Source organism: Cognatilysobacter tabacisoli (assembly GCF_003586305.1).
GTDB classification, from domain to species: Bacteria; Pseudomonadota; Gammaproteobacteria; order Xanthomonadales; family Xanthomonadaceae; genus Cognatilysobacter_A; species Cognatilysobacter_A tabacisoli.
The window spans coordinates 899,215-1,736,244 of the sequence record NZ_QXJI01000001.1; the positions used below are offsets into that span (position 1 = coordinate 899,215).

The 837,030-nt window shown below is 71.4% G+C and carries 765 protein-coding genes, 14 tRNA genes, 1 other RNA gene, 5 pseudogenes and 5 riboswitches (1 of these 790 only partly in view); of the genes and pseudogenes, 372 read left to right on the top strand and 413 right to left on the bottom strand.

Annotation, left to right across the window (positions count from 1 at the left end; genetic code table 11):
• Nucleotides 1-75, bottom strand: partial view of a LysR family transcriptional regulator gene (locus tag D3A60_RS08635; RefSeq protein WP_119718276.1) — the 5' end (the start) only. 900 nt of this gene lie to the left of the window's left edge; only the first 75 of its 975 coding nucleotides appear in the window; the start codon lies at nt 73-75; its stop codon lies beyond the left edge, outside the window.
• Nucleotides 76-189: 114 nt separating this feature from the next.
• Between D3A60_RS08635 and D3A60_RS08640 the strand changes: the two genes are divergently transcribed.
• Nucleotides 190-768, top strand: coding sequence for an FMN-dependent NADH-azoreductase (locus tag D3A60_RS08640; protein ID WP_119718277.1), 579 nt, complete (start codon nt 190-192; stop codon nt 766-768).
• Nucleotides 769-900: 132 nt separating this feature from the next.
• Here the strand turns inward: D3A60_RS08640 and serS are convergent, their stop codons facing one another.
• Nucleotides 901-2,181, bottom strand: coding sequence for a serine--tRNA ligase (gene serS / locus D3A60_RS08645; RefSeq protein ID WP_119718278.1), 1,281 nt, complete (start codon nt 2,179-2,181; stop codon nt 901-903).
• Nucleotides 2,182-2,293: 112 nt separating this feature from the next.
• On the opposite strand from serS, the gene D3A60_RS08650 reads away from it, so the two are divergent.
• A complete protein-coding gene (locus D3A60_RS08650) occupies nt 2,294-2,950 on the top strand; it encodes an energy transducer TonB (RefSeq protein ID WP_119718279.1) in 657 nt (218 codons plus the stop codon).
• Nucleotides 2,951-2,984: 34 nt separating this feature from the next.
• Here D3A60_RS08650 and aroA read toward each other — a convergent pair whose 3' ends face one another.
• Genes aroA through serC form a run of 4 tightly spaced genes read right to left on the bottom strand, consistent with a single transcriptional unit; the run spans nt 2,985 to nt 7,766 of the window.
• The gene (gene aroA / locus D3A60_RS08655; RefSeq protein WP_119718280.1) at nt 2,985-4,301 is read right to left on the bottom strand and encodes a 3-phosphoshikimate 1-carboxyvinyltransferase; all 1,317 of its coding nucleotides are present in this window, start codon (nt 4,299-4,301) and stop codon (nt 2,985-2,987) included.
• The gene (gene hisC / locus D3A60_RS08660) at nt 4,298-5,437 is read right to left on the bottom strand and encodes a histidinol-phosphate transaminase (protein WP_157981437.1); all 1,140 of its coding nucleotides are present in this window, start codon (nt 5,435-5,437) and stop codon (nt 4,298-4,300) included. Before hisC ends, aroA begins: the two co-directional genes overlap by 4 nt.
• Nucleotides 5,438-5,463: 26 nt before the next feature.
• Nucleotides 5,464-6,624, bottom strand: a complete 1,161-nt coding sequence (gene pheA, locus D3A60_RS08665; protein WP_407062778.1) for a prephenate dehydratase — start codon at nt 6,622-6,624, stop codon at nt 5,464-5,466.
• Between the two features lie 56 nt (nt 6,625-6,680).
• Complete coding sequence (gene serC / locus D3A60_RS08670) at nt 6,681-7,766, bottom strand: 3-phosphoserine/phosphohydroxythreonine transaminase (RefSeq protein WP_119718283.1); 1,086 nt, start codon at nt 7,764-7,766, stop codon at nt 6,681-6,683.
• 131 nt (nt 7,767-7,897) lie between these two features.
• Between serC and msrP the strand changes: the two genes are divergently transcribed.
• The gene (gene msrP, locus D3A60_RS08675; RefSeq protein WP_119718284.1) at nt 7,898-8,872 is read left to right on the top strand and encodes a protein-methionine-sulfoxide reductase catalytic subunit MsrP; all 975 of its coding nucleotides are present in this window, start codon (nt 7,898-7,900) and stop codon (nt 8,870-8,872) included.
• A complete protein-coding gene (gene msrQ, locus D3A60_RS08680; RefSeq protein WP_119718285.1) occupies nt 8,872-9,537 on the top strand; it encodes a protein-methionine-sulfoxide reductase heme-binding subunit MsrQ in 666 nt (221 codons plus the stop codon). The genes msrP and msrQ overlap by 1 nt, the downstream gene beginning before the upstream one ends.
• On the opposite strand, the gene D3A60_RS08685 is transcribed toward msrQ, so the two are convergent.
• Entirely contained in the window at nt 9,506-10,318 is an 813-nt protein-coding gene (locus D3A60_RS08685; protein WP_119718286.1) for an FHA domain-containing protein, read from the bottom strand. The two genes, msrQ and D3A60_RS08685, sit on opposite strands and share 32 nt — an antisense overlap.
• Nucleotides 10,319-10,451: 133 nt before the next feature.
• Between D3A60_RS08685 and D3A60_RS08690 the strand changes: the two genes are divergently transcribed.
• Nucleotides 10,452-10,727: a polyhydroxyalkanoic acid system family protein gene (locus D3A60_RS08690; RefSeq protein WP_119718287.1), complete on the top strand. Its 276-nt coding sequence runs from the start codon at nt 10,452-10,454 to the stop codon at nt 10,725-10,727.
• A gap of 12 nt (nt 10,728-10,739) precedes the next feature.
• Here the strand turns inward: D3A60_RS08690 and D3A60_RS08695 are convergent, their stop codons facing one another.
• Nucleotides 10,740-11,489, bottom strand: coding sequence for a DUF8198 family protein (locus D3A60_RS08695; RefSeq protein ID WP_119718288.1), 750 nt, complete (start codon nt 11,487-11,489; stop codon nt 10,740-10,742).
• 112 nt (nt 11,490-11,601) lie between these two features.
• On the opposite strand from D3A60_RS08695, the gene D3A60_RS08700 reads away from it, so the two are divergent.
• The 3 genes from D3A60_RS08700 to D3A60_RS08710 all read left to right on the top strand — a co-directional run bounded on the left by D3A60_RS08700 (nt 11,602) and on the right by D3A60_RS08710 (nt 14,706).
• Nucleotides 11,602-12,867 (top strand): patatin-like phospholipase family protein, encoded by a 1,266-nt coding sequence (locus tag D3A60_RS08700; protein WP_119718289.1) that lies wholly within the window; start codon nt 11,602-11,604, stop codon nt 12,865-12,867.
• Between the two features lie 99 nt (nt 12,868-12,966).
• Entirely contained in the window at nt 12,967-13,545 is a 579-nt protein-coding gene (locus D3A60_RS08705; RefSeq protein ID WP_196778695.1) for a phasin family protein, read from the top strand.
• 207 nt (nt 13,546-13,752) lie between these two features.
• Nucleotides 13,753-14,706 (top strand): restriction endonuclease, encoded by a 954-nt coding sequence (locus tag D3A60_RS08710; RefSeq protein ID WP_119718290.1) that lies wholly within the window; start codon nt 13,753-13,755, stop codon nt 14,704-14,706.
• A 98-nt stretch (nt 14,707-14,804) separates the two neighbouring features.
• On the opposite strand, the gene D3A60_RS08715 is transcribed toward D3A60_RS08710, so the two are convergent.
• A complete protein-coding gene (locus tag D3A60_RS08715) occupies nt 14,805-16,811 on the bottom strand; it encodes an SDR family oxidoreductase (protein ID WP_119718291.1) in 2,007 nt (668 codons plus the stop codon).
• Nucleotides 16,812-17,015: 204 nt separating this feature from the next.
• On the opposite strand from D3A60_RS08715, the gene D3A60_RS08720 reads away from it, so the two are divergent.
• The 3 genes from D3A60_RS08720 to D3A60_RS08735 all read left to right on the top strand — a co-directional run bounded on the left by D3A60_RS08720 (nt 17,016) and on the right by D3A60_RS08735 (nt 19,287).
• Complete coding sequence (locus D3A60_RS08720) at nt 17,016-17,273, top strand: acyl-CoA-binding protein (protein WP_119718292.1); 258 nt, start codon at nt 17,016-17,018, stop codon at nt 17,271-17,273.
• Between the two features lie 19 nt (nt 17,274-17,292).
• On the top strand, nt 17,293-17,919 hold the full coding sequence (locus D3A60_RS08725; RefSeq protein ID WP_119718293.1) for a TetR/AcrR family transcriptional regulator: 627 nt from the start codon (nt 17,293-17,295) through the stop codon (nt 17,917-17,919).
• A gap of 513 nt (nt 17,920-18,432) precedes the next feature.
• Nucleotides 18,433-19,287: a tetratricopeptide repeat protein gene (locus tag D3A60_RS08735; RefSeq protein WP_119718295.1), complete on the top strand. Its 855-nt coding sequence runs from the start codon at nt 18,433-18,435 to the stop codon at nt 19,285-19,287.
• Nucleotides 19,288-19,361: 74 nt separating this feature from the next.
• On the opposite strand, the gene D3A60_RS08740 is transcribed toward D3A60_RS08735, so the two are convergent.
• The 3 genes from D3A60_RS08740 to galE form a co-directional block, all read right to left on the bottom strand.
• Nucleotides 19,362-20,372 (bottom strand): NAD-dependent epimerase, encoded by a 1,011-nt coding sequence (locus D3A60_RS08740; RefSeq protein WP_119718296.1) that lies wholly within the window; start codon nt 20,370-20,372, stop codon nt 19,362-19,364.
• A gap of 21 nt (nt 20,373-20,393) precedes the next feature.
• Nucleotides 20,394-21,671: a Vi polysaccharide biosynthesis UDP-N-acetylglucosamine C-6 dehydrogenase TviB gene (gene tviB / locus D3A60_RS08745; protein WP_119718297.1), complete on the bottom strand. Its 1,278-nt coding sequence runs from the start codon at nt 21,669-21,671 to the stop codon at nt 20,394-20,396.
• 98 nt (nt 21,672-21,769) lie between these two features.
• Entirely contained in the window at nt 21,770-22,936 is a 1,167-nt protein-coding gene (galE, locus tag D3A60_RS08750; protein ID WP_407062764.1) for a UDP-glucose 4-epimerase GalE, read from the bottom strand.
• Nucleotides 22,937-23,064: 128 nt separating this feature from the next.
• Here galE and D3A60_RS08755 point away from each other — a divergent pair, with 128 nt between their 5' ends.
• The 6 genes from D3A60_RS08755 (at nt 23,065) to D3A60_RS08780 (ending at nt 31,266) form a co-directional block, all read left to right on the top strand.
• On the top strand, nt 23,065-23,697 hold the full coding sequence (locus D3A60_RS08755) for an XrtA/PEP-CTERM system exopolysaccharide export protein (RefSeq protein ID WP_119718298.1): 633 nt from the start codon (nt 23,065-23,067) through the stop codon (nt 23,695-23,697).
• Complete coding sequence (locus D3A60_RS08760) at nt 23,694-25,259, top strand: XrtA system polysaccharide chain length determinant (RefSeq protein WP_119718299.1); 1,566 nt, start codon at nt 23,694-23,696, stop codon at nt 25,257-25,259. Before D3A60_RS08755 ends, D3A60_RS08760 begins: the two co-directional genes overlap by 4 nt.
• Nucleotides 25,256-26,026: a P-loop NTPase family protein gene (locus tag D3A60_RS08765; RefSeq protein WP_119718300.1), complete on the top strand. Its 771-nt coding sequence runs from the start codon at nt 25,256-25,258 to the stop codon at nt 26,024-26,026. Before D3A60_RS08760 ends, D3A60_RS08765 begins: the two co-directional genes overlap by 4 nt.
• A 25-nt stretch (nt 26,027-26,051) precedes the next feature.
• Complete coding sequence (locus tag D3A60_RS08770) at nt 26,052-27,353, top strand: porin family protein (protein WP_157981438.1); 1,302 nt, start codon at nt 26,052-26,054, stop codon at nt 27,351-27,353.
• Nucleotides 27,354-27,363: 10 nt separating this feature from the next.
• Nucleotides 27,364-29,208 carry a heparinase II/III family protein gene (locus tag D3A60_RS08775; RefSeq protein WP_119718302.1) on the top strand — a complete coding sequence of 615 codons (1,845 nt, stop codon included), beginning with the start codon at nt 27,364-27,366 and terminating at the stop codon, nt 29,206-29,208.
• 69 nt (nt 29,209-29,277) lie between these two features.
• A complete protein-coding gene (locus tag D3A60_RS08780; RefSeq protein WP_157981439.1) occupies nt 29,278-31,266 on the top strand; it encodes a heparinase II/III family protein in 1,989 nt (662 codons plus the stop codon).
• A 36-nt stretch (nt 31,267-31,302) separates the two neighbouring features.
• Here D3A60_RS08780 and D3A60_RS08785 read toward each other — a convergent pair whose 3' ends face one another.
• From D3A60_RS08785 to D3A60_RS08820, 8 genes are all read right to left on the bottom strand, one after another.
• Entirely contained in the window at nt 31,303-32,091 is a 789-nt protein-coding gene (locus D3A60_RS08785; protein ID WP_119718304.1) for a glycosyltransferase family 2 protein, read from the bottom strand.
• On the bottom strand, nt 32,088-33,272 hold the full coding sequence (locus D3A60_RS08790) for a hypothetical protein (RefSeq protein WP_119718305.1): 1,185 nt from the start codon (nt 33,270-33,272) through the stop codon (nt 32,088-32,090). The genes D3A60_RS08785 and D3A60_RS08790 overlap by 4 nt, the downstream gene beginning before the upstream one ends.
• 33 nt (nt 33,273-33,305) lie before the next feature.
• The gene (locus D3A60_RS08795; protein ID WP_119718306.1) at nt 33,306-33,944 is read right to left on the bottom strand and encodes a polysaccharide deacetylase family protein; all 639 of its coding nucleotides are present in this window, start codon (nt 33,942-33,944) and stop codon (nt 33,306-33,308) included.
• Nucleotides 33,945-34,074: 130 nt separating this feature from the next.
• Nucleotides 34,075-35,190, bottom strand: a complete 1,116-nt coding sequence (gene pelF / locus D3A60_RS08800) for a GT4 family glycosyltransferase PelF (protein WP_119718307.1) — start codon at nt 35,188-35,190, stop codon at nt 34,075-34,077.
• On the bottom strand, nt 35,187-36,533 hold the full coding sequence (locus tag D3A60_RS08805) for a phenylacetate--CoA ligase family protein (protein WP_119718308.1): 1,347 nt from the start codon (nt 36,531-36,533) through the stop codon (nt 35,187-35,189). Before D3A60_RS08805 ends, pelF begins: the two co-directional genes overlap by 4 nt.
• Nucleotides 36,530-38,107 carry an oligosaccharide flippase family protein gene (locus D3A60_RS08810; protein ID WP_196778696.1) on the bottom strand — a complete coding sequence of 526 codons (1,578 nt, stop codon included), beginning with the start codon at nt 38,105-38,107 and terminating at the stop codon, nt 36,530-36,532. Before D3A60_RS08810 ends, D3A60_RS08805 begins: the two co-directional genes overlap by 4 nt.
• A complete protein-coding gene (locus D3A60_RS08815; protein WP_119718310.1) occupies nt 38,104-39,399 on the bottom strand; it encodes an O-antigen ligase family protein in 1,296 nt (431 codons plus the stop codon). The genes D3A60_RS08810 and D3A60_RS08815 overlap by 4 nt, the downstream gene beginning before the upstream one ends.
• A 10-nt stretch (nt 39,400-39,409) precedes the next feature.
• Entirely contained in the window at nt 39,410-40,504 is a 1,095-nt protein-coding gene (locus D3A60_RS08820; RefSeq protein WP_231120452.1) for a polysaccharide deacetylase family protein, read from the bottom strand.
• A gap of 237 nt (nt 40,505-40,741) precedes the next feature.
• Between D3A60_RS08820 and D3A60_RS08825 the strand changes: the two genes are divergently transcribed.
• The 3 genes from D3A60_RS08825 to D3A60_RS08835 are packed head-to-tail and all read left to right on the top strand — an operon-like array spanning nt 40,742 to nt 44,686.
• Nucleotides 40,742-41,353 carry a class I SAM-dependent methyltransferase gene (locus tag D3A60_RS08825; protein ID WP_119718311.1) on the top strand — a complete coding sequence of 204 codons (612 nt, stop codon included), beginning with the start codon at nt 40,742-40,744 and terminating at the stop codon, nt 41,351-41,353.
• A complete protein-coding gene (locus D3A60_RS08830) occupies nt 41,346-42,551 on the top strand; it encodes a glycosyltransferase (protein ID WP_119718312.1) in 1,206 nt (401 codons plus the stop codon). Before D3A60_RS08825 ends, D3A60_RS08830 begins: the two co-directional genes overlap by 8 nt.
• Nucleotides 42,548-44,686 (top strand): NAD-dependent epimerase/dehydratase family protein, encoded by a 2,139-nt coding sequence (locus D3A60_RS08835; RefSeq protein WP_119718313.1) that lies wholly within the window; start codon nt 42,548-42,550, stop codon nt 44,684-44,686. Before D3A60_RS08830 ends, D3A60_RS08835 begins: the two co-directional genes overlap by 4 nt.
• Here D3A60_RS08835 and D3A60_RS08840 read toward each other — a convergent pair.
• Together D3A60_RS08840 and D3A60_RS08845 are read right to left on the bottom strand one after the other, a co-directional pair.
• Nucleotides 44,660-45,490 carry a class I SAM-dependent methyltransferase gene (locus D3A60_RS08840; protein ID WP_119718314.1) on the bottom strand — a complete coding sequence of 277 codons (831 nt, stop codon included), beginning with the start codon at nt 45,488-45,490 and terminating at the stop codon, nt 44,660-44,662. The two genes, D3A60_RS08835 and D3A60_RS08840, sit on opposite strands and share 27 nt — an antisense overlap.
• 42 nt (nt 45,491-45,532) lie before the next feature.
• The gene (locus tag D3A60_RS08845) at nt 45,533-46,552 is read right to left on the bottom strand and encodes an acyltransferase family protein (protein WP_157981440.1); all 1,020 of its coding nucleotides are present in this window, start codon (nt 46,550-46,552) and stop codon (nt 45,533-45,535) included.
• Nucleotides 46,553-46,738: 186 nt separating this feature from the next.
• Between D3A60_RS08845 and D3A60_RS08850 the strand changes: the two genes are divergently transcribed.
• The 3 genes from D3A60_RS08850 (at nt 46,739) to D3A60_RS08860 (ending at nt 50,923) form a co-directional block, all read left to right on the top strand.
• Complete coding sequence (locus D3A60_RS08850) at nt 46,739-47,917, top strand: glycosyltransferase (RefSeq protein ID WP_196778697.1); 1,179 nt, start codon at nt 46,739-46,741, stop codon at nt 47,915-47,917.
• A gap of 68 nt (nt 47,918-47,985) precedes the next feature.
• Nucleotides 47,986-49,977, top strand: coding sequence for an asparagine synthase (glutamine-hydrolyzing) (gene asnB, locus D3A60_RS08855; protein WP_119718316.1), 1,992 nt, complete (start codon nt 47,986-47,988; stop codon nt 49,975-49,977).
• A 16-nt stretch (nt 49,978-49,993) separates the two neighbouring features.
• Nucleotides 49,994-50,923: a class I SAM-dependent methyltransferase gene (locus D3A60_RS08860; RefSeq protein WP_119718317.1), complete on the top strand. Its 930-nt coding sequence runs from the start codon at nt 49,994-49,996 to the stop codon at nt 50,921-50,923.
• 21 nt (nt 50,924-50,944) lie between these two features.
• On the opposite strand, the gene D3A60_RS08865 is transcribed toward D3A60_RS08860, so the two are convergent.
• Nucleotides 50,945-52,192 carry a PQQ-dependent sugar dehydrogenase gene (locus tag D3A60_RS08865; RefSeq protein ID WP_119718318.1) on the bottom strand — a complete coding sequence of 416 codons (1,248 nt, stop codon included), beginning with the start codon at nt 52,190-52,192 and terminating at the stop codon, nt 50,945-50,947.
• Nucleotides 52,193-52,361: 169 nt separating this feature from the next.
• On the opposite strand from D3A60_RS08865, the gene D3A60_RS08870 reads away from it, so the two are divergent.
• The 4 genes from D3A60_RS08870 to D3A60_RS08885 are packed head-to-tail and all read left to right on the top strand — an operon-like array spanning nt 52,362 to nt 56,180.
• On the top strand, nt 52,362-52,610 hold the full coding sequence (locus D3A60_RS08870; protein ID WP_119718319.1) for an acyl carrier protein: 249 nt from the start codon (nt 52,362-52,364) through the stop codon (nt 52,608-52,610).
• Nucleotides 52,611-52,618: 8 nt separating this feature from the next.
• Nucleotides 52,619-54,118, top strand: a complete 1,500-nt coding sequence (locus tag D3A60_RS08875; RefSeq protein ID WP_119718320.1) for a class I adenylate-forming enzyme family protein — start codon at nt 52,619-52,621, stop codon at nt 54,116-54,118.
• An 11-nt stretch (nt 54,119-54,129) separates the two neighbouring features.
• Complete coding sequence (nadE, locus tag D3A60_RS08880; RefSeq protein ID WP_119718321.1) at nt 54,130-55,125, top strand: NAD(+) synthase; 996 nt, start codon at nt 54,130-54,132, stop codon at nt 55,123-55,125.
• Nucleotides 55,122-56,180, top strand: coding sequence for a GNAT family N-acetyltransferase (locus D3A60_RS08885; protein ID WP_119718322.1), 1,059 nt, complete (start codon nt 55,122-55,124; stop codon nt 56,178-56,180). Before nadE ends, D3A60_RS08885 begins: the two co-directional genes overlap by 4 nt.
• Nucleotides 56,181-56,210: 30 nt before the next feature.
• Here the strand turns inward: D3A60_RS08885 and D3A60_RS08890 are convergent, their stop codons facing one another.
• Nucleotides 56,211-57,230 (bottom strand): polysaccharide deacetylase family protein, encoded by a 1,020-nt coding sequence (locus tag D3A60_RS08890; protein ID WP_157981441.1) that lies wholly within the window; start codon nt 57,228-57,230, stop codon nt 56,211-56,213.
• Here D3A60_RS08890 and D3A60_RS08895 point away from each other — a divergent pair.
• Nucleotides 57,229-58,155 (top strand): glycosyltransferase family 2 protein, encoded by a 927-nt coding sequence (locus D3A60_RS08895; RefSeq protein ID WP_119718324.1) that lies wholly within the window; start codon nt 57,229-57,231, stop codon nt 58,153-58,155. The two genes, D3A60_RS08890 and D3A60_RS08895, sit on opposite strands and share 2 nt — an antisense overlap.
• A gap of 34 nt (nt 58,156-58,189) precedes the next feature.
• Here D3A60_RS08895 and D3A60_RS08900 read toward each other — a convergent pair whose 3' ends face one another.
• Entirely contained in the window at nt 58,190-59,584 is a 1,395-nt protein-coding gene (locus tag D3A60_RS08900) for a TIGR03013 family XrtA/PEP-CTERM system glycosyltransferase (RefSeq protein ID WP_119718325.1), read from the bottom strand.
• A 415-nt stretch (nt 59,585-59,999) separates the two neighbouring features.
• Here D3A60_RS08900 and D3A60_RS08905 point away from each other — a divergent pair.
• Nucleotides 60,000-60,074: transfer RNA gene (locus D3A60_RS08905), tRNA-Val, on the top strand.
• 76 nt (nt 60,075-60,150) lie between these two features.
• Nucleotides 60,151-60,507, top strand: coding sequence for an arsenate reductase (glutaredoxin) (arsC, locus tag D3A60_RS08910; protein WP_119718326.1), 357 nt, complete (start codon nt 60,151-60,153; stop codon nt 60,505-60,507).
• Nucleotides 60,508-60,522: 15 nt separating this feature from the next.
• On the opposite strand, the gene D3A60_RS08915 is transcribed toward arsC, so the two are convergent.
• The 23 genes and pseudogenes from D3A60_RS08915 to D3A60_RS09025 all read right to left on the bottom strand — a co-directional run bounded on the left by D3A60_RS08915 (nt 60,523) and on the right by D3A60_RS09025 (nt 80,014).
• Nucleotides 60,523-62,148 carry an FMN-binding glutamate synthase family protein gene (locus D3A60_RS08915; RefSeq protein ID WP_407062765.1) on the bottom strand — a complete coding sequence of 542 codons (1,626 nt, stop codon included), beginning with the start codon at nt 62,146-62,148 and terminating at the stop codon, nt 60,523-60,525.
• A 193-nt stretch (nt 62,149-62,341) separates the two neighbouring features.
• A tRNA-Leu gene (locus tag D3A60_RS08920) sits at nt 62,342-62,428 on the bottom strand.
• A 93-nt stretch (nt 62,429-62,521) separates the two neighbouring features.
• Nucleotides 62,522-62,595: transfer RNA gene (locus D3A60_RS08925), tRNA-Cys, on the bottom strand.
• A 101-nt stretch (nt 62,596-62,696) separates the two neighbouring features.
• Nucleotides 62,697-62,772, bottom strand: a tRNA-Gly gene (locus D3A60_RS08930).
• A gap of 153 nt (nt 62,773-62,925) precedes the next feature.
• Entirely contained in the window at nt 62,926-63,501 is a 576-nt protein-coding gene (gene pgsA / locus D3A60_RS08935; RefSeq protein ID WP_119718328.1) for a CDP-diacylglycerol--glycerol-3-phosphate 3-phosphatidyltransferase, read from the bottom strand.
• A complete protein-coding gene (gene uvrC / locus D3A60_RS08940; RefSeq protein WP_119718329.1) occupies nt 63,498-65,384 on the bottom strand; it encodes an excinuclease ABC subunit UvrC in 1,887 nt (628 codons plus the stop codon). The genes pgsA and uvrC overlap by 4 nt, the downstream gene beginning before the upstream one ends.
• 115 nt (nt 65,385-65,499) lie before the next feature.
• Nucleotides 65,500-65,988: a low molecular weight protein-tyrosine-phosphatase gene (locus D3A60_RS08945; protein WP_119718330.1), complete on the bottom strand. Its 489-nt coding sequence runs from the start codon at nt 65,986-65,988 to the stop codon at nt 65,500-65,502.
• 7 nt (nt 65,989-65,995) lie between these two features.
• Complete coding sequence (kdsB, locus tag D3A60_RS08950) at nt 65,996-66,766, bottom strand: 3-deoxy-manno-octulosonate cytidylyltransferase (protein WP_119718331.1); 771 nt, start codon at nt 66,764-66,766, stop codon at nt 65,996-65,998.
• Nucleotides 66,763-67,782, bottom strand: coding sequence for a tetraacyldisaccharide 4'-kinase (gene lpxK, locus D3A60_RS08955; protein WP_119718332.1), 1,020 nt, complete (start codon nt 67,780-67,782; stop codon nt 66,763-66,765). Before lpxK ends, kdsB begins: the two co-directional genes overlap by 4 nt.
• Nucleotides 67,782-69,530 (bottom strand): lipid A export permease/ATP-binding protein MsbA, encoded by a 1,749-nt coding sequence (gene msbA / locus D3A60_RS08960; protein WP_119718333.1) that lies wholly within the window; start codon nt 69,528-69,530, stop codon nt 67,782-67,784. The genes lpxK and msbA overlap by 1 nt, the downstream gene beginning before the upstream one ends.
• A complete protein-coding gene (locus D3A60_RS08965) occupies nt 69,527-69,976 on the bottom strand; it encodes an ExbD/TolR family protein (protein ID WP_119718334.1) in 450 nt (149 codons plus the stop codon). Before D3A60_RS08965 ends, msbA begins: the two co-directional genes overlap by 4 nt.
• Nucleotides 69,977-69,992: 16 nt before the next feature.
• Nucleotides 69,993-70,667, bottom strand: coding sequence for a MotA/TolQ/ExbB proton channel family protein (locus D3A60_RS08970; protein WP_119719054.1), 675 nt, complete (start codon nt 70,665-70,667; stop codon nt 69,993-69,995).
• Nucleotides 70,561-73,066 (bottom strand): annotated as a pseudogene (locus D3A60_RS08975) (DNA internalization-related competence protein ComEC/Rec2); the annotation flags it as partial. The gene D3A60_RS08970 and the pseudogene D3A60_RS08975, both read right to left, overlap by 107 nt.
• Before the next feature lie 4 nt (nt 73,067-73,070).
• On the bottom strand, nt 73,071-73,775 hold the full coding sequence (gene lolD / locus D3A60_RS08980) for a lipoprotein-releasing ABC transporter ATP-binding protein LolD (protein WP_119718336.1): 705 nt from the start codon (nt 73,773-73,775) through the stop codon (nt 73,071-73,073).
• On the bottom strand, nt 73,768-75,009 hold the full coding sequence (locus tag D3A60_RS08985; protein ID WP_119718337.1) for a lipoprotein-releasing ABC transporter permease subunit: 1,242 nt from the start codon (nt 75,007-75,009) through the stop codon (nt 73,768-73,770). Before D3A60_RS08985 ends, lolD begins: the two co-directional genes overlap by 8 nt.
• A gap of 6 nt (nt 75,010-75,015) precedes the next feature.
• Complete coding sequence (locus D3A60_RS08990) at nt 75,016-75,471, bottom strand: hypothetical protein (protein WP_157981442.1); 456 nt, start codon at nt 75,469-75,471, stop codon at nt 75,016-75,018.
• On the bottom strand, nt 75,422-75,688 hold the full coding sequence (locus D3A60_RS08995) for an FAD assembly factor SdhE (protein ID WP_119718339.1): 267 nt from the start codon (nt 75,686-75,688) through the stop codon (nt 75,422-75,424). The genes D3A60_RS08990 and D3A60_RS08995 overlap by 50 nt, the downstream gene beginning before the upstream one ends.
• Nucleotides 75,689-75,696: 8 nt before the next feature.
• On the bottom strand, nt 75,697-76,119 hold the full coding sequence (locus tag D3A60_RS09000) for an MAPEG family protein (RefSeq protein WP_119718340.1): 423 nt from the start codon (nt 76,117-76,119) through the stop codon (nt 75,697-75,699).
• A 130-nt stretch (nt 76,120-76,249) separates the two neighbouring features.
• Nucleotides 76,250-77,032, bottom strand: coding sequence for a succinate dehydrogenase iron-sulfur subunit (locus tag D3A60_RS09005; protein WP_119718341.1), 783 nt, complete (start codon nt 77,030-77,032; stop codon nt 76,250-76,252).
• A 14-nt stretch (nt 77,033-77,046) separates the two neighbouring features.
• On the bottom strand, nt 77,047-78,840 hold the full coding sequence (gene sdhA, locus D3A60_RS09010; RefSeq protein ID WP_119718342.1) for a succinate dehydrogenase flavoprotein subunit: 1,794 nt from the start codon (nt 78,838-78,840) through the stop codon (nt 77,047-77,049).
• Between the two features lie 33 nt (nt 78,841-78,873).
• Nucleotides 78,874-79,269, bottom strand: a complete 396-nt coding sequence (sdhD, locus tag D3A60_RS09015) for a succinate dehydrogenase, hydrophobic membrane anchor protein (protein ID WP_119718343.1) — start codon at nt 79,267-79,269, stop codon at nt 78,874-78,876.
• Complete coding sequence (gene sdhC / locus D3A60_RS09020) at nt 79,266-79,661, bottom strand: succinate dehydrogenase, cytochrome b556 subunit (RefSeq protein WP_119718344.1); 396 nt, start codon at nt 79,659-79,661, stop codon at nt 79,266-79,268. Before sdhC ends, sdhD begins: the two co-directional genes overlap by 4 nt.
• 80 nt (nt 79,662-79,741) lie before the next feature.
• Nucleotides 79,742-80,014 (bottom strand): DUF1674 domain-containing protein, encoded by a 273-nt coding sequence (locus D3A60_RS09025; RefSeq protein WP_331250541.1) that lies wholly within the window; start codon nt 80,012-80,014, stop codon nt 79,742-79,744.
• Here D3A60_RS09025 and ygfZ point away from each other — a divergent pair.
• On the top strand, nt 79,978-80,847 hold the full coding sequence (gene ygfZ, locus D3A60_RS09030) for a CAF17-like 4Fe-4S cluster assembly/insertion protein YgfZ (RefSeq protein ID WP_119718346.1): 870 nt from the start codon (nt 79,978-79,980) through the stop codon (nt 80,845-80,847). The genes D3A60_RS09025 and ygfZ overlap by 37 nt on opposite strands.
• On the opposite strand, the gene asnB (D3A60_RS09035) is transcribed toward ygfZ, so the two are convergent.
• From asnB (D3A60_RS09035) to D3A60_RS09060, 6 genes are all read right to left on the bottom strand, one after another.
• Nucleotides 80,844-82,787 (bottom strand): asparagine synthase (glutamine-hydrolyzing), encoded by a 1,944-nt coding sequence (gene asnB / locus D3A60_RS09035; protein WP_119718347.1) that lies wholly within the window; start codon nt 82,785-82,787, stop codon nt 80,844-80,846. The two genes, ygfZ and asnB (D3A60_RS09035), sit on opposite strands and share 4 nt — an antisense overlap.
• A gap of 6 nt (nt 82,788-82,793) precedes the next feature.
• Entirely contained in the window at nt 82,794-85,070 is a 2,277-nt protein-coding gene (locus D3A60_RS09040) for a thiamine pyrophosphate-dependent enzyme (RefSeq protein ID WP_119718348.1), read from the bottom strand.
• A gap of 52 nt (nt 85,071-85,122) precedes the next feature.
• Nucleotides 85,123-85,761: a glutathione S-transferase family protein gene (locus D3A60_RS09045; RefSeq protein ID WP_119719055.1), complete on the bottom strand. Its 639-nt coding sequence runs from the start codon at nt 85,759-85,761 to the stop codon at nt 85,123-85,125.
• Nucleotides 85,761-86,312 carry a GNAT family N-acetyltransferase gene (locus D3A60_RS09050; protein ID WP_119718349.1) on the bottom strand — a complete coding sequence of 184 codons (552 nt, stop codon included), beginning with the start codon at nt 86,310-86,312 and terminating at the stop codon, nt 85,761-85,763. The genes D3A60_RS09045 and D3A60_RS09050 overlap by 1 nt, the downstream gene beginning before the upstream one ends.
• A 98-nt stretch (nt 86,313-86,410) precedes the next feature.
• Nucleotides 86,411-87,574 carry an acyl-CoA dehydrogenase family protein gene (locus D3A60_RS09055; RefSeq protein WP_119718350.1) on the bottom strand — a complete coding sequence of 388 codons (1,164 nt, stop codon included), beginning with the start codon at nt 87,572-87,574 and terminating at the stop codon, nt 86,411-86,413.
• Nucleotides 87,575-87,744: 170 nt separating this feature from the next.
• Nucleotides 87,745-88,554 carry a glycine zipper 2TM domain-containing protein gene (locus D3A60_RS09060; RefSeq protein ID WP_119718351.1) on the bottom strand — a complete coding sequence of 270 codons (810 nt, stop codon included), beginning with the start codon at nt 88,552-88,554 and terminating at the stop codon, nt 87,745-87,747.
• A 169-nt stretch (nt 88,555-88,723) separates the two neighbouring features.
• On the opposite strand from D3A60_RS09060, the gene D3A60_RS09065 reads away from it, so the two are divergent.
• Both D3A60_RS09065 and D3A60_RS09070 read left to right on the top strand, forming a co-directional pair.
• Nucleotides 88,724-88,954: a DUF6116 family protein gene (locus tag D3A60_RS09065; protein ID WP_119719056.1), complete on the top strand. Its 231-nt coding sequence runs from the start codon at nt 88,724-88,726 to the stop codon at nt 88,952-88,954.
• Nucleotides 88,941-89,705, top strand: coding sequence for a TatD family hydrolase (locus tag D3A60_RS09070; RefSeq protein WP_119718352.1), 765 nt, complete (start codon nt 88,941-88,943; stop codon nt 89,703-89,705). The genes D3A60_RS09065 and D3A60_RS09070 overlap by 14 nt, the downstream gene beginning before the upstream one ends.
• Before the next feature lie 10 nt (nt 89,706-89,715).
• Here D3A60_RS09070 and D3A60_RS09075 read toward each other — a convergent pair whose 3' ends face one another.
• Complete coding sequence (locus tag D3A60_RS09075; RefSeq protein WP_119718353.1) at nt 89,716-90,549, bottom strand: tRNA threonylcarbamoyladenosine dehydratase; 834 nt, start codon at nt 90,547-90,549, stop codon at nt 89,716-89,718.
• Between the two features lie 76 nt (nt 90,550-90,625).
• On the opposite strand from D3A60_RS09075, the gene D3A60_RS09080 reads away from it, so the two are divergent.
• Complete coding sequence (locus D3A60_RS09080) at nt 90,626-91,072, top strand: cytochrome c (RefSeq protein WP_119719057.1); 447 nt, start codon at nt 90,626-90,628, stop codon at nt 91,070-91,072.
• A gap of 134 nt (nt 91,073-91,206) precedes the next feature.
• Nucleotides 91,207-91,692, top strand: coding sequence for a glycine zipper 2TM domain-containing protein (locus D3A60_RS09085; RefSeq protein ID WP_119719058.1), 486 nt, complete (start codon nt 91,207-91,209; stop codon nt 91,690-91,692).
• An 82-nt stretch (nt 91,693-91,774) separates the two neighbouring features.
• Here the strand turns inward: D3A60_RS09085 and D3A60_RS09090 are convergent, their stop codons facing one another.
• From D3A60_RS09090 to D3A60_RS09120, 7 genes are all read right to left on the bottom strand, one after another.
• The gene (locus tag D3A60_RS09090; protein WP_119719059.1) at nt 91,775-92,194 is read right to left on the bottom strand and encodes a type IV pilin protein; all 420 of its coding nucleotides are present in this window, start codon (nt 92,192-92,194) and stop codon (nt 91,775-91,777) included.
• Nucleotides 92,191-92,589, bottom strand: coding sequence for a hypothetical protein (locus tag D3A60_RS09095; protein WP_119718354.1), 399 nt, complete (start codon nt 92,587-92,589; stop codon nt 92,191-92,193). The genes D3A60_RS09090 and D3A60_RS09095 overlap by 4 nt, the downstream gene beginning before the upstream one ends.
• 129 nt (nt 92,590-92,718) lie before the next feature.
• Nucleotides 92,719-95,835 carry a pilus assembly protein gene (locus D3A60_RS09100; RefSeq protein WP_157981443.1) on the bottom strand — a complete coding sequence of 1,039 codons (3,117 nt, stop codon included), beginning with the start codon at nt 95,833-95,835 and terminating at the stop codon, nt 92,719-92,721.
• Between the two features lie 16 nt (nt 95,836-95,851).
• Entirely contained in the window at nt 95,852-96,382 is a 531-nt protein-coding gene (locus tag D3A60_RS09105) for a pilus assembly PilX family protein (RefSeq protein ID WP_119718356.1), read from the bottom strand.
• Entirely contained in the window at nt 96,379-97,503 is a 1,125-nt protein-coding gene (locus D3A60_RS09110) for a PilW family protein (RefSeq protein WP_196778698.1), read from the bottom strand. The genes D3A60_RS09105 and D3A60_RS09110 overlap by 4 nt, the downstream gene beginning before the upstream one ends.
• 5 nt (nt 97,504-97,508) lie before the next feature.
• The gene (gene pilV / locus D3A60_RS09115; protein WP_157981444.1) at nt 97,509-97,982 is read right to left on the bottom strand and encodes a type IV pilus modification protein PilV; all 474 of its coding nucleotides are present in this window, start codon (nt 97,980-97,982) and stop codon (nt 97,509-97,511) included.
• Nucleotides 97,979-98,533, bottom strand: a complete 555-nt coding sequence (locus tag D3A60_RS09120; RefSeq protein WP_119718358.1) for a GspH/FimT family pseudopilin — start codon at nt 98,531-98,533, stop codon at nt 97,979-97,981. Before D3A60_RS09120 ends, pilV begins: the two co-directional genes overlap by 4 nt.
• A gap of 276 nt (nt 98,534-98,809) precedes the next feature.
• On the opposite strand from D3A60_RS09120, the gene D3A60_RS09125 reads away from it, so the two are divergent.
• Nucleotides 98,810-99,925 carry a M35 family metalloendopeptidase gene (locus tag D3A60_RS09125; protein ID WP_119718359.1) on the top strand — a complete coding sequence of 372 codons (1,116 nt, stop codon included), beginning with the start codon at nt 98,810-98,812 and terminating at the stop codon, nt 99,923-99,925.
• A 172-nt stretch (nt 99,926-100,097) separates the two neighbouring features.
• Here D3A60_RS09125 and D3A60_RS09130 read toward each other — a convergent pair whose 3' ends face one another.
• Nucleotides 100,098-100,307, bottom strand: coding sequence for a cold-shock protein (locus tag D3A60_RS09130; protein WP_119718360.1), 210 nt, complete (start codon nt 100,305-100,307; stop codon nt 100,098-100,100).
• Between the two features lie 214 nt (nt 100,308-100,521).
• On the opposite strand from D3A60_RS09130, the gene D3A60_RS09135 reads away from it, so the two are divergent.
• From D3A60_RS09135 to D3A60_RS09155, 5 genes are all read left to right on the top strand, one after another.
• Nucleotides 100,522-101,007 carry a DUF456 domain-containing protein gene (locus D3A60_RS09135; RefSeq protein WP_119718361.1) on the top strand — a complete coding sequence of 162 codons (486 nt, stop codon included), beginning with the start codon at nt 100,522-100,524 and terminating at the stop codon, nt 101,005-101,007.
• A 100-nt stretch (nt 101,008-101,107) separates the two neighbouring features.
• A complete protein-coding gene (locus tag D3A60_RS09140; RefSeq protein ID WP_119718362.1) occupies nt 101,108-102,373 on the top strand; it encodes a phospholipase D-like domain-containing protein in 1,266 nt (421 codons plus the stop codon).
• 89 nt (nt 102,374-102,462) lie between these two features.
• Nucleotides 102,463-103,638, top strand: a complete 1,176-nt coding sequence (locus D3A60_RS09145) for a phospholipase A (RefSeq protein ID WP_119718363.1) — start codon at nt 102,463-102,465, stop codon at nt 103,636-103,638.
• Nucleotides 103,639-103,688: 50 nt separating this feature from the next.
• Nucleotides 103,689-104,798 carry a sterol desaturase family protein gene (locus tag D3A60_RS09150; RefSeq protein ID WP_119718364.1) on the top strand — a complete coding sequence of 370 codons (1,110 nt, stop codon included), beginning with the start codon at nt 103,689-103,691 and terminating at the stop codon, nt 104,796-104,798.
• A gap of 60 nt (nt 104,799-104,858) precedes the next feature.
• Complete coding sequence (locus D3A60_RS09155) at nt 104,859-105,815, top strand: patatin-like phospholipase family protein (protein WP_119718365.1); 957 nt, start codon at nt 104,859-104,861, stop codon at nt 105,813-105,815.
• Between the two features lie 48 nt (nt 105,816-105,863).
• Here the strand turns inward: D3A60_RS09155 and D3A60_RS09160 are convergent, their stop codons facing one another.
• The gene (locus tag D3A60_RS09160) at nt 105,864-106,847 is read right to left on the bottom strand and encodes a LamG domain-containing protein (protein WP_157981445.1); all 984 of its coding nucleotides are present in this window, start codon (nt 106,845-106,847) and stop codon (nt 105,864-105,866) included.
• A 144-nt stretch (nt 106,848-106,991) separates the two neighbouring features.
• Entirely contained in the window at nt 106,992-108,521 is a 1,530-nt protein-coding gene (locus D3A60_RS09165) for a fumarate hydratase (protein WP_119719061.1), read from the bottom strand.
• A gap of 173 nt (nt 108,522-108,694) precedes the next feature.
• On the opposite strand from D3A60_RS09165, the gene D3A60_RS09170 reads away from it, so the two are divergent.
• From D3A60_RS09170 to D3A60_RS09195, 6 genes are all read left to right on the top strand, one after another.
• Nucleotides 108,695-109,288: an RNA polymerase sigma factor gene (locus tag D3A60_RS09170; RefSeq protein WP_119718367.1), complete on the top strand. Its 594-nt coding sequence runs from the start codon at nt 108,695-108,697 to the stop codon at nt 109,286-109,288.
• 11 nt (nt 109,289-109,299) lie between these two features.
• Nucleotides 109,300-109,818, top strand: coding sequence for a hypothetical protein (locus D3A60_RS09175; protein WP_157981446.1), 519 nt, complete (start codon nt 109,300-109,302; stop codon nt 109,816-109,818).
• A gap of 16 nt (nt 109,819-109,834) precedes the next feature.
• Nucleotides 109,835-110,776, top strand: a complete 942-nt coding sequence (locus D3A60_RS09180) for a DUF4097 family beta strand repeat-containing protein (RefSeq protein ID WP_119718369.1) — start codon at nt 109,835-109,837, stop codon at nt 110,774-110,776.
• A 325-nt stretch (nt 110,777-111,101) separates the two neighbouring features.
• Nucleotides 111,102-112,985 (top strand): ABC transporter ATP-binding protein, encoded by a 1,884-nt coding sequence (locus D3A60_RS09185; RefSeq protein ID WP_119718370.1) that lies wholly within the window; start codon nt 111,102-111,104, stop codon nt 112,983-112,985.
• 214 nt (nt 112,986-113,199) lie between these two features.
• Nucleotides 113,200-114,399 (top strand): PQQ-dependent sugar dehydrogenase, encoded by a 1,200-nt coding sequence (locus tag D3A60_RS09190; RefSeq protein WP_119718371.1) that lies wholly within the window; start codon nt 113,200-113,202, stop codon nt 114,397-114,399.
• A gap of 267 nt (nt 114,400-114,666) precedes the next feature.
• Complete coding sequence (locus D3A60_RS09195; protein ID WP_119718372.1) at nt 114,667-115,476, top strand: ferredoxin--NADP reductase; 810 nt, start codon at nt 114,667-114,669, stop codon at nt 115,474-115,476.
• An 18-nt stretch (nt 115,477-115,494) separates the two neighbouring features.
• Here the strand turns inward: D3A60_RS09195 and D3A60_RS09200 are convergent, their stop codons facing one another.
• The 5 genes from D3A60_RS09200 to D3A60_RS09220 form a co-directional block, all read right to left on the bottom strand.
• A complete protein-coding gene (locus D3A60_RS09200) occupies nt 115,495-115,875 on the bottom strand; it encodes a DUF1761 domain-containing protein (RefSeq protein WP_119718373.1) in 381 nt (126 codons plus the stop codon).
• Nucleotides 115,876-116,046: 171 nt separating this feature from the next.
• Nucleotides 116,047-116,439 (bottom strand): hypothetical protein, encoded by a 393-nt coding sequence (locus D3A60_RS09205; RefSeq protein ID WP_119718374.1) that lies wholly within the window; start codon nt 116,437-116,439, stop codon nt 116,047-116,049.
• 20 nt (nt 116,440-116,459) lie between these two features.
• The gene (locus D3A60_RS09210) at nt 116,460-116,942 is read right to left on the bottom strand and encodes a glutathione peroxidase (RefSeq protein ID WP_119718375.1); all 483 of its coding nucleotides are present in this window, start codon (nt 116,940-116,942) and stop codon (nt 116,460-116,462) included.
• A gap of 212 nt (nt 116,943-117,154) precedes the next feature.
• A complete protein-coding gene (locus D3A60_RS09215; protein WP_119718376.1) occupies nt 117,155-119,449 on the bottom strand; it encodes a TonB-dependent receptor in 2,295 nt (764 codons plus the stop codon).
• Nucleotides 119,450-119,771: 322 nt separating this feature from the next.
• Nucleotides 119,772-120,197: a CBS domain-containing protein gene (locus D3A60_RS09220; RefSeq protein WP_119718377.1), complete on the bottom strand. Its 426-nt coding sequence runs from the start codon at nt 120,195-120,197 to the stop codon at nt 119,772-119,774.
• A 197-nt stretch (nt 120,198-120,394) separates the two neighbouring features.
• Between D3A60_RS09220 and D3A60_RS09225 the strand changes: the two genes are divergently transcribed.
• On the top strand, nt 120,395-122,596 hold the full coding sequence (locus tag D3A60_RS09225; protein ID WP_119718378.1) for a M3 family metallopeptidase: 2,202 nt from the start codon (nt 120,395-120,397) through the stop codon (nt 122,594-122,596).
• A gap of 74 nt (nt 122,597-122,670) precedes the next feature.
• On the opposite strand, the gene D3A60_RS09230 is transcribed toward D3A60_RS09225, so the two are convergent.
• Nucleotides 122,671-122,892: a hypothetical protein gene (locus D3A60_RS09230; RefSeq protein ID WP_119718379.1), complete on the bottom strand. Its 222-nt coding sequence runs from the start codon at nt 122,890-122,892 to the stop codon at nt 122,671-122,673.
• Between the two features lie 122 nt (nt 122,893-123,014).
• Here D3A60_RS09230 and D3A60_RS09235 point away from each other — a divergent pair, with 122 nt between their 5' ends.
• Nucleotides 123,015-123,869: an NAD-dependent protein deacetylase gene (locus D3A60_RS09235; RefSeq protein ID WP_119718380.1), complete on the top strand. Its 855-nt coding sequence runs from the start codon at nt 123,015-123,017 to the stop codon at nt 123,867-123,869.
• Nucleotides 123,870-123,985: 116 nt separating this feature from the next.
• On the opposite strand, the gene D3A60_RS09240 is transcribed toward D3A60_RS09235, so the two are convergent.
• The 6 genes from D3A60_RS09240 to D3A60_RS09265 all read right to left on the bottom strand — a co-directional run bounded on the left by D3A60_RS09240 (nt 123,986) and on the right by D3A60_RS09265 (nt 131,328).
• Nucleotides 123,986-125,284 (bottom strand): glycerophosphodiester phosphodiesterase family protein, encoded by a 1,299-nt coding sequence (locus tag D3A60_RS09240; RefSeq protein ID WP_119718381.1) that lies wholly within the window; start codon nt 125,282-125,284, stop codon nt 123,986-123,988.
• Nucleotides 125,285-125,398: 114 nt separating this feature from the next.
• The gene (cfa, locus tag D3A60_RS09245) at nt 125,399-126,556 is read right to left on the bottom strand and encodes a cyclopropane fatty acyl phospholipid synthase (RefSeq protein ID WP_119718382.1); all 1,158 of its coding nucleotides are present in this window, start codon (nt 126,554-126,556) and stop codon (nt 125,399-125,401) included.
• Between the two features lie 66 nt (nt 126,557-126,622).
• The gene (locus tag D3A60_RS09250; protein WP_119718383.1) at nt 126,623-127,453 is read right to left on the bottom strand and encodes a DUF3298 and DUF4163 domain-containing protein; all 831 of its coding nucleotides are present in this window, start codon (nt 127,451-127,453) and stop codon (nt 126,623-126,625) included.
• 160 nt (nt 127,454-127,613) lie between these two features.
• Nucleotides 127,614-130,109, bottom strand: a complete 2,496-nt coding sequence (locus D3A60_RS09255; protein ID WP_157981448.1) for a response regulator — start codon at nt 130,107-130,109, stop codon at nt 127,614-127,616.
• Nucleotides 130,110-130,220: 111 nt separating this feature from the next.
• Nucleotides 130,221-130,934, bottom strand: a complete 714-nt coding sequence (locus tag D3A60_RS09260; protein ID WP_119718385.1) for a pseudouridine synthase — start codon at nt 130,932-130,934, stop codon at nt 130,221-130,223.
• 115 nt (nt 130,935-131,049) lie between these two features.
• A complete protein-coding gene (locus D3A60_RS09265; protein WP_119718386.1) occupies nt 131,050-131,328 on the bottom strand; it encodes a GNAT family N-acetyltransferase in 279 nt (92 codons plus the stop codon).
• A 225-nt stretch (nt 131,329-131,553) separates the two neighbouring features.
• On the opposite strand from D3A60_RS09265, the gene D3A60_RS09270 reads away from it, so the two are divergent.
• Entirely contained in the window at nt 131,554-131,745 is a 192-nt protein-coding gene (locus D3A60_RS09270; protein ID WP_119718387.1) for a hypothetical protein, read from the top strand.
• Between the two features lie 37 nt (nt 131,746-131,782).
• Here the strand turns inward: D3A60_RS09270 and D3A60_RS09275 are convergent, their stop codons facing one another.
• The 4 genes from D3A60_RS09275 to D3A60_RS09290 form a co-directional block, all read right to left on the bottom strand.
• Nucleotides 131,783-132,385: a rhomboid family intramembrane serine protease gene (locus tag D3A60_RS09275; protein ID WP_119718388.1), complete on the bottom strand. Its 603-nt coding sequence runs from the start codon at nt 132,383-132,385 to the stop codon at nt 131,783-131,785.
• A 115-nt stretch (nt 132,386-132,500) separates the two neighbouring features.
• Nucleotides 132,501-134,066: a POT-type proton-dependent oligopeptide transporter gene (locus tag D3A60_RS09280; protein ID WP_119718389.1), complete on the bottom strand. Its 1,566-nt coding sequence runs from the start codon at nt 134,064-134,066 to the stop codon at nt 132,501-132,503.
• A gap of 141 nt (nt 134,067-134,207) precedes the next feature.
• Complete coding sequence (locus tag D3A60_RS09285; RefSeq protein ID WP_119718390.1) at nt 134,208-134,735, bottom strand: hypothetical protein; 528 nt, start codon at nt 134,733-134,735, stop codon at nt 134,208-134,210.
• Between the two features lie 93 nt (nt 134,736-134,828).
• Complete coding sequence (locus D3A60_RS09290; protein ID WP_119718391.1) at nt 134,829-135,461, bottom strand: glutathione S-transferase family protein; 633 nt, start codon at nt 135,459-135,461, stop codon at nt 134,829-134,831.
• 196 nt (nt 135,462-135,657) lie between these two features.
• On the opposite strand from D3A60_RS09290, the gene D3A60_RS09295 reads away from it, so the two are divergent.
• Nucleotides 135,658-137,427, top strand: a complete 1,770-nt coding sequence (locus D3A60_RS09295; RefSeq protein WP_407062779.1) for a M14 family metallopeptidase — start codon at nt 135,658-135,660, stop codon at nt 137,425-137,427.
• 62 nt (nt 137,428-137,489) lie between these two features.
• Nucleotides 137,490-138,335 (top strand): YbaY family lipoprotein, encoded by an 846-nt coding sequence (locus D3A60_RS09300; RefSeq protein WP_119718392.1) that lies wholly within the window; start codon nt 137,490-137,492, stop codon nt 138,333-138,335.
• Between the two features lie 24 nt (nt 138,336-138,359).
• Here the strand turns inward: D3A60_RS09300 and D3A60_RS09305 are convergent, their stop codons facing one another.
• A complete protein-coding gene (locus D3A60_RS09305) occupies nt 138,360-139,013 on the bottom strand; it encodes a YdeI/OmpD-associated family protein (protein WP_119718393.1) in 654 nt (217 codons plus the stop codon).
• Nucleotides 139,014-139,096: 83 nt separating this feature from the next.
• On the opposite strand from D3A60_RS09305, the gene D3A60_RS09310 reads away from it, so the two are divergent.
• Nucleotides 139,097-139,396 carry a hypothetical protein gene (locus D3A60_RS09310; protein WP_119718394.1) on the top strand — a complete coding sequence of 100 codons (300 nt, stop codon included), beginning with the start codon at nt 139,097-139,099 and terminating at the stop codon, nt 139,394-139,396.
• Here the strand turns inward: D3A60_RS09310 and thpR are convergent.
• From thpR to D3A60_RS09330, 4 genes are all read right to left on the bottom strand, one after another.
• Entirely contained in the window at nt 139,363-139,911 is a 549-nt protein-coding gene (gene thpR / locus D3A60_RS09315) for an RNA 2',3'-cyclic phosphodiesterase (protein WP_119718395.1), read from the bottom strand. The two genes, D3A60_RS09310 and thpR, sit on opposite strands and share 34 nt — an antisense overlap.
• Before the next feature lie 7 nt (nt 139,912-139,918).
• Nucleotides 139,919-140,485: an SRPBCC family protein gene (locus D3A60_RS09320; RefSeq protein ID WP_119718396.1), complete on the bottom strand. Its 567-nt coding sequence runs from the start codon at nt 140,483-140,485 to the stop codon at nt 139,919-139,921.
• A gap of 132 nt (nt 140,486-140,617) precedes the next feature.
• Nucleotides 140,618-142,513 carry an ATP-binding cassette domain-containing protein gene (locus D3A60_RS09325; protein WP_119718397.1) on the bottom strand — a complete coding sequence of 632 codons (1,896 nt, stop codon included), beginning with the start codon at nt 142,511-142,513 and terminating at the stop codon, nt 140,618-140,620.
• Nucleotides 142,514-142,646: 133 nt separating this feature from the next.
• Nucleotides 142,647-143,045: a DUF1801 domain-containing protein gene (locus D3A60_RS09330; RefSeq protein ID WP_119718398.1), complete on the bottom strand. Its 399-nt coding sequence runs from the start codon at nt 143,043-143,045 to the stop codon at nt 142,647-142,649.
• 190 nt (nt 143,046-143,235) lie between these two features.
• Between D3A60_RS09330 and D3A60_RS09335 the strand changes: the two genes are divergently transcribed.
• Nucleotides 143,236-143,958, top strand: a complete 723-nt coding sequence (locus D3A60_RS09335) for a hypothetical protein (RefSeq protein ID WP_119718399.1) — start codon at nt 143,236-143,238, stop codon at nt 143,956-143,958.
• Between the two features lie 260 nt (nt 143,959-144,218).
• Nucleotides 144,219-146,294, top strand: a complete 2,076-nt coding sequence (locus tag D3A60_RS09340) for a S8 family serine peptidase (RefSeq protein ID WP_119718400.1) — start codon at nt 144,219-144,221, stop codon at nt 146,292-146,294.
• A 127-nt stretch (nt 146,295-146,421) separates the two neighbouring features.
• On the opposite strand, the gene D3A60_RS09345 is transcribed toward D3A60_RS09340, so the two are convergent.
• Entirely contained in the window at nt 146,422-147,981 is a 1,560-nt protein-coding gene (locus D3A60_RS09345) for a protein adenylyltransferase SelO (RefSeq protein WP_119718401.1), read from the bottom strand.
• Between the two features lie 147 nt (nt 147,982-148,128).
• Between D3A60_RS09345 and D3A60_RS09350 the strand changes: the two genes are divergently transcribed.
• The 3 genes from D3A60_RS09350 (at nt 148,129) to D3A60_RS09360 (ending at nt 152,505) form a co-directional block, all read left to right on the top strand.
• On the top strand, nt 148,129-149,490 hold the full coding sequence (locus D3A60_RS09350; RefSeq protein ID WP_119718402.1) for a metal-dependent hydrolase family protein: 1,362 nt from the start codon (nt 148,129-148,131) through the stop codon (nt 149,488-149,490).
• Nucleotides 149,491-149,592: 102 nt separating this feature from the next.
• On the top strand, nt 149,593-151,620 hold the full coding sequence (locus D3A60_RS09355) for a DEAD/DEAH box helicase (RefSeq protein ID WP_119718403.1): 2,028 nt from the start codon (nt 149,593-149,595) through the stop codon (nt 151,618-151,620).
• A 135-nt stretch (nt 151,621-151,755) separates the two neighbouring features.
• On the top strand, nt 151,756-152,505 hold the full coding sequence (locus D3A60_RS09360) for a type 1 glutamine amidotransferase (RefSeq protein WP_119718404.1): 750 nt from the start codon (nt 151,756-151,758) through the stop codon (nt 152,503-152,505).
• Nucleotides 152,506-152,518: 13 nt separating this feature from the next.
• On the opposite strand, the gene D3A60_RS09365 is transcribed toward D3A60_RS09360, so the two are convergent.
• Entirely contained in the window at nt 152,519-152,941 is a 423-nt protein-coding gene (locus D3A60_RS09365; RefSeq protein WP_119719063.1) for a hypothetical protein, read from the bottom strand.
• A 135-nt stretch (nt 152,942-153,076) separates the two neighbouring features.
• On the opposite strand from D3A60_RS09365, the gene D3A60_RS09370 reads away from it, so the two are divergent.
• The 5 genes from D3A60_RS09370 (at nt 153,077) to D3A60_RS09390 (ending at nt 155,844) form a co-directional block, all read left to right on the top strand.
• Nucleotides 153,077-153,871, top strand: coding sequence for a helix-turn-helix domain-containing protein (locus D3A60_RS09370; protein ID WP_196778699.1), 795 nt, complete (start codon nt 153,077-153,079; stop codon nt 153,869-153,871).
• A complete protein-coding gene (locus D3A60_RS09375; protein WP_119718406.1) occupies nt 153,868-154,314 on the top strand; it encodes an FKBP-type peptidyl-prolyl cis-trans isomerase in 447 nt (148 codons plus the stop codon). Before D3A60_RS09370 ends, D3A60_RS09375 begins: the two co-directional genes overlap by 4 nt.
• A 78-nt stretch (nt 154,315-154,392) precedes the next feature.
• A complete protein-coding gene (locus D3A60_RS09380; RefSeq protein ID WP_119718407.1) occupies nt 154,393-154,860 on the top strand; it encodes an ArsR/SmtB family transcription factor in 468 nt (155 codons plus the stop codon).
• 17 nt (nt 154,861-154,877) lie between these two features.
• Nucleotides 154,878-155,444 (top strand): SRPBCC family protein, encoded by a 567-nt coding sequence (locus D3A60_RS09385; protein ID WP_119718408.1) that lies wholly within the window; start codon nt 154,878-154,880, stop codon nt 155,442-155,444.
• Between the two features lie 52 nt (nt 155,445-155,496).
• Entirely contained in the window at nt 155,497-155,844 is a 348-nt protein-coding gene (locus D3A60_RS09390; protein ID WP_119718409.1) for a GFA family protein, read from the top strand.
• 30 nt (nt 155,845-155,874) lie between these two features.
• Here the strand turns inward: D3A60_RS09390 and D3A60_RS09395 are convergent, their stop codons facing one another.
• On the bottom strand, nt 155,875-156,612 hold the full coding sequence (locus tag D3A60_RS09395; RefSeq protein ID WP_119719064.1) for a sulfurtransferase: 738 nt from the start codon (nt 156,610-156,612) through the stop codon (nt 155,875-155,877).
• A 65-nt stretch (nt 156,613-156,677) separates the two neighbouring features.
• Entirely contained in the window at nt 156,678-156,830 is a 153-nt protein-coding gene (locus D3A60_RS14515) for a hypothetical protein (protein WP_157981449.1), read from the bottom strand.
• 93 nt (nt 156,831-156,923) lie between these two features.
• On the opposite strand from D3A60_RS14515, the gene D3A60_RS09400 reads away from it, so the two are divergent.
• Complete coding sequence (locus D3A60_RS09400; protein WP_119718410.1) at nt 156,924-158,207, top strand: TIGR03862 family flavoprotein; 1,284 nt, start codon at nt 156,924-156,926, stop codon at nt 158,205-158,207.
• 129 nt (nt 158,208-158,336) lie between these two features.
• The gene (gene yczE, locus D3A60_RS14520) at nt 158,337-158,963 is read left to right on the top strand and encodes a membrane protein YczE (RefSeq protein ID WP_157981450.1); all 627 of its coding nucleotides are present in this window, start codon (nt 158,337-158,339) and stop codon (nt 158,961-158,963) included.
• A 6-nt stretch (nt 158,964-158,969) separates the two neighbouring features.
• On the opposite strand, the gene D3A60_RS09415 is transcribed toward yczE, so the two are convergent.
• From D3A60_RS09415 to D3A60_RS09440, 6 genes are read right to left on the bottom strand one after another with little or no spacing between them, the layout of a single operon-like run.
• Entirely contained in the window at nt 158,970-160,877 is a 1,908-nt protein-coding gene (locus D3A60_RS09415; RefSeq protein ID WP_119718412.1) for a sensor domain-containing diguanylate cyclase, read from the bottom strand.
• Between the two features lie 24 nt (nt 160,878-160,901).
• Nucleotides 160,902-161,186 (bottom strand): hypothetical protein, encoded by a 285-nt coding sequence (locus tag D3A60_RS09420; protein ID WP_157981451.1) that lies wholly within the window; start codon nt 161,184-161,186, stop codon nt 160,902-160,904.
• Nucleotides 161,179-162,033 carry an SAM-dependent methyltransferase gene (locus D3A60_RS09425; RefSeq protein WP_119718414.1) on the bottom strand — a complete coding sequence of 285 codons (855 nt, stop codon included), beginning with the start codon at nt 162,031-162,033 and terminating at the stop codon, nt 161,179-161,181. Before D3A60_RS09425 ends, D3A60_RS09420 begins: the two co-directional genes overlap by 8 nt.
• 35 nt (nt 162,034-162,068) lie before the next feature.
• Complete coding sequence (locus tag D3A60_RS09430) at nt 162,069-162,614, bottom strand: GNAT family N-acetyltransferase (RefSeq protein WP_119718415.1); 546 nt, start codon at nt 162,612-162,614, stop codon at nt 162,069-162,071.
• A 4-nt stretch (nt 162,615-162,618) separates the two neighbouring features.
• Entirely contained in the window at nt 162,619-163,248 is a 630-nt protein-coding gene (locus D3A60_RS09435; protein WP_119718416.1) for an HD domain-containing protein, read from the bottom strand.
• 3 nt (nt 163,249-163,251) lie between these two features.
• Nucleotides 163,252-164,751 (bottom strand): S41 family peptidase, encoded by a 1,500-nt coding sequence (locus D3A60_RS09440; RefSeq protein WP_119718417.1) that lies wholly within the window; start codon nt 164,749-164,751, stop codon nt 163,252-163,254.
• Nucleotides 164,752-164,865: 114 nt separating this feature from the next.
• Here D3A60_RS09440 and D3A60_RS09445 point away from each other — a divergent pair, with 114 nt between their 5' ends.
• Entirely contained in the window at nt 164,866-165,627 is a 762-nt protein-coding gene (locus D3A60_RS09445) for an alpha/beta hydrolase (protein ID WP_119718418.1), read from the top strand.
• Here the strand turns inward: D3A60_RS09445 and D3A60_RS09450 are convergent, their stop codons facing one another.
• Together D3A60_RS09450 and D3A60_RS09455 are read right to left on the bottom strand one after the other, a co-directional pair.
• The gene (locus D3A60_RS09450; RefSeq protein ID WP_119718419.1) at nt 165,628-165,780 is read right to left on the bottom strand and encodes a DUF2256 domain-containing protein; all 153 of its coding nucleotides are present in this window, start codon (nt 165,778-165,780) and stop codon (nt 165,628-165,630) included.
• 70 nt (nt 165,781-165,850) lie between these two features.
• A complete protein-coding gene (locus D3A60_RS09455; RefSeq protein WP_119718420.1) occupies nt 165,851-167,338 on the bottom strand; it encodes an alpha-amylase family protein in 1,488 nt (495 codons plus the stop codon).
• Between the two features lie 331 nt (nt 167,339-167,669).
• On the opposite strand from D3A60_RS09455, the gene D3A60_RS09460 reads away from it, so the two are divergent.
• The gene (locus D3A60_RS09460) at nt 167,670-168,212 is read left to right on the top strand and encodes a lipocalin family protein (protein ID WP_119718421.1); all 543 of its coding nucleotides are present in this window, start codon (nt 167,670-167,672) and stop codon (nt 168,210-168,212) included.
• Between the two features lie 77 nt (nt 168,213-168,289).
• The gene (locus D3A60_RS09465) at nt 168,290-168,787 is read left to right on the top strand and encodes a hypothetical protein (RefSeq protein ID WP_119718422.1); all 498 of its coding nucleotides are present in this window, start codon (nt 168,290-168,292) and stop codon (nt 168,785-168,787) included.
• On the opposite strand, the gene D3A60_RS14765 is transcribed toward D3A60_RS09465, so the two are convergent.
• Nucleotides 168,784-168,912 carry a hypothetical protein gene (locus tag D3A60_RS14765; protein ID WP_269203664.1) on the bottom strand — a complete coding sequence of 43 codons (129 nt, stop codon included), beginning with the start codon at nt 168,910-168,912 and terminating at the stop codon, nt 168,784-168,786. The genes D3A60_RS09465 and D3A60_RS14765 overlap by 4 nt on opposite strands.
• A 31-nt stretch (nt 168,913-168,943) precedes the next feature.
• Between D3A60_RS14765 and D3A60_RS09470 the strand changes: the two genes are divergently transcribed.
• Nucleotides 168,944-169,735 (top strand): SDR family oxidoreductase, encoded by a 792-nt coding sequence (locus D3A60_RS09470; RefSeq protein WP_231120455.1) that lies wholly within the window; start codon nt 168,944-168,946, stop codon nt 169,733-169,735.
• An 18-nt stretch (nt 169,736-169,753) separates the two neighbouring features.
• On the opposite strand, the gene D3A60_RS09475 is transcribed toward D3A60_RS09470, so the two are convergent.
• Nucleotides 169,754-170,584 (bottom strand): S1 family peptidase, encoded by an 831-nt coding sequence (locus D3A60_RS09475; protein ID WP_196778700.1) that lies wholly within the window; start codon nt 170,582-170,584, stop codon nt 169,754-169,756.
• 110 nt (nt 170,585-170,694) lie between these two features.
• Nucleotides 170,695-170,964 (bottom strand): hypothetical protein, encoded by a 270-nt coding sequence (locus D3A60_RS09480; RefSeq protein ID WP_119718425.1) that lies wholly within the window; start codon nt 170,962-170,964, stop codon nt 170,695-170,697.
• Between the two features lie 252 nt (nt 170,965-171,216).
• On the opposite strand from D3A60_RS09480, the gene D3A60_RS09485 reads away from it, so the two are divergent.
• From D3A60_RS09485 to D3A60_RS09510, 7 genes are all read left to right on the top strand, one after another.
• Nucleotides 171,217-171,909 carry a class I SAM-dependent methyltransferase gene (locus tag D3A60_RS09485; protein ID WP_119718426.1) on the top strand — a complete coding sequence of 231 codons (693 nt, stop codon included), beginning with the start codon at nt 171,217-171,219 and terminating at the stop codon, nt 171,907-171,909.
• Nucleotides 171,906-172,250, top strand: a complete 345-nt coding sequence (locus D3A60_RS09490) for a YkgJ family cysteine cluster protein (RefSeq protein WP_119718427.1) — start codon at nt 171,906-171,908, stop codon at nt 172,248-172,250. Before D3A60_RS09485 ends, D3A60_RS09490 begins: the two co-directional genes overlap by 4 nt.
• Before the next feature lie 89 nt (nt 172,251-172,339).
• A complete protein-coding gene (locus tag D3A60_RS09495; RefSeq protein ID WP_119718428.1) occupies nt 172,340-172,648 on the top strand; it encodes a hypothetical protein in 309 nt (102 codons plus the stop codon).
• 37 nt (nt 172,649-172,685) lie between these two features.
• Entirely contained in the window at nt 172,686-173,402 is a 717-nt protein-coding gene (locus D3A60_RS09500) for a glycosyltransferase (RefSeq protein ID WP_119718429.1), read from the top strand.
• A gap of 55 nt (nt 173,403-173,457) precedes the next feature.
• On the top strand, nt 173,458-174,846 hold the full coding sequence (dbpA, locus tag D3A60_RS09505; RefSeq protein ID WP_119718430.1) for an ATP-dependent RNA helicase DbpA: 1,389 nt from the start codon (nt 173,458-173,460) through the stop codon (nt 174,844-174,846).
• 87 nt (nt 174,847-174,933) lie between these two features.
• The gene (locus tag D3A60_RS14640) at nt 174,934-175,086 is read left to right on the top strand and encodes a hypothetical protein (protein WP_196778701.1); all 153 of its coding nucleotides are present in this window, start codon (nt 174,934-174,936) and stop codon (nt 175,084-175,086) included.
• A 9-nt stretch (nt 175,087-175,095) separates the two neighbouring features.
• Nucleotides 175,096-175,581 carry a YaiI/YqxD family protein gene (locus tag D3A60_RS09510; RefSeq protein ID WP_119718431.1) on the top strand — a complete coding sequence of 162 codons (486 nt, stop codon included), beginning with the start codon at nt 175,096-175,098 and terminating at the stop codon, nt 175,579-175,581.
• Between the two features lie 13 nt (nt 175,582-175,594).
• Here the strand turns inward: D3A60_RS09510 and D3A60_RS09515 are convergent, their stop codons facing one another.
• The 3 genes from D3A60_RS09515 to D3A60_RS09525 all read right to left on the bottom strand — a co-directional run bounded on the left by D3A60_RS09515 (nt 175,595) and on the right by D3A60_RS09525 (nt 177,797).
• The gene (locus D3A60_RS09515) at nt 175,595-176,185 is read right to left on the bottom strand and encodes a cytochrome b (protein WP_119718432.1); all 591 of its coding nucleotides are present in this window, start codon (nt 176,183-176,185) and stop codon (nt 175,595-175,597) included.
• A complete protein-coding gene (locus D3A60_RS09520; RefSeq protein ID WP_231120456.1) occupies nt 176,182-177,207 on the bottom strand; it encodes a catalase family peroxidase in 1,026 nt (341 codons plus the stop codon). The genes D3A60_RS09515 and D3A60_RS09520 overlap by 4 nt, the downstream gene beginning before the upstream one ends.
• A 248-nt stretch (nt 177,208-177,455) precedes the next feature.
• A complete protein-coding gene (locus tag D3A60_RS09525; protein WP_119718434.1) occupies nt 177,456-177,797 on the bottom strand; it encodes a zinc ribbon domain-containing protein YjdM in 342 nt (113 codons plus the stop codon).
• Between the two features lie 124 nt (nt 177,798-177,921).
• Between D3A60_RS09525 and D3A60_RS09530 the strand changes: the two genes are divergently transcribed.
• Nucleotides 177,922-179,127 (top strand): BaiN/RdsA family NAD(P)/FAD-dependent oxidoreductase, encoded by a 1,206-nt coding sequence (locus tag D3A60_RS09530; protein WP_119718435.1) that lies wholly within the window; start codon nt 177,922-177,924, stop codon nt 179,125-179,127.
• Nucleotides 179,128-179,178: 51 nt separating this feature from the next.
• Here the strand turns inward: D3A60_RS09530 and D3A60_RS09535 are convergent, their stop codons facing one another.
• The 7 genes from D3A60_RS09535 to D3A60_RS09565 form a co-directional block, all read right to left on the bottom strand.
• Complete coding sequence (locus tag D3A60_RS09535) at nt 179,179-179,454, bottom strand: DUF4242 domain-containing protein (RefSeq protein ID WP_119718436.1); 276 nt, start codon at nt 179,452-179,454, stop codon at nt 179,179-179,181.
• 101 nt (nt 179,455-179,555) lie between these two features.
• Nucleotides 179,556-180,200 carry a DUF4136 domain-containing protein gene (locus D3A60_RS09540; RefSeq protein WP_231120457.1) on the bottom strand — a complete coding sequence of 215 codons (645 nt, stop codon included), beginning with the start codon at nt 180,198-180,200 and terminating at the stop codon, nt 179,556-179,558.
• A complete protein-coding gene (locus tag D3A60_RS09545) occupies nt 180,197-181,108 on the bottom strand; it encodes a dienelactone hydrolase family protein (RefSeq protein WP_119718437.1) in 912 nt (303 codons plus the stop codon). The genes D3A60_RS09540 and D3A60_RS09545 overlap by 4 nt, the downstream gene beginning before the upstream one ends.
• Before the next feature lie 101 nt (nt 181,109-181,209).
• On the bottom strand, nt 181,210-182,475 hold the full coding sequence (locus D3A60_RS09550; RefSeq protein ID WP_119718438.1) for a threonine synthase: 1,266 nt from the start codon (nt 182,473-182,475) through the stop codon (nt 181,210-181,212).
• A gap of 32 nt (nt 182,476-182,507) precedes the next feature.
• Nucleotides 182,508-183,950, bottom strand: a complete 1,443-nt coding sequence (locus D3A60_RS09555; RefSeq protein WP_119718439.1) for a UdgX family uracil-DNA binding protein — start codon at nt 183,948-183,950, stop codon at nt 182,508-182,510.
• Between the two features lie 3 nt (nt 183,951-183,953).
• A complete protein-coding gene (locus tag D3A60_RS09560; protein WP_119718440.1) occupies nt 183,954-185,210 on the bottom strand; it encodes a putative DNA modification/repair radical SAM protein in 1,257 nt (418 codons plus the stop codon).
• 112 nt (nt 185,211-185,322) lie between these two features.
• The gene (locus D3A60_RS09565; RefSeq protein WP_119718441.1) at nt 185,323-185,589 is read right to left on the bottom strand and encodes a DksA/TraR family C4-type zinc finger protein; all 267 of its coding nucleotides are present in this window, start codon (nt 185,587-185,589) and stop codon (nt 185,323-185,325) included.
• A 162-nt stretch (nt 185,590-185,751) separates the two neighbouring features.
• Here D3A60_RS09565 and D3A60_RS09570 point away from each other — a divergent pair, with 162 nt between their 5' ends.
• The 3 genes from D3A60_RS09570 (at nt 185,752) to D3A60_RS09580 (ending at nt 188,334) form a co-directional block, all read left to right on the top strand.
• Entirely contained in the window at nt 185,752-186,054 is a 303-nt protein-coding gene (locus D3A60_RS09570) for a DUF2388 domain-containing protein (protein ID WP_119718442.1), read from the top strand.
• Nucleotides 186,051-187,907, top strand: a complete 1,857-nt coding sequence (locus D3A60_RS09575) for a DUF7844 domain-containing protein (RefSeq protein WP_231120458.1) — start codon at nt 186,051-186,053, stop codon at nt 187,905-187,907. The genes D3A60_RS09570 and D3A60_RS09575 overlap by 4 nt, the downstream gene beginning before the upstream one ends.
• A gap of 85 nt (nt 187,908-187,992) precedes the next feature.
• Entirely contained in the window at nt 187,993-188,334 is a 342-nt protein-coding gene (locus tag D3A60_RS09580) for a hypothetical protein (RefSeq protein ID WP_119718443.1), read from the top strand.
• A gap of 42 nt (nt 188,335-188,376) precedes the next feature.
• Here D3A60_RS09580 and D3A60_RS09585 read toward each other — a convergent pair whose 3' ends face one another.
• Nucleotides 188,377-188,796, bottom strand: coding sequence for an Lrp/AsnC family transcriptional regulator (locus tag D3A60_RS09585; protein WP_119718444.1), 420 nt, complete (start codon nt 188,794-188,796; stop codon nt 188,377-188,379).
• Nucleotides 188,797-188,939: 143 nt separating this feature from the next.
• On the opposite strand from D3A60_RS09585, the gene D3A60_RS09590 reads away from it, so the two are divergent.
• The 4 genes from D3A60_RS09590 to D3A60_RS09605 all read left to right on the top strand — a co-directional run bounded on the left by D3A60_RS09590 (nt 188,940) and on the right by D3A60_RS09605 (nt 193,966).
• Entirely contained in the window at nt 188,940-189,986 is a 1,047-nt protein-coding gene (locus tag D3A60_RS09590; RefSeq protein ID WP_119718445.1) for an ornithine cyclodeaminase, read from the top strand.
• Nucleotides 189,987-190,117: 131 nt separating this feature from the next.
• Nucleotides 190,118-190,921, top strand: a complete 804-nt coding sequence (locus D3A60_RS09595; RefSeq protein ID WP_119719067.1) for an N-formylglutamate amidohydrolase — start codon at nt 190,118-190,120, stop codon at nt 190,919-190,921.
• On the top strand, nt 190,914-192,911 hold the full coding sequence (locus D3A60_RS09600) for a peptidase MATCAP family protein (protein ID WP_157981452.1): 1,998 nt from the start codon (nt 190,914-190,916) through the stop codon (nt 192,909-192,911). The genes D3A60_RS09595 and D3A60_RS09600 overlap by 8 nt, the downstream gene beginning before the upstream one ends.
• Nucleotides 192,912-192,913: 2 nt before the next feature.
• Nucleotides 192,914-193,966, top strand: a complete 1,053-nt coding sequence (locus D3A60_RS09605; RefSeq protein ID WP_119718447.1) for a glutathione synthetase — start codon at nt 192,914-192,916, stop codon at nt 193,964-193,966.
• A gap of 36 nt (nt 193,967-194,002) precedes the next feature.
• Here the strand turns inward: D3A60_RS09605 and D3A60_RS09610 are convergent, their stop codons facing one another.
• The 10 genes from D3A60_RS09610 to D3A60_RS09655 form a co-directional block, all read right to left on the bottom strand.
• A complete protein-coding gene (locus D3A60_RS09610; protein WP_196778702.1) occupies nt 194,003-194,902 on the bottom strand; it encodes an alpha/beta hydrolase in 900 nt (299 codons plus the stop codon).
• Nucleotides 194,903-194,981: 79 nt separating this feature from the next.
• Entirely contained in the window at nt 194,982-196,361 is a 1,380-nt protein-coding gene (locus D3A60_RS09615) for a M28 family metallopeptidase (RefSeq protein WP_119718449.1), read from the bottom strand.
• Nucleotides 196,362-196,425: 64 nt separating this feature from the next.
• Nucleotides 196,426-198,105 carry an ABC1 kinase family protein gene (locus D3A60_RS09620; protein WP_119718450.1) on the bottom strand — a complete coding sequence of 560 codons (1,680 nt, stop codon included), beginning with the start codon at nt 198,103-198,105 and terminating at the stop codon, nt 196,426-196,428.
• 67 nt (nt 198,106-198,172) lie between these two features.
• A complete protein-coding gene (locus D3A60_RS09625) occupies nt 198,173-199,216 on the bottom strand; it encodes a sulfate/molybdate ABC transporter ATP-binding protein (protein ID WP_119719068.1) in 1,044 nt (347 codons plus the stop codon).
• 244 nt (nt 199,217-199,460) lie between these two features.
• Nucleotides 199,461-200,378 (bottom strand): sulfate ABC transporter permease subunit CysW, encoded by a 918-nt coding sequence (gene cysW / locus D3A60_RS09630; RefSeq protein ID WP_119718451.1) that lies wholly within the window; start codon nt 200,376-200,378, stop codon nt 199,461-199,463.
• Nucleotides 200,309-201,091: a sulfate ABC transporter permease subunit CysT gene (cysT, locus tag D3A60_RS09635; protein ID WP_119718452.1), complete on the bottom strand. Its 783-nt coding sequence runs from the start codon at nt 201,089-201,091 to the stop codon at nt 200,309-200,311. Before cysT ends, cysW begins: the two co-directional genes overlap by 70 nt.
• Before the next feature lie 112 nt (nt 201,092-201,203).
• On the bottom strand, nt 201,204-202,235 hold the full coding sequence (locus D3A60_RS09640; RefSeq protein ID WP_119718453.1) for a sulfate ABC transporter substrate-binding protein: 1,032 nt from the start codon (nt 202,233-202,235) through the stop codon (nt 201,204-201,206).
• A 17-nt stretch (nt 202,236-202,252) separates the two neighbouring features.
• Entirely contained in the window at nt 202,253-203,731 is a 1,479-nt protein-coding gene (locus tag D3A60_RS09645; RefSeq protein WP_119718454.1) for an OprO/OprP family phosphate-selective porin, read from the bottom strand.
• 113 nt (nt 203,732-203,844) lie between these two features.
• Nucleotides 203,845-204,033, bottom strand: coding sequence for a YezD family protein (locus D3A60_RS09650; RefSeq protein ID WP_119718455.1), 189 nt, complete (start codon nt 204,031-204,033; stop codon nt 203,845-203,847).
• Complete coding sequence (locus tag D3A60_RS09655; RefSeq protein WP_119718456.1) at nt 204,030-204,467, bottom strand: RrF2 family transcriptional regulator; 438 nt, start codon at nt 204,465-204,467, stop codon at nt 204,030-204,032. The genes D3A60_RS09650 and D3A60_RS09655 overlap by 4 nt, the downstream gene beginning before the upstream one ends.
• Nucleotides 204,468-204,713: 246 nt before the next feature.
• Here D3A60_RS09655 and D3A60_RS09660 point away from each other — a divergent pair, with 246 nt between their 5' ends.
• Nucleotides 204,714-205,382: a glutathione S-transferase family protein gene (locus D3A60_RS09660; protein WP_119718457.1), complete on the top strand. Its 669-nt coding sequence runs from the start codon at nt 204,714-204,716 to the stop codon at nt 205,380-205,382.
• Between the two features lie 30 nt (nt 205,383-205,412).
• Here the strand turns inward: D3A60_RS09660 and D3A60_RS09665 are convergent, their stop codons facing one another.
• Nucleotides 205,413-206,270, bottom strand: a complete 858-nt coding sequence (locus D3A60_RS09665; protein WP_119718458.1) for a PA4780 family RIO1-like protein kinase — start codon at nt 206,268-206,270, stop codon at nt 205,413-205,415.
• A gap of 160 nt (nt 206,271-206,430) precedes the next feature.
• On the opposite strand from D3A60_RS09665, the gene D3A60_RS09670 reads away from it, so the two are divergent.
• Entirely contained in the window at nt 206,431-207,162 is a 732-nt protein-coding gene (locus tag D3A60_RS09670; RefSeq protein ID WP_119718459.1) for an rRNA pseudouridine synthase, read from the top strand.
• Nucleotides 207,163-207,242: 80 nt separating this feature from the next.
• Nucleotides 207,243-207,914: a hypothetical protein gene (locus tag D3A60_RS09675; RefSeq protein WP_119718460.1), complete on the top strand. Its 672-nt coding sequence runs from the start codon at nt 207,243-207,245 to the stop codon at nt 207,912-207,914.
• Nucleotides 207,915-207,935: 21 nt separating this feature from the next.
• Here D3A60_RS09675 and D3A60_RS09680 read toward each other — a convergent pair whose 3' ends face one another.
• From D3A60_RS09680 to D3A60_RS09690, 3 genes are all read right to left on the bottom strand, one after another.
• Entirely contained in the window at nt 207,936-208,397 is a 462-nt protein-coding gene (locus tag D3A60_RS09680) for a DMT family transporter (RefSeq protein WP_119718461.1), read from the bottom strand.
• Between the two features lie 100 nt (nt 208,398-208,497).
• Nucleotides 208,498-209,157: a hypothetical protein gene (locus D3A60_RS09685; RefSeq protein WP_157981454.1), complete on the bottom strand. Its 660-nt coding sequence runs from the start codon at nt 209,155-209,157 to the stop codon at nt 208,498-208,500.
• A gap of 22 nt (nt 209,158-209,179) precedes the next feature.
• Nucleotides 209,180-209,689: an RNA polymerase sigma factor gene (locus tag D3A60_RS09690; RefSeq protein ID WP_407062766.1), complete on the bottom strand. Its 510-nt coding sequence runs from the start codon at nt 209,687-209,689 to the stop codon at nt 209,180-209,182.
• A gap of 297 nt (nt 209,690-209,986) precedes the next feature.
• On the opposite strand from D3A60_RS09690, the gene D3A60_RS09695 reads away from it, so the two are divergent.
• Nucleotides 209,987-210,469, top strand: a complete 483-nt coding sequence (locus D3A60_RS09695) for a pyridoxamine 5'-phosphate oxidase family protein (protein WP_119718464.1) — start codon at nt 209,987-209,989, stop codon at nt 210,467-210,469.
• A gap of 93 nt (nt 210,470-210,562) precedes the next feature.
• Here the strand turns inward: D3A60_RS09695 and D3A60_RS09700 are convergent, their stop codons facing one another.
• A complete protein-coding gene (locus D3A60_RS09700) occupies nt 210,563-211,927 on the bottom strand; it encodes a coiled-coil domain-containing protein (RefSeq protein ID WP_119718465.1) in 1,365 nt (454 codons plus the stop codon).
• 204 nt (nt 211,928-212,131) lie between these two features.
• On the opposite strand from D3A60_RS09700, the gene D3A60_RS09705 reads away from it, so the two are divergent.
• On the top strand, nt 212,132-212,506 hold the full coding sequence (locus D3A60_RS09705) for a VOC family protein (RefSeq protein ID WP_119718466.1): 375 nt from the start codon (nt 212,132-212,134) through the stop codon (nt 212,504-212,506).
• A 30-nt stretch (nt 212,507-212,536) separates the two neighbouring features.
• Here D3A60_RS09705 and D3A60_RS09710 read toward each other — a convergent pair whose 3' ends face one another.
• From D3A60_RS09710 to D3A60_RS09720, 3 genes are all read right to left on the bottom strand, one after another.
• Complete coding sequence (locus D3A60_RS09710) at nt 212,537-213,007, bottom strand: YehS family protein (protein WP_119718467.1); 471 nt, start codon at nt 213,005-213,007, stop codon at nt 212,537-212,539.
• Nucleotides 213,008-213,119: 112 nt separating this feature from the next.
• Nucleotides 213,120-215,252 (bottom strand): M13 family metallopeptidase, encoded by a 2,133-nt coding sequence (locus tag D3A60_RS09715; RefSeq protein ID WP_119718468.1) that lies wholly within the window; start codon nt 215,250-215,252, stop codon nt 213,120-213,122.
• Nucleotides 215,253-215,400: 148 nt separating this feature from the next.
• Nucleotides 215,401-215,757: a hypothetical protein gene (locus tag D3A60_RS09720; RefSeq protein ID WP_119718469.1), complete on the bottom strand. Its 357-nt coding sequence runs from the start codon at nt 215,755-215,757 to the stop codon at nt 215,401-215,403.
• 152 nt (nt 215,758-215,909) lie between these two features.
• On the opposite strand from D3A60_RS09720, the gene D3A60_RS09725 reads away from it, so the two are divergent.
• Nucleotides 215,910-216,833 carry an SEL1-like repeat protein gene (locus tag D3A60_RS09725; RefSeq protein ID WP_157981455.1) on the top strand — a complete coding sequence of 308 codons (924 nt, stop codon included), beginning with the start codon at nt 215,910-215,912 and terminating at the stop codon, nt 216,831-216,833.
• Nucleotides 216,830-217,795, top strand: coding sequence for a hypothetical protein (locus D3A60_RS09730; protein WP_119718471.1), 966 nt, complete (start codon nt 216,830-216,832; stop codon nt 217,793-217,795). Before D3A60_RS09725 ends, D3A60_RS09730 begins: the two co-directional genes overlap by 4 nt.
• Nucleotides 217,796-217,982: 187 nt before the next feature.
• Here the strand turns inward: D3A60_RS09730 and D3A60_RS09735 are convergent, their stop codons facing one another.
• Nucleotides 217,983-219,524, bottom strand: coding sequence for a M20/M25/M40 family metallo-hydrolase (locus D3A60_RS09735; RefSeq protein ID WP_119718472.1), 1,542 nt, complete (start codon nt 219,522-219,524; stop codon nt 217,983-217,985).
• Nucleotides 219,525-219,729: 205 nt separating this feature from the next.
• On the opposite strand from D3A60_RS09735, the gene D3A60_RS09740 reads away from it, so the two are divergent.
• Nucleotides 219,730-220,770 (top strand): ScyD/ScyE family protein, encoded by a 1,041-nt coding sequence (locus D3A60_RS09740; RefSeq protein WP_119718473.1) that lies wholly within the window; start codon nt 219,730-219,732, stop codon nt 220,768-220,770.
• Nucleotides 220,771-220,882: 112 nt separating this feature from the next.
• On the opposite strand, the gene D3A60_RS09745 is transcribed toward D3A60_RS09740, so the two are convergent.
• The 6 genes from D3A60_RS09745 to D3A60_RS09770 form a co-directional block, all read right to left on the bottom strand.
• The gene (locus D3A60_RS09745) at nt 220,883-221,926 is read right to left on the bottom strand and encodes an oxidoreductase (RefSeq protein WP_119718474.1); all 1,044 of its coding nucleotides are present in this window, start codon (nt 221,924-221,926) and stop codon (nt 220,883-220,885) included.
• Between the two features lie 66 nt (nt 221,927-221,992).
• The gene (locus D3A60_RS09750) at nt 221,993-222,802 is read right to left on the bottom strand and encodes an extensin-like domain-containing protein (protein WP_119718475.1); all 810 of its coding nucleotides are present in this window, start codon (nt 222,800-222,802) and stop codon (nt 221,993-221,995) included.
• Nucleotides 222,803-222,904: 102 nt separating this feature from the next.
• The gene (locus tag D3A60_RS09755; protein WP_119718476.1) at nt 222,905-223,489 is read right to left on the bottom strand and encodes a glutathione S-transferase family protein; all 585 of its coding nucleotides are present in this window, start codon (nt 223,487-223,489) and stop codon (nt 222,905-222,907) included.
• A 33-nt stretch (nt 223,490-223,522) separates the two neighbouring features.
• On the bottom strand, nt 223,523-224,032 hold the full coding sequence (locus D3A60_RS09760; protein ID WP_119718477.1) for a DUF1993 domain-containing protein: 510 nt from the start codon (nt 224,030-224,032) through the stop codon (nt 223,523-223,525).
• A 60-nt stretch (nt 224,033-224,092) separates the two neighbouring features.
• Nucleotides 224,093-227,236 carry a hybrid sensor histidine kinase/response regulator gene (locus D3A60_RS09765; RefSeq protein WP_119718478.1) on the bottom strand — a complete coding sequence of 1,048 codons (3,144 nt, stop codon included), beginning with the start codon at nt 227,234-227,236 and terminating at the stop codon, nt 224,093-224,095.
• A 71-nt stretch (nt 227,237-227,307) separates the two neighbouring features.
• Complete coding sequence (locus tag D3A60_RS09770; RefSeq protein ID WP_196778704.1) at nt 227,308-227,892, bottom strand: TetR/AcrR family transcriptional regulator; 585 nt, start codon at nt 227,890-227,892, stop codon at nt 227,308-227,310.
• Nucleotides 227,893-227,999: 107 nt separating this feature from the next.
• Between D3A60_RS09770 and D3A60_RS09775 the strand changes: the two genes are divergently transcribed.
• The 3 genes from D3A60_RS09775 to rnfB all read left to right on the top strand — a co-directional run bounded on the left by D3A60_RS09775 (nt 228,000) and on the right by rnfB (nt 231,389).
• Nucleotides 228,000-228,701: a hypothetical protein gene (locus tag D3A60_RS09775; RefSeq protein ID WP_119718480.1), complete on the top strand. Its 702-nt coding sequence runs from the start codon at nt 228,000-228,002 to the stop codon at nt 228,699-228,701.
• Between the two features lie 110 nt (nt 228,702-228,811).
• Nucleotides 228,812-230,887, top strand: coding sequence for a methionine--tRNA ligase (gene metG / locus D3A60_RS09780; protein WP_119718481.1), 2,076 nt, complete (start codon nt 228,812-228,814; stop codon nt 230,885-230,887).
• 64 nt (nt 230,888-230,951) lie between these two features.
• Nucleotides 230,952-231,389 (top strand): Rnf electron transport complex subunit RnfB, encoded by a 438-nt coding sequence (gene rnfB, locus D3A60_RS09785; RefSeq protein ID WP_196778733.1) that lies wholly within the window; start codon nt 230,952-230,954, stop codon nt 231,387-231,389.
• A 118-nt stretch (nt 231,390-231,507) separates the two neighbouring features.
• Here rnfB and D3A60_RS09790 read toward each other — a convergent pair whose 3' ends face one another.
• From D3A60_RS09790 to D3A60_RS09815, 6 genes are all read right to left on the bottom strand, one after another.
• Nucleotides 231,508-232,500 (bottom strand): TraB/GumN family protein, encoded by a 993-nt coding sequence (locus D3A60_RS09790; RefSeq protein WP_119718482.1) that lies wholly within the window; start codon nt 232,498-232,500, stop codon nt 231,508-231,510.
• Nucleotides 232,501-232,574: 74 nt separating this feature from the next.
• Nucleotides 232,575-233,531 (bottom strand): DUF1684 domain-containing protein, encoded by a 957-nt coding sequence (locus tag D3A60_RS09795; RefSeq protein ID WP_119718483.1) that lies wholly within the window; start codon nt 233,529-233,531, stop codon nt 232,575-232,577.
• A 1-nt stretch (nt 233,532) separates the two neighbouring features.
• Nucleotides 233,533-235,413, bottom strand: a complete 1,881-nt coding sequence (gene mutL, locus D3A60_RS09800; protein ID WP_119718484.1) for a DNA mismatch repair endonuclease MutL — start codon at nt 235,411-235,413, stop codon at nt 233,533-233,535.
• 85 nt (nt 235,414-235,498) lie between these two features.
• Nucleotides 235,499-237,139: an N-acetylmuramoyl-L-alanine amidase gene (locus tag D3A60_RS09805; RefSeq protein WP_119718485.1), complete on the bottom strand. Its 1,641-nt coding sequence runs from the start codon at nt 237,137-237,139 to the stop codon at nt 235,499-235,501.
• Between the two features lie 88 nt (nt 237,140-237,227).
• Complete coding sequence (gene tsaE / locus D3A60_RS09810; RefSeq protein WP_119718486.1) at nt 237,228-237,719, bottom strand: tRNA (adenosine(37)-N6)-threonylcarbamoyltransferase complex ATPase subunit type 1 TsaE; 492 nt, start codon at nt 237,717-237,719, stop codon at nt 237,228-237,230.
• Nucleotides 237,716-239,242, bottom strand: a complete 1,527-nt coding sequence (locus D3A60_RS09815) for an NAD(P)H-hydrate dehydratase (RefSeq protein ID WP_119718487.1) — start codon at nt 239,240-239,242, stop codon at nt 237,716-237,718. Before D3A60_RS09815 ends, tsaE begins: the two co-directional genes overlap by 4 nt.
• Nucleotides 239,243-239,266: 24 nt before the next feature.
• Between D3A60_RS09815 and queG the strand changes: the two genes are divergently transcribed.
• Entirely contained in the window at nt 239,267-240,367 is a 1,101-nt protein-coding gene (gene queG, locus D3A60_RS09820) for a tRNA epoxyqueuosine(34) reductase QueG (protein ID WP_119718488.1), read from the top strand.
• 14 nt (nt 240,368-240,381) lie between these two features.
• On the opposite strand, the gene pgi is transcribed toward queG, so the two are convergent.
• From pgi to pcnB, 6 genes are all read right to left on the bottom strand, one after another.
• Nucleotides 240,382-241,890 carry a glucose-6-phosphate isomerase gene (gene pgi, locus D3A60_RS09825; protein WP_119718489.1) on the bottom strand — a complete coding sequence of 503 codons (1,509 nt, stop codon included), beginning with the start codon at nt 241,888-241,890 and terminating at the stop codon, nt 240,382-240,384.
• A 13-nt stretch (nt 241,891-241,903) separates the two neighbouring features.
• On the bottom strand, nt 241,904-242,284 hold the full coding sequence (panD, locus tag D3A60_RS09830) for an aspartate 1-decarboxylase (RefSeq protein WP_119718490.1): 381 nt from the start codon (nt 242,282-242,284) through the stop codon (nt 241,904-241,906).
• A 97-nt stretch (nt 242,285-242,381) separates the two neighbouring features.
• Nucleotides 242,382-243,230 carry a pantoate--beta-alanine ligase gene (gene panC, locus D3A60_RS09835; protein WP_119718491.1) on the bottom strand — a complete coding sequence of 283 codons (849 nt, stop codon included), beginning with the start codon at nt 243,228-243,230 and terminating at the stop codon, nt 242,382-242,384.
• 61 nt (nt 243,231-243,291) lie between these two features.
• Nucleotides 243,292-244,128: a 3-methyl-2-oxobutanoate hydroxymethyltransferase gene (gene panB / locus D3A60_RS09840; RefSeq protein WP_119718492.1), complete on the bottom strand. Its 837-nt coding sequence runs from the start codon at nt 244,126-244,128 to the stop codon at nt 243,292-243,294.
• Between the two features lie 4 nt (nt 244,129-244,132).
• On the bottom strand, nt 244,133-244,624 hold the full coding sequence (folK, locus tag D3A60_RS09845; protein ID WP_119719070.1) for a 2-amino-4-hydroxy-6-hydroxymethyldihydropteridine diphosphokinase: 492 nt from the start codon (nt 244,622-244,624) through the stop codon (nt 244,133-244,135).
• A gap of 28 nt (nt 244,625-244,652) precedes the next feature.
• Nucleotides 244,653-245,996: a polynucleotide adenylyltransferase PcnB gene (gene pcnB, locus D3A60_RS09850; RefSeq protein WP_119718493.1), complete on the bottom strand. Its 1,344-nt coding sequence runs from the start codon at nt 245,994-245,996 to the stop codon at nt 244,653-244,655.
• A 129-nt stretch (nt 245,997-246,125) separates the two neighbouring features.
• Between pcnB and D3A60_RS09855 the strand changes: the two genes are divergently transcribed.
• Both D3A60_RS09855 and fdxA read left to right on the top strand, forming a co-directional pair.
• Nucleotides 246,126-246,201 (top strand) — tRNA-Glu (locus D3A60_RS09855).
• Nucleotides 246,202-246,333: 132 nt separating this feature from the next.
• On the top strand, nt 246,334-246,657 hold the full coding sequence (gene fdxA / locus D3A60_RS09860) for a ferredoxin FdxA (protein WP_119718494.1): 324 nt from the start codon (nt 246,334-246,336) through the stop codon (nt 246,655-246,657).
• A 102-nt stretch (nt 246,658-246,759) separates the two neighbouring features.
• Here fdxA and D3A60_RS09865 read toward each other — a convergent pair whose 3' ends face one another.
• A complete protein-coding gene (locus tag D3A60_RS09865) occupies nt 246,760-247,284 on the bottom strand; it encodes a hypothetical protein (RefSeq protein ID WP_231120460.1) in 525 nt (174 codons plus the stop codon).
• A gap of 13 nt (nt 247,285-247,297) precedes the next feature.
• On the bottom strand, nt 247,298-248,203 hold the full coding sequence (gene dapA, locus D3A60_RS09870; protein WP_119718495.1) for a 4-hydroxy-tetrahydrodipicolinate synthase: 906 nt from the start codon (nt 248,201-248,203) through the stop codon (nt 247,298-247,300).
• 262 nt (nt 248,204-248,465) lie between these two features.
• On the opposite strand from dapA, the gene D3A60_RS09875 reads away from it, so the two are divergent.
• The 6 genes from D3A60_RS09875 (at nt 248,466) to D3A60_RS09900 (ending at nt 253,481) form a co-directional block, all read left to right on the top strand.
• The gene (locus D3A60_RS09875) at nt 248,466-249,026 is read left to right on the top strand and encodes a glycine cleavage system transcriptional repressor (protein WP_119718496.1); all 561 of its coding nucleotides are present in this window, start codon (nt 248,466-248,468) and stop codon (nt 249,024-249,026) included.
• 2 nt (nt 249,027-249,028) lie between these two features.
• Nucleotides 249,029-249,502 carry a peroxiredoxin gene (locus D3A60_RS09880; RefSeq protein WP_119718497.1) on the top strand — a complete coding sequence of 158 codons (474 nt, stop codon included), beginning with the start codon at nt 249,029-249,031 and terminating at the stop codon, nt 249,500-249,502.
• A 163-nt stretch (nt 249,503-249,665) separates the two neighbouring features.
• Complete coding sequence (locus D3A60_RS09885) at nt 249,666-251,063, top strand: PhoH family protein (protein WP_119718498.1); 1,398 nt, start codon at nt 249,666-249,668, stop codon at nt 251,061-251,063.
• Nucleotides 251,064-251,066: 3 nt separating this feature from the next.
• Nucleotides 251,067-251,753: a YoaK family protein gene (locus tag D3A60_RS09890; protein WP_269203665.1), complete on the top strand. Its 687-nt coding sequence runs from the start codon at nt 251,067-251,069 to the stop codon at nt 251,751-251,753.
• Nucleotides 251,750-252,562, top strand: coding sequence for a bifunctional hydroxymethylpyrimidine kinase/phosphomethylpyrimidine kinase (gene thiD, locus D3A60_RS09895; protein WP_119718499.1), 813 nt, complete (start codon nt 251,750-251,752; stop codon nt 252,560-252,562). Before D3A60_RS09890 ends, thiD begins: the two co-directional genes overlap by 4 nt.
• 31 nt (nt 252,563-252,593) lie before the next feature.
• On the top strand, nt 252,594-253,481 hold the full coding sequence (locus D3A60_RS09900) for an alpha/beta hydrolase family protein (protein WP_119718500.1): 888 nt from the start codon (nt 252,594-252,596) through the stop codon (nt 253,479-253,481).
• Between the two features lie 382 nt (nt 253,482-253,863).
• On the opposite strand, the gene D3A60_RS09905 is transcribed toward D3A60_RS09900, so the two are convergent.
• On the bottom strand, nt 253,864-254,163 hold the full coding sequence (locus D3A60_RS09905) for a hypothetical protein (RefSeq protein ID WP_119718501.1): 300 nt from the start codon (nt 254,161-254,163) through the stop codon (nt 253,864-253,866).
• 78 nt (nt 254,164-254,241) lie between these two features.
• The gene (locus D3A60_RS09910) at nt 254,242-254,652 is read right to left on the bottom strand and encodes a hypothetical protein (protein WP_119718502.1); all 411 of its coding nucleotides are present in this window, start codon (nt 254,650-254,652) and stop codon (nt 254,242-254,244) included.
• A 71-nt stretch (nt 254,653-254,723) separates the two neighbouring features.
• On the opposite strand from D3A60_RS09910, the gene D3A60_RS14525 reads away from it, so the two are divergent.
• Nucleotides 254,724-254,927, top strand: a complete 204-nt coding sequence (locus D3A60_RS14525) for a hypothetical protein (RefSeq protein ID WP_157981456.1) — start codon at nt 254,724-254,726, stop codon at nt 254,925-254,927.
• Nucleotides 254,928-254,963: 36 nt separating this feature from the next.
• Here D3A60_RS14525 and D3A60_RS14530 read toward each other — a convergent pair whose 3' ends face one another.
• From D3A60_RS14530 to D3A60_RS09970, 12 genes are all read right to left on the bottom strand, one after another.
• Nucleotides 254,964-255,554, bottom strand: a complete 591-nt coding sequence (locus D3A60_RS14530; protein WP_157981457.1) for a hypothetical protein — start codon at nt 255,552-255,554, stop codon at nt 254,964-254,966.
• Between the two features lie 256 nt (nt 255,555-255,810).
• Complete coding sequence (locus D3A60_RS09920; RefSeq protein WP_157981458.1) at nt 255,811-256,227, bottom strand: hypothetical protein; 417 nt, start codon at nt 256,225-256,227, stop codon at nt 255,811-255,813.
• 452 nt (nt 256,228-256,679) lie between these two features.
• A complete protein-coding gene (locus tag D3A60_RS09925; RefSeq protein ID WP_119718505.1) occupies nt 256,680-257,156 on the bottom strand; it encodes a hypothetical protein in 477 nt (158 codons plus the stop codon).
• A gap of 1,024 nt (nt 257,157-258,180) precedes the next feature.
• Nucleotides 258,181-258,257, bottom strand: a tRNA-Arg gene (locus tag D3A60_RS09930).
• A 128-nt stretch (nt 258,258-258,385) separates the two neighbouring features.
• Nucleotides 258,386-258,478: transfer RNA gene (locus tag D3A60_RS09935), tRNA-Ser, on the bottom strand.
• Between the two features lie 70 nt (nt 258,479-258,548).
• Nucleotides 258,549-258,743, bottom strand: a complete 195-nt coding sequence (csrA, locus tag D3A60_RS09940) for a carbon storage regulator CsrA (RefSeq protein ID WP_119718506.1) — start codon at nt 258,741-258,743, stop codon at nt 258,549-258,551.
• Between the two features lie 146 nt (nt 258,744-258,889).
• Nucleotides 258,890-261,538, bottom strand: coding sequence for an alanine--tRNA ligase (alaS, locus tag D3A60_RS09945; RefSeq protein ID WP_119718507.1), 2,649 nt, complete (start codon nt 261,536-261,538; stop codon nt 258,890-258,892).
• Between the two features lie 232 nt (nt 261,539-261,770).
• Entirely contained in the window at nt 261,771-262,310 is a 540-nt protein-coding gene (gene recX / locus D3A60_RS09950) for a recombination regulator RecX (RefSeq protein ID WP_119718508.1), read from the bottom strand.
• 18 nt (nt 262,311-262,328) lie between these two features.
• The gene (recA, locus tag D3A60_RS09955; RefSeq protein ID WP_119718509.1) at nt 262,329-263,366 is read right to left on the bottom strand and encodes a recombinase RecA; all 1,038 of its coding nucleotides are present in this window, start codon (nt 263,364-263,366) and stop codon (nt 262,329-262,331) included.
• 201 nt (nt 263,367-263,567) lie between these two features.
• Nucleotides 263,568-264,197 carry a transcriptional repressor LexA gene (gene lexA, locus D3A60_RS09960; protein ID WP_119718510.1) on the bottom strand — a complete coding sequence of 210 codons (630 nt, stop codon included), beginning with the start codon at nt 264,195-264,197 and terminating at the stop codon, nt 263,568-263,570.
• A 56-nt stretch (nt 264,198-264,253) separates the two neighbouring features.
• Nucleotides 264,254-264,754, bottom strand: a complete 501-nt coding sequence (locus D3A60_RS09965) for a CinA family protein (protein WP_119718511.1) — start codon at nt 264,752-264,754, stop codon at nt 264,254-264,256.
• A 103-nt stretch (nt 264,755-264,857) separates the two neighbouring features.
• Entirely contained in the window at nt 264,858-267,377 is a 2,520-nt protein-coding gene (locus tag D3A60_RS09970; RefSeq protein WP_119719073.1) for a TonB-dependent receptor, read from the bottom strand.
• 336 nt (nt 267,378-267,713) lie between these two features.
• Between D3A60_RS09970 and mutS the strand changes: the two genes are divergently transcribed.
• From mutS to D3A60_RS09985, 3 genes are all read left to right on the top strand, one after another.
• Nucleotides 267,714-270,281, top strand: a complete 2,568-nt coding sequence (mutS, locus tag D3A60_RS09975; RefSeq protein WP_196778705.1) for a DNA mismatch repair protein MutS — start codon at nt 267,714-267,716, stop codon at nt 270,279-270,281.
• Between the two features lie 264 nt (nt 270,282-270,545).
• Entirely contained in the window at nt 270,546-272,720 is a 2,175-nt protein-coding gene (gene katG, locus D3A60_RS09980) for a catalase/peroxidase HPI (RefSeq protein ID WP_119718513.1), read from the top strand.
• Between the two features lie 144 nt (nt 272,721-272,864).
• Nucleotides 272,865-273,470: a DUF937 domain-containing protein gene (locus D3A60_RS09985; protein ID WP_119718514.1), complete on the top strand. Its 606-nt coding sequence runs from the start codon at nt 272,865-272,867 to the stop codon at nt 273,468-273,470.
• 3 nt (nt 273,471-273,473) lie between these two features.
• Here the strand turns inward: D3A60_RS09985 and D3A60_RS09990 are convergent, their stop codons facing one another.
• The 6 genes from D3A60_RS09990 to ffh form a co-directional block, all read right to left on the bottom strand.
• Nucleotides 273,474-273,875: an RNA-binding S4 domain-containing protein gene (locus tag D3A60_RS09990; protein ID WP_119718515.1), complete on the bottom strand. Its 402-nt coding sequence runs from the start codon at nt 273,873-273,875 to the stop codon at nt 273,474-273,476.
• A gap of 137 nt (nt 273,876-274,012) precedes the next feature.
• Complete coding sequence (rplS, locus tag D3A60_RS09995; protein WP_119718516.1) at nt 274,013-274,414, bottom strand: 50S ribosomal protein L19; 402 nt, start codon at nt 274,412-274,414, stop codon at nt 274,013-274,015.
• A gap of 190 nt (nt 274,415-274,604) precedes the next feature.
• Entirely contained in the window at nt 274,605-275,366 is a 762-nt protein-coding gene (gene trmD, locus D3A60_RS10000; RefSeq protein ID WP_119718517.1) for a tRNA (guanosine(37)-N1)-methyltransferase TrmD, read from the bottom strand.
• A gap of 48 nt (nt 275,367-275,414) precedes the next feature.
• Complete coding sequence (rimM, locus tag D3A60_RS10005; protein WP_119718518.1) at nt 275,415-275,930, bottom strand: ribosome maturation factor RimM; 516 nt, start codon at nt 275,928-275,930, stop codon at nt 275,415-275,417.
• Nucleotides 275,931-275,970: 40 nt separating this feature from the next.
• Complete coding sequence (gene rpsP / locus D3A60_RS10010) at nt 275,971-276,228, bottom strand: 30S ribosomal protein S16 (RefSeq protein ID WP_119718519.1); 258 nt, start codon at nt 276,226-276,228, stop codon at nt 275,971-275,973.
• Between the two features lie 205 nt (nt 276,229-276,433).
• Complete coding sequence (gene ffh, locus D3A60_RS10015) at nt 276,434-277,801, bottom strand: signal recognition particle protein (protein WP_119718520.1); 1,368 nt, start codon at nt 277,799-277,801, stop codon at nt 276,434-276,436.
• Nucleotides 277,802-277,909: 108 nt separating this feature from the next.
• On the opposite strand from ffh, the gene D3A60_RS10020 reads away from it, so the two are divergent.
• Nucleotides 277,910-278,698 carry a cytochrome C assembly family protein gene (locus D3A60_RS10020; RefSeq protein WP_119718521.1) on the top strand — a complete coding sequence of 263 codons (789 nt, stop codon included), beginning with the start codon at nt 277,910-277,912 and terminating at the stop codon, nt 278,696-278,698.
• Between the two features lie 7 nt (nt 278,699-278,705).
• On the opposite strand, the gene radA is transcribed toward D3A60_RS10020, so the two are convergent.
• The 3 genes from radA to D3A60_RS10035 all read right to left on the bottom strand — a co-directional run bounded on the left by radA (nt 278,706) and on the right by D3A60_RS10035 (nt 280,830).
• Nucleotides 278,706-280,112 carry a DNA repair protein RadA gene (radA, locus tag D3A60_RS10025; RefSeq protein ID WP_119718522.1) on the bottom strand — a complete coding sequence of 469 codons (1,407 nt, stop codon included), beginning with the start codon at nt 280,110-280,112 and terminating at the stop codon, nt 278,706-278,708.
• 78 nt (nt 280,113-280,190) lie between these two features.
• Nucleotides 280,191-280,475, bottom strand: a complete 285-nt coding sequence (locus tag D3A60_RS10030; RefSeq protein ID WP_119718523.1) for a hypothetical protein — start codon at nt 280,473-280,475, stop codon at nt 280,191-280,193.
• 279 nt (nt 280,476-280,754) lie between these two features.
• Nucleotides 280,755-280,830: transfer RNA gene (locus D3A60_RS10035), tRNA-Thr, on the bottom strand.
• 153 nt (nt 280,831-280,983) lie between these two features.
• On the opposite strand from D3A60_RS10035, the gene D3A60_RS10040 reads away from it, so the two are divergent.
• Nucleotides 280,984-281,466, top strand: coding sequence for a hypothetical protein (locus tag D3A60_RS10040; RefSeq protein WP_157981459.1), 483 nt, complete (start codon nt 280,984-280,986; stop codon nt 281,464-281,466).
• Between the two features lie 25 nt (nt 281,467-281,491).
• Here the strand turns inward: D3A60_RS10040 and ispH are convergent, their stop codons facing one another.
• From ispH to murJ, 5 genes are all read right to left on the bottom strand, one after another.
• On the bottom strand, nt 281,492-282,442 hold the full coding sequence (gene ispH, locus D3A60_RS10045; protein ID WP_119718525.1) for a 4-hydroxy-3-methylbut-2-enyl diphosphate reductase: 951 nt from the start codon (nt 282,440-282,442) through the stop codon (nt 281,492-281,494).
• Nucleotides 282,443-282,462: 20 nt separating this feature from the next.
• Nucleotides 282,463-282,963 carry a signal peptidase II gene (gene lspA / locus D3A60_RS10050; protein WP_119718526.1) on the bottom strand — a complete coding sequence of 167 codons (501 nt, stop codon included), beginning with the start codon at nt 282,961-282,963 and terminating at the stop codon, nt 282,463-282,465.
• Nucleotides 282,963-285,770 carry an isoleucine--tRNA ligase gene (gene ileS, locus D3A60_RS10055; RefSeq protein ID WP_231120506.1) on the bottom strand — a complete coding sequence of 936 codons (2,808 nt, stop codon included), beginning with the start codon at nt 285,768-285,770 and terminating at the stop codon, nt 282,963-282,965. Before ileS ends, lspA begins: the two co-directional genes overlap by 1 nt.
• Nucleotides 285,771-285,833: 63 nt before the next feature.
• Entirely contained in the window at nt 285,834-286,826 is a 993-nt protein-coding gene (locus D3A60_RS10060) for a bifunctional riboflavin kinase/FAD synthetase (RefSeq protein WP_119718528.1), read from the bottom strand.
• Nucleotides 286,827-286,905: 79 nt separating this feature from the next.
• Nucleotides 286,906-288,486 carry a murein biosynthesis integral membrane protein MurJ gene (murJ, locus tag D3A60_RS10065; protein WP_231120461.1) on the bottom strand — a complete coding sequence of 527 codons (1,581 nt, stop codon included), beginning with the start codon at nt 288,484-288,486 and terminating at the stop codon, nt 286,906-286,908.
• Between the two features lie 106 nt (nt 288,487-288,592).
• Between murJ and rpsT the strand changes: the two genes are divergently transcribed.
• The gene (gene rpsT / locus D3A60_RS10070; RefSeq protein ID WP_119718530.1) at nt 288,593-288,862 is read left to right on the top strand and encodes a 30S ribosomal protein S20; all 270 of its coding nucleotides are present in this window, start codon (nt 288,593-288,595) and stop codon (nt 288,860-288,862) included.
• Between the two features lie 166 nt (nt 288,863-289,028).
• Here rpsT and cgtA read toward each other — a convergent pair whose 3' ends face one another.
• The 3 genes from cgtA to rplU form a co-directional block, all read right to left on the bottom strand.
• On the bottom strand, nt 289,029-290,102 hold the full coding sequence (cgtA, locus tag D3A60_RS10075; RefSeq protein WP_119718531.1) for an Obg family GTPase CgtA: 1,074 nt from the start codon (nt 290,100-290,102) through the stop codon (nt 289,029-289,031).
• 218 nt (nt 290,103-290,320) lie between these two features.
• On the bottom strand, nt 290,321-290,578 hold the full coding sequence (gene rpmA, locus D3A60_RS10080; protein ID WP_119718532.1) for a 50S ribosomal protein L27: 258 nt from the start codon (nt 290,576-290,578) through the stop codon (nt 290,321-290,323).
• 12 nt (nt 290,579-290,590) lie between these two features.
• Complete coding sequence (rplU, locus tag D3A60_RS10085) at nt 290,591-290,911, bottom strand: 50S ribosomal protein L21 (RefSeq protein WP_119718533.1); 321 nt, start codon at nt 290,909-290,911, stop codon at nt 290,591-290,593.
• A gap of 692 nt (nt 290,912-291,603) precedes the next feature.
• Here rplU and uvrA point away from each other — a divergent pair.
• Complete coding sequence (uvrA, locus tag D3A60_RS10090) at nt 291,604-294,513, top strand: excinuclease ABC subunit UvrA (RefSeq protein ID WP_119718534.1); 2,910 nt, start codon at nt 291,604-291,606, stop codon at nt 294,511-294,513.
• Nucleotides 294,510-295,010, top strand: a complete 501-nt coding sequence (locus tag D3A60_RS10095; RefSeq protein WP_119718535.1) for an acyl-CoA thioesterase — start codon at nt 294,510-294,512, stop codon at nt 295,008-295,010. Before uvrA ends, D3A60_RS10095 begins: the two co-directional genes overlap by 4 nt.
• Nucleotides 295,011-295,029: 19 nt before the next feature.
• Here D3A60_RS10095 and D3A60_RS10100 read toward each other — a convergent pair whose 3' ends face one another.
• Nucleotides 295,030-295,476, bottom strand: a complete 447-nt coding sequence (locus tag D3A60_RS10100) for a copper chaperone PCu(A)C (RefSeq protein ID WP_231120462.1) — start codon at nt 295,474-295,476, stop codon at nt 295,030-295,032.
• A 57-nt stretch (nt 295,477-295,533) separates the two neighbouring features.
• Here D3A60_RS10100 and D3A60_RS10105 point away from each other — a divergent pair, with 57 nt between their 5' ends.
• Complete coding sequence (locus D3A60_RS10105; RefSeq protein WP_119718536.1) at nt 295,534-296,307, top strand: enoyl-CoA hydratase/isomerase family protein; 774 nt, start codon at nt 295,534-295,536, stop codon at nt 296,305-296,307.
• A 16-nt stretch (nt 296,308-296,323) separates the two neighbouring features.
• Here the strand turns inward: D3A60_RS10105 and D3A60_RS10110 are convergent, their stop codons facing one another.
• The 3 genes and pseudogenes from D3A60_RS10110 to D3A60_RS10120 all read right to left on the bottom strand — a co-directional run bounded on the left by D3A60_RS10110 (nt 296,324) and on the right by D3A60_RS10120 (nt 298,918).
• The gene (locus tag D3A60_RS10110; protein ID WP_119718537.1) at nt 296,324-297,172 is read right to left on the bottom strand and encodes a sulfurtransferase; all 849 of its coding nucleotides are present in this window, start codon (nt 297,170-297,172) and stop codon (nt 296,324-296,326) included.
• 87 nt (nt 297,173-297,259) lie between these two features.
• Nucleotides 297,260-298,086, bottom strand: a pseudogene (locus tag D3A60_RS10115) (NUDIX hydrolase).
• Nucleotides 298,087-298,213: 127 nt separating this feature from the next.
• Nucleotides 298,214-298,918 carry an FKBP-type peptidyl-prolyl cis-trans isomerase N-terminal domain-containing protein gene (locus D3A60_RS10120; protein ID WP_119718538.1) on the bottom strand — a complete coding sequence of 235 codons (705 nt, stop codon included), beginning with the start codon at nt 298,916-298,918 and terminating at the stop codon, nt 298,214-298,216.
• 255 nt (nt 298,919-299,173) lie between these two features.
• On the opposite strand from D3A60_RS10120, the gene D3A60_RS10125 reads away from it, so the two are divergent.
• The 3 genes from D3A60_RS10125 (at nt 299,174) to nth (ending at nt 301,117) form a co-directional block, all read left to right on the top strand.
• Nucleotides 299,174-299,956, top strand: a complete 783-nt coding sequence (locus tag D3A60_RS10125; RefSeq protein WP_119718539.1) for an enoyl-CoA hydratase/isomerase family protein — start codon at nt 299,174-299,176, stop codon at nt 299,954-299,956.
• Nucleotides 299,957-300,029: 73 nt separating this feature from the next.
• Entirely contained in the window at nt 300,030-300,353 is a 324-nt protein-coding gene (locus D3A60_RS10130; RefSeq protein WP_119719075.1) for a hypothetical protein, read from the top strand.
• 143 nt (nt 300,354-300,496) lie between these two features.
• A complete protein-coding gene (nth, locus tag D3A60_RS10135; RefSeq protein ID WP_119719076.1) occupies nt 300,497-301,117 on the top strand; it encodes an endonuclease III in 621 nt (206 codons plus the stop codon).
• A 65-nt stretch (nt 301,118-301,182) separates the two neighbouring features.
• Here the strand turns inward: nth and D3A60_RS10140 are convergent, their stop codons facing one another.
• Entirely contained in the window at nt 301,183-302,478 is a 1,296-nt protein-coding gene (locus D3A60_RS10140; protein WP_119718540.1) for a porin, read from the bottom strand.
• A gap of 404 nt (nt 302,479-302,882) precedes the next feature.
• On the opposite strand from D3A60_RS10140, the gene pstS (D3A60_RS10145) reads away from it, so the two are divergent.
• From pstS (D3A60_RS10145) to rnt, 10 genes are all read left to right on the top strand, one after another.
• Nucleotides 302,883-303,902, top strand: a complete 1,020-nt coding sequence (gene pstS / locus D3A60_RS10145; RefSeq protein ID WP_119718541.1) for a phosphate ABC transporter substrate-binding protein PstS — start codon at nt 302,883-302,885, stop codon at nt 303,900-303,902.
• A gap of 215 nt (nt 303,903-304,117) precedes the next feature.
• Nucleotides 304,118-305,209 carry a phosphate ABC transporter substrate-binding protein PstS gene (gene pstS / locus D3A60_RS10150; protein ID WP_119718542.1) on the top strand — a complete coding sequence of 364 codons (1,092 nt, stop codon included), beginning with the start codon at nt 304,118-304,120 and terminating at the stop codon, nt 305,207-305,209.
• A 79-nt stretch (nt 305,210-305,288) separates the two neighbouring features.
• A complete protein-coding gene (pstC, locus tag D3A60_RS10155; protein WP_119718543.1) occupies nt 305,289-306,260 on the top strand; it encodes a phosphate ABC transporter permease subunit PstC in 972 nt (323 codons plus the stop codon).
• Nucleotides 306,260-307,126 (top strand): phosphate ABC transporter permease PstA, encoded by an 867-nt coding sequence (gene pstA / locus D3A60_RS10160; protein WP_119718544.1) that lies wholly within the window; start codon nt 306,260-306,262, stop codon nt 307,124-307,126. The genes pstC and pstA overlap by 1 nt, the downstream gene beginning before the upstream one ends.
• A gap of 19 nt (nt 307,127-307,145) precedes the next feature.
• Nucleotides 307,146-307,964 carry a phosphate ABC transporter ATP-binding protein PstB gene (gene pstB / locus D3A60_RS10165; RefSeq protein WP_119718545.1) on the top strand — a complete coding sequence of 273 codons (819 nt, stop codon included), beginning with the start codon at nt 307,146-307,148 and terminating at the stop codon, nt 307,962-307,964.
• Between the two features lie 14 nt (nt 307,965-307,978).
• Nucleotides 307,979-308,695, top strand: a complete 717-nt coding sequence (gene phoU, locus D3A60_RS10170) for a phosphate signaling complex protein PhoU (protein ID WP_119718546.1) — start codon at nt 307,979-307,981, stop codon at nt 308,693-308,695.
• Between the two features lie 235 nt (nt 308,696-308,930).
• A complete protein-coding gene (locus D3A60_RS10175; protein WP_119718547.1) occupies nt 308,931-309,347 on the top strand; it encodes an HvfA family oxazolone/thioamide-modified RiPP metallophore in 417 nt (138 codons plus the stop codon).
• 112 nt (nt 309,348-309,459) lie between these two features.
• On the top strand, nt 309,460-310,347 hold the full coding sequence (locus tag D3A60_RS10180) for an HvfB family MNIO-type RiPP peptide maturase (RefSeq protein WP_119718548.1): 888 nt from the start codon (nt 309,460-309,462) through the stop codon (nt 310,345-310,347).
• Entirely contained in the window at nt 310,334-311,101 is a 768-nt protein-coding gene (locus tag D3A60_RS10185; RefSeq protein WP_119718549.1) for an HvfC family RiPP maturation protein, read from the top strand. The genes D3A60_RS10180 and D3A60_RS10185 overlap by 14 nt, the downstream gene beginning before the upstream one ends.
• A gap of 65 nt (nt 311,102-311,166) precedes the next feature.
• Nucleotides 311,167-311,814: a ribonuclease T gene (rnt, locus tag D3A60_RS10190; protein ID WP_119718550.1), complete on the top strand. Its 648-nt coding sequence runs from the start codon at nt 311,167-311,169 to the stop codon at nt 311,812-311,814.
• A 30-nt stretch (nt 311,815-311,844) separates the two neighbouring features.
• Here rnt and D3A60_RS10195 read toward each other — a convergent pair whose 3' ends face one another.
• From D3A60_RS10195 to D3A60_RS10225, 7 genes are all read right to left on the bottom strand, one after another.
• Nucleotides 311,845-312,516: a VTT domain-containing protein gene (locus tag D3A60_RS10195; RefSeq protein WP_119718551.1), complete on the bottom strand. Its 672-nt coding sequence runs from the start codon at nt 312,514-312,516 to the stop codon at nt 311,845-311,847.
• A 55-nt stretch (nt 312,517-312,571) separates the two neighbouring features.
• The gene (gene sugE / locus D3A60_RS10200) at nt 312,572-312,889 is read right to left on the bottom strand and encodes a quaternary ammonium compound efflux SMR transporter SugE (protein WP_119718552.1); all 318 of its coding nucleotides are present in this window, start codon (nt 312,887-312,889) and stop codon (nt 312,572-312,574) included.
• Between the two features lie 107 nt (nt 312,890-312,996).
• Nucleotides 312,997-313,755 carry a 23S rRNA (guanosine(2251)-2'-O)-methyltransferase RlmB gene (gene rlmB, locus D3A60_RS10205; protein ID WP_119718553.1) on the bottom strand — a complete coding sequence of 253 codons (759 nt, stop codon included), beginning with the start codon at nt 313,753-313,755 and terminating at the stop codon, nt 312,997-312,999.
• Nucleotides 313,756-313,836: 81 nt separating this feature from the next.
• A complete protein-coding gene (gene rnr, locus D3A60_RS10210; RefSeq protein ID WP_119719077.1) occupies nt 313,837-316,278 on the bottom strand; it encodes a ribonuclease R in 2,442 nt (813 codons plus the stop codon).
• A gap of 72 nt (nt 316,279-316,350) precedes the next feature.
• Nucleotides 316,351-317,610, bottom strand: coding sequence for a hypothetical protein (locus D3A60_RS10215; RefSeq protein WP_231120465.1), 1,260 nt, complete (start codon nt 317,608-317,610; stop codon nt 316,351-316,353).
• A 231-nt stretch (nt 317,611-317,841) separates the two neighbouring features.
• On the bottom strand, nt 317,842-318,624 hold the full coding sequence (locus D3A60_RS10220) for an ATP-binding response regulator (protein WP_119718555.1): 783 nt from the start codon (nt 318,622-318,624) through the stop codon (nt 317,842-317,844).
• Between the two features lie 497 nt (nt 318,625-319,121).
• Nucleotides 319,122-319,532, bottom strand: coding sequence for a GFA family protein (locus tag D3A60_RS10225; RefSeq protein WP_455423424.1), 411 nt, complete (start codon nt 319,530-319,532; stop codon nt 319,122-319,124).
• Between the two features lie 129 nt (nt 319,533-319,661).
• On the opposite strand from D3A60_RS10225, the gene D3A60_RS10230 reads away from it, so the two are divergent.
• Entirely contained in the window at nt 319,662-320,078 is a 417-nt protein-coding gene (locus D3A60_RS10230; protein ID WP_231120466.1) for a helix-turn-helix domain-containing protein, read from the top strand.
• Between the two features lie 260 nt (nt 320,079-320,338).
• Here the strand turns inward: D3A60_RS10230 and D3A60_RS10235 are convergent.
• The 11 genes from D3A60_RS10235 to D3A60_RS10285 all read right to left on the bottom strand — a co-directional run bounded on the left by D3A60_RS10235 (nt 320,339) and on the right by D3A60_RS10285 (nt 329,303).
• Nucleotides 320,339-320,423, bottom strand: a tRNA-Leu gene (locus D3A60_RS10235).
• Between the two features lie 135 nt (nt 320,424-320,558).
• The gene (locus D3A60_RS10240) at nt 320,559-321,638 is read right to left on the bottom strand and encodes an SAM-dependent methyltransferase (protein WP_119718558.1); all 1,080 of its coding nucleotides are present in this window, start codon (nt 321,636-321,638) and stop codon (nt 320,559-320,561) included.
• 21 nt (nt 321,639-321,659) lie between these two features.
• The gene (locus D3A60_RS10245) at nt 321,660-322,460 is read right to left on the bottom strand and encodes a DUF1295 domain-containing protein (RefSeq protein WP_119718559.1); all 801 of its coding nucleotides are present in this window, start codon (nt 322,458-322,460) and stop codon (nt 321,660-321,662) included.
• Nucleotides 322,457-323,008 carry a DUF2878 domain-containing protein gene (locus D3A60_RS10250; RefSeq protein WP_119718560.1) on the bottom strand — a complete coding sequence of 184 codons (552 nt, stop codon included), beginning with the start codon at nt 323,006-323,008 and terminating at the stop codon, nt 322,457-322,459. The genes D3A60_RS10245 and D3A60_RS10250 overlap by 4 nt, the downstream gene beginning before the upstream one ends.
• Nucleotides 323,005-324,294 carry an SAM-dependent methyltransferase gene (locus D3A60_RS10255; RefSeq protein ID WP_119718561.1) on the bottom strand — a complete coding sequence of 430 codons (1,290 nt, stop codon included), beginning with the start codon at nt 324,292-324,294 and terminating at the stop codon, nt 323,005-323,007. The genes D3A60_RS10250 and D3A60_RS10255 overlap by 4 nt, the downstream gene beginning before the upstream one ends.
• Entirely contained in the window at nt 324,291-325,124 is an 834-nt protein-coding gene (locus D3A60_RS10260; protein ID WP_119718562.1) for a DUF1365 domain-containing protein, read from the bottom strand. The genes D3A60_RS10255 and D3A60_RS10260 overlap by 4 nt, the downstream gene beginning before the upstream one ends.
• Entirely contained in the window at nt 325,121-326,419 is a 1,299-nt protein-coding gene (locus D3A60_RS10265) for an NAD(P)/FAD-dependent oxidoreductase (RefSeq protein ID WP_119718563.1), read from the bottom strand. Before D3A60_RS10265 ends, D3A60_RS10260 begins: the two co-directional genes overlap by 4 nt.
• A gap of 3 nt (nt 326,420-326,422) precedes the next feature.
• The gene (locus D3A60_RS10270; RefSeq protein WP_119718564.1) at nt 326,423-327,403 is read right to left on the bottom strand and encodes an acyl-CoA desaturase; all 981 of its coding nucleotides are present in this window, start codon (nt 327,401-327,403) and stop codon (nt 326,423-326,425) included.
• A gap of 94 nt (nt 327,404-327,497) precedes the next feature.
• A complete protein-coding gene (locus tag D3A60_RS10275; protein WP_119718565.1) occupies nt 327,498-328,289 on the bottom strand; it encodes an anti-sigma factor in 792 nt (263 codons plus the stop codon).
• Nucleotides 328,286-328,846, bottom strand: a complete 561-nt coding sequence (locus D3A60_RS10280; RefSeq protein ID WP_231120508.1) for a sigma-70 family RNA polymerase sigma factor — start codon at nt 328,844-328,846, stop codon at nt 328,286-328,288. The genes D3A60_RS10275 and D3A60_RS10280 overlap by 4 nt, the downstream gene beginning before the upstream one ends.
• Nucleotides 328,847-328,922: 76 nt before the next feature.
• The gene (locus tag D3A60_RS10285) at nt 328,923-329,303 is read right to left on the bottom strand and encodes a DUF4345 domain-containing protein (RefSeq protein WP_119718567.1); all 381 of its coding nucleotides are present in this window, start codon (nt 329,301-329,303) and stop codon (nt 328,923-328,925) included.
• Between the two features lie 265 nt (nt 329,304-329,568).
• Between D3A60_RS10285 and parC the strand changes: the two genes are divergently transcribed.
• Both parC and D3A60_RS10295 read left to right on the top strand, forming a co-directional pair.
• Nucleotides 329,569-331,812 carry a DNA topoisomerase IV subunit A gene (gene parC, locus D3A60_RS10290; RefSeq protein ID WP_119718568.1) on the top strand — a complete coding sequence of 748 codons (2,244 nt, stop codon included), beginning with the start codon at nt 329,569-329,571 and terminating at the stop codon, nt 331,810-331,812.
• Nucleotides 331,813-332,756: 944 nt separating this feature from the next.
• Entirely contained in the window at nt 332,757-333,419 is a 663-nt protein-coding gene (locus D3A60_RS10295; RefSeq protein ID WP_119718569.1) for a thiopurine S-methyltransferase, read from the top strand.
• 57 nt (nt 333,420-333,476) lie between these two features.
• Here D3A60_RS10295 and D3A60_RS10300 read toward each other — a convergent pair whose 3' ends face one another.
• The 4 genes from D3A60_RS10300 to D3A60_RS10315 all read right to left on the bottom strand — a co-directional run bounded on the left by D3A60_RS10300 (nt 333,477) and on the right by D3A60_RS10315 (nt 336,953).
• Nucleotides 333,477-334,244, bottom strand: coding sequence for a hypothetical protein (locus D3A60_RS10300; RefSeq protein ID WP_196778707.1), 768 nt, complete (start codon nt 334,242-334,244; stop codon nt 333,477-333,479).
• Nucleotides 334,245-334,255: 11 nt separating this feature from the next.
• Nucleotides 334,256-335,518 carry a glutamate carboxypeptidase gene (locus D3A60_RS10305; protein ID WP_231120467.1) on the bottom strand — a complete coding sequence of 421 codons (1,263 nt, stop codon included), beginning with the start codon at nt 335,516-335,518 and terminating at the stop codon, nt 334,256-334,258.
• Between the two features lie 200 nt (nt 335,519-335,718).
• Complete coding sequence (locus D3A60_RS10310; RefSeq protein WP_157981460.1) at nt 335,719-336,120, bottom strand: hypothetical protein; 402 nt, start codon at nt 336,118-336,120, stop codon at nt 335,719-335,721.
• A 215-nt stretch (nt 336,121-336,335) separates the two neighbouring features.
• Nucleotides 336,336-336,953, bottom strand: coding sequence for a DUF1294 domain-containing protein (locus tag D3A60_RS10315; protein ID WP_119718573.1), 618 nt, complete (start codon nt 336,951-336,953; stop codon nt 336,336-336,338).
• 347 nt (nt 336,954-337,300) lie between these two features.
• Between D3A60_RS10315 and D3A60_RS10320 the strand changes: the two genes are divergently transcribed.
• Nucleotides 337,301-338,116, top strand: a complete 816-nt coding sequence (locus tag D3A60_RS10320) for a hypothetical protein (RefSeq protein ID WP_119718574.1) — start codon at nt 337,301-337,303, stop codon at nt 338,114-338,116.
• Nucleotides 338,117-338,825: 709 nt separating this feature from the next.
• Here D3A60_RS10320 and D3A60_RS10325 read toward each other — a convergent pair.
• Nucleotides 338,826-339,293 (bottom strand): hypothetical protein, encoded by a 468-nt coding sequence (locus tag D3A60_RS10325; protein ID WP_119718575.1) that lies wholly within the window; start codon nt 339,291-339,293, stop codon nt 338,826-338,828.
• 1,492 nt (nt 339,294-340,785) lie between these two features.
• Here D3A60_RS10325 and D3A60_RS10330 point away from each other — a divergent pair.
• The 12 genes from D3A60_RS10330 to D3A60_RS10370 all read left to right on the top strand — a co-directional run bounded on the left by D3A60_RS10330 (nt 340,786) and on the right by D3A60_RS10370 (nt 347,354).
• Nucleotides 340,786-341,217, top strand: a complete 432-nt coding sequence (locus D3A60_RS10330) for a YcxB family protein (RefSeq protein ID WP_157981461.1) — start codon at nt 340,786-340,788, stop codon at nt 341,215-341,217.
• Nucleotides 341,218-341,313: 96 nt separating this feature from the next.
• Nucleotides 341,314-341,652, top strand: a complete 339-nt coding sequence (locus D3A60_RS14535; RefSeq protein WP_157981462.1) for a hypothetical protein — start codon at nt 341,314-341,316, stop codon at nt 341,650-341,652.
• 105 nt (nt 341,653-341,757) lie between these two features.
• Entirely contained in the window at nt 341,758-342,117 is a 360-nt protein-coding gene (locus tag D3A60_RS10335) for a hypothetical protein (RefSeq protein ID WP_119718577.1), read from the top strand.
• Between the two features lie 57 nt (nt 342,118-342,174).
• Nucleotides 342,175-342,612: a hypothetical protein gene (locus D3A60_RS10340; RefSeq protein WP_119718578.1), complete on the top strand. Its 438-nt coding sequence runs from the start codon at nt 342,175-342,177 to the stop codon at nt 342,610-342,612.
• A 20-nt stretch (nt 342,613-342,632) separates the two neighbouring features.
• Entirely contained in the window at nt 342,633-342,989 is a 357-nt protein-coding gene (locus tag D3A60_RS10345) for a hypothetical protein (RefSeq protein WP_157981463.1), read from the top strand.
• Between the two features lie 1,099 nt (nt 342,990-344,088).
• Complete coding sequence (locus tag D3A60_RS10350) at nt 344,089-344,493, top strand: hypothetical protein (protein ID WP_119718580.1); 405 nt, start codon at nt 344,089-344,091, stop codon at nt 344,491-344,493.
• Between the two features lie 57 nt (nt 344,494-344,550).
• A complete protein-coding gene (locus tag D3A60_RS10355; protein WP_231120468.1) occupies nt 344,551-345,375 on the top strand; it encodes a S1 family peptidase in 825 nt (274 codons plus the stop codon).
• 91 nt (nt 345,376-345,466) lie between these two features.
• Nucleotides 345,467-346,018 (top strand): GrpB family protein, encoded by a 552-nt coding sequence (locus D3A60_RS10360; protein WP_119718581.1) that lies wholly within the window; start codon nt 345,467-345,469, stop codon nt 346,016-346,018.
• A gap of 14 nt (nt 346,019-346,032) precedes the next feature.
• On the top strand, nt 346,033-346,455 hold the full coding sequence (locus tag D3A60_RS10365) for an ankyrin repeat domain-containing protein (protein ID WP_196778708.1): 423 nt from the start codon (nt 346,033-346,035) through the stop codon (nt 346,453-346,455).
• 41 nt (nt 346,456-346,496) lie between these two features.
• Complete coding sequence (locus D3A60_RS14540) at nt 346,497-346,640, top strand: hypothetical protein (RefSeq protein ID WP_157981464.1); 144 nt, start codon at nt 346,497-346,499, stop codon at nt 346,638-346,640.
• A gap of 124 nt (nt 346,641-346,764) precedes the next feature.
• Nucleotides 346,765-346,929 carry a hypothetical protein gene (locus D3A60_RS14545; RefSeq protein ID WP_157981465.1) on the top strand — a complete coding sequence of 55 codons (165 nt, stop codon included), beginning with the start codon at nt 346,765-346,767 and terminating at the stop codon, nt 346,927-346,929.
• 125 nt (nt 346,930-347,054) lie between these two features.
• Nucleotides 347,055-347,354 (top strand): hypothetical protein, encoded by a 300-nt coding sequence (locus tag D3A60_RS10370; RefSeq protein ID WP_119718583.1) that lies wholly within the window; start codon nt 347,055-347,057, stop codon nt 347,352-347,354.
• An 80-nt stretch (nt 347,355-347,434) separates the two neighbouring features.
• Here D3A60_RS10370 and D3A60_RS10375 read toward each other — a convergent pair whose 3' ends face one another.
• Complete coding sequence (locus tag D3A60_RS10375) at nt 347,435-348,184, bottom strand: c-type cytochrome (protein WP_119718584.1); 750 nt, start codon at nt 348,182-348,184, stop codon at nt 347,435-347,437.
• Nucleotides 348,185-348,335: 151 nt separating this feature from the next.
• Between D3A60_RS10375 and D3A60_RS10380 the strand changes: the two genes are divergently transcribed.
• Nucleotides 348,336-350,714 (top strand): heavy metal translocating P-type ATPase, encoded by a 2,379-nt coding sequence (locus D3A60_RS10380; RefSeq protein ID WP_119718585.1) that lies wholly within the window; start codon nt 348,336-348,338, stop codon nt 350,712-350,714.
• A gap of 132 nt (nt 350,715-350,846) precedes the next feature.
• Entirely contained in the window at nt 350,847-351,263 is a 417-nt protein-coding gene (locus tag D3A60_RS10385) for a DUF305 domain-containing protein (RefSeq protein ID WP_119718586.1), read from the top strand.
• Nucleotides 351,264-351,315: 52 nt separating this feature from the next.
• On the opposite strand, the gene asnB (D3A60_RS10390) is transcribed toward D3A60_RS10385, so the two are convergent.
• The 7 genes from asnB (D3A60_RS10390) to map all read right to left on the bottom strand — a co-directional run bounded on the left by asnB (D3A60_RS10390) (nt 351,316) and on the right by map (nt 359,492).
• Nucleotides 351,316-353,010, bottom strand: coding sequence for an asparagine synthase B (asnB, locus tag D3A60_RS10390; RefSeq protein WP_119718587.1), 1,695 nt, complete (start codon nt 353,008-353,010; stop codon nt 351,316-351,318).
• A 393-nt stretch (nt 353,011-353,403) separates the two neighbouring features.
• Nucleotides 353,404-354,552 carry a succinyl-diaminopimelate desuccinylase gene (gene dapE, locus D3A60_RS10395; protein ID WP_119718588.1) on the bottom strand — a complete coding sequence of 383 codons (1,149 nt, stop codon included), beginning with the start codon at nt 354,550-354,552 and terminating at the stop codon, nt 353,404-353,406.
• On the bottom strand, nt 354,549-354,782 hold the full coding sequence (locus D3A60_RS10400) for a hypothetical protein (protein WP_119718589.1): 234 nt from the start codon (nt 354,780-354,782) through the stop codon (nt 354,549-354,551). Before D3A60_RS10400 ends, dapE begins: the two co-directional genes overlap by 4 nt.
• The gene (locus tag D3A60_RS10405; RefSeq protein WP_119718590.1) at nt 354,779-355,144 is read right to left on the bottom strand and encodes a Spx/MgsR family RNA polymerase-binding regulatory protein; all 366 of its coding nucleotides are present in this window, start codon (nt 355,142-355,144) and stop codon (nt 354,779-354,781) included. The genes D3A60_RS10400 and D3A60_RS10405 overlap by 4 nt, the downstream gene beginning before the upstream one ends.
• Nucleotides 355,145-355,150: 6 nt before the next feature.
• A complete protein-coding gene (gene dapD / locus D3A60_RS10410) occupies nt 355,151-356,047 on the bottom strand; it encodes a 2,3,4,5-tetrahydropyridine-2,6-dicarboxylate N-succinyltransferase (protein WP_119718591.1) in 897 nt (298 codons plus the stop codon).
• Complete coding sequence (glnD, locus tag D3A60_RS10415; protein WP_119718592.1) at nt 356,044-358,719, bottom strand: [protein-PII] uridylyltransferase; 2,676 nt, start codon at nt 358,717-358,719, stop codon at nt 356,044-356,046. Before glnD ends, dapD begins: the two co-directional genes overlap by 4 nt.
• Nucleotides 358,716-359,492 carry a type I methionyl aminopeptidase gene (map, locus tag D3A60_RS10420; RefSeq protein WP_119718593.1) on the bottom strand — a complete coding sequence of 259 codons (777 nt, stop codon included), beginning with the start codon at nt 359,490-359,492 and terminating at the stop codon, nt 358,716-358,718. The genes glnD and map overlap by 4 nt, the downstream gene beginning before the upstream one ends.
• 329 nt (nt 359,493-359,821) lie before the next feature.
• Here map and rpsB point away from each other — a divergent pair, with 329 nt between their 5' ends.
• The 15 genes from rpsB to D3A60_RS10495 all read left to right on the top strand — a co-directional run bounded on the left by rpsB (nt 359,822) and on the right by D3A60_RS10495 (nt 375,271).
• The gene (gene rpsB / locus D3A60_RS10425) at nt 359,822-360,652 is read left to right on the top strand and encodes a 30S ribosomal protein S2 (protein ID WP_119718594.1); all 831 of its coding nucleotides are present in this window, start codon (nt 359,822-359,824) and stop codon (nt 360,650-360,652) included.
• 123 nt (nt 360,653-360,775) lie between these two features.
• On the top strand, nt 360,776-361,657 hold the full coding sequence (gene tsf, locus D3A60_RS10430) for a translation elongation factor Ts (RefSeq protein WP_119718595.1): 882 nt from the start codon (nt 360,776-360,778) through the stop codon (nt 361,655-361,657).
• Between the two features lie 155 nt (nt 361,658-361,812).
• Nucleotides 361,813-362,544, top strand: a complete 732-nt coding sequence (gene pyrH / locus D3A60_RS10435) for a UMP kinase (protein WP_119718596.1) — start codon at nt 361,813-361,815, stop codon at nt 362,542-362,544.
• A 42-nt stretch (nt 362,545-362,586) separates the two neighbouring features.
• On the top strand, nt 362,587-363,564 hold the full coding sequence (locus tag D3A60_RS10440; RefSeq protein ID WP_119718597.1) for a cation diffusion facilitator family transporter: 978 nt from the start codon (nt 362,587-362,589) through the stop codon (nt 363,562-363,564).
• Between the two features lie 105 nt (nt 363,565-363,669).
• Nucleotides 363,670-364,227 (top strand): ribosome recycling factor, encoded by a 558-nt coding sequence (gene frr, locus D3A60_RS10445; protein WP_119718598.1) that lies wholly within the window; start codon nt 363,670-363,672, stop codon nt 364,225-364,227.
• 141 nt (nt 364,228-364,368) lie between these two features.
• Complete coding sequence (gene uppS / locus D3A60_RS10450) at nt 364,369-365,133, top strand: polyprenyl diphosphate synthase (RefSeq protein ID WP_119718599.1); 765 nt, start codon at nt 364,369-364,371, stop codon at nt 365,131-365,133.
• Nucleotides 365,130-365,981, top strand: coding sequence for a phosphatidate cytidylyltransferase (locus D3A60_RS10455; RefSeq protein WP_119718600.1), 852 nt, complete (start codon nt 365,130-365,132; stop codon nt 365,979-365,981). The genes uppS and D3A60_RS10455 overlap by 4 nt, the downstream gene beginning before the upstream one ends.
• 2 nt (nt 365,982-365,983) lie before the next feature.
• Complete coding sequence (locus D3A60_RS10460; RefSeq protein WP_119718601.1) at nt 365,984-367,156, top strand: 1-deoxy-D-xylulose-5-phosphate reductoisomerase; 1,173 nt, start codon at nt 365,984-365,986, stop codon at nt 367,154-367,156.
• Nucleotides 367,157-367,167: 11 nt separating this feature from the next.
• Complete coding sequence (rseP, locus tag D3A60_RS10465) at nt 367,168-368,532, top strand: RIP metalloprotease RseP (protein ID WP_119718602.1); 1,365 nt, start codon at nt 367,168-367,170, stop codon at nt 368,530-368,532.
• Between the two features lie 94 nt (nt 368,533-368,626).
• Nucleotides 368,627-371,146 (top strand): outer membrane protein assembly factor BamA, encoded by a 2,520-nt coding sequence (bamA, locus tag D3A60_RS10470; protein WP_119719079.1) that lies wholly within the window; start codon nt 368,627-368,629, stop codon nt 371,144-371,146.
• 22 nt (nt 371,147-371,168) lie between these two features.
• Nucleotides 371,169-372,203, top strand: coding sequence for a UDP-3-O-(3-hydroxymyristoyl)glucosamine N-acyltransferase (gene lpxD, locus D3A60_RS10475; protein ID WP_119718603.1), 1,035 nt, complete (start codon nt 371,169-371,171; stop codon nt 372,201-372,203).
• Nucleotides 372,203-372,658: a 3-hydroxyacyl-ACP dehydratase FabZ gene (gene fabZ / locus D3A60_RS10480; RefSeq protein ID WP_119718604.1), complete on the top strand. Its 456-nt coding sequence runs from the start codon at nt 372,203-372,205 to the stop codon at nt 372,656-372,658. Before lpxD ends, fabZ begins: the two co-directional genes overlap by 1 nt.
• Before the next feature lies 1 nt (nt 372,659).
• Complete coding sequence (gene lpxA / locus D3A60_RS10485) at nt 372,660-373,445, top strand: acyl-ACP--UDP-N-acetylglucosamine O-acyltransferase (RefSeq protein ID WP_119718605.1); 786 nt, start codon at nt 372,660-372,662, stop codon at nt 373,443-373,445.
• A 1-nt stretch (nt 373,446) separates the two neighbouring features.
• Nucleotides 373,447-374,628 carry a lipid-A-disaccharide synthase gene (gene lpxB, locus D3A60_RS10490; protein ID WP_119718606.1) on the top strand — a complete coding sequence of 394 codons (1,182 nt, stop codon included), beginning with the start codon at nt 373,447-373,449 and terminating at the stop codon, nt 374,626-374,628.
• The gene (locus D3A60_RS10495) at nt 374,621-375,271 is read left to right on the top strand and encodes a ribonuclease HII (protein WP_119718607.1); all 651 of its coding nucleotides are present in this window, start codon (nt 374,621-374,623) and stop codon (nt 375,269-375,271) included. Before lpxB ends, D3A60_RS10495 begins: the two co-directional genes overlap by 8 nt.
• Here D3A60_RS10495 and D3A60_RS10500 read toward each other — a convergent pair.
• Together D3A60_RS10500 and D3A60_RS10505 are read right to left on the bottom strand one after the other, a co-directional pair.
• A complete protein-coding gene (locus tag D3A60_RS10500; RefSeq protein ID WP_119718608.1) occupies nt 375,262-375,543 on the bottom strand; it encodes a hypothetical protein in 282 nt (93 codons plus the stop codon). The genes D3A60_RS10495 and D3A60_RS10500 overlap by 10 nt on opposite strands.
• Nucleotides 375,544-375,578: 35 nt before the next feature.
• Nucleotides 375,579-377,843 carry a winged helix-turn-helix domain-containing protein gene (locus tag D3A60_RS10505; RefSeq protein WP_119718609.1) on the bottom strand — a complete coding sequence of 755 codons (2,265 nt, stop codon included), beginning with the start codon at nt 377,841-377,843 and terminating at the stop codon, nt 375,579-375,581.
• A gap of 141 nt (nt 377,844-377,984) precedes the next feature.
• Here D3A60_RS10505 and D3A60_RS14770 point away from each other — a divergent pair, with 141 nt between their 5' ends.
• From D3A60_RS14770 to D3A60_RS10540, 8 genes are all read left to right on the top strand, one after another.
• A complete protein-coding gene (locus D3A60_RS14770) occupies nt 377,985-378,629 on the top strand; it encodes a YkvA family protein (protein WP_119718610.1) in 645 nt (214 codons plus the stop codon).
• Nucleotides 378,630-378,857: 228 nt separating this feature from the next.
• On the top strand, nt 378,858-379,496 hold the full coding sequence (locus D3A60_RS10515) for a hypothetical protein (RefSeq protein WP_119718611.1): 639 nt from the start codon (nt 378,858-378,860) through the stop codon (nt 379,494-379,496).
• A gap of 184 nt (nt 379,497-379,680) precedes the next feature.
• The gene (dnaE, locus tag D3A60_RS10520; protein ID WP_119718612.1) at nt 379,681-383,220 is read left to right on the top strand and encodes a DNA polymerase III subunit alpha; all 3,540 of its coding nucleotides are present in this window, start codon (nt 379,681-379,683) and stop codon (nt 383,218-383,220) included.
• Nucleotides 383,221-384,835: 1,615 nt separating this feature from the next.
• Nucleotides 384,836-385,231, top strand: coding sequence for a hypothetical protein (locus D3A60_RS14550; RefSeq protein ID WP_157981466.1), 396 nt, complete (start codon nt 384,836-384,838; stop codon nt 385,229-385,231).
• Between the two features lie 183 nt (nt 385,232-385,414).
• Nucleotides 385,415-385,831 (top strand): DUF1801 domain-containing protein, encoded by a 417-nt coding sequence (locus D3A60_RS10525; protein ID WP_119718613.1) that lies wholly within the window; start codon nt 385,415-385,417, stop codon nt 385,829-385,831.
• A 190-nt stretch (nt 385,832-386,021) separates the two neighbouring features.
• The gene (locus tag D3A60_RS10530) at nt 386,022-386,387 is read left to right on the top strand and encodes a hypothetical protein (protein WP_157981467.1); all 366 of its coding nucleotides are present in this window, start codon (nt 386,022-386,024) and stop codon (nt 386,385-386,387) included.
• A gap of 63 nt (nt 386,388-386,450) precedes the next feature.
• Nucleotides 386,451-386,810 carry a hypothetical protein gene (locus D3A60_RS10535; protein ID WP_119718615.1) on the top strand — a complete coding sequence of 120 codons (360 nt, stop codon included), beginning with the start codon at nt 386,451-386,453 and terminating at the stop codon, nt 386,808-386,810.
• 310 nt (nt 386,811-387,120) lie between these two features.
• Entirely contained in the window at nt 387,121-388,989 is a 1,869-nt protein-coding gene (locus tag D3A60_RS10540; RefSeq protein ID WP_119718616.1) for a DUF885 domain-containing protein, read from the top strand.
• A 91-nt stretch (nt 388,990-389,080) separates the two neighbouring features.
• Here the strand turns inward: D3A60_RS10540 and D3A60_RS10545 are convergent, their stop codons facing one another.
• Nucleotides 389,081-389,959: an MBL fold metallo-hydrolase gene (locus D3A60_RS10545; protein WP_119718617.1), complete on the bottom strand. Its 879-nt coding sequence runs from the start codon at nt 389,957-389,959 to the stop codon at nt 389,081-389,083.
• Nucleotides 389,960-390,068: 109 nt separating this feature from the next.
• Between D3A60_RS10545 and D3A60_RS10550 the strand changes: the two genes are divergently transcribed.
• The 4 genes from D3A60_RS10550 to D3A60_RS10565 all read left to right on the top strand — a co-directional run bounded on the left by D3A60_RS10550 (nt 390,069) and on the right by D3A60_RS10565 (nt 392,894).
• A complete protein-coding gene (locus D3A60_RS10550) occupies nt 390,069-390,443 on the top strand; it encodes an iron chaperone (protein ID WP_119718618.1) in 375 nt (124 codons plus the stop codon).
• Nucleotides 390,444-390,546: 103 nt separating this feature from the next.
• Nucleotides 390,547-390,999: a thioesterase family protein gene (locus D3A60_RS10555; protein ID WP_119718619.1), complete on the top strand. Its 453-nt coding sequence runs from the start codon at nt 390,547-390,549 to the stop codon at nt 390,997-390,999.
• 621 nt (nt 391,000-391,620) lie between these two features.
• On the top strand, nt 391,621-391,824 hold the full coding sequence (locus D3A60_RS10560; protein WP_119718620.1) for a zinc ribbon domain-containing protein: 204 nt from the start codon (nt 391,621-391,623) through the stop codon (nt 391,822-391,824).
• Between the two features lie 77 nt (nt 391,825-391,901).
• Nucleotides 391,902-392,894: an amidohydrolase family protein gene (locus tag D3A60_RS10565; protein WP_119718621.1), complete on the top strand. Its 993-nt coding sequence runs from the start codon at nt 391,902-391,904 to the stop codon at nt 392,892-392,894.
• A 54-nt stretch (nt 392,895-392,948) separates the two neighbouring features.
• Here D3A60_RS10565 and D3A60_RS10570 read toward each other — a convergent pair whose 3' ends face one another.
• Nucleotides 392,949-394,109, bottom strand: a complete 1,161-nt coding sequence (locus D3A60_RS10570) for an alpha/beta fold hydrolase (protein WP_119718622.1) — start codon at nt 394,107-394,109, stop codon at nt 392,949-392,951.
• Here D3A60_RS10570 and D3A60_RS10575 point away from each other — a divergent pair.
• Nucleotides 394,108-394,824, top strand: a complete 717-nt coding sequence (locus tag D3A60_RS10575; protein ID WP_231120469.1) for a GNAT family N-acetyltransferase — start codon at nt 394,108-394,110, stop codon at nt 394,822-394,824. The genes D3A60_RS10570 and D3A60_RS10575 overlap by 2 nt on opposite strands.
• 142 nt (nt 394,825-394,966) lie before the next feature.
• Here the strand turns inward: D3A60_RS10575 and D3A60_RS10580 are convergent, their stop codons facing one another.
• Nucleotides 394,967-397,426: a glycoside hydrolase family 31 protein gene (locus tag D3A60_RS10580; RefSeq protein ID WP_196778709.1), complete on the bottom strand. Its 2,460-nt coding sequence runs from the start codon at nt 397,424-397,426 to the stop codon at nt 394,967-394,969.
• 223 nt (nt 397,427-397,649) lie between these two features.
• Between D3A60_RS10580 and D3A60_RS10585 the strand changes: the two genes are divergently transcribed.
• Nucleotides 397,650-398,609 (top strand): acetyl-CoA carboxylase carboxyltransferase subunit alpha, encoded by a 960-nt coding sequence (locus D3A60_RS10585; RefSeq protein ID WP_119718625.1) that lies wholly within the window; start codon nt 397,650-397,652, stop codon nt 398,607-398,609.
• Nucleotides 398,610-398,746: 137 nt separating this feature from the next.
• Here the strand turns inward: D3A60_RS10585 and D3A60_RS10590 are convergent, their stop codons facing one another.
• The gene (locus tag D3A60_RS10590) at nt 398,747-399,808 is read right to left on the bottom strand and encodes an NADH:flavin oxidoreductase/NADH oxidase (protein ID WP_119718626.1); all 1,062 of its coding nucleotides are present in this window, start codon (nt 399,806-399,808) and stop codon (nt 398,747-398,749) included.
• A gap of 103 nt (nt 399,809-399,911) precedes the next feature.
• Between D3A60_RS10590 and tilS the strand changes: the two genes are divergently transcribed.
• From tilS to D3A60_RS10610, 4 genes are read left to right on the top strand one after another with little or no spacing between them, the layout of a single operon-like run.
• Nucleotides 399,912-401,225 carry a tRNA lysidine(34) synthetase TilS gene (gene tilS / locus D3A60_RS10595; RefSeq protein ID WP_119719080.1) on the top strand — a complete coding sequence of 438 codons (1,314 nt, stop codon included), beginning with the start codon at nt 399,912-399,914 and terminating at the stop codon, nt 401,223-401,225.
• 32 nt (nt 401,226-401,257) lie between these two features.
• Nucleotides 401,258-401,533 (top strand): exodeoxyribonuclease VII small subunit, encoded by a 276-nt coding sequence (locus D3A60_RS10600; protein WP_119718627.1) that lies wholly within the window; start codon nt 401,258-401,260, stop codon nt 401,531-401,533.
• Nucleotides 401,526-402,407, top strand: a complete 882-nt coding sequence (locus D3A60_RS10605; RefSeq protein WP_119718628.1) for a polyprenyl synthetase family protein — start codon at nt 401,526-401,528, stop codon at nt 402,405-402,407. Before D3A60_RS10600 ends, D3A60_RS10605 begins: the two co-directional genes overlap by 8 nt.
• 57 nt (nt 402,408-402,464) lie before the next feature.
• Entirely contained in the window at nt 402,465-403,346 is an 882-nt protein-coding gene (locus D3A60_RS10610; protein WP_119718629.1) for a pseudouridine synthase, read from the top strand.
• A gap of 95 nt (nt 403,347-403,441) precedes the next feature.
• On the opposite strand, the gene D3A60_RS10615 is transcribed toward D3A60_RS10610, so the two are convergent.
• Together D3A60_RS10615 and pmbA are read right to left on the bottom strand one after the other, a co-directional pair.
• A complete protein-coding gene (locus tag D3A60_RS10615) occupies nt 403,442-403,891 on the bottom strand; it encodes a DUF4870 domain-containing protein (RefSeq protein ID WP_119718630.1) in 450 nt (149 codons plus the stop codon).
• 107 nt (nt 403,892-403,998) lie between these two features.
• Complete coding sequence (gene pmbA, locus D3A60_RS10620) at nt 403,999-405,354, bottom strand: metalloprotease PmbA (RefSeq protein ID WP_231120470.1); 1,356 nt, start codon at nt 405,352-405,354, stop codon at nt 403,999-404,001.
• Between the two features lie 119 nt (nt 405,355-405,473).
• Here pmbA and yjgA point away from each other — a divergent pair, with 119 nt between their 5' ends.
• Nucleotides 405,474-406,052, top strand: coding sequence for a ribosome biogenesis factor YjgA (gene yjgA, locus D3A60_RS10625; RefSeq protein WP_119718632.1), 579 nt, complete (start codon nt 405,474-405,476; stop codon nt 406,050-406,052).
• A 146-nt stretch (nt 406,053-406,198) separates the two neighbouring features.
• Here yjgA and tldD read toward each other — a convergent pair whose 3' ends face one another.
• The 4 genes from tldD to D3A60_RS10645 all read right to left on the bottom strand — a co-directional run bounded on the left by tldD (nt 406,199) and on the right by D3A60_RS10645 (nt 413,712).
• Nucleotides 406,199-407,671: a metalloprotease TldD gene (tldD, locus tag D3A60_RS10630; protein WP_119718633.1), complete on the bottom strand. Its 1,473-nt coding sequence runs from the start codon at nt 407,669-407,671 to the stop codon at nt 406,199-406,201.
• A 109-nt stretch (nt 407,672-407,780) separates the two neighbouring features.
• Complete coding sequence (locus D3A60_RS10635; RefSeq protein ID WP_119718634.1) at nt 407,781-411,611, bottom strand: YhdP family protein; 3,831 nt, start codon at nt 411,609-411,611, stop codon at nt 407,781-407,783.
• A gap of 21 nt (nt 411,612-411,632) precedes the next feature.
• The gene (gene rng / locus D3A60_RS10640; protein ID WP_119718635.1) at nt 411,633-413,120 is read right to left on the bottom strand and encodes a ribonuclease G; all 1,488 of its coding nucleotides are present in this window, start codon (nt 413,118-413,120) and stop codon (nt 411,633-411,635) included.
• Between the two features lies 1 nt (nt 413,121).
• Nucleotides 413,122-413,712: a Maf family protein gene (locus D3A60_RS10645; RefSeq protein ID WP_119718636.1), complete on the bottom strand. Its 591-nt coding sequence runs from the start codon at nt 413,710-413,712 to the stop codon at nt 413,122-413,124.
• Between the two features lie 121 nt (nt 413,713-413,833).
• Here D3A60_RS10645 and D3A60_RS10650 point away from each other — a divergent pair, with 121 nt between their 5' ends.
• On the top strand, nt 413,834-414,565 hold the full coding sequence (locus tag D3A60_RS10650) for an SIMPL domain-containing protein (RefSeq protein ID WP_119718637.1): 732 nt from the start codon (nt 413,834-413,836) through the stop codon (nt 414,563-414,565).
• 364 nt (nt 414,566-414,929) lie between these two features.
• Nucleotides 414,930-415,613 (top strand): energy transducer TonB, encoded by a 684-nt coding sequence (locus tag D3A60_RS10660; RefSeq protein ID WP_157981468.1) that lies wholly within the window; start codon nt 414,930-414,932, stop codon nt 415,611-415,613.
• A 55-nt stretch (nt 415,614-415,668) separates the two neighbouring features.
• On the opposite strand, the gene rlmH is transcribed toward D3A60_RS10660, so the two are convergent.
• Complete coding sequence (rlmH, locus tag D3A60_RS10665) at nt 415,669-416,139, bottom strand: 23S rRNA (pseudouridine(1915)-N(3))-methyltransferase RlmH (protein WP_119718640.1); 471 nt, start codon at nt 416,137-416,139, stop codon at nt 415,669-415,671.
• A 122-nt stretch (nt 416,140-416,261) separates the two neighbouring features.
• Here rlmH and D3A60_RS10670 point away from each other — a divergent pair, with 122 nt between their 5' ends.
• Nucleotides 416,262-417,803 (top strand): alkaline phosphatase PhoX, encoded by a 1,542-nt coding sequence (locus tag D3A60_RS10670; protein ID WP_119718641.1) that lies wholly within the window; start codon nt 416,262-416,264, stop codon nt 417,801-417,803.
• A gap of 75 nt (nt 417,804-417,878) precedes the next feature.
• On the opposite strand, the gene rsfS is transcribed toward D3A60_RS10670, so the two are convergent.
• The 5 genes from rsfS to leuS all read right to left on the bottom strand — a co-directional run bounded on the left by rsfS (nt 417,879) and on the right by leuS (nt 423,645).
• Nucleotides 417,879-418,310 carry a ribosome silencing factor gene (gene rsfS, locus D3A60_RS10675; protein WP_119718642.1) on the bottom strand — a complete coding sequence of 144 codons (432 nt, stop codon included), beginning with the start codon at nt 418,308-418,310 and terminating at the stop codon, nt 417,879-417,881.
• A 36-nt stretch (nt 418,311-418,346) separates the two neighbouring features.
• Nucleotides 418,347-419,036 carry a nicotinate-nucleotide adenylyltransferase gene (gene nadD / locus D3A60_RS10680; RefSeq protein WP_119718643.1) on the bottom strand — a complete coding sequence of 230 codons (690 nt, stop codon included), beginning with the start codon at nt 419,034-419,036 and terminating at the stop codon, nt 418,347-418,349.
• Nucleotides 419,033-420,088 (bottom strand): DNA polymerase III subunit delta, encoded by a 1,056-nt coding sequence (gene holA / locus D3A60_RS10685; protein ID WP_119718644.1) that lies wholly within the window; start codon nt 420,086-420,088, stop codon nt 419,033-419,035. The genes nadD and holA overlap by 4 nt, the downstream gene beginning before the upstream one ends.
• 1 nt (nt 420,089) lies before the next feature.
• Entirely contained in the window at nt 420,090-420,764 is a 675-nt protein-coding gene (locus tag D3A60_RS10690) for an LPS-assembly lipoprotein LptE (protein ID WP_119718645.1), read from the bottom strand.
• A 97-nt stretch (nt 420,765-420,861) separates the two neighbouring features.
• On the bottom strand, nt 420,862-423,645 hold the full coding sequence (gene leuS / locus D3A60_RS10695) for a leucine--tRNA ligase (protein ID WP_231120471.1): 2,784 nt from the start codon (nt 423,643-423,645) through the stop codon (nt 420,862-420,864).
• Between the two features lie 326 nt (nt 423,646-423,971).
• Between leuS and D3A60_RS10700 the strand changes: the two genes are divergently transcribed.
• Together D3A60_RS10700 and D3A60_RS10705 are read left to right on the top strand one after the other, a co-directional pair.
• Nucleotides 423,972-424,832: a class I SAM-dependent methyltransferase gene (locus tag D3A60_RS10700; RefSeq protein WP_119718647.1), complete on the top strand. Its 861-nt coding sequence runs from the start codon at nt 423,972-423,974 to the stop codon at nt 424,830-424,832.
• Between the two features lie 107 nt (nt 424,833-424,939).
• Nucleotides 424,940-426,226 carry a metal-dependent hydrolase family protein gene (locus D3A60_RS10705; RefSeq protein WP_119718648.1) on the top strand — a complete coding sequence of 429 codons (1,287 nt, stop codon included), beginning with the start codon at nt 424,940-424,942 and terminating at the stop codon, nt 426,224-426,226.
• A gap of 21 nt (nt 426,227-426,247) precedes the next feature.
• On the opposite strand, the gene D3A60_RS10710 is transcribed toward D3A60_RS10705, so the two are convergent.
• The gene (locus tag D3A60_RS10710; RefSeq protein WP_119718649.1) at nt 426,248-426,844 is read right to left on the bottom strand and encodes a DUF998 domain-containing protein; all 597 of its coding nucleotides are present in this window, start codon (nt 426,842-426,844) and stop codon (nt 426,248-426,250) included.
• 105 nt (nt 426,845-426,949) lie between these two features.
• On the opposite strand from D3A60_RS10710, the gene trxA reads away from it, so the two are divergent.
• From trxA to D3A60_RS10760, 10 genes are all read left to right on the top strand, one after another.
• Entirely contained in the window at nt 426,950-427,825 is an 876-nt protein-coding gene (gene trxA / locus D3A60_RS10715) for a thioredoxin (RefSeq protein ID WP_119718650.1), read from the top strand.
• A gap of 81 nt (nt 427,826-427,906) precedes the next feature.
• The gene (locus tag D3A60_RS10720) at nt 427,907-428,377 is read left to right on the top strand and encodes a DUF4442 domain-containing protein (RefSeq protein ID WP_119718651.1); all 471 of its coding nucleotides are present in this window, start codon (nt 427,907-427,909) and stop codon (nt 428,375-428,377) included.
• Between the two features lie 194 nt (nt 428,378-428,571).
• A complete protein-coding gene (locus D3A60_RS10725; protein ID WP_119718652.1) occupies nt 428,572-430,572 on the top strand; it encodes a bifunctional serine/threonine-protein kinase/formylglycine-generating enzyme family protein in 2,001 nt (666 codons plus the stop codon).
• Between the two features lie 62 nt (nt 430,573-430,634).
• The gene (locus D3A60_RS10730) at nt 430,635-431,282 is read left to right on the top strand and encodes a DUF502 domain-containing protein (RefSeq protein ID WP_119718653.1); all 648 of its coding nucleotides are present in this window, start codon (nt 430,635-430,637) and stop codon (nt 431,280-431,282) included.
• A 212-nt stretch (nt 431,283-431,494) separates the two neighbouring features.
• On the top strand, nt 431,495-432,283 hold the full coding sequence (locus D3A60_RS10735; protein WP_119718654.1) for a queuosine precursor transporter: 789 nt from the start codon (nt 431,495-431,497) through the stop codon (nt 432,281-432,283).
• Nucleotides 432,284-432,390: 107 nt separating this feature from the next.
• A complete protein-coding gene (locus D3A60_RS10740; RefSeq protein ID WP_407062767.1) occupies nt 432,391-434,199 on the top strand; it encodes a DUF885 domain-containing protein in 1,809 nt (602 codons plus the stop codon).
• A gap of 139 nt (nt 434,200-434,338) precedes the next feature.
• Complete coding sequence (locus D3A60_RS10745; RefSeq protein ID WP_119718656.1) at nt 434,339-434,866, top strand: GNAT family N-acetyltransferase; 528 nt, start codon at nt 434,339-434,341, stop codon at nt 434,864-434,866.
• 183 nt (nt 434,867-435,049) lie between these two features.
• Entirely contained in the window at nt 435,050-435,634 is a 585-nt protein-coding gene (locus tag D3A60_RS10750; RefSeq protein WP_119719081.1) for a DUF7010 family protein, read from the top strand.
• Nucleotides 435,635-435,779: 145 nt separating this feature from the next.
• A complete protein-coding gene (locus tag D3A60_RS10755) occupies nt 435,780-436,091 on the top strand; it encodes a cupin domain-containing protein (protein WP_119718657.1) in 312 nt (103 codons plus the stop codon).
• A 138-nt stretch (nt 436,092-436,229) separates the two neighbouring features.
• Complete coding sequence (locus D3A60_RS10760) at nt 436,230-437,060, top strand: DUF1206 domain-containing protein (RefSeq protein WP_119718658.1); 831 nt, start codon at nt 436,230-436,232, stop codon at nt 437,058-437,060.
• A 97-nt stretch (nt 437,061-437,157) separates the two neighbouring features.
• Here D3A60_RS10760 and D3A60_RS10765 read toward each other — a convergent pair whose 3' ends face one another.
• The 3 genes from D3A60_RS10765 to D3A60_RS10775 all read right to left on the bottom strand — a co-directional run bounded on the left by D3A60_RS10765 (nt 437,158) and on the right by D3A60_RS10775 (nt 441,824).
• Entirely contained in the window at nt 437,158-438,456 is a 1,299-nt protein-coding gene (locus D3A60_RS10765; RefSeq protein ID WP_157981469.1) for an LVIVD repeat-containing protein, read from the bottom strand.
• Nucleotides 438,457-438,775: 319 nt separating this feature from the next.
• On the bottom strand, nt 438,776-440,131 hold the full coding sequence (locus D3A60_RS10770) for a DEAD/DEAH box helicase (protein WP_119718660.1): 1,356 nt from the start codon (nt 440,129-440,131) through the stop codon (nt 438,776-438,778).
• Nucleotides 440,132-440,438: 307 nt separating this feature from the next.
• The gene (locus D3A60_RS10775) at nt 440,439-441,824 is read right to left on the bottom strand and encodes an MBL fold metallo-hydrolase (protein WP_119718661.1); all 1,386 of its coding nucleotides are present in this window, start codon (nt 441,822-441,824) and stop codon (nt 440,439-440,441) included.
• Between the two features lie 249 nt (nt 441,825-442,073).
• Here D3A60_RS10775 and D3A60_RS10780 point away from each other — a divergent pair, with 249 nt between their 5' ends.
• Nucleotides 442,074-444,158 (top strand): M13 family metallopeptidase, encoded by a 2,085-nt coding sequence (locus D3A60_RS10780; protein WP_196778735.1) that lies wholly within the window; start codon nt 442,074-442,076, stop codon nt 444,156-444,158.
• Between the two features lie 194 nt (nt 444,159-444,352).
• Nucleotides 444,353-446,368, top strand: a complete 2,016-nt coding sequence (locus tag D3A60_RS10785) for a M13-type metalloendopeptidase (protein WP_119718662.1) — start codon at nt 444,353-444,355, stop codon at nt 446,366-446,368.
• 70 nt (nt 446,369-446,438) lie between these two features.
• On the opposite strand, the gene D3A60_RS10790 is transcribed toward D3A60_RS10785, so the two are convergent.
• Together D3A60_RS10790 and D3A60_RS10795 are read right to left on the bottom strand one after the other, a co-directional pair.
• The gene (locus tag D3A60_RS10790) at nt 446,439-447,092 is read right to left on the bottom strand and encodes a rhomboid family intramembrane serine protease (RefSeq protein WP_119718663.1); all 654 of its coding nucleotides are present in this window, start codon (nt 447,090-447,092) and stop codon (nt 446,439-446,441) included.
• Nucleotides 447,093-447,188: 96 nt separating this feature from the next.
• Nucleotides 447,189-447,524, bottom strand: coding sequence for an MGMT family protein (locus D3A60_RS10795; RefSeq protein ID WP_119718664.1), 336 nt, complete (start codon nt 447,522-447,524; stop codon nt 447,189-447,191).
• Between the two features lie 41 nt (nt 447,525-447,565).
• On the opposite strand from D3A60_RS10795, the gene D3A60_RS10800 reads away from it, so the two are divergent.
• On the top strand, nt 447,566-447,976 hold the full coding sequence (locus D3A60_RS10800; RefSeq protein WP_119718665.1) for a hypothetical protein: 411 nt from the start codon (nt 447,566-447,568) through the stop codon (nt 447,974-447,976).
• Between the two features lie 72 nt (nt 447,977-448,048).
• Here the strand turns inward: D3A60_RS10800 and D3A60_RS10805 are convergent, their stop codons facing one another.
• Nucleotides 448,049-449,176, bottom strand: coding sequence for an inorganic phosphate transporter (locus tag D3A60_RS10805; protein WP_119719083.1), 1,128 nt, complete (start codon nt 449,174-449,176; stop codon nt 448,049-448,051).
• A gap of 13 nt (nt 449,177-449,189) precedes the next feature.
• The gene (locus D3A60_RS10810) at nt 449,190-449,816 is read right to left on the bottom strand and encodes a DUF47 domain-containing protein (RefSeq protein WP_119718666.1); all 627 of its coding nucleotides are present in this window, start codon (nt 449,814-449,816) and stop codon (nt 449,190-449,192) included.
• A 298-nt stretch (nt 449,817-450,114) separates the two neighbouring features.
• Here D3A60_RS10810 and D3A60_RS10815 point away from each other — a divergent pair, with 298 nt between their 5' ends.
• A complete protein-coding gene (locus D3A60_RS10815) occupies nt 450,115-451,443 on the top strand; it encodes a hemolysin family protein (RefSeq protein ID WP_119718667.1) in 1,329 nt (442 codons plus the stop codon).
• Nucleotides 451,427-452,059 (top strand): exopolysaccharide biosynthesis protein, encoded by a 633-nt coding sequence (locus tag D3A60_RS10820; protein WP_119718668.1) that lies wholly within the window; start codon nt 451,427-451,429, stop codon nt 452,057-452,059. Before D3A60_RS10815 ends, D3A60_RS10820 begins: the two co-directional genes overlap by 17 nt.
• A gap of 16 nt (nt 452,060-452,075) precedes the next feature.
• On the opposite strand, the gene D3A60_RS10825 is transcribed toward D3A60_RS10820, so the two are convergent.
• From D3A60_RS10825 to D3A60_RS10835, 3 genes are all read right to left on the bottom strand, one after another.
• Nucleotides 452,076-454,196 carry a putative bifunctional diguanylate cyclase/phosphodiesterase gene (locus tag D3A60_RS10825; protein WP_119718669.1) on the bottom strand — a complete coding sequence of 707 codons (2,121 nt, stop codon included), beginning with the start codon at nt 454,194-454,196 and terminating at the stop codon, nt 452,076-452,078.
• Entirely contained in the window at nt 454,193-455,113 is a 921-nt protein-coding gene (locus D3A60_RS10830; protein ID WP_407062768.1) for a phosphate/phosphite/phosphonate ABC transporter substrate-binding protein, read from the bottom strand. The genes D3A60_RS10825 and D3A60_RS10830 overlap by 4 nt, the downstream gene beginning before the upstream one ends.
• A 121-nt stretch (nt 455,114-455,234) precedes the next feature.
• Nucleotides 455,235-456,041, bottom strand: coding sequence for an RNA methyltransferase (locus D3A60_RS10835; RefSeq protein WP_119718670.1), 807 nt, complete (start codon nt 456,039-456,041; stop codon nt 455,235-455,237).
• A 98-nt stretch (nt 456,042-456,139) separates the two neighbouring features.
• Here D3A60_RS10835 and D3A60_RS10840 point away from each other — a divergent pair, with 98 nt between their 5' ends.
• Nucleotides 456,140-456,958, top strand: coding sequence for an inositol monophosphatase family protein (locus D3A60_RS10840; RefSeq protein WP_119718671.1), 819 nt, complete (start codon nt 456,140-456,142; stop codon nt 456,956-456,958).
• Between the two features lie 88 nt (nt 456,959-457,046).
• Here the strand turns inward: D3A60_RS10840 and secF are convergent, their stop codons facing one another.
• The 6 genes from secF to D3A60_RS10870 form a co-directional block, all read right to left on the bottom strand.
• Nucleotides 457,047-458,030: a protein translocase subunit SecF gene (secF, locus tag D3A60_RS10845; protein WP_119718672.1), complete on the bottom strand. Its 984-nt coding sequence runs from the start codon at nt 458,028-458,030 to the stop codon at nt 457,047-457,049.
• A 13-nt stretch (nt 458,031-458,043) separates the two neighbouring features.
• Nucleotides 458,044-459,903, bottom strand: a complete 1,860-nt coding sequence (gene secD, locus D3A60_RS10850; RefSeq protein ID WP_119718673.1) for a protein translocase subunit SecD — start codon at nt 459,901-459,903, stop codon at nt 458,044-458,046.
• A gap of 58 nt (nt 459,904-459,961) precedes the next feature.
• Nucleotides 459,962-460,303: a preprotein translocase subunit YajC gene (yajC, locus tag D3A60_RS10855; protein ID WP_119718674.1), complete on the bottom strand. Its 342-nt coding sequence runs from the start codon at nt 460,301-460,303 to the stop codon at nt 459,962-459,964.
• Between the two features lie 109 nt (nt 460,304-460,412).
• Nucleotides 460,413-461,552: a tRNA guanosine(34) transglycosylase Tgt gene (gene tgt / locus D3A60_RS10860; protein ID WP_119718675.1), complete on the bottom strand. Its 1,140-nt coding sequence runs from the start codon at nt 461,550-461,552 to the stop codon at nt 460,413-460,415.
• On the bottom strand, nt 461,549-462,610 hold the full coding sequence (gene queA / locus D3A60_RS10865; protein WP_119718676.1) for a tRNA preQ1(34) S-adenosylmethionine ribosyltransferase-isomerase QueA: 1,062 nt from the start codon (nt 462,608-462,610) through the stop codon (nt 461,549-461,551). Before queA ends, tgt begins: the two co-directional genes overlap by 4 nt.
• A gap of 124 nt (nt 462,611-462,734) precedes the next feature.
• Entirely contained in the window at nt 462,735-463,166 is a 432-nt protein-coding gene (locus tag D3A60_RS10870) for an Lrp/AsnC family transcriptional regulator (RefSeq protein ID WP_119718677.1), read from the bottom strand.
• A 137-nt stretch (nt 463,167-463,303) separates the two neighbouring features.
• Between D3A60_RS10870 and D3A60_RS10875 the strand changes: the two genes are divergently transcribed.
• Both D3A60_RS10875 and upp read left to right on the top strand, forming a co-directional pair.
• Complete coding sequence (locus tag D3A60_RS10875) at nt 463,304-464,803, top strand: aminotransferase class III-fold pyridoxal phosphate-dependent enzyme (RefSeq protein WP_119718678.1); 1,500 nt, start codon at nt 463,304-463,306, stop codon at nt 464,801-464,803.
• 127 nt (nt 464,804-464,930) lie between these two features.
• The gene (upp, locus tag D3A60_RS10880; RefSeq protein WP_119718679.1) at nt 464,931-465,566 is read left to right on the top strand and encodes a uracil phosphoribosyltransferase; all 636 of its coding nucleotides are present in this window, start codon (nt 464,931-464,933) and stop codon (nt 465,564-465,566) included.
• Nucleotides 465,567-465,579: 13 nt separating this feature from the next.
• On the opposite strand, the gene D3A60_RS10885 is transcribed toward upp, so the two are convergent.
• From D3A60_RS10885 to rsmD, 7 genes are all read right to left on the bottom strand, one after another.
• Nucleotides 465,580-466,314: a TMEM43 family protein gene (locus D3A60_RS10885; RefSeq protein ID WP_119718680.1), complete on the bottom strand. Its 735-nt coding sequence runs from the start codon at nt 466,312-466,314 to the stop codon at nt 465,580-465,582.
• Nucleotides 466,311-467,201, bottom strand: coding sequence for an MBL fold metallo-hydrolase (locus D3A60_RS10890; RefSeq protein WP_119719085.1), 891 nt, complete (start codon nt 467,199-467,201; stop codon nt 466,311-466,313). The genes D3A60_RS10885 and D3A60_RS10890 overlap by 4 nt, the downstream gene beginning before the upstream one ends.
• A 127-nt stretch (nt 467,202-467,328) precedes the next feature.
• Nucleotides 467,329-469,065: a gamma-glutamyltransferase gene (gene ggt / locus D3A60_RS10895; protein ID WP_231120472.1), complete on the bottom strand. Its 1,737-nt coding sequence runs from the start codon at nt 469,063-469,065 to the stop codon at nt 467,329-467,331.
• A complete protein-coding gene (locus D3A60_RS10900) occupies nt 469,065-469,319 on the bottom strand; it encodes a YfhL family 4Fe-4S dicluster ferredoxin (protein WP_119718681.1) in 255 nt (84 codons plus the stop codon). The genes ggt and D3A60_RS10900 overlap by 1 nt, the downstream gene beginning before the upstream one ends.
• 45 nt (nt 469,320-469,364) lie before the next feature.
• A complete protein-coding gene (locus D3A60_RS10905) occupies nt 469,365-469,859 on the bottom strand; it encodes a hypothetical protein (protein ID WP_119718682.1) in 495 nt (164 codons plus the stop codon).
• 48 nt (nt 469,860-469,907) lie between these two features.
• Nucleotides 469,908-470,411, bottom strand: a complete 504-nt coding sequence (gene coaD, locus D3A60_RS10910; protein WP_119718683.1) for a pantetheine-phosphate adenylyltransferase — start codon at nt 470,409-470,411, stop codon at nt 469,908-469,910.
• Nucleotides 470,408-471,103, bottom strand: a complete 696-nt coding sequence (rsmD, locus tag D3A60_RS10915; protein WP_119718684.1) for a 16S rRNA (guanine(966)-N(2))-methyltransferase RsmD — start codon at nt 471,101-471,103, stop codon at nt 470,408-470,410. The genes coaD and rsmD overlap by 4 nt, the downstream gene beginning before the upstream one ends.
• A gap of 64 nt (nt 471,104-471,167) precedes the next feature.
• Between rsmD and ftsY the strand changes: the two genes are divergently transcribed.
• The 4 genes from ftsY to D3A60_RS10935 are packed head-to-tail and all read left to right on the top strand — an operon-like array spanning nt 471,168 to nt 475,081.
• Nucleotides 471,168-472,415, top strand: coding sequence for a signal recognition particle-docking protein FtsY (gene ftsY, locus D3A60_RS10920; protein ID WP_119718685.1), 1,248 nt, complete (start codon nt 471,168-471,170; stop codon nt 472,413-472,415).
• 14 nt (nt 472,416-472,429) lie between these two features.
• Nucleotides 472,430-473,704: an AsmA family protein gene (locus D3A60_RS10925; protein WP_119718686.1), complete on the top strand. Its 1,275-nt coding sequence runs from the start codon at nt 472,430-472,432 to the stop codon at nt 473,702-473,704.
• A complete protein-coding gene (gene mutY / locus D3A60_RS10930; protein ID WP_119718687.1) occupies nt 473,701-474,804 on the top strand; it encodes an A/G-specific adenine glycosylase in 1,104 nt (367 codons plus the stop codon). Before D3A60_RS10925 ends, mutY begins: the two co-directional genes overlap by 4 nt.
• Nucleotides 474,805-474,808: 4 nt before the next feature.
• Nucleotides 474,809-475,081 (top strand): oxidative damage protection protein, encoded by a 273-nt coding sequence (locus D3A60_RS10935; RefSeq protein WP_119718688.1) that lies wholly within the window; start codon nt 474,809-474,811, stop codon nt 475,079-475,081.
• A gap of 30 nt (nt 475,082-475,111) precedes the next feature.
• Here D3A60_RS10935 and D3A60_RS10940 read toward each other — a convergent pair whose 3' ends face one another.
• The 3 genes from D3A60_RS10940 to D3A60_RS10950 form a co-directional block, all read right to left on the bottom strand.
• Nucleotides 475,112-475,558 (bottom strand): DUF6491 family protein, encoded by a 447-nt coding sequence (locus D3A60_RS10940; RefSeq protein ID WP_119718689.1) that lies wholly within the window; start codon nt 475,556-475,558, stop codon nt 475,112-475,114.
• A gap of 190 nt (nt 475,559-475,748) precedes the next feature.
• Nucleotides 475,749-475,824, bottom strand: a tRNA-Phe gene (locus D3A60_RS10945).
• Between the two features lie 230 nt (nt 475,825-476,054).
• Nucleotides 476,055-478,553 (bottom strand): S8 family serine peptidase, encoded by a 2,499-nt coding sequence (locus D3A60_RS10950; RefSeq protein WP_196778710.1) that lies wholly within the window; start codon nt 478,551-478,553, stop codon nt 476,055-476,057.
• Nucleotides 478,554-478,907: 354 nt separating this feature from the next.
• Here D3A60_RS10950 and D3A60_RS10955 point away from each other — a divergent pair, with 354 nt between their 5' ends.
• The 11 genes from D3A60_RS10955 (at nt 478,908) to dxs (ending at nt 494,600) form a co-directional block, all read left to right on the top strand.
• Nucleotides 478,908-479,747, top strand: coding sequence for a DUF6689 family protein (locus tag D3A60_RS10955; RefSeq protein ID WP_119718690.1), 840 nt, complete (start codon nt 478,908-478,910; stop codon nt 479,745-479,747).
• Between the two features lie 54 nt (nt 479,748-479,801).
• Nucleotides 479,802-480,689, top strand: coding sequence for a GAF domain-containing protein (locus D3A60_RS10960; protein WP_119718691.1), 888 nt, complete (start codon nt 479,802-479,804; stop codon nt 480,687-480,689).
• On the top strand, nt 480,686-483,973 hold the full coding sequence (locus tag D3A60_RS10965) for a serine/threonine-protein kinase (RefSeq protein ID WP_119718692.1): 3,288 nt from the start codon (nt 480,686-480,688) through the stop codon (nt 483,971-483,973). The genes D3A60_RS10960 and D3A60_RS10965 overlap by 4 nt, the downstream gene beginning before the upstream one ends.
• Before the next feature lie 3 nt (nt 483,974-483,976).
• Nucleotides 483,977-484,687 (top strand): sensor histidine kinase, encoded by a 711-nt coding sequence (locus tag D3A60_RS10970; protein ID WP_119718693.1) that lies wholly within the window; start codon nt 483,977-483,979, stop codon nt 484,685-484,687.
• A 21-nt stretch (nt 484,688-484,708) separates the two neighbouring features.
• On the top strand, nt 484,709-485,359 hold the full coding sequence (locus D3A60_RS10975) for a response regulator (protein ID WP_119718694.1): 651 nt from the start codon (nt 484,709-484,711) through the stop codon (nt 485,357-485,359).
• A 142-nt stretch (nt 485,360-485,501) separates the two neighbouring features.
• Entirely contained in the window at nt 485,502-487,973 is a 2,472-nt protein-coding gene (locus tag D3A60_RS10980) for a S8 family serine peptidase (protein WP_196778711.1), read from the top strand.
• A gap of 186 nt (nt 487,974-488,159) precedes the next feature.
• Entirely contained in the window at nt 488,160-488,633 is a 474-nt protein-coding gene (locus tag D3A60_RS10985; RefSeq protein ID WP_119718696.1) for an LEA/WHy family protein, read from the top strand.
• Between the two features lie 39 nt (nt 488,634-488,672).
• The gene (locus tag D3A60_RS10990) at nt 488,673-490,463 is read left to right on the top strand and encodes an acyl-CoA dehydrogenase C-terminal domain-containing protein (RefSeq protein ID WP_119718697.1); all 1,791 of its coding nucleotides are present in this window, start codon (nt 488,673-488,675) and stop codon (nt 490,461-490,463) included.
• Between the two features lie 164 nt (nt 490,464-490,627).
• Nucleotides 490,628-491,257, top strand: a complete 630-nt coding sequence (locus D3A60_RS10995) for an HNH endonuclease (RefSeq protein ID WP_407062780.1) — start codon at nt 490,628-490,630, stop codon at nt 491,255-491,257.
• 198 nt (nt 491,258-491,455) lie between these two features.
• Nucleotides 491,456-492,583 (top strand): hypothetical protein, encoded by a 1,128-nt coding sequence (locus tag D3A60_RS14555; RefSeq protein ID WP_157981470.1) that lies wholly within the window; start codon nt 491,456-491,458, stop codon nt 492,581-492,583.
• 97 nt (nt 492,584-492,680) lie between these two features.
• Entirely contained in the window at nt 492,681-494,600 is a 1,920-nt protein-coding gene (dxs, locus tag D3A60_RS11005) for a 1-deoxy-D-xylulose-5-phosphate synthase (protein ID WP_119718699.1), read from the top strand.
• Nucleotides 494,601-494,628: 28 nt separating this feature from the next.
• Here dxs and D3A60_RS11010 read toward each other — a convergent pair whose 3' ends face one another.
• The 12 genes from D3A60_RS11010 to uvrB all read right to left on the bottom strand — a co-directional run bounded on the left by D3A60_RS11010 (nt 494,629) and on the right by uvrB (nt 506,690).
• Nucleotides 494,629-495,693 carry a TraB/GumN family protein gene (locus tag D3A60_RS11010; RefSeq protein WP_119718700.1) on the bottom strand — a complete coding sequence of 355 codons (1,065 nt, stop codon included), beginning with the start codon at nt 495,691-495,693 and terminating at the stop codon, nt 494,629-494,631.
• Nucleotides 495,694-495,820: 127 nt separating this feature from the next.
• Nucleotides 495,821-495,897, bottom strand: a tRNA-Pro gene (locus tag D3A60_RS11015).
• Nucleotides 495,898-496,215: 318 nt separating this feature from the next.
• Nucleotides 496,216-496,572: a MerR family transcriptional regulator gene (locus D3A60_RS11020; RefSeq protein ID WP_119718701.1), complete on the bottom strand. Its 357-nt coding sequence runs from the start codon at nt 496,570-496,572 to the stop codon at nt 496,216-496,218.
• The gene (locus D3A60_RS11025) at nt 496,565-496,882 is read right to left on the bottom strand and encodes an integration host factor subunit alpha (protein ID WP_119718702.1); all 318 of its coding nucleotides are present in this window, start codon (nt 496,880-496,882) and stop codon (nt 496,565-496,567) included. Before D3A60_RS11025 ends, D3A60_RS11020 begins: the two co-directional genes overlap by 8 nt.
• A gap of 32 nt (nt 496,883-496,914) precedes the next feature.
• Nucleotides 496,915-499,305 carry a phenylalanine--tRNA ligase subunit beta gene (gene pheT, locus D3A60_RS11030; RefSeq protein WP_119718703.1) on the bottom strand — a complete coding sequence of 797 codons (2,391 nt, stop codon included), beginning with the start codon at nt 499,303-499,305 and terminating at the stop codon, nt 496,915-496,917.
• Between the two features lie 115 nt (nt 499,306-499,420).
• A complete protein-coding gene (pheS, locus tag D3A60_RS11035; RefSeq protein ID WP_119718704.1) occupies nt 499,421-500,431 on the bottom strand; it encodes a phenylalanine--tRNA ligase subunit alpha in 1,011 nt (336 codons plus the stop codon).
• 256 nt (nt 500,432-500,687) lie between these two features.
• The gene (gene rplT / locus D3A60_RS11040) at nt 500,688-501,047 is read right to left on the bottom strand and encodes a 50S ribosomal protein L20 (RefSeq protein WP_119718705.1); all 360 of its coding nucleotides are present in this window, start codon (nt 501,045-501,047) and stop codon (nt 500,688-500,690) included.
• A 12-nt stretch (nt 501,048-501,059) separates the two neighbouring features.
• Nucleotides 501,060-501,257: a 50S ribosomal protein L35 gene (rpmI, locus tag D3A60_RS11045; protein WP_027083463.1), complete on the bottom strand. Its 198-nt coding sequence runs from the start codon at nt 501,255-501,257 to the stop codon at nt 501,060-501,062.
• Between the two features lie 320 nt (nt 501,258-501,577).
• Nucleotides 501,578-502,099 carry a translation initiation factor IF-3 gene (gene infC, locus D3A60_RS11050; RefSeq protein ID WP_119718706.1) on the bottom strand — a complete coding sequence of 174 codons (522 nt, stop codon included), beginning with the start codon at nt 502,097-502,099 and terminating at the stop codon, nt 501,578-501,580.
• 66 nt (nt 502,100-502,165) lie between these two features.
• On the bottom strand, nt 502,166-504,067 hold the full coding sequence (thrS, locus tag D3A60_RS11055; protein ID WP_119718707.1) for a threonine--tRNA ligase: 1,902 nt from the start codon (nt 504,065-504,067) through the stop codon (nt 502,166-502,168).
• A gap of 401 nt (nt 504,068-504,468) precedes the next feature.
• A tRNA-Val gene (locus D3A60_RS11060) sits at nt 504,469-504,543 on the bottom strand.
• Nucleotides 504,544-504,659: 116 nt separating this feature from the next.
• Nucleotides 504,660-506,690 carry an excinuclease ABC subunit UvrB gene (gene uvrB / locus D3A60_RS11065; RefSeq protein WP_119718708.1) on the bottom strand — a complete coding sequence of 677 codons (2,031 nt, stop codon included), beginning with the start codon at nt 506,688-506,690 and terminating at the stop codon, nt 504,660-504,662.
• Nucleotides 506,691-506,839: 149 nt separating this feature from the next.
• Here uvrB and D3A60_RS11070 point away from each other — a divergent pair, with 149 nt between their 5' ends.
• Nucleotides 506,840-507,382 carry a GspH/FimT family protein gene (locus D3A60_RS11070; protein WP_119719088.1) on the top strand — a complete coding sequence of 181 codons (543 nt, stop codon included), beginning with the start codon at nt 506,840-506,842 and terminating at the stop codon, nt 507,380-507,382.
• A 189-nt stretch (nt 507,383-507,571) separates the two neighbouring features.
• Here D3A60_RS11070 and D3A60_RS11075 read toward each other — a convergent pair.
• The 5 genes from D3A60_RS11075 to D3A60_RS11095 all read right to left on the bottom strand — a co-directional run bounded on the left by D3A60_RS11075 (nt 507,572) and on the right by D3A60_RS11095 (nt 513,107).
• Nucleotides 507,572-507,648: transfer RNA gene (locus D3A60_RS11075), tRNA-Asn, on the bottom strand.
• Nucleotides 507,649-507,698: 50 nt separating this feature from the next.
• Complete coding sequence (locus D3A60_RS11080) at nt 507,699-510,158, bottom strand: type IV pilus modification PilV family protein (protein WP_119718709.1); 2,460 nt, start codon at nt 510,156-510,158, stop codon at nt 507,699-507,701.
• Nucleotides 510,159-510,173: 15 nt separating this feature from the next.
• Nucleotides 510,174-511,880, bottom strand: a complete 1,707-nt coding sequence (locus tag D3A60_RS11085) for a hypothetical protein (protein ID WP_119718710.1) — start codon at nt 511,878-511,880, stop codon at nt 510,174-510,176.
• 19 nt (nt 511,881-511,899) lie between these two features.
• Nucleotides 511,900-512,493: a PilW family protein gene (locus D3A60_RS11090; RefSeq protein WP_119718711.1), complete on the bottom strand. Its 594-nt coding sequence runs from the start codon at nt 512,491-512,493 to the stop codon at nt 511,900-511,902.
• On the bottom strand, nt 512,484-513,107 hold the full coding sequence (locus D3A60_RS11095; protein WP_119718712.1) for a GspH/FimT family pseudopilin: 624 nt from the start codon (nt 513,105-513,107) through the stop codon (nt 512,484-512,486). The genes D3A60_RS11090 and D3A60_RS11095 overlap by 10 nt, the downstream gene beginning before the upstream one ends.
• Nucleotides 513,108-513,213: 106 nt before the next feature.
• Between D3A60_RS11095 and D3A60_RS14775 the strand changes: the two genes are divergently transcribed.
• On the top strand, nt 513,214-513,612 hold the full coding sequence (locus D3A60_RS14775; protein ID WP_119718713.1) for a type IV pilin protein: 399 nt from the start codon (nt 513,214-513,216) through the stop codon (nt 513,610-513,612).
• Nucleotides 513,613-513,624: 12 nt separating this feature from the next.
• Here the strand turns inward: D3A60_RS14775 and ppnN are convergent, their stop codons facing one another.
• The 5 genes from ppnN to grxD all read right to left on the bottom strand — a co-directional run bounded on the left by ppnN (nt 513,625) and on the right by grxD (nt 520,289).
• Nucleotides 513,625-515,004, bottom strand: a complete 1,380-nt coding sequence (gene ppnN, locus D3A60_RS11105) for a nucleotide 5'-monophosphate nucleosidase PpnN (RefSeq protein WP_119718714.1) — start codon at nt 515,002-515,004, stop codon at nt 513,625-513,627.
• 119 nt (nt 515,005-515,123) lie between these two features.
• Entirely contained in the window at nt 515,124-518,336 is a 3,213-nt protein-coding gene (locus D3A60_RS11110; protein WP_119718715.1) for a TonB-dependent receptor, read from the bottom strand.
• Between the two features lie 259 nt (nt 518,337-518,595).
• Complete coding sequence (locus D3A60_RS11115; RefSeq protein ID WP_119718716.1) at nt 518,596-519,192, bottom strand: YhgN family NAAT transporter; 597 nt, start codon at nt 519,190-519,192, stop codon at nt 518,596-518,598.
• 24 nt (nt 519,193-519,216) lie between these two features.
• Complete coding sequence (locus tag D3A60_RS11120; protein WP_407062781.1) at nt 519,217-519,951, bottom strand: SDR family NAD(P)-dependent oxidoreductase; 735 nt, start codon at nt 519,949-519,951, stop codon at nt 519,217-519,219.
• A gap of 14 nt (nt 519,952-519,965) precedes the next feature.
• Nucleotides 519,966-520,289, bottom strand: a complete 324-nt coding sequence (gene grxD / locus D3A60_RS11125; RefSeq protein WP_119718718.1) for a Grx4 family monothiol glutaredoxin — start codon at nt 520,287-520,289, stop codon at nt 519,966-519,968.
• A gap of 157 nt (nt 520,290-520,446) precedes the next feature.
• Here grxD and sodB point away from each other — a divergent pair, with 157 nt between their 5' ends.
• Nucleotides 520,447-521,025: a superoxide dismutase [Fe] gene (gene sodB, locus D3A60_RS11130; protein ID WP_119718719.1), complete on the top strand. Its 579-nt coding sequence runs from the start codon at nt 520,447-520,449 to the stop codon at nt 521,023-521,025.
• A gap of 80 nt (nt 521,026-521,105) precedes the next feature.
• Here sodB and D3A60_RS11135 read toward each other — a convergent pair whose 3' ends face one another.
• Nucleotides 521,106-522,254: a 5-(carboxyamino)imidazole ribonucleotide synthase gene (locus tag D3A60_RS11135; RefSeq protein WP_119718720.1), complete on the bottom strand. Its 1,149-nt coding sequence runs from the start codon at nt 522,252-522,254 to the stop codon at nt 521,106-521,108.
• Nucleotides 522,251-522,793, bottom strand: coding sequence for a 5-(carboxyamino)imidazole ribonucleotide mutase (gene purE / locus D3A60_RS11140; protein WP_119718721.1), 543 nt, complete (start codon nt 522,791-522,793; stop codon nt 522,251-522,253). Before purE ends, D3A60_RS11135 begins: the two co-directional genes overlap by 4 nt.
• Before the next feature lie 62 nt (nt 522,794-522,855).
• On the opposite strand from purE, the gene D3A60_RS11145 reads away from it, so the two are divergent.
• Entirely contained in the window at nt 522,856-523,125 is a 270-nt protein-coding gene (locus tag D3A60_RS11145) for a Trm112 family protein (protein WP_119718722.1), read from the top strand.
• An 8-nt stretch (nt 523,126-523,133) separates the two neighbouring features.
• A complete protein-coding gene (gene nadC, locus D3A60_RS11150) occupies nt 523,134-524,000 on the top strand; it encodes a carboxylating nicotinate-nucleotide diphosphorylase (protein ID WP_119719089.1) in 867 nt (288 codons plus the stop codon).
• Nucleotides 524,001-524,030: 30 nt separating this feature from the next.
• On the opposite strand, the gene D3A60_RS11155 is transcribed toward nadC, so the two are convergent.
• Nucleotides 524,031-524,825: an FHA domain-containing protein gene (locus tag D3A60_RS11155; protein WP_119718723.1), complete on the bottom strand. Its 795-nt coding sequence runs from the start codon at nt 524,823-524,825 to the stop codon at nt 524,031-524,033.
• Between the two features lie 74 nt (nt 524,826-524,899).
• On the opposite strand from D3A60_RS11155, the gene D3A60_RS11160 reads away from it, so the two are divergent.
• Nucleotides 524,900-525,223, top strand: coding sequence for a DUF3301 domain-containing protein (locus D3A60_RS11160; RefSeq protein WP_119718724.1), 324 nt, complete (start codon nt 524,900-524,902; stop codon nt 525,221-525,223).
• 61 nt (nt 525,224-525,284) lie between these two features.
• On the opposite strand, the gene D3A60_RS11165 is transcribed toward D3A60_RS11160, so the two are convergent.
• The 6 genes from D3A60_RS11165 to D3A60_RS11190 all read right to left on the bottom strand — a co-directional run bounded on the left by D3A60_RS11165 (nt 525,285) and on the right by D3A60_RS11190 (nt 530,420).
• Nucleotides 525,285-525,818, bottom strand: coding sequence for a ClpXP protease specificity-enhancing factor (locus D3A60_RS11165; protein ID WP_119718725.1), 534 nt, complete (start codon nt 525,816-525,818; stop codon nt 525,285-525,287).
• A gap of 59 nt (nt 525,819-525,877) precedes the next feature.
• On the bottom strand, nt 525,878-526,513 hold the full coding sequence (locus tag D3A60_RS11170) for a glutathione S-transferase N-terminal domain-containing protein (protein ID WP_119718726.1): 636 nt from the start codon (nt 526,511-526,513) through the stop codon (nt 525,878-525,880).
• A 165-nt stretch (nt 526,514-526,678) separates the two neighbouring features.
• Nucleotides 526,679-527,422: a cytochrome c1 gene (locus tag D3A60_RS11175; RefSeq protein ID WP_119719090.1), complete on the bottom strand. Its 744-nt coding sequence runs from the start codon at nt 527,420-527,422 to the stop codon at nt 526,679-526,681.
• A gap of 37 nt (nt 527,423-527,459) precedes the next feature.
• On the bottom strand, nt 527,460-528,716 hold the full coding sequence (locus D3A60_RS11180) for a cytochrome b (RefSeq protein WP_119718727.1): 1,257 nt from the start codon (nt 528,714-528,716) through the stop codon (nt 527,460-527,462).
• A 3-nt stretch (nt 528,717-528,719) separates the two neighbouring features.
• A complete protein-coding gene (gene petA, locus D3A60_RS11185) occupies nt 528,720-529,340 on the bottom strand; it encodes a ubiquinol-cytochrome c reductase iron-sulfur subunit (protein ID WP_119718728.1) in 621 nt (206 codons plus the stop codon).
• A 156-nt stretch (nt 529,341-529,496) separates the two neighbouring features.
• Nucleotides 529,497-530,420, bottom strand: coding sequence for a lytic transglycosylase domain-containing protein (locus D3A60_RS11190; protein WP_119718729.1), 924 nt, complete (start codon nt 530,418-530,420; stop codon nt 529,497-529,499).
• Between the two features lie 143 nt (nt 530,421-530,563).
• Here D3A60_RS11190 and miaB point away from each other — a divergent pair, with 143 nt between their 5' ends.
• The gene (miaB, locus tag D3A60_RS11195; protein WP_119718730.1) at nt 530,564-531,961 is read left to right on the top strand and encodes a tRNA (N6-isopentenyl adenosine(37)-C2)-methylthiotransferase MiaB; all 1,398 of its coding nucleotides are present in this window, start codon (nt 530,564-530,566) and stop codon (nt 531,959-531,961) included.
• 3 nt (nt 531,962-531,964) lie between these two features.
• On the top strand, nt 531,965-532,174 hold the full coding sequence (locus D3A60_RS11200; protein WP_119718731.1) for a hypothetical protein: 210 nt from the start codon (nt 531,965-531,967) through the stop codon (nt 532,172-532,174).
• A 55-nt stretch (nt 532,175-532,229) separates the two neighbouring features.
• On the opposite strand, the gene D3A60_RS11205 is transcribed toward D3A60_RS11200, so the two are convergent.
• Nucleotides 532,230-533,912: an amidohydrolase gene (locus D3A60_RS11205; protein WP_119718732.1), complete on the bottom strand. Its 1,683-nt coding sequence runs from the start codon at nt 533,910-533,912 to the stop codon at nt 532,230-532,232.
• A gap of 86 nt (nt 533,913-533,998) precedes the next feature.
• Here D3A60_RS11205 and D3A60_RS11210 point away from each other — a divergent pair, with 86 nt between their 5' ends.
• The 7 genes and pseudogenes from D3A60_RS11210 (at nt 533,999) to D3A60_RS11240 (ending at nt 541,108) form a co-directional block, all read left to right on the top strand.
• Nucleotides 533,999-534,985, top strand: a complete 987-nt coding sequence (locus D3A60_RS11210; RefSeq protein WP_119719091.1) for a PhoH family protein — start codon at nt 533,999-534,001, stop codon at nt 534,983-534,985.
• Nucleotides 534,986-535,042: 57 nt separating this feature from the next.
• Complete coding sequence (gene ybeY, locus D3A60_RS11215; RefSeq protein ID WP_119719092.1) at nt 535,043-535,525, top strand: rRNA maturation RNase YbeY; 483 nt, start codon at nt 535,043-535,045, stop codon at nt 535,523-535,525.
• 92 nt (nt 535,526-535,617) lie between these two features.
• Nucleotides 535,618-536,487, top strand: a complete 870-nt coding sequence (locus D3A60_RS11220) for an HlyC/CorC family transporter (protein WP_119718733.1) — start codon at nt 535,618-535,620, stop codon at nt 536,485-536,487.
• Nucleotides 536,480-537,673, top strand: coding sequence for a lipoprotein N-acyltransferase Lnb domain-containing protein (locus tag D3A60_RS11225; RefSeq protein ID WP_119718734.1), 1,194 nt, complete (start codon nt 536,480-536,482; stop codon nt 537,671-537,673). Before D3A60_RS11220 ends, D3A60_RS11225 begins: the two co-directional genes overlap by 8 nt.
• Before the next feature lie 30 nt (nt 537,674-537,703).
• Entirely contained in the window at nt 537,704-538,723 is a 1,020-nt protein-coding gene (locus tag D3A60_RS11230) for a magnesium and cobalt transport protein CorA (protein ID WP_119718735.1), read from the top strand.
• A gap of 117 nt (nt 538,724-538,840) precedes the next feature.
• A pseudogene (locus D3A60_RS11235) lies at nt 538,841-540,900 on the top strand (carbon starvation CstA family protein).
• The gene (locus tag D3A60_RS11240) at nt 540,872-541,108 is read left to right on the top strand and encodes a YbdD/YjiX family protein (protein ID WP_119718736.1); all 237 of its coding nucleotides are present in this window, start codon (nt 540,872-540,874) and stop codon (nt 541,106-541,108) included. The pseudogene D3A60_RS11235 and the gene D3A60_RS11240 overlap by 29 nt, the downstream one beginning before the upstream one ends.
• Before the next feature lie 188 nt (nt 541,109-541,296).
• Here D3A60_RS11240 and D3A60_RS14645 read toward each other — a convergent pair whose 3' ends face one another.
• Nucleotides 541,297-541,473 (bottom strand): hypothetical protein, encoded by a 177-nt coding sequence (locus D3A60_RS14645; RefSeq protein WP_196778713.1) that lies wholly within the window; start codon nt 541,471-541,473, stop codon nt 541,297-541,299.
• 264 nt (nt 541,474-541,737) lie between these two features.
• On the opposite strand from D3A60_RS14645, the gene D3A60_RS11245 reads away from it, so the two are divergent.
• On the top strand, nt 541,738-542,586 hold the full coding sequence (locus tag D3A60_RS11245) for a hypothetical protein (protein ID WP_119718737.1): 849 nt from the start codon (nt 541,738-541,740) through the stop codon (nt 542,584-542,586).
• Nucleotides 542,587-542,688: 102 nt separating this feature from the next.
• Here the strand turns inward: D3A60_RS11245 and D3A60_RS11250 are convergent, their stop codons facing one another.
• The 5 genes from D3A60_RS11250 to D3A60_RS11270 all read right to left on the bottom strand — a co-directional run bounded on the left by D3A60_RS11250 (nt 542,689) and on the right by D3A60_RS11270 (nt 552,460).
• The gene (locus tag D3A60_RS11250; RefSeq protein ID WP_119718738.1) at nt 542,689-543,945 is read right to left on the bottom strand and encodes a DUF819 family protein; all 1,257 of its coding nucleotides are present in this window, start codon (nt 543,943-543,945) and stop codon (nt 542,689-542,691) included.
• Between the two features lie 93 nt (nt 543,946-544,038).
• Entirely contained in the window at nt 544,039-546,114 is a 2,076-nt protein-coding gene (locus D3A60_RS11255) for an alpha/beta hydrolase family protein (protein ID WP_119718739.1), read from the bottom strand.
• Between the two features lie 74 nt (nt 546,115-546,188).
• A complete protein-coding gene (locus D3A60_RS11260; RefSeq protein WP_119718740.1) occupies nt 546,189-548,174 on the bottom strand; it encodes an OPT family oligopeptide transporter in 1,986 nt (661 codons plus the stop codon).
• Nucleotides 548,175-548,375: 201 nt separating this feature from the next.
• The gene (locus D3A60_RS11265; protein WP_119718741.1) at nt 548,376-550,361 is read right to left on the bottom strand and encodes an alpha/beta hydrolase family protein; all 1,986 of its coding nucleotides are present in this window, start codon (nt 550,359-550,361) and stop codon (nt 548,376-548,378) included.
• Nucleotides 550,362-550,471: 110 nt separating this feature from the next.
• Nucleotides 550,472-552,460 carry an alpha/beta hydrolase family protein gene (locus D3A60_RS11270; protein WP_231120474.1) on the bottom strand — a complete coding sequence of 663 codons (1,989 nt, stop codon included), beginning with the start codon at nt 552,458-552,460 and terminating at the stop codon, nt 550,472-550,474.
• A gap of 627 nt (nt 552,461-553,087) precedes the next feature.
• On the opposite strand from D3A60_RS11270, the gene D3A60_RS11275 reads away from it, so the two are divergent.
• On the top strand, nt 553,088-556,681 hold the full coding sequence (locus D3A60_RS11275; RefSeq protein ID WP_157981472.1) for an ATP-binding protein: 3,594 nt from the start codon (nt 553,088-553,090) through the stop codon (nt 556,679-556,681).
• 4 nt (nt 556,682-556,685) lie between these two features.
• Nucleotides 556,686-557,903: an EAL domain-containing response regulator gene (locus D3A60_RS11280; protein WP_119718743.1), complete on the top strand. Its 1,218-nt coding sequence runs from the start codon at nt 556,686-556,688 to the stop codon at nt 557,901-557,903.
• 126 nt (nt 557,904-558,029) lie between these two features.
• Here D3A60_RS11280 and ssb read toward each other — a convergent pair whose 3' ends face one another.
• Nucleotides 558,030-558,545, bottom strand: a complete 516-nt coding sequence (gene ssb, locus D3A60_RS11285; protein ID WP_119718744.1) for a single-stranded DNA-binding protein — start codon at nt 558,543-558,545, stop codon at nt 558,030-558,032.
• A gap of 203 nt (nt 558,546-558,748) precedes the next feature.
• On the opposite strand from ssb, the gene D3A60_RS11290 reads away from it, so the two are divergent.
• The gene (locus D3A60_RS11290; RefSeq protein ID WP_119718745.1) at nt 558,749-559,762 is read left to right on the top strand and encodes a polyprenyl synthetase family protein; all 1,014 of its coding nucleotides are present in this window, start codon (nt 558,749-558,751) and stop codon (nt 559,760-559,762) included.
• Between the two features lie 15 nt (nt 559,763-559,777).
• Here D3A60_RS11290 and murD read toward each other — a convergent pair whose 3' ends face one another.
• The 3 genes from murD to D3A60_RS11305 form a co-directional block, all read right to left on the bottom strand.
• Nucleotides 559,778-561,190, bottom strand: a complete 1,413-nt coding sequence (gene murD / locus D3A60_RS11295) for a UDP-N-acetylmuramoyl-L-alanine--D-glutamate ligase (RefSeq protein WP_119718746.1) — start codon at nt 561,188-561,190, stop codon at nt 559,778-559,780.
• The gene (gene murL / locus D3A60_RS11300) at nt 561,171-562,532 is read right to left on the bottom strand and encodes a UDP-N-acetyl-alpha-D-muramoyl-L-alanyl-L-glutamate epimerase (RefSeq protein WP_119718747.1); all 1,362 of its coding nucleotides are present in this window, start codon (nt 562,530-562,532) and stop codon (nt 561,171-561,173) included. The genes murD and murL overlap by 20 nt, the downstream gene beginning before the upstream one ends.
• 77 nt (nt 562,533-562,609) lie before the next feature.
• Complete coding sequence (locus D3A60_RS11305) at nt 562,610-565,231, bottom strand: bifunctional aspartate kinase/diaminopimelate decarboxylase (RefSeq protein WP_407062782.1); 2,622 nt, start codon at nt 565,229-565,231, stop codon at nt 562,610-562,612.
• A gap of 150 nt (nt 565,232-565,381) precedes the next feature.
• On the opposite strand from D3A60_RS11305, the gene D3A60_RS11310 reads away from it, so the two are divergent.
• Genes D3A60_RS11310 through D3A60_RS11320 form a run of 3 tightly spaced genes read left to right on the top strand, consistent with a single transcriptional unit; the run spans nt 565,382 to nt 567,927 of the window.
• Nucleotides 565,382-566,275 carry a PhzF family phenazine biosynthesis protein gene (locus D3A60_RS11310; protein WP_119718749.1) on the top strand — a complete coding sequence of 298 codons (894 nt, stop codon included), beginning with the start codon at nt 565,382-565,384 and terminating at the stop codon, nt 566,273-566,275.
• A complete protein-coding gene (locus D3A60_RS11315) occupies nt 566,272-567,147 on the top strand; it encodes a PhzF family phenazine biosynthesis protein (RefSeq protein ID WP_119718750.1) in 876 nt (291 codons plus the stop codon). Before D3A60_RS11310 ends, D3A60_RS11315 begins: the two co-directional genes overlap by 4 nt.
• A 36-nt stretch (nt 567,148-567,183) precedes the next feature.
• On the top strand, nt 567,184-567,927 hold the full coding sequence (locus tag D3A60_RS11320) for a leucine-rich repeat domain-containing protein (RefSeq protein WP_119718751.1): 744 nt from the start codon (nt 567,184-567,186) through the stop codon (nt 567,925-567,927).
• A 143-nt stretch (nt 567,928-568,070) separates the two neighbouring features.
• On the opposite strand, the gene D3A60_RS11325 is transcribed toward D3A60_RS11320, so the two are convergent.
• From D3A60_RS11325 to D3A60_RS11335, 3 genes are all read right to left on the bottom strand, one after another.
• A complete protein-coding gene (locus D3A60_RS11325) occupies nt 568,071-568,787 on the bottom strand; it encodes a glycine zipper 2TM domain-containing protein (protein ID WP_119718752.1) in 717 nt (238 codons plus the stop codon).
• Nucleotides 568,788-568,878: 91 nt separating this feature from the next.
• A complete protein-coding gene (locus D3A60_RS11330) occupies nt 568,879-569,580 on the bottom strand; it encodes an alpha/beta hydrolase (protein ID WP_157981473.1) in 702 nt (233 codons plus the stop codon).
• A complete protein-coding gene (locus tag D3A60_RS11335; RefSeq protein WP_196778714.1) occupies nt 569,577-570,014 on the bottom strand; it encodes an OsmC family protein in 438 nt (145 codons plus the stop codon). The genes D3A60_RS11330 and D3A60_RS11335 overlap by 4 nt, the downstream gene beginning before the upstream one ends.
• A gap of 279 nt (nt 570,015-570,293) precedes the next feature.
• Between D3A60_RS11335 and fusA the strand changes: the two genes are divergently transcribed.
• The 5 genes from fusA (at nt 570,294) to D3A60_RS11360 (ending at nt 574,639) form a co-directional block, all read left to right on the top strand.
• Entirely contained in the window at nt 570,294-572,366 is a 2,073-nt protein-coding gene (gene fusA / locus D3A60_RS11340) for an elongation factor G (protein ID WP_119718754.1), read from the top strand.
• Nucleotides 572,367-572,666 carry a helix-hairpin-helix domain-containing protein gene (locus D3A60_RS11345; RefSeq protein ID WP_119718755.1) on the top strand — a complete coding sequence of 100 codons (300 nt, stop codon included), beginning with the start codon at nt 572,367-572,369 and terminating at the stop codon, nt 572,664-572,666.
• A gap of 129 nt (nt 572,667-572,795) precedes the next feature.
• On the top strand, nt 572,796-573,365 hold the full coding sequence (locus D3A60_RS11350; protein ID WP_119718756.1) for a YceB family lipoprotein: 570 nt from the start codon (nt 572,796-572,798) through the stop codon (nt 573,363-573,365).
• A complete protein-coding gene (locus D3A60_RS11355; protein ID WP_119718757.1) occupies nt 573,358-574,107 on the top strand; it encodes a hypothetical protein in 750 nt (249 codons plus the stop codon). Before D3A60_RS11350 ends, D3A60_RS11355 begins: the two co-directional genes overlap by 8 nt.
• Nucleotides 574,108-574,132: 25 nt before the next feature.
• A complete protein-coding gene (locus D3A60_RS11360; protein WP_231120475.1) occupies nt 574,133-574,639 on the top strand; it encodes a PIN domain-containing protein in 507 nt (168 codons plus the stop codon).
• Between the two features lie 4 nt (nt 574,640-574,643).
• On the opposite strand, the gene D3A60_RS11365 is transcribed toward D3A60_RS11360, so the two are convergent.
• The 4 genes and pseudogenes from D3A60_RS11365 to D3A60_RS11380 form a co-directional block, all read right to left on the bottom strand.
• Nucleotides 574,644-576,914 (bottom strand): DUF5916 domain-containing protein, encoded by a 2,271-nt coding sequence (locus D3A60_RS11365; RefSeq protein WP_231120476.1) that lies wholly within the window; start codon nt 576,912-576,914, stop codon nt 574,644-574,646.
• Nucleotides 576,915-577,178: 264 nt separating this feature from the next.
• Complete coding sequence (locus D3A60_RS11370) at nt 577,179-579,419, bottom strand: DUF5916 domain-containing protein (RefSeq protein WP_119718758.1); 2,241 nt, start codon at nt 579,417-579,419, stop codon at nt 577,179-577,181.
• Between the two features lie 144 nt (nt 579,420-579,563).
• Nucleotides 579,564-580,364, bottom strand: a complete 801-nt coding sequence (locus D3A60_RS11375) for a 3-hydroxybutyrate dehydrogenase (RefSeq protein WP_119718759.1) — start codon at nt 580,362-580,364, stop codon at nt 579,564-579,566.
• A 191-nt stretch (nt 580,365-580,555) separates the two neighbouring features.
• Nucleotides 580,556-581,020, bottom strand: a pseudogene (locus D3A60_RS11380) (SET domain-containing protein); the annotation flags it as partial.
• Between the two features lie 239 nt (nt 581,021-581,259).
• Here D3A60_RS11380 and D3A60_RS11385 point away from each other — a divergent pair.
• The 14 genes from D3A60_RS11385 to D3A60_RS11450 all read left to right on the top strand — a co-directional run bounded on the left by D3A60_RS11385 (nt 581,260) and on the right by D3A60_RS11450 (nt 596,125).
• Nucleotides 581,260-582,987: a hypothetical protein gene (locus D3A60_RS11385; protein ID WP_119718760.1), complete on the top strand. Its 1,728-nt coding sequence runs from the start codon at nt 581,260-581,262 to the stop codon at nt 582,985-582,987.
• Nucleotides 582,988-582,997: 10 nt separating this feature from the next.
• Nucleotides 582,998-585,085, top strand: a complete 2,088-nt coding sequence (locus D3A60_RS11390; RefSeq protein WP_119718761.1) for a toll/interleukin-1 receptor domain-containing protein — start codon at nt 582,998-583,000, stop codon at nt 585,083-585,085.
• Nucleotides 585,086-585,156: 71 nt separating this feature from the next.
• Nucleotides 585,157-585,558 carry a hypothetical protein gene (locus D3A60_RS11395; protein WP_157981474.1) on the top strand — a complete coding sequence of 134 codons (402 nt, stop codon included), beginning with the start codon at nt 585,157-585,159 and terminating at the stop codon, nt 585,556-585,558.
• Between the two features lie 207 nt (nt 585,559-585,765).
• Entirely contained in the window at nt 585,766-586,335 is a 570-nt protein-coding gene (locus tag D3A60_RS11400) for a c-type cytochrome (protein ID WP_196778716.1), read from the top strand.
• A 114-nt stretch (nt 586,336-586,449) separates the two neighbouring features.
• The gene (locus tag D3A60_RS11405; protein ID WP_119718763.1) at nt 586,450-586,929 is read left to right on the top strand and encodes an SUF system Fe-S cluster assembly regulator; all 480 of its coding nucleotides are present in this window, start codon (nt 586,450-586,452) and stop codon (nt 586,927-586,929) included.
• 15 nt (nt 586,930-586,944) lie between these two features.
• On the top strand, nt 586,945-588,414 hold the full coding sequence (gene sufB / locus D3A60_RS11410; RefSeq protein ID WP_119718764.1) for a Fe-S cluster assembly protein SufB: 1,470 nt from the start codon (nt 586,945-586,947) through the stop codon (nt 588,412-588,414).
• 107 nt (nt 588,415-588,521) lie between these two features.
• The gene (gene sufC / locus D3A60_RS11415; RefSeq protein ID WP_119718765.1) at nt 588,522-589,286 is read left to right on the top strand and encodes a Fe-S cluster assembly ATPase SufC; all 765 of its coding nucleotides are present in this window, start codon (nt 588,522-588,524) and stop codon (nt 589,284-589,286) included.
• 1 nt (nt 589,287) lies between these two features.
• A complete protein-coding gene (gene sufD, locus D3A60_RS11420) occupies nt 589,288-590,589 on the top strand; it encodes a Fe-S cluster assembly protein SufD (protein ID WP_119718766.1) in 1,302 nt (433 codons plus the stop codon).
• Nucleotides 590,586-591,821: a cysteine desulfurase gene (locus D3A60_RS11425; protein ID WP_119718767.1), complete on the top strand. Its 1,236-nt coding sequence runs from the start codon at nt 590,586-590,588 to the stop codon at nt 591,819-591,821. The genes sufD and D3A60_RS11425 overlap by 4 nt, the downstream gene beginning before the upstream one ends.
• 68 nt (nt 591,822-591,889) lie before the next feature.
• The gene (locus D3A60_RS11430; protein WP_119718768.1) at nt 591,890-592,162 is read left to right on the top strand and encodes a hypothetical protein; all 273 of its coding nucleotides are present in this window, start codon (nt 591,890-591,892) and stop codon (nt 592,160-592,162) included.
• Nucleotides 592,162-592,692, top strand: coding sequence for a GNAT family N-acetyltransferase (locus D3A60_RS11435; RefSeq protein ID WP_119718769.1), 531 nt, complete (start codon nt 592,162-592,164; stop codon nt 592,690-592,692). The genes D3A60_RS11430 and D3A60_RS11435 overlap by 1 nt, the downstream gene beginning before the upstream one ends.
• A complete protein-coding gene (locus tag D3A60_RS11440) occupies nt 592,689-593,021 on the top strand; it encodes a non-heme iron oxygenase ferredoxin subunit (RefSeq protein WP_119718770.1) in 333 nt (110 codons plus the stop codon). The genes D3A60_RS11435 and D3A60_RS11440 overlap by 4 nt, the downstream gene beginning before the upstream one ends.
• A gap of 148 nt (nt 593,022-593,169) precedes the next feature.
• Nucleotides 593,170-595,398, top strand: a complete 2,229-nt coding sequence (locus D3A60_RS11445) for a TonB-dependent receptor (RefSeq protein ID WP_119718771.1) — start codon at nt 593,170-593,172, stop codon at nt 595,396-595,398.
• Nucleotides 595,399-595,471: 73 nt separating this feature from the next.
• On the top strand, nt 595,472-596,125 hold the full coding sequence (locus D3A60_RS11450) for a PepSY-associated TM helix domain-containing protein (protein ID WP_119718772.1): 654 nt from the start codon (nt 595,472-595,474) through the stop codon (nt 596,123-596,125).
• A 1-nt stretch (nt 596,126) separates the two neighbouring features.
• Here D3A60_RS11450 and D3A60_RS11455 read toward each other — a convergent pair whose 3' ends face one another.
• Together D3A60_RS11455 and D3A60_RS11460 are read right to left on the bottom strand one after the other, a co-directional pair.
• A complete protein-coding gene (locus D3A60_RS11455) occupies nt 596,127-596,768 on the bottom strand; it encodes a HutD/Ves family protein (protein WP_119719099.1) in 642 nt (213 codons plus the stop codon).
• A 235-nt stretch (nt 596,769-597,003) separates the two neighbouring features.
• Entirely contained in the window at nt 597,004-597,339 is a 336-nt protein-coding gene (locus D3A60_RS11460) for a ComEA family DNA-binding protein (protein WP_119718773.1), read from the bottom strand.
• A gap of 215 nt (nt 597,340-597,554) precedes the next feature.
• On the opposite strand from D3A60_RS11460, the gene D3A60_RS11465 reads away from it, so the two are divergent.
• Nucleotides 597,555-599,045: a M20 family metallopeptidase gene (locus D3A60_RS11465; RefSeq protein WP_119718774.1), complete on the top strand. Its 1,491-nt coding sequence runs from the start codon at nt 597,555-597,557 to the stop codon at nt 599,043-599,045.
• Nucleotides 599,046-599,195: 150 nt separating this feature from the next.
• Entirely contained in the window at nt 599,196-599,444 is a 249-nt protein-coding gene (locus D3A60_RS14745) for a GlsB/YeaQ/YmgE family stress response membrane protein (protein WP_119718775.1), read from the top strand.
• 84 nt (nt 599,445-599,528) lie between these two features.
• On the opposite strand, the gene cysN is transcribed toward D3A60_RS14745, so the two are convergent.
• Both cysN and cysD read right to left on the bottom strand, forming a co-directional pair.
• The gene (gene cysN / locus D3A60_RS11475; protein WP_119718776.1) at nt 599,529-601,433 is read right to left on the bottom strand and encodes a sulfate adenylyltransferase subunit CysN; all 1,905 of its coding nucleotides are present in this window, start codon (nt 601,431-601,433) and stop codon (nt 599,529-599,531) included.
• Nucleotides 601,433-602,341 (bottom strand): sulfate adenylyltransferase subunit CysD, encoded by a 909-nt coding sequence (cysD, locus tag D3A60_RS11480; protein WP_119718777.1) that lies wholly within the window; start codon nt 602,339-602,341, stop codon nt 601,433-601,435. Before cysD ends, cysN begins: the two co-directional genes overlap by 1 nt.
• Nucleotides 602,342-602,575: 234 nt before the next feature.
• Here cysD and D3A60_RS11485 point away from each other — a divergent pair, with 234 nt between their 5' ends.
• Genes D3A60_RS11485 through D3A60_RS11495 form a run of 3 tightly spaced genes read left to right on the top strand, consistent with a single transcriptional unit; the run spans nt 602,576 to nt 606,958 of the window.
• Nucleotides 602,576-604,456: an assimilatory sulfite reductase (NADPH) flavoprotein subunit gene (locus D3A60_RS11485; RefSeq protein ID WP_231120477.1), complete on the top strand. Its 1,881-nt coding sequence runs from the start codon at nt 602,576-602,578 to the stop codon at nt 604,454-604,456.
• A complete protein-coding gene (cysI, locus tag D3A60_RS11490) occupies nt 604,446-606,215 on the top strand; it encodes an assimilatory sulfite reductase (NADPH) hemoprotein subunit (protein ID WP_119718778.1) in 1,770 nt (589 codons plus the stop codon). Before D3A60_RS11485 ends, cysI begins: the two co-directional genes overlap by 11 nt.
• The gene (locus tag D3A60_RS11495; RefSeq protein ID WP_119718779.1) at nt 606,212-606,958 is read left to right on the top strand and encodes a phosphoadenylyl-sulfate reductase; all 747 of its coding nucleotides are present in this window, start codon (nt 606,212-606,214) and stop codon (nt 606,956-606,958) included. The genes cysI and D3A60_RS11495 overlap by 4 nt, the downstream gene beginning before the upstream one ends.
• Nucleotides 606,959-607,045: 87 nt before the next feature.
• On the opposite strand, the gene D3A60_RS11500 is transcribed toward D3A60_RS11495, so the two are convergent.
• Nucleotides 607,046-608,032 carry a LysR family transcriptional regulator gene (locus D3A60_RS11500; RefSeq protein WP_119719101.1) on the bottom strand — a complete coding sequence of 329 codons (987 nt, stop codon included), beginning with the start codon at nt 608,030-608,032 and terminating at the stop codon, nt 607,046-607,048.
• Nucleotides 608,033-608,220: 188 nt separating this feature from the next.
• Here D3A60_RS11500 and cysG point away from each other — a divergent pair, with 188 nt between their 5' ends.
• The 4 genes from cysG (at nt 608,221) to murU (ending at nt 612,636) form a co-directional block, all read left to right on the top strand.
• Complete coding sequence (gene cysG, locus D3A60_RS11505) at nt 608,221-609,705, top strand: siroheme synthase CysG (RefSeq protein WP_119718780.1); 1,485 nt, start codon at nt 608,221-608,223, stop codon at nt 609,703-609,705.
• 41 nt (nt 609,706-609,746) lie between these two features.
• Nucleotides 609,747-610,736: a cysteine synthase A gene (gene cysK, locus D3A60_RS11510; RefSeq protein WP_119718781.1), complete on the top strand. Its 990-nt coding sequence runs from the start codon at nt 609,747-609,749 to the stop codon at nt 610,734-610,736.
• A gap of 138 nt (nt 610,737-610,874) precedes the next feature.
• On the top strand, nt 610,875-611,894 hold the full coding sequence (locus tag D3A60_RS11515) for an aminoglycoside phosphotransferase family protein (protein ID WP_119718782.1): 1,020 nt from the start codon (nt 610,875-610,877) through the stop codon (nt 611,892-611,894).
• A gap of 10 nt (nt 611,895-611,904) precedes the next feature.
• Nucleotides 611,905-612,636, top strand: a complete 732-nt coding sequence (murU, locus tag D3A60_RS11520; protein ID WP_119718783.1) for an N-acetylmuramate alpha-1-phosphate uridylyltransferase MurU — start codon at nt 611,905-611,907, stop codon at nt 612,634-612,636.
• Nucleotides 612,637-612,671: 35 nt separating this feature from the next.
• Here murU and hda read toward each other — a convergent pair whose 3' ends face one another.
• Genes hda through D3A60_RS11535 form a run of 3 tightly spaced genes read right to left on the bottom strand, consistent with a single transcriptional unit; the run spans nt 612,672 to nt 615,615 of the window.
• Nucleotides 612,672-613,367, bottom strand: a complete 696-nt coding sequence (gene hda / locus D3A60_RS11525) for a DnaA regulatory inactivator Hda (protein WP_119718784.1) — start codon at nt 613,365-613,367, stop codon at nt 612,672-612,674.
• Nucleotides 613,364-614,542, bottom strand: a complete 1,179-nt coding sequence (locus D3A60_RS11530) for an AI-2E family transporter (RefSeq protein WP_119718785.1) — start codon at nt 614,540-614,542, stop codon at nt 613,364-613,366. Before D3A60_RS11530 ends, hda begins: the two co-directional genes overlap by 4 nt.
• Nucleotides 614,542-615,615: a DUF2066 domain-containing protein gene (locus tag D3A60_RS11535; protein WP_231120479.1), complete on the bottom strand. Its 1,074-nt coding sequence runs from the start codon at nt 615,613-615,615 to the stop codon at nt 614,542-614,544. The genes D3A60_RS11530 and D3A60_RS11535 overlap by 1 nt, the downstream gene beginning before the upstream one ends.
• Before the next feature lie 134 nt (nt 615,616-615,749).
• Here D3A60_RS11535 and purM point away from each other — a divergent pair, with 134 nt between their 5' ends.
• From purM to D3A60_RS11555, 4 genes are read left to right on the top strand one after another with little or no spacing between them, the layout of a single operon-like run.
• Nucleotides 615,750-616,805: a phosphoribosylformylglycinamidine cyclo-ligase gene (gene purM, locus D3A60_RS11540; protein ID WP_119718787.1), complete on the top strand. Its 1,056-nt coding sequence runs from the start codon at nt 615,750-615,752 to the stop codon at nt 616,803-616,805.
• A gap of 23 nt (nt 616,806-616,828) precedes the next feature.
• The gene (gene purN / locus D3A60_RS11545; RefSeq protein WP_119718788.1) at nt 616,829-617,497 is read left to right on the top strand and encodes a phosphoribosylglycinamide formyltransferase; all 669 of its coding nucleotides are present in this window, start codon (nt 616,829-616,831) and stop codon (nt 617,495-617,497) included.
• Nucleotides 617,491-618,270, top strand: coding sequence for a DUF3108 domain-containing protein (locus D3A60_RS11550; RefSeq protein WP_119718789.1), 780 nt, complete (start codon nt 617,491-617,493; stop codon nt 618,268-618,270). The genes purN and D3A60_RS11550 overlap by 7 nt, the downstream gene beginning before the upstream one ends.
• Complete coding sequence (locus D3A60_RS11555; protein ID WP_119718790.1) at nt 618,271-618,969, top strand: DUF3108 domain-containing protein; 699 nt, start codon at nt 618,271-618,273, stop codon at nt 618,967-618,969.
• 115 nt (nt 618,970-619,084) lie between these two features.
• Here D3A60_RS11555 and murA read toward each other — a convergent pair whose 3' ends face one another.
• Together murA and D3A60_RS11565 are read right to left on the bottom strand one after the other, a co-directional pair.
• Nucleotides 619,085-620,341 (bottom strand): UDP-N-acetylglucosamine 1-carboxyvinyltransferase, encoded by a 1,257-nt coding sequence (gene murA / locus D3A60_RS11560; RefSeq protein ID WP_119718791.1) that lies wholly within the window; start codon nt 620,339-620,341, stop codon nt 619,085-619,087.
• Nucleotides 620,342-620,407: 66 nt separating this feature from the next.
• On the bottom strand, nt 620,408-620,638 hold the full coding sequence (locus tag D3A60_RS11565) for a BolA family protein (protein WP_119718792.1): 231 nt from the start codon (nt 620,636-620,638) through the stop codon (nt 620,408-620,410).
• 115 nt (nt 620,639-620,753) lie between these two features.
• Here D3A60_RS11565 and D3A60_RS11570 point away from each other — a divergent pair, with 115 nt between their 5' ends.
• The 14 genes from D3A60_RS11570 (at nt 620,754) to D3A60_RS11635 (ending at nt 633,175) form a co-directional block, all read left to right on the top strand.
• Nucleotides 620,754-621,758, top strand: coding sequence for a KpsF/GutQ family sugar-phosphate isomerase (locus tag D3A60_RS11570; protein WP_119718793.1), 1,005 nt, complete (start codon nt 620,754-620,756; stop codon nt 621,756-621,758).
• A gap of 99 nt (nt 621,759-621,857) precedes the next feature.
• Nucleotides 621,858-622,436, top strand: coding sequence for a KdsC family phosphatase (locus tag D3A60_RS11575; protein WP_119718794.1), 579 nt, complete (start codon nt 621,858-621,860; stop codon nt 622,434-622,436).
• The gene (gene lptC / locus D3A60_RS11580) at nt 622,433-622,993 is read left to right on the top strand and encodes an LPS export ABC transporter periplasmic protein LptC (protein ID WP_119718795.1); all 561 of its coding nucleotides are present in this window, start codon (nt 622,433-622,435) and stop codon (nt 622,991-622,993) included. Before D3A60_RS11575 ends, lptC begins: the two co-directional genes overlap by 4 nt.
• Nucleotides 622,977-623,480 carry a lipopolysaccharide transport periplasmic protein LptA gene (lptA, locus tag D3A60_RS11585; protein ID WP_119718796.1) on the top strand — a complete coding sequence of 168 codons (504 nt, stop codon included), beginning with the start codon at nt 622,977-622,979 and terminating at the stop codon, nt 623,478-623,480. The genes lptC and lptA overlap by 17 nt, the downstream gene beginning before the upstream one ends.
• Nucleotides 623,480-624,199 carry an LPS export ABC transporter ATP-binding protein gene (gene lptB / locus D3A60_RS11590; protein WP_119718797.1) on the top strand — a complete coding sequence of 240 codons (720 nt, stop codon included), beginning with the start codon at nt 623,480-623,482 and terminating at the stop codon, nt 624,197-624,199. Before lptA ends, lptB begins: the two co-directional genes overlap by 1 nt.
• Before the next feature lie 115 nt (nt 624,200-624,314).
• Nucleotides 624,315-625,754, top strand: coding sequence for an RNA polymerase factor sigma-54 (locus D3A60_RS11595; RefSeq protein ID WP_119718798.1), 1,440 nt, complete (start codon nt 624,315-624,317; stop codon nt 625,752-625,754).
• Nucleotides 625,755-625,899: 145 nt separating this feature from the next.
• Nucleotides 625,900-626,232, top strand: coding sequence for a ribosome hibernation-promoting factor, HPF/YfiA family (hpf, locus tag D3A60_RS11600; protein WP_119718799.1), 333 nt, complete (start codon nt 625,900-625,902; stop codon nt 626,230-626,232).
• Nucleotides 626,233-626,391: 159 nt separating this feature from the next.
• The gene (hprK, locus tag D3A60_RS11605) at nt 626,392-627,342 is read left to right on the top strand and encodes an HPr(Ser) kinase/phosphatase (RefSeq protein ID WP_119718800.1); all 951 of its coding nucleotides are present in this window, start codon (nt 626,392-626,394) and stop codon (nt 627,340-627,342) included.
• Nucleotides 627,339-628,247 carry an RNase adapter RapZ gene (gene rapZ / locus D3A60_RS11610; protein WP_119718801.1) on the top strand — a complete coding sequence of 303 codons (909 nt, stop codon included), beginning with the start codon at nt 627,339-627,341 and terminating at the stop codon, nt 628,245-628,247. The genes hprK and rapZ overlap by 4 nt, the downstream gene beginning before the upstream one ends.
• Nucleotides 628,248-628,325: 78 nt before the next feature.
• Nucleotides 628,326-628,718, top strand: a complete 393-nt coding sequence (locus D3A60_RS11615; protein WP_119718802.1) for a PTS sugar transporter subunit IIA — start codon at nt 628,326-628,328, stop codon at nt 628,716-628,718.
• A gap of 84 nt (nt 628,719-628,802) precedes the next feature.
• Nucleotides 628,803-629,072: an HPr family phosphocarrier protein gene (locus D3A60_RS11620; protein WP_119718803.1), complete on the top strand. Its 270-nt coding sequence runs from the start codon at nt 628,803-628,805 to the stop codon at nt 629,070-629,072.
• 3 nt (nt 629,073-629,075) lie between these two features.
• On the top strand, nt 629,076-630,791 hold the full coding sequence (gene ptsP / locus D3A60_RS11625) for a phosphoenolpyruvate--protein phosphotransferase (RefSeq protein ID WP_119718804.1): 1,716 nt from the start codon (nt 629,076-629,078) through the stop codon (nt 630,789-630,791).
• 139 nt (nt 630,792-630,930) lie between these two features.
• A complete protein-coding gene (gene mgtE, locus D3A60_RS11630; protein ID WP_119718805.1) occupies nt 630,931-632,292 on the top strand; it encodes a magnesium transporter in 1,362 nt (453 codons plus the stop codon).
• 79 nt (nt 632,293-632,371) lie between these two features.
• Nucleotides 632,372-633,175, top strand: a complete 804-nt coding sequence (locus D3A60_RS11635) for a carboxylesterase family protein (protein WP_119718806.1) — start codon at nt 632,372-632,374, stop codon at nt 633,173-633,175.
• 105 nt (nt 633,176-633,280) lie between these two features.
• Here the strand turns inward: D3A60_RS11635 and D3A60_RS11640 are convergent, their stop codons facing one another.
• Genes D3A60_RS11640 through D3A60_RS11650 form a run of 3 tightly spaced genes read right to left on the bottom strand, consistent with a single transcriptional unit; the run spans nt 633,281 to nt 635,303 of the window.
• Nucleotides 633,281-634,222 carry an aspartate carbamoyltransferase catalytic subunit gene (locus tag D3A60_RS11640; RefSeq protein WP_119718807.1) on the bottom strand — a complete coding sequence of 314 codons (942 nt, stop codon included), beginning with the start codon at nt 634,220-634,222 and terminating at the stop codon, nt 633,281-633,283.
• Between the two features lie 21 nt (nt 634,223-634,243).
• The gene (gene ruvX, locus D3A60_RS11645) at nt 634,244-634,723 is read right to left on the bottom strand and encodes a Holliday junction resolvase RuvX (RefSeq protein WP_119718808.1); all 480 of its coding nucleotides are present in this window, start codon (nt 634,721-634,723) and stop codon (nt 634,244-634,246) included.
• A gap of 13 nt (nt 634,724-634,736) precedes the next feature.
• Complete coding sequence (locus tag D3A60_RS11650) at nt 634,737-635,303, bottom strand: YqgE/AlgH family protein (protein ID WP_119718809.1); 567 nt, start codon at nt 635,301-635,303, stop codon at nt 634,737-634,739.
• 112 nt (nt 635,304-635,415) lie between these two features.
• On the opposite strand from D3A60_RS11650, the gene D3A60_RS11655 reads away from it, so the two are divergent.
• A complete protein-coding gene (locus tag D3A60_RS11655) occupies nt 635,416-635,973 on the top strand; it encodes a DNA-3-methyladenine glycosylase I (protein ID WP_119719102.1) in 558 nt (185 codons plus the stop codon).
• 84 nt (nt 635,974-636,057) lie between these two features.
• Here the strand turns inward: D3A60_RS11655 and D3A60_RS11660 are convergent, their stop codons facing one another.
• A complete protein-coding gene (locus D3A60_RS11660) occupies nt 636,058-637,209 on the bottom strand; it encodes a PilT/PilU family type 4a pilus ATPase (RefSeq protein WP_119718810.1) in 1,152 nt (383 codons plus the stop codon).
• A gap of 107 nt (nt 637,210-637,316) precedes the next feature.
• Nucleotides 637,317-638,354 carry a type IV pilus twitching motility protein PilT gene (locus D3A60_RS11665; RefSeq protein WP_119718811.1) on the bottom strand — a complete coding sequence of 346 codons (1,038 nt, stop codon included), beginning with the start codon at nt 638,352-638,354 and terminating at the stop codon, nt 637,317-637,319.
• A 135-nt stretch (nt 638,355-638,489) separates the two neighbouring features.
• On the opposite strand from D3A60_RS11665, the gene D3A60_RS11670 reads away from it, so the two are divergent.
• From D3A60_RS11670 to D3A60_RS11680, 3 genes are all read left to right on the top strand, one after another.
• A complete protein-coding gene (locus D3A60_RS11670) occupies nt 638,490-639,191 on the top strand; it encodes a YggS family pyridoxal phosphate-dependent enzyme (RefSeq protein WP_231120480.1) in 702 nt (233 codons plus the stop codon).
• A 66-nt stretch (nt 639,192-639,257) separates the two neighbouring features.
• Nucleotides 639,258-640,094, top strand: a complete 837-nt coding sequence (proC, locus tag D3A60_RS11675) for a pyrroline-5-carboxylate reductase (RefSeq protein ID WP_119718812.1) — start codon at nt 639,258-639,260, stop codon at nt 640,092-640,094.
• Nucleotides 640,095-640,117: 23 nt separating this feature from the next.
• The gene (locus D3A60_RS11680) at nt 640,118-640,594 is read left to right on the top strand and encodes a DUF4426 domain-containing protein (protein ID WP_119718813.1); all 477 of its coding nucleotides are present in this window, start codon (nt 640,118-640,120) and stop codon (nt 640,592-640,594) included.
• A gap of 28 nt (nt 640,595-640,622) precedes the next feature.
• On the opposite strand, the gene D3A60_RS11685 is transcribed toward D3A60_RS11680, so the two are convergent.
• The 5 genes from D3A60_RS11685 to D3A60_RS11705 all read right to left on the bottom strand — a co-directional run bounded on the left by D3A60_RS11685 (nt 640,623) and on the right by D3A60_RS11705 (nt 643,964).
• Nucleotides 640,623-641,615: a PA2778 family cysteine peptidase gene (locus D3A60_RS11685; RefSeq protein ID WP_119718814.1), complete on the bottom strand. Its 993-nt coding sequence runs from the start codon at nt 641,613-641,615 to the stop codon at nt 640,623-640,625.
• Nucleotides 641,615-641,989 carry a PA2779 family protein gene (locus D3A60_RS11690; protein WP_119718815.1) on the bottom strand — a complete coding sequence of 125 codons (375 nt, stop codon included), beginning with the start codon at nt 641,987-641,989 and terminating at the stop codon, nt 641,615-641,617. Before D3A60_RS11690 ends, D3A60_RS11685 begins: the two co-directional genes overlap by 1 nt.
• 114 nt (nt 641,990-642,103) lie before the next feature.
• The gene (locus tag D3A60_RS11695; RefSeq protein ID WP_231120510.1) at nt 642,104-642,898 is read right to left on the bottom strand and encodes an ABC transporter substrate-binding protein; all 795 of its coding nucleotides are present in this window, start codon (nt 642,896-642,898) and stop codon (nt 642,104-642,106) included.
• Nucleotides 642,899-643,052: 154 nt separating this feature from the next.
• Nucleotides 643,053-643,664, bottom strand: a complete 612-nt coding sequence (pdxH, locus tag D3A60_RS11700; RefSeq protein WP_119718817.1) for a pyridoxamine 5'-phosphate oxidase — start codon at nt 643,662-643,664, stop codon at nt 643,053-643,055.
• 93 nt (nt 643,665-643,757) lie between these two features.
• Nucleotides 643,758-643,964 (bottom strand): dodecin family protein, encoded by a 207-nt coding sequence (locus tag D3A60_RS11705; RefSeq protein WP_119718818.1) that lies wholly within the window; start codon nt 643,962-643,964, stop codon nt 643,758-643,760.
• A gap of 157 nt (nt 643,965-644,121) precedes the next feature.
• On the opposite strand from D3A60_RS11705, the gene D3A60_RS11710 reads away from it, so the two are divergent.
• The 4 genes from D3A60_RS11710 to hemE all read left to right on the top strand — a co-directional run bounded on the left by D3A60_RS11710 (nt 644,122) and on the right by hemE (nt 647,300).
• Nucleotides 644,122-644,664: a shikimate kinase gene (locus D3A60_RS11710; RefSeq protein WP_119718819.1), complete on the top strand. Its 543-nt coding sequence runs from the start codon at nt 644,122-644,124 to the stop codon at nt 644,662-644,664.
• Complete coding sequence (aroB, locus tag D3A60_RS11715) at nt 644,661-645,782, top strand: 3-dehydroquinate synthase (RefSeq protein WP_119718820.1); 1,122 nt, start codon at nt 644,661-644,663, stop codon at nt 645,780-645,782. The genes D3A60_RS11710 and aroB overlap by 4 nt, the downstream gene beginning before the upstream one ends.
• A gap of 86 nt (nt 645,783-645,868) precedes the next feature.
• The gene (locus tag D3A60_RS11720) at nt 645,869-646,126 is read left to right on the top strand and encodes a WGR domain-containing protein (protein WP_119718821.1); all 258 of its coding nucleotides are present in this window, start codon (nt 645,869-645,871) and stop codon (nt 646,124-646,126) included.
• A 112-nt stretch (nt 646,127-646,238) separates the two neighbouring features.
• Nucleotides 646,239-647,300, top strand: a complete 1,062-nt coding sequence (gene hemE / locus D3A60_RS11725) for a uroporphyrinogen decarboxylase (protein WP_407062783.1) — start codon at nt 646,239-646,241, stop codon at nt 647,298-647,300.
• A 15-nt stretch (nt 647,301-647,315) separates the two neighbouring features.
• Here the strand turns inward: hemE and D3A60_RS11730 are convergent, their stop codons facing one another.
• On the bottom strand, nt 647,316-650,933 hold the full coding sequence (locus D3A60_RS11730; protein WP_119719104.1) for a hybrid sensor histidine kinase/response regulator: 3,618 nt from the start codon (nt 650,931-650,933) through the stop codon (nt 647,316-647,318).
• Between the two features lie 162 nt (nt 650,934-651,095).
• Between D3A60_RS11730 and D3A60_RS11735 the strand changes: the two genes are divergently transcribed.
• Genes D3A60_RS11735 through D3A60_RS11745 form a run of 3 tightly spaced genes read left to right on the top strand, consistent with a single transcriptional unit; the run spans nt 651,096 to nt 652,935 of the window.
• Nucleotides 651,096-651,791 (top strand): YceI family protein, encoded by a 696-nt coding sequence (locus D3A60_RS11735; RefSeq protein ID WP_119718823.1) that lies wholly within the window; start codon nt 651,096-651,098, stop codon nt 651,789-651,791.
• A complete protein-coding gene (locus D3A60_RS11740; RefSeq protein ID WP_119718824.1) occupies nt 651,788-652,369 on the top strand; it encodes a cytochrome b in 582 nt (193 codons plus the stop codon). Before D3A60_RS11735 ends, D3A60_RS11740 begins: the two co-directional genes overlap by 4 nt.
• A gap of 29 nt (nt 652,370-652,398) precedes the next feature.
• Nucleotides 652,399-652,935: a YceI family protein gene (locus tag D3A60_RS11745; protein ID WP_119719105.1), complete on the top strand. Its 537-nt coding sequence runs from the start codon at nt 652,399-652,401 to the stop codon at nt 652,933-652,935.
• Between the two features lie 9 nt (nt 652,936-652,944).
• On the opposite strand, the gene D3A60_RS11750 is transcribed toward D3A60_RS11745, so the two are convergent.
• Nucleotides 652,945-653,223, bottom strand: a complete 279-nt coding sequence (locus D3A60_RS11750) for a glutaredoxin family protein (protein ID WP_119719106.1) — start codon at nt 653,221-653,223, stop codon at nt 652,945-652,947.
• Between the two features lie 106 nt (nt 653,224-653,329).
• On the opposite strand from D3A60_RS11750, the gene D3A60_RS11755 reads away from it, so the two are divergent.
• Complete coding sequence (locus tag D3A60_RS11755) at nt 653,330-654,727, top strand: L-serine ammonia-lyase (RefSeq protein ID WP_119718825.1); 1,398 nt, start codon at nt 653,330-653,332, stop codon at nt 654,725-654,727.
• On the opposite strand, the gene D3A60_RS11760 is transcribed toward D3A60_RS11755, so the two are convergent.
• The 3 genes from D3A60_RS11760 to metX are packed head-to-tail and all read right to left on the bottom strand — an operon-like array spanning nt 654,714 to nt 658,152.
• On the bottom strand, nt 654,714-655,856 hold the full coding sequence (locus D3A60_RS11760; RefSeq protein WP_119718826.1) for a homoserine dehydrogenase family protein: 1,143 nt from the start codon (nt 655,854-655,856) through the stop codon (nt 654,714-654,716). The two genes, D3A60_RS11755 and D3A60_RS11760, sit on opposite strands and share 14 nt — an antisense overlap.
• Nucleotides 655,853-657,079: a cystathionine gamma-synthase gene (metB, locus tag D3A60_RS11765; protein ID WP_119718827.1), complete on the bottom strand. Its 1,227-nt coding sequence runs from the start codon at nt 657,077-657,079 to the stop codon at nt 655,853-655,855. The genes D3A60_RS11760 and metB overlap by 4 nt, the downstream gene beginning before the upstream one ends.
• Nucleotides 657,076-658,152 (bottom strand): homoserine O-succinyltransferase MetX, encoded by a 1,077-nt coding sequence (metX, locus tag D3A60_RS11770; protein WP_119718828.1) that lies wholly within the window; start codon nt 658,150-658,152, stop codon nt 657,076-657,078. Before metX ends, metB begins: the two co-directional genes overlap by 4 nt.
• A gap of 67 nt (nt 658,153-658,219) precedes the next feature.
• A riboswitch (SAM riboswitch) is annotated at nt 658,220-658,354 on the bottom strand.
• Nucleotides 658,355-658,472: 118 nt separating this feature from the next.
• Here metX and D3A60_RS11775 point away from each other — a divergent pair.
• From D3A60_RS11775 to D3A60_RS11785, 3 genes are all read left to right on the top strand, one after another.
• The gene (locus D3A60_RS11775) at nt 658,473-659,576 is read left to right on the top strand and encodes an NHL repeat-containing protein (RefSeq protein ID WP_196778717.1); all 1,104 of its coding nucleotides are present in this window, start codon (nt 658,473-658,475) and stop codon (nt 659,574-659,576) included.
• Between the two features lie 4 nt (nt 659,577-659,580).
• The gene (locus D3A60_RS11780; protein ID WP_231120482.1) at nt 659,581-660,528 is read left to right on the top strand and encodes a peptidoglycan DD-metalloendopeptidase family protein; all 948 of its coding nucleotides are present in this window, start codon (nt 659,581-659,583) and stop codon (nt 660,526-660,528) included.
• 84 nt (nt 660,529-660,612) lie between these two features.
• Nucleotides 660,613-662,217 carry a peptide chain release factor 3 gene (locus D3A60_RS11785; protein WP_119718830.1) on the top strand — a complete coding sequence of 535 codons (1,605 nt, stop codon included), beginning with the start codon at nt 660,613-660,615 and terminating at the stop codon, nt 662,215-662,217.
• A gap of 61 nt (nt 662,218-662,278) precedes the next feature.
• On the opposite strand, the gene D3A60_RS11790 is transcribed toward D3A60_RS11785, so the two are convergent.
• Nucleotides 662,279-662,902, bottom strand: coding sequence for an aspartyl/asparaginyl beta-hydroxylase domain-containing protein (locus tag D3A60_RS11790; protein ID WP_119718831.1), 624 nt, complete (start codon nt 662,900-662,902; stop codon nt 662,279-662,281).
• 10 nt (nt 662,903-662,912) lie between these two features.
• Nucleotides 662,913-663,536 carry a sulfotransferase family 2 domain-containing protein gene (locus D3A60_RS11795; RefSeq protein WP_119719108.1) on the bottom strand — a complete coding sequence of 208 codons (624 nt, stop codon included), beginning with the start codon at nt 663,534-663,536 and terminating at the stop codon, nt 662,913-662,915.
• A gap of 105 nt (nt 663,537-663,641) precedes the next feature.
• On the opposite strand from D3A60_RS11795, the gene trhA reads away from it, so the two are divergent.
• Both trhA and D3A60_RS11805 read left to right on the top strand, forming a co-directional pair.
• Nucleotides 663,642-664,283, top strand: a complete 642-nt coding sequence (gene trhA, locus D3A60_RS11800; protein ID WP_119718832.1) for a PAQR family membrane homeostasis protein TrhA — start codon at nt 663,642-663,644, stop codon at nt 664,281-664,283.
• 266 nt (nt 664,284-664,549) lie between these two features.
• Nucleotides 664,550-666,490 (top strand): AsmA family protein, encoded by a 1,941-nt coding sequence (locus tag D3A60_RS11805; RefSeq protein ID WP_119718833.1) that lies wholly within the window; start codon nt 664,550-664,552, stop codon nt 666,488-666,490.
• Nucleotides 666,491-666,524: 34 nt separating this feature from the next.
• Here the strand turns inward: D3A60_RS11805 and D3A60_RS11810 are convergent, their stop codons facing one another.
• From D3A60_RS11810 to mtgA, 3 genes are read right to left on the bottom strand one after another with little or no spacing between them, the layout of a single operon-like run.
• A complete protein-coding gene (locus D3A60_RS11810; protein ID WP_119718834.1) occupies nt 666,525-666,953 on the bottom strand; it encodes a CBS domain-containing protein in 429 nt (142 codons plus the stop codon).
• Nucleotides 666,913-667,938 carry a glycosyltransferase family 2 protein gene (locus D3A60_RS11815; protein ID WP_119718835.1) on the bottom strand — a complete coding sequence of 342 codons (1,026 nt, stop codon included), beginning with the start codon at nt 667,936-667,938 and terminating at the stop codon, nt 666,913-666,915. Before D3A60_RS11815 ends, D3A60_RS11810 begins: the two co-directional genes overlap by 41 nt.
• Before the next feature lie 45 nt (nt 667,939-667,983).
• Nucleotides 667,984-668,706, bottom strand: coding sequence for a monofunctional biosynthetic peptidoglycan transglycosylase (mtgA, locus tag D3A60_RS11820; RefSeq protein WP_119718836.1), 723 nt, complete (start codon nt 668,704-668,706; stop codon nt 667,984-667,986).
• Nucleotides 668,707-668,810: 104 nt separating this feature from the next.
• Here mtgA and hslO point away from each other — a divergent pair, with 104 nt between their 5' ends.
• The 5 genes from hslO (at nt 668,811) to D3A60_RS11845 (ending at nt 677,886) form a co-directional block, all read left to right on the top strand.
• The gene (hslO, locus tag D3A60_RS11825) at nt 668,811-669,716 is read left to right on the top strand and encodes an Hsp33 family molecular chaperone HslO (RefSeq protein WP_119718837.1); all 906 of its coding nucleotides are present in this window, start codon (nt 668,811-668,813) and stop codon (nt 669,714-669,716) included.
• A 105-nt stretch (nt 669,717-669,821) separates the two neighbouring features.
• Nucleotides 669,822-670,661, top strand: a complete 840-nt coding sequence (locus tag D3A60_RS11830; RefSeq protein WP_119718838.1) for an XOO1806 family protein — start codon at nt 669,822-669,824, stop codon at nt 670,659-670,661.
• Between the two features lie 223 nt (nt 670,662-670,884).
• Entirely contained in the window at nt 670,885-673,890 is a 3,006-nt protein-coding gene (locus D3A60_RS11835; protein WP_119718839.1) for a TonB-dependent receptor plug domain-containing protein, read from the top strand.
• A gap of 233 nt (nt 673,891-674,123) precedes the next feature.
• Complete coding sequence (locus tag D3A60_RS11840) at nt 674,124-677,114, top strand: TonB-dependent receptor plug domain-containing protein (protein ID WP_119718840.1); 2,991 nt, start codon at nt 674,124-674,126, stop codon at nt 677,112-677,114.
• A gap of 112 nt (nt 677,115-677,226) precedes the next feature.
• On the top strand, nt 677,227-677,886 hold the full coding sequence (locus tag D3A60_RS11845; RefSeq protein WP_119718841.1) for a putative 2OG-Fe(II) oxygenase: 660 nt from the start codon (nt 677,227-677,229) through the stop codon (nt 677,884-677,886).
• A gap of 93 nt (nt 677,887-677,979) precedes the next feature.
• On the opposite strand, the gene D3A60_RS11850 is transcribed toward D3A60_RS11845, so the two are convergent.
• From D3A60_RS11850 to D3A60_RS11865, 4 genes are read right to left on the bottom strand one after another with little or no spacing between them, the layout of a single operon-like run.
• A complete protein-coding gene (locus D3A60_RS11850; protein WP_119718842.1) occupies nt 677,980-679,551 on the bottom strand; it encodes a tetratricopeptide repeat-containing sulfotransferase family protein in 1,572 nt (523 codons plus the stop codon).
• Nucleotides 679,548-680,135 carry a 2OG-Fe(II) oxygenase gene (locus D3A60_RS11855; protein ID WP_119718843.1) on the bottom strand — a complete coding sequence of 196 codons (588 nt, stop codon included), beginning with the start codon at nt 680,133-680,135 and terminating at the stop codon, nt 679,548-679,550. Before D3A60_RS11855 ends, D3A60_RS11850 begins: the two co-directional genes overlap by 4 nt.
• Nucleotides 680,136-680,141: 6 nt before the next feature.
• Entirely contained in the window at nt 680,142-681,941 is a 1,800-nt protein-coding gene (locus D3A60_RS11860; RefSeq protein ID WP_231120483.1) for a phosphoenolpyruvate carboxykinase (GTP), read from the bottom strand.
• Between the two features lie 43 nt (nt 681,942-681,984).
• Nucleotides 681,985-682,575: a TetR/AcrR family transcriptional regulator gene (locus tag D3A60_RS11865; protein WP_119718844.1), complete on the bottom strand. Its 591-nt coding sequence runs from the start codon at nt 682,573-682,575 to the stop codon at nt 681,985-681,987.
• Between the two features lie 354 nt (nt 682,576-682,929).
• Here D3A60_RS11865 and D3A60_RS11870 point away from each other — a divergent pair, with 354 nt between their 5' ends.
• The gene (locus tag D3A60_RS11870; protein WP_119718845.1) at nt 682,930-685,398 is read left to right on the top strand and encodes an acyl-CoA dehydrogenase; all 2,469 of its coding nucleotides are present in this window, start codon (nt 682,930-682,932) and stop codon (nt 685,396-685,398) included.
• Between the two features lie 104 nt (nt 685,399-685,502).
• Nucleotides 685,503-685,976: a hotdog fold domain-containing protein gene (locus D3A60_RS11875; protein WP_119718846.1), complete on the top strand. Its 474-nt coding sequence runs from the start codon at nt 685,503-685,505 to the stop codon at nt 685,974-685,976.
• Between the two features lie 81 nt (nt 685,977-686,057).
• On the opposite strand, the gene otsA is transcribed toward D3A60_RS11875, so the two are convergent.
• The 4 genes from otsA to D3A60_RS11895 form a co-directional block, all read right to left on the bottom strand.
• Nucleotides 686,058-687,425, bottom strand: a complete 1,368-nt coding sequence (gene otsA, locus D3A60_RS11880; RefSeq protein ID WP_119718847.1) for an alpha,alpha-trehalose-phosphate synthase (UDP-forming) — start codon at nt 687,423-687,425, stop codon at nt 686,058-686,060.
• Nucleotides 687,426-687,450: 25 nt separating this feature from the next.
• A complete protein-coding gene (locus tag D3A60_RS11885) occupies nt 687,451-689,232 on the bottom strand; it encodes a glycoside hydrolase family 15 protein (protein WP_119718848.1) in 1,782 nt (593 codons plus the stop codon).
• The gene (gene otsB, locus D3A60_RS11890) at nt 689,229-690,035 is read right to left on the bottom strand and encodes a trehalose-phosphatase (protein WP_119718849.1); all 807 of its coding nucleotides are present in this window, start codon (nt 690,033-690,035) and stop codon (nt 689,229-689,231) included. Before otsB ends, D3A60_RS11885 begins: the two co-directional genes overlap by 4 nt.
• A 69-nt stretch (nt 690,036-690,104) precedes the next feature.
• A complete protein-coding gene (locus tag D3A60_RS11895) occupies nt 690,105-691,436 on the bottom strand; it encodes an NTP/NDP exchange transporter (RefSeq protein WP_119718850.1) in 1,332 nt (443 codons plus the stop codon).
• A gap of 148 nt (nt 691,437-691,584) precedes the next feature.
• Here D3A60_RS11895 and D3A60_RS11900 point away from each other — a divergent pair, with 148 nt between their 5' ends.
• Nucleotides 691,585-693,171, top strand: coding sequence for a GMC family oxidoreductase (locus D3A60_RS11900; protein WP_119718851.1), 1,587 nt, complete (start codon nt 691,585-691,587; stop codon nt 693,169-693,171).
• Nucleotides 693,172-693,199: 28 nt separating this feature from the next.
• Here the strand turns inward: D3A60_RS11900 and D3A60_RS11905 are convergent, their stop codons facing one another.
• Together D3A60_RS11905 and D3A60_RS11910 are read right to left on the bottom strand one after the other, a co-directional pair.
• Nucleotides 693,200-695,116: a M48 family metallopeptidase gene (locus tag D3A60_RS11905; RefSeq protein ID WP_119718852.1), complete on the bottom strand. Its 1,917-nt coding sequence runs from the start codon at nt 695,114-695,116 to the stop codon at nt 693,200-693,202.
• A 76-nt stretch (nt 695,117-695,192) separates the two neighbouring features.
• Entirely contained in the window at nt 695,193-695,789 is a 597-nt protein-coding gene (locus D3A60_RS11910) for a LemA family protein (protein WP_119718853.1), read from the bottom strand.
• A gap of 72 nt (nt 695,790-695,861) precedes the next feature.
• Between D3A60_RS11910 and D3A60_RS11915 the strand changes: the two genes are divergently transcribed.
• Nucleotides 695,862-697,253, top strand: a complete 1,392-nt coding sequence (locus D3A60_RS11915; RefSeq protein ID WP_119718854.1) for a serine hydrolase domain-containing protein — start codon at nt 695,862-695,864, stop codon at nt 697,251-697,253.
• A 281-nt stretch (nt 697,254-697,534) separates the two neighbouring features.
• Here the strand turns inward: D3A60_RS11915 and D3A60_RS11920 are convergent, their stop codons facing one another.
• From D3A60_RS11920 to D3A60_RS11940, 6 genes are all read right to left on the bottom strand, one after another.
• Nucleotides 697,535-697,978, bottom strand: coding sequence for a hypothetical protein (locus tag D3A60_RS11920; protein ID WP_119718855.1), 444 nt, complete (start codon nt 697,976-697,978; stop codon nt 697,535-697,537).
• A gap of 571 nt (nt 697,979-698,549) precedes the next feature.
• Nucleotides 698,550-698,969: a hypothetical protein gene (locus D3A60_RS14655; RefSeq protein WP_196778718.1), complete on the bottom strand. Its 420-nt coding sequence runs from the start codon at nt 698,967-698,969 to the stop codon at nt 698,550-698,552.
• Between the two features lie 167 nt (nt 698,970-699,136).
• Entirely contained in the window at nt 699,137-699,532 is a 396-nt protein-coding gene (gcvH, locus tag D3A60_RS11925) for a glycine cleavage system protein GcvH (RefSeq protein WP_119718856.1), read from the bottom strand.
• 98 nt (nt 699,533-699,630) lie between these two features.
• Complete coding sequence (gene gcvT / locus D3A60_RS11930; RefSeq protein ID WP_119718857.1) at nt 699,631-700,737, bottom strand: glycine cleavage system aminomethyltransferase GcvT; 1,107 nt, start codon at nt 700,735-700,737, stop codon at nt 699,631-699,633.
• 121 nt (nt 700,738-700,858) lie between these two features.
• A complete protein-coding gene (locus D3A60_RS11935) occupies nt 700,859-701,299 on the bottom strand; it encodes an NfeD family protein (protein WP_119718858.1) in 441 nt (146 codons plus the stop codon).
• 3 nt (nt 701,300-701,302) lie between these two features.
• Complete coding sequence (locus D3A60_RS11940; protein WP_119718859.1) at nt 701,303-702,259, bottom strand: SPFH domain-containing protein; 957 nt, start codon at nt 702,257-702,259, stop codon at nt 701,303-701,305.
• Between the two features lie 84 nt (nt 702,260-702,343).
• Here D3A60_RS11940 and D3A60_RS11945 point away from each other — a divergent pair, with 84 nt between their 5' ends.
• From D3A60_RS11945 to D3A60_RS11955, 3 genes are all read left to right on the top strand, one after another.
• Nucleotides 702,344-702,985 (top strand): RNA polymerase sigma factor, encoded by a 642-nt coding sequence (locus tag D3A60_RS11945; protein WP_119718860.1) that lies wholly within the window; start codon nt 702,344-702,346, stop codon nt 702,983-702,985.
• Entirely contained in the window at nt 702,978-703,847 is an 870-nt protein-coding gene (locus D3A60_RS11950; protein ID WP_119718861.1) for a hypothetical protein, read from the top strand. Before D3A60_RS11945 ends, D3A60_RS11950 begins: the two co-directional genes overlap by 8 nt.
• Before the next feature lie 72 nt (nt 703,848-703,919).
• A complete protein-coding gene (locus tag D3A60_RS11955) occupies nt 703,920-705,269 on the top strand; it encodes a PDZ domain-containing protein (protein WP_119718862.1) in 1,350 nt (449 codons plus the stop codon).
• Between the two features lie 46 nt (nt 705,270-705,315).
• On the opposite strand, the gene D3A60_RS11960 is transcribed toward D3A60_RS11955, so the two are convergent.
• Complete coding sequence (locus D3A60_RS11960) at nt 705,316-706,287, bottom strand: aldo/keto reductase (RefSeq protein WP_119718863.1); 972 nt, start codon at nt 706,285-706,287, stop codon at nt 705,316-705,318.
• Between the two features lie 337 nt (nt 706,288-706,624).
• Here D3A60_RS11960 and D3A60_RS11965 point away from each other — a divergent pair, with 337 nt between their 5' ends.
• From D3A60_RS11965 to D3A60_RS12000, 8 genes are all read left to right on the top strand, one after another.
• Complete coding sequence (locus D3A60_RS11965) at nt 706,625-707,200, top strand: TMEM165/GDT1 family protein (protein ID WP_119718864.1); 576 nt, start codon at nt 706,625-706,627, stop codon at nt 707,198-707,200.
• 59 nt (nt 707,201-707,259) lie between these two features.
• The gene (locus tag D3A60_RS11970) at nt 707,260-708,396 is read left to right on the top strand and encodes a GGDEF domain-containing protein (protein ID WP_119718865.1); all 1,137 of its coding nucleotides are present in this window, start codon (nt 707,260-707,262) and stop codon (nt 708,394-708,396) included.
• A gap of 102 nt (nt 708,397-708,498) precedes the next feature.
• Complete coding sequence (locus D3A60_RS11975; protein ID WP_119718866.1) at nt 708,499-709,794, top strand: NupC/NupG family nucleoside CNT transporter; 1,296 nt, start codon at nt 708,499-708,501, stop codon at nt 709,792-709,794.
• Nucleotides 709,795-709,799: 5 nt separating this feature from the next.
• Nucleotides 709,800-710,780: a ribokinase gene (locus tag D3A60_RS11980; protein ID WP_119718867.1), complete on the top strand. Its 981-nt coding sequence runs from the start codon at nt 709,800-709,802 to the stop codon at nt 710,778-710,780.
• Between the two features lie 191 nt (nt 710,781-710,971).
• The gene (locus tag D3A60_RS11985; protein WP_196778719.1) at nt 710,972-713,092 is read left to right on the top strand and encodes a TonB-dependent receptor; all 2,121 of its coding nucleotides are present in this window, start codon (nt 710,972-710,974) and stop codon (nt 713,090-713,092) included.
• 16 nt (nt 713,093-713,108) lie between these two features.
• Nucleotides 713,109-714,206, top strand: coding sequence for a PepSY-associated TM helix domain-containing protein (locus D3A60_RS11990; protein WP_119718869.1), 1,098 nt, complete (start codon nt 713,109-713,111; stop codon nt 714,204-714,206).
• Nucleotides 714,207-714,245: 39 nt separating this feature from the next.
• Complete coding sequence (gene dusB, locus D3A60_RS11995; RefSeq protein ID WP_119718870.1) at nt 714,246-715,244, top strand: tRNA dihydrouridine synthase DusB; 999 nt, start codon at nt 714,246-714,248, stop codon at nt 715,242-715,244.
• 28 nt (nt 715,245-715,272) lie between these two features.
• Nucleotides 715,273-716,106, top strand: coding sequence for a class I SAM-dependent methyltransferase (locus D3A60_RS12000; RefSeq protein ID WP_119718871.1), 834 nt, complete (start codon nt 715,273-715,275; stop codon nt 716,104-716,106).
• Nucleotides 716,107-716,127: 21 nt separating this feature from the next.
• Here D3A60_RS12000 and D3A60_RS12005 read toward each other — a convergent pair whose 3' ends face one another.
• From D3A60_RS12005 to D3A60_RS12015, 3 genes are all read right to left on the bottom strand, one after another.
• Nucleotides 716,128-716,790, bottom strand: coding sequence for a M15 family metallopeptidase (locus D3A60_RS12005; RefSeq protein ID WP_119719110.1), 663 nt, complete (start codon nt 716,788-716,790; stop codon nt 716,128-716,130).
• Nucleotides 716,791-717,189: 399 nt separating this feature from the next.
• Entirely contained in the window at nt 717,190-720,240 is a 3,051-nt protein-coding gene (locus D3A60_RS12010) for a TonB-dependent receptor (protein WP_231120485.1), read from the bottom strand.
• Between the two features lie 40 nt (nt 720,241-720,280).
• The gene (locus tag D3A60_RS12015) at nt 720,281-721,690 is read right to left on the bottom strand and encodes a transglutaminase-like domain-containing protein (protein ID WP_119719111.1); all 1,410 of its coding nucleotides are present in this window, start codon (nt 721,688-721,690) and stop codon (nt 720,281-720,283) included.
• A 266-nt stretch (nt 721,691-721,956) separates the two neighbouring features.
• Here D3A60_RS12015 and D3A60_RS12020 point away from each other — a divergent pair, with 266 nt between their 5' ends.
• The 6 genes from D3A60_RS12020 (at nt 721,957) to D3A60_RS12045 (ending at nt 728,196) form a co-directional block, all read left to right on the top strand.
• Nucleotides 721,957-723,384, top strand: coding sequence for a C40 family peptidase (locus D3A60_RS12020; RefSeq protein WP_119718873.1), 1,428 nt, complete (start codon nt 721,957-721,959; stop codon nt 723,382-723,384).
• A gap of 39 nt (nt 723,385-723,423) precedes the next feature.
• Nucleotides 723,424-724,521, top strand: coding sequence for a dipeptide epimerase (locus D3A60_RS12025; protein WP_119718874.1), 1,098 nt, complete (start codon nt 723,424-723,426; stop codon nt 724,519-724,521).
• Nucleotides 724,522-724,557: 36 nt separating this feature from the next.
• Nucleotides 724,558-725,406, top strand: coding sequence for a MurR/RpiR family transcriptional regulator (locus D3A60_RS12030; protein WP_119718875.1), 849 nt, complete (start codon nt 724,558-724,560; stop codon nt 725,404-725,406).
• 73 nt (nt 725,407-725,479) lie between these two features.
• The gene (locus D3A60_RS12035; RefSeq protein ID WP_119718876.1) at nt 725,480-726,265 is read left to right on the top strand and encodes a L,D-transpeptidase family protein; all 786 of its coding nucleotides are present in this window, start codon (nt 725,480-725,482) and stop codon (nt 726,263-726,265) included.
• A gap of 79 nt (nt 726,266-726,344) precedes the next feature.
• Nucleotides 726,345-727,613 carry a dicarboxylate/amino acid:cation symporter gene (locus tag D3A60_RS12040; protein ID WP_119718877.1) on the top strand — a complete coding sequence of 423 codons (1,269 nt, stop codon included), beginning with the start codon at nt 726,345-726,347 and terminating at the stop codon, nt 727,611-727,613.
• A 271-nt stretch (nt 727,614-727,884) separates the two neighbouring features.
• Nucleotides 727,885-728,196, top strand: coding sequence for a hypothetical protein (locus tag D3A60_RS12045; RefSeq protein WP_119718878.1), 312 nt, complete (start codon nt 727,885-727,887; stop codon nt 728,194-728,196).
• 5 nt (nt 728,197-728,201) lie between these two features.
• On the opposite strand, the gene D3A60_RS12050 is transcribed toward D3A60_RS12045, so the two are convergent.
• Nucleotides 728,202-729,260: a metal-dependent hydrolase gene (locus tag D3A60_RS12050; protein WP_119718879.1), complete on the bottom strand. Its 1,059-nt coding sequence runs from the start codon at nt 729,258-729,260 to the stop codon at nt 728,202-728,204.
• A gap of 161 nt (nt 729,261-729,421) precedes the next feature.
• Here D3A60_RS12050 and metK point away from each other — a divergent pair, with 161 nt between their 5' ends.
• Entirely contained in the window at nt 729,422-730,636 is a 1,215-nt protein-coding gene (gene metK / locus D3A60_RS12055) for a methionine adenosyltransferase (RefSeq protein ID WP_119718880.1), read from the top strand.
• Nucleotides 730,637-730,814: 178 nt separating this feature from the next.
• Here the strand turns inward: metK and D3A60_RS12060 are convergent, their stop codons facing one another.
• Complete coding sequence (locus tag D3A60_RS12060) at nt 730,815-733,328, bottom strand: S9 family peptidase (RefSeq protein WP_119718881.1); 2,514 nt, start codon at nt 733,326-733,328, stop codon at nt 730,815-730,817.
• Nucleotides 733,329-733,482: 154 nt separating this feature from the next.
• A riboswitch (S-adenosyl-L-homocysteine riboswitch) is annotated at nt 733,483-733,565 on the top strand.
• Nucleotides 733,566-733,622: 57 nt separating this feature from the next.
• On the opposite strand from D3A60_RS12060, the gene ahcY reads away from it, so the two are divergent.
• The 5 genes from ahcY to D3A60_RS12085 all read left to right on the top strand — a co-directional run bounded on the left by ahcY (nt 733,623) and on the right by D3A60_RS12085 (nt 738,631).
• Entirely contained in the window at nt 733,623-735,056 is a 1,434-nt protein-coding gene (gene ahcY, locus D3A60_RS12065) for an adenosylhomocysteinase (RefSeq protein WP_119718882.1), read from the top strand.
• A 152-nt stretch (nt 735,057-735,208) separates the two neighbouring features.
• Nucleotides 735,209-736,036, top strand: a complete 828-nt coding sequence (gene metF, locus D3A60_RS12070; RefSeq protein WP_119718883.1) for a methylenetetrahydrofolate reductase [NAD(P)H] — start codon at nt 735,209-735,211, stop codon at nt 736,034-736,036.
• A gap of 200 nt (nt 736,037-736,236) precedes the next feature.
• On the top strand, nt 736,237-736,890 hold the full coding sequence (locus D3A60_RS12075) for a hypothetical protein (RefSeq protein ID WP_119718884.1): 654 nt from the start codon (nt 736,237-736,239) through the stop codon (nt 736,888-736,890).
• A gap of 78 nt (nt 736,891-736,968) precedes the next feature.
• Nucleotides 736,969-737,622, top strand: coding sequence for a hypothetical protein (locus D3A60_RS12080; protein ID WP_119718885.1), 654 nt, complete (start codon nt 736,969-736,971; stop codon nt 737,620-737,622).
• Between the two features lie 82 nt (nt 737,623-737,704).
• A complete protein-coding gene (locus D3A60_RS12085) occupies nt 737,705-738,631 on the top strand; it encodes a branched-chain amino acid transaminase (RefSeq protein WP_119718886.1) in 927 nt (308 codons plus the stop codon).
• Between the two features lie 21 nt (nt 738,632-738,652).
• On the opposite strand, the gene D3A60_RS12090 is transcribed toward D3A60_RS12085, so the two are convergent.
• The 6 genes from D3A60_RS12090 to D3A60_RS12115 all read right to left on the bottom strand — a co-directional run bounded on the left by D3A60_RS12090 (nt 738,653) and on the right by D3A60_RS12115 (nt 744,638).
• Nucleotides 738,653-740,005 (bottom strand): sensor histidine kinase, encoded by a 1,353-nt coding sequence (locus D3A60_RS12090; protein ID WP_119718887.1) that lies wholly within the window; start codon nt 740,003-740,005, stop codon nt 738,653-738,655.
• Nucleotides 740,006-740,009: 4 nt separating this feature from the next.
• Nucleotides 740,010-740,690: a response regulator transcription factor gene (locus D3A60_RS12095; protein ID WP_119718888.1), complete on the bottom strand. Its 681-nt coding sequence runs from the start codon at nt 740,688-740,690 to the stop codon at nt 740,010-740,012.
• 435 nt (nt 740,691-741,125) lie between these two features.
• Nucleotides 741,126-742,040 (bottom strand): 30S ribosomal protein S6--L-glutamate ligase, encoded by a 915-nt coding sequence (gene rimK / locus D3A60_RS12100; protein WP_119718889.1) that lies wholly within the window; start codon nt 742,038-742,040, stop codon nt 741,126-741,128.
• A complete protein-coding gene (locus D3A60_RS12105; RefSeq protein ID WP_119718890.1) occupies nt 742,037-742,501 on the bottom strand; it encodes an ATP-dependent zinc protease family protein in 465 nt (154 codons plus the stop codon). Before D3A60_RS12105 ends, rimK begins: the two co-directional genes overlap by 4 nt.
• Before the next feature lie 168 nt (nt 742,502-742,669).
• A tRNA-Gly gene (locus tag D3A60_RS12110) sits at nt 742,670-742,743 on the bottom strand.
• A gap of 101 nt (nt 742,744-742,844) precedes the next feature.
• Nucleotides 742,845-744,638: an autotransporter domain-containing protein gene (locus D3A60_RS12115; RefSeq protein WP_196778740.1), complete on the bottom strand. Its 1,794-nt coding sequence runs from the start codon at nt 744,636-744,638 to the stop codon at nt 742,845-742,847.
• 210 nt (nt 744,639-744,848) lie between these two features.
• On the opposite strand from D3A60_RS12115, the gene thiS reads away from it, so the two are divergent.
• The gene (gene thiS / locus D3A60_RS12120) at nt 744,849-745,049 is read left to right on the top strand and encodes a sulfur carrier protein ThiS (protein WP_119718892.1); all 201 of its coding nucleotides are present in this window, start codon (nt 744,849-744,851) and stop codon (nt 745,047-745,049) included.
• A gap of 91 nt (nt 745,050-745,140) precedes the next feature.
• On the opposite strand, the gene D3A60_RS12125 is transcribed toward thiS, so the two are convergent.
• The gene (locus tag D3A60_RS12125) at nt 745,141-747,615 is read right to left on the bottom strand and encodes a hypothetical protein (protein ID WP_119718893.1); all 2,475 of its coding nucleotides are present in this window, start codon (nt 747,613-747,615) and stop codon (nt 745,141-745,143) included.
• 41 nt (nt 747,616-747,656) lie between these two features.
• A riboswitch (cyclic di-GMP riboswitch) is annotated at nt 747,657-747,739 on the bottom strand.
• Nucleotides 747,740-747,773: 34 nt separating this feature from the next.
• Nucleotides 747,774-747,863: riboswitch (cyclic di-GMP riboswitch) on the bottom strand.
• A gap of 291 nt (nt 747,864-748,154) precedes the next feature.
• Here D3A60_RS12125 and D3A60_RS12130 point away from each other — a divergent pair.
• From D3A60_RS12130 to D3A60_RS12140, 3 genes are read left to right on the top strand one after another with little or no spacing between them, the layout of a single operon-like run.
• Nucleotides 748,155-748,961, top strand: coding sequence for a thiazole synthase (locus tag D3A60_RS12130; RefSeq protein ID WP_119718894.1), 807 nt, complete (start codon nt 748,155-748,157; stop codon nt 748,959-748,961).
• Between the two features lie 8 nt (nt 748,962-748,969).
• Nucleotides 748,970-749,719, top strand: a complete 750-nt coding sequence (trmB, locus tag D3A60_RS12135) for a tRNA (guanosine(46)-N7)-methyltransferase TrmB (protein ID WP_119718895.1) — start codon at nt 748,970-748,972, stop codon at nt 749,717-749,719.
• A 20-nt stretch (nt 749,720-749,739) separates the two neighbouring features.
• Nucleotides 749,740-751,581: an SLC13 family permease gene (locus D3A60_RS12140; protein WP_119718896.1), complete on the top strand. Its 1,842-nt coding sequence runs from the start codon at nt 749,740-749,742 to the stop codon at nt 751,579-751,581.
• 12 nt (nt 751,582-751,593) lie between these two features.
• On the opposite strand, the gene D3A60_RS12145 is transcribed toward D3A60_RS12140, so the two are convergent.
• Nucleotides 751,594-751,917, bottom strand: coding sequence for a Rieske (2Fe-2S) protein (locus D3A60_RS12145; protein ID WP_407062784.1), 324 nt, complete (start codon nt 751,915-751,917; stop codon nt 751,594-751,596).
• A gap of 149 nt (nt 751,918-752,066) precedes the next feature.
• Between D3A60_RS12145 and D3A60_RS12150 the strand changes: the two genes are divergently transcribed.
• The 4 genes from D3A60_RS12150 (at nt 752,067) to D3A60_RS12165 (ending at nt 755,135) form a co-directional block, all read left to right on the top strand.
• Nucleotides 752,067-752,357, top strand: coding sequence for a hypothetical protein (locus tag D3A60_RS12150; protein WP_119718898.1), 291 nt, complete (start codon nt 752,067-752,069; stop codon nt 752,355-752,357).
• A 2-nt stretch (nt 752,358-752,359) separates the two neighbouring features.
• Nucleotides 752,360-753,070, top strand: coding sequence for a fumarylacetoacetate hydrolase family protein (locus D3A60_RS12155; protein WP_119718899.1), 711 nt, complete (start codon nt 752,360-752,362; stop codon nt 753,068-753,070).
• A gap of 52 nt (nt 753,071-753,122) precedes the next feature.
• The gene (gene mscL / locus D3A60_RS12160) at nt 753,123-753,533 is read left to right on the top strand and encodes a large-conductance mechanosensitive channel protein MscL (protein WP_119718900.1); all 411 of its coding nucleotides are present in this window, start codon (nt 753,123-753,125) and stop codon (nt 753,531-753,533) included.
• A gap of 123 nt (nt 753,534-753,656) precedes the next feature.
• Nucleotides 753,657-755,135, top strand: a complete 1,479-nt coding sequence (locus D3A60_RS12165; protein ID WP_407062769.1) for a M28 family peptidase — start codon at nt 753,657-753,659, stop codon at nt 755,133-755,135.
• 22 nt (nt 755,136-755,157) lie between these two features.
• On the opposite strand, the gene D3A60_RS12170 is transcribed toward D3A60_RS12165, so the two are convergent.
• From D3A60_RS12170 to D3A60_RS12180, 3 genes are all read right to left on the bottom strand, one after another.
• Nucleotides 755,158-755,913: a TrmH family RNA methyltransferase gene (locus D3A60_RS12170; protein WP_407062770.1), complete on the bottom strand. Its 756-nt coding sequence runs from the start codon at nt 755,911-755,913 to the stop codon at nt 755,158-755,160.
• Between the two features lie 348 nt (nt 755,914-756,261).
• Nucleotides 756,262-759,393: an efflux RND transporter permease subunit gene (locus tag D3A60_RS12175; RefSeq protein ID WP_119718901.1), complete on the bottom strand. Its 3,132-nt coding sequence runs from the start codon at nt 759,391-759,393 to the stop codon at nt 756,262-756,264.
• Nucleotides 759,394-759,436: 43 nt separating this feature from the next.
• Nucleotides 759,437-760,531, bottom strand: a complete 1,095-nt coding sequence (locus D3A60_RS12180) for an efflux RND transporter periplasmic adaptor subunit (protein WP_119718902.1) — start codon at nt 760,529-760,531, stop codon at nt 759,437-759,439.
• Nucleotides 760,532-760,780: 249 nt separating this feature from the next.
• Here D3A60_RS12180 and cysK (D3A60_RS12185) point away from each other — a divergent pair, with 249 nt between their 5' ends.
• Together cysK (D3A60_RS12185) and D3A60_RS12190 are read left to right on the top strand one after the other, a co-directional pair.
• Nucleotides 760,781-761,734, top strand: a complete 954-nt coding sequence (gene cysK / locus D3A60_RS12185) for a cysteine synthase A (RefSeq protein WP_119718903.1) — start codon at nt 760,781-760,783, stop codon at nt 761,732-761,734.
• Nucleotides 761,735-761,888: 154 nt separating this feature from the next.
• Nucleotides 761,889-762,434, top strand: a complete 546-nt coding sequence (locus tag D3A60_RS12190) for an O-acetyl-ADP-ribose deacetylase (RefSeq protein WP_119718904.1) — start codon at nt 761,889-761,891, stop codon at nt 762,432-762,434.
• Nucleotides 762,435-762,524: 90 nt separating this feature from the next.
• On the opposite strand, the gene D3A60_RS12195 is transcribed toward D3A60_RS12190, so the two are convergent.
• Nucleotides 762,525-763,535: a class I fructose-bisphosphate aldolase gene (locus D3A60_RS12195; protein ID WP_119718905.1), complete on the bottom strand. Its 1,011-nt coding sequence runs from the start codon at nt 763,533-763,535 to the stop codon at nt 762,525-762,527.
• Nucleotides 763,536-763,656: 121 nt separating this feature from the next.
• Complete coding sequence (gene pyk, locus D3A60_RS12200; protein WP_119718906.1) at nt 763,657-765,123, bottom strand: pyruvate kinase; 1,467 nt, start codon at nt 765,121-765,123, stop codon at nt 763,657-763,659.
• A 79-nt stretch (nt 765,124-765,202) separates the two neighbouring features.
• Here pyk and D3A60_RS12205 point away from each other — a divergent pair, with 79 nt between their 5' ends.
• Nucleotides 765,203-765,808, top strand: coding sequence for a GNAT family N-acetyltransferase (locus D3A60_RS12205; RefSeq protein ID WP_119718907.1), 606 nt, complete (start codon nt 765,203-765,205; stop codon nt 765,806-765,808).
• 45 nt (nt 765,809-765,853) lie between these two features.
• Here D3A60_RS12205 and D3A60_RS12210 read toward each other — a convergent pair whose 3' ends face one another.
• The 3 genes from D3A60_RS12210 to D3A60_RS12220 all read right to left on the bottom strand — a co-directional run bounded on the left by D3A60_RS12210 (nt 765,854) and on the right by D3A60_RS12220 (nt 771,346).
• On the bottom strand, nt 765,854-767,044 hold the full coding sequence (locus tag D3A60_RS12210; protein WP_119719114.1) for a phosphoglycerate kinase: 1,191 nt from the start codon (nt 767,042-767,044) through the stop codon (nt 765,854-765,856).
• A gap of 100 nt (nt 767,045-767,144) precedes the next feature.
• A complete protein-coding gene (locus tag D3A60_RS12215; protein WP_119718908.1) occupies nt 767,145-768,599 on the bottom strand; it encodes a DUF3999 domain-containing protein in 1,455 nt (484 codons plus the stop codon).
• Nucleotides 768,596-771,346, bottom strand: coding sequence for a DUF2339 domain-containing protein (locus D3A60_RS12220; RefSeq protein WP_119718909.1), 2,751 nt, complete (start codon nt 771,344-771,346; stop codon nt 768,596-768,598). The genes D3A60_RS12215 and D3A60_RS12220 overlap by 4 nt, the downstream gene beginning before the upstream one ends.
• A 116-nt stretch (nt 771,347-771,462) precedes the next feature.
• A riboswitch (cobalamin riboswitch) is annotated at nt 771,463-771,702 on the top strand.
• Nucleotides 771,703-772,080: 378 nt separating this feature from the next.
• Between D3A60_RS12220 and D3A60_RS12225 the strand changes: the two genes are divergently transcribed.
• Nucleotides 772,081-774,468 (top strand): ribonucleoside-diphosphate reductase subunit alpha, encoded by a 2,388-nt coding sequence (locus D3A60_RS12225; RefSeq protein ID WP_231120511.1) that lies wholly within the window; start codon nt 772,081-772,083, stop codon nt 774,466-774,468.
• Between the two features lie 124 nt (nt 774,469-774,592).
• A complete protein-coding gene (locus D3A60_RS12230; protein ID WP_119718911.1) occupies nt 774,593-775,612 on the top strand; it encodes a ribonucleotide-diphosphate reductase subunit beta in 1,020 nt (339 codons plus the stop codon).
• Nucleotides 775,613-775,927: 315 nt separating this feature from the next.
• On the opposite strand, the gene gap is transcribed toward D3A60_RS12230, so the two are convergent.
• Nucleotides 775,928-776,932 carry a type I glyceraldehyde-3-phosphate dehydrogenase gene (gap, locus tag D3A60_RS12235; protein ID WP_119718912.1) on the bottom strand — a complete coding sequence of 335 codons (1,005 nt, stop codon included), beginning with the start codon at nt 776,930-776,932 and terminating at the stop codon, nt 775,928-775,930.
• A gap of 193 nt (nt 776,933-777,125) precedes the next feature.
• On the opposite strand from gap, the gene D3A60_RS12240 reads away from it, so the two are divergent.
• Nucleotides 777,126-777,746 (top strand): OmpW/AlkL family protein, encoded by a 621-nt coding sequence (locus D3A60_RS12240; RefSeq protein ID WP_119718913.1) that lies wholly within the window; start codon nt 777,126-777,128, stop codon nt 777,744-777,746.
• 50 nt (nt 777,747-777,796) lie between these two features.
• Nucleotides 777,797-778,636 carry a S1/P1 nuclease gene (locus D3A60_RS12245; protein WP_119718914.1) on the top strand — a complete coding sequence of 280 codons (840 nt, stop codon included), beginning with the start codon at nt 777,797-777,799 and terminating at the stop codon, nt 778,634-778,636.
• Between the two features lies 1 nt (nt 778,637).
• On the opposite strand, the gene D3A60_RS12250 is transcribed toward D3A60_RS12245, so the two are convergent.
• Entirely contained in the window at nt 778,638-779,183 is a 546-nt protein-coding gene (locus D3A60_RS12250) for a protein tyrosine phosphatase family protein (protein WP_119718915.1), read from the bottom strand.
• Nucleotides 779,180-779,476: an ArsR/SmtB family transcription factor gene (locus tag D3A60_RS12255; RefSeq protein ID WP_119718916.1), complete on the bottom strand. Its 297-nt coding sequence runs from the start codon at nt 779,474-779,476 to the stop codon at nt 779,180-779,182. Before D3A60_RS12255 ends, D3A60_RS12250 begins: the two co-directional genes overlap by 4 nt.
• 179 nt (nt 779,477-779,655) lie before the next feature.
• Here D3A60_RS12255 and D3A60_RS12260 point away from each other — a divergent pair, with 179 nt between their 5' ends.
• The 4 genes from D3A60_RS12260 (at nt 779,656) to D3A60_RS12275 (ending at nt 782,186) form a co-directional block, all read left to right on the top strand.
• Complete coding sequence (locus D3A60_RS12260; protein ID WP_119718917.1) at nt 779,656-780,522, top strand: MBL fold metallo-hydrolase; 867 nt, start codon at nt 779,656-779,658, stop codon at nt 780,520-780,522.
• A 9-nt stretch (nt 780,523-780,531) separates the two neighbouring features.
• Nucleotides 780,532-780,957: a YeeE/YedE family protein gene (locus D3A60_RS12265; RefSeq protein WP_119718918.1), complete on the top strand. Its 426-nt coding sequence runs from the start codon at nt 780,532-780,534 to the stop codon at nt 780,955-780,957.
• The gene (locus tag D3A60_RS12270) at nt 780,954-781,367 is read left to right on the top strand and encodes a YeeE/YedE family protein (protein WP_119718919.1); all 414 of its coding nucleotides are present in this window, start codon (nt 780,954-780,956) and stop codon (nt 781,365-781,367) included. The genes D3A60_RS12265 and D3A60_RS12270 overlap by 4 nt, the downstream gene beginning before the upstream one ends.
• Nucleotides 781,368-781,436: 69 nt before the next feature.
• Nucleotides 781,437-782,186: a sulfite exporter TauE/SafE family protein gene (locus D3A60_RS12275; protein WP_119718920.1), complete on the top strand. Its 750-nt coding sequence runs from the start codon at nt 781,437-781,439 to the stop codon at nt 782,184-782,186.
• 27 nt (nt 782,187-782,213) lie between these two features.
• Here the strand turns inward: D3A60_RS12275 and D3A60_RS12280 are convergent, their stop codons facing one another.
• The 3 genes and pseudogenes from D3A60_RS12280 to D3A60_RS12290 form a co-directional block, all read right to left on the bottom strand.
• The gene (locus D3A60_RS12280) at nt 782,214-783,182 is read right to left on the bottom strand and encodes an energy transducer TonB (protein WP_231120512.1); all 969 of its coding nucleotides are present in this window, start codon (nt 783,180-783,182) and stop codon (nt 782,214-782,216) included.
• Nucleotides 783,183-783,188: 6 nt separating this feature from the next.
• Nucleotides 783,189-783,962 (bottom strand): annotated as a pseudogene (locus D3A60_RS12285) (M56 family metallopeptidase); the annotation flags it as partial.
• Nucleotides 783,949-784,320 (bottom strand): BlaI/MecI/CopY family transcriptional regulator, encoded by a 372-nt coding sequence (locus tag D3A60_RS12290; RefSeq protein ID WP_119718923.1) that lies wholly within the window; start codon nt 784,318-784,320, stop codon nt 783,949-783,951. The pseudogene D3A60_RS12285 and the gene D3A60_RS12290, both read right to left, overlap by 14 nt.
• A gap of 83 nt (nt 784,321-784,403) precedes the next feature.
• On the opposite strand from D3A60_RS12290, the gene D3A60_RS12295 reads away from it, so the two are divergent.
• Nucleotides 784,404-786,353: an acetyl-CoA hydrolase/transferase C-terminal domain-containing protein gene (locus tag D3A60_RS12295; RefSeq protein WP_119718924.1), complete on the top strand. Its 1,950-nt coding sequence runs from the start codon at nt 784,404-784,406 to the stop codon at nt 786,351-786,353.
• 130 nt (nt 786,354-786,483) lie between these two features.
• Nucleotides 786,484-787,179 carry a class I SAM-dependent methyltransferase gene (locus D3A60_RS12300; RefSeq protein WP_157981475.1) on the top strand — a complete coding sequence of 232 codons (696 nt, stop codon included), beginning with the start codon at nt 786,484-786,486 and terminating at the stop codon, nt 787,177-787,179.
• Between the two features lie 72 nt (nt 787,180-787,251).
• Here D3A60_RS12300 and tkt read toward each other — a convergent pair whose 3' ends face one another.
• The 13 genes from tkt to D3A60_RS12365 form a co-directional block, all read right to left on the bottom strand.
• Entirely contained in the window at nt 787,252-789,255 is a 2,004-nt protein-coding gene (tkt, locus tag D3A60_RS12305; protein ID WP_119718926.1) for a transketolase, read from the bottom strand.
• 229 nt (nt 789,256-789,484) lie between these two features.
• A complete protein-coding gene (locus tag D3A60_RS12310; RefSeq protein WP_119718927.1) occupies nt 789,485-790,798 on the bottom strand; it encodes a dicarboxylate/amino acid:cation symporter in 1,314 nt (437 codons plus the stop codon).
• Between the two features lie 94 nt (nt 790,799-790,892).
• The gene (locus D3A60_RS12315) at nt 790,893-792,542 is read right to left on the bottom strand and encodes a BatD family protein (protein ID WP_119719115.1); all 1,650 of its coding nucleotides are present in this window, start codon (nt 792,540-792,542) and stop codon (nt 790,893-790,895) included.
• A gap of 17 nt (nt 792,543-792,559) precedes the next feature.
• Nucleotides 792,560-794,287, bottom strand: a complete 1,728-nt coding sequence (locus tag D3A60_RS12320) for a VWA domain-containing protein (protein ID WP_119718928.1) — start codon at nt 794,285-794,287, stop codon at nt 792,560-792,562.
• Entirely contained in the window at nt 794,275-795,312 is a 1,038-nt protein-coding gene (locus D3A60_RS12325) for a vWA domain-containing protein (protein ID WP_119718929.1), read from the bottom strand. The genes D3A60_RS12320 and D3A60_RS12325 overlap by 13 nt, the downstream gene beginning before the upstream one ends.
• Nucleotides 795,309-795,773 carry a DUF4381 family protein gene (locus D3A60_RS12330; RefSeq protein WP_119718930.1) on the bottom strand — a complete coding sequence of 155 codons (465 nt, stop codon included), beginning with the start codon at nt 795,771-795,773 and terminating at the stop codon, nt 795,309-795,311. The genes D3A60_RS12325 and D3A60_RS12330 overlap by 4 nt, the downstream gene beginning before the upstream one ends.
• Nucleotides 795,773-796,702 (bottom strand): DUF58 domain-containing protein, encoded by a 930-nt coding sequence (locus tag D3A60_RS12335; RefSeq protein WP_119719116.1) that lies wholly within the window; start codon nt 796,700-796,702, stop codon nt 795,773-795,775. Before D3A60_RS12335 ends, D3A60_RS12330 begins: the two co-directional genes overlap by 1 nt.
• 94 nt (nt 796,703-796,796) lie before the next feature.
• Entirely contained in the window at nt 796,797-797,816 is a 1,020-nt protein-coding gene (locus tag D3A60_RS12340) for an AAA family ATPase (protein WP_119718931.1), read from the bottom strand.
• 191 nt (nt 797,817-798,007) lie between these two features.
• On the bottom strand, nt 798,008-799,957 hold the full coding sequence (locus tag D3A60_RS12345; RefSeq protein ID WP_119718932.1) for a type IV pilus secretin PilQ: 1,950 nt from the start codon (nt 799,955-799,957) through the stop codon (nt 798,008-798,010).
• 16 nt (nt 799,958-799,973) lie between these two features.
• Nucleotides 799,974-800,525: a pilus assembly protein PilP gene (locus D3A60_RS12350; protein WP_119718933.1), complete on the bottom strand. Its 552-nt coding sequence runs from the start codon at nt 800,523-800,525 to the stop codon at nt 799,974-799,976.
• A gap of 1 nt (nt 800,526) precedes the next feature.
• On the bottom strand, nt 800,527-801,186 hold the full coding sequence (locus tag D3A60_RS12355; RefSeq protein ID WP_407062785.1) for a type IV pilus inner membrane component PilO: 660 nt from the start codon (nt 801,184-801,186) through the stop codon (nt 800,527-800,529).
• A 41-nt stretch (nt 801,187-801,227) separates the two neighbouring features.
• Nucleotides 801,228-801,944, bottom strand: a complete 717-nt coding sequence (locus D3A60_RS12360; protein WP_119718935.1) for a PilN domain-containing protein — start codon at nt 801,942-801,944, stop codon at nt 801,228-801,230.
• On the bottom strand, nt 801,944-803,002 hold the full coding sequence (locus tag D3A60_RS12365) for a pilus assembly protein PilM (RefSeq protein WP_119718936.1): 1,059 nt from the start codon (nt 803,000-803,002) through the stop codon (nt 801,944-801,946). The genes D3A60_RS12360 and D3A60_RS12365 overlap by 1 nt, the downstream gene beginning before the upstream one ends.
• A gap of 241 nt (nt 803,003-803,243) precedes the next feature.
• Between D3A60_RS12365 and D3A60_RS12370 the strand changes: the two genes are divergently transcribed.
• Together D3A60_RS12370 and D3A60_RS12375 are read left to right on the top strand one after the other, a co-directional pair.
• The gene (locus D3A60_RS12370) at nt 803,244-805,760 is read left to right on the top strand and encodes a penicillin-binding protein 1A (RefSeq protein ID WP_119718937.1); all 2,517 of its coding nucleotides are present in this window, start codon (nt 803,244-803,246) and stop codon (nt 805,758-805,760) included.
• 128 nt (nt 805,761-805,888) lie between these two features.
• Nucleotides 805,889-806,551: a hypothetical protein gene (locus D3A60_RS12375; protein ID WP_119718938.1), complete on the top strand. Its 663-nt coding sequence runs from the start codon at nt 805,889-805,891 to the stop codon at nt 806,549-806,551.
• Here the strand turns inward: D3A60_RS12375 and D3A60_RS12380 are convergent.
• The 11 genes from D3A60_RS12380 to D3A60_RS12430 form a co-directional block, all read right to left on the bottom strand.
• Nucleotides 806,548-807,063 (bottom strand): hypothetical protein, encoded by a 516-nt coding sequence (locus D3A60_RS12380; RefSeq protein WP_196778720.1) that lies wholly within the window; start codon nt 807,061-807,063, stop codon nt 806,548-806,550. The genes D3A60_RS12375 and D3A60_RS12380 overlap by 4 nt on opposite strands.
• A 78-nt stretch (nt 807,064-807,141) precedes the next feature.
• Nucleotides 807,142-808,443: a citrate synthase gene (locus D3A60_RS12385; protein WP_119718939.1), complete on the bottom strand. Its 1,302-nt coding sequence runs from the start codon at nt 808,441-808,443 to the stop codon at nt 807,142-807,144.
• Between the two features lie 228 nt (nt 808,444-808,671).
• Nucleotides 808,672-808,914: a type B 50S ribosomal protein L31 gene (locus tag D3A60_RS12390; protein ID WP_119718940.1), complete on the bottom strand. Its 243-nt coding sequence runs from the start codon at nt 808,912-808,914 to the stop codon at nt 808,672-808,674.
• A gap of 80 nt (nt 808,915-808,994) precedes the next feature.
• Nucleotides 808,995-809,930, bottom strand: coding sequence for a nucleoside hydrolase (locus tag D3A60_RS12395; protein WP_119718941.1), 936 nt, complete (start codon nt 809,928-809,930; stop codon nt 808,995-808,997).
• A gap of 40 nt (nt 809,931-809,970) precedes the next feature.
• A complete protein-coding gene (locus tag D3A60_RS12400) occupies nt 809,971-810,276 on the bottom strand; it encodes an excalibur calcium-binding domain-containing protein (protein WP_119718942.1) in 306 nt (101 codons plus the stop codon).
• Nucleotides 810,277-810,291: 15 nt separating this feature from the next.
• Nucleotides 810,292-812,415 carry an ATP-dependent DNA helicase RecG gene (gene recG / locus D3A60_RS12405; protein ID WP_119718943.1) on the bottom strand — a complete coding sequence of 708 codons (2,124 nt, stop codon included), beginning with the start codon at nt 812,413-812,415 and terminating at the stop codon, nt 810,292-810,294.
• 7 nt (nt 812,416-812,422) lie between these two features.
• The gene (locus D3A60_RS12410; protein WP_119718944.1) at nt 812,423-812,806 is read right to left on the bottom strand and encodes a RidA family protein; all 384 of its coding nucleotides are present in this window, start codon (nt 812,804-812,806) and stop codon (nt 812,423-812,425) included.
• 64 nt (nt 812,807-812,870) lie between these two features.
• Complete coding sequence (locus tag D3A60_RS12415) at nt 812,871-815,051, bottom strand: RelA/SpoT family protein (protein ID WP_119718945.1); 2,181 nt, start codon at nt 815,049-815,051, stop codon at nt 812,871-812,873.
• Nucleotides 815,052-815,244: 193 nt separating this feature from the next.
• Nucleotides 815,245-815,544, bottom strand: a complete 300-nt coding sequence (rpoZ, locus tag D3A60_RS12420) for a DNA-directed RNA polymerase subunit omega (RefSeq protein WP_119718946.1) — start codon at nt 815,542-815,544, stop codon at nt 815,245-815,247.
• 171 nt (nt 815,545-815,715) lie between these two features.
• Entirely contained in the window at nt 815,716-816,342 is a 627-nt protein-coding gene (gene gmk, locus D3A60_RS12425; RefSeq protein ID WP_119718947.1) for a guanylate kinase, read from the bottom strand.
• A gap of 20 nt (nt 816,343-816,362) precedes the next feature.
• Nucleotides 816,363-817,223 (bottom strand): YicC/YloC family endoribonuclease, encoded by an 861-nt coding sequence (locus tag D3A60_RS12430; protein ID WP_119718948.1) that lies wholly within the window; start codon nt 817,221-817,223, stop codon nt 816,363-816,365.
• A gap of 113 nt (nt 817,224-817,336) precedes the next feature.
• On the opposite strand from D3A60_RS12430, the gene rph reads away from it, so the two are divergent.
• From rph to D3A60_RS12465, 7 genes are all read left to right on the top strand, one after another.
• Entirely contained in the window at nt 817,337-818,056 is a 720-nt protein-coding gene (gene rph, locus D3A60_RS12435; RefSeq protein ID WP_231120486.1) for a ribonuclease PH, read from the top strand.
• Nucleotides 818,057-818,072: 16 nt separating this feature from the next.
• The gene (locus D3A60_RS12440) at nt 818,073-818,477 is read left to right on the top strand and encodes a VOC family protein (protein ID WP_119718950.1); all 405 of its coding nucleotides are present in this window, start codon (nt 818,073-818,075) and stop codon (nt 818,475-818,477) included.
• Nucleotides 818,474-819,094 (top strand): RdgB/HAM1 family non-canonical purine NTP pyrophosphatase, encoded by a 621-nt coding sequence (gene rdgB, locus D3A60_RS12445; RefSeq protein WP_119718951.1) that lies wholly within the window; start codon nt 818,474-818,476, stop codon nt 819,092-819,094. Before D3A60_RS12440 ends, rdgB begins: the two co-directional genes overlap by 4 nt.
• A 2-nt stretch (nt 819,095-819,096) precedes the next feature.
• Entirely contained in the window at nt 819,097-819,393 is a 297-nt protein-coding gene (locus D3A60_RS12450) for an antibiotic biosynthesis monooxygenase family protein (protein ID WP_119718952.1), read from the top strand.
• Nucleotides 819,387-820,541: a radical SAM family heme chaperone HemW gene (hemW, locus tag D3A60_RS12455; protein ID WP_119718953.1), complete on the top strand. Its 1,155-nt coding sequence runs from the start codon at nt 819,387-819,389 to the stop codon at nt 820,539-820,541. Before D3A60_RS12450 ends, hemW begins: the two co-directional genes overlap by 7 nt.
• A 196-nt stretch (nt 820,542-820,737) precedes the next feature.
• Nucleotides 820,738-823,020 carry a DUF1631 domain-containing protein gene (locus D3A60_RS12460; RefSeq protein WP_119718954.1) on the top strand — a complete coding sequence of 761 codons (2,283 nt, stop codon included), beginning with the start codon at nt 820,738-820,740 and terminating at the stop codon, nt 823,018-823,020.
• Nucleotides 823,017-823,367 (top strand): PilZ domain-containing protein, encoded by a 351-nt coding sequence (locus tag D3A60_RS12465; protein WP_119718955.1) that lies wholly within the window; start codon nt 823,017-823,019, stop codon nt 823,365-823,367. The genes D3A60_RS12460 and D3A60_RS12465 overlap by 4 nt, the downstream gene beginning before the upstream one ends.
• Before the next feature lie 6 nt (nt 823,368-823,373).
• Here D3A60_RS12465 and D3A60_RS12470 read toward each other — a convergent pair whose 3' ends face one another.
• A complete protein-coding gene (locus D3A60_RS12470; RefSeq protein ID WP_231120487.1) occupies nt 823,374-826,025 on the bottom strand; it encodes a bifunctional diguanylate cyclase/phosphodiesterase in 2,652 nt (883 codons plus the stop codon).
• A gap of 67 nt (nt 826,026-826,092) precedes the next feature.
• Here D3A60_RS12470 and pepQ point away from each other — a divergent pair, with 67 nt between their 5' ends.
• Nucleotides 826,093-827,421, top strand: a complete 1,329-nt coding sequence (pepQ, locus tag D3A60_RS12475; protein WP_119718957.1) for a Xaa-Pro dipeptidase — start codon at nt 826,093-826,095, stop codon at nt 827,419-827,421.
• A gap of 82 nt (nt 827,422-827,503) precedes the next feature.
• Here the strand turns inward: pepQ and D3A60_RS12480 are convergent, their stop codons facing one another.
• The gene (locus D3A60_RS12480) at nt 827,504-828,841 is read right to left on the bottom strand and encodes an aminopeptidase P N-terminal domain-containing protein (RefSeq protein WP_119718958.1); all 1,338 of its coding nucleotides are present in this window, start codon (nt 828,839-828,841) and stop codon (nt 827,504-827,506) included.
• Between the two features lie 49 nt (nt 828,842-828,890).
• A complete protein-coding gene (locus tag D3A60_RS14560) occupies nt 828,891-829,439 on the bottom strand; it encodes a UPF0149 family protein (protein WP_231120488.1) in 549 nt (182 codons plus the stop codon).
• A gap of 102 nt (nt 829,440-829,541) precedes the next feature.
• Between D3A60_RS14560 and D3A60_RS12485 the strand changes: the two genes are divergently transcribed.
• The 7 genes from D3A60_RS12485 (at nt 829,542) to rpiA (ending at nt 836,724) form a co-directional block, all read left to right on the top strand.
• On the top strand, nt 829,542-834,101 hold the full coding sequence (locus D3A60_RS12485; protein ID WP_196778721.1) for an EAL domain-containing protein: 4,560 nt from the start codon (nt 829,542-829,544) through the stop codon (nt 834,099-834,101).
• A 31-nt stretch (nt 834,102-834,132) separates the two neighbouring features.
• Nucleotides 834,133-834,354: a TIGR02449 family protein gene (locus D3A60_RS12490; protein WP_119718960.1), complete on the top strand. Its 222-nt coding sequence runs from the start codon at nt 834,133-834,135 to the stop codon at nt 834,352-834,354.
• Nucleotides 834,351-834,650: a cell division protein ZapA gene (locus tag D3A60_RS12495; RefSeq protein WP_119718961.1), complete on the top strand. Its 300-nt coding sequence runs from the start codon at nt 834,351-834,353 to the stop codon at nt 834,648-834,650. Before D3A60_RS12490 ends, D3A60_RS12495 begins: the two co-directional genes overlap by 4 nt.
• A gap of 97 nt (nt 834,651-834,747) precedes the next feature.
• A non-coding RNA gene (ssrS, locus tag D3A60_RS12500) (6S RNA) lies at nt 834,748-834,933 on the top strand.
• A gap of 65 nt (nt 834,934-834,998) precedes the next feature.
• Entirely contained in the window at nt 834,999-835,604 is a 606-nt protein-coding gene (locus D3A60_RS12505) for a 5-formyltetrahydrofolate cyclo-ligase (RefSeq protein ID WP_119718962.1), read from the top strand.
• Nucleotides 835,601-836,080, top strand: a complete 480-nt coding sequence (locus D3A60_RS12510; RefSeq protein ID WP_119718963.1) for an EVE domain-containing protein — start codon at nt 835,601-835,603, stop codon at nt 836,078-836,080. Before D3A60_RS12505 ends, D3A60_RS12510 begins: the two co-directional genes overlap by 4 nt.
• Complete coding sequence (rpiA, locus tag D3A60_RS12515) at nt 836,077-836,724, top strand: ribose-5-phosphate isomerase RpiA (RefSeq protein ID WP_119718964.1); 648 nt, start codon at nt 836,077-836,079, stop codon at nt 836,722-836,724. Before D3A60_RS12510 ends, rpiA begins: the two co-directional genes overlap by 4 nt.
• The last annotated feature ends 306 nt before the right edge of the window (nt 836,725-837,030 follow it).

Consider the following 837,030-nt stretch of genomic DNA (forward strand, 5'->3'; position numbering starts at 1 on the left):
CGCGCGCTCGGCCGCGGCGAAGCCCGAGTGGTCCACCACCATCGCGAAGTAATAGAGGTCGTTGAGGTCGTGCACGGCGCGGGTTCCATATTCAGAACAGTTAGTGGCATTCCACCAGATTTATCCCATGGGCGCAACGACCTATGGTGGCTTCACCGCGGCACGGCCGCCTGCCCACGAGGCCACCCCATGAAGCTGCTGCATCTCGACGCCAGTGCGCTCGGCGCCAACTCAGTCACCCGCGAACTCACCGCTGCGATCGTCGCTCGCTGGCAGGACGAAGTGAAGGACCTGCAGGTCGAGTACCGCGACCTGGATGCGAATCCGGTCGCGCACCTGACCGGCGCCACGCTCGGCGCTTCCGACGCCGAGGCCGCTGCCGACGCCGCCAAGGTCATGGAGCAGTTCCTCGCCGCGGACGTCATCGTGATCGGCGCGCCGATGTACAACTTCTCGGTGCCGTCGACGCTGAAGGCATGGATCGACCGGATTGCCGTCGCCGGCAAGACCTTCCGCTACACCGAAGCCGGCCCGCAGGGGCTCGCCGGCGGCAAGCGCGTCATCGTCGCCAGCGGACGCGGCGGCCTGCACGCCGGCCAGCCGACCGATTTCGTCGAGCCGTACCTGCGCCAGGTGTTCGGCTTCCTCGGCATCAGCGAGGTGGAGTTCGTGCGTGCCGAAGGCGTCGCCTACTCGCCACAGCACCGGACCGACGCGATCGCCGCCGCGCGCGCTTCGATCCCGCGCCCGCTGGCGCGCGCGGCCTGATCCGACCGCAGCCCCGGCGTTACGGCCCGGCCCTCCCCTCCCGTCCGTAACGCCAACGGGCCCGCATTGCGGGCCCGTCTTTTTTTTTGGGGTCGTGAGGTCGGCCGATTGGCCGAGACCTGCCGCGCGTCGTCAGCCGATGCGTTCGACGCCGCCCATGTAGCCGCGCAGCGCCTCGGGCACGGTGATCGAGCCGTCGGCGTTCTGGTAGTTCTCCATCACCGCGATCATCGCCCGGCCGACCGCGACGCCGGATCCGTTCAGCGTGTGCACCAGCTCGGGCTTGCCGGTCGCCGGATTGCGCCAGCGCGCCTGCATGCGCCGCGCCTGGAACGCCTCGCAGTTCGAGCACGACGAAATCTCGCGGTACGTGCCCTGCGACGGCAGCCACACCTCGAGGTCGTAGGTCTTGGTCGCCGCGAAGCCCATGTCGCCCGTGCACAGCAGCATGCGCCGGTACGGCAGGCCGAGCTTCTCGAGCACTACCTCTGCGCAGCGGGTCATCCGCTCGTGCTCGTCGTACGACTCCTCGGGCCGCGCGATCGTCACCAGCTCGACCTTCTCGAATTGGTACTGGCGGATCATGCCGCGCACGTCGCGGCCGCCGCTGCCGGCCTCCGAGCGGAAGCACAGCGAGTGCGCGGTCATGCGCAGCGGCAGGCGCTCGGCGTCGAGGATGTCGTCGCGGACGATGTTGGTCAGCGAGATCTCCGACGTCGAGATCAGGTAGCGACGGTGCTCGCCCAGCTGGGTCGCAAACATGTCCTCTTCGAACTTCGGCAGCTGGCCCGTGCCGTACAGGCTGTCGGCATTGACGATCACCGGGACGTTGGTTTCCAGGTAGCCGTGCTCGCCGCTGTGCAGGTCGAGCATGAACTGCGCGAGCGCGCGGTGCAGCCGGGCCAGCGGGCCACGCAGCACGGTGAAGCGCGCGCCCGACAGCTTCGCGGCGGTGTCGCCGTCGAGCCAGCCGTCGCGGGCGCCGAGCTCGACGTGGTCCTTGACCGCGAAGTCGAACGTGCGCGGCGTGCCCCAGCGGTGCTGCTCGACGTTGTCGGCTTCATCCTTGCCGACGGGGACGGACGGATGCGGCAGGTTCGGCAGGCCCAGTGCCATCGCGTCGAGCTCGGCGCGGATCGACTCCAGCCGGGCCTCGCTCGCCTTCAGTTCGTCGCCGAACCCGGCCACCTCGGCCATCAGCGCGGCGACGTCCTCGCCCTTCGCCTTGGCCTGCCCGATCGCCTTCGAGCGGGTATTACGCAGGTTCTGCAGTTCCTGCGTGCGCACCTGGATCTGCTTGCGCTCGCGCTCGAGCGACTCCAGCGCGCCGGCATCGAGGTCGAAGCCGCGGGACGCGCGCAGGCGCGCGGCGAGGTCGACGGGGTCTTGGCGCAGCAGGGCCGGATCGAGCATGGGGACGGCATTCGGTGATCGGGTTGGCGATTATCGCAGCCTTGGCGGGCCAATTTCCGAAGCGTTAACGCGGGTTTGGGCACAGTCCCACGGTCCCCCGACCGTCCCGCCCATGTCCACGACCTCCCCCGCGCTGCCGCCCCGTCGATCGTTCAATGCCCGCGCGTGGCTGCCGCGCCGGCGCGCCCTGCTGTGGATCGCGCTGGCGGTGATCGCCGGCGCGCTGCTGTTCCTGTGGGCGCTGCCGTCGAAGCAGGAGCGTGACTTCTACCGCGCCGGCCCGGCGGCCCCGAACGCCGAATCACCGCGCTATGTGCCGCTGCCGGCGCCGATGGCCGGCGGGCGCCAGGACAGCGCCAGCGGCTTCGGCTCGACGCCGCGCGATGACGACGGGAAGGACGCGGCGGGCCGGCCCGAACTCGTCGAGACACGCCCGGAGATGCCGCCCCCGGAGGCCCGCCCCGCGCCGCCACCGGCGCCCGCCGCGGCCACGTCCCGCCCGACGCCGCTGGCGGGCAGCACGCCCGCGCCGCGCTATCCGCCGACGTCGCTGCGCCGCGGCGAGAGCGGCACGGTGCTGGTCGAAGCACGCGTCGACGCGAGCGGTGCGGTCAGCGCCGTCAGCGTCGCCAACGGCAGCGGCTCGCGGCTGCTGGACCGCGCCGCGATGGACGCGGTGCGTCGCTGGCACTTCGAACCGGCACGCTCGAACGGCCAGCCGGTCGACGCCACTGTGCGCGTGCCGATCCAGTTCTCGCCGAACCGCTGACCGGCTGAGGTCGCGACGCAACGCCGTCGCGACCTCAGCCGGTCTCTGCGAGGCCCATGCCGGCGGACCGCGCCAGCGCGACGAATCCGGGGAACGAGGTCGCCACGTTGGCCACGTCGCCGATGCGCACATCGCCGACCGCCCGCTGCGCGGCCACGGCCAGCGCCATCGCGATGCGGTGGTCGCCGTGGCTGTCGGCGGTCCCCGCCCGGATCGCCCCGCCCACGATGTCCGCGCCGTCGGGCGTCTCGTCGACGACGATGCCCAGCGCGCGCAGGCCGGCGGCCATCGTCGCGATCCGGTCGGACTCCTTGACCCGCAGCTCGGCCGCGCCGCGCACGACGGTGCGCCCGCGTGCGCACGCGGCGGCCGCGAACAGCGCCGGGAACTCGTCGATCATGTCCGGCACCAGCGCCTCGGGCACCTCGATGCCGTGCAGCGGCGCGTGGCGCACGACGAGGTCGGCCACCGGCTCGCCGCCCTGCTCGCCCGCGTTGGTTTCGGCGATGTCGGCACCCATCGCGCGCAGCGCGGCGAGCAGGCCGGTGCGCCGCGGGTTCATGCCGACGGCTTCGAGCGTCAGCTCCGAGCCGGGCACGACACTCGCTGCGACCAGGAAGAACGCCGCCGATGAGAAATCCGCCGGCACGTGCACGTCGGTGGCGCGCAGTACGTGGCCGCCGGACAGCGTGGCGACGCCGGGCGCGAACTCGATCGGCCAGCCGAACGCCACGAGCATCCGCTCGGTGTAGTCGCGGGTCGGGTGCGGTTCGCGCACGGTGGTCTCGCCGTCGGCGTACAGGCCGGCGAGCAGCACGGCCGACTTGACCTGCGCACTGGCCACCGGCGTTTCGTAGTCGATGCCGCGCAGCGATTGGCCGCCGCGGACACGCAGCGGCGGCAGCCCGCCGGGCGCGCTGTCGATGCGCGCGCCCATGCGCGCCAGCGGCTCGGTGACGCGGCGCATCGGCCGCTTCGACAGCGACGCGTCGCCCACGAGCGTGCTGTCGAACGCCTGCCCCGCCAGCACGCCGGCGAGCAGCCGCATGCCGGTGCCGGCGTTGCCGCAGTCGAGCGGGCCGGACGGCGCCCGCAGCCCGTGCAGGCCGACGCCGTGGACGATGCGTTCGCTCGGGCCGGGCGCGTCGATGCGCACGCCGAGCTGCTCGAACACCCGCGCCGTGGCGCGCGTGTCCTCGCCCTCGAGGAAGCCGGTGATGCGCGTGGTGCCCTCGGCCAGCGCGCCGAGCATGATCGCCCGGTGCGACACCGACTTGTCGCCCGGCACCCGCACGCGGCCGCGCAGCGGCGCGCCGGCGCGCGCGATCCAACCCGCTGTGCCGCCGCTCACGGCAGCACCTCGTCGAGCGCGGCCAGCAGCCGCGCGTTCTCGTCGCGGGTGCCGACGGTGATCCGCAGCCACTGCGGCAGGCCGTAGCCGCCCATCGGCCGCAGCACGATGCCGCGCTCGAGCAGCGCCGCCTCGATCCGTGCCGTTTGGGCGCCGAACTCGACCAATACGAAGTTCGTTTGCGACGGCAGCACCATCAGGCCGCGCGACTGCAGCGCTCCCGCCAGTGCGGCGCGCGATGCGGCATTGCGCGCGCACGTCCAGGCGAGGTGCGCGTCGTCCCCGATCGCCGCCTCGCACGCGGCCAGCGCCGGCCCATTGACGTTGAAGCTCTCGCGCACCCGCTCTATCACCGCGACCAGTCCCGGCGCCGCCACGAGATAGCCGACCCGAAGCCCGGCCAGTCCGTACGCCTTGCTGAAGGTGCGGGTGACGACCAGGTTGGCGTGCGTCGACAGCAAGGCGAGTGCGCTGCCGGCCGTGCCCTCGTCGGCCATTTCGGCGTAGGCCTCGTCAACCACGATGATCACCTGCGGCGGCACTTGCGCGAGGAACGCGGTCAGCTCCGCCGGCGTGAACCATGTCCCGGTCGGATTGTTCGGGTTGGCGAGGTACACCAGCGTCGTCGCCGGCGTGATCGCGCGCGCGATTGCGGCCAGGTCGTGGCCCAGCGGCATCGCCGCGTCGCGCGGCAGGGGCTCGACGACGACGGCGCGCGCGCCGGCGGCCTGGGTGGCCAGCGCGAACACGGCGAAGCCGTAGCGCGAGTAGACGACGTCGTCGCCGGGCCCGGCGAACACCTGCGCCAGCTGCATCAGCAGCTCATGTGAGCCGTTGCCGAGCAGCAGCTGTTCGACGCGCACCCCGTGGCGCGCCGCCAGCGCGTGCTTGAGCCCGGCACCGCGCGGGTCGGGGTAGCGATGCAGTGCGTCGAGCTCGCCCAGCATCGCTTCACGCGCCGCCGGCGACGGGCCGTACGGGTTCTCGTTGGATCCCAGTTCGACCAGCCTCGAGTCGCGGAACCGGGCCCGCAGCGTCACCAGGTCGTGGCCCGGGTCGTAGGCTTTCAAGGCCCGGATGCCGGCCTGCGCGCGCGACGCGAACCATGCCTCGTCGAAGGCCGGTTCGGATCCCAAGCGCGCACTGTCGGGTTGCGGCGGCATCACGCGATCGCCACCGGGTACGAGCCGAGCACCTTCACTTCCTCGACGAACGGCGCGACGCCGTCGAGCGCGCGGCGCATCGCCGGCTCGTCGACGTGGCCGCCGATGTCGACGAAGAACGCGTACTGCCAAAGGCCGGTGTGGCCCGGGCGGGATTCGATCCGGTTCATGCTCAGGCCCTGCTGCGCGAACGGCGCGAGCACGTTGAACAGCGCGCCGGGCTGGTCCTTGATGAAGATCAGCAGCGAGGTGCGGTCGTTGCCCGACGGCGGGAACAGTTCGCGCCCGAGCACCAGGAAGCGCGTGGTGTTGTCCGGCCGGTCCTCGATCGGACCGGCAATGCTCTTCAGCCCGTACACCGTCGCCGCGCTGGCGCCGGCGATGGCCGCCGCGTCATCGGCGTTGCGCGCGCGCCGGGCGGCCTCGGCGTTGCTCGCGACCGGGATCTTCTCGGCCTTCGGCAGGTACTGGCGCAGCCACGCCTTGCACTGCGCGAACGACTGCGGGTGCGAGTACACGCGCTCGATGTCCTCGATGCGGCCGCCGCGCGACAGCAGGTGCTGGTGCACGCGCAGCTCGACCTCGCCGCAGATCTTCAGCCCCGAGGTCAGGAACATGTCGAGCGTCGACTGGATCGTGCCCTGGGTCGAGTTCTCCACCGGCACGACGCCGAAGTCCGCGCTGCCGGCCTCGACCTCCTGGAATACCTCCTCGATGCTGGCCAGCGGCAGCCCGTGCACCGAATGGCCGAAGTGCTTGAACACGGCCTGCTGCGAATGCGTGCCCTCCGGCCCGAGGTAGCCGATCTTCAGCGGCTCCTGCTGGGCGAGGCACGCCGACATGATTTCGCGGAACACGCGCACAAGCACGTCGTCGCGCAGCGGGCCGTCGTTGCGGTCGACCACCCGGCGCAGCACCTGCGCCTCGCGCTCGGGGCGGTAGTAGTCGACGGCCGCGGCAAGCTTGCCCTTGGCCTTGCCGACCTGGTTGGCGAACTGGGCGCGCTCGGCGATCAGCTGCTGGATGTGGCGGTCGAGGCCGTCGATGCGGTCGCGCAGCGCGGCCAGGTCGGCCGGGGCGAGGTCGATCGCCGGCGGCGCCGCGTCCTTGACGGCAAGCGCGCGCTTGGCTTTCGGCCTTGCGCCCGCGGCATTCGCGATCGGCGTCTTGGAGCCCGCCCGGGCGGATTTCCTGCCCGACTTCGGCTTGACCGCCATCAGCCGTTCCTCTGCTGGAAGTCGCGCATGAACGCCGCCAGCGCTTCGACGCCGGCGACCGGCATCGCGTTGTAGATCGACGCGCGCATGCCGCCGAGCACCTTGTGGCCCTTGAGGCCGATCAGGCCGGCCTCGCGCGCCTCGGCCAGGAACGCGGCATTGAGCGCGTCGTCGTGCAGGAAGAACGGCACGTTCATCCGCGAGCGCGCGCCGACGGCGACCTCGTTCCGATAGAAGCCGCCGGAGCCGTCTATGAGGTCGTAGAGCAGCGCCGACTTGCGCGCGTTGCGGCGGGCGAACTCGTCGACGCCGCCCTCGGCCAGCATCCACTGGAAAACCAGCCCGGCCAGGTACCAGTTCCACGTCGGCGGGGTATTGAGCATCGAGTCGCCGCGCACGTGCGAGGCGTAATTCATGATGTCCGCGCGCGGCTGGCCGGCACGCTCGAGCAGGTCGCGGCGGACGATCACCACGCTGACGCCGACGGGACCGAGGTTCTTCTGCGCGCCGCCGTAGATCACCCCGAAGCGCGACACGTCCAGCGGCTCGGACGCGATCGATGAGCTGAAGTCCGACACCAGCGGCACGTCGCCGACATCGGGGATGTCGCGGAACTCGACCCCGTGGATCGTCTCGTTCGCGGTGTAGTGCACGTACGCGGCGTCCGCGGACAGCGTCCACCCGGCGCGCGCGGGAACGTCACGGAAGCCACCGGCTTCGCTGCTGGCCGCAATGCGCGCGTCGACGTACGGCGTGGCCTGGCGGATCGCGGTCTTGCCCCAGTGCCCGCTGATGACGAAGTCGACCGCCTGCCCCGGGGCGGCGAAGTTCAGCGCGATCAGCGCCTGCTGCAGGGTCGCCCCGCCCTGCAGGAACAGCACCGCGTGGCTGTCCGGGATCGCCATCAGCATGCGCAGGTCGGCCTCGGCCTGTCGCGCCACCTCCATGAACTCGGGGCCGCGATGGCTCAGCTCGACGATCGATGCGCCCGACCCGTGCCACTCGAGCATTTCGCCCTGCGCGTGCCGCAGCACCGACTCGGGCAGGGTCGCGGGGCCGGCACTGAAGTTGTAGGCGCGGGACATTGCAAACGCTCGCTGGGCGGGGCCTGCGAGTATGCCGCAGCGCAGCAGGACGTGAATCCTTCGTTACCCCCGTAACTTTTGCTGCACCGGACACGTACTACCTTGTGACCGTCCGGTCCGAGGAGCCCCCGATGTCCCTGCGCGACGCCCTGCGAATCCCCGCGTCCGTGATCACCGACGAAGCGGTGTACCGCGATCGCCGCCGGCTGCTGGCCGCCTTTGCGGCGGCGCCGGCGCTGGCCATGGCCGGCTGCGCGGAGGCCGAGCCACCGCCTCCGCCGCCTCGCGCGGTGATCGACCCCGCGCTCGCCCGCAAGGGCTACCGGACGACCGAAACGCTGACGCGCTTCGAGGACGCGACAACCTACAACAACTTCTACGAGTTCGGCACCGACAAGGGCGATCCGGCCCGCGCCGCGCGCACGCTACGGACGTCGCCGTGGACGGTCGCGGTCGGCGGCCACTGCGCCAAACCCGGCAAATTCGCCCTGACCGACCTGATCAAGGGCCTGACCCCGGAGGAGCGGGTCTACCGCCTGCGCTGCGTCGAAGGCTGGTCGATGGTGATCCCATGGATGGGCGTGCCGCTGGGCGACGTGCTCAAGCGCTTCGAGCCCACCTCGAAGGCCAAGTACGTCGCGTTCACCACGCTCGCCGACCCGGGCCAGATGCCCGGCATCGCCTACCGCTCGATCGACTGGCCGTACCGCGAGGGCCTGCGCATCGACGAGGCCATGCACCCGCTGTCTCTGCTGGCCACCGGCATGTATGGCAAGACCACCCTGCCGCAGCAGAACGGCGCGCCGCTGCGGCTGGTCGTGCCGTGGAAGTACGGGTTCAAGAGCATCAAGTCGATCATCGCGATCACCTTCGTCGAGAAGATGCCGGTGACCAGCTGGAATGACCTGCAGCCGAGCGAGTACGGGTTCTTCTCCAACGTGAACCCCGCGGTCGACCACCCGCGCTGGAGCCAGAAGACCGAGCGGCGCATCGCCGGCACGCAGAGCAAGCTGTTCGCCGACCGCATCCCGACGCGGCCGTTCAACGGCTACGGCGACCAGGTCGCGGGCCTCTACGCCGGCATGGACCTGAGGCGCTGGTTCTGATGGCGGCAGTGGCCGCGCGTCCGGCGCGACGGCGCACGCCGCGCGGCGTCATCGCCGGCAAGGCGCTGGTCCATGTGCTGGCGCTGACGCCAGCGGCGATCCTTGCCTGGCAGATCCGGCAGGAATGGCTGACCGGCAGCGGCGGACTCGGTGCGGACCCGGTGGCCGAGATCGAACACCGCCTCGGGCTTTGGGCGCTGCGCCTGCTGCTGGTTACGCTGGCCATCAGCCCGCTGCGGCAGATCACCGGCTGGACCGGCGCGCTGCGTTTCCGCCGGATGCTCGGCCTGTACGCGTTCGCGTACGCGACGCTGCACCTGTCGGCGTACCTCGTGCTCGACCTGCGCGGCTACTGGACCCAGATCTTCGAGGAAATCGCCAAGCGGCCGTACATCACCGTCGGCTTCCTCGCGTGGCTGCTGCTGATCCCGCTGGCGGCGACGTCGACCCAGGCCGCGATGCGCCGGCTCGGACGCCGCTGGGGCCAACTGCACCGGCTGATCTACCCGATCACGGTGCTGGCCGTACTGCACTTCTGGTGGCTGGTGAAGTCCGACGTCCGCGAGCCGGCGCTGTACGCGGGCATCCTCGCCGCGCTGCTGGGCTGGCGCGCGTGGAAACGCCTGCGCGGGGTCAGCGCACGCCGTACAGCAGCAGCAGGCTGAGCGCGCCCGACAGCAGCAGCGCGGCCAGCAGCAGCCACGGCATGCGCCGGGCCGACGCGCCCACCGACGCGACCGGCAGCGGCTCGTGTTCGCGCTCGTCGGCCGCCGCGCGCGCCTCGCCGACGCTGGCGGCGTGCCACGACGACACCGAAGGCGCTTCAACGACGAACCGGTGGTGCGCGTCGAACACGACCTGGTCGCCCGGCCGCAACAGCGCGTGGCGCACCCGCTGTCCGTTGACGACCGTGCCGTCGGCCGACCCGAGGTCGCGCAGCACCGCGCCGTCGGGGTGCGGCTCCAGCCGCGCGTGGCGATCGGCGAAAGCCGGTTCGTCGACGCGGATGTCGCATTCGGCGAGCCGACCGACCAGCCGAGGCTGGCCCAAGGTCACGCAGCGCCCGTGGTGCGAGCCGCCCACGCCGCGCAGCACCAGCCGCGGGTCAGCTTCCGCGAGCGGCGCGGGCCTGGGGGTCGTGGCCGGCGCCGGCAGCGGGTCGTCGCCGACCAGCAGCAGTTCGGTGCCTTCGATGAACACGCCGTCGCCGACGCGCAGCATCGCCATGCGACGCACCGGCCGGCCGTTGACGTAGACGCCGCGCGAGCCGGCGCCCAGCTGCATCCACACGCCACGGCGATCGACGCAGAACTGCGCGAGCGCCCCGTGCGCGCGCTCGCCGAACCCCGGCCGCCCGTCGCTGTCGCGGCCCATGGCGTGCACGCCCGGCGACAGGGCCAGGTCATCGTGTTCACGGTTCGGGAATCGGAGTCGGAGTCTTTGCACGCGTCGGGAATCTAGCACGGGCCCTGCGCGTTGCAGTCGCCTGTACAGCGCCGCGCGTCGCGCGTTGGCCCCTTTCGCACCGCGGCGCGCGACCGCAGAATGGCGCCTCCGAACGCACGCCGAAGGACCCTCCATGTCGCGCATCGACATCCGCCACGCGCACTCGCTCGCCCCGGCCAAGGCGCGCGCCGCCGTGCAGGAAGTGGCGGAGAAGCTCGCCGAGCGCTTCGGCGTCGACTACGCGTGGCACGGCGACACGCTGCAGTTCAACCGCAGCGGCGTCGACGGACAGATCGAGCTCGGCCCCAAGCAGTTGCAGGTCACCGCGCAGCTGGGCTTCCTGCTGTCGGCCCTGAAGGGACCGATCGAGGCCGAGATCCGCCGCGTGCTCGACGAGCGCTTCAGCTAGGCGCGACGCGCCTCAGCGCATCCGCCCGGCAAACGGGTCCGGGTGCCCGTCGAACAGGCGCTGCAGCACGGCCAGTTCGTCCTGCTCGATTTCGGCGATGAAGGTGTCAGCGTCGCCCAACTGGCCGAACGCATCGAAGCCGCGCTCGAGGAAGCCCTGCAGCTCGGCCAGGCCGGCCGCCTTCGCCGGGCCGCGCGACAGCTTCAGCAGCGTCGCCACCCCGGGCAGCCGCAGCGCGTGCCCTAGGCCGCGCCCTACCGCCGCGATCAGCGCGACCTGGTGCAGCCGCAGCGGCTGCTGGCCCACGTGCCGGTACGCCTGCGCGTACAGCGCGGCGTCCAGTGAACGCCGGCGCGGCGCGAGGTCCTGCAGCGCCTGCGCCATCTGCAGGTCGAACTCGTGGGTGACCACGCCCAGCTCGATCGCATCGCCGACCGTGTCGAGCAGCGCCGCCGGCAGCAGCGTCCGCATCATCGGCAGCACCCGCACGATGTCGGCGTCGCGGCGGCTGAAATCGCGGTCGTTGTAGACGTCGGTCAGGAAGAACTGCGCGGCCGGCCGGCGCCGCGGGTCCAGCAGGAACCGGTCGAAACTGGCCTCCAGCCTCCGGGCCTGCCAGCGGCGCAGCTCGGGCAGCCAGCGCAGGTGGTTGCGCGGCTCGCGGCGCGGGTCGTGCAGCAGCTGGTGACGCGCCAGCAGGCCCGCCAGGCGCTCGGGCGGGCGCGCGGCGACACGCTCGGGGCGGCGGGAAGGACCGGGCATCGACCGCGATGATCGGCGGCCGCCGCCGGCCCCGCAACCGCGCCCGCCGCGCAGTGCGGCGGCGTACGGCGCGTGGGCTACACTCGACCGTCCTGCTCGACCGTGGCCCGCAATGCTGTCACTCCACTCCGCCCGGCAACGGCCGCGCCATCCGTCCCCGTCGCCGGCGCGCATCGGCCTGGCGATCGCCGGCGGCGGCCCGATCGGCAGCATGTACGAGCTCGGCGCCCTGCGCGCGCTCGACGAGGCGCTCGACGGCCTCGACCTGACCCGGATGGACTGCTACGTCGGCGTCAGCAGCGGCGCGTTCCTCGCCGCCGGGCTGGCCAACCGCATGGACACCGCGGAGATGTGCCGCATCTTCATCACCGGCGACAGCGACGACGTGCGCTTCCGCCCGGAAACCTTCATGCGGCCGGCGGTGTTCGAGTACTGGCGCCGCGCGGCGGGCTTCCCGGCGCTGCTGATGGAAAGCTGGCGGCAGGTGCTGACGGCGCCGGGCCGCGTGCGCTGGCCGGACATGCTGCTGCGCTTCGGCGGGCTCGTGCCGACCGGGCTGTTCGACAACGGCGAAATCGAGCGCTTCCTGCGCGACGTCTTCACCCGACGCGGCCGCAGCAATGACTTCCGCGAGCTGTCGGCGCCGCTGTTCGTCATCGCTGTCGACCTCAACAGCGGCGAGGCGGTGCGGTTCGGCGGCGAGGGCTGGGACGACGTCACGATCTCCCAGGCCGTGCAGGCCAGTTCCGCGCTGCCCGGGCTGTACCCGCCGGTCGAGCTGCGCGGCCGCCAGTTCGTCGACGGCGCGCTGCGCCGGACGATGCACGCGTCGGTGGTGCTCGAGCGCGGCATCGACCTGCTGATCGGGATCAACCCGCTGGTGCCGTTCAACGCGCGCGGCACCGACGACGGCCAGCCGATGCAGGATACCGACCGGCGCCTGGCCGAGGGCGGACTGCCCGCGGTGCTGTCGCAGACCTTCCGCACAATGCTGCAGTCGCGCATGCAGGTCGGCCTGGCCAAGTACGCCCAGCAGTACCCCGACATCGACCAGCTGATCTTCGAGCCCAATGCCGAGGACGGCGAGCTGTTCTTCACCAACGCTTTCAGCTTCTCGACCCGGCGGCGCATCTGCGAGATCGCCTACCGCAACACGCTGGCCGACCTGCACCGCCGCCGCGAGACGCTCGCGCCAATCCTCGCCGCGCACGGGCTGGCACTGCGCGAGGACGTGATCGCCGATCGCGAGCGCTCGATCCTCGACCACCTTGCGCCGCGCCCGGCCGCGACCGAGACGACCGCGAAGCTGCGGCGCGCGCTCGGCGAGGTCGACCACCTCGTCGCGCAGCGGCGCCGCCGGCCGCGCGCCCGGCGCTGAGCCGGTAGCCGCGCGGTTCGCGCCGCGCGGTTGGTGTGAAAGCTCTAGCGCGCGGCTCGATGGTGCAGTTCAACCGCCACCCCGCTTCGGAGCCCGCACATGGCCACGTTCAAGAAGACCGCAAAGAAGTCCTCCGCCAAGTCGCGCGCCAAGCCGACGCCGCAGCAGCAGGCCGAGCAGTTCACCAAGACGATCAGCGAGTCCGCCCAGCAGGTGTGGCTGGCCGGCGTCGGCGCCTTCAGCCGCGCGCAGACCGAGGGCAACAAGCTGTTCGAGAACCTCGTCAAGGAGGGGCTCAACCTCGAGCAGACCGCGCGCAGGTTTGCCGGTGGCCAGGCCGAGGCGGTGCGTGGCGTCGTCGAATCGAAGGTCGACCAGGCCCGCGAGCGCGCGGTCGACACCTGGGACCGCCTCGAGAAGGTGTTCGAGGATCGCGTGCAGCGCGCCCTGGTCAAGCTCGGCGTGCCGGGCCGCGACGACCTGGCCGACCTCAGCCGGCAAGTGGACGCGTTGACCAAGGAGCTTCGCCGCCAGGGCGGCAACGCCGCCGCGCCGCGCGCGTCCGCCCCCAGGACCGCCGCGCGCAAGGCGCCTGCGGCGCGCAAGGCCGCCGCCCGCACCACCGCGACGGCGCCGGCCCGCAAGAAGGCAAGCCGGGCGAAGTCGCCCACCGCATAACCCCACCGCTCCACCGGCGACGCCGAATGTGCGTCGCCGCACCGCCAAGCCCGCCAGCCAGACCTCCGTATGCTCCCCTCCCCTTACGGTTCGCGGCTGGCGGGCTTTCTTTTTGCGTTGCAGGCTGCGTCACGTTCATCCACGCGGGGGCCGTGGGGCCCTGCCGTATAGTGGCGCCCGACCCACGGTACGGAATGCCCGCACGCCATGCCCCCCGGCTCCACGCTGTTCACTGCCCTGCTGATCACCGCCGCCATCGGCGCCGTCCTGACCGTGCTGCTGCTGCGCGTCAGGCGTCCGCGACTGGAAACCGAGGCGGGCATCCGCACGCTCGCCGCAATGCGCTGGCGCGAATTCTCGAACCTGGTGATCGAGGCGCTGCATGCGCAGGGCTACGAGTCCGAACCGGTCGAGGAGAGTGCCGAACGTGGCCAGCAGGCCGACCTGGTCCTGCGCCGCGGCGGCGAGAACTGGCTGCTGTCGTGCAAGCAGGGCGCGCACTACCGGGTCACCCCGGAAGTGGTCGCCGAAGTGGCCGACGCCGTGCGTTTCAACGGCGCGGCGGGCGGCGTGATCGCCACGCCCGGCACGATCGATCCGAAGGCGCGCGCCGCCAAGCTCGGCATCGAACTGATCGACGGCGCCACGCTGTGGCCGCTGGTGCGCCCGCTGCTGTCGGAGGGCGTGCGCGAGGAACTCGCGAACGAGGCGCGCCAGCAGACCAGCCGCGGGCTCGTCGCCGGATGGGTGCTGGCCTTGGCGATGGGACTGGTCGGGGCATGGCTGCTGCGAGACGGCGCGCCGGCCGACGCGACGCCCGGCGCCGCGTCCGCGCCGGCCGCCACGACGTCGACTCCAGCCACGCCGACAGTCTCGCCGCCGGTCGATCCGACGCCGGTGGCGCCGGCGCCGATCGGCGAGGACGAACAGCGCGCCGAGGTCATCCGCACGATCGGCGACCTGCCCGGCATCGACAAGGCCGTGTGGTCGACGCGCTCGACGCTGCTGGTCTATCTCGACAGCGACGACGGCAGCGATCGGCTGCGCGAGATCTGCGCCGTGCTCGAGCGCTACGAGACACTGCGTGCGTCGAGGCTGCAGCTGCAGCCCCCGGCCGGCAGCGAGCGCGCCGTGCGGTTCCTGCAGTGCCGCGTGTTCTGATCACCGGACGTCGCGAACCGCTCCAACGAAAACGGCGGCCTCGGCCGCCGTTTCCGTTCCAGTTCCCGCTGGTGTTCCGATCTTCGCCGCCGTCGCCCCTACCAGTGCACGCCGCGCATCAGCGAGGCGAACGCGATCTGCTCGTTGCTGGGCTCGACCTCGCCGCGCAGCGCCTTCTTGTCGCCCTTGGCCGCCGCCGAATCCGGGAACAGCTCGAACGCGGTGTTCATCACCACCTCGTAGGCCTTCGGTGCGACCGCGTTGATCAGCGCGGCGAAGATGCCCAGCCGCGTGGCGATGCGGCTGGGCTTCTCGATGATCGCCTTGACCAGCAAGTCGGCGGCCTCGTCCGGCGTCAGCGTCGGCACGCTGTCGTACATCTTGGTCGGCGCGATCATCGGCGTCTTCACCAGCGGCATGTTGATCGTCGTGAAGCTGATGCCCTTGCCGGACAGCTCGCCCTGCGCGCAGCGGCTGAAGGCGTCCAGCGCCGCCTTCGATGCGACGTAAGCGGAGAAGCGCGGCGAATTGGCCAGCACGCCGATCGAGCTGATGTTGATGATGTGGCCGCGCCGGCGCTCGGTCATCTTCGGCAGGAAGCCCATGATCAGGCGCAGGCTGCCGAAGTAGTTCAGCTGCATGGTCCGTTCGAAGTCATGGAAGCGGTCGTACGACAGCTCGATCGAGCGCCGGATCGAGCGGCCGGCATTGTTGACCAGCACGTCGACCTGGCCGTGCTCCTTCAGCACCGTCGCCACCAGCCGGTCGCAGTCGGCCATGTCGGCCAGGTCGGCGGTGTACGCGAACACCTTGCCGCCTGCGGCCTTCATGGCGTCGCGGGCCTTGAACAGCTCCTCTTCCCCGCGGGCGACGATGATCGTGATCGCGCCGGCTTCGGCGACCCGCTGCGCGGTCGACAGGCCGATGCCGGACGAGCCGCCGGTGATCAGCACCACCTTGCCGCGGACCTTGCCCTTGAGCGTGCGGTCGACGAACAGGTCCGGGTCGAGGTGCCGCTCCCAGTAGTCCCACAGCCGCCACGCGTAGCTCTCCAGCGGTGGCACCTTGATGCCGCTGCCCTTCAGCGCGCGCTCGGCCTCGCGGTTGTCGAACCGCGTCGGGTAGGTGATGAACTTCAGCACCTCCTTGGGAATCTGGAAGTCGCGCAGCAGCATCCCGATGAAGCGCCGCACCGGCGGCAGGTTGCCGACCGCCATGCGCACGCCGCTGGGCACGAACGCGAACATGCGCGCGTCGATGCGCATCGTCATCTCCGGCGCGTGGCCGGCGCGGGCAAACGTGTTGAGGACCTCGCCGACGCGCATCGGCTCGGGGTCGGTCAGGTGAAAGGTGTGGCCGTCGAGCTTCGGCTTGTGCGCGATGTGGTCCATCGCGTCGACGACGAAGTCGACCGGCACCACGTTGATCCGCCCGCCCTCGATGCCGAGCGTCGGCATCCAAGGCGGCAGCATTTCGCGCAGCTTCTTGAGGAAGGTGAAGAAGTAGTACGGCCCATCGATCTTGTCCATCTCGCCGGTCTGCGAGTGGCCGACGACCATGCCGGGACGGTAGATCCGCCACTTGAGGCGTTTCTCGGCGCGCACCAGGCCTTCGGAATCGTGCTTGGTGCGCAGGTACGGATCGTCGAGGCCCTCGGCCTCCTCGAACATGTCCTCGCGGAACACGCCGGGATACAGGCCGGCGGCGGCGATCGAGCTGGTGTGGTGGAACACGGGGCCGGCGCCGGTGGCGCCCTTGATCGCCACAGCGAGGTCGAGCGCATTGCGCGTGCCGTCGATGTTGGCCTTGCGCTGCGACTCGGCGCTCGCGGTCAGGTCGTAGATCGCGGCGAGGTGGAAGAAGTGCTTGACCTTGCCGGTGAGCGCGCGTAGCTGCGCGGCGCTGACGCCGCACTTCGGCGCGGTCATGTCGCCTTCGACCACCACCACGCGCTTCATGTCCCAGCCCATCTTCCTGCCGATCGCCTCGAGCTTCTTGCGCGAGTCCTTCCGTACCAGCACGTGGACCGTGCCCTTGCGCTTGAGCAGGTTGCTGACGAGGAACCGACCGAGGAAACCGGTCGCTCCGGTGACGAAGTAGCTCATTGCCACGCTCCCTTGGGAAGGCGAAAGGACGGCGGTCCATGCGGGCGCGTGTGGACCGGCCGACGCAGCATAGCCAGCGCCACGGACACTGCCTAGCGAGCGCGCGGGCGTGGGCGTCGCGCGAGCGAGCGGGCGCCGGCCAGCGCGCGTTGACCGTCCCGGGGGCGCGTGATATCACCAGCGCACGCCGCACGGAGCCGACCCATGTCCGATCTGAAGACCCAATTCGAGCAAGCCGCACAGGACATCCAGTCGCTCTCCGAGCGTCCCGACAACGACACGCTGCTGCGGCTCTATGCGCTCTACAAGCAGGGAGCCGAGGGCGACGTCAGCGGGCCGAAGCCGGGCTTCTTCGACTTCGTCGGCACGGCCAAGTACGAGGCCTGGTCGAAGCTGAAAGGCACCGCACAGGACGCGGCGATGACCCAGTACATCGCGCTGGTCAAGAAGCTGCGCGGCTGATGCACCCGACGTCCTGACCGTGGCGAGGCAGACCCGCCAGCGCATCCTCGACACGAGCCTGGCGATGTTCAACGCCCAGGGCGAGCCGAACGTCACCACGAACCACATCGCCGACGAGCTGGAGATCAGCCCGGGCAACCTGTACTACCACTTCCGCAACAAGGACGACATCATCGAGCAGCTGTTCTCGCGCTTCGAGGAGCGCATGGACAGCGCGCTCGCCGCGCCGCAGGGCCGGCTGCCGGGGCTGGAGGACATCTGGCTGCAGCTGCACCTGGTGTTCGAGAGCATCTGGGACTACCGCTTCCTGTATCGCGACCTGGTCGAGATCCTCAGCCGCAACCGGCGGCTGCGGCTGCGGTTCGCGCGCATCCTCAAGCGCGCCGACGAGCAGGCCCACGAGGTCATGCGCGGGCTGTCGCAGGCCGGCGTCATGCGCGCCTCCAAGGACGAACTGGCGGCGACGGCGACCAACGTGCTGGTGATCGCCACGTTCTGGCTGAACTACGCGTCGGCCCGCGGCGACAAGGACGAGCACGCGGCGATCCGCGACGGCATCGTGCAGGTGATGATGCTGGTGGCGCCGTTCCTGCGCGACGCAGAGCGCGTGCACCTCAACACACTGGTGCGCGCCTACCTCGACTGACACGGCGTGCCGCTGGCGCTACGCGCCCCGTCGCGGCCCAGTCCGGACCGCCCGACCGCGGCGGCGCACCGGCGGGGGCAGCGCGGGCCGCGCGCTCGTTTCGGCACCGGCGCGATTCCCCGCCCCCTGCTTCGGCCGCAGCAGCGTGGCCGCACGAAGCGCCCACGTGGCGCGAGCCAACTGCAGTGCGTCGCGCACCCGCTGCGGCGTGGACTGCAGGCGAGCGCCCGCCTGATTCGCGCCGGCGGCGCCACGCGCGGCCAGCCCGAGTCCCGCCAGCCACAGGTGCCGGGCCGTGGTCTCGCGGCTGCTCAGCCGCTTGGGTCGCGCCGGGCGCTGGACCGGGGCCATCGCAGTCTCCGAGGGGTGCGCCGAGCGGCGCGGGATGCGAGCAATCTGGCCGCGCCGCATGGAGCAATCACACTATGGCGCAGACCGCGGCACAAGGCTTGCCTCGCCCGAGCGGCGGCGGGATGCTGGCGGTCTCCTACTTCTCCATTCCGAGGACCGTCGATGGCCGCGAAATCCGCCTGGGCCCCGTTTCCGCACGACGCCAAGGCCTACGCCTACGCCGGCGACGCCCTCAAGAAGGCATGGCCGAAGCTGCATGCCGGCGACCAGGAACCGTACCCGGACGCCAAGCGCGCCGCCGCGCTGATCGCCGCTGCCGGGAAGTCCGCACCGAAGGGACTGGACGCCGAGGCGCTCGCCACGGCCCTGCAGGACGCATGGCGCGCCTTCCATCGCGGCGATTTCCGTGCGGCGTTCGAAGCCGGCGAGGCGCTCGGCCCGGTCGGCGCATCGGTCGCGGTCAAGGCCTTGGGCATCCACGCCAGCTACCTCGTCGACGACGACGCCGAGAAGCTCAAGCGCTTCGAACGCGCCGCCCACCTGGCCGAGGCCGCGGTCAAGGCGCTGCCCGACGAGGCCAACGCGCACTACCGCCACGCATTCGCGCTGGGCCGCTACAGCCAGGGCCTGAGCATCGCCAAGGCGCTTAAGGCCGGCATCGCCGGCAAGGTCCGTGCGGCGCTCGACGCGACCCTGGAGCGCGCGCCCAAGCACGCCGAGGCCCACACCGCCATGGCGCTGTACCACGCGGAGATCATCGGGAAGGTCGGCGCGATGATCGGTGGGCTCACCTACGGCGCCAAGGCCGCGGAAGCCGACAGGCACATCAGGGCGGCGCTGAAGCTGACCCCCGACTCGCCGATCGCGCACATCGAACACGGCAACGTGCTGATGCTGCTGCACGGCGACAAGCAGGAGGACGCCGCCGCCGCGGCCTACGAGAAGGCCGGCAAGCTCAAGCCGCTCGACGCCATGGAGGCGCTCGACGCGGCCTACGCGCGCTCGCAGATCGAGTAGCCCGGGCGCGAGGGCGGCGTTCTCGACGCGACGCGCCGCGCGCCGTGGCGGTCCTCCCGACCCGCCCTGCCCGCTCAGGCGCCGTAGTAGTCGCGGTACCAGCGGACGAAGTTGGCGACGCCCTCTTCGACGTCGACCACCGGCCGGTAGCCGACCGCGGCCACCAGGCCGGAGACGTCGGCCTCGGTGTCGGGCACGTCGCCGGCCTGCAGCGGCAGCATCTCCATCGTCGCCTTGCGTCCCAGGCACTGCTCGAGCACCTCGATGTAGCGCAGCAGCTCGACAGGATGCTCGTTGCCGATGTTGTAGATGCGGTACGGCGCCACGCCGCTGCTGGCCGGGTCCGGCGCGTCGCCGCGCCACGCGGGGTCGACGCCGGGCACGGTGTCGAGGGTGCGGATCACGCCTTCGACGATGTCGTCGACGTAGGTGAAGCTGCGCTTGTGGCGACCGTGGTTGAACACCCGGATCGGCTGGCCGTCGAGGATCGCCTTGGTGAACAGGAACAGCGCCATGTCCGGCCGCCCCCACGGGCCGTAGACGGTGAAGAACCGCAGGCCGGTGCTCGGGATGCCGTAGAGGTGGGCGTAGCTGTGCGCCATGGCCTCGTTGGCCTTCTTGGTCGCCGCGTACAGCGTCAGCGGATGGTCGGTGCCCTGGTGCTCGGAGAACGGCATCGCCGTGTCGGCGCCGTAGACCGAACTGGTCGACGCGAACACGAGGTGCTCGACGCCGTGGTGGCGGCAGCCCTCGAGCACGTGCAGGAAGCCGGTGACGTTGCTGGCCACGTAGACGTGCGGGTTCTGCGCGGCGTAGCGCACGCCCGCCTGCGCGGCCAGGTGCACCACGCGCTGCGGCCGATGCTCGGCGAACACCGCCTCGACCGCGGCGCGATCGGCGAGATCGGCCGTGACGTGGGTGTAGCCGGGGTGGTCGGCGAACCGCGCCAGCCGCGCCTGCTTCAGCGTCACGTCGTAGTAGTCGTTGAGGCTGTCGAAGCCGACCACCTCGTCGCCGCGCGCCAGCAGGCGCAGCGCGACGTGGGAGCCGATGAAGCCGGCGGTGCCGGTAACGAGGATCTTCACTGGGGGGGGGCGTCCGGGGTCCTAGAGGCGGCCGTCGACGGCGTCGCGCGGCAGCACGTACTTGACGTCGTACACGACCGATTCGGGCTTGCCGAGCGCGCGGATGCCATCGGCGCCCAGCGCGCGGAATTCGTCGTGGCCGACCGCGATGATGACGGCATCGTACGCGCCCGCCTCGAGGCTGGGAATCGTCGACAGACCGTACTCGTGGTGCGCCTCGGCGGCGTCGACCCAGGGGTCGTGCACGTCGACGACGGCGTTGTAGCCGCGCAGCGCCTCGACGATGTCGATCACGCGCGTGTTGCGCAGGTCCGGGCAGTTCTCCTTGAACGCCAGCCCGAGCAGCAGCACGCGCGCGCCGACCGGGTTGATCGACTTGCGCACCATCAGCTTGACGACCTGCTCGGCGACGTACGCGCCCATTCCGTCGTTGGTGCGGCGCCCGGCGAGGATCACGTCCGGGTGGTGGCCGACCTGCTGCGCCTTGTGGGTCAGGTAGTACGGGTCGACGCTGATGCAGTGCCCGCCGACCAGGCCCGGACGGAACGGCAGGAAGTTCCACTTGGTGCCGGCGGCCTGCAGCACCTCGAGCGTGTCGATGCCGAGCTTGTTGAACAGGATCGCCAGGTCGTTCACCAGGGCGATGTTGAGGTCGCGCTGGGTGTTCTCGATCACCTTCGCCGCCTCGGCCACCTTGATGCAGCTGGCCTTGTGGGTGCCGGCGGTGATGATCGAACCGTACAGCGCGTCGACGCGGTCGGCGACCTCCGGCGTCGAGCCCGACGTGACCTTGAGGATGTTGGTGACGCGGTGCGCCTTGTCGCCGGGATTGATCCGCTCGGGGCTGTAACCGGCGAAGAAGTCCTCGTTGAACCTCAGTCCGGAGGCCTTCTCGAGGATCGGCACGCACACTTCCTCGGTGCAGCCGGGGTAGACGGTGGACTCGTAGATCACCGTGTCACCGTGCGCGATCACCTTGCCCAGCGCCTCGCTGGCCTTGATCAGCGGCGTCAGGTCGGGGCGCTTGGCCGCGTCGATCGGCGTCGGCACCGTGACGATGTAGACGTTGCAGCCGCGGACGTCCTCGAGCTGCGCGGTGAAGGTCAGCCGGGTGGCCGCGGCGAGCTCGTCGGCGTCGACCTCGAGCGTGCTGTCGCGGCCGGCGCGCAGTTCATCGACGCGGGCCTGGTTGATGTCGAAGCCGACGGTGTCGTAGCGCTTGCCGAACTCGACCGCCAGCGGCAGGCCGACGTAGCCGAGGCCGACGATGGCGATGCGCACGTTGTCCAAAGACTGCATCTCTTGCTCCAGGGTGGTGTGCAGGGCCGTGCCGCCGGAGGGCGACGCGGCGACGTTTCGGGTCGAGCCAGGCGCACGGTCCGCGCGGGCGGACCGGCTCAGGATAGTGCGGCGGCGCGCTCGTGGGCGGCGCGCGGCGGGCGCCGGCGCTCGGCTCCGCTCCAGCGGAACGGCACGGCGGGTTCCCGCCGGTCCAGGAACGGGCCCGCGTAGCCGAGCGGGTTCATCGACTGCCAGCGCCACGCGTCGCGGCACATCGCGTCGACGTCCAGCTCCGCGCGCCAGCCGAACACCGCCTCCGCAAGGCTCGGGTCGGCATAGACCACGGCGACGTCCTGGGCGCGACGCGGAACGACTTCGTACGGGATGTCGCGACCGGACGCCTCGCCGAACGCCCGCACCATCTCCAGCACGCTGACGCCGCGGCCGGTGCCGAGGTTGACCGTGACGCTGCGGTCGGCGGCGACCAGGTAGTCGATCGCGTCGGCATGCGCGCGCGCCAGGTCCATGACGTGCAGGTAGTCGCGCACGCCGGTGCCGTCCGGCGTCGGGTAGTCGTTGCCGAACACGCGCAGCCGTTCGCGCCGCCCGGTCGCCACCTGGCTGACGAACGGCATCAGGTTGTTGGGCGTGCCGGCCGGGTCCTCGCCGATCAGGCCGGAGGGGTGCGCGCCGACCGGGTTGAAGTAGCGCAGGTTGGCGACGCGGAACTCCGGGTCGCACGCGCACAGGTCGCCGAGCAGCTGCTCGACCACCAGCTTGGTGCGACCGTACGGGTTGGTCACGCCGAGCGCCGCAGACTCGTCGACCGGGAGCCGCTCGGGGCTGCCGTACACCGTGGCCGAGGAGCTGAACACCAGCCGGCGCACGCCGGCGGCCTGCATCGCCTGCAGCAGCGTGATCGTGCCGGCGATGTTGTTGTCGAAGTACTCGAGCGGCCGTTCGCACGATTCGCCCACGGCCTTCAGCGCGGCGAAGTGGATCACCGCGTCGAATCGCTCCGACTGGAACAGCGCCGCCAGCCCGGCGCGGTCCCGGATGTCGAGGCAGCGCAGGTCGATCGGCGCGCGGGTCAGCTCTTCGAGCCGGTCGATCACCGCGGCCGACGCGTTGCACAGGTTGTCGACGATCACCAGGCGGTGGCCGCGCTCGGCGAGCACGACGCAGGTGTGGCTGCCGATGTAGCCGGCCCCGCCGCAGACCAGGATCGACAGCGGCGCTGGCGCACGCGGCCGGCTCGGCGGCGCGCGGAACTGCGTTGGCATGGTGCGTGGCCCCCCGTGGTTGACCTCAGTAAACGCAAGGCCGGCGCAAAACCGGCAGGCCCCGCGGACTGGCCGGATCGCCGCGACCGCTGCGTTCTTGATCAGTGGAACCTGGGGAGAGGACACCCATGCGATTGATGCAACGAATCTGCGTGCTGGGCGCCGCGACGATGCTGGCGGCCTGCGCGGCACTCGGCGGCAACAGCGGCTCGATGATCACCGAGGCGCCGCCGCCGGAAACGCGCGCGGCCGTCAACGCGTACCAGATCGGCGTCGACGACGTCGTCCAGGTCAGCGTGTGGCGCAACCCGGACCTGAGCATCACCGTGCCGGTGCGCCCCGACGGGATGATCTCGGTGCCGCTGGTCGGCGACGTGCGCGCCGGCGGCCGCACACCCGAAGAGGTCGCCAAGGACATCCAGGACAAGCTCGGCGCGTACGTGCGCGACCCGCAGGTCGCGGTGATCCTCAACGACCTGCGCAGCCACGAGTACCTGTCGCGCGTGCGCGTGACGGGCGCGGTGCGCCAGCCGATCTCGATCCCGCACCGCCAGGGCATGACCGTGCTCGACGCGGTGCTCGCCGCCGGCGGCATCACCGAGTTCGCCGCGCCGGCCCGCTCGGGCCTGTACCGCAAGGACGCCGAGGGCACCCGCACCTACCAGGTGCGGCTGGACAAGATCCTCGACAGCGGCGAGCTGTCGACCAACTACGAGGTCGCCCCCGGCGACGTCATCACCGTTCCGGAACGCGTGCTGTGAGCCTTCCCCTGAAATGGCAGGGGGCCGAAGAGGCCTCCCCGATCACCCAGATCCTCCCGATCGCATTCGAGGAGTCCAAGCGCCGGACCCTCGTGCTGGTCACGATCTTCGCCGTCATCGCCCTGCTCGCGCTGGCGATCGGCCTGCTGCTGCCGCAGAAGTTCACCTCGCGCACGACGATCTTCGTCGAGAACAGCAACATCATCGGCCCGCTGATGGAAGGCCGCGCGGTGCCGACCTCGGTCAGCAACCGCGCCGCGATCACCCGCGAGGTCGCCTTCAGCACCCGCGTGATGCAGGAGATCCTCAAGGCCGGCGGCTGGGACGAGGCCAACCTCAACCCCGTGCAGCGCGCGCGGCTGGTCGAGGACGTGACCTCGCGCACGCAGATCACGACCCCGCGCGAGAACCTGATCCAGATCACCTACTCCGATTCGGACCCGCGCCGGGCCTACCGGGTGACCAAGCGCTTCGCAGACATGGTCATCAGCGAAAGCCTGGCGACCAAGGAGCGCGAGAGCCAGGAGGCGTTCCGCTTCATCGATTCGCAGGTGCGCCAGTACCACACCAAGCTGACCGACGCGGAGAACAAGCTCGAGGCGTATCGCAAGTCCAACCCGGACGCCCGTGCTGGGGTGGAGACCGACGTCAACGCCCGCATCGGCGAACTGCGCCGCCAGGTCGAGACCTCGCGCATGGAGCTGGGCGATTTCCAGTCGCAGGAGCAGGCGCTGCAGGCGCAGCTGACCGACGAGAACCAGGTGGTGCGCGTGCAAACCCGGACCGGCCAGCTGCTGGCCCGGCTGGCCGAGCTCGAGGCCGAGCGCGAGCGGCTGCTGATGTCGTTCACCGAACTGCACCCGGACGTGGTGCGCACCCAGCACCAGATCGCCGACCTGCAGGACGACCTGCGCCGCGAGGACACGCTGGCGCAGACGCGCGCGCCGAGCGCCGGCTCGCTCGGCACCGACGCCTCGCTGAACCCGCTGTACGGCCAGCTGCGCAGCCGGCTGGCGGAAGTGCGCAGCAGCGCCGCCGCCACCCGCGCGCGCATCGCCGCCGGCGAGTCGCTGCTGGCGCAGGAGCTGGCCCGCAGCCGCGGCATCGCGTCGTCGGAGAGCCAGGTGGCCGAACTGACCCGCGACTACGAGGTCAACCGCGACCTCTACCAGGACCTGCTGCGCCGCCGCGAGAACGCCCGCGTATCGATGAACCTCGACGCCGAGGCGCGCGGCCTGAGCTTCCGCATCGAAGAGCCGGCGTCGGTGCCGGTCCAGGCCAGCGGCCTGCGCCTGCTGCACGTGGCCGGTGGCGGCCTCGGCCTGGCGGTGCTGGCGCCGATCGCCCTGCTCGGCGCGTTCGTCAAGCTCGACCCGCGCGTGCGCTCGCCCAAGGCCTTCGACGGCAAGCCGAACCTGCCGCTGCTGACGGTCGTTCCCGCGTACGTGACCCGCAAGGACCGGCAGGTGCAGGTGGGCCGCTGGATGCTCAGCGCCGGCATGGTCGCGGGCGTGTTCGCGATCTACGGCACCCTCTACCTGCTCAAGCTGGCCAACGCATGACCAAGATCGCCAAAGTCACCGGCGCGGTGCACGAGATCGACGGCGACGCCTCGCACGGGGTCGTCCGCCGCACCGACGGGCCGCGCGCGCTGTCGCGCATCAACGAACCCAACCCGATGCCGACCGCCAAGCTCGAGGAGCGGCGGATCATCCACCGCAACGAGTCCGTGCGCGAGCAGGCCAACGCGTTCCGCGAGCTGCGCACCTGCCTGCTCGCACTCGGCGCCGGCACCAACTTCATCACCCTGGTCGTGCCCGTCGCCGACGGCTGCGGCGGGAGCTTCGTCGCGCGCAACCTGGCCGCGGCGTTCGCGTTCGACGACACCAAATCGGCGCTGCTGGTCGACTGCGACGTGCGCCAGCCGTCGCAGCACGAGGCGTTCGGCATCGAGGCCAACCAGGGCGGGCTGATCGACTACCTGCGCGACGACGCGATCGACGTGCCGAGCATCCTGTACCGCACCGGCGTGCCGGGCCTGCAGCTGATCCCGGCCGGCGAACAGCGCGAGGTCACCGGCGAGGTGTTTTCGTCGCAGCGCATGCGCTCGATGGTGAAGGCCCTGCACGACCGCTACCCGGACCGCTACCTGATCCTCGACGGCCCCTCGGTGCTGGGCTCGCCCGACGCGCGGATCCTCGCGGAACTGGCCGACCTGGTCGTGCTGGTGACCGGCTATGGCCAGGTCACGATGGACGCGGTCGACAAGGCGGTCGCGAACTTCGACCCCTCGAAACTGGCCGGCGTCGTGCTCAACAAGCGTCCGTGACTGGACCGACCCAGGGGAAAGGACGATGACCAGGGGACGCAAACGCAGCGCCACGCTCGCCGTCGCGGTGATGGCGCTGGGCGCCGGCAGCGCGCACGCCGCCCGGTTCGATTACACGGTCGACCTGGGCATCGAGCGCAACGACAACCTCAACCTCAGCCCCACCGACCCGATCGAGGAAACGATCTACCGGCCGGCGGTCGGCTTCTCGCTGACCGAGGACAGTGACACGCTGCACGCCAACGTCGCCGGGCGCATCGAATACCGCCATTACGCCGACGGCACCTACGACAGCGGCATCGACGGCACCCTGGCCGGCATCGTCGAGTGGGAGGCGATTCCCGAGCGCCTGACCTTCACCGCCGAGGACACGGTCTCGCTGGAGCCGATCGACACGTTCGAGGTCGACAGCCCGGACAACCGCCAGCAGGTGAACGTGTTCTCGATCGGGCCGACGCTGAATTTCCGCATCGGCGCGGCGCTCGACGGCCAGGTCGAGCTGCGCTTCGTCGACACGAACGCCGAGGTCACCGACGAGTTCAACTCCAGCCGCGTCGACCTCGCGCTGCGCACCATCCGCCGGCTCGACGCGACCAGCCAGGTGACGCTGAACCTGCGCGGGCAGTCGGTCGACTTCGACGACGAGGTCACCGGCCGCAACTACCGTCGCGTCGACCTGTTCGGCAGCTACGCCAAGCGCCTGCACCGGTTCGAGCTGGGCGCGGACGTCGGCTTCTCGCGCATCGACTACACCGACGGCAACGACGCGCGCTCCGAACCGCTGCTGCGCGGCGAGGTGGCGTGGATTCCCAGCGACAGCCACCGCTTCAACCTGGCGCTGTCCAAGCAGTTCTCCGACGCGGCCACCGATGCGATGGCGCGGTTGAGCGACGGCATCGCCGCGCCCGGCAGCATCCTGACCGGCGACACGGTCATCAACGCCTCGCCATACGAGGAGCGCCGCGCGCAGCTGGACTACACGTTCACCTCGACGGTGTTCACCACGTCGGTGGAGACCTACGCCGACGAACTCGACTACGTCGACAGCGACGAGTTCGACCAGGAGGGCGTCGGCGGGCGCGCCACGCTGCTGTGGGTCATCAACGAGCGCACCACGGCCGGCGCGTTCGCCGGCGTCGACAAGATCACGTACACCCAGATCGACCGCGAGGACGAAGTGCGCCGCTACGGCGTGAGCCTCGGCCGCACCTTCACGCCGCACTGGTCGGCGCGGCTGGAGTTCTCGCGCTACGAGCGCCGCACCACCGCGCTGGACGGCGACGCGGATCAGAACACCGTGTTTTTCGTCTTCCGCTACACCCGCTGAGGAACCCGCGATGACCCGCACGCCTGCCGCCCGCCCCCGCCGCGCCGCCGGCCCCGGGCGCTGGGAATGCGCCTTCCTGCTGTGCACCGTCTCGCTCTCGGCGTCGTGCGGCTACCCGGAAACGTCGACGGCGCCTGCGCCGACGGCGACGGTCGACGTGCCCGCGCCGAGCGAACAGGCGGCCGAGCCCAGCGGGGACCCGGCCAAGGCCGGCATCCCGATGGACCTGTCCTACGTCGACCGCAAGTCCGACGGCTACGCGCGGTTCCGCAGCTGGGTCGACCGCGCAGCCGCCGGCCAGCCGGGCTACGCGTTCGCCGCCAGCGACGCGGCGCTGATGTACCGGCTCGATCCGAAGCAGAAGTACTGCGACCTGGCGGTGCGCATGGTCGAGGAGCAGGTCAGCACGGCCGAGGGCGTGATCGCCGGCGGCGGTCGGCCGGCGGTCTCCGGCGATTCCTACCTTGAGGTCGGCCCTTACATCTCCGACTTGGCGATGACGCTCGACACCTGCGGCAAGGACCTGTCGCCCGAGCAGCGCAAGCGCTGGGGCGCGTATGCCGAGCAGGCGGTCTGGAACGTCTGGCACCACCCGCGCGCATCGTGGGGCGGCCGCCCGCACCCGTGGACCGGCTGGGCCACCGACAACCCGGGCAACAACTACTACTACAGCTTCCTCGAGGCGACGATGTACTGGGGCCTCGCGAGCGGCAGCCAGACATGGCTCGACGTGCTGCGCCAGGACAAGCTGCCGCCACTGACGAAGTACTTCGCCGCCCTGCCCGGCGGCGGCAGCCGCGAAGGCACCGGCTACGGCGCCGCGTACATGCGCCTGTTCCCGCTCTATCGCCTGTGGCGCGACGCGACCGGCACCGACCTGGCCAACGCCAACCCGCACGTCCGGGACTCGATCCGCTACTGGGTGCACGCCACCGTGCCGACGCTCGACCGCTTCGCGCCGATCGGCGACCAGTCGCGCAACTCGGTGCCCGAGCTGTTCGACTACCACCGCCGGCTGGTGCTGGAGGCGCGCTACCTGACGCCGGATCCCGCGGCCAAGGCGGTGGCGTCGTGGTGGCTGGAGAACATCTCGGTGCCGCAGATGACCCAGGGCTTCAACAGCCGCTACGACCTGCTGCCCACCGGCGACGGCGGCGCCCCGCCGACCGAGCTGCACTACCACTCGCCCGGCACCGGGCACCTGTTCGCGCGCAGCGACTGGGGCAAGGACGCGATGTGGCTGTCGTTCGTCGCCGGGCCATACGACGAGAGCCACGCGCACCAGGACCAGGGCTCGTTCACGCTGTTCGCGCGCGACTGGCTCGCCGTGACCGAGAACATCTGGAGCCGCAGCGGCATCAACCAGGCGCCGCAGGTCCACAACGTCGTGCGGTTCGAGCGCGCCGACGGCGACGACAGCCAGTGCCAGGCGCCACGCGGCGACGTCGTCGTGCACCAGTGCACCGAAACCGTGTCGACGATGTCGGTCACCCCCGGCGCCGCGGGCGCACTGGCCGCGACCGCGGACCTCACGCCGGCCTACCGCGGCAATTCCGCCGTGCGGCGGTGGGAGCGCCGCCTCGATTTCGCCGGCCGCAAGCTGACCGTCCGCGACGCGTTCGAGCTCGGCGCCGGGACCCGCGCCGTGTTCCAGCTCAACGTCCCGACGGAGCCCCAGGTCAGCGGCAACGAGGTCATCTCCGGCCGACTGCGGGTCCGGGTGCTGGAGCCCGCCAACGCCACGATCCGGGTCCACGACTGGCGCGGACAGGACGCGTCCGAGTTCCAGCGGGGCTGGCGAATCGATGTTTCGGGCGGAAATGCGGGCTATCTGGTGGAACTGGACGAAAAATAGGGTCATTCTCGCGGCACCCCGGTCTATCCCCCACCCGGCGGTCCGGTCTCCGGGCCCCAGGAGACCCCGATGCCAGCACCCGTTTTGCGTCGTTCCGCGCGCGCGGCCGCCCTCCCGTTCGGCCTGATGCTCCTCACCCTCGCCGCGCTGGCCAGCGCCGGCATGGTCCGACTCCCTGGATTCGCCCCGGCCGAGCGCTGGCTGCCGCAGCGCTCGCCGCTTGCGGTAGGTGTCCCGTCAGCGTGGGCGTCGACCCCCGCCGCGACCCGTGACGCCGCCCCCGGCACCACCGGCACAGGCTGGCTGGATCGCTGGATTCCCAATCGCCTCGCGGCCAAGTGGCGCAGCGCCGAGGCCCGCGCGGGACGCGGCTCCACCGGTTCAGCGCCTCCGGCGCCCGCGGTCCCGCCGACTCCCCCGGCGGCGCCCGCGCCGGAGCCGACGTCCCGCCCGCAGCTGGCCGGCATCCTGCTGGACGTCAGCTATGTCGACCGTGGCTCCACCGCGTTCACCCGGTTCAAGACCTCCGTCGACAACGCCGTCGCCGGTCGCCCGACCTACGGCTTCGAGGCCACCGACGCGGCGATGATGTACCTCCTGTCCGGCGGCCTGCAGTACTGCGACCTCGCCGTGCGGATGGTCGAGCAGCAGGTCGCCGACGCCGAAGCACGGATCGCGTCGGGGCAGAACCCGGCGGTGGCCGGCGACTCCTACCTGGAGGTCGGCGACAAAATCTCCGACCTGGCGCTGACGCTCGACGTCTGCGCGTTCCGCACCACCGCCACCCAGCAGCAGCGTTGGCTCGCGTACGCCGAGCAGGCGGTGTGGAACGTCTGGAACCCGAGCCAGGCGCGCTGGGGCAACCGATCGGCCCCGTGGTCGGGCTGGTCTATCAACAACCCGGGCAACAACTACCACTACAGCTTCCTGACCGCGACGGCGTACCTGGGCCTGACCTTCGGCCGCAACCCGACCTGGCTCAACTACCTCGACGCGCAGAAGTGGCCTCCGCTGCGGTCGTACTACGCGGGCCTGCCCGGAGGTGGCAGCCGCGAGGGCACCGGCTACGGCACCGCGCAGATGCGCCTGTTCACCCTCTACCGGGTGTGGCGCGATGCGACCGGCGTCGACCTCGGCAACGCCAGCTCGCACCTGACCGACACGATCCACTACTGGACCCACGCGACGGTGCCGACGCTGAACCGCTTCGCCCCGTTCGGCGACCAGTCGCGCAACTCCAACCCCGAGCTGTTCGACTACCACCGGCGGCTGATGCTCGAGGCGCGCGCGATCACCACCGACGCGCGGGCGAAGGAAATCGCCTCGTGGTGGCTCAACAACATCTCGGTCCGTCAGATGTCGTCGGCGTTCAACTTCCGCCACGACCTGCTGCCGGCCGGCACCGGCGGCACGCCGCCGACCGACCTGACCTACCACGCGACCGGCACCGGCCATCTGTTTTCGCGCACCGGCTGGGACACCGCGGCGATGTGGGTGGCCTTCACCGCCGGCCCGTACGTCGAAAGCCACGCCCACCAGGACCAGGGTTCGTTCACGCTGTTCGCCGGCGACTGGCTGGCGGTCACGTCGAACATCTGGAGCGCGAGCGGCATCGAGCAGTCGACCGACATGCACAACTTGGTGCGCTTCGAACGCAGCGGCTCGATCGTGCCGCAGCGCGAGGGCACGACGTCGTCGATGACGGTGACCCGCGGCGCCGGCGGCGCGTTCACCGCGAACGCGAACCTCACCCCGGCCTACGGCACCAGCAGCCCGCCGGTCAGTTCGTGGACGCGGCAGCTGCAGTTCGGCAACCGCCGGCTGACGGTCACCGACAGCTTCGCGCTGAACTCGGGCGTGACCGCGATCCACCAGACCCATTCGCCGACCGCCCCGACCGTCAACGCCGCGGCGCGCGAGGTGACCACGCAGCGGATGCGGATGCGGGTGCTGTCGCCGGCGAACGCGACGATCTCGTCGGTCTCTGTGCAGGGCCGCTACCGGATCGAGGTGCGCGGCGGCACCACCGGCTATCAGGTCGAGTACAGCGAGCTCTGACCGCGACGCGCGGCGCCCGCCAGCGGGCCCGCGCCGCTACTGGCGCTTGGCCAGCGCGTTGCCGGCGTACTGGGTGAAGTACCAGGCCGCGAGCGGCCACGACAGGCCCTCGACGTTGCGGTAGATGTGCCACTGCCAGCGCGCCGCCTTCAGCTTGTCGGACGACAGCGAGCCGCTGCGCACGAGGTACCACGCCAGCGGCTCGTCGCTGGCGCACAGGGCGCGGCCGGCGCGGCGGACGAGGTCCAGCCAGAACACGTAGTCCTCGTGGCCGACGCGCTGGAAGCGCGCCTCGCCGAGCGAGCGGTCGTACAGGCCGGTCAGGTTGCCGATGCGGTTGCTGCGCAGCATGGCCGCGTGGTCGACCGACGCTGGAGGACGCACCGTCGACAGCACGTGGCCGGACTCGTCGACGCGCTGGTACGCGGCGTAGCTGATCATCCCGCCGGTCTCCCGCAGGTGCGCGAGCTGGATGGCGACCTTGCGCGGGTGCCACCAGTCGTCGCTGTCGCAGAACGCCACGTGGGTGCCGGTTGCCGCCTCGATCCCGGCGTTGCGCGCGGCGGCGACGCCGCCGTTGCGCGGCTGGCGGATTACGACCACGCGCGGGTCGAGCGCGGCATAGCACTCGGCGATCGCGACGGAGTCGTCGCGCGAGCCGTCGTCGACGGCGAGCAGCTCGACGTCCTCGTGGCTCTGCGCGAGCACCGACTCGATCGAGCGGCGCATCGTCGCCGCGGCGTTGTAGACCGGCATCACCACGCTGACGCGCTCGCTGCCGGGGCGACCGTGCCGCGGAACGAACGCGTCGGACATGCGGTTCATGCCCGCCCCCCGGCCCAGGACGCCCGCGGCGGCGGCAGCACGTAGTCGCGGTACTGCGACGGATCGCCGTCGAGCCCGGCCTCGGCGGCCTTGATGATGTTGTAGACCTCGCGCGAGGTGACGTAGTGCAGCACGTGCCGCTGGCCGTCGTTGTACGCACGCTCGAGGTAGTCGTGCATGGCGTCGACCTGCGGGCCGAGCAGCGTGTCCATGTCCGTTTCCTGGGTGCCGTGCGTGTGGATCTTCACGAACACCCACTCCGGCCGCCCCTCGACGTGCACGCCCGCCCGCACCCAGCTGTCGACGCGGCTCGGCGTCGGCGGGCAACTGCGGCGAATATCGGAGTTCTCGATCCGCGGGACCAGGCCGAACTTGCGGTTGCGCCAGTCCAGCGCCAGCGGCCCCTGCACGATCATCAGGTCGCCGCTTGCGCGTCCCCCGGTGCGGACCGGCTCGCCGCGATCGTGCGACTTGGCGCGCTGCGGGTCGTCGGTGGCGTAGTAGATCGAGTTGATCGTCGCGGTCTGGGTGTCGCTCGGCGCCGACGGCAGGGTGAAGTCGGCGTAGCAGCCCAGTTCGCGCAGCAGCACCAGCTCGTTGTTCAAGCCGCACCAGCGGCCGTCCGGCCGCGAGTTGTCCAGGCACCAGTTGCCGTGGATGAAGCCGAACTGCAGCTCGCCGCTGGCCGGGTGCCGCGGCAGCGCGCCGTGGCGCTCGTGCAGCACCTTGCAGAAGCGGGCGATCGACTCGCGGAAGTTCGCCTCGGTGTCGTTGTCGTGGTGCAGGTGCACCTCGATCTCGCCGTAGCCGTCGCTGCACAGCGACGAGAGCTTGTCGAGGTGTTCCTCGGCGTACTCCTCCTCCGGGTAGAAAAAGGTGTGCTGCGGCGGGCGGCCGTCGGCGTCGCGGTGGCGGCCGGCGAGCTCTCGGTAGCCGCTGCACCAGCGGTCGACGCGGCGGCGCTGCGCGGCCAGGTCGCCGCCGTGCCACATCGGCTCGAAGTGGTCGACGAAGCAGAACATCACGTGCACCGGTCCGTTGGTCCTGGCCGGGCGCTTGCGGCGGACGTGCTCGCCGATCCAGATGTGCGCATTGCGGCTGCGCAGCATCTGGTAGCCGCCCACCGCGACGGCGGTCGGCACCAGCAACAGCAGCCACGGCAGCAGGGCCAGCGCCGTCATGCCGGGGCTCCGACGCGGGTCATCGAACGGACGTCACGCATGGAGCGGCAGCGCCTCGAACCGGAACCCCTGCGCGCGCCACGCCGGCAGCATCGCCTGCAGGTACGCCAGCGACAGCGGGCCGTCGTCGTGCATCAGGATCACGTCGCCAGGCTGCGGCGGATGGCGGCGCGCCGTTTCGAGCAGCGCCTGCGCGTCCCCGCGCGCGTAGTCGAGGCTGTCGTAGGACCAGTACGCGACCGGGACGCGGCGGCGGATGCAGTGCCACAGCATCCGCCAGCCCATCTCGCCGCGCGGCGGCCGGAACGCGTGGCGGTCGCGGCCGTCGAACGGCGCCAGCACGGCATCCGCGCGCGCCACCTCGTCGAGCTGCCCGGCGAGCGTCAGCCGGCCGAACTGCGGGTGGGTCTGCGAGTGGTTGCCGAGCAGGTGGCCCTCTTCGACGATGCGCCGCACCAGCTCCGGGTGCGCCGCGGCTTCGCGGCCGATCGTGAAGAACGACGCGCGCGCCTCATGGCGTGCGAGCAGTTCCAGCAGCGCCGGCGTGTGCTCGGGGTGGGGGCCGTCGTCGAAGGTCAGGTACAGCGTGCGTTCGCGGCGGCGGGCCGTGGTGATAACCCAGCGGCGCGGGAGCAGCCCGAGCAGCCGCATCTTGCGCGAGCGCGGGTTCATCGGCGGCGGCCCCGGGACGGAGCGTGGTTGGGCAGTGCGAGCATCGAGGTTCCCCGTGGGCCGGTCGCGAATCGCCGCGACGCGCGGCCCGTGTGTGATCCAACGCGAAACACGCCGGGGCGAGGACGCCCTAGGCGCCGCCGGCGGCCGCCGCGTAGACCCTCAGGTAGCGCCCGCTCATGGCCTCGAGCGAGCCCTCGCGCAGCACCCACTCGCGTCCGGCCGAGCCCATCCGCTGCGCGCGCGCCGGGTCGGCCAGCAGCCGCTCGAGCGTCGCGGCCAGCGCGCCCGGGTCGCCGGCGGCCACGAGGTCGCCGTTGAACCCCTGCCGCACGATCTCGCGGTTGCCGCCGACGTCGGTGGCGACCACCGGCAACCCGGCGGCGCAGGCCTCGAGCAGGGCGATCGAATAGCCCTCGCTGCGCGACGGCAGCACGAACACGTCGAGCCCGGGCAGCAGCCGCTCCACGTCGCCGCGGTCGCCAAGGAAGCGGACCTGCGCGGCGATGCCGAGGTCGCCGGCCAGCTGCTCGAGTTCGCCGCGCAGCGGCCCGTCGCCTACGATCACCAGGCCCGTGGCCGGAACGCCGGCATGCAGCCGCCGGAACGCGCGGATCAGGCCGGCCTGGTCCTTGACCGGGTTCAATCGGCCCACCGTGCCGAGCAGCCGGGTGCCCCGGTCAAACCCGAGCTCCTCCACCAGCCGCGCACGGTGCTGCGGCGTCGACGCCTCGAAGCGTTCGACCCGGATCCCGTTCGGCACGACCTGCACGCCGCGCCGCGGCCCGAGCCCGTGGCGCTGCAGGTGCGATCGCGCCGCCTCGCACACCGCCACGACCGCGTCGGTGCGGCGCATCGACCAGCGGTACAGCCGCTCGCGGCGGCTGCGCGGGTCCGGCGTGCCCATGCCGTGGCGGGTGTTCACCACGCAAGGCAGCGGCAGCCCCGCCGACGCGAGCGCGCCGTGGTAGTGCGCGGCGGCGTTGTGGGTGTGCAGCACGCTGTCCGGCTCGGCCTTCAGCAGGGCGCGCAGCCGGCGCAGCGCGGCGATGTCGAGGCCGTCGCGCTTGCCGCAGGCCTGCACGTCGACGCCGAGCGACTGCAGCTGGCCGGCCAGTGCTCCCGGTTCGAACAGGCAGATCACCCGGCACTCGTGCCCGGCCCCGCGCTGCGCCCCGGCCAGGTCGATGACGACGCGCTCCAGCCCGCCGCGCTCGAGGTTCTCGACCAGGTGGGTGATCCTCATGCGAGCTCCGAGACGGTGACGCGGTGCTTGCCGGTGGGCGTCAGCGGGATGTCGTCGACGAGCTCGAAGTCCAGCGCCACCGCGTCGCCGACCGACTTGGCGAGCTCCCGGCGCAGGTGGTCCTGCACCGACGGATCGTAGTCGGCATCGGGGACCAGCAGCACGTCGAACTTCTCGAGGCTGCGCTGCACCACCTGGTAGCGCTTGATGCCGGGGGCATTGAGGAACATGTAGACGATGAACTCGCCCGGCACGTAGTGGCCGGCGGCGGTGCGCAGCGCGTCGAGGCGACGCCCGTCGACGCGCGCGAGCAGCGGCAGGCCGCGTCCGCACGTGCAGCGGTGCGACGACGGAGTCGCCAGGTCGCCGTTGACGTAGCGCAGCAGCGGCATGCCGTCGTTGTGCAGGTCGCTGACGATGACCTCGCGCGGACCGCCGGCCGGCCCGACCGCTTCACCGAGCTCCACCTTCAGGTGGTCGGCGTTGACGTGCAGGCCTTCCCGATGCGTGCATTCGGCCGCGACCAGCATGAACTCGCGGCAGCCGTAGGTGTTGTACGCCGGGCAGCCGAACGCGGACTCGATCACCGCGCGCTGCGGTTCGTGCAGCGCCTCGGCCGCGCTCAGCACCAGCCGGGGCCGGTGCAGCTCTCTCCCGTTGGCGCGTGCCCAGTCGGCTAGCTTCACGATCGGGGCGACGTACGACACGATCACCTCGGGCTTGAACGCATTGAGCGCGTCGACGTACTCGCCCATCCGCTCCTCGCTCATCACGAACGCGTTGAGGAACAGGCGGTTGAAGGCGCCGTGGTACAGCCGGTCCTTCCAGCGCGGTAGCAGCGGCTGCTCGATCGAGGCGCCCCACAGGTACAGGGTGCGCTGGCCGAGCCGCGCGCCGGCCCAGCCGTAGCCGCGGAACATCGCCGCGATGCGGCGCTCGTAGCTCTCGCGGGTGTAGCCGAACCGCAGCGGCTCGCCGGTCGAGCCGCCGGTGGTCTTGAACATCAGGCCGGCGCGGTGGGACGGCGCGATCAGCTGCTCGAAGTGGGCGCGCACGTCGCCCTTGGTCAGCAGCGGCAGCCGCGCGTAGTCGGCGGGCGTGGCGATGTCCTCGGGCGCGGACACGCCGGCCGACCGCCAGCGCTCGCGGTAGTACGGCACCTCGTCCCAGCAGTGGCGGACCATCCGGGTGAGCTTGCGCCACTGCAGCTGCTCGAGCTGTTCGGCCGGCAGCCACTGGCTTCGCTCGTACTCGCGCAGGTAGCCGAGCGTGCCGCGCCGGCGCAGCCCGCCCTCGTAGGCCGGGAACAGCACGTGGCGGAACAGCGTTTCGTACGCACTCATGTCTGCGCCTCCCGCTCGGTGCGCGCCAGCGCCCACTGCAGCAGGCGCGCGCCGGCGCGCGGCCGGCTCGCGCCGAAGCGCTGGTGCAGGTGCTGCATGTGCTCGATGTCGCCCGCGTTCCAGCACCCCAGCAGCAGCGACAGCGGCAGGTACACGGCGACCAGCACCACGCCGCCGACCAGCACGGCGGCCACCGGTGCCAGCTGCACGTGCAGCGGCCACGCGGCGAGCCCTGCCAGCGATGCCGCCACGACGATCCGCGCCAGGCGCCCCCACTCCGGCGACGCGCCGCTGGTGCGGACCGCCAGCCAGACGATGGCCGCCGTGTCGACGAGGGTCACCGTGACGTACGCCGCGGCCGCGCCGTTCAGGCCGAAGCGCGCGATCAGCACGGCGTCGAGCACGACCTTCAGCACCGCGCAGGCCGACACGATCAGCAGGATCGCGCGCTGGCGGTCGGCGCTGACCAGCAGGCTCGACGCGCCCTGCGCCGAGGTCATGATCGAGAACGACACCAGGCACACCGCGAACACCCACCCCGCGTCGGCGTAGCGGTCGCCGTACAGCACGGTGATCAGGTCGTTGCAGAACACCACGCCGAAGGCCATCAGCGGCGCCGAGAGCAGCAGCAGGTAGCTGGTCGAGCGCGAGAACCGGCGCCCGGCGACCTCGCGGCCGCGGCTGAGCGCGCTGGCCATCATCGGCAGCATCAGCGCGCCGAACACGCCCGGCACCAGCGCCGCCGCGCCGGTCGACAGCTGGTAGGCGACCTTGAAGATGCCGGCCGCGTCGGGCAGCCCGTTGAGGTTGAGGAACATCACCTCGACCTCGCTGGCGGCGATGAAGCCCACCGTCACCGTCATCGCGCTGTACAGCATGTGCCGGCGGACGCGCGCCGACAGCTCCGGGGGCAGCGCGACGATCGCCTCGTGGCGCGGCACGATGGCGGCCAGCTGCTGGCGCGACATTAGGTAGAACACGACGCTCGACGCGGTGAACACGGCCAGCAGCAGCTCTTCGCCGCCGTCCATCCACCACGCGGCGACGAACACCAGCAGCACGTTCAGCGGCGCGGCGACCAGTGCCACCAGCGCGGTCGCGCGGAAGTTCTCGTAGCCCTTGGCCACGCTGATGTTGAACATGTAGCCGGCGCGCAGCGGCACGGTCACGACCAGGAACGCGATCAACACCCAGTGCTCCAGCTCGGGGGCGAAGTGCTGCCGGCCGAAGTGCAGCGTGGCCACCCCGGCCAGCACCACCACCAGCAGGAACATCCGCTGGGCACGGCGCAGGTAGGCCAGCAACGCCGGCACCATCGCCTCGCGCTCGGCACCGCGCAGCTCGGCGACGAACTTGATCGCGGCGCTGGCGGTGCCGGAGTTGACCATGGCGATGCCCAGCGCCACCAGCCAGATCACCGCGCTGTACGCGCCGAAGCCGTCGGGGCCGAGGTGGCGGGCGATCAGGATCGACGCGAGCATGCCGAGGGCGTACTCGGTGTACACGCCGACCGACGAGAACGCGGTGTTCAGCAGCGTGGTGTTGCGCAGCGCGCGGGAGCGTTCGGCGGTCACATCGTCACCAGCAGCACCTTGACGGTGACATAGAGCCCGACCGCCCCGGCCATCGCCACCAGCGGCCACAGCCACAGGTCGCGGCCGAGCCGGAACGCCGGCAGCGTCGGCCACCGCCGGCGCAGTTCGAGGTAGTGGCCGACGACCAGCGCCGCCAGCAGATACAGGATGATCACGTAGCTGCGGCTGAGGAAGAACGCCGCGGTGAAGAAGCCGATCAGCGACAGCAGCAGCGCGGTCGAGGCGGCGCGATCGTCGTGCCACTGGGCCTCGACCGCCGGGTTCGGCTCGGCTTCCGGCAGCGCGCCCGGCACGCGGCCGCGAACGCCGCGCACGGCCAGCATCATCCGGAAGCCATAGCCGACGAACGCCAGCCACACCATGAAGCCGAGGATGCCGGTTTCGGCCAGCACCAGCACGTACGAGTTGTGCGCGGTCAGGTTGTGCAGTTCGGAGAAGTTGTCCGCGCCGACGCCGAAAACCGGGTCGCCGACGAACATCTGGATGCCCTCGTACCACGCGTCGACGCGGCCGGCGGCGGACGCCTCGGACGCGTCCAGCTCCTGCATTCGCGACGGCAGCATCATCAGCCCGCCCAGGGCGAGCGATCCCATCACCCCGGCCGCGACCAGCCCGAAGCGCATCCACACGTACACGCCGAGCACCACCAGCAGCGCCAGTAGCGTGCCGCGTGAGTCGGTCAGGTAGATGCCATAGACCAGCACGCCCGCCAGCGTGAGCCAGAACGCCCTGCGCAGCAGCCCCGCCCCGCCGGCATGGGCGAGGAAGAACGCCATCGGCACGCACATCACGAACAGCATGCCCAGGTCGTTGGGGTCGTTGAAGATGCCGACGTACTGGATCCGCGTGCCCTGCGACAGCTCGATGCCGGTCCAGCCGACGCCGGCCTCGACCTGCTCGATGCCGTGCGCCGCCAGCACCACCGCGCACAGCACGAACACCGCCATCGTGCGGTGCACGCGCTGCGGGCTGGTCATCGCGTTGGACAGCACGCAGAACGCGATCACCGCGGGCGCGAATTTGGTCAGCTGGACCAGCGCCCCGCCCATCCAGCCGTTCACGACGCTCGAGAACATCAGCACCAGCAGGAACACGCCGATCAGCGCGTACTGCGGGGCGGCGAAGGTCTTGCGCGGCGACACCGCCCACAGCAGGCCGGCCCCGACCAGCGCGAGCTGCTGCCACGGGATCGCGTCCTCGGCGACGAAGTCCGGGTAGTCCTGGGGCCGGATCAGCACCAGCAGCAGGTAGACGACGATCAGCAGGTACATCGTGGCGCTCTCAGCCCGCGTGGTTCGGCAGGCGGCGGCGCGAGCGGTGCATGAACAGCTCCGGCAGCGCGACCACGGCCTCGAACCACGCCTGGTCCATGTCGCGTTCGATCGGCAGCCGGCGCAGCGAGAACAGCGTGTCCGGGCCGGGCCGGCTCGTGCCGGCGACGTAGCTGCACGCCATCTCGTAGCCGGCGGCGCGCGCGGCGGTTTCGACCTCGCGGTTGAACGCGTCGTGGCCACCGACCGGGTACGACACCACCTGCGCCGGCCGCCCGAGCTCGACGCCGATCCGGCGCCGCGATTCGACCAGCTCCGCCTTCATCAGCGCCGGCGGCAGCTTGGCCAGCATGCGGTGGTTGACCCCGTGCGAGCCGACCTCCATGCCGTTGTCCTGCATTTCGCGCAGCTGCGCCCACGTCATCGGCCGGCAGTCGGCGTGGCGATGCGGGATCGGCAGCCGCCACTCGCGCGCGAGCCGCGCGATGATCCGCGCCTGGCTGCCTTCGTCCAGCCCCTTGAGGCGGTCGAGCACGTTCGCGGCGACGACACGGCGCTTGCCCAGGTCCGGCGGTAGCGCGCACGCGATTTGCAGCTCCGGCAGCGACAGCGTGTCGGCCTCGGTCACGCACAGCATGTGCACCAGCCAGTCGTACGAGTACGGCACGCCGCTGTCGATGTGGCCGGTGGAGACGAAGAACATCGCCGACACGCCGAGGTCGTGCAGGATCGGATACGCCACGCGGTAGTTGTCGTCGTAGCCGTCGTCGAACGTCACCAGCACCGCGTTCCGGGGCAGGCGGCGGCCGGCGTACAGGCAGGCCAGCACCTCATCGAAGCGCATCGGATGGAAGCGGCGGCGGACCAGCGCCATCTGTTCGCGGAAGGACTCCGCCCACGCGCTGACCAGTTCGAGGTCGAAGCTGAAGCCCGGCGGCAGCGGCTCGAGCACGCGGTGGTAGGCGAGGATGCGCAGGTCGTCGCGCAGCATCGCGCGCGCCTGCGCCAGCGGCGGCAGCAAGCCGGCGCGGTGGCTGATACGCGCCAGCGCCTGCCGGCGTCCGCTGCTGGTGTGGATGGTCGTCGCCGGCGTGTCGTGGCGCATGGTGTTCCGTATCGAAGGCCCCTGACCCGGACGCACGTCCGGCCCTGCCCGCCACGTCGCGCCTGGCGGGGCATGCGATGTCGCGGGTCACTGCAATGAACGCGAACGGGCACGGCGACAGGACGCCGAGGCCGGATTGCCGCAGCGACTGCGTTCTCTGCAGCACAGGGCGGTTCGACCGGGTGCACGCGACGCAGCGGGCGCGACGACGCCCGGCCACCGCCATCTGGGGATCCCGTGTTCGAGACATTCGGCCAACAGCTGACCAAGGCACGGCGCCGCCTGTGGATGAAGTACGCCCTGCGCGGCGTCGGCGGCAGCGACAACCACGCCCGGCTCGACCTCGCGTACAGCGTCGAGGACCCGTGGAACATGGCGTCCGAACTCGAGCGCGCGCGCTTCGAGGCCACCAACCGGGTGATCGAACGCGCGTTCGGCCGGGTCGGCTCGGTGCTCGAGCTCGGCTGTGGCGAAGGCCACCAGACCGAGTACCTCGCGCGGCTGAGCGACGCGCAGTACGGCGTCGACGTCAGCCAGCAGGCGGTCGAGCGCGCGCGCCGGCGCTTGCCGGGCGCCCAGTTCGCCGCGACCGACGTCTTCGGCCAGCCGTGGGGCGACGACGCCGGGCGCTTCGACCTGGTCACCGCGTGCGAGGTCCTCTACTACCTCAGCGATCCGGCGGCGACGCTCGAGCGCATGCGCCACCTCGGCCGCGCCGGGCTGGTGACGTTCTTTGCCCCGGCCGCACGCCGCGTCGGCCCGCACCTGGACGCGATCCCGGGCGTGCAGAAGGACTGGATGTGCCACGGCGGCACCGCGTGGCTGGTCGGCTGGTGGCGCAATGGCTGACCGGCGCGACAGCCTCGTCGGCTGCGGCGTGGTGTATTTCGGCAACGACTGGCACGCCGAGAACCGCACCAGCAGCCACCACGTCGCGCTGCGGCTGTCGGCGACGATGCCGGTGCTGTACGTCGACTCGCCGGGCATGCGCGCGCCCGGCGGCTCCGGACGCGACCTGCGCAAGGCCATGCGCAAGCTCGCCGCGAGCCTGCGCCCGCCGCAGCACGTCGGCGGCAACCTGTGGCGCTGCACGGTCCCGCAGCTGCCGTTCCGGCGGGTGCCGGGCGTCGCGCTGTTCAACCGGCTGTTCTCGCGCTGGGCGGTGCGCCGCGCGATGCGCCACGTCGGGATCGGCCGGTGCCTGTCGTGGTTCGTCGTGCCGCACCCGGGCTTCCTCGCCGGCCACCTCGGCGAGGACCTGTGCGTCTACTACTGCATCGACGACTACGCGGCCCACCCCGGCGTCGATGCCGACGCGATCGCCGCGTGCGACCTGGCGCTGACCCGCGCCGCCGACCTGGTGTTCGTGGCGCCGCCGGCCCTGGTGGCCGGCAAGCAGCGACTCAATCCGCACACCGTGTTCGCCCCGCACGGCGTCGACGCGGCGCTGTTCGCGCAGGCGCAGTCGCCCGCCACGCCGGTGCCGGACGAGGCGCTCGCCTTGGACGGGCCCGTCGTCGGCTACTTCGGCTCGATCCACGACTGGATCGACATCGAGCTGATCGACTGGCTCGCCGCACAGCGCCCGCAATGGAGCTTCCTGCTGGTCGGCCACTGCGCCACCGACGTGTCCGCGCTGCGCGCGCGCCCCAACGTGCACCTCGCCGGTGCCCGCCCCTACCCCACGCTGCCCCAGTGGGCCAAGCGTTTCGACGTCGCCATGATCCCCTACCGCCTCAACCGCCAGGTCGCCCATGCCAATCCCCTCAAGCTGCGCGAGTACCTCGCGACCGGAAAGCCGGTCGTGAGCGTCCGCAACCCCGAGATCGACAAGTTCGCCGGCCTCGTCCACGTGGTCGAGGGGCGCGACGCATTCCTCGCCGCGCTCGAGCGCGCGATCGCCGTCGACAGCGCCAGCGCGATCGCCGCGCGCATGGCCGCCGTCGCCGAACAGACCTGGGAGCGTCGGGTCGACGACGTACTCGACACCGTCGCCCGCGCGCTGCCGGCCCCTGCTCCGGCCCCGCTCGCCGAGGCCGTTCGATGAGCGCGGTCGTGGCCGACAGCGCGCGCCCGCGCCTGCGCGCGGCGGTGATCGGCGCCGGCTACGTCGCCTCGCACCACCTCGCTGCGCTGAAGGCGCTGGACTTCGTCGACATCGTCGGCGTCTGCGACACCAACCTCGACGCCGCCCGCGCGTTGGCCGCGAAGTTCGGTGGCCAGGCCGTGGCGCGGGCCGCCGAGCTCGAATCGCTGCACCCGGACCTCGTCCACGTGCTGACCCCGCCGTCGAGCCACGCTGCGCTGGCGATCCAGGCGCTGGCGATGGGCGCGCACGTGCTGGTCGAGAAGCCGATGGCCGACACGGTCGCCGACTGCGAGGCGATGATCGCCGCGGCCCGCACCGCCGGGCGCACCCTCGGCGTCAACCACTCGGACCTGTTCGACCCGGTCGTCGAGCAGGCGCTGGAGGCCGTCCGCGCCGGGCGGATCGGCGAGGTCGTGTCGGTCGACATCGTGCGCAATTCCGACTACCCGCCGTACGCCGGCGGTCCGCTGCCGGGCACGGTCGCGCAGGGTTCGTACCCCTTTCGCGACCTCGGCGTGCACGGCCTCTACACGCTCGAGGCCTTCCTCGGCCGGCTGTCGGCACCGCAGGTCACCTACCAGGCCAGCGGCCGCGACCCGAACCTGCCGTTCGACGAATGGCAGGCGGTGGTGGTCGGTGCGCGCGGCGTCGGCCGGCTGCTGCTGTCGTGGAACGCGCGGCCGATGGAGAACCGGCTGGTCGTGCGCGGCACCGAGGGCATCATCGAGGTCGACCGCTTCCTGCAGACCTGCAGCGTCCGGCGCGTGCTGCCGGGACCGAAGTTCGTCGGCATCGTCGCCGGCGCGTTCCTGGCTGCCGCGCGCGGCGTGGTGCAGATCCCGCTGAGCGTGCTGCGCTTCGCGACCGGCCGCCTGAAGCCGTCGCCGGGCATCCGCCGCGGCGCCGCCGAGTTCGCGATGGCGGTCCGCGACGGCCGCCCTGCGCCGTTCGGCGCCGACGACGCGCTGCGCATCGCCGCGCTGCTCGCGCCCGCCTGCGAGACGCCCGACCGCGAACGCAGCGCGCAGCTGCAGGCGCGGCTGGCGCCGCTGCCGCCGGCGGACGTGCTCGTCACCGGCGCCGGCGGATTCCTCGGCCGCGCGGTCGTCGCGGCCCTGCGCGGGCGCGGCCAGCGCGTGCGCGTGCTTGTTCGCCGGCCGCTGGCCGAATACGCCAAGGCCGGCGACATGCAGGTCGTCGTCGGCGACCTCGGCGATCCGGCGATCGTCGACCACGCGGTCGCCGGGGTCGGCACCGTCTACCACGTTGGCGCCGCGATGCGCGGCGGCCCGCGCGAGTTCGAGGCCGGCACGGTCTGGGGCACGCGCAACGTCGTCGACGCGTGCCTGGCGCACGGCACCCAGCGGCTGGTCCACGTCAGCTCGCTGAGCGTGCTCGACCACGCCGGCCGCGACCCGGCCACGCCGGTCACCGAGGCGTCGGCCCTCGAACCCCACCCGGACTGGCGCGGCGCGTACACGCAGACCAAGGGCACCGCCGAAGCGTGCGTCCTGTCGGCGATCGAACGCCGCGGCCTGCCGGCCACGGTCGTGCGCCCCGGCCAGATCTTCGGGCCCGGCGCCGAGCGCAGCACGCCGAATGGCACGCTGGCGCTGGCCGGCCGCTGGGTGGCGGTCGGCCCGACGTCGCGGACGATCCCGCTGGTGTACGTCGACGACGTGGTCGACGCCGTGCTGCTGGCCGGGACGCGCCCCGAGGCGCTCGGCCGCGTATTCAACGTGGTCGATCCGACCCCGATCGCGCAGCGCGACTACCTCGCCGCCTGCCAGCGGCGGTTCGGGCCGGAGTTGCGGCTCGTGCACGCGCCGACGTGGGTGTTCCTCGCGCTGGCGACCGCCGTCGAGCTGCTCGGCAAGGCGCTCAACCGCGCCGTGCCGCTGACCCGCTACCGCGTGCGCTCGCTGCGGCCGCTGGCGAACTTCGACCTCACCGCAGCGCGCGACGTGCTCGGCTGGCAGCCGCGCATCGGCGTGCGGCGCGGCATGGAGCGCACGTTCGGCAACCAGCCGCCGCGGCAGGCGACCGCCCCGGCGGCGGCCGCGGCCTCAGGCCGGCCGGGGATTGATGCCTGACGCCGGCCCGTACTGCGCCGGGCGACGCACGAGGTACTGCTGCCACGGCAGCAGGTAGCGGGCGACCGGCGCGGCCCACGCCACGCGACGCAGCAGCGGGTGCCGCTCGAACCGCTGCCGCGCCAGCGGCGCCTCGGCGTTACCGTCGCGCAGCGTGCGCAGCGCCGGCGACCACGGCGGGCTCGACCACGGGTAGCCCGGCGTGCGGCGGATGTCGCCCGCCCAGCGGCGCGAGTGGTACTCGCGCAGCCGGAACGGGCTCGGCGTGGCGACGAACACGTGGCCGCCGGGCCGCACCAGCCGCAGCAGCTCGCCGATGAAGCGCTGGCGCGACGCGCCGGCCGAGATGAACTCGAGCACCGACACGCAGGTGACGAGGTCGAACGTCGCGTCGGCGAACGGCAGCAGCGCGCCGGGGACGACCGGGCGGAACTGGATGCGGTCCTCGCCCAGCCCGTGGGCCTGCGCGCGCACGCGCGCGGCGCGCAGGGTGGTCTCGTTGATGTCGACGCCGACGACCCGCGCAGGCTCCAGTCCCGACGTGGCCAGCGCCACCGCGGTGCCGCCGGTGCCGCAGCCGACGTCGAGGATGCTGCCGACCTGGCCGACGTGCGGCTCGAGCAGCGCGCACAGGCCGCGACGGTGCAGTTCGACCCGGTGGATCTCGCGTTCGACGAAGCGCGGGGCGACCGCCGCGGGCTGTTCGGAGTCGTAGCTGCCCAGGTGGGCGGAATCGTGGATGTCGCGGGCGCCGGCGCCCTGCCCGAGCAGGGCGACGAACTGGCTGAGGTAAGGCTCCTGCATGACGCGTGCACTCCAGGGTTCAACGCACCGGCCCGCTCCGGCTCACGCATCGGCCCCCGAGGCTGCGGGTTCCAGCGCGGTCCGTGACCGCGCCTGCCACGATGTACGGATCAGCTGCAGCGCCGGGCGCTCGACCAGCCGGTTCAATGCGGTCGCCAGCCCGAACATCACCGCGACCGTCAGTACCACCGCGAGCACCGGGGCCACGCCGTGGTGCTCGAGCCAGTGGATCAGCACGAACCCGATCGACTGGTGCAGCAGGTACAGCGCGTACGAGATCGCGCCCAGCCACGCCAGCGGCGCCAGCCGCAGCCAGCGCAGCCGGCCGGCGACGAACAGGGCGAAGATCGCCGTGCACACGGCGGCGACGAGGAAGTACTTGGGCGGGTATGCCACCGCGATGGCCAGCAGGCACAGGCCGAGCATCGCGACGTCACGACGGTCCTGCCCGTCGGTGGCGTGCAGCCGGTAGAACAGGATCCCGATCGCGAAGAACGGGATGTGGCGCAGGATCAGCACCTCGCGCGCCAGGTACGAGAAGTGCAGCCCGAGCTTGGTGCACAGCCCGTACGCGACCGCCAGCGCCAGCCAACCGGCGATGATCAGCCGGATCCGCTTCAGCTGGCCCAGCGCGAACCACGCCAGCATCTGCGCGTAGAACAGCAGCTCGACCTCGAGCGTCCAGTACGAACCGTCGAGCTGCTCGGCGCCGAGCAGGTCCTGCACCATCGTCAGGTCCAGCAGCAGGTCGCGCAGCGGCAGGCGCTGGCCCGGCAGGCCGATGGTGTAGACCACGGCCGCGGTGACGGCCATTGCCGCCCAGTACGCCGGGAACAGCCGCGAGAAGCGCGAGACGACGAAATCCATGGCCGTGCGCGTGCGCTGCAGGGTCATGAAGATCACGAACCCGCTGATCAGGAAGAACAGGTGCACGCCGTAGTTGCCGACCGGAAAGCCGACGCCCAGCGGCTGCACGTGGCCGACCTGTGCTTCGTAGTGCGTCGTGTAGTGGAACGCCACGACCGCCAGCGCCGCCAAGCCGCGCAGCGCGTCCAGTTCCACCACCCTTCCCGCCGATGACTGCATGCCCGACACGCGCCCCACCCGACCCCGACGCCGCGCCGGCGCCCATGCCGCGATACAACGCGGGGCCGCATCCAATCCGGGCATCCCTCGCGCGGGTGAACCCGAACCGTTAAGCCCGCACCCGGGGTACCTTTCGTGCCGACGCATCCGGGAGGGCGGCGCGTGCGGATCCTGGTGGTGACCTCGCAGTTCCCGATCGCCGGCGAGCCGACCCGCGGCCGGCCGATCCACCAGACCGTGCGCGAACTGTCGCAGCTGGCCGAGGTCCGCGTGGTCAGCCCGGTGGCCCGCTACCCGGCGTGGGCGCAGCCGCGCAGCTACCTGTTCCGCAGCGCCGAGCCGCTCGCCGTCGAGGGCTGCGAAGTCGAGTACGTCGCCTACCCCGCGCTGCCGGTGGTCTCGCGCCCGTTCAACGGGGCGCTGTGCGCCCGCGCGATCGCCGGACCGATGGCGCGCTTCGCCCCGGACGTGGTGCTGTCGTACTGGCTCTACCCCGACGCGTACGGGGCGATGCACGCGGCCGAACGACAGGGGCTGCCGTGGGTGGCCGGCGCGCGCGGCTCGGACATCCGCGTGCGCGATCCGCTGAGCCGGCACCTGACCCGGCGCGTCGTCGCACGCGCGCACCGGCTGCTGGTCGTCAGCGACGACCTGCGCCGGCTCGCGATCGCGCAGTACGGCGCCGATCCGGCCCGCACCCATGCGATTCCGAACGGCTGCAACGCCGCGATCTTCCACCCAGCCGACCGCGCCGCGGCGCGCCAGCAGCTCGGGATTCCGGCCGACGCCCAGCTGGTGCTCTATGTCGGCCGGCTGGTGCCGGAGAAGGGCCTGCGCGAGCTGTTCGACGCGGCCGACGCGATGGCCGCCACCCACCCGGACCTGCAGCTCGCGCTGGTCGGCGACGGTCCGATGCGCGGCGAGCTTGAACAGCGCGCCGCCAGCGCCGCGCTCCCGGTCCTGCTCCCGGGGGCGCAATCGGCCACCGACGTGGCCACGTGGATGAGCGCGGCGGACGTCGTCACCCTGCCGAGCTATTCGGAAGGCCACCCGAACGTGCTCGTCGAAGCCCTCGCGTGCGGGCGCCCGGTGGTCGCCACCGACGTCGGCGGCATCCCGGAGGTGGTCGATGCCGGCTGCGGCGAGCTCGTCCCTCCGCGCGATGCCCACGCGCTCGCGCTCGCGCTCGGCAGCGTGCTGTCGCGGTCGTGGGATGCGAACGCGCTCGCGGCGCGCTTTTCGCGCGACTGGCGCAGCGTCGCGCGCGAGACGCTGCGCGTCTGCGAGGACGCGCGGGCGCGCCCCGCTGGCCGTCTGGCGGCCTCCTCCACGTTCTCCTGAGTCGATCGGCCGGTACGCCGCGCCGACACGCGGCCACCGGCCGCACGAACCCAGGGAGCGGTACGAACGTGTGTGGAATCGCCGGCTTCACAGGACCCGACGTCGCGCCCGACCGCGCGCGCCCGCTGCTGGAGCGGATGATCCGCACGCTGGCCCACCGCGGCCCGGACGGTTACGGCTTCCATACCGAGCCGGGCATCGGCCTGGCCCACGCGCGCCTGTCGATCATCGACCTGGCCACCGGCGACCAGCCGATCCACAACCCGCGCCGCACCGTGTGGACAGTGTTCAACGGCGAGATCTTCAACTTCGTCGAGCTGCGCGACGCGCTCGAGGCCGACGGCGCCGTGTTCTACACGCGCTCGGACACCGAGGTCATCGTCCACCTGTACGACCGCTACGGCGACGCGTTCGTCGAGCACCTCAACGGCCAGTTCGCGATTGCGCTGTGGGACGGCGAGCGCCGCCGGCTGGTGCTCGCCCGCGACCGCGCCGGCATCCGCCCGCTGTACTTCACCCGCGAGGGCGGCCGCACGTGGTTCGCGTCCGAGGTCAAGGCGCTGCAGGCGGTCGTGCCGCAGACGGCGACGCTGGACCCGCTCGGCATCGCGCAGACGCTGACCTACTGGGCGCCCGCCGATCCGGACACGGTGTACGCCGGCGTGCGCAGCCTGCCGCCGGGCTGCGTGATGGCGATCGAGGCCGACGGCCGCGAACACACGCACCGTTACTGGGACTGGGAGTTCCCCGACGCGGCGGACACGTCGCCCGCGACCTTCCGCAGCGTCGAGCACGCCGCCGCCGAGCTGCGCGAACTGCTGATCGACGCAGTGCGCCTGCAGCTGCGCGCCGACGTGCCGGTCGGCGCGTACCTCAGCGGCGGATTGGACTCGTCGGGCATCGTCGCGCTGATCCGCGGATTCACTGACACGCCGGTGCGCACGTTCTCGGTCGCGTTCGAGGACGCCGAGTTCGACGAGAGCGCGCACCAGCAGCAGATGGTGCGGCATCTCGGCACCGAGCACACGACCCTGCACTGCACCGCGCGCGACATCGGCGAGGCGTTTCCGCGCTTCGTCCGACACGCCGAGGTGCCGGTGCTGCGCACCGCGCCGGTGCCGCTGATGCTGCTGGCCGGCGACGTGCGCCGCGCCGGCTACAAGGTCGTGCTGACCGGCGAAGGCGCCGACGAGGTGTTCGGCGGCTACGACCTGTTCAAGGAAGCCAAGGTCCGCCGGTTCTGGGCGCGCCAGCCGGATTCGACGTGGCGCCCGCGCCTGCTCGAACGCCTGTACGGCTACCTCGGCAACTCGCCGGTGCGCAGCCCGGCGTTCGCGCAGTCGTTCTTCGGCCAGGGCCGCGAGTACCTCGACCGCCCGGTGTTCGCGCACGTGCCGCGCTGGACCACATCGATGCGCGCGCTCGGACTGCTGTCGCCGGACGTCCGTGCGCAGCTGCGCGACTGGAACCCGTTCGACGCCTACGAGGCGACGCTGCCGGCCGGGATCATGGGCTGGAGCCCGATCGCGCGCGACCAGTACGTCGAAGCGAAGTCGCTGCTGGCCGGATACCTGCTGGCCGCGCAGGGCGACCGCGTGGCGATGGCCAACTCGATCGAGGGCCGTTTCCCATACCTGGACCACCGCCTGATCGAATTCGCCGCCAAGCTCCCGCCGAGCTACAAGATCCGCGGCCTCGACGAAAAATACCTGCTCCGCCGCGCGCTCGTCGGCCTGCTGCCGGCCGACATCCTGCAGCGGACCAAGCAGCCGTACCGCGCGCCGGACAGCCGCAGCTTCTTCGTCGACGGCGCGCCGCTGGACTACGTCGCCGAGCTGATGGGCGCCGACGCGCTGCGCGAGGCCGGCCTGTTCGACGCCGCCGCGGTCGGCCGACTGTTCGACAAGTGCCGGAGCGGGCGCGCGACCGGCTTCGCCGACAACCAGGCCTTCGTCGGCGTGCTGTCGACGATGCTGCTGCACCGCCAACTGCGCGACCGCGCCTCGCCCGCCGACGGCCCTGCCGTCGCGGCCGCGGTGCCGGCGCTGGCCGTCGCCTGACCGGGGCCGCGCGACGATGCATTGGCAGCTCAAGGGACTGGTGCAGAAAGTGGTCGGCGCGATGCCGGCCGGCGTGACCCTCAACTACTGGCTGCAGCGGCGCTTCGGCGGGCTGCGCGATTTCCCCGGCGAGTTCGCCAGCAAGGTCGAGGACTGGACCATCATGACCCGGCACCTGCGCGATGCCGGGCGTTCGCTGACCGGTGCGCGGCTGCTGGAAATCGGCACCGGCTGGTACCCGACGTTTCCGCTGGCCTGCTACCTCGCCGGGGCGCGGCAGGTCAGCACGTTCGACCTCAACCGCCACCTGAAGCCGGAGCTGACGCGCGCGTGCATCGCGCTGCTCGGCGAGCATCTGCCCACCATCGCCGCCGAAGCGGGCGAGCCGCTGGCCGAGGTCGAGCGCCGCTACGCCGTCCTGGCCGCACACCCCGATCCGGCCGGCGACCCGACCGGCGCCACCGGCGGCGTCGTCCACTACCGCGCGCCGGCGGACGCCACGCGCACCGGGCTGCCGGCCGCGAGCGTCGACGTGGTGTTCTCCAACAGCGTGCTCGAGCACGTGCCGCCGGACGTGATCCGCGCGCTGTACGACGAGAGCCGCCGGGTGCTGTCACCGGGCGGGCTGATGTTCCACTCGGTCAACTGCGGCGACCACTACGCCTACGTCGACCGCCGGATCAACCAGCTCAACTACCTCCGGTACCCCGACCGCGCCTGGGCGTTCTGGAACAACCGGCTGCTGTACCAGAACCGCCTGCGCGCCCACCGGTTCGTCGACGACGCCGTCGACGCGGGCTTCGACATCGTGCTGAACACCGCGAATGCGCGGCCCGAGCGCCTGCAGCAGCTGCGCGCGCTGAAGATCGCCCCGCAGTTCGCCGCGATCGCGCCGGAGCAGCTGTGCATCACCAGCGTCGACTTCATCGGCCGCGTGCCGGCCTGATCGCCTGCCGCTGCGGTCCGGTCAGCGCGCGGCCGCCTCGTCCCTGGCCGCCTTGTCCGGCGCCGCCCGGTGAGTCGCCGCCCCATCCACCACGGCCGCGGCCACCGGACCGAGCCGCAGCACCTTGCCGTCGGGCGCATCGGCATCGACCAGCAGGTACAGCGCGCGGTCCGGGCCCTCGCGCACGTCGCGGATGCGCTGCTTGCGCTCGCCGAGCAGGCGCTCCTCGCCGACGATGCGGTCGCCGTCGAGTTCGAGCCGGATCAGCTCGTGCGTGGCCAGCGCGCCGAGGAACAGGTTGCCGCGCCACTGCGGCAGGGCCTCGCCGGTGTAGAACGCCATCCCGCTGAGGCCCGGCGACACCGGCCACACGTGGTGCGGTGCCTCCATGCCGTCGGCGCTGGCGCCGACCGAGCCGGGCACCGCCGATCCGCTGTAGTCCTTGCCGTGGGTGATCACCGGCCAGCCGTAGTTGCGCCCGGCGTCGGGGATGTTCAGCTCGTCGCCGCCCATCGGCCCGTGCTCGCTGGTCCACAGCCGCCGCGTGACCGGGTGCAGCGCTGCACCCTGCATGTTGCGGTGGCCGTACGACCAGATTTCCGGCCGGGCGTCGTTGCCGACGAACGGGTTGTCGTCGGGCACGCCGCCGTCGGCGCGGATGCGCACGAGCTTGCCCTGCAGCTTGTCGAGCTGTTGCGCGGTCTCGGCCACGCGGTTGTCGCCCTGCGTCACCCACAGCAGGCCGCCGTCACCGAACACCAGCCGCGAACCGACGTGCGTGCCGCTCGACAGCTTCGGTTCCTGCCGGTAGATCACCTCCACCGACTCGAGCGCGTCGTCGCCCAGTCGCCCGCGCAGCACCGCGGTGCCGGCCTTGTTGCCGCGCAGGCTGGGCTCGGCGAACGACAGGTAGACGAGGCCATCGCGGGCGAAGTCGGGCGAAACGGCGACGTCGAGCAGGCCGGCCTGGCCGTCGACGAAGATCGACGGCAGGCCGCCCAGCGGCGCCGACACCGCGCCGTCGCGGATGCGGCGCAGGCGGCCCGGCCGCTCGGTGACCAGCATCGAGCCGTCGGGCAGGAAGGCCAGGCTCCACGGGCGGTCCAGCCCGGTCACGACCTCGGTCAGCGCGACCGCTCCGAGCCGCGTCGCCACCTCCACCGGTGCCGTCGCGACCACGGTCGGCGCGGCGGCCGGCGCCGGCGGCGGCGCGTGGCGTTCGCAGCCGGCGGCGCATGCCGCGATGAGGATCCAGCCTGCCAGTCGCATGAACGGACTCCATTGGTTGGATGCGCGCGATGGTAGCGAAACCCCGGCGCGCCAGCGGTGCGCGGGTTACTCCGCGCGCGTGGGTGCTGTCCTGCAAACGCAGCCCGCCGCGTTTATCAGCCATGGGAGCGCGGCACCGTCCGCGCGTACAGGAATCGGGGCACGGACCATGGACCAGCGCAAGCAGATCAAGAGCTACATCCTCACCAACTTCCTGTTCTCGGACGACGACAGCGCCATCGCCGACGGCGATTCGCTGATCCGCAATGGGGTCATCGATTCCACCGGCTTCGCCGAACTGGTCTTCCATCTCGAGGACGTGTTCGCGTTCTCAGTGACCGACGAGGAAATGATCCCGGCGAACTTCGATTCGATCGATTCGATCGACGCGTTCGTGGCGCGCAAGCGCGCCGGCTGAGCGGCGGCATGGCCACCCTGGCCTCCCGGGTTGCGCAGGTCGTCGCCGACGGCGCCGACCGCATCGCGATTGCCGACGGCGAACGGCGCTGCAGCTACGGCCAATTCTGGGCGCAGGCGCGCACGCTCGCCGCGCAGTTGCGGTCGGCCGGGCTGACGCCGGGCGACCGGGTCGCGATCGTGCTGCCGAACCGGATCGAAGCGGCCACCGCGGTGTACGGCACCTGGCTGGCCGGGGGCGTGGCCGTGCCGCTGAACGCACAGGCGCGCGCACGCGACTTCGCCCCGTGGCTGCGGCACTGCGACGCGCGCGTGATCGTTCACGAACACGACAACGTCGACGTCGCCAAGGCGCTGCAGGCCCTCGACGCGCCGCCGCACGCGATCGCGCTCGAGGCCGACAGCGGCTTCGTCGACCGGCTCGGCGACAGCCACGGCGTGCGCACCCCGGACGACCCGGCCGCCGTCGCGCTGATCCTCTACACGTCCGGCACCACGGGCGCGCCGAAGGGCGTCACGCTGAGCCACGGCAACCTGCTCGCGAACGCCGAGGCGGTGGTCGGCTACCTCGGTCTCGGGCCCGACGACAGCGTGCTCGACGTGCTCCCGTTCTACTACGCGTACGGCGCGTCGGTGCTGCACACGCACCTGATGTGCGGCGCGCGCGTCGTGTTGGCGCCGAGCATGCTGTTCCCACACCTGGTCGTCGACGCGCTGCGGCGCGAACGGGTGACTGGCTTTTCGGCGGTACCGTCGACATTTGCGCTGCTGCTCGACCGAGGCCATCTCGACGCGCTCAAGGCACCGGCGCTGCGCTACCTGACCCAAGCCGGCGGCGCGATGAGCCCGGCGCTGACCCGTCGCGTGCGCGACGCCCTGCCCGGGCCGCGGCTGTTCGTGATGTACGGGCAGACCGAAGCCACGTCGCGGCTGACCTACCTGTCGCCCGAGCGGCTCGACGACAAGCCGGGCTCGGTGGGGCGGGCGCTCACCGGCGTCGAGATCGCGGTGCTGCGCGAAGACGGACGACCCGCTTCGATCGACGAAGAAGGCGAAGTCTGCGCGCGCGGGCCCAACGTCATGCTCGGCTACTGGCACAGCCCCGACGCGACCGCCGCCGCGCTGCGCGACGGCTGGCTGCACACCGGCGACCTTGGCCGGCTCGACGCCGACGGCGACCTGTTCTTGGCCGGCCGGCGCAGCGACATGATCAAGACCGGCGCGCACCGGGTGAACCCGGCCGACGTCGAGGAAGCCATCGCCGAGCTGCCGTGGGTGATCGAGGCGGCCGTCGTCGGCATCGACGACGCGGTCCTCGGCCAGGTCATCATGGCGTGCGTCGTGGTCAGCGACCTGCCCGACCGCGCCGACGATCGCATCCGCGCGCACTGCCGCGCCCAGCTGGCGCCGTACAAGGTGCCCAAGTTCGTCCAGTTCATCGATGCCCTGCCGCGCACCGCGTCCGGCAAGGTTCGCCGCATCCAGTTGACGGAAACCCAACTCCCATGAGCGCCGTTCCCATGCCCCCGTCCCGCCCGTTCGACCGCACCGTCCTCGACCTCGACTACGCCGCCGCGGCCGACCGCATCTGCGAGCGCCTGCGCGAGATCACCGCGCGCCAGCTGCACCGTCGCGGGCTTGTGGTGGCGATTTCCGGCGGCATCGACAGCTCGGTCAGCTGCGCGCTGGCCGTGCGCGCGCTCGGGCCCGAGAGGGTGTTCACCCTGATCCTGCCTGAGCGCGACTCATCCGATGACAGCGCCCAGCGGGCGCACATCCTCGCCGAGCACCTCGGCGTGCGCACCGAGACCGTCGACATCGCGCCGGCGCTGGAGGCGATCGGCTGCTACCGCGCGCGCGACGCCGCGGTGCGCGCGACCCTGCCCGAGTACGGCGACGGCTGGCGGTTCAAGATCGTCATCGACGGCGGGCTCGAGGGGCGCTTCAACCGGTTCAAGCTCGTCGCCGAGGACCCGTCCGGCGAGACGGTCGTGCGCAACCTCGGCCTCAACGAGTACCTGACCATCGTCGCGGCGACCAACTTCAAGCAGCGCCTGCGCAAGACGCTCGAGTACTTCCACGCCGACCGGCTGAACTATGCCGTGGTCGGCACGCCGAACCGGCTCGAGTACGACCAGGGGTTTTTCGTCAAGAACGGCGACGGCTCGGCCGACGTCAAGCCGATTGCGCACCTGTACAAGTCGCAGGTCTACGGCATGGCGCGGTTCCTCGGCCTGCCCGCGCGCGTGTGCGACGCCACGCCGACCACCGACACCTACAGCCTCAGCCAGGGCCAGGACGAGTTCTACTTCGCCCTGCCGTACGCGCAGATGGACCTGGCGCTGTGGGCGCTGAACCACGACGTGCCGGCCGCGGAGCTGGCGCGCGAGCTCGGCATCACCGAGTCGCAGGCGCAGGGCGTCTACGACGACATCGCGAACAAACGCCGCACGACGCGCTACCTGCACGCCGCGCCGGTGCTGGTCGAGCCGGTGACGGAGCTCGCGCACGCATGAACGCGGCGGCCCCGCCGCCCACCTACTCGATCCACGAGGGCAACGCCCTGCTGGACCGCAGTTCGGTGCTGGCGATCTGGGACGGCAGCCTCGGCCAGGCCGAGCGCATGCGCGCCAAGTACGACTGGTTCTACCTGCACGCGCCCGGCGGCCCGCCGCTGATGCAGCTGCTGCGCCACGAGCCCGACGAGAGTTGGGTTGGCACCTGCGCGGCCGGCCGGCGCCGCATGCTCTGGCGCGGACGCGAGATCCAGGCGGGCGTGCTCGTCGACCTCGCCGTCAGCGCCGCGCACCGCTCGCTCGGACCGGCGCTGATGCTGCAGCAGCGCCTGATCGCCGCGGCCCGGAGCGAACTCGACGTGCTGTACGGGTTCCCCAACCCGAAGGCCGCGCCGGTGTTCAAGCGCATCGGCTACCGCCCGTTCGGCGACCTGGTCCGCTTCGCCCGCGTGCTGCGGCACCGCCGCTACCTCGAGCTGCGCCTGCCCCCATGGCTGGCGGCTCCTGCCGGCGCGTTGCTCGATGCCGCGTTCGCGCTGCGCGACGGCGTGCGACGCTGGACCGGTCCGGCGCTGCGGTCGCGCTGGAGCGCAGAGGCCGATCCGCGCATGGACACGCTGTGGAACGCCTCCGCGCCCGAGGACGCGCTGACCGCGGTGCGCGACGCGCGCCACGTGCGCTGGCGCTTCGACCACGCGCCGATCGCGACCACCCGACACCTGCTCGTGACCGACCGCGACGACCGCCACCTGCTGGCCTGGTTCGCGACGCAGGTCGAAGGCGACGCGCTGCTGGTCCGCGACTTCTGGTCCGAGGACGCCTCCGCTGCGGTCGGCATGCACTACGTCGACGCGCTGCTGCAGGCCGCGCGCAAGGCCGGCCACGCCTCGGTGTCTGTCGAGATCGCCGCGCGCGAGTCGCGCCTGGCCACGTGGCGCGCCCGCGGCTTCGTCCTGCGCAGCCGTCGCACCGTGTTCGGCATGCAGCGCGACGAGGCGGACCACCCGATTGCCCACGACGACCTCTACCTGACCGCCGCCGACGAAGACGAGTAGCCGCGGCGGGAACCGGACCCCAGTGGCTCCTCACGCGAGGACGCGTCGCTCCTTGCGGAACAGGTACAGCGCCAGTCGCTCCGGCCGGAAATGACCCGCCGCGTCGGCGATCGTCCGCGTGTCGAAGCCGGTCCGCCCAAGCAGCCAGCCGGGTCGCGGCGCGACCGGATTCAGCACCGGCACGCTGGTGAACGCCAGCGCATAGCCGGATGCGCGCGCGCGTTCGGCGATCGCACGGTCGTGCGCCCCGTGCGGGAACGACAGCGTGTCGCCGGCGGGCGCGTCGGCGCCGAGGTGCGCCGCCAGCGCGGTGCGTGCGCCGACCAGTTCGCTGTCGAGGTCGGGCGCCCGCGTCATCGGCGTGTGGGTCTTGCCGTGCAGGCCGAGCGCCACGCCGTGTGCCTGGAGGCGGCGCAGGTCGTGGGCGTCGACCATGTGCTGGAGCCCGTCGTCCAGCTGCGCCGCAAACGCACCCAGCAGGCGATCGCGCGCAGCCACGTCGAGGGCCTCGATGCGCGCGATGACGGCCCGCAGGGCGCCCTCGTCGCTGCCCGTTTCACTGGCGTCCACGCCCAGCGCCCGGAGCTCGGCGACCAGGTCGTCCACGCCGATCGCCCCGCGCCGCCAGGCCGCGTAGATGCGCTCCTGGTAGAACGGCTGCCGCGCGCCGACCGCGTCGGCCACGACGAACAGCAGCGCCGGCAGGCCCGCCTGCCGAAGCGCCGGCAGCGCGTACTGGGCGTTGTCGGACCAGCCGTCGTCGAAGGTGATCAGCAGCGGCCGCGGCGGCAGCGGCGTGCCGTCCCGGCGGGCGCGCAGCACCTCGTCGGCCGACACCACGCTGTAGTGGCGCCGCAGGAATGCGAGCGAGCGCGCGAACAGGTCGACCGACAGCGTGTAGTCCGGATCGCAGGTGCCCCATCGTGCGTCTCGCGGGTCGAGCACGCGGTGGAACATCACCACGGTCAGCTGGTGGCGGTTGCGCAGGCGGTGGTACAGCCCGAGTGCGCCGCTAGAATAGAGCGCACGCTTGGCAAGGTCAGACAGCATGGCGCAGCCCATCGAAGTGTCGGTGATCATTCCGACGTACAACCGTCGGGACCTGCTGCCGCAGGCGCTGGATTCGGTGATTGCGCAGACGCGCCAGGCCGACGAGGTCATCGTCATCGACGACGGCTCCCGCGACGGCACGGGCGACATGCTCGAGGAGCGCTACCGCCCGCAGCTGGGCGAGCGCCTGCGCTACGTGTGGCAGGCGAACACCGGCGTATCCGGCGCGCGCAACCACGGCATGCGGCTGGCGCGCGGCCGCTACTTCGCGCTGCTGGACAGCGACGACGTGTGGCTGCCGGAGAAGACCGCCCGCCAGGTCGACTGGCTGCAGGCGCGCCCCGACTACGGCATGTGCCTGTGCGACGTCGCCCGCGTGGACGAGACTGGGCGCCCGATCGACGTGTTCCACCGCCGCGACGTCATCGCCGAGGACGGCTGGATCCTGCGCTGGGTATTGCACAACCCCTCGCTGGTGCCGGCCTCGGTGATGATGCGCCGCGAAGTGTTCGACGACGTCGGCGGGTTCGACGAATCGCTGCGCACCGCCGAGGACATCGACTACCACCTGCGGATCGCGCGGCGCTGGCCGATCGGAGTGGTGGCCGAGCCCCTCGTCCGCGCCATGCGCGGCCACGAGGGACTCTCGGCCACCAGCAGCACCTACGACGACTACGTCGCCGTGATGGAGCGCGCCGTGCGGGACGCGGCCGGCGCGGTCGACGACGCCGAACGCCATCACGCGCTCGCCTCCGCGTACATCCGCAACGCCCGCGGCATGCTGCTGCGGGGCCGCTGGCGCGACGGCGCGCGACTGGCCGCGCGGGCCTGGGCCACCAGCCCCCACGCGCAGGTGCGACGCGGCGTGCTGGCGCTGGTGCCGTTTGCCGCCCGCCGCGCCGTGCGCAGCGCGATGCCGGGGTGACGCGGGTCGTTCTGCAGGCACCGCACGCTCCCGGTCAACGCGAACCGCGCTGGAACAGGACCACTTCGACCGTCTGCATCAGGATCATCAGGTCGAACACGAGGCCGTGGTTCTTGACGTAGAACAGGTCGAACTTGAGCTTCTCTTCGGCATCGCGGACCGACGCCCCGTACGGGTAGCGCACCTGCGCCCAGCCCGTGAGCCCCGGCTTGATGCTGTGGCGGACGTTGTAGTAGCGCACTTCCTGCGCCAGCATGCCGACGAACTGGGGGCGCTCCGGGCGCGGGCCGACGAAGCTCATCTCGCCGCGCAGCACGTTGAACAGCTGCGGCAGCTCGTCCAGGCGCGTGCGCCGGATGAACCGGCCCACGCGGGTGCTGCGGTCGTCGCCGACGGTCGCCCAGCGCGCCACGCCGTCGGACTCGGCATCCACACGCATGCTGCGGAACTTGACCAGTTCGAACTCCTCGCCGAACTCGCCGACGCGGCACTGTCGGTAGAGCATCGGGCCGGGCGACTCGAGCTTCACGCAGACCGCCACGATCAGCATCACCGGCCAGGCCATCAGCAGCAGCAGGCTGGCCGCGGCGAGATCGAAGAAGCGTTTGCTGAGCCGCCGCGGCAGCGAATGGTCGAAGCCGCCGGAAAACACTAGCCACGACGGGTCGGCGATGCTGAGCGTGACGACGCCCGCCTCGCGCTCGAAGAACGACGACAGGTCGGTGACCTGGATGCCGCGCTGGGCGCAGATCAGCATTTCCTCCATCGGCATCGCGCCGCGGCGCTCGTCCGGGGCGACGACGATCTCGGCGACGTTCAGCGACTCGGCCAGCGCCGCGAGCCCGTCGATCGGCTGCCTGATCAGGTGCGCGTCGACGGTCACCGGCTGCGTGCCGATCGGGACGAAGCCGACGATCGCGAACGCGCTGCGGTCGCTGGTGCGCCGCAGCCGCTCGTTGATCAGGTTGGCGTTGCCGCCAGCGCCGAGGACCAGGATGCGGCGCTTGAACGCCTCGCTGCGCACCATCCGCTGGGCCAGCACCCGGATGGCGACAATGGCCACCATCGACAGGCCCAGCGCCATCGCGAGCACGCCGCGTCCGATGTAGGCCGGCGGGAACGCGTAGTACACGACCAGCAGCGCGCTGCCGCCGAACGCGAACGACAGCCCGACGCGCAGCAGCAGGTCCGCCAGCCGGTAGCGCAGCGTGGACTGGTACAGCCCGAACAGCGACATCGCCGTGGTCAGGGCCGCCGCAACCAGCAGCGCGCGCAGTGCCGCCGTCTCGAGGAAGGCCGTGTGTCCTTCCGGGTCTTCGAGGAAGCGCAGGTTCGCCGCGGCGGTGACCGCCAGGACGATCAGCACCAGGTCGATGCACAGCAGCACGCGCATCGGCGTGAGCCAGCGATTGGTCTTGCCGCGCTTCATCGTGCCGCCACTCCCGGACCGGACTCGGAGTCGCCGCGCAGGGGGCACGGTGTCCACGCGCAGGCGCTAAGCCCCGCGCCGCGAAGTGCCGGCATGGCGGATCCCCGATCACCGCCCGAGGGCGGCCTGTGCAGCAGTTAACGCAGCGTCACGCACCGGGCGGCCACGTGTCGCCCCGAAAGCCACGCACTGGCCGGGGCGCAGACCATCGCATCGCCTCGCGCACGTCCGCGCCGTCCCGCGCGCGCGGCCACGGCCCCGCGCGGCGAGCCGTCCGCGCTGGTCAACGCCGCCGGCTTTGCTGTACACTTCGCCGCCGCAGCGCCGGGTCAAGGCGCCGCGACCGCGGCCCACGTGGCATGCGGCACCGACGGTTCGACGCGTCCCGCGCGGGACGTGAACCGACGGAAACCCCGGGCGGTTAGCTCAGCGGTAGAGCATTGCCTTCACACGGCAAGGGTCGCAGGTTCGAACCCTGCACCGCCCACCAGTTCGATCGAAGGCCGGCCCAGCGCCGGCCTTTTTCGTTCCGGGACCGCGACCGGAACCGACCTGCGGAGCGCGCGATGACCCCGTCCCGACTGTTCCACAACCCGCGCTGCTCGAAGTCGCGCGAGGCGCTCGCCCTGCTCGAGGCCCGCGGCGTCCAACCGGTGGTCGTCCCGTACCTGGAGCAGCCGCCGTCGGCGGCGGAACTGCGCGAACTGCTCGTGCTGCTCGGGCGGCCGGTGCGCGACCTCCTGCGCCGGGGCGAGCCGGAGTTCGACGCGCTCGGGCTGGACGACCCCGCGCTGACCGACGACGCGCTGATCGACGCGATGGCGGCGCATCCGCGGCTGATCGAGCGTCCCATCTTCGTCTTCGGCGGTCGCGCGGTGATCGGCCGACCGCCCGAGCGCGTGCTGGAACTGCTGCCCCCCTAGCCCGCGCCGGGCGCGCTACAGCGACTTGCTGTCGGCCCTGGCCCGCATGCGCGGCGGCGGCGCGAACGCGTCGCTGCGGGCCTCGCGCCAGTACGAACGGAACACCGCGTGGTCCGGCACCGTGTCGCCCAGCAGGTCGCCGGGCTCGAGGAACCGGTACAGCGCCGCGAGCGAGCGCACCTCGGTCGGCGAGACCCGGCGCAGGATGTGCTCCGGCCCGAGCTGGCCCGGGTGTTCGAGGCCGGCCGCGCACAGCAGGTCGCGCAGCGCCTTCAGCGTGTTCTGGTGGAACTGGGCCACGCGGGCCGCCTTGTCCGGCACGTCGAGCTTGCGCCAGCGCGACGCGTCCTGCGTGGCCAAGCCGGTCGGGCAGCGGTCGGTGTGGCAGCTCTGGGCCTGGATGCAGCCGATCGCGAACATGAAGCCGCGCGCCGCATTGCACCAGTCCGCGCCCATGGCCAGCGTGCGCGCGATGTCGAACGCGCTGGTGATCCGCCCGGCGGCGCCGATCCGGATGCGGTCCCGCAGCCCGAGACCCACGAGGGTGTTGTGCACGAGCATCAGCGCTTCGTGCATTGGCACGCCGACGTGGTCGATGAATTCCGCCGGCGCGGCGCCCGTGCCGCCCTCGGCGCCGTCCACGACGATGAAGTCCGGCAGCACGTCGGTTTCCTGCATGGCCTTGGCGATGCCGAACCACTCCCACGGGTGGCCGATCGCGAGCTTGAACCCGGTCGGCTTGCCGCCCGACAGCTCGCGCAGCTGCGCGACGAAGTCGAGCAGCCCGCGCGGCGTGTCGAAGGCGCTGTGCCACGCCGGCGATACGCAGTCCTCGCCCATCGGCACGCCGCGGGTGGCGGCGATCTCGGCCGACACCTTCGCCGCCGGCAGGACGCCGCCGTGGCCCGGTTTGGCGCCCTGCGAGAGTTTCAGCTCGATCATCCGGACCTGCGGGTCGACGGCCGCGCGTGCGAAGCGCGCCGGATCGAATCGTCCTTGCGCGTCGCGACAGCCGAAATAGCCCGAGCCGATCTCCCACACGAGGTCGCCGCCGTGCTCGCGGTGGTACGGGGAGATCGAGCCCTCGCCGGTGTCGTGGTAGAAGCCGCCACGGCGCGCGCCGGCGTTGAGCGCGCGGATCGCATTGGGCGAGAGCGAGCCGAAGCTCATCGCCGAGATGTTGAACACGCTGGCGTCGTACGGTTGCGCCGCATCGGCACCGATGCGGATGCGGAAATCGTGCGAACGGTGCTCGCTCGGCCGCATCGAGTGGTTGATCCACTCGTAGTCGACGCCATAGACGTCCTGCAGCGAACCGAACGGGCGCACGTCGTTGATCGACTTGGCGCGCTGGTACACCAGCGCGCGCTGCTCGCGCGAGTACGGCACCTCGGCGGTGTCGGCCTCGATGAAGTACTGCCGCATCTCCGGACCGATCGACTCCAGTCCGAAGCGGAAATGGGCCAGCACCGGGTAGTTGCGCCGCAGCGTGCTGCGCGTCTGCAGCAGGTCGACCGTGCCGAGCAGCGCGACGGCGGCCGCCGGGACGAGCAGGAACAGCGCATCGGTGTCGACCAGCAGCCAGGCGGCAGCCAGCAGGGACAGGACCACGCTGGCCGCGTACACGGCGTAGCGGCTCACGGCCCCCGCTCCGGCGCGGTACCGCAAGGCGCCCGATGCGCCGGTCGACCCGTCACCTGCGACCACGAGGCCACGCGCCGCCGCGGAATGCGCGGGGCGTGGAGCGGCTCGAATGGTGCGCATCGCATCTGGGGCATGACGTCCCTCGCCGGGCACGCGCGGAAGGCCGGCATGCGGTGGTCGCGACGACCGGTGGTGCCCGGGGCCGGACTCGAACCGGCATAGCCTTGCGGCTGGCGGATTTTAAGTCCGCTGCGGCTACCGATTTCGCCACCCGGGCCGAACGTCGTCGCGCCGCCACTTTACGCCACGGCGCCGGGTCCGCACGCAGGCAGCGAGGCAAAAAAAACCCCGCCGGAGCGGGGTCTGTAACTGGAGGCCGAGGTCGGAATTGAACCGGCGTACGCGGATTTGCAGTCCGCTGCATAACCACTCTGCCACCCGGCCGGTGACGCGTTGCGTGCAAGCATACCGCTTGCGCCAGGCGATGCGCACAGGTGCGATCGCCGGAAAAAACAAAACCCCGCGAGCGGGGCTTTGTTTGAAACTGGAGCGGGAAACGAGACTCGAACTCGCGACCCCGACCTTGGCAAGGTCGTGCTCTACCAACTGAGCTATTCCCGCAGAGGAACCGATATTTTAGGCATGGACGCGAATGTGTCAACACCTTTTGACCATCTCGACCGGGTTCCGCGGGGCTCGTGGCCATCGGTCCGGTCGACTTGCCACAGCGGGTCAGCTGCGGCGAGGACGGGCCAGCAGGCCCGTCGAACGACGCTATTTTAGCGGAGTACCTGCGTCCTCGCGCAAGGCCGGCCACGCCGCGCGAAGGTAGGCCAGCCCCGACCACAGCGTCAGCAATGCGGCCGCTGCCAGCAGCCACTCGCCGATCAGGAAGATGTTCAGGCCCATCAGCGGCTCCCGGTAAAGCAGGAAGGTCAGCGCCACCATCTGCACGATGGTCTTGATCTTGCCGATCGCCGCGACCTTGACCTTCGCGCGCTGCCCGAGTTCGGCCATCCACTCGCGCAGCGCCGACACGGCGATCTCGCGGCCGATGATGACCGCCGCCCACAGCGCCATCCACACCGTGTGGTGCTGCTGGACGGTGATGACCAGCGCGGTGGCGACCATCAGCTTGTCGGCGACCGGATCGAGGAATGCGCCGAAGTTGGAGTGCATGTTGTAGCGCCGCGCGATCCAGCCATCGAGCCAGTCGGTCGCCGAGGCGAACGCGAAGATCAGCGCTGCGGCGAAGTTGGTCCACTTGAACGGCAGGTAGAACACCAGCACCAGCACCGGGATCAGCACGATGCGCAGCAGCGTCAGTAGCGTGGGCACGGTCAACTTCATTCGTCGCTCCGCGCTGCGGTCATGTCGGGTCTGCTCATTCCGGGAGTATCGAGTCCGTGCAGCGTCGCGTAGATGCGCTCGGCGAGCGCCTGGTTGACGCCCTCGACCCGGGAGATCTCCTCGACCCCCGCCGCCTTGAGACCGCCCAGCCCCCCGAAGTGCCGCAACAGATTAGCGCGCCGGCGCGGGCCGATGCCGGGGATATCCTCCAGCCGGCTGCTGTTGCGCGCCTTCTGCCGTCGCCCGCGGTGACCAGTGATCGCGAACCGGTGCGCCTCGTCACGGACCTGCTGGACCAGCTGCAGCGCGGGCGACTCGGCCCCGGGGCGCACCGTTCGGCCGTCGGGAAGCAGCAGCTCCTCGTCGCCGGGGCGCCGGGCGGGCCCCTTCGCGACGCCCACCAGCGCCAGCCCGGCGACGCCGAGCGCATCGAGCGCGGCCCGGGCCTGCGCGACCTGGCCGGCGCCACCGTCGATCAGCAGCACGTCCGGCACCACCCCGCCCTCTTCGACCGCCTTGCGGAAGCGCCGTTCGATCGCCTGGTTCATTGCCGCGTAGTCGTCGCCGCCGGTGATCCCGGTGATGTTGTAGCGGCGGTACTGGCCACGCACCGGGCCGTCGGCATCGAACACCACGCACGAGGCGACCGTGGCCTCGCCCATCGTGTGGCTGATGTCGAAGCACTCGATGCGCGCGGCGAGCTCCGGCAGCCCGAGCAGGTCGCGCAGCGCCTCGGCCCGCAGCCGCTGGGCCGCGTGGCTGGTGCGCTCGGCGGCCAGCGCCACTGCGGCATTGCGCGCGGCCATGTCGACATAGCCGGCGCGTTCGCTGCGCACGCTGGTCTTGATCCGCACCTTGCGTTCGCCAGCGGCGGACAGCGCGTGCTCGAGCAGCTCGCGGTCGGGGATGTCGCGGTCGAGCACGATCTCCGCCGGCGGCACCTGCTCGCCGTAGTACTGCGAGACGAACGCGGCCAGCACTTCGTCGGCGCTGTCGCTGCCGTTGGTCTTCGGGAAGAACGACCGCGTGCCCAGGTTGCGGCCGTCGCGGAACGCGAGCAGCACCACGCACGCCGACACGCCCTCCATCGCGACGGCGAGGACGTCCAGGTCGGCCGCACGCCCGTCGACGTACTGGCGCGCCTGCATCGTCCGGATCGAACCGATCAGGTCGCGCAGGCGCGCGGCCTCCTCGAAGTCGAGGCGCTGGCTGGCCGACTCCATCGCGCGGCCGAGTTCGTCGGTCAGCTCGTCACTGCGGCCGTCGAGCAGCAGCGAGGCACGGCGCACCGCCTCAGCGTAGTCGCGCGCAGGCACCATGCCGACGCACGGCGCGCTGCAGCGTCCGATCTGGTGCTGCAGGCACGGTCGCGAGCGGTTGCGGAACACGCTGTCCTCGCAGCTGCGCAGCCGGAACAGCTTGTGGATCAGGTTCAGCGTCTCGCGCACCGCCCCGACGCTGGCGTACGGGCCGAAGTAGCGGCCGGGCACCGAGCGCGGCCCGCGGTGCATCGCGATCCGAGGCCACGGCTCCTGCGTCATCAGCACGTACGGGTAGCTCTTGTCGTCGCGCAGCAGCACGTTGTAGCGCGGCTTCAGCGACTTGATCAGCTGGTTCTCGAGGATCAGCGCCTCGGCCTCGGTGCGGGTGACCGTGACCTCCATCCGAACCGTGTGCGCCAGCATCGTGCCGATTCGCGGCGACTTCGGCGTCGCGTTGAAGTAGCTGGCGACGCGGTGCTTGAGCGCACTGGCCTTGCCGACATACAGCACGGCGTCGTCGGCGCCGATCATCCGGTACACGCCCGGCGCGGTGCTGAGGGTGCGGACGAAATCCTTGCCGTCGAACGGCGCGGCCGGGCCTGCGCCCTGGGATGCACTCATGCGCGCCTACCCACGCGGACGCGCGTGCCGGCGCGGAACGGCGCGGTGGGGCTTGGATACGAGGGCGCGTGCGGAGCGTGCATCGGCGAACGACATGGGGCCGAGTATGCCCCGGTCAAGGCGAGCGCCGCGGCGCGGCGGCCGATTCAGCCAGGAGGCGGGCCACGACGCCGTCGGCGGCGGCGTCGAGCAGCGCCCAGACCCGCTCGAACGCGCGTTCGTCACCGGTGTACGGATCGGGAACGTCGGCGGCAGCGATGCCCGCCCATACGAGCAGCCGCTCGGCGCGGGGATGACAGGACGGATCGATGCGACGACGCACCGCATCCAGGTTGTCGCCGTCGGCGCACAGCAGCCAGTCGAACCGCTCGCCGTCGGCCGCGACGAGCTCGCGGGCCCGCTGCCCGCCGATTTCGATGCCGTGCCGTCGAGCCGTCGAGATCGCGCGCCGATCCGGCGGCTGGCCCACGTGCCAGTCCCCGGTGCCGGCCGAATCGACGTCGACGCGGCCCCGCAGCGGCGACGCCTCGATCCGCGCGCGGATCAGGCCCTCCGCCATCGGCGACCGGCAGATGTTGCCGAGGCAGACGACCAGCAGCCGCATCGGCGCCTCAGGCGCTCCCGGCCGCGATGCGCGCCTCGGCGCGCGCGAGGTCCTCGGGCGTGTCGACGCCCGGCGGGAACGGCGCCGGCGTCGTCGCGATCGCGATGCGGAAGCCCGCTTCGAGCACGCGGAGCTGTTCGAGCGATTCCACCTGCTCCAGCCGTCCGGCGGGCATCGCCGCGAAGCGCTGCAGGAAGCCGGCACGGTACGCGTAGATTCCGATATGGCGCAGCCACTCGCCGGGCGGCAGCACGCTGCGGTCGTGGGCGAACGCATCGCGCGGCCAAGGGACTGGCGCGCGGCTGAAGTACAGGGCGTCGCCGCTGGCGGCACGCACCGCCTTGACCGCGTTCGGATTGAACAGGGTGTCGGCGTCGTCGATCGGCGCGGCCAGCGTGGCCATCTCGGCGCCGCTGTCGCGCAACAGCGCGGCCACCGCGCGGATGCCTGCGGGCGGGGCGAACGGCTCGTCGCCCTGCAGGTTCACCACCAGCGTGTCGTCCGGCCAGCCGGCGATGCGCGCGCATTCCGCCAGCCGATCGGTGCCGGACGCGTGCGTCGTCGCGGTCATCGCCACGCGCACCGGGCAGCCGGCAAGGGCCTCGACGATGCGCTCGTCGTCCGCCGCGACCCACACCTCACGCGCGCCGGCGTCGAGCGCGCGGCGCGCGACGTGCAGCACCAGCGGCTCACCGGCCAACAGCCGCAGCGGCTTGCCCGGCAGGCGCGAGGCGGCATGGCGGGCAGGAATGGCGACGACGAATTCGGGAGTGCTCATGCGGACGCCGGGTCGGCCGGCGCAGCGCCGGGTTTGGGCAGGCGGTCGAGCAGCGACACCCAGAACGCCTCCGGCAGTTCGGCGCGAACCGGCACGCTGTAGTGGAGGTCGCCGGCGAAATCGGCGCACTTGACCGCGTCCTTCTCGGTCATCAGCACCGGCAGCGGGCTGCCGAACTGGAAATCGGACGGCTGGTAGCGGTGGTGGTCGGCGAACGCGTGCGGCACCACGGCGATGCCCATCGCCCGCAGCATCGCGAAGAACCGCTCCGGGTCGCCGATGCCGGCGACCGCGTGCACGCGCAGGCCGTTGAACGACGACAGCGCGCGCGGGCGCCCGCCGGTCAGCGGCAGCGCTTGGTCCGCCAGCAGGCGCATCGACCACTCGCCGAACCCCGCGTCGCCGCCGTTGACCACGCGGAAGTCGCACTGCGCGCCGCGCTCGGGGAGCTCGCGCAGCGGCCCCGCCGGCAGCAGCCGGCCGTTGCCGTAGCGGCGCCGGCCGTCGATCACTTCAATCTCCAGGTCGCGCGCGAGGCGGTAGTGCTGCAGACCGTCGTCGCAGACGACGATGTCGCAACCGGCGTCGGCGAGCGCTCGCGCCGCCGCGGCGCGGTCGCGATCGACGCGCACCTTGGCATTCGTGCGCCGGGCGATCAGCGCCGGCTCGTCGCCCGCGAGCACCGGGTCGGTGTCGCGGTCGATCCACAGCGCCAGTGATCCGTTGTCGCGGCCGTAGCCGCGCGTCGCGACGCCCGGATTCCAGCCCTCGGCGCGCAGCCGCTGGACGAGTGCGATCGTCAGCGGCGTCTTGCCCGCGCCGCCAGCGGTGATGTTGCCGACCACCAGCACCGGCACGCCCGGATGGCGGCGCCGGAACCACCCCTTCCGGTACAGGCGGCGCCGCAGCGAGGTGACGCCCGCGTACAGCGCCGACAGCCACTGCGCGATCACCGGCACCGGCGCATCGGCGTACCAGTACGACGGCGAGCGCGCCCCGCCCTTGCCGGACGCCACTAGTCGGGCTCCCGGAACTGCATGCGGTGCAGCCGCGCGTACAGGCCGCCGTGGGCCAGCAGCTCGGCATGCGTCCCGCGTTCGACGATGCGGCCGTGGTCGAGCACCAGCACTTGGTCGGCATGTTCGATCGTCGACAGGCGGTGGGCGATGACCAGCGTCGTGCGGTCCGGCATCAGCCGTTCGAGGGCGTCCTGCACCAGCCGCTCGGACTCGGCGTCGAGCGCGGCGGTGGCCTCGTCGAGGATCAGGATCGGGGCGTCCTTCAGCATCGCGCGCGCGATTGCCAGGCGTTGGCGCTGGCCGCCGGACAGGCGCCCGCCCTCGCTGCCGATCGGCGTGTCGAGCCCGGCCGGCAGCCGCTCGACGAACTCCATCGCGTTCGCGCCGCGCACCGCGCGCTCCAGCGCCTCCGGCATCGCCTGGTGCATTTCACCGTACGCGACGTTGGCTGCGACCGTGCCGTCGAACAGCATCACCTGCTGGCCCACCAGCGCGATCTGACGGCGCAGGTCCGCCAGCCGGTATTCCTGCACCGGGTGGCCATCGAGCAGGATCGCGCCGTGCTCGAGCTCGTAGAAGCGCGGGATCAGCTTGATCAGCGTCGACTTGCCGCTGCCCGAGCGGCCGACGATCGCGGTGACCGTGCCCGGCTCGGCGCGGAAGCTGACGTCGGCGAGCGCCGGTTCGGACTGCCCGGGGTAGCGCGCGGACACGTGGCTGAATTCGAGCACGCCGCGCGCGCGCGAGAGAGGACGCGTGCCGGTGTCGGGTTCGTCCGGCGCGTCGAGCACGTCGAACAGGCGCTCGGCCGATGCCACGCCCCGCTGCAGCATCCCCTGCACGTTGGTGAGCTGCTTCAGCGCGGGGATGATCGCCAGCATCGAGACCATCAGCTTGACGAAGTCGCCTGCGGTCAGCCGCCCCTGCATCGCCTCGCGCCCCGCGAAGAACAGCAGCAGCGCCAGTCCGACCGCGCCCATCAGCTGCACCACCGCGGACGAAATGCTGCGCGTCGATTCGACCTTCAGGCTGAGCTTGAGGTGGTGGTCGGCCTGCGCGGTGTAGCGCGCCATCTCGACCGCCTGCGCGCCGTAGACCTTCACTTCCTGGTGACTCGACAGCGCCTGGTCGGCGGTCTGCAGCAGCTGCGCACCGCTCTCCTGGATGCGGTGTCCGATGCGCCGGTAGCGGCGGCCGACCGTGTCCATCATCCATGCCAGCAGCGGGCCGAGCAGCAGGATCGCCAGCGTGACCCGCCAGCTGGTCCATAGCATCACGCCCAGCATTGCCAGCACCTGCAGCGACTGCTGCAGCATCACCTTGGCCGCGTCGATCGCCGCCTGCGCGACCTGGTCGCTGTCGGAGCCGAGCTTGGTCAGCATCGACGGCACCGGCTCGTTGTCGAACCGCAGGCCCGGCAGGCGCAGGTACTTGGCGAGCACCGACACGCGCAGGTCGCGGGCGATGCTGCGCGCCGAACGCGCCATGAAGGTGTCGGTCAGGTAGCCCGCCACGCCGCGCGCGAGGAAGATCCCGACGATCGCCAGCGGCAGCCACACCACGACCGCGTCGTTGCGCTTGATGAAGGTCTCGTCGACCACCGGCTTCATCAGCGCGGTGAAGCCGGCGGCCGCGGCCGCCTCGATCAGCATGCCGACCAGCGCGACCGCGAGCAGCAGGCGGTACGGGCGGGCGAACCCGACCAGCCGCCGGTACGTCTGCCAGGGCGACGGCGCCTCGCTCACCGGCGCGCGCCCTCGGCCGGCGCCGCGGCGCGCGTCTCCGGTGCGGTCGCGATCATCACCCGCTGGAAACCGAGCTGGCCGAGCGCGTCGTAGGCGGTGACCACGGCCTGGTGCGGGGTGCGCGCATCGGCGCGCAGCAGGACCGGGCGATCGCGGTCGGTGCCGGCGACCTCCGACAGCGTGGCCTTCAGCGATTCGAGGTCGTCACGCAGCACCTCGCGATCGTCGACGAAGTAGCGCCCGTCGGCGTTGACCAGCACGCTGAGCGCCTTGCTCGTGTCGCTGGCCGCCTCGCCGGTGGCGCGCGGCAGCTCGAGCTTCAGCACCGAGCGGGCGTCGAACGTGGCGGTGACGACGAAGAAGATGATCAGCACCAGGATGACGTCGATCAGCGGGACCAGGTTGATCTCCGGTTCGTCGTCCTTGCGGTGGTCGCGGATGCGCATGCGCGGCCGGCCCGGCTCAGGTGCCGCTGACGGCGGGGGTGATGCCGTGCGTGCCGGGGGCGACCTTGACCGCGGCCGGACGCAGGCCCGAGGACGCGTCGAGCGTGTCGATCAGCTGGATCGCCTCGTGCTCCATCGCGACGATGTACTCGGCGATGCGGCCGCGGAACCAGCGGTGCGCGATCAGCGCCGGGATCGCGACGATCATGCCCGCCGCCGTGCACACCAGCGCCTTGCCGATGCCGCCGGCGAGCTGGTTCACGTCGCCGATGCCGCTGTCGAGGATGCCGAGGAACATCTGGATCATGCCGACAACGGTGCCGAACAGGCCCAGCAGCGGGCCGGCGGCGGAAATCGTGCCGAGCGTGTTGAGGAACTTCTCCATCCGGTGGACGAGGTGCCGGCCGACGTCCTCGATGCGTTCGCGGATCTGGTCGCGCGGGCGGTTGCGCACGTCGAGCGCGGCGGCCAGCAGTTCGCCGAGCGGCGAAGTCGCGCGCAGCGATTCGATGTGCGCCGGGTCGAGCTTGCCGCGGCCGGCCCACGCGCGGACTTCCTTGCCCAGGCCCGGGGGCAGGACCGTCGCGCGCCGCAGCGTCCAGGCGCGCTCGACGATGATCGCCAGCGCCAGGGCGGACAGCATCAGCAACGGAATCATCGGCCACCCGCCGGCCTTGACCAGTTCCAGCACCTGCAACACTCCCGGCCCGTGGCCGCGTCGATCCGGCCGGTAGGATAGCCCAGACGTTGCGCGGCCTAGCGGCGGCCGGCGTCCCACAGCCGCGGCTGTGCGGCGCGTCGCGTTTCGATCGCCGGCCCGCCCGGCTGCAGCCGCACGGTGATCGCGCCGCTGGTGGCGGTGTCGTGCACCTGCGCACCCGCGCGGATCCAGCGGTCGACCACCTCCGCGCGCGGGTGGCCGAAGCGGTTGCCGAATCCCGACGCGACCAGCGCGAACCTGGCGCCCGTCGCCGCGACCCATTCAGCCGACGACGATCCGCTGCTGCCGTGGTGCGCGACAAGCATGACGTCGGCGCGAACGTCGGCGGCAGAACGCGCCAGCAGGCGCTGTTCGATCACGTCGCCGATATCGCCGGTCAGCAGGACGCTGCCGTATGCGCTGTCGATCCGCAGCACGCAGCTCGACTCGTTGCGCAGGTACGGAAAGTGATCCGCGGGGTGCAGGTAGCGGAACCGCACCCCGTCCCATTGCCAGCCGTCACCGGCGCGGCAGGGCGCCGCCGATGCGGTCGGCGCGCCCGGCGGGGTCTCCACGCGCCCGACCGGCAGCGCGGCGCGGACCGCCTCCCACCCGCCGGCATGGTCGTTGTCGCCGTGGCTGACGACGGCCCGGTCCAGTCGCCTCACGCCGCGTGCGCGCAGCGCCGGCACGACCGCGCGCTCCCCCGCGTCGAAGCCTTCCTCGATGGCCGGCCCCATGTCGTAGAGCAGCGCGTGGCGCGAGGTGCGGACCAGCACCGACAGGCCCTGTCCGACGTCGATCACGTCGAGCGCCACCTCGCCCTGCGACGGCAGGCGGCGGTCGGGCAGCAGCAGCGGCAGCCACAGCAGCGGCGCGAGCCACTTGGCCGGCACGCCGCGCGGCAAGAGCAGCCAGAACGCACCGAGCAGCGCCATAGGCAGCGCGAACCAGCGCGGCTCCGGCAGCCACCACAGCGCCAGCGGGCTGTCGCCGAGGCGCTCGAACAGGGGCCACGACCGTTCGAACGCCCAGCCCGACGCGCGCCACGCCCATACGCCGGCGCCGTCCGCGACCGCCTCCAAGCCTGTCCCCACCAGGGCCAGCGGCACCACGACGAGGCTCCACCATGGCACTGCGACCAGGTTGGCCAGCGGCCCGGCCAGCGACGCCTCGCCGAACATCACCACGCCGACAGGGAGCAAGCCGATCGTCGCCACGCCCTGCGCGGACAGGAAGTCCCGCAGCGGCCGCGCCGGTCCGTGCGGCAGGCACCACACCAGCCACGCGACGCCGGCGAAGCTCAGCCAGAACCCCGCCGACAGCAGCGCCAGCGGATCGACCAGCACGATCGCGACGGCCGCCAGCGCGAGCGACTCGGCGATGCGCAGCGGCCGACGCGCCATGCGCGCGCCGGCGACGACCGCGATCATCAGCGCGGTGCGCAGCGTCGGCAGCGCGAAACCCGCGACCGCGGCGTAAACGACCGCGCCAATGACCGCCGCGCCCGCCGCGCCGACCGGCGCCGGCACCCGCCGCCCCCAGCCGGGCAGCAGCCACCACAGCCCTCGAGCCAAGAGCGCGAAGAATCCCGCGACCAGGCCCACGTGGAAGCCGGAAATCGCAACGAGGTGGGTCAGGCCGTTGGCGCGCAGGGTGTTCCAGTCGGCGTCATCCAGCCCGCGGGTGTCGCCGAGCGCCAGCGCGCGGACGAAGCGTGCACCCTGCCCTGGCACGCGCGCGGCGATGCGGTCGGACACGGTCTCCCGCCACGCCGCCAGGCCGCGCGCCGGCGCCAGTCGCCGTGCACTGCCGGGATCGGCCAGGTAGCCGGTGCCGGTGAGGCGCTGGGCCAGCGCGTGCTGCTCGGCATCGACACCACCGGGGTTGCGCAGGCCACGGGGGGCACGCACGCGCACGGCGAACCGCCAGCGCTCGCCGGCGCGCAGCGCGTGGCGCCGCAGCGGCCCACCCGTTGCGGCATCGGCCTCGTACCACGCCAGGCGGAGCGTGCGGCCGGGGGCAAGGCCTTCGGGCCTGGCACCGTAGATGGATTCGATCCGCACGTGGAACCGCGTGCGTCGCGGCTCGTGCACCGGCAGGTCGACGACGGTCGCGATGAGCGTCGCGTCGGTGCGGTCCCAGGACGGGGGCAGGTGCAGCGACAGCGCATACGCGGCATGCAGGCCGGCGAGCGCGAAGCCGGCGACGGTGGCGCCGACCCAGCGCCATCGGTGCGGCTGCCGCCACAGGGCCACGCCGACGGCAAGCAGGGCCAGCGACAGCGGCCACGGCGCCAGCCACGGCAGTCGCAGGCAGGCCAGCGCGCCGGCCAGCAGCCCGAGTGCCGGGGCGATTGCGAAGGGCGGCGTCCGTGCCGCGGGTGGCATCGCGCTACACCTCTTGCGGCGCCAGTTCGCGCAGCTTGCCCTCGTGCAGCTCCAGAACGCGGTCCAGCCGGCGCGCGAGGCTGCGGTCGTGCGTCACCATCACCAGGCTGGTGTGCTGCTCGCGATTGAGCGCCAGCATCAACTCGAAGACTTTCTCGGCGGTCTTCTCGTCGAGGTTGCCGGTCGGCTCGTCGCCGAGCACGCACGCGGGCCGGTTGACCAGCGCGCGCGCGACGGCGGCGCGCTGCCGCTCGCCACCGGAGAGCTCGCCGGGCTTGTGCGCCAGACGGTGGCCGAGGCCGACCGACTCGAGCAGCGCCTTGGCGCGCGTCGATGCGTCGGGCACCGCGCTGCCTGCCAGCAGGACCGGCAGCATCACGTTCTCGAGCGCGGTGAATTCGGGCAGCAGGTGGTGGAACTGGTACACGAAGCCGAGCGCGCGGTTGCGCAGCGTGCCGCGCGCGGCATCGGACAATCCGCTCATCTTCTGCCCGGCGACAAACACCTCGCCCGCGGTCGGCGTGTCCAGCCCGCCCAGCAGGTGCAGCAGCGTGCTCTTGCCGGCGCCCGACGCGCCGAGGATCGCGACGGTCTCGCCCTTGCGGACGGTCAGTTCCAAGCTGTCGAACACCTTCGTGTAGAGCGCCCCCTCGGCGTAGGTCTTGCCGAGCCCCTCGCAGTGCAGCACGGCATCGTTGCGGTCATTCATAGCGCAGCGCCTCCGCCGGCGCCGTGCGCGCTGCGCGCCAGGCCGGGTAGATCGTCGCGACGAACGCCATCGCCAGCGCCACCAGCGCGATCGTCGTGACGTCGCTGGCCTGGAGTTCGGTCGGCAGGCCGGTGATGTAGTAGACGTCCTCGGGCAGCAGCTGGACGCTGAGCACCGCCTCGATCGCCTTGAGGATGTGCTCCAGGTTGAGGGTCAGCGTGATGCCGCCGACCACCCCGAGCACGGTGCCGATGACCCCGATCAACGTGCCCTGCACCATGAACACCTGCATCACCGCGCGCGGCGTCAGGCCGAGCGTGCGCAGGATGGCGATGTCGGCTTGCTTGTCGGTCACCAGCATCACCTGCGACGACACCAGGTTGAACGCGCCCATCGCGATGATCAGCGACAGCAGGATCGCCATGATGGTCTTCTCCATCTTCAGCGCGCGGAACATGTTCGCGTTCTCGCTGGTCCAGTCGCTGACCTGGTAGGTGCCCAGGCTCACGGCCAGGTCGCGCGCGACTTCCCACGCACGGTCCATGTCGTGCAGCCGCAGCCGCACGCCGGTGACCCCCTCGCCCATCCGCAGCACCCGCTGCAGGTCGCCCATGTGCACGACGGCCAGGCCCTTGTCGAACTCGTTGTAGCCGGCCTCGAAGATTCCGCTGACGGTGAACCGCTTGAGCTGCGGCAGCGCGCCGACGGGCGTGCTGCGGATGTCGGACGTGGTCACCACGACGCTGTCGCCGACGCCGACGCCGAGCCAGAGCGCGAGCTCCTTGCCGAGCACGATGTTGAAGGCGCCCGGGCGCAGGTCCGTCAGCTTGCCCTGCACCATCTTGTCGGCCAGCACCGACACCCGCGCCTCGTCGGCGGGCACGACGCCGCGCACCAGCGCCGGCTGGTTGCGGAGGCCGGAGATCAGCGCCTCCTTCTCGACGTACGGGGCGGCGCCCGCGACGCGCTTGTCGACGAGCGCCTTCGCGACCGCGTCGGGCCAGTCCGTCAGGGGTTCCCCGTACCCGCTGACGGTGGCGTGCGCGGCCATCTGCAGCATGCGGTCGCGGATCTCGCGCTGGAAGCCGCTCATCACCGCGAGCGTCGTGATCAGCGCCGCGACGCCCAAGGCGATGCCGAGGATGGACGCCAGCGAGATGAAGGAAATGAAGCCGTTCCGGCGCTTGGCCCGGAGATAGCGCAGGCCGATGGCCACGGGGATGGGTTTGAACATAGGCCGCTATGGTGCCATCGATGCCGTGGGCCGCGCAGGCTGGCGTGCACGCCATGCCAGCCGGAGTTCACGGCGCATGCAGGCGTCGATGCAGTCCGGCAGGCCGACGCGCGCGAAGCGGCGGCCGCCAGCGTCGACCCCGCGGAGCACGAGCAACGGTCCCCGCCACGCGAGCGTGAGTCCGGCGGCCTGCCCGCCGTCCACCAGTGCAGGGCGCAGCGCGTCGTGCGGCAGCACGAGCGCGAGAGGCGGCGCCGAGGCCAGGCTCGTCGCCAGCCGCATCGACCACAGAAGCGCCGCGGCGGCGAGCGGCAGCGACGCCCCCCAGTCCAGCTGGGAGTTCAGCGGCGCCAGCGCCGCGAGCCCGCCGGCGATGCGCACCAGCCACGCGAACGCCGGCGAAGCGCACCACTCAAGGCGGCAGACGGCGGATGTGTTCGACCAGCTGCTGGAGTTCGTCATCGGAAGACCGCTCGTAGCCCATGAACCATTGCCACAGCTTGTCGTCCTCGCAGGCCAGCAGTCGTAGGAATACGCCGCGCTCTTCGCTCGGCGCCTGCCGCCACGCGCGGTCCAGGTAGCGCTCCATGAGCTGGTCGAGCTCGCGCATCCCGCGCCGGCAGCGCCAGCGCAGGCGGCGCAGCTCGGCGGCGTCGGCGTCGTGGACGGGATCGGTCATCGCCGCGCTCAGCCGCTCAACAGGCCCACGGCCAGGTACGCCCACAGCAGCCACAGCACCATGCCGCCGGCCACATAGACGGCAAACCGGTGCATCACCTTGTTGTAGGTGACGTGGATCCAGCTGTGCGCCACCCGCAGGGCCACGAAGGCCCAGCTCAGCGCCAGGCTGACGCCGTCGACCATCCCGATCTGCGCGGCCACGACGAGCGCCACGTAGAACAGCACCGGCAGTTCGAACAGGTTGCTGAAGTTGTCGGCGGCCCGGCTGTCGGTCAGCAGCGCCGAGGCCTGCGCGGACGTGGCCACCTTCTGCGGGTGGATGCGCTCGCGCTTCATCTGGCCGATGCGCATGAAGTACATCCGCCACCACACCGCGAACGTCAGGCCGGCCATCGCCAGCGCGGGAAGGTAGATCGATCTGGCATCCATCAGCGGTTTCCTGCGGCGGCACGCGGTCCGGGTGCCCGGTCGCGAGTGTAGCCGGCGCCGCGAACGGCAGGCCCGATGCGACCGGGCCCGCGCGAGGCGGGCCCGGAAGTGCACTCGCCGCCCGTTGGCATCAGGCGCGGCGCGCGAGCATCAGCTTCTTGATCTCGCCGATCGCCTGTGCGGGATTCAGCCCCTTCGGGCAGGTCCGCGCGCAGTTCATGATCGTGTGGCAGCGGTAGAGCTTGAACGGGTCCTCGAGGTCGTCCAGCCGCGCGCCGGTGTCCTCATCGCGGCTGTCGACGATCCAGCGGTAGGCCTGCAGCAGCACGGCCGGGCCGAGGTAGCGGTCGCCGTTCCACCAGTAGCTCGGGCAGCTGGTCGAGCAGCACGCGCACAGGATGCACTCGTACAGGCCGTCGAGCTTCTTGCGATCCTCCGGCGACTGCAGCCGCTCGCGGTCCGACGGCTGCGGGCTCTGCGTGCGCAGCCACGGCTTGATCGACGCGTACTGCGCGTAGAAGTGGCTCAGGTCGGGAACCAGGTCCTTGACCACCGGCATGTGCGGCAGCGGGTAGACCGGGATCTCGCCGGCGCCGCAGTCGGCGATCGCCTTCGTGCAGGCCAGCGTGTTGGTGCCGTCGATGTTCATCGCGCACGAGCCGCAGATGCCCTCGCGGCACGAACGCCGGAACGTCAGCGTCGGGTCGATCTCGTTCTTGATCTTGATCAGCGCGTCCAGGACCATCGGACCGCACGCCGCCATGTCCACCTCGTAGGTGTCCACGCGCGGGTTCATGCCGTCGTCGGGGTTCCAGCGGTAGACCTTGAAGGTGCGCGCCTGCTTCGCGCCCGGCGCGTCGAAGTGACGGCCCTTCTGGATCTGCGAGTTCTTCGGGAGGGTGAATTCAGCCACGTGCTCGCTCCAGGTCAGTAGACGCGCTTCTTCGGCGGCACCACGCCCACGTCGTCGCTCAACGTGTACATGTGGACCGGCCGGTAGTCGATCGCGGTGTTGCCCGCGTCATCGACCGCGCACAGCGTGTGCTTCATCCAGCTGGCGTCGTCGCGCTCCGGGAAATCCTCGCGCGCGTGCGCGCCGCGGGACTCGGTGCGGTTCTCGGCCGACACGATCGTCGCCAGCGCCTGGCCGAGCAGGTTCGAGACCTCGTAGGTCTCGACCAGGTCGGAGTTCCAGATCAGCGAACGGTCGCTCACGCGGACGTCCTGGAACGAGGCGTGGATCTCGCGCATCTTGCGCACGCCGTCGGCCAGCGTCTCGCCGGTGCGGAACACCGCGGCGTCGGCCTGCATCGTGCGCTGCATCTTGTCGCGGATGACCGACGTCGGCGTGCCGCCGTTGGCGTTGCGCAGCTTGTCCAGCCGCGCCAGCGCCTCGTCGCAGGCGTCGCCGGCGAGCTTGGCGTGCTTGCCGTCGACCTTGACGGTCTCGGCGGCGCGGTTGGCCACCGCGCGACCGAACACGACCAGGTCCAGCAGCGAGTTCGAGCCCAGGCGGTTGGCGCCGTGCACCGACACGCAGGCCGCCTCGCCGATCGCGTACAGGCCCGGCACGACCGCGTCCGGGTTGCCGTTGCGCAGCTGCACGACTTCGCCGTGGTAGTTGGTCGGGATGCCGCCCATGTTGTAGTGGACGGTCGGGATCACCGGGATCGGCTGCTTCTCGACGTCGACATTGGCGAAGATGCGCGCCGACTCGGCGATGCCGGGCAGCTTTTCGTGGATCACTTCCGGCCCGAGGTGGGTCAGGTCGAGCAGGATGTGGTCCTTGTGCTCGCCGACGCCGCGGCCCTCGCGGACCTCCATCGTCATCGCGCGGCTGACCATGTCGCGCGGCGCGAGGTCCTTGACGCTCGGCGCGTAGCGCTCCATGAAGCGCTCGCCCTGCGCATTGCGCAGGATGCCGCCTTCGCCGCGCACGCCCTCGGTGATAAGGCAGCCGGCGCCGTAGATGCCGGTCGGGTGGAACTGCACGAACTCCATGTCCTGCAGCGCCAGGCCGGCGCGCAGCGCCATGCCGCCGCCGTCGCCGGTGCAGGTGTGCGCCGAGGTCGCGGAGAAATACGCGCGGCCGTAGCCGCCGGTCGCCAGCACCGTGCCCTGCGCCTTGAACAGGTGCAGCGTGCCCTCGGCCATGTCGAGCGCGAGCACGCCGCGGCAGGCACCGTCGGCGTCCATGATCAGGTCGAGCGCGAAGTACTCGATGAAGAACTGCGCGTCGTGCGCGAGCGACTGCTGGTACAGCGTGTGCAGGATCGCGTGGCCGGTGCGGTCGGCCGCGGCGCAGGTGCGCTGGGCCGGCGGACCTTCGCCGAAGCGCGTGGTCATGCCGCCGAACGGGCGCTGGTAGATCCGGCCGTCCTCGGTGCGCGAGAACGGCACGCCGTAGTGCTCCAGCTCGATGATCGCGGGGATCGCCTCGCGGCACATGTACTCGATCGCGTCCTGGTCGCCCAGCCAGTCCGAGCCCTTGACGGTGTCGAAGAAGTGGTAGCGCCAGTCGTCCTCGCCCATGTTGGCCAGCGCCGCGGCGACGCCGCCCTGTGCGGCCACGGTGTGCGAGCGGGTCGGGAACACCTTGCTGATGCACGCGGTCTTCAGCCCCTTCTGGGCCAGGCCGAACGTGGCGCGCAGGCCGGCGCCGCCGGCGCCGACGACGACCATGTCGAAGGTGTGTTCGTGGATCTGGTAGGCAGCGGGCATCTCTCGATTCCTGTTATGGACCGCCGACCGAGGTCAGACGGCACCCAGCGCGATACGGACGACGGCGAGCACGCTGGCGATGGCCGCGAGAGCGCAGATGAAGCGCACCGCCAGTTGGGCGGCGATCGCCAGCCCGTGGGCGTGCACGTAGTCCTCGATGATCACCTGCAGGCCGAGCTGGGCGTGCCAGAACATCGCGATGAGGAAGGCCACCAGGGCGACGGCATGGAACGGCCTGGCGATCGCGGCGCGGACCGTGCCGTAGTCGTCGCCAGCGAGCGACACCACCAGCCACAGCACGTACAGCGCGAGGAACACGAGTGCGACCGCGGTGATGCGCTGGGCGATCCAGTGACCGGTGCCGTCCTTCGCCGAGCCGAGGCCGCGGGCGGTCTTGAGCGGATTGCGCAGGCGGTTTGAGCGGTTCATGCGGCACCCCGCTGGGTCATCGCGACCAGCCAGATCAGCGCGGTGACGACCAGGCTGCCGACCACGCTGAACCAGCTGTTGCGCACGAAGTCGTCGACCTTGTACGCGTAGCCGGCGTCCTGCACGAGGTGGCGGATGCCGTTGATCAGGTGGTACGACAGCGCCCAGCTCCAGCCAAACAGGACCAGGAAGCCGAAGCCCGACCCGGCAATGGAATTGAAGTGCGCCCAGCGGTCAGGCCCGGCGGCAAGCGAGACCAGCCCCCAGACGACCAGCAGGCTGCCGACGGCGAGGATCACGCCGGTGGCGCGGTGGAGGATCGACGTCACCATCTGTACCTGCCAGCGGTAGACCTGCAGGTGCGGTGACAAGGGGCGTTCGCGGTTCGCCATGACGATGGCAGTCCAGTCGGGGCGGCAGGGCCGCGGGGCGGAATGACGCTCGGGAGACGCGGTGCAGGTACGTGATGAAGCTAGAAATCGATGCAGCGTCCGTTCTTTTCCCAGTCGCCGTATCGCGTGGGCTCCAGCCCCTCGCGGCCACCCACCTCGGGTGGCAGGACCGCGGCCTCGCCCTGCGCACCGCCCGGTTTGGACGTCGCAGGCTCGACAGCCGCGCGCTCCAGCGGGGCGTCGGCGGCCGGCGTGGCAGGGGCGTCCGGTGGGCTCTGGCCTATCATCACGATCCCGAATTTTATGCCCCGCCCCCATGCATGACAACCCGCAAGCCCCGTCCGATCGGGCATTCGCCCTCGACGACCATGCCGTGATCGAGTTTGCGGGGGCCGACGCGGTCGCGTTCGCGCAGGCGCAGTTCATGAGCGACCTGACGGCGATCGCGGCGGGGCAATGGCAATGGAGCGGCTGGCTGACGCCCAAGGGCCGGGTCGTTGCGCTGTTCATGCTGCTGCGGCTCGCCGACGACCGCTTGTGGCTGGTGCTGCCCGATGTGGACGCCGGAACATTCGCCGCCGCGCTGTCGAGGTTCGTCTTCCGCAGCAAGGTCAAGGTGGCGGTGCGCACCGAACTGCGCGTCGCCGGAATCCTCGCATCCGACCGTCCCGGCGACGCGCGCATCGTCGGCGAGCCCGGAGGCGTCGTCGCGATCGATCGGAGCGACGTCGACCAGCCGCGAACGCTGCTCGTCTCGAGCGAACGCAGCGACGCGGACGCAGATAGATCGACGCAGTGGCGCGCCGCCGACCTGCTTGCCGGCATTCCGCGGCTGGGCGCTTCGCAGCGCGAACAGTGGACGCCGCAGCAGCTCTCGCTCGAGCGCCTGCAGGCCTTCAGCGTGAAGAAGGGCTGCTACCCCGGGCAGGAAATCGTGGCGCGCACCCATTTCCTCGGCAAGGCCAAGCGCGGCCTGCTGCTGGTCGAAGCCGATGCACCGCTGCAGGAGGGCGGCGCGCTGGTGGCGGGCGACGCCGACGTGGGTACGGTGATCGCAACCGCGGCACAAGCCGGACGCCACCTCGGCCTCGCCGTGGCGACGCTGGACCGCGATGCCTCCCTGCAGCATTCGGTGGACGGCGTGCCGGTGGCCGAAATGCCCCTGCGCCGTCCCTTGGCGCCCTAGCCGCCGGTGACCGCGGCGCGCTCGGCAAGCCAGTGCTCGCGCCAGGCCTGGAACATCAGCACGTTCCACAGGTGGGTGTGCCATTTGCGCTCGCCGGCGCCGAACCGCTGCCACAGCCCGTCGACCGCGTCGGGATCGAACACGCGCTCGCGGTGCAGCCGGTCGCGGGCCAGCAGGTCGTCCGCCCACTCGCGCAGGTCGCCTCGCAGCCACTGCGTGACGGGTGCCCCGAAACCGCGCTTGCCGCGATCGACCATCGCGTCGGGCAGGTAGCGACGCAGCACCTGCTTCAGCAGGTACTTGTTGCCGCGTTCGTGGCGCTTGAGCGCGAGCGGCAGCGACCAGGCGAACTCCGCCACCCGCGTATCGAGCAGCGGCGCGCGCGCTTCCAGCCCGACCGCCATCGTGGTCCGGTCGACCTTGCACAGCAGGTCGTCCGGAAGGTACGCGAGATAGTCAGCCAGCATCATCGCGTCGGCCGGCGTGCCGAGCCCGTGCAGCGGCTCGGCCTCGTCGTAGACGACCGGCGGGGTGTGCGCACCGGGCAGCACCGCGTCCGGGTCCCGCCAGCGCAGCACGCGCTGCCGGTAGACGTCGCCGATCCCGCGCGCGCCCATCTCCGCGGCGAGCGCGGCGAAGCCGCCGGCCCGTGAGTCCTCGCCGTGGCCGCGGGCGCTGCGCGCCAGCAGGCGCCGGACGGGAGCCGGCACGCGACGCTGCCAGCGCAGGTTGCGCAGCGCGCGTTCGTAGCGCTTGTAGCCGAAGAACAGCTCGTCGCCGCCGTCGCCGGACAGCACGACCGTGACCGCACTGCGCGCCAGCCGCGCGACCAGCGCGGTTGGCACCTGCGAGGCGTCGGCGAACGGCTCGTCGAACATCGCCGGCAGGGTCGGCACCACGGCCAGCGCATCCGCGCCGGTCACGTACAGCTCGGTGTGGTCGGCGTGCAGGTGGTCGGCCACTTCGCGCGCCAACGGCGCCTCGTCGTGGTGCGAACCCTCGAATCCAATGGTGAAACTGCGCACGGGATGGGCGCTCTGCGCCTGCATCAACGCGGTGACTACCGACGAATCGGTGCCGCCGGACAGGAACACCCCGACCGGCACGTCCGCGACCATGCGCTCGGCCACCGCGGCGCGCAGCAGCGCGTCGAGCTGCTGCTCGGCCTCGCGCGCGTCGCCGTCGAAGCCGCTGCGCAGCGCCGCCGCCATCCGCTCGCGCGCGTTCCAGTAACGGTGCTGGTCGCGGTGCGGGTCGTGCGCGCCGGCTCCGGCAGCCACGGTCGCGGCATCGAAGCGCAGCAGGGTGCCCGGCTGGAGCTTGAAGCAGCGCTCGTGGATCGCGTGCGGCGCCGGAATGTAATCGAGCTTCAGCAGCAGGCCCAGTGCATTGCGGTCGACGTCGTTGTCGAACGCCGGGTGCCGCCACAGCGCCTTGAGCTCGGAGCCGAACACCAGCGTGTCGCCGGCCCAGCCGTAGTACAGCGGCTTCTTGCCGACCCGGTCGCGGGCCAGCCACAGGCACCGCTGCGTGCGATCCCATAGCGCAATCGCGAACATGCCGTGGCACTGGGCGATCGCCTGCTCGACGCCCCACTCCACCACGGCCGCGAGCAGCACCTCGGTGTCCGAGTGCCCGCGGAAGGCGTGGCCGCGAGCCACCAGCACCTCGCGCAGCGCGTGGAAGTTGTAGACCTCGCCGTTGAACGCGATCACGTAGCGACCATCGGCCGACGCCATCGGCTGGTGGCCGAGCGGCGACAGGTCCTGGATGCTCAGGCGCCGGTGCGCCAGCGCGACGCCTGCCTCCGCGTCGGCCCACACGCCGCGATCGTCCGGCCCGCGGTGCGCGAGCCGGTCGCCCATCGCGCCGGCCAGCGCGAGCAGCGCCGCTTCGCCCGTGTCGGGGGTCGCGCGCAGCAGGCCGGCCAGTCCGCACATGGCGCGTTACGCCAGCCGCGACGCGGCGGCGACGATGTCGTCTTCCGCCGGAATGACCAGGAAGGCCGCACCGGCCAGCGGCGTGTAGGTGTCGACGCCGACGACGCGCTGGAACGGCCGGCCGCCGAAGCCCCCCTCGGCGATCGCGGTGATCACGCCCTCGCCGACGCCGGCGCTGTGGCGCCCCTCGTCGACGATCAGGATACGCTTGGCCGTGGCGGCCTGCGCCACGATGTAGGCCTCGTTCAACGGCACCAGCCAGCGCAGGTCGACCACGCGGCATCGCCAACCGTGCGCCGCCTCGATCTGCCGCGCCGCGCGCAGGCTCATCGGCACGCCGTTGCCGTAGGTGAAGATCACCAGGTCATCGGCGCCCTCCCCGTAGACGCGGCCCTCGCCGAGCGGCATCGCCTGGTCCGGCGCCGGGTACGTCGTCAGCCACTGGCCGTCGCCCGGTTCGTACAGGTCCTTGGTCATGTACAGCGCGATCGGCTCGAGGAACACGCTGACGCGGCCGTCGACCTTGGCCAGCGCGGTGAGCGTGCGCAGCATCGTTGCCGCGTCGTCGCCGCGCGACGGGCAGCCGACCACCAGGCCCGGAATGTCGCGCAGCGCCGTGATCGAGTTGTCGTTGTGGAAGTGCCCGCCGAAGCCGCGCTGGTAGCCGAGGCCGGCGATGCGCACGACCATCGGGTTGGCGTACTGGTTGTTGCTGAAGAACTGCAGCGAGGCCGCTTCGCCGCGGATCTGGTCGCAGGCGTTGTGGAAATACGCCAGGTACTGGATCTCCGGGATCGGCAGCAGGCCGACATTGGCGAAGCCCTGGGCCATGCCGAGGATCATCGTCTCGTCGAGCAGCGTGTTGAACACGCGGCGCGGACCGAACGCCTTCTGCAGGCCCTTGGTGACCGTGTAGACGCCGCCCTTCTGCGCCACGTCCTCGCCGAACAGCAGCGTCTCCGGGTACTTGGCGAACAGGTCGTGCAGCGCGTTGTTGATCTGGATCGCCAGGTGGCGCGGCGGCTGGTTCTCCGGCAGCTTGGCCTCGCCGCCGAACACCTCGAGCCGGCGATCGGCATGGTCCGCGCGCGACGCCTCGGCGGCGACGGCCGCCGGCGTGTAAGGGGCCAGCGGCGCGATCACGTCGGCCAGCGCAGTGATCTTGGGGCGGCGATCGGCTTCCTCGGCCGCGGCAAAGCAGCGCTTGCGCGTGGCCTCGTACAGCTCCAGGACCTCGTCCTTCGACATCAGCCCCGACTCGAGCGCGATCGTCGCCGAGCGCAGCAGAGGGTCGCTGGCCTCGACCGCGCACAGCTCCTCGACCGGGCGCCACTCGATCTCGAAGTCGGTGCCGGCGTGGCCCATGATCCGGGTCGTGCGCAGGTGCAGGAACGTCGGGCGCCGGGTCGTGCGGCAGTGCTCGACCGCGCGCTGCACGTCGGCGTAGCCGGCGGCGAGGTCCAACCCGTCGGCGGCGAAATAGTCCAGCCCGTCCATGTGGCGGAAGCGGTTGCCGATCCAGCCGCCGGGCGTCTTGACCGAGATGCCGATGCCGTTGTCCTCGCAGACGAACAGCACCGGCGCTGGCAGCTTCTGGTAGGCCGTCCACGCCGCCGCGTTGAACGCGGTCTGCGCGGTCGCGTGGTTGGCCGAGGCGTCGCCGAAACTGCAGATCGCGATGCTGTCGTCCGGGATCGGCAGCGCGTGGCCCAGGCGCTTGCCGGTCTCGATCGCGATCGCGGTGCCCAGCGCCTTCGGCAGGTGCGAGGCGATCGTCGAGGTCTGCGGCAGCACCCACAGCGGCTTGCTGCCCCACACCTTGTGGCGGCCGCCGGATGCCGGGTCGTCCTGGCTGGCGGCGAAGCTCAGCGCCGAGTCCATCACCGGGTCCATGCCCGGTAGCTTGCGGAAGCGCTCGGCCATGAAGCCGCCGGAGCGGTAGTGCAGGAACCCCGGATCGGTGTGGCGCGTGAGCCGCGCGACCATCGCATTGCCTTCGTGCCCGCTCGAGCCGATCGTGTAGAAGACCTTGTTCTGCACGCGCAGCACGCGCGCCATCAGGTCGAGGTGCCGCGAGATCAGCTGCGACTCGAACAGCTCACGGAAGCCGCGCGCGTCGAGCGCGCTGCCGTCGAGGATCGCCTCGCCGGGTGCCGGACGCGCGTCGGCACGGCCGCTCCACTGGCGCACGAACTCGCTGAAGTTCACGTCGCAGATCTCGGCGCGGTTCAAGCCCTTCATGCGCGCGGGGATCGGGTTCGGGATCGGGGCAAACTGGGACATCAAGGGCGCTCCGCCGTTCCCGTGGGACACGGCTCGAAGTGGGGAAATGTGCTCAGGAAGACGCGGCGATCAGCGCCGCGGCGTTCGGATCGGGGTCGGGCATCGCGACGAAGCGCGGGGTGCGGCGGACGCGCTCGAGCCAGTCGCCGATCGCCGGGTAGCCGGCAAGGTCGATGCCGCCGTGCGGCGCGACGCCGGTGTAGGCGAACAGCGCGATGTCGGCGATGCCGTACGCGTCACCGGTGAACCACGGGTGCTGCGCGAGGTGCCGCTCCATCACCGCGAGCGCCTGGTGGCCGCGCTCGCGCAGTCGCGGCAGGTCGGCACGGCGAGGCGAGTCGATCGGTGTCCAGCCACTGATGAAGCGGGCCACGGCGATGTAGGTCTCGTGGCTGTACTGCTCGAAGAACATCCAGCTCAGCGCCTGCGCGCGCGCCCACGGATCGTGCGGCAGGAAGGCGGTGCCTTCGGCCAGCCAGCACAGGATCGCGTTCGACTCGACCAGCACGCGGCCGTCGTCGAGTTCGAGCATCGGCACCTTGCCGTTCGGGTTCTTCGCCAGGTAGGCAGGCGAGCGCGTCGCGCCGCGCGCGCTGTCGGTCTCGATCCAGCGGTAATCGCGACCGAGCTGCTCAAGCAGCAGCCGCACCTTGTGGCAGTTGCCGGAAGGCGAGAAGCCGTGGACGGTGATCACGCCGGGGCTCCCGCACGGCGCGCGCGCCACTCGTCCCGGGTCTGGCCCCACAGGTCGATCGGGTGCTGGTCGAGCGGCGCCGGCAGCTTCGCCGGCCCCCGGTAGCGCGAGCCGAGGCGCTGGGCGACCGCGATGGAGGCGGCGTTGCCCGGGGCGATCGAGTGGATCACGTCGGTCCAGCCCAGCGCGTCGAACGCCCAGTCCATCGCAGCGGTGCAGGCCTCGGTCGCGTAGCCCTGCCCGGTCGCGTCGGGATGGAACGCGTACCCGACTTCCGTCCCCGGCCAGCCGTCCGGCTGCCACGGCCCGGCCTGCCCGATCCAGCGGCCGCTCGCCTTCTCGATGACGGCGAACATCGCGAACCCCTGCAGCAGCCACGCACCCGGCATCTGCAGGAATCGCCGCCACGCGTCCCCGCGGGTCATCGGCCCGCCGATGAAGCGCGAGTGGTCCGAGCCGAACAGCTCGGCGAAGCGGTCGAAGTCCCCCACCCGCGGCACGCGCAGCAGCAGGCGTTCGGTTTCCAGCTCGATGTCGGGGACGGCCACGTCGACTCCTGTAGGCACCGCGCCGGATCCTGCGAAGCGGCGGCGTGCCGCACCCGGGCGCTTTCACGGGGCACCGGGCGGCGAGCGCCCGGCGACGGTCAGAACGCGTTGAGGCCCGTCAGCTCGCGGCCGACCACCAGCTGGTGCACGGTCTCGGTGCCTTCGTAGGTGATGACCGACTCGAGGTTCAGCGCGTGGCGGATCGGGCAGTGCTCGGTGGTGATGCCGGCGCCGCCGAGCAGGTCGCGCGCCTCGCGGGCGATGTCGATCGCCATGCGCACGTTGTTCCACTTGGCCAGCGACACCTGGGTCGGCTGCATCGTGCCGGCATCCTTCAGCCGGCCGAGCTGCAGCGACAGCAGCTGCGCCATCGTGATGCGCCGGCCCATGTCGGCCAGCTTCAACTGCACCGCCTGGTTGGCGGCGACCGGGCGGTCGAACAGGATCCGCTCCTTGGTGTAGCGCAGCGCCTCGTCGAGGCACGCGATCGCTGCGCCGATCGGACCCCAGGTGATGCCGTAGCGCGCCTGCGTCAGGCAGCCCAGCGGGCCCTTCAGTCCCTTGACGTTCGGCAGGCGGTTGGCCTCCGGCACGCGCACGTTGTCGAAGTACAGCGCGCTGGTCACCGACGCGCGCAGGCTCATCTTGTGCTTGATCTCCTGGGCGGCGAAGCCGGGCATGCCCTTCTCCACCAGGAAGCCCTGGATGCCGTCGTCGGTCATCGCCCAGACGATCGCCACGTCGGCCAGGTTGCCGTTGGTGATCCACATCTTGGCGCCGTTGATGACCCAGTGGCCGCCGTCCTTGCGCGCGTGGGTCTTCATGTTGGCCGGGTCGGAACCGCCGTGCGGTTCGGTCAGGCCGAAGCAGCCGATCGCCTTGCCGGCGGCCATGTCCGGCAGCCAGCGCTCGCGCTGCTCCTCTGTGCCGTACGCATAGATCGGGTACATGCACAGCGACGACTGCACGCTGACGAAGCTGCGGATGCCGCTGTCGCCGCGTTCGAGCTCCTGGCAGATCAGACCGTAGCTGACCGAGTTGAGACCGGCACAGCCGTACTTCTCCGGCAGCGACGAGCCGAGCAGGCCGAGCTCGGCGATCTCCGGGACCAGCTCCTTCGGGAACCGGCCTTCGTCGAACGCGTGGCCGATGATCGGCAGCACCCGCTCGTCGGTGAACCGCGCGACCGTGTCCTGGACGGCGCGCTCCTCGTCGGTCAGGAGCGAGCGGACGTCGTACAGGTCATACGGATTCAGGGCCATGGCGCGCTCGGCGGTCGGGGGAGGAAGTTCGCCATTGTAGCGACCGCACCCGGGCCGCTGAACCCCGTCGGCCCGTGCCCGCCCCTTGGGCATTCGCGCAAACGAAGACGGGGCCGGATGTCCGGCCCCGTCGGGGAACGCAGTGCTTCGGGCGCGGCGCGCCCGCTGGGTCAGCCCTGGGTCGCGTCGCCGGCGACGCTGGCGGTCTGGGTCACGACCTCGCCATTGATGACCGGCAGGCGGTTGCCCTCCGGACGCTCGTCGAGGCGCACAGTCTGCTCCTGGCCCTGGTAGCGGTAGGTCACGTCGTAACCGACCACCTGGTCTTCCTTGCCCAGCAGGATGCGGCTGCCCGGCTTGCTGTCGGTACGCATCGAACCGGTCGTGCCGTCCGGGTTGCGGTAGGTCACGTTGTAGCCGACCACGCGCGAGGACTGCGACGTGCTCGACACGGTCCGGCACTGGCGATCGGTGCGGCTCACGACCTGACCACCGACGTGGTTGCGGTCGACGCGGTTGCCGATATAGCCACCGGCGACCGCACCAGCGGCGGTCGCGGCCTTGCGCCCGCTGCCGTCGCCGATCTGGTTGCCGACGAGGCCGCCAATCAGCGCGCCGGCCACGGTGCCGCCGACATTGCCGTCGCGCTCCGGCGCGCGCTCCTGCACGACGACGTCTTCGCACACTTCGCGCGGGGTCGACTGGGTGCTGGTCTCGCGCACGGCCTCGGTGCCGAGGACGGTGGCGTACAGCGACTGCGGCTCGGTGATCGGCTTGACGTTGGTCACGTCGGCGAACTCCACGCTGTTGGCGTCGATGGCGCCGCTGGCGGCCAAGTCGGCGCCCAGCGCGCCTTCGGCCGTCGCACCCACCAGGGCCGCGTCCTGCGCGTCGTTCCCGCGGAAGCTGTTGTAGGCCGCAACGGCGACGCCGCCGACCAGCAGCGACGCCAGCGCCACAGCGAGCATGTTCTTGTTCATCAGGTGCCTCCTGCTTGCGGGTTTCTGCCCGCCGTTGTTGGACGCAGGCATTCGACCACCGGAAAGCTGAACGGCCGCCGATTTTTTAACGACCGCCTTGCGCAAGTGTGAACGGTGCACGCCCCGTGCTAGCGTCGTTTCGACCCGGACCGCCCGCAGGAACGTCGCCTTGGCCAACCCGCTGCTACTTCCGTTGCTGAACTGGGCGCGCAAACTGCGCTACCCGACCCTGTTCAAGCTCACGGCCTTCCTGTTCGCGCTGAGCTTCCTGTGGCCGTTCGATCCGATCCCGCTGGTCGACGAAATCGTGCTGGGCCTGGGGACGCTGCTGCTGGCGAACTGGAAGCGGCGCGGCAGCGACACCCTCGATCGCCCGCCCACGCCGAATGCTGATCGATAGCCACTGCCACCTCGACGCGCCGGAGTTCGACGCCGATCGAGTGGCGGTGGTCGAACGCGCCCGCGCCCAGGGCATCGCGCACCAGATCATTCCCGCGGTCGACGCCGCCGGCTGGCCGAAACTGCGCCAGGTCTGCGCCGATGCGCCGGGCCTGCACCCCGCGTACGGCCTGCATCCGATGTACCTGGACCATCATCGCGACAAGCACCTCGCCGAACTCGGCGAGTGGATAGCGCGGGAGCGGCCGGTCGCGGTCGGCGAATGCGGGCTGGACTACTACGTCGACGGATTGGACCCAGCGCGGCAAGCGCACTTCTTCGAGGCGCAACTCGCCCTGGCGCGCGATGTGGGCTTGCCGGTGATCGTGCATGCGCGACGCGCGGTCGATGCGGTGATCGCATCGATCAGGCGGATCGGCCCGCTGCGCGGTGTCGTCCACAGTTTCTCGGGAAGCGCGCAGCAGGCCGCGCAGCTGTTCGACCTGGGGTTCCTGATCGGACTCGGCGGGCCGGTGACGTACGAGCGCGCCAACCGGCTGCGTAGCCTCGCCGCGACGGTGCCGCTCGAAGGCGTCCTGCTGGAGACTGACGCGCCGGACCAGCCCGACTCGCAGATCCGCGGCCAACGCAACGAGCCCTCGCGCCTGACCGTGGTGCTCGAAACGATCGCCGACCTGCGCGGCGTCGACGCCGAAGTGATCGCCGCGGCAACGACCGACAACGCCCGCCGCCTGTTCGCGCTGCCGGCCTAGGCGCTGCGCTTCACTCCGACTGCTGGCGCTCGACCGTCCGCGCGCCGCGCTTGCGCAGCAGCTCGAGGGCCCGGCCCACCGCGGCAAACGCGAAGGTCCCGGTGATGTGGGTGGCCGCACCGAGGCCGCCGCCGCAGTCCAGCTTCAGCGCGGCGTCGCCGCTGACCTGCGGCCGCACGCCGCACACCGTGCCGTCGGGCTGCGGGTACTGCACGTTCTCCAGCGAGTACACCGCCGACACGCCGAAGTAGCGATCGCGGTTCTTCGGGAAGTTGAACTCGCTGCGCAGCTTCTTGCGGATCAGCGCCAGCATCGCGTCGTGCTCGGTCCGCGACAGGTCGCGCACGCGCACCATCGTCGGGTCTGTGCGCCCACCCGCCGCGCCGACGACCACGAGCGGCAGCTTGCGGCGGCGGCACCATGCGATCAGCTCGACCTTGCTGCGGAAGCTGTCGCAAGCGTCGAGCACCAGATCGAAGCCGCGATCCAGCAGTTCGTCCTGGTTGGCCGGGGTCACGAACGCGGTCACCGCGTGCACGTCGACCGCCGGGTTAATCGCGCGGCAGCGCTCGGCCATCGCGGCGACCTTGGCGCGGCCGAACTGCCCGGCCATCGCCGGCAGCTGCCGGTTGCTGTTCGACACGCAGATGTCGTCGGCATCGATGAGGGTCAGGTGGCCGACCCCGCTGCGGACCAGCGCCTCCACCGCCCACGTGCCGACACCGCCCATGCCGACGACGGCGACGCGACTGGCGGCGAAGGTTTCCAGGGCGCCGGCGCCGTACAGCCGGTCGATGCCTCCGAACCGCTCGCGCCAGCCCGGATCGAGGGGAGATTGGGTCATCGACACAGTGTAATCGCCCGGCCGGAAGGCCCGAGGCTGCATGCTATGGTTCGGCAACTTCGAAGGAGGCGATGCCATGAGCGATCCGAATCCGGCCGCGACGACGCGCACCAGCGCCGGCAGCCGCTACCTGTTCTTGTTCCTGATCGGCCTGGTGGTCGGCGCGGTGGCGACAGTGATGGCGGTGCGCGCGATCGATGCGCGCAAGGACCATTTCCCCGACAGCGTCATGACGGTCCAGCAGTGGCATCTCGGACAGCTCGGCGACAACGTCAAGAACAACCGCTGTGCGGCGACCGACACCCTGCCGCACCTGCAGGCGCTGCGGGTGATGGCCAACAACGCCGAGCCGGCATTCCCGGACCTGCGCGACGACGAGCGATTCACCCGGCACGCCAGCAAGCTGCGGGCCGAAATCGACGCGACACTCGCCTCGCCGCCGCTCAACTGCCAAGGTGTCGGCGCAGCGGCGGCGAAGATCGGCGAGGCGTGCAAGGCCTGCCACCAGGACTTCCGCGGCTGACGCGAGCGGACGCGTGTCCAACCCCGCTGCGGGATGAACGATCCCGCCGCGGTTGCCGCCTCGTTCACACCTGCGGTCCTAGCGTGGCCCTGCGTGGCATCGGCCACGACGCATCCGCCCCGCAGGAGATCCGCATGAACACTCGCAATGAATTCCGACTGCTTGGCCTCGCGGCGGTCGCTACGTTCGCTCTCGCCGGCTGCGCCACCGGCCCCGGCTACTACGGCGGCAACTCGTCGCCGTCGCCTGGCTACGGCAGCAGCACCGCAAGCTGCTACGACTGCGGCACCGTAACCCGCATCGAGCAGGTGTCCGGCACCGCGTCGACCGGCACCGCCGGCGCCGTCCTCGGTGGCCTGGTCGGAGCGGCCGCGGCCCGCGAAATCGCCAAGAACCAGACCGACAGCGAGGGCCGCCAGAACACCGCCACCGTCGCCGGTGCCGTCGGTGGCGCCGTGGCCGGGCGTGCGATCCAGCGCAACGTGTCCGGTGGCGCCAACTACAACGTCTATGTCCGCATGAACGATGGCCGCACCACGGTCGTCAGCCAGAGCGACCTCAACGGGATCCGCGAAGGCAGCTACGTCCGCGTCTACAACGGGCGCGCCTGGGCGCAGTAATCAGCCGAGTCGATCGCTTCGAACGAAGAAGGCCCGCAGCGATGCGGGCCTTCCTCGTTTCAGGCAAGCGATCGCCGCCTCGCTACCAGCACCGGTAGCCCTCGGGCGGCGTGCCGCTCTGCCCGCGCGCGCCGACGTGGGTCAGCGTCAGCGTGCCGCAGCGCGTATCGGAGGTCGCCTGGCCGCGCTGCGGCACGGCCTGCAGCGTGTAGGTGGTCGCGGTCATCGCGCTGGCGCTGACCTGGTACCACCCCGACTCCGACGTCATGCTCGCCACGCCCGTGCATCCGGCAGCGTTGTAGGCGTTGAACCGGGTGAAGCAGCGCTCCAGCCGCTGCGACACTTCGTTCAGCGCCGCCTTGCCTTCGGCGCGACGGCCCTTGCGCATCTGCTCCTCGTAGGACGGATACGCGATCGCGGCGAGAATCGCGACGATGGCGACCGCGATCATCAGCTCGATCAGAGTGAATCCGCCCGCCCGACGATGCTTCCTGGTGGTCATGGCCACAGCTGCCTCCACGAGGTGCGTCCGCGCGGGAGCGCATCGCGCTCGCCGACTTCCTGGGTGTTGCCGGTGGCGCCGGACATGATCTTGTTCTGCCGGCCCTGCCCCGGGATGTTGATGATCGTCGGCGTCTGCAAGCCGCCGACGGTCGATTTGACGCCGGACGGCGCGACCTGCTGGCCGCCGTTCGTGACGGTGTCGCCCTGCGTAGTGCCGGTGGTCACGGTGAACAGCCCGTCGCCATTGATGTCGAGGATCGGCGCGTCGAATCGCGAGCCGTCGCGTGCCTGCAGCTCCATCAGCCAGCCGTCCGACCCGCCGCTGCAGGGGTCGCCCGGGAACAGCGTCGTGAAGATGATGCGCCCGCCCTGCAGGATCGGGTCGGCGATCACGCGCTCGCCCTGGAAGCCGAGCAGCGGCGAGACGAGGTTGATGAACCAGCCCGGCTGGTTGCCCAGCGCGTTGTTCGACGTGACGCGGTACGTCCCGTAGTTGGTCAGCGTGACCTCGTCGAGGATGCTCTACTGCAGCAGCGCATTGCGCCCGGCCACCGGCGTGCCGGCCGCGTTGTTGTCGTCGAATACCGCGTAGAAGCTCTGCACCGGCCCGCTGCCGGTGACCTGGTTGTCGCCGTCCTCGAAGAACTTGCCGGTGCCGAAGTACACGGTCTGGCCGGCCGCCTGCGGGCCGCGGCCAACGACCGGCCGCACCGTGATCGGCTGGCGGCTGGCCGCGGGGCAGGCATAGATCCCGTTGACGTTGCCCGAGGCGCATACGGTGATCAAGGGACGCGGGGCCGCGCCCTGGCGGTGGCGGACGCCCCACTGCGCCGGCAGCGCGTTGTTGACGTCGAAGCGCCACATGTTCCCGTACAGGTCGCCGGCGTAGACCATGTCGATGATGGCGTCGCCGTTGATGTCGACCGGATACGGCGCCGACAGCCCGTTGACCGTGCCCAGCGGCACGGCCGGATCGGTGTCGATGCGGCGGACCAGGTTGCCGGTCTCGATGTCGACGATGTACAGCTTGGCCGAGCCGGCCTGGCCGTACCCGTTGCCGAAGATCGCGGCCCAGCGGCCGTTGGCCATGCGCTGGATGCTCGGCTGGCCGGTGATGGTGCCGATTCCCGGGTCGTCGGACGGGTCGAACTCCCACAGCAGCTCCGGCGCCGCCGGGTCGGTGATGTCCATCGCCACGACCGATCGGCCGCCCGCGCCCATCGGCGTGACCAGCACCGTGTGCCACGCGCCATCGAAGTAGGCGTCGCCCGCGACGGGCTGTCCGTCGACGTAGTACCGGTGCGCGTAGTCGCTGCGCGGCAGCTGCGCGATCGCCGGCGACGGTGCGGCCAGCGAGGTGGCGAGGAACTCCGACGGAATGAACGCCCACTGCTCGATGCCGGTCTCGGCATCGAACGCATGCAGCATGCCGTCGTTGGCGCCGACGTAGACCATCGGCTGGCGATCCGCCTTGTCCAATCTAAACGCGGTGTAGGCATCGCGCCCCGCGGCCCCGGCCGGCAGGCGGTCGTAGCCGAAGTTCTCGGTGCCGACGTAGCGCGGACTCGAATTGACGATGTCGCCGAGCGCAGTCGCGCGATCGCGAAGCTTCTGCCCGCCGGCCAGCGCCTGCGCCGACGCGTCCCCGCGCAGCCAGCGCACGCGCCGCTCGCCGAGGTTGTCGGTCAGCGCCGGAGCGGCCGGATTGAGGTTCAGCGCCAGCTGCTGCGCGGCCGACAGGTTGCCCCACTCGAAGTCGCGCAGCTGGCTGCCGGCGGCGAAGTAGATCTCGCGCGCCCCGTGCGCAGGCATCGCGGTGGCCGCATTCCAATTGAGCGCGCCGACGCTGCCGCCGGGGGTGATCTGGAACGCCAGCAGCTCGCCGGTCCACTGGGTCGAATTGAACCGGGCCTGGAACAGCTGGGTGCCGCCGCCGGCGCGAGTGGACGACGACGCCGTGCGCGAGCCCGACCCGCCGGCGCTGTTGAGGATCGACCCGAGCGCCTGCGACAGCCGCGCCGTGAGCTCGGTGCTCGAACGGGCGTTGAGCATTTCGCCGCGGCCGTTGACCGACGCGTGGTAGAGGTCGTCGACCTGCACCGGGCTGCGTTCGGCGGTCGGGTTCACCCATGCCGGCGGGTTGGCGTAGGCGTCGGCCACGCGCTCGTGCGTGACCCCGAAGACGTTGCCCTGCGCGCCGAGCGTGATGCTGTAGTGGTTGATGTGCGGGTTGCGATTGCAGTCGAGCTGCGGGTCCGGATTGGCGGCCGAGCACCCGGCCGGCACCGGCACCTGCCCGCCGGCCAGGTCGGGCCGGATGCGCAGGTAGTTGCGCATCGCGATGTCGGCGATCGTGTTGCTGTACGCGTCGGCATACGGCACGCCGCGGGTGTTGTCGACGCCGCCGACGTTGTTGCTGGTGTCCGGGAACGAGAAGCCGTCGGTGAACTGCAGAACGAAGTTCTTCTGGCAGACGTGGGTGACGATCGGCGCGGTGGCCGAGTTCGCCGCGCCGTTGCGGTTGTACTGGTCGCCGGCGAACTTCAGTGCCTCGCGGTTCGGGGTGCCGCCGCCGTTGCCGCCGATGCCGTACATCGCGTCGTAGACCTGCGCGCGCTGGGCGTCGAAGTCGTACATCGTGATGTTCTCGGGGCGGTTGTTGATCGGCGTCATGCCGGTCCGGAAGCCGCCAAGGTCCGAGAACGCCTCGCCCATGCCCGCGCGCAGCGCGAGGTGGCGCTTGCGGTGGTACTGGAACCAGTTGGCGAAGTTCTGCATCTCCGGCGTGCCGGCGGCGATCTCGGTGCGGGACAGGCAGTAGCCGTCCGGCGCGAGCGCCTGCACCGTCGACGGAAACGTGGCGGCGCCGCCGTTCGTCCACGCGACGTAGGCGGCCGGGCTCGGCGTGGCGCAGTCGTAGCTCGTTCCGGCGACCGAATAGCCTGCCGCGGCGACCTGCCGGCGGTAGTACGAGGCGATCCGGTAGGTGTAGTCCTGGTTGTCGGCTGCGGCGTTGTTGGCCTTGCGCGTGCCGTTGGGCATGCGCATGCCCGGGTGCACGCGGAACGACTGGGTCACCGTGCCGGTCAGGTTGACGACGGGGGTCGCGGCGAGCGGGTTCGAGCGCGCGGCCGCGGGGCTGGCGTCGGTGAACGTCGTCGCGCCGAGGCTCGGCCACGGGGCGTACGTGACTGCGGGGTTGTAGTACTGGCCGTTGTAGTCGGGGCTGCGCGCGAACGCGTAGTCGGGCGCCGGGGGCGTGGCGAAATGATCGTTGGCGCCGTCCCCGTAGACGCGGTCGCTGGCCGGGAACAGGTAGATGTACTTCTTCCAGGTGCCGTTGGCCTGGCCGGCGTCGTTGAAGTTGAGGCCCGGGCCGCCGCCACGCCCGCTGGTGGCGCCATAGAACGTCTGCGTGACGGTGTTCCACCACAGCGCGCCGTCGTTGGTCGGGAACAGGCCTTCGCCGTCCATGCTGCCGGAGTTGTCGACCACCAGCATCACGTTCGGCTTGACCCGGCCGCCGAGCGTGAGCGGCTGCTGCGCGATGGCCGCGAGCACGTCGCGCCCCGGCGCTAGCGCGACGACACCGGCAACGAGCGCCGCGCAGGACAGGATTCCCCAGGGACTGAGTTTCATGCGGATCCCTTCGCGGTCAGCGCCGGTAGGTGGTCTGGAGGATGACGAAGGTGTCGCCGCGCTCGCCGTAGCCGCGCACGCTTACGCGGTACACGGTGCTTTCCTGCGGCTGTTCGGTCGGGTTGAGGCCGCCGCCCGGATCGGGCACCGGCGGCAGCTCTTCGATCGCAATCTGGGCCTGGGCGACGGCCCCGTCGCCGTCGTGGTCGATCGAGTACGCGAGCTTGCCGTTGGCCGCCGCGTCCCACGCGGCCGGCGTGTTCCAGTCCGGCGCGGGCTTGTCGTTGTGGTGGTACCAGCCGGCGGTGTCGAGGATGTTCGGCAGTTCGGGCTGGTCGAGCAGGCCCTCGCCCTGGCGCAGCGCGGCCTCGGCGGTCTGGAAGGCCTGGTCGAGCTGGCGCGAGTTGCCGACCAGACGCTCCATCAGCGTCGAGCCGCGCGTCGCGGCCAGCACCAGCAGGGTCAGCACGATCAGGATCATCAGCGCGACCATCAGCACCGAACCGCGCTGGCGCCGGGCGCGTGGGATCGTCGAGGGCGTGCTCATGGCAGTCGGTTCCGCAGCGAAATGGTCATCGAGAACACGCGCCGCTGGCGCAGGTCGTCGACCGGGTCGACGGTGGTTCCGGCGACGTTGTAGGTCTGGGTGTCGAGCCCCTGCAGGCTGTTGTCCGCGCCGCGCATCAGCAGCCCGACCTGCACCGAACGCACCTGCGCCCAGTCGGTCACCGCGCTGGCGATCGCCAGGCCATCCACGCCGAAGTCGCCGTTGACGTCGATGCCGTAGCGCAGCTGCATCGACTCGACGCCGTTGATCAGCTCCTCGGTCAGCAGTTCGCGGCGCTGCGGCGACGCGGTTGGCGCCAGCAGGCTCGCGCGGAACAGCGACGGCACGCCGCCGGTGCCGCGGCCGATGAAGTACGCGATGCTGCTGGCGCGGGCGACGACGGCGCCGCGTCGGAACGCGCCGCCATTCGGGCCCTGCTCCGCGACTGGCGACGAATTGCCGGGGAATACGGTGCCGCCCTGCGAGCCGGTCACGTTGGTGCGGCCCGCCGCCGTGTTCACCGAGGTCGCCTGGAACACGACGCCCTGCGAGCAGTCGGTGACGAACAGGATGTCGCCCTGGGCGATGTCGTTGCCGAGCTGCACGAACATCTGCGCACCGCTGGCGAACGGGTCGACCAGCGGCCACACCTGCGCCTGCGAACCGCTGAACAGCAGCACGTCGGAGCCGGGCACGGCCAGCGCGGCGACGGCCGCCGGAAGCGCAGCGTTCCACGTGCCGCCGACCGCGGGATTGCTGGCGGCGAGCGTCACCGTCTGCGCGGGACCGCTGTTGCTGGCCTCGAGGCCGCGGATCGCGTCGGTGAACAAGTACGGGTAGGCGCCGCCGCCGACGAGGTGGTTGCGCACCGGCAGGGGCTGCCCGCCGGGCACGGTCCGGCTGCCGCAGCCGGTCAGGCCGGCCATGCGGACGTCGCGGGCGATGTAGTCGAGCGCGAAGCGACCGCCCTCCTCGACCGCCGACTTCTGGTCCTGGGCGACGAACGTCAGCTTGGTCGACAGGTACACCTGCACCACCGCGCCGAGCAGGATCAGGCCCAGCACCAGCGCGACCATCATCTCGATCAGCGAGAAGCCGGCCGTGCGGTACCGCTTGGGCATGGGACTCACTGCGTGCATAGACGGGTGCTCTCCGTGAACTCGAGCAGCGCCGGATCGCCGGCGTTCTCGGGCTGGTTCTCCTGGCCCTGGTCGCCGCGCGCGTCGTCCCAGCGCACGGTGACGGTCGCCACGCGCGTCGTCGCGTTGACCGCGATCGCGCCGCGGCCGTCGGGCAGCACGCGTGCGACCTGCGCGCGCCACTCGGCCAGGTCGCGCTGCGCCTGCGTCGTGGTCGCGCTGGGCACGGTGGCGAAGTCGATCGTGTACTGGCCGGCGAGCGCGGCCGTGCAGTTGCCGCGCATGCGCTCGATCAGGTCGTGGTTGAGCTGGGTGGCCTGGCCGCGCATGAAGGCGTTCTGCTGGGTGCGCAGCGACAGCAGCTGCAGCGACGCGAGGCCGAGCAGGCCCATCGTCGTGATCACCAGCGCCACGAGCACCTCGATCAGGCTGAAGCCGGATTGGCGGCGGTTGTTGTTCACTGCGGGCAGGCCTCCGCCGCGCTGCGAATGCGGCCGATCCGGTTGACGGTGATGCTGCGCTGGCCGTTGCCGCGGCAGACGGTGTTGCGCAGGACGAAAGCGCGCTCGGCGCCGGTGGCCGCGGTCGACCAGCTCAGCGTCCCGGTCGGCGCGTAGCGGTACCAGGTGTCGCTGCCGGTGAGCAGGAAGCCGTCGCCGGGCGACGCGCTGACCGAGATCAGCCGCTGCGCATCGGCGCCGGCCGCCGCCGGCGAGGCCGGCGCGCCACTGACGTTGGTGTCTTCGAAGACCACCCAGCCGGTCACCCAGTCGGTGCTGCCGCTGCAGGTGCGCTGGTCGGTGGTCGGGCAGATCGCGACTGGGCGTCCGCGCCGCAGCGATTCGGCGCGGGCGACGTTGAGCGAGGTCACGAGGGTGTTGTTGGCCGCCGCCAGCCGATTGGCGCGCAGCAGGTCGGCCATCGACGGCGCCGCCAGGGTCAGCAGGATCGCTGCCACCGCCAACGTCACCGCGAGCTCGATCAATGTGAAACCGCGCAGCCTTGCGCGCATCCCTGTCCCCTGTTGCCAGCGAGCTAGCGTCCCCGTGCGTCCGGCCGATCCCTGCACCACCCCGTGCTTCCCCGGGTGGCCGGCTGCGTCGGTATACAAAATAACCGACGAAATGTCCAAACGGACCGACCAGCGGTGACCGGTTTCCGCGATTTGCGATCCGGCGCACGGGTTTGCCGGACGTGCTGCGGCGCAATGTGCCGTGCAGCGTCAGTCCGGGCTATGGTCGATGCGCCCGCGACCGCGGGCCCTGCCATTCCACTTCGGGGATCACGGATGAAATTTCGCTTGACGCACGCCCTCTCGGGCTCCGCCGTGCTGGTCGGCGCCATCGCCGCCGCCACCGCCACCCCACCGGCCGCCGGCAGCAATCCGCTGCGGGTCAGCATGGTGGCCGCCGCCGGCTCGGCTGCCGACTTCCTCGGCGCGGTCGAGATCACCATCACCAACACCAGCAACCAGACCGTCCGCGTTCCGCGCTGGGCGCTACCGAGCGACTTCGTCGAGTCGAAGCTGTTCCGGGTGAGCCTGGACGGCGCCGAAATCGACTACCAGGGCCCGATGATCAAGCGTCCGCTGCCGCAGGCCGCGGACTTCGAGATCCTGCGCGCCGGCGAAACGCGGCGCACCGTAGTGGACCTGTCGGCGGCGTACGACCTGTCGCGCACGGGCCAGTACACGGTCACGTTCGCCTCGCCACTGCAGTTCGCGTCGATGTCGGACGGTCGCATGCTGCGGACCGCGAAGGGCCTGCCGATGCTGGCGCAGAGCGCGCCGCTGACCCTCTGGGTCGACGGCAGCGACCAGCTCGGCGCGGCCAAGGCCGACGACGGAACGGCGCGCAAGGGCAAACCCGGCAGCGGCGGCACGGTGGTCAACGGCGTGTCGTACGTCGGATGCACGACGACCCAGACCGGCACGGCCGGCGACGCCGTCGTCGCCGCCCGCGGCTACTCGGAGAACGCCAAGGGCTACCTCAACGCCGGCACGGTCGGATCGCGCTACACGACCTGGTTTGGCGCCTACACGAGCGCGCGCTACGCCACGGCGCAGCAGCACTTCGTCGACATCGACGCGGCGATGGACCTCAACGCCGGCCAGATCAAGATCAACTGCGGCTGCAACCAGAACTACTACGCGTACGTGTACCCGACCCGGCCGTACGAGATCTTCGTCTGCCGCGCCTTCTGGAGCGCGCCGCTGACCGGCACCGACTCCAAGGCCGGCACGTTGATCCACGAGATGAGCCACTTCAACGTGGTCGCCGGCACCGACGACATCGTGTACGGCCAGACCGGCGCGCGGAACCTCGCCGCGTCCGACCCGAACGGCGCGCTCAACAACGCGGACAACCACGAGTACTTCGCCGAGAACACGCCGAAGCTCAACTGACCGCGGTCGGCGCCGCACCCCGACGGCCCGTTCCGGCGGGCCGTCGCCTCCGGGGCGCCGCCGTCGGTATCGGCACCGGCATCGATAGCGGCCGCGATACCGCGCAAAAAAAAACCCGGCCTTGGCCGGGTTTTCAATCTGCCGTCGCGCCGTCGGGCGCGCCGAACGGAAGTCAGAGCGGCTGCACGGCGTCGGCCTGCAGGCCCTTCTGGCCCTGGACGACGGTGAAGCTGACCTTCTGCCCTTCCTTCAAGCTCTTGAAGCCCTGCGACTGGATCGCACGGAAATGCACGAACACGTCCTCGCCGTTGGCGCGGCTGATGAAGCCGAAGCCCTTGGCGTCGTTGAACCACTTCACGGTACCTTCCTCACGATCGGCCATTTACTTGCTCCCTGGAACGTTGCTGGGGTGGGTCACGGCTGTCGCCGGTGCTGGTTGCAAGGAGGAAGCGAGGTACGACGATGTAGCGATCGAGATGGATCAACCGCATCGGGCCACGATTCACGGTGACCCTGGCAAGCGCAGCGATCGCACGGTACCCCGCGCGATATGAAAATGCAATCGAGCCTGAAAGGCTTATGGGACGGGGGTTGGAATGGATCTGGACGTACTTTTTTACGTGCTCGCCGGGGTGCTGGTTCTGGTCGGAATCGCGGGCACGGTGCTGCCTGCGCTGCCGGGCCTGCCGCTGGTTTTCGCCGGCATGCTGCTGGCCGCGTGGACCGGCGATTTCGAGCAGGTCGGCTGGCTTCCGCTGGTCGTGCTGGGGCTGATGACCGCCCTGTCGCTGGGCATCGACTTCCTGGCGACGGCGATGGGGGCCAAGCGCGTCGGCGCCAGCCGGCTCGCGGTGGCCGGCGCGATCGTCGGCACCTTCGCCGGGCTGGCCTTCGGCCCGATCGGGGTGTTCGTCGGCCCCTTCGTCGGGGCGCTGGCCGGGGAACTGCTGCACAGCCGGCAGGTCGGCCAGGCGACCCGGGTCGGATTCGGCACCTGGGTGGGCATCCTCGTCGGCACGGTCCTCAAGCTCGGCCTCGCGTTCGCGATGCTCGGCCTGTTCGCGCTGGCGTGGGTTATCTAGCGCCGGGGCCGCCCGGGCTTCACGCGGCCTCGCCACGCCGCTCGCCAACGTAGCCGGCTACTGGGGGAACCTGATGCTCAAGCGCTGGAGTCGAAAGCGGATGATTTGGACGATCGTGATCACCGCGCTGGTGACCGTGCTGGCCGTCGTGCTGGCCATGAACTTCGCCACGCCGGAGAAAAAGCTCGAGCGCAAGCTCGTCCACCGCTACGCCGTGGCCGATCCGCAGTTCCGCCGCGAGATGGGCGTCATGCTCGGCCCGTCGATCACCCGCGGCAACCGGATCACCGCGCTGCAGAACGGCGACGAGATCTTCCCGGCCATGCTCGAGGCGATCCGCGCCGCGCAGAAGACCATCACGTTCGAGACCTACATCTACTGGTCCGGCGACATCGGCGAGGAGTTCACGAAGGCGCTCACCGAGCGGGCGCGCGCCGGCGTCGCGGTCAACGTGACCGTCGACTGGGCCGGCAGCTTCAAGATGGACCAGGAGCTCGTCGACCGGATGACCTCGGCGGGCGTGCGCGTGCACCACTACCGCCCGCTGCACTGGTACAACCTCGGCCGCCTCAACAACCGCACGCACCGCAAGCTTCTCGTCGTCGACGGCCGCGTCGGGTTCACCGGCGGCGTCGGCATCGCCGACCAGTGGATGGGGCACGCGCAGGACCCCGACCACTGGCGCGAGAGCCACTTCAAGATCGAGGGGCCGGTGGTCGCGCAGGTGCAGGCGGCGTTCAACGACAACTGGATCAAGACCACCGGCGAAGTGCTCAACGGCGCCGAGTACTTCCCGGAACTGGACCCGGTCGGCGACATGGACGCGCACCTGTTCATCGCTTCTCCCGCCGGCGGCAGCGAGAGCATGCACCTGATGTACCTGATGGCGATCGAGGCGGCGACCCGCTCGATCGACATGGCCGCGTCGTACTTCGTGCCCGACCCGCTGGCGATCAAGGCGCTGCTGGCGGCGCGCCAGCGCGGCGTGCGCGTCCGCATCCTGCTGCCTGGCAAGCACATCGACTCGGAAACCGTCCGCATCGCGTCCAAGGCCGAATGGGGTCCGCTGCTGCTGGCGGGCGTTGAGATCCTCGAATACCAGCCGACGATGCTTCACACAAAACTGGTGATCGTCGACAACGAGATGGTGTCGGTCGGCTCGACCAACTTCGACATCCGCTCGTTCCAGCTCAACGACGAGGCCAGCCTCAACGTCTACGACCGCGAGTTCGCCCAGTCGATGACGGCGGTGTTCGAGAAGGACCTGCAGCAGGGCAAGCCCTACTCGTACGAGCAGTGGCAGCAGCGGCCGATGAAGGAAAAGCTGATGGAGAAGTTCCTGCTGCCGATCAAGTCGCAGCTGTAGGCGACGGCTGCGCGGGCGCCGCGCGATCCCCGCGGGCGCGAACGGCAGCAGCCGCGCCAGCGGTAATCGCGGCGGGCTACCATCGCCGCATGAGCCCGCACCGCCGCGCGAACGCGCCCGCCCCCCTCCTCGCCGCCGCGGCCATCGCGCTGTTCGCCTCGCAGCCGGCGTTGGCGCAGGCGCCGGCCGCGACTTCGCCCGAGGCGTGCAAATCGATCGAGGTCGATGCAGAGCGCCTAGCCTGCTACGACGCCGCGCTCGGGCGCATGGCACGCGATCCACGCGCCGCTGACGACGACGCCCGTCGCGCGCGCGAGGCCAAGGAGGCGGCGCAGCCTTATGAAAAGCTCGAGCGCGAATCGCTCCCGCGCGACGAGCGACGGCGCCGGGTCGTCAGCGACCTGTTCGACGCCGAGCCCGACAATTCGCTCGACGCGCGCATCGCCAACGCCGGCCAGGGATCGCTGCTCGACAGCCGCTGGGAGCTGGCGCGCGCCTCCAAGCTCGGCGTCTTCAACTTCCGCGCCTACAAGCCGGTGTACCTGCTCCCGGCGTTCTGGACCAGCGCGCCGAACGAGACGCCGGCCAGCTCGCGCGCCGACCTGCCGCGCCAGCAGCAGCGGCTCGACGACGTCGAAACCAAGTTCCAGCTGAGCTTCAAGACCAAGGCGGTCGAGAACCTGTTCGGCGACAACGGCGACCTGTGGATGGGCTACACGCAGAGCTCGCGCTGGCAGGTCTACGACGCCGACAACTCGCGGCCGTTCCGCGAGACCAACTACGAACCCGAGGTGCTGCTGGTGTTCCGGACCGGCTACGAGTTCGCCGGCTGGCACGGGCGGCTGGCCGGCTTCGGCATCAACCACCAGTCCAACGGCCGTGCGGACCCGCTCTCGCGCAGCTGGAACCGCGTGATCGCCAACGTCGGCTTCGACCGCGAGGACTGGTCGCTGATGCTGCGCCCGTGGTGGCGGATTTCCGACGGCGACGAGGACGAGAACCCCGGCATCGAGGACTACGTCGGTCGCGGCGACGCCACGCTGGTGCACCGACGCGGGCGGCACGAGTTCGCGCTGATGGGCCGGCATTCGCTGCGCGGCGGCGACCGCTCGCGCGGCGCGGTGCAGTTCGACTGGGGGTTCCCGATCAGCCGCTCGCTGCGCGGGCACGTGCAGGTGTTCGACGGCTACGGCGAGAGCCTGATCGACTACGACCATCGGGCGACCTACATCGGACTGGGCGTGTCGCTGCTGGAGTGGTACTGACGCCGCGGCCTGGGCTAGCCTGCGGCCACGCCACGCGACGGATCGACCCGATGCGACCCCAACGCCGCTCGTTCCTGGCCTACGGCTCGGCCCTGCTGGGGATGCTGAGCCTGCTGGCGGTGCTGTGTTTCCACTTTCCGCGGCTGCTGACCAGCGCCGAGTTCCGGGCGATCTACACCGAAGCGTTCGCCCGGCACCTGCTGCTCGCCGGGCTGGCGGCCGCGTTCGCCGCCGGCACGCTGGCGATCCTGCGCGGCCGCGACCGCCGGGTCGCGCTGGTCGGCGTCGCCAGCGCTACCGTCGCGGTGCTCGCCGGCGGCACCAACGTGCAGCTCGACGCGATCGGCGACACGCCCTACTCCCTCGGGCTGGACTGGTTCGTGCTGTCGCTGCTGTTCTCGGCGCTGGTGTTCGTTCCGATCGAGCGCCAGTACGGGCGGCTGCCGCTCTCGCCGCTGAGGCGGGGTTGGCGCACCGACCTGGCCTACTTCTTCATGAGCCACGTGCTGGTGCAGTTCGTCCTGATCGCCGTCACCGCCTCGACGGCGACGCTGGCGGCGCTGGCGGCGTATCCGGCGCTTCGCGACGCGATCCAGTCGCTGCCGGTGTGGGTGCAGTTCCTGATGGCGGTTTTCGTCGCCGACCTGGCCCAGGCGCTGCTGCACCGCGCCTACCACCGCGTCCCGTGGCTGTGGCGCTTCCACGCCGTGCACCACTCCAGTCGCGAGATGGACTGGCTCGCGGGCTCGCGCATGCACCTGGTGGAGATCGTGCTGACCCGCAGCTTCGTGCTGCTGCCGCTGCTGGTGCTGGGGTTCTCCGCCTCGGCGGTCAACGCCTACGTGGTGCTCGTCGGCCTGCAGGCGGTGTTGGCCCACGCCAACCTCGGCGTGCGCTTCGGCTGGCTCGAGCGCGTGCTGGTGCTGCCGCGCTACCACCACTGGCACCACGCGCGGCACCCTGACTACCTCGACGCCAACTATGCGATCCACCTGCCGCTGGTCGACCGGCTGATGGGCACGCAACGGCTGCCGACGGACCCGGAGGCGTGGCCGGCCGAGTACGGCGTCATGACGCTCGAGACGGTGCCGCGCGGCATCCTGCGCCAGCACGCGATGCCGTTCCTGCCACGGCGGCACTATGACGACCACGTGGCCTGACGCAGCCGCTGCGACGGCAACCGGACAGACTCGGACTTCCCCCGTGCAAGGAGCAGCGCGATGAAGATGCGGCGCATTCTGTCCCTCGACGGCGGCGGCATCCGCGGCCTCGTCACCTGCCTGTGGCTGGCCGCGGTCGAGGACGCCCTCGCCAAGGCCGGCAAGCCGGGCCTGTTGAAGCGGTTCGACCTCGTCGCCGGCAGTTCCACGGGCGCGCTGGTGGCCTGCGCGCTGGCGATCGGGCTGGGCCCGGCTCAGATCGCCGCCCTGTACCGCGACCAGCGTCACCTGATCTTCCCCGGCATCGCCGGGCGGCTGTGGTCGCGCGCCGGGCGCACGCTCTCGCAGGGCATCTCGGCGCCGCGCTACGACGGCAAGGGGCTCGACAAGGTGCTGAAGAAGACGTTCGGCGACACCACGCTCGGGCAGGCCCGGGTCCCGGTGCTGGTGACCAGCTACGACACGATCGGCCGCGAGCCTGTCCTGTTCAAGAGCTTCAAGCCCGAGCATGCCGACCTGCCGATGTGGGAGGTCTGCCGCGCGTCGGCGTCGGCGCCGACGTACTTTCCTGCGCACGGCATGACCGTCGAGGGGCGCCGCCGCGCGCTGATCGACGGCGGGCTGGTCGCCAACAACCCGACCGCGTGCGCGATCGCCGAAGCGCTGCGCAAGGACGCCCGCGTCGACAACGCCCACGACCTGGTCGTGCTGTCGGTCGGATCCGGCGAGCGCAACCGTCCGATCGACCTGAAGTCCGCGCAGGAATGGGGCGCGCTGGAGTGGGCGGTGCCGATCATCGACGTGCTGTTCGACGGCAACACCGACTCGGTCGACTACATCGCCCGGCACCTGGTCGGCGACGGCTACTTCCGCATGCAGACCGACCTGGTGATCGGGCTGGACGACCTCGACGACGTCAGTTCGACCAACATCGCCGCGCTGGAAATTGTCGCGCGCAACTACCTCGAGCGCGACGACACTCGCCGCCTGCTGGTCGACCTCGCGCAGCGGCTGTAGCGGCACGCGCGTAGGCCGCACGCATGTTGCGGGCGCGGCGCCGGTGGCTCAGTTCCGGAAGCGGGCCGGGTCGGCGGGCCGCATCGGCGCGTCCTCCACCGACCAGGCGCCGGAGCCGGCCTTGTGCAGGGTGATCGGACGCTCCTGCGACATCGCATCGTCGGCCCGCTCGCCCTGCCCTTCGTCGAAGGCGAAACGCCCGACCAGGCCCGGCGCTGCGTGCGGCACCGCCTCACGCCAATGACGGGCAAGCTCGGTCGGCTCCAGCGCGCGGTCCCAGAGCCGCAACTCGTCGACCAGGCCCTTGTAGTCCTCGTACTGGGTGAAGGCGTAGTTCCAGGCCGTCATCACCTCGGCACCGATGGCCCAACCGCCCAGTTCCACCGGGTCGTCAGGGTGGGACAGGCGGTCCCACCACCGCCGCATGTCGACGCGCCGCGGGATGTCGGTGTGCGCCACCTGCCGGCCGTCGATCCACAGCTCGAGCCGCGCGCCCTCCGGCGCGCGCCAGCGGCGCACCGCGGCAACGTGGTGCCATTGCCCATCCAGCAGGCTCGGCGCGTTCGCGGCCGGCCACGCCTGCACGGCCCAGACCATGCCCTCGGGCATGCCGTCCCTGCCGTCGGCAAACATCCAGCGCAAGCGCCCGCCGCCGTAGAACTGCAGGCTGAAGGTGCCCTCGCGAGTGTTGCCGGCCATGAAGCCTTCGGGCCGCGTGTGGCCGTCGATGAGCCAGTTGCCGCTGAGCCACCAGCCCCGACTGCTGTACGGCTCGGGGTCGGCGTCCGACCAGTTCGTCAGCTGGTTGTAGCCGCCGCGCCAGACCGGGCCGACCGGCAAGCCCGCGTCGGGTTTGATCCACAGTTCGAGGGTGAACTCGCCGCGACCGAAGCCGGCCGGTAGCTGGGCCAGATCCGCGAAGTCGTACTGCATCGGCAGGTTCTGGCGCAGGTGCAGCGAACCGCCTTCGGCGCGGGCAGCGCCCAGCCCCAGTGCCGCTGTCAGGAAAGCCAAGCCGATCGCGCGCTTCATGTCCTGGCCCCTTCGGCCCAACTGTCGTCGGCGGGCATGGTCCGGCATGCCGGCCGGCCGCGCATATGCCGTCCGCTTGGGAACTTCGGCAGTGCCCCGGGACGGGCTGAAATGGGGCGCCGGCGGTACCGGCGGCCCACTCACTTACTCGACGACCACTGGAATCCGGCCGATCGTCCCCGCCGAGATGCGCGCCTGCCACTCGCGCGGGCCGGTCTGGTGCACCGACTCGCCGGTCGAATCGACCGCGACGGTCACCGGCATGTCCTGAACCTCGAACTCGTAGATCGCTTCCATGCCGAGGTCGGCGAAACCGACGACCTTCGCCGCCTTGATCGCCTTCGACACGAGGTACGCGGCGCCGCCGACGGCCATCAGGTAGGCCGAGCCGTGCTTGCGGATCGCCTCGATCGCCGCCGGGCCGCGTTCGGCCTTGCCGACCATGCCGAGCAGGCCGGTCTCGCTGAGCACCTGCTCGGTGAACTTGTCCATGCGCGTCGCGGTGGTCGGGCCGGCGGGGCCGACGACCTCGTCGCGCACCGGATCGACCGGACCGACGTAGTAGATGAAACGGCCGCGCAGGTCGACCGGCAGCGGCTCGCCCTTGTTGAGCATGTCGACGATGCGCTTGTGCGCGGCGTCGCGACCGGTCAGCAGCTTGCCGTTGAGCAGCAGCACCTCGCCCGGCTTCCAGCTGGCGACGTCGTCCTTGGTCAGGGTGTCGAGGTCGACGCGACGGCCCTTCGACGCGTCGTAGGTCAGCTCCGGCCAGTCGCCCAGCGACGGCGGGTCGAGCATCACCGGGCCGCTGCCGTCGAGGGTGAAGTGCGCGTGGCGCGTGGCGGCGCAGTTCGGGATCAGCGCCACCGGCAGGTTGGCCGCGTGGGTCGGGTAATCCTTGACCTTGATGTCGAGCACGGTGGTGAGGCCGCCCAGGCCCTGCGCGCCGATGCCGAGCGCGTTGACCTTGTCGTAAAGCTCCAGCCGCAGCTCCTCGGCGCGGTTGGTTGCGCCGCGCTGCTGCAGCTCGGTGATGTCTATGGGTTCCATCAAAGCCTCTTTGGCCAGCAGCATCGCCTTCTCGGCGGTGCCGCCGATGCCGATACCGAGCATGCCCGGGGGGCACCAGCCGGCGCCCATCGTCGGCACGGTCTTCAGCACCCAGTCGACGATCGAGTCGGACGGATTGAGCATCGCGAACTTCGACTTGGCCTCGGAGCCGCCGCCCTTCGCCGCGACGATCACGTCGACCGTGTTGCCCGGCACGACCTTGACGTTGACCACGCCGGGGGTGTTGTCCTTCGTGTTGGTGCGCTTGCCGGCCGGATCGGCCAGCACCGACGCGCGCAGCTTGTTGTCGGGGTGAGCGTAGGCGCGGCGCACGCCCTCGTGGACCATGTCCTCGACGCCCATCGTCGCGTCGTCCCAGCGCACGTTCATGCCGATCTCGAGGAACACGGTGACGATGCCGGTGTCCTGGCAGATCGGCCGGTGGCCCTCGGCGCACATGCGCGAGTTGATCAGGATCTGCGCGATCGCGTCCTTCGCCGCCGGCGACTCCTCGCGCTCGTAGGCGGCTGCGAGGTTCCGGATGTAGTCGACCGGGTGGTAGTACGAGATGTACTGCAGCGCGTCGGCCACCGACTGGATCAGGTCTTCCTGCCGGATCGACACCGGGGCGAATGCGCCGGGCGCGGTGGGGGCGGAGGTCGAGGCGGACGGGCTGGCGGTCACGGCGGTCGCGGTCTGGCGGCTGGGCCCGCAATTTTAGCCCAGCGGCGGGGGCCGGCCTGCCGAATCCGTGGGACCCCTTAAACCCTGCGGCGGCCCGGCGCATCAACAGGACTATGCTGACCGCCGCCGTGAGCCTCGACCTCGACACCCCGTTGCCCACCGCGCCCGCCGACGACGTCGACGGCGCGCTGGCGAAGTCCGCCGGGCGCGGCGACGTGGCGGCGTTCGAGGCCCTGTATCGCCGCCACGCGGGCCGGGTCCACGGCGTCATCGCCCGGCTCGTCGGCGGCCACGGCGCCCGCGCCGAGGACCTGACCCAGGAAGCCTTCGTGCGAGCCTGGCAGGCGCTGCCGGGGTTCCGGTTCGAGAGCGCGGTGTCGACCTGGCTGCACCGGCTGGCGGTCAACACCGCGCTGATGGAGCTGCGCTCGCGCCGCTCGCGGCCGCAGCACGACGAGGACGACGAGGCGCTCGACGGCCTCGGCGTGCTCGATTCGGCCGGCCACCAGACCGCGCTGTCGATGGACCTCGAGCGCGCGGTCGCCACCCTGCCCCCGCGCGCACGCGCCGTGCTGGTGCTGCACGACGTCGAGGGCTGGAAGCACGACGAGATCGCCGCCGAACTCGGCATGGCGGTCGGCAGTTCCAAGGCCCAGCTGCATCGCGCCCGCGGCCTGCTGCGCAACCGCCTGCAGGCGCCCGCATGAAGGAGCACGAGATGAATCCGCTGACCCCCGACGACCCGCGCGACGACGCCACCTCCCTTGACGGCCGCCTGCGCTTCGCGCTGCGCGAGCTGCGCCGCGACGACCCGCCGTCGACCGATCTGTGGCCCGCAATCGCCGCCCGCGTTGCCCAGGTGCCGCAGCAGCGCGCCCCGCAGCAGCCGGCCGCGCCGGCGCGGCACCACCGGCTCGCCCCGTGGGCGCTGGCCGCATCGATGGTGCTGGCGGTCGGGATCGCGTGGCAGTTGCGGCCGCCGGCCGCGGCGCCGGATCCCGCGTTGTCGCCGGTCAGCCAGGAGGCCGCCGCGCTGACCCGCGAGTACGAGGCCGCGCTGAGCGAGCTCGACCACGCCGGGCCCTCCGACGACGCCGCGCTGCGCGAGCTCGACCGCAGCGCCGCGACGATCCGCGCCGCGCTGACGCGCGACCCCGATGCCCGATTCCTGCTCGACCGCCTGCAGGACACCTACCGCCGCCGCCTGTCGCTGACCCAGCGCCTGCTGCAGGCCTGACTTCCCGGAGAACGCCATGAACCGCTTCCGCTCGCCCCAAACCCGCCCCGCCCTGCGCCGCGCCCCCGCCCGCCTGACCGTGCTCGCCGCGCTGCTCGCGTGCGTCCTGCCGGCGTGGGCCGGCACGCCGATCGACCAGACCCGTCCGCTCGATGCGCGCGGCACGGTGCAGATCGAGAACCTCAAGGGCCGCATCCAGGTCCGCGTCTGGGACAAGGAGGAGGTCCACGTCGGCGGCACGCTCGGCGACGGCGTCGAGAAGCTCGTCATCGAGGGCAACCGCGGCAACCTGCTGGTGCGCGCGCAGTACCCGCGCAGCAGCAACCTCGGCAGCAACCGCACCCAGCCGACCGACCTGATCCTCGACGTGCCGCGCCTGGCATCGCTGGAGATCGAATCGGTGTCGGCGGACGTCGACGTGCTCGGCACCGCCGGCCGCGTGCTCGAGATCGACTCGGTCAGCGGCGACGTGGTCGTCGCCGGCGCGCCGGGCGAGGCCTCGCTCGAATCGGTCAGCGGCGACATGACGCTGACGCTGAACTGCGACGACGTCAGCGCCGAGTCGGTCAGCGGCGACATCCAGCTGCAGGGCCGGCTGGCCGGCGAGGTCACCGCGGAAACCGTCTCGGGCAACACGCGCGTCGACACGCGCGGCGAGCGCGTGCGCAGCCTGTCGCTGGCCAGCGTGTCCGGCGACGCGAGCGCGCGCCTCGGCCTCGCCGACGGCGGCCGCATCCGGGCCGAATCGGTCAGCGGCGACGTGCGCCTGCACCTGCCCAGGTCGCTGTCGGCGCGCGTCAGCGGCGAGACCTTCAGCGGTGACCTGCGCGCCCCGGGCGCGCGCGTCGAGCGGCCGAAGTACGGCCCCGGCGCGAGCTTCGAGCACCGCTACGGCGACGGCCGCGGCGAGATCTCGATCGAGACGTTCTCCGGCGATGCCGAACTGACGTTCGACTGAGGCCACCTCACCACCGCGCAAGAGAAGGCCCCGCGAATGCGGGGCTTTCTTTTCGCGCCGATTGCCCCAGCACGTAGCGCGTAGCGTCCCGGGTGCGTTCGGCCTTACCCGGGTTTCGAGGGCGCACGTTTCGCGCGCCGGCGCATCACGTAGCCCGGGCAAGCGCAGCGCACCCGGGGCACGCGACCAGCCGCCGGGTGGCAGTCCCGGGCGCCGCCTTTGGCCTTCCCCGGGCTACCGTGGTCGACTCGAGGCCGCGCAGCGGCGGCACGCGCGGGGCTCGCTGCCTTGAACGGCCTCACGGCAGGGAAGGCACAATCGCCCGATGGCCGCCTCCCCCGATTCGCACGCCCCTGCCCCGTCGCAGCCGCAGGCAAAACCCAGCCTGCGCGAGCGCTTCGACGCGCTGCGCAACCTGCCGCCGTTCCTCAAGCAGATCTGGGCGACCAGCCCGTCGCTGACGCTGGTCACGCTGGGCCTGCGCCTGATCCGCGCGTTCCTGCCGATCGCGACGCTGTACGTCGGCAAGCTGATCATCGACGAGGCGGTGCGGCTGGTCGGGACCGGGATGCGCTTCGAGGACCTCGCGGCCGCGTGGGCCAGCGGCGCGCTCGATCCGCTGGCGACGCTGCTGCTGGTCGAGTTCGCGCTGGCCATCGCGTCCGACCTGCTCGGCCGGCTGGTCAGCTACGGCGACAACCTGCTGTCGGAGCTGTTCACCAACGCGACCAGCGTGCGGCTGATGGAGCACGCCGCGACGCTGGACCTGGAGGACTTCGAGGACCCGGACCTGCAGGACAAGCTCGACCGCGCGCGGCGGCAGACGATGAGCCGGGTCAACCTGATGAGCCAGCTGTTCGGCCAGGTGCAGGACATGATCACCGTGGTCAGCTTCGCCGCCGGCCTGCTGGTCTACGCGCCGTGGCTGATCGTGCTGCTGGCCGCGGCGCTGGTGCCGGCCTTTATCGGCGAGTCGCATTTCAACGCGCTGGGCTATTCGCTCAACTACGCGTGGACGCCGGAGCGCCGCCAGCTCGAGTACGTGCGCCAGATGGGCGCCAGCGTCGAGACCGCCAAGGAGGTGAAGATCTTCAACCTCCACAAGTACCTCATCGCGAAGTACCGCGAGCTGGCAGACAAGTTCTTCCGCGCCAACCGCGCCCTTGCCCGCCGCCGCGCATTCTGGGGCACGATCCTCGCCGCGCTCGGCACGCTCGGCTACTACGTCGCCTACGGCTACATCGCGTGGCGCACGGTCAAGGGCGACTTCACGATCGGCGACCTGACTTTCCTCGCCGGCAGCTTCCGCCGCCTGCGCCAGCTCCTCGAGGGCTTGCTGGTGGGCTTCTCGCAGGTCGCCGGGCAGGCGCTGTACCTGGAGGACCTGTTCTCGTTCTTCGAGATCAAGCCGGAGATCGCCTCGCCGGCCAACCCCCTGCCGGTGCCGCAGCCGATCCGGCAGGGCTTCGTGTTCGAGAACGTCGGGTTCCGCTACCCGGACGCGACCAAGTGGGCGCTGCGCGGGCTCGACTTCGAGCTGCGCGCCGGCGAGGTGCTGGCGCTGGTCGGCGAGAACGGCGCCGGCAAGACGACGCTGGTGAAGCTGCTGGCGCGGCTGTACGAACCCGACGAGGGGCGAATCCTGCTCGACGGGCACGACCTGCGCGAGTACGACCTCGACGACCTGCGCGCCAACATCGGCGTGATCTTCCAGGACTTTGTGCGCTACCACCTGACCGCCGGCGAGAACATCGGCGTCGGCCAGATCGACGCGATGCACGACGACGACCGCATCCGCGAGGCAGCGCGCCGCGCGATGGCCGACCAGGTCATCGAGACCCTGCCGCACGGCTACCACCAGGTGATCGGACGCCGCTTCAAGACCGGCGTCGACCTGTCCGGCGGGCAGTGGCAGAAGATCGCGATCGCGCGCGCGTACATGCGCGACGCGCAGGTGATGATCCTCGACGAACCGACGGCCGCGCTCGACGCGCGCAGCGAGTTCGAGGTGTTCCAGCGCTTCAAGGAACTGTCCGACGGCCGCACCGCGGTGCTGATCTCGCACCGCTTCAGCTCGGTGCGGATGGCCGACCGGATCCTGGTGCTGGCCGAAGGCCGGCTCGAAGCCAGCGGTACCCACGAGGAGCTGCTGGCGGAGGGCGGCCGCTACGCCGAACTGTTCGAACTGCAGGCGGCCGGCTACCGGTAGGGCCGACCCTGGGCCGCCGGCTCGCCCCGACGGCCTTGAACGGTGGCGTCCGGCGGTAGACGAGCTGGCGGGCGCGGGTTGCCGTGGGGGCCGGCGGTTCACCGGGGTGGCGGGCCTGGGCCCGCCCGACCGTTGCCTCCCGCATCGGTGTGTTGCATCCGCAACGGTCCGCGATTGGGTATCGTCCGGCCCACCCGTTGCCGAGGAATTCCGCATGACCAAGCCGTCACTTCCGTCGCTGCTGGCGCTGTCGCTGTGCGCGGCGCTCGCTGCCTGCACCGGCACCGTCAGCACCGGCGGCGACCGCGCCGCCACCGGCGCGTCCACCCCAGCCTCGGGCTCACCCGACGCCGCGACCACGGCGCCCAACGGCATGCGCGTCACCGAAGTGGCGACCGGCCTCGTGCACCCGTGGGCCGTCGCCCTGCTGCCGGACGGCGGCTTCCTCGTCACCGAGCGCGGCGGCACGCTGCGCCGCGTCGGCGCCGACGGCGCGGTGTCGGCGCCGCTGTCGGGCGTGCCGACGGTGTGGGCGCAGGGCCAGGGCGGCCTGCTCGACGTGGTCCTCGCACCGGACTTCGCGCAGAGCCAGCGCATCTACCTCAGCTACTCGGAGGCCGGCGAAGACGGCACCGCCGGGACCGCGGTCGCGACCGCCACGCTCGGCGCGACCGGGCTGACCGACGTCCGCCGCATCTACCAGCAGCAGCCCAAGCTCGAGGGGCCGAACCACTTCGGCTCGCGCATCGCGTTCGACGGCGCCGGCCACGTCTTCATCAGCCAGGGCGAACGCAACGACCGCCCGAGTTCGCAGAAGCTGGACATGCTGCAGGGCAAGCTGGTCCGGCTGAACCTCGACGGCAGCGTGCCGCAGGACAACCCGTTCGTCGGCCGTGCCGATGCGCGCCCGGAGATCTGGAGCTACGGCCACCGCAACATGCAGGGCATGGCCGTCGACCCCGCCAGCGGCAAGGTCTGGCAGAGCGAGCACGGCCCGCGCGGCGGCGACGAGCTCAACATCCCGCAGCCCGGCAAGAACTACGGCTGGCCGGTGGTCACGCACGGCATCAACTACTCCGGGCTGAAAATTCCCGAGGCCGTCGGCAAGGAAGCGCCGGGCATGGAGCCGCCGCACCACGTGTGGGAGGTGTCGCCGGGCCTGTCGGGCATGGCGTTCTACCGCGGCCGCGACGGCGCGGCATGGAACGACAGCCTGTTCCTCGGCGCACTGGCCCAGCGAGCGGTGATACGTCTGTCGCTCGACGGCGACCGCATCACCGGCGAGGAGCGCCTGCTCGAGGACCGCGGCGAGCGCATCCGCGACGTGCGGGTCGGCGCCGACGGCAACGTCTACGTGGTCACCGACGAGAAGGACGGCAAGCTGCTGAAGATCGAGCCACCGAAGGCCGGCTGACCCGCAAGGCCGGATGGCCGGCGACCGACCCGGAGCGCGGACCCGCGAAGTCGCCTCCGGGTGGCGAGCAGAGCGCAGGCCGCCGGCGCATCCCGGATGCGGCCTGCGGTGTTCGCCGCGCTGCGGGTGCCGAACCCGCACGGCCGCTACCGGACCGGGGCTGCCTCGCTGGCGATGTCGCAGCGCCTCCGGATTCGGGCCGGCCGCGCGCATCGTCTAAAATGCACGGTCGACGCGCCGCGCGACCCCACTCCCCCGGTTGTTTCCATGTCCTCTGCCTTCGGCACCGAAACCGTGCTGGACGTCCGTCACTGGACGGACGCCTACTTCAGCTTCACCACTACCCGCGACGACGGCTTCCGCTTCGACAACGGCCAGTTCGTGATGATCGGGCTGGAGGTCGAGCAGCCCGACGGCACGCGCCGTCCGCTGATGCGCGCGTATTCGATCGCCAGCGCGAACTGGGAAGAGCAGCTGGAGTTCTTCAGCATCAAGGTGGCGAACGGACCGCTGACCTCGCGGCTGCAGCACATCCGGCCGGGCGACACCGTGCTGATCGGGCGCAAGCCGACCGGCACGCTGCTGATCAGCGACCTGCACCGCGGACGCAACCTGTACCTGCTCGGCACCGGCACCGGTTTCGCGCCGTGGCTGTCGATCGTCAAGGATCCGGAGACGTACGAGCGGTTCGAGCGCGTGGTCCTTTGCCACGGCGTGCGCAACGCGGTCGACCTCGCCTACCGCGACTACATCGTCAACGAGCTGCCGCGCCACGAGTACCTCGGCGAGCAGATCTCGCGCCAGCTGCTGTACTACCCGGCGGTGTCGCGCGAGGCGTTCACCTTCAACGGCGCCGATCACCGCGGACGGCTGACCGAGCTGATGGACAGCGGCCGGATGATGGCGCAGCTCGGCCTCGACGCGCTGGACCCCGAGCACGACCGCGCGATGATCTGCGGCAGCCCGCAGATGCTCGCGGATTTCCGCGCGATCCTCGACGCGCGCGGCTTCAGCGCGGCGCCGCGGATCGGCGTGCCGGGGCAGTACGTGTTCGAGCGCGCCTTCGTCGAGAAGTAGCGCGCGCGCCGCAACGCGTCAGTGCCACAGCCCGAGGATCAGGCCGAAAAGCAGGAACTGCGCGGCGTGGTAGCCGCCGTCGATGAGCCACAGCGCGAAGGAGCGCTGGGCGAACTGGTAGTTGATGCCGAAGCTGGCGGCGACGAACCCGATCCCCGCAACGGCGCCCGCCTTGAGCGCGGCATCGAGCGCGGGCGCGGGCCCGAGCCACCACGCGAACGCGGCGGCGGCCACCAGCGAGAACACGAAGCTGAAGCCGAACACCTTGGCCGGATGGCCGGCAGGCACCTCGCCGCCGTTCTCGCGGTTCCACGCGCGGCCGAACAGCAGCGGCGAGTACCACAGGCCGCCCAGCACGAAACTCGACACGGCGGCCAGCAGGATGGCGAACAGGTTCACGGCGAGTTCCTCGGATGGACGGCGCGATCATCGCGCGCCGGACCGTCGTCCGTCGCTCTGCCAGATGCGCCGTCTGGCGCCGACGGCCGATCGCGCAGGACCGACGGCGCGGCATCCGCTGACGGCATCCACGCGGCATGGGACACCGAGCCCGAGCGCCCGGCGACGCGTCTACTCGCCGCCGTAGCGCAGCCACACCGCTGCTTCGGCCTCGTTGCCGAACACGCGCGCGTCGAAGCCGCGCTCGCGCGCGAAGATCTCGGCGACCTCGACCAGCGGGATCTGGTGGTCGTGGGCCTCGACGTAGGCGATGCGCAGCCCGTCGAAGAAGCCGCTGTCGGCCATCGCATGGACGAAGGCCTGCAGCTGCTCGGGCGGCGGCGGGTCGCCGAGCATGTCGTCGACGACCAGCAGCTCGCGCGGCTTCAGCGCCTGCACCTGCTCGCCGATCGCAGTCCAGTACGCCACCGTCGTTTCCAACGTGCCGTTGACGCCGGCCACGTGCGCGCGCAGCCGCGTGCCGTGCGGTTGGAAGGCGATCCGAAAGGTCGGCGCGTCCGGCACCGTCGCAGTCCACGCTGGAGTCAACCCAGCGCGGCCTCGATGTCGGCGGCGATCGACTCGGGCTTGTCGGTCGGCGCGTAGCGCTTGATGACCTTGCCGTCGCGGCCGACCAGGAACTTGGTGAAGTTCCACTTGATCGCGTCGAAGCCCAGCAGGCCGCCCTTCTCGTCCTTCAGCCACTTCCACAGCGGGTGCGCGGCGTCGCCGTTGACGTCGACCTTGGCGAACATCGGGAACGTCACGTCATAGGTCAGCGAGCAGAAATTCTTGATGTCGGCTTCGTCGCCCGGCTCCTGGTGGCCGAACTGGTCGCACGGAAACCCTAGCACCGCGAAGCCGCGGTCGGCGTAGGAACGCTGCAGCGCCTCCAGGCCGGTGTACTGCGGGGTGAAGCCGCACTTGGACGCGACGTTGACCACCAGCAGGACCTTGCCGCGCCAGTCCTCCAGCGACCGCGGCTGGCCGTCGATGTCGGTGGCGGTGAAATCGTAGGCGGTGGTCATGGCGGCGGTCTCCGAGGGATGGCTGAAGGATAGCCCGGGGCGTGGCGGCCGATGCACCCGCGGTGCGAAACCGTCGCATGCGTGCCCCCCGGCATGCCGGCTCGATCACGTGCCGCCGCGTCCGGGTGCGCGCGCCCGCCGGAAACGACAACGCCGGGCAAGCCCGGCGTGTCGATGGATCGTGCGGCGTCGCGCGCCGCGGAGCGGAGGCGTCAGAAGCGCGCCTTGAACTCCACGCCGACGATGCGCGGCTCGTTGATGAAGCCGGTGAGGTTGTTGAAGTCGATGCCGCCGACCGCCTGCACTTCGTCGAGGATGTTGCGGCCGAACAGCGCTAGGTCGTACTGGCCGTTGTTCCAGCCGTAGCCGACGCGCAGGCCGCCCTCGAGCAGCGCCTTGCCGCGGAACTCGGCGGCCTCGTACAGGAAGAAGTTGACCTCGCTGCGGTACGCCCAGTCGGTGAACACGTAGAACTCGCCGCTGTCGCCGACCGGCAGGCCGTAGCGCGCGGTGACGTTGTAGACCCACTTGGGCGCCTGCGGCAGCGGGTTGCCGTCGATCAGCACCGTGCCCGGACGCGCCGGGTCCGGGTTGGCCGGGTCGAGCACGGTGCAGCCGCCGCCGCACGGGGCGACGGCGAGCGTCGCGTCGTCGATCTCGGTGTCGTTGTAGCTGGCACCGAAGGTCATCATCAGGTTGTCGGTCAGGTAGGCGTCGAAGTCGAGCTCGAAGCCCTGGCCGTGGGCCTGGTCGGCGTTGAGCAGGATCGTCTGGTTGGTGCCGCCGCCGACCGCGTTGAGCTGCTGGTCGTCGACGTCGTAGCGGAACACCGAGAAGCCCATGCGCGCACGCTTGTCCCACAGGTCGGCCTTGACGCCGGCCTCGTACGAGATCACTTCCTCGGCCGCGGCGATCGACAGCGACGGCTGCGCCTGGAACAGCAGGCGGCCCTGGATCGACGGCGCGCGGAAGCCCTTGGCCACGCGGCCGTAGACGTTGACGTCCGGGGTGACGGCGTACACGGCGCTCGCGTCCCAGCTGACGTCGTCGACGTCGGTGGTGGCCGGAATCGGGCCGGTGACCGGCGCGCCGAACGGCACGTTGGCCTCGATCACGCGCGCGGTGAAGTCCTTCTCGTCCTGGGTGTAGCGCAGGCCGCCGCGCAGCGTCAGCTTGTCGGTCGCCTTCCAGTCGAGCGAGCCGTACGCGGCCCACGCCTTGTTGCGCTGTTCCTGCTGCGCCCAGCCGTTGCGCGCGCCGGCGCCGAACAGCGTGTCGTAGTTGAAGCTGTCGACGGTGATGTCCTCGTCGAAGTAGAACAGGCCGGCCTGCCAGTTCAGCGGCGCGGCGTAGTTCGACTCCAGGCGGAACTCCTGGGTGATCTGGCGGTGGTTCGGCAGGCCGTCGGCCGACTCGGCCGCGAACGGGATGAAGCCCGGGCCCGAGGGCTGGAAGAACACCGCGCCGACGCCGCCGTCGATGTCGCCGCGACTGAACGACTCGGCCGTCTCGTAGCCGGTGATCGAGTACAGCGTCAGGTCGTTGCCGAGCTCCCAGCTCAGGCGCGCGCCGGCGCCGAAGGTGTCGAGCGTCTGCTGGTTGCGGCCGTCGATCGACACCTTCTCCGGGTCGAAACCGTCGACCAGGTCGTTGGTGCCCGGCTTGAAGATGTTGGCGCGGAACAGCCGCGCGGTGCCGTTGAGGTGGCGCGCGTGGACGTTGAACAGCGCTTCGAACGTATCGCTGCCGTCGTACTGCAGCTGCACGCGCGCGGCGGACTCGTCGTAGCCCTCGAGGTTCGGGTTGGTGCGGGCATTCGGATTGGTGTTGTCGACCCACTCCTCGCGGCGCTGGAACAGCACCGACGCGCGCGCCGACCAGTTCTCGCCGATCGGGCCGCCGACGGCGCCCTCGGTGTTGATCGTGCCGTACGTGCCGTACGCGACCTGGCCGTAGCCCTCGAGCTCGCGGGTCGGCTTGGCCGACTCGAACTTGACCACGCCGGCCGGCGTGTTGCGGCCGAACAGCGTGCCCTGCGGGCCGCGCAGCAGCTCGACGTTCTCGACGTCGAACACCGGGAAGCCCTTCAGCAGCGGGTTCTCCTGCACGACGTCGTCGTACACCAGCGACACCGGCTGCGACGCGTTGAGGTCGAAGTCGGTGTTGCCGAGGCCGCGGATGTAGAAGCGCGGGAACGCGCGGCCGAACGACGACTCGATATTGAGGCTCGGCAGCCGGCCGGACAGGAAGCGGATGTCGCCGCCGCCCGAGCCGAGCACGTCCAGCTTCTCGGCGTCGACGGTGGTCAGCGCGATCGGCACGTCCTTGGCCCGCTCGACGCGGCGCTGCGCGGTCACGACCAGGGCGTCGAGCGTCTTGGCGTCGGTGCTGGCCGGCGCGTCGGCGGCGGGCGCGGCGTCCTGCGCGGCGGCGATCGGCGCGACCAGGGTCAGGGCGATGGCGAGGGACAGGGCGTGGCGCGGAAGCGAGCGGGAGCGCTGCGACATGGGAGGCGGTCTCGATGGGCGGGCGTCGTGGGGGACGCGGGACGGGTCGGATGGCCGGCGTGCACTGCCGGAAGCTGTCTGACGGGGCCGTCCCATGACGGCCGGGCGCGGGCGGTCCGCGCCATCTCAACGGATGGGCCCGGCAAATGTTACCGCATCGTGAAAGCGGCTGTACCTTTGCGTACGCGTGCCTGCGAAGAACCGGGGTGATGACCCCGGGCACGTCCCGGCGGGCCAAGCGCCCGGCGCTGCCGCACGCCGTCCAAAAAATAAGCGCGCGCCGCGGTGCTCCCGCGGCGCGCGCCGGTGATCTGCCCTGCGGTCAGTGGTGGGCCGGCTCGGACACCTGCTTCACGACCTCCAGGGTCTCGCGGTCGCGGCCGTGCAGCGCGATGTCGGCCTGCGCGACCATGCCGCACAGTCGGCCGTCGGCATCGACGACCGGCAGGCGGCGCACGCGCTGCGCCTCCATTAGGTCGCAGGCGTCGGCCAGCGTCCGGGTGGCCTCGATCGTCATCGCGGGCGAACTCATGCAGTCCGTCGCGCAGGCGGCGTTGGCATCGCGGCCGTCGGCCAGCAGGCGCACGACGATGTCGCGGTCGGTCACCACGCCGACCGGATGGCCGGCGGCGTCGATCACCGGGATCTGGCCGCAGTCGTTGTCGCGCATCAGCTTGGCGACTTCGTGCAGCGGGGTGTCGGCCGAGCACGCGGCCGGGTTCGGGGTCATGGCGGAACGGACGTCCATGGCAGGTGGCTCCGAGGGTGGGGGTGGAACGCAGCGTCGCGCCGTGCGGGTCGCCGATGCGTGAATCGCGACGGATGCCGACACACTGGTTCAGGCTGCGCGCCGCATTCAGTGCGGAGCATGCCTTTCGTCATGGGTCCGTTCCGACCCCATCGGCTACCCTGCGGGACGTTTGTCACCCCTGACGAGGCTCACCGATGAAGCACCCTCTCGCGCTGGCGCTGGCCTTGGCGCTCGCCGCCACGGCCCCCACGTATGCCCAGACCGCCAAAGCTGAGTCCGCCGTGACCGCGCAATCCTCCAACCCGCTGTTCGTCGAAAGCACGCTGCCGCTGCAGTACCCGCACTTCGACAAGATCAAGGACACCGACTTCGCTCCGGCCATCGAGCGTGGCATGGCCGAACAGCTGGCCGAGATGGAGGCGATCGCCAACAACAAGGCCAAGCCGACCTTCGACAACACCATCGTGCCGATGGAGAAGTCCGGCCGCCTGCTGAGCCGTTCGCTGTCGGTACTGTTCAACCTGCTCAGCGCCGACACCAACCCGGTGCGCGAGAAGCTGCAGGCGGAGTTCGCGCCGAAGCTGTCCGCGCACCGCGATGCGATTTCGCTGAACCCGAAGCTCTACGCGCGGGTCAAGGCGCTGTACGACGCGCGCACGACGCTGGGGCTGGACGCCGAGAGCGTGCGCCTGGTCGAGCGCTACCACACCGATTTCGTCCGCGCCGGCGCGAGCCTGACCGAGGCGCAGAAGGCCCGCGTCAAGGCGATCAACGGCGAGCTGGCATCGCTGGGCACGAAGTTCAGCCAGAACGTGCTGGCCGAAGTGAACGCCTCGGCCGTCGTCGTGGACCGCAAGGAAGACCTCGCCGGCCTGTCGGACGAGCAGATCGCCGCGGCGGCCGAAGCGGCCAAGACGCGCAAGCTCGACGGCAAGTACGTGATCGCGCTGCTGAACACCACCGGCCAGCCGGCCGAGGCGCAGCTCGAGAACCGCGCGCTGCGCGAGCGCCTGCACAAGGCCTCGGTCGCCCGCGGCGCGCGCGGCAACGAGTTCGACAACACCGCGATCGTCGCCAAGGTCACCCAGCTGCGCGCCGAGCGCGCGAAGATCATGGGCTACGACAACTACGCGGCGTACGTGCTCGAGGACGAAACCGCGAAGACCCCGCAGGCGGTCAACGCGATGCTCGCCCAGCTCGCCCCGGCGGCGGTCGCCAACGCCAAGCGCGAAGCGGCCGAACTGCAGGCGATGATCGACAGCGAGCAGAAGGCCAAGGGCCAGCCGACGTTCCAGCTGCAGCCGTGGGACTGGGCCTACTACTCCGAGAAGGTCCGCGCCGCGAAGTACGCGTTCGACGAGTCCCAGCTCAAGCCCTACCTCGAGCTCAAGCGCGTGCTGGAAGACGGCGTGTTCTTCGCCGCCGGCCAGCTGTACGGCCTGAAGTTCAAGGAGCGCACCGACCTGCCGAAGTACCACCCGGACACCTCGGTCTACGACGTGTTCAACGAGGACGGCTCGCAGCTGGCGATCTTCATCTTCGATCCGTACGCGCGCCCGTCCAAGCGCGGCGGCGCGTGGATGAACTCGTACGTCGAGCAGAACAAGCTGTTCGGCACGCTGCCGGTGGTCGCCAACCACCTCAACATCCCGAAGCCGTCCGAAGGCAAGCCGACGCTGCTCACCTGGGATGAGGTCACCACCACGTTCCACGAGTTCGGCCACGCGCTGCACGGCATGTTCTCGGACGTGAAGTACCCGTATTTCTCGGGCACGAGCGTGCCGCGCGATTTCGTCGAGTACCCGTCGCAGGTCAACGAGATGTGGGCCGACTGGCCTTCGATCCTGGCCAACTACGCCAAGCACTACCAGACCGGCGCGCCCATGCCGAAGGAACTGCTGGACAAGGTCGTGGCTGCGTCGAAGTTCAACCAGGGCTTCGCGACGACCGAGTACCTCGGCGCCGCCCTGCTCGACCAGAACTGGCACCAGGCGACCGCGGACCAGCTGCCCGAGGCGAGCGGAGTGATGGCGTTCGAAGCCGCCGCGCTGAAGAAGGATGGCGTCGACTTCGCTCCGGTGCCGCCGCGCTACAAGACGCCGTACTTCAGCCACATCATGGGCGGCTATGCGGCCGGCTACTACGCGTACATCTGGTCCGAAGTGCTCGACGCCAACAGCGTGCAGTGGTTCAAGAACAACGGCGGCCTGACCCGCGCCAACGGCGACCACTTCCGCAAGACGCTGCTGTCGCAGGGCGGCGCCACCGAAGCGCTGCAGCTGTTCCGCAACTTCGCCGGCCACGAGCCGAAGATCGAGCCGCTGCTCGAGAAGCGCGGCCTGACGGCGACCACCGCCGACGGCGCGCCGCCGGTCGACACCGGTTCGAAGAAGTAAGCCGCGCCAACGCGCAAGCGAAACCGCCCGGAGCGATCCGGGCGGTTTTTTTGTGCCGAGAATCCGATCGCGGATCAGTCTCCGCCGCCTCCCCCACCGCCGCCATCGCCGCAACTGCCGCCGTCAGCGCCGTCGCATGCGTCGGGGCCGGCCCCCGCGCCGAGGTAGACCACCGGCGCATCACCGCCGCGCGCCGACCCTGCGCGCGAGCCGCGCGACCCGCCGACACGCGACGCCAGCAGCACCGCACCGCCCACGGCGACCAGCGCCGCAATCACCCATCCGATCGACTCCATCGCCCTTCTCCTGCCGCTGCGGCCCAGCGCCGCATCGCCAGCGTTGCCGCGGGAGATGACGCTTGGATGACACCCGCGTGCGCCGCCGACCGGCGGCGCCGCGCGCTTGCTAGCATCGACGCATGTCTGTCGCTCCGTCCCGCTCCTCCCTCCCCGCGCCCGATCCCGCCGCCGCTGCGGCGCTGCGACGCTGGCTCGATTCGCATCGGCGCGTGTTCGTCCTCACCGGCGCTGGCATCAGCACGGCGTCCGGAATCCCGGACTACCGCGGCGCGGACGGCCAGTGGAAGCGCCGCGCGCCGATCACCTACCAGGCGTTCACCCAGGACCGGCTGATGCGCGGCCGCTACTGGGCGCGCAGCTTCGTCGGCTGGCCTGGGGTGGCGTCGGCGCGGCCCAACGCCTCACATGAAGCCTTGGCCCGGCTCGAATCGGCCGGCCGGCTCGCCCCGCTGGTCACGCAGAACGTCGACGGCCTGCATGCCCGCGCCGGTCATCGCGACGTGATCGACCTGCACGGCCGGCTCGACCTGGTCCGCTGCCTCGACTGCGACCACGCACTCCCGCGCGCGGCGCTACAGCAGCCGCTGGCGGACGCGAACCCGGCGTGGGTCGACCGCACGGCCGCGGCCGCGCCGGACGGCGACGCCGACCTCGACGACGCCGACTTCAGCACGTTCGTCGCGCCGGCCTGCCCGCGCTGCGACGGACTGCTGAAGCCCGACGTGGTGTTCTTCGGCGAGAACGTGCCCCGCGCGCGCGTCGACGCGGCCCACGCCGCGCTGCACGACGCCGACGCCGTGCTGGTCGCCGGTTCGTCGCTGATGGTGTACTCCGGCTACCGCTTCGCGAAGATGGCGCGCGCGGCCGGCAAGCCGCTGGCGCTGCTGACCCGCGGCGTGACGCGCGCCGACGACCTCGCCACGTTGAAGCTCGACGCCGACTGCGGCGCCACGCTGGAAGCGGCTGTCGACTGAGTCGATACACGCTGCTGCCGCGGCGGTACGCCTCGACCGCGAAGATTGCTCTGCGCGGCCGCAAGCGCGTCCATGAGGGGCGCGCCAGCCCGCATCGTGCCGGAGCGAGAAGCGCTTCAGCGCCCGCGGTTGAGGTCGAGGAAGATCTCGCGCGCGGCGACGCCGACGTCGGGCTGGTCAATGAAGAAGCCCTGCACGCCCAGTCCGTACAGCTGCACCGCTTCGGCCAGCGCGCTCTGGTCAACTCCGTTGGCGCCCTGGGTCAGGAACGGCTCCTCGGCGCGCAGCGTGTACGGATGCACCTGCAGGCCGGCCTGCAGCGCCCACGACAGCGCCGGATGCACGAGCCCGAGGTTGCGCGTGCCGAGTTCGGCACGGCCGTCGCCGTCGGCGTCCTGCTTCGGCGACAGCGCGACGCGCGGCAGCAGGTTCCCCTTCCACGGCCCGATGCCCGACGCGTAATTCGCCTTCATCCAGCGCAGCACGGGCTCGGTGGCAAGCGTGCCGTAGCGCGTGCGTTCGCCGAGCCCGCCGTCGACCACCGCGCCCAGCTCGCCGTACAGCGCGCCGAGGTCGGCGCCCCGGCGCACGTTGTAGCGCAGGTCGTACGGCGTGGCCGTGTGGAAATCGTCGTACAGCTGCACCAGCGGCACATCGATGCCGGCCGACGGCAGCAGCGAGCGCTTGAGTTCGATCAGGTTCTCGACCTCGAAGCTCTGGATGAAGACCCGCGACGGGTCGGTGAAGCCCTCGGCAACCAGCGTCTCGACCAGTTTGGCGCCGAGCGAGACGTTGATCGGCGCGCCGTCCAGCCGCCGGCCCTCGCGGGCGAAATACGTCGGGTGCTTGGTTTCCGGGTACACGCCGATGACGCGGCCGCCGCGGCTCTCGCGCTTGGCCAGCTGCACCACCTCGGCAAAGGTCGGGATCGGGTACATGCCGTCGAAGCGGGTGTTGTCGGGGCGGATCGCCGGGATGCGCTCGCGCGCGCGCAGCGTCTTCAGCTCGGCGAGCGTGAAGTCCTCGGTGAACCAGCCGGTCACCGACTGGCCGTCGACGGTCTTGGTGGTGCGCCGCCCCCCGAACTCCGGGCGCGAGGCCACGTCGGTGGTGCCCGAGATCTCGTTCTCGTGACGCGCCACCAGTACGCCGTCGCGGGTGGCGACGAGGTCGGGCTCGATGAAGTCGGCGCCCATGCGGATCGCCAAGCGATACGCCTCGAGCGTGTGCTCGGGCCGGTAGCCGCTGGCGCCGCGGTGGGCGATCACGATCAGGCCCTGCGTGTCGCGGTGGCGGGAATCGTGCACGGGGGTGGCGTCCTGGGCGGGCAGCGGCAGCGGGCCCGCGGCGAGAGCCAGCAGGACGAAGGCCGGAACGAGCTTACGGCAGCGCAGGGGAAGGGCGCGCAGGCGCATCGGTGTCTCTCCTTGGAGGGGGGCGCCGACTCCCCTGTGCGCCGGCCGAAGCAGGCTGACCGGGCGACGTTGCGCCCGCTTGACCGTTTCGCGTCAGCGTTGGCGACCTCGCCGCTAGCGCACCGCCGCGTAGCCGCCCGGCACGCCGCGCGGGGACAGCACCAGCTGCCAAAGCTGCGTGCGCCGGCTCCGGAACGCCGCCATCGACGCCGACAGGTAGTACCGCCACATGCGCCGGAAGCGCTCGTCGTACGACGGCGGCAGGGTCGGCCAGGCGCGCTCGATGTTGTCGCGCCATGCCTGCAAGGTGCGGTCGTAGTCCGGGCCGAAGCCGTGCCAGTCCTCGACCACGAAGCGGCCCTCGCAGGCCGACGCGATCTGCCGCATCGACGGCAGCATCGAGTTCGGAAAGATGTAGCGTCCGATCCACGGGTCGGTGTGGTCGACCGACACATTGCCGCCGATCGTGTGCAGCAGGAACAGCCCGCCTCCGGTCGCGGCCTCGTCGCGCAGGCAGCGCCGGACGACGTCGAAGTACGTGCGATAGTTGCGCACGCCGACGTGCTCGAACATGCCCAGCGAGAAGATCCGGTCGAAGCCTGCTGCGTCGTCGCCGCCGTCCGCTCCCAGCGCGCGGTAGTCCTGCACCCGGATCTCGACCGGCAGGCCCACGCAGCGCTCGCGCGCATACGCGGCCTGCCGCTCCGACACGGTGACGCCGACGCCGGAGATCCCGTAGCGCTCGGCCGCGAAGGCCAGGGCCTCACCCCAGCCGCAGCCGATGTCGAGCGCGCGCATGCCGGCGCGCAGTCCGAGCTTGCGGCAGACCAGGTCCAGCTTGGCCTCCTGCGCCGCGTCGAGGTCCGCTGCCTCACGCCAGTAGCCGCAGCTGTACACCAGCCGCGCGCCGAGCATCGCCGCGTACAGATCGTTGCCGAGGTCGTAGTGCCGCTGCCCGACGATGAAGCTGCGGCGCTGGGTCTGCAGGTTGCTCAGCCGCGCGCGGATGAAGTCGAGCAGCTCCGCGGCGCCGTGGACCTGCTGATCCAGGTGCGCGTCGAGCAGCTTGAACAGCAGCACGTCGAGCGGCCCGACCGGGTCCCACCAGCCGTCCATGTACGACTCGCCCAGGCCCAGCGAGCCCTGCGCGAGCAGCCGCGCATAGAGGCGCTCGTCGTGCACCTGCAGGTCGCCCGGCCGGGCGCCACCGATCGCGATGTCGGCGGCCGTCAGCAGGTGTTCGACGCGGTGGCGGAACGGGTGCAGCGCCATCAACCCTCCTCGCTCGACGGAGGCTGGCGCGGCCGGCATCAAGGCCGCGTGGCGACGCCGGGCGGCTCAGCCCGCAGGCGGCGCCGGGCCCTCCTGGAACATCGCCCGGTACGCGGGCGCGACGTGCGGCAGCAGCACGGCGGCAGGCACCTCGACCGTCTGCACGCCGTCGGAGTACGGACCCACCTGGTACGGCGCGAACACGAAGCGCAGCGCGACCAGCTTGCCGTCGGGCGCGACGACCGGCTCGAACTGCGAGAAGTTCGCCGGCGCCGGCTCGGTGCCGGCGTCGATCATCGCCCCGGCGTTCTTGACCACGTCGGCGCGCTCGGCCGGGTCGAGGTCGTCGGCGTCGACCCGCTGCGACAGCGCCACGTGCAGCTGCTCGCGGACGAAGCGCGCGATCGCCTGCCAACCGGCCGGGTCGGGCACCAGGTCCTGCGCCGTCAGCCGACGGTCCTGCGCCGGCAGCCAGACGAAGCGCTCGAGGATCGGCGCGCCGTGCGCGCCGCCGGTGTAGCTGCTGCCGTCGGCGGCGACCGCGACCAGCGTCGGCGAGTCGAGCACTTCGGTGAAGCTCAGCGACAGGTCGTACGGGGACGCACCCGGCGCGGTGCCGCGTTCCTTGGCCGCCTCGACCAGCGTGGCGCGCGATCGGTCGGCGAAGGCGCGCAGCTCGTTGGCGAGCTTGGGGTACTTCGCCATCGACGGCGGGTAGCTGATGCCGATGACGTAGTCCGGCGTGGTCTCGACCACGTCCTTCAGCTCGACCGTCGCCGGGGCCGGCGTGGGCGCTGCGGGTGCGGTCGCCGGCGGTGCGTCGCCCTCGCGCCGGCACCCGCTCGACAACAGCGCACCGATCAGCAACGTCGAACCGATCAGCTGTGCGCGCGTCATGGGTGTCCTGCCCTGGAGTCGTTGGGCCGCCAGTATCGCGGGTCGGCGTGATGCCGGCATGCATGGGACGGTGGCGCCGCGCGCAGCAAAGGCCGACCGCGGCCACGCGGGCCACTCGGCATCGCGATCGGCAGCGCCGATGGCCGCGGCCCGGCGCGGCTCAGGCCGACGCGAGCGCGCGCGCCAGCTGGTCGAGGTCGAACGGCTTGGTCAGGATCGTCCCGACGGCGCCGCGCTCGTGCAGCACGTCGCGGTCGTGCCCGGAAGCGAACACCACCCGGCGAATTCGCCCCTCCGCGCCGAGCCGTTCGGCCAGCTCGATGCCGGAGTACTTCGGCAGCTCGACGTCGGTGACCAGGACGTCCCACTCGTCGGCGTGGGCGCGCGCGAGCGCGACGTCCGGATCGCCAACCGATGCGTAGCGGTGCCCCAGCAGCGCCAGCATCTCTTCCATCAGGTAGCGCTCGTCGGGCGAGTCGTCGACATACAGCACCCGCAGCGGCGACGACGCCGCGGGTCCGCGCAGCGCCGCCTCGCGCTGGGCCAGCAGCCCGTGCACGCGGCGGGCCAGGTCGTCGGCGTCGTACGGCTTGTCGATGAGCTCCACCGCCCCGTCGAGCGCGCCGCTGCGCGCGAGCAGGTCGCCCGCGTACCCCGAGGTGTAGAGGACCGCGAGGTGCGGCACGTGCTCGCGCGCCAGTCGGACGAGTTCGGGCGCTCGCATGCGCCCGGGCATCACCACGTCCGTGAACAGCAGGTCCGGGGCGATGCCCGAATCGATCATCGTCCACGCGGTCGCCGCGTCGGGCGCCTGCATCACCGCGTAGCCGAGCGACTCGAGGATGCTGACCGACACCGCCGCCACCGCAGGGTCGTCTTCGACGACCAGGATGCGCTCACCGTGCCCGCGCAAGGCGGGCGCCGGCGCCTCGACCGCCGCGGGGACAGTCTTGTCGGTCGCCGGCAGGTACATCGACACCGTGGTGCCGCCGCCGGGCTCGCTGTCGACCTCGATGTGGCCGCCGCTCTGCTGCACGAAGCCGTAGACCATCGGCAGGCCGAGCCCGCTGCCCTTGCCGACCGACTTGGTAGTGAAGAACGGCTCGTAGATGCGCGATAGCACGTCCGGCCCCATCCCGACGCCCTCGTCGCGCACGCGAACCCGCACGTAGCGCTCGTGCCCGCGGCCGAACGCGTCGCCGTCGACGAGATCGCAGTCGATGCTCACCGTGCCGCCGGCCGGCATCGCGTCGCGCGCGTTGATCGCCAGGTTCAGCAGCGCGTTGTCGAACTGGTGGGCGTCGGCGTCGACGCAGTACAGGCCTTCGCCGACGTTCCACGCCAGCCCGATGTCGACGCCTTCGGCCAGCGCGCGCTCGAGGATGTCGCGCAGCCCGAGCAGGTGCGCACCGACGTCGAACACCTCGGTGTGCAGCGGGTGCCGGCGCGCGAACGTCAGCAGCTGCGAGGCCAGCTTGGCGCCGCGGCGCACCGCCGCCGACGCCGAGCGTGCGCGTTCGGCCGCGTCCGGCGGCAGCCCGGGTGCGGCCTGCAGCAGGCTCAGGTTGGCGCTGATGACCTGCAGCAGGTTGTTGAAGTCATGCGCGATGCCGCCGGTCAGCTGGCCGATGGCCTCGAGCTTCTGCGCCTGCAGCAGCGCGCTCTCGGCCGCCCGCCGCTCCTGCTCGCTGGCCTCGAGCGCGCGCGTGCGCTCCTCGACCAGCTCGGCCAGGCCGGCGTGGTAGCGGGCGAGTTCGGCCTGCGCCGCCGCCTGCTCGGTGATGTCGTTGCCCTGCACGAGGATGCCGGACACCTGCCCGTCGGCGTCGCGCACCGGCTGGTAGACGAAGTCCAGCACCACCTCGGCGAACTCGCCCGGTGCCGTCTCCAGCGCCAGGCGCACGCCGCGGCCGACGAAGGGCTCGCCGGTCGAATAGACGCGGTCGAGCAGCGCCAGGAAGCCCTGCGCGGCGATCTCCGGCACGACCTCGGAAACGCGCCGGCCGACGAACAGGCGCGGGCCGACGATGCGCTGGTATTCGCGGTTGAACAGCGTGTAGACGTGCTCGGGCCCGTGCAGGTAGGCCATGAAGCCCGGCGCCTGGTCGAACAGCTTCAGCAGCTCGGTGCGCTGGCGCTCCAGCTCCAGGTTGGTGTCGTGCATCCGGCGGGCACGGCCGAACACGCTGCCCTCCATCTTCTCGCGCGCCAGCGGCGACGGCGCCCGCGCGCTCTCGAGCTCCTGCTTGAGGTACTGCAGCTCGGTGACGTCCATCGTGTTCTGCAGCACGTGCGTCACCTGCCCGGACGCATCGCGCAGCGGCGTATTGGTGGCCGTCCAGAAGCGCTCCTCGATGACCACGCCGTCGGCGGTCTGGACCGGGATCGCGTAGCGGATCAGCTCGAGCACGTCGGTCTCGCCGTCGTCGAGTGCGCGGCGCAGCGAGCGCTGCAGCCGGCACACGGCCTCGTTGCCCTCGGGGCTGCCGTCGCCCGGGAACGCGTCGAACACCCGCACCCCGACCAGATCGGCGCGCGCGCAGCCGACCACTGCCAGGTAGGCGTCGTTCATTTCGACGAACCGCAGGTCGCGGTCGAGCACCATGTAGGGGTTCGGCGATCGCGCGAACACCTGTTGCCAGTCCAGACCGCTCACGACGCACTCCAGCGTGCCTGCCCGGCCCCGTCGGCCCCGTTCAAGGATGTCAGCAACAGGTGCAGGATTCGTGAATCCCGGTGCGGCCGGGCGCGTTTCGCGGACCGCCGGTCAAAACTCCGTGCGCTGCGGCAGCAGCCCGCGCAGCTCCGCATCCGTGAGGTTCCGCCACTGCCCGATCTTCAGGTGCCCGAGCTTGACGTTGCCGATGCGCACGCGCACCAGCGTCTTGACCCGGTAGCCGAAGTGCGCCGCCATCAGCCGGATCTGCCGGTTCAGGCCCTGCACGATCGTGATCCGGAAGCCGAACTTGCCGAGCCGACCGGTCTTGCACGGCAGCGTGGTCTCGCCGTGCACCGGCACGCCGCGGGCCATGCCGCGCAGGAACTCGTCGGTCACCGCGTGGTTGACCGCGACCAGGTACTCCTTCTCCAGCTTGTTCTCGGCGCGCAGGATCTCGTTGACGATGTCGCCGTTGCTGGTCAGCAGGATCAGGCCCTCGGAATCCTTGTCCAGCCGACCGATCGGGAAGATCCGCTTCTCGTGGCCGACGAAGTCGACGATGTTGTCCTTGACCCCGGACTCGGTCGTGCAGGTGACGCCGACCGGCTTGTTCAGCGCGATGTAGACGTGCTTGCGCTGCCCCTTGGCGGCCGTGCGTACCTCCAGCTTCTGGCCGTCGACCAGCACCGTGTCGCCGTCGCCGACCTCCGCGCCGATGCGCGCGCGCACGCCGTTGACGGTGACCCGGCCCTCGGCGACCAGCCGGTCGGCCTCGCGGCGCGAGCAGAAGCCGGTGTCGCTGATGTGCTTGTTCAGGCGCATGCCGTTCGGGCTCGCTGGGGGCGGCGTGGGGGGCGCGCATGCTGGCACAAAGCCGCTGCCCGCGCACGGCCGTGCCCGACCGGCGGGCGACGAAGCTGCCGCGCCGCGTCGCTTTTCAGCCGAGCAGGTCGGTCACTTCCGGGTGGCGCTCGACCCACGCGGCCGCGTACGAGCAGGCCGGCCGCACCTTGAGCCCGGCCGATCGGGCATGCGCGAAGGCCGCCTCGACCAGGCGCGAGGCGATGCCGCGGCCGCCAATGGCCTCGGGCACGCCGGTGTGGGTGATCGTCAGGGTGTCGCCATGCAGTTGGTACTCGAGCTCGGCGCGGTGGCCGTCGAGCTCCACGGTGAAGCGCCGGGCAGCGGCGTCGTGGGCAATCGCGGATTCGGTCATGGCGGGCTCCGGGCAGGTCAGTCGGGCGGGTCGAGGCAGTATCGCCAGCGCGGCGATCAAGGGCCGATGACGGACGCGCCGCCGCGCCGGGGCGGTGACGCAATCGCCCCTGGCCGGCGGCCAGAAGCCGATGGGGGATCCCCTCCCCCGCCGTCGGGCGGGGCGCGCGGTCCGGGTGGCACGGTCCCTGCGTTGGACCTCTTACCAGGGGAACGGAGCACGTCCATGCAGCAGATCCCTCGCCTGCCGGCCGACTCGGCCAGCGACGATTTCCTGATCCACCGCCTGTACGAACTGGCCATGGCCGGGGGCGACGGCAGCAGCGAATGGCAGCGCCTCGACGAGGTGGTCTACACCCGCCTGATCGACGCCTACGGCTGCGAAGCGCCGGACCTGCGACCGCGCCTGGTGGCCTGACCCGCGGCGGGCGGCCCGGCCCGCCGCCCGGCCGTCGTCAGAACGACGGCGACATCAGCCGCTGCAGGAACACGCCGGCGATGCGCGGCTCCATCAGCAGCATGAACAGCACACCGTAGATCGCGCCCGACAGGTGCGCGCTGTGGTTGGTGTTGTCCGTGCCCTTGCGGTCCATCCAGAACGAATAGCCGACATAGAACACGCCGTAGAGGATCGCCGGCACCGGCAGGAAGAAGATGAAGATCAGCGACCACGGGTTGATCAGGATGAAGGCGAACAGCACCGCCGACACCGCACCGGAGGCGCCCAGGCTCCGGTAGCGCGCATCGTGCCGATGGCGCAGGTAGGTGGGCAGGATCGCGATCACGATCGCCGACAGGTAGAACGCGATGAAGCCGATCGGCCCGATCAGCTCGGTGATCACCTGCTCGGCGAACCGGCCGAAGAAGAACAGCGTGATCATGTTGAACAGCAGGTGCTGCCAGTCGGCATGGATGAAGCCGTGCGTCAGCAGCCGGTCGAACTGCTTCTTCCGGTCGATCGCGGGCGGCCACAGGATCAGGCGATCGAGCAGGCGCGGCCGCTCGAAGGCCAGCCACGACACCAGCACGGTGATCGCGATCAGGGCGTAGGTCAGCATGCGGCAGGCTCTCCGGGTCGTGCGTTGGCGCGCGGCAGGCGAGCCGGCGCGCGGATGCCGACCGGCGCCGCGCCATCAGGCGCGGCGCGCAGGTCGTCGGGTCTCGTGGCTGCGATCACGCCGGCCGGTAGTGGTCCTGCATCGGGTAGCGCCGCGCGTACAGCGCGAACACCAGCGCCGCCAGCAGCGCGAAGCCGGCGAAGAAGAACATCAGGAACGCGGTCTCGCTCAGTCCGGTCAGGCCGATCTGCGACGTGACCACCTCGTTGCGTACCGCGGCGTTGCTCAGCAGCACCCACAGGTTGCCGATCGTCACCGACAGCATCCAGAAGCTCATGATGCTGCCCTTCATCGACGGCGGCGCCTGGCTGTAGGCGAACTCGAGACCGGTCGCCGACACCAGCACCTCGCCGAAGGTCAGCAGCGCGTACGGCAGCACCTGCCAGACGATCGTCACCGGGTCGCCGCCGTCGATCGCCAGCTGCAGCATTCCCGCGACGATCCACGCCAGCCCCGAGAACGCGATGCCCGCGCCCATGCGGCGCAGCGCGGTCGGCTGGAAGCCCATGCGCCGCAGCGCCGGGTACAGCACCAGGTTGTTGAACGGGATGATCAGCATCACCAGCGCCGGGTTCAGCGCCTGCATCTGCGCCGACTGGAACCACGAGGGCTTGGTCATCAGCTCGCCCTGCAGCACCCAGGTCGAGGCCTTCTGGTCGAACAGCGACCAGAACGGCGTGACCAGCGCGAACACGATCAGGATCCGCAGCACTGCGCGCACGCCGTCGACGGCTTCGTCCGGGTGCAGGCCGCGCGCGCGCTCGAGCTGCATCGACGTGCCCAGGCCGCCGAACGCCAGCAGGAACACGATCGCCAGGCAGAACGCCGACACGAAGCCGAGCTTGCCGATGAACCCGAACGCCACCAGCGACAGCACGATGCCGAGCGCGGCGACCCACAGGCCGGGACGCCCGGCGCCCGGCCGCTGCGCGAGCAGCGCGCTGCGCGAGACGTTGAGGAACGAATGCGGGTTCGGCGGCGACGGCGGCAGGTGCACGTACTTGCGGCGGCCGGCCCAGAAGATCACCAGCGCGATGAACATCAGCAGGCCGGGGATGCCGAACGCCACCGACGGGCCGTAGTTCTTCAGGAACACCGGCATCAGCAGCGACGCGAAGAAGCTGCCGAAATTGATCGTCCAGTAGAACGCGTCGTAGACGACCTTGGCCTTCTGCTCGTTCGACTTGTCGAACTGGTCGCCGACGAACGCCGAGACCAGCGGTTTGATGCCGCCCGAGCCCAGCGCGATCAGGAACAGGCCGGTGTAGAAGCCGGTGCGGTTGTCCTCGAAGATCGCCAGGAACGCATGGCCGATCACGTAGACGATCGACAGCCAGAAGATGGTGTTGTACTTGCCGAAGAACCGGTCGGAGATCCACCCGCCGAGCAGCGGGAAGAAGTACACGCCGATCACGAAGGTGTGGAACACGTCCTTGGCGATGCCCTGGCGCTCGGCCTCCGGCGCCATCGACAGGATCACGCTGGTGATCAGGAACGGCACCAGGATGTTGCGCATCCCGTAGAAACTGAACCGCTCGCAGGCCTCGTTGCCGATGATGTAGGGGATCTGCCGGGGCATCGGGCCCTGGCCGGCGGCGGTCGCGGCGGCGGTGGTCGTCATCGTTGGCGGTCCTGCGGGTGCAAAGCCGCAAGCCTACCCGATCGACCGCGTGCGCGGCTTTATGGACTGGGGCGGACCGGCCGTGCGCCGCCGCACGGGCTGCAGCGCCGTGGCGCGGCGCTCACTACATCCAGCCGGCGGTCAGGGCGCGGCCGGCGCGCGGCTGGCCGGCGCGCGGCTGGCCGGCTCGCGGTAGCGGAACGTCAGCCACAGGCCGACGGCCGCGGCGTAGCAGAGGTTCGGGATGAACGCGCGGTCGAGCCGTGCGCCCTCGGTCGAGAGCGCGACGAAGTTGGTGTAGGCGGCCTGCGACAGGGTGAACGCGGCGACCATCAGCATCAGGCGGATCCACACCGGCTCGCCGAGCCGAAGCGCGAGGATCGTCGCCTCCGACACCAGCACGCCGACCAGGAACGGCAGCACGCCGCCGATCAGCACCACGTCGACGGTACTGCCCTGCCCGCGCGCGGCCAGCATCAGGTCGGCGAACGTCAGCTGCAGCGGGCGCATCACCAGGAACGCCAGCAGCCCGGTGCAGAACGCCATCAGCCGCACGTACTGCTCGGCGCCGCTCGAGCGCGCGATGATCCGCACCGCGATCCAGATCTGGCTGGCGATCGTCAGCAGGATCAGGGCCTGCTGCAGCACCAGGAACGCATCCCACTCCATGTGTGCACCGTGGTTCTTCCGTGACGCCCGCAGCATAGCCGTCGTGGCGCGCGGCTGCAGGGCGACGGCGCGCTGCGCGCCGTGCTCAGCCGCTCAGGCCCACTCGGTCAGGCCTTCGCGCTCGTACAGCGTCTTGAACGACGGCCGCGCCTTCAGCCGCTGCGCCAGCGCGCCCAGGTGCGTCCATTCGTGCGCCGGCTTCGGCATGCCGCGCGACCAGCGCATCAGCATGACCAGGTAGAAGTCCGCGCCGCTCAGGCGCTCGCCGAGCAGGTGCGGGCCGTGCGCGGCCAGGTGCGCGTCGAGCCGGTCCCACGCCGCCTCGATGCGCGGGCGCACGTGCTCGCGCGCGGCGTCGGCCTGCGCGTCGCCGGCCGCTTCGCCCGGGTACCACCAGATCCGGAACAGCGGCTGCACCACATTGGCCAGGTGGAACATCCACTGCAGAAACTCGCCGCGCCGCGGGTCGTCGACGGCGGGCGCCAGCCCCGCGTCCGGATGCGACTCGGTCAGCATCATCGCCAGCGCCGCGGCCTCGAAGCGCGGCTGGCCGTCGACGACCAGCGTCGGCACCACGCCGTTCGGGTTCAGCGCCAGGTACGCGGCGCTTTTCTGCTCACGCGCGGCGGTATCGACCTTGTGCAGCGCGTGCGGCACGTCGAGCTCGATCAGCAGCCAGTGCACGAGCAGGCTGGCGGCGCCGGGGGCGTAGTACAGGGTGTGCATGCGGTCGATCCGTAGGCGGTCGGCGGGGCCGCCACGATGCCAGATCGCGACCGCCGGCCCAATGGCCGCAATCCGCAACCCAGCGTGACGCGTGGGGCGGCAATGGCGCGCAGGGGCTCGGCTACCATCGGTGCCCTGTCGATTGCAGGAAGACCCGATGACCGCTTCGCCGATGCGCGTGCCGCGCGCTGCCCTCGTGCCCGCTGCGCTTGCGCTCGCCGTCGCCGTGCTTGCTGTGCTGCCGGCCACCGCGCGCGCCGCCGACGCCCCGCTGACCACCGAGGCCGAACGCAGCGGCTTCGTGCGCACCGGCCGCTATGAAGAGGTCATCGCGCTGTGCGACGCGTTCGCCGCCCGCTACCCCGACGCCGTGCGCTGCGAGACCTTCGGCACCACGCCCGAGGGCCGGCCGATGAAGCTGCTCGTCGCGACCCGCACCGGCGCGTTCACGCCGGAAGCCGCGCGCGCCAAGGGCCTGCCGGTTACGCTGATGCAGGGCGGCATCCACGCCGGCGAGATCGACGGCAAGGACGCCGGCTTCCTCGCGCTGCGCGAGGTGCTCGACGGCACCGCCGCGCGCGGCGCGCTCGACCGCCAGGTGTGGCTGTTCGTGCCGGTGTTCAACGTCGACGGCCACGAGCGCTTCGGCGCGTGGAACCGCCCCAACCAGCGTGGCCCCGAGCAGATGGGCTGGCGGACGACGGCGCAGAACTACAACCTCAACCGCGACTACGCCAAGGCCGACAGCGCCGAGATGCAGGCCATGCTCGGCGTCCTCAACGCGTGGGACCCGCTGGCGTACATCGACCTGCACGTGACCAACGGCGCCAAGTTCGAGCACGACATCTCCATCCAGGTCGAGCCGTTCCACGGCTTCGACGAGGGCCTGCGCGCGGCCGGCAGGACGCTGCGCGACGGCACCATCGCCGCGCTGGCCAGGCAGGGCTCGCTGCCGCTGCCGTTCTACCCGTCCTTCGTGCGCACCGACGACCCGACCTCGGGCTTCGAGGACGGCGTGTCGGCGCCGCGCTTCTCGCAGTCGTACGTCGCCACCCGCAACCGCCTCGGCATGCTGGTCGAAACGCACTCGTGGCGGCCGTACCCGCACCGCGTGCGGGCGACGCGCAACACCGTGGTCGCAGTGCTGGGCCTCGTCGCCAGGCACGGGCCGCAGTGGCTGCGCGCCACGCGCGAGGCCGACGCGCGCGCCGCCGCGCTCGGCGGCAAGCCGGTGCCGCTCGACTACAAGGCGACGGACCGCGTGCGCACGATCGACTACCGCGGCTATGCCTACACGCGCACGCCGTCGGACGTGTCCGGCGCGCTGATGACGCGCTACGACGAGAGCAAGCCCGAACTGTGGAAGGTGCCGCTGCGCGACGAGATCGTGCCCGGCCGCGTCGTCGACGCGCCGAAGGCCGGCTACCTGGTGCCGGCCGCGCACGCGGCGATGGTCGCCACCAAGCTCGACCAGCACGGCGTCTCGTACCGCCGGATTGCCTCGCCGCTGGACGACGCCGCGGTGCAGGCGTTCCGCGCCGAGTCGGCGAGCTTAGGCGCGCAGTCCGTCGAGGGCCACCAGCGCGCGACGGTGACCGGCGGCTGGCAGGCGGAGACGCACGACGTCGGCGCCGGGGCGCTGTTCGTGCCGATCGCCCAGCCGAAGGCGCGGCTGGTCGTCGCCCTGCTGGAGCCGCAGGCGCCCGATTCGCTGGTCGGCTGGGGCGCGTTCAACAACGCGTTCGAGCGCAAGGAGTACATGGAGGACTACGTCGCCGAGGAGGTCGCCCGCGGGATGCTGGCGCGCGACCCGACGCTGAAGGCGCGCTTCGAGCAGCGCGTGCGCGACGACGCCGCGTTCGCCAGGGACCCGCAGGCCCGCCTGGACTTCTTCTACCGCCTGCACTCGGCCTGGGACGAGCGCTACAACCTGTATCCGGTGCTGCGCACCGACACGTCGCCCTGACCGCCGGGCGCGCAGCGGGGCCGACGCTATCCTTGGCGCCGGTCCCCCGCCGAGGTTCCGCCATGCGCCGCACCCTGCTCCAGAGGTCCGTTGCCGTCGCCGCCGCCGTGGCCGCGACGTTCGCCCTCGCCGCCTGCCAGCCGGCCGCGAACCCGCCTGCCGACGCGCCTCCCGGCGAGGCTGCTGAGGCCGGGCCGGGTTCGCCCGCGGCGCCGGCCACCGACACCGGCGTTTCCGACATCCGCGGCACTGCCACCTACCGCGAGCGCATGCGGATGCCGCCCGGCACCGCGCTGACGGTGCAGCTGATCGACACCCGGCTCGCCGACACGCCGGCGGCGGTGGTCGCCGAGCGCCGCTTGGACGACGCGAGCGGCCCGCCGTATGCGTTCGTGCTGCCGTTCGATCCGGCCAAGCTGCGGCCCGGCGGCGACTACGGCCTGCACGCCAGCCTGCGCGCCCCGGACGGCCGGCTGGCCTTCGTCACCGACACGCGCGTCGCGGTCACGCCCGGCAGCGCGGCGCCGGTCGAGCTGCTGCTCAGGCGCGTGGCCTCCAGCGACGCCGCGCCGGCCGCGCGCCCTTCGCCGTGGGACGCGGCCAGGGCGCGCGGCGTGGCGTTCCGCGGCATCGGCCAGGAGCCGGGCTGGCTGGTCGAGGTCGGGCGCGGCGACGCGCCGTCGCTGCACGCGGAGCTGGACTACGGCGAGCGCATCGTCGACGTCGCGCGCGCCACGCCGCAGGGCGACCGCTACACCGGTCGCACCGCGGACGGGATGGACGTGGCGCTGCTGATCGAGCGCACGGCGTGCAGCGACGGCATAAGCGGCGAGGCGTTCCCGGCCACCGCCACCCTGACCGTCGGCGGCCGGCAGTACCGGGGCTGCGGACGCTTCCTCGATCCGTAGTGCGCGCCGCTGGGCGCGGGCCGCTCAGCGCTTCTGGTACTTCCAGTGCCGCGGCTTGCCGTCGGCGAGCCATTCGACCGCCTGCGCGATGCGGCGCTGGCGGGTGTCCTCGCGCTTGGCCTCGACGATCCATTCGACGTACTCGCGCCGGTGGCTCGGCGCGAATGCCTCGAACGTCGCCTGCGCCATCGGGTTGCCGCGCAGCGCGGCGGCAAGGTCGTCGGGCACCGGCAGCGCGGCCTTCGTGGCGGAGGCGCGCGTCGCGCGCGCGGGCGCGCCGCTGTCGATCAGGCGCATCGCCTCGCGCACGTAGCCGGCCATCTCCCGCTTGCCCGGCAGGTCGGCGAGCGCGGTCAGGCGGCCGAACTGGCCCATCGCCGTGGCGCCGTCCGGCTGCCCGCCGGCCGCCGGCGCCGCGCTCGGCGATGCCTCCGTGCCGCGCCCGCCGACGACGCGGTCGCCGTGCCAGAACCCGAACGTGGCGTGCTGTTTGAACGCGGCCATCGAGCACAGGATCCTGCCGCGGTAGGTGAAGCTCGGCATGGCCCACTTCAGCGTTTCCTCGACGTCCGGGCAGGCGCGGTGCACGCGCTCGCGAAGCTCACGCAGGATCGGCTGTGCGAACGGGGCGGCGCGCTCGATGTACGCGTCCACGCGCGGGTCGGTCACGGGCGGCATCGCGGGTCCTCCGGGGGCGGCGTCGGCGGCCAGTCTGCCGCGATTTCCGCGTTGAGCACGGGAGACACCACGGAGAGCGACGGATGGACCAGCGGACAGGGGCGGCCGGCAGCGGCGCCGAACGGCGCGATGGGCAGCGCAAGCCGACGGCGCTGTGGCGCGCGCAGCTCAACGAGGCGCAGGAGATGACGCTGCACGAGCTCGAGCGGTTCGGGTGGGAGCTGAAGTTCGTGCGGCGCCGGCCGTTCCAGGACCCGGTGCCGGTGGTGTTCGACGGGGACCGCCGCAGCTTCGCGGTGCTGAAGCTCGACGGATCGCTCGACGAGGACCCGGGCTTCGACATCCGCGATCAGGCCAGCGGCCAGCTCGCGACGCAGGCGTAGCCGCGGCCGGGCTCGCTGCGCAGCAGCGCGAAGCCGTCGACGGCCCAGCGCAGCGGCGGCAGCGCAATTGCGTCCGGCAGCCGCCGCAGGTCGCGCTGCACGGTAACGTGCGGCCGGAAGTCCGCCGCCCGCGGCGGAACCACGCCAGCGGCTTCGAGCGACCCGACCACCGCGGCCCGCAGCTGTCGCAGCGCCGCGGGCACGGTCGACGCGCCCAGCCAGCCCACGCGCGCGCCGGGGAACGCGCCGCCGGCGTCGAGCACGAGCTCGAACGGCGCGGCGCGGACGGCGTCGCCGGCCGTGCGGGCCGCGCGCTCGAGCGGATCCTCGGCACCGGTGGTCGCGCCGAGGAACACCAGCGTCAGGTGCAGCCGCGATGCCGGCACCGGCCGGCCGTCGAGCGCGGCACGCCTGCGGAAATCCTCGGCGCATTCGGCCAGCGCGGCGCGCGTGGCGTCGTCGGGCCGCAGCGCGAAGAACAGGCGCGCCGCATCACGGGCCGACCCCTCGATCACGTGCGGCTCAGGGCTTTGGCGGGCGCGCCGCGCCGAGGTGCGTCGCCAACGCGCCCAGCTGCTGCGCCTGCACGCGGTCGACCACCGGCGCGAACTTCGACAGGTCGTCCGGCGTGTAGCCGCCGACGCGGTAGTGCAGCGTGATCCGGGTGCCGCCTTCTGCCGCGGCGAAGCGCCACTCGAGCGCGCCGTGCACGCCCATGCCCTGCAGCGGCCCCAGCCCGCCGGTCATGCGCAGCAGCGCGCCGGGATCGACATGGGTCACGCTCATGTGCCAGGCCTCGCGTGCGCCTGCCTTCTCGCACAGGCAGCCTCCGGCGCGCGGCTCGATCGACAGGGTCGAGTCCGCGCCCCACCAGGTGTGGTCGCGCGGCCACCAGCGGTCGATCTCGCCGACCAGCCCGCGCCACGCGGCGTCGGCATCGACCGGCACAACGACGCTGTTCTCGATCGTGAAGCCGGCCGGCGTGGCGTCCTTGACCGCGGCGGGCGCGGCGGTGGCGGCGCAGGCGAACGCGACGAGGGCCAGCGCGCGGAGCGCGCGCAGGCGTACGGGGGGCGTGGGTGTCGTCATCGCGGCGGACCGGCAGGCGGCCGATCGCCGCGCCGCCGATTAACGCGCCGGCGCCGCGTGCCGGCAAGTGCGCCGCGGCCCGCTGCCCCGCGATCCGGCGCCCGGGCGAGCCCGCCCCGCGGCGCACGCGACTCAGGCGTCGAGCTCGCTCCAGCGCGCGTACGCGGCGTCGAGGTCGGCCTGCACGGCGGCCAGCCGCGCGGTGTGCGCGCTCATCGCGGTCGCGTCCTGGTGGTAGAAGGCCGGGTCGTTCATGCGCGCGGTCAGCGCGGCGACCTCGCCCTCCAACGCTTCGATCCGCGCCGGCAACTGCTCGAGTTCACGCGATTCCTTGTAGCCGAGCTTGCGCTTGGCCGGCGCGGGCGACGGCGGCGTGACTGCTGCGGCGACGTGCGCGGCGCTGACCGGCATCGAGCGCGCGCCCGGCGCGACCGGCGCCGAGACCACGGGCCGCTGGCGTAGCCAGTCGGTGTAGCCGCCGACGTACTCGCCGACGCGGCCGTCGCCTTCCATCACCAGGGTCGAGGTCACCACGTTGTCGAGGAAGTCGCGGTCGTGGCTGACCAGCAGCAGCGTGCCCGGGTAATCGGCCAGCAGCTCCTCGAGCAGCTCCAGCGTCTCGACGTCGAGGTCGTTGGTCGGCTCATCCATCACCAGCAGGTTCGACGGCTGCGCGAACAGCTTGGCCAGCAGCAGCCGGTTGCGCTCGCCGCCGGACAGCCGGGTGATCGGCGCGCGCGCGCGTTCGGGGGTGAACAGGAAGTCCTGCAGGTAGCCGATCACGTGCTTGTGCTTGCCGTTGATCTCGACCGACTCGCGGCCCTCGGCGACGTTCTCCAGCGCGTTCCAGTCCTCGCGCAGCGTGGCGCGGTACTGGTCGAAGTACGCGACCTGCAGGTTGCTGCCCAGCCGCATCTCGCCGGCGGTCGGCGCCAGCTCACCGAGCAGCACCTTCAGCAGCGTGGTCTTGCCGCTGCCGTTGGGGCCGATCAGGCCGATGCGGTCGCCGCGCAGCACCACGGTGTCGAGGTCGCGCAGCATCGGCGCGCGGCCCGGGTACGCGAACGACACGCCCTTGGCCTCAATCACCTTCTTGCCCGACGCCTCGCCCTGCGCGACTTCCATGCGCACGTTGCCGGTCAGCTCGCGGCGCTGCGAGCGCTCGCTGCGCATCGCCTTGAGCCGGCGCACGCGGCCTTCGTCGCGGGTGCGGCGGGCCTTGATGCCCTGCCGGATCCACACTTCTTCCTGCGCCAGCAGCTTGTCGAAGCGGGCGTTTTCCTGCGCCTGCGCGTTGAGGCGCTCCTCGCGGCGGCGCTCGTAGTTGGCCCAGTCGCCCGGCCAGCTGGTCACCTGGCCGCGGTCGATCTCGACGATGCGGGTGGCGAGCGCGCGCAGGAACCGGCGATCGTGGGTGACGAACACCAGCGCCCCGCTCCAGCCCTTCAGGAACGTCTCGAGCCAGTCGATCGCCTCGATGTCGAGGTGGTTGGTCGGCTCGTCGAGCAGCAGCACGTCCGGCGCCGACACCAGCGCGCGCGCCAGCAGCACGCGGCGCTTCATGCCGCCGGACAGGCCGCCGAACGCCGCGTCGCCGTCGAGGCCGAGCCGGGTCAGCGTTTCGGTCACGCGCAGGTCCAGCGACCAGCCCTGCGCGGCCTCGATCTTCGCCTGCACCTCGGCGAGGCGGTCGGCGTCGAACTCGTCGGCGTGGATCAGGTGGTGGTACTCGGCCAGCCAGCCGCCGAGCTCGCCGAGGCCGGCGGCCACCACGTCCCAGACGTCGCCGCCGGCGTCGCCGGGCACTTCCTGCTCCAGCCGCGCCACGCGCACCCCGCCCTCGACGACGATGCGGCCGTCGTCGGGGTGGATCTCGCCGTCGATCAGGCGCAGCAGGGTCGACTTGCCGGCGCCGTTGCGGCCGATCAACGCGATGCGCTCGCCGGCGTCGATCGACAGGGTGACGTCGGCCAGCAGCAACGGGCCGCCGACGCCGTAGTCGACGTTGTTCAATGTGATCAGGGACATCCGGACATTCTACGGGGTCGCTGCCGCCCGGCCGCGGCGCGTTCTGGGCGGATCGATAGTGAAGCGCCGGAAAACGCGTCTGGATGCGACGCCGGGGTGCCACGCGGGCGCGGCTCGGGAGGCCGCAAGCGCGCTACACGTGGGCGATCCACTGCCGCAGGATCGTGGCCATCGCGTCGCGTCGCGCCGCGAGCTCCTCGGCCCCGCGAACGCTCAGCGAAGCGCGATCGGGGCCGAGCCACACCAGCAGGCGGTGCGGGTCGGCGATCGCGCCCGCCGGAATCGTGCGGCCGCGCCGCGCGCCCAGGTGCAGGATCAGCTGCACCACGTCGGGCGCGCGCAGGTGCATCGTCGCGAAGTGCTCCGAGGTGCGGAAGCTCGGCGCGTTCCACTTGATCTCCTCGCCGATCGCCGGATCGACGCCGAACACCAGCGACCGCAGCGCGACGATGGCGTCCTTCAGCGGGTGGTCGAGCCCGGCGACGAAGTCGTCGACGGTGGTCGCGGCCGGGCGCGGCGTGTTGCGGCTCATGCGATCTGGAGGAGCACGGCGTGGGGACACCCAGCGTAACGGCCCAACGCTGCGCAGCGCGGGCCTCCACCGCCGGTGCGCAAGCCCGGCACATCGCGCGAGCCCCGCCGTGGGGCATGCCGACCGGCTCCACGGCCCCGCGCCTGCACGGGGCTTTCGCACCGGCGCAGCCGCGGGCGAGACTGCCGCCATGACGACCGTCCCCGCCGCCCGCCCCAACCACCCCCGCGTCCGTCCCTCGCCCGCGCGCTGCGCGCTGCTGCTGGCCGTCACCCTCGGCTGGGCCTGGGCCGGCTCGGTGTTCACGCCGTGGGCGCTCGACCTCGACCATCGGCTGTGGCTGTTTGATGCGCTGTACTACCTGCGCTTCGTGCTGCTGGCGTGGGGGCTGTTCGAAGCGGGCGTCGCGATCGCCGCGCTCGCCGCACGCCGTCGCCCGGTCCGGCCGATGCGCGCGCTGGCGCTGCTGACGACCGCGGCCGTGGTGGCGACGCTGGCGCTGCAGTGGGGCGAAAGCGACGCCGGCGTGCGGTTGGCGATGCGCTTCAGCGCGCCCGCGCTGGCGGCCGAACGCCGCGCCGCGGACAGCGACGCGCGTCGCCGGGTCGGCGGCTGGATCGTCGACACCCGCCGGCACCCGTGCGGCCCCGACCAGCCGTGGCTGTGGCTCGGGCGCCCGTTCGGCGGCGGCACCGGCACCAGCCGCGCGCTGGTCCACGCCGGCGACGCCGTGCCGCTGGCGCCGCCGGGCGACGCGTTCCGCTTCCGCGCGCTCGGCGACGGCTGGTGGCTGGCCTACCAGCACGGGGCGCGCTACGCCGAGGGCGCCCCGGCGTCGGCGCCGTGCGCCCCCGGCACGGCCGTGGCCTCGCATGCCGACGGGCTGGCCTTCCTAGTCGACGGCCAGCGCTGACGCCTGCACGCCCGACCCACTGGCGCCTGCCTCGCGGAGCACGCTGCGCGTGGGCAACCGGCCGTCGCCCGGTCACCCCAACATGCTCCCCCGCTCCCGCCCGCTCCCGCCGGCGGGAGCGGGCTGGGGTGGGGGCCGCAACGACACGGCGGACGCCTACCGCGTGAGGGTTCTCCCCTGCCCGCGCGGGGGTTTTGCCGGATGCCCCGGGCGGCGGGACCGGCGGAGAGTCGACGGCATCCTTCCACCGGAGCGCCGCCATGACCGCCCGCCACCGCACCGCCCTTGCCCTCGCGATCGCCGCCGGGCTCTCGTTCGCCGGCTCCGCCAGTGCCGATGCGCTGATCTCGCCCGACCTGCAGAAGCGCATGGCGCTGTACCCCGCGCACCAGGTCATCGTCACGTTCAGCGACAAGTCGCAGGCCAGCAAGCTGTCGACGCTGACCCACGACCTGGTGCCGCTGAAGGTGCTGCCGATGGTCGGCGCCACGCTGACCTCGTCGCAGATCCGCCAGGTCGCCGCGTGGCCGGGCGTGGAGAGCATCTACTTCAACGCGCCGCTGAAGTACTTCAACTACGGGGCGGGCGAGTACACCGGCGCCCACAAGGTGCAGGACTTCATCGGCCTGACCGGCAAGGGCTCGACGATCTCGGTGATCGACTCCGGCGTCGACGCGACTCACCCCGACCTGCCGATGGGCACCAAGGTCATCCAGAACGTCAAGGTCGTCGGCGACCTGGGCCTGGCCGGCACCACGCTGTACCAGGAGAACGTGCCCAACACCGACACCAGCAGCGGCCACGGCACCCACGTCGCGGGCACCGTCGGCGGCACCGGCGCGGCCTCGGCCAACGACCCGCGCCGTCCGAACTACCACGACGGCAACGCGCCGGGCTCGAAGCTCGTCGGCCTCGGCGTCGGCGAGGCGATCAGCATCCTGTTCGCGCTGGAGGCTTTCGACTACTCGCTGGCCAACCGCGACCAGTACGGCATCAACATCATCACCAACTCGTGGGGCAGTTCGGTCAGCGTCTACGACCCGAACAACCCCATCAACAAGGCGAGCTACGAGGCTTACAAGCGCGGCATCGTGGTGACGTTCGCCGCCGGCAACGACGGCCCGGCCGACGACACGCTGAACCCGTACGCGATCGTGCCGTGGGTCATCAACGTCGGCTCCGGCACCAAGACCGGCGGGCTGTCGAGCTTCTCCAGCCGCGGCGTCGCCGGCGACTTCTACAAGCACATCGACGTGGTCGCGCCGGGCTCGAGCATCATCTCCGCGCGCGCACCGAACACCCCGCTGCCGCTGACCGGCCCGGTGGTCGACGCCACCGACCCGAGCTACTCGCTGTACTACGCCAGCCTCAGCGGCACCTCGATGGCGACGCCGTTCGTCGCCGGCGCCGCCGCGGTGTTGCTGGAAGCCAATCCGGACCTGTCCCCCGACCAGATCGAGGACATCCTGATGCGCACGGCCAACGACATGGGCCTGCCGTACCACGTGCAGGGTGGCGGCTACATCGACATGGTCGAGGCCGTCGACCTGGCGTCGCGCACGCCGGGCACGCGCGCCGAGTTCCTGCAGGGCGTGACCCGCTGGTCGAGCCAGGGCCGCTGGAACAGCGCCGCCGACGGCAACGCCCTGATCAGCTACACCGGCAACTGGTCGACCGTCAGCAGCGCGACCGCGACCGACGGCGCCTACCGCAAGGCCTCGGTGACCAAGAAGTCCGCACCGGTGCTGGCGCTGGCGTTCGAGGGCGACGCCGCGCAGATCCTGTACCCGCGCGACGCCAAGGGCGGCCTGGCCGACGTCTACGTCGACGGCAGGAACGTCGGCCGCATCAGCTACTACGCGGCCAGCGCCGACAACGCCGGGCGCTTCCCGCTGCGCGGCTTCGGCAAGGGTCTGCACAAGGTCGAACTGCGCGGCGTGCAGGGCAGCATGTACTTCGACGGCGCGCTGACCGAAGGCCAGCTGTACCCGACCAACACCACGGTCACCGAGACCACCGCGACGTACACCGGCACGATGGGCCCGTCGGCCGAGAACCTGGAGATCGACGAGTTCGCGTTCGAGGTGCCGGCCGACGCGATCGGCATCCGCGCCACGCTCGGCTGGAGCGGCGGCGTCGACATCGACTTCTCGCTGGTCGACCCGGACGGCAACGAGATCGCCAGCGGCGCGTCGCTCGCCAATCCCGAAGTGCTCGAGGCCGCGGTCAGCAAGCCGGGTACCTACACGTACCGGGTCAAGGGCTACGCGACGGTCCTGGCCAACTACACGCTGACCAGCACGGTCACCCGCGCCACGACCACGGTCGCTCAGTAACGGCGCCGCGCGCAGCTCGCCCCGGGTTCGCCCGGGGCACACCGTCCACGCGGGTCCCCTCGTCGTGGCACCCCTGGCAGGGCCGATGCAGGACGCATCGGCCCTGTTTCTTGTTGTCAGCGCGGCGCTACGAGCTGCACGACAGCATCGAACAGCCGGCCTTCGTGCGCGCCCAGTCCGGGCGCCGCTGCGCGAACGCCTCCCGGCCGGGCTGGTCGTCGTACGGGCGTCGCATGACGTCGAGCAGCTCGGTGACGCCGGACGCGTCGCCCTGCTCGGCGCGGTCGATCGCCTGCTGCGCCAGGTAGTTGCGCAGCACGTAGCGCGGGTTGGCCGCGTGCATGCGCGCGCGGCGTGCGGCCGGCTCCATCGCGTCGGCGCGCACGCGCGCCGCGTACTGCGCCAGCCACGCCTCGAACGAAGCCGCGTGCGCATCGCGCTTGGCGTCGTCGTAGAACGCATGCGCCAGCGGCGCCAGCGATGGCGCGTCCGGGTCGACTTCGGCCAGCGCGCGGAACCACAGCGTCATGTCGACCTCGGCCGCGTGCAGCAGCTGCTGCAGCTCGCGCATGAGTTCGACGTCGGCTTCGCCGGCCTCGCCCAGCCCCAGCTTGCGCGCGGTCGCATCGAGGTCCGCCGCCGCGTACGCGTCCATGTAGCGCGTCAGCCCGGCGTTGAGCGCGTCGACCCCGTCGAACAGCGGCGACAGCGCGTGCGCGAGGCGGGTCAGGTTCCAGTACGCGACCTTCGGCTGCCAGCCGAAGCGGTAGCGGCGGCCGTTGGCGTCGGTCGTGTTCGGCGTCCAGTCGGGGTCGTAGTCGTCGATCCAGCCGTACGGGCCGTAGTCGATCGTCAGCCCGAGGATCGACAGGTTGTCGGTGTTCATGACCCCGTGCACGAATCCGACCCGCTGCCAGTGGGCCACCATTACCGCCGTGCGCGCGCAGACCTCGGCGAACCACGCGCCGTACAGCGCTTCGCCGTCGCCGGACAGGTGCGGGAAATCGCGCCGGATGCAGAAGTCGACGAGCCGGCGCAGCAGCGCGACGTCGCCGCGCGAAGCCGGCAGCTCGAAGTGGCCGAAGCGGATGAACGACGGCGCGACGCGGCAGACGATCGCCCCGGGCTCGGGCCGCGCGCGGCCGTCGTAGAACATGTCGCGCACGACCGGCTCGCCGGTGGCGACCAGGCTCAGCGCGCGCGTGGTCGGCACGCCGAGGTGGTGCATCGCCTCGCTGCAGAGGAACTCGCGGATCGACGAGCGCAGCACCGCGCGGCCGTCGGCGGTGCGGGAGTACGGCGTCGGCCCGGCGCCCTTGAGCTGCAGCTCCCAGCGCTCGCCGGCGGCGTTGACCACCTCGCCGAGCGAGATCGCGCGGCCGTCGCCGAGCTGCCCGGCCCAGTGGCCGAACTGGTGGCCGCCGTAGTTGGTCGCGAACGGCTGCATGCCGGGCAGCAGCGCGTTGCCTCCGAACACCTCGGCGAACGCCGGCGACGCGACGTCGGCCTCGCTGAAGCCCAGCCGCGCGGCCATCTCGGCCGAATGTGCAAGCAGCCGCGGCGCGGCGACCGGCGTCGGCGCCACGTCCGACCACACCGCCCCGTGCACCTGGCGCACGCCCGGCGCGGTGACCGGGTCGCCGGGCAGGTCGCGCAGCAGCGCGTTGTCGAAGCGGAGAGCGTTCATCGGGTCCTTGGGATCGAGCGGGGTGCGCAGGGGGATGGTGCACGCACCACGGGCCAACGTGGGCACCGGCGGTGACCAAGGTCGCATGCGCGCGCGATCGCCGCGACCGTATGCTCGGCGTCCCGCCCTGCCCGCCGGAACCGACCGATGACCGCACGCCTCGCCCCGCTGACTGCCACCGTGCTGCTGGCGCTCGCCCCGTTCGCGACCCGCGCGCAGGGCGCCGCCAGCGCGGCCGCATCGCCGTCGTCCGCACCGTGGACCGTCGTGCACGCCGGCCGCCTGCTCGACCGCCCGGGGCGACCGGCGCGCGGTCCGAGCACGCTGCTGGTGCGCGACGGGCGCATCGCCGAGGTCCGCGACGGCCACGTCGACGCCGGCGCGTTCGCCGGCGCGCCGGCCGGCACCGCGGTGGTCGACCTGCGCGACCGCTTCGTGCTGCCGGGGCTGATCGACAGCCACGTGCACCTGGTGTCGGACAAGGCCGGCGTCGAGGGCCAGCTCGAGGACATCTCGATGGGCGTGGCCGGCCACGCGTACGAGGCCGCGGTCAACGCACGCAAGACGCTGATGGCCGGCTTCACGACCGTTCGCAACCTCGGCGACGCCGACGGCGTGACGCTGGCGCTGCGCGACGCGGTCGCCGCGGGGAAGGTGCCGGGGCCGCGCATCGTCGACGCCGGCACGTCGATCTCGACCACCTCGGGCCACATGGACCCGACGCTCGGCTACCGCGACGAGCTGCACGCCGCGCTCGACGTGCACGGCAACACCTGCGACGGCGCCGACGACTGCCGACGCGCGGTGCGCCGCCAGGTCGCACGCGGCGTCGACGTGATCAAGATTGCCACCACCGGCGGCGTCAACAGCCGGATCGGCGCGGGCCTGGGCCAGCAGATGTTCGCCGACGAGGCGCGCGCGATCGTCGAGACCGCGCACCTGTACAAGAAGAAGGTCGCCGTGCACGCGCACGGCGCCGACGGCATCGCGGTGGCGCTGGCCGCCGGCGCCGACTCGATCGAGCACGGCACCCTGCTCGACGACGCCACGGTCGCGCAGATGCGCAAGTCCGGGGCGTACTACGTGCCGACGCTGTCGACGGTCAACGGCTACAAGGAGCGGCTCGCGCGCAACCCGGGCGCGTACACCGGCCAGGTTCGCGAGAAGATCGAGTGGCGCATCGGCATCACCGGCAAGTCGCTCGAGCGCGCGGTGCCGGCCGGCGTGCGGATCGCGTTCGGCACCGACGCCGGCGTCAGCCTGCACGGGCGCAACGCCGACGAGTTCGAGCTGATGGTCGCCCACGGCATGACTCCTACCACCGCGATCGCCGCCGCGACGGTCAACGCCGCCGACCTGCTCGGGCTGGGCGACCAGGTCGGCACGCTCGAGCCGGGGAAGCGCGCCGACCTGATCGCCGTCGCCGGCGACCCGCTGGCCGACGTGACGGTACTCAAGCAGGTGGACTTCGTGATGAAGGACGGCCGGGTCGAGAAGCCGCGGAACTGAGGCCGGGCCGGGCGCCGACGCCGCAATGACGGGCCCTACGGCCCCGTCCGGTAGACTGTGCGGTCCACGACCGGCGACCGCCGGCGCCGCCGAGTCCGACCCATGAGCGCCGAGACGCCCAGCCCCAGCGACACCCCCACCCTGAAATTCACCGACCTGGCACTGCCGGAGCCGCTGCTGCGCGCGCTGGCCGAGGTCGGCTACGAGTCGCCGTCGCCGATCCAGGCCGCGACCATCCCGCCGCTGCTGGCCGGCCGCGACATGATCGGCCAGGCCCAGACCGGCACCGGCAAGACCGCCGCGTTCGCGCTGCCGATCCTGGCGCGCATCGACCCCGCGCAGGCCAAGCCGCAGGCGCTGGTGCTGGCCCCGACCCGCGAGCTGGCGATCCAGGTCGCCGAGGCGTTCCAGAAGTACGCGCACTTCCTGCCGAACTTCCAGGTGCTGCCGATCTACGGCGGCCAGAGCTACTACCCGCAGCTGCAGGCGCTCAAGCGCGGCGTGCAGGTCGTCGTCGGCACCCCGGGGCGGGTCATCGACCACCTCGACCGCGGCACGCTGGACCTGTCCGCGCTGCGCTGCCTGGTACTCGACGAGGCCGACGAGATGCTGCGCATGGGCTTCATCGACGACGTCGAGGCGGTGCTCAAGAAGACCCCGGACACGCGCCAGGTGGCGCTGTTCTCGGCGACGATGCCGGCGCCGATCAAGCGCATCGCCCAGACCTACCTGAAGGACCCGGTCGAGGTCGCGATCAAGTCGACCACCACGACCGCGGCCAACATCCGCCAGCGCTACTGGTCGGTCAGCGGCGTGCACAAGCTCGACGCGATCACCCGGATCATCGAGGCCGAGCCGTTCGACGCGATGATCGTGTTCGCCCGCACCAAGCTCGGCACCGAGGAGCTGGCCGAGAAGCTGTCGGCGCGCGGCGTCTCGGCCGCGGCGATCAACGGCGACGTGCAGCAGGCGCAGCGCGAGAAAACCATCCAGAACCTGAAGGACGGCAAGATCGACGTGCTGGTGGCGACCGACGTCGCCGCGCGCGGGCTGGACGTGGACCGCATCAGCCACGTGCTGAACTTCGACATCCCGTACGACACCGAGAGCTATGTGCACCGCATCGGCCGCACCGGCCGCGCCGGCCGCAAGGGCGAGGCGATCCTGTTCGTCACCCCGCGCGAGCGCGGCATGCTGCGCGCGATCGAGCGGGCCACGCGCCAGCCGATCGAGCCGATGGAGCTGCCGAGCATCGAGACGGTCAACGAGCAGCGCGTCACCAAGTTCCTCGGCAAGATCGAGGAGGCGCTGCAGGGCAGCGAGCTGAACTTCTTCCGCGAGCTGGTCGAGCGCTACGAGCGCGAGAAGAACGTGCCGGCGATCGAGATCGCCGCCGCGCTCGCCCGCCTGGTGCAGGGCGATGCGCCGCTGCTGATGGCGCCCCCGCCGAAGGCCGAACGCAGCGCCGGCTTCGAGCCGCGCGAGCGCGGCGCGCGTCCCGGCTTTGATCGCCCGGGCTTCGATCGTCCGGGCTCCGACCGTCCGGCGCCGGGCCGGCCGTCGTTCGAACGCCCCGCACGCGACGATCGCGGCGCCGGTTTCCAGCCGCGCCCGCCGCGTGCGCCGTCGCACCACGACGCCGGCGGCCCGGTCGGCAACGCCGGCGAGGCGATGTTCGACGACGCCCCGGCGCCGCGCCGCGAGCGCGTCGAGCGCGCCGCGCCCGAAGCCGGCATGGAGACGTTCCGGGTCGAGGTCGGGCACATGCACGGCGTCAAGCCGGGCAACATCGTCGGAGCGATCGCCAACGAGGCCGACCTCGAGAGCCGCTACATCGGCCGCATCGACATCCGCGACGACCACACGCTGGTCGACCTGCCCGAAGGCATGCCGCGCGAGCTGATGGAGCACCTGAAGAAGGTCCGCGTTGCCGGCCAGATGCTGCGGATCAGCCGCGCCAGCGAGAGCGGCGGCCAGCAGCGCCCGCACGGCCGCCATGCCGAAGGTGGATTCGGCGACGAGCGCCGTCCGCAGCGCGGACCGCGCCCGCCGGGTGGCGCACCGCATGGCGCCGGCCCGCGCAAGCCGGGCGGCTTCGCGCCGCGCGGCAAGCCGCGTCCGCCGCGCTGACCGGCGGGCCGCGCGCGCCGCATCGTCGGCGCGCCTCCACGCGAAGCCTCCGCGGCATGTCGTCATGCCGCGGGCGCGCGCAGCGCGGCCACCGGCGCTTGGCATAGTGGCGGGCAGCCCTGCCGACCCGCGCCGATGGCCCGCCTGCTCGTCTTCCAACACGTCGCCGCCGAACCGCTCGGCACGCTCGACCCGCTGATCCGGCGGCGCGGCCACCGCGTGCGCTTCGCCAACTTCGAGCGCCACCCCGACGCCGAGCCGAACGTCGACCGCTACCGCGGCCTCGTCGTGCTTGGCGGCCCGATGAACGTCGAGGACCACGCGCACCGCGCGCACCTGCGCACCGAGATGCGCGCGATCGAGCGGATGCTGCACCAGGGCAAGCCGGTGCTGGGCATCTGCCTTGGCGCGCAGCTGCTGGCGCACGTGCTCGGCGCGCCGGTGCGGCCGCACCCGCGGCCCGAGGTCGGCTGGGTGCCGCTGCACGCCACCGACGCCGGCCGCTCCGATCCGGTGCTCGCGCCGCTCGGCGAAGTCGCGCCGGTGTTCCAGTGGCACCGCTACAGCTTCGACGTGCCGGCCGGGGCGACCCACCTGGCGCGGACCGAGCACTGCGAGTCGCAGGCGTTCCGCTACGGGGACAGCGCCTACGGCTTCCAGTTCCACCTTGAAATGGACGAGCGGCTGGTCGATCGCTGGCTCGCCAACCCCGCCTATCGCGAGGAGCTGGCCGCCTTCGGCCACGCGACCGACGAGGCGACGATCCGCGCCCACACCCGCGAGCACATCGACGCGATGAAGGCCCGCGCCGACGCGGTGTTCAACGGCTTCCTCGACCTGGTCGGCCGACCGCAGCGCCGTCGCGTGCTGTGGTCGACCGACTAGCCGCGCGGTCGCGTCAGCGCAGCCGACGCACGCCGATCCACTGGAGCACCGCGAACAGCGCGACCGCCCCGGCCTGGGCGAGCACGAACGCGGCCCCCAGCACCGTTGCGTCGATCCCGGGCCAGAACAGCAACGCGACGCTGTCCACGACCCACAGCGCGTTGATGGCGATCACCGCCCACGCCCAGCGCGGCCCGATGCGAGGTCGCGTCAGCAGCCACGCCAGCAGCGCGACGAACGCCACCAGCACGAAGCCGACCGCGCCGAGCAGCGCCGCCGGCAGGCCGAACCATCCAGACAGCGGCGTGGTGAACACCAGCAACGCGATGGCGGTCGCGCCGGTGGCGACGGCGTCGAGCTGCAGCGCACGGCGCAGCAGCGTGGCATCGGCGTGGCCGGCAGCGGCGGCAGGCGCGGTGTAGGCGGTAGTGTTCATGGCGATCTCCGTGTCGGGTTCGGCGCCATCTGACGCCGCCAACACGGCCCGGTCGATTACCCGACGGGTAATGCCACGCGCTCGCGGCCGTCGGCTAAGGTTCGGTCCATGGAGACCTCGCATGCCTCACGCCCGATGCCCGCCGGCCCGCCCCCCGTCGGCCACCTGCTGCGCGACTGGCGCCGCCGCCGCCACCTGACCCAGCTCGAGCTGGCCGAACTGGCCGACACCTCGACGCGCCACGTCAGCTTTATCGAAACCGGACGCTCGCTGCCGAGCCGCACGATGCTGATGCGGCTGGCCGACCGCCTCGACGTGCCGCTGCGAGAGCGCAACGCGCTGATGGCCTCGGCCGGACTGGCGGCGGTGTACCGCGAGCGCCCGCTCGACGACCCGGCGATGGCGACGGTGCGCACCGCCGTCGAGCTGGTGCTGGCCGGGCATGAACCCTACCCCGCGCTCGCCGTCGACCGGCACTGGACCATGCTCGCGGCCAACCGCGCGATCGCGCCGCTGCTTGCCGGCATCGCGCCGGCGCTGCTTGCGCCGCCGGTCAACGTGCTGCGCCTCAGCCTGCACCCCGATGGCCTGGCGCCGCGCATCGCCAACCTCGGCCAGTGGCGCGCCCACATCCTGCTGCGGCTGCGCCACCAGGCAGCCGCGACCGGCGACCCGGTGCTGCAGTCGCTGCACGACGAGATCGCCGCGTACCCGCACCCGGATGTGTCGATCGGCGACGAGCCGCTCGCGTCGGTGGTCGTGCCGCTGCAGCTGCGCACGCCCGCCGGCGTGCTGTCGTTCGTCAGCACCACGACGGTGTTCGGCACGCCGATGGACATCACCGTCAGCGAACTGGCGATCGAGTCGTTCTTCCCCGCCGATGCCGCGACTGGCGCGGCGCTGCGCGCGATGGCGGAGGCCGGCGCATGAGGGCGCGGTCCGTTCTGCTGGCGGCCGCGGCGGCCTGCATCGCGCTGGCCGCGTGCCGCGCGCCGGAGCCGCCGCCGGGCGGCCGGCTGGTCGAACTCGAGCGCATCGACGAGCAGGTCGGCACCGGCGCGCTCGCGGCGCCCGGCAGCGAGGTCACCGTGCACTACACCGGCTGGCTGTACGACGGCCGCGAACCGGACCGCCGCGGCGCGCAGTTCGACAGCTCGCGCACGCGCGGCGAGCCGCTGACGTTCCTGCTCGGCGCCGGCCGCGTAATCCGCGGCTGGGACGACGGCGTGGCCGGCATGCGCGTCGGCGGCCGCCGCGTACTGATGATCCCGCCGGAGCAGGGCTACGGGCGCCGCGGCGCCGGCGACGCGATCCCGCCGCTGGCCTCGCTGGTGTTCGAGGTCGAGCTGCTCGACGTCAAGCCGCGGGATTAGCCCGCATACGGCTGCCGCTCGTCGGAACGTTCAACCAGCTAGTTGACAGTGGCCTGATGCCGGCGCACGCTCAACCATATGGTTGAACATAGCCCCCCGAATCCTCCCGCGCGCGGCACCGACGAGGCCGCCCTCGATCGCGTGTTTCGCGCCTTGGCCGACCCGACCCGTCGCGCGATGCTCGGCCAGCTGGCCGAGCGCGAACGCAGCGTCGGCGAGCTGGCCGCGCCGCTGGCGATGTCGCTGGCCGCCGCGTCCAAGCACATCAAGGTGCTCGAGGACGCCGGGCTGCTGCAGCGCGAAGTCCGCGGGCGCGTGCACGTGTGCCGGCTCGACGCGCGCCCGATGCACGGCGGCGCCGAATGGCTGCGCCACTACGAGCGGTTCTGGAACGCCCGACTGGACCGGCTCTCCGCGCTGCTCGACGCCGACGACGCGGCGGCCGCAGAACGCCCCGCCGGTTCCGCGCCGCAAGGACCCGGCGCCGGCAGACGCAAGCCGTCCGAACCCACCCCGGCGCCGCGCGCCCCGCGCAAGCGCCGCTGACCACCCAGGAGCCTTCGATGAACGCCCTCTCCCCCGACTTCGGCACCCTCGTCGCCCCCGACACGCTGCGCATCGAACGCGTCCTGCCCGGCCCGATCGAGCGCGTCTGGCAGCACCTCGTCGACCCGGAACTGCGCGCCGGCTGGCTCGCCGGCGGCGAGATCGCCGCCGAGGCGGGCGGCACGGTGGCGCTGCAGTTCCACAACGCGACGCTCAGCGGTGACGACGACGATGCGCCGCCGCCGAAGTACGCCGCCTACAACGGCCCGATGCCGATGCGCGGCCGCGTGCTCGCCTGCGAGCCGCCGCACCGGCTGGCGTTTACCTGGAACGAGCCGGAGGACGGCTCGGCCGCGCGCGAGCCGTCGAACGTGACGATCGAGCTCAGTCGCGAGGGCGACCGCGTGCGCCTGGTGCTGACCCACGCCCGGCTTGCCAGCCGCGACAGCCTGCTCGGCGTGGCCGGCGGCTGGCACGCGCACCTGGCGCTGCTCGCCGACCGCCTCGAAGGTCGCCAGGTCGGCGGCTTCTGGCGCCTGCACACCCGGCTCGAGGCCGAGTACGACCGCCGGCTGCCGCGCTGAGCGCGTCGACGCGCCCGCTGCAGACCCAACACGACCCAACGGAGAGACCGCCATGCGCTACAAGGGAAGCTGCCACTGCGGCCGCGTTGCGTTCGAGGTCGAGGGCACGCTCGACGGCGCGACCGCGTGCAACTGCTCGATGTGCCAGCGCAAGGGCGTGCTGATGTGGTTCGTCCCCCGTGCGCAGCTGCACCTGCGCACGCCGGACGCGAACGCCAGCACCTACCTGTTCAACAGGCACGTGATCCGGCACCGGTTCTGCCCGACGTGCGGCATCCATCCCTACGGCGAAGGCGTCGACCCGAACGGCAACGCGGTGGCGGCGATCAACGTCCGCTGCCTCGACGGCGTCGACCTGGACGCGCTGCCGGTCACCCGCTACGACGGCCGGTCGCTCTGAGCGGTGATTGGCCAACAGGCGCGGCGCGGGTCAGGCGGCGTCGACAAGCGGCCTGAGCTCGGGATCGAGCGCGACGCGGCCGTCGAACACGAAGCAGCGGCCGTCATAGCCGTAGCCGCCGACCTGCTCGAAATAGCCGAGGATCCCGCCGTCGAGCTGCAGCAGGTTGTCCATGCCGTCGGCGCGCAGGTGCAGCGCGGCCTTCTCGCAGCGGATGCCGCCGGTGCAGAAGCTGACCACGGTGGCGTCGGCCAGCGCGTCGCGGTGCGGGGCGAGCGCGGCCGGCAGGTCGGTGAAGTTGTCGATCGGCAGCGTCAGCGCGCCGGCGAACGTCCCGTAGCCGAACTCCTCGCGGTTGCGCGTGTCCAGCAGCACCAGCCGGCGGCCGTCGTCGTCGTGGCCCTGTTCGATCCAGCGCTGCAGGTCGGTCGGCGCCACGGCCGGGGCGCGGCCCGCGAGCGGCGAGGCGTCGTCGCGGCGGAACGCGATGATCTCGCGCTTGAGCTTCACCTTGAGCCGCGGAAACGGCTGCGCCACGCTGTCGCTGAACTTGCAGACGATCGACGCGAAGCGCGCATCCGCGCGCAAGTGGTCGAGGAAGCCGTGCACGGCGTCGCCGTCGCCGGCGAGGAACACGTTGATCCCCTCGTCCGCGACCAGCACCGTGCCGCGCAGTTCGCCGGCCTCCGCCCACGCGCGCACGTCCGCCGCCAGCGCGGCCGGGTCGGCGATCTCGACGAAATGGTAGGCGGCGACGTTCAGGACCATGCCGCGCATTTTATCGGCGCCGGTGCGCGTCCGGACGCTCTGGATCGTCCGTTCCCGACCGCGGTTCAGAACGGCATCGGCAACCCGAGGTACGGCGACGCCAGCCAGTACAGGCCGGCCAGCACCACCGCCCACATCAGCAACCTCATGAAGAACCCGGCGACCTTCAGCGCCAGGTACAGCCCGACCACCACCAGTACGATGCCCATCCAGCTCATGCGGCGCTCCCGTCTCGACCAGGCTGCAGCCTACGCGAAGCCGGTCCGCCGGCCTGCGTCGGTAGAATGGCGCGCCCTGCCCGGCCCCAGCCGATGCCCCTCCAGCCCTTCCCTGCGCCCGGCCTCGTCATCGTCGGCGGCGGCCCCGCCGGCCTGATGGCGGCCGAAGTCGCGCGCGCGGCCGGCGTCGAGGTCGACCTGTTCGACGCGAAGGGCTCGGTCGGCCGCAAGTTCCTGATCGCCGGCAAGGGCGGGCTGAACCTGACGCACGGCGAACCGCGGCCCGGCTTCGACGCGCGCTACCGCGAACGCACGCGCGAAGTGGCCGGCTGGCTCGACGACTTCGACGGCGACGCGCTGCGCGACTGGGCGCGCGGTCTCGGCGTCGAGACCTACGTCGGCAGCTCCGGCCGCGTGTTCCCGATCGACCGCAAGGCCGCACCGCTGCTGCGCGGCTGGGTGCGACGCCTGCGCGAGTCGGGCGTGCGCTTCCACGTGCACCACCGCTGGACCGGCTGGGACGACGACGGCGCACTGCGCTTCGACACGCCCGACGGCGAGCGCCGCGTGCGCGCCGGCGCCACCGTGCTCGCGCTCGGCGGCGGCAGCTGGCCGGAGCTGGGCTCCGACGGCGCGTGGGCGCCGTGGCTGTCGGCGCGCGGCGTCGACGTGGCGCCGCTGCAGCCGTCGAACTGCGGCTTCGACATCGGCTGGAGCGCGCACTTCTCGCAGCGCCACGCCGGCGCACCGCTGAAGCCGGTGGTCGCGCACTGGCGCGACGCCGACGGCGAGCACGCGCTTCAGGGCGAATGCGTGGTGACGGCCACTGGCATCGAGGGCAGCCTGGTCTACGCCCTGTCGCCGATGCTGCGCGAAGCGATCGCGCGCGACGGCGAAGCGACGCTCGTGCTCGACCTCGCACCGGGCCGCACGCTGGAGCGCCTCCAGGCGGAGCTGGCGAAGCCGCGCGCCGGGCGCAGCGTCAGCGACCACCTGCGCCGCCAAACCGGGATCGAAGGCGTCAAGGCCGCGCTGCTCTACGAACTGCTCGGCAAGGACGGCGTGCACGACACCGACGCGCTGGCGCGGACGATCAAGCGCGCACCTCTGGTGCTGCGCGCGCCGCGACCGATTGCCGAGGCGATCAGCAGCGCCGGCGGCGTGCGGCTCGAGGCCCTCGACGACGCGCTGATGATGCGCGCGCTACCGGGCGTGTTCTGCGCCGGCGAGATGCTCGACTGGGAAGCGCCGACCGGCGGCTACCTGCTGACCGCGTGCCACGCCAGCGGCGTGCGTGCCGGCCGCGGCGCGGTGGCGTGGCTGGCGCGGCATCGTGACGCGCACGCCGCATCGCAACACCACCCGACCGGCACCTAACTCGACGGGATCGACCGTCGCAGCGTGATGCATTCGACCTGCGCGTCGCCGCCCAGCGTTCCACGTCGCGGGGTGGGTGCCCGCCCGCGCGCCACCTAGACTGGCGGCTTTCCCGCACGAGTTCCGTCGATGGCGCGCCGACTGATCCAGCTGTACCTCGGACTGGCCGCGTACGGCGTCTCGATGGCGATGCTGCTGTACGCGCAGCTCGGCCTGATGCCGTGGGACGTGCTGCACCAGGGCCTGGCGCTCCGCAGCGGCTGGCCGATGGGGCGCATGGCCATCCTGGTCGGCGCGCTGGTGCTGCTGGCGTGGATTCCGATCCGGCAGAAGCCGGGACTCGGCACGGTCAGCAACGTCGTCGTGATCGGTCTGGTGTTCGACGCCACGCTGGCGTGGATCGGCAGCGCGCTCGACGACGCCGGGCTGGCCACGCGGATCGGCCTGCTGCTCGGCGGCATCGTATTGAACGGGCTGGCCACCGCCGCCTACATCGGCGCCCGCTTCGGACCGGGCCCGCGCGACGGGCTGATGACCGGACTGGCACGGCGCACCGGGCGCTCCGTGCGGCTGGTGCGGACCGTAATCGAAGGCAGCGCGCTGGGGGTCGGGTTCGCGCTCGGCGGCACGCTCGGCATCGGCACGCTGGTGTACGCGCTGGCGATCGGGCCGGTGATCCAGGCGCTGCTGCCGTGGTTCGATCGCGCGCCGAAGGTCGCCGCGTCGACCGCGCCGCTGGCGGCCACTGCGGAGTAGCCGACCTCAGCCGGACGTGCCGACCCGGTCGACGTGGCTGTCGACGAGCGTCAGCGTCGGCGCAGCGACCCGGCCGTGCAGCGGCTGGGACGCGGGCGGTGACGCGGGCGCCGCGTCGGCGGGCGCGACGGCCTCGACGACGTGCAGCTCGGCCGGCGCCTGGCGGGCGTCCTGGTGCGCCGGTGCGAACGCGGCGACGCGGTTGCGGCCGTCGCCCTTCGCGCGGTACAGCATGCGGTCGGCGTGGGCCAGCAGCCGGGCCAGTTCGTAGCCCGACTCCACCGTGGAGGTGACGCCGAAGCTGGCGGTCACGCGGAACTGGTGCCCGGTCGAGCGCGTGTCGATCGCGGCCAGGCGCACGCGGCAGTCCTCGGCCAGCCGCACCGCGGCCGCCTTGTCGCAGCCATGCAGCAGGAACGCGAACTCTTCGCCGCCGAGCCTGCCGAAGCGGTCGACGCTGCGCCGGAACTGCTGGCACGTCGCCGCGACCTGCTGCAGCACCCAGTCGCCGGCGTCGTGGCCGAAGCTGTCGTTGATGGCCTTGAAGTGGTCGAGGTCGAACATGATCAGCGCGGCCGATTCGCCGTCGCGCTCGCACCGGCCCAGCGTCTGCGCCGCGCCGTGGTTGAAGTGCCGGCGGTTGCTGGCACCGGTCAGCATGTCGGTGTCGGCCATGCGACGCAGCGACACCTGCACTCGCTTGGTCCGGTACGCCCAGAAGCCGATCGAGCCGATCGCCAGCACCAGCAGCGCGATCGTCAGCTGGTTGTTCGCCGCGTCCTGCTTGTCGAGCCGCTGCTGCAGCATCAGCACCTGGTTCTGCCGATCGAGCAGCTCGATCTGCTGGGTCTTCTGCGCGTTTTCCTGGCGCGCGATCTGGTAGGCCAGCTCGCGCGCCTTGACGTCGTTGAGGTAGGCCTTGTCGGCTTCGGCGTAGCTGCGGTAGTACGACAGCGCGCCGACCGGGTCGCGGCGGCGCTCGGCGATCTCGTAAAGAGTCCGGTAGGCCATCACCAGCGGCAGCGAACTGGCGATGCCGGCGCTCTGCGCCACCGCGGCCTGCGCATGCTGCTGCGCCCCCTGGATGTCGCCCTGCTTCAGCAGCAGCTCGCCGAGCAAGGAGTTCATCTGCCCGATCAGCCACGCGTAGCCGGTGGATTCCGCCTCGGGGATGCTGGCGCGCAGCAACGCGATCGCCTCCGCGCTGCGGCCTTCGTCCGACCAGCGGCGGGCCATCGTGCCGCGCACGAGGTTGGTCACGATCACTTCGCGCAGCGCCCGGCACTGCTCGATCACCGACAGGATCGATGCATCGCCCGCGGGCAGCGTGCCGAGGTGGTACTGCGCCTCGACCCGCAGGTGGCCGGCAAAGCACCGCGCGCGTGGATTCGGCGCGTCGGACAGCGTCTCTTCGGCATGGTGCAGGCCGAGCCGGTACTGCCCGAGCTGGTTGTAGAGGATCGCGGCGGTGTTGATGCCGTCGTGGCGGATGTCCTTGTCGACGACGCGGAAGCGCAGCGGCAGGGTCTGGTCGAGGTAGCGCAGGCCTTCGCCGAAGTTGCGCGTCATCGCGTGGCTGTTGACGACGAGCGAGCCGGCGCGGAACTTCAGGTCGGTGCTGTCGGTCGCGGCGAACAGCGCACTGGCCTCGTCGATCGCGCCGGCGGCGTTGCGGCCGTACGCCAGCAGCGAATACGCCTGCAGGTAGCGCAGCTTCTCCCGCTGCAGCCGGTCGGCCTCGCTGCGCCGCGCGTCGAGTTCGGCCAGCAGCGTCTGGAACGTGCCGACGTCGGCGCTGCGGGCGCGGTCGGCCGCGCGCAAGGTGGTCTCGAAATCCGCCGTCGGCGCAGCCGCGAGCGGCCCGGCGCCCAATAGCGCGAGCACGAACACCCACCGGATCGAGCGGGTGCGCATGGGACGTCCGCTGGCGCCGCGGGCTCAGCCCGGCAGCGGCCCGGACTCCTCCTGCTCATTCGGCACGCCGTCGCCGTCGTGGTCGTCCGGGGTCGATTCGCCCGGCACGTCGTTCTCGGGCATCGCGATGGCGCAGCGCATCGTCGGGCGGCCGTCGAGCAGCGAGTTCAGCGCGGCCGCGTCGCGCGCGCGCAGGGCGCGGGACTGCTCGGCGTCGAGCGCCAGCGCGTCGACCGCGGCGGCGTAATCAGCGGCGGACATCGGCGGGCGGGCGCCCAGCGACTCGAGAAATCCGATCACGTTAGACATCCACTTCCCCTTGGCTCGTTCTGAAGAACGCGGTGGCGGCCGCATCCCCGGCCGCCCGGTCCAGTTGTGCGACGCGGGCCAGCATGGCGTCGTCGCGCTGCATCGGCATCGCCGGCGGAACGACCAGGGTCGTTTCCAGCCGGAGGTCCGCTTCCACCAGCGCCGACAACGCCATCCCCTCGGCCCGCGGCGCCACGATCGGCAGGGTAGCAGCTTCGTAGGCGATTACGCGGTGCTCCGGGGGGTAGTCCCGGCACAGGCGCTCGACCAGCAGGCGGCGGTAGGCAGGCCCGGTGGCGAACCGCCGCAGGGTCCGGTCACCGGCAATGCCCACCTGCCACAGCACGAGGTAGGCCGACGGCTCGATCCGGCGCTGGTAGAACATGAACTGGCTGGCCTCGTAGTGCTGGCAGCCGACACTCCCGGGGTCGATCCCCAGATCCGCATACAGGCAGTCCTCGGCCGAGATTCCCGGCTCCATCCCGGCCTCGAAGCCGGCTGCGCGGGCCTCGGCGATCGCCCGGTGCGGCACCGACGCGAACACGCCCGGATGCCCGTAGAACACCGCGCACACCCGCTTGCCGGCGCGGACCGGCGCGAGGATCGCGTCGACCATGCCGCGGTAGCTGTCGCGGCGGCTCTGGCCCTCGCGCTGGGACTCGTCGTAGAACGGCTGCAGGCTGGTCGCGTCGGGCCGCAGCTGTTGCACCCACAGCTCCACCAGCGCGTCCGACAGCAGCGTGAACACGACTTCGGCGTCGTCGAGGTGGCCGCGCGCGCGCGGCGACAGGTGTGCCCCGAGCATCATCCCCACGCCGACGCACGCCAGCGACCCTTGCGATGCCATCCGCTCCCCCCCGTGCGCGCTGTGCAGCCGGCAATCTAGCGGCCCACCGCGACCACGGCCACCGGCAGGCGGGCGCGAACCGCCGGCCAGCGCTCGGACGTCATCCGGTAGCGCAGTTCGCGTCCCTCGTCGGCGGGGCCCAGCGGCTCGAACGACAGCTGGCACATCAGGCGCACGACGGCGCGGTTCGCCGGCGCGTGTCGGGTCCACACGCTCGCCTTGCCGAGCGCGGCGAACGCGTGGTCGGTCACCGAGGCCAGCGCGGCCACGGCGAGTCCGCGGTTCTGCGCTTGGCGCACGAGCATGACGCCCAGCTCGGCCTCGTCGTCGTGGCCGGGGTGGCGCACCAGCGCGCACAGGCCGACGGCCGCGTGGCCCGGCCCGGGCTCGATCATCCACAGCTGCACACGGGCGTCCGCATCACCCGCCTGCCGGCACGCGATCGCGAACGCGCGACGCACGGCGGCCTGATCCGGCGCCGGGGCGATGTGGCGCATCAGCCGCGGGTCGGTGTACAGGTGCACGTACAGCGCTTCGTCCGCCGCGGTGATCCGGCGCAGGCGCATCGCAGGGCCCGCCATCGGCTCAGCGCTTCTCGGTCACGGCGCGGCGCAGGTTGCGTCGGGCCTGCAGGTCGAAGCGCTCGTGGAAGAACGCGCTCAGGTACAGCCGCTCGCGCGCCAGCAGGCCCTTCAGGAAGCGCCGCCGGTTGAGCCGGTACAGCCACGCCGGCACCCGACCCCGGTACTCGGCGGCGATCGCGCGGTCATAGGCGTCGAACACCTCCGGTTCCGCGCCGAGGATCGCCATGTCGCAGTCGAGGAACAGCGCGGTTTCGGCGTCGACCTCGCTCGCGTCGACGCGGCCGTGCCGCGCCGTCCATTCGATCAGCGCGGCGACGCGGTCGGCATCGACGCCGGCGTCCGGCAGCCAGCGCGCGATGTGCTCGCGCGCGAGGTGGGCCGAACGCGCCTCGTTGTCGCTGCGGCCGGCCTCGTAGATGGCGTCGTGGTACAGCACCGCCAGGCACACCTCGCGCGGATGGGCCCAGCCGGCACCGTCGGCGACGCTGGCGTAGTGCCGCAGCACTTCGTGCACGTGGCCGGCGTTGTGGTACGCCCGCGGCGGCGTGGAATAGGCCGCGTCGAGGGCGGCGCGCTGCGCTTCGGGCAGCGCGATCGGCAGGCCGGTGAACGCGTCGGTCGATGCGCCCATGCCTCAGTCCCGCCGCGCCAGCGCCGCGCGCACGGCCGCCATCTCGACGTCGCGCCCGGCGGCGATGTCGGCTGCGCTCGCGTTCACCAGCACGTCCGGCATGAGGCCGGCATCCGGCGGCTGGCCGGGCGGAAACGTCGCGATCAGCGGCAGGTCGAGCTCGATACCGGTGTTCGGCAGGCGCAGGAAGAAGAACGCGCCGCCGTTGATGCCGCGCTGGTTGCCGCCGGTGGGCTGGCCGACCAGCGTCGCCAGCGCGGCCCGCTGCACCTGATGCGCGAACTGGAACGTCGCCGAGCTGTTGGCGGCGCCGACGAGCACGAACACCGGCCCGGCGTAGCGCGGTGCGCGCGGCGCGAACACGGCCGGCGCGTCGGCGCCGTTGGCGCGCACGAGGCGGTAGAAGCCGTCGCCGACCGGCTGCGCCTGCTCGCCCCAGTCCTTGAACGACGGGTCCCAGGTGTCGAGGTACGGCGCCAAGGCGTCGGGCACCTTGCGGTAGCGCACGCGGCGTTCGGGCGACGGCACCCGCAGTTCGCGTGCGATCAGGTGCGGCAGGATCTCGTCGCCGACATCGAGGCCGCCCTCGTTGCCGCGCAGGTCGATCACCAGCGCGCGCGGCTTCGCGGCGTCGATGCGGGCGAAGCTGTCGCGCAGGAAGCCCTTCCAGTCCCATTTCGAGTCGTACAGCGCCCAGCCCGGCATCGCGAGCACGGCGAGGCCGTCGTCGGTGGTGTCGAACGTCCAGCCGGCGCGCTCCCCGTCCGGGGCTTTCGGCCGCTGCGCGAGCCGGCCGGCCTGGTCGACGGCGTCCACGATCACGGTCCGCGTCGTCCGGCTTCCTGGCGTACGCACCTGCAGCGTCTGTCGCGCACCGACTTGCGGGTGCACCAGCGGCAGGAAGATGTCGAACGTCTCCCATTCGTCGTCGCCCTGCACCGACAGCAGCGAGCGCCGCTTGGCGTCGTTGCTGCCGTCGGCACGCGCGTACGGCATCAACGACGCGAGCAGTTCGGTGGTGTCGATGCCGTCGATCGCCGTCACCGTCGTGCCCGGCGGCAGCACCCGCCCGGCGGTGAAGTCGCGCGTCACCACCATCGCGCCGTCTAGCCAGCGGAAGTGGAACGGCACCCGGTTGCGCCCTTCGAACAGCGCGGCGCGGACCGCCTCGGGCTGGTTGTAGAAGTTCGCGTAGGTGTGCCCGCAGCGCACCGTACCGGCGAACTTCGACAGCGCCAGGTAGGCCTGCGCGAGCGTGCGTTCGCCGGACAGCTCGCGCCGCAACGCGTCGAAGTGGCCGCGCATCTGCTCCGGCGTGTTGTAGCGGTGCAGGCCCGGGTGCAGCGCCTCGTACGCCTGCTGCAGCACATCAACGTCGCCCTGCAGTGCGTCTGCACTGAACGTGGTATTGGCGGACAGCTTCGGCGCGACTGCCGACGGCGCTTGGGCGCGCAGCGGGGCGGCCAGCAGCAGCGCGACGGCACAGGCGACGGCGATGCGCATGGTGCGGAATCCCCCGGGGCGTGGTGCCGCAGTGTAATCCCGGCGCGCCGGCGCATCCGCGTCCCGGCGCCGTGCGTAATCCCTGCGTCACCGCCGCTTGCCCGGAGCATCGCCGTGCACCGACTCCTTCGATTCGCGGTCCCCGCCCTGCTGCTGCTCCTCGCCGGCTGCGGCCCGCTCGGCAACCCGCGCGAACCGATCCCGACCGCGACGTTTCCGGCGCGAGAGCCGGCCCAGCGGCTGATGGTCGTGCTGCCCGGGCGCGGCGACGATCTCGCCGCACTGCAGCGCGCCGGCATCGTCGACGCGGTGCAGGAGGCGTGGCCGGATGCCGACGTGGTGCTGGCCGAGCTCGCGATCCGCTACTACATGGACGGCGACGGCCCGCGGAAGCTGCACGAGCAGGTGATCGTGCCGGCGCGGGCGCGCGGCTACCGAGAGGTCTGGCTCAGCGGCGCGTCGATGGGCGGCATGGGCACCCTGCTCTACGACCGCGCCTACCCGGGCGAACTGACCGGCATGGTGCTGCTGGCGCCGTACATCGGCGACCGCGCGATCCTCGAGCAGATCAGCGACGCCGGCGGCATCGCCGCGTGGGACCCGGGTCCGGCGCAGGCCATCGGCCCGGACAACTGGCAGCACGAACTGTGGCGCCACCTGCAGGGCTGGTCGCGCGAGCCGGCCCGCGCGCGCAACGTGTGGCTGGCCTATGGCGACCGCGACCGGCTGCGTCGCGCGATGCCGGTGATCGAGCCGCTGCTGCGCCGCGACCAGGTGCTCGTCCGCGACGGCGGCCACGCGTGGTCGGTGTGGACCCCGGCGATGCGCGAGGTTCTGATGCGGGCCGAGCGCGGCCGCGACAGCGCCGCCCGCTGATCAGCGCGTCGGCGGCCGCCCGCGCGGCGTGCCCTTGCGACACGCGTCCGAGCAGAACTTCACGTGGGCCCAGTCGCGTTCCCACTTCTTGCGCCACGCGAACGGCCGCTGGCAGGTCGGGCAGGTCTTGGTCGGCAGTTCTGACTTGCGCATCGGCACAGGGTAAGGCGCTTTGGCCGTGCCGGCCGATCGCGCGTGCGACCGGCCGGCGCCGCCTCGGGCCTCAGCGCTTCCACATCCGCGCGGTCCGCGCCGGCAGCTGGAACGTGTAGGTCGAGCTGGAGATGTTGACCACGCTGCCCGAGCCGAGCACGTCCGTGTAGTTGCTGTACCACCACAGCACGCTGTTGTTCATGTTGACGCTCGCGCTGACGGTGGAACCGCACTTGTTGATGCCGACGATGCCGCGGCTGCCGCGGCGGAAGATCAGGTGGCAGGCGCCGTGCGACAGCACCTGCATGTCGTCGCCCTGCACCGCATTGTGGAAGCCGACCATCTGCGCCAGGTCGGTGCGCTGCCAGGCGTTGACCCAGCGGTTGTCGCCGCTCTCGTTGTTGTCCGAGTACAGCAGCGGCGTGCCGCCGTTGCGCCCGATCACGTACGCGTAGGCGAGCTTCTCGTCGGTCGGGTCCAGGATCAAGTAGCGGAAGCCGCCGTTGTTCGGGATGTCGTGGGTCACCGTGAACGTCACCGCGCGCGCGCCCGGCAGCGCCTGGCCGTACGCGCCCGGGTCGACCAGCTGGCTGAGGCTGCCGCCGTAGCCGAACGCGGTGCGCACCTGGTTGAACAGCGGGAAGTCGTACGCGCCGTGGTCAGTGTTGGCCAGGTACGGCGCGAGGAAGCCGTCGTACTCGCCGTTGCCGGCGCCGCCGCTGGTGATGATCTCGCCGAACACGTGCATGCCGGACTTCAGGTCGGCCGTCAGCACCGCGTTCAGATGCGAGACCGGCATGTGCTTGGCCGCGTCGATGCGGAAGCCCTTGACGCCCAGCGCCTTCAGCGCGGACAGGTACGCGCGCTGCTGGCCGATCACCCAGCTGTTGGCGACCAGGTCCGGCAGGCCGGCGTCGCCGCTGCCGCCGCACAGCCGCCAGTTCTGCACCTGCCAGACATCGTTGTAATTGCCGATGCACGTCGCCGGCCCGAAGTCCGACGCGCCGAGGAAGTTGGCCGACAGGTTGCCGAACAGGCGGATCTCGCCGTAGCGGGTCGGGTTCGACGCGTAGATGCCGAGCACGCGCGAGCCCGGGTAGTTCAGGTCCGACCGCTGCGCGGACTCGTTGGCCATGTGGTTGAGGATCACGTCCGCGTAGACGCGGATGCCGCGCGCCTGCAGCGCAGACACCATGCTGGCGAAGTCGTCTGTATCGCCGAGCGGGTTGTCGATCAGCCGGTAGTCCTGCGGCTGGTAGCGGGCCCACCACTGCGAGCCCTCCGAACGGTACGCCGGCGCCACCAGCACCGCCCGGTAGCCGGCCGACTGGATCTGCGCGGCGCGCGCCTCGACCGTCGCGTACGGCCAGTTGAAGGCGTGCAGGATGACGTCCGCGCGCGCGGCGCCGACGCACGCGAGCAGCACCAGCAGCAACGTCGCCGCAGCCCATCGTTGCAGCGGCCTGCGCGGCAGGTCCGGCGCGCACGGCGCGATCGAAACGGCAGGGGCAAGCGTCGGGTGAAGTGGGCGCAGGGCGCCGTTCGCAGCGGTCGACATCGTGTCGGTCTCCGGGTCAGGGGGACGCGTTGCGTCCCGGGGTCCATCCATCGGGTCCGTGCGTCGCGCGGTGCGCGCACGGCGGTCGGCGGGTGCCGGCCCTGACCGCCGCCTCCCGTCGATGCGGCGATCGCGGACGATGCTAGGAGCGCATCGCGCTGCAACACGCGTGGGCTGCATACGTATTCATTGCGGCGACGTCACGTTCCGCGCGACGACCGCATGTTCCGCGGCGCGATCACGGGGCCGCCACTACCGCCCGGCGACGCTTGCTGTCACGCGCGTAGCTTCCCGCGCGCGCGACTCCCACCACGAACGAAGGACCGAACGCATGAAGACCCTCATCGCCCTGCTGCTCGCGCTGGCCGCGCCGGTCGCGATGGCGCAGTCCGGCGCCGGCGCGCCGAACGCGCCGGTGGCCGACCTCGACCTGGAGCGCTACGCCGGCCAGTGGCACGAGATCGCGCACCTGCCGATGTTCTTCCAGCGCCAGTGCGTCGACCGCATCACCGCGACGTACACGCGCCAGCCCGACGGCACGATCGAAGTGCGCAACGCGTGCCGGACCAAGGACGGCGACATGGACGAGTCGACCGGCGTGGCGCGTCCCGTCGACGGCGCGCCCGGCGCGCTGCAGGTCCGATTCGCGCCGGGCTTCCTGTCGTGGCTGCCGATGGTGTGGGCCGACTACTGGGTCATCGACCTCGATCCCGAGTACCGCTGGGCCGTCGTCGGCGGACCCAGCCGCAAATACCTGTGGGTGCTCTCGCGCGAGCCGTCGATGGAGCGTGCGCAGTTCGAACAGATCACCGCGCGGGCCCGGGCCAAGGGCTACCCGGTCGACAGGCTGGTGATGGCGGCGCCGCTGCGTTGAGGCGCGGCGCGCGCGTCCACCGCGCGCTCACCCGTGCGCTGCAATCGTCCACGCACTGACCGGATCCGAGAGACACGATGCCCAGCAACCGACGACTGCTGTCCACCGCCGCCCTCGCCGTCATCGTGTGCGGCATGACCGCCTGCGAGGGCGACCGCACCGACCCGCCGCGCGAGCTGCCCAATCCGTCGCTGCCCCAGTCGACGCCGGCCGCACCTGCGCAGCGCGTGCCCGCCGCCGAGCCACCGCGCAGCGATGCGCCGGCGCCGCCCGAGGCGCCGGCCACGCCGTCGGCGACCGTCCCGGCCGCTTACCTGGGCGAATGGCAGCGCACCGGCACGTCGTGCGCGACGCGCGACGAGACCCGACTGCGCATCGAGGCGCAGCGGGTGACGTTCCACGAGAGCAGCGGCACCGTGCAGGCCGCCGACGCGGAGGACGGGCGCCTGACGCTGACGCTGCGGATGACCGGCGAAGGCGAGACCCGCGACGCGACCTACCGCTACGGCCTGTCGAACGACGGCCGCTGGCTCACCGACCTGGAAAACGACCTCGTCCGCGAGCGCTGCCCCTAGCGCGCCTGTTCCAGCGGAGATGCGACCATGGCGAACACGAAGACAAGCAAGCCGGCCCGGCGCGCGACCAAGAAGCCCGCGCAGCGCGCGGCGAAGGCGACATCACCGGCGCCCAGCGCGCGCACGCGTCAATCCGGGCCCGGCAGCGAACGCCGGATGTCGCCGGCCCCCGAGGTAATCCGCGACGGCTACGTCGGGTCGGGCAAGCTGGCGGGCAAGGTCGCGCTGGTGACCGGCGGCGACAGCGGCATCGGCCGCTCGATCGCCGTGCACTTCGCGCGCGAGGGCGCGGACGTCGCGATCCTGTACCTCAGCGAGGATGCCGACGCGCGCGACACGGCTGCGCTGGTCGAGGCGGAGGGCCGCCGCTGCCTGCGGCTGCGCGGCGACGCCAAGCGCGAGGCCCGCTGCCGCTCCGCGGTCGAACGCACGGTGCGGACGTTCGGCCGGCTCGACGTGCTGGTCAACAACCTCGCCGAGCACACGCCGCAGGACTCGCTCGACGCGATCACCCCAAGCCAGCTGCGCGACACGTTCGAGAACAACGTCTACCCGTACTTCCACATCACCCGCCACGCGCTGCCGCACCTGCGCCGCGGCGCCTGCATCATCAACACCGGCTCGGTGACGTCGTTCCGCGGCAGCGACCACCTGATCGACTACGCGTCGACCAAGGGCGCGATCGAGACGTTCACCTATTCGCTGGCCAAGAACCTCGTCGAGCGCGGCATCCGCGTCAACGGGGTCGCGCCGGGGCCGATCTGGACGCCACTAATCGCGTCGAGCTTCACCCCGAAGGAGCAGCGCGCGTTCGGTCGCAACACGCCGATGAAGCGGCCGGGCCAGCCGAGCGAGCTCGGCCCGGCGTACGTGTTCCTCGCCTGCGACGACAGCAGCTACGTCACCGGGCAGTTCCTGCACGTCAACGGCGGCGGCTTCATCGGATGAAGCCGCCGCGCGGTGCGATCAGGGCAGGTGGGCGCGGATGAAGTCCTGCGCGCTGGGCGTGTCGATGCGGTACTGGTAATCGACGCCGATGCACGGCGTGTAGCCGAACGACGTCACCGCGCCGATCACATTGCCGGTGCGGTGGAAGATCGGGCCGCCCGAGTCGCCGTAGCACGTTCCGCCACCGTTGTTGCCGGGGTTGTTCGAGAACTTGGCATTGCTGCTGTCGCCGTTGAACGTGCTGACGAGCTCGATCAGCCGCTGGCTGGCCTGGTAGCGGCGGTAGTCGTCTCCGGCGAACGGCTTCAGCACGCCCTGCGAGCCGTAGCCCACCGCGGTCCAGCGGTTGCCGGCCCCGTCGGCCGCCAGCACCTGGTCGAGCAGCCCGAGCGGCGGCAACGCGCCGTAGGTGGGCATCTTCACCGCCTTCGGCAGGATCACCACGCCGACGTCGTAATTGTCGGGGAACTGCGCGTAATCCTCGTACTGCGGATGCGCGACGACGGTCTTGGCCTTGATCCACTTCTGGTCCAGCCACGCCTGCAGCGTCGGCGCCGCGTCGAGCCCCTCGAGCGCATCGGCATCGAAGCGCACGTAGGTCACGTCGTTCGGCTTGCCGTTGCCCTCGACGCAGTGGCCGGCCGTCAGCATCACCGTCGGGCTGATCAGGGTGCCCGTGCACGAGTAGTAGCCCTCGCCGTCCTGCACGAACAGCAGCGTGCCGACGTACGGGTGGCGGTTGCCGTCGAGTTCGCCGAACGTGATCGCCTGCGCCGGCAACGCGGCCAGCAGGAGTGCGGCCGCAAACGCCGCGCCGCGGCCCATGGCCCTGTGGATCGCCTGGTTCATCCGTCTTCCCTCGCACTGTGGCCGGAACGGAGATCCGGCGGCGGGCCTTCCGGCAGGGCCCGCCCCGGCGGTGTGGCGCCGGCGGGTCCCGGCGCCCGCGTGGCCGTGCGTCAGTGGTGCAGCGCGACCAGCGAAGCGGCGAGCTTGGCGTCCTCGAACATCCTGCGCAGGCGCAGTTCGACCTGCGGCAGATCGGGCAGCTGCTGCGAGGCGTACAGCGAGTACACCGCGCGGCCGTCGCTGCCGAAGCCGCCGGCCTGGCGGCCGACGCTGACGTGCGGGGTCTGGCAGGCGCGCACCCACATCGACTGCAGGGTGCTCGGGCTGATGCTCTGGCCGTTGCCGAGGGTGAACTTGAACATCGCGATCTGGTGCTTCATGCGGGAACCTTCGGCTTGGGCCCCGAGTATGCGCTCCAATCGGCCCCGTGCCGTGGAGACCGGCGCGACGGGAACGGCCGCGCAGCTGAACAGGTGCGCGCGTGCGGGTCCGGCTGCGCGGCGCGGCGCGTATAGTGGGCAGGCACCGCCGCCGTATCGCGCGTCTCGCTTGGCCCCCGCGGCCGCCCGCTTCGCTCCCTCTCACGCGTCCGCATCCTGCCCATGCAGGGTGACGCCCCCTCGGGAGCGCCCATGCCGGGCTACGACACCCGTTCCATCACCGTCCGCCTCGGCGGCCACGACTTCCGCCTGCGCGCGCTCAGCGACCGCCAGCAGTTCGCCGACCCGCACGGCGACGCCGAGCGCGCCGGCATCTGCGACTCGCAGTGGAGCCTGTTCGGCCAGTCGTGGCCCGCCGGCGAAGTGCTGGCCGAAGCCATGTGCGTGGCCGACGTCGCGGGGCTGCGGATCCTCGAGCTGGGCTGCGGCCTCGGGCTGTCGAGCCTGGTGCTGCAGCGGCGCGGCGCCGACGTCACCGCCAGCGACCACCACCCGCTGGCCGCCGCGTTCCTCGAATACAACGCCGCGCTGAACGGACTGGCACCGCTGGCCTACCACGACCTGCCGTGGGACGCGCCGGACCTCGTGCTCGGCCGTTTCGACCTGATCATCGCCAGCGACGTGCTGTACGAGCGCGGCCACGCCGAGTCGCTCGCCGCGCTGGTCGAGCGCCACGCGGGAGATGACTGCCAGGTCGTCATCGCCGACCCCGGCCGCGGCAACGCCAACGCGTTCACCCGGCGGATGGCCCAGCAGGGCTACGGCGTCGACGAACAGCGGCTGAGCTTCCACCTCGGCGAGGTCGCGCCGTTCCGCGGCCGCCTGCTGCGCTATCGACGGCCGCCGGGTGCGACGCGCCGCCCGCCGCTGCTGGACGCCGCATGAGCGCGCCCGGGCTGCCCGAGGTGTCGTGCAGCGCCTGCGATGCGGTGTGCTGTCGACTGACGGTCGTGGTGATGCCGGACGACCCGGTGCCCCGCCACCTGGTCGACCGCACGCCGGAGGGCCTGGACGTGATGGCCCGCGGCGAGGACGGCTGGTGCGTCGCGGTGGACCCGCTGCGCATGTGCTGCACCGTGTACGAGCAGCGCCCGGCAATCTGCCGCAAGTTCGCGATGGGCAGCCCGTACTGCCGGTCCGAACGCGAGGCCTACGCGCGCCGCTATGACGACGTCGGCGATCACGTCGACGCCGCGCCGTCGCCAATCCCGCTGCGCCTGCGCTAGGGCCGCCACCGGCCCGCCCTTACGCCTGCACGCCACCGTGCGGTGCGCTGCGGCACCGTCGGCTTCCGTTCCGACAGGATTCGAACCCGATGGAAAGCGCCGACATGGTCGGTTGGGGGGCTTCGGCCATCCTGATCGCCACCCTCGCCCGCCAGACCTGGCACCAGTGGCGCGACCCCGACCCGCGCGGCGTCTCGCACTGGCTGTTCATCGGCCAGACCGCCGCATCGGTGGGTTTCGTCGTCTACAGCTGGCTGCTCGGCAACGTGGTGTTCATCGTGACCAACTCGCTGATCCTGCTGACCGCGATCGTCGGCCAGCTGGTGTTCCTGCGCGCGCAGCGCCGGGCCGCTGGCAAGGGTACGGGCAAGGGCAAAGACAAGAGCGAGCATTCGTAGCGCCGCGCCGGCCGGCGCCGCGTGCGACCATCGCGCGGTGATCTCCTACGTCATTCCCGCGCACGACGAGGCCGTGCTGATCGGCGGCACGCTCGATGCGCTGCGCTTGGCCGCCGACGCGCTCGGGCGGCCGTACGAAGTGATCGTCGTCGACGACGCCTCCACCGACGCCACCGCGGCGATCGCCCGCGAACGCGGCGCGACGGTCGTGCCAGTGCAGCACCGCCACATCGCTGCGACCCGCAACGCCGGCGCCCGCGCCGCCGGCGGCGACGTGCTGGTGTTCGTCGATGCCGACACGCGCGTGTCCGCGGGTCTGCTGCGGGCGGCGTTCGAGGCGCTGGACCGCGGGGCGGTCGGCGGGGGTGCGACGGTCACGCTGCGCGGTCGCGTGGCCTGGCACGAACGCCTCGGCACCGCGCTCGTCGCCCGCGCGCTGCGCTGGGCCGGGATCGCGCCGGGCTGCTTCGTGTTCTGCACCCGCGCGGCGTTCGAGGCCGCCGGCGGCTTCGACGAGCGCTACTACGCGGCCGAGGACGTCGCGATCAGCCGCGCGCTGGCGAAGGTGGGCCGCTTCGAGGTGCTGCGCCACCCGGTCCACACCTCCGACCGAAAGCTGCGCACGTTCGGGCTGCTCGACCACCTGGCGCTGTTCGTGCGCTTCGCGCTGCGCGGGCGCGGCCTGCTGCATTCGCGCGACGGGCTCTCGCTCTGGTACGAACGCCGGCGCCACGGGCCCGACGAGCCGCACTGAGCGGGCCCGCGTCGCGTGGAGCCGGGGCTCCAGCCGGGGCCGCGTATCATGGCGCATGACCGATCGCGCCCCCGAATTCACCGACCTGCCGCTGAACCCGGCGCTGTTCCAAGGGCTCGACGCCCTCGGCCACGTGCAGATGACGCCGATCCAGGCGCAGAGCCTGCCGGCCCTGCTCGAAGGCCGCGACCTGATCGCGCAGGCACCGACCGGCAGCGGCAAGACCGCGGCGTTCGGCTTGGCGCTGCTGCAGCGCATCGACATGGCGCAGGGCCGCACCCAGGCCCTGGTGCTGTGCCCGACGCGCGAGCTGGCCGACCAGGTCGCCAAGCAGATCCGCAAGCTCGCCACCGGCATCGCCAACCTCAAGCTGCAAACGCTGACCGGCGGCATGGCGCTGGGCCCGCAGCTGGCGTCGCTGGAGCAGCACGCGCCGCACGTCGTCGTCGGCACGCCGGGCCGCGTGCAGGAGCTGCTGCGCAAGAAGGTGCTCGACCTGCGCGTCGTGCGGGTCGTCGTGCTCGACGAGGCCGACCGCATGCTCGACATGGGCTTCGAGGAGCCGATCCGCGAGATCGTCGGCCGCACGCCGAAGGAGCGGCAGACGCTGCTGTTTTCGGCCACCTACCCCGACGCGATCCGCGACATCGCCCGCACGCTGATGCGCGAGCCGCTCGAGGTCACGGTCGAGGGCGCCACGCGCCAGGCCGACATCGACCAGCGGTTCTATGAAGTCGACCCCGCGCAGAAGCCGGCCGCGCTGGCCGGCCTGCTGATGGAGCACAACCCCGAGTCGGCGGTGGTGTTCTGCAACATGCGCCGCGACACCGAAGAGGTCGTGTCTTCGCTGGCCCACCTGGGCTTCTCGGCGCTGCCGCTGCACGGCGACATGGAGCAGCGCGACCGCGACGAGGTGCTGGTGCGCTTCGCCAACCGCAGCTGCAACGTGCTGGTGGCCAGCGACGTCGCCGCGCGCGGGCTCGACATCGACGACCTGGCCGCGGTGATCAACTACGAGCTGCCGCACGACGCGGACACCTACGTGCACCGGATCGGCCGCACCGCGCGCGCCGGCCGCAGCGGGCTGGCGTTGAGCCTGGTCACGCCGCGCGAACTGCCGCGCGTGCAGATGCTCGAGGAAAAGCTCGGCGCGCCGATCCGGCTGCAGCGCGCGCCGCTGGCCGCACTGCGCGCGCGCTCGGCGCCGGCCGCCGCGACCGTGACGCTGCGCATCGACGCCGGCAAGACCGACAAGCTGCGCCCGGGCGACATCGTCGGCGCGCTGACCGGCGACGCCGGCCTGCCGGTCGCCGCGGTCGGCAAGATCGACGTGTTCCCGACCCGCAGCTATGTCGCGATCGCCCGCGCGCACGCCGACAAGGCGCTGTCGCAGCTGCAGGCCGGCAAGATCAAGGGCCGCAAGTTCCGGGTGCGGCGCATCTGAGCCGCGGCCCCTCGCCGACCGGCCCGATGCCGGCCCGGCGGGCCCGATGGCCTACACTGGCCCACCCACCACGAGAGAATCGCCCCCTTGGCCAAGCCCAACTACTCGTTCGAAAAGCGCCAGCGCGAACTCGCGAAGAAGAAGAAGCAGGACGAAAAGGCCGCGCAGAAGGCCGCCGCGCGCGAGGCCGCGAAGCCCGCCACGCCGAACGACGGCCGCGAGCCCAGCAGCGGCCAGTAACCGCGACGCGTGACCGACCCGCAGACGCCCCGGGCTGACGGCCCGCAGGTGTGGGTCGACGCCGACGCCTGCCCGGGCGTCATCAAGGACATCCTGTTCCGCGCCGCTGAGCGCGCGCACGTGCACGTCACTCTGGTCGCCAACCAGTGGCTGCGCACGCCGCCGTCGCTCTACGTGCGCGCGCTGCAGGTGTCCGGCGGCTTCGACGTCGCCGACAGCGAGATCGTGGCGCGGGTGCAGCCGGGCGACCTCGTCGTCACCCAGGACATTCCGCTGGCCGCACGGGTGCTTGAGCGCGGCGGGATCGCCGTGAACCCGCGCGGCGAGCGCTACACCGCCGACACGATGGCCGAGCGCCTGTCGATGCGGAACTTCATGGAGGAGCTGCGCGGCGCCGGCGTGCAGACCGGCGGACCGCCGACCTTCCACGCCCGCGACCGGCAGGCGTTCGCCAACCAGCTCGACCGCTGGCTGGCGCAGCGCACGCCGCGCTGAGCGGAAGTCGCGATTACGGCGCGGGTTCGATGGGGGTCCGGAGGGAATCGGGGGCCGCGTCCGCCCTGCGCTCCCAGCCCAGCATCGCGCTCAGCACGCCGTCGCGCCGCACCAGGCCGTGGTGCAGGGCCGCCGCCAGGTGCACCAGCACGAGCGCGAACAGCGCATAGGCCAGCACGCGATGCAGCGGTCGCAACACCGCGAACAACGCCGGATCGGCCGCGGTGAGCGCAGGCAGCACGAGCCCGCCGACCAGCGACGCCGGCAGACCGCCGCTCGACATCGTGGCCCAGCCGGCCAGCGGCACCGCGAACATCAGCAGGTACAGCGCGACGTGCGAGCCTTTCGCGGCCAGCGCCTGCACGCGCGGCAGGTCCGCCGGCAGCGGCGGCGGGCGATGGCCGAGGCGCCACAGCAGCCGCACGGCCGCCAGCACCAGCACCAGAGCGCCGAGCGGCTTGTGCCAGGCGAACAGGACGTCGTGCGCCGGCGCGACGGTTGCGACCATGCCGGCACCGATGAACAGCATCGCCAGGATCAGCGCCGCCATCGTCCAGTGCAGCAGGCGCGCGACGCCTGTGAAGCGTTCGCCCCGGGCGCTCATCGCGACACCTCCGTCGCCGTCGCGGCGCCCGCCGCGGTCTCGCGCAGGCGCCGCGTCGCGGAGACCGAATACGCCGCCGAGCGCGCGTGCAGGATCGGATCGTCCGACGGACGCACGCCGTCGGGCAGCACCAGCGGGTCGAAGTTGACGTCGCGGCAGTCGCCGTCGGCCTGCGGGCTCACGCGCTCGACCACGACCTCGCCGACCACGACCCGTTCGCGATCGGCCGGCCACGCGCGGGTCGCGTCCGCCGTGGGGTCGCCGGGCGCGGCGAGCGTCACAGCCATCTCCCACCGCACCGGCGCCTGCTGAACGCGGCGTTCGAGTTCGCGCTGCAGGTAGTCGCTCGGCAGCGCGTCGCGGGCGGCCTTGTCGAGCGTCGCCACCGGCGCGAGCGGACGCATCGTCCAGCGCACCGGCTGCTCGCGCCCGTCGCCGTCGACGAACACGAACGCGTTGACGCTGTGGTACGTGTCGGTCGCGAAGCTGTCGGTGAATGGCGCCGAGTCCGCCCACGCGCGGAACCCTGCCATTTCCGGGTGCGCGGCCGCGAACGCCGCCACCCGCGCCGGGTCGGGCTTGCCCGTCGCCGGGTCGGGTCGCCCCGCGAGCGTCTGCTCGTGGAAGGCCTGCGGCGTGGCGACCGCCATCACCGGGAAGGTGTTCATCGCCATGCGCCACTCCTGCCGGTCGGCCTGCACGAGCTTCAGCGCCAGGCTGCGCACGCGCGCGCCGGCCTCGTTGCCGTCCGGCGCGCCGCCGCCGATCGACATGCGGCCGACGAACGGCGTTCGGCCACCCGCCAGCACATCGGCGCGCGACCACTGCGCGCCGCGGCCGTTCGCCTCGAAATGACCCGCGACGCAGACGCCGCGCGCGTGGGCGCGGCGGAATCCCGGTCGCGGCGGGCCGTTGGCTTCGATCGCGTCGACCATGCGCTGCGCGGTCAGCCGCTGCGGGCTGAGCCAGCCGGCGGTGTAAGCGAACGCGCTGCCGAGGCCGCCGACGGCCAGCGCGATCACGGCGTAGGGCCACCACTCGGCGCGGCGCCGGGGCGGCGTGGCGGTGCGAAGCGGTGCGACGGGGCTGGCGCCCGCGCCGGGCTCTGGCGGTGCGCCGGCGGCGCCGGGATCAACGGGGGGAACCGACATCGTGGGGCCTCGCGCGCAAGCCGGATCGGCGGCGTGACGACGCTATCACGCGCTGCGCGGCCACCGTGCTGCGCTGCACGGCATGCAACGTTGCGGCATCGGGCGCGAACGCCGGCGGCTCACGCCTTGCGCAGGAACACCGTCTTCAGCACCAGGCCCTTGATCCTGTCCGAGTGGCCTTCGATGTGGTCGGCGTCGTCCTCGACCAGCCGGATGTTGCGGATCACCGTGCCCTGCTTCAGCGGGATCGACGATCCCTTCACCTTGAGGTCCTTGATCACCACGACCGTGTCGCCGTCGGCCAGCACGTTGCCGTTGCTGTCGCGCACCACGACGGCATCGCCGCCCGGATCCGTCGCGGCCGCCCGCGGCCACTCGAAGCCGCAGTCGGCGCAGACGTACTGGCCACCGTCGACGTAGGTGTTGGCGAGGGTGCACTGCGGGCAGGCGGGCGCGGTCATGGCTGGCTCTGGGCCGTCGTCGGGGGCGCGTAGCGTAGTGGAATCAACGCACTGCCGCGTGCGCAATCCCCTCGCCGGCGCTTTGCCGCTACGCTTGCGCGCCCTGCCCCGAGCCTTCGACTCGATGCCCGCCGCACCCTCCACTGCCGACGTGTTGATCATCGGCGGCGGCGCCGCGGGACTGATGTGCGCGCACGTGGCCGGGCAGCGCGGCCTGCGCGCGGTGGTTATCGAGCACGCCAACCGCGTCGGCAAGAAGATCCTGATGTCCGGGGGCGGGCGCTGCAATTTCACCAACACCGGGGCGACCCCGGCCAACTACCTGTCGGCCAACCCGCACTACTGCAAGTCGGCGCTGGCGCGCTACACGCCGTGGCACTTCATCGAGCTGGTCGAGCGCCACCGCATCGCGTACCACGAGAAGGAACTCGGCCAGCTGTTCTGCGACGAGTCGTCGAAGCAGATCGTCAAGCTGCTGCTGGACGAGTGCGACGCGGCCGATGCGCGCGTGGAAACGTCGTGCAGCGTCGAGCGCGTCGCCGTCGAGGACGACGGGCGCTTCAGCGTGCAGACCACGCGCGGGCGGATGCTGGCGCCGGCCCTGGTCGTGGCCTGCGGCGGGCTGTCGATCCCGAGCATGGGCGCGACCGGTTTCGGCTACGAGCTGGCGCGGCAGTTCGGCCACGAGGTCCTGCCGACGCGCGCGGGCCTCGTACCGCTGACGCTTAGCGGTACGCACCACGAGCGGCTGGCCGAGCTGAGCGGCGTCGCGCTGCCGGTCGAGGCGACGTGCGGGCGGCAGTCGTTCCGCAACCAGATGCTGGTCACCCATCGCGGCCTCAGCGGCCCGGCGATCCTGCAGATCTCGTCGTACTGGCAGCCGGGCGACGCGCTGCAGCTGGACCTGCTGCCCGGCGCCGACGCGTTCGAGGCGCTGAAGGCGCTGCGCGCGGCGCGGCCCGCGGCGGAGCTCAAGACCGCGCTCGCGGACCTGTTCCCGAAGCGCTTCGCCGAGCGCCTGTGCGAGGCGTGGCTCGACGACCTGCAGCCGCGCCGGCCGATGCGCCAGTTCGACGAGCGCCAGCTGCGCCAGGTCGCCGTGGTGCTGCACGAGTGGCCGATCGTCGCCAGCGGCACCGAGGGCTACCGCACCGCCGAGGTGACCCTCGGCGGCGTCGACACCCGCGGGCTGTCGTCGACCACGATGATGTCCCGGCACGTGCCGGGGCTGTACTTCATCGGCGAGGTCGTCGACGTGACCGGCTGGCTCGGCGGCTACAACTTCCAGTGGGCCTGGGCCTCCGGCCACGCGGCCGCGCAGGCGCTGTAGGGCCCCGCGCTCGACGTCGGTGCCGGACCGTGCGGCTCCGACGGCCGCCGCCTACGCCTCGGCCGTGGTCGGGTCGATCACCTCGCGGACCTGCGACACGCGGTTGGCGGGGAACCCGCCGCGCGCCGCGTGTTCGCGAACCATGGCCTCGTCCGGCGCGATGTAGACGCAGTAGATCTTGTCGTCGGTGACGTAGCTCTGCACCCACTGGATCGACGGGCCGAGCTCCTGCAGCACGCCGCACGATTTGGCGGAAATGCCCTGCAGCTGCTCCGCGCCGAGCGTGCCGGCGCCGGGGATGTCGCGTTCGATCACGTACTTGGGCATGGCGGAACCTCATCGGGAGACGTCCGGGCCAACGGCGCGCGCGCCGCCGCCCGGACACCTGCCCCGCTCCCGGTCCGGTCCGCCGCCGGGAGCGTCGACGCTCAGTTGCCGCTGGCGCGGAACGGGAAGCGCTGGAAGATCGCGCTGATCGCCTGGTCGGCCGATGCGATGCGCTCGGCGGGCGTGCGCTGGGTCACCCGCCCGATCGCCGCGCCGGTCCACACCAGGTGGTTGCGCTGGGCATCGACGAGGTCGACCGTCAACGTGCCCTCGGTGTAGCGCGACACCTGGGTCTCGTCGTACCAGACCGGGTACGCGACGTAGCTGCGCGCGCGGTAGCTGTAGAAGTAGCCGATGTCGCTGCGCGGCATGCTGTAGACGTCGGTCTTCTCGCGCACGACGCCCTGGAAGTTGACCCGCAGGTCGGGCTTGGCGGCGTCGAACACGTAGCCCCGCGCGTCCATCTCGCGGCGGATGCTCGCCTTGATCCGGTCGGTCAGGTAGGTGGTGTACCCGGACTGCTCCATCGCCAGCGGCTGGTAGAAGCCGTACGTGCGGTAGCGGGCGAAGTCCGCCTGCGGGTCCATGTCGGTGGACACGCGCGGCGTCGTCGCGCACGCGGCCAGCAGCGCCAGCAGTGCGAACGCGGACAGCGCGGCGCGCGCCCGGCCCAGTCGCGCGGCGATCCGGGTAGTCGGCGATAGCGTGGTCATGTCGTTCTCCTCGTGGTTCGCGCGGCGGCTCACGCCGCCTTGCGCAGGGTGCGCTTGAACAGCGCCAGGGTCTTCTGCCACGCCGCGCGCGCGGCATCCTCGTCGTAGCGCGGCGTGGTGTCGTTGTGGAAGCCGTGCTGCGTGCCCGGCGGCTGGAACAGCTGGTACTTGACCTTGTGCGCCTTCAGCGCGGCCTCGTACTCGGGCCAGGCGGCATTGATGCGCTCGTCGTTGGCGGCCAGCACCACCAGCAGCTCGGCCTTGATCTTCGGCACGTCCGCGGCCGGCGCCGGGCTGCCGTAGAACGGCGCGGCGGCGGCCAGGTCCGGCAGCTGGGTGGCGAGGAAGTTCGCGATCGCGCCGCCGTAGCAGAAGCCGACGACCCCGAGCCGGCCGTTGCCGCCGTCGATCGCCTTCAGCCACTTCGCCGACGCCACGAAGTCCTGCTTCGTCTTGGCCTGGTCCAGCTTCGGGAACAGCGCGCGCGCCTCGTCCTCGGTGCCCGGGTAGCCGCCGAGCGGGAACAGCGCATCCGGCGCGAACGCGATGAAGTCCTCGAGCGCGAAGCGGCGGGCCACGTCCTCGATGTGCGGGTTGAGGCCGCGGTTCTCGTGCACGACCAGCACCGTCGGCAGCGGGCCCTTGGCCTTCGGCTTGGCGGGCTTGACCAGGTAGCCGCGGACCTTGCCGTAGCCATCGGGGGAATCGATCTCGACGTACTCGGCGACGATGCGCTTGTCGTCCGGCGTGACCTGCTGCGCGAGCGCGAACTGCGGGGTCAGCGCGGCGAGCAGGCCGGCCGCGCCCGACGCGCCAACCGCGAACTTGCCGGCGCCGGCGAGGAACCCGCGCCGGTCGATGATGCCGTGCACGTACTGGTCGAACAGGCGCATCACTTCGGGGTGGAAATCGCTGGCCTTGGCGCGCGGTGCGGTCGACATGTCGAACTCCGTAAAGGTGGATGACGCGAGCGATGGGCCGAGCATAGCGGCCCGTCCGTGGCGACGATGACGACGCCTTCACCGCTGATACGGTGAATCGTTCAGACCAGATGCCGCAGAGCCGGCAGGTACTTTTCGGCCGAGCCGGTGTTGACCGCGACCACGCGCTCGCCGCGCCGGACCAGCCCGCGGTCGAGCAGCTGCGGCAGCGCCGCCAGGCACGCCGCGCCCTCCGGGCTGACCCACCCCGGCGCACCGCCGAGCGGATCGTCGCGCCACAGCCGGGCGAACTCGGCGGCGGTGTCGTCCTCGCTGACCGCGACCGCCGCGCCGCCGCTGGCGCGGATGATCTGCAGCACGCGGAAATGGCCGACGCCGCCGGGCACGTTCAGCCCGGTCGACAGCGTGTGGCCGGCGGTGACGACGGTGGTGTCGTCGGCGCCGGACTCGAACGCGTTGACCAGCGGCGGGGTGACCTCGCTCTGCACGCAGACCATTCGCGGGCGCCGGCCGTCGATCAGCCCGAGCGCCTCGAGTTCGTCCCACGCCTTCCACATGCCGAGCACGCCGGTGCCGCCCCCGGTCGGGTAGACCACCACGTCGGGCAGCGACCAGCGCGTGTCGCCGGGCGGCGGCTCGGCCAGTTCGAGGCCCAGCGACTTCTTGCCCTCGACGCGCCAGCCGGGCTCCTGGAACGTCGCGACCGAGAACCAGCCGTGCGGGATGTACTTCTCCTTCAGGAGCGCACCGGACTCGCGGATCGTCGGCCCGGCGAACTCCAGGATCACGCGCTCCGGGTGGCGTCGCGCCGCGGCGGCGACGCTGCCCTGGATCGGCATCGGCGTGTCGTCCGGCATCGCCACGACCACCGACAGCCCGCCGGCCAGCGCGTAGCGCACCAGCGAGTCGCCGGCGTTGCCCTGGGTCGGCACCGCCAGCCGCGTGAGTCCGAGCCGCCGCGCCTGCGCGGCGACCATCGCCATGCCGCGGTCCTTGAAGCTCTGGGTCGGGTTGGCGCCGAAGCCGGGGTGCGCGCGGCCCTCGTCCTTCAGCTGCAGCGTGATGCCGGCGCTGCGCGCGACCGGGTGGCGCGCGTAGTCGAGCAGCGGCGTCGCGCCGCCGCCCAGCGGCACCAGGTGGCGCGCGTCGTCCGGGTCGTTGGCGTCGAGGGCCATCAGCGCGCCGAAGCGCCACAGGTCGCGCCGCGCGGGGCGGTACCACCCTGCGCCCGGCTGCTCGGCGCGCAGGCGCTCGAGGTCGAGCACCATCTCGACCGGCCGTCCGTCGACCGGGTCGAGGTTCATCGGCACGTCGTGCGGGTACTCGACGCCGGAGCCGAGGCCCCGCAGGCAGCGGACGTAGGACATGCAGTGGCGCTCCGGTGTTGGACGGACGGAGGTTACGGGGCTTCCGGGCCGTCGGGTGCGCGGCGCAGTCGGGCCAGGTCGTCGGCCAATCCCCGGTACGCCGCGTCGCGCGCCGCGCCGGCGGGCTGGCGCAGCACCCACGAGGGGTGCACCGTCACCAGCACCGGCGTGCCGTCGGAGGCGCGCTGCCAGCGCCCGCGTTCGGCCAGCAGCGCGACGCGGCGGCCCAGCACCGCCTCGGCCGCGGTGACGCCGAGGCAGACGATCCGCTCCGGGCGCAGCGCCGCGCGCTCGCGCCGCAGCCAGCCGGCGCACGCGGCCTGCTCGTCGCTGGACGCGCGCACGTGCAGGCGCACCTTGCCGCGGCGCTCGAACTTGAAGTGCTTGACCGCGTTGGTCAGGTACAGCAACGCGCGATCGATGCCGGCGTCGGCCAGCGCGCGATCGAACAGTTGGCCGGCGGGACCGACGAAGGGCCGGCCGCGCAGGTCCTCCTGGTCGCCAGGCTGCTCGCCGACCACCATCACCCGCGCATCGGCCGGCCCCTCGCCGGCGACCGGCTGCGTCGCCGGCTGCCACAGCGGGCAGGCGCGGCATTCGGGCAACTGGGCCTTCAGCGCGGCCAGCGAGTCGCCTTCGCCCTCCAGCGCGGCGACCTGCTTCGCGGCGCGCGCGACCATCGCCGGCTTGCGCGTCGGCTGCGCGTCACGCTCGGCCATCTCGCGCACGCGCTGGCCGGCCTCGCGAACCAGCGTCGGCAGGCGGTGAACCTCGGGCAGGTGGCGCCAGTACTTGACCGGCATCTCCTGCCGCATCATCCGCGTGTTGAGGCGTGCCGGATTGAAGATGTGCGCGTAGTACGCCTGCCACAGCGCCTCGTGCGCGTCGTCGGCGGGGGCCTCGTCGGGACGGGCCCCGCCGCCGAACTGCAGCGACTCACCGTCCCAGATCGCGCGCCGGTACGGGGTCAGGATCGCCCAGCGCATGCCGGCAAAGCGGCGCATGAAGAACGGCGCGGCGAGGTCGACGATGTGGTGCTCGGGCTCGAACCACGCGATGTACGCCTCATGCTCGCCAGGCACGGCGCGGAAGCGCACGAACGCCTTCATCTTGTGCACGTCGCGACGGACGGCCTTCTCCAGTTCGCGCACCCGGTGGACGTCGGCGTCGAGCGCGTTGCCGAGCAGGCGCGGCTCGCCGTTCGCCAGCCGCCACAGCAGCCGATACAGCAGCGCGTGGCGGTGCGGATCGCGGTGGGCGAGCACGCGCGCGGCGCTGGCGAGGAACTCGCCCGGCACCGCGGGCGCGTCGCGCACGGGCGGCAGCGCGGTCACCGGCGTCGGCGCGAGCAGCGACGGCGCGGCGTCGTCGCTCCAGTCGATCTGCGCCGGTTCAACCCCCGCCTGCAGCGCCGCGCGCGCCTGCGTTCGCCAGGCGTCGAGGTCCCACGGTGGATCGACCCGCGCGGCGTACACGCGTCAGCCGAACAGGCTGGCCTGCCGCGGCGCCGGCGCAAGCTGGGCGCGCAGCGCGTCCGGACGCTCGAGCCGCGCGCCCGGGTGGTGGTCGAGCACCTGCACGAACGGCAGCACCTTCTTCAGCGGCGCGCGCAGCCGGGTCAGGTCGTCGAGCCGAAGCCGCCCGTGCCGGCGCGCGCCAAGGATGCGCTTGACGCTCGACGTGCCCAGCCCCGGCACGCGCAGCAGGCGCTCCTTCGGCGCGGTGTTGAGGTCGACCGGAAAGCACTCGGGGTGGCGCAGCGCCCACGCGAGCTTTGGGTCGATGTCCAGGTCGAGCAGCGTCGCCGTGCCGTCGGCCGCGCGCGGCGCGATCTCGTCGACGTCGAACTCGTAGAAGCGCAGCAGCCAGTCCGCCTGGTACAGCCGGTGCTCGCGCACCAGCGGCGGCGCCTTCAATGGCAGCACCACCGACGCGTCCGGGATCGGACTGAACGCGGAGTAGTAGACGCGTCGAAGCCGGTAGTTGCCGTACAGCGCGACGCTGGTGTCGAGCACGTCGCGATCGTCCGCCGCGTCGGCGCCGACGATCATCTGGGTGCTCTGCCCGGCCGGCGCGAATCGAGGCGGCTTCGCCTTGCGCACCGGCGTGGCCTTGCGCTGCTCCTTGGCCTCCTCGATGCGCCAGCGCAGCTGGCCCATCGCGCCGCGGATGCCGGTCGCGTTCTTCTCCGGCGCGAGCTTCTTCAGCCCGCCCTCGGTCGGCAGCTCGACGTTGATGCTGAGGCGGTCGGCGTAGCGGCCGGCCTGCGCCAGCAGCTCGGGCGACGCCTCCGGGATTGTCTTGAGGTGGATGTAGCCGCGGAACTGGTGATCCTCGCGCAGGCTGCGCGCGACCTCGACCATCTGTTCCATCGTGTGGTCGCCGCTCTTGAGGATGCCGCTGGAGAGGAACAGCCCCTCGATGTAGTTGCGCTTGTAGAAGTCGAGCGTGAGGTCGACGACTTCCTCGGTCGTGAAGCGCGCCCGGCGCACGTTGCTCGATACGCGGTTGACGCAGTACGCGCAGTCGTAGATGCAGAAATTAGTCAGCAGGATCTTCAGCAGCGACACGCAGCGCCCGTCGGGCGTGTACGAGTGGCAGATGCCCATCCCCTCGGTGCTGCCGACGCCGCCGCCCTTGCCGAGCGAATTGCGCTTGCCGGCGCCGCTGGACGCGCACGACGCGTCGTACTTGGCGGCATCGGCGAGGATCGAGAGCTTGTCGAGGACGTTCATTCGGCAGTGGACCGCGGGGCACCCGATTGTCCATACGCGCGTCTCAGCCCGTGAGACGCACCCGCGCCGAAACCGAACAGTTCAGCTCCGCCGCCAGACGCGGCGCCGCCGCTCAACGCAGCTGGCTGTCCTTGCTGCCGCGGCGGTTGTAGCCGGCGCTGGGCCCGTCCTCGCGATCGTGCGCTTCCTGGCACGGCACGCACAGGCGCACGCCCGGCATCGCCTTGCGCCGTGCTTCGGGAATCGACGCGTCGCACTCCTCGCAGCGCTCCAGCCCGGGGCCGGTCGGCAGCTGGCTGCGCGCGCGCTTGATCGCGTCCTTGACGGTCGCATCGATCTGGTCCTGCACCGCGCCGTCGCCCGCCCATCCGGTCGCCATGGCCGCTGCCCTCTTCGCTTCGATAAGGTGGATTTATGGGTCGCAGTGCGTGATGCAAGGGTCGTCGCCCGCTTCCACCGCGGGCGCGAAGTGCGACGGGGTTCAGCGCCATCCGGCGTCGAGCGGGTAGTCTGTGCGCCCCACCTGAAGCCTTCATCGACCATGCTGCGACCGATCCTGCTCTGCGCCCTGCTGGCCCTCGCTTCCGCCCCCGTGGCCGCCAGCAGCTTCGGCGGTTCGTCGGCCGGCTCCTCGGCCGCCGGCTCGTCGGCCTCGTCCGGCAGCTCGTCGGGCGACGACAAGGTGGTGCTGCAGGCGCGCGACGACGCGGCCAGCTTCGTCGCCAGCAACGGCCGCATCCGCGGCGCCCAGCTCGAGGCCGCGCTGCGCCAGCTGCGCGAGCGCAACGCCGACGCGCGCCGCGCCAGCGACATGGAGCTGGCGCAGGCCATCCTCGCGCTGTGATCGCGCGGCACCGGCTTCGCCCGCCGCGGGCGTGGCCGCTGCTCGCCCTGCTGTGGCTGGTTGCGACGGCCCAAGCCAGCCCCTCGATCGCGACCCACCCGCGCGACCTGACGCCGGCGCAGCTCGCGGCGTCGGCCGGGCTGATCGACGACGTGCTCCAGCGCCTGCCGCCGCAGTGGGCGACGGCGTTGGAACGACCGCTGCAGCTGCACTGGGACGACGACCTGCCCGACGGCGTGCACGGCCGCGCGCGCGGCGACCGCATCGCGCTGCGCCGTTCGCTGCTGGACGGCTGGATGGCGCACCTGCGGGATGTCAACGCGGACCGGTCCGCGACCGATCCCGACGCCCGTGCGGCGCGCGCTGCACTGCTGCACGAGCTCGCACACGTCTACGACCGCAGCCGCGCCGGCGGCCTGTCGCGCGACCCTCGCCTGCTCGACCTGGCCGGCTGGCAGGTGCGGCCGCTCGCCGCAGGGCTGCGCACCCGGCGCAGCGCCTTCTCCGACCGCAGCCCCGATCCGTACGAGCTGGCCACGCCGCGCGAATTCGTCGCGGTCAACCTCGAGCATTTCGTGCTCGATCCCGAGTACGCGTGCCGGCGCCCGGCGCTGCATGCTCACTTCGCTGCGCGGACCGGCTCGTCGCGCCCCGCGCCGCCGTGCCCGCCCGACCTGCCGTTCGTGCAGGCCGACGCCGAGACCGAAGCGTCGCCGCTGCTCGCGATCGACCCGGCCCGCGTCCACGCGGTCGACTACCTGCTGGCCGAGGCCAACGCGCGGCCGATGAGCCGCTGGGGCCACAGCATGCTGCGGCTGGTGATCTGCGCACCGGGCCGCGCGCCGGGGCCGGACTGCCGGCTCGACCTGGCCCACCACCGGGTGCTGTCGTTCCGCGCGTTCGTCGACGACGTGCAGATCTCGAGCTGGCGCGGCCTGACCGGCGACTATCCGTCGCGGCTGTTCGTGCTGCCGCTGTCGCAGGTGATCGACGAGTACACCAAGGTCGAGCTGCGCGGCCTGCAGTCGATCCCGCTAGACGTGTCGCGCGACGAGATCGCCACGCTGCTCGAGCGCGCGGCGCAGCTGCACTGGAGCTACGACGGCCGCTATTACTTCGTCGGCAACAACTGCGCGGTCGAGACGTACAAGCTGCTGCATGATGGGGTGCCGCGGCTGGCCGCGGCCGGCCTGTCGAGCATCACTCCGACCGGCCTGCTGCGCCGGCTGGAGCGCGCCGGCATCGCCGATCCGCGCGTACTGGACGACCGCGACGAGGCGCTGCGGCTGGGCCACTACTTCGAACCGCTGAGCGACCGCTACCAGGCGATGCTCGACGCGGCGCGCGCGTCGCTGCCTCTGCCGCAGGCGCGGGTCGAGGACTGGCTGGCACTGCCGCCCGCCGAGCGCGCGCCGTGGATCGCGCAGGCCGATCTGCGCGCCGGCGCGGCGCTGCTGCTGCTCGAGCAGGCCGCCCTGCGCCGCGAGCAGCTGCTGGCGCGCGACGCGCTCAAGCGCCGGCTGCTGGGAACCGCCGCGCCCGAGCGCGCCAGCGCGGCTGCAACGCTCGACGAGCTGCTCGCGATCGAAGGCCTGCTCAGCCGACCGGCGATGCTGGTCCCGGGCGCGGGCTACGGCGTGCCGCAGCGCGCCGAACGCGGGATGCTGGCGGTCGGCAGCGACGCGCGTGCCGCGCAGTGGCGCCAGCGCAGCGCGCAGCTGCACCGCGAAGGACGCCAGTGGCTCGAACCGGCGCGGCGCGCCGCGCTCGATGCGACCGAGGCCAACGTCGACGCGCTCGGCCAGCGCGTGCGCACGCTGCACGAGCAGGCCGGCGGCCTGCGCCTGCGCTGAGCGGCGTCGCGTCGATCCGGCGGCGCTGGCCGCCCGCGTCGCGATCCGGCGTTGGCTAGGGTTCCCTCCCGCGGAGCTCCACGACATGGCCGAGTTGACCCTGCACGCCAAGGCGGACCACGCCTACGAACCCGCCGACGGCGTCTCGCGCGTGTTCCTGACGGTCAAGGTGCGCCTGCCCGACGGCAAGCCGGTCAAGGGCCTGGGCACCAAGGATTTCGCGGTGTGGCGCGGCATGCAGGCATGGGACGTCGACCTGGCGGTGCCGCTCGACGAAGCGGACATGCCGGGCATCTATTCGCTCACGATGCGCGACCTGCTGCCGTCCAGCTTCAAGGGCCAGGTCGCGTTCGTGGTCCACGCGCGCAAGACCATCGGCCGCACCACCGCGAAGGGCTGGGGGCTGGCGGACCTGGTCAAGCTGTAGCGACGCGCCGAAGACCGCGTCGAGCGGGCCGCCCGCGCCGCGCTAGCCGCGAAAGCTCTGCAGGTGCAGGCTGGTCTCGGTCGCGCTGATGCCCTTGACCTTGCGGATGCGCTCGAGCGCCGCGGCCAGCTCGGCCAGGCTGCCGACCCGCAGCTCGGCCAGCAGGTCCCAGCGCCCGTTGGTGTCGTGCAGCGCGGCGACGCCGGGCTCGCCGAGCAGTGCGCGGATGACCGACTGCTGGTTGCCTTCGACCGCGATGCCGGTCCACGCGACGATCTCATCCGGAGACGCATCTGGGCGCAGCCTCACGGTGTAGCCGACGATGATGCCGTCGCGCTCGAGCCGCGCGATGCGGTTGGTGACGGTCCCGCGCGACACCTTCAGCGCCTGCGCGAGTTCGGCGATCGAGGCGCGGGCGTTGGCGCGCAGGCGGGCGATGAGCTGCTGGTCGAGGGCGTCCATTTGGACATATTGGCATCTAAACTTGACTAAATGCCAGGAGCTTGGCCAAAACGACGCATTTCTGCCGTTTTGCGCTGACGCGCCGGTCCGGACAATGGATGGCGTCCGCGCGCTGCGCGCCTTCCGATCCCGAGGCTGTTGCCATGACCACCCTGCTGACCACCCACGACGTCGCCCGCATCGTCGCCGCCAACGGCCTGCCGGCGCTGCTGGCGCGCATGGTCGACTACCTCGAGGCCGACTTCCGCCGCTGGCCCGAGTTCGACAAGTGCGCGCGCGTCGCGTCGCACTCGGACGTGGGTGTGATCGAGCTGATGCCGGTCTCGGACGCGCGCGAGTACAGCTTCAAGTACGTCAACGGCCACCCGAAGAACACCCAGGTCGGCCTGCCGACCGTGATGGCGTTCGGCGTGCTCGCCGACGTCGCGACCGGCACGCCGACGCTGCTGGCCGAGTTGACCCTGACCACCGCGATCCGCACCGCCGCCACGTCGGTGATGGCCGCCAAGGTCCTCGCGCGCAACGATTCGAAGGTGATGGCGCTGGTCGGCAACGGCGCGCAGAGCGAGTTCCAGGCGCTGGCGTTCCACCACCTGCTGGGCATCGCCGAGGTGCGTCTGTTCGACGTGGACATCGACGCGACCGACAAGCTCGCCGCGCACCTGGCGGCCGCCGCGCCGGCCCTGCGCGTCGAGCGCTGCGCGAGCACCGCCGACGCGGTCCGCGGCGCCGACATCGTCACCACCGTCACCGCGGACAAGACCAACGCGACGATCCTGACCGCCGACATGCTCGCCCCGGGTATGCACGTCAACGGCGTCGGCGGCGACTGCCCGGGCAAGACCGAGCTGCACGCCGACGTGCTGGCGCGCTCGGCGGTGTTCGTCGAGTTTGAGCCGCAGACCCGCATCGAAGGCGACCTGCAGCAGATGCCGGCCGACTTCGCCGTGACCGAACTGTGGCGCGTGCTCACCGGGCAGGCCGAAGGGCGGCGCGACGCACGGCAGACCACGGTGTTCGACTCGGTCGGCTTCGCGCTCGAGGACTACTCGGCACTGCGGCTGCTGCGCGACTGCGCGTCGGAGCTCGGGCTCGGCGTCGATGTCGGGCTGATCCCGCAGCTCGCCGACCCGAAGGACCTCTACGGCCACCTCGTCGGCGCGCCGGTGGCGCGGCGGCGCGCCGCCTGACCGGCGTTCGCGTCGCGGGGGCGACGCGTCGGGACTGAACGGCGCGTTGCCCCGGTCACGCGTCGTGGACGGCAGTGTCGCGACAGTCGCGGCACGGCCCGCCGGCGCGCGGGCGCCACGCACCGCCGTCGATGCCCCACGCCCCGTTCCACGACCTCACCCCCTGGTGGACCCAGCAGCGCAGCGACGACTGCGTGATCGCCACCGCGATCCACGACGGCCACGGGCTGCGCGCCGAGCTGGCCGACGCGGTGGCGCTCCCGGCCGCCGAACGCCTGCGCGAGGAAGACCCGTTCACCGGTGACGCGGTGCGCGACGTGCCGAGCCACGTCATCGTCCACCGGTCGCGCTTCGAGGTCGACCTCAACCGCGCGATCGACGAGGCCGTGTACCGCACGCCCGACCAGTGCTGGGGCCTGCAGCTGTGGAAGGCGCCGCCCGCGGACGCCGTGGTCGAACGCTCGCGCGCGCTGCATCGCGCGTTCTACGCGCAGCTGGCGCACTGGCTCGACGACGTCGTCGCCGTGCACGGGCGCTTCGTGCTGCTGGACGTGCACAGCTACAACCACCGCCGCGACGGCGCCGACGCGGCGCCCACGCCGCCGGAGAAGGCGCCGGAAATCAACATCGGCAGCGCGTCGATGCCGCGCGCACAGTGGGCGCATGTTGTCGACCCGGTCATGGCGTCGATGGCGGCTTTCGAGTTCCTCGGCCGGCGCCTCGACGTCCGCGAGAACGTCGCCTTCCAGGGACGCGGCGAACTGGCCCGCTTCATCCATGAGCGCTACCCCGGCACCGGCTGCGCGATCGCGATCGAGTTCAAGAAGTTCTACATGGACGAGTGGACCGGCGAGCCCGACCGCGCCGCCGTGGACGCGATGCGCGGCCTGATCCGCGCCGCCGCCGACGTCGCGCGCGAGCGCCTGCATGGCTAGTGCAACGCCGCCGCCGGGCGCGGGCATGCACGGCGCGACGCCGCGGCCGTCCCGCGGCAACGCGTCGAAGCCGACCGCCCTTCCCCCCGGGCGGGTCGCGGCGAAGCGTGCGGCCGCTGCCGATCCGGCCTCCGTCGCGACGCGGCGCGCGCTCCAGCACGGCGGGCGGCTCGACGTCGACCGACCGCTGCCGTTCCTGGTGCTGGGCCGCCACGAGGACGACCGCGCGAGCCTCGCGCGGAGGCTGGCGCTGATCAGCGCGGCCGGCATCGCCTGGCCCGCGTCCGACCCCGCCGACGCCGAGGTGCGGCGCGAAGTGGCCCGGCTGCTGCGCGCCGCACAGGCGCACAGCGGGCGCGGGCCCGGCGCGCCGCTGCTGGTGTGGCTGCACGACCTGCCGTGCGACGCCTCGCTGGACGCAGAAAGCGCGCGGCTGGAGCGCTTCGAATTCACCCTGGCAGCGAGCGATGACGGGGCCGCGCGCCAGGCGGAGACGGCGCTCGCCGACGCGCTGGCGACGCTGCGCATCGACCAGCGCGTCGCCAGCGTCCGCACCGAGCCGGCCGCGCGGGCTCCGGACGCGCTGGCCCGGCTGCTGTCCCGGCTCGACCGGGCCGGGGACGGCGTCGCGTGGCTCGCGCTCGGGCTGCCGCAGGTCCATCGCGTGCCGGGCAGCGACACCGTGTACCCGCAGCTGTTCCACGAGCTGGAGTCCGGCGTGTTCGACGCGCTGCTGCGCGCGCTGGCCGCGCACATGGCCGCGAGCGGACTGCCCGCACCGGCGCATCACCGCGCGCTGGGGCGCAGCCGCTTCCTCGATGCCGCGCTCGAGGTCGACCGGCGGCTGACGGCCATCAGCGCCTCGTTCGACTTCCTGCTCGGGGTGTCGCCGATCGACACCGTTGCGGCGTTCGCGCGCTTCCGCGCCGCCGGCGAGAACGTCGAGCCGACGTTCCACTACCGCCCGCTGCCGATCGACCCCGCGGCCGCGAAGGGCGCGCTGCACGCGATCGACGTGCGCGCCTGCGAAGACCCGCTGCTCGAATCGCTGCTGTCGGAGAAACAGCGCGAGCTCGACCAGCAGCTGACGATGCTGCAGACCCGCAACACGCCGTCGTTCCGCTACGCGTCCCTGCTGCAGTACGGCGGCGTCGACGACGAGCTGCTCGACGATGCGCGTTCGATCCTGCGCTCGGTACACGACGATGGCCGCGCGCTCGCCGACGAGGGCGTCGACTGTTTCGGCGTGCGCGACGCCGCGCAGGCGCTGATCGACCGCTACCGCGCGCGCGCACCGGGGTTCGACGCCGAGGTCTGCCTGCGCGACGACATCGCGCCGGGGCTGATGGTCACCGGCCGCTCGGTGCTGGTGTCGACCGCAACGCTGGTGCCGCGCCGCCGGCTGGACGCGCTGCTGCAGCACGAGGTCAGCGTGCACGTGCTTACGGCCGTCAACGGCCGGCGGCAGGGGCTCGGCGTGTTCGGCTCGGGTCTGGCCGGCTACGAGGGTGTGCAGGAGGGGCTGGGCGTGTTCGCCGAGCTCGTCGTCGGCGGGCTCACGCCGGCGCGGCTGCGGCTGCTGGCCGGCCGCGTGGTCGCGGTCGACGCGATGATCCGCGACGCCACCTTCGTCGAGACCTACCGCCTGCTGCGCGACGAGCACGACTTCCGCGCGCAGCCGGCATTCAACCTGGTCGCGCGCGTGTTCCGCTCCGGCGGCATGGCCAAGGACGCGATCTACCTGCGCGGCCTGCGCCAGGTGCTGGCGATCGTCGCCGCGCATGGCGACCTCGCGCCGTTCTGGCTCGGCAAGATCGCCGCGTCGCACGTCGCCGCCGTCGACGAGCTGCGCGTGCGCGGCCTGCTGCGCGCGCCGCTCGTCGCACCCGAGTTCCTCGACCGTCCCGACGTCGCCGCGCGGATCGAACGCATCCGCGGCGGCGCCACCCTGCTCGACCTCACCCGGCTCTCCCCCACCCTGGACCCCTGACCATGCTGATCGCCTTCTTCGTCAACGCGCTCGAGGACGAGTACCCGCGCTACACGACGACCGTCCTCGCCCACGAGTGCGCCCGCCGCGGCCACGACGTCTGCTACATCACCCCCGGCGACTTCGTGTTCAGCCCGGACGACCGGATGCGCGTGCACGCGCGGATGGTGCCCGCGGCGAAGACCAAGTCGCGCACGCTCGACAAGTTCTTCAAGGACGTGCAGTCGGTCGCACGCAAGACCAAGCGCATCGACGTCACCGACATCGACGTGCTGATGCTGCGTAACGACCCGTCGCGCGACGCCACCGAGCGCCCGTGGGCCGAGGACGCCGGCATCCAGTTCGGCCGCCGCGCCACCGAGCGCGGGGTTCTGGTGCTCAACGACCCGGGCTCGCTGTCGAAGGCGATGAACAAGCTGTATTTCCAGTCGTTCCCGAGCGAGGTCCGCGCGCAGACGCTGATCACCCGGATGCCGGCCGACATCAAGGAGTTCGCCAAGCAGCACGGCGGCAAGGTGGTGCTGAAGCCGCTGCAGGGCTCCGGCGGCCAGGGCGTGTTCCTGGTCAACGCCAAGAACGCCGCCAACCTCAACCAGATGATCGAGGCGATCAGCCGCGACGGCTACGTCATCGCGCAGGCCTACGTGCCGGAGGCCGAGAAGGGCGACGTCCGCTTCTTCCTGATGAACGGGCGGCCGCTCGAGGTCGACGGCAAGTACGCGGCGATGCGCCGGGTCAGCTCGAAGGACGACATCCGCAGCAACATCCACGCCGGCGGCAAGGCGGTGCCGGTCAAGATCACCGACCGCGAGCTGCGCGTGGCCGAGCTGATCCGGCCCAAGGTCATTGCCGACGGCATGTTCCTGGTCGGCATCGACATCATCGGCGACACGATCCTCGAGGTGAACGTGTTCAGCCCGGGCAACCTGCAGTCGTGCAGCGACATGGCCGGGGTCAACTTCGCCAGCCAGGTGCTCGCGTCGATCGAGCGCAAGGTCGAGATCGCGGCCGAGTTCCCGGGCCAGTTCGACAACCGCACGCTCGCGACGCTGTAGCGATCGGCACGCCGGCCCCCCGCGGGACCTTGCCCTTTAGGGCGCGCCGGGGGCCGTCGCCGCTGCGGTCGGCAGCCCGTACAGCCAGCGCACCGCGGTCGGGAATTCCTCCCGCCACGCCGCCTCGTTGTGCTCCGCGCCCGGCGCGATGCGCAGCGTGACGTTGCCCGGATCGGCGAGCGTGGTGCGCAGCTGCGCGGCCATCCGCTCCACGTCGGGGACGGCCTCGCCGCCCTCGCGGTCGCCCATGTACAGGTAGATGCGCGCGTCCGCCGGCAGCGCCGCCGCGCGCGCATGGGCGTAGGCATCCTTCGACACCCAGTACGACGGCGAGAACACGCCGGCCTTGCCGAACACGTCCGGCGCGCGGTGGATCGCGTAGCTGGCCGACAGGCCGCCGAGCGAGCTGCCGACGATCGCGGTGTGCTCGCGCCCGGGCCGGGTGCGGTACTGCACGTCGACGAACGGCTTGACCACGCGCACGAGATCGTCGACGAAGGCCGCGCCCTGGTTCGGCAGGAAGCGCACGTTGAAGTACGGGATCAGCTCGTGGAAGCGCTGCTCGCCGCCGTGGTCGATGCCGACGACGATCGCCTCGAACCCCGCCTCGCGCGCCAGCGCGTCCATCGACTCGTCGACGCCCCACTCGCCCGCGTACGCGGTCGCGTCGTCGAACAGGTTCTGGCCGTCGAACATGTAGATGACCGGGTAGCGCCGGTCGCCGGCTGCGTAGCCCGGCGGCAGGTACACCCGCAGCGTGCGCGGACGGCCCATGCCGTGCAGCGCCAGCGGCGGGGTCAGCACGTGAACGGTGCGGCCGGCGGTAGACGGTTTTTTCGGCGCCGCGTCCTGCGCGGCGACCGCGCCCGTCGCGGCCAACAGGCCCGCCAGCAGCATCGACTTCATCACGCGCATCGTCCCGGGTCCCGTTCGCATGCGCCCAGCGTGGGGACCGACGCGCAGCGCGTCGTGTCCCATCGGTCATGGCCGGTCCTGCGGCGGCCGACCCCGGCGCTCAGTACCCGCCGAAGCTGCCGGCCGCGCCGGGGAACACCACCGGGCTCTCGCTGCCGTCCTTCGCGACGGCCGACACGCCGAAGAAGTAGTTGTCGATGACGGTGTTCGCCAGCGTGTGTTCGGTGACGCCGCCAACGTAGACGCTGTGGGTCCACTGCGGCTCGGTAGTCAGCCGCCAGTGCACCTTGTAGCCGGCCAGGTTGGCCGCCTGCGCGGCTGGCGGGCGCGTCCACTTCAGCGTCGTGTCGGCGCTGACGGCGCCCTCGACGGTGACGCCCGCCGGCGGCGGCGGCGCCCACGCCATGCCGGCCAGACTGACCGCGTTGAGCGCGGTGAGCTTGGCGGCGTAGGCGAAGTCGACCCCGTCGATGGTGTCGCCGTAGACGCGGCGCCGGCCCTGCGCGTCGGTCTCGGTGCGCAGGTCCTGGTGCTGGCGGTCGTAGTGCTCGTGCGTTTCCATCACCCGCACTGCCGGGTAGCCCAGATCGTTGAACGGACGGTGGTGGCCGCCGCGGCCGAATCGGTCGAGCCGGTAGACCATCATCACGTCGAGGTTCGGCACGTAGCCGGCCATGCGGTCGATGTAGCGCGCGAGGTTGCGCGTCGGCGAGTCGACCTCGCCGCCGGTGAAGCGGCGCGCGCGCGCTTCATCGGCCGTCTCGGTGGCGCGCGTGCCCTCGGCGAACACGCGCGCGGTGGTGTTGTCGACGATGCCGGTGATGCCGGCGCTGTTGCCGATCATGTCGTTGTTGAGCACCGCCTCGATTCGCCAGCCGTCGCGCTTGGCCTGCTCGGCGAGGATGCGGCCGCCGTAGAGCCCTTGCTCCTCGCCGGCCAGCGCGGCGTAGACGATCGAGCCGGCAAACTTGTAGCGGCTCAGCACGCGCGCGGCCTCGAGCGTGCCGGCGACGCCGGATGCGTTGTCGTTGGCGCCGGGCGATTCGGACGTCGCGTCCATGACGTCGCCGACGCGCGAGTCGATGTCGCCGCTCATGATCACGTAGCGGTTCGGGTCGGTCGTGCCGCGCTGGATCGCGATCACGCTGACGACCTCGGTCGCGTTCGGGATGCGTGTTTCGCCCTCGATGACGCCGCTCGAATAGCGCACCTCCAGGCAGCCGCCGCATTCGCGCGAGATGCGCTCGAACTCGGCGAAGATCCAGCGCCGCGCCGCGCCGATGCCGCGCGTCTCCGACTTCGTGTCCGACAGGGTATGGCGGGTGCCGAAGCCGACCAGCGTGCGGATGTCGGCCTCGATGCGCGCCGCCGACGGCGCCGTGCCGATGCGCCGCAGCTCGGCGTGTTCGGCGGGCGGCTGCTGCGCGAACGCCGCGGCGGGCAGCAGGCTCAGGAGGACGGCGGCAGCGGATCGACGCATCGCGGGAGGTTCCGTTCGGACAGGCCGCGAGTATGCCCTGCGCGCGGCGGGCGCCGACGCGGCGCTAGCGTCCGCCGCCGCTGCGGAAGATCGACAGCAGCAGCCACAGCCCGGCGACGCCGGCGCCGACGAAGCCGAGCAGCCCGAAGAACGGCAGGCCCAGCAGCGTCGGCCCGCCGTCGACCGTCATCGTGATCGAGGAGCCGACGATCAAGGCGGCGATCACCATCGCTCCAGCCAATCGATTGGCCGAATGGCCGATCTGGCGGTTGAGGTCGTCGAGGTGGCCGACGTCGATGTGCACGCGTGCGCTGCCGCCGCGGACGGCGCGCAGCAGCCGGCGCAGGTCCTGCGGCAGCGCCGACAGCAGGCCGCCGACCTCCGACGCCAGGCGCGCGCTGCGCCGCGCCAGCGCGCGCGGGCCGAAGCGGGCGCGCACCGCCCGGCGCAGGAACGGCCGCGCCTGCCGGGCCATGTCGAAGTCCGGATCGAGGCTGCGTCCGAGGCCTTCCAGCGTCAGGCAGACCTTGACCAGCAGCGCCAGGTCGGCCGGCAGCGCGAGCCGGTGCTGGCGCAGCAGCGTGGTGATCTCCAGCAGCATCGCGGCCAGGTCGAGCTGACCCAGCGGCACGCCGTGGTAGCGGTCGACGAACGCATCAATGTCGGACGCCAGCTGCGCCTCGTCGGGCTCGGCGCCCTCGGCCCAGTCCAGCAGTACCTCGGTCACCTGCGCGCTGTCGTGCTCGACCAGTCCGAACAGCAGCGACACGACCTGCTCGCGGCGCGCCTGCGACAGCCGGCCGACCATGCCGAAGTCGATCACGGCGATGCGACCGTCCGGCAGCACGAACACGTTGCCCGGGTGCGGGTCGGCGTGGAAGAAGCCGTCGTCGAGCAGCATCTTCAGCACGACCTGCGCGCCGATGCGCGCGACCGCGACGCGGTCGACGCCGGCCGCCGCGAGCGCGTCGAGGTCGGACACCGGAATGCCGTCGACGAAGTCCTGCACGTTGACCGCCTCGCGGGTCAGCGACCAGTGCACGCGCGGGATCACGAGGCGCGGGTCGTCGCGGAAGCTGTCGGCGACCCGCTCGGCGTGCCGGCATTCGGCGGCCAGGTCGATCTCGCGCAGCAGCGAGGCCTTGAACTGGCGCACCACGCCGACCGGATGGAAGCGCCGGGCCTCGGGGAACCTCTTCTCGATGCGGGACGCCGCGGACTCGAGCAGCCGCAGGTCGGCCTCGATCACCGGGCGGATGCCGGGCCGGCGCACCTTGGCCACCACCGCGGTGCCGTCGGCGAGCCACGCGCGATGGACCTGCGCGATCGAGGCCGCCGCCAGCGGCGCGTCGTCCCAGCGCGCGAACAGCGCCTCGGGCGCGGCGCCGAGCGCGGCGACGATCTCCGCGCGGATCGCGTCGGACGGCACCGGGGGCACGGCGTTTTGCAGCCGGCTGAACTCGGCGATCCACTCCGGACCGAACAGGTCGACGCGGGTGGCCAGCACCTGCCCGAGCTTGACGAAGCTCGGCCCCATCTCCTCCATCGCGCGGCGCACGCGGACCGGCGCCGGCAGCGCGGCGAGCGCGTCGAGGCCGCCCAGCGGCAGCACGCGGCCGGCGCGGCCGAGCGCACGGGCCAGACCGAACCGGGCGACCAGGTCGCCGAATCCGTAGCGCACGAGGATCGACGCCAGCGCGTGGACGCGGCCGAGGTCGTGCGTGGCGAACAGCGTGTCCCACATGTCCGGAAGCCCCCGCGCGGGTCGCGCCCCACTCTAACGCGGTCGGGGCGCGGGCTCCGGCCGCCGCTCAGCCGGCGCCGAACACGCGATAGCGCCGCAGCGACACGACCCCGCGCTGGCCCACGGCGGGCGCACCGGCGGCGTCGCCGGGCACGCTGAGCTCTAGCGTCGGCGCGCCGGCACCGACGGACACCTCGACCCGGGTCGCCCCGGCCGCGCTGTGCACCGCGACGACCTCGGCCGGAACGCCGTCGCCGTGCGCCTGCAGCGCGGCGTCGTGCGGGCGCACGTACAGCGTCGCCGCGCCGTCGGCGGCGTCGCACGGCAGGTGCACCGTCGTCGCCACCGCCGGCCTGAACTGGCCGTCGCGGACCTCGCCGTGCAGCACCGACGCCCGGCCGATGAAGTCGAACGCGAACGCGCTGGCCGGGGCGTCGTACAGCTCGGCCGGCGTGCCGACCTGCTCGATCCGGCCGTCCTTGAGCAGCACGACGCGGTCGGCCAGCTCCAGCGCCTCCTCCTGGTCGTGGGTGACGAACAGCGTGGTCTGCCCGGTGCGGTCGTGCAGGCGGCGCAGCCAGCGGCGCAGCTCGACCCGGACCTTCGCGTCGAGCGCGCCGAACGGCTCGTCGAGCAGCAGCACGTGCGGGTCGATCGCCAGCGCGCGGGCCAGCGCGACGCGCTGCTTCTGCCCGCCCGACAGCTGCTCGGGATAGCGGCCGCCCAGCTCGGGCAGCTGGATCAGCGCGAGCAGCTCGTCGACGCGGCGCGCGATCGTTTCCTGGTCCGGCCGGGTGCGGCGCGGCCGGCTGCGCAGGCCGAACGCGATGTTCTCGGCGACGGTCATGTGCTTGAACAGCGCGTAGTGCTGGAACACGAAGCCGACGTTGCGCTCGCGCAGGCTCAGCGCGGTCGCGTCGCGGCCGCCGAACAGCACCTGCCCGCCGTCGGCGTGCAGCAGTCCGGCGATCACCCGCAGCAGCGTCGTCTTGCCCGAGCCCGACGGGCCGAGCAGCGCGACCAGCTCGCCAGCGCGAATGTCGAGGTCGATGCCGTCGAGCGCGGCCACGCCGGGGTAGCGCTTGGTCAGCGCGCGCAGGTGCAGCTCCATCCCGCTGCCGGCCGCGGACGCGCTGGCATTGGCGTCGCCGCCCGCCCGCGCGCGGGCCGCCGCGCCCGTCGCGGCCGTGGCAGGCGCGGGGTCCGAGCCGCGGTAGCCGCGTGCCGACTCAATGGGGACGACGGGCGTGTGCGAGGGCATCGCCATGGCGGGACTCCAGCCGCGGCGCAGCGAATGGCAGGCGGCAGCACAGTGCCACCGGCGCACCGGGCGACGGCAATTGGGTGGGGATCATTCAGGGCCTCCGATGGATCGTCGCGATTGCGTCGCCATGGCGGGACTCGAGCCAGAACTTCATTACCAGCGTGACCAGCGCGAGCCCGGCGAGCAGCGAGGCCGCGGCGAACGCGGCGGTGCTGTCGAACTCGTTGTAGAGGATCTCGATGTGCAGCGGCAGCGTGTTGGTCAGGCCGCGGATGTGGCCGGACACCACCGACACCGCGCCGAACTCGCCCATCGCGCGGGCGCCGCACAGCAGCACGCCGTACAGCAGGCCCCACTGGATGTTCGGCAGCGTCACCCGGCGGAACATCGTCCACGCGTCGGCCCCTAGCGAGCGCGCGGCCAGCTCCTCGTCGGGCCCCTGCTGCTGCATCAGCGGGATCAGCTCGCGGGCGACGAACGGGAACGTGATGAACAGCGTCGCCAGCACGATGCCGGGCCGCGCGAACAGCACCTTGAGGTCGTGTTCGGCCAGCCACGACGCGAACCAGCCCTGCGACCCGAACAGCAGCACCAGGCACAGCCCCGCCACCACCGGCGAGACCGCGAACGGCAGGTCGATCAGCGCCAGCAGTGCGCGCTTGCCGCGGAACTCGAAGCGCGCAATCGCCCACGCGGTCAACACGCCGAACGCCGCGTTGAGCGGAATCACGATCGCCGCGGTGAACAGCGTCAGGCGCAGCGCGGCCAGCGCGTCGGGCTCCGCCAGCGCGTCCCACCAGCGGCCAAAGCCCTCTCCGAATGCGCCCGCCAGCACCATCGCCAGCGGCAGCACGACCAGGCCGGCCATCACCAGCACCGCCAGCGCGATGAGGCTCCGGCGCAGCCATGCCGGCTCGTCGAGCCCGTCGCGGGCGGCGCTCACGGCGTCCTCCGCGCGCGCCGCTCGTGCGCGAACAGCGACGGGATCGCGTTGATGGCCAGCAGGCACACGAACGACGCCGCCAGCAGCAGCGCGGCGATCACGATCGCGCCGTCGTAGTCGTACTCCTCCAGCCGGATCGTGATCAGCAGCGGCGCGATCTCGGTCCGGTACGGCAGGTTGCCGGCGATGAAGATCACCGACCCGTATTCGCCCAGCGCGCGCGCGAACGCGAGCGAGAACCCGGTCAGCAGCGCCGGCAGCAGTTCCGGCAGCACCACGCGACGCAGCGTCGTCAGTCGCGATGCACCGAGCGAGGCGGCAGCCTCTTCCTGCTCGCGCCCGATCGCCTCGAGCACCGGCTGCACCGTGCGCACCGCGAACGGCAGGCCGATGAACACCAGCGCGATCACGATGCCCAGCGGCGCGTACGCGATCTTTATGCCCAGCGGCTCGAGCCAGCGCCCGACCCAGCCGGTCGGCGCATAGATCGCCGTCAGCGCAATGCCGGCCACGGCGGTCGGCAGCGCGAACGGCAGGTCGACCAGGGCGTCGAGCAGCCGCCGGCCGGGAAAGCGGTAGCGCACCACCACCCACGCGACCAGCAGGCCGGCGGCCGAGGCCAGCACCGCCGCGACCAGCGACGCGCCGAAGCTCAGCTTCAGCGACGCCGTCACGCGCGGGTCGCCGACCGCGCGCAGCCAGCCGTCGGCGCCGAGCCCGGCCGCGCGCACCGTCAGCGCCGCCAGCGGCAGCATCACCACCGCGCCGAGCCACGCCATGCCCAGCCCCAGGCTCAGGCCGAAGCCGGGCAACGGGTGCCGCGCCCGCGCCGGGCGCGCGCGTCGCTGATGTGCCGGCAGGCCGGCCGGTGACGTGACCGCGTTCACCGGCTCACTGCGGTCGGTAGATGCGGTCGAAGAAGCCGCCGTCGCCGAAGTGCTCGGCCTGGGCCTTCTTCCAGCCGCCGAACGCGTCGTCGATCGTCACCTGCCGCACCGACGGAAAGCGCGCGCGCTCGGCGGCGGGCACCGCGTCGGGCTGCGCCGGCCGGTAGTGGTGCTTGGCCGCCAGTCGCTGGCCCTCGGGCGAGTACAGGAAGCGCAGGTACGCCTCGGCCGGCTTGCGCGTGCCGCGCTTGGCGACGTTCCGGTCGACCCACGCGACCGGCGGCTCGGCACGGATGCTGAGGCTCGGCACCACGATCTCGAACTTCGCCCGCGTATCGGCATCGGCAAGCGTCAGCAGCGCCTCGTTCTCCCACGCCAGCAGCACGTCGCCGATGCCGCGCTCGACGAACGTCGTCGTCGAGCCGCGCGCGCCGGTGTCGAGCACCGGCACGTTGCGGAACAGCCGCGTCATGTAATCGAGCACCTGGTCGCCGTCGCGGTACTGCGCCGAGGCCCACGCCCACGCGGCCAGGTAGTTCCAGCGCGCACCGCCGGAGGTCTTCGGGTTCGGGGTGATCACGCCGACCCCGGCGCGGGTGAGGTCGCCCCAGTCGCGGATGCCCTTCGGGTTGCCCTTGCGGACGAGGAACACGATCGTCGACGTGTAAGGCGCGCTGTTGTGGGGCAGCCGCGACTGCCAGTTGGCCGGCAGCAGCTTGCCGTTGGTGGCGATCGCGTCGATGTCGGCCGCCAGCGCGAGGGTGACGACGTCGGCCTCGAGCCCGTCGATCACCGCGCGCGCCTGCTTGCCCGAGCCGCCGTGCGACGCGCGCACGGTCAGCGTCTGCCCGGTCTGCTGCTTCCACTGCGCGGCGAACGCGCGGTTGACCTCGGCGTAGAACTCGCGGGTCGGGTCGTACGAGACGTTCAGCAGCTCGACGTCCTGCGCGGCGGCGGGGCCGGCGGCCAGCGCCGCGCCGAGCAGCAGGCTGCGCAGCACGCGGACGGCGGCGCGGGGGGAACGGATGGGATGCATGGGGGCGTCCTCGGGGCTCAGAAGGAAAGTTGCGCGCGGGTGAAAAACGCCTTCTCGTCCTCGCGGTCCGCGCCGGCGGGCGCGCCGCCGTCGAACCGCGTCCGCGAGAGGTTGGCGACCAGCTTGAGGTTCTGCGTGAGGTACCAGTTGATTCCGACAGTCCACGCTTCGGCGCGGCTGGCCGCGTTGCCGGCGCTGGCGAACAGCGGAAACGCGGCATCGTCGACGTCCAGCTCGCCGAACCGCGCGACCAGCTCCAGTGCGCCGAAGCCTGCCGCACCCGGCGTAAAGTTTTGGTTCGGCCGCGCGACGCCGCGGTAGCTGGCGTCTTCGCCGGTCAGCACCCAGCTGGCGGTCACGGTGTAGGCCTCGTGTTCGAGGTGCTTGCGCCGACCGGCGTTCGCGCCGGCGGTTACGAGGATCTCCTGCTCGGACACGATGGCCTCGGCCAGCACGCCCAGCGGACCGCGGTAGAAATACCCTTGCGGCGACCAGCGACGCCGCAGGCCGTCGGCGGCGACATTCGCCGCATAGCCGAAGAACTGCGCCTGGCCCGGTGAGCGGTAGCGCGGCAGGAAACTGTTGCCGGCCCCGACCGTGTCGCCGGCGCTCGCCGCGATGCCCAGGCCCAGGCCCGACAACGCGTTGGCATCGTTGCGGAACGGCTCCCAGAACACGCGCGCGGCGTATTCGAACTCATCGTCGGGATTGGTCGTCGGCGAATCGCGGCCGTCGGGCGCGCCGTTGTACGCGCCGATGGCGTACGCGAGCTCGCCGCCGAGCAGTTCGCCCTGCAGCTGCACGCCGAGGTCGCGATTGGGCGCCAACTCGGTCACGAAGCCGCGCTCGACCAGCGCGATCGCCCCGCCCGACTGCAGCCGCTCAAGCCCGACCGGCCCCTTGACCTTGCCGATGCGCAGCGTCGCGCGCGGATCGAACTTCACGTCGACGTAGGCGTCGACGATCGTGGCGGAGTCACCGGCGAACTCCGGGGTCAGCCGGAAGCCGAGCAGCGGGCCCCAGCTGCCTTCCAACGTCGGCCGGATGCGTCGAAACAGAAAGCCGTCGTTCTGCGGCACCTGCGCGTCGTCGATGAAGAATCGGCCGTCGGCCTGCACGAGGCCGCGCAGCTTCAGCTCGACGCCGTCGGCGGCCGGCGACTTGATCGACAGCCCCCGCGCGGCGGTCAGCGCGACAGTCGGCGCCGACGCGGCGCGCGCGGCGGCCTCCTCGGCCTGAAGTTCGAGCTTGCGTTCAATCACGCGCAGGCGCTGGTCGAGCGCGTCGACCGGCGCGGCGTTGGCCGACGCCGCGTCCGGCGCGACGCCGAGGCGCTGCTCGATCGCGCGCAGGCGCTGCTCGAAGGCCGAGGCGTCGTCGGTGGACTGCGCGTGCGCCAGCGGCGCGCATGCGCCCAGCGCCGCGGCCACGAGGGTGGCGCGGAGGGGACGGTGGCGTGCGCTGTTGCGGTTGGGTGGTTGCGGCAGGACGTTCATCTGGGGCCTCGGGTCGATGGCGCGTCCGGCGGTCCGGTGGCGTCGGAAGTGCGCCGCGCGCGCGGGGCGGCGGCAGGTCGGTTGCAGGGGGCGGACGCTTGCCATCGCCGAGGTCATCGCTCGTCGACGCGCAGCTTCTGGCTGCGGGTGATCTGCACGATCCGGCCGCTGTGCACGATCACGTCGACCTGGCCGTAGCGCAGCTCGCGCAGCGCCTGCAGCACGGCGCGTTCGGCCTCGGTCAGCGCGAGGGGATCACGCTGGGGATCTGCGCGACGCGGCAGCGGGTGCGGTCCGTTCATGCGCTCGCCCCTGCGCGCGGGGCGTCGACCCCGGCGAAGTCGCGCAGGCTGCGGCCGTCGAGCACGCCGGCCAGCGCGTCGCGCGCGTCACGCATCAGGGCGCGCAGGGCGCAGGCGTCGGGTTCCGGGCACTCGGCGCAGGCGCGGTACGCGGTGACGCTGGCGCAGCGCACCGGGGCCAACGGCCCGTCGATGGCGCGAATGACGTCGCCGATGCGGATCGCCTCGGCCGGGCGCGACAGAGCATGGCCGCCCTGCTGCCCGCGCCGGCTCTCGACCAGCCCGGCGTCGCGCAGCTCGACCAGGATGGCCTCGAGGAACTTCTCGGGCGCGCCGCTGCGTTCGGCGATCGCGCGCGCCTGCAGCCGCTCGCCGTCGCTATTGGCGAGCGCGCCCAGCGCCCGCAGCGCGTACTTGGCCTTCATCGTCAGCATTTCCCAGCAACCATGTAGGGAAATGTCGGTGTCGGCCGAGCGCGCGGCAAACAAGGCCCGGGCATCTGGTCATGCCGCGGCGGCATGACCGCCCTACGTCGTGCAGGCGGCAGAAATGCCGCGTGGCCCGCGGCCGGACCGGCTCGGCTACGCTGGAGCAAACCCGGGGCTGCGGCCCGCGTCGCGGACGTGTCGATTCCGGACCCTTCCGCCCGTCGCTGCCGTACACCCGCACCGGAAACGCCGATGACCGCGCCCCGCCCCGCCCTGACGCTCTACGCCCACCCGTTCTCGTCCTACTGCCAGAAGGTGCTGGTGGCGCTGTACGAGAACGGCACGGATTTCGTCTACCGCCGGGTCGACGACGCAGGTGCGATGGACGAGCTCGCGACGCGCTGGCCGATGAAGCGCTTTCCGATCCTCGTCGACGGAGACGCGACGGTGCTCGAGGCCAGCACGATCATCGAGCACCTCGACCTGCACCACCCCGGCCCGGCGCCGATGCTGCCCGCCGACCCGGCGCAGGCGCTGGAGGTGCGGATGCTCGACCGCTTCTTCGACAACTACGTGTCGACGCCGCAGCAGAAGTGCGTCGCCGACGCGCTGCGGCCGGCCGAGCACCGCGACCCGTACGGCGTGGCCGAGGCGCGGCGCATGCTCGAAACCTCGTATGCCTGGCTCGACACGCACATGGAAGGCCGCGAATGGGCGGCAGCGGACCGCTTCAGCCTGGCCGACTGCGCCGCCGCGCCGTTCCTGTTCTACGCCGACTGGACCCACCCGATCGACCCGCGCTTCGCCCGCGTGCACGCGTACCGCGCACGGCTGCTGGCGCGGCCGTCGTTCGCGCGCGCCGTCGACGAGGCGCGACCGTTCCGGCCGCTGTTCCCGCTCGGAGCGCCCGACCGCGACTGACCGTCGCGTCGGCCGTCGCGCGCGCGCCGATCAGTCCTGCTCGGCGGCGGCCTCGCGCCCCTGCTGGCGGATGAGGGCTTCCTCGCGCGCGTCGTTGATCGCGTGGCGGACGCTGTCGAGGTCGACGCGCCGCTCGTCGTGCTTGTACACGCCGGTCAACACGGTGTCGGGCCGCAGTTCGCCGGCCTCGAACAGCTGCCACATCTCCTCGGCGAACCACGTGTCGAGCAGCTCCGGCGCGAAGCGGCCCAGGCTCGCGGTGAGGTTGTTGACGTCGCGCAGCAGCATCGTGCGCGCGGCGTTGTTGCTGCCGGCGCTGACCACCTGCGGGAAGTCGATCACGACCGGGCCGTCCGGACCGACCAGCACGTTGTAGGCCGACAGGTCGCCGTGGATCAGGCCGCAGCACAGCATCTTCACGACTTGCCTGACCAGCACGCCGTGGTACTCGCGCGCCTGCCCGGCGCTGAGCTCGACCTCGCCGAGCCGCGGCGCGGAATAACCGTCCGCATCGGTCACCAACTCCATGACCAGAACGCCGTGGTAGTAGCCGAACGGCTCGGGCACGCGCACGCCGGCGTCGCGCAGCTGGTACAGCGCGTCGACCTCGGTGTTCTTCCAGGCGGTCTCCTGCTGCTTGCGCCCGTACTTGCTGGCCTTGCCGATCGCGCGCGCCTCGCGGCTGCCGCGCACCTTGCGGCCCTCCTGGTACTGCACGCGCTGCTGGAAGCTGCGCTGCGCCATGTCCTTGTAGACCTTCGCGCAGCGCACGTCGTCGCCGCTGCGGACCACGTACACCGCCGCTTCCTTGCCGCTCTTGAGCGGGCGCAGCACTTCGTCGATGACGCCGTCGTCGATCAGCGCCTGCAGGCCATTGGGGGTCTTCATGGAGTCCTGGTGGACGATCGGCGCATCGGGCGCGCGACCGGGGGCGCCATCTTCGCACTGTTCGCCGAGGTCGGCTGAATCGATCGGCCGCCAGGGTCGCCTGCGTTCGGGCCGACAGGCCGGCGGTCATTACACTGTGCCCCCCGCCTTTGGCCGCCCCATGCCCACCCGTCCATCCGACTCCACCGACCCTATCCGGCTCGACCGCCGCGTCGCCGACCTGCTCGGGTGCTCGCGCGCCGACGCGCAGCAGTACGTCGAAGGGGGCTGGGTGTCGGTCGACGGCGATACCGTCGAGGAGCCGCAGGCCGTGATCACGACCCAGCGGGTCGAGGTCGCCGCCGATGCGCGGCTGGAGGCGACCGAGCCGGCGACGATGCTGTTGAACAAGCCCGAAGGCGTCGCGTTCGAGTCGACGCCGGCGCTGGTCACGCCGTCCACGCAGGCCGAGGGCGACGTCTCCGGCGTGCGCCGGCTCAAGCGCCATTTCCACCGTCTGACGCCGCTGGTGCCGCTGGACGCCGAGGCGAGCGGGCTGGTCGTGCTGTCGCAGGACGGGCGCGTGTGGCGGCGACTGACCGAGGACTACGCGTCGATCGAGCAGGAGTTCGTCGTCGAGGTGTCGGGCGAACTGGCCCCGTACGGCATGCGCCGGCTCGCCGAGGGCCTGAGCTACCAGGGGCGTCCGCTCCCGCCGTGCAAGGTCAGCTGGCAGAACGAGATCCGCCTGCGCTTCGCGATCAAGGACGTGCGGCCCGGCCAGCTGCGGCACATGTGCCGCGAGGTCGGCCTCGACGTCGTCGCGATCCGCCGGCTGCGCATCGGCCGCATCTCGCTGAGCAAGATGCCGGTCGGCGAGTGGCGCTACCACCCGGTCGGCGAGAAGTTCTGAACCCCGCGCCCGGCGCGCCGTCATCGTCGGATCACCCGACGCGCCCATGCTCGGGCGCCGACCCGCTGGAGCCGCGCGCCATGACCGATCCCCGCCGCCTTGTCGCCTGCCTCGCGCTCGTCGCCGCACTGGCCGCGTGCCGCGCCTCCGACCCCGCGCCGGCCTCGAAGGCCGACGCCGCGCCGACCGGGCCCACGGCTGCACCGACCACGGCGCCGGCGCCGACACCAAGTCCGCCTGCCGCGCCAGCGGCGTCCCCGGCCGACGAACCGGCCCCGGCGACGACGCTGCAGCTGGCGCTGGACGGCGAGGGCTTGCGGCTGGTCGATCCGGCGTCGGGCGCGACCCGTCCGCTCGCGTTCGGCCAGCCGATCGCCCCGGTAATCGATGCGGTACGCCGCAGCCAGGGCACGGCGCCGACGCAGTCGACCAACGGCGAATGCGGCGCCGGTGCGCTCGACATGGCGACGTGGCCCGACGGGCTCACGCTGGTGTCGCAGGGCGGCACGTTCCGCGGCTGGTCGTTGAATCCGCGCAGCGGCACCGACGCCTCGGCACGACCGACGACGATGGCGGGCATCGGCCTGGGCTCGACGCGCGCCGAACTGGACGTCGCCTACAACGCGACGATCACGCCGAGCTCGCTCGGCACCGAGTTCGCCGCGGGCGGGCTGTACGGCGTGCTCGGCTCCGCGCGCGCCGATGCGCCGATCACCGCGCTGTGGGCCGGCACCAGCTGCGTGTTCCGCTAGCGGCGCAGCGGCAGCGCGGGGTCAGGTCGACTGCCAGGGCCGCACCACCAGCAGCGCGCCGACCGCCACCAGCACCACGCCGACGATCCGCAGGGCGTCGGCCGGCTTCGGCGCGGTCAGCACGCCGAAGTGGTCGAGCACCAGCGAGCCGGCGATCTGCCCGAACACCACCAGGCACACCAGCGCCGCCGCGCCCAGCCGCGGCACCAGCAGCGTCGCCCCGACTACGAACACGGCACCGATGACGCCGCCGAGCCAGGCCCACGCCGGCACCGACCCGACCATGCGCGCGTCGGGCAGCGCGGTGCGCGTGGCGAGCAGCGCGGTGGTCAGCACCAGCGTGCCGACCAGGAACGAGATCAGCGACGCGAGCAGCGGGCCGTGGGTGAGCTGACCGAGGCGCGCGTTGATCAGCGCCTGCAGCGGCAGCAGCGCGCCGATCACCACGGCAAAAGCGATTGCGGCCAGGACCGAAGGGGACATCGTGCGCACTCCAGTGATCAGGACCGCAGTCTAGGTGCTGGGAGGCGCGACGGCGCACGCGCGGGGGCGCGTGCGCACGGGCACAGGCAGCGGCAGCGGGCTAGGCCTGCTCGAAGCGGTCGACCTCATCGAGCAGGCGGTCGACGCCGAGCAGCGTCGCCCCAATGCTCGAGCGCTTCAGTCCGGCCCGGAGCGGCTCGCGCACGCTCGCCGGCGCCAGCGTCAGCAGCCAGACCGTCAGCGCCAATCCGAATCCGCCGAAGGCGAGCCAGGCCAGCACCAGTCGCGGCTTGACCGCCCACAGATCGACCCCCAGCGCGACGTCGAACAGCACCAGCGCCATCGCGATCCACAGCAGCCAGTGCGAGAGGCCCAGCCACGGCGCGATGCGGGCCCGCCAGCCCTTGAGGTAGCCGACATAGCGCTGCACCTGCAACACCGGACCAGCCAGCTGCACGCGCATCGCCACCAGCGCCTCGAGGATGCCCGACGCCGCCAGCGCCACTCCGTAGAGGTGCAGTGCGATGCCGCTCCACAGCAGGGCGGGCTGCCCACGGTGGGCGATCCAGTACGGCGCGATCCACGCCACGAGCGCCACCGCCAACGCAATCTGCACCGCGCGGCACGCCATGAACCAGCGCAGCCGCGTGCGAACCCGGTCCACCTGCCGCTGCGCGAGCAGCTCGCGGTTGACCGCCTCCTGCCGCAGCAGGCGCTCCTCGAGCGCATGCCAGCCGGCCTTCATTTCATCGAGTTCCATGGTGTTCTCCTGGCAAGCCCGGTCAGCGCGCGTCACGGATGCGCTGCTTGAGGCGGCTGATCTTCGTGGATACGTTGGTTTCGGTGAGGCCGAGCACGTCGGCGATCTCGCGGTGGCTGCGCTCGTCGAGGTAGAGCAGCAGCAGCGCACGGTCGAGCGCGCCCTGCCGCGCGATGAATCGCTGCAGGCGCTCGAGCCGCGGGTCGTCGTCGAGTGGCGCGCCCTCGTCGACGGCGTCGTGCACCTCAGGATCGAGCGGGACGAAGTGCCGGCGACGGCGCGCGTTGCTGCGCACGAACGAGATCGCGGTGTTCAAGGCCACGCGGTACATCCACGTGCTGAACAGCTGGTCGGCGCGGTACGAGGGCCATGCGCGCCAGAGCTGGGCGGCGATTTCCTGCGCCAGCTCCGCGCGGTCGTCGGGGTCGCGGCAGTAGGTGTGCGCGACCTTGAACACGACGGCACGGTGCGCGGCCAGGCGCTGTTCGAACTCGTCCCGCAACGCCGACTCCATTGGTTCCACCAGCTCCATGATGCCCCCGGTTACCGGCGCCACGCGCGCCGCACCCCCCATGGTTCGCCGGGAGGGGCGATTCCTCACACCCGATCTGCCGATGTCCTGCGATCCATCGGCGGCGCGGCCATGCCGCCGCCGAAGGCGCCGCGCGCCACGCGGTGCCGACCCGCCCCGCATACGGCGCGAGCCACGCGAGAAGCATCCGGCGCTTGGGTCCACGCGCGGCCGACGCCACGTTCACCGCGCGGCTCCTATACCGGTCAGGCGCGCGGACGGGCGCGCGCCCCTCCCCCACACGGGAACGACAACCGCATGGACACCCCCGAGCAGCTCGAACAGAAATTCTGGAAGGCCCTGAAATCCGACCGCACGCTGATGCTCGGCGTCGACGGCGTCGAGGACGGCCACTCGCGGCCGATGACCGCGCAGGTCGAAGGCGAACGCGGGCCGATCTGGTTCTTCACCGGCAAGCCCAACGCCGTGGTCGAGCACCTGTCGCAGAACCGCCGCGCGATCGCCGCGTTCAGCGCGAAGGACCACTCGCTGTTCGCCAGCATCAGCGGCAACCTGGTGGTCGACAACGACCGCGCCGTGATCGACCGCCTGTGGAACCCGTTCATCGCCGCGTGGTTCGACGGCAAGCACGACCCCAAGCTGGTTCTGCTGCGCTTCGATGCCGAACACGCCGAGATCTGGTTGAACGAGAACAGCCTGCTGGCCGGCGTGAAAATGCTGCTCGGTGTGGATCCGAAGCGCGACTACGCGGACAAGAACGCCGAGGTCGACCTGACCTGATCGTCGCGAGGCGGGCCCTCCCCTCGCCGACCTTCCTCCCGAACGACGACGCCCGGCCTGAGCCGGGCGTCGTGCGTTACGACTGGCGGTGCATCAGCCGTACGGCTGGAACCCGAGGATCGCCTGCAGCACGGCCCCGAGGATCGAGTAGCTGCCGTTGTCGTAGCGACCGTAGCGGTAGCCGCGGTTGTAACCGTCCTCGTAGCCGCGGCGGAAGCCCTGGCGGAAGTAGTAGTTGTACTCCGCGCGGCTGACGTAATAGCCGTGGTAACCGTAGTTGGCGTCGAGGTAGGCGAAGTTGCCGCGGTAGTCCGGCCGCCAGCCGTCGAGGTAGTCGGCCCGGCCGGCCCGTGCGCCCTGCTCGTAGCCGTAGCGCACGGCCTGGCGGAGCACGTCCGCCGCGTACTGGTTGACCTGGTAGTAGCGCCCGTCGCGGACGTAGCGGTAGCGGACCGGCGCCCAGTAGTACGGGTCGTAGTCGTAGCCGCGGTACTGCGCGTCCCAGCGGCGCTGCAGGTCGCGCTGGCGATCCCAGTACAGCTGCTGGTAGCGGTACTGCTGCAGGCGGCGCTGCTGCTGCAGCACGGCGATGCGCTGGCGTTCGCTCGCCTGGCGGGAGGCGAGGTACCGGCGGTAGTCGTCCGAGCGCTGGCGCTCGATCGCGATGCGCTGGCGGCGCTCCTGTTCGGACACGCGCGCGCGCACGTCCTCGCGCACGTCGCGACGGATTTCGCGGCGCTCGTCGCGCAGCTCCGCGCGGCGCTCGAGGCCGTCGCGTTCGCCACGTTCACGTTCGATGCGGTCGGCGGCGCCGACGCGGAGCTGCCGCTCGGCATCGGCCGCGCGCGCGCGACGGTCGTCGATCCGCGCCCGGTCGGCCTGGGCGGCCTCGCGACGGCGCTCGGCCTGCCGGGCCAGCTCTTCGCGCCGGGCCACCTCGCGCACCGCCTCGCCGTCGCGCTGGCGCGTGGCCTCGCGGATCGCCTGCTGGCGTGCGCGCTGCTCGGCCTCTCGCTGCTGCTGGGTCGCGCGCAGCTGTTCGATCCGGCCGGCGTCCTGACGCCGCTCGGCGCGCTGCTCGGCGCGCAGCGCCTGCTCGCGCTGGCGGTCGCGGGCCTCGGCACCTTCGCGCTGCGCCTGCATCCGCTGTTCCATCTGTTCGCGCTGCGCCGCCCGCGCCTGCTGTCGCTCGGCCTGCTCGGCGCGCTGCGCCGCAACCGCCTGCTCGCGCTGGCGCGCTTGGCCCTGCTCGCGTTCGGCCTGCGCGGCCTGCTGGCTGGCGAGCGCCTGCTCGCGGCGCGAACGCTCGTTGCCGTCGCGCTCGCGCGCGGCGCGGCGCTCTTCGGACTGCTCGTCGCGGTCACCGCGGCCGCGCGGGCCGTCCTGCGCAAGCGCCGGCGCGGTCACCGCGAACACCATCGCCAGGGCGACGGCGCGGGACAGCTTCTGCATGGTCATGTCGTTTCTCCACGGGGCCGCGTGCTGCGACCAGGCCTGCAGTGAAGCGCCGACGCACTTAACCCACCATGAGAAATCACGTCGCCATCACGACCGTTCAGCGGCCAGCCGGCCTGCCGCTCGTTGCCGTCGAATCCCGCGTTCGCCGTTCGTCATACCGGGTGGGCGGCCCCGCCCGCACACCCACAAGCCGAGGAGTTGCGCATGAAGACCAATCCCGTCGTCTGGTTCGAGCTGTACGTCCAGGACATGGCGCGCGCCCGCGCCTTCTACGAAACCGTGCTTGCCACGCGGCTGGAGCCGCTGGAAGGGCCCGACCTCGAGATGCTGGCGTTTCCCGGCAGCATGGAGCCCACCGGCGGTTGTTCCGGCGCGCTGGTGCGCATGGACGGGGTGCCGTCCGGTCCTGGCGGGACGCTCGTGTACTTCACCTGCGACGACTGCGCGGTCGAGACGGCGCGCGTGGTTGCCGCCGGCGGCCGCGTGCACCGCGACAAGATGTCGATCGGCCAGTACGGGTTCTGCTCGCTCGCCTACGACACCGAGGGCAACCTGTTCGGCCTGCACTCGATGGCGTGACGCTCGGCGCGCGCGGCGCCCCGCGGCAGCTCAGCTGCCGCGCGAGCGCAGCGTCAGGCCCTTGAGGAAGTTGCGCAGCAGCTGGTCGCCGCAGCGGCGGAAGTTCTTGTGCCCGGGCTGGCGGAACAGCGCCGACAGCTCCGGCTTGGACACCGGGAAGCCGGCGTCGGCGAAGGCCTGGTGCATGTCGACGTCCTTGAGCTCGAACGCCACGCGCAGCTTCTTCAGCACCACGTTGTTGTTGACCCGCGTCTCGACCGGGCGCGGCGGCACGCTCGGGTCGCGGCCGCGGTAGTGCACGATCAGGCCATCGAGGAAATGCGTGAGCACCGCATTGCTGCACTCGGCGTAGCCCTCGTCGTCGTCCTTCTTCAGGAACGCCTGCACGTCCGCCTTCTCGATCGGGAATGCCGGATCGGCCAGCTGCACGATCTCGACGACCTTGCCGTCGCTGAGGTCGAGCATGTAGCGGATCGCGCGCAGGACGTCGTTATTGATCATGCGCGCATTCTACGCGGGCCGGCCGCCGCGCCCCACAGACAAGAAAAAACGGCCGGACCGGCACCCGCGAATGCGAGCGCCGACCCGGCCGCGTGTGGCCTACCGCACGCCGTTACCAGATCCGGACGCGATCCTCGGGGGCGATGTACAGCGGGTCGTTCTTGCTGACGCTGAACGCGTCGTACCAGGCATCGATGTTGCGCAGCGGCGCGAACGCACGGATCTGGCCCGGCGAATGCGGGCCGTTGACCAGCTGCTGGCGCAGCGCGTCATCGCGCCACAGCGTGCGCCACACCTGCGCCCAGCCCATGAACAGGCGCTGCTCGCCGCTGAAGCCGTCGATCGCCGGCGCCGGCTTGCCGGCGAGCGAACGGCGGTACGCCTCGAGCGCCATCGTCAGGCCGCCGAGGTCGCCGATGTTCTCGCCCATCGCCACCTTGCCGTTGATGCGCATGCCCGGCAGCGTCGGGAACTCGTACGACTCGTACTGCCCACCGAGGCGAGCGGCCTGCGCCTCGAACTTGGCCGCATCCTCGGCCGTCCACCAGTCGCGCAGCAGGCCCTTGCCGTCGGACTTGCGGCCCTGGTCGTCGAAGCCGTGGATGATCTCGTGGCCGATCACGCCGCCGATCGCGCCGTAGTTGACCGCCGGGTCGGCCGCCGGGTCGAAGAACGGCGGCTGCAGGATCGCGGCCGGGAACACGATCTCGTTCTTCACCGACGAGTAGTACGCGTTGACCGTCTGCGGGGTCATGCCCCACTCCCCCTTGTCGACCGGCTGGCCGATGCGCGCGCGGCGGTAGTCCCACTCGAACTTGCGGGCGCGCTCGGCATTGCCGAACGTGTCGCCGTTGACGACCTGCAGCCCGCTGTAGTCGCGCCACGTGTCCGGGTGGCCGATCTTCAGGCCGAAGTTCTGCAGCTTGGCCTTGGCCTCGGTCTTGGTCGCCGGGCTCATCCACGCGAGCGCGTCGAGCCGCGCGCCCATCGCCGTCTTCACGTTGGCGACCAGCGCGTCCATCTTGGCCTTCGAGTCGGCCGGGAAGTAGAGCTTCACGTAGTCGCGGCCGATCGCCTCGCCCATCGCGCCTTCCGCCAGCGCGACGCCGCGCTTCCAGCGGTCGCGCTGCTCGGGCTGGCCGTTGAGGAACTTGCTGCGGAACTCGAACTCCGCGTCGACGAACGCCTTCGACAGCAGCGGCGCGGCGTCGTCGACGGTGTGGAACGCCTGCCATGCCTTCAGCGTCTCGAGGTCGGTGTCGGCGAACACTGCGGCGATCTTCGGGAACGCGGTGTTCTGGCGCAGCACGGCGCGGTCGGCCTGGGCGACGCCGGCGGCCGTCAGGTACGTGGCCCACGGGAAGCCCGGGGCCTGCGCAGCCAGCTCGGCCGGCGTCACCGGGTTGTAGGTCTTGTCGCGGTCGCGGCTCTCGGCGCGGGTCCAGTGCGCCTGGGCGATGCGGGTCTCCATCGCCACGATCGCCGCCGCGTTCTCCTGCGGCTTCGGCCAGCCCGCGAGGCCCAGCATCTGCGCGATGTAGGCCTGGTAGCGCTCGCGCTGCGGCTTGAACTTGTCCTCCAGGTACATCTGGCGGTCGCTCAGGCCCAGGCCCGACTGGCCCATGTACAGCGCGTAGCGGTCCGGGTTGCGCGCGTCGTCGGACACCGACACGCCGAAGAAGCTGCCACCGAAGCCGCCATTGCGCTTGCCCATCAGCGCGGCCATGCCGTCCTTGTCCTTGACCGCGCGGATCGCGGCCAGGTGAGGCGCCAGCGGCTTGGCGCCGAGCGCCTCGATCGCCGCCTCGTCCATGAAGCCGCGGTACATCGCCGCGATCTTGGCCTGATCGCCGCCGGTGGCCGGGTCGCCGACCGGATAGCTCTCGACCAGCTGGCGCACGCGCGCCTCGGACAGGTCCCGCAGCACCGCGAAGCCGCCGTAGCTCGAGCGGTCGGCCGGGATCTGCGTGGTCGCGGCCCAGTTGCCGTTGACGTAGGCGAAGAAGTCCTCGCCCGGGCGCACGTTGCGGTTCATGCCGGCGGTGTCGATGCCCCACTCGCCCAGGCGCTTGGCGGCGATGGCGGCCGATGCGGTACCGCCGCCGCCCGTCGTGGTGTCGGCCGTATCGAACAGCGACTGGAGCTCACAGGCGTCGTCAACGCAGGCGTGGCGATCCTGCGCCGCCAGCGGCGCGGCGAAAGCCAGCGCGACGGTGGTCGCGACGCAAAGCAGGGACTTCTTCAAGGTGGTCTCTCCGGATTCGAACGGGCGGGCCGGCAGCGCGCGCGCCGGCCAGGCCGACGCTGGCGCCCGCGGGCCCAACGGAGCCCCTCCCCGGGGCCGGCGTTGTTTTACCGCGTCCGGCGCGGCGGATGCAGTGCCAACGGTTGGGTCATTCGCACGTGGCCGATGGCAAAAACGATCGGTCCGAAAGACGGCGCCTATCACTGCCGCCGAACGCGAACACCAGGAACACGTACTCGACCACGTAGAGCATCACGCTGCCGATCGAACCCAGGCCCAGCAGCACGCTGGCGGGGCGCCGGTCCTCGTCGTCCCAGCCGATCGCCGCCGCCGCGGCCGCCAGCGCGAAGCAGGCGACCGGCAGCCAGTGCCAGCGGCTGTCCCACGGCAGCCGCGTCGTCACGAGGATCATCCAGCCCCACCCCAGGGCCAGCGACGCCAGGGCCACCGCGATCGCGCGCGTGAACGGCAGGCGTGACGCGCCTGCGGCGTCGGACTTGCGCATGGTCTTCCTTCGACTGTGCCCGCGATGCCCAAGGCTATCGGAGATCCGCGCGCGGGGAGAAGCGGCACCGTTCGATTTCGCGCCATGCGGGGCTGAACGCGTATACGCTTGCGCGCGGGGACGTGCACGTTGCAGGAAAGGATGCCAATTCGATGAAGCGCAAGACGTTGATCACGTGCGTGGCTGCCGCGGGACTGGGCGCTGGCCTGCTTGCCTGGTGGTCCACCGCCCCACGGGTCGACGGGAGGCTGTCGGTGCCTGCCCAGTCGTCCAGTCCGCGCGACGCCAGCATGGCGGACCGCATCGTCGGGTCGGGCGCAAGGACGGCCACGCGGCCCGCACTTCTGCCGGGGCGGTTCGACGCCCAACGCGCCGAGCTGGAGGCGCGCGCCGCCGACGGCGATGCGGCGGCGGCCTACCGGTTGGGCGAGGTCATCGCCCTGTGCCTCGACTACAGGCCGATGCCGGCGGGCGAGTTCACGGCGATGCTGGCGCGGCTGGTGGCCGGCGTCGGCAAGGCGGCGCGCTTCGGCGAGGAGCCGCTGGATTCCGAGACAACCATCGACCTGTTTCTGTTCGCCTACGAGGAAGCGGAACGCATCTGCGACCAGACCGACGGGCTGCGCGCCAATCCGCCGACGCAGGACGCATTCCACTGGATCAGCCGCGCCGCCGCGTCGGGTCATCCGATGGCGATGGCGCGCTACGGCGACGTTGCCTTCAAGCCGTTCAAGGAAACGGCGGAGCTCCTCGACAATGCCGCCGAGGTCGCCCGACGGCGGGAGCTGACCCGCGCCTATGCCGAGCGGGCGCTGCGCGCCGGGGAACCGGCTGCGCTGCTTGCGCTTGCGAAGGGCCACTCCGCCGAGGGCATCCTCGAACCCGATCCCGTCCGAGCGCTGTCGTATTGGCTCGCCTACCGGCAGACCGCCGCCGCCAAGCGGCTTCCGGCTGCCATGCTGCGCATGGGCGAAGAGAAGGCAGCCGCCGGCATGTCCTCGTCGGCGCGCGCGCTGGCCGAACGGGAGGCGCAGCGCCTCCTCTCGGTGGTCGAGCCGAACGGAGCGACGCGATGAGCCGCTCCCGGTGGCTCGCGGTGGCCACGCTCGCGACCGTCATCGGCGCCGGCGGTGCCTGGCTGCTCATGCGCGGCAGCGTGGGGTCGAGCACGCCCGTGGCCACGGGCGAATCGTCCCGGCAGATCGATGAAGTCGCGCGCGAGTTCGCGCGGCTGCGTGCGCGTCCTGCGGACGATCGGTTCAACGCGCCGATCGATCCGGCCGACGCAGACTGGCGCATGCCCTTGGCGGACGTGGCAGGCCGACTGCAGGCGCAGGCCGACGCGGGCGAGGTGCACGCCATGTACGTGCTCGGCAAGCGGATGTCGGATTGCAACAGGACGCTCCGCGACAGGACTCCCGAAAAGCTTTGGACGGCCTACCAGGACGAACTCGAGTGGGCGAAGCGAGACGGTGCCGAACGTCCGGACTGGGATATGTCCAATCGGGTGCGAAATGCCGAAACACACTTCATCGTCGGCATGCAGCGCTACGAGGAGTGCACTTCAGTAGAACGGGCCCGGGTCGCCGAAGGCGTGGACTGGCTCGAGAGGGCGGGCCGGCAGGGCGATCGTGCTGCGCAGCAGGCATTCGCGGCCGCGCTGGCCAAGGACCTCGAGGATCGAAACGCCGTGATACGGGATGTCGAACGCCTCGCCAGGCGCCGCCAGCTGGCGCGCGAATGGATCGAGGCCGGCATTCGCGAAGGAGACGAAAGCTCGCTGGACCTGTACGTCGAGTCGCACGGCTATGGCAGCGGCCTGTACGCGCGTGACCTGCGCACGCTGGTCGTCTACGAATACGTGCGCTCGCTGGTGCGCGGTCGGCGCATAGGCGAGTTCGACGATCTGTGGAGTACGGGCCCCAAGCACCGCCACCCCGAAATACCGCCGGATCAGTGGCCGTCCATTCAATCCGAAGGCCAGCGAATCTTCCTTGCCTCGTTCAAGGACGCGCCACGTTCCCGGCGACGCTGGTGACACACAGGCCGTGCACGGCCTGCGTCGCACGACCGTCCCTGGGCATCGCATCGCCGCCGCGGAGCTGACGGCGAACGGACATCGGCCTCGTCTGTATCCTCACGCCCGCCATAGACCCCTTGCGCGGCCCTGCATCGTAGGTACGGACCGTGCCAGAGCCGGCGCCGCGCTCCACCGCGGCCCGACGCTATCGCCCGCTGCCGCTGCCCAGCTCGTACAGGTACTCGACGTACGACATCACCGCGCCGTCGTAGCCGCGCACGGCGGGCTTGGACGACTCGATCACGAAGTACTCGTCGGGCGCGTGCGCGCCGCCGCCGTGGCCGAGGCCGAAGTGCGCCGACGGCAGGCCCAGCGGCGGCTCGGTGAAAACGAAGCCCGGGTACGAGCCGGCCAGTCGCGGCCACAGCAGCGGCTCCAACCCGTTCCGCTTGAGCACCGCCAGCTGCGCCTGCACCAGCCGCGAACTCGCGTCGGTGCTGGTCGGGTTGTAGCCGCCGCTGACGTTGACGGCGATGTCGCCGTAGCCGCGCTTGGCCAGGTGCGCCTTCAGCGCCGCGACCGCACCGTCGCGGGTCATCGGCGGCACCAGCCGCATGTCGATCTTCGCGACCGCGCGGTGCGGCAGCACGGTTTTGCCACCGGGCCCGGTGTAGCCACCGACCAGGCCCTCGATGTTGATCGTCGGCTGCGACACCAGCCGCTCGTTCGCCTGCTGCCACGGCAGGTCGTCGATCCAGCGCGGCACGCCGAGCTGCTGCCTGGCGCGCGCTTCGTTGCGCTTGGCCATCGCGGCCGCGACCATCGCCCGGTGTTCGGCGCTGATCGGCGGCGCGGCGGGATACCCGTCGACGGTGATCGTGTTGCCGTCGTCCGACACCAGCGTGTCGAGCGCCTTGACCAGCCGCCACGCCGGGCTGTCGACCATCGCCTTCAGCGAGGAATGCACGTCCTTGGCCGGGCCGCGGCCCCAGGCGGTGCCGTCGGCGACGAGCTCGAGCTCGACGATGCCCTTCGCGCCGAGGTTCACGACGACCTCGCCGTCGGCGTCCTGCAGCGCCATCGGCATGAACACGCCGACGGTGTTCTTCAGCGCGGCCTGGACGTCCGGCCGCAGCGCGAGCTGGCCGATGTTCGGCGAGCCGATCTCCTCTTCGCCTTCGGCCACCAGCACCAGGTTGACCGGCATCGCCTGCTTCGCATCGCGGATCGCGTGAAGCGCGGCGAGCAGCGCCGACTGCGGCCCCTTCTGGTTGGTCGCGCCGCGGCCGATCATCACCTTGCCGACGCCGGGGCGGTCGACGATCCGCGCCTCCAGCGGCGGCGCGACCCACTCGCTGGCGTCGTACTGCTTGACGTCGTACATGAAGTACAGGCCGACGGTCGTCGGCGCGCCGGCGTCGAGCGTGGCGAACACGCCCGGCTTGCCGTCGGTCTGCACGATTTCGACCTTCTGGAAGCCCGCCTCGCGCGCCAGCTTCGCCATGTGCTCGGCGCCCTGCTGCACGTTGAGGTCCTCTGCGGCGATCGACGGCAGCGCGATCCACTCCTGCAGCCGCTTGACCGATACGTCGTGCTGCGCGACGACCTGCGTGCGGATCGCGTCGAGATCGGCGGCGGCCGCGTGCGCACCGGCGGCGCACGCGACGAGCGGGATCACGATCGATGCGGCGAGCGCGCGCAGTCGCGCGCGGCGGCGGAGCGGTGCATGACCGGACGGCGTGAGCATCGGCGGTTCCCCAGAGGCGACGAGCCCCGATCCTAGCGCGCGCCGCGGCGGACCGTGGCGCGGCGCCGACTCGCCCTGCCGCGACGACCCTCCCCTGCACGGGTGATGGGTCGCCCGGCATGGCCCGCACCGCTGCATCGCCGCGTTGGCTGCGGTGACCGCCGCGCCGCCCGCGCGACACCGTCCCCGTCGACTGGAGCGCCCCATGAAAGCCGCCGCCCTGACCGTACTCGCCCTGGCCACGCTGACCTCCCTGCCCGCCGCGCATGCCGCATCGGTCACGACGGTGATGAGCAACCTCGACAACCCGCGCGGACTGGCGTTCGGGCCGGAGGGCGCGCTGTACGTGGTCGAAGCCGGCCGCGGCGGGGCCGGCCCGTGCGCGACGCTGCGCGGCGTGCCCCGCTGCTACGGACCCTCCGGTGCGATCACGCGGCTGTGGCACGGCACGCAGCAGCGCGTCGTCGAAGGCCTGCCGTCGTACACCGATCCGGCCGGCGCGGAGATCACCGGCGCGCACGACATCGCCTTCGTCGGCCGCGGCAACGCCCGCGTAACGGTCGGCTTCGGCGCGGACCCGGCCGAGCGCGCCGGCTTCGGCGAGCTCGGCGCGCTGTTCGGCACCCTGCTGCGGGTAACGCCGGACGGCGCGTGGCGGGTCGATGCCGACGTGTCCGCGCACGAAGGCGCCAACAATCCGGCCGGCGGCCCGGTCGACACCAACCCGTACGGCGTGGCCGCCGACGGCGGTGCTCACGTGGTGGCCGACGCCGGCGCCAATGCGCTGCTGCGCGTGTCGGCCCGCGGCGACATCGAGACGCTGGCGGTCTTTCCGTCGCGGCCGGCCCGCTCGACCGACGCGGTGCCGACCACGGTGGTGCGCGGCCCCGACGGCGCCTGGTACATCGGCGAACTGACCGGCGTGCCGTTCGCCGACGGCTCGGCGCGCGTGTACCGGCTCGAGCCCGGCGGCGAGCCGGAGGTCCACCTGGGCGGCTTCAAGACCATCATCGACATGGCGTTCGGCGCCGATGGCAGCCTGTACGTGCTGCAGCACGCCACCGGCGCGCTGTTCTTCGGTGGGCCGGGGCAGATCGTGCGCGTCGCGCCGGACGGTTCGCGCTCGCTGGTGGTCGGCGGGCTGGAACGGCCGACGGCGCTCGCCGTCGGCGACGACGGCGCGCTCTACGTGAGCAACCGCGGCGCGTCGATCGCCACCGGCGAAGTGCTGAAGGTGGTGCCGTAGCCGACGCGTGCCCCAACGGTGGCGCGGAGCATGTGCGACCGCGCCTCCGGCATCGGGCGTCTTCGCGTCGGCGGGCCTGCGCCGCGCGGCGATCGCTCGCGCGGCCTTGGGCTCAGCGCCAGTCGGGCTCCACCGCGCGGCCGGTGGCGGCCGACCGCTCGGCGGCCTCCAGCACCGCCATCACGTCGAGCGCGTCGCGCGGCGTGACCGGGTTGGCCCCGCCTGCGCGCAGCGCCGCGGCGATGCCGGCGTAGTAGCGCGACTGGTCGCCGCGCGGCGTCGGCAGCGACTGCACGCCGCCGCGGTCGTCGTGCCATTCGAGCGCGTCGTCGTCGACGCCCCACGCGGCGTCGCCGGGCCGCACGCCGGCGATCAGCTGCGCCTCCTGCGGATCGGGACGACGCTTGACCACGCTGCCGCGCGTGCCGTGCACGACGAAGCGGGCACCCGCCGCGGCGGCCAGCACGCTGGCATGCAGCACCGCGCGGCGCGAGCCGAACGCGAGCACCGCGTGCGCCCAGTCCGCCGCCTGCGCGCCGTCGCGTTGCGCGGCCACGCTGGCCAGCACGGTGTCCGGCCGGCCGAGCAGCTGCAGCGCCTGGTCGACCAGGTGCGGCCCGAGGTCCCACCACAGGCCGCCGCCCGGCACGGCCTGTTCGCGCCAGCGGTCCCGGACCTGCGGACGGAACCGCTCGATCCGCGACTCCAGGTGCACGACCTCGCCGATGCGCCCCGCGTCGACGGCCTCGCGCACCGCAAGGAAGTCGCTGTCCCAGCGGCGGTTATGGAACACCGACAGCAGGCGGCCGCCGCGTTGGGCCAACTCCACCAGGGCACGCGCGTCGGCGAGGTCCGGCGTTAGCGGCTTGTCGACCACGACGTGCTTGCCGGCCGCCAGCGCGGCGCGCGCCAGTGGCGCGTGGGTGTCGTTCGGTGAAGCGATCACGACCAGCTCGATGCGCGGATCGACCGCGGCGTGCAGCGGATCGGCGAGCACGTCGACGCCCGGCAGGTCCGCGTGCACGCGGTCGGCATCGCGCGAGGCGACCACGGCCAGCGACAGCGCCGGCACCGCGCCGATCAGCGGCGCGTGGAACGTGCGGCCCGCGAATCCGTACCCGATCAGCGCAACGGGAATCGGCAGGTCGGGGCTCATGGCGGTCGTCCGGTCGAGGCGTGCGGGAAGCCCACGATACCGTCGGCCGCCGCGGCGCGCGTCGCGCTAGCGGCAGACGCGGGCGCGGCCGCGGTCGAAATGGAAGTGGTCGGCGTGCGCGCGGTTGTAGTCCGGGCCGAGCACCGCGTCGAAGTAGCGGCACGCCCCGTCGTGCACCGCGCGCAGGAACGCCGCCTCGGCGGCGTCGGGGTCCGCGCCGCTCGTCAACGCCGCACGCGCGCGCCCGGCGGCCTCCACCCGGTCGGTCGACGCAGCGCCGGCCGATGCCCCGTCCGGCGACGCCCAGCCGCCCAGCACGCGGACGCGGCGGCCGTTGTCGAGCACGAAGCCGGCGATGTCGAGCGCGTCGGCGGTCGCGTGCTGACTGCGGCGACGCCCGTCTTCGCCGTACAGGTTGCGGCACGCGTACGAGCCCAGGTGCTCGATCCGCTGCACGCCGGCGCCGAGGTGCGTGCGCGCCGCCTGCTGCAGTGCGTGCCGCTCCCACATCGCCAGCGACAGCGCCGCGCGGCAGCTCAGCGTGAACGGCTCGCCGACGGCGACGCTGCTGCGCTCGATCCGCACCGCGTTGGCGAAGCCGCAGCCGGTGCCGGTCCGGCGATCGTCGACCGGCACGAGCGCCATGTCGGCCTGCGCGAGCGCCGCGCGGCATGCGGCCGGATCGGCCGACGCGCGCGACAGCTTCAGGCCGGTCAGCAGGTTCGGGGGCGCGTCGATTCGCAGCGGCGCCCATGGATTCCACGCCTCGGGCACGGCGATCGCGCCGCTACGCAGCGCCCACGCGCCGGCCAGTGCGACCAGCAGCAGCGACAGCCACGCGAGCCGCCGCTTGGGAACGGGTGCCGATCCGGTCACGCGCGAACCCCGCCCCGGCGCGCCGCCGCTCCACCGCAGCGCCGCAGGCCGCGTCTGCCCTCTTCGTGCACCAGAGCGAGCCTCACGCGTGCCGACCGACGGCTAGCGCGGCTTCGACGCTGCGACGAACGGAAGCGCCGACAGCCGCTCGACGCGCGCGCGCAACCGCGGGTGCTCCAGCGGCACCAGGTCGTACAGCGCGACGTGGTCCCACAGCGACACGAGGTGGAAGCCGAGGTAGTCGGGCGCGTCCCCGAAGAGACCATGCCGCTGCTCGAGCCAGTCCAGCGCGGCGACCAGCGCGGTGCGCATCTTGTCGAAGCGCGGGTGCGCGGTGTCGAAGCCGCTGCGCGCGCCGAGCACGAGCTCGACCTCGGCGCCCATCGCGCCGTTCATCACCGCACGCGCATTGAGCGCGTCGACGTCGGCGGTCAGCACGCCGAACCGGTCGCCGGGGTCGCGCGTGCGCACCAGGTGCGCGGCGATGTGGTCGGACTCGAACACCGCGCGCCCGCCGTCGAGCAGCGTCGGCACCTTCATCAGCGGATTTGGCCCGAACAGCGCCGGGTCCAGCGCGGCGGCGTTTCCGGCGTCGACCAGCGCCGCCTCGATGCCGAGCCCGTCCAGCAGCAGCCGCACCTTGCGACTGAAGTGGGAACGCGGGGTGTAGATCAGCTGCAGGTCCATCGCGGGCTCCGGCGCCGAGCGCACGCAGGGGCGTCAGTACGCGCCCATGTAGTCCTTCTTGCCGATCTCGACGCCGGCGTGGCGCAGCAGCCCGTACGCCGTGGCGACATGGAAGAAGAACTGCGGCAGCCCGTAGTTCAGCAGGTAGGCCTGGCCGTGGATCGTGCGCTCCTTCGGCGTGCCGGGGCGCAGCACGATCTCGCGCTGCTCGCTGCCGTCGAAGCGCGCCGCGTCGAGTCCGTCGATGAAGGCCAGCGTCTTCGCGATCCGCGCCTGCAGCTCGGCGAACGTCTGCTCGGTGTCGTCGTACGCCGGCACGTCCTCGCCGGCGAGCCGCGCCGGCACGCTCTTGGCGAAGTCGCACGCGATCTGCACCTGGCGCACCAGCGGGAACATGTCCGGGAACAGCCGCGACTGCAGCAGCGCGGCCGGGTCGATCTTGCGCTGCGCCGCATGCGCCTCGGCCTTGGCCAGCACGTCGGCGAGGCCGCCGAGCATCTGCTTGAACACGGGAACGGACGCGGCGTGCATCGAAACGGTCATGGCGGTCTCGCGGGAAGGGGGACTGCATGGTAGCCGCGGCGCGGCGGCGTGCGGGGCGCGCTACCGGTCCGACAGCGCCGCCGACTCGCCGAGCAGGGCCTGCAGGTGGGCGATGTCGGCCGGCTTGACCAGGTGGTGGTCGAACCCGGCCGCGCGCGACATCGCCTCGTCCTGCGCCTGGCCGTAGCCGGTGAGGGCGATGAAGCGCGGCTTGCGCCCGGCGACCAGCCGGCGCAGGTGCCCGGCCAGTTCGTGCCCGGTCATGTCCGGCATGCCGATGTCGAGGATGAAGGCGTCCCAGTCGCTGCGCGTGGCGGCCAGCGCCAGCGCCTCGTGCCCGTGCGCGGCGGTGGCGACCTCGTGGCCGAGCACGCGCAGCACCGCGGCCAGCGTGTCGGCCGCATCGCGGTTGTCGTCGACCACCAGCACGGTGCGCCGGTGCGGCCCCTGCCGCGGGCCCGGCACGTCCGCCACCGGCAGCGCGCTGGTCGGCGCACGCGGGAGCACCACGGCGAAGGTGCTGCCCTGCCCCTGGCCGGCGCTGTGCGCCGACACGCGTCCGCCGTGCAGCTGGACGATGCTGCGCACCAGCGCCAGGCCGATGCCGAGCCCGCCCTGCGAACGGTCGGGCGTGCGCTCGCCCTGGGTGAACAGGTCGAACACCTGCGGCAGCAGCCGCTCGTCCATGCCGATGCCGTTGTCGGACACGCGGATGCCGACCTCCTCGTCCGACGCGGCGATCGCCACCGTGATCCGGCCGCCCTGCGGCGTGTACTTGGCCGCGTTGTTGAGCAGGTTCGACACCACCTGCACCAGCCGGTGGCGGTCGCCGAGCACGATCGCGGCGGTGCCGGACGATTCGGTCACCAGCTTGTGCTGCCGCGCCTGCAGGACCGGCTCGGCCTGCTCGATCGCCGCGGCGATGATCGCGCGCAGGTCGACCGGTTCGCGGTCGAACTCGACCAGCCCGCGGGTGACCCGCGAGACGTCCAGCAGGTCGTCGACCATCTCGGTCATGTGGGTGACCTGGCGGGCGATGATCTGCGCCGTCTGCGCCACGTGCGCCTCGTCGCCGGGCGCCATCTTCAGCAGCTGCGCGGCGGTGCCGATCGGCGCGAGCGGGTTGCGCAGCTCGTGGGCCAGCATCGCCAGGAACTCGTCCTTGCGCCGGTCGGCCTGCTCGAGGCTCTCGAGCATGTGGCGGCGCTCGGTGACGTCGAACACGGTGCCGATCATGGTCGCGGCGACGCGCTCGTCGCCGTCGCCCAGGAACGTGGCCTGACCGCGCGCCATCGTCCACACCACCCGGCCGCTGGGCCGCACCACGCGGAACTCCTGGCTGAAGCGGCCGTCGCGCTCGGGCGACTGCGCGGCGCGCAGGCCGGCCTGCACGCGCGGCCAGTCGTCGGGATGCACGGCGCGGACCACGTCTTCCAGCGTGAACGGGCCGCTCTCCAGCGGCACGCCGCAGATCTCCGCGGTGCGCGCGTCGACGCTGAGCAGTGCGCTGGCGCAGTCCCAGCTCCACGTGCCGAGCTGGGCGACGTCGAGCGCCAGCGCGTTGCGCTGCTGCGACAGGCGCAGCTCGCTGTCGATGCGCTTGCGGTCGGTGATGTCGAGCGAGGCGCCGATCAGCCCGATCACCTCGCCGCCGGCGTCGCGCATCGGCGCCTTGGTCGACAGCCACCACGCCGGCGAGCCGTCGGCCAGCTGGATGTGCTCCTCGACCTGTTCGGCCACGCCGGACTCCATGATCCGCCGGTCGGTCGCCATCACCGCCTCGGCCTGCGCCGGATCGGCGAGCACCTCGAGGTCGGTGTGCCCGATGTACGCCTCGTGCGGCATTCCGAGCAGCTCGGCGACGCCGCGGTTGCCGATGATCAGCCGGCCGTCGCGGTCCTTCGCGTAGACGACGCCGGGCACCGCCTCGATGAAGGTGCGCAGCAGCGCGGTCGCCTGGTCGCGCTCGGCTTCGACGCGACGGCGCTCGCCGTGGTCGAGCAGCACGCCGGGGAAGCGAACCGCCTGCCCGGCCTCGTCGAGCTCGACGCGGCCGTTGGCCTCGACCCACCGGTACGAGCCGTCGTACTGGCGCACGCGGTACTCGCACCGGTACGGCCCGCCGCGGCCCATCGCCTCGGCAATGGCCGCGTGCACGCGCGCAAGATCGTCCGGATGGATCCCGGCCGCGACCACCTCCAGCGACAGGCCGGCGCGGCAGTCCTCGGGGCTCAGGCCGAACGAACGGGCGAAGCGCTCGTCGGCGATGAAGCGGTCGTCGGGCACCGACCACACCCAGGTGCCGACGATCGCGCCGGCGTCGAGCGCCAGCTGCACGCGTTCGGCCGCGAGCGCCGCCTGCTTGGCGTCCTCGCGCTGGCGGGTGACGTCGCGGAACAGCACGGCGAGCCCCTCGTCGACGCAGAACGCTCGCACCTCGTACCAGGCGGCCCGTCCGTCGGGGTACGTGTAGTACGCCTCGAGCGCGTCCGGCTTGCCGTCGGCCAGCACGCGCCGGTACATGCGCCCGACCTCGGCGTCGAACGTCCCCGGGAACAGGTCCCAGTGGCTGCGACCGATCATCGCATCGCGCGGCATCCGCACCAGGGTCTCGACCAGGTCGTTGACCTCGAGCACGCGGAACTCGCGGTCGAACAGGACGAAGCCCTCGTCCATGTTCTCCAGCACGCCGCGGTGGCGCGCATCGCTGGCGGCGAGCCGCTGTTCGGCCTGCACCTGTGCGGTGATCTCGTTGCAGGCGCCGAACATGCCGGCCACCGCGCCGCGGTCGTCGCGAACCGGCGCGAAGAAGAACGAGAAGTGGGTGTCCTCGGGGTAGCCGTGGCGGTTCAGCGTCAGCTGCATGCGCGGGATCTGCACGACCTCGCCGCGCATCGCCGCGTCGACCAGCGGCTCGAGCTGGTCGCGAATCTCCGGCCACACTTCGAGCAGGTCCTGCGCCAGCGCGGCGGGATGCTTGGCGCCGAGGAACGGCGCGTAGTGGTCGTTGTAGAGGAACGCGCGCGTCGCCCCCCACATCACGTACATCGGCTGGTTCGACGCCAGCATCAGCGCGACCAGGGTGCGCAGCTGCAGCGGCCAGTCCGTGGCGGGGCCGAGCGCAGTGCGGCTCCAGTCGGTCTCGCGCAGGCGTTGGCCCATGTCGCCGCCGCCGGCGAGGAAATGAAGTTCTGGACGCGTCATCCCGATAGTTTGAAATGGCCGCCGCGGCCCATCGTCACGCGCACGTCACGCCCGCAGACCGGCACGCGCCGTCAGCGTCCGGCGCCGGCCGTGCCGCAGGTGTAGGCATCGACGAGCGCGCGGGTGCCCTGGTGCAGCGCCTGCGCGAGCGCCTCGGGCGCGCATGCGGCTTCGCCGTTGAGCCACGCGGTGATCGGCCCCAGCTGCGCTTCGGCCAGCGCCACCGCGGCCAGCCGCGGCGGCACCCGCAGGTGCGCGCCGACCTGCCGCCTGAGCCGCCGTTCGATCTGGTCCACCAGCACCGCCGCGACCTTGCGCCGCACCGCGCCGGACAGGATCCCCCGCGCCAGCGCGCGGTTCTGCCAGAAGTGGGCGAGCAGGCCCGGCAGCTGCGGGGCGGACGGGGCGACGACGGCGTCGGCGAGGATCGCGAACGGCCCCTCGATGCTGGCCGCGAGCAGGGCGTCCTTGTTGGCGAAGTGCTCGTAGAAGGTCGAGCGGCCGACGCCGGCCCGGGCGACGATGTCGTCGATGCGCACCTCGTGGTAGCGGCGCTCGAGCACCAGCACGAAGAACGCGCCGAGCAGGGCCTGGCGCGTGCGCTGCCGGCGCGCATCGGTGTGGCCGCTGTCGCTGGCGCGTGTCGCCGTCCCCATCGCCGGCATCGTCGCACGGCGCGGGCGGACGTTGGCCCCCCGATGTCCGGAAACGCGCGCGGGCGCGTCGCTATCGTCGACGCCATCGACCGACCCGGAGTGCGCCGATGTCCGACCCCGTCCCCGCGACCCGATCCTCCGGCGCCGCGCGCTTCGCCGGCGCCGCGCTGATCGCCACCCACGTCCTGGCCATTGGCGCGATGGCGCACCACCCGACCGCGCACGGGGACACGCAGGCGCAGGTGGTCGACGGATTCGTCCAGATGCAGGGCCTCAACACCGCGGTGCATGCGGCGATGATCGCGGCCGTGCTCGCGTCGTGGCTGGCGCTGGCCGAGTTCGGCGCCCGGCGCGGCGCCCAGCGCGCGCTCGTGCGCAGTGCCGGCCTGCTCTACGCCGCCGGCACCGCCGGCATGGTCGGCGCGGCGCTGACCAACGGCTTCATCGCCACCCGGATCGCGGTCGCCGCCCAGGGGGGCGATGCGCGCACGGTCGAGGCCGCCGGCGACCTGCTGCGACTGTGCTGGGCCGCGAACCAGACGCTCGCCGGCTTTGGCCTGTACGCGATCTCGGCGGCGATCGCGCTGTGGTCGCTGGACCTGCTCCGCGACCGCCGTGTGCTGGCGCTCGCCGCCGGCGGCTACGGCGTGGCGATCGCCGCCGCCGGTGCCGGCGGCCACGCGCTCGGCGCCTACGTCCTCGACGTGCGCGGCATGGCCGCGGTCGTGCTCGCGCACGCCGTCTGGTACGTGCTCGTCGGCGTCCTGATGTGGCGCGGCGGCGCGGCCCGCGCGGCGCCCGCTGCCTGAGCCGCGGCCGGCCGGCGGCGCACCGCATTGCCTGCCGCACGCGTGGCCGACGGCCGGGGCGGCCGGAGCCCGCGTGCGATAATTCGCGGCCGCCTCCACCGCACGCCCCCATGCCCCGCTCGATCGTCGTCACCTGCGCCCTGCCCTACGCCAACGGCCCGCTGCACCTGGGCCACCTGGTCGGCTACATCCAGGGCGACATGTGGACGCGGGCGCAGCGGATGTCGGGCCGGACGACGCACTTCGTCTGCGCCGACGACACCCACGGCACGCCGATCATGCTCGCGGCTGAGAAGGCCGGGACGACGCCGGAGGCCTTCATCGCCGGGATCCAGGCCGGCCACGAGCGCGACTTCGCCGACTTCGGCGTCGCGTTCGACCACTACGACTCGACCCATTCGCCGCGCAACCGCGCGCTGACCGAAGCGATCTTCCTCGCGCTGGAATCGGCCGGGCACATCAGCCGGCGCTCGGTCGCGCAGCTGTTCGATCCGGTCAAGGGCATGTTCCTGCCCGACCGCTACGTCAAGGGCACGTGCCCGAACTGCGGCACCGCCGACCAGTACGGCGACAACTGCGAGAACTGCGGCGCCACCTACGCGCCGACCGAACTGAAGGACCCGCGCTCGGTGCTCAGCGGCGCGCCGCCGGAGCTGCGCGACTCGGAGCACTTCTTCTTCGAGGTCGGCCGCTTCGAAGCGTTCCTGCGCGAGTGGCTCGCCGGCGACGTGGCCGGGCCCGGCGTCAAGGCCAAGCTGATGGAGTGGCTCGATGCCGACGGCGGCCTGCGCGCCTGGGACATCTCGCGCGACGCGCCGTACTTCGGCTTCGAGATTCCCGGCCACCCCGGCAAGTACCTGTACGTGTGGCTGGACGCGCCGATCGGCTACCTGTCGAGCTTCCAGGCGCTGTGCGAGCGCGAGGGGCTGGACTTCGCCGCGCACCTGGCGCCGGACACCCAGGCCGAACTGCACCACTTCATCGGCAAGGACATCGTCAACTTCCACGGCCTGTTCTGGCCGGCGGTGCTGCACGGCTCCGGCCATCGCGCGCCGACCCGGCTGCACGTCAACGGCTACCTGATGGTCAACGGCGAGAAGATGTCGAAGTCGCGCGGCACGTTCGTGATGGCGCGCACCTACCTCGACACCGGCATCGACCCGGAAGCGCTGCGCTACTACTTCGCTACCAAGACCTCCGGCGGCGTCGACGACGTCGATCTGAACTTCGCCGACTTCACCGCGCGCGTGAACAGCGACGTGGTCGGCAAATTCGTCAACCTCGCCAGCCGCTGCGCCGGCTTCATCGAGAAGGGGTTCGACGGCCAGCTCGCCGCCGCGCTGCCGGACCCTGCGATGTACGAGCGCTTCGTCGCCCAGCTCGGCCCGATCGCCGACGCCTACGCGCGCAACGAGGCCGCCACCGCGGTGCGGCTGACGATGGCGCTCGCCGACGAGGCGAACAAGTACATCGACGAGCACAAGCCGTGGGTGCTCGCCAAGCAGGAGGGCAGCGATGCGCAGCTGCAGGCGGTGTGCACGCAGGGGCTGAACCTGTTCCGCGTGCTCGCCGGCGCGCTCAAGCCGATCCTGCCGCGCACCACTGCACAGGCGGAAGCGTTCCTCGCCGCGCCCGTCGCGCGCTGGGACGACCTGAGCGCCCCGCTCGTCGCCCACCGCATCGGCGCGTACGCGCCGCTGTTCACCCGAATCGACCCGAAGCTGATCGCCGCCATGACCGACGCCTCCAAGGACACCCTCGCCGCGCCCGCGCCGGCGCCCGCCGCACCGGCCAAGGCCACGCCTGCACCGGAGCCCGCCGCGACGCCGGCCACCGCGGCCACGTCCGGCGCCGCCACCGTCGGCATCGACGACTTCGCCAAGCTCGACCTGCGGGTCGGCAAGGTCACCGCCTGCGAGTTCGTCGAGGGCTCGGACAAGCTGCTGCGCTTCGAACTCGACGCCGGCGAGCTCGGCACGCGCCAGATCTTCTCCGGCATCCGCGGTTCGTACGGCGCCCCCGACGCGCTGGTCGGCCGGCACGTGGTGTTCATCGCCAACCTCGCGCCGCGCAAGATGCGCTTCGGCATCAGCGAAGGAATGATCCTGTCGGCCGGCTTCGACGGCGGCGGCCTGTTCCTGCTCGACGCCGACGCCGGCGTGCAGCCGGGCATGCCGGTCCGCTGACGCCGTCGGCCGGGCCTTGCGCCCGCGTCCGCAGACGGCGCCGCGCCGCACTCCGATCGTGCCGATCCCGACCCCACGCCCGGGCACCCCGGCAGCGGATACGCCGCTGGTGGAGCGCCTCGACCGGCTGCTGCCGCAGACCCAGTGCGGCCAGTGCGGTTTCGACGGCTGCCGGCCCTATGCCGAGGCGATGGCGCGCGGCGAGGCCGACATCGACCGCTGTCCGCCGGGCGGCGACGACGGCGCCCGCGCGCTGGCGGCGCTGCTGCGCGTGCCCGCCAAACCGTTCGACCGCGCCCGCGGCGAGCACAAACCCGCGCAGGTCGCGCTGGTCGTCGAGGCCGACTGCATCGGCTGCACCAAGTGCATCCAGGCGTGCCCGGTCGACGCGATCATCGGCGCCTCCAAGCACATGCACACGGTCATCGAGCCGCTGTGCACCGGCTGCGAGCTGTGCGTGCCGGCGTGCCCAGTCGACTGCATCGTGCTGGTGCCGGCCTGATTCAGTGCGCGGCCCACCGACGACCCGACGCCTCGCCCCGCTGAAGACGTAACCCGAAACGCACACGGCGCACCCTGCGGCGCGCCGTGCGCGTGACCCGCGGGCGCGAGGCGAACCGCTACCTGCCCGCCGCCTTGGGCTCGGCGCCCGCCGCAGGCGTCGCGCAGGCGCTGCACACGCGTTCGACCGCCAGCCCCTGTGCACGCAGCTTCTCGACCACGCCGTCGGCGCCGAGCAGGTGCAGCGCGCCGACCACGACCAGCGCGTCGTCGCGCTTGGACTCGTCGAGCAGGCGGCGGATCTGCGGCACCCACGCATCGTTGCGCTCGACGTTGACGCGGCGGTAGGCGACCGGCGACTTCTGCGCCATCTCCGCGCGCGCCACCCGGTCGAGCGTGTCGACGTCGCCGGCGCGCCACGCGGCGTGCAGGTCGTTGAGCCGGGTCGGCAGTTCCTGCGGCTTGTCGAGGATTTCCTTGAGGCCGGCGATCTGCTCGTCCATCGGCGTGCCGTCGAGCACGGCCAGCTGCGCGGCCATCGACTCCAGGCCGCCGGTGGGCTTGCCGGCCTCGGATGCGCGGGTCATGAGGTGGCGATCGAGGCCCTTTTCCGCGCTGAAACCCAGCGCCTGCGAAACGCCGAGGGTCAACGACAGGTTCACGAACCACGGCTCGTAGCCGTCGACCGAGGCCACCTGCCCGCCCATCAGCCGGTTGAGCTTCTCGTGGAGTTCGCCCGGCAGCACGGTCTGCAGCGTGCGCGCGTCGCCATAGCCGGCCGCGGCGAGGAATGCCTGGGCGTTGGCCGGGTCGAGCATCGCCTCGGGCGCCACCTCGAACACGACCTTCTCGGCGTCTTCGAAAGCGGCGTCGATGTCGGGCGAAAGCGGGTAGTCGTCGTTCCTCAACAGGTGGAACGAGCCGAGCAGGTACACGTCGTTGTCGGCATCGGAGACCTTCCACATCAGCGGCACCGGCGCGGCGCGGACGACATCCACGGCAGCGGCCGGTGCAGTGGCCGCCGGTGGCTTGTCGAGCGTGGCGGCCAGTGCCAGCGACGAGGCCGCCGTCGCGGCGCACAGCGCAAGGGCGAGTCGGGTGAAGGTGCGCATCGGGAACGGTTTCCTTGCCGGTGTGGGGAGTCGTGGTGCAGGTCGCGCTGGATTTGCGCTGGATTCGCGCTCGATCAGGACTTGTAGATCTTCTCGCCGGCCTCGACCAGCAGGTCGAGCCGGTTCTCGTTCGGCGGCAGCGGACACGTGGCGAACGGCGTGAACGCGCACGGCGGGTTGTAGGCCTGGTTGAAGTCGAGGACGACCTTGCCGCCGACGCCGGGCTTGGTCGCGTACAGGTAGCGACCGGCGCCGTAGCTGCCGTGGCCGCTGGTGCGGTCGGCGAAGATCACGAACAGCTGGTCGCCGCCCTCGTCCAGCGCCTCCAGCCGGTAGGTCTGCTCGCCGCGCTGGAACTCGATCACGCCGGGGTTGGGCATGTTGTCGACGCCGCCGACGATGTTGGCGATCGGCAGCGTCTTGCCGGGCGGGTGCGCGGTGAAGGTGCCGGTGACGCGCCACGCGGCGTCCGCCGGCCAGTACTGCAGGCCCTTGAAGCCGGTGCGGGTCGCGGCGTCCGCGTGCCTGACGCGCAGCGCGAGCCGCTCGCCGCGGCGGATCACCGAGGCGACGCCCTTCCCGTCGTCGAAGCCGAGCTTGCTCGCGCCGGCCGGATCGCGGTCGGTGCGCAGCGTCGCGCCGCCCTGCAGCGGCTGGCCGTCGAGCGTCACGGCGACGCCGCGCTCGCCGACGAAGCGCACCTGCCCGTCGCGAACGTGCAGCAGGCCGAGGTGCGCCGGGCCCATCGCGAGGCGGATGCCATTGTCGGCATCGCTGCCGACGTAGTGCGAACCGCTCTCCAGCCAGTGCAGGCCGGTCAGCGTGGTCCAGCCCTCCGGCGCGATCAGCTCGCTGCGGCGCTGGTCGCGCCACGCCTGCTGCTCGAGCAGGAACGCCGACTGCTCGCGGCGCGCCTGCTCGGCGGCCGCGCGCTCCTGCTCGGCGTCGCCGCAGCCGGCCAGCGCCACGCAGGCCGCGAGCGCCAGCCAGTGCAATGCGGAACGTCGGTGCTGCGGGGTGTTCGCGCGCATGTCAGCGGCCTCTCAGGAACCAGCGGTCGATGTCGTGGAGGGTAAAGCGCGCCCACGTCGGGCGGCCATGGTTGCACTGGCCGGAGCGTTCGGTCGCTTCCATCTCGCGCAGCAGGGCGTTCATTTCCGGCAGCGACAGGCGGCGGTTGGCGCGCACCGCGCCGTGGCAGGCCATCGTCGCGAGCAATTCGTCGCGCACCGCGGCCACGCGTCGGCCCGCGCCCATGGGCGCGTCGCCGTGCTCGCGCAGGTCGGCCAGCACGTCGCGCAGCAGCGCCTCGACGTCGCCGTGGGCCAGCAGCGCGGGCACGCTGCGCAGCGCCAGCGCCTGCGGGCCGCTGCGGGTGACCTCGAACCCCAGTTCGGCCAGCGTCGCCGCCTCGCGCTCGGCCGCGTCGGCCTCGCGCTCGGACACCGCCAGCGTCGCCGGCACCAGCAGCGGCTGGGTGCGAACGCCTTCGCCGTCGTGCGCGGCCTTGAGCTTCTCGTAGCCGATGCGCTCGTGCGCGGCGTGCATGTCGACGACGATCAGGCCGTCGACGGTCTCGGCCAGGATGTAGATCCCGTGCAGCTGCGCGATCGCGTAGCCCAGCGGCGGCAGCGACGCGTCGGGGCTGGCCGGCAGCGGCCGATCGGCGCTCCACCCGGTCGCGGCCGGGCCCCCTGCGCCGAGCGGGCCCGAGTCGTCGTTGACCGCGGGGGCCGGCGCGCCGTCCAGCGCGGCGTATGCGGCGCGCGCCTCGGCCACCGGCAGGCCGAGCGGCGCCTGTGGCGCGGCCCAGCCGTACCCCAACGATCCGCCTCCGAGCGCCGCGGCACCGCTCGCACCGGTGGCACCGCCGCTCGAAGCCACCGCCCCCGACACCGCACCGGCGCGGGTCTCGGCCAGCGCCTCGTGCAGGGTGCGGTAGACGAAATCGTGGATCAGCCGCGCGTCGCGGAAGCGCACCTCGTGCTTGGCCGGGTGGACGTTGACGTCGACGCGCCGCGGGTCGAGTTCGAGGAACAGCACGTACGCCGGCTGGCGGCCGTGGAAGAGCACGTCGGCGTAGGCCTGCTTGACCGCGTGCGCGACGCTGCGATCGCGCACCGCGCGGCCGTTGACGTACAGAAACTGCTGGTCGGCGCTGGCGCGGTTGTAGGCCGGCTGGGCGATCCAGCCGTGCAGGCGCAAGCCGGCGGCCGCGTGGTCGACGCGCAGCACGTTGCGGGCGAACTCCTCGCCGAGCGCCTCGTGCAGGCGCGCGTCGGACAGCAGGCCGCCGTTGACCGGTGAGCCCTCGCCCTTCCACCGTCGCGATGGCCGGCCGTTGTGCGACACGCGCAGCTCCACATCGGGCCGCGCGAGCGCCAGCTGCCGCAGCCAGTCCTCGATGTGGCCCAGCTCGGTGCGCTCGGCCTTCAGGAACTTGCGCCGCGCCGGCACGTTGAAGAACAGCTCGCGCACTTCGACCGTGGTGCCGACCGGGTGCGGCCGCGGCTCGACCGCGCCGACGCGGCCGCCGTCGACCTCGATCGCCGCGCCGTGCTCGGCGTCGCGCCGCCGCGAGGTCAGCGCGAACCGGCTGACCGACGCGATCGACGGCAGCGCCTCGCCGCGGAAGCCGAGCGTGCCGACCCCCTCGAGGTCGTCGAGCGACGCGATCTTGCTGGTCGCGTGGCGCGAGATCGCCAGCGGCAGTTCGTCGGGCGGGATGCCGGCGCCGTCGTCGCGGATGCGGATCAGCCGCACGCCGCCCTCTTCGAGGTCGATGTCGACGCGGGTCGCGCCGGCGTCGAGCGCATTCTCGACCAGCTCCTTGACCACGGACGCAGGCCGCTCGACGACTTCGCCGGCGGCGATCTGGTTGATCAGGGTGTCGGGCAGCGGACGTATCGGCACGGGAAAACGGCGCCGCGCGGGCGCCGTCCAGAGAATCAATCGCGATGATAGCCGCTGGCGTCGCGCCTGCGGGCGCGGCCTGGCGTCAGGGACTGCCGCCGGCGCCGCCGGCATCGACCGGCGCTTCCGCCGCGGCGCGCGCGGCGTACAGCGTGCCCGGCGGCGGCTGGCGGACGAAGTAGGTGTTGACGCCGTCGAGGACCGCCCGCGCCAGCGCGCGCTGGTGGTCGGGATCGGACAGCCGCCGCTCTTCGTCCGGGTTCGAGATGAACGCCGTCTCGACCAGCATCGAGGGCATGTCCGACGTCCGCAGCACCGCGAAGTTGGCGCGCTCGACCTGCGGCTTGTGGTTGCGGCCGACCTTCGCCAGCCCCTGCAGCACGTGGCTGGCGGCGTCCTCGGACGCGCGCATGTGGCCGCTCTGGGTCAGGTCCAGCAGCACCGACGCCAGCGTGTTGTTGGTCTGCTGCAGGCGCACGCCGCCGATCAGGTCGGCCGCGTTTTCCTTGTCGGCGAGCCATCGCGCACGCTGCGACGACGCGCCCTTCAGCGACAGCACGTACACCGACGAGCCGCGCGCGTTGCGGTTCTCTGCGGCGTCGGCGTGGATCGACACGAACATGTCGGCCTTGGCCTGCCGCGCGAGGCGCGCGCGCTGGTTGAGCGGGATGAACACGTCGTGGTCGCGGACCAGATAGGCCTTCAGGCCCGGCGTGGCGTTGACCTGGCGGGCGAGCTCGCGCGCGATCGCCAGCGTGATGTCCTTCTCGCGCTTGCCGCCGAGGCCCACAGCGCCCGGGTCCTGCCCGCCGTGGCCGGCATCGATCGCGATGACCAGCGGGCGCATGCCGCGGCCGCGCATGACCTCGCGCATGGTCTTGACCGCGGCCGCGTCGGACGCCGGCGTGGCAGCGGAGGAAGGCGCTGTCGACGCGGCAGGCGCCGCAGGCGTCGGCACGCCGGTCGCCACGCGCGTGGGCACGCCGGTGGCGATGCGCGTGGTGGTCGGGGGCGGGACCTTAGCGACCGTCGGCGCGCCGCTGGCCGCCACGCCTGACGGCGGCAGCGCGGGAACGGAAGTCGGCGCGCGCACGACCGCCGGCGACGCCGGGGCCTCGACGGCGCGCACGCCCGCGGTCGGCTGCGCCGGCGCACCGCGCGACACCAGTTCGGAAATGAGCCGCGACGTGGCCGCGGACGAGGCTGCGGCCGGATCGACGGCGGCCTCCGTGATCGCGGTCGAAGCCGCGACGGACGCCGGTGTCTGGGTGGCCTCGGCGTTGGCGGGCGCCGCAGCGATCGCCGGCGGCGGGTTCGCACTGCCGTCGCCGGGCCATTCGATCACCAGCCGGGCACCGTCGGCGCCGGGCTCGATCCGCGGCTTCAGTTCGGCGACCGGCTCGGCCAGTTCGAACACGACGCGGGCGGTGCCCGGGGTCGGCTGGCCGGTGCGGACGGCGCGGACCACGCCGGCCGGCGCCGGCATCCGGACGCTCCCGGCGACGCGGGACGCGGGCAGGTCGATGACCAAGCGGTTGGGGTTGGAGAGCCTGAGGACCTTGAACTCGGCCGACGCGTCCAGGGCGATCTCGGCGCGGGTGCCGGTCGCACCGTCGCTGAGCTGCAAGCCCTTGATTTCACTGGCCTGCGCGAGATTCCACGCCAGCGCCGACAGCAGCGCTGAGCCGAGCAGGAATTTCTGGACAGTGGTCCCCTTGACGCGCATGACCGGTAGTCAAGCACCGGCCCCGCGGAATTGCAAGCGCTTTTTTCCTTTGGAATTAGGCACCTGCCGAACCTTCCTGCCAAATCGTTCAGGAACCGGCTGCAACCCCCTGCCCGGCACCCACCGCGTCGACCCACGCGGCGCCCGCGGGGCTGGCTCCGCTCAGCGTCGCCCGGCGACCGCCGCGCTCGACCGCCAGTTCGACGACCAGGTCCGGCGCCGGCAGTCCGCCGCGGCCGCGATCGGGCCATTCGACCAGCCACAGCGTGACCTCGTCGCCGTCCAGCCCGAGGAATTCGAGTTCGCCGGCGTCGCCGATCCGGTACAGGTCCAGGTGCCAGGCCTCGCCGCCGGCGGACAGCGGGTAGCGCTCGACCAGCGTGTAGGTGGGGCTCTTGATCGCGCCCTGCACGCCCAGCGCGCGCAGCAGCGCGCGGGCCAGCGTCGACTTGCCCGCGCCGAGGTCGCCGAGCAGGTGCACCACCGCGTGCGCCGGGCGCGTCGCCGCCAGCGCAGCACCGAGCCTCGCCGTCGCCTCAGCGTCGGAAAGCCACTGGGTCGTAGTCGTGTCCGTCGTCATATCTTGCGCTCGGCATCGGCGCGCGCCGGTGCGCCGTGTTCCGGATTGGCGAGCCGGCGCAGCCACGGCATCAGGTCGCTCGGCAGCAGGCCGCGTTCGCCGCCGTCGAGCGCGGCGTGATCGCCGGCCGACGAATGCAGCAGCGCGCCGGCGCACGCCGCATCGAACGCGCCGAGCCCCTGCGCGCGCAGCGCGGCGATCACGCCGCACAGCACGTCGCCCATGCCCCCGACCGCCATGCCCGGATTGCCCGCGCCGATCACGCACGCCGCGCGCCCCGGCGCGGCGACGATCGTGCCGGCGCCTTTCAGCACGACGACGGCATCGAACCGTTCGCACAGCGCGTGCGCAGCGGCATAGCGATCCGCCTGCACCTCGCCGGCAGACGACCCGAGCAGCCGCGCGGCTTCGCCGGGGTGTGGAGTCAGCACGCAGTCGCGCGGCAGCGATGCGGCCAGCTCGGCAAGCAGATTCAGCGCGTCCGCATCGAGCACCAGCGGGCGCGCCGACGCGAGAACGCGCGCGAACAGCGCCTGCGCCCACTCGCCGCGGCCGAGGCCCGGGCCGACGGCGACCACGCCGGCGCGCGCGAGCAGTTCGTCGATGGCCGCCATCGGGTCGCCGGCGTCGAGCGCGTGCACCATCGCCTCGGGCAAACGCGCGAGCAGGCCGCCGACATGCGCCGTGCGCGTGCCGACATCGACCAGCCCGGCGCCGCTGCGCAGCGCGGCCTGCGCACACAGCGCGATCGCGCCGGCGCCACCGTGGTCGCCGCCTACGCACAGCACGCGGCCGTTGGCGCCCTTGTGCGAGTCGCGTCGACGCGGCGACAGCCAGCGCGCGAGGTCGGGCTCGCGGATGCGCTCGACGGCCTCGTCGTGCTGCGCGAGCCACGCCTCGCAGCCCAGCGTGGCCGCCGAACGCTCGCCGACGTGGTCGAGCGCCGCACCGGTGACGAGCCCGCGCTTGGGCGCGATGAACTCGATCGTGCGCATCGCACGCACCGCCGCGCCCGGCACGTGGCCGCGCTCGGCATCGACGCCGCTGGGCACATCCAGCGCGAACACCGGCGCGCCGCTGGCGTTGATCGCGTCGATCAGCGCGCGCGTGGCGTCGTCAGGCGCACGCGCCAGGCCGATGCCGAACAGCGCGTCGACCACCAGGTCGGCACGCGCGAACGCGGCCGGCTGCGCCGTCTCGACCCGGCCGCCGGCCGCCTCGAAGGCTGCGCACGCGCGCTTGGCCAGCGGGCTGCGCGGCGCGTGGTCGGGCAGGCGCAGCACGCGCACTTCGCGGCCGGCCTCGCGCGCGCGCATGGCGAACACGTAGCCGTCGCCGCCGTTGTTGCCCGGCCCGCACACCACGACGATGCGCAGCGCCTGCGGCCAGTGGCGCAGCGACTCCTGCCACGCAGCCTGCCCGGCGCGGCGCATCAGTTCGAACCCGTCTCCGAGCGCGTCGGCGGCCCGCGCTTCGATCGCGCGCAGCGCGGCGGTGTCCAGCAGGGCGGCATCGGCATGCATGGCGCGATTCTATACTTGGCCCCGATGCGCGCTTCCCTCCCACCGACCGACGCTGGCGACGCCGGACGACCCGACGCGCCGGACTATGCGGCGCTGGCCGGCCTCGTCCGCGCGCTGGCGCACGAGTACGGATTCCAGCGCTGCGGCATCACCGGCATCGAGCTCGGCGACGACGAGGCGTACCTGCGCGACTGGCTCGCGCAGGGGTTGTACGGGTCGATGGACTGGATGGCGCGGCACGGCCAGATGCGCTCGCGCCCGCGCGAGCTGGTGCCGGGCACGCTGCGGGTGATCTCCGTGGGGCTGGACTACGGCCGCCGCGACGACGAGGAAGCGTGGCAGACGCTGGCCGACGGCGAGCGCGCCTACGTCGCGCGCTACGCGCTCGGCCGCGACTACCACAAGCTGATGCGCCAGCGCCTGCAGCGCCTGGCCGACCGGCTCGCCGAGGAGGTCGGTCCGTTCGGCCACCGCGTGTTCGTCGATTCGGCGCCGGTGCTCGAGCGCGCGCTCGCGCGCAATGCCGGGCTCGGCTGGATCGGCAAGCACACGTGCCTGATCGACCGGGACGGCGGCTCGTGGTTCTTCCTCGGCGAGATCTACGTCGACCTGCCGCTGCCGGTCGATGCGCCGGCCACCGCCCACTGCGGCACCTGCGTGCGCTGCATCGACATCTGCCCGACGCAGGCGATCGTCGCGCCGCACCGGCTCGATGCGCGGCGCTGCATCTCGTACCTGACGATCGAGCACGAAGGCGCGATCGACGAGGCGCTGCGCCCGCTGATCGGCAACCGGATCTTCGGCTGCGACGATTGCCAGCTCGTGTGCCCGTGGAACAAGTTCGCCAAACGCACCGATGAACCGGACTTCCGCGTGCGCAACGACCTCGACCGCGCGACGCTGCTCGACCTGTTCGCGTGGGACGAGGACGAGTTCCTGCGCCGCACCGAAGGCACCGCGATCCGCCGCAGCGGCCATGAGCGCTGGCTGCGCAACCTGGCCGTCGCGCTCGGCAACGCGCCGACCTCGCCGGCCGTCGTCGACGCGCTGCGCGCGCGCCGCGACGGCGTGAGCGAGATGGTCCGCGAACACATCGACTGGGCGCTCCAGCGCCACGGCGCGTAGGTAGCGCGTTCGCCTCAGCGCAGCTGCTGGATCAGCGCGCGCGTCACCGGGTCATCGGCCTCGGCCTCGCCGGCCAGCGCCGGCAGCAGCCGGTTCGCGACCTGCTTGCCCAGTTCGACGCCGAACTGGTCGAACGCGTTGATGCCCCACACCACCGACTGCAGGTAGACGCTGTGCTCGTACATCGACAGCAGCGCGCCGAAGCTGTGCGGCGTCAGCGCATCGAGCAGGATCGTCGTGCTCGGGCGGCCGCCGGCGTACGCCCGGTGCGGGTCGTCGCTGGCCTGGCCGTTGGCGAACGCCTCGGTCTGCGCGAGCAGGTTCGCGTGCAGCGCGCGGTGGTTGTCGGCAAACGGCGCGTCGCTGCGGACCACGCCGATGAAGTCGGCCGGCACGATCGAGGTGCCCTGGTGCAGCGCCTGGAAGAAGCTGTGCTGCGTGTCCGTGCCCGCCCCGCCCCACCACACCGGCACGGTGTCGACCGCCACCGGCGAGCCGTCGGCGCGCACCGACTTGCCGAGGCTTTCCATCACCAGCTGCTGCAGGTAGTTCGACAGCAGCTTGAGCCGCTCGTCGTAGGCGAGCACCGCGTGCGTGGTCAGGCCCAGCGCGTTGCGGTTCCACACCGCCGTCAGTGCGTGCCACGCCGCGAGGTTGCGCTCGATCGGCGTGTGCAGCACGTGCGCGTCCATGTCGGCGGCGCCGGCGAGCATCTGCTCGAAGCCGTCCATGCCGATGGCGAGCGCGATCGGCAGGCCGACGGCCGACCACAGCGAGTAGCGCCCGCCGACCCAGTCCCACATCGGCAGGATGCGCTCGGGCGGGATGTCGAATGCCGTCGCCGCGCGTTCGACGTTGGCCGAGACGGCGAACAGCCGCTCGGTGCCGCCCAGCCAGTCGCGCAGGATCGCGCCGTTGAGCAGCGTCTCCTGGGTGCCGAACGTCTTGGAGATCAGCAGCGCGGCCGAACGCGACGGATCGAGGCGCGCCAGCACGCGCTGCGCGGCGTGGCCGTCGACGTTGGACAGGAAGTGCACGCGGACGCGGTCGTGACCCGCTGCAGCGAGGGCGTCGACCGCCAGCCTCGGACCGAGGTCCGAGCCGCCGATGCCGACGCTGACCACGTCGGTGACGTCGGTCGCGGCGAGCGTGTCGACCAGCGCGCGCATCCGACCGCGCGCTTCGAGCGCCTGGGCGTGCGCGTCGCGCGCTACCGGCGCGTCGGAATGGCTGCCGCGCAGCGCGGTGTGCAGGACCGAGCGGTCCTCGGTGTGGTTGATGCGCTCGCCGTCGAACAGCGCGCGCAGCCGGCCGCGCGCGTCGACCGCCTCGGCCGCGTCGAACAGCGCCTGCAGCGCCTCGCGGTCGTAGTACTGTCGGGCGAAGTTGGCGTAGACCGGACCGACGCGCAGCGCCAGGTCGTGGGCGCGGGCGGGATCGGCCGCGATCAGCCTCGGCAGCGGCGTGCGCAGCACGCGCCCGGCCTGGGCACGGAGGTGGCTCAGGCGGGTGTCGGCGTCCATGGGGCTCCGGGCGTCAGGCGGCCTGGGCCGGCATCGAGCGGTTGGTGTGGGTCAGCGCGTTGTCGCGGTCGACGTACACGAGCGTCGGCTTGTACTTGGCCGCCTCGGCCTCGTCGCAGACGCCGTACGCGCAGATGATCACCAGGTCGCCCGGCTGGGCGCAGTGCGCGGCCGCACCGTTGACCGAGATCACGCCGCTGCCCTCTTCGCCGCGGATGGCGTAGGTGACGAAACGGTGGCCGTTGTTGACGTTGTAGATGTGGATCTGCTCGTACTCGCGGATGCCCGAGATGTCGAGCAGGCGGCCGTCGATCGCGCACGAGCCTTCGTAGTGCAGCTCGGCGTGGGTGACCGTGGCGCGGTGGATCTTGGCCTTCAGGACATTCAGGTGCATGGCGGTGGCTCCGTCCGCGACGTGCGGGCGTGAAGCCGAAAGTTTAGCAACGGATGGCGCAATGCAACATGCCGGTGCGCCCCCGCCCGCGCAACGTTCAGGTTTCGAATTCGAGGTTGTCGATCAGCCGCGTCCGCCCCAGGCGGGCAGCCACCAGGGCCACCCGCGGCCCGCGCTCGTCGCCCCCCGCCGGGATCAGGTCGGTCCGCCGAACCGCGGCGTAATCGACGTCGAAGCCGGCCGCGGTCAGCCGCTGCACCGCCTGCGCCTCGACGGCCTCGGATGGCGCCCCGCCCTGCACGCCCTCGCGCATCGCCTGCAGCGTGGCGTGGATCTCCGCCGCGCGCGGGCGCTCGTCCGGCGACAGGTACTGGTTGCGCGAGCTCATTGCCAGGCCGTCGGCTTCGCGGATCGTCGGCGCGGCAACGAGTTCGATGCCGAACGCCAGGTCGCGCTCGAGGTAGCGGATCACCGCGAGCTGCTGGTAGTCCTTGCGCCCGAACACCGCCACGTGCGGCCGCACCTGGTTGAACAGCCGCGCGACCACGGTCGCGACGCCGTCGAAATGGCCGGGGCGATGCGCGCCCTCCAGCACGTCGGTCACGCCCGGCACGCGCACCTGCACCGCGCCGGCGGCGCCGTACGGATACATGGTTTCGACCGACGGCAGCCACAGCAGGTCGCAGCCGGCGGCCGCGAGCCCGTCGGCGTCCGCCTCGGGCGTGCGCGGGTAGCGCGCGAAGTCCTCGTTCGGGCCGAACTGGGTCGGGTTGACGAACACGCTGGCGACGACGCGGTCGGCCTGCTCGCGCGCCAGCCGCACCAGCGAGTGGTGGCCGGCGTGCAGGTTGCCCATCGTCGGCACGAAGCCGACGCGCAGGCCGGCGCGCGTCCAGCCGGCGACGCGGTCGCGCAGCGTGTCGAGGTCGCGGACGGTGTCGATCATGTCGGTCTCGTTGTCGGATCGCGCGATGCGGGGCGCGCGGGGACCGCGCGGCAGGCGCCGGTCAGGCGTAGGAATGCTCGGCGTCGGGGAATCTGCCGTCGCGCACGGCCTGCGCGAATGCCGCGGCCGCGCCGGCGACCGAGCCGCCGCCGGCGAGGAAGTCCTTGACGAAGCGCGGGCGACGGTGGCCGCTGTCGAGGCCGAGCATGTCGTGCAGCACCAGCACCTGGCCGTCGCACTGCGGGCCGGCGCCGATGCCGATCGTCGGGATGTCGAGGTCGGCGGTGATCGCCGCGGCGACCGGGGTCGGTACGCACTCGAGCACCAGCAGCGACGCGCCGGCGTCCTGCACGGCGCGGGCGTCGTCGCGCAGCCGCGCGGCCGCCGCCTCGTCGCGGCCCTGCACCTTGTAGCCGCCCAGTCGCAGCACCGACTGCGGGGTCAGGCCGAGGTGGCCGCACACCGGGATCTCGCGCTCGACCAGGAAGCGGATCACGTCGAGCTTGTGGCCGGCGCCTTCGAGCTTGACCATCCCGGCGCCGGCCTGCAGCAGCGCCGTCGCCGCGTCGAGCGCGCGCTCGGGCGTGGCGTCGGACTGGAACGGCAGGTCGGCGACCAGCAGCGCGCGGGAGAGCCCGCGGGCGACGCAGGCGGTGTGGTACGCCGTGTCGGCGACGGTCACCGGCAGCGTGCTGGCGTGTCCCTGCACGACCATGCCCAGCGAATCGCCGACCAGGATCAGGTCGATCCCGGCCGCATCGAAGACGCGGGCGAAGCCGGCGTCGTAGCAGGTCAGCATCGCCAGTCGACGGCCGTCGCGCTTGGCCTCGCGCAGCGCGGGCACGGTCCACGGCTTGGCCGGCGCGCTCGCGCTCGGATTCGGGGGGCTGGTGTACATGCGGCTAGCCTAGCGCCTCGATGTCGGCAGGCGCCATCGCGGCGAGCGCGTCGCGCGCCGGGCCGACGCCGGGAATGACGACATCGGCGGCGATCTCCACCAGCGGCACCAGCGCGAACGCGCGCTCGTGCAGCCGCGGGTGCGGAACGTGCAGCCCGGGCTCGTCGATGACCCGATCGCCATACAGCAGCAGGTCGAGGTCGAGCGTGCGCGGGCCCCAGCGGTCGCTGCCGTCGGCCAGGCGCGTGCGCCCGGCGTCGCGTTCGATCGCCAGCAGCGCCTCCAGCAGCGCGCGCGGCGACAGCGCGGTGTCGAGCCGGGCGACGGCGTTGATGAAGTCGGGCTGGTCGGTCACGCCCCACGCGGGCGTGCGGTACAGACGCGAGGTGGCAACCAGCGCGCTGTCCGGCAGCGCGCCCAGCGCGTCGAACGCGCGGGCCATCGCCGCGGCGACGTCGCCGACGTTGCCGCCCAGGCCGATGTAGCTGGACGTCAGCACGCGCAGGCGGCCACGCGCGCCGGGCTCACTCGCCGGCGGCGACGGCCGAGCCGCTGCGTCGGCGCCGGCGGCGCTTGCGTGGCGCCGCGTCGTCGGTGTCGCCATCGCCGTGCGCCTCGGCCTCGAGCCGCGCCGACAGCGCGTCGCCGGACTCGAGCTGGGCCTCGCGCCAGAATTCGACGTCGGCGGCGTGCTCGTTCGACGCGGTCAGGCGCAGCAGCAGGAAGTCGTACGCGGCGCGGAAGCGCGGGTGAGACAGCAGCCGGAATACGCGCTTGCGCTGGCGCTGCGAGAAGCGCGACTGCAGCAGCCAGATCTCCTGCATCGGCAGCGAGAACCGGCGCGGCAGCGCGATGCGCTGCAGCTGGTGCACGGTGACCTGGTCGGCCGCGCGGCGCTGGGCTTCCGCGGTGTGCATGCCGCGCGCCTGCAGCGCCATCAGCGAGCGGCAGTAGGCCGGCCACAGCAGCAGCGCGAACAGGAACGCCGGCGACACCGGTTCGTCGTTCGCCACGCGCTGGTCGGTGCCGGCCAGGCCCGCCAGCAGCATCCGCCGCAGCGCACCGCTGCGGTTCGACGCCAGCGCAGCCGCGGTCTCGGGCAGCAGCGCCGACAGCAGGCCGTGGCGCTCGAGCCGTTCGAAACTGGCGACCGCGTGACCCGACAGGAACAGCTTCAGGCACTCCTCGAACAGCCGGGCCGGCGCCGATTCGGCCAGCAGCGGGGCGAGCATCGGGATCGGCGCGGCGGTTGCGGCTTCGATCTCGAAGTCGAGCTTGGCCGCCAGCCGCACCGCGCGCAGCATGCGCACGGGGTCTTCGCGGTAGCGCGTTTCCGGGTCGCCGATCAGGCGCATCAGCCGGTTCTGCACGTCCTCGAAGCCACCGACGTAGTCGCGGATCGAGAAGTCCTCGATCGCGTAGTACAGCGCGTTGGCGGTGAAGTCGCGGCGGACCGCGTCGTCCTCGATCGAGCCGAACACGTTGTCGCGCAGCACGCGCCCGCCCTCGTGGGTCTCGCGGTCGCCGCTGCCGTCGTCGATGTTGGCGCGGAACGTGGCGACCTCGATGATCTCGCGGCCGAAAACGACATGCGCCAGGCGGAAGCGGCGCCCGATCAGCCGGCAGTTGCGGAACAGCGCGCGGACCTGCTCGGGCGTGGCGTCGGTGGCGACGTCGAAGTCCTTCGGGTGGCCGCCGACCAGCGCGTCGCGCACGGCGCCGCCGACGAGGAACGCGCCGAAGCCGCCTTCGCGCAGGCGATAGAGCACGCGCAGGGCGTTCGGGCTGATGTCCTTGCGCGAGACGGAGTGCTGGTCCCGGGGGATGACCCGGAGCGAGGTGGTTACGTTGGGGTCTTGGGGGGTCATCGGGCGGGCGTGGCCGCGGACTCGAAAAAAGGTGGGAATGGACCGTTGCCGGCCGAAAACACGCAGCATATACTAGCGGGCCACGCCGGGTTGAGGGCCCGGCTGGGGGACAGAAGTCCGCACCACCCTGCTCCCTTCGTCTAGAGGCCTAGGACGTGGCCCTCTCAAGGCTAAAACACGAGTTCGAATCTCGTAGGGAGCGCCAAACACCCGAAGCCCGCGCAGCGATGCGCGGGCTTCGTCTTTTGCGGCTCCGCAGCGCGCGCCCGGGCGTTTGGGCGCCCCGCGCCGACTCGCTACACTGGCGCCCCCCAGATCGACCGGACCGGATTCCGCCATGCCCTTCGTCGTCACCGAGAACTGCATCAAGTGCAAGTACACCGACTGCGTCGAGGTGTGCCCGGTCGACTGCTTCCACGAAGGCCCGAACTTCCTGGTGATCGATCCGGACGAGTGCATCGACTGCACGCTGTGCGAGCCGGAGTGCCCGGTCAACGCGATCTACCCGGAAGACGACGTGCCCGCCGGTCAGGAAGTGTTCGTCCAGCTCAACGCCGAGCTGTCCAAGGCCTGGCCGGTGATAACGACGCGCAAGGACGGGCTGCCCGACGCCAAGGAGTGGGAAGGCAAGCCCGGCAAGCTGGACCTGCTCGAGCGCTGAGCGCACTGCAGCGCGCGCCCCTTCCTCCCACCAACGAAAACGGGCGCCGCGAGGCGCCCGTTTCGCATCCGGCCCGGACCGGGCCGTCGATGGCGCGACGGATTACTTGACGATCGCCGCCTTCAGCGCGTCGATCAGCTTGCGCGGGGCCTCGCCACCGGCCGGCACGCCGCGCGGATCGACCGCCGACACGTAGGAGCCGCCCTCGATCGCCGACACGCGCACGAGGAAGTTGCTGCCCTCGTACGCCACGTCGAACACGCCCAGCAGCTGCGCCTGGGTCGCGACGGTCACGCCCGGCGTGGCCGCCAGGGCCGTGCCGACCTGCGCGAACACCGCGTCGCGCTCGCCCGGCGCATTGAAGCCCACGGCCATTTCGGCGGCGGCCTGCGGCGTCGCGCCGCCCTGTCGCTGCGACGCCAGCGCGCCGCCGTCGGCGGCCTGCGCCGCGGCGATGTCGAGCTCCGGCGGCACCTCGAGCGGGCGCTGGTCGGCGCTCGGGCCGTACAGCTTGTCGCCCTTGCGGAACCAGCCGCAGCCGCTGGTGGCGGCGACGCCGGCGACCAGCAGGCCGATCAGCGCGGCGCGCGGAAGCGTGGAGCGGAAGGTGGAAGCGGAAACGCGCATGCAGTGCTCCAGGTCAGGCCGCGGCAGCAGCGCCGCAGGCTTTTTCGAGTGCGTCGATCGCCGCGGCGATCGCCGGGACGGAAGACTGGTAGGCCGGCGACAGCGGCAGGAGTGGCAGTCGCAGCCCGTGCCCGAGGCCCTGGCGCGCCAGCAGCGCCTTGACCGGGATCGGGTTGGGCTCGCAGCCGAGGAATTCGTAGATGCCGACCATGCGCGCATCCCACGCGGTCGCTTCGCTGCCCTGGCCGGCGCGCGCGAGGTCGCACAGCCGGCGGAACGCGCCGGGCAGCACGTTCGACGCGACCGAGATCACGCCGTCGGCGCCGGCGAGCATCGCGCGGCATGCGGTCGGGTCGTCGCCGCTGAGCACGCTGAAGCCGCTGCCCTTGAACGCCAGCAGCGCGGACATGCGCTCGGGTTCGCTGCGCGCTTCCTTGATGCCGACGATGCGCTCGTGCGTGTGCAGTTCGGCGACGGTCTCCGGCAGCAGGTCGCCGCCGGTCCGGCCGGGCACGTTGTAGAGCACGACCGGCAGCGCGCCGTCGTCGGCGATCGCGCGGTAGTGGGCAACCAGCCCGGCCTGGGTCGGGCGGACGTACGGCGGCGTGACGACCAGCGCGGCGTCGGCGCCGAGCAGGCGCGCACGGCGGGTGGCCTCGATGGTCTTGGCGGTGTTCGACTGGCCTGTGCCGGCGAGCACCGGCACGCGGCCGGCGACGAACTCCACCGCGCTGCGCAGCAGCGTGTCGTACTCGGCGTCGTACAGCGCGGCGGCCTCGCCGGTCGACCCAGCGACCACGAGCCCCTGCGTGCCGCCTTCCAGCTGCAGCGCGAGCAGTCGGCGCCAGGCGTCGAGGTCGATTTCGCCGGACGCGTCGAACGGCGTCGCCAGCGCGGTGATGCTGCCGGAAAGTCGCAAGTGGATGACCCTTGGAAGCGGAGGTGGCCGCCGACGCCGCGCGCGTCGACGCGGGCGGCACAGCACCCGGGCGCAGGCCCGGCGGGCGTGTGGCGGAAAGCGGGCGAACGGTGCGGCGTGAAGCGGTGGAACTCCGCGCCGATGTTACTTGCGGGCCGAAAGCACGGGCAAGTATGCTCGCTGCAATGCCGCAGCCCGCGTGCTGTGGTCGTTCAGTAACTGGGCGCCGGCTCGCCGCCGCCCACCTCCTGCAGGCGCCGCCTTGACTGATTCCGCTTCCCGGCCGTCGCCGAACGAGAACCACCTCCTGATCAACGCCTATACGACGCATCCGGAGTCCCCGCTTCTGTCGGTGACCCGCCGGATCGCCGACAGCGGCTGCAATCTGGTCGACACCCGCCTGTCCACGGTCGGCCGCGACGTCTCGGTCACCGCGCTGGCGGTCGGTTCGTGGGACGCGGTCGCCAAGCTCGAGGCGATGCTGACCCGGCTCGAGCGCGAGGAAGGCCTGAAGCTGGTGTGGTACCGCACCGGCCCCAAGCAGGTGCAGTCGAACCTGCTGCCGTACGTCGTCGAGGTCGTGGCCGCGGACAAGCCCGGCATCCTGTTCCAGCTGGCGGACTTCTTCGACCGCCAGGGCATCACGATCGAGAGCCTGCACTGCTCGCGCTACCGCGCGATGCAGACCGGTGCGGAGATGTTTTCCGCCCAGGTGACGATCGGGGTGCCGTCGAGCATGCACATCGCCGCGCTGCGCGATGACTTCCTCGAGTTCTGCGACCACCTCAACCTCGACGCCATCATGGACCCGATGAAGTTCTGAGCATGCTCGACACCGGCGACCGCGTCCCGACTTCCCTGCCGCTTGCGCTGTCGAGCGGCGCGACGACGACACTCGGCGAGCACGCCGGCCACTGGGTGGTGCTGTACTTCTACCCGAAGGACTCCACGCCGGGCTGCACGACCGAGGGCATCGACTTCAACGCGCTGCTGCCGCAGTTCAAGGAGCTCGGCGCCACGGTGCTGGGCGTCTCGCGCGACTCGATCAGGTCGCACCAGAACTTCTGCGCCAAGCAGGGGTTCAAGTTCGACCTGGTCAGCGACGCCGACGAAGCGCTGTGCAACGCGTTCGGAGTGATCAAGGAAAAGAACATGTACGGCCGCAAGGTGCTCGGCATCGAGCGCAGCACCTTCCTGATCGGCCCCGACGGTGTCATCGCGCAGTCATGGCGACCGGTGAAGGTGCCGGGCCACGCGCAGGCCGTCCTCGACGCGCTCAAGGCAGCCGCCAAGAAGTGATCCCACTGGCCACGAACGCCTCCACCACCCCGCCCCGCGGGCCCGTGGTGGCGTTTCGCCGTGCGCTTTCCACTGGTTGCGTTTCCACGCCCCACCGCACCACCGCGCGCACCTGCTCCACCTGCCGTACCCACACCAAGCTGTTTCCTCACCGGAGCTGGCGATGACCCGAAGCAAGCGCATCTACGTGCTCGACACCAATGTGCTGATGCACGACCCGACCGCGCTGTTCAAGTTCGAGGAGCACGACGTCTACCTGCCGATGCAGGTGATGGAGGAGCTCGACAACGGCAAGAAAGGCACTTCCGAAGCCAGCCGCAACGCCCGCCAGGTCAGCCGCTTCCTCAACGAGCTGGTCGAGTCGGTCGGCACCGACCGCATCCACACCGGCATCCCGCTGCTGCGCCCGCAGGGCCTGCAGCTGCGCGGCCCGCAGAGCGTCGGCCAGCTGCGCTTCCAGACCGACAACTTCGACGCCGGCAAGCGCTTCGGCGCGGTGGTGCCGGACAACGCGATCCTCGGCGCCATCCTCGCGCTGAAGGAAGCCGAGCCCGAGACGCCGGTGGTGTTCATCTCCAAGGACATCAACCTGCGGATCAAGGCGGCGATCGCCGGCATCGTGTCGGAGGACTACGAGAACGACCGCGCGCTCGACGATTTCAGCCTGCTGTACACCGGCGCGACCGAGCTGCCGGCGGACTTCTGGCAGATCCACGGCAAGGAGCTGCGCTCGTGGACCGACAAGGGCCGCACGTACTACGAGATCGCCCGCCGCGACGAGGACGACTGGTACCCGAACCAGTTCCTGTACCTGCCCGGCGACGACGAGTCCGAGCTGAAGGTCGCGCGCGTCACCGACGACAAGGTCACGCTGCAGATCGTCGACGACTACCGCCACAACTCGCACGCGGTGTGGGGGATCATCGCCCGCAACCGCGAGCAGAACTTCGCGCTCAACGCGCTGATGGACCCGGAGATCGACTTCGTCACCCTGCTCGGCACCGCCGGTACGGGCAAGACGCTGCTCGCGCTGGCCGCGGGCCTGGCGCAGACGATGGACCAGCAGCGCTACCGCGAGATCATCATGACCCGCGCGACGGTCAGCGTCGGCGAGGACATCGGCTTCCTGCCCGGCACGGAGGAGGAAAAGATGACGCCGTGGATGGGCGCGCTGACCGACAACCTGGAGGTGCTGACGCACAACCAGGACGGCGGCAGCTGGGGCCGCGCGGCGACCAACGACCTGCTCGCCAGCCGGATCAAGATCCGCTCGATGAACTTCATGCGCGGGCGCACGTTCCTGAGCCGCTGGCTGATCCTCGATGAGGCGCAGAACCTCACGCCGAAGCAGATGAAGACGCTGATTACCCGCGCCGGCCCGGGCACCAAGATCGTCTGCCTCGGCAACGTCGAGCAGATCGACACGCCGTACCTGACCGAGACCACGTCGGGCCTGACGTATGCGGTGGACCGCTTCAAGAACTGGGCCCACAGCGCGCACATCACGCTGCGTCGCGGCGAGCGCTCGCGCCTGGCCGACTACGCGTCCGACGTGCTGTAGCGCGTGTCGCCGGTCCGCCTGCTGCCGACGTGGGTCTGGGCCGGCGCGGCCAGCCTCGCGCTGGTGGCCGGCATGGTCAACGTGGTCGGCTACCTGGGCTTCGAGCACCAGGCGGTCACCCACCTGACCGGCACCACCACCCTGCTCGGCGCCGCCGCCGCGCAGGGTGAGCTGCGCACCGCCGGGCGACTGGGGCTGATGATCGCCGCGTTCGTCGCCGGCGCGGTGCTCAGCGGCATGCTGATCCAGGACAGCACGCTGAAGCTCGGGCGCCGCTACGGCGTGGCGCTGGCGATCGAGGCGGCGCTGCTGGCCGCCGCGGTGCCGCTGTTCGAGGACGGCGCGATCGCCGGCGCGGCGCTGGCAGCGATGGCGTGCGGCCTGCAGAACGCGATGACGGCGACCTACAGCGGCGCCGTCGTGCGCACCGCGCACCTGAGCGGCATGTTCACCGACCTGGGCATCTTCCTCGGCCACCGGCTGCGCGGCATGGCGGTCGACCGCCGCCGGCTGTCGCTGTGCGTGGTGATCATCCTCGGCTTCGCCGCCGGCGGCGTGGTCGGCGCGCTGCTGTTCCCGCGGCTGGGCTACGCGACGCTGTACGTGCCGGCCGCGCTGACCGGCACCGTCGGCGTGGCCTACGCCGCGTATCGCCACTGGCAGCTGCGCGGGGGCACACTGGCGCCATGAACGCCATCTCACGACCGCCCTGCGCGCTGACCATCGCCGGCTCCGACTCCGGCGGCGGCGCCGGCATCCAGGCCGACCTGAAGACCTTCGCCGCGCACCGCGTGCACGGCCTGTCGGCGATCGCCGCGCTGACCGCGCAGCACACCCGCGGCGTCACCGCGGTCGAGGTGCCGCCGGTGGCCTTCCTGCGCGCGCAGATCGACGCGTGCTTCGACGACTTCGCGATCGGCGCGGTCAAGCTCGGCATGCTCGGCACGTCGACCGTGATCGACGCGGTCGCCGACGCGCTCGCCCACTACGCGCCGCCGCACCTGGTGCTGGACCCGGTGATGGTCGCCACGTCCGGCGCGCGACTGCTGGAGCCGGCCGCGCTCGAGGCGCTGCGCACCCGGCTGCTGCCGATGGCGACGGTCATCACCCCGAACCTGCCGGAAGCCGAGCTGCTGATCGGCCGGCCGCTGCGCAACGTCACCGACATGCACGAGGCGCTCGACGCGCTGCACCGGCTCGGCGCGCAGGCGGTGCTGCTCAAGGGCGGGCACCTGCCCGGCGACGGCGAGGTGGTCGACCTGCTCAGCGACGGCGCGCGCGTGGTCGAGTTCCGCCACGCGCGGCTGTCGCTGGAGGCGCACGGCACCGGCTGCACGCTGGCGTCGGCGGTGGCCGCGCAGCTGTGCCGCGGCCGCGGCCTGGTCGAGGCCTGCGCCGCGGCCGGCGACTACGTGCACGCCGTGCTGCGCGGCGGCTACACGCCGGGGCGCGGCGAGGTGGTCGTGCTCGACCACTTCGGCGCCGCCGCGCATGACTGAGCCGCACGTCCCGCCCCGCCCGGCGCCGCCGATGAGCGACCCGCTGCCGCCGTCGCGCATCGACGCGCGCGTGCTGGGCGTGCGCGCCGACGACGGCCACCACTTCGAACTGATCACCCGCGTGCCGGACGGCGCGCACGCGCACCTGCTGTGGCTGCCCGCGCTCGGCGTGGCCGCGCGCCACTACGTGCCGTTCGCCGAGGCGCTGGCCGCGCGCGGCGTGGCCGTGTACCTGCACGAGTGGCGCGGCAACGGCAGCAGCAGCGTGCGCGCCAGCCGGCACAACGACTGGGGCTACCGCGAGCTGCTGCAGCACGACATCCCGGCCAGCGAAGCGGCGATCCGCGCCGCCACCGGCGCCGGCCCCGACACCTACGGCGGCCACAGCCTGGGCGGGCAGCTGGCGACGTGCCGGCTGGCGCTGCGCGTGCAGGCCGGCGAAGACCCCGCCACCGTCGCGCGCGCGCTGTGGCTGGTCGCCAGCGGCGCGCCGTACTGGCGCGCGTTCCCGCGGCCGACGCGCTACTGGCTGCCGATGGCGTACCGCTTCCTGCCGTGGCTGGCCCACCGCCGCGGCGCCCTGCCCGGCCGCGCGATCGGCTTCGGCGGCGACGAGGCGCGCGGCGTGATCACCGACTGGGCGCGCACCGCGATCACCGGCCGCTATGCCGCGCCGGGCATCGACGCCGACATCGAGGCCGGGATGGCGAAGCTCACGCTGCCGGTGCGCGCGGTGCTGCCGAAGGACGACTGGCTGGCGCCGAGGTCGTCGATTGATTTTCTGCTCTCGAAGTTCGGACCGGGCGAACGGGATGTGCGGGTGCTGGATAGCGAGACGCTGCGCGCGCCCGCGGATCACTTCAGTTGGATGAGGCAACCAAGTGGAATTGCCGCCCTGCTAACCAACGTCGTGCTCTAGCTGCGTTCCTCCCGTTGCTTGAGGTCCGCTCCCGGCCTAATGGCGGACAACAGCTACCGCTGACGTGTGCTCGCCCGGTTAGCTGGCAACTCGCGTGGGCAAACTCTCGCTACTGGTTTTCAGCAGCCATCGTTGGGTACCGTCCGCATCCGTCTCGCCGGAGCGTCGCGAGCCCATACCGCAAATGTGCGGGTAGTTCGCCGTCGAGGGCCGCCTACCCGGCGCCCCATTTGCGAGCGTTCGTGATGACGCGGCCGCACGTAACGATACGCCATGGTCGATGTCCGCTTTCAGGCAGAAGCGGACATCGGCGCTCAACAAGCGGAATTAAGCCGAGCCGCGAAGCGGCTTCGGCTTGAATGAATTGCTGGGCGGCAGACCGTTAATGGACAAGGTTTCCCTCCGGCTTGGTGGCAGGGTAGGCGTGTATGACCACAACGACGCCGTCTAGAAGTGCCTGCTCGAAGTAGCTCATGCCCTCTGGCGTTGCCTCCGCAAGGTCGGCACGAGTCAGCAGATACGTCTCATCTACGGTCTGCAGTTGCCAACCAGCCTCAGCGACCTCACGCGTCGCAAGCGCCACCGCAGCCTGCTCGGCCAACTCGGTTGTATAGACGTTGATTGTTGCCCCGCCGTACTCGGCGAAAGCCGGCGTACCTGGCTGGGGCAAGGCGTCAACCATGACTAGCCGAACTGTTCCCATCCCGCCTAACGCTTTAATTGAGCCGCGCCCCGAAGCGGCGTCGGCTTGGATGAATCGTTAGCCGCATGCATATGCAACACCTACTGCGATCAACAGCACAGCAAGTGCAGACAGCGCGAACAGCTGCTTGAGCCAGAAGAGAATTGATCGTGCGCGATACAGAACAGACTTTTGGTTGTACTTGGCCTGTCTTGCTTCCGAGGCCTCGGCTACCTCTAAGACCTCCTTGGAGTTGGCGTATCCAAAGACGAACTGTAGGTAGTCCGAAAGCAGCGACAGCAGCACAAGAAGGCCGGCCAGGAGCAGAAGCCCACTATTGGGCGATGATCGCAGCGTGGGCGCATCGTCACCCCCGGCAATGAAGAGCCAAACCAAAGCCAGAACGCTAAGAGCGATTGTCCTTGTCAGGTCGCTAATCTTGCCGCTTACGACCTCGAGGTCCTCACAAATTTTCTCTACGGTAGGCATGTCAGCGGGGCTTGCGTGGACCAGAGTAATCAGTGCCGCCGGCGGCAGCGCGCTTTCTAGCGGGTTTGCGTGTGACCTTCTTTGCCACGCGCTTAATCGCTTTCTTTACTGCCTTTGCGACCTTCTTGACGGCCTTCTTCGCCGCCTTCTTTTTAACAACCACCTTCTTCGCAGCTTTCGTTGCAGCCTTCTTGGCAGGCTTCTTAGCAGCTTTCCGTGCGAGTGCCATACGAGTCCCCCTGCTGTTGCTGTTTTGCGGCGAACGCCTGAATTAAGCCGAACCGCGAAGCGATTTCGGCTTGAGTTAATTGTTAGGCGCGCTCACGCCAATGCGCCAAGAATAGGTTACCGAACTCCACAACGGTCGATGCATCGGAAAGCATCTGTGGATGAATCAGTATGGGTCTCAAGGCCTCGTCCTCTGAAAAAGAATGGAGGAACGCAAAGCACGGCCTGCCAATTGCATCTTGCTCTGCAATCATTTCGCCTAGCTGTTGCCATTGGTGCTGCTGTATTAGGCCAATCCGTCGCGCCTCTAGCGCGTTGTAGCGTTCCTGCTCCGTTGGGGTAAGGGTAGCGGGGGGAATGTAAAGAGGAATTCTATGAGCCAAAGCGTCTCGGTAGTTCTTGAGGTACTCCGAATGCCACCTGGTCATTGTCTCGGATGAGAGATGTTCCTGAAGCGCCTGCGGGAGAAGCCGTTGCGTCCGGCTCTTGAACATATCGACATTGAGACGGCCACCCACATCGGCCTCGAGCTGATGCAGATGGACGAAACTCCAAGCCCAATTGTCAAAAACCCCGATTAGATTGATGAAGAAGGCTTGCAGGTTGATCTGAACATCAATGAGAGTTTCTCGATCGAGCTTTGCCTCCGCGGAGGGCGGGAAGTGGTCGAACACATTGATGATTGTGTGCCTAAGAACATTGAGCCGACGTCCCACGCCGTGAAACATGTACTCCTTGACTCGCTCGTTAGGGATGTCATTACAGCTTAGGAAGCAGTCCATCTGTAGGTGATGCAGCTGCGACGGAACTTCGTCCAGTCGACGCGCCAGCTCTTGAAGGGCTTCCGGTGGATATTGCATAGGCGCCCAACCCCTGAATTAAGCCGAGCCGCGAAACGGCTTCGGCTTGAACGAATTGTTAGGCCTCACGCTACTTGAGGTCAGCAACCGGAAAGTCGAGGCCGCCTTGTCTATCCAGGACCTTGCTCATGATGATGCGCTCGCGAATCTTGAACTCGAATTTGTGGCGATAGACTGCGAGCATTTCGGTGTCTTTGAGCGGTCCGTCTAATGGTTTCCGCAACTCTGGTTCCGCGATGTACTTTCCTACAGCGGCGTCAAAGCTTTCGACGTCTTTCCAGAACCCGATATTGACGTAGGTGATGTAGGCCGGGTCGGTGAGGCTGAAGGTATTAAACTTTGGGTCTTCGGCCTCTTCAGCCTTTGTCAAGAACTCTCTGTAAAGGCCGGTGTTGGGATCGACGGCCATCTTTTGCCACATAGCCCTAAATGCCTGCTCATTCTCAACGCCGCGCTTGATAAGCCAATGAACCATGATTACGACCACCGAGACCCTCCTTGTGAGGCCTAACTACCTAATAAGTGGGTATGGATCCATTTGTACATCCTCTGATCTTCCGGGCGCAGCCGTCCGCTGGCCTGGTGGCCACAGCGTTCTTCTAGCTTATTGCATCACCGGCGTGGAGGAGCAAACGCGGATTCCAGCCAAGTTGCGCAGCGTGCTCGCATGACAAGGGCTCGGAGCCATGTCCGATTTGGGTCGAGAGGGGACCTCTAACCCCCTGACACGCCCGATGCCGACTCGCTAGTTCGCCGGCGCAGAAACGCCTCGAAGACGCGGAGGAAGGCGGCGGCCTCCTCATCGCCCTGCTCCGACAACTTCTTCAACTCTCCAAGAAGTTGCTCAGCTTGGGTAGACGCACTGGGGCGAGAGTCATTCATTTCGATCCTCCAATTGAAGGAGGCCCCGAATTGGGGCCTCCTGGATCAGTAGCGGGCTCAGACTTTGGGAAGGGGATTCTCGACCTCCCGAGAACGCACGCGGCCAAACCTTGCGCCCAAGATGCGGCGCATCCCATCGAGCCCCTTCCCAATCCCGGCGACCTTCATGACCGCGTACCCATCCAGAGCGTTCGACATGAGCGAGCTACCGAGCGCCATCTGTGAGTGGACGCTTCGCTCGTGGAGCCGCGAGATCCGCGATAGCCGCGGGCGCAGCGCATCAAGCATCTCGAGGTTCCTGCGAAACTGATCCAGATCGAAGTTCCTCGGCAGTACGTCGGGATGCTGCGTAAAGACGGTGACGGCCTGCCTACAGAAGGCCTCAGACTTCCCTCCCATCTTGACCATACCCCTGCGCTGGTCTGCAGAGAGCGCGATCAGCCCCTTTAGGTTTGACTCCAGTGCCGACAACGCCACATCAATGGCCGTCAGTTCCTCTTCCGACACTTCGACGCCGATCACCTGCTCGTTCATTGGACTTTCCTTGTGGTCTGTACTGACCCGCTTGGCCAGCGCGCAAAGTCTCTGAAACGGGGGCGGCGTTGTCAGTCGGAAGACGGCGAGTTCCAAGGTAGGAATAGTCCTATTCGTGCGCCAGCGTCATTGCCACGCCGCGAAAGGTCTGGCCCGGTGATCCGCTGCCCAGCTGACTGAGAGCGCCGTTCGCGGCGTTGCGAGCCCAGCGCGCAAAGGTCACACCTTCAGCCGCAGGTGTTGCAGCAGCGCATGCATGGAGTGCGCCTTTGCGCGCGAAGGAAGAAATTTGCATGCCAACATATTGAGAGTCTCGCGCGGAGATTGGTGGGTCATACACCATGTTTGTTGCCTCGCCCATAAGGCCCTCTAGCATTGATAGCAAAGATGAAGGGCTTGCCTCTCGAGGCTTGACGACTTGTCCGCAGCGGTGGGAGCCTTGACGGTAGAGTTCTAAAGCCTTGCGGGTAACGAAGAAAGGTGTGCCCGCAATCCTTCGGAAGATTCGCGCAGAACCTTACGGATTGCACTCCAAGGAGCAGGGGATGAAGGCTGGATCTGTCGACGAAACCCTTAGCTTCAGGGGACGTCACTTGGGCTCGTCGCTGCAATTCGGCCTGCTCGTTGCAATCACGCCAATGTCCGCAATTGCGATCGAGCTGGCGAGCACGGGGTCTGATGCATGTGGACACGCCGGTCAAGCAGACAAGTGGCTCAATGTCGCGACCGCGGGAATCGTGATCCTCTCGCTAGCTGTTGCTGGCTACCAACGGACAACGGGGCACAGGCGGATTGCAGAGATCACTCCGCTTGTTGTGTCCGGCTTGCTCTTGGGTGCACTCGCCCAGATTTGCCGCGTCCTGATTAGCGTCAGTCCGTTGAAGTGCGATGTAGACGCGGCGCTCGCCAGCGCTCTACCGTGGCTATAAGGAACAGGCGAAAGAGCAGCGCACCATCGGAAGCTCAGCCGGAGGACGCAAAGAAAAAGGGCCGATGAGCATTCACTCATCGACCCTTTCTTGTATGGCGCGCCCGGAAGGATTCGAACCTCCGACCCCCAAGTTCGTAGCCTGGTGCTCTATCCAGCTGAGCTACGGGCGCGTAGTCGAAAAATTATGGCGGAGTGTTGCCGGTCCGTCAAACTTTTCCTGCTACTGAATCGGCTGCGAGGCAGGCCCATGGGCCCTTGTAGCAGCGGCGACGTGCGGTGGAATGCACGTCGGTGGAACTGGCGGAGACTGAGGGATTCGAACCCTCGATGGAGCTTTTGACCCCATACTCCCTTAGCAGGGGAGCCCCTTCGGCCTCTCGGGCAAGTCTCCGTTCACTGCGAGCAGTGCGGCCGGCAATGGTACCGACTCGCGCCGCGGACGGCAAACGCGCAGTGCGCGATCAGCCCTTGTCGTCGGCGTCGTGCGGCGCTTCGCCGCGCTGGATGCGCTGGTAGATCTCTTCGCGGTGCACGGCCACGTCCTTGGGTGCAGTGATGCCGATACGGACCTGGTTGCCCTTGACGCCGAGCACGGTCACGGTGACCGAGTCGCCGATCATCAGGGTTTCGCCGACGCGGCGCGTCAGGATGAGCATGGACAAACCTCCTTGGGCCGGCGCCCGATGGCGCCGGGGGTGACGCCGGCTTGAGGCCGGCGCGCGTTCCGTCTAATAGGACGAAACGTTAATTATCTTTGCTGGAGGACGCCGGCCGCAAGAGACCGATCGTCCTGCCACTGGAACTATTGGAGCCGCGCCTGCACCCAGCCGGGCACGTCCGCCAGCGCCTTGACCAGCGCGGGGCCGTCGTCGCCGCCGCCCTGGGCCATGTCGGGCCGGCCGCCGCCCTTGCCGTTGACCTGGCCGGCCACGTGCGCCAGCAGCTCGCCGGCCTTGACCCGCCCGGCGGCCGCGCCGCCGACGCCAGCCACCAGCGCCGCCTTGCCGTCGCCGGCGCCCGCCAGGACGATGACGGCGTCGCCGAGCTGCTGCTTCAGGCGGTCGATCGCGTCGCGCAGCGCCTTGGCATCGAAGCCCTCCAGCCGCGCCGCCAGCACCTTGATGCCGCCGACGTCGACCGCCGAGCCGGCCAGGTCGGCGGTGGCGCCCGACGCGGCCTTGGCCTTGAGCGCCTCGATCTCGCGCTCGAGCTTCTTCTGCCGGTCGAGCAGCGCGCGCAGCTTGTCGCCGACGTCGGCTGCGTTGCCGCCGAGCAGCGCGGCGGCCTCGTCGAGCCGGCGCTCCTCGTCGGCGATGTAGTCCAGCGCGCCCTGCCCCGTCACCGCCTCGATGCGGCGCACGCCGGCCGAGACGCCGCCCTCGGAGACGATCTTGAACACGCCGATGTCGCCGGTGCGTGACACGTGCGTGCCGCCGCACAGCTCGGTGGAGGTGTCACCCATCCGGAGCACGCGCACGTTCTCGCCGTACTTCTCGCCGAACAGCGCCATCGCGCCGAAGTCGAGCGCTTCCTGCATCGCCATGTGGCGGATCTCGGCGGCGTGGTTGCCGCGGATCTCGGCGTTGACGCGGCGCTCGATCTCGGCGAGTTCGGCCGCGGTCACCGGCTGGAAGTGCGAGAAGTCGAAGCGCAGGCGGTCGGGCGCGACCAGCGAGCCCTTCTGGGTGACGTGGGTGCCCAGCACCTGGCGCAGCGCGGCGTGCAGCAGGTGCGTGGCGCTGTGGTTCAGCACGGTCGATGCGCGGCGGTCGTGGTCGATGGCACCGACGACGTGGTCGCCCCGCTTCAGCGTGCCGGTGCGCAGCGTGCCGGCGTGGCCGTGGAACTGGCCGGCCAGCTTCAGCGTGTCGGCGACGGCGAACAGGACGCCCTGCTCGGCCAGCTCGCCGGCGTCGCCGACCTGGCCGCCGCTCTCGGCGTAGAACGGGGTGCGGTCGAGGATGACGATGGCCTCGTCGCCGGCCTCGATGGCGTCGACCGGGCGGCCGTCCTTCAGCAGCGCGGCCACGACCAGGCCGCCGGCTTCGAGATGGTCGTAGCCGAGGAACTCGGTCGGCTGCAGCTGGGCGATCAGGTCGGCCGGCAGCGCGGTGCTGCCGCCGAACTTGCCGGCGGCGCGGGCGCGCTCTCGCTGCTGTTCCATCAGGCCTTCGTACTGGGCCATCGCGGTTTCGGGCAGGTGCGTGCCCTTCTCGCGCAGGATGTCGGCGATCAGGTCGGGCGGGCAGCCGTACGTGTCGTGCAGCTGGAACAGCTGCTCGCCGTCGATGGTTCCGCCGCCCTGCTTCAGGTAGCCCTCGAGCCGCTGCATGCCGGCGTCGAGCGTCTGCGCGAACGCGGCCTCTTCGGCCTTCAGCGCGCGCTCGATCAGCTCGCGCTTGGCGACGAGCTCCGGGTAGGCCTCGCCCATGACCTCGGCCAGCGGGCCGACCATGCGCCAGAAGTAGCCGTCGCCGCCGAGCGTGCCGAGCTTCCAGAAGTGGCGCACCGCGCGGCGGATGATCCGGCGCAGCACGTAGCCGCGGCCTTCGTTCGACGGCAGCACGCCGTCGACGATCAGGAAGCTGCACGCGCGGATGTGGTCGGCGATCACGCGCAGCGACTTGTGGTCGAGGTCGGCGGTGCCGGTGAGCTGCGCGGCGGCCTTGATCAGGTGCTGGAACAGGTCGATCTCGTAGTTGCTGTGCACGTGCTGAAGCACGGCCGCCAGGCGTTCCAGCCCCATGCCGGTGTCGACGCACGGCGCCGGCAGCGGCAGCAGCGTGCCGTCGGGCTGGCGGTCGAACTGCATGAAGACGTTGTTCCAGATCTCGATGTAGCGGTCGCCGTCTTCGTCAGGCGAACCCGGCGGGCCGCCGGCGATGTGCGCGCCGTGGTCGTAGAAGATCTCGGTGCACGGGCCGCACGGACCGGTGTCGGCCATCTGCCAGAAGTTGTCGCTGGCGAATGGCGCGCCCTTGTTGTCGCCGATGCGCACGATGCGCTCGGCCGGCAGGCCGATGTCGTTGTGCCAGATGTCGAAGGCTTCGTCGTCGGTGTGGTAGATCGTGACGAGCAGCTTGTCCTTCGGCAGCTGCCACACGCCGGTCAGCAGCTCCCACGCGTACGCGATGGCGTCCTTCTTGAAGTAGTCGCCGAAGCTGAAGTTGCCCAGCATCTCGAAGAAGGTGTGGTGGCGCGCGGTGTAGCCCACCTGGTCGAGGTCGTTGTGCTTGCCGCCGGCGCGCACGCAGCGCTGCGAGCTGACCGCGCGGTTGTAGCTGCGCTTCTCCGCGCCGAGGAACACGTCCTTGAACTGGACCATGCCGGCGTTGGTGAACAGCAGCGTCGGGTCGTTGCCCGGCACCAGCGGTGACGACGGGACGACCGCGTGGCCCTTGCCACGGAAGAATTCGATGAAATCGCGACGGATTTCGTTGGTGGTTTTCATGCCGGATGCGCAGGAGACAGGAGACGGGGCCGGGGTCGCTGCAACCCGCCCATGCCCCGAAAATGGGGCGTTGTCTCGAGTAGGCAACCGGTGTCCGGAAGGTCGTCAAGCCTATCAGGACGGGGCACCGCCTGCGCGGCGGCTCACGGGTCGGCGCCATGGCGCGCCTCGTTGCGGCGGGGCGATGGACGCAGTCGTCGCCCGCCCGGTTCGGCACCGGCTTGCGCGGCGGTCAGACGCCCCAGCCGTCGTCCGGGTCGAACCGCGTGGCGTGCCGGACGCTGTCACCGCCATAGCCGCGGCGGATCAGGAACTCGGCGGCCCTGCGCTTGAGCGCGGGGTCGTCGTGGATCGCGGCGCCGAAGCGGCGCTCGACCGACTCGCGCGCGAGTCGGTCCCACTGACCGTCGTAGGTCGCCATGGCGGCGGCGACCGCGTCGCGGTCGAGCCCGTGGGTCTGCAGCTCGGCGCGGATCCGCAGCGGGCCGTGGCCGGTTTCGGCACGACTGCGGACGAGCAGTTCGGCGAAGCGCGCGTCGTCCTGCCAGCCGGCGTCGGAGAGGCGATCGATCGCCGCCTTCGCGTCGTCGCGGGGCACGCCGCGGGCCGCTAGCTTGCGCGACAGCTCCTTGCGCGAGTGCTCGCGACGCACCAGCAGGCCGAGGGCCCGCTGGGTCGGCGTCGGCTCCGGACGGGCGCGCCGACGCCCCCGGGTGGGGGCGTCGTCGAAAAGGCCAGCGGGCTGGCCGTCGTGCGCGTCGTCGTCCGACATCGGTCCTGCGCGCGCCCGTCAGTCCTCGAGACCGACGGCCTCGTCCTCGTCGCGGCGCGCCTCGGCCGGCGCGAACTTCTCGCGCACGGCCGCTTCGATCCGCGCGGCGATCTGCGGGTTGTCCTTGAGGTACTGGCGGGCGTTCTCCTTGCCCTGGCCGATGCGCTCGTCGCCCACGCTGTACCAGGCGCCCGACTTCTCGACCAGCTTGGCCTCCACGCCCATCTCGATCAGCTCGCCCTCGCGCGAGATGCCCTCGCCGTAGAGGATCTCGGTGATGACCTGCTTGAACGGCGGCGCCAGCTTGTTCTTGACCACCTTGATTCGGGTCTGGTTGCCGACGATCTCGTCGCCCTTCTTGACCGCGCCGATGCGGCGGATGTCCAGGCGCACCGAGGCGTAGAACTTCAGCGCATTGCCGCCGGTGGTCGTTTCCGGGCTCTGGCCCGGCATCATCACACCGATCTTCATGCGCAGCTGGTTGATGAAGATCACCAGGCAGTTCGAGCGCTTGATGTTGCCGGTCAGCTTGCGCAGCGCCTGGCTCATCAGGCGGGCCTGCAGGCCCGGCAGCTGGTCGCCCATCTCGCCCTCGATCTCGGCGCGCGGCGTCAGCGCGGCGACCGAGTCGACCACGACCATGTCGACCGCGTTCGAGCGCACCAGCATGTCGGCGATCTCGAGCGCCTGCTCGCCGGTGTCGGGCTGGCTGACCAGCAGGTCGTCGACGTTGACGCCCAGCTTGGAGGCGTAGGTCGGATCCAGCGCGTGCTCGGCGTCAACGAACGCGCAGGTGCCGCCGGCCTTCTGGCACTCGGCGATCGCCTGCAGCGTCAGCGTGGTCTTGCCCGACGACTCCGGCCCGTAGATCTCCACGACGCGGCCCTTGGGCAGGCCACCGATGCCCAGCGCGATGTCGAGCATCAGCGAGCCGGTGCCGATGACCTCGACCGGCTCGGCGACGCGATCGCCCATGCGCATGACCGAGCCCTTGCCGAACTGCTTCTCGATCTGGCCCAGCGCAGCGGACAGGGCGCGCTTCTTGTTGTCATCCATCGTGGCGGTTCCTTGGGTTGGTCGTTTGGGTGAGGCCATGGTGTGGGGTCTCCGTCGCACGGGCTGCGACGGCGGCCAGATTCGACTGTGGGGGATGGAAAGAGGCACCGGAATCGGCGATTGCCGGTCCGGCCGGTCGGAAAACGCCGCGGACGCCGAGGGCGCCGGGCGCGGGGATTGAGGAGATGGCGGAGGTCGCCATCACCGGTTCGGGCGCACCAGCCCGCAGTACAGGCCTTCGATCTCGAAGTCCTGGCCGGGAGCGACTTCGATCGGCGCGTAGTCCGGGTTGCGCGGCAGCAGGCGGATGCGGTCCTTGGCGATCTTCAGCAGCTTGACGGTGATCTCGTCGTCGATCCGGGCCACGACGATCTGGCCCGAACGCGCGTCGCGGGTGCGGTGCACGCCGATCAGGTCGCCGTCGAAGATGCCCTCGTCGCGCATCGAGTCGCCCTTGACCTTGAGCAGATAGTCGGGCGACGGCGCGAAGAAGTTCTTGTCCATCAGCACGACCTGGTCCGAGCCGATGTCGGCGCCGATCGGCAGCCCCGCCGCGACCTGCCCGAGCACCGGCAGGCTGAGCACGTCGTCGTTCGCCGCTGGCACCGGAGCCGGCGTGCGCGGCTGGACGAGGCGGATGCCGCGCGCCTGGCCCGGGATGCGCTTGATCGCCCCGGCCTGCTCGAGCGCCTCGAGGTGGTACTGCGCCGCGCGGACGCTGCTGAAGCCCAGCGCGGAGGCGATCTCGGTCTGCGACGGTGGCGCGCCGTCGGTCTCGATGCGGTCGGCGATGAGGTCGAGGATCGCCTGCTGGGTGTCGGTCAGGTTCATGTTAGTAGTAATACTACTAACCCCGTCCGGCACGCAAGCCCTGCCCGCCCCGACGCCTACGCGGCGAGCGCGTGGAGGCCGCCGAGCGCCGCGGCCACGGTCCGGCGGCGGACGCCCTCGCGGTCGCCGTCGAAGTGGAAGACCTCGGCGCGCGGGTAGCCGCCGCGGCGCTTCCACGCGATCCACACCGTGCCGACGGGCTTGTCGTCGGTGCCGCCGCCGGGGCCGGCGATACCGGTGACCGCCACGGCGAGCGTCGCGCCGGAGTGCACGAGCGCGCCGGACACCATCTCGAGCACCGTTTCGCGGCTGACCGCGCCGAAGTGCTCGAGCGTTTCCGGGCGGACGCCGAGCAGCGCCTGCTTGGCCTCGTAGCTGTAGGCCGCCATGCCGCAGTCGAACCACGCCGAGGAGCCGGCGACGTCGGTCAGGGTCTTGGCGATCCAGCCGCCGGTGCAGCTCTCGGCGGTCACCAGCATGTGGTGGTTGCTGCGCGCGGCCTCGCCGACGGTTTCGGCCAGCCGCTGCAGTTCGAGGTCGTCAGGGGGTGCGCTCATGCGCGGCACTATAAGCCGGGCCGACCGCGCACCGGCGATGCGCCGCAAACGACGACGGCCTGCCGTTTCCGGCAAGCCGTCGAGGCAGCGCGTTGGGGCTCGATCAGTAGTTGACGCGGAACGTCACGCCGTAGGTGCGTGGCGCGCCGAGGAACGCGTTGTACGAGTTGAACGGATTGCCGGGGACCGGCGAGACGTTCTGCAGCGGGGCGTCGAAGCCGACCTGCACGTACTCTTCGTCGAACAGGTTCTGGCTCCACAGCTCCACGGCCCAGCGGCGATCACGCGCTTCGATCGCGAAGCGCGCGTTGACGACGGTGAAGGCTTCCTGGACCTTCTCCACGTCCAGGTCCGAGCCAGTGTTGTACTCGGACATGTACTTGGCGCCGATGTTGAAGCGGCCGCGCAGGTCGCTGGCGAAGTCCCATTCGTACGTCGCCGACGCCGAACCGGACCACTCCGGCGCGAAGCTGACGCGGTTGCCGGGCAGCTTGTACAGCGCGCCGGTCGGCGCGATGAAGTCGCCGCCCGGGCGCTCGTCGCCGTAGGTCGTGTCGGCGTACATCAGGCCGCCCTGCAGCAGCAGCCCCTCGCTCGCCTGCCACTGGATCTCGGTGTCGATGCCCTGCGACACGACTTCCGGAATCGAGCGCACCACGAAGCTCGTGCCGAGGAAGCTGTTGAGCTGGAAGTCGTCATACGTCTGGTGGAACAGCGTGCCGTTGAGCAGCAGGTTGCCGCCGAGCCAGGTCGTCTTCGCGCCGAGCTCGAAGCTGTCGACGAACTCGCCTTCGAACGACGTGTCGGCCACCGGCAGGATGCCGGACGTGCCGCTCGACAGGCCGGTGTTCGACTGGACGCGATCGAGGTTGAAGCCGCCGGCCTTGTAGCCGCGCGCCGCCGAGAAGTACGTCATGACCTGCTCGTTCCAGCGGTACGCCGCCTTCACCGTGCCGGACCACTCCTTCTCCTCGCGCTCCTGGTTGGTCGCGCGGCCGTTGTGCAGCGGATTCGCCCACGGCAGGCAGCCGAAGCCGATGATCTGCGGGATCACCGCAGGCAGCGCCGCCGCCGGCACGCCGCGCGCGAGCAGGGCCGCGGCGATGCGCTGCTGGCCGACGGTCGGCTGCAGCATCCGCGAGCAGCCCGGGCTGCCGTTCGGGTTGCTGTAACGCGACTCGAGTTCCTTGTTCTCGATCGTGTAGCGCAGGCCGAGGGTCAGGTCGAGCGCGTCGGTCGCGTGCCAGGTGTTGTTGGTGAACAGCGCCGTGCTCTTGGCGTTTTGCTTGTAGCGGTCGTTGGCGCCGAGGCCGGCGAAGACCGTGCCGAACGGCAGCCCGGTGGCTTCGGACAGGAAGCGCGCCGCCGTCGGCGACTGGCCGAGCGCCGGGTTGACGATCGACAGCAGCGCGACCGACAGGTACGGCTCGTAGGCCGAGCCGATGCGGTATGCCTCGTTGCGGGTCAGGTCCTCGTCGGCATAGAACGCGCCGACCATCCAGTCGACCGAGTCGGTCGCGCCGGTCAGGCGGAACTCCTGGCTGAACTGCTCGAACTTGGTGAACGCGTCGTCCTCGGTCGGGTTGCGATAGAGGATGTCGGCGCTGGAGTAGTCGAAGTCCAGGCCGTTGATCGACTGCCACTCGCGCTGGGCGGTGATCGAAGTCAGCGTCGCGCCGTTGAACCACGGCGTGATCCAGTTGACCTCGGCCGAGATGCCCTTGTCCTTGATGTCCTGCTCGGTGCTGCGGTTGTTGTAGGCGATCCGCGCGAACGGATCGGCCACAAGCGCGACGCCCTCGTCCGGCGACAGCGCGTTGACGATGTTCGCCGTCGCGCCGCGCACCGTGGTCACGCCGACGCAGCAGTTCTCTTCGCGGCTGGTGAAGTCGGCGATGACGTTGATGTCGACGTTGTCGGTCGGCTCCAGCAGCAGCTGGCCGCGCAGGGTGTGGAAGTTCTGGTTGCCGTCCTCGGTCTCCTGCCGCGGGCCGGCACCGGTGCGGACCTCGTTGAAGCCGTCGCGCTTGCGCTTGGCGGCGTACACGCGGAAGGCCGAGTTGTCGCCGAGCGCGGTGTTGAACGCACCGGCGGCGCCGAGCGCGTTGTAGTTGCCGACGGTCAGTTCACCCTCGACGTAGGTGTTGTAGTCCGGGCGGCGGGTGATGACGTTGATCACGCCGGCCGAGGTGTTCTTGCCGAAGACCGTGCCCTGCGGCCCCTTGAGCACTTCGATGCGCTCGAGCTCCCCGAGGTCGCCGAAGCCGACGCCGTTGCGCGGGCGGTAGACGCCGTCGATGACGATGCCGACCGACGACTCGAGGCCGGCGTTGTCGCCGACCGTGCCGATGCCGCGGATGCGCGCGGTCGTCAGCGCCTCGCTCTGGGTGCTGGTGACGGTCAGGCCGGGCACGAGGACCTGCAGGTCCTTGACGTCACGCACGCCGGTGTCCTTCAGCAGCTGCTCGGGCAGCGCGGTGACCGAAATCGGCACGTCCTGCAGGGCTTCCTCGCGCTTCTGCGCGGTCACCACGATGCCGGCCAGCGTGGTGGCCTCCTTCTCTTCCTCCTGCGCGGCGGCCGGGGCGGCCTCCTGCGCCTGAAGCGGCACCGCTGCCCACATGGCCACGGCGAATCCCACCGCCAACGACAGCTTCCTGCGATCCGGATTACTGGTGCGCATCGCCCCTACCCCCAAAGTGTGTGAGCCGGCGTCGCCCCCCGGCGACGACTTCGGCAAGCCGAAACGCATTTTTAACGTGAGCGGCGACACGAAACTAACATCTTCCGGTGGCAGGTCATGTGGCATCGCAGCACGCCGGCGTATGGTGCCTCGCTGGCATACTGTCGCGGCCCGCGGTTCCGCCTCCGGAACCGCTTTTTCCGCCGCCAAGAACGCCCAGTGCCCCCAGCCGATACCGCAGCCGGCGCCCGCCCGGCGGACGCCCATACCCCGCTGATGCGCCAGTTCTTCGCCGCCAAGGCGGAGCACCCGGACGTGCTGCTGTTCTTCCGCATGGGCGACTTCTACGAGCTGTTCTACGACGACGCGCGCAAGGCCGCGCGGCTGCTGGACATCACCCTGACCCAGCGCGGCAGCTCGGCCGGCGCGCCGATCCCGATGGCCGGCGTACCGCACCACTCGGCCGAGGGCTACCTGGCCCGACTGGTCGCGCTGGGCGAGTCGGTCGCGATCTGCGAGCAGATCGGCGACCCGGCGCTGGCCAAGGGGATCGTCGAGCGCAAGGTCGTGCGCATCGTCACGCCCGGCACGGTCACCGACGAGGCGCTGCTCAACGAGCGCCGCGACACCCTGCTGCTGGCGGTCGCGCGCGGCAAGGGCGGCTACGGGTTGGCGTGGGCGGACCTGGCCGGTGGCCGGTTCCTCGTCAACGAGGTGGCCAACGACGATGCGCTGGAGGCCGAGATCGCGCGGCTCGAGCCGGCCGAGACGCTGTGCCCTGACGAAGACGGCTGGCCGGCGAGCATCGTGGCGCGAACCGGCGTGCGCCGCCGCGCCCCGTGGCTGTTCGACGTCGACAGCGGCCGCCGCCAGCTGCTGAAGTTCTTCAACCTGCACGACCTGTCCGGCTTTGGCCTCGACGACCGCCCGCTGGCGACGGCGGCGGCCGCCGCGCTGCTGGGCTACGTCGAGGAAACCCAGAAGCAGCGGCTGCCGCACCTGACGTCGATCGCGTTGGAGTCGGGCGACGGCGCGATCGCGATGAACGCCGCCACGCGACGGCACCTGGAGCTGGATAGCCGCGTCGACGGCGATGCGCGCCACACCCTGCTCGGCGTGCTCGACAGCACGGTTACGCCGATGGGCGGACGCCAATTGCGCCGCTGGCTGCACCGCCCGCTGCGCGAGCGCGACGTGCTACGCGAGCGCCACCACGCGGTCGCGACGCTGCTCGAATCACGCGTCGGCGAGTCGCTGCGCGAGCGCTTCCGCGCGCTCGGCGACCTCGAACGGATCCTGTCGCGCATCGCCCTGCGCAGCGCGCGCCCGCGCGACCTGTCGACGCTGCGCGACGGCCTCGGCCTGCTGCCCGACGTTCGCGCCCTGCTCGCCCCGCTGGATTCGCCGCGGCTGCACGCGCTGCGCGACGAGCTCGGCGAACACGACGCCCACGCGCACCTGCTGCAGTCGGCGCTCGTCGAGCAGCCGCCGGTGCTGGCGCGCGACGGCGGCATCTTCGCCGACGGCTACGACGCCGAGCTCGACGAACTGCGCCGGCTGTCGACCCACGCCGACCAGTTCCTGATCGACCTGGAGGCGCGCGAGCGCGCCGCCAGCGGCATCGCGACGCTGAAGGTCGGCTATAACCGGGTGCACGGCTACTTCATCGAGATCAGCAAGGGCCAGGCGCACAACGCGCCGACCCACTACACCCGGCGGCAGACGCTGACCGGCGCCGAGCGCTACATCACCGAGGAGCTCAAGCAGTTCGAGGACAAGGTGCTGTCGGCACGCGAGCGCTCGCTGGCGCGCGAGCGGCTGCTGTACGAGCAGATCCTCGATGAACTCAACGCCCGCCTCGCGCCGCTCAAGCGCTGCGCGGCCGCGCTGACCGAACTCGACGTGCTGGCCTGCTTCGCCGAGCGCGCGCAGCTGCTCGACTGGGCGCGGCCCGAGCTGACCGACGCCCCGGGCCTGTGGATCGAGCGCGGCCGCCACCCGGTGGTCGAAGCCGTGCGCGCCGAACCGTTCGAGCCGAACGACCTCGTGCTCGGCGATGACGACGCGCACGGACGCCGGCGGATGCTGGTGATCACCGGCCCGAACATGGGCGGCAAGAGCACGTACATGCGCCAGAACGCGCTGATCGTGCTGCTCGCGCACATCGGCAGCTTCGTGCCGGCGGCGCGCGCGGTGGTCGGCCCGATCGACCGGATCCTGACCCGCATCGGCGCCGGCGACGACCTCGCGCGCGGGCAGTCGACCTTCATGGTCGAGATGAGCGAGACGAGCTACATCCTCCACCACGCCACGGACCGCTCGCTGGTACTGATGGATGAGATCGGGCGCGGCACGTCGACGTACGACGGGCTGGCGCTGGCCGAGGCGTGCGCGCGCCACCTGGCGACGCACAACCGCGCGTACACGCTGTTCGCGACGCATTACTTCGAACTGACCCGCCTGGCCGAGCCCGGCAGCGGCATCGCCAACGTCCATCTCGATGCCGTCGAGCACCGCGACGCGGCCGGCACCGAGCGGCTCGTCTTCATGCACGCGGTCAAGGACGGCCCGGCCGACCGCAGCTTCGGCCTGCAGGTGGCCGCGCTGGCCGGTTTGCCGCGCGCGGTCGTGCAGCAGGCCCGCGGCCGGCTGGCGGAGCTCGAGCAGTCCAACTGCGGCGCTCCCGCCCCGTCGCTGGCCCCGGCCGCGCTGGACCAGCCGCAGCAGTTCGGCCTGTTCTCGCCGTCCTCGGCCGCGCTGGACGCGCTGGCAACGCTCGACCCGGACGAGCTGACGCCCAAGCAGGCGCTCGAGGCGCTGTACCGGCTGAAAGCCCTCGCCTAAGCGAGCCAGCCTGTCGAACGTGCGGCATCGATAGATAGACGCTATCAATCCGGTTTCGACTTTCAATTTCTCGTTCCTCACGGGCGGGCGTACTTTCAAGCGGTTCCCGCCGCGCGGACCCGTCCTGAGCGACGCCGCGCGGCGAACACGCAAGCGATGCTTGCGCACTGGACCCCCGGCCGAGCCGGTCCGTCCCGTCCGCAGCGGCGCCGCCTTCGCAACCCGCCGCCGATCACGTCGGCGCGCACCCGCCAGGAGAGCCCGATGAACGCCGAAAACAAGTGCCCCGTCGCCCACGTCCCGCGCCGCGGACCCCGCAACGCCGACTGGTGGCCCGAGCAGCTCGACGTGGCCGTCCTGCACCAGAAGTCCGACCTCTCCGACCCGATGGTGGAGGACTTCGACTACGCAGCCGAGTTCAAGACGCTCGACCTTGACGCCGTCATCAAGGACCTGCACGGCCTGATGACCGATTCGCAGGACTGGTGGCCCGCGGACTGGGGCCACTACGGCCCGTTCTTCATTCGCATGGCGTGGCACGCGGCGGGCACCTACCGCATCTTCGACGGCCGCGGCGGCGCGCGCTCGGGCGACCAGCGCTTCGCCCCGCTCAACAGCTGGCCGGACAACGGCAACCTCGACAAGGCGCGCCGCCTGCTGTGGCCGATCAAGCAGAAGTACGGCCGCAAGCTGTCGTGGGCGGACCTGATGATCCTGGCCGGCAACGTCGCGCTGGACTCGATGGGCTTCAAGACCTTCGGCTTCGGCGGCGGCCGCGAGGACGTGTGGGAGCCGATGCCGATCGACTGGGGCCCGGAGTCCACGTGGCTCGGCGACGAGCGCTACAGCGGTGAGCGCGAGCTGGCCAACCCGCTCGGCGCGGTGCAGATGGGCCTGATCTACGTGAACCCGGAGGGCCCGAACGGCAATCCGGATCCGCTGGGGTCGGCACGCGACATCCGCGACACGTTCGCGCGCATGGCGATGAACGACGAGGAGACCGTCGCCCTCGTCGCCGGCGGCCACACGTTCGGCAAGGCGCATGGTGCCGGCCCGATCAGCCATGTCGGCCGCGAGCCGGAAGGCGCCAACATCGAGGAGCTCGGCCTGGGCTGGACCAACTCGCTCGACAGCGGCTGTGGTGCGAACACGATCACCAGCGGCATCGAAGGCGCGTGGAAGCCGAATCCGACCAAGTGGGACATGGGCTACTTCGAGACCCTGTTCGGCCACGAGTGGGAGCTGACCAAGAGCCCGGCCGGCGCGCACCAGTGGAAGCCCAAGGGCGACGCGGGCCGCAACATCCCCGACGCCCACATCCCCGGCAAGCTCAACCAGCCGATGATGACCACCGCCGACTTGGCACTGCGCTTCGATCCGGTCTACGAGAAGATCTCGCGCGACTACATGGCCAACCCGGACAAGTTCGCCGACGCGTTCGCCCGCGCGTGGTTCAAGCTGACCCACCGCGACATGGGGCCGAAGGTCCGCTACCTCGGCAAGCTGGTGCCGCAGGAAGACCTGATCTGGCAGGACCCGGTGCCGCCGGTCGACCACCCGCTGGTCGACGACGGCGACATCGCTGCGCTGAAGAAGACGCTGCTCGACTCGGGCCTGTCGATCCAGGACCTGGTCAAGACCGCGTGGGCGTCGGCGTCGACGTTCCGCGGCAGCGACCTGCGCGGCGGCGCCAACGGCGCGCGCATCCGTCTGGCTCCGCAGAAGGATTGGCCGGTCAACGAGCCGGCCGAGCTGGCCCGCGTGCTGGGGGTGCTCGAGCGCATCCGCGACGAGTTCAACGCAAAGGCCAGCGGGGGCAAGAAGATCTCGCTGGCCGACCTGATCGTGCTCGGTGGCAGTGCCGGCATCGAGGCCGCGGCAAAGAAGGGTGGCCACGACATCACGGTGCCGTTCACCCCGGGCCGCACCGACGCCACGGCGGAGCAGACCGACGCGAACTCGTTCGAGGTGCTCGAGCCGGCGGCCGACGCATTTCGCAACTACGTGCGTCCGGGCGCCGAGGACAGCACCACCGCGGCGCTGCTCGACCGCGCCGCGCTGCTGACGCTGACCGCGCCGGAGCTGACCGTCCTGATCGGCGGCCTGCGCGGCCTCGACGCGAACCACGGCCACACGGCGCACGGCGTGTTCACCACGCGCCCGGGCACGCTGAGCACGGACTTCTTCACCAACCTGCTCGACATGCGCACCAAGTGGCGCCGATCGGAGAAGAACCCGCACGTGTTCGAGGGCGTGGACCGCAAGACCGAGTCGCTGAAGTGGACGGCGACGGTCGCGGACCTGGTGTTCGGTTCCAATTCGCAGCTGCGCGCGCTGGTCGAGGTCTACGCGTCGAGCGACGGCGAGGCCGACTTCGTGCGCGACTTTGTCGCCGCCTGGACCAAGGTGATGAACCTCGACCGGTTCGACCTGCACTGACCGCCGCGTGCACGGCCGACGGTCGTGCACCAAACGCACCGCGACGACGCCCGGCCATGCGCCGGGCGTCGTCGTTTGCGCTACACGCCGGTGCCCGTCGAACAGGACTAGGATCGGTGTCCCCCTCCCCCGAGAGTCGACGCCATGAGCGCACCGCTGACCAACGACCTGATGACGCAGCTGCAGGGCGCCCCGCTGCAGCAGATCAGCCAGCAGCTCGGCGTGTCGCCCGCGCAGGCGCAGGGCGCCATCGGCGCCGCGCTGCCGCTGCTGATCGGCGCGCTGGGCCGCAACGCCGGCCAGCCCGACGGCGCGCAGTCCCTGTTCGGCGCGCTGCAGCGCGATCACGCCGGCGCCGGCGGCCTGGACGATCTGCTCGGCGCGGCCCTGGGCGGCGGCGGACAGGGCGAACAGATCCTCGGGCACATCTTCGGCGCGCGACAGCCGGTCGCGGCGCAGGGCCTGGGCGCGGCGGCCGGCCTCAACGGCAGCCAGTCGAGCCAGCTGCTGAAGCTGCTCGCACCCGTCGTGATGGCCTACCTGGCCAAGCGCCTGTTCGCCAGCCGCAATGCCGCGGCCCGGGCCTCGCCCGACGCGCTGTCCCAGGTGCTCGGCGCCGAACAGCGCGAACTGCGGCAGCAGGACGGCGTCGGCAGCCTGCTCGGTACCGTGCTCGATCGCGATGGCGACGGCGACACCGACCTGTCCGACCTCGCGGGGCTGGCCGGAAAGTTCCTCGGCGGACGCTGAGGGCTACAGCGCGTCGATGTCGCCCAGCGCGCGGATCAACCGGCGGGCACGCTTGTCCGGCTTGCCCTCCGGCGCCCGGTAGCCGGCGCGCTCGGCCATCCGCAGCGCGCGCGCCTGCTCGCGCTGCTGGCGGGAGCCGTCGGTCTCGACGTAGAGGGCCTGGGCGACGCTGGCCGGCCCGCGGGTGTCGCTGATGCCAGCGACTTCGACTTCGAACTGCTCTTCGCCGCGCGACACGCGCAGGCAGTCGCCGACCCGCACCGTGCGCGACGGCTTGGCGCGCTGGCCGGCCACGTCGACCTTGCCGGTCTCGATCGCGTGCTTGGCCAGGCTGCGCGTCCGGTAGAAGCGCGCGGCCCAAAGCCACAGGTCAAGGCGGACGACGGGTGCTTCGGAGTCGGTCATTCGGTCGCAAAGAAAAGGAAGTGGGGGCGAACGCATCGGCGTCGGCACGCCGCGGAGCCGAGCGTGCCTCGGCGCCGATGACGCCAACGCAAACGGCCGCCCTGAGGCGGCCGTTGCGGGTGGAATCGGCGACGCGCTTACTTCTGCGCGGCAGCGGCGGCCTTTTCCTTCGCGTAGGCGGCGAGGTCTTCCTTGATGCGCGCCTTCTTGCCCTCGAGGCCACGCAGGTAGTACAGCTTGCCGGCGCGGACCTTGCCGCGGCGCTTCACTTCCAGCGAGTCGATCGTGGCGCTGTGGGTCTGGAACACGCGCTCGACGCCGAAACCGTGCGAGATCTTGCGCACCGTGAACGAGGAGTTCAGGCCGGCGTTCTTGATGCCGATGACCACGCCCTCGTAGGCCTGGACGCGCTCGCGGTTGCCTTCCTTGACCTTGACGTTGACGACGACGGTGTCGCCCTGGCTGAAGGTCGGGAGCTGGCGCTGGATCTGCTCGGCTTCGAAGTTCTGGAGCAGCGTGTTGAGAGACGGCTTGTTCATGGCTTTGGCCTGTTGGAGTCGTTGTAGCGCGAGTGCACGTGGACCCGCGTCTTGGCATCGGTGGAACGGTTTGGGGTGGAGCCGGATGGAACGAAGCCGCGCATTATACCGGCGAATTTCCTTGTGTGGCTAGGGCTTACGTGCCCCGCCTGCCCGCCCGGCCCGCCGCCGGGACCGCGGCCACGGCCGCTCAGCCGTCGGCGTCGTCCCCGACCTCCGCCAGGCCGGCGCGGTAGGCGTCCAGCAGCTTGCGGTCCGCGGGGGACAGGGCCGCCTCGTCGATCAGGTCCGGCCGGCGCTGCCAGGTGCGCCCGAGCGCGTGCATGCGCCGCCACCTGGCGATCTCGGCGTGGTTCCCGGACAGCAGTACCGCCGGGACCTCGCCCAGGGCGTGAACGACCGGCTTGGTGTAGTGCGGGCAGTCGAGCAGCCCGTCCTCGAAGCTGTCCTGGCTCGCGGACTCGGCGTCGTTGAGCGCCCCGTCCTGCAGCCGGGCCACGGCGTCGATCACCACCGCGGCGGCCAGTTCGCCACCGGACAGCACGTAGTCGCCGATCGACAGCTCCTCGTCGACCTCCGCCTGCAGCAGGCGCTCGTCGACGCCCTCGTAGCGGCCGCACAGCAGGATCAGCCGCGGCTGGGCGGCGAATTCGCGCGCCTTGGCCTGGGTGAAGGGCACGCCCTGCGGACTGAGGTACACGACCCGGGCCGGCGCCGGGTCGGCATCGCGCGCCGCGACCAGCGCCGCGCGGACGGGGTCGATCATCATCACCATGCCGGGTCCGCCACCGAACGTGCGGTCATCGACGCGGCGGTAGTTGCCCTCTGCGTGGTCGCGCGGGTTCCAGCCGTGCAGCGACAGCAGCCCGCGCTCGGCCGCCCGTCCGGTCACGCCGAACGCGGCGCACTGGGCGATGAAGTCGGGAAACAGGCTGACGACGTCGATGCGCATGGCGGCTCGCGACGGATGGGCGGGCGGCGCGGCGCGGCCGCCGGCCGGTCAGAAGTCCGGGTCCCAGTCGACGGTGACGACGCCGGCATCGAAGTCGACCCCGGTGACGTACTGGGGCTGGACGAACGGAATCATGCGCTCGCGCTCGTCGTCGCGCGCGACCAGCACGTCGTTGGCGCCGGTGGCGAACAGGTGCGAGACCGTGCCGAGCGGCACACCGTCGACGGTCACGACGCGCAGGCCCTCCAAGTCGACCCAGTAGTACTCGCCGGCGCTCGGCGGCGGCAGCGCCGAGCGCGGCACGTAGATCTCGGTGCCGCGCATCGCCTCGACCACGTCGCGGTCGGTGACGCCGGGGAACTGCGCGACGAGGTGCTTGCCGGTGTCGCGGCCGCGGGCGCCGGCCATCTGCGTTTCGACGCCCTGCGGGCTGCGCAGGATCCACGGCTGGTAGCCGAAGATGGCCGCACGCGGCTCGGTCCACGACTCGAGCTTGACGTCGCCACGAACGCCAAAGGCGCCGATCACCCTGCCCAACAGGATGCGGCGCCCGGAATCGATCATGCGGCGATGGCCGCGCGTGGGGTCACGCGCGGCCTGCGGATCAGGCCGCGGTCGCGGCCTTCGCCGCTTCCTTGTAGAGCACGGCGACCTTGTCGGTCAGCTGCGCGCCGTTGCCGATCCAGTGCTTGACGCGCTCGACGTCGAGCTCGACGCGCTTCTCGGCGCCCTGGGCGACCGGATTGTAGAAACCGACGCGCTCGATGTTGCGGCCGTCGCGGGCGCTGCGGCTGTCGGTGACGATGATGTGGTAGAACGGACGCTTCTTGGCGCCGCCGCGGGTCAGTCGGATCTTGACCATGATTCTGCTGCTTCCTGTGTTGCCCAGCGGTCGGAATGACCGGGTAAGCCGGCAAGTGTAAGCCATTGATCCGGGCGACGAAACCCCGCCGTCGGACGCATTAACGCCAGCGAACGCGGCAAACCGGCATTCACGGCCTGAACGGGGCCGACGATGGCGCGCAATGGGCCGGTCGACGGCGCCTTGTGCTCAGCAACCTCTGGCCTCAGCGGAACGGCATCGGCCCGCGGCCGCCCATCATCCCCTTCATCCCCCGCATCAGCCCCTTCATGCCGCCGCCGGCGAGCTTGCTCATCATCTTTTCCATCTGCTGGTACTGCTTGATGAGCTTGTTGACGTCGGCCGGGGTCATGCCCGAGCCCTTGGCGATGCGGGCGCGACGGGAGCCGTTCAGCAGCGCCGGATTGCGGCGCTCCTTCTTGGTCATCGAGTTGATGATCGCGACCATCCGCGGCACTTCCTTGCCGGTGACCTGGTTCTTCACCGCGTCGGGGATCTGGCCCATGCCAGGCAGCTTGTCCATGAGCCCGTGCAGGCCGCCCATGTTCTGCATCTGCTCGAGCTGGTCCTTCATGTCGTTAAGGTCGAACTTCTTGCCCTTGGCGACCTTCTCGGCGAGCTTGGCCGCCTTGGCCTGGTCGACCTGCTGCTCGACCTGCTCGACCAGCGACAGCACGTCGCCCATATCGAGGATGCGGCTGGCGATGCGGTCGGGGTGGAACACGTCGAGGCCGTCGGGCTTCTCGCCGACGCCGATGAACTTGATCGGGCGGCCGGTGATGTAGCGCACGCTCAGCGCCGCGCCGCCGCGCGCGTCGCCGTCTGTCTTGGTCAGCACCACGCCGGTCAGCGGCAGCGCCTCGCTGAAATGCTTGGCGGTGACCGCGGCGTCCTGGCCGGTCATCGCGTCGACTACGAACAGCGTCTCGACCGGATTGACCGCGCCGTGCAGCGCCTTGATCTCGGCCATCATCGCCTCGTCGATCGAGGTGCGGCCGGCGGTGTCGACGATCAGCACGTCGACGTACGACTTGCGCGCGTCGACGATCGCCGCCTTGACGATCGCCTCCGGCTGTTGCGACGCGTCCGACGGGAAGAACAGCACATCGACCTGCTGCGCGAGGGTCTTCAACTGCTCGATCGCGGCCGGACGGTAGACGTCCGCCGACACCACCATGACCTTCTTCTTGCGCTTTTCCTTCAGGTGCTTGGCGAGCTTACCGACCGTGGTGGTCTTGCCCGCGCCCTGCAGGCCGGCCATCAGGATCACCGCCGGCGCCGGCACGTTGAGGTTGAGGTCGCTAGCGGCCGAGCCCATCACCGCGGTGAGCTCGTCGCGGACGACCTTGATCAGCGCCTGGCCGGGGCTCAGCGACTTGAGCACTTCCTGGCCGACCGCGCGGACCTTGATGCGCTCGATCAGCGCCTGCACCACCGGCAGCGCGACGTCGGCCTCGAGCAGCGCGATGCGCACTTCGCGGGTCGCCTCGCGGATGTTCTCCTCGGTCAGCCGGCCGCGGCCGCGCAGGCGCTCGATCGTGCCGGACAGGCGCTGGGTGAGGGATTCGAACATGCGGGCGGTACCTGCTGGCGGTGCGAAAAGCGGGCGCAAAGTATAGCCCGGCAGCCCGACCGCTCCGGCCGCCTGCGGCCAGCCGGCGCGCTGTGCGACACTGCCCCGATGACAATCGTTCTCATCGCCGTCGTCGCCTATCTGGTCGCCGCCGCCGTGCTCGTCGCCGACGTCCGGCGCGACCCCGGCGCGCGTTCGCGCAACTGGCTGTTCGCGGCGCTGGTCGCGGTGGCGCTGCATGCGACGGCCCACGTCGCCGAATGGCGCGCCAGCGGAAGCGCGGACCTGCACTTCTTCGCCGCGCTGTCGCTGGTGGGTCTGGGCATGGCTGCGCTGACCACCCTCGTCGGCGCGACCGGCCGGATGGCCGCGCTCGGCGTGCTGGTGTTTCCGATCGCGGCGCTGACATTGGGCGGCTACGCGCAGGCGGGTGACGTCGCCGCCACGGACCTGGACTGGCGGCTGCAGCTGCACGCGTGGTTCGCCCTGCTGGCGTACGCGACGCTCGCGATCGCCGCGCTGCTGGCGGTCGTGCTGTGGGTCCAGGAGCGCGCGCTTCGGCGACGGGAATTCCGCGGCTGGCTGCGCGCGCTGCCGCCGCTGGTCGAACTCGAATCGCTGCTGTTCCGCACGATCGGGGTCGGCTTCGCCCTGCTGACGGCCACGCTGCTCAGCGGCGTCCTGTTCGTGCAGGACCTGCTCGCCCAGCACCTGATCCACAAGACCGTGCTCAGCGTGCTGTCGTGGCTGGCGTTCGGCGGGCTGCTGCTCGGCCGCTGGCGCTACGGCTGGCGCGGCGCGATCGCGGTGCGCTGGACGCTGTCGGCGATGGCGCTGCTGGTGCTTGCGTTCTTTGGCAGCAAGTTCGTGCTGGAACTGGTGCTCGGCCGGGGCTGAAGGCCCCTCAGTCGGTCGCCGCTTCAAGGGCCTGCGCGAGCCGCTCGACTCCGACCACCTGCATCTCGCCGACGCGCCCGGACTTCGGCGCGTTCGCCTTCGGCACGATCGCGCGCTTGAAGCCGTGCGTCGCCGCCTCCTTCAGCCGGTCCTCGCCGTTCGGCACCGGGCGGATCTCGCCGGACAGTCCCACTTCGCCGAACGCGATGGTCTGCTCGGCCAACGGACGATCCCGCAGGGATGACAGCACCGCGAGCAGCACCGGCAGGTCGGCCGCCGTTTCCTGCACGCGGATGCCGCCGACCACGTTGACGAACACGTCCTGGTCGCCAACCCCGATCCCGCCGTGCCGGTGCAGCACCGCCAGCAGCATCGCCAACCGGTTGCCCTCCATGCCGACCGCGACGCGCCGAGGGTTCGACAGCGGCGACGCGTCGACCAGCGCCTGCACCTCGACCAGCAGCGGCCGCGTGCCTTCGCGGGTGACCATCACACAGCTGCCGGGCTGCGGCTCGCGGCTGCCGGACAGGAAGATTGCCGAGGGATTGGGCACCTCGCGCAGGCCCTTGTCGCCCATCGCGAACACGCCGAGTTCGTTGACCGCGCCGAACCGGTTCTTGAACGCGCGCAGCACGCGGAAGCGGCTGCCGCTCTCGCCCTCGAAATACAGCACCGCGTCGACCATGTGCTCCAGCACGCGCGGGCCGGCGATGCCGCCCTCCTTGGTGACGTGGCCGACGAGGAAGACCGACGTGCCGGTCTCCTTGGCGAAACGCACCAGTCGCGCCGCGCTTTCGCGGACCTGGCTGACGGAGCCCGGCGCGGCGCTGAGCTCCTGCGTCCACAGCGTCTGCACCGAATCGGCCACGATCAGTCCGGGACGCATCGCGGCGGCGTGCTCGAGGATCCGCTCGACGCAGGTTTCGGCCAGCGCGTGCACGCCGTCCAGCGGCAGCCCCAACCGCGAACCGCGGCCGGCGACCTGAGCCAGCGACTCCTCGCCGGTGACGTACAGCCCGGGCAGGCTCGGCGCCATCTTGACCACCGCCTGCAGCAGCAGCGTCGACTTGCCGATGCCCGGGTCGCCGCCGACCAGCACCACGGCGCCGTGCACCAGGCCGCCGCCGAGCACGCGGTCGAACTCGCCGATCCCGGTGCCGATGCGCGCGTCCTCGCTGTGGCGGACGTCCTTCAGCGCTGTGACCGCCGGCGCATCCGACTTGCCCGCCCAGCTGCTGCGCCGCGACGCCGCCACGCCGCCCTTGCCCGCTGCCGCCGCGGGTTCGACCACGAACTCGCTGAGCGAATTCCACGCGCCGCACTCGGCGCACTGGCCCTGCCACTTGGTGTGGTCGGCGCCGCATTCGGAGCACACGTAGGCGGTGCGGGACTTGGCGGGCGACTTGGCGGCCATCGGGGTCGGGGATTCGCAGCAGCGCGGGAGCCCGCACTGTACCGGCGCGCGGTCGCGTGCGGCGAGACGCCGACGGGCTTACGCGGCCAGGCGCTGCTCCGCAGCGTCGTTGGACGCCGCGTCAGTGCGGCCGTCGACGGCACTCAGCTCACCGGCCGCGACGATGCCGTAGCCGCGCGCATCGATGTCGCGGATCACGGCCGGCCGCTGCTCGCCGGTCAGCGCCTGCTCCGCGTCGAGCCGACCCCACCAGCGCAACCGTCCCAGCACCCCGACTTCCGCCATCGGCAGTCGCGTCCCCGACGGCGCGAGCACCCACGCCTCCAGGTCGCCCACCACGTACACATCCAGTCGCATCGCCAAGGCGGTCGCCCCATGTCCGAAAAACCGGCGCATGGTGGTCGTCCGCTGGCAACGATCCGGTGAAAAGCGCGCGGCACGCAGATGACACGTTCAGGGTCCGAGCGGGCGGACGAGAGGATCGACCGTGCGAGCATTCCGGCCGCGATGGCGCGCCGTGCCGGCCGATCCAGTGGGTTCTGGCCAGAAACGGCAAGGGCCCGCCGAGGCGGGCCCTTGCTGCAGCTTTCGGAAGAGCTACGGCCACTGGCCAAGGGCCGGGCGGTTCTTCTCGCAGTGACCTGGTGCCGGAAATAGGAATCGAACCTACGACCTACGCATTACGAATGCGCCGCTCTACCAACTGAGCTATTCCGGCGAGGGTGCGGATTGTAGGGCGCGGCCTCCGCACGGGTCAATCAGCGCCCGGAGCGGCAATTGACAGCCGCAATCGTCTGCGCTCAGCTGGCAGGCGTCCGAGACGGCCGCTGACGGTTCCGCCCCGGCGTCCATCCGAACCGGAGTTCGCGCCATGTCCCGCTTGACCCTGTGTCTCTTCGCCGCGCTTCTGGTCGCCGCGGCCCTGCCCGCCATCGCAAATCCCGGCGACAACACCAGCGCATCGGCCATTCGGGCCCAGCAGGCCCAGATCGCCGCGGAGCTTGCCGATCGCAAAGGCCGCTTCAAGGACCTCGACGCGGCGAGGAAGGCCGAACTGCAGGCGCACCAGACGACGGTGCTGTCCCGGCTGGTCAATGTCGAGCAGACCACCGAGCTGCCCGAAACCGACCAGATCGCGGTGTTCAACGCGCTCGAGGCGATCGAGGCAATCGTCAACCAGGCCGAGGACGAGCGGATGGTCTGCGAGCGCTACAAGCCGGTCGGCAGCAACCGCCCGACCACGGTCTGCAAGACCGTCGCGCAGCGCCGGGCGGAGAAGCAGGTCGCCGAGCAGAACCTTTCGCGCGACCAGCAGTGCGTGGACGGCTGGGCCGGCGGCTTCTGCAAGAACTGAAGGCGGTTCCGGCGGGGCCGGCGGATCAATCGATCAGCTGGACCCGCAGTTCCTTCGGCAGTGCAAACACCATGTCCTCGGGCTCGCCGTCGAGTTCGGCCACGTGCAGCGCGCCGAGCTCGCGCAGGCGCTCGATGACGCCGCGGACCAGCACGTCCGGCGCCGACGCGCCCGCGGTGACGCCAACGCGCTGACGGCCGTGCACCCAGCGCGGGTCGATCTCGATCGCGCCGTCGATCAGGTAGGCCTCGACGCCCTCGCGCTCGGCCAGCTCGCGCAGGCGGTTGGAGTTCGAGCTGTTGATCGAGCCGACCACCAGCACCAGGTCGCACTGGGCGGCCAGCTCGCGCACCGCGTCCTGTCGGTTCTGGGTGGCGTAGCAGATGTCGTCGTTCTTCGGGCCCTGCAGCGCCGGGTACTTGGCGCGCAGCGCCTCGATCACGCCGCGCGTGTCGTCGACCGACAGCGTCGTCTGGGTGGTGTAGGCCAGGTTTTCCGGCTGGTCCACCTCGAGGGCCGCGACGTCGGCGATGTCCTCGACGAGGTAGATGCGCCCGCTGCCGGCCTCGCGCCGCCACTGGCCCATGGTCCCTTCGACCTCGGGGTGGCCTTCGTGGCCGATCAGCACCACGTCGCGGCCGGCACGGCAGTGGCGCGCGACCTCCAGGTGCACCTTGGTCACCAGCGGGCACGTCGCGTCGAACACCTTGAGCCCGCGGTCGGCGGCTTCCTCGCGCACGGCCTTCGATACGCCGTGGGCGCTGAAGATCACCGTGGCGCCGTCCGGCACCTCGTGCAGCTCTTCGACGAACACCGCGCCGCGGTGCTTGAGGTCGTCCACGACGAACCGGTTGTGCACCACCTCGTGGCGCACGTAGATCGGCGCGCCGAGCGTTTCGAGCGCGCGCTTGACGATCTCGATCGCGCGGTCGACGCCGGCGCAGAAGCCGCGGGGATTGGCGAGCAGGACGTCCATGGGCCGATTGTACTCCCGCCCTACTTCGTGGCCGCCGCGTCGGGCCTGGTGAACAGGCCGGTCAGGGCGATCCCGATCGCGCCGCCGACGATCGCCATGTCGGCGATGTTGAACGACGGCCAGTACCAGTCGCGCCAGTACCACTGGATGAAGTCGATGACGTGGCCGTGCTGCAGGCGGTCGACGACGTTGCCGACCGCTCCGCCGATAACCAGCGCGTATGGGAGCGCGGTCTTCCAGTCATCGCGGCGGGTGCGCGAGAGCCAGTAGCCGAGCAGGCCCGTGATGGCGGCGGCCAGCACGACGAAGAAATACTTCTGCCAGCCGCCGGCATCGCTGAGGAAGCTGAATGCCGCGCCGGTGTTGTACGTGCGGAACCAGTTCCAGACGCCGTCGATCACCGGCACCGCGGTGTACTCGGGCAGCGACGACAGCACCCAGGCCTTGCTCCACTGGTCGAGCACGAGAACCAGCAGCGACACCGCCAGCCACGGCAGCGCGTTGGGACGAACGGGAGCCATCAGAACCACCTCCGGTCTTCGCCGGCGCCGTCGATGTTGTCGACGCAGCGGCCGCAGAGCGACGGATGCGCGGGATCGCGACCGACATCCGCACGATGATGCCAGCAGCGTCCGCACTTGGCCTTGGCGCTCGGGGCCGCCAGCACGGCGATGTCGGCCACGGAACCCTGGGCCAGCACCTCGACGTCACCGCTGATCAGCAGGAAGCGCAGCTCGTCGACGAACGGCGCCAGCCAGTTCTGGTCTGCCACGCTGGCCTTGAGCTGGATCTCGGCGTCGAGCGCGGCGCCGATCGCGCCGGCGGCGCGCATCGGCTCGAGCGTGCGGCTGACCTCCTCGCGCAGCGCGAGCAGGCGGTCGAAGTCGGCCGCCGACAGTGCGGCATCGTCGGCCAGCGGGGCCAGTCCGTCATACCACGTCGCCATCAGCACGTTGCCCTCGCGCGTCCCGCCGACCGGTGCCGGCAGGTGTCGCCACATCTCGTCGGCGGTGAAGCTGAGGATCGGCGCGATCCAGCGCGCGAACGCCTCGGCGATCCGGTACATGGCGCTCTGCGCGGAACGCCGGCCGCGCGAATCCTCGCGCATCGTGTACAGCCGGTCCTTGGTGACGTCCAGGTACAGCGAGCCCAGGTCCACGCTGCAGAAGTTCGACAGCGCCTGCACGATCTCGGCGAAGTCGTAACGCGCGTAGGCGTCCACGATCCGCTGCTGCAGCTCGTGCGCCCGATGCACGATCCAGCGGTCCAGCGCCACCATGTCGTCGAGCGGGCGCAGGTGCGCAGCCGGCTCGAAGCCGTTGAGGTTGGCCAGCAGGAAGCGCGCGGTATTGCGCATGCGCCGGTAGACGTCGCCACTGCGCTTGAGGATCTCGTCCGAGACGGACATCTCATTGCGGTAGTCGTTCGACGCGATCCACAGGCGCAGCACGTCGGCGCCCATCGCATTGATGACCTTCTGCGGCTCCACCACGTTGCCGAGCGACTTGGACATCTTCTTGCCCTGCGCGTCGACGGTGAAGCCGTGCGTCAGCACCTGCCGGTACGGCGCCACGCCGTCCATCGCCACGCCGGTCAGCAGCGAGCTCTGGAACCAGCCGCGGTGCTGGTCGGAACCTTCGAGGTACAGGTCGGCGGGCTTGGCCAGCCCATCCTGCGGGCGCGCGGCGAGCACGCATTCGTGCGTGACGCCGGAGTCGAACCAGACGTCCAGGATGTCGCTGACCTTCTCGTAGCGAGCGGCCTCGTCGCCGAGCAGCTCGGCTGCGTCCAGCGCGTACCACGCGTCGATGCCGTCGCGCTCCATGCGGTCGGCCACCTGACGCATCAGTTCGGCCGCGCGCGGATGCGGCTCGCCGGTCTCGCGGTCGACGAACAGTGCGATCGGCACGCCCCAGGTGCGCTGGCGGCTGATGCACCAGTCCGGACGCCCTTCGATCATCCCGGCAATGCGGGCCTCGCCCCACTCGGGCACCCAGCCGACCGTGCGGATCGCCGCGAGGGCGTCGTCGCGCAGGTTGGCCTGCTCCATCGAGATGAACCACTGCGGCGTCGCGCGGAACGCCACCGGCGTCTTGTGCCGCCAGCAGTGCGGGTAGCTGTGGGTGAAGCGCGCGGACGCCAGCAGCGTGCCGTTGGCGCGCAGCACGTCGGCGATCGCCTCGTTCGCTTTCCAGATGTGCAGCCCCGCGATCTCGACGCCATCAGCCGGCGGCGTCGACGGCAGGTACAGGCCGCGCCCGTCGACCGGGTTCATCTGTGCAGCGGTGTAGCACTCGAGCAGGCCGTAGCGCTGACCGATCGCGAAGTCCTCCTGGCCGTGGCCGGGCGCGGTGTGCACGGCACCGGTGCCTTCCTCGGCGGTCACGTGGTCGCCGACCAGCACGACGATGTCGCGGTCGGCATAGAACGGATGGTGCAGGTGCAGGCCGTCGAGTTCGGCACCCGTGGCGCGGCCGAGTTCGACGCCTGGCTCCGCGCCGTAGCGCGCGAGCGCCTTGTCGGCAAGCGCCGCGGCCAGCACCAGCAGGCGCCGGCCGCCGTCGGCGCGCACCGGGCCCTCGACCAGCACGTACTCGAGCTCCGGGCCGAGCGACACGGCCAGGCTCGCCGGCAGCGTCCACGGCGTGGTCGTCCAGATCGGAATCGCGACCTCCACCCCTTCGTCGATCGCCACGCCGAACACGGCCGCGAGCTTGGACGGATTGCGGGCCGCGTACGCGACATCGATCGCCAGCGACTGCTTGTCGGCGTACTCGATCTCCGCCTCGGCCAGCGCCGAGCCGCAGTCGAAGCACCAGTGCACCGGCTTCGCGCCGCGCAGCAGGTGCCCGCGCTCGACGATCTTCGCCAGCGCGCGGACGATGCCGGCCTCGGTGGCGAAGTCCATCGTCCGGTACGGCCGGTCCCAGTCGCCGATGACGCCCAGGCGCTTGAAGTCGCGGCGCTGCAGTTCGATCTGCTCGGTCGCGTATTCGCGGCACTTCTGCCGGAACGCGGCGGCGTCGAGCTTGTCGCCCACCTTGCCGAACTTCTTCTCGACCGCGTGCTCGATCGGCAGCCCGTGGCAGTCCCAGCCCGGCACGTACGGGGCATCGAAGCCCGACAGCAGCTTCGACTTGACGATGACGTCCTTGAGCACCTTGTTGACGGCGTGGCCGATGTGGATCGTGCCGTTCGCGTAGGGCGGGCCGTCGTGCAGGACGAACCGCGGCGCGCCGGCGCGCCGTGCGCGGAGGTTCGCGTACAGGTCCTCGGCCTCCCAGCGCGCGAGCGTTTCCGGCTCGCGCTTGGGCAGGTCGCCACGCATCGGGAAGTCCGTCGCGGGCAGGTGCAGGGTGTGCTTGTACGGGTTCTGGTCGCTCACGGGAACCTATCGGCTTGCGGTTTCTTGCGAGAGGTCCGCACACGCAGGTGCGGGCGTTGGTTCGGGGCTTGCAGTGCGGGCGAGCAGCGCGCGCGCCTGCACGGCGTCGCGGTCCATCTGCACCGTCAATGCGGGCAGATCGGGAAATTTCACCTCGTCGCGCAGCTTGGCGACGAACTCGACCTCGATCCGCCGCCCGTAGAGGTCGCCGTCGAAGTCGAACAGATGCGCCTCGAGCAGCGGCTCGATGCCGTCCACGGTCGGCCGGGTGCCGAAGCTCGACACCGATGCGCGCGGCTGGCCGAGGCCGTGCACCCACGTCGCGTAGATGCCCGACAGCGCCGGCCGCTTGCCGCCGAAGCGCAGGTTCGCGGTCGGGTAACCGAGCGTGCGGCCGAGTTGGCGGCCGCGCACGACATGGCCGCCGATCGCGTACGAGCGACCCAGCAGCCGCGCGGCATCGCCGAACGCGCCTTCCTGCAGCGCGGCGCGAATGCGCGTCGCCGACACGCGCTCGCCGTCCAGCTGCACCGGGGCGATCTCGTGCGCGGAAAACCCGTGCCGAAGGCCATGCTCCTGCAGAGTCGCAAGGTCGCCGCCGCGCGCCTTGCCGAACCGGAACCCAGGGCCGACCCAGATCTCGCGCGCCGACAGCCTCTGCACGATGACGCGGCGCACGAATTCGCCCGCTTCCAGGCTGCACAGCGCGCGATCGAAGCGCAGCAGTCCGACCTGGTCAGCGCCCAAGCCGAACAGCCCGAGCGCCTTCGCGCGCGGCAGCTGCAGGCGCGGCGGCGGATCGGCCGGGGCGAAGAACTCGCGCGGCAGCGGTTCGAAGCTCAACGCCACCGACGGCACGCCGAGCGCGCGGCCGCGTTCGACGGCCTGGCGCACCAGCGCCTGATGCCCGAGGTGCAGGCCATCGAAGGCGCCGATGCAGACCACACTGCCGTGCGGGCATCGCGGCCCGCCATCGACGTCTCGGAAAAGCCGGCTCATGCGTGGGTGGACAGGCCCGACGGGCAAGGCCGGGCGCTCTGTTGCGGGAAGCCCGCGAGTATAGCCGGCGCTGCCCGGCTCAATGCCGCAGGTGCCGCGGGCGCAGGCCCAGTGCGATCAACGTCAGGCCGTAGGCCGCCCCGCCGGCAGCGATCGCGGCGAGGAGCCAGGTCCAGCGCCACAGCGTCGGCAGCACGGCCCAGCTGCCGACGTGCGCGCGCACGGCCAGCACCACCGCGGCCATCACCACCAGACCGGCCACGATCCGCAGCAGCCAGCGACCCCAGCCCGGCTCCGGGACGAAGGCCCCGCCGCGACGCAGGTACCGCCACAGCAGCGCGGCGTTGATCACGCCGGCGATCGCGGTGGCGGCCGCGATGCCCGCATGCGCCGCCGCCACCTGGTAGTGCCACAGCGGGGTCACGAAGCCGGCGATCAGCGCCACGTTGACGACGACCGTCACGACCGCCGCGCGCATCGGGGTGCGGGTGTCCTGCTTGGCGTAGAAGGCCGGCAGCAGCACCTTGCTCAGCATGAAGGCCGGAATACCCACGCTCATCGCGGTCAGCGCGTAGCCGACCATCCGGGTGTCGTACGGGGTGAACTTGCCGTAGCGGAACAGCGATGCCGTCAGCGGCTCGGCTAGCAGGGCCAGGCCCACCGCGGCCGGCAGGCCCACCAGCAGGACCGTGCGCAGGCCCCAGTCGATCGCCTTCGAGTAGCCGGCCGCATCGTCGTCGGCGTGGTGGCGGGACAGCTGCGGCAGGATCACCGTGCCGATCGCGACGCCGAACAGACCCAGCGGCAGCTCGGTGAGCCGATCGGAGTAGTACAGCCAAGACTGCGCCTCCGGCACGAGCAGCGCGGCGAACATCGTGCCGACCAGCAGGTTCACCTGCGCGACCGACGACGAGAAGATCGTCGGCACCATCAGCTTGAACACGCGGCGCACGCCCTCGTGCCGCAGATTGAATCTCAGGCGCGGGCGCAGGCCCCAACGCGCCATGGCGGGCCACAGCACCAGCAGCTGCAGGACGCCGGCGCCGACCACGCCCCACGCCAGCGCCATCTCCGGCACGTCGAAGTACTGCGCCAGCAGCAGCATGCCGGCGATGACGCCGATGTTGTGCAGCACCGGAGTCAACGCCGGCAGGCCGAAATGGCGGAACGTGTTCAGCACCGCGCCGGCCAGGGCGGTCATCGAGATCAGCGCCAGGTACGGGAAGGTGATCCGCAGCATCTGCGCCGTCAGGTCGACCAGCTCGGTCTTGCTGTCGTCGGCCAGCAGCAGGAACAGCCGCGCGATCCACGGCGCCAGCAGCATGCCCAGCCCGGTCACGACGATCACCACCGCCAGCAGCGCCCCGGCGACGTGGTCGAGGAAATCCTGGACCGCCGCGTCGTCGCCCTTCTGCTTGAGCTCGGACAGCACCGGCACGAAGGCCGACGAGAACGAGCCTTCCGCGAAGATCCGCCGCAGGTAGTTCGGAATGCGATACGCGACCACGAAGGCGCTGACCGCCGGCCCGGCGCCGAACAGGCTGGCCTGCAACCAGTCGCGCAGGTAGCCGGCAATCCGGGACAGGAAGGTCATGGCGCTGAACACCGCCGTCGAGCGCAGCATGCCCGGCCCGCGCGGCTTTCCGGGGGCCGCGCTCATCCCTGCCCCCGGCCAACCGCGCGGTTGACGCAAGCCACTGAAACCGCCATACTTTTGGGTCTGATTTTCCGCACTTTCATCTTTTACCCGTTTCCAGGAATACGCCGTGGCTAACATCAAGTCCGCCAAGAAGCGCGCCAAGCAGGCTGTCGTGCGCAATGCCCGTAACGCCAGCCAGCGTTCGATGCTGCGCACCGCCGTGAAGAAGGTGCTCAAGGCCCTGGGCGAGAACGACGCCACGGGCGCCGAGACCGCCTTCGCCACCGCCCAGCCGATCCTCGATCGCATGAGCGCCCGTGGCCTGATCCACAAGAACAAGGCCGCCCGCCACAAGAGCCGCCTGACCGCCCGCATTAAGGCGATCAAGGCCGCCTGATCGGCTGCCCCAGCGCTTCAGCGAAAAAACCCGGCTCCGGCCGGGTTTTTTCTTGGTGGCGTCGGTCGTACGCCGCGAGGAGCCCGGCACGAACGGCGTAGCAGCGACCGCGTGCCGCAGTCCGCCGTCGGAACACGCGCCGCAGGCTGTCATCCGCAAGACGCCGTCAGCCGGCGTTGCCGTACGGCTGCTCGGCGGCGGCCGCCTCCGCCGCCTCCTCGCGCTGGCGATCGAAGAACGCCATCACGTCGAGCATGATCGGCCAGGTGCCCTCGCGCCCGATCGCCGACACGAGGTACCAGCGGTCCTTCCAGCCGAGTTCGTCGACCACCGCCTGCGCCGCGGCCTGCTGCTCTTCCTCGAGCAGGAGGTCGGCCTTGTTGAGGACCAGCCAGCGCGGCTTGTTCAACAGTTCCGGGTCGTGCTTCCCGAGCTCGCGCTCGATCGCGCGCACCTGATCCGCCGGGGTCACGCCCTCGACGCCGCCTTCCATCGGGGCGATGTCGACCAGGTGCAGCAGCAGGCGCGTGCGCTGCAGGTGCCGCAGGAACTGCGCGCCGAGCCCGGCGCCATCGGCGGCGCCCTCGATCAGGCCCGGGATGTCGGCGATCACGAAGCTGCGGTGCGCCTCGACGCTGACGACGCCGAGGTTGGGATACAGCGTCGTGAACGGGTAGTCCGCGACCTTCGGCGTGGCCGCCGAGACTGCACGGATCAGGGTGCTCTTGCCCGCATTGGGGAATCCGAGCAGACCCACGTCGGCGAGCAGCTTGAGCTCGAGCTTGAGCTCGCGCTCCTCACCCGGCAGGCCCGGCAGCGCCTTGCGCGGGGAGCGATTGATCGAGCTCTTGAAGTGCATGTTGCCCAGGCCGCCCTTGCCGCCGTGCGCGACCAGCAGCCGGTCGCCGTGGCGGGTCAGGTCGCCGATGACCTCGTCGGTGCCGACATTGGTGACGACCGTGCCGACCGGCACCGGGATGACCAGGTCCTGCCCGGCCTTGCCGTACATCTGCCGGCCCATGCCGTTCTCGCCGCGCTGGGCGCGGAACTGCCGCTGGTGGCGGAAATCGACGAGCGTGTTGAGGTTCTCGTCGGCCACGAGCCACACGCTGCCGCCGTCGCCGCCGTCGCCGCCGTCGGGCCCGCCGAGCGGGATGAACTTCTCGCGCCGGAACCCGACGCAGCCGTTGCCGCCGTTGCCTGCGCTGACCTGGATTTCGGCTTCGTCGACGAGTTTCATTTCAGGACCGTTGGGAGTGATGCGGATGCGAACGCGTCGAAGACGCCTGGTAATGGGCACTTCGCGGCGGAGGGGTCTCGCCAAGGATACGGTGGCCCGTGAGGAGCGCGCCTTCTGCCTCGACGGACAGCGCCCCGCAAACGAAAAACCCCGCCGAAGCGGGGCTCCTCGCGAATCAGGCGGTGCAACCCGGGCCGGAGGCCGGGGCTGCGCGCCGATCACTCGGCGACGACGCTGACGGTGCGGCGCTTCTTCGGGCCCTTGGTCGAGAACTCGACCTTGCCGTCGACCAGCGCGAACAGCGTGTGGTCGCGGCCGAGGCCGACGCCCATGCCCGGGTGGAACTGGGTGCCGCGCTGGCGAACGATGATGTTGCCGGCTTCGATCGCCTGGCCGCCGTACATCTTGACGCCGAGGTACTTCGGGTTGGAGTCGCGGCCGTTGCGGGTGGAACCTACGCCCTTTTTGTGTGCCATGGCTGCTGCTCCTTACTTGTTGTCACCACCGGCGATGCCGGTGATCTGGATTTCGGTGTAGTGCTGACGGTGGCCCATCTGCTTGCGGTGGTGCTTGCGGCGACGGAACTTCACGATGCGCACCTTGTCGGCGCGGCCGTGGCCGATCACCTTGGCCGACACGACGGCGCCCTTGAGCGCGTCACCGACCTTCACGCCATCGCTGCCACCCAGCATCAGGACGTTGTCGAGCTTCAACTCGCTGCCGGCTTCGGCATCGAGCAGCTCAACGCGCAGGGTTTCGCCCTGCATCACGCGGTATTGCTTACCGCCGGTAACCACAACTGCGTACATGACCAGATTCCTCTGTAGTTATTTTGGTCGCTGTCGCACCCGTCGAGGGGCGGACAGAAGCGGAATTCTAGGGCTTTCAGCGAGTTAGAGCAAATGGCTTGAGCCCGGTGGCTCGGCGGTCCTGCCTGATTGCCCCTACAGGTCGCCACGCCCGCAGCGGTTGACGCCCGCCAGCGGCTTGCTTGGGGGCGCACCGGGCGCCCCGCGGGCACGCGGAACCGATAAACGGTATATTAAGACCGACAGGCGGAAATCATCGCCTTCCTCTCCAGCGGATCGCCCGGGCGCGTGCAAGGATTGCGCCACCGGGCGGTCCCTGGTCCTCGATACCTGACCACGCGAGTCGCCGTGTCGGGCCGGCGGGCGCGCCTGGCACTCCCCTCGGCCTCGGGCGGTGACGGTTGACCCCTTCGCGCCGGTGGGGATTCGCCGCGCTTCCCGTGTGCGACCGACGCCCCGCGTGGGCCAGCCCACGCCCGCCACAGCGGGCTCTGTCAGCGGCGGGACCAGACGACGCATTCAACGGCCGGCACGCCGGCATGAAGCATTCACGCGGAGCGAGACAACCGCGAACGCCGCTCCGTTGGCGCATCCGCGCGTTGCCTGGGGCGCATTTGCCCCCATCCAGTGGTGTCGTTACGCTCACTGGTTGGCCGTGATTCCACGCGGCTACCTCCCCCTGAAGGCCCACGATGGCGATGGATTTCATCCGCATCCGCGGAGCGCGGACGCACAACCTCAAGAACATCGATCTCGACCTGCCCCGCGAGAAGCTGATCGTGATCACCGGCCTTTCCGGATCCGGAAAGTCCTCGCTCGCATTCGACACGATCTACGCCGAAGGCCAGCGCCGCTACGTCGAGTCGCTGTCGGCCTACGCGCGCCAGTTCCTGTCGGTGATGGAAAAGCCCGACCTCGACCACATCGAAGGCCTGTCGCCGGCGATCTCGATCGAGCAGAAGTCGACGTCGCACAACCCGCGCTCTACGGTCGGCACGATCACCGAGATCTACGACTACCTGCGCCTGCTGTACGCGCGCGTCGGCAAGCCGCGCTGCCCGGACCACGGCTACCCGCTGGAGGCGCAGACCGTCAGCCAGATGGTCGACCAGGTGGTGGCGCTGTCCGAAAAGCCCGAGACGGCCGAGCAGCGCTACATGCTGCTGGCACCGGTGATCCGCGAGCGCAAGGGCGAGCACGCGCAGGTGTTTGACCAGCTGCGCGCGCAGGGCTATGTGCGCGTGCGCGTCGACGGCGTGCTGCACGAGATCGACGCGGTGCCGCCGCTGGCGCTGCGGGTCAAGCACACGATCGAGGCGGTGATCGACCGCTTCAAGCCGCGCGAAGACCTCAAGCAGCGCCTGGCCGAGTCGTTCGAGACCGCGCTGAAGCTTGGCGACGGGATGGCGTCGGTGATGTCGCTCGACCACGCCGATGCGGCGCCGCTGCTGTTCTCGTCGAAGTACAGCTGCCCGGTGTGCGAGTACTCGCTGCCGGAACTCGAGCCACGGCTGTTCTCGTTCAACTCGCCGATCGGCGCGTGCCCGACCTGCGATGGCTTGGGCGTGGCGCAGTTCTTCGATCCGGCGCGGGTCGTCGTGCACCCGGAGCTGTCGCTGGCGGCCGGCGCGGTGCGCGGCTGGGACCGCCGCAACGCCTACTACTTCCAGCTGATCCAGTCGCTGGCCAAGCACTACCGGTTCGACGTCGACGCCGCGTGGCAGTCGCTCGACGAGGACGTGCGCCAGGCGATCCTGTTCGGCAGCGGCACCGAACTGGTCAACTTCACCTACCTCACCGAAGGCGGAACGCGGCACCAGCGCAAGCACCGCTTCGAAGGCATCGTGCCGAACCTCGAACGGCGCTACCGCGAGACCGAGTCCGCGGCAGTGCGGGAGGAACTGGCCAAGTACATCAGCGAGCGCGCGTGCACCGAATGCGGAGGCGCGCGACTGAACCGCGCCGCCCGCAATGTCTTCGTCGCCGACCGCCCGCTGCCGTCGATCGTCGTGCTGCCGGTCGACGAGGCGCTGGCGTTCTTCAAGGGCCTGAACCTGCCCGGCTGGCGCGGCGAGATCGCGACCAAGATCGTCAAGGAGATCGGCGACCGCCTGCGCTTCCTCGTCGACGTCGGCCTCGACTACCTGACGCTGGAGCGCAAGGCCGACTCGCTGTCCGGCGGCGAAGCGCAGCGCATCCGCCTGGCGTCGCAGATCGGCGCCGGTCTGGTCGGGGTGATGTACGTGCTCGACGAGCCGTCGATCGGCCTGCACCAGCGCGACAACGAGCGCCTGCTCGGCACCCTCACCCGACTGCGCGACCTCGGCAATACGGTGATCGTCGTCGAGCACGACGAAGACGCGATCCGGCTGGCCGACCACGTCGTCGACATCGGCCCCGGCGCGGGCGTGCACGGCGGCGAAGTGATCGCCAGCGGCGAGCTGGCCGACATCCTCAAGGCGCCACGCTCGCTGACCGGCCAGTACCTCAGCGGGAAGAAGCGCATCGAAGTGCCGGCCAAGCGGCACAAGCCCGACCCGAAGACCACCTTCCACCTGCGCGGGGCCACCGGCAACAACCTCAAGGACGTCGACCTGGCGATCCCGACCAGCCTGCTGACCTGCATCACCGGCGTGTCCGGATCGGGCAAGTCGACGCTGATCAACGACACGCTGTATGCGATCGCGGCCAACGAGCTCAACGGCGCATCGCAGACGCCGGCCCCGTACCGCTCGCACGACGGCATCGAGCTGTGGGACAAGGTCGTCGACATCGACCAGTCGCCTATCGGCCGCACCCCGCGTTCCAATCCGGCGACCTACACCGGGCTGTTCACGCCGCTGCGTGAGCTGTTCGCGCAGGTGCCGGAGGCGCGCGCGCGCGGCTACTCGCCGGGCCGTTTCAGCTTCAACGTGCGCGGCGGGCGTTGCGAGGCGTGCCAGGGCGACGGCCTGATCAAGGTCGAGATGCACTTCCTGCCGGACGTGTACGTGCCGTGCGACGTCTGCGGCGGCAAGCGCTACAACCGCGAGACGCTGGAGATCCTCTACAAGGGCTACAACATCAACGACGTGCTCGAGATGACCGTCGAGGACGCGCTCGGCCTGTTCGAGGCGATCCCGGCGATCTCTCGGAAGCTGGAAACGCTGATGGACGTCGGCCTGAGCTACATCAAGCTCGGCCAGAGCGCGACCACGCTGTCCGGCGGCGAGGCGCAGCGGGTCAAGCTGTCGAAGGAGCTGTCGCGCCGCGACACCGGGCGCACGCTGTACATCCTCGACGAGCCGACCACCGGCCTGCACTTCCACGACATCGAGCACCTGCTCGCGGTACTGCATCGCCTGCGCGACGACGGCAACACGGTCGTGGTGATCGAGCACAACCTCGACGTGATCAAGACCGCCGACTGGGTCATCGACCTCGGGCCGGAGGGCGGACACCGCGGTGGCACGATCCTGGCCACCGGCACGCCGGAGCAGATCGCCGCGCTGCCGCACTCGCACACCGGGCGTTTCCTCGCGCCGCTGCTCGGCATTACCCCGGGCGAAGGCGCGCGCAAGTCGCCTGCCAAGCCAGCGAAGAAGAAGGCGACGACCGCATGAGCGATGTCGCGACGAAGAAGGTGCGCGCGCCGGCCGCCCGAAAGCGGGCCACGTCGACGCCGGCCGCTGCCGAGACCGCCGCCGCGCCAGCGCCAGCGGCGTCGACCGAACTGATCCGCGTGCTGCTGTCGGTGCGCTGGCGCGACCTCGACGCGTTCAATCACGTCAACAACTCGACCTACCTCAGCTACCTCGAGGAGGCCCGGCTGCGCTGGATGATGGGATTGCCGGGCGAATGGCTGGACGACCAGGTCGCGCCGGTGGTCGCCGCGTCGACGCTGAACTACCGCCGGCCGATCGAGTGGCCCAACGACGTCGTGGTCGAACTCTTCGTCGAGCGCGTCGGCAATTCGTCGGTGACGATCGGGCACCGGATCGTAGGCGCCGCCGGCGGTGCTCCGCTGTACTGCGACGGCAACGTGGTGCTGGTCTGGATCGATCGCGCCAGTGGCCAGGCCGCCCCCCTGCCGGCGGCCGTTCGCGCCTCGTGCGCCTGATCGACGCGACTGCGACCCGCTAGGGTGCCGGCTTGCGCGCCTCGAATTCGGCGCGCAGCGGCCCGCCCTTGCTCAGCAGGAACTCGACGACGACGCGGCTGCCGGGCTTCAACGGACCGGTCGGCTGCATCAGCATCAGGTGGAGGCCGCCGGGCTTCAGCGTCGCGGCGCCGTCGGGCGCGATGCGCAGATCGGGTACCGCGCGCATGCGGCTGACGCCATTGACGAGCCGGGTCTCGTGCAGCGACACGTCGCCGAACAACGGGCTGCGGGCGCCGACGATCGTGACCGGCACCGGACACGGGTTCTCGATGCGGGCGAATCCGGCCAGCATCGGCATTGAAGCCGGCGGCAGGCGCACCCACGCGTCGCGCACGCGCGGTGCGCATTCGCTCGCCGGGACGGCACCGGGCGCGGCGAGCGCCGCGATCAGCAGCAGGGTCGGAATCAGGGCGGGCGTGCGCATGCGCCTATGATACCGGCGCATCCCGTCCGCTTCGCTGACCGCCCCGAGGACCTTCAGATGAGCCTGGTCGAAACCCACTCGCACGGCGCGATCGTCGAGATCCGCCTGGCCCGCCCGCCGGTCAACGCGCTCGATCCCACGCTGTGCGCGGACATCCGCAAGGCGATCGACGCCGCGGTGCGCGGCGGCGCGCACGGGCTGGTGCTGTCGGGCGGCGGCGCCGTGGACGGGCCGAAGGTGTTCTCCGGCGGGCTCGACGTGCCGTACCTGCTGTCGCTCGGCGACGACCGCGCAGCGCTGACCGCGGCGTGGGAGTCGTTCTTCGCGACGGCGCAGGCGCTGGCGGCGTGCCCGGTGCCGGTGGTCGTGGCCATCGGTGGCCACGCGCCCGCCGGGGGCTGCGTGCTGGCGCTGTGCTGCGACTACCGGGTGATGGCGTCGGGACCGTTCCGCATCGGCCTCAACGAAACGCAGGTCGGCCTGCCGGTGCCCGAGGGCATCCAGCGGCTGATGCGCCGCGCCGTCGGCATCAACCGCGCCGAGCGGCTGCTGGTCGCGGGCGAGATGGTCGAGGCGGAAACGGCACTTGCGTACGGGCTCGTTGACGAATTGGTCGGCATCGACGAGGTCGGCCAGCGTGCGCGCATGTGGCTCGAAGGGCTGCTGGCGCTGCCGCGCGGCCCGCTGCTGGAAACCCGCGCGATCGCCCGCGCCGACGTGATCGACGCGCTGCGGCCCGAGCACATCCGGCTCGACCGGTTCATCGATGCCTGGTCCACCCCGGACTGCCAGGGCGCGCTGCGCGCGCTGGTCGCGCGCCTCGGGAAGTAGGCCGGGTCGACCGGCGTCAGGCTTCGCCGGTCGCCACCGGTCGGGCGGGATCGGCGATCCAGCCGCTCCACGAGCCGGTGAACAGCTGCGCGCCCTTGATGCCGGCGCGCTCCATGGCCAGCAGATGGTGGCAGGCGGTCACGCCCGAGCCGCACATGACGATGGCCTCTTCGGCCGGGCGACCGCCGAGCAGCGCGCGGAACTCGTCAGCCAGTTGCGCCGGCGGCTTGAAGCGGCCGTCGACGAGGTTTTCGGCGAACGGGCGACTGATCGCGCCCGGCACGTGGCCGGCCACCCGGTCGATCATCTCGTTCTCGCCGCGGAAGCGGTCCGCGGCGCGGGCGTCGACCAGCAGCGCCCCGGCGGCGAGCCGCTGCTGCACCTGTTCGGCGTCGAGCAGCCTCGCCGCGTCGAACGCGCCGGCATAGCGCGCCGGCACCGGCTTGCGCACGTGCGTGTCGACCGGCAGCGACAGCGCGGTCCAGCGCAGCCAGCCGCCGTCGAGCACCGCCACCTTCTCGTGCCCAAGCGCGCGCATCAGGAACCACAGGCGGGCCGCATACGCGCCGTCGCCGCCGTCGTAGGCCACCACCTGGTGCTGCGGCGTGATGCCCCAATCGCCCAGGCGCGCGGTGAACCTCGCGGCGCTGGGCCACGGGTGGCGGCCGGCGCCGGTGCGCGTCATGTCCGAGAGGTCGCGGTCGAGCGAAGCGAACACGGCGCCGGGAATGTGGCCTTCGAGGTAGGCCATCTCGCCCGCCGCGGGATTGATCAGCGACGACCGACAATCGACGATCGCGATGTCGGATCGCCCGAGCGCAACGCCCAGCGTTTCGGCCTGTACGAGGTTGGTCCATCCGGGCATGGCGTCGTCTCCGCTGTTAACGACGGCATGGTGACAGGTCGGATGCGCGCGCGGCTTCACCGCCTCCCCCGTGATCGGTCGGAGCCGTCAGTCCAGGCCGAGCCGCTGGCGCAGGTTGAACAGGATCGACGCGGTCACGCCCCAGATACGCTGACCGGGCGCGTGGTCGTGGGCGACGTACTCGTGCACGCGGCGGGGCCGGCCGCGGAACTCGATGTCGTGCGCGAGCAGGCTGTCGGGCGCCAGCAGGAAGGCGAGCGGCAGCTCGAAGACCGCGGCCACTTCGGCCGGGTCGGGCGTGGCGATGTAGTCCGGCCGCACCGCCGCGACGACCGGGAGCACCCGGAACCCGGTCACCGTGACCAGCGGATCGAGGAAGCCCAGCGGGTCGATCAGGGGCGCGGCGATGCCGACTTCCTCGTGGGTTTCGCGCAATGCCGCCTGCACCGCGTCGCCGTCGTCGGCCTCCACGCGCCCGCCGGGAAAGCTGACCTGGCCGGCGTGGTTGCGCAGCGCGTCGGTGCGCCGCGTGAGCAGCACGGCCAGGCCGTGTTCGCGCGGGACGAGGCCGACCAGCACGGCCGCCTCGGTCAGCGCCACGTCCGGCGTCAGGAAATCGTCGACCTCGCCGACGTTCCAGCCGACTCCCTCCGGCGGCGCGTCGAGCCGGTGCAACGAGGACGCGATGCGGCGCGCATCGCGCAGCAGCAGCTCGTCGGTCGAACCGTTCACCCGCGGCGCGACTCGCGCTCCGGGAGCACCGACTCCATCAGCCGCAGCCGTTCGTTGTCGTCCATCTGCGACCAGCGCGCGATCTCGGACGTCGTGCGGTGGCAGCCGCCGCACAGGCCGTCATCGGCGATCGTGCACACACCGATGCAGGGGCTGAGGACGGCGCGGTAGGGAGAGAGCATCGGACTTCCAGCAACGGCGTCGCCAAGCGAGCGCCTGCGAACCACGAACGGCGCGCCCGACCGGACGACGCCACAAAAAAATTGAGCCGGACTCTGCCGGCTCAATCCTTGACGCATGGTGCCGGACTTACTTGACGCTGACCAGCTTGATCTCGAACTGCACGGCCGCATTCGGCGGGAACGGCAGGCTCGGGTCGGCGCCGTAGGCCTTATCGGCCGGCAGCGTCACCTCCCACTTCGAGCCGGCCGGCATCTGCTGCAGGACTTCCCGCATCGCCGGCATCTCGATCTCGCTCAGCTTGATCTCCGGGGTCGGCTGGGCCGGACGCGCCGGCGTCGGGCGCTCGCCCCACAGGAACGGGCCAGCCACTTCCAGCTTCACGGTGCTCGCGGCGGCCGGCTTGGCGCCGGTGCCGTTCTCGATCACGCGGTACTGGACGCCGCTGGGCAGCGACTTCACGCCCGGCTTGCCCTTGTTGGTGGCCACGAACGCGTCGCTCTTGGTCTTGTTGGCGGCGGCGGCCTTGTCCCAGTCGGCCTTGGCCTTCTGCGCGCGGGCCTGCTCGCGCTTCTGGAAGTTCTCGAACACCGGGCGCAGCTGGTCGGCCGGAACGGTCGGCTGCTTCTTCGCCATCGCGTCCTGGATGCCCTTGGACACCGACGCGGGGTCGAGCTGTTCGCCACGGGCGGCCAATTCGGCGAGCTTGACGCCGTGGTCATAGCCGAGCGCGTAGCTCAGCTTGCCCTTCTCCGACGAGGTGTCCTGTGCGACGGCGCTGCCGGCGGCCAGTGCAAACGCCGCCACGGCGACGGCAATCAAACGCAACTTCATTAAGTGGAACCTCCGGTAGTGGCACAAAGACAGCCTGCCGAGTCGACGGGGGAAGGCCGAGGCCTCCGGCAACCCGTCGCGACAGCGCTCGACTGTCCCGATTGTTGCGTCGATCCGGGGGTCCGGAAGGACGCGGTAGGATAGCGGCGCCCGCCCTTAACCGCTACTGACGCCAACGGCTCAGACCGCGTCGGCACGGGCGAGTTCCCAACCCGCCACAGCGCGCGCACGTCGCGCCGGAGCCCTGCCCCGCCCATGACCGATTCCCCGCTGCTGATCGAAGACCGCGGCGCCGTCCGCGTGATCACCGTGAACCGACCCGACAAGCTGAACGCGCTCAACGCCGCGACGCTGGACGCGCTCGCCGCCGCGTTCGCCGACGCCGGCGCCGATCCGTCGGTGCGCGCGGTGGTGCTGACCGGATCCGGGCCGAAGGCGTTCGTCGCCGGCGCTGACATCGCCGAAATGAACGGGCTGACGCCGGTGCAGGGGCGCGATTTCTCGCAGCGCGGCCAGCGGATGATGCGCCGCGTCGAGAAGCTGCCGAAGCCGGTGATCGCGATGATCAACGGGTTCGCGCTCGGCGGTGGGCTCGAACTGGCGATGTGCTGCCACCTGCGCGTGGCGGCCGACACGGCGAAGGTCGGCCAGCCGGAAATCAACCTCGGACTGATCCCGGGCTTCGGCGGCACCCAGCGGCTGCTGCGGCTCGCCGGCCGCGCGGCGACGCTGGAGCTGTGCCTGGTCGGGGCGCCGATCGACGCGGCACGCGCGCATGCGCTCGGCATCGTCAACCGCGTCGTCCCGGCCGCTGAACTGGAGACCGAGACGCTGAAGCTGGCCGAACAGCTCGCCGCCGCCGCGCCGCTGGCGCTGCGCGGCATGATCGACTGCATCAACGTCGGCGGCGAAGTCGGGCTCGAGGAAGGCCTCGAGTACGAATCGGCGCAGTTCGGCCTGGTGTTCTCGACGGCCGACATGCGCGAAGGCACGGCGGCGTTCCTCGAGCGGCGCAAGCCGGCGTTTAGCGGCGAGTAGACCGGTGGGCCCGAATGCGACGACGCCGTGCCCCTGCGGCTGCGCCAGCGGCGAGGGGGACGTCTACCACCGCATTGCCGATGCGCTGGGCCGCGACGACGTCGATGCGGCGCTCTCGCTCGGCCTGCTGACGGCCGCCCCATGCCCGGCGTGCGACGCCGACTGTCGCGCGCGCGTCGAGCGGATCCGCCAACAGCGCCGTGACGCGCTGGCCGCGCGCGAGCGCTACCGTGCGCGCGCCGAGCGCCTGGCTCGACGCGCGGCCGAACGCGACGCCCGCCGCGGCGCTCCCGCGACGACAGCTGCAGCGGGCCCGACCGCGCCCGCGCTGTCCGGCGCCGCCGCGGCCGCCCTCGCCCGCGCCAAGGCGCGCGCGGCGGGACGGCACACACCGTGACCCGCGGCGGCGCACGCGGCGCGAAGCCACGCACGTCGGCGCCCCGCCCGGCCCGCACCGGCGGCACTGCGCCGCGGGCCGGCGCCGCGAAGGCGGCGACCCCGCGCCGCCCGGGTCGCCTGCGCCCGGACGAAGCCGCCGAGATGTTCGCGCGACTGCAGGCGCTGAACCCGGCACCGAAGACCGAGCTGGAGTACTCGACGCCATACGAGCTGCTGGTCGCGGTCGCGCTGTCGGCGCAATCGACCGACGTCGGCGTCAACAAGGCGACGCGCAAGCTGTTCCCGGTCGCGAACACGCCGGCGGCGATCGCCGCGCTGGGGGTCGACGGACTGAAGCCTTACATCGCGACCATCGGGCTGTTCAACACCAAGGCCGCGAACGTGGTCGCCGCCGCGCAGCGGCTGCTCGAGCACCACGGCGGCGAAGTGCCGCGCGACCGCGCCGCGCTCGAGGCGCTGCCGGGCGTGGGCCGCAAGACCGCCAACGTCGTGCTGAACACCGCCTTCGGCGAGCCGGCGATGGCCGTCGACACGCACATCTTCCGCGTGGCCAACCGCACCGGGCTGGCGCTTGGCAAGACGGTGCGCGCGGTCGAGGACGCGCTGATGAAGGCGGTGCCGGCGGCGTACCTGCTCGACGCGCATCACTGGCTGATCCTGCACGGGCGCTACGTGTGCAAGGCGCGCAAGCCGGACTGCCCGCACTGCGTGATCCGCGACCTGTGCCGGTTCAAGGACAAGACGTCGGGCGATCCGGACTGACCGCCCAACGAAAGCGCCCCCGGCCTGACGACCGGGGGCGCGCATGTCGCACGGGCTTCGGCGCTTTAGAAGCTGAACTGCGTACGCACCGCGTACTGGCCGGTCTCGTCGCCGGTGACTTCGTTCTCGCCCTGGGTGTAGTTGAACATCAGGCGCACGTTCGGGTTGATGTAGTAGTTCAGGCCGAGCGTCGTCGACGTGGCCTCGAGGCCGGCGACGTCCTTGTTCTCGATCGAGTCGTAGCGCGCGGTCAGCTCCCACAGGCCCTTGTCGGTGACCTTCGGCGCGCCGAACACGCCGGTGGCCGGCTTGTAGACGCGGTGGCCGCCGTTGAGCATGTAGCTGCCCATCACGTAGTAGGTCTCGACCTCGCGGTCGCGGCCCAGCGGCGCGTTGAACGTGGCATTGGCGTACTCGGACTGGAAGAAGGCCGGCCCGAACGCGCCAGCGAACTCCAGCCCGACCGTCTCGACCGAATCGCCGCTGGCGGCGGTCGTGGTCGCGATCGTCTGCGACGGGCCGCGGCGGCCGGCGTAGTTGGCCACGGCGGTGACGGTGGCCGAGTCCTTGTTGAGGTTTTCGGTGCTGCCGGACACGCCGAAGTGCAACGTGCTGGTCTCGTTGTTGATCGGCGCGAACGTGACGCGCGCCGACGCGCCGACGCCCTCGTTCCGCGGGCCGGCGGCGTTGCGCAGGTTGAAGCCGGTAACGCCGACGGTGTAGTTGCCGCCCGAGCGCAGGTAGCCGATGCCCTGTGCGAACTGGCGACCGTTGTAGATGCCGGTCGCCGACGCAAACGGGCGCTCCATCATCGTGATCTCGTTGGAGCTGGTCAGCTCCTCCATCGAGCGGTACGGCTTGAAGTGGCCGATCGTGAACTTGCCGCCCAGCGCGCTCTTGGCGATGAACACGTCGCGGTAGCCGTCGGTCGGCGAGCTGCCGGAGAAGTCGTTCTCGACCTTGTACTCCCAGCCGAACGCCTTGCCCGACAGGGTCAGGCGCGTGCGGCGGAACTCGGTCGTGCCGGTGGTGTTGGCCAGGTCGCGGTCGAACAGGTAGCCATCGAAGTGGATGCGGCCGCCGACGTTGGCCTCGAAGTTGCCGTCGGCGGACGTCACCTTGATGCCGCCCTTGGTCTCGACCTTGGTCGCGCCGACGGTGGCCTTGTCGAGCGCCTCGGCGGTGTCGACGTTGACCGCCGACTGGGCGTCGGTGCGCTCCTCGAGCTCCAGCACCTTGGCCTGCAGTTCGGCCAGCTGCTGCTTGAGGGCAGCCAGCTCCTGGCTGTCGGCGGACTGCGCATTGACGCCGAGGCTGGTGACGGCGGCCGCGAGCGCGACGGCGAGAACGGAATAACGCATGACGGATTCCCTATGGGTAGGTGAAAGGCGACGGCGACACGGCGATCGGGCTGCGCGGGGCAAGCGTTAAGCGTCCGTGAATCGGGCACAGCGTGGGCGCTGATTCTGACAGCGCGGTGTGATGCGTGTGACGGTCCGATGACAGTCGGATACGACCGCTCGCCCCCGTCCGCCGCGGGCGCGTTGGCGCCGCACGGCCCGAGTGTGTCCGCCCACTGCGACGCGACGATGACTTCGCCGCCGCCGCGCGCCGGCGGCGGCGTGCACCGGCGCCCCGAACGCGCGCCGTCGCCGCTGTCACCGGCCTGTCACCGGCCGAACATGCCCCTGTCATCCCGCGGTTATGGAATGGCGCCGAGCGGGATCTCCCGCGCACCGCCGTATCCCATTCCCAGGAGTTCTCCGTGCTCAACTCGATCAAGCTCCGCGTCGCGACGCTCGCCGTGGCGGGCTCGCTCGCCTTCTCCGCCCAGGCCGCCGACATCACCGGCGCCGGCGCGACGTTCATCTACCCGCTGCTGTCGAAGTGGTCGGCCGACTACTCGCAGGCCACCGGCAACAAGATCAACTACCAGTCGATCGGTTCGGGCGGCGGCATCGCGCAGATCAAGGCCAAGACGGTCGACTTCGGCTCGTCGGACAAGCCGCTGCCGCCGGAGGAGCTCAAGGCCTCGGGCCTGGCCCAGTTCCCGTCCGCGATCGGCGGCGTGGTGCCGGTGGTCAACATCGCCGGCGTCAAGGCCGGCGCGATGAAGTTCGATGCGGACGTGCTGGCCGACATCTTCCTCGGCAAGATCACGATGTGGAACGACCCGCGCATCGTCGCGCTCAACGGTGGCGTCGCGCTGCCCGCGCAGAAGATCACCGTGGTCCACCGCTCGGACGGCTCGGGCACGACGTTCAACTGGGTCAACTACCTGTCCAAGGTCAGCCCGGAATGGAAGGCCAAGGTCGGCGAAGGCACCTCGGTGAAGTGGCCGGTCGGCGTCGGCGGCAAGGGCAACGAAGGCGTCGCCGCGTACGTGAAGCAGATCAAGGGCGGCATCGGCTACGTCGAGCTGTCGTACGCGCTGCAGAACAAGATGGCGTACACGCGCCTGAAGAACGCCGCCGGCAACTACGTCAACCCGAGCGACGAGACCTTCCAGGCCGCCGCCGCCAGCGCGGACTGGACCAAGGCCAAGGACTTCTTCCTGGTGATGACCAATGCGCCGGGCCAGAACGCGTGGCCGGTGGCTGCGACCAACTTCATCCTGATGCACAAGAAGCCCAAGGACGCCGCGCGCTCGAAGGCCGCGCTGGAGTTCTTCCGCTGGGCGTACGCCAACGGCGACGCGCAGGCCAAGTCGCTCGACTACGTGCCGCTGCCGGACACGCTGACCCAGCAGGTCGAGGCCTACTGGGCCGCCAACTTCAAGTTCTGAGCAGGGGCGGCAGGACGCCGCCGGCCGGGCGCGGCCCCTCTCTCCGTCGCGTCCGGTGTGTCTCCAGGCGCGGGCCCCCAGGCCCGCGCTTTTTCATTTGCGCGGACCCAAGTGACTGATCGGCCACGGGTCCGGCGTGTCATGGGCATGTAACAAAAGCGCCACATCATGGCCCCGTTCCGACGACCCGCGTCGGCCTGCACCGGGATCCCGCCATGACCGCTTCCGCGCTCCGCCTCGCCGCTATCGCCGTCTCGATCAGCCTCGGTCTCGCCGCCTGCGGCGGCTCCGACAACTCGCCGCCGACCGCGGCGGGCGCAGGCGCGCCGTTGCCGGGCGCTCCGGCGGGCGACCGGGTGGCCGCGGAGATCACCGGTGCGGGCGCCACGTTCATCTACCCGCTGCTTTCGAAGTGGTCCGACGAGTACAACAAGGCCACCGGCAACAAGGTCAACTACCAGTCGATCGGCTCCGGCGGCGGCATCGCGCAGATCAAGGCCGGCACCGTGGACTTCGGTTCGTCCGACAAGCCGCTGCCGTCCGAAGAGCTCGCCGCGGCGGGTCTGGGCCAGTTCCCGTCGGCGATCGGTGGCGTCGTGCCCGTGGTCAACGTCGATGGCATCGCCCCCGGCCAGCTGCGCCTGACCGGGCCGGTCATCGCCGACATCTACCTTGGCAAGATCACCACCTGGAACGCGCCGGCGATCGCCGCGCTGAACCCCGGCGTGCCGCTGCCGGCGTCGAAGATCAACGTCGTGCACCGCTCGGACGGCTCGGGCACCACCTTCAACTGGGTCAACTACCTGTCGAAGGTCAGCCCGGAGTGGAAGGACACGATCGGCGAAGGCACCTCGGTGAAGTGGCCGACCGGCATCGGTGGCAAGGGCAACGAAGGCGTCGCCGCGTACGTGAAGCAGATCAAGGGCTCGATCGGCTACGTCGAGCTGGCGTACGCCACCGAGAACGCGATGGCGCACACGCAGGTGCAGAACGCCGCCGGGCAGTTCGTGCAGCCCAGCGTCGCGGCGTTCCAGGCCGCCGCCGCGACCGCCGACTGGACCAACGCCAAGGACTTCAACCTGGTGATCACCAACGCGCCGGGCGAGCAGTCCTGGCCGATCGCCGCCACCAACTTCATCCTGATGTACAAGCAGCCGAAGGACCCGCAGCGCAGCGCCGCCGCGCTGGCGTTCTTCAAGTGGTCGCTCGAGAACGGGGCGCCGCAGGCCGAGGCGCTGCACTACGTGCCGCTGCCGCCGGCGCTGGTCGCGCAGGTCGAGGCGTACTGGGCCGCCGAGTTCAAGTAAGCCCCTTCGACCCACGACGCCGCGCCGCGCACGCCGCAAGGCCTGCGCGGCGCGATCGCACCGAGCCCACCGGACCCGCATGAACGCCACCGTCCTCACCACCGACGCGCTCGAGGCGCGCAACGCCCGCGACATGCGCGCCGAGCGCGGCTTCCGCTGGCTCGTCACCGCCGCCGGCCTGTTCGTGCTGGTGTCGCTGTTCGCCGCCGCGTTCTCGATGCTGTGGGGCGGGCGCGACGCGTTCGCCAAGTTCGGGCTGGAGTTCCTGTGGCGCGACGCCTGGGACCCGGTCATGCAGGACTTCGGCGCGCTGGTGCCGATCTACGGCACCCTCGTCACCGCGCTGCTGGCGATGGTCATCGCCGTGCCGGTCAGCTTCGGCATCGCGATGTTCCTGACCGAGATCGCGCCGAAGTGGCTGCGCGGGCCGGTCGGCGCGGCGATCGAGCTGCTCGCCGGCATCCCGTCGATCATCTACGGCATGTGGGGCCTGTTCGTGCTGGTGCCGGTGCTGGCCGAGCACGTGTACCCGTGGGTCGACGAGAACCTCGGCCAGTGGCCGCTCGTCGGCGCGCTGTTCTCCGGCCCGCCGCTCGGCCTGGGCATGGGCACCGCCGGCCTGGTGCTGGCGATCATGGTGATCCCGTTCATCTCCTCGGTCATGCGCGAGGTGTTCCTGACCGTGCCAGGCCGGCTGAAGGAGTCGGCGTACGCGCTCGGCTCGACGCGCTGGGAAGTGATGTGGGACGTGGTGCTGCCCTACACGCGCTCGGCGGTGATCGGCGGCATCTTCCTCGGCCTGGGCCGCGCGCTGGGCGAAACGATGGCGGTGACGTTCGTGCTCGGCAACGCGCACCGGCTGACCACGTCGCTGCTGGAGCCGGGCAACTCGATCGCCGCGACGATCGCCAACGAGTTTGCCGAGGCTGACTCGCCAATGTACCTGTCGTCGCTGATCGCGCTGGGCTTCGTGCTGTTCCTGGTGACGTTCGTCGTGCTGACGATCGCGCGCCTGATGCTGCGCCAGCTGGCGAAGAAGGAGGGCAACTGATGGCCGCCATGACCGGCAACGCGCGCCTGTACGGCTGGCGCCGCGCCAAGAACCTCATCGCCCAGGCGCTTGCCGTGCTGGCCACCGTGTTCGGCCTGTTCTGGCTGGTCTGGATCGTCTGGACCACGCTGAGCAAGGGCCTGGCTTCGATCAACCTCGATCTGTTCACCCAGATGACGCCGCCGCCCGGCGACGAAGGCGGCATGCTCAACGCGTTCTTCGGCAGCGCGCTGATGAGCCTGCTCGGCATCGCGTTCGGCGCGCCGATCGGCGTGCTCGCCGGCACCTACCTGGCGGAGTACTCGCAGAAGTCCTGGATCGGCGAGACCGTCCGCTTCATCAACGACATCCTGCTGTCGGCGCCGTCGATCGTGCTGGGCCTGTTCGTCTACACGCTGGTGGTCGCGCAGATGGGCCACTTCTCGGCGCTGGCCGGCGCGATCGCGCTGGCGTTCATCGTGCTGCCGGTGGTCGTGCGCACCACCGACGAGATGCTGCGGCTGGTGCCGGTGCAGATGCGCGAGGCCGCGCTGTCGCTGGGCGTGCCGCAGTGGAAGGTCACGGTGCAGGTGCTGTACCGCTCCTCGCTGCCCGGCATCGTCACTGGCATCCTGCTGGCGCTGGCCCGCATTTCCGGCGAGACCGCGCCGCTGCTGTTCACCGCGTTGAACAACCAGTACTGGACGACCGACGTGCTCGCGCCGATGGCGAACGTGCCGGTGGTGATCTTCCAGTACGCGATGAGCCCGTACGAAACCTGGCACACGCTGGCCTGGGCCGGTGCCTTCGTGCTGACCCTGTTCGTGCTGCTTGTGAGCCTGGCCGCGCGCGCGATCGTGCTGCGCAACAAGATGACCCATGACTAACCTGACCTGGACGCCGGCCATGAACGACGCCCGCCTCACCATCGCCACCCCGACGCGCGACGCCGCGGTGCCCTCCCCGGCCTCGCAGGCGAAGCTGGCCGCGCGCGGGCTGGACTTCTACTACGACAAGTTCCACGCGCTCAAGGGCATCAACCTGGAGATTCCCGAGAAGCGCGTCACCGCGCTGATCGGGCCGTCGGGCTGCGGCAAGTCGACCCTGCTGCGCGTGTTCAACCGCATCTACGCGCTGTACGCCAAGCAGGAAGCCCGCGGCGAAGTACTGCTGGACGGGCAGAACGTGCTCGACCCGAAGTACCCGATGAGCCGGCTGCGCAGCAAGGTCGGCATGGTGTTCCAGAAGCCGGTGCCGTTCCCGATGACGATCTTCGAGAACGTCGCTTACGGCATCCGCCACCACGAGCGCCTGTCGAAGGCCGAGATGGCCGAGCGGGTCGAACTGGCGCTCCGCCAGGGCGCGCTGTGGGACGAGGTCAAGGACAAGCTCGGCCAGACCGCGCTCGGCCTGTCCGGCGGCCAGCAGCAGCGCCTGTGCATCGCGCGCGCGGTGGCGCTCAAGCCCGACGTGCTGCTGCTCGACGAGCCGACCTCGGCGCTGGATCCGATCTCGACCAGCCGCATCGAGCAGCTGATCGAGGAGCTGAAGAAGTCGTACACGATCGCGATCGTGACCCACAACATGCAGCAGGCCGCGCGCGTGTCCGACTACACCGCCTTCATGTACCTGGGGGACCTGATCGAGCACGGCCCGACCGACAAGATCTTCTCGAACCCGGACAAGCAGCAGACCGAGGACTACATCACCGGTCGCTTCGGCTGACGGACCCACACACCATGAGCACCCCCATGCACGACCACATCGTGAAGAGCTACGACGACGAGCAGCGCCGCCTGCTCAACGAAACCCTGCGCATGGGCGAGATGGCCGCCGCGCAGCTCGAGGCCGCGCTCGACGTGGTCCAGCGCCGCGACGACAAGGCCGCCGAGCGGATCATCGCCAACGACGAGGCGATCGACACGCTGGAGCACGAGATCAGCCACGACGTCATGAAGCTGGCGCTTCGTGGCCCGATGGCGCGCGACCTGCGCGAGATCCTGGCGGCGATCCGCATCGCGGCCGACATCGAGCGCGTCGGCGACTACGCCGCCAACGTGGCCAAGCGCTCCACCGCGCTGAACCTGGCGCCGCCGCTGCCGCACATCGCCGGCCTGCACGCGCTCGGAACGCTTGCGGTCAAGCAGCTGCGCGACGTGCTGGCGGCGTACCGCGACGGCGACGTCGAGGTCGCCCAGCGCGTGCGCGCGCGCGACGCCGAGATCGACGTGGCCTACACCGGCCTGTTCCGCGAGCTGCTGACCTACATGATGGAGGACGCGCGCAGCATCACCCCGTGCACGCACCTGCTGTTCATGGCCAAGAACATCGAGCGGATCGGCGACCACGCCACCAACATCGCCGAGAACGTGTGGTTCCTCGTACGCGGCGAGGACCCGCTGCCGCCGCGCGAGAAGCGCGACGACAGCAGCATCACCGCGCCGCCCGGCGCGTGAGCGCGCGCCGCCCCGCGCGGCGTGAATAAACGGTTAAGCGCCCGCCCGCGATGTACCGCGGCCCACCGTTCACGCGAGCGCTGACTCCTGGCAGGTGCATTGCGCGCCGCGACGCGCGATCCTTGCGCGTCCGGGCGCCGGTGTCGGCCCCGGCTGCAAGCCACGCGGGCGCCGGCACCCCGGCCACCGTCAACGCGCGGGCCCCCGCCCGCCCCGCCACCAGGAGCGCACCACCATGTCCAAGCACAACAACAAACCCGTTGCCCTCGCCGTCGGCGCCGCGCTGGTCGGCGGCCTCGCGCTGTCGGCGTCTGCCTTTGCGATGAGCGACCTCGGCCAGGGCTACCTGCTGAGCGCCTCGCACCACGGCGAGAAGACCACCGAAGGCAAGTGCGGTGAAGGCAAGTGCGGCGAAGGCAAGTGCGGCATGTCGAAGATGGACACCGACAAGGACGGCAAGCTATCGGCCACCGAGTTCGCCGCCGCGCACAAGGGCGACGGCAGCAAGTTCGCCTCCTACGACGCCGACAAGGACGGCTTCATCACCGATGCCGAGATGAAGGCCGCGCACGCCGCCAAGTCCGGCGACAAGCCGAAGGCCGCGATGGAAGGCAAGTGCGGCGAAGGCAAGTGCGGCGGCATGGGGTCCTGACCCCCCCCCTGCGCATGACCGGTAGCGCACACGTCCGCTGCCACCCGGGGACGGCGCCTGCGCCGTCCGCCGGGGCCTGGTCCAGTGTTGCGACCGCGTCGGGCCTGACGCGATGAGCGACGTCCGCCCGCTTCCCCTGCCCGCGGCCAGTGCCGGCCTCGGCCTGCGGCGCGCGCTCGTCGACGCGCTGCACACGGCGCCGGCCGGGGATTTCGATTTCCTCGAATGCGCGCCGGAAAACTGGATCGGCGTCGGCGGGCGCTTCGGCGATGCGCTCGAGGCGCTGTCCGCGCGCGTGCCGCTCGTCTGCCACGGCCTGTCGCTGTCGCTCGGCGGGGTCGAACCGCTCGACGAGACGTTCCTGGCGCGCGTGCGCCGCTTCCTCGACCGCCACCGCGTGCCGCTCTACAGCGAACACCTGAGCTACTGCAGCGACGACGGCCACCTGTACGACCTGCTGCCGATTCCGTTCACCGACGAGGCCGTGTACCACGTCGCCGCGCGCATCCGCCAGGCGCAGGACATCGTCGGCCGCCGCATCGCGGTCGAGAACGCCTCCTACTACGCCGCCGCGCCGGTGGCCGCGCACCAGCAGGCGCTGAGCGAGATCGACTTCATCAATGCGGTGCTGGCCGAGGCCGACTGCGACCTGCTGCTCGACGTCAACAACGTCTACGTCAACGCGGTCAACCAGCGCTACGACGCGGAGGCCTTCCTGGCGGCGCTGCCGGCGCAGCGGATCGCCTACATCCACGTGGCAGGCCATTACGACGAGGCCGACGACCTCAAGGTCGACACGCACGGCGCGCCGGTGAAGGACGCCGTGTGGGCCCTGCTCGCATCGGCCTACCGGCGCTTCGGCGCGCGGCCCACCCTGCTCGAGCGCGACTTCAACCTCCCGCCGTACGCCGAACTGGTCGGCGAACTCGGCACCGTGCGTGCGCTGCTGCACGATTACTCAAACGATCGCGCGCAGCCGCGAGCCGATGCCCGCGCCTGACGCCCCGGCCACGCTGCGCGCGCAGCAGTTCGCGCTGACCCGCCACCTGCGCGATCCGGCCGCGTCGCCCGCGCCGGCCGGCTGGGAGGAACGGCGCCTGCAGGTCTACCGCGACCTGCTGTTCAACAACATCTCGACGCTGCTGGCCGGCAATTTTCCGGTGATCCGCGCGCTGTACGGCGACGAGTGGCCGACGCTGGTGCGGGCGTTCTACCGCGAGCACCGCAGCCAGACGCCGCTGTTCCCCGAGATCGGCCGCGAGTTCCTGCGCTTCATCGACGCCCATCCCGATGTGGGCCCGCCGTTCCTGGCCGAACTGGCCCACTACGAGTGGGTCGAGCTCGCGCTGCAGATCGCCGAGGCGCGGCCCGGCGACGTCGCGCACGACCCGGAAGGCGACGTGCTCGACGGCGTGCCGGTCCTGTCGCCGCTGGCGTGGCCGCTGGCGTACACGTGGCCGGTGCAGCGGCTCGGCCCGGACTACCGGCCCGCGTCGCCGCCGCCTTCGCCGACGCTGCTGCTGCTGCGCCGCGAACCGGACGGCAGCGTGCGCTTCTCCGAACTGAGCCCACTGGCGTTCCGGCTGGTTCAGCGTCTCGGCGAGGCACCGACGCTGACCGGGCGCGCGCAATTGCTCGGGCTGGCGGCCGAAGCTGCCGCGGGTGACGCGGACGCCTTCGTCGCCCAGGGGCAGCCGCTGCTCGCGCAGATGCGCGCGACCGGCGTCGTGCTCGGAACCGTGCCGGCCGCCTGATCGCGACACGCGCCCGGCGCTCGCCACCGCCGCGTCGCACGGGACCCGTCTGCTAGTCTGGGCGGATGCATCCCGTCGCCGATCCCACCCTTGCCGTCGCTTCGCCGTCCCCACTGGCCACGCGCTTCCGCGGTTTCCTCCCGGTCGTGGTCGACGTCGAAACCGGCGGCTTCGACTGGAACCGGCACGCCCTGCTCGAGATCGCCGTCGCGCCGATCGACATCGACAGCGCCGGGCGCCTGTTCGTCGGCGAGATCACCAGCTCGCACGTCGTGCCGGCCCCGGGCACCGAGATCGATCCGAAGTCGCTGGAGGTCACCGGCATCGACCTCGACCACCCGTTCCGCGACGCCAAGCCCGAGCGGATCGCGCTCGACCGCGTGTTCGGCCCGGTGCGCGAGGCCTGCAAGCGGCACGGCTGCCAACGCGCGATCCTGGTCGGCCACAACGCGCACTTCGACCTGAACTTCCTCAACGCCGCGGTCGCGCGCAGCGGCCACAAGCGCAATCCGTTCCACCCGTTCAGCGTGTTCGACACGGTCACGCTGGCCGGCGTCGCCTACGGCCAGACCGTGCTCGCGCGCGCGGTGCACGCGGCGGGGCTCGAGTGGGACGGCGCGCAGGCGCATTCGGCGGTGTACGACACCGAACGCACCGCGCAGCTGTTCTGCCGGATCGTCAACGCGTGGTCGAGCGTGCCGCCGGCGCAGTGAGTCGTCGCGAACGAAGCCCCCGGCGCAGACTCAGCGCCGCAGCCGGCGCCGCAGCAGCCACGTAGCGACCAGACCGGCGGCCAGCGCCAGCGCGCCCAGCGCCACGAGCAGCCCGGCGCGCTGCTCGACGACGCCCTCGCCGAGCAGCACGGTGCCCGCCGCGTACGGCAGCTCGGCCACCGCGAGCGCCGCGAAATACACCCGGAAGCGCACGCCGAGCAGGCCGCACAGGTAGCCGGGCACCTCCGACGGCAGCGCAAACTGCAGCAGCAGCACCAGCGGGAACTGCGCATGCTCCGGGAGCCGCTCGGCGTACGCGTCGACCAGCCGCGCGGCGCGCGTCGAATGCACCAGCGGCCGCCGCAACCAGCGCCCCACCCCGTACGTGGTCAGGCCCCCGAGCAGCCAGCCCAGCCACAGCAGCCCCATCGTCGGCCACGCGCCCCAGGTGTAGACCGCCACCGGCACCAGCAGCGCGCTGGAGAAGAACGCCAGCAGCGCCGACGCCGCCGACAGCAGCACGAACACCAGCACGCCGGCGACCGGATGGGCGCGGATGACCGGCTCGGCGGCGGCGAGCAGGCGATGCAGGGCGTCGTGGGTGGCGTCGAGCGACACCACGGTGATCAGCAGCGCGAGGCCGAGCACGACCGCGAGCACCGGCCGCCAGTGCACGCTCGCCGCCGGCAGGCGCTCGCTCATCGCCGCGCCGTCTCCGGAAGAGCGCCCAACGGCTGACGCACGGTCGAACGGACGTTCAAGGCGTCGCCAGCTTCAGTCCGACCAGCCCGGCGACGATCAGCAGCACGCTGACGCCGCGCAGCAGGTTCATTGGCTCGTCGAACAGCACGATGCCGAGGATCACGGTGCCGACGGCGCCGACGCCGACCCACACCGCGTACGCCGTGCCGACCGGCAACGTCTTCATCGCCACGCCCAGCAGCCCGAGGCTGACGACCATCGCCAGCACGGTGGCCACCGAGGGCCACAGCCGGGTGAATCCTTCGGTGTATTTCAGTCCGATCGCCCAGCCGACTTCGAACAGGCCCGCGACCACCAGCAGCACCCACGCCATAGCCACCTCCGATGCGCGCCCGCGGGATCGCGCGGCGCGGCTGCACGGGGTCGTCCCCGGGGCAAACCAGCGACGGCGGGGTCGTCCCCGCCGCGGATCGGCGGCCGTCAGCCCGCGGCGAGGCCGCGCTGGCGCACCGCTTCGAACAGGGTCACGCCGGTGGCGACCGACACGTTGAGGCTTTCGACGTGGCCGCCGCCCGGCATCGGGATCTGCACCAGCTGGTCGCAGTTCTCGCGGGTCAGACGACGCAGGCCGTCGCCCTCGCCGCCGAGCACCAGCCCGACGTTGCCGCGCAGGTCGAGCGCGTAGATCGATGCGGTCGCCTCGCCGGCCAGCCCATACAGCCACACGCCGAGCTGCTGCAGGTCGCGCATCGTGCGGGCCAGGTTGGTCACCGGGATCACCGGGATGCTGTCGGCCGCGCCGGCCGAGGTCTTGCGAACCGTCGCGTTGACCTGCACCGACTTGTCCTTGGGTATGACCACCGCGGTGACGCCGGCGGCCGCGGCGCTGCGCAGGCACGCGCCGAGGTTGTGCGGGTCCTGCACGCCGTCGAGGATCAGCACCAGCGCGCGGCCCTCCGCCGCTTCGACCAGCGCCGGCAACTCGGCCTCGCCGTAGGTCTTGGCCGCCGCGTAGCGGGCGACGACGCCCTGGTGGCGCAGGCCGCCGGTCACGCCGTCGATCGCCTGCGTGGCGACGCGGCGCACGTCGATCTCGAGCCGGCGCGCCTGCGATTCGATCTCGGCGATGCGCGGGTTCTTGGCCCCGGCCTCGACCAGCACCTCGCGAACGTGTTCGGCGTCGTGCTGCAGCGCGGCCGAGACCGCGTTGATCCCGGCAATCCAGTGTTTTTCGCTCATGCCGCCATTATCGCCCGGTTGGGCGGCCGCGGGCAGCGCGGCGCGTGGCCGGGGCGCACGCGGGCGCCCCGGCACCCACCGTCAGTACTTCTGCTTGGTGCGCTTGGCCGGCGTGCCGCGCGGCGGCATCGCCTTGACCCCGTGCGACTCGGCCAGCCGGAAGTCGATCCGGCGGTCCTCGACGCTGGCCTTCAGCACGACGATGTCGACCCGGTCGCCGAGCCGGAACTCGCGCGCGGTGCGCTCGCCGGTCATCGTCTTGCGGATCGGGTCGAAATGGTAGAAGTCGTGCGGCAGCTGGGTCACGTGGATCAGGCCGTTGACCTTCGAGTCGTCGAGCTCGATGAACAGCCCGAAGCTGGTGACGCCGCTGATCACGCCGGAGAACTGGCCGCCGACGTGCTGCTCCATCCATGCGGCGCGGTAGCGCTCGTCGACCTCGCGCTGGGCCTCGTCGGCGCGGCGCGAACGCTCGGAGCACTGCAGCGACAGCGCGGCCATCTCATGCGGCGAGTAGGTGAACTGGTCGGGCTTGCCGGCGGCCAGCGCGTGCTTGATCGCTCGGTGCACCAGCAGGTCGGGGTAGCGGCGGATCGGCGAGGTGAAGTGCGCGTACGCCTCCAGCGCCAGGCCGAAGTGGCCGATGTTCTCCGGCGCGTACACCGCCAGCGACTGGCTGCGCAGGATCACCGACTCCAGCAGCGCCGCGTCCGGGCGCTCGCGGATCTTCTCCAGCAGCGCGCGGAAGTCGCGCGGCTGCACCTTGCCCCACGGCGGCAGCCGCAGCTTGAACTCCTTGAGGAACTCCTCGAGGTCGGCGTACTTAGCCTCCGGCGGCTTGTCGTGGTCGCGGTACGGCGCCGGCACGCGCTTGTCGAGCAGGTACTTCGCGGCTTCGACGTTCGCCGCGATCATGCACTCCTCGATCAGCTTGTGCGCGTCGTTGCGCTGGATCATGCCGGCCTGGGTGACCTCGCCCTGCGGGCCGAGCACGAAGCGGACCTCGCTGGACTCGAACTCGATCGAGCCGCGCTTCTGCCGCGCCTTGTCGAGGATGCGGTACAGCTGGTGCAGACGCTCGACCTGCGGCAGCAGCGATCCGATCCGCTGCAGCGCGTCCTCGCGGTCGGCCTCGGGAATGCCGTCGCCGACCGCGTTCCACACCTGGGTGTAGGTCAGGCGCGCATGCGAGTGCATGACCGCCTCGTAGAACTGCGCGCGCGAGACCTGGCCGTCGCGGCTGACCTGCATGTCGCAGACGAAGCACAGCCGGTCGACGCGCGGCACCAGCGAGCAGATGCCGTTGGACAGCGTCTCGGGCAGCATCGGCACGACGAAGCCGGGGAAGTACACCGACGTCGCGCGCTTCTGCGCCTCATCGTCGAGCGGCGTGCCCGGACGCACGTAGTGCGACACGTCGGCGATGGCGACCAGCAGGCGGAAGCCGTCGCGGTTGGGTTCGCAGTAGACGGCGTCGTCGAAGTCCTTGGCGTCCTCGCCGTCGATGGTCACCAGCGGCAGGCCGCGCAGGTCGACGCGCTTGGCGACGGTGGCCGCGTCGACCGCGACCGGCACGTTGGCGGCCTCGGCCAGCACCTCGGGCGGGAACTCGTGCGGGATGTCGTTGCCGTGGATGGCCGCCTGCACCGCCAGCGACGCGGTCAGGCGTTCGCCGAGCACGGTCAGGATGCGGCCGATCGGCGGACGGCGCGTGTCGGGCGACTGCACGATCTCGCTCACGACCAGCTGCCCGTGCTGCGCGTCGCCGCGGTCCTCGGCCGGGATCAGCACGTTGCGCTGGATGCGGCGGTCGTCCGGCACGACGAATCCGATGCCGGCCTCGACCGTGTAGCGGCCGATCAGGCGCGTCAGGCGGCGCTCGAGGACCTCGACGATCGCGCCCTCGCGGCGGCCGCGCCGGTCGACGCCGGTGACGCTGGCGAGCACGCGGTCGCCGTGCATCGCCTTGCGCATCTCGAACGGCGGCAGGAACAGGTCGTCGCCGCCGCCCGCGTCGGGCCGCAGAAAGCCGAAGCCGTCGGGGTTGGCGATCACGACGCCGGGGATCAGGTCCATCCGCGCGGTGGGCGCGAATTCGCCCTTGCGGTTCTGCAGAAGCTGGCCGTCGCGCAGCATCGCGCCGAGGCGCTTGCCGAGCGCGTCGAAGCGGTCGGGCGCGGTCAGTGCGAGCTTCTGCGCCAGCTCGTCGGCGGTCATCGGGCCGTCGGCGGCCGCGAGCACCTGCAGGATCATCTCGCGGCTGGCGATCGGCTCCGCGTAGCGCGAGGCCTCGCGCTCGGCGTGCGGGTCGCTGCCGTCGGACGGCGGCTTGATCGACGGCGGGCGGAATCCTTTCGGGGGCGGCTCGGGCAGCCAGCCGGGACGCTTGGGTCCGGGCTTGCCGGTGGATTTCGAAGCGGACTTGGGTCCGCGTGCCGCGGAGGCGCCGGCAGGCTTGCCGGCGGACGATTTCGCGGTGGAACGCCCGGTTTTCGGGCCGCGACTCGGGGGTTTCTTGGTCATCACGGCATCGTCGCACATCGCGATGAACGCGGTGTCGGCGCATCGGCGCGGCAGCGGGGTCACCCGCCGGCGTCAGCTGCGCGGCGCATCCGCGGTCATGGCGTGCGTCAGCACCGGCGCGAACCCGCCGCCGGGCGTGCGGAAGTTGGTCGTCTGTCCCTGGTAGACGCGGGCGGCGTACAGCAGCGCCTGGCCGCGGTACGCATAGCAGCGCAGGTCCACCTTCAATGCGCCGCCACCCGACGCGAGCCGTCGCTCGCTCGGCGCGACGAGTGCCTGCGCCACGTACTCGCCCTGCGCGATCTCATCCCACACGCGACGCGTGAGCTTGTCGCCGCGGTAGCTGGCCTTGCTGCCGAAGCCCGCCGCCGGCTTGAAGAACAGGCCGCGCCGCTCCGCCCACATCGCATCGCGGTGGTCCGGCGTGACGCGGCGCGTGCGCGGCACGGACGCCGCCAGCGTGGCGATCGCGTCGGCGTCCGCGCCGGCCGCCGCGAGAAAGGCGCCGTCGCCCAGCAGCGAAAGGTCGCGCTTGTCCGCGTACAGCGCGTGCGCGCGCGGGTGCGGCGTGAGCGCCACCTGCCCGGCGAGATACGCCTCGCGCAGCACCCCGTGCGCCGGCGCCTGCAGCGCGAAGTCGGTCAGCCGGTTGTAGACCAGGTCGACCGCCTCGTCGCGCCACCACAGCCGGCCGTCGCGCGGCACCAGTTCGTCCGGCGCACAGATCTCGGCACGCAGCCCGTGCTGCCGCAGCAGCGCGCGGTACATGACGAACTCGGGGTACAGGTACTGCTGCTCCGGCACCTCGTCGACGATCGCCACGAAGCGCAGCGGCGCGGCGCCGCGCTGTCCTTCCCATTCCGCCAGCAGCGACGACAGCACCGCGTCTTCCGCCGCCCGGGGATCCGTCGGCGGCGCGGTGATGGCCGGCATGCAGATGCGCTGCGCCTGCGCCAGCAGCACGTTGAGCAGCGCGCCGCCGGGGTTGGTGTTGATCTCGATCAGCCGCGGCCGTTCCGGACCGAGGTGGAAATCGAACCCGAGCAGCCCGCCCGGCGAGCCGGGGTCATGGCCCGCGATGCCGGGCGCCCAGGCGAGCGCCGCCGACCGGTACGCCGGCAGCGCGACCACCTGTTCGACGGCCGCGACGACGGCGTCGACGCGCTCCACGTGCGCTCGCGCGACGTACACCGGCAGTGCGGAGAACAGATGCGGATGCGACGTGGCCAATGCGGCGGGCACGCCGTGGGCGGCGAGCAGCGACTCGAGTTCGCCGTGCAGCGCGCTCGGATTCACGCCGATGCAGAAGCAGTCGCGGTTGAGCTGCTCCATCGAGTCGGTTGACAGGCAGGCCGCGTCGCACGTGTCATCGGGCAGGGGCCATCGGGGATCTTGCACGTGCGCGCTCACTGTCCGGTCCTTCACGCATCCGACATGGGCATCGCGTGGGTCCGCCTCAAGGTGCGCGTCTCCGGGTGCAGCGGACATGTCCAGGGCGCACGACGCGCGTCCCGGCCCTGGCCAACTGCAGCATCACAAACGCCCCCGCCACGGCCGCCCACGTCACGCCCGTGCGGCAGGCACCGTCATAAGGAGTTCGTGCAGGGCGTCCACGGTCGTCGGTTTGACGAGGTGGTGGTCGAACCCGGCCTCGAACGCGCGGCGACGATCGTCTTCCTGCCCGTAGCCGGTCAGCGCGACCAGGACCGGCTGCCGCCCCGGCAGCGCCCTTACCCGCCTGGCCACCTCGTAGCCGTCCATGCCCGGCATCGCGATGTCGACCAGCGCCAGCTGCGGCCGCAGCGCTTCGACCTCCCGCAGCGCCGAGGCGCCGTCGTACACCGCGTGCGCCTGCTGGCCCAGCGCCGTGAGCATCAACACCATTGTGTTGGCCGACGGCTCGACGTCGTCGACGACAATCACGCGATGCGGCGGCGGGGCCGGCAGCGACGCCCGGCACGCGGGCGACGCCTCCGCGCTCGCGTCGTCGCCGGGCACGGTCGGCAGCCGGACGACGAACTCGCTGCCGCGCCCCGGCCCGTCGCTCCACGCGTGGACGGTGCCGCCATGCAGTTCGACCAGGCTCTTCACCAGCGTCAGTCCGATGCCGAGGCCGCCGTGCGACCGCGCGACGGAATGGTCGACCTGGGTAAACATCTCGAAGATGGCCGCGAGCATGTCCTCCGGGATCCCGGCGCCGTCGTCGCGCACGGCGATCACGGCCCAATCGCCTTCGCGCTTCACGGTCAGCCAGACGTGCCCGCCCGCCGCCGTGTACTTGGCCGCGTTGTTGAGCAGGTTGCCGAACACCTGCACGAGGCGACCGAGGTCGGCTTCGACGAACACCGGCTCGTCGGGCAGCGCGACGGCAAGCGCGTGCCGGTGCGCGTCGAGGAACGGCTGCAGCGACCCGCCCGCCCGGCGAGCGATGACACGGCCGCGCCGCGGGCAGGTCGCAGGCGTGGCGCGCGCGATGTCGCGTTGCCCGCGAGCGAATCAGGTGGAGTGCACGGTCTCATCGGCAACGAATCTAGCCGGGCGACCAGCCAGCGGCAAACCGCGGCCCGCCGCGCCGCGCAGGTGAATCGTTCAGTGCCCCCGCTCACGACATGGCTAACCACGCCGCAGAAGTCGTCTGGTCAGCGATACCCATCTCCACTGCGCTCTAGTCCGCCGCTTGGAAGCCAGCAGCGGGCACGCGCCCGGTGCGACCACTCGAGACCAGCGCGAGTGCTCCTGAGTGGACATCCGCTAGGCACGAATCGGGACGTTGCGCCTTCTAGCAACCCGAGAGACCGCAATCGGCGCGATCATCTGATCTGCGGCAAAACCCGCGCAGTCACCTACGGTGACTGCGGATAGCACGGGATATCCGATCCGAGATGCACCCATGGCTGAGCGCTCGAGGTCCAGATATGCACCATGGGCTTGAAGCCCGAGGGGTCATCGAGGGACGCAAAGCGAATGGACATCAGGTCCGGGACCACTTCGCCTCGGGTGAAAAGGGGCGTGCCGCACTGCGCACAGAAGCTTCGCGTGGTGGATCCCCCGCTGCTGCCTCGAACTGTGTATGCCCCGAGGGTTCCAGAAACTTCTGTTTCAGCGACGCGAACGACGACGCCCGACGCAAAGGGGGCGCCGCTGGACAGCTGGCAGTCGCGGCAATGGCAACTGAGCATGGCGATGGGGTCGCCATGGCAAACGTAACGTATCGCGCCACAGGCGCAGCCGCCAGAGAATGGTGAGGTGATCACTTACTTTCCTTCTACCGCCTAAGACTGGAATTGAGTCGGGCCTCGACGCGGCGTCGGACCGGACGGGTTCTTGGGCGCCATGCTAGTTGCCTGCTGGGGCCGGCGATATTTCGCGAGATTACTTTTCGCGTGCTCACGAGCGAACAGGGCGGCTCGCTGCGCGCCGCGCTCACCCAGAGCGGGCACTTTGGCCGCATTGCGAAAGCCCTGCGCCGCATTCATGCCCACTATGACAGCGACCTCGATGTCGCCACGCTGGCCCATGAGGCCAGCATGAGCGTTCCGGCTTTCCACAGCCACTTCAAGTCGGTCACCCACACATCGCCGATCCAGTACATCAAGTCGATACGCCTGCACCAGGCGCGACTGCTGATGATCCGAAACGGCCATACGGCGGCCAGCGCCGCGGCCCATGTGGGTTACGAAAGCACATCGCAGTTCAGCCGCGAGTTCAAACGACTCTTCGGCAACTCACCCGGCGTTGAGGCCAAACGGCTGCAGCAGGTGATGTCGCTGTCGCAACCGCTTTTCTTCACCGCAAGCTGAGTTCACGTGGTCACAGCGGGGTCGCGACGAAGTCGGCCTCGAGCGCGGGTTTGGGCGACTGACTTGCAGGCCTTGTCGCCGTCCATGTCGGCCTTCGCCAGGCGGGCCCGGCTCCCCGCGGAAAGGCGCTTCCAAATGTGACCCCCAGCTTGGCTGGGCCGCAATGGGATGTTCCGGGGGGCACTGAAACAAAAAACCCGCCGGATCGGCGGGTTTGTCGTGATGCGCTGGACGGTGCGGCATGTCCTGCGAATCGGTGTTGGTGCCCAGGAGAGGACTCGAACCTCCACGGTTTTACCCGCTAGTACCTGAAACTAGTGCGTCTACCAATTCCGCCACCTGGGCCAATCGCAGCGGGCGAACCCGTGCGAGGCCGCGTATGTTGCGGCGCGGCGCGCGGCTTGTCAACGGATCGCCGCGAAGATTTTACGCGCGCCGGCCCGCCCCGCGCCGGCACCGTGACGGTCGTCCGGCGGACCGTCAGGCCGGCCGTACGAATCGGTAGTGCGCCACGCCCCACTCCTGCCCGCCGTCGTAGCCGAACAGCTCCGCGCAGGCCATCCAGAACATGCGCCAGCGCTGGAACCACAGCTTCGCCGTCTGCGGGCTGTAGGCCTGCGTCAGGATCGCCATGACCGCGTCGCGGTTGCGGTCCTGGTTCTCCAGCCAGTGGTTCGACGTCCGCTGGTAATGGGTGCCGTCGACCAGCCAGCGCTGCTCCAGCTTCAGGTCGCGCTGGAACCACAGCAGCGTGTCGGCCGCCGGCATCAGCCCGCCGGTGAAGAAGTGCCGGCCCATCCAGTTGTCCTCGCCCTCGGTCTCGAACGGGTAGACCAGCGTGCGGTGGACGAAAATGTGCACGAACAGCTTGCCGCCCGGCTTCAGCCAGCCGTTGATGCGGCCGAGCAGCGTGTCGTAGTTGCGCATGTGCTCGAACATCTCGATCGACACGCAGCGGTCGAACTGCGCCGGGTCGAGCTCGAGCCGGTTGACGTCCTGGGTGATCACCCGAACGTTGCCGAGCCCGCGCTCGCGGCACTGGCGCTCGATGTGCTCGCGCTGCGGGCGCGAGTTCGACACCGCGGTGATCCGCGCGTTCGGATAGCGCTCGGCCATCCACAGGGTCAGCGAGCCCCAGCCGCAGCCGAGCTCGAGGATCTGCTGCCCATCAGCCAGCTCGGCGCGCTCGCCGTACAGGGCCAGCATCGCCTCCTCGGCCTGGTCGAGGGTCTCGGCGCCGGTCGGGTAGTAGCAGCTCGAGTACTTGTAGCGCTTGCCCAGGCACAGCTCGAAGAACGCCGGCGGCAGCTCGTAGTGCTGCGCGTTGGCCGCATCGGTGTGAATCGCGACCGGGCTGTGGCGCAGCAGCTCGATGCGCCGCGCGTAGCGGGCGGCCTGCGCGTCGAGGCCGCCGGCCATTTCCTCGCGCAGGCGCTGCGCGCACATCCGGCGGATGCCCAGGCGCAGCAGCGGGTCAGGGACCAGGCCGCGCTCGGCCAGGCCGAGCAGCCCGGGTGCCGGCGCGTCCTGCGCGAGTTCGTTGTCGACGATGGCGTTCATGCGGCGGCCCTTGTGGCGGTGTCAGGCATCGGTGGACGGGGTCGGATCGGATTTCGGGAACCACGGGAACAGCATCGGCGTGGTCTGCTGGTAGCGGCGGTAGTCGTCTCCGCGCGAACGCAGCGCCTGCGCCTCGGTGTACGGGATGCCGCTGACGTAGCGCAGGAACAGGTACATCACCACCGGCCCGGCCGCGCTGAGCCAGAACCACGGCGAACCCACCGCCAGCAGCACGTAGGCGAACCAGTGCAGCCACTCGAAGAAGTAGTTGGGGTGGCGCGAGTAGCGCCAGAGGCCGTCGCGGCAGGTCTTTCCCTTGTTAGCGGGGTTCTCGCGGAAGCGCGCCAGTTGCCGGTCGGCGATGCCCTCCCCGACCACGCTCAGCAGCCACACCGCGACGCCGCCGACCAGCCACGGCGTCACTTCGCCCACCGGGTTGCGCGCCACGGCGAGGAACGGCAGCGCGAACAGCACGATCAGCAGGGCCTGGAACTGGAAGAACAGGAAGAAATAGAGCTGGTTGCCGCCCCAGTGCTCGCGCAGGTTGCGGTAGCGGCCGTCCTCGGCCTCGCGGCTGACGCGGTGCCACAGGTGCCAGCCCAGCCGCACGCCCCACGCGCCGCCGAGCACGCCCAGCAGCACGCGCGGCAGCAGCGCGCCGTCGCCGAGGACGGCGAACAGCACCGCGGCGCCGCCGACGCCGAACGACCAGATCACGTCGACGATGCCGGCGTTGTCGCGACGGCGCTGCCACACCCAGCCGAGCGTCTGCACGACGGCGGCCAGCGCCCACAGCAGCAGGATCGACGTCCACAGGTTCATCGCGCGCCCTCGTTCAGTGCCAGTGGAATCGTGCCCGTGCGTTCGCCGCGCCGCGCCAGCGCCGCCAGCAGCGGCAGCGCCACGCCCCACGCCATGGCCAGCCACGCGATCGCGCGCCAGGTCGGCTCGGCCAGCACCAGCGCATCGAAGCCGCGCGCCGCGCCGAGGTACGACAGCGGCCCGCCGATCGCGCCGAACGCGACCGCGAGCCACGCGCTGCGCTTCAGGAAGCCCATCGAGTGGTTGATCGTCAGCGCGAACGCCGACCAAAGCGCGAGGATCCACAGCGGCGCCGCCCGCTCCGACGGCCACGCCGCGGCGTACGTGCCCCAGCCGCTGAAGGCGAGCACCCCGTCGAGCACCACGCCCATCGCCACCGCGGCGGCGAGCAGGCGCAGCTCGGCGCGGCGGTCGTCGCTGATCGCCAGCTGCCACGCGACGAACGCCAGCGCCGCGGCCACGCCGGGCCAGGTGAGCCCGCGTCCGGCGCCGATCACCGCGCAGAACCAGACCAGCTGGTAGCCGACGAGGTTGCTCCAGAACCTCATGCCTGCAGCGTCCGTCCGTCGACCGCCAGTTCGCGCTCGGGCAGCAGCGCCGCGCGCCGATGGCCCGGCTTGGCCATCAGCATCTGCACGACGCCGATCGAGCGCTCGCGGAAGCCGCCCTCGCAGTACGCCAGGTAGAACTCCCACATGCGGATGAAGCGCTCGTCGTAGCCCTGCGCTCGCACGTCGCCGAGCCGGGCAAGGAAGCGCTCGCGCCAGGCCTGCAGCGTCAGCGCGTACGAGCCGCCGAAGTCGTCGATCTGCAGGATCGCCAGGTCGCTGGCGCGGGTCTTGGCGGCGGTCATCGCCGCGATCGACGGAATGAAGCTGCCGGGGAAGATGAAACGCTTGATGAAGTCGACGCTGCGGCGCGCCTGCTCGTAGCGGTGGTCCTCGATCGTGATCGCCTGCACCAGCGCCAGCCCGTCGGGCTTCAGCAGCGCGCCAAGCTGGCAGAAATACGTGTCCAGGTACTGCGCGCCGATCGCCTCGATCATCTCGATCGACACCAGCTTGTCGTACTGGCCGCGCAGGTCGCGGTAGTCCTCCAGCAGAACGGTGATGCGGTCGGACAGCCCGGCCGCGGCGATGCGCTCGCTGGCCAGGGCGTGCTGCTCGCGCGAGATCGTCGTCGTGGTCACGTGTGCGCCGTAGTGCCGGGCCGCGTGCATCGCGAAGCCGCCCCACCCCGTGCCGATCTCGACCACGCGGTCGCCCGGCTGCAGGTTCAGCTTGCGGCAGATGCGGTCGAGCTTGCGGAACGACGCCGACTCGAGCGTGTCGTCGTCGGACTCGAACAGCGCCGACGAGTACATCAGGTCCGGCGACAGGAACAGCTCGAAGAACGGGTTGCCGAGGTCGTAGTGCGCGGCGATGTTGCGGCGGCTGCCGGTGCGGGTGTTGCGGCGCAGGGCGTTCCACCCGCGCATCGCGATGCCGCCCAGGCGCGCCAGCCCGGTTTCCATGCCGTCGAGCAGGTCGCGGTTGCGCACCAGCAGGCGGATCAGCCCGACCAGGTCGTCGCAGCGCCACAGGCCGTCCATGTAGGCCTCGCCGGCGCCGACGCTGCCGTTGGCGGCGACCGCGCGGTAGAAGCCCGGATCGTCGACCCACAGCCGCACCTGCGGGCCGTCGTCGTCGCCAATGCGCACCTCGCCGATCGCGTCGGTCAGCACGATGCGGCCGGCGCGCAGCGGCCCGATCTGCTCGAGCAGGCGCGCGCGCAGGAAGCGCTCGACGGCGCCGAACCGCTCGCTGCGCGTGGACGGGGATACCAGTTCGTTCATCGCGGGCCTCGGAGGGTGCGCGGGTGGTCGTGGACGGGATTGCGCTTGAGCCACAGCTTCAGCGCCTGCCAGTGGATCGCGGTCATCACCCGTGCGGTCATCGCCGGGTAGCGCCACAGCACGCGGGCGAGCGAGGCGCCCGTCAGCGGACGCCGCTTGAGCGCGAGGGTCGCGTCGAACTCGGGCTCGCCCTCGCGCAGCACGTCCATGTGCACGTGCAGGTCGTCGCCCGGCGCGGTGAAGCGCCAGCGGTAGTTGCGGTCCATCGGCATGAACGGGGACACGTGGAAGCGCTTCGGGAACGACCACTCGAACGCCCGGCCGCGGGTCGCGGCGCCGTCGACCGGCAGCACGTAGGCGTGCCGCTCCGACCACGGCGTGTTGGTGATCTCGGCGACGACGGTCTCGAGTGTGCGGCCGTCGGGCGCGTAGCAGTAGTAGAAGCTGACCGGGTTGAACACGTAGCCGAAGTAGCGCAGGTGGGTGAGCAGCCGGACCGGGCCGGTCGGCTGCACGCCGGTGTGCTGGCGGACGCGCTCGCGCACCGCGTCAGCGAGCGGCAGGTCGGACGGGCCGAGGTAGTCGCTGCGCCGGAACTCGGCCACGTTGCGGCGGCGCGACGACCACAGCCAGCGGTCGTCGAACACGCGCTCGACCTCGTCGAGGTCCAGCAGCAGCTGGGCGACCCGGTAGGTGAACGCATGCGGGTGCGGCGCGCGGCGGCGGTGGCGGACCGTGCCTTCGTAGACCGCGCTGGCCCATGGCGGCGCGGCGACGGCGGGCGCCGCGCCACCCGTCACGGGCCGTCGTTGGTCCGCGACCGCGTTCATGCCGGCTCCGCGACCGGCACGCGCAGGACCGGGCGCTCGCGGGTCGCGCGCAGATCGAAGCCCGACCCGAGGGCGGCGGCGACGTCGACCGCGCTGCGCATGCCGTCCTCGTGGAAGCCCCAGCCCCAGTACGCGCCGGCGAACCACGTGCGACGCTGGCCCTGGATCTCGGCCTTGCGCTGCTGCGCGGCGACGGAGGCGTGGTCGTAGACGGGATGGTGGTAGCGCATGCGGCGCAGCACCTTGTCCGGATCGATCGCCTCGCTGCGGTTCAACGTCACCACGAACGTCTCCGGCGCGTCGATGCCCTGCAGCAGGTTCATGCAGTAGCTGACCGTGCACGCGTCGCGCGGGTCGGCCGGAACGTGCGCGTTCCACGCCGCCCAGGCCTTGCGGTTGCGCGGCAGCAGGCGCGTGTCGGTGTGCAGCACGGTCTCGTTGAGCTGGTAGCGGATCGCGCCGAGGACCTCGCGCTCGCGCTCGCTGGGGTCCTCGAGCATGCGCAGCGCCTGGTCGCTGTGGCAGGCCAGCACGACGTGGTCGAAGCGCTCGACGAAGCCCGGCCCGCGCACTTCGACACCCTCGGCGTCGCGCCGCACGCCCAGCACCGGCGTCGCGACGCGCTCGGTCACCGACCACCGCGAGCGCAGCGCGCGCACGTAGCTCGACGACCCGCCCTGCACCACCCGCCACTGCGGCCGGTCGGCCACCTGCAGCATCTGGTGGTTGGCCATGAACTGGACGAGATAGCGCGCCGGGAAGTCGAGCACCTGCTTCGCCGGCGACGACCACAGCGCCGAGGCCATCGGCAGCAGGTGCTCATCGCGGAACAGATCGCCGTAGCCGTTCACGGCGAGGTAGTCGCCCAGAGTCGGGCCAGGCTCGTCGCTGCGGAGCAGCGCCGGCGACTCGCGGTAGAAGCGGACGATCTCGCGAACCATGCGCAGGAAGCGCGGCGACAGCAGGTTGAGGCGCTGGCAGAACAGCCCGTCCAGGGTGCCGGCGTTGTACTCGAGCCCCGACGCCTCGCTGTGCACCGAGAAGCTCATCGTCGTCGGCTGCGACCGCACGCCCAGCTCGTCGAACAGCCGCGACAGCAGCGGGTAGTGCTCGGGGTTGAACACGATGAAGCCGCTGTCGACCGCGTAATGGCGACCCTGCAGCTCGATGTCGTGGGTGTGGGTGTGGCCGCCGAGGTAGTCGTTGCCTTCGAACAGCACGACCTCGTGCTCGCGCGACAGCAGCCACGCCGACGCGAGCCCCGAGATGCCCGACCCCACCACCGCGATGCGCACGGCTCAGCCCCTCGCCGACGGCTGCGCGGCGCGCGCGAGGACCCAGGCCGGCACCGGCTTGAGGTCGCGCACCAGGCCGAACAGGGCCATCAGCCGCAGGCCGTAGTAGGTCAGGTCCACCTCCCACCAGCGGAAGCCCTGCCGCGCCGAGCCGGGAAAGAAATGGTGGTTGTTGTGCCAGCCCTCGCCGAACGTCAGCAGCGCCAGCCACAGGTTGTTGCGGCTGTCGTCGCGGGTCTCGAAGCGCCGCTTGCCGAACCGGTGCGCCAGCGAGTTGATCGTGACCGTCGCGTGGAACAGCACCGTCGTCGAGATGAAGAAGCCCCACACCAGCATCTGCCCGGCGCTGGTGCCCAGCTGCGGGGCGACGCGCTCGAGCAGCGCGCCGAGGCCGAACAGCGCCGCGGCCAGCGCGACCGGCACGACCAGGTCGAAGCGGTCCAGCCAGCGCAGCTCGGGGAACCTGGCGAGATCCGGGATGCGCTCCCAGTGCGTCCGGAACGCGCGCGCGGTCAGGAACCAGCCGGCGTGGCTCCACAGGAAGCCGTGCTGGCCAGGCGAGTGCGGGTCCTGGTGGGTGTCGGCATGGCGGTGGTGGTGGCGGTGGTGAGCGGCCCACCACAGCGGGCCGCGCTGCACGCACGCGGCGCCGACCAGCGCGGCGATGAACTGCACCGGGCGCGAGGTGCGGAACGTGCGGTGCGAGAAATAGCGGTGGTAGAACCCGGTGATCGCGAACATCCGGACCGCGTACAGCGCGACCGCGACCGCAACCGCGATCGGCGAGACGCCGACCCAGAACACCGCCAGGCAGGCCAGGTGCATCGCGATGAACGGCAGCGCGCGCAGCCAGTCGATGCGGTCGGCCGCCGGGTCGTTGTCGTCGAGCTCGCTTGCCGTGTCGAACCAGCGCCGGACGGCCGCGATCGCGCGCCGGCGCAGCGGCGGTGATGCGGCAGGGCGAACGGTGGACGACTGCGGCATCGACGGGCTCCGGAACGGGTTACCCAGCTTTACGCAGCCCGTCGGACCGCGGATGCAGCGCCGGCCTCAGCCGGCGACTGCATCGCATTGCGCATCACAGTTCGAGGATGCCGCCCTTGGCGATGACCGGACCGGTCGGCTTGCCCTGCGGCGCGCCACCGGACGGCTCCAGCGTGATCGCCAGCGTCGAACCGATCTCCAGCTCGCGACGCAGCTGCGCGGGCACCGTGACCGTGTGCGAACGCTCGTTCGACACGACGCCCAGCGAAATCGGCGCCTGCCCGCTCGGGATCACCCACAGTTCCGGCACGCGGCCCTGGCCGTCGGCCGGCTGCGGGATCGGCACCATCAGCACCGTGCCCTTGGCCGGGTCGACCGACACGAGCCACGCCGGGTTGCCGCTGTCGTTGGCGAGGATCGTCACCGGCTTGGCGACGTCGGCCTCGGCCGGCTGCGGCGACGGCTGCGGTGCCGGGGTCGGCTCCACCGCCACCGGCGGGGCCACCGGCTCGACCGGTGCCTGCGGCACGCGGCCGATGAAGATCGCGGCGACCGCGGCGGCCGCGGCGAAGCCGGTGGCGGCGCGCCAGAAGTTCACGCTGCTGAGCAGCCCACCGCCGCCGCTGCGCTCCACCGACGCCCAGCCCAGCCGGGTGCGGATGCGCGGCCACACGTGCGCAGGCGCCTCGACCGGCGCGATCTCGTCGATCAGCGGCGCCAGCCGGCGCTCCCATCCGTCGACGAGCCGCGCGAACGCGGGATCGGCGACGATCTTGGCTTCGGCCGCCCGGCGCTCGCCGGCATTCAGAACGCCCAGCACGTACTCGCCGGCCTGGGTGTCGGCGCTCGGCGGGTCCTGGTCGAAATCGTGTTCGCGAATGTTCATTGTTCGAGGCACGCCCGCAGTTGCATCAGGCCACGACGGATCCAGCTCTTGACCGAGCCGAGCGGCGAGCCGATGCGGGTCGCCAGTTCCTCATAGGTGGCACCGTCGAAGAACGCGGTGCGGATCAGCGAGCGGCGACGCTCCTCGAGCTGGTCCATGCACATCTCCAGCCGCTCGCGGTCGGTCGACGCCTCGGCGGCCTTCATAGGCGACGCGCCCGGATCGGGCAGCTCCTCGGCGAATTCGATCGGCGCCATCCGCGCCGGGCCCGGCGACGAGCGCAGCCGGTCGATCGCCTTGTTGCGGGCGATCATCGCCAGCCACGTGATCGCGCTGGCGCGGGCCGCGTCGAACTGGCCGGCCTTGCGCCAGACGGTCGCGTAGACCTCCTGCAGCACGTCCTCGGCTTCGTCGCGGTCGGGGATCACGCGCAGGCACACCCCGAACAGTTTCGAGGACGTCGCCCGGTAAAGGTGCTCGAAGGCGGCGCGGTCGCCCGCGGCCACCGCGGCGATCTTGCTCGCCAACACGTCGGCGGCGGTCGCCGTCGGCGTCATCAATTCGCTCATCCCATTCCCTGCTTGCAGATGTCCCGGGCCGGAGTGTAGCCGCTCCGGCCTCGGCCGCGCCGGGTCAGGGGCGCGCGCCGGGCTCGACCAGCCAAAGTGCGACGCTCGCCACCAGCAGGGCCAGTTCGAGTCCGGCGACCCAGCGCGTGGTCGCGCCGACAGGACGGAAGCGGGCCACCGTGACCAGCCGGTACGCGACGATCGGCACGTACAGCGCGAGCGCGAGCAGCAGCCCGACGCGCAGCTCGCCGGCCCACGCGCAGTAGGCGAAGACGACCGCCAGGCCCAGCTGCAGGCCGCCGTAGACGACCAGGTATTCGGACTTGCCGCCCGGATCGAGCCGCGCGTAGCCCATCGACGACGACGTCGCCCACGGCTTGACCGTGCACCACAGGGCCAGCACGGCGTAGAGGAGCGCATTGAGGTAGAGGAAACCGGCGACCATGGCGCTGCTCCTTGTCGGGGGTCGATCACTGTCGGGTAGGTTCCCATGGCGGCGGCAGGCTCCGCGTGTCCGTCCAGCCAGAGCTACGCCCCCGCTGCCAGAGCGGATGCATGCGCCGCGTGAAGGGCGCCGCGCCGTTCATCCGACCGTGGAGTTTCACGATGGCGATGCCTGCTGACCGGCCCGCCGCCGCGGCACGTCGGGTCGCGCCGCCGCCGGCCGCTAGAATCGTCGGTCTGTCCCGACCCCGGTGCCGCCCCGCTCCATGAACGATTCCGTCCGCCCCGCCTTCCACGGCTTCGAGCAGATCCCGCTGCGCGAGTACGCCGAGCGTGCCTACCTCGACTACTCGATGTACGTGGTCCTCGACCGCGCCCTGCCGTTCCTCGGCGACGGGCTCAAGCCGGTGCAGCGCCGGATCATCTACTCGATGAGCGAGCTCGGCCTCAACGCCGGGGCCAAGCCGAAGAAGTCCGCGCGCACCGTCGGCGACGTGATCGGCAAGTACCACCCGCACGGCGACAGCGCCTGCTACGAGGCGATGGTGCTGATGGCCCAGCCGTTCTCGTACCGCTACCCGCTGGTCGAGGGCCAGGGCAACTTCGGCTCGACCGACGACCCCAAGTCGTTCGCGGCGATGCGCTACACCGAGTCGAAGCTGACCCCGATCGCCGAGGTGCTGCTCGGCGAGCTCGGCCAAGGCACGGTCGACTGGACGCCGAACTTCGACGGCACGCTCGAGGAGCCCTCGTGGATGCCGGCGCGGCTGCCGCATCTGCTGCTCAACGGCACCACCGGCATCGCGGTCGGCATGGCCACCGATGTGCCGCCGCACAACCTCAATGAAGTGGTCAGCGCCTGCGTGCGCCTGCTCGACGACCCCGACGCCACCGTGCGCGACCTGTGCGAGCACATTCGCGGCCCGGACTACCCGACCACCGCCGAGATCATCACCCCGGCCGCCGACCTCGTGCAGATGTACGAGACCGGGCTGGGCAGCGTGCGCGCGCGCGCCACGTGGGTGAAGGAGGCCAGCAACTTCGTCATCACCGCGCTGCCGCACCAGGCCTCGCCGGGCAAGGTGATCGAGCAGATCGCCACGCAGATGCGCGCCAAGAAGCTGCCGTGGCTGGAGGACATCCGCGACGAGTCCGACCACGCCAACCCCACGCGCATCGTGCTGATCCCGCGCAGCAACCGGGTCGACGCCGAGCAGCTGATGGGCCACCTGTTCGCGACCACCGACCTGGAGAAGAGCTTCCGGGTCAACTTCAACGTGATCGGCCTCGACGGCCGCCCGCAGGTCAAGAACCTGCGGATGCTGCTGTCGGAGTGGCTGGCGTTCCGCACCGACACCGTCACCCGCCGGCTCAAGCATCGCCTCGAGAAGGTCGAGCGCCGCCTGCACCTGCTGGAAGGCCTGCTGGTCGCCTTCCTCAACCTGGATGAAGTGATCCGCATCATCCGCAGCGAGGACGAGCCCAAGCCGGTGCTGATGCAGCGTTTCTCGCTCAGCGAGGAGCAGACCGAGTACATCCTCGAGACCCGCCTGCGCCAGCTGGCGCGGCTGGAGGAAATGAAGATCCGCGGCGAGCAGGCCGAGCTCGAGGCCGAGCGCGAGCGCATCACCGCCACGCTCGCCAGCAAGGCCAAGCTCAAGAAGCTGGTCAAGGACGAACTGCTGGCCGACGCCAAGAAGTTCGGCGACGCGCGCCGCTCGCCGCTGGTCGAGCGCGGCGCCGCGCAGGCGATCTCCGAGAGCGAGCTGGTGCCGAGCGAGCCGATGACCGTCGTGCTCAGCGAGAAGGGCTGGATCCGCGCGGCCAAGGGCCACGACGTCGACGCCGCGGCGCTGAGCTACCGCGACGGCGACGAGCTGCTGGCCGCCGTGCGCAGCCGCAGCACCCAGCAGGTCGCGTTCCTCGATTCGACCGGCCGCAGCTACTCGACCGTCGTGCATTCGCTGCCGTCCGCGCGCGGCAACGGCGAGCCGCTGACCGGCCGCTTCTCCCCGGCGCCGGGCGCGTCGTTCCAGGCCCTGGCCAGCGGCGACGACGACGCCCGCTTCGTGCTCGCCTCGTCGCACGGCTACGGCTTTGTCACGCGCTTCGAGAACCTCACCGGCCGCAACAAGGCCGGCAAGGCGATGCTGTCGCTGACGCCGAACGCCAAGGTGCTGCAGCCGGCGCGCGTCGGAGACGTCGCCGCCGACCGCGTGGTCGCCGTCACCAACGTCGGCCACCTGCTGGCCTTCCCGGTGGCGGACGTGCCCGAGCTCGACAAGGGCAAGGGCAACAAGCTGATCGACATCCCGAAGGCGAAGCTGTCGACCGAGCGCGTCGTCGCGGTCGCCGTCGTGTCGCCGGGCAGCACGCTGAGCGTGCGCTCGGGCACGCGGACGATGTCGCTGTCGTACAAGGACCTCGACGCCTACCTCGGCGCGCGCGCGTCGCGCGGCGGACTGTTGCCGCGGGGCTGGCAGAAGGTCGAGGGGTTGAGCGTCGAGTAGGTTCGGTTCTGCTCCCTCCCCTGCTTGCAACGCAGGGTTGGGGTGGAAGGGCTTGTCGCGCCGGATCGCCGTTCTTCTCAACGAGGCGCATGCGTTTCGTGCAGTCGAGCGGCTCCTGCTCCCTCCCCCGCATGCGGGGGAGGGTTGGGGTGGGGGTGCTGGTAGCGTCAGCTCGCGCGGCCCGTCGCAGGCGTGCCGACTTTCTCGATGCCAATCGTGCCCGGAGCTTCCGTGCGCCTTCGGCGCCCGGGTCACTTTTCTTTGTTGGCCCAAAGAAAAGGTAACCAAAAGAAAGGGCCCACTCGACAAACCTCCCGTGGCGCGTGTGGTTGCGCAGGGATTTTCCGACTCGCCCGTCCGGCCCGCGCCAGAGGCGCGGGCGTTCAGTCGATGCGCGAGCCAGTGGCTCGCAAGCGTGCATCGCCTTCACCCATGGCTCGGTCGGAAAACGGCGGGCATCCATGCCCGCCGCCCTTCGGGTCTGGGCCGATTCGCCGTCGTTCACCGCCCTCGAGGATCAAGAGCGTCGCGCTGCGAAGTAGTGAGGGAAAGACCGGCCTCGAAAGACACACTCTTGCTTCGCCGCAAGGGTTTGCAGCCGTTGAACGCTGGCGAGCTACGGCCGAACGCACCAGACCCGTAGGGCGGCGGGCATGGATGCCCGCCGTTTCTCGACACGGCATGGACGCCGTGTCGAGAAATCCCCGCGAACTGCCAGCCACTTCGGGAGGTTTGTCGGGAATGCCCTTTCCTTTGGTTACTTTCCTTTGGGCCAACAAAGGAAAGTGACCCGGACGCCGGAGGCGTACGGACGCTCTGTCTTGTTTCCTATGGAGCGCCGAACGCACGCAACCTCGAGAGTCGCTGGAGAGCAGCCGACACTTTTGCCCTCCCCGCCGTCGCCACCGACAATCGCCCAAGAATTCCGAACCGGCAGACACCCCATGGACCCCACCTTCTGGCACGACCGCTGGCAGGCCAACCAGATCGGTTTCCACCAGGACACCCCGACGCCGCTGCTGCTGAAGCACTGGCCGGCCGTGGGTGTCGAACCGGGCACTCGGGTGTTCGTGCCGCTGGCGGGCAAGTCGCTCGACATGGCGTGGCTGGCGTCTCAGGGGCACCCGGTACTGGGCGTCGAGCTGTCGCCGCTGGCGGTCGATGCGTTCTTCGCCGAGCACGGCCTGTCGCCGCAGACGCGCGAGTCGCCGTACGGCGTGCACCACGTCGCCGCCGACATCGAGCTGATCCGCGGCGATGCGTTCGCGCTCGACGAGGCCGCGCTCGCCGGCTGCCGCGCCGTGTTCGACCGCGCCGCGCTGATCGCACTGCCGCCGGAGCTGCGCACGCGCTACGTGCGCGAACTCTACGCGCGGCTGCCCGAGGGCTGCCGCGGCCTGCTGATCACGCTCGAGTACCCGCAGCACGAGAAGAACGGCCCGCCGTTCGCCGTGCACGAGGACGAGGTGCGCGAGCTGTACGGCCGCGACTGGACCGTCGAGCTGCTGGAACGCCGCGACATCCTCGCCCAGCAGCCCGGCTTCGTCGCCGAAGGCGTCACCGCGCTGTCGACCGCCGTGTACCGGATCGTCCGCCAGCCGCGCTAGACGCGAGGGAACCGCGGGCCACCGCGCCGTCGGCAGCAACCGGGCCCGGTGCCCGCGTCAGAAGCGCCAGGTCACGCCGACCAGCGGGCCGTCCAGGGTGACGTCCACCCGCGTTCCACCCGATGCGTAGTCGACGTTCAGCCGCCGGTAGCCGCCGGACACGTACGCCTGGTCGGTGATCTTGTAGTTGACCGTGGCGACCAGCTGGCTGGTGCGGTCCGAACCGACGCCGAAGCCGCCGGCATCGGCGTACAGCACGGTGGACCAGCGCTCCGCGAGCGCGATGTTGGTGCGCAGCGCGACGATGGGATCGGTGAACTCGTCGGACGGCGATCGGCTGATGCCCGCCAAGGGCACGTCCACGGCGCTGCGGACCCGCCACTGCCTGGCGCCGGCGAGCACGTCGATGCTCATGCCGGGTTCGTCGACCACGCGGTAGCCGGCCACCAGCGTCAGCGAGGTCTGGCGGAACTCGCCTTCGGCGGGAATGCCCGGCGGTACCCGGCCCTCCTTCGACGAGGAGGCATAGCTGAAATCGCCGACCAGCACGAGGCGATCGCGCCGCGCGAACCCCGACAGGAAGAACGCACCGTCGAGGTCTTCGAGAACCTCGGAGAACGATCGCTCGAAGGTGATCGTCGGCGCGCCGGCAAACGGCGTCGCGCTGCCGTCGATGCCGCTGCCCCACACATACGGGGTGACCTGCACCGACCATTCGCCGGCCTCCTGCGCGACGGCGGGGGTCAGGGCCAGCGATGCGGCGCATGCAAGCAACCAGCGTGCGTACCCCGCGCGCGAGACAGCAATATCTGACGACGGATGCATGGCTGGTCTCCCTAGGGCCTGGACGTGCGTGCGTCCGCCGCGCCGTCGCGGGCGAGCTCCTGCAGCAGCCGCGCAGCGAGGTACACGCGCGGCACGATCGAGTCGATCTCGATGTACTCGTTCCTGGCGTGGTAGCCCCAGCCGGCCAGGCCGAGGCTTTCGAGCACCGCCGGCTTGCCCGAGCGCGCCGCGTAGCCCGCGTCGGTGCCGCCGAACGTGCCCGGCAGGAACAGCAGCTCGCGCCCGTCGAGCTCGGCGTAGATCTTCTTCGCGCGCTCGGCCAGCGCCTGCCCCTTCGGCCCGGCGACGTACGGCGGGCGACCGCGCTCGAGCCGCACGCGCGTGGTCGTGTCCGGCACCAGACGTCCTTCGGCGACCTTCGCTTCCAGCGCCTTCAGCAGCCGGTCGCCGGCGGCGTCGCTGAGGATGCGTACGTCGGCCGCGGCCTGCGCGCTGGCCGGGATCTGGTTGCGCGTGAGCCCGGCCTGCGCGGTGGTCCAGCTCAGCTGCGCGTCGGGCATGTCCTTGGCGATGTCGGCGGTGCGCTGCAGCTGGTAGGCCAGCTCGACCAGCGCGTTGCGGCCCTCGGTCGGCGCCGAGCCGGCGTGTGCGGCGCGGCCTTCGACGGTCAGGAACGCCTCGCCGGTGCCCGCCGCGCCGAGCAGCACGCCCTCGCTGCCGGCCACGGCCTTGGCCGGGCTCGGCTCGAACGACAGCACCACGTCGTGCTGCGCACCGAGCGTGGCGATGGTCTCGCCGGAGCCGCCCGAGCCGATCTCCTCGTCGTGGTTGAACAGCACCGTGATCTGCGCGTAGTCGCGCCAGCCGGTCGCGCGCAGCGTCTCCAGCGCGTGCAGGATCACCGCGATGCCGCCCTTGTTGTCGGCGATGCCGGGCCCGAACAGGCGGTTGCCGTCGCGGCGGTACGGCGCGGTGGCCAGGATGCCCGGCGCGTACACCGTGTCCATGTGCGCGATCAGCATCGCGCGCAGGCGGCCGTTGCCGGTCAGCGTGCCCTTGACCATCTCCGGCGCGTCGGCCTTCGGCTGCAGCCGCTCGGTGCGCGCGTCGAGCGCCTGCAGGCGACGCTCGACGTAGTCGGCCATGCGGCGCAGCCCGGCCGCGTCGTCGGAGCCCGAGTCGATCGCGACCATGTCGCCGAGCGAGCGGATCACCACCTCCTCCTGCGCGCGCGCGGCACGCAGCACCGCCTCGTTGGCCGGCGCCGCCTGCGCGGGCGCGGCGACGGCCAGCGCCAGCAGCGCGACCGCCAACGGCGCGGCGGCGCGTGACCGCAGGGTTTGACTCCGTGGTGCCCGGACGACGTGCTGCATGGCTCGCTCCTTCCCTGGTCGATGGGGTGTGTCGGGATGCTGGAGAAGATCGCGAGGCACGCGCCACCGCGGCGCCGTGGCGTCCCGACGGCCGGCGCCGGGAGGCCGCGTTCGCGCGGACGCGCATCGCGTGCCGGCGCTCATGTGCCGGGGTCCGCGCTGCCGGCACCGGTCGGCGGGCGCGCCTTGCGCCGCGCCTCGAGCAGGAACGAGGCCGCAATCAGGCCGGTGCCGAACAGCCCGAGCACCTGGAACCACGCGTTCTCGAAGACCTCGTCGGACAGTTCGTCGCGGGCCAGCTGCAGGCGCAGCAGGCGCAGCTCGTCGACCAGCGCGGCCAGGTCGGCCCGGTCGGCCCGGTCGGCGCCGGGCGACGGTTGGGCGGCCTCGGCGATGCGCGCAACCTCGACCGCCGCGGCGCGCGCGGCCGCGTCGCGCTGCGCCCCGCGCTCGGCCACGATCACCGCCGCGCTGACCAGCAGGATCAGCGCCGTCCCGAGCCCGCGCAGCAGCGGGGGCATGGCTTCCGGGTGGATCCGCATTCGACCCTCCTGGCGGTCCGGGCGACCTCGACCCCAACGGCCCCACCGCTTCCGGCGGGACACCGCGGCGCGATCGATGGCGCCTATGGCACGGACAGCCGCGATACGCGCCTTCGCCGCGGCCGGATGCGCCCGGACGCGAGGATCCGTCGCGCTGCCGACGAGTGGCTGCCTGAAGCGCCCGGCACGCGGGCGGCTCCGGGCCGACCGTCCCGTCAGCGCCCCAACAGCATCCCGTCGAGCACCGTCGCACCGCCGCCGGCCAGCAGCCACGCCAGGCCGGCGACGTTGACGGCCACGGTGAACCAGAACGTCGACTGGAACGCCGCCTTGGTCGACTTGTGGCGGTAGCGCCGCTGCGCGACCAGCGCACCGGGCCAGCCGCCGATGACGTCGATCAGGTGCAGCGTGGCCTCCGGCGTGCGCTGCCCGCCGCGCCGCGCCGCGGCCTTGTCGAATCCGTACGCGCCGAACGCGATGACGCTGGCGACGGCGTACACCGCGGCGATCAGCCACGGCACGCGGCCGAGCGCGGCGCCGAGCGCGAGGAACCCGAGGAACGCCGCGGCCAGCGCGTACCACAGCGCGTCGGGCGTGCGCGGCCTGCGCGACGCACTCGACACCTGCCCGGCGAAGCGCACCGCCGACGCATTGAGGCGGCCGCGCGCATCGCGCACCACCGCGTACGACAGCAGCTCGCCGTCGACCGGCCGCCGCACTGCGCGCTCGAACGCGCGGATGTGCACGAACGCGCGGTCGCCGCCGCCGTGCGGGGTCACGAAGCCGAAACCCTTGTCGTCGTTCCAGTCCGCCAGCCGCCCCACGTAGCGCATTCCCTGCTCCCCGTCCCCGGTCCGGGCGTTGCGCCCGTGGGGCATGGGAACCGAGCCGGCGACGCCGGTCAATGCCACCCGGTCGGGCAACGCGGCCGCCCCGCTACGCGCCAGCGTCGGCCCGGCGTGCGCGAATCCACCGCGCCCGCGTCCCTCCCCAGCGTCGGAACGCCTCCCGCCCTGCAGGTACGCGGCGAGCCGGCCGTCGGCGCTGTCCGCCGCCGCCCGGCGACGGCGTTGGTGCTGCCTAGGGGTTTGTGTCGATCGGACTGCCGGGGCGCATCCCGCGGCGCCGTGGCGCGCGCCCGCCCCGCCGTCCTTCCATGCAGCGAGCCAGGCGAACCGCAATGACGACACCGAACCGCTACGTCCTCGAACACGCGCTGGTCGTGGCCACGCTGCTGGTCGGCGTTGCCGGCTTCTGGAAGCTCTACGTCGGCCCGAACGCAGCGCCGAACGGCTTCCACCACCTGCACGTCGTCGCCAACTTCGCGTGGCTGTTGCTGCTGCTGTGGCAGCTGCGGCTGGTCGCGACGCGCCAGTTCGCCAACCACCGCAAGGCCGGCCTCTGCGTGCTGGTCGCCGGCCCGCTGCTGTTCGCCAGCGCGGCGCTGCTGTCGGTGCACTCGGCACACAAGGGCGTGGTCTCCGGCGAGGGCGACTTCCTGATCGTGCAGAACGTCATGGGCACGCTGCAGATCGGTCTGATGATCGGGCTGGCGTTCGTGCTGCGCCGGCGCCGCGCGCTGCACGGCGCGTTCCTGCTGAGCACGGCCAACTCGTTCATGGGCGTGGCGCTGTTCTTCACGCTGATCAGCTTCGTGCCGGCGTTGCAGCTGGGCGGGCCGGACACCTTCGAGCGCCTGGCCATCGTCGGCGCGACCGGCCAGGGGATCTGCCTGGCCATCGGCCTGCTGTTCGTCATCAAGGACTGGCGCAACGGCTGGCCGGTGCTGCTGGCCGCGCTGTACTTCCCGCTCAACGACGGCATCCGCGCGCTGCTGGCATCGCGCGACCTGATCGACCCGCTGACCGAGTTCGTCGGCGCGCTGGACCCGGCCGCCACGTTCGCCGGCAGCCTGCTGGCGTACCTCGCCGCGCTCGGCGCGTTCGTCGGCGTCCCGGCGATGCAGTCGCGCACGGTGGTGCGGCAGCGCGCATAGGGCGGATCGGCCGCCGGGGCATGCGGGCGCCGCGGCCGACGCGCCGGACGTCTCGATCAGCGGGCCGGGCGCCCGCACTGGGGGGTCGGTGCCAGACGGTCGCCGCGCACGGGTGGATGCCCGGCAGGCCGAGGTGTCTGCTCGGGGCGACACGTTGCGGTACTCGGCCGAGCGAGCGGTTCGCGCGATGCTTCGAGCTTGCTGCCCGGCGACCTCCGCTACTGGATGCCCGGGCGTTCTGCTCGACTGGCCGAGCTATCTGCTCGACGCTCCGAGCTTCCGTGCTCGTCCGCCCCAGCAGTTTGCTCGACGCGTCGAGCTCCGCTACTCGGCTGTCCGAGCGTTGTGCTCGGCCGGCCGAGTTCTCTGCTCGACGCTCCGGGTTCCCCCGCTCGGCAAGCCGAGCGATTTGCCCCACGCTTCGAGCTCTCAGCTCGGTGGGCCGAGCTCCGCTACTCGGAAGTCCGAGCGTTCTGCTCGACCGGCCGAGCTATTTGCTCGGCGGACCCGGCTGCCCTACCCGGAGGCCGGAGGGTTGTGCTCGGCCTGCAAGGCCATTCGCTCGGCCGCCCGAGCGTTTCGCTCCGCACGCCGAGAGGAGCGCTCGACGCGCAGCGCCGCAGGGAACGCAAAGCGCTGCAAACGGCGCGCACCGCAAGAAGAAGGCCCCGCCGAAGCGGGGCCCGGGTCCAGCGGGACGCCGGACGGCTCAGGCCGCGGGCGGCGCCGGCGGCTTGCGCGCCCGCGCGAAGCGCGTGGACAGAGCTTCGCGCAGGCCGTCGAGGCCGCGGCTCTTGCCGGACACGCGCAGCAGCGCGTAGCCCTCGAGCGCGGCCGCCATCGCGTCGCTGCCCAGCGCCATCTCGGTGTCCTCCAACCGCTCCAGCAGCTGGGCGAGGCGCTGCCGCAGCGGCCGGATCTGGTCGAGCGCGCGCAGGTCGGCCAGCGCCTCGTCCAGCTGCAGCGCCGGCGGCACGACTTCGCGGTTCTGGTCCAGCGCCGTCAGCGCCTGGCGGACGAAGGCCTCGGACTTGCCGCCCATCTTGGTCACCGCGCGGCGGGTATCGGCGTCGAGCGCGACCAGCCCCGGCGTGGCCTGCTGGAACTGCTCGAGGTGCCCGACCAGCGCCTGCACGGCGGCGTCGGAAATGACGAGGGAAACGAGGTTCTGCGACATGACATGCTCCTTGTCGTGAGGCCGCGGCGGGATTGCCGCACGCCCTTGCTCCGCCGCATCCGTGTGGCGTGGTCCGAGCCGCTGGGGCGCCGGAGCGGGGCGAGTCTTGCACGGCGACGGGGGCGACGAAAAGGTCCGGCGCCCCACTCGCCCGGCCTATTCCCCGGATTGAGCGTGCTATCCGATATCAGCCCGGATCGAAAAGGTTGGGGACGCAGACCCGCCCATCGCGCGTCGCGTTCCGCACGGCGTGGTGCGGGGTTGACGGAGGTGCGTGCGAGCTGAACTATCCAGCGCATCGCCCCGCACTTGGGGGTCTACAACTTGTTAGGCGCCATGCCCGCCTTGAGATACAACCCAGTTGTTAGCTATAAGGCGCTGGCTGCGGGGCTACTACTGCTATTGGCTGGGTACGGGTTGTACCTACTTTTCAGCCCATCGCCGCACGGATACCTAGAGACATTCTTTGCCATGCCAGTGTTTGGCCTAGGGCTTGCTACCTGTGGCCTGGCACTCTTACTTCGCCGACCCACGCATCATCGGCCGTGGTTTTGGCTTGGTGGCATTCTCGTTCTTCTTGGGCTCTCACCCGTGTTGTTGCTCGTCTGGCTCAGTTGGCAATGACTGTGGCGCCTAACAATTCATTCAAGCCGAACATGCTTCGCATGTCGGCTTAATTCAGGCGTTAGGTCGCTCCAACCACCACGTGCCACAAACCAGCAGGAGGATCTATGCGTACGATGATCGCCATGGCCATTGCAGCCACGGGTATTACTGTCGCTATCATCTCCGCCGCCGTTGCGTCTCAGTCTGGACCGTCTACGATCGAGCGGTGTGCTGCCCTTCTGCCTCAAGGAAAAAACTACACCTTTGAGCTAACCGGCAGCGTTGACACCACAGGCTCCGCACCAAAGCTGTCCGGACAAATGTCGGTGTCTGACGGCACGCAGGTAGACCGCACTACCGAGAGTGCAGCGTTCGGTATGTGCATAGCCAAGCTCATCCGGTAGCGCGGCCTAACAATTCGTTCAAGCCGAACTTGCTTCGTTACTTCAAAACTGTGGCACAAAGGGCGTGCCACAGTTTTGTCTCCACTACGCAAATCGGCCTAATTAAGGCGCTAGACGGCTCGGATCGGTCAATGCAGATTTCAAGGCGACAACTGCCCAGCATCGTGCTTCTTGCTAGCCTTCTCATTGCAGGCCTGGGCGCTGCTGGTGCAACTCCAGCGCGGGTCTCATTGCCCTTCGCTGCGATCGTTGGCGTCGGCGCGCTAGTCTTGCTGGCGTCACAAGCTCGCCTAGAGCGGAGGTTGACCGGGTGGCTGCGGTTCTTAGCAGCGTCGGTCGCCGTGTACTTCATGGGCTGGGCAGCACTCATGCAGGTCGGCAGCTTGTGATTGGTTCGCCAGCGAACAATTCATTCAAGCCGACGCCACTTCGCGGCGCGGCTTAACTCAGGTGTTGGGTTGCTTATGGATGAGCCGTCGCGAGTGAAGTTCCAGGTTCGGTACCGCTTGCGCGAGTACCTGCACATCGTTCGGGCCCGTGCGCTCGAGAACCCGGATTTTCTTGCCTGCAGTGCGCTCCAACGGAAGCTGCTGCTGCCGGTGATTACAGCAGCCTGCGCAGCCCTCTTCTTCCGTAAATCGTGGCTCGTCGGCGAGTGCCATTTCGAGATCGATACGTCGGGAGTAACGCGCCGGTCCAAGGGCGGTCGGCTCGTGCACCTGCCCTGGGTCGAGGTGTCGGGCGTCCGGGAGTTTCCCGTGGGCTACCTGATCGAGAAAGGTGAGAGCGGCATGCCGGTTCCTTTCCGTGTGTTGTCGCCTACCCAGCGGAGCGTTCTGGCCGAGCTGTTGCGGTCACACGTTGCGCAACCTAACAACTTGACCAATCAGACGCCGCTTCGCGGCGCGCCTTAACTCATGTGCGAGGCCTAGTGTGAGACCCAGCCTCAGATCGAACATGCAGTTCTGACCTGTGACTCTTTCGCGCAAGAGGAAGGCCTTGACGAGACCATGACCAACCAGAAGCTCATCCAGCTCGTTGCCACCTCAAGTGAGCCCATTCGTAAGATCACGGAGGATGTCAGGCTTGCCGTGAGTCGCGCATGCTCCGGTGTAGACGACATGCATTTGCTCGGAGGCAAAGCTGTGGTGGTCCGAGCCGAGATAACGCCCAAGCAACTGCCCGCTCTGGTTTCAGCGCTCGAGGCTCTACGAATCGACATTGATCGGGGTAGTGTCCCCAACCCGGCCACGTTGGATGGGGACGATCTCTACTCAATTACCGTGCAGGTGACCAGCTTTAGCGACGACACGGACGGCCGTGTAACGATTCCGCATGTGCCCGGATGAGTGCTCTGGACACTCGGGCCGCGGCCTAATAATTCGTCCACGCCGACGCTGCTTCGCGGCGCGGCTTAGCTCAGGCGCTAGGGCGCACAGGGAGATTGGATCCGCATGAAGCATCTGGCTTTCATCCTCTTGACGTTCAGCGCTGCCTCTGCGGCCCAGACGACGCAGGTCGTGGACTCGGCGTCAGGCACGCGCAGCGCGACCGAGAACTTCGCTTCGATCGACAGCCGGCAACGTGAGAACGGCGCATTCGCTGCACAGTGCCAGGTGGTGGTCGGCATCGAGTCGTTCTGCAAGTGCCTTGCAGGCAAGATTCCGCAGGGCGTTGCGTTCGAGCAGTACGTGGTCATGCTCAGCCGGGATAAGAAGGCCGTCGGGTACGACTCCATGCCGTCCGCTGGGCGCCGTTTTTATGATGGCCTGCCCGTCGTCCGAGATGCGTGTGCCGCTGAGCAGTCGTCCTAACAATTCTTCGAAGCCGACGCCGCTTCCCGGCGCGACTGCACCCAGGAGACGGCTGCCATGAAAGGAAGTATCGCGCTCGCAACGTCGACCTTCGCGCTGCTCTGCATCGTCGTGGGGCTCGCCGTGCAGATCGCCCTTGAGCTGCTGGGAACCACTTCCAGGCTCGCCGGCCAAACCGGAACCTTGCTCGTCGCGATCCCCATCGCGCTGGTCGTGGCTCGTCGTGTGGGGCGGATCACTCATTTGTCAGTGCTGGCGGCCAGTCTTGGTATCGCGGCGGCCACGCTGTGGGCCATCGTCTTTATCCTCAACTCCGTCGCGGAGCCTGCGGGGGGCCACGTCGGTTGGGCCAGCCTGTTCGACGAGCTGCACTGGAAAATGACTTTTCTCGACAGTGCCGCCATGCTGGTCGTCCCACAGTTGTGGCTGACGCTGCTCAATCGCCTGGAAGCTGACAACTCGACCACGCCGAAGCCGCTCCGCGGCCCGGCTTAACTCAGATGACAGGCGCCACCATGAAGATGCTCGTCGCCCTGGTGGTCTTGGCTACCTCTGGTTCGCCAGCTTCATCGGACCTCTGCACCGGTCGCGCAAGCTCCATCGCGCCTGACATGCAGATCCAAGAGGCCGACTTGACACGGGAAGCGGCGGTGCAAGCGGCAGAGCTCCTGGCTGTTCGAATTCGTGAGGACACCTTGGAGGGCGAAATGGAACTCGGCATCCTCAACGCCAAGAAGGTAGTTGAGGGTTACCTCCTGCGTCGCCACGCAGAGCATTTCTCATCTGAGCTTGGTCCACAGGACCCCGCGGCTGAAGAAGCAAGAGAGGTGTTCTGCAACTGGCTTTCCACGGAAGGCTTCTTGTATGACTAGGACCACTGCGGTCGCCCCCAACAGTTCGTCGAAGGCGTTCGCGCCCATGACAAAGATTCTCGTGGCACTGATGGTTGCTGCCACAGCCTATGCGGACGTTTACGCGCAGCCGCCGAGCCTGTCGGCGCCGGTATGCGCAGGAGAGGGATTGGACCTGTTTGCCGGCACGTGGGCGGATCGGATGCTAACGGTGGGTACGTTTCGTCTCGCAATCGATCCAGACACCAGCCGCGGACCAACTACGGCCGTCACGCTGGAGAACGGGAAGAGCACGGCTTCCAATTCAACCCGCCAGTCATTCCTGTTGGTGGAGATCGGTGACGAAAGGCGGACCTGTGCCACGCGTATTCCTTTCGCACAGTGTCCGGCCGCATCGGAGGTCATTGGCCAGCTCCAGCGCGTGTCATTGCCCGTCGGGCTCGGACTGCCTGGACCGGCCGGGCGATTGGTCCTGCACGGGTCGGCCTATCACCTTGAGTCCGTTGATGGGTTTGGTAACCGCCATCGACTCAAGTTTTCCGAGTCCGGCCACCCGTTCGAAGGTTTAGTTGAACGGTCGTTACGGTCGCTCCAACCCTGCATACAGCCGGTCGCTGATGCGTACCATCGGCACTAGCAACACGTCCAAGCCGACGCCGCTTCGCGGCGCCGCTTAACGCATACGTTAGGCAGCATGGCCAGAGCATCGCTGACCCCGCGGCTAGTTACCGAGGCAGAAGCCTCGGTCGTCGAGCGAGCGCTGAAAGCGGCCCATCTGGCCGAGGTGCCTCCGTCTCTACTCGCCTCGGTTCGGTCGCTCCGCGTAGTGAGGCGCTGCGGATGTGGTTGCGCCTCGGTTGACTTCTCTCCACCCGCGTCCAATGGAGCGGTGTGGGAGCCACTCGCCGATGCAACTGGCAAGTCGCCCACTGGCGAGGACTTGGGAATCATCGTTTGGGGTAAAGACGGCTGCATCAGCGGCTTGGAAATCTACAGCTATACGGACGCGCCAGCTCCTCTGCCGGTCATCGAGTCCATCGTGCCTTGCCCCGGCGGCGGGGATGCCGCGTAAAGATTTCAAGCCGACGCGGCTTCGCGCCCCGGTTGATGGGGAACCAGAGTGATCGATGCTGCAACCCTCGCCCTCGTAACCGCCGCGGGCGTATTCCTGTTCGCCCTCGGCACCGTTTCGCTCGTGGCGCCGACCCGCGCGTCTCGCTTTTTCTTGGGCTTCGCTGGGTCGCCGGGCAAGCACTACGCTGAGCTTGCGATTCGCGTTGTTCTCGGCGCCGCGTTCCTGCTGGCTGCGCCTCGCGCCCTGTGGCCGGGTGCGTTCACCGTGTTCGGTTGGCTGCTGCTGGTCACTTCATTGGGCCTCCTCCTTGTCCCATGGCCAGTGCATCGCCGGTTCGCCGAGCGCTCGGTGCCGCAGGCGCTGCGCTTTCTTCCGCTGCTCGGCGCCTCGTCGATGGTGTTGGGCGGCCTGATCCTCTGGGCGGTGTTTGGTGGCCATGCCGCGCAGTAACGTGTGCAGGGCCACCCCGCCTCGCTGCGTCGCGCAGGTCAAGGATCAATCCACACGATGTACAAGGAATCGCACATGATCCGGCTCGTAATGCTCGCACTGCTGGCCGTGTCCTCCAGCGCCGGCGCGATCGTCATCCGGGACGACGTGGAGGACTCGACGTACCGGGTACCGGCCTCCGAATTTCCCGCGCTGGCCGACCTGCCGGGCGAGGGGCATGGCGTGCTGGTGGCGCCGCAGTGGGTGGTGACGGCCGCGCATGCGGTCTCCTGGCAATCGGAAATCAGGCAGGTCACGGTCAACGGCCAACCACGCGACGTCGAGCGGCTCGTCATCCACCCCGGGCACAGGAAGCCGCCGCAGGCGCTGCTGGACCAGGCCCTGGCGACGTGGGACTGGACGCTGTTCCGGGTGCTGCTGGCCTCGTCGGACGACATCGCGCTGATCAAGCTCGCGCGACCCGTCGAGGACGTCGCGCCGGTCGCGATGAACACGGGCGACGACGAGTTCGGCCAGACCGTCACGATCGTGGGGAAAGGCGCCACCGGTAACGGCGGCACCGGCTACGAGTGGAGCAGCTCGCACCGCACCGCGCTTCGCCGCGCGCACAACAAAGTCACCAGCGCCGATGGCCGCTGGCTTTGCTACGTGTTCGACAAGCCGGCGGACGCCCTGCCCCTCGAAGGCGGGTCCGGAAGCGGCGACAGCGGCGGGCCCGTCCTGATCCAGTCCGGTACGGGCTGGGTGGTGGCAGGCCTGACCTCGTGGTCGGACCCGCAGAGCAGCGAGCGGACGCCCGGGCGCTATGGCCAGATCACCTGCAATGTCCGTTTGAGCCACTACGCGGACTGGATCGAAGGCGTGATCGCCGCGCAGCCGTGAGCGGTGGCCGAGGCCTCGGCGAGGATGCGATCGATCAGATTGTGCCGAGCCGCGGGACGACCGGTCGAACACGGGAGCGCACGGGACACGCATGGCGGAACTCCGCGTCATCGACTATCAGCCCACCTGGCCTGCGCAGTACGCGCAGGTCGAGGCCGAGCTGCGCGCAGCGTTGTCGCCGCTGGACGCGGCGCTGGAGCACATCGGCAGCACCGCCGTGCCGGGGCTGTGTGCGAAGCCCGTGATCGACGTGGCGCTTGGGGTGGACGCGCTCGACGGCGTCGCGATGCGGATCGCCGCGCTCGCCGCGATAGGCTTCGTCTACCGGCCCGAGTACGAGAGCGTGATTCCGGAGCGGCGCTACTTCGTGCGGGCGGCCGGCGGCACGCCGCGCGTACACCTGCATGCGCTCGTGCGGGCCGGGGCACTGTGGCGGCAGCACCTGCTGTTCCGCGACGCGCTGCGCCGGGACCCGGCGCTCATGCAATCCTATGCATCGCTGAAGCAGCATCTTGCCGTGCGATACGCGTCCGAAAAGGCGGCGTACACCGAGGCGAAAGGGCCCTTCATCGAGAAGGTGCTGGCCGCCGCGGGCACGGGAATCGACCCGTTGCGTGAGTTGCACGGCGGCAATCGACCATGACGGAGGGTGGAGCAATGCAAACCCCAGCCAACGGCCCTGACGCTGACGGACGCAACGCGCTGCACTACGCGGCCGCCGACGGTGACGTGCGCGCGGTCGAGCAGCTGCTCAAGGCAGGTTCCGACCCGAATGCGCCGGACCGAAACGGCTGGACGCCATTGCACTTCGCTGCCCAGGCCAGCGCCGCGGACGTCGTATCGGCGCTGCTGCGCGCGGGGGCCACGACGGAACCGCGCGACGCATTCGGCAATACGCCCCTGTGGCGGGCGGTGTTCTCGTCGAGAGGCCAAGGCGACGTGATCCGCGCGCTCCGCGCAGCCCGTGCCGACCCGTTGGCGGAGAACAACAGCGGCATCTCGCCGGTGGGCCTGGCCCGGAACATCGGCAACTTCGACGTGGCGCAATTCTTCGCCGACGTGCCTGTGCCGCCGGCATAGCAGCGGCCCACACGCGCGAGGTTTAAGCGTGGTTGAGACCCGTGCCTGTCGAAAGGCGTGGTGAAACGATCGCGACCACGCTCGACGACGCCGGCGACGAGGAGCTGGCGGCCGCGCCGATCCAGTACGAGGACGGCCGCGCCAACGCGTGGGACCGCGCGCCGACGATCACGCGCCACCTGTAGCGAGGAACGCGCGCCAGCCGCGTGGCAAGGGCGACCACCTGATCGGGTGCGGGACCGGTGTCCTCCCGGTCAGGCTCGTCGCGGCAGACGGCAGTAGACTGGGCGCGCAAGGGAGGTGGCCGCCGTGATCCTGGATTCCATGCTTTCCAACAGCCCGGGCTTCCTGTTCGTGCTGTCGGCGCTGCTGGTTGCCATGGTCGGCGTCGTGCGGCTGGCGCAGGCGTGCCTGCGCTGCGTGCGTCACTGGCTGGGGCACGCCCGGGCGGGTTTCCGCACCGCGCACTCCTGACGGCGTCCCCGGGGGCCGCTGCCGCGTGCGGTCCGCTTGACCCTGCGGTGCGCAGCCGAACCTGACGCTGGGCTGCGCCGATGTGTTGACCGCCACAGCGCCGGCATCACGCAACGGGAGGGTCCATGGACCGCCTGCGTAATCGCCTCAAGTCTGCCGAAGTGCTCGGCCTCGTCGGGGCCTGCATCGCGGCCGCCGGCCTGGCCCTGTTCCTCGCGCCGTGGCTCGATCCGTTCAAGCTCGGGCTGCTCGTCGTCGGGCTGGCCGTCCATGCCGCCGCAATGTTTCACCGCCAACGCCTGGAACGCGCCGCCGGCACATCGCTGACCCGGTGGGAGCGCGCGCTCTACTGGACCTGCTGGCTGCTGCTGGCCGGCCTGGCGGCGTACGTCCTGCTGGTCGGGCCCGCCGCAAACCCCTCCTGATCGATGCCCCGCCCGACCGCGCGGGCCGTCGCCTGCGTCGTTGGCGCTCACAGCGCCGGCGGGGCGGAGCGGGTCCGCTCTCAGTCGTGGTGCGGCGGCGTGCCCGGGGCGTGGTCGTGCGCAGGCGCCTCGTCGGCGGGCGCGGCCGGGGTTGCCGGCTCGGGGTGGTGCGCGTCGCCGGCGTCGCGCGCGTGGTGGTCGTCCGCGGGGGCGGGCGACGACCCCGCGCCGCCGTGGTGGTCGGTCCCGCCGTGCGGCGCCGTCTCGCCGCCGCCGTGCGAGTGACCGCCGCTGCTGGCCACCATCGCGCGGTAGGCGTCGGCGTCGAGCGTCGGCAGCGTGGTCACGAACGCGGCGAGGTTCCACACGTACTCGTCGCCCATGCTGTGGCCCCACGCGGGCATGCCGCTGGCCTTGATGCCGTGCTTGATCGCCCAGAACGCGGTCGCGACGTCGCGCGTGCCGAGGGTCAGGTCGGGCGGGCTCGGGTACAGGCCGCGGCTGAGCTCGGTCGGCGCCATGCCGGGCGCGAGGTGGCACTGCGCGCACATCGCGTCGTAGTTGCCGGCGCCCTGGACCAGGCGCTCGCGCGCGTCGAGCCCGGCCGGCACCTGCAGCCTGCCCGCGTGCGAGCGCAGCGAGGCCTCGCGCATCGACGTCAGCAGGGTGTGGGTGAGCGGGTGGTGCGGATCGTCGGCGCCGATGTTGTAGATGCCCGAGTGGGCGAAGCCGAGCGCCGCCAGCGCCAGCAGCAGCAGCGCGGCGACCGCGCCGAGCAGCCAGCCCAGGGCCCTGCCCGATGCGCGTGTGGGGGTGCCGTGCCGTGCCATGCGAGATCCTGCGAGGGGGCACACACACACCGTGCGCGCCAAGGGGCGCAGGATACGCGAGCGTGCGCGGCCCCTCGCCCACGTACGCTTCACCCGTCGCCGCCCGTGCGGCGATGCGATCGCCGCCACGCCCGCCGGACCCGGAGGCCGCATGCAGCCGCACGACCACGACGCGCACGCCCACCCTGCCCGCCCACCGTCGGCATCGCCCGGCGGCGTCGGGCCCGCTGCACGCGACCCGGTCTGCGGCAAGACGGTCGATCCGCAGGCGACGTCCCACCACGCCGAGCACGACGGGCAGGCCTACCACTTCTGCTCGGCGCGCTGCCGCGAGCGCTTTGTCGCGCAGCCGGAGGCGTTCGCACCGTCTGTCGCCGCGGACGCGGCGCGACCGGCCGCCGTCCCCGCACCGGCCGACACGGGGGGCGCGACCATCTACACCTGCCCGATGCACCCCCAGATCCGCCAGGACCACCCCGGCAGCTGCCCGATCTGCGGCATGGCGCTCGAGCCGCTGATGCCGTCGCTCGACGACGACGACAACCCCGAACTGCGCGACTTCGGCCGGCGGTTCTGGTGGACGCTGCCGCTGACCGTCGTCGTGCTGGCGCTGGCGATGCTGGGCCACCGGCTCGACCCGTGGCTGACGACGGCGACGCGCACGTGGCTGGAGCTGGCGCTGAGCGCGCCGGTGGTGCTGTGGGCGGGCTGGCCGTTCTTCGTGCGCTGCGCGCAGTCGATCGCGCGGCGCAGCCCAAACATGTGGACGCTGATCGGCATCGGCGTGGCGGCCGCGTTCGGCTACAGCGTGGTGGCGACGGTGGCGCCCGGGATCTTTCCGCCGTCGTTCCGCGCGCACGGCCGGGTGGGCGTGTACTACGAGGCGGCGGCGGTGATCGTTTCGCTGACCCTGCTGGGCCAGCTGCTGGAGCTGCGCGCGCGCTCGCGCACGTCGCTCGCCATCAAGGCCCTGCTCGGGCTGGCGCCGAAGACCGCGCGCCGGCTGCGCGACGACGGCAGCGAGGAGGACATCGCGCTGTCGCACGTGCACGTCGATGACCGCCTGCGGGTGAGGCCGGGCGAGAAGGTGCCGGTCGACGGCGTGGTCGTCGATGGCCGCTCGAACGTCGACGAGTCGATGCTGACCGGCGAGCCGATCCCGGTCGAGAAGGCGGCCGGCGCGACGGTGATCGGCGCGACGCTCAACGGCGCCGGCAGCCTGGTGATCCGCGCCGACAAGGTCGGTTCGGAGACGGTGCTGGCGCAGATCGTGCAGTTGGTCGCGCAGGCGCAGCGCTCGCGCGCGCCGATGCAGCGGATGGCCGACCGGGTCGCGTACTGGTTCGTGCTGGCGGTGCTGGCCATCGCGCTGGCCACGCTGTTCGCGTGGGGGCTGGCCGGGCCGGAGCCGTCGTGGACCTACGCGGTGCTCAACGCGGTGTCGGTGCTGATCATCGCGTGCCCGTGCGCGCTCGGGCTGGCCACGCCCATGTCGATCATGGTCGCGACCGGGCGCGGCGCGCAGGCCGGCGTGCTGTTCCGCGACGCCGAGGCGATCGAACACTTCCGCCGCATCGACACGCTGATTGTCGACAAGACCGGCACGCTGACCGAGGGCCGGCCGGCCTTCCGCACGGCGGTGGCGGTCGAGCCGTTCGCCGACGACGAGGTGCTGCGGCTGGCGGCGAGCCTCGACCAGGCCAGCGAGCACCCGCTGGCCGCGGCGATCGTCGCCGAGGCCCGGCGGCGCGGACTGGCGCTGTCGTCACCTGACGGCTTCGAGTCGTCGACGGGCATCGGCGCGCGCGGCCGCGTCGACGGGCGCGCGGTGGCGATCGGCAACACCGCGCTGATGGACGAACTGGGCCTGCCGACGGCAGGGCTGCTGGAACGCGCCGACGCGCTGAGGCACGACGGCGCCAGCGTGATGTACCTGGCGGTCGACGGCGCGCTCGCCGGGCTTCTGGCAGTGGCCGACCCGATCAAGGCGTCGACGCCGGAGGCGATCGCCGCGCTGCACGATGCCGGACTGCGGATCGTCATGGCCACCGGCGACGGCGTCGCGACCGCGCAGGCCGTCGCCCGCACGCTCGGCATCGACGAGGTCCACGGCGAGGTGCGGCCGCGCGACAAGGTCGACCTGGTGCAGCGGCTGAAGGCGCAGGGACGGCGCGTGGCGATGGCCGGCGACGGCATCAACGACGCGCCCGCGCTGGCCGCGGCCGACGTCGGCGTGGCGATGGGCACCGGCACCGACGTGGCGATGTCGAGCGCGCAGGTGACCCTGGTCAAGGGCGACCTGCGCGGGCTGCTGCGCGCGCGCAGCCTGTCCACGGCGACGGTGGCGAACATGAAGCAGAACCTCGGGTTCGCGTTCGTCTACAACGCGCTCGGGGTGCCGATCGCCGCGGGCGTGCTGTTCCCGTTCACCGGCTGGCTGCTGAGCCCGATGATCGCGGCGCTTGCGATGAGCCTGAGCTCGGTGTCGGTGGTCGCCAACGCGCTGCGGCTTGGGCGCGCGCGTTTGTGAATCCGCGCCGGCACTTCACCGCGATGAGCGTCCGCTGACCGCGCTCGCTCCGCTTCACTGGCGCCGGACAGCGGGTGTGCGAACAAGGGCGCACCCCAGCGCCGTGTCGCGCGCCCGTCCAGGAGAATCGCCATGAAGCGCATCGTCCCCACTGCCGTCCATCTCGCCGCACTGCTCGCGGCCGCCCTGTCGCTGGCGTCCGCCGCCCACGCGCATGATCCGAAGAAGGTGGCGGCGCAGCCGACTCCGACGCCGGCCACGTCCGGGCATCACGCCGGCGACCACGGCATGCCCGGCCACGACATGAGCAAGATGACGCCGTCGCAGCAGCTGCACCACGCGATGAAGTCGGGCAGCAAGGCGATGCCGATGTCGGGCGACGTCGACCGCGACTTCGCGACGATGATGACGATGCACCACGAGCAGGCGATCAAGATGGCCGACATCCTGATCCGGCACGGCAAAAGCGCCGAGCTGAAGGCGCTGGCCCGCAAGATGAAGACCGCGCAGCAGGCCGAAATCCAGCAGATGGCCCGCTACACCAAGTAGCACGCAGGCGGGCCTGCGACGCGGCCTCCCGGGCGCACGGCGTTCTTCGCGCCTACCCCAGCGCCGCGTCGTGCACCCCCGCGACCGCACGGCCCGACGGATCGGCGGCGTTCGCGAATGCGGCGTCCCACGCGATCGCGGCCGGCGACGAGCACGCGATCGACTTGCCGCCGGGCACAGTCGCCGCCGCGGCAGCGCCGGGGAAGTACTGCTCGAAGATGTGCCGGTACAGGTAGGCCTCCTTGGTCTGCGGCGGGTTGTGCGGAAAGCGGGCGGCCGCGGCGGCGAACACGCGGTCGCTGACCTGCGCCTCGGCGTGCGCCTTGAGGCCGTCGATCCAGCCGTAGCCGACGCCGTCGCTGAACTGCTCCTTCTGCCGCCACAGGATCTCGTCGGGCAGGTGGCCGACGAACGCCTCGCGCAGGATCGCCTTTTCGATCGGTCGCCCGCCCTGCGGGCCCGGGCGCACGCGCTTGTGCTGCGCGTCCATGCGCATCGCGACGTCGAGGAACGCGCGGTCGAGGAACGGCACGCGCGGCTCGACGCCCCAGGCCATCATCGACTTGTTCGCGCGCAGGCAGTCGTACGCGTGCAGCGCGTCGAGCTTGCGCACCGTCTCGTCGTGGAACTCGCGCGCGTCCGGCGCCTTGTGGAAGTACAAGTAGCCGCCGAACACCTCGTCGCTGCCCTCGCCCGACAGCACCATCTTGACCCCCATCGCCTTGATCCGCCGCGCCAGCAGGAACATCGGCGTGGACGCGCGGATGGTGGTGACGTCGTAGGTCTCGACGTGGCGGATGACCTCGGGCAGCGCGTCGAGCCCTTCGTCGAACGAATAGGTGAACCCGTGGTGCACGGTGCCGAGCGCCTTCGCGGCGACCTCGGCGGCGGCGAGGTCGGGCGAGCCCGGCAGGCCGATCGCGAACGAATGCAGGCGCGGCCACCACGCCTCCGTCGCGTCGTTGTCCTCGATGCGGTGGCGGGCATAGCGCGCGGCGACCGCGGCGACCAGCGACGAGTCGAGCCCGCCCGACAGCAGCACGCCGTACGGCACGTCGGTCATCAGCTGGCGGTGCACGGCGGCCTCGAACGCCTCGCGCAGCTCGGCCAGCGGCACCTCGACGCCCTGCGTCTTCGCGTAGTCGCGCCAGGCCGGCCTGTAGTAGCGCACCGGCTCGCCGACGGCGCTGTCGTAGTAGTGCCCGGGCGGGAACGCGGCGACGTCGGAGCAGTGGTCGACGAGTGCCTTCATCTCCGAGGCCACCATGAGCCGGCCATGCGCGTCGTGGCCCCAGTACAGCGGGCAGACGCCGATCGGGTCGCGCGCGATGAGGCAGCGCCCGGCGGCGCGGTCCCACAGCGCGAACGCGAAGATGCCGTTCAACGCGTTGAGCCACGCGCCGATGTCGGGCTGCTGCCGGTACAGCGCGTTGATGACCTCGCAGTCCGAGCCGGTCTGGAAGTCGTACGGCGCGGCGAGCTGCTGCTTCAGCTCGCGGTGGTTGTAGATCTCGCCGTTGACCGCGAGCACGAGGTCGCCGTCGCCCGAGCGCAGCGGCTGCGCACCGCCGGCGGGGTCGACGATGGCGAGGCGCTCGTGGACGAGGATCGCGCGCGCGTCCTGGTACACGCCGCTCCAGTCCGGGCCGCGGTGGCGCTGGCGACGGGACAGGTCGAGCGCGAGGCGGCGCAGGCCGACCGCATCGTCGTCGGGTTGCAGGCCGAACAGGCCGAGGATCGAACACATGGGACGGGCTCCGATGGGGTTGGACGGGGATCGGCGAGTCGCGGAAACAAAAAAGCCCGCACTTCGCAGTGCAGGCCGGGGAGAGCGATGAGGTGCGTGGAGCTAGGTGCTAATCGCCGGCCTGTGGAGGGTTGGCGTTGTTATTCCGGTTGGCGTTGCGGCGCAGGCCGGCCACGGTCGTCATCGCGCACGCGGCGCACGCACGGCGCGGGGCGCGGGCGGCTGCGGCGGTGGCGAGGGGGCGGACGGCGGGCATGGCTCGATCCTGCGTGCGGCCTTGGGGTCTTTGCAACCCTTACATCGGAAACCAACGGCGGCCGCCGACGCGTCCGGACAGCGCGCGCGTAACGGCCGCGACGCGCGCCGGGCGCGGTGCCCGGCGCCGGCTGTCCGTCAGGCCAGAAGGCGCTCGATCAGCGCGCGGTACAGATCCGGCAGGCGCTCGAGGTCGGCGACGCGGACGTGCTCGTCGACTTTGTGGATGCTGGCGTTGACCGGGCCGATCTCGATGCAGTGCGCGCCGAGCGGCGCGATGAAGCGCGCGTCCGAGGTGCCGCCGCCGGTGCTCTCCTCCGGCGCGGCGCCGGCGAACGCGGCCAGCACGTCGCGCGCGGCGGCGCGCAGTGGACCTTCCGGCGTGTAGAACGGCTCGCCGCTGCGGTGCCAGTGGATGCTGCAGTCCGGGCCATTTGCGTCGAGCCCGTGCGCGGCTAGGATCGACTCGCATTCGGCGACCAGCGCGTCGGCGCTCCACGTCGGGTTGTAGCGCAGGTTGAACAGCACCTGCAGTTCGCCGGGGATGACGTTGTTGGCGCCGGTGCCCGCGTGCACGTTGCTGACCTGCAGGCTGGTCGGCGGGAAACTCTCGTAGCCGTCGTCCCAGCGCCGCGCGGTCAGCGCGGCCAGCGCCGGCAGCGCCTGGTGGATCGGGTTGCGCGCCTTCTCGGGATACGCGACGTGGCCCTGCACGCCGCGCACCGTCAGCGTCGCCGACAGGCTGCCGCGGCGGCCGACGCGCAGCAGGTCGCCGAGCACGCGCGTCGACGAGGGCTCGCCGGTCACGCACCAGTCGATGCGCTCGCCGCGCGCGCGGAACAGATCGGCGACCTTGCGCACGCCGTCGATCGCATCGCCCTCCTCGTCCGAGGTCAGCAGCACGGCGATGCGCCCGGCGTGCCGCGGGTGCGCCCGCACGAACTGCTCGGCGGCAAGCACGAACGCGGCGACGCTGCCCTTCATGTCGGCGGCGCCGCGGCCGTACAGCACCCCGTCGCGGACCTCGGGCGCGAACGGGTCGCTGGCCCAGGCCTCGCGCGGGCCCGGCGGCACCACGTCGGTGTGGCCGAGCAGCACCAGCGTCGGGCCGGAAGCCGCATCGCCATGGGTCGCCCACAGGTTGTCGACCTCGCCGAAGCGCAGGTGTTCGCAGGTGAACCCGGCGGCGCCGAGGCGCTGCGCGATCACGGCCTGGCAGCCTTCGTCGGCCGGCGTCACCGAGGCGCGGCGGATCAGGTCGCAGGTCAGGTCGAGGACGTCGCTCATCGGCGTTGCTCCGGAGAGGTGCGGGTCCAGCGCTCGAACAGCGCGATCGCCGTGGCCATGGCCGCGAGGAGGCCGCCGATCACCGCCCAGCGGACTTCCGGCCCGATGTTGTCGTGCCAGCCGAGCAGCGACTGGCCAAACGCCAGGACGAGCAGGCCGACCACTACACCGCCGACGACGAACGCCGCTAGCGACGCGGCCACCAGCATCGCCCAGCGCGCGGCGCTCATGCCGGGCCGACCCCGAAGCGCTTCTTGAATCCGTTGTCGCTGAAGCCCTGCGTGACCACGCCGTCGTCGGTGACGACGACCGGGCGACGGATCAGCTGCGGGTACTCCTTCAGCAGCAGCCGCCATTCGGCATCGGAGCCGGGCGCCTTGCGCGTGTCGGGCAGCGTGCGCCAAGTGGTCGACGACTTGTTGACCATCGCCTCCCAGCCGCCGAGCTGCGCGCGCCACGCGTCGAGCGTCTCGGGCGTCTGGCGCTGGTCGCGGTAGTCGACGAACTCGTGCGCGACGCCGAAGCGGTCGAGCCACTTTCGCGCCTTGCGGCAGGTGTCGCAGTTCGTCAGGCCGTAGACGGTCGTGGTCATCGCAGGTCAGTCCGCCAGGCCGCGCAGCAGGTCGTTGATCGAGGTCTTCGAGCGGGTCTTGGCGTCGACCTGCTTGACGATCACCGCGCAGTACAGCGAGTGCGAGCCGTCCTTCGCCGGCAGCTGGCCGGACACGACCACGCTGTACGGCGGCACGCGCCCGTACGTGATCTCGCCGGTCATGCGGTTGTAGACCCGGGTCGACTGGCCGAGGAACACGCCCATGCCGATCACGCTGTGGTGGCCGACGACGAAGCCTTCGACCACCTCGGAGCGCGCACCGATGAAGCAGTGGTCCTCGATGATCGTCGGGCTGGCCTGCAGCGGCTCGAGCACGCCGCCGATGCCGGCGCCGCCGGACAGGTGGCAGTGCTTGCCGACCTGCGCGCACGAACCGACCGTGGCCCAGGTGTCGACCATCGTGCCCTCGCCGACGTGCGCGCCGATGTTGACGAAGCTCGGCATCAGCACCACGTCCTTGCCGATGAAGCTGCCGCGCCGCGCGATCGCGCCCGGCACGACGCGCGCGCCGAGCTTGCGGAAGTCGGCCTCGCCGTAGCCGGCGAAGCGCGCCGGCACCTTGTCCCAGAACGGCGCCGGGTCGGCTTCGACCAGCTCCATTTCCTGCGTGCGGAAGTACAGCAGCACGGCCTTCTTCAGCCACTCGTTGACCTTCCAGCCGCCGTTACCGTCCGGCTCGGCGACGCGGAATTCGCCGCGCTCGAGGCCCTCGATCACGCGCTCGACCGACGGCCGCGTGGAGCCGTCGATCTCGTCGGGCGTCAGCATCGAGCGGCGCTCGAACGCGCTGTCGATCATGAACTTCAGCTCGTCGACGCCGGCGCCCTTCGGGGCGGCCTTCTTGCGCGGGGTCTTGCGGGCGGGCTTTTCGGCAGTGGTCATCGTGCATCTCCATCGAGGCAGGCCAGCAGCGCGTCGCGCAGGGCCTGCTGTTGCGTGTCGTCCAGCGGCCGCTCGCGGCCGTCGGCGTGGGGGGCGGTGATCTGGAACACGTCCTCGGCGCGCTCGCCGAAGGTCGCGATGCGCGCGTCGTGCACGCGCAGGCCCTGGTCGCGCAGCGCGCGCGCGACGTCGGCGAGCAGGCCCGGGCGGTCGGTGCAGACCAGGCTGAGGACCGTGCGCGGCGCGCCGTCGTGGTCGACGGTGTTGAAGCCGACCTGCGGGGCGATGCGGAAATGCCTGAGGTGGCGCGGCTGCGTGCGCCGCGCCGGGCGCACCGCATCGAGCGGGCCGGCCAGCACCTGCGCGAGCTTGCGCTCGACATCGTCGACGCCGGGCGCCTGGCGCGGGTCGGTCGGGATCACCTCGAAGCTGTCGGACACCATGCCGTGCGGCGCGTCGAGCACGCGCGCCTGCTGGATCGCCAGCCCGCAGCGGTCGAGGGTCGCGACGATCGCGGCGAACAGGCCGTCGCGGTCGGGCGAATGCACGAACACCTCCAGCGCGCCCTCGCGCGCGGTCAGCGGCCGCGCGCACACGCGCGTCTGCCCGACCGGCACGTCGCGCAGCGACACCGCCTGCCATGCGACCTGGTCGGGGCGGCCGCGCTCGAACGCGACCTCGGGCATGCGCTCGAACAGCGCGTCGGCGTGCGCGTCGTCGATGCCGAACGCCGACAGCATCGCGCGCGCGGCGGCGCGGGTCTCGGCGCTGCGCTCGGCGCCGGCGACGGGGTGCTCCAGCCCGCGACGCAGCGCGAGGCGCGTCGCGGTGTACAGGTCGGCCATCAGCCGGTCCTTCCACGCGTTCCACAGCTTCGGCGAGGTGCCGGCGATGTCGGCGCAGGTCAGCAGGTACAGGTGGTCGAGGCGCTCGCGGTCGGCGACCAGCGTGGCGAAGCGGTGGATCACCTCGGGATCGGCGATGTCCTGCTTCTGCGCGGTGGTCGACATCAGCAGGTGCTTGCGCACCAGCCACTCGATCAGCGACACGTCGCCGTCGCTGAGGCCGTGCGCCAGCCCGAACGCGCGGGTGTCGTCGGCGCCGAGCTCGGAGTGGTCGCCGCCGCGGCCCTTGGCGATGTCGTGGAACAGGCCGGCCAGCAGCAGCAGCTCGGGCTTGCGCAGGCGCGGCCAGACCTCGTGCGCGAGGCTGAAGCGCTCGTCGGGCTCGCCCGACGCGAACTGGGCCAGGTTCTTCAGCACCGCCAGCGTGTGCTGGTCGACGGTGTAGACGTGGAACAGGTCGAACTGCATGCGCCCGGTGACCTTGGCGAACGCCGGGATCCAGCGGCCGAGCACGCCGAGGCGGGCCATCCGGGTGATCGTCGCGACCGGTTCGGGGCCGCGCAACAGCCCGATGAACGCCTGGCGCAGCGCGGGCGTCGCATCGGCGTAGGCCGGCACTGTCGGCAGCGCCTCGGCGAGCGCGCGCGCGGTCCGCGAGTGCAGCCCACGGATCGTACCCGCGCCGGCGCCGGCCCAGGTCGCGAACAGCGCGAACACGTCGGCGGCCGCGCGCGGCCACGCGGCGTCGCGCGCGGCGAGGTAGCCGCGGCGCAGCTCGAAACGCTCGTCGATCGGCTCGGGCTCGCCCTCGCCTTCGAGCTGCTCCTCGTACCGCTGCAGCAGGCGCTCGCCGATCCGCAGCACGACGGCGGCGCCGCGGTAGAACCCCTGCATCATCTGCTCGACCGCGAGGTTGTCGGCGCTGTCGACGTGGCCGAGCCGCGCAGCCAGCAGCTTCTGGTAGTCGAAGCGCAGCCGCTCCTCGCGCTTGCCGGCGACCAGGTGCAGGCCGAAGCGCAGCCGCGACAGCGCGCGGCGCTCGCGTTCGAGCGTGGCCGCTTCGTCGGCGCCGAGCTGGCCGAGCGCGACCAGCGCGTCGCCCTCGCCGGTGCCGATCAATCGCAGCGCCATCCAGCGCAGGGTCTGGATGTCGCGCAGCCCGCCGGGGCCTTCCTTGAGGTTGGGTTCGAGGTTGTCAGCGGTGTCGCCGTAGCGCGCGTGGCGCAGCCGCAGCTCGTCGCGTTTGGCCAGGTAGAACGGCTGCGCCGGCCACAGCACCGTCGGCGCGACCGCGGCCTGCAGCGCGTCACGGTCGGCGGCGTCGCCGACCAGCGTGCGCGCCTCGAGCATGGCGGTCAGCACGGTGATGTCGGCGTTGGCGGCCTCGGCGCACTGGGCGATCGACCGGACCGCGTGGCCGACCGGCAGGCCGGCGTCCCACAGCAGCGCGAACAGGCGGGCCAGCGCGTCGGCGTGCGCGGCCTGCGTCGGCGGTTCGGCGATCACGAGCAGGTCGACGTCGGACTGCGGGAACAGCTCCGCGCGGCCGTAGCCGCCGACGGCGAACAGCGCGATACCGGCGTCGGCGGGAATGCAGCGCTGCCACGCGGCGAGCACCTGCGCGTCGACCGCGGCGGCGCGGTCGGCCAGCAGGCGATCGATGTCCGCGTCGGCGTCGAAGCGCTGCGCCAGCTGCGCGTCGGCGGCCGCCAGCGCGGCGCGCGCGGCCCCGATCCAGCCGGCGTCGTCAACGGCGGCGGGCACGGCGCTGGGGTGGGACCGTTCGGCCGCCCCGGATGCGTTGGCGCCGGGGACGGAGCCGGTCATAGGTCGTTGTCGTCGCCCGGCAGGCGGGTGAGGATCTCGACCCCGTCCTCGGTGACCGCGACCGTGTGCTCCCACTGCGCGGAGAGCTTGCGGTCCTTCGTCACCACGGTCCAGCCGTCCGGCAGCACCTTGGTGTGGCGACCGCCCTCGTTGATCATCGGCTCGATCGTGAAGGTCATGCCCGGCTTCAGCACCATGCCCTCGCCGGCGCGGCCGTAGTGCAGCACCTGCGGGTCCTCGTGGTAGATCTTGCCGATGCCGTGGCCGCAGTACTCGCGCACCACGCTGAAGCGTTCGCCCTCGGCGTACTGCTGGATCGCCGCGCCGATGTCGCCCAAGGTGGCGCCCGGCCGGACCACGCGGATGCCGCGGAACATCGCCTCGCGGGTCACCTCGACCAGCCGGCGGGCCATCGTCGACGGGGTGCCGACGTAGTACATGCGGCTGGTGTCGCCGTGCCAGCCGTCCTTGATCACGGTGACGTCGATGTTGACGATGTCGCCGTCCTTGAGGACCTTGGCCTGGCTCGGGATGCCGTGGCAGATGACGTTGTTGACCGAGGTGCAGACCGTGGCCGGGAAGCCCTTGTAGCCGACGTTCGCCGGGATCGCCTGCTGGACCTGGACGATGTGGTCGTGGCAGATGCGGTCGAGCTCGGCGGTGGTCACGCCGGGCTTCACGTGGGGGGCGACGACCTGCAGGACCTCGGCGGCCAGCCGGCCGGCGACGCGCATCTGCTCGATCTCTTGGGGGGTCTTCACGGTAATGGCCATGGCGCCATTATGGCCGAAGCCGTTCACGGCCGGGTGTCGATTTGCCCGCAACCCACTGTTGCGGCTACACTTCGCCGGCTTAGCGAACGGCCCGATGGCCCGACGCGCCGCCCACGCCGGGCGTCAGCCCCGACCGCAGCCGCGGCGGGACAGGCGAATACACACCCGCTGCCACCCTCCGTGCCGGGGTGCTCCGGTCCCTCGGGACTCAGGAGTTCGGCCACGGAAGCAGCGGGGAGGCCCAACCCCGGAACCTTCGCCCACGGCCCTGCCGCGGGCAGCCGCCACACCTTCCCGGCGGCCGGTTCCCCTGCCTTGGAGTTACCGCAATGCCCCAGATCACCATGCGCCAGATGCTCGAAGCGGGCGTCCACTTCGGCCACCAGACCCGCTACTGGAACCCGAAGATGGGTCCGTACATCTTCGGCGCCCGCGGCAAGATCCACATCATCAACCTCGAGAAGACCGTTCCGCTGTTCAACGACGCGATGAACTTCATCTCGGGCGTCGCCCAGAAGCGCGGCACGATCCTGTTCATCGGCACCAAGCGCTCGGCGCGCGACTCGATCAAGGAAGAGGCCGAGCGCTGCGGCATGCCGTACATGACCCAGCGCTGGCTGGGCGGCACGCTGACCAACTTCCGCACCGTCAAGCAGTCGGTGCAGCGCCTGAAGGAGCTCGAGGCCGCCGAGACCGACGGCACCTTCCAGAAGCTGGTCAAGCACGAAGTCCTGAGCCTGCGCCGCGAGCGCGAGAAGCTGCTGGCCTCGCTGGGCGGCATCAAGGACATGAACCGCCTGCCCGACGCGCTGTTCGTGATCGACATCGGCCACGAGGACATCGCGATCAAGGAGGCCAAGAAGCTCGGCATCCCGGTCATCGCCGTCGTCGACACCAACTACGATCCGGCCCTGGTCGACTACGCGATCCCGGGCAACGACGACGCGATCCGCGCCGTGCAGCTGTACGCCCGCGCCGCCGCCGACGCCGTGCTCGAGGGCAAGGCCGCCGCGCCGCAGGCCGCGACGGTCCGCGAGGAAGAATTCGCCGAGGCCGCCGAAGGCGACGCCGGCGAGCGCAAGGGCGCGCGCCGCGCGCCGGCCAAGAAGGCCGCGGCCAAGGCCGACGAGCCGGCTGCCGACGCACCGGCCGCCGAGTAATCCGAGCGTCACGCGGCCGCGCCACGCTGCGCGGCCGCTTCGTTCCTGCGCACGCCGGGCCACGCCCGGGTGCCGGACCGGCGGGCCACGGCCCGCCTACCCTACTTATTCGAGGTAACCCCCATGGCAGAAATCACCGCTTCCCTCGTCAAGGAACTGCGCGAGCGCACCGGCGCCGGCATGATGGAGTGCAAGAAGGCACTCACCGAGAACAACGGCGACATCGACGCCGCGGCCGAGTGGCTGCGCAAGTCCGGCCTGGCCAAGGCCGACAAGAAGGCCGGCCGCGTCGCCGCCGAGGGCCGCATCGTGGCCGCTTCGGAAGGCGGCAAGGCCGTGCTGGTCGAGATCAACTCCGAAACCGACTTCGTGGCCAAGGACGACAACTTCGTCGCCTTCACCAACGCCGTCGCCCAGGCCGCGCTGGCCTCCGGCGCCGCAGACGCCGAAGCGCTGAAGTCGGCCAAGCTGCCGACCGGCGAGACCGTCGAAGAAGCCCGCGCCGCCGTCATCGCCAAGGTCGGCGAGAACGTGCAGGTCCGTCGCCTGGCCCGCATCGACAGCGCCAACAACGTCGCCGCGTACATCCACGGCGGCCGCATCGGCGTGCTGGTCGAGGTCGCCGGTGGCGACGCCGACCTGGCCCGCGGCATCGCGATGCACATCGCCGCGATGAACCCGCCGTACAACAAGGCCGCCGACGTGCCGGCCGAGTTCGTCGCGAAGGAAAAGGAAATCGAGCTGGCCAAGATGTCCGACAAGGACAAGTCCAAGCCGGCCGAGATCCTCGAGAAGATCATGGCCGGCAAGGTCGCCAAGATCGTCAACGAGGTCACCCTGTACGGCCAGCCGTACGTGCTGAACACCGACCAGTCGGTCGAGCAGGCGCTGAAGGCCGCCGGCGCGGACGTGGTCGGCTTCCAGCGCCTGGCCGTCGGCGAAGGCATCGAGAAGGTGGTCGAGGACTACGCCGCCGAAGTGATGAAGCAGGCCGGCCTGGCGTAAGCCACCCCGCCCGTCGTACCTGGAAGGCCGCGGACTCCCGCGGCCTTTCCTTTTGTCCGCGCCGCGGGCCAGCCGACGACGCGATCGCCGTCCAGCCGGATCGCGCGCGCCACGGTCGGCTAGAATTGCGCCGCCCCCGCCACCCGAGAAGCCCCATGTCCGAGCTCGCCTACCGCCGTGTCCTGCTGAAACTGTCGGGCGAGGCGCTGATGGGTGGCGAAGACTACGGCATCGACCCGGCCGTGATCGGGCGGCTGGCGCGCGAGGTGATCGAGGCGCGCGATGCCGGCGCCGAGATCGCGCTGGTGATCGGCGGCGGCAACATCTTCCGCGGCGCCGGCCTGGCCGCCGGCGGCATGGACCGGGTGACCGGCGACCAGATGGGCATGCTCGCCACCGTCATCAACGCGCTGGCGATGCAGGACGCGCTGGAGAAGCTCGGCGCCAAGTGCCGCGTCATGAGCGCGATCAAGATCAACGACGTGTGCGAGGACTACATCCGCCGCCGCGCCGTGCGCCACCTCGAGAAGGGCCGCATCGCGATCTTCGCCGCCGGCACGGGCAATCCGTTCTTCACCACCGACTCGGGCGCCGCGCTGCGCGCGATCGAGATCGGCGCCGACCTGCTGCTGAAGGCGACCAAGGTCGACGGCGTGTACGACAAGGACCCGAAGAAGCACGCCGACGCGGTGCGCTTCGACAAGCTGACCTACGACGAGGTGATCGCCCGCGACCTGCAGGTGATGGACACCGCCGCATTCGCGCTGTGCCGGGACAGCGACCTGCCGCTGCGCATCTTCGACATGAGCCAGCCGGGCGTGCTGCTGCGAATCCTCAAGGGCGAGACGATCGGCACCCTCGTGCGCGGCCGCAACGCCGGCCTGTAACGCCCGGCGGCACGCGCCCGGCGCGCGTGCCACGATGACGCCATGGGCCTGCACCACCACGACCACGAGCACGGCGGCCACAACCATGGCGGCCACGGGCACGCGGCGCACGGCCACGCCGGGCACGGCCATCACCATGGCCTGAGCGGCACGCGCGCGTTCGCGGCGATCACGCTGATCAACCTGGCCTACACGGTGCTCGAGGCCGGCTACGGCTTCGCGACCAACTCGCTCGCGCTGCTGTCCGACGCGCTGCACAACTTCGGCGACGTGCTCGGGCTCGGCCTGGCCTGGGCCGCGGCGGTCGTCGCCAAGCGGCCGACCAGCGCGCGCCACACTTACGGCTGGCGCCGCGCGACTCTGCTGTCGCCGCTGGCCAACGCGCTGCTGCTGGTCGGATTTTCCGGCGCCTTGGCGTGGGAGGCGATCCGCCGCGTCGGCGCGCCGCCGGAGGTGCCGGGCGTGCCGGTGATGGTCGTCGCGGCGATCGGCATCGCGGTCAACCTCGGCGCGGCGTGGCTGGTCCGCGGTGGGCACGCGCACGACCTCAACCGCCGCGGCGCGTTCCTGCACCTGATCGCCGATGCCGCGGTGTCGCTGGCGGCGGTGCTGGCCGGCGCCGGCATGGTGTGGCTGGGCTGGACGTGGCTCGATCCGGTGACCGCGCTGCTGGTCGGCGCCGTGATCGCGGTCGGCGCGTTCGGGCTGCTGCGCGAGAGCTTCAGCGCGGCGATGGACGCGGTGCCGCGCGCGATCGATCCGGCCAAGGTGCAGGCCTTCCTCGAGGCCGAGCCCGGCGTCGAAGCGGTCCACCACCTGCACATCTGGTCGCTGGGGGCCGGCGAGATCGCGATGACCGCCCACCTCGTGCGCCCATCGGTCGACGACCACGACGCGTTCCTCGACGCGCTGGTGCACGCGCTCGACGCGCGCTTCGGGATCAACCACGCCACGCTGCAGGTCGAGCACGGCCAGGCCTGCGAGCACGACCGGCACGACCGCGCGCCGCACGCGCACTGAGCCCGCCGGCCGCGCCCGGCACACCCGCGGGCACGCCGTCACGGGCCGTCGCCGGGGGCGGCCGGCTATACTTCCGCGATTACCGACACCCGACCGGAGCCGTCGATGCTCAACGACATCAAGAAAGACGCCCAGACCCGCATGGCCAAGAGCGTCGAGGCCTTCCGCCACGACCTCGTCAAGGTGCGCACCGGCCGCGCGTCGACCGCGCTGGTCGACCACATCAAGGTCAACTACTACGGCTCGGAGATGCCGCTGTCGCAGGTCGCCACCGTCGCCGTGCAGGACGCGCGCTCGCTGACGATCACGCCGTGGGAGAAGCAGATGGTCGGCGCGGTCGAGAAGGCCATTCTCGGCTCGGACCTCGGCCTGACCCCGAACACCGCCGGCACCGTGATCCGCCTGAACCTGCCGGCGCTGACCGAAGAGCGCCGCAAGGAGCTGACCAAGGTCGTGCACTCCGCCGGCGAGGACGCCAAGGTCGCCATCCGCAACATCCGCCGCGACGCCAACCACCAGGTCAAGGAACTGCTGAAGGACAAGCAGATCACCGAGGACGAGGCGAGCCGTTCGGAAACCGACATCCAGAAGATCACCGACTCGGCGATCAAGGACGTCGACGAGGTCATCAAGGCCAAGGAAACCGAGCTGATGTCGGTCTGACCGGAGCCGGCTCCAGCGGCCCGCGGGCGTGCCCGGACTGAACTTCCGTCCCGGCCGCCGGTCCGTTCCACGCCTCCGAACGCATCGCCCGGACGCCCGTAGCCGCACGCACGGCGCGCGCCGCGCCCACCGAACGACCCGATGGCTCCTTCCGAACCCACTCCCGCCGCCCGCGTTCCGCGCCACCTCGCCGTGATCATGGACGGCAACGGGCGCTGGGCAGAGCGGCGCCGGCGCCCGCGCGTGATCGGCCACCGCGCCGGCGCGCGCACCGTCAACGTCTGCATCGATTTCTGCCTCGAGCACGGCATCGAGGCGCTGACCCTGTTCGCGTTCTCGAGCGAGAACTGGGGGCGACCGCAGGACGAGGTCGGCGCGCTGATGAAGCTGTTCCTCAACGCGCTCGAACGCGAGGTCGACGAACTGGATCGACGCGGCGTGCGCGTGCGCTTCATCGGCGAGCGCGAGCGGTTCAGCGACGCCATCCGCGCGCAGATGGACGCGGCCGAGACGCGCACGCGCGGTAACAGCCGCCTGCACCTGACCGTCGCGGCCAGCTACGGCGGCCGCTGGGACCTCGCCCAGGCCGCGCGCTCGCTGGCGGCCGACGTCGCCGCCGGCACGCTGCGCCCCGAGGACATCGACGAAGCCGCGCTCGGCGCGCGCGTCGCGCTGGCCGACCTGCCGGCACCGGACCTGTTCATCCGCACCGGCGGAGACTGCCGCATCAGCAACTTCCTGCTGTGGCAGCTGGCCTACACCGAGCTGTGGTTCACCGACCTGTTGTGGCCCGAACTCGATGCGGCCACACTGCGGCGCGCCATTGACGATTACGCCGGGCGCGAGCGTCGCTTCGGCCTGACCGGTGCGCAGCTTGCCGCCCGGCCCGACGAGACTGCTGCATGACCCGAACCCGACTCCTGGCTGCACTGGTCATGGCACCGGTCGCCATCGCGGCGATCCTGCTGCTGCCGACGCCGTGGATGATCGCGCTGGCGGCGGTGGTGTTCCTGGCCGGGCTGTGGGAGTGGTTCGACCTGGCCGAAGTCGACGACACGCTCGCGCGCACCGTGCTGCTGGTCGCGCACGTCGCGCTGATGGTCGCGCTGGTGTGGGCGTCGCGTTCGCCCAGCGGCTTCACGATGGTGCTGTTCCAGCTGGCGTCCGTGGTCGGCGTGATCTGGTGGCTGCTGGCGTTGTTCTGGCTGGGCCGCTTCGACTTCGCCAGCGACCACGACACCCACGCGCGCGCGTTCAAGCTCGCCGCCGGCGCTCTTGCGGTGATCCCGGCCTGGTGCGCGCTGGCGTGGATCCATGCGGAGGAGCCCAACGGCCACCGCTGGCTGCTCGCCGCACTGGCGGTGGTGTGGGCCGCCGACACCGGCGCGTACTTCGCCGGCCGGACGTTCGGCGGCAAGGTGTTCAGTGGACGCAAGCTCGCGCCGCGGATCAGCCCGAACAAGACGATCGAAGGCCTGCTCGGTGGCGTCGTGGCCGGCATGGCCGCCGGCGTGGGCTTCGCCCTGTTCGCCGGCGCCACCGCCGCGCAGCTGCCGGCCGTCGCGGCGGTGTCGCTCGGCGCGGCGCTGTTCTCGGTCATCGGCGACCTCTACGAAAGCCTGCTGAAGCGCCACGTCGGGGTGAAGGATTCGGGGCACCTGATCCCGGGCCACGGCGGCGTGCTGGACCGGCTGGACGGCGTGCTCGCCGCGCTGCCGGTGTTCGCGGTCGGCAAGGCCGTGCTGGGCTTCTGACCATGCGCCGCATTGCCGTGCTCGGTGCCACCGGTTCGATCGGCACCTCGGCGCTCGACGTCATCGCGCGCCATCCCGACCGGCTGCAGGCCACGGTGCTAGCCGCCGGTCGCCAGGTCGATGCGCTGGTCGCGCTGTGCGCGCGCCACGCGCCGGCACACGCGGTGATCGCCGATCCGGCCCTGCTCCCGCGACTGCGCGACGCCCTGCGCGATGCCGGGCTGGCGACGCAGGCGCACGCGGGCAGCGATGCGCTCGACGCGCTCGTCTCTGGCGACGCCTGCGACACCGTCGTGGCCGCGATCGTCGGCGCCGCGGGCCTGCGCTCGACCCTCGCCGCCGCCCGCGCGGGCAAGCGCCTGCTGCTGGCGAACAAGGAATCGCTGGTGCTCGCCGGCGAACTGCTGATGGCGGCCGCCGCCGGCGCCGGGGCGACCGTGGTGCCGATCGACAGCGAGCACAACGCGATCTTCCAGTGCCTGCCCGACGCGCACGCCCACGCGGGCCTGCAGCGCATCCTGCTGACCGCGTCGGGCGGTCCGTTCCGCGGGCGCAGCCGCTCCGCGCTCGCCGCGGTGACGCCGGAGCAGGCGGTCGCCCATCCGAAGTGGTCGATGGGACCGAAGATCTCGGTCGACTCGGCGACGCTGATGAACAAGGGGCTCGAGGTCATCGAGGCCCACCACCTGTTCGGGCTGCCGCGCGAGCGGATCGGCGTGCTGGTGCATCCGCAGAGCCTGGTCCACTCGCTGGTCGAGTTCGTCGACGGCTCGACGCTCGCGCAGCTGGGCCTGCCCGACATGCGCACCGCGCTGGCGGTCGGCTTCGGCTGGCCGGAGCGGATCGCCTCGGGCGTGGCCGGGCTTGATCTGCTCGCGCAAGGCGGTCGGCTCGATTTCGAGCCGCCCGACCTCGACGCGTTTCCGTGCCTGCGGCTCGCGTTCGACGCGCTGGCGGCCGGTGGGACCGCGCCGGCGGTGCTGAACGCGGCGAACGAGGTCGCCGTTTCAGCCTTTCTTCAGCGGCGGATCGGTTTCCTGTCCATTCCCGCGGTGGTCGAAGACGCGCTGGCCGCCCTGCCTGCCGCGCCGGCCGACTCGCTCGAGACGCTGGTGGCGGCCGACGCCGCCGCACGCCGCCATGCCGAACGCGTCCTCACCTCCTTCGCCGCCTGAGCCGACCGACCATGACTGAATTCCTCGGCTCGATCTGGTGGCTCATCGTCAGCCTCGGCGTGCTGGTGACGATCCACGAGTTCGGCCACTACTGGGTGGCCCGGCGCAGCGGCGTGAAAGTGCTGCGCTTTTCGATCGGCTTCGGCCGTGCGCTGTGGAAGCGCGTCGGCAAGGACGGCACCGAATATGTCGTTGCCGCGATCCCGCTCGGTGGCTACGTCAAGATGCTCGACGAGCGCGAAGGCGAAGTGCCGGCCTCGCAGCGCGCCCAGGCCTTCAACAACCAGTCGGTCTACAAGCGCATTGCAATCGTGTTCGCCGGCCCGCTGGCCAACCTGATCCTGTGCGTGACCCTGCTGTGGGCGATGTTCGTGATCGGCCGCCCCGACTACGCGCCGGTCGTCGGCCAGGTCGACGGCATCGCCGCCGAGGCGGGGCTGCGACCCGGGGACACGCTGCTGGCGATCGGCAATCGCGCCACGCCGACCTGGAGCGACGCGCAGATGGCGCTGATTCCCGCGGCGCTGGACCACGCCGACGTGCGCGTGCAGGTTCGCACCGCGGCCGGCACCGAGGCCGAACGCGAGCTGCGGCTATCGTCGCTGCCGGCGGAGTTCGACGAGCGCCGCGCGGTCGAGGCGATCGGCCTGACCGCGCGCCACGAACTGGCGCCCGCGCTGATCGGCCGGGTCGTGCCCGAGAGCGCCGGCTGGGGCGTGCTGGCCGAAGGCGACGTGATCACCGCCATCGACGGCGAACCCATTGCACGCGCCGACGAGGTGCGTCCGGCGGTGCAGCGCCTGGGCGAACGCGGGGTACCGGCGATGGTCGAGGTCCGCCGCGACGGCGAGCGGCTCGCGCTCGAACTGGCACCGCGCCGCATGCAGGACCCGCAGACGGGAGACGCCTACTGGGGCCTGGGCATCGCCCTGGCCGCCGGCGCGCCGCCGGCGAAAGACGCCGTGCTGCGCTACGGCCCGGTCGCCGCAGTGCCGGCTGCACTGCGCGAAGGGGTGCACCAGACGCGCGAGATCTTCGCGATGATTGGCCGGGCGTTCAGCGGGAAGGTCTCCGTGGAGAACACCGTCGCGGGCCCGATCACCATCGCCCGGGCGGCCAACGCCTATGCCAGCCACGGCGCAGCGTGGTACCTGTCGATGCTGGCGATGCTGTCGCTGAGCCTCGGCATCCTCAACCTGCTGCCGATCCCGATCTTGGACGGCGGTCACCTGCTGTATTACCTTATCGAGCTGGTCAAGGGCAGCCCGGTCAGCGAGCGCGTGATGGCCGCGGGCCAGTACGTCGGCCTCGCCCTGATCGCCAGCCTGATGGGCCTGGCGTTCTACAACGACATCGTGAACAACCTGGTGCGTTGATGACGGACCGCTCCGCGCCACGCGACGCCCTGCTGCACGCCTTTCGACTCCAGGCCCCTGCAACGGGCGCGACAGACCCCAACCGGACGTGATGATGACGCGAACCCCCTCTCGCCGCCTGCTTGCCCTCGCCCTTGCATCGGCGCTGGCCCCGGCCCTTCCCGCGTTCGCACAGTCGACCGATCCGTTCTCGATCGCGCCCGCCGCGACCCCGCAGCCCACCTCCCCCGGCGCGTTCACGGTTACCGACATCCGCATCGACGGCCTGCAGCGCATCTCGGCGGGCACCGTGTTCACGTACCTGCCGATCGAGCGCGGCGACACCGTCGACCTCGGACAGGCCGGCGACGCGATCCGCGCGCTGTACAAGACCGGCTTCTTCGAGGACGTGCGCCTGGACCGCCAGGGCAGCATCCTGGTCGTGACCGTCACCGAGCGCCCGGCGATCAACAAGCTGACGATCACCGGCAACAAGGACATCAAGACCGAAGACCTGACCAAGGGCCTGACCGACATCGGCCTCAGCGAAGGCGGCACCTACGACCGGCTTGCGCTGGACCGGGTGACCCAGGAGCTGACCCGCCAGTACAACAACCGCGGCAAGTACAACGTCGAGATCACCCCGAGCGTCGCGCGGCTGGACCGCAACCGCGTCGACCTGACGATCACGATCAAGGAAGGCAAGGCGGCCAAGATCCGCCACATCAACCTGGTCGGCAACGAGAAGTTCCCGGACGAGGACATCATCGATACGTGGGAGTCGCGCGAGAACAACTGGCTCAGCTGGTACCGCCGCGACAGCCAGTATTCGCGCGAGAAGCTCGCCGGCGACCTCGAGCGCCTGAACTCGTACTACCTCGACCGCGGCTACGTCGACTTCAGCGTCGACTCGACCCAGGTCTCGATCAGCCCCGACCGGCAGGACATGTTCGTCACCGCCGGCATCACCGAGGGCGACCAGTACACGGTGTCGTCGATCAACGTCACCGGCGACACGGTGCTCCCGAAGGAGCAGATCGAGCGGCTGGTGCTGGTCAAGCCGGAACAGACGTTCTCGCGCCGCCTGCTGGAGATCAGCTCCGACGCGATCACCGCGACGCTCGGCAACGTCGGCTATGCGTTCGCCCAGGTCAACACGATTCCCGACGTCAACCGCGAGGCGAAGACGGTCGGCATCAACCTGCAGGTCGTGCCGGGGCCGCGCGTCAACGTCCGCCGGATCGCCTTCAAGGGCAACACCCGCACCAGCGACGAGGTCATGCGCCGCGAGATGCGCCAGTTCGAAGGCGCGTGGTACTCGCAGGCCGCGATCGACCGCTCGAAGATCCGTCTGCAGCAGCTGGGCTTCTTCGAGACCGTCGACGTCGAGACGCAGCCGGTCACCGGCAGCAACGACGAAGTCGACGTCGTCTACAACGTCAAGGAGACCACCTCCGGCAGCTTCGTGTTCGGCCTCGGCTTCTCGCAGTTGACCGGCCTGACCACGCAGATCCAGCTGTCGCAGAGCAACTTCCTCGGCAGCGGCAACCAGGTGTCCGTGCAGGCGCAGCGCAACGACTTCACCCAGCGCTACGACTTCTCGTTCCGCAACCCGTACTTCACCGACGGCGGCCTGTCGCTGGGCTACAACCTGTGGTGGCGCGAACTCGACTACTCCGACTTCAACACCGCGCAGTACTCCAGCACCAGCGGCGCGGCGCAGATGGTGCTCGGCGTGCCGATCACCGAGACCGACACGGTCAGCGCGCTGTTCGGCATCGACAGCAACGAGATCTTCGCGTTCCGCAACTCGTCCCCCGACGTCATCGTCGACTACATCGACGCGATCGACCAGCGCACGTTCCACGCGTGGCGCGGCGAGATCGGCTGGGCGCGCAACTCGCTCGACAACGCGCTGACGCCCACCCGCGGCATGTACCAGCGCATCGGCCTGGAAGCGACGCTGCCGGGCTCGACCGCCGAGTACTTCAAGCTCAACTACAACATCTCGAAGTTCTGGCCGCTGTCGCGCCACCTGGTCATCAACACCCGCGCCGAACTCGGCTACGGCGACAGCTATGGCGACGCCACCGTGCGCAACATCTGCTTCAGCCCGGACACGCTGGTGGATGCCGACGGCAATCCGGCCACCGTCAACGACATCACCGTCGTGCCGGGTGCGCCGCCGACCGAGCCGTGCCTGACCACGTCCCCGGACTACGATAAGACCGTCACCGCCGACGGCCTGCCGTTCTTCGAGAACTTCTACGCCGGCGGCGTGCGCTCGGTGCGCGGCTTCGTCGACAACACCCTCGGCCCGCGCGCGACCGTAGGCGGTCCCCTCGGCCCGACGCAGCCGCTCGGCGGCGCGCTGAAGACGGTCGGCTCGGTCGAATTCATCTTCCCGAGCCTGCTCGACACCCCGGCGGCGCGCGTCTCGGCGTTCGTCGACTTCGGCAACGTGTTCTCCGACTTCGACGCGTTCGATGCCGGCGAGCTGCGCGCTTCGACCGGCCTCGCGCTGGCCTGGCGCTCGCCGATGGGTCCGATCTCGATCAGCTACGCGTACCCGCTGCGCAAGGAAGACGAGGACCGGATCGAGCGCCTGCAGTTCACCTTCGGCGGCGTGTTCTGACCACGCCCCGAACGGTGCAACCGTGGACGGCCCGACCTACTCCGCCAGCGAGCTCGCGCGACACGCCGGGCTCGAACTGAAAGGCGACGGCGCCGCGCAAGTGCGCGGCGTCGGCACGCTGGCGGGCGCGAATCCGTCGCAGCTCGCGTTCCTCGCCAACCCCCGATACCGCAGCCAGCTCGCGCAGACGCGCGCCGGCGTGGTCGTGATGCGCGCAGACGACGCCGACGGCTTCGCCGGCACCGCGCTGATCGCGCGCGACCCGTACGTCGCGTTCGCGCGGCTTGCGGCGCTGTTCGAGCCCCGCGCAGCCCAGCCGCCGGGCATCCACGCGTCCGCCGCGATCGATGCCAGCGCCACCGTCGACGCCACTGCCCACATTGGTCCGTTCGTCAGCGTCGGCGCGCGCAGCCGCATCGAGGCCGGCGCCGTCGTCGGTCCCGGCTGCGTCATCGGCGATGACTGCGTGGTCGGCGCCGGCAGCACGCTGGTGGCGCGCGTCACCCTGGTCACGCGCGTGCGCCTCGGCCAGCGGGTGGTTGTCCACCCCGGCGCGGTGCTCGGCTCGGCCGGCTTCGGCATGGCGATGGAGCGCCCGGGCGACGGCGAGGCGCACTGGATCAACGTGCCGCAGCTCGGCGGCGTGTTCGTCGGCGACGACTGCGAGATCGGCGCCAACACGACGATCGACCGCGGCGCGGTCGACGACACCGTGCTCGAACACGACGTCCGCCTCGACAACCAGATCCAGATCGGCCACAACGTGCGGATCGGCGCCCACACGGCGATGGCCGGCTGTTCGGCGGTGGCCGGCAGCGCGACCGTCGGGCGCTACTGCCTGATAGGCGGCGCCGCCGGCATCCTCGGCCACCTGCAGGTTTGCGACCGCGTCGTCGTGACCGCGATGAGCCTGGTGACCCATTCGATCACCGAGCCGGGCGAGTATTCGTCGGGCACGCCGTTGATGGACAATCGCAGCTGGCGCAAGAGCGCCGCCCGCTTCAAGCAGCTCGACGCCCTCGCCCGCCGGGTCCGGGCGGGCGACAAGGAAACCTGATGAGTCCCACCGTGCAACTCCCGATCGACGTTCCCGCCATCCACGCGCTGCTGCCGCACCGCTACCCGTTCCTGCTGGTCGACCGCGTCACCGAGTACGAAGCGCACAAGCGCATCGTCGCGTACAAGAACGTCACCTGTAACGAGCCGTTCTTCCAGGGACATTTCCCCGGCAAGCCGGTGATGCCCGGGGTGATGGTGGTCGAGGCCCTCGCCCAGGCCGGCGGCATCCTGACCCAGCTGTCGAGCCAGACCACCGCCGACGGGCGGCTGTTCTACCTGGTCAAGATCGACAACGCGAAGTTCTCGCGGATGGTCGTGCCGGGCGACCGGCTCGAACTCGAGGTCGAGCTGCGCCGCGTGATCCGCAACATGGCGCTGTACGTCGGCACCGCGCGCGTCGACGGCGAGCAGGTCGCCTGCGCGGAAATCCTCTGCGCCGAGGCGCGCCCCTGACATGAGCGACGCGCAGGTCCACCCGAGCGCTGTCGTCGAGGCCGGTGCGCGGCTCGGCGAGGGCGTCCGCGTCGGCCCGTTCTGCTACATCGGCGCGGATGTCGAGGTCGGCGACGGCACCACGTTCGGACCGCACTGCAGCGTCCACGGGCCGACCCGCATCGGCCGCGACAACCGCTTCGCCGGGCACTGCGCGATCGGCGGCGAGCCGCAGGACAAGAAGTACGGCGGCGAGCGCGTCGAACTGCACATCGGCGACCGCAACGTGTTCCGCGAGTTCTGCACCGTGAACCGCGGCACCGGCAACGGCGGCGGCGTGACCCGCATCGGCGACGACAACTGGCTGCTGGCCTACACCCACGTCGCCCACGACTGTCAGGTCGGCAGTCACTGCGTGTTCTCGAACAACGCGACCCTCGCCGGCCACGTCACCGTGCACGACCACGTGATCCTCAGCGGCTTCGTCGGCGTGCACCAGTTCTGCCGGATCGGCGCGCACGCGTTCATCGGCATGGGCGCATTCGTCAACGGCGACGTGCCGCCGTTCGTGATGGTCGCGCAGGACGGCTACGGCCGGCCGCGCGGCATCAACGCCGAGGGGCTCAAGCGCCGCGGCTTCGACGCCGATCGCATCGCCGCGATCAAGCGTGCGTACCGGGCGCTGTACGTGTCCGGCGGCTCGCTCGACGAGGCGCGCGCGCGGCTGGTCGAGATCGCCGGCGACAGCGCCGACGTGCGCGCCCTGCTCGAGTTCATCGACAGCGGCGACCGCCCGCTGCTGCGCTGAGATGGCCCTGCCCGTCGGACGGCCGCTGCGCATCGCGCTGGTCGCGGGTGAAGCCTCGGGCGACCTGCTCGGCGCCGCCCTGATCGACGCGCTGCGGGCGCGACATCCCGACGCGCATTTCGCCGGCATCGGCGGCGACCTGATGCGCCGCGCCGGGCTCGACGCCTGGCACGACGCGTCCGAACTGGCGGTCATGGGCCTGGCCGAAGTGCTGCGCCACCTGCCCCGCCTGCTGCGGCTGCGCCGCGCGCTGCGCGAGCGCGTGCTCGCGTGGCAGCCGGACGTGTTCATCGGCATCGACGCGCCGGACTTCAACCTCGGCGTCGAGCGCTGGCTCAAGCAGCGCGGCGTGCGCACCGTGCACTACGTCAGCCCGTCGGTGTGGGCGTGGCGCGAGAAGCGCGCGGCGAAGATCGGCCGCAGCGCCGACCGGGTGCTGTGCCTGTTCCCGATGGAGCCGGCGATCTACGCGCGCTTCGGCATCGACGCGCATTTCGTCGGCCACCCGCTCGCCGACGAGATGCCGCTCGACCCCGACCGCGACGCCGCGCGCGCGCAGCTGGGTCTCGATGCCGCCCGCCCCGTGCTGGCGCTGCTGCCGGGCTCGCGCGTCGGCGAGATCGAGCGCCTCGGCCACGACTTCCTGTCCGCCGCCGCGTTGCTGCTGGCCGCCGACCCCGCGCTGCAGGTCGTCGCGCCGATGGCCAACGCCCACGCGCGCGCAGCGTTCGAGCGCGTGCTCGCCGCGCACCCGGATGCCGCATCGCTCGCCCCGCGCGTGCGTACCGTCGACGGCCACGCGCGCACGCTGATGATCGCCAGCGACGTGGTGCTGCTGGCGTCCGGCACGGCGACGCTGGAGGCGATGCTCGCCAAGCGGCCGATGGTCGTGGCGTACCGGGTGGCCGCCAGCACCTACGCGCTGGTCAAGCGCCTGGGCCTGCTGAAGGTCGCCACCTACTCGCTGCCGAACGTGCTCGCCGGCGAGCGCGTCGTTCCCGAGCTGATGCAGCACGACTGCACGCCGCCGAAGCTGGCCGACGCGGTGCACGGCTGGCTCGAGCAGCCCGACGCGGTGGCCGCGCTGGTGCCGCGCTTCCGCGCGATCCACGCGTCGCTGCGCCGCGATGCGTCGGCGCAGGCGGCCGACGCCGTGCTCGACGTGGTGCGGCGCGATGGCTGACGCCTCCTGCCCCGCGCAGCTCGCGCTCGGCCTGCCGGCGGTCGCCGACGGCGCGCGCCGCGTGTGCGGCGTCGACGAAGCCGGCCGCGGCCCGCTTGCCGGCCCCGTGGTGATCGCCGCGGTGGTGTTCGGTCCGGGACGCACGCCGGTCAACGGCCTCGACGATTCCAAGCAGCTCACGCACGCGCGGCGCGAGGCGCTGTATCCGCGCATCGTCGCGCGCGCGCTGGCGTGGCACATCGAGTTCGTCGAAGTCGACGAGATCGACCGGCTGAACATCTTCCAGGCGACGATGCTCGGCATGCGCCGCGCGGTGCTGGCCGTGCGCGCGGTGGCCGACGTCGCGCGCATCGACGGCAACCGCATCCCGCCGGGGCTGCCGTGCCCGGCCGAGCCGTGGATCGGCGGCGACGCCCGCGACCGCGCGATCATGGCCGCGTCGATCCTGGCCAAGGTCGCGCGCGACCGGCACATGCACGAGCTGCACGCGCGCTGGCCGCAGTACGGCTTCGACCGGCACAAGGGCTACGGCGCGCCGCAGCACCTGCAGGCGCTGCGCGAACACGGCCCGTGCCCGGCGCACCGGCGCAGCTTCGCGCCCGTGGCCGAGTGCCAGCCGCAGCCGGCGACCGCTCAGTTCTGACTGCCGGGCGGCTGCGAGCCGGACACCACTGGGGTGCTGGTGAAGGTCTCCTGGATCCCGTACTGGATCGCGAGCATGACCTCGGCGTCGAGCATCACCGCGAGCACGGTGTCCCCGGGGTCGCGTGGCTTTGGCGGGACGCCCGGCACCACCGGGGTGCTCATGGCGAGCTGCACGCGCACGACCAGCTGGCGATCGCCGCGCAGCGTGAAGATCAGGGTTTCGCCGCCGTCTTCCGGCAGCGTGTTCGACTCGTTCGTTTCGTTGGGCATGGCGCGTTCTCCGGGCGGGTTCGACGGACGGGTGGCTACTGCGTGACCGCGGGCGCCGCGGGCGCGCCGAGGCGGGCCAGCAGCGGGTTGGTGGCGATGCGCGCCTGCGGCAGGCCGGCCTCGAGCGCCGCGGCGACGCGCTCGGCCGCGGCGTCGCGCCGGCCCAGCGCCGCCAGCGTGGCGGCGTTGTAGTACGCGACCTCGGCGCGCTCCGCGCCGATCGCTTCGGCCCGCTGCACCGCGGCCATCGCCGCGCGCGCGTCGCCGAGGTTGGCGCGGTACCAGCCCAGCGCCGCGACGGCCTTGGCGTCGTCGGGCTGCATCGCGACGAACGGCTCGGCGAGCCGCGCCGCTTCGGCGAACGCCGCGCGCGCCTGCGGTGCGGTGGCCGGGTCGGCCAGCAGCGCGTCGCCGAGGTTGCCCCACACCTGGAAGTGGCCGGGGTTCAGCGCGGTCGCTTCGCGGTAGTACTTCGCCGCGCCGGCGTAGTCGCGCTGCTGGTAGCGCAGCGTGCCGAGGTTGCTGAGCACCGATTCGAGCGGCTCGATCGCCATCGACCGCTCGAACGCCGCGGCGGCCTCGTCATTGCGGCCGGCCGACAGCAGCAGCCCGCCGTACGTGGCCCAGTGGTAGGCATTGGTCGGCAGCAGTTCGGTCGCGCGCCGGTACGCGGCGATCGCCTCGGGCAGGCGGCCCGACACGTAGGCCTGGTAGCCGCGGTCGGCGTGGATGTACGAGTCGCTCGGGCTCGCCGCCACCGCCGCGTCGAACAGCCGGCGCGCCTCGTCGTCGCGGCCGCGCTTGGCAGCCACGCGCGCCAGACCGACCAGCGCCTTGCCGCGCATCCCGGGCTCGTTCTCGAGCGCGCGGTAGCGCGCCTCGGCAGCGTCGAGCTCGCCCTTGACCCGGTGCAGGTCGCCGAGCGCCAGCACCACCTCGCGCATCGACGGGTCCATGTTCTCCGCGCGCAGGCACGCCAGCCGGGCGCGCTCGAACGCCGACGCGTCGCGGTTGTTCTCGAAGCGCCACAGCTCGACCCGGCAGATCCCGGCCTGGGCGCGGGCGAAGCCGGTGTCGATCGCGATCGCCTGGTTGAAGTAGCCCAGCGCGCGGCCGTCGCGATCGGCCCCGCTGGGCTGCGCCCACGCGTGCAGGCCGCGCAGGTAGGCGTCGAACGCGGCCACGTCGCGGGTCGGCCTCAGCCTCCGCCGCAGGCCTTCGCCGGCGTCGGGCATCGCGCCGACCAGCGCGGTCGCCACCTCGCCAGCGATGTCACTCTGGGTCGCGAACACGTCGGTCAGCTCGCGGTCGTAGGTGCGGCTCCACAGCGTGTAGCCGCTGCGCGTGTCCGACAGCCGCGCGCTGATGCGCACGCGCGCGCCGGCGCGGCGCACGCTGGCGTCGAGCACGGTCGCCACGCCGAGGCGCTTGCCGAGGGCCTTGGCATCCTCGCCGTCGACCAGCGCGCCCGGGGGCACCCACGCGGCGACCTTCAGCCCGTGCACGCCGGCCAGTGCCGCGTGCATCTCGGCCGCCAGTCCCTCGGCGAAGTAGCGGTCCTGGCGGTCGTCGCTGAGCGTGGTAAACGGCAGCACCGCGATCGACGGCTCCAGCGGCGGCGGCGCGTCGCGGCCGCGCAGCCACCAGCCCGCCGCGGCGAGCGCGATCACGCCGGCCGCCAGCGCGATCCACCAGCCGCGCCGCAGCAGGTGGTCGCCCGCCCGGCGCCCGCCGTGGCCGTGCCCGTTGGCGCCGTGCATGCGCCGGTCGCCTGGCCAGTCGGAGGCGGGCGAGTCGGCGGGCGCGCCGGTGTCCGCGGCGGCAGCAGGGGCGTGGATCGGCTCGGCCGGAACGCCCGCATCGGCCGGCGACGCGGACGGCGCGTCCTCGTCGTGGTGGTCCGCCGCGGACGCGGCGGTGCCGTCCAGGCCGGGCGTCGCGGCGGGCGCAGCGCCGTTCTGCGCGCCGATGAACCGGTAGCCGAGCGCGTGGTGGGTCTGGATGTAGCGCGGCTGGTGCGAATCGTCGCCGAGCGCGTGCCGCAGCTGGGCGATCACCCGGGTCAGCACGCCCGGGGTCACGTGGCGATGGCCCCAGACCGCGTCGAGCAGTTCATCGCGCGGGACCATCTGGCCGCTGCGCTCGACCAGCAGCAGCAGCACGGCAAAGGCCTTGGGTTCGACCGTCTGCGGTTCGCCGGCGCGGGTCAGGGTGTGCGCGCCCGCGTCGATGACGACGTCGCCGAACTGGTGGATCTCGGGGTGCGGCCCGCCTTGGCCAGTCGTGCCGGTCGGGCCCATCGCAAAAACCTCACGGCGGCCTCATGAATCTCATACGACGCTGCGAGAAGGCGCGTGCGGCCATCATGACCGCACCGCGATGGGGGAGGAGCCTGTGCCGGCGCCGAATGATCGGTGCCCCACTGCTCCGAGGACTCCGCCATGAATGCCCAGCTCGCCCCCGCCTACCCCCTGCCGACCGTGCTGCAGATGCCGGCCCAGCCCGGCCCGCACCGCCGCCACACCGTCAACGGCTTCGTCCTGCAGGCCCAGGCGGTCGACCGCTTCAACCGGCTGCTCGACCAGCTCGGCCGCCCGACCACCCTCGACAGCGACCAGCTGTCCGCCGCCGCCCGCGAGCTGTGCGGCCAGGGCATCGGCGCCGCGGCGCCGCGCTGCATCCGCCAGCGGCTGCTGCGGCTGGCCGTGCTCGACCGGATGGCCGCCGACCGCGACTGGACGCCGGCCAACGACGCGATCGCCCTCACCCGTCGGGTGGTCGGCTACGCCCGCGACCGCAACGACCTGATTCCCGACTGGGTCCCGCGGGTCGGCCGGCTCGACGACGCGATCGTGGTCGACGCCGCCTGGCCGCGGCTGGCCGACGAGGCCGGCGACTACGCCGACTTCTGCCGGATTCGCGCGATCGAGGCCCACCTGAGCGGACGCGACGTCCACGGCTACCGCTTCCAGCGCGCCGACTGGATCGAGGCGCGCGCCGCCGAGGTGGCCCTGCAGCAGCACCGCGCGGCCGTCCGCCAGTTCAGCTACGTGCCGAGCGCGCCGGCGCGGTTCGCCATCCACTGAGCCGCCGCTTCCGGCGCACGCGACGGGCCGCCTGCGGGCGGCCCGCTCGTGTCCGGGGCCCGTTCACCGCTCCGCGTGACGGACGGCCCGGGACACCGGCCGCCGCGAGGCGCACCATGGCGGAGCGGTCCCCCGACGGGGCCGCGAGCGATCCACTCGGGCCCGCGCGCACCGCCGGCCACGGCGCGGCGTCCGACCCCTCGGCCGGCCACGAGGTGCGCCATGCGCATGCCACATCCCACACCCACCAACGACCCGCTGCCGTTCGAACACGGCGCTGCGGGGGACCGTCCGCGCGAAGCGGCCGACCGACCGCCGCTGCAGTGGAGCGGCGCCGCCGTCGCCGCGTTCGACGCGCTGCTGCACGAGCTGCACCCCGATGCCGCGCGCGTCGACGACGCCCGCCTGCGCCGGCTCGCGCTGTGGCTGCTCGACCTGCCGCCCGGCGAGGCGCACGCCGTGCTCGACGCGCGCATGGACCGCCTGCAGCTGCTGCGCGCAATGCGCGACGACCCCGACTGGGACAGCGACGAGCCCACGCGCGCCCGGCTGGCCAAGCTGGTCGACTACGTCGAGCGCGACGACGACCTGATCCCCGACGGCGAGCCGCTGCTCGGCCGGCTCGACGACGTGCTGCTGATCGAGCTGGCGTGGCCGGCGTTCGCCGAGGAGTCCGAGGACTACCGCGACTTCTGCGACTACCGCGAGCACGAGCACCCGGGCGGCGACGCCGCGCGCAAGCGCGCCACCTGGCTGCGCGACCGGCTCGACGAACTGGCGCTGTGGCAGCACCGCGTGCGCGTGCACGAGATGCACTACGTCGACGCGCCGTTTGGCGCCGACCCGCCGTTCCGCGTCGGCCGCTGACCGGAGCCCATCGCGGCGCCGATCGCGGCGACTGCGCCGCGCCGGATGACCGTCCGGCGCTCCGCCGCGATGCGGCGAGGCGCCAGTGCCGCGTGCCCGCGGGCGTTCGCGCGGGGCCTGCCGTGTCAAGCCTTGCCGGGGCGGCGGGGGCTGCTACCCTGCCCTCTGCCCTGCCGGTTCGCGCATGTCCGCACGCTTCGTACACCTCCACCTGCACAGCGAGTTCTCGCTCGCCGACTCGACGATCCGCATCGCCGAGCTGGTCAAGCGCTGCGCGTCGCTCGGGCAGCCGGCGGTCGCGGTCACCGACATCGACAACCTGTTCGCGACCGTCAAGTTCGTCAAGGCGGCCGAGGGCGCCGGGCTCAAGCCGATCATCGGCGCCGACATCGGCCTGGCCGACGGCAACGAGGCCGCCTCGCGCCTGACCCTGCTGTGCCGCGACCGCACCGGCTACCTCACCCTGTCGCGGCTGCTGTCGCGGATGTGGATGGAGGGCCACCGCACCGAGGGCGTGATCCTGCGCCCCGAGTGGCTGCGCGAGGACAACGCCGGGCTGTTCGCGCTCGCCGGCCGCCACTCGCTGGCCGGGCGCATGGCCGCCTCGCACCGGCTCGAGCTGGCCGAGGCCTCGGTCGCCGACTGGCAGGGCGTGTTCGGCGAGCGCCTGCACCTGGAGCTGACCCGCACCGGCCGCGACGGTGAGGACGCGTTCAACGCGTTCGCGCTGCACGCCGCCGGCAAGCGCGGCGTGCCGGTGGTCGCCAGCAACGACGTGCGCTTCCTCGACCGCGACGGCTTCGACGCGCACGAGGCGCGCGTGTGCATCGCGACCGGGCGCGTGCTCGACGACCCCAAGCGCCCGCGCGAATACACGCCCGAGCAGTACCTGAAGTCGTCGGACGAGATGGCCGCGCTGTTCGCCGATGCGCCCGACGCGATCGACAACGCGGTCGCGCTGGCGACGCGCTGCAACGTCGAGATGGAGCTCGGCACGTACTACCTGCCGGCGTTCCCGGTGCCGGCCGAGCACACGATCGAATCGTGGCTGCGCAACTCGGCGCGGGAAGGCCTGGGCAAGCGCCTCGAACGCAACCCGATCGCGCCCGGCAAGACCCGCGAGGAATACGACGCGCGGCTGGAGACCGAGCTCGACGTCATCATCAAGATGGGGTTTCCCGGCTACTTCCTGATCGTCGCGGACTTCATCAACTGGGCCAAGGACCACGACATCCCGGTCGGTCCGGGCCGCGGCTCCGGCGCCGGCTCGCTGGTTGCGTGGGCGCTGGGCATCACCGACCTCGACCCGCTGCCGTACGACCTGCTGTTCGAGCGGTTCCTGAACCCCGAACGCGTGTCGATGCCCGACTTCGACATCGACTTCTGCATGGACCGCCGCGACGAAGTCATCGACTACGTCGCGCGCAAGTATGGCCGCGACCGCGTCAGCCAGATCATCACCTACGGCACGATGGCGGCGAAGGCGGTCGTGCGCGACACCGGCCGCGTGCTCGGCCACCCGTACGGCTTCGTCGACGGCATCGCCAAGCTGATCCCGATGACGCTCGGCATCAGCCTCGACGACGCGCTCGGCGAGTCCGAGGCCGCGCGCAAGGACAGCAACCTCGCATCCAGCGAGCTGATCGCCCGCTACCACGCCGAAGAGGACGTGCGCGACCTGCTCGACCTGGCGCGCAGCCTCGAGGACCTGACCCGCAACGCCGGCAAGCACGCCGGCGGCGTGGTGATCGCGCCGAGCCCGCTGAGCGACTTCTGCCCGCTGTTCGCCGAACACGACGGCGAGGGCCGCGGCCGCAGCCCGGTGACGCAGTTCGACAAGGACGACGTCGAGGCCGTCGGCCTGGTGAAGTTCGACTTCCTCGGCCTGCGCACGCTGACGATCATCGACTGGGCGGTGAAGGCGATCAACGCGCGCCTGAGCCGCGCCGGCGAGCCGCCGCTCGACATCGCTGCGCTGCCGCTGGACGACAAGGCCAGCTACGAACTGTTCGCGCGCGGCGACACGGTCGCGGTGTTCCAGTTCGAATCGCGCGGCATGCGCGAGCTGCTCAAGCGCGCCAAGCCGGACGTGTTCGAGGACATCATCGCGCTGGCGGCGCTGTTCCGCCCCGGCCCGCTCGGCTCGGGGATGGACCGCGAGTGGGTCGACCGCAAGCACGGCCACACCGAGGTCAGCTACCCGCACCCGCTGCTCGAGCCGGTGCTGTCCCCGACCTACGGCGTCATCGTCTACCAGGAACAGGTGATGCAGATCGCCCAGGTCCTGGCCGGCTACTCGCTCGGCGGCGCCGACATGCTGCGCCGCGCGATGGGCAAGAAGAAACCCGAGGAGATGGCCAAGGAGCGCGCCAAGTTCGAGGCCGGCTGCGCCGAGCGCGGCATCGAGGCGCGGCAGGCCAGCCCGATCTTCGACCTGATGGAGAAGTTCGCCGAGTACGGCTTCAACAAGTCGCACTCGGCCGCGTACGCGCTGGTCGCGTACCAGACCGCGTGGCTCAAGGTGCACTACCCGGCCGAGTTCATGGCCGCGGTGCTGTCCAGCGACATGGACAACACCGACAAGGTCACCTCGTTCCTCGACGAGTGCCGGGTGATGGGCCTGACGGTGCTGCCGCCGGACGTCGACGCCTCGCCGTACATGTTCACCGCGACCGACCGCGACACGATCCGCTACGGCCTCGGCGCGGTGAAGGGCGTCGGCCGCGGCGCGTGCGAGGCGATCGTCGACGCGCGCCGCGCGGGGCCCTTCGACAACCTGCTCGACTTCTGCAAGCGCGTCGACAGCGGCAAACTCAACCGCCGCGCGCTCGAAGCGCTCGTCCAGGCCGGCGCGCTCGACAAGCTCGGCCGGAACCGCGCCAGCCTGATGCTGCAGCTGCCCGAGGTGCTGAAGGCCACCGAGCAGCTCGCGCGCGAGCGCGAGGCCGGCCAGAGCTCACTGTTTGGAGGCGGGCTGTCCGCCGGCGGCATGGAGTCGGCCGCGCCGGCGCTGCACATCGACCTGCCCGAGGTCGACGAGTGGCCGCTGACGCAGATCCTCAACGGCGAGCGTGACACGCTCGGCCACTACCTCAGCGGCCACCCGTTCGACCCGTACCGCGACGAGGTGCGCGCGCTGGTCGGCTTCGACCTCGGCGAGCTCGACCGCCTGTGGGAGCAGCGCCCGGAAAACGCGCGCAGCGGCTGGCGCCCGGAGCTCGAGCTCGTCGTCGCCGGCCTCGTCGTCGGCCTGCGCAAGAAGGGCGACAACCAGATGTTCGTGCAGATCGAGGACGGTCGCGGCCGGCTCGAGTGCGCGTTCTTCGCCGAGGCCTACACCGAGTTCGCCCAGCTGATCGCCCGCGACCGCCTGCTGGTGATCCAGGGCGGCCTGCGCGAGGACAGCTTCAGCGGCGGCTTCGCGATGCGCGTCGCGCGCTGCTGGGACTTCGCCCAGGTCTGCCAGCGCCACGCCCAGCGCCTGTCGCTGCGGCTGGACCTGCGCGTGCCCGGCACCCTGCAGCGCATCGACGCCCTGCTCGACAAGCACCGCCCCGGCCCAACCCCGCTGCGGCTGGACCTGCTGTGCGACGGCGCCGCCGGCATGCTCGACCTCAACGGCCCGCGCTCGGTCCGCGTCGACGCCGACCTCCCCGGCCTGCTGCGCGCGCAGGCGGGGGTGAAGGCGGTGAAGGTGGCGCTGGGGAAGCCTTGGGCGTCGTAGGCCGACGACTATTGCCGCGCTGAACACCCCTCGGCATATCGCCGACACGAGGCGCGGACTTGTTATAGCCTCGCCCACGCCCGCGTAAGCGGATATCGTCCGGACTTGATGGCTATACGGGTACTAGGGGGCTCGATGCGGTCAACCGCGCTCGTTGTAGCCATCTTGGCACTCGCCTCGCTTGCAGGGTGCCAAGACCGCCCCGTCTCTCAACGGGAGCCCTCGGACCGGACCTCGGCGAATGGCGTCCAGCCGCTCCCACCTTCTAAGCCGATAGTCCCCAAGAACGACAAACATCCGTTCTTCGGCATCGACCTCAATGCCCTCTCCACGGATGACTCCGCAGTCGTGCGGTCGGCGTGGGCGAACTATCACCGCGTATTGGCGGGAAAGCATCCAGATTGCCCGCTTGACTCAGCATTTTCAGACGGCGGGACGCGAATCTACGATTGCGTTGGGTACGAGTTGATCCGCTACAAGTCTCTCCTCCCCCCAGGGCCGCCTGGCAGCCCCGACTTGGACAAGGTCAGCCTTATGTACGGCCCGTCCATTAAATTCGCGAGCGGCCATAAGGTAGAGAGGCTCTGGGTGCTCGATTCCCGGGAGCTTGCGCGGCTTGAGGCCGCACCCTAACAATTCGTCCAAGTCGACGCTGCTTCGCGGCGCGGCCTAACTCAGGTGTTGGGCTGTGTGGAGAGGTCAATGGCATCGCAGCGCAGAACTTTTTTAGGAGTCACCCTGCTTATCGCTATCCAGCTCCTTGGCGGGCTAGGCATGGAGTCATTGATTCCTTCAGCAAAGGAAGGTCCTATTTTGCTCAGTGCAGTTCTGGGCTTCCTAAGCGGTTTTGTGGGAAGCACGGTTGCCCGCGGATCGTTTGTTGTTCCGGCCGCTGCAGCGTGGCTCGGGATGTGGGCCCTTACCGTACTAATTCTTTACGGAATGGCTGCTCGGGTAACCACTCCAAGCCTGGCACAGGTAGGCGCCTTCCATGTCACGCATGCCTGGCCGATCTTTGTGTCCGCCGCGTCGGTCATAGCAGGAGCTGTCACAGGAGACATCATTCGTACGAGGCTGCGCCCCGTTCCGGCCGCAGCCTGACAGTTTGTCCAAGCCGTCGCCCCTTTGCGGCGCGGCGTAACAGTGGTCTTACGCGCACACAAACGATCCTTGAGGAGTGGAGATGAAGATCAGAATTGTGCTCTGCATTGCGCTCTTGGCATGCTCCGCCGCTGCTTTGGCGGATGATGGGCTTCAGAGGATTTCCGGCTCTGTCTGGAAGGCAGGCCACGCCCGCGCAGTGTTTGATCTGAGAGTCCGTGAGGGCGAGACCCAACAAGCACCGCTCCACGGCGCGGAGACTCTCGAGGTTTCACGCTCCTCAAAGACTGGAACTTCAATCCGAGTGCTTGACCCCTCGGGCAAACCACTCGCCAGTGCTTCACTCGACTCCGAACCTGGAGACAGCACGGTGCGGTTCGCGTTCTGCGAAAGCGGGGGCGTGGAAGTTTCTTCACCTGCGTCCGAGGTCGCACCGCGTTGCGCGTCCAGAGGTACCTAACAACTAGCCCCAGCCACAGCAGCTTGGCAGCTGTTAGGCCCCAAGGAGACTTTGATGAGACGCACTGTCCTCACTGCACTGCTGGCCCTTTCGACGACTACCCATGCCAGCGGAAACGGCACACCGGCTGAGGATGGGGTTAGGCACAGGATTAAATCCTGTGAAGAAGCGGCTCTTCTTGTCACAACAGCTTTCGTTCGCTTTCCAGTTGACGCCCCTTCTCGTAGTCAGTTCATCAATGAAGAGAAGGCAAGGATCCTCGTGGACAGGCCGGACGTTGCCGTGGAAGACAAGTATTTGATGTCCGCTATGGCGGCTGTGATCTTCCATCTCGTCGAGATGGAACTACTGAATTCAGACGCGGCCGTCTCCCCGGAGCTGCAGTTGCGATTGGCCTCGCGGGCAGGCGCGGCCTGTGCGGCGACAACAACTAGTCCGCGAGAGACCTGACAATTCGTCGTAGCCGAGTCCGCTTCGCAGCGGGCCGAGTTTGATGTCCGGCCGGCACCGGCTATCTCAGCCGAAGGGCGACAGTAGCTCCATCCAGGGCGCGGCCTCCGGCCTTACCCGGGCTACGTGTCGCGACGGACTCGGGCATCCTGCAATCCTCCACCCCGCCACGGACCCACCGCCATGGCCGAGAACAAGACCAAAGCCACCGACGCCAGCGTCGCCGCCTTCCTCGATGGGGTCGAAGGCGCGCAGCGTCGCGCGGACTGCGACGTGCTGATGGCGATAATGGGCCGGGTCACCGGGGAGCCAGCCAAGCTGTGGGGGCCGAGCATCATCGGCTTCGGCTCGTACCACTACCGCTACGACAGCGGCCGCGAAGGCGACATGCCGGTGGCCGCGTTCTCGCCGCGCAAGGGCGAGTTCAGCGTGTACCTGACGCCGGACAGCCCCGGCCAGGCCGAACTGCTGTCGCGGCTCGGCAAGCACCGGATGGGCAAGTCGTGCCTCTACATCCGCAAGCTGGCCGACGTCGACCTCGCGGTGCTCGATCAACTGGTCGTCGGGTCGATGCGCGACCTCGACGGCCGCCGCTGCTGACGCAGGCGCGACGATGCCGTGGCACACAGGGAGCTGCAGCCCACCGCGGGCGCGATGACTGCGTCGGCACGGTGTCTTTGCGCAACGCCACCCGCACCGCTGACCGGCGTGGCACCATCGGCGGCCTCGATGCAGTGCGTCCCTGCTGCATCCTGCAGGCTCACGCGTCAGCTCTTGGGGGAGAGCACTCATGCAAGCAAAGCATTCGATCGTCCTGGCGCTCGCGGGGCTTTGTTTCGTATCGGGCGCCACCGGCCAGTACCTGTATCCAGGGCAGGAGGTTTCGCCGGTGGACCTGTGGTTCATGCCGGTGTTCGCCATCCTGGTGTTCTGGTGGTATCGCCTGGACACGTCGCAGCGCGGCTACCGGCGGACGCCCTGGCTCAACGTGGGCGTCATCGCGATCGCGGCGCTGGCCCTGCCCTACTACTTTTTCCGCTCGCGTGGTTTCAAGCGCGGCGTGCTTGCGACGCTGGCGCTGCTCGGCGCCATCGTCGCCTCGGGCATCCTCACCCTCGGCGGACAGTACGCCACGCACGTCGGCCTGCAGAGCTGATCCCCGGGCCCGCGCCGACGCGTCAGGGCCCAACCCAGGCGTCACACTCACAAGGAGAGTCGAATGAAGTTGAAGTGCATTGCGGTCCTGCTGCTGGCCGCGGGGTTGACCGCCGGCTGTACCACCACGCCGAGCCGAGGTGGCGAGCTGCGCATCGATTCGAGCAGCGTCCAGTCCGCCGAGAGGTCCTACCAGGCGATGATGCGGGGCCGCTCCGAAGCGGAGAAACAGAAGCTCGCGCTCGCCATGCTCCTGCTCAACCTGCAGGGGGTGAAGAGCGCGTACGAAGTGGTCGCGAACCCGGAGCTGCAATCGCCGTCGATTGGCCGGATCAAGGACCAGGTGGCCGGCATGACGGCGGACGAGATCATCGCGCTCGCGGCGCGCGTTTCCGATATCCAGGTCGAGGTGTCCGGGCAGTAGGGCCCGGCGGGCGGCGCCCGCTGTTTCGCACGTGGGGTGGGCTTGAGGCCACTAGCGGCCCGATGGCGGGCTGGGCAGGAGCGGCGGGGCGGCGCCCCGCGTACGAAGTGAAGGCCCTGCGGTCGATGCGACCGGGCGTTCACGGTGACGGGTTTCGCTTCGCTCTACCCATCCTGCGGTTGTCTGTCGCTTCTGCGTCCGTGGGCACGCACGCCGACGCGCGGCCGCTGCGCCGCGACATGCCCCCGCGCGGCGTTGCGGCATGATTGGGCCCCCGGGCGTCCACGCCCCGCTGCCTCCGGAGTGATCCATGCGCCGCCTCCTTGCCGTCTCCGCCCTGTCCCTCGCGCTGTGCGTGGCCTGCACGCACACCGCTCCGACCGCGTCGGCCCCGCCCGCCGGCACCGCGCCGGCAGCGCAGGCCGCCAGCACCGCCGAGGACGCGCGCCTCAATGCGTGGTTCGAGCGCAAGTACGAGGAGCAGCTGCAGCTGAGCCCGATCGCGATGACGATGCAGGGCCGCAAGGACCGCTACGGCGACATCGACGACATGTCGCGCGCATCGAGCCAGAAGCAGCTGGCGTGGATGGAGGCGGCGCTGAAGGAGATGCAGTCGACCTTCAAGTACGACGCGCTCGGCGCCGAGACCAAGCTGTCGTGGGACCTGTTCGAGTACCAGGTCGAGGCCGCGCGCTCGGCGGACCGCTTCACCGACCACCGCTACCCGTTCGAGCAGATGGGCGGCACGCAGGCGTTCCTGCCGACGTTCATGATCAACTTCCACAAGGTCGAAACCGAGGCCGACTACGTCGCCTACGTCTCGCGCCTGCGCCAGGTGCCGCGCGCGTTCGGCCAGCTGATGGACCAGGTCAAGCGCTCGGCGGCCCAGGGCATCCGCCCGCCGCGCTTCGCGCATGAGGGCGTGATCGAACAGGCCGGCAAGGTCGTCGCCGGCGCGCCGTTCACCGCGGGCGCCGACAGCGCGCTGTGGGCCGACGCGCAGGCCAAGGCCGACGCGCTTGTCAAGAGCGGCAAGATCGACGCCGCGCGCGCGACCCAGCTGAAGGCCGACGCCCGCAAGGCATTGGTCGAAGCCGTGCAGCCCGCGTATGCCGGCGTCATCGACTGGTTCAAGGCCGACCTGAAGAACGCGGCGGTCAATCCTTCCGGCGTCGGCACGCGCCACCCCGACGGCGCGGCGTTCTATGCCGAGCGCGTGCGCGCGTCGACCACGACCGACCTCACGCCCGAGCGCATCCACGAGATCGGCCTGGCCGAGGTTGCGCGCCTGCGCAGCGAAATGGAGGCGCTGAAGGACAAGGTCGGGTTCAAGGGCGACCTGAAGGCGTTCTTCGAGTACATCCGCACCGACCCGCGCTTCAAGTACCCGAACACCGACGCCGGCCGGCAGGCCTACATCGACGACGCGACCAAGGCGATCGCGACGATCAAGACCCAGCTGCCGAAGTACTTCGGCCTGCTGCCGAAGGCCGACCTGGTGGTCAAGCGCGTCGAGCCGTTCCGCGAAGTCGACGGCGCCGCGCAGCACTACTACCCGAGCACGCCGGACGGCTCGCGCCCGGGCGTGTACTACGCGCACCTGTCCGACATGAACGCGATGCCGAAGCCGGAGCTGGAGGTGATCGCATACCACGAGGGCCTGCCGGGCCACCACATGCAGATCGCGATCGCGCAGGAGCTGCAGGGCGTGCCGGAGTTCCGCAAGCAGGCGCGCTTCACCGCGTACTCGGAGGGCTGGGGCCTGTACTCGGAGTGGCTCGCGCGCGAGATGCCGGGCACCTACGTCGACCCGTACTCCGAGTACGGCCGGCTGACGTCGGAAATGTGGCGCGCGATCCGGCTGGTGGTCGACACCGGCCTGCACGCGAAGGGCTGGACCCAGAAGCAGGCCGCCGACTACATGGCCGCGAACAGCTCGATTCCGCAGGCCGCGGTCGACGCCGAGATCCGCCGCTACATCACCTGGCCGGGCCAGGCGACGAGCTACAAGATCGGCATGCTGCGCATCCAGGAGCTGCGCCGCCAGGCCGAGGCCGAGCTCGGCGACCGCTTCGACATCCGCGGCTTCCACGACGCCGTGCTCGGCGGCGGCGCCCTGCCGCTGACGCTGCTCGAGCGTCGCGTCAACCAGTGGGTGGAGTCGCGCAAGCGCGGCTGATGCGTGCGGCGGGCCGGCGCGACGCGCCGGTCCGCGCCATCCGAACAGTGCAACGCCGGGGCCGGCGCGATGCCGGCCCCGGGGCACAGCCTCAGAGGCTGTTGTAGATCGACGTCACCAGCTGGTCGGGCTTGATGAAGGCCTTGCCGAGCTTTTCGTCGGTCGCGGCGGTCGGCTTGGCGGCGATCACCTGCTGCAGCGTCTTGCCATCGCGCTTCATCGCCGCGATCGCGTCGCGGTAGCCCTGCAGCATGTCGCCGTAGGCGGCCAGCTCGGCGCGGTTGCTGACCGGGCCGTGGCCCGGCACGACGAGCGTGTCGGCATCGCTCATCTCGACGCCGGCGCGGATCGCCGCGAGGAAGCCGTCGATGCTGCCGCCGGACTCGAGGTCGATGAACGGGTACAGCCCGTTGAAGTAGACGTCGCCCATGTGCAGCACGTTGGCGTTCTCGAACTTCACCAGCGAGTCGCCGTCGGTGTGCGCGCGGGCGACGTGGCGGGCGTGCACGTGGTCGCCGTTTAGGTGCAGGCTGACGCCGTCCTTGAACGTCACCACCGGCAGCGCGCCGGCCGGCGCCGCTTCGCGCGCCTCGCCGCGGAACGTGCCCGCGGTGCCCATGCGCTTGCGCACGTTGTCGTGCGCCATGATCACAGCGCCGGCCTTGCCCATCGCCTCGTTGCCGCCGGTGTGGTCGCCGTGCCAGTGGGTGTTGATGACGAAGCGCAGCGGCTGGTCGCCGATGGCCTTCAACGCGGCGAGGATCTTCTCCGACAGCGGCGCGTACTGGTCGTCGATGATGTACGCGCCGTCGCTGCCGACGCTGGCGACGATGTTGCCGCCGGCGCCGGTCAGCACGTGGGTGCCGCCACGCAGCGCGTTGGCCTTGATCTGCACCTTGGAGAAATCCTGGGCGGCGGCGGGCGCGGCCACGAGGGCGAGCGCGAGGGCGATGCAGCGAGCGAGGCGCATGGGACGTCCGGGGTTGTGGGACCGGCCGCCACTGTATGCCGATTCGCACCGGCGACCAGTAGGCAAAATCGATCGAAAATCCGCCGGACTGGCAGACTCGGAGGCACCGATGGCCACCACGCGCCCCACCACGATCGCCGGGTACATCGCGGCCGCACCAGCCGCCGCGCGGCCGCACCTGCGCCGGCTGCATGCCATCCTGCGGTCGGTGACGCCCGACGCGACCGAGACCATCAAATGGGGCACGCCATTCTTCATCGAGCCGCGCTTCCTGTTCGCGTTCTCGGCGCACAAGGCGCATGCGAACTTCGCCCCGGGCGCGGCCACGCTCGCGGCGTTCCGGGGCGAGCTCACCGGCCATCGGACGACGGACAACTTCCTCCAGCTCCCGTACGACCGGCCGGTGCCCGAGGACCTGGTGCGCCGCATGGCCGAGCACCAGCTGCGCAGCTTGCGCGCACGCGACGACGCCGCGTTCTGGTAGTGGCGACCGGCCCAGCCCGCCCACCCGTCTGACCGCCGCGCCGGCGGCGGTGCGTTGTGCCCGGTGTCGCCGCCGAACGCGCGGCGCGCCACCGGAGCACACCGTGTTCGCAAGGGAACTGATCGCCGGCTGGGGCGACATGGACTTCAACTCGCACATGCGCAACACGGCCTTCCTCGACAAGTCGGCCGACGTGCGGATGCTGTTCTTCGCCGACAACGGCTTCCCGATGAACGAGTTCATGCGCCTGCGGCTCGGGCCGGTGATCCGCAAGGACGAGGTCGAGTACTTCAAGGAAATCCGCCTGCTCGAGGCCATGCGCGTGACGCTGGCGATCGCCGGTCTGTCGGACGATGGCAGCCGCTTCCTGCTGCGCAACGAGTTCTGGCGCGCCGGCGACCGGCTGGCCGCGCGCGTGACCAGCGCCGGCGGCTGGCTCGACCTCGCCCAGCGCAGGCTCGTCGCCCCGCCCGATGCCCTCCTGGCCGCGCTGCGCACGCTGCCGCAGACCGACGATTTCCAGCCGCTGCCGTCGAGCCTGAAGAGCGGCGGCTAGCGTCGTTCGCGCCGGGCGGGCCATAGGGGCGGCCGACGGACCGCCCGCACCGGACCCCTCGGCAAATCGCGGCGCACTGCGGCGGCTCGACGCTCCGAGCCGCGGAGCTTCGACGGCGAACCCTGAGTCTCGACTGTCCCACCTCTGGGGCTCCGACGGTGCACCCCGGAGGTGCACTTCCCGAGCCCCCAGGTCCAACGCCGCCCCCCTCAGGCTCGACGTTCCGACCCTTCCGGCTCCAACGGCGCACCCGGAGGCTCGGCCCTCCGACCTTCGGGCTCCAACGCTGCACCCCGCAGGCTCGACGTTCCGACCTTCGAGGTCCAACGCTGCACCCCGCAGGCGCGACGTTCCGACCCTCGAGGTCCGACGCCGCACCCCGCAGGCTCGACGCTCCGACCCCTTAGGCTCCAACGGCGCACCCGGAGGCTCGGCGCTCCGACCTTCAGAGTCCAACAGAGCAGCCGGGCCACCCGCCGCGCAAGCCGTCGAGCAACGCCGGCCGACCCCAACCGTCGGCAAGGGACCACGGCCGCCCGCGGTCGCGCTGCGGCCGTAACGCCAACGCGGCGCCGGCGCTATCGTGGCGCCATCCCCGAAGCGCAGTCCCAGGAGCGACGCATGACCGCTTACACCTGCCCCAAGTGCAGCGGCACCGAGTACACCCGCAACGAGATGCGCGCCGAAGGCGGCTTCTGGTCGGCCGCGTTCGACGTGGCGACCAACCGCTTCACCGCGGTGAGCTGCAGCGGCTGCGGCTATACCGAGCTCTACCGCACCGACGTCGGCGCGGGCGCGAAGCTGTTCGATTTCCTGGCCACCTGAGGCGCGCCACGCGCGTCGCCGAGCGACCCCGACGCGACCGTTCCCCACGCCGGCCATCCCATGCACAGGAGTCTGCAATGCGCCTTCCGGCACTAGTGCTCGCTTGCCTGCTCGCGCCCTCCGCGTGGGCGCAGGACCGTGGCCCGGTGATCGACATGCACCTGCACGCGTTCGGCTTCGACGAATACGGCAACCCGCCTCCGCCGAACGAAGTGACCGGCGAGGTGCCTGCCGCCCTATCGGATGCGGACGCCATCCGCGCCACGCTTGCCGCGATGAAGGCGCACCGGGTGGTCCTCGCCGTGGCCAGCGGGCCGTTGGAGGACGTGCAGCGCTGGCGAAACGCCGCGCCGCAGCGACTGATCGGCGGAGCCTACGCGGGGCCGCGCAACGCGCTGCCCGACACCGGCACGCTGCGTGAACAGGTGCGGACGGGCCAGATCGGCGTGATCGGTGAGCTCGGTCTGCAGTACCGCGGACAGCGCGCGACGGACCCGGAAGTCGCACCCTATTTCGCGCTGGCCGAGGCGCTCGACGTGCCGGTGGCCATCCACACCGGGCTCGGCGATGCCGGCACCCCGTACGGCTGCTGCCCGACGTTCCGGACATCGCTGGGCAATCCCCAGCTCGTCGAGGACGTGCTGGTGCGGCACCCGCGCATGCGGGCGTGGCTTATGCACGCCGGCTACCCGTTCCTCGCCGAGACCAAGGCGCTGCTCTACGTGTACCCGCAGCTGTACGTCGACATCGGTGTCCTCGCCTGGGCGCTGCCCCGCGCCGAATTTCACGCTTACCTGCAGGCGCTGGTCGATGCGGGCTTCGGCAAGCGCATCATGTTCGGCTCCGACCAGATGGTGTGGCCGGAAGCCATCGGACAGGCCATTGCCGGCGTCGACAGCGCCGGCTTCCTGACGCCGGCGCAGAAGCGCGACATCCTCTACAACAATGCCGCCGGCTTCCTGCGGCTGGACCGGGCGACGATCGATCGCCACCACCGCGAAGCGGCGGAGACCGCGCCGGCACCGGCACAGGCCGGCGCGGTCGGACAGGCGGCCGGATCCACCCCGTAATCTCGGCTCGGTCGCGCGCCTGCGTCCGGCGCACCGACCGCACCACCCCAGGGGTCATTCGGAATCGAGCTCCGCGGGCGGCGCATCCCCCGCCGCCACCGCCAGCGGGCGCACGTCGTTGACCAGGTGCATCAGGAATCGGCCGGGCTGCTCCTGCATCATCATGTGCGCCGAATCCTCGAACGCGAACGCGCGCTTGGTCGGCGCGGTGATCGTGGCGAACCAGTCGGCGGCGACCCGGTGCGAGGTCGAGTAGTCGTGCAGGCCATTGAACAGGAACATCGGCGTGTCGAAGCGCGTGTACCGGCCGAAGTCGACCGACTCCAGCTGCGGCAGCAGGTGGGTCAGCGAGTACAGGCTGCCGCGGTCGATCGCCGCCAGCTCGGCGTCGCTGTAGTCGGGCGACAGCTTGCGCGCGCGGTCGAAGGCGGTGAAGTCGCGACGGCCCCACGCCAGTCCGCCGTAGTGCATGACCCACGTCCGCTGCGTGCCGATGCGTTCGATCGTCAGCTGGCCCGGCGCGCCCGGGTACGGGGCGAGCGCTTCGAGTTCGCGCACGGCCTTGGCATTGCCCTCGGCACGCGCCTGCGCCAGCGCCCAGTCGTAGCCCTGCCCTTCGCTCGTGCGCATGTCGGCAATCTGGCCCGCGCCGATGTACGCGTGCAGCCATTCGGGGCGACGCCGCGCGAGCTCGACGCCGACCACGCTGCCCCACGAATGCCCGAGCACGAACACCTTGCGCTTGCCGTAGGTCTCCATCAGGTGGCGGAGCACCACTTCGGCGTCGCGCACGATGCCGTCGATGGTCATGCCCGGGGCCATCGCGTCGGGGGCGTTCGCGGCGTAGGTCTTGCCGGCGCCGCGCTGGTCCCACTGCACCACGGTGAAGAAGTCCTCCCACGGACGTTGGTACACGTAGGACTCGACCATCTCGGCCGCGCCGGGCCCGCCGTGCAGGTACAGCAGCACCGGGTTGCGGCGGTCGTTGCCGCGCACCGAAATCCACTGCCGGATGCCGTTGACGTCGATCGCGCGCAGTTCGTCGATGCCGTGCGGCGAGACGATCCGGCGGCTGCCGGCGACGATCGCGCGCGCATCGTCGCGGCTGAAGGCCGGCGGCGACGTCGCCGCCGCCGCAGCGGGACCGGCGGCGCGCGCGGACGCGACGGCGGACAGGGTGATCAACGCGATGCAGGCGAATCCTTGAAAGCGCATGGTGGTGCTCCGTGTGGTTCGCGGCCAGTGTCCCGCGACCGGCGCGCGCAACCATCTGTCGTCGGTCACTGCAACCGCGCGCGGCCTGCCCGTATCGGTGCCAGCTTGCGGCGCGGGCGCGCGATGCGTTCAATCCTCGGTGAGTGAATTGACCGGAAGCGACACGCGAATGCGCGAATCAGCCAATGCGCCCATCGTCCGACGACACTCACTCGCGGACGCACCCGCCCTGCACGCCGCCGTGCGCGCGTCGATCGACACGCTGTCGATCTGGCTGCCGTGGTGCCACCGCGATTACGCGCTGGACGACGCGAGGCGGTGGATCGACGCCTGCATCGCCCACTGGCGCGACGGCACCGGGTTCCCGATGGGAATCTTCGACGCGAACGGCAACGTGCTTGGCGGTGCCGGTCTCAGCGACGTCGACCGCGCGGCGCACACCGCCAACCTCGGCTACTGGGTCGCCGACGCGCACCGCGGCCGCGGCGTCGCGACCGCAGCGGCGCGCCACATGGCGCGGCTCGCGTTCGACGAGTTGCGCTTCGACCGCCTGACGATCGCCGTGCTGACGCGCAACGCCGCGAGCCAGCGGGTCGCAGAGAAGCTCGGCGCCCGCCTTATCGGCAAACGCACGCACGCCTTGGCGTGGCAGGGCCGACGGGCGCCGGCGCGACTCTACGCGCTGGAGCCTCGCGACCTGGTACCGCTCGACTGACGTCGCAGCGCGCGGCCCGGCCAGCGGCGACGGGCGCATCCCAACGCATCAACGGTCAGCGGGCCGCCATCGCTCCAGGACGACCGGCCATCACGGACCGCCGGCTCGACACCGAGCCGATGGGTGCCGCCGCCTTGCACATTCAGTGCGCGATCTCGACCCGCCATTCCCGCTTCGCCACCGGCACCCGCACCGTCAGCGCCCCGGTTGCCGCGTCGAACGACCAGCCGTCGACCGCGCGGCCATCGATGCGCACGCCGCGCGGCGCGCGCGCGGTGCCGCGGACGACGACGTCGATGTCCTGCCACCACGGTGCGAAGCCGTCGTGCTCGACGCGCGCGGTGATGGTCGTCTTCGACCTGCCCGCCTCGCACGCGAACGCCATGCGCAGGAACTCGCCGCCCTCGTGGTCGAAGCTGGTGCCGTCGTCCTGGTACAGCGATCCGGCACACGGGGCCGTGCTGCCCGGCGCCGGCAGGTAGGCGTGCAACTGCAGCGGGCCGTCGGGCGTCTCGCCGGTGTGCTGCACCAGCGGTTGCATCGGGACCAGCGCACCGGCGCGCGCGTACAGCGGCGCGCCGGTCGGCCGCGGGTCGAGCTTGATCGGCTCCTTGCCGGCCGCCTGCCGCGTCGACGTGCCGAACGCGTACCACTCGCCCGGCGGCAGGTTGACCACGTGCGCGTCCAGCGCGTCGTCGACCACGGGTGCGACGAACAGGTCGGCGCCGAACAGGAAGTCGCGGCTGTTCGCGTAGAAGTTCTCCGCCGACGGGTACTCGTAGAACACCGGGCGCAGGATCGGCGCGCCGTTGCGCGCGTTCTGCTCGGCCAGCGTGTAGAGGTACGGCATCAACCGGTAGCGGCGCTCAACCGCCGCGCGGCGGCGCGACTCGTGCGCCTCGCCGTCGACCCAGGCCTCGTGGTCGCGGGTGTCGGTGGCCGCGTGGTTGCGGAATACCGGGTTGAACGCGCCGAGCTCGAACCAGCGCGTCAGCAGCTCCGGACTGGGCGAACCGATGAAGCCGCCGACGTCGTCGCCGACCAGCGTGTAGCCCGACAGGCCCATGCTCAGCGCGTTCGGCGTGCCCTGCGCGAGGTGGTGCCAGCTGGCGGTGTTGTCGCCGGTCCACGTGGCCGCGTAGCGCTGCGTGCCGGCGTAGGCGGCGCGGGTCAGCACGAACGGACGCTCGTCCGGCTTGATCTTGCGCAACCCCTCGTACGTCGCGCGCGCATTGAGCATGCCGTAGGCGTTGTGCAGCTCGCGGTGGCTGACGCTGCGGCCGTCGTCGAGCCGGTGCACCGCGTCGAGCGCCATCGTGTTGCCGGGCGCGCGGAACACCGACGGCTCGTTCATGTCGTTCCAATAGCCGGCCGCGCCCATCGCCGCGAAGTCGCGGTACAGCCCGCCCCACCAGTCGCGCACGCGGGTCAGGCTGAAATCGGGGAACACGCTCGGCCCGGGCCACACTTCGCCGACGTAGGGGCTGCCGTCGGGCATCTTGATGAAGACGTCCTGCGCGGTGCCGGTCGCGTACGGCGCGTAGTCCTTGCCGCGCGAGTTGGGGATGTGCAGGTCGGTGATCAGCACCGTGCGCAGGCCCTGCGCGCGCAGGTCGGCGATCATCTGTTCGAAGTTCGGAAAGAGCTTGCGATCGACGGTGAACGGCGCATTGCCCTGCTGGTAGCCGATGTCGAGGTAGATCGCGTCGCTCGGGATGCGTCGCGCGCGCAATGTGTCGGCGACATCGCGCACGCGCGCCTCGGGCAGGTAGGTGTAGCGCGACTGCTGGAAGCCCAGCGCCCACATCGGCGGCAGCGGCGTGCGCCCGGTCAGCGCGGTGTAGCGCTCGACCACGCGCGCCGGCTGCGGGCCGGCGATGAAGTAGTAGTCGAGCTCGCCACCGTCGGCGCCGAACGCGGCGCGCTCGGGCGACTCCAGCCCGAAGTCGAAGCTGCTGCGCCAGGTGTTGTCGAGGAACACGCCGTACGCCACGCCGCCGCGCAGTCCGAGGTAGAACGGGATGGACTTGTACAGCGGGTCGGTCCAGCCGGCCCACGCGTAGGCGTCGGTGTTCCAGTTGGTGAACGCGCGGCCGCGACGGTCGAGCGGGCCGGCCTTGTCGCCAAGGCCGTAGAAGTGCTCGTCGGCGGGCAGTTGCTTCCACGCGCGCACGCGGGTGCGGCCGTCGGCCTCGGGCATCCACGCCATCGGCTGGTCGGCCGCGTCGGCCAGCAGCACGCGGCCGCCGGCGTCGGCGAACTCGACCCGCAGCGGCGACTTGTGCACGGTGGCGACGACGTCGCCGGCGGTGACGGTCACGCGCGCGGCGCCGTCGTCGACGCGCACCGGGACCTTCGCCGGCGCCGCGACCACGGCCCACGATGCGTCCGCCTTGAACGCGCCGTCGGGCGCCAGCCGCACCCGGAACACGCCGTCGGCGAACGCGGTGACGCGCACGCGCGCCGCGCCCGATGCGAGCTCCACGCCGTCGTCGCGCACCTGCACCGCGTCGACGTTGCCGACGTGCCGCCAGCCCTGCGCGTGCAGCGGCACGACCGCGCCCCACGCCAGCGCGATCGCGACGACCGCCGCTGCGCGCATTCCGACCCCGTGCCGCTCGCCCATCTGCTGCTCCCCGCGGCTCCGGCCGCCGACCGTCCCGATTCAAGCACGCACGCCGCGCGCGGCGGCGATGAATACGACTGCAGCCGCGCCGCAGGCGCGTTCCGGGCGCGCTGGCGGCGCCCGAGCGGCGCTCCGCACGCCTCGGTACGGTCCGGGGCCCTGGGCTAGACTGTCGGCCTTTCCGGCCCATGGCCCGCGCATGAACCCGAACTACCTCGACTTCGAGAAGCCGATCGCCGACCTGGAAGCCAAGATCCAGGAGCTGCGCCACGCCAGCCACGGCTCGGCGGTGAACGTCGACGCCGAAGTGCACGCCCTCCAGGACAAGCTGCGCGTGCGCACCGCGCAGATCTTCCGCGACCTCAGCCCGTGGCAGGTCTCGCAGCTGGCCCGCCACCCGGCGCGGCCGTACACGCTCGACTACCTGCGCGTGATGTGCGACGAGTTCCAGGAGCTGGCCGGCGACCGTGCGTTCTCGAACGACAGCGCCATCGTCGGCGGGCTGGCCCGCATCGGCGGGCGCAGCGTCGTCGTGATCGGCCACGAGAAGGGCCGCGACACCAAGAGCAAGGTCAAGCGCAACTTCGGCATGCCGCGCCCGGAGGGCTACCGCAAGGCACTGCGCCTAATGAAGCTCGCCGAGCGCTTCAAGCTGCCGCTGCTGACGTTCATCGACACGCCCGGCGCCTACCCCGGCATCGACGCCGAGGAGCGCGGCCAGTCCGAGGCCATCGCGCGCAACCTGCTCGAGATGGCCGAGCTGCGCATCCCGGTGATCTGCACGGTGATCGGCGAAGGCGGCTCTGGCGGCGCGCTGGCGATCGGCGTCGGCGACCGCACGCTGATGCTCGAGTACGGCACCTACTCGGTGATCTCGCCGGAAGGCTGCGCGTCGATCCTGTGGAAGACCGCCGACAAGAAGCAGGAAGCCGCCGAGCAGATGGGCATCACCGCCACGCGCCTGAAGGAGCTCGGCCTGATCGACAAGATCGTGCGCGAGCCGACCGGCGGCGCGCACCGCAACCCGAAGCAGATGGCCACGCGCCTGAAGGCCGTGCTGATGAACGAGCTCGACGCGCTCGAGCAGGCGCCGATCGACGAGCTGCTCGAGCGTCGCTACCGCCGGCTTCGCGGGTACGGGGCGTACGAGGCGGCATAGTCCATCGGCACCCGCGCGGCGCGCGAGGGATGGAGACGAAGGCGGCGGCCGCGGGGCTTGCCGCCTTTTTCATGCGCGGCGGGGCCATCGGCATCGCAGCTGCGTAGGTCACGCAGCTCGCCGGAATCCCGCGCGCGTCACCACGCGCGCAGGTACTGCTCCGGCGTCGGCGGCTCGGCGCCGAGTTCGACCGCGGCGCGGCGCGGGAAGTAGGGGTCGCGCAGCAGCTCGCGCGCCAGCAGCACGACGTCCGCTTCGCCGCGCGCGAGCACGGCCTCGGCCTGCGCGGGATCGGTGATCAGCCCGACCGCGCCGGTGGCGATGCCCGCGTCGCGGCGGATGCGCGCGGCGAACGGCACCTGGTAGCCCGGCTCGGCCGGAATCCGCACGCCCGGCACCAGCCCGCCGCTGGACACGTCGATCAGGTCGATGCCGCGCGATTTGACCAGCCGCGCCAGCTCCACGCTCTGCTCGATGTCCCAGCCGCCGTCGGCCCAGTCGGTCGCCGAGATCCGCAGCCACAGCGGCAGGCGCTCGGGCCACACCGCGCGCACCGCGTCGACCACCTGCAGGGTCAGGCGCACGCGGTTGTCGAAGCTGCCGCCGTACGCGTCGTCGCGCGTGTTCGACAGCGGCGACAGGAACTCGTGCAGCAGGTAGCCGTGCGCGGCGTGCAGCTCGAGCAGGCGGAAGCCGGCGGCCTGCGCGCGCCACGCGGCGCGGGCGAAGTCGTCGACCAGGTTGGCGATGTCGGCCTCGGTCATCGCGGTGGGCACCGGCGAGGCGTCGTCGAACGCGATCGCCGACGGAGCCACCGGCGTCCAGCCGCCGTCGGCGGGCGCCACCGGGCGGCCGCCGAGCCACGGCGCGGCGGTGCTGGCCTTGCGGCCGGCGTGGGCCAGCTGCATGCCGGCGACGCTGCCCTGCTGCTCGATGAAGCACGCGATGCGACGCCAGGCATCGGCCTGCGCGTCGTTCCAGATCCCCGTGTCGGCCGGCGAGATGCGGCCCTCGGCGTTGACCGCGGTCGCTTCGGTCAGGACCACGCCGGCGCCGCCGACCGCGCGGCTGCCCAGGTGCACGAGGTGCCACTCGTTGGGCACGCCGTCGACGGCCGAGTACTGGCACATCGGCGCGACGGCGAGGCGGTTGCGAAGGGTCAGGGAACGCTGGGCAAGGGGTTCGAACAGCCGGGACACGGGCGGGCTCCATCGGGGGAGCGGCCAGCGTGCCGAGGCGCCCGCATGAATGCAGCACCCGGCGTGGGTTGCTGCATTCCATCGCCATGGCACGATGCCCGCGATGCCGCGCCCGCCTGCCCCGCGCTACGACCTGAACGCTGCGTTGCACGACGCGCCGGCCGCGGCGTTGTGCGTCGGCTTCAGCGGCGGGCTGGATTCGACCGTGCTGCTGCACCTTCTGGCAGACGACGCGGATGCGCGCGCACGCGGGCTGCGTGCCCTGCACGTGCACCACGGCCTGCACGCCGAGGCTGACCGCTGGGCCGAGGCGTGCGCGGCGACGTGCGTGGCGCTCGATGTGCCGCTGACCACCGTGCGCGTGGCGGTCGTGCCGGACGGCGACGGCCCGGAGGCCGCTGCGCGCGCCGCGCGCCACGCCGCATTCGCCGAGGCACTGCGCGAGGACGAGGTGCTTGCGCTGGCCCAGCACCGTGACGACCAGGCCGAAACCTTCCTGCTGCGCGCGCTGCGCGGCTCGGGCGTCGATGGGCTGGCTGCGATGCGCCGCTGGCAGGCGATCGGCGCCCTGCGCGTGTGGCGACCGCTGCTCGATGTCGACCGCGAAGCGCTGCTCGCATACGCCACGCATCACCGTCTGGCGTGGAGCGAGGACCCGAGCAACGCGGACGACGCGTTCGACCGCAACTTCCTGCGCCAGCGCGTGCTGCCGCTGCTGCGCGAGCGCTGGCCGCACGCCGGTGCCGCGCTGGCGCAGTCGGCCGCGCACTGCGCCGACGCCGCCGCGCTGCTCGCCGACGAGGACGCGCACGCGCTGGCGCGGCTGCGCACGCTGGACCCACACGCGATCTCGCGGACCGGGCTGCCTGGGCTGCCCGCGCCGCGGCGCGCGCGGGTGCTGCGGGCGTGGATCGCGGAGCTGGCCTTGCCGCCGCTGCCGGCGCGCGGCGTCGAGGCGATCGAGCGCGACCTGATCCACGCCCGTGCGGACGCCGACGCGCGCTTCGCCTGGCACGGGGCCGAGGTCTGCGCGTGGCGCGACCTGCTGCGCGCCGGGCGCGTCCGTGCCCCACTGCCGCCGCACTGGCAGGCACGCTGGGACGGGCGCACGCCGCTGCCGCTGCCCGACGGCGGGTTGCTCGCGCTGGACGGGGTCGAGGCGCTGCTCGAGCCGGTAACGGTCCGAACCCGCGCGGGCGGCGAGCGCATCGCGCTGCCCGGCCGCGACCACTCGCACGCGCTCAAGCACGTGCTGCAGGACCTCGGCGTGCCGCCGTGGGAGCGCGCGCACCTGCCGCTGGTGGTCGACGCGCGTGGCGACGTGCAGGCCGCCGGCGACCTCGTCTACGCCGCGCCGTTCGACGCCTGGCTGCGCACGCACAAGGCGCGCCTGCGCTGGACGCCGCCGGCCCCCTAGCCGCTGCCGGCGTTTGCCCGCACACTTGCCGCATGCCACGCAAAGCCGCTTCCGACGCCGCCTCCGACACCGCCGCCGCCTCCCCGGTCGCCGATTTCGAGCAGTCCCTCGACGCGCTCGAACAGCTGGTCGAGAAGATGGAACAGGGCGAGATGACCCTCGAGGAATCGCTGGCCGCCTACGAGCGCGGGGTCGGGCTGTACCGACGCTGCCAGGGCGCGCTCGAGCAGGCCGAACTGCGCGTGCGCCTGCTCAGCGACCCGCAGTCGCCCGGCACCGCCGAGCCGTTCGACGCGCCCGATGCCTGAGCTGCCGCTCGACGCCTGGCGCGCGCGCGCCGACGCCGCGCTCGCCACCGCCCTGCCCGATCCCGACGCCGCGCCCGCGCGCCTGCACGCGGCGATGCGCCACGCGGTGCTGCTCGGCGGCAAGCGCATGCGCCCGCTATTGGTCTACGCCGCCGGCGCGCTGTTCGACGCCGAGCCGCTCGCGCTCGATGCCCCGGCCGTCGCGGTCGAACTGGTGCACGCCTACTCGCTGGTGCACGACGACCTGCCGGCGATGGACGACGACGCGCTGCGCCGCGGCCAGCCGACCGTGCACGTCGCGTTCGACGAGGCCACGGCGATCCTCGCCGGCGACGCCCTGCAGTCGCTCGCATTCGGCGTGCTCGCCGACGCGCCGGTCGACGCCGCCACGCGCGTCGCGCTGCTGCGCACCTTGGCCGGCGCGTCGGGCGCGGCGGGCATGTGCGGCGGCCAGGCGATGGACCTCGACGCGACCGGCACCGGTGCCGCTCTGTCGATCGAGCGGCTCGAAACGCTGCACGCGATGAAGACCGGCGCGCTGATCCGCGCCGCGGTGCAGATGGGCGCGCTGTGCGGCGGCGCGCCGGACAGCGCGCTGGCCCGGCTCGACGACTACGCGCGCGCGCTCGGCCTCGCGTTCCAGGTGCGCGACGACATCCTCGACGTCGAAGGCGACAGCGCGACGCTCGGCAAGACCGCCGGCAAGGACGCGGCGCAGGACAAGGCGACGTTCCCGGCGCTGATCGGCCTCGACGCCTCGCGCGCGCGGCTGGACGACCTCGACGCGCGCATGCGCGATGCCCTCGCGCCGTTCGGGGCGCCGGCCGATGCGCTGCGTGCGCTGGGACGGCTGGCGATCGAGCGCTCGCACTGAGCGCCGGCGCGCGCCGCCGCGCCGGGTGATGCCGATGACGCGCGCTACGCTGTCGAGGTGAACCATCCCCCCGTCCGTGACGGCGTCGCCGCGAGCCGCTACCAGCTGCCGCCGGGCCCGTGGGCCACCGTGCTCGACGCGCTGGCGGCTGCGTTCCCGACGGTCGACCGTGCGGCGTGGGCGTCGCGCTTCGCACGCGGGCGGGTGCTCGACGCCGACGGCGTGGCGCTGGCCGCCGACGCGCCGTTCCGGGTCGGCGCCGGGGTCCACTACTACCGCGAGGTCGCCGACGAGCCGCGGCTGCCGGTCGAGGAGCGCGTGCTGCACCACGACGCGCACCTGCTGGTTGTCGACAAGCCGCACTTCCTGCCGGTCGTGCCGGGCGGCGGCTTCGTCCGCGAGACCCTGCTGGCGCGGCTGGTGCGCCGCACCGGCAACGCCGGCCTGGCGCCATTGCACCGGCTCGACCGGCTGACCGCCGGGCTGGTGCTGTTTTCGACCGATCCAGCCACGCGCGCGGCCTACCAGGCGCTGTTCCGCGAGCGCCGGATCGACAAGCGCTACGAGGCCATCGCAGCGCCGCGGCCGGGGATGGCGTTCCCGCAGCAGCGCCACACCCGGATCGAACGCGGCGAACCGTTCTTCCGCATGCGCGAGGTCGACGGCGCGCCGAACGCGCTGACCCAGATCCACGTGATCGAACGCGGCGACGCGGCGTGGCGCTATGCGCTCGAGCCCGTGACCGGGCGCAAGCACCAGCTGCGCGTGCACATGGCGGCGCTGGGCGCGCCGGTCGCGAACGACCCGCTGTACCCCGCGCTGCGCGAGCCGGCCCTGGACGACCTCGCCCGCCCGCTGAAGCTGCTGGCGCAGTCGCTGGCGTTCGCCGATCCGCTCGACGGTCGCGCGCGTCGCTTCGAGACCTCGCTGTCGCTGTAGCCGTTCCTCGCGGGCCCCGGGCAGCAGCAGACGAAACACGAAAAACGAAAACGCCGGCGCGAGGCCGGCGTCTTCGGGTCATACCGCCGCGTGGGTCAGGAGACCAGCCGCAGCGTCAGCGGGTAGCGGTACGTCTCGCCGTTGTAGGCCTTGAACGCGGCGATGACGCTGCACACCAGCCACAGCACCGCGATCGCCAGCGCGGCCATCGCCAGCAGCAGGCCGGCCGGCCCGGTGAGGATGATGCCGATGCCGAGCGTCAGCACCGTCGCGCCGAGCAGCAGCAGCGCGATCAGGGCGGCCGCGCAGGCGTAGATGAACATCGACAGGTTGAAGTTCAGCGCTTCCTTGGCGTGCTCGGCGGCGAACGACGAGCGGTCGCGCTGGTAGATGTAGATCGCCAGCGCCGCCAGCGCACCGGCCAGGCCGGCCATCCAGCTCGTCAGCAGCGCCATGCCCAGCGCGGCGGCGTGCGCACCGGCGGCCCACAGGCGCTCGTTCTCCTGCGGCAGGGCGGTGGTCGGAGTGGTCATACCCTCGTTCATCGTCGGCTCCTCCCGGAAACGATCCGGAACACGGTTCAGGATGGGGCCTGCCCGCGCGCATGCAAGCCAACTTCCGACACCCCTCGCCGGGCGGCGGCGCGACGCTCCTACTCGCCGGCCACCGTCATCCGCCCGACCAGGATCGAGCCGGTGCGCACGTGCGAGCGCGGGTCGACGTCGGCGCCGACCGCCTCGATCGCGCGGAACATCGACTTGAGGTTGCCGGCGACGGTGATGTTGTCGACCGGGTACTGGATCGCGCCGTCCTCGACCCAGAACCCGCCCGCGCCGCGCGAGTAGTCGCCGGTAATCGCGTTGACGCCCTGGCCCATCAGCTCGGTGACCAGCAGGCCGCGGCCCATGCCGGCGAGCACCTCGTCGAACGCACCGGCATTCGCGCGCACCTGCAGGTTGTGCACGCCGCCGGCGTTGCCGGTGGTCGGCAGGCCGAGCTTGCGCGCCGAGTACGTGCCGAGCACGTAGCGCTGCAGCACGCCGCCGTCGACCAGTGCCGACTCGCGCGTGGCCACGCCGTCGGCGTCGAACGCGCTCGAGCGCAGGCCGCGGCGCAGGAACGGCAGCTCGTCGATGCCGAACCAGTCGGGAAACAGCTGGGTGCCGGCCGCATCGACGAGGAAGCTGGCGCGCCGGTACAGCGCGCCGCCCGAGACCGCACCGATCAGGTGCCCGACCAGCGAACGCGCCATCTCGGCGGCGAACAGCACCGGGTACTCGCCGGTCGCCACGCTGCGCGGCTGCAGCCGCGCGACCGTGCGCTCGGCGGCCTTGCGACCGACGGAGGCTGGCGACTCGAGGTCGTCGCCGGCCAGGCCGATCGTGTACCAGCCGTCGCGCTGCATGTCGTCGCCGCGCCCGGCGATCAGCGCGCAGCCGAGGCTGTGCTGCGTGCTGCGTTCACGTCCGACGAAGCCGTGCGAGTTCGCGTACACGCCGAGGCTCTCGCCGCTGCCGACCGACGCGCCGTCGGAGTTCTCGATGCGCGGGTCGCGCTCGCGACCGGCGGCCTCGGCAGCCAATGCCAGGTCGATCGCGCGGTCGGCGTCGATCGGCCACGGGTGCCAGCCGTCGAACTCGCGCAGGTCGCTCGCCATCAGCGCCGCATCGGCCAGACCGGCCGCATCGTCGTGCTCGGTGTGGCGGGCGATCGCGCAGGCCTGCTCGACCGTCGCATCGAGGCTCTCCTCGCGCAGGTCGGCGGTGCTGGCGCTGCCCTTGCGCTGGCCGAAGTAGACGGTCACGGCGATGCCGCGGTCGCGGGTCGACTCGACCGTCTCGACCTCGCCCATTCGCACGCTGACGTTCAGTCCGGTTTCCTCCGAGCACGAGACCTCGGCCTGGCTGGCGCCGCGCGCGCGGCAGCGCGCCAGCAGCTGCTGGGACAGCTCCGCGAGCCGGTCCAGCCGCGCCTGGCTGTCGTCGTGTGCAGGGGCGATCTCGTTCAATGGCTTATCCTTTCGGCATTCGTTCCGCGGGCTGCGCCCGCCGAACCGGTGGTTGGACATCCGCTGCAGGGCCCGGCACCGCCGGCCGCCGCGCGGATCGCAGGACGGGAAGCAACGACATGCGTGGCATCGACGAAGACACCGGCGAGTACCTCGGCCCCAGCCGCAGCCAGAACCGGCGCGAGGCGCTCGAGGTGCTGTCGCTGGCCGAGAAGCTGGTCGCGCTGACCGAGGCGCAGCTGGCGCGGCTGCCGGTGCCCGAGGGCCTGCTGCCGCACATCCGCGAGACCAAGCGCATCACCGCGCACATCGCGCACAAGCGCCAGCTGGCCTTCCTGGCCAAGCAGATGCGGCGCGAGGACGACGAGGCGCTGGAGGCGATCCGCGACGCGCTCGACGAGGACGGCGAGGCCGCGCGGCGCGAGGTCGCGGCGATGCACCGGGTCGAGACCTGGCGCGAGCGCCTGCTGGCCGACGGCGACGCGGCGCTCGCCGAGCTGCTCGACGAGTACCCGACCGCCGATCGCCAGCACCTGCGCCAGCTGGTCCGCAGCGCGCTCGACGAGCGCAAGCGCAACAAGCCGCCGCGCGCGTTCCGCGAGCTGTACCGCGCGCTGCGCGAGCTGCTGCTCGGCGGCGCGGCCGCGGGCCCGGGCGACGACGAACCGGCGTCCACCGACGACGGCGACGAGGCCTAGTCGCGACGGCGGCGGGGCGAAGCGCGGCCCGCGCGGGGTGCGCGACCGCGTCGGGCGGGCGCCAGCCACGCGCGGCCGATGCGGCAGCGCCGCCCGCGACCGCGGTTGCTCACCGATCAACACGCGCCGATCCCGGATTCCGGCCGTCAGGCCTGCGTGCCGCCGACGGTGATCCCGTCGATCAGCAGCGACGGCTGGCCGACGCCGACCGGCACGCTCTGCCCGTCCTTGCCGCACACGCCGACGCCTTCGTCGAGCGCCAGATCGTGGCCGATCATCTTCACCCGCTGCATCGTCTCCGGGCCGTTGCCGATCAGCGTCGCGCCCTTGACCGGCGCGGTGATGCGGCCGTCCTCGATCAGGTAGGCCTCGGTGGCCGAGAACACGTACTTGCCGCTGGTGATGTCGACCTGGCCGCCGCCGAAGTTGACCGCGTACAGGCCCTTCTTGACCGAGCGGATCATTTCCTCGGGGTCATGCGTGCCGGCGAGCATGTAGGTGTTGGTCATGCGCGGCATCGTCAGGTGCGCGAACGATTCGCGGCGGCCGTTGCCGGTCGCTGCCATGCCCATCAGCCGCGCGTTGAGCGTGTCCTGCATGTAGCCGACCAGCACGCCGTCCTCGATCAGCGTCGTGCACGACGTCGGCGTGCCTTCGTCATCGACGTTCAGCGAGCCGCGGCGGCCCGGCAGCGTGCCGTCGTCGACGATCGTGACGCCCGGCGACGCCACGCGCTGGCCCATGCGGCCGGCGTACGTCGACGTACCCTTGCGGTTGAAATCGCCCTCCAGGCCGTGGCCGACCGCCTCGTGCAGCAGCACGCCGGGCCAGCCGCTGCCGAGCACCACCGGCATCACGCCGGCCGGCGCGTCGACCGCGTCCAGGTTCACCAGCGCCTGGCGCAGCGCTTCGCGCGCCAGCGCCTCGGGCTTGCCGTTGCCGAGCAGCTCGACGTACGAGTAGCGACCGCCGCCGCCGGCGTAGCCGCTTTCGCGGCGGCCGCCCTGCTCGACGATCACCTGCACGTTGATCCGCACCAGCGGGCGCACGTCGGCGGCCACGACGCCGTCGCTTCGCGCGACCAGCACCGTGTCGACGCCGCCGCTGAGGCTGACGACGACCTGCTTGACCCGCGGGTCGGCCGCGCGCACGAGCTTGTCGATGCGCCGCAGCGCTTCGACCTTGTCTTCGTTGGCCATGGAATCGATCGGGTCGTCGCCGGCGTACAGCTGGCGCGGCGCGGCCATCGCGCCATCGCGTCGGGCGACGGCGTGCCCGGCCGCCGCGGCCTGCTCCGGCGACGAGGCGCCCTTGGAAATCGCGCGCGCCGAGCGGGCCGCGGTCAGCAGCGCCTCCGAATTGATCTCGTCCGAGTACGCGAACCCGGTCTTCTCGCCGCTGATCGCGCGCACGCCCACGCCCTGCTCGATCGAGTGCGCGCCGTCCTTGACGATGCCGTCCTCGACCGTCCAGCTCTCGCGGCGCGCGTGCTGGAAATACAGGTCGCCGAAGTCGACGCCGGGGCCGAGCAGCGTGCCGAACGTGCGTTCCAGTCCGGGCGTGTCGAGGCCGGCGGGCAGCAGCAGTCGGGATTCGGCGAGCTGGAAGGGCAGCGTCATGGGCGGGCACGGTTCGCGGGGGTGACCCAGTCTAGATGCGGGCGCGGGCCCCTGCTTCAACCGCATGCGCCACGGTGCGGCGCGTTCCAGGGCGCTGACGCGGCGCCGTTCAGCCGGCCGGGACGTCGTCGCCGGCCGCCGACAGGCGCCCCTGCTCGCGGCTGATCACCTCGACCTTCGGCTCCTTCCACGGTCCGGTGACGCGGTAGGTCTTCGAGGTCATCTGGCCAAGCGGCTTCTGCAGCACCGCGTTGGCGGCTGCGCCGATCGCCGCGCCGACCGGACCGCCGGCCAGCGCCCCGGCGACGGTCAGCAGGCCGCCGGGCTTGGGCTTGACCTCGATGGTCTGGTCGAAGCTCTCGGTGCGCAGGTTCGCGCTGCCGCGGATGTCGATCGTCGCCGAGGCGCCGTCGATGACGAGGTCCTCGCTACGCGCGAGGCCGTCGGCGACGCGCACGCTCCCGCCCATGCGGTTGAACGCAAAGCCCTTGGCGAAGAAGTCGCGGAAATCGAGCGTCAGCCGGCGCGGCAACTCGGCGACGCTGAGCAGGCCGAGCACGCGCCCGGCGCCGGGCTCGATCTCGACCAGCCGGCCGTCGCGCGCGTCCAGCGTGACGCGCCCGTCGAGCGCCGCCAGCCGGAACGCCTGCGGGCTGCCGGCCCAGCCGGCGTCGAACGTCAGGTTGCCCTTGCCGCCGGCCACGCGCCCGCCCATGCCGAAGCCGTCGAGCAGCGCGCCGAAGTTGTCGCTGTCCACGCGCGCCAGCAGCCGCGTGCGCGCCGCCGCGCCGCGGCCGGTCCAGTCGCCTTCGACGTCGATCCGCTGCGCCGGCGTGCGCGTCTGCACCTGCTCGATGCGCAGGCCGTTGGCGGTCGGCCGGGTGCGCACCCGCGCGCTGCCTAGCCGGGCCGCGCCGATGCGCAGGTCGTCGATGTCGAAGCTCAGCGGCGGGATGCGTGCCGGGTCGGTGTCGTCGCCCGCGTTCGCGATGGCCGCCACGGCCTGGCCCGGCGCGCGCGGCAGCGGCTGCCAGTGCACGCGCTCGAAGCGTCCGGCGACGGTCGCCGCCTCGCCGGCCGACAGCAGCACCGCACCTTCGAGCGCCTCGCCCTCGGTACGCACCGCGGTCGCGCCGCGCGCGGCCGGCACGACTTCGACCCGCGTGTCGGGAAATGCACCGCCGAACAGCAGCAGCCGGCGCGCGGTCACGTCGATGCGCTGCAGCGGCACGCCGCCGCCGTCGCCACCGCCGCGCGCCAGCGCGATCCAGTCGATCGCGTCGAGCGCGTCGGCGCGTCCGGTCGCGACCAGCCCGCTGACCGGCGGCGCCTCGTCGACCCGGTCGCTGCCGAGCGCGATGCGCACCCCGGTGCGCGATGCGCCCCCGGCGCCGCTCGACGTGCGCGCGCGCAGCGCCATGCGCTCGCCGAGCGTCACGCGCACGTCGCCGCTGCCGAGCGGCAACGGCGTGTCGATGCTGGCCGCCAGCGCCGCGCCGGCGGGCTTGTCGAGCGGCGCCGGCAGTGTCAGCGCGGTGCCGACGAGACTGGAGCGCAGCTGCAGCCGCGCCGGCGGCGTGCGGCCGGCGACGGATTTCGGAATCGTCACCCCGACGGTCCAGTTCGATCGGCCGTCGAGGTACGGCCGCAGCCAGCCGAGATCCGGCGCGCGCTCGACCAGCTGCGCGGCAGTCAGGCTCGCGTCGAGACCGGCCTCGAACACGTGGGCGCGATCGAGCACGTACTCGTCGCCGGCACGCAGCGACAGCCGCCCGGGCTGCCCGTCGTGGCGCACCGACAGGTCGCGCGCGCGCAGGCCGCTGCGCGAGTACTCCGCGCGGCCGGTCACCTGGTCGAACGCCAGCTTCCAGCGCGCGTCGGACGCGGTCGCGCGGGTGAGGTCCACTGCGCCGCCGAGGGTGAACGCACGCGCATCGCGCAGCGGCATGTCGAGGCGGAAGTCCGCGCGCGCCGGTCCGGCCACGCTGAGGTTCGACAGCGTCTCGCCGTGCATCTGCTGCAGCGGGCTGTTGCGCAGCAGCGCCAGCAGCTGGCGCGCGTCGGTGGTGCCCTCGGCGTCCACGGTCAGGTGGCCGCCGCGGTAGTGGTCGATTCCGCCGCGCATCCGACGGATGCCGATGCCGGCGATCGTGCCGGTGCCCTCGACGGTGAAGCCGTCGGCGAAGAAGTGGGCGTCGAGCGCGACGTCGTCGGCCGCCGGCCAGCCCTCGTGGTACTTCAGCGTCGCGTCGGCGATGCGCGCGGTCGCGTCGAAGCGTCCGGCCTCCACGAACGGCCAGTCGTCGAGGTCGCCCGACACGATCGCGCGGCCGTCCTGCACGCGCCCACCGACCAGCGCCATGTCGAGCCAGCGCACCGCCGCGGGCGGCATCAGCTCGCGCATCCAGAAGCCCTTCGCCGCGACGACGGCGCTGTCGTCGACCGCGACGGCCAGGTCGATCCAAGGCCGCGTACCGTCGCCCTGCCAGCGCAGGCCGCCGCGCGCGTGGCCGCCGTAGTCGTTGCCGCCGATGTGCAGGCCCGGCGTCTCGATCCGCCAGCCGGCGCCGTCGCGCCAACCGGCGACGTCGCCGCGCAGCCGCACCGTGTGCGCCGTGCCGAAGCCGCGCGGCCAGTCGAATCGCACCGGGGCGTCCGGGTCCAGCCGCAGGTGGAAACCGTCGGCGTCGCCCGACAGCACGCCCGACAGCCCGCTCAGGCCGGGCGCGCGATTCACCGGCTGGAAACCCAGCGCGACGATGCGCGCGTCGGCCTGCAGCGTGCCGCCGCGGCGACCGGCGACCGCCACGTCCTCGAGCGCGCCCTGCGGGCGGGCGAGCAGCAGCCACCGCCGCAGCGCCGGCGCGAGCCGGTCGCTCAGCGCCAGCGTCGCCAGCAGCGGCGCCGCGTCGATGCGCTCGGCCAGCAGCGCCTGCTGCGCGCCGCCGGCGATGACCAGGCCGTCGAGGCGCTGCTCGCGGGCGCGAGTGCCAACCCGCAGCGTCGGCGCGTCGACGCGCCAGCCGTCGGCGGTCACGTGCCACCGCGCGAGCGCCTGCACCTTGGCGAAGCGCTGCCGCGGCGGCGGCGCGGTCGACACCAGCGGCCGCCCGCGCAGCGCGACGTCGGACAGCGCCGCGTCGACGGTGACGCCGGCGACGCGGTGGTCGCGCAGTTCGGCCCACGCCTGCGCGCGGCCGCGGCCGCCGTCGACGTGCACGCCGAACGCGTGCAGCACCGGCGCCCATGGCGCGAGGTCGCCCTTCAGCGCGCCTGCGTAGGCGCGGCCGTCGCCGCGGGTGCGGTCGAAATCGAGCGCGCCGTCGACCGGGGCGGCGCCTTCGCGCGGCCACGCGCGCACGCCGGCGCGGATGCGGTTGCCGTCCACGCGCAGCCGCACGTCGATGCGCGGCACGCGGGCGTCGATGCCCAGCGACGGCGCATCGACCGCGAGCCGCGCACCGATCACCTGCAGCTCGCCGAGGCGCTCGAGCGCGGCGAACGGATCGCCGCCGGGCTGCTCCTGGCCCGGCAGGCCGCGCACGCGCCAGCGCCCGTCGTCCTCGCGCAGCAGGGTCAGGTCGAGGCCGCGCAGGCGGAGCTCGGAGAACGGCCGTCCCGGCAGGACGCCGCCGTACACCGACACCAGCATCTCGGTGTCGCCGACGGTGAACGCCTGCGCACCTTCGCCGACGCGCAGGCGATCGAGCTTCAGCAGCGGACCGCGCCGGGTCCATTCGGTTTCGACGCGGTCGAACGCGACCGGTCGCCCGGCGCGCTCGCTGAGCCATGCGGCGATGCGCTCGGGGTTGCGTTCGGCCAGCGGCAGCACCTGGCTGGCGACGCCGAGCAGCAGCGCGACCAGCACCAGCGCGATCGCGACGGTGTAGCCGGCCCCGCGTCGGGCCAGCCGCAGGCGGCGGCGCAGCGGCGTCGGCATCAGCCCCCCGTCGCGCAGCCGTCAGAGCAGCACGACATCGAACTGCTCCTGCGCGTACTGCTCGTCCGACTGGAACCGGATCGACTTGCCGAGGAACTCCTCCAGCTCGGCGACGGCGGCCGACTCCTCGTCGGTGATCCGGGCGACGACCTTCGCCGACGCGATCACCAGCAGCCGCTGCGCGTCGAACTGGCGCACCTGGCGCACGATGTCGCGGAAGATCTCGTACGTCACCGTCTCCGGCGTCTTCAGCATGCCGCGGCCGCCGCACTCGTGGCACGGCTCGCTGAGCTGGCGCTCGAGGCTCTCGGTGGTGCGCTTGCGCGTCATCTCGACCAGGCCCAGCGGCGAGAACTCGTAGACCGTGGTCTTCGCGTGGTCGCGGGCCAGCGCCTTCTCGAGCTGGCGCAGCACTTGGCGCTTGTGCTCGGCATCGGTCATGTCGATGAAGTCGATGATGATGATGCCGCCGAGGTTGCGCAGGCGCAGCTGGCGCGCCACCGATTGCGCCGCCTCGAGGTTGGTGCGGTAGACGGTTTCCTCCAGGTTGCGCTGGCCGAGGAACGAGCCGGTGTTGACGTCGATCGTCGTCATCGCCTCGGTCTGGTCGATCACGAGGTATCCGCCGGACTTCAGCGGCACCTGCTTGTCGAGCGCGCGCTGGATCTCGTCCTCGACGCTGTACAGGTCGAAGATCGGGCGCGCGCCGGCGTAGTGCTCGATCTTCTCGGCCAGCCCCGGCATGTACTGCGCGGCGAACATGCGCAGGCGCTCGCAGGTTTCGCGCGAGTCGACCTTCACCTTCTCGACGTCGCGGCGCATCAGGTCGCGCACCGCGCGCAGCGGCAGGGTCAGGTCCTCGTACACGCACTCGCCGACCCGCGACGACGCCGACCTGGACTCGATCAGCGCCCACGCGCGGTTGAGGTAGCCGATGTCCTCGCCGATCGCTTCCTCGGGCTGGCCCTCGGCATTGGTGCGCACGATGTAGCCGTGGGTCGCCCCGCTCGGCGCGAGCGCGGTGACGCTGGACTTCAGGCGCAGGCGCTCGGCCTCGTCCTCGATCCGCGCCGACACGCCGACCACGCGGGTGCGCGGCAGCAGCACGAGGTAGCGCGACGGGATGCTGAGCTGAGTGGTCAGGCGCGCGCCCTTCGAGCCGATCGGGTCCTTGACCACCTGCACGATGATCTCCTGCCCTTCGCGCAGCAGCTCGGCGATCGGGCGGGTCGGCGCCGGCGGCAGCGGCGCTTCGTCGCCGGCGGCGTCGGCGACCTGGGTCGGCTTGACGATGTCGGCCGCGTGCAGGAACGCGGCGCGGTCCAGCCCGATCTCGACGAATGCCGCCTGCATGCCCGGCATCACCCGCTGCACGCGGCCCTTGTAGATGTTGCCGACCACGCCGCGGCGCCAGCCGCGCTCGATGTGCAGCTCCTGCAGCATGCCGTTCTCGACCACGGCCACGCGGGTTTCGCGCGGCGTGACGTTGACCAGGATCTCCTCGCTCATCTCAGCGCGCCTGCGCGGCCGCGGCGGGCAGCAGGCCGAACTCGCGCAGCAGCCGCGAGGTCTCGCGCAGCGGCAGGCCCATCACGCCCGAGAAGCTGCCGTCGAGCCGGGCGACGAAGGCCTCGGCCGCGCCCTGGATGGCGTAGGCGCCGGCCTTGCCGCGGTGCTCGCCGGTGGCGAGGTACGCGTCGATCTGCGCGTCGTCGAGCGGATCGAAAGTCACCTGCGAGGTCGCCACCACCTGCGCCTCGCGCGACGGCGACACCAGCGACACCGCCGAGACCACGGCGTGGGTGCGTCCGGACAGCCGCCGCAGCATCTCGCGCGCGTGCGCGTCGTCGCGCGGCTTGCCGAACACCTCGTCGTCGAGGATCACCTCGGTGTCCGATCCGAGCACGACCGCGCTCGGATTGCCAACCACGGTCAGCAGTCCGGCGCCGGCCTTCTCGCGGGCGACCCGGCGCACGTATTCTTCCGCCGGCTCGCCGGGCTGCCGCTCTTCGGGCAGGTCGAGGTCGAGCATGCCGAACGACAGGCCGAGGCGGCCCAGCAGTTCGCGCCGGCGCGGGGATTTGGAGGCGAGATAGAGCATCGCCGGAAGCATAACCCGCACCGGCAGGACGCCTGCCCAACGCCCGTGCGTAACCCCGACACGGCTCACGAATCGTTCACCGGATCGGCAACACCCTGCCACCATCCCCTTGGAGTCCACGATGATCCCCTCCCTGCGCCCGCTCGTGCTCGCAGCCGCCCTTGCCCTCGGAGCCGCGCCGATGACCAGCAGCGCCCAGACCCTCCCCGTCGCCGTCAGCGCCGACGGCACCCTGCTGTCGGTCTCTTCGCAGGCCGAAGCGCGCCGCGTGCCGGACATCGCCACCGTATCGGCCGGCGTCGTCACCCAGGCCGCCGACGCCAACGCCGCGATGCGCGCAAATGCCGAGCAGATGGCCAAGGTGGTCGCGGCCATCAAGGCCGCCGGCATCGCCGATCGCGACGTGCAGACCAGCGGCGTCAACCTCAACCCGCAGTACCGCTACGCCGAGAACCAGCCGCCGGCGATCACCGGCTACCAGGCCAGCAACAACGTCAACGTGCTGGTCCGCGATGTCGCCAAGCTCGGCAAGATCCTCGATGCCCTCGTCGCCACCGGTGCCAACCAGGTCAACGGCCCGAGCTTCGACGTCGAGGACAAGGAGTCGGCCTACGACGAGGCGCGCAAGCTCGCGCTCGACAAGGCGCAGCAGCGCGCGGCGATGTACGCCAAGTCGCTGGGCATGCAGGTGCGTCGCATCGTCAGCATCAGCGAGGGCGGCGGGTTCGCGCCGCCGCGTCCGATGGCGGTGATGTCGATGTCGCGTGCGGAGAAGATGGCCGACACGTCGATCTCGCCGGGCGAGAACACGCTGTCGGTGAACCTCGACGTCGTGTTCGAGCTGGGGCGCTGACCGTGGCCGGCCCCGACAAGACCGCCCCGCCCGCGCCGGACCCGCGCCCCGGGCATAACGCGGGTTACCCGGAGCCGCAGCCGCGCGACCGCGACGACGCCCGGGCGCCCGCCCCGCGCGAGCCGGCGCAGTCCGAGGAGGGCGGTCTGGAGCGCGATCCGACCACGTCGCCCGACCCGGCGGAGGACGCCTGACGCGTCAGCTCGCATCGCTCCGATCGCAGAAACACGAGGCCCGCGCAAGCGGGCCTCGTCGCATGCGGCGGTGCAATGCGGATGCGGAATCGCGGCCGCGTGCACGCCTCCAACCCCGTTCGGCGCACCCGCGCGTTTGCAGCGGTGCCCGACACTCACGGAGGTGGATCATGGTGCACGCCACGCAAACCCACGCCCCCACGACTGGCCGCTCGCTGCAGCTGGACGCGGGCCGGATCGGCGCGCAGACCGGCACGCTCGCGCTCAACGGCGCGCTGCTGCTGGCGCTGCTGATCCCGGTTGCCGCGCCCCCGCTGATCGATGCCGCGCGCGACCGCGATCCGGACGTGATCCTGATCGCGCCGCCGCCGAAGCCGCCTGTCGTCGAGGCGCGCGTCGTGCCCAAGCCCGATCGCGTGCGTCCGGCGCCGGTGGCCACGCCGCGCCCGGTTCCGCGCATCGAAGCGCCACCGGTGGTGTTCGACGACCCGCAGCCGAGCGACACCGTCGTCGCCGACGTCACGCCGCCGGCCGATCCGGCAACCGAAGATCTCGGCGGCGACGTCGCGCCGGCCACCGGCGCCGTGCTGCAGTACCTGTCGGCCCCGCCCCCGCCGTACCCGCGCGACGCGCTGCTCGGCGGCCTCACCGGCACGGTGGTGCTGAACGTGCACGTCGGTGTCGACGGTCGGCCGATCGGCGTGACCATCGCGACCAGCAGCGGCCACCGCGTGCTCGATGCCGCCGCGCGCCGACAGGTGCTTGCGCGGTGGCGCTTCGTGCCGGCGCAGCGCAACGGGCTGGCGATCGAAGCCATTGGCCGGGTGCCGGTCGATTTCGTGCTCGACCGCTGAAGGCGCCCCGTCGCGGCGCCGACACCGGCTCCGCGGCCGGCGTGGGTCGAACCGATCAGGCCCGGTGGTACGGGTGGTTGGCGAGCAGCGCCGCGGCACGGTACAGCTGCTCGGCCACCAGCAGCCGCACCAGCATGTGCGGCAGCGTCAGCGGCCCCAGCGCCCACTGCTCGTCCGCGCGCGCGAGCACATCGGGCGCGTGGCCTTCGGGCCCGCCGATCAGCAGGGCCAGATCGCGGCCCTGCCCCCGCCAGTGTTCGAGCCGCTGCGCGAGTTGCTCGGAGGTCCAGCCGCGACCGCGCCCGTCGAGCGCGATCACGTGCGCATTCTTCGGCAGCGCCGCCAGCACGCGCGCGCCTTCATCGGACGTCGCGCGCGTCGCATCGCGGCCCTTGCCGCGCAGGCCCGGCTCGATCTCGATCAGCTCCAGCGGCAGCCAGTGGGACAGACGCTTGGCGTATTCGCCGTAGCCGTCGGCCACCCAGCGCGGGGCGCGCTCGCCGACGGCGATCAGTTTGGCTTTCATGCGTGGATGGTAGTCGCCCGGGCCTGCGCCGCGTCACGGTTCGGGCGCACGTCATCCCGGTGTCACGCCGCGGTCAGGTCGCGATTCTAGGTTCGTGGCTCCCCCGCACCCAGGAGCCGCACATGGAAACGCTGGACACCACCCGCCGCCAAGTCCTCAAGGGCGGCGCCGCCGCCATGGCCGTCGGCGCCATCGGCAGCCTCGGCGGGCTCTATTCGCGCCAGGCGATGGCCGCCGCCGAGCCGACCCGGCTCGCCCCGATCCCGAGCCCGTACGGCGAGCTGCGCGCCGTTGCCGACCGCAGCACCGGGCTCGAGCTGCTGCAGCTGCCGCCGGGCTTTTCGTACACGTCGTTCGGCTGGAGCGGCGACCCGATGGCCGACGGCCAGCCGTGCCCCGATCGCCACGACGGCATGGCGGTGATGCGCCGCGGCAACGGCCTGTCGCTCGGGTTGGCCGCGCACGGCCGCGGCCGCGGTCGCGGTCCCACGCTCGCGCTGGTGCGCAACCACGAGCGCGGCATCGTCAGCAACCCGATCACCGGCGTGGCCACCTACGACAGCGGCGTGTTCGAAGGCGGGATGGCCGGCGGCGGCACCACGACGCTGTACTGGCGCGATGGCGAATGGCTCGACATGCGCCCCAGCCTCGGCGGCACGGTCGTCAACTGCGCCGGTGGCCTGACGCCGTGGGGCACGTGGCTGACCTGCGAGGAGATCAAGACCAACGCGACGTCGAGCGCCGGCCGCAAGCACGGCTACGTGTTCGAGGTCGATCCGGACGGCGAGCGCACCAGCGGGCGCCCGCTCGTGGCGCTGGGGCGCTTCAGCCACGAGGCCGTGGCGATCGACCCGCGCACCGGCTACGTCTACCTGACCGAGGACGACCGCAACAAGTCGGGCCTCTACCGCTTCATCCCGAACGACCGCGCCGGCCGCCTCGGCTCGCTCGACAACGGCGGCCGGCTGCAGGCCGCGCGCGTGGTCGGTCGCGACAACGTCGACCTGACCGTCGCGGTGATCGGCGCGGAGTACGCGCTGGAGTGGGTCGACATCGCCGATCCGGACCTCGACAGCCTCGACGGCACCGGCGTGCCCGACCTCTCGGCCGGCGACACGATCAGCGGCCCATTCGCGCAGGCGTGGGCCGACGGCGCGCTGCGCATGGCGCGTGGCGAAGGCATCTGGTACGCGGGCGGCAAAATGTTCATCGTCGACACGGCGACCGGCACCGACAGCCGCGGTCGCAGGGGCCGCGGCAACGGCGCGGTGTGGGTGCTCGACCTGGCCAGCCAGCGCCTGAGCGCGCTGTTCGTCAGCGGCAACCAGCTGGCCGCGCACAACCCCGACAACATCACCGTCAGCCCGCGCGGCGGCGTGGTGCTGTGCGAGGACGGCGGCGAAAGCCCGGACGTCTACGGGCCCGGCTCGCGGCTGATCGGCCTGACCCGCGGCGGCGAGTCGTTCTACGTCGGCAAGAACAACGTCGCGCTGACCTCGACCCAGCTGGCCAATGCGGGCAAGCGCGTGGCAGCGGGCGATTACCGCGGCAGCGAGTTCTGTGGCGCGTGCTGGGATCCAACCGGCGAGACGCTGTTCGTCAACCTGCAGTCGCCGGGGATCACCGTCGCGATCACCGGGCCCTGGCAGCGCGGGCCGCTCTGACGCCCACCGCCGCACCAGTGAAAACGGCGCCCGAGGGCGCCGTTTTCGTCATGCGATGCGGAGCTTCGCCGCGGCTCAGCGGCGCGCGTCGGCGTCGTCGACGCTGCCGTACTCGTCGATCGATTCCGGCGGCTGGTCGCCGACCGTCCACAGGCGCTCGAGGGCGTAAAACTCGCGCACGCGCGGCAGCATGACGTGGACGATCACGTCGCCGAGGTCGACCAGCACCCACTCGGCCTCGCGCTCGCCCTCGACGCCCAGCGGCATCACGTCGAGCTGCTTTGCGAACTTGACGACCTCGTCGGCGATCGACTTCACGTGGCGGGTCGAAGTTCCGGACGCGATCACCATGTAGTCGGTCACGCTGCTCTTGCCGCGCACGTCGATCTCGACCACGTCCTTGGCTTTGAGGTTCTCGACCGCTCCGTTGACGGACTTCAGCAGCGCATCGACGGACGGCGGCGGGCTCGGGAGGCGGGTCTTGATGACGTGGGCTTGGCTGGTCAAGGGCTCGGGACTCGGGGATGCGGATTGCACGAGGAATTATAACGGAGGCGGCGTCGTCGCCCGGTCGCCGCCCCGCGCCCCGTACAGCTGGCGGTGCTCGATGTAGGCGGCCACCGCGGGGGCGGTCCAGTCGCGCCAGGGCTCGCCGGCCCGGATGCGACGCCGCAGCTCGGTCGACGACTCCGGCCTCAGCGCAGCCAGCGGCAGCACGGCCAGCCCGCCGGCCGAGGCCTGGGCGAGGTCGGCGGCAGCGCGCCAGCGGGTCGAGACTTCCGCCGCGACGGTCGGCGAGCGGGCCGCGAGCCAGCTGGCGTCGGGCGCATCGCCGGCGCGTCGGACCACGAGCAGGTGCGCCAGCGAGAACAGGTCACGCCACGCGTGCCAAGTGTCGAGCGCGGCCAGCGAATCGGCCCCGACCAGCCACGCGATCGCGCGGTCGGCGCCGAACTCCTCGCGGAGCGCGCGCAGCGTGTCGACGGTGTACGAGGGTCCGTCGCGCCCCAGTTCGCGACGATCGACCTTCAGCCCCGGTTCGCCGGCCACCGCGATCTCGAGCATGCGCGCGCGCTGTGCGGCATCGGCGTGGGTGGCGTCCTTGTGCGGCGGGTCGGCCGCGGGCAGCAGCCGTACGCTGGCGTCGAGCGCGTCGCGTGCGGCGCGGGCGATGGCGAGGTGTCCGTTGTGGACCGGGTCGAACGTGCCGCCGTAGCAGACCAGCAGGCTCATGCCCGCGCGAGCAGCCGCCCGCCGCGCGTGTCGGCGACCGCCAGCAGCAGCCGCTCCAGCGCGACCCACGCGTCCACCGGCTCTTCGCCGACGCGCGGCCGGCCCTTGGCGATCCGGTCGACGCGGCCGGCTTCGGCGACGAAGCGCTCCCACCGCGCGGCGTCGTGCCGCTGCAGCGCGCGGCGGTACATCGGCTGCTTGGAGTCCCACACGCGCTGCGCCTTGAACTCGGCGGCGAGGTTGCCGCCGCGCGCGCTCACTCGCGCCAGCGCCGCGCCGCGCTGTAGTTCGATGACGACCATGCCGAGCAGCGCGGGCACCGCCTCGCCCTCGGCGCGCAGCCCGGCGAGCATCCGCGAGACCAGCGCGCCCTGCCCGTTCATCGTCGCATCGACCAGCCGGAACACGTCGAAGCGTGCGGCATCGGCGACCAGCGATTCCATCCGTTCGGTATCGAGCATCTGCCCGTCGGACAGCAGCGCCAGCTTGTCGATCTCCTGCGCCGCGGCCAGCAGGTTGCCCTCGACGCGGTCGGCCAGCCGCTGCACCGCGCCGCGGTCGGCCTTCAGGCCTTTCGCGCGCAGTCGGCGCTCGATCCAGTCCGGCAGTTCGTGCGGCTTGACCGCCCACGCGACCGCGACCGCGCCGACCCGCCCGATCGCGTCCGCCCACTTGCCGCCGTGCGACTTGCTCCAATCGCCGGCGGTCACCAGCAGCACCACGTCCGGCGGCGGGGCGGCACAGAACGCCTCGATGATCGCGCCGCCGTCCTTGCCCGGCTTGCCGGTCGGCAGGCGCAATTCGACCAGTCGGCGGCTTGCGAACAGGCTGGGGGCGTTGAAGGTCGCGTCGAGTGCGTTCCAGTCCGGTTCGCGCTGGTTGCCTTCGGCCTCGAACACCTCGCGCTCTGCGATGCCCTGCGCGCGCGCCGCGGCGCGCACGGCGTCGGCCGCCTCGAGCACGCGCAGCGCCTCGGGTCCGGCAATCAGGTAGGCGGGGCGAAGCGGCCCGGATTCGAGCTGGGCGGCCAGCTGCTCCGGCTTGAGCTCCATCTCAGCGCGGCGTCGGCGGCGGCGTGGTGGACGTCGGCTCGGACGGCGGCGGCGGGGACGTCGTACCTTCGACCGGCGTGTCGGTAGGCGTCACGGTCGACGCCTCGGGCGACAGTCCGGTCGCGGTGGCGTTCGACGACGGCGGCGGCGCGGTCGCGGCCGTGGTCACGGCGCGACGGGCGACGGTGTCGATCCGGCGCAGGACCGAGGCGGCCATCTCGCGGCGCAGTTCGCGCTGCAGAATCTCGCGCTCGCCCTCGGTGCCGATCGAGTTGGTCGGGTTGGATACGTAGTCGCGCGCCAGCTCGATGGTCTGGCGCGGCACGATTGCGCTGCCGTCGGCGGCGCGCAGCTCGAAGATCACTGCGTAGCGCAGGCTGAACTCCTGCGAGCGGCCGAACGCGTCGACGCTGATCGGCGTGTCGCCCCACTGCTCGGACAGCAGGTCGAGGACCACGACCTCGTCGCCGCTGTCCGCACCGGCCAGCGTCGCGCCGGCGCGCTCGATCGACTGGGACAGCGATTCGGCCAGTGGGCTGTAGCGATCGACCGACACCACGCGCACCGGACCGAGGTCGGGCGGCAGGGTCAGCGCGTCGCGAAGCTGGAAACCGCAGGCCGAAACGGCCAGCACGAGGACGGACAGCGCGAGGCTGCGCAGGGGGTGTCGGGTCATGCCCGAAGTCTGGACGACGCGGCGATGCGCATCAATAGCGGATCGCCGCGTCGCTGGCGCGCGCTTCAGCCGTCGGCGTGCACGCCGCGTGAAGTCGTCAGCCCGCGACGATGTTGACGATCTTGCCGGGCACGACGATCACCTTGCGCACCGTCTGTCCCTCCAGGTACTTGGCCACGTTCGGCTCGGCGAGCGCCAGGCGCTCGGCCTCCTCGCGCGCGACGCCGACGGCGACCTCGATCGTGCCGCGCAGCTTGCCGTTGACCTGCACCGCCAGCGTCACCGCGTCGCGCAGCAGCGCGTCCGGGTCGGCCACCGGGAACGGCACGTCCTCGAGCAGCGTCTCCGGGTGGCCCAGCGCCTGCCACAGCGCGTGGCACACGTGCGGCGTGACCGGATTCAGCAGCAGCACCATCGCCTGCAGCGCTTCGTGGCGCACCGCCCGACCCTGGTCGCTCATGTCGGTGAACTTCGAGACATGGTTCAGCAGCTCCATCAGCGCGGCGATCGCGGTGTTGAAGCTGTGCCGGCGGCCGTAGTCGTCGCCGATCTTCTGGATCGCCTCGTGCAGCTGGCGGCGCAGGGTCTTCTGGCCGGCATCGAGCGCGGACGGGTCGACCTCGGGGTGGTCCGGCTGCGATACATGCGTCAGCACCTCGCGCCAGAACCGGCGCAGGAAGCGCGCCATGCCCTCGACGCCGGCCTCGTTCCACTCCAGCGACTGCTCGGGCGGCGCGGCGAACATCGAGAACAGGCGCACCGTGTCGGCGCCGTACCTGCCGACCATCAGCTGCGGGTCGACGCCGTTGTTCTTCGACTTCGACATCTTCTCGATGCCGCCGATCGCCACCGGCCGGCCATCGCTGCGCAGCGTGGCGCCGACGATGCGGCCGCGCTCGTCGCGGACGATGTCGACGTCGGCCGGGTTGAACCAGTCCTTAGCGCCGTTCGCGTCCTCGCGATAGAACGTCTCGGCGATCACCATGCCCTGCGTGAGCAGGTTGACCGCCGGCTCGTCGCTGGCGACCAGCCCCTGGTCGCGCATGAGCTTGTGGTAGAAGCGGAAATACAGCAGGTGCAGGATCGCGTGCTCGATGCCGCCGATGTACTGGTCGACCGGGGTCCAGTACTTCGCGCGCTCGTCGACCTGCTGCGCGGCGCCCGGCGAGGTGTAGCGGGCGTAGTACCAGCTCGACTCCATGAACGTGTCGAACGTGTCGGTTTCGCGCTCGGCCGCGCCGCCGCACTGCGGGCACGCGGTCTTGCGCCATTCGGGGTCGGTCTTGATCGGCGAGGCCACGCCGCTGAATGCGACGTCCTCGGGCAACACGACCGGCAGCTGGTCCTCGGGCACGGGCACGTCGCCGCAGGCCGGGCACAGGATCACCGGGATCGGGCAGCCCCAATAGCGCTGGCGGCTGACGCCCCAGTCGCGCAGGCGGTAGTTGACGCGGCGCTGGCCACGGCCGGCGGATTCGAAGCGCTCGGCGAGCGCATCGAGCGCCTGCTGGAAGTCCATGCCGTCGAACTCGCCCGAATTCACCAGCCAGCCGCGCTCGGTGTACGCGCCCTCCTCGGCGATGCGCCGCTGGAACGCCTCGACCACCTGCACCGCCGCGCCGGTGTCGTACACGTCGATCGCGCCGCCCTCGCCGAGCGCGCTGCGCATCGCGTCGTCGTGCTGGCCGACGTGCTTGGTGATCTCGGCCAATGCGTCGCGCACCTCGATCGGCACGACCACCATGCGGATCGGCAGGTCGTAGGCGCGGGCGAACTCCCAGTCGCGCTCGTCGTGGCCGGGCACGGCCATGACCGCGCCGGTGCCGTAGTTCATCAGCACGAAGTTGGCGACGTACACCGGCAGCGATTCGCCGGTGATCGGGTGCAGCGCGCGCAGGCCGGTGTCGCGGCCGCGCTTGACCTGGGTCTCGAGCTCGGCCTCGGACACGCCGCCGCGGCGCAGGTCGGCGATGAACTCGGCCAGGTCGGCATCGTCCTTCGCCGCGTGCAGCGCCAGCGGGTGCTCGGCGGCGATCGACACGAAGGTGACGCCCATCAGCGTGTCAGGGCGGGTGGTGAACACCGCCAGGCCGCCGCCGTCGGGCATCGTCACCGCATGGCCGCCGCCGTCGACGACGTCGAAGTGGATCTCCAGGCCCTCGCTGCGGCCGATCCAGTTGCGCTGCATGGTCTTGACCGGATCCGGCCAGCCCGGCAGGTGGTCGAGGCCGTCGAGCAGCTCCTGCGCGTAGTCGGTGATCTTCAGGAACCACTGCGGGATCTCGCGCTTCTCGACCAGCGCGCCGGTGCGCCAGCCGCGGCCGTCGATCACCTGCTCGTTGGCCAGCACGGTCTGGTCGACCGGGTCCCAGTTGACGACCGAGTTCTTGCGGTACGCCAGGCCCTGCTTCATCAGCCGCACGAACATGCGCTGCTCGTGCACGTAGTACGACGGCTGGCAGGTGGCGAACTCGCGCGACCAGTCGATCGCGTAGCCCATCTGCTGCAGCTGGGCCTTCATGTGGGCGATGTTGGCGTAGGTCCATTTCGCCGGCGCGGTGTTGTTCTTGATCGCGGCGTTCTCGGCCGGCAGGCCGAATGCGTCCCAGCCCATCGGCTGCAGCACGTTGTGGCCGGTCATGCGCTTGTAGCGGCTGATGACGTCGCCGATCGTGTAGTTGCGCACGTGGCCCATGTGCAGCGCGCCCGACGGGTACGGCAGCATCGACAGGCAGTAGTACTTGGGCTTGGCCGACGCCTCGTCGACCTCGAACGCCCGCGTACCGGTCCAGAAGCGCTGGGCCGCGGCCTCGACGGCGGCCGGGTCGTAGGCCCGCGGGTCGGTGGCGTTCGGGTCGGTCGGGGCGGCTTCGAGGGACACGGCAAGGCATCTGGACTGGGGACCGGAGAGCCTACCGCAGCGCACCATCGCCCGCCACGCAGCCGCTACCATCGCCGCGCCCTTCCCAACGCCAGGCCGCGCCGCTGAAACCGACTCCCGACCAGCTCGACCACGCCCGGCGCCAGTGGCTCGACGGCATCGCCGCCCAGCACCGCGCCGCGCCTACCCCGGACAGCGCGCTCGCCCTGGCCCGCGCCCAGTGGCTGTGCGGCGACTACGACGACGCGCTCGCGCACTTCCTCGACGCGCGCCGACGGGTCCCGGCCAGCGCCGACGCCGACCTCGCCGCGATCCGCGCCGCATCGATGCTTGGGGAGACCGCGCTGGAGGCGGAACTGCTCACAACTGCACTGCGCGCGCACCCGGACGATGCGGCGCTGCGCCTGCATGCCGCGCTGTCGCAGGTGCCCGACGACCTCGATGCGGCGCGCGCTGCGCTGGCGCCGCTGGCCGCCGATGCCGTGGCCGGCGAATTCGCCGAGGCGATCGACGCCGTGCGCACCGGCCGCCTACCGCCTGCCGGCCCGGCCGAGACCGACACCGACACCGAACAGGCCCAGCGCCGCGCCGCGCGGCACGACAGCCTGCGCTGGGCGATGGCGCACGCCACGTCGCCATCGGCGCACGTGGGCCTGCCGTCGCGGGTGCTGCTGCGCGCGCTCGAGCAGGCGCCGGCCGACGGCCTGACGCTCGAGTGCGGCGTCTACTTCGGCCGCTCGCTGCGGTTGATCGCGGCGGGCACGAACGGCCCGGTGCACGGCTTCGACAGCTTCGACGGCCTGCCGGAGGCCTGGAGCGAGCGCGAGTCGGCCGGCGCGTACAGCACCGGCGGGCGCCTGCCGCGCGTGGCGGCCAACGTCACCCTGCACCGCGGCTGGTTCGAGGACACGCTGCCGCCGTTCTTCGGGGAGCACGCTGGGCCGATCCGCCTGCTGCATGTCGACTGCGACCTGTACAGCTCGACCCGCACAGTGCTCGCACACGCCGATGCGCGGCTGGTACCGGGCAGCATCGTCGTGTTCGACGACCTGCTCGGCTACCCGGGTTACGCCGCGCACGAACTGCGCGCGTTCGAGGAGTTCGCCGCGTCGCGGCGGGTCCGATGGTCGCTGGTCGCCGCCTGCCTGCTCGGCCGCGAGGTCGCCGTCCGCATCGAAGGTCGCTAGCCGAGCGGCCGCCGCCGCGGGCCTGCGACCAAAGACGAAGGCCGCGGCCGCGGCGCGCCCCTAGAATCGAGCCCTCCCCGCGCCGCCCTCCCAACCGGAAGCCCGCCATGACCCGTCGCGTCGTCCTTGCCCTCGCCATCGCGCTCGCCGCGACCCCCGCCCTCGCCGCCGACCCGGTCGCGCTGCAGTGCGGCCAGCTGTTCGACGCGCGCAGCGGCAAGGTGCTCGACGCCCGCACGGTGGTCGTCCGCGACGGCAAGGTCGCCGAGGTGCTCGCCGGCGCCGCGACGCCGGCGGGCATGCGCGCGATCGACCTGTCGGGCCACACCTGCTCGCCGGGCTGGACCGACCTGCACGTGCACATCGCCGAGCAGTCGAGTCCGCAGAGCTACTCCGAAGGCTTCCGCCTGGACGACGTCGACTTCGCGTTCCGCTCGGTCGGCTACGCGCGCAAGACGCTGCTGGCCGGGTTCACCAGCGTGCGTGACCTCGGCGGCACGGTCGCCCCGCCGCTGCGCGACGCGATCAACCAGGGGCTGGTCGACGGGCCGCGGATCTGGGCCGCGGGCAAATCGATCGCGACCACCGGCGGCCACGCCGACCCCACCAACGGCTACAGCGACGCGCTGGCCCACGTGATCGGCCCGCCGGGCCCGGTCGACGGCGTCGTCAACTCGGTCGAAGACGCGCGCCAGGCCGTGCGCCAGCGCTACAAGGAAGGCAGCGACGTCATCAAGATCACCGCGACCGGCGGCGTGCTGTCGTACGCCAGGTCCGGCGACGCCCCGCAGTTCACCACCGAGGAGGTGCGCGCGATCGTCGACACCGCCAGGGACTACGGCTACCGCGTCGCCGCGCACGCGCACGGCGAGGAGGGCATGAAGCGCGCGATCGAAGGCGGCGTGACCACGATCGAGCACGGCACCTACATGAGCGACGCGGTGATGGCGCTGATGAAGAAGCACGGCACCTGGTACGTGCCGACGATCTCCGCCGGCCGCTTCGTCGCCGAGAAGGCGAACATCGACGGCTACTTCCCCGACGTGGTGAGGCCGAAGGCGGCGCGGATCGGCTCGCTGATCCAGGCCACCGCCGGCCGTGCGTACAAGAACGGCGTCAAGATCGCGTTCGGCACCGACATGGGCGTCGGCCCGCACGGCGAGAATGCGCGCGAGTTCATCTACATGGTCGAGGCCGGCATCCCGGCCGCCGTCGCCCTGCAGACCGCGACCGTGCGCGCGGCCGAAGTGCTCGGCGTCGACGACCAGGGCGTGATCGAGGTCGGCAAGCGCGCCGACATCATCGCGATGCCTGGCAATCCGGTCGACGACATCAGCGCGGTGATGAAGGTCGACTTCGTGATGAAGGACGGCACGGTCCACCGCCAGCCCTAGGCTGGCGGCGACGCGGCGGCCTCAGCGCGCGATGCGAGCCAGCGACGCGTAAGCCAGCAGCCACGCGGCCACCGCCAGCCGCTGCACCGGCGGCCCGGGCCACAGCACCGCCGGCAGGCCCGCCATCAGCACCAGCAGCGCCGCGATCGCCAGCGGCGCCGCCCGGGCGCGGTCCGGCACGCTACCGCCGCGCAGGCCGGTGGCCAGCAGCAGCCCGCCAGGCACGAACGCGATCCACCAGCCCGTCCACGCGCCGGCGTGCAGCCGGCTCGACGCCGACTCCAGGTCGTCCGGATCCAGCGGCAGCAGCCCCTGTGCGCCGAACGCCAGCGCCGACAGCTGCAGCAGCTGCGCGCCGAGCCGGGCCGCCCAGCCGGCGCCGCGCAGTCGCGCCCGCAGCGCCAGCGCGGCCAGCAGCGCCAGCGCGCCCGGGAGCACGAACGCCAGCGCGTTGAACCACGCCGCCGTCGGCACGCCGCGCGCACCCGGCAGCGACAGCGGGTGCTGGAGGTGCGAGTACCCCGGCAGCGCGATCGAGGCGGCCACGACTGCGAGCAGGCACAGCCCCGCGGCCCAGAGCCCGGCGCGTGCGGCGTGCGTTCCTGTCAGGACGTTCATCGCGCCATGCTAGCGTGCGCGCCGCCGCTGCCGGTTGCATCGCACCGCGCGCGCCCCCAGATCGCGCCTGTCCCACCGACCCGCCCACGCAAGGATTCCCGCCGCATGTCCGCGACCGCCGCCCCCAGCCCGCACGTCTTCGACGCCACCACCGACGGCTTCGAGAACGAGGTCCTCAACCGTTCGATGCAGGTGCCGGTGCTGGTCGATTTCTGGGCCGAGTGGTGCGGGCCGTGCAAGACGCTGGGGCCGATCCTCGAGAAGCTCGCGGCCGAGTACAACGGCGCGTTCGTGCTGGCCAAGGTCGACGTCGACAAGGAGCAGCAGCTGGCCGGCGCGTTCCAGGTCCGTTCGATCCCGACCGTGTTCCTGGTCAAGGACGGGCAGATCGCCGACGGATTCCCCGGCGCGCTGCCGGAAGGGCAGCTGCGCGAGTTCCTGAAGCACCACGGCATCGAGCCGCTTGCCGCGGTCGAGGCCGAACCGGCGGCGGTCGACGACGCGCCCGTCGATCCGCACGCCGAGGTGGTCCGCCTGCGCGCCGCGGTCGCGGCCGAGCCGGACAAGGACGAGCTGCGGCTCAACCTGGCGCTGGCGCTGCTGAAGACCGGCGCGGTGCGCGAGGCAGAAACCCTGCTCGACGGCCTGCCGGCCAACCTCGCCACCGACGACCGCAGCGTACGCGCACGCGCGCGCCTCGGTTTCGCCGCCCTGCTCGACAACGCCCCGCCGGTGCCGGTGCTCGAGGCCGCGGTCGCCGCCGACCCGCGCGACCTGCGCGCGCGGCACCTGCTCGGCGCGCACCGGCTGGTCGCCGGGGAGTCCGAAGCCGCGCTCGCGCAGTTCCTCGAGATGCTGCGCATCGACCGCCAGTTCGACGACGGCCTGCCGCGCAAGGCCCTGATCGACGCGTTCCGGGTCATCGAGGACGAGGATCTGGTCGGGGTCTATCGGCGCCGGATGTCCTCGCTGCTGTTCTGAACGGACGTCGCGCCGGCGGCGGTTGACTGTACGGCTGCGTATGGCAGGCTTGCCCGCCCTGCCCCGCCACTGCACGCCCGCATGAAAGCCCGCACCCTACGCCACGGCCTGAACCTGTGGCCGCCGTTCCTGTTCACCGGCGTCCACGTGACCGCGATCGCCGACGACTACCGCCACGCCCGGGTCGAACTGCGCATGCGCCCGTGGAACCGCAACTACGTGCGCACGCACTTCGGCGGCAGCCTGTTCGCGATGACCGATCCGTTCTGGATGCTGCTGACGCTGCAGGCGCTCGGCCGCGACTACATCGTGTGGGACAAGGCCGGTTCGATCGACTTCGTGAAGCCCGGCCGCGGCACCGTGCACGCGCGCTTCGACCTCGACGACGCGACGCTGGACGCGATCCGCGCCGCGACCGACGGCGGCGAGAAGCACCTGCGCTGGTTCGATACGGCCGTCGTCGACGAGGACGGCGAAGTGGTCGCGCACGTGCGCAAGCAGCTGTACGTCCGGCGCAAACGCGCCCGCGACGCGGTCGCCGCCGCGAGCTGACGATGTCCCGCGTCGCGCGCGACTGGCGCGGTGCGTCAGTTGCCGCCACGCCGCGTCGCAGCGTGCACACGCGCTTCACACGCGCGGTCACGCTTCCACCTCCACCCTTCAGCGAGTCAGCGGCGCGGCCCGCGCGCGCACGCGTCGCCATGCGTAGCGCGGTATCCTGACCGTCCGCAACAGGGGGCGGACACGTGCCACACGGATCGAGCCACGACGCGAACACGCCACTGCCGGAGATTGCCGGCTACCGGCTGCTGCGCGTGCTCAACCAGGGCGGCATGTCGACCGTGTACCTTGGCCAGCAGATCGCGCTCGGCCGCGAGGTCGCGGTCAAGGTGATGCTGCCGCAGGCGCTGTCGGACGAAGTCAGCCGGCGCCGGTTCGAGAACGAAGTGCGCACGATCGCGCGCCTCGAGCACCCCAACGTGGTGCACATCCACGAGGTCGGTCGCACCCGCGACGGACTGCCGTACTACTCGATGCCGCACCTGGCGCGCGGCCACCTCGGCCAGCGCGACTTCAGCCACAACGAGCCGCGCGCCGTCGCCACCGCGATGACGCTGCTGTCGGCGCTCGAGTACGCGCACGAGCGCGGCGTCGTGCACCGCGACGTCAAGCCGGAGAACGTGCTGTTCGACGACAGCGAGCGCCCGCTGCTGGCCGACTTCGGCATCGCGCTGCGGCGCGGCTTCGGCCCGCGCGTGACCGCCGCCGGCTTGGCCGTCGGCAGCACGGCGTACATGGCGCCGGAGCAGGCGCGCGGCGAGGAGGTCGACGCGCGCGCCGACCTCTACAGCTTCGGCGTGATGCTGTGGGAAATGCTCGTCGGCACGCTGCCGTTCCAGGCCGGCGACGCGCTGTCGATGGCGGTGATGCACGCGCAGGACCCGATCCCGCAGCTGCCCGAGCGCCTGCGCCACTGGCAGCGCTTCATGAACCGCGCGCTGGCCAAGCAGCCGACGCACCGCTTCCAGAGCGTTGCGCAGATGCGCCAGGCGATCGACGCGGTGCAGCGCGGGCGCGGCGAGTCGGCGTGGTTCGGCGAGTGGATCGACCGGCTCGGCCCGGCGCAGCGGTGGGTCAAGCCGCTGTGGATCGCCGCGAGCGTGGTCGCGCTGCTCGCCGTCGGCACGCTGCTGGCCAAGCGCGGCAGTGGCGACGAGGCGTTCTTCCGCGCGCCGGCAACGGCGCCGATCGAGGCCACCGCCGACCCGACCGAAGCGATGCTCGAGCCGCTGCCGGCGCTGCCGATGCAGCGCGCGCTCGACGCGGCGCGCGAACACATCGCCAAGCGCAACCTGACCGCGCCGGCCGACGCGAACGCCTATGGCAGCGTGCTCGAGGCGTGGCACACCGACGGCACGCACCCGCAGGTGCAGGCCGTCATCGGCGAACTCACCGATGCGTTCGCCGGTGAGCTGGTGCGCAACGTGGCCGCCGGCAACGACCAGCGCGTGCGCGACTACTACGGACACGCCGCGACGCTCGGCCAGCAGACCGGCAATGCCGACAGCGCATCGCTGCGACGCCTGCGCCAGCAGGCCGCCGACGCGCTGCGCGAGCGCATGGCCGACGCGGTCAAGCGCGTGGACCGCGAAGGCGCCGAGCGCACCGTCGGGCTGGCCAGCGACCTGGGCCTGTCGCCAAAGCTGGTCGCCGAACTGACGACCCGCGCCAAGGCGATGCCGCGCAACGGCGAGCGCCTGCCGGGCGACACGTCCGGCGGCGTGGTCGCCGACAGCGGCGCGGGCGCGATCGTGATCGGGCGCCGACCGGTGAGCCGCGCCGAGTACGAACGCTTCGCACGCGCCAGCGGCCGCCCGCCTGCGCTGTGCCGGGAGAAGGCCTCGCTGCTGCGCGTGCTCGCCCCGCGCGACTGGCGCACGCCGGGATTCAGCCAGGGCGACGGCGAGCCGGTCGTGTGCGTGTCGCTGCGCGACGCCGAAGCCTACGCCAGCTGGTACAGCAAGCAGACCGGCCACCGCTACCGCCTGCCGACCGCGGCCGAAGCGCGCCAGACCGGCGCCGAGCTCAGCGGTCGAGACGTCTCGATGTGGCTGCGCGACTGCGGCAGCACCTGCCAGCAGCGCCAGGTCGCCGGCACGTCGTGGCGCAGCAAGCAGGGCCAGCGCGCCCTCGCCGCGGGCCGCGGCTACGACGACGTCGGCTTCCGCCTGGTGCGCGACCTGTAAGCACCATCGCAGCGTTCCACCCGGCCCCTCGCGCGCGGGTGGGCGCCACCTACAATGCGCGCATGCGCAAACCCTCCCTGCAACGCCTGTTCCTGACCGGCCTGCTGACCCTGCTGCCGATCTGGCTGACCTGGGTCGTGGTCAAGTTCGTGTTCGTGTTGCTGTCCGACACCAGCCGGCCGCTGATCCAGCCCCTGCTGCAGAACGCCGCGACCCACCCCTCGCTCGCGTGGCTCGACGCGCCGTGGGTGCAGAACGCAATCGCGCTGCTGGCGACGATCGCGGTGATCCTGCTGTCGGGTGTGATGGCCCGGCGCGTCGTCGGCCAGCGCCTGCTGCGCTGGTTCGAGTCGGTGATCGACCGCATCCCGCTGGCCAGCACCATCTACGGCAGCGCGCGCAAGCTGCTCGACATCCTGCAGACCAAGCCCGACGGCACCCAGCGCGTGGTGCTGATCGACTTCCCGCACACCGAGATGAAGTCGATCGGCTTCGTCACCCGGGTGCTGCACGAGCACGGCACCGGCCGCGAACTCGCCGCGGTGTACGTGCCGACCACGCCGAACCCCACGTCCGGATACCTGGAGATCGTGCCGGTCGAGAAGATCACCCCGACCGACTGGACCGTCGACCAGGCGATGGCCTTCATCATCTCCGGCGGCGCCGTATCGCCCGAGTCGATTCCGTTCTCGCCGCCCCCCCGGGACTAGAAACGTCGCGCTGCGAAAGTTCGGGCCGGGCGCGGCCCGCCGGGGACTGGGATCGTTCTACTGCGCTGCCCCGGGCCGCGCGCGCGGCATGCGCCAACCGGTGACGACGCGGTGTCGCATAGGTCATGCCCCTCACCCGCGTCCATCCCCGCACTCCCCCCGTATCCTGCAGCCGCGCCCGGCCGGCGCGCCGTGCCACTGGAGTCCACCGCATGACCCCGACCCGCGCACTCGGCGGTAGCGTCCTCGACGACCGCGCCACCCGTCTGTTCCTGGTGCTGGCGGCGTTCTTCTGCGTCAACGCGGTGCTCGCCGAGTTCATCGGGGTCAAGATCTTCGCGCTCGAGGACACGCTCGGGCTGGCGCCGATGGAGTGGAACCTGTTTGGCCAGACCGGTTCGCTGAGCTTCACCGCCGGCACGCTGCTGTGGCCGGTGGTGTTCCTGATGACCGACGTGGTCAACGAGTTCTACGGCCGCCGCGGCGTGCGGATGATCTCGTGGCTGGCCGCGGGGCTGATCGTCTACGGCTTCGTGTTCGCGTTCGCCGCGATCGCGCTGGCACCCGCGGGCTGGTGGGTCACCGCCGCGCAGCCGCAGGGCGTTCCGGACTACCAGGCGGCGTTCGCCGCGGTGTTCGGCCAGGGCCTGTGGACGATCGCCGGCTCGCTGGTCGCGTTCGTGATCGGGCAGCTGATCGACGTGTCGATCTTCCACCGCATCCGCCGCGCCACCGGTGAGCGCTGGGTGTGGCTGCGCGCGACCGGATCGACCGCGGTGTCGCAGCTGGTCGACAGCTTCGTCGTGCTGTACATCGCGTTCGTGCTCGGGCCGCAGCAGTGGCCGACGTCGCTGTTCCTCGCGGTCAGCACCGTCAACTACCTGTACAAGATGCTCGCCGCGCTGGCGCTGATCCCGTTGATCTACCTGGTGCGCGCCGGCATCACCCGCTACCTGGGCGCGTCGCGCGCTGCCGAACTGCGCGCGCAGGCCGCGGCGTGACGGGCCTTTCCGGCTGAGCGCGTTGACCGCCGATCCGTGACTTCCGACCGGCGCAGCCCCGGTGTGCAGGCCCCATGCTCGGCCTTTCACCGCCCAGGACCGCACCCATGACGCTTCGCCCCCTTGCGCTTGCCCTCGCGCTGACCCTCTCCGCGTGCGCGACCACACCGGTCGACACCGCCACCGTCGCCACCGCGCCCGCGTCCCAGCAGGATAAGGCCGCCCGGCTGACCGCGCTGTACGACCAGTACTGGGAGGAAGTGCTGGCGATGAACCCGGTGCAGGCCACGTTCCAGGGCGACAGCCGCTACAACGACCAGCTGCCCGACTTCGGCACGGCAGAGTTCCGCGCCAAGTCGCGCGCGTTCACCGAGCGCTGGCTCAAGACGGTCGAAGGCATCGGCAGCGACGGCCTCACCGGCCAGGACCTGCTGAGCTACGAGATCTTCGTGCGCGATGCGAAGAATTCGCTTGCGGGCGAGCGCTTCCCCGGCTGGATGATGCCGATCAACCAGATGGGCTCGATCGCCAGCTTCGCCGTCCAGCTGGGTTCCGGCACCGGCGCGCAGCCGTTCAAGACCGTCAAGGACTACGAGAACTGGCTGGCGCGCGGCAACAAGCTGCCGCAGCTGTTCGACACCTCGATCGCCAACATGCGCGAGGGCATGAAGGCCGGCGTGGTGCAGCCGCGCGCGCTGATGGTCAAGGTGGTGCCGCAGCTGGACGCGCTGATCAAGGACAAGCCCGAGGAGACGCTGTTCTGGGGTCCGATCACCAACATGCCGAAGGATTTCTCCGCGGCCGATCGCGAGCGCCTGACCGCCGCGTACCGCGAGATGATCGGCCAGCGCCTGATGCCGGCCTACCGCGAACTGCGCACCTTCATCAACGACGAGTACCTGCCGGCCACGCGCGCGACGGTCGGCATGGACAAGCTGCCCGATGGCCAGGCCTGGTACGCGTTCAACGCGCGCAACTCGACCACCACCGACCTGAGCCCGGACCGCATCCACCAGATCGGGCTGGATGAAGTCGCGCGCATCCACGGGCTGATCAAGACCGAGGTGATGGACAAGGTCGGCTTCAAGGGCACGCTGCAGGAGTTCTTCGCCTTCATGAAGGACGACCCGCGCTTCAACTTCGCCAGCGAAGACGCACTGCTGGCGCACTACCGCGGGCTGGAAGCGAAGATCAACCAGAAGGTCGGCGAACAGTTCTCGCTGATCCCGAAGTCGCCGTTCGAGATCCGCCCGGTCGAGGCGTTCCGCGCCAAGTCGGCGGCCGGCGGCTCGTACATGACCCCGAGCGAGGACGGCAGCCGCCCGGGCATCTTCTACGTCAACACCTACGACCTGCCGACCCGCAAGACCTGGGACGCCGAGGACCTGTACCTGCACGAGGCGATCCCGGGCCACCACTTCCAGCTCGCGCTGCAGCAGGAGCTGACCGGGCTGCCGAAGTTCCGCCGCTTCGGCGGCGAGACCGCGTTCGCCGAGGGCTGGGGCCTGTACGCCGAGTCGCTCGGCCGCGACCTGGGCGTCTACACCGACCCATACAACTACTTCGGCTACCTGCAGAACGAGCTGTGGCGCGCGATCCGCCTGGTCACCGACACCGGCCTGCACAGCAAGAACTGGACCCGCGAGCAGGTCATCAAGTACATGCTCGACAACTCGGCCGAGAGCGAGACCCAGGCCACCGCCGAGGCCGAGCGCTACATCGCGTGGCCGGGCCAGGCGCTGGCCTACAAGATCGGCGAACTGAAGATCCAGGAAGTGCGCGACCGCGCGGAGAAGGCGCTGGGCGACCGCTTCGACGTGCGCGAGTTCCACGCCGAAGTGCTGAAGGACGGCTCGGTGCCGCTGGAAGTGCTCGACGCCAAGATCGACCGCTGGATCGCGTCGAAGAAGGCGTGACGAGGGGCGCCCCGGCGCCGACATCGGCAAACCGAGGAGGGCCGGCATCCGCCGGCCCTTCCTTTTGGTGCCCGCGTGCAGACGCGGGCGCGCCGCGCCGCCGCTTGATCCGCGACCGCGCCTCGCACATGGTTCGCGCATGCACCTGCGCGCCGCCGAGCGATCCGACATCCCCGCCCTCGCGCGGCTGATCGACGTGTCGGGCCGCGCGCTCAGCGTCGGCCACTACACGCCCGAACAGGCCGACGCGATCACCCGCCACGTGTTCGGCGTCGACACCCAGCTGATCGAAGACGGCACCTATATCGCCATCGAGCACGACGGCCGCATCGTGGCCTGTGGCGGCTGGAGCCGGCGGCGCACGCTGTTCGGCGGCGACCAGACCAAGACCGGCGCCGATCCGCTGCTCGACCCGGCCACCGAACCCGCGCGCATCCGCGCGTTCTTCGTGGACCCGTCGGTGGCGCGCCGCGGCCTCGGGCGCCGGCTGATGGCGGCATGCACCAACGCCGCGCGGCACGCGGGCTTTCGTTCGCTCGAACTGGTGTCGACCCTGCCCGGCGAGCCGCTGTACCTGGCCTCGGGATTCACCGTCGTCGAGCGCTTCGCGCTGTCGCTGCCCGGCGGCATCGACGTGCCGGTCTCGCGGATGGCGCGGGCGCTGTAGCGCGCGACCTCGGGGGCTCGCGGAAGAGCCTCCGTCGCGCCCGCCGGAGCGGCCGCGTTCGAGCCGGCACGCACGCGCGCGTCGGCGCTCCCGCTGCGACCGGCAACGTGCTGTCCCATTCGCCAACGCCGAGCGCGCTTCCTAGAATCGGCGCCACCACACAGCATCGGATGGAACGTGCACATGACCCACGACCTCGCCGCCTCGCAATCGGACATGCGCAACGCGTACTGCAGCGGCGGTGCCGGCGTACTCGCGTCGGCGCTCGCGTGGGGCGCGGCCGCGGCGACCGCGTGGCTGGCCTCGCCGCAGCAGGCGGTGTGGGCGCTGTTCGTCGGCGGAATGCTGATCCACCCCGTCGGTGTGCTGCTCTGCAAGCTGCTCGGCAGCCGCGGCCACCACGCCAAGGGGAACCCGCTCGGCTCGCTGGCTTGGGCGAGCACGCTGTGGCTGATCTTCAGCCTGCCGCTGGCGTACGCGGCCTCGCTGCAGCGCATCGAGTGGTTCTTCCCGGCGATGCTGCTGGTGATCGGCGGCCGCTACCTGGTGTTCGCGACCGTGTTCGGCATGCGCCTGTACTGGGTGCTCGGACTCGCGCTGGCCGGCGCGGGGTTCGCGCTGGGGCGGGCCGCCGCACCGCCCGTGGTCAGTGCGCTGGCGGGCGCGGCGATCGAAGTGGCGTTCGCCGCGGTCGCGTTGATCGGGCACCGGCGCTGGCTCCGCAGCGCGCCGTCGACCGTGACGGCTCCGCTGGGCGATTCGGCGTGAGTCGCACGGGGGACGCGCTTCGATGCTGAAACTCCCTGTGTGCTGCTTCGTCGGCCCGTCGGCGCCGCTGATGCTGCTCGAGCTCACTGGCGACCTCACTTGGGACAAGCTCGCGTCGCGCGCCGCTCATCTTTAAGGACCCTGCATGAAGATCTTCCGCGCCCGCAGCTTCACCGCCGACCGCGCCTGGGGCGCGACCGACATCGCCAACATGGGCGGCATCACCACGCGCCTGCACTGGACCGACCAGCCGTACCGCTGGCACGTCAATGATGGCGAGGAAGTGTTCGCGGTGCTCGATGGCCGGGTCGAGATGAAGTACCGCGAGAACGGCGTCGAGCACAGCACGATCCTCGAAACCGGCGACGTCTTCCACGCGACCGTCGGCACCGAGCACGTCGCCCACCCGCTGGGCGAGGCGCGCATCCTCGTCGTGGAGCGCGAAGGCAGCGTCTGAGCGTTCGCCGCGATTGCGCCGCACGAGCGCCCCGCACGCGCGACACCCGACGCCCCACCCGTCGACGCGGGCCGTTTTCACGGCCGCGGCACCGCCGCTCTGCGACAACGCCTGCCCCGATTGCAGGAATCCACGCCGATGCAACCTTCCCTCCGCAGCGCCGGCACCGCGACCGCGCACCGGGTCGCCGGCTGGGTTCCGCCAGTGGCGCGCATCGGCTATGCCGCCAAGGGCGTGGTCTACGTGCTGCTGGGCTACATCGCGTTCAAGGCCGGGCTCGCGTCGGGCGAACCGCAGGGCACCACCGGCGCGCTGCAGTCGCTGGCCGACGAGCGCGGCGGCCACCTGATGCTGGTGCTGATCGCGGCGGGCCTGCTCGCCCACGTCGCGTGGCGGCTGGTGCAGGCCGCGCTCGATCCCGAGCACCCGGAGCACGACGCCAAGCGCGTGCCGATGCGGCTGTTCTATGCGCTGAGTGCCGCGATCTACGCGTCGATGGCCTACACCGCGTGGCAGCTGGCGCGCGTCGGCCGCGCCGACGGCGGCGACGGCACCGAGGTCTGGGTGGCGCGGCTGCTGTCGAAGCCGTTCGGCACGTGGCTGGTGATGGCCGCCGGGCTGGGCGTGATCGGCTACGGCATCCACCAGCTGGTCAAGGCCGCGCGCGGCGACGTCAACAAGCACATGGACGTCGCCCGCGTCGGCAGCCACGCCGCCGCGCCGTCGCGCGCGGTCACGGCGATCGGCCGCATCGGCACCGCCGCGCGCGGCCTGGTCTTGCTGCCGCTGGGCTGGTTCGTGTTCAACGCCGGCCGGCTGTACCGCGCCTCGGCCGCCGCCGACACCGGTGAAGTGCTGCGCATGCTCGGCCACGGCGGCCTGCTGGCCGCGGTCGGCCTCGGCCTGGTCGCCTACGGCGTGCACCAGATCGCCAAGGCGGTCTACCGGCGGATCGAACGGCCCGCCTGACGCATCCGCGTGCGCGTGTGCGCCGCGGGCGGGCGCGACGCCCGCGCGCCCCTGGCGTGAGCTGGCGTCGAGAACGCGGTGGCGCCGATGCGTGCGCTTACGGCGCCGCTGCCGGCAGGAACAGGCCCGCATGCGCCCACGCCGCGCCGCTGGGGCCGTGCGGCCACGACTGGGCTGCGAGGTCGATGTAGCCGGGGCGGTCCGAACCGGCACCGACGCGGGTGTCGATCGACAGCATGCCGCTCGGGTCGTAGCGCAGCAGGTACATGCCCCGCTCTTTCTCGACCTCCGAGCCGACGACGATGCGATCCGACGCGGGGTCCTTGGCCGCCCAGTGCGCATTGAAGTCCGCGGGCAGCTGCAGGCGCGACACCTCGCGCGGCGCGGCCGGGTCGGCGATGTCAAGCACGACCACCATCTGCGACCACGCGACCGGCATCAGCCAGTGGGTGCCGACGACGACCGGCACGCTGCACCCCACGCGCGTGGACGGGTCTTTCGGATCGCGGCCTTGAATGTCGTAGACGTGGGCGATCGACGGCGCATCCGACGCCAGTCCGGTCAGCCGATAGAAGCCGCACATGTAGGTGTTCAACAGCACCGAGCCGTCGGCCATGCGCCGCGGCCCGAACGGCATCTCCGCCGCCCAGTCGAGCGGCGTGCCGTCGGGCTTCCTGCCGTCCGGCACGTCGATCGTGTGCAGCAGGCGCAGATCGGAGTAGCGCCACACCTGCACCACGTTGGCGCTGCTCTTCTCCATCATCCGCGCGCTGGTGGTCACGATGCGGTCGATGTCGGGCATCGGCAGGATCGCGTACAGCCGGATCGGCTCGGCGCGTCCCGGCACGGCGGCACTGGCCGAGCGCAGCAGCTCGCCTGCGGCGGTGTACTCGGCCAGCCCGCCGTGGCCACCCGGGCTCTCGGTGTCGCTGGCCTTCGGGCTCGGGCCGTCGCTGCGCAGGAAGCCCATCAGCACGTTGCCGTTGGGCAGGCGCGCGTAATCGTGCGGGAAGCGCAGCGGCGCCGGCGGCGCGATGGACTTCGTAATGCGCAGTGCCGGCGCGGCGGACACGTCCAGCAGCAGCGTGCGCTCGGGGTGGTGCGCGTTGGCGAACACGTGCCGCCCGCCGGCCGGAAGCACGTACTCGAGGTGGTGCGGCATCGACTTGCGGTGGCCGTACGGCTGGGTCGACACGACCTTGCCGAGGTCCGGGCTCTCCGGGCGCACGTCGACGACGGCGAAGAAGTCCTCCTCGGCGCCGTCCTTGTCGGCGGCAAGCAGCAGCAGGTACGGCGACGGCCCGGCCGCGGCGGGCGGTGCGATGTCGGCGGTCGGCGGGACGGAGGCGCAGCCGCCGAGCAGCAGCGGCGCGAGCAACAGGCTGGCAGTTTTCATCAGGGCCCCGGGTAGCGAGTGCGGAGCGCGCGCGGGACGCCCGGCTCAGGCGGACCAACGCGCCGCTGCGCGGCCGGCGGCCATGGCGCCCGCGTCGCGGCGAACCGCGAGCGGCCGCGCACGCCACCTGGGGCGCGCCCCCGCGCGAGCAGCGCAACCTCTGAGATTCAACAACGGAATGGAGTCCCCGCATGAGTCCAAGCCGGATCCGGCAAGGACAAGGTGAAGAGGTTGGCAGCTCCGAAACGACTGGGTGGGCGAGCAAAAAAAAGGGCCGGCAATGCCGGCCCTTTCCCTTACCTAGTGATGACCCTCGCGATCAGGCGCTGAAGCCCTGACGCGAGCCGCCGCCGCGGTTGCCGCCGCCGGCCGCGCGGCCGCCGGGACCGCGCGACTGCGGGCCGGCATGGCCGGTCGCGTGGCGCGGGGCCGGCTTGCCGTGCGGGCGGTGGCCCGGCTTGCGCGCGCCGTTGTTGCCGCCGGGACCGCGCGGGTTGGCCCCGCGCGCGCCGGCCGCGTCCGAACCCATGCGGATCGGGCGCAGCGGCTCGAAGCCGTCGACCGTCACCATCTGGATGTCGTCCTTGAGGATGCGCTGGATCTGGCGCAGCAGCTGCGCCTCGTCCGCCGACACCAGCGACAGGGCTTCGCCGGTCATGCCGTTGCGGCCGGTGCGGCCGATGCGGTGCACGTAGTCCTCGGCCACCATCGGCAGGTCGAAGTTGATCACCAGCGGCAGGCTCGGGATATCGAGGCCGCGGGCGGCCACGTCGGTGGCCACCAGGATGCGCGCCTTGCTGGTCTTGAAGTCGCGCAGGGCCTTCTGGCGCTGGGCCTGGCTCTTGTTGCCGTGGATCGCGACGGCCTTCAGGCCGGCTTCCTCGAGCTGCTCGGCCAAGCGGTTGCAGCCGTGCTTGGTGCGGCCGAACACCAGCACCTGGTCGGTGTGGCGGTCGCTGAGGATCTTGACCAGCAGCTCGCGCTTGCGGCCGTTGTCGACCGGGTGCGCCTTGTGGGCGATCGTGTCGGCGATGGTGTTGTTGGCTGCGACCTGCACCTGCTGCGGGTTGCGCATGAACTCCAGCGCCAGCGCCTTGATCTGCGACTCGAACGTGGCCGAGAACAGCAGCGTCTGCCGCTCCTTGGGCAGCTTGGCGAGGATGCGCTTCATCGCGGGCAGGAAGCCCATGTCGAGCATGCGGTCGGCTTCGTCGAGCACCAGCATCTGGACCTCGTCGAGCTTGGCGGTGCCGCGCTCCATGTGGTCGATCAGGCGGCCCGGGGTGGCGACGAGCACGTCGACGCCGCGGCGCAGCGCCTCGACCTGCGGGCTCATGCCGGCGCCGCCGAAGATCGTCGTCACGTTCAGGCGCACGTGCTTGCCGTAGCCGCGCAGGCTGTCGGCGACCTGCACGGCCAGCTCGCGGGTCGGGACCAGGATCAGCGCGCGCGGGCGGCGGAAGCCGTTGACCGGCGTGGTCTTGGACAGGCGGTTCAGCAGCGGCAGGCCGAACGCCGCCGTCTTGCCGGTGCCGGTCTGGGCGCCGCCGAGCAGGTCGTGGCCGGCCATCGCCAGCGGGATGGCCTGCAGCTGGATCGGCGTCGGGGTCAGGTAGTTCTGCTCAACGAGCGCGCGCAGCAACGCGGGCGCAAGCCCGAGGGATTCAAACGTCATGTGGAGCTCCAAAGTCATGGATCCGCGTGCGTAACCGCGGAGTAACCCGGAGCGTTCCCTAGAACCGCGCTGCGAGTAATCGATATGACGGCGCCGGATGCTCCGGGCCGTGTCGGCGCGACGAAAGACGTGCGGGATAAATGCCGGTCGGCGAGCGGTACGCTCAATGCGACGCGGCGGGCAACCTGGGAAACGTACCCCTTGCGGGGAGGCAGCCGTGCGCTGAACGGGGCGGACTCTACGCGAAACCCGCCCAGGCCGCCACCGCGGCGACGCCCCGCCCGTTCAGGCGCGGCGCCCCGCGCGTTCAGACGTCCAGCGACAGGCCCGGGCGGGCCAGCGTCACCTCGACGCCGTAGCGCTCGCCGATTTCGCCGGCCAGCGCCTCGCGGGCCTTGTCCTCGCCGTGCACCAGCGCCAGCGGCGGGTGGCCGCCGGCGCCGTCGTCGATGCCTCCGTACCAGTCCATCAGGCCGTGCTGGTCAGTGTGCGCCGACAGCCCGCCGACGGTGTGGACCTGCGCGTTGACGCGGAAGTCCCGGCGGTGGATGCGCACCCAGCGCGCGCGGTCGACCAGCCGGCGGCCGAGCGTGCCCTCGGCCTGGTAGCCGACGAACACCACGTGCGCCTCGCGGCGGCCGAGGTTGTGCTTGAGGTGGTGGACGATGCGGCCAGCGTTGGCCATGCCGCTGCCGGCGATGATGATCGCGCCGCGCTGGACGCGGTTGATCGCCATCGACTCATCCACGCTCGAGGTCAGGTGCAGGTTCGGCAGGTTGAACGGACTCGGCCGCCCGGCCCATACCTTCCTGGCTTGCTCGTCGAACAGCTCGTGGTGGCGGTCGTAGACGCCGACGACCTTCCCGGCCATCGGACTGTCGAGGAAGATCCGCCAGCGCTCGACGCGCCAGTCGTCCCAGTGCTTGGCCAGCCAGTACAGCAGCTCCTGGGTGCGGCCGACCGCGAACGCCGGGATCAGCACGTTGCCGCCGGTCTTCCACGCGTGGTCGAGGATCTCGCCGATCTCGTGCACCGTCGCCTCGCGCTCGCGGTGGTTGCGGTCGCCGTAGGTCGACTCCATCAGCACCAGGTCGGCGCGCGCGATCGGCGCGGGGTCGCGCAGGATCGGGGAGCCCTTCGGCCCGAGGTCGCCGGAGAACACCAGCCGCCGGCCGTCGGCATCGAGTTCCACCACGCACGAGCCGAGGATGTGGCCGGCCTCGCGGTAGGTCAGGGTCACCCCCGGCAGGATGTCCTCGGGCGCGTCGTACGGGAGCGGCCGCACCTGCGCCATCGCCGCCTCGACGTCGCCGCGGGTGTACAGCGGCAGCGTCTCGGGCTCGCCGCGGCGCAGGTCGCGGTTCGCGCGCTCGGCCTCGCCCTCGGCGATCGACGCGGCGTCGAGCAGCATGATCGGCATCAGGTCGGCGGTGGCGCGCTGGGCGTAGATCGGCCCGCGGTAGCCGCGCTGCACCAGCAGTGGCACGCGGCCGATGTGGTCGATGTGCGCGTGGCTGATCACCAGCGCGTCGATGCCCGACGGCTCGACCGGGAACGGCTCGGCGTTGCGGCGTTCGGCCTCGGGGCTGCCCTGGATCATCCCGCAGTCGATCACGAGCCGGTGGCCGGCTGCTTCGACCTCGTGCAGCGAGCCGGTGACTTCGCCCGCCGCCCCATGGAAGTGCACGCGCATGTTGGTCCGTCCGTCGAAGGTGCCTGCCCGCAGCGTAGCGCAGCGGCCGTGTCGGGCCGACGGGCCGGACAGCGGCCCCGTCGCCTGCCGCATGCGGACCCCGTGACCTTCGACACCCCCGCATCACCCGGATCGGGTCTATTGTCCCGCGGTGCCCCGCCCCGGCGGGCCGTGCTGCCTGCCCGCGCCGTCCCGGCGCGCGCGTCACCGCTACACCGTGGAGTGCCATACGTGAATAAACCGCAAGTTGTGATCCTGTCCCTCGCCGTCGCCGCGGTCCTCGCCGGCTGCAACCGGGCCGACGACGCCGCCGCACCGACCGCCGCCGCGCCCGCCACCGACGCGAATGCCAATGCGTTGAAGCTCGACGAGAGCGTCTTGCCCGGCGTGAACCGCTTCACCGCGGCCGACCTCGACACCACCAAGGACGCGTGCACGGACTTCGGCGGCTACGTCAACGGCAAGTGGCTGGCCGCCAACCAGATCCCGGGCGACCGCACCTCGTGGGGCGCGTTCGAAATGCTCGACGAGCGTTCCACCGCGATCCAGCGCCAGCTCGCCGAGCAGGCCGCGAAGATGGACGGTGCAACCGGTGTCGAGAAGATCGTCGGCGACATCTGGTCGACCGGCATGGACGCGGCCAAGATCAACGAACAGGGCATCAAGCCGATCCAGGGCCACCTCGACGCGATCGCCGCGCTCGACACGCCGGAGAAGATCGCCGAGCACCTGCGCACGACCGCCGCCAAGGGCCAGAACTTCCTGTTCGGCTTCGGCGCCGAGGCCGACTTCAAGGATTCCAAGAACAACATCGCTTACGCCGGCCAGGGCGGCCTCGGCCTGCCGGACAAGGGCTACTACGTCGACGCCGACAAGAAGGACAAGCTGGCCGCGTACGAGCAGCACGTGGCCAAGGTGCTCGAGCTGTCGGGCGTTCCGGCCGCCGACGCCGCCAAGCAGGCCAAGGACGTGATCGCGTTCGAGACCCGCCTGGCCAAGGTGTCGAAGTCCAGCGAGGAGCTCTCGCGCGACGTGTCGCTGTACTACAACCCGATCACGCTGGCCGACGCCGACAAGCTCGCGCCGAACTTCCCGTGGACGAAGTTCTTCGAGTCGCAGGGTGTCGCCGCGCCGGCGATGTTCTCGCTGTCGATCCCGGCCTTCCACGCCGAGGTCAGCAAGATGATCGCCGACGTGCCGGCCGCGCAGTGGCAGAGCTACCTGCGCTTCCACACGGTCGACGGCGCATCGCCGTACCTGTCGGACGCGTTCGTCGAGGAGAACTTCAACTTCTACGCCAAGACCCTGCGCGGCCAGAAGGAGCTGAAGGAGCGCGGCAAGCGCGTGCTCGACACGATCGAGGGCCAGACCGGCGAAGCGCTGGGCCAGATGTACGTCAAGGTCGCGTTCTCGCCGGAGTCGAAGGCGCGCATGGAGACCCTGGTCAAGAACCTCTCGACCGCGCTGAAGGCGCGCATCGAGAACCTCGACTGGATGGGCGACGAAACCAAGAAGAAGGCCATGGAGAAGTGGGCCTCGTTCACGCCGAAGATCGGATACCCGGACAAGTGGCGCGAGTGGAACGGCCTGGCCACCAGCCGCGACAGCTACATCGGCAACGTGCTGGCCGCGACCGAGTTCAACTACAAGTGGCAGCTCGGCAAGATCGGCAAGCCGGTCGACCGCACCGAATGGGGCATGCCGCCGCAGATGGTCAACGCGTACTACAACCCGCTGCAGAACGAGATCGTGTTCCCGGCCGCGATCCTGCAGCCGCCGTTCTTCGATCCGAACGCCACCGACGAGATGAACTACGGCGGCATCGGCGCGGTAATCGGCCACGAGATGATCCACGGCTACGACGACCAGGGCAGCCGCTTCGGCGCGACCGGCAACTTCGAGAACTGGTGGACGCCGGAAGACGCGAAGGGCTTCAGCAGCCGCACCGACAAGCTGGTCAACCAGTTCAACGCGTACGAGGCGGCACCGGGCATGAAGGTCAACGGCAAGCTGACGCTCGGCGAGAACATCGCCGACCTCGGCGGCCTGGCCGTGGCGTACGACGCGATGAAGAAGGCCACCGAAGGCACGCCCGACCCGATGACCGACGGCCTGTCGCGCGACCAGCGCTTCTTCGCGAACTGGGCCACGGTGTGGCGCCGCAACTTCACGCCGGACGAGCTCAAGGTCCGCTTGACCACCGATCCGCACGCGCCGGCGAATTTCCGCGCGATGGGCGCGCCGTCGAACCTGCCGGCGTTCGCCGCGGCGTTCTCGTGCAAGCCGGGCCAGCCGATGGTCCGCCAGGGCGACGACCAGGTGGTGATCTGGTAACCGTACGGACCTGACTCCCGGACGGAAGCCACGGGGGCCCGGCATTGCCGGGCCCCCGTTTTTTTTTTGCGAGCGCGGTTGCGGTGCGGCTCGCCATCGACGGGCAGCAGCCTTCGCGCGCGGGGCGGCGCGGCGTTTGATTGCGCTCACACAGCGCTGGGTACACTCGGCGCTTTCCTGAACGGACGCCCCCGATGACGCCACGCCCGCTCGCCGCCGCCCTCGCCCTCGCACTGGTCGCGGCCCTCGTCGCCCCGCAGGCCGATGCCCAGAAGCGCCGCGCCGCGGCCAAGCCGAAGGCGCCGACCGTGCCGGCCGCGTGCACCGATTTCTATGCCCACGCCAACGCCGACTGGCTGCGCGTCAACACGCTGCTGCCCGGCGTCGGTGCCACCTCCGCGCTCGAGCAGCTTGCCGACCGCGCGCGCCAGCAGGAGATCGACCTGCTGAACTCGGCGATGAGCGCGCCCCGCAACAACGTGGAGAAGCTGCTCGGCGATTTCTGGGCCAGCGGGCTCGACGAAGCGTCGGTCGAGCGCGACGGCGCCAACCCGATCGCGCCGCTGCTGACGCGCATCGGCGCGATCAAGCGCAGCAAGGACGTGCCGGCGGCGATCGCCGCCCTGCACCAGGTCGGCATCCCGGTGGCGTTCACCTTCAGCGCCGACGTCGACCTGCGCGACCTGTCGCGCCACATCGGCTACTTCGGCCAGGGCGGCATCGGCCTGGCCGATCCGGCGTTCTACAACCGCACCGACGCCGAGACGCGCGCGGTGTTGGGCCAGTACGAGGACTACGTCCGCAAGATCCTGACCCTCAGCGGCACGCCGGCCGACAAGGTGGCCGCCGACGCGCAGCTCGTCATCGATCTGGAAACCCGCCTGGCGCGCCTGGCCAAGCCGCTGGCCGACCTGCGCGAGCCGACCCGCAACTACGCGCCGGTGCCGGTCGCCGAGCTCGCCAAACGCTACAAGCGGCTGCAGCTGGCGGACTTCCTGAAGGCGCAGGGCGTCACCGACGACAGCGTGTCGATCGCCAACCCGGACCTGTTCGCGCAGCTCGACCAGCTGGTCGGCACGCTCAAGCCGGCACAGTGGCAGGCGTTCCTGCGCTGGCGCGTCGGCGACGCGATGGCGCCGTACTTGTCGCGGACCTGGCGCGATACCCACTTCGCCTTCCGGGGCCGGCTGATGAGCGGCCTCGATGCGCCGCCGTCGCGGCCGCAGCAGGTCGTCGACGCGATCAACCTCGCCGCCGGCCCAATGCTCGGCCGCGAGTACGTGTCGCGCTACCTGACCGCCGCCCAGCGCACCCGCGCCGAAGAGATCGCCACCCGCGTGCGCGATGCGCTCGGCGCCTCGCTCGCCCGCGACCCGCGCCTGGGCGAAGCCGCGCGGGCCGAGGCGCAGGCCAAGCTCAAGGCGATGAAGATCGAGATCGGCGCCCCGGCGCGAGACCTCGACTACACCGTGCAGCCGATGGGTCGCGGCAGCTTCGGCAGCAACATGCTGATCGCGTCGACGTGGCGCCACCGCGAGGAGATGAAGCGGATCGGCCGCGGCAATGCCGACCGCCGATGGGACGTGCTGCCGCAGCAGCCGGCCCTCGCGTACGACGTCGCCCAGAACCGGCTGATCGTCACCGCCGCGATCCTGCAGCCGCCAGTGCTCGATGCGTCCAAGCCGCTGGCGTCGCAGTACGGCGCGTTCGGTGGACTCGTCGGGCACGAGCTCAGCCACGGCTTCGACGCCGTCGGCCGCCGCGTGGATGCCAAGGGCGAAGTGCGCGACTGGTGGGGCCCGGGCGAGAGCGCGGCGTGGGACACCCTGCGCAACCGCGTCGGCTCGCAGTACGGCAGCTACCCGTACCCCGGGCTCACGGGGATCCGCGTCGACGGCGTGCGCGTGCGCGACATCGCCACTGCGGACCTCGCCGGCGTGGAGCTGGCGCAGGCCGCGTTCCGCGCGGCGCAGCCGACGCAGGACAAGGTCGCGCAGCAGGACTTCTACCGCGGCTGGGCGCAGCTTTGGGCGCAGTCGACCAGCCCGGAAACGGCCGCCCAGCGCGCGGCCACGGGTGCGCATCCGCCCGGCCAGTGGCGCGCTAACGGGCCGCTGATCCAGCAGGCGGCGTTCGGCGAGGCGTTCGGCTGCAAGGCCGGCACCGCGATGCAGGCCAAGCCGGCCGATCGCATCCAGCTCTGGCCCTGAACCGGGCCAGCAGCGCAGACGAAAACGGCGCGGATCCCCGCGCCGTTTTTCTTTGCCGGTGCGCCGCCGCTCAGCGCACGATGCGCGGCCGGTTCGGCGGCTTGCGGGTGAAGGGCGGCTGCCCGCGCCAGTAGCGGATCAGCAGCCACCCGAACAGCATGCCGCCCAGGTGCGCGAAGTGCGCCACGCCGGGCATCGTGCCGGTGATGCCGAGCAGCAGCTCGGCCACGCCGTAGACGATCACCAGCGTGCGCGCCTTCATCGGGATCGGCGGGATCAGCAGCATCACGCGCTGCTGTGGAAACAGCATCCCGTACGCGAGCAGCAGGCCGAAGATGCCGCCGGACGCGCCCACGGTCGGATACGCCTCCCCGCCCTGCGCCATCGTCCACGCGCCGACGAGCAGCTGGCACACCGCGGCGCCGACGATGCAGGTCAGGAAGTACGTCAGGAACCGGCGGTTGCCCCACACGTGCTCGAGCGGCGCGCCGAACATCGCCAGCGCGAGCATGTTGAACAGCAGGTGGGCGATGCTGCCGTGCATGAAGCCGTAGGTCAGCAGCTGCCACGGCAGGAACCCGGTCGGACCGAGGGGGTCGTTGCCGCTGTCCAGCGGCCACAGCTCGAACGGACGCAGCGCCGTGCCGAGCAGCATCTGCAGCACGAACACCAGGCCGTTGGCGATCAGCAGCGCCTTGGTGACGGGGGGAAGGTTGGAGAACATCGCGACTCCTCGGGGCTGCGCACATGGTAGCCGCTGCCGCCGGACCGGACCCGAGGCCGGCCGGAACACGCTGTTGCCGGCCCGACCGCGCGTGCGTCAGTCCGCAGGACCCCAGAACTGTTCGTCCAGCGTCGGCGCCGCGCGCTGCCCACGCACGCGGCCGCCGTCGACGACGACGCCCTCGGCGCGCAGCCGCTGAACCTGTTCGTGGAATCCGGGCGAGTCTCGCGGGAACGCGATGCGACCGTCCGCGCGCAGCACGCGGTGCCACGGCAGCTGGCGATCGCCGCCGACGCCGAGCAGGCGCGCGACCAGCCGCGCGCGACCCGGCAGCCCGGCGCGCCGCGCGACCTCGCCGTAGCCGGCCACCTGCCCGCGCGGGATCGCGCGGATCGCGGCGTAGATGCGTTCGGCGGCCTGCGCGCTGTCCATCGCGGTAGCATAGCCACCGGTCCACGCAAGGAACGTCCCCCGTGCGCAATTTCGAGTCGATCCGCCGGCACCTGCACACCACCGGCTACAACATGACGGTGCACGACGAGGACGTCGTCTGCATCGAGCTGTCGCTCGAACAGGGCACCCGCCACCAGGCGATCTTCCTGTCCGAACTCGACGACGACGACGGTCGCCCGTACCTGCGGGTCAGCACCGCGGTGGCGCCGACCACCGGGCTGGATGCGCGCCGCGCGCTGGTGTTCAACTGGCAGAGCCGCGTGGGTTACCTCGCGATCGGCGACCTCGACGGCGTGCCGTACCTGCAGCTGTGCGAGAACCGGCCGTACGACGGACTCGACGCGTCGGAGGTCGACCGGCTGGTGCTCGAGATCGGCGGCCTCGGCGACCGGATGGAACGGATGCTGTCGGCCGGCGGCGACCTGCTGTAGCGCCCGGCAACGCACGCAACGAAAAGGCCCGCCGAAGCGGGCCTTTTCATCTTCGGGACGGGCGCGCGCGGGTCACGCCCAGCCGGCCGCCACCATCAGCTTGAACAGCAGGTAGGCGACGCCGCCTGCGGCGGGAATCGTCAGGATCCACGCCCAGATCATCTTCTCGACGACGGTCCACTTGATCGCGTTGAACCGCTTGGCCGTGCCGACGCCCATGATCGCGGCGGAGATGTTGTGCGTGGTCGACACCGGGATGCCGAGCGACGACGCGGCCAGGATCACCGACGCGGCGCTGGTTTCGGCGGCGAATCCGTGGATCGGGTGCAGCTTGACCAGCTTGTGGCCGAGCGTCTTGATGATCCGCCAGCCGCCCGCGGCCGTGCCGGCCGCCATGACGATCGCGCAGGTGATCTTGATCCACGTGTCGATGTCGCCTTCGGTCAGCGCGGCTTCGGACGGGTGCACGAACGCCAGCCAGCCTGGCAGGTTGTCGAGCGTGCCCGTCGCCTCGGCGCTGACCAGCGCCAGCGCGATGATGCCCATCGTCTTCTGCGCGTCGTTCATGCCGTGGGCGAAGCCCATGGTCGCGGCGCTGGCGATCTGGAACTTGCCGAAGAAGCCGTTGACCCAGCGCGGCCGCGCCATCCGCGCGAGCACGCCGCCGCTGCGCGCCATCATCGAGATCACGAAGAACAGCACGCCCATCACCAGGAAGCCGGCCATGAAGCCGGCAACCGGCGACGACACCATCGGCACGATGACCTTCCACAGCACGCCGGCGCTCTTGTAGATCGGCTCGGCCGGCTGCGACCAGATGATGGCCGCGGGATTGTTCGAAGCCGCGGCCAGCGCCGCGCCGACCAGCCCGCCGATCAGCGCGTGCGACGACGACGACGGCAGGCCGACGTACCACGTGATCAGGTTCCAGATGATGCCGCCGAGCAGCGCGCACAGGATCAGCTGCGAGCCGACCTCGACGACGCCGACGTCGATCAGTCCGGAGGCGATCGTCTTGGCCACCGCCGTGCCGGCCAGCGCGCCGATGAGGTTCATCGTCGCGGCCAGGCCGACCGCCTGCATCGGCGACAGGACCTTGGTCGCGACGACGGTCGCGATGGAGTTGGCCGTGTCGTGGAAGCCGTTGATGTACTCGAACACCAGCGCGGCGAACACCACGACCAGGACCAGCGTGAGCATTGCGGTCATGGGATCAGGAGTTCTTCAGCACGATTTCGTAGGCCACCACGCCGGCCTCGCGGCAGCGGTCGATCGCCTTCTCGAGGATCTCGAAGAACTCCTTGAGCAGGAACATCTGCAGGTGGTCGAGCTTGCCCGAGTAGATGTCGCGGTACAGCTCGAGCATCAGCCGGTCAGCCTCGTTCTCGATCGAGCGCAGCTTGTCGCTGAGCTCCTTCATCGGCTCGAGCTTGAGCTTGGGCAGCTCGCGCACCATCTGCACGACCACGGCGGACGCCTGCTCGAGCATCGCCGCGCGCGGCGCGAAGTCGATGTGCTCCAGGTGGCGCGTCGCCAGCGAGTAGCGGTCGGCGAACTTCTCGACCTGCTTCGGGATCTTGTACAGCGCCGAGCCTAGCGCCTCGATGTCCTCGCGCTCGATCGGGGTAATGAAGCTGTTGACCAGCTCCTGGCTGATTTTGTCCGACGCCACACGCTCGCGCTGGCGCGCCAGCTTGAACGCGTCGAGCGCCGGCGCGCGGTCGGCGCTCTTGAGCATCGCGTGCAGCGCCTTGGTGCTGTCGTGCGCGGCCACGGCGGCCTCTTCGAGCAGCACGTAGAACTGCTTGCCTTGGCCGAACATCGTTTGCAGGGAGAACATGGGGCGGGCCTCGTCGTGCGCGGCGGGACGGGTGGGAATTCACTCGGGCACGCCCCGGCGAACGACCTCCGGTGCGTACGGCGGGCGCGATTATGACGGTTTTGAGACGGTTGCGTGGCGTGGCGACGGCGTGAACAGGGCGCCTGATAACATCGCGACTGCCCCTGCGCCCCCACCCCGGCGCCCCGCGAACCTCGATGGACGACGACCCCCGAACGCGACGCCCCCGCGCCGCCCTCCTCCCCCGACCCAGCCATCGACGTGACCTGATCGCGCCCGCCGCCGCGGAGCCCGCCGCATGATCGAGCTGCTGGTGGTGATGTTCCTGATCGTGCTCAACGCCTTCTTCGCCCTGTCGGAGATGTCGTTGATGACCTCGCGCAAGCTGCGCCTGCGGCAGATGGCCGAGACCAGCCGTGGCGCGCGCAAGGCCCTGGAACTGGCCGAGTCCCCCGACAACCTGCTGTCGACCGTGCAGGTCGGCATCACCCTGATCGGGGTGCTGACCGGCGTGTTCGGCGGCGACGCAATCGGACTTGCGATTGCCGGCTGGCTCGAGGGCGTGTGGCCCGATGCGCGCGAGTACGCCCGCCCCATCGGCATCGGCACTGCGGTTGGGCTGATCACCGCCGCGCAGGTGATCTTCGGCGAGCTGATCCCCAAGCGTCTGGCGCTGACCAACCCGGAGCGCATCGCGTCGGCCGTCGCGATCCCGCTCGACGGCCTCGCCACCGCGGCGCGGCCGATCGTCGCGACGCTCGGCGCGATCAACCGGCTGGTGCTGCGCATCCTCGGCATCCGCGACGATGCGCGAAGCGAGATCAGCGAAGAGGAAATCCGCCTGCTCGTGACCGAGAGCCACGAGCAGGGCGTCATCGACGCCGACGAGCGCAAGATGATGAACCGCGTGCTGAGCCTCGGCGACCGCACCGCGGAAAGCCTGATGACGCCGCGCATCCGCATCGCGTGGCTCGACGCCGACGCCAGTGCCGAGGACAACCTGGCGACGATGCGCGAGACGCCGTTCTCGCGCTACCCGGTGTACCGCGGCGACGACCAGCACGTGCTCGGCGTGCTCGAGGCCAAGACCCTGATCGGCGCCCTGACCGCGCGCGGTCTGGGCCACGCGCAGCCGGCGCTGTTCGACGCGTTGACCGACACCCTCTTCGTGTCCGAATCGACCCACGCGCTCAAGCTGCTGGAGATCTTCCGCGAGGAGCAGCAGTCGCTGGCGCTGGTGGTCGACGAGTACGGCGAGGTCACCGGCCTGGTCACCGTCAACGACCTGATGGGCGCGGTGATCGGGCGGGTCCAGTCGAACGAGGGCGACGGCGACGCTGCGCCGGTCGTCCAACGCGCCGACGGCTCGTGGCTGATCGACGGCGCGCTGCCGGTCGAGGAGCTGCGCGAGCTGATCGGCGGCGGTCGCCTACCGGACGAGAACGAACATGACTTCCACACCGCGGCCGGCATGGTGATCGCGCACTTCGGGCGCATCCCGCACGTGGGGGAATACTTCGAATGGACGAACTGGCGGATCGAAGTGGTCGACCTCGACGGGCCGCGGATCGACAAGCTGCTGCTGCAGCGGCGCACGGAAACGGTGACCGATGAAGCCGACGGCTAGGCCACGCGTCCAGGAGGCCGGCACGCGTGCGCTGCTGGACGGGTTCGCCACCGGCGACCCGGACGAAATCCTGAAGCTGCAGGACGTGCTGGCCGGGCTCGGCAAGCGCTCGTTCGGGATGCTGCTGTTCGTGTCGACGCTGCCGGCGTTCATTCCGATCCCGGGCGTCGGCGGCGCGATCGGCGGGCCGCTCGTCGTGCTGATCGGGCTGCAGCTGCTGGTCGGGATGCGCAAGCCGTGGCTGCCAAAGATGATCAGCCAGCGCGGGCCGCACCGGCGCACGATGGCGAAGTTCCGCGACCGCATCGCCCCGTGGCTGTCGCGGCTGGAACGCGTGGTCAGGCCGCGCGCGGCCGGCCTGCTGGACCATCGCCTCGCGAGCCTGTTCACCGGCCTGCAGCTGCTGCTGCTCGGCCTGCTGCTGACGCTGCCGATTCCGTTCACCAACTACGTGTTCGGCGCGCTGCTGCTGGTGTTCGCGTTCGCGCTGCTCGAGCGCGACGGACGCCTGATGGGCCTGGCGTGGATCGCCGGCGCCGTCGCGATCGCGGTATTCGGCGTGCTGTCCGGCAGCCTCGCCGCCGCCGCGACGCGCTGGATCGACGTGGTCGTCTGAGGGACGGCCGTCCCGCTCAGCGCAGCAGCGTGACGAACTCTTCCATCGCGACCGGGTGGCCGAGCCAGTAGCCCTGGGCGAGGTCGCAGCCGCGCTCGCGCAGGATCGCGTACTGGCCTTCCTTCTCGACGCCCTCGGCCACGACGGTGATGCCCAGCGAATGCGCCATCGCGATGATCGCGGTGGTCAGCGCGAGGTCGTCGGGGTCGCGCATGACGTCGGCGATGAAGCTGCGGTCGATCTTGACCCCGTCGACCGGCACCCGGCGCAGGTGGCTCAGGCCGGAGAAGCCGGTGCCGAAATCGTCCAGCCACACCTTGACGCCGGTGCTCTGCAGCCGGGTCAGCAGGTTGCTGGCGTGCAGCTCGTCGCCGAGCACGGCGGTTTCGGTCAGCTCGATGTGCAGGCGATCGGCGGCGAGTCCGGTGGCGGCCAGCGACTCGGCGACTTCCTGCGGCAGGTCGCCGCTGCGCAGCTGGCGCGGCGAGACGTTGACCGAGACGAACAGCGGCTCGCCGTGCGGGCGGATCGCCTGCCACTTCATCGCGTCGCGGCACGCCGCGCGCAGCACCTGCGGACCGAGCGTCTCGATCAGGCCGCTCTGCTCGGCGACCTCGATGAACACCGACGGCGCGATCATCCCCTGCTCCGGATGGCGCCAGCGCAGCAGCGCCTCGGCGCCGACCATCGCGCCGTCCTCGAGCCGGTACACCGGCTGGTAGACGAGGCTCAGCTCGCCACGGTCCCACGCCCCGCGCAGCTCCTGCTCCAGGTGCACGCGGCGCTCGACCGCCTGGTCCATCGCGCGGCTGTAGAAGCGATAGCAGTTCTTGCCGGCGACCTTGGCCTGGTACATCGCGATGTCGCCGTTCTTCATCAGCGCGGTCGCGCCGGACGCGTCTTCCGGGAACAGCGTGATGCCGACCGACGTGCCGAGGAACACCTGGCGGTCGTGGACGCGGATCGGCTGGCCGAGCTCGGCGACCAGCGCGTCGGCGAGCCGGCTCGCGGACCGGCGCACGTCGTCGCCCTGCACCAGGATGACGAACTCGTCGCCGCCGAAGCGCGCGAGCTCGGCGCCCTCGCCGCCGAGGCGCTCGACCGACTCGCGGATGCGGTTGGCGAACTGCAGCAGAACCTCGTCGCCGGCGTCGTGGCCAAGGGTGTCGTTGACCCGCTTGAAGTCGTCGATGTCGGCGAACAGCAGCGCCAGCTGGCGGCCGGCGCCGCGCAGCTGCAGCAGCCGCTGGTCGAGCACCTCGCGGAACTGCAGTCGGTTGCCGAGCCCGGTCAGGGCGTCGGTGTACGCCATCCGCCGGATCTCGCGGTTGTGCCGGGTCAGGCTGTCGCTCATGCGGCTGAAGGCCCGCATCAGGTCGCCGACCTCGTCGTTGCGGTTCGACTCGATCGCGTGGGCGGTCTCGAACTGGCCGGACTCGATCGTGCGCGCCATGTCGGCGAGCTGGCCGATCGGCTGCACGAGCCAGCGCTGCACCAGCCACAGCACCAGACCGCCGAGCGCGACCAGCGCCACGCTCAGCAGCGCGATCCAGCCGAGCTGGCGGCGGCCGAGGTCGTCGAGCCGCGTGCGCAGGTCGGCGACCGCGCTGTCCTGGTAGCGCCGGGCCTCGACCAGGTCGAAGCCGACCCGCACGCCGCCGATGCGCTCGTTGCCGATCAGGATCGGCGCCGACACGTCGAGGATGTCCTCGCTCCACTGCATGTGCAGCTGGCGCGCGGAGATCACCTCGAACGCGAGCGGATCGTCCATGCGCGTGCCGTAGCCGACGATCTCCTCGCTGCCGTCGTGCAGCACCTTGCCCTCGGCGTCGTAGACGGTGATGTAGCCGATGCCAGGCTGGCGCAGCGCGGCGCGCGCCATCACGCCCATCGCGTCGAGGTCGAAGTAGTAGACCGGGTTGGCCAGCGCCTCGGCCAGCTGGGTGACCATGCCCTCGCCGCGGCGGCGCAGGCTGGCGTTGGACATGCTGTCCATCGCCTCGCGGCTGACGTTCTCGACCTCGCCCTGCGAGCCTTCCTGCCGGCTCCACAGCAGCGCCATCAGCGTCAGCACGACGACCAGCGCCAGCGCCATCATCCCGAGGAAGCGGGCCTGCAGGCCGTAGCGCAGGCTCATTCGACCTCCGCGCGCACGCGGCTGACGCCGCTGGCGATGCGGTCGAGCGCCTGCCTGGACGCGTCGTCCAGCGGCAGGAAGCGGGTCGTGCCGAAGAAGCGCAGCAGCGCCTCGCCGGCATCGGGGTCGCCGGCCGCGTCGATCAGCACCTCGCGCAGCCGCGCCTCGACGCGGGGGTCAAGGTCGCCGCGCACCACCTCTATCGCGCGCGGGTACGCGGCGGTGCGGCCGATCGGCACCAGGTCGCGGCGGAACGCGGCCGGCATCCGGCGCGGGTTGTCCCAGTCGAGGTTGCTCATCGCGCCGACGTCGACCAGGCGCTTGTGCACCCAGGTCGCGATGTTGAGCTCCGAGCGGGCGAACAGGTAGCCGACCACGGCGCTGTCGAGCTTGTCGGTCGGCGACAGCAGCGGTTCGAGCGAGTAGCCGCGTTCGAGCAGTTCGGCGGCCGGGGCGAAGTACGCGCTGGTGGAGTTCGGCCGCTGGAACGCGACGCTGTGGCCCTTGAGGTCGTCCAGCGAGCGCAGGCCGCTGTCGCGGCGGGCGAAGAACACGCTGTGGTACTGGCTGGTGCCGTCGCGCTCGGTCAGCAGCAGCGGCCGGCCGCCGGCGCGCTGCTGCAGGATGGCGGCGGTGCCGGCGGTTTCAGTGACCCAGTCGACCCGCCCGCGGCGCAGGTAGCTGGCCATCTGCTGGGCGTCCTTGGCCATCAGGATGCGGCCCTCGCGGATGCCGACGTCGGCCATGCGCGGCACCACGTAGTCGAGCAGCGGCTTGAGCTGGTCGTAATGCGCCTTGGGGTCGTCGCTGATCCGTCCCAGCACCAGCACGCCGCCGTCGGCGGCCTGCGTCGGCGTCGGCAGAGCCAGGACCAGACCGAGCAGGACGAAAGCGAAGCGTCGCAGGCAGGCGATCAAGTACGGAGGTCCGGGCCGAGGCTGTGCCGCAGCCTAATCGAAACCGGCCGGCGCCGGTACCGCCGCGGTGCGTTTCGGCCGCCCGCCGGCGCGAATCGGCCCGCCGGACGGACGCCGCGCCTCAGCCGCGATCGCGCTGGCCGGCGAGCATCGCCATCCGCTCGACGTCGGCCAGTACGCCGCGCAGGATCCGCACCTCGCGCACGTCGAGGTCGGCGCGCAGGAAGATCCGCCGCAGCTTGCGCATGGCCGATTCGGGCGCGCGCCCCTTGTGGAAGTCGATCGCATCGAGCGCGTCGCCGAGCTGGGCGAAGAAGCCCTCGAGCTCGGCGTGCGACGCCGGCGGGTCGCGATCGCCGCCCGGCGCGGTGGCGGCACCGGCCATCGCCAGCACGGCCATGCGCAGTTCGTAGGTCAGCACCTGCACCGCCGCGGCGAGGTTCAGCGAGCTGTACCCCGGGTTGGCGGGAATGTGGATCGCCGCGTGGCACAGCTGCAGCTCGTCGTTCTCCAGCCCGGTCCGCTCGCGGCCGAACACCAGCGCCACCTCGGCGCCGCCGGCCGCCGCGGCCACGGCGCGCCCGGCGGCGTCCCGCGGGTCGTGCTCGTCCAGCGCGATGCGCCGGCTGCGGGCGGTGCAGCCGAGCACCAGCGTGCAGTCGGCGACGGCCTCGGCCAGGGTCGGCACCACGACCGCGGCGGCGAGCACGTCGTCGGCGCCGGCGGCCAGCGCGTAGGACTCGGCGTTGGGCGCCTTCTCCGGGGCGACGAGTACCAGGCGCTCCAGCCCCATCGTCTTCAGCGCGCGCGCCGCCGAGCCGATGTTGCCGGGGTGCTGGGTGCCGACCAGCACGATGCGCAGGCGCGCCGCGGCGCCGGAGGGCGTGGGGTCGGGGGTCGTGGGGTTGGGAGCCGGGCCGGTATTCATCGGGCGCAATGGTAAACTCCGCGCCCCGGACGCGAGCCGGACCGCTCTTTGCCGCCGCCAGCCGTTGCCCACCTCACCCCCGTCGAGGCCGTCGCTCCATGCAGAAACCCGCCGTCACCCTCATGGTCAAGGCCGCCCGCGCCGCCGGCAACGTGCTGCTCCGGCACATGCACAAGCTCGACGCGCTCAACGTGGTCGAGAAGGACCGGATGGACTTCGCCAGCGAAGTCGACGGCCTGGCCGAGAAGGAAATCATCAAGGAGTTCCGCAAGGCGACGCCGGACTACGCGATCCTCGGCGAGGAAAGCGGCGCCAGCGGCAAGGGCCGGTACACGTGGGTCATCGACCCGCTCGACGGCACCAGCAACTACCTGCGCGGCATCCCGCACTACTGCGTGTCGATCGCCCTGGTCGAGGCCGGCGAGCCGACCCACGGGGTCATCTTCGATCCGCTGCGCAACGAGCTGTTCACCGCCAGCCGCGGCAGCGGCGCGATGCTCAACGACAAGCGCATCCGCGTGGCCGACCGCAAGGACCTGTCCGGCGCGATGCTGATCACCGGCTTCCCGCCGCGCGAGCGCGCTCGCGCCAGCGCCCACCTGAAGTGCATCGACACCCTGCTGACCGAGGCCGAGGACATTCGCCGCACCGGCTCGGCCGCGCTCGACCTGGCCTACGTGGCCGCCGGTCGCGCCGACGCCTACTTCGAGGCCGGGGTGAAGCCGTGGGACATCGCCGCCGGCGTGCTGCTGGTGCGCGAGGCCGGCGGCAAGGTCAGCGACTTCCGCGGCCGCACGACGGGCCCGATGGACGAGCGCGGCATCGCCGGGCGTCCGCTGGTCGCCGGCAACATCAAGGTCGCCGAGCTGCTGCAGCAGCGGATCGTCGACACCGGCTACGCCGCCGCGCTCGACTGACGTGGTACGGCGCCGAGCCCGGGCGCCACGGTGACGCGAAAAGAAAAGGCCGCGCAGTGCGCGGCCTTTTCCATGCAGGCGCCGCCGGTCAGGGGCGGCGCGCCAGCGCCTCTTCGTCGCGGGCCTTCGGCAGCAGGTCCTGCTTGCTCGCGCCGAACCACAGCAGCAGCGGGCAGGCGACGAAGATCGTCGACACGGTGCCCAGCACGATACCGACGATCTGCGCCTCCGCCATGCCGCGCAGCGAGCCGCCGCCGTAGAGGTACAGGGCCACGACCGTCAGCAGCGCCACGAACGAGGTGATCACCGTGCGCGACAGCGTCTGGTTGATCGACTTGTTCAGCACCGTGATCGGGTCGGCGCGCATCGAGCGGAAGTTCTCGCGGACGCGGTCGAACACCACGATCGTGTCGTTGATCGAGAAGCCCATCACCGACAGCACGCCGGCCAGCACGGTGAGGTCGAACTCGTGCCCGGTGATCGCGAACCAGCCCAGCACGATCACGACGTCATGCAGCGTGGTGAGCACCGCGGCGATCGCGAACTTCTTCTCGAAGCGGAACGAGATGTAGATCAGGAAGCCGACGATCACGAAGATCAGCGCCCAGATGCCGTTCTGCGCCAGCTCGGCGCCGACCTGGGCGCCGACGGTCTCGCTGCGCAGCACGGTCACCGGGTCGTCCGGCGTCTGCACCGCCGATACCACCTTGCCGGTCAGCTCGCCGACCACGTTGGCGTCGCCGGACCCGGTGGTCTTCTGCCGGATCGAGATGTCGCTGCCGGCGCCGAGGTTCTGCACCTGCGCGTTCTCGAACCCGGCGCTCGCGAGCCGGGCGCGGATGTCGTCGACCTCGACCGGACGCTGGAAGCGCAGCTCGACCAGAGCGCCGCCGGTGAAGTCCAGCGCGAAGTTGAAGGTCTGGCCTTCGGTCGCCTTGTTGCCGGGCAGCGAGTTGACGACCATCGCGCCGATCGCCACCAGCAGCAGCGCCACGGCGATGCCGAGCGACACCCAGCGCAGGCGCATGAAGTCGAACTTGCTGTCGTACGGGAAAACGTTGAAAGGCTTCATCTGGGTCGTCCCGTCAGATCGCGATGGACTTGAGCTTGCGGCGGCGGCCGTAGATCAGCGTGGCCAGGCCGCGCGACACCGAGACGGCCGTGTACATCGAGGTCAGGATGCCGACGATCATCGCGATCGCGAAGCCCTTGACCGGGCCCTCGCCGAACGCGACCAGCGCGATGCCGGCGAGGATCGCCGTCAGGTTGGCGTCGGCGATCGTGCCCGAGGCCTTCTCGTAGCCGGTCGCGATCGCCGCCTGCGGCGGCATGCCGGCGCGCAGCTCCTCGCGGATGCGCTCGTTGATCAGCACGTTGGCGTCGACCGACATGCCGACCGTCAGCGCGATGCCGGCCAGGCCCGGCAGGCTGAGCGTGAAGCCGAACAGCGACATCACCGCGATCAGCATCAGCAGGTTGACCAGCAGCGCCAGGCAGGTGATCAGGCCGAACATGCGGTAGTACACGAGGAAGAACGCCAGCGCGAACAGGAACGAGAACGCCACGGCCTTGAGGCCGCGCTCGATGTTCTCGGCGCCGAGGCTCGGGCCGATGATGCGCTCCTCGATGAAGGTCATCGGCGCGGCCAGCGAGCCGGACTTCAGCAGCTTCGCGAGGTCGTCGGCCTCCTTGCGCGCCAGACCGGTGGTCTGGAACTGGCGGCCGAACGGCTCGTTGACGTTCGCCACCGAGATCACTTCCTCGCTGATCCGCGTCGTCTGCACTTCCTTGCCGTCGACGATGCGCAGCTCCGGGATGCGCTCGATGTACACCACCGCCATCGGCTTGCCGACGTTGTTGCTGGTGAAGTCGAACATGCGCTGGCCGGCGGCGGCGTTCAGCGTCACCGACACGGCCGGCGTGCCGCTGCGCGCGTCGGTGGCCGACTGGGCGCGCTCGACCTGATCGCCCGAGGCGATCAGGCGCTTGTTGAGGAGCACCGGGCGGCCCTGGCCGCCGTCGGGCGCACGCTCGTAGTACAGGCGCGCCTGCGGCGGCAGCAGGCCGGTCGCGGCCGCGTCGGCGGCATTGCCCTCGACGACGGCGCGGTACTCCAGCGTCGCCGTCGCGCCGATCATGCGCTTGGCCTCGGCGGTGTCCTGCACGCCCGGCAGCTCGATCACGACGCGGTCGGCGCCCTGGCGCTGCACCACCGGCTCGGCGACGCCGAGCGCGTTGACGCGGTTGCGCAGCGTGGTGACGTTCTGGTCGATCGCCTCGAGCGCGGCGCGGTTGAGCTCGGCCTGCGGCACGCGCACGGTGACGGTGTTGCCTTCCGACAGCGCGGTCAGCGTCGGCTGCGCGGTCGCGATCAGCTGGCGCGCCTCGTCGGCGGTGCCGGCGCCGGTCAGCGTGGCGACGATCGTGTCGGCGCCGCGGCGCTCGACCGAGTCGTAGCCCACGCGCTTGTCGCGCAGCACCGAGCGCACATCCTCGGCGATGGACTCCATGCGCTTGTCCAGCGCGGCCTGCTGGTCGACCTGCATCAGGAAGCGGACGCCGCCCTGCAGGTCGAGGCCGAGCAGCATCGGCTTGGCGTACAGGCGGCTGAGCCAGTCCGGCACGGTCGAGGCAAGGTTCAGCGCGACGATGTAGTCGCTGCCCAGGGCCGGGCGCAGCGCGTCGGCGGCCTTGACCTGCACGTCCGGCGCCGCGAGGCGCACGAGCAGGTCGTCCTGTTCGATCTCGACGGCCTTGGAGGGCACCCCGGCCTTGCCCAGCACGTCGACGACGCGCGCGCGCAGCGCCTCGTCGATCGGCGCGTTGCGCGCGGCGGTGACCTGCACCGAAGGATCCTGCGGGAAGATGTTGGGCACCGCGTACAGCGCGCTCAACACCAGCACGACGAGGATGACCACGTATTTCCAACGTGCGTAAGTCAGCATGGAGAACCCCTGCGGCGGCCGTCGTGGCCGCCGTCTTGCAAGTACGGTTGGCGGCGGATCAGGCCGACTTCAAGGTGCCCTTGGGCAGCACGTTGCCGATTGCGCCCTTCTGCACGCGGATGCGCACGTTGTCGGCGATCTCGACGGTGATGAAGTTCTCGCCGATGTCGGTGACCGTGCCGGCGATGCCGCCGTTGGTCAGCACTTCGTCGCCCTTGGCCAGCTTGTCGAGCATCGCGCGGTGCTCCTTCGCGCGCTTCATCTGCGGGCGGATCATCAGGAAGTACATGATGCCGATCAGCAGCACGGGGAACAGCAGCGACATGCCGAACCCGCCCTGCGGCGCGGCCGCGGCGGCCTGGGCGTGGGCGGGGGCGATGACGAGGTCGAGCAGGTTCATGTAGGCATCCTGGAGTGCGCAAATAGCGGGCGATTATGCCATGCGGCCCACCCGCGCCCGGCGGGGCCGGCCCGGGCACGCCGCGCGGCCGCGGCCGGGGTCCGGCCGGTCAGCCCGGCGGGACCGGCAGGCCCCGCGCGGCGTAGAAGGACCCGCGGAAGGCCTGGAAGGTTCCCGCAGCGATCGCCTCGCGCATCTGCGCCATCAGCCGCTGGTAGTAGCGCAGGTTGTGCAGGGTGCCGAGCATCGGCGCCAGCATCTCGTTGCAGCGGTCCAGGTGCCGCAGGTAGCTGCGGCTGAACCCGCGCGAGCAGGCGTAGCAGTCGCAGCCCTCCTCGATTGGCCGGAGGTCGCGCTCGTACTGCGCGTTGCGGACGCGCACGGTGCCGGTCGAGGTGAAGTAGTGGCCGTTGCGCGCGTTGCGGGTCGGCATCACGCAGTCGAACATGTCGATGCCGCGGGCGACGCCCTCGACGAGGTCCTCGGGCCGGCCGACGCCCATCAGGTAGCGCGGCCGGTCGGCCGGCAGCTGCGGGCAGGTGTGCTCGAGCATCGCATTCCGCTCGGCCTCGGGCTCGCCGACGGCGAGGCCGCCGATGGCGTAGCCGTCGAAGCCGATGTCGATCAGGGCCGCCGCCGAGCGCGTGCGCAGGTCATGGTGCACCCCGCCCTGCACGATCCCGAACAGCGCCGCGTCGTTGCCCTCGTGCGCGCGCTTGCTGCGCTGCGCCCAGCGCAGGCTCAGCTCCATAGACGTGCGCGCGACGTCCTCGGTGGCCGGGTACGGGGTGCACTCGTCGAAGATCATCACCACGTCCGAGTCGAGCACCTTCTGGATGTGCATGCTCTCCTCGGGACCGAGGAACACCTTGCTGCCGTCGGTCGGCGCGGCGAACGTCACGCCCTGCTCGGTGATCTTGCGCTTGTGCGCGAGCGAGAAGACCTGGAAGCCGCCGGAGTCGGTCAGGATCGGCCCGCTCCAGCGGCCGAAGCCGTGCAGTCCGCCGTGGTCGGCGATCACGTCCAGGCCGGGCCGCAGGTACAGGTGGAACGTGTTGCCGAGGATGATCTCGGCGCCGAGCTCGCGGACCTGCTCGGGCATCACGCCCTTGACCGAGCCGTACGTGCCGACCGGCATGAACGCCGGCGTCTCGACAGTGCCGCGCGGGAACGCCAGCCGGCCGCGACGCGCGGCGCCGTCGGTGGCGAGCAGGTCGAAGCCCATGCGGCTGCCAGTGGTCGCGCTCATGCGGGCGCCCCGTCGTGGACGGCCGCGAACAGCAGCATCGCGTCGCCGTACGAGAAGAAGCGGTAGCGCGCGGCGATGGCGTGCGCGTACGCGTCGAACACGCGCGCCTTGCCGGCAAAGGCGGAGACCATCATCAGCAAGGTGCTTTCCGGCAGGTGGAAGTTGGTGACCATCGCGTCGACCGCGGTGATCCGGTAGCCCGGCAGGATGAACAGGCGGGTCTCGCCGGCGTACGGCTGCAGCTCGCGCTCGCCGGCGTCGTTGGTGCGGGTGGCCGACTCGAGCGCGCGCACGACCGTGGTGCCGACGCCGATGACGCGGCGCCCGGCGGCGCGCGCGCGGCGCACGCGCTCGACCAGCTCGGCGCCGACGTTGAGCCACTCGCTGTGCATCACGTGCTGGGACAGGTCGTCGACGCGCACCGGCTGGAACGTGCCGGCGCCGACGTGCAGCGTCACGTGGCCGAACTCGACCCCGCGCGCGGCCAGCGTCGCCAGCAGCGCCTCGTCGAAATGCAGGCCGGCCGTCGGCGCGGCGACCGCGCCCGGCGTGCGCGCGAACACCGTCTGGTAGCGCTCGCTGTCGTCGTGGCCCGGCTCGCGCTGGATGTACGGCGGAAGCGGCAGGCGGCCGGCGTGCAGCAGCCACGACTCCAGCGATTCGGGCACGTGGAACTCGAGCACGTAGAACTCGCCGTCGCGGCCGAGCACCTCGGCCTCGCCGCCGGCATCGAGCGCGATGCGGGCGCCGGGCCTGGGCGACTTGCTGACGCCCAGCTGCGCGCGCGCGCGCTGGCCGCCGAGCAGCCGCTCGATCAGGATCTCGACGCGCCCACCGCTGGCCTTGTGCCCGAACAGCCGCGCCGGGATCACCCGGGTGTCGTTGAACACCAGCAGGTCGCCCGCCTGCAGCAGGTCGGGCAGCTCGGCGAACGCGCGGTCCTCGAACGGCGCGTCGCCCGGCGGCACGACCAGCAGGCGGCTATCGGTGCGCCCGGCCAGCGGCGCCTGGGCGATCAGCTCGGGGGGCAGGTCGTAGTGGAACTCGGACTTCTTCAAGGCGGGATTTCTTCGGGGCCGCCGCGGGCACGGACGCGGGGCGGCGGACAGGGCCGCGCATTGTAGGCCGACCGGCGCCCCGGCCCGGACGCGCGCGCCGCCTGACCCGGGCGGAGCCGGCCCCCTAGCGCTCGAACTTGGCCGACAGGATGATCGAGGTCGTGGTCCGCTCGACCCCGTCGAGCGCGCCGATCGCGTCGGTCAGCGCGTCCATGTCGGCGACCGACGGCACCACCGCCAGCGCGACCAGGTCGAAGGCGCCGCTGACCGAATGCAGCGAGCGCAGCGCCGGCATCGCCCGCAGCGCCTCGACCACCGCCGGCATCTGCTTGGGCAGCACCGTGACCAGCAGGTGGGCGCGGATGTGGCCGCGCTCGGCCGCCTCGTTGACCCGGACCGTGTAGCCGGCGATCACGCCTTGGCGCTCGAGCCGTTCGATCCGGCTCTGCACCGTGGTCCGCGACAGCCCGAGCCGCCGGGCGATCTCGGCGGTCGAGGCCCGCGCGTCCTCGCGCAGGACGCTGAGCAGCTGCTGGTCGACGTCGGTGATCTTCATCGGCAGGGTTCCGGGACGGATCGACGCACGATTTCGTCGATCTGCCGAAATATAGGCGAATTTCGTCGAATCATGGGCTACCGATCGCCGCGCCGATCCCGAATAATGGCCGGATGCCCCAGATTCCGGAGACCCCGATGGCCGCCACCGACCTGCTCGCCCCGCTTCGCGCCCACGGGGGCCGCCGCCGCACCGTCGGCCTCGACGACGCGGTCGTCGAGCGCTTCGCCGCGACCCACCCCGAGCTGGCCGAGGTCATCGCCGCCGCCGCGACCGAGTACGCACGCGTCCGCGACGAGCTGCCGGAGCTGCTCGACCTCGACGAGGACGCCCAGCTGCAGGCGGTGCAGGCCGGCTTCGTCAACTTCTACGCCGACGACGCGGTCAACCCGTACGTGGCCCTGGCCGCGCGCGGGCCGTGGATCGTCACGCTGAAGGGCGCCGTCGTCCACGACTCTGGCGGCTACGGCATGCTCGGCCTCGGCCACGCGCCGGCCGCGGTGATCGCGGCGATGGCCAAGCCGCAGGCGATGGCCAACATCATGACCCCGTCGCTGTCGCAGCTGCGCTTCGACCGCGCGCTGCGCGCGGCGCTCGGCATCACCCGCGACGGCTGCCCGTACGCGAAGTTCCTGTGCCTGAATTCCGGCTCGGAGTCGGTGTCCCTCGCCGGCCGCATCGCCGACACCAACACCAAGCTGATGACCGACCCGGGCGCGCCGCACGCCGGCCGCAAGATCCGGCGCATCGCGGTCAAGGGCAGCTTCCACGGCCGCACCGAGCTGCCGGCGATGTATTCGGACTCGTCGCGCAAGACCTACGAGCAGCACCTGGGCAGCTACCGCTACCACGCCGACCAGCTGATCACGATCGAGCCGTACGACATCGACCAGCTGCGCAAGGCCTTCGCCGACGCCGACGCGAACGGCTGGCACATCGAGGCGATGTTCCTCGAGCCGGTGATGGGCGAAGGCGACCCCGGCCGCAGCGTGCCTCGCGCGTTCTACGAGGCCGCGCGCCAGCTGACCCGCGACCACGGCACCCTGCTGCTGGTCGATTCGATCCAGGCCGGCCTGCGCGCGCACGGCGTGCTGTCGATCGTCGACTACGCCGGCTTCGAGGGCATCGATCCGCCGGACATGGAGACCTACTCGAAGGCGCTCAACGCCGGCCAGTACCCGCTGTCGGTGCTCGCGGTGAACCAGCGCGCCGCCGACCTCTACAAGAAGGGCCTGTACGGCAACACGATGACGACCAACCCGCGCGCGCTCGACGTCGCCTGCGCGGTGCTCGAGCAGATCACCCCCGCGCTGCGCGAGAACATCCGCGCCCGCGGCGCCGAGGCGATCGAGAAGCTCGAGCAGCTCAAGGCCGAGCTCGGCGGGATGATCACCAAGGTCCAGGGCACCGGCCTGCTGTTCTCGTGCGAGCTGTCGCCGGAGTTCAAGTGCTACGGCACCGGCTCGACCGAGGAATGGCTGCGCGAGCACGGCATCGGCGTGATCCACGGCGGCGCGAACTCGCTGCGCTTCACCCCGCCCTTCACGATCACCAGCGAAGAGCTCGAGCTGCTCGTGTCGATGGTCGGCCGCGCACTGCGCGAAGGCCCGCGCGCGCGGCAGGCAGCGGCCGCGTAAGCAGCCGCCACCGCCGCACCACCGCGTGAAGGCCGGGGAGACCCGGCCTTCGCCGTGTGCGGCGTCCGCCCGCAACCGATGTGCCGGCTTCGCTAGACTCGCGGCATCTTCCGCCGGGCCCGCGCGCATGAAAGTCGTCGAAGTCCGCCACCCGCTGGTCCAGCACAAGCTCGGCCTGATGCGCGTGGCCGGGATCAGCACCAAGGAGTTCCGCGAACTCGCGTCCGAGGTCGCCACCCTGCTGACGTACGAGGCCACCGCCGACCTCGAGACCGAAGCGCACGAGGTCACCGGCTGGTCCGGCACGCCGATCACGACCCAGCGCATCAAGGGCGCCAAGGTCACCCTGGTGCCGATCCTGCGCGCGGGGCTGGGCATGCTGCCTGGCGTGCTCGAGTTGATCCCCGCGGCCAAGGTCGGCGTGGTCGGGCTGCAGCGCGACGAGGGGACGCTGCTGCCGGTCGGCTACTACGAGAAGCTGACCGGACGCATGGTCGAGCGCACGGCGCTGATCCTCGACCCGATGCTGGCCACCGGCGGCACGCTGATCGCCACCGTCGACATGCTCAAGGCCGCCGGCTGCACCCGCATCAAGGGCCTGTTCCTGGTCGCCGCGCCGGAGGGTCTGCGCGCGCTCGAGGCGCGGCACCCGGACGTCGAGGTCTACACCGCGTCGATCGACGAGCGGCTCAACGACGTCGGCTACATCCTGCCGGGCCTCGGCGACGCCGGCGACAAGATCTTCGGCACCAAGCACGACTGACGGCGCGGCGCGCTCAGTGCGGCGCCGCAGCCTGCCGGCGGTGCCGGCGCTGGCGCGCGATGAACAGCGCCACCACCAGCAGCGCGATACCGGCGAACCACGGCCACAGCCGCTGGGTCGGCTCGGGCTCCGGGTCGGGTTCCGGCAGCACCACCGCGGTGGGCGCACGCGCGATCGCCTCGCTGGCCGCGCGCGTCGGCACCCACGCGCCGCCGCGCAGCGTCACGCGGCCGAGCAGCGGCGGCAGCACCAGCTCGCGCCAGGTGACGCGCAGGTCGCCGATCTGCGGATCCAGCGGATTTTCCGCGCTGCCCAGTCCGTCGCCCTCCGGTTGGAATGTCGCCGAAAGGTTGCCGGGCAGCCGCGAGAAGCTCGGGCGGAACACGCGCCACTGCCCGAGCGAGCGCAGCACCGCATCGTCGAGCGGGCGGCCGTCGAAGGTCGCATCGCGCGTCCACCAGCGCCGGCTGCGCAGCGGCACCCGCGTCGGATTCTCGTGGCCGGGGGCGAAGCCGCTCGAGTCGATCAGCGCCTCGTTCCACACCGGCACGTAGCGATCGCCGTCGCGACGCCACTGGTACATCTCGACGCGCCGCTCCAGTCCGAACGCGCGCGTGGTCACGCGGAAATCGTCGTCCGCGACCGGCGTGCCGGGGCGCGGTTCGGCATCGGCGGCGGGCTGTTGCGCGGTCGCCGGCCACGCGGACAGCAGCGACAGCAGCAGTCCGGCGGCCGCGCGCAGGATCACGCGGCCAGCGCCCGCGCGTGCAGTTCCGCCACTTCGTGCGCGGTGCCGTAGCGGCCCTTGGCGTCCACCACGACCTGGGCCAGCGCGCAGCCCGGGTCGTGGGTAAAGAACAGATGCACGTTGCGCGCGCGCATGTCGGCGAGGAACGCCTTCTTCTCGTCGATCAGCAGCTCGGCGTTGCGGTCGTAGCCCATCGTGATCGGCACGTGCACCCACGGCCGCCCGGGGATCAGGTCGGCGCAGAACACCACGCCGCCGTGCGGCTGGCCGTCGACGGTTTCCGGCCCGACGATCTCGGCGAGCATCAGCCCCGGCGTGTGGCCGTCGCTGAAGTGGAAGCGCACCGAGTCGCCGAGGGCGGCGCAGTGCTCACCGTCGACCAGCTCGAGCCGCCCGCTGGATTCCAGCAGCGCCGGCAATTCCGGGATGAAGCTGGCGCGGTCGCGCGCATGCGGCGCAATCGCGCGCTCCCAGTGCGAGCGGCCGACGACGAACGTCGCGTTCGGGAACAGCAGCCGCGGCGGCTGCCCGTCTTCCCACGGCGCGAGCAGCCCGCCGGCGTGGTCGAAATGCAGGTGCGACAGCACCACCACGTCGATGTCGTCCGGCGTGAAGCCGGCGGCGGCCAGCGACTCGACCAGCACGTGGCGGTCCTCGACCACGCCGAAGCGCTCGCGCAGCTTGGGCTCGAAAAACGCGCCGATGCCGGTCTCGAACAGCACCGTCTTGCCGTTGAGCGGGCTGGCGAGCAGCGCGCGGCACGCCAGCGGCACGCGGTTCCCCTCGTCGGGCGGCAGCCACTGCGCCCACATCGCGCGCGGCGCGTTGCCGAACATCGCGCCGCCATCGAGCTTCTGGCTGTTTCCCAGCAGCGACCAGAGTTTCATCGTCGACTCCTGTGCAGCACGCGGCGCGTCGATCGCGCCCGTCGCGCCCATGATCGGCGATCGCGTGGCGCAGGGAAACCTCGACGCGCCGGCGTGGCGCATTCATCCGCGCGCCGCGGCGCGTGCCTCAGCGGGCGGCGCGCGCCTCGACCCGCGCCTTGCCGACCGGATTGCGCGGGTCGGCACCGCCGTGCAGCGTGTTGGTCGCGCGGTCCCACTCGACCGTCTGCAGGTTGCCCCAGGTGTCGCTGGAGCGCTGTCCGTTGGCGGCTTCCTTCGGCTCGTTGACCGTGTGGCCCATCGCGCGCAGCGCGGCGATGACGTCCGGCGCGAGCGCGCCGCGCTCGATCGAGATCGCGTCCGGCTGCCACTGGTGGTGGAAGCGCGGCAAGGCGGCGACCGCCTGCGCGTCGAGCCCGTCGGCGTAGCCGAGCGCGCCGAGCAGCACCATCGTGATGATCCGGCTGCCGCCGGGCGTGCCGAGCACGGCGACGCGCCCGGGCGAGACCATGAACGTCGGCGTCATCGAGCTGAGCATGCGCTTGCCCGGCGCCGGCGCGTTCGCGTCGTAGCCCATCACGCCGAACGCGTTGGGCGTGCCGGCCTTCAGCGCGAAGTCGTCCATCTCGTTGTTCAGCAGCACGCCGGTGCCGGGCGGGATCAGGCCCGAACCGAACAGCAGGTTGACCGTCTGCGTGCCGGCGACGCGGTTGCCGTCGGCATCGATGATCGAGAAGTGGGTCGTGTCCTCGTCCTCGAGCGGCGTCGGCGCGCCCGACAGCAGTTCGCTCGGCGTCGCCTTGTCGGGATTGATCGACGCGCGCAGGCCGGCGGCGTAGGCCGGGTGCGCCAGCGTCTCGACGGGCACGTCGACGAAGTCCGGATCGCCGAGATAGAAGGTGCGGTCGCGGAATGCGCGGCGCATCGCCTCGACGGTCAGGTGCGTGCGCTGGGTAGGCGAGAGCTTCGCGAGGTCCCACGGCGCCAGCACCTGCATCATCTGCGCCAGCGCGATGCCGCCGGACGACGGCGGCGGCGCGGTGACGACTTCCCAGCCGTCGTAGGCGAAGCGCAGCGGCTCCCGCTCGCGCACGGCGTAGCCGGCCAGCTCCTGCGCGGTCCACTTGCCGCCCTCGGCGGCGACGCCGGCGAGCAGCCGCTCGGCCGTGACGCCGCGGTAGAAGCCGTCGAAGCCGTTGGCGGCAAGCCGCTCGAGCGTGGCGGCCAGCTCGGGCTGCTTCAGCAGTTCGCCGTCCTGCGGCGGGTCGCCGTCGGCGAGGAACACCGCGCGCGTGCCGGGGAAGCGCTCCATGACCTCGCGCCGCGCCGCGTAGCCGCGCGACAGTCGCGTGTACACCGGGAACCCGTCGCGGGCGATGCGGATCGCCGGCGCCAGCGTCGCCTTCAGCGGCAGCTTGCCGTAGCGCCTGGACAGGTGGACCAGCGCCGCCGGCAGGCCGGGGATGCCGGCCGCCCACGGGCCGTTGGTCGCGCGGTCGCGGTCGAGCGCGCCCTTGGCGTCCAGGTACGACGCGGCCGTCGCCGCGGCGGGCGCGGTCTCACGCGCGTCGATGAATACGTCGCGGCCCTTGCGCGCGTCGTGCAGCAGGTAGAAGCCGCCGCCGCCGAGGCCCGAACTGATCGGCTCGACCACCGACAGCACCGACGACACCGCAACCGCGGCGTCGAACGCGTTGCCGCCGGCGCGCAGGACCTCGAAGCCGGCGTCGGTCGCCAGCGCGTGGGCGCTGGCGATCGCCGCCCCGGGAGGGCGCTTGGCGGGCGCGCGACCGTCGGCCGCCGACGCGGTCGCGAAGGCAAGGCACAGCACCGCGGCGACCACGCCACGCATCGCGATACGCATCAGGCGGACTCCTGCTGCAGGCGGGCCAGCTTGGCCAGCAGCTGTTCGTTGGATTCGGGGAAGGCCGGGTCGGGATCGATGCACTCGACCGGGCAGACGACCACGCACTGCGGTTCGTCGAAGTGCCCGACGCATTCGGTGCAGCGCGCCGGGTCGATCACGTAGATGGTTTCGCCCTGCGAGATCGCCTGGTTCGGGCAGGCCGGTTCACAGACGTCGCAGTTGACGCACAGCTCGTTGATCTTGAGGGACATCGTCGGGCCTGTGGCCGCCGGTCGCCCGGCGGCCACGCGGACGCATTACTTGGCTTCGATGAAGCGGTAGTCGACGCCGGCCGGGGTCACGGCGGCCTTGACGCGCTCGTTGTCGGCGGCGTCGCCGATGAACAGCACGCGCACGCCCTTCATCGAGGCGGCGTCGACCTTCGAGAACGCGGCAACGACCAGGTCGGCCATCTTCGCCGACTCCGGGCCGCCGAAGGCCAGCAGGTTGCCTTCGATGATGCCGCGACCGACGTCGCCCTGCGCCTTCTCGAGCTGGCGGTCGTACGCGCCCTGGAAATCGGCCGCCGTCGAGGCCGGCAGCGTGTACAGGTACGGCGTCGAGTTGATGCCTTCCATGTTGCGCTTGACGACGTCGACCAGATACGCGCTCCACGCGCTCTCGTCCTGCGTGGTCGGTGCCGTCAGCGGCGCGGCTTCGGCCTGCTGCGGCGCTTCTTCCTTCTTGCACGCGGCCAGCATCGGCAGCACGAGGCAGGCGATCAGCAGCAGGCGGTTGGTAAAGGTCTTCATGTTCGTCCCCGTGGTTCGTGGCAAGTGGTGAAGTGGTGAAGCGGTGGATCAGGTGCGGTTGCGCTGGCGTTCCGCCTGCAGCGCGGAGGCCACCGCCGGCGGCACGAAACCGGACACGTCGCCTCCGAGGCGAGCGATTTCGCGGACCAGCGATGAGGAAATGAAGCCGTACTGCTCGGCCGGCGTCAGGAACAGCGTTTCGACGTCCGGGATCAGGTGGCGGTTCATGCTCGCCAGCTGGAACTCGTACTCGAAGTCCGAGACCGCGCGCAGCCCGCGCAGCAGCACGCCGGCGCCGACTTCCGAGGCGAAGTGCGCGAGCAGCCCCGAAAAGCCGCGCACCTCGACGTTGGCGTGGTGGGCGACGGCGTCGCGGGCCAGCCGCACGCGCAGGTCCAGCGGCAGCGCCGGGCCTTTGCCCGGACTCTCGGCCACGCCGATGATCAGCCGCTCGAACAGCGGCGCGGCCCGGTCGACCAGGTCGATGTGGCCGTTCGTGATCGGGTCGAAGGTGCCGGGGTAGACGGCGATTCGCTGGCGGGCCGCGGTCATTCGCTCGCAGGTTCGTTCGGGTGGGCGAGGCCAGCCTCGCCGGCCGGGTTGCCCGCGAGTTTAGCAGCGGCCGGCGGCGCCGCGCCGCGCCGCCGGTAGAGCGCGTAGCGCACCTCCCGCGTCCGCCCCTCGCGATGCAGGACAAACCCGTCGGGGACCGCGATCGCCGCCTCCAGCGGACCCTCCACGTACAGCCAGGCGTCGGCCGACAGCGCCGGCAGCAGCGCCGGCAGCACCGCGTCCCACAGGCCGCCGGAGAACGGCGGATCGACGAACGCGAGGTCGAATGCGCCCGGCGGCGCGGCGCGCAGCCACGCCAGCGCGTCGGCGTGCGCGACGGTGACGGCCTCGCCACCCTGCAGCCGCGCGGCCGTCGCGCGCAGCTGGGCCGCCTGCCCCGCGTCGCGCTCGACGAGCATCGCCGACGCCGCGCCGCGCGACACCGCCTCGAACCCGAGCGCGCCGGTGCCGGCGAACAGGTCGACCACCCGCGCGCCAGGCAGCGCCGGCATCAGCCAGTTGAACAGCGTCTCGCGCACCCGGTCCGCAGTCGGCCGCAGGCCCGGCAGGTCCGCGACCGGCAGTCGCGTGCCGCGCCAGCGCCCGCCGATGACCCGCACGTTGCCGCCGCCGGCCGCGCTGGATCGCGGCGACGATGGCGGCGTCGAACCCTTGCGGGGCGGTGGTTTCATCAGGGGTTCCGAGGGGCCGGTGCTAGCATGGCGGCCATTCTCGCGCATTCGCCGACCTACCCCGATGCTCAGTTTTTTCCGCCGCAAGAAGCCTCAGGCGCCGGGCGCCCCGGCCGCGCCCGACACGACCACGCCATCGGCAGCGGACGGCATAGATTCCGGCTCCGGGGACGGCATTGCCCGCGACGACGCGCTCGACCTCGGCGCGTCGGCCGCCGCCAGCGAGCCGGTGCCGTCGGAAGTGATCGCCGCCGCGCTCGACGTCGAACCCGGCCTGGAGGCGCCGTCGCTGTCGTACGCGCAGTCGGTCGAACCCGGCCTCGACGCACCGGCGCCGGTGCCCGCGGTCGCGACCCCGGATCCCGTCCGCGCCGAAGCCCTGCCCGCCGCGGCCGGGAAGCCCGGCTGGCGCGAGCGGCTGCGCAGCACCGCATTCGCGCGCAGCCTCGGCGGGCTGTTCTCGCGCAACCCGAAGCTCGACGACGACCTGCTCGACGAGATCGAGACCGCGCTGCTGACCGCCGACGTCGGCGTCACCGCGACGACGCAGCTGGTCGAAGGCCTGCGCAAGAAGATGAAGGCGCGCGAATTCGCCGACGCCAATGCGCTGCTCGCGTCGCTGCGCGGCGAACTGGTCGCGATGCTGCGGCCGGTCGCGATTCCGCTGCAGATCGACACCGAGGCCAAGCCCTTCGTGCTGTTGACCGTCGGCGTCAACGGCGTCGGCAAGACCACGACGATCGGCAAGCTGGCCAAGCGCTTCAAGGACGAGGGGCGGCCGCTGATGCTCGCTGCCGGCGACACCTTCCGCGCTGCCGCCGTCGCGCAGCTGCAGGCGTGGGGCGACCGCAACGGCGTGCCGGTCGTCGCCCAGGGGCAGAATGCCGATGCCGCCTCGGTCGCGTTCGACGCGCTCCAGGCGGCGAAGGCCCGCGGCACCCAGGTGCTGATCGCCGATACCGCCGGGCGCCTTCACACCCAGCAGGGCCTGATGGCCGAACTCGGCAAGATCCGCCGCGTGCTCGGCAAGGTCGACCCCGCCGCGCCGCACGAGGTGCTGATGGTGATCGACGGCACCACCGGCCAGAACGCGCTGAGCCAGCTGCGCCAGTTCCACGCCGCGGTCGGCGTGACCGGACTGGTGGTCACCAAGCTCGACGGCACCGCGAAGGGCGGCGTCGTGTTCGCGCTCGCCCGCGAGTTCGGCATCCCGATCCGCTACGCCGGCATCGGCGAGCGTCCCGAGGACCTGCGCGTGTTCGACGCCGAGGCGTTCGTCGACGCGCTGCTGCCCGAGGCGCTCGGCGCCTGACGCCCGGCCGGCCCGTGCCCGACGCCGACGCCGCTGCACCCGCCAAGCGCCGAGCGCCGCGCTGGATCGCGCTGGCGGTCGCACTGGCGGTGCTGGCGTTCGCGGCGTGGTGGGGCAGCCGGCCGTCGCAGGTGTCGGCGCTGATCCTCGACCGCGCCGGCGCCGCGCTGGGTCTGGAGATCACCGCGTCGGGCGTCAGCGAATACCGCCTGCGCGGCACGCCGATGCTGGTGCTGCGCGACGTGGTTGCGCGCGAGCCGGGCGCCGCGCCGCTGCTGACCGCCGATCGCGTGCACGTGTCGCTGCCGTGGGCGACGCTGCGCGCCCGCGGCCGCGACCTGACCGTGCGCCGGATCGAACTCGACGCGCCGGTGTTGAACATCGATGCGATGCAGCGCTGGCTCGCCAAGCGTCCGCCCGGCGAACGGCGTATGCCGACGCTGATCGACGGGCTGCACGTGCGCGACGGCCGCATCGACGGCGGCGACTGGCGCATCGCCGCGCTCGACCTCGACGTGCCGGCGCTGTACCCCGACCGCCCCGCGCGCGTGCGCCTTAAGGCGCGCTACGTCGACGCACCGCTCGCCGTGCCGGTCGACCTGGCGATCGCGATCGCGCGTCCCGGCGCGCTGCTGGCGGGTGCGCCGACCGGCGTCGCCGCGCGCGGCCGCATCACCGTCGAGCGGCCGCCGCAGCGCGTGCCGGCGACGCTGACGCTGTCCGGCCCGCTGTCGCTGGTCGGTTCGACGCTGGCGGTGCAACCCGCGCACCTGGGCCTGTCGGGCACCTACCAGTCCGAGGACACGACGCTGCCGTTCGCTTTCGGCGCGCACGGTCCGCTGCGCCTGGCGGACGGGACGCTGGCCCTGGCGCCTGCCGGCGTGGCGCTGCGCGGCGACGGCGCCCTGCCCGACCTCGACGCATACGGTTCGATCGGCTTCGGCAGCGCGCTGGGCATCGACGTCGACGGCACGCTGCCGGCGTGGCCCGAGGCATGGCCCGCGCTGCCGGCGCCGATCGGCCAGTCGCGCTCGCCGCTGCCGTTCGCGCTGGCCTACGACGGAGCGCTGGATTTCGCCGCGCCGATCGACCTGCGCCTGCAGCGCGACGCGACGGTGTTCGACGCGCGCTTCCGCCTGCCCGTGGTGCAGGCCTGGCTCGACGCGGCGCCGGGCGGCACGCCGCTGCCGCCGCTGCGGGGTCGGCTGACGACGCCGGCGCTCGAGATCGCCGGCGCGCGTCTTGAAGGCATCGAGATCGATTTCGAAGACGAGTCGGTGGCGCCATGAGCGACGGCGCGCGCGACGCGACGGCCGACGACTTCGCGCCGCGGCTGCTCGCCTGGTTCGACGTCAGCGGCCGCCACGACCTGCCGTGGCAGCACCCGCGCACGCCGTACCGCGTGTGGCTGTCGGAGATCATGCTGCAGCAGACGCAGGTGCGCACCGCAGCGCCGTACTTCCAGCGCTTCGTCGCGGCGCTGCCGACGCTGCCGTCGCTCGCGGCGGCGCAGCTCGACGAGGTCCTCGCGCTGTGGTCCGGGCTGGGCTACTACGCCCGCGCCCGCAACCTGCACGCCGCGGCGCGCCGCTGCGTCGAGCTGCACGGCGGCGAGCTGCCGCGCGACCTCGACGCGTTGACTGCCCTACCCGGCATCGGCCGCAGCACCGCCGCGGCGATCGCGTCGCAGGCGTGGAACGACCGCCACGCGATCCTCGACGGCAACGTCAAGCGCGTGCTGAGCCGCTACCACGGCATCGAAGGCTACCCGGGCCTCCCGGCGGTCGAGCGCCGGCTCTGGGCGCTGGCCGAGCGCCACGTCGCCAGCGCTCGCCTGGCGCACGATCGCATCGCCGACTACACCCAGGCGCAGATGGACCTCGGCGCGACTCTGTGCACACGCTCGAACCCGGCCTGCGTGCTGTGCCCGCTGCAGGCCGACTGCGCGGCGCGCATCGACGGCCGCACCGCCGAACTACCGACCGCGCGGCCGGGCAAGACGCCGCCGCAGAAGCACGCGCACGTGCTGTGGCTGGAGAACGATGCAGGCGGCGTTCTGCTCGAACAGCGCCCGCCGAGCGGCATCTGGGCGGGGCTGTGGACGCTGCCGCAGGCCGACGATTTCGCCGGCGCCCACGCGTGGTTCCACCGGCACGCGGACGGCGCGTTCGACGAAGCGATATCGCTGCCGGCGATCGACCACGCCTTCAGCCACTACAAGCTGCGACTGCAGCCGCTGCGGATCGGCGGCGTCACCCTGCGCGCGCGCATCGGCGACAATGCCGGCCTGCGCTGGGTGGCGCGCGACGCGCTGGTGTCGCACGGCATTCCCGCCCCGATCCGCAAGCTGCTCGAGTCGGCGCCGATCGAGCCACCCACGTCGAGCTGAGCCCATGCCGCGCACCGTCCACTGCCAGTACGAACACCGCGACACCGACGGGCTCGATTTCGTCCCGTGGCCCGGCGAGCTCGGCAAGCGCGTGTTCGCCCACATCGGCAAGGGCGCATGGGCCGCGTGGCTCGCGCACCAGACGATGCTGATCAACGAGAACCGCCTCTCGCCGATGGACCCCAAGCACCGCGCGTTCCTCGAGGCGGAGATGGAAAAGTTCCTGTTCGGCGGCGGCGCGGACAAGCCCGCCGGCTACGTCGCGCCGGCCGAATAGCAGCGCGGGCGTCGTGGCCGCCCGCCCGTGCTAGTCGCGCTCGGCGGTATCGACGTTTTCGCGGCGGGCGCGCTCGGCATCGCGGATCGCGCCGACGTCCAGCGGCCGGATCGTTCCGATGTAGCACGGGATCGTCGGCTGCGTATGACCGAGCGGCACCACCCGATCGAATCGTGCGTACACGGTGCTGAACTGGTGGGTGACCTGGATCGCGCTGGCGTACTCGATGTCGGGACAGCTGCCGCGGAACTCGAGCAGGTACGCCGTGCCCGGCCGCGTCCACAAGGCGATGGCATCGGCGCCGAGCGGCGTCCAGCCGCTGAGGCGGCCGAAGTAGCGGAAGCTCGGCACCGGCTCGCCGGCGTTGGCCCGGTACAGCGACAGCCGTTCGGCATCGCGCGCGCCCGGATCGGTGGCGCACGCGGTGCCAAGCAGGGCAATCAGCGCGGCGGTGGCCGCAGACGGCAGCAGCTTCATCGTCGACTCCGGAACGCCCGCGGGCGATGCCCGGATCATGCGCCCCGGCCGGTCCGTGCGGCGAGTCGGCCGCGACCGCGTGCAGCGCCGATATCGCCCGTCGCGTGGCCGGCGCGCCAAAGGCCGCATACCGAAAAGCAAAAGGGCCGCGCTCGCGCGCAGCCCTTCGACATTCACAAGTTCCACCAAATGGTGGCCGGGGAGGGAATCGAACCCCCGACACGGGGATTTTCAATCCCCTGCTCTACCAACTGAGCTACCCGGCCGCCGCACGGCTGACCGTGTGAGGGGCGAGATGATACGGGCGCTGCCGGCGGGTGGCAACCGGTTTGTGCGGCGTGCGCGGCGAGGCCGAACCCGTCCTGCGTTCCGCGCCGGTGCGCGCTCGCGCCGACGCCCGCAACGAACAGCTGGCACGGTACCGGCGGCAAAAAAAATGCGGCCCGGGCGAACCCGGGCCGCACACCGTGCTCCCCCCATCAAGGGAGCGTGGTGATCAGTCCTCCGCGGCCTGGTAGCCGACCATGTAGCGGCCGGCGGCGACCGCATACGCGGCGCGGGTCACCGCCTTGGAGGGATCGAAGTACGCCTTCAGCGTCGGCTGCAGGTCGAACGGACCCTGCACCACCGCGAAGCGGGCGTTGATCAGACCGCGGTCGAGCGCCAGCTGGACGTAGCCCCGCAGGCTGGCAGGAATCGCGGCGGCGTCTTCGATCGCGATACGGCGGCCGTCGTACATCACGGTCAGGTTGCCGCTGAAGGCGCGCGCTTCGGCCTGCAGGCCCATCGACTGCACCAGCGAGTACGCCAGGCTGACGCGGGTGACGGTGTCGTTCGGGCGGAACGCGCCGTTGAGCGTGCCCATGACGCCGTCGGTGGCCTGGGTCAGGTCGCGCAGCGCGCCGCCGGTGGCGACTGCGGCCTCGGCATACGCGTAGCGGGCGTCGCCGGCGGCCAGATCCGAGAAGCTCGAGCGGTTGTTGAACGGCAGGTGCTGGCGGACGGTGGCGCCCATCACCAGGTACTGCGCCAGTTCGCTGCGCTTGAGGTTCTGGTCCGGTCGGAACTGCTTGTCGGAGTAGCCGTCGACGAGGCGGTTGGCGACCGCGAACTCGATCGCGGTGCGCGCCGGGTGGCTGGCGACGTCGTTGAGGCCGGTGTAGCCGCCGCTGTTGAGGAAGCTCACTTCACCGGTGACCGTGCCCGGCAGTCCGTAGCCGTTGGTGACGTTGAGCGGATCGACGTCGGTGCCCGACACCGAGCCGATGCCGCGCACCTGCAGCCGCCACGTGCCCGGCTTGCCCGGCGCGCCGGTGGTGACCGTGTCGCCGAGCACCGGCAGCGCGATCGCCGACCCGTAGCGGTTGCCGTCCGGATCGATCAGCGAGATGGCCAGGGTGTTCTCGCCGATCACCGCGCGGGCCGAGACGAAGGCCACGTCGCTGCCGACCTCGAACACGAAGTCCTGCAGCGTGCCGACCGGCGCGAAGTCGACCGAGAACGGCAGCGGCGCGCCGCCCGGGGCGAGCACCGCGTTGCTGTTGAAGGTGCGCAGCGCATTGACGGTGCCGCCCCAGCCGAACCGCACGGCGGCCGACTCGGCGACCGCGGCGTAGGCGTTGAGGTGGCCGGCGCCGGCCTCCCACGCGAGCCGGCCGGTCATGTTGGCGGCGGTGCGCTCGAGGATGTCCTTGGCCTGCATCGGCGTCAGGTTCGGGTTGGCCTCGAACATCAGCGCCAGCACGCCGGCGACGTGCGGCGTCGCCATCGAGGTGCCGCTGCTGTACGTGTAGTACGGGAACGCGGCCGGGTCGAGCGTCGCATCCTGCTGCACGCCGAGCGCCGGCAGCGCGCCGGTCGGGGCGCGGGTCGAGATGATGTCGACGCCGGTGGCGACGATGGTCGGCTCGTTGAAGTACGTCCAGGTCTTGCCGTCGGGCATCGTGAACGTGCCGGACTCGCCGCGCTTGCCGCGCGAGGAGAACGAGGTCAGCACGCCGTCCTTCTCGCCGGCGCCGACCGACACCACCCACGGGGCCTGCGCGTAGGGGTTGTGCGTGTCCTCGCCGGGGCCGTCGTTGCCGGCGGCGAACACGCTGATGATGCCGCGCTTGTACAGCTCGTAGGTCGAGATGTTGACCGGGTTCAGCGGGTCGAACGGCCCGCTCGTGCCCCACGAGTTGCTGGTGACGCGGACCGGGCTGCGGTACGTGAACTGGTTGGTCGCGGCGTAGTCGAGGCCGCCGACCGCGTCGAGGATCAGCAGCACGCCGCCGGAGCCGTAACCGATGATGTCCGCACCCGGCGCGACGCCGCGGTACTTGCCCTGCGACGCCTGGCCGGTGCCGCCGACGGTGCCGGCGCAGTGGGTGCCGTGTCCGGAGCCCAGGTCGGTGTTGAGCACGCCTTCGATCTGGGTGTACGGGACGATGCCGGTGACCTCGGCGAGGATGTTCTGCGGCGCCAGCACGTTCTGCACCACGTGCTCGCCGAACTTCAGGTCCGGGTGGGTCGCGTCGATGCCGGAGTCGTTGACCAGCACGGTCACGCCGAAGCCGCTGTACGGGATCGCGCGGCCGTAGTCAGCCGGATTGTCGACGGCGCGGGCGGCGCCGGAGATCTCGCGCTGCTCCTTGTTGAAGTAGCGCAGCGGCGCGTTGAAGTAGATCGAGGCCACGTCGTCGCGCTTGGCCAGCGCGCGGATCTCGGCCGGCGTCGCGAGCGCGCCGGCAATCGGCAGGGTCCGCATCGTCACTCCCTTGGCGATGCCGAGCGACTGCAGCGTCGCCACCTGGGCCGCGCTGACCGGGGTGGACTGCTTGTAGCTGACGACGACCTGGAGCTCGTCGGTCGGGAGGGCGCGCTCCATGCGCTGCAGCAGCTGCGGGTCGAGCTGGGCGTCGGCCAGGGCGACGCCGCTGGCGAGCAGGCCGGCGGCGATGGCGCAGACGCGGAAGGCACGACGCCGGGCGATGGGAGCGGCAGGGGACGGCATGGTGGCAGGTCTCCGAGGTCACCCGGAATGGGCGTGACCCTAGTCTTCTCCCCCTCCCGCGCCCGCGGCATCGGGGCTTGCCCCCACCGGCGCCGGGGGAATTCCCCCAGCGCCGAACGCGCGGGGCCTGCCCCTGCGTCGACGCCGGCCGGGCGCATTCATACCGGCACCTGAACCGCTGTTCGGCGAAAACGGTGCGGTGGGGGAAATTCCCTACTGACTCATGACACCTGAACCGCTAAGGTCCGCGTCATGGCGCCGACCCTGGACTGGCGCCCGACGCCTCCGTCCCAACGGCTGCGTACCGGAAGGATCCCCACCATCATGGGGTCGTTAGACCCGGGAGCGCTGCAGATGATCCGTTCGTCCCTCGTATCGAGGCTGCTCGTGGCCGCGGCGCTGGCGCTTGCGTTCGGCGCGGCTTCCGCCCAGTCGCTGCCGGTCAACGTCACCGCCAGCGGCAACCAGGCCACCGTCGTCATCGGCAGCCCGTCCGCCCCGCTGGCCGATGTCACGCTGAAGTTCGAGGACGCCAGCAACCTCAGCGCGTCGTCGCTCGGCGTCAGTGCGGAGCTGGTCAGCCTGACCGACCCCGCCCTGCTCGCCCGCCTGCCCGACGTCAGCCTGATCCAGCTCAACGGCACGTTTCCGCTGCTGCTGACGATCGAACCGCCGGCGCTCGGCGGGCTGCGATTCCGCGATTCGGGCCGGATCGAGATCCACACCCACGCGCTCACCTATTCCCTCGGCAGTTCGTTCCGCCTGTTCAAGGCACCGGTCGGCGGGCCGTTCCGCGACATCACCGACGAGATCGCGCAGGGCAGCGTGCGCGCCCGCGGCACCTACGGCGGTTTCTCGCAGTTCCTGGTGGTGGCCGACGTGCGTTCCACGTCGAGCGTCATCGCGACCAAGATCACCGCGCTGCGCGGCCTGATCGCGGCGCTGCCGCTGAGCGAGCGCGGTGCGTTCACCGCCCAGCTCGACCAGGCCGAATCGGCGATCGCCGCGGCCGACTACGCCTCCGCGCTGTCGTCGATCGACACGATCCGCGCCCGCGCCGAATCGCGTGGCGGGATGTTCTTCGCCAACGAGTGGCGCGCCACGCGCGACGCCGACAACCTCGCCGGCGAGCTGATCGCCGGGGCCGCGACGCTGCGCTTCAGCGTTGCGTACCTGCGGGACTTCGGCCAGTAAGCCGAGCCTGACCCCCGCAGTCCGCCGGCCTGCGGTCGCGTTTAAGATGCGGCCATGCAGGCCCGGCTGACCGCGTACCCGCCCGATGCCGCCGCCGTGACCCGCTGGGTCACGCCGGCGGAGCGGCTGCGCATCGGTCGCGGCCACGACTGCGGGCTGGTGATCGACCACGGTTCGGTGTCGCGCGCGCACGCCGAGTTCTACTTCGACGACGGCTGGCGCCTGCGCGACCTGGGCAGCAAGAACGGCAGCTTCGCCGACGGCATCGCCGTCCAGGACTCGCGCCTCGACGCGCACTGCTGGCTCCGCTTCGGCGACGCGCACTGCGAGCTGACGGTGTTCGAGGACGCGCAGGCCGCGCTGATCCGCGAGCGCGAGCGCGACCGGCGCACGCGCACCGAAGCGATGACGCGGCAGGTGGCGTCCCAGGCGCACTTCGACGAACTGCTCGACGACGTGCTGCGCGGGGTGGTGGAGCTGGCCGGGTGCGAGCGCGGCTTCCTGCTGCTGGCCGACGGCGACGATTTCGCCGTGTGCGCACGCATGGAGCGCGACGCGGTCGCGGGCGGGCGCGACTTCCCCGGCAGCATCGGCGCCGTGCAGCGCGCGCTCGACACGCGTGTGCCGGTCGTGGTCAACCGCATCGCCGACGAGGCGTGGCTGGCCCGTCGCGCGTCGGTCGTCGATTCGGGCCTGCACAGCCTCGTGTGCCTGCCGCTGCTGGACGGCCAACGCGTCGTCGGCGCGGTCTACGCCGACCGCTGCGGCGCGGGCGAGCCGATCACCCAGGTCGACCTCGAACTGCTGCAGGCCTTCGCCGAGAGCGCCACGCTGTGGCTCCTGGCCCGCCGCGCGCTGACGCGGCTCGACGCCGCCCCGCGCTGGAGCACCATCGTGGCGGCCGCCGCCGCGGCGCCGGCGCCGGCGGGGGCGCTGCGTTGAGCGACCCCGCGCAGCCGACCGCCACCGGCCTCTACGCCCAGCAGCAGCTGGCGCCCGGCAGCGTCCTCGCCGGGCGTTTCCGGATCGAGGCCACGCTTGGCATCGGCGGCATGGGCGTCGTGTACCGGGCCACCGACCTCGCGCTCGACGTGCCGGTCGCCGTCAAGCTGCTGCGGCCCGAACTCGCCTCGCGCCCCGACGCGTTCGAGCGGTTCCGCCAGGAACTGCTGATGGCGCGGCAGGTGTCGAGCCCGCGCGTCGTGCGCATCCACGACCTCGCCCAGCACGAAGACCAGTGGCTGATCAGCATGGACCTCGTCGACGGCGAGGGGCTGGACCGCGTCATCGACCGCGACGGCGCGCTGCCGCCGGACGAGGCCGCGCGCATCGCCCGCCAGCTGGCCGAGGCGCTGTCGGCCGCGCACGCGCGCGGCGTCATCCACCGCGACCTCAAGCCGGCCAATGTGCTGCTTGACCGCGAGCGCAACGCCTACGTCGGCGACTTCGGCGTGGCGCGCTCGCTGGCCGGCAGCGGCCGCACGCAGTCGGGCACCATCGTCGGCACACCCGACTACCTGTCTCCCGAGCAGGCGCGCGGCGAACCGGTCGACGCGCGCAGCGACCTGTACGCGCTCGGCCTGATCACTTACGAGATGCTGACCGGCGAGATGCCGTTCTCCGGCGGCACGGTCAGCGAGATCCTCGCCCAGCGGATGCTGCGCAGCCCGCCGCCGGTGTCGAAGCTGCGCCCGGACACGCCGTCGTGGCTGGTGCGGCTGGTCGACCGGCTGCTGCGCCCGCAGCCTGCGCACCGGCTGCAGAGCGCGGACGCGGTGATACGCGCGATCGATCGTCGCGAAGTCCCGCGCGACTGGCGCCCGGGCCCGCGCGCGTGGGCGGTTGCCGCGGCGGTCGCCCTGGCCTCGATCGCCGCATTCGGGTGGTGGCGCCTGCAGCAGCAGGCGCCGGCCGCCGGCGGCGCCACCGTCGCGCCGCTCGATCGCGTGCTGGTGCTGCCGGTCGAGGCGCCCGACTCGGTCCCGGCCGCGCGCGTGGCGGCGTGGTCTGCGCTCGTGCGCGACACGATCGGCGCGGTGCCCGGCAGCGCGGTGGTCGACGAGGAGCGCACGCTGCAGGCGCTGCGCCAGCTCGATCCGACCGGCAACGCCCGTCCGGACGCCGCGGCGCTGCAGCGCATCGCCGGCGCGAACCGTGCGCTGCGCATCACGCTGCGCCCGGCCGGCTCCGGCTGGGAGGCCAGCGCCGACGTACGCGGCACCGGCGCGACCCAGGCCGCGCGTGCAGGCGGGTCCACGCCGGCGCAGGCGCTCGCCGCGGTCGTCGCCGAGCCGGCGCTCGCGCAGGCGCTGCGGCTGTCGCGCCCGCCGCCGGCGCTGCCGACCGTGCCGGAGGCCGGCCTCGACGGGTTCGGCAATGCCCTGCTGGCGGTGCGCGGCGACGCGCCCGCCGACGCCATCGCCCCGCTCCGAGCGGTCGTCGAATCGACTCCGGATTTCGCCGCCGGCTGGCTGCTGCTGGCCGACGCCGCCGGCGCGGTCGGCGACATGGACGGCGCCTACGACGCGCTGGAGCGCGGCGGGCGCGCGGCGAAGTCGGCCAGCCCGGCGCAGCAGCGCCGGCTGCGCGCGCAGACCGCGATGCTCGACGGCGACGCGGCCGCCGCGGCGGCCGAATGGCGCGCCCAGCTGCAGGCCACGCCGGACGACACGTTCGCCGACCTGCAGCTGGCGCGCGCGCTCGGCGGCGGCGGCGACCTGCCGGCCGCGATCGCCCGGCTGCAGGCGCTGACCCAGCGCGACGCCAACGACCCGCGCGCGTGGTTCGAACTGGGCAAGTTCTCGATCCTTCAGGGCCAGGCGCAGCGCGCGGTCGACGAGCACCTGGTGCGCGCGCTGGTGCTGTACAAGCGCAGCGGCAACCGCTTCGGCGAGGCCGAGACCGTCAACGCGCTGGGCATCGGCTACAACCGCCTCGGCCAGAGCGACGACGCCGAGGAGCAGTACCGCAAGGCCGTCGAGCTGCGCCGCGCGGTCGGCAACCGCCGCGGCCTCGCCACCAGCCTGCGCAACCTCGCCAGCGTGCTCAGCACGCGCGGGCAGTACGACGAGGCGGCGACGACGCTCGAAAGCGCGCGCGCCCTGCATGCCGAGCTGGGCGATCGCGGTGGCCTGGCGGCGGTCGAGAACGAGCTGGGCCTGCTCGACGAGGAGCGCGGCGACTACCGCGCGGCTCTGGAGGCCTTCCGCCGCGCGCTGCAGGGCTGGCAGCAGATCGGCGACCCGTCCGGGACCGCGCAGGTGCTCAACAACATCGGTTTCGCCCACTTCCAGCTCGGCGCGTACGCCGACGCGCAGGCGTACCTCGTGCAGGCGGCGCAGGCGTACGACGAACTCGGCGACGACACGGGCCGCATCCGCACCCAGCAGAACCTCGGCCTGCTCGCGATCGCGCGCGGCCAGTGGACGCCGGCGCGCGATGCGCTCGACCGCTCGCTCGCCAGCGCCGAGCAGCAGCAGATGTTCGAGGAGGCCGCGGTGAGCCGGCGCAACCTCGCCGAGCTGGAGCTGCTGCAGGGCAACCTCGACGCCGCGCTGTCGCAGGCCGGGAAGGCCGAGGCCCTGTTCGCGCAGCGCGACGACCCGCGCGGTCGCGCCGACGCCGGCCTGCTGCGCGTGCAGGCGCTGCTGGCCGCGCATGCGGATGCACAGGCGGGCGAGGCGCTGCGCGCGCTGGCGCCGTCGGTGGCGCAGGCGTCGGAAGAACAGCGCGGCATCGATGCGCTGCTGCGCGCGGAAGTCGCCCGCCGCACCGGCGCGACCGCCGCGTGGCGCACCGCGCTCGACGAAGCCCAGCGCCACGCCCAGGCGTCCGGCGTGCAGCTGCTGCAGCTGCAGGTGGCGCTGCAGCGGGAACGCACGCCGGCGCTCGAGACCGCGACGGTCGGCCTCGGCCACGTCGGACTGCGCCTGGCGTGGACCGAGCTGGCGATGGGCGACGCGCTCGCCCGTGGCGACGCGGCGCGCGCCGTGACGCTTTACCGCGCCGCGCAGCCGCTGCTGCGCCGAGGCGCCCACCTCAACGCGCACGCGATCCACCGCGCCGGCGCGCGCGCGCTGGCCGCCACCGGCGACGCGGACGCGGCCGGCGCCGCGGACGACGACGCGACCGCGTCGCTGCAGGCCCTGCGCGCGCGCGTTCCCGACGCGCTGCGCGCGGGCTTCGACCGCGCCACCGCGCCGTCCACCGCGACGGCGCAGGGCTAGGCGATGGACGACCTGCGCGAACTCCGCCGCGAGTACGAAGCGCTGCTCGATCGGCTGCAGCGCAACGAGCGCGAGTTCCGCCGGCTCGGCCGCGCGGTGTGGCGTGTGCAGGAGGACGAACGCCGACGGCTGGCGCGCGACCTGCACGACGGCATCGGCCAGAACCTCACCGCGCTGAAGCACCGGCTGTCGCAGCTGGGCGAAGCGACCGACGACCCCGACGTGCGCAGCGGCCTGGCCGCGGCGGTACAGCTGTGCGCCGACACGCTCGAGGACACGCGCGAGCTGTCCCGGCTGCTGCGCCCGCCGATCCTCGACGACCTCGGCCTCGAAGCCGCGCTGCGGTGGCTCGCGCGCAGCGTCGGCGAATCGGCCGGCATCGAGGTCGGCGTCGAGATCGAACCGCTGCCTGCGCTCGACGGCGACCTGCAGACGCTGCTGTTCCGCGTCGCCCAGGAAGCGCTCAACAACGCGGCCAAGCACGCGCAGGCCAGCCAGGTGCTGCTGCGCGTCGTCGCGCGCGCCGGCCTGCTGCAGCTGCAGGTGGTCGACGACGGTCGCGGCTGCGATCCCGACGCGGCGCTGCGCTCGGGCGGCAGCGGACTCGGCGGGATGCGCGAACGGCTGCGCCTGTACGACGGACGGCTCGACATGCATTCGGCGCCGGGCGAAGGCACGCGCCTGCGCGCGGTCGTGCCGCTTGACGCCCGGTGACCGCGCGCGCAGCGTAGCGGCATGGGGACCCAACCGATTCGCGTGCTGATCGCCGACGACCACACGCTGGTCCGGGAAAGTCTGGTGAGCCTGCTGCAGCAGGACGGCGACGTGCAGGTGGTCGCGCAGGCCTCCGATGGCCTGGAGACGGTCGAGAAGGCCATCGCGACCCGCCCCGACATCGTCGTCACCGACATCTCGATGCCGCGGCTCAATGGCATCGAGGTCGTGCGCCGGCTCAAGGAGGCGCTGCCCGACACGCGCGTGCTGGTGCTGACGATGCACCAGGAGGACGAGTACGTGTTGCAGGCGGTGCGCGTCGGCGCGTCGGGCTACTTGGTCAAGGACAGCGCGGCGTCCGAGCTGCTCGCCGCGGTGCGCAGCCTGCGCGCGGGCCGCGGCTACTTCGGCCCGCAGGCGTCGAAGGCGCTGGCCGAGCAGATGCAGCACCCCGAGCGCGAGGTCGGCGACCCGTACGGCAGCCTCACCGCGCGCGAGCGCGAGGTCTTCCACCTGATCGCCGAGGGCCTGACGACCAAGGAGATCGCGCGCAAGCTCGACATCAGCGTCAAGACCGCCGAGAACCACCGCGCGCGCGTCATCGACAAGCTGGGCGTGCGCAACACCGCCGAGCTGGTGCGCTACGCCCTGCGGCGCGGGCTGCTCGACTAGCGCGCGGAACGTGCCGGCGATTCGCCGGCGCATGGGGGTTTTCCCGCGTCGCGACTGGGGCGAGCCCCGGATGGGACGCACGGGCCGCACGGACCACGCTGCCGGGGCGCAATCGAGCGCCATCCCCGTCCCGGAGCCGTCCATGCTGCTGTCGTCCCGTCGCCTGCACGCCAGCGTGCTGGCCACCGCGATCCTCGCCTCGCCGATGATCGCCGAGGCCCGCCGCCTCGACCTCGCCCTCGAATCGATGCTGCCGACGCTGTCGGCGACGCAGCCGGTCGAGGTCATCGTCAGTTTCCACGGCAAGGGACCGCTGTCGGCCACGCAGAAGGCCAAGCTCGCCTCGCTCGGCCTGACCGGCCGCACGATGAGCTCGCTGCCGATCGCCGGCGTGCTCGCCACGCCTACCCAGATCCGCGCGCTGCTCGGCATGAGCGAGGTCCGCTCGGTCTGGTACAACGCGCCGCTGTCGTACGAGAACCGCGAGGCCACCGCGCTGACCGGCGTCGACGCGATGCGGCTGGACCCGTCGCTGCGGCGCAACGGCCTGCCGTACTCCGGCAAGGGCATCGGCGTAGTCGTCAACGACTCCGGCGTCGACGGCACCCATGCCGACATCAAGTTCGGCTCGCACGTCGTGCAGAACGTCGCCGCCCAGGCCAACCTGCGCAACCTGACCGGCATCGGCCCGATCACCCGCGTCGAGAACCTGCCGAACACCGACATCGGCGGCGGCCACGGCTCGCACGTGGCCGGCATCATCGGCGCGACCGGCGAGTCGTCCGACCCGGCCGGCGCGTTCGAAGGCGTCGCCCCGGGCGCGTCGATCATCGGCCACGGCTCCGGCGCGGCGCTGTTCATCCTCGACACCGTCGGCGGGTTCGACTACGCGCTGACCAACCAGTTCAAGTACAACATCCGCGTCATCTCGAACTCGTTCGGCAACACCGGCGACGTCGGCACCGACTTCGACCCGGACGACCCGACCAACATCGCGACCAAGGCACTCGCCGACCGCGGCGTCGTGGTGGTGTTCTCGGCCGGCAACGCAGGCCCCGGCGAAGGCACGATCACCGGCAACTTCAAGAAGGCGCCGTGGGTCGTCACCGTCGCCGCCGGCGACAAGCAGGGTCGGCTCGCGGGCTTCTCGTCGCGTGGCGAGGACGGCAACGGCGGACAGGCCGTGGTCGACGGCGAAACGCTGACGTGGGTCGACCGCCCCACCGTGACCGCGCCGGGCGTGGACATCTACTCGGTGCGCGCGTCGACCGCCGACCCGACTTACTTCGCCGGGATCGACGGCGAGATCGCCGAGATCGGAGAAAACAACGCGCTGATGTACACCAAGCTCAGCGGCACCTCGATGGCCGCCCCGCACGTGTCCGGCATCGTCGCGCTGATGCTGGAGGCCAACCCGTCGATGACGTGGCGCGAGGTCAAGCGGATCCTGCAGGACACCGCCACCAACATGCCGGGCCTGAAGACCTGGGAAGCCGGCGCCGGCTACGTCAACGCATACGCGGCGGTGAAGGCGTCGCTCGGTGCGACCGGCTTCGGCGCGACCGTCAACGCCAACCGCACGTTCAACGCGAACGCGCAGCTCGCCGTCGGCAGCAGCAACGACTACACGGTCAACTTCAGCCCGGCCGGCCCGGTCGAGTCGGTCGCGTTCGAGGTCGGCAACGACATCTCGCTGGTGACCGCGCGCGCGAACGTCGGCGAGAACACCGTCGCGATCGTGCTGACCGATCCGAACGGCAAGACCTACGGCTCGTCGATCGCGCTGCCGGTGCTCGGCCAGAACATCGCCGCGTCCGCCCCGGGCGTGCCCGGCACGTGGACGGTGTCGGTGCGCGGCGTCGGCGCGGTCTCCGGCGTCGACCTCGACCCGGCGAACGTCACCAACGGCTACGGCGTGCCGGGCCCGGTCGACGTCACGGTCAAGACGATCCGCACGGCCGGCTTCACCGGACTGTCGGACATCGCCGGCAATCCGGCGCGGCCGTTCGTTGAGTTCGCGGTCGGCAATCGCCTGGTCGACGGCTACGCCGACGGCACGTTCCGCCCCGACAACGCGCTGACCCGCGGCGAGCTGGCGCAGTACCTGGTCGGCGGCGCGGGCATCCGCCAGTCGCTGCCCGGCGGCGCGGCCTCGACCACCGACGTGGGGCTGGCGAATCCGCTGTATCCGTTCGTCGAGTCGTCGGTCGCCCGCGGCGCGGCGCTGCGCAACCTGGGCTACCGCGACGACGGCGTGATCGGCCTGCTCGACGGCGCGTTCCGCCCCGACGACAAGGTCACCCGCGTCAGCCTCGCCTACTCGCTGGTGCAGTCGATGGGGCTGCAGGCGCAGGCCCAGGCGTTCAGCGGCCCGCTGACGGTGCTGGCCGACGGCAAGCGCGTTGCGATCGAGGACGCGGCAGCAATCCCGGCCAGCCTGCGCGGCTACGTGCAGCTGGCGCTCGACCAGGGCCTGATCAACGCCCGCTTCACTGTGACCCAGGGCCCGTTCGACCTGCAGCCGGTGCTGCGCGCGTACTTCGACCCGAGCGTGCAGGTCACCCGCGGCGCCTACGCGGCGGCCGCGACCCGACTGCTCAACGTGGTGAAGTAAACGCCCGACGCCGTCCCCGTTGCCGGGTCGCTCCCCTCGACCCGCGACACCCGGAGCCCGCCGTTCCCCGACGGCGGGCTCTTCTTTTGCGCGGCTCCGCGCCACTGCTGCATCCGCGCTCGGCGAGCGAAACGTACGCCGGTGTATCCTCGCGTTTCCCAACGCCAGACACCGCGGAGCCGTCCGATGAAACCGATGCAGTGGTTGCTGTCGATCGCGATGATCGCGCTGCTCGCCGCGTGCGGCAGCGGCCCGGTGCGCCGCGTTTCCGAGCCGGCCGCGCGGATCCAGCAGCTCACGGTGCAGCCCAACGGCAGCTGGTCGGTCGAGCTGCGCCTCGAGAACTTCAGCAGCGTGCCGATGCGGTTCGACGCGGTCGACATCGCCGTCGCCGTCGCCGACCAGGCGGCCGGCACCCTGCGCGCGCAGCCGGGCGTGACCATCGGGCCGGAGTCGGCCGACGTGATCACGCTGGCGCTGCAGCCATCCGCCGGCGCCAAGCTCGCGGTCGCCGACGCGCTGTCGGGCGGCAAGAGCCTCGCGTATGCGCTGACCGGCAAGGTCGACGCCACGCCCGACGAGCGCAGCCAGCGCAGCTTCGAGATCAAGCGCATCAGCGCGCTGAGTCCGGCGCCCGGCCTGCCCGGCGTGCTGCGCTGATCCCACCTTCCCCACCCCTCCCGCTTCCGGAAACCCTGCATGAGCACGTACAAGGCGCCGCTGGCCGACATCCGTTTTGCCCTGTTCGACGTGATCGGCGCCGAGGCGGAGTTCGCGCGGCTCGGCTTCGCCGACGCGACCCGCGACGTGCTCGACGCCGTGCTCGACGAGGCCGCGCGCTTCACCGAGACCGTGCTCGCCCCGCTCAATGCGACCGGCGACCGCGAAGGCTGCACGCTCGACCGCGCCACCGGCGACGTGACCACGCCGACCGGCTTCAAGGCCGCGTACGCGCAGTTCGTCGACGGCGGGTGGCCGAGCCTGACCTCGCCGGTCGAATTCGGCGGCCAGGCGATGCCGCACACGGTCGGCTTCCCGCTGAAGGAAATGATCGACGCGGCGAACCTGGCGTGGGGCAACTTCCCGCTGCTGTCGCACGGCGCCACCGAAGCGCTGCTGCACCACGGCGAGGACTGGCAGCGCGAGGTGTTCCTCAAGCCGCTGGTCGACGGCCGCTGGACCGGCACGATGTGCCTGACCGAGCCGCACTGCGGCAGCGACCTGGGCCTGCTGAAGACGCGCGCCGAGCCGCAGTCCGACGGCACCTACTCGATCCACGGCACCAAGATCTTCATCACCGCCGGCGAGCACGACCTGACCGAGAACATCGTGCACCTGGTGCTCGCGCGCCTGCCCGACGCGCCCGCCGGCAGCCGCGGCATCTCGCTGTTCGTCGTGCCCAAGTTCCAGGTCGCGCGCGACGGCGCGGTCGGTCAGCGCAATGCGCTGCGCTGCGGCAGCCTCGAGCACAAGATGGGCATCCACGGCTCGGCCACGTGCGTCATGAACTTCGACGGCGCGCAGGCCTACCTCGTCGGCCAGCCGCACAAGGGGCTGATGGCGATGTTCACCATGATGAACTCGGCACGCCTCGGCGTCGGCCTGCAGGGGCTCGGGCTGTCCGACCGCGCGCTGCAGAACGCGCTGCGCTGTGCGCGCGATCGTTTGCAGGGCCGCGCGCTCTCGGGCGCAACCGAGCCGCAGAAGCCGGCCGATCCGATCATCGTGCACCCCGACGTGCGCCGCATGCTGCTGACCTGCAAGGCGCTGGTCGAAGGCGGCCGCGTCATGGGCTACCACGCCGGCGTCCAGCTCGACATCGCCCAGGCCTCGCCCGACGCGGCCGAGCGCGAGCGCGCTGACGCGCTGGTCGGCTTCCTGACCCCTATCGTCAAGGCCTGCCTGACCGAGTGGTCGGTCGAGTGCACTTACCACGCGCTGCAGTGCTTCGGCGGCCACGGCTACATCGCCGAGTGGGGCATGGAGCAGCTGGCGCGCGACGCGCGCATCACCACGCTGTACGAAGGCACCACCGGCATCCAGGCGCTCGACCTGCTCGGCCGCAAGGTGATGCAGCTGCAGGGCGCGGGCCTCAAGGCGTTCCTGGCGATGGTCGACGACTTCTGCCGCGAGCACGCCGACGACGCCAGCGTCGCCGAGTTCATCGGTCCGCTGCGGGAGCGCGCCAGTCAGTGGCAAGCCCTGACCCGCGACATCGTGCAGCGCGCCTCGGCCGATCCGGACGAGCTCGGCGCCGCCGCGCACGACTACCTGATGTACTCCGGCTACGTGGTGCTGGCGTACTGGTGGGCGCGCAGCGTCGCGGCGAGCGAGGCCTCCTCGCAGTCGGCGGACTTCAAGGCCGGCAAGCGCGAAACCGCGCGCTTCTACTTCGCCCGGCTGCTGCCGCGCGCCGGCGCGCATGCCGACGCGATCGCCGCCAGCGCGTCGACGCTGATGACGCTGCCGTCCGGGGCCTTCGACGCCTGACCGACCGTCCCGCCTGCGGCGTCGCGACCTCGCCCACGGTCGCGACGCCCGCCCCTCGCGCCTGCCGCGTGCAAACGGTCATCGAACGGGTATAAGCTGCTTTCCCGATGGAGACCGATAGAGCGAAGCTTCGCCTGGTCCGAACCGGAACCCTCGCTGGCAGCATTCAGCCTGGCCCGGTCGTCGATGATGTCTCCGCGCCGTTCGCGCGCCCTGCCCTAGACCGACTCAACGCTGTCCGCCTGCTGGCGCTCGACGCGCACGGCCGCGCGCTGGAGTGGATCAGCTGGCAGGAAGCGACCTGCCTGTACGTGCGCGACGCGGTCGCGTGGACGCTCGGCGACCCGTGCCTGGCCGTGCACGGCGGCACCTGCCGGCGGACCGGCGAGCAGAGCGTGATCGCGCTGCACCCGATCGTCGCCGCGCGCGGCCACGCCCGCGCGCGTGCGATGGACCCGACACCCGCATTGACCAACGCGGCGCTGTTCGCGCGCGACGGCCACCTGTGCCTGTACTGCGGCAACGAATTCCACCGACCGCACCTGACCCGCGACCACGTGCTGCCGGTTTCGAAGGGCGGACGGGACGTGTGGGAGAACGTCGTCGCCGCATGCTTCCACTGCAATTCGCGCAAGGGCAACCGGACCCCGCAGCAGGCCGGCATGCCGCTGCTGGCCGTGCCGTATCGGCCCAGTTGGGTCGAGCACCTGATCCTGTCGAACCGCAACATCCTCGCGGATCAGATGACGTTCCTGAAGAACCAGCTGCCCAAGCGCCACGCCCGCGACCATTGATTGCGATGCCCGGAATGGCTGCGCCGGGCGGTTGATGCGCGTCTCGACTCGACGCCTCGCGCTCAGTGTCGCGACCTCCGATCCCGATCGCATACCGCGGCGCATGCTGCAGCGCACCGTGCCGTGCGGGCTTTGCCGCGTTGACGCGCGTCCGCGTTGTCCGCAACACTCCGGGGATTCCCGATCGCAGGCGTGACGATGCAGCAGACCCTCGGACTGACCGGCATGGATCCGGCCACCGAAACCGCCCTCAAGGCGGCGTTCGCCGAAGCCAACGACCGGCTCGGCCGCGCATGGTCGCTGGTCTCCGACGCGGAGGCCGCGCACGTCGTCGTCGACATGGACAGCATGTACGGGCCGATGAGCTGGCTGCGCCTGCACGGCGCCGGCAAGCGCGTCATCGGCCTCACCTCGGCCACGCGGGTGCAGACCGATTTCCGCCTGCCGCGGCCGTTCACGTCGAGCGACGTGTTCGAGGTGCTGCGCGAAATCGCGCCGGGTGCCGCGGTCGCCGCGCCGGCGGCGCCGGAGCCGACGCCTGCACCCGTGCCGGCCTCGCGCGTCGAAGCGCCCGTGCAGGCGACCCCACCTGCCCCAGCACCGGTCCCGACGCCTGCGCCCGAGGCACCGGCGGCAGCGGCCGCCGAGCCCGCGCCCGCGCCGGTGGCTCCGGAGCCGAAGCCGCAGCCCGCCGCGGCCGAACCGATTCCCGCCGCGTGGGCGGCGACGCCCGAGCCAAGCGCGCCGGTGCCGGTCGCGACGCCCGCGCCCCGCCGACTGGTCGACCGCCTGGCCTCGGGAACGCTGACCGGCCGCACCCGCATCCACCACGACGGGCTTTCGGTGCTGATCGACGCGGACCAGCGCCAGTACCACGGCCCGGCGCTGTTGAAGCCGCTGGCATCGCTGCTGTCGGCCGAGCTCGCCGACGGCGACCTCAAGCCGGTCACCGCGGCGGACTGGGACCGCGAAGCGGCTTCACTGGGCCCGGCCCAGCCGCTCGCCCGGCTCGTCTGGTACCGCGCGCTGCTGGCCGGCCAGGGCCGGCTGGCGGCGGGCTTCGACCCGGCGGCGCGCTACCAGCTGATCAAGTGGCCGCAGACCGAGCGCGAATTCCCGAAGCACTTCCGCATCGCCACCGCGATGATGAAGGGCGCCGCGACGCTGCCGGAGGTCGCCGAGGCAAGCGGCGTCGGCCTCGACGAGGTCACCGATTTCGTCAACGCCAACCTGGCGACGGGATTCGCCGAGCCGTACCGCGAGCCGGAGCCGGAGCCCGAGCCGAGCAAGACCGGCGGCCTGTTCGGCCGACTGCGCGGGCGCTGAACCCCACCCCGCATGCGCGCGGCCGCCGCGGCCGCGCGCCTTGCCCGTCCCGGTGCACGGCGGGACAATGGCGGACTTGCCGTCAACCGCCGTCGTGATGATCGATCCGCAACGCTACCCGCGCCTCTCGCGCATCGAGGTCCCCGCCGACCTGCGGCAGTTCCCTGAAGAGGACCTGCCGGCGATCGCCGACGAGCTGCGCGCGTACCTGATCGAACAGGTCGCGCGCGTCGGCGGCCATTTCGGCGCCGGCCTCGGCGTGATCGAACTGACCGTCGCGCTGCACTGGCTGCTCGACACGCCCAACGACCGGCTGGTCTGGGACGTCGGCCACCAGACCTACCCGCACAAGATCCTGACCGGTCGCCGCGACACCATCCACACCGTCAAGCAGAAGGACGGCGTCGCGCCATTCCCGAAGCGCGACGAGTCCGAGTACGACACATTCGGCGTCGGCCACAGCTCGACTAGCATCTCGGCCGCGCTCGGCATGGCGATCGCGCTGCAGCGCAGGGGCGACGACCGCAAGGTGGTCGCGGTGATCGGCGACGGCGCGATGACCGCCGGCCAGGCCTTCGAGGCCCTCGCCCACGCCGGCGGCATGGGCGACGACGCCGGTGGCGTCGAGCCGAACCTGCTGGTGATCCTCAACGACAACCAGATGTCGATTTCCGAGAACGTCGGCGGCGTCACCCGCATGCTCGGCCGACTGACCGGCAGCCGCACGCTCAACGCGATCCGCGAGGGCGGCAAGAAGCTGCTCGGCGACAAGCGCAAGCCGGCGGCGAAGTTCGTGCGCCGCTGGGAAGAGCACTGGAAGGGCATGTTCGTGCCGTCGACTTTCTTCGAGGAAGTCGGCTTCCACTACACCGGCCCGATCGACGGGCACGACCTGCCCGCGCTGATGGGCGCGCTGAAGACGCTCAAGGGCCTCAAGGGCCCGCAGTTGCTGCATATCCTGACGACGAAGGGCAAGGGCTATGAGCTCGCCGAAGGTGACCAGATCGGCTACCACGCGGTCAGCCCGTTCGACCCGGCCCACGGCATGGTCAGCAAGCCCGGCGCGAAGAAGCCGACCTACACCGACGTGTTCGGCGAATGGCTGTGCGACATGGCGGCGGCCGACCCGGCGCTGCTCGGCATCACGCCGGCGATGCGCGAGGGCTCCGGCCTGGTGCGCTTCAGCAAGGAGTACCCCGAGCGCTACTTCGACGTGGCGATCGCCGAGCAGCACGCGGTGACGCTCGCCGCCGGCATGGCCTGCGAGGGCGCCAAGCCGGTCGTGGCGATCTACTCGACGTTCCTGCAGCGCGGCTACGACCAGCTGGTCCACGACGTCGCGATCCAGAACCTCGACGTGCTGTTCGCGATCGACCGCGGCGGCGTAGTCGGTCCGGACGGCGCGACGCACGCGGGCAACCTCGACCTGAGCTACCTGCGCTGCGTGCCGAACATGCTCGTGATGGCGCCGGCCGACGAGAACGAGTGCCGGCAGATGCTCTCGACCGGCCACCACTTCGACGGCCCGGCCGCCGTGCGCTACCCGCGCGGCACGGGGCCAGGCGTCGAGGTGCAGCCATCGCTGGAGACGCTGCCGATCGGCGTCGCGCAGCTGCGCCGGCGCGGCACGCGCGTCGCGCTGCTGGCATTCGGCGCCACCGTCGCGGCGGCCGAGGCGGTCGGCGAGGCGCTCGGCCTGACCGTGGTCAACATGCGCTTCGTCAAGCCGCTCGACCGCGCTCTGGTGGTCGAGCTCGCGAACAGCCACGAGGGCTTCGTCACCGTCGAGGACAACGTCGTCGCCGGCGGCGCCGGCTCCGGCGTCGCCGAGCTTCTCGCCGCCGAGGGCATTGCGATGCCGATCGTGCACCTCGGCCTGCCGGACGCCTTCCAGCACCACGCCAGCCGCGAGCAGCTGCTCGCCGAAGCCGGCATCGACGCGGCCGGCATCCGCACGGCGGTGCTCGAGCGCTGGCCGAACCTGTCGGCGGCGCCGCGCTCGGCCGCGATCGGTTGACCGACGGCGGCGCGCGAAGCGCGCCGCGCTACTCGGGCGCGATGACCTCGTAGCCGCGCGCGCGCAGGCGCGCGAGCAGGCCGTCGTCGGCCAGCACCTGGTCGAGGTCGAGCATCGCGAACGTCGTGTCGTTGCGCGCCAGCGCCGCCTCCGCCGCGGCGAGCCACTGCGCCTCGCTGCGACGCAGCGCGTCGTCCATGCCCATCTGCCGGGCAACATCGGTCTGCGCGAACGTGTCGAAGCACGGCTGCAGGCTGGGACGCCCGGCCAGCCGCTGCAGCGTCGCCATGTCGCCGACGGCCCACGCGTTGGCGCGCTCGGCCGCCGTCGCGACGTCGCCCTCGAGGCGGTCGAGCACGCTGCGGAAGCACTGCACTTCATCCAGCGGCGTGCGCGAGAACGATCGCGCCATGCCCTTGGGGTCCTTGATCTTCGTTTCCACCCGCGTCGTGGTGACCTTCAGCTTGCGCTTCTCGATCGTCGCGTTGACCCGCTCGCCGACGTTGCCGCCGCTGAGCCCGCGCCGCTTGATCGCCGCGCCGTAGAGTTCGCCGGCCGCGAACGTGGGCCGCCACTTCTCGACGCCGTCGTTGCGCGGCAGGTACTCGCGCTTCAGGGCGGCCCAGCGCGCGTAGAGGTCGGGCGGCAGCACCTCCGAGAGTTGCCTGTCGCCCGGGTTGCGGCGCGCCTTCAGCAGCGTCGGCAGCGCGAAGGCCAGCTTGAACATGCCGCCGGTGCCGACGCTGGCGCTGAAGCCCGGGCGGCCGAGCACCTCGTCGGCGCGCGCCAATACCGCCTCGGCCTGCGGGGAGTACCAGTCGACGTCCTTCGGCAGCGGCCACACGGTGCCGAGGATCCACAGCGTGTTGGCCCCGCGGCGGACCTGCCACAGTCCCGGTCCGGCCTGCTGGCCGGTCACCAGCACCAGGTCGGCGTCGACGATGCGGCCGCCTGGATCGGCGCTCGACGCGGACGGCGCGGCCGCGACCGGCCGCGTCGCCGCATTCTGCGTCGGCTGGGCCTGGACCAGCACGGGCATCAACGCAAACAGCGCCATCAGCACCGGTCGCACGTGTGGTTTGCGTTCCTGCATCGTCCGGCTCCTCGCACCGCCGGTCGCGGTGGCCTTCCACTGACCGTGCCGACCGCATGAAGTTCAGTCAGATGAAGGCCGGATACGACAACGCCCGGACAAGCCGGGCGTTGGACGACATCGCGATTGGTCGGGACGGCCGGATTCGAACCGACGACCCTCTGCCCCCCAGGCAGATGCGCTACCAGGCTGCGCTACGCCCCGACGTGTTGCGATGTACCGCTCGAAAGCGGGCGGCAAGTATAGCCGTTGAGCGGACGCCGCGGCCACGCACGGCTGCACGAATCATCGGCGCAGCATTTGCAGGACTTCCTCGAGCTCCATCCGCACCGCGCCAGGACGAAACCCGGCTGCCGAGGCTTGGCCGCGCCGCCACGCGCCGCGGCAACGGGCGTATGGCGATCACCTGCGCAGCAGCTGCAGGACTTCCTCGAGTTCCATCCGCACCGCGCCAGGACGAAACCCGGCTGTGCCGTTGACTCGGCCGCGCCGCCGCGCGCTGCGGCAGCGGGCGTGTGGCGATCACCTGCGCAGCAGTTGCAGGACTTCCTCGAGCTCCATCCGCACCTGGCGGATGATCTGCGAACTCAGCGCCGACTCGTCCTTCTGCGATTCGCCTTCGAGCCGCAGCCGCGCGCCGCCGATGGTGTAGCCCTGCTCGTACAGCAGGCCGCGGATCTGGCGGACCATCAGCACTTCGTGGCGCTGGTAGTAGCGACGGTTGCCGCGGCGCTTGGCCGGGCTGAGCATCGGGAACTCGGTTTCCCAGTAGCGCAGCACGTGCGGCTTGACGTCGCACAGCTCGCTGACTTCGCCAATCGTGAAGTAGCGCTTGGCCGGGATCGGCGGGAGTTCGCGGTTACTGCCGGGATCAAGCATGGGCCGACCTCGCCTGCTCCACGCCGGAATACGCCTCGACGCGTTCCTTGAGCTTCTGGCCCGGGCGGAACGTCACCACGGTGCGGGCCGAAATCGGAATCTCTTCGCCGGTCTTCGGGTTGCGGCCGGGGCGCTGGTTCTTGCGGCGCAGGTCGAAATTGCCGTAGCCCGACAGCTTGACCTGGCGGCCGCCCTCGAGCGCTTCGCGAAGCGCGTCGAAGAACGCGTCGACGAACTCCTTCGCCTCGCGCTTGTTCAGCCCGACCTCGTCGAACAGCCGTTCGGCCATCTCTGCCTTCGTCAACGCCATCCTGCCGCCCCTGTCTGCCCAGTCCGCCGGCCTCAGCCGCGGATCACCGCACCGTGTTCGCGCTGCAGCGCCGACACCACGCCGTCCACTGCCGCGTCCACGTCGCGATCAGTGAGCGTGCGCGATTCCTCCTGCAGAATCAAGCCCATAGCGACACTTTTGAACCCCGGTTCCACGCCCTTGCCCTGGTACACGTCGAACAGCACGAGGTCCCGCAGCGACGGGCCGGCAGACGCGCGGACCGCGTTCTCGAGCTCGCTCCAGGCGACCCGGTCGGCGACGACGAACGCGAGGTCGCGGCGGACGGACGGGAAGCGCGACAGCGCGCCGGCCCGCGGCACGGGGCGGACCAGCAGCGCGTCGAGATCGAGCTCGAACGCCACTGCGTCGACGTCGAGGTCGAGGGCCCGCTGCAGCCGCGGGTGCAGCTGCGCGATCCAGCCGAGCGGCCGCTCGGCGCCGCCGTCGGTGCGGAACACCTGCGCGCTGCGCCCGGGATGACCCCAGGACGGCGCGGCCTGGCGGAACGCCAGCGTGGCTCCGGCGAGCGCCGCCAGACTCTCGAGGTCGCCCTTGAGGTCGTGGAAGCCGACCGCTCGCGAGGCGCTGGCCCACTGCTCGGCGTTGGCCAGGCCGCAGGCGACGGCCGCGATCCGGCGGGTCTCGACCGGCGCCTCGCCCGCGGCGGCGGCGGTGAACACCTTGCCGAGTTCGAACAGGCGCACCCGCGGCTGCTGGCGCGCGGCGTTGCGCGCCAGCGCGGAGACGAGCCCCGGCAGCAAGGCAGTGCGCATCACGGCGAGCTCGGCGCTGAGCGGGTTCGCCAGCGGCACCGCGCCGTCGGCGAGGCCCCAGCGCGACAGCAGGTCGGCCTCGACGAAGGCGTAGTTGATCGCTTCCAGATAGTCGCGCGCGACCAGCTGGCGGCGGGCGACGCCGTCCTCGACCCGCGATTCGCTCGGCGCGACCAGCGTCGTCGCGCCGGAAGGCAGCGTGGTCGGCACGCGGTCGTAGCCGTGGATGCGGGCGATCTCTTCGATCAGGTCCTCTTCGATCGCGATGTCGAAGCGCCGGCTCGGCGCCGTGACCCGCCAGCCGTCGGCCATCGGCACAACCGCCATGCCGAGCGCGCCGAGGATCCGCTCGACCTCGGCGTCGGCGACCGTGAGCCCGAGCACGCGCGCCAGGCGGTCCCGGCGCAGCGTGATCGCCTGCGGCTGCGGCAGGTGCGCGTCGAGGGCGGCTTCGACCAACGGGCCGGGCGTGCCGCCGGCGGCGTCGAGGACCAGCCGTGTCGCGTACTCGATCGCGATCCGCGGCAGATCCGGATCGACGCCGCGCTCGAAGCGGTGGCCGGCGTCGGTGTGCAGGCCGAGCTTGCGACCGCGCCCGATGATCGCGGCCGGCGCGAAGTGCGCCGCCTCGAGGAACACGCTGGTCGTCGCATCGGTGACGCGCGTGTCGAGGCCGCCCATGACGCCGGCGAGCGCGACGACGCGGTCGGCGTCGGTGATCGCGAGGAATTGCGGGTCGAGCGCGACCTCGCGGCCGTCGAGCAGGGTCACGCGCTCGCCATCGCGCGCGCGTCGGACGCCGATCGGCCCGCGCAGCAGCGCGCGGTCGAACGCATGCATCGGCTGGCCGAGCTCGATCATCACGTACTGGGTGACGTCCACGAGCAGCGAGATCGGGCGGATGCCGCTGCGGCGCAGGCGCTCGGCCATCCACGCCGGCGTCGGCGCGGTGGCGTCGATGCCGTCGATGACGCGGCCGCAGTAGCGCGGCGCGTCGGCGCCCGCATGCAGTTCGACCGCGACCGTCGCGTCCGACTGCGCCGGCACCGGCTCGGCCGCGAACGGCGCGACCTGCGCGTTCGACGCGGCCGCCACGTCGTAGGCGATGCCGCGCACGCCGAAGCAGTCGGCGCGGTTCGGGGTCAGCTTGATCTCGATCGACGCGTCCGGCAGGCCGAGGTAGCCGGCCAGCGCCGCACCGACCGGCGCGTCGGCCGGCAGTTCCAACAGTCCCGACGCGTCGGCGTCGATGCCGAGCTCCTTCGCCGAGCACAGCATTCCCGCCGACTCGACGCCGCGCAGCTTCGCGGCCTTGATCGCGATCCCGCCCGGCAGGTTCGCGCCGACCGTGGCTAGCGGCGCTTTCAGCCCGACGCGCGCGTTAGGCGCGCCGCAGACGATCTGCACCGTCGCGCCGCCGCCCGTGTCGACCTGGCAGACCTGCAGGCGGTCGGCTTCGGGGTGCTTCTCGGCGGCGACGATCCGGGCCACGACGACGCCGTCGAGCGACTCGCCCAGCGGCGTGACGTCCTCGACTTCCAGCCCGATCGCGGTCAGCGTCGCGGCAAGTTCCTCGCGCGTCGCGGTCGTCGGTACGTGCTGGCGCAGCCAGTTCTCGGAGAACTTCATCGGTCGGGTATCCCGTTTTCACCTGGCCCGGGCCGGCAGTGCTGGCCCGGGTGCCTTGCGGCGTTCGTCACGAAGCGCCCGGATCCGTCTCGCCGGATCGGGCTGCGGTTTGATGTCACGCGAACTGGCGCAGGAAGCGCACGTCGTTTTCGAAGAAGCTGCGCAGGTCATCGACGCCGTAGCGCAGCATCGCGAAGCGCTCGACGCCGAGGCCGAATGCGTAGCCGGTGTACTTCTCCGGATCGATGCCGACGCTGCGCAGCACGTTCGGGTGGACCATGCCGCAGCCGAGCACTTCCAGCCAGCGGGTGCTGCCGTCGGGCTGCTGCCACGCGATGTCGACCTCGGCCGACGGCTCGGTGAACGGAAAGTAGCTCGGGCGGAAGCGCATCTCGAAGTCGCGCTCGAAGAACGCGCGCACGAATTCGGCCAGCGTGCCCTTGAGGTCGGCGAAGCTCGCATGCTCGTCGACCAGCAGGCCTTCGCACTGGTGGAACATCGGCGTGTGGGTCTGGTCGCTGTCGCTGCGGTAGACCTTGCCGAGCGCGATCATGCGCAGCGGCGGGCCGCTGCGGCGCGCGACGGCATCGAGCATGTAGCGCACCTGCACGCCCGACGTGTGCGTGCGCAGCAGCCGGCCGTCAGGGAAATAGAACGTGTCGTGCATCGCGCGCGCTGGGTGGTGCGGCGGGAAGTTCAACGCCTCGAAGTTGTGCCAGTCGTCCTCGATCTCCGGGCCGTCGCTGAGCTCGAACCCGAGCCGCCCGAAGATGTCCGCGATGCGCTCCATCGTGCGGCTGACCGGGTGCAGGCCGCCGCGCGCGGCGTCGATGCCGGGCAGGGTCACGTCGATCCACTCGGAGGCCAGGCGCGCGTCGAGTGCGAGCCCGTCGAGCGCCGCCTTGCGTTCGGCCAGCGCGGCCGCGAGCGCGTCGCGGGCCTGGTTGATCGCTTCGCCCGCCGCCTTGCGCTCGTCCGCCGGCAGCGTGCCCAGCTGCTTGAGCTGCGCGGTGACGCTGCCCGACTTGCCGAGCAGCGACACGCGCAGCGCCTCGATCGCGTCGGGCGAATCCGCCGCGGCGATGTCGGCCAGCGCCTGGGTCGTCAGTGACTGGATCGCACTCATCTAGCGGCCAACCTCCGGAACTCGTGGCCCCGCGTGCGGGGCCGGGTGTGGCGCGCCGGACGCCATCGCGTCCGTCGCCGCCGTGGATCAGCGGGTACGGCAGCCCGACTCGCCCGCGCCCCATTCGACGGGACCCACGTCGGGAACGCCGGCCCCAGAACGCAACATGGGGAAGGACTTGCGCCCTTCCCCATGCGTGTACTGCGATGTACGACCGGCACGGCGGGCCCCAAGGGCCAGCGGCCGGTCGACACACTTACGCTGCGAGCGCGCCCTTCGCCTTCTCGGCCAGCGCGGCAAAACCCGCCGCGTCGTGCACGGCGATGTCGGCCAGCACCTTGCGGTCGAGGGTGATGCCGGCCTTCATCAGACCGTTGATGAAGCGGCTGTAGCTCATGCCGTTCATGCGGGCCGCGGCGTTGATGCGCGTGATCCACAGCGAACGGAAATTGCGCTTCTTCTGCTTGCGGCCGATGTAGGCGTACTGCAGCGCCTTCGTGACCGCCTGCTTGGCGACGCGGAACACCTTGCGACGGGCGTTGTAGTAGCCCTTCGCCTGGGCGAGGATCTTCTTGTGACGGCGACGCGCCGTAACACCACGCTTAACTCGTGCCATTTTTCAGTCTCCTCACAAATACGGAAGCATGCGGTCCAGACGGCCCGCGTCCTCGGCACGAACATGGTTCGTCTGCCGGAGGTTGCGCTTCCGCTTGGTCGCCTTCTTGGTGAGGATGTGGCTCTTGTTGGCGTGGCCGCACTTGTACTTGCCGGAAGCGGTCTTCCGGAAGCGCTTGGCCGCCGCCCGATTGGTCTTGATCTTGGGCATTGCGATGTCCTTTCGGAGGTTATGTCACTGGCCTGGGCGGCAGCTCGTGCGGGATCCGCAGTCGCCACGCTTTCCGTCCTGCCCTGCCGGCTTGTAAGTCGTTGATCTGAAACGATCCGCGACCGGTCCTGATGGAACGTGGTGCCAAACCCGGCGAACCGGGCCGCGCATTATGCCCGCCCGCCGCGGCTCGCGCAAGAAAGTCCTTGCAAATCAGCGGCATCGGCACTCAGGACCCGGCATGTCCCCCGGGCCCCGGAAACAGCGAGGGCGCCCGGAGGCGCCCCGCCTCGCCAGCCCACCACGCGGGCCGAGGCCGATCAGCGCTTCTTCGGCGCGATCATCATCACCATCTGCCGGCCCTCCAGGCGCGGGCGCGACTCGATCACGATGTCCTCGCCCAGGTCCGCCTCGATGCGGGCGGCCATCTGCCGGCCCAGCTCCTGGTGGCTCATCTCGCGGCCGCGGAATCGGATGTTGACCTTGATCTTGTCGCCCTCTTCGAGGAAGCGGCGCATGTTGCGCAGCTTGATCTGGTAGTCGCCCTCGTCCGTGACCGGACGGAACTTCATTTCCTTGATCTCGACCTGCTTGGTCTTCTTCTTGGCCTCGTTGGCCTTCTTCTGCATCTCGAACTTGAACTTGCCGAAGTCCATGATCTTGCAGACCGGCGGATCCGCGTTCGGCTGAATCTCGACGAGGTCCAGGCCCTCGTCCTCGGCCATGCGCAGCGCGTCGTCGCGCGACAGCACGCCGATCATCTCGCCGTCGCTGCCGATGACGCGCACGCGCGGGACGCGGATCTCACTGTTCTTTCGGTTCGGCTTTTCGGGGGTGCTGATGTTGCGATCTCCAGGTGGGGTCGTGCCGGCCGACGGGGCGTCCGGGGTCTGAACAGGCTGCGGGCGCTAGCGTACGCCCTCTTCGCGCAAACGCGAGGCGAATTCGGCGGCGGTCATCGACCCCAAATCCTCCCCTCCCCGCGTCCGCACCGCGACCATGCCGTTTTCCTTTTCGCGGTCACCGACCACCAGCAGGTACGGCACGCGCTGCAGCGTGTGCTCGCGGATCTTATAGCCGATTTTCTCGTTCCGCAAATCGGCCGCGACCCGGAACCCTTGATTTGAAAAGGATTTCCGGACCCCCTCGACATAATCGGCCTGTGCGTCGGTGATGTTCATCACCACCGCCTGGAGCGGCGCCAGCCAGGCCGGGAATTGCCCGGCGTGGTGCTCGATCAGGATGCCGATGAACCGCTCCATCGAGCCGACGATGGCCCGGTGCAGCATGACCGGGTGGCGCTTGGCGCTGTGCTCGTCGACGTACTCGGCGCCCAAGCGGCCGGGCATCATGAAGTCGACCTGCATCGTGCCCAGCTGCCAGGTCCGGCCGATCGCGTCCTTCAGGTGGTACTCGATCTTCGGGCCGTAGAAGGCGCCCTCGCCGGGCAGTTCCTCCCACGCCACGCCGGCCGTGCGCAGCGCTGACCGCAGCGCGTCCTCGGCTTTGTCCCATGTGGCGTCGTCGCCGAGGCGCGAGTCCGGGCGCAGCGCGATCTTGATCTGGATGTCGGTGAAGCCGAAGTCCGAGTAGACCTGCAGCGCCTGCTCGTGGAACGCGCGGACCTCGTCCTCGATCTGCGACTCGGTGCAGAAGATGTGGCCGTCGTCCTGGGTGAAGCCGCGCACGCGCAGGATGCCGTGCAGCGCGCCCGACGGTTCGTTGCGGTGGCACGCGCCGAACTCGCCGTAGCGGATCGGCAGGTCGCGGTAGCTGTGCAGGCCCTGGTTGAACACCTGCACATGGCCCGGGCAGTTCATCGGTTTGAGCGCATAGGTGCGCTTCTCCGACTCGGTGAAGAACATGTTCTCCTTGTAGTTGTCCCAATGGCCGGACTTCTGCCACAGCGACACGTCGAGGATCTGCGGGCAGCGCACTTCCTGGTAGCCGCTGTCGCGGTACACGCGCCGCATGTACTGCTCGACGACCTGCCAGATCGACCAGCCCTTCGGGTGCCAGAAGATCAGGCCCGGCCCCTCTTCCTGCAGGTGGAACAGGTCCTGCGCCTTGGCGATCTTGCGGTGGTCGCGCTTCTCGGCCTCTTCCAGCTGGGTCAGGTAGGCCTTGAGGTCCTTGTCGTTCAACCAGGCCGTGCCGTAGATGCGGCTGAGCATCTGGTTGTTCGAATCGCCGCGCCAGTACGCACCGGCCACCTTCATCAGCTTGAAGGCACGCAGCTTGTCGGTGCCGGGCACGTGCGGCCCGCGGCACAGGTCGGTGAACTCGCCCTGCGTGTACAGCGACAGGTCTTCGTCGGCCGGAATCGACGCGATGATGTCTGCCTTGTAGTGCTCGCCGAGCCCCTTGAAGAACTCGACCGCTTCGTCGCGCGACTTCACGCTGCGCGAGACCGGCTGCGCCTCCTTGACGATCTTCTGCATCTCGGCCTCGATGGCCGGCAGGTCTTCAGGCGTAAACGGGCGCTCGTACGCGAAGTCGTAGTAGAAGCCGTTGTCGATCACCGGGCCGATCGTGACCTGCGCGCCGGGGAACAGCCGCTGCACGGCCTGCGCGAGCAGGTGCGCGGTGGAGTGGCGCAGCACGTCGAGCGCATCGGGATGCTTGTCCGTGACGATCTCGAGCGCGGCGTCGCGGTCGATGCGGAAGCCGGTGTCGACGAGCTTGCCGTCGACTTTGCCGGCCAGGGCGGCCTTGGCCAGTCCGGGGCCAATCGACGTGGCGATCTCGGCAACGCTGACGGGGTGGTCGAACTCGCGGCGGCTGCCGTCGGGAAGGGTGATCGCGATCATGGGGTCTGGCGTCTGGGGCCCGGCAGGGCCGGGACTTGGTGTAAGGGGCCGGAGGAGGCGGCGTCGAACTGCGGCACGCGCAACAAAAAAAGCGCCCGGGAGGCGCCTGTGCGGTGTGCGCGAGCCTCGTCGGGTCGGTCAGTGGCGGCGGGTAGTGCTCATGTCGCACGCTCGGCCGGCGGGTCGCGCAGGCCACCTGTGGTGATCGGCCGCGGCGGATGCCGGGCCCTTCGGGAATAGTTCGCCAGCGCGGGATTCAAGTCAACGCCGCGCGCCGGACGGCGATCCGTGCCGCCGGCGCGGGTCGCCGCACCGGAAAACAAAGAAGCCACCCGGGTCGCGGGTGGCTTCCTGTTGCTCCGGGCGTCCCGGTGACGCGCTGACATGCCGGGACGCGAATCTGGTGGGCGGTACAGGGTTCGAACCTGTGACCCCTACCATGTCAAGGTAGTGCTCTACCGCTGAGCTAACCGCCCGAAGGTGACCTCCGCCCCGCGCCGCCGAACCGCTCGGCGAGGGGCGCGCAGTGTAGCCCGCGGCCGCGCGGCCGGCAACCGGTCCGGCGGCGATTCTCGCGCCGCCGTTCGCCCGGTTAGGACGCCAGCCCGGCGTCCTTGAGCTTGCGCAGTTCATCGCGCACCGCGGCCGCCTCCTCGAACTCCAGGTCGCGCGCGTGCTGGTACATCTTCTGTTCCAGCGCCTTGATCCGCGACGCGATTTCCCCCGCCGACAGGCTGCGGTAGTCGGTCGTCGCCTCGGCCACCTTCCGCCCCTTGCCGCGCCCCTTGCCGGATTCCGGCTCGGCGCGCGCGCCCTCGAACACGTCGGCCATCGACCGCACCACCGACACCGGGGTGATGCCGTGCTCGGCGTTGTACTCGACCTGCTTCTGCCGGCGCCGGTCGGTCTCCTCGATCGCGCGCTGCATCGAGTTGGTGATGCGGTCGGCGTACAGGATCGCCTTGCCGCGCACGTTGCGCGCCGCGCGGCCGATGGTCTGGATCAGCGAGCCGGCCGAACGCAGGAAGCCCTCCTTGTCGGCGTCGAGGATCGCGACCAGCGACACCTCCGGCATGTCCAGGCCCTCGCGTAGCAGGTTGATGCCCACCAGCACGTCGAACACGCCCAAGCGAAGGTCGCGGATGATCTCGACGCGCTCGACCGTCTCGATGTCGCTGTGCAGGTAGCGGACCTTGACCCCGTGCTCGCCGAGGTACTCGGTCAGGTTCTCGGCCATGCGCTTGGTCAGCGTGGTGATCAGCACCCGGTCGCCCGCGGCGACGCGCTGGGTGATCTCGCCGAGCACGTCGTCGACCTGGGTTGCGACCGGACGGATCTCGACCTCCGGATCGATCAGGCCGGTGGGCCGCACCACCAGCTCCACGACCTGCCCTTCCGACTTCTGCAACTCGTACGGGCCGGGCGTCGCGGAGACGAAGATCGCGCGCGGCGAGCGGCCCTCCCATTCCTCGAACTTCAGCGGCCGGTTGTCCAGCGCCGACGGCAGGCGGAAGCCGAACTCGACGAGTGTTTCCTTGCGCGAGCGGTCGCCCTTGTACATCGCGCCGACCTGCGGGACGGTCACGTGGGATTCGTCGCAGACCAGCAGCGCGTCCGGCGGCAGGTAGTCGAACAGGCACGGCGGCGGCTCGCCCGGCATGTGCCCGGTCAGGTGCCGCGAGTAGTTCTCGATGCCGTTGCAGTAGCCGACCTCGGCCAGCATCTCAAGGTCGAACTGGGTGCGCTGGGCCAGCCGCTGCGCCTCGACGAGCTTGTTGGCCGCGTACAGCTGCTCCAGCCGCACCCGCAGCTCGTCCTTGATCGCGTTGATCGCCTCGAGCACCGTGCGGCGCGTGGTGACGTAGTGCGACTTCGGATAGATCGTGTAGCGCTGCAGCTTGCGCAGGCTCTCGCCGGTCAGCGGATCGAACGCGGTCACCGATTCGATCTCGCCGTCGAACAGCTCGATCCGCACGGCCTCGGCGTCGCTCTCGGCCGGGTGTACGTCGATGACCTCGCCGCGCACGCGGTACGTGCCGCGGCGCAGCTCGGTGTCGTTGCGGCTGTACTGCATTTCGGTCAGGCGCCGGATCAGTTCGCGCTGGTCGATCCGCTCGCCGCGGACCATGTGCAGCACCATGCGGAAATATTCGTTCGGATCGCCCAGGCCGTAGATGGCGGACACGGTGCACACGATGATCGTGTCGCGACGTTCGAGCAGCGCCTTGGTCGCCGACAGGCGCATCTGCTCAATGTGCTCGTTGACCGAACTGTCCTTGTCGATGAACGTGTCCGACGACGGGATGTATGCCTCGGGCTGGTAGTAGTCGTAGTAGCTGACGAAGTACTCGACGGCGTTGTGCGGGAAGAACGCCTTGAACTCGCCGTACAGCTGTGCCGCCAGCGTCTTGTTCGGCGCCATGACCAGCGTCGGCTTCTGCACCGCCTGGACCACGTTGGCGATCGTGTACGTCTTGCCCGACCCGGTCACGCCGAGCAGCGTCTGGTGCGCCAGCCCGGCCTCGAAGCCCTGGATCAGGCGCTCGATCGCCTGCGGCTGGTCGCCCGCGGGCGAGTACGGCGCGATGAGCTGGAAACCGGAGGGCGCGACGGAGTCGTTCATGCGGGCACCGGAAACGGGATCGGACAGTGTAGCCGGGGCCGATTTCACGGGTTGAGACGGGCTTTTCCTACCGCCCGGGGCGCCGCCGCCCGATGCCTGGGCCCGGACCCGGCTCGTAGGCTGGACACTCCCCTCAAGGAGGTCGCGCCATGCGCCGCAAGGAACGCGGATTCAGCCTGATCGAAGCCCTTATCGCCCTGGCCGCCGCAGCGCTCCTGCTCGCCGTCGCGGTGCCGGCGTGGTCCGCCGCCAGCGCCAAGGCCCACACGACGGCCGCCAAGGCCAGCATGGCGACCACCGTCCTCGACGCCGTCCGCCACTCCACCGTTACGGCAACCGAAGTCGTCGTCTGTCCCAGCGCGGACGGCGTGGCATGCGCCACCACCACGCGCTGGGAAGACGGCTGGCTGGCATTCGCCGATCGCGACGGCAATCGCAGGCCCGGGCCCGGCGAAACCCGGCTCCGCCATGCGGGCCCGCTCACCGGCGCGATCCGCATGCGTTCCACCAGCGGCCGGACCCGGCTGGTGTTCCAGCCCCACGGCGGCAACGCCGGCTCGAACGTCACGTTCACCCTGTGCGACGGCCGCGGGTCGCGGCACGCGACCACGCTGGTGCTCTCCAACGGCGGCAATATGCGCCAAGGGATTCCGACCCAGAACGCCGCGCTGGCCTGCGTGCACGGGGACTAGCGCTGGGAAAAGGCGGCCCACCACGTCGCCCTCCCCCTTGGACCTCAGGAGCTGTTCCCGGCTGCCGACAGCTGAGCCGGCCGCGACTGGTCGCTCCCCAAGGCAGCGACAGGTGCAATCGGTCCGCCTATGCCGACCTGGACTGGGCAAAGAAAAAGGGCTGCGATCTCTCGCAGCCCTTCTCGAATCTGGCGCCCGAAGTTGGACTCGAACCAACGACCCCCTGATTAACAGTCAAGTGCTCTAACCGGCTGAGCTATTCGGGCGGGGGCGCAAATGATGCCTTTGCGCCCGCCGGCCGTCAACAATATCCGGGCTACTCCCAAGGATAGATCCAGTCGATCTTCCGGAAGGTGTATGGATTATTGCCGTTCTTCTGGGCAGTGCAACTTCCGATCCGCGCGGGGATCGACGCGCCCTCGGTGAACGTCAGCGACACGACGCCGTCCGGCGGAATCAGCGCAAAGTTGATCTGGGTGGCCTCGCGAATCGTGCCCTCCGTGCCGGTCGCCACGGAAATGCTGGTTGCGGGGACACCGCCTACGCTCGCGGCCGTGACGTTGAAGTTGCGGTAGTACTGCCTCGGAATCACTTCCGTCACCGTCACGTCGTCGTTGCCGCTCTTGCACGTCGCGGTCACCGAGACGCTCTCCGATCCCAGGATGTAGTAGCGCAGCGCCGTCACGGCGCCCGCCACGTTGAGGGCTGGCACGTTCAGGCAGGCATAGTCGTTCGGGTTGTAATCCCCCGCCGCGACATCCAGCGAGCCGCCACAGAACCCTTGCGCTGCGGACGCGGCCCAGTTGACCTGCGGGTCGTTGCTGGTGTCCTCGTCGGACGTCTGCGGCAGACCCGTCAGACCCACCCAGAAGCGCGACGACCCGCCGGTATTGCCGGTTGCCGTCACCCGGAACTGCTGGCGATCCGTCGCCCGCAGATTGGCAGGCACCGTCGCCGGGTCGTCGAGAGTCCAGATGCTGTCGTCAAGCGGATCGACACCCCGCGGAAGCACGGCGACACCGGAGTTGGACGGCGTCACGCGCGCAATCGCGTAGGCGGTGTCGGTGTTGTTGGCATTCGTCAGGGCGTTCGTCCGCCCGCGGTAGGGCTGGGCCGCATTGAACGTCAGCGCGCTCGCGGTCTCGACACGAAGCACCGACGCGTTGTCCTGGAATGCGCTCCCCTGCAGGGCCTGCGCCTTCCAGAATGAAAGCTCGGTCAGGTTGATCGTGGTGAACGGGATGTACGGCAACGCGCACTCGATGTTGTTGCCGCTCGGACAGTTGGAGGGCAGCAGAGCGGTGGCAATGCGGTCGCGCGCGGCCTGATTGAGGTAATCGACGTACAGGCCGCGCAGATGGTGGTACCGCTCGTCCGTCGCCTGGTTGGTGGGCCGCCGGATCGCCAGCTCTGCCGGTGCATTCAAGCCCGCGTTGTCGTACAGAGTGGATGCGGCCGCAAGATCGACGGTCCAGTTCGAGCTACGAAGTCCGGTCAGGTTCGTGCTCAGGAAGTCCTTCACGAAGCCATTGATGCCGCTACCGCGGTTACCGCCGTATGCATCCGCCGCTGCCGTCGTCGGTATGCCGCTGGTGGCGGGGTCCGGGCTCCCAGAGGCGTTGGTCGTCGCCAGCAGGCCCGCGTACCGCGTGTACAGGTCCGCAGCGGTGCGCCAGAGGCCATCGACACGGATCATGCGACACGCCTCGCGGTACGTCCCGTTGGCGGCCGCGGGCACGATTACGAGGTTGCCCTGGTTATCGCGGTTGTAGTGGGTGTGCGCGAGCGTCTCTCCCGTGACTGCACCGCGTTCGGGATCGAACTTCGCCACGCCGGGCGACGCCGTGTCATGGTGATCGCGGCAGCACTCCGTGCAGAGCGCGCTCTGCGAAACGCCGGACGCCGGCCCGGCTGCCAGCGCCGCAAGCGCCGTTCCTGGCGGCTGGGTACTGGCGTTGTCGGGCTTGTAGAGCTCGTACCGCGCGCCGGTCCAGACCGCAGGCCACTGCGCCTGTCGATAGATCAGCGGCAGGCTGTTGCCTCCAGCCCCGTACTGGCAGGTGCAGCCGATGACCGTCGTTTCGACACGCCGCTGGATACGTGCCGTATTGGAGCTCTCGTTCGTGTAGGTCAGGACGTCGAACTTCGTACCGATGACCGACGAGTTGTTGCCTTGGCTCAGCAGTTCTGGGCGAGGATTCGTCGCGGCCGTCGAGTCGGTCGCGCTAACCGCGATCGGAATCATGCCGGGCACGGCGGGATTGGCGGTCCGCACGATGGGCGCCTTGCCGCTGTCTCCCGACAGCTCCTTGTCGACCAGGGTGTCAGACGCATCGAGCGCCGTCGGACTCAGGACGCTGTCCATGGTGAGCGTCCGCGCGTTGCCGGAGGCATCCGTCCATGCTGCTGCCACCCGCACGACCTTGTAGCGCGCATCCGTCGCACCGGCGAGTACATTCTCGGTGACTGTCTGAGTGATGGTCAGTCCCGAAATTGCCGCATCCGTCTGGGCCGCGCACACCTCGTTGGTCCCGACACAGGCCAGCGCACCAGCGCTGGCCGCAGACGCATAGCCTTGCGCCCGCATCTGGTCCATGCGGCTGCTGACCAGCGCCGCAACGCGCGAGCGCGCCTTGCTGTCCGCAGCGCTGCGCGTGAGGTTCGCCTGCAATGCGGCCAGCGCCAGCAGGCCAGTCGACAGCACCACGACCGCGATCATGACTTCGATCAACGAGAAGCCTTGCTGGCGGACGAACTGGCGATTGAAAGTGCGCATGTCCGTGCTCCGTAATCAGTAGCTGATGCGTTCGTCGGACCAGCCGCCGGGAACGCCCGAGAACCGCTGGTTCGCCGGATCGTTGGTCAGGTTGATCAGCACGTCGGCGTTGTAGACGATCGCCGCGGTGCCGTTGGCTTTGTCGATCTGCCCCTGCACGACCACCGAGCCGTAGACCGTCGCGCCGGCATTCATGTCCAGCGTGGCGTTGCCGCCGTTCTGCACTTCAGTAGCCGACATCACGTAGCCCGATGCGGGCGTGATCGTCAGCGCGCCGGCCTTGCTGCGAAGCAGGATCAAGCCGAACACGCGCCCCTGGATCCGTGCCGCGCCATCAATGACGAGCAGGACCGGCCGCGACGGCGTGCCCACCTGCTGGTTGGAGCCGATGTCGCAGCCTGTCTGGCACCAGACGAGGCCGGAGGCAGCGCTCGACAGGTAGGCCGATGTCGCGACCTGGGAGGCATTGAGGAGGTTCGCCGCCGTGGTTTCCGCGCTTGGGATCACTCTCAGCGCATTCTTGAAGAGGAAGGCCTCATCGACCCCCATCGTCGTCAGCACGCCCGTGTTCGGGTTCTTGTACTGGGTGAGCAGCTTGGTTTCGCAGAAGAAGTCGCCATCCGCATCATTCCAGGCCTTCACGCCGAACACGAACTCGAACAGGTCGCACGGGAACTCGCTCGGCACGACGTCGATGTTCACGCCCTTGCCCGCAACCGTACCGTCGATCTGACCGTCGATGTCGAGGATGTCGATGCCCTCGTCCTGCTTGTTGCCCGACTTGTCGTACGACAGCGAGCTGTCCGGCGCCAGGTCGCACTGGCAGTCGTCGCACACGACGATCCCGTCCTCGATCGTGGGCGTCACGCTGCCCTTGGTGAAGCGCGTGAACTCGTCGAAGTAACAGGTGTTCGGCGTACCCGTCTTGGTCAGGTCCTTGCGGGTCCAGACCGACACGGGGACGCCAGCGCCGCCGGCATTCGGGTTCGTCACGATCTGCAGGCCGCCGGTGACGTCGACGCTGCCCGACGCAACGACGGGCGGTTTGCCCGGCAGGTTGTTGAGGATGCTGAAGGCGCCGACCGTCTGGGTCAGCGTCACGCGCGCGTTCTCATCGGGCAGGCTGCCGACGCTGACGAACGTCAGGATGCTGGTGGGCGACGTATCCGCCGGGTCGTCGGTGCAGACGGTCGGCTCGGCGTCATCATCCTTGTAGGCGACGCGGCACAGCACGGGGGCGACGCCGTAGCGCGCGACGAAGCCGTTGCCGGTCGTGGTCACGGCAGGCGTGATCGGCAGCATCCGCGTCTCCCAGCCCGTCACGCTTCCGTTCCCGTCGAAATCGAAGCCGCCGCCTCGCCAGTAGTACATGGAGGAGCGGCGCGCCACGTTGACGGTGACGACGTTGCCGCCCGCGTCCGTGGTCTGGACGTTCGAGTTCGGCACGATCGCCCCGCACGGGAACGTGGTGTCCGCGTCGGTACAGCGCTCCCAGTTGCCCGCGGTGCCGATTGCGCCCGCGTTCTGGCGCAGGTACTCCATGCCTTCCGCCAGGCCCGCCTCGGCGACCTCCGTCACCAGCTTGCTGCGCAGGTCGTTGCCGGAACTGCGCTGCTCGAACAGGCCAACGTTGAGCGCGAACAGCGTCATGACGCTTGCGAGTAGCAGCAGCACGACCACGACGATGAGGACGTTACCGCTTTGACGGATGCGACTGGACATGGGGTGCCCCTCGGTGCGACTACGGGGTGACGGCCGCGGAGCGCGGCCAGATCGTGCGGGTAAGGGTGCGCTGGGTGCTGGCGTTGTCGGTCGAAAGGTGGCCGGACATCGCCACGTTCACTGAGCCGTCGGCGCCTCCCGTCATGACGACGCTGTCGAGCACCAACTCGTCGCTGTTCAGCGCCGAGCCCGTGCCGCACGCAACCGGAGCGGTGGTGCTGGTGCCCAGCAGGAGGTCGCCGTTGCTGAACGTAAACGTGCGGAACTGACCGGTGCCCGCCGCGGCGTCGCAGCGATAGCCCACCCGCAGGCAGGTGGCGCTCGCCACCGGCGCGATGTCGCACTCCGAGGCCGCTGCCCCACCCATGCCGACATTGGCCAGAGGATCCGTCAAGCCACGCGCGCGGCGCATCTCGAGCGTCATGATGTCCGCCAGCGAACGCAGCTCCTGCGTGAGCCGGGTGGCCTGGATGGTCTCGTTGTTCGATTGCATGATCGAAACGACCAGCGCAAGCACCGCGCCGGTCACGATCAGGCCGACGACCAGCGCGATCATCATCTCGATCAGGGTCACGCCCGCCTGGTGGCGGGCCATCGGCGTCATCAGCTGCATGAGTCGAACCCCGCCATGGCCGGCTGGCCGCTCGGCACGCACAGCGTCGCGCGACCCAGTTGGGAGACATCGAGCTGCAGCGTGTACTTGCCGCTCGGCGACGTCAGCGACGTCGAAGCGGTCGTGCCCAGCGGGCTCAGTCCACCGCTGCGGCTGCTGAAAATCAGGTTGGCCGGCGCCGTACCGATCGACACGCCGGCGAAATCGGCAGCATCGAAGACCAGCGGCCGGTTCGCGTCCATCGTGCAGGTGGCCGGGGCGGTGCAGTCGCAGGCCTCCGAACCGACGACGCTCATGCCCGGGGTCGCCGGCTCCGGCTTCGCCTTCGCGCCCACGCACCAGGCCGCGCCCGAGCCGCCGAACGACACGGCGACATCGCGGTTGCGCATGACCGATTCGGCGCGCGCGCTCGCAAGCAGCGTGACGACTTCATCGGCAGCCCCGCGAAGGCGGTAGCGCTCGAAGAAGTCGGTGAACGAGGGAGCGGCCAGGGTCAGCATCACCGCAAGCACGGCAACGACGACCAGCAGCTCGATCAGGGTGAAGCCTCGGGAGCGGTGCACGGCAACCTCCGTTGTTACGCAACGCAATCCTAGACAGGCTTCCGGCAGCAAGTAACGCCCCCCCCGACGACCGGGCAGGCCGTGGGGACGGGCGGTGGCGCTGCGCGGGTGGCGCTGGCTACGATGTGCCCACAGTCACGCAGCCGCGAGTCAGGGGATGGCCATGCGCAGGGAAGTTGTCGGTTTCACGCTGATCGAATTGATGATCGTCGTCGCCGTGGTCGCGATCCTTGCGGCGATTGCGGTGCCTGCCTACAACGAGCAGGTGCGCAAGAGCCGGCGATCGGATGCGGTTTCGGCCGCGGGCCAGTATCAATTGGCCATGGAGCGATGGCGCGCCGACCACCCCAGCTATGCGAATGACTCGAGTGGCGATCCCTATCCGGCTACGCCTACGAGTGCGTTCTACACGTTTACTCCGAGCAACGTCACTCCCACCTCATACACCCTCACGGCGGCCCCCCAAGGTGCGCAGACCGGGGACCGCTGTGGCAACCTGACGGCGACTCAGAACCTGACGACCAAGCCGCAGTGGGCGACAGCGGCCTGTAACTGACGAGGGTGTGGCCTACGCCACCACCCGATAGCACGGCCGGTATTCGCCGGCGATCTTCATTCGGCGCTGGGCGACGAACGCGCGCAACAGCGCGTCGAGCGATTCCATCATGTCGGGCGCACCGTGGATCTCGAACGGGCCATGCGCTTCGATTCGGCGCATGCCGTCTTCCTTGACGTTGCCGGCAACGATTCCGGAGAACGCGCGACGCAGGTCGGCGGCCAGCTCGTGCGGCGCGCGGCCGTGGTGGAGGTTGAGCGACGCCATCGCCTCGTGGGTGGGCACGAACGGCTGCTGGAACGCCAGCGGGATGTCGATCGACCAGTTGAAGTAGAACGAGTCCTTCTGGGCGATGCGGTGCTCGCGCACTTTGCGGATACCGGTGGACATCCGCTTGGCGACCGTCGCCGGATCGCCCACGATGATCTCGTAGCGCGAGGTGGCCGCTTCACCCAGCGTGAGGCGGATGAAGCGGTCGATCTGCTCGAAGTATGCGGCCGAGGCCGTCGGTCCGGTCAGGATCAGCGGGAACGGCAGGCCGGCGTTTTCCTCGCGCAGCAGGATGCCGAGCAGGTACAGGATCTCTTCCGCGGTGCCGACGCCTCCGGGGAAGACGATGATGCCGTGACCCATGCGCACGAACGCTTCGAGCCGCTTCTCGATGTCCGGCATGATGACCAAGTGGTTGACGATCGGGTTCGGCGATTCGGCCGCGATGATCCCCGGCTCGGTGATGCCGATGTAGCGCGTGCGGCGGCGGCGCTGCTTGGCGTGCGCGATGGTCGCGCCCTTCATCGGCCCCTTCATCGCGCCCGGGCCGCAGCCGGTGCAGATGTCCAGGCCACGCAGCCCCAGCTCGTAGCCGACCTGCTTGGTGTAGACGTACTCGTCGCGTGAGATCGAGTGGCCGCCCCAGCACACGACCAGGTTCGGTTCGGTCGGGTGCAGGATCCGCGCGTTGCGCAGCAGGCCGAACACCGCGTCGGTGATCCCGTCCGTGCTGGCCAGGTCGCGCCCGCCGTCCTCGCCCAGCTCGATCGCCGTGTAGGCCAGGTCGCGCACCACGGCGAACAGCAGCTCGGCCACGCCGCGGATCAGTTCCCCATCGACGAAGGCCATCGCCGGCGCGTGCACGAGGTCGATGCGCACCCCGCGATCCTGCTGGTGCACTTCGATGTCGAAGTCCGGGTACAGCTCCCGCGCTGCGCGCGGGTCGTCGGAGGCGCTGCCGCTGGTCAGGACCGCCAGCGCGCAGCGGCGCAGCAGGTCGTGCATGCCGGTCGACGCATCGCGCAGGCGCGCGACCTCGTCCCGCGACAGGACGTCGAGGCCGCCGCGCGGGTACAGGCGCGCGTTGACGGTCGGCAGATGGGTATCGATGTGTGCGGTCATTCCGTTGCTCTTCTTCTGTTCGTTCGTGTCTTCGCGGGCGACTGTATCGCAGTGGGCGCCGCCAAAGAAAACGGCCGGGTTTCCCCGGCCGTTCCCATGTTCCGGATCGTTGGCGCAGATCAGAACTTGTAGCGGAAACCCACCTGCAGCGACCAGCGCGAGATGCCGCGGTCGTCGTAGATGCGGGTGGTGTCCGGCGTGTTGAAGCGGTAGACGTACTTGCCGGTCGCCGGGTCGATGCCGCCGTACTCGACGACGCCGAAGCTGCCCGGGAACGCGACCTCCTCGATCTTGCCCCAATCCTTGTTGATCAGGTTGCCGACGTTGAGGATGTCCAGCCAAATCTCGGACTTGTGGCCCGACATGAAGCCCGGCAGCTCCTGCGAGATGCGCATGTCGAACTGGTTCACCCACGGGGCGCGGGCGCCGTTGCGCTCGGCCACGCGGCCGCGGTTCGCGCTCAGGTACTCGTCACCGTTGACGTAGTTCCAGAACGCGGCCTCTTCGGCCGGCGAGCCGAACAGCACGTCGCCCGGACCGGTCGGGATGTACAGCAGGTCGTTGCCCGCACGGTTGTCGCCGTTGGCGTCGTTGTCGAACACGTAGCTGTACGGACGGCCCGAGCGGCCCTCATAGAACATCGAGGCGGTGGTGTTGTAGTTGCCGAAGAAGGCGTGCTTCCAGCTGATCGCCGCGGTGAAGCGGTCGCGGATCTCGTACGACGAGCGCGCGGCCACGTTCTCGTTCGGGTTGAACGTGTTCGCGTTGCCCCACTGCGAGCCGGACGTCGAGCTGGTCAGCGCGCTGGCCTCGGTGGCGTTGGTGTACGTGTATGCCAGCAGCCAGGTCCAGTCGCTGTCGCCGAACGGCTTGTTGAGCGAGAACGTGAGCTGCTGCGACTCGCCCTTGTTGGTCGGACGCGCGATCAGCAGGTCGTTGAACGCGGTGTTGCGCAGCGCGCGACCGCTGGCGCCGCCCGACGCGGTGCCGGCCTGGTTGAAGTTGGCGCGGTTGTAGCCGGCGGTGTTCCAGTACAGCAGGCGACCGTCCTGGCCGACGCGGGTCGGGCCACCCAGGTTCAGCTGCTCGTAGTAGATGCCTTCCTTGACCGAGGTCAGCACCAGCTCGGTGGCGGCAACGACGCCCCACCACGGCAGCTCGGTGTCGAACGCGAGGTTGGCCTTCCACACGGACGGCTGGCCCAGCGCCGGGTCGACGAAGTCGACCGACTGCGTGCCGGCGCGGGCGCCGGGCGGGATCAGGTTGATCTGGTCGGCGCGGTCCGGGTCGAAGCAGCGCGGCTGGGCGATCGTACCGCCCGGGCACGGGCCGGCCAGGCCGGTCGAGAAGAAGTAGTCGGTGTAGCCGAAGCCGGTGTTGGTGAACGGATTCGACAGCCACACGTTCGCCGACGCGCCCTGGAACAGGCCGACGCCGCCGCGCAGCTGGCTCGGGCGATCGCTGTCGAAGGTGTAGTTGAAGCCGAAGCGCGGCTGCACCAGGTCGTTGCCGTCGATCGTCGCGCTGTTGTCGAACCCGGTGAACGTCGACGCGGCGGCGTTGTAGGTCGGCTCGCTGTCGACCATCGGCTTGTCATAGCGCAGGCCGAAGGTCAGGGTCAGGTTGCTGTTGACCGCCCAGGTGTCCTGCACGAACACGCCGAGGTTCTTCAGGCCCCAGATCGCGGCCATGTTGTCGAGGTTGCCGTTGGCCGGATAGAACAGCTGGTAGCGGCTCGGGCGGCCGTTCTCGAAGTCGGCGATGCTGTTGAACGTGTACGCACCATTGATGCGACGGCCGAACAGGTTGTAGATGTCGTTGTCTTCGTAGTCGAAGCCGAACTTCATCGTGTGGTCGCCGAGGAACAGGTTGCCGGCGAAGAACGCGTTGAGCGTCTCGGTCTCGAGGATGTTGGCGTGCGTGTTCTCTTCGGTACCGAAGTTCAGGAAGTTGTTGCCGATGCGGACCGAGATGGCCGGCAGGTCGCCCTTCGGCGTACGCACGGCCGAATAGTCGCGGCGGGAGATCTTCGCTTCGGTCGAGAAGCTGTCGGTCCAGTCGCTGAACAGCTGCGCGGTGTAGGTGTCGAACTCGAAGTCGCGCTGGTAGTCGTAGGTGCTCAGCGCGATGTTGGTGCCGCTGAAGCCCGGGAACACCGCCACGCTCTGGTCGGACGTGCCATAGCGCACGCTCAGGCGCTGGCTGTCGGTGATGTTCCAGTCGATCTTGAGGCCGTACTCCTCGCTGGTCGTGTCGGCGCCGCCGACGCCGAAGCTGCCGGCGTCGAAACCGTAGCCCGACGCCGCCGTGCGCACGCGCTGGATGTCGGCGTCGGTGATGCCGACGATGTTCGACGCGCCGGAGCCGACCGGGCCGAACGTCGGGCCCGGGGCGCCGAGTTCGCTCTTCTCGTAGTTGAAGAAGAAGAACAGCTTGTCCTTGATCAGCGGGCCGCCGACGGTCAGGCCGTAGGTGGTGTCGTCCTCGAAGCCCGAGAAGTCGGTGCCGTTCTCGTTCTTGCGGACCATCGAGTTGTCGCGGTACAGGCCGTACACCGAGCCGCGGAACTGGTTGGTGCCGGACTTGGTGACCGCGTTGATCACGCCGCCGGTGCCGCCGGAGATGGTGACGTCATAGTTGGCGACGTCGACCGAGATTTCGTCGATGGCGTCCATCGAGAACGGCTGCTTCGGCGTCGGCAGGCCGTTGGACTCCAGGCCGAAGCTGTCGTTGGTGCTGATGCCGTCGACGCGGATCGCGTTGTAGCGCGGGTTCTGGCCGCCGACCGAAATCTCGTTGCGCGACTTGTCGGTCTGCGACACGCGCGGGTCGAGGCGGGCGTAGTCCTGCAGGTTCCGCTCGATCGACGGGAAGGCGTCGATCTGCTCGCGGGTCACGTTGCTGCCGGCGCCGATCTTGGTGGCGCTGAACACTTCCGAGCCGCCGTAGGCGATGGCCTGGACCGACTCGAGCGTGGTCACGTCGTTGCGCAGGGCGACGTCGACTTCGTTGACCTTGTCGAGGTTGAGGTAGACACCTTCCTGCGCGGCGGTGCCGGCGCCGGCCTTGGTGCTGGTGATCGTGTACGGACCGCCGACGCGCAGGCCGCGGGCGTTGTACCGACCGTCCGCACCGGTGACGGCGCGGCTCACCGTGCCGGACTCGGTGTGCACGATGGTGACTTCAGCGCCAGCCACCGGCTGGCCGTCGGCGCCGACGACGCGACCGGCAACGCCGGCGGAGGTCTGCTGCGCGAACACCGGTGCGGTGGCAAGAGCGGCGAGGAGTCCCAGCGTGAGCTTGGACATCCGGACACGATTCGGGTGGGTCATTGCGAAGGCCTCGGTGCGTGGAATGCATTAGCCGGCACGACCGCGCATCCGGCCCCACCGACGATCTGGAATTGCCCCTGACCCGGCCGGCATGCGTCGCCCCCGGGTTAACAGCAGTTTAACAGCCTAGGCCCCGGATGTTGCAGGTCTGTGACGTCTGACAAATTCCTGAGACCTGTCTCGTTTAGCCCGCAGGGCCTTCCCTTGCCCCGGGGCCGCTTGCACGCCCCTGGGTTCACTGCCCGCCGACCAGCGGGCCTCAGGGCGGCGATATCTGCAGGTAGGTGCCCAGCCCGTCGAGGAACATCTGCACCGAGATGGCGACCAGCAGCATGCCCATCAGCCGCTCGACCGCGGTCAGGACGCGGGTGCCGAGCCACTTGTAGAGGAAGGTGGCTGAAAACAGGATCGCCGCGGTCGCGCCCCACGCGATCAGCAGGGCCAAGCTCCAGTCGCCCAGCCGATCCGGGTCCTTGCTGCCCATCAGCATCACCGCCGCCATCCCGGACGGGCCGGCCACCAGCGGGATTGCCATCGGCACGATGAAGGGCTCACCGTCCGGGATCTCGCCCATCAACCCTTCCGGCGGCGGGAAGATCATCCGGATGCCAATCAGGAACAGCACGATGCCGCCGGCGATCGACACCGATTCCTGGCGCAGGTGCATCAGCTCGAGCGCGTACTTGCCGGCCCACAGGAACAGCATCAGCACGCCGAGTGCGATCAGCAGCTCGCGGGCGATGATGATCCGCTGCCGGCGCGCCGGCAGCCCGCGCAGCAGGCTCAGGAACACCGGCACGTTGCCGAGCGGGTCCAGGATCAGGAACAGCAGCAGGGCGGCCGAGGCGATGGTCATGGCGGGTCCGTTCGGGGCAGCCGCTCAGGGCGCCGGGGTCCAGATCTGGCCGCGGTGCTCCCGACCGGCGGCCGACAGCAGGCGGACGCAGGCCGGCGCATAGAGTGCCGCGTCGCGGGCGCTGCGATCGGCGTCGTCGGCATACGCGCGCGCGCGCAGCGGCGTGCGCATGGGGCCCGGACGCAGGCCGGCGACGCGCACGGTGGAGTTGGCCAGCTCAGCATGCAGGGTCGACACCAGGCCGGCCAGCCCGTGGTGCGCCACGCCGTAGCCGCCCCAGTACGCGCGCCCGACCCGCTCGGGGTCGTCGACGGTGAACACCACGGCCGCATCCGGTGCGCGCGACAGCAGGGGCAGCAGCGCCTGCGTCAGCCACCACGGGGCGGTCAGGTTGACGTGCACGGCCCGCGCGAACGCGGCCGGGTCGGTCTGCAGCAGGGGGGTCAGTCCGGCGAAGTCGGCGGCGCAGTGCAGCAGGCCGTCGAGGCGGCCGAGCTCGGCGTCGATGCGCGAGGCGAGCTCGGCGTAGTCGTCGGCCGATGCGCCCTCGAGGTCCAATGGATAGAGCAGCGGCTCCGAACCGTTCGCCGCGATCGCGTCGTAAACCCGGTTCAACTTCGCAACCTTGCGACCGAGCAGGACCACGGTGGCGCCGGCGCCGGCGCTGGCTTGGGCCGCGGCCGAGCCCAGCCCGCCGTTGGCGCCGGTGACCAGCACCACGCGGCCGGCCAGCGGCCGAGGGGCGTCGGATGCGCCCATCGCGACCTCGGCCATTACTGCGTCTGGGTCTCGCTGATCATCCGCGCCAGCTCGCCGGATTCGAACAGCTCCATCGTGATGTCGCAGCCGCCGATCAGCTCGCCGTGGATGAAGAGCTGCGGGAACGTCGGCCAGTTCGAGTAGCGCGGCAGGTTGGCGCGGATCTCCGGGTCCTCCAGCACGTTGATCGTGTGCAGCTGGGTGGCACCGGCCGCCTTCAGCGCCTGCACCGAGCGGCTTGAGAAGCCGCACATCGGGAACTGCGCGGTGCCCTTCATGAACAACACGATCGGATGGCTCTCGACTTCCGCCTGGATCCGCTCAAGCACAGACGACATGGAACGCTCCTGCAATGACGCGTTGCGCCGGCTTCGACGCGGCGCGACGGGGTGTGGGGATAGAATGCCCATTGTAAGCCTTCTCCCAGCGCAGCCGCGGGTCACCGGCCCGCTCCAGCGCTCCCCCGTAACGCTCCGGACCGCCAAGGAACCCGACATGGCCATCGAACTGCCCGCCCTGCCCTACGACCGCACCGCCCTCGAGCCGCACATCTCGGGCGAAACGATCGACTTCCACTACGGCAAGCACCACCAGGCCTATGTGACCAACCTCAACAACATGATCGGCGGCACCGAGTTCGCCGACATGCCGCTCGAGGACATCATCCGCAAGTCGCAGGGCGGCATCTTCAACAACGCCGCGCAGATCTGGAACCACACGTTCTACTGGAACTGCCTGAAGCCCAACGGCGGCGGCGAGCCGACCGGCAAGCTGGCCGACGCCATCAACAAGGCGTTCGGCGATTTCGCCAAGTTCAAGGAAGAGTTCACCAAGGTCACCGTCGGCACGTTCGGCTCGGGCTGGGGCTGGCTGGTGCAGCGCCCGGACGGCTCGCTGGCGCTGGTCAGCACGTCGAACGCGGCCACGCCGCTGACCGGCGACGACACCCCGCTGCTGACCTGCGACGTGTGGGAGCACGCGTACTACATCGACTACCGCAACGCGCGGCCGAAGTACGTCGAGTCGTTCTGGAACCTGGTCAACTGGGACTTCGTTGCGTCGAACATGCGCTGATCGCGCACGGCGACCGACAGCAAAACGGCCGGGGCAACCCCGGCCGTTTTGCTTTGCGCGATCCGCCCGTTCCCCGGTGGCTAGCGGCCAGCCGCCAATGCGGCAATCACCGGCGCGACCTGGTCCGCTCGCCGCAGGCCGGCGCCCACCCGCCCAAGCGCGTCCGCCAGATCCCGCGGGCGGTCCGCGCGCAACGTAGCGTGCCCGACCTTGCGCCCGTCGCGCGGCGACTTGCCGTAGTCGTGCCAGTGGCCACCGGGCTCGCGCAGCACCGGAGCCGGGTCCGGCATAGACCCAACCCAGTTCAGCATGCAGGCGTGGCCGATCGCCGCGGTGTCGCCGAGCGGCAGCCCGAGCACCGCGCGCAGGTGGTTCTGGAACTGGCTGGTCTGCGCGCCTTCGATCGTCCAGTGCCCGGAGTTGTGCACGCGCGGGGCCAGCTCGTTCGCCAGCAGCACGCCGTCGCGGCAGAACAGCTCCAGCGCGAACACGCCGACGTAGTCGAGGGACTCCGCCAGCGCGCGGGCATGCGCTTGCGCAGACGCGGCGAGCGACGCGTCGACCCGCGCCGGCGCCAGGCTGGCGGACAGCACGCCGTCGACGTGCCAGTTCTCGGTCAGCGGCCAGGTGCGCAGCTCGCCATCGCGGCCGCGCACGGCGACCACCGACAGCTCGCGCTCGAACGGCACGAACGCCTCGAGGATCAGCCCGACCGTCGCCGCCTGCGCGCCGAGCGCGTCCCACGCCGCGACGGCATCGTCGGCCGTGCGAATCCGGAACTGGCCCTTGCCGTCGTAGCCCAGGCGCCGGGTCTTGAGGATGCACGGCGTGCCGATGGCGGCGATCGCGGCGTCGAGGCCCTCGCGCGTATCGATCGCGGCGAACTCGGGGACCGGAATGCCGAGCTCCCGGAACAGCGTCTTTTCCGCCAGCCGGTCCTGCGCGATCGCCAGCGCGCGCGGGTTCGGGAACACCGACACCCGCTCGCTGAGCCACTGCGCCGACTCGGCCGGCACGTTCTCGAAATCGAAGGTCGCCACGTCGACGCGCGAAGCGAACTCCGCCAGCGCCGTCTCGTCGCGGTAGTCGCCGATCACCATCGGCGCGAACTGGCCCGCGCAGGCATCGGCGACGTTGTCCATCACCAGGAAGCGAAGGCCGAGCGGCGCGCCCGCCAGCGCCATCATCCGGGCGAGCTGGCCGCCCCCGAGGATGCCGACGGTGGTCACGCGGGGCTGCCCGGCTGCGGCACGCGTGGGTCGTCGTGCGCGAGCACGTCGTCGGTCTGACGCTTGCGGAAAGCGGCCAGCGCAGCGGCGATCGCCGGGTGGTCGTGCGCCAGCAGCGACGCGGCGAACAGGCCGGCATTGGCCGCGCCGGCCGTGCCGATGGCGAACGTCGCCACTGGAATGCCCGCGGGCATCTGCACGATCGACAGCAGCGAATCCATGCCGTTGAGCGCCTTGCTCTGCACCGGCACGCCCAGCACCGGGATTGCGGTCTTGGCCGCCAGCATGCCCGGCAGGTGCGCCGCGCCGCCGGCGCCGGCGATGATCGCGCGCAGTCCGCGCGCGGCCGCCGATTCGGCATAGTCGAACAGCAGGTCGGGCGTGCGGTGGGCCGACACGACGCGCACCTCGTGCGGCACGCCGAGCGCGTCGAGCCGGGCCGCCGCGTGCTGCATCGTGTCCCAGTCCGAACGCGAGCCCATGACGATGCCGACGAGCGGCTCGGCCGAGCCGTGAGAACCGGAAGCGGGTGCGGACATTGGTGGCCCTTTGGCGCAAAGCCGTATTCTAGCGCCCTGCCCCACGACCCCGGCACGGCCCCATGGATCGCAAGCTGCTCGACCTGCTCGTCTGCCCCCTCACCCGCCAGTCGCTTTCGCTGCTCGACACGCGCGGCCTGGAGGCGGTCAACGCCGCGATCGCGGCCGGCGGCGTGGTCCGCGGCGACGGCAGCCCGCAGGCCGACGCGATCGCCGAAGCGCTCGTTACGCGCGATCGCAAGACCGTCTACCGGGTGGACGACGGCATCCCGGTGCTGCTCGGCGAGGATGCGATCGCGACCGCGCAGATCGACGGCTTTCCGTCGGCGTGAGCGCGGCGATGCAGATCCTGCCCCCACCGAGCGAGCAGGTGTCCGTCGACGTCGCGCGCGCGCTGGCCGAGGACCTCGGCAGTGGCGACGTCACCGCGGCGCTGCTGCCGGACATCGCCGACAACGCGTACCTGCTGTGCAAGGAGGATGCGGTCGTGTGCGGGCGGCCGTGGTTCGATGCCTGCCACCGCGCGCTCGACCCCGAGGTGCGCATTGAATGGCGCGTTGCCGAGGGCGCCCGCGTCGCCCGCGGCACGGTGCTGGCGACGCTGCAGGGCCGCGCGCGTGCCCTGGTCAGCGCCGAGCGCGCATCGTTGAATTTCCTGCAGACCCTCTCGGGCACGGCGACGACGACGGCGGCCTATGTCGAGGCCGTGCGTGGTACGGGCGCGACCATCCTCGACACCCGCAAGACCTTGCCGGGGCTGCGGCTCGCGCAGAAGTACGCCGTGCGCGTCGGCGGCGGCGCCAACCACCGCATCGGTCTGTACGACGCGGTGATGCTGAAGGAAAACCACGTCCGCGCGGCGGGCTCGCTGACCGGTGCGATCCGCGCCGCGCGCGCGATGCACCCGACGCTCCCGCTGATCGTCGAAGTGGAGACGCTTGCCCAGCTGCGCGAAGCGCTCGACGCCGGCTGCGAGCGCATCCTGATCGACGACTTCGACCCGGCGACACGCCGTGAAGCGGTGGCGATCGCATCCGGCGCGCCGTACGCGCGGCGCATTCCGCTGGAAGTGTCCGGCGGTGTCGACCTCGCCGGCGTCCGCGCGATCGCCGAGGACGGGGTCGACTGCATCTCGATCGGCGGCCTGACCAAGCACGTCCACGCGATCGACCTGTCGCTGAAACTGGGGCCGCCGCCGACGGCCTAGCCGCTCGGGCACCCCCCCGTTACGCCGCGATCAGAGCACGATCCAGGCGATCAGCGCCGCAACGACCACGGCGGCACCGGCAATGATCCAGCGCCACTCGCGCGCCGCCTGTCCTGCGCGCGCCGCCTGCGTTTCCGGCTCGACCGGGGCGTGTTCGTTCTGCAGCGATGCGACCAGCCGGAAGCGCAGGGCGTCAAAGCCGATCTCGTCGCCCACCCGCACCTCGCCGCGAAGTACGCGGCGCTCGTTGATGAAGCTGCCGTTGGTCGAGCCGAGGTCCTCGAGCTGCACGCCCTCGTCGGTCGGCAGCAGCCGTGCGTGCATCCGCGAGATGCCCGCCTCGTCCAAGCGCATGGCGCATTCGGGCGCCCGGCCCACCAGCGTGACGCCGTGCAGCGGGAAGCTGCGGCCGAACGACTCGCCCGACAGACAGCGCAGAACGTAGCGCGGCAGCACCGTGCGGACCGCGGTGACGCCGGGGTCGTCGTTGGCCGAGGCCGGCACCTTCCCCGGCGCGCCGGCCTGGTGGCGCACCGCGGCCACCGCCTCCAGCGACGAGAGCTTGGCCTGCACGCTGTTGAACGACACCGTGTCGCCCGCGCGCAGCGCGATCAGCCCATCGACCGCGCGCCCGTTGACGCTGACCGACGTGCCACGCGGCGCCTCCAGCATCACCCCGTGCGCGGTGACGTGCAGCTGGCAGTGGTCGGGCATCACGCCGGGGCGGTCGAGTACGATCGTCGCGTTGGGGTCCGAGCCGATGCGGCTGACGCCGGGCCCGAGCAGCACTTGCGGGTGTTCGCCACCGGGGAAGACAAGCTTCATTGGGTACTCGATGCGGGAGTTGATAGGGCGCGGCGAGCCTTGCGGACGGCCCGGCGCGTCGCCACAGTAGCTGCATGCCGACTCTAGTAATCGTGATGATCGTGTCTGCGATGGCGTTCGCATTCTGGAGCGCGGGTCGCGCCGCGGCCGAGCGCGCTGAAGCCGTGGGACGCGATGCGTGCCGCGCCGCCGGCGTGCAGTGGCTCGACCAGAGCGTGCACGCGATCGGGCTGCGCCTGTGCCGGCACGACAGCGGCTGGCTCGGGTTCGAGCGGACGTTCCGCTTCGACTACTCGATCGACGGCGAGGACCGCCACGTGGGTCGCCTGGTCCTGCGTGGGGAACGGCTTGTGGCCTTCAGCGGACCCGTTACGGCCGCGCCGGTCCGGCTGCACTAGCCGGCCGCACCGCGACCTCGCGGTCAAGACGCCCGCGGTGCGGCGAGCGTTTCGGTGCCGCCTACTTGACGATCCGCAGGTGCCCGCCGCGTCGCGGCGTGGGCGTGTCGGGATCGTCGGGACCGTCGCTGTCGCTGTCCCCGTCAACGTCGACGTCGCCGTTCGACGTCGGCACGACCGCGAGCGACGGCCGGTTGATCTCGACCTCGACGTCCCCCTCGACCCCGTCGTCGTCACCGAGGCCCGGCTCGGTGCTGCCAGCCGGCATGTCCTCCGGCAGCGCCATGCCCTGACCGGTCTCGCGCGCGTAGATGGCAAGCACCGCGCCGACCGGGACCGACACGTTGTGGCTGACCCCGCCGAAGCGCGCGCTGAAGCGGATCACGTCGTTGCCCATGTCCAGATGCGACACCGCGCGCTCGGCGACGTTGAGCACGATGCGCCCGTCTTTCACGGCGTGAACCGGGACGCGGACCGCCGGACGCGTGGCGTCCACCAGCAGGTGCGGGGTCATGCCGTTGTCGACGATCCACTCGTACAGCGCCCGCAGCAGGTACGGGCGGTGGCTGGTCATCGGGGTCGCATCGTCTGACATGCCGACAGTCTAGCGCCCGGCCGCGTGGCCGGGCGCGCTCGGGCGGGCGGTTGCAGGCGTCAGGCCGGCAGGTCGCGCAGCTTGCGCTCCTGCTCGGTCAGGCTGCGGGTGAAGCCCGGGTTGCGGAAGATGCGGTTGCCGTAGTCCTCGATCGCCTTGCCGTCCTTCGGCATCGGCACGCCGAGCGCGTCGAGCCGCCAGATGATCGGCGCCATCGCGCAGTCGGCCAGGCTCATTTCCGGATTGAGGAAGAACTTGCTGGCCTTGAACAGCGGCACCGACGCGGTCAGCAGTTCCTTCAGGCGCTTGCGCCCGGCTTCGGCCTGCGCCTTGTTGCCGAGCTGGATCGCCTGCACCTGCGGCACCCAGTCGTGTTCGAGGCGCAGCATCGCCAGGCGCAGCCGGGCACGCGACAGCGGATCGACCGGCATCAGCGGCGGATGCGGGTAGCGCTCGTCGAGGTATTCGCTGACGACGCTGGCCGCGTACAGGACCAGGTCGCGCTCGACCATAGTCGGCACCGAGTGGTACGGGTTGAGGTCGATCAGGTCTTCCGGCGGGTTCTGCGGATCGACCGCGATCAGGTCGTAGGTCACGCCCTTGGCCGCGAGCACCAGCCGCACGCGGTGGCAAAGCACGCAATCGGTGGACGAGAACAGGGTCAGGGCATTACGCATACGTGGACTCGCCGCCATCATCGACCTCTCCAGCGCCCGGAATCCGCCGGACGCAAGACGCCACCCACCCCGTGTGGGCAGTCATCACGGCCTCGAGCCGCACCCGTGTCCCCGCCCGGCCCGCATCGCGGGACCGGATGGCAAAAATCCGGCGCCTCAGGGGCGCCGGATTCCGGGTCGGGCTCAGTGCTCCACGTCGCGCCAGTATTCCGTCTTCAACAGCCAGGCGAGGAACGTGAAGGCCGCCAGGAACAGGATCACCCACACGCCGAGGCTCTGGCGCTTCAGGGCGGCAGGTTCGCCGGCGTACTCGAGGAATGCGGTGATGTCGCGCGCGGTCTGGTCGAACGCCTGGGCGTCCTGCGTGCCGGCCTGGGTGACCTTCAGCGCGTTGACCGGACGTTCGCCGGTGGCCTTGTCCGGCTCGCCGAACTCGGCGTGCTGCAAACCCTGCAGCTCCCACAGCGGGTTCGGCATCGACGCGTTCGGGAACAGCTTGTTGTTCCAGCCCAGCGGACGCGACTCGTCGAGGTAGAACGACTTGAGGTAGGTGTAGATCCAGTCGCTGCCGCGCACGCGGGAGATCAGCGACAGGTCCGGCGGGAGCTTGCCGAACCACTGGGCGCCCTGCGCCTCGGTCATGCTCACCTGCACCTGCTCGCCGAACTTGGCGCCAGTGAAGTTGAGGTTCGCCATCACCTCGGCCTCGCTGAGGCCCAGGTCCTCGCCGATCCGCGAATAGCGCAGGTACTTCAGCGAGTGGCAGCCCGAGCAGTAGTTCATGTACAGCTTTGCGCCGCGCTGCAGCGAGGCGCGGTCGTCGAGGTCGACGCCCGACTGCATCACGTCGCCGCCACCGGCCGCGAGGGCCGAGAACGACACGAGGACGCCGGCGGCGAACACGGCAAGCTTGCGCAGGGACTGCATCGGGGCGGCCTTGGTCTGGTCGGAGGCGGGCGTCAGGTTAGTCATGCATAGTCACCCGTTCCGGCACCGGCTTGGTCTTGTCGAGCTTGGTCCACAGCGGCATGGTGAAGAAGAAGGCGAAGTAGAGGAAGGTCAGCACGCGGCCGATCTGGGTCTCGACCGGGTCGGTGCCGGGGCCGGCGCCGATCTTGCCGAGCCACACGAAGCACACCGCCAGCACGCCGAGCGCGACCTTGGTCATCCAGCCGCGGTAGCGGTGCGAGCGCACCGGGCTGCGGTCGAGCCACGGCACCGCGAACAGCACGGCAATCGCCGAGAACATCACGATGACGCCGCCAAGCTTGTCCGGGATCACGCGCAACATCGCGTAGTACGGCGTGTAGTACCACACCGGCTTGATGTGGGCCGGCGTCACCAGGCGGTTGGCCTCGGTGAAGTTGTCGTGCTCGAGGAACCAGCCGCCGAACGCCGGCGCGAAGAAGATCACGAACGCCGACAGCATCAGGAAGAAGCCGACGAAGACCAGGTCCTTGACCGTGTAGTACGGGTGGAACGGGATGCCGTCAGCCGGCTTGTTCGCGTCCCAGCGGTTGCCCTTGACCTTCTTGATGTCGACGCCGTCGGGGTTGTTCGACCCCACCTCGTGCAGCGCGCCCAGGTGCAGCACGACCAGCAGCAGCAGGACCAGCGGCATCGCGATGACGTGCAGCGCGAAGAAGCGGTTGAGGGTGGCGTCGCCGGGCAGGTAGTCGCCCATGATCCACTCGGTCAGGCCGTTGCCGATGACCGGGATAGCGCCGAACAGCGAGATGATCACCTTGGCGCCCCAGAACGACATCTGGCCCCACGGCAGCACGTAGCCCATGAACGCCTCGGCCATCAGCACCAGGTAGATCAGCATGCCGAGGATCCACACCAGCTCGCGCGGCTTCTGGTACGAGCCGTACATCAGGCCGCGGAACATGTGCAGGTAGACGACGATGAAGAACATCGACGCGCCGGTGGAGTGCATGTAGCGGATCAGCCAGCCCCACTCCACGTCGCGCATGATGTATTCGACCGACGCGAACGCTTCGGCCGCCGACGGCTTGAAGTGCATCGTCAGGAAGATGCCGGTGACGATCTGGTTGACCAGCACGACCAGCGACAGCACGCCGAAGATGTACCAGATGTTGAAGTTCTTCGGCGCGTAGTACTCGGTCATGTGCTTGCGGTACATCGGCATCAGAGCCGGTGCGCGCGCGTTGACCCAGTCCATCACGGAGGTGGCTCCGCGGGTGATGATGCTTGCCATGGCTTATGCAGCTCCCGGGGCGTTCGTGGGATCGACGCCAATCACCAAGGTGTTGTCGTCGGCATAGTGGTGCGGCGGCACGACCAGGTTGGTCGGCGCAGGCACGCCCGAGTAGACGCGGCCGGACATGTCGAACTTCGACTTGTGGCAGGGGCAGAAGTACCCGCCCTTCCACTCGCTGTCGAACGGCTCGGGCCGGATCTCGGCCTTCATCTCCGGCGAGCAGCCCAGGTGCGTGCACAGGCCGACCAGCACCGACACCTCGGGCTTGATCGAGCGCAGTTCGCCGCTGATGTAGGCCGGCTGCTGGTCCTTGTTGTCGGACTTCGGGTCGCTGAGCTGGGCGTCGAGGGTCGGAAGCGCGGCGAGCACGGCCTTGGACCGCTTGACGATCCAGATCGGCTGGCCGCGCCATTCGACGATCAGGCGTTGACCTTCGGCCAGCGCGCTGATGTCGGCGATCACCGGGGCGCCGGCGAGCTTGGCGCGCGCGCTCGGGCTCCACGACTTGATGAACGGCACGGCCGCAATGCCGGCGCCGACGGCGCCGACCACTACCGTGGTCCCGGTCAGGAACCGACGGCGGCCCTGGTTGACAGGATCATTGACCCCTTGGTTGGCCATCCGGCACTCCGCAAAGCGTTGAATTCAGGGTTCGTCCGCACCGAGGGCGCCCGGAGGGGCGTCAGGCGGCTCAAAGACGGCGAAGTTTAACGGAAGCGTCACTGGCGCGACAATCCGGCGCACCGCCGACCCGGACACGGGCCCCCGCAGATACGGTCAACGCGTGGCGGTGGAGACGCCGCGGTAGCGCTCGGCAAGCTGCGCGACGCGGACCACGTAGCGCTGGGTCTCGCTGTACGGGGGCACGCCCCGGTACTTGTCGACCGCGCCCTCACCGGCGTTGTAGCCGGCCGCGGCCAGGGTCAGGTCACCCTTGAACCGCTTCAGCAGCCACGCGAGGTAGCGCACGCCGCCGCGGATGTTCTGGCTGGGCTCGAACGCGTTGCCGACGCCGAACCGCTTGGCGGTTGCCGGCATCAGCTGCATGAGGCCCTGGGCGCCGACCCGGGACAGCGCATTGGGGTTGAACGCCGATTCGGCGTGGATGATGGCCCGCACGACGGCCTCGTCGACCCCGAACTCGTTGGCCGCCGCCGCGATCTCGTTGCGGTACGCGTCCGTGTTCAACCGGATCTTGCCGAAGTTGACGCCCGGCTGCGCCCCGCACGCGAAGCACGTTTCCATGTAGCTGTAGCGGATGGTGCGCATCGCGGTCGCGTTGGCGACCCCGACCGGCTTGCGGCTCGTGTAGTGGCGCACGCCGTCTTTGATGTACGAGTACACCTGGCCCTGCACCAGCCGGCGCGCACCGCCACCGGACGGCGCGGACGCGGCCGGCGTGGACACGGTCTCGACCATGGCCGGCGAACCGGCCACCGGGCTCGGCGGCGCGGCGCTGCCGACGGCCTGCCCGGCAGCGGGTGCCTGCACCGGGGCCGGGGCCGGGGACGAGTACGAGACCGGGGCGCGAGGGCGCTCGGCGCGGTACTGGCTGACCGCGGTGCACTGGGCACCCTTGGTGCGCTTGCTGCTGTAGCTGCGGCCGCCATCGGCGGTGTCGCAGCGGTACACGGTGCCCGCCGTCGCCGAGCCGAAGGCCAGCAGGCAGGCGATCCCCAGCAGCGTTGCGCTCCCCCTCATGGCGGCGAGTGTCCCTCGTGTTTGGTGTGAATGCCAAGTCCTTGATCTGCAAACGCGAACCGGGTCACCGTCCGGCCGCCCCGCGCTACACTGCGCGCCCTTCCGGCCCGGACTAACCACCGCGCCTCCCGGACGAGACCGCCATGACCGACACCGCCAGCCCCGACGCCCCCGCGCGCGCCGCGCCCCCAAGCGTTTCCACCCCGCGCGGCAAGCTGTTCATCGAGACCCACGGCTGCCAGATGAACGAGTACGACTCGGCCAAGATGGCCGACGTGCTGGCCGCCAGCGATGGCCTCGAGATCACGCAGAACGCCGAAGAAGCCGACGTGATCCTGATCAATACCTGCTCGATCCGCGAAAAAGCGCAGGAGAAGGTGTTCAGCCAGCTCGGCCGATGGAAGGCGCTCAAGCAGGGCGGCCGCCCGGTGGTGATCGGCGTCGGCGGCTGCGTGGCGTCGCAGGAAGGCGAGGCGATCGTCAAGCGGGCACCCTACGTGGACCTGGTCTTCGGCCCGCAGACCCTGCACCGCCTGCCCGAGCTGATCCAGGCCCGGCGCGACACCGGGCGGCCGCAGGTCGACATCAGCTTCCCCGAGATCGAGAAGTTCGACCGCCTCCCCGAGCCGCGGGCCGAGGGGCCGAGCGCGTTCGTGTCGATCATGGAGGGCTGCAGCAAGTACTGCTCGTTCTGCGTGGTGCCCTACACCCGCGGCGAGGAAATCAGCCGGCCGTTCGAGGACGTTCTGGTCGAGGTCGCCGAACTGGCGGCGCAGGGCGTGCGCGAGGTCAACCTGCTCGGCCAGAACGTCAACGCCTACCGCGGCCCGCTCGGCGACGGCGAGGCGGCCGACCTCGGCCTGCTGATCCGCGCGATCGCCGAGATCGACGGCATCGGGCGGATCCGGTTCACCACCTCGCACCCGCTGGAGTTCTCCGACTCGCTGGTCGAGGCCTACCGCGACGTCCCCAAGCTCGCCAACTACCTGCACCTGCCCGTGCAGGCCGGCAGCGACCGCATCCTCAGCGCGATGAAGCGCGGCTACACGGCGCTGGAGTTCAAGCAGAAGATCCGCAAGCTGCGCGCGGTGCGGCCGGACATCTCGGTGTCGTCGGACTTCATCGTCGGCTTCCCGGGCGAGACCGAGGCCGATTTCGACAAGACGATGAAGCTGATCGACGATGTCGGCTTCGACCAGTCGTTCTCCTTCATCTACTCGCGTCGCCCCGGTACGCCGGCGGCCGACCTCGAGGACAGCGTGTCCAGCGAGGAAAAGCACGCGCGGCTGTCGCGGCTGCAGGCCGCGATCAACGCCAACGCCCGGCGGATCAGCGACGCGATGGTCGGCAGCGTGCAGTCGGTCCTGGTCGAAGGCCCGTCGCGCAAGGACCCGAACGAGCTGACCGGCAAGACCGAGAACATGCGCTCGGTGAACTTCGCCGGCCCGGCCCGGCTGGTCGGGCAGTTCGTCGACGTGCTGATCACCGAGGCGATGAGCAACTCGCTGCGCGGCCGCGTGCTGACCGCGGACGCCGGCTGAACCATGCAGAGCCGTCGGTCGCGGCGGTGGTGGTCGCGCCATGCGCTGGCGCTGTGGTTCGGCGCGCTGGCCCTGCTGGCCGCGCTGCGCGTCGTCGCGCGCGTGATGCGCGGCGGACCGCTGGACGCGACCGCGCTGGCGTGGGGGGTCGGCGCGGCGCTGCTCGCCGCCGCAGGCGCCGCGATCGCGTGGCGACAGTCGCGGGTTCGTTAGCAGCGCCGCAGGCGAAGTCCGTCGCGCCACCGCGCAGCGGGACGAACCCGCGGGATTACTTGGCGTCGGCGCGGTAGACGGCCTCACCGTCGACGTACGTGGCCTGCACCGTCAGCGAGCGCAGCGCCGCCGGCTCGATCGCCAGCGGGTCCTGCGCGAGCACGACGAAGTCCGCGCGCTTGCCCACGGCGAGCCTGCCGACGCGGTCCTCGGCGAACCCGGCGTACGCCGCATCGACGGTGAACCCGCGCAGCGCCTCGAACGCGGTGAGCTTTTCCTCCGGCCCCCAGCCGCCGACCGGCTGGCCGGCGGCGTCGGCGCGCGTGGTGGCCGAATACAGCCCCAGGCGCGGATCGACCGACTCGACCGGGAAATCCGAACCCAGCGCCAGTCGCGCGCCGCGGTCGCGCAGCTGGCGCCAGGCGTAGGCGCCGTGGATCCGCTCCGCGCCGACCCGCTCCTGCGCCCACGGCATGTCGCTGGTCGCGTGGGTGGGCTGTATCGACGCGATCACGCCCAGCGGCGCGAGCTTTCCGATGTCGGCCGGGGCGAGCACCTGGGCGTGTTCGATCCGCCAGCGGTGGTCACCGGCGCCGTTCGCGAGCGCGACCGCATACGCATCGAGCACGTCGCGGTTGCCGCGGTCGCCGATCGCGTGGGTCGCCAGCTGGACGCCGCACGCCTTGCCACGCGCGGCGATGCGCATGAGAGCGTCGGGCTGCATCAGCAGCAGGCCGCGGTTGGCGGGGTCGTCGCTGTACGGCTCCAGCATCGCCGCGCCGCGGCTGCCGAGCGCGCCGTCGACGTACAGCTTGACGGCGCGCATCTGCAGGCGGCCGCGCGGATGCGCGTATGCCCCGTTCTCGCACAGCCACGCGAAGGCCGCGCTGTCGCCATCGGCGAGCGCATTGATCCGCAGCGGCATCGCATTGCGATCGGCCAGCCGTCGGTAGCGCTGCAGCGCCGCCAGCGACACGCCCATGTCGTGCACGCCGGTCAGCCCGTGCGCGACGGCCTCCTGCATGCCCAGCACCAGCGCGCGCTCGGCGGTCGCCTCGTCGGGCGGCGGTACCACGGCATCGACCAGCGCCATCGCGGCATCGATGAACACGCCGGTCGGGCGCCGCTGCGCGTCGCGCTCGATTCGCCCGCCGTCGGGCTGCCAGTCGCCGGTGAGGTCGCGCTTCACCGCCGCCATCGCCGCGCGGTTGCCCCAGCCGGCATGCCCGTCGACGCGCTCGAGCCACACCGGCCGGTCGGGAAACGCCGCGTCGAGGTCGGCCGCGGTCGGAAACCGCTGCTCGGGCCAGTCGTTCTGGTCCCAGCCCCGCCCCAGCAGCCACGCGCCCGCTGGCAGCTGCGCGGCGAATGCGCGCAGGCGCGCGAGCACTTCGTCCTTGCTCCGGGCGCCGACCAGGTCGACGCGCAGCTTGGTGTACCCCAGCCCTTCGACGTGGCCGTGGGCGTCGATCAGCCCGGGGACCACCGTCGACGCCCCGACGTCGAGCCGCGACGCATCCGGATAGCGCGCCGCCAGGGCCTCGCGCGTGCCGACAGCGACCACCGTGCCGGCGTCGTCGTACGCCAGCGCCTCGACGCGCGGCTGCGCCGGATCCATCGTGTGGATGCGCGCGGCCGTCAGCACCGTCACCCGCTGATTTGACGCAGCCGTCACGGCCGTGGCCGCGAGCATCAGCGGAATCGCCAGCCACGGCGCAATGGCACGAATCTGATGCATCGAACTCCCCCGGTCGACGTGAACCGTCGACTTTGCGAAAAACACCCCCCGCGTGCAAGCTGGCGGGCCCGTTGAACGCCCCGCCGATGCCCGCCCGCACGACCTCGGAATTCACCCTCGACCCCGCCGACGCCGAACGCCTGGCCAACCTTGCCGGCCCGTTCGACGGCCACCTGCGGCTGATCGAGCTTCGGCTCGGCGTGGAGATCGCCAGCCGCGGCAACGTGTTCCGCATTGTCGGTCCGCCCGACGCGGTCAACACGACCGAACGCCTGGTGCGCCAGCTGTGGCGCGATGCCGAAACCGAGACCCTGACCGAGCCGGCCGTGCACCTGCGCTTGACCGAGGCCGATGCCGAGCGCGTCGTCGACGAGGAAGTCGAACCGCAGGAGGTGGCCATCCGGGTCAAGCGCGGCACGATCCGCGGACGCGGCGCGAACCAGGCGAAGTACCTGCACGCGATCGCCACCCACGACATCAACTTCGGCATCGGCCCGGCCGGCACCGGCAAGACCTTCCTGGCCGTCGCCAGCGCGGTCGAGGCGCTCAACGACTCGCGCGTGCAGCGCCTGATCCTCGTGCGACCGGCAGTCGAGGCCGGCGAGAAGCTCGGCTTCCTGCCCGGCGACCTGACCCAGAAGGTCGACCCGTACCTGCGCCCGCTGTACGACGCGCTGTACGAAATGCTCGGCGTCGAGAAGGTCGTCAAGCTGCTGGAGAAGAACGTCATCGAGATCGCGCCGCTGGCCTACATGCGCGGACGGACGCTTAACGACGCGTATGTGATCCTCGACGAGGCGCAGAACACGACGATCGAGCAGATGAAGATGTTCCTGACCCGCATCGGCTACGGCAGCACCGCGGTGGTCACCGGCGACCTGACCCAGGTCGACCTGCCGAAGCACCAGAAGTCCGGCCTCAAGGACGCGCTCGACGTGCTGCGCAACGTCAACGGCATCAGCTTCACCTTCTTCGAGTCCCGCGACGTGGTCCGCCACCCGCTGGTCGCGCGCATCGTCAACGCCTACGACGCGCGCGACGCCGTCGACGCGCAGACCGGCCCGGCAGCCTGAGATCGCCGGCAGCGCCGGCGCATGCACCCGAACGAGAGCACCCGCGAGACCACGCCCATGACCGTAGGACCCGTCCGCCTCGACGTCAGCGTCACCTACGCGGTGCCGCGCAAGGGCATCCCGTCTGCCGTCAGCTTCCGCAAGTGGGTCGCCGCCGCGCTCGACAGCCGGATCCGCGAGGCCGACCTGGCCGTGCGCATCGTCGGCGCCAAGGAGGGCCGGGCCCTCAACCGCCACTACCGTGGCAAGGACTACGCGACCAACGTGCTGAGCTTTCCGGCCGAGATGCCCGAAGGCCTGCCGGAAGGCGTGCACCTGCCGCTGCTGGGCGACGTGGTGCTGTGCGCGCCGGTGGTCGCCCGCGAGGCCCGCGAGCAGAAGAAGCCGCTGGCCGAGCACTACGCCCACCTGACCGTGCACGGCGCCCTGCACCTGCTCGGCTGGGACCACGAGGACGAGAAGGACGCGCTGTGCATGGAGCAGCTCGAACGCGAAATCCTGGCCTCGATGGGCATCGACGACCCCTACATCGAAGCCTGAGCGCCCCGGGACCCGGGGCGGTTCACCGCCCCCTCCCCCCGACGCGCTAGACTTCCGCCGCCGCCCTTCCCCCCGGGCGTGTCGCGAACCCCATGTCCGAGGACGACAGTAGTCACGCCGCCGCCGAACGCCACGCCCCCGAGCGTCGCTCCTGGCTGGAACGCATCAGCTCCGCCCTCTCGGGCGAGCCCACCACCCGCGAGGACCTGGTCGAACTGCTGCGCGACGCGCAGTCCGACGGCCTGATCGCGTCCGACACCCTGCGCATGATGGAAGGCGCGATCGCCGTGTCCGACCTGACCGTCGGCGACGTGATGATCCCGCGCGCGCAGATGGTGTCGCTGCCGGCCGACGCGCGCTTCCTCGACCTGATGAAGATGGTCGTCGAGTCCGGGCACTCGCGCTTCCCGGTGCACGGCGACGACAAGGACCAGGTGCTCGGCATCCTGCTGGCCAAGGACCTGCTGCGCGGCGTGGTCGCCGACAACGGGCCGGGCACCGTGCACGAGCTGCTGCGCCCGGCGGTGCTGATCCCCGAATCCAAGCGCCTGGACGTGCTGCTGCGCGAGTTCCGCCAGTCGCGCAACCACATGGCGATCGTGATCGACGAGCACGGCGGCGTCTCCGGCCTGCTGACCATCGAGGACGTGCTCGAGCAGATCGTCGGCGAGATCGACGACGAGCACGACGACGCCGAGGATCCGAACGCCCTGATCGCGGCGCAGGCCGACGGTGTGTTCGTGGTCGACGCGCTGACCCCGATCGGCGACTTCAACGAGCGCTTCGGCGCCGACTTCGACGACGACGAGTACGACACGATCGGCGGACTGATCACCGCCGCGATCGGCCACCTGCCCGAGGCCGGCGAGGAACTGACGCTCGGGCGCTTCGTGTTCCGCGTCTCCGGCGCCGACGCGCGCCGCGTGCACGCCTTCCACGTCGGCGTGCTCGGCGATGCCTGACGCGGCTCCGGCCGTGCGCCGGCAGCGTCGCGGCCTGCGTTGGCTGCTGGCGGTCGCGTGCCTGTTGTTCGCCACGGTTGCATCGGCGGCCCCGCGCATCGGCGTGGCGACGATGCAGCCCGGCGAGATCTTCTGGGAGCGCTTTGGCCACAACGCGATCGTCGTGGTCGACGAAGAGACCGGCGCGGCCACCTCGTACAACTTCGGCTTCTTCGATCCCGGCGAGCCGGACTTCGTGTCGCGCTTCGTCCGCGGCGACATGCGCTACCGGCTCGTCGCGCTGCCGCTCGAGCAGGACCTCGCCTACTACCGTGACACCGGCCGCGGCGTGACGATGCAGTGGCTCGCGCTGCCCGCGGACGAGGCCCGAGAGCTCGCGGCGGCGCTGGCCGAGAACGCGCGCCCCGAGAACGCCCAGTACCGCTACGACTACTTCCTCGACAACTGCTCGACCCGCGTGCGCGACGCGCTCGATCGCGCGCTCGGCGGCGCGCTGCGCCGGCAGACCGAGGGACGCTCGCAGGGCAGCACGTTCCGCAGCGAAGCGGTCCGCCTCGCCTCGCCCGCGCCGTGGATGGCGCTGGGCTTCGATTTCGGCCTGGGGCCGGCGGCGGACGTGCCGCAGCCGCTGTGGGCCGAGTCGTTCGTGCCGATGCGCCTGGCGACCGCACTGCGCGAGGCGCGCGACCGGCAGGGCCAGCCGGTGGTCGTCGACGAGCAGGCGCTGCTGCCGCATCGGCTGGGGCCAGAGCCCGACGACGCGCCGCGCCAGTGGCCGCTGTGGGCCCTGTGGGGCGCGGCGATCGGCACCGCGCTGGCGTTTGCCGGGGCGCGCCGGCCGCGGCTGGTCGCGTCGCTTGCGCTGCCGTTCTGGACGCTGTGCGGCGTGCTCGGCGCGCTGATGCTGTTCCTGTGGTTCGGCACCGAGCACCGCTTTGCATGGGCCAACCACAACCTGTGGCTCGCCAGCCCGCTGGCGTGGGCGCTGCTGCCGGGCGGCTGGCGCATCGCGCGTGGCCGCGCCGCCGGCCGCGTGTTCCACGTGCTGCTCGGCACCGTCGCGGTGTTGGCGCTGCTCGGCATGTTCGCGCACTGGCTGCCGGTGCTGCCGCAGCGCAACGCGCACTGGATCGCCCTGCTCGTCCCCATCCACGCGGGGATCTGGACCGCGCTGCGCCGGCGCTGATCATTGCCGCGCGCCGCGGCGGCGGGCACGATGCGACGCATGAGCCAGCCCGCCCCGCACGTCGCCCCTACCGTTCCGCAATGCGTCGTCAACTGCGCCGCCTATACCCGCGACGGCCAGCGCCGCGACATCAGCCTCGAGCAGATCAGCGACGTGCTCGCCGTCGACGACGGCAGCTTCGTGTGGGTCGGGCTCTACGAGCCGGCCGAGGCGATCCTCGACGTGCTGCAGGAGGAGTTCGGCCTGCACGACCTGGCCGTCGAGGACGCGCACAATGCGCACCAGCGCCCGAAGATCGAGGCCTACGGAAACTCGCTGTTCATCGCCATCCACACCGCGCAGTCGGTCGACAGCCACATCCGGTTCGGCGAGACCCACCTGTTCGTCGGACCGCGCTACCTGGTGACGGTCCGCCACGGCGCGTCGACCAGCTACGCCCCGGCACGCGCGCGCATGGAGCGCGAGACGGAGCTGTTGACGCACGGCCCCGGGGCCGCGCTGTACGCGGTGCTCGACCTGGTGATGGACAACTTCATGCCGATCGTCGACGAGTTCAACCACGCGTTGAACGCGCTCGAGCAGGACGTGTTCGCCGAGGAGTTCCGCAAGGACACCGTGCGCAAGCTGTACGACCTCAAGCGCGAGCTGACCCGGCTGCGCATGGCGGTGACGCCGCTGCAGGACATCCTCGGCCAGCTGACGCGGCTGCGCACCGGGCTGATCGACGACGAGATCCAGCTGTACATGCGCGACGTGCTCGACCACGCCGTACGCATCAACGAGGCGACCGACACGCTGCGCGAGATGCTGACCGCCGCGGTCAGCGTCAACCTGTCGCTGGTGACGGTCCGCCAGGGCGAAGTGGTCAAGCGGCTGGGCGCGTGGGCGGCGCTGCTGGCCGCGCCGACGCTGATCGCCAGCTGGTACGGCATGAACTTCACCCACATGCCCGAGCTGGCGGGACGCTGGAGCTACTGGACCCTGATCGGCGCGGTCGCGCTGGTGTGCGCTGTGCTGTACCGCATGTTCAAGCGCGCCCGCTGGCTGTGACCGCGCGCACGCACCGCGCGCCGACCTAGACCAAGGTCGCATCCGCCGATGCGGCGCTGCGCATTGACCCGCGCGCGGCGCGGGGAGACGCTGGGCGCCTTCGTCCGGAGGCGCGTCATGAAAGCTCTGTCGTGGTTGGGTTGGGTGGCGCTCGCGGTGTTCGCCGCGTTCTGCCTCGGCACGATCGCCCTGCACCGGGGCGAGACGATCAGCGCGATGTGGCTCGTCGCCGCGTCGGTGTCGGTGTTCGCGATCGCTTACCGGTTCTATGCGCTGTTCATCGCCAACACGGCACTGCGCATCGACCCGACCCGCGCGACGCCCGCATGGCGGCGCAACGACGGCCTCGACTACGTGCCGACCGAGCGCAGCGTGCTGTTCGGCCACCACTTCGCCGCCATCGCCGGCGCCGGCCCGCTGGTCGGCCCGGTGCTCGCCGCGCAGATGGGCTACCTGCCCGGCACGCTGTGGATCCTGGTTGGCGTCGTGTTCGCCGGCGCGGTGCAGGACATGCTGGTGCTGTTCTTCTCCACGCGCCGCGATGGCCGCTCGCTCGGCGAGATGATCCGCGCCGAGATGGGCTCGGCCGCCGGCGTGATCGCGATGATCGGCATCCTGATGATCATGGTGATCCTGCTCGCCGTGCTCGCGCTGGTCGTGGTCAAGGCGCTCGCCGAGAGCCCGTGGGGCACGTTCACCGTGGCGATGACGATCCCGATCGCGCTGCTCATGGGCGTATACCTGCGCTACTTCCGTCCGGGCCGGGTCATGGAGGTGTCGATCCTCGGGCTGGTGCTGCTGCTGGTGTCGATCTGGCTCGGCGGCAAGGTCGCCGCGGATCCGGGTTGGGGCGCGGCGTTTACGCTGAAGGGCACGACGCTGGCGTGGCTGATGATCGGCTACGGGTTCATCGCGTCGGTGCTGCCGGTGTGGCTGCTGCTGGCGCCGCGCGATTACCTGTCGACGTTCCTCAAATCGGCACGGTGCTGATCCTCGCCGTCGCGATCCTCGTCGCGCGCCCCGACCTGCAGATGCCCGCGGTGACCAAGTTCATCGACGGCACCGGGCCGGTGTTCGCCGGCACGCTGTTCCCGTTCCTGTTCATCACGATCGCGTGCGGCGCCGTGTCGGGCTTCCACTCGCTGATCAGCTCCGGCACCACGCCGAAGATGCTCGCCAACGAGGCGCACATCCGGCCGATCGGCTACGGCGGCATGCTGATGGAGGCGTTCGTCGCGATCATGGCGTTGATCGCCGCGTGCGTGCTCGATCCGGGCATCTACTTCGCGATGAACGCCCCGGCCGCGCTGATCGGCACCACCGCGGAATCCGCCGCGGCCGCGATCACCAACCTCGGCTTCGTGATGACGCCGGACGTGCTCACCGCGACGGCGGCGGACATCGGCGAGAACAGCATCCTGTCGCGAACCGGCGGCGCACCGACGCTCGCGGTCGGCATGGCGCAGATCCTGCACGGCCTGATCCCGGGCCAAGGGATGATGGCGTTCTGGTACCACTACGCGATCCTGTTCGAAGCCCTCTTCATCCTGACGACGATCGATGCCGGCACGCGCGTCGCGCGCTTCATGATCCAGGAGCTGCTGGGCCTGGCGTACGCGCCGTTCCACCGCACCGACAGCTGGGCGGCGAACATCGCCGGCACGACGCTGGCGGTGGCGGGCTGGGGCTGGTTCCTGTACCAGGGCGTGGTCGATCCGCTCGGCGGCATCAACACGCTGTGGCCGCTGTTCGGCATCGCCAACCAGATGCTGGCGGGCATCGCGCTGATCTTCTGCTGCGTGGTGATGATCAAGATGAAGCGCGAGCGCTACCTGTGGATCCCGGCGCTGCCGACCGCGTGGCTGCTGATCTGCACGCTGACGGCCGGCTGGCAGAAGCTGTTCCACCCTGACCCGAAGATCGGTTTCCTCGCCAACGCGCGCAGGTTCGCCGACGCAGCGGCCCGCGGCGAGGTGCTTGCACCGGCCAAGTCGATCGAGGAAATGCAGCGCGTGGTGTTCAACAACTACATCGACGCCGCGCTGTGCGCATTGTTCATCGTGGTGATGCTGTCGACGCTGTTCTTCGGCATCCGGGCCGCGCTGGCGGCACGGCGCAACGCCGCGCCGACGGCGAAGGAGAACGACTATGTCGCGCTCGACGCGCTCGCCCGCTGAGATCGCGCTGCTGGCGCTGACGCTGATCGCCCGATGGTGGCGGCTGGCGCAGCAGACCGCGCGGCTGGCGATCGGCCTGCCCGACTACGACGTGTACGCGGCGCACATGCGCCGCGTGCATCCCGACGTGGCGCCGATGGACCGCGACGCATTTTTCCGCGAACGCATGGAAGCGCGCTACGGCAAGGGTCGCAGTCGCTGCTGCTGACCGTCTGCCCCGGGCGTCCGGCCGCGGGGCGCGCGATCGACCTGGCCCAGGCGACGTCGGTGCCGATGGAGCGCAGCGCCGCCGTCCTCGAGGCGGGGGCGCCAGGCTCGCCGCCCTTCCAGCTCGCAGAGGAGCCGCGCCTGCGTCCGCTGTCGATCTGAGTCGCGGGTCGGCCCGCGCCGCGGCCGCTAGCGCAGCAGCGTCCCCGTCCAGCTGTTCTTGCGGCGATCGCGTCCGCTGCGGCGGTCTTCCTTGCCCGGCTCGTAGCGGAACTCCTCGCGACGGTCGTGGCCGACGCGCCGTTCGCCGCCCTTGCGCCGGTCCTCGGACCGCGCGCGCTGGTCGTAGGGACGTAATTCGTTCATGCCCTGTCTCCCGGTGGATCGCCCTGCGGCCCGGCATCGTCCGGGCCCCTGATGCGGGCCAACGCAGCCGCACGCTTCGACCGGCCGCGCAGGACGCGATCCAGGCGGCCACCCGGCTGCCGTGGCCGCTCGGAGTGCTCATGCCGTCGCTGGCCGGTCCCGCCCCGACCGTCCGTTACCCCATTCACGGCTTCATTCCATGCGGTACGGCCCCCATCTGGCCGGAGGCGGAGGTCGTTTCGACTCTTCACTAGGGGGCTTTCAATGATTCTCCAACACCGCTCGACGCGCTCGGCGCGCCGTCCGCTGCTGTGCACCGCCGCAACCCTGATTCTCACGCTGGCCGCCGGCACGGCCGCGGCCAACGGCTACCCGTACGGCTCACCGACGCCGGTCGATGGCAGCTTCAGCTGCAAGGACTTCGACACGGCGAACCTGCTGACCGAGTTCACCGTGGTTCCGCCGGCGGACGGCGTCATCCGCCACAACGACGGCACGCTGGACGTGGTGACCATCCACTACCCGTCGACCAACGGCTTCATCGTCGACTGGATCCAGATGGTGGCCGGCCCGAACATCCACCACGTCGTGGTCCGCAACGAGTACGGCGGCAACGCGTACAGCTACGACCCGCCGCGCATGGAAGACCGCGGCCTGCGCGCGCCCGCCGCGCCGGGCATCACCGTCGCGACGACCCCGCCGAACAACGCCGCCAAGGGCGTGTCGTACTGCTACTCGGTGCCGCGCGTCGGCGTCGACGGCTGCACGCTGGGCTACTGGAAGGTGCGCAAGCACCACGATTCGTGGCCGGCGGCCTACAACATCGGCTCGCCATTGCAGGCGACGTTCGGCGCCAACGCGTTCGATGAAACCTTCCTCGAGGCGCTGAACTACAAGGGTGGACCGGGCATCGAGGGCGGCAAGCGCATCCTGCTCAAGCAGGCCGTCGCCGCGCTGCTGAACTCGGCTTCCGACGGGGTCGCCTACCCGCTGACGACCGCGCAGGTGGTCACGCAGGTGACGTTCGCGCTCAACAGCGCCGACCGCGGGCTGATGATCTCGCTGGCCAGCACGCTGGACGCGTACAACAACCAGGGCTGCCCGCTGAACTGAGCGGCGGACCCGGCGACGCTGAAATGAAGAAGGCCCCGGCATGCCGGGGCCTTCTTTTTTGTTTCCTTGGGCAGCCCGGACGAGCCGAATCGGGCGACGGCGTCAGGTCGCGAGCGCGCGCAGCGTGATGCCGACGATGTACGCCAGCAGCGTGCCGGTCGCGTACCCCAGCGCACCGAGCAGCGCACCCACCGGCGCCAGCGACGGATGGAACACCGAGGCCACGACGGGCGCGGAGGCCGGGCCACCGATGTTGCTCTGCGAGCCGAGCGCGAAATAGAAGAACGGCACGCGCAGCAGGCGTCCGAGCAACCACAGCAGACCGATATGCACGCTGATCCAGATGACTCCCAGCGCGAACAGCCAGGGCTTGTCGGCGAGCGCGGCGATGTCCATCTGCATGCCGATGCTGGCGATCAGGATGTACAGCAGCAGCGTGCCGATCTTCGACGCGCCGGCGCCGTCGAGCTGCCGCACGCGGGTGAAACTCAGCCCCAAGCCGGCCAGCGTCGCGAGCACGACCACCCAGACGAACGGCTCGTGCAGGCTCACTTGCCGCGCCCAGGACACGTTGGCCGCGAACCACGCCGCCGCCGGCTGCGCCACTGCATGGGCCAGCCCGACGATGCCGAACGCGATGCCGACGATCATCATCAGGTCGCCAAGCGTGGCGATGCGCGCGTGCTCGGCCTGGTAGCTGGCCAGCCGCCGCTTGAGGTCCTCGATCGCGCGCGTGTCCGCGCCGCTGCGCGCGTCGATCGCATCGGCGCGCCCGGCGAAGAAGATCAGGATGGCCATCCACACGTAGCCGACACTGACGTCGACGACGACGAACTGGCCGAACGTCGTCTCGTCGACGCCGAACACCTCCTTCATCGCGACCATGTTGGCACCGCCGCCGATCCAGCTGCCGGCCAGCGCGGCCATGCCGCCCCAGGTGTCGCCGGCCACCGTGGCCGGGTGCAGCCACTGCATGATCAGGAACGCCACGACCGCGCCGACCATCACGCTGACCGAAGCGGCGGCGTACATCGCCAGCAGCTTCGGCCCCAGCTTCAGCACGCCCTTCAGGTCGATCGTCAGCGTCAGCAGCACCAGCGCGGCCGGCAGCAGCACGCGGCTGGCGATCGGGTTGTAGAGCTTGCTGTTGGCCCCGTCGATCAGGCCGATGCTGTTGTAGATGCCGGGGATGAAGTAGCACAGCAGCAGCGCGGGCACGACCGCGTAGAAGCGCCGGAACACCCGGTTCGGCGACGACTCGCTCCAGAACACGACGCCGAGGGTGGCGGCGATCAGGCCGAAGACGACGATGTCGTTGGTGATCAGCGCGGTGCTGGTGGCGGGATCGGCAACAGCCATCGGGACTCCGGGGCGCGCAGGGCCCGCCGCGGCGCGGCCCGGTGAAGGGAGAACGACGCGGGCGAACCGTCGATCGGGTCGCCCGCGCGCGGGTTACTTCGACAGGTGCTGCTTCAGCCAGCCGTTGACGGTGTCATGCCACTGCACGCTGTTGCGCGGCTTCAGCACCCAGTGGTTCTCGTCCGGGAAGTACAGAAACTTCGACTCGATGCCGCGGCGCTGCAGCGCGGTGAACGCAGCGATGCCCTGCTCGACCGGGATGCGGAAGTCCTGCTGGCCGTGGATGACCAGCATCGGCACGCGCCACTGGTCGACATGGTTGACCGGGTTGAACTTCTCGTAGTTCTTCGGCACGTCGTACGGGGTGCCGCCGTTCTCCCACTCGGTGAACCACAGCTCTTCGGTCGCGTAGCCCATCATGCGCTGGTCGAACACGCCGTCGTGGTTGACCAGGCACTTCCACGCGCCGGACTTCGGCGTGTGCCAGTTGCCGGCGATCCAGTTGACCATGTAGCCGCCGTAGCTGGCGCCGAGCGCGCACGCGTTGGCGCCGTCGAGGAACGGGTACTTCTGCTGCGCCGCGGCCCAGCCCTTCTGCAGGTCCTCGAGCGGCCGGTCGCCCCAGTGGCCGCTGATCGCGTCGGTGAACTTCTGGCCGTAGCCGGTCGAGCCGTGGAAGTCGATCATCACCACCGCGTAGCCCTGGCCGGCGTACGTTTGCGGGTTCCAGCGGTAGCTCCAGCCGTCGCCGAAGCTGCCCTGCGGCCCGCCGTGGATCAGGAACGCGACCGGGTACTTCTTGCCCGCTTCATAGTTCCACGGCTTGACTACGTAGCCGTGCACGGTCTCCCCGTTCCAACCCGCGAAGCGGAACTGCTCGTACTCGCCGAAGCGCACGTCCGGCAGCATCTCCGACGCGCTGGGCGTGATCGCACGCAGCGGCGCCTTGCCGTCGGGACTGGTGGCGAAGATCTGGTCGCCGCTCTTCATCGAGTTGACCGAGGCGACGAGCGTCGGGCCCTTCAGGTCAAAGGCCGACACCGAGCCGTCCTTCAGGATCGACGTCACCTCGCCGGTCGCGATGTCGACCGCGAACAGCGGGTGGCGGCCGAGCTCCTGCGCGCTGGTGTAGATCGACTTGCCGTCGGCCGAGAGCGTGATGCCGTCGGCCGAGGCGTCCCAGCGCGGCGCGATTTCGCGCGTCGCGCCGGTCGCGAGGTTCATTTCCATCAGCGCGAGGCGATCGGCTTCGAAGCCCGGCCGCTTCATCGCGCGGTAGTACAGGGTCTTGCCGTCGGCGCTGAACGCCGGGCCGGTGTCCCACGCCGGGTTGGACGCGGTCAGGTTGCGCGCGGCGCCCTTGCCGTCGGCCTGCACCAGGTACAGGTCGAAGTTGGTCGACCACGGCTCACTGCGGTCGGCCTTGCGCGCGGCCAGCACCAGCGAGGTGCCGTCGGGCGACCACTCGTACTCGCTCGCATCGCCGAACGGACGCGACGGCACGTCGCCGATCACATCGCCGCCGACCAGCGTCGCCGACTTGACCGGCGCGCTGCCGAGTTCGGCGACGAACACGCGGTTGAGGCGACCGTCGTTCCACGCATCCCAGTGGCGGATGAACATGCGGTCGAACACCTTGCCGCTGGCCTTGTCGGCCGCGCGCTCGTCGAGCCGCTTCTTGGTGCACGCCAGGTCGCTGGCGCAGTCGACGAACGCCTCGGCGCCGAGCGCGACGCGGGTGCCGTCGGGCGAGACTTCGTAGCTGCCGACATCGGCCGGCAGGTCGGTCAGCTGGCGCGGCGTGCCGCCGGCGGCCGGTATCGCGTACAGCTGCTGCGAGCCGGACTTCGCGCTGAGGAAATACACCGTGCGGCCGTCGGGCGAGAACGCCGGCGAGTTGACGTTCCAGCCGTCCGGGGTGAGCCGCTTCGGCGGCGCCGAATCGCGCGCCATCAGGTCCTCGATGTAAAGCGACGTCGACGACTTGTTCGCCTCGAGATCGGCCACGCGCTTGGCGAACACCAGCAGGCGGCCGTTGGGCGACAGCGTCGGCGACGAGTGGCGGTCGAGCGCAGCGAGATCGCGAACCTCGAAGCCGCGCGGTGCGGCGAGCGCGAGCGGCGCGGCCGCGGCGAGGGCCAGGGCAACAACGAGCGGATGCAGCTTCATCGGGAACTCCGGAACAGGCAGGAACGAACGAAGCGCGGCCGCGTGATCGCGGACGCGCCGATGGCGGTGGACGATCAGACGGCGGCCTTGGCCTTCGCGCCGGTGCGGTACAGCAGCCACGCGACCACGGCGAGCACCACCAGGCCGACATACTTGCCGAACTGCAGCGTCTCCGGAACCGCAATGACGTCCGGACGGCCCGTGGCGACGATCGGAATCGCGATCAGGATGCCCATCAGCGCCTCGCCGGTGATCAGGCCCGCGGCGAACAAGGTGCCCGGACGGTGGATGCGGTCGCGCGCGGCTTCGTCGTCGGAACCGGCCAGACCGTGGCGGCGCTCGACGAAGTACGCGAGCAGGCCGCCGAGGAAGATCGGCACCATCAGCTCGAGCGGCAGGTAGATGCCGATCGCGGCGGCCAGCACCGGCACGCGGAACTTCTTGCCGGTGGCCTTGAGCCACTCGTCGAGGGCGATGATCGCCGCGCCGACGCCGGCGCCGATCGCGATCACGCCCCACGGCAGGTCGCCGCCGAACAGCCCGCGCGCGACCGATGCCATCAGCGTCGCCTGCGGCGCGGCCAGCGAGTTGGGCTTGGCCGCGGTCGGCGCGCCGATGCCGTAGGCCTCGGCGAGCAGGTTCAGCACCGGCGCCATGATCAGCGCACACGAGAACGCGCCGATGCCGAGCATCAGCTGCTGCTTCCACGGCGTCGCGCCGACGAGCAGGCCGGCCTTCAGGTCCTGCAGGTTGTCGCCGCCGACGGCCGCCGCGCAGCACACCACCGCGCCGATCATGATGGCCGCGACCGCGCCGATCTTCGAGTCGGCGCCGAGCAGCAGCATCAGCACGACCGATGCGAACAGGATCGTCGCGATCGTGATGCCCGACACCGGGTTGTTGGACGAACCGACGAGGCCGGCCAGGTACGCCGACACCGACACGAACAGGAAGCCGGCGACGATCATGATCAGCGTCATGATCAGGCCGATCGTCCACGGGCTGGCGACCGCGGGGTCGGCCGCGACGATCGTGCGGTACAGCAGCGCGAGCGGGAACACGAACGCCACCAGCGCGACGAGCATCCACTTCATCGGCAGGTCGCGCTCGGTTTCCGGCACGAAGCCCTCGGTGCGCTTGCGCGCGGCGGCGATGCCGCTCTTGATGCCGGACAGCAGCGACTTGCGGAGCGAGAACAGCGTCCACACGCCGCCGATCAGCATCGCGCCGACGCCGAGGTAGCGGATCTTCGCCGACCAGATCGCGAACGCGGTTTCCTCGGCGCCCGCGCCGACGATCGACTGCGCCAGGGCCGGGTCGCTGCCGAGGAAGAACGCGTGGTACAGCGGGATCGCCATGTGCCACGACAGGATGCTGCCGGACACCACGACGATGCCGATGTTCAGGCCGACGATGTAGCCGACGCCGAGCAGCGCCGGGGACAGGTTGGTGCCCATGTAGCCCAGGTACTTGCCGAAGAACCCGGCGCCGGCGGCGGTGTCCGGAATCATCCGCAGGCCGCTGGCGGCGGCGGCCTTGATCACGCCGCCGAGCGCGGCCGACAGCGCCAGGATCTTCAGACCGGGACCCGGGTTGTCGCCGGCCTTCAGCACCTCGGCCGCGGCCTTGCCCTCAGGGAACGGCAGCGGGTTCTCGATCAGCATCGAGCGGCGCAGCGGCACCGAGAACAGCACGCCGAGCAGGCCGCCGAGGCCGGCGATCGCCAGCACCCACGAGTAGCGGAAGTCGTCCCAGTAGCCGAGGATCACCAGCGCCGGGATCGTGAAGATCACGCCGGCGGCGATCGACGAGCCCGCCGACGCGCCGGTCTGGACGATGTTGTTCTCCAGGATCGTGCCGCCGCCGAGCAGGCGCAGCACGCCCATCGAGACCACCGCCGCCGGAATCGCCGTGGCGATGGTCAGGCCCGCGAACAGGCCGAGGTAGGCGTTGGCGGCCGACAGGATCACCGCCAGCACGATCGCCAGCAGCACGGCGCGGAGGGTCAACTGCGGGACGGGCGCGGCGGCCGCGGACGGGATCGGCGTGGGCTGACTCATGGACACTCCAGTCGGTCGAAGCACGGCATGGTCGCCGCGCGATGCCCGCGGAGCATAGCGCATGGCGCCGTGGCGCCCGGCGCCGTACGCCAGCGTGCGCAACGCCTGCGGCCACGCTGCAGCGCACCAAACAGACGCACCAAACAGAACGGCGCCGCAAGGGCGCCGTTCGGGTCTAACGCGTTGGCCGGTTCGGACGGACTACTTGCCGGCCGTGGTCGGCACCGTACCGCCGGCCTTCGCCACCCCGCCACCGAGATGGCGCGACAGGAACGCCAGCAACCGCGTGTAGTACTCGCGGCGGTGCTCGTCCTTGTAGAAGCCGTGGCCTTCGGTGTCGTAGTACAGCGTCTCGACCGGCACGTTCGCCTTGCGCAGCGCCTGCTCCATCATGCGGCTGTGGGCGATCGGGGCAATCTCGTCCTCGCCGCCGGCGGCGAGGAACACCGGCACCTTGATGCGATCGGCCAGGCGGGTGGGCGAGTTGGCGACCAGCAGGTCGCCCGATCCGACCCACTCCGACGACCAGTTGGCAAAGCGCTTGCTCTCGCGTGCGTCCGCGCGCTGCATCGTCGGCAAGTCGTACACGCCCACATAGCCCACGGCACACCGGTAAAGCGAAGGCTCCTTCGCCACGCCCATCAGCGACGCATAGCCGCCGTAACTTCCGCCGTAGAGGCAGATGCGCGAAGGGTCGGCGATGCCCTCCTTGATCGCCCATTTCGTCGCATCGGTCAGGTCGTCCTGCATCGTGCCACCCCACTGCTTGGCGCCGGCCTGCTGGAACGCGCGGCCGTACCCGGACGAGCCGCGGTAGTTGACCTGCAACACCGCGTAGCCGGCGCGCGCCAGCAGTTGGACGTCGGTATCGAAACCCCAGTTGTCCTGGATCCCGAACGGGCCACCGTGCGGCAGCACGACCATCGGCATCGATTTGCCCTGCGAGCCCTCCGGCGTGGACAGATACCCGTGGATCGGCAGTCCATCGCGCGCGACGAAGCTGACCGGGCGCATCGGCGCCATCGCCGCCGGATCGAACCACTCCCGACGGCTGACCAGGTGGTCGGCCTTCTTGGCCACGTTGTCGAAGATGTAGTAATCCCCCGGGTTGACGTCGCTGCGCAGGTATACGAGCGCGTAGCGCCCGTCGCTGGTCTGGGACGTGACCTGCACGGGGCCGCCGAACGCCGCCTCGAGGCTCCGGTAGAGCCGTGCCTCCGGCGACTGGGCATCGAAGAAGTCGGTTCGCGGCTTGCCGTCCATGAAGGTCACGCCCACCGGCACCAGCGTCCCGTTGCGCAAGATCACCGAGTGCACGTCCACGTTGTCGTCGCGCAGCACCTGCTTGCGCTCACGCGTGGCGATGTCCATCGCGACGACCGCGTTCGGACCGCGCGGCTGCTCGACCTCCAGGTACGCCAGCGAATCGTCGGCAGACAGGCCCAGAACCCACTCGCGTCGCGACGTCGCCGCCTCGTCGTTGATCAGCTCCCACGGCGCATTCTCGCCGGCGCGGTAGTAGAGCTTGTTGACGTTGTCCGACCCCACGCCGCGCGCGAAGCGCACGACGCCGTCGTGGTCGACCGTGAAGCGCGCGTTGCGCACGGGGGCCCGGGCGAGCTGCGTGCGCCGGCCGGTGTAGACGTCCATCTGCTCGGCGCGGGTGAACGGATCGGCGCTGAACGGGCTGACCGCGATCACCACGTTGCGGTCGTCGCGCGGCAGGTCGTCGACGAGGAACGCGGCGACGAGCTCGGCCTTTTTCGGCTGGATCTTCGTGCCCGGGCCCGCGCTGACCACGCTCTGGCCGACGAGGACGTCCGGACGCGTGCCGTCGGCGTTGATGGCGTAGATGTCGCCGGTGAGCAGTGGCTGGTCGAGCGAACCGAATTTGCGCGCGGTGCTGATCAGCACGCGCTCGGGATTCACCCACCAGAACCCGGCCACGTGGGTGTTCTTGCCGATCTGGAACGTGGCCGTCAGCTTGTTGTCGCTGCGCCGCAGGACGGCCAGGGCGGTCCGATCGCCCAGCGGCACCGTCGCCGCGTAGTAGTCGCCGTTGGGCGAGAGCTTGATGTCATCGAACCGGTCGCGCTTGACGAAAGCCTCGACGTCGACGTCGGCCGCGTGGGCAATGGGTGCGGACACGGCGACGCCGAAGGCGAGCGCCATCAGGATGTGCTTCATGGGTGACTCCCTGTCTGGGTTGAGGCCGCGCCACCCTCCCCAGGATGGCGCGGCCGGGCATCTGGTGCACAGCGTCGCGGAGGAGCCGGGACGCTGCTGGGACCGGTGGCTCAGTTCTGCGCGGTCGCGCGCCGGCCGATGTGGCGATCGAAGAACGCCAGCATCTCGGTGTAGAGCTTGAGGTTGTTCTCCTCCTTGTAGAAGCCGTGCATCTCGCCGGACACGATCATCACGCCCTCCGGCGGGTTGCCGGCGGCGGCCAGCGCCCTGGCCATGCGCTCGGTGTTCTCCGGCGGGCAGCGCGGGTCGCGCGCGCCGGCGGCCAGGTACACCGGGATCTTGACCTTGTCGGCATACGTGATCGGCATGACTGCGTCGCGGGCCGCCTTGGTCGCGCCCAGCGCGCGCACCAGGTAGCGCTGGCCCGACTCGCTCTTGCTCGTGTCACTGAGCGTCGTCTGCACGTCGGCGTCGTAGGCGCCGACGTAGCCGAACGCGCACTGGTAGAGGCCCGGGGCCTTGACCGGCGCCATCATCGCCGCATAGCCACCGAAGCTGCCGCCGTAGATGCAAACGCGCTCCTTGTCGGCATGCCCCTGCGCGACGGCCCAGTTCGTCGCGTCGATGACGTCATTCATGATGCCGTCGGCCCACTGCCCGTAGGCCATGTCCTGGAAGGCCTTGCCGAAACCGCCCGAGCCGCGGAAGTTCACCTGCAGCACGGCATAGCCGCGGCTCGCGAGCAGCTGCGCCTCCGTGTTGAAGCCCCAGTTGTCGCGCGGCCCCATCGGGCCCCCGTGCGGATTGACGATCAGCGGCAGGTTCTTGCCATCGGAGCCGTTCGGCAGCGTCAGGTAGCCGTAGAGCGTCATGCCGTCGCGGTTCTTGAACGAAAACGACTTGACCCGCGCCATCTGGTCGGCGTCGAGCCAGCTGCGACTCTGCAGCAGGAAGCGCGCCTTGCCGGTGTCGCGGTCGTACAGGTAGAGCTCGCCGGGATTGCGGTCGCTGCGCACGGACACGACGATCTGGCGACCGTCGCGCGTGGCGCTGCTGAAGTCGACGAACTGGCCCGGGAACGCACCGGACAGCGAGGCGTACACCTCGGCGTCGGGATGCGCCTCGTCGACCAGTTCGACGCGCGGCGCGCCGGCTTCGGTCGACACCGCGATCACGGTGTCGCCGTCGGAGGACGTGATGTAGCGCGCCGGTTCGGAGACGTCGTCCTGGAAGAGCTTGCGGAATGCGCCGGTGGCCGTGTCGACCGTGCCGAAGGCCTCCGGCCGCTTGCCGTCGCTCTCGGTGGCGTAGATGCGCCCGTCCTTCGACGACCCGAGCACGGTCAGCATGCGCCCGGTCGACTTCGAACTGTTGACGAGCGTCCACTTGCCGTCGTCGCCGCGCCGGTACAGCTCGTTCTGCACGTCGTAGCGGCCCAGCTCGTCCTCATCGTCGTAGCAGACGGCGAAGCGCGGCGCCTTGGCGGCGTCGACGGCGATCCCGCAGTTCTCGCGCGGCGCGCGCGCCAGCGTCTTCCAGCGGCCCGAATACACGTCGAACAGCACCACCTCCGTCCCGGCGCCGTCGCTCGAGCGCGGGTAGTTGATGGTCATCAGGACGTTCTGGTCGTCGTCGGGCAGCGTGTCCAGCAGGTTGAACCGCTCGCTGCCCACCTGCTTGCCGCGCTGGGTCGCGTCGCGCGTCCCGTAGAACACCAGCGGCCGCGGCTGGCTGCCGTCGGCGTTGACGCCGTACCACTCGCCGGTGCCGAACGGCTGTGCGTACCGCCCGACCTTGCGGATCGAGTTGAACACCAGCCGGTTGTCGTTGACCCACTCGAAGCGCCCGACGCTTTTTTCGTCCGGCAGCTGGTTGATCTTGACGACGCTCAGGTCCTTGGTGCGCAGCACGGTCAGCACGTCCTGCTCGCCGCGCTCGACGGTCATGGCCAGGAACTCCCCCGTCGGCGAGATCTTGGCGCTGCTGTAGGTGGCCTGGCGGACGAAGTCCTCGACCTTCGGCGGCGCCGCAAGGACGGCGACAGGCAGGCTGGCGGCCAAAAACGCCCCCGCCAGCACGATGAGGTGCTTGTTGATCACGGATGGATTCCCCTGGATGAAACGGTGTGCCCCGCCCGAAGCCTAACCCGAGGCGGACGCCGCTCGCACGGGGGCGTCCCCCGACACGCTCCAGACAGGCGTCCCCGTCGCTGCCGCGCAATGGCGCGCGACAGGCCCGCAACTTCGGCCCAAGCGTCGCCGCATCGATCGACCCGCACCACCGCCATACTCGGCAAAGCTGACTGAGTCAGGCGCCCGATTCCGGCCTCTGGCCGCAAAGCGATAGGGATCACGAATCGCTTTGCCGCGCGCGCGCATGATGCGCGGTCACGCCGCGGCGACGCGTGGCGGCGCCATCCTCGCGCGAACGCGCACCATGACCATTGGCGCATGGAGGTGTCCCACGCGAACGCCGAGGATGGGTCGAAGCCACCGCGCCCTCGGGTCGAGGGAGCCGTCTTGCGGGGCGCGTCAGCGGGCAACGGGGGGGCAGTGCGGCCCGACGGCGCCCGCGATCACGATGGATTCGAAAGGGGACGGATCAATGGCGAACCGCAAGCCCGTCAGGGTGCCGCCGATCGGCGCGCCGCGATCGAACCCGGTGAACAGGCGTCCGCTGGCCGCCCGCACCGGCGCGACAGCAGCGCGGTCCGGGCCGGACTGCGCGTGACCCTCGTGCCCCCGAAGCAGCCCGCGCGGGTCGACGGCGATCGCGCTGCGCAGGCCATCCTCGATGCGTTGCCGATGCCGGTGTGCCTGCTCGACGAGCGCGGTTCGGTCACCGCTTCCAACGTCGCATGGCGCAGCCTTCTGGCCGCGCTCCACGCCACGCCAACGGCGTGGGCGTCGCCGACCTACCTTGAGGCGTGCCGCACGGCGCTGCGCGCCACCCCTGCTGACGCCGCCCGCGTGGTGCAGGCCTTCCAGGCTGTGCTCGCCGGGCGCAGCGCCGGCGAATCCGTGGACCTCGCATCGAACGACGGCCACTCGCGGTGGCGGGTGCGGCTGGCACCCGCCGAGTCCGCCGGCGGGCGCCGCGTGCTGGTCAGCCACGACGATGTGGCCGACCGGCTGCCCATGGGGCGTGCCGCGGACGGCGACGCATCCCTGCTCCGGATCGCCGGGCGCACGGCGCGACTGGGCGGATGGAGTTTCCGTCCGGGCGATCGCGGGATTTCGCTGACGCCGGAGGCGGCCGACGTGCTCGGTGTCGCCACCGAGCGGCTCACTGTGAGGAACGCGCTGCGAGCCTGTGCCCCCGCCGGCCGCGCGCGCCTGCTCACCCGCGTCGCAGTCTGCCTGTCGACCGGCGCGGGGTTCGACGAAGAAGTGTCGCTGCACGCCGGCGGCGACCGCTGGCTGCGGATCATGGCCGAGGCCCGGCGCGACGGCAGCGGCGCGGTGGTCGGCGTCGAGGGCGCGCTGCAGGACATTTCGGCGGGGAAGTCCGTCGAGGCGCGGGCCGCGCGGGTCGCGCAGCGGCTGACGACGACGCTGGAAAGCATCACCGATGCGTTCTTCACCCTCGATCGCGACTGGCGCTTCACCTACGTCAACTGCGAGGCCGAGCGCACGCTGCAGCGGCCGCGCGAACGGCTGCTGGGCCGCGTGATCTGGGACGAGTTCGCAAGCGCCCGCGGCACGTCGTTCGAACACCACTACCGCCACGCGCTCGAAACCAACGAGAGCGTGGTGTTCGAGGAGTACTACGCCCCGCTGGAAAGCTGGTTCGCCGTGCACGCGTACGCGTCCGACGAGGGGCTGGCGGTGTACTTCCGCGACATCACCGAGAACCGCAAGTCCGAGCTCGCGCTGCGCAGCAGCGAGGAGAACCTGCGGCTGGCGCTGCGCGCGGGAGGCCTGGGAACGTGGCACTGGGACGGGCGGACGCGCCGCATCGACTGGTCGCCCGAATCGATGGCGATGTTCGGCCTGCCCGCCGACGCGGAACTCGACTTCGAAGGCTTTCTCGACGCGATCCATCCCGACGACCGCGACGCCACCGGCACGCTGGTCGCGCATGCGGTGGCGACAAAGGGCGAGTTCCGCTCGGACTTCCGCGTCGTCTGGCCGGACGGCAGCTGCCATTGGCTCGCCGGCATGGGCCGGGCACTGCCGCAGGAAGGCGAATCGTCGGACGGCTTCCGGGTCGAGGGCGTGCTGCTCGACATCTCGGAGCGCAAGTCCGCCGAGACGCAGCTGCTGGCGATGAACGAAGAGCTCGAACAGCGCGTCGACCGCCGCACGCGCGAGCTGGCCACCGCGAAGGGCCAGGCCGAAGCGGCCAACGCGGCCAAGTCGGCGTTCCTGGCGGCGATGAGCCACGAGATCCGCACGCCGATGAACGGCATCGTCGGCATGGTCGAGGTGCTGTCGCGCGGCCCGTTGGCGGCTGAGCACCGCGATGCGGTGCACACGATCAAGGACTCCGCGTTCGCGCTGCTGCGGCTGGTCGACGACATCCTCGACTTCTCGAAGATCGAGGCCGGCCACCTCGAGCTCGAGCGCACGCCGGTGCCGCTGTGCGACCTGGTCGAGTCGGTGTACGGCACGCTCAGCCCGATCGCCGATGGCGGCAACGTCGACCTGTTCCTGTTCATCTCGCCGGACGGCCCGCGCCAGGTCGTGACCGACCCGGTGCGCCTGCGGCAGATCCTCTACAACCTGGTCGGCAACGCGATCAAGTTCAGCGGCACCAGCGCCAACCGCCGCGGCCGCGTCGACCTGCGCGTCGAGGTGACGTCCGAGTCGCCGCTGCGGGTGCGCTTCCGCGTCGCCGACAACGGCATCGGCATGTCGGCCGAGACCGTCGCCAGCCTGTTCCAGTCGTTCCGGCAGGCCGAGGTCTCGACCACGCGCCGCTTCGGCGGCACCGGGCTGGGGCTGGCGATCACCAAGCGGCTGGTCACGCTGATGGACGGCGAGATCATGGTGACCAGCGTGCTCGGCGAGGGCAGCACGTTCACCGTCGAGCTGCCGTTCGAACCGGTGGACGCGCCCGGGTCGGCCGACGAGACCGCGCTGCCCGACCTGTCCGGCGTCGACTACGTGGTGGTCGCCGGCCCGCACATCGACGGCAACGACATCCAGGACTACCTCGCGCGCTGCGGCGCGGCCGTGCACCGCGTCGGCGACGCGCCCGCGGCGATCGCGCGCTGCGAAGGCCTGGTCGCGCCGGTGGTGGTGCACGGCGTCGACAGCCAGCAGGCGCAGAGCGAGTGGCTGTCGCATTTCGCCGACGTGCCGCGCATCCGACATCTGGTGATCGCGCGCGGGCGCCGCCGCGCCGCGCGGCAGATTTCGTTCAACGTGGTCAACATCGACGGCAACGTGCTGGGCTGGAAGTCCTTCGTGCACGCGGCGGCGGTCGCCTGCGGACGCGCCACCGCGACCTCGCTGCCCGAGCTGCGCGCCGAGGACCACAGGCCGGTGCCGCCGGCGTCCACGGTCGCCGAGGCGCGCGCGCAGGGCCGGTTGATCCTGGTCGCCGAGGACGATCCGACCAACCAGAAGGTGCTGCTGACCCAGCTCGGCCTGCTCGGCTACACCGCGGAGGTCGCCGGCGACGGCGCCGAGGCGCTGGCGATGTGGCAGCACGGCGACTACGCGCTGCTGCTGACCGACCTGCACATGCCGAAGATGGACGGCTACGGCCTGACCGCGGCGATCCGCGCCGACGACACGCGCGCGCGCAAGCCGATCCTGGCGATCACCGCCAACGCGCTGCGCGGCGAGGCCGCGCGCACGCGCGCGGCGGGCATGGACGAGTACCTGACCAAGCCGATCCAGCTCGCCGCCCTGCGCGCCGCGCTCGACCGCTGGCTGCCGCTGCCGGCCGCGCGCCCGGGACCGGCGCCGGCGGCCGTCGTCGACACGCCGCCCACGCGTGCACTGGACCTCGACGTGCTGCGTGGCCTGCTCGGCGAGGGTTCCGACGTTGTCGACGAGGTGCTCCGCGATTTCGGCCGCGGCCTGGCCGCATCGGCGCACGAGCTGCGCGCGGCGTTTGCCGAGGGCGATACCGTGGCGCTCGGGGCGATTGCGCACCGGCTCAAGTCGGCGTGCCGCACCGTCGGCGCGCTGCCGATGGGCGACCTGTGCGCCGAGCTGGAGAACGCCGCGCGGCGGTCCGACAAGAGCAGCCTGTCGCACCGCCTGAAGCTGTTCGACGGCGCCCTCGACGAGCTGCAGCGCGCGCTCGCCACCGCCACGCGATCGCCGTCCGGCGACGCGGCGGCCCCACCCGTGATGCAAGGATGAACCGATGCAACTGCTCCTGATCGACGACGACCCGCTGATCCTCAAGGTGTTGGAGATCCAGCTGCGTGCAATGCAGCTGCGCAGCCACGGCTATCACGAGACGCGGTCGTTCGCGGACGTCGCCGAGGCCGTCGCGCACCTGCAGTCGGCGCGCGACGACGTCGGGATGATCTTCTGCGATCTGCAGATGCCGCAGATGGACGGGATCGAGTTCATCCGCCACCTGGCCCAGATCGGCTACCGGGGCGACCTGATCCTGATCAGCGGCGAGGACCGGCGGGTGCTGGAAACCGCCGAGCGCCTGGCCCGATCGCATGCGCTGCGCGTGCGCGGCGTGCTGCAGAAGCCGATCTGGCCCGACCACCTGCGCGCGATGCTGGCGCAGACCTTCCCGGAACCGGGCGACGGGGCGTCGCCGGTGGGCAGCGCACCGACGAGTGCGGAGGACCTGCAGTCGGCGCTGGCCGACGGCCACATCGTTCCGCATTTCCAGCCGAAGGTGGACCTGCGCTCGGGCGCGCTGGTCGGGGTCGAAGCGCTGGCCCGCTGGATGCGGCCGTCCGGCGAGCTCGTCTATCCGGCGCAGTTCATCCCCACGGCCGAGAGCTCGGGGCTCATCGTCCAGCTGGCCGACGCGGTGATCGACGGCTCGCTGCGGCAGGCGCGCGCGTGGCAGGACGAGGGGCTCGAGCTCGAGGTGGCGATCAACTTGGCGATGGGCAACCTCGATTCGCTCGAGTTCCCCGACCGCGTGGTGGCCAAGGCCGGCGAGTGGGGCGTGTCGCCGAACAAGCTGGTGTTCGAGATCACCGAGACCCAGCTGATGAACCACCCGCAGGCGCAGCTCGACGCGATGACCCGGCTGCGGCTCAAGGGCGCGCGCTTCGCGATCGACGACTTCGGCACCGGCTATTCGTGCCTGTCGCAGCTGACCGAAGTGCCGTTCGACGAAATGAAGATCGACCAGCGCTTCGTGCACCGCGCCGCGAGCGATCCGAGCCTGCGCGCGATCCTCGACGTGAGCCTCGGCCTGGCCCAGCGGCTCGACATCCGGACCGTCGCCGAGGGCGTCGAGGACCGCGCCGACTGGGACTTCATCCGCGCCCAGCCGTGCGACCTCGCGCAGGGGCATTTCATCGGCCGACCGATGCCCGGCGATCGCCTGGCCGCATGGCGCGACGAATGGGCCGCGCGCAGGCCGGAGCTCGGCCTGCCGGCCTGAACCACACCGGCCTGAACCACACCGGCGTGAACACGCCGGTCGGAACACGCCCGTCGGAAACGCAAAGGCCCCCGATCGCTCGGGGGCCTCGTGGAGTCGCACCGCGACGCGCGCGACGGCTGCAGATCAGAACGGAATGTCGTCGTCGATGAAGTCCGGCGCCGGCTCGTTCGAGCGGGGGGCAGGCGAATCGCGGCGCGGGCTACCCCCGCCGCCCATCGGCGGACGCGACGAACGCTCGCCACCGCCGCCACCGCCGCGGTAGTCGCTGCGGCCACCGCCGCCACCACCACCGCCCTCACCGCCCGGACGGCCGCCGAGCAGCTGCAGCTCGTCGGCGACGATGTCGGTGAAGTACTTCTCCACCCCGTCCTGCCCGGTGAACTTGTCGTAGCGGATCGAGCCTTCGACGTAGCACTGGCTGCCCTTCTTCAGGTACTCGCCGGCGATCTCGCCGAGCTTCCCGAAGAACTTGACCCGGTGCCACTCGGTCCGCTCCTGGGTCTGGCCTTCCTTGTCCTTGCGCACCGACGTGGTGGCCAGGCTGATCGTGGTCACCGCCATGCCACCCTGGGTGTACTTGGTCTCGGGGTCGTTGCCGAGGTTGCCGACGAGGATGACCTTGTTGATGCCACGCGCCATACGCTGAAGTGTCCTTCGAATCTCTCCGCCGAGGGTCCGGCGAACGCCATTGGAGTATACCCCCGACCCCGACGCCATCGGCCCGGTTCCGAAGCTCGGGTCGGTCTTTTCCGACCGCGGCCGCGCCGACGCGGGCAGGCCGCCGACCGGCCGCCGCGCGGTTGCCGCCTATAATTCTCGCTCTCCCCCGCGCTTTCCCGCCCATGCACGCAGACGCCTCCCGTCCGTCCGTCCCGGACCTCGCGACGATCCAGGCCCTCGCCCGCGCCGACATGGCCGCGGTCGACGCGCTGATCCGCAGCCGGCTGGCGTCCGACGTGGTGCTGATCAACCAGGTGGCCGAGTACATCATCGGCGCCGGGGGCAAGCGTCTGCGCCCGATGCTGCTGCTGCTCGCCGCCGGCGCGCTGGGCAAGCGCGGCGAACACGGCGTCGGCGCCGACGCGCACCAGCTGGCGGCGGTGGTCGAGTTCATCCACACCTCGACCCTGCTGCACGACGACGTCGTCGACGAATCCGACCTGCGCCGCGGCCGCAAGACGGCCAACGCGGTGTGGGGCAATGCGACCAGCGTGCTGGTCGGCGATTTCCTGTACTCGCGCAGCTTCCAGCTGATGGTCGAGCTCGACAGCATGCCGGTGCAGCGGCTGCTGGCCGACACCACCAACCGCATCGCCGAGGGCGAGGTCCTGCAGCTGCTGCACGTGCGCAACCCCGACACCGATGAAGCCGCGTATCTGCGCGTGATCGAGCGCAAGACCGCGGTGCTGTTCGCCGCCGCGACGCGGCTGGGCGCGATGCTGGCCGGCGCCGGCGAGGCCGACTGCGACGCGATGCACGACTACGGGCTGAACCTCGGCTACGCGTTCCAGATCGCCGACGACGTGCTCGACTACGCCTCGGACGCCGACACCCTCGGCAAGAACCTCGGCGACGACCTCGCCGAAGGCAAGGCCACGCTGCCGCTGATCCACGCGATGGTCCGAGGCGACGAGGCGATGCGCGCCACGCTGCGCCGCGCGATCGAGACCGGCGACGCCGACGCGCTCCCCGACGTGCTGGCCGCGATCCACGCCACCGGCGGGCTCGACTACAGCCGCGGCCGCGCGCTCGAGTTCGCCCACGCCGCCGAAGCCGCCCTCGCCCGCCTGCCCGACAACGAGTACGTCGCCGCCCTGCGCGGGCTGGCGCGCTACGCGGTCAGCCGCGACCACTGAGGCCGCGGGCGGCGCTCAGGCGATGCCGAGGCCAGGAATCGCGCTGATCGCGTCGGGATCGAAGCCGGCCAGCTGCGCGAAGTGGCGGCCGCGGGCGACGTAGTCGCGGTACGCGCCGAAGCTCGGCGCGCCGGGCGACAGCAGGATCACGCCGTCGTCCTCGCCACGTCCCAGCAGCGCGCGCGCCTGCGCCATCGCGTCGGCGAGGTCGGCAGCGGCAGCGAGGCGAAAGTGCCCGGCCTGCGCCAGCGATGCCAGCAGCGCGTGGATGCGCGGGCCGTTGGCGCCCATCGTCACGATCGCGGCCGGTGCGTGCGCGCGCATGGCCGCGGCGAAGTCCTCCCACGGCAGCCCGCGGTCGTGGCCGCCGACCAGCAGCGCGACGCGGCGGTCGCGGTAGCAGTCGAGCGCGGCCAGGCTGGCGTGCGGCGTGGTGCTGATCGAATCGTTGACGTAGGCGAAGCCGTCGCGCGCGCCGACCGGCTGTAGCCGGTTCGGCAGCGGCCGGAACTTCGCCGCGTGCGCGGCCAGCGGGGCGGCATCGAGCCCGAGCGCCTCGATCGCGGTCAGCACCGCGCACAGGTTGCCGCGGTTGTGCCGGCCCGGCAGCGGCAGCGGCTCGGTGTCCATTACGAACGCGTCGCCGCGGTACAGCGCGTCGTCGCGCAGGTGCCAGCCGCGGGCGTCGCCGAACCAGCGCACCTCGCTGTCAGGAAGCTGCAGCGCGGCCAGTCGCGGGTCGGCGGCGTTGAGCACCGCGATCCGCGGGCGCGCGTCGACGACCAGGCGCAGCTTGTCGGCGACGTAGCGCTCGTGCGAGCCGTGCCAGTCGAGGTGTTCGGGAAAGATGTTGAGGGCGACCGCGACGTCGGGCCGCGCGCCGCTGTCGGCGACGTCGCCGGTCTGATAGCTCGACAGCTCGATCGCCCACAGGTCCGGGGCCGGCTCCGGGTCGAGCACTTCGAGCAGCGGCAGGCCGATGTTGCCGGCCAGCGCGGTGGCGTGGCCGCCGGCGCGCAGCAGGTGCGCGAGCAGCGCGGTCGTGGTGCTCTTGCCCTTTGTGCCGGTCACGCACACCGTGCGCGCCGCGATGCCGTCGGCGCCCGCGTGCTCGGCGAACCACAGCGCGGTGCCGCCGAGGAAGCGCGTGCCGCGCGCGGCGGCCGCGACGGCTTCGGACCGATACGGACTGATGCCGGGCGACTTCACGACGACGTCGAACGCGCCGAGGCGTTCGGCGGTCGCGTCGGTGTCGATCGACAGCGCCGGATCGGCCAGCGACTGCGCGTCGGCGACCTCGTCCGGCGAGCAGAAGAGCGTCAGCGGCAGCGACGGCAGCCGCGCGCGGATCGCTCGGTAGGCCGCGCGGCCCTCACGGCCCCAGCCCCACAGCGCGACGCGGCGCGATTCAAGCTGCGAAATGCGCACGCAGTCGGTCCCACAGCGCGGGCGGCACGCGGTGCTCGTCGTCGACCACCAGCAGCGGCTCGATGCGCAGGTCGGCTTCGTCGAGCTGCGGGCGGATCTCGCGGGCGAAGCGTTCGACCAGGGCGTCCTCGCGCCACTCGGGGCGCGCGGCAAGCGCGGCCATCGCCGCGCGCGACTCGCGGCCCTCGCCGACGCACTCGAACGGCTTGTGGTCCTGGTATTCCAGCAGCGCATCGAAGCCGGCGGTCTGCGCCGCGTCGTCGAGCAGGTTGCGGCCGAAAATGCCGACGAGGCGCGGCTTCGGCATGAACGGCGCCAGCGCGAGGAACACGAAGTGGCACTTCGGGCACACGCCGCACCAGCGGTTCACCGGGCGCTCGCCGAGGATGTGGAAGTTGCGGTTGCAGCTGGAGAAGTGCGCGTCGTAGCGGTCGATGCGGGCGAACTGCCGCGCGACCGCGAGCTCGCTGAGCGGGCGCAGCAGCGAGTAGTAGTGCAGGTCCGCGGCGACGTGTCGGTGCACGTGGTCGCCGAACGCCGCTTCGAACGCCCAGCCCTTCGACCACTGGTGGTTGACCTCGCCGGCGCCTTCGATCAGCGAGCCGTAGCTGGCCGAGCGCTCGTTCGAGAACACCACCTGGTCGATCCCGTGCAGCAGCGCGGCCAGCACCAGGATCGCCGAGTTCACCGCGGTGACCGGGATGTGGCCGTTCCACGCGCCGTCGCGGTTGTAGTCGAACAGCTGCGGCGCCAGCGCGCGCCCGACGTTGAGCGTCGGCAGGCCGGTGCGCTCGGCGCAGGCGCGGATCAGCTGCGAGCCACCGATCCACGTCACGGTCTGTTCGACGCCGGCGCCGCGCAGCGCCTCGATGCTGACCAGCGAATCCTTGCCGCCGCCGATCGCCACCAGCGCGTGCTCACGCAGGCCGACGGCCGGTGCCTGCGCCGACGGCGCGTCGTCGTGCGGAAACGCGATGCGGCCGCGCAGGTTCAGCCCGTTGCGGTAAGCGAACTCGCCCAGCCCGTTCTCGTAGACCGTCTGCAGCAGCGCGGCGGTATCGGCGTCGATCGTGTACGAGTCGATGCGGATCTCGCGCGGGACCGCGGACTTGTAGTAGCTGACGCCGGTGATCAGGTGCAGCAGCCGCAGCGCCCGCTCGACGGCTTCGGCGCGCTGCGCGTCGAGGGCGAACGGCGCGCCCGGCACCGTCACCGTTTCGACCAGCTCCGGGCCGTCGTCGAACGCATACACCAGCTGCGCGACGCCGGTCTGCGCATCGAAGCCGCAGCGCACGAAGCGGAATGCCTGGATCGCATCGCGTTGGAACTTCCACTCGCTCATTTCGGAATCCGTCGGGGCGGGCCGGGGCCCGCCGTTGAAACATCAAGTCGAACTGCAGCGGCGGGCGGAAGCCCGCGCTACAGGACATCCTCTGCCGGCAGCGCCCGCAGGTTGTAGGTGTTGGCCATCGCCATGCCGTAGGCGCCGGCGTCGGCGACCAGCAGCACGTCGCCCTCTGCGGTGGCGGCCGGCAGCGCGCGCTCGTGGCCGAGCACGTCGCCGCTCTCGCAGATCGGCCCGACCACGTCGAAGGTCGCGGTCTCGGCATCGTCGAGGCGGCTCAGGTTGTGGATGCCGTGGTAGGCCTCGTACATCGCCGGGCGCATCAGCGCATTCATGCCGGCGTCGGCGCCGACGCGGCGCACGCCGTCCTTCTCGATCACCTGGGTGACGGTCAGCAGCAGCGCGCCGCACTCGGCGACGAGGTAGCGGCCCGGCTCGATGACCAGCCCGTAGCGCGGGTACGCGGCCTTGATCTCGTCGAGGCCGTCGCGCCACAGGGCCAGGTCGAAGTCCTGCGCGTCGGGCGTGTACGGGATCGGCAGGCCACCGCCGATGTCGATCGTCTCGATCGTGCCGACGGTGTCGGCCAGTCCGGCCAGACTGGCGTAGACGCCGCGCCAGTGGCGTGGGTCGTCGATGCCGCTGCCCAGGTGCGCGTGCAGGCCGCTGATGCGCACGCCGAGCCGGCGCGCTTCGGCGACGAACGCGTCGAAGCGCGCGACCGGCAGGCCGAACTTCGCCGCGACGCCGCCGGTCTTGACCTTTTCGTGGTGGCCCTCGCCGTGGCCGAGGTCGAGCCGCAGCCAGACCGTGCGGCCGCGGAACGTCTCCGGCCAGCGCTGCAGCGCCTCGACGTTGTCGACGGTGACGGTGACGCCGCGCGCGAACGCGGCCTCGTACTCGGCGCGCGGCGCGAAGCTCGGGGTGAACAGCACCCGCTGCGGCGCCAGGTGCGGAACCACCGCGAACGCGTGGTCGAGCTCGCCCAGCGACACGCACTCCAGCCCGAAGCCCTCCCCGACCAGCGTGCGCAGGATCTCGGGGTTCGGATTGGCCTTGATCGCGAAGAAGCTGCGGTCGATCGCCGGCACGGAGGCCAGCGCGCGGGCGCGCTCGCGCACCGTCGCCAGGTCGTACACGTAGCGCGGGGTGCCGGCGCGCGCACGGGCCAGCAGCGCCGCGCGCTGGCGCACCCACCATGGCGTCGCGCGCTGCGGCGCCCCGTGCGCGATCTCCCGCCAGCTCGGGCCGAACACGCTGTCGTCGCGCACCGGCATCGCGCCGCCGCGCACGAGCTCGGCGTGCAGCTGCGGCAGCATGCCGTCGGCGTCGGCCTCGTCGATGACGAAGGTCAGGTTGAGGTCGTTCGACGACTGCGAGATCAGGTGCACGCGCTCGCGGCCGAACGTCGCCCACACGTCGGACAGCTTGTGCAGCAGCGAGCGCATGCCCCGGCCGACCAGCGTGATCGCCGCGCACGGGGCGATCACCTTGACCCGGCAGACCTCGGCGAGGTCGGCGCTGAGCGCCTCGAGCACGTTCGAGTTGACCAGGTTCTCGCTCGGGTCGAGCGACACGGTGACGTTGGTCTCCGACGAGCCGATCAGGTCGATCGACAGGCCGTGGCGCTTGAAGCGCTCGAACACGTCGGCCAGGAAGCCGACCTGCTGCCACATGCCGATGCTTTCCATCGACACCAGCACGATGCCGTTGCGCCGGCTGATCGCCTTGACCCCCGGAACCGTCACCGCCGCCGCGTCGATGCGCGTGCCCGGCAGGTCGGGGCGCTCGGTGTCGAGGATCGCCATCGGCACGTTGGCGTCGCGGCACGGCGCGATCGAGCGCGGGTGCAGCACCTTCGCGCCGGTGGTGGCGATTTCCTGCGCCTCGGCGTAGTCGAGCCGCGTCAGCAGGCGCGCGTCGGGCACCTCGCGCGGGTTCGCGGTGAACATGCCCGGCACGTCGGTCCAGATCTCGACGCGGGCGGCCTTCAGCAGCGCCCCGAAGTACGCCGCCGACGTGTCGGAGCCGCCGCGGCCGAGGATCGCGGTGCCGCCGTCGCCGTGGCGGGCGATGAAGCCCTGGGTCAGCAGCATCCGCGCGGGCTGCCGGCCGAAGCGCGACGCGAACGCGTCGACGCCCTCGTGCCGGCAATTGACCGACAAACGCTGCGCCCACGGGCTGGCATTCGGCAGCGACACCGCGTCGAGCCAATCGCGCGCGTCGCACCAGCCGAAGTCGAGCCCCTGCGCGCGCAGGTACGCGGCGCCGAGCGTCGACGAGAGCAGCTCGCCCTGGGCGAGCACCTCGGCCTGCCAGTCGAGCGCGCGGGTCGCGGCGTGCGGGTCGCGGCCGAGCGCGTGCAGGGCCGCCAGGCGCTCGCCGAGCACCGCGTCCGGATCGAGGTCAAGCTCGGCGCAGAACGCGCGGTGGCGGTCGACCAGCGCGGCGATGCGCGCGTCGACATCGCTGCCGTTGCTGATCGCCTGCAGCTCGTTGGTGACGCCCGACAGCGCCGAGACCACCACCAGCACGCGGGCGTCGGCACCGCCCGCGGCGGCGTCGGCCACGCGTTTGGCCGCGATGCGTCCGATGGTGTCCCAGCGGTTGCGGCGGGACACCGAGGTGCCGCCGAACTTCAGTACGACCCAGCGCTGCGAATCCGCCGCCACTAATGTGCTTCCTGGTGATGAAATGATTGCCGGTGAAACCGTCTCGCCCGGGCGATGCTCGGGCGAAACAACGGGTGAAAACCTCTAGACTCCGGCCTCGCGCCGCACCGGCGCGGGCGCGCCGTCGCGAGCGGCGAATTCTAGTCGAAACCGCCCACGGACCCCGCCCGCCCCATGCCACGACGCTTCCTGCAGCTCGACGTGTTCGCCGACCGGCCCGGCGCCGGCAACCCGCTGGCCGTGGTCGTCGATGCCGACGGTCTCGATGACGCCGCGATGCAGGCGTTCGCGACGTGGACGAACCTGTCCGAAACGATCTTCCTGCTGCCGCCCGACGGCGGCGCCGACTACCGCGTCCGCATTTTCACCCCGCGCCAGGAGCTGCCGTTCGCAGGCCACCCGAGCGTGGGCGCAGCGTGGGCCGCGCTCGACCAGGGATTGTCGTCCGCGTCGGACGACCGGCTGGTGCAGCAGTGCGCGGCGGGGAACCTGCCGGTGCACGTGTCCGGCGACGCCGACGCACTGACCGTCAGCGTCCGTGCGCCGGCCGCGCAGCCTCGCCCGCCGCGCGCCGACTCCGCGGCCCGCCTCGACGCCGCCCTCGCCGGCCTGCCGCGCGGCGCGCTCGCCCCGGCGCTGTGGGACAACGGCCCGCGCTGGTGGCTCGCCGAGCTGGCCAGCGCCGCCGCCGTGCGCGCGATGGCGCCGGACCTCGCCGCGATTGCCGCACTGACTGGCACCGCCGACGTCGGCCTGGCGGTATTCGCGTTCGACGAAAGCGGCGAGCACGACCTCGTCGTCCGCGCGTTCTGCCCGGCCGACGGCATTCCGGAGGACCCGGTCACCGGCAGCGCCAACGCCGCGATCGGCGCCGCGCTGCGCGCCGCCGGCCGGCTCGACGCCGGCGCGCGCTACGTCGCAAGCCAGGGCCGCGAGGTCGGCCGCGACGGCCGCGTCGAGGTCGTCGTCGACGCCGACGACGCGGTCTGGATCGGCGGCCGCGTCCAGCCGGTCATCCGCGGCAGCGTCGACTGGCCGTCCCCCCTCGAAAGGAACTCGATCCGATGAAGCGCCGCTACCTGCAGCTCGACGTGTTCGCCGGCCGGCCCGGCGCCGGGAATCCGCTGGCCGTCGTGCTCGACGCCGAGGGCCTCGACGACGCGGCCATGCAGGCCATCGCGCGCTGGACGCGGCTGCCGGAGACGACGTTCGTGTTCCCGCCGACCGCCCCAGGTGCCAGCTACGCGATCCGCATGTTCAGCCCGCGCCGCGAGGTGCCGTTCGCCGGCCACCCGAGCGTCGGCACCGCCGCGGTCGTGCTGCAGGAAGGGATCGCCCGCGCGGTCGACGGCCACGTTCACCAGCAGGGGCTCGCCGGGGTGCTGCCGCTGGCCGTGGTCGGCGACGGGCCGACGCGCACGATCGCCGTGCGCACGCCGCGCGCGCGCGCCGTCGAGGTCGCGACGCCCGACGACCCGCGCCTGCGCGCCGCGCTCGCCGACCTGCCGCTCGGCGCACTGCCGCCGGTGCTGATGGACGGCGGGCGGCGCTGGTGGCTCGCCGAGCTGGCCAGCGAGGCGCAGCTGCGCGCGGCGCAGCCGGACTGGGACGCGGTCGAAGCCCTTGCCGTCGCGACCGAGAGCATGGGGCTGTTCGTCTACGCGCGCAGCGACGACCCGGTCTACCACTACGCCGTGCGCGCGTTCGTCGGCGCGCCGGCACGGTTCGAGGACGCGGCTTCCGGCGCGGCCAACGCCACGCTGGCCGCGTGGCTCGCGCTGCGCGGCGCGCTGCCGTCTGCTGACGGGCGCTACCGCGTCAGCCAGGGCCGCGAGGTCGGGTTCGACGCCATCATCGAGTTGCGCGTCGACGCCGACGGCGAGGTCTGGTCCGGCGGGCGCATCTGCAACGTCGTGCAGGGCACGATCGACTGGCCGTGAGGCGCGGGCCGCGCCGATGACGCTACGGGGGACGCGATGACGTCGATGCGGATTCCGGCCGGGCTGTACTTCCACGGAGCCGAAGCGGTGCCGGCGCCGCTTGCGTCGCTGGACGATGCGCCCGACGACGCGGCGGCGATCAACTTCCGACGCATCCGCCGCTACCGTGGCGGGCTGTCGCGCCTCACCGGCCTGCGCGAGCTCTGGGCGCAGGCGGTCGACCAGGACTTCCTCGACGACATCGCCCGCGTGCCGTCGCTCGAGCGCGTGTACCTCTCGCAGCTGACCGCGACCGACCTGTTGCCGCTCACACGGCTGCCGCGCATGACGCGCCTGCACATCAACGGCGCGACGCGGATGAGCGACCTCGAATGGGCCGCGCCGCTGCGCGAGCTCGACGTGCTCGCGCTCGAGCACCTGCCGAAGGTTCGATCGCTGGAACCGCTCGCCGCGCTGACGCAGCTGCGCTCGCTCGGCGTCGAAGGCGCGATGGACTCGACCGTGCGCGTGGCCAGCCTCGCGCCGCTGTCGGCGCTGACGCGGATCGAGTACCTGTTCCTCACCGCGCTGCGCAGCGACGACCGCTCGCTGCGGCCGCTGCATGCGCTCAAGGCGCTCAAGGGGCTCGAATGCGCGCGCCACTTTCCGGATGCGGAATTCGTCGCGCTGCGCTCGGCGCTTCCCGAGCTCCAGTGCCGCTGGTTCGACATGCTCGATGCCTACCCCACCCTCGCCGAAGGAACGAGGTCGGCGGTGCGGCGGATGGTCGGGAGCGACTGACGGCGTGGCGGCGATCGCCGCGGGAACCGCCAGAGCGCCGGCAGCCGGGGTTACGCCACCGGCGATAGACACCAGATACCGCGCACGAAAAAGGGGCCTTGCGGCCCCTTCTCCGTCTCTCCGTTGGCCCAGCCGGCGACCGGTTACTCCGGACGCACGTCGACGCGCACGCGCAGGCGGTCACCCGGGTGGTAGTTGGTCCGGGTGGTGTACGTGCGGCCCGCGTACTCGTAGGTCACGTCGTAGGCGTTCACCGAGCGGTCGTTGGCGCCGTAATAGCCGCCGTTCGACGGGACCGGGTCGCAGACGCGCACGGTGCCGGCACCGGCGACGCGCTGGCGCTGCTGCTGCTCGTAGATCTGCCGGCCGGCCATGCCGCCGACCATCGAACCGATCGCGGAGGTCGCGTAGCGCGCCGAACCGCCGCCGACCTGGCTGCCGACCGCCGCGCCGACCAGGCCCCCGATTACCGTCGCGACGGTGGCACCGGTCTGGCTGCCGCCGCTGCGGTTGCCGTACGGGTCGTAGTAGCCGTCGCTGCGGCCGTACTGGTCACGCCCGTACTGGTCACGGTAGTAGCCGTCGCCATAGCCGCTCCCGGCGTAGGTGCCGTTCGGGTATGCGCGGTTCTCGTAGCAGCGCTGGCCGTTGACGTTGCTGTAGCTGCCCGAGCTGCCGCCGTAGCGGCTGTCGAACACCGGGTCGACGCGCAGCACGCGCGCGTAGTCGTACTGGGCGCCATAGCTCTGGCCGCTGCGGTCCGGGTAGGGCTGGCCGCCGTAGCGGTAGGTCTGCGCGGTCGCGGTGCCGGCGGCGGCCGCAAGGCTCAGGGCAAGGGTCGTGGCAAGCAGACGCTTCATCGTGGGGCTCCTGCGCCGGAACTGGCGTGGGGGCATGCTCCGGCCGGGGCGGGCAACCGGGCCTGAACCTCGCCGGGACGCCGTGAAGCGTTCAGCGCGGCGATAGCGTCGCGACGAGCCACCGCGCGGCCGCATCGGCCACTCCGGCCGCGCGGCGACCCAGCAGCGGCTCGACGTGGCCCGCTCCGGGCAGCTCATGCAGCGGGGCCTCCCATGCCGATGCCCACGCGCGCGTCGCGCCGACCGGCACGTCATTGTCGGCCCCGCCGGCCGCGAACCACACCGGACATCCCGGCCGTTCCACCTCGATGCCGTCCTGCGCCGCGCGCAGCACTGCGCCGGATTCTTCGCGCCAGCCGCGAAGCGCGCGCAGCGCACTGGCGTCGTCGGCGTCGCCGAGCGCGCGGCGCGTGCCGTCCAGTCGGGCGTCGCGACCCCACGGCACCACGTCGGGCCAGTCACGGCGCGGCAGCTGGCCTGCCCACGGCGCCGGGGGCATCGGGTTCACGAGCACGAGCGCGTCGGTCGCGTCGGCGCAGGCCGCCGCCAGCAGGCCACCGAGGCTGGCGCCGGCCAGCACGCGCGGCCGCGGCAGCGCGGCGAGCGCGGCCGCGACCTGGGCGCGGTAGTCGTCGAACGTCGTCGCGGCGACGGCGTCGTGCGCCGCCAGGTCGAGCGCGAGCGCCTCGACGCCGTGCGCGGCGAGCACGCCGCGCCAGATTGTCCATTCCCAGCCGCCCGCGCCCGCGCCGTGCACCAGCACGGCGTGGGCGACGACGGGGCGCTGCGTCACCCTTCCAGCGTCGCCGACAGCGACACCGGCACCGACAGCGCGCGTGAGATCACGCAGCCGGCCTTGGCCGCATCGGCGATCTGCTGGAACTTCGCCGCGTCGATGCCGGGCACCTTGGCACTGAGCACCAGGGTCACGCCGGTGACGGTCGGGCCCGGGTCCATGCCCGGCTCCATCATCACTTCGGCGCGGGTCTGGATGCGTTCGGCGGTGAAACCTTCCTTTCCGAGCACCGCCGACAGCGCCATGCTGAAACACCCGGCGTGCGCAGCGGCGAGCAGTTCCTCGGGGTTGGTGCCGGTCTCGTCGCCGAAGCGGGTCTTGAACGAGTAGTTCTGGTCGGCGAACAGGCCGCTCTGTGGCGTGCTGATCGTGCCCTTGCCGGCCTGCAGGTCGCCCTGCCACACCGCGTCCGCATAGCGCTTCAAAGCCATGGCACGCTCCTTCGTTGGGGGGCGCCCAGCGTACGCGCGGCGCGTTACCGGCGCATGCAGGCCGCGCCGCCGCGCTGGCGCACCGCCGCTTGACCCCCGCGCCCGACGGCGCGAGGCTTGCCGTCCCGGCGCCCCGCCGGACGTTTCCGCCATGACCGCCCGCCGAGCGCCCACCGCTCCGGCGCGACGCGCGGACAGCCATGACGGCCTCTGCGGACCCTCCGCAAGAGCCCGGCCATGCCCGGCCGGACTTCCCACCCGCACCGGGAGGAATGGCTCATGTCGTATACGACGCAACACATCCGCAACGTGGCCCTCGCAGGCCACCCCGCCGCCGGCAAAACCACCCTGTTCGAAGCCCTGCTGCAGGCCGGCGGCACGATCCAGACGGCAGGCAGCGTCGAGCGCGGCACCACGGTGTCGGACTTCGACCCGATGGAAAAGCAGCGCGGCCACTCGCTCGACATCGCGATCGCCAGCATCGACCACCGCGCCGCGAGCGGCGACAGCATCCACGTCAACCTGATCGACACGCCCGGCTACCCGGACTTCCGCGGCCCGGCGCTGTCGGCGCTGGCGGCGGTCGAGACCGTCGCGGTCGTCGTCGACGCCGCCAACGGCGTGGAGTACGGCGCGCGCCGGATGATGGAGTACGCCCGGGCGCGCAACCTGTGCCGCGTGCTGGTCGTCAACCGCATCGACCACGCCGATGCCGACCCGGCGCGCGCGCTCGAGGCGCTGCGCGACGCGTTCGGGCCGGAGTGCCTTCCGCTGAACCTGCCGGCCGACGGCGGCGCGCGCGTCGTCGACTGCTTCGGCAGCAATGCCGGACAGAGCGACCTCGGGCCGGTCGCGGACTGGCACCAGAAGATCATCGACCAGGTCGTCGAGATCAACGAGTCGGTGATGGAGCACTACCTCGACGTCGGCGAGGACGGGCTGACCGGCGACGAGCTGCACGACGCGTTCGAGCAGTGCCTGCGCGAGGGCCACCTGGTGCCGGTGCTGTTCTGCTCGGCGCGCAGCGGAGTCGGCGTCAAGGAGCTGCTGGACGTGGCCGAGCGGCTGTTCCCGAACCCGGCCGAGGCCAACCCGCCGCCGTTCGAGAAGGGCGACTCGGCGAAGAGTTCCGAGCGCCAGCGGATCGAGGCCGTGCCGGACCCGAAGGCGCACGTGATCGCCGACGTGTTCAAGGTCGTCAACGACCCGTTCGTCGGCAAGCTCGGCGTGTTCCGCGTCTACCAGGGCACGGTGCGGCGCGACACCCAGCTGTTCGTCGACGACGGCAAGAAGCCGTTCAAGGTCGGCCACCTGTTCAAGCTCAAGGGCAAGGAGCACGTCGAGGTCGACCAGGCCGTGCCGGGCGACATCGCCGGCGTCGCCAAGGTCGAGGAGCTGCACTTCGACGCGGTCCTGCACGACAGCCACGACGAGGACCACATCCGGCTTGCGCCGCTGGACTTCCCGAAGCCGATGTTCGGCCTGGCGGTGGAGGCGGCGAGCAAGGGCCAGGAGCAGAAGCTCGCGACCGCGCTGCAGAAGCTGTCCGAAGAGGACCCGTGCTTCACCGTCGAGCACGAGGCCGAAACCAACGAGACCGTCGTGCGCGGGCTGTCGGACCTGCACCTGCGCATCAACATCGACCGGCTCAAGGAACGCCACGGCGTGGAAGTGCACACGCGGCCGCCGCGCATCGCCTACCGCGAAACGGTCAGCGGGCCGGCCGAGGGCCACCATCGCCACAAGAAGCAGACCGGCGGCGCCGGGCAGTTCGGCGAGGTGTTCCTGCGCATCGAGCCGCTGCCGCGCGGCACCGGGTTCGAGTTCGTCGACGCGGTCAAGGGCGGGACGATTCCCGGGCAGTTCCTGCCCGCGGTCGAAAAGGGCGTGCGCCAGGTGCTGAACCACGGCGCGCTGGCGGGCTACCCGATGCAGGACGTCCGCGTGATCGTGTTCGACGGCAAGCACCACCCGGTCGACAGCAAGGAGGTCGCGTTCGTCGCCGCCGGCAAGAAGGCGTTCCTCGACGCGGTGTCGAAGGCGCGGCCGCAGGTGCTCGAGCCGATCGTCGACCTGGAGGTCAATGCCCCGGAGCAGCACATGGGCGACATCAGCGGCGGTCTGGCGAGCAAGCGCGCGCGGATCAACGGCACCGACTCGGTGCGCGGCGGCGAGATCGTCGTGCGCGCGCAGGTGCCGCTGTCCGAGCTCGAGGGCTACGCGGCCGAGCTGAAGTCGGTCACCGCCGGGCGCGGCCGCTATTCGCTCGACTTCAGCCACTACGAGCCGGTGCCGGTGCAGGTGCAGCAGAAGCTCGTCGAGTCGTACAAGCCGCGCCACGAGGAGGACTGAGTGACGGCGACCGCGTCGAAGCTGACCGACCTGCCGAACGTCGGGCCCGCCACCGCGGCGGACCTGAGGCTGCTCGGCATCGACACGCCCGAGGGGCTGCGCGGCCGCGACCCGGTCGCGCTGTACCTCGCGCTGTGCGCGCGCACCGGCACCCGCCACGACCCCTGCACGCTCGACGTGCTGATGGCGGCGGTGGCCTGCGTCGAGCACGGCGACGCGCGGCCGTGGTGGGCCTTCACCGCGCAGCGCAAGGCCGGCTGGCCGGCGGTCGAGCAGGCCCTGCGCGCACAGGGCACCTGAGCGCCGGACGGCGCCGCGTGCCGCCGCGTCGCAAGTGCGCGCGGACGGCTTGCCGAGGCCCGGGGTGGTGAACCACCATTCACCGCCGCCGCGTAAGGTGGCCGAGACCCTGGCCAAGAGGACGCCACCATGCGCCGCCCCACCCTTGCCGCCGCGCTGCTGGCCGCGTTGACCGCGCTGCTGCTCGCCGCCTGCTCCACCCTCAGCGCCGTGTCGGCGCTGCTCGGCAATGAAGTGATCTTCAGCCAGCCGCAGCTGCAGCAGGCGCTGGTCCGCAACTTCCCGAAGGACTACGACAAGCTCGGCGGGCTGGTGTCGATCCGGCTGATGAACCCGCGGCTGTCGATCCCGCCGAACGACAACCGCCTGCGCGTCGACTTCGACCTGGGCATCGGCGCGCTCGGCAGCGACAGCCGCACGCCGAGCGGCCGCTTCGCCCTCGTCAGCGCGCTGCGCTACGACCCGCAGACGCGCGGGCTGCACCTGCAGAACCCGGCGGTCGAATACGTCGACGTGCCGGCCCTCGGCGGCACGATGAACGCCACCGCGCGCAGCCTGCTCAACAGCTGGCTGGTCGACTACGCCCGCACCGAGCCGGTCTACCGCTTCGACAACTCGCTGCTCGACCGCCTCGGCGCGCGCCGCATCGGCCGCACCGACATCGCCAACGGCCAGGTCGTGGTGCGCCTGGATGAGTGATCGCACCGACCTCCCGGCGCCCGGTCGGGCGTGGCTGCGCGGCGGAGCGTGGGCGCTGGCCCTCGCGCTGCTGGTCGCGTGCGGCGACAAGGACGGCCGCGACGGCCGCCCCGGCGCCAGCACCGACGGCGACAACGCGCTGCCGGCGCCGGCCGGCACGCCGGGCCGCGGCGTCACCGGGATGCCCGCCGCGCCCGGGCCCGGGCCGGTCGGGCCGCCGGACGACGCGGCGATCGCGTCGGCGCCCGCGGTCGACGAGTTCGGCAATCCGATTCCCCCGATCGCGCTGCCCGACGGCGCACCCGCGGACGGCAGCGTGCCGCCGCTGGACGGCGCGCCGCTGGAGCCGGTCGGCGACATGCCGGGCGAGCCGACGCCGCAGGACGCGGTCGCGGTGGTGCGCGACTACTACGCGGCGATCAACGCCGGCGGCTACGGCCGCGCCTATTCGCTGTGGTCGGACGGCGGGCGCGCGAGCGGCCAGTCGCCGCAGCAGTTCGCCGACGGCTTCGCCGGCACCGCGGCCGTGTCGGTCGAGGTGATGCAGCCCGGCCGCGTCGACGCCGCCACCGGCTCGCGCTACATCGAGGTGCCGGTGGCGATCACCGCGCGCCAGGCCGACGGCAGCGAACGCCGCTACGTCGGCGCCTACACGCTGCGTCGCGCGGTCGTCGACGACGCCACGCCCGAGCAGCGCGCATGGCGGATCACGTCGGCAGACCTGCGCGAAGTGCAGCCCTGACCGCGTCGTCGCAACGGCCTCGCACGTGAGTGCGTCGACAGGCGTCGCCCACCGCGTCGAGCCGGGCCAGCCGTCGCCGGCGCGGGTCGTGCTCGACACCAACGTCTGCCTCGACCTGTTCGTGTTCGACGACCCGCGCGTCGCGCCGCTGCATCGCGCGATCGCCGGCGGCGAGCTGGTGGCGGTGGCCGACGCGGAGACCCGCGCGGAGTGGGCGCGGGTGCTCGGCTACCCGATGCTGCGGCTGGACGTCGCTCGGCAGGCGGCGGCGCTGGCCGCGTTCGACGCCGCGATGCGCCGTGTCGAGCACGCCGGCGACCTGCACACCACGCCCGCCGTGACCGCTGGGCCGCTGCCGACGTGCAGCGACCCGGACGACCAGAAATTCCTCGTCCTCGCCCGCGCGACGGGCGCGCGCTGGCTGCTCAGCCGCGACCGCGCCCTGCTCGAGCTATCGCGCCGGCTGGAGCGCAGCGACGGCTGCACCGTCGCGACGCCCGAGGCGTGGGCCGCCGCGACGAACCGGGCCTGAGGCCCTAGATTTCGAAGCGGTACGACAGCTTGACCAGCAGCTGTTCGCTGTCGCGCAGGTCGAACGCGTCGCCGAGCTCGTCGATCGCGCTGTAGCGCATGCCCGCGTGCTCGTCGAACATCGACCCGCCGCGCACGTAGGCGATGTACAGGAACGACAGCGGCGCCAGCTCGTAGCGGTAGCGCACCTGGAAGCCAAGGTTGCGCAGCGCGAAATCCGGCAGCACCTCGTCGACCGCGACCGGCGTGCCGTCGGGCGACACGCGCCAGGCCTGCTGCGCTTCGGCGTCCAGCCCGATCGCCTCCAGCCGCACCCGAAGCTCCTGCTTTTCGTCGATCAGCCAGGTGCTGCCGCCACTGAGGAACACCATGTTCGAGCGGAACGTGCCGAGCAGGTTGCCGCCGCGCCACAGCAGCCAGTCGGGGTTGTGGGTCACGTCGATGCCGCCGAAGAAGCTCAGCGCATCGTCGACGTGGTAGGTCGGCTCGAAGCGGGCGCGGATCGCGCCGTTGCCGGGCCCGTCCAGCCCGTCGGCGTTGTAGCGCAGGTTTCCGTAGAACGCCCAGTGGTCCTTGCGCGGGCGGAATCGCTCGGCGAACGCGAACAGCTTCGACGGCACCTTCACCGGGCCGTTGCCGCGGGTGATCAGGTCATCGTGCCCTGACGTCCAGCCGGCGATCTCCCAGAACTGCTCGCCGCCGTCGCGGCGCTCGCTGGCGCGGTTGACCGCCCACGCATCGGCGATGTGCAGCCCGTTGTCGTTGACGCGCCGCGACGCCGCCCAGCGCCAGAAGTGCGAGCTGTACGGCGACGTGTCCGGCAGGTCGGTGACGCGCCGGCCGATCTCATAGCGGCCGTAGTTGAAGTTGTTGCGCTCGAGGAAGCCGAAGTCGTTGAGCTGCAGGTCGCCGCCCAGGTGCAGCAGGAACAGCTGCTGCCGCCATGCGCTGTCGATCTGGTGGTCGATCCGCATCTGCACGCCGCTGTCGTCGGTGCGCGTGCCGGCCTGGTCGATGCTCGACGCCACCGCGGTCGTCCGGATGTTCCACGCCTCGGTCGGGGTCCAGCGGTGGTCGAGCTCGTAGACGGTCGCGGTGCGGTCGAGGAACGGCCGCTCGACCTGGCTGACCATCGCGCCGAGGCCCTGCGCGCCGAAGTCGCGGGTGCCGCGTACCGCGTAGAAGTCGCGGCCGACCGCGTCGCCCTCGCTGGCGGCGAAGACGCCGTAGTTGAACGCGCCGACGCTTCCGTTGACCTTGGCCGCGGCGGTGACGTCGCCGGAGCCGTTGCCGTCGTCGGCCGGGCCGCCGACCCGGCGCGTGTACAGCAGCCGGTTGGCGCCGTTGAGCCCGCCGAACGGCACGTCGAAGAAGCCCTGGTTCTCGGTGAAAAACGGCCGCTTGTCGCTGAAGAAGGTTTCGATCGCGCCGAAGTTGACGACCAGCTCGTCGCTCTCGACCTGGCCGAAGTCGGGATTGAGCGTGGCGCTGAGCTGGAACTGCCCGCTCGGCTTCCAGAACAGGTCGGCGCCGGCGTCGAAGTCGCTTTTTCCGGCGACGTTGTCGTGCACGCCGACCACGTACGGGGTGACCGCCAGCAGCGACTGGCTGAAGACCGGCACATTGAGCTTGCTGAAGTTCGACATGAAGCGCTGCTCGGTGTAGGTGATCGCCGGCCAGGCCATCCGCTCGCCGGTGGCGCCGATCACGCGGTCGACCGACAGCCCGATCGTGCGCGTCGCGCCGGTGGCCTTTTGCATCGGGGCGATGTGCCAGGGGATCAGCAGCTCGGCGTACCAGCCCTGCTCGTCCTCCGACGTGGCGCTGCGCCAGTCGCCGTCCCAGTCGTCGTTGAACTGGTTCTCGTTGGTGATCGTCGTGTCGATGATGCTGCCCGACAGCAGCACGGTGAAGTTGTAGCCGCTGCGATTGTCGCCGTCGAAATCGACGTACAGGTTCACGCGGTCGGCGGGGCCGCCCTGGTCGCGCTGCGCGCGCTGGCGGGTGCGCTCGATCCCGGCCGGCTGCACGTTGTGGAAGCCGACGGCGAGCCCGTCCGGCGTGGCCTTGACCAGCGCGCGCGTGGGCTGCACCGCGGCGGCGCGCGACAGCGGCGACACCATGCGGAAGTCGGTGATCTCCTGCGCGCCGCTCCATTCCTGGGCGTCGAGGCGGCCGTCGACCACCACGGCGTGCGCGGACGGCGGCACGAGCATGACGGCCAACAGCGCGGCGAACAGCGGGCGGCGGCGGGCGGAGCGCAGGCGGGAATTCATCGGGCAGGCATCCGCGGGCGGTCGTTGCCGCCGGCCAGGGTCAGGGGTCGGTTCGTTTCGGGCGCCACCCGCGCGGTGGTGCGGGCGGCGGTCGCGGGCGCGTGCACGCGCCGCGACGGCAATGGCGCGCAGGGTAGCCAACGCGGCGACGCGCACCGACTGGCGAAAGTCATGCCCACCTCCAGCCTATGCGCGCCCACCACGCTTCATTCGATGCGTTCCGGGCCGGTGGCGCACCGGGATTCCGGCGCGCCGGGACCCGCCCTACAGCTCGAAGCGGTAGCTGAGCTTCACCAGCAGCTGCTCGTCGTCGCGCAGCTCGAAGCTGTCGCGCAGCAGCGCGTCGGGGTCGTCGCTGTAGGGGTCCTGCCGGTAGCCGCCGCGCCCGTAGACCACGTACAGGTACGACAGCGGCGCCAGCTCGTAGCGGTAGCGGATCTGGAAGCCGAGCGTGCGCACGTTGAAGTCGTCGACCGGGTCGGCCACCGCCAGCGCGCGGCCGTCGGGCTGCACGCGCACGGCGCCCTGCACCGCCGCATCGAGTCCGAGCGCCTGCAGCTTCACCCGCAGCTCCTGGCGCGGGTTGATGTTCCAGTTGATGCCGGCGTCGAACTGCAGGGCCTGCTGCTCGAACCGCCCGACCAGGTTGCCGCCGCGCCATACCAGCCAGTCCGGGATCCGCGTGTACGACACGCCGGCGCCGACGCTGAAGCCGTCGGTCACGAAGTACGTCGGCTCGAACTCGGCGCTGAAGCCGATCCGGTCGTTGCCGGCCAGGCCGCCGCTGAACACTTCGCCGGAGGTCTCGAACGCCCAGTTGCCCTTGCGCGGCCGGTCGTACTCGCCGTACAGGCTGAACTGGCCGGGCTTGCGCAGGTTGCCGTTGCCGCGGGTCAGCAGGTCGTCGACGCCGCCGCTGTTGATGTTGATCTGGGCGAACTCCGAACTGCCGTTGCGTAGCTGGCTCTGCCGGCCGATCCGCAGCTGCCGCTGCAGCCGGTCGCCGCGGTTGTTGTCGGTGCCGCTGATCCGCCAGCGCCAGTCCTTCGAGGCGTAGCGCGACTCGGCCGCCAGGTCGGTGTAGCGGCGCGCCACCTGCCAGTGCAGGTAGTTGAGGCTGTTGCGCGCCAGGTAGCCGGCGTCGTTGATCTGCAGGTCGTTGCCGAAGTGCATCGCGATCCACTGCTGGCGCCAGCCGCGGTCCATCTCGTAGTCGGCCCACACGGTCGCGCCGACGTCGTCGACCGACTCGCCGGCCTGCTCGATGGCGCTGCCGAACAGCCGGGTGCGCACGTTCCAGCGCGGGGTCGGCCGCCAGCCGTGGTCGATGCCGAGCACCGTCGCCTCGCGGTCGAGGAACGGCCGGTCGACGCGGGTCAGCATCAGGCCGAGGTTCTGCTGGGTCAGGTCGCGCACCAGCCGCAGCGCGCCGAAGGTGCGCCCGGCCTCGTCGCCTTCGTCGGCCAGGAACACGCCGTACTTGGTCGCGCCGAGGTTGCCGTTGAGCTTGACCGCCGCGGTGATGTCGCCGGCGCCGTTGCCGTCGTCGGCCGGCCCGCCGACGCGCCGGGTGTACAGCAGCTGGCTGAAGTCCGACGGCGTGGTGTATTCGAAGATGCCCTGGTTCTCGGTAAAGAACGGGCGCTTGTCGCTGACGAAGGTCTCGGTCGCGCTGAAGTTGACGACGAGGTCGTCGCTCTCGACCTGGCCGAAGTCCGGGTTGAGCGTCGCCGACAGCTGGAACTGCCCGTTCGGCTTCCAGAACAGGTCGGCGCCGCCGTCGAAATCGCTGCCGCCGCGCACGTTGTCGTACAGGCCCGAGACGTACGGCGTGACCGCGAGCAGCGACTGGCTGTAGGCCGGCACGTCGACCACGGCGAAGTCCGACAGGTAGCGCGGCCGCTCGAAGCTCGCGCCGGGCCACGCGGCGCGCTCACCGGTGGCGCCAATGACGCGGTCGAGCTGCACGCGCAGGCGCCGCTGGCCGTCGCTGCCGCCGCGCATCGGCGCGATGTACCACGGGATCAACGCCTCGGCGCTCCAGCCGTGCTCGTCCTCGCTGACGGCGTGGCGCCAGTTGCCGTCCCAGTCGTCGTTGAAGTTGTTCTCGTTGGTGATGACCGCATCGGAGATGCCGCCGGTCGAGCTGATCGTGAAGTTGTAGCCGGTGCGCGCGTCGCCGTCGAAGTCGACCATCAGGTTGACGCGGTCGACCTGCGCCTCGAAGTCGCGCTGCACGGTCTGGCGGCTGCGCGGCACGCCGGCCGGCATCGCCACGCGCCAGCCGATCGCGAGGCCCTCGGGCGTGGCGAGGATCCAGCCTTCGACCGGGTGCTGCGGCGCTTCGCCGGTCAGCGGCTGCACCGTGCGGAACTCGGTCACGCGACGCGCGCCCTGCCATTCGGCCGGGTCGATGCGGCCGTCGATGTCGACCGCCGCCGCGTTGGCGGACAGCGCGGCGAGAAAGGCACACAGGGACAGCAGCGGAAGCGGGCGTAGGCGCATTCGACAGGGGAATCGGTGGGATGCGCCATGCTGGCGCGGGGCATGCGCCGCCGCGTCTGGCAACAGTCATGCAAACCAAACCGCGTCGGCGCGCATCACAGGCCCATTGCAGGCCGATGGCGACGACGCGTGGAGCGCGGCGGCCTACTGCATGTGCCAGCCGTGGCTGACGACGAAGCTCTGCCCGGTCAGCGCCGCGCTCGGGAACTCGCACAGGAACCGCACCGTCTGGGCGACGTCCTCGACCGTGGTGAAGATGCCGTCGACCGTGTTGCCGAGCATGATCTTCTTGACCACCTCGTCCTCGCTGATGCCGAACTCGCGCGCCTGCTCGGGAATCTGCTTGTCGACCAGCGGCGTGCGCACGAAGCCCGGGCACACCACGTGGCTGCGCACGCCGTGCTTGGCGCCCTCTTTCGCCAGCGTGCGCGACAGGCCGAGCAGGCCGTGCTTCGCGGTGACGTAGGCCGACTTCAGCGGACTGGCCAGGTGCGAGTGCACCGAGCCCATGTAGATCACGGTGCCGCCGCGCGGCTGGCCGTCGGCGCCTGCGGCGTACATGTGCGGCAGCGCCGCCTTGGTGGTCAGGAACGCGCCGTCGAGGTGGATCGCCAGCATCTTCTTCCAGTCGGCGTACGCGAACTGCTCGATCGGGTTGACGATCTGGATGCCGGCGTTGGACACCAGGATGTCCAGCCCGCCGAGCTCCGCGACGGTTCGGGCGATGCCGGCATCGACCGCGGCCTCGTCGGTGACGTCCATCGCCAGCCCGATCGCGCGACCGCCCGCGGCGACGATGTCGGCGGCGACGGCGTCGGCGCCCGCGGCGTTGAGGTCGGCGATCGCGACCGCGGCGCCGGCGCGCGCGAGCTCGTGCGCGATTTCCTTGCCGATGCCGCTGGCCGCACCGGTGACGAGGGCAACCTTGCCGTGGATCGAGGTCATGGGGGGTCCGTGCAGGTCGTGTGGGTGGCCGATCTTCCGCGCCGCCGCGCGGGCGGCGCCATCGCACTTTCGTCCGGCGGTCAGGCCCGGGCGGGCTTCTTCGTGCCGACGGCCCGTTTGCCCGCCTTTTTGCCGGCGGGCTTGCTCGCCTTCTTGCCCGCGGCCTTGGCCGGCGCGGCGGCCTTCGCCGGACGCTTGGGCTTGAGCATCGTCCCGGTGCAGTTCTTCGACCCGCAGCGGCACTCCCAGATCTTCTTCAGGCGCGGCGTGTGCGCCTCGGCCAGGGTGATGCCGTAGTCGTAGGCGAGCTCCTCGCCGGGCTTGATCGCGCGGATCGCCTCGATGAAGACGCGGTCGCGGGTGCGGTCGTCGCCGTCGTCTTCCTCGAGCACGGCCTCGCAGTTCGGCGCGCAGCTGTGGTTGATCCAGCGCGCGACGTTGCCGTCGAAGTTGGCGTCGATCACGTACTCGTCGTTGAGCGTGAACAGGAACGTATGGCCCGAGTCGGCGTCGCCGCTGTCGCCGGCGTCGACGTCGGCGTGGGTGCGACGGCGGCCGCGGTACTCGACCAGGCGCTCGCCCTTGGCGATGGGTTCGACGGCGAACACGCCGTTGCCGTGGATGGCGGAGCGACGGGCGACGATCTTGCGCGGCATGCGGCGTGTTCCAGTCAAATGGACCGGCATTGTGACCCGACGCGCCGGAATCGACCAACGGCGCCCGCGGCCCGCGCGGGCCGGGCGCGCTCGGCGGCACCGTCACCCACCCGGGGGATGGCTGCTTTGGGTGCGCCCCCCCGTTCATCCAGAGGTCCCTGCCAGCGATGCGGTGGACGCGATCGCCGACTGCGCGCCGGCACGCACGTCGCCCGGCCACCCACGAGGGAAGGAAGCGGATGACCGAACGGGACGGCACGGCCGCCGCCATCCACCTGATCGTCGGCGTCACCGGGCACCGCCGCCTGCGCGCAGACGAGGTCCCGTCGCTGCGCCTGCAGGTCCACGAGGTGCTGGCCACGCTCGCCGCGCGCTACCCCGAGCTGCCGCTGCTGGTGCTGTCGCCGCTGGCCGAGGGCGCCGACCGGCTGGTCGCCGAGGTGGCGTTCGAGCGCGGCTTGCGCGTGGTCGCGCCGCTGCCGCTGCCGCTGGCGCAGTACCGCGACGACTTCGCCGACGACGCCAGCCGCGCCGAACTCGAGCGCCAGATCGCGCGCGCCGAGGTCATCGAACTGCCGCGCAGCGAGTGGGCCAGCGGCCGCCGCGCGACCGACACCGACCCCAGCGCGGTGCCCGGCCCCGCGCGCGACCAGCGCTACGCCCAGGCGGGGATGTTCGTGTCCCGGCACTGCCACGTGCTGCTGGCGCTGTGGGACGGGCTCGACGGCGGTTCGACCGGCGGCACCGCACAGGTGGTGCGCTACCACCTCGGCGGCGAGATCCCCGGCGCGCTGCCGCGCCCGCCGCGCGCGTCGCTGACGCTGCTCGGCATCGGCGAGGACACCGTCGTGCGGCACATCGCCGCGTCGCGCTCGGACGCGCCGTCGCGCGCGGCATCGCGCGGCGGCTGGCTGACGATGGACGACGCGGTGATCGAACACGACGCCCTGCCGCCGGCGTTCGACGCCATGTTCCGCCGCCAGGCCGAGTACAACGCCGACGCCCGGCGCTACGCCGACGACGTCGCCGCCGACGCGCCCGCCGACAGCGACGGCGCCGCGGCGTGCCCGATCCATCGCCAGTTCGTCGTCGCCGACTGGCTGGCGCGGACCTACCAGCGCCGGGTCGCGCGCGTGCTTAGGCTGACCTACGCGATCGCCGCCGCCACGGGGGCGGCCTTCATCGTCTACGCGCACGTGAAGTCGCAGGACGCGCTGATCTACCTGTACCTGGCGCTGTTCATCGCCGGCGTCGGCCTGGCGGTGCTGGCGCGCCGTCGCGCGTGGCACCGCAAGTACCTCGACTACCGCGCGCTGGCCGAGGGCCTGCGCGTGCAGTCGTACTGGCGACGCGCCGGCGTCGTGGACGCGGCGCACCCGTCGGTCGACCACGACAGCTTCATGCAGGAGCAGGACCTCGAGCTGGGCTGGATCCGCAACGCGCTGCGCTCGGCCAGCCTCGACGGGCTGCTGGTGCCGGTCGCCGCCGACGCCAGCGCGGTCGAGCGCGTCGTCGGCGAATGGGTCGGCACGCCGGACTCGCGCGGGCAGCTGGGCTACTTCACCGCGGCGGCGCGCTCGCGCGAACGCCAGCACCGCCGCGCCGAGTGGCTCGCGCACGCGTGCCTGGGCATCGGCATCACGATCAGCCTGGTGCTGGCGCTGTTCGCGCACCGCTGGGGCTACGACACCAAGAACGCCCTGGTCGTGCTGATGGGCCTGCTGTCGGTCGGCGCCGGCGTGCACGAGGCCTATGCGCACAAGAAGGCCGACAAGGAGCTGGTCAAGCAGTACCGCTTCATGCAGCGCATCTACGCCGGCGCGCGGCGGCGCCTGGACGGCGCGACCACGCCCGACGACACCCGGCGGATCCTGCGCACGCTCGGCGAGGCCGCGCTGGCCGAGCACGCCGAGTGGACGCTGATGCACCGCGAGCGGCCGCTCGAACACACCCGGCTCGGCGGCTGAGGGCACGCGCATGCCGGACGCCCGCCGTTACCGCGCCTTCATCAGCTACAGCCACGCCGACGAGGCGTGGGCGCGCTGGCTGATGCGCCGGCTGGAGACCTACCGCGTGCCGCGCCGGCTGGTCGGCACCGACGGCGCGCACGGGCGCATCGACGCGCGGCTGGGTGCGTTCTTCCGCGACCGCGACGAGCTCACGGCCAGCGGCGACCTCGGCGCGACGATCCGCGAGGCGCTCGCCGCGTCCGAATGGCTCGTCGTGCTGTGCTCGCCGGCGGCCGCGCGTTCGCGCTGGGTCGATGCCGAGGTCGCGGCGTTCCGCGCCGCGGGCCGCGGCGACCGGATCCTGTGCTTCGTCGTCGACGGCGATCCGGGCGCGACCGGCGACGCCGGCTGCTTTCCACCGTCGCTGCTCGCGCAGGACGCGAGCGGCACCACGATCGAACCGCTTGCCGCCGACGCGCGCCCGGTCGCCGACGGCCGCGACCGCGCGTTCGTCAAGCTGGTCGCCGGCCTGCTCGGCGTCGGCTTCGACACCCTCGCCCGCCGCGACCAGCAGCGCCGCCAGCGGCGCCTGGTCGCGGTCGCCGCCGCGTCGCTCGCCGGGATGGCGATCGCCACCGCGCTCGCGGTCACCGCGTCGATCGCGCGCAACGACGCGCAGCGCCGGCAGGCGCAGGCCGAGGACCTGCTCGGCTTCATGCTCGGCGACCTGCGCGGGAAGCTCACGACCGTCGGCCGGCTCGACCTGATGCGCGCAGTCGACGACAAGGCGATCGGCTATTTCGCCACGCTGCAGCCGCGCGACCTCAGCGACCGCGCCCTCGAGGAGCAGGCGCGCTCGCTGACCGGCATCGGCCAGGTGCGCCTGGAAGAAGGCAACCACGCCGAGGCCATGGCCGCGTTCCAGGAAGCGCTGGCGCGCAGCTCGACCCTGTACGAGCGCGCGCCGGGCAACGGCCAGCGGCTCTACGACCGCGCCCAGGCCGAGTACTGGATCGGCTACGTCGCCCTGCAGCAGGGCGACTACGACACCACCGAACGGTGGTTCCGCAACTACCACGCGAGCGCGGTTGCGCTGGCGGCGATGGATCCGGACAACTTCGACTGGCAGAAGGAAGTGGCGTACGGGCTGCACAACCTCGCGGTGATGGACCACAAGCGCGCGCGGTACGCCGCGGCCGAGCAGAGCATCCGGGCGGAAGTCGCGCTGTTCCTCGGCTGGCTGAAGCAGCACCCGGACGACCCGGCGCTGCGTTTCGAGGCCGCCGATTCCATTTCGTGGATGGGCAGCCTCGCGCTGGCGCAGGGCAAGCTCGCCGATGCGGAGTCCCACTTCGCGCGGCAGGTGGAGATGCTGCGCGCCAACATGGCCGCCGAGCCGGACAACACCCACTGGAAGATCTACAGCGTGTTCGCGCTGAACCTGCTGACGGACGTGCAGAAGCTGCGCGGCCGGACCGCCGAGGCGCAAACCAGCGTGGCGACCGCGATCGGACTCGCCTCGCCGCTTCTGGCGCGGGATCCGTCGAACAACGAGTGGCGCGCGACGCTGGCCCGCTGCCATTTGAACCGCGCCGAGCTGGCCGCCGCCACGCAGCCCGACCGGGCGCTGGACGACGCCGCGCATGCCGAAGCGCTGCTGCTGACGGCGCTGGCCGCCGAACCGAAGAGCCAGCGGACGATCGACGGCCTCGCCCGCGCCCACAACCAGCTGGCGCGCCTGGCGCTCGCGCGCGGCGACGTCGGGACGGCCCGCGTGAAGCTCACCGCCAGCCAGGCGTTGCTCGCGCCGGCGTGGAAGGACGCGCCGAACGAAACCCTGCGCACGCGACTGGCCGAAACCCGGCTGCTGCAGGGCGATCTGGCCCAGCGCACCGGCCAGCCGCGGCTCGCCGACGCGGCCTGGACCGGGGCCCGCGCGTTGCTTGAAGAAGGCGGGAGCGATCGCGTCGCCTTCGAGCGCCTCGAGCCGCTGCTGCGCGCGCAGCTCGCGCTGGGCGATGGCGACGGCGCGGCGCGCAGCAGGCAGCGCCTGGACGCGGCCGGCTACCGCCCCCTGCATCCCTTGCCCGTCGCAACGCCCGTGGCGGCGCGATGACGAACGACACCTTCCGGTTTGCGGGCCCCCGCCCGTCCCGGCCTGACGGCCACCCACCACGGAGCACTCCCATGCCCAACGCCACCCCGCAAGTGAACCTGGACATCCGCAACAGCGCACAGACCGAACCCGGCTGGGTCAACGTCGTTGCCAGCAACGGGCAGACCTACAGCTACAGCTACACCGGCGGCGACGACGGCCACGGCGGGCTGGTCCAGACCAGCGGCCAGGGGCGCGACACCGCGCCGCTGCAGCTCAACGCCGATCGCCGCTATCAGCTCAGCAGCAGCAATCCGTGCGTGTTCACCAACGACACCCACGACCAGCTCAGCTGGAACGGGCAGTCGCCGTATGCGGGCAGCATCGTCGACGCCAACACCATGGTCGAGACCGCCGAGTACACGATCAACGTGACCGACACCGGCAACGGCAACTGCAACATCCCCTGCGATCCCCGCGTCATCAACCAGTAGCGGTACCTGGACGCGGGGCGGGCCATGCAACTCACGCCTGCGCAGGCCGATCGGCGGCGCCGCGTGGTGGCGGCCTGCTCCGCGCCAGTTGTCCAGCCCGCGATCGGCGCCGGCCGCGACCCGGGACCGCCCGGGCGCGGCTGGCCGGATCCGCGCGCCCGCTGCGTTCGTGATCACTCCCCCCGAACCAACACGATCCCTTGCCCTATGAACATGCCCTTCCTGCGCCTGCTCGCCGCCCCGCTCGCCCTGACGCTGGCCGCATGCTCGCAGTCCTCGCCGATCGCCACCGCCGCGGCGTCTCCGCTGGCCACGGCCACCGCTACGGCCCCGGCCCAGACGCCGGCCGATGATCTCGTCGCCCGCGGCGAGTACCTGGTCCGCATCACCGGCTGCAACGACTGTCACACGGCCGGCTACGCCGAAGCGCAGGGCAACGTCGACAAGGCGCGCTGGCTGACCGGCTCCCCGCTCGGCTACAAGGGCCCGTGGGGCACGACCTATGCCGCCAACCTGCGGCTGACCCTGGCCGACATGGACGAGGCCACGTGGCTGGCCTACAGCGCCGAGCTGCGCACCCGCCCGATCATGCCGGACTTCGCGCTGCGGGCGATGAGCGTCGAGGACCGCCGCGCGATGTTCGCGTTCATCAAGTCGCTCGGCCCCGGCGGCACGCCGGCGCCGGCGTACGTGCCGCCCGGCCAGACCGCCGCGGCGCCGTACTTCGAGCTGGTCCTGCCGGCTGCTGCCCCCGCCGCGGCCGCCGGCGCGCGCTGAGCCCCGGCCGATCTCCGTCCGGGGCCCCGCGGGCCCCGGAATGCCCGGCTTGGCCGCGCCGGCGCGAAACCGTACAATTCCGGTACGGATTCCCCCGCGCCGCGTGCCGCGCCCATGCTCCGGGTCACCAAGCTCACTGACTACGCCACGGTCGTCCTGACCGTGCTGGCCGCGCCGTCGCCCGGCGCGCCGTCGGCCGTGCTCAGCGCGCCGGAGCTCGCCGAGCGCGCCGGCCTCGAGGTACCGACCGTCGCCAAGCTGCTCAAGCCGCTGGCGCAGGCCGGCCTGGTCGAGGGTTTCCGCGGCGCCAACGGCGGCTACCGCCTCGCGCGTCCGGCCGACCAGATCGGCCTGCTCGACATCGTGATCGCGATGGAAGGCCCGCTCGGCATGACCGAGTGCAGCGTGCACGACGGCAACTGCGGCATCGAACAGTCCTGCGGCGTGCGCGCCAACTGGCGGCGTATCAACGACGTCGTCGTCGACGCCCTGCGCGCCGTCACCCTTGCCCAGATGCTCGCGCCGCCCCCGGCCGCGCCGCCTTCTTCCGACTCCACCGCCCGGCGCATCGACGTGCGCCTGGCCAGCGCCTGATGCGCAGGTAACGCCATGGCCTCCCCGACCGTCGACACCGCCCCCGATGCGACCAGCAACCGCGAGATCCACGCGCAGCTCGGCCGCAAGTACTCGGCCGGCTTCGTCACCGACATCGAGTCCGACAGCCTGCCGCCGGGCCTGAACGAGGACATCATCCGCGCCCTGTCGGCGATCAAGAACGAGCCGCAGTGGATGACCGACTGGCGGCTGGCCGCGTACCGGCACTTCCTGACGATGCCGGTGCCGCACTGGGCCAAGCTCGACATCGCCCCGATCGACCTGCAGTCGCTGAGCTACTACTCCGCGCCGAAGGCCAAGTACGCTTCGCTCGACGAGGTGCCACAGGAGCTGCTCGACACCTACGAGAAGCTCGGCGTGCCGCTGCACGAGCGCGCCAAGCTGGCCGGTGTCGCCGTCGACGCGGTGTTCGACTCGGTCTCGGTCGGCACCACGTTCCGCAAGGAGCTGGCCGAGAAGGGCGTGATCTTCTGCTCGCTGTCCGAGGCGATCCACGACCACCCCGAGCTCGTCCAGCGCTACCTCGGCACCGTCGTGCCGACCGGCGACAACTATTTCGCCGCGCTGAACTCCGCGGTGTTCTCGGACGGGTCGTTCGTGTTCATCCCGAAGGGCGTGCGCTGCCCGATGGAGCTGAGCACGTACTTCCGCATCAACGCCATGAACACCGGCCAGTTCGAGCGCACCCTGATCATCGCCGAGGAGGGCAGCTACGTGTCCTACCTCGAGGGCTGCACCGCGCCGATGCGCGACGAGAACCAGCTGCACGCCGCGGTGGTCGAGCTCGTTGCGCTCGACCACGCGGAGATCAAGTACTCGACCGTGCAGAACTGGTACCCCGGCGACGAGAACGGGGTCGGCGGCATCTACAACTTCGTCACCAAGCGCGGTGAGTGCCGCGGCGCGCGCAGCAAGATCAGCTGGACCCAGGTCGAGACCGGCTCGGCGATCACGTGGAAGTACCCTTCGTGTGTGCTGATCGGCGACGACTCGGTCGGCGAGTTCTATTCGGTCGCGCTGACCCACCACCGCCAGCAGGCCGACACCGGCACCAAGATGGTCCACGTCGGCAAGCGCACCAAGAGCAAGATCGTCAGCAAGGGCATCAGCGCCGGCCGCGGCCAGAACACCTACCGCGGGCTGGTCAAGGTCGGCCCGAAGGCGGAAGGCGCGCGCAACCACACCCAGTGCGACAGCCTGCTGATCGGCAAAAAGTGCGGCGCCCACACGTTCCCGTACATCGAAGTCCGCCACCCGACCGCGACCGTCGAGCACGAGGCGACCACGTCGAAGATCAGCGAGGACCAGCTGTTCTACTGCCGCAGCCGCGGCATCGGCGAGGAGGACGCGGTGTCGATGATCGTCGACGGCTTCTGCAAGTCGGTGTTCCGCGAGCTGCCGATGGAGTTCGCGGTGGAAGCCAAGAAGCTGCTGGAAGTCTCGCTCGAAGGCTCGGTGGGATAAGCCGCGGGCAGGTCGTCGCGCGGCGATCCGCGAGCCACGCGCCGCGCGATGACGCAACGACCCCTGGCCCGCCCGGGACAGGGGGATGGATTGGAACCGGAACGAACATGCTCAAGATCGACAACCTCCACGTCTCCGTCGGCGGCAAGCCCATCCTCAAGGGCCTGACGCTGGAACTGCAGCCCGGCCAGGTGCACGCGGTGATGGGCCCGAACGGCGCCGGCAAGTCCACGCTCGGCAACGTGCTCGCCGGCCGCGAGGGCTACGAGGTCACGTCCGGGACGGTCACGTACGAAGGCATCGACCTGCTGGCGCTCGAGCCCGAGGAGCGCGCCGCCGCCGGCGTGTTCCTGGCGTTCCAGTACCCGGTCGAGATCCCGGGCGTGAACAACACCTACTTCCTGCGCACCGCGCTCAACGCGCAGCGCAAGGCGCGCGGCGAGTCCGAACTCGATTCGATGCAGTTCCTCAAGCTGGTGCGCGAGAAGCTCGCCGTGCTGCACCTGCGCGACGAGCTGCTCCACCGCGGCGTCAACGAAGGCTTCAGCGGCGGCGAGAAGAAGCGCAACGAGATCTTCCAGCTGGCACTGCTCGAGCCGAAGCTGGCGATCCTCGACGAGACCGACTCGGGCCTCGACATCGACGCGCTGAAGGCCGTCGCCGACGGCGTCAACGCGCTGCGTTCCAGCGCGCGCGCGTTCCTGGTCATCACCCACTACCAGCGCCTGCTCGACTACATCAAGCCCGACGTCGTGCACGTGCTGGCCGACGGCCGCATCGTCGAAAGCGGCGGGCCGGAGCTGGCGCTGGAACTCGAGCAGCACGGCTACGCGTGGATCAAGGACCGGATCACGCCCGGGGCGGCCGCCTGACATGGGCGCCCTGCTCGACTCCTTCGCCTCGGCGTTCGACGTGCTGCCCGCGCCGGACGCCGCCGGGCTCGGCGACGCGCGCCGCGGCGCGCTCGACGCCGCACTGGCCGACGGACTGCCGCACGCGCGCGCCGAACGCTGGAAGTACACGTCGCTGCGCGCGCTCGAGCGCCGCACCTTCGCGCCGTCTCCGGCTACTCCGGTGCACTACGACGCCGCCTTGCTCGCCGCCATCCCGGCGCCGCGGCTGGTGTTCGTCAACGGCCGCTTCGACGCGCCGGCCAGCGACACCGCCGGCCTGCCCGACGGCGTCCAACTGCAGGCGCTGTCGGCCGTGCTGGCGACCGGCGACGCACGCGAAGCCAACTTCCTCGCGCGACGGTACGAGCGCAGCGACGAGGTGTTCCCGCGCATCAACGCCGCGCTCGCCGACGAGGGCGCCGTGCTGCGCGTTGGTGACGGCGTGCGCGCCGAGCGCCCGGTGCACCTGGTGTGCATCGGCACCGCGGCGCCTGCCGACCAGGCCTGGCACCTGCGCCACTTCATCGAGCTACGCGCCGGGTCGTCGCTGACCGTGGTCGAGCACGTGCTCGGCGACGGCGCGCACCAGCACCTCGCCAACGCGGTTGCCCACGTGCACGTGGCCGCGGGCGCCACGCTGACCCACGCGCGCCTGCAGGCCGAGTCGGCCGGCGCCACGCTGCTGGCGCGCACCGACGCGGTCCTGGCGCGCGAGGCGAACTACGTGCGGCTCGACCTCGAGCTCGGCGCCGGGCTGTCCCGCCATGAGCTCAATGTCGCCCTGCACGGCGCCTCGTCGCGCCTGCACGCCAACGGCGTGCTGCTCGGCGACGGCAAGCGCCACGTCGACACCCGGCTTGACATCGACCACGTCGGCCGCGACAGCGCCTGCGAGCTGACCTGGCGCGGGCTCGGCGCCGGGCGATCGCGCGTGGTGTTCCACGGCGGCATCCTGATCCGCGAAGGGGCCGACGGCACCAACGCCCAGCTGTCGAACAAGAACCTGCTGCTGTCCGAAGGCGCCGAGATCGACAGCCAGCCGGTGCTGGAGATCCACGCCGACGAAGTGCAGGCGGCCCACGGCGCGACGGTCGGCCAGCTCGACACGACCGCGCTGTTCTACCTGCGCTCGCGCGGCGTGCCGGTCGACCAGGCGCGCGCCCTGCTGACCGCGGCGTTCTGCCGGGAGACGCTCGGCGTGCTCGAGGATGCGGCGCTGCGGGAGTCGCTCGCCGCCCACCTCGACGCGGCGCTGGCGCGCGTCCAGCCGGAGGCCGCATGAACGCGGCAGCCGACGCCGGCATCGACTGGGCCCGCGTCCGCGCGGACTTCCCGCTGCTCGCGCGCGAGGTGCACGGCAAGCCGCTGGTGTACCTCGACTCGGCCAACACCGGCCAGAAGCCGGCCAGCGTGATCGACGCCGTCGACGACTTCTACCGCAACCACAACGCCAACGTCAGCCGCGCCGTGCACGCGCTCGGCACCGAGGCGACCGAGGCCTACGAAGGCGCGCGTCGCAAGCTGGCGCGCTTCCTGAACGTCCGCCCGGACGAGCTGGTGCTGTGCAGCGGCACGACGTTCGCGCTGAACCTCGTCGCGTACTCGTGGGCGCTGCCCCGCCTGCAGCCGGGCGACGCGATCGTGCTGACGCGGATGGAGCACCACGCCAACATCGTGCCGTGGCAGCTGGTGGCGCAGCGCACCGGCGCCACGATCAAGGTCGCCGAGCTCACCGACAGCGGCGAGCTCGACGTCGACGGCCTGTACGCGCTGCTGACCCCGGACGTGAAGCTGCTCGGCCTGACCCACGTCTCCAACGTGCTCGGCACGGTCAACCCGGTGCGCGAGATCTGCCGCGAGGCGCGCCGGCGCGGCATCGTCACCGTGGTCGACGGTTCGCAGGCGGCGCCGCACCGCGCGCTCGACATCGCCGCGCTGGGCTGCGACTTCTACGCGATCACCGGCCACAAAATGTGCGGTCCGACCGGCACCGGCGCGCTGTGGGCGCGGCGCGAGCACCTCGCCGCGATGCCCCCTTTCCTCGGCGGCGGCGAGATGATCAAGGAGGTCCGCTTCGACGGCACCGTGTTCAACGACGCGCCGCACAAGTTCGAGGCCGGCACGCCGAACATTGCCGGCTTCATCGGGCTCGGCGCGGCGGTCGACTATCTGTCCGCGATCGGGATGGACCATGTCGAGGCGCGCGAGCAGGCGCTGCTGGCGCACGCGACCGAGGCGCTGTCGGCGGTCGACGGCGTGCGCATCTTCGGCCGCGCCGCCGACAAGGCCGCGGTGATCAGCTTCCTGGTCGACGGTGCCCACGCGCACGATCTCGCCACGCTGCTCGACCTGGAGGGCGTCGCGATCCGCTCCGGCCACCACTGCGCACACCCGCTGATGCAGCACTTCGGCGTGCCCGCCACGTGCCGCGCGTCGTTTGCGTTCTACAACACGCACGACGAGGTCGACGCGTTCGTCGCCGCGCTCGCCAAGGTGCGCCGGCTGCTCGCCTGATCCCGAGTGCGCAGGGGACCGCGGAGCTGCGCTAGGCTTCGCGTCCCGACGCCGCTTTCGAGACCGCGATGGTCGACCCGTCCGACGCCGCCCCCGACGACATCGCCAGCCTGCTGCGCGAGATCCGCGACGACCAGCGCGTCGCGCTCGCGCTGCAGCGCGAGCAGATGGCGATGCACCAGCGCCAGCTGGATCGGGTCGAGCGCATCAACGACCGCGCCGAGGCGATCCAGGGCCGCGCCGCGCGCGCGCTGCGGCTGGTGGTGCTGGTCGCGCTGCCTCTCGTTGCGCTGCTGCTCGCGCTGATGTTCTTCCCTTACCTGAGCGCGCTGTTCGCATGATGACCGAGTCCACCCTGACCTTCCGCCGGGCCACCGCGGACGACATCGACGCGGTCGTGGCGCTGGTCGAATCGGCGTATCGCGGCGACTCCAGTCGCGCCGGCTGGACGACCGAAGCCGACCTGCTCGACGGACGTCGTACCGGCGTCGACGATATCCGCGCCTGCCTCGACCGCGCGCGCAGCGTCATCCTTCTGGCCGAGCGCGACGGCCGATTGGTGGCGTGCGCGCATGTCGCGGTCGAGGACGACGCCGGCTATTTCGGCATGTTCTCGGTGGTGCCGACGCTGCAGGGCGCGGGCGTCGGCAAGCAGGTGCTGGCCGAGGCCGAGCGCCTCGTGCGCGACGAGTTCGGGCTTCGTCGGATGCGCATGACGGTGATCGACGTGCGCGACGAGCTGATCGGCTTCTACCAGCGTCGCGGCTACCGCCGCACCGGCATCCACAAGCCATTCCCCTATGGCGACGAGCGCTTCGGCCTGCCCAAGCGCGACGACCTTCGATTCGAAGTCCTGGAGAAAGACCTGTGAGCGCGAACTGGGTGTTCGTCGGCACGACCGCGGAACTGTTGCCGGGCGAGTCGCGCGTGGTGTGGGACGACGACACGCCGATCCTCGTCGTGAACTACGACGGCGACTACTACGCTCTGCAGGACAAGTGCTCCCATGAGGACTTCGAGCTGTCGGCGGGCCACTTCGACGCCGACGACGCGACCGTCGAGTGCGCCCTGCACGGGGCGAAGTTCGACGTGCGCGACGGGCGTCCGCTGTGCGCGCCGGCGTACGAGCCGGTGGCGAAGTTCCCGGTCAAGATCGAGGACGGCATGGTCTGGACCCGCGACGATCGCGACGCGGATTGAGACATGAGGGGCCGCTGGCGCCCCGAGTCTCGTGGCAGGCCCACTCAAGCGGACGCGCGGCACCCGTTGTTTTTGATAATCATTCTCATTAGCATTGCTGGGCCGCCGATGACGCAGCGGCAACCCGATCAATCCTTCTGGGAATCCCATGGCACCCCACCGCTTCCCCTTGGCCGCTCCGCTCGCCGCGGCAATCGTCCTTGCCCTGAGCCCAGCGGCCGCTGCTGCCCCGCGCACCGCCGCCCACGCCTCCGCGCTGGCGCAGGCGTCCGAACGCACGCCGACTGAGCTCGACCACGTCGAGGTGGTCGGCGAGATGCCGGGCTACACAGTGCATCGCTCGACCACGGCCACCCGCACCGACACCCCGCTCGTCGACGTGCCGCAGGCCGTCAGCGTCGTCAGCCAGCAGCAGATCCGCGACCTCGCGATCCAGTCGATGGCCGACGCCGTGCGGTACGTCCCGGGCATCGGCATCACCCAGGGCGAAGGCAATCGCGATGGCCTCGTGTTCCGCGGCAACAGCTCGACCGCCGACCTGTTCGTCGACGGCATGCGCGACGACGTCCAGTACTACCGCGACACCTACAACATCGACCGCATCGAGGCGTTCAAGGGGCCGAACGCGATGATCTTCGGCCGCGGCAGCCCCGGCGGCCTGCTCAACCGCGTCACCAAGGTCGCCGACGGCGTCACGACGCGCGAGGTCGGCGTGCAGGTGGGCTCGTGGGACAAGCGCCGCGTCACCGCTGATGTCGGACAGTCCCTGAGCGCCGACGCGGCGTTCCGCGTGACGGGCGTCTATGAGGACTCCGGCAGCTACCGCGACGGGGTCACCGTGCGGCGAGAGGGCATCAACCCGACCCTGCTGTTCACCGCGGGCGACGCCACGCGCATCACGGTCGGCTACGAATACTTCCACGACGAACGCACCGCCGACCGCGGCATCCCCAGCCAGCCCGCTGCGTTCGAAGGCACCCGCTACCCCGTCGAGACGTCGCGCTCGACGTTCTTCGGCGACCCGGATGGCAGCCCGACCTGGGTCGACGTGCACGCGCTGACCGCGCTGGTCGAGCACCGGTTCGCGGGCGGCGCGCAGCTGCGCAACCGCACGCGCTACGCCGATTACGACAAGCTCTACCGCAACGTATTCCCGGGCGCCGTCAACGCGTCCACTGGCACCGTCCAGCTGGCCGCGTACGACAACGCGACCCGGCGCGAGAACCTGCTCAACCAGACCGATCTGGTGTTCGAGGCCAACACCGGCGCGGTGAGCCACACCTTCCTGGCCGGTGCCGAGTTCGGCCGTCAGGAGACCGACAACCTGCGCCAGTCGGGTTCGTTCCTCCTCGGCGCCGGCTCCCCTTGCCTGAACACCAGCGCCACCGGTCGCTCGGGCAGCTGCACGGTGCCGCTGGCCTCGCCGAACGTCGCCGCGCAGATCGTCTACGCCAACAACAGCGCCAACGGCAGCGGCGACGCGCGCAACACCGGCGTGGCGCGGGTTGCGGCGCTGTACCTGCAGGACCAGATCGAGTTCTCGCCGCAGTGGCAGGCCATCGTCGGCGTGCGCTTCGACCGCTTCGACCTCGACTATACCGACCTGCGCGCCGGCGTCAGCGCCGCCAACCGCGACCTGTCGTCCAGCGACGACCTGCTGTCGCCGCGCGTCGGCCTGGTCTACAAGCCGAGCGCCGCTTCGTCGGTGTACGCGAGCTACGGGGTCACGTACCTGCCGCGCTCCGGCGAGCAGCTCTCGTCGCTGTCGGCGACCACGCAGGCGCTGGATCCGGAAGAGTTCGAGAACCTCGAGATCGGCGCGAAGTGGGACATGAGCGAGCGGCTGTCGGCCAGCGTGGCGATGTACCGGCTCAATCGCAGCAACGCCGCGGTGACCGATCCGACCGACCCGACCCGGATGATCCTGCTGGCCGGCGACAGCCAGCGGGTCGACGGCGCCGAGCTGTCGCTGTCGGGTCAGCTGACCGACGCGTGGAGCCTGATCGCCAGCTACGCCTACCAGGATGCCCGCACCGTGCAGACCGTCGGCGGCACGCCGGCCGGCCGGGTGCTGCCGCAGACGCCGGAGCACAGCGCCGGACTGTGGAGCCGTTACGACCTCTCGCCACGCTGGGGCGTGGGCCTGGGAGCCGTGTACCGGGACCGCTCGTTCGCCAGCATCAGCAACGAGGTCACGCTGAAAAGCTACACGCGCTACGACGCGGCCGTGTTCTACCGGATCAGCGACCGGCTGGAGGCGCAGCTCAACCTCGAGAACATCTTCGACAAGACCTACTACCCTTCGGCCCACTCCGACAGCAACATCACGCCCGGGGCGCCGCGCGCGGCCTACCTCAGCGTCGCGATGAAGTTCTGATCCCGTTCCACCCATCCGGGGGCCCCGCGGACCGCGCGGCCCTTCCGTCCCCGACCGTTTGCCGGACCTGCCCATGATCGCCAAGCCCACCGCCCCTGCCACCGCCGCACGCCGCTCGCCCGTGCAGCGCTGGGTCCGCCAGCTTCACCTGTGGATCGGCGCGTGGGGCGCGATCGCGGCGATCGTGTACGGGTTCACGGGCCTGGTGATGAACCACCGGTTCGGCGACAACGCGTGGCCGCAGGGCAGCAACGCGCCGAGCGGATCGCTGATGCTGGACGTGCCGGCCAACGCGCAGGTCACGCCCGAAGCCCTCACGGCGTGGCTCAGCGACACGCACGGACTGGCCACCCAGCGGGTACGCAAGTCGGAGGCCGGCGGCGGCGCGCTGAACGGCAAGCCGATCGCGGCGCGCGAGAAGTGGACGCTGACCGGCGGCACGGCGCGGCAGGCCTGGACGCTCGACTACGTGCCCGGCAACGCGACCGCCGAGGTCAAGCAGGAACGTCACAGCGCGCTGTCGGCCTTCAACCGGCTGCACAAGGCGTACGGCGGGGGCGGGGCGTGGATCCTGCTGGCCGACAGCTTCGCGATCGGCATGCTGCTGCTGGGCCTGTCGGGCATCTGGATGTGGGCGCGGGGCCGCACGCCGAAGCAGCTGCTGCTCAGCGTGCTGGCCGCGTCGGTGCTGACGTGGGTGATCGTGGTGGGGCCGTCGCTGGCCTGAGTCACGCCTGGGCGAGCGGCGTCAGCCGAACCAGCAGGGTCTCGCCACCGCCTTCAAGCACATGACGCTGGCGCTGGCGGCCCGCCTGCAGGATCGCGGTGTCGCCCGTAGCCAGCGGCGCGAGGCCGGACTCGGCACCGAACGCGGCGCGCCCGCCGATCAGGTGGACCGCCCACGTCGCCGCCGGATCGACGAACAGGACCATCGGCCCCACCAGCGGGCGGTGCCACAGCGCTGCATCGAAGCGGTCGCGGCGCCACATCAGGTTGAAGTCGTGCGTCGGCCCGTCGATCAGCTCGCCGGTGACGCCGCGCTCGCCGGCGAACCGCAGTCGATCGTGCGGCGGATGCAGCGCATGCACCTCGCCGTCGTCGAAGCGCAGGCGGACGCCGTTGCCCGACAGCAGCACCAGCTCGCGGTCGATGCCGGGAAACGACGAAAACGCCGCGTCGCGCTCGATCTCGGCAATCGACAGGCGCCAGTCCCACTCGGGGACGCCGGCCCGCGCGTGCGCGGGCGGCGTCGGCTGGGCATAGATCTCGCGCGTCCAGCCGAGCTGGTTGCGCCAGCGCTCTCGCCGGTACTCGTGCGCGGCGATCGCCCAGGCGCGGGCGGTGGGATCGTTGTCGTGCGCGCTGATCATCGGGTCCGGCTCCTCGGGCCGCATCAGTCTAGAGGCCGCGGCCCGGTCCTTACCGTCGATGCACGCGATCGGGTCGTGCGCGCCCTCGTGCCTCAACGCGGACGAAACGAAGCCACCCGGCCGCGGGTCCTTCCGCGGTCGGGCGGCGCACATCCGTGTGGCGGGCGTTACCGCCCTGCAGGCGTCCAGGCCTGCACCGAGCCACGCGCCCCATCCGTGCGGCGCGCGTGGAACCTCAGCGCTTGGGCACCGGACGGGCCGCGGCCGCGACCGGCTTGCGCGCCGGCGCGCCGGCGGCCGCGCCGCCGACGACGATCCGGTCGCGGTTCTTATCGATGGTCTTCAGGCCGACGCCCTTGACCAGCGCCAGCTGGTCGGCGCTGCGGAACGCGCCGTTGGCCTTGCGGTAGGCGACGATCGCCTGGGCCTTCGACGGGCCGATGTTCAGCAGCACGCGATCGATGGTCGCGGCGTCGGCGGTGTTGATGTTGACCTTCTCGGCGGCGAGCGCAGTGCCGGCAAGCAGCAGCGACAGGGCCAGCGAGGACAGCACGGTGCGGATCGACTTCATGGGAGCTCCTTGACGAGGCATACGTGGCCGGGAACCGATTCCCGGGGGGCCGGCGGGTCCATCGGCCGGTGTGGACAGTCTCCGCAGGTCCCGGGTCGACGCCCATCGCCGCATGCCCCGTGCGGGTGTAGGACGGCGCCGGCCGGCCGGGTCGGAAAAGCCCTACACGCCCCAACGGCGTAAAATCCGGGGCTCACCCGCAGTGAAGGTCCCCCATGGACACCTCCCAGGTAGATCGCTTCATTGGCCAGAAGTGGGACGACGAGATCGTCCCGCAGCTCGTCGAGTACATCCGCATCCCCAACAAGTCGCCGATGTTCGATGCCGACTGGGTGGCCCACGGGTTCATGGACGACGCGGTCAAGCTGATGGAGGCCTGGGCCAGCAAGCAGCCGATCCCGGGCATGCAGCTGGAGGTGGTGCGCCTGGAAGGCCGCACCCCGCTGATCTTCATCGACATCCCCGCCAGCAGCGGCGGCCGCAGCGACGACTGCGTGCTGCTGTACGGCCACCTCGACAAGCAGCCGGAGATGACCGGCTGGGACGCGGACCTCGGCCCCTGGAAGCCGGTCATTAAGGGCGACCGCCTGTACGGCCGCGGCGGCGCCGACGACGGCTACGCGCTGTTCGGCTCGCTCGCCGCGGTGATGGCGCTGCAGGAGCAGCAGATCCCGCACGCCCGCTGCGTGGTGCTGATCGAAGCGTGCGAGGAGTCCGGCAGCTACGACCTGCCGGCCTACGTCGACCACCTGGCCGACCGCATCGGCAAGCCGTCGCTCGTCGTGTGCCTGGACTCGGGCTGCGGCAACTACGACCAGCTGTGGTGCACGACCTCGCTGCGCGGCCTGGCCGGCGGCAACCTCACGGTCAAGGTGCTCGACGAGGGCGTGCACTCCGGCGACGCGTCCGGAATCGTGCCGTCGAGCTTCCGCCTGCTGCGCCAGCTGCTGTCGCGGATCGAGGACGAGAACACCGGGCGGATCCTGCTCGACGGGCTGCACGCCGACATTCCGGCCGAGCGGCTGGCGCAGGCGAAGGAAGCCGCGCGCGTGCTCGATACGGCCGTCTACGACAAGTTCCCGTTCCTGCCCGGCATGACGCCGATGGCCGACGACCTGACCGAGTTGGTGCTCAACCGCACGTGGCGCCCGGCGCTGTCGGTGACCGGCGCGGACGGCCTGCCGGCGCTGTCGTCGGCCGGCAACGTGCTGCGTCCGCACACCGCGGTGAAGCTGAGCCTGCGGCTGCCGCCGACGCTCGACGGCAAGCGCGCCGGCCAGCTGCTGAAGGAAACGCTGCTGCGCGACCCGCCGAACGGCGCGCAGGTGTCGATGGAGCTCGAGAAGGCGTCGACCGGCTGGAACGCGCCGGCGATGTCGCCGTGGCTGGAAAAGGCGATCAACGCCTCGAGCGAGGAGTTCTTCGGCGCCCCGGCGATGTACATGGGCGAGGGCGGCACGATCCCGTTCATGGGCATGCTCGGTGAGAAGTTCCCCGGTGCGCAGTTCATGATCACCGGCGTGCTCGGCCCGCACAGCAACGCGCACGGCCCGAACGAGTTCCTGCACATCCCGATGGGCAAGCGCGTCACCGCGTGCGTGTCGCGCGTGATCGCCGAGCACCACCAGGCGAGCCTGCGCGGCGAGACAACCGGCGTGGCCGCAGTGGCCGGCGGCGAGCACCACGGCGACCACGGCTGCTGCTGACCGCTGCCTTCCCGCCCTGCGGTTCAAGCGCGCCCGGTTTCGACCGGGCGTTTGCTTGTCTGCCCGGTACGTTGCAGCGCAGCAGGCGCGCGCCGGGCCCCTGCTAGGATCGGGCCGCGGCAGTCACCGCCACGGCAAGGGGGGAAGTGCATGTTCGAAGGAATACTGGGGTACGTGTTCGGCGGGGCGATCATCGGCGTGCTCGCGCGCCTGCTGAAGCCCGGCGCCGACCCGATGGGCTGGATCATGACGATCCTGCTCGGCATCGCCGGCGCGGTCGCCGGCGGCTACATCGCCGGCACCGGCGTGATGGCGTGGGTGGCGTCGATCGCGGCCGCCGTCGTGCTGCTGTTCGTGTTCGAGATGGTGCGCCGGCGCGGCGGCAAGCAGGCTGCCTGACCGCCGGCTCGACGCCATCGGTTCGACGACGACGCCCCGGCACGCCGGGGCGTTTTCGTTGGCGCGCCGCGACGGGCCGCGCGGTCAGGCCAGCAGGCGGTCCACCACGCGCTGGGCCAGCACGTCGGCCGACTCGTGCACGGTGTCGAGCACCAGCTCGGCCGCTTCGGGCACCTCGTACGGCGAGTCGATGCCGGTGAAGTTCGGGATCTGGCCCGCACGCGCCTTCGCGTACAGCCCCTTGGCATCGCGCTGCTCGGCCACGGCCAGCGGCGTGTCCACGTAGACCTCGACGAACTCGCCCGGGTCGAACAGCGCGCGCGCCAGCCGGCGCTCGGCGCGGAACGGCGAGATGAAGCTGACCAGCACGATCAGGCCGGCATCGGTCATCAGCCGCGCGACCTCGGCGACGCGGCGGACGTTTTCGACCCGGTCCTCGGCGGTGAAGCCCAAGTCCTTGTTGAGGCCGTGGCGCACGTTGTCGCCATCGAGGATGTAGGTGTGGTGGCCGAGCGCGTGCAGCTTCTTCTCGACCAGGTTGGCGATGGTCGACTTGCCCGAGCCCGACAGGCCGGTGAACCACGCGCAGCGCGGCACCTGCGCCTTGCTGCGCGCGCGCGCGGCCTTGTCGACGTCGACGTGCTGCCAGTGGATGTTTCCGGCGCGGCGCAGCGCGAAGTCGATCGTGCCGGCGGCGACCGTGGCGTTGCTCTGCCGGTCGATCAGCACGAACCCGCCGAGCGCGCGGTTGTCTGCGTACGCCTCGAACGGCACCGCGTGGTCGAGGTACAGGTTGCAGACGCCGACCTCGTTGAGCTCCAGGTGCTTGGCCGCCAGATGCTCCTGCGTGTTGACGTCGACCCGGTGCTTGATCTCGGTGACGCTGGCGCTGACGGTGCGCGCGCCGAGCTTCAGCCAGTACGGCCGGCCCGGCAGCAGGCGCTGCTCGCCCAGCCACAGGACATGCGCGGCGAACTGGTCGGCCACCTGCGGCGGATGCTGCGCGCTGGCGATGAGATCGCCGCGGCTGGCGTCGACCTCGTCGGTGAGCGTCAGCGTCACCGCGTGTCCCTCGCGCGCGACGTCGAGATCGCCGTCGGCGGTGACGATCCGCGCGACGCGCGAGCGCCGTCCCGACGGCAGCACCACGACTTCGTCGCCGGGGCGCACCGCGCCGGCCGCGACCGTGCCGGCGAAGCCGCGGAAATCGGTGCTCGCCTGGGTGCGGTTGGGCCGGTTGACCCACTGCACCGGAAGGCGGAAGCCCACGTCGGTCCCGCCGCGTGCAGGATCGACGGACTCCAGCCATTCCAGCAGCGCCGGCCCGTCGTACCACGGCGTGCGCGCCGAGCGCTGCAGCAGGTTGTCGCCGTCGAGCGCCGACAGCGGCACCGCGGTGACGTCGGCGATGCCGAGCTGCGTAGCCAGCGCGCGGTACTCCGCGACGATCGCCTCGTACACGTCCCGGTCGAAGCCGACCAGGTCCATCTTGTTGACCGCCAGCGCAACGTGGCGGATGCCGAGCAGCGAGACGATGTAGCTGTGCCGGCGGGTCTGCGTCAGCAGGCCCTTGCGCGCGTCGACCAGCACCACCGCGACATCCGCGGTCGAGGCGCCGGTCGCCATGTTTCGCGTGTACTGCTCGTGGCCCGGGCAGTCGGCGACGATGAACTTGCGCCGCTCGGTGCTGAAGAAGCGGTACGCCACGTCGATCGTGATGCCCTGCTCGCGCTCGGCGGCGAGGCCGTCGAGCAGCAGCGCGTAGTCGATGTTGTCGCCCTGCGTGCCGTGGCGCCGGCTGTCGGCACCGAGCGCGGCCAGCTGGTCCTCGAACAGGCCGCGCGTGTCGTGCAGCAGCCGGCCGATCAGCGTGCTCTTGCCGTCGTCGACGCTGCCGCAGGTGATGAAGCGCAGCAGGCCCTTGGTTTCGTGCTGCTGCAGGTAGGCGGCGACGGCGGCGGTCGCATCGCGGGTGCCGGTCGCGGCCATCAGAAGTAGCCCTCCTGCTTCTTCTTCTCCATCGACGCCGACGGGTCGTGGTCGATGACCCGCCCCTGCCGTTCGGACGTCGTCGCCACCAGCATCTCGGCGATGACCTTCTCCAGCGTATCGGCATCGGATTCGACCGCGCCGGTCAGCGGGTAGCAGCCGAGGGTGCGGAAGCGCACGCGGCGCAGCGCGGGCTGCTCGCCGTCGCGCAGCGGCAGGCGCTCGTCGTCGACCAGGATCAGTGCTCCATCGCGTTCGACCACCGGCCGCTCGGCGGCCAGGTACAGCGACGGCACCGGGATCCTCTCGCGGTAGATGTACAGCCACACGTCGAGCTCGGTCCAGTTCGAGATCGGGAACACGCGCACCGACTCGCCGGCGTGGATGCGCGTGTTGTAGAGGTTCCAGAGTTCCGGGCGCTGGTTCTTCGGATCCCAGCGGTGCTGCGCATTACGGAACGAGAAGATCCGCTCCTTCGCGCGGGACTTCTCCTCGTCGCGACGCGCACCGCCGATCGCCGCGTCGAAGCCGTGCCGGTCCAGCGCCTGCTTCAGCGCCTGCGTCTTCATCACGTCGGTGTGCACGGTGGCGCCGTGGGTGATCGGCCCGATGCCCTGGGCGACGCCGTCGGGGTTGGTGTGCACGTGCAGTTCGATGCCGGTTTCCGCGGCGCGGCGGTCGCGGAACGCGATCATCTCGCGGAACTTCCAGCCGGTGTCGACGTGCAGCAGCGGAATGGGCGGCCGCGCCGGATGGAACGCCTTCTGCAGTAGGTGCAGCAGCACCGAGCTGTCCTTGCCGATCGAGTACAGCATCACCGGGTGGCGGAAGCCGGCCGCCACCTCGCGCAGGATGTGGATGGCCTCGGCTTCGAGGCGGTCGAGGTGGGACAGGGTCGGCAGCGGCATCGGACTCGGCGGCAGGACTCGGGTTCAGCGGTGCGGAGGAGCGGAAGACGGCAGATCTGCGCACCTTCCAGCCGTCGAAGCGGCGGCGCGTCGCCCGCCGTCCGCGCAGTATCGTGGCTCGCTGGCCGACGGCAAAGGCGCGTGCCGAGCATAAGCGCATAACGACGCGTCCTTTCCGCATTGTGCCGGGCCTGCCCAGACTGGCGCGGTCCTCCTTTCCAGGCCGCCGCCGCGATGTCCGCCCCCGCGCTGTCCACCGCCCTGCCCGCCCCGGCGCCGCCCGCGCCGATGTCGAGCGAGCAGGCCGACCTGCTGCGGCGGCTGACCGACGGCCTCGACGGCGCGGGCCTGTGGTTCCTGTCCGGCTACGCGGCCGGACTGGCGCGCGGGCAGACGCAGTCCCACCCTCGCCCGATTCCAATTCCGACCACCGCGGTCGACGCGCCCGCCGTCGCGCGCCTGACCGTCGTCTACGGCAGCCAGACCGGAAACGCGCGGCGGCTCGCGGAGGCGCTCGCGCAGCAGGTGGAAGCGGCCGGGCTGCCGGTCCGCCTGCTGCGCGCCGACGCCTACGCCACGCGCGAACTGAAGGACGAGACCCACCTGGCGATCGTCATCAGCACCCAGGGCGACGGCGACCCGCCGGACGACGCGCGGGCGCTGGTCGAGTTCATCACCGGGAAGCGCGCGCCCGCCCTGCCCGCGCTGCGCTATGCGGTGTTCGGGCTCGGCGATTCGAGCTACCCGCAGTTCTGCGCGATCGGACGGCGGCTCGACGCGCGGCTGGCCGAGCTCGGCGCGCAGCCGTGGTTGCCGCGCGTCGACGCCGACCTCGACGTCGAGACGCCGGCCGGCCCGTGGATCGAGCAGCTGCTGACCCAAGCGCGCGACGCGCTGCGGCCGGGCACGCCGCCGGCGTCGGTGACGCCGCTGCGGCCGCACGTCGCCTCCGTCGCCGTGCACCGCCGCGACCAACCGTTCCACGCCCAAGTGCTGGCCAACCAGCGGATCACCGGGCGCGGGTCAGACCGCGATGTGCGCCATGTCGAGCTGTCGCTGGACGGCGCCGGGCTGCACTACGAACCCGGCGACGCGCTCGGCGTGTGGCCGGTCAATCCGCCGGCGCTGGTCGAGGCGGTGCTCGACAAGCTCGGGCTCGACGGCAACGCGGCGGTCGCGCACGCCGGCGACACCCTGCCGCTGTGCGAGTGGCTTTCGCGCAGGCGCGAGCTGACCCGGCTGAGCCGGCCGTTCGTCGCCGCGCACGCCGCGCACGCGCGCAGCGAGGTGCTGAACCGGCTGCTCGCGCCGGACCAGGCGACCGCGTTCGCGCAGCTGTTGAACCGCGAGCAGCTGATCGACCTGCTGCGCGCGCACCCGGCGGCATGGAGCGCCGACGAGCTGGTGGCCGCGCTGCGACCGCTCGCGCCGCGCCTGTACTCGATCGCCTCGAGCCGCAAGCACGTCGGCGACGAAGCGCACCTGACCGTGGCGCATGTCGAATACGCCGTCGACGGCGATCCGCGCTGGGGCGCGGCGTCGCACTTCCTCGCCTCGCGCGCGGACGGCGAGCGCGTACCCGTGTTCGTCGAGGCCAACGAGCGCTTCCGCCTGCCGGGCGATCCGGCGCGCGACGTGGTGATGATCGGCCCGGGCACCGGCGTGGCGCCGTTCCGCGGATTCGTGCAGGAGCGTGCGGCGATCGGCGCGAGCGGGCGGCACTGGCTGCTGTTCGGCAATCCGCACGCGCGCAGCGATTTCCTCTACCAGCTGGAATGGCAGGACGCGCTGCGGCGCGGCCAGCTGCACCGGCTCGATCTGGCGTTCTCGCGCGATCGCACGCCAGCCCATGCACCACAAAGGGCGCATTCGCCCAGCGACGCCGGCGCGAAGGTCTACGTCCAGCATCGCCTGCGCGAGCACGGCCGTACGCTGTTCGACTGGCTCGAAAGTGGCGCGCACCTGTACGTCTGCGGCGCGGTCGCGATGGGCCGCGACGTGCACGCGACGCTGCTCGACGTCGTGCGCCAGCACGGCGGCCGCTCCGACGACGACGCCGCCGACTACCTCAACGCCCTGCAGGCTCAGGGCCGCTACGCGCGGGATGTCTACTGATGGCCCGCGCACGCACCGGACAGCCCGCGCAATGAGCACGCACTCCGTCGAGGACATCAAGCACGGCAGCGGCCGCCTGCGCGGCACGCTGCTGCAATCGCTCGCCGACCCGGTCACCGGCGCGCTGGCCGAGGCCGACCAGACGCTGATCAAGTACCACGGCAGCTACCAGCAGGACGACCGCGACCTGCGCGAGGAGCGCCGCCAGCAGAAGCTCGAGCCTGCCCACAGCTTCATGATCCGCACGCGCACGCCCGGCGGCGTGGTCACGCCACGGCAGTGGCTGCAGCTCGACGCGATCGCCACGAGCTACGCCGAGCGCGGGCTGCGCATCACCACCCGCCAGGCGTTCCAGCTGCACGGCGTGGTCAAGGGCGAGCTGAAGCCAACGATGCAGGCGATCAACGCGGCCCTCATCGACACGCTCGCCGCGTGCGGCGACGTCAACCGCAACGTCGCCGTCGCGGCCAACCCGCACGCCTCGGCCGCGCACGCGCAGGTGTTCGCGCACGCCGCGGCGCTGTCGGAGCACCTGCTGCCGAACACCCGCGCGTACTACGAGATCTGGCTCGACGAGGAGAAGGTCGCCGACAGCGGCGCGGAGGCCGAGCCGATCTACGGCGCCGCCTACCTGCCGCGCAAGTTCAAGATCGGCTTCGCGGTGCCGCCGACCAACGACGTCGACGTGTTCGCGCAGGACCTGGGCTACATCGCCGTGCTCGACGACGCCGGCGCGCTGCTCGGCTACAACGTCACCGTCGGCGGCGGCATGGGCGCGACCCACGGGGACCCGGAGACCTACCCGCGGCTGGGCGACGTCATCGGCTTCGTCGCCCCCGGCGACGTGATCGCGATCGGCGAGGCCGTCGTGACCACCCAGCGCGACTGGGGCAACCGCGCGGTGCGCAAGCGCGCGCGGCTGAAATACACGATCGACGACCGCGGGCTGGACGCGTTCAAGGCCGAGGTCGAGCGCCGCAGCGCGGTGACGTTCGCGCCGGCGCGCGCGTTCGCGTTCGCGCACAACGGCGACCGCTTCGGCTGGGTCGACGGCGACGACGGGCGCGCGCACCTGACCCTGCGCATCGTGTCCGGCCGCGTCTGGGACCGCGACGGCGAACAGGCGCTGACCGGCCTGCGCGCGATCGCGGCCCGGCTGGTCGACACCGGCGCCGAGCCCACGCCTGCGCAGTTCAGGCTCACGCCGAACCAGAACCTCGTCATCGCCAACGTCGCTGCCGGCGACCGCGCCGACGTCGACGCGCTGGTCGCGCGTTATCGCCTCGACGAGCACGCGACCGCGTCGCCGCTGCGACTGAACGCGATTGCCTGCGTCGCGCTGCCGACCTGCGGGCTGGCGATGGCCGAGGCCGAACGCTACCTGCCCGACTTCGTCGCACGGTTCGACGCGCTGCTCGCGCGCCACGGCCTGCGCGACGCGCCGATCCACCTGCGCATCAGCGGCTGCCCGAACGGCTGCTCGCGCCCGTACCTCGGCGAGGTCGCGCTGGTCGGCAAGGCGCCGGGCCGCTACAACCTGATGCTCGGCGCCGACCACCGCGGCCAGCGGCTCAACGCGCTGTACCGCGAGAACATCGACGAGGCCGCGACCCTGGCCGCGCTCGACCCGCTGCTGGCCGATTACGCCGCGCAGCGCCACGACGCCGAACGCTTCGGCGACTTCCTGGTTCGTAGCGGGGTGGTCGCCACCGGCGTGGTCGCGCCGCGGCGGACCCTCGACCTGGAGCTGGTGGCATGAGCCCCCCCGACCCGCTGACCGCGGCCGAAGCGCCCGCCGCGCTGTCCGAACTCAACCGCTGGCTGGCGCGCCAGACCGCGACGCAGCGCGTCGAGTGGGCGCTGGCCAACCTCGCCGGCGAACACGCGCTGTCGTCGAGCTTCGGCGCGCAGGCCGCGGTGTCGCTGCACCTGGCCACGCGCGTACGCGCCGACCTGCCGGTGATCCTGGTCGACACCGGCTACCTGTTTCCCGAGACGTACCGCTTCGTCGACACGCTGACGGAGCGGCTGGCGCTGAACCTGAAGGTGTACCGGCCGCAGATCGGCATCGCGTGGATGGAGGCGCGGATGGGCCGGCTGTGGGAGGACGGGGTCGACGGCATCACCCGCTACAACCGGCTGCGCAAGGTCGAACCGATGCAGCGCGCGCTGCGCGAGCTCGGCGTGCGCACCTGGATCGCCGGGCTGCGCCGCAGCCAGAGCGCGAGCCGCGCCGGCATCGAGTTCCTCGAGCTGCGCGACGGCCGCTGGAAGCTGCATCCACTCGCCGACTGGAGCGACCGCGACGTGTGGCAGTACCTGCAGCAGCACGACCTGCCGTACCACCCGCTCTGGCACGAGGGCTTCGTTTCGATCGGCGACGTGCACACCACGCGCCGGCTGGAGCCGGGCATGAACGACGACGACACCCGCTTCTTCGGGCTCAAGCGCGAGTGCGGGCTGCACGAGGACTGGGGCGCCGACGCCGGGCAGGCCGCTTAGCGCGCCGGGGCGCCCACGCGTTGTGCCCGCTGACCATGGCGGGCCGGCGCGCGTCGCCGGTGGCTGGCGCCGGCCCGCAGTGCCGCGCTAGACGCTGATCGACTGGCCCAGTTCGGCCCAGCTCGGCGGCGCCGGCCAGTCGGCCTCGCTGTTGCCGGCCAGCACGCGGCGCAGGTCGTGGCGGTCGAGCTGCGGCGCCAGCGCGGTCAGCAGGTCGAGCGTGTAGTCGCGCAGTACCCGTTCGCGCGGCAGCACCGCCCACGCGATGCAGGCCGGGATCGCGTCCGGCGCCGGCAGCGCCACGAGGTCGGCATCGTCGACCGGGCTGACCGCCATTTCGGCCAGCAGGCCGACGCCGAGTCCGGCGCGCACGTAGGTCTTGATCAGGTCCGCGTCGCGCGCGGTCATTGCCAGCTGCGGCACGCGGCCGCTCTCGGCGAACGCGCGGCGCAGCGAGGAGTCCGGGCGGATCGACGATTCGTAGCTGACCAGCGGGTGCGCGGCCAGCTGTGCGAGCGTCGGCGGGGTAGCGGCGCGCGCGAGCGGGTGCGCCTTCGGCACCAGCACCACGCGCTGCCAGCGGAACAGCGGCACGGCGACGCCGCCGGTGGGCACGTCGCCGGCGCTGCTGATCAGCGCGCAGTCGGCCTCGCCGCGGACGAGCAGGTCGAGCACCTCGCCTTCGCCGCTGGGCTGCAGGTGCACCGTGACGCCGGGGTAGGCCTGCTTCACGCGGGCGATCGCGGCCGGCAGCACGAAGCGCGCCTGGGTGTGCGTGGTGGCCAGCACCAGCCGGCCCTGGCCGTCGCGGCGCTGGTTGGCGGCGTACGAGCGGATGTTGCCGGCCTCCGACAGCAGCCGCCGCGTGTGCAGCAGCACCTGCTGGCCGGCCGGCGTCACCGAGTCGAGGCTCCGCCCCTTGCGGGCGAACAGCAGGAAGCCGAGTTCGTCCTCGAGCTGCTTGAGCTGCTTGGACAGGCCGGGCTGGGTGGCGTGCACGCGCTCGGCGGCGACGGTGATGTTCAGTCCGGCGTCGACGATCGCGGCGAAGTAGCGCAGCTGGGTCAGGGTCATCGGGGCGATCGCGCGGGCGGCGGGGAATATCCATCCCTTCATGCAGATGGAACGATGAAACTAACGGGCCCGGGGGCCGGTGTCCAGCTTCGGCTTATGCCCTGCGCGCATGAGGCCACAACGCCGCGTCAGTTCCGGCGCCCCGGGCGCAACGCTAGGTTGCGGGCCTCCGCCCCAGATCGACGCCGATGCCCGCCGCCCTTTTTCCGCTGTTCGTCGACCTGCGCGACCGGCCCATCCTGGTGGTCGGCGGCGGCGCGGTGGCGTGGCGCAAGGTCACGGCGCTGGTCGACGCCGGCGCGCTCGTCCGCGTCGGCGCGCCGGCGCTGGAGCCGCGGCTGGCGCAGCTGGCGGCGCAGGGACGGATTACCCACCTGCGCGGACCGTTCGAACCGGCCTGGCTCGACGGGGTGTGGCTCGCGACCGCGGCCACCGACGACCCCGCCGTGAACCGCGCCGTTGCCGACGCCGGCGCCGCGCGCCGCGTCTGGGTCAACGCCGTCGACGACGTCGCCGCGTGCAGCGCGCACGTGCCGGCGCGGATCGAGCGCGGCCCGCTGCAGATCGCGATCTCCAGCGGCGGCGGCGCGCCGATGCTGGCCCGGCACCTGCGCGAGCGCCTCGAAACCCAGCTCGACGACGGCCTCGGCGCGCTGGCCGCGCTGCTGTCGCGCGAGCGGCAGCGCGTTCGCGCCCGTCTGCCGGACCTGGCCGCACGCCGGCGGTTTTTCGACGCGGTCCTCGCCGGCCCGGTGCCCGACCTGCTGCGCAGCGGCGCGGCCCTGACGGCGCAGCGCGCGTTCGATCGAACCTTGAATGACGCCGCGGACGCCGCGGGAGAGACCGCCGCGCGCGGCCGCGTCGCGCTGGTCGGCGCCGGCCCCGGCGACGCCGGCCTGCTGACGCTGCGCGCGCTGCGCCTGCTCAACGAGGCCGACGTGATCCTGCACGACCGGCTGGTCAGCGACGACGTGCTCGCGCTGGCGCGGCGCGACGCCGAGCGCATCGGCGTCGGCAAGCAGGCCGGCGGCGCGCACACGCCTCAGTCCGCGATCCACGCGCTGATGATCGAGCACGCCCTCGCCGGCAAGCGCGTGGTGCGGCTCAAGGGCGGCGACGGCTTCGTGTTCGGCCGCGGCGGCGAGGAGCTCGAGGCGCTGCGCGCGCACGGCATCGATTACGAAGTGGTGCCCGGCATCACCGCGGCGCTCGCGTGCGGCGCGTACGCCGGCATCCCGCTCACGCACCGCGACCACGCGCAGTCGGTGCGCCTGGTGACCGCGCACTGCCGCGACTCGGACGATGCTCTGGACTGGGCCGCGCTCGCGCAGGACCGGCAGACGCTGGCGTTCTACATGGGCGTGGCCGGTCTCGACCGCGTGCGCGACCGCCTGCTCGCCCACGGGCGCGGCGCCGACACGCCGTTCGCGCTGGTCGAGAACGGCTCGCGCCCGGACCAGCGCGTCGTCGTCGGCACGCTGCAGGAGCTGCCGGACCTGGCCGCCGCGCACGGCGTGCAGTCGCCGGCGCTGCTGGTGGTCGGCGAGGTCGCCGCGCTGGCGACGTCGCTGCACTGGTTCGGCGCGGCGCCACTGGGCCCGGCTGCGTTGCCGGACGCGATGACGGCCGATGCGGTTGCCGCGCCCGATGCCGCGCTGGCGGAAGCCGCCTGACCGCCGCCCCGTTCCACCCCTCCTCTTCCCCGGAACCCTCCATGGCCCTGCACGACAGCATCCTCGACACCATCGGCAGCACCCCGATCGTCAAGCTGCACCGCCTGCCACCGGCGCACGTGTCGCTGTACGTCAAGGTCGAATCGTTCAACCCCGGCGGTTCGGTCAAGGACCGGCTGGCGTTGGCGATCGTGCTCGACGCCGAGCGCCGCGGCGTATTGAAGCCCGGCCAGACGATCGTCGAGGCGACGTCGGGCAACACCGGCATCGCGCTGGCGATGGTCGCCGCCGCGCGCGGCTACCCGTTCGTCGCGGTGATGACCGAAACGTTTTCGGTCGAGCGCCGCAAGCTGATGCGCGCGTACGGCGCCAGGGTGATCCTGACGCCCGCCGCCGAGCGCGGCAGCGGCATGGTGCGGCGGGCGAAGGAGCTCGCCGAACAGCACGGGTGGTTCCTGGCGCGCCAGTTCGAGAACGAGGCCAACCCCGCCTACCACCGCAGCACGACCGGCCCGGAGATCCTGCGCGACTTCGCCGGCAAGCGGCTGGACTACTTCGTCAGCGGCTGGGGCACCGGCGGCACGATCACCGGCGCCGGCGAGGTGCTCAAGCTGGCGCGCCCGGACCTCAAGGTGATCGCGTCCGAGCCGGCCGGCGCGGCGCTGCTCGCCGGCCAGCCGTGGCAGCCGCACCGGATCCAGGGCTGGACGCCGGACTTCGTGCCGGCGGTGCTGAACCGCGCCGTCGCCGACGAGGTCCGCCGCGTCGACGACGTGCTCGCGCGCGACACCGCGCGCCGGCTCGCCGCGGAGGAAGGCATCTTCGTCGGCATCTCCGCCGGCGCGACGCTGGCGACCGCGCTCGAGGTCGCGCGCGACGCGCCGGACGGCTCGGTGCTGCTGGCGATGCTGCCCGACACCGGCGAGCGCTACCTGTCGACGTTCCTGTTCGAGGGCGTGCACGACGGATCCGACGACGAGTGGCTCGCTTCGCTGTCGGCACCGAGCGCGGCGGACGCCGCCGCGGCCTGAACGCGCGCGCGCCGTTACAGGCAACAAGCCGGGTAACAGCGCGGGCAACACCGCGCGCAAACCGGACGCGGTCGAATTCCCCCGCGGGTAGCGCGCCGCTACCCTATCCGGGCGCGGCGCCTGCCGCCCGGAGCCCGCATGTCCCAACCCGTTGCCACCCCCGTCGCCAGTGACGACCGCGCCGACGCGCGGCTGGCCTTCGCCCGCGCCGCCAGCGGCGATCCCGCGCTGGCGCTCGAGCGCGCGTCGGTCGACGCCGGCTTCCGCAGCTACTGGCGCGCCGAGCGCGCCGGCGGCGCGAGCCTGATCGTCATGGACTCCCCGCCCGACAAGGAGGACGTGCGCCCGTGGCTGCGCATCCGCGACCTGCTCGAGGCCGGCGGCGTGCGCGTGCCGCGCGTGCTGGCCCGCGACGTCGACGCCGGCTTCCTGCTGCTCGAGGACCTCGGCCGGCAGACCTACCTGCACGCGATCGATGACGCCAACGCGGCGCCGCTGTTCGACGCCGCGATCGGCCAGCTGCTGAAGCTGCAGGCGATCGCCCCGCCCGCCGACCTGCCGGCCTACGACGAGCCGCTGCTGGCGCGCGAGCTGCGGCTGTTCGACGAGTGGTTCCTCGGCCGCCACCTCGGCGCCACGCTCGACTGCGGCGCGATGGAGGCCCTCGACGGCGTGTACCGCCGGCTGATCGACGCCGCGCTCGCGCAGCCGCAGGTGCTGGTGCACCGCGACTTCATGCCGCGCAACCTAATGCCGGCCGACGACGGCCCGGCCGTGCTCGACTTCCAGGACGCGGTGCGCGGCCCCGTCGCGTACGACGTGCTCAGCCTGTTCAAGGACGCGTTCCTGAGCTGGCCGGCCGAGCGAGTCGACGACTGGGTCGGCGACTACCACGCGCGCGCGCTGGCCGCCGGCATCGCCGTGCCCCCGCTGGCGCAGTTCCGCCGCGACGTCGACTGGATCGGCGTGCAGCGGCACCTGAAGGTGCTCGGGATCTTCGCCCGCCTCAACCACCGCGACGGCAAGCCGCACTACGTCGCCGATGCGCCGCGCTTCGTCGCGTACCTCGACGGCGTGCTGCCGCGCTATCCGGAACTCGCGCCGCTGGCGTCGATCATCGACGCGCTGGTGCGGCCGGCGATGGCGTCGCGCGCATGAGCTACGCGCGATGAAGGCGCTGATCTTCGCCGCCGGCCTGGGCGAGCGCATGCGGCCGCTGACCGACACGACGCCGAAGCCGCTGCTGCCGGTCGGCGGCAAGCCGCTGATCGTCTGGCACCTCGAGAAGCTGGCCGCGATCGGCGTGCGCGACGTCGTCGTCAACACGAGCTGGCTGGCCGAGCAGTTCCCGCGCACGCTCGGCGACGGCGCGCACTGGGGCCTGCGGCTGCACTACTCGTACGAGGGTCCGCGGCCGCTGGAGACCGGCGGCGGCATGCTGCACGCGCTGCCGCTGCTCGCCGGCGACGCCGTCGGCGGCGGCGCATCGCCGGACGAACCGTTCCTGCTGGTGAACGGCGACGTCTGGACCGACCACGACTTCGCCGCGCTGCCGCGCGCGCCCGCCGGCCTCGCCCACCTGGTGATGGTCGACCGCCCGCCGCAGGCCGCGCGCGGCGACTTCGCGCTCGACGCCGACGGCCGCGTGCGCAGCGACGGCCCGGATCCGTTGACGTACGCCGGCCTCGGTGTGTTCCGACCGCTCGTGCTTCACGACTGGCGCGCGCACACCACCGATGCCGGCGCCGACGAATCGCCGCCGCGCTTCCGCCTCGCCCCGATCCTGCGCGCGCACATGGCCGCGGGCGCGATCACCGGCGAGCACTACCGCGGCCGCTGGACCGACGTCGGCACGCCGGAGCGGCTGGCCGTGCTGGATGCGGACCTGTCGGCGCACTGACGCCTTGCGCAGGCGCCGCCTTGCGATGGTCCGCGCTACGGCGCGGTGTCGAGCGTCGCGCGCAGGAACGGCACCGTGATCCGCCGCTGCGCGGCGAGCGAGGCGCGATCGAGGCGGTCGAACAGCGCGGTGAGGCCGGCGAGGTCGCGGCCGACCCGGCGCAGCAGCCAGTCGATCGCCGCCTCGTCCAGCACCACGCCGCGACGCTGGGCGCGCTGGCGCAGCAGCTCGCGGCGGCCCTCGTCGTCGAGCGGCGACAGCGCGACGCGCGCGCACTGCGACAGCCGCGAGCGCAGGTCCGGCAGCACCAGCGCGAGGTCGTCGGGATTGCCGCGCGCGGCGTAGATCACCGCGACGCCGGCGGCGCGTGCGCGGTTGTGCGCGTCGAACAGCGCGACCTCGTCGTCGCGGTGGCCGGCGATCGCGTCGACGCCGTCGAGCGCGAGCAGGTCGTTACCGTCGAGCGCATCGAGCGCATCGCGCAGCCGGCCGGCCGCCGCGCGCAGCGGCAGGTAGGCCGCACGGCGGCCCGCCTGCTCGGCGACGGCGCAGGCGCCGAGCAGCAGGTGGGTCTTGCCGCTGCCGCCCGGCCCGACGAGATACAGCCACTCGCCGCCGGCACGCGCCAGCGCGTCGAGCTGCGCCAACGCCCCGGCCGGTGCGCCGACGAAGGTGTCGATTCGCTGGTCCGGCGGGTAGCGCAGCGCCAGCGGCAGCTGCGGGACGCTCATCCCGGACGGTGTTCCGCGGTCGGGACCGCGTCGATCGCCGCCGCGTCGGCGTCGACCTCCACGCCCGCCGCGACCGCATCGTCGGCGTGCGTGCCGGCATACAGGCGGCTGTGGGTGTAACGCTCCTGCGCGTAGCGCAGCAGCACGTTGATCACCGCGGCGGCCGGCAGCGCCAGCAGCATGCCGAGGAAGCCGAACAGCTGGCCGCCGGCCAGCACCGCGAAGATCACCGCGAGCGGGTGCAGGCCGATGCGGTCGCCGACCAGCTTCGGCGTCAGCCAGTAGCTCTCGATCACTTGGCCGACGCCGAACACGGCGAGCACGCCGGCCACGTGCTGCCAGTCGCCGTACTGCACCAGCGCGGCGATCGTGCCGAGGATGATGCCGCTGGCCGGGCCCAGGTACGGCACGAAGGTCAGCAGGCCGGCGATCAGGCCGATCAGGATGCCCAGGTCCAGCCCGACGGCCCACAGCCCGAGCCCGTACATCACGCCGAGCACCAGCATCACCAGGAACTGGCCGCGCAGGAACGCGCCGAGCACGTCGCTGGACTCGCGCGCCAGCCGGCTGACGGTGGCGAGGTGGTCGCGCGGAACCAGCAGCGCGACGCGCGCGACCAGCAGGTCCCAGTCGCGCAGGAAGAAGAACGCCAGCACCGGCAGCAGCACGATGTTCGCGACCCAGCCGAGCACCGCGAAGCTCGAGCGCGACACGTAGCCGAGCAGGGTCGACGCCACGCCGCCGGCGCGCTCCCAGTTGCCGCGGACTAGGTCGACCAGGTGGTCGAGATCGAGCCAGGTGCTGATCTCCAGCCGCGTCCGCGCCTCGACCCACGGCAAAGCCACGCCGAGAAACCAGTCGCGGTACTTCGGCAGCGACTCCACCAGCGTCGCGACCTGGCGCTCGAGCATGGGAACCAGCAGCACCAGCACGATCAGCACCAGCAGCGACATGGCGCTGAACACCCACGCGACCGCGGTGTTGCGAGAGTGGCCGCGCGCCTCGATGCGGTCGACCAGCGGGTCGCCGAGCCAGCCGAGCATCGCCGCGATCACGAACGGCGTCAGCACCGGTGCCAGCAACCACAGAAGCCACAGCGCGGCGAGCGCGAGCGCGGCCCACTGCAGGCGCTTGAGGAACAGAGCGATGTCGTGCAGCGGGCTCGGCGAATCCATCAGCGCACCACGTAGACCGGTGCGTCGCCATCGACGGCCTGGATGACCGAATCGTTGGCGCTCGCCCGGCGCAGGCCCGCGAGCCCGCTGATCAGCTGCAGTTCCAGCACCACCCCGTCCGGACCGGCGCTGACCGGCTTGACGCCGCGCACCACCGACAGCTTCTGCAGGTAGCCGGACAGCCGCATGTAGTCGTCGGCGCTGTCGATGCCGTTGAACCGCACCTGGTACGCGCCCGGCGGCCCGGCGCCCGGGCTGCGCTTGGCGTAGCGGCGCACCAGCGCGTCGGCCGCGCCGTCGGCGCCGGCCGACATCGCCCGGCGCGCATCGGCATCGCTGCTGGTCCAGCGCGACAGCACCTTGCCGTTGTCGACGAAGGTCCAGTCGGCGCTCCAGCCGCCCTTGCTGCGGTAGAGCTTGCCGATCAGCTGCATCGGCGGGCTGTAGCGGGCCGAGGCGCGCGCGACCGCGGCGCTGTCGCCGCGCCAGATCGCGCCGACCACGGCCTGCTCGGCGGCGGTGCCCGACGGCAGGCCCAGTCGGTAGCCACGCTCGGTGGCGCGGTTCAGCGCCGGGCGCGCCGCGTTCGACTGCGGCAGCCCCACCAGGCGCGGGCCGCTGCCGTCGTCGATCGCCAGCCACAACACCGGCTTCGGCCGCGGCTGCGGCCAGATCGGCAGGCCCAGCGTTGCGGCCAGCTCGTTCACCTTCTCCGCGTCGAACCGCACCACCAGCGTGGTCCGGAACGTCGGCGCGCCGGTCGACGACAGGCCTTCGTCCTGGCGGTAGTCGTAGCCGTCGACGTAGCGCCGCGCCTCGCGCAGCTCCTGCCCGACGCCGGGCTTGCCGGCGGCGCTGCGGTCGCCCGACAGCTTGCCAAGCACCTGGGCGAGGGCGCGGGCAAAGGCCGTGTTCCGCTCGCCCTCGCCCTGGCCGTTGACCGGCACTTCCGCCGCGTACGGGCCGGAGGCGGACACGCGGTCGCCCTCGACCCGCTGGGCGAAGGCACTCGCCGCTAGCAGCCACAGCGCGATCGCGCACCACACCCGGATTGCGGCAGACATTGCGGGCATTGCCGTCCCTAGACTTAAAATTCGAGCCGAAATGGTGCCGTAGCGGCGCCGGAACGTCCATTCGGACGCAATGGCGCAGCGAACCGACTGCTAAAATCGCGGGCCCCGCTGCTTGAACACCTGCCGAGCCCGCCGTGACCCAGCCTACTCCCCCTGCCGTGACGCCGTTGACCTATCGCGATGCCGGCGTGGACATCGACGCGGGCAACGAGGTCGTCGAGCGCATCAAGCCGCTGGTCAAGCGCAGCTTCCGTCCCGAGGTCATGGGCGGGCTGGGCGGATTCGGCGCGCTGTTCGACCTGTCGGGCAAGTACAAGGAGCCGGTGCTGGTCTCCGGCACCGACGGCGTCGGCACCAAGCTCAAGCTGGCGCAGCAGCTGAACCGCCACGACACCATCGGCATCGACCTGGTCGGCATGTGCGTCAACGACGTGCTGGTGCAGGGCGCCGAGCCGCTGTTCTTCCTCGACTACTTCGCCACCGGCAAGCTCGATGTCGACACGACCGTCGCCGTGGTCGGCGGCATCGCCAGGGGCTGCGAGCTGTCGGGCTGCGCGCTGATCGGCGGCGAGACCGCCGAGATGCCCGACATGTACCCGCCGGGCGAGTACGACCTGGCCGGCTTCTGCGTCGCCGCGGTCGAGAAGTCCAAGCTCCTCGACGGCAGCAAGGTCCGCGCCGGCGACGTGCTGCTCGGCATCGCGTCGAGCGGCCCGCATTCCAACGGCTATTCGCTGATCCGCCGCATCTACGACCGCGCCGGACGGCCGGCCGACGTGGACGTCGGCGGCGTCACGCTGATCGACGCGCTGATGGCGCCGACCGCGCTGTACGTCAAGCCGGTGCTGGAGATGCTCGGCCTGCACGGCGGCAGCATCAACGCCATGGCCCACATCACCGGCGGCGGCCTGACCGAGAACATCATCCGCGTCATTCCGGAGGGCCTCGGGCTCGACATCGAAGCGTCGCAGATCGTGCTGCCGCCGGTGTTCGACTGGCTGCAGCGCGAGGGCGCGGTGCCCGACGACGAGATGTGGCGCACGTTCAACTGCGGCGTCGGCTTCGTGCTGGTCGTGGCGCCGGGCGCCGTCGCCGCGGTGGCCGCCGATCTCGACCGCCTCGGCCTCGTCCACCGCCCGATCGGGCAGGTCGTGGCCGCCCGCGGCGGCGAGCGAGTGCGGATCGGCTGACCGCCCGCGACGCCACAGCCGCGATGACCGGACCCGCGCGCCTGCGCCTGGCCGTGCTCGCCTCCGGGCGCGGCAGCAACCTGCAGGCCATTCTCGACGCGATCGCCCGCGGGGAGCTGCAGGCCGACGTCGCCGCGGTGTTCTCCGACCGGCCGCAGTCGCTGGCCCTGCAGCGCGCGCGAGACGCCGGCATCGAGGCGCTGGCGGTAGTGCCGAGCGGGTTCGACGATCGATCGCGGTTCGATGAACACCTGTTCAGTCGGATCGATGCGGTTCATCCCGATGTCATCGTCTGTGCCGGATACATGCGCCTCATCAGCGCAGACGCCGTCGAGGCCCGATCCGGTCGCATGATCAACATCCACCCATCCCTGCTGCCCGCGTTCAAGGGGCTGCACACCCATCGCCAGGCGCTGGCTGAAGGCGCCACGCGCCACGGCGCCAGTGTCCACTTCGTCACCGCCGACCTCGACGGCGGCCCGGTGATCGCGCGGGCCGCGATCGACGTGCGCGCCGACGACAGCGAGGCCTCCCTCGCCGCGCGCGTGCTCGAGGTCGAGCATTCCCTGCTGGTTGCAACGCTGAACCTGTTCGCCGCACGCCGCGTTGGACTCGTCGCGGGCGCGGTCACGCTGGACGGGGAAGCGCTGCGCGCGCCTCTCCAGCTCGATGCCGCGGGGGCGCTGTGCTGACGCGCATCGGCGCTGCGCTGCTTGTCGCCGCCTCGTTCGCACTCGGCACCTCCGGCCCGCTGCAGGCGCAAGCCGTCGCGCCGGCGCTCCCGTCGGCCACCGAATCACCGGTGCCCGCGCCCGCGCCGCTGGAGCCGTTCGTAGCGACCTACCAGGTGTTCAACGGCGGACGGGCGCTGGGTGCCGCGACGATGCAGCTCAGCGCCCTTGAAGGTGGCCGGTGGCGGATCGACCTGAGCATGCGCGGCACCGGCCTGTTCAAGGTCGCGGGCCTGAACGCAGAGCAGAGCACCGTGTTCGACCAGCGCGGCGAAACTTACCGCCCGCTGAGCCAGTCGACGGTGCGGCGGACCGTGTTCACACGCAGGCAGACCACGGGCACCTACGATTGGGCGTCGCGTCGTGCGGTGTGGACGGGCGACGTCAAGGAGACGCGGCGGCGCCCGATCGAGCTGCGCGACGGTGACCTGAGCGGCCTGTTGATCAACCTCGCGGTGATCCGCGACGCCCAGCCCGGCCGCAGCCTCCAGTACCGCTACGTCGACGACGGTCGCACCCGCGACCACCGCTACGTGGTCGCCGCCGAGCGCGAAAGCGTGCAGGCCGGCGAGCTGGGCTTTAATGCGATGCGGGTCGAACGGGTGTCGGCGGGCAGCGAGGAAACGGTGCTGTGGGTGGCCGAGGGCGTTCCGACGCCGGTGCGGCTGCTGCAGCGCGAAAACGGGCAGGACACGTACGACCTGCGCCTGGTGGAATACAGAGGAGTGCCATAGATGACGATGACGACGAAGACCCGGGGCCTGCTAGCCGCCACTGCGCTGGCCCTGGCCGCGCCGCTGGCGGGCGCCGCCGCGCCGGCGGCACTGAAGCCGTTCACCGCCGACTACCAGGCGAACTACCAGGGCGTCGAGGCCAAGGGGCGGATGACGCTGGTCGCCGCCGGTCCGAATCGCTGGCGCTACACGCTCGACATCAGCAACTCGCTGGCCAACCTCAAGCAGAGCACCGTCTTCGAGGACCGCGACGGCCAGTGGCGTCCGCTGTCCGGCGACGACCGCAGCGTCGTGCTGGTGAAGAAGGTCAACAAGTCTGCGAATTACGACTGGTCGCGCGGCGTGGCCAGCTGGACCGGCGACGTCAAGCCCGACCGCGCCGGGCCAGTGAAGCTGCAGGCCGGCGACGTCGACGCGCTGCTGATGAACCTCGCGCTGGTGCGCGACGTCGCCGCCGGCAAGCCGCTGAGGTACCGGATGGTCGACGACGGCCGGGTGAAGCCGATGACCTATTCGGTCGCCGGGAAGGAGTCCGTGCAGGTCGGCGGCCAGTCGCAGCAGGCCACCAAGCTGGTGAGCACCAACGGCGACCGCCAGATGATCATCTGGGTCGTCGACGGCATGCCGGTGCCGGCGCGCATCCAGCAGCGCGAGGACGGCAAGGCGACCATCGACCTGCGCGTGCAGTCGGTCAACTGACCGAGCGCATCCCGCAGCAGACATGGAAAGGCCCCGCATCGCGGGGCCTTTTCTTTGCGCGTGTTCCGGGCGCGTTCGCGACCCGTCGATATCGCAGCGCTGCCGTTCGACGGACTCAGCCGATGCGGCGAATCCGCGCGCCGAGCCCCGACAGTTTCTCCTCGATGTTCTCGTAGCCGCGATCGAGGTGGTAGATGCGGTCGATCGTGGTCTGGCCGTCGGCCACCAGCCCGGCGAGGATCAGCGACGCCGACGCGCGCAGGTCGGTCGCCATCACCGGCGCGCCGCTGAGCTGGGGCACGCCGCGCACCACCGCCGTGTGGCCGTCGACGCGGATGTCGGCACCGAGCCGCAGCAGCTCGTTGACGTGCATGAAGCGGTTCTCGAAGATCGTCTCGTTGATCACCGCCACGCCCTCGGCGACGCAGTTCATCGCCATGAACTGCGCCTGCATGTCGGTCGGGAAGGCGGGGTGCGGCGCGGTGGTGATGTTGACCGCCTTCGGGCGGCGGCCCTGCATGTCCAGCGTAATGCGATCGCCGTCGACGGCGATGTGCGCGCCGGCGGCGGCCAGCTTGTCGAGCACCGCATCCATCGTTTCCGGACGCGTGCGGGTCGCGACGATGCGGCCGCCGGTCATTGCGGCGGCGACGAGGAAAGTCCCGGTTTCGATTCGATCGGCCACCACCGCGTGCGCGCCGCCGTGCAGGCGCTCGACGCCGTGCACGGTGATCTTCGACGTGCCGGCGCCCTCGACCCGCGCGCCCATCGCGTTGAGGCAGTCGGCCAGATCGACGATCTCCGGCTCCATCGCGGCGTTCTCGAGCACCGTGGTGCCTTCGGCCAGCGTCGCGGCCATCAGCACGTTCTCGGTCGCGCCGACGCTGACCATCTCGAACACGTGGCGCGCGCCCTTCAGTCGCGCCGCGCGGGCCTTGATGAAGCCGTGGTCGACGGTGATGTCGGCCCCGAGCGACTGCAGGCCCTTGATGTGCAGGTCGACCGGACGCGAGCCGATCGCGCAGCCGCCCGGTAGCGAGACCTCGGCGTGGCCGTACCTGGCCAGCAGCGGACCGAGCACCAGCACCGAGGCGCGCATGGTCTTGACCAGCTCGTACGAGGCGACCTGGCTGTGCACGGTGGTGGGGTCGACGGTGATGCCGTAGCGCTCGTCGATCGTGATGCCGGCGCCGAGCTCGCTGAGCAGCTTCACCGTGGTGACCACGTCGTGCAGGTGCGGGACGTTGCTGATCGCGACGGAACCGTCGGCGAGCAGCGTCGCGCACAGGATCGGGAGCACGGCGTTCTTCGCGCCGGAAATCTGGACTTCGCCGTTCAGCGGCTGGCCGCCCTCGACAACGATTTTTTGCATGGCAGTGGGGTCCGGGGAGGGGCAGCGGTCGCGGCGACCCGCGAGGCGATCGGGAACGCGGAGCGGTCAGGCCGCTTCGTCGGGGGTCAGCGTCTTCAGCGCGAGCGCGTGGATCTCACCGCCCATGCGCTCGCCGAGCGTGGCGTACACCATGCGGTGGCGGGCCAGCGGCAGCTTGCCGCGGAACGCCTCGGCCACGACGGTCGCTTCGAAGTGCACGCCGTCGTCGCCGCGCACGTCGGCGCGCGCGCCCGGCAGGCCGGTTTCGATCAGGGTGCGGATGGTGTCTGCGTTCACTGGCGGGTCCGGGAAACGGCCTCGCCGCCGCGGCGGCGCCCGGCGGGCGGGCTTTTCGCGCGGCGATGGGCCTAAAATGAAGGGATTAGCCTAGCGGAAAGCCCCTCGGCCCGAAATGGCAACCGTCCCCGCCCTCGCCACCCACGCCACCGACGCCGGCCTCGCCGAGAGCGGACGCCGCGTGTTCGCCGTCGAATCCGACGCCCTGGCCGCCGTGGCCGCGCGCATCGATGGCGCATTCACCGCGGCCTGCCGGCTGATGCTGGAAGCCCGCGGCCGCGTGGTCTGCACCGGGATGGGCAAGTCCGGCCACATCGCCCGCAAGATCGCCGCAACGCTGGCCTCGACCGGCACGCCGGCGTTCTACGTGCACCCCGGCGAGGCCGCCCACGGCGACCTGGGCATGATCACCGACGCCGACGTCGTGCTGGCGCTGTCGTACTCCGGCGAAAGCGACGAGATCCTGCTGCTGCTGCCGGTGCTCAAGCGCCAGGGCAACAAGCTGGTGACGATGACCGGACGTCCGAACTCGACGATGGCGCGCGAGGCCGACGTGCACTTGGACGTCAGCGTACCGGCCGAAGCCTGCCCGCTGGCGCTGGCTCCGACCTCCAGCACCACCGCGTCGCTGGCGATGGGCGACGCGCTGGCGGTCGCGCTGCTCGACGCGCGCGGCTTCACCGCCGACGATTTCGCCCGCTCGCATCCCGCGGGCGCGCTCGGCCGCCGGCTGCTGCTGCACATCACCGACGTCATGCACGCCGGCGACGATGTGCCCCGGGTGGCGGCCGACGCGAGCCTCAGCGAAGCGCTGGTCGAGATGAGCCGGAAGCGGCTCGGCATGACGACCGTCGTCGACGGCGACGGGACGCTGCTCGGTCTGTTTACCGACGGCGACCTGCGCCGCGCCCTCGACGACGACGCCGCCGACCTGCGCGGCACGCGCATCGCCGACGTCATGACCCGCGCCCCGCGCACGATCGGCGCCGACGCGCTCGCGGTCGAGGCCGCGCAGCTGATGGAAGCGCACCAGATCAGCGGGCTGGTCGTGGTCGACGCCGCGAACCGCGTCGTCGGCGCGCTCAACATTCACGACCTGTTGCGGGCGCGGGTGGTGTAAAGGCCCGGGTCCGCGCGCAGCGCCCACGCTTCGGCGCCGCGCCCACGGACCCGACCGCACACTGCCACGGCGTTGCGACCTCACCCATTCCGCGAGCCCATGCCGTACAGCCACCTCAACGACTACCCCGCCGACATCCGCGAACGCGCCGCGCGCATCTCGCTGGCGTGCTTCGACGTCGACGGCACCCTGACCGACGGCCGCCTGTTCTTCGACAGCGACGGCCGCGAGCTCAAGGCGTTCCACGTCCACGACGGCCAGGGGCTGGTGCTGCTGCGCAAGGCCGGCATCGCCGTGGCCTTCGTCACCGCCCGCGCCAGCGCCGTCGCCGAGCACCGCGCCGCCGAGCTCGGACTGGAGGCGCACACCGCCGTCAGCGACAAGCTGGCCTGCGTGACCGCTATCGCGACGCGCCTCGGCGTCGTCCTCGAACAGGTGGCGTTCATGGGCGACGATCTGCCGGACCTGCGGGTGATGCAGCGGGTCGGGCTGTCGGTGGCGCCCGCCAGTGCCCACCCGTGGGTCCGCGAACGCGCCCGCTGGCGCACGCATGCCGCGGCCGGCCACGGCGCCGCGCGCGAGCTGTGCGACCTCGTGCTGGCCGCGCAGGGTCACGCCGAGGCGCTACTCGCCAATGCGCTGCGCGTGGAAGGCGAGCGGCTCGAGGGCACGGCATGAGCTGGCGCACGGGGGTCACGCTGCTGCTGCTCGCCGCCGCGCTGGTGTTCGGCTGGCTGGCGTGGACGCAGCGCGACGGCAGCGCGGCGGGCGAAGCCAGTGCGGCGCGTCCCGACTACCTGCTCGAGGACTTCGAGCTGGTCGCGCTGAACAAGCAGGGCCAGCAGGCGTTCACGCTGCGCGCGCCGCGGCTGGCCCGCGACCCGGCCCAGCGCACGATGGACATCGCCACGCCGCTGTTCCTGATCCCGCCCAAGTCCGGCGCCGCCGGCGATCCGTGGGAAGTGCGCGCCAAGACCGGGTGGGTCAGCGCCGAAGGTGACGAGCTGCGCCTGCGCGGCGACGTCGAGGCCAAGTCCGCCAACCCGGTCGACGCCGTCACCCTGACCGGGCAGGAACTGAACGTCTTCCCCGACGCACGCCGCGCCACGTCGAGCGCTCCGGTCACCATCACCCGCCCGGGTTCTATACTGAACGGCCGTACCCTGGAGGTCCAACTGGACTCCAAGCAGTACGCGCTCACCGAGGTCCGCCACCGCTATGTCCCACGCCGCTAAGTTCCTCCTTGTCGCCGCCGCGCTGGCCTGCTCGCAGGGGGCTTGGGCGCGCTCGTCCGATCGCAACAAGGAGATGCTGATCGACGCCGGGGCCACGTCGGGCACGCTCGACGACCGCCAGCCGACCGTGCTGTCGGGCGGCGTGACGATCCGCCAGGGCACGCTCGACGTCCGCTCCAGCACCGCGACCGTCACGACCCGCAACGGCGACCCCGTGCGCGCCGTGCTGAAGGGCGGCCCGGTCCGGCTGACCCAGGAGATGGACGACGGCACGCGGATGACCGCGACGGGCAACAACGTCGACTACGACCTGGTCACCGAGGTCGTGGTGTTCAGCGGCAACGTCAACATCGAGCAGCCGCGCGGTTCGCTCAGGGGCGAGCGCGTGGTCTACAACATGAAGACTGGCCAGGTGAACAGCGGCGGGCCGGGCCAAGGCCGCGTGCAGATGCGGATCGCGCCGCGCGCGTCGCGGGGCGGCAACTGATGCTGGTCGCGGAAGGGCTGCGCAAGGCCTACCGCTCGCGCGAGGTCGTCCGCAACTTCGGCCTGACGCTCGACGCCGGCGAAGTCGTCGGCCTGCTCGGCCCGAACGGCGCCGGCAAGACCACCTGCTTCTACATGATCGTCGGCCTGGTCCCGGCCGATGCCGGCCAGATCGTCCTCGACGGCAAGGACATCACCGCCGAACCGATGTACGCGCGCGCCAAGTACGGCGTCGGCTACCTGCCGCAGGAGCCGTCGGTGTTCCGCAAGCTCAGCGTCGCCGACAACGTGCGGCTGGTGCTAGAGTTGCGCCCCGACCTCGACAAGGCCGGCCGCGAGCGCGAGCTGGCCAGCCTGCTCGACGAACTGCAGGTCAACCACGTCGCCGACCAGATCGGCGCGAGCCTGTCCGGCGGCGAGCGCCGCCGCGTCGAGATCGCCCGCGCGCTGGCCGCCAAGCCGCGCCTGATGCTGCTCGACGAACCGTTCGCCGGCGTCGACCCGATTTCGGTCGGCGAGATCCAGCGCATCGTGCGCCACCTGAAGAACCGCGGCATCGGCGTGCTCATCACCGACCACAACGTCCGCGAGACCTTGGGCATTTGCGACCGCGCGTATATCCTCAATGAAGGCGGCGTGCTCGCGCAGGGGGCTCCGGACGCGCTGCTGGCCAATCCCGACGTGCGTCGGGTGTACCTGGGCGAAACGTTCCGCCTGTAGCGTCCGGCCCACACGGAGCCGGCCTCATCCGGACCGTTCCGCCGCGCAGGGTTCCGCGCGTTGACCGGGTGTGCCCGAGGCCGACGGCCGTCGCCGGACGCGTTAGCAGGACAGAATGAAGCCCCGCCTCCAGACCTCCCTCGGACAGCATTTGGTGATGACGCCGCAGCTGCGCCAGGCGATCCGCCTGCTGCAGCTGTCCGCCGTCGAGCTGGAGGCCGAACTGGCGACCGCGGTCGAAAGCAATCCGCTGCTCGACTGGACCGAGACGGCGATCAGCGCCAGCGTGCCGACCGGCGACGAGCCGGCCGCGGCATCGAACGACGCCAAGCCGGAGTCCGGCAACGGCGACGACCGCGATGGGCGCGAGGACTGGGGCCCGAACGACGGCGAACCCTGGTACGAGCGGGTCGGCCCCGGCGATCCGGACGACGACTCGCCGGCGGCCGAGCAGGTGGCCGAGGGCGAGAGCCTGCACGACCACCTTCTGTGGCAGCTGCACCTGAGCCCGCTGTCGCCGCGCGACCGGCTGATCGGCGTCGCGCTGATCGAATCGATCGACGACGACGGCTACCTGCGCGAGCCGCTCGAGGCGATCGCCGAATCGCTCGCGCCCGGCATCGACGCGCGGATCGACGAGATCACCACCGTGCTGCACCAGGTGCAGCGCTTCGACCCGGTCGGGGCCGGGGCGCGTTCGCTGGGCGAATGCCTGCGGCTGCAGCTGTCGGTGCTGCCCGACGACACGCCCGGCAGGGCGCTGGCCTGCGACCTGACCCAGGACAGCGCGCTCGAGCGCCTGCCCCGCATCGGGCCCGCCGGGCTGGCCGCCGAGCTGCGTCGCGACCTCGGCGAGGTCGAGACCGCCGTTCAGCTGCTGCGCTCGCTCGACCCGCGCCCCGGGGCGCAGATCGGCGCGATCGCCAACGACACCTACGTGGCGCCCGACGTCGTCATCTGGCGCCAGCACGGCCTGTGGCGCGTCGGACTGGCCGACGGCACCCGGCCTCGGATCACCATCCACCGCGGCTACGAGGGCATGATCCGCGGGGCCAGCGCCAGCGACGCGCTGTACCTGCGCGGCCACCTGCAGGAGGCGCGCTGGCTGCTGAAGAGCCTGGAGGCCCGCGGCGAGACGCTGCTGAAGGTGTCGCGCTGCCTGGTGAAACAGCAGGCCGGCTTCCTCGAATTCGGCGACAGCGCGCTGCGGCCGCTGACCCTGCGCGAGGTCGCGGCGGACGTCGGCCTGCACGAATCGACCGTGTCGCGCGCGATCGCGCGCAAATACGCGCGCACGCCGCGCGGAACGATCCCGATGCGGGCGTTTTTCGCCTCCGGCATCGACACCGGCGCCGGCGGCGAGACCTCGAGCACGGCCATTCAGGCCATGATCCGCCAGCTGATCGACGGCGAGAACCCGCGCAAGCCGCTGTCGGACGCGCGACTGGCCGAAACGTTGAAGGCGACGGGCATCCCGGTGGCCCGCCGCACTGTGGCAAAGTACCGGGAAGCGATGAGCATCCCGTCGTCGCAGGACCGGGTGCGGATCGGCTAGTTCACGCCGCTCCGGCTGCCAGGCACCAGCGGGCCTTCCTGCGATATCCACGCCCCGCCCTGCGGCGTACGGGCGCGCGATGCCGGGAACTCCCGCCCGAATGCGGAGTCCCACCTTTCGTCGCAACGTCACGAAGGAGGTCTTCATGCGCATCGAAACCCACGGCCAGCAGATCGAGGTCACCGCCGCGCTCCGCGATTACGTTGAGAGCAAGCTGGCCCGCCTGCAGCGCCACTACGACCAGCCCTTCGACGTCCGAACCCAGCTCCGCCTGGACAAACCGAACCACTGCGCCGAGGCCACCGTGAACATCGCCGGGCGCACGATGCATGCCGACGCGTCGGCCGTCGACATGTACGCCGCGATCGACCTGCTCGCCGACAAGCTCGATCGCCTGCTGCTGAAGCACAAGGAGAAGGTCGTCGACCGGCGCACCACCGGCGAGGGCCTGGGCCGCATCAGCGACATCGGTGCCTGACGCGGGCGCCGTCCCCTCCAGCGATTCCCCCGGACGCCGCGCACCGTCGCGGCGTCCGCATTTGCGGACCGTCCTGCGCCGCGGCGCCGCGGTCGCCGGCCACGCCCAAGCCCGCTACCATCGCGCCGTTGCCGTGGCGCCGCGCCCGACGGGATCCCGATGAAACTTCAGATCAGCGCCCTGGAACTGTTCGAACAGCAGCGCGAGCGGCTCGGGCTGAAGTGGCTGGCCGGGCGCAACGGCGAGTCGCGCATGCTCGAAGCGGTCGACACGGTTGCGCGCCGGCCGTCGCTGGCCGGCTACCTCAACATCATCTACCCGAACAAGGTGCAGATCCTCGGCACCGAAGAGCTCGCGTGGCTCGACGCGCTCGACTCGCGGCAGCGCTGGGAGACGATCGAGAAGATCATCTCGTTCCGCCCGCTGGCTCTGGTCGTCAGCAAGGACCAGAGCTGCCCCGAGGATCTGCGCATCGCCGCGGAGGAATCGGACACCCCGCTGTGGCTGTCGCCGCGCCGCGGCCACGAGCTGCTGAACCACCTGCAGTACAAGCTCGCGCGCACGCTGGCGCCGCGGGTGACGATGCACGGCGTGTTCATGGAGATCTACTCGATCGGCGTGCTGATCACGGGTGAATCCGGCGCGGGCAAGAGCGAGCTCGCGCTCGAGCTGGTCACCCGCGGGCACCGGCTGGTCGCCGACGACGCGCCGGAGTTCACCCAGATCGCGCCGGACGTGCTCGACGGCACCTGCCCCGACCTGCTGCAGGACCTGCTGGAAGTGCGCGGCCTCGGCGTGCTCAACGTGCGCCAGATGTTCGGCGACACCGCGGTCAAGCGGAACAAGTACCTTCGGCTGATCGTGCACCTGAGCCGTCCGCACCTGGAGCCGCAGCCGACCGGGCTGGAACGCATCACCGGCGACCTCGGCGTGCGCCGGATCCTCGACCTCGACGTGCCGCTGATCACGCTGCCGGTCATGCCCGGCCGCAACCTCGCGGTGCTGACCGAGGCCGCGACCCGCGTCCACGTGCTGCGGGCCAAGGGCGTCGACCCGGCCGCGGCGTTCATGGCGCGGCACAGCCACTTCCTCGAGCGGGGCGCGCCATGAGCGCGGTTCCGCCGCCCCCGCCGCAGGCAACGCCGCACGGCCATACCCTGGTCATCGTCAGCGGCATGTCCGGCTCGGGCAAGTCGGTCGCGCTGAAGACGCTCGAGGACCTGGGCTTCTACTGCGTCGACAACCTGCCGGCCGAGCTGCTCTCGCAGTTCGCGCAGAGCGTCAGCGCCGACGAGACCGGCACGCCGGCCAAGCTCGCCGTCGGCATCGACGTGCGCAACCGCCGCGACCTGGCCAACATCCCCGACTGGCTGGCCGCGGTCGGCGCGCTCGGCTTCGACCCGAAGCTGGTGTTCTTCGACACCCGCGACGAGGTGCTGCTCAAGCGCTACGCCGAAACCCGCCGCCGCCACCCGCTGAGCCAGCTCGGCCTGCCGCTGTTCGACGCGATCGCGCTCGAGCGGCAGGTGCTGAAGCCGCTGCGCCAGCTCGCCGACGCGGTCGTCGACACCAGCGACCTCAACGTGCACCAGCTGCGCCGGCTGGTCACGACCGACTTCGCCGCCGGGCACGACAACACGATCCTGCTGATGTTCGAGTCGTTCGCGTACCGTCGCGGCATCCCCGCCGACGCCGACTACGTGTTCGACGCGCGGATCCTGCCGAACCCGCACTGGGACCCGTCGCTGCGGCCGCTGTCCGGGCGCGACGCCGGCGTGCGCGAGTACCTGGAGAAGGAGCCCGACGTGCAGCTGTTCGTCCAGCAGGTCAGCGCGTTCCTCGACACGTGGCTGCCGCGCATCCGGCAGGCCGACACCACGCGCAGCTATGTGACCGTCGCGTTCGGCTGCACCGGCGGCCGCCACCGCTCGGTGTACCTGGCCGAGCAGATGGCCCGCCACGCCCGGGACCAGGGCTGGCCGGACGTCGCCGTGCACCACCGCGAACTCGACTGATCCCCGCCCACGTCGGGCGCGCGCCCGCGCCCGCCGGAACGCTTTCGGGCGGTCACCGGGCTCTGTTAAGTTGCCGTCATGGCCGTCGGCATCCTCCTGATCACCCACGAAGGCATCGGCAGCGCGCTACTGGCGGTGACCCGTCGCCTCGTCAGCCCGCTGCCGCTGCGCGTCGAGGCGTTCGAAGTGCCGTTCGACGCCGACGTCGACGCCCTGCTGCCGCAGGCCAGCGCCGCGCTGCGCCGGGTCGACGGCGGCGTCGGCGTGCTGGTCCTGACCGATCTGTACGGCGCCTCGCCGAGCAACCTGGCGGCGAAGGTCGCGCGGCTCGGCACGCCGGTGCGCCGCGTGTCGGCGCTGAGCCTGCCGATGCTGCTGCGGGTCATGAACTACGCCGAGCTCGAACTCGACGAACTGCCCGCCGTCGCGGCCGCCGGCGCCCGCAACGGCGTGATCCACGACGACGCCTAGCGCCATGGCCGCCCGCCCCGTTCCACCCGCCGCACGCCCCTGCTGATTGCCCCGCCGCCCGACCAGACCGCCAGGACCGCCCCCATGATCGAACGCGATCTGACCGTCACCAACCGCCTCGGCCTGCACGCCCGCGCCACCGCCAAGCTCGTGCAGGTGCTGTCGGCGTTCCGCAGCAACGCCACGCTCGTCGCCAAGGGCCGCGAGATCAACGCCAAGAGCATCATGGGCGTGATGCTGCTCGCCGCCGGGCAAGGCACCCAGGTCAAGCTGCGGGTCGAAGGCGAGGACGAAGTCGCGGCCGCCGACGCCGTCGCGTCGCTGTTCGACCGCCGCTTCGACGAAGACAGCTGACGCATGCGCCATGAGTTCGCCGGCCACGGAGCATCGCGCGGCAGCGCGCTCGGCCGGGCCCGCGTGCGCCTGCCGCACGCGCTGGAGGTCACCGAGGAGCACATCCCGGCCGCTGCGGTCGAGGACGAGGTGCAGCGCCTGCACGCGGCGATCGACGTCGTCCGCACCGAAATGCGCGACCTGCGCCAGCGCCTGCACGGCGCGCTCGCGCATGAAGTCGGCGAGTTCGTCGACCTGCACGCGCTGCTGCTCGACGACCCGGAGCTGCTGCAGGGCCTCGACGACCTGATCCGCACCGGCCTGTACGCCGCCGACTACGCGCTGCGGCTGCAGCGCGACCGCATCGCGGGCGTGTTCTCGAGCATGGACGACGCGTACCTGCGCAGCCGCATCGACGACATCGACCAGGTCATCGGCCGCATCCACGCCGCGCTGCACCGGCGCAGCGCCGACCTGCAGGGCGTGGCCGGCGAGATCCTGGTGACCGACTCGGTCGCGCCCGCCGAGCTGGCGCAGCTGCAGGCGCAGGGCGTGATGGCAGTGGTGACGTCGGCCGGCAGCGCGCTGTCGCACAGCGCGATCCTCGCCCGCAGCCTGCACCTGCCGCTGGTCGTCGGCGCGGCGACCGCGCTGCAGCGGATCAACGACGGCGACGTGCTGGTCGTCGACGGCGGCAGCGGCCTGGTCGTGCTCGAACCCAATGCCGCCGACCTGCGCGCGCACCACCAGCGCCTGCGCGAGCACAAGCGCGAGCGCCGCCAGCTCAACCGCCTGCGGCGCGAACCCACGCGCACCACCGACGGCGTCGACATCAAGCTGTGGGCCAACGCGGAGTCCCGCGAGGACGTGGCCGAGGCGCACGCGCTCGGCGCGGCCGGCGTCGGCCTGTACCGCACCGAGTTCCTGTTCCTGCAGCGCAACGAGCTGCCGGACGAGGACGAGCAGTTCCGCACCTACCGCGACGTGGTCCTCGGCATGACCGGCCGCACGGTGACGATCCGCACGCTCGACGTCGGCGCGGACAAGGCCGATCGCACCGGGCTGGCGCTGACCGACGAGCCCAACCCGGCACTCGGCCTGCGCGGCGTGCGCCTGTCGCTGACGCGCGCCGACGTGTTCGATACCCAGCTTCGCGCGATCGTGCGCGCATCGGGCTACGGGCCGGTGCGCGTGCTGGTGCCGATGGTCAGCACCCGCGAGGAGATCCTGGCCGTGCGCAAGCGGCTCACGCGCGTGTCGGACGAACTGCGCGCGCAGGGCCACGAAGTGGCCGCGCAGATTCCGCTCGGCGCGATGATCGAGGTGCCGGCCGCGGCCATCGGCCTGTCGTCATTCATCGGCAGCATCGACTTCCTGTCGATCGGCACCAACGACCTAGTCCAGTACCTGCTCGCCGCCGACCGCAACAACGAAGCGCTCGGCGAGCTGTACACGCCGCTGCACCCGGCGGTGCTGCGGCTGCTGTCGACGATCATCGCCACCGCCAACCGCCGCGGGAAATCGGTGGCGGTGTGCGGCGAGATGGCCGGCGACCCGCTGTTCGCCCCGCTGCTGCTGGCGCTGGGCCTCAACGAGTTCAGCCTGCACCCGGGCACGCTGCTCGAACTGCGCCGGGCGATCCGCGACTGCGACCTGGCGCAGCTTCGCGCCCGTGCGCCGGCCCTGCTGCGCGCGCGCAGCCGCGCCGCGATCGAGGCTTGGATGCACGCGCAGCTGTGAGCACGCGCGACACGCCTGCTCGCGCGGGGTGTCCAAGCGCCCCGGGCGCGGGCGATAATGCGGCCATGAACGCCTGACCCTGTCGCGCCATCCGTGGCCGCGACGCGACCACGCTTCCCACGAACCCGGGATGCCACGTATGGCCGAAGCCGTCCGCCACGACAAGACCGCGCGCCAGCTGCGCCTGCTCTCCGACGCGCTCGACAGCGGTCGGCTGGGACCGGTGCGCCGGCTGGTCAACACCCTGTCGCCGGCGGAGATCGGCAACCTGCTCGAGTCGCTGCCGCCGGGCAAGCGCCAGGTCGTGTGGGGGCTGGTCGACGCCGAGGACGACGGCGAAGTGCTGGTCCACGTCGGCGACGAGGTCCGCGAGAGCCTGCTGGCGGACATGGACACCGACGAGATTGTCGCCGCGGTCGAGGACCTCGACATCGACGACCTCGCCGACCTGGTCGAGGACCTGCCCGACACCGTCATCGACGAAGTGCTCAAGTCGATGGACCGCGAGAACCGCGAGCGGCTCGAGCAGGTGCTGTCGTACCCGGAGGACACCGCTGGCCGCCTGATGAACCCGGACGTGGTGACGGTGCGCGCCGACACCACGGTCGACGTCGTGCTGCGCTACCTGCGGCTGCGCGGCGAACTGCCCGAGCACACCGACCACCTGTACGTGGTCAGCCGCCGCCACCAGTACCTCGGCCGCATCGCGCTGGCCGCGCTGCTGACCAACGACGCCGGCACGCCGATCAACAAGCTGATCGACGACGAACAGCCGGCGATCGACGTCACCGAGACCGACAGCGAGGTCGCCCGGCAGTTCTCGGACCACGACTGGATCAGCGCGCCGGTCGTCGACGACAACAACATCCTGCTCGGCCGCATTACCATCGACGACGTCGTCGACATCATCCGCGAGCAGGCCGAGCACCAGGCGCTCAGCGCCGCCGGCCTTGACGAGGACGAGGACCTGTTCTCGCCGGTGCGGCGCGCGTTCCGTCGTCGGCTGATCTGGCTGTCGATCAACCTCGCGACGGCGTTCATCGCCGCCAGCGTGGTCGGCCGCTTCGAGGCCACGATCGAGCAGATCGTCGCGCTGGCGGTGCTGATGCCGATCGTCGCCGGCATGGGCGGCAACGCCGGCACCCAGGTGCTGGCGCTGATGATCCGCGGCCTGGCGCTGGGCCAGATCGGCGCGTCGAACGTCGGCACCCTGCTGCGCAAGGAGCTGTCGGTGGCGCTGATCAACGGCCTGTGCCTGGGCATCGGGCTCGGACTGATCGTGCTGGCGTGGTTCCGCGACCCGGGCCTGTCGATGGTCATCGGCACCGCGCTGACGATCAACATGCTGACCGCCGCGGCCGGCGGCGTGCTGGTGCCGCTGACGCTGAAGCGGCTCGGCTTCGACCCCGCGCTGGCCGGCGGCGTGATGCTGACCACGCTGACCGACGTGATGGGTTTCCTGAGCTTCCTCGGGCTGGCGACGCTGATCCTGCTGCGCTGAGCGGCTGCCCTCCCCTGCAACGCGGCGAATGCGCGCGTTCGCGTAAGGTGCCCGCTGCACCGACGCGCCCGAGGCCACGATGCTCCGTCCGACCCGACTGCTGCTCTCCCTGGCCGCCTTGCTGGCCGTCCTCGCCGCGTGCCGCAGCGTGCCCCCGGCGTCCACGGGCGCCGGCAGCGGGCGGTTCATCGAACGCGAGGTCCACGTGGCCGGCGCCACGCATCGCTACCAGGTGTTCGTGCCGGCGGCCGCGCGCGCCGGCCGCGCGCCGGTCATCCTGTTCCTGCACGGCTCCGGCGAGCGCGGCGACGACAACCGCAGGCAGGTCGAGGTCGGGCTGGGGCCGCGCGTGCGCGACCGCGCGCGCGACTTTCCCGCCATCGTCGTCTTCCCTCAGGCGCCCGACGGGACCGAATGGAGCGACAACGTCGCCGTCGTGCTGGCCCAGCTCGAAGCGGCGACGGTCGAGTTCGACGGCGACCGCGACCGCACCTACCTGACCGGCCTGTCGATGGGCGGATACGGCACCTGGGACCTCGCGCTGCGCGAGCCGACGCGGTTCGCCGCGCTGGTGCCGGTCTGCGGCGGACTCAGCGGCGGCACCCGCCGCCCGTCGCTGACGGTGCAGTCGGTCGCCGGCGAGCCCGACCCGTTCGCCGCGGCGGCCCAACGATTGCGCGCGGTGCCGACGTGGATCTTCCACGGGGCCCGCGACGACGTGGTGCCTCCCGAGCAGTCGCGGCGGATGGCTGCCGCGCTGCGTGCCGCCGGCGCCGCCGACGCGCGCTACACCGAGTTCGCCGACGCCAACCACAACAGCTGGGACCCGGCCTACGCGACCGACGCGCTGTGGCCGTGGCTGTTCGCGCAGCGGCGGCGCTGAGCCGACCCCGTCCCGACACGCCAGCCGCGCAAACGCGGCGACGCGTTGCGCACGGCAACGAGGAACACCGTTGGCTTCCGCCGGGCGGACCGGTGGCCGCGCGCGTCAGCGCCGCCCGAGCAGCGCCTCGAGCACCGCCATCCGCACCGCCACGCCGTTGCCGACCTGGCGCAGGATCAGCGACTGCGCCCCGTCGGCCACTTCGTCGGTGATTTCGACGCCGCGGTTCATCGGGCCGGGATGCAGCACCACGGCATCCGGCGCAGCGCGGCGCAGCCTTGCAGCCGTGAGGCCGAAGTCGCGGTGGTAGTCGTCGAGCGACGCGACCAGTCCGTCGTCCATCCGTTCGCGCTGCAGGCGCAGCATCATCGCCGCGTCGACGCCATCGAGCGCAGCGTCGAGGTCGTGCGAGACCACGCAGCCGTCCAGCGTGCCATCGCTCGGCAGCAGCGACGCCGGACCGCAGACGCGGATCTCCGCGGCGCCTAGCGCTCGCAGCGCGTGCAGGTCGGAGCGGGCGACGCGTGAGTGCAGCACGTCGCCGACGATCACCACCTTCAACCGCGAGAAGTCGGCGCCCTTCGCCTGGCGCAGCGTCAGCATGTCGAGCAGGCCCTGGGTCGGGTGCGCGCTGCGGCCGTCGCCGGCGTTGACCAGCGCCGTCCCGCGGTTGGCGACCGCGGCCAGCTCGGCGACCGCGCCGTCGCGCTTGTCGCGGACGACGAAGCCGCGCACGCCCATCGCCTCGATCGTCTTCAGCGTGTCGTGCGCGGTCTCGCCCTTGGTCGTCGACGAGGTCGACGCGTCGAACGACAGCACGTCGGCGCCGAGGCGCTGCGCGGCCAGCTGGAAGCTCAGGCGCGTGCGCGTGGACGGCTCGAAGAACAGCGTGCACACCGCGACGCCGGCCAGGGCCTCACGCGCGTCGTGGCCCGCGGCGAAGTGCGCGGCGCGGTCAAGCAGCGATTCGATCGCTGCGCGCGGCAGGCGATCGAGGGTCAGCAGGTGGCGCAGCGCGCCGGCGTCGTCGGTCTGGTCGGGCGTCATGGGGTCGCGGAGGAAGGGAAATCAGCCGGCGTCCGGCGCCGGCGAATCGGCCGCCGGCAGGTCGGTGGCCTCGTGCGGGGCGGCCAGCCAGCGTTCGACGATGACCGCGGCGGCCACCGCATCCAGGGCATCGGCATCGCGCCGGCGCTTGCGGCCCTGCGCGCGATCGACCGCGAACCGCTGAGCCGCCTCGATCGAGCTGGAGCGCTCGTCGACCAGCGCCACCGGCAAGCCGTAACGTGCGTGCAGCTCGCGCGCGAACGCATGCGCACGCAGCCGGATCGGCTGGTCGCCGCCGTCGAGCGTCATCGGGTCGCCGACGATCAGGCCGTCCGGGCGCCACTCGTTGCGCAGCTTGTCGATCGTCGACCAGTCGGGGCCGTGCGCGTGCACGTCGACCACCGCCAGCGCGCGGCCGCCGTGGCCGAACGCGCTGCCGACGGCCACGCCGATGCGGCGGGCGCCGACGTCGAATCCGAGCACGGTGCCGGCGACCTTCATCATCGGCGGGCCCTCAGGCGTGGCCCGAGTAGTCGGCGAGGTAGGCGAAATCGACGCCGATGCGCCCGGCGGCGGCCTGCCAGCGCGCGTCCAGCGGCAGGTCGAACAGCAGTTCGGCGTCGGCCGGCGCGGTCAGCCAGTCGTTCTCGGTCAGCTCGCGCTCTAGCTGGCCCGACCCCCAGCCGGCGCAGCCGAGGGCGACGACCGCATGCTCGGGCCCTTCGCCGCGGGCCATCGCCTCGAGGATGTCGCGCGAGGTGGTCAGGAACAGCGCATCGGTGATCGCCAGTGTCGAGCTCCACTGCTCCCCGCCGTCGTGCAGCACGAAGCCGCGCTCTGGGTGCACCGGCCCGCCGGCGAGCACGATCTGGGCGCGCATCGACTCGCTGCCACCGTCGACGCCCATCTGCCCGAACAGGTCGCCGAGCGTGTACTCGGACGCGCGGTTGACGACCACGCCCATCGCGCCGTCGTCGTCGTGCTGGCAGATCAGGGTGACGCTGCGGGAAAAGTTCGTGTCGGCCAGCGCCGGCAGGGCGATCAGCACCTGGTTCGCAAGGGGGGTCGGCATCACGGACATGGCGCCATTCTATCGTGGCCTCCACGGCCCCGCCCCGGCTGGACGGACCGCGCACGGCGGCGCACGATGGGGATTGACCCGCCGACGCGCGCCGCGCGCCCAGACCGCCGCGATGTCGACCTACTGCGCCTTCGCCCCCGGCCATCCGCTGCACGGGCCGTACCACGACCACGAGTACGGGTTCCCGCAGCGCGGCGAGTCCGCGCTGTTCGAGCGGCTCGTGCTCGAGATCAACCAGGCCGGGCTGAGCTGGGAGACGATCCTGCGCAAGCGCGACGGCTTCCGCCGCGCGTACGACGGCTTCGACGTCGACACCGTGGCCGACTATGGGGACGCGGACCGCGCGCGCCTGCTCGCCGACCCCGGGATCATCCGCAACCGGTTGAAGGTCGACGCGGCGATCCACAACGCCGGCGTGATCCGGGCCCTGCGGGACTCGCACGGGGGTTTCGCCGACTGGCTCGACGCGCACCTGCTCGACGGCGGCGTCGCGCGCGACAAGGCCGGCTGGGTCAGGCTGTTCAAGCGCACGTTCCGCTTCACCGGCGGCGAGATCACCGGGGAGTTCCTGATGAGCCTGGGCTATCTGCCCGGCACGCACCGAGACGACTGCCCAGTGCAGGCGCGGATCCTCGCGCTCGACCCGCCGTGGCGCCGCGTGCTGGGCTGACGCGGCCCGCAGGAGGCCATTGCGAAAACGACGAAGGGACGGTTGCCCGTCCCTTCGTCCGAACCGCGCCGCGTTGGTGGCGCGTCAGCGCACTTCCGCGACCTCGACCCCGTCCAGCCCCTGCGACAGCGTCTTCGCGTCGCCGCCCTGGGCCAGCTTGATGCGCAGGCGCACCTCGTTCTGGCTGTCGGCGTAGCGCAGCGCGTCCTCGTAGCTGATCTCGCCGGCCTGGTACAGCTCGAACAGCGCCTGGTCGAACGTCTTCATGCCGAGGTTGGTCGACTCCTTCATGACCTCCTTCAGCTTGTGGATCTCGCCGTCGCGGATGTAATCCTGCACCAGCGGCGTGCCAAGCAGGATCTCCATCGCCACGCGCCGGCCCTTGCCGTCCGGCGTGGGGATCAGCTGCTGCGCGACGACGCCCTTGATGTTCAGCGACATGTCCATCAGCAGCTGCCCGCGGCGGTCTTCCGGGAAGAAGTTGATGATGCGGTCCATCGCCTGGTTCGCGTTGTTGGCGTGCAGCGTGCACAGCACGAGGTGGCCCGTTTCGGCGAACGCGATCGCGTGGTCCATGCCTTCGCGCGTGCGCACCTCGCCGATCATGATCACGTCGGGCGCCTGGCGCAGGGTGTTCTTCAGCGCGTTCTCCCAGGTGTCAGTGTCGATGCCGACCTCGCGCTGGGTGATGATGCAGCCCTCGTGCTTGTGCACGAACTCGATCGGGTCCTCGATCGTGATGATGTGGCCGGTGGAGTTCATGTTGCGGTAGCCGATCATCGCCGCCAGCGACGTCGACTTGCCGGTGCCGGTCGCGCCGACGAAGATGATGATGCCGCGCTTGGTCATCGCCAGCGTCTTGATGATCGGCGGCAGGTTCAGCTCGTCGATCGTCGGAATCTTGGTCTCGATCCGGCGCAGCACCATGCCGACCTGGTTGCGCTGGTAGAAGCACGACACGCGGAAGCGGCCGACGCCGGCGACGCCGATCGCGAAGTTGCACTCGTGGGTCTTCTCGAACTCCTCGCGCTGCTGCGGGCTCATCACGTTGAGCACCAGGTCGCGGCTCTGCTGCGGCGTCAGCGGGTTCTGCGTGATCGGCGAGATCTTGCCGTGCACCTTCATCGACGGCGGCATGCCGGCCGTGATGAACAGGTCCGACGCCTTCTGGTGCGCCATCAGCTTGAGAAAGGAGGTGAAGTCGATGCTGCTGCCGGTGGTTGCTGCGGTATTCATCGTGCGGCCTCCGTGAGGCTGGGGGGCCGCGGCGGGCGCATCCGGTGGGTCGGTTCCGGTGCCATCCCCCGCGGCGGGCGATGCGTGGGTGTCGGTGGTCGCGCCAGTTACTCGAACAGGCGCTTGTCCTTGGCGTAGTCCCGGGCCTGCGGACGCGTGACCAGGCCGCGCTTGACCAGGTCCTGCAGGTGCTGGTCGAGGGTCATCATCCCGAAGTTCTGGCCGGTCTGGATCGCCGAGTACATCTGCGCGACCTTGTCCTCGCGGATCAGGTTCCGGATGGCCGGGGTGCCGACCATGATCTCCCACGCCGCGGTGCGGCCGCCGCCGACCTTCTTCAGCAGCGCCTGCGAGATCACCGCGCGCAGCGACTCGGACAGCATTGAGCGGACCATCGGCTTCTCGCCGGCCGGGAACACGTCGATGATGCGGTCGATGGTCTTGGCCGCCGACGAGGTGTGCAGCGTGCCGAACACGAGGTGGCCGGTCTCGGCCGCGGTCAGCGCCAGCCGGATCGTTTCCAGGTCGCGCATTTCGCCGACCAGGATGTAGTCGGGGTCCTCGCGCAGCGCCGAACGCAGCGCCTCGTTGAAGCCGTGCGTGTCGCGGTGCACTTCCCGCTGGTTGATCAGGCACTTCTGCGAGGTGTGCACGAACTCGATCGGGTCCTCGACCGAGAGGATGTGGCCGTACTCGGTCTTGTTGATGTGGTCGATCATGCCGGCCAGCGTGGTCGACTTGCCCGAGCCGGTCGGTCCGGTGACCAGGATCAGGCCCTGCGGCTGCTCGATCAGTTCCTTGAAGATGCGCGGGCAGCCCAGGTCCTCGAGCGTCAGCACTTCCGACGGAATCGTCCGGAACACGGCGCCGGCGCCGCGGTTCTGGTTGAACGCGTTGACGCGGAAGCGGGCCAGGCCGGGGATCTCGAACGAGAAGTCGACCTCGAGGAATTCCTCGTAATCGCGCCGCTGCTTGTCCGACATGATGTCGTAGACCAGCGCGTGCACCTGCTTGTGGTCGAGGGCCGGGATGTTGATGCGGCGGACGTCGCCGTCGACCCGGATCATCGGCGGCAGGCCGGCCGACAGGTGCAGGTCGGATGCTTTGTTCTTGACCGAAAACGCCAGAAGTTCGGCGATGTCCATGCGTGCTCCCCTGCACTGCAGCGACCGCCGCGGAGGGCCGCAGCGGCCTGAATAGGCTGGAACGATACTACCCCTGCGAGGCAGTATAGCCCTGTACCCGCGTCACTAATCCATACGACAACAGGCCTTCCGACCGTGCCCGCCGATGCCCTGCACGACCTCCTGCAACGGCTTGATAACGCGGCGCGCGACGCCGGTCGGACAGCGCCGCGGCTGCTCGCGGTCAGCAAGACCCAGCCGGCCGAGGCGGTCCTGGCGCTGGCGCAGGCCGGGCAGCGCGCGTTCGGCGAGAACTACGTGCAGGAGGCGGCGGCCAAGCGCGCCGTGCTCGACGCCACGCCGCTTGGCCCGTCGCTGGAGTGGCACCTGATCGGCCACCTGCAGTCGAACAAGGCCAAGGACGCGGCCGCGGGCTTCGACTGGGTGCAGAGCGTCGATCGGCCGGCGTTGGTGGCAGCCCTCGCCCGCCACCGCCCCGCCGACCGTTCGCCGCTGAACGTGCTGGTGCAGGTCAACCTCGACGACGAAGCGAGCAAGAGCGGCTGCCGTCCGGACGAGGTCGCCATGCTGGCCGCGCGGATCGCCGCCGAGCCGCGGCTGGCGCTGCGCGGGCTGATGGTGATTCCCGCGCCGACCCCCGACGTCGAGCGCAGGCGGGACGCGTTCCGCCGCGCGCGCGCGCTGTTCGACGCGATGCGGGACGCGCACCCGCAGGTGGACACGCTGTCGATGGGCATGAGCGACGACCTCGAGCAGGCAATCGCCGAGGGCGCGACCCTGGTGCGGGTCGGCACGGCGCTGTTCGGGGCGCGGCGGCCGAGGCCGGCGACCGGCTGACGCCGCGCTGCATCGGCGCCGGCGCGGCGTGCGTACACTCCAGTTCCCGCCGGTTCCGACGCTCCCATGGCCGACCCCGCATCCCCCAGCCCGACCGTCGCCTTTATCGGCGGCGGCAACATGGCGCGCAGCCTCATCGGTGGGCTGGTTGCGCGTGGCACCTTGGCCTCGACCCTCCGCGTGGCCGAACCGGTGGCCGAATTACGCGAGGCGCTGGCCCGCGATTTCGGCGTGGGCACGCACGCGCACGCGCGCGACGCGGCCGACGGCGCCGGCCTGTGGCTGATGGCCGTCAAGCCGCAGGTGATGCGCACCGTCTGCGCTGACCTGCAGACGCTCGCGCAGGCGCAGCGGCCGGTGGTCGTGTCGATCGCCGCCGGCATCACGACCGACCAGCTCGCCCGCTGGCTCGGCGGCGACCTCGCGGTCGTGCGGGCGATGCCGAACACCCCGGCGCTGCTCGGCGCCGGCGTCACCGGCCTGTTCGCCAACGCCCGCGTCGACGGCGCGCAGCGTGCCGGCGCGGACGCGCTGCTGGCCGCGGTCGGGCCGACCGTGTGGATCGACGACGAGGCGCTGATGGACGCGGTGACCGCGGTGTCCGGCAGCGGCCCGGCCTACGTGTTCCTGCTCGCCGAGGCGATGCAGGCCGCTGGCGTCGCGCAGGGGCTGGACCCGGCGGCGGCGCGCGCGCTGGTGCAGCAGACCCTGCTCGGCGCCGCGCGAATGCTGGTCGAACAGGGCGAGCCGGCCGACGTGCTACGCGCGCGCGTCACGTCGCCGGGTGGCACCACGCAGGCGGCGATCGAAACCTTCGAGGCCGGCGGCCTGCGCGCGCTGGTCGACCGCGCGATCGACGCGGCCACCCGGCGCGGTCGCGCGCTGTCGGCCGCCAACGACTGATCCCCCATCCTCCGGAGAATCCCATGCGCCCTGCCGCCACCGCCCTGCTGATCGTGTGCGCGTTCGCATCCACCGGGTGCGGCCGCGAACCCTCGGCAATGACCGCCGCCCCGGCCGCCGCGCCGCAGGAAGCCACCGTGCGCGCCGGCGACATCACCGTGCGCGCCAGCACCATCCAGACGTCAATGCTCGGCGACGCGGTCGCACGCCAGTACGGGATCGCGCGCGGCGACTCGACGGTGCTGCTGCTGGTCGCCGTGCGCAAGGGCGCCGAAGCCGACGAAACGTCGGTGCCCGCGACGATCACCGCCACGGCCACCGACCTGCGCGGCCGCCAGCAGTCGGTGCCGATGAAGGAGCTGCGCAGCGGCGACCTGCTCGATTACACCGGTCTGGTCGAGGTCGGTGCGCCGGAGACGGTGCGGTTCGAGCTGTCCGTCGTGCCCGACGGCGGCGCCCCGATCCCGGTGCGGTTCACCCGCGACTTCTTCCCGAATTGATCGGTCGACCGCGTCGGGTCGCTGCCCGCTAGGGCAATACCGTGTGTGTCGCGCACGCCGGCGGGCTGCGCGCCGGCGCCTTGCGCGCGATGACTTCGGCGCGCGTGTCGGCCAGCTGGGTTCGCCATGGGCTGTCGGCCGCCAACCGCGGCTGAGTCGCATCGAGCACGCGCAGCGCCTCGGCGCGACAGCCCAGTTCCCCCAGCACGCTGGCGAAGTTGTTCGCCAGCACCGGGTCGTTCGCGTCGAGCGCCAGGCCGCGACGGTAGTGCCCCGCGGCCTCGTCGCGCGCGCCGCGCGCGTAGGCCTGGTTGCCGAGCGCTAGGAGCGGGCGCGCGTCATCGGGCCAGCGCTTGGCTGCCGCGCGGTAGGCCTCCTCCGCCGGTCCAGCGCCGGCGACAGCCTCGAAGTCGGCGACCGCGGCGAGGTAGCGGCCCGGGTCGGCCTCGGCCGGCAGCTCGCCCGGTCGCAGCGCGACCATGCCCCAGCGCCCGCCCCAGTCCCAGGTGCGCAGGAATGTCGGCGCGCGCACGGCCAGTCCGCGTGTCGTCCCGCTGTTGAGCACCACGCGGTTCCGCGCGCCGTCGGCACCGACCAGCACGGCGTAGTGCCACTTCGGCACGGTGCGCACGAGCAGGTTCTGCAGCACGAGGACGGGACGCCCGGCGTCGAGCTCCGCGAACAGTGCCTGCGGCGTGCGTTCGACGACATAGGGAATGCGGCCGGCACGCCGCGTGGCGCCCAGCAGTTCGAGCTGCAGGCTGCCCTGCCGGCCGGGAAGATAGACCTGCGGCACCAGCGCCTCGGGCTGGATCGGCACGCCGCTGGCGCCGAGCACGCCGGCCAGCGCGGCCGGACCGCACTGGTACTCGGTCTGCGGATAGAACGGCACCGCTGCGAGCGCCGGCGCGCCGCCTTTCGGCAGCACGTCGGCGACGCGCAGCGCCGGGTTCAACGAGCACGCCGACAGCGCGACGGCCACGAGCAGGGCCGCCGCGCCGCGGATCGCGCGTGCGGGCATCAGACGCGGTTGAAGATGTTGGTGACGCCGACGAGTTCCAGGATCAGCAGCACGACGAACACCACGCCGATCACCGCCAGCGCGCTGCCGCCGGCCGGCAGCTGGTCGAGCTGGCCTTCGAGCTGCTGCAGCTCGGCGTCGCTGAGCGCGGCCACGCGCACCTGTGCGTCAGCCGGATCGACGCCCATGCGCTGCATGGCCTGGCGCACGTCCTCGCGGGCGAGCGACGCGCGGATCTGGGTTTCCTTGGCGGCGCGCACTTCGGCCGACAGCGCCTGCTGGGTCGAGATCACGCCGGCCTGCGCGACCGGGGCGAAGCTGGAGAAGACGAGGCCGACGACAAGGGCCGAGGCGACAAGGGACTGGCGAATCATGCGGTTTCTCCACGAGACGATGAGGGAGGACTTTATTGCAGAGAAGGCGTGAAGGCCCGGCGTCGTCGGTTGGGACCGGGACGTGCGTCGAGATTCCGGTTGCGCGATGTTCAGTCAACCGCCTGCGCGCGCGGCGCTTCCGGCAGCCCAGCGCGCGATGAGGTCGGCCATCGCCCGTACGCCGTCCGTCAGCGCGGCCGGTCCGGGCTGCAGGATCATCGGCGACTTGATCTCGTGCAGTTCACCGTCGCGCACGGCGGGCACGTCCTGCCACCCCTCGCGCGTGGCGACCTTGCCGGGCTGGAACTTCTTCCCGCACCACGAGCCGAACACGATGTCCGGAGCGCGCGCGATGATCTCGCGATCGTCGGCCAGGATCCGATGCTTGGCCAGCGACTGCGCGGCCAGCTCGGGGAAGATGTCGTCGCCGCCGGCGATCCGGACCAGCTCCGCGACCCACTGGATGCCGCTGATGCGCGGCTCGTCCCACTCCTCGAAATACACCCGCGGCCGGCGCGGCAGCGTCGCCGCCCGCGCGGCCACCGCGTCGAGGCCGGCGCGCAGCTCGGCGGCATAGGCCAGCGCGCGATCGCCGGCGCCGACGAGCGCCCCCAGCCGCACGACGTAGTCGAGGATCCCGTCGACGCTGCGGTGGTTGCTGATCCACACCTCGATCCCGTGGCGGATCAGCTCGGCGGCGATATCGGCCTGGATGTCGGAAAAGCCGACGACGAAGTCGGGCCGCAGCGCGAGGATCTCGCCGATCTTCGCGCTGGTGAACGCGCTGACCTTCGGCTTCTCCTTTCGCGCGATCGCCGGCCGCACGGTGAATCCGCTGATGCCGACGATGCGGTGCTGTTCGCCGAGCGCGTACAGCACCTCGGTCGGCTCCTCGGTCAGGCAGACGATGCGCTGCGGCCCGGCAGCGCGCGACGCGCGGCGGCCGACCGGTGTTTCGGAAGGGCCCGGCGCCGCGCCTGACGAACCGGGCGGTGCGTCGGACGCTTCACGCGTCACGCAGATACCTCGGCAGCCACGGCCTGGTGATCACTCAACGCTGCGCTCAAGGAAAGAGCATCCGCCGGTGCCACTCCCCGGCCCGGTCGATCTCGTACACCTGGCGCTCGTGCAGCCGGAACTGCGCGCCGTACCAGAACTCGATCCGCTCCGGCTTGACCCGCAGGCCGGTCCAGCGCGGCGGGCGCGGCACGTCGCGGCCGTCGAACGTGCGCTCGGCCTCGGCGATGCGGGCGTCGAATTCCTCGCGCGAGGCCAGCGTCTCGGACTGCTTCGACGCCCACGCGCCGATCTGGCTGCCGCGCGGGCGCGAGGCGAAATATGCATCGGCCTCGGCGTCGGCCACGATCTCGACCGCTCCTTCGATCCGCACCTGCACCCCGTCGCGAACGCGCGGCCAGTGGAACAGCAGCGCGGCGTGCGGGTTGGCCTGCAACTCGCGGCCCTTGCGGCCGTCCAGGTGCGTGTAGAACACGAAGCCGCGCGCGTCGTGCGCCTTCAGCAGCACCGTGCGCGCGGACGGCCGCGCGTCCAGCGATGCGGTCGCGATCGTCATCGCGGTGGGGTCGGGCTCGCCCGCGGCCTGGGCTTCGGCGAACAGCGCCGCGAACTCGGCATGGGCGTGGGCGATCAGGCTGGTGGGGTCGACGGTCTTCATGCCGCCATTGTCGCCCGATGTCCGGCCGCGCGCATGCCGCCGCCCACCGCGCAGCGGGCCCCGCGAACCCGCCGCCCGCCGCGGCGGCCGAGGTCACTGCACGACGAAGGTGATCCGCAGGTTGACCCGCCACTCGGTGATGTTGCCGGCGTCGTCGGTCACGCATTTGATTTCGTTGACCCACGCGCCCTTGATGCCCTTGACGCTTTCCGCGCACTTCTTCAGCCCGACCTTGACCGCGTCCTCGACGCTGGTCTTGGAGGCGGCGTTGAGTTCGATGACCTTGGCGACGTCCGACATGGCGAGCTCCTGGGAGGAATGACATGGCTGGGTGAAACAAGATGGCGCCGGCCACCGGGGGGGCCAGCCTCCCGACGCTAGGCCCCCCGGTGTTAACACCGCGGCACAGGCCGGCCGGGCCGCCGATCGCCGGCCCACCCTCCCCTACAATCGGGCGATGAATCCGTCCCGCAACCTGATCCTCGTCGGCCCGATGGGCGCCGGAAAGTCGTGCATAGGCCGCAGGCTGGCCGAGCGTTACGGCTTGCCGTTCGTCGACGCCGACCGCGAGATCGAGCGCCGCACCGGCACCAGCGTGACCACGATCTTCGAATGCGAGGGCGAGGCCGGCTTCCGGGCGCGCGAACGCGCGGCGCTGGCCGAGCTGGCCGCGCTCGACGGCGCGGTCATCGCCACCGGCGGCGGGGCGGTCCTCGACCCGGCCACGCGCGGCCTGCTGCGCGAGCGCGGTTTCGTCGTCCACCTGCAGGTCGCAGTCGCCCAACAGCTCGAGCGCCTGGCGCGCGATCGCAGCCGGCCGCTGCTGGCGCGCGACGACCGCGAGCAGGTGCTGCACGACCTCGCCGCACAGCGGGGCCCGCTGTATGCGGAGATCGCCGACCTGGCGTTCGACACCGGCCGCAGCACCGGCGCGGAGGCGGCCGAACGCCTGGGCGCGCAGCTCGACGCGGTGTGGCAGCGCGACGGAGTGCACGCATGAGCCACCCGCACGCCCACGCAGCCCGGGTGCTGCACGTCGGCGGCGAGGCGGGCTACCCGATCACGATCGGCCCGGGCCTGCTCGACGACGGCGCGCGCCTCGCGGCGACCCTCCGCGGCCGCCACGTGCTGGTGGTCAGCGATTCGAACGTCGGCCCCCTGTATGCCGCGCGGCTCGAGGCCGCGCTGTGCGCGGCGCGGCCGGAGCTGACCGTCGACCGCCACGTCATGCCGGCGGGCGAACACGAAAAGACGCTCGCGCGCTTCGGCGAAGTGCTCGAGTCGCTGGCGGCGATGCACGCCACCCGCGACGCCACGGTGATCGCGCTGGGCGGCGGCGTCGTCGGCGACCTCGCGGGCTTCGCCGCCGCATGCTGGATGCGCGGCATCGACGTGGTGCAGGTGCCGACCACGCTGCTGGCGATGGTCGACTCGTCGGTGGGCGGCAAGACCGCGATCGACCTGCCCGCCGGCAAGAACCTGGTCGGCGCCTTCCATCCGCCCCGCGCGGTGGTGGCCGACACCGCGACGCTGCGCACGCTGCCGCCGCGCGAGCTGCGCGCAGGGCTCGCCGAGGTGGTCAAGTACGGCGCGATCTTCGACGTGGCGTTTCTGGGCTGGCTCGAAGCGCACGCCGAGGCCCTGCTCGCTGGCGACGACGCGACCCTGGCCGAGGCGATCGCGCGCTCGTGCGAGTACAAGGCCGACGTCGTCGCGCGCGATCCGTTCGAGCACGGCGACCGCGCGCTGCTGAACTTCGGCCACACCTTCGGCCATGCGATCGAGGCCGAGCAGGGCTACGCCGGCGCCCACGGCGGCGGGCTGAACCACGGCGAAGCGGTCGCGGTCGGCATGGTGCTGGCCGCGCGGCTGTCGGCCGCGCTGGGCCTAGCCACCGACGCGGACGCAGAGCGGCTGCAGCGGCTGCTGCAGCGGCTCGACCTGCCGACCCGCGTGCCCGCCGGGCTCGCCCCCGGGGCGCTGCTGGCGCGGATGCGGCTGGACAAGAAGGCGGACGCGCGCGGCCTGCGCTTCGTGCTGTGGGACGGCGCCGGGCTGGCGCGGATCGTCGCCGGGGTCCCCGACGACGAGGTCCTGGCCGTGCTCGCGGCCGGCTGAGCGGTCGCCGACGTGAACGACATGCGCGCGCGGTCGTGCGATCGCCCGCGGGCGCCGCGCCGGGCAGGCGCTTACAATGCGCGGCTATGCGATTGCTCCTGCAACAACGCCCTGCCGGGCCCGAGGCCCCGCGCTTCGTGCAGCTGATGCTCCAGCCCGACCTGCTGGGTGGCTGGACGCTGGTGCGCGAGAGCGGCCAGATCGGCGGACGCAGCACCCTGCGCAAGGAGCAGTACCTCGACCAGGCCGCCGCCCTCGCGGCGCTGGAACAGGCGCGCGACCAGCAGCTCAAGCGCGGCTTCCAGCTCATGTTCGCCCAAGGCGCGGACGCGCCGCGGAGCTGATCGCCACCGCCTGTCCTTGTTCGCCACCGCATGCGCCGGCCCGACGCTCGGGCCACGCAGTCGGCAGACGCCCCTGACTTCACCCCTTGCCCGAGCCATCCCCGTGACCGACCTGAAGAACGACCGCCTCCTGCGCGCGCTGCGCCGCCAGCCCGTCGACCGCACCCCGGTGTGGCTGATGCGCCAGGCCGGGCGCTACCTGCCGGAGTACCGCGCGACGCGCAAACAGGCCGGCAGCTTCCTGGCGATGGCGAAGAACCCGGACTTGGCCTGCGAGGTCACCCTGCAGCCGCTGCGCCGGTTCCCGCTCGACGCGGCGATCCTGTTCTCCGACATCCTCACCGTGCCCGACGCGATGGGCCTGGGCCTGTATTTCGTCGAAGGCGAGGGCCCGAAATTCGAGCGCCCGGTGCGCACGCACGCCGACATCGCCCGCCTCGCCGTGCCGGACATGGGCACCGAGCTGCGCTACGTGATGGACGCGGTCAGCACCATCCGCCGCGAGCTGGCCGGCAGCGTGCCGCTGATCGGCTTCTCGGGCAGCCCGTGGACGCTGGCCTGCTACATGGTCGAAGGCGGCGGCAGCAAGGATTTCGCCCGGGTGAAGTCGCTCGCGCTCAATGACCCGGCCGCGATGCACCGGCTGCTCGACGTCACCACCGACGCGGTGATCGCCTACCTCGCGGCGCAGCGCGACGCCGGCGCGCAGGCGCTGCAGGTGTTCGACACCTGGGGCGGGGTGCTGTCGCCGTCGATGTACCGCGAGTTCTCGCTGCGCTACCTGCAACGGATCGCGCACGAACTGCCGCGCGGCGATGGCGAAGACCGCACCCCGCTGATCCTGTTCGGCAAGGGCAACGGCGCGCACCTGGAGGCGCTGGCCGACACCGGCACCGACGCGGTCGGCGTCGACTGGACCGTCGACCTCGGGGACGCGGTTCGCCGCACCGGCGGGCGCGTCGCTATCCAGGGCAACCTCGACCCGGTGACGCTGTACGCGTCGCCCGAGGCGATCCGCCGCGAAGCCGGGCGCGCGCTGGACGACTACGCCGCCGGCAACGGCGGCTCGCGCGAGGGCCACGTGTTCAATCTCGGCCACGGCATGTCGCCGGACATGGACCCCGAGCACGCCGGCGCGCTGGTCGCGGCGGTGCACGAGCTCAGCGCGCGCTGAGCACCCGGGCGCGCGTCACGGCGGCGCCGCGGCCGCGAGGTCGTCGACCAGCGCCGCCAGCCTGGCGCCGGTCACTGGCTTGCGGATGAAGCGGTCGAATCCCGCGGCGCGCGCGAGCGGTTCGGCCTCCGCGTCGGCGCGCGCGGTGATCGCCACCAGCGGCATGGTCAGCCCCTGCGCGCGCAGCTGGCGCGCCAGCGCGAACCCGTCCATCCCGGGCAGGTCGAGGTCCAGCAGGCCGGCATCGAAACGGCCCGGTGACGCTTCGGCCAGCGCGGCCAGCGCGTGCGCGGCGTGCACCACGCGGTGGCCCTGGGCGCGCAGCAGGCCGGCGACGACGTCGGCCACGGTCGGATCGTCCTCGACCAGCAGCAGCGAGCACGGCGGGGCGCGCGCCGCATCGGACGCGGAAGTCGGGCCCGTCGCGACCAGGCCGGGGTCAGTGTCTGTCCGTGCATCTTCATCGGCGTCGGTGTCGGCGCACGTCTCGCGCGACAACACCGGCAGCGGGAGATCGACGGCGAACCGCGTCCCGTGGCCGACGGCGCTGTCGACTGCGATCGTGCCGCCCATCGCCGCCGCCAGCTCCTGGCAGATCGCCAGCCCAAGCCCGCTGCCGCCGTAGCGCGCGGCCGTGCGCGCGCCATCGGCCTGTTCGAAGCGTCGGAACAGGCGGACCTTGTGCTCTTCGTTGAGCCCCGGGCCGGTGTCCACCACCTCGAGCCGCACGCCGCCCGTCGCGCCCGGCGCCAGCCGCAGCGTGACCGTCCCCCGCTCGGTGAACTTGATCGCGTTGCCGACGAGGTTCATCAGGATCTGCCGGAGCCGGGCCGGGTCCCCGCGTACGTCGCGCGGCCCGTCGGCCGCCACCTCCCGCTCGAACGCCAGCCCGCGCTGCCGCGCAAGCGGAGCCATCAGCGCGACCACCTCGTCGACCAGCGCGAACAGGTCGATTGGCTCGTCCGACAGTTCGAGCTTGCCCGACTCGATGCGCGCCAGGTCTAGCGCGTCGTTGACCAGCCTGACCAGGTGCTCGCCGGCGGCGTGGATCGAACGCACGTAGCCGCGCTGACGGCCGTCGAGCTCGGTCGCGAGCAGCAGTTCGCTCATGCCGAGCACGCCGGTCATCGGCGTTCGCACTTCGTGGCCCAGCGTGGCGAGGAAGCGGGTCTTGGCGAGCGAGGCCTGGGTCGCCAGCTCACGCTCGCGCTGCGCCAGCTTCCATGCATGCCGCCGCTTGATCCGCGTGCGGTAGCCATCGGCGATCCACCACGCCAGCAGCAGCCCGCAGCCGACCGCGCCGAACAGCGCCGGCCACGTGCGCCACCACGGAGCGGCGACGCGGAACGACAGCGTGCGCACCGGAGACCAGGCGTTGTCGGCCGCGCGCGCCTTGATGCGCAGGGCATAGGCGCCCGGCGCCAGTCGCGAGAACACCCGCTCGCCGTCGGCGCCGACCTCGACCCAGTCGCTGTCGTGGCCGTCGAGACGGAACCGGTAGGCGTGGCTGCGCGCGTCGTCGAACGACAGCAGGCGCGCGATGACCCGGAGGTCGCGGTCGCCGGCCGCGAGCACGAACGGGCGCGACGGATCGAACGCCGCACGCGCATCGCCGCGGCGTGCATCGACGGTCTCGATCGCCACCGGGGGCCCGACCGTGGCCGGGCGGACGACCGCGGGATCGAACACCAGCAGGCCCTCGGGGTGGCCGACCAGCAAACGACCGTCGCTGACGCGCGCGACCGGTGCGCTGTCGAACTCCTGGCTCGGCAGGCCGCTGCGCACGCCGTAGCGCCGCAGCGCACGGGTGGCCGGGTCCAGGCGCAGCAGGCCACGGGTCGTGGTCACCCACACGATGCCGTTGCCGTCGAGCGTGAGCCCGCTGGGCGCCAGCACCGGCATGCCGTCTTCGGCGCCGAACACGTCGATCTGCTGCAGCCGTTCGCCATCCCATCGATGCCGGCTCAACTCGCCGACGCCGGCCAGCCAGACGTCGCCGTCCGGCGCGAGCGCGAAGCCGCACACCCGTCCCGCCGGCGCGCCGGGCACCGGGGTGAATCGACGCGCGCCGGCGTCCCACATCGACAGCCCGTGCGAGCCCGCGAGCCACGGCGCGCCGTCTGCGCCGATCCCAATCTGCTGGAGGCTCGCACCGCTCGGCAGGCCGCGGCCGTCGCCGCCACGCACGGATACGAGCACGCGCCCGTCGCGGTCACGGGCCTGCACGCCGGCCTGGATCGAGGCGATCCAGATTCCACCCTCGCCGTCCTCGGCGAAGCCGAACACGATGTCATCCGGCGCAGGGTCCTGTGGATCGTCCACTCCCCATCGGCGGACGCGGCCGTCACGTATCGCGGCGATGCCGGCGTGGTAGCCGACCCACACGGTGCCCGCGCGGTCCTCGAACACGCCGACCGGCAGCGCGCCGTCGCCGACGTCGCGCACCACGTGCTCGATCGCGCCGGTTTCCGGGTCGAGCCGGTCGAGCACCCCGCCGCTGCCGACCAGCCACATGCTGCCGTCGCGCGCGCTGGCAATGCCGCGCACGTGCGCATTGGCGAGCGTGCGGTCGTCGCCGTCGACGCGGGACAGCACAGCGAACTGGCGCCACGACGCCGGCAGGTGCCAGAGCCCGTTGCCTGCGCTGGCGAACCACAGGCCGCCGTGGCGATCCTCCAGCGCGCCGAGCCATGCCGGCCGCACCGGCCCGCGCGCCTCGGGGCTGTGCAGTGGCACCACGGCCACGCCGTGCTCGCCGTCGTGGCCGAGTCCTTCGGGAATGTCGAGCCAGTGCCGGCCGCTGCGATCACGCAACAGCGTGTGCAGCACGCGCGCCTCCGCGCCCCACGGTTGCCGGTCGATCCTGCCGTCTGGACGCCGGACGCTGGCACCGCGCGCGGTGCTGATCCACAGCGCGCCGTCGGCGTCGGCCGTCAGCGCGTTGACCGTCGGGCTGGGCAGCGCTGTCGGCGGCAGCCGCTCGAATCCGGTGCCGGTCCAGCGCGCGACGCCGCCCTTGGTGCCGACCCACAGGGTGCCGTCGGGGCCGGTGACGAGGTGGCTGACGCGCGCGTCCGGCAGGCTGCGCCGATCACCGGCGCGCGGCAGGAACCGGGTGATTCGCGCCGGCGTGCCGGGGTCGGCACGCACGCGGTAGAGGCCGCCGCCGGCGGTGCCCGCCCAGACGGCGCCGTCAGGCGTCGAGGTCACCGCCCAGATGTCGTTGCTCTGCAGCAGCGGCGTGCGTCGACGATCGAAGCGCAGGGCCGGCGTTCGGGACGCATCGAGCATTACCAGGCCGGCGCTCGCCGTGGCGACCCACACGCGGTCGCGCGCGTCGACGTGCACCGACCACACGAACGAGTCGCCGAGCCCGTCCTCGCTGCGCCAGATCCGGTAGCGCGCGCCGTCGTAGCGTGCGAGGCCGTCGCTGGTGGCGATCCACAGGTAGCCGGAGCGGTCTTCGGCGATGCCGTTGATCCGGTTCGACGGCAGGCCGTCGGCCACCGTCAGCTGGCGCAGGCGCGGGGTTTCCGGAACCCCCGCGTGGCCGTGGCCGGTGGGGCCGCTCCACAGCGCGATGCCCAGCAGCGCCGCGCGCCACGCATTGCCGATCCGCCATCCTGGCGCCATGCCCCGCTCCTTGCCGCCCCCGCGGCTGCCGGCGATCGTCGCAACGCCGAAGCGCGCGCGCAAGCCGCCCGACGCCCCGCAACGGTCCGTTGCGGCGCCGCGGCAACGGCGTCACCGACGCGCGCCTAGAATCGTCGGACCGTCGCTCCGTTCCGGTGGCCGATGCTCCGACCTGCCCTGACCGCGCTCGCGGTGCTGCTCGCGTCCCCCGTCGCCCACGGCGCCGGCGTGGAGGCGTACCGCCTCGATCCGGTGCACACGCGGGTGGCCTTCGCCGTGTCGCACGCCGGCTTCTCCGACGCGATCGGCACGGTGTCCGGCAGCACCGGCACGCTGCGCTTCGATCCGGACGACTGGCGCAGTGCGCAGCTGGACGTCACGGTCCCGCTGGATCGGCTCGACCTCGGCGACGCGAAGTGGAACGCCGCGACGCTGGCGCGCAACCTGCTCGACGGCGAGCGCCACCCGCAGGCGCGCTTCGTGTCCGACGCGATCGAGCCCGTCGATGCCAACCGCGCCAAGGTCTGCGGGCAACTCACGCTGCGCGGCACGACCGCGCCGCTGTGCCTGGACGTGAAACTCAACGCGCTCAAGCGCCACCCGCTGCCGCCGTTTCGCCGAACCGCAGGGTTTTCCGCGACCGCCACGCTCAGCCGGGCGGCGTTCGGCATTACCGCGTGGAAAAGCGTGATCGGCGACGAGGTCGCACTGCGCATCGAAGCCGAGGCGGTGCGCGATGGCGGCGCCGATCGGGAGGAAGCGCCCGTGGGCGACCCGACGCTGCAACCGGCGCCCGAGGCGGCGCCCGTCCCCCCGGCCGACGTCCCGCCCGACCCCGCCAAGGAGCCTGCGCCATGACCCTGAAGAACACCGTCGATCGCTGGGGCCCCGTCAGCCAGGGGCTGCACTGGCTGATCGTCGTGCTGATCCTGGCGATGGGCACGGTCGGGCTGGTGATGGTCGAGCTGCCGAAGTCGCCGAAGTATTTCTGGGTCTACGACCTGCACAAGTCGACCGGCATCACGGTGCTGGCGCTGGTGGCTCTGCGCCTGGCGTGGCGACTGTTCGCCGGCGCGCCGCGGCCGGTCGCCGGCACGCCGCGCTGGCAGGCGACGGTCGCCTCGGTCACGCACTGGGCGATGTACAGCCTGCTGTTCGCAATCCCGCTCAGCGGCTGGCTGTACGACTCGATGAGCGGGCTGCGGCCGCTGCGCTGGTTCGGCCTGTTCGTCGTGCCCAAGCTGGCTGCGCCGAACCCGGCGCTGCGCGAAACGATGGAGGAAGCGCACGAGCTGCTGTTCTCGGCGCTGATCGCCCTGGTGCTGGTGCACGCCGGCGCCGCGCTGTACCACCATCTGTTCATGCGCGACGCGACGCTGCAGCGCATGCTGCCGGGCCGGCGCACCGTGTCCGGCGTTCCGCCGACGTCCCCCTGAAGGAGTTGCCCGTGCGCGCCGTTGCCGCCCTGTTCATTGCCGCGTCCCTCGTCGCGTCGCCCGCACTCGCCGCCGACTACGTGCAGGCGCCCGGCTCGACGCTGGGCTTCGCCAGCCGCTACGACGGCGAAGCCTTCACTGGCCGCTTCCCCGCCTTCACGACCCGGCTGAGCTTCGATCCGGCCCAGCTCGCCAAATCGAAACTCGACGTGGTCATCCCGCTGGCCGGCACCACGACCGCGAATCCGGAACGCGACGAGACCCTGCTCGGCAGCGACTTCTTCAACGTGGCCAGGTTCGCGCAGGCGCGCTACACCGCCACCCGGTTCCGCAGCCTCGGCGGCAACCGCTACGCGGCCGACGGCTCGCTGTCGCTGCGCGGCGTGTCCAAGCCGGTGACCCTCACGTTCACGTGGACCCCGGGCGCGCGGCCCGTGCTCGACGGCAAGGCCACGGTGAAACGGCTGGACTTCGGCATCGGCGGCGGCGATTGGGCCGACACGACGACGCTGCCGAACGACGTCGCGGTCAGCACCCGGGTCGTGTTCGCGCCGGCGAAGAAGTAGTCCGACCGCTCAGGGAGCGAGGAACGCCCGCACGGCCTCGGCGCCGAACGGCCAGTCGAGTTCAAGGTCGCGGCGGCTGTCGCGCAGCACCGGCACGCGGTGCCCGTAACGCGCCTCGAGCCCGTCGTCGCCGTCGATGAACACGCTGGCGAACTCCGGCGCGCGCGCGTCGGCCAGCACCGTGAGCGCGACGTCGCACAGGTGGCAGTCGTCGCGCTGGAACAGCACGAGCTCCGGCGTCGAACCGGGCCGGCAATCGTCAGTGGGCGCGTGGGTCGGCTCGGTCATCGGCATGCGCCACGGTATGGCAGGGGCGCGTTCGGCGGGCGCGTAGAATACCGGCCCTGCGCGCCGCAGCCTGCGCCGCGCGGCAACGTCATGGAGTCGCACGCCGGTGGCCGTCAGCAGTTTCGACCTGTTCAAGATCGGCATCGGGCCGAGCTCCTCGCACACCGTCGGGCCGATGCGCGCGGCGGCGCGGTTCGTCGAACGCTGGCTGGTCGAAGGCGGCGCAGGTGACGGCAGTGACCTGGCGCGCACCGCGCGCGTGCGCGCCGAAGTGTTCGGGTCGCTCGCGCTGACCGGACGCGGCCACGGCACCGACAAGGCGGTGCTGATGGGGCTGGAGGGCCACTGGCCGAACCAGATCGACCCGGACGTGATCCCGGCCACGCTGCAGCGCATCCGCGCCGACAAGCGCCTGCGCCTGCACGGCGAGCACGAGATCGGCTTCGACGAGAAGCACGACCTGATCATGAACAAGCGCCAGAAGCTGCCGTTCCACACCAATGGCATGCGCTTCACCGCGTTCGACGCGGACGGCGAAGTGATCGCCACGCGCGACTACTACTCGGTCGGCGGCGGCTTCGTGGTCAACCAGGACGAGGCGGCCGAAGACCGCATCGTCGCCGATGAGACCGAACTTCCGCACCCGTTCCGCAGCGGCGACGAGCTGCTGGCGCGCTGCGCCGAGACGGGCCTGAGCATCGCCCAGCTGATGCACGCCAACGAACAGGCCTGGCGCACGCCGGCCGAGATCGACGCCGGCCTCGACGAGCTGTGGCTGGCGATGCAGTCGTGCGTCGCGCGCGGCATCCGCGAGAGCGGCACCCTGCCCGGCGGACTGCACGTGACCCGGCGCGCACCGTCGCTGCATGCCGAGCTCTCGTCAAAGCCCGAGGCCGCGATGCGCGACCCGCTGACGACGCTGGACTGGGTCAACCTGTACGCGCTCGCGGTCAACGAGGAGAACGCCGCCGGCGGCCGCGTCGTCACCGCGCCGACCAACGGCGCGGCCGGCATCATCCCGTCGGTGCTGCACTACTACGACCGCTTCTGCCCCGGCGCGAATATCGCCGGGATCCGCACGTTTCTGCTGACCGCTGCGGCCGTGGGCATCCTCTACAAGGAAAACGCCTCGATCTCCGGCGCCGAGGTCGGCTGCCAGGGCAAGGTCGGCGTGGCGTGCTCGATGGCGGCTGCGGGCCTCACCGCCGCGCTCGGCGGCACGCCCGGGCAGATCGAGAACGCGGCCGAGATCGGCATGGAACACAACCTCGGCCTGACCTGCGACCCGATCGGCGGCCTGGTGCAGATCCCGTGCATCGAGCGCAACGCGATGGGCGCGGTCAAGGCGATCAACGCCAGCCGCATGGCGATGCGCGGCGACGGCAAGCACAAGGTCAGCCTCGACAAGGTCATAAAGACCATGCGCGACACCGGCCGCGACATGCAGGACAAGTACAAGGAAACCTCGCGAGGCGGGCTGGCGGTCAACGTCATCGAGTGCTGACGCCGCACGCGGCGGACGACGTCGCCGCGAACCGCAACGCGTCGTCCAGCAGCGCAGCGGCAGTCACGTCGGCTCCGGCGCCGGGCCCCTGGATCACCAGCGGCTGGTCGCGGTAGCGGTCCGACCAGACCGCCACGCGGTTGTCGGTGCCGGCGCCGCCGGCCAGCGGGTGGTCGACCGGCAGCGATTCCAGGCCGACCCGCGCGCGTCCGCCTTCCAGTCGCGCGATGAAGCGCAGGCGCTCGCCGCGCTTCCACGCGTCGGCGAATCGCGCGCGCAGCGGCGAATCGAGCGTCGGCAGCGCGGCATCGAGCGCGTCGACCGACAAGCCGGCGAGCGCAGGCGGCACGAGCGACTGGACGTCGACCTCATCGGCCTCGAGCCCCACACCCGCGGCGCGCGCCAGGATCAGCAGCTTGCGGCGCACGTCCTCGCCGGACAGGTCGTCGCGCGGATCGGGCTCGGTGTAGCCCGCCTCGCGCGCGTCACGGACGAAGCCCGAGAACGGGCGCAGCCCGTCGTAGCGGTTGAACAGCCACGCCAGCGAGCCCGACAGCACGCCGGCGATCGCGTGGATGCGGTCGCCGCCCGCCTGCAGTTCGCGCAGCGAGCGCAGCAGCGGCAAGCCCGCGCCCACCGTCGCGCTGTCGCCGTAGCCCGCCCCGCCCGCCGCCTGCGCGGCGGCGATCGCGCGCCAGCGCGCGAGCGAGGTGCCCTGCCCCAGCTTGCACGCGGTGACGACGTGGATGCCCTGCGCGAGCCACCCGGCATGCTGCGCCGCGACGGCGTCGCTGGCGGTCGCGTCGATGACGATGCGCGGCGCGGCACGGTGCGCGGGGTCGCCCCCGAGCACGGGCGCGACGAGGTCCAGCGAGGCCGGCTGGCCCTGCGTCGCCAGCAGCGCAATCGCGTGGTCGGGCGCCAGCGCGAACGGACCCGACACCGCGTGCCGCGAATTCGCCACGTGGACCAGCGACAGCCGCGCACCGAGCGGCGACCCGTTCCATGCCGCCAAGCGCGCCAGCACCGCGCGGCCCACCGTGCCGGTGCCGAGCAGGGCCACCCGTCCAGCCGGCGCGGCCCGGGCGGCGCGTCCGGGCTCGCGTTGCGCCGCTACGCGCGCGCTCATCGCGTCGCGCGTTTCGCGCTGCGGCCGCTGGCGAGCACGCGCTCGAGCGCCGCGGCGATGTCGGCGACCAGGTCGTCGGCATGTTCGATGCCCACCGAGAGCCTCAGCAGCCCGTCGCCGATGCCCGCGGACGCGCGCGCGTCGGCGCTCATCGCCGCGTGGGTCATCGTCGCCGGATGCGCGATCAGGCTTTCGACGCCGCCGAGCGACTCGGCCAGCGTGAAGTAGCGCAGCCCGTCGAGGAAGGCCCGCACCGCCTGCTCGCCATCGGCATGGTCGCCGCCGTCGAGGTCGACGCTCAGCATTGCGCCGAAACCGGACTGCTGGCGCGCCGCCACCGCATGGCCCGGGTGCGACGCCAGCCCGGGGTAGTGCAGCGCGCGCACCGCCGGGTGGCCGTCGAGCAGCGCGACCAGCGCGTCGGTGTTCTGCTGGTGGATGCGCAGGCGCGCGTCGAGCGTGCGCAGCCCGCGCAGCGTCAGGAAGCTGTCGAACGGCGAGCCGGTGATGCCGAGCGCGTTCGCCCACCACGCCAGCGGCTGCGAGAGCTCGGCGCTGCGCGCCACGACCGCGCCGCCGACGACGTCGCTGTGGCCGTTGATGTACTTCGTCGTCGAGTGCACGACGAGGTCGGCGCCGAACGCGATCGGACGCTGCAGCGCCGGCGACAGGAAGGTGTTGTCGACCACCGCCAGCGCGCCGGCCGCGTGCGCGGCGTCGATGACCAGCCGCAGGTCGGTGATCCGCAGCAGCGGGTTCGACGGGGTTTCGATCCACACCAGCGCCGGCGATTGCGCCAGCGCCTCGCCAAGCGCGAGCGGGCTGGTCAGGTCGCACGTGATCAGCTCGAACGCACCCTTCGCGGCGAGCGCGTTGAACAGGCGCCAGCTGCCGCCGTACGCGTCGTGCGGCACCACCAGCCGGTCGCCCGGCTTCAGGAACGCGTGCAGCACCAGCGTGATCGCGGCCATGCCGGTCGCGGTGACCACCGCACCCTCGCCCCCTTCGAGCTCGGCCAGCGCATCGGCGAGCAGGTCGCGGGTCGGGTTGCCGCTGCGCGTGTAGTCGTACGTTCGCTTCTCGTTGAAGCCGGCGAAGCTGAAGTTCGACGACAGCACCAGCGGCGGCGTGACGGCGCCGAACGCGGTATCGCGATCGATGCCGGCGCGTACGGCCGCGGTCGTCGGCGCACAGGGGGCGTGAGTGGCCAGGTGGGTGCTCATGCCGCGGACTCCTCGAGGACGGGGGCGTGTTCGTCGGTCAGTGCGGTGGCGAGGACCGCGGCGATGGCCGTGTCCTCCTTCAGGAAGGCGTCGTGCCCGTAAGGCGAACGCAGCACGCGCAGGCGGGTTTCGCCGCGCAGGCGCTCGACCAGCGCGTACGCGTCGGCCACCGGCACCAGCCGGTCCTCGGCCACCGCGACCACGGTCACCGGCACGCGGATGCGCTCGGGCTCGACCGCCTGCAGGTCGATCGACTCGGACAGGCGCAGGTAGGCGGTCGGCGACGTGCGCGCGGCGAAGCGCGCGGCGCAGTGGTCGAGGTAGTCCTCGGCGCCGACATGCACGCGGCCGCCGCGGACCTGCGGCGCGGCGAAGCGCGACTCGAACTCCTCCGGCGTGCGGTAGCTGAGGATCGCGAACTGCCGGGCCAGCGACAGCCCGTGCACCTCGTCGCACTGCAGCGCGCCGAGGGCGACGGCGCGGCGCTGCAGTGCGCGCCATGCGCTGGCATACGGGTGGGCGCGGTGGGTGCCGCTGATCGCGACCAGCCGCCCGAGGCGGTGTCCGTGGCGCTGGGCGAACTGCAGCCCGACCATCGCCCCGTACGAGCAGCCGACGAACGCGTGCAGCGCCGGGATGCCCAGTGCGTCGAGCAGCGCCGCGATCGCGTCGGCCTGGTCGGCCGGGTCGATCACCGCGTCCAGCGCGCCATCGGCGCCGACCCAGTCGAACGACAGCAGGCGGTGGTCGCGCGGGTCGAGCGCACGCCCTTCGCCGACCTGCGACGGCCACCAGCCGGCGGCGTCATCGACGGCGTTGGGGGCGAGGTGGCGGTCGGCCGAGATGCCGCCGGCCACCAGGACGACGGGCAGGCCCGCCGCACCGACGGACTCGTAGCGCAACCGCAGCGTGCGCATGCCGGCATGGCGCAGGCAAAAAGCGACCTCGACCTCGCCGCGGTTGGCCGGGGGGAGGGAGCGGGCGTCGGGCGGGGTCGAGGCGAGCGCGGAAATACCGTCGTCGCGATCAAAGTGGGAACGATCCCAGTGGAGAGCGGGTGACACGAGGCTCATGGCGGCAGTCCGGAGTGACGGGGCCATCGAGCCGACGCTGACAAGCGCTGCCGTGCGGCAACGCCCTCAACCATCTTCCGGTGCTGCCCTGTCGACCAACGCCGACCGGGCCACCGCAGGAATTGGCACCTTCGCACCGCTTGCGCAGTGCTGGGTTGCCCCGGCTTCAAAGGGCCTGTCCCTCAGCCGGTCTCGATGGATGGCCGCAGTCTGCCCGCCGGCCTCCGAGCGTGTCAATCGCTTCATCCGCATATAGCGATTTATTATTTTCGCCTCGCCGTGAACGACACACTGGAAGGCGCGCCGAATACACTCAGGCGATGATCAAGCCCGTCCTTCTTCTCACCGCCGCGGCGCTCCTCGCCGCCTGCACCGCTGCGCCGTCAAGGCCCGTCGCCCCGACCGCGGCAACGACGACGCTGCCCGCCCCGTCGATGCAGCGCATCGCCGAGCACTACGTGTCCGATGCGATGCCGGAGGAAGAACTCGACTCGCTGGCGACGTGGACCACCGAGGACGGGCGCACCTGGGTCATCGCCAGCGCCAAGTCGACGCACCGGCTGGTCGTCTTCGACGGCGACAGCGGCGAGCGGCTGCGCACGTTTGGCGAGGAGGGTCCCGGCGCGGGCCAGTTCAACCGGCCCAACGGGGTCGCGGTGCACGGCGACCACCTGTTCGTGGTCGAGCGCGACAACCGCCGCGTGCAGGTGTTGAACCTGCCGGATTTCACCCCTGCCGGCAGCTTCGGCACCGCGGAGCTGCGCAGCCCGTACGGGATCTGGCTGACCGAGACCGAACCCGGCGAGCTCGAGATCTACATCACCGACAGCTTCATGTACGGCAAGAAGTTCGACGAGGTCCCGCCGTTCGACGAACTCGACGAACGCGTGCGCCGCTACCGCGTCAAGTTCGACCAGGCCGGCCGGCTGCGTTCCACCTACGCCGGGGCGTTCGGCGACACCGGCGAGCGCTCGGCGCTGCGGATGGTCGAGTCGATCGGCGGCGACCCAGTCAACGACCGCCTGCTGGTCGCCGACGAGGACCGCCGCCACGAGTCGACGCTGCGCGAGTACACCTTTTCCGGCAAGTACACCGGACGCAGCCTGCCGCAGGACAGCTTCGGCGCCGAGGCCGAGGGCGTCGCGCTGTGGACCTGCCCCGACGGCGGCGGCTACTGGATCGCCGTCGACCAGCTGGCGCCGCTGACGATCTTCCACCTGTTCGACCGGGTCACCCTCAAGAGCCTCGGGAGTTTCGAGGGCGCGGTGACCGCGCACACCGACGGGGTCGCCCTGCATGCGGCGGCCACCCCGTCGTTCCCCGGCGGCGCGCTGTTCGCCGTGCACGACGACAAGTCGCTGGTCGCGTTCGACCTGCGCGAGGTCGCCCGCACCCTCGGCCTGAAGCAGGGCTGCGTCGAGTAGGACGATGTCGCGCCTGCTCGCCACCGCCGCGATCGCGATGGGCCTGCTGGCCACGGCCGGCACGCTGCACGCGGCCAAGGTCTACAAGTGGACCGACCGCAACGGGGTCACCCACTACGGAGACCGCGCCCCGGACGCGAAGGTGCAGGCCACCGCGCGCGCCGGCTCGATCCGCGAGATCCGCGTGCCGGTCGAGCCCGGGGCGATCGCGCGCCTGAGGGTCGAGCCCAGCGACGGCCGCTACCTGGCGTGGGCCGACAACACGCTGGGCGGGCCGATCGAGGTCATGGTCTGGATGGACCGCAGCAGCAACATCGTCGGCGAGCCGTCGCTGCCGGCGCGCGCCACCGTGGGTCCGCGCGGCAGCGCCCTGGTCGCGGTGCTCAGCGCGGCCGACCCGGCCCGCGGCGGCGACTTCGCCCTGCGCATGGAGAGCCTGCCCGGCTCCCCGAATGCCCGCCCCGTGGACGCCGAGTACGTGCTGCCGCTGCGGCAGCCGCGTTTCCGCATCGACCAGGGATACGGCGGCAGCTTCAGCCACGCCGACGCCGCCAACCGCTACGCGGTGGACTTCGCCGCCGACATCGGCACGCCGGTCGTGGCCGCGCGCGACGGCGTGGTTATGCAGGTCGAATCGGACTTCGACAAGGCCGGCCTGAACCGCGAGAAGTACGGCGGGCGCGCGAATTTCGTCCGCATCGTCCACGATGACGGCGCGATGTCCCTGTACGCGCACCTCGACACCTCCGGCGCGCTGGTGCGGGTCGGACAGCGCGTCCGCGCCGGGCAGCAGATCGGCCGCTCGGGCAACACCGGCTTCACCACCGGGCCGCACCTGCACTTCGTCGTGCAGGTCAACCGCGGCATGCGGCTGGAGTCGATCCCGTTCCGCATGCGCGGGCCGGGCGGTCCGCTGCGCATCGCCGCCGGCGTCGCCAGCGGCCGCCTGTGAGGCCCCGCCGGCCGCCGCGGCGCGCCGGGCTATAATCCCGCCCCTCCCGCACTCTCCCGCGCGCCCAGGCGGCGCGCCGACGCCATGTCCGATGTTTCCCTCGAAGCCCTGCGCCGCCGCACGTTCGCGATCATTTCGCACCCGGACGCCGGCAAGACCACGCTGACCGAAAAGCTGCTGCTGTTCGGCGGCGCGATCCAGATGGCCGGCTCGGTGAAGGGCCGCAAGGCCGCGCGCCACGCGACGTCCGACTGGATGGCGCTGGAGAAGGAGCGCGGCATCTCGGTGACCTCGTCGGTGATGCAGTTCCCGTACGAGGGCCGCATCGTGAACCTGCTCGACACCCCGGGCCACGCCGACTTCGGCGAGGACACCTACCGCGTGCTCACCGCGGTGGACAGCGCCCTGATGGTCATCGACGTGGCCAAGGGCGTCGAGGAGCGCACGATCAAGCTGATGGAGGTGTGCCGCCTGCGCGACACGCCGATCATGACCTTCATCAACAAGCTCGACCGCGAGGGCAAGGACCCGATCGACCTGCTCGACGAGGTCGAGAGCGTGCTGAAGATCCAGTGCGCGCCGATCACGTGGCCGATCGGCATGGGCCAGCGGCTGAAGGGCGTCGTGCACCTGCTGACCGGTGAGGTCCACCTGTACGAGCAGGGCCGCAACTTCACCCGCCAGGACTCGACCATCCTGCCGTCGATCGACGACCCGCGTGTCGAGGCCGCGATCGGCGCGCCGGCGCTCGCCGAGCTGCGCGAGCAGCTTGAGCTGGTCGAAGGCGCCTCGCACCCGTTCGACAAGGCTGCCTACCTGCGCGGCGAGCAGACCCCTGTGTTCTTCGGATCGGCGGTCAACAACTTCGGCGTGCAGCTGCTGCTCGACTTCTTCGTCGAGCACGCGCCGAGCCCGAAGCCGCGCGCGACCACGACCCGCGAGGTGCAGCCGGCCGAGAGCAAGCTGACCGGCTTCGTGTTCAAGATCCAGGCGAACATGGACCCTCAGCACCGCGACCGCGTCGCGTTCATGCGCATCTGCTCGGGCCAGTTCTGCGCCGGCATGAAGGCCTTCCACACGCGCACCGGCAAGGAGCTGAAGCTGGCCAACGCGCTGACGTTCATGGCGTCCGACCGCGAGATCGCCGAGAGCGCATTCCCCGGCGACGTGATCGGCATCCACAACCACGGCACCATCTCGATCGGCGACAGCTTCAGCGAGGGCGAGAGCATCGCCTTCACCGGCATCCCGAACTTCGCCCCCGAGCTGTTCCGCCGCGCGCGCCTGCGCGACCCGCTGAAGCTCAAGCAGCTGCAGAAGGGCCTGGCGCAGCTGAGCGAGGAAGGGGCGACGCAGTTCTTCCGCCCGTTGATGAGCAACGACCTGATCCTCGGCGCGGTCGGCATGCTGCAGTTCGACGTGGTCGCGTACCGCCTGAAGGACGAGTACGGCGTCGACGCCAGCTTCGAGCCGGTGCAGGTTGCGACGGCGCGCTGGATCCGCTGCGACGACGCCAAGAAGCTCGAGGAGTTCCGCGACAAAAACGCGATGAACCTCGGCATCGACGCCGCCGGGCAGCTGGTCTACCTCGCGCCGACGCGGGTCAACCTGCAGCTGGCGCAGGAGCGCGCGCCGTCGGTGCAGTTCCTGGCCACGCGCGAACACGCGCACGCCGTCGCGATCGACTGAGCGCCGCCGGGGCCGGCCACCGGCACGCGCGTCGCGGCACCCGGCCGGGACGACGCCGGGATCACCGGGCGGCGGCGGGCGCCGCGACGACGCGCTCGAGCCACGCCGGCTCGGGCTGGTCGAGGTCGAAGTACTCGAAGATCAGGTGGATCCGGTCGGTCGAACCGGCATTGTCGACCGCGTGCACCGACATGTTGCTGACCTCGGCCGCCTCGCCCTCCGGCAGGTGGTGGCCGACGCCGTCAACGAAGAACGTCACGTCCGGGTTGGTCAGCAGCGGTACGTGGATCTTGTGCGGCCACTTGGCCGCGGGATTCGCGTCGCGGTGCGGCTTGATCGTGCCGCCCGGCGCCATCCGCGCCAGCATCACCCGCGGGAACGCGCCGCGCGCGTACCCATACGGCGCAACCGCCTGCGCCAGCACCGGCTCCAGCAGCGGCCGCCACGCCTCCCACAGCGCGCGGTCGTGCGAACGGCGCCAGTCGCGCGTGCTGTCGACGAAGCGGAACACGATGTGGCGGGTGCGGTCGAGCGCCTCGAAGCGGTTCGGCTTGTCGGCGTTCTCCGCGTCCCAGACCGATTCGGGAATCGCCAGTACGGCCTCGCGCAGCGCCGCGATGTCGACCGGGCCGAGCCGGCGGATCGTCGTCGTCTTGCGCGGGTTGGCGTACGGATCGGACGTCATGGCGCGGGCCTCAGAACTGGTAGTCGAACAGCTCGAGGTCGCGGCGGTACAGCGCGGCCACGCCGTCGACCAGGTCGGCATCGTAATACTCGCGGTAGTGCCCCCGCCGCGAGCTGTTGACCCGGTCCAGCGCTCGGCTCGGGATGCCGACCCGCTCGCAGATCGCGTCGTAGCTGGCCTGCATGGTTTCCACGCGGCCGAGGTAGTCCATCTCGACGTCGCCGGCGTCGTTGACGAGCAGCGTGTACTGCGGCTGGAAGTGCACGTGGTCCAGCGGACGCGCCTCGAACAGGATCCGCCGCATCGTGCCCTTCGGGTCGCGGTCGAACGCGCCGGTCTGGCGGGTCATGAACGAGCAGTACGACACGAAGCGGTCGAACGGGTTGCGCACGAACGTGAACTTGAAATAGGCGTCGGCCACCTCGTCGCCGAGGTAGGGCCGCACCTGGCGGACACTGAGGTGGCCGTGTTTGATCCGGGCGATGTCGTCGAACGGGAAGCGCTTGTTGACGAACAGTCCGACCTGTTCGATGTCGTCCGGACCGAGGTGCTCGCGCAGCGCCTGACGCACCGAATGGGTGCCGGTCTTCGGCATCGGGACGAAGATGTAGCGGTGCTGATGGGAAACGATCATGTCGAGCTCGTCGGCGATCGGCGCATGATCGCATGCCGGCCGGCCGCGATAGACTGCGTCCATCCGCCACCGGATGTTGGCCCCGCCCCCGAGGAGCGCCACAGGATGTCCGAGACCGTTTCGGTACGCGAAGAGGTCGTCAATGCGCTGACCCATGGCTTCGGCGCGGCGGCCGCGCTGGCCGGCGGCGCGGTGCTGATCACCCTGGCCGCCCTCTATGGCGACGGCTGGCAGCTGGTCAGCGCGATCGTGTTCGGCCTGTGCCTGCTGCTGCTGTACATCGCCTCGACGCTGTACCACGCGATCCAGCACCCCGTCGCCAAGGCCCGCCTCAAGGTCTTCGACCATTGCGCGATCTACCTGCTGATCGCGGGCACGTACACGCCCTTCACCCTGGTGGGCCTGCGCGGGCCGTGGGGCTGGAGCCTGTTCGCGGCGATCTGGGCGCTGGCGTTCGCCGGCGTGGCGTTCAAGCTGTTCTACACCGGCCGCTTCAAGCTGCTCTCGACGCTGTTCTACATCGCGATGGGCTGGCTCGTCGTGGTCGCGATCAAGCCGCTGCTCGGCGCGCTCGACGCGTGGACGTTCGGCTGGCTGCTGGCGGGCGGCGTGTTCTACACGCTGGGCACCGTGTTCTACCACCGGCCGTCGCTGCCCTATGCGCACGCGATCTGGCACATGTTCGTGATCGCCGGCAGCGTGTGCCACTACATCTCGGTGATGGCGCAGGTCCTGCACGAGGCGTGACGGCCGGACTGAACCCCGAGCAACGCGGTCGTCGGGTTTGACGATGCGTTGACCCAGCGGTGTCGATGGTGGGGACGGTTTCCATGGAGATGGACCGTGCCCTGCTCCACGCCCGCTGTTCCTACCGCCCCCGCCTCGGCCCGCGACGCGTCCGACGCCGCGCGTGGCGCGGGCGCGGATTGCTGATGGCGCGCGGAGTGAATACGAAGCCGCGCTCCTCGACGCCCGGCCTGCCGACGAAGACGGACGGCGCCGCGGACGTGGCTATGGCCCCGCGCGCGGGACTTGCTTCCCTTCGGCGCCATCCGCTGCTGACGGCCTTCGGGTTGCTGACGCTGGCGATCGCCGTCCTGGTCCTGCTGTGGGACTGGAACTGGTTCCGCGGGCCGGTCGAGCGCTTCGTCGAGCGCCGCACCGGCCGCACGATCGAGATCGCCGGCGACCTCGACGTCGACCTCGGATGGGTGCCGACCATCAGCGCGGACGACGTGACGTTCGGAAACGCCGCGTGGTCGAAGCAGCCGACGATGGCGCGTGCGCAGCGGATCGAGTTCGACGTCGAACTGCGGCCGCTGTTCTCGCGCGACGTGCGCATCCCGTCGATCCGGCTCGATCGCCCGGTCCTCAACCTCGAGGTCGGCCCCAACCGCGTCGGCAACTGGCGCTTCGGCGAGCCGGGCGGCATGGAGCCGGAATTCCGCAGATTGGCGATCAACCAAGGCAAGCTCGCGTTCCTCGATGCCGGCCGCAAGACCGACATCAAGCTCGACGTGTCGTCGGAGCGGAATGGGAAGCGCGGCGAAGCGATCCCCATCGAGGTCAGCGGCGGGGGGCGCTGGCAGGGCAACCGGTTCACCGTGAAGGGCCGGGCCGAATCGCCGCTGGCGCTGCGCGACCGGGACAGCCCGTACCGGATCGATGCGCGCGCCAGCGCCGGCGCAACCCACGCCCACGCGCGCGGCACCCTGCTCGACCCGCTGCGGCTGCGCGACTTCGACCTCAAGCTCGCGCTGCGCGGCAAGGACATGGAGGACCTGTACCCGTTGATCGGCATCGTGACGCCGCCGACGCCGCCGTACGCGCTCGACGGCCGGCTGACCCGCGACATCGACGGCGGCCGGACCGTATGGCGCTACGACGGGTTCACCGGCACGGTCGGGGACAGCGACCTGGCCGGCAGCGCGGCGGTCACCACCGGCGGGCCGCGGCCGTTCCTGCGCGCCAACCTCGTGTCCAAGCGGCTGGACTTCGACGACCTCGCCGGCTTCATCGGCAAGGCACCCCGCGCCGGCGGCAGCGAAACGACCAACCCCGAACTCGCGGCGAAGGCCGCTCGGGAGCAGGCGAGCGCACGCGTCTTGCCCGACACGCCGTACAAGCTGGACCGGCTGCGGGCGATGGACGCGGACGTGCGCCTCAAGGCGCAACGCATCAACGCGCCGTCGCTGCCGCTCGACGACATGGACGCGCACCTGTTCATCGACGCCGGCGTGCTGCGGCTGGACCCGCTGAACTTCGGCGTCGCCGGCGGCAACGTGCGCTCGACGATCCGCATGGACGCCCGCGAGAGTCCGATCCGGACGCGCGCCCGCATCGCCGCGCGCGGGCTCGAACTCTCGCAGCTGCTGCCGAACGTCGAGCTGGCGCGCGACGCGGTCGGCCGCGTCGGTGGCGACATTGCGCTCACCGGCAACGGCAATTCGATCGCGCGGATGCTGGCGACGTCGGACGGCGACGTCGCGCTCGGCATGGGCCGCGGGCAGATCAGCAACCTGCTGATGGAGCTGGCCGGACTCGATATCGCCGAGGCGCTGAAGTTCCTGCTCACGAAGGACCGCAAGGTGCCGGTGCGCTGCGCGTTCGGCGACTTCAGCGTGCGCGACGGCGTGATGACGAGCCGGGCGCTGGCGTTCGACACCTCCGACACCATCATCGTCGGCAATGGCACGGTGGACCTGCGCGATGAGACCCTCGACCTGCGGCTGCGCCCGCGGCCGAAGGACCGCAGCCTGTTCGCGTTCCGATCGCCGCTGCTGCTGGACGGGACTTTCAAGGACCCGCGCTTCCGGCCGGACCTCAAGCGCGTCGGGCTGCGCGGTGCGATCGCCCTGACGCTGGCCAACATCGCCCCGCCGGCCGCCCTGCTGGCCACGATCGAACTGGGACCGGGCAAGGACAGCAACTGCGGCGGGCGCTACGCCGAGTAAGTGGAGCGGTCCGCCGGCACGCCGGCTCGCGACGTCAGGAGGCGATGTAGCGCTGCAGCTGGTCGAGTTCGACCTGCTGGTCCTCGATTACCGCCTTGACCAGGTCGCCGATCGACACCACGCCGACGACGTGGCCGTCCACGACGACCGGCAGGTGGCGGATCCGACGGTCGGTCACCAGCTGCATGCAGCGGTCGGCGGTGTCCTCGGGGCGCACGGTCACGACCTGCGCGGTCATGATCTCGCGCACCGCGGTGTCGGACGACGAGCGTCCCTGCAGCACGATTTTGCGCGCGTAGTCGCGTTCGGAGAGGATTCCGGCCAGTCGCCCCCCTTCCATCACCAGCACCGCGCCGATGCGCTTGTCGGCCATCAGCCGGATCGCGTCGATCACCGGCGCATCCGGACCGATCGCGAAGATCTCAGGCGCTTTCGCTTCGAGCAGCTGCCTTACGTTGCGCATGGCCGTCTCCTGCCGCCGGTGATGGCGTCGAGCATACTCCCGCCGCCGGCAGCCGGCTGTCCACCAGGTACAGCGGGCGCTGCTTGGACTCGTCGTACAGGCGGCCGAGGTACTCGCCGATCAGGCCCAGGGCGATCAACTGCACGCCGCCGAGGAACAGGATCACCGCCATCATCGTCGGCCAGCCGGCCACCGGGTCGCCCCACAGCAGCGCCTTGGCGATCACCCACAGCGCGTACGCGAACGCGACGGTCGCCGTCGCCAGCCCCAGGTACGTGGCCAGCCGCAGCGGCGCGGTCGAGAAACTGGTGATCCCTTCGAGCGCGAAGTTCCACAGCTTCCACAGGTTGAACTTGCTGGCGCCGGCCACGCGCGGTTCGCGGTGGTACGGGATCGCCACGTGTCGGTAACCGACCCAGCCGAACAGGCCCTTCATGAAGCGGTGGCGCTCGCGCAGCTGCCGCAGCGCGGCCAGCGAGCGCTCGGACAGCAGCCGGAAGTCGCCGGTGTCGGCCGGGATCGGGGTCTTCGACAGCCGGCCGATGACCCGGTAGAACGCGTGCGCGGTCGAGCGCTTCAGCCAGCCCTCGCCCTCGCGCTCCATCCGGGTGCCGTGGACGTCGTCGTAACCCTCGCGCCACTTGGCCACGAACTGCGGGATCAGCTCAGGCGGGTCCTGGCCGTCGGCGTCCAGGATCAGCGCGGCGCCGGCGTCGACGTGGTCGAGGCCGGCCGTCAGCGCGAGCTCCTTGCCGAAGTTGCGCGACAGCCGCATCGCACCGACGCGCGGGTCGGCGGCGACCATCGCCTCCAGCAGCGCCCAGGTGCCGTCGCAGCTGCCGTCGTCGACGTACAGCACGCGGCCGTCGATGCCGGCGTCGCGGACGAGTGCGTCGAGCACGGCGGCGATCCGCGGCTGCAACAGCGGCAGCGCGTCGGCTTCGTTGTACGCGGCGACGACGACGGTGAGGCGATCGCGGGTCATGCGCGCATGGTAGCCGGCGGGCGGCGCAAGGCGAGCGCCGCCGGCTTAGTCCAGCTGCCTGAGGTAGCCGGCGCCGCCGATGTAGCGCATCTGCCGCTCGATCGCGCGGGCGCGCCGCTGCACGTACGGACCGGGGCGCGACACGCTGTAGCGGCGCGGACTCGGCAGCACCGCCGCCAGCCGCGCGGCCTGCGAGGCGGTGAGGCGGTCGGCGTCGCGGCGGAAATAGGTGCGCGCCGCCGCCTGCGCGCCGTACACGCCGTCGCCGAACTCGGCGACGTTCGCGTACACCTCGACGATCCGCCGCTTCGGCCACAGGGTTTCGATCAGCAACGTGTACCAGGCCTCGACGGCCTTGCGCACGTAGCTGCGCCCGCTCCACAGGAACAGGTTCTTCGCGGTCTGCTGGCTGATGGTGCTGCCGCCGCGCACCTTGCGTCCGCGCGCGTTGTTCTTGCGCGCCTTCTCGATGGCCTCGAGGTCGAAGCCGTAATGCTCGGCGAACCGCTGGTCCTCGGCCGCGACCAGCGCCACCGGGACGTGCGGGGCCATCTGATCGAGATCGCGCCAGTCGTAGGCGACGCGGAAGCCGAAGTCGCCATCGGTCCAGGCCTCGAACTGGCGGATCGCCATGAAGGCGCTGAAGGGCGGGTCGACGAAGCGCAGCACCAGCACCTGCAGCGCCGTGCCGAGCACGAACAGCAGCGGCAGCGCCAGCAGCCACCGGCGCCATCGACGCCAGCGGCCGCGGTTCCGCGGCGCGTTCAACGCTTGCCCTCGACGATCCGCGTCCCCATCTCACCCCACCCCAGCCATCACCGCGAGGCGCGCATTATCTTCGATGCCGCACCTCGCGCCGCACGGAACCCGCCATGACCGCCGACGCCCGTCCCGACGACCGCGACCAGTTGACCCGATTCCTGATCGAAGGCGCGGGCGTGCGCGGCGTCCGCGTGCACCTGCACGACACCTGGCAGCAGATCCGCGGCCGCGCGGAGTACCCCGAGGCCGCCGCCGAACTGCTCGGCGAAGCCGCGGCCGCCGCCGCCCTGTTCACCGGGCACGCAAAGGTCGACGGGCGCCTGTCGGTGCAGGCGCGCGGCAGCGGGGCGCTGCGCACGCTGTTCGCCGAATGCACCGCGGCCGGCACGCTGCGCGGCATCGCCCAGCTCGAGGACGGGGCGCCGGTCTCGCGCGACCTGCGCGACCTGGGCCAGGACGCTGTCCTCGCCATCACCATCGAGAACCCGTCGCGCGACGGCCGCGACCCGGTCCGCTACCAGGGCCTGGTGGCGCTGGAGTCCGACTCGCTCGCCGGCGCGTTCGAGGACTATTTCCGCCAGTCCGAGCAGCTGCCGACCCGGCTGCTCCTCGCGGCCGACGAGCGCGAAGCGGCGGGCCTGATGCTGCAGAAACTGCCCGGCGACGAGGGCGATGCGGACGGCTGGGCGCGCGCCTGCGCGCTGTTCGACACCCTGTCTCCGGCCGAGCTGCTGGCGTGGCCGGCCGACACCCTGCTGACCCGGCTGTTCCACGAAGACGGCGTGCAGCTGATGGGCGGCAAGCCGCTCGCGTTCGCCTGTTCGTGCTCGCGCGAGCGGGTCGAGGCCATGCTGGTGTCGCTGGGCGACGAGGAGGCCCACGCCGCCGTGGCCGATGGCGAAGCCAGCGTGCGTTGCGAGTTCTGCGGGCAGACCTATCGCTTCACCGCGGACCAGATCGACGCCCTCTTCACAACCGCGGCCGCAGAAATGGCAGCCCCGGACCGCCTGCAGTGAGGTTTGTGGCGCGCGTCGCAGATTGTTAAGGAAACATAAATCCAGTATCTTCTGGAGCCTTGGGGAAGGGGAACTTCATCGACCTCGTCGGGTCGGATTGCCACCATGGACGCGCGCTTGCTCAACCTGCCACTCGCTCTGCTGCTCGCCCTCGGCGTGGCGACGGGCGCGTCTGCGCAGTCGCGAGCCCGCCAGGACGCGGCGACGCTGCCGGTCTGGAACAGCGCCAGTGGCAAGGTGGAGGCCTACCTCCTGCTCGAGCCGGCGACAGGCAATCGCTGGCGCAGCGGCGCCGCCGGCCCGGATGCCGCCTTCGGCCTCGGTGCCGGCGACACCCTCGGCCTGTTCTGCGGCAAGACCGGCCTGTCCGGCGCGATCGGCAGCCTCGCCAACCACTGCATCGTCGCATCGCTGGATGACGACGCGGGCCGCAACGGACGCTCCGCGGCTGGCGCGACCCTCTCCCGCGGCACGGCGCGGCTGGGGATGGCGCTGGGCACCGCGCGTGAAACCCTGCCGGCGTGGCTGAGCCCCAACAACCGCGCAGTCAAGGCGGAGCAGAACGCCCTGACCCTGTACGGGCAGAAGAACATCGGCCGCGAAGCGACCGTCTCGATCGGCGGCACGTGGGCGAAGGCCCGGCTGGTCCCGGCCAGCGAGATGCCGGCGGAGTTCAACGACCGCTGGTCGACCCGCACCATCACCGTCGGCGCGGGCTACGGCCCGTTCGGCGCGAACATCATCGGCCGCGTCGTCGATACGCCCGGGCAGCCCGGGCAGTGGGAAGGACTCGGCGTCGGGCTGACCTGGCGCACGCCCTGGAGCGGACAGCTCTCGGTCGGCGCCGAGAACGTCGTGACCCGCGGCCGGAATCCCTTCGCCCCAGGCAACCTGGACGGCGAAGAAGGCACCGTCCCGTACGTCAGGTACGAGCAGGACCTCTAGGCCTCTGGGCCGTGCGCCGGCGTATGCCGCTGGCCCAGTCCCCGCTGCCCCGCAGCATTTTTTCCAACTCCGAAATGGACCCGTCGAAAACGGGCCTTAACGACTCTTTAATTTTCTCCACAACCCGTCTAGGATCGGCCTCGCTTTGCCGGATCTGTGGGTTGGCTGTACGCGCTCCGGCGGAGTCCACAGGGGAATCCACCAAGAGTCACCGGAGAGAGAGATGAATATCCGAACCAACCCGCTGCGCGACGCGATCTGCTTCGCGCTGGCCACGGGCACGCTGGCCGCTTCTGGCGCCGTGCTTGCCCAGGAACAGCCCAGCACCACGAACCAGCAGGCCACGACGCTCGATCGCATCGAAGTCACCGGCACCCGCATCCGCCAGGTCGACCTCGAAACCGCGCAGCCGGTGTTGACGATCAGCCGCCAGGACATCGAGAAGCAGGGCTTCCAGTCGGTCGCCGACATCCTGCAGAACATCTCGGCCACCGGCACGCCGCCGATCAGCCGCGCGTCGCCGCTCTCCGCCGGTGAGCTCGCTGGCGGCACGTACATCAGCCTGCGCAACCTCGGCGCGCAGCGCACGCTGGTCCTGCTCAACGGCCGCCGCCTCGGCATCTCGACCAGCGGCTTCGCCGACGTGTCGACGATCCCGGCCGTCGCGGTCGAGCGCATCGAAGTGCTGAAGGACGGCGCCTCGTCGATCTACGGTTCGGACGCGATCGCCGGCGTGATCAACGTGATCACCCGCTCCAACTACGAAGGCGCCGCCGCCAGCGCGTACTTCGGCCAGTACAGCGAAGGCGACGGCGACATCACCAAGGGTGACTTCGTTATCGGCTTCACCGGCGACCGCGGCTCGATCACGGCCGCCGCCGAGTGGGCTGAGGAAGACCAGGTCGCCGCCAGCGCGCGCCCGTACTCGGCGTTCCCGCGCTCGAGCTTCCACCCGACCGACAACTGGACCCCGGTGGGCCAGTTCGGTGGCTTCGTGACGACGGCGACCACGCCGGTCCCGGGCCTGCCGGCCGGCACCCGCGTCGTGCTGCGTGACGGCGGCAACCCGCGCGTCATCACCGACTACATCCGCCAGGACCTGAACACCGGCACCTGCGTCGGCGCCACCGAGGCCACCGGCTGCACGCCGGGTTCGACCCTGCACAAGAGCAACACCAACCTGCAGACCGACCTGCGCACCCCGCTGGAGCGCCGCTCGCTGTATGTCGACGGCATCTTCGACATCACCGACAACGTCCGCTTCCGCACGAACCTGCTGTACGCATACCGCAGCACCGACCGCACCGTGGCCGGCTACCCGATGCAGGCCGCTTCGTTCGCCACGCCGATGTCGGCGACGAGCTACTTCAACCCGACCGGCCAGACCATCACCAACTGGTGGCGCCGTACGTGGGAAGTGCCGCGCGTGTCGACCGCCGAGCTGACCCAGTACCGCTTCTCCGGCGCGTTCGAAGGCAGCTTCGAGTTCGCCGACCGCCTGTTCGACTGGGACGTGTCGTACCTGCACAACGACAACAAGCAGCTGCAGTCGACCTACGGCAACCTCAACCTGCCGAACACCCGCCTGGCCGTCGGTCCGTCGTTCCTCGACCCGGTCACGGGCCAGGTCCGCTGCGGCACGCCGACCGCGCCGGTCGCCGGCTGCGTCCCGTTCAACCCGTTCCTGCCGTTCGGCCGGACCGGTGCCGGCGGCCTGACGGGCAACACGGCGCTGCAGAACTACCTGTTCCAGGAAGAGCACGCGCGCGGCGACACGTCGACGACCGTCATCGCAGCCAACCTGGCCGGCACGATCTTCGCGCTGCCCGCCGGTGATCTGGGCTTCGCGGTCGGCGTCGAGAACCGCAAGGAAGACGGCGAGTTCGTGCCCGATGCGCTGGCGGTGACCGGCGCGTCGACCAACCTGTCGTCGGGTCCGACCCGTGGCAGCTACTCGGTCGACGAAATCTATGCCGAGTTGCAGATTCCGATCCTCGCGGACGTGCCGTTCGCGCAGGAGCTGAGCCTCAACATCGCCAGCCGCTTCTCCGACTACGACACCTTCGGCGAGACCACGAACAACAAGTTCGGCCTGAAGTGGAAGCCGATCGACTCGCTGCTGGTCCGCGGCACCTACGCCGACGGCTTCCGCGCACCGACGATCGCCGACCTGTACGGCGGCGGCTCGCAGACGTTCTCGTTCTTCACCGACCCGTGCGACACGGTGTTCGGCAGCTCCGCCAGCAATGCCCAGACCCGCGCCAACTGCCGCAACGGCGTCGGCGGCCAGGGCGCGCTCGGTGCGCAGGCCGACAGCTACCGCCAGCTCGGCCAGGGCTTCACGCCGGTCGGTGCGCCGAACCAGCAGACCCCGGTCGCGTTCACGTCGGGCTCCAACCCGACGCTGACGCCGGAGCTGTCGAAGTCGCAGACGATCGGCGCCGTGTGGAGCCCCTCGTTCGTCGAAGGCCTCAACCTGTCGCTCGACTGGTGGAAGATCCGCATCGCCGACACGATCGTGGCCGACAGCCCGAACAACATCCTCAACGACTGCTACGTGCTGGGGATCGCGAGCCGCTGCTCGTCGGCGCTGTTCACCCGTGACCCGGTCCTGGGCATCCCGACGGTGACCTTCGGTGGCCAGAACGCCGGCTTCCGCAAGGTCGAAGGCTTCGACTTCGACGTCGCCTACCGCTGGACCACCGAGACGATGGGCAACTTCAGCATCGTGTCGAACAGCACCTACACCGCCAAGGACTACTTCGTCGCGACCAATGCGGCGGTGTACCCGACGTCGGCCGTGGGCTTCACCAGCACCTTCCGCATCCGCTCCAACCTCAACCTGGGCTGGCAGAAGGATTCGTGGGGCGTCAGCTGGATTTCGCGCTACTACTCGGGCATGAAGGAAGGCTGCACCTACCTGATCCCGGGCTCGACCACGCCGAACCTCGAGTGCGACGAGATCGTGTTCGCTCCGACCGGCGCGCTGCGTCCGGATGGCACGCCGGCCAGCTCGATCTCGCGTCGCCGCACGGTGGGTTCGAACACGTTCAATGACGTGCAGATCCGCTACGAGGCTCCGTGGAACGCCACGATCGCCGTCGGCGCCAACAACGTGTTCGACCGCGTGGGTCCGGTGATGTATACCCAGCCGAGCGCCAACGTGTCGTACTACGGCGGCTTCGACATCGGTCGTTTCATCTACATGAAGTACACCCAGCGCTTCTGATCGGCTGGTTTCTCCACGGCACCACCACACGGCCCCGAAAGGGGCCGTGTTCGATCTGGTCTCACGGAAACGCGCGACATGAATGGACTCCCGCGCGAAACTGAACACTTAACAGCACTTTAATTATTGGTCGGGCAGGACTACTATCCGGCGGACCTTGCGGTTTTTGGCGTCTTTCTTGACGCCTGCGGTGAGGTTCCCATGGGAATACCAAGACTCACTTGGAGAGAGAGATGACCTTGAAGACCACCAAGCTCCGCGACGCGATTTCCTTCGCGCTCGTGGGCACCATCGCCGGCACCGGCGTTGCTTTCGCTCAGGAAACCGAGCAGCAGGAGCAGGCCACCACCCTCGAGCGCATCGAGGTCACCGGTTCGCGCATCAAGCGCGCCGACGTGGAGACCTCGCAGCCCGTCTTCTCGCTGTCGCGTGAGGACATCGCAGCCCAGGGCCTGACCTCGGTCGGCGACGTGATCCAGAACATCACGGCGAATGGCTCGACGCTCAACAGCACCTTCAACAACGGCGGCAACGGCGAAACCCGCGTCAGCCTGCGCAACCTCGGCTCGAACCGCACCCTGGTGCTGGTCAACGGCCGTCGTTGGGTCGGTGGCACGGGCCTCGGCGGCGCGGTCGACCTCAACACGATCCCGACCGCCGCGGTCGAGCGCATCGAAGTCCTGAAGGACGGCGCCTCGACGATCTACGGCTCCGACGCCATCGCCGGCGTGGTCAACGTGATCCTGCGCCAGAACTTCGACGGCGCCGAAGCCAACGCCTACATCGGCCAGTTCGACAAGGGCGACGGCACCCGCCAGGCCTACGACTTCACCATCGGCACCTCGTCCGACCGCTTCGCCGCGATGATGGGCTTCGGCTACGTCAAGGAAGAGCCGGTCATGGCCGGCGACCGCTACATCTCGAAGGAGCCGCTGTACCGCACCGGCAACGCCTTCGGCAGCGGCACCAGCCCGAACGGCCGCTTCGCGCTGTGCCCGGGCGGCTACAACCCGTCGACCCGCAGCTGCACCGGCGGTCAGACCAACTTCAACGGTGGCGCCGGCACCTTCACCTACGACGGCCAGGGCAGCGCCCCGCGTCCGTTCGCGATCCCGGGCGACATCTACAACTTCGCGCCGGAGAACTACCTGCTGACGCCGCAGGAGCGCCGCTCGGTGTTCGCCAACGGTTCGGTCGACATCACCGATGACGTCCGCTTCAAGTCGACGATCACCTACAACGAGCGCATCTCCGAGCAGCTGCTGGCCGCCATGCCGGTCACGCTCGGCACCGCGCCGGGCACCGGCCCTCAGGGCCAGACCGTCTTCATCAGCCGCAACAGCGTCTACAACCCGTTCGGCCAGGACGTCTCGCGCGTCAACCGTCGCGTCACCGAGACCGGCGGCCGTTCGTTCAACCAGAAGGTGACGACGCTGGCCGTCGACGCCGGCTTCGAAGGCACGCTGACCTTCGGCGAGAAGTACTACGACTGGGAGGCCGGCTACTTCCGCGGCGAGAACCAGGCCAACAACACCACGCTCGGCCTGTTCAGCATCCCGGCCCTGCGCGAGGCCCTCGGCCCGTCGTTCCGTGACGCGGCTGGCGTGGCCCGCTGCGGCACGCCGACCAACGTCATCGCCGGCTGCGTCCCGCTGAACCTGCTGGGCGGCGTCGGTGGCGTGACCCAGGAAATGCTCGACTACGTGACCTTCGTCGCGCACGACGAGTACAACTACACCCAGAAGACCTACTACGCGAACATCGGCGGCGAGCTGTTCAACCTGCCGGGCGGCCCGCTGGGCTTCTCGTTCGGCCTCGAGCACCGCACCGAGTCGGGCTACGACTCGCCGGACGCGCTGATCAACTCGGGCAACACCACCGGCAACGCCCGTACGGCGACCGCCGGTGCCTACAGCCTGGACGAGGCGTACCTCGAACTGGCGATCCCGGTCCTGGCTGACGTGCCGTTCGCCAAGCTGCTCGACTTCTCGGTGGCCACGCGCTACTCGGACTACAGCAACTTCGGCGACACGCTCAACAGCAAGTTCGGGTTCCGCTGGAAGCCGATCGACGACCTGCTCGTCCGCGGTAACTGGACCGAGGGCTTCCGCGCGCCGTCGATCGGCGAGCTGTTCGCCGGCCAGGCCGACTCGTTCCCGACCCTGAGCGATCCCTGCAACGTCAACAACTTCCCGCGCCAGACGCCGGGCGGCCGCGCACGCTGCCTCGCCGAGGGCGTCCCGGCCGGTGGTTACGTGCAGGACAACCCGCAGATCCGCATCACCGTCGGCGGCAACCCGAACCTGCTGCCTGAGAAGGCCGAGTCGACCACGCTGGGCTTCGTCTACAGCCCGAGCTGGATCGAAGGCCTCGACGTTGCGCTGGACTGGTGGCAGATCGAGCTGGAAGACGCGATCACCACGCTCGGCGGCACCGCGATCATCCAGCAGTGCCTGGATTCCGGCGGCACCGGCCCGACCTGCGCGCTCTACACCCGTCGCGCCGACGGCAACATCAACACCCTGCTGAACACCACCACGAACATCGGTGGCCAGGAGGTCGAGGGCTACGACCTGACCGTGAACTACCGCCTGCCGGAAACGGCGTGGGGCAAGTTCAGCTTCACCTGGGACACGACCTACCTGGCCCGCCAGGAGTTCGACATCGACGGTGACGGCATCCTCGGCGAAGACCAGCTCAACGTGCCGGCAATCGGCGCCCCGTTCGACCGCAACGAGGGTGGCAACACCGTCGGCGAGTACGGCCAGAACAACAATAGCTGGCGCATCCGCTCGAACCTGGCCACGCGCTGGGAGATGGGCGATTTCGGCGCGACCTGGAACATGCGTTACTTCTCGGGTCAGGACGAAGACTGCCAGGGCCTGGAAGACTACGGCTACGGCTTCCTGTGCACGGACACGGACCGCTTCATCGCGATCCCGACCGACAACCCGGCCAACCGCAACGGTGTGTGGGACGGCGATGGCGTGAACGGCGACTTCCTCAATATCCGGAAGGCCTCCGAGCACAAGATCGGCGCGACCACGTACCACGACATCAGCGGCTACTGGAACGCGCCGTGGAACGCGAAGATCACGATCGGCATCAACAACGTGTTCGACAAGAACCCGCCGGTTGCGCTGAACGCCTTCGCCAACTCGTTCGACCCGCAGTACGAAGTCCCGGGCCGCTTCATGTACCTGCGCTACACGCAGAAGTTCTGATCGACCCGCATCACTGCCCTACCGCTACGGCCCCGAAAGGGGCCGTAGTTTTTTGTGGCGAAGCCCCGCCCTACACTGGTGCCGCGCCACTTCGCCGCCGGATGGACCGCCCATGCCCTACGAGATCAATCCCGTTTTCGCCGTTCCGCTGGCACATGACACGTTGCCGAATGCGGGCGCGCTGAACGCCGAGCTCAAGGCGCTGATCTTGGCTCGGGAAGCCGAAGGCGACCGCTATGCGAACCCGCACCCGTCGCTGAAGCAGCAGCCGGGGGTGTTCGAGAGCGACTTCAACCTGTTCTCGTGGCCAGAAGCCTGCGTCCAGCAACTGCGCCAGTTCTGCTGGGCGACCCTCGGTCGCACGATCCAGCAGATCAACGGCTATGAGGCCGAGGAGATGCAGCGCCTGCAGATCTTCTCGCACACCTGGTTCCACGTGACCCGATACGGCGGCTTCACGATCCTGCACACCCACCCGATGGCGTCATGGTCGGGCGTCTATTGCGTCGACCCCGGAGAGACGCCGGCTGATCGACCCGAATCGGGCGTGCTGCGGTTCCACAACCCGCACCACTACAGCCACACGTTCCTGGATGCGGGCAACTTGCGCCCGCGCGCGCCGTACCACCACGGCACCTGGAGCGTGCGCTTCGGGGCTGGCCAGCTCGTGCTGTTCCCGTCGTGGCTGCAGCATGAGGTGCTGCCGTTCTACGGACGCGACGAGCGCATCACGATCGCGTTCAACTGCTGGTTCGGGATGAAGGACGCCTGATTCCCACGAATGGCGCTGGACCGCGCAGCGCAGCCGCCGCCGAGCGCGAGCAACACTGCGGGTGCCGCAACCGGTATAGCCGGGCCTGGCTGTCTAGCGCCACGGCTCCAGCGCGGAGATAAGCGGTTCGATCTTGTCCGCATACGGCGCCCACTGCGCGGTGCGGCCCTTGATGATCCCGCCGCGCATCTGCGGACTGCTGGCGGTTGCCACGGCGCCGTCGCGGGGGCCGAGCGTCGTCGCCGCGGCATCCCACGGCAGGCCGCAGAACGCCAGCACGCCGCGCATGACCGAATCCGGATCGGCCACGAGACGGTCGTAGTGGACATCGAGCACCCGTCCCGGCATCACCGCGTGCCAGTGGGCCATCAGGCTGCGGTACTGGCCGAACCATTCGGCGAGCTCGAGCTGGTCGTACGAGAACGTATTGACGTCCGAGAACATCGTGCGCAGGTTCGAAAAGCACGTGTCGACCGGGTCGCGCACCATGTGCAGGATGCGCGCCTGCGGCAACGCCTTGGCGATGAAGCCGGCGTTGAGGAAATTCGAAGGCAGCTTCTCGGTCAGGTACGGCCGCCCCCGGGCGCGCCACGCCGTCGCATCGAAGAAGCGGCGCCCGACCAGACCGTAGTCGACATCGCGCGCGCGCGCGACCATCGTGGCGTCGAGCGGCCCGCGATTGCGGTAGTCGGCCGCGTAGCGCATCTGGGTGGTGAACGAATAGGTCTCGCCACCGTCGGCCACCATCGGATGGCCGCCGAGCAGCTGCTCGAGCAGGGTGCTGCCGGACCGGTGCATGCCGACGATGAAGATCGGCACGAACGGGCCGGGCGCGGCGTCCATCGGTCGAACGAATTCGGCATCGCAGGTGTCGACGAGGCCGCCGTACATCCGCTTTGCATCATCGCGATCGTGCGGCGACAGCCGCCGCTTGACCCGGCACCCGCGTTCCAGCGCGCGCCAGGAATCCTCGTACTGGCCCAGGTCGTGCAGTTCGTTGTGCAGGGCGAACGAGAGATAGGCGTCGCTGTCGCCGCCGGGCGGAACGCGCTGCAGCGCGGCGCGCATGCGGGCGACGTGGTTGCTCAGCTCGGTCTGCTTGCGCAAGCGCGACAGCACCCAGTGGGCCTGGGCAAATCCGGGCGCACCCGCGATGCACTTCTCCAGCTCGCGCTCCGAAGCGTCCATGTCGCCGAAGAACATCTGCACGACGCCACGGAAGTACCGCGTCGGCGGATGGCGCGGGTCGCGCACGACGGCCAGATCGAGCAGTTCCATCGCCAGCGCGTTGTCGCCGATCGTGCTGACCAGCATCGCCATCTCGGTCAACCACTCGGCCGATCGCCGCTCCTTCCAGCGCGAGTGCTCGAGGCACTCCAGCAGCGCGACCGGCTCGTTGTACATCCGCAGCGCGCGGGCAAGCAGCAGCACGACCTCGTCGCCGCCGGGACGACGCGCGAGCGCGCGCAGGACGTAGGCCAGCCCGTCCCGGTAGTGCCCCAAGGCCAGCGCGGCGCGGGAGGCGCGGAGCAGCGCCATGGCGTGGCCGGGGTCCTGCTCCAGGACCGCGTCGTAGGCCTTCAGGGCGGAACGCCAGTGGCCCAGCCGCGCAAATTCCTCGCCCTGCCGCCACAGCGCAGGCACCGTCGTCGCGGACTGCGTCATGCGGCGCCGACCGGGACGCGCTCGAACTTGATCGCGAACGTGTAGCGCGGGGCGTAGCACACCCGGTTCGGCGGCCGGCCCGCGTGCTTGATCGCGCCGTCGAAGACCACCAGCCGACCCGGGACCGGGCGGACCGCGCAGGCGACCTCGTCGGCCGCGTCGTAGAACATCGTCTCGCCGCCCCACTCGACGTCCCACTGCTCGCAGAGGTACCAGAGCGCGGTCAGGTCGTGCTGGTCAGGCAGGCAGTCGGTGTGGGTGAACAGCATGTCGCCGAAGCTCGCGACGTTGGTGTAGGCGCGATAAGGGCGATACCCGTACGCGGGCGACGTGAACCCCAGCACCGCGCGCCGGGTGATGTCGAAGATCGGCTGCTGGACCAGCGCGTCGAGGTTGATCTCGGTCGCCCAGTGCTTGTACTCGGCGGTCTCCGGCCGGGCGATCTCGGTGCGGGTAAACGCGGCCCGGGACAGGCCGCGCACGTACTCGCCCACATCCGGCAGGTGGCCGTCGAACACCCGCAGCGGCCGACCGTCGATCTCGAGCGCTCGGCTGGGCGCGAGCGCCACGGGCTGTCCGGCCATCGGGGGTCAGCCCGCCAGCGCGCCGGCGATCCGCTGCTGCTCGTCCTTCAACGCCTGCGGCATGCGCGGGCCGTACTCGTCGAGGTACTCGCCGATGCTGGCGAACTCCGCCTGCCAGCCGTCGCGGTCGAAGCCGAACAGCTTGGCCTGGGCCTCCTCGCCGAGGGTGACGCCGTCGAGGTTGAGGTCGGCCGCGGTCGGCAGCGCGCCGATCGGCGTTTCCGCCGCGCCGGCGTTGCCCTTGACGCGCTCGATCATCCACTCCAGCACGCGCAGGTTGTCGCCGAAGCCCGGCCACAGGAACTTGCCGTCGTCGCCCTTGCGGAACCAGTTGACGTGGAAGATCTTCGGCAGCTTCGCGCCGGCCGTGTCAAACGACAGCCAGTGGCTGAAGTAGTCGGCGAAGTTGTAGCCGCAGAACGGCTTCATCGCCATCGGGTCGCGGCGCATCACGCCGACCGCACCGGTCGCGGCGGCCGTCGTCTCCGAGCCCATCGCGGCGCCGACCAGCACGCCGTGGGTCCAGTCGCGCGCCTCGAACACCAGCGGCACCAGCGAGGCGCGGCGGCCGCCGAACACGATCGCGCTGATCGGCACGCCCTGCGCATCCTCGGCCTTGTCCGAGTAGCTCGGGCACTGCTTCGCCGATACGGTGAAGCGCGAGTTCGGATGGGCGGCCGGGCCCTTGGCGGCGTCGTACGGGTTGCCGCGCCAGTCGGTGACCGGCTGCTGGCCGTTGTCGAGGCCTTCCCACCACGGCTGGTTGTCGGCGGTCACGCCGACGTTGGTGAAGATCGTGTTGCTCTGGACCGTCTTCAGCGCATTGGGGTTCGACTTCTCGCTGGTGCCGGGGGCGACGCCAAAGAAGCCGGCCTCCGGGTTGATCGCGTACAGGCGGCCGTCGGCGCCGGGGCGCATCCAGCAGATGTCGTCGCCGATCGTCCACACCTTCCAGCCTTCGCGGCGGTAGCCTTCCGGCGGGATCAGCATCGCCAGGTTGGTCTTGCCGCACGCCGACGGGAACGCGGCGGCGATGTAGTGCGTCTCCCCCCGCGGGTTCTCGATGCCGAGGATCAGCATGTGCTCGGCCAGCCAGCCTTCGGTGCGGGCCTGGTGACTGGCGATGCGCAGAGCGTGGCACTTCTTGCCGAGCAGCGCATTGCCGCCGTAGCCTGAGCCGAACGACTTGATCGTCAGCTCCTCGGGGAAATGCATGATGAAGCGGCGGTTCGGGTCGAGCTCGCCGATCGAGTGCAGGCCCTTGACGAACGAGCCCTCGCGCTCGATCCGCGCCAGCGCCGGCGCGCCCATGCGGGTCATGATCCGCATGTTGGCCACGACATACGGGCTGTCGGTGATCTCGACGCCGCAGCGCGACAGCGGCGAGTCGATGGGGCCCATGCAGTACGGGATCACGTACATCGTCCGGCCGGCCATGCAGCCGTCGAACAGCGCGTCCATCTGCGCGTGGCCCTCGTCGGGCGCCATCCAGTGGTTGTTCGGGCCGGCGTCCTCATGGTGCGTGGTGCACACGTAGGTCAGGTGCTCGACGCGGGCGACGTCATCGGGGTGCGAGCGGTGCAGGTAGCTGTTCGGGTGGGTCTGCTCGTTGAGCTGCACCAGGGTGCCGTCGGCCTGCATGCGCGCGATCAGCGCCGCGTTCTCGGCGTCGCTGCCGTCGCACCAGTGGATGGCGTCGGGCCGCGTCAGCGCGGCGACCTCGGCGACCCAGTCGTTGAGCGCGGCCAGCCGGCTGCCGCGGCTGCCGGGGGCGGGTTGGGTCACGTCCTTGGAAATCGCGTTCACGGCAACAGTCCTCCAGCGCGGGCTGGCTAAAAGAAAAGGGGAATCACGAAGACGGGATCAGCGTGGCCATCACGTGCTCGACGTAGGCCTCGAACTCGTCGTGCTGCAGGCGCGCCTGGTGCAGCTGCAGGTTCAGCTGCAGGAACCCGACGTAGGCGGCGTATGCCAGGCGCGCGCGGTGCTGCGCCTCGCTGCGGTTGAGGCCGGCCTGGCGGAATGAGGCGGTGAGGTAGTCGAGCCGGCGCTGCGACACGCGCCCGATCACCGGCTGCACCGCCGGGTGGTCGAGCGCCTTCAGCAGCTCGCTGTAGATGATGTGCGACTTGTATTCGTGCGCGACGAGGTCGAACAGCGCGCGCAGGCGCTGGCGCGGGTCGGCGATCGCTTCGAGCTTGCCGAAGACGGTCTCCTGCTCGACCTTCTCCCAGCGCTCCAGCGCGGCGACCAGCAGGGCCTCGCGCGACGGGAAGTGCCAGTAGAAGCTGCCCTTGGTCACGCCGAGGCGGCGGGCCAGCGGCTCGACCGCGACGGCGGCGACGCCCTGCTCGGCGATCAGGTCGAGAGCCGCCTGGGCCCAGTCCTCGGCGCTGAGGCGCCCGCTGCGTTCGGTCTTGGTCTGGGCGGTTGCGCTCATCCGGGCATTTTATCCATACGCCCCCGACGGGGACAGTATGTAAAGAGTCAGGAATTCGCCTGAATGCGACATCGGCGGCGCGGGATCGCAATTTCCGGCCCCGCGCGCGATCGACCCACCGATGCCGCAGTGCGTCATTCACCGATTCGCCTGGCGGAACGCCCTGTCCCGGCGGATTGCCCGTCGGGGTGGTTGACAGGGTCCCGTTCGCCTTTCCATACTCGGCCGTATGTTGAGCGTTTGATGCTGGCGTTTGAATGGCCGATCGTGCGGCCGTTCGATTCGCCCGATCACCCGCCCGCGCATACCCTCTGTCCATCGCCTCGGGCCCCGCGGCCCGCCTGGAGTGCTCCCATGAGTGTCGCCGCTCCGTTCCTCGCGTTCCTGATCATCGGCGCGATCGCTGCTTACCACCGCCTGCGCCTGCCGGTGTGGGCGGCGCTGACCGCGACCGCGCTGGTGGGCTGCTGGCTGCTGGGCGCCAACGTTGCCGCGACGATCGTCGCCGGCGCGCTGGTCGCGCTGATCGCCGTGCCGCTGCTGCTGCCGCAGATCCGCCTTCCGCTGATCACCGCACCGCTGCTGAAGTTCTATACGAAGATCCTGCCGCCGCTGTCGGAGACCGAACGCGTCGCGCTGGAAGCCGGCACCGTCGGCTGGGAAGGCCAGCTGTTCTCCGGCAAACCCGACTGGGACGTGCTGTTCAACCAGCCCAAGCCGGAGCTGAGCGCCGACGAGCAGGCCTTCCTCGACGGCCCGGTCGAGCAGCTGTGCCGGATGGTCAACGACTGGGAGATCACCCACGTCCATGCCGACCTGACGCCGGAGATATGGGAGTTCCTCAAGAAGAACCGCTTCTTCGGCATGATCGTGCCGAAGGAGTACGGCGGCCTCGGATTCTCCGCACTGGCCAACCACCGGGTAATCCAGAAGCTGGCGTCGGTGTCGACCGTGGTCAGTTCGACCGTGGGCGTGCCGAACTCGCTCGGGCCGGCCGAGCTGCTGATGCACTACGGCACGCAGGAGCAGAAGGACTACTACCTGCCGCGCCTGGCCGATGGTCGCGAGGTGCCCTGCTTCGGCCTGACCGGCCCGTGGGCCGGCTCGGACGCGACGTCGATCCCGGACTTCGGCATCGTCGCGATGGGCGACTGGAACGGCGCGCGCGTCGTCGGCGTCAAGCTGACCTTCGACAAGCGCTACATCACGCTCGCCCCGGTCGCATCGCTGATCGGCTTGGCGTTCCGCATGTACGACCCGGACGGCCTGATCGGCGACAAGCGCGACATCGGCATCACCCTGGCGCTGCTGCCGCGCGACACCGCCGGCGTCGAGATCGGCCGCCGCCACTTCCCGCTGAACTCGCCGTTCCAGAACGGCCCGCTCCACGGCCGCGAGGTGTTCATCCCGCTGAGCCAGCTGATCGGCGGCGAAGCGTTCGCCGGCAAGGGCTGGCAGATGCTGGTCGAGTGCCTGTCGATCGGCCGCTCGATCACCCTGCCGTCGACCGCCAGCGGCGGCGCCAAGATGGGCGCGATCGTCACCGGCGCCTACGCGCGCATCCGCAAGCAGTTCGGCCTGTCGATCGGCCGCTTCGAGGGCGTCGAGGAAGCGCTGGCGCAGATCGGCGGCCTCGCCTACGCCACCAGCGCGCTGGCCGAAGCGTCGGCCGCGGCGGTCGCGCGCGGCGAGCTGCCGGCGGTGCCGTCGACGATCTCCAAGTACCACTGCACCGAGATGGGCCGCGAAGTCGCCAAGCACACCATGGACATCCACGGCGGCAAGGGCATCATCCTCGGCCCGCGCAACTACCTGGGCCGCGGCTGGCAGGCAACGCCGATCATGATCACCGTCGAGGGCGCGAACATCATGACGCGCTCGCTGATGATCTTCGGCCAGGGCGCGATCCTGTGCCATCCGTGGGTGCTCAAGGAGATGAAGGCGACCACGATCGCCGATCCGGACGAGCGCCTGCGCGAGTTCGACAAGAACCTGTTCGGCCACATCGGATTCGCGATCTCCAACGCCGTGCGCAGCTGGTGGTACGGCCTGACCGGCGCGCAGGTCGGCGCGGCCCCGGGCGACGACTACACCCGCCGCTACTTCCGCAAGCTCAACCGCTACTCGGCGGCGCTGGCGGTGATGGCCGACACCTCGATGCTGCTGCTCGGCGGCAAGCTGAAGTTCAAGGAGTCGCTGTCCGGGCGCCTGGGCGACGTGCTGAGCCACCTGTACATCGCCAGCGCGATGCTCAAGCGCTACGAGGACCAGGGCCGGCCGGTCGCCGACCAGCCGCTGCTGGCATGGGCGTTCCACCACAGCGTGCACCAGATCGAGATCGCGTTCTCCGCGGCGCTGCGCAACTTCCCGATCCGTCCGGTCGGCTGGCTGATGTGGCTGCTGGTGTTCCCGTGGGGCCGCCGCGCGCAGGCGCCGAGCGACCGCCTCGGGCACAAGATCGCGTCGTTGCTGATGTCGCCGAACGAGGCGCGCGATCGCCTTGCGTCGGGCCTGTTCCTCGAGCCGTGCGCGAACAACCCGGCCGGCCGCATCAACAGCTACCTGCAGAAGGTGATCCTGGCCGAGCCAGTGGAGCGCAAGTTCCTCAAGGCGCTCAAGACCAGTGACATCGAGGCGCTGAGCTTCCCGGAGCAGCTGGACGAGGGCGTGCGCGAGGGCTGGATCACCGCCGACGAGCGGCGCCAGCTCGAGGAACTGCGCGAGATGACGATCGACACGATCGCCGTCGACGATTTCGACACCGAAGAGCTGCGCTCGGCCGGCTACCGCCACGTCGAAGCGGAAAACCGCGCGGCCGCGTAGGCCGTCGCCGCGATGCACGATGCGACGGCGGGCCAGTCCCGCCGTCGTTTTTTCCGGGCCCTGCCCGCCCGGCATCCTCCCCCACCGTCCGTCATCCCGACCCCATGAGTGCGACCGTCCTGTCCCTGTACCGACGCTTCAGCCGCTGGCCGGCCGGGCGCTGGCTGTTTTCCCGGGCCGTGTGCTTCCGCGCGCCCTACTTCGCCACGATCGCGCCGCGCTTCGTGGCCCTCGAGCCCGGCCGCTGCGAAGTCGTGATGCGCGATCGCCGGCGCGTGCACAACCACCTCGGCACGGTCCACGCGATCGCGCTGTGCAACCTCGCCGAACTCGCCGCCGGAGTGATGACCGACGCCAGCCTGCCGGCGTCGATGCGCTGGATCCCGCGCGGCATGCAGGTCGAGTACCTGAAGAAGGCCGTGGGCCCGATGCGCGCCGTGGCGACGCCGGACCTGCCGCTGGTCGAATCCGACGTGCCCTATGAGCTGCCGGTGACCGTCGAGGTCACCGACCGTGCAGGCGATACGGTGTTCCATGCGCGCATCGCGATGTGGGTCTCGCCGAAGCGCCGGGACTGAGTCTCCCCCGTCGCAGCCCACGCCCGATCCAACCGCACGCGAATGGCGCTGGTCGTCGCTTGAGGCAGGCCCGCGTGCGGATCAGACCGCGCGCAGCTCGGCAAGGTAGCGGCGCCGCCACGCGGTGATGTCGTCGCGGCGCAGACGTTCGATCATCGCCGCCCAGCGGTCGCGCCGTTCGGCGCCCGGCATCGACAGGGCCTGGGCGATTGCGTCGGCCACGCCGTCGACATCGTACGGGTTGACCAGCACCGCCTCCGGCAGCTCGCTCGCGGCGCCGGCGAAGCGGGAGAGGACCAGCACGCCGGGGTCGGTGCCGTCCTGCGCGGCGACGAACTCCTTGGCGACCAGGTTCATGCCGTCGCGAAGCGGCGTCACCAGCGCGACGTCGGCGGCGCGGTAGAAGCCGGCCAGAACGTCGTGCGGGAAGTTGCGGTTGACGTAGCGCACCGGCGTCCATTCGGGGGCGGCGTGGCGGCCGTTGATGTGGCCCGCCAGGCCCTCGAGCTCGCGCCGCAGCGACTGGTACTCGGGCACTTCGCCGCGCGATTCGGGCGCGATCTGCAGGTAGGTGGTGTCGCCGCGCAGCTCGGGGTGGCGCTCGAGGTGGCGCTCGAACGCGCGGAACCGCTCCGGCAGCCCCTTGGAGTAGTCGAGCCGGTCGACGCCGATCACCAGCCCGCGCCCGCCGAGGCTCTCGCGCAGACGCTGCACCGGTGCGCGACCGAACGCGTCGGCCGCCTGCGCCTCGATCAGCGCAGTGTCGATGCTGATCGGGTACGCACCGACGCGGAAGCGGCGCCCGCCGGCGGTTTCGATCGTGCCGCGGTCGACGACGCGGCCGCCGCCAAACAGCGGCACGTAGCTCTGGAAACGCCCGAGGTCGCGCTCGGTCTGGAAGCCGACCAAGTCGTACGCGGCCAGTGCGTCGAACAGCTCGCGATGGCTCGGCAGCGCCGCGAGCAGGTCCGAGGACGGCACCGGCACGTGCAGGAAGAAACCGATGCGGTTGCCGACGCCAAGCTCGCGCAGCCGGTGCGCCAGCGGGATCAGGTGGTAGTCGTGCACCCACACCACGTCGTCGTGCCGCAGCAGCGGGGCCAGCCGCTCGGCGAAGCGCGCGTTGACCGCGCGGTACACCGCGTAGGTCTCGCGCGAGTAGTCGACCAGGTCCAGCCGGAAGTGCAGCAGCGGCCACAGCGTGCGGTTTGCGAAGCCGCTGTAGTAGCCCGCGTGCTCGGCGTGGGTCAGGTCGATGGTTGCGTAGCTGACGTCCTGCGCCTCCTGCACGTGCAGCGCGTCGCTGGGCTCGCGCACGCGCTTGCCGCTCCAGCCGAACCAAAGGCCGCCGTGCTCGCGCAGCGCGCCCTGCAGGGCCACGGCGAGGCCGCCGGCGCGGCTCTCGTTCGGCAGCGCCACGCGGTTGGATACCACTACCAATCGGCTCATGCGTGGACTCCCTGTCCCGATGCCATCAACCGGCGTCCGACCACGGCCGCGACAGTCGCATCGCCGCGCTGATCAGCCCGACGTGCGAATACGTCTGCGGGAAGTTGCCCCAAGCCTCGCCGTCCTCGAACGCCAGGTCTTCCGACAGCAGGCCGACCGGGTTGCGCCGCGCCAGCAGGCTCTCGAACAGCTCGCGCGCTTCGTCGAGGCGGCCGATCGACGCCAGCGCCTCCACGTACCAGAACGAGCAGATCGTGAAGCTGGTTTCCGGCGCGCCGAAGTCGTCGGGCGCGACGTAGCGGAACAGCCCGTTGCCGCGGCGCAGGTCGCGGCCGATCGCCTCGACCGTGGCGACGAAGCGCGGGTCGTCGGCGGCGATGAAGCCGATGTCGGCCATCAGCAGCAGGCTGGCGTCCAGCCGTTCGCCGCCGAGCGCATCGGCGAAGTGCCCGCGCTCGGCGTTCCACGCGGCTTGAGCCACGTGCGCGTGGATGGCGTCGGCGCGCTCGCGCCACGCCGCCGCGCGATCGTCCAGCCCGAGCCGCTCGGCGATCTTCGCCAGGCGATCGCAGGCCGCCCAGCACATCACCGCCGAGTACGTGTGCACGTCGGCGCGGCCGCGGAACTCCCACAGGCCAGCGTCGGGGCGATCGTACAGCGCATACGCTTGCTCGCCGATCGGCTCGAGCCGGGCGAACATCGCCGCATCGCCGGGCTGCTCGAGTCGCTCGTCGAAGAACAGCTGGGTCGCGGCCAGCACCACGCTGCCGTAGACGTCGTGCTGGTGCTGCTTCCACGCCAGGTTGCCGCGCCGCACCGGGCCCATGCCGCGGTAGCCGGCGAGCGCGGGCATGTCCTCCTCGTGCAGCCGGCTCTCGAAGCCGATGCCGTACAGCGGCTGCAGGTGGCCGTCGTCGCCCGCGGCGAGATTGAAGATGTAGCGGATGAACTCCTCCATCGTCCGCGTCGCGCCGAGGCGGTTAAGCGCGCGCACGACGAACGCGGCGTCGCGCAGCCAGCAGTAGCGGTAATCCCAGTTGCGCGACGTGTGCGCCGCCTCCGGGATCGACGTGGTCATCGCGGCGACGATCGCGCCGGTGTCCTCGTACTGGCACAGCTTCAGCGTGATCGCGCTGCGGATCACCGCCTGCTGCCACTCCAGCGGAACCGAGAGGTAGCGCACCCACTCTCTCCAGTAGTTCTCGGTGCGCTCCTGGGCGTGGCGCGCGTACGCGGCGACCGGCTGCGCGAGCGGCTCGTCCGGGCCGAGCACGAACGCCAGTTCGCGATCGAGGACGAACGGGAGACCGTCGCGCACCAGCCGTAGCGGCGCGTCGGTGGTCAGCCGCACGGCCAGGCCGTCGAGCAGCCAGCGCAGGTGGTTGCTGCCCCACGTCCGCTCCGGCGCGCGCGCGCCCCAGTCGGCTGCCGGCTCCACGCGCACGCGGATGCGCGGCGCTCCGCTGAGCGGGCGAACGCGGCGGACCAGTCCGATCGGCCGGTAGAAGCGGCCGTGGTCGCGCCAGCGCGGGGCGAAGTCGAGCACCTCGACCGCTCCGCCGTGGGCGTCGCGCAGGACCGTGCGCAGGACCGCGGTGTTGTGCAGGTAGCTCTGTTCGCTGCCGGCCAGGTCCTCGAGCTCGATCGCCCATTCGCCGCCGCCGTCGCGCGGCGACAGCAGCGCGCAGAACGTCGGATCGCCGTCGAACGTCGGCAGGCAGCACCACACCACGCTGGCGCGGGCGTCGACCAGCGCGCCGACGCTGCCGTTGCCGACCAGTCCCAGGTTCAAGTCGCGCTCGGTCATGCGTGCGGCTCCATGTGGTTCGGAAGAGACAGGCCACTGCCCGCCAGCAGCCAGCGGTGGACCGCGGACGGCGTTGCCAGCGTTGCCGAGGCGCGGGTCGGCTCGCGCGCGCCCACGCGCACGCCGAGCCCGCCGGTGGCGTTGACGACGTCGAACCCGTGCTCGTCGGTCAGGTCGTCGCCGACGAACACTGGGCGACGCCCGGCGAACGGCGGCTCCGCCATGAACCGCGCGATCGCAACCCCCTTGTCGACGCGCGTCCCGCTGCGGTCGCCGGCGGGCCGCAGCTCGACGACGTGATCGCCGTGCTGCGCCAGGTAGGTCGGCAGCCGCGCGAGGGCGCGTTCGGCGAACGCGTGCACGGCCGCCGACGCGTGCGGCGCGCGGCGCCAGTGCACCGCCAGCGCCGGACCCTTGCGCTCGACCACGACGCCGGCATGCGCCTGCACGGTCGCGACCGCATCGGCGTCGACCTCGCGCAGCATCCCGGCGGCATCGGGCGCGGCCTCGACGACGCCGTCGCCGCGCCGCCGCTCGAGGCCGTGCAGCCCGGCCGCGGGAACGTGCGCCAGCGCCGGCATCAGCGCGAGCAGCGTGTCCAGAGAGCGCCCGCTGACCAGCGCCAGCGCGCCGCCCAGTCGGAGATGCAGCGCGCCCACAGTGTCGACCACGAGCGGCGGCACCACGACGGCATCGGGCACCTGCGCGAACTCGAGCAGGGTGCCGTCAACGTCGAGAAACAGGGCCCAGTCGTCCGCGATCGCGGGAGGGGCCGGCAGGGAAGAACGCTGCAGCCGTGGCATGCACGCAGTGTCGCAGCGCGCGTGTAAGCATTCCGTGGACGAGTACGACGCCGCCCGCGTGGCGGGACACTACGCTTTCGGGACGGGGTCCGTGCCTAGCGCGCGCGCCGGATCGCGTTCGAGCTGGCGCGACAGGCGCCAACCGATCCATCCGGCCGCCAGCGCCGCGGTGGCCGACAGCGACGCGAACAGGCCGATGCTCGCCCCCATCGCGCGCAGTCCGTTCATACCCAGCGCGATGGTCAGGTCGCCGAAGCGCCACACCGCGGTATCGACGGCGTTCTGGCCCTTGTAGCGCTGGTTGCGCGGCACCCGGGTAAACAGGCTGTGCCGCGCCGGCTCAGCCATGCCGTACGCGAGGCCGCGGCTGACGATCAGCGCGATCGCCACCGCCGGAAACGCACCGATCAGCGGCGCGTGCGGATGCGGCGAAACGATCACCAGCGACAGCGCCAGCATGCTGACCAGCGCCCACACGGTGATCAGGACGCCCGGGCCGCTGCGCGGCAGCAGCCAGCGCGTCACCAGCAGCTGCAGCAGTACGGTGAGCACGTTGGTGGCCAGGTCGATGTGCGCCGCGAAGCGCGTGCGCGACACCGCGTCGGTGAAGGTCTGCCCGGTGTAGTCGGCCACCAGCGCATAGTTGACCGTGCCGATGCCGTCGGCGAGCAGCAGCAGCACCGCCATCCCGCGCATGAACGGCGTGCTGAAGATCTGCTTGAGCCCGTCGAGCATGCCGCCACCGACCGCGGCCTCGTGCGCGGCATCGTGCCGGCGCGCGCCGTGCACGCGCGCCCAGCGGCCGAGCAGCACCGCGCAGCCGACGGCCACGCACAGCAGGCCGGCGGAGACGCCCAGCAGCGGCGCGATGCCGATCACGTCGACGAGCGTGCTGGTGATCGTCGGCCCGGTCACGGCGCCGGCGGTGCCGGCGATGGCGATGATCGGGAACAGCCGGCGCGACTGCGGCTCGCTCCAGATGTCGGACATGAAGCTCCAGAACACCGACACCACGAACAGGTTGAACACGCTGACCCAGACGAAGAACGCCATCCCGAGCGCGCGCGGGCCCAGCAGGTCGGGCTGGACGAAAAACGGAATGAAGCCGATCAGGCACGCGATGAAGAAGCCGTACACCGCCGGCACCACCACGCGCCGCGGGTAGCGCGAAACCAGCGCGCCGAACACCGGCGCCAGCGCCAGCGTGGCCAGGAACGTAGCTCCGTAGAACCACGGCAGCTGGGTCGAGCCGACCGCAGCCGACAGCTGCTCGCGCACCGGCCGCATCACGTAGTACGCGGTCAGCACGCAGAAGAAGTAGACGAACGACAGCGCGACCGCGCGACCTTCGCCGCTGTGGATGCGGGGCTGCGGCGGCGACGCCGTACCGGGCGTGGTCATCGGCGAAGGTCCAGGGGCGGGCTGCGGGCACGGTAGCCCACGGCCGGCGGGTCCGCCAGCGCCCGCGCGCCGGCGAGGCGAGGGCCGCGAGCATTTGCTCTAGCGCCGGGGCATAGTTTCCAGCTCTTGCTATGCAGGGGTTGGCGCGTTGTACGACTACATCATCATCGGCGCCGGCTCGGCCGGCTGCGTGCTCGCCAATCGCCTGTCGGAAGACCCCGCGGTCCGGGTCCTGCTGCTGGAAGCCGGACCGCGCGACTGGCACCCCTTCATCCACATGCCGGCGGGGCTGGCCAAGCTGGTCGGCAAGAAGGGCGTGAACTGGGACTACGACACCGCGCCCGAGCCGCACCTCGACGGCCGCACGCTGTGGTGGCCGCGCGGCCGGGTGCTCGGCGGCTCCAGCTCGATCAACGCGATGTGCTACATCCGCGGCGTCGCCGGCGACTACGACGACTGGGCCGCGCAGGGCGCGTCCGGCTGGGACTGGCGCAGCGTGCTGCCGTACTTCAAGCGCGCCGAGCACAACGACCGCGGCGCCGACGCGCTGCACGGCGACGAGGGGCCGCTGTACGTCTCCGACCTGCGCCACACGAACCCGCTGTCGCATGCCTTCATCGAGGCCGGCGCGCAGGCCGGCTTCCCGCGCAACCGCGACTTCAACGGCCCGCAGCAGGAAGGCTTCGGCCTGTACCAGGTCACGCAGAAAGAGGGCGCGCGCTGCTCGTCGGCCGTGGCCTACCTGCACCCCGTGCGCGAGCGGCCCAACCTCAAGGTCGTCACCGGCGCGCTGGTCAACCGCATCACGGTGGAGCGCGGCCGTGCCAACGGCGTGACCTACACCGCCGGCGGCAAGGCCTTCCACCAGCCGGCCTCGCGCGAGGTGCTGCTGTCGGGCGGCGCGATCAATTCGCCGCAGCTGCTGATGCTGTCGGGGATCGGCCCGGCGCGCGAGCTGCAGCGCCTCGGCATCCCGGTCGTGCACGACGCGCCGCAGGTCGGCGCCAACCTGCAGGATCACCTCGACATCTGCACGCTGTTCCACTCCACGCAGCGCGTGACCTACGACCGGGTCAGCGACCTGAAGATCGCGTTCGACTACTACCTGCGCGGCCACAGCGGCGCCGGCAGCAGCAACATCGCCGAGGCCGGCGCGTTCGTGCGCTCGCCGCTGGCGCCCGACGCGCGCCCCGACATCCAGCTGCATTTCGTGCCGGCGATGCTCGACGACCACGGCCGCCGCCGCCTGCCCGGCGACGGTTACACCCTGCACGCCTGCTTCCTGCGCCCGCGCAGCCGCGGCCGCGTGTCGCTCGCCAGCGCACGCGCCAGCGACAAGGCGCGGATCCAGGCGAACTACCTCGGCGACGCCGGCGGATTCGACCTGCGGATGATGGTCGAGTGCGCGAAGCTCTCGCGCGAGCTGCTCGCGCAGCGCGCGTTCGATGCCTATCGCGGCGCGCCGATCTTCCCGGCGCGCACCGACCTGTCGGACGCCGAACTGGTCGAGTTCATCCGCGCCAAGGCCGAGACGGTCTACCACCCGGTCGGGACCTGCCGCATGGGCAGCGACGACGACGCCGTCGTCGACCCGCAGCTGCGCGTGCGCGGCGTCGACGGCCTGCGCGTGGTCGATGCGTCGGTGATGCCGACCCTGCCCGGCGGCAACACCAACGCGCCAACGATCATGATTGCCGAGCGCGCCGCCGACCTGATCGCCGGCCGCATCCAGTAGCCGCGCGAACATCCGCGCGGCGGCAGGGTCAACGCGTGCCGTCGCCGAGCAGGGGCGGCAGCGGGCAGTGCAGCACGCCGCAGATCGTGCGCAGCAGTTCGGCCTCGGCCACGCTGACGCGGCCGTCGTGGCCGATCGCCGCCGCCAGCGCCTCGACCAGCGGCTGTTTCGCCAGCGGGTCCAGCGCGTCGAGCGGCATCCAGACCTCGTCGAGCGCCTGGGTCAGGTTCGCCTGCCGCTGGAACGGCAGCGCGTCGCGCGGCAGCACCCGCTGCATGCCGGCCGCGTAGGCGCGGCGCGCCTGCGCGTCGTCGTCGTGACCGGCCTGGGCCACCACCGCCAGCAGCGTGGCGATCTCGCCGCGGACGTCGGCGGTGCTGCGCCGGCCGAAGCGCGCGTACTGCTGGGGATCGAGCGATTCGCGCACCTGCACCGTCAGCAACCGGCCGAGGCAGTACTCGAACAGCGACACCGCGCCGTCGGCGAAGGTCACCGCGTTGGCCGCATCGAGGAACACATCGAGCTCCGGGCGCGGCCGCAGCCGCAGCACCGGGAATGCCAGCGAGGCCAGCGGCAGCCGCTGCATCGGATGCAGCCCGGCGACGTGCTGCGCGTGCAGGTGGCGCGCTTCCTCGGCGACGACCTTGCCCAGCCGCGCGGCGACTTCGAACACCTGCCGCTCCTGCACGTCGGCGCGCGCATCCATCAGCAGCGCGAGCAGCAGCGGCACGACCGCGTCGCGCTGGCGCGCCAGCGCGCGCAGCGCGTCCGGCAGGTGGTCGACGATCGCCCCGGCGCGGCGGTAGTCGTCGGGGCCGGGATGCGCGACGTGCGCGACCACGTCGCGTGGGCGCAGCGCGGTGTCCGTCCCCGGCGCCGGCAGCGGCGCCAGCCGGCGCGTGGTGAAACCGCGCTGCACGTCCTCGTCGATTCCGTTCGGCGGCGCGTCGAGCCACTGCCGACCGAGGTAGGCCAGCCGGTCGGCCGTGAATCCCGGCTCCAGCGCCTGGATGCGCTCGAGCAGCGGCGGGTGCGTGGCGAACCAGCCGGCCAGCCCGACCCCATCGCCGAACAGCATGTGGCTGATTTCCTCCGCGTGGCTGCGATCGTTGAGCCGCGCGCCCTCGTGCAGTCCCCCGATCTTCTTCAGCGCGCCGGCCAGCCCCGCGGTCTGGCGCGTGAACTGCACCGCCGACGCGTCCGCGAGCCGTTCGCGCGAACGGCTCACGCCGGCCTTGATCAGCCGTCCGAAGAACAGGCCCGCGTAGCCGACGGCCATCGCCACCAGCGCCGCGAGCAGCAGCGCGCCCGCGCCCTTGCCGCGGCGCCCGATGCGCCCGTGCTCGAGCACCTTGCGGCCGACCAGCGCCAGCACGAGGATGCCGAACAGCACCCCCATCAGCCGCACGTTGAGTCGCATGTCGCCGTTGAGGATGTGGCTGAACTCGTGCGCGACGACCCCCTGTAGTTCGTCGCGGTTGAGGCGCTCCAGCGCGCCGCGGGTCACCGCGACGACGGCGTCCGACGGCGCGTAGCCGGCGGCGAACGCATTGATGCCCGCTTCGTGTTCGAGCACGAACAGCTTCGGCATCGGCACGCCGGACGCGATCGCGATCTCCTCGACCACGTTGCGCAGCCGGCGCAGGTTGAAGTCGGTGGTGTCCTCCGGCACGACCACGCCGCCGAGCTCGAGCGCCACGGTCTCGCCGCCGCCACGCAGGCTGGCGATCCGGTACAGCGAACCCAGCCCGATGATGCCCAGCGTCGCCAGCGTGGCCAGCACCAGCAACGGCCCCAGTTCGAGTCCCGCGCCGCCCATGGCGAGGTGCGCGACCATGACGGCGGCGTTGACCGCGATGACGATGGCGACGACGGCCAGCGCGAACAGCAGCAGCAGCCGACGCGAATGGCGCCGGGCTTCGGCCTGGCGCTCGAAGAAGTTCATTGCCGCCCCTGTGTATTGCCGATGCCGCGGGTTCGCGGACGATTCCGGCACGACCCGATGCGGGCCGCGCCGCGAGTCAGAACTGGACCTTGGGCGCTGCGCGAACCTCGGCCACCTGGTCGACCGGAATCGCGAGCAGCGCCGCCGGCGTGAAGCCGAACGTGCCCGCCACCAGGTTGCCCGGGAAGACCTCGCGGCGGTTGTTGTAGGCCATCACCGAATCGTTGAACGCCTGGCGGGCGAACGCGACCTTGTTCTCGGTGCTCGTCAGCTCCTCGGTCAGCTGCATCATCGTGGTGTTGGCCTTGAGGTCCGGGTAGGCCTCGGCGACCGCGAGCAGCCGGCCGAGCGCGCCGTTGAGCTCCCCCTGCCCGGCCGCCAACTGGGCCATCGCCGCCGGATCGCCGGGGCTGGCCTTGGCCGCGGCCAGGCCGCTGACCGCGGCGGCGCGCGCGGCGATCACGGCCTCCAGCGTGCCCCGTTCATGCTGCAGATACGCCTTCGCCGTCTCCACCAGGTTCGGGATCAGGTCGAATCGGCGCTGCAGCTGGACGTCGATCTGCGCGAATGCGTTGCGAAAGGCGTTCCGGGCGGTGACCAGCCCGTTGTAGATGCCGATCCCCCAGAACGCGACCAGCACCACAAGTCCCAACAGAATCAGGAAGCTGAACATGGATGTTCCCCCAACGCGTGAGAATCGGCGCTATATTCGCCTTGGGTCGAGAATACGCAGGCGCTGGCAGCCATGAAAGACGAAGCGAACCGCCGGTCGCGCCGCGTGCGCCGACTCGGCGCCTTGGCCGTATTGCTTCCGCTGACGCTGGGCTCCGGTGCGCAGACGTCGCTGCGCTGGCCCGCGCCGCCCGCCGCTGGCAACGCCGCGATCGCGCCGTCTACCGCGTCGATCGCCAGCAACCGCTATGCCACCGCCACCCCGCCGCGCCGCAACGCGCAGCCGCTTGCCCCCGGTTTCGATGTGCGCCAGTTCGAAGCGATGGCGCAGCAGCTCGTCGCCGACCAGCGAGTGCCCGGCCTGGCGATGGCGATCGTCCACAACGGCCGCGTGCTCAGCGCGCGCGGCTACGGCATCACCGACACGCGCTCGCCCGAGCCGGTCGACGGCCACACCGTGTTCCGCCTCGCGTCGCTGTCGAAGGGCTTCGCCGGCACGATGGCCGGCCTGCTCGTCAACGACGGCACGCTGCGCTGGGACAGCCGGCTGACCGACTACGTGCCGAGCTTCCGGCTGTCGGATCCGGCCGCCGCGCAGCGGATCACCGTCGCCGACCTGCTCAGCCACCGCGTCGGCCTGACCCACAACACCTACGACCGCGACCTCGAGGCCAGCGTCGACTACCGCACGCTGACGCAGAAGCTCGCCTATGCGCCGCTGCGCTGCCAGCCGGGCACGTGCTACGGCTACCAGAACATCGCCTTCAGCCTGATCGGCGACGTGGTGTTCGCCGCGACCGGAGACTTCTACAGCCAGGAAGTGCAGCGCCGCCTGTTCAAGCCGCTCGGCATGAACGACGCCAGCATCGGGCTCGACGGGATCGAGGCCAGCGCGCGCTGGGCGCGCCCGCACGTGCGCGGTCGCGGCGGCTGGTCGTCGCTGCGTCCGAAGCCGACCTACTACCAGGTCGCGCCCGCCGCCGGCGTCAACGCCAGCGCCAGCGACATGGCGCAGTGGCTGCTCGCGCAGACCGGACATCGGCCCGACGTTATCCCCGCGCCGCTGCTGGCCACGCTGCACCGGCCGCTGGTCGACACCCCGAGCGAGACGCGCGGCTCCTCGTGGCGTCGTTCGCGCGTGTCGTCGGCGGGCTACGGTCTGGGCTGGCGTTCGTACGAGTACGCCGGCCACCACATGGTCTTCCACGGCGGCGCCGTGCAGGGCTATCGCGGCGTCATCGCGATGCTCCCCGACCGCGACTTCGGCATCGCCTTGATGTGGAACAGCGAGAGCTCGGTCCCCACGGGCCTGATGCCGACGATCATCGACCGCGCGATCGGGCTGGCCTCGGACCCGTGGCTCGACATCGAGTTCAACGACCCGACGCTGTTCGCCGAGACCGTGCCGGCGACGGCGCTGCCGCCGGGCGGCCAGGCGACCAAGGCCACCGCCGCGCCGGAATGAGGCCGCGCGCCCTGAGCGGCGCGCGCCACTGCCACTGCTGATGGAATGCAACCGTTGCGGCAGGCCCCGGGGGCCTGCTCATCGCGCGTGACGTCCCTGCGACCACCGCGCCTGCGGCAGGCGGTCGACTCTACCCGCCGGCGGTGGCTTCGGCCGCTACCCGCCACGGACGCGCCATCCGGGACGCACTGGGATCGACCGCTCGCGTCGTCCCAAAAAAAACTCTCCCCCCGCCTGGGCCGCGGGGAGAGAGCGCTGTTGCGGTACTCGGGACGTGTGTCTTAGATCATCGGCGCCGGCGTGGCCGGCATCGCCATCGGGGCAGCCTTCTTCGAGGCCTTGCGCGCCGGCTTCTTGGCCGCCTTCTTGGCGGCCGGCTTCTTGGCGGCCTTCTTCGCGGCAGGCTTCTTGGCGGCCTTCTTCGCGGTCTTCTTGGCAGCCTTCTTGGCGGCCGGCTTGCGGGCGACCTTCTTGGTGGCCTTCTTCGCTGCCGGCTTCTTCGCAGCCTTCTTGGCGGTCTTCTTGACGGCCTTCTTGGCGGTCTTCTTGGTGGCCTTCTTCGCCGCCGGCTTCTTGGCGACCTTCTTGGCCGTCTTCTTCATGGTCTTCTTGGCGGCCTTCTTGGCAACCTTCTTGACGGCCTTCTTCGCGCCGGCCTTCTTGGCGACCTTCTTCACCGCTTTCTTGGCGGCGGGCTTCTTCTTCGCAGCTTTCTTGACAGCCATGGTGTCACTCCTCGTCAGTAGTCGAAACGTTTTGGTTTCTACGGTCTTCGTTGGTCTTACAGCCCAGTTCTGAAACTGCCGCGGTCGGTGCCGCGGTCGGCCGCCGGCGCGACAAGCGCGTCGGTACGGCCTTGCAACGACCCGACGCCGGTCAGGCGGCGGGCCAAGGACCGGGCGCGCAGCGCGCGCGACCGGCCAAAAGCGTCGGCAGGGCAAACAAAAACCCGAACCGCCTGAGGCGACCCGGGTTGCATGCCGTGCTGGTTGGAGCGGAATGCGGCGGACGTTTTCGCAGAGGACAGAAACCCTGCATCCACCGATGAGACCGCTCGGGCGGAGTTGCGTTTCGTACTGCGCGTTGTCGCGTTGATTTGACTCACTCGCTTCCGCAGGAAACGTCTGCTGCGCGAAACGTAATTAGCGTTTTTCTGGCTGTCAACACGTGCGCGGAATTATTTTTCGGGCGCGCGCCCGCCGCGGCGCGGGCCCGGCGCGCATCGCGGTAACCCAGCGGCGCTGATCGGTGCGAACCGAAACTGCGCGCCGCAATAACCGACTGCGCCGCGAGCCTTTATTTCAAGAGGTCCCAGCGCATTTCGGCGCGCGCGCGCGCAATCCGCGCGCGTCGTCGCGACGGCGTGGCCGCGCACGCGCGCGTGGCCCATCCGGCACGCGCGAGCCGATTCCGCGGTGGCCGCCGCCCGCCGCGATTTCGCGTCGCACAAGCCGATTTGCGCGGAATCTGCGCGGAAATTTTTCGCCGTCCGCGCCGGCCGACGCCCGCTCGCGATGCGAATCGGGCGCGTGCACCTGGCTTCGACGCGCCGGTGACGCGGGCACGCCGACGGCGCGCTAATCGATCGCGAGCGATGCGCGGTGCAGCGGTCGCGAGGCCGGTCATCGGCGCGACGATGGCGTGAGCGGGCAGCGCGCTCGACGACGCAAGCCCGGCGACGCGCATCGACGTGCCGGCCGGCGGCATCGTGCTCAACGGGCTGGCCACCGCAGCTCGCACCGGCGCCCGCTCCAGGTCGAGTTCGCGCGAAGGCCCCGCCCGCGGACGCGCGCGCCGGAAGCCGGACGGCGCGCGGCACCGGCGCCCCAAACGAAAACCGGCCGCACATTGGCGGCCGGTTGTATGGAGCGCGGGTCGACGACTCAGTGGTCGTCGTCTTCCAGCAGCTCGGCGTAGGCGTCGGGGTCGAGCAGGTCGTTGAGCTGCTCGGGCTCCTCGATGTCGAGCGAGAAGATCCAGCCCTCGCCGTACGCGTCCTCGTTGATCGTCTCCGGCTTGTCGGACAGCGCCGTGTTGACCGCGCTGACGGTGCCAGTGACGGGCGCGTAGACGTCGGACGCGGCCTTGACCGACTCCACCACGGCGCAGGCATTGCCCGCCTCGACGCGGTCGCCGACGTTCGGCAGCTCGACGTACACGAGGTCGCCCAGCAGCCCCTGCGCGTGCTCGGAGATGCCGACGGTGACCTTGCCGTTGCCGTCGATGCGCAGCCACTCGTGGGATTTGAGGAACTTGAGGTCGCCAGGAATCTCGCTCATGGGGGATGGCTCCGTCGTCGCTGCAGGTATCGGAAAGGGACTCTAGTGTAACCGCGGCCGGCGGCGCGCAAGGCGCCGCGCGAGCCGCATGGGGATCGTCAGGCGAGCACGCCGGGCTGCGCCTGGCCGTCGCGGACGAACGGGAACTTCACCACGCGCACCGGCACCTCGCGGCCGCGGATGTCCACGCGCACGTCGCCGAGGTCGCCGGCGGGCACGCGCGCGAACGCGATCGCCTTGCCGAGCGTCGGCGAGAACGTGCCCGACAGGACCTCGCCGTCGCCGGCCGCGGTCAGGACCTTCTGCCCGTGGCGCAGCACGCCCTTCTCGTCCATTACCAGGCCGATCATCTGGCGCGGCGCGCCGGCGGCCTTCTGCCGTTCGAGCACGTCGCGGCCGATGAAGTCGCGCCCCTCGTCCAGCGCCACGGTCCACGCCAGCGCCGCCTCGTACGGCGACACGTCGTCGTCCATGTCCTGCCCGTAGAGGTTCATGCCGGCCTCGAGCCGCAGCGTGTCGCGCGCGCCGAGGCCGGCCGGCTTGACGCCGGCCTCGAGCAGCGCGTTCCACAGCGCGACGGTGCGGTCCTCGGGCACGACGACCTCGAACCCGTCCTCGCCGGTGTAGCCGGTGCGGGCGACGAACAGCGGCGTGCCGTCCGCGGTCTGCGCGTCGCCGGCGGCGAACTTGCCGAGCTTGCCGATGCGCTCGCGGTCCGACTCGCGCAGCAGGCCGAGCACCTTCTCGCGCGCCTGCGGGCCCTGCACCGCGATCATCCCGAAGTCCGGGCGCTCGGTGACGGTGACGCCGAACGCCGCGGCCTGCTCGCCGATCCACGCCAGGTCCTTGTCGCGGGTCGCGGCGTTGACGACGAGGCGGAAGAACGTCTCGGACAGGTAGTAGACGATCAGGTCGTCGATGACGCCGCCGCGCGGGTTCAGCATGCAGGTGTACAGGGCCTTGCCCGGCACCTTGAGCTTGTCGACCGAGTTGGCGACCAGATGCCGCAGGAACTCGCGGACGCGGTCGCCGGTGAGGTCGACGACGGTCATGTGCGAGACGTCGAACATGCCGGCGGACTGGCGCACCAGGTGGTGTTCGTCCAGCTGCGACCCGTAGTGGATCGGCATGTCCCAGCCGCCGAAGTCGACCATCTTCGCGCCGAGCGCGCGGTGGGTGTCGTTGAGGATCGTCTTCTGGGTCATCGGCCGGGCCTTCGTTGCGGAGCCCGGCATTATCCCAGAACCGCGCGGCCCGCCGCGGAGCGCAACGCGCCGTCCTGCGTACGCCGGCGCATGCACGCCGGCGTCGTCCTGCGGAGCCCCGCTAGTCGGCGGCCTCGACCTGCAGCGTCATGCCATCGGCGCCGACGATGCGCACCTGGCGGCCGGCCGGCAGCTCCGGTCCGCGCACGTCCCAGTACGCGTCGGCGATCTGCACGCGACCCTGGCCGTTGACGATCGCCCGCTCCAGCGGCACCACTCGGCCGACCAGCGCGGCGGCGCGGCGGTTGAGCGTGGGCTGGTCGCTGGCGCGCTCGCGGCCGCGGAAGTAACGGCGGTACACCTGCACCGACACGAAGCTCAGCACGACGAACGCCGCCACCTGCGACAGCAGCGACAGCTCCGGCATCGCCAGCACCAGCACGAACACTGCGGCGGCCGCGAACCCCAGCCACAGCAGGAACGCGCCGGGCACCATCGTCTCGGCGGCGATCAGGGCCAGGGCCAGCGCGGCCCAGCCCACGGTCTGCCAGTTCCACTCCATCGTTCAGCCCCCCAGCCGCGGCGGCTGCTTCGGCGTCGCCGGCGCGTTGCGGTCGAGCGCTTCCTTGGCCAGCTCGGCGATGCCGCCGAGCGAGCCGATCACGCCGGCCGACTCCATCGGCATCATCACGAACTTCTGGTTCGGCGCCTCGGCCAGGGCCTTGAACGCCTCGATGTACTTCTGCGCGACGAAGTAGTTGATCGCCTGCACGTTGCCGTTGGCGATCGCGTCGGACACCAGCTGGGTCGCCTTGGCCTCGGCTTCGGCCAGCCGCTCGCGCGCTTCGGCCTCTCGGAACGCCGCCTCGCGCTTGCCTTCGGCCTCGAGGATGGCCGCCTGCTTCTCGCCCTCGGCCTTGAGGATTTCGGCTTGGCGGAAGCCTTCCGCCTCGAGGATGTTCGCGCGCTTCTCGCGCTCGGCCTTCATCTGCCGGGCCATCGAGTCGACCAGGTCGCGCGGCGGCTGGATGTCTTTCAGTTCGATGCGGTTGACCTTCAGGCCCCACGGATGGGTGGCCTGGTCGACCGCCACCAGCACCTTGGCGTTGATCTCGTCGCGGCGCGAGAGCGACTCGTCCAGGTCCATCGAGCCGATCGAGGTGCGGATGTTGGTCATCACCAGGTTCAGCGTGGCGACCTCGAGCTGCGCGACCTCGTAGGCGGCCTTGGCCGCGTCAAGCACCTGGAAGTAGACGACGCCGTCAACCTTGACCACGGCGTTGTCCTTGGTGATGACGTCCTGGCTCGGCACGTCCATCACCTGTTCCATCATGTTGATCTTGCGCCCGATGCCCTGGTAGACCGGCACGAGGAAATGCAGCCCCGGCGTCAGGGTGTGGGTGTACTTGCCGAAGGCCTCGACGGTCCATTCGAACCCCTGCGGCACCATGCGCACGGCCTTGAACAGCACGATCACGCCCGCGACCCCGAGCACCACTGCAACCAGCATCCCCAACTCCATGGCCTTTCCTCCCCGTTGATGGCGCGAGTATAGGGGTGGGCGTCGACTGCGACGGTTTCGCCCGGTGCCGCATCCATGCCTGATATGCCACCCCGACTCCAGCTCGCCCCGGCGCCCGACGCCGCTGCACCGCCCGCGCCGCCGGGCGCGCGCGAGCGGCCGGCGAGCGCATTCGCCATCGACGTCCCGGCGACGGTGCTCGAGCGCGCGCGCCGTGGCGAGCGCGCGGCGTTCGAGCAGGTCTACCGCCTGTTCGAGCGGCCGGTGTTCACGCTGGCCCTGCGGATCGCCGGAGACCGGGAGTCCGCCGCCGACGTGCTGCAGGACACGATGATGAAAGCGTTCCGGCGGATCGGCGACTTCCGCAACGACGGCGCTCCGTTCTGGGGCTGGCTGCGGCAGATCGCGGTCAACGAGTCGCTGATGCGGCTGCGCGGGCAGCGCCACGAGGGCTTCGCGATCGCGCTCGACGACGCGCCGGCGCTCGAGGACCTGGCGCCGCCGCCGCCGGCCGCCGCCGATGCCGCGCAGCTGCAGCGGGCGCTCGCAGTGCTGCCGGCGGCGACCCGCAGCGTGCTGTGGCTGTACCACGCCGAGGGCTACACGCACGAGGAGATCGCCGCGCTGATGCAGCGCACGCCGAGCTTCTCCAAATCCCAGCTCGCGCGCGGCAGCCGCCGCCTGCGCGAGCTGCTGACCGACCCCACGGAGGCCGTCCATGGCTGACCTTTCCACCCCGGCGCCGCGCGACTGGCCCGCCGCCTTCGCCGCGCTGCCCGATGCGACGCCACCGGCCGACGGTTGGGCGCGCGTTGCCGGTGCGCTCGACGCCGAGCCTGTCCACCGCCGTCCGCGTTCGCGTCGCTGGCCCCTGTGGCTGGCGGCCGCCGGTGTGGCCGCCCTCGCGGCGCTTCCCTTCCTCCCGCGCGTGGCCGACGACGCGCACCCGGCCGCCCCGACGTTGGCAGGCTCGCCGACGGCGCCGCGGCCGGCGCGCTCGCCGCAGGCCGCGCCGGACCCCGCGCCGCGCGCGTCGGCGACCGCCGACGTGCAGCGCGCACCGGCCGAGGTTGCCGAGTCGACCGCGGCGCACGGCGCATCGATGCCCACGCCCCGCGCCGAACGCGTGGCCGCGCGCGGCCGTGCGGCGACGCGGCGCGCGGCGCTCACGACCGCACCGGAGCGCGTGGCGACGGCGTCGACCGCATCCGCCCACAACGGGTCCGCGGCGTTGGCCGCCGACGACAGCGCGACGAAGACCGTCCCGGCCGACGCCGTCGCGCAAGCGCCCGAAGCCGACCTGACCGGCCTGATGGCCGAGTCGGCCCGGCTCGAAGCGCTGGTCGCGCTGGCCAGCGACGAACGCGTCGGCTCGGCGAGCGGCGTCGTGCTGACCGCCGGGCTGCAGGACCGCATCGGCCTGATCGACGCCGCGCTGTCGCAGGGCGGGCTCGACGACGCCGCGCGCGCGACGCTGTGGCAGCAGCGGATTTCGACACTGCGCGACCTCGCCGGCATCGAATCGACCCAGCGCTGGCTCGCCGCCCAGGGCGAGCGCTACGACGGCGCGCTGGTGCGCATCGACTGACGTTCACGACGCGTCGAGCCCGCGCATGCGGCCGCGACGCCCCGACTGATCCACCGTTCATTGAGGCCCACGATGAAACCGAACCCGATCCAACCCGCCGCGCTGGCGATCGCCCTCGCCGTGGCCGTGTGCGTGCCCGCGACGACCGCAGTGCTAGCGCAGACCGCCCCGGCCTCGACGGCCGCGTCGACCGCCGAACAGAGCGCGGCGCAGGCCGAGCTGCGCAAGGCGATGGACACCGTCGAGGCCGCGCAGCGCGGCCTCGAGCAGGCGGCCCAGCGCGCCGCGCGCGCCGGCATCGCGTCGCCGGAGGCCGGCGGCCCCGGGATGCGCCGCATCGCGATCCGCAGCCTGTCCGACCGCCCGGTGCTCGGCGTGGTGCTGAGCGGGGACGACGCGGGCGGCGCCCGCATCGCCGCGGTGACGCCCGACAGCGCGGCGGCCAAGGCGGGACTGCGCGCGGGCGACCGCATCGTCGCGATCGACGGCCGCGCGCTGTCGGGCGCCGATGGCGACGCGCGACTGTCCGACACCCGCGAACGCCTGCGCGCGCTCGACACGAAGACGCCGGTGGCGCTGACGATCGAGCGCGACGGCAAGCGCAGCGTCGTTCGCGCCACGCCGCAGCCCGGCGATCGCCTCGCACTGCTCGACAACCTCGACGGCGAACTGGCCGGCCTGCTCGGCGACGGGCTCGACAACGTCCACGTCGAGACGATCCGGCGCCGCGTGCCGGGCGACGCGCCCGTGGCCGGCACGGCCGCGCCCGGGACGCGGGTCGAACGGATCGTGCGCACGCTGCCCGCCGGCGTCGCGCCGCAGGTGCAGCGCGAAGTCATCCGACTGGGCGGCGCGGCCCCGTGCGCCGGCGACGCCTGCCGCTACCCGCTGCTGGCCGAGGCGTTCCGCTGGAACGGCCTGCACCTGGCAAGCGTCGACGGACAGCTCGGTCGCTATTTCGGCACCGAGCGCGGCGTGCTGGTGCTGTCGACCGGCGGGGAGTTCGGGTCGCTGCAGCCGGGCGACGTGATCCAGCGCGTAGACGGCACGGCGGTCGGCACCCCGCGCGAGGCGATGGACGCGCTGCGCGCGAAGCCGGCCGACAGCCAGGTGCGCATCGACTACCTGCGCGATCGCAAGGCCGCGACGGCGACGGTCGCGGTGCCGAAGATCGCGCCGATTCCTCTGCCGCCCCCGCCGCCGGCACCGCCGGCGCCACCTGCGCCACCCGCGCCCCCGCCGGCGCGCAGCGCGCCCGATGCCCCGCCCGCGCCTCCGGCCCCACCGGCGCCGCCCGCTCCGCCGCCGCCTCCGGCGCCGGCGAACGAGATCGCGCGCAGCCTGGCGGCTGGCGAAGTGGTGGTGTTCGTGCGACGCGACGCCCAGGGGCGCCCGCTGCGCCAGGCGCGCGTCGCGCTCTGAGAGCCGCGCCGATCGGCGGGCCCGCTGCTGCGGGTCCGCCCGGCGCTCAGCGGGTCGCGGACTCGACCCGGTGCCAGTCGACCTCGGCGAGCGTGCCGGCCAGCGTCGGCGCCTGCAGGTTCTCCAGCAGCTGCTCCGGGCGGCTGGCGCCGAGGATCACCGTCGACACGTGCGGATTGCGCAGGCACCACGCGATCGCGAGCGTCGCCGGGGCCACGCCCAGTTCGCGCGCCACCCGGGTGAAGCGACGCGCGCGTTCGATCCGCCCTTCCTCGGCCGTGCCGATCACCATCCGCTGCAGCCACGCATTGCCCTCGCGGCCGAGCCGCGCGTCGTCGGGCACGCCGTCGTTGTACTTGCCGCTCAGCAGCCCCGACGCCAGCGGCGAGAACGTCGTCGTGCCGAGGCCGAGCTCCGCGTACAGCGGCGCGTACTCGAGCTCCACGCGCTGGCGATGCAGCAGGTTGTACTGCGGCTGCTCCATCGTCGGCGCGTGCAGGCTGGCCGCGCGCGCGACCTTGTGCGCCTCGCGGATCTGCGAGGCCGACCACTCCGACGTGCCCCAGTACAGCACCTTGCCCTGGCGGATCAGCGCGTCCATCGCCCACACCGTTTCCTCCACCGGCGTGTCCGGGTCCGGGCGGTGGCAGAAGTACAGGTCGAGGTAGTCCACGCGCAGGCGCTTGAGCGCGGCGTGGCAGGCATCGGTCACGTGCTTGCGCGAGAGCCCGCGCTGGGTCGGCCGCGGGTCGACGGCCGAGCCGAACATCACCTTGCTCGACACGCAGTAGCCGTCGCGCGGCAGTCGCAGGTCGGTGATCACGTCGCCCATGACGCGCTCGGCCTCGCCGTTCGCGTAGCCCTCGGCGTTGTCGAAGAAATTCACGCCGTGGTCCCACGCGGCGGCGATCAGGTCGCGCGCGGTTCCGCGGCCGATCTGCGAGCCGAACGTGATCCACGCGCCGAACGACAGTGCGGAGAGCTTGAGGCCGGACGAACCGAGGCGGCGGTACTGCATGGGCGACTCCAGCGGGCGTGGCAGGCCGCATCGTAACCGCGGCGCGGGCCGAATCCCGGGCGGAACAGACGGTTCCGGCGCCGCACCCGCGCCGTCGCAGCCGCTACAATGCGCGCACTTCCTCCTCCGGGGAGTAGCCCACCGGGTCGCCGCATCGGCCGCCCGGGTCGCGCGTCAACACACTTGGCCGGCCGGCCATGGCGCGCGAGACCCGCCCCCGCGGCGGCGCCGGGCAAGACCGAAGGCAGGCGTCGCGCGAGCAACCTGGTATCCACCGGGCCGGGCCGTGCGATGTCCGCCTTCGCAGTCATCGCGAACGCCCGGCCCCGGAGATCCCATGGACACGTTCCCGTTCGCCACCGCGCTGCTCTCGACCGGCACGGTCGCCCTCGCCGAAATCGGCGACAAGACCCAGCTGCTGGCCCTGCTGCTGGCCGCGCGCTTCCGCAGGCCGTGGCCGATCATCGGCGGCATCCTGGTCGCCACCGTGCTGAACCACGCGCTGGCCGGCTGGCTCGGCGCGCTGGTCGCCCAGTGGCTGCGGCCCGAGCTGCTGCGCTGGATCGTCGCGGCGAGCTTCTTCGCCGTGGGGCTGTGGGCGCTGAAGCCCGACACGCTCGACGACGGGGCCTCGCTGCCGCCGCGCGGGGCCTTCGTCGCCACGACGATCGCGTTCTTCTTCGCCGAGATCGGCGACAAGACCCAGATCGCCACGGTGCTGATCGCCGCCCGCTACCACCCGCTGTGGGAGGTCGTCGTCGGCACCACGGCCGGCATGCTGCTGGCGAACGTGCCGGTGGTCGCGCTCGGCAGCCGCTTCGCCGGCCGCCTGCCGCTGAAGGCCGCGCGCTACGCCGCGGCGGCGCTGTTCATCGCGCTGGCGGCCTGGGTGGCGGTGCGCGGGGTCGGCTGAGCCGCGCCGCCGCTGCGCCTCGGCGCGCTATCCTTCGGGCCTGCTCGACGGGGATCGGCATGCATCCGTACTTCCACCAGGCGCGCGAGATCGTGGCCTCGCTGCTGTCGCGGCCGGACGAGCTGATGCTCGAGACCGGCGCCGGCGGCGAGCTGCTGGTGGCGCGGCTGCGCGCGGTGATCGCGGCGATCCTGCTGCTGCTCCCGCTGGTGAACGCGATCACCGGCGGCAGCATCCGCGAAACGATGATCGGGCTGGCCGGCGCGGTCTTCATCAATGTGTTCGCGCAGGTCTGGCTGGCGCTGGCCCGCACGCCGCGGCGGTTCCGCTGGCTGACGTTCGCCAGCGCCGCGTTCGACGTCAGCGCGACGACGCTGGTCCTGGCGATGCTGATGACGACGCAGATCCCGGCCGGCCTCAACAGCATGGTGGTGTGGTTCGGCTATCTGCTGGCGATCGTGCTGACCGCGCTGCGCAGCGACGGCCGCATCACCCTGTTCGCCGGCGCGCTCGCACTGGTCCAGTACGGCGCGATGGTGTTCGTCGGGTTCCAGCTGGCGTCGTCGCCGGAGCAGATGATTTCCAGCGACTACGGCGCGGTGACCGTCGGCAACCAGGTGCAGCGGCTGATCCTGCTGGTGATCGCCACGCTGATCACCGCGATGATCGTCTACCGCATGCAGAGGCTGGTCGAGATGTCCGGCACCGACGGCCTGACCGGCCTGCCCAACCGCACCTGGCTGCTGCACCGCATGCCGCGGCTGGTCGACGCGGCGCAGCGCCACGGCGGCAGCCTCACCGTGGCGCTGATCGACCTCGACCGCTTCAAGCGCATCAACGACGAAACCGGTCACCACGCCGGCGACCGCGCGATGCGCCACGTCGTGCAGGTGCTGCGCGAGCTGGGCGACGGCGACGAGTGGCTGGTGCGGCTGGGCGGCGAGGAGTTCGTGCTGGTGATGCGCAAGCCGATCGGCACGGCGTGGGAGCGCGTCGACGCCGCGCGCCGGCTGCTGAACGAGCGGCCGTTCGAGGTCGAACGCGGCGCGGATCCGATCCGCATCACCTTCAGCGCCGGGCTCTCGGCCTACCCGAACGACGGCAAGGACCTGTCCGAGCTGCTGCGCCGCGCCGACCTGCGCCTGCACCAGGCCAAGCAGGAAGGCCGCAACCGCGTCGTCGCCCGCGATCGCTGAACGGCCGCCGCGCCCGCCGCGCGGCTTGCTGGCCCATGGTGGGTGCTCTAGGCTGCGCCGACATTGACGAGCGGGCAACGCGCCGCGGAAGGGGACAGCTGGGTGGAAGCGATCGGCGGCGTGGCGTTTGGCCTGTTTGGCCTGGTGGTGCTGGTCGGCATCGCGTGGGCGTTCTCCAACAACAAGCGCTCGGTCGACTGGACGCTGGTCGCGACCGGCATCGGCCTGCAGATCGCCTTCGCCGCGCTGGTGCTGCTGGTGCCCGGCGGCAAGGACGTGTTCGACGCGATCGGCCACGGCTTCGTGCGCGTGCTGAGCTTCGTCAACGAGGGGTCGAAGTTCATCTTCGGCAACCTGATGGACACCTCGACGTACGGCTTCATCTTCGCGTTCCAGGTGCTGCCGACGATCATCTTCTTCGCCGCGCTGATGGGCGTGCTGTACCACCTGGGCGTGATGCAGTGGATCGTGCGCGGCATGGCATGGGCGATCACCAAGGTGATGCGCGTGTCCGGAGCGGAAACCACCAGCGTCTGCGCGAGCGTGTTCATCGGCCAGACCGAGGCGCCGCTGACGGTGCGCCCGTACATCTCGCGCATGACCGAGTCCGAGCTGATCACGATGATGATCGGCGGCATGGCCCACATCGCCGGCGGCGTGCTGGCCGCCTACGTCGGCATGCTCGGCGGCGGCGACCCGGTGCAGCAGGCGTACTACGCCAAGCACCTGCTGGCCGCGTCGATCATGGCCGCGCCGGCGACGCTGGTGATCGCCAAAATCCTGATCCCCGAGACCGGCGAGCCGCTGACCCGCGGCACGGTCAAGATGGAAGTCGAGAAGACGACCAGCAACGTCATCGACGCCGCCGCCGCGGGCGCGGCTGACGGCCTGCGCCTGGCGCTGAACATCGGCGCGATGCTGCTGGCCTTCATCGCGCTGATCGCGCTGCTGAACTGGCCGCTGACGTGGATCGGCGAGGCCACCGGGCTGTCGGCGATGCTCGGCCGTCCGACCGACATGGCGACGCTGCTGGGCTACCTGCTGGCGCCGATCGCGTGGGTCATCGGCGTGCCGTGGCAGGACGCGACCACCGTCGGCGGCCTGATCGGGCAGAAGATCGTCATCAATGAATTCGTCGCGTACCTGCAGCTGGCCGACATCGTCAACGGCAAGACGCCCGGCGTCGCGCTGACCGAGCAGGGCAAGCTGATCGCGACCTACGCGCTGTGCGGCTTCGCCAACTTCAGCTCGATCGCGATCCAGATCGGCGGCATCGGCGGCCTGGCCCCGGAGCGCCGGCAGGACCTCGCCCGGTTCGGCCTGCGCGCGGTGCTCGGCGGCACCATCGCCACGCTGATGACGGCGACGATCGCCGGCGTGCTGACCAACCTGGGCTGATCGGCATGGCGACCCCGCGCGCCGGCGGCGTGGTCGTGGTCGGCTCGTTCAACGTCGACCACGTCTGGCAGTGCGACGCGCTGCCGCAGCCGGGCGAGACCCGTGCCGGTCGCTACCACAGCGGGCCCGGCGGCAAGGGCTTCAACCAGGCCACCGCCGCGGCGCGCGCCGGGGCCAGCACGTCGTTCGTCTGCGCGCTCGGCGACGATGCCGGGGGCGCCCTCGCGCGCACGCTCGCCGGACACGATCGGATCGCGATGCTGGCGATGGACAGCGCGGAACCGACGGGCACCGCGGGCATCTACGTCGACGCGGCCGGCCGCAACAGCATCGTGATCGGCGCGGGCGCGAACGCGGCGCTGGACCGCGGCTTCATCGATCGCCATGCGCCCGTGCTGTCGGGCGCCGCCGTCGTGCTGGCCCAGCTCGAATCGCCGATCGAGGCGATCGAGGCGGCGCTGCGCCACGCCAAGGCAGGGGGCGCCACGACCGTGCTCAATCCTGCCCCCGCGAATGCCGAAACGAGCGCCGCGCTCCTGGCGCTGGTCGACGTGCTGACGCCGAACGAAACCGAGTTCGTCGCGCTGCTGGCCCGACACGCGTCCACCGCGCTGCCGGCGGACGCGATCGCCGGGCTCGACGACGGAACCCTGCACCGGCTGTGCCGCACGCTGCTTCCGCACGGCACGGTCGTGGTCACGCTCGGCGCGGCGGGCTGCTTCGCGTCGCTGCCCGACGGGGCCGATGCCGGCGACGGCCCGCGGTGGCACCGCGCCGCCGCGGAGCGCGCGGCCGTCGTCGACACGACCGGCGCCGGCGACGCCTTCAACGGCGCGCTCGCCGCCTCGATCGCGCACGACGCCGGCGGCGATCTGCGCGCGCAGCTACGCTTTGCCGGCCGGTTCGCGGCGCTGTCGACCGAGCGCGCCGGCGCGGCAGCCGCGATGCCGACCCGCGCGGACGTCACTGCCCGCTTCGGCGAATAGCGGTCGCCTGCGCTCGCCGGGCATGTCCCGGCGCTGTCCGCGGTAGCGGCGACGAGACAGGTTCGGCCTACACGCTTGCCTGCAGCGCACGGATCTCACGCAGGGCGCGAAGGCCGGCGATGAAGCCTCCCTTTCAAATGCGACTGATTCGCATTAACATGGGAGGCCACGCACGTCCTTTCCGGAACCCCATGCCCCGCCCCACCCTGCTCGCCGGCGCCGTGATCGTCGCCTTGGCCGCCGCGGCCCCCGCCCACGCCCAGGAAGACGCGACCGACCTCGATCGCGTCGTCGTCTCGGCCAGCACCAGCCGCGTCCCGTATTCCGATTCCGCCCTGCCGAACACAATCACCGTCATCGACCGCGCCGCGCTCGAGCAGCAGCTCGCGCTGACGCAGGACCTGTCGCAGGTGCTGGCGAACCTGATCCCGGCATTCGCGCCGTCGCGGCAGAAGCTGACCAGCTTCGGCGAGTCGCTGCGCGGCCGCCAGCCGCTGTACATGGTCGACGGCGTGCCGCAGTCGACGCCGCTGCGCGACGGCTCGCGCGATGCGCACACGATCGACCCGGCGATGATCGAGCGCATCGAGGTGATCCACGGCGCCAATGCGCTGCAGGGCCTCGGCGCGTCGGGCGGCATCATCAACATCATCACCAAGCGCGCTCCGCGCGGCGACGGCGACCGCTTCCACGACGTCTCGCTCGGCGCGAGCAGCGCGATGCCGGACGAAAGCGACGGCACCGGCTACCGCGCGTCGTACCTGTTCGGCACCCGCCGCGGCGCGTTCGACCTCGTCGCCGGCGCGTCGGCGGCCCGCGACGGGCTGCACTACGACGCCGACGGCCGCGCGCTGGCGGTCAACGGCGTGCAGGGCGACCTGATGGACTCGGAGTCGACCAACCTGTTCGCCAAGGCCGGCTGGGCGATCGACGACGAGCGCCGGCTGCAGCTGACCGCCAACCGCTACGACCTCGAGGGCCTGGGCCACTACGTCTCGGTGCCCGGCAATGTCGCGACCGGCACCACCGCGACTTCGGTGCGGGGCACGCCGCTGCTTGAGCCGGCGCGCAACCGCTCGACCTCGCTGACGCTGGACTACACCGACCGCGCGCTCGCCGGCGGCTACTTCCAGGCGCAGCTGTACTGGGTCGACTTCGAGGCGCGTTACGGCGGCAGCCCGTGGGTCAACTTCTTCGGCAACGCGCCGGGGTCGATCTGGTACGACCAGTCCCAGAACGTCTCGGAGAAGGTCGGCGGCAAGTTCAGCTGGTCGCGCGGCGACCTGCTCACGCTGCCGCTGCGGCTGACGCTGGGCCTCGACGTCCAGCGCGACACCACCTACCAGGAGCTGATCGTCAGCGGGCTCAACTGGGTGCCGGAAACCAGCTACACCTCGGTGTCGCCGTTCGTGCAGGCCGAGTGGCAGCCGATCGACGCGATCACGGTGACCGGCGGCCTGCGCCACGAGCGCGGCGAGTTGGAGGTCGACGACTACACGACCCTGCCGATCTACGGCAGCCAGCGCGTCGCCGGCGGCGCGCCCACGACCAGCGAGACGCTGCCGAACCTCGGCGTGGTGTGGTCGGCCACCGACGCGCTGAAGCTGTACGCGTCGTACGCCGAGGGCTACACCGTCGCCGACATCGGCCGCGTGCTGCGCGCGATCAACCGCCCCGGCCAGGCCGTCGACCGGCTGGTCGACCTCGACCCGGTGATCGCCGACAACCGCGAAGTCGGCATCGACTACGACGACGGCCGCTGGGTCGCGCACGCGACGGCGTACTGGTCCGACTCCGACAAGGGCTCGCTGCTGGTGTACGACGCGGCGAGCGACACGTACAACGTCAGCCGCCAGCCGACCGAGATCCGCGGCGTCGAGGCGAACGTGGCGTTCAAGTTCAGCGACGCCGGCCGCGTCGGGCTGGGCTACGCGGCCGCCGAGGGCCGCTACGACCGCAACAACGATGGGCGGCTCGACACCGACCTGGAGGGCATCAACATCAGCCCGGACCGGATCAGCGCGTTCTGGGAACAGCGCTGGTCCGACGCGTTCGCGACGCGCCTGCAGGCCAACCACGCCGACGACCGGGCGTTCGACCGCAACGGGTCGACCGTCGCGCGCTTCGACGGCTACACGACGTTCGACCTGCAGGCGCGCATCGGCCTGCCGCTCGGCGCGCTGAACGTCGGGCTCGAGAACGTCTTCGACCAGCAGTACGTTACGTACTACTCGCAGACCACGCCGTCGAACGACGACTACGTCGCCGGCCGCGGCCGCGTCTTCAGCGTCGCCTGGTCTCACCGGTTCTGACCCCGGCCACGCACGCATGGTCGCCACCGCCCCGTCCGTCTCCGCCGTCTCCGCGCCGCGTGCGCGGCGGCTGCGCGGCGTGCTGTCGTGGCTGCACCTGTGGGTCGGGCTCGGCGTCGGCACGCTGTTCGCGCTGATCGGCCTGTCGGGCACGGTACTGGTGTTCCACGACGACCTGCTGCGCTGGCAACACCCGCAGCTGGTCGCGCATGACGTCCGCGCTGACGGGGCGGTGCTGGCCGACGTGCTCGCCACCTGGCGGCCGCGCGGCCTGACCGCGATCGACGTGCCCAAGCCGGGGCTGGCGGCGTGGCAGGGCTATTTCGCCGACGGCCGCCGCGGCTACTTCGCGCCCGACGACGGCGAGCTGCTGCTGATGCGCAGCGTCGGCAACGACCCGCTGCTGTGGCTGCACGAGTTCCACACCGAACTGCTCGGCGGCGAAGCCGGCCATCAGGTCGTCGGCGTCATCGGCTGGGTTTCGCTCGGCCTGATGCTGACCGGCCTGTACCTGTGGTGGCCGCGCCGCGGGCGCCTGGTCGCGCAGCTAAAGGTGCATGCCGGCCCGCCGGTGCGCCGCTGGCTGACCTGGCACCGCAGCGCCGGCGTGGTGCTGCTGCCGCTGCTGCTGCTGTCGACCTTGACCGGCGTCGGCATGGTCTACCACGACGGGTCGCGCGCGCTGCTGGTCGCGCTGTTCGGCGGCGCCGATCCGCCGGGCCCGCCGCAGCGGGCACCGACCGCGGCGGCGCCGGACTGGACCCCGATCCTCGCCACCGCCGCGGCCGCGCTCCCGGATGCCCGCCTGACCCGGATCGCGCTGCCCGCGCCGGGCAGCGACGTGATCGGGTTCCGCGCGCGCAAGGCCGGCGAGTGGCACCCGAACGGACGCAGCCTGGTGTTCGTCGACGCCGCCGGCTCGCGCACGCTGCGCATCCACGACGCCACCGCGCAGCCGGCCGGCGCCCGCATCAGCGAGGCGATCTACCCGCTGCACATCGGCTCGGTCGGCGGCGCCGCGTACCGCTGGCTGACCGCGCTGGCCGGGCTGCTGCCGGCCTTCCTGCTGGTGACCGGCTTCCTGTTCTGGCGGCGCCGGCGCGGCAAGCGCTGACGCCGGGCCGCGGGAGCCCCCGCCGCTACAATGGCCGGCATGCGCATCGGGCCCCACGACATCACGCCCCGAGTGATCCTGGCCCCGATGGCCGGGGTCACCGACAAGCCGTTCCGGATGCTGTGCAAGCGGCTCGGTGCCGGGCTGTGCGTGTCGGAAATGACGACCTCGGACCCGCGCTTCTGGTCGACCGCGAAATCGCGCCACCGCATGGACCACGTCGGCGAGCCGGCGCCGATCAGCGTGCAGATCGCCGGCACCGTGCCCGAGGTGATGGCGCAGGCCGCCCGCTACAACGTCGACCACGGCGCGCAGATCATCGACATCAACATGGGCTGCCCGGCCAAGAAGGTCTGCAACGCCTGGGCGGGCTCGGCGCTGATGCGCGACGAGGCGCTGGTCGCGCGCATCCTCGAGGCTGTCGTCGCCGCCGTCGACGTGCCGGTGACGCTGAAGATCCGCACCGGCTGGGCCGCCGACCGGAAGAATGCGCTGGCAATCGCGCGCATCGCGCAGGAAGCCGGCATCGCCTCGCTGGCCGTGCACGGCCGCACCCGCGACCAGCAGTACACCGGCGTGGCCGAGTACGACACGATCGCCGCGGTCAAGGCGGCGCTGTCGATTCCGGTCGTCGCCAACGGCGACATCGATTCGCCCGACAAGGTCGCCGCGGTGCTCGCGCACACCGGCTGCGACGCGGTGATGGTCGGGCGCGCGGCGCAGGGCCGGCCGTGGATCTTCCGCGAGATCGGCCACTTCCTCGCCACCGGGCAGCGCCTGCCGCCGCCGACGCTGGACGAGGTCCGCGACGTGCTGCTCGGCCATCTCGACCACCTGCACGACTTCTACGGCGAAGAGTCCGGCGTGCGCATCGCACGCAAGCACCTGGGCTGGTACGCGAAGGACCGGCCCGAGAACGCCGCGTTCCGCGACGTGGTCAACCGCGCCCAGACCGCCGAGGCCCAGCGCCGCCTGACCCGCGACTACTTCGATGCACTGGCCGCCGGCGTCGTACCGGACGTCGCCGCAGCCGCCTGATTCCCCGTCCACGCCAGCGAGGCCGGCCATGATTGCCCCGACCGAACCGACCGCATCGCCGTACCTGCACGGGTTCTCGCCGACCGAACAGGCGCGGCTGGTCAAGCAGGCGCGGATCGCCGAGTCGACGATCTTCCGCGACATCGACTACACCGGCGCGCGGCGCTTGATCGAGGTCGGCAGCGGCGTCGGCGCGCAGACCGAGATCCTGCTGCGGCGGTTTCCCGACCTGCACGTCGACTGCATCGACTTCAGCCGCGCGCAGCTCGAGGCCGCGCGCGCGAACCTCGGCGCACGCGCCTGGCTCGACGGCCGCTATGCGCTGCACGAGGCCGACGCGGGCGATCTGCCGTTCGAGGCGCGGACGTTCGACGCGGCGTTCCTGTGCTGGGTGCTGGAGCACGTGCCGTCGCCGGCGCGCGTGCTCAGCGAGCTGCGCCGCGTGCTGTCGCCCGGCTCGCCGGTGTACATCACCGAGGTCATGAACGCCTCGTTCCTGCTCGACCCGTACTCGCCGAACGTGTGGCGCTACTGGATGGCGTTCAACGACTTCCAGATCGACAGCGGCGGCGATCCGTTCGTCGGCGCGAAGCTCGGCAACCTGCTGCTGGCCGGCGGCTTCCGCGACGTCAGCACGCAGGTCAAGACGTTCCACTTCGACAACGGCGAACCGGCGCGGCGCAAGGCGATGATCGCGTTCTGGGAGGAGCTGCTGCTGTCGGCGGCCGACCAGCTCGTCAGCGCCGGGAAGGTCACGGCCGAGGTCGTCGACGGCATGCGCCGCGAGTTCCACCAGGTACAGAACGATCCCGACGCCGTCTTCTTCTACGCGTTCGTGCAGGCGCGCGCGACGGTCTACTGAGCCGGGTCGGGCGACCCGCGGTCAGCGGATCGGGAAGTCGAAGTAGCGCTTCGGCTCCGGCTCGGGGTCGAGCGTGTAGTGCCACCACTCCAGCGGGTAGTTGCGGAAGCCCGCGGCCGCCATCGCCGCGCGCAGGCGCTCGCGGTTGCCGCGCTGCTGCGGCGACACCGCCGGCGAGTCGGTGTTCGCCCGCGGGTCGAAGAAGTCGTACTCGGTGCCCATGTCCAGCGGCAGGCAGCGCGCGGCTTCGCAACGCAGCAGGGTCAGGTCCAGCGTCGCACCGCGGCTGTGGCCCGAAGTCGGCGAGATGTAGTCGCCGAGCAGCTCACGCTTGCTCAGATTCGGGTAGTGCGTGGCCTTGGTGCGCTGGTCGCCCAGGTCGGCGGCCCAGCGCACGAAATGCTGTACGGCGCGCGCGGGCCGGTAGCAGTCGTACACCCGCAGCCGCAGTCCTTCGGCGCGCAGCGCGGCCTCGGCCTTGGCCAGCGCGTCGGCGGCAGGCGCCTGCAGGAAGCAGCGGCCGGTCTCGTAGCCGTCGACGCGGCCGCCAGTGAAGTTGTTTGGGCCGGCGTAGCGCATGTCGACGTCGAGATCGGCGACGCGGGCGCGCACGTCGACCATGCCGGCCGCCTCGGGCGTCTCGGCCGCGGCGATCGGCATCGGACTCCCGCTTCCGCCGCGCATCGGCGACAGCGCGTGCGCGGCCAGCGCGAAGGCCAGCCACGGCAGCACGTAGTACGCGAATTCGCGGAGGCGGGACGACTTCCTGGTCATGGGCATGCGATCGGCGGGCGGGGAGCCGTTCCTGGGCAACGTGCGCATAGTGCAAACCGAATGCGGGGAGCGGTCAACTGCCGGCAGTTGCCATGGCCCGTTGGGGGCCGCCGGGCTGAACGGTACAGCCGCGCGGGCCTGCGGGCGTTGGCGTCCAGGCCGGCGAGCCCGCACGAGCCGGTCAGATCCGAACGGGAGGCTGCTGCAGGCGTCTGCCTCGGCTTACCGGTTAGCGGCCACGGCTGGCGGCCCGGAGCCGGGCCCCTCAAAAAAATGGCGGCCCGGTACGCGGGCCGCCAACGGGGAGCGTCAGAAATTCCAGCTGACCACGAGCTGCGCGTAGCGCGGCGACTGCCAGCGGGTGCCGGTGCCGAAGGTGGTCCGGTAGACGCCCGGCCCCTTCTCGTAGCGCTGGCGCACATTGATGACCTCCTGCTCGTTGAGCAGGTTGAAGACCGACAGCCGCGCCTTCAGGTCGATGCCCTCGACCGGCAGGGTCCAGGTGACGTTGGCGCCGAGGTTGTAGGTCCACGGCATGCGCCCGAACGCGCCGCGCTCGCTGAACTCGTGGACGCGGTTCTGCCACGGGCCGGAACAGTTCTGCACGCAGATCCAGCCGCTGCCGCCGCCGCTGCCCTCGGAGGTGAAGCTGCCGACCGAGAAGTTCTCGTCCGGCCAGGTCACGCCGAACGCGCTGATCGGCGCGCCGGACTGCGCGACCAGCGTGCTGCCGAACGTCCACATCTCGTTGAGCTTGAAGCTGCCGCGCAGCTTGACCTGGTGCCGGTGGTCGTTGAACAGGTCGCCGTAGCGCTCGTTGACGGCCGGGTGGTCCCAGTGCTGGACCATGCCGGTGTCGCCGTAGTTGGTGTCGGAGTTCACCGGGCCTTCGTGGTTGCCGTCCAGCTTCGACCACAGGTACGACGCATTGAAGGCCCACCGGTCGTCCCACGCGCGGTCGATCTGGAACTCCAGCGCCTTGTACGTGCGGCGCGGGTCCTTGTAGCCGATGATCCGGTTGCTGCCGACGGTGATGTAGCCCTCCTTCGACGTGTCGATGGTGACCCAGCCGTTCTGGGCGCAGCCCATCGCGGTGGTGCCCCACAGGGTCAGCTCCTCGCCCGGGTTGGCGATCGGGAACAGCGTGGCGTGGCGCACGCCGCACAGCGCGTTGATGCGCACGTCGTCGAGCGCGCCCTCCATCTTCCGGTAGGTGCCGTTGACGCCCCAGGACCACGCCTGGTTGATCATGCTCTGGAAGCCGAGGATGAACTCGTCCTGGTACACGGCATCGAGGTCGCGGTCCACGCTGCTGCGCAGGTCACCGACGCCGATGTTCATGTCGTCATCGACCGGGCCGATCTGCGCGCCGAGGATGGGCTGCCGGTAGCTGGCGCCGGTGACCGGATTGGTTGCCTGCTGCCATCCGTTCAACGCCCAGTACGTGTACTCGTCGGTCAGGCCGCCGGCGAAGGTGTAGTTGATGTTGTTGGTGACCGGCAGGTAGTAGCGCCCGGCGTTGCCGAACAGCTTCATGCGCCCGTCGGCGCGCACGTCCCACGAGAAGCCCACGCGCGGCGACACCAGGTCGTCCATCTTGATGAAGCTGCTGCCGGTGGCGGTCTTGTTCTCGAACGCGTCGACGCGGACGCCGAGGTTCAGGACCAGGCTCGGGGTGACGTTCCACACGTCCTCGACGTACCAGGCGTTGGCGGTCGTCTCGAACACGCCGCCGTCGGCGCGCCGGCGCCCCATGACGATCGCGTTGACGCCCGCGGGCACCGTCGCGCCGTTGTCGAGCAGGCTGCCGGGCGCGCGCGAGTACACGGTGTAGCGCGTGCCGTCCGGGCCCGGGTACGAGGTGGTGCGGTCGGTGGTCATCTCCTCGCTGTCGACGCCGAACCGCAGCAGGTGGTCGCCCAGCGTCCACTCGAAGTCGAGCCGGCCGACCTTGCGTTCGTCGTGGTGGTCGACGACCGAGGTGCCGGTGAACGGATGGCAGCTCACCGGCGGCCGGCCCAGTGCCGTGTACGCGGCGTTGTAGCTCGAGTCGATGATCACCTGCGAGCACAGCGTGTCGGCCGGCGAGTAGGTCAGCGCCTTGCTCTTGTTGATGCCGTACATCGCCTTGGCGGTAAAGCTTTCGCCGAAGCGACCGGTGTACGTGGCCGAACCGCTGGTGCCGCCGCTTTCAGCCGTGCTGCTCCCGGTGAAGCTGGTCGTGCGGGCGTTGTCCCAGTCGTAGGCGTAGGTCTCGGCGGTGGTCTCGGTCTCGTCGGAGAAGCCCATCACCTCCAGCAGGTGGCTGTCGGTGATGTTCCAGTCGAGCTTGGCGCCCCAGAACCCGTCGCCGTTCTCCGAGTCGGTCCAGCTGGCGCCGTTGGTGCTGGTGTTGCTGGCGTCGGTCTCGCGCTGCTCGTACATCGCGAACAGGAACACGCGGTCGCGCAGCAGCGGGCCGGACGCCCAGACATTGCCCTTCATGAAGCTGCGCGAGTCGCGGCTGGCGCGGTAGTACACCGGCACCGGGTTGCCTGCGGCGTCGGTGTCGGAGAACTGGTGGTCGTCGGCGCTGGACTGCAGCGCGCTGGGCTCGAAGGTGAAGGTCACGCCGCCGTCGAACTCGTTGCCGCCGCGGCGGGTCACGGCGTTGATCACGCCGCCGGTGCTGCGGCCGAACTCGACCGAATAGCCGCCGGTCTTGACCTGGAACTCCTGGAAGAAGTCGAACGGCGCCGCGGAGAAGCTTTGCCGGCGGTAGAAGTCGGTGACGTTGAGGCCGTTGATGAACACCGAGTTCTCGGCCACCGACGAGCCGCCGAACGAGATGCCGCCGAACGACGAGTTTCCGCCGATCACGCCCGGGGCCACCAGCGCGACGGACGTCAGGCTCTGGTCCACCGGGATGCGCGCGATCTCCTCGCGCGTGATGTTGGTGGCGGTCTCGGTCGACCGCACGTCGACGCGGTTCACCACGCGCGAGCCGATCACCTGCACCGAGTCGAGGTTGACGACGTCACCGCCGCTGCCGAGGTTGACCGTGGTCGTGCCGCCCAGCGCCACGTTGACCTGCACCGGCGCGCCGACCGGCTGGCCGTCGCGAACCACCTGCAGCGTGTAGTCGCCGACCGGCAGCTGGCTGAGCCGGTACGCGCCGTTGGAGCCGACGGTCACCGTGCGGGTGACGCCGGTGGCGGGGTTGCTGACCGTGATCTGGTCGCCGGCGCTGGCGCGGCCCGCGACGGCGCCGGTCACGCTCTGCGCGAGCGCCATCGGCGCCACCGTGCCCAGGCACGCACCCAGCGCGAGGCACAGCGCCGCTTTCTTCATCCGCTTCGACAACGACCGCCTGGCTTTCATGTCCCCTCCAACGCGTGATGTGGACCGCGAGTCGCCGGCATCAGTGGCCCGGCGATGGCGGCAGTACCTTGGCCTCGAACGTGTAATCCCACTGGTCGAAGTAGAGGTTCCCTCCCCTCCACTCCGCCTCGCCGCGCTGGGAGTCCACGGTCTCGGATCGGAAATGCTGTTTCGGCGGAACCAGCGGCGTTCCGTAGTCGTCATTGAAGGCGATGCGATACGCATCGAGCCCGCCGAAGTAGAACCACTCCAGCCCCGGGTCGCGCTCGCCCTCGAACCGGCCGGTGGTGACGTCCATCGGCAGCCAGCCGTACGGGGCGAGGTACATCCAGCCCCAGTCGTGCAGGTTGTCGTAGTCGCCGTCGGAGAAGACCATCCCCGACTGCCAGCGCGCGGGAATACCGTTGAGCCGCAGCAGCGTCATCAGCAGCAATGTCTGCTGCCCGCAGTCGCCGTGTCCGGTGGCCAGCACGTAGTGGGGGATGTTGCGGATCGTCGAGTACTCGCGCGCGCCGGCCCACGGGATGCGGTCGACGGCCTCGAACAGCTTGCGCGCGACGCGGTACGGATTGGATTCGTCGCCGACGACGCGCGCCGAGAACGCGCGGATCTCGTCGCTGAAGACGATGTGCGGCGGTCGTTCGCCCAGGTGCTCGGCCAGCGCGGCGGTCGGCACGACCGGCACGACGCTGTCGGGATCGATCGCGTGCACCTGCGCGTGGACGGTCAGTTCGTAGTCGATCGCGAAGCGCGTCGGCTGGCCGGCCACCGCGCGCTGCTCGAGGTAGACGGTCCGCTGGCGGGTGTCCTCGGGCGCGACGACTGCCTGCGCCGGCGTGGTCGCGTGCAGGCGCAGCCCATCCTGCTGGCCCGGAAGGGCGCGCGGGTACGGGATCCACGCGCGCACGGTCTCGCCGGCGGGGACCGCGTCGGCCTCCACGACGAGGGACTGCGTGACCCGCACGCGGCGCGGGGCCACGCTGCTCGCGCCGGTGGCGCGCGCGTGGGCGAGCGCCTCGGCGTGGTGCGCGTGCGGGGACTCCATCGGTCCGCCGCCGCCCGCGGCCGGTCGGGCGCGCCGCGCTGCCGCGTCGGGGCTGAGCAGGAACAGGTTCGAGACTGCGCGGGCGAAGTAGCGGGGCTCGCCGTCGATGACCAGGTGCTCGAGCTGCCCGGCCCGCGTCCAACGGTCGAATTCGTCGTCGCGCAGGTCCGGCACCTGCGCCCGCAGCCGCTCGCGCGCGGCCGCCTCGTCGAGCGGGAAGTCCAAGCGGATCCGGCGCATGCGTTCGCGCTCGAAGGCCAGCGCATCGCGGGTCGCGGGGGCCAGCGCGCCGTCGGCGAGCGCTGCGTCGATGCGGCGGCCGGCGTCGGCAAAGGCGCCGCGATCGACCAGCGACGCGACCGCCGGCAGCGGGTCCTCGACGGCCCGCGTTGGCCGCGCCGCCATGGCCAGGCACGCGCAGGCCAGCAGCGCGGACACCACGCGCGCCGGCGTCGGCGAAACCTGCTCGATGCTGCCCCTGCTCACGCCGCCGACCGCCCCTGGCTGACTGTCGCGGCTGTGTAACATGGGGATCAGGGCGCGTCAATAATTTATTCTTGACTAAAACATCGACTGAAGTATCTATTCCACTTCGACGGGCGCTGCCCGCGGAAGAAGACGCCCCGATGCCCGTTTGCGTTTCCCCAGCACCCCCGCCGCAGGCCGGTGCCATGGCCCTCCGGCGGGCGTGGATGCTGCCGCTGCGCGCCACCGCCGTGGTGCTCGCGCTCGCGACGCCGTTCGCGCTCGCAGCCGCGGCGACCGGCCCGTCTGCGAACCCGCCCCACGGGGTCGTCGGCGTCGAAGACGCCCAGCTCGATCCCCGCTATTGGGTGGCCCGCCATCCGAACCCCGATGCGGCGTACCTCGACCGGCCCGCCATCGACGCGCACAACGCGACCCTTCGGGCGACCGACCGCAGCGTCCACGACCTGCAGGCCCTCCCGCGGGTGCTCCCGCGGGAGCAGGTCGCGCAGTGGGTGGGCGCGCTGTCGGCGCCGCCATCGCGAACGCTCTACGACGTGCAGGGCGCTCCGCTCCCGCCCGCCACGCTCGCGGGCATCGTCGCCAACGCTGCGGTCGCGGCGATCCCGGCCGAGCGGCCGGCGCGCTACGGGCTCGCCGTGCGGCGCGCCGACTTGCGCACGTTCCCGACCGCGCTGCGGGTGTTCCGCGAGGTCGGCGACACCGACATTGACCGCTTCCAGGAAAGCACGCTGTTCCCGGGCGACCCGGTGGTGATCGCGCACGAGAGCGCCGACGGCCAGTGGTGGTTCGTCGTCAGCCCGCGCTATGCCGCGTGGGTGGAGCGCCGCCACATCGCCGAGGGCGACGCCGGGCAGGTGCTCGGCCACACGACGCGGTCGCCGTACCGGATCGTCACCGGCGCGACGGCGCACACGGTCTACAACCCCGAGCTGCCGGCCGTGTCGGAACTGCAGCTCGACATGGGGGTGCGGATGCCGCTGCGCACCGACTGGCCCGCCGACCGCGCGGTCCACGGGCAGCACCCCTACGCCTCGCACGTCGTCGACCTGCCCACGCGCGACGCCGATGGGCGGCTGCGGTTCGCCCCCGCGCTGCTGCCGCGCCGCGAGGACACCGCGGGCACCCCGCTGGCGCTGACCCCGCGCAACCTCATCGGGCAGTCGTTCAAGTTCCTCGGCGAGCGCTACGGGTGGGGGCACGCGTACAACGGGCGCGACTGCAGCGGCTTCGTGTCGGAGGTCTATCGCAGCCTCGGCGTCGAGTTGCCGCGCAACACGAGCGACCAGGCGCGCAGTCCGGCGCTGGCCGGGGTCGTGTTCGGCGAGCGCGACGGACGCGAGGCGCGCGAGGCCGCCGTGCGCGCGCTGCAGGTCGGCGACCTGGTGTACATCCCCGGCCACGTGATGATGGTGATCGGGCACGTCGACGGCGCGCCGTACGTCATCCACGACACCACCGGCATCTCCTACCGCGGCGCCGGCGGCGCACTGGTGCGCATGCCGCTGAACCAGGTCGCTGTCACTCCGCTGCTGCCGCTGATGTTCAACGCGCGCGAGCGCAAGGTCGACCGCATCACCGCCATCCGCCACGTGCGCCACGCCGCGCGCTGACCGCACTCCCGCCGACGAACCCGCCGAGCCACCCCCTTCATGAAGATCACCGACATCCGTTTCGGCCTGCTGCGCGTGCCGCTGAAGACGCCTTTCAAGACCGCGCTGCGCACGGTCGAGGCGGTCGAGGACATTGTCGTTACGGTCCACACCGACACCGGCCACGTCGGCTACGGCGAGGCGCCGGCCACGGCGGTGATCACCGGCGACACCCACGGCTCGATCGTGGAAGCCATCGGCCGCTACATCGCGCCGCGGCTGGTCGGCGAGGACATCGCCAACCTCAACCGCATCACCCAGCTCATACAGGGCGCGCTGGAGCGCAACACCAGCGCGAAGGCGGCGGTCGAGATCGCCGTCTACGACCTGTTCGGCCAGCTCTACGGCGCCCCGCTGTACCGGCTGCTCGGCGGCGGCGACCCGGTGATCACCACCGACATCACCATCAGCGTCGACTACATCGACAAGATGGTCGCCGACTCGATCAGCGCGGTGGACCGCGGCTTCGAGTCGCTGAAGATCAAGGTCGGCAAGGACATGGGCGTCGACGTCGAGCGGGTCAAGGCGATCTACGCTGCGGTCGAGGGCCGTGCCCTGCTGCGCCTCGATGCGAACCAGGGCTGGACGGCGAAGCAGGCCGTGCATGCGATCGGCACGCTCGAGGACGCCGGCGTGCGCCTCGAACTGGTCGAGCAGCCGGTCAAGGCGCACGACCTGGAGGGCATGAAGTACGTCACCGAGCGGGTCAACACGCCGATCATGGCCGACGAAAGCGTGTTCGGCCCGCGCGAAGTGATCGACCTGATCCGGATGCGCGCCGCGGACATCATCAACATCAAGCTGATGAAGACTGGCGGCCTGTCCAACGCGATCCGGATTGCCGACATCTCCGCGCTGTACGGGGTGGAGTGCATGATCGGCTGCATGCTGGAAACGAGCATCTCGGTGGCCGCGGCCGTGCACCTGGCGGTGGCCAAGTCGAACGTGATCACCAAGGTCGACCTCGACGGCCCGTCGCTGTGCGCGTTCAACCCGGTCGACGGCGGAGTGCAGTTCAACGAGTCGGAGATCTCGGTGACCGATGCGCCCGGCCTCGGCATCCGCGAGATCCGCGGGCTCGAACCCTACCGGGCCTGACGCGCGGCCCGGAGTTGAATCGACGATGATTCCGCCATGCCACCGCTGCTGAAGATCCGCGCCGAGCGCGACCGCATGTCGGCGATCGAGCGCCGCATCGCCGACTACCTGCTCGACAACGCGCACCTGCTGCGCGACTACTCGTCTCAGCAGCTCGCCGACGCGCTCGGGATCAGCCAGTCGAGCGTGGTGAAGTTCAGCCAGAAGCTCGGCTTCAAGGGCTACCCGGACCTCAAGTACACGATCGGGCAGGCCATCGCACGCGGCACCGGCATTGAGGAGGCGTCCGTGCGCGCCGACGACGCGGGCGACCCGCACGCGGCGCTGGCCGATTCGCTGTGGCAGATGAAGGCGCAGGCCGAGGCCGCGACGCGGCTGATCAATCCGCCCGCGCGCATCGATGCGATCGCCGCGGCGATCGAAGCCGCCGGCAAGGTCTACATCATCGGGCTCGGCGAAGACGGCATCCCGGCGCGCGCGTTCGCCACCCGGCTGTCGATGCTCGGGGTGCTGACGGTCCACTACGTCGATGCGGCGCTGATGCAGGCCGGCGTGTCCAGCGCCGCGCCGGGCGACGTGCTGCTGGTGTTCTCCGAACACGGGCGCCAGCCGTCGCTGTGCCAGATCGGGCGCGGCGTGCGCGAACTCGGCGGCAGCGTGGTCACCGTCACCCGGCACACGCCCAACCCGCTGCGCGCGCACGCCGACCATGCGCTGCTGGTGTCCGCGCACCACGAGTGCCGCTACATCGAGCCGCTGCTGTACCAGTCGGCCCTGCAGCACCTGCTCGACGTGCTGTTCGTGCTGCTGTGCGAAGGCAGCGCGGCGCGACGCGACCGGCTCGACCTCAACCTCGATCGCATGCACGATCTGCCCGATGGCTGATGCGGCCGTGGACGCTGTGATGCCGCACCGCCCGGCGCACGCCCCTTCCTTCCCGTACAGGACCACACCGACGATGCCCCGACTCCTCGCCGCCACCGTGCGCACCGCGCTCCTCGGCATCGCCCTGGCGGCCACCGGCTGCACCACGGTGGCCGAGCCGGCCGCCTCGACCGACGCGCAGGCGTGGGCGCAGGCGCAGCAGATGGTCGTCGTCACCACGCCCGGCTGGGACGCGATCGACGGCCAACTTCGCCGGTTCGAACGCACCCCCGCCGGCTGGCGCGAAGTCGGCCCGGGCGCGCCGATCGTGATCGGCCGCAGCGGCAGCGGATGGGGGCTGGGCCTGCACCCGACGCAGGCGACCGGCCCGCAGAAGCGCGAAGGCGATGGCCGCGCGCCCGCCGGCGTGTTCGCGATCGGTCCTGCGTTCGGCTACGCGCCGAGCGCCGACACCGCGCTGCCGTACCAGGCGATGGATGCCGGCGACTACTGCATCGACGTGCCCGATTCGCCGCTGTACAACCGCATCGTCGATACCAAGGACGTCGGCGCCGAAGCGGTCAAGGGATCCACCGAGCCGATGCGCCGCGACATCCACCTCGACGGCGACGACGTGTACCGGCTCGGGTTCGTGATCGAGCACAACGCGGGCGGCCGCGCGAACGCCGGCAGCTGCATCTTCGCCCACCTGTGGCGGGGCCCGTCGCGGCCGACGGCGGGCTGCACCGCGATGGCCGAGCCAGCGATGCGCGAGCTGCTGGCGTGGCTGGGGCCCAACCGCAAGCCGGTGTTCGTGCTGCTGCCCGAGCCCGAGTACCGACGCGTCCAGGCCGAATGGGGCCTGCCGCCGCTGCCGTGACGCGCGCCGGCGCGTCCACGCTGCCGCGCCGCGCGTAGGTCCACGCCCCTCCTCTTCCGCTTCCTTTGGAATCCGCCACGTGTCGACGACTGCCCGCGTACTGCTCGGCCTCCTGCTCGGTGCCGCGATCGGCCTGGCGCTCGCGTGGTGGGACGCGTCCACCGCGACAGTCGTCGCCGACGCGGTCCAGCCGATCGGCCGCCTGTGGCTCAACGCGCTGCAGATGACCGTGGTGCCGCTGGTCGTCGCGCTGGTGATCATCGGCGTCAACGCCGCCCGCGACGCGGCCGCATCGGGGCGCACCGCGCGCCGCGCGATCGCGACGTTCGTCGTGCTGCTGTCGGCCGGCGCCGCGTTCGCCGCGATCGCCGCACCGCTGCTGCTGTCGCTGCTGCCGCGCCCAGCCGGGCTGGCCGAATCGCTGCGCGCGGCATCGCCGGAGGCCTCGACGCTGTCGGTGCCGGCGTCGCTGGGCGAGTGGTTCACCGCGATCATCCCGAGCAATGCGATCGCCGCCGCCGCGCAGAACGCGATGCTGCCGCTGGTGGTGTTTGCGCTGTTCTTCGGCTTCGCGCTCGCGCGGATCGAGCCGGAGCGTCGGCACCGGCTGCTCGAGCTGGTGCAGGCCGTCGCCGACGTGATGATCGTGATCGTGCGCTGGGTGCTGTGGGCCGCGCCGCTGGGCGTATTCGCGCTGGTTCTCGCGGTGTGTGCGCGCGTTGGCAGCGGCATGCTCGGCGCGTTCGGCACCTACATCGGCCTGCAGGTGGTGCTGTACGTCGCCGCGACGCTGCTGCTGTACCCCGTGGCGGTACTGGCCGGCGGCGAGCGCCTGCGCCGCTTCGCCGCGGCGATCCTGCCGGCGCAGACCATCGCCGCCAGCACGCAGTCTTCGCTGGCGTCGCTGCCGGCGATGATCGAAAGCGCGCGCACCCGGCTCGGCCACCCGGTCGCGACCACGTCGCTGGTGCTGCCGATGGCGGTCACGCTGTTCCGGCTGACCAGCCCGATGCAGTACGTCGGCGTCGCGGCGTTCATCGCCTGGGCCTACGGCATCGACCTGTCGATCGCGCAGCTCGCCGCGGGCGCCGCGCTCGCAGTGGTGATCAGCATGGGCTCGGTGGGCCTGCCCGGGCAGGTCAGCTTCATGGCGACGAACATGCCGGTGTCGCAGGCGATGGGCCTGCCGGTCGAGCCGCTCGGCCTGCTGCTGGCGCTAGACACGATTCCCGACGTATTCGCCACGGTCGGCAACGTCACCGCCGACCTCACCGCGAACAGCATCGTGTCGCGGCAGGGCGCGGGCGACGCGCGCGACGAGCCCTCGACGGACACCGCGCTCGACTGACGCGCACTCGACTGATGCGCGCGGTTGGCACGCGGCCCGCGTGCAGCGCATCGCTCCCGCATCGATCGTGCCCAAAGCGGTGGGTTACCCCACGTCAGCAAGGGCCGTGCCGCAACGGGCACGAATCCGCGCGGCCATGGCATCAGTCAGGGGTGCGTCCGGCACGCGTTTTCCTGCGCGCATGAGCGAATGATTCGGTGGCGGTCATGCCCCCTGCCGCGCGGCGCGCCGACCGCACCCCGCCGCCCGGCCCCCCACCGGAGAGAGCACCATGAAGATCCGCTACGCCATCGCAGCCCTCGCCCTGTGCTTCGCGACGCCCGCGTTCGCCGAAGACCCGATCAGCCAGCTGGCCGATGCGACCGGCCTGAGCGAACGCAAGGTCCAGATGGTCCTCGGCACGCGCAGTTCGTTCGCCGAGTACCGGTACACCTACGACCGTGCACTCGAGCAGTTCCGCGACGCGGTCGGCGAGGAGCAGTACCAGCGCTTCGTCGCCGGCCAGCCGATCGACCTCGAAGCCGTCGCGCGTGCGCGCGCCACCGCGCAGAGCGCCCGCACCGACGTCGCCGCCCGCCTGTGACGACGTCATCGCGCGGTCGCGGGCGGCGCCCCTGACGGCGTCGCCGGCGACTGCGCGATCGTCGGCTCGCGCCAGATCCGCTGCCACAGCGCCCCCAGCCGCTGCGTGGCCTGCCATGGCCACTGCAGCTGCCGGGGCGGCGTCGCGCGCCAAGCGCCGCCCTCGCGCCGCGCCACGGCGAAGCGGAACGTGTAGTCCGGCTCCGATCCCATCCGCAGGTCGCTGAGCACCAGCGCGCCGTCGCGCTGCTCGGCCTTCATGAAGCCGCGGTTGAACCACGACAGCCGCTGCACCGACGGCTGCGTGGAGACCATGCGCAGCGCCGCGACGTCCGAACCGTGCGAGCGGAACGCGATCGGCCCGCGATCGGCCACCAGCGAGCGCTCGCCTTCGACGAAACCGTGCGGCGTCATCGCGACCACCCGCCACAGCAGCGTGGTGAACGGCGCCGGCGTCGAGAAGCGCGGCGCGTCCTGCAGCCCCAGCGCGGCGAGGCTGCGCTCGGCGTCGCGTTCGACCACGGCCTTGGCCACCAGCGACCAGCCCAGGTAGGCGGTGCTCAGTGCCAGCCCGATCACGAGCGCGCGCTGACCGCGCTGCGACGCACGCGCGAACCACGCGACGCCGCACGCGGCCAGCAGCCACACCGTGTACAGCGGGTCGATGATGAACACGCTCGACCACATCGCCGGCGGCAGCGGCAGCGGCCACAGCAGCTGGGTGCCGTACACGGTGAAGGCGTCGAGCAGCGGGTGCGTGACCAGCGCGAGCGCGATCGCCCAGAACCAGCGCCGCGGCGCCTGCGCGACGCGGCCGCCGCGGGTGCGGCACCACGCCCAGATCGCCCACGCGACGACCGGCAGCACGAACAGCGAATGGCTCGCGCTGCGATGCCAGGTCATCCGCGCGACCGGGTCCTCGGTCAGCAGGTTGATCGGAATGATGTCGAGGTCCGGCAGCGTGCCGAGCGCGGCGCCGGCGAGCAGCGCGGCGCGGCGGTGCTGCGGCGGGGCGATGGCGGCGGCGACGGCGGCGCCGAGGACGATCTGGCTGAGCGAATCCATCCGCCGATCGTACCGGCTGCACGCGGCGGGCCGGCGTCCGGCGCGCCGTGGTCGGGCCGCTTAACCCCATGGCAACATCGGCCCGGCGCAGAATGCACCGGCGCGGCCGAGCCTGTATCATGCGCGGCCATCCTTTTATCCGAATGCAAGGATATAGCCCGATGTCGAGCTACCTGTTCACCTCCGAATCCGTCTCCGAAGGCCATCCGGACAAGATCGCCGACCAGATCTCCGATGCCGTCCTCGACGCGATCCTCGCGCAGGACAAGCGCGCCCGCGTGGCGTGCGAGACGATGGTGAAGACCGGCGCGGCGATCGTCGCCGGCGAGGTCACCACCAACGCCTGGGTCGACATCGAGTCGCTCGCGCGCAAGGTGATCAACGACATCGGCTACAACAACTCCGAGGTGGGCTTCGACGGCCACACCTGCGCGATCATCAACATGCTCGGCAAGCAGTCGCCCGACATCAACCAGGGCGTCGACCGCAAGAAGCCGGAAGAACAGGGCGCGGGCGACCAGGGCCTGATGTTCGGCTACGCCTGCAACGAGGCCCCGGAGTACATGCCGGCGCCGCTGTACTACTCGCACCGCCTGGTCGAGCAGCAGGCCAAGGTCCGCAAGAGCGGCAAGCTCAAGTGGCTGCGTCCGGACGCGAAGTCGCAGGTCACCCTGCGCTACGACGGCAACAAGATCCTCGGCCTCGACGCCGTCGTGTTGTCGACCCAGCACGATCCGGACATCAAGCAGAAGGACCTGATCGAGGCCGTGCGCGCCGAGATCCTGGTGCCGGTGCTGCCGAAGAAGTGGCTGGAAGCGCTGTCGAAGAACAAGGTGCACATCAACCCGACCGGCAAGTTCGTGATCGGCGGTCCGGTGGGCGACTGCGGCCTGACCGGGCGCAAGATCATCGTCGACAGCTACGGCGGCATGGCCCGCCACGGCGGCGGCGCGTTCTCCGGCAAGGACCCGTCGAAGGTCGACCGCTCCGCGGCGTACGCGGCGCGCTATGTCGCCAAGAACATCGTCGCCGCCGGGCTGGCCGACAAGTGCGAGGTGCAGGTCTCGTACGCGATCGGCGTGGCCGACCCGACCTCGATCTCGGTCACCACGTTCGGCACCGGCCACATCAGCGACGACAAGATCGAGAAGCTGATCCGCAAGCACTTCGACCTGCGCCCGTACGGCATCACCCGGATGCTCGACCTGGAGCACCCGATCTACCAGCCGACCGCCAGCTACGGCCACTTCGGCCGCAAGCCGAAGGAAATCAGCTACACCGACGGCGCCGGCAAGAAGCACAAGGCGACGGCCTTCTCGTGGGAGAAGACCGACCGCGCCGAGGCGCTACGCAAGGACGCCGGGCTGAAGAAGTAACACAGCCTCGCGCCGCCCTGCGGCCGCTGAAGCAGTCTGGACGGGCCGCAATCGCGGCCCGTTCCTTTTTGCGTCGATCGCGTCTGCGTGGACTGCGGATGCAGGGCGCAGCGCATGAAGGCCGCAAACGACAGCGGGGCGCCGGAGCGCCCCGCTGTCGTGTCCGATCGCCGCCGCGCTACTTCGACGCGGGCGCCGGCGCCGCGCCGCCGCCCTGCTTCACGTAGCGCTCGAGCCAGTCGTTGCTCTCGGCCAGCATGTGCAGGATCGACTCGCGCGCGCGGTAGCCGTGCGACTCGTTCGGCAGCATCACCAGACGTGCGGTGCCGCCCAGGCCCTTGATCGCGGCAAACATGCGCTCGCTCTGGATCGGGAACGTGCCGGAGTTGTTGTCCTGCTCGCCGTGGATCAGCAGGATCGGGTCCTTGATCTTCTGCGCATGGTTGAACGGCGACATCGCCGCGTAGGTGACCTGCGCCTGCCAGTAGTTGCGCTCCTCGGCCTGGAACCCGAACGGCGTGAGCGTGCGGTTGTACGCGCCGCTGCGCGCGATGCCGGCCTTGAACAGCCGGGTGTGCGCGAGCAGGTTCGCGGTCATGAACGCTCCGTACGAGTGGCCGCCGATGGCGATCCGGTCGCGGTCGGCGACGCCGCGCGCGACCACCGCGTCGACCGCGGCCTGGGCGCTGTCGGTCAGCTGCTGCAGGTAGGTGTCGTTCGGCTCGCGGTCGCCCTCGCCGACGATCGGCATCGAGGGGTCGTCGAGCACCGCGTAGCCCATCGCCAGGAACGCCTGCGGTCCCCAGTAGCCGATCGCGTTGAAACGGTACGGCGAGTCCGTGACCTGGCTGGCCGCGCTGGCCGATTTGAACTCCTGCGGGTAGGCCCACATCAGCAGCGGCAGCGGGCCGTCGCGCTTGGCGTCGTGGCCCGGCGGCAGGTAAAGGGTGCCGGTCAGCTCGACGCCGTCCTTGCGGCGGTAGCGGATCTGCTCCTTGCGCACGTCGCGCAGCTGCGGCGTCGGGTGCGGGAAGCGGGTCAGCGCCACCGGCGCGGTCGCCGCCGCAAGATCACGGACGTAGTAGTTGGCCGGCTCGGTCGGCGACTCGCGGGTGGTGACGATGCGCCGGCCGGTGTCGTCGAGCATCGCGCGCGGCACTTCGTAGTGCGGCGCCTGCGAATGGAACAGCCGGGTCTTGGCCTTCGTCGCCAGGTCGAGGCGGTCGACGAACGGGCGGTCGCCCTCGGGCGACGCACCGTCGCCGAGCAGGAACACCGCGTCGCCATCGAGCACCAGCCGCGACTGGCCGTTCTCGTCGGCGCGCGTGGCCGGCGTGCCCGGGTCGCGGTAGCGGTCCTCGTACGACCCTTCGAACACGAGTGTCGGGGCGGTCGTCGGGGCATCGGGCGCGACGCGCCACTGTTTCGTCTGCCGCGTCTTCCACCACGCCTCCGACAGCAGGGCGAGGTCGCCGCGCCCCCAGTCGATCCGCGCCAGCCGGGTGCCGAGCCGCGCGAGCGTCACCGGCGGGTCCTTGAACGGAGCCGACTGCAGGAACACCGCGTCGCGCACGTCGGCCGCGCGCGACGGATCGCCGCCGTCCTGCGCTTCGGCCCACGCCAGCGTCGCCGGCGCGTCGCTGCGCCACTCGATGTCGCGCACGCCGGTCGGCACCGCGTCGTTGCCGGTCGGCAGGCCCTCGAACAGCGGCAGCGCGGCGACTTCGTGCACGCGCCTGCCATCGAGCCCGAGCACTTCGATGCGGCGCGGGAAGTAGAACCACGGCACGACGTACGAGAACGGCCGCTCGATCCGCTGCGACAGCAGCAGCGTGCCGTCCGGCGACGGCTGCACCGAGACGAACAGGTCGGGCGCGCCAACCGGCACCGCCCGGCCGTCGAGGCCGACCAGCGCGGTCTGCGAGCGCAGGTAGTGGGCGAACACCTGCGCGTCGGACTCGTTGCGCAGCAGGTCCTGGTAGGTCCGCAGCTGGCGCACGCTGCCGCCGCCGTCGGTCTGCTGCGTGGCGGGTCCGGTGGGGATCCCACCGAGCGACGGCGCCGCGCCCTGCCCTTCGGGCTGCAGCTGCACGACCAGGCGCCGGCTGTCGGGCATCCAGGTGTAGCCGCGGCCGCTGACGGTGTTGAGCGGCCGCGTCGTCAGGCGCCGCGCGCGGCGCTGGGCGACGTCGACGACCCACAGCTCGTTGCGGCCGCTGCGCGCGTCGACGTGGTTGAACGCCAGGTGCGACTGGTCCGGGGACCAGCTCATGCTCGCGATCGCCAGCGGCTGCGGCAGGCCCTGCAGGCGCCGGTCGGCCTGCGTGGCGATGTCGAGCAGCCACAGGTCGCTGCCGAACACGAAGCGGCTCTGCGCGTACGTGCGCGGGTTGATGCGGGTGCCGGCGAGCTTGAGCTCGGGCTGGGCGACGACGTCGATGCCGGGCAGGTTCGGCACCTGCATCAGCGCCGCCACGTCGCGCTTGGGGCCCAGCGACAGCTGCGGCGGACGTGGCGCATCGACCAGCGCCTGCAACGCCGGTGGCGGCAGGCGGTAGCCGTTCGCCGCCGTCGGGGCGGGATTGGAGCGGGGCGCGGCCTCCTGCGCCGGCACCGCGGCCGGCAGGAGGACGAGCAGCAGGAAACCGGACAGCAGCCCGGACAACTTCAGACGCCGCGAAGGCAGGTTCATGGGCGACCCATCGTGGGAACGGAGCAAGGGGACGCGCCGCGGGCCGGCATCGTCCCCTGCCGGCGGGCCCGTCGATGAACGGGGCAGGCGCGCGCCGGCCCCGGCCCGCGAGGATAGCGGCTTCGCGGCGGGCGAACCGGTACAATGGCGCCCGTTCGCCGAGGGGCGCTGCGACCGTGACGCAAGGGCACGGCCAGGCTCGGATGGACGCACCAGCTGCAACGGCGCCCGATGTCCGCGGACCACCGCGGAAGTCCGATCCCCGGATCGGTCTCCCCACTATCGGAGCTCACAATGAACGCAGTAACGAATCTGTTCCCGCCCGGGAACGACTACAAGGTCGCCGACATCTCGCTGGCCGACTGGGGCCGCAAGGAAATCGACATCGCCGAGCAGGAAATGCCCGGCCTGATGTCGATCCGCGAGAAGTACGCCGCCGCCAAGCCGCTCGCCGGCGTGCGCGTAACCGGCTCGCTGCACATGACCATCCAGACCGCCGTGCTGATCGAGACGCTGAAGGACCTCGGCGCCGACGTGCGCTGGGCGTCGTGCAACATCTTCTCGACCCAGGACCACGCGGCCGCCGCGATCGCCGCCACCGGCACGCCGGTGTTCGCGTGGAAGGGCGAGTCGCTCGAGGAGTACTGGGACTGCACGCTCGACGCGGTCTCGTTCCCGAACGGCAACGGCCCGCAGCTGGTCGTCGACGACGGCGGCGACGTGACCCTGCTGATCCACAAGGGCTATGAGCTCGAGCTGGGCGACAGCAGCTGGGTCAACTCGGCCTCGGGCAGCCACGAGGAGCAGGTGATCAAGGATCTGCTCAAGCGCGTCGCCAAGGAGCGCCCGGGCTTCTGGACCAACGTGGTCAAGGACTGGAAGGGCGTCTCGGAAGAGACCACCACCGGCGTGCACCGCCTGTACCAGATGCTCGAGGCCGGCAAGCTGCTGGTCCCGGCGATCAACGTCAACGACTCGGTCACCAAGTCGAAGTTCGACAACCTGTACGGCTGCCGCGAGTCGCTGGCCGACGGCCTCAAGCGCGCGATGGACGTGATGCTGGCCGGCAAGGTCGCGGTCGTGTGCGGTTACGGCGACGTCGGCAAGGGCTCGGCCCACTCGCTGCGCGCGTACGGCTGCCGCGTCGTGGTCACCGAGATCGACCCGATCAACGCGCTGCAGGCCGCGATGGAGGGCTTCGAGGTCAACACGGTCGAGGCGACGCTCGGCCGCGGCGACATCTACGTCACCACGACCGGCAACAAGGACGTGCTGACGCTCGAGCACATGCAGCAGATGAAGGACCAGGCGATTGTCTGCAACATCGGCCACTTCGACAACGAGATCCAGGTCGACAAGCTCAACGAGTCGGGCGCGGTCCGCCTGAACATCAAGCCGCAGGTCGACAAGTACACGTTCCCGAACGGCAACGCGATCTTCCTGCTGGCCGAAGGCCGTCTGGTCAACCTCGGCTGCGCCACCGGCCACCCGAGCTTCGTCATGTCGAATTCGTTCTCGAACCAGACGCTGGCGCAGATCGACCTGTGGGCGAACAAGGACGCGTACGAGAAGAAGGTCTACATCCTGCCGAAGAAGCTCGACGAGGAAGTCGCGCGCCTGCACCTGGAGAAGATCGGCGTGAAGCTGACCACGCTGACCGACGAGCAGGCCGCGTACCTGGGCGTCTCGAAGGACGGCCCGTACAAGCCGGAGCACTACCGCTACTGATCGCGCACTGCGGTCACGGCACACGGGAACGGGCGCTTCGGCGCCCGTTTTCGTTGCGGGGGCGCGCCCGCTGGCCCGTTGCATCGAACTTCTTCGTTTACTTGCATCGCGATGAAGCGATACTCTCCCCCGGACTTCCACGGCGTGCCGCGATGACCCCGATCAGCTTCGAGTTCTACCCGCCCAAGACCGATGAGCAGCGCGCGCAGCTCGACCGCACGGTCGACAAGCTGCGCCCGCTGGGGCCGGAGTACGCGTCGTGCACGTTCGGCGCCGGCGGCTCGACGCTGAGCTACACGCCCGAGACCGTGGAACGCCTGCGGGCCCACCACGGGCTCGAGGCGGCGCCGCATGTCTCGTGCGTCGGAGGCACCCGCAGCGAGTTGGGCGAGCTGCTGCAGCGCTACCGCGAAATGGGCTGCCGCCGCATCGTGGCGCTGCGCGGCGACCTGCCGTCGGGCATGGGCCAGGCCGGCGAGTTCCGCTACGCGCGCGACCTGGTCGAGTTCATCCGCAGCGAGCACGACGGCTACTTCCACATCGAGGTCGCCGCCTATCCGGAAATGCACCCCCAGGCGCGCGACGCGGCCAGCGACGTCCAGCATTTCGCCGACAAGGTCCGGGCCGGCGCGGACGGGGCGATCACCCAGTATTTCTACAACGCCGACGCCTACTTCCGCTTCGTCGACGACGTGCGCGCCCTGGGCATCGACGTGCCGATCGTCGCCGGCATCATGCCGATCTCGAACTTCAGCCAGGTCCGTCGCTTCTCGGAGATGTGCGGCGCGGAGATCCCGCGCTGGATCGGCCAGCGCATGGCCGCCTACGGCGACGACGCCGACAGCGTGCGCGCGTTCGGCGCCGAGGTCGTCGCGCAGCTGTGCCAGCGGCTGGTCGACGGCGGTGCACCGGGGCTGCACTTCTACACGTTGAACCTCGCCAAGCCGACCCAGCAGGTGCTGGCGCGGCTGCGCGCGTAGCGTCCCGCCTGCAGCGCGCGTGCTCACGCGCGCTTCGCGTCGCTGATCGCGGCCTGAGCCGCCCGGGAACCGCTCGTGAACGCGCGCGTCGATACACGACGCGTTCGGTGAGGGTTAAGCGCCAGAGGCTCGTTTCGAACAATGCGTTGACGCCGCGGTACCGAGCCTAGTCGCACCTCCACGCGACGCTCGCCCCCGCCATGAAGACGCTGTCCCGCAAGCTGCCCGTTGCCGCCTTCTCGCTGACCCTGCTGGCCGCCGCGATGCTGCCGGTCGCGCAGCCGGTCCAGGCCGCCGCCACCGGCCTGCAGCGCTGCGAAGGCGCCAACGGCGAAGTGGTCTACACCGACAAGGCCTGTGCGTCGTTCGGCGCCGCCGCGGTGCCGATGTCCGGCGAACTGCTGACCCGCATCGCCTACGAGGAGGCCAAGACCTTCGAGGACGCCAGCCTGGCGCCGATCGACGGCCGCGTCGCCCCGTCGGCCGTTGCCCCGGCCCGCCGCTCGGCCCACGCCGGCTGCGCGCGCACGCCAACCCAGCTGTCGATGGACCTGCAGGGCGCGCTCGCGCTCGGCGACGTCAACCGCGTGGCCGAGAGCTACCACTGGGTCGGCATGGGTCATCGCCAGGCGCAGCAGGTCCTTGCCCGGCTCGACGACCTGACCCGCCGCCCGGTCGTGCACGCGCAGTACTTCAACGCGCAGATCGGCGGTGCACTCGCGATGGCCGACGCGTCGTCGTCGGCCCCTGCGGCCGGCGGCATGCTGCAGGTGATGTTCGGCGAGGGCAGCGCGCGCCGCGTGGTTGACTTCGACGTGCAGCGCTACGCCGGGTGCTATTTCGTCAGGTTCTGAACGAAGCCCCCGGCGTAACCGCGCGCATGTGATCCGCACACTGTCGCGCCCCGCCGCCCGCGGCTAGGCTGCGCGCCTATGCCGTTGCACGTCCACTACACCGCCCTCGCCTGCTCCGCCGCGCTGCTTGCCGTGGCGTGCGGCTGGCCGACGCCCGCGCAGGCACAGGTGCGGCGTTGCGCGCTCCCGGACGGCCGGACGATCTTCACCGACCGCCGCTGCGACGAAGTTGGGGCCACCGAGCGGCTGCCAAGGAACGGGGCGGCCACAATCGGCGCGCGCCAGACCTATCGCGGCGGCTGCGCGCGCAACCTGCAGGACCTGATGTACGAGGTGACGAGCGCGATCGACGGCCGCGATCCGAACCGGCTCGCCGGCGTGTACCACTGGACCGGCATGTCGTCCGACGCCGCGTACCGCGTTCTGGCGCGGCTGGACGCCATCGCGCAGCGGCCGCTGGTCGACCTGGTGCCGGTCATGCCGGCCGAACCCGACGCCGAACCGCTGCCGCGGCCCGAGTGGACCGTCAGCGAGGTGCCGCCGCTACCGGCCCCAACCGGCGCCGTGGACGCGGCGACGCCCACCCCGGACCTCGGCGACTCGCCGCCGCCCCGCCGCGCGCGGGCGCCGGTGGCGCTGCGGGTCGAGCAGACCTTGGCCAACGGCACCACCCCGTCGCGGACCGTGTTCGGACTGCAGCGCCACCTCGGCTGCTGGTGGCTGACCCGCTAGCCTCGTGGCGCCGCGGGCACGGGTGCCCCGACCGTCGCCCCGGTAGACTTGCGGGCTTCGCAGCGCCTTCCGAGAGCCCCGCATGAGCACGCAGCAGTACCCCGAATGGATCTGGCAGAACGGCGTCATCAAGCCGTGGGCTGAGGCCACCACCCACGTCATGTCGCACGCGCTGCACTACGGCTCGTCGGTGTTCGAGGGCATCCGCTGCTACGACACGCCGAACGGGCCGGCGATCTTCCGCCTGACCGACCACAACAAGCGCCTGTTCGCGTCGGCCAAGATCTACGACATGGCGATCCCGTACACGCTCGACGAGATCAACGCCGCGTGCCACGCGGTCATCGTCCGCAACGGGCTGCGCAAGGCGTACCTGCGCCCGTTCGCCTACCGCGGCCTCGGCGGCTTCGGCCTCTCGGCCGACACGCCGGTCGACGTCTCGGTCGCGACCTGGTTCATGGGCCCGTACCTCGGCGAGGGCGTGCTCGACGCCGGCATCGACGCCTGCGTGTCGAGCTGGCAGCGGTTCGCGCCGAACACGATCCCGGCCGGCGCGAAGGCCGGCGGCAACTACCTGTCCGGCCAGCTGGTCGCGCGCGAGGCGCGGCGGCTGGGCTTCGGCGAAGGCATCGCGCTGGCATCGACCGGCCTGTTGTCCGAGGGCGCCGGCGAGAACCTGTTCCTGGTGTTCGACGGCGCGCTGCACACCACCCCGGTCAGCGCGGCCCTGCTCAACGGCATCACCCGCAACACGATCATCACCCTGGCCCGCGCCAACGGGATCGAGGTGGTCGAGCGCGACCTGCCGCGCGAGTACCTGTACCTGTGCGACGAGCTGTTCATGTGCGGAACGGCGGCCGAGATCACCCCGATCCGCTCGGTCGACGGCCGCCAGGTCGGCACCGGCAAGCCCGGGCCGCTCACCCGCCGGATCCAGGACCTGTTCTTCGGCCTGTTCGACGGCCGCACGCCCGACACGCACGGCTGGCTCGAGCCGCTGCAGGGCTGAGCCGGCGGCCGGCGCGCGTGCTCAGCGCGCGTCGGCAGCGCCGAGGAAGTTCATCGTCGCGACCACGCCGCGTTCGTCGCCGGGCTTCACCGACACGCCCCAGCCGTACAGGTCGCACAGCCGGCGCACGATCGACAGGCCGATGCCGCCGCCCTGCGAGTGGCCGGCGTGGGTGCCGCGGTAGCCGCGCTCGAACAGCTTGGCGGCGTCGGCCTGGCTGAGGCCGGGCCCCGAGTCGATCACCGTCACCGAGGTCGGCCACAGCTGCACGACGACGTCGCCGCTGGGCGTGTACTTGACCGCGTTGCCGATCAGGTTGCCCAGCGCCACCGCGACCGCCGCCTCCGGCGCGTCGACCACGAGGCCGCGCTCGCCCTCGATCCGCAGCGCCAGCGGCTTGCCGCCGAGCTGGGCGCGGTGCGCGTCGAGCAGCTGCTCGGCGACCTTGGCCACGTCGGTCGCGCCGTGGCCGCGCTCGTTGCGCGACAGCAGCAGCAGCGCGCTGATCAGGTCGGTGCATTGCTGCTCGGCGCGCTGGATCCGCAGCAGCCGGCTGCGGGTCTTGTCGTCGAGGTCCGGCCGCGACAGCAGCAGCTCGACCGCGCCCTTGATCACCGCCAGCGGCGTGCGCAGCTCATGGCTGACGTCGGCGTTGAATTCGCGGTCGCGCTGGACCACATCGGTAAGCCGCGCGGCGTAGTCGTCGAGCGCCTCGGCCAGCTGGCCGACCTCGTCGTCGGGAAAGTGCGACGCCAGCGCCTCGGGCTGCGCGCTGCGGCCCGACAGCTTCAGCCGCGTGGCCAGCTCGGACACCGGGCTCATGACGCGCGACGCCGCCCACCAGCCGACGACCAGCGACAGCAGCGAGAACACCACCACCGAGCTGTAGATCGCGCGGTTGAACTGGGCCTCGCCGCGCGTGGCCTGGGTCATGTCGTAGGCCAGGAAAAACCATTCGTTCGGCGTCTTGCGCACGGCGAGCTTGTACGAGAACGGGCTGCCGTCGGGGTTGGTGCCGTTGATGCTGTGGATGCCGTCGGGCAGCGCGTACCAGTCGGGCTGCTCGACGCGCAGGTCCTCGAAGCGGTCGCGCCGGACGACGCGCCCTAGCATCTGCTGCACGCCGAACTCCGGCTTGCCGCTCGGGTCGGCGAAGTACTGCTGGGCGTAGGCGTCGATGTTGCGGTTCATCACGTCCTCGACCAGCTGGTTCTCCACGCGGTTGCGGGTCCAGTTGGTGGCGAACGCGAACAGCGCGGTCAGGCCGAAGCCCAGCAGCACGAAGGCCAGGATGATGCGGCTGCGCAGCCGGCGCCGGTAGCGGATCTTGCGCCGCGCCGGCGCGGGCGCGGGCGACGCGTCGGCTGCCGCCATGCGGTTACCCGTTTTCCGGCGGCGCGATGCGGTAGCCGATGCCGTGGCGCGTCTGGATCAGCGGCACGTCGAACGGCTTGTCGACCACCGCGCGCAGGCCGTGGATGTGCACGCGCAGGCTGTCCGAGTCGGGCAGCTCCTCGCCCCAGACGCGGGTCTCGAGCTCCTGCCGCGTGACCACCGCCGGCGAGGCTTCCATCAGCGCCTGCAGGATCTTCAGCGCGGTCGGATTGAGCTGCAGCAGCTTGCCCTGGCGGCGGACCTCGAGCGTGTCGAGGTTGTATTCGAGGTCGTGGGTGTTCAGCACCCGGGTCTGTACGCCGCGGCCGCGGCGCGACAGCGCGTTCAGCCGGACCTCGACTTCCTGCAGCGCGAACGGCTTGATCAGGTAGTCGTCGGCGCCGGAGTCGAAGCCGGCCAGCTTGTTGTCGAGCGTGTCGCGCGCGGTGAGCATCAGCACCGGGGTCTGCTTGCGCGCCTCGTTGCGCAGCTTGCGGCAGACCTCCAGCCCGTCGAGGCCCGGCAGGTTGAGGTCGAGCACGATCGCGTCGAATTCGTGGACCACGGCCAGGTGCAGCCCGGTGATGCCGTCGGCGGCGAAGTCCACGGTGTGGCCGCGGTCCTCGAGAAAGTCGCCGAGGTTGGCGGCAATGTCCTGGTTGTCTTCAATGACGAGGATGCGCATGCGGTCGTCCTGTTTGGGCGTTCGACCGGATTCCCGCGCTGGGGTTCCGGCGACGCTGCGATGGCGGGAGAGGCATCTGGGCCCGGAGGCCGCGTCTTAACGATTCTGCCAGAGCGGCGGTGGTCGGCCCGATCACGCGCGCCGTGCACGCCGGGCCGGATCCAGGAGCCGGATGAAAAAGACCCAGACGCGGGGCTGCCGCGCCTGGGTCAAAAGGGTGTTGCCCCGATTACCGCAACCTGCTGGGACCGAACTGACGAGGAGCGGGACAGGCAGTGTTCCGGTCCACCTAGGCTACGCGGATTTCGATTAAACCGCCGTTAAAACGGCGGCGAAAATTTAGCCAATTTGGGGCAGTCGTCGTCTCATCAAGCTGCTAGACGTTCGGATAAGCAACTGTAATTAAACGATTTTTCCTGAGTGGCGCCAGCATTCTCACCGCAGCGCGCGACCGCCGACCCGTCGCCCGACCGGGCGCTGGACCGCGGTCGCCAGGTGGGCCATGACCGCCCCGGCGACGTCGACCCCGGTTGCCTCCTCGATGCCCTCGAGGCCCGGCGACGCGTTGACCTCGAGCACCAGCGGACCACGCGCCGAACGGATCAGATCGACACCGGCCACGCCGAGGCCGAGCACGCCGGCGGCGCGAACGGCCACGTCCTGCTCGGCGGCGCTCGCGCGCACGCCCTTGGCCGTGCCGCCGCGGTGCAGGTTCGAGCGGAAGTCCCCCTTCGGCGCCTGCCGCTTCATCGCCGCGACGACGCGCCCACCGACGACGAAGCAGCGCAGGTCCGCGCCCCGCGCTTCCTCGACGAACTCCTGCACGAGGAAATTCGCGTACAGCCCGCGCAGCGCCTCGATCACCCCGCGCGATGCCGAGAGTTTCTCGGTCAGCATCACGCCGGCGCCCTGGGTGCCCTCGTTGAGCTTGACCACGTGCGGCGGCGGGCCGAGCAGCAACAGCAGGTCGTTGGTGTCGTCGGGGTTGTCGCCGAACACGGTGTCGGGCAGCCCGATCCCCTGCGCGGCGAGCAACTGGTGGCAGCGCAGCTTGTCGCGCGCCTTGACGATCGCGTCGGACGAGTTCGGCGTGTAGCAGCCCATCAGCTCGAACTGGCGCAGCACCGCGGTGCCGTAGCGGGTCACCGACGCGCCGATGCGCGGGATCACCGCGTCGTAGCCGGCGATCGAACGGCCCTTGTAGTGCATCGCGAAGCCGTCGCTGGCGATGCGCATGTAGCAGCGCAGCGGGTCGAGCACGCGCACGGTGTGCCCGTGCTGTCGCGCGGCGTCGACGAGCCGCCGGGTCGAATACAGCTTGGTGTTGCGGGACAGGATGGCCAGCTTCATGGCGCGGTACCGGGACGGGGCGCGGCGCCGGCAACCGGCGCGCGCCCATGGAGGAAGGAGCGGGCCGGGTCGACGGTGAACTGCCGCACCATCGCCGATCGGCCGAGCAGCATCGGGAACAGCATGCCGTGCCGATCGGTCAGGTTGATGTCGATCTCGCGCTCGACGCCGGCCAGCCGCAGGGTAGTCCGCAGGAACGCCCGCACGGTGCGGTGGCCGCCCGAGTCGGTGACCTCGCGCTCGTCGAGCACCGGCGCGGCCGCTTCGATGCCTGGCATACCGGCGCGCTGGCTGACGCGGAAGCCGACCCACGGCGTGCCGGCTTCGACGAAGCGCCACTGCGCGTCGACGTGCAGCGAAGAACTGCGTGCCCCGCTGTCGACCTTGGCGCGCAGTCCGGCCAGCCCGAGCACGGGCAGGTCAACGCACTCGCGCCAGCCCAGCATGATCCGCGTCGCCATGGTCGGGAGCCCTCGCGTCGGCGCGGCCTGGCGCCGTGGTCCGAAAGTCTGGATCTGAACGCCGCGCGGCACGCGTGCGGCACGGAGGAAACGGCGAAGCGCGCGCCGCGGGCAGCCGCGTCAAACAACAACGGCGGTCCTGCCGAGGCAGGCCGCCGTTGCATTGTCTGGAGCGGGTGATGGGAATCGAACCCACGCTAGCAGCTTGGGAAGCTGCAGTTCTACCATTGAACTACACCCGCGCCGGTCCAGTTTAAGCCAATGCCGCGCGCCTTGGCATCCCCGTCGGAGACGCCCGGTCACCCGCCGGAGCGGCGACCGGGCACGCGACATCGGCCGTGGATCAGAACCCCGTGCCGACCGTCGCGAACAGGGTGGCGTGGTTGCCGCCGCCCTGGTTCGTGGTGACGCTGGCACCGAGGTTCGCGTCGAGCCCGAACAGCTGGGTGCGGGCGCCGAAGCGGACCGTGGCGTACTTGTCGTCGAACGCGACGCCCGGCACCGCGTACGGCAGCGTGCCCGGCATCGACTGCGACTGCGCGAACGCCTCGGCCGGCGCGTCCTCGAACTCGCGGTCGATCGTCACCTGCGCGTACGGCTGCAGGTGCTCGTTGATCGTGTAGCGCACCTGCCAGCCGGCGCTGCCGATCAGCGAGTCGAAGGTCTGGTCCGGGTAGGCCAGCGAGGTCGACAGGGTCGGCTCGCTCTCGGCGAACCCGTCGATGTCGATCTGCTGGGCCAGCACCGCCAGCACCGGGCCGTGGCGCAGCGCGCCGTCGCCGAACTCCCAGCCGCCCTTCACGCCGACGCTGAGGTTGCTGCCGTCGGCCGAGCCGGTGTGGGTGCGCTCGGTGCGGCCGAGCACGACGTTGCGCTCGGTGTCGAAGCCCAGCTGGCTGTAGCTGACCTGGGCGTTGACCCACGCCGCGTCGCCGTACCAGCCGACGAAGCCGCCGAGGCTGACTTCGTCCTGGTCGAAGCTGCCGCCGCGGCGGCCCCAGTCGAGTTGCGAGCGGCCGAAGCCGGCGAACGCGCCGTACACCAGGTTGCCGCGACTCCAGTCGACGCCGCCGGTCAGCGCCGGGCCGACGCCGTCGTAGACGTCGCCGCCGCCGTAGCGCTGGAAGTCGCCGCGCACGTCGGCCCACCAGCGCATGCCGTCGGCCACCGGCTTGCCGGCGTGGGCGGCGACCTGCTCGGCGCGCGCGCGGCCGGTCATGGCCGCCGAGTTCGGCAGCATTGCGATCTGGCGCGGGGCCTCGAGCAGGGACACCACGTAGTCGGCGACGACCTCGTGCGCGGCGGTGGTCGGGTGCACGCCGTCGGCAAACAGGTACGTGTACGGCGCGTCCGGCGACACGTACGAGGTCGGGTTGCAGGTCAGCGAATTCGCCGTGATCTGCGGCTGGCAGGCCGTGCCGGTGATGTTGGTGAAGCCGAAGGCCGACGGATTGGCGGCGACTTCGCGCAGCAAGTTGAACGTGTCGACCGGGATCACGCGGTAGCCGCCGCTGGCCAGCGCGCCGAACAGCGCGGTGTTGTAGCTGGTGGTCAGCGCGGTGCCCTGCGCCTGCGCCGTCGCGCCCTGGGCGCGGAACGCCGGGGTGATGCCGAGGTCCGGCACCGTCGGCACGAGGATGTAGCGCGCGCCGGCGTTCTGCAGCGTGGCGACGATGCCGACCTGCGCGCCGACCGCGCCGGCGATCGTCGTGGTCGGATTGGCGCCGGCGTTGGTGATCGCGAACAGGTCGTTCGCCCCGCCCCAGACGGTGTACAGCGCGTTGCCGTCGGCGCGGCCGCCGTTGGCGGTCAGGTAGGTGTTGACCTGCGTGGCCAGCGACGGGATCGGGCCGAGCGCGCCGGTGGTGTTGGTGCCCACGCGGGCGCCGCCGGCGGCGTAGTTGGTGCCGGTCTGCCCGTTGCCGTTGGGGTCGGCGCGGGTGCCGTAGTAGTCGGCCAGGACCTGCGCCCAGACCAGGCCCGGGTTGGTCGTGAACTGCCCGGTGACCGGACGCACGCTCGCCGGCAGCAGCGGACGGAAGTAGCCGGCGTCCGTCAGGCTGTCGCCGAAGAACACGGTCTGCGAATAGGTCTGCGCCAGCGCGGGCGTTGCGGCGAGGGCCAGGGCGGCGGCCAGCGCGGTACGGACAAAGGTCATTCGGTAGCTCCCCAGGATGGATATGTCGGTCGTCGCGCGGCACGTACGCCGGCGCACGGGCTGCATCGGATCACGCAACGTTCACAGACTCAAGGGGCAGCGCGGAAAACGCGCGTGCCGGAAGGCACCTGAACGCGGCGCGCGCCGAGTCGGTTTGGTGTGAGCGGTGGCGCCGGCGACAATGGCGGCATGGACATCCTGCTCAACGGCGAACCGCGCCAGCTCGCCGACGCCACCTGCATCGCCGACCTGCTGCGCGCCGAAGGGCTGGCCGAACGCCGCGTCGCGGTCGAGGTCAACGGCCGGATCGTGCCGCGTGGCCGCCACGCCGAGCATGCCCTCGCCGCCGGCGACCGGGTCGAGATCGTGCACGCGCTCGGCGGCGGCTGAGCCCCGGCCACGATCGCGCTTCCGCGCAAACGAAAAGGCCCCGGCGCGAGCCGGGGCCTTTCCTCGCGCGTCCTGCGCGTCTTGCGGTGCGCTACTTCGACGACAGCAGCGTCGCCGGCGATTCGGAGCAGTGCCCCGGACCGATCGCGCCTTCGTTGTACGAACCGAGGGTGCCGGCCAGCGAGATCGCCGTGGTGCGCGCCGTGCCGCTGACCTTGGTCGCCGGGCTGCGGCCGACGAACCAGGCTTCGGCCTGCGCGATGGCCGAGGCCACCGCCGGCGTGGTGCCCGCGCCCGACAGCACGTTCAACTTGGCGGCGATGTACTGGTGCGCCAGGTTGTAGTACGCGTTGCCCTGCGGCGGCGTCCACATCACCGCGATGTAGCTCTGGCCGCTGGCGAAGAACAGCGTGTCCTCGCCGTCCGCACCGATCAGGTCCCAGTTGGCGTCGCGCTTCTTCGAGAACTGCGGCTTGGCGGCGTAGTCCACGTGGGTCTTCCAGTAGCCCTGCGTGTACGTGCAGCCCTGCGTGCACAGCTCCGGCACCTTGACGCTGACGATCGCCTCGTCGGTGCTGGCGCCGTCGCCGGCGGTGGTGACCGTCAGCAGGTTGGGCACCATGAACTCGCAGGTCGCATCCTCGATCTGCGTCGGCAGGATCCAGTCGGCGAAGATCGCCAGGTTGCCCAGCAGCGTGGCACCGTCGAACACGTCACCGGTGTAGTAGCCGCTGAAGCTGGCGCACTGGTTGCCCAGGCCGAAGCTGAAGCTGGCACCGAGGTTGAGCCCGGCCACGCCGTTGAACAGGTCGCCCAGGTCGGCGCACGCATCCAGGTTCACGTCGGCTTCGGCGGCGTAGGTCAGGGCCGCCTGGTTCGAGGTGTAGGTGCGCGTGCCGCACGGGGTCGCATTGCCCTGCGCGTCGTAGCACTGCTTGACCCGGTCGATGCTCGCCTCGTTGTAGCCCGGGACGAAATCGCGCGGCAGGTTGGCGTCGTAGGTGCACGCCAGCGAAGTCGCGCCCTGCGCTCCGCACGTCGGCGTGACCGCCTGCGTGCCGTTGGTGGCGTCGGTGAAGGTCAGGGTGTCGCTCGGGTTGGCCGGATCGAACACCGGGGTCAGGCCGGCCGGCCAGCTGACAGTGATGCTGCCGCTGACGGCGAAGCCGAACTCGTCCTCGACGCTCTTGGCCGCGGACAGCCAGTACACGGTGTCGTACGAACCGCCGGCGTTGAGCTCGATGTCGAGGTCGTCGCACAGGTAGCTGCCCGCGTACGTCCCGCCGACGATCGGCGCGTCGTCGCAGCTGGCGTCATTGGCGGCGGCGTCGGCCGCGCTGGCGACGATCTTCTTCTCCGGCGTCCACGCGTAGTCGCGGCTGTAGCGGGTCACGGCGGTCTTCTGCACGGTAACCGTTTCGCACACGACCTGGACCGTGGCCGAGTCGCTGGCCGAACCGCTGGTCGACGGACCGGTGCTCCACGAACCGCTGGCGGTGTTCTGCTTCATGCCTTCGTCGGCATCGCAGGTGAACGTCTTGTCGTACGTCCACACGTAGCTGTCGCCGAGGCCGAACGTCTTGTCCGGGTTGCCGGGCAGCATCGAGTCGTCGACCGACAGCGTGTCGCCGTAGCTCTCGGCCGGCGTGGCCGGGATCGAGAACGCGGCGTTCGGCGTCAGCATGTAGACCTCACCCTGCCGCACGGTGCGGATCGCGGCGGTGTTGGTGCCGCCGGTGGCCGCGAGCAGGAACGGATGGCTCGTGCTCTGCAGGATGAACTCGTACGTGCAGCTGAGGATGATCTTGTTCGGATCGTTGGCCGGCGTCGTGCACGCGATGGTGTCGGCGTTGCCGCCAGGTCCGTCCCACGCCAGCGTGAACTCGGTCGCGCTGTTGTTGAACGTCATGACGTCCGCGACGTTGGTCGCCGTCCAGCCGAAGCCGTAGGGGTCCTTCGCGGTGATTCCGCCGTAGACGCGGTACGTTCCGCGCGTGGTCGGCTCGACCGTCACGGTGTACTCGGCCTCGTGCTGGTCGCCGTCGAACATCGTGATCTGGGTCGGGGTGACCGACTTCTCGACGGTCCAGTCGGTGTAGCGCTTCCAGGTGGCCTTCGCGGTCTTCGAGCCGGTCGGCTTCGGCAGCGCGCAGAACACCACATGGCTGACGCCGGCCGGCTCGCCGCTGCCGTTGTCCGGCGCGTACAGGCCGGTGTCGGAAAGCTGCCCAGGGCTGTATGCGAACACGTTGTACGCGTTGCCGCCCTTCACGACGATGTAGTCCATCGGAATGGTCGCGGTGAAGCCGATGTACTGGTTCTGCCCCGGCGGCGTGTAGTTGAACGTGATCGACTGGCCGTTGCCGAGGTCGTACGACTCGCCGTTGACCGGCGCGTCGCCGGTGGAATAGCCGATGCCGGGCCACGTGCCCACGCCCGGCAGGTCGTCGCAGTCGGTGAAGTTGCCTTCGTAGCTGGTGGGGGTCGGGGTGACGGCAAACGCGCCTCCCGACACCACGAGGGCGGCGACCGCGAGCAGCGATCGCCAGTGCTTGAGAGTTTTCATGTCCGAAGTCCGTGAATGGGGCAGGGCCGCCCGTTCAACCCCTCGGCAGTCCGGCCGTGCCCGCGTTGCGCGGGCACCCGTGGCTTTGCGACCCCGGCTCGCGCCGGGTGTGCCGTTATCGAGAACCTGGTGGAACCGCGCGGTGCGGCACCGGCGGTAACGGGAACCCGGCCATCCACGCTGCGGGGAGGCAGCGGGGACCCTCGGCTTTGCGGCCCCGGCTTGCGCCGGGTGTGCCTTTGCGTACCGCACGGTGCAGCACCGCGCGCGGCGCAGCGACTCGGTGGCGGGATACAGGGGGGTCCCGCGACGCGAATGCACTGTGCTCGATGGCCTGTACGCAGTGGCCCGTGGCGGACGGTCAGGCGCGAACGGATGAATGCGGGCGCGCCGGACTGTCGGTCGCGCGGCGCCGACCGGCGGCGGCCGGTTATCCCCCGTCCGGGGGGCGGCTTCGCGGCCGAACGCGAACCCAACGCCCGTCCTTCTCGCGCCGCCTCGGGCTTCGGCCGCGGGGCACGCGGCACTAGAATGTCGGGATGACCCCCGACACCCCCCGCCCCCTGGCCGATGACGCCCTCGTCATCGCCGGCCAGACCTACCGCTCACGCCTGCTGACCGGCACCGGTAAGTTCACCGGCCTGGAGCAGACGCGCCTGGCCACCGAGGCCGCCGGCGCGCAGATCGTCACCGTCGCGATCCGCCGCACGAACATCGGCCAGCAGCCCGGCGAGCCGAACCTGCTCGACGTGCTGCCGCCGGACCGCTACACGATCCTGCCGAACACCGCCGGCTGCTACACCGCCGACGAGGCCGTGCGCACCTGCCGGCTGGCGCGCGAACTGCTCGACGGCCACGCGCTGGTCAAGCTCGAGGTGCTCGGCGACCAGAAGACGCTGTACCCGGACGTCGTCGAGACGCTGAAGGCCGCCGAGACCCTCGTCGCCGATGGCTTCCAGGTGATGGTCTACACGTCCGACGACCCGATCCTGGCCAAGCGGCTGGAGCAGATCGGCTGCGTCGCGGTGATGCCGCTGGCCGCGCCGATCGGCTCGGGCCTGGGCGTGCAGAACAAATACAACCTGCTCGAGATCGTCGAGAACGCGACCGTGCCGATCATCGTCGATGCCGGCGTCGGCACCGCGTCGGACGCCGCGATCGCGATGGAGCTCGGCTGCGACGGCGTGCTGATGAACACCGCGATCGCCGGCGCCAGGGACCCGGTGCTGATGGCGCACGCGATGAAGCTGGCGGTCGAGGCCGGCCGCGCCGCGTTCAAGGCCGGCCGCATCCCGCGCAAGCGCTTCGCCAGCGCGTCGTCGCCGATCGACGGCCTGGTGGCCTGACGCCGCGCATGACCGATCCGTTCTCCAGCGACGGCGCCAAGACCCCGCCGAAGCCGTTCACGATCGAGGAAGGCCACCGCAAGGTGCGCAGCTTCGTGCTGCGGCAGGGGCGCTTCACCCCGGCCCAGCAGCGCGCGTTCGACGAACTGTGGCCGCGGTACGGGCTCGACTTCAGGCCGGTCCCGGCCAGCGGCGCGCCGCGCGACTTCGACGCCGCGTTCGGGCGCAGCGCACCGCTGGTGGTCGAGATCGGCTTCGGCAACGGCGAGGCGCTGCGCTTCGCCGGCCGCCACGACGCGCACCGCAACGTCATCGGCATCGAGGTGCACGCGCCCGGCGTCGGACGCGTGCTCAACGCGCTGGCCGAGGACGGCAGCGAGCACGTGCGCGTCTACCACCACGACGCGGTCGAAGTGCTCGAGCACGAGATCGCCGACGGGTCGCTCGACGAGATCCGCATCTACTTCCCGGACCCGTGGCACAAGAAGCGCCACAACAAGCGCCGGCTGGTCAACCCGGCGTTCGCCGCGCTGCTGGTGCGCAAGCTCGCGCCGGGCGGGCGCTTGCACCTCGCCACCGATTGGCAGGACTATGCCGAGCAGATGTGGGACGTGCTCGATGCGACACCCGGGCTGCGCAACCGGGCCGGTCCACGCGGCGCGGTGGAGCGGCCGGAATGGCGACCGCAGACCCACTTCGAGACCCGCGGCCAGAAGCTCGGCCACGGCGTGTGGGACCTCCTGTACGACCGCACCTGACGAGCACCTGACCCCACGGCATGGATACCGCGCTGACGCTCACCACCGAGATGAAGCTCGTGCTCGGGCTGGTGGGCTTCACGATGGTGATGTTCCTGTTCGAGCGCATCCGCGCCGACGTCGTCGCCCTGGTCGTGCTGGTGCTGCTGGGCCTGTCCGGGCTGGTCGAGCCCGATGCGCTGTTCAGCGGCTTCTCCGGCAACGCGGTGATCAGCATCATCGCCACGATGATCCTCGGCGCCGGGCTCGACCGCACCGGCGCGCTGAACCGCCTCGCCGGCTGGCTGCTGCGCCGCGCGCACGGCGTCGAGCAGCGGCTGCTGCTGCTGACGACCGGCATCGCCGGCCTCAATTCGTCGTTCATGCAGAACCCGTCGGTGATGGCGCTCTACATGCCGGTGGCGTCGCGGCTGTCGTCGCGCACCGGCATCGCCCTGCCCCGCCTGCTGCTGCCGCTCGCCGCGGCGATCGTGATGGGCGGCGGGCTGACGATGGTCGGCAACTCGCCGCTGATCCTGCTCAACGACCTGCTGCTGGCGGCCAACGCCAACCTGCCGTCGGGCGCCGCGACGCTGGAGCCGTTGAAGATGTTCGCGCCGCTGCCGATCGGCCTGGCACTGCTCGGCGCCTCGCTGGCGTACTTCCATTTCTTCGGCGACAAGCGCCTGCGCGATGAGGACGACGGCAAGGGCGTGACGCCGGCGCGCACCGAGAGCTACTTCGCCCAGGCCTACGGCATCGACGGCGACGTCTACGAGCTCACCGTCAGCGCCGACAGCCCGCTCGTGGGCATGTCGCTGGGCGAGGCCGAGGCCCGCATCGGCGCGCCGCTGCTGCTCGCGCTGAAGACCGGCGACGAATCGCGGCTGGCGCCGCCGGCCGACGCGCGGATCTGGGTCGGCAGCGTGCTCGGCGCGATGGGCCCCAAGCAGCAGGTCGCGGACTTCGCGCAGAACCACTTCCTGCGGGTCAGCGCGCGGCTGCGCACGTTCGGCGACCTGTTCAACCCGAGCCGCGCCGGCATTTCCGAGGCGGTCGTGCCGGCCACTTCGAAGTTCATCGGCAAGACCGGCGCGGACCTGCAGTTGCGCAAGCAGTTCGGCGTCAGCCTGCTGGCGGTCAACCGCGACAAGCACGTGCTGCGCGACAACGTCCGCGACGTGCCGCTGCGCGCCGGCGACATGCTGGTTCTGCACAGCATCTGGACCGACCTGGGCGAACTGGCCTCGGGCAAGGACCTGGTGGTCGTTACCGACTACCCGAAGGGCGAGCAGCGCCCGCACAAGTTCAAGATCGCGATGGCGATCTTCGCCGTGGCGATGCTGCTGGCGCTGTCGTCGCGGCTGCCGGTGTCGATCGCGCTGATGACCGGCGTGGCCGGCATGCTGATCGCCGGCGTGCTGCACATCGACGAGGCCTACGCGGCGATCAACTGGAAGACCGTGTTCCTGATGGCGTGCCTGATCCCGCTGGGCTGGGCGATGGACTCCAGCGGCGCGGCCGCCTGGGTCGCCGGCAACACGATCGAACAGCTCCCGGACGGGACGCCGGTGTGGCTGCTGGAGATCGCGCTGGGCCTGCTGACGACGGCGTTCTCGCTGGTGATCAGCCACGTCGGCGCGACGATCGTCGCGGTGCCGCTGGCGATCAACCTTGCGCTTGCCGCCGGCGGCGACCCGACCGCGTTCGCGCTGATCGTCGCGCTGTCGGCGTCGAACAACTTCATGACCGCGTCGAATCCGGTGATCTCGATGATCACAGGGCCGGCCGGCTACACCGGCAAGGAGCTGTGGAAGATCGGCGGCCCGCTATCGCTGGTCTACACCGTGGTGATCGTCGCGATGGTCAACCTGCTGTTCTGAGCCGGGCGGGCGTCAGCCGGCGTCGAGGAACACCGCGCCGTCGCGGACCGCCAGCGGCACCGCGCGCAGCGATTCGCCGCGGCACGGCCCGGCGACGCAGTGGCCGCCGACCAGTTCGAAGCTGGCCCCGTGCGCGGCGCACACGAGCAGACCGTCCTTGCTGCGCAGGAACTGGCCCGGCGCCCAGTCGAGTCGCCGTCCGGCGTGCGGGCACACGTTGAGCCAGCCGCGCACGGCGTCGCCGTCGCGGAACAGCAGCAGCGATTCGGCGTCGCCGTCGAGCACCACCTCCGCCTCGGCGAAGCCGCCATCGGCGATGCGGTCCAGCGACAGCAGCGCGACGGGAACTCGCGGATCGGCGACGTCGGTCACGACTGGGCTCCGGTGGCGGGGCGAATGGTTTAACGGGTTTCTCACAACTTCACATGGCCGTCACCCGATACTTCGGCGACCGGCACCCGCCGCATTGTGTCATGGCCCCTCGAATGTCCGTCCGCTCGTTCCGCTTCGATTCCCACCTGTTCAACGCCCGCATGCGCAGTGCCTTCGCGCCGCGCAAGCCGCGCCACCGCGTGCTGCGCGTGGTGCTGGGCCTGGTCGGGCTGGCGCTGCTCGCGGCGCTGGTCGTGTTCGGCGTGGTGGTCGGCGCGGCGATGCTCGCCGCGGGCGTGGCCTATCGCCTGTGGCGCGGGCGCAACAAGCCGCTGGCGCGCGACCCGCGCGTCGTCGACGCCGACTACCGCGTGGTCGGCAAGCTCGCGCTGCCGTCGCGCTGAGCGTGGGCGACGTCGTCGCCGCGCCGCCACCGGTCCGCATTCCGGTTCGCGGCGGCGGCACGTTCCCGGTTCGCCGGATCTACTGCGTCGGCCGCAACTTCGCCGAGCACGCGCGCGAGATGGGCGCGTCGGTGCCGACCTCGACCGCCGACCGCGGCAGCCCGGTGTTCTTCTGCAAGCCTGCCGACGCGATCGTGCTCGACGGCCAGGTGCCCTACCCGCGCGGCACCCGTGAACTGCACCATGAGGTCGAACTGGTCGTGGCGATCGGCCGCGATGCCGGCCCGGATCCGATCGCGCCGGCCGACGCGGCCTCGTACGTGTTCGGCTACGCGCTCGGCCTCGACCTGACCCGTCGCGACCTGCAGACCGAGGCCAAGGCCAAGGGCCTGCCGTGGGACACCGGCAAGGCGTTCGACCACTCGGCGCCGATCAGCGAGATCGTCCCGGCGGGTGCGTTCGGCGACGTCGCCGCACGCGCCATCGAACTGTCGGTCAACGGTCGCGTGCGCCAGCACAGCGGGTTCGACGACCTGGTGTGGACGGTGCCGGAGATCGTGCACGAGCTGTCGCGGCTGTTCGCGCTGCGCGCCGGCGACCTGGTGTTCATGGGCACGCCGGCCGGCGTGGGCCCGCTGGTGCCCGGCGACGTCTACGTCGCGCGCATCGACGCTATCCTCGAACTGCGCGGACAGGTCAGCGACCCGCGCTGACGCGAGCCCGATCCCCGGCGCCGACGCGTCGACCACCCGAAGGAGCGCACGCATGGGCATGATCAGCGAGTTCAAGGAGTTCATTTCCCGCGGCAACGTCGTCGACCTCGCCGTCGGCGTGGTGATCGGCGCGGCCTTCGGCAAGATCGTCACCGCGCTGGTCGACGGCATCGTGATGCCCGTCGTCTCGATGGCCACCGGCGGCGTGGCGGTCGAGGACTGGAAATACCTGGTCACCCCGGCGCAGGTCGATGCCGCCGGCAAGGAGATCGCCGCCGAGGTCGCGATCAAGTACGGCCTGGTGCTGCAGACGCTGATCGACTTCGTACTGATCGCGTTCGTGATCTTCCTCGTGCTCAAGGCGTACAACCGCATGCGCAAGCCGGCGGAGGCCCCGCCGGCCGCCCCGGCGGAAGACGTGCTGCTGCTGCGCGAGATCCGCGACGCGCTCAAGGCGCGCTGAGCCACGCGCGCCGCGCGGGCCAGACCCCGATCGCGGTCACGCCTGCGCGTGACTTGCGGCATGCCGGCCCCGGGCCGCGGGTTGCTAAGCTCGCGGCCTTGTCGTTTCTTGCTGGGGAATCGGATGCGCAACGCGTTGTGGACGGCCGTGGCGGCCGCGATGTTCGGGAGCGTGCTCGCTTCCGCGGCGGCACCGTCGTCCGAGGGGCTGTCGCTGGGTTCGCTGTCGCCGATCGCAGGCGCGCATGCCGCCACGCGCGAAACGCGCATCCCCGATGACGCCCTGGCCGCGGCCGCGCAGCTGCGCGAATCCGCGCTGGCCAGCGAGCTGGGCTACCGCATCACCGAGGCGCTGACGACCGAGGTCGGCCCGCGCCTGGCCGGCAGCGAGGCCGACGCGCGCGCGGTCGCCTGGGCCGAGGCGAAGTTCCGCGAACTCGGCTACGACCGCGTGTGGAAGGAGCCGGTGACGTTCCCGAAGTGGGTGCGCCGCAGCGAGAGCGCCGCCGTGGTCGGCACCAGCGCCCAGCCGCTGGCGATCACCGCGCTCGGCGGCAGCCCGGGCGGGACGGTCGAGGCCCAGGTGGTGCGCTTCGCCGACCTGGCGGCGCTCGAGGCCGCGCCGGCCGGTTCGCTCGCCGGCAGGATCGCCTTCGTCGACTACCGGATGGAGCGCGCACGCGACGGCAGCGGCTACGGCCCGGGCTCGCGCGTGCGCAGCCGCGGCCCGTCGGCGGCGATCCGCGCCGGCGCCGCCGCGTTCGTGATGCGTTCGGCCGGCACCGACTCGCACCGCAATCCGCACACCGGCATCACGCGCTTCGACGACGGCCTGACCCCGATCCCGTCGGCGGCGCTGTCGGTGCCCGACGCCGACCAGCTGGCGCGGCTGCTGCAGCGCGGCCCGGTCACGCTGCGGGTGGCGCTGGACTGCGGCTGGGACGGCGAGGCGACGTCGTACAACGTGATCGGCGAGATGCGCGGGCGCACGAAGCCGAACGAAGTCGTGCTGATCGGCGGGCACCTGGATTCGTGGGACCTGGGCACCGGCGCGATCGACGACGGCGCCGGCATCGGCATCACGATGGCCGCCGGCAAGCTGATCGGCGAGCTCAAGCGCCGCCCGGCGCGCAGCATCCGCGTGGTCGCGTTCGCCAACGAGGAACAGGGCCTGTGGGGCGGCAAGGCCTATGCCGAGAAGTACCAGGCTGACGTCAAGCGCCACCTGATCGCGGCCGAGAGCGACTTCGGCGCCGGCCGCATCTACGCGTACTCAAGCTCGGCGCCGGCCCATGCGGCGCGCGCCGATGCGCAGATCGCGCAGGCGCTCGCGCCGCTGGGCATCGAGCACACCCCCGGCAAGGGCGGGCCCGGCCCCGACATCGGCCCGATCGCCGCGAAGGGCGCGGCGTGGGCGCGGCTGGCGCAGGACGGCACCGACTACTTCGACCTGCACCACACGCCGGACGACACCTTCGACAAGATCGATCCGAAGGCGCTGGCGCAGAACGTCGCGGCGTACGCGGTGTTCGCCTACCTGGCCGCGTCGGCCGACGGGAATTTCGGCAGCGCGCCGAAGCCGGCGGCGCCAGCGGCCGACTGACCGACCCGCGTGATCCGCGCGCTCAGGCGCGCGTGCGCGCCCACTCGGCGAGCAGCACCGCGGTCGCGGCGGCGACATTGAGGCTCTCGACCGCGCCGCTGCCGGGGATCGACACGCGCTGGTCGCACGCCGCGACCAGCTCGCGATCCATGCCCTCGCCTTCGGCGCCGAGCACGTAGACCACCCGCGGCCCGAGCCCGGCGGCGAACACGCTGCGGCCGCCGTGCACGACGGTCGCCGCCAGCGTGAAGCCCGAGCTGCGCAGCTGCGCCATGGCGTTGTCGCTGCGGCCCAGCCGAACCAGCGGCACCGACTCGGCGCCGCCCTCGGCCACACGCGCGGCCGCGCCGGACAGCGCCAGCGTCGAATGCTTCGGCAGCAGCACCGCGCCGGCGCCGAAGTGCGCGGCCGAGCGCAGGATCGCGCCGAAGTTGTGCGGGTTGCCGACGCCGTCCAGCCACAGCGCGCACTGCGGGCCGTCCGGCAGCGTGCGCAGCCACTCCGACAGCGACGCCGGCTCGGCGCGCAGCACGTCGACGACGACGCCCTCGTGGTGGCCCGAGCCGGCGAGCTTGTCGAGGTCGGCCGGCTCGACGACGCGGTAGCCGACGCGGTTGGCGACGCACCACTTCAGCAGCGGCTGCAGCGCCGGGATGCGCGCCTCGGCCAGGTAGACCTTGCGGATCGCCGCGGGCCGCCGCGCGAACACCGCATGCACCGCGTTGAGGCCGTACAGCCGCAGCTCGGTCTGGCGCTGGGTTGGAGCGGGCTCGGCCACCGGGGGTTCGGCCAGGCGCGGGTCGCGCCGGCTGGGCCCGGCGGCGGGTCCGCGCGCGCGCGCGGTACCGACGGCGCCCGCGTCGCGCGGCCCGCGTTCGCGGCCGATCGGGTCCCGCGCCATGACGTCGCGCGGCGGCGCGTCCGACCGCGGGCCGCGGCGCCACGGCGAGGACGCTTCGCCCTCGGTCGGAGCGGCGGGACGGTGCGGCGGGCGGCCGGGCGGGCGATTGCGGTGGTCGGTCACGGGGCGGTCCTGGCGTCGGCCGCGTGCCAAGGTGCACGCGGCGGGACCGCCATTGTGGACGCGCGGTCCGCCGCTGTCCCGAGCGACCGCGAGCAGCCGCGCTTACGCGTGGCCGCTGACCGGCGGCGTGGCCGCCTCGAGCTTCTCCAGTTCGTGCGCCACGGCTTCCGGCGACTGCGTGTACTTGGCCAGCAGCAGGTAGAACGCCGGCACCACGTACAGCGACAGCAGCGTCGAGAACGACACGCCGAAGATCACCACCACGCCGATCGTGGCGCGGCTGGCCGAGCCCGGGCCGCCGGCGATCACCAGCGGCACGGCGCCGACCACCGTCGCCACCGAGGTCATCAGGATCGGCCGCAGGCGCACCGCCGACGCTTCGGTGATCGCCGCGGCGATGCTCTTGCCTTCGTCGCGCAGCTGGTTGGCGAACTCGACGATCAGGATGCCGTTCTTCGCCGCCAGGCCGATCAGCATGACGATGCCGATCTGGCTGAACAGGTTGAGCGTGCCTCCGGTCACGAACAGGCCGATCAGCGCGCCGAGCACCGCCAGCGGCACCGTCAGCATGATCACCAGCGGGTGGATGAAGCTCTCGAACTGCGCGGCCAGCACCAGGTACACGATCAGCAGCGCCAGCCCGAACGTCAGCGCGATCGCGCCGCCGGCGCGCAGGTACTCGCGCGACTCGCCCTTCCAGTCCAGCTGCGCGGTCTCGGGCAGTTCCTCGGCGGCGACCTGCCGCGTCCACTCGATCGCCTCGCCCATCGTGTAGCCCGGCGACAGGCCGGCGCTGATCGTGATCGCGCGCAGGCGGTTGAAGCGGTTGAAGCTGCCCGGTTCGGCCACTTCGCGCAGCGTCACCAGGCTCGACAGCGGCACCAGCCCATCGCTGCCGCGCACATAGGTGTTGCCCAGGTCGGCCGGCGTCGCGCGGTCGCCGCGGTCGGCCTGCAGCAACACGTCGTACTCCTCGCCGTTGTCGACGTAGGTCGTGACCTGGCGCGAGCCCATCATCGTCTCGAGCGTGCGCCCGATCTCCTGCACCGAGACGCCGAGGTCGGCCGCGCGGTCGCGGTCGATGTCGACGCGCATCTGCGGCCGGGTCTCCTTGTAGTCGGAGTCGGCGCCGAACAGGCCGGGGTTCTGCTCGATCCGCGCGAGGATCCGGTCGCGCCACTGCGCGAGCTCGGCGTACTCGGGTCCGCCGAGCACCAGCTGGTACGGCTGGCCGCGGCCGCTGAGCAGGCCCGACGGCACCTGCGCTCGCGCCTGCACGCCGGGCAGCTCGGCCAGCTGGCCGCGCAGCTTGGTCACGACCTCGTCGGTGGTGGTGTCGCGCTTGTCCCAGTCCTGCAGGAACACGATCACGTTGCCGGTGTGCATCTCCTCGCTGGCGCCGAAGCCGCCCGGCACGCGCGAGTTGGCGCGCTGGATCGGGCGGTCATCGCCGATGCTCGGGGCGAGGATCGCCTCGACCTGCTGCACCTGCTTGACCGTGTAGTCGAAGCCGGCGCCTTCCGGCCCCTGGATCGAGATGAAGAAGCGCCCGCGATCCTCGGCCGGCGACAGTTCGCTCGGCACCATCGTGAACAGCAGTGCCGCGGCGCCGAGGCACGCCAGCATCGCGCCGCCGACCAGCACCATCACGCGCGTCCTCGGCAGCGCGACGATGCGCTGGACCTGGCGGCCGTAGCCTTGGCTGAGGCGATTCAACGTGCGGTTGGTCCACGCGTTGAAGCCGCGCGGCTCGGTGTGGGCGCGCACCAGCTTCGACGACATCATCGGCGTCAGCGTCAGCGCGACGAACGCCGAGATCGCCACCGCCGCGGCCAGCGCGACCGACAGCTCGCGGAACAGGCGGCCGGCGTTGCCGTCCATGAAGCCCACCGGCAGGAACACCGCCACCAGCACGGCGGTGGTCGCGATCACGGCGAACGCGACCTGCGCGGTGCCGCGGCGCGAGGCGACGAGCGCCGGCTCGCCCAAGTCGGCGCGCCGCTGGATGTTCTCGAGCACGACGATCGCGTCGTCGACGACCAGGCCGATGCACAGCACCAGCGCCAGCAACGTCAGCAGGTTGATCGTGAAGCCGAACGCATACAGCGCGATGAACGACGCGACCAGGCACACCGGCACGGTCACCGCCGGGATCAGCGCCGCGCGCAGGCTGCCGAGGAACAGCCAGATCACCAGGAACACCAGCACCAGCGCCTCGGCCAGCGTCCAGTACACGCGCTCGACCGAGGCCTCGATGAACACGGTGCTGTCGTAGGCGACGAAGATCTCGGTGCCGACCGGCAGCGTCGGCGCGATGCGCTCGGCCTCGGCGCGCGCGGCGCGGGCGACGTCGAGTGCGTTGGCGGTCGACGTGCGCACGATGCCGATGCCGACGTTCGGCACGGCGTTGCTGCGCAGGTACGAGCGGCGCTCCTGCGGGCCGACTTCGATCCGCGCCACGTCGCCGAGCTTGACCACGTAGCCGTCGTCGCCCTTCATCAGCGGGACCTGGGCGAACTGTTCGGACGTGCGGTAGCCGCGCTCGACGCGCAGGGTGAAGTCGCGGGTGTTGGATTCGATGCGGCCGGCCGGCAGCTCGACGTTCTCGCGCCGCAGCGCGCTTTCGACGTCGCCGGCGGTGACGCCGCGCGCGGCCATCGCGTCGCGGTCCAGCCACAGCCGCATCGCGTAGCGCTGGCCGCCGCCGAGCTGCACGCGGGCGACGCCGTCGAGCGCGGACAGCCGGTCGACGACGTAGCGCTCGGCGTAGTCGGTCAGCTGCAGCGTGTCCATGTTCTCCGACCGCATGTTCAACCAGACGATGACGTCGGCGTCGGCTTCGACCTTCTCGATCTCCGGCGGGTCGGCCTCTTCGGGCAGGCGGTCTGCGACGCGGCTGATCGCGTCGCGTACGTCGTTGGCGGCGGCTTCGATGTCGCGCGACAGGTTGAACTCGATGGTGACCTGCGAGCGGCCGTTGACGCTGCGCGACTGGATCGTGTTGATGCCCTCGGTGCCCGACAGCGCGTCCTCGAGGATCTGGGTGACGCGGGTCTCGACCACGGCCGCGGACGCGCCCGGGTAGGTCACGTCGACCGACACGATCGGCGGGTCGATGTTCGGCAGCTCGCGCAGCGTCAGGCGCATGAAGGCCATCGCGCCGAGCACGACCAGCATCAGGCTCATCACCGTGGCGAACACGGGGCGGCGGATCGAGACGTCTGAAAGCTTCATCGGCGGGGTCCTGCAGGGGCGGCCGCGGCGGCCGCGCGGGGCATCACGGCGTGGCGGGCGCGGCGGGCTTGGCGTCGGCGTCGGCGGGCTGCGGGGCCGCGGCCTTGGCCTCGACCACCTTGGCGCCCGGGCGCAGCTTGCCGGTGCCGTCGACGACGATGCGGTCCCCGGCCTGCACGCCGGTCGCGATCTCGGCCAGGCCGTCGCGGCGCGTGCCGACCGTGACGTCGACGCGCTCGACCGTGCCGTCCGCCTTGACCCGATACACGAAGGTGTCGCTGCCGACCTGCACCACCGAAATCTCCGGCAGCAGCAGCGCCTGCCGCTGCGGGCGCTGCAGTTCGACCCGCAGCAGCATCCCCGGCCGCAGCGTGCGGTCGGTGTTGATGAAGTCGCCGCGCACCGTGATCGCGCGCGTGGTCGGGTCGACGCGCGCGTCGACGGTCGAAACGATGCCGTCGAACGAACGGTCGGCGTAGGCGTCGGTGCGCCCGGACAGTCGCTGGCCCGCGGCCAGCTCGGCCAGCCGCAGCTCCGGCACCGGGAAATCGACGAACACGCGCGCGGTGTCGTCGAGCGTCGCGATCGCGGTGCCCGGGGTCACCAGCGTGCCGGGGCTGACCTGGCGCAGGCCGAGCACGCCGGCGAACGGCGCGCGGATCACGCGGTCGCCGAGGTTGGCGCGGATCTCGGCGACGCGCGCGTTCGCGGCATCGCGCGCGGCGCGCTGGGTGTCGAGCGCCGAGCGTGCGACCAGCTGCTGGGCGGCCAGCTCGCTCTGGCGGCGGAACAGCCGGTCGGCCTCGACCGCCTGCGCCTGCGCGGCGGCCAGCTCGGCCTGCTGCGCCTGCCCGCTCAGCGTCACCAAAGGCTGCCCGGCCGCGACCACGTCGCCGCTGTCGAAGTGCACGCGCTGCACTGTCTCGCTGACCTTGGCGGTGATCGTCACCGACTCGCGCGCCTTGACCGTGCCGAGCGCCTGCAACGTATCGTTCCACGGCTGCGGACGCAGCACCTGGGTGGTGACGGTGACCGGGCGGTCGCCGCCCTGCTGGGGAGCGGCGTCCTTGCCGCACGCGGCAAGCAGCAGGGCGAACGCGAAGGCGCCTAGCGCGCCGGGCAGGATCTGGTTACGCATGCCTCTCTCTATGGGGGTCGACGCTGGGCAGCGGCGAGTCTAGCCGCGGAGCATCAACGCCCGCGTGGGCCAAAGGTTGACGGGGTGGGGTTTACAGCCGACTCGGCAAAGCCCGTGACCGGGTTGGCGCAGCGTCCCACTCTGGCACAGCGCAGTGAGCGACGCGTCACCCCGCGCGGCCTCCTTTCCTACGGCACGCCGTCTCATCCGGATGCATCCTGCATCCCCCGACCCCGGAGTCACCGGCCCATGATCCACGACAGCATCCTCGACACCGTCGGACGCACCCCCATCGTCCGGCTGCACCGCATCGCCCCGTCGCACGTCACCGTCTACGCGAAGGTCGAATCGTTCAACCCCGGCGGCTCGGTCAAGGACCGGCTGGCGCTGGCGATCATCCTCGACGCCGAAGCCCGCGGCCTGCTGAAACCCGGCGACACCGTGGTCGAGGCCACGTCGGGCAACACCGGCGTCGCCCTGGCGATGGTGTGCGCGGCGCGCGGGTACAAGTTCGTGGCGACGATGGCAGAAACGTTCTCGATCGAGCGCCGCAAGCTGATGCGCGCATACGGCGCGAAGGTGATCCTGACCCCGGCGGCCGAGCGCGGCAGCGGCATGGTCCGGCGCGCGAAAGCGCTCGCCGAGCAGCACGGCTGGTTCTACGCGCGCCAGTTCGAGAACCCGGCCAACCCGGCGTACCACCGGCAGACCACCGCGGCGGAGATCCTGCAGGACTTCGCCGGCCGGCGGCTCGACCACTTCGTCACCGGCTGGGGCACCGGCGGCACGCTGACCGGCGTCGGCGAAATGCTGCGCGCCGGCCGCCCCGAGGTCCGCATCACCACGTGCGAGCCGGCCGGCGCGGCGCTGCTGATGGGCAAGGAGTGGCAGCCGCACAAGATCCAGGGCTGGACGCCGGACTTCATCCCCGAGGTGCTGAACCGCGACGTCGCCCATGAGGTGCTGCCGGTCGACGACCTGGTCGCGCGCGACACCGCACGCCGGCTCGCCGCGGAGGAAGGCATCTTCGTCGGCATTTCCGCGGGCGCGACGATGGCCGCGGCGCTCGACGTGGCCGCCCGGGCCAACGACGGCGACGTGATCCTCGCGATGCTGCCCGACACCGGCGAACGCTACCTGTCGACGATCCTGATGGAGGGCGTCGCGGACGGCTCGGACGACGACTGGCTGGCGACGCTGTAGTCGCCGGCGCGCGCGCGGACTGCGAACGCGCGCACGGAACGGGCCACGCGCGCCGGTGCCGCGCGACGAACGGCGGCCCAGCGGGCGTCGGCGGGATTGCCGTGCACGGCACGTACACACGAAGATGGAACCGGTTTCCGCTTCCGGCACGTCCTTGCGCATCCAGGTCCTCCAAGCCGACATCACCGCGCTCGCCGTCGACGCGATCGTCAATGCGGCGAATGAAGCCCTCCTCGGAGGCGGCGGCGTCGACGGCGCGATCCACCGCGCGGCCGGCCCGCGCCTGCTGGCCGAATGCGCGGCGCTGCCCGAGGTACGCCCGGGGGTACGCTGCCCGACCGGCGAGGCCCGCGCGACCGGCGGCCACCGCCTGCACGCGCGCCACGTGATCCACACGGTCGGCCCGGTCTGGCAGGGCGGCCACGCCGACGAGGCGACGCTGCTGGCGGCCTGCTACCGCGCCAGCCTGCAGCTGGCCGCACTGCGCGGCGCCCATTCGATCGCGTTCCCGGCGATCAGCTGCGGCGTGTACGGCTACCCGGCCGAGCTGGCCGTGCCGCTGGCGGTCTCGACCGTGCACGACTGGCTGCTGCGCGACACGCCGCCGCGGCAGGTGGTGTTCTGCTGCTTCGACGCCGCGATGACCGCGCGCTACCGCGACGCGGTGGCGGCCGTGCTGCCGGCGCCCAGCGAGGCCTGAGCCACCGCGGCACCGGGCGATCGCGACGCACACACAGCAGAACGCCGGCGCGAGGCCGGCGTTCTGCGTTTGCAGCGTAGCGCGCGCGGATTACGCGGCGGCCTGCCACTGGCCGAGCGCGGCCAGGCCGTTGTCGCGGGCGCGGGCATACACCGTCGCCTGCGCGGCGGCGACGTTGCCGGCGAGGTCCTGCGACCACAGCTTCAGCGCGGCCGACTGCATCGCGCGGCCGTACGAGAACGACAGCGGCCACGGGTTCGGGCCCATCTGGTTCATCGCGTTGAGGTGCGCGGTCGCGGCCTCGTCGCTCTGGCCGCCCGACAGGAACACGATGCCCGGCAGCGTCGCCGGCACGGTCGCCTTGAGGCACTGCAGCGTCGCCGCGGCGACCTCCTCGACCGTGGCCTGCTCGGCGCAGGTGCTGCCCGGCAGCACCATCGACGCCTTCAGGATCGTGCCCTCGAGCATCACGCTGTGCTCGTACAGCGACGCGAACAGCGAACGCAGGGTGACCTCGGTGACCTCGAAGCAGGTCTCGATGTCGTGGCTGCCGTCCATGATCACTTCCGGCTCGACCATCGGCACGATGCCCTGCTCCTGGCACAGCGCGGCGTAGCGGGCCAGCGCGTGGGCGTTGGAGTCGATGCAGGTGCCCGACGGGATGTCGTCGCCGATGTTGATGACCGCGCGCCACTTGGCGAAGCGCGCGCCGAGCTTGTAGTACTCCTCGAGCCGCGCGCGCAGGCCGTCGAGGCCCTCGGTGACGACCTCGCCCGGGCAGCCGGCGAGCGGGAACGTGCCCTTGTCGACCTTGATGCCGGGGATCATGCCGCGCTCGGCCATCAGCCGGGCGAACGGCACGCCGTCTTTGGTCGACTGCCGGATCGTCTCGTCGTACAGGATCGCGCCGGAGATGTAGTCGCCCAGCTTCGGCGTGGTCAGCAGCAGCTCGCGGTAGGCCCGGCGGTGCTCCTCGGTGTTCTCGATGCCGACGCCGGCGAACCGCTTGGCGATGGTGGCGTTCGACTCGTCGATCGCGATGATGCCCTTGCCCGGGGCAACCATGGCGAGGGCGGTTTCGGCAAGCTGTTCGATGCTCATGGACGTCCTGCGGCAGCGGGTGGAAAGAGGCGGAATTATAGCCCGCCCCGGCTGCCGGTCGGCCCAGGGTCCCACGCGGCGCCGCACCGGCGCCCGGTCTCGCGGCCGCGGCCGCGCGGCGTCAGAGCTCGCCGAGGCCCTCGGCGCGGCCGTCGGCGCCGACCTGCAGCAGGCGCAGCGTGTTGGTCGCGCCGTGGGTCTCCATGTGCTCGCCGCTGGTGAACACCACGCGCTCGCCCGGCGACAGCAGGCCCGCCTCGACCAGCGTGCGCACGCTGCCGCGGGCGGCCTCGCGCGGGGTCTGGCCGCGGCTGTCGTAGCCCATCGGGAACACGTCGCGCATCAGCGCCATGCGCCGGCGCGCGCCGTCGTGGCGCGCGAACGCGTAGATCGGCGCGTTCGAGCGGAACCGCGACAGGTAGCGGGGCGTGCCGCCGGACTCGGTCATCGCGACGATCGCGCGCACGCCGATGTGCTCGGTCAGGAACATCGTCGCCATCGCGATCGCCTGGTCGGCGCGCTCGAGGCCGCGCTGCGCCTTCTCGAAATCGGTGTCGTGGGCAAAGTGGCGCTCGGCGCCGGCGCAGATGCGCGCCATCGCCTCGACCGCCTTGACCGGGAAGCTGCCGGCCGCGGTTTCCTGCGACAGCATCACCGCGTCGGTGCCGTCGATTACCGCGTTGGCGACGTCGAGCACCTCGGCGCGGGTCGGGATCGGCGAGTCGACCATCGACTGCAGCATCTGGGTCGCGGTGATCACCACCCGGTTCTGCGCCAGCGACTCGCGGATGATCTTCTTCTGCAGGCCCGGCAGCTCGGCGTCGCCGATCTCCACGCCGAGGTCGCCGCGCGCGACCATGACCACGTCGCTGGCCTCGACGATCTCGGCGAGGTTCTCGATCGCCTCCGCGCGTTCGATCTTCGACACCAGCGCCGCGTCGCAGCCGTGCGCCCGCGCCACGGCGCGCGCGTCGTGCATGTCCTGCGCGTTGCGGCAGAACGACACGGCGATGAAGTCCACGCCGATCTGCGCGGCCACCGCGATCAGGGATTTGTCGTGCTCGGTCAGCGCGCCGAGCGACAGTCCGCCGCCCTGCTTGTTGAGCCCCTTGCGATTCGACAGCGTGCTGTCGTTGAGCACGGTCGTGACGATGCGCTCGCCGTCGACGGCGTCGACCTGCAGCTGCACCACGCCGTCGTCGAGCAGCAGCACGTCGCCCGGAGCGACGTCGCCGGGCAGCCCGAGGTAGCTGACGCCGACCTGGGTCTCGTCGCCGGGCGGCGCGTCCGCATTCGCGACCAGGGTGAAGCGGTCGCCCGCCTTCAGCCGGACCTTGTCGTTGGCGAACTTCTCGATGCGGATCTTCGGCCCGGGCAGGTCGGCAAGGATGCCGACCTCGATGCCGAGCCGCTGCGCCGCCTCGCGCACCGCCTGCGCCCGCGCGACCTGCGCCGAGGGGTCGCCGTGCGAGAAGTTCAGCCGCACCGCGTTGACGCCGGCGCGCAGCAGCGCGTCGAGCACGCCGGGCGCGTCGGTCGCCGGGCCGAGGGTGGCGAGGATCTTGGTGCGGCGTGGCGGGACGGACATGGGATGCACGGGTGGGTGGTTGCGGGCCACGCTAGCACAGGCGTTCCACGGTCACGGACTGCATACGTATTCTGTGCCGATGGACGCATCGACCCTCGCCAGACCCGCGTTTCCGCCTGCGCTCGAAGGCGCGCGCGTGCGCTTGCGCGCGCACCGCGACGACGACCTCGACGACCTGCACGCGGTGCATTCGGACCCGGCGGTGATGCGCTTCTGGAGCACGCCGGCGTGGACCGACGTCGATCGCACCCGGGAACGGCTGGCCGTTGCGCAGGCCGGCAACGACCCGGATGCGTACCTGGCCTGGGCGATCGCAGACCGCGACGACGACCGCCTGCTCGGCGGCGTCACCGTGTTCCGCATCGATCGCGCGCAGGGGCGCGCCGAAGTCGGCTACGCGCTGCGATCGTCGGCGTGGGGACGCGGCCATGCGCAGGAGGCGCTGCGGCTGGCGCTCGCGTATGTGTTCGCATTGCTGGCACTGCGCCGGATCGAGGCCGACATCGACCCGCGCAATCTCGCGTCGTGCCGGCTGGTCGAGCGCCTCGGGTTCGTGCGCGAGGGGCTGCTGCGCGAGCGCTGGTGCGTGGCCGGCGAACTGCAGGACACCGCGCTGTACGGACTGCTGGCGCGGGACTTCATCGACGCGCCGCCTGCTTCGCGGCCGCGCACCGCGCTCGACTGAGCGCGGGCGCGGCGGGGCGCTCGCCCCGCGTCCGGAGCGGTCAGATCAGCCGGCGCGCGCCTTCAGCGCGGTGACCGCCGGCAGCTCCTTGCCTTCGAGGAACTCGAGGAACGCGCCGCCGCCGGTGGAGATGTACGAGACGTCGCGCTCGATGCCGTACTTGTCGACCGCGGCCAGCGTATCGCCGCCGCCGGCGATCGAGAACGCCTTCGACGCGGCGATCGCGCGGGCCAGCGCCTCGGTGCCCTTGCCGAACGCGTCGAACTCGAACACGCCGACCGGGCCGTTCCACACCACCGTGCCGGCGCCGCGGATCATCTCGGCGTAGCGCGCCGCAGTCTCCGGGCCGATGTCGAGGATCATGTCCCCGGCGTCGACCGCATCGACCGCTTTGACCGTCGCCGGCGCGTCGGCCTTGAACTCCGGCGCGACGACGACGTCGGTCGGCACCGGGATCTCGGCGCCGCGCGCCTTCGCGTCGGCCATGATCGTGCGCGCGGTGTCGAGCAGGTCGGCTTCGACCAGCGACTTGCCGACGTTGTGGCCCATCGCGGCGATGAACGTGTTGGCGATGCCGCCGCCGACGATCAGCTGGTCGACCTTGCCGACCAGCGACTGCAGCAGTTCGAGCTTGGTCGAGACCTTGCTGCCGGCGACGATCGCCAGCAGCGGCCGCGCCGGGTGGTCGAGCGCCTTGCCGAGCGCGTCGAGCTCGGCCATCAGCAGCGGGCCGCCCGCGGCGACCTTCGCGTGGCGGATCACGCCGTGGGTCGACGCCTGCGCGCGGTGCGCGGTGCCGAACGCGTCCATGACGAACACGTCGCACAGCGCGGCGTACTGCTTCGCGAGCGCTTCGTCGTCCGTGCCCTCGCCGACGTTCATGCGGCAGTTCTCGAGCAGCACCAGCTGGCCGGGCTGCACGTCCACGCCGGCGACCCAGTCCTTGACCAGCGGCACGTCGATGCCAAGCAGCTCGGACAGGCGCGCGGCCACCGGCGCGAGCGAATCGGCCTGGCTCCAGCTGCCTTCCTTCGGCCGGCCCAGGTGCGACATCACCATCACCGCCGCGCCCTTCTCCAGCGCCAGCGACAGGGTCGGCAGCGCGGCGATGATCCGCTGCTCCGAGGTGATCCGCGCCGGCTGGCCGTCGACGTGCTCGACCGGCACGTTGAGGTCTTCGCGGATCAGCACGCGCTTGCCGGCGAGGTCGAGGTCGGACATGCGGACGATGGACACGGGGGCCTCCAGGGGCATCGGGACGGGCGCGGGCGCCGAGCCCGCTATTGTCGCGGGCCGGCGCGGCGATGGGAACCGCGCCGCCGGCGCGGCGCGCGCGTCAGGCCGAGGGATTGCGGTCGGCCGGCTCGGGCGCCGCAGTGTCATCCACCGCGCGATCGCTCGCGGCATCGGCGGCATCGGCCGAATAGGCCGGGCGCGACACCCGCAGCAGCGTCAGCGCGAACGCGGCGACCACGAGTGCGCCGAGCGCGAGCACGCCCCACAGCAGCCAGGCCTTCCAGTCGCGCCGCGGCGAACGCGCGGCATCGCCGGCCAGCGGCTCCGTTCGCCCGAGGTATGCGGTGGTCGGCTGCCACTCGGCGCCGCGCTGCCGGCGGATCGCGGTGACCAGGTGCGGCAGCGGCGCGTCGGCCCGCGCCGCGTGCGCGCTGCCGGCCACCAGCGTGTACGGCCCGGCGCCCTGGGCGACGAACACGACGACCTCGGGCCGGTAGCCCGCGCGCAGCCGCGGCGTGCCGTCGACGCTGCCGACCGTGCCGAGCCGCCAGTAGCGGTCGCGCACGACGGCGCCGAGCGCCCGCGCCGGCGAACGCCCGCCGTCGCCGTCGATCCGGTACGCGACCCACGGCGCGCTGCGCGGGCGCCAGTCGGCGTCCGCATCGTCCCGGCTCTCCAGCCGCCACTCGCCGGCGTGGTAGCCGTCGAGCGCAAGGTCGATCTGCTCGATCGGGAAACGCCCGCCGAGGTCGAACTCGAACGTCGTGCGCCCGTCGGCTTCCTGACGGCGCCCGTCCAGCGTCAGCCACGCCGTGGGCGCGGCGCCGACCGCGGACGCGAGTTCGGCCTGCACCGAGGTGATCTCGAACGCCTGGTCGAGGCGGTCCGGCACCAGCCGCAGGTAGCGCGCGCGCTGGTAGTGCGGCAGCAGCCCGTACAGCGCGACGCGTCGTTGCACCAGCCGCTGGGTTTCGCGGGTCAGGTCGACCAGCCGGCCGCGCGCGGCGAGCGGCTGCCAGCGGTCGAGGTCGTCGCTTGCCTCCACGCGCAGGCCGACGTCGAGCTCGTCGACCGGCTTCCACGTCAGGTACAGCGCGGTCACCGCCTCGCGCACGCGGCTGAGGTCGATCAGCACCGCGGTGCGCGGCGCGGTCGCCGCGGCCGGGTCGGTCACCTGCACGTCGACGCGGCGCAGGTGGCCGTCGGCATCGGCCTGCGTCGACAGCCGCCAGCCGCTGGACGGCGAAGGCGCGACGGCCGGCAGCGGGTACCACGGCAGCGCGATGCGCGGCGCCGGCCGCGCGACCGCGTTGTCCGGCGCGAACAGCGCCGTCGGCACGCTGCGGCCGTCGCCGTTGAGCACGTCGAGGTCGCGTATGTCGGCGCGGCCGACCTGGCGGTAGACCGCCTCATCGAGCACGACGCGGTACGCGCCGTCGCCGTCGCGGCCGAGCGTCAGCGGCCACTGCGCGGCGTAGTCGTCGCGCGGCGCGGCGGTGGCGGCGAGCGGGCCGAGCAGCAGGCCCAGCAGCACTGGCATGGTCAAACGCGTCATCGCGCCTGCTCCGGTTCGAGGGGGCCGAGGTCGGGGTCGCGCGGCGGCTGCGGCGCGAAGTAGCCCACGACCGCGCACAGCGCGCCGTAGGCGAGGAACGAAACGATGCCGGTCAGGTTGCCCAGGTGCTGGCGGTCGACCAGCACCAGCTTGACCAGCACGACGCCCATCAGCACCGCGCCGGCCAGCCACAGCCCGCGCTGGCCGCGGCGCGAGCCGACGATCCAGCCGACGACGCCGAGCACGCTCCACACGACTGTCAGGCTGGTCTGCACGAGGTTCGAGCCGAGCATGCCGGCGCCCCACGGCACGTCGCCCCAGTGGTGGCAGGCGCGCAGCGTCGCGGCGGTGATCGACGCGAACCCGGCGAAGGCGAGCAGCGGCACGCGCCGCGCGCGCAGCCCGTCGGGCGCGCGGTCCGACGCGAGCCACGCCTCCAGCACGCCGAGCGCGGCGAGCTGCCACAGCTCGAGCGGATTGAGCACGCTGACCCACGGCAGCGGCGCGCTGCCGCCGAGCGCGGCGAGGCTGACCGCGCCGAGCGCGACCAGCACCGCGGCCGTCGCGCCCTGCGCGCTGTCGCGCCACGCGTCGAAGCGCGCGCCGAACGGCATCGCCAGCGTACCCGGCCGCCGGTGCAGCAGCGCCGCGACGGCCAGCGTCGGCAAGGCGGCCGCGGCGAATCGCCATCCGTCACCGAGGCCCGCGACGCGCGCGGTTTCGTACGCGGCGAGGGACAGCGCCATCGTCCACGACGCCAGCCAGCCAACGTGTGCGGCGCCGCTGGCCTCGTCGTCGCGCGCGGCCAGCCGGCGCAGGGCCAGCACGCCGAACAGCGCGTACGCCGCCCAGGCGGCCCAGCCAAGGCCCGCGAACGGCTGCGCATGCGCCGCGTCCTGCCACCACGCCAGCGGCACGGCCGCCCACAGCGCGGCCGCAACCGTCCACGCCAGCGCGCGCGCCTCTACTCGGCGCAGCGCTTCCGCCGCGAGCCAGCCGGTCGCGGCCGACCACGCCAGCACCGCGTCGGCGCGCGCGTCGATTGCCACGAAACGCTCGATCTCGCCCAGTCCGCCGCGGGCCCACCATGCCAGGCCCCACGCATAGAACAGCGCCGCCGCGGCGGTGGAGCCGGCGCGGTGGAAGCTCCACGCGCTGGCCAGCGCGGCGACCGCGATTAGCAGCGCGCCCATGAAGGCGCCATTGGCGATCGGCGCGCTGCCGGCGTCGCCGCTGCCGAACACGAACGCCAGCGCCGCGGCGAGCTGCAGCACGACGCCGGCGAACACCTGCAGCGCGCGCTGCTGGCGCAGGCCGAGCCACACCAGCCCGGCGCCTTCGAGCGCGAACACGCAGGCGGTCGCGCTGGCCGACAGCGCCAACGGCACCGCGAGCGTCGCGAAGCCGACCGCCAGCACCGCGTACGGCGCAACCAGCGCGGCCAAGTGCTCGTATCGCCGCAGGGCGGCGGCGAGCAGCGCGTAGATCGCGCCCAGCGCCAGCGCGCAGTACGCCAGCGGCAGCCGCTCACCGTCGAGCAGCGCGGCCTGCAGCGCGAACGCGACCAGCGGCGTGCCGAACAGCAGGCAGCCGTCGATCGCGTCGCGCCGCGCGGCGCCGCGACGGCGCGCGAATAGGATCGGGATCGCCAGGTACAGCGCGAAGAACAGCAGCAGGAACGGCTGCGTCGTCGCGTAATCGTCCGGCCGGTAGCGCAGCACGCCCCACGCGGTGCCGATCGCGAAGGTGAACACGAAGCCGAGCACGTTCAGCAGCCGCCACGGGCGCCACCACGCGATCGCCGCGATCGCGACGTTGAGCACCGCGTAGTACCCGAACAGCGCGACGTGGTTGCCCTGCCCGGTCGACAGCCAGATCGGCGCGAGGAAGCCGGCCAGCACCGCGAACACGGCCAGCGCCAGCGCGTTCTGCAGCACCGCCAGCACGCCCATGCCGGCGACCAGCGCCACGCTCAGCGCGAACGCGGCGCCGGCGGGCAGCAGGCCGTACAGCCGGAACGCGGCGAACACCACCAGCAGCAGCACGCCGATCGCGCCGCCCTGCAGCGCGAGGCCGAACGGCCGGCGCGCCTCGCGCTGGCGCCAGCCGAACACGAGCCCGCCGATCGCGGCGAGCGCGACCGCGCCCAACCGCAGCTCGATCGGCAGCGACAGCAGGCCGGCGTCGGTGGCGAACTTCAGCAGCGCCGCCACGCCGGCCAGCAGCACCAGCACGCCGACCTTGACCGGCAGGTTGCCTTCGGTGAACCAGCGCCGGGCGGCGCGGAAGGCGAGGTCGAACGGGTTCGGCGGCGGCGGGCGGCGTGCGTACGCGGGCGCGGCGCGCGGCGGCAGCGGCAGCGGCGGCGGCACCGGTGGCGCCGCGGCGTCCAGCGCGGCATCGGTCGCGGCGGGTGGCGCACCCGCGGACGCGCCGTCGAACACCGCGCGCGCCGGGTCGGTGGCGGCGCGCGGCGACGCCGGCGGGTTGCCGGCGGCGGGGGGTGGCGCGGCCACCGTGGGCGCCGCGGCGCGCGCGCGCATCCAGTCCTGCAGCGTCGGCTCGCTGTCGGCCAAGGGGGCGGGCTCGGCGGCTGCGGCCGGCGATGCACGCGAGGCCAAACCGGCGACCTGCGCCTCCAGCGCCGCGACCCGGCGTCGCAGGCCAGCGACCATCACCAGCGCGATCACCAGCAGCACCGGCACGGCCAACAGGGCCAGCACCAGCAATCCGATCAGTCCCGACATCCCCGTCCCCGGCACCCCTGTCCTGCGCGCACGTTACACCAGCACCGCGGCGGCCGTTCAGCGACGGGCGTCGCCGAATGAAACCTACATTTCGTGTTGACGCACTCCATCCACCCCACTATGTTGTGGCAGTCGGTGCCGGCCTCGCGGTCGGCTTAAAAGGGAAGTCCGGTGCGGCGCGGCCAGTCAGGCCGATCCAATTCCGGCACTGCCCCGCAGCGGTAAGTGGAAACGACCGCCGTCACATGCACTGGGGCCCCGCGCCCTGGGAAGCGACGGCCAGTAGGCGATGCGGTGCGCACGGCGCACGCGTCCGGTCCACGAGTCCGAAGACCTGCCGACAGCCGCGCGAAGCACACCGCGCGGTGACCGGCCAGCGAGTCCTCGGGGGAGGACGGTCGGTGTCGCACGGCGCCGGCCACTCAGTCGCCGCGGCGGGCCGTCTCGGCCTGCGCGACACCCGCACCCCACCCTCCGGATTCCGCGCCCGCGGGGGCGTGGCGGTGCCGTCGGCGCGATGCCTTTCGCGCGCCGCCGGTGCATCCGCGTTCCCGTGCGTCGTCCCCGAGGGAGGGGCGGCGAACGTGCGCCATGCACTGGAGACCGCCATGACCGTTCCGTCCGACGTCGACCTCGTCGAGCCCGTCGCCGCATCCGCTGCCGACGCCGCCGCAGCCACCCCCGCTCCGCCCGCCCCCGGCTTCGCGCTGACGCCGCCGGCGACCAGCCTGACGATGACCGTGACCAAGCGCAGCGGCCGGCGCGAGCCGGTCGACCTCAACAAGATCGTGCGCGCGGTCCAGCGCAACGCCGAGGGCCTGTACGCGGTCGACCCGATGCGCGTGGCGACGCGCACGATCTCCGGCCTGTACGACGGCGCCAGCACGTGCGAGCTCGACGAGCTGTCGATCCGCACCGCCGCGCTGCTGACTGCCGAGGAGCCCGAGTACGGGCGACTGGCGGCGCGATTGCTCGCGCAGGTGATCGAGAAGGAGGTCGCCGGGCAGGAGATCCACGCGTTCTCGCAGTCGGTGCAACGCGGCGTCGACGCCGGCCTGATCAACGACCGCCTGCTGGCGTTCGTGCAGGCGCACGCGCGCAAGCTCAACGACGCGATCGACCCGGCGCTGGACCAGCGCTTCGACTACTTCGGCCTGCGCACGCTGTACGACCGCTACCTGCTGCGCCACCCGACCGCGCGCACGGTGATCGAGACGCCGCAGCAGTTCTTCCTGCGCATCGCCTGCGCGCTAAGCGAGGACGTCGGCGACGCGCTGGCGCTGTACCGGCGCATGGCGCAGCTGGACTACCTGCCGTCGTCGCCGACGCTGTTCAACGCCGGCACGACGCACGAGCAGCTGTCGAGCTGCTTCCTGCTCGACTCGCCCGAGGACTCGCTCGAGAGCATCTACCGGCGCTACATGGACGTGGCCAAGCTGAGCAAGTTCAGCGGCGGCATCGGCCTGAGCTACACCCGCATCCGCTCGCGCGGCTCGCTGATCCGCAGCACCAACGGCCTGAGCAACGGCATCGTGCCGTGGCTGAAGACGCTCGACGCCTCGGTCGCCGCGGTCAACCAGGGCGGCAAGCGCAAGGGCGCGGCCTGCGTGTACCTGGAGCCGTGGCACGCCGACGTCGAGGAGTTCCTCGAGCTGCGCGACAACACCGGCGACGAGGCGCGGCGCACGCACAACCTCAACCTCGCCAACTGGATCCCGGACGAGTTCATGCGCCGGGTCGAGGCCGACGGCGACTGGTCGCTGTTCGACCCGCACCGGGTGCCGCAGCTGACCGACCTGTGGGGCGACGCGTTTGACCGCGCCTACCGCGCCGCGGAAGCCGCCGGCCTGGCCGTTCGAACCGTCAAGGCGCGCGAGCTGTACGCGCGGATGATGCGCAGCCTCGCGCAGACCGGTAACGGCTGGATGAACTTCAAGGACAAGTCCAACCGCTCGTGCAATCAGACCCTGCGCGACGGCAACGTCGTGCACCTGTCGAACCTGTGCACCGAGATCCTCGAGGTCACCTCGCAGGACGAGACCGCGGTGTGCAACCTCGGTTCGATCAACCTGTCGCACCACGTCGAGCTGTTCGCCGACGGCCCCGTGCACGGGGACGCGGGACGGGCGTCGATCGGCCGCTTCGACTTCGACCGGCTGGCCGAAACCGTGCGACTTGCGGTGCGCCAGCTCGACCGCGTGATCGACCTGAACTACTACCCGATCGAGACCGCGCGAAACGCCAATCTGAAGTGGCGCCCGGTCGGGCTCGGCGTGATGGGCCTGCAGGACGTGTTCTTCAAGCTGCGCCTGCCGTTCGATTCCGACGCCGCGCGCACGCTGTCGCGCGAGATCGCCGAGGCGGTCTATTTCCACGCGCTGTCGGCGTCGAACGAGCTGGCCATCGAACGCGGCGCGCATCCTGCGTTCGCCGACACCCGCGCGTCCGTGGGCGAGCTGCAGTTCGACGCGTGGGGCGTGGCGCCGTCGCAGCCGGAGCGCTGGGACGCGCTGCGCGTGCGGATCCGCGAACGCGGGCTGCGCAACTCGCTGCTGATCGCGATCGCGCCGACCGCGACGATCGCGTCGATCGCCGGCTGCTACGAGTGCATCGAGCCGCAGGTGTCGAACCTGTTCAAGCGCGAGACGCTGTCGGGCGACTTCCTCGTCGTCAACCGCTACCTGGTCGAGGAGCTCAAGGCGCTGGGCCTGTGGACCGCCGAGCTGCGCGACGCGGTCAAGCTGGCCGAGGGCTCGATCCAGGGGTTGGCGCAGATCCCCGAGTCGCTGCGGCAGGTCTACCGCACCGCGTGGGAGCTGCCGATGCGCTCGCTGATCGACATGGCCGCCGAGCGCGGCGCGTTCATCGACCAGAGCCAGTCGCTCAACCTGTTCATCGAGAGCCCGAACATCGGCCAGCTGTCGTCGATGTACATGTACGCGTGGAAGCAGGGGCTCAAGACCACCTACTACCTGCGCTCGCGCCCGGCCACGAAGATCGCCAAGGCCACCGTGTCGGCCGGCGCGATGCAGGAGCCGCGCACTGCGTATGCAGACACCGCGTCGGCCGAGTCGATCGCCTGCTCGCTGGAAAACCCCGAAAGCTGCGAGGCGTGCCAGTAGGCGCGCACCGCACCACACCGCCTCCCTTCCCTTCAGCCGGCCGGCGCGACCGCGGTCCGCTTCCTCCCCCGCCGACCGCGACCGCCGCCCGCGCTGAAGGGCGGGCCCCACCGAGACCCGAACGATGACCGACCCCGCCGCGCCCCGCCTGCTCGACCCCGGCTTCGACCTGACCCTGCGGCCGATGCGCTACCCGCAGTTCTACGAGATGTACCGCGACGCCGTGCGCAACACCTGGACGGTCGAGGAGGTCGACTTCGCGCTCGACGTCAACGACCTCAAGCACAAGCTCGGCCCGGCGGAGCGCCACCTGATCGAGCGGCTGGTCGCGTTCTTCGCCACCGGCGACTCGATCGTGTCAAACAACCTGGTGCTGAACCTGTACCAGCACATCAACGCGCCGGAAGCGCGCATGTACCTGTCGCGCCAGCTGTACGAGGAGGCGCTGCACGTGCAGTTCTACCTGACCCTGCTCGACACCTACCTGCCCGACCCGGTCGCGCGCGCCAAGGCGTTCGCCGCGATCGAGAACATCCCGTCGATCCGCGCCAAGGCCGCGTTCTGCTTCCGGTGGATGGACTCGATCCAGTCGCTGCAGCGGCTGGGCACGCGCGACGACCGCCGGCGATTCCTGCTGAACCTGGTCTGCTTCGCGTGCTGCATCGAGGGCCTGTTCTTCTTCGCCGCGTTCGCCTACGTCTACTACCTGCGCTCGCGCGGGCTGCTGCACGGGCTGGCGTCCGGTACCAACTGGGTGTTCCGCGACGAGAGCGGGCACATGGCGTTCGCGTTCGAGGTGATCCGCACCGCGCGCAGCGAGGAGCCGGACCTGTTCGACGCCGACCTGCAGGCACAGGTCGTGCGCATGCTCGAGGACGCGGTCGAGTGCGAGATGGCGTTCGCCGAGGACGTGCTGTCGGGCGGGGTGGCCGGCCTGTCGACCCGCGACATGCGCCAGTACCTGCAGTACGTCGCCGACCAGCGGCTCGCCCAACTCGGCCTGCCGCGGCACTTCGGCGCCAGCAACCCGTTCGCCTTCATGGACCTGCAGGACGTGCAGGAGGTCACCAACTTCTTCGAGCGCCGCGTGTCGGCATACCAGGTCGGCGTGCAGGGCGAGGTCGCGTTCGACGCGGCGTTCTGACGCGCCGCGAAACGACGGATTGCGCGGCGCGCGGCAAGGCGCGTCGCGCAGGGTTGCCCGGCGCGCCGATGCGCGTGGGCAATGGAATGGGTGGCAGGACGCCGCCCAGGGATGGCCGGAGCGCCATCGGCCGCGACCGGAGCGTCGCGGCGGTCACGGCAGGACGCCACAGGGGACGGCACGACGCCGTCGACAATGGCGACACGGACGTCGCCGACTTCGATCTTTCGTTGTCCTGGCGCGCGCCGGGCGACTGACCCAGACGACGAAGCCCCGGCGAACCGGGGCTTCGTAGGGGTGCGCGGTGGCGGCGGCTTACTTGGCCGCGACGACCTTGACCATCTCGAGGCACTTGTTCGAGTAGCCCCACTCGTTGTCGTACCAGCTGACGATCTTGACGAAGGTGCCGTCGAGCGCGATGCCAGCCTCGGCATCGAAGATCGACGTGCGCGCGTCGCCGCGGAAGTCGGTCGCCACGACCTTGTCCTCGGTGTAGCCGAGCACGCCCTTCATCGCGCCCTCGGACTGCGCCTTCATCTCGGCGCAGATTTCGGCGTAGGTCGCCGGCTTCTCCAGCTCGACGGTCAGGTCGACCACCGACACGTCCGAGGTCGGCACGCGGAACGCCATGCCGGTCAGCTTGCCCTTCAGCTCGGGCAGCACCACGCCGACGGCCTTGGCTGCGCCGGTGCTGGACGGGATGATGTTCTCGAGGATGCCGCGGCCGCCGCGCCAGTCCTTGTTGGACGGGCCGTCGACGGTCTTCTGCGTCGCCGTCGCGGCGTGCACCGTGGTCATCAGGCCGCGCTTGATGCCCCACTTGTCGTGCAGCACCTTGGCGATCGGCGCCAGGCAGTTGGTCGTGCACGAGGCGTTCGAGACGATCGCCTGGCCGGCGTAGGTCTTGCAGTTGACGCCGTGCACGAACATCGGCGTGTCGTCCTTCGACGGCGCCGACAGCACGACCTTCTTCGCGCCGGCATCGAGGTGCTTCTGCGCGGTGGCCTTGTCGAGGAACAGGCCGGTCGATTCGATGACGACTTCGGCGCCGACCTCGTCCCACTTCAGGTTGGCCGGGTCGCGCTCCTGGGTCAGGCGGATCTTCTTGCCGTTGACGATCAGGGTGTTGCCGTCGACCGAGACGTCGCCCTGGAAGCGGCCGTGCACGGAGTCGTAGCGCAGCATGTAGGCGAGGTAGTCGGGCTCGAGCAGGTCGTTGATCGCGACGATCTCGATCTCGTCGGCGAAATTCTGCACGGCGGCGCGCAGCACGTTGCGGCCGATGCGGCCGAAGCCGTTGATGCCAACCTTGATCGCCATTGCGTGGGGCTCCTGTCCTGAAGGGCGGTGGATGCGAAACGTGGATCCCCATTCTACCAGCGCGGCGCCGGCCGCCCGGACGGCGGCCACCTGCGGACGCCGCTGCACGCGGCCACCCGCGGCGTCTTGATCGCGGTCAAGCCGCGCATTCAGCCGCTGCCCAAACTGGCGCCATCTTCCGAGGAGCACCGCCATGTCCACCCTGATCCGCCTGGCGCTCGCCGCCAGCCTCGCCGCCGCCGCACTGCCCGCCGCCGCCCAGTCGCAGGGTGACTGGACCGTCGCGATCGGCGCACACCAGGTCGACCCGAAGTCCGGCAACGGCCGCCTCGCCGGCGGCACGCTCGCGGTCGACGTCGGCGGCGACGCCCGTCCGACGGTCATGGCCGAGTACTTCATCCGCGACGGCCTCGGGATCGAACTGCTCGCGGCGCTGCCGTTCGAGCACGACATCGCCGTCGCCGGGCTCGGTGAGGTCGGATCGACCCGCCACCTGCCACCGACCGTGTCGCTGCAGTACCACTTCAACCACGCCGGTGCGGTGTCGCCGTTCGTGGGCGCGGGCGTCAACTACACGACCTTCTTCAAGGAGGAGAAGCGCGGCGCGCTGGCCGGCAGCCGGCTGGCGCTGGACGACTCGTGGGGCGCGGCGCTGCACGCCGGTGTCGACGTCCGCGTCGGCGAACGCGGGGCAATCCGCGTGGACGCGCGCTGGATCGACATCGACACCGACGTCTCGCTGGACGGCGCCGGCCTCGGCACCGTGGAGATCGATCCGCTGGCCTACGGCGCGACGTACGTCTGGCGGTTCTGAGCGCCCGGCCGCGGCGGCGCGGGCGCGGGGCGGTCCGCTAGACTGTCGGCATGAACCGGATCGCCCTCGCCTGCCTCGTCGCCCTCCTCGTCCTGCTGCCCGCGCGCGTCGACGCGTGGGGCGCGCTCGGCCACCGCCTCGTCGGCGATCTGGCCGAGCGCCACCTCGATCCCGCCGCGCGCGCGCAGGTGCAGGAGCTGCTCGCCGGCGAGAAGGAGCCGACGCTGGCCGGCGTCGCCAACTGGGCCGACGAACTGCGCAGCAGCAGCCCCGAGGCGTTCCGCCGCACCTCGCGCTGGCATTACGTCAAGACCGAGCCGGGCACCTGCCGCGTGCAGGCCGACCAGTGCGAAGGCGGCGAGTGCGTCGTCGGCGCGATCAACGCGCAGCGCGCGATCCTCGCCGACCGCGCCCAGCCGATCGAAGCGCGTCGCGACGCGCTGAAGTTCCTGGTCCACTTCGTCGGCGACGTGCACCAGCCGTTCCACGCCAACAGCACCGACGACCGCGGCGGCAACAGCTACCAGATCAGCCTGCGCACGCCGATCGAGCCGGAGGCCTACGCGCGCAGCCGCTACGTCGACGGCGTGATGGGCACCAACCTGCACTCGATCTGGGACTACTACGTGCTAGTGTCGCTGGGCCTCGACGTGCCGCGCTACGCGCGCAAGCTCGATGCGCTGCCGTGGCCGCCGCAGACGACGCCGCTGAGCGCGGCCGACGCCTGGGCCGCGGAGTCGTGCCGGCTGATCCCGGGTCGCAAGCTGTACCCGGACGGGCACAAGCTCGACCACGGCTACCTCGACCAGCACCGCCCGCTGGCCGAGCAGCGCGTGCGCCAGGCCGCGTACCGGCTGGCGCAGCTGCTCAACGAGACCCTCGCGCGCTGAGTCACTCGCTGGCGGGCTGCGCCAGCACCTCGCGCACGCGCGGCTCCGCGCCGGTCAGGCCGGCCGCGCGGCCGAACTCGATGGCCGCGTCCACCGCCATGTCTCCGCTGTCGGCGGCCGCGAGCGCCAGCAGCGCGCCGACCCGGTTGCCCGATGCGCAATGCACGATCACCGTGCCGTCGGCCGCGTCGATCAGGCGCTTGAGTTCGCGCGCTTTCTCGAACGTGATGTCGGCCGGCCCGGCCACCGGCAGGCTTGCATAGCGCAGCCCGGCCGCGCGCACTTCGCCGGCTTCGTCACGCCCGGCCATTTCGGCATCGGGTCGCAGGTTGATGACCGTGGTGACGCCGCGGGCCGCAAGCGCATTCCACTCGCCGGCGTCCGGCTGCGCGCCGGTCAGCAGGCCCGCGCGCGGCGCGCGCAGGGGCGTGGCCGTCGCTGCCGGCGCGGCGGCGGCCTCGGCGCGGGCGTCATGGGCAGCGGTGGACGTGGCGCCGGTCGCGGCGAGCGCACCGGCGATCAGGCCGGCCGACAGCGGGGTCTTCATGGGGTGCTCCTCAAGTCATGGCAGTAGATGTCGTGCAGGGTGGCCATCAGCGGCTGCACCGGCCCCGGCGCGAGCGCGTAGAAGACCTGGACTCCCTCCCGCCGCGCGCTGACCAGTCCGGCCTCGCGCAGCACCGCCAGGTGCTGGGACAGGGCCGACTGCGACAGCGGCACGCGCGCGAGCAGCTCGCCGACGCCGAGCTCGCCCTCGACCAGGTGGCACAGCACCAGCAGACGGTGCTCGTTGCCGAGCGAGCGCAGCAGCGCCGCGGCCTCGGCGGCATGCGCCTGCATCGCCTTGAGCGGGGCGGCCGGTCGCTTCGGCGGGGTTGCGTTCGTACGAAGGGGGGCGACGGGCGTCACGGCGATCCGGCTCCAGCGGCGGCGCGGGACTGCGCCGTGGCGCCATTGTATTAGACTTGTCTTAATTAGCAATAGCTAATATTATCCCGCCGTCCCAACCGGAGCGCGTCATGACGCCGACCGTCCACCCGTTCTTCCACGCCGACAGCAACACCTGGAGCTACGTCGTCGCCGACCCGGCCTCGGGTGCGGCGGCCGTGATCGACCCGGTGCTCGACTTCGACCCCAAGGCCGCGCGCACCTCGACCACCTCGGCGCAGGCGCTGGTCGACTTCGTCGCCGAACGGGGGCTGGACGTGCGGTGGATCCTCGAGACCCACGCGCACGCCGATCACCTGAGCGCCGGCGCGTGGCTCAAGGCCCGCTGGCCCCACGCGACCCTGGCGATCGGCGAAGGCATCCGCGCGGTGCAGAAGACCTTCCGGCCGATCTTCAACCTCGGCGAGCACTTCCCCGTCGACGGTTCCCAGTTCGATCGCCTGTTCGCCGACGGCGACAGGTTCGCGCTCGGCAGCGTCCAGGCGCGCGTGATCGCCGTGCCCGGCCACACCAGCGACAGCAACGCGTACCTCATCGGCGATGCGCTGTTCACCGGCGACTCGCTGTTCATGCCCGACGGCGGCACCGCGCGCTGCGATTTCCCCGGCGGCGACGCGGCCACCCTGTTCCGCTCGATCCGCCGGCTGTTCGCCGAGCTGCCCGACGACACGCGCGTGTTCGTCTGCCACGACTACGGTCCGGGCGGGCGCGACGTGGCGTGCGAGACCACGATCGGCGAACAGAAGCGCAGCAACATCCACGTGCGCGACGGCACCAGCCAGGCGCAGTTCGTCGAGATGCGCGACGCGCGCGACGCGACGCTGCCGATGCCGGTGCTGATCCTGCCGGCGGTGCAGGTCAACATCCGCGCCGGCGAACTGCCGCCGCCCGACGCCAATGGCGTGCGCTACCTCAAGCTCCCCATCGACCAGCTGTAGGCGACTCCAATGCCCACCGACTTCACCCCGATTCCCGCCCTGCTCGGCGGCGCGCTGATTGGCCTGGCGGCCGTGGTGCTGCTGTGGTCGATCGGCCGCATCGCCGGGATCAGCGGTATCGCCAACCATGCGATTGAGCAGCGCGACGGACGCGACTGGCGGATCGCCTTCCTGCTCGGGCTGGTGGTGGCCGCAGGCCTCTGGTTCACCGTCTCGGGCGCGACGCCGCGCAGCGGGTTCCCGATGCCGTGGCTGGTCGCCGGCGGGCTGCTGGTCGGTTTCGGCACGCGGCTGGGCAGCGGCTGCACGAGCGGGCACGGCATCTGCGGGCTGGCGCGGCTGTCGAAGCGCTCGCTGGTCGCGGTGGCGACGTTCATGGGCGCCGGCGTCGCGACGGTCTACGTGCTGCGCCACGCGATCGGGGTGATGGCATGAACCGCGCGCTGTACGCGGCGCTCGCCGGTGCGCTGTTCGGGCTCGGACTCGCCGTGTCCGGGATGACCGATCCGGACAAGGTGCTGAACTTCCTCGACGTCGCCGGCCGCTGGGACCCGTCGCTCGCGATGGTGATGGGCGGCGCGCTCGCGGTGACCCTGCCCGGCTACGCCTGGGTGCGGCGGCGCGGCCGGGCGGTCTGCGGCGACGCGCTGCAGCTGCCGTCGGCGACCCGGGTCGACGCGCGTCTCGTCATCGGCAGCGCGCTGTTCGGCATCGGCTGGGGCGTCGCCGGGTACTGCCCCGGGCCGGCGCTGGCCAACCTCGCGCATGGCAGCGCGGAAGCCGTCGTGTTCGTCGCGGCGATGCTCGCCGGCTCGCAGCTGGCGCGACGCACCGTCGCGCGCTGACCCGCGGGTCGCACGCTGACGCACCGGTCGCGCGGACGCGAGCGCGCGCGTTGCCGCTAGCATCGCGGCATGACCGACACCGTCCTGCTGCTCGCCCTGGCCTTCTTCGCGGTCGCCGCGCTGTATTCGTCGGTCGGCCACGCCGGCGCCAGCGGCTACATCGCCGCGATGGCGCTGCTCGGACTCGCGCCCGAGCAGATCCGCCCCACCGCGCTGGTGCTCAACCTGCTCGTCGGCGGCATCGGCCTGCTGCGCTTCTGGCGCGGTGGCCACGTGCGCTGGCGCAACGTGCTGCCGTTCGTGCTCGCCTCGGCGCCGGCGGCGTTCTTCGCCGCGCAGGTGCAGCTGCCCAAGCAGGGCTATTCGGTCCTGCTCGGGCTGGTGCTGGTGGTGGCGGCGATCGGCGTGTTCCGCCACGCCGCGCGCGCCGAACGCGAGGACCGCGACGCCGAAGGCCGCCGCGTCCCGTGGGCGCCGGGGCTGCTGGTCGGCGCCGTCATCGGCGTGCTGTCGGGCCTGACCGGCACCGGCGGGGCGATCTTCCTGACCCCGCTGCTGCTGTTCGCGCACTGGATGCCGACGCGCGAGGCCAGCGGCACGTCGGTCGCGTTCGTCTGGATCAACTCGCTGACCGCGCTGGCCGGCCTGCTGCGCGCGGACATCGCCCTGCCCGACGCGCTGCCGGTCTGGCTCTCCGCGGTCGCGCTGGGCGCCGTGCTCGGCACCCAGCTCGGCCTCGCATGGCTGCCGGCGCGGCGCCTGCGCCAGACGCTGGGCGTGGTGCTGCTGATCGCGGCGGGCAAGCTGCTGTTCGCTTGAGTCGGCGCCACCAGCGCAGGCCGCAGGTCAACGCGCCCGTTCGCTCCGACGGACTCCGCACTTTGTCGCGGACTCGTCGAACACCGAACCGACGAAACGGTCGCACTCGAAGCTCTGGACCTTGGCTTCGGCAGGCTCAAGCGCGATCCAGTCGAAGGCCGCATCAGACGCACCCGTGCCCGACGATGTACGGCCCGCTGGCTCGGATGCATCGCGCGGCGGGGGACGGTCAGGCCGGAACTCGATCGGCACACTCACGCGTCCAGGCACGGCCTTGCCGTTCTCGACGTTTGGCTTGAAGCGCCATCGACGCGCGGCGTCCATCGCTGCCTGGTCGAACACGCCCCTCGGTTCCGACGAGGCCACTTCCATCGCCGTGGCGCGGCCTTGGGCATCGAGGTCGACAAGCAGGACGACCTTGCCCCCGATGCGCTCCCGCAGCGCCTTGCCGGGGTACACGGGCGTCTCGCCTTCCCAGGGCACCGAGGTCGACGCGCGCGCGTCCTCGTCCGAGGCTTGTGCCGGGGGCGCTGGCTCACTTGCGAACACCTCAAAGCCCGCTCGCACGCCGGCAAAGCCTTCTTGCAGACCTTCGCCGATCGCGATCTGCGCCTGCTTGCCATTCTCGACCACGAGCCGCGGCTGCGCGGCAGTCCCGTTGTCGCGCTCCAGCCGAACGTCGATCTGGGACCGTGTCGCATCCAGCGGCGTCACCGTAACAAAGGCGGTGCCACGTCCGGCCCCGTCTTCGAACACGAACGGGAATGCAACCCGCGGCGTCATGGCCTGGAGGAACCGTTGCCGATCCCCGTCATCGACTTGGAGCCAAATGTCGACCGCGACGCGGCCGGTTCCAGACAACGCCCGCGCCGCAGCGTTGGGCGACGCGGCCGGTTGAGCGGCCCACGCGACCATGGCAGTGGCTGCGAGCGCGATACAGATGCCGGTGCCGCCGGCGAACCGGCGAGTGAGGGAGAAGCTGGGCAGTTTCAGCATTTCGATTCGCTCCTTGAGTGGGTGGCCTTCGCCCCAGCGGCACCCCAGCGGCAGCGGTTGCCCCGCCAGCTGAGCCTTCAACATCGCCTCGCCGTAGGCGCGGCGCGCGTTCGGGTGGCGCGCGACCACGCGGCGGTCGCAGGCAAGCTCTTAGTCGTGACGAAAGCGGCTCGCGGCATACGGCAGCAGCGGGTTGAACCAATGCACGCACGACAGCGCCGCCCAAGCCGCGTTGGCAAGGAGATCGCCACCCGCGATGTGGGCACGCTCATGTGCGCGCATCAGCGTGCGCTCCACTGGGTCGAAGCCACTGTCGAAATCCAAGGGCACCACGATTCGCGGGCGTATCACGCCGATCACGGCTGGCAGCCCGACGCGAGCCTGCGCCATGAAGGTGCCGTCCTCCCGGCGCCTCATGGTGCCCAACGCGCGAATGAAACGGCGCTGGTGCAGCGCCATCCGCGCGAACGTTGCCCCGGCGCCGGCGAGCCACGCGACCACCCAGAGAGTGGAGGAATCCGCCAACGGCGACTGTTCGGCGTCGAACACCTGCATCGACACGCGCGCCAGGCGCGTCGGCTGCAACTGGACGACTGCCTCGCGGGCAGGCGGCAGCACGACCGCGAGCATCGCAGCAACCGGCAACAGCCACAGGGCATACCCGATACCTGCGCCAAAACCCCTTCGCGTCGGCACCCGCAGCGCCAGCACGGCGAGCATGGCCGCGGTGGAGGCGACCGCCGTTTCGAGCAGGATCCCGAGGATCTCAGCGGGCGCCATCGTCGAGCTCTTCCAGCAGCTTGCGCAGCTCGGCCACGTCCTTGCGGCTCAACTTGTGGTGCTGGCTGAAGTGCGCGACCAAGGGGGCCACGCGGCCGTCGAACAAGCGCGCCAACAGTCCCTGGCTTTCCTGCTGGACCCACGCCTCGCGTTTGAGCACGGGCGCGTACAGGTACCGGCGTCCGTCCTTGGTCGCCCGGATGGCGCCCTTGTTCAACAGCCGGTTGAGCAGCGTCTTGATGGTGGCCTCCTGCCAGCGCTGGGCGTCGCCGACGGCCCGTACGACCTCCTCGGCGGCCATGGGGCTGTGCGCCCAGAGCACTTCCATCACGACGGATTCGGCTTCGGTAATCTTCATCGTTTACGCCCGTAATCTGATTCGAATTTACACCTGTAATCGACGCTGTCAAGACCCCTCGGACCCTGGTGCGATACTGCGCCATGGTCCAGCTCCCGCCCACCGAATCCCTCGACGCCGCCGTCGACGCCGTCCTGGCCCGCGTGCCGGGGCCGCTGCACATAGGCGCGCCGCTCGGTCTCGGCAAGCCGCATCGGCTGCTCAATTCGCTGTACGCGCGCATCGCCGGCGAGCCGTCGCGCTCGATGCACCTGTACACGGCGCTGTCGCTGGATCCTCCCTCCGCCGGCAAGGGGCTTGAAGCGCGCTTCCTGGGCCCGTTCGTCGCCCGCCATTTCGGAGTCGACTTCCCGCGGCTGGCCTACGTGCAGGCGCTGCGTCGCGACGCGCTGCCGCCAAACATCGCGGTCGAGGAGTTCTACCTGCAGTCCGGCGCGATGCTGTCGTCGACGCAGGCCCAGCGCCACTACGCCAGCCTGAACTACACGCACGTCGCGCGCGCGCTGGCCGACCGCGGCGTCAACGTCATCGTGCAGAAGGTCGCGCGCGAGCCCGACGTGGCGCCGGGACGCACTGCGCGCCTGTCGCTGTCGTGCAACACCGATCTCACCTTCGATGCCTTGGACGCGCTCGCCGCCGCCGGCCGCCCGCGGCCGCTGCTGGTCGCCGAGGTCGACCCGGAACTGCCGTGGATCGGCGGCGGCGCGGCGGTCGACGCGGACTTCTTCGACCTCGTCGTGTCGCCAACGGGGCCGCACCCGAAACTGTTCGGCCTGCCGCGCCAGCCGGTCAACGACGTCGACTACGCGATCGGCTTCCACGCCAGCACCCTGGTCCGCGATGGCGGCACGCTGCAGATCGGGATCGGCGCGCTGGCCGACGCGCTGTGCCACGCCCTGGCGCTGCGGCACATCGAGAACGACGCATACCGGCGTGTCCTGCATGCGCTGCGCTCGCCGGCGGCGGACTCGCCCGGGCTGGGGCCGTTCGTCGAAGGCCTGTACGGCTGCAGCGAGATGATCAACGAGGGCTTCCGCCGACTGGTCCAGGCCGGTGTCATCCGGCGCAAGGTGGTCGACGACGTCGCGCTGATGCAGCGCCTCGTCGACGGCAGCGCCGATGCCGACGACCGCGCCCGCCTCGCGCGCGAAGGCGAGTTCCTGCACGGCGCGTTCTACCTTGGCTCGCCGGAGTTCTACGGCTGGCTGCGCGACCTGGCACCGGACGTGCGCGCCGCGATCGGGATGAAGCGCGTCGGCGAGGTCAACGAGCTGTACGGCGGCAACGAAGCGCTCGAGCGCCTGCAGCGCCGGCACGCGCGCTTCTTCAACACCTGCATGATGGCGACCGCGCTCGGCGCCGCGGTGTCCGACGCGCTCGACGACGGCCGCGTGGTGTCCGGCGTCGGCGGCCAGTACAACTTCGTGGCGATGGCGCACGCCCTGCCGGACGCGCGCAGCGTGCTGATGCTGCGGTCGACGCGCGAGAGCGGCGGCACGGCGCGCTCGAACATCGTGTGGAGCTACGGCCACACGACGATTCCCCGCCATCTGCGCGACGTGTACCTGACCGAGTACGGCATTGCCGACGTGCACGGCCGCAGCGACGAGGACTGCGTGGTGGCGATGGCGTCGGTCGCCGACGCGCGCTTCCAGGCCGCGCTGCTGGAGCGGGCGCGCGCGAACGGCAAGCTGCGCGACGGTTTCGCGGCCCCGGCGGAGTGGTCGTCGAACACGCCCGATGCGCTGGCCTCGGCGCTGGCGCCGCTGCGCGCCGACGGGACCCTGCCCGACTATCCGCTGGGCAGCGACTTCACCGCGGTCGAGCAGCGGCTGGTCAACGCGCTGGGCTGGCTGAAGGCGCGCACCGCCACCCGCGGCGGCAAGCTGCGCACGGTGCTGAAGGCGCTCGCCGACGGCGGCCCGTTCGACCCGGAGGCGACCGCGCGCATGGACCTGGCCGCGCCGCGCGGGCTGGCGGCCCGGCTCGAGGCCCGGCTGCTGGCGCTGGCGCTGCGCGCGACCGCTCGCTGAGGCGGGCCGACCGCGCTCCGCCCGCGCACGCCGACGCGTCCGGCCGTGCTCGCCGATCCGGGAGGGCGGAAGCGCTGACCGGTTGCCTATACTCGTCGGCGCCGAGAAACCACGCTGGGGAGCGCGCCGGATGTCCGCCGATACTGTGTACCGCCACTTCTATCGCACGCTGCGGCTGGGCGCGGCCGAGCTCAGCGACGGGGGCGGCCCGTTCGGCTTCGACATCACCACCGCGCTCGAATTCGACTACCTGATCGAGCGCTACCAGTGCGACGCGATCATCGAAACCGGCTGCAATGCGGGCGACACCACCGAGTACCTCGCGCGCACCTACCCGCACCTCACCATCGTCACCTGCGACGTCGTCGACCGCTACGTGGAGCTCGCCCGCCGGCGCGTCGGCTTCATGCCGCACACCCACGTCGAGAAGATCGACTCGCCCGAGCTGATCGCCAAGTTCCGCGACCAGTTCCGCTGCCCGCTGTACTACCTAGACGCCCACTGGTACGACGCCTGGCCGCTGGAGCGCGAGCTGTCGCTGATCGAGAACGGCGTCGTGTGCGTGGACGATTTCAACATCGGCCACCCGCGGTTCGGCTTCGACAAGTACAACGACATGGAGTGCGGGCCGGAGATGCTGGGCCGGTTCGTCGACAAGATCCCGCACTACTACACCAACAACCCCGACGCGCAGCACGAACTTCCGTGCCTGCAGCCGGGCCGTCGCGGGGGCAAGGCCTACTTCGCGATCGGGCAGCAGCACGACCACCTTCGGCACCACCGCTACTTCACCCGCTTCGAGACGCCGCGGCCGGTGACCGCCTGACGCGCCGCGTCCCGTGGCAGACAGCGAAACGGCGCCCTCGGGCGCCGTTTCGGTTGCCGTCGACCGCGTCGATCAGCCCAGCGCGCGTGCCGCCTCGACGACCTTGTCGACGGTGAAGCCGAAGTGCGGGAACAGGTGCTCGGCCGGCGCGCTGGCGCCGAACGTGTCGATGCCGATCACCGCGCCGTCGAGGCCGACGTACTTGCGCCAGAAGTCCGACACGCCGGCTTCGATCGCCACGCGCCGGCGGCACGCGTTCGGCAGCACCGACTCGCGGTAGGCGGCGTCCTGGCGGTCGAACACGTCGCTCGACGGCATCGACACCACGCGCACGCCGTCGCCGAGCTGCTCCGCCGCCTGCATCGCCAGGCCGACTTCCGAGCCGGTCGCGATCAGGATCACCTGCGGCGCGCCGACCGAATCCTTGAGCACGTAGCCGCCGCGCGCGATGTCGGCGACCTGCTGCGCGCTGCGCGGCTGGTGCGGCAGGTTCTGGCGCGAGAACACCAGGCAGCTGGGGCCGTCGGCGCGGGTGATCGCGGCCTTCCACGACACCGCCGACTCAACGGCGTCGCACGGACGCCACACGTCGTTGCCGGGGATGTAGCGCAGCGAGGCCATGTGCTCGACCGGCTGGTGGGTCGGGCCGTCCTCGCCCAGGCCGATCGAGTCGTGCGTGTAGACGTGGATCGCGTGCGCGCCCATCAGCGCGCTCATGCGCACCGCGTTGCGCGCGTAGTCGCTGAACACCAGGAACGTCGCGTCGTACGGAATGAACCCGCCGTGCAGGTTCAGGCCGTTGCTGATCGCGGTCATCGCGAATTCGCGCACGCCGAAATAGATGTAGTTGGCGTTGGGGTCGTCGGTGGCGACCGACTTGCTGCCCTTCCACAGGGTCAGGTTCGAGTGCGCCAGGTCGGCCGAACCGCCGACCAGCTCCGGCAGCAGCGGCGCGAACGCCTCGATCGCCATCTGCGAGGCCTTGCGCGACGCGACGACCGGGCCCTCGGCCTGCAGCCTGGCGATGTACGCGTCGGCGTCGGCGATGAAGTTCGCCGGCAGTTCGGCGTGCGAGCGGCGCACCAGCTCCTCGGCCAGCTGCGGGTACTGCTGCGCGTACGCGTCGAAGCGCTGGTTCCACTGGTGCTCGCGCACCTGCCCTGCATTGGTGGCGCGCCAGCCGTCGGCGATCGCCTGCGGGACCTCGAACGGGCCGTGGGTCCAGCCGAGCGCCGCGCGCGTGGCGGCGACCTCGTCCTTGCCCAGCGGCGCGCCGTGCGACGACTCCTTGCCGGCCTTGGCCGGCGAGCCGAAGCCGATCGTCGTGCGGCAGCAGATCAGGGTCGGCCGGTCGGTGGACTTCAGCGCGGTCTCGATCGCCGTCTTGATCTCGACGTCGTCATGGCCGTCGACGCCGCGGATCACGTTCCAGCCGTAGGCCTCGAAGCGCGCCGGGGTGTCGTCGGTGAACCAGCCGTCGGTGTTGCCGTCGATCGAGATCTTGTTGTCGTCCCAGAACGCGACCAGCTTGTGCAGGCCCCAGGTGCCGGCCAGCGACGCGGCTTCGTGCGAGATGCCCTCCATCAGGCAGCCGTCGCCCATGAACACCCAGGTGCGGTGGTCGACGACCTCGTGCTCGGGCCGGTTGAAGCGCTGCGCGAGCAGCTTCTCGGCCAGCGCCATGCCGACGGCGTTGGCGAAGCCCTGGCCGAGCGGACCGGTGGTGGTCTCGACGCCCGGGGTGTGGGTGTTCTCCGGGTGGCCGGCGGTCTTGCTGCCGAGCTGGCGGAAGTTCTTCAGCTCCTCGATCGGCAGGTCGTAGCCGGACAGGTGCAGCAGCGCGTAGTGCAGCATCGAGCCGTGGCCGTTGGACAGCACGAAGCGGTCGCGGTTGAACCACTTCGGGTTGGCCGGGCTGTGGCTGTAGTAGTCGTTCCACAGCACCTCGGCGATGTCCGCCATGCCCATCGGCATGCCCGGGTGGCCGGAGTTGGCCGCCTGCACCGCGTCGATGGCGAGGAAGCGGATGGCGTTGGCGAGCTCGCGGCGCGCGGGCGTATCGAGGGCAGGCGTCATGGCGTCGTGCTGGGTCCGGGGAGGCGGCGGGAGGCCCGCGCAGGGGTCGGCGGTGGCGGCCGGACCGGGCGGGGGCGCCATTGTCCCATCCGGGGCCGGCCCTGTCGCCCCGATTCCGTGCCGCCGGCGTCGGTCTCCTGCTCGGGCGAGGCCGCGCGCGCGGAGCCGGCCAGGCGCAGGCCGAGCTTTCCCGCCCACCGCTGGGGGGGCGAATCGGGCCCCCGTTGCGTCAGTCGGCCAGGCGTTCGGCCGGCAGGTCGGCCTCGCCGCGCGAGACCACCGCCGCCGCAGCGAGGTCGCCAGTGACGTTCAGCGTGGTCCGGCACATGTCGAGGAAGCGGTCGACGCCGAGGATCAGGCCGATGCCTTCGGGCGGCACGCCGACCATCCCGCAGATCAGCGCGACCACCGGCAGCGAGCCGGCCGGCACGCCGGCCGTGCCGATGCCGCCGAGGATGCACACGAACATCACCGTGACCTGCTGCGCCAGTGACAGCTCGATGCCGAAGAACTGGGCCAGGAACAGAACGGTCACGCCTTCGAACAGCGCGGTGCCGTTCTGGTTGGCGGTGGCGCCGACGGTCAGCACGAAACGCGATACCCGCCGCGGCAGGCCGAGCTTTTCCTCGGCCACGCGCAGCGCGGTCGGCAGCGTCGCGTTGCTCGACGCGGTCGAGAACGCCATCAGCATCGCCTCCTGCGCGCCGCGGAAGAACCGCAGCGGCGAGTAGCCGCCGACGAACTTCAGCGCCAGCGAATAGACGACGAACATGTGGATCGCCAGCGCCAGCACCACGACCAGTACGTAGGCGCCGAGGCTCTTCAACAGCCCCCAGCCGAACAGCGCGGCCAGGTTGAACATGAAGCAGAACACCGCGTACGGCGCCAGCCGGATCACCAGCCCGATCAGCGTCATCGACACCTCGAACAGGCCTTCGATGCCGCGCTTGAGCGTGTCGGTGGCCGCGCTGCGGGTCAGCACCAGGCCGATGCCGAGCATCAGCGCGAAGAACATCACCGCCAGGATCGTGTTGTCGGCCGCGGCCTTGACCACGTTGTCCGGGACGATCGACAGGACCATGTCCAGCCCCTTGGGCTGGGTCGCGGTGCTGCTGACGATGGCGCTGGCGCGCTCGGAGCCTTCGCTCAGCATGCGCTGCGCCTGCGCCGGATCGACGCCGGCGCCGGGCTGGAACCAGTTGACCAGCACCAGGCCGATCACCACGGCGATCGCCGAGACCACGATCGTGTACGCCAGTGTCTTCCAGCCGATCCGGCCGAGCGAGCGCACGTCGCCCATCTCGGCCACGCCCATGACCAGCGCGGAGAACAGCAGCGGAATCACCAGCATGAAGATCAGGCGCAAGAACAGCGTGCCGAACGGCTGGGTCACGTAGGTCGTGAACGCCTGCGCCCACGGCGTGTCCGCGCCGATCGCGTAGTACACCACCAAGCCGAACAGCAGGCCGGCGACGAAGCCGATCGCCATCTTCCAGTGCAAGGGCAGCTTCGCCTTGCCGGCGCGGGTCGTCGTTTCGTTCATTGGTGGGCTTCCGCGGACAGTCGCGGGAGCTTAGCAAACGCGTCCCGGGCCCTTGCCGCGCTGCGCTGCGCGCGCCGCAGCCGAATGAGGAGAATCAGCCGGGCGGGTACAGCGGCGGCAGCGGCGAGGCCTTCGCCGTCGGCACGGCGGCCCGCCAGCGGATGCCCGACGCGAACGCGCGGCGCAGCTGCGCGCGCGCCGCAGTGCCGTCGCCATCGCCCCAGCGCGCGCGCTGCAGCGCGCCGACCGCATCACGCTGCGCGTCGTCGTCGAGCGCGGCGATCACCGCGTCGAGGTCGGGGAGCGGCGGCTCGGCCAGGCGCGGCAGCGCGGCCGCGATGTCGGACAGGTCGCCGCGCTCGAGCAGCCGGCCCAGGTCGGCCGCGCTCATGCGCACGCGGCCGTCTGCGGCCGGCGGCGGCGTCGCAGGGCCGTCCGCGGCGGGGGCGGGACGGCTGCGGTGCTGCAGCGCCCACACCAGGGTGAACAGCCACAGCGCGGCGAACAGCAACGCGGCGAGGACCCAGCCGCGGCTCGCGCCGGTCGTCGCCGATGCGACGCGCCCGGCAAGCTCGCCTGCCGGCGCTTGGCCAACCGCCGGCGAGTCCGCATCAGCGTCGAGCGTTCCCGCCGCCACTGTCCAGCGCATCGGCGGCAATTCGGCCGTACGCGCGGCGCCGCGCGCGACGTCCCACCAGCCCATCCGCAGGCCGGCGAGTTCCACCTCGCCGGCGCGCGTCGGCACCAGCGCGAACGAGCGGGTCACCCGCGTGCGCGGCCGCCCACCGCGGGTGCTGTCGTCGGACTGCGGCGGATCGGCGAACACCTGCACGCCGTCGATCGGCGGCAGCTGCAGCGGCGGGAGCTGCGCCGCCTGCGCGCCGTCGGCGACGGCTTCGATCGTCAACGTCGCCGCCGCGCCGGCCTGCAGCGACGACGGCGTTGCGACGTAGCGCAGGCTCAGGCCGCGCAGCGGCAGCCAAGGCTGCGGGGCGTTTGCCGGGATGCCGCGCACCTGCAGGAACCGCGGGCGGGCGGTGGCGGCCAGTGCGCCGCCGCGGTCGCCGAACAGGTCGTCGAAGAACCCGCCGGCGCCGCGCCCGGAGAACGTCGCACCCGGCATCGTCAGCGTGCCGCTGCGCTCGGGCACCAGCTGGAACCGGCGTTCGATGACGTAGTAGCGGCGCCCGCCGAGGTCTCGCGAGTACTGCGCGTCGTCGCCGACCCGCTGCAGCGAGGCACCGTCGGGCGCCGGCTGGTCGAGGTGGCCCGACACCAGCGGCGCGCGTGAGTACAGGCGCACCACCCAGCCCACCGACTGCTGCACGTACGGATCGTCGTCGTCGGCCTCGCTTTCGATGAACACGTCGTCGCCCGATCGCGCCGGCGCGGCACCGAGGCTGGCGTCGACCGTCAGCGTCAATGCCGATGTCATGCCGGCGCCGACGCGCAGCGCCGGCACGGTCAGCATGCCGTCGCGCCGCGGCCGCAGCGCCACCGCGTACAGCGAGCGCGTCGTGACCCGGCCGTTGGCGATGTCGAACGACTTGCGGCTGGTGTGACCGCTGGCGCTGAAGTCGCGCTGCAGCGGCGCGTAGTCGGGCACGCCGCGGTCGGTGGTCTCGATGTTCAGCGTCACCGTCTCGCCCGGGCCGATGCGGTCGCGATCAAGCCATGCGCGCGGCTGCGCGAACGCCACGCCGCTGCACAGGATCAGCAGCGCGACGGAGGCCAGGCGGAGCATCGATCGGCAGTTCGACGTCATTCGGTCGGGCGTCCCTGGGTCAGGCGGCGTTCGTGCTCGAGGCGGAACTTCGCGCGCAGCAGGCCGCCCGGATCGTCGGGCACGCGCTGCAGCAGCGCTTCGTTGGCCAGCCGGCGTTCGCGCTGCGCCGCGGTCTCGGCGCGCGGCGCGTCGGCGTCCGCATCCGGTGGCTCGGCGCGACCGGCGCGCGCCAGCGCCTGCTCGATGCGCTGCCGCTGGGCGCGGTCGGCCTCGGCCTGCGCCTGTGCATCGGCCGGCTTGGCCTCGGGCGTCGTGCGGTTGTCGGCCGCCGCGGGCGCCGGTCGATCGGGCTGCGTCGGCTCGCCCGGCGCGCCCTGCGGCGACGACCGCTGCGGGTCGGCCTGGCCCTGCTGGCCGGGCTGCGGCGATTGCCCGCCCGCCGACGGCGCGCCGCCGTCCTTCGGCCCCTGAGGCGGCTTGCGCTTCATCGCCGCTTCGACGGCGCGCCGGTTCGCGATCGCATCGGCCATGCCAGGCTGCCGCTTCAGGGCCGCGTCGTACGCCGCGATCGCCTGCGGATAGCGGCCCGCGCGCGCCAGCGCATTGCCGCGGTTGTAGTGGGCATCGGCGCTGTCGACGCCGGCATACAGCGCCGCGGCGCGCGCATAGTCCTCCCGGCGGTACGCCGCGGTGCCGTCGACCAGGCGCGCATGCGCCGCCTGGTCGGGCCGCCGCCACAGGTCCGCCGCCTGCGCGGGCAACCAGGGCAACAGCAATACGAGCGCCAGCGCAGCGACCGCACCCCCGCTGCGCCGGAACGCGAACAGCGCCAGCAGCATCAGCGGCGGCAGCAGCCAATAGCCCTCGTCCTGCCAGGCGCGGCCGCGCTCGCCCGACTGGCTGGCGCCGTCGACCGCGTTGGCGTCGAGCACGCCGAGCGCGCGCAGGTCCGCGTCGTCGAGGGTGACCGCGCGGTAGTCGCCGTCACCGCTGGCCGCAAGCGTGCGCAGCGATGCAGCGTCCAGCCGCGCCTGCAGCAGCGCGCCGTTGGCTCCGCGGAACGGCGCGCCGGCTTCGCCGCCGACGCCGATCACGTCGACGCGGTAGCCGGCCCGCGCGGCGCGTTCCGCCGCGGCGTCGGCGTCGGCGTCGCCGTGGTCGGTCATCAGCAGGATGCGGCCGCGATCGAAGCCGGCGCGCGTGAGCAGCCTCGCGGACTGTTCGATCGCGCGGTCCGCGCGCTGGCCGTCGACCGGCATGACGTCGGGCGCCAAGGCATCGAGGAAGAGCGCGACGTTCGCCGCGTCCTCGGTCAGCGGCGCGACGGTGAAGGCATCGCCGGCGAACGCGACCAGCCCGACCTGGCCGCCGTCGCGCGCGGCCAGGACGCGCGCGACCTTCGCCCGCGCGATCGCGAGCCGCGACGGCGGCACGTCGGCGGCGAGCGACGCGCTCGACAGGTCGACGGCGATCACCAGCGGCATCGCCGACTGCCACAGCGGCTGCTCGACCTGCCGCCACGCCGGGCCGGCCAGCGCGACGACGGCCAGCGCGTAGCCCAGCGCGGCCGCGCCCATGCGCGCCCACGTGCGCGTCGTGCCGCGCGGCTCCAGCAGGTAGGGCAGCAGGTGCGCATCGACGAGGCCGGTCCACGCGTGGCGACGCCGCGACCGCGCGCGCCACCACAGCGCCAGCAGCGGCAGGGCCAGCAGCGCCCACAGCCACTGCGGACGCAGCCAGTGCAGCGCGGTCACCGCCTCCATGCAGGCCTCCAGCGCTGCGTTCGACGCGGCAGCGCGAAAGCCAGCACCGCGCACGCCCACGCCGCGGCCAGCGGCCACGCGTAGCGCTCGATCCGCGGCCGCACGGCAACGCCCTCGCGGGCGACCGGCTCGATGCGGTCGAGCTCGGCGTAGATCTGCACGAGCTCGCCGGTGTCGCGGGCGCGGAAGAAGCGGCCGCCGGTCGCGGTCGCGATCGCCTGCAGCGACGCCTCGTCGATCTCGTCGCCGGCGCCGGGCATCGGCAGCTGCAGGCCGAACAGCGACAGCGACCCATCGCCGCCGAACGCGATCGTGTGGACGCGCACGCCCTCGTCGCGCGCCAGCTCGGCCGCCTTCTTCGGCTCCAGCGCGCCGGCGGTGTTGACGCCGTCGGTGAGCAGGATCAGCACGCGCTGGCCGGCGGGCTGCTCGCGCAGGCGGCGCACCGCCAGCCCGATCGCGTCGCCGACCGCGGTCTCCTGCCCGGCCAGGCCGACCACCGCGTCGAGCAGCTGCTCGCGCACCGAGTCGCGGTCCAGCGTCAGCGGCGTCAGCGCATACGCGCGGCGGCCAAAGACCAGCAGGCCGACGCGGTCGCCGCCGCGACGATCGAGGAAGTCGGCCAGCACCGCCTTCGCGGCGGTGAGCCGATCGACCGGGCGGCCGCCGAGCTCCATGTCGGGCTCGCTCATGCTGCCGGACAGGTCGAGGGCGAGCATGAGGTCGCGACCGGCCTGCGGGGGGCGCACCGGCTCGCCCAGCTCCTGCGGTCGCGCCGCGGCGACGCACAGCAGCGCCCACGCCAGCCACGCAAGCAGGCCCGGCCCGCCACCGCGCAGGCCGCGCCGCGCCGCGATCGCAACGGCATCGACGCGATCGCCGAACGGAACGCGCAGCGCGGGCGAGCCGTCGCGCGCCGCCGGCAGCAACCAGCGCGCGAGCAGCGGCGCGGGCAGCGCCAGCAGCGCCCACGGCCACGCGAACAGCGCACGCAGCGGATCGAGCACGGTCGTCCAGTCGCTCATCGCCGCAGCATCCACTCGACGAAGCGCCTGCGCGCGACCTCGCGCAGCTGCGCGACCGCGTCGTCATCCAGCTGCGGACGGAACGCGCCGTCGGACAGCAGCCGGCCGGGTCCGTCGCGGAACGTGCGCGCGCCGTCGCTGTCGTCGCCACCATCGAGGAACGCCAGCCACGCCTCCCCTTCGAGCCGATCGGCCGCCGGATCGCGGCGGCGCGCGGCGCGGCGCAGCAGCTCGGACATCGCGGCCACCCGCGCGGGCGCGTCGCCCGCCGCGGCCAGCGCCTCGTCGAACAGCGCCACGGCGCGGCGGTGCCGTCGCGCCTTGCGCCCGCGCCACCACCACACCGCGAGCGCGACGCCCACGACGGCAGCCGCCACCAGCCACCAGCCGGGTGCCGGTGGCCACCACGGCGGCGCCGGCGGCTGGTGGATGTCGCGCAGCACGAGCGTTGCCGCGGCCATCAGCCCGCACCCACGGCCGCGCGCGCGGGCTGCGGCAGCCACGACTCACTCGCGGCGTCCGTGGCGAGCACGTGGGCCCGCACGCCCACGCGCGGCAGGCGCTCCAGGGCTGCGGCGATCGGCGCGGAGAACTGCTGGCGCCAGCGCTGGCGCTGCGGGGCCGAGGCGAGGTCGAGCTCGACGCGGTGCGCGCCCGTCCGTGCATTCTCGGCAAGGAACGGCAGTGCCGCGCGCGGCGGGTCGAGTTCCAGCGGGTCGACCAGCAGCAGCACGAGCACCTCGTTGTGGCGCGCCAGCGCCGGCCACCGCTGCTCGGGGATCGCAACGACCTCGGCGGCGTCGGCCAGCACGACGACCCGCGAGCCGGGCCGCACGACGCGCGCAGCGTGGTCGAGCGCGACCGCCAGACCCGCGTCGTCCGCTGGCGGCGCGGCGTACCAGCGCACCAGCGCATCGAGCACGCGCAGCGCGCCGCGCGGGCCCGCGGCCGGCGCGATCGGCGCTTCGCGCGTGCTGCCGCGCAGCGCGGCGATCCGGTCGCCGTCGCGGACGGCCATCCACGCGGCCACCGCGCCGGCGCGCGCCGCCTGCACCGACTTGAAGCGCGCGCGCGTGCCGAAGTACAGCGCCGGCGCGGTGTCGGCGACGACGAGGGTCAGCCGCTCGCGCTCGGCCTGGAACAGCTTGGTGTGGGCGCGACCGGTGCGCGCGGTCAGGCGCCAGTCGATGTGGCGCGCGTCGTCGCCGAGCGAGTACTCGCGCGACTCCGCGTACTCCATGCCGCGCCCGCGCAGCGGCGACAGCGCCTGGCCGTGCACGCCGACGCGCCCGCGCCGCGCGGCGCGGCGACCGGCGACCGCAGCCCGCAGCGCCGTCAGTTCGGCGAGCGTGGGGACGATGCCGTCGGACGCTGGCGTGCGCGGCGTCATCGGCGCGGGTCCGTCGCGCGCCCGAGGCGCCCACCACGCGGCGCGCACGGGATGCGCTGCGTGCAATCGAGTGCGCGTGCAACGGCCATCGCGCTCAGGGCAACGGCACCAGCCGCAGCAGTTCCGCGACGAGGCGGTCGCCGTCCCAACCCTCGGCCGTGGCCTCGTAGCTGGGCAGCACGCGGTGCCGGAGCACGTCCGGCGCGACCGCGCGTACGTCCTCCGGCGTCACGAAGTCGCGCCCGAGCAGCCACGCGTGCGCGCGGGCACAGCGCTCGAGCGCGATCGACCCGCGCGGGCTCGCGCCCCACGCGATGCGGCGGCCCAGCGCGGCGTCGTAGCGGGATGCGTCACGCGACGCGAGGACGAGCTCGATCAGGTAGCGCTCGACCGCTGGGGCCAGATGGATCGCCAGCACCGCGGCGCGCGCGGCGAACACGTCCGCGAGCGGCACGCGCTCCGGCGCCGGCGCATCGAGCGCGCCCTCGCGCGCCCGATTGCGCGCAAGCCGGAGGATCTCGGTCTCGGCCTCCGCGCGCGGGTAGCCGATCCGGACGTGCATCAGGAACCGGTCGAGCTGCGCCTCCGGCAGCGGGAACGTGCCCTCCTGCTCGATCGGATTCTGCGTCGCCATGACCAGGAACAGCGCCGGCAGCGCATACGTCGCGCGGCCGACCGTGACCTGGCGCTCGCCCATGGCCTCCAGCAGCGCCGACTGCACCTTGGCCGGCGCGCGGTTGATTTCGTCGGCCAGCAGGATCGGATGGAAGATCGGTCCCGGCTGGAACTCGAACCGGCCATCCTGAGGGCGCCAGACCTCGGTGCCGGTCAGGTCGGCCGGCAGCAGGTCCGGCGTGAACTGGACCCGCGCGAAGTCCGCTTCCAGCCGCGCCGCCAGCGCGCGGATGGCGCTTGTCTTCGCCAAGCCCGGGGCGCCTTCGACCAGCAGGTGTCCGTCGGCGAGCAGCGCGATCAGCAGCCGCTCGATCAGCGCCGCCTGCCCCACGATCTGCCCGGCCAGCGCCTCGCGCAGCCCGCGGAACGCGTCGTGCAGGCGACCGGCATCGGGCGCCGAGGGCGCGTCGTACGGTCGAGGAATCGGCGGAGCGTCCATCGCGGTCTCGTCGGCGGGGTCGTCCGATTCTGACCGATCGCGGCGGGCAAGGTTCACGCAGCCGCGCAGCGGTTCAGGCGTGGTGGCTGTTTGGTGCGCGGCGCGGCGCCACCGAACGTCCGGTCGACCCCCTCAAAAGGAACGGGGCCCCTCAGGGCCCCGTTCCGGCACTCCGGTGTCGCAGGTGACGATCAGTTGCGCTGGGCGACGGCCAGCACCTTCGGCGTCACGAAGATCAGCAGTTCGGCCTTGTCCTTGGCGCGACCTTTCTTCTTGAACAGGTTGCCGAGGAACGGGATGTCGCCGAGGAAAGGCACCTTCTGCACGTCGTTGCGGTCGCGGAACTCGTAGACGCCGCCGATCACGACGGTCTGCCCGTCCTCGACCAGCACCGCGGTGTTGACGTTGCGCTTGCTGATGCTGGGCACCTGGCCGATCGACGTGTCGATGAAGCCCTCGACCTCGTCCTTCTTGACGTTCATCGCCAGGAACACGCGGCCGTCGTTGGTGATCGTCGGTGTGACCTTCAGCTCGAGCAGCACGTCCTTGAACTGCACGTTCGGGATCGGAATCGAGTTGCCGCCCTGCTGCGGCGAGATCGTCACGTAGCCGACCTCCTGGCCCTGGCTGATCACCGCTTCGCGCTGGTTGCTGGTGACGATGCGCGGGTTGGAGATCACCTCGCCCCGGCCCTCTTCCTGCATCGCCGACAGCTCGATGTCGAGCAGGTAGCCGGCGTTGAGGATCGACAGCGCGAGCGCGCCGGCCGGATTCGCTACCGGGAGGTTGGTGCCGAGCGTGCGGGTCAGCGCCTGGCGCTCGCCGGTCAGGATGGCCTCCTGGCGGGCGAAGGCGTTGGCCGACGACGCGTCGGTGTCGCCACCGAAGCCGAGCGAGCTGCGGTCGCCCGGCTTGCCGGTCGCGCCGTTGATGCCGAACTTCGCACCGAGCTCGCGCGAGAACGTCTCGGTTGCGATGACGACGCGGGCTTCGATCAGCACCTGGTCGACCGGGCGGTCGATCACGCGGATGAGTTCCTTCATCTGCGCGACTTTCTTCGGGATGTCGCTGATCATCAGCGTGTTGGTGCGCTCGTCGGCGACCAGACGGCCGCGCGGCGACAGGAAGCCGTTGTCGTTGTTGTTGCCGCCGCCCTGGCCGCCCTGGCCACCGCCGCCCGCGCCACCGATGCCCTTGGCCTCGGTCAACGCTTTGAAGATCTGCGCGGCGTTGTGGTAGTTGATCTGCACGTACTCGGTCACGAGGTCGACGCGGTTGTCGAGCGCGATGCGGGCGTCTTCGCGGTCCTGCTCGTACTTGGCGATTTCGGACTGCGGGGCGACCCACACGACATTGCCGCTGCGGCGCTTGTCCAGGCCCTTGGCCTGCAGGACGATGTCCAGCGCCTGGTCCCACGGCACGTTCACCAGCCGCAGCGTGACGTTGCCCTGCACCGTGTCGGCAGCGACGATGTTGAGGTTCGATTCCTCGGCGATCAGCTGCAGCACCGTGCGCACGGGCACGTCCTGGAAGTTGAACGTCACCGGGCGACCGCCGTAGCGCGCGCCGGTGCCGGTGGCGACCTGGCCCACGGCCGCAGCGGTCGCACCGACCGCACGCTTGGCGCTGGCCGCGCGCGGCATGATCTCGACGATGTACTCGCGGCCGCTCTGGTACGCCATGGACTCGTACACGCCCGCGGTTTCGAGCACCAGCTGCGTACCGGCCCCGGCCGGCCGGGCCTGGATGCGCTGCACCGGCGTGGCGAAGTCCGACACGTTCAGCGGCTTCTGCAGGCTGGCAGGCAGCTGCGCGTTACCGACGTTGATCGTGACCGTCGAGCCGGTCGCGCGCAGGTCGGGGGCCGCTCCGTCGCCGTTGAAGCGCAGGATCAGCTTGCCCGCGCCGCCATCGCCGCGCTTGAAGTCGATGTCCGAGACCGCGATCGCGCCGGGCAGCTGCTTGGCGGGGTCGAGGCTCGACGCGGGCGCGGCGGCATTGGCCCCACCCGTCGCCGACTGGGGAGCCGCCTGCACGGCGGAGAAGCCGGCGGCGAGACCGATCGCAAGCCCGAGCGCGCCCAGGCGCACGGGCAAGGGGCGTCGGGCCGGCTGCGGAACTTTGGCGTTGAAAACGGTCATCGTGACATTCCCCCAATCATTGATCTTCAAGCGCGACCGTGGCCGGTCGCTCCAGCCATCCGCCTGCGCCGTCCGGCACGAGCTCCACCAGTTCGATCCGATCTTCGAACACCCCGGTGACGCGACCATCGCTCTGTCCCATGTACGCGCCAGGGCGCACACGGTACGTAACCTTGTCGGGCGCCATCACCAGCGCGACCGTTGCTGCACCCCGCCCCAGCGTGCCGACCATGTCGAGGCTGTCGAGCGGGAACTGTTCCAGTGTCTGCTTGCGACGCGACGGATCCGGCCGCGGACCGCTGCCGCCACCGTCGTCGGTGAACGCATTGCTGAACGGGTCGCGCAGCGATTGCGCCGCGTACTCGAACGTCTCGAACTGCTGCATCACCGGCAGCGGATCGAGCGGCGGTGCGGGGCGGGCCTTGACCTCGGCGACCCACGTCTCGAGGTTCGGCGCATCACCGGGCTGGCTGGTGATGCCGCGGGTGCAGCCGGCGAGCGCAAGGAGCGCCGCGAGTGCCACACCGGTGCGGATCGCCGGTGTCAGGCGAGGCTGGAAACGATGCATGTCAGGCTCCCCCCTGGGCCGTGGCCGGCGCTGCGGCCGGCGTCGCACCCGGCGTAGCCGGCTGTGCGGCCTTTTCCTGCTCCGCCATTTCCTCTTCGTCGAGGTAACGGTAGGTCTTGACGGTGCCGGCCAGCTCAAGCGGACTGTTCGGCGTGATCGTGCCGTCCTTGTTGCCCGCCTTCGGCTTCAGCGAAATGTCGTGCATCGTCATGATGACCACGCGCGGCAGCGACGCGACGCCGCTGACGAAGCCGCCAAACTGGTGGTACGTGCCCACCATGCGCAGCGCGATCGGCTTCTCGGCGTAGAAATCCTTGGGGATCTCGGGGCCGGGCTGGAACAGCTCGTTGGTGATGCCGGTGGCGAGCGCGGTCTGCGAGATGTCGACGATGAGGTCGGGCATCTCGGTCTTGCTAGGCAGCTGGCGCATCATCTGCTGCAGCTGCTGCTCCATCTGGGCCAGCTGCTGCTTCAGCGGATCGAGGTTGGCGGCGCGGCCCTGCTTGGTTTCGAACTCATTGCGCAGGTCGGCTTCCTGGCGCTCGAGGCTCTCCAGTTCGACGCGCTTGTCCTGCACGAACAGGTACCAGGCCAGTCCGACGATCACCAGGCCGATGATCACGCAGAAACCGATCTTGGCCTGCTGCGGCCAGGCACCCATGTTGTTGAAGTCGAGTTCCTTGAGCGAAAGCTTCTTCTGGCTCACGACGCGGCTCCTGGTTGTGCCGGGGTGGCGGCCGGGCTGGCCGGAGCCGCAGGCGTGGCCGCCGGGCTCGCGGGCGCAGCCGGGGCCGTGGTGCCTTCCGGCGCCGGCGCCGGGACCACCGGCGCGGCGGGCGCGTCGGGCACGCCGTCGCCGTCCTCGTCCTTCGGCGCGTTCGGATTGGCCAGGGTGACCGTCAGGATGAACTGGTACGGCAGCCCCTTGTCGTCGCCCTTGGCCTCGATGATCGACAGGTCGGGCTTGGTCATCCAGCCCGAGCCTTCGAGGTTGCGCATGTAGGTACTCACGCGCGCGTTCGACTGCGCCTTGCCCTCGAGCGTCAGCTGCGACTCGTCCTGCTTGATCGAGGTCAGCACGGCGCCGTCAGGGATGGTGCGCACCAGCGAATCGAACAGGTGGACCATCTGCGAGCGGTTCGACTGCAGCTGCTCGATGACTTCCTTGCGCGCCAGCAGCTTGGCCTTCTTCTTGTCGAGCTCCTCGATCTCCGTGATCTTCTTGTCGACCTCGGTGATCTGCTCGCGCAGGAAGGCGTTGCGCTCGTTCTGGCCGCTGATCTGCCCGCTGTAGTAGCTGATGATGATGAACGACAGCAGCACCGCGCCCAGCGCCGACAGGGCGAGCATGATGCCGAATTCCTTCTGCCGCTGTTTGCGGCGCTCCGCGCGCCACGGAAGGAGGTTGATCCGTGCCATCAGTCGAAGCTCCTCAGGGCGAGGCCGCAGGCAATCATCAGTGCGGGCGCGTCCTGTGCCAGTGCGTGGGCTTGCACGCGCGGGCCGAGCGTCATCTGCGCCAGCGGGTTGGCGATCGTGGTGCGAACACCGAGCTGTTCCTCGACCATCGCGGCGATGCCCGGGATCGCGGCGTTGCCGCCTGCGATCACGATGTGGTCGACGCGGTTGAACTCGCTGCCGGCGTAGAAGAATTGCAGCAGTCGGCTCACCTGCTGGACCATGGCCTCCTTGAACGGATCCAGGACCTCGGCCTCGTAGCTGTCCGGCAGCCCGCCCTGGCGCTTGGCCAGGCCCGCCTCTTCGTAGCTGAGCCCGTAGCGGCGCATGACCTCGTCGGTCAGCTGCTTGCCGCCGAACACCTGCTCGCGGCTGTACAGGCTGCGCCCGTTGCGCAGCACGTTGAGCGTCGTCATCGTCGCGCCCGAGTCGATCAGCGCGATGATCCCATCCTTGGGCCCACCGAGCTGGTCGGCGATCAGGGCGAAAGCGTTCTCGACCGCAAAGGCCTCGACATCCATCACTCGCGGGGTCAGGCCGCCGAGCTCGAGCGCGGAGGCGCGGACCTCGACGTTCTCGGTGCGCGAGGCGGCCAGCAGGACCTGGACGGTATCCGGATTGTTCGGCATCGGGCCGAGCACCTCGAAGTCGAGGTTCACTTCCTCGATCGGGTACGGCACATAGTTGACGGCTTCGAGTTCGACCTGCGACTCCAGGTCGTCCTCGTCGAGGTCGGCCGGCATCGGGATCACCTTGGTGATCACCGAGGAGCCGGCCACGGCGGCGGCGGCGAAGCGCGTCCGCGTGCCCGAGCGCGCCACGGCGCGCTTGATCGCTTCACCGACGGCTTCGACTTCGACGATGTTCTTTTCGACGACCGCGTTCGGCGGCAGCGGTTCGACCGCGTAATGCTCGACGCGATAGCGGTTGCCCGCACGCGACAGCTGCAACAGCTTGACCGCAGTCGAGCTGATGTCCACGCCGACGAGGGCCGGCTGGCTTTTTGTGATCACTCCCACGGTTTTCTCCCCTTGCCACAAGCGCTTACGCGGACTTTGTGTGGCCCCGCCTTAAATAACGGACTTTTGACGGGCTGGCAACAGTTTCCTCACGGATTGCCAACCCGGTCCGCATTCTTTCTTTCCCTGAACCCAAACGGCCCCGGCCGAGAACTCAGGCCGATTGGACGCGTGCGCAAGGACGATTCCCCGGCTCCTCTATACTCCACGCCCCCGACACCCGCAATCGGAATCCCGCTCGATGTCCCGTTTCCGTCGCCTGCTGCGCTGGGCGTTGATCGCATTCGCAGGCCTGGCTGTTCTGGGCGCCATCGCCATCGGGGTCGTCTACTACCTCGTCGCCCCCAAGCTGCCGGATGTCGAGCAGCTGCGGAACGTCGAGATGCAGGAGCCGATGTACGTCTACGCCCGCGACGGCCGCCTGATGGCGCTGTTCGGCGAGACCCGCCGGTACCCGGTGTCGATCGAAGACGTTCCCGAGCGGCTCAAGCAGGCGTTCATCTCGATCGAGGACGCGCGCTTCTACCAGCACCACGGCGTCGACTACAAAGGCGTGGCGCGCGCGGTGTGGCTGCTGGCGACCACCGACGATCGGCGCGTGCCGGGCGGCTCGACGATCACCCAGCAGGTGGCCCGACAGTTCTTCCTGAGCTCGGAGTACAGCTACACCCGCAAGCTGGCCGAGATGATGCTGGCGATCCGCATGGAGAAGGAGCTCAGCAAGGACGAGATCTTCGAGCTCTACTTGAACAAGAGCTTCTTCGGCAACCGCGCCTACGGCGTGGGCGCCGCGGCGGAGTTCTATTACGGCAAGAAGATGTCGGAGCTGACGCTGGACGAGATGGCCTCGCTCGCCGGCATCCCGAAGTTCCCGTCCAGCGGCAACCCGCTGAGCAACCCGGAGCGCGCCAAGGAACGCCGCGACTACATCCTGCAGCGCATGCAGGAGCTCAAGTTCATCACGCCGGCCGAGGCCGCGCAGGCCCAGGCCGCGCCGATGCACGCCACCCCGCACGAGCGGCCGGTCGAGGTCTACGCGCCGTACGTGGCGGAGATGGTCCGGCAGGAAATGGTCGCCCGCTACGGCACCGAGGCCCTGACCAAGGGCTATCACGTCACCACCACGATCGACCCGGTGCTGCAGACGTCGGCCGACCAATCGCTGCGCGAGGGGCTGCACACCTACGACAAGCGCCACGGCTGGCACGGAGTCGAGCAGCGCTTCGAACTGGGCGCCGACGAGGACGCCGCCACCGCCCGCGCCCGCCTGCGCAACGTGCCGGCGCAGGCCGGCCTGCAGGCGGCGATCGTGCTCGGCGCGTCGGACGGCGCCACGCGTGTCGTCCTGGCCGACGGCACCGAGCTCGCGCTCGGACCGAAGGACGGCTGGGCGGGGCGCGCGCCGGCCAGCCTCGGCCTCAAGCGTGGCGACGTGGTGCGCGTGCGCCGCGTCGAGCCGCCGGCGCCGAAGCCCGGCGACAAGGCGGTCGCTCCGGCAAAGGTGGTCCACCACCTCGACCAGCTGCCGCGCGCGCAGGCCGCGCTGGTGTCGATGGACACCGCAACGGGCGCGCTGCGTGCGCTGTCCGGCGGCTACAGCTACGCAGGCAACAAGTTCAACCGCGCGACCCAGGCGCGGCGCCAGCCGGGCTCGAGCTTCAAGCCGTTCGTGTACTCGGCGGCGTTCGAGCGCGGGTTCAATCCGGCCTCGATCGTCCTCGACGCGCCGGTGGTGTTCAAGGACCGCCGCGGCCACCTGTGGCGGCCGCAGAACGACACCGGTAACTTCGCCGGCCCGATGCGGATCCGCGAGGCGATGGTGCAGTCGCGCAACCTCGTGTCGGTGCGCCTGCTCGATGCGATCGGCGTCGACTACGCACGCAAGTACATCAGCCACTTCGGCTTCGAGCTCGACCAGCTGCCGCCGAACCTGTCGATGTCGCTCGGCACCGCGTCGCTGACGCCGCTGTCGGTCGCCCGCGGCTACGCGGCGTTCGCGAACGGCGGCTTCCTGGTGACGCCGTGGTTCATCGACGAAGTCCGCGACCGCGACGGCGCGGTGGTGTTCAAGGAGAAGCCTGCGACCGCGTGCCCGGGCTGCGGCGTGCCGGGAACGGCCGGTCGCGCCGCGACGACCGGCGCGGTCGTCGACGGCTTCGACCTCGGGCCCGCCTCCGGGACGTCGCCGACGACGGTGGCCCAGTCGGACCCGAAGGCCGACGTCGCGAAGCCCAAGGCCGCGCCCGCCGCCCTGCCGGAAGGCACGCGGGTCGCGCCGCGCGCGATGGACGGCCGCATCGCCTACCAGATGGTGTCGATGCTGCGCGACGTGGTGCTGCGCGGCACCGGCACCGCGGCCAAGGTGCTCGAGCGCGAGGACATCGCCGGCAAGACCGGCTCGACCAACGACCACCGCGATGCGTGGTTCTCGGGCTTCGGTGGTCCACTGGTCACCACGGTGTGGGTGGGGCGCGACAACTTCCAGTCGCTCGGCTACCGCGAGTACGGCGGCAAGGCCGCGCTGCCGATCTGGATCGAGTACATGCGCGTTGCGCTCAAGGACCAGCCGATCGCCGCCAACGACCCGCCCGACGGGATGGTCAAGGTCTCGGTCGCGGCCAACGGCGCGCTGCTGCCCGAGGGCGCCGGCGGCGTGCTCGAGTGGGTCAAGGCCGAGGACCTGGAGCGGATGGAAAGCTACGTCGACTACGGCGACCGGGACTCCGCTCCGTCGGAAGAGTCGTTCGACATCTTCTGAGCAGCGCTGCGCGCCGATCAACGGCGCGTCATTGCGCGCCGTCGCGCCCGTGATAGGGTTTTGGCGCCGGCATCGGGCCGGCCGCGGCGGAGCCATCCGCTGCGGACGTGCCAGCCGCGGAGGTCGCCATGCACCGCCACGCCCGACAGCACGCCCAGCTGCACGCCGAGACGCGTACCCGCGAACGTCGGCATCGCGTCGCCCACGAGGCGGCACGGCTCATGGCCGAAGGCGGCATGCGCGACTTCCACCAGGCCAAGCTGAAAGCCGCCGAGCGGCTCGGCATCCTCGACGACGCCTCGCTGCCGCGTAACCGCGAGATCGAGGACGCGCTGCGTGAGTACCAGCGCCTGTTCCAGCGCGACAACGCCGGCGCACTGCGGCTGCGGCGCGAGGCGGCGATGCGCGCGCTCGAGTTCTTCGCCGGCTTCGACGCCCGCCTCGTCGGCGCGGTGCTCGACGGCACCGCCGACGCCCACAGCCCGGTGGCGCTGCACCTCTACAGCGACGACGCCGACGCGCCGTCGCGGTTCCTGGACCAGCACGGCATCCCCGCCGAACCGCGCACGCGGCGCCTGCGGCTGGACCGCGAACGGACGATCGATGCCCCGGTGTGGGTGTTCAGCGCCGAGGACCTGAGCTTCGACCTTACGGTGCTGCCGCACGACGTGCTGCGGCAGGCGCCGCTGTCGAGCGTCGACGAGAAGCCGATGCGGCGCGCATCGGCCGCGCAGCTGCGGGCCCTGCTGGCGAGCGACGAGATCGAACGCTACGAGCGCGACGCCGGCTAGTCCGCGCCGGCCGGGCGCGAGGATCCGCCGAACACGTTGAGCTCGATCGCGACGAACGCGACCAGCCACAGCAGCGCGTCCCACGCGTCGAGCCAGGCGCCGGCGTCGTCGACGTCGCGCAGGCCCATCGCCAGCCAGCCCAGCATCAGCGCGAACAGCGTCGCGTAGAGCACCCCAAGCACGACCAGCCGCCCGCGATGCAGTGGCCGACGCGAGGCGGGCACGCGGACTTCGAGTTCGAGTGCGACGACGACGCCCAACCATGCCAGCGCATTGGCGAAGTCGAGCCATGCCCCGTCGCGCGCATACGCGATGCACGCCCAGACCACGGCCACGCTCGCCGCGGCTCGCAGCCCGTGCACGAGCGGACGCCAGCGCGGCGCCAGCGCCCAGCCGCCGGTCTCCCATTCGAACAGAAGCAGGAGCACCACCCACGCGGCGGTATCGAGCTGCTCGTTCGCGGTGCCATGCGCGCCATAGAGCACGATGTTGAGCGCGAGCAGCGCATACACCGTCCACTTGAAAACGACGAAGCCGCGGCGGGGCCGCGGCTTCGTCGGAACATCGGCCCGAGCGCCGACCACGGGGGCTCAGCGCTGGGCGAGCGGCACGTAGTCGCGGTTGGCCGCGCCGGTGTAGATCTGCCGCGGACGGCCGATCTTGTTCTCCGGGTCGTCCTGTTGCTCGAGCCAGTGGCTGACCCAGCCGGCCGTGCGGGCGATCGCGAACATCACCGTGAACATCTCCACCGGGATGCCGAGCGCCTTGTAGATGATGCCCGAGTAGAAATCGACGTTCGGGTAGAGCTTGCGCTGGACGAAGTACTCGTCCTTCAACGCGGCCTCCTCCAGCTTCATCGCGACCTCGAGCAGCGGGTCGTTGATGTTCAGCGCGCCGAGCACTTCGTGCGTCATCTTCCGCACCAGCGCCGCGCGCGGGTCGTAGTTCTTGTAGACGCGGTGGCCGAAGCCCATCAGGCGGAAGCCCGACTCCTTGTCCTTGGCCTTGTCGACCGCGGACTTCACGTTCTCCGGACGCCCGATCTCCTCGAGCATCTTGAGCACCGCCTCGTTGGCGCCGCCGTGCGCCGGGCCCCACAGCGCCGCGACGCCGGCGGCGACGCTGACGTACGGATTGGCACCGGTCGAACCGACCAGGCGCACGGTCGACGTCGACGCGTTCTGCTCGTGGTCGGCGTGCAGGATGAAAAGCAGGTCCATCGCCTTGGCGGCGACCGGATTGAGCTCCAGCGGCTCGCTCGGCACTTCCTTCATCATGTGCAGGAAGCGCGTGGTGTACTCAAGGTTGTTGCGCGGATAGCGGATCGGCCAGCCGATGGAATACCGGTGGCACGCCGCGGCAATCGTCGGGACCTTCGCGATCAGGCGGATCGCGGCGAGGCGGCGCTGCTCCGGATCCTCGAGGTCGAGGTCGTTGTGGTAGAAGCTCGCCATCGAGCCCAGCATGCCGACCAGCATCGCCATCGGGTGCGCGTCGTGGCGGAAGCCATACAGGAACGTGCGGAAGGCCTCGTGCATCATCGTGTGATGCGTGACCTCGTGCTCGAACGCACCGAACTGGGCCGCGTTGGGCAGCTCGCCATTCATCAGCAGGTACGCGACCTCGAGGAAGCTCGACTGTTCGGCCAGCTGCTCGATCGGGTAGCCGCGGTACAGCAGCACGCCGGCGTCGCCGTCGATGTACGTGATCGCCGACTTGCAGCTTGCGGTCGCAGTGAAGCCCGGGTCGTACGTGAAGCAGCCGGTTTCCTTCGGCAGCTTGGCGATGTCGATGCAGGGCGCGCCCAGGGTCGGGTGCTGCACGGGCAGGACGACGTTCTTGTCGCCAGCGGCGAGGGTGACCTGGGTCAGGCCGGACGTGGAATCGGACACGAAGCACTCCTCATGTCTGCCTGCCGGGCCGCGGCTCGACAGGAGGAAGGGAAAGGACGCGCGGACGGGCCGCGACAGCCGCGAATTATCGCATACCGGCCCGGGCCCGACCCCCGGACTTTGGTCTCTGGGTGGAACGGACCGGCGCGGACGGCAGGCGACTGGACGGGCCCGGAAACGACGACGGCCGCCTCTCGGCAGCCGTCGGTCGATCGAACGCGGTGACGCTTACTTCGCGTAGCGCTTGCGGAACTTGTCCACGCGGCCGCTGGTGTCCATGATCTTGTGCTTGCCCGTGTAGAACGGGTGCGAAGCGGACGAGATATCGACCTTGATCAGCGGGTACTCGTTGCCGTCTTCCCACTTGATCGACTCCTTGCTGCCAAGGGTCGAACGGGTCAGGAACGAGAAATCGGTGGTCACGTCCTGGAAGACGACGTCACGGTACTCGGGATGGATGCCGGTCTTCATGGCACTCACAGATGCATGCGGAAAGCGGGGCAGTATACCGGCCGTCCCTGCCGGGGCGCAAGCCTGCCGCCGGTCCGCGGTCAGCGACGCGCCAGTGCCTCGCGGACCAGCGTTTCGAAGCGGCCCTGGTCGTAGCGCAGCAGGATCCGGGCGTTGTCCGGCCGCCCCTCTTGCCGGTTCCAGTCGACGATGGTCGCCCCGCGCGCAAGCCGGCCGGCCAGCTCGACCGCGACCGGGCGCTCGGCGGTCTCCGCGGCCCCGTCCGGATGCAGCGCGTACGCCATGGCCAGCCCGTCGGCCGAATGCCAGTGGTCCCCGCGGCGGTCGGCGGACCACTCCCGGGTCTTGCGCGAGATCGCTTCGTAGAACCGGGCCCGCTCGCTGTCGGCGGCCAGCCACTCGACCACCGACGGGTGGTGCAGGCCGTGGGCGATGGTGGCCTCCCAGTCGGCCAGATCGAACGCCGGGAACGCTTCGAACACGAGGTGCGCGGCCTCGGGGTCGAAGGCCACGTTGAACTCCGCCGCGGCGCTGATGTTGCCGTGCGCGCTGACGGCGCCGCCCATCACGACCAGGCGCGCGACCCGCGACGGCAGGCTCGGGTCCAGCTTCAGCGCCAGCGCCAGGTTCGTCAGCGGCCCCAGCGCGACCAGCAGCAGTCGACCGGCGTGCGCGTGCGACAGGCGCAGGATGGCCAGCGCCGCATGCTCGGCCTCGACCGAGCGGGTCGCGGGGGTGTAACCGACGTCGCCGAAGCCGTCGCGTCCGTGCACGTACGCCGCGTCGCGCGCCGGGTGCAGCAGCGGCGCGACGCAGCCGGCGAACACCGGCACCTGGGCGCCGACCACCTCGCACAGCTTCAGCGCATTGGCGACGGTGTGCTGGAGGCCGACGTTGCCCGCGGCGATCGTCAACCCGACCACCTCGTGCCGGGTGTCGTTGAACGCCATCAGCAGCGCGAGCGCGTCGTCAACGCCGGGGTCGGTGTCGATCAGCAGCGGGATCTTGTCGGTCATCGGGGCATCCTTGGTGTGCGCCGGGCGCGCGGGAGTCGCGTCACCACCGGCTGTCGTTCTCGCAGGGTTCGCCGTCACCATCGCCATCCATCTTCGTGTCCGGACAGTGGCGAACGAAGTATTCGGCCTCGGCCCGCGAACGCATCTGCGAACAATGCGTGCGGCCGTCGCAACGGAAGGATGCGCCCGCGGGCCGCAGGCCCTGCCGTCCCGCCACGGTCGCCGCCCCGCTGGGCCACTGCGGGCCTGCCGCTTCGACGGCGTCCGCAGGCGCAGCGCCCGTGAGGTGCGCATACCCCCGCCATGCGGCGAACCCCAGCAGCAACAGCAGCAGCACTCGCCTCATCGCGCGCCCTCGTCGTCACGCGCCAGCGTAGCGCACCGCCCCGCCGACCCAGCGCGCGACGATGCGGGCCGCCACGTCCGGCGCGTCGACCAGCAGGCGTTCGCCGAGCTCGTGCACCTGCGGCAGCAGGTCGGCGTCGCGGGCCAGGTCGGCGACGCGGAACCCGGCCAGGCCGGTCTGGCGCGTGCCGAGCAGTTCGCCGGGGCCGCGCAGCTCCAGGTCCTTCTCGGCGATCACGAAGCCGTCGTTGGTCTCGCGCATGGTCGCCAGCCGCTCGCGCGCCATCGCCGACAGCGGCGGCTGGTACAGCAGCACGCAGCTCGACGCCGCACTGCCCCGCCCCACCCGCCCGCGCAGCTGGTGCAGCTGGGCGAGGCCGAGGCGTTCGGCATTCTCGACCACCATCAGCGAGGCGTTCGGCACGTCGACGCCGACCTCGATCACCGTGGTCGCGACCAGCAGGTCGATCGCGCCGTCCTTGAACGCGCGCATCGTCGCCTGCTTCTCGGCCGGCTTCATGCGCCCGTGGACCAGCCCGACGCGCACCGACGGCAGCTGCGCAGAGAGCTGCTCGAACGTGCCCTGCGCCGCCTGCGCGACGACCTCGTCGCTGTCGTCGATCAGCGTGCAGACCCAGTAGGCCTGACGCCCCTCGGCGCACGCGGTGCGGATGCGTTCGACCAGTTCGGGACGGCGTTCGCCGCTGAGCGCGACGGTCTGCACCGGCGTGCGGCCCGGCGGCAGCTCATCGATGGCCGAGACGTCGAGATCGGCGTACGCGGCCATTGCCAGCGTGCGCGGGATCGGGGTCGCGGTCATCACCAGCTGGTGCGGAACCGAGCCGGGCGCGTCGGGCGACGCGGCCGCGCCCTTGTCGCGCAGGGCGAGGCGCTGGTGCACGCCGAAGCGGTGCTGCTCGTCGACGATCGCCAGCGCGAGGTCTCGGAACGCGACGCCCTCCTGCATCAGCGCATGGGTGCCGACGACCACCTGCGCGTCGCCCGACGCCACCGCGGCGAGCACGTCACGGCGCGCCTTGCCGGTGACCTTGCCTGCCAGCCACGCCACGCGAACGCCGAGCGGCTCGAGCCAGCCGCGCAGGTTGTTGAGGTGCTGTTCGGCGAGCAGCTCGGTCGGCGCCATCAGCGCCGCCTGCTTGCCCGACTCGACCGCCAGCATCGCCGCGAGCGCGGCCACCACGGTCTTGCCGCTGCCGACGTCGCCCTGCACCAGCCGCAGCATCGGCGACGGCTTGGCCAGGTCGGCGAGGATTTCGGCGAACACGCGCTGCTGCGCGCCGGTCAGCGCGAACGGCAGGCGGTCGCGCAGTTGCCGCGCGAGCGCCAGTCCTCGCAGCGGCGGTGCGGCGTGGGCCTGCTGCGCCAGGCGCTGGCGGCGCAGGCTGAGGTGGTGCGCCAGCAGCTCCTCGAGCGCGAGCCGGCGCTGGGCCGGATGGCGGCCGGCGAGCAGCGCGGCGACGTCGGCGTCGGCCGGCGGACGGTGCACGGTCAGCAAGGCGTCGCGCAGCGACGGCAGGTTCAGCGCCGCGCGCAGGTCGGCCGGCAGCAGTTCGAGCGATTCGGCGGCGGGCAGACGGTCGAGCGCCAGGCCGATTAGCCGGCGCAGCGACGCCGGCCCGAGCCCCTCGATGGCCGGGTAGACCGGGTCGAGGCTGCTGCCGAGCTCAGCATCGTCGGCATCGTCGAGCACCCGGTAGCTCGGGTGCACGATCTCCAGCCCGTGCTGGCCGGGTCGCGGCGTGCCGTAGCACCGTAGTCGCGTGCCGGGCACGAACTGCGACACCTGGGCGGCGCGGAAGTGGAAGAAGCGCAGCACCAGCGTCGCGTGCGACTCGTCGCCCACCGCCACGCGCAGCAGCGGGCGCCAGCGGAAACCGCGCTCGACGGCTTCGACCCGGCCCTCGACCTGCGCGGCGACGCCGGGCTGCAGCAGCCGGATCGGCGTGACGCGCGTGCGATCTTCGTACTGGCGCGGCAGCTGCAGCCACAGGTCCTGCAGCGTCAGCAGACCGCGTGCGGCCAATTTCTCGGCGACCTTCGGCCCACAGCCGGGCAGCGTGGTCAGCGGCGCTTCGCCGACCGCCGCGAGCGCGGGCGCAGGACGGGCGACGCGCGGCACGATCCGCCTAGCGCAGCACCATGATCGCGTCGACCTCGAACGCGGCGCCGCGCGGCAGCGCGGAGACCTGCACGGTCGAACGCGCGGGGTACGGGGCGTCGAAGTAGTCGGCCATCACCGCGTTGACCGCAGCGAAGTCGTCCAGGTCGGTCAGGTACAGGCCGAGCCGCACCACCTCGTCGAACGAGCCACCGGCCGCGGCGCACACCGCGCGCAGGTTGTCGAACGCGCGCCGCGCCTGCGCGGCAATGTCGCCGTCGACGATCAGGCCGGTGGCCGGATCGAGCGGGATCTGGCCGGACAGGAACACGCTGTCGCCGGCGCGGACGGCCTGCGAGTACGGACCGATCGCGGCGGGCGCCTGGTCGGTGTGGATCGGTTGGCGGGACATGGCGGGCCTCGTGGCGATGCGGCGTCAGGCCACGATTCTAGCCGCGCCGGTCCATCCGCGCCGGCTACATCCGCTGCACGCCGAGCACCACGCCGAGCCGGCGCACGCGGCGGATGACGTCGGCGAGGTGGCGGCGGTCGCCCACCTCGATCGCGAACCGCATCACCGCCATGTTGGCATCGCGGTCCAGGTACTCGACGCGGTCGATGTTCGATTCGGCTTCGGCGATCGCCGCCGCCACCTGGGCGAGCGCGCCGGGGCGGTTGTCGACCTCGATCTTCAGCGCCGCGGAGAAATCGCCGGAGACCTCGCGGTCCCAGCCGATGTCGACCCAGCGGTCCGGCGACTTGCGGTAGTCGATGACGTTCGGGCAGTCGAGCCGGTGAACGACCACGCCCTTGCCGGCCGTGTGGTAGCCCATGATCTCGTCGCCCGGCACCGGCAGGCAGCAGTTGGCGAAGCTGACGACTCCGCGCTCGGCGCCGGTGATCAGGATCTTGTCGCCGGCGCGCGGCACGCGGTCGGCGGCGCGCTGGGCGGCCTTGCCGGGCGACTCGCGCACCAGCGCCTGCGCGACCTGCTGCGGCATGCGGTTGCCGAGCGCGATGTCGGCCAGCAGCGCCTCCAGCCGCGGGTAGCGGTGCTCGGACAGGTAGGCATCCAGGCGCACCGCCGGAACCCGCTCGAGCGAGGTCTGCAGGGCCTCCAGCGCGCGGTCGAGCATGCGGTGGCCGAGCTGCACGGCGTCCTCGTGCTCGAGCTGCTTGAGCTGCTGGCGGATCGACGTGCGCGCCTTGCCGGAGACGACGAACTCCAGCCACTGCGGCTTCGGCGCGGACGACTTCGCGGTGATGATCTCGACCCGCTGGCCGCTGGCGAGCTTGGTCCGCAGCGGCACCAGCTTGCCGTCGACGCGCGCGGCCACCGCGCGGTTGCCGACATCGGTGTGCACCGCGTAGGCGAAGTCGAGCGCCGTGGAATTGCGCGGCAGCGCCATGATGTCGCCCTTCGGCGTGAACAGGTACACCTCGTCGGGGAACAGGTCGACCTTGACGTTCTCGAGGAACTCCAGCGACGAACCTGTCGCACGCTGGGATTCGACCAGCCCGGCAATCCAGCTGTGCGCGCGGCTCTGCGCGATATTCGGGCCCTCGCCGCCGTGCTTGTACGTCCAGTGCGCCGCGATGCCGCGCTCGGCGACCAGGTCCATCTCCTCGGTGCGGATCTGCACCTCGATCGGCGAGCCGTACGGGCCGAACAGCACCGTGTGCAGCGACTGGTAGCCATTCGCCTTCGGGATCGCGACGAAATCGCGGAAGCGCGAGTCGAGCGGCTTGTACGCCGCGTGCACCACGCCCAGCGCGTGGTAGCAGTCCGGCACCGAGCGCACGACGATCCGGAAGCCGAACACGTCCATCACCTGCGCCAGCGTCTTGTGCTCGGCGCGCATCTTCGAATAGATGCTCCACGGCGACTTCACCCGGCTGACCAGCCGGTGCAGCACCTTTTCCTTCGCCAGCCGCTGGGCCAGGTGCGCTTCGATCTGCACCAGCGATTCGCGCCGCACCACCGGCTGGGTGCGGATACGCTTCTCGATCACCGCATGGCGCCACGGGTGCAGCGCGCGGAAGCCGAGGTCCTGCAGCTCGGCCTTGATCAGGTTCATGCCGAGCCGCTGGGCGATCGGGGCGTAGATCTCCAGCGTTTCGCTGGCAATGCGCCGGCGCGCCTCGGGCGACTGCGCGCCGAGCGTGCGCATGTTGTGCAGCCGGTCGGCGAGCTTGATCAGGATCACGCGCAGGTCGCGCGACATCGCCAGCAGCATCTTCCGGAAGCTTTCGGCGGTGGCTTCCTGGCGGTCGCGGAACTGCAGCTTGTCGAGCTTGGTGACGCCGTCGACCAGCTCGGCGACGGTGTCGCCGAACTCAGTCGCGATCGCCTCGCGGGTCAGCGGCGTGTCTTCGATGGTGTCGTGCAGGATCGCCGCGACCAGGGTCTCGACGTCCAGGCCCTGGTCGGCCAGCACGCCCGCGACCGCGACCGGGTGGGTGATGTACGGCTCGCCGGACTTGCGACTCTGGCCGACGTGGGCCGCCGCGCCGATCGCCCATGCCCGGCGCAGCTGCTCGCGCTGCGGGGCCGGCAGGTAGGCGGCCGAGCGCTCGAGGTCGCGCACGTAGTCCGGCACCGACGCATCGTCGGCGGCGGGCAAGGTGGCGAGCAGCGCGGGCTGGGCGGGGGTCATACCGTTGAATATACGTGCCGAGGCGCGCGGATCAATGCGCGCCGCGGGTCTCGCCCATCGACGCGACCGTGCCCATTGACGCGACCGCGGACCGGCCCCGCATCCCATCGGTCGCGAAAATGCAGAAGCCCCGCCGGAGCGGGGCTTCGCGGGCGCCCGGCCGGCGGACCGGCCGAGGATCAGGCGGCGTGGATCAGTCGTCGCCCTTCGACAGGTCGTCGTCGGCGACCACCTCGGCGGCGGCCCACTCCAGCGCCTCGCGCTCCTTGCGCTCGCGCTCGGCCTTCTCGACCGCGTCGATGTACGCGGTGTCGATGCGGCGGGCGGCGATCTCGCGCAGCGCCAGCACGGTCGGTTTGTCGTTGGCTTCGCTGTTGTCGAGCTGCGACTCGACGCCGTTGGCCAGCTGGCGGGCGCGCTTGGCGGCCATCATGACCAGCTCGAAGCGGTTGTCGACGACTTGCAGGCAATCTTCTACGGTGATGCGCGCCATGGGGCTCCCGGCGACCACGGGGGTCGTCCGTCCAGACTCTGAGGGGGCGTGAAGTGTAAGGGCCCGCCCCGGCGGAACGCAAGCCATTCCTTGGAAATCAGTGGCTTACGCGCCGCGAGGCGCACTTTTCTGCCCTGGAACCCGAAACTTAGCCGGGACGTGGGCCCCTCGCTAACCCGTCGGATCATCGGCGAGCAGCTGGGTGATCAGCCGCGAATGGCGGGCGACCTGCTGGTCCCGCCGCACCCGGCTGGCGGTGAAGATCGAGCACATGTCGTCGACCGCAACCGGGAACGTCTCGTTGACGATCACGTAGTCGAACTCGCCGTAGTGGCTCATCTCGTCGCGTGCGGCCGCCAGCCGCTGGGCGATGACGGCCTCGCTGTCCTGCCCGCGGCTGCGCATGCGCTGCTCGAGCGCCTCGCGCGACGGCGGCAGGATGAAGACGCTGACCGCATCGGGCACCTTGGCCCGCACCTGGCGCGCGCCCTGCCAGTCGATCTCGAGCAGCACGTCCTTGCCGGCCGCCAGCTGCGGCTCCACCGACTGCCGCGCACTGCCCTTCCAGTCGCCGTGCACGCGGGCGTGCTCGAAGAAGTCGCCGGCGTCGATCATGGCCTGGAACTCGGCCTCGCTGACGAAGTGGTAGTGCTCGGCGTGGCGCTCGCCCGGTCGCGGCGCGCGCGACGTGAACGAGATCGACAGGCAGATGTTCGGGTCGCGCGCGAGCACCGCGTTGACGATGCTGGATTTTCCGGCGCCCGACGGGGCGGCGACGATGAACAGGGTTCCACGCATGGGTCGGGTCGTCCGCGTCGTTATTCGATGTTCTGGATCTGCTCGCGGACCTGGTCGATCAGCACCTTCAGGTCGACGGCCGCGGCCGAGCTGCGCGCGTCGACCGACTTGGAGCCGAGCGTGTTGGCCTCACGGTTGAACTCCTGCAGCAGGAAGTCGAGCCGGCGGCCGACCGCCTCGCGCAGCTTCAGCACGCGGCGGGCCTCGGCCACGTGCGAGTCGAGCCGGTCCAGCTCCTCCTCGACGTCGAGCTTCTGCAGCGACAGCACCAGCTCCTGCTCGAGCCGGCCCGGGTCCAGCGGCTGGGCCAGGTCGGCCAGCCGCGCTTCGAGCTTGGCGCGCTGGCCCGCGCGGATCGCCGGCATGAACGTGCGGACCTCGGCGCCGATCCGCGCGATCGCGTCAATGCGCTCGCCGATCACCGCGGCCAGCTTGCCGCCTTCGCGCTCGCGCGCGGCGACGAACTCGTCGAGCACCGCGTCGAGCAGCGCCAGCGCCTGCGCATGCAGTTCGGCCGGGTCGAGCGTCGGCGTCTCCAGCACGCCGGGGAAGCCCAGCAGATCGGTCAGCTCGGTCCGCAGGCCCGGAAAGCGCGCCGACAGGTCGATCGCCAGGTCGCTCAATTCGCGCACGCGGGTGGGGTTGAGCTGCAGCGCGCCCGCGCCGTCGGCCGAGCGCAGCCGCAGCGTCAGGTCGACCTTGCCGCGTGCGACGCGCGCGGCCACGCGCTCGCGCAGCATCGGCTCCAGTGCGCGCAGCTCGTCGGGCAGGCGCAGGCCGAGCTCGAGGAAGCGGTGGTTGACCGAGCGCAGTTCGCACCCGAGCGTGCCGACGTCGGTGACGCGTTCGCCGCCGGCGAAGGCGGTCATGCTGCGGATCATGCGCGGGTCCAGTCCCGGCGCGGCAGGCCGGAGAGGGGCGAATGGTAAACTCGCACGCCCCCTTACCGGTAATCGACGCCATGACGGCTGCGACAGAGTCTGCTGTTCCCGCCGTGGCCCGACCGAGCGGTCGGCGACCCGACCAGCTGCGCGACGTGCGCATCGAGCGCGGCTTCACGAAGCACGCGGAGGGCTCGGTGCTGATCGCCTTCGGCGAAACCCGCGTGCTGTGCACGGCCAGCGTCGAGAACCGCGTGCCGGGCTTCCTGCGCGGCAAGGGCGAGGGTTGGGTCACCGCCGAATACGGGATGCTGCCGCGCTCGACCAACACCCGCAATGACCGCGAGGCCGCGCGCGGGAAGCAGGGCGGGCGCACGCTGGAGATCCAGCGCCTGATCGGCCGCTCGCTGCGCGCCTGCGTGGACCGCAAGCTGCTCGGCGAGCGCACGATCACGCTCGACTGCGACGTGCTGCAGGCCGACGGCGGCACGCGCACGGCCGCGATCACCGGCGCGTACGTGGCGCTGGTCGACGCGGTGCGCTGGCTGCAGGGCCGGCGCGAGATCAGCAAGGACCCGGTGTTCGGCGCGGTCGCGGCGGTGTCCGTGGGCGTCTACCGCGGCGTTCCCGTGCTCGACCTCGACTACGCCGAGGACAGCGACTGCGACACCGACATGAACGTCGTGATGAACGACGGCGGCGGCTTCATCGAGCTGCAGGGCACCGCCGAGGGCCACGCGTTCCGGCGCGACGACCTGCAGGCGATGACCGCGCTGGCCGAACTCGGCATCGGCGAACTGGTCGCGCTGCAGCGCGCCGCGCTGGCGCGCTGAGCCGGGCAGGCGAACCGTGGCGTCGAGCATCGCGCTGGTGACCGTGGTGGTGCGCGACTACGACGAGGCGATCGCGTGGTACACGGAGGCACTCGGCTTCCGACTGCTCGAGGACACGCCGCGCGGCGCGGGCAAGCGCTGGGTGCGGGTGGGCCCGGGCGGCGGCGCCGCGCTGCTGCTGGCCCAGCCCAACGACGACGCGCAGGCCGCGTGCATCGGCCGGCAGGCCGGCGGCCGCGTCGGGTTCTTCCTGCACACCGACGACTTCGACCGCGACCACGCTGCGATGGTCGCGCGCGGCGTGCGATTCCGCGAGGCGCCGCGCCGCGAGGCCTACGGCAGCGTCGCGGTCTTCGAGGACCTGTACGGCAACGCCTGGGACCTGCTGGAGCTGAGCGACGCCGCAAGGGTGCACGCATGAGCCCGGCGCGTTTCGCCCTGCCGCCGCGGCTGGTCGTGGCCAGCAGCAACCGCGGCAAGCTGGCCGAGTTCAATGCGCTGCTGGCCGACAGCGGCATCGCCTGCGTGACCCAGGGCGAACTCGGCGTCGCCGATGCCGACGAGACCGGCCTGACCTTCGTCGAGAACGCGCTGCTGAAGGCGCGCAACGCGGCACGCGCGACCGGCCTGCCGGCGCTCGGAGACGACTCGGGCCTGTGCGTCGACGCGCTCGGCGGCGCGCCGGGCCTGTATTCGGCGCGCTATGCAGGTGGGCACGGCGACGCCGACGCCAACATCGACAAGCTGCTGCACGCGCTGCGCGACTTACCCGACGCCGACCGCGGCGCGCACTTTTACGCGGTCATCGTGCTGCTGCGCCACGCCGACGACCCGCAGCCGATCATCGCCGAGGGCGCATGGCACGGGCGCGTGCTGCACGCGCGCCGCGGCGCCGGCGGGTTCGGCTACGACCCGGTGTTCCTCGACATCGAGCGCGGCCGCTCGGCCGCGGAGATCGAACCGGCGACCAAGAACCGCATCAGCCACCGCGGCCGCGCGCTGGCCGCGCTGCGCGCGCAGCTCGCCGGGGCGACCTGACCATGCACGTGGTGCTGTGGCGCTACGTGGTGCGGCCGGGAGCGGAAGCGGCGTTCGAGGCGCTGCACGGCGCCGACGGCCCGTGGACCACGCTGTTCGCCGACTACGCCGGCTGGCTCGGCACCGAGCTGCTGCGCGAGGACGACGCAGGCCGTTACCTGACCATCGACCGCTGGACGTCGGAGGACGCGTACGTCGCGTTCCTCGCCGATGCGAGCGAGCGCTATGCGGCGCTCGACGAACGCGGTGACGCGCTGACGCTGGCCGAGGAGCGCGTCGGCGCCTACCGCCCGTGCTGACCACGCCGCCCCTGTCGCTGTACGTCCACGTCCCGTGGTGCGTTCGCAAATGCCCGTACTGCGATTTCAACTCGCACGAGGGGCGCGGCGCGCTGCCGTTCGATGCCTACGTCGACGCGCTGCTGGCCGACCTCGACCACGACCTGCCGCTGGCGTGGGGCCGCACGGTGCACACGGTGTTCTTCGGCGGCGGCACGCCGAGCCTGATGCCGGCCGAGTGCATCGACCGCTTCCTGCAGGGCGCGAGCAGCCGGCTGCGCTTCGCGCCGGGCTGCGAGATCACGCTGGAGACCAACCCGGGCACCGCCGAGCACGGGCGCTTCGAGGGCTACCGCGCCGCCGGCGTGAACCGGTTGAGCTTCGGCATCCAGAGTTTCGACGACGGCTGCCTTCAGCGGCTCGGCCGCATCCACGACAGCGGCGAGGCCGAGGCCGCGGTCAAGCTCGCGCAGGATGCCGGGTTCGACAACCTCAACCTCGACCTGATGTACGCCCTGCCCGGCCAGTCGCTGGCGATGGCCGAGCACGACCTGGAGCGCGCGTTCGCGCTGCAGCCGGCGCACGTGAGCCACTACCAGTTGACGCTCGAACCGAACACGGTGTTCGCCGCGCGTCCGCCGCAGGGGATCCCCGACGACGACGCCAGCTGGGACATGCAGGAGCACTGCCAGGCGATGCTCTCCGACGCCGGCTATGCGCAGTACGAAGTCAGCGCGTACGCGCAGCCGGGCCGCCAGTGCGCGCACAACCTGAACTACTGGCGCTTCGGCGACTACCTGGGCATCGGCGCCGGCGCGCACGGCAAGCTGACCCTCGGCGCCGAGCAGACGATCCTGCGCCGCTGGAAGCACAAGCGCCCGGCCGACTTCATGGCCAAGGCCGGCACCGCGGCGGCGATCGGCGCCGACGAGCGCATCGCGCCGGCGCGTCGCCCGTTCGAGTACATGCTCAACACGCTGCGGCTGGTGGACGGGTTCGACCTGGCTGCGTTCGAGGCGCGCACCGGGCTGCCGCGCGCGCACATCGCGCCGCAGCTCGACGAGGCGGTCGCCCGTGGCTGGCTGACGGTGGACGGCGACCGCGTGCACCCGACTGACGCCGGCCGGCGCTTCACCAACGACGTGGTGTCCCTGTTCCTCGACGCCTGAGTGGCGCGCGCGGGCGGCCGTATCCGCGGCATTCTGAACAGGCGCCCGAGGGCGCTGGCATCCAATTTGCTCCTGCAAGCGCGCGTGGCCGGTTTCGGGCCGGCCGTACGCTCTACCCAATAGGCCGGACGTCGGCTGAGCTGGCGCCCCCCCTGCCGGCGTGATTAGATCGCGGCAATCGCACCGGGTACCTTCCATGTCGGCCAGTTTCGAACCTCTCGGCAGTGCGGTCGCCCGGCCGACCCTGGCGGCGGCCCCGCTGCCCCGGCGCGTACGGCGGGTGCTCGAGCACCTGTATGCCCTGGTGTCCGACGACATGGCCCGCGCGCTCGAGCGGATGCTCGCCGATTTCGAGCAGCAGCTGTTCCGGCTCGCCGACCACGCGCGCAACCCGGGCCTGCAGGCCGTCCATTTCGAAACGCTGCGCATCGTTCGGCTCAATCGCGCCGACCTGATCCCGCGCTTCCTCGGCGGCCTCGAAAGCGGCCTGTGCCAGATCCGCGACCCCTACGTCGCGCCGGACCAGCTGCACGTTCCGCTGCAGTTCCGCGAGTTGCGGCTGGTCGACGACAGCGAGATCAGCGAAGAGAGCGTCATGCGCGGCATCGCCGTGCGCCACGAATCGCGCGCGGGCCTGGCCCTGCACCTGCTCGGCCAGCGCTTCGGCGTGCTGGCCGGCGCGCCTGCGTTCGACGCCGAGCGGCTTCCGGTCGGCCCGCACCGGCTGGCGCACCTGCTCGCCGACGCCGCGCGCGTGCTGCAGATCGACGTCGACGCGCGTCTCACCCTGTTCCGCAGCTTCGACCAGCAGGCGATGGCCGGCTACGCGCAGCTCGCCGAAACGATGAACGCGCTGCTCGCGCGCGAGAACATCCTGCCCGGGCTGGCGTTCGTGCCGATCCGGATCCGACCGACGCTGCAGGCCGACCTCAGCGGCGAGACGGCGCAGGCGCGCCGCGAAGGACGCGCCGCCGCCGCCGAAGCGCGCGACGCGCAGCGTCCGCACACCGGCTGGTATGGCGATGCCCCCGCGCCGCGCGATGAGGAGGACGAGACCTCGGCCTTCGTCAGCCTGCAGGAGCTGCTGGCCAGCCGCCGCGACCTGCTCGGCAAGCTCCGCCCCGGCGTCGCCGAGGCCGCCCCGCAGCCGCAACTGAGCACGGCCGACGTGCTGTCCGCGCTGGCCAAGCTGCAGTCGGCCGCGACCCGCACCGCGGCCCCGCATGCCGCGCCGCCGGCGAGCGTGCAGGACGTGCGCCAGGCGCTGTTGGTGCAGACCCGCCAGCAACGCGGCCAGGCCACGGCGATGTCGCGCGAGGACAGCGACGCGTTCGAGCTGCTGTCGCTGCTGTACGCCGAGATCGGCCGGGAACTGCGCCAGGACGCGCCCAGCGCGGGCCTGATGAACCGCCTGCAGGTGCCGCTGCTGCGCGTCGCACTGCAGGACCGGGGCTTCTTCGTCCGCAGCCAGCACCCGGCGCGGCAGCTGCTCAATGCCGTCGCCGAAGCCGGCGCCACGTGGCTGGCCGACGACGAGGCCGATCCCCAGCTCAACGACCAGCTGCGCCACGCCGTCGACCACGTGGTCGAGCACTACCAGGGCGACGCCGCCGTGTTCGAGGCCGCCAACCACCGGCTGCAGGACCATCTCCAGGCGATGGCGCGCAAGGCGGAGGTCACCGAACGCCGCCACGTCGAGGCCGCGCGCGGCAAGGAGAAGCTCGAGCTCGCCAAGCACCGCGCCGCGCAGGTGATCGAGGAAGCGGTCCACGACCACAAGCTGCCGAAGTTCCTGCGCAGCCTGCTGACGCAGGCGTGGTCCGACGTGCTGACCCTGTCGCTGCTGCGCCACGGCGAGGACTCCGACGACTGGCGCCGCCACTTGGCGGCCACGCACGAGATCGTCGCGGCTAACGGTCCGCAGGCGCGCGCGATCGACCAGGCGCTGCCCGGCCAGATCGAGCACGCGCTGAGCCTGGTCGGCTACCACGCCGACGACGCGAGCGAGATCGCGCGCCGGCTGACCGCGGGCCCCAACGCCGACGAGGACCCGGCATCGCGCACCGAGCTGGCGATGAAGCTCAAGGCGCGCGCGCGGCTGGGCGAGGACAACGCACCGGCGCGCGCACCGGCGACGCCCCGCTCCGCCGAGGAGCAGGCCGCGTACGAGCGGCTGCGCCTGCTGCCGTTCGGCACGTGGTTCGAGTTCGTGACCAACCAGCAGGGCGACTTCGTGCGCCGCCGGCTGTCGTGGTTCAGCCCGGTCACCGACAACTCACTGTTCGTCAACCAGCGCGGCCAGCGCGTCGGCGAGCATTCGCTCGACAGCCTGGCGCGGATGGTCGCGGCCGGCCAGGCACGCATCGTGCCCGCCGAGCGCGGCCGGCTGGTCGACCGCGCCTGGCACAGCGCGCTCAACGCGCTGAAGAATTTCGCCCGCCGCAAGCACAAGGACGCCACCACGGAGGACGCCACGTGATCGACGAATACCGCCGCGTCCGCCGCCGCCGCGTCGAGCAGGCCGTGCACGTCGTCGACACGATGACCGACACGGTGATCGGGCGGCTGGGCAACGTGTCCGAGAGCGGCATGCTGATGGTCGCCAGCACGCCGCTGATGGTCGATGCGCTGTACCAGGTGCGCTTCGCGCTCGGCGACTCGCCCAGCGGCGGCGAACCGATCGAGGTTGGCGCGCACCTGCTTTGGCAGGACGAGGGCGGCCCGGCCGGGCACAACTGGTCCGGCTTCCGCTTCATCACGATGCTCGAGAGCCAGATGCTGCAGCTGCGGCAGTGGCTGGACTCGCCGGGCGGCCGGTTCGAGTAGGGGCGCTCAGCCCGCGCCGCCGAACGCACGTTCGGCCCGCTGGAACAGCACGGCCTCGGGCACGTGCAGCGCATAGCCTTGGGCGAAATCCACGCCGATGCCGCGCAGCGCGTCGGCGATCTCGGTGCTGGTCACCCACTCGGCCACCACGGCCAGCCCGCGCTGGTGGCCGATGTCGGTCACCGCGCGCACGATCGAGTGGCTCATCGGGTCGACCAGCAGGTCGCGGATGAAGCTGCCGTCGATCTTGATGATGTCGACCGGCAAGTTCTTCAGGTAGCCGAACGACGACATGCCGGCGCCGAAATCGTCGAGGGCGATCTTGCAGCCGACCTCGCGCAGGCGCTGGATGAACCGCCCCACCTGCGCCAGGTTGCGAACGGCGACCGTCTCGGTGATCTCGAAGCACACGCGCTCGGGCGCGATGCCGTAGTGCTGCATGCGGTCGAGGATCAGGTCGACCAGCGACTCGTCATCGATGCTGGCGCCGGACAGGTTGATCGTCGCCAGCTGCAGGTCCGCGCCGGACGGATGCAGCTGGTCGAAGTGGCCCAGCGCGGTCTCGATCACCCAGCGGTCGATCAGCGGCATCAGCCCGTAGCGCTCGGCCGCCGGCATGAACGCGCCCGGCAGCACGCGCTGGCCGTGCTCGTCGCGCAAGCGCAGCAGAAGCTCGATGTGCGGGCCACGCGGCGTGCGCGCACCGAGCGGCCACACTTCCTGGTACTCCAGCCGCAGGCGCTGTTCGTCGATTGCCCAGCGCAGCCGGCTGACCCACTCCATCTCGCTGCGCCGGCGCGCGATGTCGTCGTCCTGCTCGGAGTAGAAGTGCACGCGGTTGCGGCCGGATTCCTTGGCCATGTAGCACGCGGTGTCGGCCTGGGCGAACAGGTCGCGCAGGTCCAGCGCGGCGCGGTCGATCATCACCACGCCGATGCTCGCGCTCACCGTGTACGTGCGCTGCTGCCAGACGAACACGTAGCCGTCGATGCGCTCGCGCATGCGCTCGGCGACCTGGCGCGCGTCGGCCTCGTCGCGGATGCCGGCGCTGAGCACGCCGAATTCATCGCCGCCCAGGCGCGCCAGCACGTCGCCGGTGCGCAGCTGCTCGCGCATCATCACCGCCAGCTGCGACAGCAGCTGGTCGCCCGCCATGTGGCCGGAGGTGTCGTTGATCAGCTTGAACTGGTCGAGGTCGATGAACAGCAGCGCCGCCGCCGGCCCGCCGCGCGCCACGCCGTCGAGCGCGCGCTCGACGCGGCGTTCGAACTCGCGCCGGTTGAACAGTTCGGTCAGCGCGTCGTGGCTGGCCTGGTAGGTCAACAGCTCGGTCAGCTGGCGCTGCTCGGAGATGTCGGTGGCGACCATCAGCAGGCTCGATTCGCCGCCGAGCGTCACCGGGGCGATCGACACGCTGGCCCAGAAGTGGTCGCCGGCGACGCTGCGCAGCACCGCCTCGGCGCTGTTGAACGTCGGCGGCTCGTAGCCGCGCAGGCGCGCACGCAGGTCTTCGTCCTCGAACAGTGCCGGCAGTTCGGTGCCCTGCACGTCCTCACCCAGGCGCACGCGCGAGGCCTGGTTCGCATAGCGGATGCGGCGGTCGTCGCCGTGCGCGAGCAGCACCAGCGCCGGCAGCAGCTCGTTCAGCGCGCGGAAGCGCTCCTCGCTTTCGCGGAAGCGGTGGCTCATGCGCCAGCCCAGCTCCAGCGCGCGGCGGCGGGTGCTCGCGACCGACCAGACCAGCAGCGCCAGCAGCACACTTGCCAGCAGCCCGGGCCAGAGCCCCGGCTGCTGCCACAGCGGTGCGATCGCGGCCTCGCGCACCGGGTGCATCTCGATCCGCCACACGCGTCCGCCGTACGTCAGGTCGCGGTCGAACGCGAAGTCGCCGTCGGCGTGGAAGTGCCGCTCCGGGTGCGAATCGAACAGTCCGCGCGCGTCGCCGTCGCGGCCGTCGGTCACGTCGCTGACGCGCACGTGCATGGAGTCGCGAACGTCCGTCGGCAGCGCGTTGTCGATCAGCGTCCCGACCCGGAACGACACCGCGATCGAGCCGCGCATGCGTGCGCGCCGGTCGGGCTGCGCGTCCGGCGGTGAGCCCGGCGCATACACCGGCAGCCGCAGCGTCACGCCCTCGGGGCCACGGCCCTGCTCGGCCAATTGGATCAGCATGAACGGTGCCGACAGCGACGGCTGGTCGGTGTCGCGCGAGCGCAGCACGGCCGCCAGGTTGGCCGGCTGACGACTGAGGTCTAGGCCGAGGACCGGCTCATTGCCGCGCAGCGGGGCCACCATCGTCGTCACGAAGCGCTCGCCGCGCGCGTCGTCCTGGCGTTGGGCATACGCCAGTGCGATCAGGCTGGGAAACTGCTCGCGCGGCCGGAGATTCGCGTAGACGTCGGCGAACTCGCCCGGCGTGACTTCGGTCGAGGTCAGGAACAGGGTCTGCACCGAGCGCACCAGCATCCCGCAGGCGCGCAGCTGGCTTTCGAGCGCGGCGTAGCTGCGTTCGGCGGTCGCGGTCAGCACCCCGATCGCGTCGCGCTGCACGCGTTCTCGCTCGCGCGCGGCGACCCAAAGCGTCAACGACGCGCCGAGCACCAGGGCGAACAGGCTCCACAGCCATGCGGAACGGCGATGCGGCAGACGCGCAGGCATCAGGCCGTCGGCCTGCGGCGAAGGCGAGAATCCGTCAAAATTCCCCGACGCCCCCAAGGAATACCCCATGTCCGTCCAAGACCTAGCGATGGTATACCCGGCTCACGTGAGCGAGATGCAGCGGCGCGCCACCGAGGCGCTGGGGCGTGGCGGCTTCGACCACCTCGTGGTGCCCAGCGGCACCTCGCACTACCACCTGTTCGACGATCGGGACTACCCGTACGCGGTCAACCCGCAGTTCAAAGCCTGGCTGCCGCTGGTGCGCAACCCGGGCAGCTGGCTGGTGTTCACCCCGGGCCAGCGCCCGAAGCTGGTGTACCTGCAGCCGTTCGACTACTGGCACGTGGTGCCGCAGGCACCGGCCGGGTACTGGCTCGAGCACTTCGACGTGGTCGTGATCCGCGAGCCCGACGAGGCGCTGCAGCACCTGCCGCGCGACCCGGCGCGCTGCGCGATCCTCGGCGAGCCGCAGAGCACGGTCGGTGGCTTCGCCCCGAACAACCCGGCGCCGGTGCTGCAGTACCTCGAGTTCCACCGCGCCTACAAGACGCCGTACGAGGTCGCGATGATGCGCGCGGCGACGCGCCGCGGCGTGCGCGCGCACCGCGCCGCCGAGCGCGCGTTCCGCGCCGGCGCCAGCGAGTTCGGCATCCACCTGGTCTACTGCCAGGCCGCCGCGCAGGACGCGATGGAGCTGCCCTACAACAACATCATTGCGCTCAACGAACACGGCGCCGTGCTGCACTACACCGAACGCGACCGCGTCGCCCCGGCGACGTCGCGCAGCTTCCTGATCGACGCCGGCGCCAGCCACGACGGCTACGCCTGCGACATCACCCGCACCTACGCGGCCGACACCGGCAGCGAGTTCCAGGCGCTGGTCGACGCGGTCGATGCTGCGCAGCGGACGATGTGCGACCAGGTCCGCGCCGGCGTCGACTACAGGCAGCTGCACCTCGACGCGCACCAGGCGCTCGCTGCGATCCTCAAGGACTTCGGGCTGGTCACGGTGTCGCCGGAAGCGGCCGTCGCGACCGGCGTCAGCAGCGCGTTCTTCCCGCACGGCATCGGCCACGGCATCGGCCTGCAGGTGCACGACGTCGCCGGCTTCGCCGCCAGCGACGCCGGCGGCACGATCCCCAAGCCCGAAGGCCATCCGTACCTGCGCCTGACCCGCGACCTCGCGCCGGGCATGGCGGTGACCATCGAACCGGGCCTGTATTTCATCGACCTGCTGCTCGACAAGCTCAAGGCCGACGGTCGGGGCGACAGCGTCGACTGGAGCCGTGTCGAGGCGTTCAAGCCGTACGGCGGCATCCGCATCGAGGACGACGTGGTCTGCACCGACGCCGACCCGATCAACCTCACCCGCGAAGGGTTCGCCGAGGCGGCCTGACGCTACGCGGCGGCACGAACGCAGACAGGCGCGGATGTCCGCGCCTGTTCGCATCTGAGCCGGAGGATGCAGGTGCCGCGCGCTAGGCGGCGCGGGCCGGGTCCGCCATCAGCGCCTCGACCTGGTCCGCGCGGCGCGCCAGCGCGTCGGTCAGCACCGTGGGCCCGTCGGCCGTGACCAGCACGTCGTCTTCGATCCGGATGCCGATGCCGCGCCATTTCGCCTCGACGCTGGTGTCGTCGGCGCCGATGTACAGCCCCGGCTCGATCGTGAACACCATGCCCGGCTCGAGCAGCCGCGACTGCCCGTCGATGCGGTATTCGCCGACGTCGTGCACGTCAAGGCCCAGCCAGTGCCCGGTCTTGTGCCGGTAGAAACGCTTGTAGCTGCCGTCGGCGAGGTTCTTGCCCAGCTTGCCCTTCAGCAGGCCCAGACGCAGCAGGCCTTCGGTCAGGGTCTCGACCGCGGCAACGTGGCCGGCCTCGTACGGCACCCCGACCCGCGCCTGCGCCAGCGCGGCCGCCTGCGCATCGCAGACCAGGTCGTGCAGCGCGCGCTGGGCCGCGGTGAAGCGGCCGTTGACCGGGAACGTGCGGGTGATGTCGGCCGCGTAGCCGCGGTACTCGGCGCCGGCGTCGATCAGCACCAGGTCGCCGTCCTTCGCCGCGGCGGCGTTGGCGTGGTAGTGCAGCACGCACGCGTTGGCGCCGGCGCCGACGATGCTGCCGTACGCGGGCTGCGCGTCGTGGCGGCGGAACTCGCGTTCGATCTCCGCCTGCAGCTCGTACTCGCGGATCCCGGGCCGGGCGATCCGCATCGCCGCCTCGTGCGCGCGGACGCTGATCTCGGCCGCGCGGCGCATCAGCTTCAGCTCATCGCGGTCCTTGAACAGCCGCAGCTCGTCGAGCAGGTGGCCGAGCTCGAGGAACTCGTGCGGCGGCTGCGCGCCCTGGCGCACCATCGCGCGCACGCGGTTGAGCCAGCCGATCAGCTTGAGGTCGAACTCCTGGTCGCGGCCGAAGTGGTAGTACACGCGCGACCGGCCCTCGAGCAGCCCCGGCAGGATGTCGTCGAGGTCGGTGATCGGGTACGCGTCGTCCATGCCGAACGCCTCGACCGCGCCTTCCGGGCCGAAGCGCGGGCCGTCCCAGCCTTCGCGCTCGAGATCGCGCTCGCGGCAGAACAGCAGGGTCTCGCCGTGCTTGCGCCCCGGCACCAGCACCAGCACCGCCTCGGGTTCGGGGAAGCCGGTGAGGTACAGCAGGTCGGAGTCCTGCCGGAACGGGTAGTGCGTGTCGCGGCTGCGGATGCGTTCGGGCGCGGCCGGCAGCACCAGGATGGCGTCGTCGCCGGCCATCCGCATCAGCTGGCGTCGACGGCGGGCGTAGGCCTTGGCGGGAATCGACAGCGGCTTGGTCATCGCGGCGTGCAGTGGGGTCGTGCGGTGGCGCCGTGCACCGGCGCGGCGGTCAGTTGAGACGCTGGCGATGCTGCGCGGCCAGCACGCAGTCGCCGTGCAGCAGCAGCGCGGCGACGCGGACGAACTCCTCGATCTCGACGAGCGCTTCCTCATCGTCGTCGTCGCCTTCGTCCTGGGCCTGCGCGCCGGCCAGCCGCGCGAGGTCGCCGAGCGCCTCGCGGCCTTCGTCGGACAGCTTCGGGTCCGCGCCGGCGGCCAGTCCGAACCCGCCGAGGAAGCCGCGGCACCAGTCGAACAGCGCGCCGCTGCGGTCGGCCAGCGACGCGTCGCCCTCCGGCAGCAGCAGCTCGAAACGGAAGCTGCGGTCGGCCAGCTGCTCGGCGCTGACCGTGCGCAGGCGGTCGAGCGGGCTGTCCGGCTGGGGCGCGAGGATCGCGTCGTCGGCCAGCACTTTCGCCGGCCAGCCGCGCAGCGAAGCGCCGCCGCCGCTGAGCCAGCCGCACAGGCTGCCGTGCAGTTCGGACGGCGACACGGACAGGGCAAAGCGGCGGATTTCGTCGTCGACGGCGTTCAGGCCGGGCAGTTCGGTATCGGACACGTGGCGGCAGGCAGTGGCAGTCGCCGCAGTGTAGCAACGCGCTGCGTGCGTGGCCGGCGGCGGACGGTACACTGCCGCGGACGCCATCTGTTGCAGGGGCCCGTGCGTCTCATTCCTTCCTTCGCCGCGTTGCTGGCCGGACTGCTGTCCGCCTCGGCCGCCCTGTGGGCCCCCGGCGCGGACGCGGCCACGCGCGACTACTACTTCGCCCGCCTCGGCTCCGAGCGCGGGCTCGGGCAGAACTCGGTCAACGCGCTTGCCCAGGACCCGCTCGGGTTCGTCTGGGTCGGTACCCAGGGCGGCCTGCACCGCTACGACGGCCAGCGCTACCAGCTGTACCGCAACGATCCGCGCGACCCGGGTTCGCTGCCCGACAGCTACGTCACCGCGCTGGCGATGCAGGGCGACCAGGCGCTGTGGATCGGCACGTACTCCCAGTACGTCGCGCGCCTGGACCTGCGCAGCGGCCGCATCGAGCGGTTCCGCGCGCTTGGCGACCGATCGGCCGAACGCCAGGTCGCGGCGCTGCTGCCGGCCGGCGGCCGGGTGTGGGTGGGCACGCTGGCGGGCCTGCAGCAGCTCGACCCGGCGACGGGTCAGGTGCGGCGGGTGCTCGACCTCGACCGCACCCTGCTCCGCGGTGGACCGCCGCAGCAGCTGCTGGCCGGCCGCGACGGCGGCGTCTGGTACGCGAGCGCGGCCGGCCTGTACCGGATCGGCGCGCGCGGCGCGAGCGAGCGCATCGGGCCCGCCGTGGCGGTCCGTAGCCTCGCCTACGACCACCGCGGGCAGCTGTGGGTCGGCCGGACCGACGGGCTGTGGCGGCTGCATTCCGACGGGCGATCGCTGGTCGACGCCAGCGCCGCGGCCGACGCCCGCGGCCCGGTGCGGGCGATCGTGGAAGCGCCCGACCGCGCCCTGTGGGTGTCCGTGCACGGCAGCGGCCTGCGCCGCTACCTGCCCGACAGCGGGCGCGTGCTCGCGCTGCGCGAGCTCGGCGGCGTCGACTCCGGGCTGCAGGAAGACACGATCAACGCGCTGATGGTCGATCGCAGCGGGCTGTTGTGGGTCGGCGGTCAGTTCCGCGGCGTGTCGGTGACCGACCCCCGCGGCACCCGCTTCAGCTACGTGTTCGACGCCGACAGCCAGCACGCCGGCGGCGGCGCGGCCGACGACAGCGTGCGCGCGGTGCTGCAGGATCCGGGCGGCGCGCTGCTCGTCGGGACCGACAACGCCCGCCTGCTGCGCTATCGCTTCGAGGACTCCCGCTTCGAGGACATCAGTGCTCGCCTGCCGCCGCACCAGGGCGAGCCGCGGCGGGTGATGGCGCTGGCCTCGGGTGGCGCGGGACGGGCGTGGGTCGCGACCACCGCGGGCCTGTTCCGGCTCGACGCCGACGGCGGGCCGGCGCAGCCGATCGCGCTGGGCGGGCTGACTGATGCGTCGCTGCGCAGCCTGATGGTGGACCGCCGCGGCGACGTGTGGGTCGGGACCAACGGCCGCGGCGCCGTCCACTACCGGCCGGCCACCGGGCAGGTGACGCAGTACGGTTACCGCGAGAACGACCCCGGGCAGCTGTCGCATCCGAGCGTGCACGCGCTGCTGGAGGATCGCCGCGGCCGGATCTGGTTCGGCACCGGCGACGGGCTCGATGTGCTCGAGCCGACGACCGGGCGCGTGCGCCACTACCGCCACGCTCCCGACAGCGACGACAGCCTGCCCGGCAACCTGGTGCGGGCGCTGCACGAAGCCGCCGACGGCACGGTCTGGATCGGCACCCACGCCGGACTGAGCCGGGCGGTCGAGACGGCGGCCGGGCGGATCAGCTTCGTCAATCCGCTCAACGAGGCGACGCGCGAGCGCGCCGCGCCGGTGGTGTTTTCGATCGTCGAGGCGCCCGCCGGCCGGTTCTGGCTCGGCACCGACGTCGGCATCGTCCGCTTCGACGCCGGCGCCGACCGCGTGCGCCGCTACGGCCTCGCCGACGGCCTGCAGGACCTGGAGTTCAACGGCGGTGCCGCCACCCGGCTGGCCGACGGCCGGATCGTGCTCGGCGGCGTGCGCGGGCTCAACGTCTTCGATCCGACTCGCATCGCCGACTCGGCGTACGTGCCGCCGGTGCGGCTGCTGTCGGTGCGCGTCGGCGCCGATGCGCCCAGCGCCACGCCGGCGCTGTCGCAGCCGAGCCGGCTCGACGTCGCCGACGGCGCGGACATCCTGCGCCTGCGAATCGGCGCGCTCGACTTCGCCCCCGCCGCGGACATCCGCTACCGCTACCGGATGGACGGGTTCGACCTGGGCTGGATCGACAACGGCGATCAGCAGGACGTTACCTACACCCGCCTGCCGCCCGGCGACTACGTGTTCCGCGCACAGGCCACCAACCGCGACGGCGTGTGGGGCAGCGACGAACTGCGCCTGCCGGTCCGGATCGCGCCGCCGTGGTGGCTGCACCCGAGCACCCTCGCCGCGGCAGTCATGGTCGCGCTCGCGCTCGCCCTGTGGCTGGGCGTGCAGTGGCACGAGCGCCGCCAGCGCGAGCGCGGCTACTTCCATGCGATCCGCGAGCGCGAGGAGCGCCTCAAGCTGGCGCTGTGGGCCTCGGGCGAGCAGTTCTGGGATTACGACCTGGCCACCCGGACGATGCACCGCATGCGTGCCGACGAGCAGTCCGGCGCGGGCGCGGAGGCCACCGTCGAGATGCGGGCGGTCGACGACCACGAGATCCATCGCGACGACGAGCCCCGCGTGGCGGAGCAGATGCGCCAGCACCTGCGCGGCAGCACGCCGCTGTTCCTGTCCGAGCACCGCGTGCGCGGCGAGAACGGGCAGTGGAACTGGGTGCGCGCCCGCGGCCGCGTGGTCGAGCGCGACGACAACGGCCGGGCGCTGCGCGTCGCCGGCACCGCCCGCGACATCACCGCCAGCCGCAGCGCCGAGCGCGAACGTCGGATCTCCAGCGAGGTGCTGCGCTCGATGGCCGAAGCGGTCGCGGTGTTCGACCGCGACTTCGTGTTCGTGTCGGTCAACCCCGCCTTCACCCGCATGACCGGGTATGGCGACACCGAGGTCATCGGTCTGCCCACCAGCGTGCTCGACAGCGCCCAGCACGACCCGGACTTCTACCAGACCATGCGCGCCGAGCTCGAGCGCAACGGCCGCTGGTCCGGCGAGATCTGGCAGCAGCGCAAGGACGGCCAGGAGTTCCTGTGCTGGCTGCAGGCGAGCGTCGTGCTCGACGCGATCGGCCAGCGCTCGCACTACGTGGCGGTGCTGGGCGACATCACCGACCAGAAGCGCGCCGAGCAGGAGCTGCGCTACCTCGCCAACTACGACACGCTGACCAGCCTGCCGAACCGCACGCTGCTGTCGGAGCGCCTGTCGCGCGCGATCGTCCGCGCGCGCCGCCAGGGCAGCAAGATCGCGGTGCTGTTCCTCGACCTCGACCGCTTCAAGGACATCAACGACTCCCTCGGCCACGCGGCCGGCGACCGTATCCTGCGCGCCGCCGCCGCGCGGCTGCAGCAGACCGTCGGCCCGCACCACACCGTGGCGCGGCTCGGCGGCGACGAGTTCACGATCGTCGCCGAAAACATCGCCAGCGCCGAGGAGGCCGTGCGCGTCGCCCGCAACGTGCTGGCGGCATTCGAGGAGCCGCTCGACGTCGACGAGCGCCACGACGTGTCGATCACCCCGTCGATCGGCATCAGCCTGTACCCCGACCACGCCCAGGTGCCGACCGACCTGCTCAAGCACGCCGACACTGCGATGTACCAGGCGAAGTCGGCCGGCCGCCGCACGTTCATGGCCTACACCGAGACGATGGACGTCGAGATCCGCCGCCGCGCGACGATCTCGGCGGCGCTGCGCAAGGTGCTGGACCGCAACGAACTGCGGCTGGTGTTCCAGCCGAAACTGTCGCTGACCCACCAGCGCATCACCGGCGTCGAAGCGCTGCTGCGCTGGTCGAGCGCCGAGCACGGTGACATCTCGCCGGCGCAGTTCATCCCGCTGGCCGAGGAGAGCGGCCTGATCCTCGACATCGGCGAGTGGGCGCTGCGCGAGGCGTGCAGCGTGCTCAAGCACTGGCGCCAGCACGGACTCGACGAACTGACGATGGCCGTCAACGTCTCGGCCCTGCAGCTGCTGCGCAGCAACCTGCCGAAGGTCGTCGCGCGCGCGCTGGTCGAGTCGGGCGTCCCGCCGGAGCAACTGCAGCTCGAACTGACCGAAAGCGTGATCATGGCCAACGCCGCGCAGACGGCCGCCACCCTGCAGGCGTTCCGCTCGATCGGCGTCAGCCTGGCGATCGACGACTTCGGCACCGGCTATTCGTCGCTGGCCTACCTCAAGCGCCTGCCGATCAACACGCTGAAGATCGACAAGGAATTCGTCGCCGACCTCACGCGCGACCCGGACGACGAGGCCATCACCACCACGGTCATCACGATGGCGCACTCGCTGGGCCTGACCGTGGTGGCCGAGGGCGTCGAGACCGAGGCGCAGATGAACTTCCTGCGCGACCACGGCTGCGACGAGATCCAGGGGTACTGGCTGGCCCGGCCGCTCGAGGCGCAGCACTGCCTCGCGTTCATCCGCACCTGGTCCGCCGGCGCCACTGCCGCGCGCGGCCCGCACGCCGTCGCCCCGGCGACGCCTTGACCCGGCCCCGGGCACTGCTATCGTGCCGGGCATGGACCGCGCCCAACTCCTCGAGCAGATGCAGTCGCTGGCCGCCCGCATCGACGAGCTGTCCGATCGCATGCGCCGGCTGGCCGACGAAAACCGCAGCCTGCGCCAGCAGCAGGAGCAGCTGGTCGGCGAGCGCTCGGCGCTGCTGGCCAAGAACGAGCAGGCGCGCATGCGGGTCGAGGCGATGATCGCGCGGCTGAAGTCACTGGAGCAGCACACGTGAGCGCGTCGCTGCCGGTCACGATCCGCCTGCTCGACCGCGAGTACACGGTCGGCTGTGAGCCGGACGAGCGCGACAGCCTGCTGGCCGCCGCAAAACTGCTCGACTCGAAAATGCGCGAGGTCCGCGGCAGCAACCGCATGGCCGCGCTGGACCGGGTCGCGGTGCTGGCGGCGTTGAATTTCGCCCACGAGTTGCTGCAGCTGCGCAACGACGGCGAAGGCCGCGACCGCGAGCTCGCGCGTACGCTCGGCGACCTGCATCGCCGCCTCGACGGGCTGCTCGACCCACCGCGTTGACGCCACCGCGGGCCGCGCAGCCGCGCACTGAATCGCGTCGGACCGGAGCCGACCGGCGGACGAATCGACCAGCAACTCGCGCGCTATACTCCGCGCACGTCCTCTGCTGTGTTCGACGGCGTGTGCAAACATTCGCCTTGTCCCTTAATGACGACCACGGGGGCGCAGCGGTAGCCCGGAGTGCACGTCCGCCCTCGAGCGGAACGCCCGAAGGCGACCAAGCGTCCCCACTTGAACCCCGGGTTCAAGGTCGTTTCGCACGCATCGGCATGGTGGAGGACTTCTTCTTTCGTCGAACGGGTCCGGCGCGCCGCGCGCATGGATCCGTTCGCATTTCCGGGATCCGGCATGACCCACGATCGTGACGCGCTGCGGCGCGAACTGCGCGCCCGGCGCCGCGATCTCGCCCCGCAGCAGCGCATCGCGGGCGCCGAGCACATCGCCGCCCACCTGCTGTCCCTGCCGTTCGCGCCGACCCATGGATACGTCGCCGGCTACTGGGCCGTCGACGGTGAGATTGCGCTGCACGCATGGCAGCTGCGCCTGCCCGACACCTGTGTGTACTGCCTGCCGGTCCTGGGCGACGACGGGCGGCTGCGGTTCGCGCCGTGGCGGCCCGGTGATGCGCTGGTCAGCAACCGGTTCGGGATCCCGGAACCGGACCTGGATCCGGCGTCGTTGCTGGACCCGGAGCAGCTGACGCTTGCGGTGCTTCCGCTGGTGGGCTTCGACACGCGCGGCCATCGGCTGGGCATGGGCGGCGGCTGGTACGACCGCAGCTTCGCGTTCCGACACGCGCGCCACGCACCGCCGCACCTGGTCGGCGCGGCGTTCGAGGTCCAGCAGGTGGTGAGGCTCGACAACGCCGACTGGGACGTGGCGCTAGACGCCGTCTGCACCGAGGCCGGTACGCACCTGCATCCCGCTCTTGACCTGGACCCTACAACCGCATGACCGCGCGCCGCCGCTACTGGCTTATGAAGTCCGAGCCGGACACGTTCTCGATCGACGACCTGGCCCGCGTACGCGTGGAGCCCTGGAACGGGGTCCGCAATTACCAGGCGCGCAACTTCATGCGCGACGGCATGCAGGTCGGCGATGGCGTGCTGTTCTACCACTCCAGCACCGACGTGCCGGGGGTTGTCGGCACCGCAACCATTGCCAGCACGGCCTACCCGGACCCGACCCAGTTCGATCCGAAGTCCGACTATCACGACCCGAAAAGCCGCCGCGAGGAACCGCGTTGGCTGCTGGTCGACGTCGCGTTCGACCGCAAGTTGAAGCGCACCGTGTCGCTCGACGAGCTCAAGCAGCACGCGGATCGGCTCGGCGAGGAGTTCGCGCTGATCCGTCGCGGGAACCGGCTTTCGATCCTGCCGGTGACCGCCGCGCAGTGGAAATTCATCCTCTCCCTCGAGAATCCGAAATGAGCGAAGCCAAACGGCTGGCCGGCGAGAAAGCGATCGACTACATCGAGGACGGCATGGTGGTCGGTGTCGGCACCGGATCGACGGTCGCCTACTTCATCGACGCGCTGGGTCGCATCCGCGACCGCATCCAAGGCGCCGTCTCCAGTTCGGAACAGAGCACGCAGCGCCTGCGAGCGCTCGGCATCGAAGTCATGGACCTGAATGCCACGGGGCCCCTGCCCCTGTACGTGGACGGCGCAGACGAGTGCGACGCGCACAAGCGCCTGATCAAGGGCGGCGGAGCGGCGCTGACGCGCGAGAAGATCATCGCCGAGGCGAGCAGGACATTCGTCTGCATCGTCGACCCGGCCAAGCGCGTCGACGTGCTCGGCAGATTCCCGCTGCCGGTCGAGGTGATCCCGATGGCACGCAGCCTCGTCGCTCGGGAAATCCTGGCCCAGACCGGCGGCCAACCGGTGTGGCGCGACGGCGTCACAACGGACAACGGCAACTGGATCTTGGACATCCACGGCTTGCGGATCGTGGACCCGGTGGGCCTGGAGTCGGCGATCAACCAGATTCCGGGTGTGGTGAGCGTGGGTCTGTTCGCTCGGCGGCCGGCCGACGTGGTGATCGTGGGCGGTGAGCCGCCGCTCGTGCTGTAGCAGGGCGCTCGGCGGCAGGTGGTACGCGATGAACAGGCCGCCGTGGGGCGGCCTTTTTCATGGGTCCTGTGGGCTCGGGGGCACGTGAATAATCGAGGGGATAATCGCGACGATAATCCTCAAGACACCCGCGGTAGTCGCCCGATGCCCGCAGTGATAATCACAACTGCGACTGCGCATAGCGGCGGTGACGCATCGCGGTAATCCCCAAGCGCCTCGCGGGGTCCCGGGCCTTGAAGCGGCGGCGCGCAGACAAAGAAAAACCCCGCCCTCTTTCGAAGGCGGGGTTTTAGGGTAAAGCCCCTG

Coding starts and splice junctions, on each gene's coding strand:
- pcnB (WP_119718493.1), bottom strand. CDS start 245,996: ATGACCCCCCAAGACCCCAACGTAACCACCTCGCTCCGGGTCATCCCC.
- D3A60_RS12510 (WP_119718963.1), top strand. CDS start 835,601: ATGACCGCGCGCCGCCGCTACTGGCTTATGAAGTCCGAGCCGGACACG.
- D3A60_RS10105 (WP_119718536.1), top strand. CDS start 295,534: ATGAGCCTGGTCGAAACCCACTCGCACGGCGCGATCGTCGAGATCCGC.
- D3A60_RS09755 (WP_119718476.1), bottom strand. CDS start 223,489: ATGGACCTGCAGCTGATCTACACCCCGCGTTCCCACTTCAGTCGCAAG.
- uvrB (WP_119718708.1), bottom strand. CDS start 506,690: ATGAACGACTCCGTCGCGCCCTCCGGTTTCCAGCTCATCGCGCCGTAC.
- D3A60_RS09655 (WP_119718456.1), bottom strand. CDS start 204,467: ATGCTGACGATGAAGGCCAAGTACGCGCTGCGGGCGCTGGGCGCGCTC.
- D3A60_RS10370 (WP_119718583.1), top strand. CDS start 347,055: ATGGACCGCCTGCGTAATCGCCTCAAGTCTGCCGAAGTGCTCGGCCTC.
- nth (WP_119719076.1), top strand. CDS start 300,497: ATGTTCGCGCGACTGCAGGCGCTGAACCCGGCACCGAAGACCGAGCTG.
- D3A60_RS11310 (WP_119718749.1), top strand. CDS start 565,382: ATGCCACGACGCTTCCTGCAGCTCGACGTGTTCGCCGACCGGCCCGGC.
- D3A60_RS10325 (WP_119718575.1), bottom strand. CDS start 339,293: ATGTCGCAGAACCTCGTTTCCCTCGTCATTTCCGACGCCGCCGTGCAG.
- D3A60_RS09885 (WP_119718498.1), top strand. CDS start 249,666: ATGACCCGAAGCAAGCGCATCTACGTGCTCGACACCAATGTGCTGATG.
- D3A60_RS08785 (WP_119718304.1), bottom strand. CDS start 32,091: ATGAACCGCATGTCCGACGCGTTCGTTCCGCGGCACGGTCGCCCCGGC.
- D3A60_RS10740 (WP_407062767.1), top strand. CDS start 432,391: ATGACGCTTCGCCCCCTTGCGCTTGCCCTCGCGCTGACCCTCTCCGCG.
- msrP (WP_119718284.1), top strand. CDS start 7,898: ATGTCCCTGCGCGACGCCCTGCGAATCCCCGCGTCCGTGATCACCGAC.
- D3A60_RS10705 (WP_119718648.1), top strand. CDS start 424,940: ATGACCCGTCGCGTCGTCCTTGCCCTCGCCATCGCGCTCGCCGCGACC.
- D3A60_RS11955 (WP_119718862.1), top strand. CDS start 703,920: ATGAAACCGAACCCGATCCAACCCGCCGCGCTGGCGATCGCCCTCGCC.
- D3A60_RS12490 (WP_119718960.1), top strand. CDS start 834,133: ATGGACCGCGCCCAACTCCTCGAGCAGATGCAGTCGCTGGCCGCCCGC.
- D3A60_RS12390 (WP_119718940.1), bottom strand. CDS start 808,914: ATGAAGACCGGCATCCATCCCGAGTACCGTGACGTCGTCTTCCAGGAC.
- map (WP_119718593.1), bottom strand. CDS start 359,492: ATGGCCATTACCGTGAAGACCCCCCAAGAGATCGAGCAGATGCGCGTC.
- D3A60_RS08795 (WP_119718306.1), bottom strand. CDS start 33,944: ATGAACCCGCGCTCGCGCAAGATGCGGCTGCTCGGGCTGCTCCCGCGC.
- pgi (WP_119718489.1), bottom strand. CDS start 241,890: ATGGACGCCGACACCCGCCTGAGCCACCTCCGTGCCCAGGCCGGGCGC.
- ileS (WP_231120506.1), bottom strand. CDS start 285,770: ATGCGTGGCGACCTGCCCAAGCGCGAGCCGGAAACGCTCGCGCGCTGG.
- D3A60_RS11875 (WP_119718846.1), top strand. CDS start 685,503: ATGAGTGCGACCGTCCTGTCCCTGTACCGACGCTTCAGCCGCTGGCCG.
- D3A60_RS12300 (WP_157981475.1), top strand. CDS start 786,484: ATGTCCGCCGATACTGTGTACCGCCACTTCTATCGCACGCTGCGGCTG.
- gcvH (WP_119718856.1), bottom strand. CDS start 699,532: ATGAGCGAGATTCCTGGCGACCTCAAGTTCCTCAAATCCCACGAGTGG.
- D3A60_RS11385 (WP_119718760.1), top strand. CDS start 581,260: ATGACCGAACGGGACGGCACGGCCGCCGCCATCCACCTGATCGTCGGC.
- rpiA (WP_119718964.1), top strand. CDS start 836,077: ATGAGCGAAGCCAAACGGCTGGCCGGCGAGAAAGCGATCGACTACATC.
- D3A60_RS10645 (WP_119718636.1), bottom strand. CDS start 413,712: ATGCTCTATCTCGCCTCCAAATCCCCGCGCCGGCGCGAACTGCTGGGC.
- ruvX (WP_119718808.1), bottom strand. CDS start 634,723: ATGAAGGTCGCCGGCACCGTGCTCGGATTCGACGTCGGCGCCCGCCGC.
- purE (WP_119718721.1), bottom strand. CDS start 522,793: ATGTCCGCACCCGCTTCCGGTTCTCACGGCTCGGCCGAGCCGCTCGTC.
- D3A60_RS09300 (WP_119718392.1), top strand. CDS start 137,490: ATGCGCCGCACCCTGCTCCAGAGGTCCGTTGCCGTCGCCGCCGCCGTG.
- D3A60_RS11395 (WP_157981474.1), top strand. CDS start 585,157: ATGCCCAACGCCACCCCGCAAGTGAACCTGGACATCCGCAACAGCGCA.
- D3A60_RS11710 (WP_119718819.1), top strand. CDS start 644,122: ATGAATCCGTCCCGCAACCTGATCCTCGTCGGCCCGATGGGCGCCGGA.
- D3A60_RS11255 (WP_119718739.1), bottom strand. CDS start 546,114: ATGAAGCTGCATCCGCTCGTTGTTGCCCTGGCCCTCGCCGCGGCCGCG.
- D3A60_RS11945 (WP_119718860.1), top strand. CDS start 702,344: ATGCCACCCCGACTCCAGCTCGCCCCGGCGCCCGACGCCGCTGCACCG.
- D3A60_RS10515 (WP_119718611.1), top strand. CDS start 378,858: ATGCCACATCCCACACCCACCAACGACCCGCTGCCGTTCGAACACGGC.
- lptA (WP_119718796.1), top strand. CDS start 622,977: ATGTCCCACGCCGCTAAGTTCCTCCTTGTCGCCGCCGCGCTGGCCTGC.
- yjgA (WP_119718632.1), top strand. CDS start 405,474: ATGCGTGGCATCGACGAAGACACCGGCGAGTACCTCGGCCCCAGCCGC.
- cysI (WP_119718778.1), top strand. CDS start 604,446: ATGTCTACTGATGGCCCGCGCACGCACCGGACAGCCCGCGCAATGAGC.
- D3A60_RS08860 (WP_119718317.1), top strand. CDS start 49,994: ATGCATTGGCAGCTCAAGGGACTGGTGCAGAAAGTGGTCGGCGCGATG.
- sufC (WP_119718765.1), top strand. CDS start 588,522: ATGCTCAAGATCGACAACCTCCACGTCTCCGTCGGCGGCAAGCCCATC.
- D3A60_RS09730 (WP_119718471.1), top strand. CDS start 216,830: ATGAGCCGCTCCCGGTGGCTCGCGGTGGCCACGCTCGCGACCGTCATC.
- D3A60_RS10720 (WP_119718651.1), top strand. CDS start 427,907: ATGAAAGCCCGCACCCTACGCCACGGCCTGAACCTGTGGCCGCCGTTC.
- D3A60_RS09175 (WP_157981446.1), top strand. CDS start 109,300: ATGAATCCGCTGACCCCCGACGACCCGCGCGACGACGCCACCTCCCTT.
- D3A60_RS11810 (WP_119718834.1), bottom strand. CDS start 666,953: ATGCGCAACGTAAGGCAGCTGCTCGAAGCGAAAGCGCCTGAGATCTTC.
- D3A60_RS09805 (WP_119718485.1), bottom strand. CDS start 237,139: ATGCGCGTCAAGGGGACCACTGTCCAGAAATTCCTGCTCGGCTCAGCG.
- D3A60_RS09320 (WP_119718396.1), bottom strand. CDS start 140,485: ATGACGACACCCACGCCCCCCGTACGCCTGCGCGCGCTCCGCGCGCTG.
- D3A60_RS09710 (WP_119718467.1), bottom strand. CDS start 213,007: ATGATCAATAACGACGTCCTGCGCGCGATCCGCTACATGCTCGACCTC.
- D3A60_RS11280 (WP_119718743.1), top strand. CDS start 556,686: ATGCAACTGCTCCTGATCGACGACGACCCGCTGATCCTCAAGGTGTTG.
- D3A60_RS09735 (WP_119718472.1), bottom strand. CDS start 219,524: ATGCTCACGCCGTCCGGTCATGCACCGCTCCGCCGCCGCGCGCGACTG.
- D3A60_RS08870 (WP_119718319.1), top strand. CDS start 52,362: ATGGACCAGCGCAAGCAGATCAAGAGCTACATCCTCACCAACTTCCTG.
- metB (WP_119718827.1), bottom strand. CDS start 657,079: ATGAGCACCCACCTGGCCACTCACGCCCCCTGTGCGCCGACGACCGCG.
- D3A60_RS12350 (WP_119718933.1), bottom strand. CDS start 800,525: ATGCATCGTTTCCAGCCTCGCCTGACACCGGCGATCCGCACCGGTGTG.
- D3A60_RS09305 (WP_119718393.1), bottom strand. CDS start 139,013: ATGCCGCCCGTGACCGACCCGCGCGTGGACGCGTACATCGAGCGCGCC.
- D3A60_RS09265 (WP_119718386.1), bottom strand. CDS start 131,328: ATGACCGAATCCGCGATTGCCCACGACGCCGCTGCCCGGCGCTTCACC.
- D3A60_RS10605 (WP_119718628.1), top strand. CDS start 401,526: ATGCCTGAGCTGCCGCTCGACGCCTGGCGCGCGCGCGCCGACGCCGCG.
- D3A60_RS09580 (WP_119718443.1), top strand. CDS start 187,993: ATGGCCGAGTTGACCCTGCACGCCAAGGCGGACCACGCCTACGAACCC.
- rpmI (WP_027083463.1), bottom strand. CDS start 501,257: ATGCCCAAGATCAAGACCAATCGGGCGGCGGCCAAGCGCTTCCGGAAG.
- D3A60_RS10990 (WP_119718697.1), top strand. CDS start 488,673: ATGAGCACGTACAAGGCGCCGCTGGCCGACATCCGTTTTGCCCTGTTC.
- D3A60_RS09340 (WP_119718400.1), top strand. CDS start 144,219: ATGACCGCCCGCCACCGCACCGCCCTTGCCCTCGCGATCGCCGCCGGG.
- D3A60_RS09530 (WP_119718435.1), top strand. CDS start 177,922: ATGCCCGCCGCACCCTCCACTGCCGACGTGTTGATCATCGGCGGCGGC.
- D3A60_RS09400 (WP_119718410.1), top strand. CDS start 156,924: ATGCCCCTCCAGCCCTTCCCTGCGCCCGGCCTCGTCATCGTCGGCGGC.
- D3A60_RS11405 (WP_119718763.1), top strand. CDS start 586,450: ATGCTCCGGGTCACCAAGCTCACTGACTACGCCACGGTCGTCCTGACC.
- D3A60_RS09460 (WP_119718421.1), top strand. CDS start 167,670: ATGAAGACCCTCATCGCCCTGCTGCTCGCGCTGGCCGCGCCGGTCGCG.
- D3A60_RS11500 (WP_119719101.1), bottom strand. CDS start 608,032: ATGACCCTGACCCAGCTGCGCTACTTCGCCGCGATCGTCGACGCCGGA.
- D3A60_RS11210 (WP_119719091.1), top strand. CDS start 533,999: ATGCCCGCCCGCACGACCTCGGAATTCACCCTCGACCCCGCCGACGCC.
- D3A60_RS10875 (WP_119718678.1), top strand. CDS start 463,304: ATGGCCGCCACCGACCTGCTCGCCCCGCTTCGCGCCCACGGGGGCCGC.
- D3A60_RS08715 (WP_119718291.1), bottom strand. CDS start 16,811: ATGAGCTACTTCGTCACCGGAGCGACCGGTTTCCTCGGTCGGTTCCTC.
- D3A60_RS09140 (WP_119718362.1), top strand. CDS start 101,108: ATGATTTGGACGATCGTGATCACCGCGCTGGTGACCGTGCTGGCCGTC.
- D3A60_RS11750 (WP_119719106.1), bottom strand. CDS start 653,223: ATGACCGAGCCGACCCACGCGCCCACTGACGATTGCCGGCCCGGTTCG.
- D3A60_RS12505 (WP_119718962.1), top strand. CDS start 834,999: ATGACCCACGATCGTGACGCGCTGCGGCGCGAACTGCGCGCCCGGCGC.
- D3A60_RS09000 (WP_119718340.1), bottom strand. CDS start 76,119: ATGGATGCCAGATCGATCTACCTTCCCGCGCTGGCGATGGCCGGCCTG.
- D3A60_RS11785 (WP_119718830.1), top strand. CDS start 660,613: ATGTCCGATGTTTCCCTCGAAGCCCTGCGCCGCCGCACGTTCGCGATC.
- uppS (WP_119718599.1), top strand. CDS start 364,369: ATGGCTCCTTCCGAACCCACTCCCGCCGCCCGCGTTCCGCGCCACCTC.
- D3A60_RS11620 (WP_119718803.1), top strand. CDS start 628,803: ATGATCGAACGCGATCTGACCGTCACCAACCGCCTCGGCCTGCACGCC.
- D3A60_RS09390 (WP_119718409.1), top strand. CDS start 155,497: ATGCGCTACAAGGGAAGCTGCCACTGCGGCCGCGTTGCGTTCGAGGTC.
- D3A60_RS12255 (WP_119718916.1), bottom strand. CDS start 779,476: ATGCAGGCGCATGCCGCCGAGGCCGCGGCGCTGCTGCGCTCGCTCGGC.
- D3A60_RS11245 (WP_119718737.1), top strand. CDS start 541,738: ATGATTCTCCAACACCGCTCGACGCGCTCGGCGCGCCGTCCGCTGCTG.
- D3A60_RS09770 (WP_196778704.1), bottom strand. CDS start 227,892: ATGGGGACGGCGACACGCGCCAGCGACAGCGGCCACACCGATGCGCGC.
- D3A60_RS12175 (WP_119718901.1), bottom strand. CDS start 759,393: ATGAAGCTTTCAGACGTCTCGATCCGCCGCCCCGTGTTCGCCACGGTG.
- D3A60_RS09380 (WP_119718407.1), top strand. CDS start 154,393: ATGGTTGAACATAGCCCCCCGAATCCTCCCGCGCGCGGCACCGACGAG.
- D3A60_RS10545 (WP_119718617.1), bottom strand. CDS start 389,959: ATGCGCCTCGCTCGCTGCATCGCCCTCGCGCTCGCCCTCGTGGCCGCG.
- D3A60_RS10275 (WP_119718565.1), bottom strand. CDS start 328,289: ATGAACATTCGCGAACACGATTTCGACCAGGACCCGCCGAGCGCCGAC.
- D3A60_RS09080 (WP_119719057.1), top strand. CDS start 90,626: ATGAGCGATCCGAATCCGGCCGCGACGACGCGCACCAGCGCCGGCAGC.
- rlmH (WP_119718640.1), bottom strand. CDS start 416,139: ATGAAAGCCAAACTGATCGCCGTCGGCGAGCGCGCCCCGCGCTGGGTG.
- D3A60_RS09640 (WP_119718453.1), bottom strand. CDS start 202,235: ATGCATCCCATCCGTTCCCCCCGCGCCGCCGTCCGCGTGCTGCGCAGC.
- D3A60_RS10650 (WP_119718637.1), top strand. CDS start 413,834: ATGATCCCCTCCCTGCGCCCGCTCGTGCTCGCAGCCGCCCTTGCCCTC.
- D3A60_RS11200 (WP_119718731.1), top strand. CDS start 531,965: ATGCAGAGCCGTCGGTCGCGGCGGTGGTGGTCGCGCCATGCGCTGGCG.
- D3A60_RS08895 (WP_119718324.1), top strand. CDS start 57,229: ATGGCGCAGCCCATCGAAGTGTCGGTGATCATTCCGACGTACAACCGT.
- D3A60_RS11450 (WP_119718772.1), top strand. CDS start 595,472: ATGATCGCCAAGCCCACCGCCCCTGCCACCGCCGCACGCCGCTCGCCC.
- ybeY (WP_119719092.1), top strand. CDS start 535,043: ATGACCGTAGGACCCGTCCGCCTCGACGTCAGCGTCACCTACGCGGTG.
- pstS (WP_119718542.1), top strand. CDS start 304,118: ATGACCGCTTCCGCGCTCCGCCTCGCCGCTATCGCCGTCTCGATCAGC.
- D3A60_RS10980 (WP_196778711.1), top strand. CDS start 485,502: ATGCTGCTGTCGTCCCGTCGCCTGCACGCCAGCGTGCTGGCCACCGCG.
- D3A60_RS09055 (WP_119718350.1), bottom strand. CDS start 87,574: ATGGCCCTGAATCCGTATGACCTGTACGACGTCCGCTCGCTCCTGACC.
- D3A60_RS12090 (WP_119718887.1), bottom strand. CDS start 740,005: ATGGCGGCAGCCGACGCGTCGCCCGCGCCCGCGCCGGCGCGGCGCAAG.
- D3A60_RS09260 (WP_119718385.1), bottom strand. CDS start 130,934: ATGCGCCTGAACAAGCACATCAGCGACACCGGCTTCTGCTCGCGCCGC.
- D3A60_RS09965 (WP_119718511.1), bottom strand. CDS start 264,754: ATGAGCGCACCCCCTGACGACCTCGAACTGCAGCGGCTGGCCGAAACC.
- D3A60_RS10295 (WP_119718569.1), top strand. CDS start 332,757: ATGGACCCCACCTTCTGGCACGACCGCTGGCAGGCCAACCAGATCGGT.
- D3A60_RS11370 (WP_119718758.1), bottom strand. CDS start 579,419: ATGCGCCTACGCCCGCTTCCGCTGCTGTCCCTGTGTGCCTTTCTCGCC.
- pstA (WP_119718544.1), top strand. CDS start 306,260: ATGGCCGCCATGACCGGCAACGCGCGCCTGTACGGCTGGCGCCGCGCC.
- D3A60_RS12260 (WP_119718917.1), top strand. CDS start 779,656: ATGACGCCGACCGTCCACCCGTTCTTCCACGCCGACAGCAACACCTGG.
- metF (WP_119718883.1), top strand. CDS start 735,209: ATGACCCCGATCAGCTTCGAGTTCTACCCGCCCAAGACCGATGAGCAG.
- D3A60_RS10735 (WP_119718654.1), top strand. CDS start 431,495: ATGACCCCGACCCGCGCACTCGGCGGTAGCGTCCTCGACGACCGCGCC.
- D3A60_RS10040 (WP_157981459.1), top strand. CDS start 280,984: ATGTCCCGCTTGACCCTGTGTCTCTTCGCCGCGCTTCTGGTCGCCGCG.
- D3A60_RS11760 (WP_119718826.1), bottom strand. CDS start 655,856: ATGAGCGCGCGCGTAGCGGCGCAACGCGAGCCCGGACGCGCCGCCCGG.
- D3A60_RS09180 (WP_119718369.1), top strand. CDS start 109,835: ATGAACCGCTTCCGCTCGCCCCAAACCCGCCCCGCCCTGCGCCGCGCC.
- D3A60_RS09110 (WP_196778698.1), bottom strand. CDS start 97,503: ATGCCCAAGCGGTACCGCACGGCCGGCTTCTCGCTGATCGAGATGATG.
- D3A60_RS10340 (WP_119718578.1), top strand. CDS start 342,175: ATGAAAGGAAGTATCGCGCTCGCAACGTCGACCTTCGCGCTGCTCTGC.
- D3A60_RS10815 (WP_119718667.1), top strand. CDS start 450,115: ATGATCGAGCTGCTGGTGGTGATGTTCCTGATCGTGCTCAACGCCTTC.
- D3A60_RS09235 (WP_119718380.1), top strand. CDS start 123,015: ATGTCTGTCGCTCCGTCCCGCTCCTCCCTCCCCGCGCCCGATCCCGCC.
- ssb (WP_119718744.1), bottom strand. CDS start 558,545: ATGGCGCGTGGCATCAACAAGGTCATCCTCGTCGGCAACCTCGGCAAC.
- D3A60_RS09650 (WP_119718455.1), bottom strand. CDS start 204,033: ATGAACGGACCGCACCCGCTGCCGCGTCGCGCAGATCCCCAGCGTGAT.
- D3A60_RS11315 (WP_119718750.1), top strand. CDS start 566,272: ATGAAGCGCCGCTACCTGCAGCTCGACGTGTTCGCCGGCCGGCCCGGC.
- D3A60_RS09790 (WP_119718482.1), bottom strand. CDS start 232,500: ATGCGCACCTTCACCCGACTCGCCCTTGCGCTGTGCGCCGCGACGGCG.
- sodB (WP_119718719.1), top strand. CDS start 520,447: ATGGCCATCGAACTGCCCGCCCTGCCCTACGACCGCACCGCCCTCGAG.
- purN (WP_119718788.1), top strand. CDS start 616,829: ATGACCGGACCCGCGCGCCTGCGCCTGGCCGTGCTCGCCTCCGGGCGC.
- D3A60_RS11905 (WP_119718852.1), bottom strand. CDS start 695,116: ATGAACTTCTTCGAGCGCCAGGCCGAAGCCCGGCGCCATTCGCGTCGG.
- D3A60_RS11110 (WP_119718715.1), bottom strand. CDS start 518,336: ATGACCCACCCGAATCGTGTCCGGATGTCCAAGCTCACGCTGGGACTC.
- trhA (WP_119718832.1), top strand. CDS start 663,642: ATGTCCGAGACCGTTTCGGTACGCGAAGAGGTCGTCAATGCGCTGACC.
- D3A60_RS11575 (WP_119718794.1), top strand. CDS start 621,858: ATGCCGTACAGCCACCTCAACGACTACCCCGCCGACATCCGCGAACGC.
- D3A60_RS10300 (WP_196778707.1), bottom strand. CDS start 334,244: ATGCATCCGTCGTCAGATATTGCTGTCTCGCGCGCGGGGTACGCACGC.
- D3A60_RS09025 (WP_331250541.1), bottom strand. CDS start 80,014: ATGCCCGATCGGACGGGGCTTGCGGGTTGTCATGCATGGGGGCGGGGC.
- D3A60_RS09700 (WP_119718465.1), bottom strand. CDS start 211,927: ATGACCATGCAGAAGCTGTCCCGCGCCGTCGCCCTGGCGATGGTGTTC.
- D3A60_RS11375 (WP_119718759.1), bottom strand. CDS start 580,364: ATGACCTCGATCCACGGCAAGGTTGCCCTCGTCACCGGTGCGGCCAGC.
- D3A60_RS10970 (WP_119718693.1), top strand. CDS start 483,977: ATGGACGACCTGCGCGAACTCCGCCGCGAGTACGAAGCGCTGCTCGAT.
- D3A60_RS08820 (WP_231120452.1), bottom strand. CDS start 40,504: ATGCGCCACGACACGCCGGCGACGACCATCCACACCAGCAGCGGACGC.
- D3A60_RS11730 (WP_119719104.1), bottom strand. CDS start 650,933: ATGGCGCCAGGATGGCGGATCGGCAATGCGTGGCGCGCGGCGCTGCTG.
- D3A60_RS08735 (WP_119718295.1), top strand. CDS start 18,433: ATGGCCGCGAAATCCGCCTGGGCCCCGTTTCCGCACGACGCCAAGGCC.
- D3A60_RS08775 (WP_119718302.1), top strand. CDS start 27,364: ATGACCCGCACGCCTGCCGCCCGCCCCCGCCGCGCCGCCGGCCCCGGG.
- D3A60_RS11815 (WP_119718835.1), bottom strand. CDS start 667,938: ATGACCCGCGATCGCCTCACCGTCGTCGTCGCCGCGTACAACGAAGCC.
- D3A60_RS11740 (WP_119718824.1), top strand. CDS start 651,788: ATGACCCTGAAGAACACCGTCGATCGCTGGGGCCCCGTCAGCCAGGGG.
- D3A60_RS08830 (WP_119718312.1), top strand. CDS start 41,346: ATGGCTGACCGGCGCGACAGCCTCGTCGGCTGCGGCGTGGTGTATTTC.
- D3A60_RS10440 (WP_119718597.1), top strand. CDS start 362,587: ATGGGCCTGCACCACCACGACCACGAGCACGGCGGCCACAACCATGGC.
- D3A60_RS11335 (WP_196778714.1), bottom strand. CDS start 570,014: ATGGCTTTGAAGCGCTATGCGGACGCGGTGTGGCAGGGCGACCTGCAG.
- D3A60_RS12415 (WP_119718945.1), bottom strand. CDS start 815,051: ATGACCCCCGCCCAGCCCGCGCTGCTCGCCACCTTGCCCGCCGCCGAC.
- D3A60_RS12370 (WP_119718937.1), top strand. CDS start 803,244: ATGTCCCGTTTCCGTCGCCTGCTGCGCTGGGCGTTGATCGCATTCGCA.
- D3A60_RS11970 (WP_119718865.1), top strand. CDS start 707,260: ATGCATCCGTACTTCCACCAGGCGCGCGAGATCGTGGCCTCGCTGCTG.
- D3A60_RS08765 (WP_119718300.1), top strand. CDS start 25,256: ATGACCAAGATCGCCAAAGTCACCGGCGCGGTGCACGAGATCGACGGC.
- D3A60_RS09310 (WP_119718394.1), top strand. CDS start 139,097: ATGGACCAGCGGACAGGGGCGGCCGGCAGCGGCGCCGAACGGCGCGAT.
- D3A60_RS09105 (WP_119718356.1), bottom strand. CDS start 96,382: ATGAGCACGCCCTCGACGATCCCACGCGCCCGGCGCCAGCGCGGTTCG.
- panD (WP_119718490.1), bottom strand. CDS start 242,284: ATGCACCTGAATGTCCTGAAGGCCAAGATCCACCGCGCCACGGTCACC.
- D3A60_RS09220 (WP_119718377.1), bottom strand. CDS start 120,197: ATGGACGTCCGTTCCGCCATGACCCCGAACCCGGCCGCGTGCTCGGCC.
- pyrH (WP_119718596.1), top strand. CDS start 361,813: ATGTCCGAGCTCGCCTACCGCCGTGTCCTGCTGAAACTGTCGGGCGAG.
- D3A60_RS09535 (WP_119718436.1), bottom strand. CDS start 179,454: ATGCCCAAGTACGTGATCGAACGCGACATCCCCGGCGCCGGCACGCTC.
- D3A60_RS09430 (WP_119718415.1), bottom strand. CDS start 162,614: ATGGCGGGCCCTGCGATGCGCCTGCGCCGGATCACCGCGGCGGACGAA.
- D3A60_RS10345 (WP_157981463.1), top strand. CDS start 342,633: ATGAAGATGCTCGTCGCCCTGGTGGTCTTGGCTACCTCTGGTTCGCCA.
- D3A60_RS10060 (WP_119718528.1), bottom strand. CDS start 286,826: ATGAGCCGGCTTTTCCGAGACGTCGATGGCGGGCCGCGATGCCCGCAC.
- D3A60_RS09280 (WP_119718389.1), bottom strand. CDS start 134,066: ATGACGACCACCGCCGCCGCGACCGCCGCCGGCCAGGGCCCGATGCCC.
- D3A60_RS12335 (WP_119719116.1), bottom strand. CDS start 796,702: ATGACGCCGCGCACGCCAGCGTCCGACGGCATCGTCCCCACGCTCGCC.
- arsC (WP_119718326.1), top strand. CDS start 60,151: ATGACCCCGTCCCGACTGTTCCACAACCCGCGCTGCTCGAAGTCGCGC.
- D3A60_RS09335 (WP_119718399.1), top strand. CDS start 143,236: ATGACGACCGTCCCCGCCGCCCGCCCCAACCACCCCCGCGTCCGTCCC.
- D3A60_RS10795 (WP_119718664.1), bottom strand. CDS start 447,524: ATGGACAGCGCGCAGGCCGCCGAACGCATCTACGCCGCGATCCGCGCG.
- D3A60_RS12460 (WP_119718954.1), top strand. CDS start 820,738: ATGTCGGCCAGTTTCGAACCTCTCGGCAGTGCGGTCGCCCGGCCGACC.
- D3A60_RS12345 (WP_119718932.1), bottom strand. CDS start 799,957: ATGACCGTTTTCAACGCCAAAGTTCCGCAGCCGGCCCGACGCCCCTTG.
- D3A60_RS08705 (WP_196778695.1), top strand. CDS start 12,967: ATGGCCACGTTCAAGAAGACCGCAAAGAAGTCCTCCGCCAAGTCGCGC.
- D3A60_RS09565 (WP_119718441.1), bottom strand. CDS start 185,589: ATGGCGACCGGATGGGCGGGCGACGGCGCGGTGCAGGACCAGATCGAT.
- ffh (WP_119718520.1), bottom strand. CDS start 277,801: ATGTTCGAATCCCTCACCCAGCGCCTGTCCGGCACGATCGAGCGCCTG.
- D3A60_RS10360 (WP_119718581.1), top strand. CDS start 345,467: ATGGCGGAACTCCGCGTCATCGACTATCAGCCCACCTGGCCTGCGCAG.
- D3A60_RS08995 (WP_119718339.1), bottom strand. CDS start 75,688: ATGACCGATCCCGTCCACGACGCCGACGCCGCCGAGCTGCGCCGCCTG.
- D3A60_RS12165 (WP_407062769.1), top strand. CDS start 753,657: ATGCGCAACGCGTTGTGGACGGCCGTGGCGGCCGCGATGTTCGGGAGC.
- D3A60_RS10320 (WP_119718574.1), top strand. CDS start 337,301: ATGACGACACCGAACCGCTACGTCCTCGAACACGCGCTGGTCGTGGCC.
- D3A60_RS12295 (WP_119718924.1), top strand. CDS start 784,404: ATGGTCCAGCTCCCGCCCACCGAATCCCTCGACGCCGCCGTCGACGCC.
- lexA (WP_119718510.1), bottom strand. CDS start 264,197: ATGAACCTGACCGACACCCAGCAGGCGATCCTCGACCTCATCGCCGAC.
- D3A60_RS10550 (WP_119718618.1), top strand. CDS start 390,069: ATGGCCACCACGCGCCCCACCACGATCGCCGGGTACATCGCGGCCGCA.
- D3A60_RS08890 (WP_157981441.1), bottom strand. CDS start 57,230: ATGCTGTCTGACCTTGCCAAGCGTGCGCTCTATTCTAGCGGCGCACTC.
- D3A60_RS09125 (WP_119718359.1), top strand. CDS start 98,810: ATGAAATTTCGCTTGACGCACGCCCTCTCGGGCTCCGCCGTGCTGGTC.
- D3A60_RS08700 (WP_119718289.1), top strand. CDS start 11,602: ATGCTGTCACTCCACTCCGCCCGGCAACGGCCGCGCCATCCGTCCCCG.
- D3A60_RS09360 (WP_119718404.1), top strand. CDS start 151,756: ATGGCCCGCCTGCTCGTCTTCCAACACGTCGCCGCCGAACCGCTCGGC.
- D3A60_RS09455 (WP_119718420.1), bottom strand. CDS start 167,338: ATGTCGACCGCTGCGAACGGCGCCCTGCGCCCACTTCACCCGACGCTT.
- pheS (WP_119718704.1), bottom strand. CDS start 500,431: ATGAGTGCGATCCAGTCACTGACGACCCAGGCGCTGGCCGACATCGCC.
- D3A60_RS09160 (WP_157981445.1), bottom strand. CDS start 106,847: ATGAAGCGCGCGATCGGCTTGGCTTTCCTGACAGCGGCACTGGGGCTG.
- D3A60_RS10380 (WP_119718585.1), top strand. CDS start 348,336: ATGCAGCCGCACGACCACGACGCGCACGCCCACCCTGCCCGCCCACCG.
- D3A60_RS10260 (WP_119718562.1), bottom strand. CDS start 325,124: ATGAACGCGGTCGCGGACCAACGACGGCCCGTGACGGGTGGCGCGGCG.
- yajC (WP_119718674.1), bottom strand. CDS start 460,303: ATGAACCTGCTCGACCTCGTCATCGCCCCCGCCCACGCCCAGGCCGCC.
- ahcY (WP_119718882.1), top strand. CDS start 733,623: ATGAACGCAGTAACGAATCTGTTCCCGCCCGGGAACGACTACAAGGTC.
- D3A60_RS12360 (WP_119718935.1), bottom strand. CDS start 801,944: ATGGCACGGATCAACCTCCTTCCGTGGCGCGCGGAGCGCCGCAAACAG.
- D3A60_RS09645 (WP_119718454.1), bottom strand. CDS start 203,731: ATGAACGTCCTGCCGCAACCACCCAACCGCAACAGCGCACGCCACCGT.
- dapE (WP_119718588.1), bottom strand. CDS start 354,552: ATGAGCGACGTCCTCGACCTGACCTGCGACCTGATCCGCCGCGCCTCG.
- D3A60_RS12410 (WP_119718944.1), bottom strand. CDS start 812,806: ATGTCCCGCCAACCGATCCACACCGACCAGGCGCCCGCCGCGATCGGT.
- cysK (WP_119718781.1), top strand. CDS start 609,747: ATGGCCCTGCACGACAGCATCCTCGACACCATCGGCAGCACCCCGATC.
- D3A60_RS10870 (WP_119718677.1), bottom strand. CDS start 463,166: ATGAAGATCACCGACGTCGACCAGCAGCTGCTCAGCGTCCTGCGCGAG.
- rpoZ (WP_119718946.1), bottom strand. CDS start 815,544: ATGGCGCGCATCACCGTAGAAGATTGCCTGCAAGTCGTCGACAACCGC.
- recX (WP_119718508.1), bottom strand. CDS start 262,310: ATGTCGGACGACGACGCGCACGACGGCCAGCCCGCTGGCCTTTTCGAC.
- D3A60_RS10110 (WP_119718537.1), bottom strand. CDS start 297,172: ATGCCCGGATGGACCAACCTCGTACAGGCCGAAACGCTGGGCGTTGCG.
- D3A60_RS09865 (WP_231120460.1), bottom strand. CDS start 247,284: ATGCGCGTTTCCGCTTCCACCTTCCGCTCCACGCTTCCGCGCGCCGCG.
- D3A60_RS11325 (WP_119718752.1), bottom strand. CDS start 568,787: ATGAAGCGTCTGCTTGCCACGACCCTTGCCCTGAGCCTTGCGGCCGCC.
- D3A60_RS08885 (WP_119718322.1), top strand. CDS start 55,122: ATGAACGCGGCGGCCCCGCCGCCCACCTACTCGATCCACGAGGGCAAC.
- D3A60_RS09120 (WP_119718358.1), bottom strand. CDS start 98,533: ATGCGCGCAAGGCTGCGCGGTTTCACATTGATCGAGCTCGCGGTGACG.
- rplT (WP_119718705.1), bottom strand. CDS start 501,047: ATGGCACGAGTTAAGCGTGGTGTTACGGCGCGTCGCCGTCACAAGAAG.
- mscL (WP_119718900.1), top strand. CDS start 753,123: ATGGGCATGATCAGCGAGTTCAAGGAGTTCATTTCCCGCGGCAACGTC.
- D3A60_RS11735 (WP_119718823.1), top strand. CDS start 651,096: ATGCTCCGACCTGCCCTGACCGCGCTCGCGGTGCTGCTCGCGTCCCCC.
- D3A60_RS12205 (WP_119718907.1), top strand. CDS start 765,203: ATGGACGCATCGACCCTCGCCAGACCCGCGTTTCCGCCTGCGCTCGAA.
- D3A60_RS10120 (WP_119718538.1), bottom strand. CDS start 298,918: ATGAAGTTGCGTTTGATTGCCGTCGCCGTGGCGGCGTTTGCACTGGCC.
- D3A60_RS14645 (WP_196778713.1), bottom strand. CDS start 541,473: ATGAACGAATTACGTCCCTACGACCAGCGCGCGCGGTCCGAGGACCGG.
- D3A60_RS10820 (WP_119718668.1), top strand. CDS start 451,427: ATGAAGCCGACGGCTAGGCCACGCGTCCAGGAGGCCGGCACGCGTGCG.
- D3A60_RS09230 (WP_119718379.1), bottom strand. CDS start 122,892: ATGGAGTCGATCGGATGGGTGATTGCGGCGCTGGTCGCCGTGGGCGGT.
- D3A60_RS11020 (WP_119718701.1), bottom strand. CDS start 496,572: ATGCTTGATCCCGGCAGTAACCGCGAACTCCCGCCGATCCCGGCCAAG.
- D3A60_RS10790 (WP_119718663.1), bottom strand. CDS start 447,092: ATGTTCTCCAACCTTCCCCCCGTCACCAAGGCGCTGCTGATCGCCAAC.
- D3A60_RS11265 (WP_119718741.1), bottom strand. CDS start 550,361: ATGAAGCACATCCTGATGGCGCTCGCCTTCGGCGTCGCCGTGTCCGCA.
- D3A60_RS12095 (WP_119718888.1), bottom strand. CDS start 740,690: ATGCGCATCCTCGTCATTGAAGACAACCAGGACATTGCCGCCAACCTC.
- D3A60_RS14550 (WP_157981466.1), top strand. CDS start 384,836: ATGAGACGCACTGTCCTCACTGCACTGCTGGCCCTTTCGACGACTACC.
- holA (WP_119718644.1), bottom strand. CDS start 420,088: ATGGAGCTCAAGCCGGAGCAGCTGGCCGCCCAGCTCGAATCCGGGCCG.
- D3A60_RS10745 (WP_119718656.1), top strand. CDS start 434,339: ATGCACCTGCGCGCCGCCGAGCGATCCGACATCCCCGCCCTCGCGCGG.
- pheT (WP_119718703.1), bottom strand. CDS start 499,305: ATGAAGTTCTCCGAGAACTGGCTGCGCCAGCACGTACCGACGACCGCG.
- D3A60_RS12220 (WP_119718909.1), bottom strand. CDS start 771,346: ATGTCGGGACTGATCGGATTGCTGGTGCTGGCCCTGTTGGCCGTGCCG.
- phoU (WP_119718546.1), top strand. CDS start 307,979: ATGAGCACCCCCATGCACGACCACATCGTGAAGAGCTACGACGACGAG.
- D3A60_RS11720 (WP_119718821.1), top strand. CDS start 645,869: ATGCGATTGCTCCTGCAACAACGCCCTGCCGGGCCCGAGGCCCCGCGC.
- kdsB (WP_119718331.1), bottom strand. CDS start 66,766: ATGAGCACTCCCGAATTCGTCGTCGCCATTCCTGCCCGCCATGCCGCC.
- murA (WP_119718791.1), bottom strand. CDS start 620,341: ATGCAAAAAATCGTTGTCGAGGGCGGCCAGCCGCTGAACGGCGAAGTC.
- D3A60_RS10785 (WP_119718662.1), top strand. CDS start 444,353: ATGACGCCACGCCCGCTCGCCGCCGCCCTCGCCCTCGCACTGGTCGCG.
- D3A60_RS11090 (WP_119718711.1), bottom strand. CDS start 512,493: ATGCAGCTGATGACGCCGATGGCCCGCCACCAGGCGGGCGTGACCCTG.
- D3A60_RS10400 (WP_119718589.1), bottom strand. CDS start 354,782: ATGAGCGCCGCGCGCTGGGCGATGCTGGTGGCCGCGTCGCTAGCGGCG.
- D3A60_RS09570 (WP_119718442.1), top strand. CDS start 185,752: ATGCTGCGACCGATCCTGCTCTGCGCCCTGCTGGCCCTCGCTTCCGCC.
- D3A60_RS11225 (WP_119718734.1), top strand. CDS start 536,480: ATGCCTGACGCGGCTCCGGCCGTGCGCCGGCAGCGTCGCGGCCTGCGT.
- D3A60_RS12045 (WP_119718878.1), top strand. CDS start 727,885: ATGAAGATCCGCTACGCCATCGCAGCCCTCGCCCTGTGCTTCGCGACG.
- D3A60_RS09480 (WP_119718425.1), bottom strand. CDS start 170,964: ATGAAGCACCAGATCGCGATGTTCAAGTTCACCCTCGGCAACGGCCAG.
- D3A60_RS11835 (WP_119718839.1), top strand. CDS start 670,885: ATGAATATCCGAACCAACCCGCTGCGCGACGCGATCTGCTTCGCGCTG.
- D3A60_RS10960 (WP_119718691.1), top strand. CDS start 479,802: ATGCAGGCCCGGCTGACCGCGTACCCGCCCGATGCCGCCGCCGTGACC.
- rlmB (WP_119718553.1), bottom strand. CDS start 313,755: ATGAGCGAAAAACACTGGATTGCCGGGATCAACGCGGTCTCGGCCGCG.
- D3A60_RS12395 (WP_119718941.1), bottom strand. CDS start 809,930: ATGACCGACAAGATCCCGCTGCTGATCGACACCGACCCCGGCGTTGAC.
- D3A60_RS12400 (WP_119718942.1), bottom strand. CDS start 810,276: ATGAGGCGAGTGCTGCTGCTGTTGCTGCTGGGGTTCGCCGCATGGCGG.
- D3A60_RS10570 (WP_119718622.1), bottom strand. CDS start 394,109: ATGCGCTTTCAAGGATTCGCCTGCATCGCGTTGATCACCCTGTCCGCC.
- nadE (WP_119718321.1), top strand. CDS start 54,130: ATGCCCCCGTCCCGCCCGTTCGACCGCACCGTCCTCGACCTCGACTAC.
- frr (WP_119718598.1), top strand. CDS start 363,670: ATGCTCAACGACATCAAGAAAGACGCCCAGACCCGCATGGCCAAGAGC.
- trmB (WP_119718895.1), top strand. CDS start 748,970: ATGACCGATCCGTTCTCCAGCGACGGCGCCAAGACCCCGCCGAAGCCG.
- D3A60_RS09525 (WP_119718434.1), bottom strand. CDS start 177,797: ATGACCGCGCCCGCCTGCCCGCAGTGCACCCTCGCCAACACCTACGTC.
- D3A60_RS08640 (WP_119718277.1), top strand. CDS start 190: ATGAAGCTGCTGCATCTCGACGCCAGTGCGCTCGGCGCCAACTCAGTC.
- asnB (WP_119718587.1), bottom strand. CDS start 353,010: ATGTGTTCGATCCTCGGCCTGTTCGGCCTGCAACCCGACGACGATGCG.
- D3A60_RS11960 (WP_119718863.1), bottom strand. CDS start 706,287: ATGCAGTACCGCCGCCTCGGTTCGTCCGGCCTCAAGCTCTCCGCACTG.
- D3A60_RS09325 (WP_119718397.1), bottom strand. CDS start 142,513: ATGTCCCTGATCACATTGAACAACGTCGACTACGGCGTCGGCGGCCCG.
- D3A60_RS09815 (WP_119718487.1), bottom strand. CDS start 239,242: ATGCATGCCGATGCCGCCCTGCTGGACACCGCCGCGCTGCGCGCGATC.
- lspA (WP_119718526.1), bottom strand. CDS start 282,963: ATGGCTCCCGTTCGTCCCAACGCGCTGCCGTGGCTGGCGGTGTCGCTG.
- dxs (WP_119718699.1), top strand. CDS start 492,681: ATGATCGATCCGCAACGCTACCCGCGCCTCTCGCGCATCGAGGTCCCC.
- D3A60_RS09550 (WP_119718438.1), bottom strand. CDS start 182,475: ATGTCCTACGTCCGCTGCCTGCGGGGCCTCGGCTCCGGCGTCGAGTAC.
- D3A60_RS10195 (WP_119718551.1), bottom strand. CDS start 312,516: ATGAGCGAGCGCCTGCCGGCGGCGAGCGTGCACTGGCGGCCGGTGCTC.
- D3A60_RS10575 (WP_231120469.1), top strand. CDS start 394,108: ATGGTGGTGCTCCGTGTGGTTCGCGGCCAGTGTCCCGCGACCGGCGCG.
- cgtA (WP_119718531.1), bottom strand. CDS start 290,102: ATGAAACTCGTCGACGAAGCCGAAATCCAGGTCAGCGCAGGCAACGGC.
- D3A60_RS09740 (WP_119718473.1), top strand. CDS start 219,730: ATGAAAGCCGCCGCCCTGACCGTACTCGCCCTGGCCACGCTGACCTCC.
- D3A60_RS10525 (WP_119718613.1), top strand. CDS start 385,415: ATGGCCGAGAACAAGACCAAAGCCACCGACGCCAGCGTCGCCGCCTTC.
- D3A60_RS09990 (WP_119718515.1), bottom strand. CDS start 273,875: ATGACCGACTCCGAAGCACCCGTCGTCCGCCTTGACCTGTGGCTTTGG.
- tviB (WP_119718297.1), bottom strand. CDS start 21,671: ATGCAGTCTTTGGACAACGTGCGCATCGCCATCGTCGGCCTCGGCTAC.
- ispH (WP_119718525.1), bottom strand. CDS start 282,442: ATGGACGTCCTGCTCGCCAATCCCCGCGGCTTCTGCGCCGGCGTCGAC.
- D3A60_RS08780 (WP_157981439.1), top strand. CDS start 29,278: ATGCCAGCACCCGTTTTGCGTCGTTCCGCGCGCGCGGCCGCCCTCCCG.
- D3A60_RS11435 (WP_119718769.1), top strand. CDS start 592,162: ATGACCGAGTCCACCCTGACCTTCCGCCGGGCCACCGCGGACGACATC.
- D3A60_RS10355 (WP_231120468.1), top strand. CDS start 344,551: ATGTACAAGGAATCGCACATGATCCGGCTCGTAATGCTCGCACTGCTG.
- D3A60_RS10530 (WP_157981467.1), top strand. CDS start 386,022: ATGCAAGCAAAGCATTCGATCGTCCTGGCGCTCGCGGGGCTTTGTTTC.
- D3A60_RS11465 (WP_119718774.1), top strand. CDS start 597,555: ATGGACACCTCCCAGGTAGATCGCTTCATTGGCCAGAAGTGGGACGAC.
- D3A60_RS09040 (WP_119718348.1), bottom strand. CDS start 85,070: ATGTCCCAGTTTGCCCCGATCCCGAACCCGATCCCCGCGCGCATGAAG.
- pstC (WP_119718543.1), top strand. CDS start 305,289: ATGAACGCCACCGTCCTCACCACCGACGCGCTCGAGGCGCGCAACGCC.
- D3A60_RS11515 (WP_119718782.1), top strand. CDS start 610,875: ATGTCCCAACCCGTTGCCACCCCCGTCGCCAGTGACGACCGCGCCGAC.
- D3A60_RS09090 (WP_119719059.1), bottom strand. CDS start 92,194: ATGACCACCAGGAAGCATCGTCGGGCGGGCGGATTCACTCTGATCGAG.
- D3A60_RS09590 (WP_119718445.1), top strand. CDS start 188,940: ATGACCACCCTGCTGACCACCCACGACGTCGCCCGCATCGTCGCCGCC.
- D3A60_RS10810 (WP_119718666.1), bottom strand. CDS start 449,816: ATGTTCTCCCTGCAAACGATGTTCGGCCAAGGCAAGCAGTTCTACGTG.
- D3A60_RS12470 (WP_231120487.1), bottom strand. CDS start 826,025: ATGCCTGCGCGTCTGCCGCATCGCCGTTCCGCATGGCTGTGGAGCCTG.
- D3A60_RS11665 (WP_119718811.1), bottom strand. CDS start 638,354: ATGGACATCGCCGAACTTCTGGCGTTTTCGGTCAAGAACAAAGCATCC.
- D3A60_RS12430 (WP_119718948.1), bottom strand. CDS start 817,223: ATGATCCGCAGCATGACCGCCTTCGCCGGCGGCGAACGCGTCACCGAC.
- D3A60_RS09470 (WP_231120455.1), top strand. CDS start 168,944: ATGTCGCCGGCCCCCGAGGTAATCCGCGACGGCTACGTCGGGTCGGGC.
- D3A60_RS10700 (WP_119718647.1), top strand. CDS start 423,972: ATGCTTGGGGAGACCGCGCTGGAGGCGGAACTGCTCACAACTGCACTG.
- D3A60_RS12215 (WP_119718908.1), bottom strand. CDS start 768,599: ATGACGCGTTTGACCATGCCAGTGCTGCTGGGCCTGCTGCTCGGCCCG.
- D3A60_RS11660 (WP_119718810.1), bottom strand. CDS start 637,209: ATGAATACCGCAGCAACCACCGGCAGCAGCATCGACTTCACCTCCTTT.
- D3A60_RS09475 (WP_196778700.1), bottom strand. CDS start 170,584: ATGAACCAGGCGATCCACAGGGCCATGGGCCGCGGCGCGGCGTTTGCG.
- D3A60_RS09970 (WP_119719073.1), bottom strand. CDS start 267,377: ATGTGGGCAGCGGTGCCGCTTCAGGCGCAGGAGGCCGCCCCGGCCGCC.
- D3A60_RS09720 (WP_119718469.1), bottom strand. CDS start 215,757: ATGCGCAAGTCCGACGCCGCAGGCGCGTCACGCCTGCCGTTCACGCGC.
- D3A60_RS09330 (WP_119718398.1), bottom strand. CDS start 143,045: ATGAGCCGCAACACGCCGCGCCCGGCCGCGACCACCGTCGACGACTTC.
- D3A60_RS11145 (WP_119718722.1), top strand. CDS start 522,856: ATGGATCGCAAGCTGCTCGACCTGCTCGTCTGCCCCCTCACCCGCCAG.
- D3A60_RS10140 (WP_119718540.1), bottom strand. CDS start 302,478: ATGCGTTATTCCGTTCTCGCCGTCGCGCTCGCGGCCGCCGTCACCAGC.
- parC (WP_119718568.1), top strand. CDS start 329,569: ATGAACGATTCCGTCCGCCCCGCCTTCCACGGCTTCGAGCAGATCCCG.
- D3A60_RS11830 (WP_119718838.1), top strand. CDS start 669,822: ATGGACGCGCGCTTGCTCAACCTGCCACTCGCTCTGCTGCTCGCCCTC.
- D3A60_RS11915 (WP_119718854.1), top strand. CDS start 695,862: ATGAAAGACGAAGCGAACCGCCGGTCGCGCCGCGTGCGCCGACTCGGC.
- D3A60_RS09485 (WP_119718426.1), top strand. CDS start 171,217: ATGCCGGGCTACGACACCCGTTCCATCACCGTCCGCCTCGGCGGCCAC.
- D3A60_RS12230 (WP_119718911.1), top strand. CDS start 774,593: ATGACCGACCCCGCCGCGCCCCGCCTGCTCGACCCCGGCTTCGACCTG.
- lptC (WP_119718795.1), top strand. CDS start 622,433: ATGAGCTGGCGCACGGGGGTCACGCTGCTGCTGCTCGCCGCCGCGCTG.
- trmD (WP_119718517.1), bottom strand. CDS start 275,366: ATGCGCATCGACGTCGTCAGCCTGTTTCCCGACTTCATCGCCCAGTGC.
- D3A60_RS11025 (WP_119718702.1), bottom strand. CDS start 496,882: ATGGCGTTGACGAAGGCAGAGATGGCCGAACGGCTGTTCGACGAGGTC.
- D3A60_RS10755 (WP_119718657.1), top strand. CDS start 435,780: ATGAAGATCTTCCGCGCCCGCAGCTTCACCGCCGACCGCGCCTGGGGC.
- D3A60_RS11120 (WP_407062781.1), bottom strand. CDS start 519,951: ATGGGCGCATCCGACGCCCCTCGGCCGCTGGCCGGCCGCGTGGTGCTG.
- secF (WP_119718672.1), bottom strand. CDS start 458,030: ATGAAGCCTTTCAACGTTTTCCCGTACGACAGCAAGTTCGACTTCATG.
- D3A60_RS08695 (WP_119718288.1), bottom strand. CDS start 11,489: ATGCCCGGTCCTTCCCGCCGCCCCGAGCGTGTCGCCGCGCGCCCGCCC.
- D3A60_RS09620 (WP_119718450.1), bottom strand. CDS start 198,105: ATGTGGGACACGCTGTTCGCCACGCACGACCTCGGCCGCGTCCACGCG.
- rseP (WP_119718602.1), top strand. CDS start 367,168: ATGACTGAATTCCTCGGCTCGATCTGGTGGCTCATCGTCAGCCTCGGC.
- D3A60_RS10535 (WP_119718615.1), top strand. CDS start 386,451: ATGAAGTTGAAGTGCATTGCGGTCCTGCTGCTGGCCGCGGGGTTGACC.
- cysD (WP_119718777.1), bottom strand. CDS start 602,341: ATGCCGCTGCCGACCCTGTCCCACCTCGACCGCCTCGAAGCCGAGGCC.
- D3A60_RS09765 (WP_119718478.1), bottom strand. CDS start 227,236: ATGACGCGTCCAGAACTTCATTTCCTCGCCGGCGGCGGCGACATGGGC.
- D3A60_RS12050 (WP_119718879.1), bottom strand. CDS start 729,260: ATGGATTCGCTCAGCCAGATCGTCCTCGGCGCCGCCGTCGCCGCCGCC.
- D3A60_RS12315 (WP_119719115.1), bottom strand. CDS start 792,542: ATGCTCCGCCTGGCCTCCGTCGCGCTGCTGATCCTGTGCAGCGGCGTG.
- D3A60_RS09670 (WP_119718459.1), top strand. CDS start 206,431: ATGCCCACCCGTCCATCCGACTCCACCGACCCTATCCGGCTCGACCGC.
- D3A60_RS11010 (WP_119718700.1), bottom strand. CDS start 495,693: ATGCAGGAACGCAAACCACACGTGCGACCGGTGCTGATGGCGCTGTTT.
- D3A60_RS11160 (WP_119718724.1), top strand. CDS start 524,900: ATGCCGACTCTAGTAATCGTGATGATCGTGTCTGCGATGGCGTTCGCA.
- D3A60_RS09690 (WP_407062766.1), bottom strand. CDS start 209,689: ATGGAGCTGGTGGAACCAATGGAGTCGGCGTTGCGGGACGAGTTCGAA.
- D3A60_RS08805 (WP_119718308.1), bottom strand. CDS start 36,533: ATGAGTGCGTACGAAACGCTGTTCCGCCACGTGCTGTTCCCGGCCTAC.
- D3A60_RS08990 (WP_157981442.1), bottom strand. CDS start 75,471: ATGACGAACTCCAGCAGCTGGTCGAACACATCCGCCGTCTGCCGCCTT.
- D3A60_RS10615 (WP_119718630.1), bottom strand. CDS start 403,891: ATGAACGAGGGTATGACCACTCCGACCACCGCCCTGCCGCAGGAGAAC.
- D3A60_RS09190 (WP_119718371.1), top strand. CDS start 113,200: ATGACCAAGCCGTCACTTCCGTCGCTGCTGGCGCTGTCGCTGTGCGCG.
- D3A60_RS11690 (WP_119718815.1), bottom strand. CDS start 641,989: ATGATTCGCCAGTCCCTTGTCGCCTCGGCCCTTGTCGTCGGCCTCGTC.
- D3A60_RS10385 (WP_119718586.1), top strand. CDS start 350,847: ATGAAGCGCATCGTCCCCACTGCCGTCCATCTCGCCGCACTGCTCGCG.
- D3A60_RS11910 (WP_119718853.1), bottom strand. CDS start 695,789: ATGTTCAGCTTCCTGATTCTGTTGGGACTTGTGGTGCTGGTCGCGTTC.
- otsA (WP_119718847.1), bottom strand. CDS start 687,425: ATGAGCCGATTGGTAGTGGTATCCAACCGCGTGGCGCTGCCGAACGAG.
- D3A60_RS08835 (WP_119718313.1), top strand. CDS start 42,548: ATGAGCGCGGTCGTGGCCGACAGCGCGCGCCCGCGCCTGCGCGCGGCG.
- D3A60_RS09170 (WP_119718367.1), top strand. CDS start 108,695: ATGCTGACCGCCGCCGTGAGCCTCGACCTCGACACCCCGTTGCCCACC.
- D3A60_RS12010 (WP_231120485.1), bottom strand. CDS start 720,240: ATGAAAGCCAGGCGGTCGTTGTCGAAGCGGATGAAGAAAGCGGCGCTG.
- radA (WP_119718522.1), bottom strand. CDS start 280,112: ATGGCCGCCAAGTCGCCCGCCAAGTCCCGCACCGCCTACGTGTGCTCC.
- D3A60_RS10670 (WP_119718641.1), top strand. CDS start 416,262: ATGGAAACGCTGGACACCACCCGCCGCCAAGTCCTCAAGGGCGGCGCC.
- D3A60_RS10585 (WP_119718625.1), top strand. CDS start 397,650: ATGAACCCGAACTACCTCGACTTCGAGAAGCCGATCGCCGACCTGGAA.
- D3A60_RS10770 (WP_119718660.1), bottom strand. CDS start 440,131: ATGACGTTTGAATCCCTCGGGCTTGCGCCCGCGTTGCTGCGCGCGCTC.
- D3A60_RS10750 (WP_119719081.1), top strand. CDS start 435,050: ATGACCCACGACCTCGCCGCCTCGCAATCGGACATGCGCAACGCGTAC.
- D3A60_RS09135 (WP_119718361.1), top strand. CDS start 100,522: ATGGATCTGGACGTACTTTTTTACGTGCTCGCCGGGGTGCTGGTTCTG.
- D3A60_RS09070 (WP_119718352.1), top strand. CDS start 88,941: ATGCTGATCGATAGCCACTGCCACCTCGACGCGCCGGAGTTCGACGCC.
- D3A60_RS10710 (WP_119718649.1), bottom strand. CDS start 426,844: ATGAACGTCCTGACAGGAACGCACGCCGCACGCGCCGGGCTCTGGGCC.
- metG (WP_119718481.1), top strand. CDS start 228,812: ATGCCCCGCTCGATCGTCGTCACCTGCGCCCTGCCCTACGCCAACGGC.
- D3A60_RS09240 (WP_119718381.1), bottom strand. CDS start 125,284: ATGCGCCTGCGCGCCCTTCCCCTGCGCTGCCGTAAGCTCGTTCCGGCC.
- pdxH (WP_119718817.1), bottom strand. CDS start 643,664: ATGAAGACCGTCGACCCCACCAGCCTGATCGCCCACGCCCATGCCGAG.
- D3A60_RS10405 (WP_119718590.1), bottom strand. CDS start 355,144: ATGACCACGACCGTCTACGGCCTGACGAACTGCGACACCTGCCGCAAG.
- otsB (WP_119718849.1), bottom strand. CDS start 690,035: ATGCCACGGCTGCAGCGTTCTTCCCTGCCGGCCCCTCCCGCGATCGCG.
- D3A60_RS10900 (WP_119718681.1), bottom strand. CDS start 469,319: ATGTCCCTCAAGATCAACGAGCTGTGCGTCAACTGCGACGTCTGTGAA.
- D3A60_RS09665 (WP_119718458.1), bottom strand. CDS start 206,270: ATGAAGACCCCCAATGGCCTGCAGGCGCTGATCGACGACGGCGTCATC.
- D3A60_RS10565 (WP_119718621.1), top strand. CDS start 391,902: ATGCGCCTTCCGGCACTAGTGCTCGCTTGCCTGCTCGCGCCCTCCGCG.
- sufB (WP_119718764.1), top strand. CDS start 586,945: ATGGCCTCCCCGACCGTCGACACCGCCCCCGATGCGACCAGCAACCGC.
- D3A60_RS12015 (WP_119719111.1), bottom strand. CDS start 721,690: ATGGCGGCGCGGCCAACGCGGGCCGTCGAGGACCCGCTGCCGGCGGTC.
- D3A60_RS12270 (WP_119718919.1), top strand. CDS start 780,954: ATGAACCGCGCGCTGTACGCGGCGCTCGCCGGTGCGCTGTTCGGGCTC.
- sdhD (WP_119718343.1), bottom strand. CDS start 79,269: ATGAACCGCTCAAACCGCCTGCGCAATCCGCTCAAGACCGCCCGCGGC.
- D3A60_RS10540 (WP_119718616.1), top strand. CDS start 387,121: ATGCGCCGCCTCCTTGCCGTCTCCGCCCTGTCCCTCGCGCTGTGCGTG.
- D3A60_RS08965 (WP_119718334.1), bottom strand. CDS start 69,976: ATGCGCATCCGCGACCACCGCAAGGACGACGAACCGGAGATCAACCTG.
- D3A60_RS09680 (WP_119718461.1), bottom strand. CDS start 208,397: ATGTCCCCTTCGGTCCTGGCCGCAATCGCTTTTGCCGTGGTGATCGGC.
- D3A60_RS11390 (WP_119718761.1), top strand. CDS start 582,998: ATGCCGGACGCCCGCCGTTACCGCGCCTTCATCAGCTACAGCCACGCC.
- D3A60_RS09725 (WP_157981455.1), top strand. CDS start 215,910: ATGAAGCGCAAGACGTTGATCACGTGCGTGGCTGCCGCGGGACTGGGC.
- panC (WP_119718491.1), bottom strand. CDS start 243,230: ATGATCGACACCGTCCGCGACCTCGACACGCTGCGCGACCGCGTCGCC.
- D3A60_RS10185 (WP_119718549.1), top strand. CDS start 310,334: ATGCCCGCGCCTGACGCCCCGGCCACGCTGCGCGCGCAGCAGTTCGCG.
- D3A60_RS08755 (WP_119718298.1), top strand. CDS start 23,065: ATGCGATTGATGCAACGAATCTGCGTGCTGGGCGCCGCGACGATGCTG.
- D3A60_RS11935 (WP_119718858.1), bottom strand. CDS start 701,299: ATGGAGTGGAACTGGCAGACCGTGGGCTGGGCCGCGCTGGCCCTGGCC.
- D3A60_RS10940 (WP_119718689.1), bottom strand. CDS start 475,558: ATGAAGCTGCTGCCGTCTGCGGCCACCGCCGCGCTGATTGCCCTGCTT.
- csrA (WP_119718506.1), bottom strand. CDS start 258,743: ATGCTCATCCTGACGCGCCGCGTCGGCGAAACCCTGATGATCGGCGAC.
- D3A60_RS12075 (WP_119718884.1), top strand. CDS start 736,237: ATGAAGACGCTGTCCCGCAAGCTGCCCGTTGCCGCCTTCTCGCTGACC.
- D3A60_RS12310 (WP_119718927.1), bottom strand. CDS start 790,798: ATGAACGAAACGACGACCCGCGCCGGCAAGGCGAAGCTGCCCTTGCAC.
- coaD (WP_119718683.1), bottom strand. CDS start 470,411: ATGACCGCGGCCCGCCAGCGAATCGCCGTCTACCCCGGCACCTTCGAC.
- gmk (WP_119718947.1), bottom strand. CDS start 816,342: ATGCGTGGAACCCTGTTCATCGTCGCCGCCCCGTCGGGCGCCGGAAAA.
- D3A60_RS12225 (WP_231120511.1), top strand. CDS start 772,081: ATGACCGTGACCAAGCGCAGCGGCCGGCGCGAGCCGGTCGACCTCAAC.
- D3A60_RS09385 (WP_119718408.1), top strand. CDS start 154,878: ATGAACGCCCTCTCCCCCGACTTCGGCACCCTCGTCGCCCCCGACACG.
- D3A60_RS10335 (WP_119718577.1), top strand. CDS start 341,758: ATGAAGCATCTGGCTTTCATCCTCTTGACGTTCAGCGCTGCCTCTGCG.
- D3A60_RS09415 (WP_119718412.1), bottom strand. CDS start 160,877: ATGCGCACCCGCTCGATCCGGTGGGTGTTCGTGCTCGCGCTATTGGGC.
- thrS (WP_119718707.1), bottom strand. CDS start 504,067: ATGATCGCGATCACCCTTCCCGACGGCAGCCGCCGCGAGTTCGACCAC.
- mutS (WP_196778705.1), top strand. CDS start 267,714: ATGCGCCAGTTCTTCGCCGCCAAGGCGGAGCACCCGGACGTGCTGCTG.
- D3A60_RS09910 (WP_119718502.1), bottom strand. CDS start 254,652: ATGCCTACCGTAGAGAAAATTTGTGAGGACCTCGAGGTCGTAAGCGGC.
- D3A60_RS11205 (WP_119718732.1), bottom strand. CDS start 533,912: ATGCATCAGATTCGTGCCATTGCGCCGTGGCTGGCGATTCCGCTGATG.
- D3A60_RS09985 (WP_119718514.1), top strand. CDS start 272,865: ATGAGCGCACCGCTGACCAACGACCTGATGACGCAGCTGCAGGGCGCC.
- D3A60_RS09560 (WP_119718440.1), bottom strand. CDS start 185,210: ATGAACGTCCTCGACAAGCTCTCGATCCTCGCCGATGCCGCCAAGTAC.
- D3A60_RS11840 (WP_119718840.1), top strand. CDS start 674,124: ATGACCTTGAAGACCACCAAGCTCCGCGACGCGATTTCCTTCGCGCTC.
- D3A60_RS09435 (WP_119718416.1), bottom strand. CDS start 163,248: ATGGGCGCATCGACCGACGCGTTCACCGGCCTGCCGATCGCGCTGCCC.
- D3A60_RS12195 (WP_119718905.1), bottom strand. CDS start 763,535: ATGAGCATCGAACAGCTTGCCGAAACCGCCCTCGCCATGGTTGCCCCG.
- D3A60_RS11070 (WP_119719088.1), top strand. CDS start 506,840: ATGCGCCGCAAGGAACGCGGATTCAGCCTGATCGAAGCCCTTATCGCC.
- D3A60_RS12125 (WP_119718893.1), bottom strand. CDS start 747,615: ATGAAAACTCTCAAGCACTGGCGATCGCTGCTCGCGGTCGCCGCCCTC.
- lptB (WP_119718797.1), top strand. CDS start 623,480: ATGCTGGTCGCGGAAGGGCTGCGCAAGGCCTACCGCTCGCGCGAGGTC.
- D3A60_RS09515 (WP_119718432.1), bottom strand. CDS start 176,185: ATGAGCGCCCGGGGCGAACGCTTCACAGGCGTCGCGCGCCTGCTGCAC.
- D3A60_RS11240 (WP_119718736.1), top strand. CDS start 540,872: ATGTCGCGCTCGACGCGCTCGCCCGCTGAGATCGCGCTGCTGGCGCTG.
- cfa (WP_119718382.1), bottom strand. CDS start 126,556: ATGGCGCTGCACCCGTTCCGCCACCGCGTCGAACACCTGCTGACGGCC.
- D3A60_RS08710 (WP_119718290.1), top strand. CDS start 13,753: ATGCCCCCCGGCTCCACGCTGTTCACTGCCCTGCTGATCACCGCCGCC.
- D3A60_RS08790 (WP_119718305.1), bottom strand. CDS start 33,272: ATGACGGCGCTGGCCCTGCTGCCGTGGCTGCTGTTGCTGGTGCCGACC.
- rapZ (WP_119718801.1), top strand. CDS start 627,339: ATGAGCGCGGTTCCGCCGCCCCCGCCGCAGGCAACGCCGCACGGCCAT.
- D3A60_RS11965 (WP_119718864.1), top strand. CDS start 706,625: ATGGACACGTTCCCGTTCGCCACCGCGCTGCTCTCGACCGGCACGGTC.
- aroB (WP_119718820.1), top strand. CDS start 644,661: ATGAGCCACCCGCACGCCCACGCAGCCCGGGTGCTGCACGTCGGCGGC.
- D3A60_RS11455 (WP_119719099.1), bottom strand. CDS start 596,768: ATGATCAGCGCGCACGACAACGATCCCACCGCCCGCGCCTGGGCGATC.
- D3A60_RS08900 (WP_119718325.1), bottom strand. CDS start 59,584: ATGAAGCGCGGCAAGACCAATCGCTGGCTCACGCCGATGCGCGTGCTG.
- D3A60_RS09490 (WP_119718427.1), top strand. CDS start 171,906: ATGAGCGCGCCCGGGCTGCCCGAGGTGTCGTGCAGCGCCTGCGATGCG.
- D3A60_RS09225 (WP_119718378.1), top strand. CDS start 120,395: ATGAAGCACCCTCTCGCGCTGGCGCTGGCCTTGGCGCTCGCCGCCACG.
- D3A60_RS09275 (WP_119718388.1), bottom strand. CDS start 132,385: ATGCTGACCTACGCCCTGATCGCGATCACCGTGCTGGTGTCGTGGCTG.
- D3A60_RS11250 (WP_119718738.1), bottom strand. CDS start 543,945: ATGGCTGTTGCCGATCCCGCCACCAGCACCGCGCTGATCACCAACGAC.
- D3A60_RS09675 (WP_119718460.1), top strand. CDS start 207,243: ATGACCGATCCCCGCCGCCTTGTCGCCTGCCTCGCGCTCGTCGCCGCA.
- tsf (WP_119718595.1), top strand. CDS start 360,776: ATGGCAGAAATCACCGCTTCCCTCGTCAAGGAACTGCGCGAGCGCACC.
- D3A60_RS09365 (WP_119719063.1), bottom strand. CDS start 152,941: ATGAACACTACCGCCTACACCGCGCCTGCCGCCGCTGCCGGCCACGCC.
- queG (WP_119718488.1), top strand. CDS start 239,267: ATGCGCGCTTCCCTCCCACCGACCGACGCTGGCGACGCCGGACGACCC.
- D3A60_RS11535 (WP_231120479.1), bottom strand. CDS start 615,615: ATGCCCGCAATGTCTGCCGCAATCCGGGTGTGGTGCGCGATCGCGCTG.
- D3A60_RS10255 (WP_119718561.1), bottom strand. CDS start 324,294: ATGAACGAACTGGTATCCCCGTCCACGCGCAGCGAGCGGTTCGGCGCC.
- D3A60_RS11855 (WP_119718843.1), bottom strand. CDS start 680,135: ATGGCCGGACAGCCCGTGGCGCTCGCGCCCAGCCGAGCGCTCGAGATC.
- gcvT (WP_119718857.1), bottom strand. CDS start 700,737: ATGACCCAGAAGACGATCCTCAACGACACCCACCGCGCGCTCGGCGCG.
- D3A60_RS11795 (WP_119719108.1), bottom strand. CDS start 663,536: ATGATCGTTTCCCATCAGCACCGCTACATCTTCGTCCCGATGCCGAAG.
- D3A60_RS09345 (WP_119718401.1), bottom strand. CDS start 147,981: ATGAACGCTCTCCGCTTCGACAACGCGCTGCTGCGCGACCTGCCCGGC.
- D3A60_RS10245 (WP_119718559.1), bottom strand. CDS start 322,460: ATGAACCTGTGGACGTCGATCCTGCTGCTGTGGGCGCTGGCCGCCGTC.
- D3A60_RS10935 (WP_119718688.1), top strand. CDS start 474,809: ATGCCGCGCACCGTCCACTGCCAGTACGAACACCGCGACACCGACGGG.
- D3A60_RS09450 (WP_119718419.1), bottom strand. CDS start 165,780: ATGCGCAAGTCAGAACTGCCGACCAAGACCTGCCCGACCTGCCAGCGG.
- sufD (WP_119718766.1), top strand. CDS start 589,288: ATGGGCGCCCTGCTCGACTCCTTCGCCTCGGCGTTCGACGTGCTGCCC.
- D3A60_RS11680 (WP_119718813.1), top strand. CDS start 640,118: ATGCGCCCTGCCGCCACCGCCCTGCTGATCGTGTGCGCGTTCGCATCC.
- D3A60_RS10890 (WP_119719085.1), bottom strand. CDS start 467,201: ATGAAACTCTGGTCGCTGCTGGGAAACAGCCAGAAGCTCGATGGCGGC.
- nadD (WP_119718643.1), bottom strand. CDS start 419,036: ATGAGCCTGCTGGTCTGCTACGGCGGCACGTTCGACCCGGTCCACAAC.
- D3A60_RS09060 (WP_119718351.1), bottom strand. CDS start 88,554: ATGAACAAGAACATGCTCGCTGTGGCGCTGGCGTCGCTGCTGGTCGGC.
- ppnN (WP_119718714.1), bottom strand. CDS start 515,004: ATGACCGCACACATCGATACCCATCTGCCGACCGTCAACGCGCGCCTG.
- D3A60_RS10270 (WP_119718564.1), bottom strand. CDS start 327,403: ATGCCGCAGTCGTCCACCGTTCGCCCTGCCGCATCACCGCCGCTGCGC.
- D3A60_RS11460 (WP_119718773.1), bottom strand. CDS start 597,339: ATGAAGTCGATCCGCACCGTGCTGTCCTCGCTGGCCCTGTCGCTGCTG.
- D3A60_RS12035 (WP_119718876.1), top strand. CDS start 725,480: ATGCCCCGACTCCTCGCCGCCACCGTGCGCACCGCGCTCCTCGGCATC.
- D3A60_RS10315 (WP_119718573.1), bottom strand. CDS start 336,953: ATGCGCTACGTGGGGCGGCTGGCGGACTGGAACGACGACAAGGGTTTC.
- dnaE (WP_119718612.1), top strand. CDS start 379,681: ATGTCCGCACGCTTCGTACACCTCCACCTGCACAGCGAGTTCTCGCTC.
- dbpA (WP_119718430.1), top strand. CDS start 173,458: ATGACCGATCGCGCCCCCGAATTCACCGACCTGCCGCTGAACCCGGCG.
- D3A60_RS12020 (WP_119718873.1), top strand. CDS start 721,957: ATGGCCCTCCGGCGGGCGTGGATGCTGCCGCTGCGCGCCACCGCCGTG.
- D3A60_RS09375 (WP_119718406.1), top strand. CDS start 153,868: ATGAGGGCGCGGTCCGTTCTGCTGGCGGCCGCGGCGGCCTGCATCGCG.
- hslO (WP_119718837.1), top strand. CDS start 668,811: ATGACCGCCGACGCCCGTCCCGACGACCGCGACCAGTTGACCCGATTC.
- D3A60_RS12150 (WP_119718898.1), top strand. CDS start 752,067: ATGTCCGTCCGCTCGTTCCGCTTCGATTCCCACCTGTTCAACGCCCGC.
- rdgB (WP_119718951.1), top strand. CDS start 818,474: ATGAGCCCGGCGCGTTTCGCCCTGCCGCCGCGGCTGGTCGTGGCCAGC.
- D3A60_RS10760 (WP_119718658.1), top strand. CDS start 436,230: ATGCAACCTTCCCTCCGCAGCGCCGGCACCGCGACCGCGCACCGGGTC.
- D3A60_RS08945 (WP_119718330.1), bottom strand. CDS start 65,988: ATGCGGCTGCTGGTCGTCTGCCTCGGCAACATCTGCCGGTCGCCGATG.
- D3A60_RS09350 (WP_119718402.1), top strand. CDS start 148,129: ATGACCGCACGCCTCGCCCCGCTGACTGCCACCGTGCTGCTGGCGCTC.
- rplS (WP_119718516.1), bottom strand. CDS start 274,414: ATGAACAAGCCGTCTCTCAACACGCTGCTCCAGAACTTCGAAGCCGAG.
- D3A60_RS10125 (WP_119718539.1), top strand. CDS start 299,174: ATGACCGATTCCCCGCTGCTGATCGAAGACCGCGGCGCCGTCCGCGTG.
- D3A60_RS14770 (WP_119718610.1), top strand. CDS start 377,985: ATGAATGCCCAGCTCGCCCCCGCCTACCCCCTGCCGACCGTGCTGCAG.
- D3A60_RS09615 (WP_119718449.1), bottom strand. CDS start 196,361: ATGCGTCGATCCGCTGCCGCCGTCCTCCTGAGCCTGCTGCCCGCCGCG.
- D3A60_RS11865 (WP_119718844.1), bottom strand. CDS start 682,575: ATGAGCGCAACCGCCCAGACCAAGACCGAACGCAGCGGGCGCCTCAGC.
- D3A60_RS09660 (WP_119718457.1), top strand. CDS start 204,714: ATGACCGCGCCCCGCCCCGCCCTGACGCTCTACGCCCACCCGTTCTCG.
- D3A60_RS11190 (WP_119718729.1), bottom strand. CDS start 530,420: ATGAGGGGGAGCGCAACGCTGCTGGGGATCGCCTGCCTGCTGGCCTTC.
- metK (WP_119718880.1), top strand. CDS start 729,422: ATGTCGAGCTACCTGTTCACCTCCGAATCCGTCTCCGAAGGCCATCCG.
- D3A60_RS09925 (WP_119718505.1), bottom strand. CDS start 257,156: ATGAACGAGCAGGTGATCGGCGTCGAAGTGTCGGAAGAGGAACTGACG.
- D3A60_RS10460 (WP_119718601.1), top strand. CDS start 365,984: ATGCGCCGCATTGCCGTGCTCGGTGCCACCGGTTCGATCGGCACCTCG.
- lpxA (WP_119718605.1), top strand. CDS start 372,660: ATGAGCGACGCGCAGGTCCACCCGAGCGCTGTCGTCGAGGCCGGTGCG.
- rplU (WP_119718533.1), bottom strand. CDS start 290,911: ATGTACGCAGTTGTGGTTACCGGCGGTAAGCAATACCGCGTGATGCAG.
- D3A60_RS10280 (WP_231120508.1), bottom strand. CDS start 328,846: ATGACGCCGACGGCGACCGCCGCCGACGTGTTGGCGAGCAAGATCGCC.
- D3A60_RS09185 (WP_119718370.1), top strand. CDS start 111,102: ATGGCCGCCTCCCCCGATTCGCACGCCCCTGCCCCGTCGCAGCCGCAG.
- D3A60_RS14775 (WP_119718713.1), top strand. CDS start 513,214: ATGGCCATGCGCAGGGAAGTTGTCGGTTTCACGCTGATCGAATTGATG.
- rsmD (WP_119718684.1), bottom strand. CDS start 471,103: ATGAAACCACCGCCCCGCAAGGGTTCGACGCCGCCATCGTCGCCGCGA.
- D3A60_RS10285 (WP_119718567.1), bottom strand. CDS start 329,303: ATGGTCGCCGGTTTCCTCTACCTCAATGCGCTCCTCTACGCCGTGCTG.
- D3A60_RS10805 (WP_119719083.1), bottom strand. CDS start 449,176: ATGCTCACGCTGGTCCTGGTCGTGGTGTTCGCCGCGCTGGTGTTCGAG.
- ftsY (WP_119718685.1), top strand. CDS start 471,168: ATGCTCAGTTTTTTCCGCCGCAAGAAGCCTCAGGCGCCGGGCGCCCCG.
- D3A60_RS10215 (WP_231120465.1), bottom strand. CDS start 317,610: ATGGAGCAGCTCAACCGCGACTGCTTCTGCATCGGCGTGAATCCGAGC.
- uvrA (WP_119718534.1), top strand. CDS start 291,604: ATGGCGATGGATTTCATCCGCATCCGCGGAGCGCGGACGCACAACCTC.
- D3A60_RS10095 (WP_119718535.1), top strand. CDS start 294,510: ATGAGCGATGTCGCGACGAAGAAGGTGCGCGCGCCGGCCGCCCGAAAG.
- D3A60_RS11365 (WP_231120476.1), bottom strand. CDS start 576,914: ATGAATTCCCGCCTGCGCTCCGCCCGCCGCCGCCCGCTGTTCGCCGCG.
- cysG (WP_119718780.1), top strand. CDS start 608,221: ATGCCCGCCGCCCTTTTTCCGCTGTTCGTCGACCTGCGCGACCGGCCC.
- D3A60_RS12025 (WP_119718874.1), top strand. CDS start 723,424: ATGAAGATCACCGACATCCGTTTCGGCCTGCTGCGCGTGCCGCTGAAG.
- D3A60_RS09155 (WP_119718365.1), top strand. CDS start 104,859: ATGAAGATGCGGCGCATTCTGTCCCTCGACGGCGGCGGCATCCGCGGC.
- lolD (WP_119718336.1), bottom strand. CDS start 73,775: ATGAATGACCGCAACGATGCCGTGCTGCACTGCGAGGGGCTCGGCAAG.
- D3A60_RS12130 (WP_119718894.1), top strand. CDS start 748,155: ATGACCCCCGACACCCCCCGCCCCCTGGCCGATGACGCCCTCGTCATC.
- D3A60_RS11445 (WP_119718771.1), top strand. CDS start 593,170: ATGGCACCCCACCGCTTCCCCTTGGCCGCTCCGCTCGCCGCGGCAATC.
- D3A60_RS09625 (WP_119719068.1), bottom strand. CDS start 199,216: ATGGAGCTGCACCTGCGCGCGCTGACCAAGCGCTACCCCGGCGTGGCC.
- rpmA (WP_119718532.1), bottom strand. CDS start 290,578: ATGGCACACAAAAAGGGCGTAGGTTCCACCCGCAACGGCCGCGACTCC.
- D3A60_RS12320 (WP_119718928.1), bottom strand. CDS start 794,287: ATGGAGGCGGTGACCGCGCTGCACTGGCTGCGTCCGCAGTGGCTGTGG.
- D3A60_RS09545 (WP_119718437.1), bottom strand. CDS start 181,108: ATGTCGACCGCACCGCGCGCCAAGGCCAGCGATTTCCACCCCGAAGTG.
- D3A60_RS09495 (WP_119718428.1), top strand. CDS start 172,340: ATGGAAAGCGCCGACATGGTCGGTTGGGGGGCTTCGGCCATCCTGATC.
- miaB (WP_119718730.1), top strand. CDS start 530,564: ATGACCGACACCGCCAGCCCCGACGCCCCCGCGCGCGCCGCGCCCCCA.
- rimM (WP_119718518.1), bottom strand. CDS start 275,930: ATGATCGATTCCGGGCGCCGCATCCTGTTGGGCAGGGTGATCGGCGCC.
- murJ (WP_231120461.1), bottom strand. CDS start 288,486: ATGAGCGCGGCCCCCGGAAAGCCGCGCGGGCCGGGCATGCTGCGCTCG.
- D3A60_RS08650 (WP_119718279.1), top strand. CDS start 2,294: ATGTCCACGACCTCCCCCGCGCTGCCGCCCCGTCGATCGTTCAATGCC.
- D3A60_RS11165 (WP_119718725.1), bottom strand. CDS start 525,818: ATGTCAGACGATGCGACCCCGATGACCAGCCACCGCCCGTACCTGCTG.
- hda (WP_119718784.1), bottom strand. CDS start 613,367: ATGAGCGTCCCGCAGCTGCCGCTGGCGCTGCGCTACCCGCCGGACCAG.
- fusA (WP_119718754.1), top strand. CDS start 570,294: ATGTCGTATACGACGCAACACATCCGCAACGTGGCCCTCGCAGGCCAC.
- D3A60_RS12140 (WP_119718896.1), top strand. CDS start 749,740: ATGGATACCGCGCTGACGCTCACCACCGAGATGAAGCTCGTGCTCGGG.
- D3A60_RS11080 (WP_119718709.1), bottom strand. CDS start 510,158: ATGCGCACTTTCAATCGCCAGTTCGTCCGCCAGCAAGGCTTCTCGTTG.
- tgt (WP_119718675.1), bottom strand. CDS start 461,552: ATGAGCGCGACCACTGGCAGCCGCATGGGCTTCGACCTGCTCGCCACC.
- D3A60_RS12355 (WP_407062785.1), bottom strand. CDS start 801,186: ATGGGTGCCTGGCCGCAGCAGGCCAAGATCGGTTTCTGCGTGATCATC.
- D3A60_RS10775 (WP_119718661.1), bottom strand. CDS start 441,824: ATGCGCGTGCACTTCCATGGGGCGGCGGGCGAAGTCACCGGCTCGCTG.
- ggt (WP_231120472.1), bottom strand. CDS start 469,065: ATGCGTATCGCGATGCGTGGCGTGGTCGCCGCGGTGCTGTGCCTTGCC.
- katG (WP_119718513.1), top strand. CDS start 270,546: ATGAACGCCGAAAACAAGTGCCCCGTCGCCCACGTCCCGCGCCGCGGA.
- D3A60_RS12280 (WP_231120512.1), bottom strand. CDS start 783,182: ATGCTGAAACTGCCCAGCTTCTCCCTCACTCGCCGGTTCGCCGGCGGC.
- trxA (WP_119718650.1), top strand. CDS start 426,950: ATGTCCGCGACCGCCGCCCCCAGCCCGCACGTCTTCGACGCCACCACC.
- D3A60_RS11615 (WP_119718802.1), top strand. CDS start 628,326: ATGGCCGTCGGCATCCTCCTGATCACCCACGAAGGCATCGGCAGCGCG.
- murU (WP_119718783.1), top strand. CDS start 611,905: ATGAAGGCGCTGATCTTCGCCGCCGGCCTGGGCGAGCGCATGCGGCCG.
- mutY (WP_119718687.1), top strand. CDS start 473,701: ATGAGCGACGGCGCGCGCGACGCGACGGCCGACGACTTCGCGCCGCGG.
- D3A60_RS12290 (WP_119718923.1), bottom strand. CDS start 784,320: ATGAAGATTACCGAAGCCGAATCCGTCGTGATGGAAGTGCTCTGGGCG.
- D3A60_RS09695 (WP_119718464.1), top strand. CDS start 209,987: ATGGACACCCCCGAGCAGCTCGAACAGAAATTCTGGAAGGCCCTGAAA.
- D3A60_RS12375 (WP_119718938.1), top strand. CDS start 805,889: ATGCACCGCCACGCCCGACAGCACGCCCAGCTGCACGCCGAGACGCGT.
- cysN (WP_119718776.1), bottom strand. CDS start 601,433: ATGGCCGCGACCGGCACCCGCGATGCGACCGCCGCCGTCGCCGCCTAC.
- D3A60_RS10730 (WP_119718653.1), top strand. CDS start 430,635: ATGCGCAAACCCTCCCTGCAACGCCTGTTCCTGACCGGCCTGCTGACC.
- secD (WP_119718673.1), bottom strand. CDS start 459,903: ATGCTGACTTACGCACGTTGGAAATACGTGGTCATCCTCGTCGTGCTG.
- D3A60_RS14745 (WP_119718775.1), top strand. CDS start 599,196: ATGTTCGAAGGAATACTGGGGTACGTGTTCGGCGGGGCGATCATCGGC.
- D3A60_RS10835 (WP_119718670.1), bottom strand. CDS start 456,041: ATGAATACCGGCCCGGCTCCCAACCCCACGACCCCCGACCCCACGCCC.
- hpf (WP_119718799.1), top strand. CDS start 625,900: ATGCGCATCGAAACCCACGGCCAGCAGATCGAGGTCACCGCCGCGCTC.
- D3A60_RS12005 (WP_119719110.1), bottom strand. CDS start 716,790: ATGCGCGGCGGAAGCGGGAGTCCGATGCCGATCGCCGCGGCCGAGACG.
- D3A60_RS10950 (WP_196778710.1), bottom strand. CDS start 478,553: ATGCCGTCCCCTGCCGCTCCCATCGCCCGGCGTCGTGCCTTCCGCGTC.
- uvrC (WP_119718329.1), bottom strand. CDS start 65,384: ATGAGTGCATCCCAGGGCGCAGGCCCGGCCGCGCCGTTCGACGGCAAG.
- D3A60_RS14535 (WP_157981462.1), top strand. CDS start 341,314: ATGACCAACCAGAAGCTCATCCAGCTCGTTGCCACCTCAAGTGAGCCC.
- D3A60_RS11920 (WP_119718855.1), bottom strand. CDS start 697,978: ATGGCTGTCAAGAAAGCTGCGAAGAAGAAGCCCGCCGCCAAGAAAGCG.
- D3A60_RS08690 (WP_119718287.1), top strand. CDS start 10,452: ATGTCGCGCATCGACATCCGCCACGCGCACTCGCTCGCCCCGGCCAAG.
- yczE (WP_157981450.1), top strand. CDS start 158,337: ATGGCGCGCCGACTGATCCAGCTGTACCTCGGACTGGCCGCGTACGGC.
- D3A60_RS08815 (WP_119718310.1), bottom strand. CDS start 39,399: ATGTACCTGCTGATCGTCGTCTACCTGCTGCTGGTGCTGATCCGGCCC.
- D3A60_RS09290 (WP_119718391.1), bottom strand. CDS start 135,461: ATGCACACCCTGTACTACGCCCCCGGCGCCGCCAGCCTGCTCGTGCAC.
- D3A60_RS10600 (WP_119718627.1), top strand. CDS start 401,258: ATGCCACGCAAAGCCGCTTCCGACGCCGCCTCCGACACCGCCGCCGCC.
- D3A60_RS11320 (WP_119718751.1), top strand. CDS start 567,184: ATGACGTCGATGCGGATTCCGGCCGGGCTGTACTTCCACGGAGCCGAA.
- asnB (WP_119718347.1), bottom strand. CDS start 82,787: ATGTGCGGACTGGCCGGCCTGCTGCGCGCGACCCCCGACACGGGCGAA.
- rpsP (WP_119718519.1), bottom strand. CDS start 276,228: ATGGTCAAGATCCGACTGACCCGCGGCGGCGCCAAGAAGCGTCCGTTC.
- recA (WP_119718509.1), bottom strand. CDS start 263,366: ATGGATGACAACAAGAAGCGCGCCCTGTCCGCTGCGCTGGGCCAGATC.
- D3A60_RS09195 (WP_119718372.1), top strand. CDS start 114,667: ATGTCCTCTGCCTTCGGCACCGAAACCGTGCTGGACGTCCGTCACTGG.
- D3A60_RS12450 (WP_119718952.1), top strand. CDS start 819,097: ATGCACGTGGTGCTGTGGCGCTACGTGGTGCGGCCGGGAGCGGAAGCG.
- D3A60_RS10020 (WP_119718521.1), top strand. CDS start 277,910: ATGACAATCGTTCTCATCGCCGTCGTCGCCTATCTGGTCGCCGCCGCC.
- D3A60_RS09425 (WP_119718414.1), bottom strand. CDS start 162,033: ATGGCATCGCAAGGGTCGCTGGCGTGCGTCGGCGTGGGGATGATGCTC.
- tkt (WP_119718926.1), bottom strand. CDS start 789,255: ATGACGCCTGCCCTCGATACGCCCGCGCGCCGCGAGCTCGCCAACGCC.
- D3A60_RS09795 (WP_119718483.1), bottom strand. CDS start 233,531: ATGCGCGCGAACACCCCGCAGCACCGACGTTCCGCATTGCACTGGCTG.
- D3A60_RS09685 (WP_157981454.1), bottom strand. CDS start 209,157: ATGGAACTCGATGAAATGAAGGCCGGCTGGCATGCGCTCGAGGAGCGC.
- D3A60_RS10495 (WP_119718607.1), top strand. CDS start 374,621: ATGGCTGACGCCTCCTGCCCCGCGCAGCTCGCGCTCGGCCTGCCGGCG.
- D3A60_RS12060 (WP_119718881.1), bottom strand. CDS start 733,328: ATGAACCTGCCTTCGCGGCGTCTGAAGTTGTCCGGGCTGCTGTCCGGT.
- D3A60_RS10455 (WP_119718600.1), top strand. CDS start 365,130: ATGACCCGAACCCGACTCCTGGCTGCACTGGTCATGGCACCGGTCGCC.
- D3A60_RS11780 (WP_231120482.1), top strand. CDS start 659,581: ATGTCGCGCCTGCTCGCCACCGCCGCGATCGCGATGGGCCTGCTGGCC.
- cysT (WP_119718452.1), bottom strand. CDS start 201,091: ATGGCGTGGCTCGGCGCGGTGGTGATGCTGCCGCTGGCGGCGCTGACG.
- D3A60_RS11705 (WP_119718818.1), bottom strand. CDS start 643,964: ATGTCGGACGTCGCCAAGGTCATCGAACTCAACGCCGCCTCCAAGACC.
- D3A60_RS09705 (WP_119718466.1), top strand. CDS start 212,132: ATGAAGACCAATCCCGTCGTCTGGTTCGAGCTGTACGTCCAGGACATG.
- dapD (WP_119718591.1), bottom strand. CDS start 356,047: ATGACCACTGCCGAAAAGCCCGCCCGCAAGACCCCGCGCAAGAAGGCC.
- D3A60_RS12000 (WP_119718871.1), top strand. CDS start 715,273: ATGATTGCCCCGACCGAACCGACCGCATCGCCGTACCTGCACGGGTTC.
- D3A60_RS11895 (WP_119718850.1), bottom strand. CDS start 691,436: ATGACCACGCCCGGTACGGCGTCGCCGCCGCAGCCCCGCATCCACAGC.
- D3A60_RS09595 (WP_119719067.1), top strand. CDS start 190,118: ATGCCCCACGCCCCGTTCCACGACCTCACCCCCTGGTGGACCCAGCAG.
- D3A60_RS11635 (WP_119718806.1), top strand. CDS start 632,372: ATGCTCCGTCCGACCCGACTGCTGCTCTCCCTGGCCGCCTTGCTGGCC.
- sugE (WP_119718552.1), bottom strand. CDS start 312,889: ATGGCGTGGGTGCTGCTGGTGGTCGCGGGCCTGTTCGAAGTCGGCTGG.
- ptsP (WP_119718804.1), top strand. CDS start 629,076: ATGCGCCATGAGTTCGCCGGCCACGGAGCATCGCGCGGCAGCGCGCTC.
- thiS (WP_119718892.1), top strand. CDS start 744,849: ATGGACATCCTGCTCAACGGCGAACCGCGCCAGCTCGCCGACGCCACC.
- D3A60_RS12080 (WP_119718885.1), top strand. CDS start 736,969: ATGCCGTTGCACGTCCACTACACCGCCCTCGCCTGCTCCGCCGCGCTG.
- serC (WP_119718283.1), bottom strand. CDS start 7,766: ATGTCCCGCGCCTACAACTTCAGTGCCGGCCCCGCGACCCTGCCCGAG.
- D3A60_RS10825 (WP_119718669.1), bottom strand. CDS start 454,196: ATGAGCCTGCGCTACGGCCTGCAGGCCCGCTTCCTCGGGATGATGGCG.
- D3A60_RS10365 (WP_196778708.1), top strand. CDS start 346,033: ATGCAAACCCCAGCCAACGGCCCTGACGCTGACGGACGCAACGCGCTG.
- serS (WP_119718278.1), bottom strand. CDS start 2,181: ATGCTCGATCCGGCCCTGCTGCGCCAAGACCCCGTCGACCTCGCCGCG.
- D3A60_RS10240 (WP_119718558.1), bottom strand. CDS start 321,638: ATGAACGCCATCGTCGACAACGAACTCGCGCAGGACGCGCCGGCACCC.
- D3A60_RS11230 (WP_119718735.1), top strand. CDS start 537,704: ATGCGACGCATGAGCCAGCCCGCCCCGCACGTCGCCCCTACCGTTCCG.
- tilS (WP_119719080.1), top strand. CDS start 399,912: ATGCCGCGCCCGCCTGCCCCGCGCTACGACCTGAACGCTGCGTTGCAC.
- D3A60_RS10310 (WP_157981460.1), bottom strand. CDS start 336,120: ATGCGGATCCACCCGGAAGCCATGCCCCCGCTGCTGCGCGGGCTCGGG.
- D3A60_RS09215 (WP_119718376.1), bottom strand. CDS start 119,449: ATGTCGCAGCGCTCCCGCTCGCTTCCGCGCCACGCCCTGTCCCTCGCC.
- D3A60_RS14555 (WP_157981470.1), top strand. CDS start 491,456: ATGCAGCAGACCCTCGGACTGACCGGCATGGATCCGGCCACCGAAACC.
- D3A60_RS09745 (WP_119718474.1), bottom strand. CDS start 221,926: ATGAGCCCCGACCTGCCGATTCCCGTTGCGCTGATCGGGTACGGATTC.
- glnD (WP_119718592.1), bottom strand. CDS start 358,719: ATGACCGGCTCCGTCCCCGGCGCCAACGCATCCGGGGCGGCCGAACGG.
- rnr (WP_119719077.1), bottom strand. CDS start 316,278: ATGACCAAGAAACCCCCGAGTCGCGGCCCGAAAACCGGGCGTTCCACC.
- D3A60_RS11655 (WP_119719102.1), top strand. CDS start 635,416: ATGTCGACCTACTGCGCCTTCGCCCCCGGCCATCCGCTGCACGGGCCG.
- D3A60_RS10840 (WP_119718671.1), top strand. CDS start 456,140: ATGCAGAAACCCGCCGTCACCCTCATGGTCAAGGCCGCCCGCGCCGCC.
- D3A60_RS09775 (WP_119718480.1), top strand. CDS start 228,000: ATGTCCGACCCCGTCCCCGCGACCCGATCCTCCGGCGCCGCGCGCTTC.
- D3A60_RS09150 (WP_119718364.1), top strand. CDS start 103,689: ATGCGACCCCAACGCCGCTCGTTCCTGGCCTACGGCTCGGCCCTGCTG.
- D3A60_RS09130 (WP_119718360.1), bottom strand. CDS start 100,307: ATGGCCGATCGTGAGGAAGGTACCGTGAAGTGGTTCAACGACGCCAAG.
- murL (WP_119718747.1), bottom strand. CDS start 562,532: ATGAGCGAGTGGAAGTTCCAACGCGATGCGATCCAGGCATTCCGCTTC.
- D3A60_RS10580 (WP_196778709.1), bottom strand. CDS start 397,426: ATGCGCGCAGCGGCGGTCGTCGCGATCGCGCTGGCGTGGGGCGCGGTC.
- D3A60_RS11175 (WP_119719090.1), bottom strand. CDS start 527,422: ATGCAGTCCCTGCGCAAGCTTGCCGTGTTCGCCGCCGGCGTCCTCGTG.
- alaS (WP_119718507.1), bottom strand. CDS start 261,538: ATGAAAACCACCAACGAAATCCGTCGCGATTTCATCGAATTCTTCCGT.
- tldD (WP_119718633.1), bottom strand. CDS start 407,671: ATGACGCTGCCCTTCCAGCTCGCCGAATCCCGACTGCTGCTGCCCGCC.
- D3A60_RS09585 (WP_119718444.1), bottom strand. CDS start 188,796: ATGGACGCCCTCGACCAGCAGCTCATCGCCCGCCTGCGCGCCAACGCC.
- D3A60_RS10765 (WP_157981469.1), bottom strand. CDS start 438,456: ATGAAAACTGCCAGCCTGTTGCTCGCGCCGCTGCTGCTCGGCGGCTGC.
- D3A60_RS09760 (WP_119718477.1), bottom strand. CDS start 224,032: ATGACCGTTTCGATGCACGCCGCGTCCGTTCCCGTGTTCAAGCAGATG.
- D3A60_RS10660 (WP_157981468.1), top strand. CDS start 414,930: ATGGTGCACGCCACGCAAACCCACGCCCCCACGACTGGCCGCTCGCTG.
- rimK (WP_119718889.1), bottom strand. CDS start 742,040: ATGAAGCTGGCCATCCTGTCCCGCAACACCAAGCTGTATTCGACCCGG.
- metX (WP_119718828.1), bottom strand. CDS start 658,152: ATGAGCCTCGTGTCACCCGCTCTCCACTGGGATCGTTCCCACTTTGAT.
- D3A60_RS10690 (WP_119718645.1), bottom strand. CDS start 420,764: ATGACCCGACACCCCCTGCGCAGCCTCGCGCTGTCCGTCCTCGTGCTG.
- fdxA (WP_119718494.1), top strand. CDS start 246,334: ATGCCCTTCGTCGTCACCGAGAACTGCATCAAGTGCAAGTACACCGAC.
- D3A60_RS11430 (WP_119718768.1), top strand. CDS start 591,890: ATGGTCGACCCGTCCGACGCCGCCCCCGACGACATCGCCAGCCTGCTG.
- D3A60_RS11805 (WP_119718833.1), top strand. CDS start 664,550: ATGGCCCCGCGCGCGGGACTTGCTTCCCTTCGGCGCCATCCGCTGCTG.
- D3A60_RS10905 (WP_119718682.1), bottom strand. CDS start 469,859: ATGAAGACCTTTACCAACCGCCTGCTGCTGATCGCCTGCCTCGTGCTG.
- upp (WP_119718679.1), top strand. CDS start 464,931: ATGAAAGTCGTCGAAGTCCGCCACCCGCTGGTCCAGCACAAGCTCGGC.
- D3A60_RS09420 (WP_157981451.1), bottom strand. CDS start 161,186: ATGTCTAACGTGATCGGATTTCTCGAGTCGCTGGGCGCCCGCCCGCCG.
- D3A60_RS12030 (WP_119718875.1), top strand. CDS start 724,558: ATGCCACCGCTGCTGAAGATCCGCGCCGAGCGCGACCGCATGTCGGCG.
- D3A60_RS09880 (WP_119718497.1), top strand. CDS start 249,029: ATGCTCGACACCGGCGACCGCGTCCCGACTTCCCTGCCGCTTGCGCTG.
- D3A60_RS11980 (WP_119718867.1), top strand. CDS start 709,800: ATGGCGACCCCGCGCGCCGGCGGCGTGGTCGTGGTCGGCTCGTTCAAC.
- D3A60_RS11260 (WP_119718740.1), bottom strand. CDS start 548,174: ATGAGTCAGCCCACGCCGATCCCGTCCGCGGCCGCCGCGCCCGTCCCG.
- thiD (WP_119718499.1), top strand. CDS start 251,750: ATGAACGCCATCTCACGACCGCCCTGCGCGCTGACCATCGCCGGCTCC.
- pelF (WP_119718307.1), bottom strand. CDS start 35,190: ATGAGGATCACCCACCTGGTCGAGAACCTCGAGCGCGGCGGGCTGGAG.
- D3A60_RS08865 (WP_119718318.1), bottom strand. CDS start 52,192: ATGCGACTGGCAGGCTGGATCCTCATCGCGGCATGCGCCGCCGGCTGC.
- D3A60_RS11940 (WP_119718859.1), bottom strand. CDS start 702,259: ATGGAGTTGGGGATGCTGGTTGCAGTGGTGCTCGGGGTCGCGGGCGTG.
- D3A60_RS10955 (WP_119718690.1), top strand. CDS start 478,908: ATGATCCGTTCGTCCCTCGTATCGAGGCTGCTCGTGGCCGCGGCGCTG.
- D3A60_RS11530 (WP_119718785.1), bottom strand. CDS start 614,542: ATGGATTCGCCGAGCCCGCTGCACGACATCGCTCTGTTCCTCAAGCGC.
- D3A60_RS09210 (WP_119718375.1), bottom strand. CDS start 116,942: ATGACCACCGCCTACGATTTCACCGCCACCGACATCGACGGCCAGCCG.
- D3A60_RS09285 (WP_119718390.1), bottom strand. CDS start 134,735: ATGGAGTGGGATGCGTTCCTGGTGCTGCAGCAGGCCCTGATCCTGCTG.
- D3A60_RS11170 (WP_119718726.1), bottom strand. CDS start 526,513: ATGGCGGCGAGTCCACGTATGCGTAATGCCCTGACCCTGTTCTCGTCC.
- petA (WP_119718728.1), bottom strand. CDS start 529,340: ATGGCCAACCAAGGGGTCAATGATCCTGTCAACCAGGGCCGCCGTCGG.
- D3A60_RS09270 (WP_119718387.1), top strand. CDS start 131,554: ATGCAGCAGATCCCTCGCCTGCCGGCCGACTCGGCCAGCGACGATTTC.
- D3A60_RS08985 (WP_119718337.1), bottom strand. CDS start 75,009: ATGTTCAAACCCATCCCCGTGGCCATCGGCCTGCGCTATCTCCGGGCC.
- D3A60_RS11570 (WP_119718793.1), top strand. CDS start 620,754: ATGGCAACCGTCCCCGCCCTCGCCACCCACGCCACCGACGCCGGCCTC.
- D3A60_RS12265 (WP_119718918.1), top strand. CDS start 780,532: ATGCCCACCGACTTCACCCCGATTCCCGCCCTGCTCGGCGGCGCGCTG.
- panB (WP_119718492.1), bottom strand. CDS start 244,128: ATGTACACCAGCCCCCCGAATCCGAGCGCGAGCGCGCCGGCCAAGCCG.
- D3A60_RS08720 (WP_119718292.1), top strand. CDS start 17,016: ATGTCCGATCTGAAGACCCAATTCGAGCAAGCCGCACAGGACATCCAG.
- D3A60_RS14515 (WP_157981449.1), bottom strand. CDS start 156,830: ATGAGCTGGATGGGCATCGTACTGGTGGTGGTCGGGCTGTACCTGGCG.
- fabZ (WP_119718604.1), top strand. CDS start 372,203: ATGAGTCCCACCGTGCAACTCCCGATCGACGTTCCCGCCATCCACGCG.
- D3A60_RS11425 (WP_119718767.1), top strand. CDS start 590,586: ATGAACGCGGCAGCCGACGCCGGCATCGACTGGGCCCGCGTCCGCGCG.
- D3A60_RS11555 (WP_119718790.1), top strand. CDS start 618,271: ATGACGATGACGACGAAGACCCGGGGCCTGCTAGCCGCCACTGCGCTG.
- lpxB (WP_119718606.1), top strand. CDS start 373,447: ATGGCCCTGCCCGTCGGACGGCCGCTGCGCATCGCGCTGGTCGCGGGT.
- D3A60_RS11485 (WP_231120477.1), top strand. CDS start 602,576: ATGTCCGCCCCCGCGCTGTCCACCGCCCTGCCCGCCCCGGCGCCGCCC.
- D3A60_RS10175 (WP_119718547.1), top strand. CDS start 308,931: ATGTCCAAGCACAACAACAAACCCGTTGCCCTCGCCGTCGGCGCCGCG.
- D3A60_RS12105 (WP_119718890.1), bottom strand. CDS start 742,501: ATGGCGACGCGGATCATGCTGGGCTGGCGCGAGTGCGTTGACCTGCCC.
- D3A60_RS11355 (WP_119718757.1), top strand. CDS start 573,358: ATGAGTGATCGCACCGACCTCCCGGCGCCCGGTCGGGCGTGGCTGCGC.
- pgsA (WP_119718328.1), bottom strand. CDS start 63,501: ATGAAGTTGACCGTGCCCACGCTACTGACGCTGCTGCGCATCGTGCTG.
- D3A60_RS08875 (WP_119718320.1), top strand. CDS start 52,619: ATGGCCACCCTGGCCTCCCGGGTTGCGCAGGTCGTCGCCGACGGCGCC.
- bamA (WP_119719079.1), top strand. CDS start 368,627: ATGACGCGAACCCCCTCTCGCCGCCTGCTTGCCCTCGCCCTTGCATCG.
- D3A60_RS11650 (WP_119718809.1), bottom strand. CDS start 635,303: ATGTCCGTGATGCCGACCCCCCTTGCGAACCAGGTGCTGATCGCCCTG.
- rnt (WP_119718550.1), top strand. CDS start 311,167: ATGCATCCCGTCGCCGATCCCACCCTTGCCGTCGCTTCGCCGTCCCCA.
- msrQ (WP_119718285.1), top strand. CDS start 8,872: ATGGCGGCAGTGGCCGCGCGTCCGGCGCGACGGCGCACGCCGCGCGGC.
- D3A60_RS10505 (WP_119718609.1), bottom strand. CDS start 377,843: ATGGGCCCGACCGGCACGACTGGCCAAGGCGGGCCGCACCCCGAGATC.
- D3A60_RS09370 (WP_196778699.1), top strand. CDS start 153,077: ATGCCCGCCGGCCCGCCCCCCGTCGGCCACCTGCTGCGCGACTGGCGC.
- D3A60_RS10100 (WP_231120462.1), bottom strand. CDS start 295,476: ATGCGCACGCCCGCCCTGATTCCGACCCTGCTGCTGATCGCGGCGCTC.
- gap (WP_119718912.1), bottom strand. CDS start 776,932: ATGGCGATCAAGGTTGGCATCAACGGCTTCGGCCGCATCGGCCGCAAC.
- D3A60_RS11640 (WP_119718807.1), bottom strand. CDS start 634,222: ATGACGCCCGACCAGACCGACGACGCCGGCGCGCTGCGCCACCTGCTG.
- D3A60_RS11985 (WP_196778719.1), top strand. CDS start 710,972: ATGCCCCGCCCCACCCTGCTCGCCGGCGCCGTGATCGTCGCCTTGGCC.
- D3A60_RS10635 (WP_119718634.1), bottom strand. CDS start 411,611: ATGCCGACGCCGCTGCGCCGCCGCCTGCGGCTGGCCCGACGCGGGGCC.
- D3A60_RS11990 (WP_119718869.1), top strand. CDS start 713,109: ATGGTCGCCACCGCCCCGTCCGTCTCCGCCGTCTCCGCGCCGCGTGCG.
- D3A60_RS11115 (WP_119718716.1), bottom strand. CDS start 519,192: ATGACCATCGCCTCGGCCGCCCTGCTGCTGTTCCTGATCCTGGACCCG.
- D3A60_RS12240 (WP_119718913.1), top strand. CDS start 777,126: ATGTCCACCCTGATCCGCCTGGCGCTCGCCGCCAGCCTCGCCGCCGCC.
- D3A60_RS12275 (WP_119718920.1), top strand. CDS start 781,437: ATGACCGACACCGTCCTGCTGCTCGCCCTGGCCTTCTTCGCGGTCGCC.
- D3A60_RS11885 (WP_119718848.1), bottom strand. CDS start 689,232: ATGACCGAGCGCGACTTGAACCTGGGACTGGTCGGCAACGGCAGCGTC.
- D3A60_RS11180 (WP_119718727.1), bottom strand. CDS start 528,716: ATGGCAAGCATCATCACCCGCGGAGCCACCTCCGTGATGGACTGGGTC.
- D3A60_RS12250 (WP_119718915.1), bottom strand. CDS start 779,183: ATGAAGACCCCGCTGTCGGCCGGCCTGATCGCCGGTGCGCTCGCCGCG.
- D3A60_RS09395 (WP_119719064.1), bottom strand. CDS start 156,612: ATGGTCCTGAACGTCGCCGCCTACCATTTCGTCGAGATCGCCGACCCG.
- D3A60_RS10500 (WP_119718608.1), bottom strand. CDS start 375,543: ATGCCCAACGAAACGAACGAGTCGAACACGCTGCCGGAAGACGGCGGC.
- D3A60_RS08770 (WP_157981438.1), top strand. CDS start 26,052: ATGACCAGGGGACGCAAACGCAGCGCCACGCTCGCCGTCGCGGTGATG.
- D3A60_RS12085 (WP_119718886.1), top strand. CDS start 737,705: ATGAGCACGCAGCAGTACCCCGAATGGATCTGGCAGAACGGCGTCATC.
- D3A60_RS10975 (WP_119718694.1), top strand. CDS start 484,709: ATGGGGACCCAACCGATTCGCGTGCTGATCGCCGACGACCACACGCTG.
- D3A60_RS11155 (WP_119718723.1), bottom strand. CDS start 524,825: ATGAAGCTTGTCTTCCCCGGTGGCGAACACCCGCAAGTGCTGCTCGGG.
- nadC (WP_119719089.1), top strand. CDS start 523,134: ATGCAGATCCTGCCCCCACCGAGCGAGCAGGTGTCCGTCGACGTCGCG.
- D3A60_RS09440 (WP_119718417.1), bottom strand. CDS start 164,751: ATGCGCATCGCCGTCGCCTGTGCCGTCGCGCTGCTGCTGGCCGCCCCG.
- D3A60_RS12325 (WP_119718929.1), bottom strand. CDS start 795,312: ATGAGCGACTGGACGACCGTGCTCGATCCGCTGCGTGCGCTGTTCGCG.
- D3A60_RS10180 (WP_119718548.1), top strand. CDS start 309,460: ATGAGCGACGTCCGCCCGCTTCCCCTGCCCGCGGCCAGTGCCGGCCTC.
- D3A60_RS12480 (WP_119718958.1), bottom strand. CDS start 828,841: ATGACCAAGCCGCTGTCGATTCCCGCCAAGGCCTACGCCCGCCGTCGA.
- D3A60_RS11085 (WP_119718710.1), bottom strand. CDS start 511,880: ATGTCCAGTCGCATCCGTCAAAGCGGTAACGTCCTCATCGTCGTGGTC.
- cysK (WP_119718903.1), top strand. CDS start 760,781: ATGATCCACGACAGCATCCTCGACACCGTCGGACGCACCCCCATCGTC.
- rpsB (WP_119718594.1), top strand. CDS start 359,822: ATGCCCCAGATCACCATGCGCCAGATGCTCGAAGCGGGCGTCCACTTC.
- pepQ (WP_119718957.1), top strand. CDS start 826,093: ATGTCCGTCCAAGACCTAGCGATGGTATACCCGGCTCACGTGAGCGAG.
- D3A60_RS09905 (WP_119718501.1), bottom strand. CDS start 254,163: ATGGTTGACGCCTTGCCCCAGCCAGGTACGCCGGCTTTCGCCGAGTAC.
- D3A60_RS10250 (WP_119718560.1), bottom strand. CDS start 323,008: ATGAGGTTCTGGAGCAACCTCGTCGGCTACCAGCTGGTCTGGTTCTGC.
- D3A60_RS09145 (WP_119718363.1), top strand. CDS start 102,463: ATGAGCCCGCACCGCCGCGCGAACGCGCCCGCCCCCCTCCTCGCCGCC.
- pstB (WP_119718545.1), top strand. CDS start 307,146: ATGAACGACGCCCGCCTCACCATCGCCACCCCGACGCGCGACGCCGCG.
- rng (WP_119718635.1), bottom strand. CDS start 413,120: ATGAGCGAGGAGATCCTGGTCAACGTCACGCCGCGCGAAACCCGCGTG.
- D3A60_RS11870 (WP_119718845.1), top strand. CDS start 682,930: ATGAGTGTCGCCGCTCCGTTCCTCGCGTTCCTGATCATCGGCGCGATC.
- D3A60_RS10375 (WP_119718584.1), bottom strand. CDS start 348,184: ATGGCACGGCACGGCACCCCCACACGCGCATCGGGCAGGGCCCTGGGC.
- D3A60_RS09075 (WP_119718353.1), bottom strand. CDS start 90,549: ATGACCCAATCTCCCCTCGATCCGGGCTGGCGCGAGCGGTTCGGAGGC.
- D3A60_RS11495 (WP_119718779.1), top strand. CDS start 606,212: ATGAGCCCCCCCGACCCGCTGACCGCGGCCGAAGCGCCCGCCGCGCTG.
- sdhC (WP_119718344.1), bottom strand. CDS start 79,661: ATGGCGAACCGCGAACGCCCCTTGTCACCGCACCTGCAGGTCTACCGC.
- D3A60_RS09900 (WP_119718500.1), top strand. CDS start 252,594: ATGAGCGACCCGCTGCCGCCGTCGCGCATCGACGCGCGCGTGCTGGGC.
- sdhA (WP_119718342.1), bottom strand. CDS start 78,840: ATGCCCGCTGCCTACCAGATCCACGAACACACCTTCGACATGGTCGTC.
- D3A60_RS11685 (WP_119718814.1), bottom strand. CDS start 641,615: ATGCCCGCACGCGCGATCCGCGGCGCGGCGGCCCTGCTCGTGGCCGTC.
- D3A60_RS09605 (WP_119718447.1), top strand. CDS start 192,914: ATGCTGATCGCCTTCTTCGTCAACGCGCTCGAGGACGAGTACCCGCGC.
- D3A60_RS11850 (WP_119718842.1), bottom strand. CDS start 679,551: ATGACGCAGTCCGCGACGACGGTGCCTGCGCTGTGGCGGCAGGGCGAG.
- D3A60_RS12340 (WP_119718931.1), bottom strand. CDS start 797,816: ATGGACGCTCCGCCGATTCCTCGACCGTACGACGCGCCCTCGGCGCCC.
- ygfZ (WP_119718346.1), top strand. CDS start 79,978: ATGCATGACAACCCGCAAGCCCCGTCCGATCGGGCATTCGCCCTCGAC.
- pyk (WP_119718906.1), bottom strand. CDS start 765,123: ATGTCCGTCCCGCCACGCCGCACCAAGATCCTCGCCACCCTCGGCCCG.
- tsaE (WP_119718486.1), bottom strand. CDS start 237,719: ATGACGACGGACACGACTACGACCCAGTGGCTTTCCGACGCTGAGGCG.
- D3A60_RS11400 (WP_196778716.1), top strand. CDS start 585,766: ATGAACATGCCCTTCCTGCGCCTGCTCGCCGCCCCGCTCGCCCTGACG.
- D3A60_RS11595 (WP_119718798.1), top strand. CDS start 624,315: ATGAAGCCCCGCCTCCAGACCTCCCTCGGACAGCATTTGGTGATGACG.
- D3A60_RS11950 (WP_119718861.1), top strand. CDS start 702,978: ATGGCTGACCTTTCCACCCCGGCGCCGCGCGACTGGCCCGCCGCCTTC.
- dusB (WP_119718870.1), top strand. CDS start 714,246: ATGCGCATCGGGCCCCACGACATCACGCCCCGAGTGATCCTGGCCCCG.
- D3A60_RS11790 (WP_119718831.1), bottom strand. CDS start 662,902: ATGACGTCCGATCCGTACGCCAACCCGCGCAAGACGACGACGATCCGC.
- D3A60_RS12330 (WP_119718930.1), bottom strand. CDS start 795,773: ATGGCCGCGGCAACGCTCGTGCTGCGCGACATCCACCAGCCGCCGGCG.
- proC (WP_119718812.1), top strand. CDS start 639,258: ATGGCCGACCCCGCATCCCCCAGCCCGACCGTCGCCTTTATCGGCGGC.
- D3A60_RS11775 (WP_196778717.1), top strand. CDS start 658,473: ATGATCAAGCCCGTCCTTCTTCTCACCGCCGCGGCGCTCCTCGCCGCC.
- D3A60_RS09600 (WP_157981452.1), top strand. CDS start 190,914: ATGGCTAGTGCAACGCCGCCGCCGGGCGCGGGCATGCACGGCGCGACG.
- D3A60_RS12245 (WP_119718914.1), top strand. CDS start 777,797: ATGAACCGGATCGCCCTCGCCTGCCTCGTCGCCCTCCTCGTCCTGCTG.
- D3A60_RS10560 (WP_119718620.1), top strand. CDS start 391,621: ATGACCGCTTACACCTGCCCCAAGTGCAGCGGCACCGAGTACACCCGC.
- D3A60_RS08840 (WP_119718314.1), bottom strand. CDS start 45,490: ATGCAGGAGCCTTACCTCAGCCAGTTCGTCGCCCTGCTCGGGCAGGGC.
- D3A60_RS11290 (WP_119718745.1), top strand. CDS start 558,749: ATGCACGCAGACGCCTCCCGTCCGTCCGTCCCGGACCTCGCGACGATC.
- D3A60_RS09100 (WP_157981443.1), bottom strand. CDS start 95,835: ATGAAACTCAGTCCCTGGGGAATCCTGTCCTGCGCGGCGCTCGTTGCC.
- D3A60_RS11350 (WP_119718756.1), top strand. CDS start 572,796: ATGCGCCGCCCCACCCTTGCCGCCGCGCTGCTGGCCGCGTTGACCGCG.
- D3A60_RS09355 (WP_119718403.1), top strand. CDS start 149,593: ATGAGCGCCGAGACGCCCAGCCCCAGCGACACCCCCACCCTGAAATTC.
- galE (WP_407062764.1), bottom strand. CDS start 22,936: ATGCCAACGCAGTTCCGCGCGCCGCCGAGCCGGCCGCGTGCGCCAGCG.
- D3A60_RS09465 (WP_119718422.1), top strand. CDS start 168,290: ATGCCCAGCAACCGACGACTGCTGTCCACCGCCGCCCTCGCCGTCATC.
- D3A60_RS12180 (WP_119718902.1), bottom strand. CDS start 760,531: ATGCGTAACCAGATCCTGCCCGGCGCGCTAGGCGCCTTCGCGTTCGCC.
- hprK (WP_119718800.1), top strand. CDS start 626,392: ATGAAACTTCAGATCAGCGCCCTGGAACTGTTCGAACAGCAGCGCGAG.
- mgtE (WP_119718805.1), top strand. CDS start 630,931: ATGGCCGAAGCCGTCCGCCACGACAAGACCGCGCGCCAGCTGCGCCTG.
- D3A60_RS09610 (WP_196778702.1), bottom strand. CDS start 194,902: ATGCGAACGGGACCCGGGACGATGCGCGTGATGAAGTCGATGCTGCTG.
- D3A60_RS11220 (WP_119718733.1), top strand. CDS start 535,618: ATGTCCGAGGACGACAGTAGTCACGCCGCCGCCGAACGCCACGCCCCC.
- D3A60_RS09085 (WP_119719058.1), top strand. CDS start 91,207: ATGAACACTCGCAATGAATTCCGACTGCTTGGCCTCGCGGCGGTCGCT.
- D3A60_RS09250 (WP_119718383.1), bottom strand. CDS start 127,453: ATGACGCGCGCACAGCTGATCGGTTCGACGTTGCTGATCGGTGCGCTG.
- D3A60_RS10985 (WP_119718696.1), top strand. CDS start 488,160: ATGAAACCGATGCAGTGGTTGCTGTCGATCGCGATGATCGCGCTGCTC.
- D3A60_RS11845 (WP_119718841.1), top strand. CDS start 677,227: ATGCCCTACGAGATCAATCCCGTTTTCGCCGTTCCGCTGGCACATGAC.
- grxD (WP_119718718.1), bottom strand. CDS start 520,289: ATGTCGTCTGTGCTTGAGCGGATCCAGGCGGAAGTCGAGAGCCATCCG.